The organism is Cystobacter fuscus, assembly GCF_044360685.1.
Classification (GTDB): domain Bacteria; phylum Myxococcota; class Myxococcia; order Myxococcales; family Myxococcaceae; genus Cystobacter; species Cystobacter fuscus_C.
This window is the reverse complement of the sequence record NZ_CP043491.1, coordinates 3,392,352-4,315,097: the sequence shown is the minus strand read 5'-3', so window position 1 is coordinate 4,315,097 and position 922,746 is coordinate 3,392,352. Positions and strand designations below refer to the sequence as shown.

General features: G+C 68.4%; 745 protein-coding genes, 8 tRNA genes, 3 rRNA genes and 4 pseudogenes (2 of these 760 running past the window's edge). 343 read left to right on the top strand and 417 right to left on the bottom strand.

The window, feature by feature from the left end:
* The 6 genes from F0U63_RS17770 to F0U63_RS17745 form a co-directional block, all read left to right on the top strand.
* On the top strand, positions 1–593 hold the end of the coding sequence (locus F0U63_RS17770) for an amylo-alpha-1,6-glucosidase (RefSeq protein WP_395847106.1). It extends 1,444 nt beyond the left edge of the window; only the last 593 of its 2,037 coding nucleotides appear in the window; its start codon lies beyond the left edge, outside the window; the stop codon is at positions 591–593.
* Positions 594–698: 105 nt separating this feature from the next.
* Positions 699–1,001 carry a putative quinol monooxygenase gene (locus tag F0U63_RS17765; protein ID WP_002626370.1) on the top strand — a complete coding sequence of 101 codons (303 nt, stop codon included), beginning with the start codon at positions 699–701 and terminating at the stop codon, positions 999–1,001.
* A gap of 127 nt (positions 1,002–1,128) precedes the next feature.
* A complete protein-coding gene (locus tag F0U63_RS17760) occupies positions 1,129–1,665 on the top strand; it encodes a sugar O-acetyltransferase (RefSeq protein ID WP_395847105.1) in 537 nt (178 codons plus the stop codon).
* A 9-nt stretch (positions 1,666–1,674) separates the two neighbouring features.
* Positions 1,675–2,514: a nucleotidyltransferase domain-containing protein gene (locus tag F0U63_RS17755; protein WP_395847104.1), complete on the top strand. Its 840-nt coding sequence runs from the start codon at positions 1,675–1,677 to the stop codon at positions 2,512–2,514.
* Positions 2,515–2,668: 154 nt separating this feature from the next.
* Entirely contained in the window at positions 2,669–3,973 is a 1,305-nt protein-coding gene (locus F0U63_RS17750; protein ID WP_395847103.1) for a DUF2380 domain-containing protein, read from the top strand.
* Positions 3,970–4,440: an NUDIX hydrolase gene (locus F0U63_RS17745; protein ID WP_395847102.1), complete on the top strand. Its 471-nt coding sequence runs from the start codon at positions 3,970–3,972 to the stop codon at positions 4,438–4,440. Before F0U63_RS17750 ends, F0U63_RS17745 begins: the two co-directional genes overlap by 4 nt.
* Positions 4,441–4,521: 81 nt before the next feature.
* Here F0U63_RS17745 and F0U63_RS17740 read toward each other — a convergent pair whose 3' ends face one another.
* The 4 genes from F0U63_RS17740 to F0U63_RS17725 form a co-directional block, all read right to left on the bottom strand.
* Positions 4,522–5,103, bottom strand: coding sequence for a type 1 glutamine amidotransferase domain-containing protein (locus F0U63_RS17740; RefSeq protein ID WP_395847101.1), 582 nt, complete (start codon positions 5,101–5,103; stop codon positions 4,522–4,524).
* A gap of 113 nt (positions 5,104–5,216) precedes the next feature.
* Entirely contained in the window at positions 5,217–7,760 is a 2,544-nt protein-coding gene (locus F0U63_RS17735; RefSeq protein ID WP_395847100.1) for a putative metal-binding motif-containing protein, read from the bottom strand.
* A 105-nt stretch (positions 7,761–7,865) separates the two neighbouring features.
* Entirely contained in the window at positions 7,866–8,306 is a 441-nt protein-coding gene (locus F0U63_RS17730; protein ID WP_395847099.1) for a DUF6918 family protein, read from the bottom strand.
* Positions 8,307–8,410: 104 nt separating this feature from the next.
* Positions 8,411–9,985, bottom strand: a complete 1,575-nt coding sequence (locus tag F0U63_RS17725) for an ATP-binding protein (protein ID WP_395847098.1) — start codon at positions 9,983–9,985, stop codon at positions 8,411–8,413.
* 416 nt (positions 9,986–10,401) lie between these two features.
* On the opposite strand from F0U63_RS17725, the gene F0U63_RS17720 reads away from it, so the two are divergent.
* Together F0U63_RS17720 and F0U63_RS17715 are read left to right on the top strand one after the other, a co-directional pair.
* Entirely contained in the window at positions 10,402–11,289 is an 888-nt protein-coding gene (locus F0U63_RS17720; RefSeq protein ID WP_395847097.1) for an RNA polymerase factor sigma-32, read from the top strand.
* A 63-nt stretch (positions 11,290–11,352) separates the two neighbouring features.
* The gene (locus F0U63_RS17715; protein WP_395847096.1) at positions 11,353–12,033 is read left to right on the top strand and encodes a spermidine synthase; all 681 of its coding nucleotides are present in this window, start codon (positions 11,353–11,355) and stop codon (positions 12,031–12,033) included.
* Here F0U63_RS17715 and F0U63_RS17710 read toward each other — a convergent pair.
* Positions 12,022–13,515, bottom strand: a complete 1,494-nt coding sequence (locus F0U63_RS17710) for an amidase (protein WP_395847095.1) — start codon at positions 13,513–13,515, stop codon at positions 12,022–12,024. The genes F0U63_RS17715 and F0U63_RS17710 overlap by 12 nt on opposite strands.
* A gap of 26 nt (positions 13,516–13,541) precedes the next feature.
* Between F0U63_RS17710 and F0U63_RS17705 the strand changes: the two genes are divergently transcribed.
* On the top strand, positions 13,542–13,988 hold the full coding sequence (locus F0U63_RS17705) for an EVE domain-containing protein (RefSeq protein WP_395847094.1): 447 nt from the start codon (positions 13,542–13,544) through the stop codon (positions 13,986–13,988).
* 4 nt (positions 13,989–13,992) lie between these two features.
* Here the strand turns inward: F0U63_RS17705 and F0U63_RS17700 are convergent, their stop codons facing one another.
* From F0U63_RS17700 to F0U63_RS17670, 7 genes are all read right to left on the bottom strand, one after another.
* Positions 13,993–14,598, bottom strand: a complete 606-nt coding sequence (locus F0U63_RS17700; RefSeq protein ID WP_395847093.1) for a hypothetical protein — start codon at positions 14,596–14,598, stop codon at positions 13,993–13,995.
* 67 nt (positions 14,599–14,665) lie between these two features.
* Positions 14,666–16,138 carry an amino acid permease gene (locus F0U63_RS17695; RefSeq protein ID WP_395847092.1) on the bottom strand — a complete coding sequence of 491 codons (1,473 nt, stop codon included), beginning with the start codon at positions 16,136–16,138 and terminating at the stop codon, positions 14,666–14,668.
* A 103-nt stretch (positions 16,139–16,241) separates the two neighbouring features.
* Positions 16,242–16,811, bottom strand: a complete 570-nt coding sequence (locus tag F0U63_RS17690; protein ID WP_395847091.1) for a hypothetical protein — start codon at positions 16,809–16,811, stop codon at positions 16,242–16,244.
* A gap of 32 nt (positions 16,812–16,843) precedes the next feature.
* Positions 16,844–17,422 (bottom strand): hypothetical protein, encoded by a 579-nt coding sequence (locus F0U63_RS17685; protein ID WP_395847090.1) that lies wholly within the window; start codon positions 17,420–17,422, stop codon positions 16,844–16,846.
* A complete protein-coding gene (locus tag F0U63_RS17680) occupies positions 17,419–17,970 on the bottom strand; it encodes an RNA polymerase sigma factor (RefSeq protein ID WP_395847089.1) in 552 nt (183 codons plus the stop codon). Before F0U63_RS17680 ends, F0U63_RS17685 begins: the two co-directional genes overlap by 4 nt.
* A gap of 132 nt (positions 17,971–18,102) precedes the next feature.
* The gene (locus F0U63_RS17675) at positions 18,103–18,690 is read right to left on the bottom strand and encodes a tetratricopeptide repeat protein (RefSeq protein WP_395847088.1); all 588 of its coding nucleotides are present in this window, start codon (positions 18,688–18,690) and stop codon (positions 18,103–18,105) included.
* Positions 18,691–18,928: 238 nt separating this feature from the next.
* Positions 18,929–19,726 (bottom strand): NAD-dependent epimerase/dehydratase family protein, encoded by a 798-nt coding sequence (locus F0U63_RS17670; RefSeq protein WP_395847087.1) that lies wholly within the window; start codon positions 19,724–19,726, stop codon positions 18,929–18,931.
* A gap of 160 nt (positions 19,727–19,886) precedes the next feature.
* Between F0U63_RS17670 and F0U63_RS17665 the strand changes: the two genes are divergently transcribed.
* From F0U63_RS17665 to F0U63_RS17630, 8 genes are all read left to right on the top strand, one after another.
* Positions 19,887–21,230: a sensor histidine kinase gene (locus F0U63_RS17665; RefSeq protein ID WP_395847086.1), complete on the top strand. Its 1,344-nt coding sequence runs from the start codon at positions 19,887–19,889 to the stop codon at positions 21,228–21,230.
* Between the two features lie 30 nt (positions 21,231–21,260).
* Positions 21,261–22,982 (top strand): DEAD/DEAH box helicase, encoded by a 1,722-nt coding sequence (locus F0U63_RS17660; RefSeq protein WP_395847085.1) that lies wholly within the window; start codon positions 21,261–21,263, stop codon positions 22,980–22,982.
* Positions 22,983–23,163: 181 nt separating this feature from the next.
* Positions 23,164–24,483, top strand: coding sequence for an ABC transporter substrate-binding protein (locus F0U63_RS17655; protein WP_395847084.1), 1,320 nt, complete (start codon positions 23,164–23,166; stop codon positions 24,481–24,483).
* 57 nt (positions 24,484–24,540) lie between these two features.
* Positions 24,541–25,422, top strand: a complete 882-nt coding sequence (locus F0U63_RS17650; RefSeq protein ID WP_395847083.1) for a carbohydrate ABC transporter permease — start codon at positions 24,541–24,543, stop codon at positions 25,420–25,422.
* 12 nt (positions 25,423–25,434) lie between these two features.
* A complete protein-coding gene (locus F0U63_RS17645; RefSeq protein WP_395847082.1) occupies positions 25,435–26,268 on the top strand; it encodes a carbohydrate ABC transporter permease in 834 nt (277 codons plus the stop codon).
* Between the two features lie 12 nt (positions 26,269–26,280).
* Positions 26,281–27,363, top strand: coding sequence for an ABC transporter ATP-binding protein (locus F0U63_RS17640; protein ID WP_395847081.1), 1,083 nt, complete (start codon positions 26,281–26,283; stop codon positions 27,361–27,363).
* 15 nt (positions 27,364–27,378) lie between these two features.
* A complete protein-coding gene (locus F0U63_RS17635; RefSeq protein WP_395847080.1) occupies positions 27,379–28,872 on the top strand; it encodes a mannitol dehydrogenase family protein in 1,494 nt (497 codons plus the stop codon).
* A gap of 15 nt (positions 28,873–28,887) precedes the next feature.
* On the top strand, positions 28,888–29,856 hold the full coding sequence (locus F0U63_RS17630) for a carbohydrate kinase (RefSeq protein ID WP_002632622.1): 969 nt from the start codon (positions 28,888–28,890) through the stop codon (positions 29,854–29,856).
* A 45-nt stretch (positions 29,857–29,901) separates the two neighbouring features.
* On the opposite strand, the gene F0U63_RS17625 is transcribed toward F0U63_RS17630, so the two are convergent.
* From F0U63_RS17625 to xylB, 3 genes are all read right to left on the bottom strand, one after another.
* Entirely contained in the window at positions 29,902–30,186 is a 285-nt protein-coding gene (locus F0U63_RS17625; RefSeq protein WP_395847079.1) for a hypothetical protein, read from the bottom strand.
* 105 nt (positions 30,187–30,291) lie between these two features.
* Positions 30,292–31,230, bottom strand: a complete 939-nt coding sequence (locus tag F0U63_RS17620; protein ID WP_395847078.1) for a type VI immunity family protein — start codon at positions 31,228–31,230, stop codon at positions 30,292–30,294.
* A 117-nt stretch (positions 31,231–31,347) separates the two neighbouring features.
* On the bottom strand, positions 31,348–32,802 hold the full coding sequence (gene xylB / locus F0U63_RS17615; protein WP_395847077.1) for a xylulokinase: 1,455 nt from the start codon (positions 32,800–32,802) through the stop codon (positions 31,348–31,350).
* Between the two features lie 128 nt (positions 32,803–32,930).
* Here xylB and F0U63_RS17610 point away from each other — a divergent pair, with 128 nt between their 5' ends.
* Positions 32,931–33,944, top strand: a complete 1,014-nt coding sequence (locus F0U63_RS17610; RefSeq protein WP_395847076.1) for an NAD(P)-dependent alcohol dehydrogenase — start codon at positions 32,931–32,933, stop codon at positions 33,942–33,944.
* A gap of 39 nt (positions 33,945–33,983) precedes the next feature.
* On the opposite strand, the gene F0U63_RS17605 is transcribed toward F0U63_RS17610, so the two are convergent.
* The 3 genes from F0U63_RS17605 to F0U63_RS17595 form a co-directional block, all read right to left on the bottom strand.
* Positions 33,984–35,621 carry a sigma 54-interacting transcriptional regulator gene (locus tag F0U63_RS17605; protein ID WP_395847075.1) on the bottom strand — a complete coding sequence of 546 codons (1,638 nt, stop codon included), beginning with the start codon at positions 35,619–35,621 and terminating at the stop codon, positions 33,984–33,986.
* Positions 35,622–35,693: 72 nt separating this feature from the next.
* Positions 35,694–36,635, bottom strand: a complete 942-nt coding sequence (locus tag F0U63_RS17600; RefSeq protein ID WP_395847074.1) for a GGDEF domain-containing protein — start codon at positions 36,633–36,635, stop codon at positions 35,694–35,696.
* Between the two features lie 130 nt (positions 36,636–36,765).
* Complete coding sequence (locus tag F0U63_RS17595) at positions 36,766–37,053, bottom strand: glutaredoxin family protein (protein ID WP_395847073.1); 288 nt, start codon at positions 37,051–37,053, stop codon at positions 36,766–36,768.
* Between the two features lie 14 nt (positions 37,054–37,067).
* Here F0U63_RS17595 and F0U63_RS17590 point away from each other — a divergent pair, with 14 nt between their 5' ends.
* Positions 37,068–38,243 carry a DUF4388 domain-containing protein gene (locus F0U63_RS17590; RefSeq protein ID WP_395847072.1) on the top strand — a complete coding sequence of 392 codons (1,176 nt, stop codon included), beginning with the start codon at positions 37,068–37,070 and terminating at the stop codon, positions 38,241–38,243.
* Positions 38,244–38,252: 9 nt separating this feature from the next.
* On the opposite strand, the gene F0U63_RS17585 is transcribed toward F0U63_RS17590, so the two are convergent.
* Positions 38,253–39,737 (bottom strand): penicillin-binding transpeptidase domain-containing protein, encoded by a 1,485-nt coding sequence (locus F0U63_RS17585; protein ID WP_395847071.1) that lies wholly within the window; start codon positions 39,735–39,737, stop codon positions 38,253–38,255.
* Between the two features lie 138 nt (positions 39,738–39,875).
* On the opposite strand from F0U63_RS17585, the gene F0U63_RS17580 reads away from it, so the two are divergent.
* The 3 genes from F0U63_RS17580 (at position 39,876) to F0U63_RS17570 (ending at position 43,885) form a co-directional block, all read left to right on the top strand.
* Positions 39,876–40,667, top strand: a complete 792-nt coding sequence (locus tag F0U63_RS17580; RefSeq protein ID WP_395847070.1) for an ABC transporter permease — start codon at positions 39,876–39,878, stop codon at positions 40,665–40,667.
* Positions 40,664–41,575 (top strand): ABC transporter ATP-binding protein, encoded by a 912-nt coding sequence (locus F0U63_RS17575; RefSeq protein ID WP_395847069.1) that lies wholly within the window; start codon positions 40,664–40,666, stop codon positions 41,573–41,575. Before F0U63_RS17580 ends, F0U63_RS17575 begins: the two co-directional genes overlap by 4 nt.
* A 363-nt stretch (positions 41,576–41,938) precedes the next feature.
* Positions 41,939–43,885 (top strand): DsbA family protein, encoded by a 1,947-nt coding sequence (locus F0U63_RS17570; protein ID WP_395847068.1) that lies wholly within the window; start codon positions 41,939–41,941, stop codon positions 43,883–43,885.
* 84 nt (positions 43,886–43,969) lie between these two features.
* Here the strand turns inward: F0U63_RS17570 and F0U63_RS17565 are convergent, their stop codons facing one another.
* Positions 43,970–44,356: a RidA family protein gene (locus tag F0U63_RS17565; RefSeq protein WP_395847067.1), complete on the bottom strand. Its 387-nt coding sequence runs from the start codon at positions 44,354–44,356 to the stop codon at positions 43,970–43,972.
* 126 nt (positions 44,357–44,482) lie between these two features.
* Positions 44,483–46,705: a RelA/SpoT family protein gene (locus tag F0U63_RS17560; protein ID WP_395847066.1), complete on the bottom strand. Its 2,223-nt coding sequence runs from the start codon at positions 46,703–46,705 to the stop codon at positions 44,483–44,485.
* Positions 46,706–46,824: 119 nt separating this feature from the next.
* Between F0U63_RS17560 and F0U63_RS17555 the strand changes: the two genes are divergently transcribed.
* Positions 46,825–47,814 (top strand): FHA domain-containing protein, encoded by a 990-nt coding sequence (locus tag F0U63_RS17555; RefSeq protein WP_395847065.1) that lies wholly within the window; start codon positions 46,825–46,827, stop codon positions 47,812–47,814.
* Here the strand turns inward: F0U63_RS17555 and F0U63_RS17550 are convergent, their stop codons facing one another.
* Complete coding sequence (locus F0U63_RS17550) at positions 47,815–49,647, bottom strand: protein kinase (RefSeq protein WP_395847064.1); 1,833 nt, start codon at positions 49,645–49,647, stop codon at positions 47,815–47,817.
* A 138-nt stretch (positions 49,648–49,785) separates the two neighbouring features.
* Here F0U63_RS17550 and F0U63_RS17545 point away from each other — a divergent pair, with 138 nt between their 5' ends.
* Positions 49,786–50,541, top strand: a complete 756-nt coding sequence (locus F0U63_RS17545) for an FHA domain-containing protein (RefSeq protein ID WP_395847063.1) — start codon at positions 49,786–49,788, stop codon at positions 50,539–50,541.
* Between the two features lie 62 nt (positions 50,542–50,603).
* On the opposite strand, the gene F0U63_RS17540 is transcribed toward F0U63_RS17545, so the two are convergent.
* A complete protein-coding gene (locus F0U63_RS17540; RefSeq protein ID WP_002629270.1) occupies positions 50,604–50,966 on the bottom strand; it encodes a TraR/DksA C4-type zinc finger protein in 363 nt (120 codons plus the stop codon).
* A gap of 130 nt (positions 50,967–51,096) precedes the next feature.
* Here F0U63_RS17540 and F0U63_RS17535 point away from each other — a divergent pair, with 130 nt between their 5' ends.
* The 3 genes from F0U63_RS17535 to F0U63_RS17525 all read left to right on the top strand — a co-directional run bounded on the left by F0U63_RS17535 (position 51,097) and on the right by F0U63_RS17525 (position 54,831).
* Complete coding sequence (locus F0U63_RS17535) at positions 51,097–51,978, top strand: DNA integrity scanning protein DisA nucleotide-binding domain protein (protein ID WP_395847062.1); 882 nt, start codon at positions 51,097–51,099, stop codon at positions 51,976–51,978.
* A 162-nt stretch (positions 51,979–52,140) separates the two neighbouring features.
* A complete protein-coding gene (locus F0U63_RS17530) occupies positions 52,141–53,904 on the top strand; it encodes a serine/threonine protein kinase (protein ID WP_395847061.1) in 1,764 nt (587 codons plus the stop codon).
* A gap of 15 nt (positions 53,905–53,919) precedes the next feature.
* Positions 53,920–54,831, top strand: a complete 912-nt coding sequence (locus tag F0U63_RS17525) for a DUF2381 family protein (protein ID WP_395847059.1) — start codon at positions 53,920–53,922, stop codon at positions 54,829–54,831.
* A gap of 297 nt (positions 54,832–55,128) precedes the next feature.
* On the opposite strand, the gene F0U63_RS17520 is transcribed toward F0U63_RS17525, so the two are convergent.
* The 6 genes from F0U63_RS17520 to F0U63_RS17495 all read right to left on the bottom strand — a co-directional run bounded on the left by F0U63_RS17520 (position 55,129) and on the right by F0U63_RS17495 (position 60,064).
* A complete protein-coding gene (locus F0U63_RS17520; protein WP_395847058.1) occupies positions 55,129–55,752 on the bottom strand; it encodes a hypothetical protein in 624 nt (207 codons plus the stop codon).
* Positions 55,753–55,994: 242 nt separating this feature from the next.
* A complete protein-coding gene (locus tag F0U63_RS17515) occupies positions 55,995–56,627 on the bottom strand; it encodes a hypothetical protein (RefSeq protein ID WP_395847057.1) in 633 nt (210 codons plus the stop codon).
* A gap of 11 nt (positions 56,628–56,638) precedes the next feature.
* On the bottom strand, positions 56,639–58,318 hold the full coding sequence (locus F0U63_RS17510; RefSeq protein WP_395847056.1) for a hypothetical protein: 1,680 nt from the start codon (positions 58,316–58,318) through the stop codon (positions 56,639–56,641).
* Positions 58,319–58,491: 173 nt separating this feature from the next.
* Positions 58,492–59,070, bottom strand: a complete 579-nt coding sequence (locus F0U63_RS17505; RefSeq protein WP_395847055.1) for a hypothetical protein — start codon at positions 59,068–59,070, stop codon at positions 58,492–58,494.
* A gap of 9 nt (positions 59,071–59,079) precedes the next feature.
* Entirely contained in the window at positions 59,080–59,652 is a 573-nt protein-coding gene (locus F0U63_RS17500; RefSeq protein ID WP_395847054.1) for an imm11 family protein, read from the bottom strand.
* A 13-nt stretch (positions 59,653–59,665) separates the two neighbouring features.
* Positions 59,666–60,064, bottom strand: coding sequence for a hypothetical protein (locus tag F0U63_RS17495; RefSeq protein WP_395847053.1), 399 nt, complete (start codon positions 60,062–60,064; stop codon positions 59,666–59,668).
* A 165-nt stretch (positions 60,065–60,229) separates the two neighbouring features.
* Here F0U63_RS17495 and F0U63_RS17490 point away from each other — a divergent pair, with 165 nt between their 5' ends.
* Positions 60,230–61,930, top strand: a complete 1,701-nt coding sequence (locus F0U63_RS17490; protein ID WP_395847052.1) for a dihydroxyacetone kinase family protein — start codon at positions 60,230–60,232, stop codon at positions 61,928–61,930.
* A 16-nt stretch (positions 61,931–61,946) separates the two neighbouring features.
* Here the strand turns inward: F0U63_RS17490 and F0U63_RS17485 are convergent, their stop codons facing one another.
* From F0U63_RS17485 to dnaK (F0U63_RS17470), 4 genes are all read right to left on the bottom strand, one after another.
* On the bottom strand, positions 61,947–62,516 hold the full coding sequence (locus tag F0U63_RS17485) for a PspA/IM30 family protein (protein ID WP_395847051.1): 570 nt from the start codon (positions 62,514–62,516) through the stop codon (positions 61,947–61,949).
* Between the two features lie 14 nt (positions 62,517–62,530).
* Positions 62,531–64,834, bottom strand: coding sequence for a VWA domain-containing protein (locus tag F0U63_RS17480; RefSeq protein ID WP_395847050.1), 2,304 nt, complete (start codon positions 64,832–64,834; stop codon positions 62,531–62,533).
* A gap of 14 nt (positions 64,835–64,848) precedes the next feature.
* Positions 64,849–67,407, bottom strand: a complete 2,559-nt coding sequence (locus tag F0U63_RS17475; RefSeq protein ID WP_395847049.1) for an AAA family ATPase — start codon at positions 67,405–67,407, stop codon at positions 64,849–64,851.
* Positions 67,408–67,494: 87 nt separating this feature from the next.
* Complete coding sequence (gene dnaK, locus F0U63_RS17470) at positions 67,495–69,411, bottom strand: molecular chaperone DnaK (protein WP_395847048.1); 1,917 nt, start codon at positions 69,409–69,411, stop codon at positions 67,495–67,497.
* A 349-nt stretch (positions 69,412–69,760) separates the two neighbouring features.
* Here dnaK (F0U63_RS17470) and F0U63_RS17465 point away from each other — a divergent pair, with 349 nt between their 5' ends.
* The gene (locus tag F0U63_RS17465) at positions 69,761–70,852 is read left to right on the top strand and encodes a diacylglycerol/lipid kinase family protein (protein WP_395847047.1); all 1,092 of its coding nucleotides are present in this window, start codon (positions 69,761–69,763) and stop codon (positions 70,850–70,852) included.
* A 75-nt stretch (positions 70,853–70,927) separates the two neighbouring features.
* On the opposite strand, the gene F0U63_RS17460 is transcribed toward F0U63_RS17465, so the two are convergent.
* From F0U63_RS17460 to greB, 4 genes are all read right to left on the bottom strand, one after another.
* The gene (locus F0U63_RS17460) at positions 70,928–71,686 is read right to left on the bottom strand and encodes an SAM-dependent methyltransferase (protein ID WP_395847046.1); all 759 of its coding nucleotides are present in this window, start codon (positions 71,684–71,686) and stop codon (positions 70,928–70,930) included.
* Between the two features lie 80 nt (positions 71,687–71,766).
* Entirely contained in the window at positions 71,767–72,084 is a 318-nt protein-coding gene (locus F0U63_RS17455; RefSeq protein WP_071904984.1) for a YbeD family protein, read from the bottom strand.
* Positions 72,085–72,111: 27 nt separating this feature from the next.
* A complete protein-coding gene (locus F0U63_RS17450) occupies positions 72,112–73,431 on the bottom strand; it encodes a PhoH family protein (RefSeq protein ID WP_395847045.1) in 1,320 nt (439 codons plus the stop codon).
* A gap of 285 nt (positions 73,432–73,716) precedes the next feature.
* On the bottom strand, positions 73,717–74,280 hold the full coding sequence (greB, locus tag F0U63_RS17445; protein ID WP_395847044.1) for a transcription elongation factor GreB: 564 nt from the start codon (positions 74,278–74,280) through the stop codon (positions 73,717–73,719).
* 185 nt (positions 74,281–74,465) lie between these two features.
* On the opposite strand from greB, the gene F0U63_RS17440 reads away from it, so the two are divergent.
* From F0U63_RS17440 to F0U63_RS17430, 3 genes are all read left to right on the top strand, one after another.
* Positions 74,466–74,538 (top strand) — tRNA-Lys (locus F0U63_RS17440).
* A 17-nt stretch (positions 74,539–74,555) separates the two neighbouring features.
* Positions 74,556–74,628 (top strand) — tRNA-Glu (locus F0U63_RS17435).
* 368 nt (positions 74,629–74,996) lie between these two features.
* A complete protein-coding gene (locus tag F0U63_RS17430; protein WP_395847043.1) occupies positions 74,997–76,460 on the top strand; it encodes a hypothetical protein in 1,464 nt (487 codons plus the stop codon).
* Between the two features lie 73 nt (positions 76,461–76,533).
* On the opposite strand, the gene F0U63_RS17425 is transcribed toward F0U63_RS17430, so the two are convergent.
* Positions 76,534–77,004, bottom strand: coding sequence for a nucleoside deaminase (locus F0U63_RS17425; RefSeq protein ID WP_395847042.1), 471 nt, complete (start codon positions 77,002–77,004; stop codon positions 76,534–76,536).
* Between the two features lie 304 nt (positions 77,005–77,308).
* Between F0U63_RS17425 and F0U63_RS17420 the strand changes: the two genes are divergently transcribed.
* On the top strand, positions 77,309–78,892 hold the full coding sequence (locus tag F0U63_RS17420) for a cellulase family glycosylhydrolase (protein WP_395847041.1): 1,584 nt from the start codon (positions 77,309–77,311) through the stop codon (positions 78,890–78,892).
* Between the two features lie 53 nt (positions 78,893–78,945).
* Here F0U63_RS17420 and F0U63_RS17415 read toward each other — a convergent pair whose 3' ends face one another.
* Entirely contained in the window at positions 78,946–79,812 is an 867-nt protein-coding gene (locus F0U63_RS17415) for a GNAT family N-acetyltransferase (RefSeq protein WP_395847040.1), read from the bottom strand.
* 482 nt (positions 79,813–80,294) lie between these two features.
* Here F0U63_RS17415 and F0U63_RS17410 point away from each other — a divergent pair, with 482 nt between their 5' ends.
* The gene (locus tag F0U63_RS17410; protein WP_395847039.1) at positions 80,295–80,762 is read left to right on the top strand and encodes an ABA4-like family protein; all 468 of its coding nucleotides are present in this window, start codon (positions 80,295–80,297) and stop codon (positions 80,760–80,762) included.
* A gap of 23 nt (positions 80,763–80,785) precedes the next feature.
* On the opposite strand, the gene F0U63_RS17405 is transcribed toward F0U63_RS17410, so the two are convergent.
* From F0U63_RS17405 to F0U63_RS17375, 7 genes are all read right to left on the bottom strand, one after another.
* Positions 80,786–81,658 carry a serine hydrolase domain-containing protein gene (locus tag F0U63_RS17405; protein WP_395847038.1) on the bottom strand — a complete coding sequence of 291 codons (873 nt, stop codon included), beginning with the start codon at positions 81,656–81,658 and terminating at the stop codon, positions 80,786–80,788.
* A gap of 201 nt (positions 81,659–81,859) precedes the next feature.
* Positions 81,860–84,874, bottom strand: a complete 3,015-nt coding sequence (locus tag F0U63_RS17400; protein ID WP_395847037.1) for a X2-like carbohydrate binding domain-containing protein — start codon at positions 84,872–84,874, stop codon at positions 81,860–81,862.
* Between the two features lie 430 nt (positions 84,875–85,304).
* Positions 85,305–86,201 carry a sigma-70 family RNA polymerase sigma factor gene (locus F0U63_RS17395; protein WP_395847036.1) on the bottom strand — a complete coding sequence of 299 codons (897 nt, stop codon included), beginning with the start codon at positions 86,199–86,201 and terminating at the stop codon, positions 85,305–85,307.
* A gap of 64 nt (positions 86,202–86,265) precedes the next feature.
* Positions 86,266–89,247: a tetratricopeptide repeat protein gene (locus F0U63_RS17390; protein ID WP_395847035.1), complete on the bottom strand. Its 2,982-nt coding sequence runs from the start codon at positions 89,245–89,247 to the stop codon at positions 86,266–86,268.
* Between the two features lie 96 nt (positions 89,248–89,343).
* Positions 89,344–90,633 (bottom strand): NBR1-Ig-like domain-containing protein, encoded by a 1,290-nt coding sequence (locus tag F0U63_RS17385; protein WP_395847034.1) that lies wholly within the window; start codon positions 90,631–90,633, stop codon positions 89,344–89,346.
* A 115-nt stretch (positions 90,634–90,748) separates the two neighbouring features.
* Positions 90,749–92,131: a hypothetical protein gene (locus F0U63_RS17380; protein ID WP_395847033.1), complete on the bottom strand. Its 1,383-nt coding sequence runs from the start codon at positions 92,129–92,131 to the stop codon at positions 90,749–90,751.
* Between the two features lie 30 nt (positions 92,132–92,161).
* Positions 92,162–92,725, bottom strand: a complete 564-nt coding sequence (locus F0U63_RS17375) for a TetR/AcrR family transcriptional regulator (protein WP_395847032.1) — start codon at positions 92,723–92,725, stop codon at positions 92,162–92,164.
* A gap of 502 nt (positions 92,726–93,227) precedes the next feature.
* Here F0U63_RS17375 and F0U63_RS17370 point away from each other — a divergent pair.
* Together F0U63_RS17370 and F0U63_RS17365 are read left to right on the top strand one after the other, a co-directional pair.
* Positions 93,228–93,935 carry a lytic polysaccharide monooxygenase auxiliary activity family 9 protein gene (locus F0U63_RS17370; protein ID WP_395847031.1) on the top strand — a complete coding sequence of 236 codons (708 nt, stop codon included), beginning with the start codon at positions 93,228–93,230 and terminating at the stop codon, positions 93,933–93,935.
* A gap of 172 nt (positions 93,936–94,107) precedes the next feature.
* On the top strand, positions 94,108–95,718 hold the full coding sequence (locus F0U63_RS17365; protein ID WP_395847030.1) for a PAS domain S-box protein: 1,611 nt from the start codon (positions 94,108–94,110) through the stop codon (positions 95,716–95,718).
* Positions 95,719–95,749: 31 nt separating this feature from the next.
* Here F0U63_RS17365 and F0U63_RS17360 read toward each other — a convergent pair whose 3' ends face one another.
* Both F0U63_RS17360 and F0U63_RS17355 read right to left on the bottom strand, forming a co-directional pair.
* Complete coding sequence (locus tag F0U63_RS17360; protein WP_395847029.1) at positions 95,750–97,513, bottom strand: hypothetical protein; 1,764 nt, start codon at positions 97,511–97,513, stop codon at positions 95,750–95,752.
* A gap of 20 nt (positions 97,514–97,533) precedes the next feature.
* On the bottom strand, positions 97,534–99,480 hold the full coding sequence (locus F0U63_RS17355) for an alkaline phosphatase PhoX (protein ID WP_395847028.1): 1,947 nt from the start codon (positions 99,478–99,480) through the stop codon (positions 97,534–97,536).
* A gap of 261 nt (positions 99,481–99,741) precedes the next feature.
* Between F0U63_RS17355 and F0U63_RS17350 the strand changes: the two genes are divergently transcribed.
* Entirely contained in the window at positions 99,742–100,737 is a 996-nt protein-coding gene (locus F0U63_RS17350; protein WP_395847027.1) for a LysR family transcriptional regulator, read from the top strand.
* On the opposite strand, the gene F0U63_RS17345 is transcribed toward F0U63_RS17350, so the two are convergent.
* A complete protein-coding gene (locus tag F0U63_RS17345) occupies positions 100,706–101,248 on the bottom strand; it encodes an ester cyclase (RefSeq protein ID WP_395847026.1) in 543 nt (180 codons plus the stop codon). The genes F0U63_RS17350 and F0U63_RS17345 overlap by 32 nt on opposite strands.
* Before the next feature lie 141 nt (positions 101,249–101,389).
* A complete protein-coding gene (locus F0U63_RS17340; protein WP_395847025.1) occupies positions 101,390–103,612 on the bottom strand; it encodes a DUF4038 domain-containing protein in 2,223 nt (740 codons plus the stop codon).
* 432 nt (positions 103,613–104,044) lie between these two features.
* Between F0U63_RS17340 and F0U63_RS17335 the strand changes: the two genes are divergently transcribed.
* From F0U63_RS17335 to F0U63_RS17325, 3 genes are all read left to right on the top strand, one after another.
* Positions 104,045–105,187 carry a hypothetical protein gene (locus tag F0U63_RS17335; protein ID WP_395847024.1) on the top strand — a complete coding sequence of 381 codons (1,143 nt, stop codon included), beginning with the start codon at positions 104,045–104,047 and terminating at the stop codon, positions 105,185–105,187.
* A 204-nt stretch (positions 105,188–105,391) separates the two neighbouring features.
* The gene (locus F0U63_RS17330) at positions 105,392–106,720 is read left to right on the top strand and encodes a cytochrome c peroxidase (RefSeq protein ID WP_395847023.1); all 1,329 of its coding nucleotides are present in this window, start codon (positions 105,392–105,394) and stop codon (positions 106,718–106,720) included.
* 104 nt (positions 106,721–106,824) lie between these two features.
* Positions 106,825–107,298, top strand: a complete 474-nt coding sequence (locus F0U63_RS17325; RefSeq protein WP_395847022.1) for an FBP domain-containing protein — start codon at positions 106,825–106,827, stop codon at positions 107,296–107,298.
* 24 nt (positions 107,299–107,322) lie between these two features.
* On the opposite strand, the gene F0U63_RS17320 is transcribed toward F0U63_RS17325, so the two are convergent.
* A complete protein-coding gene (locus F0U63_RS17320; RefSeq protein WP_395847021.1) occupies positions 107,323–108,327 on the bottom strand; it encodes a 3-oxoacyl-ACP synthase III family protein in 1,005 nt (334 codons plus the stop codon).
* A gap of 148 nt (positions 108,328–108,475) precedes the next feature.
* Between F0U63_RS17320 and F0U63_RS17315 the strand changes: the two genes are divergently transcribed.
* Positions 108,476–109,696, top strand: coding sequence for a LamG-like jellyroll fold domain-containing protein (locus F0U63_RS17315; protein WP_395847020.1), 1,221 nt, complete (start codon positions 108,476–108,478; stop codon positions 109,694–109,696).
* Here the strand turns inward: F0U63_RS17315 and F0U63_RS17310 are convergent.
* Together F0U63_RS17310 and F0U63_RS17305 are read right to left on the bottom strand one after the other, a co-directional pair.
* The gene (locus F0U63_RS17310; protein WP_395847019.1) at positions 109,680–110,627 is read right to left on the bottom strand and encodes a PEGA domain-containing protein; all 948 of its coding nucleotides are present in this window, start codon (positions 110,625–110,627) and stop codon (positions 109,680–109,682) included. The two genes, F0U63_RS17315 and F0U63_RS17310, sit on opposite strands and share 17 nt — an antisense overlap.
* Complete coding sequence (locus tag F0U63_RS17305; protein ID WP_395847018.1) at positions 110,624–112,294, bottom strand: serine/threonine-protein kinase; 1,671 nt, start codon at positions 112,292–112,294, stop codon at positions 110,624–110,626. The genes F0U63_RS17310 and F0U63_RS17305 overlap by 4 nt, the downstream gene beginning before the upstream one ends.
* A gap of 10 nt (positions 112,295–112,304) precedes the next feature.
* Here F0U63_RS17305 and F0U63_RS17300 point away from each other — a divergent pair, with 10 nt between their 5' ends.
* Positions 112,305–113,642: a sigma 54-interacting transcriptional regulator gene (locus F0U63_RS17300; RefSeq protein ID WP_395847017.1), complete on the top strand. Its 1,338-nt coding sequence runs from the start codon at positions 112,305–112,307 to the stop codon at positions 113,640–113,642.
* 3 nt (positions 113,643–113,645) lie between these two features.
* On the opposite strand, the gene F0U63_RS17295 is transcribed toward F0U63_RS17300, so the two are convergent.
* Positions 113,646–114,665, bottom strand: a complete 1,020-nt coding sequence (locus F0U63_RS17295) for a serine/threonine-protein kinase (protein WP_395847016.1) — start codon at positions 114,663–114,665, stop codon at positions 113,646–113,648.
* 390 nt (positions 114,666–115,055) lie between these two features.
* On the opposite strand from F0U63_RS17295, the gene F0U63_RS17290 reads away from it, so the two are divergent.
* The 4 genes from F0U63_RS17290 to F0U63_RS17275 all read left to right on the top strand — a co-directional run bounded on the left by F0U63_RS17290 (position 115,056) and on the right by F0U63_RS17275 (position 119,933).
* Positions 115,056–115,475, top strand: a complete 420-nt coding sequence (locus F0U63_RS17290; protein ID WP_395847015.1) for a ribosome-binding factor A — start codon at positions 115,056–115,058, stop codon at positions 115,473–115,475.
* The gene (locus tag F0U63_RS17285; RefSeq protein WP_395847014.1) at positions 115,472–116,629 is read left to right on the top strand and encodes an RtcB family protein; all 1,158 of its coding nucleotides are present in this window, start codon (positions 115,472–115,474) and stop codon (positions 116,627–116,629) included. The genes F0U63_RS17290 and F0U63_RS17285 overlap by 4 nt, the downstream gene beginning before the upstream one ends.
* 70 nt (positions 116,630–116,699) lie before the next feature.
* Positions 116,700–118,073 (top strand): Caspase domain-containing protein, encoded by a 1,374-nt coding sequence (locus F0U63_RS17280; protein ID WP_395847013.1) that lies wholly within the window; start codon positions 116,700–116,702, stop codon positions 118,071–118,073.
* Positions 118,074–118,217: 144 nt separating this feature from the next.
* Entirely contained in the window at positions 118,218–119,933 is a 1,716-nt protein-coding gene (locus F0U63_RS17275; RefSeq protein WP_395848380.1) for a protein kinase, read from the top strand.
* On the opposite strand, the gene F0U63_RS17270 is transcribed toward F0U63_RS17275, so the two are convergent.
* The 11 genes from F0U63_RS17270 to F0U63_RS17220 form a co-directional block, all read right to left on the bottom strand.
* Positions 119,919–120,827 (bottom strand): hypothetical protein, encoded by a 909-nt coding sequence (locus F0U63_RS17270; RefSeq protein ID WP_395847012.1) that lies wholly within the window; start codon positions 120,825–120,827, stop codon positions 119,919–119,921. The two genes, F0U63_RS17275 and F0U63_RS17270, sit on opposite strands and share 15 nt — an antisense overlap.
* A 382-nt stretch (positions 120,828–121,209) precedes the next feature.
* Complete coding sequence (locus F0U63_RS17265) at positions 121,210–122,031, bottom strand: cyclase family protein (protein ID WP_395847011.1); 822 nt, start codon at positions 122,029–122,031, stop codon at positions 121,210–121,212.
* Positions 122,032–122,197: 166 nt separating this feature from the next.
* Positions 122,198–122,821, bottom strand: a complete 624-nt coding sequence (locus F0U63_RS17260; RefSeq protein WP_395847010.1) for a TIGR02265 family protein — start codon at positions 122,819–122,821, stop codon at positions 122,198–122,200.
* Positions 122,822–122,935: 114 nt separating this feature from the next.
* Positions 122,936–124,105, bottom strand: a complete 1,170-nt coding sequence (locus F0U63_RS17255; RefSeq protein ID WP_395847009.1) for a pyridoxal-phosphate-dependent aminotransferase family protein — start codon at positions 124,103–124,105, stop codon at positions 122,936–122,938.
* Positions 124,106–124,263: 158 nt separating this feature from the next.
* Positions 124,264–124,380: ribosomal RNA gene (gene rrf / locus F0U63_RS17250) — 5S ribosomal RNA — on the bottom strand.
* A 163-nt stretch (positions 124,381–124,543) separates the two neighbouring features.
* Positions 124,544–127,510 (bottom strand): 23S ribosomal RNA (locus F0U63_RS17245).
* 242 nt (positions 127,511–127,752) lie between these two features.
* Positions 127,753–127,825 (bottom strand) — tRNA-Ala (locus F0U63_RS17240).
* 65 nt (positions 127,826–127,890) lie between these two features.
* Positions 127,891–127,967, bottom strand: a tRNA-Ile gene (locus F0U63_RS17235).
* Positions 127,968–128,144: 177 nt separating this feature from the next.
* Positions 128,145–129,679: ribosomal RNA gene (locus F0U63_RS17230) — 16S ribosomal RNA — on the bottom strand.
* Together the 16S, 23S and 5S rRNA genes with 2 tRNA genes alongside form the textbook arrangement of a ribosomal RNA operon.
* Positions 129,680–130,530: 851 nt before the next feature.
* Positions 130,531–131,163: a guanylate kinase gene (gmk, locus tag F0U63_RS17225; protein ID WP_395847008.1), complete on the bottom strand. Its 633-nt coding sequence runs from the start codon at positions 131,161–131,163 to the stop codon at positions 130,531–130,533.
* A complete protein-coding gene (locus F0U63_RS17220; protein WP_395847007.1) occupies positions 131,160–132,038 on the bottom strand; it encodes a YicC/YloC family endoribonuclease in 879 nt (292 codons plus the stop codon). Before F0U63_RS17220 ends, gmk begins: the two co-directional genes overlap by 4 nt.
* A 75-nt stretch (positions 132,039–132,113) precedes the next feature.
* Here F0U63_RS17220 and F0U63_RS17215 point away from each other — a divergent pair, with 75 nt between their 5' ends.
* Positions 132,114–133,214, top strand: coding sequence for a glycosyltransferase family 9 protein (locus F0U63_RS17215; RefSeq protein WP_395847006.1), 1,101 nt, complete (start codon positions 132,114–132,116; stop codon positions 133,212–133,214).
* On the opposite strand, the gene F0U63_RS17210 is transcribed toward F0U63_RS17215, so the two are convergent.
* The 9 genes from F0U63_RS17210 to F0U63_RS17170 all read right to left on the bottom strand — a co-directional run bounded on the left by F0U63_RS17210 (position 133,203) and on the right by F0U63_RS17170 (position 143,180).
* Positions 133,203–133,418 (bottom strand): Trm112 family protein, encoded by a 216-nt coding sequence (locus F0U63_RS17210; RefSeq protein WP_395847005.1) that lies wholly within the window; start codon positions 133,416–133,418, stop codon positions 133,203–133,205. The genes F0U63_RS17215 and F0U63_RS17210 overlap by 12 nt on opposite strands.
* A 9-nt stretch (positions 133,419–133,427) precedes the next feature.
* Entirely contained in the window at positions 133,428–133,919 is a 492-nt protein-coding gene (locus F0U63_RS17205) for an adenylyltransferase/cytidyltransferase family protein (protein ID WP_395847004.1), read from the bottom strand.
* A complete protein-coding gene (locus F0U63_RS17200) occupies positions 133,916–134,929 on the bottom strand; it encodes a bifunctional heptose 7-phosphate kinase/heptose 1-phosphate adenyltransferase (protein WP_395847003.1) in 1,014 nt (337 codons plus the stop codon). Before F0U63_RS17200 ends, F0U63_RS17205 begins: the two co-directional genes overlap by 4 nt.
* A 49-nt stretch (positions 134,930–134,978) precedes the next feature.
* A complete protein-coding gene (gene lpxK / locus F0U63_RS17195; protein ID WP_395848379.1) occupies positions 134,979–135,959 on the bottom strand; it encodes a tetraacyldisaccharide 4'-kinase in 981 nt (326 codons plus the stop codon).
* A 65-nt stretch (positions 135,960–136,024) separates the two neighbouring features.
* On the bottom strand, positions 136,025–137,047 hold the full coding sequence (locus tag F0U63_RS17190; protein ID WP_395847002.1) for a glycosyltransferase: 1,023 nt from the start codon (positions 137,045–137,047) through the stop codon (positions 136,025–136,027).
* Entirely contained in the window at positions 137,044–138,312 is a 1,269-nt protein-coding gene (locus tag F0U63_RS17185) for a 3-deoxy-D-manno-octulosonic acid transferase (protein WP_395847001.1), read from the bottom strand. Before F0U63_RS17185 ends, F0U63_RS17190 begins: the two co-directional genes overlap by 4 nt.
* Positions 138,313–138,343: 31 nt before the next feature.
* Positions 138,344–139,522, bottom strand: coding sequence for a PHP domain-containing protein (locus F0U63_RS17180; protein ID WP_395847000.1), 1,179 nt, complete (start codon positions 139,520–139,522; stop codon positions 138,344–138,346).
* The gene (locus F0U63_RS17175) at positions 139,519–141,297 is read right to left on the bottom strand and encodes an ABC transporter ATP-binding protein (RefSeq protein ID WP_395846999.1); all 1,779 of its coding nucleotides are present in this window, start codon (positions 141,295–141,297) and stop codon (positions 139,519–139,521) included. The genes F0U63_RS17180 and F0U63_RS17175 overlap by 4 nt, the downstream gene beginning before the upstream one ends.
* Positions 141,297–143,180, bottom strand: a complete 1,884-nt coding sequence (locus F0U63_RS17170) for a DUF4388 domain-containing protein (RefSeq protein WP_395846998.1) — start codon at positions 143,178–143,180, stop codon at positions 141,297–141,299. Before F0U63_RS17170 ends, F0U63_RS17175 begins: the two co-directional genes overlap by 1 nt.
* 153 nt (positions 143,181–143,333) lie before the next feature.
* Here F0U63_RS17170 and lpxB point away from each other — a divergent pair, with 153 nt between their 5' ends.
* The 3 genes and pseudogenes from lpxB to F0U63_RS17155 form a co-directional block, all read left to right on the top strand.
* Positions 143,334–144,485: a lipid-A-disaccharide synthase gene (lpxB, locus tag F0U63_RS17165; protein ID WP_395846997.1), complete on the top strand. Its 1,152-nt coding sequence runs from the start codon at positions 143,334–143,336 to the stop codon at positions 144,483–144,485.
* 37 nt (positions 144,486–144,522) lie between these two features.
* Entirely contained in the window at positions 144,523–145,227 is a 705-nt protein-coding gene (locus F0U63_RS17160) for a polyprenol monophosphomannose synthase (RefSeq protein WP_395848378.1), read from the top strand.
* A 9-nt stretch (positions 145,228–145,236) separates the two neighbouring features.
* Positions 145,237–145,863: pseudogene (locus F0U63_RS17155) on the top strand (MarC family protein); the annotation flags it as partial.
* 17 nt (positions 145,864–145,880) lie between these two features.
* Here F0U63_RS17155 and F0U63_RS17150 read toward each other — a convergent pair.
* The 19 genes from F0U63_RS17150 to F0U63_RS17060 all read right to left on the bottom strand — a co-directional run bounded on the left by F0U63_RS17150 (position 145,881) and on the right by F0U63_RS17060 (position 169,038).
* A complete protein-coding gene (locus F0U63_RS17150; RefSeq protein ID WP_395846996.1) occupies positions 145,881–146,327 on the bottom strand; it encodes a hypothetical protein in 447 nt (148 codons plus the stop codon).
* A 226-nt stretch (positions 146,328–146,553) separates the two neighbouring features.
* On the bottom strand, positions 146,554–147,357 hold the full coding sequence (locus F0U63_RS17145) for an LpxI family protein (RefSeq protein ID WP_395846995.1): 804 nt from the start codon (positions 147,355–147,357) through the stop codon (positions 146,554–146,556).
* Between the two features lie 8 nt (positions 147,358–147,365).
* Positions 147,366–148,142, bottom strand: coding sequence for an acyl-ACP--UDP-N-acetylglucosamine O-acyltransferase (lpxA, locus tag F0U63_RS17140; protein WP_395846994.1), 777 nt, complete (start codon positions 148,140–148,142; stop codon positions 147,366–147,368).
* A gap of 18 nt (positions 148,143–148,160) precedes the next feature.
* Complete coding sequence (gene fabZ, locus F0U63_RS17135) at positions 148,161–148,631, bottom strand: 3-hydroxyacyl-ACP dehydratase FabZ (protein WP_342745522.1); 471 nt, start codon at positions 148,629–148,631, stop codon at positions 148,161–148,163.
* A complete protein-coding gene (gene lpxD / locus F0U63_RS17130; protein WP_395846993.1) occupies positions 148,628–149,692 on the bottom strand; it encodes a UDP-3-O-(3-hydroxymyristoyl)glucosamine N-acyltransferase in 1,065 nt (354 codons plus the stop codon). Before lpxD ends, fabZ begins: the two co-directional genes overlap by 4 nt.
* A 14-nt stretch (positions 149,693–149,706) precedes the next feature.
* Complete coding sequence (locus F0U63_RS17125) at positions 149,707–150,270, bottom strand: OmpH family outer membrane protein (protein WP_395846992.1); 564 nt, start codon at positions 150,268–150,270, stop codon at positions 149,707–149,709.
* Between the two features lie 101 nt (positions 150,271–150,371).
* The gene (gene bamA / locus F0U63_RS17120) at positions 150,372–152,717 is read right to left on the bottom strand and encodes an outer membrane protein assembly factor BamA (protein ID WP_395846991.1); all 2,346 of its coding nucleotides are present in this window, start codon (positions 152,715–152,717) and stop codon (positions 150,372–150,374) included.
* Between the two features lie 152 nt (positions 152,718–152,869).
* Positions 152,870–153,544: an ABC transporter ATP-binding protein gene (locus F0U63_RS17115; RefSeq protein ID WP_395846990.1), complete on the bottom strand. Its 675-nt coding sequence runs from the start codon at positions 153,542–153,544 to the stop codon at positions 152,870–152,872.
* Positions 153,545–153,549: 5 nt separating this feature from the next.
* Positions 153,550–155,919: an FtsX-like permease family protein gene (locus F0U63_RS17110; protein WP_395846989.1), complete on the bottom strand. Its 2,370-nt coding sequence runs from the start codon at positions 155,917–155,919 to the stop codon at positions 153,550–153,552.
* A gap of 12 nt (positions 155,920–155,931) precedes the next feature.
* Positions 155,932–157,476: a lysine--tRNA ligase gene (gene lysS, locus F0U63_RS17105; RefSeq protein ID WP_395846988.1), complete on the bottom strand. Its 1,545-nt coding sequence runs from the start codon at positions 157,474–157,476 to the stop codon at positions 155,932–155,934.
* Between the two features lie 76 nt (positions 157,477–157,552).
* Positions 157,553–157,906 (bottom strand): anti-sigma factor family protein, encoded by a 354-nt coding sequence (locus F0U63_RS17100; protein ID WP_395846987.1) that lies wholly within the window; start codon positions 157,904–157,906, stop codon positions 157,553–157,555.
* A 26-nt stretch (positions 157,907–157,932) separates the two neighbouring features.
* The gene (locus tag F0U63_RS17095; protein ID WP_395846986.1) at positions 157,933–158,535 is read right to left on the bottom strand and encodes a sigma-70 family RNA polymerase sigma factor; all 603 of its coding nucleotides are present in this window, start codon (positions 158,533–158,535) and stop codon (positions 157,933–157,935) included.
* A 112-nt stretch (positions 158,536–158,647) separates the two neighbouring features.
* Positions 158,648–159,767 (bottom strand): peptide chain release factor 2 gene (gene prfB, locus F0U63_RS17090; protein WP_395846985.1). Its coding sequence is split into 2 segments (ribosomal slippage): positions 158,648–159,697 and positions 159,699–159,767, totalling 1,119 coding nucleotides; the frame shifts between segments, so codons are not numbered across the junction.
* An 18-nt stretch (positions 159,768–159,785) separates the two neighbouring features.
* Positions 159,786–161,096 carry a DUF4105 domain-containing protein gene (locus tag F0U63_RS17085; RefSeq protein ID WP_395846984.1) on the bottom strand — a complete coding sequence of 437 codons (1,311 nt, stop codon included), beginning with the start codon at positions 161,094–161,096 and terminating at the stop codon, positions 159,786–159,788.
* A 47-nt stretch (positions 161,097–161,143) separates the two neighbouring features.
* Positions 161,144–161,989, bottom strand: coding sequence for an rRNA maturation RNase YbeY (ybeY, locus tag F0U63_RS17080; protein WP_395846983.1), 846 nt, complete (start codon positions 161,987–161,989; stop codon positions 161,144–161,146).
* Positions 161,990–162,014: 25 nt separating this feature from the next.
* Positions 162,015–164,510: an HD family phosphohydrolase gene (locus F0U63_RS17075; RefSeq protein ID WP_395846982.1), complete on the bottom strand. Its 2,496-nt coding sequence runs from the start codon at positions 164,508–164,510 to the stop codon at positions 162,015–162,017.
* Between the two features lie 103 nt (positions 164,511–164,613).
* On the bottom strand, positions 164,614–165,684 hold the full coding sequence (locus tag F0U63_RS17070; RefSeq protein WP_395846981.1) for a PhoH family protein: 1,071 nt from the start codon (positions 165,682–165,684) through the stop codon (positions 164,614–164,616).
* Between the two features lie 105 nt (positions 165,685–165,789).
* Positions 165,790–166,983: a DUF4388 domain-containing protein gene (locus F0U63_RS17065; RefSeq protein ID WP_395846980.1), complete on the bottom strand. Its 1,194-nt coding sequence runs from the start codon at positions 166,981–166,983 to the stop codon at positions 165,790–165,792.
* A 12-nt stretch (positions 166,984–166,995) separates the two neighbouring features.
* On the bottom strand, positions 166,996–169,038 hold the full coding sequence (locus F0U63_RS17060; RefSeq protein WP_395846979.1) for a tetratricopeptide repeat protein: 2,043 nt from the start codon (positions 169,036–169,038) through the stop codon (positions 166,996–166,998).
* A 244-nt stretch (positions 169,039–169,282) separates the two neighbouring features.
* Between F0U63_RS17060 and mazG the strand changes: the two genes are divergently transcribed.
* On the top strand, positions 169,283–170,461 hold the full coding sequence (gene mazG, locus F0U63_RS17055; protein WP_395846978.1) for a nucleoside triphosphate pyrophosphohydrolase: 1,179 nt from the start codon (positions 169,283–169,285) through the stop codon (positions 170,459–170,461).
* A gap of 114 nt (positions 170,462–170,575) precedes the next feature.
* On the top strand, positions 170,576–170,854 hold the full coding sequence (rpsT, locus tag F0U63_RS17050; protein ID WP_395846977.1) for a 30S ribosomal protein S20: 279 nt from the start codon (positions 170,576–170,578) through the stop codon (positions 170,852–170,854).
* 9 nt (positions 170,855–170,863) lie between these two features.
* Here rpsT and lptE read toward each other — a convergent pair whose 3' ends face one another.
* The 3 genes from lptE to F0U63_RS17035 all read right to left on the bottom strand — a co-directional run bounded on the left by lptE (position 170,864) and on the right by F0U63_RS17035 (position 174,456).
* Complete coding sequence (gene lptE, locus F0U63_RS17045; protein ID WP_395846976.1) at positions 170,864–171,406, bottom strand: LPS assembly lipoprotein LptE; 543 nt, start codon at positions 171,404–171,406, stop codon at positions 170,864–170,866.
* A gap of 71 nt (positions 171,407–171,477) precedes the next feature.
* Positions 171,478–173,976 carry a leucine--tRNA ligase gene (leuS, locus tag F0U63_RS17040; RefSeq protein WP_395846975.1) on the bottom strand — a complete coding sequence of 833 codons (2,499 nt, stop codon included), beginning with the start codon at positions 173,974–173,976 and terminating at the stop codon, positions 171,478–171,480.
* A gap of 96 nt (positions 173,977–174,072) precedes the next feature.
* Positions 174,073–174,456, bottom strand: a complete 384-nt coding sequence (locus tag F0U63_RS17035; protein WP_395846974.1) for a response regulator — start codon at positions 174,454–174,456, stop codon at positions 174,073–174,075.
* A gap of 139 nt (positions 174,457–174,595) precedes the next feature.
* Between F0U63_RS17035 and F0U63_RS17030 the strand changes: the two genes are divergently transcribed.
* Positions 174,596–175,408, top strand: a complete 813-nt coding sequence (locus F0U63_RS17030) for an Fpg/Nei family DNA glycosylase (protein ID WP_395846973.1) — start codon at positions 174,596–174,598, stop codon at positions 175,406–175,408.
* A gap of 3 nt (positions 175,409–175,411) precedes the next feature.
* Here the strand turns inward: F0U63_RS17030 and F0U63_RS17025 are convergent, their stop codons facing one another.
* The gene (locus tag F0U63_RS17025; protein WP_395846972.1) at positions 175,412–176,035 is read right to left on the bottom strand and encodes an RNA polymerase sigma factor; all 624 of its coding nucleotides are present in this window, start codon (positions 176,033–176,035) and stop codon (positions 175,412–175,414) included.
* A gap of 32 nt (positions 176,036–176,067) precedes the next feature.
* Positions 176,068–180,147, bottom strand: a complete 4,080-nt coding sequence (locus tag F0U63_RS17020; RefSeq protein WP_395846971.1) for a protein kinase — start codon at positions 180,145–180,147, stop codon at positions 176,068–176,070.
* A gap of 414 nt (positions 180,148–180,561) precedes the next feature.
* Here F0U63_RS17020 and F0U63_RS17015 point away from each other — a divergent pair, with 414 nt between their 5' ends.
* Genes F0U63_RS17015 through F0U63_RS17005 form a run of 3 tightly spaced genes read left to right on the top strand, consistent with a single transcriptional unit; the run spans position 180,562 to position 183,996 of the window.
* A complete protein-coding gene (locus F0U63_RS17015; protein WP_395846970.1) occupies positions 180,562–181,014 on the top strand; it encodes a response regulator in 453 nt (150 codons plus the stop codon).
* Positions 180,996–182,702: a hypothetical protein gene (locus F0U63_RS17010; RefSeq protein WP_395846969.1), complete on the top strand. Its 1,707-nt coding sequence runs from the start codon at positions 180,996–180,998 to the stop codon at positions 182,700–182,702. Before F0U63_RS17015 ends, F0U63_RS17010 begins: the two co-directional genes overlap by 19 nt.
* On the top strand, positions 182,590–183,996 hold the full coding sequence (locus tag F0U63_RS17005) for a Dyp-type peroxidase (RefSeq protein WP_395846968.1): 1,407 nt from the start codon (positions 182,590–182,592) through the stop codon (positions 183,994–183,996). The genes F0U63_RS17010 and F0U63_RS17005 overlap by 113 nt, the downstream gene beginning before the upstream one ends.
* 49 nt (positions 183,997–184,045) lie before the next feature.
* Here F0U63_RS17005 and F0U63_RS17000 read toward each other — a convergent pair whose 3' ends face one another.
* The 3 genes from F0U63_RS17000 to F0U63_RS16990 form a co-directional block, all read right to left on the bottom strand.
* On the bottom strand, positions 184,046–184,516 hold the full coding sequence (locus tag F0U63_RS17000) for an NUDIX hydrolase (protein ID WP_395846967.1): 471 nt from the start codon (positions 184,514–184,516) through the stop codon (positions 184,046–184,048).
* Complete coding sequence (locus tag F0U63_RS16995) at positions 184,513–185,721, bottom strand: DUF2380 domain-containing protein (protein WP_395846966.1); 1,209 nt, start codon at positions 185,719–185,721, stop codon at positions 184,513–184,515. The genes F0U63_RS17000 and F0U63_RS16995 overlap by 4 nt, the downstream gene beginning before the upstream one ends.
* Before the next feature lie 495 nt (positions 185,722–186,216).
* Entirely contained in the window at positions 186,217–187,317 is a 1,101-nt protein-coding gene (locus F0U63_RS16990; RefSeq protein ID WP_395846965.1) for a sensor histidine kinase, read from the bottom strand.
* Positions 187,318–188,020: 703 nt separating this feature from the next.
* Here F0U63_RS16990 and F0U63_RS16985 point away from each other — a divergent pair.
* Positions 188,021–189,754 carry a recombinase family protein gene (locus tag F0U63_RS16985; RefSeq protein WP_395846964.1) on the top strand — a complete coding sequence of 578 codons (1,734 nt, stop codon included), beginning with the start codon at positions 188,021–188,023 and terminating at the stop codon, positions 189,752–189,754.
* A 190-nt stretch (positions 189,755–189,944) separates the two neighbouring features.
* Here F0U63_RS16985 and F0U63_RS16980 read toward each other — a convergent pair whose 3' ends face one another.
* Complete coding sequence (locus tag F0U63_RS16980; RefSeq protein WP_395846963.1) at positions 189,945–190,361, bottom strand: hypothetical protein; 417 nt, start codon at positions 190,359–190,361, stop codon at positions 189,945–189,947.
* A 243-nt stretch (positions 190,362–190,604) separates the two neighbouring features.
* Here F0U63_RS16980 and F0U63_RS16975 point away from each other — a divergent pair, with 243 nt between their 5' ends.
* Entirely contained in the window at positions 190,605–190,907 is a 303-nt protein-coding gene (locus tag F0U63_RS16975; protein ID WP_395846962.1) for a helix-turn-helix transcriptional regulator, read from the top strand.
* Positions 190,908–191,425: 518 nt separating this feature from the next.
* Here the strand turns inward: F0U63_RS16975 and F0U63_RS16970 are convergent.
* The 17 genes from F0U63_RS16970 to F0U63_RS16890 form a co-directional block, all read right to left on the bottom strand.
* Complete coding sequence (locus tag F0U63_RS16970) at positions 191,426–192,151, bottom strand: hypothetical protein (RefSeq protein WP_395846961.1); 726 nt, start codon at positions 192,149–192,151, stop codon at positions 191,426–191,428.
* A 377-nt stretch (positions 192,152–192,528) separates the two neighbouring features.
* A complete protein-coding gene (locus F0U63_RS16965) occupies positions 192,529–193,152 on the bottom strand; it encodes a hypothetical protein (RefSeq protein WP_395846960.1) in 624 nt (207 codons plus the stop codon).
* A gap of 636 nt (positions 193,153–193,788) precedes the next feature.
* The gene (locus tag F0U63_RS16960; protein WP_395846959.1) at positions 193,789–195,129 is read right to left on the bottom strand and encodes a hypothetical protein; all 1,341 of its coding nucleotides are present in this window, start codon (positions 195,127–195,129) and stop codon (positions 193,789–193,791) included.
* Positions 195,126–197,213: a hypothetical protein gene (locus tag F0U63_RS16955; protein WP_395846958.1), complete on the bottom strand. Its 2,088-nt coding sequence runs from the start codon at positions 197,211–197,213 to the stop codon at positions 195,126–195,128. Before F0U63_RS16955 ends, F0U63_RS16960 begins: the two co-directional genes overlap by 4 nt.
* A gap of 19 nt (positions 197,214–197,232) precedes the next feature.
* Entirely contained in the window at positions 197,233–198,036 is an 804-nt protein-coding gene (locus F0U63_RS16950) for a hypothetical protein (RefSeq protein WP_395846957.1), read from the bottom strand.
* Positions 198,033–199,070 carry a chemotaxis response regulator protein-glutamate methylesterase gene (locus tag F0U63_RS16945; protein WP_395846956.1) on the bottom strand — a complete coding sequence of 346 codons (1,038 nt, stop codon included), beginning with the start codon at positions 199,068–199,070 and terminating at the stop codon, positions 198,033–198,035. Before F0U63_RS16945 ends, F0U63_RS16950 begins: the two co-directional genes overlap by 4 nt.
* Positions 199,067–199,936: a CheR family methyltransferase gene (locus F0U63_RS16940; protein ID WP_395846955.1), complete on the bottom strand. Its 870-nt coding sequence runs from the start codon at positions 199,934–199,936 to the stop codon at positions 199,067–199,069. The genes F0U63_RS16945 and F0U63_RS16940 overlap by 4 nt, the downstream gene beginning before the upstream one ends.
* Before the next feature lie 26 nt (positions 199,937–199,962).
* Positions 199,963–201,942, bottom strand: a complete 1,980-nt coding sequence (locus tag F0U63_RS16935) for a HEAT repeat domain-containing protein (RefSeq protein ID WP_395846954.1) — start codon at positions 201,940–201,942, stop codon at positions 199,963–199,965.
* A complete protein-coding gene (locus F0U63_RS16930) occupies positions 201,939–202,514 on the bottom strand; it encodes a chemotaxis protein CheW (protein WP_395846953.1) in 576 nt (191 codons plus the stop codon). The genes F0U63_RS16935 and F0U63_RS16930 overlap by 4 nt, the downstream gene beginning before the upstream one ends.
* Positions 202,511–203,077, bottom strand: coding sequence for a chemotaxis protein CheW (locus F0U63_RS16925; RefSeq protein ID WP_395846952.1), 567 nt, complete (start codon positions 203,075–203,077; stop codon positions 202,511–202,513). Before F0U63_RS16925 ends, F0U63_RS16930 begins: the two co-directional genes overlap by 4 nt.
* A 38-nt stretch (positions 203,078–203,115) precedes the next feature.
* Complete coding sequence (locus F0U63_RS16920; protein ID WP_395846951.1) at positions 203,116–205,398, bottom strand: chemotaxis protein CheW; 2,283 nt, start codon at positions 205,396–205,398, stop codon at positions 203,116–203,118.
* Entirely contained in the window at positions 205,395–205,769 is a 375-nt protein-coding gene (locus tag F0U63_RS16915) for a response regulator (RefSeq protein WP_395846950.1), read from the bottom strand. Before F0U63_RS16915 ends, F0U63_RS16920 begins: the two co-directional genes overlap by 4 nt.
* A 50-nt stretch (positions 205,770–205,819) precedes the next feature.
* Positions 205,820–206,308: a M17 family peptidase N-terminal domain-containing protein gene (locus F0U63_RS16910; protein ID WP_395846949.1), complete on the bottom strand. Its 489-nt coding sequence runs from the start codon at positions 206,306–206,308 to the stop codon at positions 205,820–205,822.
* Positions 206,305–206,724: a transcription antitermination factor NusB gene (gene nusB, locus F0U63_RS16905; protein WP_002630209.1), complete on the bottom strand. Its 420-nt coding sequence runs from the start codon at positions 206,722–206,724 to the stop codon at positions 206,305–206,307. Before nusB ends, F0U63_RS16910 begins: the two co-directional genes overlap by 4 nt.
* A gap of 1 nt (position 206,725) precedes the next feature.
* Positions 206,726–207,217: a 6,7-dimethyl-8-ribityllumazine synthase gene (ribE, locus tag F0U63_RS16900; protein ID WP_002630210.1), complete on the bottom strand. Its 492-nt coding sequence runs from the start codon at positions 207,215–207,217 to the stop codon at positions 206,726–206,728.
* Positions 207,218–207,284: 67 nt separating this feature from the next.
* Positions 207,285–208,484 (bottom strand): 3,4-dihydroxy-2-butanone-4-phosphate synthase, encoded by a 1,200-nt coding sequence (ribB, locus tag F0U63_RS16895; protein WP_395846948.1) that lies wholly within the window; start codon positions 208,482–208,484, stop codon positions 207,285–207,287.
* Positions 208,485–208,510: 26 nt separating this feature from the next.
* The gene (locus F0U63_RS16890; RefSeq protein ID WP_395846947.1) at positions 208,511–209,155 is read right to left on the bottom strand and encodes a riboflavin synthase; all 645 of its coding nucleotides are present in this window, start codon (positions 209,153–209,155) and stop codon (positions 208,511–208,513) included.
* A 423-nt stretch (positions 209,156–209,578) separates the two neighbouring features.
* Here F0U63_RS16890 and F0U63_RS16885 point away from each other — a divergent pair, with 423 nt between their 5' ends.
* Positions 209,579–210,721: a cytochrome P450 gene (locus F0U63_RS16885; RefSeq protein WP_395846946.1), complete on the top strand. Its 1,143-nt coding sequence runs from the start codon at positions 209,579–209,581 to the stop codon at positions 210,719–210,721.
* Between the two features lie 78 nt (positions 210,722–210,799).
* Here F0U63_RS16885 and F0U63_RS16880 read toward each other — a convergent pair whose 3' ends face one another.
* The 5 genes from F0U63_RS16880 to F0U63_RS16860 all read right to left on the bottom strand — a co-directional run bounded on the left by F0U63_RS16880 (position 210,800) and on the right by F0U63_RS16860 (position 217,782).
* Positions 210,800–212,383, bottom strand: a complete 1,584-nt coding sequence (locus F0U63_RS16880; RefSeq protein WP_395846945.1) for a prenyltransferase/squalene oxidase repeat-containing protein — start codon at positions 212,381–212,383, stop codon at positions 210,800–210,802.
* Positions 212,361–213,596, bottom strand: a complete 1,236-nt coding sequence (locus F0U63_RS16875; protein WP_395846944.1) for a hypothetical protein — start codon at positions 213,594–213,596, stop codon at positions 212,361–212,363. The genes F0U63_RS16880 and F0U63_RS16875 overlap by 23 nt, the downstream gene beginning before the upstream one ends.
* An 80-nt stretch (positions 213,597–213,676) precedes the next feature.
* Positions 213,677–215,521, bottom strand: a complete 1,845-nt coding sequence (locus tag F0U63_RS16870; RefSeq protein WP_395846943.1) for a methyl-accepting chemotaxis protein — start codon at positions 215,519–215,521, stop codon at positions 213,677–213,679.
* Positions 215,522–216,130: 609 nt separating this feature from the next.
* Entirely contained in the window at positions 216,131–216,535 is a 405-nt protein-coding gene (locus tag F0U63_RS16865; RefSeq protein WP_395846942.1) for a PilZ domain-containing protein, read from the bottom strand.
* Between the two features lie 215 nt (positions 216,536–216,750).
* Positions 216,751–217,782, bottom strand: a complete 1,032-nt coding sequence (locus tag F0U63_RS16860) for a Rieske 2Fe-2S domain-containing protein (protein WP_395846941.1) — start codon at positions 217,780–217,782, stop codon at positions 216,751–216,753.
* Between the two features lie 158 nt (positions 217,783–217,940).
* On the opposite strand from F0U63_RS16860, the gene F0U63_RS16855 reads away from it, so the two are divergent.
* Both F0U63_RS16855 and F0U63_RS16850 read left to right on the top strand, forming a co-directional pair.
* Positions 217,941–218,801 carry an SDR family oxidoreductase gene (locus F0U63_RS16855; RefSeq protein ID WP_395846940.1) on the top strand — a complete coding sequence of 287 codons (861 nt, stop codon included), beginning with the start codon at positions 217,941–217,943 and terminating at the stop codon, positions 218,799–218,801.
* A 177-nt stretch (positions 218,802–218,978) separates the two neighbouring features.
* The gene (locus F0U63_RS16850) at positions 218,979–220,361 is read left to right on the top strand and encodes a cytochrome P450 (RefSeq protein WP_395846939.1); all 1,383 of its coding nucleotides are present in this window, start codon (positions 218,979–218,981) and stop codon (positions 220,359–220,361) included.
* A gap of 21 nt (positions 220,362–220,382) precedes the next feature.
* On the opposite strand, the gene ribD is transcribed toward F0U63_RS16850, so the two are convergent.
* The 9 genes from ribD to plsX all read right to left on the bottom strand — a co-directional run bounded on the left by ribD (position 220,383) and on the right by plsX (position 228,467).
* Positions 220,383–221,570, bottom strand: a complete 1,188-nt coding sequence (ribD, locus tag F0U63_RS16845; protein ID WP_395846938.1) for a bifunctional diaminohydroxyphosphoribosylaminopyrimidine deaminase/5-amino-6-(5-phosphoribosylamino)uracil reductase RibD — start codon at positions 221,568–221,570, stop codon at positions 220,383–220,385.
* A gap of 6 nt (positions 221,571–221,576) precedes the next feature.
* A complete protein-coding gene (gene nrdR / locus F0U63_RS16840; protein WP_395846937.1) occupies positions 221,577–222,074 on the bottom strand; it encodes a transcriptional regulator NrdR in 498 nt (165 codons plus the stop codon).
* Between the two features lie 8 nt (positions 222,075–222,082).
* Complete coding sequence (gene glyA, locus F0U63_RS16835) at positions 222,083–223,339, bottom strand: serine hydroxymethyltransferase (protein WP_395846936.1); 1,257 nt, start codon at positions 223,337–223,339, stop codon at positions 222,083–222,085.
* A gap of 32 nt (positions 223,340–223,371) precedes the next feature.
* On the bottom strand, positions 223,372–223,812 hold the full coding sequence (gene rpiB / locus F0U63_RS16830; RefSeq protein WP_395846935.1) for a ribose 5-phosphate isomerase B: 441 nt from the start codon (positions 223,810–223,812) through the stop codon (positions 223,372–223,374).
* Between the two features lie 75 nt (positions 223,813–223,887).
* Positions 223,888–225,144: a beta-ketoacyl-ACP synthase II gene (gene fabF, locus F0U63_RS16825; protein WP_395846934.1), complete on the bottom strand. Its 1,257-nt coding sequence runs from the start codon at positions 225,142–225,144 to the stop codon at positions 223,888–223,890.
* 75 nt (positions 225,145–225,219) lie between these two features.
* Complete coding sequence (gene acpP / locus F0U63_RS16820; RefSeq protein WP_095986274.1) at positions 225,220–225,462, bottom strand: acyl carrier protein; 243 nt, start codon at positions 225,460–225,462, stop codon at positions 225,220–225,222.
* A gap of 104 nt (positions 225,463–225,566) precedes the next feature.
* Positions 225,567–226,313, bottom strand: a complete 747-nt coding sequence (gene fabG, locus F0U63_RS16815; protein WP_395846933.1) for a 3-oxoacyl-[acyl-carrier-protein] reductase — start codon at positions 226,311–226,313, stop codon at positions 225,567–225,569.
* Between the two features lie 3 nt (positions 226,314–226,316).
* Complete coding sequence (gene fabD / locus F0U63_RS16810; protein WP_395846932.1) at positions 226,317–227,252, bottom strand: ACP S-malonyltransferase; 936 nt, start codon at positions 227,250–227,252, stop codon at positions 226,317–226,319.
* A gap of 132 nt (positions 227,253–227,384) precedes the next feature.
* A complete protein-coding gene (gene plsX / locus F0U63_RS16805) occupies positions 227,385–228,467 on the bottom strand; it encodes a phosphate acyltransferase PlsX (protein WP_395846931.1) in 1,083 nt (360 codons plus the stop codon).
* A 199-nt stretch (positions 228,468–228,666) separates the two neighbouring features.
* Between plsX and rpmF the strand changes: the two genes are divergently transcribed.
* Complete coding sequence (rpmF, locus tag F0U63_RS16800) at positions 228,667–228,852, top strand: 50S ribosomal protein L32 (RefSeq protein ID WP_043433090.1); 186 nt, start codon at positions 228,667–228,669, stop codon at positions 228,850–228,852.
* Positions 228,853–228,965: 113 nt separating this feature from the next.
* On the opposite strand, the gene F0U63_RS16795 is transcribed toward rpmF, so the two are convergent.
* Complete coding sequence (locus F0U63_RS16795) at positions 228,966–229,544, bottom strand: YceD family protein (protein WP_395848377.1); 579 nt, start codon at positions 229,542–229,544, stop codon at positions 228,966–228,968.
* Between the two features lie 162 nt (positions 229,545–229,706).
* Here F0U63_RS16795 and F0U63_RS16790 point away from each other — a divergent pair, with 162 nt between their 5' ends.
* From F0U63_RS16790 to F0U63_RS16730, 13 genes are all read left to right on the top strand, one after another.
* Positions 229,707–230,624 (top strand): hypothetical protein, encoded by a 918-nt coding sequence (locus F0U63_RS16790; RefSeq protein ID WP_395846930.1) that lies wholly within the window; start codon positions 229,707–229,709, stop codon positions 230,622–230,624.
* Positions 230,621–231,121 carry a hypothetical protein gene (locus tag F0U63_RS16785; RefSeq protein WP_395846929.1) on the top strand — a complete coding sequence of 167 codons (501 nt, stop codon included), beginning with the start codon at positions 230,621–230,623 and terminating at the stop codon, positions 231,119–231,121. The genes F0U63_RS16790 and F0U63_RS16785 overlap by 4 nt, the downstream gene beginning before the upstream one ends.
* A gap of 83 nt (positions 231,122–231,204) precedes the next feature.
* Entirely contained in the window at positions 231,205–231,885 is a 681-nt protein-coding gene (locus tag F0U63_RS16780; RefSeq protein WP_395846928.1) for a winged helix-turn-helix domain-containing protein, read from the top strand.
* Between the two features lie 21 nt (positions 231,886–231,906).
* Positions 231,907–233,271, top strand: coding sequence for a sensor histidine kinase (locus F0U63_RS16775; protein WP_395846927.1), 1,365 nt, complete (start codon positions 231,907–231,909; stop codon positions 233,269–233,271).
* A 12-nt stretch (positions 233,272–233,283) separates the two neighbouring features.
* A complete protein-coding gene (locus F0U63_RS16770) occupies positions 233,284–234,228 on the top strand; it encodes a metallophosphoesterase family protein (protein ID WP_395846926.1) in 945 nt (314 codons plus the stop codon).
* Between the two features lie 99 nt (positions 234,229–234,327).
* Positions 234,328–235,020, top strand: a complete 693-nt coding sequence (locus F0U63_RS16765) for a response regulator (RefSeq protein WP_395846925.1) — start codon at positions 234,328–234,330, stop codon at positions 235,018–235,020.
* Positions 235,021–235,067: 47 nt separating this feature from the next.
* Positions 235,068–235,889 carry a phosphate ABC transporter substrate-binding protein gene (locus tag F0U63_RS16760; protein ID WP_395846924.1) on the top strand — a complete coding sequence of 274 codons (822 nt, stop codon included), beginning with the start codon at positions 235,068–235,070 and terminating at the stop codon, positions 235,887–235,889.
* Positions 235,890–235,948: 59 nt separating this feature from the next.
* Complete coding sequence (gene pstC / locus F0U63_RS16755; RefSeq protein ID WP_395846923.1) at positions 235,949–236,965, top strand: phosphate ABC transporter permease subunit PstC; 1,017 nt, start codon at positions 235,949–235,951, stop codon at positions 236,963–236,965.
* Entirely contained in the window at positions 236,962–237,873 is a 912-nt protein-coding gene (gene pstA, locus F0U63_RS16750; RefSeq protein ID WP_395846922.1) for a phosphate ABC transporter permease PstA, read from the top strand. Before pstC ends, pstA begins: the two co-directional genes overlap by 4 nt.
* A 49-nt stretch (positions 237,874–237,922) precedes the next feature.
* Positions 237,923–238,666, top strand: coding sequence for a phosphate ABC transporter ATP-binding protein PstB (gene pstB / locus F0U63_RS16745; RefSeq protein ID WP_071899143.1), 744 nt, complete (start codon positions 237,923–237,925; stop codon positions 238,664–238,666).
* A 20-nt stretch (positions 238,667–238,686) separates the two neighbouring features.
* The gene (gene phoU / locus F0U63_RS16740; protein WP_002630239.1) at positions 238,687–239,379 is read left to right on the top strand and encodes a phosphate signaling complex protein PhoU; all 693 of its coding nucleotides are present in this window, start codon (positions 238,687–238,689) and stop codon (positions 239,377–239,379) included.
* A gap of 143 nt (positions 239,380–239,522) precedes the next feature.
* Positions 239,523–240,773 (top strand): ceramide glucosyltransferase, encoded by a 1,251-nt coding sequence (locus F0U63_RS16735; protein ID WP_395846921.1) that lies wholly within the window; start codon positions 239,523–239,525, stop codon positions 240,771–240,773.
* A gap of 86 nt (positions 240,774–240,859) precedes the next feature.
* On the top strand, positions 240,860–241,696 hold the full coding sequence (locus F0U63_RS16730) for a metallophosphoesterase family protein (protein WP_395846920.1): 837 nt from the start codon (positions 240,860–240,862) through the stop codon (positions 241,694–241,696).
* A gap of 43 nt (positions 241,697–241,739) precedes the next feature.
* Here the strand turns inward: F0U63_RS16730 and F0U63_RS16725 are convergent, their stop codons facing one another.
* Positions 241,740–242,498: a hypothetical protein gene (locus F0U63_RS16725; protein ID WP_395846919.1), complete on the bottom strand. Its 759-nt coding sequence runs from the start codon at positions 242,496–242,498 to the stop codon at positions 241,740–241,742.
* A 588-nt stretch (positions 242,499–243,086) separates the two neighbouring features.
* Positions 243,087–243,968, bottom strand: a complete 882-nt coding sequence (locus tag F0U63_RS16720; protein ID WP_395846918.1) for a hypothetical protein — start codon at positions 243,966–243,968, stop codon at positions 243,087–243,089.
* A 786-nt stretch (positions 243,969–244,754) separates the two neighbouring features.
* On the opposite strand from F0U63_RS16720, the gene F0U63_RS16715 reads away from it, so the two are divergent.
* From F0U63_RS16715 to F0U63_RS16705, 3 genes are all read left to right on the top strand, one after another.
* The gene (locus tag F0U63_RS16715; RefSeq protein WP_395846917.1) at positions 244,755–246,122 is read left to right on the top strand and encodes an AHH domain-containing protein; all 1,368 of its coding nucleotides are present in this window, start codon (positions 244,755–244,757) and stop codon (positions 246,120–246,122) included.
* Positions 246,119–246,691, top strand: coding sequence for an imm11 family protein (locus F0U63_RS16710; RefSeq protein WP_395846916.1), 573 nt, complete (start codon positions 246,119–246,121; stop codon positions 246,689–246,691). The genes F0U63_RS16715 and F0U63_RS16710 overlap by 4 nt, the downstream gene beginning before the upstream one ends.
* Before the next feature lie 111 nt (positions 246,692–246,802).
* Complete coding sequence (locus tag F0U63_RS16705) at positions 246,803–247,279, top strand: hypothetical protein (RefSeq protein ID WP_395846915.1); 477 nt, start codon at positions 246,803–246,805, stop codon at positions 247,277–247,279.
* 294 nt (positions 247,280–247,573) lie between these two features.
* Here the strand turns inward: F0U63_RS16705 and F0U63_RS16700 are convergent, their stop codons facing one another.
* A complete protein-coding gene (locus tag F0U63_RS16700; protein ID WP_395846914.1) occupies positions 247,574–248,707 on the bottom strand; it encodes an FAD-dependent oxidoreductase in 1,134 nt (377 codons plus the stop codon).
* An 89-nt stretch (positions 248,708–248,796) separates the two neighbouring features.
* On the opposite strand from F0U63_RS16700, the gene F0U63_RS16695 reads away from it, so the two are divergent.
* Complete coding sequence (locus tag F0U63_RS16695) at positions 248,797–249,525, top strand: TetR/AcrR family transcriptional regulator (protein ID WP_395846913.1); 729 nt, start codon at positions 248,797–248,799, stop codon at positions 249,523–249,525.
* Between the two features lie 33 nt (positions 249,526–249,558).
* A complete protein-coding gene (locus F0U63_RS16690) occupies positions 249,559–249,999 on the top strand; it encodes a hypothetical protein (RefSeq protein ID WP_395846912.1) in 441 nt (146 codons plus the stop codon).
* A 97-nt stretch (positions 250,000–250,096) separates the two neighbouring features.
* Here F0U63_RS16690 and F0U63_RS16685 read toward each other — a convergent pair whose 3' ends face one another.
* A complete protein-coding gene (locus F0U63_RS16685; protein ID WP_395846911.1) occupies positions 250,097–250,846 on the bottom strand; it encodes a DUF3943 domain-containing protein in 750 nt (249 codons plus the stop codon).
* Between the two features lie 209 nt (positions 250,847–251,055).
* Here F0U63_RS16685 and F0U63_RS16680 point away from each other — a divergent pair, with 209 nt between their 5' ends.
* Complete coding sequence (locus F0U63_RS16680) at positions 251,056–251,487, top strand: carboxymuconolactone decarboxylase family protein (protein ID WP_395846910.1); 432 nt, start codon at positions 251,056–251,058, stop codon at positions 251,485–251,487.
* Between the two features lie 481 nt (positions 251,488–251,968).
* Here F0U63_RS16680 and F0U63_RS16675 read toward each other — a convergent pair whose 3' ends face one another.
* Entirely contained in the window at positions 251,969–252,559 is a 591-nt protein-coding gene (locus F0U63_RS16675) for a malonic semialdehyde reductase (RefSeq protein ID WP_395846909.1), read from the bottom strand.
* 91 nt (positions 252,560–252,650) lie between these two features.
* Between F0U63_RS16675 and F0U63_RS16670 the strand changes: the two genes are divergently transcribed.
* Complete coding sequence (locus tag F0U63_RS16670; protein ID WP_395846908.1) at positions 252,651–253,076, top strand: winged helix-turn-helix transcriptional regulator; 426 nt, start codon at positions 252,651–252,653, stop codon at positions 253,074–253,076.
* Positions 253,077–253,270: 194 nt separating this feature from the next.
* Positions 253,271–253,987, top strand: coding sequence for a hypothetical protein (locus F0U63_RS16665; RefSeq protein ID WP_395846907.1), 717 nt, complete (start codon positions 253,271–253,273; stop codon positions 253,985–253,987).
* A 21-nt stretch (positions 253,988–254,008) separates the two neighbouring features.
* On the opposite strand, the gene F0U63_RS16660 is transcribed toward F0U63_RS16665, so the two are convergent.
* Positions 254,009–254,731 (bottom strand): hypothetical protein, encoded by a 723-nt coding sequence (locus tag F0U63_RS16660; RefSeq protein ID WP_395846906.1) that lies wholly within the window; start codon positions 254,729–254,731, stop codon positions 254,009–254,011.
* Between F0U63_RS16660 and F0U63_RS16655 the strand changes: the two genes are divergently transcribed.
* Positions 254,721–255,023: a hypothetical protein gene (locus tag F0U63_RS16655; RefSeq protein ID WP_395846905.1), complete on the top strand. Its 303-nt coding sequence runs from the start codon at positions 254,721–254,723 to the stop codon at positions 255,021–255,023. The two genes, F0U63_RS16660 and F0U63_RS16655, sit on opposite strands and share 11 nt — an antisense overlap.
* A gap of 82 nt (positions 255,024–255,105) precedes the next feature.
* On the opposite strand, the gene F0U63_RS16650 is transcribed toward F0U63_RS16655, so the two are convergent.
* Positions 255,106–255,627, bottom strand: a complete 522-nt coding sequence (locus F0U63_RS16650) for a hypothetical protein (protein WP_395846904.1) — start codon at positions 255,625–255,627, stop codon at positions 255,106–255,108.
* A gap of 25 nt (positions 255,628–255,652) precedes the next feature.
* The gene (locus F0U63_RS16645) at positions 255,653–256,180 is read right to left on the bottom strand and encodes a DUF962 domain-containing protein (RefSeq protein ID WP_395846903.1); all 528 of its coding nucleotides are present in this window, start codon (positions 256,178–256,180) and stop codon (positions 255,653–255,655) included.
* A gap of 94 nt (positions 256,181–256,274) precedes the next feature.
* Here F0U63_RS16645 and F0U63_RS16640 point away from each other — a divergent pair, with 94 nt between their 5' ends.
* Positions 256,275–256,979, top strand: coding sequence for a Crp/Fnr family transcriptional regulator (locus tag F0U63_RS16640; RefSeq protein ID WP_395846902.1), 705 nt, complete (start codon positions 256,275–256,277; stop codon positions 256,977–256,979).
* 120 nt (positions 256,980–257,099) lie between these two features.
* Positions 257,100–258,422, top strand: coding sequence for a hypothetical protein (locus tag F0U63_RS16635; protein WP_395846901.1), 1,323 nt, complete (start codon positions 257,100–257,102; stop codon positions 258,420–258,422).
* 65 nt (positions 258,423–258,487) lie between these two features.
* Here F0U63_RS16635 and F0U63_RS16630 read toward each other — a convergent pair whose 3' ends face one another.
* The gene (locus F0U63_RS16630) at positions 258,488–259,912 is read right to left on the bottom strand and encodes a GAF domain-containing protein (RefSeq protein WP_395846900.1); all 1,425 of its coding nucleotides are present in this window, start codon (positions 259,910–259,912) and stop codon (positions 258,488–258,490) included.
* 250 nt (positions 259,913–260,162) lie between these two features.
* On the opposite strand from F0U63_RS16630, the gene F0U63_RS16625 reads away from it, so the two are divergent.
* A complete protein-coding gene (locus F0U63_RS16625) occupies positions 260,163–261,095 on the top strand; it encodes a transposase (RefSeq protein WP_395846899.1) in 933 nt (310 codons plus the stop codon).
* Between the two features lie 68 nt (positions 261,096–261,163).
* Here the strand turns inward: F0U63_RS16625 and F0U63_RS16620 are convergent, their stop codons facing one another.
* Positions 261,164–261,865 (bottom strand): helix-turn-helix transcriptional regulator, encoded by a 702-nt coding sequence (locus tag F0U63_RS16620; protein ID WP_395846898.1) that lies wholly within the window; start codon positions 261,863–261,865, stop codon positions 261,164–261,166.
* A gap of 94 nt (positions 261,866–261,959) precedes the next feature.
* Between F0U63_RS16620 and F0U63_RS16615 the strand changes: the two genes are divergently transcribed.
* The 5 genes from F0U63_RS16615 (at position 261,960) to F0U63_RS16595 (ending at position 271,913) form a co-directional block, all read left to right on the top strand.
* Positions 261,960–262,361 carry a VOC family protein gene (locus F0U63_RS16615; RefSeq protein WP_395846897.1) on the top strand — a complete coding sequence of 134 codons (402 nt, stop codon included), beginning with the start codon at positions 261,960–261,962 and terminating at the stop codon, positions 262,359–262,361.
* 301 nt (positions 262,362–262,662) lie between these two features.
* Complete coding sequence (locus F0U63_RS16610; RefSeq protein ID WP_395846896.1) at positions 262,663–265,914, top strand: TIM-barrel domain-containing protein; 3,252 nt, start codon at positions 262,663–262,665, stop codon at positions 265,912–265,914.
* A 470-nt stretch (positions 265,915–266,384) separates the two neighbouring features.
* Positions 266,385–267,212 (top strand): DUF1963 domain-containing protein, encoded by an 828-nt coding sequence (locus F0U63_RS16605; RefSeq protein ID WP_395846895.1) that lies wholly within the window; start codon positions 266,385–266,387, stop codon positions 267,210–267,212.
* Between the two features lie 175 nt (positions 267,213–267,387).
* The gene (locus F0U63_RS16600) at positions 267,388–269,988 is read left to right on the top strand and encodes a hypothetical protein (protein ID WP_395846894.1); all 2,601 of its coding nucleotides are present in this window, start codon (positions 267,388–267,390) and stop codon (positions 269,986–269,988) included.
* A gap of 68 nt (positions 269,989–270,056) precedes the next feature.
* Positions 270,057–271,913: a HEAT repeat domain-containing protein gene (locus tag F0U63_RS16595; protein WP_395846893.1), complete on the top strand. Its 1,857-nt coding sequence runs from the start codon at positions 270,057–270,059 to the stop codon at positions 271,911–271,913.
* Positions 271,914–271,955: 42 nt separating this feature from the next.
* Here F0U63_RS16595 and F0U63_RS16590 read toward each other — a convergent pair whose 3' ends face one another.
* The 8 genes from F0U63_RS16590 to F0U63_RS16555 form a co-directional block, all read right to left on the bottom strand.
* Complete coding sequence (locus F0U63_RS16590; protein ID WP_395846892.1) at positions 271,956–273,176, bottom strand: discoidin domain-containing protein; 1,221 nt, start codon at positions 273,174–273,176, stop codon at positions 271,956–271,958.
* A gap of 157 nt (positions 273,177–273,333) precedes the next feature.
* Positions 273,334–274,110, bottom strand: coding sequence for a uroporphyrinogen-III C-methyltransferase (gene cobA, locus F0U63_RS16585; protein WP_395846891.1), 777 nt, complete (start codon positions 274,108–274,110; stop codon positions 273,334–273,336).
* 63 nt (positions 274,111–274,173) lie between these two features.
* Positions 274,174–275,016, bottom strand: a complete 843-nt coding sequence (locus F0U63_RS16580; RefSeq protein WP_395846890.1) for a uroporphyrinogen-III synthase — start codon at positions 275,014–275,016, stop codon at positions 274,174–274,176.
* Complete coding sequence (locus F0U63_RS16575) at positions 275,013–275,357, bottom strand: Rieske (2Fe-2S) protein (protein WP_395846889.1); 345 nt, start codon at positions 275,355–275,357, stop codon at positions 275,013–275,015. Before F0U63_RS16575 ends, F0U63_RS16580 begins: the two co-directional genes overlap by 4 nt.
* Before the next feature lie 3 nt (positions 275,358–275,360).
* Entirely contained in the window at positions 275,361–277,844 is a 2,484-nt protein-coding gene (gene nirB, locus F0U63_RS16570; RefSeq protein ID WP_395846888.1) for a nitrite reductase large subunit NirB, read from the bottom strand.
* Positions 277,841–279,955: a molybdopterin oxidoreductase family protein gene (locus F0U63_RS16565; protein ID WP_395846887.1), complete on the bottom strand. Its 2,115-nt coding sequence runs from the start codon at positions 279,953–279,955 to the stop codon at positions 277,841–277,843. The genes nirB and F0U63_RS16565 overlap by 4 nt, the downstream gene beginning before the upstream one ends.
* An 841-nt stretch (positions 279,956–280,796) precedes the next feature.
* Entirely contained in the window at positions 280,797–282,383 is a 1,587-nt protein-coding gene (locus F0U63_RS16560; protein WP_395846886.1) for a S8 family serine peptidase, read from the bottom strand.
* 345 nt (positions 282,384–282,728) lie between these two features.
* Entirely contained in the window at positions 282,729–282,902 is a 174-nt protein-coding gene (locus F0U63_RS16555; RefSeq protein WP_395846885.1) for a hypothetical protein, read from the bottom strand.
* A gap of 132 nt (positions 282,903–283,034) precedes the next feature.
* Between F0U63_RS16555 and F0U63_RS16550 the strand changes: the two genes are divergently transcribed.
* Entirely contained in the window at positions 283,035–284,606 is a 1,572-nt protein-coding gene (locus F0U63_RS16550) for a PAS domain S-box protein (protein WP_395846884.1), read from the top strand.
* Between the two features lie 28 nt (positions 284,607–284,634).
* On the opposite strand, the gene F0U63_RS16545 is transcribed toward F0U63_RS16550, so the two are convergent.
* From F0U63_RS16545 to F0U63_RS16520, 6 genes are all read right to left on the bottom strand, one after another.
* Positions 284,635–285,417 (bottom strand): alpha/beta fold hydrolase, encoded by a 783-nt coding sequence (locus F0U63_RS16545; protein WP_395846883.1) that lies wholly within the window; start codon positions 285,415–285,417, stop codon positions 284,635–284,637.
* A 129-nt stretch (positions 285,418–285,546) separates the two neighbouring features.
* Positions 285,547–285,906 (bottom strand): hypothetical protein, encoded by a 360-nt coding sequence (locus tag F0U63_RS16540; protein WP_395846882.1) that lies wholly within the window; start codon positions 285,904–285,906, stop codon positions 285,547–285,549.
* Between the two features lie 174 nt (positions 285,907–286,080).
* Positions 286,081–286,998, bottom strand: a complete 918-nt coding sequence (locus tag F0U63_RS16535; RefSeq protein ID WP_395846881.1) for a branched-chain amino acid transaminase — start codon at positions 286,996–286,998, stop codon at positions 286,081–286,083.
* A gap of 44 nt (positions 286,999–287,042) precedes the next feature.
* Positions 287,043–288,440: an FAD-binding oxidoreductase gene (locus F0U63_RS16530; RefSeq protein ID WP_395846880.1), complete on the bottom strand. Its 1,398-nt coding sequence runs from the start codon at positions 288,438–288,440 to the stop codon at positions 287,043–287,045.
* A 13-nt stretch (positions 288,441–288,453) separates the two neighbouring features.
* A complete protein-coding gene (locus F0U63_RS16525) occupies positions 288,454–289,197 on the bottom strand; it encodes a TenA family transcriptional regulator (RefSeq protein WP_395846879.1) in 744 nt (247 codons plus the stop codon).
* 168 nt (positions 289,198–289,365) lie between these two features.
* Positions 289,366–290,571, bottom strand: a complete 1,206-nt coding sequence (locus F0U63_RS16520) for a Glu/Leu/Phe/Val dehydrogenase (RefSeq protein WP_395846878.1) — start codon at positions 290,569–290,571, stop codon at positions 289,366–289,368.
* A 332-nt stretch (positions 290,572–290,903) separates the two neighbouring features.
* On the opposite strand from F0U63_RS16520, the gene F0U63_RS16515 reads away from it, so the two are divergent.
* The 3 genes from F0U63_RS16515 to F0U63_RS16505 all read left to right on the top strand — a co-directional run bounded on the left by F0U63_RS16515 (position 290,904) and on the right by F0U63_RS16505 (position 295,906).
* Entirely contained in the window at positions 290,904–291,836 is a 933-nt protein-coding gene (locus F0U63_RS16515; RefSeq protein WP_395846877.1) for a hypothetical protein, read from the top strand.
* 275 nt (positions 291,837–292,111) lie between these two features.
* The gene (locus F0U63_RS16510) at positions 292,112–293,116 is read left to right on the top strand and encodes an alpha/beta fold hydrolase (RefSeq protein ID WP_395846876.1); all 1,005 of its coding nucleotides are present in this window, start codon (positions 292,112–292,114) and stop codon (positions 293,114–293,116) included.
* A 189-nt stretch (positions 293,117–293,305) separates the two neighbouring features.
* The gene (locus tag F0U63_RS16505) at positions 293,306–295,906 is read left to right on the top strand and encodes a discoidin domain-containing protein (protein WP_395846875.1); all 2,601 of its coding nucleotides are present in this window, start codon (positions 293,306–293,308) and stop codon (positions 295,904–295,906) included.
* A gap of 139 nt (positions 295,907–296,045) precedes the next feature.
* Here F0U63_RS16505 and F0U63_RS16500 read toward each other — a convergent pair whose 3' ends face one another.
* The 5 genes from F0U63_RS16500 to F0U63_RS16480 form a co-directional block, all read right to left on the bottom strand.
* Positions 296,046–296,633 carry a hypothetical protein gene (locus F0U63_RS16500; protein WP_395846874.1) on the bottom strand — a complete coding sequence of 196 codons (588 nt, stop codon included), beginning with the start codon at positions 296,631–296,633 and terminating at the stop codon, positions 296,046–296,048.
* 21 nt (positions 296,634–296,654) lie between these two features.
* Entirely contained in the window at positions 296,655–296,852 is a 198-nt protein-coding gene (locus F0U63_RS16495) for a LysM peptidoglycan-binding domain-containing protein (RefSeq protein ID WP_395846873.1), read from the bottom strand.
* Between the two features lie 229 nt (positions 296,853–297,081).
* Complete coding sequence (locus tag F0U63_RS16490) at positions 297,082–297,471, bottom strand: VOC family protein (RefSeq protein ID WP_395846872.1); 390 nt, start codon at positions 297,469–297,471, stop codon at positions 297,082–297,084.
* An 87-nt stretch (positions 297,472–297,558) separates the two neighbouring features.
* Positions 297,559–298,356 (bottom strand): helix-turn-helix domain-containing protein, encoded by a 798-nt coding sequence (locus tag F0U63_RS16485; RefSeq protein ID WP_395846871.1) that lies wholly within the window; start codon positions 298,354–298,356, stop codon positions 297,559–297,561.
* 85 nt (positions 298,357–298,441) lie between these two features.
* The gene (locus tag F0U63_RS16480; RefSeq protein WP_395846870.1) at positions 298,442–299,344 is read right to left on the bottom strand and encodes a LysR family transcriptional regulator; all 903 of its coding nucleotides are present in this window, start codon (positions 299,342–299,344) and stop codon (positions 298,442–298,444) included.
* A gap of 102 nt (positions 299,345–299,446) precedes the next feature.
* Here F0U63_RS16480 and F0U63_RS16475 point away from each other — a divergent pair, with 102 nt between their 5' ends.
* A complete protein-coding gene (locus tag F0U63_RS16475; RefSeq protein ID WP_395846869.1) occupies positions 299,447–300,040 on the top strand; it encodes a glutathione S-transferase family protein in 594 nt (197 codons plus the stop codon).
* A gap of 131 nt (positions 300,041–300,171) precedes the next feature.
* Positions 300,172–300,627 carry a response regulator gene (locus tag F0U63_RS16470; protein ID WP_395848376.1) on the top strand — a complete coding sequence of 152 codons (456 nt, stop codon included), beginning with the start codon at positions 300,172–300,174 and terminating at the stop codon, positions 300,625–300,627.
* 16 nt (positions 300,628–300,643) lie between these two features.
* On the opposite strand, the gene F0U63_RS16465 is transcribed toward F0U63_RS16470, so the two are convergent.
* The 4 genes from F0U63_RS16465 to F0U63_RS16450 form a co-directional block, all read right to left on the bottom strand.
* Positions 300,644–301,663 (bottom strand): radical SAM protein, encoded by a 1,020-nt coding sequence (locus tag F0U63_RS16465; RefSeq protein WP_395846868.1) that lies wholly within the window; start codon positions 301,661–301,663, stop codon positions 300,644–300,646.
* Positions 301,664–301,803: 140 nt separating this feature from the next.
* Positions 301,804–303,756 carry a hypothetical protein gene (locus tag F0U63_RS16460; protein WP_395846867.1) on the bottom strand — a complete coding sequence of 651 codons (1,953 nt, stop codon included), beginning with the start codon at positions 303,754–303,756 and terminating at the stop codon, positions 301,804–301,806.
* Positions 303,757–303,857: 101 nt separating this feature from the next.
* Positions 303,858–305,252 (bottom strand): undecaprenyl-phosphate glucose phosphotransferase, encoded by a 1,395-nt coding sequence (locus F0U63_RS16455; protein WP_395846866.1) that lies wholly within the window; start codon positions 305,250–305,252, stop codon positions 303,858–303,860.
* Between the two features lie 220 nt (positions 305,253–305,472).
* Positions 305,473–306,582: a glycosyltransferase gene (locus tag F0U63_RS16450; RefSeq protein ID WP_395846865.1), complete on the bottom strand. Its 1,110-nt coding sequence runs from the start codon at positions 306,580–306,582 to the stop codon at positions 305,473–305,475.
* A gap of 89 nt (positions 306,583–306,671) precedes the next feature.
* Here F0U63_RS16450 and F0U63_RS16445 point away from each other — a divergent pair, with 89 nt between their 5' ends.
* On the top strand, positions 306,672–307,721 hold the full coding sequence (locus F0U63_RS16445) for a glycosyltransferase family 4 protein (protein ID WP_395846864.1): 1,050 nt from the start codon (positions 306,672–306,674) through the stop codon (positions 307,719–307,721).
* 36 nt (positions 307,722–307,757) lie between these two features.
* On the opposite strand, the gene F0U63_RS16440 is transcribed toward F0U63_RS16445, so the two are convergent.
* From F0U63_RS16440 to F0U63_RS16365, 16 genes are all read right to left on the bottom strand, one after another.
* A complete protein-coding gene (locus F0U63_RS16440) occupies positions 307,758–308,519 on the bottom strand; it encodes a hypothetical protein (RefSeq protein ID WP_395846863.1) in 762 nt (253 codons plus the stop codon).
* On the bottom strand, positions 308,516–309,034 hold the full coding sequence (locus F0U63_RS16435; RefSeq protein ID WP_395846862.1) for a hypothetical protein: 519 nt from the start codon (positions 309,032–309,034) through the stop codon (positions 308,516–308,518). Before F0U63_RS16435 ends, F0U63_RS16440 begins: the two co-directional genes overlap by 4 nt.
* A 108-nt stretch (positions 309,035–309,142) precedes the next feature.
* Complete coding sequence (locus F0U63_RS16430) at positions 309,143–310,246, bottom strand: UvrB/UvrC motif-containing protein (protein ID WP_395846861.1); 1,104 nt, start codon at positions 310,244–310,246, stop codon at positions 309,143–309,145.
* A gap of 68 nt (positions 310,247–310,314) precedes the next feature.
* Positions 310,315–311,868: a hypothetical protein gene (locus F0U63_RS16425; RefSeq protein WP_395846860.1), complete on the bottom strand. Its 1,554-nt coding sequence runs from the start codon at positions 311,866–311,868 to the stop codon at positions 310,315–310,317.
* 73 nt (positions 311,869–311,941) lie between these two features.
* Positions 311,942–313,303, bottom strand: coding sequence for a protein kinase (locus F0U63_RS16420; protein WP_395846859.1), 1,362 nt, complete (start codon positions 313,301–313,303; stop codon positions 311,942–311,944).
* Between the two features lie 42 nt (positions 313,304–313,345).
* Entirely contained in the window at positions 313,346–314,587 is a 1,242-nt protein-coding gene (locus F0U63_RS16415) for an O-antigen ligase family protein (RefSeq protein WP_395846858.1), read from the bottom strand.
* A gap of 2 nt (positions 314,588–314,589) precedes the next feature.
* The gene (locus F0U63_RS16410; protein WP_395846857.1) at positions 314,590–315,690 is read right to left on the bottom strand and encodes an LptF/LptG family permease; all 1,101 of its coding nucleotides are present in this window, start codon (positions 315,688–315,690) and stop codon (positions 314,590–314,592) included.
* Positions 315,687–316,802, bottom strand: a complete 1,116-nt coding sequence (locus F0U63_RS16405; RefSeq protein ID WP_395846856.1) for an LptF/LptG family permease — start codon at positions 316,800–316,802, stop codon at positions 315,687–315,689. Before F0U63_RS16405 ends, F0U63_RS16410 begins: the two co-directional genes overlap by 4 nt.
* Positions 316,799–318,058: a phosphoribosylamine--glycine ligase gene (gene purD / locus F0U63_RS16400; protein ID WP_395846855.1), complete on the bottom strand. Its 1,260-nt coding sequence runs from the start codon at positions 318,056–318,058 to the stop codon at positions 316,799–316,801. Before purD ends, F0U63_RS16405 begins: the two co-directional genes overlap by 4 nt.
* Position 318,059: 1 nt before the next feature.
* A complete protein-coding gene (locus F0U63_RS16395) occupies positions 318,060–321,500 on the bottom strand; it encodes a tetratricopeptide repeat protein (protein ID WP_395846854.1) in 3,441 nt (1,146 codons plus the stop codon).
* 5 nt (positions 321,501–321,505) lie between these two features.
* A complete protein-coding gene (purH, locus tag F0U63_RS16390) occupies positions 321,506–323,050 on the bottom strand; it encodes a bifunctional phosphoribosylaminoimidazolecarboxamide formyltransferase/IMP cyclohydrolase (protein ID WP_395846853.1) in 1,545 nt (514 codons plus the stop codon).
* Between the two features lie 112 nt (positions 323,051–323,162).
* Positions 323,163–323,657 carry a sigma factor-like helix-turn-helix DNA-binding protein gene (locus tag F0U63_RS16385; protein WP_002628183.1) on the bottom strand — a complete coding sequence of 165 codons (495 nt, stop codon included), beginning with the start codon at positions 323,655–323,657 and terminating at the stop codon, positions 323,163–323,165.
* Between the two features lie 151 nt (positions 323,658–323,808).
* A complete protein-coding gene (locus F0U63_RS16380; protein WP_395846852.1) occupies positions 323,809–325,710 on the bottom strand; it encodes a protein kinase in 1,902 nt (633 codons plus the stop codon).
* A gap of 24 nt (positions 325,711–325,734) precedes the next feature.
* On the bottom strand, positions 325,735–327,690 hold the full coding sequence (locus F0U63_RS16375) for a protein kinase (RefSeq protein WP_395846851.1): 1,956 nt from the start codon (positions 327,688–327,690) through the stop codon (positions 325,735–325,737).
* Positions 327,691–327,806: 116 nt separating this feature from the next.
* On the bottom strand, positions 327,807–328,184 hold the full coding sequence (locus F0U63_RS16370; protein WP_395846850.1) for a hypothetical protein: 378 nt from the start codon (positions 328,182–328,184) through the stop codon (positions 327,807–327,809).
* A 169-nt stretch (positions 328,185–328,353) separates the two neighbouring features.
* Positions 328,354–331,308 (bottom strand): choice-of-anchor D domain-containing protein, encoded by a 2,955-nt coding sequence (locus tag F0U63_RS16365; protein ID WP_395848375.1) that lies wholly within the window; start codon positions 331,306–331,308, stop codon positions 328,354–328,356.
* Positions 331,309–331,643: 335 nt separating this feature from the next.
* On the opposite strand from F0U63_RS16365, the gene F0U63_RS16360 reads away from it, so the two are divergent.
* The 5 genes from F0U63_RS16360 (at position 331,644) to F0U63_RS16340 (ending at position 338,123) form a co-directional block, all read left to right on the top strand.
* Positions 331,644–332,285, top strand: coding sequence for a CDP-alcohol phosphatidyltransferase family protein (locus F0U63_RS16360; protein WP_395846849.1), 642 nt, complete (start codon positions 331,644–331,646; stop codon positions 332,283–332,285).
* Positions 332,286–332,457: 172 nt separating this feature from the next.
* On the top strand, positions 332,458–334,020 hold the full coding sequence (locus tag F0U63_RS16355; RefSeq protein WP_395846848.1) for a sensor histidine kinase: 1,563 nt from the start codon (positions 332,458–332,460) through the stop codon (positions 334,018–334,020).
* Positions 334,021–334,231: 211 nt separating this feature from the next.
* Positions 334,232–334,501, top strand: coding sequence for a hypothetical protein (locus tag F0U63_RS16350; protein ID WP_395846847.1), 270 nt, complete (start codon positions 334,232–334,234; stop codon positions 334,499–334,501).
* A gap of 71 nt (positions 334,502–334,572) precedes the next feature.
* Positions 334,573–335,826, top strand: a complete 1,254-nt coding sequence (locus F0U63_RS16345; protein ID WP_395846846.1) for a serine/threonine-protein kinase — start codon at positions 334,573–334,575, stop codon at positions 335,824–335,826.
* 47 nt (positions 335,827–335,873) lie between these two features.
* Positions 335,874–338,123 carry an ATP-binding protein gene (locus F0U63_RS16340; protein WP_395846845.1) on the top strand — a complete coding sequence of 750 codons (2,250 nt, stop codon included), beginning with the start codon at positions 335,874–335,876 and terminating at the stop codon, positions 338,121–338,123.
* Here the strand turns inward: F0U63_RS16340 and F0U63_RS16335 are convergent.
* Positions 338,120–338,470, bottom strand: coding sequence for a PadR family transcriptional regulator (locus F0U63_RS16335; RefSeq protein WP_395846844.1), 351 nt, complete (start codon positions 338,468–338,470; stop codon positions 338,120–338,122). The two genes, F0U63_RS16340 and F0U63_RS16335, sit on opposite strands and share 4 nt — an antisense overlap.
* 52 nt (positions 338,471–338,522) lie before the next feature.
* Here F0U63_RS16335 and F0U63_RS16330 point away from each other — a divergent pair, with 52 nt between their 5' ends.
* Both F0U63_RS16330 and F0U63_RS16325 read left to right on the top strand, forming a co-directional pair.
* Positions 338,523–339,092, top strand: coding sequence for a class I SAM-dependent methyltransferase (locus F0U63_RS16330; RefSeq protein WP_395848374.1), 570 nt, complete (start codon positions 338,523–338,525; stop codon positions 339,090–339,092).
* A 58-nt stretch (positions 339,093–339,150) separates the two neighbouring features.
* A complete protein-coding gene (locus tag F0U63_RS16325; protein WP_395846843.1) occupies positions 339,151–339,510 on the top strand; it encodes a hypothetical protein in 360 nt (119 codons plus the stop codon).
* A 166-nt stretch (positions 339,511–339,676) separates the two neighbouring features.
* Here the strand turns inward: F0U63_RS16325 and F0U63_RS16320 are convergent, their stop codons facing one another.
* From F0U63_RS16320 to F0U63_RS16295, 6 genes are all read right to left on the bottom strand, one after another.
* The gene (locus tag F0U63_RS16320) at positions 339,677–340,465 is read right to left on the bottom strand and encodes an HNH endonuclease (protein ID WP_395846842.1); all 789 of its coding nucleotides are present in this window, start codon (positions 340,463–340,465) and stop codon (positions 339,677–339,679) included.
* Between the two features lie 67 nt (positions 340,466–340,532).
* Entirely contained in the window at positions 340,533–341,255 is a 723-nt protein-coding gene (locus tag F0U63_RS16315; RefSeq protein ID WP_395848373.1) for a retron system putative HNH endonuclease, read from the bottom strand.
* A 70-nt stretch (positions 341,256–341,325) separates the two neighbouring features.
* A complete protein-coding gene (locus tag F0U63_RS16310) occupies positions 341,326–342,567 on the bottom strand; it encodes an AAA family ATPase (RefSeq protein ID WP_395846841.1) in 1,242 nt (413 codons plus the stop codon).
* Positions 342,564–346,523 (bottom strand): Eco57I restriction-modification methylase domain-containing protein, encoded by a 3,960-nt coding sequence (locus F0U63_RS16305; RefSeq protein ID WP_395846840.1) that lies wholly within the window; start codon positions 346,521–346,523, stop codon positions 342,564–342,566. Before F0U63_RS16305 ends, F0U63_RS16310 begins: the two co-directional genes overlap by 4 nt.
* Positions 346,524–346,527: 4 nt before the next feature.
* On the bottom strand, positions 346,528–349,332 hold the full coding sequence (locus tag F0U63_RS16300; RefSeq protein WP_395846839.1) for a helicase-related protein: 2,805 nt from the start codon (positions 349,330–349,332) through the stop codon (positions 346,528–346,530).
* Positions 349,329–354,608: a DEAD/DEAH box helicase gene (locus tag F0U63_RS16295; protein WP_395846838.1), complete on the bottom strand. Its 5,280-nt coding sequence runs from the start codon at positions 354,606–354,608 to the stop codon at positions 349,329–349,331. The genes F0U63_RS16300 and F0U63_RS16295 overlap by 4 nt, the downstream gene beginning before the upstream one ends.
* Before the next feature lie 134 nt (positions 354,609–354,742).
* Here F0U63_RS16295 and F0U63_RS16290 point away from each other — a divergent pair, with 134 nt between their 5' ends.
* Together F0U63_RS16290 and F0U63_RS16285 are read left to right on the top strand one after the other, a co-directional pair.
* A complete protein-coding gene (locus F0U63_RS16290; protein WP_395846837.1) occupies positions 354,743–355,054 on the top strand; it encodes a hypothetical protein in 312 nt (103 codons plus the stop codon).
* An 18-nt stretch (positions 355,055–355,072) separates the two neighbouring features.
* Positions 355,073–355,591: a tyrosine-type recombinase/integrase gene (locus F0U63_RS16285; RefSeq protein WP_395846836.1), complete on the top strand. Its 519-nt coding sequence runs from the start codon at positions 355,073–355,075 to the stop codon at positions 355,589–355,591.
* A gap of 135 nt (positions 355,592–355,726) precedes the next feature.
* Here the strand turns inward: F0U63_RS16285 and F0U63_RS16280 are convergent.
* From F0U63_RS16280 to F0U63_RS16255, 6 genes are all read right to left on the bottom strand, one after another.
* Positions 355,727–355,808, bottom strand: a tRNA-Leu gene (locus tag F0U63_RS16280).
* A gap of 116 nt (positions 355,809–355,924) precedes the next feature.
* The gene (gene secG / locus F0U63_RS16275; protein ID WP_395846835.1) at positions 355,925–356,398 is read right to left on the bottom strand and encodes a preprotein translocase subunit SecG; all 474 of its coding nucleotides are present in this window, start codon (positions 356,396–356,398) and stop codon (positions 355,925–355,927) included.
* Between the two features lie 79 nt (positions 356,399–356,477).
* A complete protein-coding gene (tpiA, locus tag F0U63_RS16270) occupies positions 356,478–357,257 on the bottom strand; it encodes a triose-phosphate isomerase (RefSeq protein WP_395846834.1) in 780 nt (259 codons plus the stop codon).
* A 47-nt stretch (positions 357,258–357,304) separates the two neighbouring features.
* Entirely contained in the window at positions 357,305–358,495 is a 1,191-nt protein-coding gene (locus tag F0U63_RS16265) for a phosphoglycerate kinase (protein WP_395846833.1), read from the bottom strand.
* A gap of 38 nt (positions 358,496–358,533) precedes the next feature.
* Positions 358,534–359,544, bottom strand: coding sequence for a type I glyceraldehyde-3-phosphate dehydrogenase (gene gap, locus F0U63_RS16260; protein WP_395846832.1), 1,011 nt, complete (start codon positions 359,542–359,544; stop codon positions 358,534–358,536).
* A gap of 73 nt (positions 359,545–359,617) precedes the next feature.
* A complete protein-coding gene (locus F0U63_RS16255) occupies positions 359,618–362,449 on the bottom strand; it encodes an N-acetylmuramoyl-L-alanine amidase (RefSeq protein ID WP_395846831.1) in 2,832 nt (943 codons plus the stop codon).
* Between the two features lie 84 nt (positions 362,450–362,533).
* Between F0U63_RS16255 and F0U63_RS16250 the strand changes: the two genes are divergently transcribed.
* Positions 362,534–363,232 (top strand): diacylglycerol kinase family protein, encoded by a 699-nt coding sequence (locus F0U63_RS16250; RefSeq protein ID WP_395846830.1) that lies wholly within the window; start codon positions 362,534–362,536, stop codon positions 363,230–363,232.
* A gap of 139 nt (positions 363,233–363,371) precedes the next feature.
* On the opposite strand, the gene F0U63_RS16245 is transcribed toward F0U63_RS16250, so the two are convergent.
* A complete protein-coding gene (locus F0U63_RS16245) occupies positions 363,372–363,572 on the bottom strand; it encodes a hypothetical protein (protein ID WP_395846829.1) in 201 nt (66 codons plus the stop codon).
* A gap of 309 nt (positions 363,573–363,881) precedes the next feature.
* Here F0U63_RS16245 and F0U63_RS16240 point away from each other — a divergent pair, with 309 nt between their 5' ends.
* The 3 genes from F0U63_RS16240 (at position 363,882) to F0U63_RS16230 (ending at position 367,169) form a co-directional block, all read left to right on the top strand.
* Entirely contained in the window at positions 363,882–365,477 is a 1,596-nt protein-coding gene (locus F0U63_RS16240) for an NAD(P)/FAD-dependent oxidoreductase (RefSeq protein ID WP_395846828.1), read from the top strand.
* A gap of 19 nt (positions 365,478–365,496) precedes the next feature.
* Positions 365,497–365,865 carry a hypothetical protein gene (locus tag F0U63_RS16235; protein WP_395846827.1) on the top strand — a complete coding sequence of 123 codons (369 nt, stop codon included), beginning with the start codon at positions 365,497–365,499 and terminating at the stop codon, positions 365,863–365,865.
* A gap of 164 nt (positions 365,866–366,029) precedes the next feature.
* Positions 366,030–367,169, top strand: a complete 1,140-nt coding sequence (locus F0U63_RS16230) for a class I SAM-dependent rRNA methyltransferase (protein WP_395846826.1) — start codon at positions 366,030–366,032, stop codon at positions 367,167–367,169.
* A gap of 4 nt (positions 367,170–367,173) precedes the next feature.
* Here F0U63_RS16230 and F0U63_RS16225 read toward each other — a convergent pair whose 3' ends face one another.
* Positions 367,174–367,785: an START domain-containing protein gene (locus F0U63_RS16225; protein ID WP_395846825.1), complete on the bottom strand. Its 612-nt coding sequence runs from the start codon at positions 367,783–367,785 to the stop codon at positions 367,174–367,176.
* Positions 367,786–367,834: 49 nt separating this feature from the next.
* On the opposite strand from F0U63_RS16225, the gene F0U63_RS16220 reads away from it, so the two are divergent.
* The 4 genes from F0U63_RS16220 to F0U63_RS16205 all read left to right on the top strand — a co-directional run bounded on the left by F0U63_RS16220 (position 367,835) and on the right by F0U63_RS16205 (position 373,012).
* Positions 367,835–369,343: an HD domain-containing protein gene (locus tag F0U63_RS16220; protein ID WP_395848372.1), complete on the top strand. Its 1,509-nt coding sequence runs from the start codon at positions 367,835–367,837 to the stop codon at positions 369,341–369,343.
* Between the two features lie 3 nt (positions 369,344–369,346).
* A complete protein-coding gene (locus tag F0U63_RS16215) occupies positions 369,347–371,302 on the top strand; it encodes an HD domain-containing phosphohydrolase (RefSeq protein ID WP_395846824.1) in 1,956 nt (651 codons plus the stop codon).
* A gap of 83 nt (positions 371,303–371,385) precedes the next feature.
* Positions 371,386–372,105 carry a hypothetical protein gene (locus F0U63_RS16210; RefSeq protein ID WP_395846823.1) on the top strand — a complete coding sequence of 240 codons (720 nt, stop codon included), beginning with the start codon at positions 371,386–371,388 and terminating at the stop codon, positions 372,103–372,105.
* Positions 372,098–373,012, top strand: coding sequence for a type VI immunity family protein (locus tag F0U63_RS16205; protein WP_395846822.1), 915 nt, complete (start codon positions 372,098–372,100; stop codon positions 373,010–373,012). Before F0U63_RS16210 ends, F0U63_RS16205 begins: the two co-directional genes overlap by 8 nt.
* 51 nt (positions 373,013–373,063) lie before the next feature.
* On the opposite strand, the gene F0U63_RS16200 is transcribed toward F0U63_RS16205, so the two are convergent.
* On the bottom strand, positions 373,064–376,372 hold the full coding sequence (locus tag F0U63_RS16200) for an AAA family ATPase (RefSeq protein WP_395846821.1): 3,309 nt from the start codon (positions 376,370–376,372) through the stop codon (positions 373,064–373,066).
* A gap of 437 nt (positions 376,373–376,809) precedes the next feature.
* On the opposite strand from F0U63_RS16200, the gene F0U63_RS16195 reads away from it, so the two are divergent.
* Both F0U63_RS16195 and F0U63_RS16190 read left to right on the top strand, forming a co-directional pair.
* Positions 376,810–377,190 carry a hypothetical protein gene (locus F0U63_RS16195; protein ID WP_395846820.1) on the top strand — a complete coding sequence of 127 codons (381 nt, stop codon included), beginning with the start codon at positions 376,810–376,812 and terminating at the stop codon, positions 377,188–377,190.
* 108 nt (positions 377,191–377,298) lie between these two features.
* On the top strand, positions 377,299–377,847 hold the full coding sequence (locus F0U63_RS16190; protein WP_395846819.1) for a hypothetical protein: 549 nt from the start codon (positions 377,299–377,301) through the stop codon (positions 377,845–377,847).
* An 82-nt stretch (positions 377,848–377,929) separates the two neighbouring features.
* Here the strand turns inward: F0U63_RS16190 and F0U63_RS16185 are convergent, their stop codons facing one another.
* Genes F0U63_RS16185 through metG form a run of 3 tightly spaced genes read right to left on the bottom strand, consistent with a single transcriptional unit; the run spans position 377,930 to position 381,788 of the window.
* Positions 377,930–378,703 carry a TatD family hydrolase gene (locus F0U63_RS16185; RefSeq protein ID WP_395846818.1) on the bottom strand — a complete coding sequence of 258 codons (774 nt, stop codon included), beginning with the start codon at positions 378,701–378,703 and terminating at the stop codon, positions 377,930–377,932.
* The gene (locus F0U63_RS16180) at positions 378,700–379,680 is read right to left on the bottom strand and encodes a HEAT repeat domain-containing protein (RefSeq protein ID WP_395846817.1); all 981 of its coding nucleotides are present in this window, start codon (positions 379,678–379,680) and stop codon (positions 378,700–378,702) included. The genes F0U63_RS16185 and F0U63_RS16180 overlap by 4 nt, the downstream gene beginning before the upstream one ends.
* 2 nt (positions 379,681–379,682) lie before the next feature.
* Complete coding sequence (metG, locus tag F0U63_RS16175; protein WP_395846816.1) at positions 379,683–381,788, bottom strand: methionine--tRNA ligase; 2,106 nt, start codon at positions 381,786–381,788, stop codon at positions 379,683–379,685.
* Positions 381,789–381,901: 113 nt separating this feature from the next.
* Between metG and F0U63_RS16170 the strand changes: the two genes are divergently transcribed.
* A complete protein-coding gene (locus F0U63_RS16170; RefSeq protein WP_395846815.1) occupies positions 381,902–382,708 on the top strand; it encodes an NRDE family protein in 807 nt (268 codons plus the stop codon).
* A 178-nt stretch (positions 382,709–382,886) separates the two neighbouring features.
* Here the strand turns inward: F0U63_RS16170 and F0U63_RS16165 are convergent, their stop codons facing one another.
* From F0U63_RS16165 to F0U63_RS16155, 3 genes are all read right to left on the bottom strand, one after another.
* Positions 382,887–384,413, bottom strand: coding sequence for a DUF1501 domain-containing protein (locus F0U63_RS16165; protein WP_395846814.1), 1,527 nt, complete (start codon positions 384,411–384,413; stop codon positions 382,887–382,889).
* Positions 384,414–384,417: 4 nt separating this feature from the next.
* Positions 384,418–386,088 carry a DUF1800 family protein gene (locus F0U63_RS16160; protein WP_395846813.1) on the bottom strand — a complete coding sequence of 557 codons (1,671 nt, stop codon included), beginning with the start codon at positions 386,086–386,088 and terminating at the stop codon, positions 384,418–384,420.
* Positions 386,089–386,670: 582 nt separating this feature from the next.
* Positions 386,671–387,672 (bottom strand): hypothetical protein, encoded by a 1,002-nt coding sequence (locus F0U63_RS16155; protein WP_395846812.1) that lies wholly within the window; start codon positions 387,670–387,672, stop codon positions 386,671–386,673.
* A gap of 225 nt (positions 387,673–387,897) precedes the next feature.
* Here F0U63_RS16155 and F0U63_RS16150 point away from each other — a divergent pair, with 225 nt between their 5' ends.
* The 8 genes from F0U63_RS16150 (at position 387,898) to F0U63_RS16115 (ending at position 398,590) form a co-directional block, all read left to right on the top strand.
* A complete protein-coding gene (locus tag F0U63_RS16150) occupies positions 387,898–388,542 on the top strand; it encodes a TetR/AcrR family transcriptional regulator (protein WP_395846811.1) in 645 nt (214 codons plus the stop codon).
* Between the two features lie 116 nt (positions 388,543–388,658).
* The gene (locus tag F0U63_RS16145; protein WP_395846810.1) at positions 388,659–390,476 is read left to right on the top strand and encodes a flavin-containing monooxygenase; all 1,818 of its coding nucleotides are present in this window, start codon (positions 388,659–388,661) and stop codon (positions 390,474–390,476) included.
* A 74-nt stretch (positions 390,477–390,550) separates the two neighbouring features.
* The gene (locus F0U63_RS16140) at positions 390,551–391,258 is read left to right on the top strand and encodes a Coq4 family protein (protein ID WP_395846809.1); all 708 of its coding nucleotides are present in this window, start codon (positions 390,551–390,553) and stop codon (positions 391,256–391,258) included.
* Between the two features lie 73 nt (positions 391,259–391,331).
* Complete coding sequence (locus tag F0U63_RS16135; RefSeq protein ID WP_395846808.1) at positions 391,332–391,658, top strand: 2Fe-2S iron-sulfur cluster-binding protein; 327 nt, start codon at positions 391,332–391,334, stop codon at positions 391,656–391,658.
* A 51-nt stretch (positions 391,659–391,709) separates the two neighbouring features.
* A complete protein-coding gene (locus tag F0U63_RS16130) occupies positions 391,710–392,939 on the top strand; it encodes a cytochrome P450 (RefSeq protein WP_395846807.1) in 1,230 nt (409 codons plus the stop codon).
* Between the two features lie 11 nt (positions 392,940–392,950).
* Positions 392,951–394,423 carry a DHA2 family efflux MFS transporter permease subunit gene (locus tag F0U63_RS16125; RefSeq protein ID WP_395846806.1) on the top strand — a complete coding sequence of 491 codons (1,473 nt, stop codon included), beginning with the start codon at positions 392,951–392,953 and terminating at the stop codon, positions 394,421–394,423.
* A gap of 27 nt (positions 394,424–394,450) precedes the next feature.
* Positions 394,451–395,110 carry a YdcF family protein gene (locus tag F0U63_RS16120; RefSeq protein WP_395846805.1) on the top strand — a complete coding sequence of 220 codons (660 nt, stop codon included), beginning with the start codon at positions 394,451–394,453 and terminating at the stop codon, positions 395,108–395,110.
* Between the two features lie 198 nt (positions 395,111–395,308).
* Positions 395,309–398,590: a LamG-like jellyroll fold domain-containing protein gene (locus F0U63_RS16115; RefSeq protein WP_395846804.1), complete on the top strand. Its 3,282-nt coding sequence runs from the start codon at positions 395,309–395,311 to the stop codon at positions 398,588–398,590.
* A 92-nt stretch (positions 398,591–398,682) separates the two neighbouring features.
* Here the strand turns inward: F0U63_RS16115 and F0U63_RS16110 are convergent, their stop codons facing one another.
* The 9 genes from F0U63_RS16110 to F0U63_RS16070 all read right to left on the bottom strand — a co-directional run bounded on the left by F0U63_RS16110 (position 398,683) and on the right by F0U63_RS16070 (position 408,977).
* Positions 398,683–398,880, bottom strand: coding sequence for a hypothetical protein (locus F0U63_RS16110; RefSeq protein ID WP_395846803.1), 198 nt, complete (start codon positions 398,878–398,880; stop codon positions 398,683–398,685).
* An 8-nt stretch (positions 398,881–398,888) separates the two neighbouring features.
* Positions 398,889–399,560 (bottom strand): hypothetical protein, encoded by a 672-nt coding sequence (locus F0U63_RS16105; RefSeq protein ID WP_395846802.1) that lies wholly within the window; start codon positions 399,558–399,560, stop codon positions 398,889–398,891.
* Positions 399,560–401,818: a molybdopterin oxidoreductase family protein gene (locus F0U63_RS16100; protein WP_395846801.1), complete on the bottom strand. Its 2,259-nt coding sequence runs from the start codon at positions 401,816–401,818 to the stop codon at positions 399,560–399,562. Before F0U63_RS16100 ends, F0U63_RS16105 begins: the two co-directional genes overlap by 1 nt.
* Before the next feature lie 161 nt (positions 401,819–401,979).
* Entirely contained in the window at positions 401,980–404,013 is a 2,034-nt protein-coding gene (locus F0U63_RS16095) for an endo-1,4-beta-xylanase (protein ID WP_395846800.1), read from the bottom strand.
* Positions 404,014–404,153: 140 nt separating this feature from the next.
* Positions 404,154–405,110, bottom strand: a complete 957-nt coding sequence (locus tag F0U63_RS16090) for an alpha/beta fold hydrolase (protein WP_395846799.1) — start codon at positions 405,108–405,110, stop codon at positions 404,154–404,156.
* Between the two features lie 38 nt (positions 405,111–405,148).
* The gene (locus F0U63_RS16085) at positions 405,149–405,604 is read right to left on the bottom strand and encodes an Rrf2 family transcriptional regulator (RefSeq protein ID WP_395846798.1); all 456 of its coding nucleotides are present in this window, start codon (positions 405,602–405,604) and stop codon (positions 405,149–405,151) included.
* 119 nt (positions 405,605–405,723) lie between these two features.
* A complete protein-coding gene (locus tag F0U63_RS16080; protein WP_395846797.1) occupies positions 405,724–406,416 on the bottom strand; it encodes a RibD family protein in 693 nt (230 codons plus the stop codon).
* A 106-nt stretch (positions 406,417–406,522) separates the two neighbouring features.
* Complete coding sequence (locus tag F0U63_RS16075) at positions 406,523–407,650, bottom strand: aldo/keto reductase (RefSeq protein ID WP_395846796.1); 1,128 nt, start codon at positions 407,648–407,650, stop codon at positions 406,523–406,525.
* 169 nt (positions 407,651–407,819) lie between these two features.
* On the bottom strand, positions 407,820–408,977 hold the full coding sequence (locus F0U63_RS16070; protein ID WP_395846795.1) for an MBL fold metallo-hydrolase: 1,158 nt from the start codon (positions 408,975–408,977) through the stop codon (positions 407,820–407,822).
* A gap of 94 nt (positions 408,978–409,071) precedes the next feature.
* On the opposite strand from F0U63_RS16070, the gene F0U63_RS16065 reads away from it, so the two are divergent.
* The gene (locus F0U63_RS16065; protein ID WP_395846794.1) at positions 409,072–409,611 is read left to right on the top strand and encodes a TetR/AcrR family transcriptional regulator; all 540 of its coding nucleotides are present in this window, start codon (positions 409,072–409,074) and stop codon (positions 409,609–409,611) included.
* Positions 409,612–409,649: 38 nt separating this feature from the next.
* Here the strand turns inward: F0U63_RS16065 and F0U63_RS16060 are convergent, their stop codons facing one another.
* Positions 409,650–410,561, bottom strand: a complete 912-nt coding sequence (locus F0U63_RS16060) for a LysR family transcriptional regulator (RefSeq protein WP_395846793.1) — start codon at positions 410,559–410,561, stop codon at positions 409,650–409,652.
* 135 nt (positions 410,562–410,696) lie between these two features.
* On the opposite strand from F0U63_RS16060, the gene F0U63_RS16055 reads away from it, so the two are divergent.
* The 3 genes from F0U63_RS16055 (at position 410,697) to F0U63_RS16045 (ending at position 414,160) form a co-directional block, all read left to right on the top strand.
* Complete coding sequence (locus F0U63_RS16055; protein WP_395846792.1) at positions 410,697–412,118, top strand: aldehyde dehydrogenase family protein; 1,422 nt, start codon at positions 410,697–410,699, stop codon at positions 412,116–412,118.
* Between the two features lie 146 nt (positions 412,119–412,264).
* Positions 412,265–412,807 (top strand): RrF2 family transcriptional regulator, encoded by a 543-nt coding sequence (locus F0U63_RS16050; protein ID WP_395846791.1) that lies wholly within the window; start codon positions 412,265–412,267, stop codon positions 412,805–412,807.
* A gap of 144 nt (positions 412,808–412,951) precedes the next feature.
* Positions 412,952–414,160, top strand: a complete 1,209-nt coding sequence (locus tag F0U63_RS16045; protein WP_395846790.1) for an NAD(P)/FAD-dependent oxidoreductase — start codon at positions 412,952–412,954, stop codon at positions 414,158–414,160.
* Positions 414,161–414,210: 50 nt separating this feature from the next.
* On the opposite strand, the gene holA is transcribed toward F0U63_RS16045, so the two are convergent.
* The 7 genes from holA to F0U63_RS16010 all read right to left on the bottom strand — a co-directional run bounded on the left by holA (position 414,211) and on the right by F0U63_RS16010 (position 422,124).
* Positions 414,211–415,530 (bottom strand): DNA polymerase III subunit delta, encoded by a 1,320-nt coding sequence (holA, locus tag F0U63_RS16040; RefSeq protein ID WP_395846789.1) that lies wholly within the window; start codon positions 415,528–415,530, stop codon positions 414,211–414,213.
* Positions 415,527–416,555, bottom strand: a complete 1,029-nt coding sequence (gene holB / locus F0U63_RS16035; protein ID WP_395846788.1) for a DNA polymerase III subunit delta' — start codon at positions 416,553–416,555, stop codon at positions 415,527–415,529. Before holB ends, holA begins: the two co-directional genes overlap by 4 nt.
* A 126-nt stretch (positions 416,556–416,681) precedes the next feature.
* Entirely contained in the window at positions 416,682–416,966 is a 285-nt protein-coding gene (locus tag F0U63_RS16030; RefSeq protein WP_395846787.1) for a hypothetical protein, read from the bottom strand.
* Between the two features lie 48 nt (positions 416,967–417,014).
* Positions 417,015–417,296, bottom strand: a complete 282-nt coding sequence (locus F0U63_RS16025; RefSeq protein WP_395846786.1) for a hypothetical protein — start codon at positions 417,294–417,296, stop codon at positions 417,015–417,017.
* Positions 417,297–417,688: 392 nt separating this feature from the next.
* Positions 417,689–419,266, bottom strand: coding sequence for a serine hydrolase (locus F0U63_RS16020; RefSeq protein WP_395846785.1), 1,578 nt, complete (start codon positions 419,264–419,266; stop codon positions 417,689–417,691).
* 129 nt (positions 419,267–419,395) lie between these two features.
* The gene (locus F0U63_RS16015) at positions 419,396–420,574 is read right to left on the bottom strand and encodes a right-handed parallel beta-helix repeat-containing protein (protein WP_395846784.1); all 1,179 of its coding nucleotides are present in this window, start codon (positions 420,572–420,574) and stop codon (positions 419,396–419,398) included.
* 623 nt (positions 420,575–421,197) lie between these two features.
* Positions 421,198–422,124 (bottom strand): TIGR02757 family protein, encoded by a 927-nt coding sequence (locus tag F0U63_RS16010; protein ID WP_395846783.1) that lies wholly within the window; start codon positions 422,122–422,124, stop codon positions 421,198–421,200.
* A 125-nt stretch (positions 422,125–422,249) separates the two neighbouring features.
* On the opposite strand from F0U63_RS16010, the gene F0U63_RS16005 reads away from it, so the two are divergent.
* From F0U63_RS16005 to F0U63_RS15970, 8 genes and pseudogenes are all read left to right on the top strand, one after another.
* Positions 422,250–424,013: a tetratricopeptide repeat protein gene (locus tag F0U63_RS16005; protein WP_395846782.1), complete on the top strand. Its 1,764-nt coding sequence runs from the start codon at positions 422,250–422,252 to the stop codon at positions 424,011–424,013.
* Positions 424,014–424,639: 626 nt separating this feature from the next.
* Positions 424,640–424,813 (top strand): annotated as a pseudogene (locus F0U63_RS16000) (hypothetical protein); the annotation flags it as partial.
* Positions 424,786–424,899 (top strand): annotated as a pseudogene (locus F0U63_RS15995) (hypothetical protein); the annotation flags it as partial. The pseudogenes F0U63_RS16000 and F0U63_RS15995, both read left to right, overlap by 28 nt.
* Positions 424,900–424,932: 33 nt before the next feature.
* A complete protein-coding gene (locus tag F0U63_RS15990; RefSeq protein ID WP_395848560.1) occupies positions 424,933–425,292 on the top strand; it encodes a hypothetical protein in 360 nt (119 codons plus the stop codon).
* A 6-nt stretch (positions 425,293–425,298) separates the two neighbouring features.
* Positions 425,299–426,309 carry a DUF2169 domain-containing protein gene (locus F0U63_RS15985; protein WP_395846781.1) on the top strand — a complete coding sequence of 337 codons (1,011 nt, stop codon included), beginning with the start codon at positions 425,299–425,301 and terminating at the stop codon, positions 426,307–426,309.
* The gene (locus F0U63_RS15980; RefSeq protein WP_395846780.1) at positions 426,306–427,355 is read left to right on the top strand and encodes a hypothetical protein; all 1,050 of its coding nucleotides are present in this window, start codon (positions 426,306–426,308) and stop codon (positions 427,353–427,355) included. The genes F0U63_RS15985 and F0U63_RS15980 overlap by 4 nt, the downstream gene beginning before the upstream one ends.
* Before the next feature lie 12 nt (positions 427,356–427,367).
* Positions 427,368–428,558 (top strand): PAAR-like domain-containing protein, encoded by a 1,191-nt coding sequence (locus tag F0U63_RS15975; protein WP_395846779.1) that lies wholly within the window; start codon positions 427,368–427,370, stop codon positions 428,556–428,558.
* Positions 428,559–428,566: 8 nt separating this feature from the next.
* The gene (locus F0U63_RS15970; RefSeq protein ID WP_395846778.1) at positions 428,567–429,277 is read left to right on the top strand and encodes an SMI1/KNR4 family protein; all 711 of its coding nucleotides are present in this window, start codon (positions 428,567–428,569) and stop codon (positions 429,275–429,277) included.
* A gap of 308 nt (positions 429,278–429,585) precedes the next feature.
* Here the strand turns inward: F0U63_RS15970 and F0U63_RS15965 are convergent, their stop codons facing one another.
* Positions 429,586–429,885 (bottom strand): hypothetical protein, encoded by a 300-nt coding sequence (locus F0U63_RS15965; RefSeq protein ID WP_395846777.1) that lies wholly within the window; start codon positions 429,883–429,885, stop codon positions 429,586–429,588.
* 58 nt (positions 429,886–429,943) lie between these two features.
* Entirely contained in the window at positions 429,944–430,411 is a 468-nt protein-coding gene (locus F0U63_RS15960) for a molybdenum cofactor biosynthesis protein B (protein ID WP_395846776.1), read from the bottom strand.
* Positions 430,412–430,450: 39 nt separating this feature from the next.
* Here F0U63_RS15960 and F0U63_RS15955 point away from each other — a divergent pair, with 39 nt between their 5' ends.
* Complete coding sequence (locus F0U63_RS15955; protein ID WP_395846775.1) at positions 430,451–430,600, top strand: hypothetical protein; 150 nt, start codon at positions 430,451–430,453, stop codon at positions 430,598–430,600.
* On the opposite strand, the gene F0U63_RS15950 is transcribed toward F0U63_RS15955, so the two are convergent.
* Positions 430,597–430,914: a Rieske 2Fe-2S domain-containing protein gene (locus tag F0U63_RS15950; RefSeq protein WP_095992058.1), complete on the bottom strand. Its 318-nt coding sequence runs from the start codon at positions 430,912–430,914 to the stop codon at positions 430,597–430,599. The genes F0U63_RS15955 and F0U63_RS15950 overlap by 4 nt on opposite strands.
* A 196-nt stretch (positions 430,915–431,110) precedes the next feature.
* Here F0U63_RS15950 and polX point away from each other — a divergent pair, with 196 nt between their 5' ends.
* From polX to F0U63_RS15920, 6 genes are all read left to right on the top strand, one after another.
* Entirely contained in the window at positions 431,111–432,853 is a 1,743-nt protein-coding gene (polX, locus tag F0U63_RS15945) for a DNA polymerase/3'-5' exonuclease PolX (RefSeq protein WP_395846774.1), read from the top strand.
* Between the two features lie 24 nt (positions 432,854–432,877).
* On the top strand, positions 432,878–433,471 hold the full coding sequence (locus F0U63_RS15940; protein ID WP_395846773.1) for a trypsin-like peptidase domain-containing protein: 594 nt from the start codon (positions 432,878–432,880) through the stop codon (positions 433,469–433,471).
* On the top strand, positions 433,468–434,190 hold the full coding sequence (mrtX, locus tag F0U63_RS15935) for a myxosortase MrtX (protein ID WP_395846772.1): 723 nt from the start codon (positions 433,468–433,470) through the stop codon (positions 434,188–434,190). Before F0U63_RS15940 ends, mrtX begins: the two co-directional genes overlap by 4 nt.
* 138 nt (positions 434,191–434,328) lie before the next feature.
* Complete coding sequence (gene dnaK / locus F0U63_RS15930) at positions 434,329–435,951, top strand: molecular chaperone DnaK (RefSeq protein ID WP_395846771.1); 1,623 nt, start codon at positions 434,329–434,331, stop codon at positions 435,949–435,951.
* Positions 435,952–435,960: 9 nt separating this feature from the next.
* Positions 435,961–437,262 carry a DnaJ domain-containing protein gene (locus tag F0U63_RS15925; protein ID WP_395846770.1) on the top strand — a complete coding sequence of 434 codons (1,302 nt, stop codon included), beginning with the start codon at positions 435,961–435,963 and terminating at the stop codon, positions 437,260–437,262.
* A 30-nt stretch (positions 437,263–437,292) separates the two neighbouring features.
* On the top strand, positions 437,293–438,045 hold the full coding sequence (locus F0U63_RS15920) for a CvpA family protein (RefSeq protein WP_395846769.1): 753 nt from the start codon (positions 437,293–437,295) through the stop codon (positions 438,043–438,045).
* Positions 438,046–438,059: 14 nt separating this feature from the next.
* Here the strand turns inward: F0U63_RS15920 and clpX are convergent, their stop codons facing one another.
* On the bottom strand, positions 438,060–439,133 hold the full coding sequence (gene clpX, locus F0U63_RS15915) for an ATP-dependent Clp protease ATP-binding subunit ClpX (RefSeq protein WP_395846768.1): 1,074 nt from the start codon (positions 439,131–439,133) through the stop codon (positions 438,060–438,062).
* A 222-nt stretch (positions 439,134–439,355) separates the two neighbouring features.
* On the opposite strand from clpX, the gene speA reads away from it, so the two are divergent.
* The 5 genes from speA to F0U63_RS15890 all read left to right on the top strand — a co-directional run bounded on the left by speA (position 439,356) and on the right by F0U63_RS15890 (position 444,404).
* A complete protein-coding gene (speA, locus tag F0U63_RS15910) occupies positions 439,356–441,362 on the top strand; it encodes a biosynthetic arginine decarboxylase (RefSeq protein ID WP_395846767.1) in 2,007 nt (668 codons plus the stop codon).
* Positions 441,363–441,459: 97 nt separating this feature from the next.
* Entirely contained in the window at positions 441,460–441,960 is a 501-nt protein-coding gene (locus F0U63_RS15905) for a hypothetical protein (RefSeq protein WP_395846766.1), read from the top strand.
* A gap of 136 nt (positions 441,961–442,096) precedes the next feature.
* Entirely contained in the window at positions 442,097–442,552 is a 456-nt protein-coding gene (locus tag F0U63_RS15900) for an RsbRD N-terminal domain-containing protein (RefSeq protein ID WP_395846765.1), read from the top strand.
* A gap of 88 nt (positions 442,553–442,640) precedes the next feature.
* On the top strand, positions 442,641–443,429 hold the full coding sequence (locus F0U63_RS15895) for a crotonase/enoyl-CoA hydratase family protein (RefSeq protein ID WP_395846764.1): 789 nt from the start codon (positions 442,641–442,643) through the stop codon (positions 443,427–443,429).
* A gap of 264 nt (positions 443,430–443,693) precedes the next feature.
* The gene (locus F0U63_RS15890) at positions 443,694–444,404 is read left to right on the top strand and encodes a Coq4 family protein (protein WP_395846763.1); all 711 of its coding nucleotides are present in this window, start codon (positions 443,694–443,696) and stop codon (positions 444,402–444,404) included.
* Here F0U63_RS15890 and F0U63_RS15885 read toward each other — a convergent pair.
* Both F0U63_RS15885 and F0U63_RS15880 read right to left on the bottom strand, forming a co-directional pair.
* The gene (locus F0U63_RS15885) at positions 444,401–445,144 is read right to left on the bottom strand and encodes a hypothetical protein (protein WP_395846762.1); all 744 of its coding nucleotides are present in this window, start codon (positions 445,142–445,144) and stop codon (positions 444,401–444,403) included. The genes F0U63_RS15890 and F0U63_RS15885 overlap by 4 nt on opposite strands.
* A gap of 62 nt (positions 445,145–445,206) precedes the next feature.
* On the bottom strand, positions 445,207–446,523 hold the full coding sequence (locus F0U63_RS15880; RefSeq protein WP_395846761.1) for a carotenoid oxygenase family protein: 1,317 nt from the start codon (positions 446,521–446,523) through the stop codon (positions 445,207–445,209).
* 97 nt (positions 446,524–446,620) lie between these two features.
* On the opposite strand from F0U63_RS15880, the gene F0U63_RS15875 reads away from it, so the two are divergent.
* On the top strand, positions 446,621–447,049 hold the full coding sequence (locus tag F0U63_RS15875; protein ID WP_395846760.1) for a MarR family winged helix-turn-helix transcriptional regulator: 429 nt from the start codon (positions 446,621–446,623) through the stop codon (positions 447,047–447,049).
* A gap of 148 nt (positions 447,050–447,197) precedes the next feature.
* Positions 447,198–448,043, top strand: a complete 846-nt coding sequence (locus F0U63_RS15870; protein WP_395846759.1) for a hypothetical protein — start codon at positions 447,198–447,200, stop codon at positions 448,041–448,043.
* A gap of 111 nt (positions 448,044–448,154) precedes the next feature.
* On the opposite strand, the gene F0U63_RS15865 is transcribed toward F0U63_RS15870, so the two are convergent.
* Positions 448,155–450,809: a GH92 family glycosyl hydrolase gene (locus F0U63_RS15865; protein ID WP_395846758.1), complete on the bottom strand. Its 2,655-nt coding sequence runs from the start codon at positions 450,807–450,809 to the stop codon at positions 448,155–448,157.
* A gap of 369 nt (positions 450,810–451,178) precedes the next feature.
* Between F0U63_RS15865 and F0U63_RS15860 the strand changes: the two genes are divergently transcribed.
* From F0U63_RS15860 to F0U63_RS15850, 3 genes are all read left to right on the top strand, one after another.
* Positions 451,179–451,964, top strand: a complete 786-nt coding sequence (locus F0U63_RS15860; protein ID WP_395846757.1) for an alpha/beta hydrolase — start codon at positions 451,179–451,181, stop codon at positions 451,962–451,964.
* Between the two features lie 180 nt (positions 451,965–452,144).
* Positions 452,145–452,579 carry a YciI family protein gene (locus F0U63_RS15855; protein WP_095986112.1) on the top strand — a complete coding sequence of 145 codons (435 nt, stop codon included), beginning with the start codon at positions 452,145–452,147 and terminating at the stop codon, positions 452,577–452,579.
* Between the two features lie 56 nt (positions 452,580–452,635).
* Complete coding sequence (locus F0U63_RS15850; RefSeq protein WP_395846756.1) at positions 452,636–453,907, top strand: RNA polymerase sigma factor; 1,272 nt, start codon at positions 452,636–452,638, stop codon at positions 453,905–453,907.
* Between the two features lie 2 nt (positions 453,908–453,909).
* On the opposite strand, the gene F0U63_RS15845 is transcribed toward F0U63_RS15850, so the two are convergent.
* Positions 453,910–454,656 (bottom strand): Imm52 family immunity protein, encoded by a 747-nt coding sequence (locus F0U63_RS15845; RefSeq protein ID WP_395846755.1) that lies wholly within the window; start codon positions 454,654–454,656, stop codon positions 453,910–453,912.
* Between the two features lie 62 nt (positions 454,657–454,718).
* Positions 454,719–455,093 carry a hypothetical protein gene (locus tag F0U63_RS15840; RefSeq protein ID WP_395846754.1) on the bottom strand — a complete coding sequence of 125 codons (375 nt, stop codon included), beginning with the start codon at positions 455,091–455,093 and terminating at the stop codon, positions 454,719–454,721.
* Positions 455,094–455,217: 124 nt separating this feature from the next.
* On the opposite strand from F0U63_RS15840, the gene F0U63_RS15835 reads away from it, so the two are divergent.
* Both F0U63_RS15835 and ileS read left to right on the top strand, forming a co-directional pair.
* Positions 455,218–456,006 (top strand): hypothetical protein, encoded by a 789-nt coding sequence (locus F0U63_RS15835; RefSeq protein ID WP_395846753.1) that lies wholly within the window; start codon positions 455,218–455,220, stop codon positions 456,004–456,006.
* Positions 456,007–456,072: 66 nt separating this feature from the next.
* Positions 456,073–459,801, top strand: a complete 3,729-nt coding sequence (gene ileS, locus F0U63_RS15830; RefSeq protein ID WP_395846752.1) for an isoleucine--tRNA ligase — start codon at positions 456,073–456,075, stop codon at positions 459,799–459,801.
* 59 nt (positions 459,802–459,860) lie between these two features.
* Here ileS and F0U63_RS15825 read toward each other — a convergent pair whose 3' ends face one another.
* A complete protein-coding gene (locus tag F0U63_RS15825) occupies positions 459,861–460,622 on the bottom strand; it encodes an SDR family NAD(P)-dependent oxidoreductase (RefSeq protein ID WP_395846751.1) in 762 nt (253 codons plus the stop codon).
* A gap of 127 nt (positions 460,623–460,749) precedes the next feature.
* Here F0U63_RS15825 and F0U63_RS15820 point away from each other — a divergent pair, with 127 nt between their 5' ends.
* Positions 460,750–461,664, top strand: a complete 915-nt coding sequence (locus F0U63_RS15820; RefSeq protein WP_395846750.1) for a LysR substrate-binding domain-containing protein — start codon at positions 460,750–460,752, stop codon at positions 461,662–461,664.
* 63 nt (positions 461,665–461,727) lie between these two features.
* Here the strand turns inward: F0U63_RS15820 and F0U63_RS15815 are convergent, their stop codons facing one another.
* Complete coding sequence (locus F0U63_RS15815) at positions 461,728–462,480, bottom strand: SDR family NAD(P)-dependent oxidoreductase (protein ID WP_395846749.1); 753 nt, start codon at positions 462,478–462,480, stop codon at positions 461,728–461,730.
* Positions 462,481–462,609: 129 nt separating this feature from the next.
* On the opposite strand from F0U63_RS15815, the gene F0U63_RS15810 reads away from it, so the two are divergent.
* The 3 genes from F0U63_RS15810 to F0U63_RS15800 are packed head-to-tail and all read left to right on the top strand — an operon-like array spanning position 462,610 to position 465,394.
* On the top strand, positions 462,610–463,524 hold the full coding sequence (locus F0U63_RS15810) for a LysR substrate-binding domain-containing protein (RefSeq protein WP_395846748.1): 915 nt from the start codon (positions 462,610–462,612) through the stop codon (positions 463,522–463,524).
* Positions 463,521–464,144, top strand: coding sequence for a trimeric intracellular cation channel family protein (locus F0U63_RS15805; protein ID WP_395846747.1), 624 nt, complete (start codon positions 463,521–463,523; stop codon positions 464,142–464,144). Before F0U63_RS15810 ends, F0U63_RS15805 begins: the two co-directional genes overlap by 4 nt.
* Positions 464,145–464,149: 5 nt before the next feature.
* Complete coding sequence (locus F0U63_RS15800) at positions 464,150–465,394, top strand: MFS transporter (RefSeq protein WP_395846746.1); 1,245 nt, start codon at positions 464,150–464,152, stop codon at positions 465,392–465,394.
* Here F0U63_RS15800 and F0U63_RS15795 read toward each other — a convergent pair.
* From F0U63_RS15795 to F0U63_RS15765, 7 genes are all read right to left on the bottom strand, one after another.
* Entirely contained in the window at positions 465,391–466,584 is a 1,194-nt protein-coding gene (locus F0U63_RS15795) for a glycerophosphodiester phosphodiesterase (protein WP_395846745.1), read from the bottom strand. The two genes, F0U63_RS15800 and F0U63_RS15795, sit on opposite strands and share 4 nt — an antisense overlap.
* A 98-nt stretch (positions 466,585–466,682) precedes the next feature.
* Positions 466,683–467,864, bottom strand: a complete 1,182-nt coding sequence (locus F0U63_RS15790; protein WP_395846744.1) for an acyltransferase — start codon at positions 467,862–467,864, stop codon at positions 466,683–466,685.
* 153 nt (positions 467,865–468,017) lie between these two features.
* The gene (locus F0U63_RS15785) at positions 468,018–470,342 is read right to left on the bottom strand and encodes a hypothetical protein (protein WP_395846743.1); all 2,325 of its coding nucleotides are present in this window, start codon (positions 470,340–470,342) and stop codon (positions 468,018–468,020) included.
* A 17-nt stretch (positions 470,343–470,359) separates the two neighbouring features.
* Positions 470,360–470,890 carry a hypothetical protein gene (locus F0U63_RS15780; protein WP_395846742.1) on the bottom strand — a complete coding sequence of 177 codons (531 nt, stop codon included), beginning with the start codon at positions 470,888–470,890 and terminating at the stop codon, positions 470,360–470,362.
* A 118-nt stretch (positions 470,891–471,008) separates the two neighbouring features.
* Positions 471,009–471,449 (bottom strand): OsmC family protein, encoded by a 441-nt coding sequence (locus tag F0U63_RS15775; RefSeq protein WP_395846741.1) that lies wholly within the window; start codon positions 471,447–471,449, stop codon positions 471,009–471,011.
* A gap of 36 nt (positions 471,450–471,485) precedes the next feature.
* Positions 471,486–472,697 carry a deoxyhypusine synthase family protein gene (locus F0U63_RS15770; RefSeq protein ID WP_395846740.1) on the bottom strand — a complete coding sequence of 404 codons (1,212 nt, stop codon included), beginning with the start codon at positions 472,695–472,697 and terminating at the stop codon, positions 471,486–471,488.
* A gap of 45 nt (positions 472,698–472,742) precedes the next feature.
* On the bottom strand, positions 472,743–473,021 hold the full coding sequence (locus F0U63_RS15765; RefSeq protein WP_395846739.1) for a hypothetical protein: 279 nt from the start codon (positions 473,019–473,021) through the stop codon (positions 472,743–472,745).
* A 92-nt stretch (positions 473,022–473,113) separates the two neighbouring features.
* Here F0U63_RS15765 and F0U63_RS15760 point away from each other — a divergent pair, with 92 nt between their 5' ends.
* A complete protein-coding gene (locus F0U63_RS15760) occupies positions 473,114–473,950 on the top strand; it encodes a PHP domain-containing protein (RefSeq protein WP_395846738.1) in 837 nt (278 codons plus the stop codon).
* Between the two features lie 5 nt (positions 473,951–473,955).
* The gene (locus tag F0U63_RS15755) at positions 473,956–475,326 is read left to right on the top strand and encodes a cytochrome P450 (protein WP_395846737.1); all 1,371 of its coding nucleotides are present in this window, start codon (positions 473,956–473,958) and stop codon (positions 475,324–475,326) included.
* A 44-nt stretch (positions 475,327–475,370) separates the two neighbouring features.
* On the opposite strand, the gene F0U63_RS15750 is transcribed toward F0U63_RS15755, so the two are convergent.
* Positions 475,371–476,954 carry a methyl-accepting chemotaxis protein gene (locus F0U63_RS15750; protein ID WP_395846736.1) on the bottom strand — a complete coding sequence of 528 codons (1,584 nt, stop codon included), beginning with the start codon at positions 476,952–476,954 and terminating at the stop codon, positions 475,371–475,373.
* Positions 476,955–477,167: 213 nt separating this feature from the next.
* Here F0U63_RS15750 and F0U63_RS15745 point away from each other — a divergent pair, with 213 nt between their 5' ends.
* On the top strand, positions 477,168–477,554 hold the full coding sequence (locus F0U63_RS15745; protein WP_395846735.1) for an NADH-quinone oxidoreductase subunit A: 387 nt from the start codon (positions 477,168–477,170) through the stop codon (positions 477,552–477,554).
* A 6-nt stretch (positions 477,555–477,560) separates the two neighbouring features.
* Positions 477,561–478,118, top strand: a complete 558-nt coding sequence (locus F0U63_RS15740; protein WP_395846734.1) for an NADH-quinone oxidoreductase subunit B — start codon at positions 477,561–477,563, stop codon at positions 478,116–478,118.
* Between the two features lie 76 nt (positions 478,119–478,194).
* On the opposite strand, the gene F0U63_RS15735 is transcribed toward F0U63_RS15740, so the two are convergent.
* Positions 478,195–478,665 (bottom strand): PaaI family thioesterase, encoded by a 471-nt coding sequence (locus F0U63_RS15735; protein ID WP_395846733.1) that lies wholly within the window; start codon positions 478,663–478,665, stop codon positions 478,195–478,197.
* A 124-nt stretch (positions 478,666–478,789) separates the two neighbouring features.
* On the opposite strand from F0U63_RS15735, the gene F0U63_RS15730 reads away from it, so the two are divergent.
* From F0U63_RS15730 to F0U63_RS15700, 7 genes are all read left to right on the top strand, one after another.
* Positions 478,790–480,127: an adenylate/guanylate cyclase domain-containing protein gene (locus F0U63_RS15730; RefSeq protein ID WP_395846732.1), complete on the top strand. Its 1,338-nt coding sequence runs from the start codon at positions 478,790–478,792 to the stop codon at positions 480,125–480,127.
* Between the two features lie 71 nt (positions 480,128–480,198).
* Positions 480,199–480,726 (top strand): NADH-quinone oxidoreductase subunit C, encoded by a 528-nt coding sequence (locus F0U63_RS15725; RefSeq protein WP_395846731.1) that lies wholly within the window; start codon positions 480,199–480,201, stop codon positions 480,724–480,726.
* A gap of 39 nt (positions 480,727–480,765) precedes the next feature.
* Positions 480,766–482,031: an NADH dehydrogenase (quinone) subunit D gene (gene nuoD / locus F0U63_RS15720; protein WP_395846730.1), complete on the top strand. Its 1,266-nt coding sequence runs from the start codon at positions 480,766–480,768 to the stop codon at positions 482,029–482,031.
* A complete protein-coding gene (locus tag F0U63_RS15715) occupies positions 482,028–483,908 on the top strand; it encodes a 2Fe-2S iron-sulfur cluster-binding protein (protein WP_395846729.1) in 1,881 nt (626 codons plus the stop codon). The genes nuoD and F0U63_RS15715 overlap by 4 nt, the downstream gene beginning before the upstream one ends.
* Before the next feature lie 2 nt (positions 483,909–483,910).
* Positions 483,911–485,335 (top strand): NADH-quinone oxidoreductase subunit H, encoded by a 1,425-nt coding sequence (locus tag F0U63_RS15710; protein WP_395846728.1) that lies wholly within the window; start codon positions 483,911–483,913, stop codon positions 485,333–485,335.
* Positions 485,336–485,353: 18 nt separating this feature from the next.
* Positions 485,354–486,118: a NuoI/complex I 23 kDa subunit family protein gene (locus tag F0U63_RS15705; protein WP_395846727.1), complete on the top strand. Its 765-nt coding sequence runs from the start codon at positions 485,354–485,356 to the stop codon at positions 486,116–486,118.
* 151 nt (positions 486,119–486,269) lie between these two features.
* The gene (locus F0U63_RS15700) at positions 486,270–486,629 is read left to right on the top strand and encodes a (2Fe-2S) ferredoxin domain-containing protein (protein WP_395846726.1); all 360 of its coding nucleotides are present in this window, start codon (positions 486,270–486,272) and stop codon (positions 486,627–486,629) included.
* 7 nt (positions 486,630–486,636) lie between these two features.
* Here F0U63_RS15700 and F0U63_RS15695 read toward each other — a convergent pair whose 3' ends face one another.
* The 9 genes from F0U63_RS15695 to F0U63_RS15655 all read right to left on the bottom strand — a co-directional run bounded on the left by F0U63_RS15695 (position 486,637) and on the right by F0U63_RS15655 (position 493,394).
* Entirely contained in the window at positions 486,637–489,210 is a 2,574-nt protein-coding gene (locus F0U63_RS15695) for a CHASE2 domain-containing protein (protein ID WP_395846725.1), read from the bottom strand.
* 60 nt (positions 489,211–489,270) lie between these two features.
* A complete protein-coding gene (locus tag F0U63_RS15690; protein WP_395846724.1) occupies positions 489,271–490,233 on the bottom strand; it encodes a hypothetical protein in 963 nt (320 codons plus the stop codon).
* 108 nt (positions 490,234–490,341) lie between these two features.
* Entirely contained in the window at positions 490,342–490,617 is a 276-nt protein-coding gene (locus F0U63_RS15685; protein ID WP_095986088.1) for a YtxH domain-containing protein, read from the bottom strand.
* A gap of 48 nt (positions 490,618–490,665) precedes the next feature.
* Complete coding sequence (locus tag F0U63_RS15680; protein ID WP_395846723.1) at positions 490,666–491,103, bottom strand: hypothetical protein; 438 nt, start codon at positions 491,101–491,103, stop codon at positions 490,666–490,668.
* A gap of 36 nt (positions 491,104–491,139) precedes the next feature.
* Positions 491,140–491,340, bottom strand: a complete 201-nt coding sequence (locus F0U63_RS15675; RefSeq protein ID WP_002623558.1) for a hypothetical protein — start codon at positions 491,338–491,340, stop codon at positions 491,140–491,142.
* Positions 491,341–491,393: 53 nt separating this feature from the next.
* Complete coding sequence (locus F0U63_RS15670; protein WP_395846722.1) at positions 491,394–491,615, bottom strand: DUF3618 domain-containing protein; 222 nt, start codon at positions 491,613–491,615, stop codon at positions 491,394–491,396.
* Positions 491,605–492,012 (bottom strand): phage holin family protein, encoded by a 408-nt coding sequence (locus F0U63_RS15665; protein ID WP_395846721.1) that lies wholly within the window; start codon positions 492,010–492,012, stop codon positions 491,605–491,607. The genes F0U63_RS15670 and F0U63_RS15665 overlap by 11 nt, the downstream gene beginning before the upstream one ends.
* A 139-nt stretch (positions 492,013–492,151) precedes the next feature.
* Positions 492,152–492,916: an endonuclease/exonuclease/phosphatase family protein gene (locus F0U63_RS15660; protein ID WP_395846720.1), complete on the bottom strand. Its 765-nt coding sequence runs from the start codon at positions 492,914–492,916 to the stop codon at positions 492,152–492,154.
* Between the two features lie 16 nt (positions 492,917–492,932).
* Complete coding sequence (locus F0U63_RS15655; RefSeq protein WP_395846719.1) at positions 492,933–493,394, bottom strand: hypothetical protein; 462 nt, start codon at positions 493,392–493,394, stop codon at positions 492,933–492,935.
* Positions 493,395–493,651: 257 nt separating this feature from the next.
* Between F0U63_RS15655 and F0U63_RS15650 the strand changes: the two genes are divergently transcribed.
* On the top strand, positions 493,652–494,563 hold the full coding sequence (locus F0U63_RS15650) for a M23 family metallopeptidase (protein WP_395846718.1): 912 nt from the start codon (positions 493,652–493,654) through the stop codon (positions 494,561–494,563).
* On the opposite strand, the gene F0U63_RS15645 is transcribed toward F0U63_RS15650, so the two are convergent.
* From F0U63_RS15645 to F0U63_RS15595, 11 genes are all read right to left on the bottom strand, one after another.
* Positions 494,517–495,305 (bottom strand): enoyl-CoA hydratase/isomerase family protein, encoded by a 789-nt coding sequence (locus F0U63_RS15645; protein ID WP_395846717.1) that lies wholly within the window; start codon positions 495,303–495,305, stop codon positions 494,517–494,519. The genes F0U63_RS15650 and F0U63_RS15645 overlap by 47 nt on opposite strands.
* Positions 495,248–495,961 carry a TetR/AcrR family transcriptional regulator gene (locus tag F0U63_RS15640; protein WP_395846716.1) on the bottom strand — a complete coding sequence of 238 codons (714 nt, stop codon included), beginning with the start codon at positions 495,959–495,961 and terminating at the stop codon, positions 495,248–495,250. Before F0U63_RS15640 ends, F0U63_RS15645 begins: the two co-directional genes overlap by 58 nt.
* Positions 495,962–496,052: 91 nt before the next feature.
* Entirely contained in the window at positions 496,053–497,612 is a 1,560-nt protein-coding gene (locus F0U63_RS15635; protein ID WP_395846715.1) for a hypothetical protein, read from the bottom strand.
* A gap of 128 nt (positions 497,613–497,740) precedes the next feature.
* Positions 497,741–498,091 carry a helix-turn-helix domain-containing protein gene (locus F0U63_RS15630; RefSeq protein ID WP_395846714.1) on the bottom strand — a complete coding sequence of 117 codons (351 nt, stop codon included), beginning with the start codon at positions 498,089–498,091 and terminating at the stop codon, positions 497,741–497,743.
* Between the two features lie 73 nt (positions 498,092–498,164).
* A complete protein-coding gene (locus F0U63_RS15625; protein WP_395846713.1) occupies positions 498,165–500,717 on the bottom strand; it encodes an LPS-assembly protein LptD in 2,553 nt (850 codons plus the stop codon).
* A gap of 14 nt (positions 500,718–500,731) precedes the next feature.
* Positions 500,732–502,027: an AMIN domain-containing protein gene (locus F0U63_RS15620; protein WP_395846712.1), complete on the bottom strand. Its 1,296-nt coding sequence runs from the start codon at positions 502,025–502,027 to the stop codon at positions 500,732–500,734.
* A 75-nt stretch (positions 502,028–502,102) separates the two neighbouring features.
* On the bottom strand, positions 502,103–503,383 hold the full coding sequence (locus tag F0U63_RS15615) for an alpha/beta hydrolase (RefSeq protein ID WP_395846711.1): 1,281 nt from the start codon (positions 503,381–503,383) through the stop codon (positions 502,103–502,105).
* A gap of 9 nt (positions 503,384–503,392) precedes the next feature.
* Positions 503,393–504,694, bottom strand: coding sequence for a bifunctional folylpolyglutamate synthase/dihydrofolate synthase (locus F0U63_RS15610; RefSeq protein WP_395846710.1), 1,302 nt, complete (start codon positions 504,692–504,694; stop codon positions 503,393–503,395).
* 21 nt (positions 504,695–504,715) lie between these two features.
* Entirely contained in the window at positions 504,716–505,561 is an 846-nt protein-coding gene (gene accD / locus F0U63_RS15605; protein ID WP_395846709.1) for an acetyl-CoA carboxylase, carboxyltransferase subunit beta, read from the bottom strand.
* A 52-nt stretch (positions 505,562–505,613) separates the two neighbouring features.
* Complete coding sequence (locus F0U63_RS15600) at positions 505,614–506,369, bottom strand: MBL fold metallo-hydrolase (protein WP_395846708.1); 756 nt, start codon at positions 506,367–506,369, stop codon at positions 505,614–505,616.
* A 1-nt stretch (position 506,370) separates the two neighbouring features.
* On the bottom strand, positions 506,371–507,021 hold the full coding sequence (locus F0U63_RS15595) for a Crp/Fnr family transcriptional regulator (RefSeq protein ID WP_395846707.1): 651 nt from the start codon (positions 507,019–507,021) through the stop codon (positions 506,371–506,373).
* 191 nt (positions 507,022–507,212) lie between these two features.
* Here F0U63_RS15595 and purM point away from each other — a divergent pair, with 191 nt between their 5' ends.
* The 12 genes from purM (at position 507,213) to F0U63_RS15535 (ending at position 520,152) form a co-directional block, all read left to right on the top strand.
* Entirely contained in the window at positions 507,213–508,250 is a 1,038-nt protein-coding gene (gene purM / locus F0U63_RS15590; RefSeq protein WP_395846706.1) for a phosphoribosylformylglycinamidine cyclo-ligase, read from the top strand.
* Positions 508,247–508,909 (top strand): phosphoribosylglycinamide formyltransferase, encoded by a 663-nt coding sequence (gene purN / locus F0U63_RS15585; protein WP_395846705.1) that lies wholly within the window; start codon positions 508,247–508,249, stop codon positions 508,907–508,909. Before purM ends, purN begins: the two co-directional genes overlap by 4 nt.
* A gap of 101 nt (positions 508,910–509,010) precedes the next feature.
* The gene (locus F0U63_RS15580) at positions 509,011–509,772 is read left to right on the top strand and encodes an arginyltransferase (RefSeq protein ID WP_395846704.1); all 762 of its coding nucleotides are present in this window, start codon (positions 509,011–509,013) and stop codon (positions 509,770–509,772) included.
* 54 nt (positions 509,773–509,826) lie between these two features.
* Positions 509,827–511,350 (top strand): NAD(P)-binding protein, encoded by a 1,524-nt coding sequence (locus tag F0U63_RS15575; protein ID WP_395846703.1) that lies wholly within the window; start codon positions 509,827–509,829, stop codon positions 511,348–511,350.
* 99 nt (positions 511,351–511,449) lie between these two features.
* On the top strand, positions 511,450–511,641 hold the full coding sequence (gene rpmB, locus F0U63_RS15570; protein ID WP_395846702.1) for a 50S ribosomal protein L28: 192 nt from the start codon (positions 511,450–511,452) through the stop codon (positions 511,639–511,641).
* A gap of 20 nt (positions 511,642–511,661) precedes the next feature.
* The gene (locus tag F0U63_RS15565) at positions 511,662–512,648 is read left to right on the top strand and encodes an N-acetylmuramic acid 6-phosphate etherase (protein WP_395846701.1); all 987 of its coding nucleotides are present in this window, start codon (positions 511,662–511,664) and stop codon (positions 512,646–512,648) included.
* A gap of 305 nt (positions 512,649–512,953) precedes the next feature.
* Positions 512,954–514,300: an aspartate aminotransferase family protein gene (locus F0U63_RS15560; protein WP_395846700.1), complete on the top strand. Its 1,347-nt coding sequence runs from the start codon at positions 512,954–512,956 to the stop codon at positions 514,298–514,300.
* The gene (locus F0U63_RS15555; protein ID WP_395846699.1) at positions 514,297–515,853 is read left to right on the top strand and encodes an aldehyde dehydrogenase family protein; all 1,557 of its coding nucleotides are present in this window, start codon (positions 514,297–514,299) and stop codon (positions 515,851–515,853) included. The genes F0U63_RS15560 and F0U63_RS15555 overlap by 4 nt, the downstream gene beginning before the upstream one ends.
* A 12-nt stretch (positions 515,854–515,865) precedes the next feature.
* The gene (locus F0U63_RS15550) at positions 515,866–517,239 is read left to right on the top strand and encodes an acetyl ornithine aminotransferase family protein (protein ID WP_395846698.1); all 1,374 of its coding nucleotides are present in this window, start codon (positions 515,866–515,868) and stop codon (positions 517,237–517,239) included.
* A gap of 11 nt (positions 517,240–517,250) precedes the next feature.
* Positions 517,251–518,165: a CoA transferase subunit A gene (locus F0U63_RS15545; RefSeq protein WP_395846697.1), complete on the top strand. Its 915-nt coding sequence runs from the start codon at positions 517,251–517,253 to the stop codon at positions 518,163–518,165.
* On the top strand, positions 518,155–518,928 hold the full coding sequence (locus F0U63_RS15540) for a CoA-transferase subunit beta (RefSeq protein WP_395846696.1): 774 nt from the start codon (positions 518,155–518,157) through the stop codon (positions 518,926–518,928). The genes F0U63_RS15545 and F0U63_RS15540 overlap by 11 nt, the downstream gene beginning before the upstream one ends.
* Before the next feature lie 27 nt (positions 518,929–518,955).
* Complete coding sequence (locus F0U63_RS15535) at positions 518,956–520,152, top strand: thiolase family protein (RefSeq protein ID WP_395846695.1); 1,197 nt, start codon at positions 518,956–518,958, stop codon at positions 520,150–520,152.
* A 5-nt stretch (positions 520,153–520,157) separates the two neighbouring features.
* Here the strand turns inward: F0U63_RS15535 and F0U63_RS15530 are convergent, their stop codons facing one another.
* The 3 genes from F0U63_RS15530 to F0U63_RS15520 all read right to left on the bottom strand — a co-directional run bounded on the left by F0U63_RS15530 (position 520,158) and on the right by F0U63_RS15520 (position 523,431).
* A complete protein-coding gene (locus F0U63_RS15530; RefSeq protein WP_395846694.1) occupies positions 520,158–521,405 on the bottom strand; it encodes a DUF445 family protein in 1,248 nt (415 codons plus the stop codon).
* Positions 521,406–521,575: 170 nt separating this feature from the next.
* Positions 521,576–522,160 carry an HdeD family acid-resistance protein gene (locus F0U63_RS15525; RefSeq protein WP_395846693.1) on the bottom strand — a complete coding sequence of 195 codons (585 nt, stop codon included), beginning with the start codon at positions 522,158–522,160 and terminating at the stop codon, positions 521,576–521,578.
* A gap of 335 nt (positions 522,161–522,495) precedes the next feature.
* Complete coding sequence (locus tag F0U63_RS15520) at positions 522,496–523,431, bottom strand: LysR substrate-binding domain-containing protein (protein ID WP_395846692.1); 936 nt, start codon at positions 523,429–523,431, stop codon at positions 522,496–522,498.
* A gap of 144 nt (positions 523,432–523,575) precedes the next feature.
* Between F0U63_RS15520 and F0U63_RS15515 the strand changes: the two genes are divergently transcribed.
* Entirely contained in the window at positions 523,576–523,947 is a 372-nt protein-coding gene (locus F0U63_RS15515) for a nuclear transport factor 2 family protein (protein WP_395846691.1), read from the top strand.
* A 14-nt stretch (positions 523,948–523,961) separates the two neighbouring features.
* Positions 523,962–524,330 (top strand): DUF1330 domain-containing protein, encoded by a 369-nt coding sequence (locus tag F0U63_RS15510; protein ID WP_395846690.1) that lies wholly within the window; start codon positions 523,962–523,964, stop codon positions 524,328–524,330.
* A gap of 656 nt (positions 524,331–524,986) precedes the next feature.
* On the opposite strand, the gene F0U63_RS15505 is transcribed toward F0U63_RS15510, so the two are convergent.
* From F0U63_RS15505 to F0U63_RS15495, 3 genes are all read right to left on the bottom strand, one after another.
* A complete protein-coding gene (locus F0U63_RS15505) occupies positions 524,987–526,414 on the bottom strand; it encodes a glycoside hydrolase family 43 protein (RefSeq protein ID WP_395846689.1) in 1,428 nt (475 codons plus the stop codon).
* A 264-nt stretch (positions 526,415–526,678) separates the two neighbouring features.
* Positions 526,679–528,229: a hypothetical protein gene (locus tag F0U63_RS15500; RefSeq protein WP_395846688.1), complete on the bottom strand. Its 1,551-nt coding sequence runs from the start codon at positions 528,227–528,229 to the stop codon at positions 526,679–526,681.
* A gap of 75 nt (positions 528,230–528,304) precedes the next feature.
* On the bottom strand, positions 528,305–530,095 hold the full coding sequence (locus F0U63_RS15495) for a TonB family protein (protein WP_395846687.1): 1,791 nt from the start codon (positions 530,093–530,095) through the stop codon (positions 528,305–528,307).
* Positions 530,096–530,410: 315 nt separating this feature from the next.
* On the opposite strand from F0U63_RS15495, the gene F0U63_RS15490 reads away from it, so the two are divergent.
* Entirely contained in the window at positions 530,411–531,619 is a 1,209-nt protein-coding gene (locus F0U63_RS15490; protein ID WP_395846686.1) for a sterol desaturase family protein, read from the top strand.
* A 52-nt stretch (positions 531,620–531,671) separates the two neighbouring features.
* Positions 531,672–532,250 carry a DUF1993 family protein gene (locus F0U63_RS15485; protein WP_395846685.1) on the top strand — a complete coding sequence of 193 codons (579 nt, stop codon included), beginning with the start codon at positions 531,672–531,674 and terminating at the stop codon, positions 532,248–532,250.
* A gap of 20 nt (positions 532,251–532,270) precedes the next feature.
* Here F0U63_RS15485 and F0U63_RS15480 read toward each other — a convergent pair whose 3' ends face one another.
* Genes F0U63_RS15480 through F0U63_RS15445 form a run of 8 tightly spaced genes read right to left on the bottom strand, consistent with a single transcriptional unit; the run spans position 532,271 to position 541,289 of the window.
* Positions 532,271–533,305, bottom strand: coding sequence for a BadF/BadG/BcrA/BcrD ATPase family protein (locus F0U63_RS15480; RefSeq protein WP_395846684.1), 1,035 nt, complete (start codon positions 533,303–533,305; stop codon positions 532,271–532,273).
* On the bottom strand, positions 533,302–534,495 hold the full coding sequence (locus F0U63_RS15475) for an MFS transporter (RefSeq protein ID WP_395846683.1): 1,194 nt from the start codon (positions 534,493–534,495) through the stop codon (positions 533,302–533,304). The genes F0U63_RS15480 and F0U63_RS15475 overlap by 4 nt, the downstream gene beginning before the upstream one ends.
* Entirely contained in the window at positions 534,492–535,553 is a 1,062-nt protein-coding gene (locus F0U63_RS15470) for an alcohol dehydrogenase (RefSeq protein ID WP_395846682.1), read from the bottom strand. Before F0U63_RS15470 ends, F0U63_RS15475 begins: the two co-directional genes overlap by 4 nt.
* Positions 535,540–536,793, bottom strand: coding sequence for an aspartate aminotransferase family protein (locus F0U63_RS15465; protein WP_395846681.1), 1,254 nt, complete (start codon positions 536,791–536,793; stop codon positions 535,540–535,542). Before F0U63_RS15465 ends, F0U63_RS15470 begins: the two co-directional genes overlap by 14 nt.
* On the bottom strand, positions 536,790–538,235 hold the full coding sequence (locus tag F0U63_RS15460; RefSeq protein WP_395846680.1) for a trehalose-6-phosphate synthase: 1,446 nt from the start codon (positions 538,233–538,235) through the stop codon (positions 536,790–536,792). The genes F0U63_RS15465 and F0U63_RS15460 overlap by 4 nt, the downstream gene beginning before the upstream one ends.
* A 12-nt stretch (positions 538,236–538,247) precedes the next feature.
* Entirely contained in the window at positions 538,248–539,168 is a 921-nt protein-coding gene (locus F0U63_RS15455; RefSeq protein ID WP_395846679.1) for an SDR family oxidoreductase, read from the bottom strand.
* A 7-nt stretch (positions 539,169–539,175) separates the two neighbouring features.
* Entirely contained in the window at positions 539,176–540,138 is a 963-nt protein-coding gene (locus F0U63_RS15450; protein ID WP_395846678.1) for a sugar phosphate isomerase/epimerase family protein, read from the bottom strand.
* Positions 540,129–541,289, bottom strand: a complete 1,161-nt coding sequence (locus tag F0U63_RS15445; RefSeq protein ID WP_395846677.1) for a 3-dehydroquinate synthase family protein — start codon at positions 541,287–541,289, stop codon at positions 540,129–540,131. Before F0U63_RS15445 ends, F0U63_RS15450 begins: the two co-directional genes overlap by 10 nt.
* A 244-nt stretch (positions 541,290–541,533) precedes the next feature.
* Here F0U63_RS15445 and F0U63_RS15440 point away from each other — a divergent pair, with 244 nt between their 5' ends.
* The 4 genes and pseudogenes from F0U63_RS15440 to F0U63_RS15425 all read left to right on the top strand — a co-directional run bounded on the left by F0U63_RS15440 (position 541,534) and on the right by F0U63_RS15425 (position 544,744).
* The gene (locus F0U63_RS15440) at positions 541,534–542,625 is read left to right on the top strand and encodes a sugar phosphate nucleotidyltransferase (protein ID WP_395846676.1); all 1,092 of its coding nucleotides are present in this window, start codon (positions 541,534–541,536) and stop codon (positions 542,623–542,625) included.
* Positions 542,622–542,873: pseudogene (locus tag F0U63_RS15435) on the top strand (transcriptional regulator domain-containing protein); the annotation flags it as partial. The gene F0U63_RS15440 and the pseudogene F0U63_RS15435, both read left to right, overlap by 4 nt.
* Before the next feature lie 22 nt (positions 542,874–542,895).
* Complete coding sequence (locus F0U63_RS15430; RefSeq protein WP_395846675.1) at positions 542,896–543,534, top strand: DUF2285 domain-containing protein; 639 nt, start codon at positions 542,896–542,898, stop codon at positions 543,532–543,534.
* A gap of 124 nt (positions 543,535–543,658) precedes the next feature.
* Complete coding sequence (locus F0U63_RS15425) at positions 543,659–544,744, top strand: monodechloroaminopyrrolnitrin synthase PrnB family protein (RefSeq protein ID WP_395846674.1); 1,086 nt, start codon at positions 543,659–543,661, stop codon at positions 544,742–544,744.
* Between the two features lie 62 nt (positions 544,745–544,806).
* On the opposite strand, the gene F0U63_RS15420 is transcribed toward F0U63_RS15425, so the two are convergent.
* Entirely contained in the window at positions 544,807–546,477 is a 1,671-nt protein-coding gene (locus tag F0U63_RS15420) for an amidase (protein ID WP_395846673.1), read from the bottom strand.
* A gap of 374 nt (positions 546,478–546,851) precedes the next feature.
* Here F0U63_RS15420 and F0U63_RS15415 point away from each other — a divergent pair, with 374 nt between their 5' ends.
* Positions 546,852–548,783 (top strand): glycoside hydrolase family 5 protein, encoded by a 1,932-nt coding sequence (locus F0U63_RS15415; protein ID WP_395846672.1) that lies wholly within the window; start codon positions 546,852–546,854, stop codon positions 548,781–548,783.
* 64 nt (positions 548,784–548,847) lie between these two features.
* On the opposite strand, the gene F0U63_RS15410 is transcribed toward F0U63_RS15415, so the two are convergent.
* From F0U63_RS15410 to F0U63_RS15400, 3 genes are all read right to left on the bottom strand, one after another.
* Positions 548,848–549,708, bottom strand: coding sequence for a hypothetical protein (locus F0U63_RS15410; RefSeq protein ID WP_395846671.1), 861 nt, complete (start codon positions 549,706–549,708; stop codon positions 548,848–548,850).
* Positions 549,709–549,762: 54 nt separating this feature from the next.
* Entirely contained in the window at positions 549,763–552,570 is a 2,808-nt protein-coding gene (locus tag F0U63_RS15405) for a protein kinase (RefSeq protein WP_395846670.1), read from the bottom strand.
* Between the two features lie 498 nt (positions 552,571–553,068).
* The gene (locus F0U63_RS15400; protein WP_395846669.1) at positions 553,069–553,947 is read right to left on the bottom strand and encodes an aldo/keto reductase; all 879 of its coding nucleotides are present in this window, start codon (positions 553,945–553,947) and stop codon (positions 553,069–553,071) included.
* 146 nt (positions 553,948–554,093) lie between these two features.
* Between F0U63_RS15400 and F0U63_RS15395 the strand changes: the two genes are divergently transcribed.
* Entirely contained in the window at positions 554,094–555,050 is a 957-nt protein-coding gene (locus F0U63_RS15395; protein ID WP_395846668.1) for a hypothetical protein, read from the top strand.
* A 64-nt stretch (positions 555,051–555,114) separates the two neighbouring features.
* Here the strand turns inward: F0U63_RS15395 and F0U63_RS15390 are convergent, their stop codons facing one another.
* Together F0U63_RS15390 and F0U63_RS15385 are read right to left on the bottom strand one after the other, a co-directional pair.
* Positions 555,115–556,758, bottom strand: coding sequence for a cellulase family glycosylhydrolase (locus F0U63_RS15390; protein ID WP_395846667.1), 1,644 nt, complete (start codon positions 556,756–556,758; stop codon positions 555,115–555,117).
* Between the two features lie 648 nt (positions 556,759–557,406).
* Positions 557,407–557,940, bottom strand: a complete 534-nt coding sequence (locus F0U63_RS15385; RefSeq protein WP_395846666.1) for an RNA polymerase sigma factor — start codon at positions 557,938–557,940, stop codon at positions 557,407–557,409.
* A gap of 205 nt (positions 557,941–558,145) precedes the next feature.
* On the opposite strand from F0U63_RS15385, the gene F0U63_RS15380 reads away from it, so the two are divergent.
* From F0U63_RS15380 to F0U63_RS15370, 3 genes are all read left to right on the top strand, one after another.
* A complete protein-coding gene (locus F0U63_RS15380; RefSeq protein ID WP_395846665.1) occupies positions 558,146–558,736 on the top strand; it encodes a DUF417 family protein in 591 nt (196 codons plus the stop codon).
* A 187-nt stretch (positions 558,737–558,923) separates the two neighbouring features.
* Entirely contained in the window at positions 558,924–560,450 is a 1,527-nt protein-coding gene (locus F0U63_RS15375) for a flavin monoamine oxidase family protein (protein ID WP_395846664.1), read from the top strand.
* A 525-nt stretch (positions 560,451–560,975) separates the two neighbouring features.
* Positions 560,976–562,799, top strand: coding sequence for a hypothetical protein (locus tag F0U63_RS15370; protein WP_395846663.1), 1,824 nt, complete (start codon positions 560,976–560,978; stop codon positions 562,797–562,799).
* Between the two features lie 163 nt (positions 562,800–562,962).
* Here F0U63_RS15370 and F0U63_RS15365 read toward each other — a convergent pair whose 3' ends face one another.
* Complete coding sequence (locus tag F0U63_RS15365) at positions 562,963–563,391, bottom strand: DUF533 domain-containing protein (RefSeq protein WP_395846662.1); 429 nt, start codon at positions 563,389–563,391, stop codon at positions 562,963–562,965.
* 214 nt (positions 563,392–563,605) lie between these two features.
* Between F0U63_RS15365 and F0U63_RS15360 the strand changes: the two genes are divergently transcribed.
* Complete coding sequence (locus F0U63_RS15360) at positions 563,606–566,311, top strand: ATP-binding protein (protein ID WP_395846661.1); 2,706 nt, start codon at positions 563,606–563,608, stop codon at positions 566,309–566,311.
* A gap of 336 nt (positions 566,312–566,647) precedes the next feature.
* Complete coding sequence (locus tag F0U63_RS15355; RefSeq protein ID WP_395846660.1) at positions 566,648–568,465, top strand: M20/M25/M40 family metallo-hydrolase; 1,818 nt, start codon at positions 566,648–566,650, stop codon at positions 568,463–568,465.
* Positions 568,466–568,554: 89 nt separating this feature from the next.
* Here the strand turns inward: F0U63_RS15355 and F0U63_RS15350 are convergent, their stop codons facing one another.
* Both F0U63_RS15350 and F0U63_RS15345 read right to left on the bottom strand, forming a co-directional pair.
* Entirely contained in the window at positions 568,555–570,006 is a 1,452-nt protein-coding gene (locus tag F0U63_RS15350; RefSeq protein ID WP_395846659.1) for a metallophosphoesterase, read from the bottom strand.
* A gap of 222 nt (positions 570,007–570,228) precedes the next feature.
* Positions 570,229–571,194, bottom strand: a complete 966-nt coding sequence (locus F0U63_RS15345; RefSeq protein ID WP_395846658.1) for a hypothetical protein — start codon at positions 571,192–571,194, stop codon at positions 570,229–570,231.
* Positions 571,195–571,569: 375 nt separating this feature from the next.
* Here F0U63_RS15345 and ccrA point away from each other — a divergent pair, with 375 nt between their 5' ends.
* Positions 571,570–572,814, top strand: a complete 1,245-nt coding sequence (gene ccrA, locus F0U63_RS15340; RefSeq protein ID WP_395846657.1) for a crotonyl-CoA carboxylase/reductase — start codon at positions 571,570–571,572, stop codon at positions 572,812–572,814.
* Positions 572,815–572,893: 79 nt separating this feature from the next.
* Here the strand turns inward: ccrA and F0U63_RS15335 are convergent, their stop codons facing one another.
* Entirely contained in the window at positions 572,894–574,651 is a 1,758-nt protein-coding gene (locus F0U63_RS15335; RefSeq protein ID WP_395846656.1) for a CotH kinase family protein, read from the bottom strand.
* Positions 574,652–574,977: 326 nt separating this feature from the next.
* Here F0U63_RS15335 and F0U63_RS15330 point away from each other — a divergent pair, with 326 nt between their 5' ends.
* The gene (locus F0U63_RS15330) at positions 574,978–576,204 is read left to right on the top strand and encodes a hypothetical protein (RefSeq protein ID WP_395846655.1); all 1,227 of its coding nucleotides are present in this window, start codon (positions 574,978–574,980) and stop codon (positions 576,202–576,204) included.
* A gap of 13 nt (positions 576,205–576,217) precedes the next feature.
* Here the strand turns inward: F0U63_RS15330 and F0U63_RS15325 are convergent, their stop codons facing one another.
* Positions 576,218–577,384: a DUF6051 family protein gene (locus F0U63_RS15325; protein WP_395846654.1), complete on the bottom strand. Its 1,167-nt coding sequence runs from the start codon at positions 577,382–577,384 to the stop codon at positions 576,218–576,220.
* Between the two features lie 156 nt (positions 577,385–577,540).
* Between F0U63_RS15325 and gstA the strand changes: the two genes are divergently transcribed.
* From gstA to F0U63_RS15305, 4 genes are all read left to right on the top strand, one after another.
* Positions 577,541–578,149, top strand: a complete 609-nt coding sequence (gstA, locus tag F0U63_RS15320; RefSeq protein WP_395846653.1) for a glutathione transferase GstA — start codon at positions 577,541–577,543, stop codon at positions 578,147–578,149.
* A gap of 94 nt (positions 578,150–578,243) precedes the next feature.
* Positions 578,244–579,245, top strand: coding sequence for a hypothetical protein (locus F0U63_RS15315; protein ID WP_395846652.1), 1,002 nt, complete (start codon positions 578,244–578,246; stop codon positions 579,243–579,245).
* Between the two features lie 130 nt (positions 579,246–579,375).
* Positions 579,376–580,521, top strand: a complete 1,146-nt coding sequence (locus F0U63_RS15310) for an anhydro-N-acetylmuramic acid kinase (RefSeq protein WP_395846651.1) — start codon at positions 579,376–579,378, stop codon at positions 580,519–580,521.
* A complete protein-coding gene (locus tag F0U63_RS15305; RefSeq protein ID WP_395846650.1) occupies positions 580,518–581,672 on the top strand; it encodes a GTP-binding protein in 1,155 nt (384 codons plus the stop codon). Before F0U63_RS15310 ends, F0U63_RS15305 begins: the two co-directional genes overlap by 4 nt.
* A 25-nt stretch (positions 581,673–581,697) precedes the next feature.
* On the opposite strand, the gene modA is transcribed toward F0U63_RS15305, so the two are convergent.
* Positions 581,698–582,522 carry a molybdate ABC transporter substrate-binding protein gene (gene modA / locus F0U63_RS15300; protein WP_395846649.1) on the bottom strand — a complete coding sequence of 275 codons (825 nt, stop codon included), beginning with the start codon at positions 582,520–582,522 and terminating at the stop codon, positions 581,698–581,700.
* A 145-nt stretch (positions 582,523–582,667) separates the two neighbouring features.
* On the opposite strand from modA, the gene F0U63_RS15295 reads away from it, so the two are divergent.
* Entirely contained in the window at positions 582,668–583,783 is a 1,116-nt protein-coding gene (locus F0U63_RS15295) for a glycoside hydrolase family 43 protein (protein ID WP_395846648.1), read from the top strand.
* Between the two features lie 73 nt (positions 583,784–583,856).
* Here F0U63_RS15295 and F0U63_RS15290 read toward each other — a convergent pair whose 3' ends face one another.
* A complete protein-coding gene (locus F0U63_RS15290; RefSeq protein WP_395846647.1) occupies positions 583,857–585,605 on the bottom strand; it encodes a carbohydrate-binding module family 20 domain-containing protein in 1,749 nt (582 codons plus the stop codon).
* 188 nt (positions 585,606–585,793) lie between these two features.
* Here F0U63_RS15290 and F0U63_RS15285 point away from each other — a divergent pair, with 188 nt between their 5' ends.
* Entirely contained in the window at positions 585,794–587,041 is a 1,248-nt protein-coding gene (locus tag F0U63_RS15285; RefSeq protein WP_395846646.1) for a dipeptidase, read from the top strand.
* Between the two features lie 15 nt (positions 587,042–587,056).
* Here the strand turns inward: F0U63_RS15285 and F0U63_RS15280 are convergent, their stop codons facing one another.
* Complete coding sequence (locus tag F0U63_RS15280; protein WP_395846645.1) at positions 587,057–588,139, bottom strand: DUF4388 domain-containing protein; 1,083 nt, start codon at positions 588,137–588,139, stop codon at positions 587,057–587,059.
* A gap of 24 nt (positions 588,140–588,163) precedes the next feature.
* On the opposite strand from F0U63_RS15280, the gene F0U63_RS15275 reads away from it, so the two are divergent.
* From F0U63_RS15275 to F0U63_RS15265, 3 genes are all read left to right on the top strand, one after another.
* Entirely contained in the window at positions 588,164–589,099 is a 936-nt protein-coding gene (locus F0U63_RS15275) for a metalloenzyme (RefSeq protein ID WP_395846644.1), read from the top strand.
* Positions 589,096–590,013 carry a hypothetical protein gene (locus F0U63_RS15270; protein ID WP_395846643.1) on the top strand — a complete coding sequence of 306 codons (918 nt, stop codon included), beginning with the start codon at positions 589,096–589,098 and terminating at the stop codon, positions 590,011–590,013. Before F0U63_RS15275 ends, F0U63_RS15270 begins: the two co-directional genes overlap by 4 nt.
* 97 nt (positions 590,014–590,110) lie before the next feature.
* Positions 590,111–590,932 (top strand): carboxypeptidase regulatory-like domain-containing protein, encoded by an 822-nt coding sequence (locus F0U63_RS15265; RefSeq protein WP_395846642.1) that lies wholly within the window; start codon positions 590,111–590,113, stop codon positions 590,930–590,932.
* Positions 590,933–590,968: 36 nt separating this feature from the next.
* Here F0U63_RS15265 and F0U63_RS15260 read toward each other — a convergent pair whose 3' ends face one another.
* Together F0U63_RS15260 and F0U63_RS15255 are read right to left on the bottom strand one after the other, a co-directional pair.
* Positions 590,969–591,802, bottom strand: coding sequence for an Ig-like domain-containing protein (locus F0U63_RS15260; protein WP_395846641.1), 834 nt, complete (start codon positions 591,800–591,802; stop codon positions 590,969–590,971).
* 182 nt (positions 591,803–591,984) lie between these two features.
* Entirely contained in the window at positions 591,985–592,695 is a 711-nt protein-coding gene (locus tag F0U63_RS15255; RefSeq protein ID WP_395846640.1) for a VOC family protein, read from the bottom strand.
* Positions 592,696–592,815: 120 nt separating this feature from the next.
* Here F0U63_RS15255 and F0U63_RS15250 point away from each other — a divergent pair, with 120 nt between their 5' ends.
* The 3 genes from F0U63_RS15250 (at position 592,816) to F0U63_RS15240 (ending at position 596,631) form a co-directional block, all read left to right on the top strand.
* Positions 592,816–593,619 carry a hypothetical protein gene (locus F0U63_RS15250; RefSeq protein ID WP_395846639.1) on the top strand — a complete coding sequence of 268 codons (804 nt, stop codon included), beginning with the start codon at positions 592,816–592,818 and terminating at the stop codon, positions 593,617–593,619.
* A 185-nt stretch (positions 593,620–593,804) separates the two neighbouring features.
* Entirely contained in the window at positions 593,805–594,839 is a 1,035-nt protein-coding gene (locus F0U63_RS15245) for an Ldh family oxidoreductase (protein WP_395846638.1), read from the top strand.
* Positions 594,840–595,062: 223 nt separating this feature from the next.
* Positions 595,063–596,631 carry a serine hydrolase domain-containing protein gene (locus F0U63_RS15240; protein ID WP_395846637.1) on the top strand — a complete coding sequence of 523 codons (1,569 nt, stop codon included), beginning with the start codon at positions 595,063–595,065 and terminating at the stop codon, positions 596,629–596,631.
* 18 nt (positions 596,632–596,649) lie between these two features.
* Here F0U63_RS15240 and F0U63_RS15235 read toward each other — a convergent pair whose 3' ends face one another.
* Both F0U63_RS15235 and F0U63_RS15230 read right to left on the bottom strand, forming a co-directional pair.
* Positions 596,650–597,141, bottom strand: coding sequence for a VOC family protein (locus F0U63_RS15235; protein ID WP_395846636.1), 492 nt, complete (start codon positions 597,139–597,141; stop codon positions 596,650–596,652).
* 57 nt (positions 597,142–597,198) lie between these two features.
* On the bottom strand, positions 597,199–597,834 hold the full coding sequence (locus F0U63_RS15230; protein ID WP_395846635.1) for a hypothetical protein: 636 nt from the start codon (positions 597,832–597,834) through the stop codon (positions 597,199–597,201).
* A 95-nt stretch (positions 597,835–597,929) separates the two neighbouring features.
* On the opposite strand from F0U63_RS15230, the gene F0U63_RS15225 reads away from it, so the two are divergent.
* The 3 genes from F0U63_RS15225 (at position 597,930) to F0U63_RS15215 (ending at position 600,367) form a co-directional block, all read left to right on the top strand.
* A complete protein-coding gene (locus F0U63_RS15225) occupies positions 597,930–598,274 on the top strand; it encodes a DUF2845 domain-containing protein (protein ID WP_395846634.1) in 345 nt (114 codons plus the stop codon).
* 200 nt (positions 598,275–598,474) lie between these two features.
* A complete protein-coding gene (locus F0U63_RS15220) occupies positions 598,475–598,795 on the top strand; it encodes a hypothetical protein (RefSeq protein WP_395846633.1) in 321 nt (106 codons plus the stop codon).
* A gap of 195 nt (positions 598,796–598,990) precedes the next feature.
* On the top strand, positions 598,991–600,367 hold the full coding sequence (locus F0U63_RS15215) for an L-serine ammonia-lyase (protein WP_395846632.1): 1,377 nt from the start codon (positions 598,991–598,993) through the stop codon (positions 600,365–600,367).
* Between the two features lie 46 nt (positions 600,368–600,413).
* Here F0U63_RS15215 and F0U63_RS15210 read toward each other — a convergent pair whose 3' ends face one another.
* On the bottom strand, positions 600,414–603,407 hold the full coding sequence (locus F0U63_RS15210; protein WP_395846631.1) for an ATP-binding protein: 2,994 nt from the start codon (positions 603,405–603,407) through the stop codon (positions 600,414–600,416).
* Between the two features lie 109 nt (positions 603,408–603,516).
* Between F0U63_RS15210 and F0U63_RS15205 the strand changes: the two genes are divergently transcribed.
* Positions 603,517–604,125 (top strand): SRPBCC family protein, encoded by a 609-nt coding sequence (locus F0U63_RS15205; RefSeq protein WP_395846630.1) that lies wholly within the window; start codon positions 603,517–603,519, stop codon positions 604,123–604,125.
* Positions 604,126–604,153: 28 nt separating this feature from the next.
* Here the strand turns inward: F0U63_RS15205 and F0U63_RS15200 are convergent, their stop codons facing one another.
* Complete coding sequence (locus F0U63_RS15200; protein WP_395846629.1) at positions 604,154–604,633, bottom strand: tetratricopeptide repeat protein; 480 nt, start codon at positions 604,631–604,633, stop codon at positions 604,154–604,156.
* 687 nt (positions 604,634–605,320) lie between these two features.
* Here F0U63_RS15200 and F0U63_RS15195 point away from each other — a divergent pair.
* From F0U63_RS15195 to F0U63_RS15180, 4 genes are all read left to right on the top strand, one after another.
* Positions 605,321–607,549 carry a glycoside hydrolase family 44 protein gene (locus F0U63_RS15195; RefSeq protein ID WP_395846628.1) on the top strand — a complete coding sequence of 743 codons (2,229 nt, stop codon included), beginning with the start codon at positions 605,321–605,323 and terminating at the stop codon, positions 607,547–607,549.
* A 114-nt stretch (positions 607,550–607,663) separates the two neighbouring features.
* On the top strand, positions 607,664–610,789 hold the full coding sequence (locus F0U63_RS15190) for a TonB-dependent receptor domain-containing protein (protein WP_395846627.1): 3,126 nt from the start codon (positions 607,664–607,666) through the stop codon (positions 610,787–610,789).
* 29 nt (positions 610,790–610,818) lie between these two features.
* Positions 610,819–611,469, top strand: a complete 651-nt coding sequence (locus F0U63_RS15185; RefSeq protein ID WP_395846626.1) for a hypothetical protein — start codon at positions 610,819–610,821, stop codon at positions 611,467–611,469.
* Positions 611,470–611,532: 63 nt separating this feature from the next.
* The gene (locus tag F0U63_RS15180; protein ID WP_395846625.1) at positions 611,533–612,441 is read left to right on the top strand and encodes a MaoC family dehydratase; all 909 of its coding nucleotides are present in this window, start codon (positions 611,533–611,535) and stop codon (positions 612,439–612,441) included.
* A 12-nt stretch (positions 612,442–612,453) separates the two neighbouring features.
* On the opposite strand, the gene F0U63_RS15175 is transcribed toward F0U63_RS15180, so the two are convergent.
* Both F0U63_RS15175 and F0U63_RS15170 read right to left on the bottom strand, forming a co-directional pair.
* On the bottom strand, positions 612,454–613,122 hold the full coding sequence (locus tag F0U63_RS15175; protein ID WP_395846624.1) for an HAD-IA family hydrolase: 669 nt from the start codon (positions 613,120–613,122) through the stop codon (positions 612,454–612,456).
* Between the two features lie 105 nt (positions 613,123–613,227).
* Positions 613,228–613,911, bottom strand: a complete 684-nt coding sequence (locus F0U63_RS15170; protein ID WP_395846623.1) for a hypothetical protein — start codon at positions 613,909–613,911, stop codon at positions 613,228–613,230.
* 64 nt (positions 613,912–613,975) lie between these two features.
* Here F0U63_RS15170 and F0U63_RS15165 point away from each other — a divergent pair, with 64 nt between their 5' ends.
* Entirely contained in the window at positions 613,976–615,679 is a 1,704-nt protein-coding gene (locus F0U63_RS15165; RefSeq protein WP_395846622.1) for a phosphatidylinositol-specific phospholipase C, read from the top strand.
* Between the two features lie 63 nt (positions 615,680–615,742).
* Here the strand turns inward: F0U63_RS15165 and F0U63_RS15160 are convergent, their stop codons facing one another.
* The 8 genes from F0U63_RS15160 to F0U63_RS15125 all read right to left on the bottom strand — a co-directional run bounded on the left by F0U63_RS15160 (position 615,743) and on the right by F0U63_RS15125 (position 625,507).
* A complete protein-coding gene (locus F0U63_RS15160; RefSeq protein WP_395846621.1) occupies positions 615,743–617,425 on the bottom strand; it encodes a sensor histidine kinase in 1,683 nt (560 codons plus the stop codon).
* A gap of 17 nt (positions 617,426–617,442) precedes the next feature.
* The gene (locus F0U63_RS15155) at positions 617,443–618,423 is read right to left on the bottom strand and encodes a phosphate/phosphite/phosphonate ABC transporter substrate-binding protein (protein ID WP_395846620.1); all 981 of its coding nucleotides are present in this window, start codon (positions 618,421–618,423) and stop codon (positions 617,443–617,445) included.
* A complete protein-coding gene (locus tag F0U63_RS15150) occupies positions 618,420–619,286 on the bottom strand; it encodes a response regulator (RefSeq protein WP_395846619.1) in 867 nt (288 codons plus the stop codon). Before F0U63_RS15150 ends, F0U63_RS15155 begins: the two co-directional genes overlap by 4 nt.
* 218 nt (positions 619,287–619,504) lie before the next feature.
* Positions 619,505–620,557 carry a hypothetical protein gene (locus F0U63_RS15145; RefSeq protein WP_395846618.1) on the bottom strand — a complete coding sequence of 351 codons (1,053 nt, stop codon included), beginning with the start codon at positions 620,555–620,557 and terminating at the stop codon, positions 619,505–619,507.
* 119 nt (positions 620,558–620,676) lie between these two features.
* Entirely contained in the window at positions 620,677–622,038 is a 1,362-nt protein-coding gene (locus tag F0U63_RS15140; RefSeq protein ID WP_395846617.1) for an alpha-amylase family glycosyl hydrolase, read from the bottom strand.
* Positions 622,039–622,100: 62 nt separating this feature from the next.
* Positions 622,101–622,667: a TetR/AcrR family transcriptional regulator gene (locus F0U63_RS15135; RefSeq protein ID WP_395846616.1), complete on the bottom strand. Its 567-nt coding sequence runs from the start codon at positions 622,665–622,667 to the stop codon at positions 622,101–622,103.
* Between the two features lie 113 nt (positions 622,668–622,780).
* Positions 622,781–623,416: a CHAP domain-containing protein gene (locus F0U63_RS15130; RefSeq protein WP_395846615.1), complete on the bottom strand. Its 636-nt coding sequence runs from the start codon at positions 623,414–623,416 to the stop codon at positions 622,781–622,783.
* 132 nt (positions 623,417–623,548) lie between these two features.
* Positions 623,549–625,507 carry a carbohydrate binding domain-containing protein gene (locus F0U63_RS15125; protein ID WP_395846614.1) on the bottom strand — a complete coding sequence of 653 codons (1,959 nt, stop codon included), beginning with the start codon at positions 625,505–625,507 and terminating at the stop codon, positions 623,549–623,551.
* Positions 625,508–625,701: 194 nt separating this feature from the next.
* Between F0U63_RS15125 and F0U63_RS15120 the strand changes: the two genes are divergently transcribed.
* From F0U63_RS15120 to F0U63_RS15110, 3 genes are all read left to right on the top strand, one after another.
* Positions 625,702–626,640 carry an L-lactate dehydrogenase gene (locus tag F0U63_RS15120; RefSeq protein WP_395846613.1) on the top strand — a complete coding sequence of 313 codons (939 nt, stop codon included), beginning with the start codon at positions 625,702–625,704 and terminating at the stop codon, positions 626,638–626,640.
* A 295-nt stretch (positions 626,641–626,935) separates the two neighbouring features.
* Entirely contained in the window at positions 626,936–628,732 is a 1,797-nt protein-coding gene (locus tag F0U63_RS15115; RefSeq protein ID WP_395846612.1) for a DNRLRE domain-containing protein, read from the top strand.
* Between the two features lie 66 nt (positions 628,733–628,798).
* Positions 628,799–629,500, top strand: a complete 702-nt coding sequence (locus F0U63_RS15110) for a hypothetical protein (RefSeq protein WP_395846611.1) — start codon at positions 628,799–628,801, stop codon at positions 629,498–629,500.
* A 57-nt stretch (positions 629,501–629,557) separates the two neighbouring features.
* Here the strand turns inward: F0U63_RS15110 and F0U63_RS15105 are convergent, their stop codons facing one another.
* Positions 629,558–631,042 (bottom strand): glutamate-cysteine ligase family protein, encoded by a 1,485-nt coding sequence (locus tag F0U63_RS15105; RefSeq protein WP_395846610.1) that lies wholly within the window; start codon positions 631,040–631,042, stop codon positions 629,558–629,560.
* 185 nt (positions 631,043–631,227) lie between these two features.
* Between F0U63_RS15105 and F0U63_RS15100 the strand changes: the two genes are divergently transcribed.
* Entirely contained in the window at positions 631,228–631,998 is a 771-nt protein-coding gene (locus tag F0U63_RS15100) for an N-acetylmuramoyl-L-alanine amidase (protein WP_395846609.1), read from the top strand.
* A 5-nt stretch (positions 631,999–632,003) separates the two neighbouring features.
* Here the strand turns inward: F0U63_RS15100 and F0U63_RS15095 are convergent, their stop codons facing one another.
* Positions 632,004–633,344 (bottom strand): cytochrome P450, encoded by a 1,341-nt coding sequence (locus tag F0U63_RS15095; RefSeq protein WP_395846608.1) that lies wholly within the window; start codon positions 633,342–633,344, stop codon positions 632,004–632,006.
* A 278-nt stretch (positions 633,345–633,622) separates the two neighbouring features.
* On the opposite strand from F0U63_RS15095, the gene F0U63_RS15090 reads away from it, so the two are divergent.
* Positions 633,623–634,279 (top strand): class I SAM-dependent methyltransferase, encoded by a 657-nt coding sequence (locus F0U63_RS15090; RefSeq protein WP_395846607.1) that lies wholly within the window; start codon positions 633,623–633,625, stop codon positions 634,277–634,279.
* Positions 634,280–634,300: 21 nt separating this feature from the next.
* Here F0U63_RS15090 and F0U63_RS15085 read toward each other — a convergent pair whose 3' ends face one another.
* The 3 genes from F0U63_RS15085 to F0U63_RS15075 all read right to left on the bottom strand — a co-directional run bounded on the left by F0U63_RS15085 (position 634,301) and on the right by F0U63_RS15075 (position 637,720).
* On the bottom strand, positions 634,301–636,247 hold the full coding sequence (locus F0U63_RS15085; RefSeq protein WP_395846606.1) for an ATP-binding protein: 1,947 nt from the start codon (positions 636,245–636,247) through the stop codon (positions 634,301–634,303).
* Between the two features lie 154 nt (positions 636,248–636,401).
* Positions 636,402–637,457 carry a patatin-like phospholipase family protein gene (locus tag F0U63_RS15080; protein ID WP_395846605.1) on the bottom strand — a complete coding sequence of 352 codons (1,056 nt, stop codon included), beginning with the start codon at positions 637,455–637,457 and terminating at the stop codon, positions 636,402–636,404.
* Positions 637,458–637,558: 101 nt separating this feature from the next.
* On the bottom strand, positions 637,559–637,720 hold the full coding sequence (locus F0U63_RS15075; protein ID WP_395846604.1) for a hypothetical protein: 162 nt from the start codon (positions 637,718–637,720) through the stop codon (positions 637,559–637,561).
* 427 nt (positions 637,721–638,147) lie between these two features.
* On the opposite strand from F0U63_RS15075, the gene F0U63_RS15070 reads away from it, so the two are divergent.
* The gene (locus F0U63_RS15070; protein ID WP_395846603.1) at positions 638,148–638,534 is read left to right on the top strand and encodes a luciferase family protein; all 387 of its coding nucleotides are present in this window, start codon (positions 638,148–638,150) and stop codon (positions 638,532–638,534) included.
* A 204-nt stretch (positions 638,535–638,738) separates the two neighbouring features.
* Complete coding sequence (locus F0U63_RS15065) at positions 638,739–640,928, top strand: ATP-binding protein (RefSeq protein WP_395846602.1); 2,190 nt, start codon at positions 638,739–638,741, stop codon at positions 640,926–640,928.
* A gap of 468 nt (positions 640,929–641,396) precedes the next feature.
* Here the strand turns inward: F0U63_RS15065 and F0U63_RS15060 are convergent, their stop codons facing one another.
* The gene (locus tag F0U63_RS15060) at positions 641,397–641,774 is read right to left on the bottom strand and encodes a winged helix-turn-helix transcriptional regulator (protein ID WP_395846601.1); all 378 of its coding nucleotides are present in this window, start codon (positions 641,772–641,774) and stop codon (positions 641,397–641,399) included.
* Between the two features lie 95 nt (positions 641,775–641,869).
* Here F0U63_RS15060 and F0U63_RS15055 point away from each other — a divergent pair, with 95 nt between their 5' ends.
* Positions 641,870–642,742, top strand: coding sequence for an alpha/beta fold hydrolase (locus F0U63_RS15055; protein WP_395846600.1), 873 nt, complete (start codon positions 641,870–641,872; stop codon positions 642,740–642,742).
* 46 nt (positions 642,743–642,788) lie between these two features.
* Complete coding sequence (locus tag F0U63_RS15050) at positions 642,789–643,058, top strand: DUF2277 domain-containing protein (RefSeq protein ID WP_395846599.1); 270 nt, start codon at positions 642,789–642,791, stop codon at positions 643,056–643,058.
* Between the two features lie 46 nt (positions 643,059–643,104).
* Here F0U63_RS15050 and F0U63_RS15045 read toward each other — a convergent pair whose 3' ends face one another.
* Positions 643,105–643,485: a DUF5335 family protein gene (locus F0U63_RS15045; protein ID WP_395846598.1), complete on the bottom strand. Its 381-nt coding sequence runs from the start codon at positions 643,483–643,485 to the stop codon at positions 643,105–643,107.
* A gap of 217 nt (positions 643,486–643,702) precedes the next feature.
* On the opposite strand from F0U63_RS15045, the gene F0U63_RS15040 reads away from it, so the two are divergent.
* A complete protein-coding gene (locus tag F0U63_RS15040; protein WP_395846597.1) occupies positions 643,703–645,715 on the top strand; it encodes an ATP-binding protein in 2,013 nt (670 codons plus the stop codon).
* Positions 645,716–645,799: 84 nt separating this feature from the next.
* On the opposite strand, the gene F0U63_RS15035 is transcribed toward F0U63_RS15040, so the two are convergent.
* Both F0U63_RS15035 and F0U63_RS15030 read right to left on the bottom strand, forming a co-directional pair.
* The gene (locus F0U63_RS15035; protein WP_395846596.1) at positions 645,800–647,860 is read right to left on the bottom strand and encodes an Ig-like domain-containing protein; all 2,061 of its coding nucleotides are present in this window, start codon (positions 647,858–647,860) and stop codon (positions 645,800–645,802) included.
* 74 nt (positions 647,861–647,934) lie between these two features.
* The gene (locus F0U63_RS15030; RefSeq protein ID WP_395846595.1) at positions 647,935–654,111 is read right to left on the bottom strand and encodes a choice-of-anchor D domain-containing protein; all 6,177 of its coding nucleotides are present in this window, start codon (positions 654,109–654,111) and stop codon (positions 647,935–647,937) included.
* A 540-nt stretch (positions 654,112–654,651) separates the two neighbouring features.
* Between F0U63_RS15030 and F0U63_RS15025 the strand changes: the two genes are divergently transcribed.
* The gene (locus F0U63_RS15025; protein WP_395846594.1) at positions 654,652–656,106 is read left to right on the top strand and encodes an OmpA family protein; all 1,455 of its coding nucleotides are present in this window, start codon (positions 654,652–654,654) and stop codon (positions 656,104–656,106) included.
* Positions 656,107–656,237: 131 nt separating this feature from the next.
* A complete protein-coding gene (locus F0U63_RS15020) occupies positions 656,238–657,479 on the top strand; it encodes an ATP-binding protein (RefSeq protein ID WP_395846593.1) in 1,242 nt (413 codons plus the stop codon).
* Positions 657,480–657,483: 4 nt separating this feature from the next.
* On the opposite strand, the gene F0U63_RS15015 is transcribed toward F0U63_RS15020, so the two are convergent.
* From F0U63_RS15015 to F0U63_RS15000, 4 genes are all read right to left on the bottom strand, one after another.
* Entirely contained in the window at positions 657,484–659,931 is a 2,448-nt protein-coding gene (locus F0U63_RS15015; RefSeq protein ID WP_395846592.1) for a S9 family peptidase, read from the bottom strand.
* A 169-nt stretch (positions 659,932–660,100) separates the two neighbouring features.
* The gene (locus F0U63_RS15010) at positions 660,101–661,402 is read right to left on the bottom strand and encodes a xylosidase (RefSeq protein ID WP_395846591.1); all 1,302 of its coding nucleotides are present in this window, start codon (positions 661,400–661,402) and stop codon (positions 660,101–660,103) included.
* A 130-nt stretch (positions 661,403–661,532) separates the two neighbouring features.
* On the bottom strand, positions 661,533–663,785 hold the full coding sequence (locus tag F0U63_RS15005) for an ATP-binding protein (protein WP_395846590.1): 2,253 nt from the start codon (positions 663,783–663,785) through the stop codon (positions 661,533–661,535).
* A gap of 67 nt (positions 663,786–663,852) precedes the next feature.
* Entirely contained in the window at positions 663,853–664,722 is an 870-nt protein-coding gene (locus tag F0U63_RS15000) for a phytanoyl-CoA dioxygenase family protein (RefSeq protein WP_395846589.1), read from the bottom strand.
* Positions 664,723–664,907: 185 nt separating this feature from the next.
* Between F0U63_RS15000 and F0U63_RS14995 the strand changes: the two genes are divergently transcribed.
* From F0U63_RS14995 to F0U63_RS14985, 3 genes are read left to right on the top strand one after another with little or no spacing between them, the layout of a single operon-like run.
* Positions 664,908–665,666 (top strand): MBL fold metallo-hydrolase, encoded by a 759-nt coding sequence (locus tag F0U63_RS14995; RefSeq protein ID WP_395846588.1) that lies wholly within the window; start codon positions 664,908–664,910, stop codon positions 665,664–665,666.
* 14 nt (positions 665,667–665,680) lie between these two features.
* Positions 665,681–668,002 (top strand): AAA family ATPase, encoded by a 2,322-nt coding sequence (locus tag F0U63_RS14990; protein ID WP_395846587.1) that lies wholly within the window; start codon positions 665,681–665,683, stop codon positions 668,000–668,002.
* Positions 667,999–669,309 (top strand): McrC family protein, encoded by a 1,311-nt coding sequence (locus tag F0U63_RS14985; protein ID WP_395846586.1) that lies wholly within the window; start codon positions 667,999–668,001, stop codon positions 669,307–669,309. The genes F0U63_RS14990 and F0U63_RS14985 overlap by 4 nt, the downstream gene beginning before the upstream one ends.
* A 51-nt stretch (positions 669,310–669,360) precedes the next feature.
* On the opposite strand, the gene F0U63_RS14980 is transcribed toward F0U63_RS14985, so the two are convergent.
* Positions 669,361–671,103, bottom strand: a complete 1,743-nt coding sequence (locus F0U63_RS14980) for an ATP-binding protein (protein WP_395846585.1) — start codon at positions 671,101–671,103, stop codon at positions 669,361–669,363.
* Positions 671,104–671,407: 304 nt separating this feature from the next.
* Here F0U63_RS14980 and F0U63_RS14975 point away from each other — a divergent pair, with 304 nt between their 5' ends.
* Positions 671,408–672,568 (top strand): hypothetical protein, encoded by a 1,161-nt coding sequence (locus F0U63_RS14975; protein WP_395846584.1) that lies wholly within the window; start codon positions 671,408–671,410, stop codon positions 672,566–672,568.
* A 32-nt stretch (positions 672,569–672,600) separates the two neighbouring features.
* Here the strand turns inward: F0U63_RS14975 and F0U63_RS14970 are convergent, their stop codons facing one another.
* A complete protein-coding gene (locus F0U63_RS14970) occupies positions 672,601–673,698 on the bottom strand; it encodes an alpha/beta hydrolase family protein (RefSeq protein WP_395846583.1) in 1,098 nt (365 codons plus the stop codon).
* A gap of 503 nt (positions 673,699–674,201) precedes the next feature.
* On the opposite strand from F0U63_RS14970, the gene F0U63_RS14965 reads away from it, so the two are divergent.
* A complete protein-coding gene (locus F0U63_RS14965; protein ID WP_395846582.1) occupies positions 674,202–677,006 on the top strand; it encodes a cation-translocating P-type ATPase in 2,805 nt (934 codons plus the stop codon).
* A 140-nt stretch (positions 677,007–677,146) separates the two neighbouring features.
* Entirely contained in the window at positions 677,147–677,689 is a 543-nt protein-coding gene (locus tag F0U63_RS14960) for a YqhA family protein (RefSeq protein WP_395846581.1), read from the top strand.
* 28 nt (positions 677,690–677,717) lie between these two features.
* On the opposite strand, the gene F0U63_RS14955 is transcribed toward F0U63_RS14960, so the two are convergent.
* Positions 677,718–678,902: an acyltransferase family protein gene (locus tag F0U63_RS14955; protein WP_395846580.1), complete on the bottom strand. Its 1,185-nt coding sequence runs from the start codon at positions 678,900–678,902 to the stop codon at positions 677,718–677,720.
* A gap of 190 nt (positions 678,903–679,092) precedes the next feature.
* On the opposite strand from F0U63_RS14955, the gene F0U63_RS14950 reads away from it, so the two are divergent.
* A complete protein-coding gene (locus F0U63_RS14950; RefSeq protein WP_395846579.1) occupies positions 679,093–680,514 on the top strand; it encodes an OprO/OprP family phosphate-selective porin in 1,422 nt (473 codons plus the stop codon).
* Here the strand turns inward: F0U63_RS14950 and F0U63_RS14945 are convergent.
* A complete protein-coding gene (locus F0U63_RS14945; protein ID WP_395846578.1) occupies positions 680,511–681,269 on the bottom strand; it encodes a class I SAM-dependent methyltransferase in 759 nt (252 codons plus the stop codon). The two genes, F0U63_RS14950 and F0U63_RS14945, sit on opposite strands and share 4 nt — an antisense overlap.
* A 243-nt stretch (positions 681,270–681,512) precedes the next feature.
* Between F0U63_RS14945 and F0U63_RS14940 the strand changes: the two genes are divergently transcribed.
* Positions 681,513–682,943 carry a hypothetical protein gene (locus F0U63_RS14940; protein WP_395846577.1) on the top strand — a complete coding sequence of 477 codons (1,431 nt, stop codon included), beginning with the start codon at positions 681,513–681,515 and terminating at the stop codon, positions 682,941–682,943.
* Positions 682,944–682,982: 39 nt separating this feature from the next.
* Here the strand turns inward: F0U63_RS14940 and F0U63_RS14935 are convergent, their stop codons facing one another.
* Positions 682,983–683,357, bottom strand: coding sequence for a hypothetical protein (locus tag F0U63_RS14935; protein ID WP_395846576.1), 375 nt, complete (start codon positions 683,355–683,357; stop codon positions 682,983–682,985).
* 865 nt (positions 683,358–684,222) lie between these two features.
* On the opposite strand from F0U63_RS14935, the gene F0U63_RS14930 reads away from it, so the two are divergent.
* Positions 684,223–684,639: a hypothetical protein gene (locus F0U63_RS14930; RefSeq protein WP_395846575.1), complete on the top strand. Its 417-nt coding sequence runs from the start codon at positions 684,223–684,225 to the stop codon at positions 684,637–684,639.
* A gap of 162 nt (positions 684,640–684,801) precedes the next feature.
* On the opposite strand, the gene F0U63_RS14925 is transcribed toward F0U63_RS14930, so the two are convergent.
* A complete protein-coding gene (locus tag F0U63_RS14925) occupies positions 684,802–685,026 on the bottom strand; it encodes a hypothetical protein (protein ID WP_395846574.1) in 225 nt (74 codons plus the stop codon).
* Positions 685,027–685,183: 157 nt separating this feature from the next.
* Here F0U63_RS14925 and F0U63_RS14920 point away from each other — a divergent pair, with 157 nt between their 5' ends.
* Both F0U63_RS14920 and F0U63_RS14915 read left to right on the top strand, forming a co-directional pair.
* A complete protein-coding gene (locus F0U63_RS14920; RefSeq protein WP_395846573.1) occupies positions 685,184–686,182 on the top strand; it encodes a hypothetical protein in 999 nt (332 codons plus the stop codon).
* A gap of 194 nt (positions 686,183–686,376) precedes the next feature.
* Positions 686,377–687,384, top strand: a complete 1,008-nt coding sequence (locus tag F0U63_RS14915) for a C2 family cysteine protease (RefSeq protein ID WP_395846572.1) — start codon at positions 686,377–686,379, stop codon at positions 687,382–687,384.
* Between the two features lie 70 nt (positions 687,385–687,454).
* Here the strand turns inward: F0U63_RS14915 and F0U63_RS14910 are convergent, their stop codons facing one another.
* Positions 687,455–689,188, bottom strand: coding sequence for a TldD/PmbA family protein (locus F0U63_RS14910; protein ID WP_395846571.1), 1,734 nt, complete (start codon positions 689,186–689,188; stop codon positions 687,455–687,457).
* 100 nt (positions 689,189–689,288) lie between these two features.
* On the opposite strand from F0U63_RS14910, the gene F0U63_RS14905 reads away from it, so the two are divergent.
* Positions 689,289–690,047: an SDR family oxidoreductase gene (locus F0U63_RS14905; RefSeq protein ID WP_395846570.1), complete on the top strand. Its 759-nt coding sequence runs from the start codon at positions 689,289–689,291 to the stop codon at positions 690,045–690,047.
* A 26-nt stretch (positions 690,048–690,073) separates the two neighbouring features.
* On the opposite strand, the gene rpsD is transcribed toward F0U63_RS14905, so the two are convergent.
* The 5 genes from rpsD to F0U63_RS14880 all read right to left on the bottom strand — a co-directional run bounded on the left by rpsD (position 690,074) and on the right by F0U63_RS14880 (position 695,845).
* Positions 690,074–690,706 (bottom strand): 30S ribosomal protein S4, encoded by a 633-nt coding sequence (gene rpsD, locus F0U63_RS14900; protein ID WP_395846569.1) that lies wholly within the window; start codon positions 690,704–690,706, stop codon positions 690,074–690,076.
* A 153-nt stretch (positions 690,707–690,859) separates the two neighbouring features.
* Positions 690,860–691,321 (bottom strand): hypothetical protein, encoded by a 462-nt coding sequence (locus F0U63_RS14895; RefSeq protein WP_395846568.1) that lies wholly within the window; start codon positions 691,319–691,321, stop codon positions 690,860–690,862.
* A 353-nt stretch (positions 691,322–691,674) separates the two neighbouring features.
* Entirely contained in the window at positions 691,675–692,214 is a 540-nt protein-coding gene (locus tag F0U63_RS14890) for a hypothetical protein (RefSeq protein WP_395846567.1), read from the bottom strand.
* Positions 692,215–692,386: 172 nt separating this feature from the next.
* The gene (locus tag F0U63_RS14885; RefSeq protein ID WP_395846566.1) at positions 692,387–693,712 is read right to left on the bottom strand and encodes a nucleotide sugar dehydrogenase; all 1,326 of its coding nucleotides are present in this window, start codon (positions 693,710–693,712) and stop codon (positions 692,387–692,389) included.
* Positions 693,713–693,769: 57 nt separating this feature from the next.
* Positions 693,770–695,845, bottom strand: coding sequence for an alginate lyase family protein (locus F0U63_RS14880; RefSeq protein ID WP_395846565.1), 2,076 nt, complete (start codon positions 695,843–695,845; stop codon positions 693,770–693,772).
* Positions 695,846–696,047: 202 nt separating this feature from the next.
* Between F0U63_RS14880 and F0U63_RS14875 the strand changes: the two genes are divergently transcribed.
* Positions 696,048–697,067 carry a sensor histidine kinase gene (locus tag F0U63_RS14875; protein ID WP_395846564.1) on the top strand — a complete coding sequence of 340 codons (1,020 nt, stop codon included), beginning with the start codon at positions 696,048–696,050 and terminating at the stop codon, positions 697,065–697,067.
* 10 nt (positions 697,068–697,077) lie between these two features.
* On the opposite strand, the gene F0U63_RS14870 is transcribed toward F0U63_RS14875, so the two are convergent.
* Positions 697,078–697,707 carry a DedA family protein gene (locus F0U63_RS14870; protein WP_395846563.1) on the bottom strand — a complete coding sequence of 210 codons (630 nt, stop codon included), beginning with the start codon at positions 697,705–697,707 and terminating at the stop codon, positions 697,078–697,080.
* Positions 697,708–697,879: 172 nt separating this feature from the next.
* Between F0U63_RS14870 and F0U63_RS14865 the strand changes: the two genes are divergently transcribed.
* The 3 genes from F0U63_RS14865 (at position 697,880) to F0U63_RS14855 (ending at position 701,549) form a co-directional block, all read left to right on the top strand.
* Positions 697,880–698,647 carry an EcsC family protein gene (locus F0U63_RS14865; RefSeq protein WP_395846562.1) on the top strand — a complete coding sequence of 256 codons (768 nt, stop codon included), beginning with the start codon at positions 697,880–697,882 and terminating at the stop codon, positions 698,645–698,647.
* On the top strand, positions 698,644–699,678 hold the full coding sequence (locus F0U63_RS14860) for a M48 family metallopeptidase (RefSeq protein ID WP_395846561.1): 1,035 nt from the start codon (positions 698,644–698,646) through the stop codon (positions 699,676–699,678). The genes F0U63_RS14865 and F0U63_RS14860 overlap by 4 nt, the downstream gene beginning before the upstream one ends.
* Before the next feature lie 173 nt (positions 699,679–699,851).
* Positions 699,852–701,549 (top strand): CHASE3 domain-containing protein, encoded by a 1,698-nt coding sequence (locus tag F0U63_RS14855; RefSeq protein WP_395846560.1) that lies wholly within the window; start codon positions 699,852–699,854, stop codon positions 701,547–701,549.
* A 5-nt stretch (positions 701,550–701,554) separates the two neighbouring features.
* On the opposite strand, the gene F0U63_RS14850 is transcribed toward F0U63_RS14855, so the two are convergent.
* The 10 genes from F0U63_RS14850 to F0U63_RS14805 form a co-directional block, all read right to left on the bottom strand.
* On the bottom strand, positions 701,555–707,656 hold the full coding sequence (locus tag F0U63_RS14850; protein ID WP_395846559.1) for an Ig-like domain-containing protein: 6,102 nt from the start codon (positions 707,654–707,656) through the stop codon (positions 701,555–701,557).
* 188 nt (positions 707,657–707,844) lie between these two features.
* The gene (locus F0U63_RS14845) at positions 707,845–709,656 is read right to left on the bottom strand and encodes a M20/M25/M40 family metallo-hydrolase (protein WP_395846558.1); all 1,812 of its coding nucleotides are present in this window, start codon (positions 709,654–709,656) and stop codon (positions 707,845–707,847) included.
* Between the two features lie 398 nt (positions 709,657–710,054).
* Positions 710,055–711,440 (bottom strand): tripartite tricarboxylate transporter permease, encoded by a 1,386-nt coding sequence (locus F0U63_RS14840; RefSeq protein ID WP_395846557.1) that lies wholly within the window; start codon positions 711,438–711,440, stop codon positions 710,055–710,057.
* Positions 711,440–711,961, bottom strand: coding sequence for a hypothetical protein (locus tag F0U63_RS14835; protein ID WP_395846556.1), 522 nt, complete (start codon positions 711,959–711,961; stop codon positions 711,440–711,442). Before F0U63_RS14835 ends, F0U63_RS14840 begins: the two co-directional genes overlap by 1 nt.
* Before the next feature lie 60 nt (positions 711,962–712,021).
* On the bottom strand, positions 712,022–714,547 hold the full coding sequence (locus F0U63_RS14830; protein ID WP_395846555.1) for a response regulator: 2,526 nt from the start codon (positions 714,545–714,547) through the stop codon (positions 712,022–712,024).
* A gap of 12 nt (positions 714,548–714,559) precedes the next feature.
* Entirely contained in the window at positions 714,560–715,138 is a 579-nt protein-coding gene (locus F0U63_RS14825; RefSeq protein WP_095985906.1) for a chemotaxis protein CheW, read from the bottom strand.
* An 8-nt stretch (positions 715,139–715,146) separates the two neighbouring features.
* Positions 715,147–715,524, bottom strand: coding sequence for a response regulator (locus F0U63_RS14820; RefSeq protein WP_071899841.1), 378 nt, complete (start codon positions 715,522–715,524; stop codon positions 715,147–715,149).
* A gap of 31 nt (positions 715,525–715,555) precedes the next feature.
* Positions 715,556–717,166, bottom strand: coding sequence for a methyl-accepting chemotaxis protein (locus F0U63_RS14815; RefSeq protein WP_395846554.1), 1,611 nt, complete (start codon positions 717,164–717,166; stop codon positions 715,556–715,558).
* A gap of 28 nt (positions 717,167–717,194) precedes the next feature.
* Entirely contained in the window at positions 717,195–718,556 is a 1,362-nt protein-coding gene (locus F0U63_RS14810; RefSeq protein ID WP_395846553.1) for a CheR family methyltransferase, read from the bottom strand.
* 14 nt (positions 718,557–718,570) lie between these two features.
* Positions 718,571–719,134, bottom strand: a complete 564-nt coding sequence (locus tag F0U63_RS14805; RefSeq protein ID WP_395846552.1) for a chemotaxis protein CheW — start codon at positions 719,132–719,134, stop codon at positions 718,571–718,573.
* Positions 719,135–719,382: 248 nt separating this feature from the next.
* On the opposite strand from F0U63_RS14805, the gene F0U63_RS14800 reads away from it, so the two are divergent.
* Positions 719,383–721,344, top strand: coding sequence for a protein kinase (locus F0U63_RS14800; RefSeq protein WP_395846551.1), 1,962 nt, complete (start codon positions 719,383–719,385; stop codon positions 721,342–721,344).
* A gap of 51 nt (positions 721,345–721,395) precedes the next feature.
* On the opposite strand, the gene F0U63_RS14795 is transcribed toward F0U63_RS14800, so the two are convergent.
* Genes F0U63_RS14795 through F0U63_RS14785 form a run of 3 tightly spaced genes read right to left on the bottom strand, consistent with a single transcriptional unit; the run spans position 721,396 to position 723,820 of the window.
* A complete protein-coding gene (locus F0U63_RS14795) occupies positions 721,396–722,322 on the bottom strand; it encodes a myxosortase-dependent metalloprotease, MXAN_2677/MXAN_2678 family (protein ID WP_395846550.1) in 927 nt (308 codons plus the stop codon).
* Positions 722,319–723,239: a myxosortase-dependent metalloprotease, MXAN_2677/MXAN_2678 family gene (locus F0U63_RS14790; protein ID WP_395846549.1), complete on the bottom strand. Its 921-nt coding sequence runs from the start codon at positions 723,237–723,239 to the stop codon at positions 722,319–722,321. The genes F0U63_RS14795 and F0U63_RS14790 overlap by 4 nt, the downstream gene beginning before the upstream one ends.
* On the bottom strand, positions 723,236–723,820 hold the full coding sequence (locus F0U63_RS14785; protein WP_395846548.1) for a hypothetical protein: 585 nt from the start codon (positions 723,818–723,820) through the stop codon (positions 723,236–723,238). The genes F0U63_RS14790 and F0U63_RS14785 overlap by 4 nt, the downstream gene beginning before the upstream one ends.
* A 111-nt stretch (positions 723,821–723,931) precedes the next feature.
* Between F0U63_RS14785 and gltX the strand changes: the two genes are divergently transcribed.
* The 5 genes from gltX (at position 723,932) to F0U63_RS14760 (ending at position 726,227) form a co-directional block, all read left to right on the top strand.
* Positions 723,932–725,374 carry a glutamate--tRNA ligase gene (gene gltX / locus F0U63_RS14780; RefSeq protein ID WP_395846547.1) on the top strand — a complete coding sequence of 481 codons (1,443 nt, stop codon included), beginning with the start codon at positions 723,932–723,934 and terminating at the stop codon, positions 725,372–725,374.
* A gap of 74 nt (positions 725,375–725,448) precedes the next feature.
* The gene (locus F0U63_RS14775; protein WP_395846546.1) at positions 725,449–725,868 is read left to right on the top strand and encodes a hypothetical protein; all 420 of its coding nucleotides are present in this window, start codon (positions 725,449–725,451) and stop codon (positions 725,866–725,868) included.
* 70 nt (positions 725,869–725,938) lie between these two features.
* Positions 725,939–726,009, top strand: a tRNA-Gln gene (locus tag F0U63_RS14770).
* A gap of 23 nt (positions 726,010–726,032) precedes the next feature.
* Positions 726,033–726,104, top strand: a tRNA-Glu gene (locus F0U63_RS14765).
* A 51-nt stretch (positions 726,105–726,155) separates the two neighbouring features.
* A tRNA-Glu gene (locus F0U63_RS14760) sits at positions 726,156–726,227 on the top strand.
* A 73-nt stretch (positions 726,228–726,300) separates the two neighbouring features.
* Here F0U63_RS14760 and F0U63_RS14755 read toward each other — a convergent pair.
* Positions 726,301–727,275, bottom strand: coding sequence for a response regulator (locus tag F0U63_RS14755; protein ID WP_395846545.1), 975 nt, complete (start codon positions 727,273–727,275; stop codon positions 726,301–726,303).
* A gap of 66 nt (positions 727,276–727,341) precedes the next feature.
* Here F0U63_RS14755 and F0U63_RS14750 point away from each other — a divergent pair, with 66 nt between their 5' ends.
* Positions 727,342–727,938, top strand: coding sequence for a hypothetical protein (locus tag F0U63_RS14750; protein WP_395846544.1), 597 nt, complete (start codon positions 727,342–727,344; stop codon positions 727,936–727,938).
* Here F0U63_RS14750 and F0U63_RS14745 read toward each other — a convergent pair.
* Both F0U63_RS14745 and F0U63_RS14740 read right to left on the bottom strand, forming a co-directional pair.
* Positions 727,910–729,067, bottom strand: coding sequence for a sensor histidine kinase (locus F0U63_RS14745; protein WP_395846543.1), 1,158 nt, complete (start codon positions 729,065–729,067; stop codon positions 727,910–727,912). The genes F0U63_RS14750 and F0U63_RS14745 overlap by 29 nt on opposite strands.
* A 180-nt stretch (positions 729,068–729,247) precedes the next feature.
* Positions 729,248–729,526 (bottom strand): DUF2795 domain-containing protein, encoded by a 279-nt coding sequence (locus tag F0U63_RS14740; RefSeq protein WP_395846542.1) that lies wholly within the window; start codon positions 729,524–729,526, stop codon positions 729,248–729,250.
* 128 nt (positions 729,527–729,654) lie between these two features.
* On the opposite strand from F0U63_RS14740, the gene F0U63_RS14735 reads away from it, so the two are divergent.
* A complete protein-coding gene (locus F0U63_RS14735; RefSeq protein ID WP_395846541.1) occupies positions 729,655–729,867 on the top strand; it encodes a hypothetical protein in 213 nt (70 codons plus the stop codon).
* A gap of 66 nt (positions 729,868–729,933) precedes the next feature.
* On the opposite strand, the gene F0U63_RS14730 is transcribed toward F0U63_RS14735, so the two are convergent.
* The 7 genes from F0U63_RS14730 to F0U63_RS14700 all read right to left on the bottom strand — a co-directional run bounded on the left by F0U63_RS14730 (position 729,934) and on the right by F0U63_RS14700 (position 738,430).
* Positions 729,934–731,547, bottom strand: a complete 1,614-nt coding sequence (locus tag F0U63_RS14730) for a pyruvate dehydrogenase complex dihydrolipoamide acetyltransferase (protein ID WP_395846540.1) — start codon at positions 731,545–731,547, stop codon at positions 729,934–729,936.
* A gap of 5 nt (positions 731,548–731,552) precedes the next feature.
* Positions 731,553–732,539: a pyruvate dehydrogenase complex E1 component subunit beta gene (locus tag F0U63_RS14725; protein ID WP_395846539.1), complete on the bottom strand. Its 987-nt coding sequence runs from the start codon at positions 732,537–732,539 to the stop codon at positions 731,553–731,555.
* A 44-nt stretch (positions 732,540–732,583) separates the two neighbouring features.
* Positions 732,584–733,708, bottom strand: a complete 1,125-nt coding sequence (gene pdhA / locus F0U63_RS14720; protein ID WP_395846538.1) for a pyruvate dehydrogenase (acetyl-transferring) E1 component subunit alpha — start codon at positions 733,706–733,708, stop codon at positions 732,584–732,586.
* Positions 733,709–733,822: 114 nt separating this feature from the next.
* Positions 733,823–734,566 (bottom strand): hypothetical protein, encoded by a 744-nt coding sequence (locus F0U63_RS14715; protein ID WP_395846537.1) that lies wholly within the window; start codon positions 734,564–734,566, stop codon positions 733,823–733,825.
* A 50-nt stretch (positions 734,567–734,616) separates the two neighbouring features.
* Positions 734,617–736,182, bottom strand: a complete 1,566-nt coding sequence (locus F0U63_RS14710) for a hypothetical protein (protein WP_395846536.1) — start codon at positions 736,180–736,182, stop codon at positions 734,617–734,619.
* Positions 736,183–736,307: 125 nt separating this feature from the next.
* The gene (locus F0U63_RS14705) at positions 736,308–737,699 is read right to left on the bottom strand and encodes an MFS transporter (RefSeq protein WP_395846535.1); all 1,392 of its coding nucleotides are present in this window, start codon (positions 737,697–737,699) and stop codon (positions 736,308–736,310) included.
* Between the two features lie 56 nt (positions 737,700–737,755).
* Positions 737,756–738,430, bottom strand: a complete 675-nt coding sequence (locus F0U63_RS14700; protein WP_395846534.1) for an NUDIX hydrolase — start codon at positions 738,428–738,430, stop codon at positions 737,756–737,758.
* 235 nt (positions 738,431–738,665) lie between these two features.
* Between F0U63_RS14700 and F0U63_RS14695 the strand changes: the two genes are divergently transcribed.
* The 4 genes from F0U63_RS14695 (at position 738,666) to F0U63_RS14680 (ending at position 743,204) form a co-directional block, all read left to right on the top strand.
* On the top strand, positions 738,666–739,952 hold the full coding sequence (locus F0U63_RS14695) for an NTP/NDP exchange transporter (RefSeq protein WP_395846533.1): 1,287 nt from the start codon (positions 738,666–738,668) through the stop codon (positions 739,950–739,952).
* A gap of 55 nt (positions 739,953–740,007) precedes the next feature.
* A complete protein-coding gene (locus F0U63_RS14690) occupies positions 740,008–741,153 on the top strand; it encodes an SDR family oxidoreductase (RefSeq protein ID WP_395846532.1) in 1,146 nt (381 codons plus the stop codon).
* A gap of 79 nt (positions 741,154–741,232) precedes the next feature.
* Positions 741,233–741,841, top strand: a complete 609-nt coding sequence (locus F0U63_RS14685; protein WP_395846531.1) for a sigma-70 family RNA polymerase sigma factor — start codon at positions 741,233–741,235, stop codon at positions 741,839–741,841.
* Positions 741,834–743,204, top strand: a complete 1,371-nt coding sequence (locus F0U63_RS14680) for a hypothetical protein (protein WP_395846530.1) — start codon at positions 741,834–741,836, stop codon at positions 743,202–743,204. Before F0U63_RS14685 ends, F0U63_RS14680 begins: the two co-directional genes overlap by 8 nt.
* A 6-nt stretch (positions 743,205–743,210) precedes the next feature.
* Here the strand turns inward: F0U63_RS14680 and F0U63_RS14675 are convergent, their stop codons facing one another.
* Positions 743,211–743,705, bottom strand: coding sequence for a GbsR/MarR family transcriptional regulator (locus F0U63_RS14675; protein WP_395846529.1), 495 nt, complete (start codon positions 743,703–743,705; stop codon positions 743,211–743,213).
* A 211-nt stretch (positions 743,706–743,916) separates the two neighbouring features.
* On the opposite strand from F0U63_RS14675, the gene F0U63_RS14670 reads away from it, so the two are divergent.
* From F0U63_RS14670 to F0U63_RS14640, 7 genes are all read left to right on the top strand, one after another.
* Positions 743,917–744,585: a hypothetical protein gene (locus F0U63_RS14670; protein ID WP_395846528.1), complete on the top strand. Its 669-nt coding sequence runs from the start codon at positions 743,917–743,919 to the stop codon at positions 744,583–744,585.
* A 9-nt stretch (positions 744,586–744,594) separates the two neighbouring features.
* On the top strand, positions 744,595–745,512 hold the full coding sequence (locus F0U63_RS14665; RefSeq protein ID WP_395846527.1) for an aldo/keto reductase family oxidoreductase: 918 nt from the start codon (positions 744,595–744,597) through the stop codon (positions 745,510–745,512).
* A 55-nt stretch (positions 745,513–745,567) separates the two neighbouring features.
* Complete coding sequence (locus F0U63_RS14660; protein ID WP_395846526.1) at positions 745,568–746,464, top strand: VanW family protein; 897 nt, start codon at positions 745,568–745,570, stop codon at positions 746,462–746,464.
* Positions 746,461–747,510 (top strand): hypothetical protein, encoded by a 1,050-nt coding sequence (locus F0U63_RS14655; RefSeq protein ID WP_395846525.1) that lies wholly within the window; start codon positions 746,461–746,463, stop codon positions 747,508–747,510. The genes F0U63_RS14660 and F0U63_RS14655 overlap by 4 nt, the downstream gene beginning before the upstream one ends.
* A gap of 277 nt (positions 747,511–747,787) precedes the next feature.
* Positions 747,788–749,089, top strand: coding sequence for a DUF1552 domain-containing protein (locus tag F0U63_RS14650; protein WP_395846524.1), 1,302 nt, complete (start codon positions 747,788–747,790; stop codon positions 749,087–749,089).
* A 52-nt stretch (positions 749,090–749,141) separates the two neighbouring features.
* Complete coding sequence (locus F0U63_RS14645) at positions 749,142–751,685, top strand: DUF1592 domain-containing protein (RefSeq protein ID WP_395846523.1); 2,544 nt, start codon at positions 749,142–749,144, stop codon at positions 751,683–751,685.
* A gap of 44 nt (positions 751,686–751,729) precedes the next feature.
* A complete protein-coding gene (locus F0U63_RS14640; protein ID WP_395846522.1) occupies positions 751,730–752,101 on the top strand; it encodes a VOC family protein in 372 nt (123 codons plus the stop codon).
* Positions 752,102–752,119: 18 nt separating this feature from the next.
* Here F0U63_RS14640 and F0U63_RS14635 read toward each other — a convergent pair whose 3' ends face one another.
* From F0U63_RS14635 to F0U63_RS14600, 8 genes are all read right to left on the bottom strand, one after another.
* Positions 752,120–753,457 carry a TldD/PmbA family protein gene (locus F0U63_RS14635; protein ID WP_395846521.1) on the bottom strand — a complete coding sequence of 446 codons (1,338 nt, stop codon included), beginning with the start codon at positions 753,455–753,457 and terminating at the stop codon, positions 752,120–752,122.
* Between the two features lie 11 nt (positions 753,458–753,468).
* On the bottom strand, positions 753,469–754,980 hold the full coding sequence (locus F0U63_RS14630; RefSeq protein ID WP_395846520.1) for a metallopeptidase TldD-related protein: 1,512 nt from the start codon (positions 754,978–754,980) through the stop codon (positions 753,469–753,471).
* 74 nt (positions 754,981–755,054) lie between these two features.
* The gene (locus F0U63_RS14625) at positions 755,055–756,908 is read right to left on the bottom strand and encodes a GspE/PulE family protein (RefSeq protein WP_395846519.1); all 1,854 of its coding nucleotides are present in this window, start codon (positions 756,906–756,908) and stop codon (positions 755,055–755,057) included.
* Positions 756,909–757,005: 97 nt separating this feature from the next.
* On the bottom strand, positions 757,006–757,767 hold the full coding sequence (locus F0U63_RS14620; RefSeq protein ID WP_395846518.1) for a uroporphyrinogen-III synthase: 762 nt from the start codon (positions 757,765–757,767) through the stop codon (positions 757,006–757,008).
* 10 nt (positions 757,768–757,777) lie between these two features.
* Positions 757,778–758,719, bottom strand: coding sequence for a hydroxymethylbilane synthase (gene hemC, locus F0U63_RS14615; protein WP_395846517.1), 942 nt, complete (start codon positions 758,717–758,719; stop codon positions 757,778–757,780).
* Positions 758,716–760,026, bottom strand: a complete 1,311-nt coding sequence (gene hemA / locus F0U63_RS14610; protein WP_395846516.1) for a glutamyl-tRNA reductase — start codon at positions 760,024–760,026, stop codon at positions 758,716–758,718. Before hemA ends, hemC begins: the two co-directional genes overlap by 4 nt.
* A gap of 2 nt (positions 760,027–760,028) precedes the next feature.
* Complete coding sequence (locus tag F0U63_RS14605; protein WP_002625107.1) at positions 760,029–760,838, bottom strand: inner membrane protein YpjD; 810 nt, start codon at positions 760,836–760,838, stop codon at positions 760,029–760,031.
* 30 nt (positions 760,839–760,868) lie between these two features.
* Complete coding sequence (locus F0U63_RS14600; RefSeq protein ID WP_395846515.1) at positions 760,869–761,240, bottom strand: hypothetical protein; 372 nt, start codon at positions 761,238–761,240, stop codon at positions 760,869–760,871.
* Between the two features lie 200 nt (positions 761,241–761,440).
* Here F0U63_RS14600 and trxA point away from each other — a divergent pair, with 200 nt between their 5' ends.
* Complete coding sequence (trxA, locus tag F0U63_RS14595; RefSeq protein ID WP_395846514.1) at positions 761,441–761,770, top strand: thioredoxin; 330 nt, start codon at positions 761,441–761,443, stop codon at positions 761,768–761,770.
* A 63-nt stretch (positions 761,771–761,833) separates the two neighbouring features.
* On the opposite strand, the gene F0U63_RS14590 is transcribed toward trxA, so the two are convergent.
* Positions 761,834–762,577 (bottom strand): PilZ domain-containing protein, encoded by a 744-nt coding sequence (locus F0U63_RS14590; protein ID WP_395846513.1) that lies wholly within the window; start codon positions 762,575–762,577, stop codon positions 761,834–761,836.
* 94 nt (positions 762,578–762,671) lie between these two features.
* On the opposite strand from F0U63_RS14590, the gene mgtE reads away from it, so the two are divergent.
* Positions 762,672–764,051 carry a magnesium transporter gene (mgtE, locus tag F0U63_RS14585; protein WP_395846512.1) on the top strand — a complete coding sequence of 460 codons (1,380 nt, stop codon included), beginning with the start codon at positions 762,672–762,674 and terminating at the stop codon, positions 764,049–764,051.
* Between the two features lies 1 nt (position 764,052).
* Here mgtE and rodA read toward each other — a convergent pair whose 3' ends face one another.
* The 4 genes from rodA to mreC are packed head-to-tail and all read right to left on the bottom strand — an operon-like array spanning position 764,053 to position 768,578.
* On the bottom strand, positions 764,053–765,204 hold the full coding sequence (gene rodA / locus F0U63_RS14580; protein ID WP_395846511.1) for a rod shape-determining protein RodA: 1,152 nt from the start codon (positions 765,202–765,204) through the stop codon (positions 764,053–764,055).
* Positions 765,188–767,215, bottom strand: a complete 2,028-nt coding sequence (mrdA, locus tag F0U63_RS14575) for a penicillin-binding protein 2 (protein ID WP_395846510.1) — start codon at positions 767,213–767,215, stop codon at positions 765,188–765,190. Before mrdA ends, rodA begins: the two co-directional genes overlap by 17 nt.
* Entirely contained in the window at positions 767,212–767,718 is a 507-nt protein-coding gene (locus F0U63_RS14570) for a hypothetical protein (RefSeq protein WP_395846509.1), read from the bottom strand. The genes mrdA and F0U63_RS14570 overlap by 4 nt, the downstream gene beginning before the upstream one ends.
* Positions 767,715–768,578: a rod shape-determining protein MreC gene (gene mreC / locus F0U63_RS14565; protein ID WP_395846508.1), complete on the bottom strand. Its 864-nt coding sequence runs from the start codon at positions 768,576–768,578 to the stop codon at positions 767,715–767,717. The genes F0U63_RS14570 and mreC overlap by 4 nt, the downstream gene beginning before the upstream one ends.
* A gap of 233 nt (positions 768,579–768,811) precedes the next feature.
* On the opposite strand from mreC, the gene F0U63_RS14560 reads away from it, so the two are divergent.
* Positions 768,812–770,377 carry a SurA N-terminal domain-containing protein gene (locus F0U63_RS14560; RefSeq protein WP_395846507.1) on the top strand — a complete coding sequence of 522 codons (1,566 nt, stop codon included), beginning with the start codon at positions 768,812–768,814 and terminating at the stop codon, positions 770,375–770,377.
* Positions 770,378–770,443: 66 nt separating this feature from the next.
* Here the strand turns inward: F0U63_RS14560 and F0U63_RS14555 are convergent, their stop codons facing one another.
* A complete protein-coding gene (locus F0U63_RS14555) occupies positions 770,444–771,526 on the bottom strand; it encodes a diguanylate cyclase (protein ID WP_395846506.1) in 1,083 nt (360 codons plus the stop codon).
* Between the two features lie 45 nt (positions 771,527–771,571).
* On the opposite strand from F0U63_RS14555, the gene F0U63_RS14550 reads away from it, so the two are divergent.
* Entirely contained in the window at positions 771,572–772,171 is a 600-nt protein-coding gene (locus F0U63_RS14550) for a Maf family protein (protein ID WP_395846505.1), read from the top strand.
* Positions 772,168–772,833, top strand: a complete 666-nt coding sequence (locus F0U63_RS14545) for a YggS family pyridoxal phosphate-dependent enzyme (protein ID WP_395846504.1) — start codon at positions 772,168–772,170, stop codon at positions 772,831–772,833. Before F0U63_RS14550 ends, F0U63_RS14545 begins: the two co-directional genes overlap by 4 nt.
* Before the next feature lie 13 nt (positions 772,834–772,846).
* Here the strand turns inward: F0U63_RS14545 and F0U63_RS14540 are convergent, their stop codons facing one another.
* On the bottom strand, positions 772,847–773,053 hold the full coding sequence (locus tag F0U63_RS14540; RefSeq protein ID WP_395846503.1) for a hypothetical protein: 207 nt from the start codon (positions 773,051–773,053) through the stop codon (positions 772,847–772,849).
* 312 nt (positions 773,054–773,365) lie between these two features.
* On the opposite strand from F0U63_RS14540, the gene F0U63_RS14535 reads away from it, so the two are divergent.
* Genes F0U63_RS14535 through F0U63_RS14525 form a run of 3 tightly spaced genes read left to right on the top strand, consistent with a single transcriptional unit; the run spans position 773,366 to position 776,830 of the window.
* Positions 773,366–774,181 (top strand): DUF3108 domain-containing protein, encoded by an 816-nt coding sequence (locus F0U63_RS14535; protein ID WP_395846502.1) that lies wholly within the window; start codon positions 773,366–773,368, stop codon positions 774,179–774,181.
* Between the two features lie 35 nt (positions 774,182–774,216).
* Positions 774,217–775,896, top strand: a complete 1,680-nt coding sequence (locus tag F0U63_RS14530; protein WP_395846501.1) for a DUF4091 domain-containing protein — start codon at positions 774,217–774,219, stop codon at positions 775,894–775,896.
* A gap of 31 nt (positions 775,897–775,927) precedes the next feature.
* Positions 775,928–776,830 carry a DUF3108 domain-containing protein gene (locus tag F0U63_RS14525; RefSeq protein WP_395846500.1) on the top strand — a complete coding sequence of 301 codons (903 nt, stop codon included), beginning with the start codon at positions 775,928–775,930 and terminating at the stop codon, positions 776,828–776,830.
* On the opposite strand, the gene F0U63_RS14520 is transcribed toward F0U63_RS14525, so the two are convergent.
* From F0U63_RS14520 to F0U63_RS14485, 8 genes are all read right to left on the bottom strand, one after another.
* Positions 776,820–777,188 carry a hypothetical protein gene (locus F0U63_RS14520; protein WP_395846499.1) on the bottom strand — a complete coding sequence of 123 codons (369 nt, stop codon included), beginning with the start codon at positions 777,186–777,188 and terminating at the stop codon, positions 776,820–776,822. The genes F0U63_RS14525 and F0U63_RS14520 overlap by 11 nt on opposite strands.
* A gap of 77 nt (positions 777,189–777,265) precedes the next feature.
* Positions 777,266–778,975 (bottom strand): hypothetical protein, encoded by a 1,710-nt coding sequence (locus F0U63_RS14515; RefSeq protein WP_395846498.1) that lies wholly within the window; start codon positions 778,973–778,975, stop codon positions 777,266–777,268.
* Between the two features lie 102 nt (positions 778,976–779,077).
* Entirely contained in the window at positions 779,078–779,596 is a 519-nt protein-coding gene (locus F0U63_RS14510) for a DUF507 family protein (RefSeq protein ID WP_095985859.1), read from the bottom strand.
* Between the two features lie 140 nt (positions 779,597–779,736).
* On the bottom strand, positions 779,737–781,674 hold the full coding sequence (uvrC, locus tag F0U63_RS14505) for an excinuclease ABC subunit UvrC (RefSeq protein ID WP_395846497.1): 1,938 nt from the start codon (positions 781,672–781,674) through the stop codon (positions 779,737–779,739).
* Positions 781,675–781,680: 6 nt separating this feature from the next.
* Positions 781,681–783,846 (bottom strand): excinuclease ABC subunit UvrB, encoded by a 2,166-nt coding sequence (gene uvrB, locus F0U63_RS14500; protein WP_395846496.1) that lies wholly within the window; start codon positions 783,844–783,846, stop codon positions 781,681–781,683.
* A 60-nt stretch (positions 783,847–783,906) separates the two neighbouring features.
* Positions 783,907–785,580 (bottom strand): M20/M25/M40 family metallo-hydrolase, encoded by a 1,674-nt coding sequence (locus F0U63_RS14495; protein ID WP_395846495.1) that lies wholly within the window; start codon positions 785,578–785,580, stop codon positions 783,907–783,909.
* An 84-nt stretch (positions 785,581–785,664) separates the two neighbouring features.
* Positions 785,665–785,817: a hypothetical protein gene (locus tag F0U63_RS14490; protein ID WP_395846494.1), complete on the bottom strand. Its 153-nt coding sequence runs from the start codon at positions 785,815–785,817 to the stop codon at positions 785,665–785,667.
* A 27-nt stretch (positions 785,818–785,844) separates the two neighbouring features.
* Positions 785,845–786,477 (bottom strand): M15 family metallopeptidase, encoded by a 633-nt coding sequence (locus F0U63_RS14485; RefSeq protein ID WP_395846493.1) that lies wholly within the window; start codon positions 786,475–786,477, stop codon positions 785,845–785,847.
* A gap of 331 nt (positions 786,478–786,808) precedes the next feature.
* Between F0U63_RS14485 and gspC the strand changes: the two genes are divergently transcribed.
* Positions 786,809–787,672 (top strand): type II secretion system protein GspC, encoded by an 864-nt coding sequence (gspC, locus tag F0U63_RS14480; protein ID WP_395846492.1) that lies wholly within the window; start codon positions 786,809–786,811, stop codon positions 787,670–787,672.
* Between the two features lie 36 nt (positions 787,673–787,708).
* On the opposite strand, the gene pheA (F0U63_RS14475) is transcribed toward gspC, so the two are convergent.
* The 4 genes from pheA (F0U63_RS14475) to F0U63_RS14460 are packed head-to-tail and all read right to left on the bottom strand — an operon-like array spanning position 787,709 to position 794,278.
* On the bottom strand, positions 787,709–788,851 hold the full coding sequence (gene pheA, locus F0U63_RS14475) for a prephenate dehydratase (RefSeq protein WP_395846491.1): 1,143 nt from the start codon (positions 788,849–788,851) through the stop codon (positions 787,709–787,711).
* 6 nt (positions 788,852–788,857) lie between these two features.
* A complete protein-coding gene (gene pheA, locus F0U63_RS14470; RefSeq protein ID WP_395846490.1) occupies positions 788,858–789,718 on the bottom strand; it encodes a prephenate dehydratase in 861 nt (286 codons plus the stop codon).
* Positions 789,715–791,298, bottom strand: coding sequence for an ATP-binding protein (locus F0U63_RS14465; RefSeq protein WP_395846489.1), 1,584 nt, complete (start codon positions 791,296–791,298; stop codon positions 789,715–789,717). The genes pheA (F0U63_RS14470) and F0U63_RS14465 overlap by 4 nt, the downstream gene beginning before the upstream one ends.
* Before the next feature lie 16 nt (positions 791,299–791,314).
* The gene (locus F0U63_RS14460) at positions 791,315–794,278 is read right to left on the bottom strand and encodes an ATP-binding protein (RefSeq protein WP_395846488.1); all 2,964 of its coding nucleotides are present in this window, start codon (positions 794,276–794,278) and stop codon (positions 791,315–791,317) included.
* Between the two features lie 174 nt (positions 794,279–794,452).
* Between F0U63_RS14460 and F0U63_RS14455 the strand changes: the two genes are divergently transcribed.
* Entirely contained in the window at positions 794,453–795,490 is a 1,038-nt protein-coding gene (locus F0U63_RS14455; RefSeq protein WP_395846487.1) for a serine hydrolase domain-containing protein, read from the top strand.
* Here the strand turns inward: F0U63_RS14455 and F0U63_RS14450 are convergent.
* Complete coding sequence (locus F0U63_RS14450) at positions 795,477–795,956, bottom strand: hypothetical protein (protein WP_395846486.1); 480 nt, start codon at positions 795,954–795,956, stop codon at positions 795,477–795,479. The genes F0U63_RS14455 and F0U63_RS14450 overlap by 14 nt on opposite strands.
* 202 nt (positions 795,957–796,158) lie before the next feature.
* Here F0U63_RS14450 and F0U63_RS14445 point away from each other — a divergent pair, with 202 nt between their 5' ends.
* The gene (locus tag F0U63_RS14445) at positions 796,159–797,547 is read left to right on the top strand and encodes a glycosyl hydrolase (protein ID WP_395846485.1); all 1,389 of its coding nucleotides are present in this window, start codon (positions 796,159–796,161) and stop codon (positions 797,545–797,547) included.
* 150 nt (positions 797,548–797,697) lie between these two features.
* The gene (locus F0U63_RS14440) at positions 797,698–798,777 is read left to right on the top strand and encodes a hypothetical protein (protein WP_395846484.1); all 1,080 of its coding nucleotides are present in this window, start codon (positions 797,698–797,700) and stop codon (positions 798,775–798,777) included.
* Between the two features lie 34 nt (positions 798,778–798,811).
* Here F0U63_RS14440 and F0U63_RS14435 read toward each other — a convergent pair whose 3' ends face one another.
* Together F0U63_RS14435 and cysS are read right to left on the bottom strand one after the other, a co-directional pair.
* Positions 798,812–800,269 carry a hypothetical protein gene (locus tag F0U63_RS14435; RefSeq protein WP_395846483.1) on the bottom strand — a complete coding sequence of 486 codons (1,458 nt, stop codon included), beginning with the start codon at positions 800,267–800,269 and terminating at the stop codon, positions 798,812–798,814.
* A gap of 177 nt (positions 800,270–800,446) precedes the next feature.
* Positions 800,447–801,913 (bottom strand): cysteine--tRNA ligase, encoded by a 1,467-nt coding sequence (gene cysS, locus F0U63_RS14430; RefSeq protein WP_395846482.1) that lies wholly within the window; start codon positions 801,911–801,913, stop codon positions 800,447–800,449.
* A 208-nt stretch (positions 801,914–802,121) separates the two neighbouring features.
* Here cysS and F0U63_RS14425 point away from each other — a divergent pair, with 208 nt between their 5' ends.
* The gene (locus F0U63_RS14425) at positions 802,122–803,375 is read left to right on the top strand and encodes an FHA domain-containing protein (RefSeq protein ID WP_395846481.1); all 1,254 of its coding nucleotides are present in this window, start codon (positions 802,122–802,124) and stop codon (positions 803,373–803,375) included.
* Positions 803,376–803,462: 87 nt separating this feature from the next.
* Here the strand turns inward: F0U63_RS14425 and F0U63_RS14420 are convergent, their stop codons facing one another.
* Positions 803,463–803,957, bottom strand: a complete 495-nt coding sequence (locus F0U63_RS14420) for a CarD family transcriptional regulator (RefSeq protein WP_395846480.1) — start codon at positions 803,955–803,957, stop codon at positions 803,463–803,465.
* Positions 803,958–804,159: 202 nt separating this feature from the next.
* Between F0U63_RS14420 and F0U63_RS14415 the strand changes: the two genes are divergently transcribed.
* The 3 genes from F0U63_RS14415 to F0U63_RS14405 are packed head-to-tail and all read left to right on the top strand — an operon-like array spanning position 804,160 to position 807,387.
* On the top strand, positions 804,160–806,625 hold the full coding sequence (locus F0U63_RS14415) for a DNA internalization-related competence protein ComEC/Rec2 (protein WP_395846479.1): 2,466 nt from the start codon (positions 804,160–804,162) through the stop codon (positions 806,623–806,625).
* Positions 806,626–806,629: 4 nt separating this feature from the next.
* Positions 806,630–806,884 (top strand): hypothetical protein, encoded by a 255-nt coding sequence (locus F0U63_RS14410; protein WP_395846478.1) that lies wholly within the window; start codon positions 806,630–806,632, stop codon positions 806,882–806,884.
* An 8-nt stretch (positions 806,885–806,892) separates the two neighbouring features.
* Positions 806,893–807,387 carry an endonuclease V gene (locus F0U63_RS14405; protein WP_395846477.1) on the top strand — a complete coding sequence of 165 codons (495 nt, stop codon included), beginning with the start codon at positions 806,893–806,895 and terminating at the stop codon, positions 807,385–807,387.
* A 28-nt stretch (positions 807,388–807,415) separates the two neighbouring features.
* Here the strand turns inward: F0U63_RS14405 and F0U63_RS14400 are convergent, their stop codons facing one another.
* Complete coding sequence (locus F0U63_RS14400; RefSeq protein WP_395846476.1) at positions 807,416–808,612, bottom strand: carbohydrate-binding family 9-like protein; 1,197 nt, start codon at positions 808,610–808,612, stop codon at positions 807,416–807,418.
* 245 nt (positions 808,613–808,857) lie between these two features.
* Between F0U63_RS14400 and F0U63_RS14395 the strand changes: the two genes are divergently transcribed.
* Together F0U63_RS14395 and F0U63_RS14390 are read left to right on the top strand one after the other, a co-directional pair.
* On the top strand, positions 808,858–809,310 hold the full coding sequence (locus tag F0U63_RS14395) for a hypothetical protein (protein ID WP_395846475.1): 453 nt from the start codon (positions 808,858–808,860) through the stop codon (positions 809,308–809,310).
* Between the two features lie 37 nt (positions 809,311–809,347).
* A complete protein-coding gene (locus F0U63_RS14390; RefSeq protein WP_395846474.1) occupies positions 809,348–810,190 on the top strand; it encodes an FHA domain-containing protein in 843 nt (280 codons plus the stop codon).
* A 3-nt stretch (positions 810,191–810,193) separates the two neighbouring features.
* Here the strand turns inward: F0U63_RS14390 and F0U63_RS14385 are convergent, their stop codons facing one another.
* The 4 genes from F0U63_RS14385 to F0U63_RS14370 all read right to left on the bottom strand — a co-directional run bounded on the left by F0U63_RS14385 (position 810,194) and on the right by F0U63_RS14370 (position 819,039).
* The gene (locus tag F0U63_RS14385; protein WP_395846473.1) at positions 810,194–810,556 is read right to left on the bottom strand and encodes a PH domain-containing protein; all 363 of its coding nucleotides are present in this window, start codon (positions 810,554–810,556) and stop codon (positions 810,194–810,196) included.
* A gap of 190 nt (positions 810,557–810,746) precedes the next feature.
* Positions 810,747–812,057 (bottom strand): adenylosuccinate synthase, encoded by a 1,311-nt coding sequence (locus F0U63_RS14380; RefSeq protein WP_395846472.1) that lies wholly within the window; start codon positions 812,055–812,057, stop codon positions 810,747–810,749.
* 12 nt (positions 812,058–812,069) lie between these two features.
* Entirely contained in the window at positions 812,070–815,780 is a 3,711-nt protein-coding gene (locus F0U63_RS14375; protein ID WP_395846471.1) for a UvrD-helicase domain-containing protein, read from the bottom strand.
* The gene (locus F0U63_RS14370; RefSeq protein ID WP_395846470.1) at positions 815,773–819,039 is read right to left on the bottom strand and encodes a PD-(D/E)XK nuclease family protein; all 3,267 of its coding nucleotides are present in this window, start codon (positions 819,037–819,039) and stop codon (positions 815,773–815,775) included. The genes F0U63_RS14375 and F0U63_RS14370 overlap by 8 nt, the downstream gene beginning before the upstream one ends.
* Positions 819,040–819,197: 158 nt before the next feature.
* Between F0U63_RS14370 and F0U63_RS14365 the strand changes: the two genes are divergently transcribed.
* The 6 genes from F0U63_RS14365 to F0U63_RS14340 all read left to right on the top strand — a co-directional run bounded on the left by F0U63_RS14365 (position 819,198) and on the right by F0U63_RS14340 (position 826,837).
* Positions 819,198–820,001, top strand: a complete 804-nt coding sequence (locus tag F0U63_RS14365; RefSeq protein WP_395846469.1) for a phosphatase PAP2 family protein — start codon at positions 819,198–819,200, stop codon at positions 819,999–820,001.
* A gap of 124 nt (positions 820,002–820,125) precedes the next feature.
* Positions 820,126–821,358 (top strand): hypothetical protein, encoded by a 1,233-nt coding sequence (locus F0U63_RS14360; protein ID WP_395846468.1) that lies wholly within the window; start codon positions 820,126–820,128, stop codon positions 821,356–821,358.
* Positions 821,355–821,648, top strand: coding sequence for a hypothetical protein (locus F0U63_RS14355; protein WP_395846467.1), 294 nt, complete (start codon positions 821,355–821,357; stop codon positions 821,646–821,648). The genes F0U63_RS14360 and F0U63_RS14355 overlap by 4 nt, the downstream gene beginning before the upstream one ends.
* 450 nt (positions 821,649–822,098) lie before the next feature.
* Positions 822,099–823,427: a ferritin-like domain-containing protein gene (locus tag F0U63_RS14350; RefSeq protein WP_395846466.1), complete on the top strand. Its 1,329-nt coding sequence runs from the start codon at positions 822,099–822,101 to the stop codon at positions 823,425–823,427.
* Between the two features lie 133 nt (positions 823,428–823,560).
* On the top strand, positions 823,561–825,948 hold the full coding sequence (locus F0U63_RS14345; RefSeq protein WP_395846465.1) for a PEP/pyruvate-binding domain-containing protein: 2,388 nt from the start codon (positions 823,561–823,563) through the stop codon (positions 825,946–825,948).
* 25 nt (positions 825,949–825,973) lie between these two features.
* On the top strand, positions 825,974–826,837 hold the full coding sequence (locus F0U63_RS14340; RefSeq protein ID WP_395846464.1) for a DUF5995 family protein: 864 nt from the start codon (positions 825,974–825,976) through the stop codon (positions 826,835–826,837).
* On the opposite strand, the gene F0U63_RS14335 is transcribed toward F0U63_RS14340, so the two are convergent.
* Positions 826,834–828,381, bottom strand: coding sequence for a class I adenylate-forming enzyme family protein (locus F0U63_RS14335; protein WP_395846463.1), 1,548 nt, complete (start codon positions 828,379–828,381; stop codon positions 826,834–826,836). The two genes, F0U63_RS14340 and F0U63_RS14335, sit on opposite strands and share 4 nt — an antisense overlap.
* 36 nt (positions 828,382–828,417) lie before the next feature.
* On the opposite strand from F0U63_RS14335, the gene F0U63_RS14330 reads away from it, so the two are divergent.
* On the top strand, positions 828,418–829,794 hold the full coding sequence (locus F0U63_RS14330; protein WP_395846462.1) for a pyridoxal-phosphate dependent enzyme: 1,377 nt from the start codon (positions 828,418–828,420) through the stop codon (positions 829,792–829,794).
* A 14-nt stretch (positions 829,795–829,808) separates the two neighbouring features.
* Here F0U63_RS14330 and F0U63_RS14325 read toward each other — a convergent pair whose 3' ends face one another.
* A complete protein-coding gene (locus F0U63_RS14325) occupies positions 829,809–830,711 on the bottom strand; it encodes a metallophosphoesterase (RefSeq protein WP_395846461.1) in 903 nt (300 codons plus the stop codon).
* Positions 830,712–830,936: 225 nt separating this feature from the next.
* Here F0U63_RS14325 and uvrA point away from each other — a divergent pair, with 225 nt between their 5' ends.
* Entirely contained in the window at positions 830,937–833,822 is a 2,886-nt protein-coding gene (gene uvrA / locus F0U63_RS14320; RefSeq protein ID WP_395846460.1) for an excinuclease ABC subunit UvrA, read from the top strand.
* Between the two features lie 7 nt (positions 833,823–833,829).
* Here the strand turns inward: uvrA and F0U63_RS14315 are convergent, their stop codons facing one another.
* The 3 genes from F0U63_RS14315 to F0U63_RS14305 are packed head-to-tail and all read right to left on the bottom strand — an operon-like array spanning position 833,830 to position 837,351.
* Entirely contained in the window at positions 833,830–835,278 is a 1,449-nt protein-coding gene (locus F0U63_RS14315) for a thioester reductase domain-containing protein (RefSeq protein ID WP_395846459.1), read from the bottom strand.
* Positions 835,272–836,006 (bottom strand): SDR family NAD(P)-dependent oxidoreductase, encoded by a 735-nt coding sequence (locus F0U63_RS14310; protein WP_395846458.1) that lies wholly within the window; start codon positions 836,004–836,006, stop codon positions 835,272–835,274. The genes F0U63_RS14315 and F0U63_RS14310 overlap by 7 nt, the downstream gene beginning before the upstream one ends.
* Positions 835,999–837,351: a class I adenylate-forming enzyme family protein gene (locus F0U63_RS14305; RefSeq protein ID WP_395846457.1), complete on the bottom strand. Its 1,353-nt coding sequence runs from the start codon at positions 837,349–837,351 to the stop codon at positions 835,999–836,001. Before F0U63_RS14305 ends, F0U63_RS14310 begins: the two co-directional genes overlap by 8 nt.
* Positions 837,352–838,019: 668 nt before the next feature.
* On the opposite strand from F0U63_RS14305, the gene F0U63_RS14300 reads away from it, so the two are divergent.
* Complete coding sequence (locus F0U63_RS14300; RefSeq protein WP_395846456.1) at positions 838,020–838,907, top strand: hypothetical protein; 888 nt, start codon at positions 838,020–838,022, stop codon at positions 838,905–838,907.
* A 75-nt stretch (positions 838,908–838,982) separates the two neighbouring features.
* Positions 838,983–840,443 carry a POT family MFS transporter gene (locus F0U63_RS14295; RefSeq protein WP_395846455.1) on the top strand — a complete coding sequence of 487 codons (1,461 nt, stop codon included), beginning with the start codon at positions 838,983–838,985 and terminating at the stop codon, positions 840,441–840,443.
* A gap of 7 nt (positions 840,444–840,450) precedes the next feature.
* Here F0U63_RS14295 and F0U63_RS14290 read toward each other — a convergent pair whose 3' ends face one another.
* From F0U63_RS14290 to F0U63_RS14275, 4 genes are all read right to left on the bottom strand, one after another.
* Complete coding sequence (locus F0U63_RS14290) at positions 840,451–841,845, bottom strand: peptide MFS transporter (RefSeq protein WP_395846454.1); 1,395 nt, start codon at positions 841,843–841,845, stop codon at positions 840,451–840,453.
* Between the two features lie 98 nt (positions 841,846–841,943).
* On the bottom strand, positions 841,944–844,868 hold the full coding sequence (locus F0U63_RS14285) for an ATP-binding protein (RefSeq protein WP_395846453.1): 2,925 nt from the start codon (positions 844,866–844,868) through the stop codon (positions 841,944–841,946).
* Positions 844,865–845,656 (bottom strand): class I SAM-dependent methyltransferase, encoded by a 792-nt coding sequence (locus F0U63_RS14280; protein WP_395846452.1) that lies wholly within the window; start codon positions 845,654–845,656, stop codon positions 844,865–844,867. Before F0U63_RS14280 ends, F0U63_RS14285 begins: the two co-directional genes overlap by 4 nt.
* Positions 845,653–848,073, bottom strand: coding sequence for a PilZ domain-containing protein (locus F0U63_RS14275; protein ID WP_395846451.1), 2,421 nt, complete (start codon positions 848,071–848,073; stop codon positions 845,653–845,655). Before F0U63_RS14275 ends, F0U63_RS14280 begins: the two co-directional genes overlap by 4 nt.
* 378 nt (positions 848,074–848,451) lie before the next feature.
* Between F0U63_RS14275 and nadA the strand changes: the two genes are divergently transcribed.
* The gene (gene nadA, locus F0U63_RS14270) at positions 848,452–849,384 is read left to right on the top strand and encodes a quinolinate synthase NadA (protein WP_395846450.1); all 933 of its coding nucleotides are present in this window, start codon (positions 848,452–848,454) and stop codon (positions 849,382–849,384) included.
* Positions 849,385–849,486: 102 nt separating this feature from the next.
* The gene (locus tag F0U63_RS14265; RefSeq protein WP_395846449.1) at positions 849,487–850,068 is read left to right on the top strand and encodes a hypothetical protein; all 582 of its coding nucleotides are present in this window, start codon (positions 849,487–849,489) and stop codon (positions 850,066–850,068) included.
* Between the two features lie 37 nt (positions 850,069–850,105).
* Here the strand turns inward: F0U63_RS14265 and F0U63_RS14260 are convergent, their stop codons facing one another.
* Positions 850,106–850,450: a metallothionein gene (locus F0U63_RS14260; protein ID WP_395846448.1), complete on the bottom strand. Its 345-nt coding sequence runs from the start codon at positions 850,448–850,450 to the stop codon at positions 850,106–850,108.
* A gap of 171 nt (positions 850,451–850,621) precedes the next feature.
* Here F0U63_RS14260 and F0U63_RS14255 point away from each other — a divergent pair, with 171 nt between their 5' ends.
* A complete protein-coding gene (locus F0U63_RS14255; protein ID WP_395846447.1) occupies positions 850,622–852,184 on the top strand; it encodes a hypothetical protein in 1,563 nt (520 codons plus the stop codon).
* A gap of 99 nt (positions 852,185–852,283) precedes the next feature.
* Positions 852,284–853,525: a hypothetical protein gene (locus F0U63_RS14250; RefSeq protein ID WP_395846446.1), complete on the top strand. Its 1,242-nt coding sequence runs from the start codon at positions 852,284–852,286 to the stop codon at positions 853,523–853,525.
* A gap of 21 nt (positions 853,526–853,546) precedes the next feature.
* Here F0U63_RS14250 and F0U63_RS14245 read toward each other — a convergent pair whose 3' ends face one another.
* Both F0U63_RS14245 and F0U63_RS14240 read right to left on the bottom strand, forming a co-directional pair.
* Positions 853,547–854,347 carry a hypothetical protein gene (locus tag F0U63_RS14245; protein ID WP_002625214.1) on the bottom strand — a complete coding sequence of 267 codons (801 nt, stop codon included), beginning with the start codon at positions 854,345–854,347 and terminating at the stop codon, positions 853,547–853,549.
* Between the two features lie 156 nt (positions 854,348–854,503).
* Complete coding sequence (locus F0U63_RS14240; RefSeq protein ID WP_395846445.1) at positions 854,504–856,909, bottom strand: protein kinase; 2,406 nt, start codon at positions 856,907–856,909, stop codon at positions 854,504–854,506.
* Between the two features lie 81 nt (positions 856,910–856,990).
* Between F0U63_RS14240 and F0U63_RS14235 the strand changes: the two genes are divergently transcribed.
* The 5 genes from F0U63_RS14235 (at position 856,991) to F0U63_RS14215 (ending at position 860,963) form a co-directional block, all read left to right on the top strand.
* Complete coding sequence (locus tag F0U63_RS14235; protein WP_395846444.1) at positions 856,991–857,812, top strand: glycerophosphodiester phosphodiesterase; 822 nt, start codon at positions 856,991–856,993, stop codon at positions 857,810–857,812.
* 14 nt (positions 857,813–857,826) lie between these two features.
* Entirely contained in the window at positions 857,827–858,597 is a 771-nt protein-coding gene (locus F0U63_RS14230; protein WP_395846443.1) for a deoxynucleoside kinase, read from the top strand.
* Between the two features lie 14 nt (positions 858,598–858,611).
* Positions 858,612–859,130, top strand: coding sequence for an acyl-CoA thioesterase (locus F0U63_RS14225; RefSeq protein WP_395846442.1), 519 nt, complete (start codon positions 858,612–858,614; stop codon positions 859,128–859,130).
* An 88-nt stretch (positions 859,131–859,218) separates the two neighbouring features.
* A complete protein-coding gene (locus F0U63_RS14220; protein WP_395848371.1) occupies positions 859,219–860,313 on the top strand; it encodes a succinylglutamate desuccinylase/aspartoacylase family protein in 1,095 nt (364 codons plus the stop codon).
* Between the two features lie 80 nt (positions 860,314–860,393).
* Positions 860,394–860,963: a histidine phosphatase family protein gene (locus F0U63_RS14215; RefSeq protein ID WP_395846441.1), complete on the top strand. Its 570-nt coding sequence runs from the start codon at positions 860,394–860,396 to the stop codon at positions 860,961–860,963.
* Between the two features lie 10 nt (positions 860,964–860,973).
* Here the strand turns inward: F0U63_RS14215 and F0U63_RS14210 are convergent, their stop codons facing one another.
* The 3 genes from F0U63_RS14210 to F0U63_RS14200 all read right to left on the bottom strand — a co-directional run bounded on the left by F0U63_RS14210 (position 860,974) and on the right by F0U63_RS14200 (position 862,650).
* A complete protein-coding gene (locus F0U63_RS14210) occupies positions 860,974–861,294 on the bottom strand; it encodes a type II toxin-antitoxin system RelE/ParE family toxin (RefSeq protein WP_395846440.1) in 321 nt (106 codons plus the stop codon).
* Positions 861,291–861,680 carry a type II toxin-antitoxin system Phd/YefM family antitoxin gene (locus F0U63_RS14205; RefSeq protein ID WP_395846439.1) on the bottom strand — a complete coding sequence of 130 codons (390 nt, stop codon included), beginning with the start codon at positions 861,678–861,680 and terminating at the stop codon, positions 861,291–861,293. The genes F0U63_RS14210 and F0U63_RS14205 overlap by 4 nt, the downstream gene beginning before the upstream one ends.
* Before the next feature lie 181 nt (positions 861,681–861,861).
* On the bottom strand, positions 861,862–862,650 hold the full coding sequence (locus tag F0U63_RS14200; RefSeq protein ID WP_395846438.1) for a pentapeptide repeat-containing protein: 789 nt from the start codon (positions 862,648–862,650) through the stop codon (positions 861,862–861,864).
* A 152-nt stretch (positions 862,651–862,802) separates the two neighbouring features.
* On the opposite strand from F0U63_RS14200, the gene F0U63_RS14195 reads away from it, so the two are divergent.
* Genes F0U63_RS14195 through F0U63_RS14175 form a run of 5 tightly spaced genes read left to right on the top strand, consistent with a single transcriptional unit; the run spans position 862,803 to position 867,258 of the window.
* Positions 862,803–863,777 (top strand): AraC family transcriptional regulator, encoded by a 975-nt coding sequence (locus tag F0U63_RS14195; RefSeq protein ID WP_395846437.1) that lies wholly within the window; start codon positions 862,803–862,805, stop codon positions 863,775–863,777.
* A 19-nt stretch (positions 863,778–863,796) separates the two neighbouring features.
* The gene (locus F0U63_RS14190; RefSeq protein WP_395846436.1) at positions 863,797–863,964 is read left to right on the top strand and encodes a hypothetical protein; all 168 of its coding nucleotides are present in this window, start codon (positions 863,797–863,799) and stop codon (positions 863,962–863,964) included.
* Positions 863,924–864,334, top strand: coding sequence for an aminotransferase class I/II-fold pyridoxal phosphate-dependent enzyme (locus F0U63_RS14185; protein WP_395848370.1), 411 nt, complete (start codon positions 863,924–863,926; stop codon positions 864,332–864,334). Before F0U63_RS14190 ends, F0U63_RS14185 begins: the two co-directional genes overlap by 41 nt.
* Positions 864,331–865,245 carry a DMT family transporter gene (locus F0U63_RS14180; RefSeq protein ID WP_395846435.1) on the top strand — a complete coding sequence of 305 codons (915 nt, stop codon included), beginning with the start codon at positions 864,331–864,333 and terminating at the stop codon, positions 865,243–865,245. The genes F0U63_RS14185 and F0U63_RS14180 overlap by 4 nt, the downstream gene beginning before the upstream one ends.
* 60 nt (positions 865,246–865,305) lie before the next feature.
* Positions 865,306–867,258, top strand: coding sequence for an alpha/beta fold hydrolase (locus tag F0U63_RS14175; protein WP_395846434.1), 1,953 nt, complete (start codon positions 865,306–865,308; stop codon positions 867,256–867,258).
* Between the two features lie 78 nt (positions 867,259–867,336).
* On the opposite strand, the gene F0U63_RS14170 is transcribed toward F0U63_RS14175, so the two are convergent.
* The 4 genes from F0U63_RS14170 to F0U63_RS14155 form a co-directional block, all read right to left on the bottom strand.
* The gene (locus F0U63_RS14170) at positions 867,337–868,194 is read right to left on the bottom strand and encodes an NAD(P)-dependent oxidoreductase (protein WP_395848369.1); all 858 of its coding nucleotides are present in this window, start codon (positions 868,192–868,194) and stop codon (positions 867,337–867,339) included.
* A 42-nt stretch (positions 868,195–868,236) separates the two neighbouring features.
* Entirely contained in the window at positions 868,237–869,598 is a 1,362-nt protein-coding gene (locus tag F0U63_RS14165) for a cytochrome P450 (RefSeq protein ID WP_395846433.1), read from the bottom strand.
* Between the two features lie 464 nt (positions 869,599–870,062).
* Positions 870,063–872,336: a hypothetical protein gene (locus F0U63_RS14160; protein ID WP_395846432.1), complete on the bottom strand. Its 2,274-nt coding sequence runs from the start codon at positions 872,334–872,336 to the stop codon at positions 870,063–870,065.
* Positions 872,329–872,721 carry a hypothetical protein gene (locus tag F0U63_RS14155; RefSeq protein WP_395846431.1) on the bottom strand — a complete coding sequence of 131 codons (393 nt, stop codon included), beginning with the start codon at positions 872,719–872,721 and terminating at the stop codon, positions 872,329–872,331. Before F0U63_RS14155 ends, F0U63_RS14160 begins: the two co-directional genes overlap by 8 nt.
* Positions 872,722–873,075: 354 nt before the next feature.
* Here F0U63_RS14155 and ercA point away from each other — a divergent pair, with 354 nt between their 5' ends.
* Together ercA and F0U63_RS14145 are read left to right on the top strand one after the other, a co-directional pair.
* The gene (ercA, locus tag F0U63_RS14150) at positions 873,076–874,239 is read left to right on the top strand and encodes an alcohol dehydrogenase-like regulatory protein ErcA (protein WP_395846430.1); all 1,164 of its coding nucleotides are present in this window, start codon (positions 873,076–873,078) and stop codon (positions 874,237–874,239) included.
* A gap of 19 nt (positions 874,240–874,258) precedes the next feature.
* Positions 874,259–875,470, top strand: coding sequence for an ATP-binding protein (locus F0U63_RS14145; protein WP_395846429.1), 1,212 nt, complete (start codon positions 874,259–874,261; stop codon positions 875,468–875,470).
* Between the two features lie 30 nt (positions 875,471–875,500).
* Here the strand turns inward: F0U63_RS14145 and F0U63_RS14140 are convergent, their stop codons facing one another.
* Positions 875,501–876,763, bottom strand: coding sequence for a cytochrome P450 (locus F0U63_RS14140; RefSeq protein WP_395846428.1), 1,263 nt, complete (start codon positions 876,761–876,763; stop codon positions 875,501–875,503).
* 143 nt (positions 876,764–876,906) lie between these two features.
* Positions 876,907–877,215, bottom strand: coding sequence for a hypothetical protein (locus tag F0U63_RS14135; RefSeq protein ID WP_395846427.1), 309 nt, complete (start codon positions 877,213–877,215; stop codon positions 876,907–876,909).
* A gap of 197 nt (positions 877,216–877,412) precedes the next feature.
* Between F0U63_RS14135 and F0U63_RS14130 the strand changes: the two genes are divergently transcribed.
* On the top strand, positions 877,413–878,729 hold the full coding sequence (locus F0U63_RS14130; RefSeq protein WP_395846426.1) for a hypothetical protein: 1,317 nt from the start codon (positions 877,413–877,415) through the stop codon (positions 878,727–878,729).
* Positions 878,730–879,213: 484 nt separating this feature from the next.
* Here the strand turns inward: F0U63_RS14130 and F0U63_RS14125 are convergent, their stop codons facing one another.
* Positions 879,214–880,290 (bottom strand): glycosyltransferase, encoded by a 1,077-nt coding sequence (locus F0U63_RS14125; RefSeq protein ID WP_395846425.1) that lies wholly within the window; start codon positions 880,288–880,290, stop codon positions 879,214–879,216.
* Between the two features lie 104 nt (positions 880,291–880,394).
* On the opposite strand from F0U63_RS14125, the gene F0U63_RS14120 reads away from it, so the two are divergent.
* The 6 genes from F0U63_RS14120 to F0U63_RS14095 all read left to right on the top strand — a co-directional run bounded on the left by F0U63_RS14120 (position 880,395) and on the right by F0U63_RS14095 (position 887,299).
* A complete protein-coding gene (locus F0U63_RS14120; RefSeq protein ID WP_395846424.1) occupies positions 880,395–881,714 on the top strand; it encodes a glycosyltransferase in 1,320 nt (439 codons plus the stop codon).
* Positions 881,711–882,889: a glycosyltransferase gene (locus F0U63_RS14115; protein WP_395846423.1), complete on the top strand. Its 1,179-nt coding sequence runs from the start codon at positions 881,711–881,713 to the stop codon at positions 882,887–882,889. The genes F0U63_RS14120 and F0U63_RS14115 overlap by 4 nt, the downstream gene beginning before the upstream one ends.
* A gap of 167 nt (positions 882,890–883,056) precedes the next feature.
* On the top strand, positions 883,057–884,334 hold the full coding sequence (locus F0U63_RS14110; protein ID WP_395846422.1) for a hypothetical protein: 1,278 nt from the start codon (positions 883,057–883,059) through the stop codon (positions 884,332–884,334).
* Positions 884,335–884,352: 18 nt separating this feature from the next.
* Positions 884,353–884,871, top strand: coding sequence for a GNAT family N-acetyltransferase (locus F0U63_RS14105; RefSeq protein ID WP_395846421.1), 519 nt, complete (start codon positions 884,353–884,355; stop codon positions 884,869–884,871).
* A gap of 88 nt (positions 884,872–884,959) precedes the next feature.
* Complete coding sequence (locus F0U63_RS14100) at positions 884,960–885,610, top strand: TetR/AcrR family transcriptional regulator (protein ID WP_395846420.1); 651 nt, start codon at positions 884,960–884,962, stop codon at positions 885,608–885,610.
* Between the two features lie 48 nt (positions 885,611–885,658).
* Positions 885,659–887,299: an SMP-30/gluconolactonase/LRE family protein gene (locus F0U63_RS14095; protein WP_395846419.1), complete on the top strand. Its 1,641-nt coding sequence runs from the start codon at positions 885,659–885,661 to the stop codon at positions 887,297–887,299.
* Positions 887,300–887,323: 24 nt separating this feature from the next.
* Here F0U63_RS14095 and F0U63_RS14090 read toward each other — a convergent pair whose 3' ends face one another.
* A complete protein-coding gene (locus F0U63_RS14090) occupies positions 887,324–888,310 on the bottom strand; it encodes a helix-turn-helix transcriptional regulator (protein WP_395846418.1) in 987 nt (328 codons plus the stop codon).
* Positions 888,311–888,414: 104 nt separating this feature from the next.
* Between F0U63_RS14090 and F0U63_RS14085 the strand changes: the two genes are divergently transcribed.
* The 10 genes from F0U63_RS14085 (at position 888,415) to F0U63_RS14040 (ending at position 902,743) form a co-directional block, all read left to right on the top strand.
* A complete protein-coding gene (locus tag F0U63_RS14085; protein WP_395846417.1) occupies positions 888,415–888,873 on the top strand; it encodes a GFA family protein in 459 nt (152 codons plus the stop codon).
* Positions 888,874–888,944: 71 nt separating this feature from the next.
* A complete protein-coding gene (locus F0U63_RS14080) occupies positions 888,945–889,361 on the top strand; it encodes a DUF1761 domain-containing protein (RefSeq protein WP_395846416.1) in 417 nt (138 codons plus the stop codon).
* A 1,028-nt stretch (positions 889,362–890,389) separates the two neighbouring features.
* A complete protein-coding gene (locus F0U63_RS14075) occupies positions 890,390–891,007 on the top strand; it encodes an RNA polymerase sigma factor (RefSeq protein ID WP_395846415.1) in 618 nt (205 codons plus the stop codon).
* Positions 891,004–891,816 (top strand): hypothetical protein, encoded by an 813-nt coding sequence (locus tag F0U63_RS14070; protein ID WP_395846414.1) that lies wholly within the window; start codon positions 891,004–891,006, stop codon positions 891,814–891,816. The genes F0U63_RS14075 and F0U63_RS14070 overlap by 4 nt, the downstream gene beginning before the upstream one ends.
* 31 nt (positions 891,817–891,847) lie before the next feature.
* Positions 891,848–893,749 carry a caspase domain-containing protein gene (locus F0U63_RS14065; RefSeq protein WP_395846413.1) on the top strand — a complete coding sequence of 634 codons (1,902 nt, stop codon included), beginning with the start codon at positions 891,848–891,850 and terminating at the stop codon, positions 893,747–893,749.
* A 74-nt stretch (positions 893,750–893,823) separates the two neighbouring features.
* Entirely contained in the window at positions 893,824–894,831 is a 1,008-nt protein-coding gene (locus F0U63_RS14060) for a trypsin-like serine peptidase (protein WP_395846412.1), read from the top strand.
* A gap of 431 nt (positions 894,832–895,262) precedes the next feature.
* On the top strand, positions 895,263–896,501 hold the full coding sequence (locus F0U63_RS14055) for a serine/threonine protein kinase (RefSeq protein ID WP_395846411.1): 1,239 nt from the start codon (positions 895,263–895,265) through the stop codon (positions 896,499–896,501).
* Positions 896,498–898,987 (top strand): ATP-binding cassette domain-containing protein, encoded by a 2,490-nt coding sequence (locus tag F0U63_RS14050; protein WP_395846410.1) that lies wholly within the window; start codon positions 896,498–896,500, stop codon positions 898,985–898,987. The genes F0U63_RS14055 and F0U63_RS14050 overlap by 4 nt, the downstream gene beginning before the upstream one ends.
* Positions 898,988–898,992: 5 nt before the next feature.
* Positions 898,993–900,168, top strand: a complete 1,176-nt coding sequence (locus tag F0U63_RS14045) for an HlyD family secretion protein (protein ID WP_395846409.1) — start codon at positions 898,993–898,995, stop codon at positions 900,166–900,168.
* Between the two features lie 577 nt (positions 900,169–900,745).
* Positions 900,746–902,743: a glycosyl hydrolase family 18 protein gene (locus F0U63_RS14040; RefSeq protein ID WP_395846408.1), complete on the top strand. Its 1,998-nt coding sequence runs from the start codon at positions 900,746–900,748 to the stop codon at positions 902,741–902,743.
* A 48-nt stretch (positions 902,744–902,791) separates the two neighbouring features.
* Here the strand turns inward: F0U63_RS14040 and F0U63_RS14035 are convergent, their stop codons facing one another.
* On the bottom strand, positions 902,792–903,175 hold the full coding sequence (locus F0U63_RS14035) for a HesB/IscA family protein (protein WP_395846407.1): 384 nt from the start codon (positions 903,173–903,175) through the stop codon (positions 902,792–902,794).
* A 209-nt stretch (positions 903,176–903,384) separates the two neighbouring features.
* On the opposite strand from F0U63_RS14035, the gene moeB reads away from it, so the two are divergent.
* Both moeB and F0U63_RS14025 read left to right on the top strand, forming a co-directional pair.
* Positions 903,385–904,545, top strand: coding sequence for a molybdopterin-synthase adenylyltransferase MoeB (moeB, locus tag F0U63_RS14030; RefSeq protein ID WP_395846406.1), 1,161 nt, complete (start codon positions 903,385–903,387; stop codon positions 904,543–904,545).
* A gap of 14 nt (positions 904,546–904,559) precedes the next feature.
* Positions 904,560–904,892 (top strand): rhodanese-like domain-containing protein, encoded by a 333-nt coding sequence (locus F0U63_RS14025; RefSeq protein ID WP_395846405.1) that lies wholly within the window; start codon positions 904,560–904,562, stop codon positions 904,890–904,892.
* A 7-nt stretch (positions 904,893–904,899) separates the two neighbouring features.
* On the opposite strand, the gene F0U63_RS14020 is transcribed toward F0U63_RS14025, so the two are convergent.
* Complete coding sequence (locus tag F0U63_RS14020; protein WP_395846404.1) at positions 904,900–907,239, bottom strand: serine/threonine protein kinase; 2,340 nt, start codon at positions 907,237–907,239, stop codon at positions 904,900–904,902.
* Positions 907,240–907,314: 75 nt separating this feature from the next.
* On the opposite strand from F0U63_RS14020, the gene F0U63_RS14015 reads away from it, so the two are divergent.
* The 9 genes from F0U63_RS14015 to F0U63_RS13975 all read left to right on the top strand — a co-directional run.
* Positions 907,315–907,962 (top strand): hypothetical protein, encoded by a 648-nt coding sequence (locus F0U63_RS14015; RefSeq protein ID WP_395846403.1) that lies wholly within the window; start codon positions 907,315–907,317, stop codon positions 907,960–907,962.
* A gap of 201 nt (positions 907,963–908,163) precedes the next feature.
* Entirely contained in the window at positions 908,164–909,237 is a 1,074-nt protein-coding gene (locus F0U63_RS14010; protein WP_395846402.1) for a hypothetical protein, read from the top strand.
* Positions 909,238–909,256: 19 nt separating this feature from the next.
* Positions 909,257–909,970 (top strand): VTC domain-containing protein, encoded by a 714-nt coding sequence (locus tag F0U63_RS14005; RefSeq protein WP_395846401.1) that lies wholly within the window; start codon positions 909,257–909,259, stop codon positions 909,968–909,970.
* 6 nt (positions 909,971–909,976) lie between these two features.
* Entirely contained in the window at positions 909,977–911,689 is a 1,713-nt protein-coding gene (tmk, locus tag F0U63_RS14000) for a dTMP kinase (protein ID WP_395846400.1), read from the top strand.
* Between the two features lie 18 nt (positions 911,690–911,707).
* The gene (locus tag F0U63_RS13995) at positions 911,708–912,415 is read left to right on the top strand and encodes a DUF4956 domain-containing protein (protein ID WP_395846399.1); all 708 of its coding nucleotides are present in this window, start codon (positions 911,708–911,710) and stop codon (positions 912,413–912,415) included.
* Positions 912,412–913,164 (top strand): hypothetical protein, encoded by a 753-nt coding sequence (locus F0U63_RS13990; RefSeq protein ID WP_395846398.1) that lies wholly within the window; start codon positions 912,412–912,414, stop codon positions 913,162–913,164. The genes F0U63_RS13995 and F0U63_RS13990 overlap by 4 nt, the downstream gene beginning before the upstream one ends.
* 140 nt (positions 913,165–913,304) lie before the next feature.
* Positions 913,305–917,249 (top strand): myxosortase-dependent M36 family metallopeptidase, encoded by a 3,945-nt coding sequence (locus F0U63_RS13985; RefSeq protein WP_395846397.1) that lies wholly within the window; start codon positions 913,305–913,307, stop codon positions 917,247–917,249.
* A gap of 314 nt (positions 917,250–917,563) precedes the next feature.
* Positions 917,564–921,823: a myxosortase-dependent M36 family metallopeptidase gene (locus F0U63_RS13980; RefSeq protein WP_395846396.1), complete on the top strand. Its 4,260-nt coding sequence runs from the start codon at positions 917,564–917,566 to the stop codon at positions 921,821–921,823.
* Positions 921,824–922,164: 341 nt separating this feature from the next.
* Positions 922,165–922,746, top strand: partial view of a myxosortase-dependent M36 family metallopeptidase gene (locus F0U63_RS13975; protein WP_395846395.1) — the beginning only. 3,651 nt of this gene lie beyond the right edge of the window; the window shows 582 of its 4,233 coding nt (coding positions 1–582); its start codon is at positions 922,165–922,167; its stop codon lies off the right edge, out of view.

Below are 922,746 nucleotides of genomic sequence, written 5' to 3'. Positions count from 1 at the left end.
TGATGGTGGAGTGGTCCGAGCGGCTGGGCGAGGACGCGCGGCCCTACGCCACGGCGGCGGAGCAGGCCCACGAGAGCTTCAACCGGCGCTTCTGGAACCCGGCCACCGGGTGCCTGTTCGACGTGGTGGACGGCGAGGACGGCGAGGATGATCCCTCGGTGAGACCGAATCAGGTGTTCGCGATCTCGCTGAAGAACCCGGTGCTGCGGCGGGACAAGTGGGAGCCGGTGATGGCGAAGGTGCGCGAGCAACTGCTGACGCCGGTGGGCCTGCGCAGCCTCGCGCCCGGGCACCCGGACTACAAGCCGAACTACGACGGCGACCTGAAGGCGCGCGACGCGGCGTACCACCAGGGCACCGTGTGGGGGTGGCTCATTGGCCACTACGTGGACGCGACGCTGAAGCTGACCGAGGACAAGCTCGACGCGCGGGCCGTGCTCGAGGGCATGAAGCAGCACCTGGAGCACGCGGGCGTGGGGCAGCTCAGCGAGATCTTCGATGCCACGGAGCCCTTCCATCCCCGGGGATGCATCGCGCAGGCCTGGAGCGTGGCGGAGACCCTGCGCGTCTTCCTGAAGACGGACCTGCCCTGATTCCGGGCGCGGCAACCGCCAGGTGTACCGGGCGGTTGTCACGGGTGGCGGACCGTGATGGAACGGCGGAGGCCGCGTCTCCGCGGCCATCGAGAGGAACACCTCATGTATGGTCTGATCGGAAGGATGATCGCCGCGCCGGGCAAGCGGGACGAGCTGCTCTCGGCGCTGAACGGGAGCATCGGCCACATGCCTGGATGCCTCAGCTATGTCATCGCGCTCGATCGCGAGCACCCGGACGCCCTCTGGGTCACGGAAGTCTGGGACAGCGCGGAGAGCCACAAGGCGTCCCTGTCACTGCCAGAGGTGCGCGCGGCGATCACCAAGGCCCGGCCGATCATCGCTGGATTCGACAACCGGGTGGAGACGATCCCCGTCGGCGGGGTGGGCCTGGCGGGGGCGAAGTAACGGCGCGAGGACGCGCGCTCCAGCGAGCCCTGGCCGTTCGCTAGTGGGTAATCGCCCCCAAACGCCGGCGAGGACGCCCAGGTGCCGCGCTACCCTCCCGCGCATGGCACGGACCGAAAAAGAGAAGATGCTCGCGGAGGAACTGTATGTCGCGGCGGACCCGGAGTTGGTCGCCGGGCGCGCCCGTGCGCGCAAGCTGCTGCGCGCCTACAACCAGTCCACCGAGGAGGAGCTGGCGCAGCGCGAGAGTCTGCTCTCCCAACTCCTGGGCGCGGCGGGCCCGGGGGTGTGGATCGAGCCGCCGTTCTTCTGTGACTACGGCGAGCACATCCGGCTGGGCGCGCGCGTGTTCATGAACTTCCAGTGCGTCATCCTCGACTGCAATCTGGTGACACTGGGAGATGACGTGTTCCTGGGCCCCGGCGTGCACATCTACGCGGCCACCCACCCGCTGGACCCGGACGAGCGCATCAAGGGCCCCGAGCTGGGGCGCCCCGTCACCATTGGCGCCAAGGTGTGGATTGGCGGTGGGTCCATCATCTGCCCGGGAGTGACGATCGGCGAGGGCTCCACCATTGGCGCGGGCAGCGTGGTGGTGAAGGACATTCCCCCCTACGTCTTCGCCGGGGGCAATCCCTGCCGCGTCATCCGCAACCTGCGCTGAGCACCTCATATGACAGGAATTGATTCGGAGGTTCCTCCCCTGGCGCGTGAGTGGGCGGCGCGCTTCGCCCACTTCGAGCAGGTGCGGGCGGTGGCGCTCGGGGGCTCCTGGGTGACGGGGGCCGCGGATCCGCTCTCGGACCTGGACGTGATCGTCTATGCGAGCCCTCCGCCTCCCGCCGAGGCTCGGCGTGCGCTCATCCTGCCCACCGCGCGGCGGGCCGAGATCGACAACACGTTCTTCGGCACCGGCGACGAGTGGATCGACCAGAGCGGCCAGGGCGTGGACGCGGCCTACTGGAGCCCGGAGTGGATGGAGGACCAGTTGGAGCGCGTCCTCGTGCGCTTCGAGGCCTCGCTCGGGTACACCACCAGCTTCTGGCACACGCTGAGGAACTCACGCGTGCTCTTCGACCGGACAGGATGGCTCACGCGGCTCCAGGAGCAGGCGCGGATGCCCTATCCGGAGCCCCTGCGCCGAGCCATCGTGGAGAAGAACCACCCGGTGCTGCGGCGGAAGCTGGCGTCGTACCTGGAGCAGATTGAACTCGCGCTGCAACGGGCGGACCTGGTGAGCGTGCAGCACCGGGTGACGGCGGTGTTGGCGAGCTACTTCGACATCCTGTTCGCGGTGAACCGCGTTCCGCATCCGGGCGAGAAGCGGCTGCTGGCGCACGCGAAGCGGATATGCCCGAAGCGGCCACCCGAGTTGGAGGCCCAGATGGAGGCGGTGATTCGCTCGGTGGGTCTCCCCGCGCGGGACCTGCTGCCCAACCTCCATGCCCTGCTGGATGGGTTGGACGCACTGCTGGAGTCCGAGGGGTTGTTACCGGGCGGCAATGCACGCTGACCTGCCACGAGCCCTGTGGGCAGGACTTCTGCTCGCCATGCTTCTGTTCACCCCTGGCTGTGCGTCGCTAACGCCGCCCAGCCGGGGAATGAACCTGAGCTGCACCCCGCGCGCAGCTGCGGCACCCACGTTGGCGGGAGCGAGCCCTGGCCACGTGTCGAGATGCGCTGGGAGTGCGATTCCCCATGACGCCACGGAGCCCGCACGGGCGAGCAACACACAAATCCGCTCGGCGATCTTCGGTGCCATTCTCGAGCTATCGGGATCCACTCGCCGAACCGTCGGCGAACTTTCCAGACTCAAATCCAGCAAGCTGGGCATCGCCGGCCGACATGCCGACTTATTCATTCCCGCGGTCGATTATGGCATTCAGCAATTGCGCTGGATTGACACCGAACTCGCTGCCTCCACCAGGCTGTCCACCATGGCATTGGAGGTGGATGACCCGGACATGCAGCTTGCCCTCTTGCGCCTCACCGGCCCACGGATCGAGGCCGCCATGTTGGGCTCCCTCCTGCTCGGTGTATGGCTCGATTTTCTCCACCTCGCTGACGTCGTGCTTCAGCAATGCCCCTACTACAGCGTGGAGCAACTGTTTCAGCAGATGGACCGCTCGAGGAAGATGCTGGAACCCGCCATGAGGGCGCTTGCCTCCCTGGAGTCAGGACAGGTCGAGACTGCGGCGACCGACTTGCCCGCGCTGGTAGGCCACCTCACCAGCGAATTCGCTGCAACCCGCGAGGCCGTACGCGTGGCGGCAGAGCAGTTCGAGAAGATGCTGCGGGTGAAGGAACTCATCGAAATGCTCACCACGGCTTCGGCGATAAAAATGGCACTGCCCCGACTGATTCCCCCAGTCACTCCCTCCACACTCGGCGTGGGCCTCGTGGTGGGCTCCGACGGCGTGATGATGGGCACACGGGTCGTCGTCTCCGCCGAATGGGTGGAGATGATGCGCCGGATGGTCCAGGCGGGCATCATCTCCCTTCCCGTCGTCAGCGCCGCTGTCCGGATTCATTCCGGACAGGTGATGATGGCGCACTCGAACCAAGACCTGCCACAGGGCGTGCGCGACGCGCTCGGCGACGGTCCCGAGGTGCGGGGCATGCGGGTGACGGGCAGAGCGGGAGCCGGCATGGCCGAGCCACCACGGCACCACATCCTGCCGCGAGAGTTCCGTGAGTGGTTCGAGAAACGTGGCTTCACCGGTGAAGTGAGCATCGACCATTTCTGCGTCAAAATGGAGCGGGCCAAACACGAGGCGATCCATGGAGGTGGCGACTGGCGCTTGGGCCGCACATGGCCCGGAGAATGGAACCGGATGCTCATGAAGTCACTGCACGACGCTGAGATCGATGCAGGCCGGATGCTGACGCGAAACGAAATCCTGAGGCTCGTCGCGAAGAACATGAGGGACTATAGAATCCCAGTGAACTTCATCCCGTGGAGAGGACAATGAGCGAGGACCATTCCTGGGAGGGCAACTGGAAGGTCCGCCTGTACGAACGGGTCCGCGACCTGGGCTACGATTCGCTCACCGCCTTCGCCGACGCGCGTCCCACCGTTCCGCTCTATTTGTTGGCCGAGGAGCTTGGCGAGGACGACGTCGCCGCGGTGCAGGTGTTCAGCGGGCTGCTCGCCGAGGCGGAGCGGCGCAGTCAGGTCACTCGCCTGGTGCGCGATGTTCTCGTGCGTGAGCTCGCCGAAGGACTCCCCAACGGCTGGCCGACCGTGATGGACGATGCAAGCCGCTTCGAGGTCGCCATGGCGCTGGGCCGCTGGTCCGCCTACACCCCAGAAACCCATCAGAAACGCGTCGAGCAGGCCAGGGCAGTACTCCGAACCACGCCGCCACTGCCCGGCTGGCGCCCACGCGGACCCGACGACGAGCTACTGCTCACACTCCTGCCCGACGAGGCGGTCTGAACATCACGCCAGAGCGCACAATGGCAAACAGGCTCGGCGGGGCTGCTGGAGCGTCCGCCGAACTCGATCACACTCCTCGGATCAGTGGACGGCTGGCTGCTGGTCCGAGGCGGCCTCGGGCGCCAGCGGAGACTCCAGGCGCGCGGCGATGCCCTGGCTCACCTGCCGCAGCAGCGCGGCGCAAAACGCCTTCAAGTCATCCGGCTTGCGCGATGTGATGATGGCGCCGTCCTCCACCACCTCGCGGTCCACCCAGCGCGCCCCCGCGTTGATGAGATCCGTCTTGATGGAGGGGAAGGACGTCACCGTGCGGCCGTCCGCGATGTCCGCCTCCACCAGCATCCACGGCCCGTGACAGATGGAGGCGATGGGCTTGTCCGCCTTGAAGAAGTCCCGCACGAACCCCACCACGTGGATGTCCATGCGCAGGTGGTCCGGCGAGTAGCCCCCCGGAATCACCAGGGCCGCGAAGTCCTCCTCCCGCACGTCCTTCACCGACTTCTCGGCGGTGATGACCTCCTTGCCCTTCTTTCCCTTCAACTGCTTGCCCGCCTCCACGCCGATGATGACCGCCTCGTGGCCGGCCTTCTTCACCTCGTCGTAGGGGACGCGGAACTCCGAGTCCTCGAAATCATTGGCCACGATGAATGCGATGCGTGCCATGCCCCGCCTCCTTGAGATGGGGGTGTCCTGAGCAAGACAAGGTGCACACGCCCTCCCCGGCGGCAAACACGCACCCCGCCCGTCCGTGGAGCGGGCGAGCAGGAGTCAGCCGCTCAGGGCTCGAACTGCACGGCGTAGACGGTCCACCGGGCGCTCTCCAAGGGCGCGTCCCGGGCGACCTCCAGCCTCGTGGGAGACGTCAGCCGGAACCGCGCGGTCCCCGCCCCCACGACGTCATTCCAGCGGTACGACGTCTCCCCTGCCCCCTGTCCGCCATGCACCTGGCTGCTGGAGAGCAGCAAGGTCCGGGTTGGATCCACGTCGGAGAGGGTTTCCGTGATGGAGAGCGCGTTGTTGTCGAGCGACACGTTCCTCGCCTGGACACTGTAGCCCTCGGGGAAGGTGAGGCGCTCGTAGGCGATCTCGGAGATCTCGGCCCCATTGCAGGACGAGGAACCGAGCCCACGCGAGAAGCGCAACACGTCCTGCCCCAGCATCTCTCCGCGCACCATGCGGTTGCAGATGGCGGAGTCGTTGCCCGTCGCCTGGAAGGTAGACGTCAACACCGAGCGGCTCGTCTCCGCCGGGGAAACGCGGACTTCCACGGGCGCGGTGGTCATCTTCCCCGCCAGCCCCCGGCTCACCGACAGGCCATCGAGCTCCACGACCTGCACGGAGTACCTCGCTTTATCGCACGCCGCCTTCAGATCGATCTTCACCTGTTCGGCGCTCGTCAGCTGCACCGTCGCGAAATCGTTGGCGTCCGTCGTCGACCCGAATTGCGAGGAGCTGAAGAGCACGAAGCTCTTCTCCATCTGTACCCTCGAGGAGAGATTCACGGTCAGGGAGTTCCCATTCGAGCTGGGGCACGACTGCTCCAGGTGATGGACACGCAGGCCGCGCGAGAGCTCCACCACCTGCCACTGGATGTTGGCGGTGCCCTCTGATTTGGCCCTGCCGCACGTGAGGCTGGAGGTACTGGTCAGGTGGCAGCGAACGAAGGAGTGCTCCGTCTTCTCGTTGTACGTGGTGGCCTGGAAGACGAGGAAGGACCGTTCCCGGCTGCCCAGAGCGGGATCGATGGGACACGTCACGCTCGCCGCCCCGTCGAGCAGCGTGCACGTGCCTCGCCGCACCACCGGCGCCACGCGCTGGGACTGCGTCACGGAAGGCAGGTCCGCGGAGGCCGCCGTCACGTCGACCGAGCCGCCCGTCCTGCCCTTGAAATAGAAGCTCCCCGAGGGGACGTCCGGCGACAGGGTGAGCCGCGAGAGTTCATCGACGCATCCGGCATCCGCGTAGAAGCGCAGCCCCATGCCCACGGTGGCGGACAGCTCGACCGAGACCTCGGAGGAAGGGATCGCGGGGTTGTCGAAGGCATCCAGGGTGCGGACCGTGGCCTGGGGCGAGCAACTCCCGGCCAGCACCGCCTGCCCGGGAAGGCTCAGGGTCAGCTTCGAGGCGGGCCCCGCGTTGACCCCGCGCGTGAACCGTGCGTTGGCGCTCCCCTCCATGGAGGCCACGATCGAGGCCTCGCCAGCCCGGGTCCCCCGGAAATAGAGCGTCAGCGAGACGGCGCCCTCCGGGAAGGTGGCCGAGGACAGCCGTGTGCCACAAGACGCGTCCGAGTAGAACGCGAGCTGCGCCGAGGGCGCGGGCGAGAACGAGACCGTCCGCCGGGGACCCGGGGCGGCGTTGTCGTACGCGTCGCGCCGCTCGAGTGTCAGGGGGACACACTCTCCGGCGAGGCCGCTGTCCGAGGCGGAGGAGAAGGCGAGCTTCGCTGGGTCCCCCGGAACGAGGGTGTGCGCCAGCGAGGCCTCCCCCAACGCCGAGGAGGCGGTCAGCAGTCCACTCGTCGCGCGAGTGCCCCGGACGTAGAAGGACAGGGCTCTGGCCCGGGCCGGAATGGTGGGGACCAGGGGCGCGCGACACGCCGCATCCGCGTAGAACGTGGCCTCGAGGGACGAGGCGGACAGTTCAAGGGCGGTGGCGTGATTCGGCACCGCCGGCTGGCCCAGGACGTCCCGGCGCTCCACGATCACGGGCTGGGGCGAGCACTGGCCCGCGATCCCCTGTTGCTCGGGACTGGTGAAGACGAGCGCGCTGGCGGTCCGGGAGCACGCCCGCCGCGAGCACGTGCTGTCATCACAACCCCACAGGCCATCGCAGTTGAGATCCGCGCTCGCGTCGCAGAGTTCCTGGACGCCGGGCCGGCTCTGGGGGAGTGCATCATCGCAATCCGGACCGCCCTCTGCCTGGGAGACGAACCCGTCGCGATCCGCGTCCAGGGACGGCGGCGGCAGGTCCAGGCGAAGCGAGACGGCACCCACCGTCCGCTCGAAGCGCGCGGTGACGGGCTCGCTCCACCCGTTGGCCAGCAGGGGCTCTTCACACGCGGCGCCCCACAGCGCCCGCGCCTGGAGCCGGATGTCCTGGGGCAGCGCGCCCCGGAAGATGGCCACGCGCAACTCCTGGCGATCCAGGGGGCGGGCCAGCTTCTGGCTCTGGAGGACCGAGCCATCCGCCCGGGTCACGTCCAGGGCGATGCAGCTCGCGGGCAGTTGGGGGTCGACCTGGATGAGGGCCTGGAGGGCGCCGCGATCCCCACCGCAACCCCAGAGCACGAGGAGGAGCGCCGCAACGACTCGGTTCATGGAATCCTTCCTGGGAAGCGACGACGGGGGGGGAGTATGTCCGAAGGAGGAATACTCCCACCTACCCCCGCGCCGTCCAGTCCCGAGTCAGGATTCTGGCCGGGCTCAGCCCGCGTGCTTGGCGATGAGCGCGCTCAGGCGGGGCACCGCGGACTCGACGTTCTTCACCGCCGTGCCGCGCAGCTTCTCGTAGGTGCCCTTGATGAGGCCGCTCTTCGAGTGGCTGACCTTCGCGTCGGTGATGGCCAGCAGCGCCCCGGCCACGCGCGAGGCGTTCGACGTGAAGTGCGCCGCGACCGGCTTCCCGCCCGTCTTGGCCTCCTGGTAGAGCGGATCCAACGCCTTGGAGAACTCGGGGAGCAGATCCTCGACGGCCTGCTTGATGAACCCGGGCTTGATGCCCTTCACGGCCGCGTAGCCCGCCTTGATGGCCATCCCCGAGATGCCACCCTTGTCGGCGACCTCGGCATCGATGAGCGTGCAGCAGTCGTTGATGACCGCCGCCTTCTTGGTGTCGTTGGTCAATGTCTCGGTCAGTGACGCCATGAATCCGTGCCTTTCCCTTTCCGTCTCACCGGGCCCTACCGCCTCCGCGCGACGTGGAGGCGCGCCCGGCCCGAGCGGGCGCATAGCACACAAACTTCCGCCCCTTACGCCAACTGTTGGAGCGAGGCCACGTGGGGAGGCTTCTCCAGGGGCCCCGTGTCCACCACGGGAAGGTAGACCCGGAAGATGCTGCCCTGCCCCACCACGCTGTCCACGGACATCGTGCCCCCGAGGCCCCGGATGATGTCATGGCTGATGGACAGGCCCAGTCCCGTGCCCTCGCCCACCGGCTTGGTGGTGAAGAACGGCTCGAAGACGCGCTCGAGGTTCTCCTGGGCGATGCCACAGCCGTTGTCCCGCACCTCCACCACCGCCTGGGAGCTGCCGTGCATGAGCGTCACCAGGCGGATCTCCCCGCCCTGCTTGGGCAGCGCCTGGGCGGCGTTGATGAGCAGGTTGGTGAAGACCTGCGCGAGCTGCACGGAGTTGCCCAGCACCTGGGGCAGCTCGCCGTAGTCGCGCACCAGCCGCCCCCGGCTGCGCAGCCGGCTCCAGGCCAGATGGACCGAGTTCTCCAACACCTCGTGCAAGTCCAAGGGGTGGGTGTTCACCGGATCGCCCCGGGACAGCGCCCGGAGGCTCTGGACGATGAGCCGCATGCGCTCGGCGCCCTCGCGTGCCTCGTGGAGGGCGTCCATCAGCTCGCGCGCGTCGTCCCGGGGCAGCTCCATCCGGCGCAGCTCGCCCCCAATGAAGCCCAGGTTGCTGGAGACGAAGGCCAGCGGGTTGTTGATTTCGTGCGCCACGCCCGCGGCGAGCATCCCGATGGAGGCCATGCGCTCGTTGAGCCGCAGGCGCATCTGGTTCTCGCGCTGCTCGGTGATGTCGCGCACCGTGACGGCCATGCAATCCCCCACGGCGCTCAACTGACGGCGGAACCAGCGGCGCCCCCGGCCAGGCAGTGCCTGCTCCACCTCGTCATCGTGCGGCACGCCCGTGCGCCACACCTCGTCACAGAGCGCGCGCGGTGCGATGAAGGCCGCGTGAGGCACGTCCGAGAGCGGATGGCCCTCCAGGTCGGCCGCCGCCCCGCCCAGCAGCCGCTCGGCGTGGACGTTGAGCCGCAGCAGCCGCAGCTGCTCTGGCTCGCCCCGCAGGAGGAAGAACGCGTCGAAGCTGCTGCTGGCCGCGGCGCGGAAGAGCGCCTCGCTGCGGCGCCGGGCCTCCTCGTTGCGCCGGTCGTGCGACAGATCTCTCGCGATGCCGAACAGCCCCACCACCTGGCCATCCTCCCGGCGGATGACGCCCTTGGTGGAGAGCCATTCGCGCGAGATACCCGCCATCACCTCGTGCATCTCCGCGTGCAGGGTGCGTCCCGCCAGCAGGGTCTGGCGATCGAACTCGAGCGTGTTCTGCGCCTCCTCCCGCGACACCAGATCGGCGTCCTTGCGGCCGAGGATCTCCCCCACCGGCTTGCCCAGGTAGCGCGCGCCCGCCTCATTGATGAAGAGGTAGCGCCCCTGCAGATCCTTGATGAAGATCGCGTCGGGCAGCTCCTCGACGAGGGAGTGGAAGAGGTCGCGGTAGGGGAAATCGGCTGGAATCAGGGTCGGCTGGGGCGCGAGACCTCCCCCGGACCCGGAGTCGCTCCCGGTCCCCGGTTCGCTTCCGTTGCTCATGTCACAATCAATACCCACAACCCCGCGAATCGAGCAGTCGCCCCTCCGCGGCTTCCAGGGGGCTTCCGTCCAGCACCCCACGCTTTCGCTCCCCCGTCTGGAGGGAGCGTCCATTGACGGACAGTGACCTCGCCACGCGGGAAGATCGTTTGAAGACCACCGAAACGCATGGGCAGGCGGCGAAGCGCGCCGGAGTCCGTCCACCGGCAGGGTTTGTTCCCGACCACCCTAAAAACTGCAAACCCCCGCCTGTAAGAATGACTGTCTTGGGGGCCTAAGCACGGCGGGCCCTGGATGCAAGTGCCCGAAGTCCTTGCGAAATGCCATCCGCCCGACCATTGGCACCCGCGTTGCTAAAGGGAAGTGGCACGACGCATCGACGTGAAGCGCAACGTCTTCCACCCCCGAGAGACACCATGCAAGCTTCCTCCTCCCTCTCTTCCGCCGACACCCTCTCCACCTACCTGGCGGACATCAACCAGTACCCGCTGCTGTCCGTGCAGGAGGAGCAGGCGCTCGCGCGGCGCTTCAAGCAGGGCGACATGGCCGCGGGCCACAAGCTGGTGACGAGCAACCTGCGCTTCGTGGTGAAGGTCTCCTACGAGTACCGCTCCTACGGCATCAAGATGTCCGACCTCATCCAGGAGGCGAACATCGGCCTGATGAAGGCGGTGCAGAAGTTCGACGCGGACAAGGGCATCCGCCTCATCTCGTACGCGGTGTGGTGGATCCGCGCCTACATCCAGAACTACATCCTCAAGAACTGGAGCCTGGTGAAGCTGGGCACCACGCAGGCCCAGCGCCGGCTGTTCTTCTCGCTGGCGCGCACGCGCCGCGAGCTGGAGAAGATGGGCCCCGGCGAGGGCAACATCGTCGACGCGGAGGAGATCGCCCGCAAGCTCAACGTGAAGGCCACCGAGGTGCGCGAGATGGAGCAGCGCATGGGCGGCAGGGACTTGTCGCTGGACGCGCCGGTGGGCGAGGAAGGCGACGCCACGCACATGGACTTCGTGGAGTCCGAGTCCGTCTCCCAGGTGGATGAGGTGGCCGACCGCCAGGAGGCGGATCTGACGCGCGCCCGCATCCGCCAGGCCCTCACCCGGCTGGATCCGCGCGAGCGCTTCATCATCGAGCACCGGGTGATGGGCGACTCGGAGATGACGCTGAGCGAGCTGGGCGAGCACTTCGGCTTCTCGCGCGAGCGTGCGCGCCAGCTGGAGATCCGCGCCAAGGACAAGCTCAAGGCGGAGCTGGCCTCGCTCATGGCGGAGGTGGGTCTGGACGAGGCGGCGGCCAGCCGCTAACACCCCGCCCCGAGAACGAGTCCCTTCCGGCCCCGCGGGGTGGGAGGGACAGGGACGGGGACGATGAAGCCGTGGAAGGTGATTGACCGGGCGAGCGCACCGGATGGCGGGGAGCTGGTGCTGCACCAGCGCGGCGAGGAGTTCGCCATCCGCGTGAACGGGCGCGAGCTCATGTCCAGCCGCCAGCATGGCTCCGAGGAGCGGATGGCGGAGGTGGCCTGCGCGGGACTCACGGGCGCGCGCGTGCGGGTGCTCGTGGGTGGGCTGGGCCTGGGCTACACGGTGCGCGCCACGTTGGATCGGCTGTCCTCCTCGGCCGAGGTGGTGGTGGCGGAGCTCGTGCCCGCGGTCGTCGCGTGGAACCAGGGTGTGCTCGCGCCGCTGGCCGGACGGCCGCTGGAGGATCCCCGGGTGAAGGTGGAGACGCGGGACGTGGGCGAGCTCTTGCGCGAGGCCGAGGGCCACTACGACGCGGTGCTCCTGGACGTGGACAACGGCCCCGAGGCGCTCACCCAGGAGGACAACCGCTGGCTCTACGGCGAGCGCGGACTCGCCCGGCTGCGGCGCGCGCTCAAGCCACGGGGCGTGGTGGTGGTGTGGTCGGCCTCGCCGGATCGCGCCTTCGCCCGGCGGCTCGAGCGGACGGGCTTCGACACCGAGGTGGTAGAGACGCCCGCGCGAGGCAAGGCGGGCGGTCCCCTTCACACCCTCTTCATCGGCCGCGTCCGGCCCTCAGCCGCGTGACTTCACGAGCGGCTGGCGATCCTTCCAGGGCCGGGCCTGCTCGAGCTGCGAGGCCAGGCGGATGAGCGTGGCCTCGTCGCCGAAGCGGGCGGCGAACTGCACGCCGATGGGCAGCCCGGCGGCGTTCCAGTAGAGCGGCACCGACATGGCGGGCTGTCCCGTCATGTTGAAGAGCTGGGTGTTGGGCGTGCGCTCCAGGGCGTTGGCCCCCAGCTCGTCGATGAGCTTCGTGAAGAGCGGCTTGAGCGGCAGCTTGCGCAGGGCCGTGAGCGCGGCGAGCTCCAGGGGCTTGAGCGCGAGCTCGCCCACGCGCGAGGGCGGATAGGCGAGCGTCGCGTCCAGGAAGAGGTCGTAGCGCGAGTGGAAGGCCGCGGTGATGCGGCCGGCCGCGTGGATGGCTTCCCGGGACGCCTGGAACTCGGCCGCGGTGAGGATGTTGCCGAGCTGCCCGAGCGCCCAGGTGGCGGGCTCCACGTCTCCCGGCTCCACCGGCCGGCCCCGGTACTCGCCGATGATCTTGAGGAAGTAGGCCACGCTGGCCGAGACGACGACGAAGTAGGAGCGCACCAGCTCGTCCCGGGGGAACACCGGCGCGTCCTCGACCACTTCGTGCCCCAGCTCCTCGCACAGCTTCGCCGCGTCCTGCACGGCGGCCACGCAGTCCGGGTGCACGTCACGGCCCAGGAGCGAGCCGGTGGAGAAGGCGATGCGCAACCGGCCCGGCGGCACGCCCACCTCCTGGAGGAAGGGCCGGGCCACCGGCGGCGCCACATAGGGCGCGCCCGGCTCCGAGCCCTGGGTGACGTCGAGCATCGCGGCGCTGTCGCGCACGCTGCGCGTGAGCACGTGTTGCTGCACGAAGCCGTTCCACCCCTCGCCGGAGTCCGGACCCACGGGGTTGCGCGCCCGCGTCGGCTTGAGACCGAAGAGGCCGCAGGCGGACGAGGGAATGCGGATGGAGCCACCGCCGTCACCGCCATGGGCCATGGGCACCACGCGCGCCGCCACGCACACCGCCGAGCCTCCGCTGGAGCCCCCGGGCGTGTGCTCCGGATTCCAGGGGCTGCGCGTCGGCCCCCGCAGCGCCGACTCGGTGACGCCGAGGATGCCCAGCTCGGGGGTGCTCGTCTTGGCCACGAAGTTGAGCCCGGCGCGGCGATAGCGCGCGATGAGCTCCGCGTCGTGGTCCGGCACGAAGCCCACCAGCGCCCGGCAGCCCGCGGTGAAGGGCTCGCCCTTCACATAGCCATCCAGGTCCTTCACGAGGAAGGGCACTCCGGCGAAGGGCCCCTCCGGCAGCGGTCCCGCGGCGGCCTTGCGCGCCTGCTCGTACATCGTGTGGACCACGGCGTTGAGGCGTGGGTTGATGGACTCGATGCGGGTGATGACCTCCTCCACCAGCTCGGAGGGGTGGACCTGCTTCGTACGGACCAGCCCGGCGAGGTCCGTTGCGTCGAATGCGTCGTATCCCTGGATGGCCATGGGCGCGCTATCTAGCATGGGCCGTCATGGCGAAACCCCAGTACTGGCTGATCAAGAGTGAGCCATCCGTCTACCCCTACGCCCAACTGGAGCGCGAGGGACGGACGGAGTGGTCGGGAGTGCGCAACTTCGAGGCCCGCAACAACCTCCGGGCGATGAAGCCCGGGGATTTGTGTCTCTACTATCACTCCAACGAGGACAAGGCCGTGGTAGGCGTGGCCCGGGTGCTCACCTCCCCCACCGAGGACCCCACGGCGCCCGGGGAGGACTGGGCCTCGGTGCAGATGGGCCCCTTCGTCGCGCTCCAGAAGCCGGTGACGCTGGCCACCGTCAAGGCCACTGCCGCGCTCGGGGACTTCCCGCTCATCACCCGGAGCCGGCTGAGCGTGGCCCCCGTCACCGCGGAGCACTTCCAGCACGTGCTGGAGCTGGGCGGCACGAAGCTGCCGAGGAAGCCGCCCAAGGCGCCCTGAGGACTCAGGCGTTCGCCGGGTGCAGCTTCTGTTGCAGGAGGTTGGCCCGGTTGAGCGCCGCCAGGAGCTGCTGGCGCAGCGACTCGGCGTCGCGGGAGATGTCCACGAAGTCCTGCTCCCGCGCGTCGTTGGCCAGCGCCTGGGCGTTCTCGGCCACCCGCGCCATGCGCTCGTTGACCCCCTGCAGCGAGCTGATGAGCTCCTCGGGCTTCACCGGCTCGCCCTGCGTCCTGCCCGCCAGCCCCTGCATGGTCGCGCTGAGCGAGCCGGCTTCCTGCCCCAGGCCGGCGAAGCGCTCCATGAGCGACTGGTACACCCGCGTGCGCTCCTGCAGCTCCTGCGCGCGGCTGTTCACCTCGGAGGCCAGCGCCTGCTGGCGATCCCTCCAGCCATTGAGCACACCCAGCAGCGAGCGCATGTGCGCCACCAGCCGCTCGTCGCAGTCCGCCACGGAGTTGAGCAGGTGGCCCATCTTCTCCAGGTGCTTCTGCGCGCGCAGGGGCCCGGTGCGGACCTCCTGGGCGAGGGACTCGAACTTGCGCAGCTCCTCCTCGATCGCCGCCGCGGCGGCCACCAGCTCGGAGGATTCGGACTGCTGCCGCTTGCTCATGGGGACGGCTCCAGACATGGGCGGGGAGGATTCCCCTCTACCTAGCTAGCACCAGACGCGGCCGGGCTCACGTCCCAGGTTGGGCCGGAGCCGTGGGTGCCGGGGAGGACGCCGGGTGAATCAGCGTCACCTTGGGTCCCACGAAGGTATGGCGTTGGAATGCCACCCAGTAGAGGACGAGCAGGGCCAGACAGCCGGCGAACGTGTAGCCCGCCAGCTCGTTGGGCGGCAGGACGAAGAGCACCATGATGGCCGCGCACCAGGCGAGCGCCACCCCATTGACGAGCGGCGAGAAGCGCCCCAGGTCCCACGGGCCCCGGTGGGACCAGGTGCCATTGCGCCGGGCCCGCCAGCCCACCCAGATGGGCACGGCATACGAGGCGTAGAGTGCCAGCGTGCTGAGCGCCACCATGGCCGCGTAGGCCCCGCTCCAGATGGCCACCACGAAGGCCGCCACCACGGACACCCAGACGGCCACATGCGGGCTGCGGAAGCGCGGCGACACACGCGCCAGCAGCGGCGAGGCCGGCAACCCCCCGTCGCGCGCGAAGGCGAAGAGCATGCGCGAGTTGGACGTCACCGAGGACAGCCCGCAGAACCACATGGCCCCGATGGCGACCCACACCAGCGCCCCGCCGAGCGCGGGCCCGAGCGAATCGCGCAGCACGTACAGGAAGGGGTTGGGCGCGTCGGCCGCGACCGGCAGGTCCCGGATGGCCAGCGTCACCCCCACCAGCAGCACGTAGCCCACCACCGCGCTCACCGCCACGGACAGGAAGATGCCCCAGGGGGCGTTGCGCGTGGGGTCCTTCGTCTCCTCGGACACGTGGGCGCTCGCGTCATAGCCGGTGAACGTCCACTGCGCCTGCAACAGGCCAATGAGGAAGCCGTAGGAGTAGACGTGGTCCTCGGCGGTGAAGCGCGTGAAGAGGAAGCCCAGGTCGCGCCGGGGCGCGAAGGCCACCAGCGCGCCGATGAGCAGTGCCACCCCGGCCACGTGGTACCAGGCCGACAGGTTGTTGAGCAGCGCCACCGCGCGCACGCCCACGTGGTTGAGCACCGCGTGGGAGATGAGGATGACCGCGTAGAGCGGCAGCACATAGCCGCGCTCACGGGGCCAGCCGAGCATGTCCGCGACGAACTCCGCGAGGCCGTAGTCGATGCCCGCGGTGATGGCGAACTGGCCGATGGTGTTCAGCCACGCCGTGAAGAAGCCCACCCGGGGCCCGCCCAGCATGGCGGACCAGTGGTAGAGCGCTCCCGCGGTGGGGAACGAGGAGGCGAGCTGGGCGAGGCTCGCCGCCACCATCAGCGTCATCACCGCCACCAGCGGCCAGCCCACCGCCATGACGAAAGGCCCACCGAAGCGCAGACCATGGCCGTAGAGCGTCACGGCTCCGGTGAGGATGGAGATGATGGAGAAGGAGACGGCGAAGTTGGAGAAGCCGCCCATCTCCCGGAGGAGTTGCTGCGCATAGCCCAGGCGCTGCAACTGAGCTGCATCCGCGTCGAGCGAGGCACCCTTCGGGTCATTGTCCATGGACCGGAACTATGTCCACTGGCGCCAGCGGACGAAAAGGGCCGGTCTCACGGAATGTGGGCTCGTCACCGCTCCGGGGGGGCGGGACGCCCGTCCCCCGGGCTCACGGGCTCGGGGGCGGCGCGGGGGGAGCCGCGGGCGCCCGAGGCGCGGTGCCAAAGGGGGGCATGGGCGGCATGGGCGGCATGGCCGGGAAGGCATGGGTGTTCATCTCCGCCTCCAGCTTCCGCCAGGTGTCGGGGCCGAGGAGCTTCTTGATGGTCACCATCAACGCCACCCGGTTCTGCCGTACGACCGTCTCGGCGCGGCCCACCTTCTCCACCAGATCCTTCACGGTGGACTCATTGGGGGCGTCCTGGCGCAGCTCCCGCTCCAACGCGAGCTGCGTCCGCTTGTGCTCCGCCTCCAGGGAGATGAGCTCCTGGTTGGAGTCGAAGATGAGATCCTGGACCTTGCGCACCGTCGCCTTGGGCAGATCCAGCTTCTCCACCAGCTCCGGAGGAATCCCCGAGGACGCCGGCCCCAGGGGACCGCCCCGGGTGCGAACGATGCGCACGCTGCGCTCGCTCCCGGCTCCCTTGTCCGCGTTGACCGTCACCACCGACTGATTGTCCTGCGCGAAGGCGGGCACGGCGGCGAGGACGGCGAGGGCACACCACAGGTTCTTCAGCATGGTTCTACTCTCCTTGTTGGACACACTGCGTTTCACTGCGACCGCGACGGATGGATGACCCGGAGGGCCGTCCGGAAGGGCTCGGCGTCGAGCGCCGTGGACTCCGGCGGACGCACCCAGGTGGCGAGCAGGCCGAAGGCGGCGTACGCCCTGTCCTCGACGGCCGGACGGGTGCGCGTGTAGCCGTCCACCTCTCGCACCAGGGTCTCCAGCTCGGAGTCCCCCCGGGCCCAGGTGTCCGAGGGGGTCTCCCCGGTGCCCGGGGTGGGCTCGGCCAGCAGCACGCCCTCGATCGGCGCGCCCGGCTCCGGCACGTGCTCCGGCGCCTCGTCCCGCACCGAGAGGGCGAAGGCCAGCAACGCCGCGGCACAGGTCGCCCCCGCGCCGGCCACCCACCGGCGGCGGTACTGGCGGCGGCGCACCTCCCCGCGGATCGCCTCGGGCGTGAAGGCCGGAGGAAGAGGCGGCTCGGGAAGCCGCAGCCGCCCCGAGGAGGAATGGAAGCGGGCGAGCGCGCGGCAGTCCTCGCAGTGCTCCAGGTGGGCCTGGAGCCCCGGAGGCCGGGGCAGTTGCTCGTCCACGAGGGCCGCGGCGAAGTCCTGGCAGCTCATGGGGTGTCTCCTCGCAGCGCGTCCGCGGCCTTGAGCTTCTGGAGCGCCCGGTAGAGGTGGATGCGGACCGTGCCGCGGGTGATGTTCATGGCGTCGGCGATGGCCTCGAGGTCGAGCCCCTCGAGGTAGCGCAGGGAGAAGGCCGTGGCCTGCTGGGCCGGGAGCGTGCGCAAGGCCCGGCCGAACGCGTGCCACCGCTCGGCGCCCGTGAAGGACTCCTCGGGGGAAGGCGGGGCGGAGGGACCCAGGTCCAACGCCTCGCGCAGCACGTGCCAGACCCGCCGCCGGCGCAGGTGGCCCATCGCGCGCGAGACGAGGATGCGCCGCAGCCAGGCCGGGCCCGCCCGGGGATCCCTCAAGGTGTGACGTTTCTCGTAGGCGTCGGCCAGGGCGGACTGCACCAGGTCCCTCGCCTCCTCTCCTTCCCAGACGAGCCGGCGGGCCAGCCGCAGGAGCGCGGCCTGTTCACCCAGCACGAGCGCGTCGAAGTCGAGGGCGAGACCCCTCTCTCCTCCCGGCGTCTCCTGGATGATGGCTGTGTCCTTCACGGTGGGACCTCGCGACTCGGTATCCACACTGGAGGACGCGGGAGCCGCCCGGGCGGCATACCGCTGATTTTCTCCCCGATTTTTTTCTCCGCCGGGGACCCCCATCCCGGAGCGATGGACGGGGGCGAGCCCTCAGCTCGCGACGGGGCGCATCAACCGGACGGCGAGCTGGTTGTAGTGGTCGCGCTTCTCGGTGTCCCCGAGGTGCGCCCAGACCTCGGCCAGCGCGCGCGCCGCGTCCGTCTCGCCCGGGTGCAGCTCCAGCGCCACCTCCAGCACATGACGCGCATGCCGGTAGCGCGCCTTGCCCGTCAGTCCGATTCCCCGGGTGCGCTGCTTGCCCGACTCCTTCAGCAGCGCCTCGCCCAACTGGGTGATCTCCACCGCCGTCCCCTCGCGCCAGCCGTCCTCGGGGTTGAGCATCTGGGCCTGCTCCAGAAGGGTCCGGGCGACTTCGGGCTCGTCCAGTTCGAGCTGGCAGAGCGCCGCGTTGCGGTAGTGCGCGGCCGTCTCGGGATCCAGATCAATGGCACGCTCGAAGCATTTGAGCGCCTCGCGCGGCCGGCCCAGGCTGGTGAGCGCGGAGCCCTTGGCGCTGAGCGCCAGCACATGGTGGGGATCCTGGGCCAACACCCGGTTGAATACCTGGAGAGCGGCCTCGTGGCGGCCGGCGATCGAATGGCTGACACCCTCGTTGAACGCCGCTAGCAAAGTGGACATATGGCCCCTTCTCGCCGTTCTCGCGTTCCCCCGCCCGCGCATCCGGCAACGGTCTGAAACAAACGAAACCCGTAGCCTGACAGCATCGAGCCCCGGAAGAGAACCCGGTCCGTACACGGTCGTAACGTTTTGGTGAATCCAGGCCTCGTCATCCTGGACCTGACCTTCATCCAGCGGAAAGCCCATCTTCTGTGCTGACTGTGCTGAACGGCTGAACGCGGAAAGAAGCCGATGGACTTCAGCCGCCGCGGTCCGCCAGCAGCGCCGAGAAGCCCGCGACGAAGTCCGGGTAGCGTGGCCGCCAGCCGAGGGCCTTGAGGCGGGCATTGGAGATGGCCCGATCTCCTCGGAGCGAGGGGTGCAGCGAGGCCAATGGCACCGTGGGGGGTGGAGGCACGCCCAGCCGCGCGCACAGCCAGCCCAGGGTTTCCGCCTGGGTGGCGGGCCGGTCATCCGCCACGCAGTACGTGGCGCCGGGGGTGCCCCGCTCCAACACCACGCGCAGGGCCTCCACCAGATCATCCACATGCACCCGAGAGATGCGGCCTCCCCCACTCTCGGGGATGCGGGCCGTCCCGGCGAGGACGCGCTCGTGCATGCCCCGGCCGGGACCATAGATGCCCGCGATGCGCAGCGCGATGCCCCCGAGCGGCCGGTAGGCGGCCTCCGCGTCCAGCCGTCCCCGGGCGTTGGGCGCCTCGGGCTGCACCGGGGTGTCCTCGTCCACGTGTCCCCGCGCGCTCCCATAGACGCCCGTGGAGGACAGATAGACGAGGCGCGAGGGGCGAGCCCGCGTGAGCGCCTCGGCCAGGAACGCGTCGAGGCTGGCGTCGGGAGGAATGGAGATGACCACCTCCGCCCCCGCCGCCGAGGCCACGGCCTCCTCCAGGGACACGAGCGCGACGCCCGCGCGCGCCAGGCGCTCCCGGCGGCCAGGGTCGCGCGTCACCGCCCGCACGGGGCGCCCGCGCGGCGCCTCCACGAGCGCCAGTCGCGTCAACGTGTCACCACATCCGAGCAGGACGAGAGGATTCATGAGGGCCGACTCCACGCGCCCCCTTCGAGCGGCACTTCGCTCCGGGCAAGCGAAGTTTCAGCCAATGTCCGAAACCAGATATTTTCCCCGGACCCCCCCACCAGCCCGCTCCGTGTGAAGCCTCCCCATGGCAACCTGAACATCCCCCCATGAATCCCCCATGAAGACCACGCTCGCCGCCCGCCGGGTCAACAGCCGGGTCTTCTTCGTCTCCGCGGCGATCACCCTGGTGTCCATGGTGGTCCACTGCGCGATCCTGGGCTTCGTCTGGGCGGAGGTGGAGGACAGGGTGCTCGTGCAGCTCTCCCTGGCCGCGAGCTTCGTTCTGCTGGGCGTGGGGGTGCGCTCGGGGCACATGACGCCGGGAGTTCCCGGGCTCCTGTCCGGGCTGGCGTGCCTGGTGTGCATGACCGAGCTCATCCTGCTGACCGGAGGGCCCGAGAGCCCCTACCTCATGACGCTCGTGTGCGTGCCCTTGCTGCTGTCGATGTTCACTCCGAACACCCGGCTGCCGACGCTGGTGTCGCTCGTGGCGATGGTGGGGGCGGTGGCGCTGATCAACGTCCTGGCCGACATTCCGCCGCGCACCTTCCTGCCCCAGATGCTCACCTATGGGGCGCTCGGCAGCGTGGGGCTCTACGCGGGGAAGAACTACCAGAGGCTGCGCCAGGCGGAGCAACTGGCCCAGGAGGAGCGGCTCCAGGCCCTGGAGCGGCTGGCCGAGAGCGAGCGGCTGCGGCGCCGCGCCGAGAGCGAACGCGCGGACATGGAGCGGCTGATGATGGTGGGGCAGCTCGCGGCCGACGTGGCGCACGAGGTGAACAACCCCCTGGCCTTCGTGAAGTCCAACCTGCACTACCTGCAGCACGCGCTGACGAGCACGGACAAGCCCGCCGACGTGGCGGAGCTGCACGAGCTGCTCGACGAGACGCGCCAGGGCGTGCTGCGCATCCAGCGGATCATGGCGGACTTGAGGCAGTACTCGCACCCCATGGACTCCCCCGGGCAGGAGGGCTCGCTGCGCGAGGCCATGGAAGAGGCCCGGCGCCTGGCCCTGTCGCGGCTTCACTCCCGGAGCGAGGTGTTCCTGGACGTTCCCCAGGAGCTGCCCACCGTCCGACTGGGACAGCGGCACCTGATGCAGGTGCTGCTCAACCTGCTGCTCCACGCGGCGCGGTCGCTGGAAGAGGCCGGGTCCGAGCGCCCCGCCCACATCCTCTTGAAGGCCTGGCGGACCGCCCGGGACGTCCAGGTGGTGGTGGAGGACGACGGGCCGGGGATTCCCCAGGACGAGCTGCCCCGGCTCTTCGACCCCTTCTTCACCCCTCCGTCCTCCACGAAGGGTGCGGGCCTGGGGCTCGCCCTTTGCCGGGAGTACGTGCTGCGGGGGGGCGGAACGCTCACCGCGGAAAACCGGCCCGAGGGCGGCGCCCGGTTCATTCTCACCTTGAACCCGTCCTCGCACCCGTCCTCCGCGTCCTGCTCGCCGAGCCGAGAGACCTGAGCCGGAGGCGGTGCTACAAGCAGCCGCAACGTGAACACCCCTTCCGATACCATCCCCACTTTCGAAGAACTGGGCCTGGATGCCCCACTCGTGGAGGCGCTCAGCTCGCTCGGCTACGAGGAGCCCACGCCCATCCAGCGCGCCGCCCTGCCCCCGTTGATCGCCGGCAAGGATCTGCTGGGCATCGCCGCCACGGGAACGGGAAAGACCGCCGCCTTCTCCCTGCCGCTCTTGCAGCGGCTCACCCCGGGCCAGCGCGCGCCCTTCTCCACGTCCGCGCTCGTGCTCGTGCCCACGCGCGAGCTGGCCATGCAGGTGGCCGAGGCCATCCACCGCTATGGCCAGAAGATGGGCGTGAGCGTGCTGCCGCTCTACGGCGGCCAGCCCATCGGCCAGCAGCTGCGCGTGCTCAAGCGCGGCGTGGACGTGGTCGTCGCCACGCCCGGACGCGCGTTGGATCACCTCAAGCGCCAGTCGCTCCTGCTCGACTCCCTGCGCACCGTGGTGCTCGACGAGGCCGACGAGATGCTCGACATGGGCTTCGCCGAGGACCTGGAAGCCATCCTCGACGCCACCCCCCAGGAGCGGCAGACGGCGCTCTTCTCGGCCACCCTGCCCCCGCGCATCGCCTCCATCGCCGAGCGGCACCTGCACTCGCCCGTGCACGTGAAGATCGCCAAGGAGAAGCTGCCCGCCGGCACCGGGCCCCGCGTGCGCCAGGTCGCCTACATCGTCCCGCGCCCCTTCAAGGCCGCCACGCTCGGACGCGTGCTGGACGTGGAGGCGCCCACCACCGCCATCGTCTTCTGCCGCACGCGCACCGAGGTGGATGAGCTCACCGTGTCGCTCAACGGCCGGGGCTGGCGCGCCCAGGCGCTCCACGGCGGCATGGATCAATCGCAGCGCGACCGCGTGCTCAAGCAGTTCAAGAGCCACGCGGTGGAGCTGCTCATCGCCACGGACGTGGCCGCGCGCGGACTGGACATCGAGAAGCTGTCCCACGTCGTCAACTACGACGTGCCCAACGCGCCCGAGGCGTACGTGCACCGCATCGGCCGCACGGGCCGCGCCGGACGCGAGGGCGTGGCCATCACCCTCGCCGAGCCCCGCGAGCACCGGCTGCTGCGCAACATCGAGAAGCTCACCGGCCAGAAGATCGAACTGGCCACCGTGCCCACCGTGGCCGACCTGCGCGCGCGCCGGCTGGAGCTCGTGCGCGCCTCCCTGCGCGAGGCGCTCGTCGCGGGTGAGCTCGATTCCTACCGCTCCGTCGTGGAGAGCCTCGGCTCCGAGTTCGACCTGGTGGACGTAGCGGCCGCCGCGGTGAAGCTGCTCCACGACGCGCAGGTGGATGGCCAGAGCGAGGAGGAGGAGGAGATCCCCCTGGTGACGCCGCCGTCGGACAAGGGCCCCCGCGCGCCTCGCGGCCCCCGCTCCGGCGAGCGCCCCGCGCCCGGCACCCGGCCGGACGCGCCTCGCAGCGCCAAGCGCCGCGCACCGCCCGACGCGTCCTTCGACATGGCGCGGCTGTTCATCGGCGTGGGCCGTCAGGCCGGCGTGCGGCCCTCGGATCTCGTGGGCGCCATCGCGGGCGAGGCGGGCGTGGAAGGCAAGCGCATCGGCGCCATCCAGATTGGCGACACATACTCGCTCGTCGAGGTTCCCGAATCCCTGGCGGATCAGGTCATCGCCGCGTTGCGTCAGACCACGCTGCGTGGCCGCAAGGCGCAGGTGCGCCGCGATCGGGGCTGAATGCTCATCAGCTGAACTCTCGTCACCTGAGATAAGCGAGATCGAGGTGAATCCTCGTGGATCAGGTTGAGGGGATTTGATGGACTGAGGGTGTCGAAGTCCGACACCTCGCCTCAAAGTTCCCCCGACCGCCCGACATGCGTTCTGCGTGTGTCGTGGCGCCTGTTCCCGGAGTCGCCACATGAAGAAATCATTCGCTGCCCGCACCGCTTTTGGGCTCGGATTGCTGCTGGGTTCTGGCAGTGCCCTGGCCGCCACCACGCTGACGATTGGCACCGTCAACAACGGTGACATGGTCCGCATGCAGGCGCTGTCGAAGACCTATACGGAGCAGCATCCCGACGTGGAGCTGCGCTGGGTGGTGCTCGAGGAGAACACGCTGCGCCAGCGGCTCACCACGGACATCACCACCGGGGGCGGACAGTTCGACGTCATCACCATTGGCGCGTACGAGGCGCCCATGTGGGGGCGCAAGGACTGGATCCTGCCGCTGGAGAAGTTCTCGCCCACGTATGACGTGGACGACCTCATGCCCAACGTGCGCAAGCAGTTGAGCGTGGACGGCAAGCTGCGCGCGCTGCCCTTCTACTCCGAGGGCTCCATCACCTACTACCGCACGGACCTGTTCGCGGCCAAGGGCCTGAAGATGCCCGAGGAGCCCACGTGGACGGAGATCCGCGGCTTCGCGGAGAAGCTGCACGATCCCTCCAAGAACGTGTACGGCATCTGTCTGCGCGGCAAGGCGGGCTGGGGCGAGAACATGGCGCTCGTCACCACCATCGTGAACGCCTACGGCGGACGCTGGTTCGACGAGAAGTGGCAGCCCCAGCTCGACTCGCCCGAGTGGAGCCAGGCGGTGAACTTCTACGTGGACCTGCTGAGCAAGTTCGGCCCGCCGGGACCGAGCAGCAACGGGTTCAACGAGAACCTCACGCTGTTCAACGCGGGCAAGTGCGCCATGTGGGTGGACGCGAGCGTGGCGGGGGCCTTCGTCACCGACAAGACGCAGAGCCAGGTGCCGGACAAGGTGGGCTTCGTCAAGGCGCCGCGCCAGGTGACCCCCAAGGGCAGCTCCTGGCTGTGGACGTGGGCGCTGGCGGTCCCCAAGAGCTCCAAGCAGCAGCAGGCCGCGTTCGACTTCATCCAGTGGGCCACGTCCAAGGAGTACGCCAACCTCGTGGCCAAGCGCTATGGCATCTCCGCGATGCCGCCGGGCACGCGCCTGTCCACCTACGCCAACGCCGAGTACATGAAGGCCACGCCCTTCGCGCGCGTCACCCAGGAGGCCATCCAGACGGCCAACCCCGACTCGCCCACGCTCAAGCCCGTGCCGTACACCGGCGTCCAGTTCGCCACCATCCCCGAGTTCCAGGCCATCGGCACGCTCGTGGGCAAGAGCATCTCCGGCGCCCTCGCGGGCGGCTCCAAGGTCGACGCGGAGCTGAAAAAGCTGAACGAGTCCGTGCAGCGCACGATCAAGCGCGCGGGCTACATCAAGTAGTGATACGCGCGCCGCGCCGCCCCTACCCCCACCGCTGACCCCCCTTGGAGTACCTCGATGAGCGAAGCCGCTCGTGAATCCCGACGTGCCGGACGCCTCACGGCGTCACCCGCGATCCTCCTGCTGTTCATCTGGATGATCGTCCCGCTGGCCTTCACGGTGTATTTCTCGACGCAGAACTACCTCCTGCTCGACCCCGAGAACCGGGGTTTCGCGGGCGTGGAGAACTTCTCCTATTTCCTCTCCTCGTCGAGCTTCCTGAACAGCCTGGTCACCACGCTCAAGCTGGTGGGCAGTGTGCTGGTCATCACGGTGGTGCTGGGCGTGCTCATCAGCGTGCTGGTGGACGCGAAGTTCCCGGGTCAGGGCTTGGTGCGCATGTTGCTCATCTCGCCCTTCTTCATCATGCCCACGGTGAGCGCGCTCATCTGGAAGAACCTGCTGATGAACCCGGTGTCGGGGCTGTTCGCGTGGCTGTTCCAGTTGGTGGGCCTCACCCCCATCAACTGGTTCTCCGACTGGCCCCTGCTGTCCATCATCATCATCGTCTCGTGGGAGTGGCTGCCCTTCGCCATCCTCATCTTCGTGACGTCCCTGCAGTCGATGGATCAGGAGCAGAAGGAAGCGGCGCAGATGGACGGCGCGACGCCGGTGTCCATCTTCCGCTACCTCACCCTGCCCCACCTGGCGCGGCCCATCGCCGTGGTGGTCATGGTGGAGGCCATCTTCCTGCTCAACATCTTCGCGGAAATCTTCACCACCACCTCCGGCGGCCCGGGGGATGCGACCACCAACGTGCCCTACCTCGTCTTCACCCAGGCCCTGCTCGAGTTCGACGTGGGCACGGCGTCCGCGGGTGGCCTCGTGGCCGTGGTGCTCGCCAACGTGGTCGCCGCCGCCTTGCTGCGCGTGTTCGGCAAATCCCTCACCCAGGCCTAGGACTCCCCCACCATGCCCGCCCTCAAACAACGCCGACAGTTCGCCGACACGGTGCGTGCCATCTGCTCCTGGCTCATCGCCCTCATCATCTTCTTCCCCATCTTCTGGATGGTCATCACCAGCTTCAAGACGGAGCTGGGCGCGTTCTCCATGCCCCCCGAGTTCTTCTTCAAGCCCACGCTGGAGAACTACCGGGAGATCATGGAGGCCAACGACTACCTGCACTTCGCCTGGAACTCGCTCGTCACCAGCGGCGGCGCCACCCTCGTGGGCATGCTGCTGGCGGTGCCCGCGGCGTACTCCTTCGCCTTCCACCCCACCAGGCGCACCCAGGGCATCCTGACGTGGATGCTGTCCACCAAGATGCTGCCCGCGGTGGGCGTGCTCGTGCCCATCTACCTGATGGCGCGCGACCTGGGCCTGCTCGACACGCGCCTCGTGCTCGTCATCATCTTCGCGCTCGTCAACCTGCCCATCATGGTGTGGATGATCTACACCTACTTCCGCGACGTGCCCCGGGACATCCTCGAGGCGGCGCGCATGGACGGCGCCACGCTCTTCCAGGAGATCTTCCGCGTGCTGCTGCCGGTGAGCCGCGGAGGCCTGGCGTCCACGGCGCTCCTGTCGCTCATCCTCAACTGGAACGAGGCCTTCTGGTCCATCAACCTCACCACCACCCAGGCCTCGCCGCTCAGCGCCCTGGTGGCCTCGTTCTCCAGTCCGCAGGGCCTGTTCTGGGCCAAGCTATCCGCCATCTCCACGCTCGCGTGCGCTCCCATCGTGCTTCTCGGCTGGGGCTCGCAGAAACAACTCGTCCGCGGCCTGACCTTCGGCGCCGTCAAGTAACGGAATACGTCCATGGCACAACTCGAAATCAAATCCCTCACCAAGTCCTTCGGTGACACCCGCGTCATCAAGGGCGTGGACCTGCGCGTCGAGGACCGCGACTTCTGCGTCTTCCTGGGCCCCTCCGGCTGCGGCAAGTCCACGCTCCTGCGCCTCATCGCCGGCCTGGAGTCCGTCACCTCGGGGCAGATTCTGCTCGACGGTCAGGACATCACCGAGGCGCCCTCCGCCAAGCGCAACCTCGCGATGGTGTTCCAGTCCTACGCGCTCTACCCCCACATGAGCATCCGCCAGAACATGTCCTTCGCCCTGGACCTGGCCAAGGTGGACAAGAAGATCATCGACGAGAAGGTGACGCGCGCCGCGCGCATCCTGGAGCTCGAGCCGCTGTTGGATCGCAAGCCGGCGGCGCTCTCGGGTGGACAGCGCCAGCGCGTGGCCATCGGCCGCGCCATCGTGCGCGAGCCGCGCATCTTCCTGTTCGACGAGCCCCTGTCCAACCTGGACGCGGCGCTGCGCATGCAGATGCGCCTGGAGCTCGCCCGGCTGCACCTGGATCTCAAGGCGACGATGATCTACGTCACCCATGATCAGGTGGAGGCGATGACGCTCGCCAACAAGGTCGTCATCTTCAACGGCGGCCACATCGAGCAGAGCGGCCCGCCGCAGGAGCTCTACCGCCGCCCGGTGAACAAGTTCGTCGCGAGCTTCCTCGGCATGCCGCAGATGGTCTTCCTGGACGCCACGCTCGAGGGCGGCGTGCTCAAGCTGGTGAACGGGGGCGAGCTCGCCGTGCCCACGGGCCTGCCGGCGCTCGCCGCGGGCACCCGGGTCACGGTGGGCGTGCGGCCCGAGCAGATGTCACTGGCCGAGCCCGGACGCGGCACGATCCAGGGGCGCGTGCAGATGATCGAGCGGCTGGGCAGCGACGCCTATGCGTACCTCGCCCTGCCCTCCGGCGGCCGGCTCACGGTGCGCTGCGAGGGCGACGTGGGCGCCATCGAGGGCACCGACGTCTCGGCCCAGCTCAACCCCGAGCGCGTCCACGTCTTCGACGCCAACGGCGTCGCCATCCACCATCCCACCTTCCGCTGAAGCACCCCCTCGACCATGCATACCCTCGATCAGGCCCATCTCTCCACCCTGCCCGCCTCCATCGTCCGCCCCGGCCATGACCGCACGAAGGTGCGCGCCGGCATCGCCCACATCGGCGTGGGCGGCTTCCACCGCGCGCACCAGGCCATCTACACCGACCGCGCGCTCACCCGGCCCGGCCAGGAGGGCTGGGGCATCTGCGGCATCAACCTGCTGCCCCAGGACGCCGCCATGGCCGCGGCGATGAAGAAGCAGAACGGGCTGTACACCGTGAGCGAGATGGCGCCGGACGGCTCGCACGTCTCACGCGTCGTGGAGTGCATGGTCGAGTACCTCTACGCCCCGGACAGCGCCGAGGCGGTGCTGGCGAAGCTGAGCCATCCAGACATCCGCATCGTCTCGCTGACCATCACCGAGGGCGGCTACCTCATCGACGAGCACGGCCGCTTCAACCTGGAGCACCCCACGGTGGCGCATGACCTGGCGCACCCGGAAGCGCCCCAGGGCGCGTTCGGCTACATCGTCGGGGCGCTGGAGCGCCGGCGCAAGGCGGGCGTGAAGCCCTTCACCGTCATGTCCTGCGACAACCTGCGCCACAACGGCGCCCAGGCCCGGCGCGCCGTGGTGGCCTTCGCCCGGGCGAGGTCTCCGGAGCTCGCGGAGTGGATCGAGCGCGAGGTGGGCTTCCCCAACGGCATGGTGGACCGCATCACCCCGGCCACGGACGCCGCCGCCCGGCAGAAGCTGCGCGAGCTGACCCAGGTGGACGACGCCGCCCCGGTCATCTGCGAGGACTTCATCCAGTGGGTGCTGGAGGATGACTTCCGCAACGGCCGCCCCGACTGGCACGAGGTGGGGGTGATGTTCACGAAGGACGTGTCCCCGTACGAGGAGGCGAAGATCCGCCTGCTCAACGCGTCCCACACGATGCTCTCCTACCCGGCCTACCTGTCGGGCCTGCGCAAGGTGGACGACGCCCTGCACGACAAGCTCTTCTTCAGCTACCTGCGCGGCTTCCTGGATCACGACGCGGGCGTGTGGCTCAAGTCGCTGCCCGGGCTCGACATCGAGTCCTACAAGGACACGCTCCTGCGCCGCTTCGGCAACCGGGCCGTGGGAGATCAGCTCGCGCGCCTGTGCATGGATGGCGGCTCGAAGATCTCCGGCTTCGTGCTGCCCACCCTGCACGAGATCCTCAAGAACGGACGGCCCTACCACCGCATCGCCTTCTTCCTCGCCGCCTATGATCGCTACCTCAAGGGCAAGGACGAGAAGGGCGAGGCCTATCCCATCAACGAGCCCAACGCGCGTCCCCTGCTCGAGAAGGTGATGGCGAGCGACTCGCCGATGACGCTCATCGGGCTCAAGGAGGTCGTGGGCACGCAGATTCCGGCGCACCAGGGCTTCGTCGATCTGTACCTGAAGCTGCGCGCGCAGATCGACGCCCAGGGCGTGGTCGCGACGCTCAAGTCGCTCGATCCCGCGAGCAAGACCCCGCCCACGGCGTAGAGGAGGGAGCCACCCATGACGCGCCTCATCGCCTTCGGAGAAGCCCTGGTGGACATGCTGTCCAGCCGCCTGGGCGCCTCCACCGAGAAGGAGACCTTCACGCCGTACGCCGGAGGAGCCCCCGCCAACGTGGCCGTGGCCTGCGCGCGGCTGGGCGTGCCGAGCCTCTTCGTCGGCATGCTGGGCCAGGATCAGTTCGGCGACTTCATCCTCGCGGAGCTGGCCTCGCACGGCGTGGACGTGCGCCACGTCGAGCGCACCCGCGCGGCCAAGACGGCCCTGGCCTTCGTGTCCCGGGATGCCTCGGGAGACCGCCGCTTCGACTTCTACCGGCCTCCCTCGGCGGACCTGCTGTACCGGCCCGAGCACCTGCCCGCGAACCTGTTCGACGCCTCGTCCATTCTGCACCTGTGCTCGAACACGCTGACGGAAGAGGCCATCACCGCCACGACCTTCGCGGTGGCGGATGAGGCCGCGAAGGCGGGAGCCCTGATCAGCGTGGACGCCAACATCCGCGCCAACCTGTGGCCGGAGCACCGCGTGGACACCGCCCGGGTCACCGCGCTGCTCGACCGGGCGCAGTTGATCAAACTGGCGCGCGAGGAGCTGGAGCTGCTGCGGGGGGACGAGCCCGAGGAGCGCTGGCTCCAGGCCCGTCTGGCCGCTGGAGCCGCGCTGGTCATCATCACCGATGGTGGGGAGCCAGTGACGGCGGTGACGGCGCGCACGCGCCTGCAGGTGACGCCGCCCAAGGTCCAGGTCGTCGACACCACGGCGGCCGGGGATGCCTTCATCGGAGGGTTTCTCTCGACGGTGGTGGATGCGCGGCTCAACCGGAAGACCCTGGCGGCCTGGGCCTCCGACACGGCGCTCGTGCGGCAGGCGCTGGAGTTCGCGAGCCGGTGCGGTTCGTTCACCGTCACCCGGCCGGGCTCCTACGCGGCGCTGCCCAGGCGCGAGGACCTGGCGGCCCTGCGCTCCTGAGAGGAAGTGTTCCCTCGCCCTTTCGAGTGGAGGGCGAGGGGACGTCTAGCGTTGAGGCAGGCTCTCGCCGGAGTCGACCGCGCCGTCCGGGTTGGGCGCGTTGGCGGGAGCGGCCGGAGTGCCCGGGTTGCTGAGCGGATCGCCATCGATGCCATTGGGCGCGTTGGGGATGTTGTGGTCCGGATTCGGATCCAGCCCCGCGCCGCCGATGCCTGGAGTCGTAGCGGGCGTGGGTGGCTCCGTGTCCCGGGTGGCAGTGGTCGCGCATCCCGTGCCGAGTGCCACCGCGCCCGTGAGCAGACCCGCCAGCAGCAGTTTCGTCTTCGTCATGGTCTTCCCTCCCATGGTGGGAAGGTAAAGGTGGGGCGTTCCCGAGCCACGGGCAGCGAGCGCTCGCCTGGTGGGCCGCTATTGAGACCACGCGTAGATGACGCCTCAATCAAGAAAGCGCCGTGACCACCGCTGGGCCTCCTCTCGGGTGAACCCCACTGCGGAATAGCGCTCCACCTCGCATCCGGCCTCTTCGGACAAGGGCAATGGTTCCAGCCAGGGTTCGAGCACCCGTGCGAACTCTCGGTACGTTGGCAACTCGCATCCCAAAGAAAGGTCTCCAGCCTCAGGCCCATGTCCCAGAGAGACCATGACGCGGTTCACATCCAATTCGTGCACCGTCGCATCAGCCGCTTGCAAACGTGAACGCAGAAGCTCGGCCCCACCTGCCTGGCCGAGTACAGGCTGGCCGAGAAAATTGAGCCAATGGACGCCATCAACTCGTTCACCCAGGTGCTGCTCCTCGAACCAGGCGGGCCGTAAGTCGATGCCCGGATGACGGGTGAGTTCAGCACGCAAGGATGCATCCGCACGGCGCAAGGGCCAATACAAGCGGAGCGCGAATCCAACATGACCCGAGGCGAATCGCAGCTGGGAAGCCATCTCCAAGGCAAGCTCTCGCACCTTCGTGGGCCCATGCTCATGAAGGTATTCGGTGGGAAGCGTCGCGAATAGAAGGCTCACTGTATCCAACGAAGGCGTGCGCCAGGGAATTCGAGCCTGATAATGGAATTCATAGCCGTTGCGGCTGCGAAGACCTCCATCCAAGATCACTCGCGTCGCGTAACCCCGCTTCTCCATCCGAGCGGCGATGTCTTCGGGAAGTTCTTCAATGAACCGGAACGGACGGTCCGGCGAGAGAAGCCGACGAACGTAGCTCCATCGCTCCACAGTCAAGGCATCGCCTTCGTCGTCGTCAGTGAATGAATGTCGAATGGTTTTAGGACCCTGCCCCACCCCATGCATGTAGACCTCGACAGCGTGGCTCACTCCCTCTGCGATCTCAGGGTGATCGTGCGGAAGATAGAAGGCGAAGCGGATCACGTCCCGCGCGAGCAACTCCCTTCTCAGTCGGGGCAGTTCCCCACTCCACAAGCGATGACGCACGGGAGGCAGGCCTCGATGGCGGATACGAGGAGGACGAATCATTCAACCCCTCTCTCACCGCTCCTGCCGGAGGGCGGGATACAGGCGGCGCCAGCGGGCGTACTCCTCGGCGTAGCGGGGCACGAGCGCGGCATCGGGCTCCACCACCCGGGCCACCGGCGGCGGCACGGCGAGCGCGAACGGATCCTCCCCCGTCGCCGCGAGCCGTCCCAGTCGCGCCGCGCCGAACGCGCCTCCGAAGTCGCCCTCGGCATGCACATCCAGCGGCCGGTCGAGCACGCTCGCGAGGATCTTCAACCAGAGCGGTGAGCGCGAGCCCCCACCCACCGCCGACGCCCGCTCCACCCGCGTCCCCGCGTCGGCCAGCACCCGCATGCAGTCCGCGACGGCATACGCCACGCCCTCCATCACCGCTTGCGTCAACGCCTCGCGTCCGTCCCCGTGCGCCAGTCCCACGAAGGCCCCACGCGCTCCGGCGTCATTGTGCGGCGTGCGCTCCCCGGACAGATAGGGAAGGAACTTCACCGGCGACGGTGCCCGCACGCGCTCCCCCACCGCGGCGATGAGCGCGGGGGCGGGCTCGCCCAGCAGCGCCGACAACCACTCCAGGCTCGCCGCGGCGGACAGGATGACGCCCATCTGGTGCCACGTGCGAGGCACCGCGTGGCAGAACGCATGCACCGCGCCCTCGGTGTTCGGAGAGAAGCGCGCGTTGGAGACGAACAGCACCCCCGAGGTGCCCAGCGACACGAACGCCGTCCCGGACTTCACCGCTCCAATCCCCACCGCGCTCGCCGCGTTGTCCCCTCCCCCTCCCGCCACCACCGGCGCGCGGCTCATTCCCCAGCGCCGAGCGAGCTCGGGCCGCAGCCGGCCTGAGGACTCCGAGCCTTCCACCAGGCGCGGCATGTGCTCGCGCGTGAGCCCCGTGGCCGAGAGCAGCGCGTCGGACCAGTCCCGCTTCGCCACGTCGAGCCACAGCGTTCCCGCCGCGTCCGACATCTCGGAGACGTGGTCGCCGATGAGGAACAGCCGCAGGTAGTCCTTGGGCAGCAGCACCTTGCGCGTCCTCGCGAACACGTCCGGCTCGTGCTCGGCGACCCAGAGCAGCTTCGGCGCGGTGAAGCCCGGCATGGCGAGGTTGCCGGACAGCTCGCGCGAGCGCGGACAGCGCTCCTCCAGCAGGCGGCACTCGGCCTCCGAGCGCCCGTCGTTCCAGAGGATGGCTGGACGCAGCGGCTTGTCATCCGCGCCGAGCAGCACCGCGCCATGCATCTGCCCCGACAGTCCCATCCCCTCGACAGCGGCCAGGGCCTCCCGGTGCGTGGCGGACAGCTCGTCCAGCACGTGCTCGAGGGCACGGATCCAGGCGTCCGGCTCCTGCTCGGACCAGCCGGGATGCGGCCGGGTGACCTCCAGGGCCGCGCTGGCGCTGGCGACGATGTGCTCGTGTCCGTCCACGAGCACGGCCTTCACGGATGACGTCCCCACGTCGATGCCCAGGTACATGTGTCCTGCCCTCCTCCGGTGACGTTCTACCCGAGACGCGGCTCGGCCAGGGACCGCTCTGCTTGCTACTCGTCACGCCCCGCCCCGAGGGTCTCCCACCCCACGAGCGGTGCGTTAGAACCCCGGCCATGAACGCCTACGAGATTCGCGGTGGATTCGGATTGGATAACCTGGTGCGCTGTGAGCGACCGGACCCGCAGCCCGGCCCCTTCCAGGTGCGCGTGCGGGTGAAGGCCACGAGCCTCAACTACCGCGACCTGATGATGGTGCGGGGCCAGTACAACCCGAAGCAGAAGCTGCCCCTGGTGCCCAACTCGGACGGAGCCGGCGTGGTGGACGCCGTGGGCCCGGGTGTCACCCGCGTGAAGGTGGGCGATCGGGTGATGGGCCTCTTCGCGCAGAACTGGCTCGCCGGAGAGCCCACGCGCGCCTCCCATGCCCAGACGCTCGGCGGGCCCGTGGATGGGGCGCTCTCCGACACGCTGCTGCTCCACGAGGACGGCGCGGTGCCCACGCCCGCGTACCTGTCGGACGAGGAAGCCGCCACGCTGCCGTGCGCGGCCGTCACCGCGTGGAGCGCGCTCGTCACCCAGGGCGCACTGAAGGCCGGAGACACCGTGCTGCTCCAGGGCACCGGAGGCGTCTCGCTCTTCGCGTTGCAGATCGCCCGGATGATGGGCGCGCGGGTGCTCCTCACCTCCAGCCGGGACGACAAGCTGGAGCGCGCCCGGGCCCTGGGCGCCCACGAGGGCATCAACTACGTGAACACGCCCGACTGGGACAAGGCGGCCCGGAACCTCACCGGAGGCGTGGGCGTGGATCATGTGGTGGAGGTGGGCGGCGCGGGCACGCTGGAGCGCTCGCTGCGCGCCGTGCGCACCGGCGGCACGGTGTCCGTCATCGGCGTGCTCAGCGGCGGCGCGGGCGCGGTGCCCGTCACCCCCATCCTCATGAACAACCTGCGCGTGCAGGGCATCTTCGTCGGCCACCGCCAATCCTTCGAGGCGCTCAGCCGGGCCTTCACCCTGCACGGCATCCGCCCCGTGGTGGACCGCGTCTTCCCCTTCGCCGAGGCCCTCGCCGCCTTCGAGTACCTCCAGAGCGGCGCGCACTTCGGCAAGGTCGTCATCCGGGTGGACTGACGACCCGAGCGGGCGCCCGCGAAGGCGCCCGCGGGCGGCCTAGAACTCGGCCGCGGCGCGCGGATCGATGATGCCGCACTCCTTGATCTTGTAGAGCAGCGCCTTGTAGCTGATGCGCAGCTTGCCCGCCGCGCGCCGCTTGTTCCACGCCGTGCGCTGGAGCATCGCGAGGATGGCCTCGCGCTCGGCGAGCATCGCCGCGCGCTTGCCAATCTCCTTCAGCGACATCTCCGCCTCGGGCACGCTCGGTGGCGGCGGAGGCGGCTGGGGCGCGTCGAACGGATTGGCGTAGCGCACCGGCGCGGGCGTCACCGCGTACCCCGGAGACAGCTCCACCGGGGGCGTGTTGCCCCGGGCCGGCATCTCCAGCACCTGCACCGACGAGGCCACACCCGCCAGCGGAGCCGGCGTCACGGCGCGCGGCGTGGGCGCGGGGGCGTCGACCTCGCCGTCGCCCGCGTAGGACGTGGGCAGCGACGGAGCGCTCGCGGGCGTCCGGCCTCCCGCGCGCAGCTCGTCCAGCACGAGCGTGGCGTCCTTGAGCACGCACAGCCGGCGCACCATGTTCTCCAGCTCGCGCACGTTGCCGGGCCACTCGTACTCGGTGAAGGCGCGCAGCACCTCGGGCGGCAGCTCCGCCACGCCGCTCATGAACCCACGCCCGTACTTCTTGAGGAAGTGGTCCGTCAGCGGCACCACGTCCTCGGGGCGCTCGCGCAGCGCGGGCAGGCGGATGGCCACCACGTTCAAGCGGTAGAAGAGATCCTCGCGGAAGTTGCCCAGCTCGATCTCCCGCTCCAGGTCGCGGTTGGTCGCCACCACCACGCGGCTGTCCACGCGGACGCTCTTCTTGCCGCCCACACGGAAGAACTCCTCGTCCTGCAACACCTGCAGCAGCTTGGCCTGGAGGCGGATGGCCATCTCGCCAATCTCATCCAGGAAGATGGTGCCCTGGTCGGCCAGCTCGAACTTGCCCGGCTTCTCTGCCGTGGCACCGGTGAAGGCGCCGCGCTCGTGGCCGAACAGCTCGCTCTCCAGCAGCTCGCCGGGCAGCGCCGCGCAGTTCACCTTGATGAAGGGGCGGTTGCGGCGGTTGCTGCGCGCGTGGACCTCGCGGGCGATGACCTCCTTGCCCGTTCCGGACTCGCCCAGCAGCAGCACCGGCACGTCCGTGTCCGCGATGCGCTCCACCAGCGCGCGCACCCGGCGCATGGCGGGCGAGTGCGAGATGAGGATGCGCTCGCCGCCACCGTCGTCCTTCGTCGCCGGGGAAATCACCGGAGCGCTCGCCGCGGCCTGCTTCGCGGGCAGGCGGTTGCCGAGCGCGCGCGCCAGGGCATCCTCCAGCTCGTCCCCACCAAAGGGCTTGGACAGGTAGTCGCTGGCGCCCAGCTTCATGGCGCGCATGGCGTCATCCGCGCCCGAGAGCGCCGACAGGACGATGACGGGCGCGCCGCCGCCCGAGGCCCGGTAGCGCCGCAGCACGTCCAGGCCACTCATCTCCGGCATCATCACGTCCAGCAGCACCACGTCGAACGAGCCGCCGGAGAGCATCTCCAGGGCCTGGGCACCACTGGACGCGCAACGCACCTGATAGCCCGAGCTGCCCAGCAGCTCGGCGAGGAAGGTGCGCACCTGCTCTTCGTCGTCCACCACCAACACCGCGATCCGATCCATCCCCTCGCCTCCCCTCGCCCTATCCATCTCGATTCCACTCCGTGAGACGTCCATCGTGGATGCGTCTCCGCGTCAGACCATCATCTCCAGCTCGGCGCCACGGCGCGTGTCGCGTGCCCTGCGCAGGGCCTGCAACGCCCCGTTGAGCAGTTGCACGGGCGAGCCCACCATGTCCGGGTAGCTCACCGCGCCCAACGTCAGCGAGGGACGCAGCACCCGTCCCTCCACCTGCAGACGCGCCAGGGCGAAGCGCTCGCGCACGCGCGTCATCACGTCCGGCACGCCCTCGGCGGGCGTGGTGGGCAGCAACACCATGAACTCATCCTCGCCCACGCGCGCCACCACATCCGCCTCGCGCACCGTCTGGCTGAACACCACCGAGCTGTAGACCAGCAGCCGCTCGGCGATGGCGCGGCCGGACTCCTTGCGCAGCGCGCGGAAGTCGTCGAGCGAGCCGGCCACCAGCGAGAAGGTTCCTCCAAAGCGCTCGGTGCGGCGGATCTCCAGGCCGATGAGCTCGAGCAGGAAGGAGCGGTTGTACAGGCCGGTGAGCGGATCCCTCAGGGCCTCGGTGGAGTGGGCCTCGGTGGGCAGCATCGCCTGGCGCACCGCCGAGCGCAGCCGGAGCTGGGCGCGCAGCCGCAACACCAGCTCCTCGCCCAGGCTCGAGCGCGTCACCACGTCCACCCCCTGCCCCTTGTCCAGACAGTGGCGCACGGCCGCCACGTCCAGCGAGTCCACCAGATAGAGGATGGGCACCGTGCCGCGGCACAGCTGCAGCAGCCGGCGCGCCACCTGCACCGCCGCGAAGTCCGGCCCCTGGGCCGCGAGCACCACCGCGTCCGGGCGGATGGCCTCGAACAGGGGACTCGCCGCGTCGAAGCGCGTCACCGGAACCACCCGGAAGCCCGCCTCGCCGAGCGTCATCCGGGTCTGCTCCAGGTCCGCCGCCCGCGGCTCCACCACCAGCACCGTGAGCGCCTGCTCGGCCTTCTTCGTGTGCCTCCACTCCACCGCGACCTCCTCCGACCTGAACCTTTTTCAATGGTTCCCAGGGACTAGTTCCCAGGTTTACAGCCCTACCCACCCCTGCTTGCCCGCCGCTCCGTCCATCCCCCTGTTTTTCCTAGGGGTGGGAAGAGAGTTACTTTCCCTGGCCCTTGGATTCAGCAACGTGCGTGCCACCTGTGCCCCGCCGGAGACATTCCTCGACCTCCTCTTCCCTCAGGCGGTGCTTGAAGGTGGCGATTCCCTCGAAAATGACCACCGGGATGTCATAGCGGTAGGCAGCGAGGAGTGTGGGACTCGCGCGGATGTCCTCTTCCACCAGCTCGAAGGGGATGCGGGCGCGGACGCGTTCGAGCACCTCCCTCGCCTGGTCACAGAGGTGGCAATCGGGTTTCGAGTAGATTCGGACCATCATTCCGTTCATGAGGATGTGACGCGATGCGCGGCCTGTCAGGTGACTTCTCGACGATGCCCTTGAAGGACCTCGTCGCCTACCTCGGCAGCCGGCGGGTCTCGGGAACGCTGCGCGTCATGCGCGCGGGAGTGCGCAAGATGATCCTCCTGCGCGAGGGGCAGGTGCTCAGCGCGAGCTCCAACCAGACGCGGGAGTACCTGGGCCAGTTCCTCATCCACATGGGGCACCTGAACGCGGAGCAGTTCGCCCAGGCCCATGCCCAGCAGAGCGAGGCGAACGTGCCGCTGGGGCAGATCCTCGTGCTGCTCGGGTGGGTGTCGGAGGTGACGGTGCGCAGCACGCTCCAGCTCAAGTTCCGCGAGACGCTGCTGGACATGTTCCGCTGGGAGGAGGGGGAGTTCTCCTTCGACGCGGGGGCGGTGCCGCAGATCGAGGGCGTGGAGGCGGGGGTGGATCTGATGGACATCCACCGCGAGGGGGAGTTCCGCGAGACGGCGTGGCAGTCCCTGCGGGCGGCGTTTCCCTCGGGGAGCGCCTACCTGGAGGTGGACGAGTCACGGCTGCCGGAGATGCCCCGGGCCGGCAGTCTGGACGCGACGCTGTTGGAGCGCGTGCGCGAGGGGCTGAGCATCGACGAGCTGGTGAAGACGCTGCACACCTCGGACTTCCTCGTGTACCAGCGGCTGTACGCGCTCTACCGGCGCGAGGCGCTCCGGGTGGTGAATACGCCCCCGCCGGGACGGGTGCGCCCGGTGGCCTCACCCACTCTTGAGGAAGAGGTGAAGAACCTGGAGGTGGGCGTGGTGGGGGATGAGTCCCAAACGCTCGAGCTCATCCAGGCGGCCCAGTCCCACCTGGAGAACGGCAACTTCTGGGACGGAGAGGCGCTGGCGCGCCGGGCCCATGAGCAGGCCCCCACGCCGGAGACGGAGGCACTGCTCAACTCGGCGTCGGCGGCGCTGCTGGGGCTATTGCGGCGGCGGATGCTGGAAACGCCCCAGGTGCCCTCGCTGCGCGTGACGGCGGCGCAATTGAAGACCACCCGGCTCACCACGCCCGAGCGCTACCTGCTCTCGCGCATCGACGGCAAGCGCGACGTGGGCACCATCCTCGGCATGTCGCCGCTCGGCGAGCTGGACGCGCTGAAGTACTTCCAGTCCTTCGTGGACACGGGGCTGGTGCAGCTCAAGCCCCGGTGAGCAAGTGCCTCAGGGCTGGGACATCGCCGACGCGGCGGACGTCTCCTCGAGTGTCGCGGGAGGCGTCGCGGCGGGCGTCGCGGCCACCGCGGGGGCGGGCGTCTCGCCCTCCGAGGCCTCTTCCTCCTCGGAGTCCTCCTCCACGGGCACGTCGGGCGCGTCGTCCTTCTGGGGCGCGAGGGAGCCCGGAGGCAGGCGGGCCATGCCCAGGCGCAACCCCTCGCGGCCGAGCCACGCGGCGCGGATGCGCCAGAGCGGCTCGTTGACGACGACCGCCGCCACGGCGAGCTTGGGATTGTCCTTGGGCGCGAAGCCCACGAACCACGAGTAGTCCCGGAAGGGTGTGCGGTCCGCCAGCGTCCCCGTCTTGCCCACCGCGCCTGGCACGCGCATGCCCCGCTCGCGGAAGACGCGGCGCGCGGTGCCCTGGGTGACCGTGGCCTCCAGCATCGTCGTCAGGCCGCGTGCCACCTCGGGCGAGAGTACCTGCTCCCCCGGAGTGGAGGGCGCGTCCGCGCCGGGCTCGAAGAGGACGGGGTCCTTCCACACGCCCCCGTTGGCCGCCACGGCCGCCAGGAGCGCGCCATGCAGTGGCGAGAGGTACACGTCGCCGAAGCCCGCGCCCGTCTGCGCGAAGCGGAACCCATCCTCCTCCGGCACGGCGGCGAGCGACACGTCCGTGGGCACGGGGAAGGGAATGTCCCGGTTGAAGTGGAAGCGCGCCGCGGCGTGCCGCAGCGACTCGGGCGACAGGTGGCGCTGGGTGAGCTTGGCGAAGATGACGTTGGCGCTCTTGCCCATGGCGGCGGCGAGCGAGTGGCACTGGCCGTCGCTCGCGCTGTCCTCCAGGAGCTTGGCGGAGATGCGCCGCTTGCCGCCGTGGAAGCACGTCTCCGCCTCGGGCTTGAGGCCCGCCTCGAGCAGCGCGGCGCCGGTGACGATCTTGAAGATGCTGGCCGCGGGGAACACCGCGCGCGTGGCCAGGCCGCGCAGGTCCGGCCGCGACTGCGAGTGCTCCGCCATGGCGAGCACCCGGCCCGTGGAGGGCTCGAGCACCACCACCGCGCCGAAGGGCACCTGGTACAGCTCGAGCGTGCGCTTGAGCTGCTCCTGGAGCACGGGATCGATGGTGAGCGGCACGGCGCCGTTGGGGCCCGGCACCACCAGCCGGCCCTTGGCGTCCTTCTTTGCCCGGGCGAGCACGTCCTGCTTCGCGGGGAGTGGACGCAGGTGGGCGATGGGAGGATCCGACTCGCGCGAGGGCACCGGCCGGGGGGGCACCAGGCCCAGCATCACGCCGGCATCACTCCCCTCCCCCGCCTCGGCCAGACCCCCGTCCGGGGTGCCGGCATCGCCCGCGCCGGCCTCCGCGAGCGCGGCGGCCTCGGCCTCCGGCTCGGAGCTTCCAGGCAGGGCACCGCTTTCGTCCGCGCCGACGAGCAGGAAGAACAGGGGCAGCAGCAGCGTGGCGGGGGCGACTCGGGAGAGCGTCATGCGGGGGCGTCTCGCGGAGCGAGGTGGGGGGTGGACATGGTACCCGCCTCATTCCCGGCGTCCATTCCATTCCCGGTGCTTCCCTGGGGGGCGAGAATCCTGGCGACCGCTTCCCGGGACCGCTAGGGTCGGGCGGCCTTGAACGGACTGAAAGAAACCGCGGTCATCTGGAGCGCCGAGTGCCAGCGCACCCTGCGCAGCACGCGCGTGCTGGCGCTGCTCGGGCTCTACAGCCTTTTTTCACTGCTGGTCTTCGTGGTGGCGGCGTTCCTGCGCTCGTTCGTCCAGCAGATGACGCAGTCGGGGATGATGACCGTGCCGAGCGAGGGGATTCCCCTGGCGGTCGTGGTGGTCTTCTTCTTCAGCCTCTTCTTCCTGCCGCTCTACGTGGCGTTGATGGGGTTCGATCAGGTGAGCGGCGAGGTGGGCCCGCGCTCCATCCGCTACCTCACGGTGCGCGCGCGCCGCTCGTCGGTGCTGTGGGGCAAGCTGCTGGCGCAGGCCACGGTGCTGCTGAGCCTCGTGTTCGCGCTCGACCTGGGGCTGTGTGTGTACGCCTGGGTCAGCACGCCGGGCTTTGGCCTGGCGGACTTCGGTGAGAGCCTCTTGCGCTTCTGGCTGGCCTCCGCGGTCTTCTCCTTCGCCTTCCTGTCGCTCACCTCGCTCTGCTCCTGTGTCACGACGAGCCCTCCGGTGAGCCTCATCCTCAACCTCGCCGTCCTCATGTTCTCGGCGGTGCTGTGGATGACGGCCCTGGCCGACGAGGACAATCCCATGCGCTATCTGCGCTTCCTCTCGCCGTTGAAGTACTCGCTGGAGCTGCTGGATCCGGCGTTGCGCACGGCGGCGGTCAGCGTGGCGGCCTATGCCGCCTTCACGCTGCTGTTCCTCGGTTCCGCCCTCACGGCGCTGCGCACGAGGGACCTGTGAGCGAGCCCGCCATCGAACTCGTGGATGTCTCTCGGCGCTTCGGCCCCAAGGTCGCGGTGGAGCGGGTGAGCCTGCGCATCGAGAGCGGCCAGGTGTACGGCCTCATCGGGCCCAACGGCGCTGGCAAGACGACCACCTTCTCCATGATGTGCGGCTACCTGCGGCCCACCCAGGGCCAGGTGCGGGTGATGGGCGTCACCCCCAGCGCCGAGGGCGCGCTCAAGGGCAAGCTCGGCGTGCTGCCGCAGGACGCGGTGCTGCCCGGGGGATGGAAGGTGGGGCCGCTGCTCATGTACTGGGCCCGGCTGAGCGGCCTGGAGGCGCCCGAGCGCGAGGCGCGTGAGTCCCTGGAGAAGGTCGGTCTGATGGAGGCGTGGGGCGTGGAGACGAGCGCCTTGTCCCACGGCATGGGCAAGCGCGTGGCGCTGGCGCAGGCGCTCATGGGACGTCCGCCCCTCGTGCTGCTCGACGAGCCCACCGCCGGAATGGATCCGCGCATCGCCCATCAGGTGCGGCAGGTCATCCTCGACATGCGCGGCCAACGCACGGTGGTGGTCTCCAGCCACAACCTCCAGGAGCTGGAGCAGTTGTGCGACGCGGCGGCCATCCTCGACCGGGGCCGGCTGGTGCAGGCCGGCTCGATCGCCGATCTGACGAGCCAGGGCGCCGAGTTCCGTGTCCAGGTGGCCCGGGGCAGCATCCTCCTGCCCGAGCTGGAGGCGCTCCCCGGCGTCACCGCCGCGCGCCTGGAGGGCGAGCACCTGCTGCACGTGCGCTTCGATGGCCAGGCGCATCGGCCGGAGGAGGTCATCAGCCGCGTCGTGGGCCACCTGCTCCAGACCGGCGTGCTCATCCTGGGTGTGTCGCGGGGCCAGCGGCTCGAGGAGCGCGTCCTCCAGCTCACCTGAGCCCCGAGCCTGGGCGAAAAACAATCCCCCGGAAAATCCCGGGTGAAACTCCGGGGCGGTTCAGGTCACTGCCCAGGCGATGCCTCCGCCCCACCCCTCCCCCACCCGCCGTGTGCACGCCTGGCCGCAGGGCCTCGGTGTAGGCCTCCCGGCGGGGGCCCTCGGGGGAATTTCCCACGAAAACCTTTGTGTTTCCGGGGACCTGAAGGCGTCATCACCCGGGCCCGAGGGGTCCGCCTCGCCTTGCGTGCCCGCAACGGGCTCTGTTATCACCCCGCGCCCTGCTGATGGACCGCATGTGCCCGGGACCGCAGTTGGACCGACGACGTACCTAGGAGCAGAACAGAACTTATGAAACCCAATGTGATCGTTGCCCTCCTCGTGGGCCTGTTGCTGGGCTTCGTGGGCGGCCGGGCCTTCACCGGCTCCTCGAAGGATTCCGCGGGAAGCAACAAGCCCACGGCGGCCGCCAACGCGGCCGCTCCCAGTGGCAAGCCCGCCGATGCCACCATCTTCAAGGTGCCCATCGACGACTCGCCCACCAAGGGCAGCGCGGACGCACTCGTCACGCTCGTCGAGTTCTCCGACTACCAGTGCCCGTTCTGCTCGCGCGCCAACGCCACGGTGGAGCAGCTGCAGAAGGACTACGGCAGCAAGCTGCGCGTGGTCATGAAGCAGAACCCGCTGTCCTTCCACCCGCGCGCCAAGCCGGCCGCCGTGGCCGCGCTCGCCGCCGGTGAGCAGGGCAAGTACTGGGAGTACCACGAGAAGCTCTTCGCCAACGCCAAGGCGCTCGAGGACAAGGACCTGGAGGGCTACGCCGAGGACGTGGGCCTGGACATCTCCCGCTGGAAGGCGGACCTGACCAACCCCAAGTTCTCCGCCATCATCGACCGTGACCAGGCCCTGGCCGGCAAGCTCGCCGCCAATGGCACCCCGGCCTTCTTCATCAACGGCCGCTTCCTCTCGGGCGCCCAGCCGATCGGCAACTTCAAGACCATCATCGACGAGGAGCTGGGCAAGGCCGAGGCCCTGGTGCGCTCGGGCACCCCGGCCAACAAGGTGTACGCCGCCATCCTCGCCAAGGGCGTGGAGTCGGCGCCGCGCAACAACCCCTCGCAGCCCGAGGCTCCCGCGCAGGCCTACCGCAAGGTGGACGTGCCCGATGACGCGCCGTCCTTCGGCCCCAAGGACGCCAAGGTGACGATCGTCGAGTGGTCGGACTTCGAGTGCCCCTTCTGCGGCCGCGTGGTCCCCACGCTCAAGCAGATCAAGGAGACGTACCCCAAGGACGTGCGCGTGGTGTTCCGTCACCAGCCGCTGCCCTTCCACCCCAACGCCAAGCCGGCCGCCGAGGCCGCCATGGCCGCGCACGAGCAGGGCAAGTTCTGGGAGTACCACGACAAGCTCTTCGCCAATCAGCGCGCCCTGGATCGCGCCTCGCTCGAGAAGTACGCCCAGGAGCTGGGCCTCGACATGGGCAAGTTCAAGTCCGCGCTGGAGTCCGGCAAGTTCCGCGGCAAGGTGGAGGCGGACTCGTCCGCGGGCGCCGCGGTGGGCGCCAATGGCACCCCGACCTTCTTCGTCAACGGCCGTGAGTTCGTGGGCGCCCAGCCCTTCGAGAGCTTCAAGAAGATCATCGAGGACGAGAAGGCGCGCGCCGAGAAGCTGCTGGCCGCCGGCACCAAGGCGGACGGGCTGTACGCCAAACTCATCGAGGAGGGGCTGAAGTCCAACGGCGCCGCCGCCGCTCCCGCCGAGCCGGCCGTGCAGAACATCGAGGTGGGCAACGCCCCGGTGACGGGCGCGAAGAACGCCCCCGTGACGATCGTGGCCTTCTCCGACTTCGAGTGCCCGTTCTGCGGCCGCGTCGTGCCGACGCTCCACCAGCTCGAGCAGGAGTACAAGGGGAAGATCCGGGTGGCCTTCAAGAACCAGCCGCTGCCCATGCACCCCAACGCCAAGCCGGCTGCCGAGGCCGCGCTCGCCGCGAACGAGCAGGGCAAGTTCTGGGAGTACCACGACAAGCTCTTCGCCAATCAGCGCGCCCTGGACCGCGCCTCGCTCGAGAAGTACGCCCAGGAGCTGGGCCTCGACATGGGCAAGTTCAAGTCCGCGCTCGACTCGGGCAAGTTCGCCGCCCAGGTCACCGCCGACATGGCCGAGGCCGGCCGCGTGGGCGTCACCGGCACCCCCAGCTTCTTCATCAACGGCCGCTCGCTCGTGGGCGCCCAGCCCGTCGATGCCTTCAAGCGCATCATCGACGAGGAGCTGAAGAAGAAGGGCTCGGTCGCCGCGGACCAGAAGTAGTCCGCTCCGCGCGCTGAACTCAGAAGGCCGCTGGCCCCCCTGCTTCCGGGGGACAGGCGGCCTTCGTGCTTGCGGGGGGAGGCGTCAGGACACGGCGATGGCGTCGATCTCCACCTTGGAGCCGCGGGGCAGCGCGGACACCTGCACGGTGACGCGGGCCGGAGGCGCGCCGGAGAAGGAGCGGCCATACACCTCGTTCACCCGGGCGAAGTCCCCCAGGTCGGTGAGGAAGATGGTGCTGCGCACCACGTGGGAGAAGTCCAGACCGGCGGCCTGGAGCACCGCGCCCAGGTTCTTCATCACCTGCTCGGTCTGCGCGACCACATCGCCCGGCACCAGCTCCATCGTCTTCGGATCCAGGGGAATCTGTCCGGACAGGAAGGTCATCTTCCCGGCGTCCACCTGCACCGCCTGGGAGTAGGGGCCAATCGCCTTGGGCGCGTTGTCGGAGTGCACCGTCTTGCGAGCCATGTCGTCACCTCGGGAGCGAGAGGCGGCCAGGAGTGGCCGCGCACGTCCGGGGCGGGCTCTACCACCCGCCCGCCAGCCGGCCAATCCCCTGGATGGCACGGAGGCGGAGCGGATGCGGAGAAGACGTCAGATGCGCTCGACGGAGTAGACGCCCGGCAGGCGCTCGATGGTGCGCATCAGGTCGGTGAGCTGCTTGAGATCGGTGATGGTGACCTCGAAGGTGTTCACCGCGCGCTCATCCCCGGTGGCCCGGCAGTTGGCCTGGGAGATGTTGACGCCCTTCTTGGAGAAGGTGTTGGAGATGTCCGCCAGCATGCCCGTGCGCTCGGTGGTGAGCACTCGCAGGGTGACCGGACGCTTGAAGTCGCCGCGCACATCCCAGGACACGTCGACGCGCCGCTCGGGATCCGTGGCCAGGGCCTTGTCGCAGCCCACCGTGTGCACCGTGACGCCCCGGCCCCGGGTGATGAACCCCGCGATGGGGTCTCCCGGAACCGGGTTGCAACAGCGCCCGAAGCGCACCAGCACGTCGTCCACGCCGCCAATCTGCACGCCGCTGCTGTTCTGCTTGCCCACCAGCTTCTTGGCGAAGTCGGTGACCTTGGAGAAGCTCGGCAGCATGCTGGCGGAGCTGGCGTGGTTGCCCGAGCCGTCCGACGCGGGCGCGTTGCGCACCTCACCCGTGGAGGCGGCCAGCTTCTCCGGCGGAACCACGCGCGAGAGCACCTGGTTGGGCACCACCTTGCCGTAGCCGATGGCCACCAGCAGATCGTCCTCCACCCGGAAGCCCAGCTCCTCGCACACCTTCTTGAGCTCGCCGTTCTTGAGCAGGCGGTTGAAGTTGAGCTGGAAGCGCTTGAGCTCGCGCTCGAGCAGCTCGCGGCCCAGCTGCAGGCTCTTGTCGCGCTGCTGCTGCTTGATGAAGGCGCGGATGCGCTGCTGGGCGCGGCTCGTCTTGACGAAGGTGAGCCAGTCCTTGGACGGGTGCGCCTGGGGGCTGGTGAGCACCTCCACCGTGTCCCCGTTCTTGAGCTTGTAGCGCAGGGGGACGATCTTCCCGTTCACCTTGGAGCCCACGCACCGGCCGCCCACGTCCGAGTGGATGGCGTAGGCGAAGTCCACGGGCGTGGCGCCGCGCGGCAGGCTCTTCACGTCTCCCCGGGGCGTGAAGACGAAGACCTCGTCGGTGAAGAGGTCCACCTTCACCGTCTCGAGGAACTCCTTGGGATCCTTGAGGTCCTGCTGCCACTCCATGAGCTGGCGCAGCCAGGCGAACTTCTCGTCGTCCTTGCTGACGGAGAGCGCCTTGCCCTCCTTGTACGCCCAGTGCGCCGCGATGCCTTCCTCGGCCACCTTGTGCATGTCCGGGGTGCGGATCTGCACTTCAATCCGCTCGCCCAGCGGCCCCACGACCGTCGTGTGCAGCGACTGGTACATGTTGGGCTTGGGAATGGCGATGAAGTCCTTGAAGCGTCCCGGCACGGGCTTCCACAGCTGGTGCACCAGCCCCAGCGCCTCGTAGCAGGCGGGCATGGAGTTGGTGATGATGCGGAAGGCGATGACGTCGTGGATCTGCTCGAACTCGATCCCCTGCGACTTCATCTTCTTGTAGATGCTGTAGACGTGCTTGAAGCGGCCGCTCACCTCGCCCTTGAGCCCGCGCTCGGCGAGCTTGCTGGTGATGAGCGTGCTCACGTCGTCGATGTACTTCTCGCGCTCCTTCTTGCGCCGGCCGATCTTGTCCTGGAGCGCGAAGTACTCCTGGGGCTTGAGGTAGCGGAAGGACAGGTCCTCCAGCTCCGTCTTCACCCAGCTGATGCCCAGGCGGTTGGCCAGCGGGGCGTAGATGTCCAGGGTCTCCTGGGCAATGCGCCGCTGCTTCTCCTCGGACATGTGGTCCAGGGTCCGCATGTTGTGCGTGCGGTCGGCCAGCTTCACCAGGATGACGCGGATGTCCTGCGCCATCGCGATGATCATCTTGCGGAAGTTCTCCGCCTGCTTCTCCTCCTGGGAGAGCGTGGCCGAGGCGGAGAACTTGGACAGCTTCGTCACACCGTCGACGAGCTGGGCGACCTCGGGGCCGAACAGCTCGGTGAGCTCCTCGGCGGTGGCGAGTGTGTCCTCGATGGTGTCGTGAAGCAGTCCGGTGACGATGGAGGCCTCGTCGAGTTTCAGCTCGGCGAGCAGCCCGGCGACCTCCAGAGGATGTATCAGGTAGGGCTCACCTGATTTGCGCAACTGACCCTGGTGCACCTTGGCCGAATAGACGTAAGCCTTCTTGATGATGTCCAGGTCGGGGTCCGGGTGATAGGAGGCCACCCGTTGGAGAATGTCGTTCAGGCGAATCATCGAGGCGTCAGCAATGCTAACTGCCGTACCCAGGAGGGGCAACGTCGCGCTCTCGGGATTCGCCCGACGCTCGCTTTCGTTGACCCGGCGTTGCACCCACTTCTAGAGTCGATCCGATCATGTCACAGCTGCTGCTGTCCGTTCTCGCCGTGGTCTGCCCGAACTGTGACGGCCACAACCCCCCTCGGACCGAGGTGTGCGCCAGCTGTGGCGCCCCGCTCGCGGCCCCGGCGTCGAAGTCCCCCGCCCGCCCCTCGGGCAGGCCGGGTTCCGACTCCCCCCCGGGTCTGCGGCCCTCCATCCGCACGCCGCCCCCCCACCCCGCGGCGGGAGGAGTCCCCGTCGCCGCCCGGCCCCCGCCCGGCGCCCTTCCCCGGGCGCCCGTGAGCGCGCCGGCCCGTCCCGCCGTGGGAGGCGCCCCGGCCGCCCGGCCCGTCAGCGCCGCCCGGCCCGTGCCCACCGCCTCGCGCTTCGGCCTCACGGTCGTCGCCGGCTCGGCCCGGGGCCAGCGCTTCAAGCTGCCCATCACGGGTTGTACGGTGGGCCGCACCCGGGGTGCCATCCTCTTCGCGGATGACATCTTCGTCTCCGCCCAGCACGCCACCTTCCTCATCAAGGACAACGTGCTGCACGTGCGCGACGAGGCCAGTGCCTCGGGCCTCTACGTCACCATCCCCGGCACCGAGACGCTCACCCCCTACGCCTTCTTCAGCGTGGGCCAGCGGCTCTTCCGCTTCATCGGCAAGCTCGACGCGCCGCCCCCCGTCGCCGGGCGGCCCATCGTCTACGGCGCCCCGGTGCCTCCCGGTCAGGGCGTCTATGGGGTGGAAGAGGTGCTCGTCGGCGGCCGGGGCGGCCGCACGGTCGTCACCTCCGCCCCGCTGCTCACCATCGGCCAGGCCAACTGCGACTTCTGCTACGCCCAGGAGGAAGGGCTCGCCGGACGGCACTGCGAGCTGAGCTTCACCGCCTCCGGGGCCCAGCTGCGCGACCTGTCCGGCGGCCTCGGCACCTACGTGCGCATCCCCTCCGGCGTGGACCGGCCGCTGCGCTCGGGAGACCGGGTGCGCCTGGGTCAGCACGTCGTCCAGGTGGATTTGATGACCTGACTACGGGGTCGCGGGCTCGGCGAGGCCCGGATCCTTGAGCAGCAACGTGGCGCGCGCCTTGGAGTCCGGCGCGTCGCGCAGGTGCCTGCGCCACCACCCCCGCGCCTCGTCGGTGATGCCCCGCGCCCAGTACACCTCGCCGAGCATCAACGACAGCTCCGGCGTCGGATCCAACCCGAAGGCGTTGCGGTACTCGGTGGCCGCCAGATCCAGGTTGCCGTTCTTGTAGGCCTCGTACCCCGCCTGCTTGCGCCGCAGCGCCTCGCGCTCGTCGCGCCGGCGGGGTGGAATGACCTGCTCGTACAGCGGCACACCGGGCTTGGGCACGTAGGCCCCGGAGTCCTGCCCCGGAATGGGCGCGTTGCTCGGCGGGACGAAGGGCTTGGCGCGCGCCTGCTCGCTGTAGCTCGTGTACAGCCAGTAGCCCGCCAGGGCGAGCGTGCCCAGCGCCAGGGTGAGCACGAACGCCTTGATCACCCCGAAGCCGCCTCCCGGCTCGGGCTCGGGCTCGGATGACGGAAGGGAGAGGAGGATCGCCTCGGTCTTGTCGTTGAGCGGGGCGTTGAAGACCGGGGGAGGCGTGCGCTCGGGCGCGCGCATCACGGAGACGGACGCGGTGGAGGAGCGATCGCGCTCGGGCCGCTCGGGCCGGTGCGCGGGAGCGATCTGCGTGCGCTCGGGAGGAGCCCGGGGCACGGGAACGGCCGCCTGCGTGCGCTGCTCGGGCGGGGCCTTCACGGTGGGCTCGGGCGCGCCGTTCCAGTTCGTGTCGGTGATTTCCGTGCTCAGCGTATTGGGCGGGGGCGTGCCCCGGCGCGGCAGCGGCGCGAGCCCCTGTGCCGCGTGCGCCGCCGTGCGCCGGCTCGAGGGCGCGTTGCGGCGCTCCCGCTCCTGGGCCACCGCGAGCAGCTCGGCCCGGAAGGCCTCCGCGTCCTGGGGCCGGTCATCCGGACTCTTGGAGAGGGCCCGCATGATGAGCCGCTCCATGCCCGGCGACACGCGCACGTCCGGACGGCGGCGCGAGGGAGGCACCGGCTCCTCGGTGAGGTGCTTGGTGGCGAAGCCCACCGCGGTGTCGGACTCGAAGGGCAGCCGCCCGGTGACGAGCTGGTAGAGGATGACGCCCACCGCGTACAGGTCCGAGCGGTGATCCAACGAGCCGCCCCTGGCCTGCTCGGGCGACATGTACTCGGGGGTGCCGCACACGAAGCCGGTGCGCGTGAGCGCCGGCCCGTCGTCGTTGCCGCCGTCCTGGATCTTCGCGATGCCGAAGTCGAGCACCTTGACGCAGTCCGGCTCGTTGCGGCGCTGCTCCACCATGATGTTCTCGGGCTTCAAGTCCCGGTGGATGACGCCGGCGCCGTGCGCGTCGTTGAGGGCGGAGAGCACCTGGCTGACGATGCGCGCGATGCGCGGCTCGGAAAGCGGCCCCTCCTTGCTGAGCACGGTGTGCAGATCCTGCCCCGGCACGAACTCCATCGCGATGAAGAGCGCCCCGTCCTCGGCCTGGCCGAAGTCGAGGATGCTGATGGAGTTGGGATGGTTGAGGCGGCTGGCGGCCTTGGCCTCCCGCTTGAAGCGCGCCACGGTGCGCTCGTCGTTGAGCAGCGAGCGGCGCAGCACCTTGAGCACCACCAGCTTGTCCAGCGCCTCCTGACGGGCGCGGTACACCTTGCCCATGCCGCCCTCGCCAATGAGGGCCTCGACCTTGTACTTCCGGGCGAGCGTGCGGCCGATGTACTCGTCCTGATCCCCACGCGTGAGCGTGGCGCCGCAAGAGGGGCAGTAGTTGGAGGCGTCACCGGTCTCGGTGCCGCAGCTGGGGCAAGACAAGGAGGACTTCCCGGATGCAGGAGGATCGGGTGTTGTCCCCCGAACTTCCCATGAGCGTCGGGTCTCCCGCAAGATGGAGGACCCCAGATCTCGTTCCGAGCAACCCCCCGCGCGGCTTGATATGTACACCCGCCCGCCATGCCACACTGTCCCCGCTGCGACGCCGAGAATCCCGATTCCGCCTCCACCTGCCATGCCTGTAGCGCGCCCCTGCGCTCGGGAACCATGGTGATGGCCGCCACCAAGCCCGTGCTCCGTCCCCAGGTCTCCCTGCGGGTGGTACGGGCCGACGGGGGCCCGGAATCCGTGGTGAAGATGACCCGGGACACCCTCACCTGCGGCCCCCAGGGGGATCTGCCGCTCGTGGACGATCCCTTCATCATGCCCGTGCAGGCGCGCTTCTTCTTCTCCGGTGGCCGACTCGCCATGGAGGACGTGGGAGGCGCCAACGGCGTGTTCGCCCGCCTGCGCCAGGAGCGGGAGCTGCCCGTGGGCGGCGAGCTGCGGCTGGGCCGGCAGCGCCTGGTGCTCGAGCCCATTCCGGCGGCGGCCGTGGGACCTGGCGGCGCCCACATCTGGGGCTCGGCGGATCCCGGCTACCGGCTGCGGCTGGTGCAGATTCTCGAGGGGGGCATCCGCGGAGCGGCCTTCCCGCTCAAGGAAGGGGACAACCACCTGGGACGCGAGCACGGGGAGATCACCTTCCCCACGGACGGCTTCGTCTCCGGACGCCACGCGCTCTTGCACGTGAAGCAGGACCGGCTGCGCGTCAAGGACGTGGGCTCGTCCAACGGCACCTTCCTGCGGCTGACCGGACCCGTCTTCGTGGAGAACGGGGACCACTTCCTCATCGGCCGACAGCTGCTCCGGGTGGAGATCCAACTGGCGGCGTGAGACCCGGAGCAGGGGGATCCAGCCGGGCCCAGGCGTGGAGGGCCCCCCGCTCCGTCACGGCATCAGCCGTAGGACTTCTCCTTCTTCTCCTGCTCCTCCTTGCAGCGGATGCACAGCGTCGTCACCGGCCGCGCCTCCAACCGCTTGGGGGAGATCTCCTCGTCGCACCGCTCGCAGACGCCGAAGGTGCCATCCTCGATCCGGCCAAGCGCCCGATCGATCTTCTGCAGCAAGAACTTTTCCCGATCACGCAACCGGAACACCATCGATTGCGTGTACTCGGAAGAGGCCTGATCGATCTCATCGGGGAGATCGTCGGTGTCGAAGCTGGCCTCCTCCACCAGCGTCTTCTTGGCGCTCTCCAGCAGGCTCGTCTTGCTGTCCTCGAGCATCTTCTTGTAACGCTTGAGATCTTTCTGGTTCACAGCCTTAGGCTCCCGTGCGGCGGGGAATGGGCCCAACATCCCCGAAAAAAAGGCCGGAAAGCTTTATTCAGACGCGGACTGGTGTCAAGGAGGCCCGTCCTCCCTCCAACAAGCGGCGCGGTTGCAACTTATGAGCGAAACCTCGAAATTCGACCGGGAGTTCCTGCGAGCCGCCCTCTCGCTCGCTGGGAAGGGTGACGTCGACCACTTCCTCTACATCAGCGACGTGCTCATCGCGCCCGAGGATCTGCGGCGGCAGCTGGCCAAGCGCAAGCTCGTCTACGCCGTCACCACCCCGCGGCTCGCCCAGGAGCTGCTCGCCAACAAGCAGCGCGCGCTCGTCATCCCCGCCTACGACTACTCGCGCACCGAGCGGGTGAAGGTGGCGCTCGTGTCCGCGCTGTCCCAGGGAGCGTTCGCCGAGGGCAACCTGGTGCTGTGCATGACGGGCAAGCTCGGCCGCCCTCCGGACACGCTGATGCAGATGCGCATCGGCGGCTCGCTGGACGACCGGCTCGCCATCGAGGGCGTGAAGCTCGGGGACGAGTTCAACTCCCAGGTGGTGGACGCCCTCATCCAGCTCGCGCTGCAGATCGGCCAGGAGGGCTTCGAGGGCCACCCCATCGGCACCATCATCACCATCGGCGACCACACGAGCGTGATGGAGAAGAGCCGGCAGATGACGATCAACCCCTTCCAGGGCATCTCCGAGGCCGAGCGCAACGTGCTGGATCCGAAGATCCGCGAGGCCATCAAGAACTTCTCGGTGCTCGACGGCGCGTTCGTCATCCGCGAGGACGGCGTGGTGCTGGCCGCAGGCCGCTACCTGTCGGCGTCCGACGAGGCGGTGAAGATTCCCCTCGGCCTGGGCGCGCGGCACGCCGCGGCGGCGAGCATCACCTCGACGACGAAGAGCATCGCGCTGGTGGTGAGCCAGACCTCTGGAGCGGTGCGGCTCTTCAAGAACGGCAACATCGTGCTGGAGCTGCACCAGACCGCGCGCCGCACCTGAGCCCCAGCCCGGAGTCCACACGGCGGGACCCGCGCACGAGCGCCCCGCCACCTCCGCCACGAGAAGTACTCATTGGCGTCGTCCACTCCGCGCCCTACCTCACACCTCCGAACGCTTCCCTCACCTCCCTGGTAGCCTGCCCGCTACTCGGAGGAGAGTGGGATGAGAATCGCGAGGGATGAGGCGCCGGACGAGCCGCTCGGGTTGAACCTGTTGCCCGGGGCGGAGGTGGCCGGCTTCATCATCGAGAGGCGGCTGGCGGCTGGCAGCTTCGGCGCGCTGTACCAGGCCCGAAGGGGCCGCAAGCGCTTCGCCATCAAACTGGTGCCCCGGGATGCGCGGGGCGAACGGGAGGTGGACGCGCTGCGGCGGGTGCAGGAGCTGCCCGTGGTGGGCTTCCACGGCTATGGCCTGTGGCCCGAGGAGAAGCCGCGCTTCATCGTCCTGGCCCTGGAGTTGGTGGAAGGCGTCGCGCTGGACACCTGGGCGAGGGAGTTCAACCCGAGCACGTCCGAGCTGCTCACCCAGGTGATGCTGCCGCTGGTGTCCACGCTCGGCCAGTTGCATGCCGCGGGCGTGGTGCACCGGGACGTGAAGGAAGCCAACATCGTGATGCGCCAGCAGGACGGCCATCCGGTGCTGGTGGACTTCGGCGCGGCGGGGTTCGAGGGCGCGCATCGGCTCACCCTGCGGCTGCCGCCGGGCACACCCGAGTACCGCAGCCCCGAGGTGGTGCGCTTCGCCCGCGAGTGGGAGGGAGAGCCCCCGCCGGGGCGGCCCGGGGACGACTTGTGGGCACTGGGCGTCACCCTCTACGCGCTGCTCACGCGCACCCTGCCCTTCGGTGATCGCCACGGCCCCCTGGCACAATCCATCCTTGAGGACGAGCCCGAGCCCCCCCACGTGCGAAACCCGCGCGTGCCCGCGACGGTGGGCGAGCTGTGCCTGCGCCTGCTGGCGAAGGAGCCCGCGGAGCGCCCCGCCGATGCGTCCGCGCTCGAGCGCGACTTGAAGGCCGCCCTCGCCGGAGCCGATGCCGCGTGGGACGAGCCCCTGTTCGACGGAGGCCGCAAGCCGCTGCCTCCAGCGGCGCCCTGTCTTCCCCTCATCCCGGAGCCCGCCCTGGCGCCCGAGCCGCGGCGGCGGCCCATGGCCCTCGCGCTGGGCGCGCTGGCGACCGTGTTCCTCACTCCCGCGACCCCACTTCAAGAGTCCACCGCGCTTCTCCCTACGTCCCAGGATGTTTCTCGCCATGAAATGGCGGAGGTCGACATGACGGGAGAAGTTGTGTCCAGCGCGGGACTTCAGAAGTCACCACCCCCCGCGCCCGTCGCCCACGCGACGAACCCCGCGGAAACACCCATGCGTCCCTCTGCGAAGAACCGTCGTCTGATCATCACCGCCGCGGCCACTGCCGCCGTCTGCACGACTCCCGCTTGTGTGAGCGGGCCGAAGCCTGCCCCTCCGCTGCCCGCCGAACCCTGCCCCGAGGGCAGCCAGGAGACCCATGTTCTTCTGGGCATGGGTCCGCGCGCGAGTGTCGAGGTGTGGCTGGATGGGTACGTGGAAGAGGAAAAAGAAGGCTATAGAACCTATCCACCCATTTTCGTGAAGCCCGGTCCGATCACCGCCCAACCCAAAGTCCGCATCTTCCCGCCTGGCAGCGGGATGAGGCACCCACTGCCGCTGATCCCCAAGCGCACGATCTTCAGGGGGCAACTCTATACCCGGGAGAACCGTGTCTATGGTCGATTCACCGAGGTCACTCGCCCGGGCGAAGAACCCATGCCGATTTGCATGGAGTTGGATGAGAGCTCAAAAACGCGCGGTATCGAGACGTCCGGAGGGACGCGCGACAACCCCGAGGTCTTTCCCGTCCAATCCCTTGAGCAAGTGCGTGAATTCCGTCCGATCCCCAGCCGGTGACGGGAGAACCTGCCCGTGATCGCGACCTGCCTGCCGCTCATGCTGACCCTGTTGTTGACACAGAACCCCGCCCCTCCTGGGACCATGGGCTGTGAAGAGATTCAGCATATCGAACGAGCGAGAACAGCCCTTGCTCCCCACGAGATCTGTGTCAGCCCTGGACTCATGACAGGAGTCTTCTTCGATGTGCCCGTCTCGGTGGAATTGCAAGATGAGTTCCGGTTCGAAGAGGTCTCTCGTGGTCGCACGAGCATCAGTGTCATGCCCCCTAGGGACATGGCTCCCGGCGAACGGCTTCGTTTGTCGGCTCGCTACCTGGATGGAGGCCACCCGGAGGACGCCGTCACGCTGTTCCTGGTGACGTCTCCCGGCCAGGCCACCCGACAAGTCGAAGTGTTCCGTGACACGCGAACCCGCGAATCCTTCGAGCGCGAACTGAAGCAGGAGCGTGCGGAAAACCAACGCAGCCACCAAGAACTGACCCGGTTGCGGCTCGAATTCGAGCAGTTCCGTGAGAACCACGCGGATCCCCGCCAATTGCGTTGGCTGATTTCCAGTGGCTCCATGGCTCGAGAAGGAGTTCGTGCCCGGACTTTCAAGAAGTCACTCATTGGATACGAGAACAGCGAACTCCGCGTCGACAGGGGTGTCAGTTATCGCTCCGAGTATCGTGTGGCCGTTGAACTCTGGCTAGTGCCCTCGGGTTCGCGCCCCTGGCGATCAACCACAGCAACAGCGACGGTTGGCAGCAACAAGGAATTGCGGGTTTTCTATACTTGGCAGCCAGAGGCATCCGTGGTGAACGTAGCATTCCTGGTCATCGTCGAGATGGAACCTCCATCCGCCGGGTCATCGCGTGAATGCAAGCTGTCGATCAATGATGACTTGGGGAATAAATTCCACATCACGGGAATCGAGCTCCCCTAGTACTACAGTGGGACTTCCCCTCGGAGAGGGGGCCGCGCTCCTCCGAGGGAACTACCACTGTAGTACTGGTCCGCCCTCACCATCGACAAAGTGGCCTCCTCGTCACCTAGCGAGGAGGCTTTCTTCGTTCCAAACCTCGTCGAATTCACAATCACCGCGCCGGTACGGCAGGCTAACGCGGTGCGAACGGGGGGCCGCGAGATGTTTCGAGGTGGCGCATGCGGTGACGCCCCCTTCCCTGCGGTAATTGTCGTTGCGTAGTGCGCCTTCGACAGGGCGACTCTTCGCACGGTTCCGTCAGTAGACGATGAAGTCGAACTGCTCAATGACCGCTCTGAATGCTTCCTCGGTCGTCTCGCGGCGCTTGGCGAGGGATGGAGCGTAGAGCGTTACGGCCCTTGTGCAGGGAGGATCCCTGTACTGACCCTCCACGATGATGGGGCGAAAACCCCCCGGCCACTGGACGCGGTTGAGTTCGCGGGCTCGCCTGATGGGGTCCAGGATGGTGAAGCAGGGCCACTTGGGAAAACGAAGGGTGGCAGGATCCGAGCCCATGATGCGGCAGCCATCCAGGCGGGCCTCGGTGAAGTCACAGTCCTCGATGGCCCCGTGCCCCCATCCTGTACCGTAGTCGGGCCAGTGCCCGAAGTCGCACCCGGTTAGCCGCCCTTTGAAGCGGCACCCCTTGAGGGAAGCCTTTACCCATTGTTGGTGATTTTTCAGCTCCTGTTTCACCTCGAAAGTGCAGTCGATAAAACGGGAGCCGGTCAGAAACAGGTTCCTCCCCGAGACCTTGACGACGACCGTGCAGTTGCGGAGCGTCAGTCCCGAGCCGAGAAAGTAGAGCGAGCCTTTGTCGGTCAGCTCCAGTCGTTCGTTCTCGATTTGCTGGCCCTGGTAGAACACCTTGTTGTAGAGCATCCGCCGCCCTCTCAGAAGGTGAGCATCCGGAAGAACTCGTTCGCCATGTGCCGACCATGCCGCGCTAGGAGCCTGTCGGAGTACTGCCGAAAAACGACTCCTACATACCAACCGTAGCGGTGTGTTTGAGTCGCACTACCCCTCATGTAGTGGGTAGCCGAGGTACTCCGACAGGCTCCTAGGTTCGACTCCGTTCCGGAACTGTGGGAGAGCCACTAAAACGGCTCAAGCCCACCATCCCGTCAGTAGAAGATGCAGTCGAACTTCTCGATGACGGCTCGGAGTTCCTCGGGGGTGGTCTCGAAACGCTCGGCAGCGGAGGGAGCGTAATAAGTCAAGGCCTTGGTGGACGGCGGGTGAGTATGCAGGTTGTCCACGACGATATCACCAAAGCTTCCCGGCCATTTAACGCTGCGTAGTTCAGGGGCTCGGCCAATGGGGTCAAGGAAGGTAAAGCAGGGCCACTTGGGGAAGCGAAGGGTGTCGATGTCGCAGGCGTGAAACCGACACCCTGCCAGCCGGGCCTCAGTGAAGTCGCAGTCCTCGATGGACCCGTGCTGATACCACGGCAGGTCCATGTATTCAGGCCAGTACCCAAAGTCGCACCCCGACAGCCGCCCCTTGAAGCGGCAGCCCTTCAGGGATGCTGCCACCCAGCTCTGGTAGTTCTTCAACTCCTGCTTCACCTCGAAGGTGCAGTCGATGAAACGGGGCAGCTTGAGGCTCAGGCGTCGGGCGGACACCTTCAGCACGAGGGTACAGTTCCTCATCGTCAGGCTGGGGCCGAGGATGTAGTTGGCTCTCGTATCCGTCAGCTCCAACCGCTCGTTTTCAATTTCCCGATCTTTGAAGACGATGTTCCCGAGCGAATCCATCCCCGCCCCTTTCAGAAGGTGAGCATCCGGAAGAACTCGCCCGCCATGCGCCGACCATGCCGCGCCAGGTTCGACTCCGTTCCGGAGAGCATCTCGTACTTGTAGCCTCCAGGAACTACCACGTCGACGCCCTTGCTCAGGCTGAAGTCGTAGAGGTGCTCGAACTGCGCTTTCACCTTGAGTTGAACGTAGCGCCCTCGAGCCTCTCGTTCGAGCAGTCGCGCCAGCCAGTATTTGCCCTTCTTCATGGCCTGCTCTATAGCGTCTTTTTCGTTTGGCGAGAGCCTGTGAGGTCCCCACTCGTTGGCGGCCTGGGTGACGGCCTCCTGGAGCATGTCCCCCACCTTGTCCTCGGCGGGAATGTCCGCAGCCGACTTGCCGCGGGGCAAGTGCCAGCGCTGGCCGTCGCTCAACTCCACCTGCCGGTTGCCGCCCCGGTGGCGAATGACGGTTTCGGCATAGCGGCCCCCAGGAGCCTGTCCAGACCCACTGCCCGTCCCCTTTTTGAGCAGGACCACGGCCAGGGGGCCCTGCGGTGAGGTGGCTACCGTGTCCACCGCCGCCACCGCCTGGGCCAGGGCGCCCTCCGTCGCGAGCGCCGCCTCCGTCACCTCCAGGCGCCCCAGGACAGCGGTGCCGCCCTGTGCTTCGAACTGCTTTCTGGCGAGGTTGAAGCGCGGCAGCGACTTCACCCGTGGCAGCACCTGCTCCAGCGTGTGCCCGCCGAGCGTGGCCACAGCGAGAATCATGGCTCGGGCCGCGTCCTCTCCCAGCACCTTGCCGAATTGCTCACCCGCCGCGCGCAGTTCCTCGAAGGTGGTGGCGTGGTGCGCCGTGTCCGCCATTCGAGCCCAGCCATCCATCAGCCCGTATAGCGTCTGGAGGCCCACGTAACCCATCAGCAAGAGGGTCATGCCAGCGGCCAAGGCCTTGGTCGTTGGCTCGGGCACCACCCACATCATGCAATAGAGCGCCACCGTCCAGACGACCGTGGAGACGAGCATTCGCACGTCGAGCAGCTCGCGCGCCAGAGCCCCGCGCGTCTCATCGAGGACGTGGCCGAAGGCCAGGGCCAGCGCGAAGGCCCGCCGGTCATCCGTGCGCAGGTAGGGCCCGTCGTCCAGCAGGCCCAGGCAATCGCCTCCTCCCCGGTGTGCACACCACTGGAGGTACCTGGCCCTCAGGGCTTCATCCGCCGCGGGGGTGAGCACCACTGCGCCTTCCTGGCGCTCGGGCACCAGGGTGTAGGCCTGGTCGCGGTACACTTCCAGCAGCCAGTCTCCCTTGCTTTCTACCGTCTCAACGCCTTCGGGTGGAGGCAGAAGGTGGAGCAACTCCCGGGCGGCCGCTTGTGGAGTCTTCGCCCCCAGCCTCACGTCGCGGGAGAGACGCAGGAAGGCCTGTTGGAACTCGGCCCTGGGAATGGGCACCGGCCGGGTGGAGATGGAGCCGGGCTCCATGAAGTCCGCGACGTACACGGTGGCAGACTTGAAGCCTGGCTCCGCCGTAGTGGCCATAGGTTCTTTGGGAGCCGGTGGGGGCGTCAGCGAGTTGTAGCGGTAGCCGACAAAACTCCCGTGTGGGATGCCCGTGGCGCAGGAGAACTGGAAGAGGACAAGGAGGGCCCAGGAACCAACGCGGGGGCTCTGACGCGCGTCCTTGGGGCGAGTTCCAGGAAGACGGGTGGACACGGCGCACCTCCGGAAGCGACGCGGCTAAAGCCGTCGTTCCGGAATTACAAAGAAATGTGGGTACGCCCGTCAAGCCACCGGGTTGGGTAGATAGTGGAGAATGTAACGGGTGACCGGTCTACCTTCGATGGGAGCTTCCTCGTCTCCAAGAGAGAAGGCTCTCTTCGTTGAAGTCAAGGGATGTTCTCTGGTTCGTTCGTGAAGAGCGCGTGAAACAATGTGGTTTCTGGAGGCTCCTTCCATTGTACGAACAGCGGAACGGGCATTTGTGCCATCTCGCGCGGAAGCCGGGTGAATCCAAACTCGGCTTCGACTCTCCTTGTAATGACTTCAGCAGGCGCCTTTATCTCGGGTCGCTGAAGCTCAAAGTCCATCGCCCTGAAAACCCGCGTCTTCTCCCGATTTTCGAACTGCACACCATAGACGGCATAAACCGGGGCAAGAATGCTCACGCAACCGACAACGACCCAATGAAGGTCTGGCAACGGGCGTCCCTTATCGGGGTATACGACACAACGGAAACAAGCATCGGGCGTCGCAGTGGCATCGCCAATGGAAAATCCGGGCAACTCACCCCTGAGTTCATCAAGGAATGCCCACCAACGATTTATATTTTTGATTTCCTGTTCCCACAACTCATGAAGCCGCTCGGCTTCGGGACTGATCTGCTGGCCCGGACGATAGTCGCCATTTCTATTTGATGGCCAGTATCTGCTCGCGACCGCAATCAACTGCTCAAGAGGCGAGGACATGGCGTTATCTCAAACCTCGTCGAATCGCCCGCCCACCAGGCCGGTTCGCTCCAGGGCTTCCTTGATCCCCTCATCGACAATGACTGGTGGGGGCCACCCCCAAGGCCGGAACACGCGAGCATCTCCAACCTTCGACTTGTCAATGCGCAAGCCAATAACTGAGCGGTACTCCCCGATTCGCTCTGGCCGCCCATCTTCCGCACGGTAGAACTGGACTTCATCGCTCGCCTTGTCGTCAATGCACCGAACTGTCCGCGCCACATTCACAAGATAGTAAGTCTCTCCCTGTCCTTGCACCTCAACGGGGAAGAGTTGAACATCATTGGGGGCCATCTCGCGGAAGACAGAGGCCACTCGTGCGTTGGCGATGGGGGCTTGTCCCACTCCGGCCGTGTCGAAGTCCAGTGCCTTCCCGGGGCGGTCAATCGGGACGCGCAATCGCTCGCGAACCTCAACGGGCCGACCATGGCAAAACTCCCAAACGTCATCCAACTCCTGCCCGGTGAGGTGGGTAGGCTCTCCCAGGTACCAGCGCCCCGCCACATCCACGTCAATACCTAGCCGGAAAAAGCGTCGCTCCATGGGTTCAGTACCGTCAAAGCGCGGCCAGCCGCTCACTCACCGCCTGGAGGAGCGATTCACCCTCGGGAGTGGCCTTCCTGGCCTGTGCGTGCCGCGACAACGCGAGCGCATGGCCCAGGCGATGTGACACCCCCTCCATGTCCCCACGTTGTTCGAGCAGGTCAGCTTCCGCGCTCAGCAACCGGACCAGGGCCAGGATCTTCTCGGGAGTCCCGAGCAGTTCCGCCACCGACGCCGCATCGAAGGTGATGAGCGTGCGATACTCCATCCCGAACAACGACAGGCTCGTCTGTCGCACGAGTTCGAGCGCCTCGTCCGTCTTCTGACCCCTTCCCGCCTTCGCGATGGCCGCCAGCGCGGAGACGAGTTGCTTGATCATTCGCTCGATGTAGTCCTCGCGGATTCCGGCCATGACCCAATGCTCTCCGCTCCACGCGAGCAGTTCAATGGCCCACCCTCCGCCCCTTGCCCCGCTCCGCGGCGCGATCGCGCTTGACGCGGTTCATGCCTCGCGTCCACCTTCCGTGCCCGCGTCCGGTGCGGCGCGGCCCCTTCCTCCTCTGCCCTGGAGACGACAATGAAGAAGCTCATCAATGATCCCCGCGCCGTCGTGGCGGAGATGCTCGAAGGTCTCGTCTCGCTTCATCCGGGGCTCGCGCTGCTCGAGGGTGAAGCCGTCGTGATGCGCTCCGATCTTCCCGCCGACCCCGCCGCGCGCCAGGTCGCCGTGCTCTCCGGCGGCGGCAGCGGACACGAGCCCGCCCACGCCGGCTACGTGGGGCCCGGCATGCTGCACGCCGCGGTCGCCGGCGACGTGTTCACCTCCCCGAGCACCGACTCGGTCCTCGCCGCCATCCGCGCCGTCTCCGGGCCCGCCGGCGCCCTCCTCGTGGTGAAGAACTACACCGGAGACCGGCTCAACTTCGGCCTCGCCGCCGAGCTGGCCCGCTCCGAGGGCATCCCCACCGAAATCGTCATCGTCTCCGACGACGTCTCCCTGCGCGACACCGTCGAGCCCTCGCGGCGCCGGGGCATCGCGGGCACCGTGCTCGTGCACAAGGTGGCCGGCGCCGCCTCCGCTTCCGGCGCCTCGCTCGCACAGGTTGCGCGCGAAGCCGCCGCCGCCGCCAGCGCGCTGGGCACCATGGGCGTGGGCCTCGGCTCCTGCACCGTGCCCGCCGCGGGCCGTCCCGGCTTCTCCCTCGGCGAGGACGAGATGGAACTGGGACTCGGCATCCATGGTGAACAAGGTGTCCGCCGCGTCCCCCTCCAGCCCGCCAATGCCCTGGTGGACACCCTGCTCTCCACCATCGTCGACGATCAACGCCTCGGCGCGGGTGACCGCGTGGCCCTGCTCATCAACGGGCTGGGCGGCACTCCGGCCCAGGAGCTGGCGATCATCGCCCGCCGCGCCCTCGCCTTCCTGCGCGAGCGGGGCCTCTCCGTGGAGCGGGCCTGGAGCGGCGAGTTCCTCACGGCCCTGGAGATGCCCGGCTGTTCCCTGTCCCTTCTCAAGGTGGACGACGAGCGGTTGCACCGGCTCGACGCCGCCACCTCCGCCCCCGCCTGGCCGGGCTCCGGACGGCTCGCCCCCGCGCGCAGGATCGCGCCCCCGCGCGCCGTGCCACACGCCTCCAGTGCCACCGAGTCGCGCCCGGCGGACATGGAGCACGTCCACCAGGCGCTCCTCGCCATCGCCGATGCGTTCGACGCCGCCGAGGCGCGGCTGACGGAGCTCGATGGCGCGGCGGGGGATGGAGATCTCGGCATCAGCCTCGTGCGGGGTGCGGCGGCGATCCGGGCCCTGCCCCCGTCCGCCTGGACGAGCCCCGCACGGGCCCTGATGGCGCTCAGCGAGGCCCTGCGCCGCGCCATCGGTGGCAGCTCGGGGCCCTTCTACGCCACCGCCCTGCTGCGAGCCTCCCGCCGGCTGGCGGAGCATCCCCAGCCCGATGCCCGCGCCTGGGCCGAGGCCTTCCAGGCGGGAGTCGAGGCGGTGGCCGAGCTCGGCGGCGCCGGTCCGGGAGATCGCACGATGATCGACGCCCTGCGCCCCGCCGCGGACATCTTCTCCCGGGAACTCCACGCCGGAGGCACGCCCGCCGAGGCCTGGGCGGAGGCCCTCCTCGCCGCCGAGCGGGGAGCCGAGGCCACGTCGCGGATGAAGCCCCGTCTGGGCCGTGCCAGCTACCTCGGCGAGCGCGCCCTGGGTCTCCCCGACGCGGGCGCGGAGGCGGTGGTCGTCTGGCTCCGGGCCCTCTCCCGCTTCGTCCGGTGAGGGCGGACCCGAGCGCTCAGCCCGGCTCGCCGGACTCCTCGCGCTCCTCGCGGTAGATCTCCGCGAGCGCGTGGGCCCGTTCGATCTCGTCCCGGGCCGCGTCCACCGCGAGCACCTTCTCGAAGCGCTCCACCCGCTCGCGCAGGGCGCTGGACACCAGGCCGCCCACGGCGAGCCGCGCGGAGGCGCTTTCCCGCTCGGTGCGCAGCTCGGCCACCCGGTTGCCCAGGTCCGCGGCGGCCTCCAGCAGCAACTGGCCGTCCTGCTCGGCCCGGAGCAGCGACTCACGCGTGGTGTTCAGCAGGGACTCGGCCTGGACGCGGTCGCGCTCGAGCGTCTGGGAGATCTTCGCGTCCCCCTGGGTGTCGGCGACGGCCTTGCGCCGGGCGAGCTCCTCCACCCGCCGGGCATAGCGTTCCTGGGAGCGGGACAGCTCGCCCTTGAGGGCCAGCAGCGTGGCGGCCGACTTGCGCACCTCCGCGCCCTGCCGCTCCAGGTCCTCGATGAGCTGATCGAAGGCCGCGAGGGGATCCTCCACCCGAGCGGGCTTCTTGGGAGTCTTCTTGCGCAACCAGTCGAAGAACATGGCCGGGGCACAGCCTAGCCGAAGGGACGGCAGAGCAGGCGCACGCGGGCGAGGCGCTCGTGCACCTCTGGACTTCCGGTGGCGAGCACGGCGAGGTAGCGCGCGGGGTCGAGCTGGTACACGCCCAGCAGGTGGCGCAGGAGCGTGAGCGCCTCGGTGGCGCGGCGGTCGGCGGGAGCGAGCGCGGAGGCCTCCACGAGCGCGTCGAGGATGTCCGCCACGCGAGCGACCCGCTCGGGTTCGGAGACGTCCGGGGCCTGCTGCCGCGCGAGCGCCTCGGGCGCGGGGAAGAGCGCGTCGAAGGACGCCTCGGAGACCAGGGGGGCGACGGGGGCGGAGTGTCCGGCGGCGAGTGCCTCGAGCGCGGCCAGGTGGGGGCCGAGTGCCTCGAGGGCCTCGGGGGTGACGGGCACGTCGCGGGGGAGCAAGGTGCGCCAGGGGCTGTCGAACTCGGTGCGCGCCCACTGGATCTCCCGGTCGGACAGGTGGTGGTAGAAGGCGCGGCCTCCACGGGCGCTCTGCTCCTGGACGAGCAACTTGAGGTCCGGGTTCTCCTCGCCGAGCGACACGAAGCTCAGCGCGATGTCCAGCGAGTCCATGGGCGCGCGGGTGCGGCGGATGAGCTCCAGATCGACGCGATCCTCGCCATCGGTGATGATCACCACGGTGGCGCGCGCGAGGTAGGGATCCCGTCCGCGCGCGGCCCGGATCGAGTCGAAGGCGGACATGAGCGCCAGGGTGATGTCCGTCTGGCCCTCGGCGGGAGAGTGGCGGAAGAGCTTCTCGATCTGCCGGGTGGCCTCGCGGGCCGTGTCCACGCGGGACAGCTCGGTGGGGATGTCGTTGAAGAAGGAGAAATAGAGCGGATCGAAGGGCAGGCCCTGGCGCGCCTTGATGCGCAGGTTGTTGAGCTCGGCGATGATGAGGGCGTCGCGGAAGCGCGCGCGGGCGCCGTGCATGGAGCCCGAGGCGTCACACACGTAGACGCGCACCGCGGTGCGCTTCTTCTTCTTGGGCTCGGGGGGCGGCTCGTCCTCGAGGTAGGCGCGCACGAGCTGGCGGTGGGAGGCCAGATCGTAGAGGAGCATGCGCGGATCGGAGAGGACGAAGTTGTGCACGTCGTGCAGCCCGCCCGTGCGCTCGAACGTCATGTTCTGGGTGGGATGGGGCACGAGCCGGGGCACCGGGCGCACCTTGCGGGTGTTCACCTCGATGACCTCGTCGGACAGCACGTCCTCCACGTCGAAGTAGCGGGCGCAACCGGCCGCCAGATCGAACGCGGCGCGCTGCTCGGGACGCAGGGAGAAGGCCAGATCCGCGAGCAGCTCGTCCGCGGACGCGTCCTGCCGACGCTCCCCCTCCTCCTTGCCGGCCCTGGCGGGCGGCTGTTCCTCGCCGAACCAGCGCCGCAGCTCATCGCGCTCGGCGGACTCCAGCAGGGCCCGCATCGAGTCGCGCGAGGGCATGAGCCGGGTGAGCGCCGCCCGGGCCGCCGCGGCGAGCTGGGGTTGCTCGGCCTCCACCGCGCGCTCGTAGAGGCCCCGGAGCGAGCGCCAGGCGAGCTGTGGCTCGCGCACGGCGGACTGGCGCACCTGATCGACCAATTCCTCGAGCGAGCGCGTCGGGGGCGTGTCCCGGACGCGCTCACGGGCCTGGGCCACCTCATGGCGCAGGGCCACGCCGCGCTCGCGGTCATGCTCCATGCCGATGCGCAGCAACAGCTCGTGGGCCATGTCCAGATCCCTGCGCTTCTGCACCACGTCGTCCACGGTGGCGCGGGCCCGCTGGGCGAGGAACTCGGCCACGGCCATGCGCGCTCGGCTCGGCGCGCGCTGGGCGTTCCAGGAGGGGCCGGGCCGCGGGAAGAGCTGCTCCGCGCCCGAGTCCGGAGCCGGAGCCGAGGGCGACAGGAAGAGATCCGCCACCCGCAGCACCCGCACGAGCCGGACGAAGCCCCGCTCCAGCGTGGTGCGCGCCCCCGGGGGCGTGCGGCCCGCGTGGTGCATCTTGTGCACGGCCTCCAAGGTGCGCTCGAACTCCTCCAGCGCCTCGTGCGCGCGCTCCTTCAACCCCTTGGCCAGCTCGCCCACGCGGCCCTTCTTCACGCCCAGCTCGAGCAGCAGGCGCGCGTCCGCGAGGGTATGCACCCCCACCCGCTCCAGGGCCCGGTCGAGCGCCGTCACGGTAGGCAGGGACAGGTCCACCTCGGCCGGGGCGGTCATTCCCCGCCACCAGGAGCGCATGCCCTCGCCCCGGGACGGGCGCTCCTGGAGCGCATCCAACTGAAGCCGCAGATGCGCGAGCCGCGAGCCGAGCACGCGTCAGCCCCTCCTCACAACGAGGCCCGCAGCTCCAGCAACTGCTTGCTGAAGCGGGAGAAGTCGTCGTCGATGCCGAGCAACACGCCTTGCAGCTTGCGCGCGCTCTCTCCCAACTCCCCGGACAGGCCCATCACCACGCCGAGCACCCCCTTGAGGCGCACCAGCTCGCCCTCCTTCAGGGCCAGCATGGGGAAGCGGCTGCGCACCAGGCGATCGAAGATCTGATCCGCGGCCGCCCGGGTCTGCGCGCTCTGGGGCGCGGGCAGCGTGGTGAGCAACTGGGTGAGCCAGCTGCGCAGGTACTTGAGGCGCGCCTGCACGAAGGACAGCTCCACCCGGGCCACGGCGTCCCGGAGGGCATCGGAGAGGAAGAACGCGGTGGACGGGGAGCGGGCGAAGGCGAGCTGTCCCTCCAGGCCGAGCAACGCGGAGAACTCTCCGTCCGGGATCTGTTTGGAGAAGGAGCCCCGGTAGAAGTTGTAGGCCTCGCCATTGACGGCGGTCTGCGCGGCGGTCAGAGGGGTCGCCACCTCACGGCTGATGCCCTGGACGTACTCGCGCAGCCGCGTCTCGAGGATGTCCCGGCACTCGACGAACACGGGTTCGGGGGCCAGACCCTCGCGCCGCAGGTTCTCCGCCACCGCCTGCACCGTGCGCGACAACTGGTCGATGCGCTCGAAGGGCACGGTGCCGAACACCTCCCGGGCATAGTCGAAGCCGAGCGGTTCCAGCAATTGCTGCTTGAGGCCGCGCTGGGAGGCATCCAACCGGCACAGGGCGTGCTCGAGCTGGGCGAGCCGGCTCGAGTCCGCGGAGAGCGCATCGAGCGGATCCCTGCGGCCCCGTGGACCCGGGAAGATGCGCTCCGCGCGCTGACGGAACGCGGCCACGGCCCGCCGCCGCGTCTCGGCCTCCGCGGTCCTCAAGTGAGGGACCGCGCCCGAGGAGGACTCGGCGAGCAGCGCCAGGAGCTCGCCCACCTGGCCCAGCTCGTCGGCGAGGTTGTCCGCGAGTCCGACGAGCGGATCCAGGGACACCGACTCGTCGAAGGCGAGGCTCTCGGACTGGAGCGCCATGAGCTCGAGCGCCTGGAGACTGAAGCGGTGGATCGCCTCGCACACGGCGGGCATCCGTGGGGTCAGCTCGGGGACGTGGCGGCACAGGGAGAGCGTTTCCAGGATCGCGGAGAACAAGGCCTCGCCCGCGCGCGGCTCACTGCCCTCGATGGGTCCGCGCGACAGCCGCTGCTCCACGCTCGCGAGCAGGCCGCGCGCGGCGGCCAGGAGGGCCACCCGGTTGTCGGAGTGGCGAGGGCCGGGAACGAGCTTGCCGTGCAGTCTGCGCGCCGTGGAGGCCACGATTCCCGGCTGGAAGCCGCGTGCGAGCGCCTCCACGGTCTTGAGTTCCTCGGCGGCGCCGAGCGTCGCGGCCTCGCGTTCCGGGCCCGCGCCCAGGTCCGCGCGCACCTTGGCCAGGGCGGCATCGAAGGCCTTCTGCTCGATGCGGACGATCTCCAGCTGCGCGCGCTCGCGCGGATCCACGGCCACCTTGAGGAGCGCCTCGGACTCCTCCGCGGGAGGCCCTCCAAGAAGGAAGAACCAGCGCAGGGCGTCCAGGTCCTCGACGGTGGCCTCGAGGGGGCGATCCGGACGGCGGTAGAGCTGATCCCTCACCACGGCGGCCTTGAGGGCCCACAGGGCCTTCACCACCGAGCGCTGGGAGAAGTACTTGGTGGGCACGTAGTCGGGCAGCTTGGACACCTGGGCCGTGAGCGCGCGCTCCAGCTCATCGGTGAGCAGCTCGATGGCCTCGAGCAGGGTGTTGGAGACCGTCACCCGCTCCACGTTCTTCTGGAGCACGTCGAGCTGCTGCAGGGTGAGCACGGCGCGCAGGTCCGGCCGCAGACCATGGGCGAAGCGGTGCAGCATGGCGGAGCGGCTGGCGGACCGGGCGAAGCTCTTGGGCACGAAGGAGATGAAGCTCAGGCGGTCGGCGAAGGCGAGCAGCAGCTCGGGCGAGCGCGCGAGCACCTCGGAGAGGTAGCGGTTGCTCGTCATGATGGCGCACTCGATGCGGCCGCTCGTCACCCGGCGCCCGTGCTTGAGCTCGCGCTCGTGCAGGACGTTGAGGATGGAGCGCAGCAGCATGTCGCGCCCGTCGAACACCTCGTCGAGGAAGGCGTGGGTGGCGCCCAGCATGCCGTCCTCGGTGAGGTACTCGGTGCGGCCCGTCTCGGTGAGCACCTTGAAGTCCACCGGGCCGATGAGATCCGTCTGGACGGTGGACTCGGCGAGCTGCTTGGCGAAGAGCGAGGGCTGTCCGGTCTGCTCATCCACGATGCGGCCGAGCACCGCGGAGGCGATGGCGCTCTTGGCGGTTCCCGGGGGGCCGACCACGAGCACGTGCTCGCGGCAGAGCAGCGCCAGCTCGATCTGGGTGAAGAGGGTCTCGCGCTCCAGATAGGCCTCGCGCAGCTCCTGGAAGAAGCGGCGGAAGGACTGCGCGGCCTGGGCGGAGACGGGCGTGGGGGTATGGATCACGGTGATTCCACGAGGGACGAGAGGCCACATCGTATCCCCCTGGCCCTGGCAACAAAAGCCGAGGGCCGGCCCCCTCGTGGGAGGAGCGCCGGCCCTCGTGGACTTCAACTCACCGCATCACGACTGGCGGAACTCGGCGTCCACCACGTCGTCCTTGGGCTTGGCCGAGCTGCCCGGAGCCGCGCCCTGCTCGGCGCCCGGAGGAGGCGCGCCGGCCTCGCCACCCGGGGCGCCACCCGTGGCCTTGTACATCTCCTCGGCCACCTTGTAGCTGGCCTGCTGCAGCGCATCCAGGGCGCTCTTGATGGCGTCCTTGTTGTCGCCCTCGCGCACGTCGTTGACGCCCTTGATGGCCGCCTCGATCGCGGACACGGCGTCCGCGGGGAGCTTCTCGCGGTTCTCCTTCACCAGCTTCTCGGCCGCGTACACCTGGGCCTCGGCCTGGTTCTTCACCTCCACCAGCTCGCGGCGGGCCTTGTCGGCCGCCTCGTTCTCCTTGGCGGTGCGAACCATCTTCTCCACCTCGTCCTTGGCCAGACCCGAGGAGTGGGAGATGGTGACCTTCTGCTCCTTGCCCGTCGCCTTGTCCTTGGCGTTGACGTTGAGGATGCCGTTGGCGTCGATGTCGAACGTCACCTCGATCTGCGGCACGCCGCGCGGCGCCGGGGGCATGCCGGTCAGGTGGAAACGGCCGAGGCTGCGGTTGTCCGCCGCCATCTCGCGCTCACCCTGCAGCACGTGGATCTCCACCTGCGTCTGGCCGTCCGCCGCCGTGGAGAAGGTCTCCGACTTGCGGGTGGGGATGGTGGTGTTGCGCTCGATGAGCTTGGTCATCACGCCGCCCAGCGTCTCCACGCCCAGCGACAGCGGGGTCACGTCCAGCAGGAGGATGTCCTTCACCTCGCCGGAGAGCACGCCGGCCTGCACCGCCGCGCCCACGGCCACCACCTCGTCCGGGTTCACGGAGCGGTTGGGCTCCTTGCCGAACAGCTTCTTGACGGCCTCCTGCACCATCGGGATGCGCGTGGAGCCGCCCACGAGCACCACCTCGTGCAGATCCCCCACGCTCAGGCCCGAGTCCTTGAGGCACTTGCGGCACGGCTCCAGCGAGCGCTCGACGAGGTCGCTGATCATCGACTCGAACTTGGCGCGCGTGAGCCGCACGTTGAGGTGCTTGGGGCCCGTGGCGTCCGCCGTGAGGAACGGCAGGTTGATCTCCGTCTCCATGGTGGAGGACAGCTCGATCTTCGCCTTCTCCGCGGCCTCCTTGAGGCGCTGCAGCACCATCTTGTCCTTGGCGACGTCGATGCCCGTGTCCTTCTTGAACTCGGCGATGAGCCAGTTCATCAGGGTCAGGTCGATGTTGTCGCCGCCCAGGTGCGTATCGCCGTTGGTGGCGAGCACCTCGACCACGTTCTCGCCCACCTCCAGGATGGAGATGTCGAACGTGCCGCCGCCGAAGTCATAGACGGCGATCTTCTCGTCCTTCTTCTTGTCCAGGCCGTAGGCGAGCGCCGCCGCGGTCGGCTCGTTGACGATGCGGCGCACGGTGAGGCCGGCGATCTCGCCCGCGTCCTTGGTCGCCTGGCGCTGGGCGTCGTTGAAGTAGGCCGGCACGGTGATGACCGCCTCGGTCACCTTCTCGCCCAGGTAGTTCTCCGCGGCGCGCTTGAGCTTGAGCAGCACCTGCGCGGAGATCTCCGGCGCGCTGTACTGCTTGCCGTCGAGGTCCACGCGCGCGTCGCCGTTGGGGCCCCGCACCACCTTGTAGGGAACGAGCTTCGCCTCCTCGGTGGTCTCCTCGTAGCGCCGGCCCATGAAGCGCTTGATGGAGTAGATGGTGCGCTCCGGGTTGGTGATGGCCTGACGCTTGGCCACCTGCCCCACGAGCCGCTCCCCGTCCTTGGCGAAGGCAACGACCGAGGGAGTCGTGCGCGTGCCCTCCTCATTGGTGAGGACCTTGGGCTCGCGGCCCTCCATGATGGCGACCACGCTGTTGGTCGTGCCCAAGTCGATGCCGATGATCTTGCCCACGGTGTACAACCTCCGGAAATAACTGGGAAAATTACCGCGAAAGGCTGGAGTGCTTCCGTCGTGTGACCAACGTAACCACCCACCCCGGGGTGTCAAACCGAGTGCTTCCCGGGTGACGAACCGGCCACGCGCGGGTGCCAGGTGCGTAAACCATTCTCCACTTCCGCCACCCGCGGGTACCAATCCACCGGAGGGCTCCCGCGCGAACCCGTGCCGCAACCCCTTGGAACTCCTGGGGAAAGGACAGGTAACGCCTCGCGTCAGCCGCTGGCGGAGAACGTGCACAGACTCAGGGGGGCTCGCCGCGAGGTCGCGGTGGGCACCTGATTTCTTCGTGGAGGCAGCACCCATGATGGTTCAGCCCCTGCGGTCCGTCGAAGCGCGCTCCAGCCCGTCCGTCCTCGGGGCGCCCGAGCATCGACTCGCGGTCCTGCTGAATGCCAACGCCCGCCAGGTCGACGCCCGGCTGGTAAAGTTCCTGTCGCACGTGGTCCCGGAGCAGGATCTCTTCCTGTCGCGCTCGGAGCTGGACTGTCGGCGCATCGTCCAGACGATCCTGGAGCGCGGCTACCCGGTGGTGATGACGGGAGGAGGTGACGGGACGTTCCTGGGCGTGGTGAACGAGATGTTCCGTCAGTTGGAGCCGCGTGGCCGGTTCGCCGGCAAGCAGGCGCCCCGCGTGGGCGTGCTCAAGCTGGGCACGGGCAACGGACTGGCCTCGTACGTGAACTCCAATGGGGGCATGGAGGGCATCCTCCAGGACGTGACCCGGGCGAGTGCCGGCAAGGTGTCCCACCAGCGGAGCATGGAGCTGCTGATGGTGGACGGCACGCGCACGCCCTTCGCGGGCCTGGGCGTGGATGGGAAGCTGCTCAACGACTACCTCTGGGTGAAGGATCACCTGGGCCGGGGCCTGCTCAAGAAGCTCATGTCGGGCCCGGGAGGCTACTTCTCGGCGGTGGCCTTCAAGACGGTGCCGCACTACCTGACGAATCCCACGCGGGTGGAGTGTGAGGTCACCAATGGACAGGCCGGCCCGGCGTTCCGCGTGGGCCCGGATGGCAGACCCGTGGGCGAGCCCTTCGCCCCCGGAGCGAGACTCTTCAAGGGCGAGCTCATCATGGCGGCGGCGGCGACGATGCCCTACTACGGCTACGGCTTCCGCATGTTCCCCTTCGCGGGACAGCGCCCGGGGATGATGCAGCTGCGCCTGGGCCAGTTGAACCCGCCCCACGTGCTGGCGAACCTTCCGAAGCTGTGGGCGGGCCGCTGGTTCCCCGAAGGCCTGCATGACTTCTACGCGCGCGAGGTGCACCTGCGCTTCAGCAGGCCGATGCCGTTCCAGATCGGTGGAGACGCGGCGGGCTACCGGCGGGAAGTGACGCTCGGGATGGCGGCCGAGTCCGTGGAGCTGCTGGACTTCCAGCCCTCGGTGCAGTGAGCCAGGGGCAGTGAACGCGAGACGACGCCTTCCCGGCGGGAGGGCGTCCGTCCGAGCAGCGTACCGCGCGGCGGGCTAGCCGCGGTCGCGCGAGGCGGGTGGCTTCTCTCCCGGCTCCCGGCGGCGACCCACGACGAAGGCGTAGCTGGAGGTGGCCGTCCCATTTTCACGGTGCAGGGCCATCTCCTCGCGCAGCCACTGGATGGACTCGGCGGGCGCCTGCTCGAGGTAGGGGGTGAGTTCCCGGTAGAGCGCATCCAGCTCGGAGTCCTGGAGGGACTCGACGGACTCGGGCTCGAAGCCCGACGAAGACAGCTGCTGGAGCAGCTCGCGAGGCAGCAACAGGGGCGCGCCCAGACGGCGTTCCCAGAACTCGAGCACCGCGCGCGGAGTCACCCGGCCCACGCGCACCGGATAGGTGAGGCCCAGCCGTCCATGGTGGGCCAGGAAGGGCCGGAGCGAGCGCAGGGCATCGGGCAGGGCCATCACGATCGGGCCCTGGCAGAGGATGGCGTCGAACTCTCCCTCGCGGAAGGCGGGACGGCCCAGGTCCACCCGCCGCACCTCGACACGCCCGTCCAGGGCGAGCGCGTGAACACGCTCGCGCATGCGCGAGAGCTGCGCCTCGTCCCAGTGCGCGGCCACCACGGAGCAACCGAACTCCTGGGCGAGCACGACGCCGGCCTGGATGGAGGGGCCGCACCCCAGATCCAGAACGCGCCCTCCCTCTTCCAGTTGAGCCACCTTGGCGAAGCGCCGGGTTGCCAGCTCGGAGCCAAAGGGACGCCGAGCATCACCGGGGAAGTAGAGCGGAAAGGGCTCGGCCACACTCATGACACGTCCCTTCTACACCGATGTCCGGGAATCTCCAATTCCCCTCTCCTCCAGGGCTCCAGGCCCCGGATTGGCCGCCTTCAGAGGTAGTAGACGACGCGCGGCTCCTCCTTGAGCCGCACGTAGATGGAACGGCGGTGCTCTTCGGACAGCAGGTAGACGGACACGCTGACCGACACGTACGTCCCCTTGCTGCTGGACTGCTCCTGGATGGAGTCCGGAGAGATCTCCGTCCCCATGTACGTGCGGAAGAGGTCGCGCACGTACTCGACGAAGTCAGGGGCCCGCCGCCCCATCACCTTGAAGGTGTAGACGGTCGGGTAGTCGATGAGCGGCTTCTTCTCCTGCTCGCCGCCCGTGCCCTGGGCGGGATCCTGCTGCGTACCGTCTCCCGACATGACTGACTCCTCCCGTGGCGCAGGGCGCTAGAGAAGGTTGGCGGCGAGCTCGGCCAGGGCGCTGCGCTCGCCCTTGGTCATGGTGATGTGGCCCGCGATCTTCTCGTTCTTGAACCGGTTGACCACGTGGACGAGTCCGTTGCTGGTCGCGTCCACGTAGGGGTTGTCTATCTGGAACGGGTCCCCGGTGAGAATGATTTTCGTGTTGTCCCCCACGCGCGTGATGATGGTCTTCACCTCATGGGGCGTGAGGTTCTGGGCCTCGTCGATGATGATGTACTGGTTGGGGATGCTGCGCCCACGGATGTAGGTGAGCGCCTCGATCTCCATCAGCCCCAGGTCGATGAGCTCGTGGTAGCCCCGGCCGGCCTTCTTGTCGGCGCGGCTGAGGTTCATGAGGAACTCCACGTTGTCGAAGATGGGCTGCATCCACGGGTTCATCTTCTCCTCGAGCGTCCCGGGCAGGAACCCGATGTCGCGGCCGAGGGGGAAGACGGGCCGGCTGACGAGCAGCTTCTGGTAGACGTTCTCCTCGGTCACCTTGTGCAGGCCCGCGGCGATGGCCAGCAGCGTCTTGCCCGTGCCCGCCTTGCCCACGATGGTGACGAGCTTGATCTCGTCGTTCATCAGCAGATCCAGGGCGAAGCTCTGCTCCATGTTGCGCGGCCGGATGCCCCAGACCCCCTCCTTGATGCCGCGAGAGAGCGGCACCACCCGCCCCCGGGAGGCGTTGAAGCGGCCCATGGCGGCGTGGGACGGGTTCGTCTCGTCCTTGAGGAGGATGAACTGGTGCGGCGAGAGCGTGTCCTGGCCGGAGATCTCCACCTCCGCGCCGGACTTGTACATCTGGTCCACCATCTCCCGAGGCACCAGCCGCTCGGTGAAGCCCGTGTACAGCTCGGTGATCTCCACGCGCTCCGCGTCATAGTCCTCGGCGAGCAGGCCCAGGGCATCCGCGCGGATGCGCAGGTTGGTGTCCTTGGTGATGAAGACGGCCGGGGACTGGGGCTCGCGCTCCATCAAGTCCAGCGCCACCGCCAGGATGCGGTTGTCCATCAGATCCCTGTCCGCCATGGACAGGGGCGCTTCACGCTCGGTGAAACACACCCGCAGCACGCCGCCATGCGGCAGGCGCACGCCCTCCTTCAGCGAGCCCTCTTCCCGGAAGGAATCCAGGTAGCGCGCGACCAGGCGCGCGTTGCGGCCCAGCTCGGAGAGATCGCGCTTGAACTGATCAATCTCCTCGATGACGTAGATGGGGATGATGACGTTGTGTTCTCTGAACCCGTAGATGGAGCGCGGATCGTGGAGAAGGACGTTGGTGTCGAGGATGAAGTTCTTTCGCATCGTGTGGAGCGCGACCTCGAAGTGGGTGCGACCGATGGACCGACCGTGCGACGGGACTCCGACTGACGAACTGCGCTGCGCCTGCTCTACTCTTCCCGAATATAGGGCTCGCTTCCTCGGCAGGAAGCCCGACGAAGCCGTTTCGGGACCTCCTGGGAGTTTTAACGCGTCCGGCGACGAGGACAGTCCCCAATCGCCCGAACTCCCGGAGCAGTGGACAAAGACCCGGAGAGGACACGCAAGCGCCAGCCGGGCGTTGCATGACGCACCCGGGCGAACAGGCCGCTACACGTAGCGGATCTGGACGAGGGTGTACTCGATCTCCCCTCTGGGCCGGATGACCTCCACGGTGTCACCGACCTTCTTGCGCAGCAGGGCCCGGGCCAGGGGAGACTCCACGCTGATGCGCCCGCCCGCGGTGTCGATCTCGTCCGAGCCCACGATCTGATAGGTCACCCGCCCGCCGTCCTCGTCCTCGAGCGTGACCGTGGCACCGAAGTAGACGTGCTCGGTGTCCGTCTGCTCGGACGGCACGACGATGGTCGCGGTGTCCAGGCGCTTCTGCAGGAAGCGCAGCCGCCGGTCGATCTCCCGCAGGCGCTTCTTGCCGTAGATGTACTCGGCGTTCTCCGAGCGATCTCCCTGGGCGGCGGCGGCGGACACCTCGGCGGTGACCTTGGGGCGCTCCTCGTTGAGCAGCCGCAGCAGCTCCTTGTGCATGCGCTCGGCCCCCGCCCGGGTGAGGTAGCGCCGGGGCTTGGAGACGGGCTCCTCGTCCTCCTCCCCTTCCAGGTCCAGATCGTCGGGTTCCTCGGGTGCTCCCTCGGAGTGTCGGCTGTCGCGGCGCATGCTTCCGGTATAGCGCCTCGCCCGGGGAGCGCCAGCCAGCGGCGGGAGGCCGCTCGGGGCACCTGGGGGTTGATGGGAAACAGGGAGCTGGATCGGGAGTAGAACTCCGGAACGAGTGCTGGTAGAGAGGGGCCGAGCCGAGGGGCCTTGCGGAAATCGGAGGGTCCCGTAAAAAAGAATAGTGCGAGTCGCTAGCTCAGCTGGTAGAGCACCGGCCTTTTAAGCCGAGGGTCGGGGGTTCGAGCCCCCCGCGACTCACAGAAGTAGAAGGAGCCGTCCCCGTCGTCTAGAGGCCCAGGACGCTGGCCTTTCAAGCCGGTAACACGGGTTCGAATCCCGTCGGGGACACAAAAGCCGAGGCCGGAAGCCACTGAGCGATCAGGGGTTTCCGGCCTCGGTGTTTTCGGGCTGCTTCTCGTCTCCAGGATGTCTCCACGCCGGAGACTCCCCCGCTCCTCCTCCAACATCGGGTCACCTCGAGCCCCACCCGCTTCCGCGTGGCGCACATCCACGAGCGGACTGTCTGCTCGGCTCCGGGGTCCCATCCGCACGTCCTCGTCGGTGAGGGCGCCCTGCCGCTTCATCCCGGACCGAGGCAGGCGCGGACAGCGCAGTCACAAGGCGTGATGCCCCGGCGTCTCAGTACAAGCGACGCCCATGGCGCCGTCAGCGGATTCTGGAAAACAACACACAGCTGGCCGAGCGAAGGAAGAACCATGCAAAGCATCCCGTACGATCCCGCCCTGGTCTTGGGCAACCTCGTTGACGAGAAGCTCCTGAAAGCCATCCTGGATGTCTCCGCCGCGGCGGCCCCCGTGGATGCGGCCCACGAGAAGCTCAACGCGCTCATCCTCTCCAAGCGAAGCATCGACATGACCATCCAGGAGTTGACTGGGATGGGCGTTGACCCCAAGGACGTGATCGCCGCCGCCGGCAAGCTGGGGGATGACATCTCCAAGGCGGCCGTGGAATACGCCACCGCGAGCATCCAGGGACAGAACAACATCCTCAAAGCCAGGGGAGCCCGTGCCTCGGTGCCCGTGACCGCCAATGTCGAGAGCCCGATCGACTACGTCAGGACCCAGATCAAGAAGATGCCGCTGTCCGCGGACTCGATCAAGATGGACGCGCAGTATTTCTCCAATGAGGAGAACCGGCAGGGCTCGGAGAGCGTGGCACACACGATCAAGACGTATGTGGCCGCTTCGACCAGCTTCCTGGGCACGGAGCGCAGCGTCCAGGCGGGGGCCTCCGCCCAGGCGCAAATCTCGTCCCAATACCAGAATCACGATGTCGCGGGCACATTGGTGATCACCGCGGGCTGCACCCACAAGGACGCGGCGCTGCTCGCCCCCCTGATCATCGACCCTGACAAGGCGATCCGGGTCTGGAACGAGTTCTTCCCGGGGGATGCCATCTCGACCGATCATCCGGAGCAGATGGTTGCGTCCGTCATCAATGCCAAGACCTCCAGCCCCAATGCCTTGAAGCTGCTCTCGGGGGCCACCTACGGCTCGAGCTTCGTGGGCATGGTCCACGTGCTGAGGAGCGAGTCGACGCGGAGCAACCAGACGATGCTGTCGGCTGCCGCCAATATGCAGGCGATGATGAAGACAGGCAGTTGGTTCGCGAACGCGGAGGGCGGGTTTGGTGTTTCGGAATCGTTTTCGGCCGACGTCAAGCGACTGCTGAGCATGCAGCAGGTCAACTCCCACTGCAGCGTCATCACCATGGGGTCGATTCCCTCCATCAAATCCAACATGGTGAAGCTCGGAGTCAAGCAGTTCGCCGAGTTCGATGGCGCCGCCATGATGGAGAAGTTGGCCGCGCTGCAGAATGCCACCGCCACGGACATGGATTCCGTCGCCGCCGCCGCGGAAGCGGCCCGGACGGGCGGTCAGATGACGCAGATGCAGGCCACCCAAATCAAGAGCGTGATGAGCGGCCTGAGCGATCTCGATGCGCGCGAGAACAAGATGCTGGACATCAACTCGCTGATGACGGCCTTTGAGGACTACGTGGACAAGGCCCTTGCCGGGAACATCGGGGTGCCCATCAATTACTACCTCAAGAGCCTCACCAAGTCGGCGCTGGCCCACTTGTGGGTGGCCAAGTACTACCCGCAGTACCTGGCCATCAGCGAGGATGACACCGAGCGGCCCGCGCCCAAGGCGGGGTAACCACCGGAGAGCTCGCGCGGCGTGCCCCCCCCCGCGATCCTCCGCCTCGCCCATCTCCGGCGCAGTGCTCCCCTTACGATTTCCAGAAGCCCTCGTGCACCTCATGGGCCTCCGGCAACGCCACCGGGCCCACCACCTCGGTGGGCGAGGAGCCGCGGGCGAAGACGTCGCGGCAGGACATGCGAAGGGTGGGCGCGGAGGAGTCGAGGAACTGGCTCAGATCCTCGGAGGAGAGCGCGAAGACGACCCGCCGCACACCGCCCCAGAAGATGGCACCCGCGCACATGGCACACGGCTCGGTACTGGCGTAGAGGGTGGAGTCCGCGAGTTCCTCGGGACGGTATCGCCGGGTGGCCTCTCCCATGAGGTTGGACTCCGCGTGGCCGGTGCAGTCCCCCGTCGTTCCTTGGGTGTTCTCCCCCTCCAGCAGGACGCGTCCCCTCGCATCCACCAGCACCGAGCCGAAGGGATGGTTCCCCCGAGCCCGGGCCCGTCGCGCGAGGTCGATGGCGTGCATCAGGTGCGGCTTGTCTTCCGGTCGCATGTGTCCCTCGTTCCTGTCCACGTGCATGTCCGGGAAGATAGCCTGGAAGACCGACCCCTCGTGCTCTCGAATCAGCCATTCGTGCGCGCCCGGCAGGAGGGGAAAACGGTATTCATGGCTGAACACATGAATTCATTTCTCTCGCATCTCCAGCAAGAGAACCTCGCCACACGGTTATTTCCCACTATCCATTGAAAACGTTTTCCAGATATGGATACACTCATTGGGTCACCTGGTTCAAGAAACGGAGTTCCCCATGAGTCCGCACTCGATTCCGTGGTTCAAACGTGCTTTGCGCCTCTGTATGGCCATGCTCATCCTGCCGGTGGCCGCATTCGCCCAGACGCTTCCGCCGGCGTCGCAGGTGGCCGGCCAGATCACCATCGGCTGGAACCTCGGGAATACGCTCGAGGCCATCTGCGGTGAGACCGCGTGGGGCAACCCGGCCGTCACCCAGCAGTTCATCAACAGCGTCAAGGCCGCCGGGTTCAATGCCGTGCGCATTCCCGCCGCCTGGGATTGCCACGCCGATCAGAGCACGCTCACGATCGATCCGGCCTGGATGGCTCGGGTGAAGGAGGTGGTGGACTACGCCTATGGCCAGGGGATGTATGTGGTCCTCAACATCCACTGGGACGGTGGCTGGCTCGAGGAGCACCCGTTGTATTCGCATCAGCAGGCCGTCAACCAGAAACAGCGCGCCTACTGGACGCAGATCGCCAACAACTTCAAGAACTACAACGAGCGCCTGCTGTTCGCCGGCACCAACGAGGTCCATGCCGACTACGGCACGCCGACGGCCGAGCACATCACCGTGCAGCAGTCGTACCTCCAGACCTTCGTCGACGCCGTGCGCGCGACGGGCGGGAACAACGCATCCCGGACACTGGTGGTGCAGACCTACAATACGAACAGCTGGCACGGCCTCGATTACTTCTCTCTGCCGACGGACACGATCGCGAACCGGCTGATCGTCGAGGTCCATCACTACGATCCCTACGACTTCACGCTGAACACCAACAACGTGTGCTCGTCCTGGGGCGCCTCCTATCCGTCGCAGAGCGCATGCTCCTGGGCGCAGGAGGCCTACCATGACGACCTGTTCGCGCGCGTGAAGGCGAAGTGGGTCAACCAGGGGGTCCCGGTGATCATCGGCGAGTACGGCGTGGCGACGCGTCCGAACCTCAACCTGGAATCGCGGCAGTACTACCTCGAGTACGTCAATCGCGCCGCGGCTACCAACGGCATCAAGACCTTCTACTGGGACAACGGCGTCAGCCCCAGTCAGACCAACGGCTTCGCCTTGTTCAACCGGAGCAGCGGCGCCGTCGTCGATCAAGGCGCGCTGAGTGCCATCCGGCGAGGCGCCGGTATCGGCAACACGGGCAACTTCACGCTCACGGTCACGAAGTCGGGCACGGGCAGTGGCACGGTGACGTCGTCGCCGGCGGGGATTGAGTGTGGAAGCACGTGCAGCGCGAACTACTCGAGCGGCGCGTCCGTGACGCTCACCGCGACCGCGGCGAGCGGCTCGACGTTCGCCGGCTGGAGCGGTGCGTGCAGTGGCACGGGAACCTGCACGGTGTCGATGACGGCCGCGCGTTCGGTGTCCGCGACGTTCAACACGAGCGGAAGCGGCACGACGTGCTCCAACCCCATCACGTTCTCGGGCAGTACGGGCAACTTCAACACGACCGGCGCGGTGTGCTACCGGACCAACGCCAACATCAACGGCTGGGGTTGCCACAACTTCGACGGCCGGACGATCACCGTGGATGGACAGGCGCGAACCTGCAGCCAGATGCCTTTGACGCGCTCGTCCGACGGTTACTACTACTTCGCCGTGTCGGGTGGGACGTACGCGTGGGCGGGCTTGTACACGTGGTAGGCCTCGGCGCATAGGCGGAGGGGCCGAGGAGTGGCCCCTGCGCCCCAGAGGCATCACGTTCGTGCCATCACCGGGAACCGATGGGGCCCGGGCGGTGGCAGCACGTTGCGCACGAAGAGGTAGGCCTCCGTGTCCTCGCCGACGACATCCGCCCGAGGCCACCAACGTTCGGGAGTGAAGCCGAAGCGAACCGCGGTGACGGGCTGATCAATCAATCGCGGAATGTGGGGCCGCAGATCGAAGGGCTCACGCGCGAAGATGTCGTCGATGTAGAGCGTGCCGTTCTCGACGCTGGCGAACACCCAGGCATCGGCGTGCAGCTGGCGCAGGGGTCGCGAGAAGGCATTCGCCGCATACCAGCTCGCGATCCTCGCATGGCCGCGTGCGCCGAAGCGCTCGGTCACCGCGAGTCCCTCTTCGGACAGCGAGACCAGTCCCTCGCGCACGTGGGCCTCCGCCAGCTCGAGCACCGGCGCGGGCTCGCCTCCGGGCACCGCGTGGAACCCAGCACCGAACAGCGCCTGCTCCCGAGGCGTGAACCCGAAGCGCGGATAGAAGCCAAGCACGTTCTTGTTGGCGAACAACAGCACGGGCGCTTCGCCGCAAGACTCGAGCGCCGCGATCATCACCACCCGCGACAACCCCCTCCCCCGGTGGGAGGGCACACAGCCGACCGCGCCGAACTGGTAGCCGATGACCTCGCGGCCCTCGACCCACAGCCGCATCCGCGTCACCGACGCATTGGCCACCACGCGCCCCTCGTCGAGCACCGCGAAGGCTCGGTAGTCCTCGTTCCATGCACCCCACTCGCACCAACGCCGGAAATCCACGGTGCGAAAGACCCGAGGCACGTAGTCACAGAAGGCGGCTTGCAATACGGTGTCCCGGTGGCCGATTTCCACGACGGCAGGGGTTGTCATGGCTGGAGTCTGCCGTGTCACGCCCTCGGCGTCAGTCCCCAGGCTGCCGCCTGACCGGGCGTGTCCCGCGAAAAAGACCATTGCAAATCCGGGGACGAGGTGTAGCTTCTATCTCGACGCGTCCCCCGCGTCTCTCATGATCTCCTCTCGCTAGACATCCTCCGCCACGCGGCCTTTCGAGGTGAATCGCCTATCGCTCCTGGTAGGCCGTCGCCCATTGGCCGCCCGATTGCGCCATCGCGACAACGCTCCGCGGGTTTCCGCGGGAGTTCACGTCGTGAGCCGGTGACGGCGGAGTAAGGAACCCGACAAGCGAACGCTCCGAGGCCCCGCTGCTCGCCAGCGGATGGCTGCCTCGCGCTCGCTCGCCGTCCGTCGTCCGACGGGGCGAGCAGCCCGAAAGGCATCCAGGGCCACGGCTCTCATTCGCCGCGTCGATTCATCCGCGATTCCCCATCCGCAGTGCCGAACTGGAGGGCTGTATGAGAGTCGAAACCGTATTCAACCTCTTCAATTATGGTGTGTTTCCCGCGTGGGCCCTGCTGCTGTTCGCCCCGCGCTGGAAGTGGACGCGGCGGCTGGTCCACTCCGTGCTGCTCCCCGTGCTGCTGGGCGTGGCACATCTCGGCATGATGCTGGGATTGCAGCTGAGTGCTTCCATCCCAGAAGGGGCCAGCGCGGCGAGCCTCCGGGGTGCCATGCTGCTCTTCAGCGAGCCCTGGGTGGCGGTGCTCTGTTGGATCCACTATCTGGCGTTCGACCTGTTCGTCGGCGCGTGGATCGTCCGGGATGCGGGGCGTCGCGGACTCCCCCATCTGGCGGTGGCTCCCTGTGTCCTGTTGACCATGATGTATGGCCCCACAGGGCTCCTGGTGTACCTCATCCTCCGGTTCCTCATGCGCAGGACCCTCACCCTCCACGAGGAACCCGGAGCCGAGAAGGCCGCATGAAGCGCTCCCCTCCTCCGTCGTGGTCAAGGCAGGAGCAGTGGCAGCAGCTGCGTCCGAACCAGGTCCAGACCCGGCCGCCAGTTCGGTGGCATCCGGTCGGTGGGCGGGGGACCCGGGTCGAAGCCCGGGTCCCCCGTCGTCACCACCACCGCATGTGCCGACGGCACCACGACCACGTGCTGCCCCGCCCACCCACCAGCGAAGAAGTAGCCCCGCTCCACCCACGTGAGATAGCCGTGGGCGGTGCCCTCGGGTGGGCCACCGGCCGATTGCTCCCGGACCATCTCCCGCATGTACGCCTCCGGCACGAGGCTCCGCCCTCGCCACGTCCCCAAACCGAGCCAGAGTTCGCCGAGCCGCCTGAGTGACTCCGGGCTCAGACGCAGATGGCCGAACCCGTAGGCCCGGCCCTCCGGGTCACGCGGCCAGAACCATTCGTCGATGCCCAGCGGAGCGAAGAGCCGCTCCTCCGCGTACGCCGACAATGGACGCCCCACCACGGCGCTCAACGCGGCCCCGAGGACGTGGACGCCACCACTGTCATAGCGAAAGGCCGTTCCCGGCGCGTGGAGCCGCGGCGCGGCCAGCACGTGGTCCACCCACCCTCGCGGCAGGGCCATGAGCTCGTCGATGTCCCACGGTCCATCGGTGGCGCATCCTCGTGTCTGCGTGAGCAGGTGTCGCCAGGTGTGACCGGCCGCGGGATGTCCGGCCGGAAGGCCGAGCGGACCTCCAAGAGGGTCGTCGAGGTCCTCGATCAGCCCATCACCGACGGCGGCCCCCACCAGGGTGGCCAGCACGCTCTTGGTCACGGAGAACGTGTCCGCGATTCCCTGTCCGCGCCGGTGCTCCTCGAAGAGGACATGCCCGTTGATGCTCACGGACAGGGAACTCATGTGGGAGAACTCCGGCCGTGACGCGAACGCGTCGACAATCCGCAGGCAGCTCTCCCGGAGCCGAACTGTTTCGGTGACGGGCATCTGGAAATGCTCACCCATCCAAAGCACCACGGCAAGGCGGATGACGAGACACCGATGGCACGCCGGCCCGGAGAGGAATGAAGGTCCGCTCCGGGCCGGGACGTTCACTTCACGGTGTCAGGGCTCGAGGCCCCACTGGAGGCCGCCGGAGATGTATCCGGTCGTCTTGCTCCAGTCCGCATACGTGGCGCCCGTCGAGGCAAAGGAGTAGTCGCCCGACTGCGTGTAGTTGCTCCAGTCGGATTTGGAGAACCGGATCTGAACCTCGATGCTCTGCCCGGCCGCGAGGCTGCCTGCTCCGCTCGTGAAGCCAACCTCGAGGTAGTGATCGGCACCGGTGGTCGGTGTCGCCATCTTGACGAAGCTTCCGGTGACATTCGCGCCACCCACATGGGACCAGTCGCAGAAGAAGCTCTGCGCCTTCTCCCCGTCAATGGTGTAGTAGTAGCGGAGCTTGACGGTCGAGAGCACGACCGCGCTCGTTCCCGTATTGATCAGCTTGAACCTCGGGCTGATGCCATTGACGGTCGCCGCCGTGGACCCGTTGTACATCTGCACCTTGATGTTCCCCGAGCCAGCGGAGGTCGTATCGATCACCGTGATGGCCAGAACGGGGGACGTGCCCGCGCTGAACTGGAAGGTCAGGTTCGTCGTCCCGACCGGCTGACTGGCCAGATAGCCCTTCGACAGGGTCACGATCGAGCCGGAGACGGTGTAATCCGTGCCCGACACGAGCGTCGCCGAGCCATTCTTGATGCCGCCGAAGGTGTTCCCGTTCAGCGTCATCGTCACGGTGATGTCCGCTTGATTGCCCGTCTTCTTGTCGAAGGAAGAGCTCGTCGGGCTGATGGTCGACTGCTTGACCGGATCCGGGTCCGGCGTGCCGCCCACGGGGTCGCCATAGACGATCCCCCGGCCGTTCGTGCCCACATAGACGCGGCCGTACACCCGCGGATCCCCGGTGATCGTCGTGACCCTCGCGTATTGATGCTGAGCGTCGTTGACCCTCACCCAGGAAGCGCCCGCATCGTCCGAGCGGAAGAAGCCGCGCACACCCTCGATCCTGGCGATGACGTACAGGGCCATGTAGCTCTGACCCGGCGCCGCCTTCCCGAACCCGACCCCGTCGGCCTCCTGCACGTTCGCCAGCTTCGTGAAGGACGCGCCGGAGTCGGTCGAATGCCACAGGCCGTACGGGCCGGGGCTCTCATTGCCGCCCGCGAACCAGACGTCCCCCTCGCGGCCAGGAACGGCCTTGAGCGAGGCGGCCCCGCTGCTGGGAAGACCCGCCGCGGCCGTCTGGGTGAACGTCGCGCCCCCGTTGGTGCTGAGATAGAGCTTGCCGGCCGAGTAGGCGTAGAACTTGTTCGGGTTCACGCGGTCGGCGGCGATCTTCGCCCCCGCTGGAATGCCGCTGCTGGCCGTCCAGGAGTTGCCGCCCGACTTCGAGTAGTACACCCCCACGTCCGACGTGCTCCACACGATGGCGTTGCCGTCGGCCGAGACCGAGACCGTCCCCCCGCCCTTCGTTCCCGCCGGCTCGGAGGAGGCCTTGTACCAGTTCGCGCCTCCGTCATGGGAGAGGCCCACCGACCTGGCATTGGCATCCGCCGAGTAATCCGCCATGCCCACGCGGACCATGAAGCCCGGGTTGAGCTCCGCGTAGTCGATGCCGTACGTCGTGCTCCACGCCGGCACGGACATCGTCTTGGCGGGCGGCGCCGTCAGATCATCATGGCGGAAGCCGGAGATGTCACCCATGGCGCTGAGGAGCGGCGCTCCAGCCGGCGGGCTGATGAGTTCCATGATGGCCGTCTCCTCGATGCCCCTGGCCATGACGGAGATGTTCACCTTGCCGCCGCTGTCCCAGTCCGTCAGGTTGTTCGTGCCGTACAGGGTCGCGCCCGTGGCGTACATCATCCGGTTGGAGTTGAAGGGGTCGATCTCAAGATCCCCGATCATCCAGCCCAGCTTGGGGGAAGGCGTCGGCGGGATGGGCTCGATGCCCAGCGACAACCAGGGAGCCCCCGAGATGTCTTGCGTGTAGCGGAGCTTCCGGCTCGGGTAGCCATCCCAGTCCCAGATCGCCGTCCAGGTCGCACCGCCGTTCGTGCTGCGGAAGAGGTTGGCATCCGGCCACCAGCTGTTCAGCGTGGCGACCACGAGCGTGTCCGGGTGCTGCGCATCGACGGCGAGACCGCCATAGCCGTAATAGTTGTCCGTGCTGCTGCTCGGCACGGGGCTGATGTTCGTCCAGAGGCCCGTCTGGGTGTTGAACTTCCAGACATCTCCCTTGGTGCCGTCGTAGGGACCGACGCCATCGCTATAGGAGATGTAGAGGTTGCCATTGGAGGCAAGTTCACCATGGTGCGGCAGATAGCCGACGGGCTGGCCGGGAATCGCCTCCCAGGTGGCGCCGCCGTCCGTGCTGCGGAAGATGTTGTTCTCCTTGTCCGCGACCCCCACGTAGACGGTCTGCGTCGCGCCGCCGGCCGTCCCCGTGCTCGGGTCGAACGTGATCCACGCCAGCCCGACGATGTCACTCCCGTAGGAGTTGGTCGGGTCTTGAACGTAGGTTCCGGGATTGGGGAATTGAGTGACCTTCGTCCAGGTCGCTCCGTAGTCCGTGCTCTTCCAGAGTCCGTTGCCGCTGCGGGCGCCGAAGAACAGGATGTTGTTCTTGTTCGGATCAATCACCAGGCGCTCCCCCATGGAGCGTCCGGGCATGTTGCCGCCGACCTTGAACGGAAGGGGCGTCACCTGCCACGTGTCCCCCTTGTCGGTCGAACGCATGATCTGGCCGTTCGTATCCCAGTCGTTCGTATAGGTGCCGGTCGCCATGTAGACGCGGTTCGGCTCGACCGGATCGGTGGCCAGGGCATCGACTCCGTTCTTGTTCCAATCCACCCAGCCCGTCGTGTCGGAGAGCGGAATCCAGCTTGAGGTCGCGGCATTCCAACGGTACGCGCCGCCAATGTCCGTCCGGGCGTAGATCAAATCCTTCTGCTTCTTGTTGAAGATGATTCCCGGAATGAAGCCGCCCCCGCCTCCCGTCACGACGTTGCGCCAGTTGTAGGCGGCACTCGGAGCCGCCCGCGCCTCGGGGACAAGGCCACTCCAGGCCGAACCCATGGCCGCGGCCAATAGAAGGAAAACGCCAGTCCTACCGACATGTCTCGTGTGCACCGCCGTGACCCCCATGCGATTGGAACCATCCAACCTGGTCCAAAACCAGACCCGGTTAAACGTTTTACCGCTTTCTCAGTGTGGGAGTGCTAAGCTGTAAAAACCAGGAAAAACGAACTGGAGCTGAGATTCCAGGGACACGCCGCGCCAGCTTGGATTGACACACCGTGTCGATTTTCGCCGTGGTTGTAGGTTCTCAATCAGGGCCGAGAACCATGTTCCCAGTCATGACACGGTTTCGCCAGAACTGCTCCTCGCGGGATGAAACAGCGCGAGGGATGTCTGGATTGAAGTAAACGAGTGAAAAGCCACTCCCGCGCTCGGAGCCATTGCCGCGCCATGTTGCGCTACGTGCGGTGGCGTGATTGAGGCGCGCTCAGGCCAGCGCCCGGGTGAGGGTGATGGCGAGCTGGCTGCGCACCAGCTCCAGGATGTCGTGCAGCTCCTCCGCCTCCACCTTCAGGCGCTTCTGAAGCTCCCGCTGGGTGGCCAGCAGCAGCCGCTCCCGCGCGTACGCCAACCAGCGCGCCATGGTGACCCGATGCACGTTGTAGAGCTCTCCCAGCTTCTCCTGGCTCGTTCCCCCCACGAAGTGCAGGCGCAGCAGGTTGAGTTCCTGGTCCGTGAGCGCGCCGAGCGCCGCGCGGAATGACTGCTGGAACGCCTCACGGTACTGGCTCTTGATCAGCTGGAGCTCGGGGCCACAGGCATCCGTCTTGAGCCCCTGGGCCAGGCGCTCATCCAGGGGGACTTCGACCGTGGTGCCGCGGCGCAGGTTGATGGCCACGCGCAGCGTGACAGCGCGGGCCCACCCCCCCAGCGGGCCCGTGCCCAGATAGGAGGCGATCTTCGGCTCGCTCCGATCGCGGCGCAGGAAGAGCCGTTCCCGCACGGCCTGGAGCGCCTCGTCCACGAAGGCCGGTGAAGGATCCACCCGCTGCAATGCCCCCCTCAACTCGGCACCGAAGCGCTGGTCGAACTCCTCCAGGGCCACGGGGTGGCCCGCGGCGCACCCCAGTGCCAGCGCGAGCTCCTCGGCCTGGACGGTCCGCAGCGTGCCCAGGCTGCCTCCATCCGCCGGCACATGGCGCAGCAAGGCCCGGAGGAAGTCGTCGTCGGACACGCCGAAGCGGGTGCGTGCGGGCGCGCTGGCCTCGATGAGCGCGTGGAGCAACGTCCCCAGGGTGGCGTCCGCCTCCAGCGCGCGCGCGGCCCGTGAAGGCAGCAGTTCCAGTGCCCGGGTGTGGAGCTGCGATGGGGAGAACGATGGCATGAGGCCCGCATAGTCCAGCCTCCGGGGGATTCCCAGATGGATGAGGGCCGCCCCGGGTGTTCATTCAGTGCGCGGTGGATGGCGCCCCAAACAAGGCGTCTATCTCGGCGCGCGAGGCGGGCCCTACCCGCTCGCGCAGTTCCAGGAGCTGCTCACGAGCACGCGACCGGTCCGTGCCCCCTTTCTTCCACTGCACGAGGGCCAGTCCCAAGCGGGCTTCCGCCTGCTCGAGGCTCTTGTCGGGACGACGCGCGTAGAAGGCGAGAGCCCGCTCGAGGGTGGCGCGTGCCTCGTCGAGCCGACCCAGCGCGATGAGCGTCCTGCCGATCTGAACCTGGGCGTTGGCCCGGAAGGGATGATCCTCCGCGAGAGCGGACACGAAGATCTCCTGCTCACGCTGGAAGTGCTCCAGGGCCTGGGCGTGCTGTCCCAGCTTCCGCAGCGCGATGCCCATCGTGTCCAGCGTGGCGCCCACCATGACATGGCGAGGCCCCAACTTCGCGATGCGCAAGGCAAGCGCCTCGCGGCAGAGCGCCAGCGCCTCCGAGGGATGTCCCTGGCGGTTGTGGACCGTGGCCATGTTGGTCAGGAGGGTGGCGAGATCAGCGGGATCCGCATCCTTCCGCCCGCGTTCGATGTCCACGGCACGCTGGAACGCGGAGAGCGCCGCCTCATGCTCTCCCAGCACGTTCAGCAGGAGAGCCAGGTTGGCCAGGGTCTGGACATACTCGCTGGAGTGCTCACCCGTCAGACGGGCATGGATCCGCAGCGCCCGTTCGTATGCCGCGCGGGCCTCGGAATACTGCTTCCGGTGGCGGGTGATGATGGCGAACATGTTGAGCCCTCTGGCGAGCGTCCGCGACTCGGGGCCCCAGTGGCGCTCCGTCAGCTCCAGGGAGCGCTGGATGGCCGCATATGCCTCCTCCGAGCGCCCCCGCATGTGGAGCGAGGAGGCCAGGTTGTAGAGGGCCTCGCCCAGATCGGGCGCGTCCGGACCAAGCGTCTGCTCCATCCGCCTGACGCGCTCCTCGTCCAGCGCGAACGCCTCGTCGAAGTGTCCCTCCGCGTTCGCCAGGCTCGCCCGCGCACTCAGCATCTGCAGCTCCAGGGTCGGTTCCTGGCGGTCGAGCCGCTCGAGCTTCGCCTGGGCGTGCTCGATGCCGCGGCGCGCCGCGGCGAGTTCCTTCCGGTGGCCGCTGTCGACGAAGGCCATCTCCATCCAGGCCCGAGCGGCCAGGGCATCCTCGTGCCCGGCTTCCGCCCGGAGCACCGCCCGGTCCAAGAGCTCGACGGCGCGAGGAAGCTGCTCGTCCATGCGCCGGAGAGTGCCCTCCAGCAGGAGCGCCTCGGCCTGCACGGGAGGGAAGCGCAGGGCCTCGGCGGCCCGGGTCAACGCCTCGGCGCGCGGCAGCGCTTCCCGGGTACGGCCCAGCTTGTTCAGCGTCTCCAGCTCCGCCATCTGCTCGCGCAGCGCGAGCACCTGCCGCCGGACGGTGGCATCCTGGGGCAACCCCGGACGGTGCAGCAGGGCATCCACGTTGGCGCACGCACTCAGCGGGGGCAGTGCATACACGGCGCTCAGCACCTTGTCCGCCGTGGCCCGGTCCGCATGCTCCAACTGCCGCGCCAGGGCCGACACACGCTGAAGCGCGTGGTTCAGGCACAGCATGCGACGATCGAGCAGCTCCTCGGACTGTTCACCCCGCACGCGTGTGGCCTCACAGGCCTCGCGGTGCATGGTGGCCCAGTCCCGCGTGTAGGCATCCACGCTCCGGGCGAGCAGCTCCCATGTCGAGTCCGCACCGGGCGCCCCACTGGCCACCAGCCCGTGGCGAACCCCCTCTCGGACCGAGTCACCCCAGACGGATTGGACGTGGGGCGGCCCTCCGGCACACAGCTCGGCCGGGCGGGACAGCCGCCACAGGGCGCCCGCCCCCAACAGCCCCAGGAGCAACAGGCTCGCGCCCAGCAGCGCCACCACGCGTTTGCGCCGCCGCGCTGGCTCGAACTCCAGAACGGCCAGCAGTGCCTCCATGGAGGGATGGCGCGCCGTGGGCTCCACCTGGAGTCCGCGCACGAGCGCCGCGTGAATCGGGGCCGGTACTCCACCATGGCTCTGCGCGGGGGCGGAGCGCAGACGGCCGGAGGTGACTTCCTGGGCCACCTTGTCCGGCGCATCACCTCCGAAGGGGGGCTCGCCGTAGAGCGCCTCCCAGAGGGCCACGCAGAAGCTGAACTGATCCGTCCAGGGGCCCGTCTCCTTGCCCAACCACTGCTCGGGGGCCATGTAGCGTGGAGTGCCGGCCTGGGCGCCCGAGCGGCTCCACGCCAGGGAGGCCATGCGCCCCGCCTCCTCTCCAGAAGGAGTGGCCGGCTCGGGCCTCATCGCTCGAGCGAGACCGAAGTCCGTGACGCGCACCTTGCCGTCCCGGCCGACCAGGACGTTGTCGGGCTTGAAGTCGCGATGGACGAGCCCCACGGCATGGGCCGCCGCCAGGCCCCGCCCCGCCTCCACGAAGCAGCGCACCACCTGCTGCCACGAGGGATGCTCGGAGGCCAGCCACTTGCCCAGCGTCTGGCCATCCACCAGTTCCATGGCCACGAAGACCCGCTCGGCCTCGCTGCCCACGTCGTACACGGTGACGACATTCGGGTGGGACAGCCGGGCCAGGGCGCGGGCCTCGCGTTGCAGCTGCGACTGCCCCCGTGCGGACGTGGCGCCATGCGGGCCACCGGGGGACAGCAGCTTGAGCGCGATCTTGCGATCCAATCCCGGATCGTACGCCGAATACACCACGCCCATGCCACCGGAGCCGATGCAGTCGAGCACCAGGTAGCGCCCCACGGCCGTGCCGCGCGCCAGCACGGGGGAAGGGTGCGCGGGCGGGGCCTGGCCCGTCGAGGGGGGAGCCCCCGCGACGAGCACGGACACCACCTCGAAACACACGCTGCAGCGGGCCAGGTGGCCTTCGAGTTCCTGACGCTCCGCCCCGGCGAGGGTGCCCGCGGCGAAAGAGGCCAGCACCTCTTCGGGCGGACACGACACGGCTCCTGACGAGGAATATCGGTCCATGGGATGAACGATGGACCAGAACCCTAACAACTTCTCGCGGGCGAGCGACGTGGGCGCGAGCCCGACGCCTCACGGAGTCGGGCAGTTGCTGGGGCAAGCATATCCAGGCTTGCAGGTACAGGATGTCGCCGACGAGACGACCTGGATGGAGAGCGCGGGTGTAGACGCACCAAACCAGGTGCCGCCGTTCCGCAGCATCCGCCACTGGAACGAGTGGTAGCCCACCTTGGTTGGCGCGATGAGCTCCACGTTGAAGGTCTTCGTGCCTCCCGGGGGAGTCGACTCGCCCAGGTTCAGGGGGGCGCGCTGGAAACTCCAGGTGGTGCTGCTCGTGCCGAGCATGTATCCGTCCGCCTGCGTCCAGGTGAGGCCTCCCGTGTTCCGCATCGTCACCAGGACCTCGAAGAGTTGACCCGGCCGCACCTGGGTGGGCACCGACTGGCTCACGAAGGCCGCGTCACGCTCCGGGACGACCTGGATGGAGGTCTTCGCGGAGGACTGACCGAACCAACCCGCGTCCATGCCATCCTTCACCATCCGCCACTGGAAGTCGTATGCGCCCGGCGCGCTCGGCGCGGTGAGGTTGAGGACGAAGGACTTGGAGTAGCCCGGCCACACCGTCTCGGAGGGAGCGAGGAAACCGCGAGCCAGCCCCCAGAGGCGGGCGTTGTCTCCCAGCCGGTAGTACTTGTCCTGGCTCCACGCCCTGGCGCCCGTGTTGCGCATGGTCACCACGGCCTGGAAGCTCTGCCCCACGGTCACCCGGCCAGGCACGGACTGCGAGACGAAGGCGGCATCTCGCTCGGGCACGTTGCACTGCTCCGAGCAGCCCGCCTCGCATGGCGTGACCGTGCCCTTGGTGTAGCAGCGGTTGGAGCACGTGTAGTAGGCGCAGCCGGCCGCGTTGCAACCATTCAGGTCTCCGTCATGCACGCGGCACGCGGCCTGGCACTCGGTCGAGCAGCCCGCGTCACACAGGCTGGTGCCCTTGGCCTGGCAGCGGTTGGAGCACGAGTAGTAGGCACAGCCGGCCGCGTTGCAGCCGTTCAGGTCGCCGTCGTGCGTGCGGCACGAGGCGTTGCACTCCGCCGTGCACCCCGCGTCACACAGGCTGGTGTTCTTGGGGTGGCACTGCTCCGAACAGAAGTAGTAGCCGCAACCCGCGGCATCACATTTCTTCACATCGCCATCGAACGCGCGGCAGTCGGTGGCCGCGGCCTGAGAGACAGCGGTGCTCTCGGCGGCCGTCACGGCCTCCTGGCTCGAATTCGGAGCGTCATCATCGATGGGGCCCACCGTGCAAGCGGCCGTGGCCAACAGCAGGGGAAGCCAGAAGTGGGCATGTCGCGTCAGGTTCATTCCGGGGTGTCTCCTCTTGAAGGCCCAACGAACGAGCAGCTCCGTTGCGGCCTGCCTGGATGACACACCCCGGATTTTCGATGTCACATCTTGCCGGCTCGCGGCGGAAGTGCCGTCACGGCGCGACGAAGAGGCAGCGGGTGATGGGGACGATGATGTCCGCGAGCACGTACAGGTAATACGTCTTGCCCGGCGTCAGCGCCGGAGGCTGGCCCCCCGCCGGGAAGCGCTGCGACATGTTGGCGGGGACGACTCCGTAGCGCACTGTTCCACTCTCGACCCCGGCTCCCTCGGCGGGCGCGTCGAGCCGCCAGAGCGTGCCCTCGGGCAGGTCGAGGTTGGGCGGTACCGTCGGCGTCGTGCTCTCCTGCTCGAGGACGTACACGTAGCGGGCCTTGCCCCCTCGCCACTGGAGCAGGCCCTGCGCGTCCACGCCCTCGCCCTTGGTGCACGCCGTCGGCCGGAAGAGGCGCTGATCGTCCAGGGGGCCCGCGCCGTACGGCTGATCGGCGAAGTCCTCGCGCTTGAAGCCGCGCTGGAAGAGCTCGGACTGGAAGAAGCGCGCCATCCGGTCCGGGTCGGTCGTGACGAAGATGGAGTCCAGCGGACGCTCCGGGGAGGCCCGTGAGAAGCCGTTGTTGTGCTCGCGGGGGTAGGCGCCGAAACCCACGGTGTTGATCCACCCGGCGCCCATGGCCAGGCCACGGGGGTTGAAGGAGTTGATGAAGTTGCCCGGAGACTCGACGTACCAGTTGGACGTCCCCTTGGGGGCGCGTGTCGAGTGGCAGCAGACGCAGGCCGTCGCCTCGATCTGGGTGCGCACCCAGTCCACCTCGGCGGCATATGCCGGGTCCTTCATGCGCGGATCCTCCCGCTCCGCGTTCGGGGCGGGCGGCACCGCGTAGTACGGACGCTGGGTCCGCACCCGGTCGCAGCTCGCGTAGTCATCGAAGTGACGGCCCAGCTCGGTGGCTCCGGAGATCATCTCCCACGTGCACACCTTTCCCCCTTCCGACTGGCCCGGCGGCTCCCCCGGCTTGGGATCCACACAGGTGAGCACCGGCTGCTGGAACGTCGGCAGCCCCGTGCCTCCGCTGTCCACCACCTTCCCCCCACAGACGGGCGCCGGCTCGAACGCCCCGCCACCAAAGAGCTCACAGCCGCGCTGCATGGAGCCGCACTTCTCCTGGTTCACCCCCGGCAGCGTGATGCGCGTCCACCGCTCGCCACCTTCCTCCAGGAAGCAGTAGCCCAGCCGCTCTTCCATGCCACACGCCGACCCCAGGACGATCGTCGAGTCCTGATCCTCGCAATCCTCCTTCGCGTCCTTCTCGGACCACTCGCCGACGTAGTCACGGCACTCCATGCTGTCGCTGAACTTGTTCGTGTAGATGCAGTGGCCCACGACCTTGTCCGGCACCTGGGGCACCTGCCTGGGTTGACATCCCATGATGACGGACCACAAGACACACATCGACAGCAACCGCGGCGCGGCCATTGGACAACTCCCGGTGGGAACGGCGTTGGATTACTTCGCGTAGCCCTTCATGAAGCCGTCGAGGTGCCGCTCGACGAAGACCTTCAGGTCGAGCGGACGGCAGCGGCGACCGTGCAGCTGGTGCTGGTGGAAGAGCGCCATCAGCACCGGAGACAACAGCGCGAGTCCCGCCACCCGTGCATCTGGCACCGACAACTCGCCACGCGCGTGGAAGACGATGAGCAGTTCCTCGAGGGCGTTGAGCGTGGGCTCGAAGATGGAAGAGATGTAGATCTGCCCCAGCTCCGAATCGCTCATGCCCTCGGCGAAGCCCGCGGCGTGCATGCCGCCCAGCGAGCCCGTCCAGGCCGCGGCGATCTGCTCCAGCAGGTGGTGCAAGGCCTCTCGCGCGGGACGCTCCGCCAGACCCTTCGCCCAGGCCCGGCGCTCCTGTCCGAATTTCATCAGGTGCTCGAAGGCGGCCTGTACCACGCCCTGGCGATCACCGAAGTAGTGGCGCAGCGTGCCTGGATCGACCCCCGCGCCCTCCGCGAGCGTCCGCAGGCTCGGGTGCGTGCCTCCCGCCACGAGGAGCTGCTGCGAGAGGCTCTGCACGAGCCTCGAACGCGTCTCTTCATGATCGCGGTTGCGCGCTCCCGATATTCTTCCCATGGCTGGGAATATTATGAACCACCCCACCCCACCGCAAGCGGGAATACGCCTCGGGGCGCAATCTCATATCCTTCCTCGGCGAGGAGCTTTATCACGATCCAAGCCCCCGTGGCGGCGGTCCGGAGGGTTCATCCCCGGGCAGAAGCCAGACTCCGTCCTGGCGCGCCTTGGCAGTGATTGGAAACAAGCGCGTGACATGGGCATCCCGGCGAAGTCAGGATTTAAGAACCACGAAAGAATCAAACGGAGGTGTAACGTTTAACCGCCAACAAATCCCCGAAAAGATCATTTGGCTCGAATTGCGTCTTATCCAATCATGCCGGTCAGTGCCTCGCCTTTGGAGTGCAACGCGGCGGTGGTGCATTCATGGCGTTGTCCCCCCCAGAAGGACATGTCATCGCCATGAAACAGTCTCTGGCTCAGTCGTCCCCCAAGGAGAAAACTCATGCTGACGCATATCAAGAAGACGTGGTGGAGCTTGTCGCTGGCATTGGGCGTCGCCTCGGTTGCTCACGGCCACGGGTTGATCCAGGACCCGCCGGCGCGCAACTGGTTCTGTGGCGCGTACACCAAGCCGGATGAAGTGGGCAGACCCGGCGAATACGCGGAGTGCGCCGATGCCTTCCGCGATGACTTCTCCGGTGGCTATCAATTCATGAGCGTGCTCACCCACGCGCAGGGACGGGCCGTGGTCAGCCCCCTGCCGCAGAACGTCTGTGGCTTCAACAGCGAGACCTGGCGCGGCGGTGCCACGCCCTGGGACAAGTCCATCAACTGGCCGACCACCTCCATCAGCTCCGGCCCCCGCACCATCACCTGGAACATCTCCTGGGGCCCGCACTACGATGACACCGAGGAGTTCCGCTACTGGATCACCAAGCCCGGCTTCGTCTATCAGGTTGGCAAGCCCCTGACCTGGGACGACTTCGAGACGGAAGCGTTCTGCGTGCTCAAGTACAACGACCGCAATCCCACCGGCAATCCGGCGGTGGTCGCGGACAAGGCCAACTCGCTCTTCCACACCACGTGCAACGTGCCGCAGCGCGCGGGCCGCCACGTCATCTACGGCGAGTGGGGGCGCAACTACTTCACCTACGAGCGCTTCCACGGGTGCGTCGACGTGGTGTTCTCCGGCTCCAGCGCGCAGCACTGAGCACGCACGGACACGGGTGCTGACGTCACGGTAGGAAGCCAGGCCGCTCCTGGGGCGGTCGGGCTTCGCGCCGGGGTAGCACCTGGCGCACAATGGAATGCACGGGATGTCCTGGGCATTCGCCGCGACCTGGCCGCGCATTCCGTTCTAGGATGCGGCCCCGTTGGGCTCCATGGACAACCCGTTTCGCTCCCCTGCCCCTCTCTCCGAGTTCGAGCGCCACTTCCAGGCGACCTTCGACCAGGCCGCCGTGGGAATCGCGCACGTGGGCCTCGATGGCCGGTGGTTGCGCGTCAACACGAGGCTGTGCGCCATCATCGGCTATACGCACCAGGAGATGATGAGGCTGGCGTTCCAGGACATCACCCACCCGGAAGATCTGGCCGCGGATTTGAGTCTCGTCCGGCAGGTGCTCGCGGGCGAGCGAGCCACCTACTCGATGGAGAAGCGCTACTTCCACAAGTCCGGGGAGGTCGTTTGGATCAACCTCACGGTGTCTCTCGTGAGGAAGACGGATGGCGCACCGGACTACTTCATCGCCGTCATCGAGGACATCACCCGGCGGCACCGTGCCGAGCTCGAGCGGGACACCTTGCTCGCGCGCGAGCACCAGGCGCGCACGGAGGCGGAGGAGCTGGTGCGCCGCCGCTCCGCCGAGCTGGACGCCACGCGCAATGCGCTCATCCAGGCGGAGCGGCTGGCCACGGCGGGCCAGCTCGCGGCGGGCGTCGGGCATGAGATCAACAACCCCCTGGCCTACGTGCTGGCCAACATGACGTTCGCCCTGGAAGAACTCTCCAAGCGCGAGCAGGACGAGAGCCTGGAGGAAGTGCGGGACGCGCTCGAGCAGGCCCGTAGGGGCGCCGAGCGCATCCGCAACATCGTGCGGGATCTGCGCACGTTCGCCAGCAGCAAGTTCGAGACCCTGGGACCGGTGGAGGTGGGCGACGCCCTGGAGTTCTCCGTGGACATGGCGGCCCACCAACTTCGCCAGCGGGCGCGGCTCGTCCGCGACTACGCGCCGGTGCCGCCCGTGCTGGGCAATGAGTCGCGCCTGGGACAGGTCTTCCTCAACCTGGTGCTCAACGCCGCGCAGGCCATCCCGGAAGGAGCACCCGAGGAGAACCAGGTGACGCTCACCCTCCGTCCCCAGGGAGACACGTGGGTGGCCGTCGAGGTGACGGATACGGGGTGTGGGATCGCCACCGGGAACCTGCCGCATCTCTTCGAGCCGTTCTTCACCACCAAGCCCGTGGGCGTGGGAACCGGGCTGGGCCTGTCGGTGTGCCACGGCATCGTGACCGGGATGGGGGGGCGGATCGAAGTCGAGAGCCAACCGGGCCGGGGAAGCACGTTCCGCGTCCTCCTGCCCGTGGCACGACAGGCCGAGGCTCCAAGGCACTCCGAGGCGAAGACGGCGCCTCCGCCCCTGGCACCCCGGCGCGTGCTCGTGGTCGATGACGAGCCCGAGGTCCTCGAGGCGCTCGCCCGCCTGATTGGTCCGCCGCACTCCGTGGTGAAGGCGGGGAGCGGGACACGCGCGATGGAATTGCTGGCGGAGGATGCCCACTATGACGTCATCTTCTGCGATCTCATGATGCCGGGCCTCACGGGCATGGATCTGCACGAGGGGATCTCGCGGAAGCATCCGGAGCTGCTCGAGCGGGTGATCTTCATGACCGCGGGCTGTTTCACGCGGCGCGCCGCCGAGTTCCTCGAGAGCATGGCGCCCCGGCGCCTCGAGAAGCCCTTCAGCCCGGAGGCCGTCCGCGGCTTCCTGTGATTCCCCCGGCCTCGCCGTCGCGCTCCGTTTGTCAGCGAGCAGCGGTCTTCGGCGGGCCCACCCATCCAGGAAGCACGGGATCGTCGATGCCCGTCGACCCGTCCTGCTCCAGCCGGGCCCTCACCTTGGGAGGAGCCCCCACCACCACATCCCGCCCACGCTCGAAGCGTTGGGCCTTCACCAGCGCCAGGGTGGCCCGGTCCAACAAGAGCGCCCGGCGCGGTGAGGGGACGAGCAGCACCGAGATGTCCTTCGTCAGCGCCTTCACCGCATCGGGCCGGAGCGTCCCGTCCCGCCGGAAGAAGCGGGCCTGGACCTCGTCGTTGGTCCCGTAGTCGTCACCGGCCCCCACCTGCGCGAGCCAGTGGGCGTACTCGCCCTCTCCATCGGCGCGCCTGGGCTCCGCGATCCCCTTCAGCCCCCGCTGCCCCCAGTGGTACCAGCCCTGTTGCCAGGCCACTCCCGGGTCGAGCTTGCGCGCGAAGCTGAAGGTGCTGTCCGTGGTGGCGCCCACGCCGCCATGGCAGCCAATACAGGCGGTGGTCTCCTCGACGTTCTGCGGGCGCAGCTCGCCGCCCGCGTCCTCGATGAAGCCCTGCATCAGCCAGCCGGTGCCCGTGCCCACCCCACGCTCCACATCCGCGAGCACGAGCTTCAGCGTGTCGGGCTGCTTCATCTTCTCCCGGGCTTCCGCCTCGGCCGCCAGTTGGAGGTCGCTGTACGTCAACCAGCGGGTCTTCCTCATGTAGCGCAGCTCCTTCATCCGGGCGGCCATGCGCACCTGCCCCTCCACCACATCGAGGTAGCGCAAGCTGTGGAGGAACTCGGTGCCTCGCGGGAAGAGGCCGGCGGCGGGCCAACCCTCGCGCGCCCGGTCCAGCCCGGCCGCCTGTCCCACGTAGCCGAAGGGACGTCCGGGCTTGGGTGGCCACACGAAGGCCACGCGTGTCGCCCGGCCGAGCACGCCATCCCCGTCGAGATCCGAGCCGAACTCCCGCTCGTCCGTGGGCGGGAGTGGCACATCCACCCGGCGGATGTACGCCTCCAGGATGGCGAGGTTGAGCTGGTACACGGTCTTGCTCTCGCGCCCGGCCGGGTCGCGCCGGTACGCCGCGGGAAGGCGGATGAACACGTCTCCCGCGCTTCCATTGGTCGGCCAGAACATGCCGGGAAACGGGGCATAGGCGAACGCCCGCCAGCCCGTCATGGCCCCGTCCGGAGAATGATCGAAGCCCTCGGCGTCTGGCTGGAACCAACAGTCCGGGATGTAGCCCTCCCACCGGCCATCACCGTTGCCATCCCAGGCGGCGGGCGGATGCGCCAGCGCCGCGGCGAGCCGGAGCCCGCCGCGCTCATCCACGTAATTGTTCGACCGCACCCAGGCCAGCAGCTCGGCGTCGGACAGCTCGACGGGCGGCGGCGGCTGGACGAGGTTCGTCCAACGGTTCTCCTCGGCGGAGCGCGCCACCGAGAGGACCGTCTGGACCTCGGCGTCCTCGACGAAGTTGGGCGCACGCGGCGTCTGGTGACATGCGAAGCAGCCGTTGCGGGTGCGGCCACCCGGTGCGTCCTGGGTGACCGCGTAGCACTGCGCGGGCAGGTAGGCGGCCGGATTCGAGAGCCGGGGAGGCTCTCGCGTGTTCGCTGGCAGGGCGGTCACGAGCGCCTCCCTCAGTTGGACGACGGGCGTCGCCGGCGCGGGGCTTCGCGTGCCGCCCGAGCGCCAGACAAGGGAAGCCCCAGCCACGAGCAACCCGATCACCAGCACGATGCCTGTCGCCCTTCGGCGGCCCATGTCTTCTGCTCCCCGTGTGCTCAGTTCATCGCCGGGAACGGGCCGATGTAGCCGGTGTACGACTGCTTCACGCTCGCATCGCCGCCGGCCTTCTCGATGTCGGACTCACCGTAGGGGTGTTGGACCTGGGCCTTGATGTACGCGAAGCCGTTGATGTCCGGGTAGAAGTAGACGCCCGTCGTCTCCGAGCCGTAGGGGGCGGAGAAGATGCGGGTCAGTTCCCGCGTGACGATGTTGTAGGCCCACACCATGTCATTCTGGTGGCCATCGACGGTGTCCTCGCCGATGAGCAACGTGTCGTACCCGTTGATGAAGGACAGGTTGTCGGGATTGGCGATGCCATTCACGCTGCAGACGTTCGCGATTCCCGGATTGGAGACACCGTTGCTGTCCACGCTCGTGAAGGAGGGATCGTAGAAGGGGCTGTTGCTCGGGTAGAGGCTGGCGCCGGGCGCCTTCAGCCACATGCCCTCGACGAGCGGCGCGGCGGACTCGACGACATAGTCACTGCCGAGCTGCACGTTGGGCGAGACGACCATCTCGTAGACCGCGCCACAGTCGTTGCGGGCGACCTGGATGTGATTGCCCCCACCCAGATCCTTGCCCTTCGGATCGTCGATCATCCCGTGGTTCAGCTCGCTGAAGGACACGTAGAGCCGGTGGGCGGCGGGGTTGTACGTGATTCCCTCGGTCTTGCGGAACTCGGTGGTGCCTCCGACGTAGGCCGCGTACCGGCGGCTCTCCAGGCGGGAAGCCGCCAGCTCCTGACCGGGCTTGAGCCGCAAGCACTCGCGGCCGGTCTCCGTGTTGATGGCGCGGAACCCGGAGGCCGCGTTCGGGCAGGTGCCATCGCTGGCCTGGGGCTCGGTCTCGAAAATGTGGGAGAACTGGATGCCACTCTCGATCAGCGCCTTCACCTCCGCGTCCGTCGCGCTGGGACCCAGGGGCAACCAGTAGATGTCCGCCCGGCCCGAGGGCTGGCCCGACGGCGTGGTCTGGAACCACCGAGCCGCGTAGAGCTGTCCCTCGGACAGGTCTCCTGGCCGCGTCGCCACGAACATGTAGAAGCCGTCATTGCTGCCATCGTCACTCAGGTAGACGGTCCTGCGATCCGGCATCACATAGGCGAGTTCGAGCGCCCGCCGGCCCGCCGCGTAGTGCTTGGCCACGGTGGTGCCGCCCGAGTCGTCGACCGCGACCTCGATCACGTAGCCATAGCGGTATGGGGAATAGACGGCCTTGGCCTCGGCGATGGAGGCGGTGGCCGGATCCAACCCCCAGTAGCGCAGCATCGAGCGCTCGGCCTGGGTGAGCGCACTCACCGAGGCCGCGCTCTCATAGGCGCGCGCGTCCGTCGGGTACTCCTCACTGCTCAAGTTGGTGTTCCAGGGCGACACGCTGCCCGCGCAGGGAATCCAGTAGCCCTGCACGCCCGAGAAGTCGATGGGCCGGGTGCTGATGGCGGTGAGCTTTCCGTCAGGCGCCTGGCGCAGCTCGGAGAGGTACATCGACGCGGGAGTGGTCTCGAACTGGGTGAGCTCGAAGATCCTGTTGCCCTTCTGGATGAGCGCCGAGAAGTCGTTGGACGGAGAGATGAAGTCCGAGCCGTCCGTGTTCTTCACCGGACCGCCATCCTTCTGGATCATGCGCCCGAAGATGTGCTCGCCCAGGGGCTGACCGGAGCGCAGCACGGTCTCGTACCGAAGGGAGACCTCCTGCCCGTTCACGCTCGCCTTGGGACTGGCGTAGACGGCCCGCTTCTCGTCCAAGGTGCGCGCGGCATTCACCGGAGTGAAGCTGAGCGACTTGCCCTGGCCGGCCGGGCCCTGCGGCCCCGGGGTTCCCGGCGCGCCCGGGGCTCCCGGGGCTCCGGTCTCACCCGTGCAAGCGGAGAGCGCAAGCGTGGTCAGGGACGCGCACACCAGGTGCCCCGTCCGGCGCACCCATCGCGAATGGGTCGATCTCATCTGTGTCCTCGTCTTGAAAGAAAGGGGACGGAGCAGCTGTGCCGAGTCGGCTCCGACCGCCGACGGATGCTACTGGCGGCGGGTGGTCACCCTGAAGAGGTTTGTCACAGGAACGTCACGACCCGCTCCACCGCTCATACGGAGAGTTCAACCGGATCCCCTCGGCGCGGGTTGAAGCGGCTCCTGGAACTCACCAACTCACCGCGTCAAAGCGGAGGGATTGGCGGCGTAGACCTTCGAACAGAAGACTATCCTCCGGCAATGATCGACAGCCTGCTCGACGTGACCGTCTTCACACGGGTCGTGAGCGCGGGGAGTCTCTCGGCCGCGGCGAGGGAGTTGGGAATGTCGCTCGCCGTCGTCAGCAAGCGCCTCGCGCGGCTGGAGGAGCGGCTCGGGGTGCGGCTGGTGAACCGCACCACCCGCAGCCTGAACCTGACCGAGGAGGGCGCCGAGTTCCATGAGCGGTGCGTGCGCGTACTCGGCGAGATTGGTGAAGCCGAGGAGAAGGTGCGCTCCCTGCGGCATGGGGCGAGCGGATTGCTGAAGGTGACCGCGACCGCGGCCTTCGCCCGGCGGCACCTCGGGCGGCTCATCCCCCGTTTCCTGGAGCGCTATCCCGACATCCGCGTGCAGCTCGACGTCTCGGACTCGGTGGTCGGCCTCGTGGAGTCGGGCTACGACGTCGCCATCCGCTTCGGCGCCCTGCCCGACTCGGGCCTGATCGCCAGACGCCTCGCGCCCAATCACCGTGTGGTGTGTGGAGCGCCCGCCTACTTCGCCAGCAAGGGCAGGCCCCAGCGCCCCGCCGATTTGAAGAACCATGACTGCATCGCCTTCGGCAACCCGCCGAACCAGGACTGGCAATTCGAGGGGCCCGGTGGGGAGACGACGACAGCGCGCGTCGCGGGTCCGCTCGTGACCAACAATGGCGAGGTCGCGCACGAGTGGGCGCTCGAAGGCGCTGGGCTCGTGCTCAAGTCGATCTGGGACGTCGGAGCGGACCTCGAGGCCGGACGGCTCGAAGTGGCACTGCCCGGCTACCGGGTACCCGCCGCTCCCCTCCATGCCATCTACCCCCACACCCGCGGGGTCGCGGCGAAGGTGAAGGTTTTCATCGACTTCCTCGGCGGGGAGCTTCGCGCGGCCTACCGGTGGGACGGCATGGACCGGGTGGAGAACACGGCCTCCACGCGAGAGGCCCCGCCCGTTCCGGGACGTGAGCTCAAGGCGTCACGACGGCGCCGATCCGGGTGAGGAACGTGAGGTTGTCCTCCAGGTGCCAGTTCGTGGCGATGCGGCCATCCTCGATGGTGTAGATGTCCACGGCGTCGAACTGGATGGAGCGGCCATCGCCCTGAAGGTCACCGAACCGGCCGGAGAAGTGGCCGGTGAAGCGCAGGCGGCTGATGACCTGATGACCCACCACCCAGGCCTCCTCGACCGAGACCAGGAGGTCCGGCACCGCCGCACGGAAGGCGCGCGAGGCGACGATGGGACCCGTCGGACCCTGGGGCCGGCCCTCGGGAAGGTTCAGGTCGATGAAGTCCTCGGCGAGCGCCGCCCGGGCGTACGCCTCCTCCCCCGTGTTCCAGAAGGCGTAGTAGCGCCGTGCCGCCAGAAGCTGCGTGTACGCCTGGTGGTGGCTCAGTCCCCGATCCACCGTGAGCTTCTTGGGCTGAGGCAGCTCCTCCGCCGCGAGAGTGGACGAGCCAACGAGGGTGGCGAAGCCGACAAGGGCGGCCAGGATGTGAGTCGCGATACGCATGGGCATCTCCCGTGATTGAGCGTGTTCGTCACGCGTCGTGAGATGAATGAATGCGTGAAACGCGCGGCGCCGGATACGGCCAGGGCGTGAAGGGTGCCTTTCGTTTTTGGAAAGGGTGGGCTCGCGCCCACCCCCGACGCCTTACTGCACCGTGAACTTCACCGCGCAGTTGTTCCACACGTACCAGGTCACCCAGGTCGGATCAGCCACGCCCGTGCCCAGGCAGTAGGTGCCCGGGGTCGATGGGGCGGTGTAGTCGCGCTGGAACGTCTGCGATTGCCCCTGAGTGAAGCTCAGGTTGCCAATCGGGTAGCTGTCACCAAAATTCGCGCCGGTGGAATCACGCACGTCGAGCTTCACGTTCACGCCGCTGGCGGCCGCGCTCGCCTTGAAGGTGCTGGTGAGCCGAACCGTGCCGCCGCGGCTCACCGTCGTGGGGGAAGCCGTCGCGGACACGAGGGAGAAGCCGACGGCCGGTGCGGGCGCGGTGGAGACCGTGAACGAGGTGGCGCAGTTGTCCCAGTAGTACCACGTGGCCCAGCCCGAATCGGTCACGCCCGAGGTCACGCAATACGTGCCGCTGGCCAGGTCCTGGGGCACGGAGTAGGCGAGCGTGTACGTCTTGGACTCGTCCTGGGCGAAGCTCTGGCTCACGAAGTTGAGGTCGGTCTGGACGGCGCCCACGGAGTTGCGCACCGAGAGCTTCACGTTGCGGCCCGACACCGCGGCGGCGGCCCGGATGGACACCGAGAGATTGACGGTCTGTCCCGGGGCCACGCTGGAGGGAGAAGCCGAGGCGGCGGATGTCGAGTACCCCTCGCGCACCGGGGGCTGCGTCGTCGAGCCGCCCGGCGCCGGGAAGTTGAGTGAGGCATTGTCCAGCACCAGCACCCAGTCGTTGCCCAGACCACTGCTGGGAGGCGTGAACTGCCGGGTGCCCGTGTTGGCATGGGTTCCCACCCACTGCGCCTTGCCGGTGCGCGGGTCATACCAGTGGGCGCGGACCGTTCCACCAGCGACGCGGTCCATGTTCACCGTGAAGGGCAGACCGGACGCGCTGTAGACGAAGGCGTAGCTGGAATCCGAGGCCCGCGTGGCCTGGATGCGCTGGTACTGGTTGGCATCGTTGATGACCGTGGTCAACACGCCCTGATCCGGGATGCGACCCAGCATCGGACGCGACTCCATGAGCTGGCGCAGATACTTCATCTGCACCGCGCCCGGAGCCTTGATGCCCTCGTACCAGTAGTTCACGGGCGAGAACCGCGCCGGGCGGCCCGGTGCGTACATCTGCCACACCGAGTTGTGTCCGTAGGTGATGCCAAAGGCTCCGGCGAACACGGTCAAATACGCGAACCTCCGAACGTCGGCGTCATTGGTATGACCAGGGCCCTGGAGATCGATGAGGATCTGCTCGTAGGTGGGCTCTCCGTCCAGCGTGGGCTTCGGCGACGCGAGGTTGTAGTCGTACGAGATATCCTTCCAGACAGTCTTGCTCGTGCTATGGCCATTCTGCTGCATGTTGAAGTCCAGCCATGGCTCGTTGTGGAACCAGAGCGAGGACTTCGTCCCGCCCTTCGGGTGGAAGGTCATCAGCACCTTGCTGTAGTCCTCGTTGCCGGAAACGCCGAGGGCAATGCCCTTGGCCAGCGCGCGCCAGACGGCCTCCTTTCCCACGGGCGATGTGTCTCCCCCGAGCACCCAGATGATGGGCTTGCTGGCATAGCGGCGGCCCAGGAACTCGCCATAGGACTGGGCAGCGGACGCGGAGAGCGCACCCTCCGCCACGGGCCCGCCCCAGGTGGGCAGCAGCGCCGTATAGATGCCGCGCGCCTCGGCCTCGTTGATGAAGTAGTCGACGTGATCCCAGAAGTCGTACTGGGTGGCGTTGTTCGGATCATTGCCCGTCGTGGTGGCGGGCGTCGTGTAATTGCCATTCAGGAAGGGCACGTCACCTTGGGCATTGGCACCCGTACCGGTCTCTGGACCCAGGGCGACCGCCTGGATGACGTTGAAACGATTATCCGCGCGGTTGTTCAGGTACGTCTGGATCTCCGAGCGGTTGAGATAGGGAAGGACCTGCCAGGCCGTGTCCCCCAACCAGAAGAACGGCGTGCCGTCCTCCTTCTCCAAGAAGCGCTTGTTGCCGCTCACGCGCAGCTTGGGAAGCGCCGCCAGCGAGGCGCTGTCCATCCCCATCGCGTCCGGCGCCGAGCCCGTCTCCGGCATGCCGAGCGGCGTCGTCTCGGCTCCACAGGCCGACAGGAATGAAAGACACAGCAGGGGAAGCAACGATTTGCGCACGATGAGTCCTTTCGCGGTCGCACGGCGTGGCAGGAACTCGTCGACGATGAGGGCATGCACCTCACCACCAACGCTCCAGGCGCCATATAATCCGAGCCAGAACAATCGTCACGCTTTTCCAGTATTTCTGGAATGAGGAAGAGCGGGTCGCGCCCACGTGGACAGGGTTTGAATGAACAAACGATGATGTCCATGCCCAACGCTTCCGCGAAGCCCTGGATTGATTCCGGCCCGGAGCGCGGTTACATTCAACGAGCGATGATTCTCCTGACGTGCCAGCGTCGATTTAGCCGCCCCCCGAGCCCCACCAGGTGCCGGGAGGCCGTGCTGCGTCGCTAGCCCGTTCTCCCTCGGCGGATCGCCTCTCGGCGTGACGTCCACCTGGACCAGGGGTTCGGGGGGTGTCCGAGCGTGGCGCCGCCTGCTCCTCCGCTCGAGGACCCGGCGTCGCCTGGAGCTGTCTTCCTTCCACTCCAGTCCGAGAGCCCTTCCATGTCCGTCCGTATCCTCAGCACCGACGCTGTCCGCCGTGCCCTGTCCATTCGCGACCTGACCGATCCCTCCTCCGGCCCGCATGCCATGCAACGTCTCGTCGACGACGTGCTCGTCGCTCTGCGCGAGGCGTGGCGTTGTGACGTGCGGCTGCACCGGCGAAGCCCCATCGTCTCCGTCTCCGACAATTATGATCGGCTGCACTACCCGCCCGGCGGTGCCGCCCGTGACGAGCGCTATACACGTTATGTCTGTGACACCGCGCTCCTGCGCACGCAGACCTCGGCGATGATTCCGCCGCTGCTGCGCCAGCTCGCCACCACACCTCAATCCCCCGAGGACGTCTTGCTCGCCTGTCCCGGGCTCGTCTATCGCCGCGACAGCATCGATCGGCTGCACACCGGCGAACCCCACCAGATGGATCTCTGGCGCGTGCGGCGGGGCGCTCCGCTCGGCGTCGAGGCGCTGCGCCACATGGTGGAGACGGTGGTGCGCGCGCTGCTTCCCGGGCGGGAGTGGCGCGTCACCCCGGCCCGGCATCCCTACACCACGGATGGGTTGCAAATCGACGTCCACCAGGGCGGAGAGTGGGTGGAGATTGGCGAGTGTGGCCTCGCCCATCCCGAGTTGCTCGCCGACAGCGGGCTCGATACGGCGCGCACCTCGGGGCTGGCCATGGGCCTGGGGATGGATCGCATCCTCATGCTGCGCAAGGGCCTGGACGACATCCGCCTGCTGCGTGCCGAGGATCCGCGCATCCGCTCGCAGCTGCTCGACCTGGAACCCTACCACGAGGTGTCCTGCATGCCCTCGGTGCGCAGGGACTTGTCCCTGGTGCTCGAGGGAGACGCCACCAGCGAGGAGCTGGGAGACGTGGTGCGCGCCGCGCTCGGCCCCCAGGCCGAGGTGGTGGAAGCCGTCGAGGTGCTCTCGGAGACGCCCTACGAGGCGCTGCCACCCGCCGCCGTGCAGCGGCTCGGCATCTCCCCCGGGCAGAAGAACGTGCTGCTGCGCGTGGTGCTGCGCGCGCTCGATCGCTCACTCACCCACGCCGAGTGCAACGAGTTGAGGGACCGCATCTACGCGGCCCTGCACCGCGGCTCCGCCTGGCAGTGGGCATCGGCCCCCGCCACGCTCCCGTGACGTGTGCCGTGAAAACATCGAGCCCCCGGTGACACCTCCGCGGCTCCCCGGTGTTTCCTGGTGAATTCCTCAAGGGGAGACGCACACATGGTTTCCAATCGGTTCCTCGCGAGTCTGGCCAGTGTGGTGGCATGGGGCGGACTCGCGAGCTGTTCAAACCCCACTTCAGACGTGGAGGGAGCGCGGGCCATCGAAGTCCAGGCCATGACCGAAGCCCAGGCTTCCCTGGGTCATGTCACCGCCGGCAAGCGTCTCTTCAGTGAGGCGTTTCCCCAGACCAACGGGCGCTCCTGCGCCACGTGCCATACCCTGAGCGAGCACACGACGCTGAGGCCCGCGAGCGTCGAGGCGCGACTGGCCGCCAACCCGGAGGATCCGCTCTTCCGGCGCATCGACGCGGACGACCCCGAAGCGGCGCGGCCCACGTATGAGCATCTCAAGAAGGGCCTCGTCCGTGTCGTCCTGCCGCTTCCCAGCAACATGGACGTCATCGACGACGCGGGCAACGTCATCACCCCCGCCGACCGGAAGATCTCCGTCTGGCGTGGAGTGCCAACCATCGAGGACATGGCGATCTCCGGGCCGTATCAGCTCGATGGCCGGGCGGCCACGCTGGAAGAGCAGGCTCAGGCCGCGATCCTCAGTCACAGCGAGGGATACGAGGTGGGGCTCGCGCCGCTGAAGCAGATCGCCGACTTCGAGCGGAGTGTGTTCTCGTCACCCCGGGCCCGGTTCGTCTCGAAGCTGCTCGAGGCCGGCGTTCCCCGCGACCAGATTCCCTCTCCCGAGGACTTCATGATGCTCACCCTCCAGGAGCAGCGTGGCCGAGAGGTCTTCGAGCTGGCCTGCGCGGCATGTCATGGCGGCCCCACCACGAACCAGATCACGAACCGCGCCGTCCACGCTTCACTCTCCGCCGCGCTCAAGCCAGACGGCAACGTCCTCTTCACCCAGGTGCCTGGTCAGGGGCCCGTTCCCGTGCGGGTACCTCGTCCGGGCAACGAGTTCGTGAACATCGGGTTCGGGTCGCTTTCCTATCTCGGGCAGATCGGACGGCTCCCGTTGTACACCTCCTCCGTGGAGCTGCCGCGCTACCGCTTCCGCTTCTATACGGACGGCACGCGCCAGCACGCCGTCACCGAACTTCCGCCCCTCCCGGTCACGGCCAGTGGTGAGCCCTTCGATCCGACTCCGGCGCTCGACGAGAACGGACTGCCCATCGTCGGTCCCAACGGCCTGCCCCAGTGGTTCACCACGGATCCCGGCCGCGCCCTCATCACGGGAGATCCCTCGGATTTCGAGGCCTTCGACGTGCCGTCGCTTCGAGGCATCGCGGGGACGGCTCCGTATTTCCACGACAACAGCCACGAGACCCTGCGCGACGTCATCGACGGCTACAGTCGGCTCATCCTGCCCTTCACCACGGAGATGAACCTGCCGCCCGTCTACCCCCCCGAGACGCCCGGAGGTCTGCCCGAGGCGCTCAACCCCGAACAGAAGCAGGACCTGCTGGAGTTCTTGAAGCGGCTCTGAGTCCCCCGCCGTGTGGGGGATATGCTGGCCTCTCCGCCGACGTGTTCGTCAGTCCCAGTGGCCCTCGGTCGTCGTGCGCGAGGTGCTAACCTGCGGAGCCAGTCATGTTCCTCATCGACACAGAGAAAGAGTTCCTGGGCGCCTTCCGCTCGAGGGATCGCAAGTTCGTCGAGCCGCCCAAGGGCACCCAGTTCCCCCTCTTCGTCCGCGACTACCTCTCGTGGGTGGATCCCCACGGGGTTCGCGTCTTCCTCGTGTTCGCCCCACCGGGAGGCAAGAAGCCCACGGGCATCGCCTTCCGCCGCGACCAGCAGGGCGACAAGACCCTGGCGCTCCGGGTGTGTGACTGGTGCCGCTCCTCCGGCTCGGCGGACCAGATCGGGCTGCTCACCACGGACGTCGACTCGAAGCGCCGGGTGGGCGTGAATCTCTGTCTGGATCTGCGCTGCAACGAGCGGCTGGAGTCGGCGACGAATCTGGCCGGCCGGAATGCCCTGGACGAAAACCGGCAGCTCCTCGAGCGCATGGCCCGCTTCGCGACCGAGGCACTGGGCCTCGACCTCGGTCCGAAAGCGTGAGCGGGCGCGGTGACGCGCGCGGGACTACTCCGAGCGGCAGCGCTCCAGCAGGGCGCCCGCCCAGGTGAGGCCGCTGCCCACCACCGCGAGCGCCACCGCGTCTCCCACCTGGGGATTGTCCCAGTTCTCCGAGAGCACGGTGGGCGCGCCCGAGGCGCCACAGTTGCCGCGGTACTCCACGTTGGAGAAGTGACGCGCGTCGGCGACCTCCGTGCGCCGTTGCACCGATTCCAGCATGCGCAGGTTCGCCTGGTGTCCGATGAGGCTCAGCCCCTCCGGGGTGCGCTCCGGCGAGGCGGCGAGGTAATGCGCGCGCAGCTCGAGGAAGGTCTCGCTGGCGCGCTTGATGGCGAAGGCCTGGACGGCGGAGCCCTGCTGGGTGAAGTGGCCGGCGCGGGGCACCCTCACCTTGTCCGCGCCCGAGGGACTTCCGCCGAGCAGCGTCTGGGTGATGCGCCACGGTCCGGGGACGCGCGGGCTGAGCAGCGCGGCGCTGGTGCCGTCGCCCCACAGCACGCAGCTCGAGCGGTCCGAGTAGTCCACCACCCGGGTGGAGTTCTCCGGGTTCACCACGAGGATGAAGTCCGGCAGGCGCTCCGGCCGCATGCCCGCCAGGAAGTGGAGCTGGGCGCAGAAGGACGAGCAGGCGGCGTTGAGGTCCAGGGAGGGCGCCTCGATGCCCAGGGCCTCGGCGATGCGACAGGCCTCCGCCGGAATGCACTCGTCGGGTGAGCAGCCGCCCGCCACCACCATCCCCACGTCCTTCACGTCACGTCCCGCGCGCTGGAGCGCCATCAGCGCCGCTCGCTTGCCCGTCTCCGCGTTGGAATACAGCGCGGCCTCCAGCGCTCCGCGCACGTCCCGGTTGCGGGTCTCACGGATGTAGTCGAGCGGCAACACCGTATGCCGGGTGCGGATGCCTACCCGCTCGACGATCCAGGAGTCGTTCGTCTCCAGGCCAATGTCCTGGAAGAACGCGTTGGTGATGAGGTTCTCCGGGTGGAAGTGTCCGAGTGCGTGGAGGAACATGGCCGTCGTCTACCCACGCCATGTCAGCTTCATGCCACGGCCGCGCGGATTTCACACGAGTGTCACCGTTTCCAGCAGGATGACCATTTCTCCCACAACTCGTCACACGGGCCCTCCCACACACACCATGCTGCTAGACTCCGTCAGGATGAGCACTGAATGGGTCAGACCCTCGTGGGCAGGCCTGGTGCTGGGAAGCTGCGTGCTGCTCCAGCCCTTGACCGCGGCCGCCGCCACCACCGACTGGTTCTCGGATGACTTCGAGACGGGAGCGCTGATCGCCCCCGAGGGGCGGTGGGACAATGCCAGGAGTGTCAGCCCCAACACCCTCGTCAACGGGGCGGAGGGAGCCCACCGGGGGCAGTACGGCCTCACCCTGATCGACCGCAACAACAGCTCCGCCTCGGAGTACCAGGGGGGAACCGACTTCGAGAGCACTCCCCTGACCTCGGAGTTCTTCCTCCGCTCGTGGATGCGCCTGCGCGACGTCGGCAATCTCGGGAAAGTGGTGGCCATCCAGGCCAATCCGATGAGGGTGGAACTGCGGCTCCTGCCACCGAGCCCAGTCTGGGAACTGTCCGTCAGCAAGGGCACGGAGCAGACCTACGCCAGCGTGCATGGAACACAGGTGGAGCAGGAACGCTGGTACCTGGTCGAGTTCAGCGCCCGGGGACTGGGGACCACCCACGGAGAAGCCAGGTTGTGGGTGGACGGCGTCGAGCAGGGAGAGGCCGATGAACGCGCCGCGCTCTCCGGGATCGACTGGCGGAACACCACGATGTACGTGTTGAAGTGGCTCCAGGTGGGCGAGCCGTGGACGGACCAGGGGTACTTCACGGGCTCCATCGACTTCGACGACCTGCGGGTGAGCGCCGCGCCCATGGCGAGCCGGCTGCGGCTCCAGCGGCCGGCGGACGCGAGCACATCCTCGGGGTGCATCGCCGTGGACGTGTCCTTGCGGAACTCCGCCACCGGGGCGCTCGCGCCCGCGCCGTACGAGACGGACGTATCCCTGTCCACGACGGCGGGAGAGGGCCAGTTCCATACGGAGAAGGCCTGCGGATCCCCGGTGGAGCGCGTGCGTCTTCCCACGGGCAGCTCCGAGCGGCGCGTGTACTTCCGTCCGGAAGGCTCCCGCGGAGTGATGACGTTGGCGGCTTCTCATCCGGACTTCCTCCCCGCGACGCTCCAGGTGGAGGGAGACGGCACTTCCGGAGGAGACGTGGACGGCGGCGCGGCGGGGCCCTGGACGATGGGCCTGGGCTGCACCTCGGCGCCAGGGGCGCTCGTGCCGCTGCCGGTGCTGCTGTGGCCCTGGTTCCGCCGGCGTCGCCAGGGACGGCCGGGAGCGGCTACCCGCCAGGAGTGAAGCGCAAGCCGGTGACGCCCAGCAGGTGCGTGGTGCTGTACGAGGCACTCGCCGGGAGCAGGCGTCCGCTCACCTCCACGAAGAGGTCGAACGTGCTGGACAGCGGGAGGCTCGCTCCGGCGGACAGCCCGCCGCCGAACAGGAACGGCCCTCCCAGGGCGTACGCATCCAGCGAGAGGAAGAAGGTCAGCGGCCCCACGAGCCGCGGGGCCTGGGCGCCCAGTCGCGCGGACGCCCCGAACCGGCTGCCCACCGTGGCGTTGAGCTCGCCATAGACATACGTGCCCGCCAGCCTCGCTCCGGCCTCCAGTCCCACGCCCGACAGGGGGGACAAGCCCAGTGCGGCCCGGGCCTGGGCACTGAAGGCGAGTCCGGACCAGGGCGCCTCCTTCGGAGCCGTTGGGGGCAGGACGACGCGCACCTGCTCCGTCCGGCCGGGCCGCACCTTGACCTGGAGCGAGGTTCTCCCCTCGCCCACGTCCAACGTGTGCGTTCCGATGGGGACCGGACCCCGCCAGGGCGCCTGTCCGAGCGGCTGTCCATCCAGCCCCAGCGCCGCGCCGGAAGGATCGACCTCCACGGCCAGCTCGCCCCGGAGCCGCTCACGCAGGCGCTCGAAGAGCGCCACCACGGTGGGCTGCACACGTTCCGGCTCCAGACGCACGTCCGGGTCCGACTCGAGCGCCTGGGCGAATGCGGCCTCCATCTGCGAGTAGCGGCGGAGCGCCGCGTACGCCTCGCCCCGGACCAGGAGTAGCCGCGCACGATCCGTCTCGTCCCGGGTCTTCTTCAATCCCGCGTTCACACGCGAGAGCACGGACTCGAAGTCCCCTTCGGACAGGGCCTCGAGCGCCGCATCCAACTCGCGATGCTCGTCGGCGGGTGAACCGGCGGCGAGCAGCAGCGACATCACCAACAGGGGAACGCTCATTCGTGAAGCTCGATGCGTACCACTGCTTTCGTACCCGGCAAAACCTCGATGGAGCGTTCCTGCGGGGCGAAGCCGTCGCGCTCCACGCGCACGGAGTGACGCCCATCGGGCAGCTCGAGTGACACCGGGGTGGCCCCGTGGTGCTTACCGTCCACGCTGACGTTGGCCCAGACCGCCCGGCCCTGGTGCAGGGTCACCACACGCAGCTCTCCCCTGCCCTGCTTCGTCCGCTTGCGGGAGTCGCCGCCCACGGGAGAGGACGCGAGCGGGGCCTGTGCGCCCCGGGTCCGGCGAGAAGCCGTTGTCGGGGAAGCGGGCGTGTTGGAAGCGGGCGTGTCGGAAGCGGGAGCCGCCGGCGCTGGCACCTGGGCGGCTGTGGTCGCCACGCCTGGTGCGGTGGGGGCCGGCGCATCGCCTCGAACCGGGGCGGAGTCTGGAACCGGGGGAGCATCCCGCGCCGGGTTCGGAGTGGCGGCGGCGGGCCCGGCTGGAGCGGCCGACAGGGAGGAGTCCGGCACCACCACCGCGGACGGGGCCGGGGCCTCCGCCGTGCCGCGGAGCGTGAGCAGCACGAGGAGGAGCGCGCCCACGCCCGCCCCACCCCACAGCAGCAGGGACACGCGCCGCACGTGCATGCCTCGCCCCGAGGAAGCCGGCGCTGGAGGGGGGGTCGACGCGGGAGCCGCCAACTCCACCTGCGCACTCGCGCTCGCGCGCTCCGCCTCCTCCAGCGCCGCGAGCAACGCGAGCGCACCTTCCTGGCGCTGCTCCGGATTCATCGCGGTGGCCCGGACGAGCACCTTCGCCCAGGCAAGTGGAAGCCACGGGGCCTGCGCCCGGAGCGCCGGGACCGCGGCCCGAGGCCCCTCGCCGAGCAGCCGGCAGGTGCTCGCTGGAGGCAGCCCCGTCAAGGCCTCCAGCAACACCAGCCCCAGGGAGAAGAGATCCGCGCGGCCGTCGACGGGCTCGCCCCGAGCCTGTTCCGGCGCCATGTAGCTGGGCGTGCCGAGCCGCACGCCGCTCCGGGTGAAGTCCTCGCCACGGTGCTCCCAGAGGATGCCGAAGTCGAGCAGCGTGGCGTGCCCACCGGGCGAGACGAAGATGTTGCCCGGCTTGATGTCGCGGTGGACGCAGCCGCGCTGGTGGATGAAGTCCAACCCGGCGCACAACTGCCGCGCCAGGGCGAGCACCTCCGGGACCGGCATGGGCCCAGGCACCGAGCGCAGATAGCGCGCCAGGGACATGCCCTCCAGGAGCTTCATCACGATGAAGGGACGCCCGCCCTCGCGGCCCACCGCGTGGATGGGGGTGATGTGCGCGTGCTCCAACCGAGCCATCGCCCGCGCCTCCCGCTCGAAGCGCGCCACGCTCTCCGGGTCCTCGCACAGCGGCTCGTGGAGCAGCTTGATGGCCACGGTGCGCTCGAGCGCGAGATCCCGGGCCCGGTACACCTGGCCCATGCCTCCGGCGCCCAGCAGCGCCTCCAGCCGCCACTTGCCCTCCAGCACGTCTCCTGGTGCGAGCGAGGGCCGCGCCGGCACCTGCGGACGCCCTCCCGCTTCCCCGGCGTGCAGGGTGATGGCGGTGCACTCCGTGCAGGCGGCTCCCGGAAACGGGACGGGCAGGCCACAGGTCGCGCACGAGGAGGCTTGCTTGTGGGGAGGCATGGGGGACTCTATGTTGCCACACCGCATGGGCTTCTCCTCCACCGAACCATTGATTCCCGGTGCCCTGGCGGAGGGGCGACCAGCAGCGCGGGGTCCTCGATTCCGCGTGGTGGTGGAGACGGGGCCGGACGCGCGGCGGGACATCCCCCTCGAAGGCACGTTGCTGGTGGGCACCCAGGTGGAGGGTGGCCTGCGGCTGAGCGATCCGACGGTGTCGCGGGTCCACCTGGAGCTCCAAGCCCGGCCGGAGGGAGTGCGAGTCCGGGACGTGGGCTCGCGCAACGGCACCTGGTCGCTGGGCGTGCGCATCCACGAGGTGACCGTCGCGGGCGAGGCCCGCTTCACGCTGGGCAAGACGACACTGCTTGTCATGCCCGAGCCTGCCGAGGAGGCAGCCGAGCCCGCGCCCCGCACCACCTTCGGACGGGCGCTGGGGCAGAGCGCCGCGATGCAGCGGCTGTTCGGCATGCTGGAGCGGACCGCGCGCTCCTCCTTCTCCGTGCTGTTGCTCGGCGAGACGGGCACCGGCAAGGAGCTGCTGGCCGAGGCGATCCACCGGGCCTCGCCTCGGAGCAACCAGCCCTTCGTCATCGTGGACTGTGGGGCGGTGGTGCCCTCGCTCATCGAGAGTGAGCTGTTCGGGCACGCGAAGGGGGCCTTCACGGGCGCGCATACCGAGCGACAGGGGCACCTGGTGCAGGCGGATGGCGGCACCGTCTTCCTCGACGAGGTGGGCGAGCTTCCGCTGGAGCTGCAGCCGAAGCTGCTCCGGGTACTGGAGTCGGGCACGGTGCGCCGGGTGGGAGACAACGCCGCGAAGGACGTGGACGTGCGCGTGGTGGCGGCCACGCACCGCGACCTGAAGGCGGAGGTGGCCGCGGGGCGCTTCCGGGCGGACCTCTACTACCGGCTGGCGGTGGTGCCGGTGCGCGTCCCCGCGCTGCGCGAGCGCGCGGAGGACATCCCCCTGCTGACGCGACACCTCTTCCAGCAGGCCGGCCAGCCGGACTTCCCACTCACCGAGGAGCTGGTGCAACGGCTGGTGGGCTACGACTGGCCAGGCAACGTGCGCGAGCTGCGCAACTTCGTGCACCGGGTCCTCGCGGCGGGGGACGCGGAGCTGCCGGACACGAAGCCGGTGAGCGCTGTCACCGCGACCGAGGACTTGAGCGGCCTGACCTTCAAGGAGGCCAAGGAGCGCATGGTGGAGGCCTTCACCCGCGAGTACCTGACGGCGCTGCTCGCGCGGTGCGGCAACAACATCTCGGAGGTGGCGCGCACGGCGGGGCTGGCGCGCAGCCACGTCCACGGACTGCTCAACCGCTACGGGCTGAAGGCGGGAGACTGAGCGTCAGCCCTTCGTCCCTCGGGTCGAGCGGGGCACGTCGGCGGTGTGGGTGACGGTGGCGCCCTCTCGCGCGCGGTCCTGGCCCCAGGCGAGGCGCCCGGAGCCCGGGAGCCAGGGAGCCACCAGCGCGGCCAGTTCGGGCAGGCCCACCAGGGGAGCATCGGCGCGCAGGGTGAGGTCGAGCGACGTGCGCAGCTCCATCAACGACGGGCGTCGCGAGGACTCCTTGGCGAGGGCCGCCGTCACGATCCGCTGGAGCGCCTCGGGCACGGCGGGCCGCACCGTGCCGAGTCCGCGAGGGACCTCCTTCAGCACCGCTTCCATCGTCCGCATGGGGGTGTCCCGCCGCAGGGGCTGCACGCCCGAAAGCAGCTCGTAGAGCGTCAGCGCCAGTCCATGCACGTCCGTCTGGCCATCCAGCGGTGCCTCGCGAAGCTGCTCGGGCGCGGCATACTCCAGACGGGCCTTGACCCGGCCGGGCTGCGTCTCCGTCAGCCGTCCACTCCTGCGCGCGATCCCGAAGTCGAGCAGCTTCACCGCTCCGGTGTCGGCGATCATGATGTTGCCGGGATGGATGTCCCGGTGGACGAGGCCCAGGGGTTGACCCTCCCGGCCCCGGAGGACGTGCAGGTAGGCCAGACACTCGGCCACGTACGTGGCGATGCGAGCCGCGTGGGCCCAGGGCAGCGGCCCCTGCCCTGCGGCTCTGCGTGCCTCCAGGAGCTGCGCCAGGGTGAGGCCGTGCACATAATCGAACACGAGGAACAGCAACCCATCCTGCTGGCCGAAGGTGCGCAGCCGCGCCAGGAACGGATGATGAAGCAGGGTGGACAGGTGAGCCTCGTCCAGGAACTGATTCACCCAGCTCTCGTCTCCGGCGACCTCCGGACGCATCCGCTTGAGCGCCACCAGCCGGTCCGGCCCCACCCCACCCTTCACCTCCGCGAGGAACACCTCGGACATGGCGCCCATGGCCAGGCGCTTGAGAAGGACGAAGTCATCGAGGCTCGGACCCTGCTGCATGGGGGGACTCCAGGCTACGGCGCGGGATGGAGCTGGAGTTATCAAGGTATCTGGTTGAATGGCCGCCTGGGTGCGTGTTCCGGTCCGGGCGTTGACTCGGGCGAGGTGCGGTGGCACCTTGCGCCGAGTGGATCGTGCGAATGACTCGCGTGGTGGGAGGTGTGCCATGGGAACTGTACTGAACGGTGTCTCGGGTCGCTCCTCGCCGACGCTCGCCTGACCGGGCGCGCTCCGCTCCCTCGCTGAAGTCGAGACGAACGGGCCTGCCGCCTTGGGTGCGCGGGTGCCGGCACGGAGTTCTGTCGATCTGACCTGGCCGACGTGTCTTCCGCGTGCTCCGCGTCCGGGGCCATGGGGACTCGTCTGGCCTGACGGGAACCGTTTGTCTTCATGACTTCTTCCAAGCATCGCCGTGGCCGCGCCTCGCGTAGGGGCACGGATTCTTCCCTGCTGTCTTCTGAAGCCGACTCCATCCCCGCGCGCCATCTGCGCGTCCAGTCCACCTTGTTCCAGGAGGTATCCCGCCTCTTCCGTGGAGAGCTGTCCGATCCCTTGCTCGAGGGCGTCGCGGTGACGTCACTCGAGCTCACGCCGGACGGGCGCAACGCCCGTATCGGCTTCACCCTGCCCTCCGATGTCGCGGCCACGGGGCCCGCGCCCGTCGAGAAGGCCCTCGAACGCGCGAGCGGCTTCATCCGCTCGCAACTCGCGCTGGGGTTGGACCTCAAGCGGGTGCCGCACCTGCGCTTCATCTACGTGGGCGAGGCGCCCGCCTGGCGAGAGGAGCACGAGGAAGGGGGTGAGGCATGATGCCGCGCCTCCTTGAAAGCCCACCGGGGGCCGTCCCCATCTTCGCCTGGGCCCGCGCGGTGCCGGCGGGCGCGGTGAAGCAACTCCAACACATCGCGAGCCAGCCCTACGTCGTCGAGCACGTGGCGGCCATGCCGGATGTCCACATGTCCGAGGGGGTCGCGGTGGGCACCGTCTTCGCCACCGAGCGCCACATCGTCCCCGGGGCGCTCGGGGGAGATCTCGGCTGTGGGGTGAGCGCCGTGCGCTTCGACTACCCCGCCTCCGCGATCGATCGAGCGGGGCTGACACGCCTGCTCGCCGCGTTCGCGCGGGCCGTGCCCGTGGGCGACGCGGTCCACCGGGGACGGGGGCTGCCACTGCCACCCGGGCTCGAAGCCGCGCGCCTGTCCACCCACCGCCTCCAGCGCGAGTGGGAAAGACTGGCGCCCAGACATCTGGGAACGCTCGGGGGTGGCAACCACTTCCTCGAGCTAGACCGGGACGCGGGGGGGGACCTCTGGCTGTTGCTCCACACGGGCTCACGGGGTGTCGGTGCCGCCATCGCCGCCCACCATGTGCGTGTGGCCCAGGTCCATGGGGAGGGCTCGCTGCCCGGCCTGGGCACAGACACTCCCGAGGGTGCCGCCTGCCTCGCGGACACCGGGCTGGCGTGTCACTTCGCCCGCGCCAATCGCGACGCGCTCCTGTCTCGCGCGGGGGCGGTGCTCGCCGACCTGCTCGGGAGGGAAGCACTGTGGGACTCCCGCGTGGATGTCCACCACAACCACGTCGCGGCCGAGCAGCACTTCGGCCGCACGTTGCTCGTCCATCGCAAGGGGGCCATCGGTCTGGTACCCGGACAGACAGGCCTCATTCCCGGCAGCATGGGAACGGCCTCGTACCTCGTCACGGGAAGAGGCGAACCGCGCTCCTTCGGCTCGTGCTCGCATGGGGCGGGCCGGGTGATGACACGCAAGGAGGCTCGAGCCCGCATCCGTCCGGACGCGCTGGAGCATGCCCTGCGCCGCGTGGTGTTCGACGTGGGACGTTCCGCCTCCCTGGTCGAGGAGGCTCCGGCCGTCTACCGCGACATCACCGAGGTGATGGAGGATGAGGAGGAGCTCGTGACGCCGTTGCTGCGGCTCACGCCCATCGCGGTGCTCAAGGGCTGAACAGTTCGCCGTGTCGACGACCCGCGTGGAGGGTGCGGGCGTCGACGCGTTGGGTCTAGATTCTCCCGGTATGACACGGGGATCGAGACTCAAGACCAGCCTGGCCGTGCTCCTCCTGGGTGCATCCGGGTGCAAGAGGGCTCCGCCCCCCGAGGAGTGGGGCGGAGAGGTCGTCGAATGGATGGATCCCTCGTTCGAGGATCCAGAGCCCGAGGTCTCCGAGCCCGAGGCGATCTTCGAGCCCCTGCGGACCCCTCCGCGGGCCTCCAACTTCCTCGTGCTGGGGGGCGGCGGAGAGCCGGCCAGCAATGAGATTGCCTTGGAGAAGAACGTCCTCTACTTCCAGCGGACGCTGCAATCGCTCGGACTCGCACCCGAGTCGGCGTCCATCTATTTCGCCAATGGGACGGACGGGAAGGCCACGGTGCGCTACCGCGCCGGAGACAAGCGCGCGCGCGATTCGTTCAAGTCCCTGGAGATTCCCCACCTCAAGGGAGCGGCGACGCTGGAGCACTTCCTGGAGTGGCTGGAGGACAAGGCCCGGAACGCGCCCGAGCGGCCGGTCTTCCTCTACTTCACGGGCCATGGGGGGATGAATGGCAACAACCTGAACAACAACCACCTGGCGCTCTGGGACTCGGACACGCTGACGGTCCGCGCCTTTGGCCTCTTCCTGGGCCGGCTCCCGAGCACCACCCCCGTCGTCACGATGATGTCGCAGTGCTACTCCGGCTCGTTCGCCAACTTCATCTACCAGGACGCCAACCCTCGACGTCCCGTGGTGGCGCAGCCCCGCTGTGGCTTCTTCGCCACGGTGGAGTACCTCCCCTCCGTCGGGTGTACCCCGGAGGTGGACGAGGCGGATTACCGGGACTACAGCTCCAGCTTCTTCGCGGGGCTCGCGGGCGTCAGCCGGACGGGGAGCGCGGTGGCGTCGGCCGACCATGACGGGGATGGACGGGTGAGCTACGCCGAGGCCCATGCGTTCGCCAAGGTCGATGGTGAGACGACGGACCTGCCCATCTCCACGTCGGAGGCCTGGCTGCAACGGCGCGTCAGGGGTGTGGACATGCGCGCCTTTCTCTCCAAACCCATTCTCGACGTGTCGCGGACCGGGCGCCCCGAGCAGCGCTACGTCGTGGAGTCGCTCGTGCGCAGGCTGGGCTTCGTCGCCGAGCGCTCCTGGCTCGACAACCTCCAGGCCGTGGAGTTGAAGACGGAGGAGCGCGAAGCGGATGCCATGCGCCTGCGCATGGAGTTGCTCAACATCGGGATGGAGCACAAGGTCCGCGCGGCGGGAAGCGCACCGGCGCTCGCCGTCCTTGAGCGTCTGCTCCAGTGCGAGCGCGGCTCCTGGGACTCACCACCGGGCGCGGCCCCGGCTCCGGTCCCCGCTTCGCCCTCCGCGGCCAGCCAGGATCACGACAAGGGAAACGCCACCTGATATCCCCTGGCCCGGCCGCGTGAGGAGAGAGCCTCACGAGTGCCCGGACCGGAGCGCGACCTCCGGAGTCGTTGGGAGAGAGCGTTGGACGCGACACAGCAGGTGGGGAAGTATCAGTTGGTCCGCAAGCTCGCCGCGGGAGGCATGGCGGAGGTGTTCCTCGCCAAGGCCGCGGGGCCCATGGGTTTCGAGAAGACCCTGGTGCTCAAGCGTATCCTGCCCCAACTCGCGCAGGAGCCCGCCTTCGTGCAGATGTTCCTGTCCGAGGCCAAGCTCGCCGCCCGGCTGACGCATCCGCACATCGCGCAGATCTTCGACTTCGGCGAGGCCGATGGCGCCTACTTCCTGGCCATGGAGTACATCGACGGCCCCAGTCTGCGCGCGCTCATCAAACGCGCCGCGGCCCAGGGACTGGCCCTGCCGCCCGCCATATGCGCCCGGCTCATCGCCGACGCGTGCGAGGGATTGGCCTTCGCCCACGACTTCGCCGATCCCGACACGGGCGAGCCCCTGGGACTCATCCACCGGGACATCAGCCCGGACAACATCCTGCTGTCCCGGCAGGGGGCGGTGAAGGTGGTGGACTTCGGCATCGCCAAGGCCGCCGGGCAGGCCCACAAGACCGAGAGCGGCGTCATCAAGGGCAAGCTGGCATACATGCCGTCCGAACAGATACGGGCCAGGGAGCTGGACCGGCGTGTGGATGTGTACGCGCTCGGGGTGGTGCTCTACGAGCTGCTCACGGGCCAGCGCCCCTTCATCTCGGACACGGACGCCGGGCTGATGCAGGCCATCCTCTACGAGCAGCCCATTCCCGCGGCCCGGCTCCGTCCGGATCTGCCACAGCCCCTGAGGAGGATCCTCGGCAAGGCACTCGCCAGGGAGCGCGAGCAACGCTATCCGGACTGCCATGACTTGCAGGCGGAGCTGGAGAGCTTCATCGTCTCCGCCGGCAAGCCCGTGACCACGCAGCAGGTGGCCCAGCTCATCCGGGCGACCTCGGACACGCCGATGCCGGCCCTGACACCGGCCCCCGTGCCGACGGATTCCGCGCCACCGAACCTCGCCAGGAGACGTCCCTCCTCGAGCACGAACGAGGCGCTGACCGCGAACGTGCGCCCATCCCCTCGCTCGAGGGAAATTCCCAATACCCTCGTCACCCCACTCCCCCGGACCGCCGAACTCGAACCCACGCGCCCGTCACGGCCCACCCTGCCACCCGTCCCCGAGTCCTCCCCCGACATGGACGGCCAGGCACCGCGGCCGATGACGGAGACGGCGCGTCAGACGGCCGTGCCGCCACGCCCTTCGGGTGCCGCCGCGGCCGTGCGGCGCCCCGTGATGTCGGCCGAGAAGCCTCGTTCTTCGAACCGGTGGGGGCCCGCCCTGCTCGGCGGAGTTCTGCTGGCGACGTGCGGCGGCGTGGCGTTCTGGCGGATGAAGTCCCAGCCGGAGGTTCAGGGCTCCGCCCCTATCCCCAGGAGCGCACCCGAGCCCCAGGTCGCGGCCCCACCCGCCCCCCTCCCCCAGCCGCCGCCCAAAGCGGACGAGCCGACTCCAGGCGCGGAAACTCCGGCGCCAGGGGAACCTCCCGTGGCGGATTCGGAGCCCGCCGGACCGGTGGAACACAAGAGCTTCGCGTCGGTCGCGCCGCTCGTGGAATTGCGCGTCCGGCCCTACGCCACGGTCTTCGTGGATGGCAAGCGTCTGGGCGTGACTCCCCTGAGGGGGCTGAAGCTGAGCCCAGGACGCCACACCCTGAAGCTGGTCAACGACGAGATTCGCAGGACGAAGGAAATCATCCTCGACGTGAAGGCGGGAGCGAACAGCTCTCTCGGAATCAATCTACTCGAGGAGTGAGGCTTCAGCGAGGCTTCGCTGCACAGGCGGCGATGGCTCACGAGGCTTCGCCGCCCAGTCGTCGATGCCACGAGAGGCTGCCTCCAGAAGCGTGCTGGAATCGGCTTCTCGGACCTTCTGGCCCAACTGGAACAGCGCGCTCAGAGCGGTGCTCCTGCTGGCCTCATCCATATCAGTGGTCCGCGCCTGAAGCGCAATCAGCCGCATCATGAGCCGTTCACACTCCGCGGCGACAGCCGCCCGGCATCCGAACAGATTCGCTGGTGGCTCCTGAACTGGAGGGACCACGGCGGGCGCTTCGGGCAGAGGTACGTCCTGGTCCTCGTCCCCGACTTCCCAGAGCTCTTCCGGCACGGCGGATTTCGCCTGGAACCAACCCTCGGAGGAGGGATAGAGGGCGAACTGGTGGGCGAGCTGGTCGATCTCCTGGCTGACACGCACCCACTCGGTGATCGTGCCCGCCTCCGAGACCTGGGTCTTCAAGGTCGCCATGGCTCCAGAGACCGCACTGCGCGGAATCCCGCGCGCGCACAGCATCTGTTCCATCGAGGCGAGGCGCCACAACTGCTGGGCCTTCAAGGTCCTGCCCTTGGCCGCGATGAGTGTGGACGCGCACTTCGGCGAGGATTTCTCCTTGGACGAAGCCACTGGGGGGGTGTCACTCGTCGCAACGTTCTGGTGGGCCTCGAGCGATTGGAGCATCTCCCGCTGAACCTTCTGCCGGATGGCCTCGAAGTGGGCCTCGACCTTGGGGGAGACCTGCTCAGGAAGCTGCTCATTGGGCCGGAGCATCATCGCCACCTGGAAGGCTTCTCCGGACTCCTCGAGCTTCCCCATCTCGAACAAGAGGATGCCCTCATAGAGGGACAGGGTCACGAGCGCGGACGTGCTCAACGGGCGCTCACGCGCGAGTCCGATTTGATCGAGCGCCTGCTCATACTTGAGCTTCTCGAAGAGGCCGCTGATCTTGCCAATCGTGTTCTTGTACTCAACGGCCCCCACTCCCTCCGCATGCGCGGACGGATGCGACGCCCAGGCGAGGAGAAGACCGAGGACAGGGACGAGTCTCTTGTGGACCATGGCACTCACGTGACGACGCATCGTCTGGAGAGGGGGGGATGGTGGGGCTCCTCTCAAGTAGAAGATCAATCCACGTCGCTGGCAACATGAATGCACAGTCCAGGTGAAGGAACCCCGAGTGCGAGGATTTCCTCACTTTCAATTCCTCCCGGAAAAACTCAATTTCACACGTCGACGCCGTCAGGCAACAGGAAGGTCACGGGAGGATGGCGAAGGCGCGCGCCGGGAAGCCCAGACCATTGGCCACCTTGGGCCAGGACACGACGATCAGCGCCCCCGTGGGCGGCACCTTGTCCAGATGGGCCATGACCTCGATCTGATAGCGCCCCTGGCCCAGCACCCACTTCTCCGCGTCCAGCGTCGACGTGATGTCGGTGTCGAGCGACTCGTGCCCGATGGCCGTGATCTTCCTCTTCTCGAAGAGGAACTGGACGGCCGCCAGGGACCAGGCGGGGAACGGGTAGCGCTTGAAGCGCTCGGGATTTCCCCAGTCCTTGTACATGTCCGTACGCAGCGCGGCGAAGGAACCCTCCGGCACGCGGCCGTGCTTCTTCTCCCAATCCTGGATGTCCTGCACGGTGATCGCGTGGTTGGGGTCCTTGGCGAGCGACGGGGTGATGTCGAGCACCACCAGAGGAAGGATCATCTCCCGCAAGGGGATCTGATCCAGGGTGATTCCGTTCTCGTGGAAGTGCGCGGGAGGATCCACGTGGGTGCCGTACTGACCCACCATGGAATAGAAGGTCGTGCGGAAGCCATCCTTCTCCAGGTTGTAGGGTCGGTAGGTCTTCGGATCCGACGCGGTGGTGAAGGTGGCCTGGCCAAAGCCCTGCCATACCGGCGTGCTGGGGCTGAAGCTGTGGGTGAGATCGACCATCTTGCGGGAGGCGAGCGCCTTGTAGGCCTCGGCCAGACTCGGCCCCTCGGCCTGCACGGCCGTGGCTCCCAGGGCCAGCGAAAGCGCGAGCAGGTCGCGAGCCAGGGTTTTCTTCTCGAACAGACGGCTGAACACGGACATGGCTATCTCCGATGAAAGAGATCTCCAGACTAAGCCATGTCATGGACCAGGCAGCGCGTGGAATGCGAGGGTCACGGCGAAGCTCGCCGCCGCGGGCGGCGCTGCTCAGTCGCAGCCAGGTGAGAAGCCCTTTCCAGGTCGCGCTCCGGCGCGCCTGGGGAAACGATCATTCCCAGGAGAATTCAAACTCATAATCGAGGACGGACGGCTGCTGTCCGCTGAGCTTCACGTTCTGGGCGCCCATCCGGTCGAGCGTGGCCCGCAGGCCGCCCTCGTGGTACGCGCGGGGAATGAAGTTGCGCGTGAGGAGGAGACGGCCCGTCGTGGGCCCATCCCACACCAGTTGGCGAGTCCCATAACTCGTCGTCATCCGGTAGATGCCCTGAATGCTGATCATCAGGCTCCGGGTGTCCTGACCGGAGAGGTGCTTCAACGCCCTGCCCATGAGGGAGTCGAGGAAGTCCGTCATTGCCTGATGTCCCAACAACCACATGGCCCTGTCGAAGCCGCCGTACCGGGGGCTCAGCACCTGCCCCGCGGCGTAGGTCAGCCGGATGAGGGCGCTGATGGGATAGTTGAAGAACTCCACGAAGTTGCGCTCTCCGCTGGCCAGCAGGCAGTGCCTCGCGGCCGCTTCACCATCGAGCGCGCGCACCTTGTCGAGCATGCTCTTGAAGAAGAGTCCTCGCACGGTGTCCCGCGGTGTCGCCAGCGCCAGCCGTTGTTCCATTTCCTGCTGCCAGAACAGTGGCGATTCACCGTCCGACAACCCTTGCGCGATCGTGCTCATGGGCTCCCTGTGGCCCTGGAGCGAGGCCTCGTCACCCCAGGAGACGGGAGTCTACCACGGGGCCTATTCAGGGCCCCGCGGGCCCTCCGCGCCGGGATGAGGGAGCCACGCGACTCACCCCGGTGGAAGCAGGGCCGCCTGGGCCGAGGCCACGGCCGCGCCCGGTGCAATGCGATGGCCCGCCACGGCGAGCGCCCGCTCGATGGCCCCCACGGTGGCCAGCACATCCCCCGGGCTCACGACGTTCATATGCCCCACGCGGAAGTAGCGCGTCTTGAGCTGGGGATGAAGGCCCCCCGCGAGAACCACACCCTGCTCGCGCACCTTGCCCACCCACGCGGCATCCACGCCCTCCGGAAAGTAGAGGGCACTGAGGGTGTGGGCGGCCACGGACTCGGACACGGGCAGCGTGCGCAGGCCCAGCGCGCGCCAGGCGGCCCGGAAGGCCCCCGCCATGCGACGGTGCCGTGTGAACCGCGCCTCCATGCCCTCACGCAGGAGCTGTCCGAGGCTCACCTCGAGTGCGTACACGAGGTTGACGGGCGGGGTGGCGAAGTACGCGGCCCGCCCCGCTTCATAGGCCTCCATGATGGGAAGCCACTCGGCGAAGTCCGCGTACAAGGAGCGCACGGGCGTGCGGCGAGCGCGCCAGGAGTCCATGGCCCGTCGGCTCACGCTCAAGAGCGCCAGTCCCGGAGGCACTCCGAGCGCCTTCTGACTCGCGGTGAGGTAGACGTCCGCACCCCACACGTCCTGGTGGAACGTCTCGCCGGCGGTGGCGCACACCCCATCCACCACGGACAGCACCCCGTGCCGGTGGGCCGCCCGTACGAGCGCCTCCGCCGGTGCGAGCACTCCGGTGCTGGTGTCCACGTGCGTGACGGTCATCAGCTTGAAGCGGCCGCCCGCGAGCAACCGCTCCACCTCCGCCGAGTCCGGCACCTCGCCCGGGGAGGCCCGAGCCTGCACCACCTCGGCCCCGTAGCGCTCGAGCAACGTGGCCATGCGGTCGCTGAAGTAGCCGGTGTTCACGACCAGGGCGCGCTCGCCCGGCTCCACCAGATTGGCCACCGCCATTTCCATGGCCCACGTGCCGCTGCCCGCCACCACGAAGGGTTGGGCCGAGGGGGCCATGCACACCTCGCGCAGGCGCTGGAGGGCCCGGCCAAACACGGCGATGAACTCGGGGGACACGTGGCTGGCCGTCTTGGCTCCCAGCGCGCGCATCACCTCGGGGTCGAACTCCACCGGGCCGGGGATCATCAACAGATCTCGCTCGCTCATGGAATGAGGGCGTAGCGTGGCGCGGGCCCGGACTCCACGGAGGGCGCGAGGCGATGTCCGAAAGCGACAGTGCGGAGGCGCGGCCAAGTGCGCGAAGCCCGCAAAGGCGAAGGCCCCGAGTCGACACCAGGGGTGTGGACTCGAGGCCTTCAAAAAAAATCCGGCAGCGACCTACTCTCCCGCGCGGTTTCCCGCGGAGTACCATCGGCTCTGGAGGGCTTAACTTCCGTGTTCGGGATGGGAACGGGTGGGACCCCTCCGACATTGCCACCGGAAAAACAGGACAGTTCATACGAAGGGTAGGGAAATCAACTTCCACTGCGAAGCTCTCGTGCCTTCTTCCGGGCCCGGCGTCGCGCTCTCGCGCTCGCTCGGGGCCTCGACCTTGGCCTCGTGTCTCCTGCACCCCCCTGAGGTGGGGCTGCTGAGAGATTGAGGTAAAGTAAGCCTCTCGACCTATTAGTACCGGTTAGCTCAACGTGTTACCACGCTTACACACCCGGCCTATCAACGTCGTCGTCTTCGACGGGTCTTCGGGGGCTTGCGCCCGGGATACCTGTTCTTGAGGTCGGTTTCCCGCTTAGATGCTTTCAGCGGTTATCCAATCGACACATGGCTACCCAGCGATGCCTCTGGCGAGACAACTGGTACACCAGCGGTGTCTCCAACCCGGTCCTCTCGTACTAAGGTCAGAGCCTCTCAAGTATCCTACGCCCACAGCAGATAGGGACCAAACTGTCTCACGACGTTTTGAACCCAGCTCGCGTACCGCTTTAATTGGCGAACAGCCAAACCCTTGGGACCTGCTCCAGCCCCAGGATGCGATGAGCCGACATCGAGGTGCCAAACCTCCCCGTCGATGTGAACTCTTGGGGGAGATAAGCCTGTTATCCCCGGAGTACCTTTTATCCGTTGAGCGATGGCCCTTCCATTCAGGACCACCGGATCACTATGACCTGCTTTCGCACCTGCTCGACGTGTCCGTCTCGCAGTCAAGCTCCCTTATGCCATTGCACTCGCCGCCCGGTTTCCAATCGGGCTGAGGGAACCATCGCGCGCCTCCGTTACGTTTTGGGAGGCGACCGCCCCAGTCAAACTACCCACCAGACAGTGTTCCAACTCCCGGTGAGGGAGCATGGTTAGACACCAGAATCCGACAGGGTGGTATTTCACCGTTGCCTCCACCGAACCTAGCGGCCCGGCTTCAAAGGCTCCCACCTATCCTACACAGTCGAACCCTAGTGTCACTGTCAAGTTGTAGTAAAGGTTCACGGGGTCTTTCCGTCTTGCTGCGGGTAAACTGCATCGGCACAGCTATTTCAATTTCGCTGAGTCCCTCTCCGAGACAGCGCGGAAGTCGTTACTCCATTCGTGCAGGTCGGAACTTACCCGACAAGGAATTTCGCTACCTTAGGACCGTTATAGTTACGGCCGCCGTTTACTGGGGCTTCGGATCATCGCTTCACCTTGCGGCTGACGAATCCCCTTAACCTTCCAGCACCGGGCAGGAGTCAGACCCTATACGTCGGCTTCTTGCCTTCGCAGAGTCCTGTGTTTTTGGTAAACAGTCGCTACCGCCATTTCTCTGCAACCTCTCTCGGCTTCGGCTGTACGCCTACACCTGTCAGAGGCCCACCTTCTTCCGAAGTTACGGTGGAAATTTGCCTAGTTCCTTGGAGGAGAGTTCTCTCAAGCGCCTTAGGATTTTCTCCTCACCCACCTGTGTCGGTTTGCGGTACGGACACCCTGTAGACTCCCCGCGGAACTTTTCTTGGAAGCCGAGCATCAGCGACTTGCCCCGTGAGGGGGGCCATGGGGTCTCGGGGATAGCTGCCGCGCCTTTATTCGTACGCGACACCCCTACGCCTTTGGACTGACACAACCACCGGTCAGCTCGCCTAGCTTTCTCCGTCCTTCCTCGGTTCAACGTCTACAAGATGGCGCAGGAATATTAACCTGCTTGCCATCACCTACGCCTTTCGGCCTCGGCTTAGGTCCCGGCTAACCCTGGGAAGATTAACTTGACCCAGGAAACCTTGGGTTTACGGCGAGGGGGTTTCCCACCCCCTTTATCGCTACTCATTTCGGCATCAGCACTCGCAACCGCTCCACCAGCCCTTGCGGTCTAGCTTCTCAGCTGTTGCAACGCTCCCCTACCACTGCATGCACCGAGTGCATGCAATCCGAAGCTTCGGCGCTAGTCTTGAGCCCCGTTACATTTTCGGCGCGGCCTGTCTCGACCAGTGAGCTATTACGCTTTCTTTAAAGGATGGCTGCTTCTAAGCCAACCTCCTGGTTGTCAATGACTTGCCACATCCTTTCTAGTGTTCACTTAGACTAGACTTGGGGGCCTTAGCTGTCGGTCTGGGTTATTCCCCTCTTGCCAATGGACGTTATCACCCACTGACTGCTTCCCGAGCTAACAATTGCTGGCATTCGGAGTTTGGTACGGTTTGGTAATCTGGTGAGACCCCTAGCCGTTCCAGTGCTCTACCTCCAGCATTGAATTACTCGAGACGATACCTAAATATCTTTCGGGGAGAACCAGCTATCACGGAGTTTGATTGGCCTTTCACCCCTACACACAGCTCATCCCAGAAATTTTCAACTTTCATGAGTTCGGTCCTCCATGAGGTGTTACCCTCACTTCAACCTGGCCATGTGTAGATCACCCCGCTTCGGGTTATAATGCACGCAACTCAGTCGCCCGTTTCGGACTCGCTTTCGCTCCGGCTCCACCTATCGGCTTAGCCTCGCTACGTACATTAAGTCGCCGAATCATGATGCAAAAGGTACGCCCTCGCACTGGGTTGCCCCGTAGTGCTCGGACTGCTTGTAGACATGCGGTTTCAGGTTCTTTGGACTCCCCTCACTGGGGTTCTTTTCACCTTTCCCTCGCGGTACTAGTTCACTATCGGTCGCCAAGGAGTATTTAGCCTTACCGGATGGTCCCGGCGGATTCAGGCAGGATTGCACGTGTCCCGCCCTACTTGGGTACCCCGCTCAGCTCCAGTTCGTTTTCGCGTACGCGACTGTCACGCCCTTTGGTCCACCTTTCCAGATGGTTCCGCTAACAAACCAGAGTCCTACCGCGGACCCGCAACCCCGATGCCATTTTCATGACACCGGTTTAGGCTCCTCCCATTTCGCTCGCCGCTACTCTGGGAATCACTCGTTGTTTTCTTCTCCTCAGGGTACTGAGATGTTTCACTTCCCCTGGTTCGCTCCTTCAGCCCTATGGATTCAGGCTGAGGTAACGCGGCTTTCACCGCGCTGGGTTTCCCCATTCGGACATCTCCGGCTCAACGTTCGGTTGGCAACTCCCCGGAGCTTTTCGCAGCCACCCACGTCCTTCATCGCCTCTTGGCACCTAGGCATCCACCGCACGCCCTTAGTAGCTTACTTACCTTAATCCCTCATCAGCCCGCCTCCCGGCGGGTTGCTTGAAACTCGAGACCAAGGTCCAGGCCCCGGCTCTTCGCCGCGGACCCGAAAGAATTCACTTGATGCGTCGTTGGGCCACCGCCAGGCCGCTATCGCAGCCGAGCTGTCACCTCAATCGACGCTGAGAACTTCTCAGCAGAAATTGATTTCTACCCTTCGTATGAACTTGTCAAAGAACGTCTCCGACGTGTGTCGGAAAACTGTGGAGCTGGACGGGATCGAACCGACGACATCCAGCTTGCAAAGCTGGCGCTCTCCCAACTGAGCTACAGCCCCTGAATGTGTCGCTGTCCCTCCACCTGCCGGCTGTCGTCGCGTCCCCAATCTCCCCGGTGGGAAACTGGTGGGCCTAGGTGGACTTGAACCACCGACCTCGCGCTTATCAGGCGCGCGCTCTAGCCAGCTGAGCTATAGGCCCAGTGGATTTCCAGCTACCGTCTCTTTCAAAGAACCGAGCCTCTTCGCTCGGCCTCTCAAAACCAGACAGCAAACCCTCGACAGTTGCAGAAACGTTGACCTGGTTGACCTATGGCGGCTTGCGCCGCTGGTGCACCCTGTCGCGCCGAAGCGTCGACCGTGCACCCGGTCTCCTTAGAAAGGAGGTGATCCAGCCGCAGGTTCCCCTACGGCTACCTTGTTACGACTTCACCCCAGTTACCGACCACTCCTTGGGCACCTCTTGGTGAGATGACTTCTGGAGCAATCGACTCCCATGGTGTGACGGGCGGTGTGTACAAGGCCCGGGAACGTATTCACCGCAGCGTGCTGATCTGCGATTACTAGCGATTCCGCCTTCATGGAGTCGAGTTGCAGACTCCAATCTGAACTGAGACCGGTTTTATGCGATTAGCTCCCTCTCGCGAGTTGGCAACGCTTTGTACCGGCCATTGTAGCACGTGTGTAGCCCTGGTCATAAAGGCCATGAGGACTTGACGTCATCCCCACCTTCCTCCGGTTTAACACCGGCAGTCCCTCTAGAGATCCGCTTGCGCGGCAACTAAAGGCGAGGGTTGCGCTCGTTGCGGGACTTAACCCAACATCTCACGACACGAGCTGACGACAGCCATGCAGCACCTGTCTCTCGGTTCCCTTGCGGGCACCGCCTCATCTCTGAGGCATTCCGAGGATGTCAAGACCAGGTAAGGTTCTGCGCGTTGCGTCGAATTAAACCACATGCTCCACCGCTTGTGCGGGCCCCGTCAATTCCTTTGAGTTTTAGTCTTGCGACCGTACTTCCCAGGCGGAGAACTTAATGCGTTAGCTACGGCACCGCGGGGGTCAACACCCACGACACCTAGTTCTCATCGTTTACGGCGTGGACTACCAGGGTATCTAATCCTGTTTGCTACCCACGCTTTCGCGTCTCAGCGTCAGTGACCGTCCAGGTGGCCGCCTTCGCCACCGGTGTTCCTCCCCATATCTACGAATTTCACCTCTACTTGGGGAATTCCGCCACCCTCTCCGGTACTCAAGCTCTGCAGTTTCGAACGCACTTCCTCGGTTGAGCCGAGGGCTTTCACATCCGACTTGCAAAGCCGCCTACACGCGCTTTACGCCCAATAATTCCGAACAACGCTTGCACCCTCTGTATTACCGCGGCTGCTGGCACAGAGTTAGCCGGTGCTTCTTCTCCCGGTACCGTCAAGCCGTTGGATGTTAGCCAACGGGTTTTCGTCCCGGTCGAAAGTGCTTTACAATCCAAAGACCTTCATCACACACGCGGCGTTGCTGCGTCAGGCTTTCGCCCATTGCGCAAAATTCCCCACTGCTGCCTCCCGTAGGAGTCTGGACCGTGTCTCAGTTCCAGTGTGGCTGATCGTCCTCTCAGACCAGCTACCCGTCGTCGCCTTGGTGGGCCATTACCCCGCCAACTAGCTGATGGGCCGCGGACTCATCTGGATGTGATAGCTTGTATACAGAGGCCACCTTTTCCCTCAAGAGCCGAAGCTCCCGGGGGCTTATCCGGTATTAGCCAATCTTTCGACTGGTTATCCCAGACACCCAGGCAGATTATCCACGTGTTACGCACCCGTGCGCCGCTCTACTAGGATTGCTCCATTCGCGCTCGACTTGCATGTGTTAGGCACGCCGCCAGCGTTCGTTCTGAGCCAGGATCAAACTCTCCAATTGAATTTTTTGAAGGGTTGAACCGGCTAGGCCAGGTCCCGGCTAAGGGGTTACCTGACTTCGCTGTTCATCAGGGCTCCTGCCAATCGACTCACGCCGACTCGCTGCGGAACCCGTCTCAAGAATTGACTGCGGTTTCCGCAATCTGTCTTCTTTGGGTTTGCTATCTGGTTTTCAAAGACCGAGCCGCTTGCTTCCGGCTGTCCTGCTGTGCTACCGTGTTTCTCAGCTTCACCGCTTTCAACCGCGGGGGCTGCTCTTTTATTCTGAACCGTTTCTGCTGTCAAGCGGCCGTTGCCGCCTCGCTTTTTCGGTTCACCTCGAAGAGATTTTTTCTTCTCTGTCGAAGGGAGGCGGAATCTACTGCCGTTCCGCCCTTCGTGTCAACTCGCTTCGTCGACTCGCTTTTTCCCGCCCGCCGCTTTCGTCACCTGCGTGACTTCTTCGGCTCGGGGGAAGCGGCTTCTACCACCACCGCGTTTCGAGTCAACCTCGCTGCGTCGACTTCTTATTTCGCTCTGTTGTGCTTCGCTCGGCCAGAGGCTCCCACCGCCAGTGCGGCTTCGCCTTTCTTTCCGAGGGGGCGCGGCTTCTATCGCCTCGCCCTGCCGAGAGTCAACTGCTCTTTCAACCGAGCCGCCGTTCTCGCTCGCCACTTGCTGTTCCCAGTCAAGTAACGAGTACGTCCCCTCCCGTCAACTGTCAGTTGCCTGACACCCGGCCGCGAGGTGAGGGGCCTTATCCACCAAGCGATCCGCCGACGCAAGCTCTTTTCCCCAACCGTTGCTTGCGCTCTCCGGAACGACTCCTCCTCGAGGAACTTGCTGGTTCAACCAGTCCGAGGAGGGGAGAGTTCAGGGACCGGAGCGGTCCAATCGGAGTCTGGAGAGATCCACCCGGCCCTGTCGGCAGCGCTCGGCAACCACCACCGAGTAGAGATCCGCATAAGCCCGGTCGAAGTTGTCGTTCACGATAATGTAGTCGTACGAGGCGATTCCCCTCTCGATCTCCGAGCGAGCCGCCAACAGTCGGCGACGAATGGTGTCCTCGGCATCGGTTCCGCGCTCGCGCAGCCGCCGCTCCAGTTCCTCCAAGGAGGGCGGTACCACGAAGATGCAGACCGTGTCGGGGTGCTTGCGCTTGATCGCAAGCCCGCCCTGTACGTCGATGTCGAAGATGGCCATGCCCCGTTGGGCCCGCGCCTCATCCACCACCGACTGAGGGCTGCCATAGAAGTGGCCGTACACCTCGGCCCACTCCACGAACTCGCCCCGCTCGATCCGATCCTGGAAGGAGGAGACGTCCACGAAGTGGTAGTCCACTCCGTTCTGCTCCCGGCCTCGGGGCTGCCGGGTGGTGACGCTGATGGAGAAGAGGGCGTTCGGCACCTCCGCCAGCAGGCGGCGCGCCAAGGTCGTCTTTCCCGTCCCCGAGGGAGCGGAGAGGACAACCAGAAGACCGGGCGGGAAGACAGTGGGCTCGTTCATTCGACGTTCTGGACCTGTTCGCGGATGCGCTCGACTTCTGCCTTCATCGACACCACTCGCGCGGAAATCTCCGCGTGCTGGCTCTTGGAACCCGTGGTGTTTACCTCGCGGTGCATCTCCTGCACGAGGAAGTCCATCCGGCGGCCCGACGGCTCTCCCGCCCCCATGAGCTGGCGGAACTGCTCCAGGTGACTCGCCAGCCGCGTCATCTCCTCGGCGATGTCGCTCCGTTCCGCGAACAGGGCCACCTCCTGCGCAAGCCGCTGCTCGTCCACCGAGATGCCCCGTGCCAGCTCGGCCACCCGCTCGGTCAGCCGCTGCCGGTACTCCTCCACGGAACGCGGGGCCAGCCCGGCCACCTCCCGGCTCCAGCGCTCGATGAGCCCGAGCCGTGTCTCCAGGTCGACCCGGATCGCCTCCCCCTCGACCTGGCGCATCTGCTCCAGGGCCGTCAGCGCCTGCTCGAGCGCCCCGGAAACGGCCTGCGTCGCCGCCTCCACGTTCATGCCGCGCTCTTCCAACCGCACCACCCCGGGTTGGCTGGCCACCACCGACCAGGAGACTTCCGCCAGCTCTCCCAGGGCCTCGCCCACCTCACGCAGCGCTCGCGCCCACTCCCGGGCGAGCCCCACATCCACCACGGGCACCGTGCCCGCCGCCGTCACCGTGTTCCGCTTGATGAAGACATCCACCGCGCCTCGCGCCAGGCGGTCCTTCACCTGCTTCACCAGCGCCGGCTCCAGCGCCGACAACTCCCGCGGCAGCCGCGCCTTCACCTCGCAGAACTTGTGGTTGAGCGAACGCACCTCGACGGAGAACTCCTCGTCGCCCACGCGTGCGCGCCCCGCGCCAAATCCGGTCATGCTCTTCAACATGGCGGCTTGCTAGGCGCTTCCGGCCATCAGGTCAAGCCACCCGCGCGCGCCCGCTCTGCTATGGTCCGCGCCCCGATGGTCTGGCACAAGCGGCTCGAGTTCTGGGCGAAGCTGGCACTCGCTCTCGTGGCATCCGCCCTCCTGTGGCGCCCCGGCAGACGCCGGCGGGCAGGGCAGTCCCTCCCCTCCCCCCGACGCGTCCTCCTGGTCCGTATCGACAACCGCGTCGGGGAGGCCCTCCTCACCACCCCCCTCATCCGCGCCCTCAAGGCCACCCCGCGCTCCCCCGAGGTCCACGTCCTCGCCCACGCCAAGGTCGCTCGCGTCCTCGCCGGCCACCCCGAGGCCGACCGCGTCATCGCCTTCAACCGGCGCCTGCTGTGGCTCGGCGCCCTCGCCCCCGGCATCCGCGCCCTGCGCCGCGAGCGCTATGACGTCGTCGTCGACTGCGCCAACTGGTCCAGCCCCTCGGTCACCTCCGCCATCATCTCCCGGCTCGTCGGGCCCCACGCCCTCGTCATCGGCCCCAAGCAATGGCCCGTCCACCTGCTGCACTCGCTGTCCATCCCGGCCCGCTCCGATACCTCCGGCGAGATGCTCCAGCGCCTGCACCTGCTCTCCCCCTTCGTCCGGGATGAGCAGCCCGCGCGCATGTCCTTCCGCCGCCCCCTCATCAGCGAGAAGTTCCATCTCTGGCTCGAGGCCGGGGCCGGCTCGCCCCGCGCCGTGGTCAACCCCGGCGGACGGCTCGGCTGGCGCCGCATCCCTCCCGAGGCCTTCGCCGCCGGCGCTCGCGCCCTGCTCGCCTCCGGGCGCACCCCCATCATCACCTGGGGCCCGGGAGAGGAGGAACTCGCACGCTCCGTGGTCGCCGCCGCGCCAGGCGCCCAGCTCGCCCCTCCCACCAACATCGATGAGCTGGCCGCCCTCATGCGCGACGCCGGACTCACCCTCTGCAACAACACCGGACCCATGCACCTGTCCGTGGCCGTCGGAGCCCCCACCCTCGGCCTCTTCCTCCGCATGGACATGGAGCGCTGGGGTCACCCCTACCCGCCCCACCGCATGGTGGACCTCACCCCCGTCGCCGACTCGGGCGGGGACCTCGAGGCCCGCGTCTTCGAGGAGGTCCGCTCCTTCGCCGAAGAACTCCAGGTCCGCAGCTCAGTGTCCTGACTTCACCCACGGGCTCGCCTCGCTGGCGAGCAACTCCGCCACCCCGTCCCGGATGGGATAGGCGAGCGCACATCCCGCGCAGCTCAGCGTTCCCGACCCGGACGTCTCCGCCCCGCCATCGTCAGCCCCCGCCTCATCGAGCGAAAGCAGTTCCTTGCAACGAGGGCACGCCAGCACCCTCAACAACTCCTCGAAAAGCATCATGTGCGCCCCCTATCCGGGTCCTCGGTCCATTCGCAACCGCCGGGCCAGCTCCGTCGTGCTGTGATTCTTGGGATCTCCCGCCACCGCCACCCGGCCCCCATAGGCGCGGACCTCATCCGCCTCGGGAATGCTGTCTGGCGTGTAGTCCGTCCCCTTCACGTGCACGTCCGGCTTCAACGCCCGGATGATGGACCGCACGTTGGGCTCGTCGAATACCAGCACCCGGTCCGTACACGCCAGCGCCGCCACCAATTCCGCCCGCTCCGCCTCCGGGATGTGCGGCCGGCCCGGCCCCTTGTACGCCCTCGTCGACGCGTCCGAGTTCACCGCCACCACTAGGTGGTCCGCGAGCTCCCGGGCTCCCTCCAGATAGCGCACATGCCCCACATGGAGCAGATCGAAAATGCCGTTGGCCAGCGCCACCGTCTTGCCTTCCGCTCGCCAGCGCTCGCGCTGCTCCACCACCTCCGCGAGCCCTCGCACCTTTTCCAGCGTGCTCATCTCGAACCCCTCAGCTCTCCCAACAACTCGTCGCGCGCCACCGTCGCCGTGCCCAGCTTCTGCACCGCCAGCGCTCCCGCCACGTTCGCCAGCCGCGCCGCATCCCCGAACCCGCCTCCGGCCGCCAACCCGAGCGAAAACGCCGCGATCACCGTATCCCCCGCCCCCGTCACGTCCACCGCGTCCTTCGCCCCGTGCACCGGCACCAGGTCCACTCCCCCCTTCGCGTCGAAGAGCGCCATGCCATGCCGGCCCCGCGTCACCAACAACGCCTGGCAGCGCAGCCGCTTCACCACCTCATGCCCCGCCTCCAGCAGCTCCGCCTCCGTCCTCAAGGGACGGCCCACCAACGACTGCAACTCCGGCTCGTTCGGCTTGCACACCGTCACCCCGGTGAAGGCCGACAGGCTGTAGCGGCTGTCCACACACACCGGCAGCCCCTCCGCCGCCAACGCGCGCAGCGCCTCGCGCATCTCGTCCCCCACCACCCCCGCGCCGTAGTCCGACACCACCACCGCGTCCGCGTCCCTCGCCGCCTCCTCCACCCGCTTCACCAGCGCCCGCCTCAACCGCGGCGGCAAGGGCCCCCGCTGGCCCCGGTCCAACCTCAACATCTGCTGCCGGGTCGTGCTCACCCCGCCCGCCAGGATGCGCGTCTTCGTCTCCGTCTCCACGTCCCGCGCACTCACCGCGCTCAGCTGGATGTCCGCCTCGTCGAACAGCTTGCGCAACGCCCGGCCCATCTCGTCCGTGCCCAGCACCCCCACCGCCGTCACCTGCCCCGACAGCGCTCGCACGTTCGCCGCCACGTTCGCCCCTCCCCCCAGCTTCACCTCCGAGGACTCGTGGCGGACGATCAGCACCGGCGCCTCCCGGCTCACCCGATCCGTCTGGCCGTAGATGTAATGGTCGGCGACGAGATCCCCCACCATCAGCACCCTCCGGCGCGAGAACGCCAGGGGCAACTGCGCCAGGGAGGACATCGCTCGGGCGGGTAGGACGGCAGCCATGGCGGCGCGTTGTCCCACACCGGCCCCCCGCCCACAAGCCGACCTTCTCCTACGCAAGCCCCAGGGCCCGGCGAAGGTGCGCCTCGCCCTCCAGTACCTCCACGCCCAGTCTCACCGCCCATGTCTCGAAGTCCACCGGCAGACGCACCCGGTCCTTCTCCGTCGTCACCACCCTCGCCCCCAACCGCACCGCCCGTTCCCGGACTTCCACGAGTTCCCGCGCGCTGAAGTGATGATGGTCCGCGAAGAAGGCCGTCCCCCTCACCTCCACGCGCAGTTCCTCCAGCGTCCGCACGAAGCCTCCAGGCCGCGCCAACCCCGCCAGAGCCAGGACCGGCCTACCCTCCAACGCTCCGGGGGGATGCAACGCTCCCTCGGGGTCCACCCAGCCCGTGGGCCGGTAGAGCGTCCGCACCCGGGGCGCCGTGATGGGCGGCCAGTCCACCACCGGCATCGAGGACGCTCGCACCCATACGAGCGTGGCCCGCTTCAGCGCGTCCAGAGGCTCGCGCAACGGCCCCCGCGGCAGCATCCGGCCATTGCCGAAGCCCACCGCCTCGTCCACCACCACCACGTCCTCGTCCCTCGCCAACCGCCGGTGCTGGAAGCCATCGTCCAACAGCACCACCTCCAGCCCGTACTCGTCCCGCGCCCTCCTCGCCAACGCCCGCCGGTCCGCTCCCACCAGCAACCGCGCCTCGGGACACCGGCGCGCCAACAACAAGGGCTCGTCCCCCGCTTCCTCCACCGAGGGCAGCCGCTCCCGCCCCGTGAAGCTCAACGGCTCCTTCGAGCCGCGCCCATACCCCCGCGTGAGGATGCCCACGCGCCTGCCCTCCCGCACCAGCAGCTCCGCCAGGTAGAGCACCGCGGGCGTCTTCCCCGTCCCTCCCACGTTCAGGTTGCCCACCGAGATGACCCGCAGGCCCTCCACCCGCTCCCCACGCAGCCACCCCGCGTCGTAGAGCGCACCGCGCAGCCGCACGCCGGCTCCATAACCCCACGACAACAGCTCCAGCGGCGCGAGCATCGCCCGGCGCCTCCACCGCTCCGGTGCCCCCGGATAGAAGACCCGCTCGATCGCCGTCGGGCCGCTCACCGCCCCGCCCTCGCCCGCTCGTACAGCGCGAGCACGTCCGCGGCGATCCGCGCGTTGCCCGGATGTTCCACCAACGCCCGCTCCCCCGACTCCGAGGCCGCCACCACCGCCTCCGGCGTCAGCTCCTCCACCCGCGCGTCCGCCAGCGACGGCAGGTTGCCCTCCTCCACCGCCACCACGCGCACCCCACAGGCCCGCGCCTGCGCCGCCGCCCTCGCGCTCCAGTCGTTCCCCAGCCCCAATATCCACACCTCGTCCAGCGCCTTCAGCCAGCGCGCGAACGCCTCCCCCTGCTGATAGCCCGCGAACGTCACCCCCTCCTCCAACCCCAGCGCCCGCACCTGCTCGCGCACCGTCTCCACCAGGCCCCCATCCCCCACCAGCACCAACCGCGCCTCCGCACGCACCCGCCGCAGCCTCGCGAACGCCTCCACCCCGAGCGCGTGCCGCCGTGACGCCTGGAAGGTCGACACCATGCCGATGAGCGGCGCGCCCGTGAGCCCCAACTCCCGCCGCAGCGCCTCCCGGTCCGCCTCGGGCCGGAACATCCCATCCACCAACGGCGGCAACACCTGCACGCGCCTGCCCACCAGCCGGGTGATCAGCGAGGACGCGGGCACCGTGTACGCATCCGCCTCTGGCAGCGAGGCGCGCAACGACCTCGGCGCGTGCACCGAGCGGATCAACACCGCGCCCCGCGGCCGCCCCCAGCGTGCCACCAGGTGATCATGAGTGAAGTGCGCGTGCACCACCTCCACGCTCCGCCCCCGCAACCGCCACCCGTCCCCCACCATCCGCCACGGCGGCGACTTCACCGACAACTCCAGCCCGCCCTCGTCCAAGAGTCCCAACGCCGCGAAGCGCGGCACCGACAGCTCCTCCGACGACGCCTCCGCGCGCCGCCGATCCACCGCCACCCGCACCTCGTGGCCCGCCTCGCGCTGCGCCAGCGCCAGCAACGCCACGTTCTCCGCCGGGCCGCTCCAGGAGGGGCTCGCGAGCAGATGCAGGATCCTCATCGCGCCAACACCCGCGCCATGTGCTCCACGTTGCGCTGGCTCGCCCCGGACACCTGCCGCACCGTCGTCCTCGCCAACACCCCGAGCGATGTCACGTTCTCCGGCTTCTGCAAGAGCTCCGACATCACCCGGTACAGGTGCTCCGCGTCGTTCACCTGGATGCCTCCCCGCCCCACCAGCACCTGCACGCTGTCCTGGAAGTTCTCCATGTGCGGCCCGAACAACACCGGCTTGCCCTGTCCCGCCGGCTCCAGGATGTTCTGCCCTCCGCGCGTCGTGAACGAGCCGCCCACGAACACCAACGACGCCAGCCGGTACGCCCGCGACAGCTCGCCCATCGTGTCCAGCACCACCACCCGCCCTCCCTCCTCGTTCCCCCTCGAGCGCAACCCCACGCTCAGCCCCGCCTCCCTCGCCAGCGCGGCGATCCGTCCCGCCCGGTCGATGTACCTCGGCGCGATCACCAGCCGCAGATCCGGGTGCACGTCCAGCAGCCGACGGTAGACCCCCAACAGGTGCTCCTCCTCGCCCTCGTGGGTACTGCCGGCGATCCACACCCGCTCCCCCGCCTTGATTCCCAGCGCCCCGCGCAGCGTCTCGTCCTCCTGCCCCGGGCCCACCGCCGCCAGGGCATCGAACTTGGTGTTCCCCGTCACGAAGACCCGCTCGCCCGGTGCCCCCAGCGCCAGCGCCCGCTCCGCCTCGTCCTCGCCCCTCATCAGGAACAGCGCCATGTCCCGCAGCGGATTGCCGATCAACGAGAACAACAGCCGGTACTTGCCCTGCTGCCCCGGGGAGAAGCGCCCGTTCGTCAGCGTCACCTTCACCCCGGCCCGCTTCGCCGCGCGGATGAGGTTGGGCCAGATCTCCGTGTACTCGAGCACCAGCAGGTCCGGCTGGATGGCGCGCACCGCCCGCCGCGTGGCGCCCCACAGGTCGTACGGCGCATACACCACCGCGTCCACCTCCTTCGCCAACCGCCCCCGCCCCATCATGAAACCCGAGTCCGTCATCGTGGAGAGCACGATGCGGCACCCCGGAAAGCGCGCCCGCAGCGGCGCGAACATCGGCGAGAGCGCCAGCAAATCTCCCGCGCTCGCCCCATGCAGCCAGAACGTGGGCCCCTCCCCACGCGGAGGCAGCTCCCCCGGCGCGTAGTAGCCGAGCCGCTGCCTCAACCCGTTGCGCGTCTTGCGGTGCAACGACAGCACGGGGAACAGCACGGCGAAGAGCAGGTAGCTGGCGAGGACGTAGAGCAAGCGCATGGGAGGCTGGGCCGCGTCCCTCTAGCAGATCTCAGCGCCCCACGCCCCGTGCCAGCACTCGGACAGGGCTCGGGACGATCCACGGCCGCCACTGGCTCCCGAAGAACCGCCCCGGCGACTCTACCCAGGCCTCCACCTGGACCGCCCCCTCCTCCACCAACTCCACCGATACGCCGTCCGGCCGCAGCCGCCCCGCTCCTCGCACCTCCACGCGGACATGCTCCCGGGCTCCCGGAGGCAGGCGCACCGTGAGCACGTCGCCCACGTGGGCCTCCCGGCGCGCCGCGTCCACTCCCTCCAGGGCGAAACCCTCGGGTTCTCCCAGCGCCCGGAACGCACAGAGGGCCCGCCCACTCGCGAGCCCCTTCACCACCCCCTCGGCGGCGGCTCGCGCGTCCCCGGGCAGCACGGGCGTGGCCCCGTCTTCCCCGGGCGGCAGGTACATCGCCAGCGACTGGAAGACCTCCTCGTAGCCCGGCAGGCCGTGCGCATCGTGCGCGCACAGCGCCAGCCGCGGCTTCTCCCGCGCCAGCTCCAGCAGCTTCGTCACGGGCCCCTCGTCCGGCTCGACGAGCAGCATCACCCCGTGCACGCGCTGGCCGAGCCAGGCGCCCACCGCGGGCAACAACCGGCTGAAGGGCTGGCGCACCGCGCCCCGGAAGAACGTGTCCGCCGAGTAGAGCTCGAAGCCCTCGGCCCGCCGCGCGGCGCCCTCGTGGCGCCACGGATTGCGCGCCTGCACCGGATGGGCGAGCACACTCACTCCCCCGGCCCGCTCCACCGCCGCCTGGGCCTCGCCCCCGTCCATCCCCTTGAGCCTCCCCTCCAGCGGGCGCTCGAGGCCGAACGCCACGAGGTGCCCCGCGGCCGTGGAGATCTCCACCCCCTGGATCAGCAACACCCCGTTCACGAAAACGGGCTCGCGCGGGGTGAAGTCGTTGTGATCCGTGAGCACCACGAAGTGCAGGCCCGCCGCCTTCGCCGCCGCGGCCACCTCCACCTCCGTCGCCCGCCCATCCGAGCGCGTGGTGTGCACATGAAAGGCGCCGCGTAGCCACCGGGGACCCTCGGGCGCCGGGGGCACCACCGGGTAGTCGGCATACGACGCCGCGAACGTGAAGAACCCCGCCCACCCCAGGAGGAGCAGCACCAGGCCCACCAGGGCCCGCAGCCCCTTGCCCACCCATACCCACGCCCCGGAGACCTTCACGCCGCGCCCCGCTCGGCCCCCGCCTGCAACGCCCACAGCGCCGCGTAGACGCCGCCCCGCGCCAGCAGCTCCTCGTGGCGACCCTGCTCCACCACCCGCCCCGCCTCCACCACGCAGATGCGATCCGCGGACACCACCGTCGACAGCCGATGGGCGATCACCAGCGCCGTGCGCCCCGGCAACACCCGCGCGAGCGCCGCCTGCACCTCGCGCTCGCTCTCGGGGTCCAGGCTGCTCGTCGCCTCGTCCAGCACGAGCACCGGCGCGCGCGACAGCACCGCCCGCGCGATGCACAGCCGCTGCCGCTGCCCTCCGCTCAGCTTCGCGCCCCGCTCGCCCACGAGCGTGTCATAGCCCTCGGGCAGCGCCTGGATGAACTCATGCGCGCTGGCCACCCGGGCCGCCGCCTCCAGCTCCTCGCGCGTCGCGTCCGGCCGCGCCAGGCTCAGGTTCTCCCTCACGCTGCCCGAGAAGAGCAGCGGCTCCTGCGTCACCAGCGCGAACTTCGCCCGCACGCTCTCCGCCGTGTAGCGGTCCGCGTCCACCCCGTCGAGCAACAGCCGGCCCTCGCTCGGGCGCTCGAAGCGCAGCAGCAACTGGGTGATGGTGCTCTTGCCTCCACCACTCGGTCCCACCAGCGCCACCACCTGCCCCACGGGCAGCTCCACCGTCAGCCCCGCCAGGGCCCGCCGCTCCCCATAGGAGAAGCCCACGCCCTCCAATACAAGGCCGTGCTTCAGGACGGGCGCCTCGGTGGCCCCGGGCGAGTCCTCCACCGGATGGCGCAGGTCCAACAGCGCGAAGAGCCGCTCGCCCGCCGCACCCGCCTGCATCGCGAACTGCGTCACCCGGCCCAGATCCTTCACGGGCTGGTACACGAGCACCACCGCGGTGAGGAACGACAGGAGCGACGCGGGATCCATGGCGCGCGTGGCCGCCGCGTAGGCCAGGGCGCCCGCGAGCGCCGCCGCCGCCAGCACCTCCATCACTCCCGGCACTCCACCCCGGGCCCACGCGGCCCGCACCATCGCCTCCTCGTGCGAGCGCGCGTGCGACGAGAAGCGCTCCAGCTCCGCCGCCTGCCCGTTGAAGGCCTGGATGGTGCGCATGCCGCCCAGTCCCTCCTGGAGCTGGCCCGCGAGGTGCCCCAGCTGCAACTGCCCCTCGCGCGTGCCCCGCAGCGCCTTGCGCGTCAGCCGCGAGGCCGGCAGCGCCGCCAGGGGAAGCGCGCACAGCATCAACCCGCCCAGCAGCGGACTGAGCGACAGCGCCACCCCGGCGAGCACCACGATCTGCAACGAATCGCGCAGGTAGGAGCCCACGGTGTACATGGCCGCCACCTCCACCGCCTGCACGTCCGCGGAGAAGCGGCTGAGCAGGTCCCCCATCCGCTCGCGCGCGAGCTGCGCGGGCGACAGCGAGGTGAGGCGCACGAACAACTCGCGCCGCACGTCCGCCACCGTCTTCTGGGCGAAGAGGCCCATGAAGTAGAACTGGCCCAGGTACGCCACGCCCTTGACCACCCCCACGGTCACCACCACCACGGGGAAGCCCCAGAGCGCGGCCTCGCGCGGCAGGTCCGCCAGCCACGGCACGGCCTGCTCGCCGCCAAAGCCCCGCTCGCCCCCCGACAGGAGGAAGCGCAGCGCGGGGCCCATCAGGTACGCGTAGGCCCCCGTGCACAGTCCCAGCACCGCCATGCACACGAACGCCGCGCCCAGCACCGCCGCATGAGGCCGGGCGTATCCCAACAACCGCCACAACGACTTGTGCATCACCGGCCTACTTTGCGCAGCGCGGCCTTCGCGAGCTGGGAGTTGGGGTTGAGTTCGAGCACCTTGAGCAGCTTCTTGCGCGCCCCCGACTCGTCGTTCATCTCACTGTCGATGATGGCCGAGATGATGAGCGCCCGCTCGAGGTACGGGTTGAGCGTGAGCGCCTTGCGCAGCACCTTCTGCGCGGCCCGGGCGCGGTCCTCCTTGGGCCCCGTGCCCGCGAGGAAGGTGGCCCACGCCAGGTACGAGTAGTACTCGGGCTCCTGGGGGTTGAGCCCCACCGCCTCCTCGAAATGGATCAGCGCCGAGCGGTACTGCTTGCGCTTGAGCGCCGCCTCACCCCGCCGCAGCATCAACTCGGCGTCCACGTTCACCGTGGTGGAGCGGCCCACGTCCATGCGCGACACGAGGTACTGCAGGTACGCCTTGCGCTTTTCCGGCAACGACAGCACCCGGTACGCCGCCGACAGCTTCTCCTGCACCGAGTCCAGCAAGTCCTTCATCTCCGAGGTGTCGTACTCGGCGTAGCTGTCCGGGTGAAAGCGCATGGCGAGCTCGTGGTAGGAGCGCTCCACCGCCTCGCTGTCCGCGGCGATCTCCAGCCCCAGGCAGCGGAAGTAGCTGCCGGTGATGATGCGCACCGCGCCCTCGCGCAGGTTGGCCGCCACGTCCGCCGGCAGCGGCTTGCGCTTGCGCGGGGCGATGACGTCCGGCACCACCACCACCTCGCCGGGCCCCTGGGCCACGGGCGTGGCCGAGAAGTCCACCCCCCCCACCAGCCGCAGGAACCACAGCAGCGAGTAGCCCCGCCGCAAGTCGCCCCGCCCATGCGCGAGCAGATCCCTCAGCGGGATGCGCCCGTTCATTTGCATGGCGATCTTCAAGTCCTCCGTGTTCAGCCCCAGCGCGCCCAGGTCCCGGCCGAAGTCGGGCGTGCGCACGGGAAACTCCGATTGGTGCGCGCGCAGGGGCGCGGCCAGGGTCTTGAGCGGCATGGCCCGGCGCGCTCCGTCCAGGATGGGCGCCAGCGCGGGCGTCTCCACCGTGGCCACCTCGCTCTGGAAGTCATCGCCGGGATAGAAGGCGTAGCGGCCCTCGCGCATGCCGATGACCTGGGCGACGCGGTCCATCGTGTACTCGCGCAAGAGCTGCAACAGCTCCTCGCCCGCGGCCTCCACCCCGGCCTCGTTGAGCGCCGCGCCAATGCGCAGGCCCGAGCCCAGGGCCTGCACCACCCGCTCCGCCTGCGCCTCGTTCAGCACCTGGCGCTGCAGCAGATAGCTGGGCAGCGCGTCCTGGCGGGCGCTCGAGTCGTAGTTCACTGCGCTGCCCTGGGCGAAGAACACCCGCCGCGTCAGATCCCGGTGCGCCACCACCAGCACGCCATCGCGGCGCAGGCGGTAGAGCGACACCAGCAGCGCCGGCAGTGGAAACCCCTTGAGATCCCCGCTCATCACCGCCGGGCGCACCAGCATCCCCAGCACCCCCTTGAGCGGGGTGGCGTTCTGCTCCATGGCGGCCGACAGCGACTGGAGCTTGCCCACCAGCTCGCCGGGCTTGAGCGGGTCGGCCACGTAGGCGTTCACCTTGAGGTCCACCAGCGAGGCCACGCCGCGGGCCCGGCCCAGGTGGCCCTTGTCGATGGCCACGATGGGCACGCGCGCCCCCAGGCTGTAGTTGCGAATGAGGTGGCCCACGTGCGCGCCATCCAGTCGCGGCACGTCCACGGACATCACCACCAGCGAGGGATTGTCGGCGACGAAATGCTCCATCGCCGAGCCGGGCTCGCCCACGGCCCTCACGGTATAGCCGGCTTGAGACAGGACCCCGGTGAGATGCTCACGGGTGGGGGGATGGTTCTCGACCAGCAGAAGCTTCTTCACGGGCCCGCCAGTGTACACACTCGGCTCGCGCCGCAGCAGGCTGCTCTCGCCACGCCGTCCATCCGTTCCACCGCCAACGGACCGCTCGGCCGCCCTCCACGGAAGCAAGCACACCCTGGCCGGGTTCGGCGCATCAGGTAGGATGCGCGCCCCTTGTCCTCCGCCCCCCAGATTCTCGTCGTGGCCGGCGAGGCGTCCGGTGACGCCCATGCCGCCGAACTCGTCGCCGCCCTGCGCGCGCGCCGCCCGGACCTGTCCTTCTTCGGCATGGGAGGCTCGCGCCTCGCCGCCCAGGGCGTGGAGCTGCTCTACGGCGCCCATGAAGTCAATGTCATGGGCATCACCGAGGTGCTGCCCAAGATTCCACGCATCCTCCAGGTGATGAAGGGCCTCGCCCGGGCCGCCGCCGAGCGCCGCCCCGCCTGCGCCATCCTCGTGGACATCCCCGACTTCAACCTCCGGCTCGCCGCGCGGCTCAAGAAGCTCGGCATCCCGGTGGCCTACTACGTGTCGCCGATGATCTGGGCCTGGCGCCGGGGCCGGGTGAAGACGATCGCCCGGCTCGTGGACCGCATGCTCTGCATCCTCCCCTTCGAGGAGGACTTCTACCGGGAAGCCGGCGTCGCCGCGCGCTACGTGGGCAGCCCCGTGGTGGAGCAGGTGCCCGCCCCCGCCAGTGCCCCCGCCTTCCGCCAGAAGCTCGGTCTGCCCTCCGAGGCGCCCACCCTGGCGCTGCTGCCCGGCAGCCGCATGAGTGAGATCCGCCGCATCCTGCCCGCCATGGTGGGCGCGGCGAGGACGCTGGCCGCCGAGCGTCCCGGCCTCCAGGTGGTGGTGCCCGTGGCGCCCACGATCGCCCGCGAGGAGATCCTCTCCCGCTTCGAGGGCAGCGGCGTGCGGCCCATCCTCGTGGAGGGCCGGGCCCCCGAGGTGGTGGGCGCCAGCGACGCGGCCATCGTCGCCTCGGGGACGGCGGCGCTGGAGGCCGGGTTGATGCAGCGGCCCCTGGTGGTGGTCTACCGCGTGTCGCTGCTCACCTACCTCGTGGGCCGGATGATGCTGAAGGTGGCGCACGTGGCGCTCGTCAACCTGCTGGCCAACCGCCGGGTGGTGCCCGAGCTGCTCCAGGCGGACATGACACCCGAGCGCATCGCCGGGGAGATCCGCCGCCTGTGGGTGCCGGGCGCGCCGCGCGACGAGATGCTCCGGGGGCTCGAAGAGGTGCGCACGCGCCTGGGCGAGTCCGGGGCCGCCACGCGCGCCGCCGAGTCGGTGCTGGAGTTGCTGCCCGCGGCGAAAGTCTAGGAGCGCGCCCGAGCGCTCTGCTATGTCCCGCCGCGCGATGAATCCAGCGCTGGTCTGCATCCCTACCTACAACGAGCGGGACAACCTCGAGCCCATCACCCGCGCGGTGTTGGAGGCCGAGCCGCGGGTGGACATCCTCGTCGTCGACGACAACTCCCCGGATGGCACGGGGAAGCTGGCCGACGAGCTGGCGGCGAAGGAGCCGCGCATCCGCGTGCTCCACCGCGAGAAGAAGCAGGGACTGGGGCGCGCCTACCTCCATGCCTTCCGGCAGGCGCTCGACTGGGGCTACACGTACATCCTGGAGATGGACGCGGACTTCAGCCACGATCCGCGCTACCTGCCCACCATCCTGGACACGGCCCAGGCCGGCGTGGACCTGGTGCTGGGCTCGCGCTACGTGCACGGCGGCGGCACCGTCAACTGGGGCGTGGGCCGGCAACTCATCAGCCAGGGCGGCTCGCTCTACGCGCGGAGCATCCTCGGGGTGGACATCCGCGACCTCACCGGCGGCTTCAAGTGCTTCCACCGCCGGGTGCTCGAGTCCATCGCTCTGAACGCCGTGCAGAGCACCGGCTACGCCTTTCAGATCGAGCTCACCTACCGCACCCTCAAGCAGGGCTTCACGGTGAAGGAAGTGCCCATCGTCTTCGAGGATCGCCGGGTCGGGCAGTCCAAGATGAGCCGGCGCATCTTCGTCGAGGCGCTGACGATGGTGTGGAAGCTGCGTCTCACGGTGTAGGAGGGGCGCATGTCCGAACAGTTCTCGCTGTTCATCGTGGCACTGCCCGCGATGCTCTTCGTCGTCGATCCGGTGGGCCTGGTGCCCATCTTCCTGGCGATGACCGCGGGGGACTCGCAGGAGAAGATCCGCAGCACGGCGCGGCGCGCGTGCCTCGTGGCGTGCGCGCTGATGCTCTTCTTCGCCCTCTTTGGCGGCGTCATCTTCAAGGTGTTCGGCGTGTCGCTGGGCGCCTTCCGGGTGGCCGGCGGCATCCTGCTGCTCATCACCGCCCTGGACATGCTCCGGGCGCGCCCCTCGGAGACGCGCACCACCCCGTCCGAGACCCAGGAAGGCGTGGTGAAGGAGGACGTGGCGCTGGTGCCCCTGGCGATGCCCCTGCTCGCGGGTCCCGGCGCCATCGCCACCGCCGTGGTGCTGATGGCCCGTGGCGGCAACCGGCTCGTGTCCGCCGTGCCCGTGCTGCTGGCCATCCTCATCACCTTCGTGACGAGCTACTTCATCCTGCGCGCCGCCAGCCTCGTGCAGCGCGTGCTGCGCCAGTCCGGCGTGGCCATCCTCGAGCGCGTCATGGGGCTCATCCTCGCGGCCATCGCGGTGCAGTTCATCGCGGATGGCGGCAAGGATCTGCTGCGCGAGCACCCCGCGGCATCTCAGATGCTGGATGCCGCCCAGACGCCCGAGCGCTTCATCACCGCGCCCTTGGCCTTGCCGCCCAGCGACATCCGGTTGGGCGCCGCGCGCTGCGCGTCGTAGACGTAGCCCTCGCCCTGGCGCTGGAGGAAGAGCACCAGCGCCTCACGGGTAATCTCCCGGACCACCTTGAAGTTGGGACCCCCACACGAGGGCTCTCCCGAGAACAGGCGCTCGAGCACGTTCTCGTCGGCGTCCTGGACGAAGACGAGCACCTGGGTGGGCCCGTCATGCCCGTCGGCCTCCAGGCCGGAGAGGATCTGCTGCGGGAGCTGCTCACGCACCAGGGTCTGGACGAGTTCGCACTTGGTCGCCTCGTTTTCGGGGGCCGCGGTGGCGGGGGCTGGCGCGTGCATGCAACCAGGGAAGGCAAGGGCGAGCAGGGCGGGGAGCACGAGTCGCTTCATCCGTGGGTTCTCCTTGGGGCGGCACCGTCCGCCATCGCGGCGGAAGACGGGGGGACTTCGAGAGGAAGGCACCCTGGTGAGCACCCGGGTGCCGTGCAACGCGAAGCCGGCTCCTTCGCGGCGGTGATGTTCGTAACAGATCCTTCGGGCTCGAACATTCCCTACCCCGGAACGAGAGACCATCCGCTCCCCGACTTTCTCCGGGAGCGAGAGGCCAACCAGCCCCTCAGGGCACGCCCACCAGGGAAATGCGCGCGGTGTCGGCCTTCCGGAAGAGTTCGGGTGCGTCCAGCAGCACCGTCTTCCCCACTTCCAACGCCAGCACGGTGGCCCCCACTTCCTTCATGACGTCCAGGGTGCGGGGGCCGACGGCGGGCAGATCGAAGCGCAGGTCCTGCCCGGGCTTGCAGCGCTTGACCACCACGGCGCCCGCGCCGCCGTACTTCGCGCCCCGGCGGATGGCCTCGTCGGTGCCTTCCACCGCCTCGAGCGCCAGCACGTGGCCCTGGCGCACCACCACCGTCTGGCCCACGTCCGCCTGTCCGAGCAGCGTGGCCACCTCGCGCCCCAGCGCCACGTCCTTCTCCTGGACCGCGTTCAGGGCGGGTCCGGCGAGGTGCCCCGCGGGACACAGGGCCTGCGCCAACCAGTCCGTGGGCGCCACGATGGTGACGCCGTGGGACTCGAAGTAGTCCGCCACCGCGCGCAGCAGGGCATCATCGCGCACGCTGCGCAGGCGCGAGAGGATGCGCACCGCGCCCAGGTCCGGCCGGGCCTCGGTGAAGGCGCGCACCCGGCCAATGCCCCCGGCCATCGCCGCCCGGGTGACGCCCGCGTCGCGGAAGGCGCGCAGCATGCGGTCCACCTGCCCCAGCCGCACCCACGTCAGGGAGGCGACCTCGGAGGCCAGCGCCGGATCCGTCTCGCCCCGGTGGGCGACCGCCACCACTTCCAGGCCCTGGGCCCGGGCCGCGCTGGCGAAGAGGAAGGGCAGACGGCCGTTGCCCGCGATGAGGCCAATGCGTTCCACGGTGGGCGTCAGCGCGTCAGGCCGCGCTTGCTCTGGGCAATGAAGTCCACCAGGTAGTCGATCTCCGCCTGGCCGCCCAGCTCCGCCTTCAGCCGGGCCACCGCCTCCGTCAGCACCAGCTTCGAGCGGAAGAGGATCCGGTAGGCCTCCTTGATGCGGGCCACCTGCTCCTCGCTGAAGCCATGGCGCTGCAGGCCGATCACGTTCAGGCCGGACAGCTCCGCCCGGTCCCCCTGCGCCGTGCAGTAGGGCGGCACGTCCATGGTCACCATGGCGCCGCCCGAGATGAAGGCGTGCTTGCCCACCCGGGTGAACTGGTGCACCGCGGACAGCCCACCGAGGATGACGAAGTCCTCCACCACCACGTGTCCGGCGAGCGCCACGCTGTTGGCGACCACGCAGCCACTGCCCACCACGCAGTCGTGGGCCACGTGGCTGCAGGCCATGAAGATGTTGTTGTCGCCTACGCGCGTCACCCCACCCCCGCCCACCGTGCCGATGTTGAGCGTGGTGGACTCACGGATCTGGTTGCCGTTGCCGATGATGAGCTGGGTGTCCTCGCCCGCGTATTTGAGATCCTGCGGCACACCCCCCACGGAGGCGAAGGGAGAGATGCGGTTGCGCTCGCCGAGCGTGGTGCGGCCATCGATGACGACGTGGGCACCCACCTTCGTGCCCGCGCCAATCGTCACCTTGCCACCAATGATGGAGTAGGGACCCACCTCCACGGTGTCGTGGAGGCGGGCATCCGGGTGGACCACCGCCGTGGGGTGAACCTGCGCCATGGTGTCTCCCTCGTCCTGTCAGGACGCCTCGGCGGTGGAGCCGCCCGACTTCTTGTCCTTGTCCACGACGGTGGCGAGGAACTCGCCCTCGGCCACCTTCGCTCCGTCAACCGTGGCCGTTCCCTTCGTCTTCCACACCGCGCCCTTGTGACGCAGCACCTCGACGTTGAGCTGCAACCGGTCTCCGGGCACCACGGGCTTGCGGAAGCGCGCTCCGTCCACGCTCATCAAGTAGGAGACCGACCGCGAGGGGTCCATGTTCTCCGTCTTGTAGGCGAGGATGGCCGACGCCTGGGCGAGCGCCTCCAGGATGAGCACGCCCGGCATCACCGGGTGGCCCGGGAAATGGCCGTTGAAGAAGGGCTCGTTCATGGTGACGTTCTTGAAGGCCACGATCTTCTGGCCAGGAACGATTTCCACCACCCGGTCCACCAGGAGGAACGGATACCGGTGGGGCAGCAGCGCCTGGATCTCCTGGATGTCCATCATCCGCCCTTCTCCTTTTTCTCGAGCATCTCCACCCTGCGCCGCAGGGTGCGCACTTCCTTGAGCAGCTCGGTCAACTGGCCGAGCGCGGCCGACGTCCGCAGCCACTCGCGATGGGGCATGGCCGGGGTGCCGCTCACCACCTGTCCATCTTCCACGTCCTGCGCCACGCCCGACTGGGCCCCGACCTTGGCCATGTCGCCCACGCGGATGTGGCCCACCACGCCCACCTGCCCCGCCAGCACCACGCCCGTGCCCAGCTCCGACGAGCCGGACACGCCCGCCTGCGCGCACAAGAGCGACAGCGGGCCCACCTTCACGTTGTGGGCGATCTGCACCAGGTTGTCGATCTTCGTGCCGCGGCCGATGACCGTCTCGCCGAGCGTCGCCCGGTCGATGGTGGTGCAGGCGCCCACCTCGACATCGTCCTCGATGCGCACGATGCCCGCCTGGGGAATCTTGTAGTGCTCCGGGCCCAGGGCGCCCTCGGGGTTGAAGGCGAAGCCGAAGCCGTCCGCCCCCACCACGCACGAGGCGTGGAGGATGACGCGCGCGCCCACCTGGCAGTGCTCGCGCACGGTGACGTTGGGGTAGAGCACGCTGTCCTCACCCACCTCCGCCGCCTCCCCCACGTACGCTCCGGGGAAGAGCACCGCACGAGCCCCCACCCGCGCGCCCTTGTCCACCGTGGCTCCGGCCATCACCGTGGCGTCCGGGTGCACGCTGGCCTCGGGGTGCACGTGGGCGCCGGGCCGCACGCCCGCCTCGTAGGTGGGCCGCGGGTGGAAGAGCTGGGAAATCTGGGCGAAGGCCAGGTGCGGATTGGACACACGCACCAGCGAGACGTGCTCGCGTGGCTCGGCATCCCGGCCCACCAGCACGGCCGACGCCCGGGTGGCGTCGTACTGCCGGCGGTAGCGCGGGTTGCCATAGAAGGAGAGCTCGCCAGGCAGTGCCTCGACGAGCCCATTGAGTCCGGTAATCACGAGGCCGGCGTCACCGAGGAGCTCACCCCCCACATGGGCGGCGAGCTCCCCGAGCCGGCGGGGCTTGAGAGTATGCACGAGGAGAGCGAGGCCTACTTCTTGGGCGCGTCCTTGGCGACCGGGGCGTCCTTCGCCTTGCCCTTGCCACTGTTGTACGAGCGGATGACCTCGTTGGTCAGGTCGTACTGGCTCAGGGCGAACACCAGGCCGGAGTCGCGCTTCTCGAAGACCATGCCCAGGCCCTCGCGGTCGGCGATGTTCTTGATGACGTCGTCGATCCTCGCGATGATCGGCTCCATCTCCTTGCGCTCGCGCTCGGCGGCCTCACCGCGGCTCTTCTCCCACTTCTGGGCCAGGTCGTAGACCTTCTTCTGCAGGTCGGTGGCCTTCTGGACGCGCGTCTCCTCGCTCATCGCGCTCGCCTGCTTGTCCAGGGTCTCCTTCTCCTTGCGCAGGGCCTCCTGCTCGGAGTCGATCTCCTTCTGGCGGGCCTCCAGCCACTTCTGGAGACGGGCCTTGGCGGCCTTGCCGTCATCCACCTCGAGCATGACGCGCTGGTAATCCACGTAGCCCATCTTGGTTTCGGCGGCGGCCAGCGTGGGGACCGCGAGCATCGCGGTGATGGCCAGGACGGACAGTTTGCTTCGAAGCGACATGTGCGACAGCTCCTCGGGGGAAGTTTGGAAAGTTCGACGTCCCGCCGGTTTCTCTGTTCAACGGCCCCGGAAGGCCGGGAACAGAGCGGACGGACGACCTATCAGAAGAAATTGCCGATCGTAAACTCGAAGAGGATGGGCTGATCATCCGGACGCTTCGTGAGCGGGATTCCCCACTCGAAGCGCAAGGGACCGACCGGCGAGAACCACCGGAAGCCGAAGCCCACCGAGTGGAACAGGCCCAGGGGCAGCTTGTTCTGCTTATCCTCGAAGAAGCGCTCGTTGGAGGCATAGGCGTTGCCCGCGTCGTAGAAGACCACGCCGCGGATGCCGGCCTTCTCGAAGATGGGGAACTCCAGCTCCACGTTGAGGATGAACTGCTTGTTGCCGCCCACGTTGATGGATTGGATGGTGGCGTCGGGCGAGGCGGAGTTGGGCGCGAGCAGCGAGGGGCTGATGGTGCGCAGCGCGTAGCCGCGCATCGAGTTGATACCGCCCAGGTAGTAGAGCTCGGAGATGGGCAGTGGCCGCTGGCTGTCCAGCGACTGGATGTAGCCCACGGTGGCGTTGGTCTTGAAGACGGCGCCCAAGGGCAGCGGGAAGTACAGGCGCGAGTAGGCGCTGTAGCGCGCGAAGAGGAACGAGCCGCCGAGGAAGCTCGGCGCGTACTCCACCGAGCCGTAGTGGATGAAGCCCTGGGAGGGGAAGAGGCGGTTGTTGCGCTTGTCGTAGGTGACGGACAGGCGCGCCGAGCTCGTCACGCCACTGAGGAAGCGGTTGGCCAGCAGCACGCCGCCAATGCTCGACAGGGCGGAGACACTCACGTGCTCCTGCGAGTAGCCCACGTTGACGAGCAGGTCCTCGACGATCTGGTAGCCCAGGCCGATGTTGCCACCCGTGGAGCGGCGGTCGAAGTCGACGTAGTTGGACTCCACGCGGAAGAAGTCCGCGGAGAAGATGTAGTTGGTGTCCAGGAAGTACGGATCGAAGAACGACAGCTGCACGAGCGAGCGCAGACTGGAAATCTGCGCCGAGGCGGACACGCTCTGGCCCCAGCCGAGGAAGTTGTTCTGCGACACCTGGGCCGTGAAGATGAAGTCCTCCACGTTGGAGAAGCCCAGGCCCACCTGGAAGGTGCCGGTCGCCTTCTCCTTCACCTCCACCGTCAGGACGATGGAGTCCCCGCGCGAGCCGGGCTTCTGGTTGACCTCCACCGTCTCGAAGAAGCCGAGCGCCGTCACGCGCTCCTTGCTGCGGCGCACGCCGGTGCCACTGTAGAGCTCGCCCTCGTAGACGCGCAGCTCGCGGCGGATGACCTTGTCGCGCGTCTTCGTGTTGCCCACCACCTCGATGCGCTCGATGGTGACCTGGGGACCCTGCTGCACGTCGAAGGTCAGGTCCACCGTGCGCTGGTCGGCGTTGATGTTGGTGACGGGGTTGATGTTGGCGTAGGCGTAGCCCCGGTCGTAGTAGACGTCGGTGAGGGCCTGGATGTCCGTGCCGAGCTTCGAGCGGCTGAAGTGCTCGCCGGAGTTCGTGCTCATCAGGCGCGCCAGCTCCTCCTTGGGCACCACCAGGTCGCCGGAGAAGTCGATCTTGCCGATGTCGTAGCGCTCGCCCTCGGTCACCCGGAGGGTGATGTAGATGTCGCGCTTGTCGGCCGACAGCGACACGTTGGGCTTGTCCACCCGGACGTTGATGAAGCCCTCGTCGTAGTAGGTGGCCTGGATGACCTGCAGGTCGCGCTGGAAGACCTCCTCGCGGTAGGTGCCCTCGCTCGTGAGGAACGACAGGTAGCCGCCCTGCTTGGTGAGCATCACGTCCTTGAGCTGGGAGGCGGGAATCTTCTCCGCGCCCAGGATGACGATGTCCTTCACCATCACCTTCGAGTTCTCGTCGACGGTGAAGACCACGTCGACCTGGCCACCCGCCACGGGCTCGATCTTGTGGGACACCTCGGCCAGGAAGTAGCCCTTCTCGATGTACTTCTCCTGGATCTTCTTCTGGGTGCTGCGCACCGTGTCCATGTCCAGGATGGTGAGGGGCTTGACCTCGATGGACTCCTTGAGGTCGTCCTGGCTGATCTCCTCGTTGCCGGCGAGTTTCACCGAGCGGATGGACGGGCGCTCCTGCACGCGCACCACGTAGATGACGCCGCCGGCGGGCAGGCGCTGCACGAGCAACTGCACGTCGCTGAAGTAGCCGAGGGCCCAGATGGCCCGGAGATCCTCGGCGCTGCGGGACGTGTCGAGATCCGTGCCCACCTGGGTGCGCAGGGCGCGGCGGATGGCCTCGGCCTCGACGCGGCGATTGCCCTCGACGCGGATGTCGGTGACCTCGTCCTCACGCACCTGCCGGTCGGGATCGACTGGAGCATCGGCGCTTCGGGGGGCGGAGGTCGCGGGAGGCGCATCCGTGTTCGTCTGCGCGAGCACGCGACCGGGCATCACCGACCATGCGGCGGCGAGGAGCGGGAGAAGGAACCTGAGCGGAAGAACGGGGAGCCTCAAGAGAAGTCGGCCGGTAAAGGGCGGGGCAATCTATGGGAGGAAATCAGCGGGTCTCAATGAGAAAGCGCCGGACGGGGGTCCGGAAGGCCTCATGCTTCGGTTACCTGGCCGGCCATCAGCCGCAACCGCCGGGGCATGGAGCGCGCCAGGGTCTCGTTGTGGGTCACCACCACGGCGGTGATGCCCAGATCCCGGTTCACCTCGCGCAAGAGCTGGTGGATGCCCTCGCCGGTGGCGGGGTCCAGGTTGCCCGTGGGCTCGTCGGCGAGCAGCACCGCCGGCTTGAGCACCAGGGCGCGCGCCAGGGCCACGCGCTGCGCCTCACCGCCGGACAGCTCCCCGGGCCGGTGATCCACCCGGGAGCCCAGGCCCACCCGCTCGAGCAACTCCCGCGCGTAGGCATAGGTGGGCGCCCGCTCCCGGCGCTGGATGAGCGCCGGCATGGCCACGTTCTCCAACGCGGTGAACTCGGGCAGCAGGTAGTGGCTCTGGAAGACGAAGCCGATGGTGCGGTTGCGGAAGTCGGCGATCTCCGCGTCGTTCATGGCGAAGACGCTCTTGCCCTCGAAGAGCAGCTCGCCCGCGGCGGGCATGTCCAGCGTGCCCAGCACGTGCAGGAACGTGCTCTTGCCCGCGCCGGACGCGCCGATGAGGCTCACCATCTCCCCCTTGTCGATGTCCAGGGAGACGCCGCGCAGCACGTCGATGCGCTTGCCGTGCAGGAAGTAGCTCTTGAAGACGTCGCGGATGGAGAGCAGTGCCATCGTCCTCACTCCGCCTTGAGGCCTTCCACCGGCTCCACGCTGCTCGCCTTGAGCGCGGGATAGATGGACGCCAGATAGGTGACCAGCACCGCGATGACCACCGCGAGCGCCGTCTGCACCGGCTCGATCTTCACCGGCAGGTTGGGGATGTAATAGACGGACGGGTCCAGTTTGATGCCCACCTTCAGGATGAAGTAGCACCACGCCAGCCCCGAGAAGAGCCCGAGCAGGCCTCCGGCCACGCCAATCTGGAGGCCCTCGGCGAGGAAGATCTTCACGATGCCGCCGTCGGAGACGCCCAGGGCCTTGAGCACGGCGATCTCCTTGCGCTTCTCCAGCACGAGCATGATGACCGTGGCCACGATGAGGCCCGCGGCCACGATGATGATGATGGACAGGATGATGCCCATCACCAGCTTCTCCAGCCGGAGCGCGGAGAAGATGTTGCGGTGGATCTCCCCCCAGTCCCGGGCGCGGTAGGGATAGCCCCCCAGCTCGCGCGACACCTGCGTGGCGATGCGCCGCGCGTCGTCCACGTCCGCCACCTTCAACTCGATGCCCGTGGGGCCCGTGGTGTTGAAGAGCTTCTGGGCCTCGGCCAGCAGGATGTAGGCGAACTTGGCGTCGTACTCGTACATGCCCGAGTAGAAGATGCCCGCCACGCGGAAGGCGCGGCTCTTGGGGATGAGGCCCGCGGGGCCCAGCTCCGCGCCCTGGGGCGAGATGACGTTCACCCGGTCTCCCACCACCACGCGCAGGATGGTGGCCAGCTCCCGGCCGAGGATGATGCCCGGCAGCACCTTCTGCTCGGTGCTCCGGGTCGTCTTCCCAATGATGGGATCGACCTCCTCGTCCTCCTCCTCGTCCTGGCCGGAGGGCTTCGAGCCCAGGCCCAGCGAGCGCCGGGGAGCGATCTTCTCGGGGGTCTCCAGGTTGTCCAGATCGCCCCCGGGCAGCATGTTCCGGCGCAGGTCCAGCACCGAGCCCACGGTCTCCGGATCAATCCCCTTGAGCACGATGCCCTGCACCTCGTCCTCGGCGAGCACCATCACCGGGTTGTCGATGGAGGGCGTCTGGCCCGCCACGCCGGGCACCTTGGCGATCTGCTCCATCAGCCGCTTGTACTCGGACAGGTGGCCCGCGTACTTCGACACCACCACGTGCGAGTGCGCGCCGAGAATCTTGTTCTGCAGGTCCTCCTCGAAGCCGCTCATCACCGACAGGACGATGATGAGCGCCATGACTCCCACGCCCACGCCGCCCACCGAGAGCGCCGTCATCATCATGGTGGGCGACTGCTCGCGCAGCTTCAGGCGGTTGAGCGCGGAGGCGGCGGCGAGCGGATCCTTCAAGCCCAGGGCGCGGATGCGCGTGCGCTCCACGGCCGCCTCCACCGAGCGGATGATGCCGTAGATGATGAGCGGCGGGACGATGCCGAACAGGAGCACCGCCAGCGTGCCGAACACGAGCGAGGGGCGGAACACCCCCACGTGGCGCCGGGCGACGAACAGCTCGAAGCGCAGCCGCAGATCCATGCGCCCGCTGCCCGCGGCGATGAAGCCCGTGTTGATGCCCAGCACCAGCATGAGCACCAGCAACGAGAACACCAGCCAATAGCCCACCACCGGGCGGCCGAGCATGTCCGCCACGTACGTCACTTCGCGCAGCCGGTAGCCCAGCGACACCTGGAGGTCCGGCAACTGCTCCATCAGCGTCAGGCCGATGGGCACGGGCAGACCGAGGTAGATGACCCCGATGGTGGCCTCGGGCAGGGCGAGCCGCCGCGCCCGCGCCGCCCCCACGAAGCCGCACGCGAACGCCACGAGCGAGGCGACGATGAGCGACACCGCGAAGGCGATCGGCGGAGCCAGACCGCCCTGCCCTCCCCCGCTCGCCCCACCGCCGCTCGACAGGAACGTCTGCAGCAGGATGAGCACCAGCTCCGACAGCAGCATGCCGCCGCCGTAGGCGCCCAACGTGCTCCAGTAGAAGTCCCGGTACTGCGCCAGCCGGGGATAGAGCACCGCGCCCGCGGCCGGGCTGGGTCCCTCGGTGGATTCCGGGGCCCGGCGGATGCCGCTGGCGATGAGCACCCAGCCCACGATCCACGCGGCGGACCCGATGACGAGGTACTCGGTGCCCACCAGCCCCACCGAGGAGGGCACGGAGGACTGCACCGCCACCAGGCCAATCGCGTTGATCGTCTGCACGAGCCCGCCCCAGCCCAGGGCGGACAGCCCCAGCACCGAGGCGACCCGCGCCCACGCGTCCACGCGGCCAATGGCCACGCCGAGCAGCACGACGCCCACGAGCGCCACGAGGACGCCGCTCCAGATGAGGCTCCAGCGGTAGACGGTCTGCCGTTCGGCGTTCACAGGGGTTCCTGCCTACTTCGCAAGCGGCTTGAGGAGGGGGAAGAGAATGACGTCGCGGATCGACGGCGCGTCGGTGAACAACATGGTGACGCGATCAATCCCGATGCCCTCACCCGCCGTGGGCGGCATGCCGTGCTCGAGTGCGCGGATGTAGTCCTCGTCGTAGTCCATCGTCTCCTGCTGGCCGCGCTGCTTGGCCTCCAGCTGGGAGAGGAAGCGTTCCTTCTGGTCGATGGGATCGTTGAGCTCGGAGAAGGCGTTGCCGATCTCCCGGCCCGCGACGAACAGCTCGAAGCGATCGGTGAAGTCCGGGTTCTGATCATTGCGGCGCGCCAGGGGGCTGACCGCCGTGGGGTACTGGGTGATGAACGTGGGGTGCACCAGGGTGCTCTCCACGTGGTGCTCGAAGAGCGCGCCCACCAGCTCCCCGTGGTGCATGGTCTGGATGGCGCGGCGATCCGCCTCGCCCTGGGCCTTGGACAGCAGCTCGTGCCGCAGCCGGTCCGGGTCCGCCATGTCCTTGTCGCTCAAGGAGGGCACCGCCTCGCGGATGGCCTCCGTCATGGGGATGCGCTTCCAGCCCTTGCCGAAGTCCAGCACGTGCCCCTGGTAGGTGACCTTCGTGTCCCCCGTCACCGCCTTGGCCGCCCCCGAGAGCATCTCCTCGGTGAGATCCATCAGGTCCTCGAACGTGGCGTAGGCCTGGTAGAACTCCAGCATCGTGAACTCGGGGTTGTGCCGGGTGCTGATGCCCTCGTTGCGGAAGTTGCGGTTGATCTCGTACACGCGCTCGATGCCGCCCACCACCAGACGCTTGAGGTAGAGCTCCGGCGCGATGCGCATGTACAGATCGATGTCGAGCGCGTTGTGGTGCGTGATGAACGGACGCGCCGCCGCGCCGGACACCAGCGGGTGCATCATCGGCGTCTCCACCTCGATGAAGTCGCGCCCGTCGAGGAACTCGCGGATGTAGCGGATGAGCTTGTTGCGCTTGAGGAAGGTCTGCTTGACCTCGGGGTTGGACACGAGGTCCAGGTAGCGCTGGCGGTAGCGCGTCTCCACGTCCGACAGGCCATGCCACTTCTCGGGCAGGGGGCGCAGGGACTTGGTGAGCGGCAGGAACTTCGTCGCCGACAGGGTCAGCTCGCCCGTCTTCGAGCGGAAGAGCGTGCCCTGCACCGCCACGAAGTCGCCCAGGTCGCACAGCTTGAACAGCTCGTAGGCGTCCCCGAGCGCGTCCTTCTTCAGGTGGGCCTGGATCTCCCCGGAGCGGTCGCGCAGCTTCACGAAGGCGGCCTTGCCGAAGCTGCGCACGGCCACGATGCGGCCCGCCACGTCGTAGGCGACAGGCCCGGCCTGCTCGATCTCCTCGGTGGTCTGCTTGTCGTGACGGGCGAGGATGTCGGCGGCCAGGTGCTGGGGCCGGTACCCATTGCCGTAGGGGTTGAAGCCGGAGTCCTTCCACTTGCGCGCCTTGTCGAGGCGCTGCGCGTAGATTTCCTGCTCCTTGGACCCGAGGTCTACTTCGGCGGTCTTGTTCTCTGGCGTGTCGGACATGGGCATCCCGTGAGGGCGCGGCACGCTAGCCAAGCGCACCCCGGGACGCAATCAATGGACGCAGCCGCCCCTTCTTTCAGGAAGAAGACACGATCAGGTAGGCCGCCACCGCGGCCGCGAGCAGCACGGGAATGAGGATCTCCACGGGCAGCCGGTAGTGCGCGTGCATGAGGTTCAACCCGCGCAGGCCGGAGCGGCGCTGGCGCTTCACCCGTGCCAGCACCTGCGAGGCCAGCGCCGGCGGCGCCTTGTGCCGCGGTGCCTGGCGCAACCGGAGCACGGTGCTCGAATAGGCCTGCCACCCCTGCTGGCACTCGCCACAGGTGTCCAGGTGGGAGCGCACTTCACGCGCCGTGTCGGCGGGAAGCTCCTCATCGGCGAAGGCGATGAACAGGGCCCGGGTCTCCCGGTGGCTGAGCTGCGCTGGCATATCCCGAAGTCTCCACTGAAAACCGTTCATTCCTCAAGCCGCCCCAACACATCCGCCAACTTCTCCCGGGCCCGGTGGAGCCGGCTTTTCACGGTTCCCAACGGTAGCTCGGTGATGTCGACGATTTCCTCGTATGACAGGCCCTCGATGTCCCGGAGCGCCACCAGCATGCGCGCGTCCGGCTCGAGCTGGGAGATGGCCCACTGTACCCGCGCCTGCTCGCGCGCGGCCTCCAGGGCCTCGTCGGGCCCCGGGGGCGAGCCCAGCGCCCGCGCCAGCGCGCCCTCGCTCTGCTCGCCGTATTCGTCCGAGCGGCCCCGGCCCCGGCGCTTGAGGTACTTCAGCCGGTTGAGGCAGTGGTTCTTTCCAATCCGGAACAACCACGTGGACAGCTTGGAGTCCTCCCGGAAGCGCGCCAGGTGCTGGTGGGCGCTCACGAAGACCTCCTGCACCACGTCATACGCCTCTTCCGGGTCCGCGAGCATCCGCACGCAGAAGTCGTAGAGCCGGTCCTGGTGCTCGCGCACCAGCGCCTCGAAGGCCTCGGGCTCGCCACGCCGCAGCCGCGCCAGCAGCAGGCGCTCCGGCGTCTCCACGTCCTGACTCCCGAGCACTTCGCTCGCAGACACCGGTGACCTCCCCGCGGCCTGTCCCGCGCACGGCTCCACCCCACTCCCCCTCCCTCCCCGCGGCCTTGGACAACGAGGCCGCGGAAAGGTTCCCCACCTCGGTGGCGAGGGGCTACTCGGGGGCCGCGCGGTTGGGGTTCTTCACCCCCATCAACTGGGCGGTGACGAACTGCTCCAGCTCTCCATCCAACACCGCGTCCACGTTGCCCGTTTCCACGCCCGTGCGCAGGTCCTTCACCATGCGGTAGGGCGCCAGCACGTACGAGCGGATCTGCGAGCCGAAGGAGATGTCCTTCTTCTGCGCCTCGGCGGCGTCCCGCTCCGCCTCGCGCCGCTTCATCTCCAGCTCGTAGAGGCGGCCGCGGAGGATCTTGAACGCCATGTCCTTGTTGGCCGACTGCGAGCGCTCCGTCTGGCAGGTGATGATGATGCCGGTGGGCAGGTGGCGCAGCTGCGCCGTGGACGAGGTCTTGTTGACCTTCTGACCGCCGGCGCCACCACCCCGGATGAACTTCAGCTCGATGTCCTTCTCCGGGATGTCGATCTGGATGGAGTCATCCACCTCCGGGTACACGTCCACCGAGGCGAACGCCGTCTGCCGGCGCGCGTTGGCGTCGAAGGGACTGATGCGCACCAGCCGGTGCACCCCCACCTCCGCCTTGAGGTAGCCGTAGGCGTACTCGCCCTCGATGCGCAGCGAGACGTTCTTGAAGCCGGCTTCCTCGCCCTCCTGCGAGTCGTTGATCTCCACCTTCCAGCCGCGCTGCTCGCAGTAGCGCGTGTACATGCGCATGAGCATGGCGGCCCAGTCCATGGAGTCCGTGCCGCCCGCGCCCGCGTTGATGTCCATGAAGCAGTAGGACCGGTCCTGCTCGCCGGAGAGCATCCGCGCCAGCTCCAGCTTGGCGATGTCCGCCTCGACGGCGCCGAGCGAGTCCTCGGCCTCCTTGGCGCTGGCCGGGTCGTTCATCTCCGCCGCCAGCTCCAGCAGCGTCTGCGCGTCGTCCAGGCCCCGGAGCGCCTTCTCGAAGGCCCCAACGCTCGACTCGAGCGTGGCCTTCTCCTTGAGCATCGCCTGGGCCTTGGTGTTGTCGTCCCAGAACGTGGGCAGCGTGGATTCGCGCTCGATCAGCGCGATGCGGGACCTCTTGCGATCGAGGTCAAAGATGCCCCCTGAGCGCCATCAGACGCTCGCGAAGCCCGCCGATTTTCTCCATCGAGTCGTTCGCCATGTTGTGTCCTCCTACCAGTCAGTTGCCAGAAGCCTTCAGGGTGGGCGCCAGGGGCCGGGACTCCTGTCCCACCGCCACCCTGGAGCGCCCCAGCGTCATCGCACCCGCCATGCCCACCGACACGGGCAGGAGCAGCGCGATGAGGCGCCAGTTGTCTTGATCGAACAGGGGCAGCGCCTTGAGCACCAGCCCCAGCACGCCCAGGGCCGCGAGCACCACCCACAACCGCCACATCCACTCGCGCGCCCGCGGCGAGCCGCGCATCCACATGAAGCCCAGGGGCAGCGCCAGCACGGTGAGCGGGTTGGCCAGGAACAGGTTCTCGTTGCGGTACGTCACCGTGTGGTCCGTGCCCAGCCACATGATGAACAGCGCGAGCCCCGGAATGCCCACCACCAGGCCCACCAGGACGTTCTGCAGGCCGAGCAGGATGCGGGGCACCCGCCCCCCCGTGCGCCGCTCCCACAGGGCCAGCCCCACCGCGATGCCGCCCAGCACCAGCCCCAGCAACAACAGGACCGGGGCGTAGTTCGGCGGATGCGCGGGAGTCACCGGACGGCCCTGCGCCGCGTAGAGGGTGAAGGCCCGGGCCACCAGCGGGTGGAGCTGTCCGTCCTCCCCTTTCACCTGGGCCTCCGCCACCTGCCGCTCCAGCTCGTCGGGCAGGAACGCCTCCTGCCAGCGCGTGGCGGGCTTGTCGATCTCGTCGTTCATCAGGAAGTCGAGCAGCAGGCTCATGGGCGGGCCCACGTCGGTGTAGCGGCGCGTTTGCTCGCGCAGCGTCATCCGCCCGGGGCCGCTCGCCGCGGCGTGCAGCTGACCTCCCAGCACCTTGTCGAGCGCATCGCGCAGCCGCGTCACGCAGTTGTCGTTGTAGTGGTGGTAGAGGTACTCGCGGTTCTGGGGCAGCACGTTCTCCGCCAGCAGCCGGCCCAGCTCCACCTTCTGCGCGGGCGTCAGGTTCAGCTCCTGCAGCCGCACGTCCCGGTTGAGCGAGCGGTAGAAGCGGAACGTGGCCGCGGGGCTCGCGTCGTCCACCCAGAACTCGAGCCGCCCCATCGCGTAGCGCAGGAGCATGCGCTCGTCGAAGGAGAACATGCCGTAGTTGTAGAGGCGCGACTGGCGCAGCTTCTGGTCCTCCACCACGAGCGAGCCGTGGCCGAACCAGGACGGCACGTCGTCGCCGGGCCCGAAGGTGACCAGATAGACGGTCAAGTCCTCGCCCCGGCTCTCCCCGGTTCCCCAGGGAGGCAGCTCCTGAGCGGACGCCGGAAGGGCGGTCAGCAACAGGCCGAGCAGGCAGAGCATCGAGGAGGCGAGGCGGGACATTCGCACCTACCTATCACGCGCGCCGCCCGACTCAACCCGTCTCCGTCTCACGTCATGAGCTTGCGAGCCCGGGGAGCCACCGCGTCGCCCACCATGCCGCTGGCGCCCAGCAGGCGCTCCTCGGCGCGCGCCATCTTCTGCGCGTCCTTGGGCCGCTCGTGGTCGTGCCCCAGCAGGTGCAGGAGGCCGTGCGCCAGGTAGCGCGCCACCTCCTCCTCCAGGGTGCGCTCGTACTCCCGGGCCTGGAGCTTCGCCGTGTCCAGGGAGATGACCACGTCGCCGAGCTGCCTCGGCCCGGGCGTGCCCTTGGGCGCCTCGCCCGCGGGGAAGCTCAGCACGTCCGTCGCCTTGTCCTTCTTGCGCCAGGTGCGGTTGAGCCGGCGGATGGCATGGTCGCCCACCAGGGAGATGGACAGCTCGCACCCGGACAGCTCCAGCTTCTCCAGGAACGTCTCGGCCAGCTCCGTCACCTGCTTCGCGAAGCGCTTGCCCTGGGGATGCGCCACCTGCACCGTCACCCGGTTCTCCTGGGGCTCCTCCTCGGCCTGCTCGATGTTGGCCAGCTCCACCCGGAAGGCCGGCGCGCAGACCGAGTAGTAGTCGCACGCGCCCTGCCCATCGTTGCGGTACACCACCCGGCGGCCCCGGGGCACCAGGCCCATCTCCCCTTCCTCGATGAGCTGGCGCCGGCCGTCCACCACGAGCGTCAGCTCGCCCTTGAGGACGATGACCACCTCGTCGAACTCGGGCTTCTGCGCGGGCTCGCTCCAGCCCGGCGGCGCCAGCATGCGCGCCACCGACACCGCGTCGGTGCCCGTCGTCGCCGCGCCCACGAACTCCTCAATGCGCTTCCCATCGTCGCGGGGAATCACCTTCCCCTTGCGCAGCTTCACGTTCGCCCTCCTCCCGCCAGACGCCTCAGGTACCCGTGCCCACCGGACGCGCCTTGTCTTCCTGTTTCGCCGCCGGCGCCACCATCAGCGAGCCCTTGGGGCCCGCCTGCAGTGCACCGGCCGGATACTCGGGACGCGCATGATAGATGCCCTCGAGCGTGTGCAGGAAGGACTGCGAGATGAGGTTCAAATCCCGAAGTGTCAGATCGCACTCATCCAGCTGCCCCTCGGAGAAGATGAGGTTGATCATCTTCTGCACCTGCGCTTGCAGCCGCGCCGAGGTGGGATCCGGCAGCGAGCGCGTGGAGGCCTCGACCGCGTCGGCGATCATCACCAGGGCGGCCTCGCGGAACTGGGGCTTGGGACCCGGGTAGCGGAAGATGCTCTCGTCGAGCGGAGGCGCGCCTTCCTTGCCCTCCTGCTCCTTGAGGGCCTTGTGGAAGAAGTAGCCCACCAGCCGGGTGCCGTGGTGCTGGGGAATGGCGTCCGCCACCAGCTTGGGCAGGCGGTACTGGCGCGCCATCTCCAGGCCCTCGGTGACGTGGCGCTTGATGATGACGGCGCTCATCGCCGGGGCGAGCCCATCGTGCCGGTTGTCGCCCTTCTGGTTCTCCCCGAAGTAGAGCGGATTCCGGCCCTTGCCGATGTCGTGGTAGTAGGCGCACGAGCGCGCCAGCAGCGGATTGGCGCCGATGTCCTCCGCGGCGTTCTCCACCAGCGTGCCGATGATGATGGAGTGGTGGTAGGTGCCCGGCGCCTGGACGATGAGCTCCTTGAGCGCGGGGTGGTTCAAGTTGGCCAGCTCCAGCAGCTTCAGGTCCGACGCATAGCCGAACACGGACTCGATGAGCGGCGTGAGCGCCAGCACCACCACGGGCACCGCCAGCGTCGTGCCCAGGAAGGCGAACACGGCGGTGATGAGGGTGTCGGGGGTGAGCCCCTTGCCCTCGGCCAGGAAGAGGAAGAGGACCGCCAGCAGGTTGGCCACGCCGGTGACGAGGCCCGCCTTGAAGATGCCCACGCGATCCTTGGCGCGGGTGATGCTGTCGGCCGCCACCAGGGCGCCCACCAGCGCGTAGATGCCAAAGGACAGCGAGTTGCCCAGCATCACGCCGCACAGGCACGCGAGCACGAGCGCGAAGAAGAGCGCCAGCTCCTCGGAGAGGACGAAGCGCACCAGCATGGCTCCGGCCGCCACCGGGAAGGCGTAGTAGAAGGCCTCCAGGGGCAGCGCCGCGTAGCGATCCTGCACCGCGTCCGCGATGGACACCCAGAGCTGCGCCAGGCCCAGCATCGACACCAGCAGCAGACCCAGGAGCAGCGCGTCCTTGCGCGTGGGCCGGAAGCGCCGGAAGGCCGCCCGGCAGAAGAGGTACGTGGCGGAGATGAGCAGCGCCACGAGCCCCGTGCCGCCCACCTGCAGCTGAACCAGATCCAACCGGTCCGTCTGCGCGCGCATGCCCCGGATGGCCACCAGGTGCGTCTCGTTGACCAGCTCCCCGTCGCCGATGACGCGCTGGCCCTTCTTGATGGAGATGACGGCGTCCTTCACCGCCGCCGCCGCCAGGCGCCTCCGGGCGTCCGTCTCCGCCAGGTTGATGCTGAGGCTGGGCCGCACCAGCCGCTTGGCCAGCCGCAGCACCGCCCGGCGCTGCACGACGGGGGAGTCCGGCAGGAGGTTGCCCGGAACGGAGGCGAAGCGCTCCATCTCCGTATAGGTCTCGCGCAGGTCCACCAGGGTGGGCGCCGTGATCGCCAGGGTCTGCTCGCCATTGTGGCGCAAGTCCCTCACGGTGATGCCCTGGGGGCCCTCGCGCGCGAGCTCCTCGCGCGAGGGGGCGATGTACACCGGCAGGGGCTCGGAGAAGCCGTAGGCCCGCTCCACGAGCAACAGCGTGGCCGCCTCCAGGTTCTCGGAGAAGCGCCCCGCGGTGAGCGCCTGGAAGTCGTCCGCGTCGATCTGCGCGTCCCGGCGCCCGAAGAGCAGCACCAGGAAGCTCTCGCGCAGCGCCTCCAGCTCCTGGCGTTGACGCTCGCGCTCCTCCGCCGTCGGCGCGGGCGGCTTGCGCGCCTTGCGCGTCTCGGTGGAGTCCACGGGCGCGGGCGGCGCGGCGGCGTCCTTCTCCGCCAGACGCCGGCGCATGTCGGAGAAGGCGCCGCTCACGGCGGTGCGCAGCTCCGAGACCACCCCCGGGCTCAGGTCGTACACCGGGCGGACCGCGGCGCGGGCCTCCTGGCGCCGCTTCTCGGTCATCGCCTCGTGGAGGATGTCGTAGTCCCGCCCGGCCTTGAACCCCGCCGGAGCATTCGTCCGGAAGGGCCGGCCCAGGTTCTCCTCGGTGAGGGCGGGGATCTGCTGGCTGTAGAGGCCCGGGGAGATGACGAAGCCGGCCGCGACCGACACCACCGCCAGCAACAGCAGGTTCGTCAGGCGCCGGCCCCATTCGGGGCCGAGCCGGAAACGACGAGACAAGGCGTCCAGCGGACTGGGTCCGGGGGGCGGCGATTCCGGTTCGGCCATGGCGGGCATCAACCTATGGGAGGCGGGGCGGAGACTTCAAGCAAGGCGGGAGCGGCATGTTGCTTGCCAACCGCTCCCCCGCCCCACCACTCGGCGAGCTGCCTCACGAGGAGGACGGCTCCTCGCTGGAGGGATGCGCCGGGGCCATCTGCTCCGCGTGCTTGAGCGCCTTGGCGGCCTGCTGGGCGGCGTCGAAGCGCTCGTAGGCGCGGATGACCTCCTGCACCAGCGGGTGGCGCACCACGTCCACGTCGGTGAACTCGGAGATGCAGAGGCCCTCGATGTTGCGCAGGATGGAGCGCGCGTGGTGCAGGCCGCTCATCCGGCCCACCGGCAGGTCCACCTGCGTCACGTCACCGGTGATGACCGCCTTGCTGTTGTAGCCCAGGCGCGTGAGGAACATCTTCATCTGCTCGACGGTGGTGTTCTGCGCCTCGTCGAGGATGACGAAGGAGTCGTTGAGCGTGCGGCCGCGCATGAAGGCCAGCGGCGCCACTTCCACCACGCCCTGCTCGATGAAGCTCGTGGCGCGCTCGATGGGCATCATGTCGTGGAGCGCGTCGTAGAGCGGGCGCAGGTAGGGGTTGACTTTCTCCGCCAGATCCCCGGGCAGGAAGCCCAGCTTCTCACCGGCCTCCACCGCCGGACGCGCCAGGACGATGCGCTTGACCTTCCTGTCGAGCAGATAGGAGACCGCCATGGCCATGGCCAGGTACGTCTTGCCCGTGCCCGCGGGGCCGATGCCGAAGACGATGTCGTTGGCGCGGATGGCGTCCACGTAGCGCTTCTGCGCGAGGCTCTTGGGCGCGATCTGCTTGTTGCCCGAGCTCTTGAGCACGGGCCCGAGCATCACGTCCTGGAGCGACTCGACGCCTCCGCGACCCATCACCTTGATGGCCTGCTCCACGTCCTCGCGGTAGATGGCGCGGCCGGCCCGGATCATCCCCTCGAGGCTCTCCACCAGCTTCACCGTGAAGGCCACGGCATCCGCCGGTCCCGACAGGTGCAGTTCCGTCCCCCGCTGTCCCACGCGGACACCGAGGCGGCGCTCCATGAGCTTGAGGTTCTCGTTCTGGTTGCCACACAGCGCCAGGGTCGTCGCGTTGTCGCGGACATCCACCTTGGCGGAGGTGGGGCTGACTTCTTGGGCCTCTACAGTGGCGGGGTTTCGCAATTCATCCCATCCCATGAGCACGGGTCTCGGCTTTCAACCTCACTTCAGTAACGGCCTCGATCACGACTTCCAGCCTCCGGTGTTGCTCAGCAGCGAGCAGCCCACCTAGCGCAAGGGGGGCAGGAGGATGAACTGACGGTCCGACGTACGACGGTAATAGTAATCATCCCTCCACGGGTAGCGCAGGTCCTCGTTTCGCAGCAGACCCACTTCCACCAGGGAGTCCAGTCGTTCGGGGAGGTTGCCCTTTTCGAGCCGGAACACCTCCAGCGCGGCCTCGATTCGCACCTGTTGGGCACGAGACACCAGGCGCTGGGCGGCCGGGTCCGAGAACGAGGAGGCCGACGCGCCCTGCAAGTCCCACGTGTCCGGCCGCAGCCGCGAGGCGACGAAGCCCAGCGCGGCGATCACCAGGAGGGTGACCGCGGCGCGCGCCACCATGCCGCCCAGCCGCACGAGCAGATCCCCGCCCCGCGCGGACGACGACAGGCTCGAGAGCCCCGAGGGTGGCAGGGCCCGGATGTAGTCGAGGTTGAGCAGGTTGACGAGCGCCTTCCAGGTCTCGAACTCGCCCAGGCAGCTCAGATCCACCAGCTTGCGCACGTCGCGCCCCGGGCCGATGAGGCTGTACACCCGGCGCTCGGTGCTGCCGATGGACTTGAACTCGCCCTTGTTCTCGTCCTTCTTCTCCTCGGAGAAGGCATCGTCGAAGGACGCGTCGAAGTCGTCCTCCTTCTCCTGGGCCTTCTGCGGCGGCAGCTCCTTGAGCTTCTCGAAGGTGGTGGCCTCGTTGGAGAGCTTCTTGCGCAGGTGGGGCCACTCATCCACCATCCGGAAGCCTTCCATGAGCACGCTCTCGGCGCGCAGCGGCGCGAGATCGTCCTGATCTATCTGGACGCTGTCCTCCTGCTTGAACTCGTAGTCGCCCGCCTTCCAGGAGAAGAGGCCGTAGAGCGACTCCGTCACCTGCAGCCGCATCATCTGCTTGAGCTTCTCCGCGGAGATGGCGCCCGTGGAGGTGAGCACGTCGCCGAGCCGCTTGAGGGTGCGCTTCTGGATCTCCAGCGCGCTCTCGAGCTGCTGGGGCGTGATGAGCTCGGCGCTCACCAGCATGTTGCCCAGCAGATCCTTCTTCTTGCGCGTGACACTCTCGGCACGCACGATGTTGCCGTCCCGGATGAAGACCTGGACGTCCTGATCCTTGCTCTTGAGGTAGAGCACCCCGGTCTTCTGCTGCTGCCCGATGAGCTGCAGGATGTCCGCGATGCCGAAGTCCTTGAGGGTTCCCGTGAGCGCCATCGTCGTTCCGGCCTACTCGTTCTGGCTGCGGTACAGCCCGCGCAGCGACAGCAGGTGAAGGGGGATGAGGAGAAGCAACAGGGGGGCGAGCTTGAGGTACAGCGGCACCTCCCCATAGGGCGAGCGCAGCACCCCGGAGCGCAGCACCACCCCCGCCACCCCGAAGAGGAAGAGGAAGGCGTAGATCGTGCCGCGCACCGTCAGCCCGTTGAAGAGGTGGCCCGCGCCCGACACCAGGCCGCCGAAGACGTAGGACACGCCGCTCGCCCACTGGCGGTTGCGCTCGATCTCGATGTGCTTGCGAGCCCGGACGCGCGCCTCCACCACGATCTTGCGCGAGAAGACGTTGACGCACTGGGCGCACAGCTTGCTGGCCACGCCCAGCTCCTTGTCACAGCGCCGGCACACCGGACGGCCGCACTTCTCGCACGCGTGGGACGGCTTGAAGACGCCTCGGGCCAGGCCGAGCATGGCGACGAGCAGCGCCCCGAGCACGAGCGGACCCCAGGCGGAGATGCCCGTGCCACCGCCGAGCAACCGGCTCGACAACTGGGCCTCCACGCGCCGGGCCAGGGCCGGGTCCTCGATGACCGGCAAGTCCGTCAGGGGCAGCATGGGCGCGAGCAGCAGGCGGTTCATCGTCAGCCGATCATCCGGCGGCCGCTCCCACATCAGCAGCTCGCGATCCAGACGGCCCGCGGTCTCGAGCGCGTCACGCGCCTTCTGGTTCTGGGCGCTGATCTCGGAGTCCGGCGCCACGGCGGCACGGCGGCGGTAGACCTCGGCCAGGTTGAAGGCGGGCGCGGCCAGCCCCGGGTCCGCCGACAGGGCCTGGGTGTAGAGCCGCGCCGCGCCGTCCATGTCGCCCGTGGCCAGCAGGGCGTTGCCCAGGTTGGTCATCAACGGCGCGTGCCCGGCACGCAGCGCCATGGCCGCCTTGTAGTGGGCGATGGCCTCCGGCAGCTGACCCCGGCGCGCCTCGAACCGGCCGAGCGCGAAGAGCTCGGCGAAGCCGGCCTGCTTCTTCTCGTGGCGCGTGCGCACGCGCTGTGCCACCGGCTCCGCGTCGATTCCGCCGTGCTCCAGCACGTAGACGTCCTCGGCCACCGTTCCCGCGAAGACCGAGGACTGGGCGAGCTTGCCCGCCGCGAGGGGGACGAGCGCCGCCAGGGCGAGCAGCAACGTCGCCACCGCCCGCTCCGAGCGCGACAGGTAGAACGACACGGAGCCCAGGAGCAGCAACAGCGTGGGCACGACGCCCCAGCGCAGGGCCAGGGGCGTGCCGAAGAGCAGCAGCACCGCGAGGGCCCCGGACTGCCAGTGGGCCGCCGCGCGGGGAAAGAGGTGGTGGAAGTCGTGGAGCAGGAAGCGCACGCGCCGCACGAAGAGCACGCCCACCACCACCACCGCCGTCGCCAGCAGCGCCACCAGCACCACCGTCCCGAAGTCCGCCAGCACCGGGCGCCGGTAGCGGGGATCCTTCAGCATCAACTCGAGCGCGGCCCGGAGCTCACGCGAGTACTTGCCCACGGCCTGGGGCGAGCGCTCGGCATAGGCCTGGGCGAGCGCCAGGCGCGCATAGGGCAGGTTCGGAGAGAGCTCCGCGGCATGTTCCACGAGTTGCAGCGCACCCGCCTCGTCCTGCGCCTTGCGCCGTCCCTCCGCCGCCCGGATGAAGCCGACGCTGAAGGACTCCAGATCCAGGGCCGCCACGTCCGCCCGGAGCGTCACCAGCTGCTGCTGGGCCGCGCGCGCCGCCTCGCTGTCCAACGCCGCCACCGCCTCGCGCCATTTGACCCAGGCGGCCTGCAGGTCCGCATCGGAGATGCGCGGCGTGAGGATGGGCGCCGGGGGTGGCCGCACGACCGGCTCGGGCACGGCGGGGGCAGCTGGAGCCGCGGGCGCCGGGGCCACGCCCACTCCCGCGTCCTGCTCCGCGGCGTTCGCCGCCTCGTCCTGCGCCTCGTCCTCCTGGCCCTTGCGGCCCTTGCCCTTCTTGCCGCGGCCCCGGGGGCGCCCCTCCTCGTCTTCCTCGGAGTCCGAATCGGATGGCATCGCCATCTCCTCTGGCTCCAGCATGGAGGGATCCTGATATTGCTGCGCATGCGCCGGCCTCGCGGGCATCCACGAAGCGAGGCACAGCAGCAGCGGAAGAAAGCGCAACGAGAAAGAGGGGTGCGACATTCGGTGGGCCGATGATAGGCGACCCCTCTGTCCCACGAAAGTTGTCGCGCCCCGCCACCGGGAATTCACGTGTTGGCGCCGGGCCCCACGCTCGGAGAGAAGAGGAGGAAGAGCCATGAGTGCAGCAGGGGAGCAATTGGAGAGGTTGGCGGGAATCGTGGCACGTCTGCGCTCGGCGGATGGTTGTCCGTGGGACCGGGAGCAGGACCTGCGTTCCCTGCGCCCCTACCTCAGTGAGGAGGCATTCGAGGTCCTCGATGAGATGGATCGTGTCGCCGACGGAGGGCCCTGGCGTCCGCTGTGCGAGGAGTTGGGGGATCTGCTCTTCCAGATCGTCTTCCATGCCCGGCTCGCCGAGGAGCTGGGCGAGTTCACGTTGGCGGACGTGTCCGCCTCCATCAGCGACAAGCTCACCCAGCGCCACCCGCACGTCTTCGGCGAGCGGCAGGCGGATGGCACCCCCCAGCCGATGGCCGACTGGGCGAAGCTCAAGGCGCAGGAGCGCAAGAAGAAGACGGGCCAGGAGGGCTCGGTGCTCGACGGGGTGCCCACGCGGGCCCCGGCCCTGCTGCGCGCCGAGCGCCTCACGGAGAAGGCCAGCCGCATCGGCTTCGACTGGCCGGACCTGCACCACGTGCGCGCCAAGCTCCAGGAGGAACTGGGCGAGCTGGACGAAGCCATCGCCTCGGGAAACCGGGACGAGCTGGAGCACGAGCTGGGGGACGTCCTGCTGGCGCTCGCCAACCTCGCGCGCTTCCTCCACACCCCGGCCGAGGACGCGCTGCGCATGGCCATCCGCCGCTTCACCGCGCGCTTCCAGCACATCGAGTCCACGTTGCGCGCCGAGGGCGTTCCCCTGGGAGAGGCTACCCTGGAGCACATGGAACGACACTGGCAGGCGGCCAAGCTCCGGGAGAAGGCCCTGCCGCCGCCTACCCGGGTGCCCCGCGCGTCCCTGATCGCGCTGCGCCTGCCCGTGGCGGACCTGTCCGCCCAGCGGGCCTTCTGGGACCGGGTGGCTCCCCTGCTGGGCTGGAGCGCCGAGAGGACGAGCCCCGAGGAGGCCGTCTACGGGGATGGCTTGTACCGGCTCACCTTCGTGGCGGGCCCGGCCGCTCCCTCGCCGGCCGTGCTCACCTTCGCGGCGCCCTCGGCCGCCGCGGTGCAGCGGTTGCGCGCCCTGCTGGAGGGCCTGTCCGTGGGGGGAACGCTGGAAGCGGAAGGGGGCCCGAGCCGGTTGAGCTTCCGGGATCCCTCCGGACTGCGGTGGGAGTACGCGGTCGGAGACCGTTGACGGGAAGGCGTCCAGACGCCTGGATCACGGTTGGAAGCACGCAAACCTTGACGGTGGGGGAGGCGCCGAAGTAGGTACGGCGCCTCTTTCCACAGAAGTACGCTGGAGATCACCTTGGCCAACACCAAGTCTGCAGAGAAGCGTAACCGCCAGGCGCAGAAGCGCCGCGCCCGCAATGTCAACGTGCGCACCACGGTGAAGGATGCCGTGAAGAACCTGCGCGACACCCTCACCTCCTCGGATGCCGGGAAGACCGCGGATGCCTTCAAGTCGGCCGCGAGCCGCATCAACAAGGCCTCTTCCAAGGGCGTCATCCACAAGCGCGCCGCCTCGCGCCGCATCTCGCGTCTCGCCAAGGCCGTCAACCGCGCCAAGGCCGCGGCGAAGAAGTAGTCCTCCGCGTCACCAGTTGTTGGCCAACCGATCATAGCCCTCGCGCATCAACGTCTCGGCGAGACGGTACAGCGCGGCTTGACGGTTGGCCTCGGCTTGTAGCACGTCGCCGGACGCCCCTTCCGCGCCCGGCAGGAAGTCCTCGTTGCCCGAAACGGTCGTCTCCGCCAGGACCTGGCCGTCCCGCACCAGCCTCAACGTCACCCCGGCCGAGGCCCGGTAGCTGGCGAGCTGCTGCCCCGTCACCACGGTGTTGCCCTCGTAGACGGGCTCGGTGACGATCGTCGGAGCGCTGTTCACCCACACCACCACGCCCTCGACGGACGCCTGGCAGGAGCCGGAGCCGCCCAAGGCCCCCACGCGCACCAGCTCCTGACGGAACACGCGCGTGAAGAGCGTCTCCAGGCCCGGCTCGGCGGTGTCGTTGCGGAAGACGGGCGCGCAGACGGAGCTCACGCCCCCGGGCAGCCCGGCGGACCGGGGGGTGAAGCGGTAGCCACACCCGAGCACCGACAACCAGAGCAACCCACCCACCGCGTAGAGCCGGGACATGGCGCCCACAGTAGCGGGGTGATCCTCACGGTCAAGCGCGAGGAGGAGCTCCCTCCCCGCGCTCCACCGGCTCAGCCGACGACGAAGTTGACGAGGCGCTTGGGCACGAAGACGAACTTGCGCAGCGTCTTGCCCGCCATGGCGGCCTTCACCCGCTCGTCCGCCTCGGCCGCCGCTCGCACGTCCGCCTCGGCCGCGTCCGCCGCGACCCGCACCTCCGCGCGCAGCTTGCCGTTGACCTGCACCGCGTAGGGAATCACGTCGTCCACCACCAGCGCCGGATCGAAGTCCGGCCAGCCCTGGGTGACGACGAACGCCTTGGCCCCGTAGGCCTCGGCGATCTCATCGGCCAGGTGCGGCGCGAAGGGCGTGAGCACCACCGTCAGCACGCGAATGGCCTCGGCCATGGCGGCCTTCTCCGCGGGCGTCTCCGCCGTGCCCAGCGCGTACAGCGCGTTCAGGTACTCCATGGTGCCGGCGATGGCGGTGTTGAAGGACAGCCGCTCGATGGCCTCCCCCACCCGCTTGAGGCACTTGTGCGCCGCGCGGCGGATCTCCAGCGCCTTGCCCTCGTAGGCGCCCTCGTGCGTCGCCCCGGCCACGTCCTGGTGCTGCGTGGCGAGCACCCATACCCGCTTGAGGAAGCGGTAGGCGCCCTCCACCTGATCATCGGACCAGTCGAAGTCGCGCTCGGGCGGCCCGGCGAACATCACGTAGGCACGCGCCGTGTCCGCGCCGTACTTCTCGACGATGGAGGCGGGCGCCACCACGTTGCCCCAGCGCTTGGACATCTTGCGCCCATCCGGCCCGTTGACGATGCCCTGGGTCACCAGCCGCTTGACGGGCTCGTCCACCGGGGACAGGCCGAGCAGCTTCATCACCCGTGTCCAGAAGCGGAAGTAGAGCAGGTGCATCACCGCGTGTTCGGGGCCCCCCACGTACACGTCCACCGGCAGCCAGCGCTGGGCCTCCTTCGGATCGAAGGGCGCCCCGTCGAAGCGCGGCGAGAGGTAGCGCGCGAAGTACCAGCAGGAGTCGACGAAGGTGTCCATCGTCTCCGTCTCGCGCCGGGCCGGGCCATTGCACGTGGGGCACGTGGTGTTGACGAAGGCGGGCACCTTGGCCAGGGGCGGCTCGCCCTTGCCCGTGAGCACCGCCTCGGTGTCGATCTCCGGCAGACGCACCGGGAGCTGCTCGAGCGGCACGGGCTGGCCCTTGCGCTCGGGATCGCACTTCTCGCAGTAGACGATGGGGATGGGCGTGCCCCAGTAGCGCTGGCGGCTGAAGCCCCAGTCCTTCTGGCGGTACGTCACCTTGGGCTCGCCCCGGCCCTCGGCCTGGAGCTTCGCGCCCATCTTCCGGCGCGCCTCGGCCGAGCTCAGGCCCGTGTACTCGCCCGAGTCCACCAGCACCCCGTCCTCGGTGTACGCCGCCTCCAGGGCGCCGCCCTCGGGCAGCTTGTCGCCCTGCGCGGGCTGGATGACCACGCGGATGGGCAGCGAGTACTTGCGCGCGAAGTCGAAGTCGCGCGCGTCGTGCGCCGGCACGCTCATCACCGCGCCCGTGCCGTAGTCGGCCAGCACGAAGTTGGCGACCCAGATGGGCACCGGCTGGCCGGTGAAGGGGTTGATGGCATGAGCGCCGGTGAAGACGCCCTCCTTCGTGGCCCCCTCCTCCGTGCGCTCCGTCTTGGAGATGGCCGCCATCTTCCGGGCGAAGGCCTCCACCTCGGCGCGCTTGTCGGGCGTGGTGATGCGCGCCACCAGCTTGTGGTCCGGCGCCAGCACCACGTAGGTGCAGCCGTGGATGGTGTCCACGCGCGTGGTGAAGACGCGCAGGCGCTCCTCACTGCCCTGGATGGCGAAGTCCGCCTCCACGCCCTCGGAGCGGCCAATCCAGTTGCGCTGCATGGAGGTGATGCGCTCGGGCCACTCCTTGAGCTCGTCCAGGCCGTCGAGCAGTTCCTGCGAGTAGCGGGTGATGCGGAACGCCCACTCGGGCAGCTCCTTGTCCAGCACCTTCGACTCGCAGCGCTCGCACACGCCGTCCTTCACCTGCTCGTTGGCGATGACGGTGAGGCAGCCGGTGCACCAGTTCACCTTGCTGAAGCGGCGGTAGACGAGCCCCTTCTGCAGCATCTGGATGAAGAACCACTGGTTCCAGCGGTAGTACTCGGGCTCGCTGGTGTTCACCTCGCGCGTCCAGTCGTAGCAGTAGCCGAGCGAGCGGATCTCCTTCTTGAAGGAGTCGATGTTCTCGCGGGTGCGCACCGCCGGGTGCACGCCGTCCTTGATGGCGGCGTTCTCCGCGGGCAGACCGAAGGCGTCCCAGCCCATGGGGTGCAGCACGTCGTAGCCCCGCATCTGGAAGAAGCGCGCGTAGACGTCACCGATGAGGTAGTTGCGCACGTGCCCCATGTGCATCTTCCCGCTGGGGTACGGAAGCATCTCGAGGATGTACTTCTTCGGGGCTCCGGGGCGAGTGCCCGCGCGGAACACTCCCGCCTCATTCCAACGGTCCTGCCACTTCTTCTCGATTGCCTGCGGCTCGTAACGCTCGTTCATGGCCATGACGGTGACGGTCTTAGTGGGGCGTCCGTCCCCAAGCAACAACAGACGCCACCCGGCCCGTTCCGCTGACGCCCGAGGAGGGAGCCGGCTCCGCCCCTACTCCAGCCGCAACAAGCCCTTCACCGTGTCCTGGACCACCTTGGACTGCACCGGCTTGACCAGGTAGGCGCTCGCCCCGAGCGCCATGGCCCGCGCCCGGTCCTCCATGGCCGACTCGGTGGTGATGACCACGATGGGCACCGTGCGGTAGGCCTCCGTCTGGCGCAGGTGGTGGATGAGCTTGAGCCCGTCCATCAGCGGCATGTTGATGTCGGTGAGGATCAGATCATAGCGGCCCAGGGTGAGCTTCTTGAGGCCCTCGGCCCCATCCTGGGCCTCTTCGGTGTGTAGCCAGGTGCCCAGACGCTGCAGGGCGTACATGAGGCTGCGCCTCATGGCCTGCGAGTCGTCCACCACCAGCGCACGGATCTGCTGCGTCATGACGGGCCACGATAGCACCGCCGCCCTCCAAAGCAGGGAAAGGACTGAGCGTCCGTCACGTCCATGACTCCCCGCGCGGCCAGGCCCTGGGCGCTCGGGATGACGTGACAGGTCACCCCCCGGGCGTTACCTCCCCGGAGTGCCCGAAGGAAACATCATCCATCGCCTCGCGCGCGTCCACCACCGCTGGCTGGTGGGACGCCAGTTCACCGCCGACTCTCCCCAGGGGCGCTTCACCCAGGACGCCCGGCGGCTGACCGGACGGACGCTCGTGGGCGTGCAAGCCCATGGCAAGCACCTCTTCCACCACTTCGAAGGGGGGGTGCACCTGCACCTGCACCTGGGCCTCGTCGGCAACATCCGGCACTTCCGCTGCGCGGGGCCGCCGCCCTCCACGGCCTGCCGGCTGCGGCTCGCCTCCCCCCATGCCACGCTCCACCTGTCGGGTCCCCAACGCTGTGAGTTGCTGAGCCCGGAGGCCGAGGCCGCCCTGCGCTCCCAGCTGGGGGAGGATCCGCTGCGGCCCGAGGCCTCGGCCAGCCGCGCCTTCGAGGCCCTGCGCCGGGGCCGCGCCCCCCTGGCCACCGTGCTGTTGGATCAAGCGCGCATCTCGGGCGTGGGCAACATCCTGCGCGCCGAGGCGCTCTTCCTCGCGCGGCTGCCACCCCACCTGCCCGCCGCCGAGCTGCGGCCCGATGACTTCGAGCGCCTGTGGACGGTGCTGCGCGAGTTGTTGGAGGACGCGGCCCGCGATGGCCGCATCGTCACGCCCCACGCTCCGCCTAATGCCCTCTCCCTTCCGGGCAGGCGCCGCGAGGACCGGTTCTGTGTCTATGACCGCGCGGGACAGCCCTGCCCCCGGTGCGCCACCCCCATCACCCGCCTGTCGCTCTCCGGACGCGGACTGTTCTTCTGCCCGCGCTGCCAGGCGCCCCGCCGGGGCAGACGCTGAGCGTCAGCCTCCCAGGTGGTCCTGCTCGATGAGCCCCTGCCCGATGGCCATGGCGCGCAGATGCGCCTTGATGCGCTGGAACTGCTGGCGCAGGGAGGTCGCCTTGCGGTTGAGCGCCGCGCTCGTGGGCGGCTCGTCCTGATCCCACATGACCCGCGCCACCTCCGTCCACGACAGCCGCTGATCCACCCGGAACATCAGGATCATGCGCTCCTCGGGCTGCAGGCTGTCGCGCAGGGCGCGGAAGCGCTCCTGGACCGAGGTCCTCTGCCAGGGCTGCGTGTCGGAGCGGCGCGGATTGGGCTGCTCGGGGATCAGCGAGGCGGTGACGGGCGTCTCGCGCGCGGCGGGCGCGTGAATCAACTGGTAGCACGCGTTGCGCGCCAGCCGGTAGGCCCACGTCCGGAAGGAACTCTCCCAGCGAAACCCCGGCAGCCCCTTGAGGAGGTTCTCACAGAAGAGGCTGAAGGCATCATTGGCCTGATCCGGATTGTGCATGACGGAGGCAATGAGCCTCATGAGCTCCACGCCATACCCCTGCAGCGCGCGCTCCACCGCCCGTCCGGTATCCCCCCTCCGACACAACTCCCGGATGTCCTGCTCCAACTGCTCACGATCCATCGCCATCTTCGATCCCCGCGTTCTCTCGAGCCGTTCCTCTAACCTGGAGTCCGCAGCACGCCCTTGTGACGCGGAGCCATCCCGGCGCCTTCCCCATCGAGCGGGCGTGGCCACTCCCAGCCCCGCTCGCGGAACTGGCGCCTCATGCTTTCTTCCGCCCGCCGGCCATGGCCCGCGCTGCCCTGCTCGTGGGCCAGGTCCAGCGCGCGCAGGAAGCACGCCGTGGCCTCCGCCTCACGGCCGAGCCCCCGCAGCAACTCGCCCTCCAGGCGGTGCAGCTCCACTTCATACGAGCGCTCCTCGAGGGTGTCCGCCCACGCCAGGGCATGGGTCACCACCGCCAGCCCCCGTTGGTACTCCCCCAGCTTCAGGTGGAAGCTCGCGAACATGCCCAGGAACAAGGGCATGCCGGTGCGCATCCCCGTGCTGCGCCACCGCGCGAAGTTGGACTGCATGAGCTCCAGCGCCTCCTGGACACGGCCCCCCTCGGCCAGCACCCAGCTCTTGAGGAACACGGACCAGCCCAGCCACATGCGGAGGCGGTGCTCGGACGAGATCGCGATGCACTTCTCCACCCACGCCCGGGCGCACCCGGGCTCGCCACGCATCTGGCAGCCCAGGGCCACGTACAGCAACGTGAACGCCAGGCTGTTGGGATGGCCGATCTTCTCGGCCAGGGCCACGGCCTGCTGCCCGTACCCGCGCGCCTGCTCCTCGTGCCCGACGACGGACTGCACGAGGGAGCCATAGGCCAGGGCGGCCGCCCGCGGGTTGATCCATTGATTCACGGCGAGCGCCCGGTGCGTCTCGAGATCGAAGTCCGAGTACTCCAGCGCGAGCTCGACGTGCTCCAGGGCGGTGGACATGTGGCCCCAGGTGAAGTGATCGGTGGCCATCATCCGGTGTCCCAGGGCGAGCAGCTCCCGGTGGCGATGGCGCTCCCCCTGCCTCACCACCAGCTCCGCCAGCTCCTGGGCCACGTGGAACTTCGCCCGCGCGAAGAAGTAGGCATAGGCGCCCCAGGTGGACACCTGTAATCCGGGCAACGCGTCCCCCACCTGATGCAACAGCTCCATCACCCGGCCGTAGGTCTGCTCCATCTCGGCGGAGCGCAGGCTGCGCACCTGATGCAGGGGCATGCCCAACGCCACCAGCAGCCGCAACTCCTGCTCGGCGCGCTCCGGAGTCTCCGGGAGCGAGCGCAACAGCCGGAGCGCCTCGCGCAGATGGTGGATGGCCTCCACGTTGGCCGAGCGCAGGCTGGCCCGCTCTCCCGCATTCGCCCAGAAGCGCACCGCCGTCGCCGTCTCCCGCGCCTCGGTGTAGTGGTGGGCGAGCAGCTCGGGCTGCGTCTCCGCCAGCTCGGGCGCCTGCACCACCAGGGTCTGGGCGATGCGCCGGTGGTAGTCGCGCCGCGTGTGGCGCAACAGCGAGTGGTAGGCCGCGTCCTGGAAGAGCGCGTGGCGGAACTGGTAGCGCGGCTCGCTCGCGTCCTGCACCTGCTGCCACAGGCCCGCCTGCAGCAACCCGGCGACGTCCTGTCGCAGCCGCGCCTCGTTCCGTCCGGACAGCGCGCTGAGCAGGGTGTGGCCGAATTCGCGGCCCACCACCGCGCACAACTGCGCCAGCGCCTTCTGACTCCGAGGCAACCGGTCCAGGCGCTCCAGCAGCAACCCGCCCAGGGTGACGGGAATGGCCGAGGGCTCGACGGACGACTGCCCCGCCCGCGCCCGCTCCACCACCATGCGCGTCATCTCCTCGACGAACAGGGGCACCCCATCCGTCTTCGCCACGAGCTGCTCCACCGTCTCCTCCGCCAGCGCCGTCCCGCTGGCGGCCTGCCGCACCAGGTCCGCGGTCAGCCTCGGCGACAGCCGCTCCAGCACCAGCGGGTGCAGCCGCTCGCGCGCGGGCCAGGAGGGCTGGAAGTCCGGACGGGCCGTGAGGCAGACACACAGCCGGGCCTGGTCCACCTGCTCCAGCAGCACCCCCAGCAGCTCCAACGTCGAGGGGTCGGCCCAGTGCAGATCCTCCACGAGGGCGAAGACGGGGTGGTCCTCGGCCAGGCGCAGCAACAGTGTCACCAGCGCCTCGAACGTCTTCTCCTTCTGGCGCTGCGGGGAGAGGCGAAGGTGGGGTGACTCCTCGACGATGGGCAGCGAGAGCAGCACGGCCAACGAGTGCACATGCTCCGCCGGCAGCCCCACCGCCCCCATGCGCCCCTGGAACTTGCGCAGGTTGGACGGGGGGTTGCCCTCCGGGTCGAGCTTCAACATGTGCAGCAACAGCTCGATGATGGGGCGCAGGGCGCTGCCGCTGAACTGGGGCAGACACTGCACCTGCAGGCGCATGCCCTCCTCCTGGTCAATCCGCTCCCACAGCCCCCGCAGGAGGCGGGACTTGCCAATGCCCGCCTCGCCCTGGACGAGCACGAACGCCCCCTCGCCCCGCCGGGCCCGCTCCCAATGCGCGGTCAGCCGCTTCAGCTCCTTCTCGCGCCCCACCAGGGGCGTGAGCGCCCCCGCCTCGTGGGCCTGCTCGAAGCGGCCCCGGGTGCGCTTCTCGCGCACCAGCCGGTACAGCTCGCGCGTCACCTCACCGGCGAGTCCCTGGAAGGAGCGGGCCCCGAGCGGCTCGGTGCGGAAGGCGCCCCGCACGAGCCGCCAGGTGGTGGGGCTCAGGCACACGGTGTCGCGCGCGGCCTGGCGCGACAGCCAGGTGGCGAACTGGGGCGCCTCGCCCTGGAGCGCGGCGGCGCGGCCCTGCAGGGGCTGGGGCAGGTTGTCGAGCACCACCGTGTCGGTGTGCAGCCCCACCTTCACGGCGAGCTCACGGCGCGGCAGGTAGGGCAACTTCTGCTGGAGCGCCGTCCCCAGGTGCGTCACCAGGTACAGCCCCGCGCGCGCCGCCCGCTCCGCGTCGTCCTCCCGGGCCTGGGGGTAGCCGAAGCAGGCGAGCACCGAGTCGCCCACGCACAGGGTGATGGAGCCCCCGTGCTGCACCACCAGCTCCGAGCAGGCTTGATGAAACGCCCCCTCCAGTTCCCCGACGTCCTCGGCGTCCAGGTGCTCGGCGAGGCCGGCGAGGTCCGCCAGCCAGCACTCCAGCAGCGTCACCTGCCGGCGCTGGGGCCCCAGGCCTGGCGCCCCCTCGCGCCAGGGCGTCAGCCCCTCCGCGATCCGGTCGAGCCGGGCCTTCAACTCGGCCGCGCTGGACAGCCGCCGCTCGGGGGCCTTCTCCAACAGGGCGGCCACCAGCCGCGCCAACTCCTCGGGCAGCTCCGGACAGCGCTCGCGCACCGAGGGCACGGGCGCGTCCGACAACACCCACTCCCGCAGCTCCGCCACGCTCGCTTCCGGGCAGGGCGGCTCGCCCGTGAGCAACTCGAAGAGCAGGGCCCCCGCGGCCCAGAGGTCCGTGCGGGCATCCTGCGGATGTCCCCTCCACTGCTCGGGCGCCATGTAGGCCGGGGTTCCCGCGGCGGGCAGGTGCAGGGTGGCCGGAAAGGAGGCGGCCGTGATGTGGGCCAGCCCGAAGTCCAGCAGCTTCACCTGCCCCTTGCTGCAGATGAACACGTTGTCGGGCTTGAGGTCGCGGTGGACGATGTGGTGCTCATGGGCGTGCGCCAGCCCCGCGGCCACGGCGCTCATGATGTCCAGGCAGCGAGGCAGCGAGGGCCGCTCGCGCAACAGCAGCGCCGCGAGGCTCTCGCCCTCCAGACATTCCAGCACCAGGAAGGGGACCTTGGGCTCCCACGGCTCGCCGCTCCATTCGGCCACGTCGAACAGCCGCACGATGTTCTCGTGATCCAACTGGGCGACGGCCTTGGCCTCCTGGCGCAGCAGGGCGCTCATGGGGGCCTCGGGGACGCCCTCGCGCGAGAGCAGGAACTTGAGGGCCACCACCCGCTGCAACTCCTCGTCCCGGGCCCGGAAGACTAGGCCCATCGCGCCTCCACCAATCTGCTCGAGAATCTCGAACCGGTGGCCGTCCGGCCCTCCCAGATGCTCTCCCCGGCGCGGAGCCCTCAGGGGCACGGCCACCACCTGGGTGACCTGCCGCAGGAAATCGTCGTCGAGCTCCTCGTCGCCTTCCCTCTCGTCTGGAGGACCAGACATGCTGGACTCCCGTCCCCAACGCGGTCCGTTCGAATCACTGTCGTCCTGACGCATCCGTTCGCCCTCCGGTGTTCCCCCCGGACCGCCTGGCGCGGCGCCTCATCCCTTGGATCAAGAAGGATTAAGAACCAGCGCGAACGTGAGCAAGGAATGGCCGTCGACCCAGGCGAGCCCTCCCCAGGTCCCGCCCCCGTCGACACAGGAGACATCCTCCTCGGCCAGCGCAGGCGCGCACGCATGGACAGGTGGCGGGCAGTCAACCCCTGACACCTCCCGCCTCCCCGGACACTCCTCCCAGCCCTCCCATTCCCATCTTCTCGGACATCTTCATTCATGTCCGAGCTGAATCACAGAGAAGGTAGTCAAACTCCTTCCGTGTAGGGAGAGACATTTCGAAACAAAGCGGAGGGCACCATGCGCACGATTCTCCTGGTTGATGATGAACAAGATCTGCTCGACCTCTTCCGGGAGGTGCTGGAGCAGATGGATTACCGGGTGGTCGAGGCGCACGACGGACGTGAGGCCCTGTCGATCGCCCGGCAATCCCCACCGGAGCTGGTGGTGACGGATTGGATGATGCCCCGCATGGATGGGCTGGAGTTGTGCCACGAGCTCCACGCGGACGAGCGCCTGAATGACATTCCCATCATCATCCACAGTTCCTCGGGAGACCCCCATGCCCCGGGCGCCCGGTTCGTGCCCAAGAGCTCTCCCCTGGAAGAGTTCGAGGGCCTGGTGCGCCGGGTGCTCGCCCACTCCGACGCCCGGCGAAAGAGCCAACCAGGCAAGGCTCCTCGCAAGTCATGTTCAACACGTACCACGCTCCTCTTCGGACTGGGTGACACCTCATGTTCCACGGCACATTGAGCATCATCACGAAGATCCGTCCCGAAGCCGTGGAGGGATTGACCTCCACGCTGCGCGGGCTGGATCGGACCATCCGGGCGCGTCAGCCCCACCCGCTTCGAGCCATCCAGGCGCTCTATTTCGCTCACTGGGGCATCCTCGGCGGCGCGCCCTGGGACGGCCCACCGGCCGGGCCTCGCGAGGATTGCTACCTGCTCTTCGGTGCCGACCTGCGCCTGTCCGCCTCGCTCCATGGGCGCGAACAGCTCCGCACCACCCTCGAGTTGCTCGTGGACGCGCTCGCCGCCCAGTCCGCCCTGACGGGAGACACGGTCTTCGATGAGCTCTACTCCCACTGCGAGGGCTACCCGGCTGCGGGGCTGGCCCGGCCCGCGCAGGTCAAGGAATACCTGCTGAAGCACGCGGTGCCCTACAGCACACGGCACGTCGACTTCGCCTACCGCGTCGCCTCCGTCCCGGCGATCCGGGAACTGCAGGAGATGCGCGCGCGGGCCGAGGCCTATTTGAACAACCCGCACCGGCGTCCCTTCCTGGAGCGGCTCGAGCCCACCTCCTTGTACGAGGATCTGCGCGAACACCTCGGCCCCCACCTCGCGCGCGTGACCACGCCGGAGTGGGAACGCAACCAGAGCGCCGCGCTCGTCGAAGCGGCCCTCGCGACCCTCACCTACCTCCTCGTCGACAAGCCCTTGCGCCTGCTCATCCAGCTCAAGAACCGGTTCGCGCGTCCACGCCAGACCGTCGAGCACGTCACCATCCCCGACGCCTTGCGCGAGGAGATCGAGGCGCGGCAGGGGCCCATCCAGAACTCGATGATCCTCGTCACGGACGTCCCCTCCGGCGCGATCGGCCAGCTCCAGCAACGCTTCTTCATGGGGCTCGTCAACTGGCGGCTGAAACGCAACCTGGTGGGCATGAATGACATGCGGGCCATCCACTTCGCGCGGTGGGCGCTCTTCCAGCGCGGCGCGAAGCGGCAATTGCTGTTCATCGTCACCTATGACGAGAGCTGGGAAGCCTATATCGACGCGTTCGTGAACCACGAGGATGTGAGCAACTTCCTCAAGCTCATCTGGAGCGGCTCGAAAGGCTTCCCCTCGGGCCGGCCCTTCGTGGAACCCTTCAAGGAGTGGATCCGCGGCGTGCAATGCCCCACCCTCGTCCACTACAGCGCCCTGCTCCATGGCGAGGGTCCTCCCACCACCGTGGCCGTCACCGACCTCCACGAGGCCCTCGACCTGCGCCAGGTCCTCGCCACGAAGGACTCGAGCCATCCAGAAGCCGAGCCCATGCGCCAGGCATTGAAGAGCTATCTGGAACAGGGCCGTTTTCCCTATCAGGAGAAGCTGCTGAGCCTTCGTCAGGCCATCTCCATCCTCCAGGAGCGGCTGCGCTCCACCCACCGCCGTCCCCTCCACACCCTTCACAGGAGAGTCCCCCATGTCACAGCCCGGAAGCTGGGTGTCCTACGCGCGAAGAATCCTCTCAGGAGCCGCCGCTCCGAAGGTGACTCCGCTCCCGCCTCCCGTGAGGCTGGACGACGTCCAGGGGCTCGTCGTCCATGGCTACAAGCGCATGGCGACCGCCGCATTCCTGCTGTTGAGGATCCAGGACGCCGGTCCGTGCCGGGCATGGCTCCGCGAGATTCTGAAAGGGGAACTCACGACGGCGGCGGAGATCCCCAGTGAGCGGCTCGAGCGGCGGACCGCGTGTCTGAACGTGGCGTTCACCTGGCATGGCCTGAAGGCCCTGGGCCTGGACGAGGACGCGCTCCGGACGTTCCCCTACGAGTTCCGCAAGGGCATGGCCGCACGGGCCCACGTGCTCGGAGATACCGGATCGAGCGCCCCCGAACATTGGGAGTTCGGCGGCACGCGTTCCGGAGGGCCGCGCGACGAGGACATCCATGTGTTGTTGATGCTCTATGCCCGGAACGAGGACGAGCTGGGCACCCGGCTGGCCCGCCAGCGGACGCTGCTCGCGAAGGCGGGTGTTCGAGAGCTCTACTGCCAGCGCGCCGCCCATTCGATGGACGAGGATGGGCGGATCTCCTTCCGGGAGCCCTTTGGCTTCCAGGACGGGATCTCCCAGCCAGTGATCCAGGGGTTCAGGAAGCCCGGGCGCCAGCCCGAGGACTACGACAGCCCCATCGCCGCGGGGGAGTTCATCCTGGGTCATGACAATGAATATCAAGAGAAGCCGCTCTCGCCGACCGTCCGCGCGAGCAGGGATTCCCTCGGCCGGCTCAGCGCGGCGGAACCGGCGGGGCGCAAGGATCTGGGTCTCAACGGCTCCTATCTCGTGCTGCGCAAGCTCCAGCAGGACGTCGACGGCTTCAACGCGTTCGTGGAGAAGAAGAGCAGGGAGATCACCCACGGCGGCCCTCGGGACGACGCGAAGAAGAAGGAATGGCTGAAGGCCAAGCTCATGGGGCGCTGGTCCAATGGCGCCCCGTTGAAGCCGGGTCAACTCGAGGCCCCCGAACCGGGCCCCCACGGGCACTCCAATGCGTTCAACTACAGCGAGGAGGATGCCGCGGGCCTGGGCTGCCCGGTGACGTCTCACGTCCGGCGCGCCAACCCGCGCGACTCACTCGCGCCCGAGCCGGGTCTGTCCAGACAGGTGAGCCGAAGGCACCGGATCCTCCGCCGAGGCATTCCCTACCGCCGCGAGCCCCGGACGGAGAACGGCTCTCCGGAGCAGGGGCTGATCTTCATCGCGCTCAACGCCCAGCTCGGCCGGCAGTTCGAGTTCATCCAGCAGAGCTGGTTGCACAACGAGAAGTTCGGGCGGCTGTACGATGAGCGGGATCCCGTCTCGTCGAACCAGGAGAGCGGCATGATGACGATTCCCATGACGCCGCTGCGGCGATGCGTGACGGGCATCCAGAGCTTCGTGACCATGAAGGGCGGGGGCTACTTCTTCATGCCCGGCGTCAGCGCCTTGGAGTTCCTGGCACACCTGGAACCCACCACGGATTGAGCCCTGGCGGGCGGCACCTCCCACGCAGACACGGGCGTGGGGAGGAAGTTCAAACCTCCTCGTCAGGCAAGAGGGCGAGGAGCAGCTCGTCGTCGGGACCGAGCGGGCGCCACCCGGGCGGCGGCGGCGTGGCGAAGAGCACATCGCTGGCTAGATCGACGCGCTCCCTATGACTTTCCGGGGTATAGGCAAACCAACAACCAAGCACCTTGGCGACCTTGAAACGGTTTGCATCATCCAGCACGGCCGGCCAACCGTCGGGAAGTCCCTCGGAAAACTCGCGCACGAACACATCCCGCACGAATCGAGTGATCCGCTTGCGTCGCTCCGCCTCATCCAACAACCCGCTCAACACCTGCACCGCGGCCACGTCGCCCTTGCCAAGCTCCTCGGCCAGAATATACAGCGGAATGGCGGGGCGTGCCTCGGCGAAGGCGGTGAGCGAATCGTAACCCCGCTCGCGAACCCGCTCGTACAGGCGGACCCTCCAGTGGCCCTGCCAGGCATGGCCATCACTCATCTTCCGCTCCAACGCGTGAAGTTCATTGGGATCTGAGAATCCCTCATGTTCTTCGCGACGATGTCCAGGATCTCATCTCTCGTCAACATCCGGCCAGTCCTCGCCTCGGCTTTGTACAGCGCGCGCATGATCTTCTGGTTCCACTCTCCAAGCCATTGACGGCCCAGGCGCCAGTCTCCACCACCGTGAATTGCCTCGTGGCTTGCCTGCTCCATCCTGACGCAGAACTGATCGATACTCATTTCTCCGGTGAAGCCGCGCTTCTCGAACCACTCGCGGAACTCTCTCGGCAGGACGTGGTGCCGCGGTGCCTCGGCCATTCCCGCCCCCGCTCTGCCAGTCTGACGCATGGCACGCACTTCGGGCCCATCACCGAGCGCTTCGCGCACACCCCGTGGCAGTTCCTGGCTCGATTCGGCCATCATCACCTGGCCGGCGTGAATCCGGACGGCGGCACTGGCGACGGAAATGGAGAGGACACCCGCCCGCACGAGCTGGTGCATCATTTCCACCCACCCGGCGGAGACCACGATCCGCGTGCCCATCATCACGCCGCCAGAGCCCATCGCGAGACCCATGCCGAGCGAGGCGGGAGCAGCCGGCGGCAGCCGTGGTAGCGACATCTTCATCGCCGATAACAGGGTGAGCATCTCGAGACTCTGCGCCACCGCCACGAATCTCCTGCCGCGCTCTTCCGCCTCGCGCACGGCCTTACGGGTCGCGTCGAACTCGCCGGTGAGATGGCCTATCAACGCGGGGAGGTCGGCCGCCGCTGCCTCGACCTGCCCTGGTTCCCGGGAGGAAAGCGCCGTCATGGCGGGCTCAATCATCTTCTGCAACTGGCCCAGGTCCACGAACAGCCTCTCTACACTGTAGAAGGGGCACTGCTGAAGTACGACGTCAGCGAGGTTCAGGAAATCGAGCCATGCGGCAAGCAGGATGGCTCCCGACATGGCGGCCTCGAGCCGTGGTCCGGAGAGGCGCAGGATGGCCAACTCCATGCCCGGATCATCCACCGCCGAGGCGGTGCTGGACAGACTGGTGGCGGCGGCCAGCTCGGCCTCAATCCATCGCAGTTGACGTTCGCCATGGACGACATAGGGGAAAAAGAGGCCAGCGGATCGGCCAGCGATGCCCAGCTTGCTGGCCTTGAGCCTGGAGAGCGCATCGGAGAGGCGGCGAGTGGAGCCCGACACGTCGAGCACAGCACCGAGGACCGCCTGGTGCGTCAGGGTCGCGCTCCGCCGCTCGAGTTGAATGTCCGTGCTCCCAACGGCGCCCTCCACACCGACAGGGCCCATCCCCGTCATGGGCACACGATCGGCTCCGCGACGGCGCGGCCGCTCCGACGTCTCGGGTTCCGGCGGAGACGGAGGGGAAGAGGCGAAGGCGCGCGGAGGCGCAACGCTCGGCCCGGCCAGGTGTGTCGTGGAGCGCAGGCTTCGTCCCAGGCCCGGCGGGGGCCTCACCGACACGCAACCGGTGGACAACAAGGCCATGGCGAGCACCAGGCCCGTCCACCCAACACGCAACGAGACAGCGTGCATCATCCCTCCTCAGCACCAGGCCCTTCACGGCAGCCTCCATGCCGCGGCTGAGGAGCCAGTGGTCACCCATTCCACCACGGTTGGCGAGGCCCACGTCCACCAAGAGCCACCGTGAGGCGCCAGCACCCGGCATCCGGGGGCTGGGAGTGAGCGTCAGGCGTCCTGGAACGTCGGCAGCTCCACGCAGAAGAAGGAACCACGGCCCGGCTCGTTGTGCACGGACATCTCGCCGCCGAGCGCGGTGACGAGGCGATGGCACACCGCCAGCTCCAGGCCCGTGCCCACTCGCGAGGGCCGGGGGGCGACGAACGGCTGGAAGACCCGCTCCGGGTTCTCCGCGGGAAGGCCTCTCCCCGCGCTCATCTCCACGACGACCCGCGAGGCGTTGGACATCCGCACGGAGAGCTGGAGCGGCATCGGCACCTCCCCTTCCAGCGGAAGCTCACGGGCCGCGTGGGTGAACAGGTGTTGGAACACCTGGTGCAGCCGAGCCCGATCGCTCCGCACCCGCGGCACCGCGTGCAACACCGACACCCACCGCGCCCGGCCCTCACCCTCGAGCGCCGCCTTCTCCATCGCGCCGCGCAGGGTGGCCACGACGTCCACCGGGCCGTCCTCCAGGTCCGCCGGCACGGAGAGCCTCTCGAGGTCCTCCGCGATGCGGCGGATGCGCTCGGCCACCTGGCGCGCATCGGCGAGCGCCTCGCTCATCCTCACCTGCTCCTCCGGGCAGCTCGCCCCCGACAGCCCGAGCTGCAACTGGACGTAGTCGATGTTGCCCAGGAGGATGGTGAGCGGATCGCTCAGCTCATGACTCAGTCCCACCGAGAGCTGGTGGAGCGCTCCCCACCGCTCGGCGGAGATCCGCCGCGCCTGCGCGACCTGCAACTGCCGCAACTGCTCGCCGAGCCGCGCGTTGGCCAGCTCCAGCTCGGACGTCCGCTGCCGGACCGCCTTCTCCACCTCGGCGTTGCGGCGGCGCGTCTCGCTCCCGTCCTCCACCGCTCGCGGGAACCCGGCACCGGGGCTCACGGGCGTCCACCGCGCGAACTCGCCCAGGCCCATCCCCTCCTCCTCCCACCCATACGCCCGGCGCAGCGGCTGCCCGTGCAGCGTCGCCCAGACCCCCATCAGGCTCACCCCCATGAGGCAGACACTGGCGACGAACGTCGGTTGGCGGGAAAGGGCGCTCGCGCTGGCCACCAGGACGGCCCCCATCGCCGCGACCACCAGCACCTTGGATTGCATCTTCATCGGGCCGACCTCTCGTGCGAAGAACCCTCCCGAGCATTGCGAGTGACATGCCAACCCTTCCTCCCCTGGGGCGCCGTCCACGGACGAGGGAGGACCGGTTGTGGCGTTCCGCCTCACTCCCGAGCGCGAGCCCGCACCGCCACCCGGGTTTTCCGAGGGGCGCCCCCGGCTCGCGTCGCCCGGTGACCCTTCAAGACGTGGCTGTAGCGATCCGCCACGATGTCCCTGTGTGCTGGCTTCACGCGCCACCCCACTCGAGCCACCAGGCGCCAGATCTCCGGGTCGGACACCGCTCGGGCCGGAGCATGGGTTCCACGCTCCTCGCGTTTGTCCACCCTGTCCTCCAAGGTAAGACTTCAGGGTGATTCGACGACCTGCCCCGACAGCGCTGCGCTCGCTTCCTTCCCGGGTCGCGTGTCCGGGAGGGGGCCGTTCGGGGAAGTTCCGGCGGGACAAGAAACGCTGCGCGTAAGACTTACCGCCCTCGAGGGCGAGGGGGACGGCCTCCACGTACCAAGCGCCCGAGATTCCAGGCGACTGGCGGTGAGGTGCCATTGGCACGGCGAATGCTCATACCTCTTTCAAGAAGGCAGCGGGGCAGGACGGGCGGCCGGGGTGGTGGGGCGGAACGGGGCAGGACGGGCGGGTGGGCGGGTCGGGTGGCGGGTCGGGGAGTGGGGCGGGTCGGGGTTGGACGGGCGGGTTGGGCGGGACGGGTGGCGGGTCGGGGGCGAAACCAGGGGGAGTTCGTCGGGGAGGAGCTGCTGGGGGCGGCTCCTCCCCGATTCTTTTTGGGGGCTTCGGGACCCGTCGTTCCGGACCTACAGCGCCTAGCACGGCACTAGTAGGAGTCCTCAGGACCACGGGTCTCCCATTCTCGCTCATGACCGGAGCAGCCCCGATGCCCAAGGCTTATAGCTATTTGCGGTTCAGCACCCCCGAGCAGATGAAGGGGGACAGTTACAGGCGGCAGACCGCACTGACCCAGGAGTGGCTGGCGAAGAACAAGGACGTGGAACTGGGGGAGCTGACCTTCCACGACCTGGGGGTGTCCGCCTTCCGGGGGAAGAACGCCGAGACCGGGAAGCTGGGGGAGTTCAAGGCCGCTGTGGAATGCGGCATGGTCGAGCGCGGCTCGTTCCTCCTGGTGGAATCCCTGGACCGGCTCAGCCGACAGACGGCCCGGAAGGCCCAGCGGCTCCTGGAAGACCTCTGCGAACTGGGCATTACCGTGGTCACGCTGAGCGATGGCCGGACCTACCACCAGGAACTTCTGGAGAAGGAGCCCTTCTCGCTCATCATGAGCCTCGTGATCTTCATCCGGGCCAATGAAGAGAGCGCCCGGAAGTCGGGCCTTCTTCAGGCCGCGTGGACCGGAAAGCGCGAGCAGGCCACTTCCAAGCCCATGACGGCGAAATGTCCGGGATGGCTTCGGCTGAACCGGAACACGGGGAAGTGGGACGTCATCCCGGAACGGGCCGCCGTCATTCAGCGGGTCTATCGGGAGACCCTGGAAGGCCGGGGGCAACGGGCCATCACAGCGGGATTGAACCGCGATGGAATCCCCCTGTTCGGCAAGGCGGGCCGCTGGCACCGTTCCTACACGTACCGGCTCCTGAACAACCCCGCCGTGATGGGAACGTTCACCCCGCATACCTCGGACTGGAAGGACGGGAAGCGGCTCCGCAAGCCCATTCAACCCCTGCCTGGATACTTCCCCGCCATCGTGGACCCCGAGACCTTCCAGCGGGTCCAGGCCATGAGCCACGGTAGGTCAAGCCCTGCTCGGGGCTCCAATGCGGGAAGGGACGTGCAGAACATCTTCGGAGGATTGCTGGCGTGCCCTCGCTGTGGCGCTCGGATGAACATGATCAACAAGGGGGTGAACAGCAGGCGCTACGTGGTTTGCCGCCGTGCCCGGGCGGGCATGGGATGCCCCTATGAGTCCGTGCCCTACGAGACCCTCAAACAGGCGCTCTTGCATGATGCGGAAGCCCTCCTTTGCGACCCACGCGCGGGAGGCGCTGAGGGGGATTCCGTGCAGGCCCAACTGGACTTGGCGGCAAACACGCTGGAAGCCGTGGAGGACTACCTCGCGCACCTCTGGGAGACTCATAGAACCAACCGGCTCCAGAGCATCCTGGGGGAGATCAAGGAGACAGAGGCGGAACGCGAGGTCTTGAGGAAACGAATCCGGGAACTGGCAGCCCGCCGGGACGTGGTGTTGGGGCCTTTCGTGGAGCGTCGCGCTCAAGAGGCCCTGGAAGCGCTCCGTGCGGAGCCCATGGACCGGAAGCGGGTCAACGTCCTGATCCGGAGCCTCTTCACCCGCGTGACGGTCAACCATGACCGGGGAACCCTGGAGTTCGTCTGGAAGGGAGGCGGATGCTCCAGTGTCCTCTACGCCTTTCCCAAGGACTCCGCCGTAGCCGCCTGACCACGGACCGCCCGCCCCAGCCACGCCAGCCGCTGGGGATGCCCTCCAGGGCCTCTGGCTGGCCGTAGGAGCCGCGTTGGAGCGTGGCGGGTCCGTCTGACCGCCCGCAGCTCCAGGAGCCTCCCAGGGCCTCTGGCGAGCCGGACCGATGGAGCCCCGAGAGGGCCCCATGGGTCACGCCCTGGAGTACCTAATGGGCAATAGAGGGCTTCCACTCGGTCAGGAACAAGTCCCCATCATCCCGGGACTCATGAGCCGCGACCGCGTTATGCGGAGCCCAGAGAAACGCCGGGTTGACCTCCCGCCTGATAACGCCCTGAAGCAGGCCCATCCGAGCCCCCAGGAAGGACAACGTGGCGGAGACGCAGTGGAAGACATCCCCCTGCCCTCCCACGTCCAGGTAGCCGTAAAGCCCAGTGTCCGTCAGAAGCTGGGCACCCCGGAGAGTGAGGTTGAGGGCGGACAGTTCCCGCCCGAGGCTGACCACCTTGGGGCCGACTTCCTCGGGTTCGTCGGGCTCGCTGGCCTCGGGGCTTCCGACCTCTTCCGGAGTCGTCACCTCGGGGTTTGTGGGCACTTCAGGAGTCTTCTTCCTACTGCGGGGCATGCGGTCCGTCCTTTCCTCTTCCGGGGCCTACCTGCCCAGTAACTCATAAACTACGTAGCTTATGAACTACCTAGACCATGTAGCACATAGGCTACGTATCTCTTGAGCTACTTTCTCCAATTAGCCCGAGTGGGATGACCCTACCCTTCGGATTAACTTGGTCCAGGGCCCTTGTGGAGACCTGACGAGTCACGTAGTTCATGAACTGTGTAGCTCAAGAGCAACCCTGCGTAAGCCCGCCCCGTGCCCACGAAAGCAGGGAAGCCCCCTACAAAGCGCGGTCGTTCGGAGGTATGGACCCGAGGCCCGACGGCCCGTGCCATCAAACGGGAGCTACGGCTTATCGGGCAGCGACTCCGCGAACTGCGGTTAGAGCGTGGACTCACTCAGGAACAAGCAGCCGAAGCAATCGGCGTCCACCCCAAGCACATGATCAAGATGGAGCAAGGGGGCGCGAACTTCACCATGGCGACGCTCGTAGCGGCAGCACTGGCCTACAAGGTTCCTTTGCGCGATCTGTTCCCCGAGGACGAAAAGGGCTCCTAAGCCGGTGGTTCACCTTGGCGACCTGTAGGGACTAGACCGGGCAGAGGGGCGCCTAGCTTGTAGGGCATCACCAATAGGAGCAGCTCCGACTCTGCGAAGTCTGGGGTATCCACCCAGCCACCGGAGGCAGCATCTCAGGGATTCTTAAGTCCTTGAAATTACTGTGATGGTAGACCCCCACTAGTAGAAGCCGTAGGTGTCACCTAGAGATATAGAGTACGCCAGAGACCCTAGGTGTACGCCAAGCGCGCCAAGTGTACGCCAAGCGCGCCATCAGGGAACCGAGAGGGCACGCGGGGTTTAGTTCTTCATAGCTGAATCCCTTGACTCTTCCTCACTAACCAGCCTCACCAAGTCCAATCCCCTTGTGGGTGGATTCCTGGTGGGGCTGGTTTTTTCGTTCCCCAGGGGGAGCATTGAAGGGCCCCCGGGAGCACCGGAGGGGAGCCGAAAGGGACCGCGCACCGGGCACCGGAGCGGACCCCAGAGCCCTGAGAAGCCCCGGGAGACGCAAGCCGCTATCTCACGGGCTTCCGAGACCCTTGAAGGGCCTCCGAAGAGGTTGAACGCTCCGGAAGGGCCTCCGAAGAGGTTGAACGCTCCGGAAGGGCCTTCTGTTTGGGCCCCTCGTCCATCCGAGCGATTGGTCGCAGCAGTCCGATCACACTCTTGCGGAGTTCTTCCAATCGCTCCTGCTGCGCAAAAAGCCCAGCGTAAGCCTTCTTCGATTCCGGGATTTGTGCGCCTATGGAGCCGTAAGAGAGATAGTGCGCATACAGCTCACCCGAAGTGCGCATCTTTTCCCACTGTACCCAAAGCTCCGTGAGCAGACGTTCTTCCTCCTCATCGAGGAAAACGGTTGCCAAGTCGCGCGCATCACTGAATGCCTCCATGTCCGCCTTGGCCAGCTCAAGGCGCTCAGAGAAGCGGGCATAGAACTCCGCTTCCCTAGAGACCTCTTCGACATCCTCATCCTCTTGGTTCTCGCCTCGTTTCTTGGCTTCCGCAGGGCTCCGAAAGAGGGGATTCCCGATGAACAACAGGGCATCAATGAACCGTAGTGCTGAGTTCAGCGCCTTGGCTGCTGTAGTAGCCCGCTGTTCGGCTTTTTTCTGTTCCTTCCACTTGGCGAGTTCGCGCGGGATAAGCCTGATGGCCCCATAGACGGCCACAGAAGCACCTGCGACCGCTGATAAACTTGACGCGATGCTTGTACCAGCCCTGATGATTTCATCGGCACTCATACGCCTCCCTCGTAGGCTAATGCGCCGTAGCTCAGCTGCACTTCCAGGCTAGGGATATGCCGTGGCACGATCGCGTCAAATTCTCGTACACGCCGGTTTGTGCCCTTGTCGCTCTAGCGGACTCAGCAACACCCCCACGGCATCCCGCTCCGCTTCCGCGTGTTCCACCCGCGCAGCTAGGTAGCGCATCCGGGCCCCTCACTCCCCACAAACTTCCCACCGAACCCAGAGGGCACTGCCCAGAGCCCTCGCGAAGGCCATGGAAGTGTCCAGGAGCGCCGGAAGGGCCTTCCCTGCTACCCCGGCCCCGAAAGAGGCCCGGCGGTGCACATGGAGGGCATCGTTAGGGCCCGGCAAAGAGACAGCAGGGGAAGAGATTAGGTCCCCATTCCCCTCATGCGCTTCCTCTTCTTCCTCTTCGGCTTCCGAGCGTCCGAATCCATCTTCCATCGGAGCGTGCGAAGCACAGTTGCGTCCCGCTTAGTAGGGGCCTCTGCTGGGAGGTGCCTTTTGAGGCGAGCAGCGTGCAGTTTGGCCACATGCTCGAAGTACACAGCGGGCGGTATGCACCTCATCCGGTACATCAACCACGCTTCAAGCACGCGAAGATAGTGCTGAGGAGCAGGTGCGATGATGCTCGCGAGTTTGACCCCGAAGGACCAAACCACCACGCAGACCCCCAGGACAACGCTGGGCGCTTCGATGAATCCCCAGAGGCGCCCCTCCGGGAGTTTCAAGAGGGGGAAGAGAAGCTGCGCAGTGACTGCCGCACCCACACCACCCACACCACCCACAGCCAAGTGCGGCAAGTTACGCCCCCTGAGTGCGAGGGCGATCTTCTGGATCCCGAAGGATTCCGGCTGCTTATCAGCAGGAGGCAGGCTCTGGGCAGAGACCGACCCACCCACCTCTGTGCCACCCACAAACCCCGCCTGCTCTACGGCTTCGCCGAGTCCCGAAGTAGAACTAGGGCTGTTATGAGGTGTGTTCCTCTGGGCCATTGCACGGACTCCTGCTTAAAAATCAGACGCAGGAGCCGCTGTGCCCTCACGAGGGGTGAACGGTGTGTGGTGAGCGGCAGTTTAATAATGGCCCTCTCCAGACCGTGCAACCCCCCCCGGGTAAGCATTAACCTACATAGTAATTACAAGGGGTTAGTAAATCCCCCACAACATCCCGCTCCGCTTCCGCGTGTTCCACTCGGGCAGCTAGGTAGCGCATCCGGGCCCCCTCGGTCCCATCAAGCCCCCTCTGGACTTCCTCAAATGACCTTTCGGTCCTCTGCGCCCCTGCCAACTCCCGCCGCCTGTCAACGCCCATGGACCACCTTCCGACTTTTTGGCTGGAGATTTTCGCGCGGGCATACGCGCCTTCTCGGAACCGGGAGTTTCCCCCCGTGCCCCTGGGGTCCTCTGAGCGCGTTCCGCGTCCCCACCCCATCCCATGGGACGCGCGCTAGGCGCCTCCAGGAACGGACGCGAGCGCGGGAACCAGAAGCGAGCCCAGCGGGGCGCCTGAACGCCAGGAGGGCATCCAAAGGAGGGACCGAAGAAACGGTTCCCCGGAGGGTTTGCGGGCACCGGTTTTTTTGGTATCAGGGGTCCCGAAGTTCCCCACAGCTTCTTTTTGGGGAACCGTCAGGGACGATGACGTTCGGCCACGCGGTAGAGCCGCGTCAGGGAGTAGTCCAGGAGCGCCTGGCGCGAGCGCATGTAGTGACGTGCGCGGACAAAGGGAAACCAGACGCGGTGGCCCACGAGTACCTGGGCTTCCTCGAGCTTCTCGCGCGGAATCCACCGGCCTCCGAGGTTGCGCACCAGCACCTGACCCAGGTAGGCGCCAATGGCGGGCACCGCGTGCGCGTCGATGTTCTCCCGCAGGCGGCTCGTCGGGAACTCCTCGTGCCAGAAGTAGAAGTCGGCCTCCGTGAGGGACTCGGGCGTCGCCTCGAAGACGGAGGGCACCTTCGTGTGCAGCAGGGCCACGAGGTGCTCGGCGAGATAGCGGTAGTGCGCGCACGCGCGCTCCGGGTCCTCCACATCCGAAGGCAAGGCGGAGTCGGCGGGGCGCCACTCCTCGGGCTCGGGAGGTTGCCACGCGTTGAGTTCGGCGATCTTCCGCTGACGCTTGTAGCTGGCGACGTCGTCCACCACGCGCGAGAGGAGCGAAGCCAGAGCCGGGTGGAAGCGGGGCTCCACGGGGGCGAGCGTGGCGCTGCGCTCGCGCAGGGTGCGCAGCACGGTGTCGAAGTCCAGGTCCGGCCGGAGGTGACAGTGAGCACGGGCCTGGGCGAGGCGCGCCTCCTCGCTGGCGAAGTCCGTGACGGTGGGCCTCGTCACCACGAGCACGCCACCATTGGGCAGTTCCTCCACCCTCCAGGCCGGCGTGGACAGCATGCGCTCGCGGCCGACAGACTCCACCAATCTGGAACCAAAGACATTGAGCCAGCACACCTCGTAGATCTTGTCGAAACCGTCCCTGTATTCAGTCTCATCGTCGCGGCCGAAATTGGGAGCGCCCGCCAATGCTCTATCATCGGCACTGTGGGCCATGGCATAGGCAACCGGATAGCGAGAAGCCCATGTGCGCACCATCTCCACGAAGTGGCGGCAACGCTCCACCTCCGAGAAGAAGGAGAGCGGTTTCACGTTGATGAAGACTCCGAGGTTTGGAGGCAACGGTGGAAACCACAGACTGAGCGACATATCCAACGCGGGCCACTTCGTGCGATAGAGCCCGATGGACGTGCTTTTTTCGCCGCGCTGCTCCTCCAGTGCCTTCCAGATGGCAGCGCGGGCATATTTGCGTCGCCGCTTGCCCTCAGCGACATCCGGCAGCCACCCGTTGGCGTACCCATCGAGCGACTGGAGAAGCGGCTCCAACTCGCTCTTCAGCGCCGCTTTCGAGTCGAAAGCAGCATCGAAAATGAGCTTGAGGCTGTCCTCCGGCTGCAAGTCATGCACGCTCAGCGCCTTCATTGGACCAACACCTCCACACCCGGGACCAATTGCCTGGTTTCGTTCACGGCTCTCTTCATGAAGTCTGGATCCCTGGGCTTGAGGTTGCCTCCCTCGTAGATGAGGCGGACCCTCGGGACCTGAACCTCACTGCCCCCTGGGAAAAGGGACTGGAGGGAGCCTCGGCGGATATTCAGCGTCTCGCCGTACTTCGTCAAAGCTTCCTTCGCATCCGTAACGATCTGCGCCTTCAGATCTTTGTACTTCAGTCCCGACAGGTCGCGGCTCTTGAAGCTGAACGTCTCCACGCGACGTGGTCGCCCGCCAAGCGCACCTTCTTCGATGACGAGCACATCTGTGTAGCGCAGACCAGAATCCAGCTTCCTCACGCCCACCTGCATTTCAACGCGAGGCTTGTCGAAGTCCCCGAGGAAGCGGCGCTGAGCCCGAGGCAGTTTCGCGTCTTCACGCAACAGATTCACCATCAAGCGCTCGAAGGCGAGTCCCCGGGTGAACCCGCCCCACATCCGCTCGTAGGAGGCCCAGCGCAGAGGTCCTTCGACGGCCTTCCCCTGCCCGAGTTCCCCCAACCGCCTCTCGTAATAGGCGACGTACTCACCCCAGCGCGGGTTGCCCTCGGCTCCGGGCGGAGGAGCCTCCAGGGAGGGCCGCTGCCTCTCCAGCACCGCCACGTCCCTGGGCAGACGCGGACCCGTGGCCTCGCTTTCCACCAGTGCCAGCCGGGCCTCCACCACTTCCCGGGTAAGGCCCACCTCCTCGTCCACCAGCGAGGCGATGCCCCCGGAGCGTTCCGCGGCACCACTCCGCTCGAGAGAGGAGCGTGTGGCGTCGTCCGCCACGGTGGCCCCCTTCCCGGAACTCGCCCCCTTCTCCCCCTTCCCCGCTGGCGAGCCCGTGGCCTCGGGCCGGGCCCGGGCCATCATCGCCTGGGCTCGGGCCACATCTCCCCGCGCCTCACCCAGGGCCAGCGCGGCGTCCATTCCCCCCACCGCCACGAAGTGGCCCGCCTCCCGGCTGGCTTGGAGGTCCCGGGCCAGCGCTCGCACGCCCTCCACCCCCAGCCTCGCCTCCAACTGCCGCACCCGTTCCTTCAGCGCCGTCAGGCGCGGCTTGGACAGGACGCGTGGGCCCCGGCCTCCGGCGTACAGCGCCCCGAGCAACAGGGCCGGTGCCAACTCGCGCGTGGCCTGCTCGTACTGGCCCCGGGACAGCGAGGCCACCCCCTGCCCCGTCCCCAGCACCAGGTAATAGAAGCCCAGCGGCACGCCGAACGTCACCGCGTCGAAGCTGCCCACCGCCACGCTTCCCGGACTGAAGTGCCGCAGCGCCAGGGCCCGCTCCACCTCGTACGCGGCCTCCTGATAGGGCGCGGGCAACTGCTTCCACCGCGCGGACAATTCGCTGTACCGCCCGCCATCACTCATCGGGCTGGTGGCGAGCACGTCCCGCGCGGCGCGGCCCAGTCCCCGCAGCACGTCACCGGGCCGCTCGGCCCGCTCCGGATGGGCCGACAGCGGCAGGCCTCGCCGCTCCAGTTCCTCGCGCACGGCGGGCATCAGCCCCAGCGTCTGGCCCAACTGCTTGTCCCGGGCCAGCAGGCGCAGCAGCGCGCGCACCTCGTCGTCATGGGCCGAGTGCAGCACGAAGAGGGCGAACACCTCCGCGTGGTAGTGCCCATAGCGCTCGGTGGCCTCGAGCAGGAAGGCGGCGCGCTTGCGGGTGAGGAGGTCGGCGGCGTCCGCGCGCACGGGCCCGAGCGCACCCAGCCGCACGGCGCTCCAGCCGTCCAGGGCCTCCACCAGCCGGGGCATGTCCACCCGCTCCTGCAACGCCACGTAGTCCCCGGGCGTGGCACATCGCAGCAAAGGGGCCAGCAACGCCTCGGCATCTCCCGCGGACAGCTCGGGCCACCCCGCAGGCAGAGCCTGCTCTCCACACGCGACAGCTTCTCCCGAGGCTGCGCCGGACCCGCCTGTCCCCCCGGCCAGCACGAGCGGAGCACTCGTGGCGCACCCCGCCAGCACGACGACGGCCAGCAGCAGCAACGCCACCCCGCCGCCTCGCGTCGTGACAGAAGCCCTCACGGGCACCCCCGAGGGCACTTCAGCGCCGCAGCAGCACGGAGGCGGCCGACACGGGGGGCGGCTCGACGGCGGAGCCCTTGCGGCGCTGCTCGGGCGCGTCCAGGAAGGTGCCGAGCAGCACCCAGCGCCGTGCGTCCTCGTCGCGGCCCGGCCGGGCCATGAGCGGCGTGGTGTAGTGCCAGAAGGGCAGCCGGTACACGGTGATGCCGCCCAGCGTGTTCACGCTCTTCATCTCCGAGAAGTGTCCCTTCTTCGAGTAGATGAGCCACTGGTGCGCCACCGCGGGCGTGGCGAACGTGAGGTGCATGTCCACGTAGCCGTCGCGTGCTTCCTCGTCCTCGGGGTGGTGATCGTTGTGCGGCCCGGCGTAGTCCCCCGGGCCGTAGCACAGCACCTGGATGCCCCACTTGCGCCGCAGCGGCCGGCCACTCACCGCCGCCGCGAACGCCGCGAAGCTGTCCGAGCGCATCATCTCCACCAGCCCCACCCGCTCCGCGGCCGCATACGAGCGCGAGCGCCGGCTCTCCAGCATCGCCGTGCTCACCCGCACCGTCTTGGGCAGGAGCTCCTCGTAGTTCTCCGTCATCCCGAGGATGCTCTCGGGGGGGATGGGGTCCTCCATGGGCGAGAGCGTGCCCGGCAGCGCCGCCTCCAGCGCGTCCCGGCAGGCCGCCGCCTTGCGCGCGTCGATCACCCCGTTGAGCGCCACGAAGCGCTGGCCCGGTTTGAGGAGCGCGCCGCACGCCTCGTCGTCCCGGCCCTCCAGGATGCGCCGCCCCCGGGGCGTGAGCAGATCCGCGAACTGCGCGGGAAAGGTCTTCATGTCACCCGTCTCTTCCGTGCCAGCTCCACCAGCGCCGGGCCAATCTCCCCCAGCGGCAGCACCCGGCTCACCGCTCCGGTGGCCACCGCCTCCTGGGGCATTCCGTAGATGACCGCCGTGCGCTCCGACTCCGCCCACACCTCGCCGCCCGCCTTGCGGATGCTCTTGGCGCCCAGGGCCCCATCCGAGCCCATGCCCGTCAGTACCACACCCACCGCCTTGGAACCGAACACCTCGGCCATGCTCATGAAGAGCCGGTCCACCGAGGGCGCGTGCTTGTCCTGCATCGTCGGCGGCGGTGTGCCCAGCGTGTACTGCCCGCCCTGCCGGTACACCACGAGCTGCCGTCCACCCGGGGCGATGAAGACATGGCCCGGCTGGAGCGTGTCGCCCTCCTGCGCCTCGCGCACCGTGAAGGGGCCCAGCCTGTCCAGGCGCTCGGCGAAGGCGCGGGTGAACTGCTTGGGCATGTGCTGGCACACCAGCAGGCTCATCGACGGCTCGGGAGAGAGCGACTCCAACAGCCGCTGCACCGCGGGCGGTCCCCCCGTGGAGGCGCCCACGCCCACCACGAACGAGGGCTCCAGGGGAATGACGCGCGTGCGGCGCACCACGGGCTGAAGCTCCGCGCGCACCCGCCGCGCGGCGTGGACCTTCTCCTGCAGCTCCCGGCGCAGCCGCTCCAGCGCGTCGGGCGTGGGCTTGGAGGGCTTGGCGATGAAGTCGAAGGCGCCCAGCTCCAGCGCCTTGAACACGTCCGCCTTGTGCGCGTAGCTGGAGATGACGATGACGGGCGTGGGCGCGGCGCTCTTGAGCAGGCGCAGGAAGGAGTAGCCGCCCAGCCGCGGCATCTCCAGGTCCAACGTCACCACGTCCGGGTGCAGCGCCATCACCTGGCGCAGGCCCTCGTTGCCGTCGGCGGCGGTGCTCACCACGCGCACGTCCGGCGAGGACTCCAGCAGCTGCGTGAGCAGCCGGCGGTTGGGCGCCGAGTCGTCCACCACCAGGACCTTCAGGGGCTCCTCGGCGCTCATGTTCCCCCTCCCCCGCCCAGCTCGGGCCTGCGGTAGACGAGATCCCCGCGCAGGTGCACCAGCTCGAAGTCGGCGCTCAGGTTGATGAGGTTCTCCGAGTGTCCCAGCATGAGGTAGCCGCCGGGCACCAGCTTGTCGTAGAGCAGCCGCAGCACGCGCTGGCGCGCGGGCGCGTCGAAGTAGATGAGCACGTTGCGGCAGAAGACGGCGTCCACGCGCGCGCTCAGGGGGACGGCGTCCACGTCGCGCAGGTTGTGGTGCCCGAAGGACACCATGGCGCGCACGTCGTCGCGCACGCGCACGCGGTTGGGCCCCACGTGGACGAAGTAGCGCGCGAGCTTGTCCGGGGACGTGGAGCGCAGGGCACTCGGTCCGTACTCGCCCTGGCGCGCCACGTTGAGCACCCGGCGGGAGATGTCCGTGCCGTGCACCTCGAGCTCCCACCCCTCGAAGCGCCCGCTCTCCAGGAGGAGCATGGCCACGGTGTAGGCCTCTTCCCCGGACGAGCAGCCCGCGGACCAGATGCGCAGGCGCCGCGAGCGCGCGTTGCGGCGCTCGAGCACCGGCAACACCTCCTCGGAGAAGGCCTTGAGCTGGCGCGGCTCGCGGAAGAAGTACGTCTCGTGGGTGGTGAGCGCCTCGACGGCCGTCTCCAGCTCGGAGCGGCGCTGGGCGTCGAAGCGCAGGTAGCGGTAGTAGGTGCTGAAATCCGTCAGGCCCAGGGCTTCCAGCCGGGGCCACAACCGGCGCTCCATGACGTACTTCATGTCGTCGCGGACCAGGATGCCGCAGTAGGCATACACGAAGTCCCGCAACAGGCGGAACTCCTCCGCGGTCATCTCCGGCCTGCCTGTATCGAAAGGCATCACCCGCGCGGTCCTCCCCCCTTCACTCAACGTCCCGACAAGCGTTCCACCGCGTCCACCAACGCCCGGCGAGCCAGCGCATCCGACTCGGACACCAGCGCGTTCATCAGCTGCGGCAGCAGCCGCTCCTCGCGGGAGTCCGCCAGCAGCCGGGCCGCCGCGGCGCGCACGTCCCAGTGGGCATGGCCGAGCAGCCCCAGGGCCAGGGCCTCGCCGCCCCCGGAGGCCGCGCCCGCCAGCAACGCCGCCTTCACTACCTCGTGGTCCTCATGTGCCACCGCGTGTTGGATGACCTCGTCGCGCAGCACGCCCAGCCGCGCCAGTGAGCGCACCGCCCGGAAGGCGATGGCTCCGTCCGGATGCCGCACCAAGGCCTCCAGGTCCTCCGCGAGCGCCACCGCTCCGCACTCCCCCACCGCCTCCAGGGCGGAGAGCCGCACCTCCAGCGCGTCATCGGCCAGGGCCCGTCGCAGCAGCGGCGCCAGGGAGACATCCCCCACCTGGCCGAGCACCCGCACCGCGGCGGCACGCACCCGGGGAGCCTCGTCCACCAGCGCCACGCGCGCCAGCTCCAGACCCCCGGAGGGATCCACCGCGGCGAGCACCTCCACGGCGGTGGCGCGCAGGGGCACGGACGCCTCCCGGGCGATGCGCCGCACCAGGGGGAGCTGGGCCGTGCCGCCCACGCGCACCAGGGCATTGAGCACCACGGGCTGCGCCCCCTGCTCCAGGGACGTCTGCAGCACCTGGAGCACCTGCGCGCGAAAGCCCACCGACAGCGCCACCAACGCGCGAGCGGCCACCCCGGCGAGCTCCGGGTTGGACAGGAAGCCCGCCAGTGGCTCCACGGCTTCCAGCGCCCCCGTGCGTCCGAGCGCCCGCGCCGCCACGCCCTTCAAGTCCACCTCGCCCCAGTCGAGCATCTGGACGAGCTCGGGCACGAAGGACTCGTCCACCATGTCCACCAGGACCTGCCCGGCCGCCTCGCGCGCCGGGAAGGACAACCGGTCCATGCTCGCGAGCAACTCGCGTCCCGTCTCCGGGCCGAAGCACGCGAGCGTGCGCATGACCTCGGGCACCAGCCGCTCCTCCTGGGCCACCTCCGCCACCAGGGGCGCCAGCCGGGGCTCGCGCAGGGAGGCCGCGGCCACGAGCGCGCCGGCCTTCACCTCGATGTCCCCGGCCTCCAGCGCGCTGGCCACCCAGCTCACCGCCCCGAGCAGCCGCCGAAGCGCCTCGCCCACGGCCGCGTACATGGCGGGGCGCGCGCCATCCACCATCCGCGCGGAGTGCTGGCCGAGCGCCACGAGCGCCGCCTCCCGGGTGGAGCGCGACTCGGACGCCGCCAGGCCCCGGCACACCAGGCCCACGACCTCGGTGCGCTCGATGAGGCCCAGCACCCGGTAGGCGCTGCGCTTGAGCAGGGGGTTGTTGAGCAGGGGCACCACCTCGGCGAGCGGGGGCGGATGGCGCAGCGCCGCGAGCGACTCCAGGGCGCTCAGGCGCAAGAGGGGCTCGGGATTGGACAGCACGCGCTCGAGCGCGAACGACGCGCCGCGTCCCCCCACCCGGCCCAGGGCCTCCGCCGCCGCCACCCGGACGTTGAGATCCCCGTCCTCCAGCAGCACGGCCACCAGCGCGCCCTCGGCGCCCGGCAGCGCGAGCTGGCCGAGGATGTCCGCTGCGAACTTGCGCAAGTCCGGATCCGCGTGCCCGAGCAGGTGCACCAGGGGCTGCACCGCCGACACCCCCATGCCCGAGAGGGCCTCCGCCGCGGCGTTGCGCGCGCCCGTCTCGTCGCGCTCGCCCAGCACGGCGATGAGCCGCTCCACCACGGCCCCGCGATCCGGCACCCGCACGAGCCCATCGGCCGCCGCGCGGCGCACCCGCCAGCTCTCGTCGTGCAGGCCGGTCACGAGCTCCTCCCGGGTCTCCGGACGCGACACGTCCAGATCCAGCAGGGCCCGGTAACGCACCTCCTCGGCGTTCCGTCCCTCCTCGCTCATCCGTTCACCCTTCGAGTGGCGTTGGCGTGGGCATTAGACTCGGCCAGCATCTCCGCCAGCAGCAGGGCCTTCACGTCCAGCAGCAGCTTGAGGCGCTCGCCCCCGTGCGCCGAGGCGTCGCGGCCCTCCGGCGCGCCATAGACACCCACCACGAAGGGCGCCGGGCCCACCGCGCCGAGCGCGGGCTTGATGTCACTTCTGCGCAGCCGCACCACCTCGGACACCCGGTCCACGGTGAAGGCCACGCGCCGGCGGCCCAACCAGCACACCAGCAGCCGCGTCTTGGGGGTGTCCACCGGGGAGGGCTGGCCGAGCAGCCGCTTGCGCAGGTCCACCACCGGGAGGATGGCGCCGCGCAGCCGGATGACGCCCTCGATGAAGGGAGGCGCACCGCGCAGGGGTGTGAGGCGCTGGGGTTGGAGGATCTCCTCCACCCGCATGATGTCCACCGCGTATTCCTCGGTGCCCACGAAGAAGGCGCACAGTTGCACGAGCGGATCCCGCTCCGCCGCGGCCTCTTCCTCGGCGCGCGATTGCGTCACGCGGGTGAGGACGTTGATTCGCTGTCTCATGAGAGGGCCTGCCAGAGATCGAGCAGAATGAAGAGTTCCTGTTTGCGCCGCCCGAGCCCCACCACGCAGTCGCGCTCTCCGCCGCCCACGCCGGGCGGAGCCAGCTCCAGCATCGAGGGACGCAGCCGCACCACCTCGTTGACGGCGTCCACCCAGATGCCGGCGAGCCCGTCCGAGGCCTGCACGACGATGATGCGCGTGCCGCGCGGAGGCGTCACGGTGGCGTCCGGACCGGCCACCAGGGGCGCCTTGTCGGCCAGGCGCAGCTTCACCTTGATGTCGTAGACGGGCAGCACCTCGCCGCGCAGGTACATGACGCCCAGCAGGTTGGGCGCGGCGCGAGGCACCTCGGTCAGGGCCGGCACCTTGACGATCTCCCGCACGCCGTGGATGGGGACCGCGTAGAGCTCGCCCTCCAGTTGGAAGGCGAGATACTCCTCGGGCACCTCTTCCGCGACGGGCTCGAGCGACTCATCGGTCCCGGCCACCACTTCCTGGATGAGGCCCACGTCCTCATCGGGGCGGTAGAAGAAGCTGTCGAGCAGGACGGACAAGGAAGGCACGGCGCCCAGAATAGCAGGCCCACGGCCCCGGGAGCGATTCAGGCCCGGCGGCGCTCGGAGCTCATCCCCTCTTCGAGCAGGGCACCCACATCCAGTACCAGCACGGTGCGCCGGTTGGCGAGGTCGGCGGCACCCGAGATCCCCCGCACGCCCTGCAGGCGTCCACCCAGCGACTTGACGACGATGTCCTGCTGGCCCTGGAGCTCGTCCACGGCGATGCCCAGGCGCTCCTGGGCCAGCCCCGCCACCACCACGAAGTAGCGGTCCGCGGGACGCTCGGGGTGGTTGAACACCCGGGCCAGGCGCATGAGCGGCAGCGTGGTGCCTCGCAAGTCCAACACCTCGCGCCGCTCCACGGTGCGGATCTCCGCCGGCTTGACGGAGAGGATCTCCAGCACGCTGTTGAGCGGCACGGCGTAGGTGCGCCCGCTCACCCCCACGACGAGCGCGCGGATGATGGCAAGCGTGACGGGCAGCGTGATGTGGAAGGCGGTGCCCTGTCCGCGCTCGCTCCACACGTCGATGATGCCGGACAGGTTGCCGATGTTGTTCTTCACCACGTCCAGGCCCACGCCCCGGCCCGACAGCTCGGACACGCTGCGCGCCGTGGAGAAGCCCGGCAGGAAGATGAGGTTGAGCAGCTCGCGCCGGCTCATCTCGCGCGCCTGCGCCTCGGTGATGAGGCCCTTGCGCAGCGCGAGCTCACGCACCCCCACCTCGTCGATGCCCGCCCCGTCGTCGCTCACCTTGATGAGGACGTGGTTGCCCTTCTGCTCGGCCTGCAGCGACACCCGGGCCCGCCGGGACTTGCCCGCCGCCAGCCGGGCCTCGGGCGACTCGGCGCCGTGGTCGATGGCGTTGCGGATGATGTGCATGAGCGGATCGCTCAGCTCCTCGACGATGAGCTTGTCCAGCTCCACGTCGCCGCCGCCGATGATGAAGTCGATCTCCTTGCCCACCTCGCGCGCGATGCGGCGCACCAGCCGGGCCAGCCGGTCGAACACCTGACCCACCGGCACCATGCGCGCCTCGAGCAGGCCCTCCTGGAGCGCGTCCAGCTTGCGCTCGAGCTGCCGAGTCTCGCGCGACAGATCCTGGCCCCACATCTTGGAGAGCGTCACCCCGGCATCCACCCGGGCGCTCTCCGCCATGCGCTGCAGGTTCGCCTTGATGAGCAGCAGCTCGCCCACGGTGTTCATCAGCGCGTCCAGGCGGCTGATGTCCACGCGCACCGTCTGCGTCAGGCTGCGCGCCGACTCGCTCTCCGTCTTGGGGCCGCGCGGCGCCACCGGCTCCTCGGTCAGCGTGCGCACCGCGGGCAGGGAGGAGGTGTCGGACGCGGGGAGTGGCGGAGCCACCGGCTCGACGGCGCGCAGGGCGGTGGTCTTCACCAGGGCCGCGTCCGCGGGCGCCACGTCCTCCGCCGGCGTGGACGACCCAGCGCCCGTCTTGGGAGCGCGAGGCTTGCGCCGGGTGGTCTTCTTCGCCGCGGGCGCCTCGACGGGGGGGAGCGCGAGGGGGAGCGGCGCGGCCGGCGCCTGAGGAGCGAGCCCGGCCGGGGCCGCGGCGCTCGGACGGACGGAGAGCGCGAAGAGCTGCGCGGGCGTGCCCTGCAGCTTCGCCGCCAGCTCCGCTTCGGACACCCGGGAGCCGAAGATGAGATCGAACGCGATGCCCGACAGGCCTCCGGGCTCCGACGAGGGCAGCGTGCTGACGACCTCGCCCAGGGGCTTGAGGCGCACGTTGAGCTCGGTGAGCCCGGTGTCGAAGTCGGACAAGTCGAACGCGGCCCGGATGCGGTAGAGCGCCACGCCCCGGCGCACGTTCTCGCGCAGGCGGTGCTCCTCGTACTCGGTGAAGACGGAGCGCACCTGTGGATCCAGCTCCAGCCGGTCGAGCGGATCCTCGTCGGCCGTCGCCGAGGCGGTGCCCAGGTTCGCCAGCCGCTCGCCCAGCGCCTTCACGCGCTCGTTCAAGGCGTCCGAGGACTCCTCGCGCGCGGCCTCCGCCAACAGCGCCTGGAGCACGTCCAGCGACTCGATGAGCAGATCGAGCACCTGGTCATCCAGCGACAGCCGGCCCAGCCGCAGCCGATCCAGCAGATCCTCGGACTGGTGGGCGAGCCGGGCGATGCGCTCCTGGCCGAAGAGCGCCGCCAGACCCTTGAGCGAGTGCGCCGCCCGGAAGATGCCGTTGATGATGTCCGGCTCGGGTTCCACCCCGCGCTGTTGATCCAGCACGAGCAGTTCCTTGCCCAGCGACTCGAGGATTTCCGTTCCCTCGGCGACGAACTCCGCCAGGGCCTTGCCCGCGGAGTTCACGCGAGTTTGAGGTAGCGCCGCACGAGCCCTTCCAGGCTCTGCGGGGAGAAGGGTTTGACGAGATACTCCGCCGCGCCCAGCGCCAGCCCCCGGTCGCGGTCCTTCTCGCGGCCCTCGGTGGTGACGATGAACAGGGGCGTGTCACGCAAGGCGGGGTTCGTCTTGACGAAGCGGATGAGCTCCAGCCCGTTGATGTCGGGCATGTTGATGTCGGTGATGATGAGCGCGAAGGCGTGCTGGGGCAGCAGCTTGAGTGCCTCCAGACCGCTGCTGGTGGCGATGGCCTCCAGCCCCGGGATGGACTCCACCGTCGCGGAGATCAACTCCCGCGAGGCCTTGGAATCCTCCACGATGAGAATCTTGGACGTCATTCGTGCGACCGAGCCTCACATCCTAACAGAAGGACGAGAGGGGGCGAGATTCACCCCTTGCGGCCGGAGAGGCGGCGAGCGAGTTCCTTGTCCGCCAGCACGGCCACCTTCCTTCCCCGGAAGGCGGGGAGGAAGTGCTCCTGGAGAGCGGAGAAGCGGACGGACTCGTCCAGGGCGTCCTGGCCGGGGACCTCCAGGGCGACCGACTCCACCCTGGCCCGGGTGAGCACCTTGCCCGCGGAGGCGAGCGCCTCGCCGAGGGAGGACGGCTCCAGGCCACGCCGCCGGCCCAGGCCCATGACGAAGACGCGGGGGACGCTGAAGCGGCCGTCCGTGGGCAGCAGGAGCGAGTCGTCCTGGGCGCCCACGAAGAAGCCGGACTGGAGCACGCGCGACAGGGTGCCGCACAAGCGCCAGTCCACGTACCCGGCGGTGCCGGGCAGGGGCCGGTCGTCCTCGCCCACGAAGAGGCACAGGGCGTCCACATCCGCCAGCGAGTCCAACCCGCCCAGGCCCAGTTCGTGCGCGGAGACGTTCACTGCTTCCCCAGGGCGACGGCCACGCGATCCAGCAGGCCGTTGACGAAGGCGCTGGACTCCTCGGTGCCGAAGTTCTTGCCGAGCTCCACCGCCTCGTTGAGCGACACCTTCTTGGGGATGTCCGGGCGGTACTTCAGCTCGAAGACGCCCAGGCGCAGCACGTTGCGGTCGATGCGCGACATGCGATCCAGGCGCCAGTTGTGGCTGTGCTGCTCGATGAGCCGATCAATCTCCGCGCGGTGCGCCATGACGCCCTCGGTGAGCTCGCGGGCGAACTTCACCGCCTCGGGCTCCTTGTTCGTCACCTCGGCGGCGGCCCAGGCCGCTTCCAGGGCGTCATGGATGGAGCCCGGAGTCATCTCCATCTGGTAGAGCGCCTGGAGGGCCCGCTCGCGTGCCGTTCTGCGCGCACCCATGTCAGCTCCTCTTCCCGTCCGTCAGCGTGGCGAGCTTCGCATGGAGGTTGACCATCTCGATGCACGCCGCGGCTGCTTCCGAGCCCTTGTTGCCGGCCTTGACGCCCGCCCGGTCGATCGCCTGCTCCACCGTGTCGCACGTGAGCACGCCGAAGGTGACGGCCGCCTGCGAGGTGAAGGCCACCTGGCCGATGCCCTTGGTGCACTCGCCCGACACGTAGTCGAAATGGGGCGTGCCGCCGCGGATGACGGCACCCAGGGTGATGATGCCCACGTACGAGCGCGTCTCCGACACGCGCCGCGTGAGCGCGGGCAGCTCATAGGTGCCCGGACAACGGAATACGTCGATATCCCCGTCGGCGACGCCGTGGCGGACCAGCGTGTCCAGCGCGCCCTTCACCAGCTCCTCGGTGATGAACGCGTTGAAGCGGGCCACGCAGATGGCGAAGCGGCCCTTGGGGGGGAGGAAGTCACCTTCGATGTAGCGAGGCATGTCCCGACCTCTCTACACCAGCCACCCGGCTGGCGTCCCGACAGAGTTTTCCCCCCACCCCCGGCGCTCAGGACGCCTGGCGGCCCCGGGGGGGACGGCGAGCGGCCACGCGCCGGGCCGGCGGGGCGGCCGGGGTGAGCGGCACCTGCTCCACCACCTCCAGCGAGTAGCTCTCCAACCCCACGATCTTCTTGGGATTGTTGGTGAGCAGGCGCAGCCGGGTGAGCCCCAGGTCCTTGAGGATCTGCGCCCCCACGCCGAACTCGCGCAGGCGCGTCTGATCCTTGTGTCCGGGCACCAGCTCCTCGTTGGAGACATGGGTGCAGCGCAGCCGGTTCTTCCGCGCCGAGTCCCCCTGCAGGAAGACGATGACCCCCCGCCCGGCCTCGTGGATGGCCTGGAAGGCCCGCTCGAGCTGCACGCCACACTCGCACCCGGCGCTGCCCAGCACATCCCCCACCAGGCAGGTGCGGTGGACGCGGGTGAGCACCGGCTCGCGGCCGGACAGCTCGCCCTTGACCACGGCCACGTGCACCGCGCTGTCCACGTCGCTGCCGTAGGTGTAGGCCCGGAAGCTGCCCTGGCCGCGGCGCTCCAGCGTCGTCTCCTCGAGCCGCCGCACCAGCCGCTCACGCTCCAGGCGGTAGCGGATGATGTCGGCCACGGACAGGAGCACCATCTGGTGCTTGCGGGCGAACTTCACCAGGTCCGGCCGGCGCGACATGGTGCCGTCCGGGTTCATGATCTCGCAGATGACGCCCGAGGGGCGCAGTCCCGCCATGCGCGCCAGGTCCACGCTGCCCTCGGTCTGGCCGGTGCGCACGAGCACCCCGCCCTGCCGGGCGCGCAGGGGGAAGATGTGCCCGGGCCGCGCCAGGTCCGACGGCTTGGCGTTGGGCGCCACGGCCACCTGGATGGTGTGGGCGCGGTCCGCGGCGGAGATGCCCGTGGAGACGCCCTGGGCGGCCTCGATGGAGACCGTGAAGGCCGTCTGGAAGGACGAGGTGTTGTCCTGCACCATGAGGGGCAGGTTGAGCCGCCGGATGCGCTCCTCGTCGAGCGCCAGGCAGATGAGCCCGCGCCCGTGGGTGGCCATGAAGTTGATGTCCTGGGGCGTCACCTTCTCCGCCGCCATGACGAGGTCGCCCTCGTTCTCCCGGTCCTCGTCATCCGTGAGGATGACCATGCGGCCCTTGCGGATCTCCGCGAGCGCCTTCTCCACCAGGGTGATGCTGTCCGACTCGTGCTGCCTGCTACCGCGCGCCATGCGTACTCCTGAATGCTTCCCTGAGCTCAACCGCCGAAGCCCGCCGCCTTGATGACCGCCTCGGAGAGCCCGCCACCCGGGCCCTGGCGCAGCGACATCAGCCGCGCCACGTACTTGCCAATCATGTCGCCTTCCAGATTCACCCGCTCGCCCACCCCCCGCGAGCGCAGCGTGGTGCGCTCCTGTGTCTCGGGGATGAGCTGGACGCTGAAGCGATCCGTGCCCACCGAGTTGACGGTGAGGCTGATGCCGTCGATGGCCACCGAGCCCTTCTCGATGAAGAAGGGCGCCAGCTCGTCGGGCAGGCGGAAGACCATCACCCACGAGCCGCCCTCGGCATACGTCTCCAACACCTCGCTCACCGCGTCCACATGGCCGCTGACGAGGTGGCCACCCAGCCGGTCTCCCAGCGCGAGGGCCCGCTCGAGGTTGACGCGCGAGCCGGGTTGCCGGGCGCCCAGGGTGGTGCGCCGCAGCGTCTCCGGGGCGGCCTGGACGCGGAAGGAGTCCCCCACGCGCTCCACCACGGTGAGGCAGGCGCCATCCACCGCGATCGACTCCCCGAGCGCGAAGTCCCTCGCGCCCAGCGTCGTGCGAATCCATAGGTCCGTCATCCCACCTGGGATGACCCGCTCCACCACGCCGATGTCCTGGATGAGTCCGGTGAACATTTCGGGGGCTTATAACGGATTTGGGCCTGCGGGTCCGTAGCATCCCCGCCCCCCCCCCTCTTCCGCCCGGTGGGCGGGCGCACCGGGGAGCTCCTCCAAACCCAACGTCCGAGGCCTTGCCGAAGAGGAAGCATCTGGCGCTCACCGGGCCCTCCCTCCCTATCTGTCGGGTTCTCCCCCACCCGGGCCCCGGTGGCGCGCCCCCCACGCTCGGACCTCCGCCACCGGGCTTGTCTCCGCTGAACTCCTCGACACGTCAATCGACTGAGACTACGGTCCGGACACATGACAGGATCGGGCAACTCCGAGACGACACCCGCAGAAAAGAGCACGGCGAGCGCGGGGCGGGACCGCAACCCCGTTAGCCCCGAGAATCTCCTGAACCCGTTTCCGTTCTACGAGGAGCTACGGGAAAACGACCCGGTGCACTGGTCGGACACCCTGCACGCCTGGGTCCTCACGCGCTACGAAGACGTGATGAATCACTTCCGCGACTCGCGGATGAGCGCCAACCGGGTTCCCATCTTCGAGCAGCAGATCCAGGGCCTGGGACCGGGCGTGCTCACGGACTTCATCGACATCGTCCGCAAGCAGATGGTCAACAAGGACGGCCCGGAACACATCCGGATGCGTCGCCAGGCCAACCCGAACTTCACGCCCCAGGCGCTCGACAGCTGGCGGCCCGCCATCCGCAACACCATGAAGACGCTGGTGGATCGGGTGCACGACAAGCGCCAGATGAACCTGGTCAAGGAGATCTCCTACGAGTTTCCCCCGCGCGTCATCGCCGAGCTCTTTGGACTTCCCGCGGACGAGCATGAGCAGTTGCTCAAATGGGCGGACCCCATCGCCCAGATTGGAGGTCTGGCGGCGGGCGGGGATCCGGTGGGCCTGGCCCGCAAGGCCAACGCGGCCATCAAGGAGTTCGCGGAGTACCTGACGGATCAGGCGAAGAATCACCGCCAGACCCTGGGGCATGATCTGATCAGCCGGATGCTGGAGAGCCAGCGCCAGGACCCGAGGGGAGAGAACATCGAGGAACTGGTGGCCAACGCCATCCTCATGCTGATCGCCGGGCATACGACCACCACGGACCAGTTCAGCAACCTCGTCCATGATCTGCTGACGCATCCCGACCAGCTCGAGCTGCTGCGCGGCAACCCGAGCCTGCTGCCGTCGGCCGTCGAGGAGTCCATGCGATTCCACCCGGCAGTGCCCTTCCACTACCGGATCGCCGCCGCGGACATCCCCCTGCGCGGCCGCGTCATCCGCAAGGGCGACGTCGTCTTCCTGGGGATCGCCGCCGCCAACTGGGATCCGAAGCACTTCGTTGATCCCGAGCGCTTCGACATCACCCGCGACGCGCTGGTGCACAAGCACGTGGCGTTCTCCTTCGGACCACACCACTGTCTGGGCGCGGGTCTGGCCCGGCGCGAGCTGGAGATCGGGCTCGAGGTGCTCCTGGAGCGGATGCCCGGGCTGAGACTGGATGAGGAGAGGCCGCCCCAACAGAAGGCCGAGAGCCTCGTCTTCCGCGGCTTCCACTCCGTGCACGTGAAGTGGTGACGTGACGGGCGGCTCCGCCAGGGAGTGACTCCCGAGGCGTGATGGAGGCCCCGACCCGGGTCGGGGCCTCCCGTGAACTCAGCCCTCTTCGAGCGCCAGCGCCAGCATCGCGCTCAGCTCGAAAGCGCGGTCCATGCGGAAGGGGTGGTACAGCGCCTTGCCAATCCACATGGGATCCTCGTGAAGGAACTTCAGATCCTCCTCGCCGGACATGACGAATGGCTGGTAGGTGCGCCGCAGGTAGCCGTTGGCCCGCGACAGCGCGCTCCGGATGGCCTCCTCCTCGACGCCCTTGTTGCGCAGCCCGTGCAGGACGAGCACCGCGAAGGCGGTCTCCAGGCGGGTCGAGCGAACGTCGGCACCCCAGCCCCCGTCCTTCTTCTGACAGCGCAGGAGGGTGGCGATGGAGTTGCGCATCACCTCGGGCTCGGGGATGGCCAACATGACGTGGGTCGTCGTGTACAGCCACGACGTCTGCCACTTGTCGATGAGCCAGCGTCCGTCCGCGGACTGCAGCTCCAGCATCGCGCGGGTCCAGGAGGACGTGTCCTCACCGGCGAGGCTCAGCGCCATCGCGGCGTGCGCGGTGGTGGTCAGCGAGGGATGGGTCTCCTGCGGGTAGGTGTAGAAGTGATTTCCCCGCTTGAACTGATTGAGGGCCGACATGTCCACGGGCCGGTTCGCGGCCTTGAGGACCGCGATGGTGACGGCGGTGCAGTCCCCATCGGGCATGAAGTACTTCGTGAAGCCGATGCCGCGCGGGGTGAACGCCGCCTCGAGCGTGTCGAGGTGCGGCTTGACCACGTCCGCCAGCTGCGGATGAGCCAGAAGCCCGGCACACAGCAGCGCGAGCAGGCCCCACTCTTGCTCCATCAGATCGATGCGCCAGGTGGCGGGGACCACGCCAGGCAGACGGACGTTGGTGCCCGCCTCCGCGTTCCTCAGGTACTGACGCGCCTTGGCAACCAGTTCCTTCAGCTCGGGACGACCCTGCGCCGCACGCACCCAGGCGGCGGTGGCCGCGGGGCACGGGCCGATTCCACCCTCGGGATCGACCAGCGCCGGGTCCGGCTCCGTGCCCCACCCATCCCACGTGAGGGCCGGTGGGGTGCCAAAGTGCAGCTGCTTCAGCCGGCCGAGCTTCTCGCGGCGCCGCTTGCCATCCTCGATGACGGCGGCGTACTGGTCCATCGGGACGTCCAGGCCCAGGGCCTGGGCCTCATCCAGCAGGCGCGGCAGGTTCATCTCCACGCCCACGAGAAGATCCTCGGGAAGCACGGTCCAATGGGGGCGCTGAGCCCGGATGAACTCCAGCCCGCGCTCCACGGCGCTACGGGCCCGCTCGTCCTTGCCACGCACGTGCAGGGCGAGCACGGCGGCGAGCGTCGGCATGTCGCGCGCGCGCAGCACCTTCGGGTTGTCCCAGCCTCCGTCGGCGTGCTGCTGACTCAGCAGCCACTCCACGGCCGCGTCCGTCCCCTCCTCCGGAGGCGCCAGACGCACCACCATGGCGGTGTCGTAGACGGAGCCATTCGCCAGACCGCCATCCTTGCCCAGGTCCGCGATCAGGGCCCGCAGATCGGTCAGGATGATCTCCGCGGCAACCGACAGGCCCTTCTGTTCCGCCGTCGGTTTCCGCTCAGGAGCGAGTTGTGCGTGCATCGATATCATCCCATCCTGTTGCTTTGAGAGAGTCGTGGTAGTCGTAGTGGGCGTAGAAGTCACAGACGAACGCCGTGAGGTTCTTGGCGTAGCGCGCGGAACTTTGAGCACCCGGGGGTTGCGGAGCCGCGGCCGGAGCCATGAGCCGCACCTCGGAGTCACGAGGGAGCTGGGCGAGAAGCCGCTTGGCCCGGTCATGGGCCTGTTGTGGAATCCCCTCACTGGCCTGAGGAGGCAGGCCAAGAGCAAGACACGCCTTCGCCGTCAGCAAGGCCTCTTCTAGAGCCTTTGCCTCCGGGGCCTTCGTCTCGTTGATGATGTCCTGCTTGAGGATGCCAATGGAGTTGAGCTTCCCCTCCAACAGCTCCCGCTGATAGCTTCGAAGGTCATTGGCGAGGCGAATCTTCAAGGCGGCCCACTGTCCCTGACTGAGGAGCAGGGGCAGATCCGACGGCATCGTCGTCTTCATCGCCGCGAGCATGCACACGTAGACGGGCAGGACCCCCACGCTGTGGTGAGCCTCCTCGAGGTAGTCCCGGAAAGCAGGGAGCGGCTGCTCCGCGTTCCTCTCGATGAGTTCGAAGCGCATGCCGCGCAGAGACAACTCGAGGGATCTGGCCAGGCTCTCGCGGAGGGCCTTGGGGAAATTGAAATCACCCTCGGGCAGCGTCTCCCCCTCGTGGGACTTGCCGCTCAGAGACCACTTGAGCGCTTCGGCCAGGCGCTCTCGGGGGATGCTGTCCTTCGGCACCTTCTCGAGCAGCTGCTCGAATTGTCGGCGGATGTCCGAGAGGGCCACGAACAGTGATTTGAGTAGCTTTTTGAATCGCTTCTTGAATCGCCGGCGGATGTCCGAGAGGGCCGCGAGCAGTGATTCGAGTCGCTTCTTGAATTGCCGGCGGCTGTCCGAGCGGGGCTCCCTGATGAGGGACGGGCACTGCTCGCCCAAGACCCTTGCCACCCGGCGCCTGGTGTCCTTGTCCAGGGGCGCCTCATCGAGCAGATCGTCCACGGCGAAGAACCACATGGACAGGCATGCGCCGGGCAGCAGCTCGCTCGCGCCGAGAAACGGGGCCGCGGCGGCGAGCGTCAGGCTGAGTTGAGGCACCCGGACCTCCCGCATGCCCCGCGGATGCTTCTTGACCCACTCGCCCAGAAGCGCCTCCAGCTCGCGGCTGCACTTGAGAACCCCCTTGAGCTCTTCATCGGTCAAGCTGGAGAGATACTTGCTCCGAGGGGTGCTTGCTTTCTGGGAGGACATGGGATCCGGAGGAGAGCGGGCCAGTGGGGGGACTACGAGGAGAACGTCGCGCTTCCGGACACGACGGGCGCCGGGGTCCGAGGCACGCCGGTATCACCCGAGTTCGACATGGAGGCCACCTTGTCCGTCACGTTGCGCACCAGGTCCAGCGCCTCATCCGAGGCGCGCAGCTGCACCATCGTCTGATCCATGAGCTGCGACAGATCATTCACCGCCTGGAAGATCTGGGTGATGCCCGTGTTCTGCTGCGTCACCGCCGCGGTGATCTGCCGCACGGAGGCCGCGTTCTCGCGCACGATGCCCGAGAGATCCCGGATGTTGTTGCCGAACTCGCGCACCTGCACGAGGCTGCTCTCCACCTTCTCCGAGCCCTTCTCCGTCATGGTGACGGTGGCGCGGATGGCCGAGCTGATGTCCTGGAGGATGGAGCGGACGTTGTTGGTCGCACGGATGGACTGGTCCGCCAGCGTGCGGATCTCGCGCGCGACCACGCCGAAGCCCTTGCCGTGCTCGCCCGAGCGCACCGCCTCGATGGCCGCGTTGAGCGCCAGCATGTTGGACTGGTCGGCCAGGTCCTTCACCGTGGTGGTGATGCTGGCGATCTGCCGGGTGCGCTGATCCAGGCTGCGGATCTGCCCGGCCATCTCCTTCACCTGCTCGGCGATCTCCTGCAGCCCGTTGAGGCTCTGCTGGATGGCGGCCTCGCCAGCACGGCTGATCTGGTCGGCCTTCTCCGTCTGCTGCAGGATGCCCTCGGCCTTCTGGGCGGTGAGGGCGGAGGTCTGCTTGATCTCCTGGGCGGTGACCTGCGTCTCCTGGAGGGCCGTGGCCTGATGGGTGAGCGCCTCGGTCTGCTTGTTGGTGGACGAGCCCAGCTGCTCGGCGGAGCGCCGCAGCGAGTGGGCGGACTCGCCCAGCGACTCGGAGAAGGCCTTGAGACGTCCGAACGCCTTGGCGGTGGCCGCGGCCAGATCTCCCACCTCGTCGGTCGACACCCACTCGGGGAGCTTGGGGTTACCCGAGGCGAGCGCCTCCACGGTGATCTGCACGCTCCGGGCGCCCTCGGACTGGTACCTGGACAGCTGCCAGGCGGCGAACGCCGCGCTCACCAGCAGGTAGGTGCCCAGCAGACAGATGGGCAGCAGCGCGTCCTTGCTCATCTTCGCCGCGGTGGCGTCCATCAGGGCCAGGAACTGATCGACGTTCATCTGGCCAACCACCTGCGCGCGCAGGTGCGCATAGTTGTTGTAGCCCTCGCGCACGAGCACCGTCGCCACGGTGGAGAGCGCGCTGGCCACGAAGATGCCGAAGGCGTACGGCAGGTACCAACGCTGGCGGATCCAGAAGAAGCCCGAGCCATTGGGAATGGCCTCGGGGTTGCGGTGGAACTCCTCGATGGCATAGGGGCGGATGATGCGCTCCCAGGTCGGCCGGACCTGGAGCATCAGCAGGGCGACCAGCAGGGAGTTGACGGCGAGCGACCAGGGAATCACCCACGGGCTCTTGCCGAAGTAGAGCGTCGGCACGGTCGTCACGGACAAGATGGACATCGAGGACAGCAGGAGGGTCACCACCTCGAGCTGTCGCGGGAGCACCATGATTCGCTCCAACCGGGCACTGGCGCGCTCGCCGGGGTTCAGGGCGAAGGCCTGGCGCACCAGGTGGCCGTAGGTCATCTGATTCGCCACACCCGAAATGAGCGCGAACGTGATGGGCACCACGAACTTCACGGTCCAGATGCCCTCATCCCGGTTGAGCCCGGTGATGAGTCCGATCAAGTAGACCATCGCCGGTGCGACGAGGAAGGCGTTCGAGTTGGGGGCGTTGACCAACTGCTTGATCAACTTCTTGAATTCAGCCTGCTCAAGAGAAGGCATGGCAATCAGGCTCCATCGGTGACGTCGAGCGACGGCGTTACCGGGTGATCATGGGAGGGAGGAGGGAGAAGACGATGGACGAAGAGCGGGGAGAGCGGCCATCCGGTGGGCCGAGGCGGCTGGCGGGAAGCGGGAGCCGAAGCTGAGATCACGACCTGGCATGTGCGGTCAGATCGTGGAGTCTAGGGGGAGCGCCGCCCCACTTGGAGGATCTCGGGGTTGCCGTCTCGCAAGATTCAAGATTTCTACTCCGTCCCACGGAAGTTTTGCGTGGACTCTACCAGTGCACCTGTTTCAGGAAAAGAAGCGGTCGGCTCAGGGAAGCTCCACCACCCGAGACTGGTCGGCTGCTCTGGGCGACACGTAACTTTTCACTGACAGTGAACCCTGGAGCAGGGAGGTTACCTGGAAAGAGGTGCCACGTCGCGCATCCTCCTCGTGGACGAACTCCGTGCTCCTCCCAACGCGACCCAGGAGCCCCCGAACCACGGCTCTCGAGCGCCTGCTCTCTCACCGGGTGGTCGGGCGACAGGGCCTTTCGGCCACTTTACTTCCCGTGCTGCGTGTGCCCGATGGAGCCAGCCCTCGGCGCGTCGCGAGCCAGGGGGCCTACGCGTTCTGCGAGGTGATGAGCTTATGGATGCTCATGCGAACGTCCACCGGTATCGCCTCGAACAGGACACCGAAGCTGTACTGGCCCTGGGGTGAGGGAGCGCGCGTGCGCCACATGACCAGCGCCGTCGCTTGCACGTGTTTGAATTCCGCGAAGCTGAACGAGAGGCTCATGCGCGAAAGGAGGGGCGGTCGCGTCTCCGAACTCAGGCGAGCACCATTCACCGAGAGGTCCATCATCTGGGCATCGAAGAATTGACCTGCGCCCTCCGTGGAGAAGCTCACCCGTTCGATGTTGTCGTCCACGGGGTCGGCGCGAACGACCGAGCGGGGCGCATCGTCGGTGACGCTGGCTTCCACCTCGAGGTTGACCGCGATCCGCTGTGAACGGCGACGTTCCATGAAGTCTCCCCAAAAAGCATTGCGCCAGGACCCACGTTATCAGCGCACCTCTTCTCAAGGCCGTCAACAACAGCGGGCGGAACCACGATGCGCTCCGGCCTCCAACGAGGCCGGGCCGCGTCGGCCATCGCGGCGCGGGAGCAGGGCACGGAGCGGTGAGTCGTTCCGGTGCCCCGCGCCGACGCCCCCCAGAAGGAGCCGTCCTGCTTCCGGGTTCAGGTGCCCGTCTGGCGGCGAGGGACGACGTCCATCTCATCGACCTCCTCGACTTCTGCCACCGCGGAATTCACCCCCTCGATGTGGGCCAGCCAGTAGCGGCGGAACTCCTGCTGGAGGCGATCCTCGGCCACCAGCACCCGGCGCCGCTCGGGATTCATCTTCTTCCACACCGGGAGGTAGTCGTCCGTGGCGCCATTGAAGAGCCTCTTGGCGACGTAGCGACGCAGCAGCCCGTCCAACGGCCGCAGGGGCACGGGGAGCTTCGGGGTGGCCACGATGAGGTGGAAGAGAGTGAGCTTGGGTCCCTGCGGCAGCGGCGCGGCGATGAAGCGCACCTGGAGCTTCCCATTCTGATACAGCGAGCCGAAGATGGTGGACGCACCCGCGTAGTCGATGGTGGTGCGCAGCTTCGTCCCATCGTGAAGTTCCTGGTCCAGGTGGAAGGCCAGCCGATGCGGCTCGCGCGCGAATACATCCACCTCGTACTTCACGAAGTCCACCTTGTGGATGTAGCGGAAGTGCTCCGCGTCCGTGCCGTTTTCCACGGTGTGGAGCGCGTGCGTCTCGAAGAGCTGCGACTTGTGGATGACGCCCCAGGAAGGATCCCTCATCTCCGGCACGTCCGGCAGCCCATGGGAGGGCTTCTCCCCGTGATACACCCAAACCCAGCCCAGGTGCTCCAGCACGGGGACGGTGGGAATGCGCGCCGTGGGGGGGATGCGCGCGCCCTCCTTCAAATAGGGAATGGTCGCACAGTCGCCGGAGGTGGAGAACTCCCACGCGTGGAACGGGCAGACGATACGCTCCCCCACCACCTTGCCACAGGCCAGCGAGGCGCCCATATGCGGGCAGTAGCGATCCATGGCTCCGAGCTCGCCGCTCCTCGTCCGGAAGAGCACCAGGGTGCGCCCACAGACATCCACCTCGAGGATGCCACCACGCGGAAGTTGCCGGCCTGGGGCCACAGCATACCACGAGGCCGGATACACATCCGTCGCGAGATCATTGAGCCGAAGGAGACGTGCCATCTATGAATTCCCTTTGCGATTGAACGCGTATCAAAAAATCGCACACGAAAGCGTCTGCTGTCCACTGGCCGTGCCTGACCTGCCCCTGTGGGGGCAACCAGCAACCGTCCAGCAGGATTGAGGTATAAAGGGCGCTCACTTCTGGAGGTCCATACGGAATGACGCCGGGAACCATGGAGGGCAAAGTCTGCCTGATCACCGGAGCCACCTCGGGCATCGGCTTGGAATCGGCCAGGGCGCTCGCACGCCAAGGGGCCACGGTTGTGTTGTCGGGACGAGACAAGGGCCGCGGAGAGGCCGCACTCGCCGAGGTGCGCCGCACCGTTCCCGACGCCAGGCTGGACCTGCTGCTCGCGGATCTCACCTCTCTGGCTTCCGTCCGCCAGCTGGCCCAGGACTTCCAGGCCAGGTACTCGCGACTGGACGTGCTGCTCAACAACGCGGGCCTCATCCTCGACCGGCGCAAGGTGACGCCGGACGGCTTCGAGGCCACCTTCGTCACCAATCACCTGTCGCACTTCCTGTTGACCAACCTGCTGCTGGAGCAGCTCAAGGCCAGCGGCGCCTCGCGCGTGGTGACCGTCTCCTCCGAGGCCCATCGCTTCGTCCCGCTCGACTTCCTCGACGACCTGCAGGCCGAGCGCGGCAGCTACAGCGGTACGCAGGTCTACGGCAAGTCGAAGCTGGCCAACATCCTCTTCACCCGCGCCCTGGCCCGGCGGCTGGCGGGCACGAAGGTGACGGCCAACAGCCTGCACCCGGGCGTGGTGCGCTCCGGCTTCGGTCTCAACAGCGAGGGCATCTTCAAGCACCTGGTGAAGCTCGCCTCTCCCTTCATGCTCTCGGCCGAGGGCGGCGCCCGCACCTCCGTGTTCCTGGCCTCCTCGCCCGAAGTGGAGGGCGTGAGCGCGAAGTACTTCATCCGGAGCAAGGTGGCCCGGGAGGCCAAGACCGCCCAGGACGACGCCGCCATGGAGACGCTGTGGCGCAAGAGCGCCGAGCTGACGGGCGTGGGCTGATTTCCAGCGGGTGCATGGCCTCTGCTGCCCCGGAGAGGCCGTGAACCGCCCGCCCCTCCGCTCGACCACTTCCTTGCCTGCCCGCTCGCGCCCCCCGATGCTCATCGCGTCTGTGGCCGGTCCATCCCTATCCGATCTATCGTCCCGGGGCATCCTCGTCAGCCAGGAGTCTCAAGCGTGTCCGCGTCCCCCGCCCCCAAGTCCATCCCCCGCATCCGGGGCGAGATACCACTGCTGGGAAGTCTCCGTGAATTCGCCTCGGACCGCCTGTCCTTCTTCATGAGACTGGCCCGGGAGTTCCCGGACATTGGCGCCTTCCACGTGGGGCCCGCTCGCTTCTACTTCGTCAATTCGCCGACCATGATTTCCACCGTGCTGGCGGGGCATGGCGAGTTCTTCGCCCCGAGCACGATCGTGCGCCACCTGAAGCCCCTGTTCGGGCCCAACAGCCTCCTCATCACCCACGGGGAGCCGCACCTGGAGCAGCGGCGGATGATGGCCCCCGTCTTCCAGCCCCGCCGCGTCGCGAGCCTCGATGCGGGAATGACGGAGCTGGGGGCCGACACCGTGGATGGCTGGACGCAGGGGCAGATCCTCTCCGTGCCCGAGGCGATGACGCACCTCACCCTGCGCATCGTGGGCAGGACGCTCTTCGGGGTGGACTTCAAGCATGAGGCGTCAGACCTGAGCGAGGCGGTCGCGACGTGCATGGAGCATGCGGAGCACCTGTCCACGAGCCCGATCCACCTGCCGATGTCCTGGAACACCCCCCGCAACCTCCGCGCGCGCCAGGCCCTCGACATGCTGTCCCGGCGGATGACGGAGATGATTGCCCAGCGGCGCCAGAGCGGGCGCGACAGCGGGGATCTGCTCTCGATGATGCTCGCGCACCGCGATGAAGACGGTACCGGGATGGACGAGGAGCAGCTGCGGGACCATTGTGTGACCCTCTTCGCCGCGGGCCACGAGACGACGGCGGTGTTTCTCGCCTGGGTGTGGGGCATGCTCCTGCTCAACCCCGAGGTCTACGAGAAGCTCCAGCACGAGGTGGACACCGTGCTGGGGGACCGGCTGCCGACGGCCGGGGACATCCAGCGGATGCCCTACATGCAGCAGGTGCTCAAGGAGACGCTGCGCCTGTACCCGCCCTCCCACATGCAAGGGCGCACGGTGCTGCAGGACGTCGACATCGAGGGCTACAAGCTGCGCAAGGGCGACTCCCTGCTGCTCTCCTTCTACGTGCTCCACCGCAACGAGCAGTTCTACCCCGAGCCCGAGCGCTTCCTCCCCGAGCGCTTCACCCCGGAGCAGGAGAAGGCGCGTCCGAAGCACGCCTACGTGCCCTTCGGCAACGGGCCGAACGTGTGCATCGGCAAGTACTTCGCCATGCTCGAGGCCAACCTGCTGATGAGCCTGATGATGCAACGGGTGCGCTTCGAGTTGATGCCGGGGCAGCACATCACGGCGGAGCCATCTCTCACCTTGCAGCTGGCCAACTTCCACGTGCGGGTGCACCGCCGTGGGGGACAGGGGGATTCCCGGACGGCGCTCGCCTCCTGAGCGGGGCGCGGCCTCCGGGGCTTACGTCCCGTGGGCCTTCGGCTCGGAGAGCCGGGCCCGGAGCAGCAGATCCGCTCCCACCTGCTCGAAGGAGAGCGGGCTCACCGTGAGGGCGCGCGCCATCTGCTTGACGCCCAGCGAGCCCGACCAGGACAGGCCCTCCCCGCCAATGAGCTTGGGGGCGACGAAGAGCAGCAGCTCGTCCGCCAGCTCCTCGCGCAGAAACGAGCCGTACATCTCCGCCCCGCCCTCCACCAGGACGTGGTTGAGGCCCACCTTGGCGAGGCGGCGCATGAGGGCCTCGAGATCCACCCGGCCCTGCTTCTCCGGGAGCTGCCAGACGTCGGCGCCCGTCGCGAGCAGGCGTTTGGCCTTGCGGGCCGTGGGGTCCTCCAGCGTGGCCACCACGGTGCGCGCGGAGGAGCGCTGGGTGAAGACCTGGAGCGTGGAGGGCAGGCGCAGGTGCGAGTCCACCACCACGCGCACCGGATCCTTCCCCGCTCCCCCGGGCAGGCGTGTGGTGAGCTGAGGGTTGTCCCTGCGGGCGGTGGTGGCTCCCACGAGGATGACATCCACCCGATCGCGCAGCCGGTGCACCCAGGCTCGGGCCTCTTCCCCCGTCACCCAACGCGAGTCGCCCGTGGCCGTGGCCAGCTTGCCGTCCAGCGTCACCGCCGCCTTGAGCGTGACGAAGGGCAGACCGGTGCGCATCGCCTTGAAGAAGGGGCGGTTGAGCTGATCCGCCTCGTCCTTGAGCACCCCGGTGAGCACCTCCACGCCGGCGCGCCGCAGCCGGGCGACGCCCTTGCCATTCACCTTGGGGTTGGGATCCGACGAGGCGGTGATGACCCGGCGCACGCCCGCGTCGATCAGCGCCTGACTGCACGGCGGCGTGCGCCCGTAGTGATCACACGGCTCCAGCGTCGTGTAGAGATCCGCGCCGCGCGCCTTGGCTCCCGCGGCCTCCAGCGCCACCACCTCGGCGTGCGCCGTGCCGGCCCGGCGGTGATAGCCGCGCGCGATGATGCGGCCACCCTTCACCAGCACCGCGCCCACCACCGGGTTGGGACTGGTTCGGCCGAGCCCCTTGGCGGCCTCTTCCAGTGCCAGACGCATGAAGAACTCGGCCACCGCCCGATCGAAATCCGCCGTGCGCTTGGCCCGGGGGGCGCGCCCCGCCTGCAACCGTGCTCGCGTCAAGAGCCGCATCGCCCGTTACCCGTCCTTGTCCGGCGGACGCGGCGACTTCTGCTCGCGCGTCCGGTCCGACAGCAAGTCCTTGAGCTCCGCCATGAACTCGGTGATGTCACGGAAGCTCCGGTACACCGAGGCGAAGCGCACATAGGCCACCTCGTCCAGCGCGTGCAGCCGGCGCATCACCTCCTCGCCGATGACCGACGAGGGTACCTCCTTCTCCCCTACCCCTTGCAGCAGCCGCTCCACGGCGACCAGCGTCTCCTCGAGCTGGTCCGCCGACACCGGCCGCTTCTCGCACGCCTTCTGCAACCCCGCGAGCAGCTTGTCCCGATCGAACGTCTCGCGCCGGCCATCCTTCTTCACGATGAGCGGGTAGATTTCCTCCACGCGCTCGTACGTGGTGAAGCGCCGCTTGCATTGCAGACACTCGCGGCGCCGACGGATGACGGACCCCTCATGCGACTCGCGCGAGTCGATGACCTTGTTCTCGGGGTCCTGGCAGAAGGGGCAACGCATGGCACGCGCTACTTCAGGCGCGAGGCGTAGAGCGGGAAGCTCCGGGTGAACTCCTGGATGCGGCCCCGGATGCTGGCGAGCCGCTGCTCGTCCGAGGCGTTGTCCAGCGCCTCGACCACCAGCGCGCCCACGGTGGCCATCTCCGCCTCCTTCATTCCGCGCGTGGTGAGGGCCGGGGTGCCGATGCGCACGCCCGACGTCACCGTGGGCTTCTCCGGGTCGAACGGAATCATGTTCTTGTTCACCGTGATGCCCGCCTTGCCGAGCACCTCCTCGGCCACCTTGCCCACGAGCTTCTTGGGGCGCAGGTCCACGAGCATCAGGTGGTTGTCCGTGCCGCCCGAGCACAGCCGCAGGCCGCCCTTCTGCAGCGCCTCGGCGAGCGCCTGGGCGTTGGCGACGATCTGCTTCTGGTAGGCCTTGAACTCGGGGCTGAGCGCCTCGCGGAAGGCCACGGCCTTGGCGGCGATGACGTGCATGAGCGGGCCGCCCTGGATGCCCGGGAAGATCTGGCTGTTGAGCGTCTTGGCGTAGGGCTCCTTGCTCAGCACGAGGCCGCCGCGCGGGCCGCGCAGCGTCTTGTGGGTGGTGCTGGTGACGATGTCCGCCACGGGCACCGGCGAGGGATGCAGCCCCGCGGCCACCAGGCCCGCGATGTGCGCCATGTCCACCATGAGCGCCGCGCCCACGCTGTCGGCGATCTCGCGGAACTTCGCGAAGTCGATGATGCGCGGATAGGCCGAGGCCCCCACCACCACCACGCGCGGCTTGTGCTCCTTGGCCAGGGCGGCGGCCTGCGCGTAGTCGATCGTCTCGGTGTCCCGGGTGAGGCCGTAGTGCACGGCCTTGTACAGCTTGCCGGAGAAGTTGAACGCGGAGCCGTGGGTGAGGTGGCCGCCCGAGTTCAAATCCAACGCGAGCAGGGTGTCCCCCGGCTTCATCAGCGCCATGTAGGCGCCCATGTTGGCCTGGCTGCCCGAGTGGGCCTGGACGTTGGCGTACTCGGCGCCGAAGAGCTCCCGGGCGCGGGAGATGGCGAGCGTCTCGGCCACGTCCACCACCTCGCAGCCGCCGTAGTAGCGCTTGCCGGGGTAGCCTTCCGCGTACTTGTTCGTGAGCACCGAGCCGGCCGCTTCCAGCACCGCGGGGCTGACGAAGTTCTCCGAGGCGATCAGCTCCAGGCCCTCTTCCTGGCGCCGCGTCTCGTCCTGGATGGCACGGGCGATCTCGGGATCGACCTCGGCCAGAAGACGGGTGTTCTCCATGGATTGTGTCTCCTCGGTTGGAAGGCCGGCCCTCAGCGGGACTCGGCCTCTCGAATCTTGTCCAGACGCCGCTGGTGCCGCCCGCCTTCGAAGGGGGTGGCCAGGAAGGCCTCCAGGATGCTGCGGGCGAGTCCGCCGCCCACCACGCGCTGCCCCAGGCACAACACGTTCGCGTCGTTGTGGGCGCGCGCCATGCGGGCCACGAACTCGTCCGTGCACAACGCCGCGCGGATGCCCGGGTGCTTGTTGGCCATGATGGCCATGCCCATGCCCGTGCCACACACGAGCACGCCCCGGGTGGCGCTCCCCTCGGCCACCGCCCGGGACACCAGGCGGGCATAGTCCGGGTAGTCCACGGACTCGGCGCTGGAGGGGCCCACGTCATCCACCTCGACGCGCAGCTCCTGGAGCGCCTTCACCAGCTCACGGCGCAGCTCCAGTCCCGCATGATCCGACGCGATGATGACCTTCATGAGAGCCCTCCTCCACCCGGGACTGGATCGGACACGAGCCGAGCCCCCTCTGCACGAGCGAAGGGGGCGCGGGGACTACCGGAAGCGCTTGAACACCAACACCGCGTTGGTGCCACCAAAACCAAACGAGTTGCTCATCACCGCGTCCACGCGCTGCTCACGCGCCTGGTTGGGCACGTAGTCCAGATCGCACTCGGGATCCGGCGAGGTCAGGTTGATGGTCGGCGGGATGACCCCGCGCTGGAGCGTCATCACGCTCACCACGGCCTCGGCGCCACCGGCCGCGCCGAGCATGTGGCCCGTCATCGACTTGGTGGAGGAGACGGGCAGCTTCCTGGCGTGCGCACCGAAGACCGTCTTGATGGCCTTGGTCTCGTTGGCGTCGTTGAACGGCGTCGAGGTGCCGTGCGCGTTGATGTAGCCCACGTCCTCGGGGTTCATCCCCGCGGAGGCGAGCGCCAGGCGCATGCAGCGCGCCGCGCCCTCGCCCTCGGGGGCCGGCTGCGTCACGTGGTGCGCGTCCGAGTTGGCCCCGTAGCCCACCAGCTCCGCCAGGATGTTGGCGCCGCGCTTCTTCGCGTGCTCCAGCTCCTCGAGCACGATGATGCCCGCGCCCTCGCCCATCACGAAGCCGTCGCGCTCCTTGTCGAACGGGCGGCTGGCGCGCGTGGGATCATCGTTGCGGTTGGACAGCGCCTTCATCACCGAGAAGCCGCCCATGCCCAGCGGCGTGATGGCGGCCTCGGCCCCACCGGCGATGACCGCGTCGCACTCGCCCAGGCGGATGGACTTCCACGCCTCGCCGATGGCGTGCGCGCTGGTGGCGCAGGCGGACACGGGCGACCAGTTGGGCCCCTTGCACCCATAGCGCATGGAGATGAGGCCAGGCGCCATGTTGATGATCATCTGGATGATGAAGAAGGGAGAGAGCCGGTCGAACCCCTTCTCCAGGCCCTTGCGGTGCTGCTCCTCCAGCGAGGAGATGCCACCGATGCCCGAGCCGACGATGACGCCCACCTTCTCGGCCTGGTAGCCGTGGGGAGCGTCCGGCCCGATGGGCAGCCCGCTTTCCTTCACGGCCATGTCCGCCGCGGCGAGCGCGTACTGGGCGAACAGATCCATGCGGCGCACCTCGCGCCGGTCGATGAACTGTTCGGGCTGGAAGTCCTTCACCTCACCCGCGAAGCGGGTATCCATCTTCCCCAGTTCGAAGCGGGTGATGGTTCCGATCCCGGATTGACCGGCGAGCATCGCCTGCCAGTTCTTCTCGGTGCCGGTTCCCAGTGCCGTGATGATTCCGGTCCCGGTGATGACGACTCGTCGGTTTGACACGTGACTCTCCAAATACCGCGCTGCTGCGTTGGAACGCTGGGCGGGACCAGCGCTCCCCGGCCCTTCGACTGCTGCCTACTTCTTGTGGGTGTTGACGTAGTTGATGGCGTCGCCGACGGTCTTGATGTTCTCTGCCTCCTCGTCGGGGATCTCGACCTCGAACTCCTCCTCCATCGCCATGACCAGTTCCACGATGTCGAGGCTGTCAGCGCCCAGATCCTCGATGAAGGAGGACTCGGGCTTGATCTCCTCCTCACCCACGCCCAGCTGGTCGGCGATGATGGACTTGACCTTGGCCTCGATAGCAGAAGTCGACATAGGTGTTGATTCCTCCGGAAACCGCGTGACGGTCCAGCATACTCCCCGGACCCTGTAAAGGCGGGCGCGGTATACTCCAGGCTCCGCGCCGATCCAACCCTTGGCTACATGTACATGCCGCCGTTCACCTTGAGTACCTCTCCGGTGATGTAGGTGGCGGCGTCGCTGGCGAGGAAAAGTACCGCCTGGGCGACCTCCTCGGCCGAGCCCAGACGGCCCAGGGGGATGGCGCCCAGCATCTTCTCGCGCGTCTCACCCTCGAGGTAGGCCGTCATGTCCGTGGCGATGAAGCCCGGGGAAACCGCGTTCACCCGGATGTTGCGGCTGGCCAGCTCCTTGGCCACCGACTTGGTCAACCCGATGAGGCCCGCTTTGGACGCCGAGTAGGCGGCCTGTCCGCCGTTGCCCATCTCCCCCACCACGGAGGTGAGGTTGATGATGGCCCCACCCTTCTGCTTCATCATCGGCCGGCTGGCGGCGCGGATGAGCGCGAAGGCGCCCCGGAGGTTGGTGTCGAGCTGCCGGTCCCAGTCCTCGTCCTTCAAGCGCATCACCAGGCCGTCCACCGCGATGCCCGCGTTGTTCACGAGCACGTCCAGGCGGCCGTGCGTCTTGACGACATGATCCACGGTGCTCGCGCACGCGGCGGTGTCCGCCACGTCGAAGCGGATGATCTCACCCTGGGCGCCCGCGGCCTGGACGAGCCCCAGGGCCTCCTGCGCCGCGGCCTCATTGCCCGCGTAGCCGATCACCACCTTGGCGCCCTGCTTCGCGAAGCCCACCGAGATGGCCCGGCCGATTCCGCGCGAGCCACCCGTCACCAGCACCACCTTGTCCTTGAACGTGCTCATCTCTCAGGCTCCCAGGGCCGCGAGGACCTTCTCCAGGCTCGCGGAATCTTCCACGTTGAACGACTCGAGGTCCTTGCTGATGCGCTTGGTGAGGCCGCTGAGCACCTTGCCCGGGCCCAGCTCCACGAGGCGCGTGACGCCCTCGGCCTTGAGCGCCTCCACGCACTCGATCCACCGCACCGGCGCGCTCACCTGCTCGAGCAGGAGCGGCACCACGCGCGCCGCGTCCGCGTTGGGGCGCGCCTCCACGTTGGTCACCACCGGCACGCTCGGGGCGGACACCTTCACCCCGGAGAACACCTGCGCCAGGCGCGGCTTGACCGGATCCATCAGCGCGCAGTGGAAGGGGGCGGACACGGGCAGCGGCATCACGCGCTTGGCGCCCAGCTCCTTGCACTTCGCCCCGGCGCGCTCCACCGCCTGGGCATTGCCCGCGATGACCGTCTGCTCGGGCGAGTTGTAGTTGGCAGGCGACACCACCTGGCCCTGCGCCGCCTCGTCACACGCCGCCTTCACCTTGTCCGGCGTCAGGCCGAGGATGGCGGCCATGGCCCCCACGCCCTCGGGCACCGCCTCCTGCATGAAGGAGCCCCGGGCGCGCACCGCCCGCACCGCGTCCGGCAGCGACAGCGCGCCCGACACCACCAGCGCCGAGTACTCGCCCAGGGAGTGTCCCGCGACGAACGCGGGCGCCGGGCCCCGCTTGGAGAAGACGGCGTGCGCCGCCACCGACACCGTGAGGATGGCCGGCTGCGTGTTGGCTGTCAGCTTGAGCCCGGCCTCAGGGCCCTCGAACATGAGCTGGGTGAGCTTCTCGCCCAGCGCCTCGTCGGCGGCCTCGAAGACGGCCCGGGCCTCGGGGAACTTCTCGTACAGGTCCTTCCCCATGCCGACCGTCTGGCTGCCCTGGCCGGGGAAGATGAACGCGATCTTGGACATACGGCTTGCTCCCTCCCGAATGATTCCCGCTCCCCGTGCCTGTCGCCCTCCCGGAGGGGGCGCGCCCTCGGGCATCGTGGCCAGGGGGGCGGAGACGCCCTCTTGCCGCATTCGCCTGCCTTGGGCCAGCACTTAACGTCTCAACCCCCCCGGCTCCTCGGAGGATCCCCTCCACGCCCTCGTCCCACCGCGTTGACGCACGGGGAGCCAGGAGGCCGCCTGGGCGATGCATCGCGTCAACTCGGCCCGCAGTCCCGCCTCGGCGTTGCGCAGGGCGGCAACCAGGGCCTGTTGGATGGCCCGGGGCGAGCTGCGGCCATGGGCCACGATGCCCACCCCCTCGATGCCGAGCAGCGGGGCGCCGCCGACTTCCGCGTAGTCCAACCGCGTCTTCAACCCCGCGAAGATGGGCCGCAGCAACAGGGCCCCCAGCTTGAGCGGCAGCCCTCCCCGCTCGATCGCCGAGCGCAACAAGCCCGTCACCCCCGCGGCCGCCCCCTCGGTCGTCTTGAGGACCACGTTGCCGGTGAAGCCATCGGTGACCACCACCTCCACGTCCCCGGAGAAGAGACTCCGGCCCTCGACGTAGCCGGTGAAGCGCAGATCCGAGCGCCGCAGCAGCGCGGAGGCCTCGCGCGTGAGCGCCGTGCCCTTGGAGGGCTCCTCTCCGTTGGAGAGCACCGCCACGCGCGGCCGCTCGATGCCCAGCAGGGCGCGCATGTAGGCACCGCCGAGCACCGCCCACTGCGCGAGGTGCACGGGGCGGCACTCCACGTTGGCCCCGGAGTCCAGCAACAGGCACTGCCCCGGGCCCTTGAGCGTGGGCAGCAGCGTGGCGATCGCCGGGCGCTCCACCCCGGGCAGACGTCCGAGCAGCAACAGCGCCCCGGCCATCACCGCGCCCGAGTGCCCCGCCGACACCAGCGCCTGGGCCTCGCCCCGGCGCACCAGCTCGAACCCCACCCGCAGGGAGGAGTCCTTCTTGCGGCGGATGGCGGCGAAGGCGTCCTCCTCCATCTCCACCACCTCGGTCGCGGGGTAGGGGTGCACGTTGCGCGGTGCGCCTCCCTCGCGGGCCAGGCACGCATCCAGGCGCGCGGGTGCCCCCACGAGCACCACGTCATGCTCCGGGTGCTCACGCGCGAACAGGAGGGCGCCCCGCACGGGGGCCTCGGGGGCATGGTCACCCCCCATCGCATCCAGGACGAGCCTCATCGCGGGCGCATCCTTCCATGGACGCTCCGGGGCGAGGGGGGCAGAATGGAGGGGACCCCCGCCGGGATTCTGTTGATCCACTGTCGCGTTGACTCACACGCCTTGAGCGGCTAGGGTCCGCCGCCTTCCGAGCTTTTGCCGGTCGGGACCGGTGGGGATGCCCCGGTGGTCCAGGGCCGTGACGATATAGAGGTGAGCCGTGGGTGTTCCCAAGAAGCGTACGTCCAAGATGCGTCGTGACCGCCGCCGTGCGGCCAACAACAACCTGCGCAGCGCGGTGCAGGTGATTCAGTGCTCCAACTGCAAGGAGCCCATCCTTCCCCACCGCGCCTGCTCGGCGTGCGGCCACTACAAGGGCCGCGAGACGATTCCCGCCCAGGCCTGAGTTCCCCGTTCGCGGAACCAGGAAGGCAAGAAGGCCGCTCCCTCCATCCAACGGAGGGGCGGCCTTTCTGCTTTGGACTCCCGGCCCGAGGCCAGGAGCCCCCCGCCCCGGGTTCAGCTCTGGAGCTTGATGTTCTTGAGCGCCTCGAAGCGCGGATCCACGTACTTCGCCGCGCAGTCGCACTGCTTCTCGTTGAGGTTCTGGCCGCACTGCGCGCACAGGCCCTTGCAGTCCTCGCGGCACACGGCGTTCATCGGCAGCGCCAGTTGCACCTGCTCGCGCACGATGGGCTCCAGGTCGATGATCTTGCCGTCGAACAGCTCCTCGTCGGCGTCATCCAGCGCGAACGAGCCGCCGCTCTCGCCCTGGCCCCGGTCCTTCTCCGCCTGCTCCTCCTCGTCCAGGACGTCATCGCCCCGGGCCAGCGACTCGGGCACCAGGTTGATGGTGAAGGAAGTGGGCAGCTCCAGCACCGAGTCGGCCAGGCAGCGCTTGCACGCCGCCGTCACGCGCGAGGTGAACTGGCCCTGCAACAACACGCCCCCGCCCACCTTGCGCAGGCTGGCCGAGACCGCCAGGGGCTCGGTGGCACGGAAACCAGAGCCCTCGAGCGCGGTGCCGAGCTGCTCCAGGCTCATCCGCTCGTTCAACTTGAGCCCTTCGTCTCGAATCTCTTCAATCTTTACGCGCATCGACACAGCTGTTCGTCCTGTCCAAAAAGGGGCGCGCATCATGGGGAGGCCCCCTCCCGCAGTCAACGCGCCAGAACACCCATAGATGTGTCCGGGCGCCCAGGGTTTCACCCCTGGTCCCAAACTAGAGCGGGGCCTGACCGTCTGCTAGGGTGGCGGCCAATGTACGTTCGGTGGCAGCACGTGGTGGCGAGCATCTTGATGGCGAGCCTGCTGACTCCCGGCGCCTCGCTGGCGAAGCCCTTGTTCCCAGGGCCCTTGTTGTTCCAGACGGCCCCCGCCCGCCCGGAAATCGCCCGCGCGCAGGCGCAGATCGAAAGCGGCGAGTTCGAGGAAGCGGTCCGGACCCTGGAGGCCGGACTCGACGCTCCCGACGTCACCGATGATCAGCTCGTGGAGCTCTACCGCCTGCTCGGTCTCACCTCCCTGTACCTGGGGGACGAGGCGCGGGCGCGCGAGGCCTACGAGATGCTCCTGCAGGCGCGGCCGGACTACGAGCTGCCGCGCACCGCGCCCCCGAAGATCCGCTCGCTCTACGCGCGCATCAAGGAGGACATCAAGAACCGGCGCGTGCGGCCCGTCACCCTCCAGGTGGATCCCCTGCCGGACACCGAGGGCGGCGCGCCGGAGACGGCGGTGGCGTACATCCAGGACATGGCGCTCGGGGCCCGGGCGCGGCTGTTCTACCGGCGCGCGGGCGCGCAGGCCTACAGCTCGGTGGACTTCACGCGGGATCGCACCAACAAGGAGCGCTACGTCGCCACCCTGCCCGCCTACGAGATTCCCGCCAGCGCCTCGGCCTACGAGGTGGAGTACTACTTCGAGGTGGCGGACGCGGCGCAGCGGCGGCTCGCGGGCCGGGGAGATGCCTTCAACCCGCTCGTCTTCCAGGTGGCCCCCACGCCCGGCGCGGTGGCCACACCCGGCGCGCGTCCCTGGTACAAGAGCCCCTGGCTCTGGGTGGCCGTGGGCGCCGTGGTGGTCGCGGGCACCGCGGGTGCCGTCGTCTACGCCACCTCCGAGGAGCGCGGCAGCGTTCCCATCATCGTCCGCGTCGAGCCGGATGCCCCCACCCCATGAGCCCTCGTCCCTTCCTCTCCTTGCTGTTGGGTGCCACGCTCGCCCTGGGCTGCGGTGCCCCGTCTGAAGCCGGTACGGGACTCGGCCTCGAGCTGCGCATGTCACAGGCGGTCGCCTCCGAGGTGGGCGCCTTCCAGGTGGTGGTGCTGCGCGACGGCCGGGAGCGCCGGTGCGCCGAGCTGCAGCGCGCCTGTGTCCAGCAACAGGTGAAGTCGGAGGAGCTGGTCGTCCTCCAGGGGCCGAACGGCAAGAAGGGGCGCGCGCTGCGCTTCCCGGCGGCGCTGTCGGAGGGCGGCACCCAGCAGATGAGCGCGGACATCCCCGTGGGCCGCGACTACGTCGTCATCATCGAGGCGCTCTCGCGCACCAACCCGCCGCGCTTGCTCGGCAGTTCCTGCAACTACCTGGACTCCGTCAGCGCCACGCGCAACGAGCCCCTCATCGCCGCCCCCATCACCCTCACGGCGGTGGAGTGCGATCCGACGATCGCTCCGTGAACGCTTGTCACGAAAGCGTCACGACCTCGTCACCTTCCATCTGGTAGGCCATGCGCCGTGAAAGCCTGGAGCCTGGAGGAGTGATGGCGCGCATCCTGATCATCGAGGACGAGCAGGATCTGGCCGGACTGGTGGAGTACAACCTCCGAGCCGCGGGATTCGAGGCGGAGGCGGTGGGCTCGGGCGCGAGTGGTCTGGCCCGGGCACGCGCCCAGCTGCCGGACCTGCTGCTGTTGGACTTGATGTTGCCGGACCTGGCGGGCAGCGAGGTGTTGCGCCTGTTCAAGAGCGACGCCGAGCTGCGCAAGGTGCCCGTCATCATCGTGAGCGCCAAGGGCCAGGAGTCCGATCGCATCCAGGGCCTGGAGCTGGGCGCGGACGACTACGTGGTGAAGCCCTTCTCCGTGCGCGAGCTGCTGCTGCGGGTCAAGGCGGTGCTGCGGCGCGCGGACACGGAGGAAGGACCGGAGGCCCAGCTGTCCGTGGGGGAGATCCAACTGGACACCTCGCGCCACCAGGTGCGCGCCCGGGGCCAGGACGTGGCGCTCACCGCGCTGGAGTTCCGCCTGCTGCGCACCCTCATGGAGCGCATCGATCGCGTGCAGACGCGCGAGGTGTTGCTCTCCGACGTCTGGGGCATCCAGGCGGAGATCCACACCCGCACGGTGGACACCCACATCAAGCGCTTGCGCGAGAAGCTCGGCCCCGCGGGCGACATCATCGAGACGGTGCGCGGCGTGGGCTACAAGCTCACGCCCCCCTGAGCAACGGAGGCCGCTCCGGCCATGCCCCCGCGCCTCTTCTTCTTTCCCCTGCTGGTGCCCGCGCTCGCGGCGCTCGTGCTCTTCCTGCTGCTGGGCTGGAAGATGGACGCCGTCTACGTGGCCTTCACCGCCCTGGTGAGCTCCGTGCTCACCCTGGTGGCCGTGCGCGAGCTGCTCCAGCGCCGCCTCGCCCGGCTCGCCCGGCAGATACTCCAGCGTCCCGAGGGCACCGCGTCCCCCCTGCCCACCGGGGGCGAGCGGGAGCAGTTCGACGAGGTGACGCTCTTCCAGCGGTCCCTGGAGTCGCTCCACCAGCGCATGTCCGCGCGCAACGCCGGCCTGCACCAGGAGGCCCGCACCCTCACCGCCGTGCTGGACGGCATGGCCGAGGGCATCTGGGTGACGGACGCCGAGGGCACCGTGGTGCGCCACAACGACGCGCTGCGCACCATGTTGCGGCCCACCGGGGAGATCGTCGGCCAGCGCCCGCTCGCGCTCCTGCGGCATGACTCACTCAACGAAGCCGTGATGCGCGCGTGCCACGAGGGGGCCTCCACCCGGCTCGAGCTGACGCTGGAGGGCGTGCTCCCTCTCACGCTGGCCATCCGGGTCACTCCCCTGGGAGGCGACCTGCCAGGCAGCGCCGCGGTCTTCCACGACGTCACCGAGCTGCGCCACCTGGAGAAGGTGCGCAAGGACTTCGTCGCCAACGTCTCGCACGAGCTGCGCACCCCCATCACCGCCATCCGCGGCTATGCCGAGACGCTCCAGGGCGGCGCCCTGGGGGATGCCCAGGTCGCGGCCCGGATGGTGGACATCATCCACCGCCAGTCCGAGCGCCTGTCGGAGCTGGTCGAGGATCTGCTCGAACTGTCCCGGTTGGAATCACGCGAAGTGAAGCTGCGGGTCCAGGACGTCTCCATGGCGCTCGTGTCCACCCGGGCCGCGGAGGTCGTCCGGCACAAGGCCCAGGGCAAGCGCATCGCGCTCGAGCTGAACGTGCCCCCGGACCTCGTCGCCCGAGGAGACGAGCGAGGGCTCGAGCAGGTGCTGCTCAACCTGCTGGACAACGCGGTGAAGTACACGCCCGAGGGCGGACGGGTGACGGTGAGCGGCGGCCGGGAAGACGGGCGGTGCGTGGTGCACGTGCACGACAGCGGGGTGGGCATCGAGTCGCGGCACCTGGCGCGCATCTTCGAGCGCTTCTACCGGGTGGACAAGGGCCGCAGCCGGGACATGGGGGGCACGGGCCTGGGCCTGTCCATCGTCAAGCACCTGTTGAGCGCCATGGGCGGAGAGATCAGGGTGGAGAGCCAGCCGAACGAGGGCTCCACCTTCACGATTTTCCTTCCAGCGACGGTGCCCTCGGAGGCGGCGGCGGGTTAGGATGCCGCAGCCATGCGGGTTGCCATCCTCGCCGACATTCACGGGAACCTCCCCGCCTGCGAGGCCGTCCTCGAGGACATCGCCCGCGTTGCCCCCGACTACATCGTGGCCGCCGGAGACCTGGCCCTGCGCGGCGCGCATCCGCGCGAGACGGTGGAGCTGCTCTTCGATCGCTGCCATGCCCTCATCATGGGCAACACCGACTGCTACCTCGCGGGCCACTACCTCGGCGGCGCCTACCGCGAGCGCGACCACTGGAAGACGGAGCTGCTCCAGTGGACGCGGGATCAGCTCGGAGAGGCGTGGCTCAAGCGCCTGGGCGCCATGCCCTTCTCCACGCGCTACTCGCCGCGCCGCGGGCAGGACTTGTTCGTCTGCCACGCCAATCCGCGCAACCTCGAGGACTCGCTGGACCCGACGCTCGACGAGAACACCGTGCGCCGCTACTTCCAGCACCTGGACGCGGCCGCGTGTGCCTTCGGCCACCTGCACTTCCCCTACCGCCGCCGCGTGGGCCGGCTGCTCATCGCCGACGTGGCCAGCGCCGGCATCCCCCGCGATGGGGACCTGCGCCCGGCCTATGGCGTCTTCACCTTCACGCCTCGCGGCTGGCGCGTGCAGATCCGCCGCGTGCGCTACCCGGTGCGCAAGGCCACCCAGGCCCTCACCGCGCGCCGCGTGCCCGGCGGTCCGCTCCTCATCCACAAGCTCGTCGAGGCGCGCTACCGCCACCACAAGGCGCTGATGGAGGCCGCGCGCCGCCACTCGGGGCTGCCCCCGCCCGGGCCGGTGCTGCGCCCGCCCCCAGGCGCCAACCTCCCGCCCCGGCCCCTTCCCCTGGACATGCCCGTCGTGGAACCCGCCCTGCCCCATCACCTCGAGGGCGAGGAGGGTCCCAACATGCCCATCGACGAGGAGCCCCTGCCGCTGTCCACCGTGCAGGACCTGGACGGCTGAGCCGCACCGCGTCGCGCCCTGTCCAGGGGCGGATGTCACGCATTTGTCGCAAGCGTGCCACGGGACCGCGAACAGCACGGTCCAGAGTGCGCCGCCGTCATGCCCCACGTCCTCATCGTCGATGACGAGCGAGACCTCGCCGAGCTCATCGATTTCAATCTGCGCTCCGCGGGCTTCTCCACCCGCGTGGCCACCACCGGGGAGGCCGCGCTCCAGGCCTCCCGCGAGCAGCCATCGGATGTCGTCCTGCTGGACGTGATGTTGCCAGACATGTCCGGCGTGGAGGTCTGCCGGCAGCTGCGCTCCACCGCGTCCACGCGCGACGTGCTCATCGTCATGCTCACCGCGCGCGGAGAAGAAGCCGACCGCGTGCGTGGCTTCGAGGTGGGTGCCGACGACTACGTCACCAAGCCCTTCAGCGTGCGCGAGCTGGTGCTGCGGCTCAAGGCGATCCTCCGCCGGGGCAACCCGGGCCGGGAGGATGCCTCCGCGGCGCTCAAGCTCGGCCCCCTCACGCTCGACACCCACGCCCACCGCTTCTACGTGGACGACAAGGAGGTGCCGCTCACCGCGCTGGAGTTCCGTCTGCTCGAGCACCTGCTCAGCCGCGTGGGCCGGGTGCAGTCGCGCGAGCACCTGCTCGAGGAGGTCTGGGGCCTGTCCAGCCACCTGGAGACGCGCACCATCGACACCCACATCATGCGTCTGCGCGACAAGCTCGGCGCCGCGCGCGCCTACCTCGAGACGGTGCGCGGCGTGGGCTACCGCATCGTCGCCCCGGACGCGGCCTGAGCCCCGTCCCTCCGCCTTTCTCAAGCCTTCCCAAGGAGACGTACCTCATGAAGACGTTCATCGCCTCGCTCGCCTCGCTCCTGCTGCTCGTGCTCCCGGGCTCCTCCCGCGCCGGCACGGTCACCGTGAAGGGCTCGGACACCCTGGTCATCCTCGGCCAGCGCTGGGCCGAGGAGTTCATGAAGAAGAACCCCAACACCAAGCTGCAGGTGACGGGGGGCGGCTCGGGCGTGGGCCTGTCCGCCCTCATCAACGGCACCACGGACATCGCCATGTCCAGCCGCCCCATCAAGGACACGGAGAACCAGCAGTTGAGCGCTCGCACCAAGAGCAAGGCCACCGAGATCGCCGTGGCCAAGGACGGCGTGACGTTCTACGTCAACGAGTCCAACAAGCTCGACGCGCTCACCGCCGAGCAGCTGCGCGACATCTACCTGGGCGACATCACCAACTGGAAGGACGTGGGCGGCCCGGACGCCCCCATCGTCGTCTACTCGCGTGAGAACTCCTCGGGCACCTACGTGTTCGTCAAGGATCACGTCCTCAAGGGCGAGGACTACACCCCGAGCGCCCAGACGCTGCCGGGCACCGCCGCGGTGGTGAACGCCGTGGCCAAGGAGAAGAACGGCATCGGCTACGGCGGCGCCGCCTACGCCAAGGGCATCAAGGAGCTCAAGGTGCTCCAGGGCAAGGAGGCCATCGCCCCGAGCGAGGCCAACATCAAGAGCGGCAAGTACCCGCTCTCGCGCGAGCTCTACTTCTACCTGCGCGCCAGGCCCGAGGGCGAGACCAAGGCCTTCCTCGACTACATCCTGTCGCCCGAAGGACAGGCGCTCGCCACGAAGGTCGGCTACTTCCCGGTGAAGTAGTCCCCCACCCCACGACGTCCTCCGCGTCACGCGATTGTCACAAGAGTCCCGAGGCAAACATGGATAGACAGGTGAGCATGCAGGGTCAGGGACTCGTGGGAATGGTGGCCGTGGCACCGAAGCTGTCCTCCGCGGCCCGGCGCAGACAACTGCGCGAGAAGGTCATCGCCGGCGTCATCACGGCCATGGCCTTCACGGGCATCGCCGCGCTGGTGCTCATCCTCGTCTTCGTGGCCAAGGAGGCGCTCGCGCTCTTCCTGGACGCCGAGGCCCGGCACGAGGCGAGCCTCTCCAAGATGTTCCTGCCCCAGGTGACGCGCGCGGGCCGGCCCGCCACCTTCATGTGGCAGCCGGTGTCGTCGGTGCCCAAGGTGAGCATGATTCCGCTCTTCATCGGCACGCTCAAGACGACGCTCGTGTCCATGGTGGTGGCGGTGCCCGTGGGCGTGGCGGGCGCGCTGTTCGCGGCCGAGTTCGCGCCGCGCAGGCTGCGCGAGGTGCTCAAGCCCACCATCGAGCTGCTCGCGGGCGTGCCCTCGGTGGTGCTGGGCTTCTTCGTGTTGATGGTGCTCGCCAGCATCATGCAGGACACCTTCGGCGTGAGCTCGCGACTCAACGCGCTGGTGGCGGGCCTCGGCCTGTCGCTCGCCATCGTCCCCGTCATCTTCACCGTCACCGAGGACGCGCTCACGGCGGTGCCGCGCAGCTACCGCGAGGCCTCCCTGGCGCTCGGCGCCACGCCCTGGGAGACGGCGTGGAAGGTGGTGCTGCCGGCGGCCGCCCCGGGCATCCTCGCCGCGTGCGTGCTGGGCTTCGGCCGCGCCATCGGCGAGACGATGATCGTCCTGATGGCCTCGGGCAACGCGGCCATCGTCTCCGCGTCGCTCACGGACTCGGCGCGCACGCTCTCGGCCACCATCGCCGCGGAGATGGGCGAGGTGGTGGTGGGCAGCCCGCACTACTCGCTCCTGTTCTTCCTCGGGGTGGAGCTCTTCCTCTTCACCTTCATCCTCAACATGCTGGCGAACACCTGGACCCGGCGGGTCCTCAAGCGCCTGTCCGGAGCCGGAGCATGAAACACACCTGGCGCAGGGCCGTGGGCGCAGCGCTCACGTCCCTCACCGGCCTCGCCGCGCTGCTCATCGTCGCGCTCCTGGCCGTCATCCTCCTGGACGTGGTGCGCGGCGGCGCGGGCCACCTCACCTGGAAATTCCTCTCCGAGCCCCCCTCCGACGGCATGATGGGCGGCGGCATCTTCCCGGCCCTGTATGGCACGGCGGCGCTCACCCTGCTCATGACGCTCGCGGTGATGCCTGTGGGCGTGCTCACGGCGGTGTACCTGCACGAGTACGCGCCCCCGGGCTCGCTGCTCGCGCGCGCGGTGCGCGTGGCCGTGGTGAACCTGGCGGGCGTGCCCTCCATCGTCTTCGGCCTGTTCGGCGTGGGCTTCTTCATCCACTTCGTGGGCGGCAACATGGACCGGCTGCTCGGCTACCAGGAGCTGCACTGGGGCCAGCCGGGCATCCTCTGGGCCTCGCTCACGCTGGCGGTGCTCACCCTGCCCGTGGTCATCGTCTCCACCGAGGAGGCGCTCAAGGCGGTGCCCATGGATCACCGCACGGCGAGCCTCGCCCTGGGCGCCACCCAGAGCCAGACGCTCGTGCGCGTGGTGCTGCCGGGCGCGCTGCCGGGCATCCTCACCGGCGCCGTGCTGGCCATCTCCCGCGGCGCGGGCGAGGTGGCCCCCATCCTCTTCACCGGCGCGGCCTACTTCCTGCCGGACCTGCCCCGCTCGATGAACTCCCAGTTCATGCACCTGGGCTACCACTCCTACGTGCTGGCCACCCAGTCCCCGGACGTGGAGGCCACCCGGCCCCTGCTCTACGCCACGGTGCTGGTGCTGCTCGCGCTCACCTTCGCCCTCAACCTCGTCGCGGTGCTCATCCGCGCCCGCACCCGCCGGCGCGCCGCCGCGGCCCACTGACGCAAAGCGTGCCATGCCCCTCTCCTCTCCCACTCCCGCGCGCATCAAGATGGAGTCGCGCGCCCTCACGCTGCGCTACGGCGCCAAGGTGGCCGTCCGCTCCGTGAGCCTCACCCTGCCCGAGCACCAGGTCACGGCGCTCATCGGTCCCTCGGGCTGCGGCAAGTCCACCTTCCTGCGCTCGCTCAACCGGATGAATGATCTCATCCCCGGCTCCAGCCACGAGGGTACCGTGCTGCTCGAGGGCACGAGCATCCATGATCGCAACGTGGACGTGGTGGACCTGCGCCGCCGCGTGGGCATGGTCTTCCAGAAGTCCAACCCCTTCCCCAAGAGCATCTTCGAGAACGTGGCCTACGGCCTGCGCGTGGGCGGGATGAAGGACAAGGCGGAGCTGGACGCGCGCGTGGAGAAGTCCCTGCAGGGCGCGGCGCTCTGGGACGAGGTGAAGGACCGGCTCGGCGACAGCGCCCTGGGCCTGTCCGGCGGCCAGCAGCAGCGCCTGTGCATCGCGCGCGCCCTCGCCGTGGAGCCCGAGGTGCTCCTCATGGACGAGCCGGCCAGCGCCCTCGACCCAATCGCCACGGCGAAGATCGAGGAGCTCATCTACGAGCTCAAGGCGCGCTACACCATCGCCATCGTCACCCACAACATGCAGCAGGCGGCGCGCGTGAGCGAGCGCACGGCCTTCTTCTACATGGGCGAGCTGGTGGAGTGTGGGCCCACCGAGCAGATCTTCACCAACCCGCGCGAGAAGCGCACCGAAGACTACGTCACCGGGAAGTTCGGCTGAGGGCCGGGGGAAGCGAACACATGCCGTCAGTGCATACCGACAAGGCGTTCGAGGCGGACCTGCGCGAGCTGCGCGAGAAGCTGCTGGCCATGGGCGCCAAGGTGGAGGCGCTCATCGCCAACAGCATGCGCGCGCTCATGGAGCGTGACACTCCCCTGGCCGAGGAGGTGACGTCCGGCGACAAGGAGGTCAACCGCCTGGAGGTGGAGATCGACGAGGCGTGCCGCCGCATCCTCGCCCTGCGCCAGCCGGCCGCGAGCGACCTGCGCCTCATCACCACCGCGCTGAAGATCGTCACCGACCTGGAGCGCATTGGCGACCTGGCGGTGAACATCGCCGAGCGCACCAAGGACCTCAACCAGGTCCCCCCGCTCAAGCCCTACGTGGACATTCCCCGGCTGTCGGACCTGGCCCTCCAGCAGGTGAAGAAGGCGCTGGATGCCTTCGTGTCCGCGGACCCCGTCAAGGCCGAGGAAGTGCTCAAGGCGGATGATCACCTCGATGCCCTCTACCTGAAGATCTTCAACGAGCTGCTCGGCTTCATGATGGAGGACTCGAAGAACATCCGCCGCGCCACGGCCCTGATGTTCATCGCCAAGCACCTCGAGCGTATCGGGGATCATGCCACAAACGTGGCCGAGATGGTTGTCTATATGGTGCGCGGCACCGATATCCGACATCCGCGCAGCCGCAACCTGCCCTCGGGGCCCTGAGGCAGGGTGGCATGGGGGGTGCTTGCCCGGGCGCCCACCAAGACATCACGGGGGCGTCAAATTGTCGTCACGTACGGTTTGGTAGCATCCTGCGCGCACCGCGCCCCAACCCCCGGGGTGACCTTCCTGCCCAGGAGCACGACGTGTTCTCTATCCACGCCCTCGGTCTCGCCCTCCTCGTCGCAGCGGCCGTCGGGAGTCTCGTCCTCTGCGTGCAGCTCTTCTGTGTGTGGCTGCACCACCGGAGGCAGGAGCGCGCGGCCCCCGAATCCAACCCCTCGCGTCCCCTCAAGAGCATCTCCATCCTCAAGCCCCTGTGTGGGGTGGATGACGACCTCGAGGCCAACCTGGAGTGCTTCGCCACCCTGGACCACCCGGCCTACGAGCTGCTCCTCGGAGTGAAGGACACGCGGGATCCCGCCTATCCCGTGGCGAAGGCGGCGGTGGCGCGCTGGCCCCACCGGGTGCGCCTGGTGCTGCAGCAGGGCGAGCCCGGCCTCAACCCCAAGGTGAACCAGCTCATCACCCTGGCGGCGGCGGCCCGCAACGAGCTCCTGCTCATCAGCGACTCCAACACCCGCGTGGAGCCGGGCTACCTGGAGGAAATCTCCCACACCTTCGAGGATCCCCGCGTGGGCTGCATGTCGCACCCCATCAGTGGGTTGGGCGAGCAGACGCTGGGCTCGCTCATGGACAACCTGTACCAGTGCACCTCGGCGGGCGCGGGGCAGATCGCCGCGAAGCAGGCCGCGGGCCAGGATCTCGTGGTGGGCAAGTCCATGGTGTTGCGCCGCTCGGTGGTGGAAGCGCTGGAGGGCTTCCGCGCGGTGGCCAACGTGCTGGCCGAGGACTTCGTGATCGGCCAGTGGGTGACGCGGCGCATGGCCCTGCGCTCGGTGGTGGCGCGCGCCCCCGTCTACAACGTGTCCCAGAAGAAGAGCGTGAAGACCTTCTTCAAGCGCTATGTGCGCTGGAGCATCATCCACCACACCTGCATCCCCACGTCGCTGTACCTGGCGCAGTCCATCCTCAACCCCACGCCCTGGGCGCTGCTGGGGGTGATGCTGGCGCCCTCGACGCAGACGCTCGAGGTGGCCGGCGCGGTGGTGGGGGTGAAGCTGATCCACGACGTGGCCGTCTTCCGGATGATGCGGCCCGGACAGCGCACCCGGTGGGTGACGGTGCCCGCGGTGCTGCTCAAGGACATGTTGCTCTTCGCCGCCTGGGTCAACGGGCTGTTCGCCCGCTCGGTGGACTGGCGGGGCAACTCCCTGCGGGTCATGGCCGGCTCGCACCTGGTCGCGCCGCCCTCCGCCCTGCCCGCCCCCATCCCCCTGCCGGCGCAAATGGCCGCGGCCGAGTCCGAGGACCGGGGCGAGCTGCTCGCGGGCTGACGGGTTCACCGGGACGTCACCGGGAGCCCCGCAAAGAGTTACCTGGGGGCCATGGCCGTGTTTCAGCAGGTGGGTACATCCTCACCATGCACCTGCGAACCCTGGCGCATCTGTCGGATCTCCACCTGGATCTCACCCCCGAGAGTGACACCACGGCCCGCGCGCTCGTGGAGAGCCTGCTCGCCGAGAGCGTGGACCATGTGGTGGTCACCGGGGACCTGACCCACCAGGGCAGCCAGCGCGAGTACAAGCGCTTCCGGCAGCTCTTCGCCCCGCTGCTCGACGCCGGGCGGCTCACCTTCATCCCCGGCAACCATGATCGCACGGGCGAGGACGCGGGGAGCCGGTGGATGAACGGGCGCAAGGTGCGGGTGGAGCACGCCGAGGGCCTGTACCTGGTGTGCGTGGACTCCACGGGCCCGCACAACCGCAACTACTTCGCCTGCCACGGTGTGTTGACGCCCGAGGTGCTCAACGCCGTGGACGAGGCCCTGAGCGCCGCGCCGCGCGACGTGCTCACCGCGGTGCTGCTGCACCACCACGTGCTGCCCCTGCCGGAGGAGAGCTTCCCGGAGCGGCTGGCCACGCGCATGGGCTGGCCCCACGCCTCGGAGCTCGCGCTGGGCGCCGAGCTGGTGCAGCGGGTGCAGGGCCGGTGCGACCTCATCCTCCACGGACACCGGCACGTGCCCCGCGAGTTCGACCTGGGGGCGCCCCGGGGACGGGGCCTGCGCATCTACAACTCGGGCAGCTCCACGGAGATGGGCCGCTTCCGCGTCTTCTCGCATGCCGCGGGCCGGCTGACGGGGGCGCCGGTCTGGTACCGGGCCGCCCTGCCCCCCTCGCGCAAGCGCTCGTCGGCCCCCAACGTGGGACCGGCGTTGCAGTACCTGGCCTCGCAGTTGACGATGGCGCTCCTCTAGCCTGGCTGCTGTTGGCGGCTTCGGGCGAAAACGAGTGTTGATCTCAAGGAGAGACGGATTGAGGTGACTTCTTGGGTCTGGCGACTGGCATGTAGCACTTGCCCTGATATGCAGCGGCCTCCGAGCCACAGGGAGGCTTCTGGGCGAGTTCCACCCAGCACCCGCCGTTGATCTCCACCGCGACCGTATTGCTGCTACAGGGGGGAACCGCCTGATTGCGGAAGGGCTTTTCGGGCATGGAATAGGCGAGGACCGCCGGGTCCGACTCCTCCAATGCGTCGAAGGACGCGGCGTCTTCCTGGGAGAGGGAATCCGCGGGTTCACCCCGAGCGGGGGGAGATGGAGTCTCGGAGAGACTCACCAGGAGCCAGACACCCAGAGCGAGTGAGAGCCCGGTCCAGTTCGCGGCCGTGCGGCCCGTGCTCCGGAGTAAAGTGGGAGGAGTCGGAGACAGGCCCGAAGCGAGGTGTGCCTGGAGCCGAGGACTGTGTTCCACGCGCGAGATGGCGGCGGAGGTGAGCACGAGGATATCCGCCAGTTCCGATACGGGCACGGACGCGGGAGCCTCCTCCACTCTCACGGTGACCGAGGTGGGCTGCGGCTCACACAAGACGGAGACCCGCCAGGGCCCCTCGGGCTGCCACTCCACGCGCTCCGTGGGCAGCAGTTGCAGAACCGGCTTTCCGGTCTCCACATCCCACGCGTCGTGCAGACTGCCCAGATCGGTCCCCACCTCGCCGTAGGCTCCGCCCCGTTCGAACGGCCCCCACCCGCTCCCCTTTCCTCGCTTCTCGTTCGTCATGTGTACTCCCGATCAGTTCGGCACCCAGCGGAGCGGATTCAACCCATCACGTCAACCTGAGGCACAGAATCCTTGGGGTGAGGGGTCACATGACTGAGGCCAGATGAGGGCTACAATCACAGTATCGAGCTTGAGGAAAAAACAACTCTTGAAGACATCCTTTTCACCATCAAGAGCAAGCCAAGCCAGTAGAACATCTGGCTCCACGAGAAAGAACTAGACGGTATTTTGGTCGAGACCAACCGTGCTCCACCCTGCTCCCTCGCTGGTCACTTCTCGCCGATCAGGGCTCCGGACGTTGAGGTGTGGAGGCCAGGCGGCGGGTGTTGGCGGGCGAGAAGAAGGCGGGAGGGGTGCTCGCGATTGTGGAGCACCTGGGCCTGCCCACGGCAGGCGCGAGGCTGGCCTCGGCATGCCAGCCCCTCGGGCCGCGTGGTGCCTGGCACACTGCTCGGCCGGCCCCGTCCACAGCCCGCCTCGTCCAGTCCGCCACCTCTCCACAGGCCTTCCATCCGTCCTATGCTGCTTAAGGGTGGTGGAATCGCTTCATTGCATAGGGATCGATCTACTGCTCGGTGTCGCGGCTTCTCAAGCGGGAGCCAATCCTAACTCTTTTCGCCAGTACTCGTCATATTGAGGACCCCAAAATAGATTCCCTGGATTGGCTATATCCATCAATGCTTGGTCGGCGCGCAAGCACAAAAACCTGGGCTTGGATGCGCTCTCAGTAGTGTCTGCCAGCCACACCTGACCGATGCATGGAGACGAACTGCCGACAGTTGTCCTAAAGAACGAGGCGTACCATTTGCCTTCATTGGAGAGTGCGATGTCGCTATATTCGAGTATTTGCACTGGGATAGCCTTTTCTTCGTCCTTGTGCTGAATGAGCTGCTCCCGCTTGTGTTGAAGCGCCTTGCGCATCTGATCATCTAGAAGGTAGTCGCTGTGCGCTTCATCGGAGATGGCTCGATTAAAGCAAATGCCTTTGTTTTCATTTTTTCTTTTCGCGATGTGTACGGACGAGCGAAAACCGGAAATTGCAACATCCACTCCGCTCAAATCACTCGTTTCGTGCATTTGATCAAAGTGCTCGGTGAGCCACTTCCAGAGGTTTTTTGCTGCTTGTTCCTTCCATTTGGTTCCCGGCTCGTATGGAATGGTTATTGAGGCGCACGACGTCGGCCACTTTTCCCGAAAGTCGGCTTCGAGAAGTCGTATGAACTCTTTAAGCCAAATTTCGTCTTGGAGCTGGTTTCGGTATGTCTCAAGCTTCGTGTGCTCGATGGCAAGATGCAACAAACGTCCATTGCAATTTCCAGTTACCAAGCAGTCAACGGCTTTTAATTGGCGCTCGTTTTCGTCACACCAATTGAGATTTTCCCAGTCCCAGGTGGTCTGAGTCAGTTCCTCGTGGCGTGTAAGGAACCGCTTGATAATCGGTTTCTCAGGTTTCTCACGGCCTTGTTTCACGTGTTTCTCCTTGACTGGGCCTTGATATTTTGCGAGCGCGATAATGAATTGGACCCGTAGTCCATACTCCAGGTCCATGAATAGATATGGCGCGTCCTCATTCAATGTATTCCAGAATGGCGTGCACCCCACCGAGGGTCGTCACGTACACCAACACCCGGCGCCTGCCTCCACACCCGACACAGGCGGCAGCCCGGCCCCATCCGCTCGCGACGTGCACTCCTTCTTCTGTTCCGCCTTCACCGTTGCCTCAGGCGGTGGGCTCGCATCTTGTGGCTTCGGCTCCGCCCCCTCTGGGGGGAGCGTGGGCTGCGCCGCGCGGGAAACGTAGGCGCCATGATGTTCGTGATGGTCGTGCGCGTGCATTCCCGGAATGTAGGGCTGCGAACACCTCGCAGCAAGCATCCGATCGCGTCAGTAGATCGCTCGGCGGTTGAGATCGTGGCTGAGCGCGAGCACGCAGACGCCAAGGATCTTCCACAGCACCTCGCTTCCGTTCCCCCAAGAGGGAGCAGAGGAGGCGAGCGAGGAGCCCCAAGCAACTGCGAGATAGGAAACGCGGAAGGAGCGGACAGCGCGAGTGGACCGGGTAGGGCTGCTCCATTCCCGCCTGGATGAATTCAGCAATATGCAGCCCCTACACGGAGGAGCCAATGAAAACGCGTGGTTTGGTCATGATTCCCTCGTAGGCTGTAGAGTGTAGCCATGCTTCGCCCCCCCTGCTTCCATGGGTGGCATGATGGCCGTTGACGGTCCTGGAGGCACCGACAGGCGGAGGCGTCCGACATGCGATGGTACGTTGCCCCAGTTCTCATCCCGTTGCTGCTCGTTCCGCTCTTCGCTTGGGCCGCTCCGGCGGGAGCCGAGGCGAGGCCACCTGTGTTGGCTCCCGTGAAGGTGAGCGGTTACACGGGAGAGGCCCAGCATGGGTTGAAGCTCTCCTTCCCAGCGCTCGGACCCCACCCGGCCCTGGCGGTATGGACGTTGGACGAGGCACGCGAGGTGGTGGCGACGTTGGAAAGCGCCTTCAAGGAGGTTCGCTCGGGGCCCCGGTCGACTTTTCCACTGGAGGCCCATGCGCGGGTGCGGGCAGGCCTGCTGCTCGGAGCTTCGGCGGACCGGCCCACGGCCTTGGAACAGCGGATACGCGAGCAGGACGAGGCGGCGCTGGGAGAGGCCCTGGTCGGGCTTCCGGTGTCCATGGAGAGCGCCCAGTGGTTTCAGGCGCTCCAACTCTCGCCGCGCTACATGGGGGAAGGTGTGCGCGACGCTGCCAGAGAGATGTTCAATTCACCCGCCGTCCTGCTGTCCGTGGGCTCTTCCATGATGTTGTACATGCTGGCGTGGGCGGCGCCGGAGCCCGTCTTCTCCAAGGCCCTCGCGGCGGCGGTGACGGTGGGGCTGCTGCTGACCTACACCGCGACGGAGTTGCACCAGGTGGGACTGGCGTGCCTCAACCTCTACCGGGAAGCAGAGGCGGCGAGGACGCGGGAGGAACTGGACGCGGCGGCCGAACACTTCGGCAAGGCGCTGGGAGGTATCGGGCTGAGGGTCCTGGTGACGGTGGCGGGAGCGAAACTGGCCCAGGGGTTACCGCGAGTGCCCGGAGGCGGGCTGTGGTCGCGATTGTCTCCTCCCCGGTCCGCCTTCGCGGGGGGTGGCTCGGGGGGCGGCCTGTCGATCGGGGCGGGGACGCGTGCGCAGGTGAGTGTGGCGGATGGGACGGTGGTGCTCATAGGGGTGGTGGCCAATACGACGGCCTCCGCGGCGAGCGCGGTGAGGGCCTCGGCCCGGACATCGGGAAATTGTGCGGAGTCAAAGCAGGACGACAATCAGCGCCACCACCTGTGCACCAACAAGAACAACACATCCGAGGTCACGGGCGGCCCCTGGACCCCCCGGTTCGAGGACCTCTTCGCTCGGGCGGGAATGGATTTGGATGATCCGGCGAACCTCGTCTACCTGCGAGGCCACAAGGGGCCCCATTCCGAGGCATACCACCGCGAGGTGTTCAGTCGCATCCGGGATGCACTCGGAAGCTGTAGGGCCAAAGCCGACTGCCGGGCCCTACTCGTGAAAGAACTTGACCAGATCGCAGGGGACCTCTGTACGCCCGGCTCCAATCTCAGCAAGCTAGGCGTTCGTACGCCATGAACACACAGACGAAATACTATGAGTTGTACGACAACATGCGCATCCGTAAGCGCTGGAATTTGCGCATGCCTGTCGATACTCAGGGCGAGTGGATCGACACCTGGCAGTTCAATGAGGGGAGGGTCCTCGACATCCCGGGGCCTATCCGCTTCCCGGTGAGGCCCACGGGCGTCGTGCTCGAGTACACCCTGTCCATGGGCATTCCCGTTGTCCACCGTCGGGTTGTCTCCCTCTTCGAGCGTTTGGGTATCGACAAGGAAGTCCAGTTCATCCCCGCCGAGGTGGAAGGTCAGACAGAGCCCTGGTTCATCCTCAATACCCTTCAGGTCATCCGGTGCATCGACGACGCCCGGTGTGAGGAAGTCCTCTACTGGAAGCCAGAGGATGACCGTCCAGACAAACTGGGTGGATACCGAAACGTCCGAGGGCTCAAGGTGGACCCGGAGAAGATCGGCGAGGCCAACGTCTTCCGACCCTGGGGCTGGCTGGTGACACTCATCGTCTCCGAGCGCGTCAAGCAGGCCCTGGAGGAGGAGCGCATCACCGGCATTGACTTCTCTGCCGTTTGAGCCGGAGAAGGTGTCAGACGATGACGAGAAAATGATTGTCAGGCAGGGAATGGGCCCTAAAATCCGAACCCGCGAAGCAGTCCAGCGGCAGGGGCGCAGAGGACGACTCAGATGGTGTTGCCCATGTTTCCAGACGGCTGGCATGTACAGCAGGGCGCTCGTGCGGGAGTCACCATCATTCATGGCTGGGCTTCACGACAGGGCTTGGTGGTGACATTGGTGGTGGCGGGTCTCCTCTTTCCCCTGCTGCTGGCGGTCAGTCTCTGGGCCGCGGTCGTGGCTTTCCTGACCTGCATCGCCATGGGGGGAGGGCTCGGCTACCGTCTGGTGATAGCGCCGGAAGGGATGGTCTACCAGCGCACCTGGTACGGAGTGCGCTGGCGCCGCCGCCCCCTGTCGCTGAAAACCCCCGTCGTCGAGTGGTCCACCTTCGAGGAGCCAGAGGGCGAGGCCCTGGTCCTGGAGAGCAGACCACCCATCACCCTCCCCGCTCCGAAGGAGGGAGTGAATGCGTTGAAGCATGCGCTACGTGAAGCCATCCAGCGTGCCAGCGGCGAAGCGGACGGCAGCGCCAGGAGCGCTCCATGACTCGAACCGGCCGGAAACGGTGTCAAAGGACTCGAAACGAGGGACTCGAGCGACAAAAAGGCTCGGCGTAGACGAGTAACCCAACCGCTCTTCAGGTCTTTCTGAGGACCTGGCTCTGGCCCACAGGGTGCATCTGGCCCGCTGATTGCGCGCAGGGGATGGGCGAGAAGGGTGTCAGAGGACTCGTAAGAGAAGTCAGAGCGAGAGGTGTCAGACGAGTTCTTTGACACCATCCCTGTGACACCATCCCTGTACGCTGTACGCCGGAGGCCCCGAGGCGAACCCTGTAGGTTGTCACTCGGACTGTTCGTCGTGGGTGAACAGGCCGAGGAAGCTTCGGGGCGTGTCGGCGCCGAAGAAGATCTCGAAGTCGCGGGAGGCATTGACAGCCTCCGCGGTGCTGCGGGGGAAGAGGGCCTGCTCGTATTCGGTGAGCGCGGCCTCGACGTCGTTGGGGTGGGTGGCGAGGGCCCTGCCGAGTTCGGCGCCGTCGAACAGGGCCAGGTTGGCGCCTTCGCCGTTCGGGGGCATGAGGTGGGCGGCGTCGCCGAGCAGCGTCACCCCGGGCACCCGATCCCATCGGTGCCCGATCGGCAGGGCGTGGAGGATGCGCGGGACCGGTGGGGTCTCACCCTCGGTAATCAGCGCGGTGAGCTCCGGCGCCCAGCCGTCGAACACCCTGGCGACCCGCGCAGTGGCCGCGGCGGTGTCGGTGAAGTCGATGCCGGCGATCCACTCCTGCGGCTTGGTGAGCCCTACGTAGGTGTGCAGGACGCCACCGGCTTCGCGGTGGGCCAGGATCCCCTTGCCGGGACTGAGCGCGTACATCGCGCCGCCGCCGACCGCCTTCGCGCTCGCGGGGTGGCGCTCGTCGGCGTCGAACAGGTACGTCTCGACGAAGGACGTGCCGACGTACTTGGGTTTCGCGTCGGACAGCAGCGGGCGCACGCGGGACCACGCACCGTCCGCGCCAATCAGCAGGCCGGTCGTCACGGTCGAGCCGTTGGCGAACGTCAGCTCGTGCCGACCGTCGCCGATCGGCTGGATCGCGGTGAGCTTGTGCCCCCACTTGATCGTGTCGGCCGGGAGCGAGTCGAGCAGGATCTGCCGCAGGTCGCCGCGCAGCACCTCGGGACGGACGCCGGTGCCATCATCGGGTTTGTCCAAAAGAACGGCCGCGTCCGTGTCGAGGACCCGGATCGCCTCGCCGCCCTTGTGGATGCGCTCGAGGAACTTGTCGAACAGGCCAGCCGCCTTGAGGGCGAGCTGCCCGTTGTGCTCGTGGATGTCGAGCTGGCCGCCCTGGATGCGGGCGCCCGCCGAGGCATCAGCCTCGTAGAGAGTCGCCGGGATGCCGTGGATGTGCAGGACACGGGCGAGCATCAGCCCGCCGAGTCCCGCACCGATGATCGTGACCGGAGTTGCCATGGCGAATCCTTCCTTGCCGAGGACGTGTCTGGAACGTCGTTCCAGAATCAACCTTGGAACAACGTTCCAGACATGTCAAGATGGGGTGCATGACAACGAGAACGCGACACGCAGAGCGACGCGAGGACGCACTCTCCAGGGAGCGCATCGTCAGCGCCGCCGTCGAGTTGCTCGACGTCACGGGTGAGGGCGGATTGACTTTCCGTGCGCTCGCCGCACGCTTGGAGACTGGGCCCGGCGCGATCTATTGGCACGTGGCGAACAAAAGCGAGCTGCTCATCGCGGCCACCGACGCCGCCCTCACCACCACGATGATCGATGAGACCGCTGGCGACACCCCGGAGGACGCGATCCGGGCGGTCGCGCTCGGCGTCTTCGACGCGATCGACGCGCACCCCTGGGTCGGCACGCAGCTCTCCCACAATCCGACACAGCCGGCGATGCTGCGGATCTTCGAGCGCATCGGACGGCAGGTCCAAGTGCTCGGCGTTCCCCCCTCCGCCCAGTTCACCGTGGCGTCCACGGTGCTGAACTTCATCCTCGGCGTCGGCGGCCAGAACGCCGCGAACGCCCGGGCACTCGCGGGCACCACGAATCGAACCGACTTCCTCAAAACCGTGTCAGCCGCGTGGTCGAGCCTCGATCCCAGCGAATACCCGTTCACGCGCAACGTCGCGGACCAGCTGCGTGACCATGACGACCGCGTGGAGTTCCTCAACGGCATCAATCTCATCCTGACCGGCATCTCCGGGCTCCGGCGAGCACCGGCCGGCGGACTGCCCCAACAACCCGCTGGCGGCATTCCGACGTCCAAGTAGCCTTCCCGCATGGGTTCGCGGACTTCGATTCTCGTGGACGATTCGCTCTGGCCTCTGCTGTGGGTGACGTTTCCGAGCGTGATCACGAATGAGCAACACAAGGACTTGCTGGAGCGCAGACTGTTTTATCTGCAAAGGCGGGAGCGGCACGTCAGTCTGATAGACATGCGCCAGCTCCGCTCGCTGACCTCCGAGCAACGCGAGCTGCAAGCGGCCTTCCTACGACAGCAGGAGGACCTGATGCATCAGTGGACGATGGGGATCGTGACAGTCATCAACTCTCCAGTTCTGGCGCTGATGGTCCGGCTCCTCATCCACCGCATCAGGCCCTCGGTCGTTCCGTACTCCATCCTGACCTCGTGGCCGGCGGCGGTGTCGTGGGCGGTGGACCGGTTGGAGGCGGACGGGCTGAGTGAGCACGCGCGGCGGGTACGGCAATGCCTCGGGTCGTCTTGCGCTGGAGAGAGGGGCTGAGCCCTGAATTCGAAGGGGGTGGGTTCAACCGTCCACGCCGGGTCTCGCTACCGGGCCCTCCACGCGCGCTGGCAACGTCTGGCGCGGACGCGCGGAGTCAGCAGCCCGCGCCCAGCAGCCGCCGCTCCGCCTCGCCCAGCGGGTCCACCACGAAGAAGAGCACCTTGCGCGCAGTGCCCGGGCTCTGCCCGCCGCCCTGCACCAGCGCCCGGTGCAGGCGGTAGCGCCCCTCGCCCAGCAGGGCCCCGGCCAGCGGCGTCCAGACCAAATCCACCGCGCTGGGGCGCTGGTGGAAGGCCTCCAGCGTGTACTCCCACGCCGTGGAGGCCAGGAAGGTGGCCAGGAAGGCCGCCGCCGGAGACTGGCCACATTGGCGGGCACGGTTGTAAACCTCGCTGCCAAAGAGGCCATGGCCCACGGTGTTGAGCAGCCACGGGTCCCCATCCGACTCGAGCAGCGGCAAGTCCCGGTGGAACTCGGGCGGCCGGGTGTAGGCCTCGCGCAGGTGCGAGAACCCCTCGCGCAGCCGGCTCGGGTCATAGTGGCTCGGCCAGAGAATGGAGAGCGAGGCGCGCATCCCCACCACCAGCCCCGCGGTGTGGGCCAGCGGCACGTCCCAGCGGCGGGCGGGTAACGAGGGCACAGGCGATTGCGGCGCGGGCACCTCGGGCGCGGGCACCCTCATGTCCTGGAAGTTCAGCTGCTGCGCCTGGTGCTCCGAGTCAAAGCCAGAACCTTCGGATGAAACCTGGATGCCGGTGAGTCCGGGCAGCGCAAGCCGCACCGGTTCGGCCGCGAGGCTCGCGCTTGCGCACAGGCAAGCGGCGAGCACGGTGAGTCGAAACATGGAGTCCCTCGCCCTGATTGGCGAAGACACCTTAGCACCAGGAGTGGGAGGGCCCCCATCCGTCCTATGCTCCAACTACCTGAAAACACGTGGAAATCCACCGGGTCTGGCAGCGACGGCCGTGAGGCACTCGCCGCACGTCACAAATTCCGGCGCCCGATCGATCGAAGGTTGTCGCGGCACATCGCCGCCGAATAAAGGAGCACACCTTGAGTGAAACAAGCGCCGTCAAGTATGAGCGGGAGATCCCGAAGGTCTTGCAGGCGATGACCGACGTGCACCGCGCCATTGACACCCACGGTTTCGATCGGCTGCTCCAGCATCTCGTCCAGCTGCGCGCGTCGCAGATCAACCGCTGCGCCTATTGCGTCAAGATGCACACCCAGGAGGCGCGGCGGGACGGCGAAACCCCTGAGCGACTGGACCGTTTGATCGTCTGGGAGCAGGTGGACGACTTCAGCGAACGCGAGAAGGCGGCCCTTGCCTGGACGGAAGCGCTGACCGTGCTCGACGGGAAGGCCGACCTCGGAGTACTCCGGGCCCGATTGAGGGCGCACTTCACGGACCAGGAGATCGGGGTTCTGACCTCGATCGTGGCCATGATCAACCTGTGGAACAGAATCCAGGTGTCGAGGCACTGAAATGACGAACCGTGACGACGCCGCCATCTTCGAGCAGTTCAGGCCCACACTCCTGGGGCTGGCCTATCGCATGCTTGGATCGCGGGCCGACGCCGAGGAATGCCGTCCAGGACACGTTCATCAAGTGGCGCAACGCCGACAGGGGCAGGATCGAGAATCCGGCGTCGTGGCTCACGGCCCTCTGCACGCGCCGATGCATCGACCTGGCCAGGTCCGCCCATAGAACCCGGGTGGACTACCTGGGACCCTGGCTGCCCGAACCGCTCCATACACCGAGCGAAAACGAGGCTGAAACCGCCTTGTCGATGGCGTCATCCCTGACGACCGCGTTCTTCCTGAATGGATTGCTCAAGCAATAGCCATGCTGGCGAGGATTTCCGCGCACGGGCCGTGCGGACCTTCGAGAACTTGAAGGCGGCCTTGGATTCGCCTGCCCCCCTTCCCCCCCGCGAGCAGTTTCGCCACCCGGGCGCGGAACACCTTATCGGATCAGGTTCGTTTCCTCGAATTCAAGCCGCGGAGCGCGTGGGTACAGTGTGGAGGAATCGCCATAGCCCAGCGTCGTGATGAAGTTCACCCGCACGGTCGTTCCCGCGAAGAAGGCCTCGTTGACCTTCTCCTCGTCGAAGCCAGACATCGGGTTGGTGTCCAGGCCGAGCAAGCGGGCCGCGATGATGAGATAGGCGGCCTGAAGAGAGGAATTCCGAAAAGCGGACTCTTCGATCAGCCGCCGGTTGTCGCCATACCAGCCACGCGCGTCGGTGTGCGGGAACACCCGAGGCAGATAGGGGACGAAGTTCGTTTCCATGCCGAGCACGGCGCTCACCGGCGCGGCCAGCACCTTCTTGGCATTCCCAGGAGCGCAGAGCGCCGCCAGCCTGGCTTTCGCCTCGTCGCTGACGCACCAGACCACACGGAGCGGCTGCTGGTTCGTCGATGTGGGTCCCCATTTCCAGAGCTCATGCAGCGCACGGAGGGTTGCTTCGTCGACAGGACGGTCCGTGTAGCTGTTGAAGGTGCGCGCCGTGCGGAACGCCCGATCCAGCACAAGGTCTCCAAGGGGTTCGGCCATTGTGTCCTCCTCTTGAACGTGGAACGACGCTCATCTAGAGGGCATGGTGTCCTTTGTATAGTAGGCACCTTTTGGATACCATGAGTCCGAGATGAGCACGCCAGCGAGCAAGGCCTCCGCCACGGAAGCACTCCCACCGCCCGAGTCGTGCCCGCTCGTCGAGTTCGTGACCCTGGTTTCGGGGAAGTGGGCGATCCCCCTGCTCTACCGCCTCATCATCAGCGGCGGGCCGATTCGCTTCCGTGAGCTGCAGCGAGCGGCGCACCCGATCACGCAGAAGGAGCTCACCAAACAACTCAGACTGCTCGAGACACGTGGACTGGTCCACCGCACGGTCTATCCCGAAATGCCGCCACACGTCGAATACGAGGCGACCCCCGTGGCCCGCCAACTGCTCGGCTCCCTGGAGTCGATCGCTGCCTGGATGCGCACGTACGGACGGTCGCTGCATTCCGAAAAGCCGGCGGCTCCCAGGCTGACCACCGGTCACCCACCTCCGGAGAAGTCGAAGGCGTGAGGCCGAAAGGCCCTGCTCTCCAGCACGGCCTTCCAGCGAGGGAGCGGCCTCACCTGCTCGTCGCCGCGCTCGTACAGAATCCTCGGGGCAGATTCAGAGCGTCCTGTGTACTCTGGGCGCGCATGTCCCTGAACCGTGCTTTCAGCATCACCTGGCTTGCCTGCCTGCTCCTTGTCTTGCCGGCGCCAGGCGCCATGGCCGAGGAGGAAGCCCGGCCGCCCGTACGGCGTGAGGAACGCATCACCTTCGAGGTGGACGCCACGCTCCAGGAGCGCGGAGGCGTCCAGTACTTCTATGAGCTCATCGACCAGGACCAGGACGCCCTGGCGCGAGAGTCCTTCGCGAAGCTCCAGCCGCTAGACGCGCGCGGACGCTGGGCGGGCAGCAAGGAGCCGCTCTACGTGCTCGTGAGCCGCATCGTCTACACCCTCGACAAGGATGTGGCCTTCTTCACCGCCGAGCGCGTGAGGGACGAGGCGTACATGAACACCATCCTCCCGGGCGCCGACATCCGGCGGAAGGCACCCGGCCAGTACACCGTGGCGAAGACGCCCGCCAACAGCTTCACCGTGCGCTACCTGGGGCGCGAGGCGCTCACCGCCACGCCCCGGGACGCGGCACTGGAGCGCGTCCTGTCACTCGCTCCGGAGCTCGGCCTCCCGGACTCGGTGGTGGTGCAGGAGAACTTCGACTTCGCGCGCGTCATGGGGGCGCGCACCAGCGCCTTGAGCGTCACCTGGACGGCGCACTACCCGCTGGCCCGGGGCCGCACTCGCGTCGCCGTGTGTACCATGAGCCTGCTCTACAACCTGCCCCCCTTCTTCCTCGGCGGCAGGCAGCGCGTGCACGACGAGGCCCTCGGTGGCGCGCTGACACTCATCCAGGCCCTGCGCGCCTACCCGGTGGACTGACGACTTCACCCCAGGGGGCCGCTACGGTTGGCGAGAGGTGCCGAGTTCCTTGATGGCTTCCGCCAGCTCACCTCGGTTCAGCAGTCCCATCAACCTGTGCCCGCCAGCGTTCACAGACCTGAAATCAATCCCCGAGCCGCGTGCAAGCTCGACACTGTGCTGGTGCGGAACCGTCTCGTCGGACGGATCATGGAAGACCACGATGGGCAGTTGCATGCTCCGCGCCCGGATGCGTGCCAACTTGTCCGCGGAGTCTGTCTGGCCCATCCACTCGCAGGCCTTCAGGACCGCGGGGGCCAGCAGGAGGGTGGGGCCACTCCACTCCCCCAGGATGATCAGCTCCGCGGCAATGGCACCTCCCCAACTGGAGCCCACGACGACGTCCGGCTTCTCATGCCGCACCGCCGCGCGTTGAACCTCGACGCATGCGGCAAAACTCCGTGTGAACGCCTTGGCGACGAGCGCTCTGCCGCGGACTGCGCCCCAGAGCAGGCCCAGGAGAATCGTCGCGATGAGCCCGCGCGCCGATGAGCCCACGATGCACAGGACCAAGAGAATCCCGATGCCGGCGCTGGCGAGCCACGTCTCCGGTACGCGGAGCAGTTGGCGGACAACCGAGTTCCGCTTCTTGAATCGCAGGACCGCCATCTGCATGTCGGGCGCCACCACGTCGAACCCTTGTTCGCGGAGAAGGCGGACCTTGCTCCCCTGAGGATGGCTTTCGAGACCGTGGATGAAGAGCACTCGGATGGGGGACATATCGGTTCACGGCATTGAGCAAGAGCAGGAAGGCAAGCCGCTCACCCAGGCGCTGCCCCAGCATCCTGCGCGTGACCGGTTCGGTAAACCGGATTCTGGAAGTCCCCAGGGCCAGGACAGCGCGCTCGGCTTCACCTGGTCGGCGAGCCTGGGGATGCCGGGCACGCCGGTGGCCTGGATGCACTCCCACGGGAGCGTCCGCGAGCGGCAAGGCCAGGGCTCAAGAGGGCTGCGCGGCCCCTCCACCCGCTCGGAGCACGGCTCGGTCGGCCATTGAGACGGGAGGTCGGGGCAGGCCAGCCCGGATCCGTGGGATGGCGCACCCGCCCGCCTTCATGGCGCGGACGCGGCCCCGGGCTTCACACGTTTGGAGTTCTTGAACCGCCACGTATTGGAGGCCACCTCTCCCGAGGTCGTCGTGATCCGGAGAAGCTGGCCGGGTCTCCGTTCACCTGCTGCTCGGTGCGGACCACCTGCACGCCATTGCCATTCTTGTCCGCCGCGAGCAGCTTGACGGAGACGGACTCCGTCTTCTGCTTGGAGACGGCCGGCTCGCCCTTCGCGTTAAAGCGCGTCTCCTCCGTGAGGGTCAGGCTGGACTGGCCCGGTTCGAGAGGCGTGGAGGCGTTGTTCGTCTCGTAGTGGTCCGCGCCCGTCTCGGCCTTCTTCGTGGTGAGCGCGACCTTCTCCTCGGCGGCCTGGAGGGCCTTGTCCGTCGAGGCCACCTTGGCGGATGCCTTCTGCTCCGCCTTGATGGCGGCCTCGAGGTAGGCCTTCGACATCTTCGCCGCATCGGGCGTCTGCCCCGGCGTCTGGGCGGCCTTCTGCGCGTTCACGGTGAGCTTCTGCGCGGCGGCCTGCTGCTGACGTGCCTCTTCCACCGCCCTGCGCGCGGCCTCCGCGGCCCTACGCGCGGGCCTCGTTCCCGCGACGGATACAGGTCGGCCCCACCCGCGCCTCCACCTCGCGGCGCACGTCGTCCCGCAGCCCGAGGAAGAAGCCCAGCTCGGCGACGACGAACAGGGGCCCGACGATCAGCCCGACGAGGTCATCGACGAAGGCCGGCTTGCGACCCTCGTAGTAGTGCCCGACGAACTGGATGATCCACCCGACGGCGAACAGGCCCAACCCCGCGCCCAGCCAGGTGGCCATGGACTGGGTGGCCAGCACCTGACCGAACCCCAGCGATCCCAACAGCAGCAGGGTCATGACCAGACCGTAGCGTCCGTCGAGCCTCCAGTAGAAGATCGCCGACGCGAGGCTGAAGACCATGGCCGGTGAGAGCACCACCCCGAGCACCTCGAAGCCGGAGCGCGACAACAGGGTGGCGACGCCCAGCACGATCATCGGAATGCCGACGAAGTGCGTGGCGATGTTGCGACGGTCGCGGTGATAGGCCGCGTATTGAGCGAGATGATCCACCAGCGTCTTCATGTAGGCTCTCCTCGGTTGTTCGAGCCTCCATGATGACCCCGGGCGCGGCCCGGGTCTGTCGGGTAGCCGACACGATTGTTTCCCCGAGCACAGAATGACAGACGAGCGCGTGCAGGCCTGGCGGCCCCTCATCCTCACCGGTCGCTGGTTCCAGGAAATTCCCGAGGAGCTGAAGGCCCGATTGCTCGACGCGGCCGTGGTGCGCCGGCTGGGCTCTGGCGAGCGGCTGTTCTCACGCGGAGACCGGCCTTGCGGCCTGTACTGCGTGGTCGAAGGCGCCGTCCGCATCAGCGGGGTGAGCGAGAGCGGCAAGGAAGCGCTGCTGATGCTGATGGAGCCGCCCAACTGGTTCGGGGAGATCTCCTTGATCGACGGCCAGCCGCGCACCCACGATGCCGTCACCGAAGGCGCCACCCGCGTGCTGCAGGTGCCACACGCGGCGCTGAAGACGATGCTCGCCCAGGAGCCGCGATATTGGCGCGACTTCGCCCTGCTCATGAGCCACAAGCTGAGGCTCATGTTCATCGCGCTGGAGGAATTGTCGCTGCTGCCCGCTCCGGCCCGCCTGGCGCGGCGCCTCCTGATGATCACGGAAGGCTATGGGAACCTGCGCGAGGACCCGCGGCGGGTCATCGATGTCTCGCAGGAGCAGCTCGCGCTGATGCTGGCGATCTCGCGGCAGACGACCAACCAGATTCTCAAGGATCTGGAGGCCCGGGGCGCCGTCCGCCTGACCTACGGGAAGATCGAGATCCTCAGCCTGGAGAAACTCCGGGACGCGGCGAGCCCTTCGCCATGAGCCGTGCCCTGGACGCGAGGCCTCGGACAAGGACGGTCCACCCATGGTTGGTTGCGGGCTGGTCTCTCTACGGGCAGACTTCGGGCGGCAGGCCCGGCTCGACCCGCCGAGAAGGAAGCCGTGAAACTTCATCTACTGCTGATTTTTTGGAGTGCTACTGCCTGGGCGGCACCGCTTCAGCGCGGGCCCGCCGAGACGGCCCCATCTGCCGGCTGGCAGGCGCCTGTTCAGTTCACGAAGGAAGAGCGAGAACTCACTACGACCAGTGTGGAGCAGTTCGCTGGTGACGGCCGCAGGCTGTCCCGTGAGTTCGCGGAACTGACGGGCGTGGCCATGTCGCCTCTGCTTGGAATGAGTATTCTGGGAGCTACCACGTACTTCCAGACACCTGCGCAGCGGCGCTCGATCCTGCCCTGGCAGCTCCAGCCATGGACGTGGGGCTTCGCGATGCTGCTGGTGCTGTGCGTTGCGCTCAAGGACTCGCTCCTTGGTCTCGTCCCCTTTCTCAAGAAGCCGCTGGACGCGGCGGAGTTGGTGGAGAACAAGGTGAGCGGGGCCATGGCCCTACCTCTTGTCTCCAAGAGTGTAGCCACAGCACTCGCGCTGCCCTTGGCCGCCGTCATGGAAGAGGCCACTCGGCTGGCCTTCCCAACGGCCCACGCGGCCGGCTCCACGAACCTGGTGGGCAACGAGCTCGCCGCGGCGGCCGTCTACGGACTGGCTCTGACGCTGTCGGCGGGCGCATTCGTGGTGGTGTGGCTGACGAGTCACGCCGTCAACGTGCTCGTCCTGCTCAGCCCCTTCGCCATGCTGGGGGCCGTCCTCAAGCTGGTACGGCTCCTGCTGCTCGGCTTTCCCATGTTGTGCGCGGCCATCAGCCCCGTGTTGGGGCTGCTCGTCTGCGCGGTGTACATCTTCCTCGCGTGGAGGCTTGCCGGCTGGTCATTCCGGCTGATGGTCTTCGGATGGGTGTTCTCGATGGATCTCCTGCTGCTGCGCTGGAGAAGGCAGCAGGTGGATGACGCCTCCGTGCTCGCCTTCGTCGCCGAGTCGTTGGAGGGCGTCCCGGTGAGGACCTGTGGCGTGCTCTCTCGCAGCGGGACTGGAGGCGTGAATTTCACCTTCAGACCCTGGCTGGTTCTACCCTCGCGCACGGTCCAGTTGGCGGAGAGTGCCTTGAACTTGGAAGTGGGAAGGGGCCTGCTCGGTCCCGTGATGGTCCAGGTGGACGGCTCCACTCGCCAGGTTCGTTCCCTTGTCCGGTTGCCGCCGCGCTACCGAACGCTTGAGGCCAAGGTGGCTGGGGCGTTCGGGGCGCTTCCTGTCCGGGAGTTGTCCGCCGCGCGGGGCCTCGCCGCTGCCTGGCGATTCCTGCAAGAGCAGTTCGGTCGCAAGCGGCAACGCAGAGGTGAAGTGGAGTTCTCGCCCGGTGTTGCCTCGTAAAGGGCAGGCACGATGAGCGGCTCGCCGCTTTGCCGGGCGCGCCGCCGGGCCTCCCGCCAGGAGTGCTAGGAGCGGCTCCGCGCGAGCTCCACCTCATTCGTCACGTCCCGGTAGGTGGTGAGCTGGCCAAAGTGGCCATCGGCGAAGGCCACCGGCCGGGACATCCAGCGCAGCACGCGCTGTGAGGACTTGAGTTCGAAATCCTCCCGCGCCACGTACGGGCCCTCCTCGGGAATGAGGATCCGCCGCAGGAAGTCCAGGGAGTCCTTGAAGCGGCTGGAGAGGAGACGGATGAAGGTATGCCGATCCATGCCCATGAGCTCCGACGCGTTGCGCTCCGCCAGCAGGGCCATGGACTCGTTGGCGAAGAGAATGATGCGCCGGTGGTCGAAGAGCACCACCGCGTCATCCAGGCCGTTGAGCGCGGCCGCCAGGACGTCCGCCTGCAAGCGGCTAGCCGCATGGGCACTCCGCTCCAGCTTCAAGGCCCGCTGGCTCTTGCTCAACTGGGCGCGGAACTCGAGCTCCCCCGCCACCCGGCGCGCCAGTGCCACCAGCCCGTCCACCTGCTCGGCGGAGATGGCCAGTGGCTTCTGGTCGAGGATGCACAATGTTCCCAGCACCGTGCCCTCCCGGGTGATGAGGGGCGCACCCGCGTACGAGCGGAACAGCCCCTCTCGCACCAGTCGGTTGCCGCTGAACACGGGATGGGTGGCGGCGTCGGGGACCACCAGGGGCTCGGCCTGGTCCGCCTCCACGACATGGGCGCAGAGCGCCGCCTCGCGCTCGGTGCCGCGCTCCTCGAGCAACTTGCCGCTGAGCCCGACGTGGGCCTTGAACCACTGCCGATCCTCGAGCACCAGCGACACGAGCGCGATGGGGACATTGAAGGTTCGCGCCGTCTCCTGCACCAGCCCCTGGAGCACCTCGTCTGGAGGCCCCTCATCGACGAGTTGCATGCTCGCGATCTGGGCCAGACGCGTCCGCTCCCTTGCCAGGGTCAGGGCGCTCGCGGAGACCGGGCTGGCCGTGGACGCCGGGGACGGGCTCGGGGACTCGAGGGAGGCGAGCATGGGCAGCGGGCCTGGCAGGGTCGCGCTGGCGGTGGGCTCGGGCGGCTGGATGCCGAGCACGCGGTAGAGCATCCGGCGGATGGACTCCAGGGGGGCGCTCTTGGCGAGGATGCCCTGGATGTCGAGCAGGTCTTTCTGCTCGAGGGCCTTGGTGCGCAGCGTCACGAAGGAGGAGAGCACGATGATGCGGGTTTTGGGCGAGTGCCGCCGGACCTCGCGAACGAGCTGAAAGCCGTCCACCCCCGTGAGGGACAGTTCGGTCATCACCACGGCGGGCGCCTCGTCATGGCTCGTGAGCGTGGTCCTGGCGGCATTCCCATCCTGGACGCAGACGGGCTCGAGGCCGAGGTCAGCCATCAGGACCTGATACTTCGATGAACATGCACTATTCGGCTCGACAATCAGTCCCCATGCCATGGAGAGCCTGCTTAATGGTTCTTCCCCTGCGGCTCAACTCCCCGCAGGAGGGGGGCAGATGCCTACTCGGAGGGCCAGCAGACAGTGTCCCCAGCAGACGGTGTCAAAGGACTCGAAATAAGGGACTCGAGCGACAAAAAGGCTCGGCGTAGACGGGTAACCCAACCGTTCTTCAAGTCTTTCTGAGGACCTGGCTCTGGCCCACAGGGTGCATCTGGCCTGGCCCGCTGCTTGCGCGCAGGGGATGGGGATGGGCTGGCCGTTGAGGATGTTCCAGGAGGAGGGTCTCTACTTCGTCACGTCCAGGTGCTTCCAGGGACGGCTGTTGCTGCGTCCCAGCACAGAGATGAACGAGGTGGTGGGAGGCGTGCTGGCTCGAGCCGTCCAACAGAGCGCCGGTACCGTCCGGCTGCACGCCTTCACCTTCGCTTCCAACCACTTCCACCTGCTGGTGTGGGCGCGGGGTGATTCTCTCGCCTCTTTCATGCAGTACCTGCGCTCCAACCTGTCCAAGAAGGTGGGCAGGCTGGTGGACTGGAGCGGCAGTTTCTGGGAAAGGCGTTACTCGGCGGAACCGGTGCTGGACGACACCGCACTGGTAGGCCGGCTGCGCTACGTGCTGGCCCATGGGGTGAAAGAGGGGTTGGTGGAGAAGAGCGCCGAGTGGCCGGGCCTCACCTGTCTGCCCCAATTGTTGGGACCGGCGCGCCGACTGTTCCAGTGGTTCAATTGGACAAAACGCTGGAGCAAGAGGGGGAGCCAAGGCATGGCAGGAGTGCAGGGACGCTTCGCGGAGCAATGGGCCGAGCCCGTGGAGTTGGAGGTGGCGCCCCTGCCATGTTGGAAAGCACTGGCAGAGGAGGAGCGGCAGCGCGCGGTACAGGGTCTGCTAGAGGAAGTGGAAGCCGAGGCTCGCTCACGAAACAAGCCAGTCCTCGGCGCCCTCGCCGTCAGGGCACAGCACCCACATACCCGGCCCGAGCACCTCAAACGCAGCCCTCGGCCTCTGGGGCATGCCTCCACTCGCCAGGCGCTTCGGGAGTTGCGTGAGCAGTACCGTACCTTCGTCGCGGTTTTCCGCGAGGCGTCTGCTCAGTGGACACGTGGGGACTTCTCTGCATCCTTTCCTCGTTTCTCTTTCCCACCGCGTGTTGTGCCGAGTCGCTTCGCTCGAGTTCTTTGACACCCTCTCCGCTCGAGTTCTTTGACACCCTCTCCGGTTCTTTGACACCCTCTCCCGGACCCTCTCCGCTAGGGCAAGCGGACGCCGCGCTCGGCCTCGAAATGGCGCCGCCATCGCGCCCGCAGGTCTCCCGGAGACGCGCCGTAACGCTCGTCACGGAACTCGGCGGAGAGGATGCGGTCGGTGCGGAAATGCCGGAAGGTCGATCGAAGCTCGCACCAGGCGGCGAGCAGTCGCACTGTCTCGGCATAGCCGATGACGATGGGCCAGATCGTCCGCTTGCTTTCCCGGCCATGCTCATCCCGATAGCGGATGCGGATCTTCCGCCCACTGCGAATCCACGCGCGGGTGCGGGCTATGTCCAGCCCATCCACGGCGACGCTCAATGCCGGCGGGGCGCCGATGGTCGGCTCGGCGATGAACGGGCGCAGCCGTTCCGGCACGACCGCGGCGATCTTGGCGACGAGGTCTCGCGCCGCGCTCGCGAGCGCGGCGTCGCCTCGCTCGGCAACCCACTGAGCGCCCAGCACCGCGGCCTCGAGCTCATCGGGAGTGAGCATCAACGGCGGCATGTCGAAGTCGCGATCGAGCACGTAGCCAAACCCCGCCTCACCGCGGATCGGCACCCGCTGTCCGATGAGGTCCGCGATGTCGCGATAGACGGAGCGCTTCGACACCTCCAGTTCCGCGGCCAGAGCGCCAGCCGTCACTGGGCGACCGGAGCGCCGGAGAATCTGGATGATCTGGAACAGGCGATCGGCGCGGCGCATGGCTGTTTCCTGCTGACAGTATGGTGTCAGCAGCCCTTCGTTACAAGCGAGGGCACGGTCACCTCAGAGGCCGTGCCACCGAAGGAGGACACGCATGAACTTCGTCTCAATCCGCCTGATCACCACCGACATCGAGCGCCTGGTCCGCTTCTACGAGCGGATCACGGGCCTGTCAGCGACCCGATATACCGAGGATTTCGCGGAGCTGAGCACGCCGGCCTGCACCCTTGCGATCGGCAGCACACGCACGCTCCAGTTGTTCGGCGGTAACGTCGCCCGGCCCGCCGACAATCATACCGCCATCATCGAGTTCCGCGTCGACGACGTCGACGAATCGTTCCAAATGCTGGCAGACGTCATCGGCGGTTCGCTGGTGCAGAAGCCCACCACCATGCCGTGGGGCAACAGATCACTTCTGTTCCGCGATCCCGACGGCACCCTGGTGAACTTCTTCACGCCGGTCACGAAGGAGGCGATCGCGAAGTTCGCTCGATAGGCGGTGCTCGGAGACGGTGTCAAAGGACTCGAAACGAGGGACTCGAGCGATAAAAAGGCTCGGCGTAGACGGGTAACTACGCGGTGTGTCGTTCGCCTGGCTCAGCCCCCACAAAACTGCTTAAGCAGCTTTTCCTTGCAGCCATGATTTCCCGGTGTCATGATTCCAGAGCCCTCGATTCAGGGGGTCCTGACTCTGGCAGCTCGTCCGCAGCTTCTTTCCGCTCCGATGCCGGGCTCCGCCGATCGGCCTTCGCGCGCCGCGTCGCGCGAAGCCCATTCCCGTTCCGGGAGGTTGTCCCATGTTCGCATCCCACCGCCGCCGAGCGAGGTTTCTCGCGACCACGTTGCTCTCCACCGTGGCCGGAATTGGCCTGTCGGCCCTGCCCGCTCACGCCGCCCTCGGGTCCGTCACCAGTGCCTCTTTCTCGGGTGACACCCTCACGCTCCTCGTCGGCGCCGACCAGCTCCTCGTCCAGGTCCTGCGCCCGGACATCGTCAAGGTGGACTACCGCCCCGGTGGCGTCGCGGATCCCCCCACCGCCGTCATCGATCCCGCCAAGACGTGGGCCACGGGCAACATCACCTCCGCCGACACGGCGTCCAATCCCATCGTGGTCACCACGGCGCAGCTGACCGTGAAGATCAGCCGGAATCCCGCCCGCGTCTCCGTCTTCGACGCCACGGGAGCGCTGGTGTTGAGCGAGCAGGCCGCCGAGGGCGTGTACGCGGACGGGGTGAAGTTCAACCATGGGTCCGGACAGGCGTTCTACGGCATCACCGGCAACCCGGTGCCCTGGGCCGAGAAGGATCCCAAGCAGAACCTGGCCGAGGGCATGCAGCGCAACGACGGCGGCCGGGTCAACGCCAACATGCAGGGGGACGGTGGGGCTCCGCTCGCCTTCACCAACCGTTATGGGTTGCTGGTGGACTCCATCGATGGGGACTTCACCATCACCGACACCACCCTGGAGTTCAGTGGCGTGTCGCCTCGCAATGTCGCGTACTACGTCCTGGTCGGTCCGCCCCGGCAGGTGATGGCGGGCGTCGCGGAGATCTCCGGCAAGCCCGCCCTGTCACCCAAGTGGGCCCTGGGGCTCAACAACAGCGAGTGGGGCACCACGCAGACGGAGGTCACCTCCATCGTCCAGGGCTATCGGGATCGGAAGATCCCCCTGGATGCCTTCACCCTGGACTTCGACTTCAAGGCCTGGGGCGAGGACGACTACGGCGAGTTCCGGTGGAACTCGACCTCCGCCAGCGGCAACGTGCACCCGAACAAGTTCCCCAGCGGGGCGTCCGGGACGTTCGCCCGGGACATGGCGTCCAGGGGCGTCATGTTGATGGGAATCATGAAGCCTCGGGTGATCGTCGGGAAGGCGGGCGGCGGCATCACGGCGCAGGGACAGTGGGCGCGCACCAACAATTGCTTCTACCCGGGCCTGGCCGATTACAACGAGTACTTCTCCAACCGGCCCGCCAACGACGTCGACTTCTCCAAGCAGACGTGCCGTGACTGGTATTGGCAGCACTCCCGGACGCTGTTCGACTCGGGCATCGCGGGCTGGTGGAACGACGAGGCCGACGAGGCGAACGGGTTCATCTTCAACAGCCTCCAGCACACCAACATGCAGCGGTCGCTGTATGACGGGCAGCGGGCGTACTCGGACCGGCGGGTGTTCTCGCTCAACCGCAACTTCTACCTCGGCGCCCAGCGCTACGGCTACGGCATGTGGTCCGGCGACATCGAATCCGGGTTCGGCAACATGGCCGATCAGCGCACCCGCATGCTCACCAGCATGAACATCGGCGAGACCAGGTGGGGCATGGACATCGGCGGCTTCTTCGGGGATCCGTCCTCGGAGAACTACGCGCGCTGGATGCAGTTCGGCGCGTTCGTGCCCATCTACCGGGTCCACGGCGTGGATGGCAAGCAGCGCCAGCCGTGGGTCTACGGGGCCACCGCGGAGAGCGCGGCCAAGGGGGCGATCCAGCTGCGCAGCCGGTTGATGCCCTACCTGTATGCCCATGAGCGGATCAATCACGAGACGGGCATCGGTCTGGTGCGGCCCCTGTTCTACGACTACCCCACGGATCCAAACGCCGCGAACATCACCAGCGAGTGGATGTTCGGCGAGTCGCTGCTCGTGGCTCCCGTCGTCGAGCCGGGGGCGTCCAGCAAGCAGGTGTACCTGCCCGCGGGCACCTGGACCGACTACACCCGTGGCTCCGTCTATACGGGCCCCCTCACCCTCAACTACCCGGTCAACCCGACCACCTGGCAGGACATCCCGCTGTTCATCAAGGCGGGCGCCATCCTCCCGACCCAGGAGGTGCTGCAGTACGTGAGCGAGAAGCCCGTCAAGCAGATCGACCTCGAGGTCTTCCCCTCCACGGCCCGGAGCGAGTTCACCTACTACGACGACGACGGCCTGACGCGGGCCTACGAGAACGGGGTCTTCTTCAAGCAGCGCATCACCGCGCAGCGCACGAGCACCTCCGTCACCGTGGAGACCCAGGCGAAGACCGGCAGCTTCAGCCCGGCGCTCACCCACTACATCGTGAAGGTCAACGCCACGGCGGGCACGGCGGCGCGGATCAATGGGACCGCCCCCACCCGCTACGGCGACCTCGCGGCGCTCAAGGCCGCCACGGGCGAGGGGTGGACGACGGGTACCGACGTCTACGGTCCGTACACCGCGGTGCGCATCGCGGCCGGGGTGGCGCGGACGGTCGTGGTCGACGGCACCCCGAGCACTCCCCCCACTCCCCCCCCGGCCATCGTGCTCGAGGCGGAGGACGCGGCGCTGTCCTCGGGCGCGATCTCCCAGAACGATCACACGGGCTACTCCGGGCGCGGGTTCGTCGCCGGGTACTGGAACTCCGGAGCGTCCACCGCGTTCACCGTGCAGGCCAGCACGGCGGGCACCTACTCCGCGACCCTGAAGTACAGCAACGGCGACGGCCTGGCCCGCACACTCTCCATGGTGGTGAATGGCGTGCGCACCCAGATCACCCTGCCCGCGACGGCGGACTGGAACTCCTGGTCGACCTACACCGCGCGAATCCCATTGAACGCGGGCACCAATACCCTCACCTACGTCTACGGCTCGGGAGACTCGGGCCACGTCAACCTCGACTCCGTGACGATCACACCGCCCCCTCCCCCGATGCTCGTGCTCGAAGCGGAGGACGGGGCACTGTCCTCGGGCGCGCTCGCCCTGAACGACCACCCGGGCTACTCCGGGCGCGGGTTCGTCGCCGGGTACTGGAACTCCGGAGCGTCCACCGCGCTCACCGTGCAGGCCAGCACGGCGGGCACCTACTCCGCGACCCTGAAGTACAGCAACGCCAACGGCTCGGCCCGCACGCTCTCCATGGTGGTGAATGGCGTGCGCACCCAGATCACCCTGCCCGCGACGGCGGACTGGGACACCTGGTCGACCTACACCGCGCGAATCCCACTGAACACGGGCACCAATACCCTCGCCTACGTCTACGGCTCGGGAGACTCGGGCCACGTCAACCTCGACTCCGTGACGATCGCACCGTAGCGGACGGGATGCTCGTCCTCGCCCCCGTCACCGCATGACGGGGGCCCTCCGGTAGGCCAGACAGCCTCCAGGCGGGGTGGCTCGACTCGAACAGGACCCACGGAGTTCGCGAGCCTTGCCTGGCCTCGCCGCGAGCCTCGACGACCTGGGCAAGAGCTTGTCACCTGCTCTGCTTGCAGCGGGAGCGCTACTCCGCCCTCGAGCGACCCCTGCCCGCCGAGTTCCAGGAGCGCGAGGCCACCCTTGAGCGCCTCCAGAGGCAGGCACGCTCTCTCACCCGCTGTAACTGAATGCCCGGCCGCTCGCGGACTACCAGGAGGGCCGCTGGAGCAGCACGTACAGCACTCAGAGGATGCCGGGGCCGAACATGAAGCCGAGCACCAACCAGCCGACGAGCTCCCGGTTCGAGGCGGCCCCTCTGGCGCATGGCGCCCGGGTCCACGCGTGCATTACGTTGAACCCAAGCTCCCATGACCGCGCCCCCCCAGCTCTCTCCCCAGTTGCGCGAGGCCCTGTCTCGGCTCTCCCCGCGGGTCGCCGCCGGGATGGTGCAGACGCTCCAGGAGAACCTGCGCCCCTGTCTCCTCGTCGAGTCGGAGCGGGTCAGCCAGGCGCCGCTGCACCGTGGAGCGCTCGGGAGGATGCTGGGGCTCCGGACGGACACGCCGAGACTCGCGTTGCTCGACAGCAAGCTCGGTGGCACGCCGTACACCACGGGTCCGATGCCAGGGGGACGGTGGTTCCTCGGACAGCTCAACTTCGCCCAACTGCCGCCCTCGGTGCCCGGGCTCCCCCGGCAGGGATTGCTCGCCGTCGACGGTGTTCGCGTCCGCTCGGCCTTCGGGCTTTCCTTCACCTCGCGCTGGTATCCGCGGCCCTCCGAGGAGGAGGCCGTCGCGGCACAGCGGGTAGCGCGGTTCGGGCGCTTCGAGGCGGTGCTCCGCTTCCGCGAGAGCTGGTCTCTTCCCTGCTGGGAGGAGCTCGCGGCGCTTCTGCCCGAAGATGCCTGGTGGCTCTCCGACGACGTGGATGAGTGGCAGCGGGAGAGCGGCATGTGTGACGAGCGCTGCCACCGGCTCGGAGGCCACCGCTCCTTCGGCCAGGATTCGCTCAATGTCTTCGAGCCCCCCACGGGGCTGTCGAAGGACTTCCGGGAGTACGAGCAGCTCTTCCGGCTCAACTTCGACAACGCGGCCGACTTCTCCTGGGGGAGCAACCAGGTCTATCTGCTCGTCCACCGGGAGGACCTGGCGGCACAGCGCTTCGACCGGCTCGCGTTCGCCGTGGCGAACGGCTGACGCCGCGTCCTCCGTGCTCCCCGGAAAATCCCGCCGGGAATAAACAGGAAAAGGCGCGTAGGGAGAGCCGAGGGGGAGGCCGCGCGCGAGGCCCTCCTCCGGACAGCTCCGGCTCCCGCCGTGCCCTGACGTCGGGGCGTGAGCGGAGCCGTCTCATCCTCGAACGGAGTCCCGCATGTCTTCCCCCATCCGCCGACTCGCGGCAGGCCTCGCCGCGAGCGGAATCCTCATGTCCCCGCTCTCCCACGCCGAGGCCGCGGAGTGCGGCCGGTATCTCCCCACCCTGGCGGACTGCCAGAACCCCGTGACGGAGTGCGCCCTCCAGGCCCGGGAGAAGGCGAGAACGGACCCCAACGCCACCTGCAACACCCTCATCCAGCAGGCGGCCAACTCCCTCCCGGTCCGCGCGCCCCAGCGCACCGTGGTGGTGCCCCCCACCCGCGACGTGAGCAACACGCTCCTCACACCGGATACCGCCACCAAGCTTGCCTACATCCAGAACGAGGACCCCAACACGCGCACCATGAGTGGCCTGTCTGGCTTCTACCTGGGGGGCGTGCACAAGGCCCAGACCTATCTGCCTTCCACCGGATTGTACGCCAGCTTCCTGGAGAGTCAGCGCCAGCAGCAGCGCGCCGCGTGGAACGCCAACGGCAACGTCATCGACTCGTGCAACGAGTACGTCTACGAGAAGTACTACGACTACAGCGTCTTCGAGGATGCCTTCGTCAAGCTGGGCAGCAACTACCGCGCCATCTTCAACACCGCGTACGCTCCCGCGGTCAATGGCATCATCCCGGCCTCGGCTATCGGGACGCGAGGCATCATCAACCCCGTGCTGCGCGGCAGGGACGGCACGCCCTTCACACCCAACATCCCCTTCCAGGCGGGTCTGCCCAAGAATCAGTTCTTCACGGTCCCGCTGCCCTCGGGTGACAAGGTCCCGATCTCCGCGGGTGACAAGGATGAGGTCACCCTCCTGCCGGGCCTGGTGACCGTCAAGCTGAAGAACCTTCATCGCAAGGGGCTGTCCCTCACGGGCGTCGTCTTCAATGACAGCACGCTCCAGCCCATCATCGACCAGGGCGCCAGCTACTACAACGAGAGCTGGAGCTGGCACAAGGCGATGAGCGAGACCAACGCGGGGCTGCTGGACGAGCAGATGTATGAGATGGACCGGCTGCAGGAGGACTTCACCGCGCTGCTCGCCCAGCGCGAGTCCCTGGCGGCGACCCTCGCCGCCAAGCTCCAGCCCAAGCCCCTGCCCGTGTACTCCACCGGAGGAACGGGACCGGGCCGCTTCTCGGAACAGTATTGGAGGGATCCGATCTGGAACCCGGACCCCACGAGCGTGCTCCAGGCGGCCCGGTGGGACCTGGACGTGCTGTCGCCGATCTCCATGCCTGGACTCGCCCCGGCCTCCATGCCCGTGGCGTCCACCCCGTCGGCCCTTCCGCCGACCCTTCCGCCCCTCACCCCCACCGTCCCCATCTTCGACGTCCCGGTGGTGTCGCTGGCCTGCTCGGGCAATCAGATCATCTGCCTGCTCTACCGGTTGGAGGCCCTGGACGGAGCCATCGAGGCGGCCCTGCTCAACGCCAAGGCACGCGGCTGCCTCACCTTCCAGCGCGGCGGAAGCGCCGCCGCGTGTGACTGGTCTCCCAAGCGCTTCGCGCAGCGGGTGACCTCGCTGTACCAGGTGAACCGCGAGCAGAAGCACGCCAGGTGCATGGACTACACCGACAATGACTTCGCCGCCCTCAAGAACAAGGCCATGGCGGCGGGCTCGGTCTCCTACCCGCCCACGAACTACACCCTCAGCCCCACCGCCCTGGAGACGTACTTCACCCGCCGGGACCTCTACCTCAAGGCCCTGTCCACCGTGGCCGGAGGACTGCTGGATCCCGTCACGGACAAGCCGCGCCTGAAGTGGGAGTCAGGCGACAGCTACAGCATGGGCAATGACACCTTCGGCGCCTCCGCCGAATACAACGTGTCCCTGTCGGTCGACAACCTGAGCAAGAGCGACGCGTGTGTCATGTCCCCCAAGGTCCATGGCTTCTTCAAGGCCTCGGGCAGCGCGTTCGGCCACGGCGTTTCCCTGGTGCAGGCGGAGGCCACGGTGTCCGACGTCCGGGCCGACATCGACCTGGACGTCCTCGACAACACCATCCACCTGGTGGATGAGCACAAGGATCTGATCGCCGGCACGTACAACCTGGTGTCCGGCGCGAAGTCGGCCAGCAAGACGTTCGTGGACGTACAGACCCACTTCGTCATCGTGGTGGTGCCCGTCACGCTCGGAGCCAAGGTGGCCGGCACGGTGGGCCTCAACTACGCCCTCGGCGCCTCGCACAAGCTGACCCGGCCGACGCCGACGAGCTGCGTCGTGTCCTCCATCGGGGTGAACGGCCGGGTGGAGCCCCATGCCTCGGTGGACGCCGAGCTGTACGCGGGCGTGGACCTCTTCATCGTCGAGGCGGGAGTCAAGGGCAAGCTCCAGCTGGTGCACGCGGGAATCCCCCTCAACGCCGTCGCGGAGCTGTCCTACGGCGCCAACAACAGCCAGCAACTCGGGCTCCAGCTGGCCGGCCGCGCGGACCTCAAGTTCACCTTCCTGTCCGGAAGCATCGCCGGCTACGCGGAGGTGGGTGTCTGGCCTTTCGAGAAGAACTTCGAACAGACCCTCATCAGCTGGGACGGCCTGCACTACGACCTGAAGCTCTTCGATCGGGATTTCTCGGTGCCAATCGCGGACCTCCAGGAGTTGCTGTAACCGCGCTCCTCGGGGCTCCGGTCCCACCGGAGCCCCGCCCTTCCCCTCTCTCCCCCCGGAACCTCCTCATGAACCCGCGCAAGGCGCTCGTCGCCGGCATCCCGCTGGCGCTGCTCTCCCTCCTCGCCCTCTGGAATGCTCTGGGCTCGCCCCCTCCCTCCCAGGACGACTCCTCTTCCCCCGCGCCCTTCTGCCTCCACCTTCCCACCGGACAGCGCTGGACCTACCGTCTGGACTACGAGGCCCAGACCCAGGTCCAGCTCGCCGGCCCCCAGAAGGACCAGGCGCTGGCTGGAGGACTCCACCTCGCGGGGGACCTGGTCCTCCGGAGTCAGGGGACACGTGGCGGCTCGTGGCTCGTGGGTCTGAGGCTGGAGAACCTCCAGCGGCACTCGCTGCGGGTCTTCGGCCAGGAAGTCCTCCCGGACACGGCCGCCGTGGAGGCGGTGTTCGGCGGACGCGAGGCGGTGCTGGAGCTCAGCGAGGAGGGCGTCGTCCAGGCCGTCTCCTTCCGGGAGGAGGACCCCTCGCTCTTCAAGAACACCGTGCAGACCCTGGTGGGAGAGCTCCAGGTGGTGGTGAAGGATGGCGCCGCGTGGACGGTGGAGGAAGGCACCTCGCGGGGCCGCGCCCTGACGGAGTACGAGCGGCTGGGGGAGGACGCGTCGGGGGTGCGGCTGCTCAAGCGGCGCACGCGGTACACGGAGCTCCGGGGCCTGGGGCGAGACGGACGCGTGCGGCTCGCCTCGCGCTTCGCGGTGTCCCTGGCCCACGAGGGCCTCTGGGAGCGGCTCGTGGGCGAGGAGAGCGTGGAACGGCTGGGCGCGAACGGAGAGCCCACGGCCTCCACCCAGGTCCGGGTGAGCCTGGTGCGTGGGAGCCACGGCCATGTCGAGCGGGAGGAACCCGCGCGGACGGCCGCGAGCCAGCGGCTGGCGCCAGGCGTCCTGGTGGTAGACCCCAAGGCGCGGGCGCAGATGCTGACCCAGCAGGTGGATGGCATGACGGCCGAGCGGCTCTTCACCCTGCTCGAGCTCCACGCCAACGGGGGCGTCCTGCCGGATCACAACCACTTCCTGCTCCAGGCCACGGGGCTGCTGGAGCAGCACCCCGAGCTGTGCGCGAAGATGGTGGAGCTGTTCCAGCGGCCCTCGCTGGACACCCGGGGCCGCGCGCTGGTGTTGGATCTGCTCGCCGGCACGGGCACGCCCGAAGCCCAGGCCGCGCTCGTCCAGGCGCTCTCCACGAAGGAGGCGCGGGGCGACGCGCGCTACCACATGCTGCTCAGCCGCCTGTCCCTGGTGAGCGAGCCCACCGTGGACACGGTGCGCTTCGCGGAGCGGACCTATGGGGCGACCCAGGGAGACCTCCATGTGTCGAGCGCCTACGTGCTGGGCGCGACCGCCGGAGCGCTCTACCGTCAGGAGCAGTCCCCCGAGGCCCTCGCCGCGGCGCGGCGTCTGGCCTCGGACCTGGGCGAGGCCCGGACGCCCTCGGAGCAAAGCCACCTGCTACTCGGACTGGGCAACGCGGGAATCGCCGAGCAGACCCCGCTCATCGCCCGCCATGCCGGCTCGTCCAACGCCGAGGTGCGGCGCGCCGCGGCCAAGGCGCTGCGGAAGATCCAGACACCCGAAGCGGCCAGCACCCTGCTGTCCCTGGTGTCGGACGCGGAGGCTCCCGTCCAGGCCGCGGCGATGGACTCGCTGGGCCGGCGTCCCCTGGACTCGGACACCCTCGTGCGACTGCGGGATGTGGCCCTCGCCGGCGGAATGAAGACCGAGAATTATCATCCGCTGGTGTCATTGGTCGCGCCCTACCTGCGCACCGAGCCGGCCGTGCGAGATCTGCTGGAGTTCCTGCTGACCCAGGACGTGCCGGATCGACAGATCCGCTCGCGCATTCGCGGCCTGCTGGAGACATGACGCACGGACTCGTCATGAGAGTGATTCCAACCCTCTCTCCGGCTAGCGATAGACCTCGAGTTCGCGCCAGGCGACCCAGCCCGGGCTGGTGACGGTCTCGATGCGGATGTACCGCCCGGAGATGCCACGGCCCAGGAGGTCGACCTCCAGCCACACGTTGTCGGACGTGACGTCATTGAGCGTCGACACGAGCGAGGCCGGGGCCGGCGTGTTGCCGACATAGATCCTGTGAGTTGTCTGCCCGGCGGGAGATTGCGAGGTGAGCAGCCGGAGCTTCTTCACGACGGTGGTGCCGCCAAGGTCCAGTTCGATCCACCGCGACGGCCCTGCTCCCGCGTTCCACTGGGTGCCCACGTTGCCGTCGATGGCGCTCGAGGGGGGCGTCCCGGCGTAGCTGCTCTGCGCGGACGCCGCGACGGGCTGCACCTTCACCAGTTCATGGACGACGAGATCGTCCATCCGGCCCTCGAAGTACTTCCCGAGTTGCTTCGCGGCCCAATAGAAGCCGATATGCGGGTCGGCCTGGAGGCTGGCCTTGAGGAAATTGCCTGGCTCGCCGAAGCGGGGCACGCCGCCGGCGTCCGGCATCTGCATCTGCACCCCGTTCACGAAGTAGCGCCAGCCACCCCCCTCGGGCCCGAGGTAGTCCAGGCGCAGATCGTACAGGACACCTCCGGGAACCTTGATGACGTTGCCTTTGGCATCGCGAAAGAGCCGGTAGTCGCAGGGGGCCCAGCGGCCCACCTGGTAGAGCTGACGGCCCAGGGCATCGACCTCTCCCGTGGAGTCGAAGGCAATCTCGCGGTAATCGGTCTCGGAGGCAATCAGCGTCACGCCCATGAAGCACCCCTGCTGCGTGTCCTGGCAGTGGTCGGGCGCCATCTTCACCGTCGCCGTGAGATAGCGGCCCCGGTCAAACGTGCGCCGGCTGATGAACGCATGGCCATCGTCCGAGGTGCCCCGCTGCGCATGGGTGTAGAGCACGCCGTTGCCCACCGCCCAGGCCTGCGTTGCCCCGGTGCCCTGCCACGTCAGCGGATAGCTGCTGCTGGCGAAGAAGTTCCAGGTATCCGAGCCGGGCACGTACATCGAGACGTTCTCGGGGTCGGGACCATTGGGGTTGGCGCTGCAGCTGATCAACCCGCTGAAGGACACCCCGTTCTGGATGGTCATCGAGTTGAAGTCCTCGCGGAACTCCTGGGCCCGGCTCGCTCCGCTGGACAGGATTGCGACGATGGCCAGACCTCTCTGCACGCGATTCATGGCGCCTCCAAGGCGTTGTGCGCCTTGATGTAAGTCCGTTGCAGCTGGAGTATCCCAGGACTGTCCACGGATGGAAGCAGGGCCGTATCGAGCTGGAGCTACCTGCCGGGCGCACGCGCCAGAAAAGAGCGCGAAGCAGGCGGGAAGGCGAGCCTTCTTATACGCAACCAGCTGTCACGGGCGTGGCGAGGAGGCGCAGGGGCTTTGGGGGGGAACCGAACCAGTGGAGCTTGTCCGCAAGCGCGGTGACGTTGCCCACCACCGCGAGCACGGGAGAGGGCAGCTCGATTCGCTCCATCCGAGACAACTCCTTCAGTGTCCCCTTGTAGATGGTTTGATTCGACCGTGTCCCCGACAGGATGAGCGCAAGGGGCGTGGAGGGGGGGCGCCCCTTCTTCATCAATTCACGCGCAATCTGGAGGATGGTCGACCCGCCCATGAAGATGACGAGCGTGTCGGCCCCCTGCGCGCCCACGGTGTGCTCGTGGCCCGCATGCCCGGTCACGAAGGCCACGCTCGAGGCATGGGAGCGATGCAGCAGTGGGATCCCGGCATACGCGGCGGCGGCGATTCCGGAGGAGACGCCGGGGATGACCTCCCACTCAATGGCTGCGTCCACCAATGCCTCCGCCTCCTCTCCTCCACGCCCGAAGATGAAGGGATCGCCTCCTTTGAGGCGAGCGACGATCTGCCCTCGCCCTGCCCTCTCGATGAGGATGCGTTGGATCTCCTTCTGGTCCATGCAGTGATGCCCCGCGCGCTTCCCACAATCAATGACCTCGACGCCTTGGCGCGCGTGGGCCAGCACCTCGCGGCTCACGAGCTGGTCCACCAGAATGACATCACTTTCCGCCAGGGCCTCGACAGCCCGCAGTGTCAGGAGCTTCGGATCTCCAGGCCCCGCGCCGATGAGATAGACTTTCCCGTGGTTCATGCCGGCATCCTCATGTCGTGGTGTGCACGAGGCCCGCCCACTGCGATCTCACCCATATCTGCCTCAGGATTTGGCTTCACGGGAAGCTCCTGCTTCGGAAATGAACCGGGCGAGGCTGACGATCATCGCCCCCATCTTCGGACGCTCCGGCACGACATGGGGTGTCACTCCGGACGCCTCCAACGCACCGGCACACGTCGGGCCAACGGCGGCCACCACGGTGTCGTTCCGCAGCGCGGATATGAGCGCCTCGGAGCGCCCCAGCTCCGAAGCCACCTGGAAGAGATGCCTCACCTGCACCTGGCTGGTGAAGGCAATCGCCCCCACCCGGCGCTCGATGAGTTCCTGGACCAGGGACTGGAGTGGCCCCAGATCCTCCGGAAGCTTCCATTCATAGAGACATGTCTCCTGGATGCGAGCCCTCCAGCCCTCGAGCGCCTGGAGCAGGGGCTGATTGCGCTCGCCATAATGGAGGAGGACCACGCACCGGCCCTCCAGGTCCAGGGGAGCGAGCGCCTCGATGACATCTCCGGTGGTGTAGGGCTCCTCGACTCGAATGGATGGCTCGAGCCCCTCCTTTCTCAGCGCCGCGTGGGGCTTGGAACCCCGGCACACCAGGGTGGCCCGGCGCAGCCGCTCCAGCAACTCGGCTTTGCGCCCGAGCCGATCCGCCGCCTGGCAGAGCGCTTCCACCCCGGCACCCGTCAAGAGAACGACGACGGGCGAGGACTCGTGCAAGAGCACGTCGAGCAGCGCCGCGACCTCCTCCTCCGCCGACACGCTCTGCTGTTCGCGCACGGCGGGCACACAGTACGGCTCCCCGCCGTGGCGACGCACGAGCGTGGCCAGCTCGCCCGTCATCCGGCCCTCGAGCAGGGCCACTCGCACTCCCTCGAGCCCGCTCACGAGTCCTCCACCCGCAGGAGGATCTCCCCCCTGTCGCTCAGCTCGACCGGGTAGGTCTTGAGTGAGCCACAAGAGTGGCCCACGGCGAGCCCCGTCTTCACGTCGAACTTGTATCCGTGCAGGGGGCACACCAACACGTTGTCGCCCAAGAGCCCGTCCGCGAGCGGCCCCCGCTGGTGCGGGCACTCCGCCTGCGTGGCGAGGAGCGCTCCCGTCCGGGTACGGAACACCGCCACGGTGCGCCCCTCGACGATGAAGGTCCTCCCCTCTCCCGGGGGAACCCGGGTGGCCAGCCCGAGGTTGTACACGGCCGACATCGATTGAGCCTGCTCGAGTTGCATTGCTTATACCTCCGCCTTCACCGGCCGCGCGCCCGAACCGGATGCTTCGGACTCCATCGGCAAGGTGTGAGTGAACTGAGAAGGATGATGTGGGCGCACCGCCTCCTCCCAGGGGTCGACGAATGCGTCCACCGCCGCCTGGATATCCGCGTCGAGCCTGGCGGCGAGCTTCTCCTCATCCTCCACGAGGAGGCGGCGGAGCTTGTCGATGCCGACTCGCTCGACGAAGTCATGGGTTCTCTCCAGGTACTTTCCATGCTCCCGGTAGTACTGCATGAACCGTCCCATGTACTTGAGAACGTCCTCGTGAGTGTCCACCACGCAGAGGATGTCGCCCTTGCGCACGCGCGCGCCCGCCGCTCCTCCCACATGGATTTCCCATCGGCCGCCCTCGATGGCGACCGCCCCCAGGTCCTTGGTCGTCGCCTCGGAGCAGTTGCGCGGGCAGCCAGCCGTCGCGAGCTTCATCTTGTGGGGGGACTCGAGGCCCTGGAATCGCTTCTCGATGGCGATGCCGAGCGCGGTGCTATCCCCCAAGCCATAGCGGCAGAACGCACTGCCCACGCACGTCTTGCAGGTGCGGAAGGACTTGGCATAGGCGTGCCCGGAGGGCATTCCCAGATCGCGCCAGACCTCGGGCAATTTCTCCTTCGGGATGCCCAGCAGATCGATCCGCTGCCCCCCGGTGATCTTCACCATCTTGACCTCGTGCCGCTCGGCCACATCGGCGATCTGCCGGAGCTGGGCTGGGGTCGTCACGCCGCCGAAGATGCGGGGAACCACGCTGAAGGTGGCGTCTCGCTGGATGTTGGCATGCACCCGGTCATTGATGAAGCGCGCATCGCGCTCGTCCTCATAGTCCTTGCCCCAGAGCGTCTTGAGGAGGGAGGCCAGCCCGGTCTTGCTCGCCACGTCCTCCCGTCCGTCCGCGAGCGCGTCGAACACGGCGGAGACGCTGCGCAGCCCCCGAGCCTTGATTTCCGCCACGAGCTCCGGCTTGGAGAGGGGCACGCCGGGGACATAGTAGTGGGCGGAGGGATCCTCGACGGCGTTGTCGCCCACGGCATTCTCGAGCAGCGCCTGGACGTCCTTCTTGCAGGAACCGCAGCCAGTCCCGGCACGTGTCGCATCGCACAATTTCTTGAGCGTGCGGTGGCCCTTGTTCACGGCCGCGACGATCTGCTGCTTGGAGACTCCGTTGCAGTTGCACACCTGGGCGGTGTCTGGAAGCTGGAGGACGCTCGGGGTCGAGGATTCCCCCGAGGAGGGGAACAGGAGCTCCGAGCGGCTGTCGGGCACCTGAGTGTTCCGCTCGAACGCATTCAGGAGGTTGGGAGCGGTCGACGTGTCCCCCAGGAGGATGGCCCCTGTCAGGCGCTGATCGCGGACGATGAGCTTCTTGTAGATGCCCCGCGTGGCATCCATATAGGTGACTTCCTCGTCCTGCTCGCTCGTCACCTCTTGGGTGCCCATGACGGCCAGCTCGATGCCCATCACCTTCAGCTTGGTGGAGACCTGCGAGCCCGTATAGAGCGCTCGGGGGTTGCGGCCCGACAGGCGGTCGGCGAGCACCTGGGCCTGCTCCCAGAGCGGAGCCACCAGGCCATAGACGCGCCCGCGGTGCTGAGCGCACTCGCCCAGGGAGTAGATGTTCTCGTCGTTGAGCGTGCGGAGGTCGTCTCCGACGACGATGCCCCGCTCCACCTGGATCCCGGCCTCACGCGCGAGCTCGACGTTGGGGCGGATTCCCGCGGAGATGACCACGAGGTCGCAATCCAGCGAGCTCCCGTCATCGAAGCGCAGACCGCTGACACTCCCGTCGCCGAGGAGCTCCCGAGAGTTCTTCTTCAAGTGGACGTGGAGCCCCATGGCCTCCAGCGAGCGCTGCAGGATGGCTCCGCCCCTGGCATCGAGCTGAACCTCCATGAGGTGCCCCTTCAGGTGAACGACATGGACTTCGAGGCCGAGCTCCAGCAACCCGCGCGCCGCCTCCAGGCCCAGCAATCCCCCGCCGATCACCACCGCCCGCTTCGACCTGGCGGCATGGCGGTTAATGGCCGTGCAATCATCCAGGGTCCGGAAGACGAAGACCCCCTCCTTGTACTGGCCGCCCTCGTTCTTGAGACCGGCGAGCGGCGGCACGAAGGCGCTGCTGCCCGTGGCGATGACGAGCTTGTCGTAGTGCTCGGTGATGCCCCCGGTCCCGTGGACGAGCTTCTGGCGGACATCGATCCGCTCGACCCGCACGCCGGCGTGCAGCGTCACGCCTTTCTCCAGGTACCAGGAGAGCGGGTTGATGAAGATGTCCTGTGGGTCATGGGTGTTGGCCAGGACGCCAGAGAGCAGGATGCGGTTGTAATTGCCGTAGGGCTCGTCACCGAACATGACGATGTCGAAGTTCGCCGCGCCCCCGCGCGCCAGCAGCTCTTCCACCAGGCGCGCGCCTGCCATTCCGTTGCCGATGACGACAAGCTTCTCCTTCTTCACGTTGACTGTCCTTTCTTACGAGAGGGCTGCTCCACACGGACCGCGCATATCTTGAATTCGGGCATCCGGCTGATGGGGTCCAACGCCGGGTTGGTGAGGAGGTTCACCGATTGCTCGCCCCCCCAATGGAACGGGACGAAGACGGTGTCCTCGCGGATGAGCTGGGTCAGGTTGACGGTGAAGCGCGCGGAGCCGCGCCGCGTGGAGAGCGTCACCTCATCCCCATCCTCGACCCCATACCGCCGGGCCGCCGCCGGGTGCATCCGGGCGATGGCCCTGGGGGCCAGTTTCTCGAGCTCGGGCACACGCCGCGTCTGTGTCCCGGACTGGTATTGGGCCAGCAATCGTCCAGTGGTCAGGTACAGCGGATAGTCCGAGTCCGGCGTCTCGGAGGGAGGCTGGTGCTGGACCGGATGGAAGCGGGCACGTCCGTTCGGAGTGGCGAAGCGCTCGGAGAACAACCGCGGCGTCCCAGGATGGTCCTCGCTGGGGCAGGGCCAGAAGAGCCCGCCGGATGCCGCGATGCGCTCGTAGGTGACTCCCGCGTAGTCAGCCAGGCCGCCGGCACTGGCTCGGCGCAGCTCCTCGAAAACCTGGCGTGGCTCGCTGAATTGGAAATGCGCCCCTTTGCCAAGCCGCTCCGCGAGCGCACAAAGGATTTCAATGTCCGTGCGGACTTCCGGTGGCGGCTGGAAAGCGCGACGCCGCAGGAGGATGCGCCCCTCCAGATTGGTCATGGTCCCCTCCTCCTCCGCCCACTGCGCGGAGGGGAGGACCACGTCCGCGAGCGCGGCCGTCTCCGAGAGGAAGAAGTCAGCGACCACCAGCAAGTCGAGCGCGCGCAGGCGGGATTCGATCTCACGAGCGTTGGGGGCGGAGACCGCCAGGTTCGAACCGATGACCAGCAGCGCCCGGATGCCGCGCTCCTGACCGATGGATTCGAGCAGCTCGTACGCCGACAACCCGGGACCGGGGAGCTCCTCCTCGGGGATACCCCAGACAGACGCGAGGTGACGCCGTGCCGCCGGGTCATCAATCTTCCGGTAGCCGGGGAGCTGATCCGCCTTCTGTCCATGCTCGCGCCCACCCTGCCCGTTTCCCTGTCCTGTAATGCAGCCGTAACCACTGAAGGGCCGGCCCACCGTCCCAAGGGCGAGCGCGAGGTTGATGTAGGCGAGCGTATTGTCGACACCGTGAGCCTGCTGCTCGGGGCCTCGGCCGGTCAGGATCATCGCCGTGCGGGCCTTGCCCAGCAGGTGCGCTGCCTGGACGAGCTGGGCCTCCGGTACGCCGGTGATGCGCTCGACCCGCTCGGGCCAGTAGCCAGCCACGAGCGCCTTGACCCATTCGAAGCCCTCGGTGCGGGACGCGATGTATTCGCGGTCGACGAGGCCGTCGCGGACGAGGATGTGCAGCAGCCCATTGACCAGAGCGGTGTCCGAGCCTGGGATGAGGCGCAAGTGCAGGGAGCCCGCCTGCGCCGTGGGCGAGCGGCGGGGGTCGACGACGATGAGCTGACCGCCATTGGCGCGTTGTGCGTCGAGGTATTGCATGAAGGGGGGCATGGTCTCGGCCATGTTCCCGCCCGCCAGGAGCACCACCTCGGCGCCGGGAATGTCCTCGAGCGGGAAGGGCATCCCCCTGTCCAGGCCGAACGCCTTGTTCGAGGCCGCCGCGGCCGAGGACATGCAGAACCGGCCGTTGTAGTCGATGTTCGAAGTACCGAGCGCGACCCGGGCGAACTTGCCGAGCAGATAGCCCTTCTCGTTGGTGAGCGCTCCGCTGCCGAAGACGCCCACCGCGTCCCTACCGTGGCGCTTCTGCGTCTCGCGGAGCCGTGTGGCCACGAGCGCGAGCGCCTCGTCCCAGGTGGAGGGCTCGAGGACACCGCGAGCATTGCGTATCCAGGGAGTCTGAAGACGCTCCGGGTGGCCGAGCACGGAGCCCGCCGTCCATCCCTTGACACACAGCCGCCCCTTGTTGACGGGAAACGTCTCGTTCCCCGCCACGTGGACCTTCTCACGGGTGCCCGAGAGCTGGACGCCACACTGGAAGGCGCAGTACGGGCAATGAGTCGCCACAACACCATGGTTCGCGGGACCCTGAGGCATACGGTTCCACCTTCTCTGCAAACGGGACGCTGGCGTTGACGAGGACTGTCATCAGGCCAGCCCGAAAATCAAAATGAATAGCCAGACAAGGACTTGCTTCTTCGGGCCGGAGACTTGCCAGTTTTCACCGCGTCCTCTGCGCCGAGAGCCGCGAAGGCAACGCTCTTGGACGTGCCCGCCTCGAGCGGTCAGCCTTCGAGCGGCCGGGCCCGGTATCGAAGCCTCGCTCCGCGGAAGGCGAGCACCCGCCGGACACCGTGCATCGCCATACCGAGTAGTTCCGCTTCATCACGGCATCACCTCGCGGCCCGGCGCTCCGAGCAGTGAGAAGGTTTGGAATCAACCTGTCTCCACTGCATTCAACGGGCCAGCGCGGAAAGCGGGTGGAACGGCCCTGCGTAGCAGCGCCCGTGCTGCGTCCCGGGAGGACACGCGCTCGGAGCGCATGAGGCAAGTTGCCCCCACGAGGCATTAAGCCCCGCATCCACGAGGAAGGCAGCTCGTCGAACTCGATGACCGCGCGTCTGCCCCAAAGGGGGGGCGAGGGTGTCAAGGAGTTTGAACAGCACGCGCTGAATCACGGAATTGATCAACGCGCGGGAACTAACGGCTATCTGTAGCCCTACTCATCAAGGACCGAGGAGTCTCTACCCCCGTCGGCCCGCCGGAAAAGCCCGGCAGCGTCCCCCCCTCGCCACCTGCCTCACACAGACCCACGCGAACACCAATGCATGTCGGCGTGGCACACAGCCCTGGGGCCCTGTCCGTCTTCGACAGGGCCCCCATCCCTCTCATGCGCAACCCTCTCTCCTGCCCGCTCGGGGAGAGGGCCCGGTGACGCCTACTTGCCCGAGGCGGCCTTCACCGCGGCGCTCGCATCCACCAGGCCATAGCCGAAGATGGAGTCGAAGCCCGCCGTGCCCAGATCCTTCGCCGTGCTGGTCAGGTAGCTCTCCACCTGGCTGTTGGAGAGCGTCGGATTGGAGGACCAGATGAGGGCCACCACGCCCGTCACGTGCGGCGTGGCCATCGACGTGCCGTCGTAGTGGTCATACGCGGCCACCTGGTTGAGCAGCGAGACGGTGCTGCCCACCTGCGCCTTGAGCGCGGCGCCCGCGGTGTCGGACACGCTCACGGCCGGGATCCAGGCCTTGCCCGCCGAGGTGGTCTCCGTGGTCAGGGTGCCCATGAAGTCGCCCGCGGCGTTGTTGTAGAGGATGGCGCCCACCGCGCCCTGGTTCATTGCGTTGAGCACCTTGTCCGAGAAGCTGAGGGTGCCGCGCTGGATGAGGGCGATGTTGCCGGACACCGAGGCGGGGCACTCCCCCACGTTGCCCAGGCCGCAGTTCACCAGCGTCCTGCTCAACCCCGAGGTCTTGCTCGCGAACGTCAGGCCGAAGGCCCGGGCGGCTCCAGCGCCGCTCGTCACCTCCGCCTCCGAGCCCTGGCCCGCCGGCACCGAGGAGAGCACCAGCACGCCCGGTCCCGACACGTCGATGCCAGTGCCCGAGTTGGAGAAGCTGGCGTGCGCGTTGTTCACGTCCACCGCGCCCACTCCGATGTTGCTCGTGTAGGCAGCCGGGTAGGAGACGCGCGTGGCACTGTCATTGCCCGTGGCCGCCACGATGAGCGCTCCCTTGGTGCGCATCTCATTGTAGAAGGTCTCCTCGGTGCGCGACTTCGTGCCGCCACCCAGGCTCATGTTGACGACGCGGCATCCGGCCGTCTCCACCAGGTAGCGCACCCCCGCCATGATGTCCGAGGAGTAACCACCGGAGGGCCCGAGCACGCGCGCGTGGTACAGCTCCGCGCCATACGCCACGCCCAGCACGCCCGAGGTGTTGTTGGCGCCCACGATGGTGCCCGCGACGTGCGTGCCGTGCGTCTCGTTGACGTCGCCGTTCCACCACGGATCCATGTCGTCACTGACCGTGTCGATGCCGCCCTTGTAGACGGGGGCGATGTCCGGATGCGTGTAGTCCAGCCCCGTGTCCGCGATGCCAATCCGGATGCCCGTGCCGATGACTCCGCGCGCGTGGGTGTCCGTCGATCTGGTGCTCACCAGGCCGTACAAGCCATTGGAGAGCGACGGCACCAGCTGCGCGTTGGCCAACGCCTGCGGCTTGCGCAGCAGATCCTCCTCCACGTACTCCACGCCCTGCGCCCTCGCCAGGGCCTCGGCCCTCGCGGCCGGGACCTCGATGGCGATCACCTTCAGCTCCGCCAGCTCCCGGCGGATCGTCGCCCCCTGGCCCCGGAGCATGGCCCGCTCAGCGGCCCCCGGCGTGCCCTTGAACCCCACCAGCAGGCGCACGGAATCCTTCAACTCGGCCGAGGCCGTGGACTTCGCCTCGGCCTGGAGATCCTCCTCGGCGGCATTGCACGCGGACAGCAACATCAGAGCGGCGAGCAGAGATGGCTTCTTCATTGAAGACTCCTGACGTTACGGGGATGGGACAGGACGGCTCGTGAAGCCGTCTCTCTCATTTCTTGAGAGATTCTCAGGGCACGAGATTTCTACATTCCCGTCACACGGGAATCAAGGCTTCCTGGGAAGAATTTCTTAATATCTGATAACCGCCTACCCGAACATCCAGGAAGGTCCAGGTGGGGCGTGGACACACCTTCTGGTGCGGACGGAGGCCCGCGGCTACGGCAAGAGGTCCTGTGAATGCCGCGGCTGGCGTTGGGAAGGGGTGTCTTGGAAGTAAGAGTGACCCGCCCCACGGGTGCGCTCGGCCTGATGGCCAGCTCAACGTGGCCGGAATCCCTATCAGGCGCGGCGCGCGTCGCTCTTCTGCATGAAGGTGACGAGCAAGTCATTGAACTCGTCGGAGACCAGTTGGGAGGTGTGGTTGTCGCCGAGCAGCAGCGCGGCCGAGCCCGCCTGTCCGCGCAAGTACGGGTGGCAAGGGCACTTGGGCTCGGCTGGCTGACTCTGGAACATGAAGCGCGTGAGAACGTCTGGTGGCTCGCTTCTCCAGCATTGACTCGCCAGACGGTGCGGACGACAGCCCGTTCTGGCGGCGTCGGAGCTGAAATTCTCCGCGCTGCTCAGGCGTCTCTCTGCGTGCTCTTCATGGAAGATTCGTCCTCCAATCACCCGTCTTTCCCTTGTGCGGGCAGCGGTAACGACCAGCCCTCTCACCAGGCCACGCATCCCCGCTCGCAGGAGGACCTGGCGGACTTCGTCGACTCGGCGGCCCTGGGCCTGCATTGGGTCGCGCCCAATGGAACCATCCTGTGGGCGAACAAGGCGGACTACGAGCCGCTTGGCTACACGGCCGACGAGTACATCGGCCACAACATCACCGCCTTCCACGCGGACGCCCCGGTCATCTCGGACATCCTCCAGCGGCTCACGCGGGGGGAGCGGCTCCTCGAGTACCCGGCACGGCTGCGGTGCAAGGACGGCTCGGTGCGCGAGGTCTCCATCTCCTCGAGCGTCCGCTTCGACGAGACAGGGAAGTTCCTCCACACCCGGTGCTTCACGCGGGACGTGACCGAGCACGCCCATGTCGCACGCGCGCTGCGCGCGAGCGAGGAGCGCTTCCGGATGCTGCTGGCGGGAGTGAAGGACTTCGCCATCTTCATGCTGGATGCGGGTGGCCGAGTGGAGACGTGGAACGAGGGCGCCGAGCGGCTGTACGGCCATACGATGGAGGAGCTCGTCGGGCAGCACGTCTCGACGCTCTACACGCCCGAGGACCTTCGGGCGGGCCGCGTGGAGGAAGAGCTCGCGGCGGCCAGCCATCACGGCCGGTCCGAGTCCGAGTGCGAGCGCGTGCGCAAGGATGGGAGCCGCTTCTGGGCGAATGTCGTCACCGCGGCGCTCCGGGACGAGGAGGGACGGCTGCGGGGCTTCGCCAAGGTGACGCGGGACGTGACGGAAAAACGAAAGGCGGAGGAGGAAAAGGAGCGGCTGCTGCGCGAGCTCAAGGCGGCCGTCGCGGCCCGCGACGAGTTCCTGTCCATTGCCTCGCACGAACTCAAGACCCCACTCACCTCGGTGAAGCTGAACCTGCGCGCCCTGGAGCACCGCGCGGAAAAGACGGCCGAGCAGACGGAGGGCGCGGGGAGCCGCAGGCTCGTGCGCATCCACGGGCAGATCGACCGGCTGGCGAAGCTCGTCAACAGCCTGCTGGATGTGTCCCGAATCACCGCCAACCGGCTCGACCTCCATCTGGAGGAAGTGGACCTCGGAGAAGTGCTCCAGGATGTGCTGGGGCAGTTCAAGGAGGAGCTGGACCGGGCGGGATGCGCGCTGCACCTGAGAACCGACGCGGGCGTCGTCGGCCGGTGGGACCGGCTCCGGGTGGATCAAATCATCAGCAACCTGCTCTCCAATGCCATCAAGTACGGGCCGGGCAAGCCCGTCGAGGTGGATCTGCAGCGATTGGGCAAGAGCGCGCGCCTCGTCGTCCGGGACCATGGCATCGGCATCTCGGAGCGGGACCAGGAGCGCATCTTCGATCGATTCGAGCGGGCGGTGTCGAGCCAGCACTATGGAGGCTTTGGCCTCGGGCTGTGGATCAGTCGGCAGATCGCCGAGGGACTGGGAGGCAACATCACCGTTCACAGCCAACCGGGGCTGGGCTCGACCTTCGTCGTCGAGCTCCCTCTGAGTGGGCTACCGGGCGGAGAAGAGTGAAGCCCGGAACGCGAAATCGCCGAGCGGCTCAGTGCATGTGCTTGCAGTGGCCGAGGAAGCGCACCAACTCCGAGTGGAACCAGGTCGGGGAATCCAGCATCGGCCAGTGACTCGCGGTCTGCAGCACGGAGTGTGACAGCGAGGGCCGCTGGCCCACCAGCGTCTCCGGGCCGGTGGCGGTCACCAGCGCGTGGGTGGGCCCCGTGAAGCGCTCGAAGGACTCGTCCGGGTTGTAGCCGAAGAGCGACTCCATGTTTGCGGCGATGGCCTCCCGCCGCGAGGTGCGCAGCGTCTTCATCACCAGCGTGCGCGTCTGCTCCTTCGCCTTCAGGAGCAGCGGCGAGAGCCAGTGCTCGTGGAAGCCGCCGTACTTCGTCTCGCTGAAGTTCGCGAGCCAGGCCTCCGCGTCCTCCTTCTTCTGGCGGCGCAGGTCTCCCACCGGCTCGACGTAGAGGAGCCCGGCGAGCCGCTCGGGGAAGTACGAGGCGAAGGCACCGGCCACCGCGGCCCCGAAGCCGTGGCCCGCCAGGACGAACTTCTCGGGCAGCAGCGCGTCGGCCACGGCGGCGACATCCTCCACCGCGGATTCCACACCGAAGGGGCCATGGGCGCCCCCGCTCTCGCCCAGCCCGCGCAGGTCGAACGCGACGCTGCGGGTCGCGAGGCCATGCTGCGTCTCGGCCCAGTGCGTCCGGTCGCCGGCGATTTCATGCACGAAGAGGATGGGGAGGCCTCCATCGCCTTCGACTGTCGCCATCAGCCGCCCCGCGGGTCCGGGGACGCTCACCGTCTTCGGTTCCTTGTGTCGCATCTTTGGCTCCCGGCCCCCCCAAGAGAAACAACAGGGCCTTCTTCCAAGTCTGCGCCTACTCCCGTGAAAACGAGACGCGGCCAGGGCCCGCACGCCCACTCCCGAACAGTGGAAGCACGGGGCCCAGGCCTACGCGCCCTCCTCCACGACCAGGGCCGCGAGGAACAATTCGTAGGTCAGCTCAGCGACGGGCCGCTTCTCGCGGCGGGCCTGTGTGCGCAGCGCCTTCGGCAGCGAGCACGGTTTGCCCCGCTCACCCTCCCGCATCCGCACATAGCCCCGCTCGGAGAACCCGAGCACCTGCCAGCCCCGCGCGCGGAGTGCCTGGCTGAGGTCGTCAGTGAGCTGGTGGTGGATGGCCTTGGCCATCGGCAGCAGGCCGAAGATCTCGCTCGACCAGCCGTCTTCCTCCTCGCGCCAGCCTCGCGCACGCAGGTAGTTGGCCTTGCGGGCCAGCGAGAGCCCTCCGACGTGGCGTTCGAGCTTCATGGCTCTATATTCGCTCCCCTCTTGAACGATCCAAAGGGCTGGCTCTCGGTGCTCGATGTTCGGGATGGCAAGCGCTACTCCCCGCGAGAGGTACAGGCTTTACTGGGCTGCGCGCCCGCCGACAAGTGTGAGGGAGTGGGTCAAGCCCAGTCCCGCACTTGCATTGAGTGGGTGTCAGAGCGTCGCGAGCCAGTGCTTGTACCGTGCGGCTCGTCCCCGCGCGGCCGCCGAGAACGCCTGCTGGACCACCGCGGTCACCGGACCCAACTGCCCGGTTCCCACCGGTCGCCCCTCCAGCATTCGCACGGGCAACAACTCCGAGGCCGTTCCCGTCGTGAAGATCTCATCGGCGGACAGACACTCCTCCCGGGAGATGTCCCGCTCCTCGACCCGGTACCCGAGCTCTCGCGCGAGCGTCATCACCGCGTCCCGCGTCAGGCCCATCAGGATGGAACGCGAGGACGGCGGTGTCACCACCACCTGCTCCTTCACCATGAACAGGTTTTCTCCCGTGGTTTCGCAAACCATCCCATCCTCGTCGAGGAAGATGGCCTGCTTGAAGCCTGTACGGATCGCCTCGGAGTACGCCACCACGCTCAGCGCATAATGCCCACACATCTTCGCCTTGTAGAACGCCGCGTGGGCCTTGGGACGGACATAGGGAGAGAACTTGGCGTTCGTTCCTTCCTGCTGGCTACGATCCGAGTAGCCCACCCATGGGAAGGCGATGACCGCCACCCGGACGCGGTTGAGCCAGTGGGCGAAGATGATGTTCGGCTCCGAGACGAAAACCAGCGGCCGGAGGTAGGCGTCCCGCAGGCCATTGGCACGCACCACTTCCTTGCAGGCCCCGAGGAGCGTGGCGCGATCGAACGGAACCTCCAGGAAGGCCGCACTCGCCGACGCGAAGAGCCGCTCGATGTGCTCCTCCAGCCGGAAGAGCGCCGTGCCTCCGTCCGCCTGCTGATAGGCACGAATCCCCTCGAAGACTCCGAAGCCGTAGTGCAGGGTGTGCGTCATCAGATGGGTGGTGCCGTCATCCCATCCGGTGAGCACGCCATCCAACCAGAGCGCCTGGGTTTTCTCGATCATCCATGGCCTCGTCAGTCCACCCGCCAGGTGACTTCAATTCCCTGTCAGGCTTCGGTGAAGATCTTCTGGGGGTTCAGCAGGTTCTTCGGGTCGATCAACGCCTTCATCTTCCGTTGCAAGGCAATGGCTTCCGGAGAGAGTTCCCAGCCGAGGAAGCTTCGTTTGGCATGGCCAATGCCATGCTCTCCGGCGAGCGTGCCGCCCAGCGAAAGGACCGTCCGCATCAGGTCCGCTCGCATTGCCTCCATGCGGCGCTCCTCGGTGTCCTCCCGGTCCTGCTCCACACCGCGCAGCAGACCGATGTGGAGGTTGCCATCTCCGGCATGGGCCAGGGTGGACGTGGGGATGCGGTAGCGGGCGGACAGCTCGTCCAGGCGGCTGAGCGCGTCCGCGATGCGCGTGCGGGGCACGCACACGTCCTCCACGCGCATCCGTGGGTAGGTCTTCACCAGCGTCGGGTACACGGCACGCCGCGCCGACCAGAGCGCCTCGCGCTCCCGCGCCTCGGTCGAATGCCGCTGCTCGAGGGCCCCCACCTGTTCACAGGCCCGGGCACAGGTGTCGAGCACCCGGCCCAGGGCCTCGTGCTCCTCGTCTAGCTCACACAGCAGGAGGGCACCCGCTCCTGGCGGGAAGGTGTGGTTGCCATGCTGGTGGAGCACGTCGATGGAGGGCGCGTCGACCAGTTCGAGCGCGCAGGGCCGGAAGCCAGACTGAAGGATGCGCGTGACCGCGCGTCCGGCGTCGACCACGGTCCGGAAGATGGTGAGCAGGGTGGCCCGGGCTTTCGGCTCGGGGATGAGCCTCAATGTCACCTCGGTCGTGACGCCCAAGGTGCCCTCACTGCCCACCAACAGCCCCGTCAGGTCATAGCCGACGACGCCCTTGGTGGTGCGGCGTCCGGAGCGCAGGCGCGAGCCATCGGGCAGCACCGTATCCAGCCCGAGCACATACTCGCGCGTCACCCCGTACTTGAGGGCCCGGGGTCCCCCCGCGTTGTGGGCCACGTTCCCTCCGATGGAACACGTCCCGAGCGAAGCGGGATCCGGCGGATAGAAGAGCCCCCGCTCCGTGAGCACTTGCTGGAGAGTCCCCGTCACCACGCCCGGCTCCACCACGGCGACGAACGCCTCCTCGTCGATCTCCTTGATGCGTTGCATCCGCTCGGTGGACAGCACGACGCCACCGCGGACAGGCAGGGCCCCACCCGTCAGGCCCGTGCCCGCGCCACGCGGAGTGACTGGGAATCCATACTCGTACGCCAGCCGCAGCACCGCGGAGACCTCCTCCGCCGAGGAGGGCACCACCACGGCCTCGGGCGGAAAGGGACCCAAGGTGCTGGCATCACGGCCGTAGTGCGCCAGGGACCGTGCATCCGAAAGCACCTTCCGCGCGCCAAGGTGCCGCTCGAGCAGGGCAGCGAGGTCCGTCTGTGCTGGCATACATTGCCCTCATTCACCGGGCCGAAGCCGTCCAGAACTTCTTCCAGTTCGGATCCTTCTTCAGGATGATCTCCCGGAAGAGCCCCGCCTGGTACACCTTGCGGGCCTCCACGGAACGCCATACCGCCAGGCGGACGCGCTCCTGCATCTCCGCCGTGACGGCGTACTTCCGGATGAGATTGGACGCCTCCATGGCGTGCTTCACATCACCCCCGTAGTTGAGCTCCAGTTCCTCATCACCGGCGTGGATGCGGAAGACCTCGAGTGCCTCGTCGTTCAGGCTGAGCTGCTTCTTGAGGGCGCGCGCGATCTTCCGGAATCGCCCGGGGATGGTCAGCTCGATGGCGTAACTGCCCGCGGCGATCGCCTCCAGCCAGTGGTAGTCCCGCACCAGGTGCTGGCGGTACTCCACATACAGGAGTGTCTCCGGGTACGGCTCCGCGAACTCCAGCTCCTCGTCTGACACGCCGAGCGCCCGGCCGAGCTGGCGCACCAGCACGGGGTGCTCACGGGCGGGGTTGAACTCTCCCAACTCCTCGGCCAGGTTGGCGCCCATGAATTGGCGGACGTCATAGTAGTAGGTGGCGTTGGCGGCGATCTGCGCGATGACCGACGGGAAGGTTCGTGAGTCGAAGTACCACTGTTTGATCCACTCGCGCAGACCCTCGATGGGAATCCGGCCCGCGATCAATTCCTCATAGAAGGGGCCAATGTTCGCGGCGGCGGACTTGACGATGTGGTTCGTCAAGTCCTTCACGAACTGCTCAGGGGGAAGGGCAACCAGAGGGGCCTCCGAGAGGCGGCGCGTTGGCCTGCCAATGGGAGCGTGAGCGAGCCTGTCATCGAGGTGGCCCTCGTTGGCCTCACGGACATCTCGCACCCGCTCCGTCAACACCCTGTTCTCATCTGAACTCATGTCTTCTCCTCAATGGACTTGGGGGGCACTCATTGTCGACACCTCGAGCAACGCCGCCGCCTCCGTGGGCGACATCCCGGTCTGGAGCGCCGACCGGAGCACTTCCAGGCGCTCGTGGGCAACCGCGTGCGCGAGTTCATGTATGGGTTTGCCCTCCTGGAGGTACCCGCGGACGAACAGCGCGCTGTTGCTCTTCACCCGGCGAGCGACCTCCTCGAAGCACCAGGTCACAAGGGAACCGAGTGCCAGAGGAGGGGTGAGCCCCAGCAGGAAGAGGGCGCTCACCGTCGCGCCGCCGCTGTTGGCGACGATGTCGGGCATGACCGCGACGCCCCGGCGGTGCAGGGCGAGAATCGCCTCGTGCGAGCAGGGGTTGTTGGCCCCTTCGATGACCGCTCGGGCATTCACGCGCTCCACGTTCTTCTCATGCACCGCGTTGCCGACCGCCGCGAGCACGAGCAGCCCGCAGCGAAGGGAGAGCCACATGTCGGGCTCGCTGGAAGTCTGGATCCAGTCGGGCAAGCGCTTGCGATCGATCGTTCCCGCCGAGTCCGTTGCCGCCAGCAGCGCCTCCACGGGCAAGCCATCATGGCTGTAGACGGTCCCCTGGGCGTCGGCGACCCCGATGATCTTGTATCCCCACGCCGACAGGCCGCGCGCCACGCCCCGGCCCACCAAACCAAAACCCTGGATGACCACCGTCCGCATCTCCGGAGGCAGCATCAGGTGGTCCGCGATGACGCTCGTGGATTGACACACCCCGTGGCCCGTCACGTCCTCACAGCGGTCCCAGAGCTCACTCCAGGAGAACGGGAGCGGTTTGCCCTGAGCCGTCACCTCGTAGCCCGCGGCGCGATGGATGAGTTCTCGATCCTCATAGCCGACGCCTTGATCGCTCCCGATGTAGATGCCACCGTGGACGAGGGGCGCGGCGAGCCGGCCAAACGCGGCGAGCTGGCGGGATCGCGCCTCGCCACGTGGCAGGTTGGAGGCGATTCCCGCCTTCGCCCCACCGATGGGCAGACCCGCCAGCGCGAGCTTGCAGGTCATGGTCCGGGCGAGGGTCGCGAGCTCCTTGTCATTCACCCCCGGAGTCATGCGCGTCCCCCCGATCGCGCGTCCGCCCAGGAGGCTATCCACGACGACCCAGCCCTTCAGCCCCGTCTGCTCGTCGGTGATCGTGGTCGAAAGCGCGGGGACTCCGGGCTCTTTCAATGAGGGCCTATACATCTCCAACCCTTCCTGCCTCGCCCAATATTCTTGGATTCATGGGGCGTCGAGTGCGCATGTCATGAAGAGAGAGGGGCCGGCCCTGATTTGTGATGCGCGGCGTACTGTCTTGGAGGTGGAGGGAGAGGAGAGGCAGCGTGCGGCTCGGGGACGGGTTGCCTGCACGCACGCGCAGGCGCGAGCCGACTCCTGAATCCGGCGCGCGTGGGGTCGCCCTTCCCGTCACGGCTCCATCACGCCCCTCGAGGGAGAACGCGTGCGCCCAGGCCGGTGGCGCAACGACAACGCGTATTCTCGAAGACGAGGGGTACAACAACATGAAGAAGATTCAATGGACGGCAACCCTGGAGTTGCTGCTGGCGGCGCAGGTGCTGGCGGTGGGCTGCGGGCCCGCGCAGGAGTTCCACGCGCCGCCGGCCCTTGCCAGCCAGCTCCAGGAGATCCGGATTGCCAACGGACTGTCCACGAACGGGCTCTCCACGAACGGACTGTCCACGAACGGGCTCTCCACGAATGGGCTCTCCACGAACGGACTGTCCACGAACGGGGTGAACACAGCCGACTTCGCGACCTGGTTCCAGGGCAACCCGGCGCAGAACGACACGCTGATGCAGTACGTGGTGCGCTGTGGCGTGCCGGAGGGCCAGAGCATCTCCTACACGGACCCCGCCACGGCGCGCGGCTACACCTGGCAGGGGCTGCTGGGCCTCACGCCGGGGTGGGCGGGGGGCGCGGCGGTGACGGAGGCGGAGCAGCAGTTGATGACGGCGTGCCTGGTGGCGCACGTGAACAAGTACGGGATGAACGTTCCGCTGTCCGTGCTGGGGCGGAACACGCAGGGCGAAGAGCTCGAGTACAGCCAGGAGGAGCTGGAGACGTACTCACGGCCCGAGGGGTGCTTCTTCGGCAATCTCTTCACAGGCGAGGGCTTCTTCGTGGGAAGGGACGGAAGCAGCCTGGAGGACACGGAGAGCTCGCCGCGCGCCTGCGCCTTGATGTCCAGCACCACCGACTCCGCGTGCGCGCCGGTGGCGTACGTCGGAACGTGCGAGAGCCTGTGCACACGAGCTGGCACCCAGCCGTACTACACGAGCTGCACACTGAACGGACGCGAGTACCTGCCCATCACCACGAGGCTGCGGCCCGAGGAGGTGTACCAGTGCGGGGACGGGGTGTGCCAGTGGACCGAGCAGTGCGGCAGTGGGACGACGCGTGACAGTTGCGCGGCGGACTGCGGCACCTGCTCCTGAGAAGAGCCCCCTCCCCTCTCCACACGTCGTGCCCCTCCATGGAGGGCACCGCCCCGCCCGACGAGGTCTCGAGCCGCGTCGCGCGGGGTACCGCTGGAGACGGTCCGCTCCAGGACCACACCCCACCATGGAGGAGTCTAGCAGACTTCACGAAATATTTAGGTTTTTCTCGTTTTACCACGTGTACACTGCTCGATGTCTGGCTCGAGCGCGGTGGCCACTCCAGCACCGTCGGGCTGGATTTCCCCGCGATGATTTCACTCGAGGAGATGGACATGGGATTGAGAAGGTTCGCGCTGGTTGCCGTATGGCTCGTGTGTGCCACGCCCGCGTTCGCGGAGGCGGCTCGGCTCGCGCAGCAAGGGCCCGAAGCTGGCCGCTCCCTCGTCGTGGAACACCAGTACGCGGACATCAATGGCATCCGCATGCACTACGTGACGCACGGTGCCGGTGAACCCATCCTCTTCCTCCATGGCTTTCCCGAGTACTGGGGCATCTGGAAGAAGCAGATCGAGGATCTGGGCAAGGACCACCAGGTCATCGCCCCGGACATGCGTGGCTACAACCTGAGCTCGAAGCCGGCCGGCGTCGAGCCGTACCATATCGAGCACCTGGTGGCGGACATCCGCGCGCTGGCGGACCACCTGAAGATCAAGCAGTTCACCCTGGTCGCGCAGGACTGGGGCGCGCTGGTGGGCTGGAGCTTCGTGCTGCGCCATCCCGAGTACGTGCGCCGGTTCGTCACCATCAACATCACGCACCCCGCCCTCTTCAACCGGGACCTGCGCGAGAACGCCGAGCAGCAGCAGGCCAGCCAGTACATGCTGCTCTTCCGCTCGCCCGAGGCCGAGTCCTTCATCATGGCCGATGACTACGCCTTCGGGCGGCAGGGGATGATCGACGCCGCCCGGCAGCTGGGCGCGCAGATCTCCGCCGAGGACGAGGCCGAGATGATCGCCGCCTGGAAGCAGCCGGGCGCCACCACCGGCGGGCTCAACTACTACCGGGCCGCGGAGATCGGTCCTCCCGATGGCCAGGGCAGCCAAGGAGGCAGCAACCTGGTGGACGGCCTGGCGCCGTGGCAGCTTCAGGTGTACCTGCCCGTGCTCTTCATCCACGGCGAGATGGACCCCTATCTCCTGCCGTCTGGCCAGGTGGGGCTGGAGCAGTACGTGCACGACCTCACCTTCCGGCGCATCCCCGATGCGGACCACTCGGTCACCCTGGAGAAACCAGCGCTCGTCACGCAGTTCCTTCGCGAGTTCATGCTGGAGAATTAGCTCCCGCGACATCTCCTGATGCCGTGGAGGGCCCCGGCGGATGCGAGCCTGACCCCGGCTCGCGTCGCGTTTTCTCTGATTTCAGTAAAACCCCTCATCCTTGAAAGTCACTGTAATGTTCTCTAGTGTGCACATCGCTGGAGGCGCGAGGAAATGGGCGCGCCTCCGCCTTGGAGAGAAAGAGAACACATGCGATCCGCGGTATGGCGCCCCATCTTCGTGGCGAGCCTCTTCGCCTCGTCCGTGGCCTGCGAGCCACCCTCCCCCGAGACAACGGCATCCGAGACAGCGACTCCTGATCCGCAGCAGCCCGGTACGGCACGCGCGGAGCTGGGATTCGACAATGACAATCGGACCGACCTGACGGTGTGGCGCCCCTCGAGCGCCCAATGGTTCACCATCTTCAGCTCGGGCATCAACCCGGGTCATCCCATCCACGGACAGAATGGCGACGTGCCGGTCGCGGGCGATTTCGACGGCGACGGCCTCATGGACCGGACCGTGTGGCGGCCCTCCAACGGGTACTGGTACGTGCGCGGCAGTGCCTCGGGAACGGGCACCCTGTCCCAGCAGTGGGGAACAAAGGGAGACGTCCCCATCTCGGGTGACTTCGACGGAGACGCGAAGTCAGACTTCGCGGTCTGGCGCCCCATCGACACCACCGGCGCCGCCTCTGGTCAGATCTTCGTCATCATGAGCTCCACCGGGGAGCGCAAGATCTTCAACCATGGCGCCTCGAGCGGGGAGATCCCCGTCTCCGGTGACTACGACGGCGATGGCAGGACGGATTACGCCCTGTGGCGCCCCTCGACGGGCACGTGGAACATCACCTCCAGCGCCACCGGCACGAAGACCACCACCCAGTTCGGACAGAATGGCGACACCCCCGTCTCCGGCGACTTCGACGGCGACGGCAAGTCGGACCTGGCCGTGTTCCGGAGCGGCACCTTCTACATCCGCCAGAGCTCGAGCGGCGCCACCTCCACCGTCGCCTGGGGCTCCGCGGGCGATGTGGTCGTGCCGGGCGATTTCGACGGGGACGACCTGTCCGACTATGCCGTGTGGAAGCCCTCCAACGGCACCTGGTACATCAAATACTCCTCGAACATCGCCAGCACCACGCAGCAGTGGGGAACCGCGGGTGACATTCCCGTGGGTGAGCCCTTCATCGGCAGGGCCCGGGCTCGCCTGACTCCCGACGCGCGCGTGTTGAGCAGCCAGGTACGGGATCAGATGCAGAGCTTCGACCCGGCCAACGGCACCATCTCCTTCACCTCCGGGACGACGAACTTCCAGGTGGGCAACATCATCGTCAGCGAGCCCACCGCCCTCGCCCCCTACGGCATCCCTCCGCTCAAGGTGGTCTCCAGGAGCGAGGTGGGTGGACGTACCGTCTACCAGACCACCCCTTCGTCGCTCGATGAGGTGCTCGACGAGGCGGAGATCGACGTGACGCGCGAGCTCACCGCCGCCGACCTCGAGGAGGTGGATGAGAATGGCAACCCGATCCCCGAGGGGATGAGGACGCTGGGGACGAGCCCGAAGCTCTGCAAGATCGACGGGATTGGCATCAAGTGCGAGTACAGCGTGCCGGATTCGAACAGCCCGGTGAAGCTCACCGGAAGCCTCGAGTTCAAGGCCAAGCAGCAGTTCGCGCTCAAGTTCCGCAAGGTCTTCCGCATCAAGGAGTTCAAGGTCGCCGTGGGCGTGGACGAGAAGGCCCGGCTGGCGCTCGAGTACAAGTACAGCCAGGATCTGTTCAAGTTCGAGACGACCATCGGGCAGTGGCGCATCAAGCGCTGGGTCATCTTCATTGGCCCCGTCCCGGTGACGATCGAGATGTACATCAAGTTCAAGGTGGGCGCCGAGGGCAAGGTGAGCCTGGTCACCGAGTACAGCGTCACCCAGACCGCGGGCGTCCTCTACGGCTACCGGTACACCCATGACCGTGGCTGGGAGACCATCAACGAGAAGAACTTCGATCTCGCCATCCGCGAGCCCACGTCCAACGGCCTGACCGTGAGCGGCGAGGCCAAGGCCTACGTGGCGGCGGTGCCCGGCGTCGGCCTCTATGCCCCCGCCAAGATCGTGGGCGCCGAGTCCGACATCGGTTCGATCCGGGGCTATGCGAAGCTCAAGGCCCAGGTGCCCGGCAATCCGCTGTGGACCATCACGGCGGGATTGGAGTTCTGCAGCGGTTTGAACCTGACCCTGAAGCTCAACCTGGGGATCATCAAACGGGACTTCGAGTTCAAGGTCGCCCAGGGTTCGTGCTCGGAGCTCCAGCTGTGGAAGAAGGAGGGCGGCAGCACCGAGACCAACCTGGCCCGGAGCGCGGCGGTGACGGCCTCGAGCACCACCTACAATCCCTCCGCGGGATGGATCCTGACGAACATCAACGACGGCAAACGCAACTCGGTCCTCTACGACTCGCTCGGCTGGACGAGCACCTACTCGACGGTGCCGAACAAGACGGAGTGGCTCGTGTTCGACCTCGGCGCGAGTGCCACGCTCACCAAGGTCGACATCTACCCGCGCAACGACGCGACCTACGGCTCGGTCGTGGGAGATGGCTTCCCCGTCGATTTCACGATCGATGTGTCCAATGACGGCGCGACCTGGCAGACGGTGGTCCTGCGCACGGGCTTCCCCACCCCGAGCGGCATGCAGAGCTTCGCCGTCACCGTGCCGAGCGCCCGCTACGTCCGGCTCCAGGCCACCCGGCTCGACGAGGTGACCGGCAGCTACTACATGCAGCTGGCGGAAGTGGAGATCTTCGGCCGGCGGTAGCGCCCGAGACCACGACAGGAACTCGACGGTGTTGGGTGCGGGTAGCGAGGGCTCCAGGTCTCCGGACCTGGGGCCCTTTCGCGTTTCAGCGGCCCACTGCCGTGAACAGTTGGCTAACGAGCCGGAGGCGGGGCCCGACTCACCAACAAGTGCTCAGCCGGGCCGTGAGCCCCTCCTCGAAGAGGAGGACGGCGTCGCCAAAGACTTCCGGGTGCACGCCTCCTTCGGAGCCCATCATCCGAATGCGCAGCAGGTACTGCCCGTGGCGAGCGTGGTAGATGGGGGCCTGGCACGTGGCTTCATCCCCTTCCTCGCACTCGACGTAGGCGGAGGATGGCAGTTGGTCGCGCACCTCCTGACGAGGAAACACCTGTTCCAGGGGCAGGAGCAGGCGTGAGGAGGTCCTGCGAAGGAGCTGCGACTGGACCCAGGCCCGCCAGGGAGAAGAGTAGTCCGCGAGGTGCTGGGTAAGCTGCGGCGTGGCCGTCACCTCACCCCCTTCCGTCCAGGCCCGCCCCAGGTTGGCACGTGGCTCGAGGCCGCGCCGGGTTGTCGTCTGGTACTCGGGGACGCTCACCTTCCAGGACGCGCCTCCCTCGAGCTTCGCGGGCAGGTCGGTGGGAGCCAGGAGTAGCTCCGCGAGCGACAACTCGGGACAGGCCTGGATGGAGAGCAATACGCCCGACACGGCCGCGAGGAGCAGCAGCATCAGGAGGAGGGCAATCAATCGCCGTCGCCGCATGGTGCGTCAGTACCCATTACGCATGGCTTGGATCTTCTTGTTCTCCGGATCCTTGCTGACGAGGGCCAGGAACTGACCTGCCCAGATGCGGTGGACGTCGCCGAGACCATTCGACTCGGCCAGGACATTCAAGGGAACACGGTAGCGCCGAGCGAGCTCGGACAGCGTGTCACCCGATTGAACCTGGTAGATGAAGTGGCCCATCGATCGTCCTCATCACCGAACAGCCGCGCTCCGCCCAGCGTATAGGAGGGATTGAGGCATTGTGAAGGGCTCCGGGTGAGTGTCGAGGGACCGAGGAGGGATGGATCCTGACGAACATCAACGACGGCAAACCCAACTCGGTCCTCTACGACTCGCTCGGCTGGACGAGCACCCATTCGACGGTGCCGAACAAGACGGGTAGCGCCCACTCCTCCACGAGCCCCAGGCTTCAGGGGGAGATCGGCGTGCAGAGCTCCACGAGCACTCCGTCGAGATCCCTCACGTACGCCACCGTCTGCCCCCAGGGCTTCTGCTTGGGCGGCTGCGCGGCCCGGGCGCCCGCCTTCACCGCGCGCTCGTAGGCGGCCTCGACGTCTGGCGTGACGAGCGCCACCTCCACCGCCGCCGCGTCCTCCTTCGCCCGGTTGAAGCGCACGGTGAGGCCATTGTCCTTCGCCATCTCCTCCGCGGCGAAGGCCAGCGCCGTCGCGCCGGTCTCCATCTCCGCGTACTGGCCACTCTCGTGGAGGAAGCGACGTTGCAGGCCAAAGGCCTTCTCGTAGAAGTCGACGGTGGCGGGGACGTTCGCGACGTAGAGGATGACGTAGCCGAGCTTCATGGCGGCGGACTCCATTCACGGGTGGAACAGCGTGCGGCGGTATTCGCACGGCCCACCCCGGCCTGTCTTGAAGGAATCGGACAGGGCTCATCCCTCGAGCTGGAGCGCCGTGGGCGAGAGGCCCGCCAGGTCCCGTACCTCGCGCGAGAGATGCGCCTGGTCGGCGTAACCGCACGCGAGCGCCACGGCGCTCAGGTCCTCCCCTCCACCCGAACGCAGCAGCGCCACGGCTCGCTGGAAGCGGAGCACCCGGGCCAGCAGCTTCGGCGGCACTCCCGCCTCATCCAACACGTCCCGGTGCAGGGTGCGCTCGCTCACCCCCAGCGTCCGTGCCAGCGCGGACATGCGCACCTGTCCCCCCGAGGACTGGAGCCAGCGCAGGGCCTGGGTGGCTCGGGGCCGGGGCGCCTCCCGGAAGGACGCCAGCCGCCGGGCAACGCTCTTCTGGAGGAGGGCGTGAGCCTCGACCGGTGAGCGACAGTCCTCGAGTCGCCGCTGGAGCAGCGTGAGGGCTGGCGAGCAGTCCGCGACGGGAACACTGAGTCCACGGAGCTCGCGGGGACTCACGCCGAGCAGCGCCAGCGCCCACCCGGGCTTGAACCGGATGCCCAGACTCACCGAGCCGGGCTCGATGGTGATGAGGGCGAAGCGCTCCATGGGGCCGACCACCTCCAGGGACGGGTCGGCCATCCACACCGGGCCTCCCGTGCCACGGAAATGGAAGATGAGGTCGGTGCAGCCGTCCGGCAGTATCCGGTGGAACTCGGGCCCGGTTCCCGCGTCACGAGGTGGCGCGGAGTAACGCCAGAACGCGTCCACCGCATCCGCCATGCTGGCGGGGGGCGCGAGTTCCTCGTAGCCCTTCATCTCCGCACCGGCTGTCATCTCGCACCTGTTCCCCGGACCTGGGACACAGCGTGCCCGAAGCGGCACCGGGATTGCCAGCGCCGCGCCAGGGCGCGTCAGTCCTTCACGTCCGCCGCCGGCGCGAGCCCTTGTGCAGCGGCAGCATCGGCGGAACCTGCGTTGTCAGCGCGTCCACGAAGAGCCGCACCTTCGCCGGAAGGCTCGAGCGGCTCGGGTATACGGCGTGAAAGGCCCGCACCATCGCGGGCCTGGGGCCGAAGACGAGCTTCAGCCGGCCGTCCTGGATGGCATCCCGGCACAGGATGGCCGGAACACGCGCGATGCCGACCCCGGCGATGGCCGCCTCGCACGCCACCTCGAGGTCGTTCACCGTCAGGACGGGCTCGATGCGTGACCTCACACCCCCGACAATCCACGTCTCGAAGGCGCTGAAGCCGATGCAGCGCGCGGCCCGGAGATCCCTGGGGTCCGGCGTGCCGTGCTTCGACAGGAAGCGGGGGCTCGCCACGAAGTGGACCGGGCCCTCTCCGAGCTTGCGCGCCACGAGCGACGAGTCCTCGAGCGGTCCGATGTGGATCGCGAGATCCAATCCCTCCTCGATGAGGTGCACGCCGCGGTCCGCCAGCACCAGTTCAATCTGCACCTTCGGGTAGCGGCCGAGGAACGCCGAGACGACGGGCGCCAGGTAGCGGCGGCCGTACAGCATGGGGGAGGACACCCGTAGCAGGCCCACCGGCTCCGCTTGCTGCTGCTGCACCTCGCTGTTGGCTTGCTCGATCTGCTCCGCGATGGTGGAGCACCGCTCGTAGTAGGCGGCCCCGACGCCGGTGACCCGCAGCCGCCGCGTCGTCCGCTCGAGAAGCCTCACGCCCAGCTGCTCCTCCAGCTTGCGGAGCCTCTCGCTGGCGCTCTGCTTGGTGATGCCGAGCTGATGCGCCGCGCGGGTGAAGCTGCCTTCCCGCACGACCGCGGCGAAGAGGAGCATGTCGGCCGGGGAGATCATCATTGTCCATTCTAGCCTGACAAAGCGTCAGCGTATGGCCGCATTGTCCGTTCGAGCGGCGCCCCGCACTCTCACAGGCATTCACCCGCTTCGAGGAGTGCGCCCATGAAGCTGTACTTCGCCCCCAGGACCCGAGCCACCCGGGCCCGCTGGTTGCTCGAGGAGCTCGAGGTGCCCTACGAGCTGCTCAAGGTCGACCTGTCGGAAGGCAGGACACCGGCCCATCTGGCGCTGCATCCCCTCGGCGAGGTCCCCGTCCTGGTGGATGGAGACGTCACGCTGTTCGAGTCCTCGGCCATCTGCCTCTATCTGGCGGACCTCTTTCCCGAGAAGCACCTGGCGCCGCCGTTGGCCTCGGCGGAGCGGGGCCCCTACCTCCAGTGGATGCTCTTCGCCGAGGTGACGCTGGAGCCCGTGGTGCTCGAGCACCTCCGCCAGGCGCAGTTGCCCGACGAGCAGAAGAAGGCGGAGCCCGCCGCGTGGCCAGGGCGGCTCGACGACGTGCTCACGGCCATCGACAAGCGGCTCCACGGCAGGGAGTGCGTCGCGGGCGGCACGTTCTCCACCGCCGACCTGGTCCTCGCCTCCATCCTCCACCTGGCGAACACGCTCAAGCTGCTCGAGCGCTACCCGAGACTCGTCGAGTACGTGGCCCGCCACACGAGACGCCCTGCCCTCAGGCGGGCCGTCTCGGGCTGAGCGCTGTGCGTTACCGCGCGTAGCGCGCCGCGGCGACGGCGCCGCCGTCGACGTCGTGGGGGTCGTGCGGTCAGCCCGGAGCCACCGAGGTGGATCGGGAACGAGCCTGCTCCCCTGCCCTCCATCCCAGCATGTCGGCTCGGGAGAATGTTCTGTTCACCTGGAGGAGTTGTTCCTCCGCCACGGGAGGACTCGCGGGAGGACGATTGGATCCAACAGCTGCCCAGGATGTCACGCGCAAGGTGCTGGTCGTCGATGACGACGCGGACTGGCGGGAATTCCTCCGCTTGTGCCTGGAGGATCTCGGCTACGAGGCCATCGAGGCCGCCAACGGCCAGGAGGCCCTCGATTCCCTGGCGCGGCAACGCTACCGGGTGATGCTCCTGGACCTGAACATGCCCGGGATGAATGGGCTCGAGGTGCTGGAGCGGATGCCCCGGAATGGGGAGCCGCCCCGGGTGGTGCTGCTGACCGCCGCGGCGGTACAGGACGTGGGCGGGGCCCTGCGCTCCGGGCCCCACTACTACCTGCCCAAGGGAGCGAGCAGGGACCAGCTCTCCCTCCTGCTCCAATCGCTGGACGCTTGAGCGCCGCCCCTCCGCCTCACATCCCCGAGGCCTTCGGCCTCCACGTGCGCCGGGCGATCCGGGCCACGTCCTCCGCGGAGCCATAGCGCTGATCCAAGGCCCTCGACACCCGGGCCCAGTCCCGCATGGTGCGGATGGAGGCGTATTGCTCCACCACGAAGGGCTCGTTCCGCCAGGCGAGCGCCCGCTGCCACAGCACCTCGAACGGCTCGTCGAGCACGCTGCCCACCTTGGCCTCGCACGTCTCGAACGCCCGGAGCTGCCCATCCGGCTCGAGGTGCGCGAAGGGCAGCCGGGGCGCCCCGGGCCCCCCGTGCTCGTAGAACGACCGCACGTCGCTCACCCCCACCCGCACGCCATGGGACGCCAGGGCCGCCAGCCGCGCCTCATCGGCCAGCAATGCCTCCCCCTCCTCGTTGGTGAGCAGCTCGCGCTCCTCGAAGTCCTCCTCGGCCGCCAGCCCGCTGGGCACCACCATCCCGAGCTGGATGGCTCCCAGGCCGGGGAAGCGTCCGGACAGCTCCCGCACCAGCAGCTCCGTCTCCGCCAGGTTGCTGCGCATGACCGTCATCTCGACGCCCAGCGCATAGCAGGGCTCCCCGCGCGCCTGACGCTCCCGCCGCTCGCGCGCGAGCAACTCCAGCGCCGCCATGGCCCGCTCGAAGGAGCCCACGCGGCCTCGAATCATGTCGTGGGTGCGCGCCCGGCCACCGTCCACGCTCACGCACACGCGCGCGAAGGTGTCCGCCAGCCGCCGCGCGAGGGCCTCGTCCATGATCCACCCACTGGTGTACAGGCCCACCGGCAGCCCCGCCTCGCGCAGGCGCTGGACGGCGTCCTCCCACCCGGGCGCGAGCAGGGGCTCTCCTCCACTCAGCGCCACGCCCCGCGGCTTCACCCGGGCGATCTCCTCCGCGATCCGCAGCACGTCCTCGCGCCGCGAAACCGCCGGCCGCCGTCCTGACTCGGAGTAGCAATGGTTACAGCGCAGCGGACATGCATAAGTCATGTCCCAGATGATGCTCTCGACCCGCACGGGCGTTCTCCAGCGAATGGACGCGTGGCAGTCGAGTACGGTGATACAGCACTACTGTCAATATACTGTGAGTCTGTACCGGGGTGAATCCCTCGGGGACGACGCCGAGGCCCTGAAGTCACCCGGCCCCAAGTGCTCCGTCAGAAGGAGGTCTCGTGTAGCCGGCCATAGGCCTCGGACGCCGCCGCGAGCAGCCGCTCCAGCTCATCGAGCGCCTCGGCGCCAATGGGCGAGGGTCCCCCGTCGATGACGACGAAGCCCACCGCGCGCTGGCGCAGCCGGATGGGCGCCGCCATCAGGTGCGAGGACGCTTCGCCCAGCGCGGCGAAGAGCGCCTCGTCCGTCCGGCTCTCCGGTGCGCTGGAGACGACGGGTCCTCCGTCCGAGGCTGCCCGGGCGAGCAGCGAGGGGGTCGACAGATCCACCTTCAAGGCCGTCACCTCGGGCTTGTCGCTCCCCGTTCCGCACGCGAGCCCCACCCGGATGGCGCCGAAGGTCTCTCCCAACAGGAAGCTCCGGGGGAAGCGCCCCTGGGCATAGGACAGCAGCGCCTGGCCCAACTGGCCCCGGGTCGTCGCCCGCCGCAGCGCCTCCATGGCCTCCGAGAGCCGCACCCACGGCGGCCCCTGGGGGCCTGGGTTGGACGGCGACGCCCCCAGGCGGGCTTCCCAGCGCGGGAGGAACTCATGGACGCGGGCGAGCGGCACTCCGTCCGCGTCGTTGGCCGCCAGCGAGCTGAAGTCCACCTCGAGGCCCCGCTGGGCCCAGGACGCGGAGCCCGAATCCGACTCGATGTAGTCGATGTCCGAGGCCATCTCCCATGCACCGACGGGGCCCTGGGGCAACTCCATCGCGTGGATCCTCCACTCCGCCACGCCCGGCGCCTCGAGGACCTCCTCCGCCGAAAGCTCCACCAGCGGCAGGGACGAGGGCCTCACGTCCTGCTCGGAAGCACGCGCCTCGTGGGAGGAGGGCCCCGCCTGCGCCTGCTCCGAGGCGGACGGAGGAGGCACCGGGACCTCGGGAAACAGCTCCGCCGTGCGCGGGCGAATGGCCGCGAGCGACTCGCTCCCTGGCGACACGGGTGTGGGGGGCGCGGCGAGCGGCTCCGGAACCGGCTCCGTCAGCGGCCCGGTCCACGCGCTGCGCGGAGCCGGTGCCGGGGTGGGCGCGGCCCGAGGGGGCGGGGAAGGAACCGGGGCCAGGAGCACCGCCGCCCCGGAGGCCATCACCGGAATGGGTGGAGCCGCCGCGGCAGGAGCCCCCACCGCGGCCGCCTGGAATGGGGAAGACGCACGGGGCGGAGCGACGGGGCGAGCGGGTAGCTGGCCCGGAGCCGATGCGGCGCCCGTGGCCGTGGGCACCACGTGAAGTCTCGGAGCACCCGCCCCCGCGGGGCTTCGCTGCGTCAATCCCGGCGGATGGAGCAGCGCGGCGGGAACAGGGCCCGCGGAACCGGAGGCAGCCGCGGGGGCCCTCGGTGGCCCGGGGAGCGGGGATGCCCCTGGCGAGGGCGTGGGCGCGGAGAGGGGCACCGGAGTGGCGCTCGGACCGGGAGTCGGAAGGGACAAGAAGACCACGGGAGGTCTGGCCCGCGGCTCTTGAGCCGCCCCCTGCCCCGCCCTGGTCCGGAGCTGTCCCGGACGGATGGGACGCACGGGCCGGGTAATGCCGTAGTGCCGCTCCAACACCTGCAACAGGCGCGGCTCCGGCAGGATGGACGGCACGATGCGCATGCCCGTGGCGAATGCGAGCGCGTCCACGTGCCGGGGATCCTGGGGCTCCGCCATGGCCACGCGCAGCCGGCGGCCTTCCACCACCAGGGGGAACGCCAGGTGGTGGCGCGCGAGCTCGGGCCGCAGCAGGGCCACCGTCTGGGTCGTCACCGCCGCCAGTTCCGCCTCCGTCACCAGGGGGAAATGGTAGGTGTCGGACAGGGCCTGCCCGAGCGTGGCCAAGTCGAGCATGCCCAGCTCGACCAGGTTGGTGCCCAGACTGCCCCCATAGATGAGTTGAGACTTGAGGGCCTCATCCAGTTGCGTCTGGGTGAGGAGTCCCTTGCGGACCAGATGCGCTCCGAGCGGATCAGCCATACAGCACGGAGAGTAGGGACAAATCTTTACACCGGCTGTCCGCGGCCTCCGGAGAAGTCAAGCACAACTCACATCATTTCACGGATGTCTGGCAGCCCACGCTAATAGGCATTTTTGGACAGGAAGCCCCCCAGGGCGGTGCGCACCAGGATCTTCAGGTCCATCAGCAGGGACCAGTTCTCGATGTAGTACAGGTCGTACTCGATCCGCTTCTGGATGGAGGTCTGTCCGCGCAGGCCGTTGATCTGCGCCCAGCCGGTGATGCCCGCCTTCACCTTGTGGCGCAGGTGGTAGCGGGGAATCTGCCGCTTGAACTCCTCGATGAAGACGGGCCGCTCGGGGCGGGGGCCGACGAGGCTCATGTCGCCGGTGAGCACGTTGAAGAACTGGGGCAGCTCATCCAGCGAGTACTTGCGCAGGAACGTGCCGATGGGCGTGCGCCGCGGATCGTCCTTGCTCGCCATGAGGGCGCCGGAGGCCTCGGCGTCCGTGCGCATGGTGCGGAACTTGAGGATGTGGAACGTGCGCCCATCCATGCCCATGCGCTCCTGGGCGTAGAGCAGCGGCCCCCGGCTGGTGAGCTTCACCGCGATCGCCACCAGCAACATCACCGGCGCGCTCAGCACGAGCGCCACCAGGGCGAAGAGGACGTCGAAGACGCGCTTGGCCACCATGTTCCAGCCCGTCATCGGATCGCCCTGGAGGCTGATGATGGGCAGGCCACCAAACTCCTCCAGACCTCCGTACAGGGTGACGTACTGGTAGAGGTCCGGCACCACCTTCACGTCCACCGTGCGCAGCGCGAGCTGCTCCATGAGCGGCTTGACGGCGGCCTGCTGCTCGAGCGGCACCGCGATGACGACCTGATCCACCGGGTTGGCGTCCAGCACCGCGTCCACGGCCTTCACGTGGCCCACCACGGGGATGTCCCGCACCCGCTCACCCGGGCGCTCGTCGCCCAGCGTGAGCACCCCCGTCACCCGGAAGCCCAGCTCCTTGTGGCCCTCCACCGTCTCGATGACGCGCTGGCCCAGCTCCCCCGTGCCGATGACGAGCACGGACTTGAGGTTGTAGCCGCGCCGGCGCACCTCGCTGAGCACCGCGCGCAGCGCCAGCCGCACCGCCGACACCCCCACGAACGCGTAGCCCGCGAAGAACGCCAGCATGAGACGCGAGTAGCGCTCGCGCGTGAAGTACGTCAGCGCCACCACGATGAGCGTGGCCATGACGGTGGCCTTGAAGACCTCGAACACCTCGCCGATGTGCGTGCGCGCCCGGTTCGTCACGTACAGCCGCGCCTGCTGGTAGGTGAAGGGGAAGACCACGAGCACCGTCGCCAACGACAGCAGCGTCTCGTTCCAGGCCGGCAGTCCGTACAGCACCGGAATCGGCCCCTCGAAACGCGTGGCGTACGCGAGCGCGAACGCCCCCGTCAGCATCACCACATCCGCGGCCACCTTGATGGACGTGTAGAAGCGCTGGAACCGGCTGAACACGTGAAGCTCCTTCTCTCGGACCCGCGCGCGAGCTGCAATCCTCGCGCCCCGCACCCACGGCTCGTCCGCTACCGGACACCCTCACAGCCGGTGCGCTCGTAGCATGGAAAGCGCCCGGAATCCAAGGGGTTGCCCCCCCTGGAGCCGCCCCACCCGGTTCCCGGATCGCGCGCCCCGCCTCGGGAAGGCGAGTCCCCCCTGACAGCCCTGTCAGGGTGCGTCACGCGCTCTTCATGAGGGCGTCCACCTCGGCCATCACCGCGCGCTGGAAGGCGACCCGGCTGAAGCGCTCGGCCTGCGAGCGAGCGTCCGAGGGCTGGAAGCCCGGCTCCCAGGCCTCGAAGCGGCGCACGGCGTCCGCGAGCGCCTCGGCCGTTTGGGCGTCGAAGAAGAGACCCGTGCGGGCGTTGACCGTCTCCAGCGCCCCACCCCGCCCGTAGGCGATGACGGGACGGCCACAGGCCTGGGCCTCCAGCGGGACGATGCCGAAGTCCTCCTCGGCGGTGAAGATGAGCGCGCGCGCGTCGCGGTACAGCCCGGGCAGCGCCTCGTCCGTCACCGAGCCGAGGAAGCGGATGTTGGCGGGCGGCGGCCCCGAGGTGTGCCGCGCCGCCTCCTGGCCCGTGCCCACCACCCACAGGGGCGCATCCAGGTGGCGGAAGGCCTCCAGGGCGATGTCCAGCCGCTTGTAGGGGGCAAAGGCGCCCAGCCACAGGTAGTAGCCCCCCTGGCCGAGCCCCGTGAGCGGGTGCTGACAGAAGCGCTCCAGGGCCACGGGCGGGTACACCACCGTGGCCTCGCGGCCCCAGAAGCGCCGCACCTTGCCGGCGATGTGCTGGCTGTTGACGAGCAGCCGGTCCACCCCGGCGGTGCTCTCGCGATCCCACTTCTGCAGCCAGGGCCGCACGGCGTGCGCCGCCACGCGCACCGGCGCGGACGCCCGGCCCGGTCCGAAGTAGTCGTCGAACAAGTCCCACATGTAGCGCATGGGCGCGTGCACGTAGGACAGGTGCCTGGCGCCGGGCGGCTTGCGGATGCCCTTGGCCACGCAGTGGCTCGAGGAGATGACCAGATCGTAGTCCGTCAGGCGCATGGACTCGATGACCTGGGGGAGCACCGGGAGGAAGTGCCGGTAGAGCTTGTGGATGCGGGGCACCCGCTGGAGCACCGACGTGTGGATGGGATGGGCCTCGATGCGCGGGTGCACCGCACCGGGACGGTGGACGAGGGTATGGATGTCGGCCCGCGGGAACAGCTCGCACAGTGCCTCGAGCACGTGCTCGCCGCCTCGCTGGGTGACGAGCCAGTCATGGACGAGGGCGACCTTCACGGGGCGGCCTTGTAGCACGCGAGTCCCCGCGGCGTCCCCGGGGTGTGGTAGTGCCAGCGCTCGTGGCGAGTGTCCTCCTTGACCTGCGCATGGTTCGTGGCCGGCTGCACGGCATCGCGCGTTACGCGCTGGAGCTGGCGTGCCGGTTGCCCGTGCTCGCGCCGGACTTGCGCTTCAGCGCCCTCACCGGGCCCGAGGGGCTCCCCGCGGGACTGGGCACCCTCACCCCGCGCATCCCCCTGCACCGCTGCCCGGCCCCGTTCCTCTCGCCCCTGGAGCAGCCCGTGCTCGGCGCGTGGCTGGCGCGGCTGAACCCGGACCTCTTCCACGCCACCTCCTTCTCGCTGCCCGCGCTGTGGCCGGGGCGGCTCGTGGCCACGCTCCACGACGCCAACCACCTGGTGCTCTCCGAGGAGTACGGCCCCGGCCGCCGCCTCTACTACCAGCTCGTCGTGGGCCCCCGCGCGAAGATGGCCCGGGCGCTCATCACCGTGTCCGAGTTCTCCCGGGAGGAGCTCGCGCGGGAGCTGAAACTGTCGCCCTACCGCCTCCAGGTCATCCCCAACGGGGTGGACGCGCGCTACCAGCCGCAGACGGCCTCGGAGCTGAAGGACTTCCGCGAGCGCCGGGGCCTGCCGCCCCGCTTCCTGCTCGCGGTGGGCAACACCAAACCCTTCAAGAACCTGGGGATGCTGGCCGGGCTGGCCGAGTCCCTGCCCGAGCCGCTCGTGCTGCTGGCCGGCAAACGCGCGGCGTGGGAGCTGGGCTTTCCGGACTCCACGATCGAGCTGTCCGAGCTGCCCGAGGACGACATGCCGCGGCTCTACGGGGCCGCGACGGCGCTGCTCCTGCCCTCGCGCTACGAGGGCTTTGGTCTGCCCGCGCTGGAGGCCATGGCCTGTGGGACGCCGGTGGTGGCCGCACGAGCCACGTCCCTGCCGGAGGTGGTGGGCGAGGCGGCGCTGCTGCTGCCCCCCGACGATGCCCGGGCCTGGAAGGAAGCGGCGATGAAGCTCTCTCGCGACGAGTCGCTGCGCCGGAACCTCTCGGAGAAGGGCCGCGAGCGCGCCGCGCGCTTCACCTGGGAGGACTGCGCCCGGAGGACCCTGGCCACCTACCGCCGGGCACTCGAGACCTGACGAAGAGGCCACGGGATGTCGGCTCGCTTCCAGGCGTTAGCGCTTGAAGCCCGGTTGCATACGGCCCAACGAATCGAAATCGAGGGGAACCGCCGCGTTCGCCAACATGCCAGGGATGAAGCGCGTCTGCGGGGCGACGTACAGAAAACCAGGAGTCGCCGCCTTCAATGTGCTCAGCTCCTGAGGGAAGGACGTGTCGGCTTTTTCGCATTCACCACAGGGAAACAGGATCGGCTTGAAGTCGCGGTTCCTGTGCGTCTGCAGTCCTTGGGGCGTATGTTCGCTCCATACCTGATCGCTCGCCTCGACACCCACTTCGCCACAAATGCGGCGCATCGAGTCCTGACTGACCCCGCGAAACGCGGAGTAGAATCCGATCAGATTCGAAACAAGATCCTCGACGCTGAAACTGCTGGAGCCAGACGCGATCGAAAACGGAAATGAGCCTTGCATCGTCTCAAAGGTGTGCGAGGCCGACATGAAGATCCCAAGCCCCACCTCTTCACGTTGCTGGTCGGACAGTCCCTTCGCAACGATCCAATGGCGGTGGGTGGAGATCCGGAGCGGGCCACGGCCCATCTCCTGGCCATAGGAGAGGACGAAAGCTGGCTTGCCGTTCAGCCGCACGTCCAGATGACGAAGAGAAGGCTCGTCGCCGCGTTCCGCATCCAATTGCTTCTTCAGTGCCAACGCGCTGCCGGGCAATGCATGCCCCCAGTCCACCCAGCCGCACCGGCACGTATAACTGAGGCGGCGCCACCCTCGATCATTCGGCTTGATGTCGCTGCGAGACGTCATGAGACTTGCCCTCGCACTTCAACGAAAACGAGACAATGGCTGTCACAGCGCGGGGTGACGATGACACTGATCGTCTGACCGCCGTACCGGCCGTAACAGGTGAGTTCCGGTTCCACCTTGAGAATGTCGGCGGCGGGCGGAGAATCGAGCCCGAGATGCAGGCACGCGGCTCGGTAGTGCGCCAGGACGACGGCCGCTGACTCAAGGCTCTCCAGCGATCCCGAGACGATCTCCGGCATGGGCCCGTCTGGACCGACCCTGCTGATGGATGAGACAAGCCTCGTCTTTCCGGGCGCGCCGAGCCGCCTGAAAACGTCACCGGGCGGAGAAAACCAGCCGAGCGTCATCGGTCCGATCACTTCACGGGCCGGCCTCTGGGCAAGGGGCACGGTCTCACCGGTGAAATACACCCATGCCCAAGCGAGGCAGACGGCCCCGGTGAAGAGCAGGATGGCGGTCGTCCTCGAAAAGCTCATCTCAGTCGAAACCAACGTTCCAGATTCGTCGCCGGGCATCACAGCGCAACCGGAGCGGCAAATGCGAAGACGCTCCCCCGAGCGTCAACCACCCAACATGCCACACGGAATGCCGCGAGCGACCAGAGCCTGCTGGTCACGTCCGCACTAACCCGCCCGCTCCGACTCCTCGCCCGGGGATTCCACGAGCACGTTCAACGTGACGGGCACGGTGCGCTCCATTTCCTCCGGGTGCAGGCGGAACCACTTCGCCACGAGCAGCACCTCCTGGGCCTCGTGGGCGCGCAGGCCGATCATCCGCGGCTCCGGCCGCTCGAAGATCTCACGCACCTGCTGCTCCAGGACACGCCGCGCCTCGGGCGAGCCGGGCACCGCGAACTCCGCGCGCACGCTGCCCCGGCGGATGACGTAGACCCGGTCCTCTCCCGCCTCCCCAGGCACCGTGTAGACGAAGGACAGCTGCTCCACGAACTGGCCCACCCGCAGCAGTTCGTCCCGCACGCCCTCGAGCGACTCCGTGCGGTCACGCAGCTCGGCGGCGTACTCGAACTGCAAGCGCCGGGAGGCCAGCGTCATGCGCTCGCGCAACAGGACGAGCGGCTGGTCCGTCAGCCCATTCAGGAAGTCGCGCGCGAGCGAGACACGCGTCTGGTACTCGGCGCGCGTGCTGCCTCCCGCGCACGGAGCGATGCAGCGGCCCGTCTGTCCCCGCATGCAGCGGGGATCCTCCTGGACACGGAACAGCTCGTATTGATCCGCCAGCCGCATGGGCGTGTCCGACGCGCAGTCGCGCAGCTCCAGCAGATCGCTCACCGCGCGCACCGCCTCGGTGGCGCGGTACCGGCCGCGGAGGGGCCCGAAGTACTCGGCCCCATCGTGGATGACGTGGCTGGCCACCAGCAGCCGGGGCACCGGCTCGCGCGTGAGCTTGATGAAGCACAGCGAGTTGTCGCGCTTGTGCTCCACGTTGTACGGCGGCCGCCAGCGCTTGATGTGGCGGAACTCCTGCAACAGGGCGGCGAACTCGCTCGGCGTGTACTCCCACTCCACGCCGTGCGCGTACCCGATGATCTCCGCCGCCTTCTCACCCCGCTGCGCGCGGAAGTAGGACAGCAGCCGGGTGCGCACGCGCACGGACTTGCCCACGTAGAGCACCTCTCCCGAGGGCCCGCGCATGCGGTACACCCCGGGACGGTTCTCCGCGCGCGCGCGAACGTCCGCGCGCAGTTGTTCGACGCGTGATGCACTCATGACCGAAGAGCGCACCTATAACGTGCTCCCTCAGCGTGTTCCGGCAGGCGGGAGGACGGGCGCCAGGCTCACTGGTCGTCGCACGGAGTGCCCAGGCGGGCGCCCGTATAGACCCCGAGCTCGTTGTAGATGAGCGGCATGTTCTCCTCGACGGGCACCGGGCGTAGCTCCGTCTTCTTCTTGTTCTCGATCCACAGCGAGGGCTGCTCCTTCTCCACGACGAGCCGCAGCTCGCCCCGCTTCGTCGAGAAGATCTCCCCCTTCGAGTCGGAGACCACGTCCTTCATCTTCTGCACCTGGAGGTTGCCCTTGGGCCCGATGGAGACGCGGAAGTTGCGCTCCTCTTCCTTCTTGAAGCCGCGCTCCACCAGGTAATAGCGCCCCTTCTGATCGCGCAGCAGCGCGTAGGGCACGTACTTCTGGGGGTTGGGCTCGAAGGTGGCCTTGGACACCAGCGTCTCCTTCTGCTCCCCGTCCACCCAGGTGAACGGGATGGTGCGCTCGCCACAGCGTACCGCGCAGGTCTTCTTCTCCTCGTCCACTGCCACCTCCGAGTACAGGCCCATGTCGAGCCCCCGGAACGAGTGGTTCATCGTCTTGTTGTAGAAGCGCGGCTCCAGGAAGAAGTGGCCGTTGAGGACCCAGGGCGGCGAGGCGACCTCGACGAAGCGCTCGCCGTCTCCGTAGGCCAGTTGCACGGTGTGCGTCTCGTCGGGCCGCACGAGCACGTAGTGCCCCTTGCCATCCGAGCACACGTGGGTCTTCTCCAGCGCCATCCGCGCGGAGAGCTTCTCGCCCTGGCCCCGGGTGGACTCGAGCGTGTCCAGGAAGGCCTTCGTGGCGAACTCTTCCTGGTTGGACGCGTCCTTGGCCGTCGTCCACGTCAGTCGGCCCGACTCCACCTTCACGGCCGGCGCGTCCCCGAAGCGGCAGCTCGCCTCCTTGATTCGCGTCTGCACCACCTTCTTCGCCTCGGCCGACGCGCACAGCTTGCGCAGCGAGTCGAGCGGGGCCTCGCAATAGGAGGCGATGCTGTACTCCTTGATCAGCTCGTCCGGGATGCTCGCCCACTCCACGAGCCCCACCGTCTGCGAGCCGCACGCCTCGTTCATGCTCTTCACCGACGTGGCGAGCTCGCGCTCGATCTGGGCCTCCTCGCCCTTGCGATCGAAGGCCATCAGGCGGGTGAGCAGCCCCTGCGACTTCTGCTTCTGATGCAGCGCGTACACCTCCTCGCCCTTGAGCGCGCGGGTGCGTGCGTCATCGAAGGTCACCGCGGTGTCGTCGCGCCGGCCCGGCACGTTCACGTAGTAGTTGCGCCGCGAGCCCGAGACGAGCAGGTACAGGGTGACATAGCGGCGGCCATGCCACTGGGTGACGTAGCGCACGTCCTGACCCGACGTCTCCACGTCGTAGGGGAGCACCTTGCCGTCGAGCTCACTGTCGGTGCCCTGCACGAGGACGATGGCCTTCTTGTCGTCCGCGGGCGTGAGCGGGATCGCCGTCACCAGCTCGCCGTTCGGACCGGCGAACACCTTGCCCGGCTCCACGGGCGCGGCGGCCCGGGCAGAACCTGCTTCCAATACCGCGACCACGGCCAACATCGCCACGATGACTCTCACGTCTGTCTCCTGTGGGGTAAGGCGCCAGGGGAGGAGTCCCGGCTGGCGCGGGTGATCAGAACTCGATGGATTGTTACCGCGGCGCCTCCGGGAGCGGCTGTCTCTCGGGGGCCGGAGCGGAGGGCCGCTCGGGCGCGGCGGGAGGTTTCGGGGCGGGCTCGGTCTCCACCTCGGCGAGATGCTCGGAGGAAGTGCGCACGGCGAACGGCGGCGGGCGCGCGGAGGACGCGGGCGCGGCGCCAGCGGGCGTGGGAGACGGCGACCGCATCCACCACGCGGCGGCCGAGAAACCCACCACCAGGACCGCCCAGCCCACGCCCACGGCCCACTTCGGCACCGGTCGGGCCCGGCGGACTTGCCCAGCGGGGTTTTCAGGACGCTCGGAGGCACTCCCGGGTGGCACGGGCGCCGCGATGCGCACCGTCGGCGCGGGCACGTGCGTGGGCTCCTCCCCCTCCCCGTCCATGCGGGAACGGCCCGCTGCCGCCACCACCGCCGCCATCCTCGGATTCGAGGGCATGAACACCCTGGGCATCGCGTTCCTGGACAGGGACAGGAGCGGCCTGCCCGTCAGCTCCTGGATGAAGGCCGCGACATCCGCATGACGGTCCCGCGCGCTCTTCGCCAGGGCGCGCCCCACCGCGGAGAGCACGTGCTCGGGCAGCCCGGGGCGCAGGAGCAAGAGGGGCTCGGGTTGCGAGTGGATGATGCGGTCAATCACCTGGAGGATGCCGTTGTCCTCTCCCTCGAACGGAGAGCGGCCCGACAGCATCTCGTACACGATGCACCCGAGCGCGAAGAGATCCGTGCGCGCGTCCACCGTGCTGTTCCTGCCCATGGCCTGCTCGGGCGCCATGTACAGGGGCGTGCCCATCAACACCGAGTCCTGCGTCTGGAGCGTCTGGGAGTCGAGCATCTTCGAGATGCCGAAATCGAGCAGCTTCACCCGCGTGCCCGCCTTGCCCCCCAGGTCCATGGGGACGAGCCACACGTTGGCGGGCGTGAGGTCCCGGTGGACGATCCCCGCGCGGTGGGCCGCCACGAGCCCCGAGCCGATCTGCCGCGTGAGGGACATCATCTCCTCGATCGCCAGGGGGCCGCGCGCCAGCCGTTGTTCGAGGCTCTCGCCGCGCAGGTACTCCATCACCAGGAAGGGCGTGCCGTCCTCCAGGGTGTCGAAGTCGAGCACCTCGACGATGTTCGGATGGCCGAGCCGCGAGGCGATCTCCGCCTCCCGGCGGAAGCGCGCGTATTGCTCCGGGGACAGGTCCGCCCCGCCGCGCAGCACCTTGACGGCGACCTGCTTGCCGGGGAGCCGGCGATGGCTCGCGAGGTAGACGGTGCCCATGCCCCCCTTGCCGAGCAGCGAGGTGATTTCATACGTGTCCCGCAGGACCGAGCCCACGCGCACGTCACTGGCAGCCGGTTGGGTCATGGAAGGAACGCGGGCCCGCTCCAGGGCTCGCTCCCCGAAGACTTAGCCCGCCTGCGTCCCGCTTCGCCAGTCGACCCCGCGGCGCGCGCTCAGGCCAATGCCCAGCAGGAGCACCAGCGCCTGGGAGGCCTGGACGTGGAAGAGCGGATCATGCAGCAGGGATAGCAGGCAGAAGAACCCGAGCACCCCGAGCGCGCCCAGTCCCTCGGGGCGTCCCCGGGGCATGCGCCAGGCGAGCCAGCCGAGCAGCGCCACGAAGAGCAGCGCCCCCGGCACGCCCGTCTCGGCGGCCATGCTGAGGTACTGGTTGTGGGACTTGCCGGGGTGCTCGCGGGCCTGCGCGGGCATGTCCTCGGTGGCGTACTTCTTCGCCTGGAAGCGCCCCGGGCCCACGCCCGTCACCGGGTGTTGACGCAGCGCGCGCAGGCCCGTCTCCCGCAGCGCCGGCCGGTTGCCCGAACCCGAATCGGAGCCACTGTCGAGGAAGCGCTCGCGCAGGGGCCGGTTGAGTGCCAGCGCGAGCACGGCCAGCGCCAGCACGGCGGCGCACGTGGGCAGGGCCACGCGCCGGGGCAGGCCGAGCAGCACCACCCCGCCCATCACCGCCACCAGCGCCACGCTGCCCGCGCGGGCATAGGGAAAGAGTCCCACGGAGACGAGCCCCACGCCCGCCACCGCGAGCGCCGCCCACTGCCGCCGCCCTCGCAGGCGCAGGCCCACGCCCAGGGCGAACACCGCCGCCATGCCCCCGATGTGAGAGAACTTCAGCCGGTGGAAGAGCAGCCCTCCGGCCATGAAGCGGTGCTCCGCGCCGACGACGGGTTCGTAGACCCGATCAAAGGGCAGGCGCGTCCAGGCCAGGGGGGCCCAGGCCTCCAGCGGGGGCCACACGCCGAAGTGCTGGAGTCCCGCCACCGCGCACGAGACGAGGAACAACCCACCCACGGCCCACGCGAGCCACATCCGCCGCGCGTCCGACAGGAAGCCGAAGGCCACCGCCGCCACGGGGATGCCCACGAAGTCCAAGAGGCGCGCCACGCCCGTGCCGCTCGGCGGGTGTCCGGCCAGCGTGGGGACGAGCAACGACCAGGCGAGGAACACCACCAGGGGAGCCCAGGCGCGCACGGCGCCGCGCACCGTGACGCCCTCCTGACGGGCCACCGCGAGCGCTCCCAACGCGGTGCCCGCGAACCCCACCGCCGCGAGGCCCTCGAGGAAGAGGCACCCCACGCCCCAGAGGAGCATGAAGAAGAGCAGCGCACGCTCGAGCACGTTCCGGCGCACGTTCACCCCACTCCCTTGCCCAGGCGGCCCTCGCCACGCAACCACAGCAGCGCCGCGGCCACGACGAGCAGGGCGACGGGGAACCACGCCGCCAGCACGGGCGACAGCCGCTCGGAGAGCACCAGCGTCCGGGCCACCACCATCAGGCCCCACATGATCACCGAGATGAGCAGCCCCTCGACGAGCGCCACCGTCAGGTTGCCCTTGCGTCCCGGCCGCAGCGCCAGGCCCACCGCCAGCAGCGCCGCGGGCAGGCCCGCCAGTGGATAGGCGAAGCGGTTGTGGAGCACGAGCGAGAACTGCCGCGTCGCCAGTCCCACCTCGCCGCGCGCGGCGATCTGCTCGCGCAGCACCGGCACGCGCATCTGCTCGGGCCGGCCCGGACGGATGCGGAAGGTCCTCGCGCTGGCACCCAGGTCGTACTCCACCTCGTCCAGCTCGCGCACCGAGGACTGGCCGTCGCGCGTGAAGGTGCGCTCCACCACGCCCTCCAGCTTCCAGCGCGTGCCCTCCACGGGGCGCATGCTCCGGGCGTCCACGCGCCGCGCGAGCCGGAACTCCGGCGTCACGGTGAGGATGGCCACGTCCACGAAGCCCTCCTGCGCGCTGCCGCTGCGCAGGTAGAAGATGTGGTCTCCCCGGCGGAACCACTGCTTGGGAGTGTGGTACATGCCCCAGTCGCCCCAGCGGCCGAAGCGCTGGGTGGTGATCTCATCCACGCGCATGCCCGCTTGCACCACCACCCACTCGTCGAAGGCGATGAGCCCCACGCACGCCAGCGCCACGCACACCCCCACGGGCAGGTAGAGGGCCTTGGGGCCGAAGGACAAGGCGCGCATCGCCGTCACCTCGCCGCGCTTGCGCAGCGAGGACACCGCCGCTCCGGCCGCGAGCAGCAGCGCCGCCGGCCCGAGCTGCTGCACGGACAAGAGCGCCTTGTTCGCGTAGAGCACGAGGACGCTCCACACCCAGCCCTCGCCCGTGTACATGCGCGAGCGGTCCACGAAGTCCACCACCAGGAACACCGTGACCAGGGCACAGAGGATGCCCACCGCGAAGCCCACGTACGTGCGGACCACGTAGCGGAAGAGCGTGGCGCTCACCGCACCGTCCCCGAGCGGTTGACGCGGTAGAGCGCCACGGCGCCCACCGCGCAGAAGACGAGGTTGGTGAGCTGGCCCGCCAGGAGCATCGGCAGCCGCCCCTGTTGACCCATCTGCTCGAAGACGCGCGTGAGCAGGTAGAAGAGCACGTAGCCGGCCAGCGTGAGCAGGAACCCCCAGGCGCGTCCGCCCTGCCGGCGGCCGATGGCCAGCGGCGTGCCCAGCAGCGCGAAGGACAGCGGCGCGAGCGCGTTGCCCAACCGGGTGTGCAGCGCCATGCGGAAGGGCCGGGGATCTCCCCCCGTGCGCTCGGCCTCTTCCGCGGCCTCCAGCAGCTCGACCGGGGTGAGTTCCTCCTTGGGCGAGCGGAAGCGGTTGCGCCGGCCCATCCTGCCCTCCACGCCCACGGCGATCTCCGCCTTCTCGAAGGTGATGACGGAGTAGGACGCCTCGCCGCGGTTGGCCCGGTGCGCCTCGCCGTCGCCGAGCACCAGCGTGAGCACCTGCCCGGCGGTGCTCGTGTTCACCTGGCCCTGGCGCGCGAGCATCAGCAGCGGCGCGGACGGCTCCCGATCATCGTGCACCAGCACGTGCGTCCACTGGTGCTCGCCTCCCTCCTCCACCTGCTCGGCGTAGAGGGTGAGGTTGGACAGGTCCTCGTAGAAGACGCCGGGCTTCACGTCGCCCACGACGTTCTTCTTGATGATCTCCGCGACGAACTCCTTCACGCTGGTGAGCCCCCAGGGCTCGGCGGTGCAGGTGATGAGCAGCATCAGCCCGGAGAGCACGGCGCCGATGAACAGGGGCCCGGCGATCAGCCGCACCGGACCGATGCCCAGCGCCTGCAGGGCGGTGATCTCCCTGTCCTCGGACAAGCGGCCCAGCCCCAGGAGGATGGCCAGCAGGAAGGCGATGGGCAGCGCCATCACCAGGAAGTGGGGCGAGAGGTAGACGAGCAGCCACCCCATGTCCCCGAGCGTCACCGCCGAGCCGAGGAGCACATCCGTGCCGCGCAAGAACTGCATGACGAACAGCAGCAGGAAGAGGAAGGCCACCCACACCACCAGGGGGATGACCAGCTCCTTCAGCAGGTAGCGCGAGAGCAGGTTCACGGCGTCACGGCGGGCGCGCCAAGCCCCTTGGCTCCGATGTCCCGGCGGAAGTGCATGCCCTCGAAGTGGATGCGCTCCACGGCGGCGTAGGCGTGGGCACGCGCCTGGGCGAGCTCCGCGCCCCGCGCGCACACGGTGAGCACCCGGCCTCCCGCCGTGCGCCACTCGCCGTCCACGCCCGCGACGAACACCGGGCAGTCGGAGGCGACCGAGTCGATGCCCTCGATGCGCGCGCCCTTCCGGGGCGCTTCCGGATAGCCCTCGGCGGCGAGCACCACGCCCACCGAGGCGCCGGGATGCACCGCGAGCACCCGCGGCTCCAGCTTGCCCCGCGCGCACGCGTCCAGCAGCGGCAGCACGTCCTCGGCCAGCTGCATCATCAACACCTGCGTCTCGGGGTCGCCGAAGCGCGCGTTGAACTCCAGCACCTTGGGGCCGCGCGGAGTGAGCATCAGCCCCGCGTACAGCGCGCCCCGGAAGGGAGTGCCCCGGCGCCGCAGCGTCGCCAGCGTCGGAGCGATCACCTGCTCACCCACCTCGGCGAGCTGCCCGGCGGTCAGGAAGGGCGCGGGAGCGTACGCGCCCATGCCTCCGGTGTTGGGGCCCGTGTCCCCCTCCCCCACGCGCTTGTGGTCCTGCGCGGGGGGCAAGAGCACGTAGCGCTCGCCGTCGCACAGGGCGATGACGGACACCTCCTCGCCCTCGAGCAGCTCCTCCAGCACCAACCGCTGGCCGGCGCTGCCCATGGCACCCACCGCCCGCACCGCCTCGCGCGCGGCCTTGGCATCGTGCGCCACGATGACGCCCTTGCCCGCGGCCAGCCCGTCCGCCTTGACGACGATGCGGCCCTGCGCCACCGCGTGGGCCTCGGCCTCGGCCAGGTCGGTGAACACGCGGTAGTCCGCGGTGGGCACGCCCGCCTCCACCATGATCTCCTTGGCGAAGGCCTTGGAGCCCTCGACGCGCGCGGCGGCCTCCACCGGCCCGAAGCATGGGATGCCCGCCACGGCGAGCGCATCCGCCACGCCCGCCACCAGCGGCGCCTCGGGGCCCACCACCACCAGGTCCACCGATTCACGGCGGGCGAACGCCACCACCGCGGAGGGATCCTGCGCGTCCAGGGGCACGTTGGTGCCCACGCGAGCGGTGCCCACGTTGCCGGGTCCCACCCACAGCTTCGTGAGCCGCGGACTCTGGGACAGCTTCCACGCGAGCGCGTGCTCGCGCGCGCCGGAGCCGAGGAGAAGAACCTTCACGTCAACCTCGTTTGTCTTTGTCGATCAGGTAGAGCACGCGCTTGGCGGGCAGGTACGAGGGATCGATCCCCAACAACCGCACCAACCGCTCGCGCACCGGGCCGGGACTGGAGGGGGCCTCCAGCTCGCCCAACTTCACCTCGGCCGCGTACAGCTTCGGGGCGAGCGCCACCGCCTCGCGCAGGGACTTGCGGGCGGGCTCCACCTGCTTGGCGTTGATCAGCACCAGCCCCTGGACGTAGTGGGCGAGCGCCACCTGGCGCCCTCCCGCCACCGCGCGCGCGGCATGTCCCTTGGCGTCGTCCGCGCTCTTGCGATCCTTGCGGGCCAGGGCGATCAGCGCGCGGAAGGAGGACGCTTGTGCATTGCTGGCGTCCACGTCGGACACCTTCTTGAACATCTTCTCCGCGGCCGCGCCTTCACCCTGGTGGTAGCGCAGCAGCCCCTCGTAGAGGAAGGGCAACAGGTCGTCATCCCCGCGGGCGATCCCCGCGATGGAGCCATCCAGGCCCTGGATGAGCTCTCCGGAGCGCAGGTAGAAGGGCGTGAGGACGGGCCTCGGGGCCACCCGGTGGGGATCTCCCAGCAGCGCCTTGGCGAGCACCCGGAAGGCCTCTTCCCGGCGTCCGTCCTGGGCGGCGGCCACGCCCGCGAGCAGCAGGGCGTCCGTGTGGCGCGGATCGAGCTGGGCGGCCTCGTTGAAGAGCGTCATCGCCTCGGCGGGCTTGCGCTCGAGCAGCCGCAGGCGGCCCTCGAGGATCTTCTCCAGGGCGGGCTCGCCCAGGTGCCCCTTGAGGACGGCGAGGTGGCTGGTGGCCTCGGCGGCGTCCTTGCGCGCCAGGGACACGAAGAAGAGCTGGAGGTGGACCGCGGGGTTGTTCTTCTCCAGTTGCAGGGCCTCGCGGCCGGCCTTCGCCGAGGCATCCAGGTTGTTGGCCAGGCGCTCGGTGATGGACAGGTGCAGCAGCAGCTCCGCGACCTGGCGCTGATCGTACTTGTCGCGATTGTCCAGCAGGCCGCGCAGGGCCTTCAACGCGGCCTGGACGGACCCCTCGGCCTGGTAGCGCATCACCGCGCTCGCCAGGAGCATCTGGAAGTCGTTCGGGGCGGCCTTGAGCCGGTTCTCGTAGAGCTGGCGCGCCAGCTGCGGCTCGCCCACCTCGAGGTAGATGCGCACCAGGGTGCTGATCGTCTCCCAATGCTCCGGATCCTGCTCGAGCCGCTTCTGCAGGCGGCCGATCGCCGCCGAGTAGTCGCCCGAGGACTCATCCAACAGCGCCCGGTAGTAGTGCACCCGCTCCAGATCCGACGAGAGGGCCAGCGCGGACTCGAAGTGCTCGATGGCCAGCTCGCGGGAGGACGCCATGAAGGTGCGGCCCATCACCAGGTGGGCCTCGGCCTTCTGCGTCCCGGTGCCCTCCTTGGTATCGGCGAGCACGCCCTCGGCGATCTTGCGCGCCTGCTCCAGGTTCCCCGGCTCCTCGGGGTGGGCCAGCAGCAGGTTGGCGTGGGCGACCTGCAGATCGGCGTTGCCCGGCGAGCGCTGCTCCGCGGCCTCGATGAGCGAGCGCGCTTCCTGGAAGCTCGTCTCGTCCATCAGCGAGCCACGTCCCAGCGCGAGCGCCTGGACATAGCCGCCAATGGCCGCGTCACTCTGGGGATCCGCCAGCAGCGCGCGCTGGAACAGCTCCGCCGCTTGCGCGTAGGCGAAGCGTTGATCCTTGGCGAGCTGGGCCTGGCCCTCCTCGAGCAACCGCTGGCTGTCGCCCTCCTTGCTGTCACCGTCCACGAACAACAGCTGCCAGCGCGGCAACACGGCCGCCACCGCGGGAGGCAACGATTCCCCCGAGTCCGGCTTCCTGGGGGCCGAGCCCGAGCCCGAGCCCGAACCAGAGCCCGCCGCGGCCAGCGGCTTCTCCACGAGCGTCTTCACGTCGGGAGAGAGCAAGTACGCGGCCCCGCCGGCACCGACGAGCAACAGCACCACCACCGCGGCGATCAGCGGCCCCTTGCTCCGGCCACTGGACGCGGACACGGCCACGCCCGTGCGGGCAGCCGCGGCGCGCGCGGCGCTTCGAGGCTCGGGAGGCAACGGAGGGGCGGCGGGAATGGAACGCGCCGCCTCGGGCATGGGAAACCCCGCGCCCGGAGCCCGTCCCGCGTCCGACATGGACGAGTCCATGGGCGGCAGATCGATGACCTCGACCGAGGGAGCCGCTTCCTGCGCGGGCTGGGGCGCGCTCTGGCCCCGGTGCCGGCAGTCCTCGCACGCGCCGAGCGCCTGATCGAAGGGATCCACGAGGGGCTTGCCACACTCACGGCACCCCTTGGCCACCGGAGTGGGAGCGGGTGCCGGTGCGGGCGCTGGAGCGGGCCTGACGGGCGCGGCGGGCGGCGCGGCGTCGGGGGGAGCCCCGAAGAAGTCGAGGAGGGGATCGCCCTCGGCGGCGGGAGCTGGAGCCTCCGCGGGGGGAGGCGCGTCGAAGCCGGGAGGCGCGTTGAAGTCGAACAGGGCGTCGTCCGACGGTGCCTGAGCGGGCTGAGGCGCTGGTCTGGCCTGAGCGGCCGGCCGGGCAGGAGGAGGTGGCGCGGGGGGCGGCGCGTCGAAGCCCGGAGGAGCGTTGAAGTCGAACAGGGCGTCGTCCGACGGCGCCGGGAAGGCGGGGGCGGCCGGCGCGGCCTCCTGCCTGGCCTGCACGGCGGGCCTGGGGGCGGGCCTCGGCGGAGGTGGAGCGGGCGCGGGAGGCGGCGGCTCGGGCTCGTCGAACAGCAGGTCTCCCGAGGGCAGCGAGTAGCTCGGAGTGTGCTGCCGGCCATCATCCTCGGCCTCGAGCGTCGGATTGGACGGCGAGGACTGGGTGAGTTCCCCGATGTCCCCGAACAGCGAGTCCTTGGAGGCGGGCGGAAAGGGCGACGGCGGAGGGCCGTCGGAGGGAGAGAGATCATCCAGCAGGGAGCCCGTGGGGGACTCGCCGGTCGGAGGAGAGAGCTGGCTCAGGTCGCCGAACAGCTCGTCGGACAGGGTCGCGGGACGCGACGAAGCCGCCGGCCTGGCGGCCGCGGCGGGCTTGGCCGCAGCGGCAGCGGGTTTGGCGGCAGCCGCGGGCTTGGGAGCCACGGCGGGCTTGGCGGCAGCAGCGGCGGGCTTGGCCGCAGCGGCAGCGGGTTTGGCGGCAGCCGCTGCGGGTTTGGCGGCGGCGGCAGCGGGTTTGGCGGCAGCAGCGGCAGCGGGCTTGGCCGCAGCCGCGGCGGGTTTGGCGGCGGCGGCGGGTTTGGCGGCCGGAGCGGGCTCCGGAGCGGGCTCCGCGGAAGAAGCGGACTCCTCTCGCTTCACCAACTGCAGATGGCGGCAGCGTGGGCACTGCGCACGCACGCCCTTGGGGGTGATGACCCGGTCATCGATGGCGTAGGCCGCCGCGCATTTTTGGCAGGTAATCCGCATGGAGCTCAGTGCCGGAAGTGTCTCACTCCCGTGAGAACCATTGCCATGCCATGTTCATCCGCGGCGGCGATCAATTCCGCGTCGCGCACCGAGCCGCCGGGCTGCACCACGCAGGTGGCTCCGGCGCGGGCCGCCTCGTCGAGCCCGTCGCGGAAGGGGAAGAAGGCATCCGAGGCCACGGCACTGCCCTTGAGGGCCTCGCCGCCTCGCGCGGTGGCGATCTTCGCCGAGTCCACGCGGCTCGTCTGTCCGCCGCCCGCGGCCAGCAGCTTCTGGCCATTGGAGAAGACGATGGCGTTGCTCTTCACGTGCTTGCACACCCGCCAGGCGAAGCGCAGGGCCTTCTCCTCATCCGGGGTGGGCGCCCGCTTGCTGACCACCTTCCACTCCAGCGGCGGCTCCACCGCGTCCCGGTCGTGCACCACGAGGCCACCGGACACACTGCGCGCCTCGAGCTGCGCCCGGGGGCGGGCCGTGGGCGAGGCCAACTTGGGGCCCGCCTCCAGCAGGCGCAGGTTCTTCTTGGCCGCGAGCAGTTGCAGGGCCTCGGCCGAGTAGGACGGGGCGATGACGGCCTCGAGGAAGGTCTCCGCCAGGGCCTCGGCGCAGGCCCGGTCCACCTCGCGGTTGAGCGCCACGATGCCGCCGAAGGCGGACACCTCGTCGATGGCGCGCGCCGTGCGGTAGGCCGCCACCAGCGAGCCATCCAGCGCCACGCCGCAGGGCGTGTTGTGCTTGATGATGACCGCGCAGGGCTGCTCGGGGAACTCCAGCACCAGCCCCAGCGCCGCATCCAGGTCCAGGATGTTGTTGTAGGACAGCTCCTTGCCCTGGAGGACGCGGGAGAAGGCCACGGTGGGCTCGGCGGGCGCGGCGTGCTCGCGGTAGAAGGCGCCGCGCTGGTGCGGGTTCTCCCCGTAGCGCAGGCTCTGCACCTTCTGGTACGTGAGCGACAACTCCTGGGGGAAGGGCTCCGCGGCCTGCTCCCCCAGCCAGCCCGCGATGGAGGCGTCATAGGCGGCCGTGTGCGCGAACGCCTTGCGCATGAGCCGCCGGCGCGTCTGCTCGCTCGTGGCGCGAGACGCCTCGAGCTCGGACAGCACGGCCGGGTAGTCCTCGGGGTCCACCACCACCGTCACGTGGCGGAAGTTCTTGGCCGAGGCGCGCACCATGGCCGGCCCGCCGATGTCGATCTGCTCGATGACGTCGGCCTCGGGGGCGCCGGAGGCCACCGTCTGGCGGAAGGGGTAGAGGTTGACCGCCACGAGCGAGATGGGGGTAATCCCATGAGCGGCCATCTCCGCGCGATCCTCCTCCAGTTCCAGTCGGCCGAGGATGCCGCCGTGGATGCGGGGGTGGAGCGTCTTCACCCGGCCGCCGAGGATCTCCGGGCTCTGGGTGTGCTCGGACACCTTCCGGGCGGGAACACCCGCCGCTTGGAGCGCCGCGAGCGTGCCTCCGGTGGACAAGAGCTCGAAGCCGAGCCGGACGAGTCCTTGAGCGAAGGGAACCAGACCGCGTTTATCGGAGACGCTGAGGAGAGCCAGCACGGGTTTGCGTGCCTCCGCCTAGAGGGAGAAGGCGTCCCTCTAGCAACCACCCCCCGGGGTGTCAACGAAGCGACCGGCCCCCCCAGGGGCGCCGTGCTTCCCAGTCGGCACCCTAGGGCTTGCGCGCGGAGACCGGCGGCTCGGCCTCGGTGGCCTCGCGCAGCTTCAAGAGGCCGCGCGTCTCCACCTGGCGGATGCGCTCGCGGGTGAGGTTCATGATGGCCCCCACCTCCTCGAGCGTGATGCCGCCCTTCTCCGCCACATCCAGCGCGCAGGTATGCTCCAATTCCCAGATTTCCTTGTCCGGGAAGTTGAGCTTGATGGAGCCCGTCTCCGGGTTCACATCCAGGTACAGGTTGTGCTTACACGACACGAACAGGCACGGACGGGCGCCGTTCACGCAGTCCGCCCGGGTCTTCGGCCGCTGCGAGTCGACGGCCTGGAGCAGATCGCTCTCCTCGGGGTCGACCTGACCCGTCAGGCGTCGGCGCCGCAGGTCGCGAGCCATCTCCTTGCGCGACATCGTCTTCGAGCGACGGCGCTCCGCCCCACCCTCCGCCTCCTCGGGCGCCTCCTCCTCCGGCCGCTGCTGCTTCACTTCAGACATGTCCCCTCCAAAGGATGAGTCCACTCTAACCCGTCCCCTGCCCTTCAGCCTATTGGGAATGCAGGTTTTCGTGACGTCACGAGGGAGCACGCCCCTCACGGAGCGTGATCACCAGTGAACAGTCACACGCGCTCCGTCACGGTGAGCGGCCTCAACGCCCGGGCACGCGGAAGCTCTTCGTCGTCCGGGTGTTGGCGGTGATGGTGACCTTGGAGGAGTCGGAGTGGTTGGGGTGGACGAACTTCAACTGGTAGGTGCCCGGAACAAGTGACGTGGTCCAGGTCCCCTGGACCTCGCGCCTGACGAGCTTGCCGTCCAGGTAGACGTCGGCATACGGGATGGCCTGGACGACGAGCGTCCCCTTGGCCTTCACGACGACGGGCGCGGCCTGGGGGGCGGTCTCGGACGGAGGGGCCACCACGGCCTGCTGGGCCGGAGGGGACGCCGGAGGAGTCTCCGCTCCAGACCGGGGGGAAGGCTCGGCCACCTCCTTATTATGAGGAGGAGCGGGCACGGGCGCGGGCACGGGCGCGGGAGCCTCCGGCGCGGATGGCGCGGTGGAAGACCGCCACATCAGCCCCCCACCCAGGAGCACGAGGACGCCCACGCCCAGTCCCACCCAGCCGGCCATGCGTCCGCGGCTCGAGCCCGGGAGCGGAGCCACCTCGCTGGCCCGTGCCGCCACGGCCGACTCCGGGGCCTTCACCGCCGACGCCTCCGCAGCGGGCATGCCCACCGGCGGCAGGGAGCGCGACTCCCTCACCGCGGGAAGGGGGGCCGCCGGGGTCGTCAGCGCCCGGGGGGAAGCGGCACGGGCCTTCGCCTCCTGCCCGCCCGGCACGTCACGGGCGAGGACGAGGGTGGGCGCGGACACCAGGGACGCCTCGGGCCCGTCCCCCGGAGAGAGCCGCTGGGAACCGGAGGACGGAGTGCTTCCCGGCATCACGGCGGTGGCTTCACGTGGGGCGGCGGGTGCGCTCCCGGCCTGGGGCCCGGGCGCCACCATGGAAGCGGACGACGGCTCGGGACGCTCGGGGGCGGGCGTGCCCGGCGCCACGGCGGTGCTGCCGGAGCGATGGCGCTGGGAGCGGTCCTGCAGCACGGCCGGCGACAGCATGAACTGGGTGAGCGGCACGTCGAAGAGCCGCCGCACGAAGGTGCCCAGGTCCGTGTCATCCACGCTGGTGGCGCTGCGCAGCACGCACTGGGCCAGCGCGCGCTCGAGCTCGCCAGCCGACTGGTAGCGCGCCGCGGGCTCGCGCTGCAGAGCGGTGCACACCACCTCGTTGAGGAGCTCCGGCACGTCCGGATTGAGCCGGGCCGGCGGCACGATGACGCTCTCCTGCACCGCCCGGAGCACGGCCACGTCCGACTCGCCGTCGAACAAGCGGCCTCCGGTGAGCATCTCCCAGAGCACCACGCCGAGCGCGAACACGTCCGTGCGCGCGTCCACCTCTTCCCCGCGCGCCTGCTCCGGGGCCATGTACGCGAACTTCCCCTTGAGCACGCCCGGCTGGGTGAGCTTGTTGCCCGCCTTGGCGATGCCGAAGTCGGTGAGCTTCACCGCCCCATCGAAGGACAGCAGCACGTTGTGCGGCGTGACGTCGCGGTGCACCAGCCCCAGCGTCTCGCCCTCCGGGGAGCGCGTGCGGTGCGCGTAGTGCAGTCCCGCCGCCACCTGGGAGCCGATGTACGCCACCAGCACCGGGGGGATGCGGATGCCCTTCTCGCGGCAGCGCTTGCGCAGGTTCCACAGCGAGCAGCCGCGCACGTACTCCATGGCCAGGTAGTACGTGTCCTCGTGCTTGTCGAAGTCGAAGATCTGCACCACGTTGGCGTGGTTGAGCCGTGAGGCCAGCCGCGCCTCCTGGATGAACATCCGCACGAAGCCCTCGTCGTCCGACAGGAACGAGCGCACGCGCTTGATGACGACTTCCTTCTCGAACCCCTCCGGCCCCCGGGCGGTGGCCAGGTAGATCTCCGCCATGCCCCCCTCGGCCAGCTTGCTCTTGACGACGTACTTGCCAATGGGGGTGCCTGCTTCGAGGGTCACGGCGGTGCGTCCCGGGGCTACGAGCTAGAACTTCACGACCACGGTGGTGTGTCGGTTGGGCTTCACCTCGACGCGCTCCGTGCGGCTCTCCTTGAGGTCCGGGTTCCAGAACCGGCACTCATACACGCCCGCGTTGAAGCTGACATCTCCTCCCAGGGGCGTGCTGCCCAGGTTGCGCCCCCCACACGTCACCTCGGCCCAGGGCGTCACCGCGAAGCGCACCGTGCCCTTGCCCACGGGCGCACGCTCCACCTGCGGGGACACGCGCGAATCGGGCTTGCGCGACTCGGGCTTGCGCGGCTCGTGCAGGGGCTCCAGCCGCAGGGACTCCTCCTGCGAGGGGCCCTGCCCCACCGTCACCTTGCGCGAGAGCTCCTGGTAGCGGGGCGCCCTCGCCAGCACGAGCAGCTCCTGTCCCGGCGTGGCGGACACCACCACCGGCGACTTCTCGTACGGCGTGCCGTTCACCGTCAGCGCGGCCTGCTCGGGCGTCGCCTTCAAGGTGACCTGCACCAGGGCGGGCTTCGCGGGCTCGGGCTCGGCGGGAGGGGGCGTCACGGACCCGGTGGGAGCGGGCTCGGTGGGCACGGGTTCAGCGGGAGCGGGCTCGGTCGGCCGCGTCTGGGCGGCCACGGGAGCAGACGGCGTGGAAGGAGGAGGAACGGGCCCGGAGCGCAGGGCCCACACGCCTCCGAGCAACAACCCCACCAGCACCCCCGCGCCGATTCCCAGCACGGCGCGGCGGCGGGACCGGGACTCGAGGGGGACGGGTTGCACCGGGTCCCCCACCGCCGTCTCGGACAGGGCCTCCGCCTCGGACGCCTCCAGGGTGGGCTCGCCCGGAGAGCGGCGCAGATCCACCGTGCGCTTGCGCTCCAGCTCGGCGCGCGGAGTGCTCAGCGAGGCGCGCGGCGGGCGCGGCGGCACAGCGCCCGCGTCCGGGCGCGGCGCGGCCATCGTCTCGATGGAGGATTTCCCCGTCCGATCCGGTGACTTCGGCGCGACCGAGGGCGAGTGCGCCTCGGCCTCCTCCACGAGCACGTCTCCCAGCCGCGCTTCCTCGGCCAGGCGCGTGGCGTAGAGATCCTTCATGTAGGCCGCCAGGTGCGCCGTGGACGAGGGCTGCGGATGGGTATCGAGCCACTGCTCCAGGGCCCGCTGCAGCTGCAGCGCCTCCGGGTAGCGATCACCCGGCTCGCGCTCCAGGGCCTTCATGACGATGGGATCCAGATCCCTCGGCACGCGGGGGTTGACCTGCGAGGGCGGGAGCACCTTGCACTCGATCACCGCCTGCAGCGTGATGACGTCGTTGGAGCGCTTGAACAGCCGCGTCCCGGTGAGCAGCTCGTAGAGCACCACGCCGAGCGCGAAGATGTCGCTGCGGCGGTCCACCTTCTCGCCCGCGGCCTGCTCCGGCGACATGTACGAGTACTTGCCCTTGAGCACGCCCGAGCGCGTCTCGGTGGCCTGGTCCGCCGCCTTGGCGATGCCGAAGTCCACCACCTTGGTGCGCCCATCGAACGTCAGCAGGATGTTCTGCGGGGAGATGTCCCGGTGGACGATGTTGAGCGGCTTGCCGTTCGCGTCCACCTTCTTGTGCGCATGATCCAGCCCCGCGCACGCCTCGCTGAGCGCCCGGCACACGAAGGGCACGGGGATGAGCTGCCCCGAGCGCTCGGCGCGCCTCCACACCCGCCGCAGATCCTCTCCATGGATGTACTCCATGGCGATGAAGAAGCTGTCGTCCTGGGAGCCCAGATCGTAGATCTGCACGATGTGGGGGTGGTCGAGCCGAGCCGCGATGCGCGCCTCGTCCAGGAACATCTGGACGAATTCCTCATTGTCCGCCAGGTGCGGGAGGATTCGCTTGATGACCAGCAGCCGATTCTGTCCCCGCTCGCGCGCGAGGAAGATCTGCGCCATGCCGCCCGTGGCGATCCTCTTGAGGAGCTGGTATTTGCCGTAGCTCTCGATTGACACAGTGCGACATGCCCCCACGGCGGAGACCCAGGGGCGCGAGGCGCCCGGACACAAAGGGACCCGAGCGTAAGCGGCCCGGCGCGGAGGGTCAAACCTCCTGTCACACTCTTCCCTGCCTACCCCCCACGGCGCACGGGCGAGCGGACCTGGCGGGTCTCTCGCATGAGCGCCTCCAGGTCGTCCAGGTGCCGCTGCAACACGGGCATGAGCAGGGGGGCGGCATCCACCCGATCGAAGAGATCCAACACCCGGTCCACCTTGTGCTCGATCTCCGCGGCCCGGGCGGGGCTGATGCGGCGCAACAGCAGATCCACGCCCGCCTCCATGAGCACGCGCGCCACCGCGTCCCGGGACGTCAGGGGCTCGTCCTGCCGCCGCTGCCCCCCGCCCTTGATGACGCGCAGACCGCCAGCGGGCGAGCGCACCGGGGACGGCGCGCGACGACCGGACGGCTGCCCGGAAGTGGAATTGTCGTCGTGCTGTCGGGTACTCACGGATGCCTCCTGCTGCCGAGATGCCCCCAGGGTACTCAGCATGGGTTACCCTCCAATTTTCCGGTCAACCGCACAGACCGATCTGGAGCTGTAGCATCCGGGCCCGACATGTCCGCCGGAGGCCGATCTTCCGGCTCCGGCGGTTCCCCCCACCCCGTCCCCCGCGTGCCTACTCGCACGCCCGGCGGTAATAGATCTCCACCTTCGCGCCCGCCGCGGGTGCCGCGGTGAACACGACACTGTTGGTGGCTCCGTCGTAGGACCACCCCTCGGTGACGCGCGTGCCGTTCACCGACACGGCGATGCTGCCCGGGTCTGGCTGCTCGCTGAGCGGGAAGCGGTCCTGCGGCGAGAACGCCTTGTTGGCCACCGAGCGCATCAGCGGCGAGTAGTCGGCCGAGCAGATGGAGAGCACCTCGCCGCCCGTGCGAGCCGCCGCCTCGGCGTAGCGCGTGCCGCCACCACCCGACGTGGGGCAGCCCTCGGCCGTGGGGGCGATCGCGTAGAGCGTCATGCGCTGCGGCTGGTTCTCGCCCTTGCGCGCCTGCAGGAAGCGCACGTAGGTGTCCACGCTGTCCGGCGAGTGGTCATCCTCGTCACCCACGAAGACGACCACCAGCGCCGCCTCGTCGCGCAGGAAGCCCTGGTTGCCGTCGTTGGGCTGCGGGGTGCGCACGTCGTCCGCGCTCGTCACCAGCGGAGGAGACAGCGCCCGCCGCACCGCCTCGAAGCCCTGCTCCACCGCGGCGCACTGGCCCACGTTCACGTTGTTCTTGAGCACCCCCGCCAGGTCCGGCGTCTGGCGGTTGAGGATGCGCGGCCCGCTGTTGTCCGCCGGGAAGAAGCGGCCCGCCTCCGCGCCCTGGACGCCGCCCGGGCAGGTGCCGGTGCCCCCCGGATCGATGCCCGTGGTGGTCACCGCGATGTTCAGGTCCACGCCCTTGGCCAGCGCCGCCTCGACGAAGGCGGGCATGGAGGCCACCAGCCGCGGCTGCTCCTCCACCATGGACGCGGTGTTGTCCACCACGAAGAGCACGTCCACCTTGGCGCCGTCCTGCTGGATGAACTGGTCCGTCTTGTCCAGGCGCTTGGAGGACTCGCCCACCAGCGGCACCAGCATCGGCGCGGGCAGGTCCGAGGACTCCACGAACAAGGGCGACAGGTTCAGCCCGAACACCTGGGCGAGGTACTCCACCGACACCGTGAAGGCGTCACCCGGCGCGAGCGTGAAGGGCGTGGGCGGGGGGTCGCGCAGCACGAACTCGCCATCCGTGGTGCCCGAGCCGATGCGCACGCCCGACACCGTCAGCGGCGCCTGGCATCCATTGATGTAGTTCACCTCGCGCGGCGCGGGCGAGCAGTCCGGGCGCGACACGCCGTAGTCCACGTAGCGCGGCGACACCACCAGGCACGTGTTCTGCGTGTGGCCCTTCAACGGGATGATGACCAGGGGGTTGGCCGGATCCCACTGCTCGATCTGCACCGAGCCCAGGAAGTCCCCGCCCGTCAGGGGCGCGGCGAAGGCGACCATGAAGCTGAACGAGTCCCCCGGGTACACGACGACGCCATCCAGGTCGCCACCGGGCAGGCTGAACACCCCGCCCCCGGTATCGCGCATGCGGATGTTCTTCACCGCGCACAGGTCTTCGCTCGGGTTGTCCACCTTCACGCCCAGCACGGCGCCGCGTCCGGGCTGCACCGTGCCGAAGTCCACGGCCAACGGGGTGTAGTCGACACGGCAGGGCCCATGCTGCTCACCCGCGCCCCGGAAGTTCAGGGTCGTCGTGTCGCCCGAGTACACATCCGTGCGCATCACCAGCCGGCTCGCCGCGGCGCCCTCGCGCGTGGGCTCGAAGAAGACCTTGAGGTTCACCTCCTCGCCGGGCCGCAACCGGTAGGGCAGCGTGACGGGCACCAGGTGCAGGCCGTTGTCCGCGCCCGCAGAGCCGTCCGTCGGCTCGAGCTCCAGTCCATGAATCGTCAGGGGCCCGCCATTGGCCGCGCCGCAGTTCTTCACGTTGATGATCCGCGCCGTCTTCGAGCCGAGCGGCTGGCGGCCGAAGTCATGGCTGAGCGGCGACACGCACAGCTCCGCCGCGCCGCCAAAGCCGCGCAGCGGCACGTCCGTGGTCGGATTGCGCCGGCTCTCCACGCGAAACGAGGCCAGGTTCTCGGCCGGGCCCATGTGTCCGGGGCTGTAGCGGAAGTCCCACGTGCGCACCTCCCCGGGCCCGAGCACCAGGGGCAGCGGCGGCGGCCCATGGGTGAAGGAGGCCTCCGTGCTCGTCAGCGTGAGCGAGGTGACCGTCATGGGCTCGGTGCTCAGGTTGTGCAGGCGCAGGGGCCGCACGCGCTCCTGATCCACCGGGATGGAGCCGAAGTCGAGCTCGGCCGGCTCGGCCACCACCGCCCGGTCCAACCCCTCGGCCGACACCTGCACCGCCACGTCCGCGCAGCCCTTGCAGGGCGACACCGCGAGCGCCACCTGCTTGTGGCCCGCCTTCGTCGGAGCGAAGGTGATGGGCAGCTCGCGCTCCTCGCTCGGCCCGAGGATGATCGGCTCCGCGACGAACTCGTCCTTCTGCGCCCCCAGCAGCTTGGGCGTCACCTCCACCGGGAGATCCGTCGGATTGGAGACGGTGAGCGCGAGCGTCTTGGTCGCCTCCACCTCGATGCGGCCGAAGTCCAGCTTGCGCGGCGTCACCCGCGCCCAGGCATCCACGCCCACGCCCTGCAGGGGCACGCGCACCACGGGATCCTTCAGCGCGTCCGAGCGCACCACGAGCGTGGCGGGCAGCGCCCCTTCCTGCTGGGGATTGAAGCGCACGCGCAGCACGCACTCGCTGCCCGGCACGAGCGCATGCGGCCCCTCGTGCGTGAACGCCACCTGCCAGGCACCCGCGGCCCCCTCCACCCAGGCCTCATCCACGTTGAGGCGGGCCCGTCCCACGTTGCGCAGGACGACTTCCACCTCGCGCCCGTCGAACATCGCGACCCGCTGCAAATCCACTCCCCCTGGTGTCGCCGTCAATCGACCATCGGCGCTGACGGGGCGATCCCTGTCCTCACACCCCGTCAGAACCACCAGCACCGCGAGGACCCACAGCCCCCAGCGCTTGCTCATCGCAGCCATGTCCCTTCCCCACCTGCACGCCCATCCACCGAGGAAACCCACACGCGTGAACCCTATGGAGTCACAGTGCGAAGCTAGGCACCCCCCCTGGGGTGGGCAACGTCCTTCCCACGACCTTGTCGATCACCCACATGATCCTCGTCCTTCCCCACGGGGATGCTGTTCGATACCCATCGTCAGACGTCGCCTTCTCCTCACCCCCGCGCCGGGGGGGAGCGTATCCATGAGACACAACGCCGCGCCGCGTCCGGGGAAAAACTCGGGAGAACGCCCCGAGATGCGCTAAGCCCAGGGGTGCACGCCCCGAGGGGCCGCGGAGGGATTGCATGCCGACGGAGTCGCAGCACAGACGAGAACCCCGCCACTTCTCGATGATCCGCACCTTCACCCCGGCGGACTTCGTCACCCTGGGCAACGCCTTCGCGGGCTCGGGCGCCATCCTGGCGCAGATGCAGTACCTGGCCACGCACCAGCCCTCCTGGTTGTGGCTGGCCTTCGGCCTGATGCCCCTGGCCTTCCTCTTCGATGCCCTGGACGGACGCATCGCGCGCTGGCGCTTCCAATCCTCCCCGCTGGGGGCGGACCTGGACTCGCTGGCGGACGTCATCTCCTTTGGCATGGCGCCCGCGGCGCTCGCCTTCGCCATGGGCCTGCGCGGAGGGCTGGACGTGCTGGTGCTCCTCTACTTCGTGGGCTGCGGCATCAGCCGGCTGGCGCGCTTCAACGCCACCGTGAGCACCCTCGCGGACGCCACGGGCAAGGTGAAGTACTTCGAGGGCACCCCCATCCCCACCAGCCTGGCGCTGGTGATGGTGCTCGCCTTCTTCTTCTGGCAGGGCCGCACCGGCGACGCCCTCCCCCTCGGCGTCTGGAGCCTGGGCGGCTACCAGCTCCACCCCCTGGTGCTGCTCTACTTCCTGAGCGGCAGCGCGATGATCAGCAAGACCCTGCGCATTCCCAAGTTCTGAGCCGCTCGCGCGCCGGGCGCCCCACCCCGGCCCGCCACATGCCTGGAGTGAATTCGGATTCACGTTCAGCCCTGTCCAGGCATCCCCACCCGAGCGGACAGGCGTGGACATCCGCCCCATGGATGCCTCCTGGAGCGAAGCCCCCCTCTGGACGCGTTAGCATGAGAGGACGATGAACAAAGCCGCGCCGGGTCGCCGATCAGAAACAGCCCCAGGTCGTCCCCGCTCGCGTACGCCCACCGCGCAGCAGGCGCTCGAGACGAGTCATCGTCTGCTCCAGGCCCTCAGCGCGGCCCACCTGGACTTCGCCCGGGGCGAGAACCTCCAACGGCTGTTCGACAGGCTGCTCAAGCTGCTGCTCGACCTCACCCAGAGCGAGTCCGGCTTCATCGCCGAGGTGCTCCACTCGCCGGGAGAGCCCGCCTCGCTGCGGCTTCACGCCCTCGCCCACCTGCCCTGGGCCCAGGCGGCGCACGAGCCAAAGGAGGGGCCTCTTCCCCTGGACCTGGGGCCAGGCGCTCTCTCCGAGCCCCTCTCCCTCCTGCTCACCACGGGGGAGCCGTTGCTGCTCAACACACAGCAGGAGGATCCACGGGGCGAGCACCTGCTGCTCCACCTCTTCCCGGCGAGGACGCTCCTGGCGCTGCCCTGCAAGTCGGGCGACGACGTGGTGGGCATGGTGGTCATCGCCAACGCCGCCGACGACTACGGTCCCGAGTTCATCGAGCACTTCCAACCCCTCGTCACCACCTGTTGCAGCCTCCTGCTGGGGTGGCGCGGAGAACAACGGCGGCACCGCGACGAGGCCCTGCTGCGGCGTCAGGAGGAGGAGCTGCAGAGCAACCGGGATCAGCTGGAGGCGCTGGTCAACCAGCGCACCGAGTCGCTGCTGTACACCACCGTGGCCCTGGAGGAGCGCCAGGCGCAGCTGCTGCACGCCGAGCGCATGGCCCTGCTCGGACAGCTCGTGGCCGGCATCGCCCACGAAATCAACAATCCGCTGGGCTACATCACGAGCAACCTGGCCACGCTCACCCAGTACCTCGCGGTCTTCACCGAGCTCATCGCCCGCTACCGCGAGCTCGCCGAGGCCGCGGGCCCCCACCTGGCGCCACCGCAGGTGGAGCTGCTCTCGCGCATCCGGGCCTACCAGGAGCAGGAGGATCTGGACTACCTGCTGGGCGACGTGAACGATCTGCTCCAGGACTCGCGCGAGGGAGCCAACCGCGTGGCGGACATCGTGCGCAGCCTGAAGGCCTTCGTGCGCGAGGACTCCGGACATCAGGAGCTGGTGGACGTGAACCGGGAGCTGGCCACCACGCTCAAGGTGGTGTGGAACCAGCTCAAGTACCGCAGCGAGGTGCGCTGCGACTACCAGCAGCCCATTCCCCCCATCCTCGGCCGCCCCGCCCAGCTCAACCAGGTGTTCACCCACCTGCTGCTCAATGCCGTCCAGGCCCTGCCCGGGCAGGGCATCATCGAGGTCTCCACGCGGCAAGAGGGAGACGAGGTGCTCGTGCGCATCTCCGACACGGGCCATGGGATGACCCCCGAGGTGCTCGCCAAGGCCTTCACCCCCTTCTTCACCACCAAGGCGCCCGGCAAGGGCGCGGGGCTGGGGCTGTCCATCAGCGCCGACATCATCGCGCGCCACATGGGCCGCATCGAGGCGCAAAGCCAGCCCGGCCGCGGCAGCACCTTCACCGTCCGCCTCCCCGTCGCCCGGGACGTCTGAGCCCCGGGTCTTCAGCGTGGGCGGGTCCTCCTTTTCCGGGCACTGACTGACATCTACCTCCCAATGGGAGACCTCTTCCCCTGGCATCCCACATGGTGCGTGAGAAAAATGAAGCGAGAGCACAACCCGAAATGACTTCCAGGCGATAATCTGTCGACGCCCGCACCACCCCCGAGGACCCGAGGCGCGCATGTGGATTGAAACCATCGTCATGCCCCGAGAAGAGACCGTGTGTGAGCGCCCCGCCCCCCAGCGGGACCGGAGCGCGGCCCACGCGGCGGCATGTGCCGAGGGCTCCCAGTTCAGGGACAGCGTGCTGCGCTACCTCCACACCCATCAATTGATGGACGCGGTGAAGTGGGTGAGCGAAGCGGGCAGCATTCCCCTGGTGACGCTGCACTGCACCTCGCTGGTGCTGGAGCACCTGCAGAAGGAGCCGAGCTTCGAGGCGGGACGCTCCCTCATGTTCCCCGCCTTCTAGGCCGCCTGGCAGGCAGCCCCTGAAGCAGGCGGCCGGGCATGAAGGTCGGGCTTCTGCTATTCAGAAGAAACATGACGGATACGCTCCTGTACGCTCCAGATGGCGCCGTGGATGCCACGCTGATCTCACCGGGCTCGTCGTCCGGGAACGCACTCAGGAGCGCATCGCCCGCCACCCCTCCGCGCACCCCCTCGCTGCGCACCACGGTGCTCCCCCATGTGGAATGGCGGGACGCGCAACCCCACGTGCGGCCCCAGGAGCGCGAGCGCTTCGAGGAGCTCAGCGAGCTGGGTCAGGGCGGCATGGGCGAGGTGATCCTCCTCAAGGATCACGACATCAAGCGCACGGTGGCGCTCAAACGCCTGCCGGAGGCGGCCGAGCCTGGCCACGTGCTGCGCTTCGTGGAGGAGATCCGCACCGTCGGGCAGCTGGATCATCCGAACATCGTTCCGGTGCACGACGTCGGCGTCGATGCGAAGGGCCGCTACTACTTCCTGATGAAGCACCTGCAGGGCGAGACGCTCGAGGCCATCATCGAGAAGCTGCGCGAGGGAGACGCCGCCACACACGAGCGCTTCACCCATCCCGTCCGGCTGCAGATCTTCCTCGGCGTGCTCAACGCCCTGGCGTACGCGCACCGCAAGGGCTTCATCCACCGCGACCTCAAGCCCGCCAACATCATGGTGGGGCCCTTTGGCGAGGTCACCGTGCTGGACTGGGGCCTGGCCCGGCGCCTCCAGCCCGCTTCCGCGACGAGCCCCGCCTCGCCCGAGTCCCCGGCCCCGGGCCCCGAGACGGACATCGCGCGGCGCACACAACAGGGCTCCATCATGGGCACCCCGCTCTACATGTCGCCCGAGCAGGCGCGGGGCCAGCACGACGCGGTCGACATCCGCAGCGACACCTACAGCCTGTGTGTCCTGTTTCACGAGTTCCTCTTCCTGCGCCACTACCTGCACGACCGGAAGTCGGTGGCCGAGGTGCTCGAGGGTGTCCAGAACCAGCGCCCCTCCCTGTTCACGCACAGCGCCCACCAGCCCCAGCAGACCCCCGTCCCCGCGGAATTCATCTGGTTCATCCACAAGGGGCTCGCCAAGGATCCGGTCGAGCGTTACCAGTCCGTCGAGGAGATGATCCAGGAGTTGCGTGGGCTCATGGAGGGACGAATCCACGTGAAGTGCGTGCGCACCTTCACCAAGCGAGGGCTCCACGAGACCCTGCGCAAGGTGGAAACCCACCCCGGCATCGTCCTGGCCGTGGCTGGACTGGTCGCGACCCTGGTATGGGCGGGCCTGTTCCATTTCCTCGCCCTGCTGTTGGGCTGATACACACCCGACGGGTTCTCTCTCTTTCCGCTCCAAGGTCCCGCGCCATGCCTTCCCTTTCCCCAGACCCCACTTCGGGCTCCCGGGACCGGTCCGGTCTGCCGCCGGACCCCCCCCAGCCCCCCGACGAGTTGCTGCGCGCCAGCCACCAGTTGTTGCGCAAGATCGTGGAGATCCAATCCGCCCTCATCCGCGGCGGCAACCCCTGCGAGGCGCTGCGACGGCTGCTCGCCGAGGTGATGGATGCCACGGGCAGCACCTCCGGGTGTCTCGTCGAGACGCTGTCGGCCACGGACGGCGCGCGGGGGACGCGCTGCCTCGCGAGTCTTCCCGCGGACGCGCGGAGCGATGAGGAGCCCAACCAGGAGACGCGAGAATTGCGCGCGCGCGTGGAGGCCCTCTGCGCCTCCACCGAGCCCCTGCCGGCCGAGAGCACGGGCACGCGGTGTGTCCTGCCCCTGGAGGTGGAGGGACTCCGGGTGGGGGCGGTGGGCCTCGCCGGCCGGCCGGGTGGCTACGAGGCCAGGCTCACCGACTTCCTCCAGCCCTTCCTCGTCGCCTGCGGCGCCCTGCTGATGGGAGAGCGTCACGAGCAGCGGCGGAGCGAGGCCGAGAAAGCGCTGCGCCAGCGGCAACAGGAGAGCGCGGAGAACCTGCGCCTGGTGATGGACAACATGGAGGATGGCGTCTGGGTGTTGGACCTGGACACCTACGAGATTTTCGCCAACCACCGGTGGCTGGGCATGCTGGGCTATGCCCGGGGTGAGCTGGAGCCGACCCTCCAGACCTGGCTGAACCTGTGCCATCCCGAAGACGCGGCCCGCTACACCGAGGCGCTCGCGAAGCGGCAGAGGCAAGACCTCAACGCCATGGAGTGGGAGCAGCGCCTGCGGCACCGGGATGGCGGGTGGCGCTGGGTGATGACCCGCGTCACCGTGGTGGCGCGGGACGCGCAGGGGCGTACCTCGCGGCTGGTGGGCACCAACGTGGACATCACCGTGCGCAAGCATGGCGAGGAGCGCCTGCGCGCCCTGGTGGACATGCTGCCGGATCTCGTCTTCCGCATCGACGCGGATGGCACCTACCGGGACCATTACATCACCCACCAGACGGATCTCGCCGTCCCCATCGATCGCATCATCGGCATGAACCTCCGCCAGTTGCCCGTGGCGCCCGCGTACATCGACAAGATCTTCCAGCACCTGGGCCGCGCCATCCGTGAAGGCACCGCGGAGGTCGTCGAGTACCCGATGGAGCGCACCCAGGGCCGCATGTTCTACGAGATGCGGCTGATGCGCAGCGCCCCGGACGAGGTCGTGGCCATCGTGCGCAACATCACCGAGCGCAAGCAGACCGAGGAGCGCCTGCGCCAGCAGGAGGAGGAGCTGCGGCGCCACCGCGACAGCCTGGAGGAGCTGGTGCGCAACCGCAGCGAGAAGCTCCTGCGCGCCACCCTGGAGCTCGAGGAGCAGCAGGCCCAGCTCATCCAGACGGAGAAGATGGCCTCGCTCGGGCAGATGGCCGCGGGCGTCGCGCACGAAATCAACAACCCGGTGAGCTACGTGATGAGCAACCTGGGGACGCTCGACCAGTACGTCTCCGCGCTCCGGCCCCTGCTGGCCGCCCAGCGCGAGCTGCTCTCCGCCCACGAGGCCGCGCCCACCGCCCCGGTCGCCCCCGAGCTGATCGAACACATGCGCGAGCTGTGGGAGCAGGGGGACGTGGACTACCTGCTCGAGGACATGCCCGAGCTCGTCGAGGAGTCGCTGGCGGGCACGCGGCGCATCAAGGAGATCGTCCAGAGCCTGCGCTCGTTCGCGCGCGAGGACTCGGGCGAGCCGCAACTGGTGGACGTGAACGAGGAGCTGGCCTCCACGCTGAAGATCGTGTGGAACGAGCTCAAGTACAAATGCGAGGTGAAGCGGGACTTCGGTCCGCTGCCGCCCGTGAGCTGCCATCCCACGCAGATCTCCCAGGTGTTCACCAACCTGCTCGTCAACGCGGCGCAGGCCATCGAGACGCGGGGGGAGATCCGCATCCGCACGCGGCAGGAGGGGGGCGAGGTGGTGGTGGAGATCGCCGACACGGGCAAGGGCATGAGCGCGGAGACGCTCTCCAAGCTCTTCACGCCCTTCTTCACCACGAAGCCGCGAGGACAGGGCACGGGCCTGGGGCTGTCGGTGAGCTACGGCATCATCACGCGCCACCAGGGCCGCATCGACGTGCAGAGCGAGCCGGGCAAGGGCAGCACCTTCGTCATCCGGCTGCCCGCCGCGCGCGCCGAGGCCAACGGCTAACGCGGGGCGGTCGCGGGCGACTGGACGAGCACGCGCGTGACGAGCCGCACCAGGCGCCGGAAGTCCTCCATCTGCGCGAGCAGCTGCTCGCGGCCCTCGGAGGTGAGGGAGTAGAAGCGGACGCGGCGGTTGAGCTCCGAGACGCCCCACTCCGAGGAGACCCACTCCTTGCGCTCCAGGCGGTGGAGCGCCGGGTACAGTGAGCCTTCCTCCACCACGAGCGCGCCCTCGGTCACCTGCTCGAGCCAGCGCACCACGGCGGCGCCGTGCCGGGGACCCAGGCTCAAGGTTTTCAGGATGAGGAGATCCAGCGTCCCCTGAAGCAGCTCCACTTCCGTCGTCGGCATGTTTCGCGCGCGCCTCCTGCCCGCGCGGCTAGCATGCAACGCCGTGAGCGCGATGGGCACCCTCCTCTACCTGCTCGTGTTGGCCCTGCTGCTGGGGGCCATGCTGTCCATCGTCCTCTACTCGCTGCGCATCGGCATCACCCCCATGCCCACCACGGGGAAGGTGCGCCGGGAGATGCTCTCGCTCCTCCCCGAGACCCAGGAGGGTACGCTGCTGGAACTGGGCTCGGGCTGGGGGAACCTGGCCTTCGCGCTCGCGGAGCACTGCCCCCGGGCGAGCGTGGTGGCCTACGAGTGGTCTCCCCTGCCGTATGCATTCGCGCGCCTGCGCCAGCGCCTCGCGCCCCGGCCCAACCTGCGCTTCGTGTGGGGGGACTTCTTCCAGGCCTCCTTCACGGGGGCCTCGGCGGTCGTCTGCTACGTGCACCGCGAGGCCATGCGCCGCCTGGCGACGAAGCTGAGGGAAGAACTCGCCCCCGGAGCCCTCATCGTCAGCAATACCTTCGCGCTGCGCGGCTGGACGCCCTCGCGCACCCTGGTGGTCCCGGACCTGTACCGCACCCACGTCTACCTCTACGAGGTGCCGGCGAGGACGGAGCCGGACGATTCCGGGGGGATTTAACCTCCCGGCGGCTCGGGGGTTTCAAGGGACAGAAACCCGCCGTCGAGGAGTCCGCACCATGCGCACGAAGCTCACCCTGTCCGCCGCCGTTGCCTCGCTGTTGTTCGCCGCTCCCGTGTTCGCCGCCGAGACCCCGACCGCCGCCGCCCAGGAGTGCCGGGGCGAGCGGAAGCACCATGGCTTCAAGCGCATGGAGCACCGGTTCGACCGCGCCGTCGAAGAGGGCCGCCTCACGCGGGAGCAGGCCGACCAGTTCGCCGCCGAGGCAAAGCAGTTGCGCGAGGAGGCGCGCGCGCAGCGCGAGGCCAATGGAGGCCAGCTCACCGCGGAGCAGAAGGAGCAGTTCAAGCAGCGCCGGCAGGCGTTCCGCCAGAAGGTGCACGCGGCCATGAAGGCCCCCGCCGCCCAGGGGGCTTGAGCCGGGAGGCATTTGGGAACGGCGCGCGAGGAACGCGCCCTCCTAGAGTTCGGGCCTGGGCCCCAGCTTGAGGAGGAAGGTGTCCGTTCCCGTGGGCGAGTGGGGGCCCATTCCGAAGTCTTGCGTGCGCGAAGGAACTGGGGCGCGCCCATGGACGTCTGGATCTTCACCTCGGCGGGACGTCATCTCGCCCGAACACCTTGGCACGGTGCCACGCCAGGTAGCGGCGATGTCCGTTCTTGAGCTTGTCTACCCGGAGGGGCTCGACCAGCCCAAGAACGCGCCTCGCCTCAACGGGTAGCGTGTTCGCGACAATCACGTCACCACCGTCGGAGACGGTGATGAGCCCCCCGTCGAATGCGGCGTCCAAATGCGGTGCAAGCAACAGCCCATTGAAGATGTCCAGCCGCTCGGCATCTGACTCGCAGTCGGCCCACGGCTTGATGTGGCTTGCGCGAAGCAACTCCGTCACAGCCAACCCTGTTACCGCACACCGCCCATCCCAATAGTCGATGAGGCCCTCGCGGAATACATCCTGGCCCACGCGCTGAACCACCCACCGCTCGGCTTCGGTCGTTCGCGGCAACGAAGCCACCTTGGCCTCGAACAGGTGCAGCAACTCGTCGGGGAGCGACTTCGACAGCTGGAACGCGCGCCGTACGAGACCATGAAGGGAAGGAATGTCCAGCACGCTCCGCCCGGCCACGGCACATTCGGGCAGAGGTGACACGACTGGCGTGCCGAAGTCCTCCAGCGCCGCAGCCACGTGCGCCTGCGAGAAGGCCACGACAAAGAGCGTCTCGTCGGCGAAGTGCGTGAGCCAGATCTTCAGCGGCGCCTGGGTGCTGGCGTACCCAAGCCAGAGGCCCAAACGCGGCAGCTCGACGTCGAAGCCATTATCGACCGCCGTCTTCTCCAGACGGATGAGGGTCGCTGGAGACAGGGTTGTCCTCATGAAACAAGGCCTTTCAGCGCCACCGTTACTGCCTCGCTGGGGACGCGTGCTTCTTGGCTCGGAGGAGTCACCGTCCGGTGCCTCGGTTCTTTCCGAGCAACCGATGCAGGTACGCCACACGGACACTGATGAAACAGCGGTACCTGCTCTCTGCGAGCAGGCTCTGCGCACTGGCCCGCCTCTCGGCATCCGTCGCAGTCCTCCCCCTGAAGGCTCTGGCCAGCCGCTCCCGCTCAACGTCGATGACTGCCCGCCGCGCCTCGGCCAGGGAATAACTGTTCAGGTTCAGGAAAGACGTACGCGTCTGCCCTTCATCCTCCTGGTCCGCAAGGGCCAATTCCAGAGCCTTCCTTCGCGCCTCGTCGAGCGGCGCATCTGCACGCACGTAGGCTATGCCGTCACTCGTGAAGCCGATCCACTCCTCGTAGTTGGCGTCCGATGGCCAGGGCAGGTCCTTCTTCGCGTCCTCGTCCTTGTCCTCGTCGCGCCAGACTAGCCGCTGGTCGGCCTTGGATCCGTCACAGGTGTCTTTGGATGCACACGACAAGTACAGATTCTTCCAGTGGAGCGCCAAGCTGGGGCTGCGACTCACCGGCCGCCAGTGCTCGATGCGGTGGGGCTCCCCGCCATCCTTAAGTTCCCGCTCGCAGTAGATGCAAAGATGCCGCTGCTCCGCGGAGAGCACTTCACGCAGCTTTTCCTTGTCGAGACTATCGAACTGCGCGCGGGCATGCTTGGACGGGGAGGTGGCCGTGCGCAGTGAAGTCCGGAGCCGCATCTCCGCCTCCACCAAGCTGTAGGGTTCCTGTTGCTCCGGTGCCACGTTGCCGGGTGGCCGAGTCTTTACAACCCTCCGCATCTCAAACCTCCTCGTCCAGCAATCTTGCCGCGCGGATCAGCGCCGGGTCCATGGTTCCCCATCGCCCTTGGAGCGCGGCGAGCTGCTGCCGCGCCTCTTCGAGCCGCCCTTCATCAATGGCGGCATGGAGCTCTTGAAGCGGGTTGCGCCCCTGCTCGTCGCGATCATCCGTGCCAAACCAATCGCGGAGGATGGCGTTGCTGTCCCGCCCTTCGACGAAGACCGTGCTCTCCTGCACGGTCCAGTTCGCCAGTCGGCGGACCTGTTGATTCTCCGCGCTGCTGAGCACCTGCGGCGAGTGGGTGGTGACGATGAATTGCAACTTGGGAAACGCCGCCCTCAATCCCTTGAGCACCACGCGCTGCCACCGCGGGTGCAGGTGCAGGTCGATCTCATCGATCAGCACCACTCCTTCGGCGAGCAAGGGAGCCTGTGCGCCGTCCTGACTGTTGAGAATGACCGCTCGGCGCGCGATGTCGCCGACGAGGCCGATGAACACGTGGAAGCCGTCGGACAGTTCGGACCACGTGGCTTCGTGTCCTTTTTGGAAGCGAACCATGGGGAGCCGGATGGCTGGGTCGAACCAGATATCGGCGATATCACGGCTAGCCCGCTTGACGGCATTGAGCACGGCGAGGTCAAGCCGTCGCTCCGGTTCTTCTCTTCTGAGCCGGCTCAGATCGCCCAGGACTTCGCTCTCGAGCCACTCCACGAGGGGGCCATCTGTCGCGGATGGGTCCAGGCAGCCCGCGTATCCATCCCAGCGGTCCTGGAACGCACGTGCTTTGCTCCGAGGCTTGTGCGTGCCGGAGAGCCTGCCAGTGCCGTAATACCCGATGATGGGCCACCGCTCTCCCGGGCGCCGAACATGCTCGATAGCATCATGGGCGTCTCGGGTCCTTACCGTGCGGCGACCAGATGTGGGCGAGGCTGTGACACTCCACTCCACGGTCGGGCGGTCGCCGATTGTGGCTGTACACGATACGGTGCACGGACCCACAGGTTCACGGCGGTCACTACTGACGCGAACCCGCCTCGCATCCCGCTCCGCATCCAGGGAGAGTTCCTTGGAGTGCCTCGGTTGGAGGAGCGCCACAGCCATGGCGAGTCCAGTCAGCAGCGCCGTCTTGCCACCACCATTCTCGGCGAAAATGACGGTGGTGTCTGGTTCGAAGGCCACGTTGAGAGCCTCGAAGCAGCGGAAGTTCTCCAAACGGAGCCGCTCGATGTGCAGCAGATTCATGATGCCTTCAAGTCGCTGAAAAGTGCGGAGCGGTAGGGCTTCTGGGTTCGGATCGCCTCGCTCATCGCGTCATGGAGTTCCAAGATGATGCGCTTGGTGCGGTACTCTCCGTGCTCTTTCTCATCATGCCGTTGAACGATTGGAAAGGTGTCAAGCACGTATGCGGTATCGTCACGAGACAGACCGTAGATGTGAAAGAATGCGGCATCGAGTTCAGCGCGGAGAAGAACTCGACGAGAAGGTTCCCAGCGGAACGGTGGGCATTCATAGCCAAGATCCTCGGCGAAAGGTGCCAGATCCCAGGCCGTGTACGTGAGTTCAAGAACGCGCGGCAGAAGCCAACTGAGTAAAGAACTGCTCGAATCCCAAGGCGCTTGTGTAACGTAGATAGAAGGGGGTAGGACTGGGAGTTGCTTGAGAATGAAATAAGTCAACGATGTGCCGCCCAGCTTCTGGCGAGCGGCGTAGTCGAGGACGAGACTGCACAAATTGGCGTACAGCGCGGCGATCAAATTAGGAGCACGGTCAGCGAGCAGCAAAGGGAACTTGTGTCCCACCGCAACTCGCGGAATTAGCGAGGCAATGACGGTTCGCTCGTCAAAGCTTCGGCAAATATCTCGCCAGCCAAGCAGCCAGCCGTGCTCCCACCGACCCTCCAGCATGCTGTCGACCTCGCCATTATCAACCCAGTATCGGGCCGTCGGGAAGTATGTAGGGTCTTGAAGTTTTTGAATGGGCACATCCGGCAGACTCGTACTCTCACTGTCGGCTGGTTTGTCCGCGTAGTCCCCGAAACGGTGGTCGAAGTGGTGGACCATCTTCGCCTCTATAAGCGGGAGCATCGCTCGTTTGTCGAGCAGGTATTTGCCTCCTTCTCGCTTCCAACCTGCCGATTCCAGCTCAGCCCGAGTGCGGAAAAGGCCGGAGTCGTTTGCCATATGAAACATGGCTACGAATCGCAGTCCCCATGGATTGCCATCCGGATCGTTCTCCCTCCAGAGGATACCGGCGCGACGGTAGATCGCGAGGTTCAAGTCGGCATCACGACGTGAGCGGAACGTTGGGCAGGTTTTCGTATTGGGGTTGAGCGTTGCGAAGTCTGCGGGCGAAAGAGAGAAGTGACGCGCTGGATCCGCGAGTTCATCCATGCTGCGGGCGAAGAACAGCAGGTCGGCCGGTGCCTGCCCTGGGCCTAGGATCAACAGGCAGAACTTGAATCGGGCATGGCCAATCTCACCGAAAAGACCTGGGCCACTCTGGAAGTCATAGAGTGCACGCAGTTCACTGGTGCCGACCAATGCTCCAAAGTAGTCCTTGGTCGTATCGTCCGTGGCGATGCCCGTCGGCACGATGAATCCGGCCCGCCCCCTGGGGCCCAGTACAGCTCGGTTGTGCTCTGCGAAGAGCGCATAGGTGTTCACATCGCCCCTGCCGCACAGGGGATACCTTCCGGACTGCCGAACGAAATGACTCTGCCCCTCAGCCTGGCGGCTCGCGGCACTCCATTTCTCCCACAACGCAGGGTCCTTGACGGGTAGCGCTGCAATGAGCCTTTTGCGAGCAGCCGCATTAGGCGCGTTCGCTATCTCATCGTGCCTCGACGCGAAGAACTCCTGCTCCTGGAGCTTCACCCGCTCCCATGGAGGATTGCCCAACACTACGTCGAAGCCGCCTTTGGCGAACACCTGCGGAAACGCGAGGTGCCAGTGGAGGAAGTCGTACTGGGCCGCGAGCCTATCGGTCGTCTCCTTGGTGAGTTCGGGGGGCTGTCCCTGCCCATCGCGAATCTGCCGCCACACGTCGTTGGTGGGAGCAGCATCTGCCATGGCCCCCGGCGTCTTCGGCCACACAAAGGCTGCGCACCACGCATCCGCGACGAAGCGCTGGTGACGGTATTCGGGGGAGGTGAGGATAGCCTCCCACTTCGATTCCTTACGCTCCAGCGAGCCAACATCGGCATCGGACGTGCTCTCAAGCTCCGCGATGGCACGCGAGACTGCGGCCGACTCGCTGTCGCTGGGCGTTGACCATGAAGTGTCGAAGCTCCTCTGCCCCTCCGCCGCTTTCTTGTTCCGCTTCTTCAGGGCGCTCGCCGTCTTCTTATCGTCGCCCTCAATGCACTCCCACGCGTTGTCGGGAATGCCCTTCGCCATCAGTTCGGGCGTAGTGCCGAGCAGCGCGTTGCCATGCTGGATGTGCGAGTTGAGGAAGCCGAGCGGCAGCCCGGGTTCCACCGCCTCCATCCACAAGCTCACCTTGCACAACTCGACCGCCATGGGGTTCAAATCCACGCCGTAGATGCAGCGGCCGACCACCTGCCGCAGCGCGTGGCGGTACTCGGCTGCTGAGGGCGTGCCCTGCGCCTGGAGCTGCGCGACGTGCGCCGCCAACTTGCGCGCTGCCGCCAGGAGGAAGTGCCCCGAACCGCACGCCGGATCCACGATGGAGAGCTTCAACAGCGCTTCCACCGGGTGACTGGGGTTCGCCGCCAGCGTCTGATTGATGACCGGCTCGAGCGCTCTGTCAAGCAGCACCTGCACGAGGCTATCCGGCGTGTAGTAGCTGCCGGTCGTCTTGCGCGCGTTCCCCTTCGTCTCGCCGCCAGTAGCGAACTCAAAAGCGCGGCCCCCTTGCGAAATGCGCGGCACCAGTTCGAGCAGGCTCTCGTAGACACTGCCCAACTCTTCCGGCCCCATGTCGCGCCAGTTCACGCGCGAGAGGCCGGACGGCTCACGCAGCCACGAGAGCTTGAACACCGCCGACAGGAGCGCGCTGTTCTGGAGCTTCGCCGAATCCAGATGCGGACACTGGCTGCTCGCGAAGATTCCCGACAGCGCTGGGAGTGCCAGCCGCGGCTCGCCGACAGCCACGCCGTGAAAGACGAGCTTGAGCGCCTGCCAGAGATCTGAGTGGCGATCGTGCGCGCTTCGCCGCACCGCGCGCTCGCGAAGGCGCTTAAGGCTATAGCCCTCCTCGTAGAGCCGCCTGGCGGCATCGGAGGCGCCTTCCGGGTGCAAGAAGCCGCGCTCTTCCACCGCGAGGAGGAAGATCAGCCGGTAGATCAACCGCAACAGCTCGTTAAAGTAGCCGGTGGTGGTAAGATAATTGCTCCGGAGTGCCTCGCGCAGTTCGTCGTTCTCGGGATGGGCGAGAAAGCCGTTGCCCAACTCCGCTAGCGCGGCCTCGACTCCGTCGCGGAGCTTCCCGCGTGCAACAGTACCTTGCTCGCGGGCGGCCTCGCGCCACGCCTCCAGCGCACACTGCGTAGTCGGCTGTTCGGCGCGGCCGAAGCGCGACTCGTGAGCGATGAGCCACAGCGCCGCGAAGTCCGCGTAGCGCTCCTCGAGGAAGATGCGCTCAAGGCTCACCTCGATCCACGCCGGGCGGGTGAGGCTCGCATTGTCGCGCAGGATCCGCAGGGTGAGCCCGTCCGAAGTCAGGCCCCAGAGCGCGTTCGGCTCGGCGTTGAGGAATTCCTGCGCGAGACCGAAGGCGCTACGGCGACGCCCGCCATCGCCGAAGTTGACCGAGAGCGCATCGAGCCCGCTCGCCGCCGAGGCAATAACCACGGGCACCCTCCTACCCAGAGCCGCGAAGCCGATGGGATAGGTGCGCCCCTCCAACGGCACAGGAGGCGCGGTGCTCAGGGTCGTGAAGCCGAAAGCCTCTCGCAGGAGGGCCTGCACGAAGCGTTCGGATAGCGCTTGGGGTTCGCCGCCGTTGGCCCGACCGATCTTGAAGTCGGCCCAGTGAGCCTGGGCGATGCGCCAGTAGCGACCAATTTCGTCGCGGAGGTTGAGGCCCCTGGGGACGCGGTAGTCCGCCTCCGATTGGTGGCCCGCAGCGAGCTGGGCCGCGCGCGTCAGCCAATCCGGCGAGAGCAACCCGCCTTCGATGGAAATTGCCTCGAACGCGAGCCGGGCTTCCCGGGTCTGAGGTCTGGAACGAAGAGCCATGGCGTCAGGCCACCTTGGGGAGAAGCACGAAGAGTCCAATCACGTCTGGCGGCTTGAGCGCCTTGACGCTGTAGCTTCCGCGCGCGTCGGCGGCCTCTCGCACGCGGCGGTGATCGGACAGGAGCACCTGCGCGCGCTTCTCGGCGAACTCCTCAAGCGCGGCGAGCCGCTCCGCGTGAAGTCCGAGTGCCTGTTCGATGTGCCGGGCGCGAACGTTCGCAGGCGGGTCGCCGACGGGAGGCGCGGCCAGGAGCGCGAGGGCGTCCTGCCCTTCCATGCTCGAAGTGCCCTGAGCACCGGACCAGGCGATGGCGGTGGCCTCTTCCACCAGCAGCGTGGAGGCCCGGCCTGGCCGCTGGGTGACAAGCTGGTGGCGAAGCCGCAGAAGTGCGACCACGGTTCGCTCGGTGACCACAGCCGAGGTCCAGCACCCCACACGCCCCAGGATGGCCAGGTCCGAGACTGTCGCGCCATCGGAGAGCGTGCGCTCGAGCAGCGTCTCGGCCACCACCGCGACCAGGGGATGGCTACGCTGAATGGGTCGGCAGCGCGGCGCCGCCGGGTAGTCGAAGTCGATGAGGAATTGATCCGGGAGCCCCTCTGCGTAGAGCCGTTCCTTTACTTCTTCCGGGAGACGATCGAGCACGATCTTTAACCCGCGTTTGAGCGGCTCGGGCGCGGTGCCCAGTCGCGAGAGGGCGCGCGAGGTGAACCGCCGCACGTCTTCCCGGCCGCCCACTGCGGCCAGCGTCTTGTGCCACTCGGGGAGGACATCTTCGGGCTTCAGTCGGCGCTGCGCGAACACGGTACGGTTCTTCTTCACGGTCTCGGCCGCGTTCTTCCAGCCCTCCTCGAACAGGCCCATCTGCTTCATTGGGGTGGTGCTGTCGCCGCCCTTTCGCTTGAGGAGCACCGACTGGAGCAACACCTCGGTGAGCGTCTGCCCGTCGTCCGGAAGCGGAACAGGGACACCCAACTCCTCGCGAATCTTCTCGGCCTTGCGGAGGATGACGTCCAGCACCGCGCCGTCCACCGGGTTGTTCGCCCCGTACATCAAGGTCGCGCGCACCACTTCACGCTGCTGCCCGAAGCGATCCACGCGGCCTTCGCGCTGCTCGTGGCGAGTGGGATTCCACGACAAATCGTAATGGACCACCGCGTCGAAGGACTGCTGGAGGTTGATGCCCTCGGAGAGACAGTCGGTGGCGATGAGCAGGCGGCGCTCCGCGTCGCCTAGCGCATCGACCTTCACCTTCCGCTCGTCGGAGGTGAACTCACCGGTGACGACGGCCACCTCGACACCCTTCAGCGATTCGCGCAGGTGACGGCCCAGGTAATGCGCGGTGGCAATGTAGCGGCAGAAAACGACCGGGCTGAAGCCCTCTTCCAGGAGCTGCTTGAGATGCTCCGCCAGTACCTTGAGCTTGGGATCGCCCTCCTGCCCCGACAGTGCCTCGGACATGGCGATCAGCTTCTGGAGCTCGGTATCGTCAGTCGCGGCGGGCGGCTCCACGTCGTCGTCCGGCAGGATGTCGGCGGCGCCATCCAACACGCGCTCCTGCAATGTTTCTTCGTCCTCGGCGCTCTCCAGCCCGGCGCGCGTGCGCAGCGCCTGCACCGCCGCCGCGGGACTCGAGGCCACGCAGCGCATCAACGCCAAGGTGCCCCAGTAGTTCAGCCGAGCACGGCGCTCGTCGCTTCCCGCGGCCTCGACAATGGAGGCGCAGTAGTCCAACACCGCATTGAAGAGCGCGTCCCATTTGCCGGTGAGCTTGTAGGTGAGCTCCTTGGTTTCGCGGCGCGGGAAGAGCCTTGCCTCGTGCCACTCGGCGATATCTGGCCGGCGGCGCTGGACGAAGTGCTTGGAGAGACGATCGCGTAATTGCTCGCGCTCGGCGCCCTTGGCTTCGGGCAGTCGCTCGAAATCCGGATGGAGCAGCCCCAGCAGACGGTAGAAAGCGGCCTCGTCTCCGCTGTGTGGCGTGGCGGTCAGTAGCACCAGATTCCGCGTGGGCGATGCGGCCAACCCTTTGAGGAGCTCGTACCGCTGATGGCGCCCCTGGCCCGTCGCGGCGCAGGTGTGGGCCTCGTCCACGATGACGAACTCCGGGCAGGCGCGGAGGAAATCGGCCCGGCGGCGATCGCTCTTGATGTAGTCGAGGCTGACCACCGCGTGCGGGTAGACCGAGAAGATGCTCTCGCTCTGAGGAATGCCCCGCTCGAGCCGGTTGGCGCTGGCGGCAGTGACCGCCACCGGCCGCAGGTGGAAGCGGGCCTCCAGCTCCGTCACCCACTGGTCGACCAGATGCGGCGGACACAGCACCGCCAGCCGATCGATGTCGCCACGGTCCACCAACTCGCGGGCGATGAGGGCCGCCTCGATGGTCTTCCCGATACCCACATCGTCGGCGATAAGCAGGCGCACGGGGTCCAGCTTGAGTGCCATCAAAAGTGGCACGAGCTGGTATGCGCGCGGCTCGACCGCGATCTGACCGAACCCGCGGAACGGACCCGCGCCACGTCGAAGCGAGAGCAGGAGTGCGTCACGCAAGAGCAGCGCTGCATCATGGCCTCCCACCTGGTTCGCTGCCGGCGGCGGGAAGCGCGCCTCCTGAACCGGGCTCACCTGGGCTTCCAACGCTAGGTGGATGAGCGTCTGGTCCTCCTCGGACCCGGAGATGGGGCGCACGCGGAGGACTTCGGAGTCGCTTCCGGTGAGGACGATCCACTCGCGGCCTCGTGCGCTCACCAGTGAACCGGGGCTGAACTGCATGGACGGTGCGGCGGAAGATGTGCGGGGTGTGCTCATGAATCTCGTCCCAGCGCATGGGCCAGCCGGTCAAACGGCGCGGCCCAGGCGGACGCTGAAGTGGGAAACTGGATGACCTCGAAGCCCTTGTTCACGAGCATGCGGATGGCCTCAGCCGGCATGCCCTCGAAAACCGCCGCGACGTAGTGGCTGCGCCAGGCCAGCGGAACCGCAACGCCGTCGAGCGCGATGGGCTCCGGATCGGGCGCCGGAAGACCGCGCACATGCGACTGAGTCAGCCAGGGGGCGAGCACGGGGTCCGACGACTGTGGCTCGGACGATGCGGCCGGTACATCCTCCACGACGGTGGTTGCGCGGGCGAGACGCACGAGCAGTTCCCGTGCATCCGGATCGCGCCGATCCAGGTCTTCGTGGTCCGGCTGGTTGTAATAGGACATCAAGCAGCGGTAGCAGGCGGCGACACAGGAAGTCTCCGTCACGTCGACCAGCCCCGAGCTGTTTTCGGGCAGGCCGTCTTCACCACTCACGTCGAAGTGCATGACGTCCAGGGCGGCGCCAGCCACCTCGGCAATCTTCCGTGGCTCGCTCACCAGCCGGGTGAGCACGCCAGCACCGCCCTCGGTTGCCTCGTATAGGAGGAAGCCTTTGCGCTCATCACGGGTCGGCATGGGCTCGGCAAGCATCTCGCCTTCCTCAAGCTGGAAGACGGACTCGATTCCGCGGAGGAGCGCGTGCTGGACAGTGACCAACGTCCGCTGCGACAGGTCGCCCTGCACCGGCTGGAACAAGAGCGCGTTCTTCTGATCGCACACGCAGGGGACAATGGCTTGCGGCCGGGTGGCTTCAGGATCCGGCGGCCCGTCGTCTTCGTCCTCGCTCTTCGCCCAGAAACCAGAGATGGGATCGATGAAGAACCCGAGCTTCTTCTTGTCCTTACGCCTGCGGAGGCCCTTGTTGAGCCGGGTGATGGTGGCTCCAGCGCCATAGGCGAGCCGCGCCAAGTCCCCGTGTGCGTCCGCCACCGTGCCCTCTCGCGCGTCCACCTTCTGATCGCGCACCGCCCACTGAAAGGTGGTTTGAAGCTCGAAGCCCTGACGCTGGCGTTCCTCGTCATTGGCGGTGATCCGCTCGGCGGGCTGGGTCGCGACGTTCTCGATGCGGTAGACGTCGTTCACGCACTCCGCGTCCCCCAGGGAAGCACCGCACGCGTGGCACAAGGATGCCTGATTGTCGAAGTCGCTGCCGCCGCACTCCTTGCAGATACGGAGGGACTGAGTGGGAAGGCGCGCCCCCGCTTTGTGGCCGTGCTGCTCAAGTGAGAGCATCGCGCGAACCACCCGGTAGGCACGCCCCTCGTGGTAGACGAGGCTGCGCGGGCCAAACTCGGCGAGCGCGAGGAAGCGCGGGCGCTGCAAGTAGGTCTGCCGCCCTCGCCCGTCACCCGCCGCCGGGATGTAGGCCATCAAGGGAAGGCGCGGGAAGTTGTAGCCGGGGAGGAATCCCTCCGTGGCCAGGTAGCGGTACGTGTAGAAGTCGCTCGAAACGCCATGCGCGCCCATCTGGAGCAGGCGGAGCTGGTCGAGGGCCTGAGCGTGCCGGCTATCCGCCGCCTTCTTCTCCTTCCGCGGGGCTGAGTAGCTGTCCATCACCTGGCGGGCGGCATCGCGTTGCTCCTCCGCGGCCCGGAAGAGGTGGCGCCAGCGTTGGAACGCCTCCTTGAAGCGGGTCTGGGCCGTCCGGGAGATTTCCTCCGCGAAGCGCTCCCGGCCCGGGAACCACGGCGCGACCACGGGAGTGAGCTCGTCTTCCACCAGCGCGAGCACGCGACTGATCCGCTCATTCGCACGCGCGGTCACCCGCACATCCTCCATGCGCGCCGCGAGCTCCGGTTTCAAGGGCCGTTCCGGCTCGGGCAGGACCAGGAGATCCGAGATGGCGTCCGCCAGGGGCTCCTCGGTGCAAGCCAGCCAGGTGGCGTGGAGGTGGCTTTCGATCAGCTCGCGGTTGGCGAGGTCGATGAGCGGTGCCTTCACCTCGCCGTGCACCATCTTCTGCGGGTCGCGGAAGAAGTACTGATCGTGCGGGCTCAGCGCGGCGGCATAGGTGAGGACCAAAGCGGCCTGACCGCTGCGGCCCGCACGGCCGCTGCGCTGCGCGTAGTTGGCTGGCGTGGGAGGAACGTTGCGGAGGTAGACCGCGTTCATCGACGAGATGTCGACGCCCAATTCCATGGTGGGCGAGCAGAAGAGCACCGGAAGGAATCGGCTTGATTCGTCCAGATCGCGTAGCTTTTTTTCCTCGTCCGCGAGCTCCTTCTGCTCCTTCTTGCCAAAACGGAAGCGCTTCTCGCGCACTTCTCGCCGCTCCTGCTCCACCTGGGCCGTGTGCTCCCGCGCCTCGAAGCCGAACAGCGGGTGCGAGGGCTCGCGGAGCAGCCGCGCGAGGTTGGAGTAGAGGTCGCGGAAGAACGCGTCATGGTTGGCGTGCGCCGAGGTCACCTGCGGCTCAGCCTTCTTGAAGACCACGCACGCGTCATTGAGCTTCCACCCCGGCTGGCCGTCGAACGGCGTGGCCTCCTGGTGGACGAGCCCGAAGCTGGTGGCGACGTCGAGCATCGACACGATCAGCGCATCCAGCTCGGCTGACTTCAGCCTGCCCGCGTTCGGGCCCTCGCCCCACGTCCTGGAGTGCCTGAGCACCCGTCCCAGTGCGCTGCGCGCTCCGCCGCGGACGAAGAGATCGGCGTCACGGAGGCTGGCCTCGCGGGTGGTGGCGGGCGAGGAGACCATCAGCCACCGGGCCGCTCGAGGTCGCTCCTCGGTTCCAAATCCCCACGGCGTCCTCAGCCAACTGTGCGAGTTCGCCGCGAGCTGCTCCACCAGAATGGGGTCCAGGACCTGGGAGCGAATCGCCATTCCCTGACGCATGTGGTCGAACAGCTTCCGGTAGGCGCCGAGCCGGCTCTCGGGGGAAACCTCGCGCAGGAGGGGATGGGCGCCCGAAAAGCGCGTCTCTTCCGAGACCAATGCGTCCAGCCCGGCGTACTCGACCCTGACGAGCTTGAGCTGTTCGAGGTTCGGGTTGGTGTAGCGCCAACCGCGCCGCTGGTCGAACCAGACGCGGTAGGTCAGGACTTGGCGGAGCGCGCGCTCCGCCTCGGTGAGATGGAAGCCGCTCAACGTCGGCTCCTTCAACCACTCGGCACGCAGGCGCGCATCGGCGCCGTTGAAACCCAATGAGCGCTGCTGGACGGCCCCGAGCGAGTCGCTCCGCAGACCCTCTTCCCCGGCCAGCTCAAGCGCCCCCAGGAATCCCGCGCGCACGAGGCTCACGAAAAGGAAATCATTGAAATGCCCCGACTGGAGCGCCGCGTCCTGCCGGTTGTCGGTGAAGCCGAGGAGCTTGCGCGTCTCGGGCTTGAGGCCGGAGCCAGATCCGTGCATCCAACGGAGCACGCTGGTCACCAGGACCGTTGTCGCCGAGCTTCGACCCTCTGCGGAGAGTGATGCTAGCCGGTTGCGATCGCGAGACGAGCCGCCGTGGGTCTCGCCACAGCGCAGGCAGAGCCGGAAGCGACCCGGGAGGAACCACGCGCTGACGCCCTCGCCCTCCTTCCCCGTGGGTGACACGGTCACGGACAGGGCACGGGCGTCACGGTAGTTCGGTTTGAGGCGCGGCACACCGGAGGCGCTCGGCTCGAGCCAGGTCTCCGGGTACCTGGACTCGTCATCCTGGAAATCGAAGCCCTCATCCGTGGCGTCGAGCGTCAGGAAGCCAAAGACCTCCTGTTCGATGTCGTCGTCCTGGACCCTGGAACTGTCGTCGCTCGCGGGTGCGGCGTCGTCGATGTCGCGGAAGTGGAAGGCGCGGTGCTCGCCATCGATGACGTAGCGGACGGGGTGGTACTCGTGGCCGCAGGTCCGGCAGAAGTGGGTGGCATAGAGCCGCTTCTCCTGGAAGCCCGGTAGGAACTGCTGGCCTTCGACGGTTACCGCACGCTGACCGGGTGGCTCGAGCGTTGCGAAGGCATGCCCCGCGCCAGAGATGAACTGGTGGAGCTTGAAGGCGAAGAAGCTGCGCTCGCCAGTGCCCTTCCCCCCCGTGCGCTCCTTTTCCGGAATGCTCGAGATGAGCAGCAATTCACGCAAGGCGCGTTGGCAGACCTTCGCGTCCTTGCCCGAGTCGACGCTCAGCTTCTCGACAGCCCTGGTCAAGGTGAGTGGCTTGGCGCGGACCCAGCGTTGATCGACGTCCGAGAACGTCACGCCCAGGTTCGTCTCCACCCACGCCGCCAGCGGGTGGACGCGGAGCTGGGCGTCGGTGATGGTCTCCGGGAGCGGCACTTCCACGGCCGGCCCCAGTACGGCCTTGTCCTTCAACCTGGAGCGCACTGAGGGAGCGGTCACGCACTCGAGCGTCTCGCCGATGACGTTGCTGGTGGGGATCGCGCTGGCGAACAGCCTGGAGGCAACGCGGGCAATCTCCGCGTTTCGCTCTTCCAGTGTGCCCTGGCTCGCCATGGTGGCGGAGGTGCCGATGCACTGGAGACGTTCTGGAGCGAGCCGCTCGCGCACGCGGCGGACCAGCATGGCCACGTCCGCGCCCTGGCGGCCGCGATAGGTGTGCAGCTCGTCGAGCACCAGGAAACGTAGCCCCTGGCAGTGGGCCATCACCCTTCGATCGAGCGGGTCCTGACGCGTCATCAGGAGCTCGAGCATCATGAAGTTGGTGAGCAGGATGTCCGGCGGGTTGTCCGCGATCCGCTGCCTCTCGTCGGCTTTCTCGGCGCCGGTGTATTTCGCGAACGTGACCGGCTTCTCTCCCGGAACGTTGCCGACGTACTTCGTGAGTTCCTCGAGCTGGCTGTTGGCCAGCGCGTTCATGGGGTAGATGACGATGGCCCGAGTGCGTGGCTCGGGCGCGGTGCGCCTCTCGGTCAGCACCGCATTGATCACAGGAATGAAGAAGGAGAGCGACTTGCCCGAGCCGGTGCCGGTGGTAACGACGTAGCTCTCGCCCGCGGCGGCAGTGGCGATCGCCTGCTGCTGGTGCTTGTACAGGTCCAGCGGCTTGCCCGAAACCTGGAAGATCTCCGCGCACCGCTTCTCCAAGAGCCCCGCTTCCACCAGCTCGCCCACTGAGGTTGTGCGTTGGTAGTTCGGGTTGATCTGAAGGAGGGGCTCGGGCCAGTAGCGTCCCTGCGCGTAGATTTCCTCGACCTGACGCCGGATGTCCTCAGCGAAGATTTTCGTGAATGAGGTCGCGAACTTCCTGTACTCGCCGACGACCGCATCCCGAAGGGAGAAAACGTCCATGAGACCCTCGCCCGCCACCAGCTCCTTCGACGGGCATTTCGGGCGGGAGCTTACCTGATCAGCTGACTCTCCCGCACATTGTGTGCTCGCCGGTCATGCGGCGATCAACGCTCGTTGGAGTAGCAGGCGTCCTAATGCGCGAAGCACATGAAGTGCGGGAGAGCCAAAACTGGGGCAGGCTCACCTTCGGAAAGGAGAAGAAAGAGGTCCCCACCCTGGAGCAGTTCCTCAAGCACTCACGGACGAACAACAAGGTCTCCACCGCGAAGACCAAAGCCGACATTCTGCGCAAGCACTTGGTCCCCGCGTTCGGACGGTTGAAGCTGGACCAGATCGACACCGCACGAATCGAGGCCCTCAAAGCTCAAAAAATGAAGGAGAGGCTCGCTAAGAACAGCGTCAACAACCTGTTGACCGTGCTGCGCACGCTCCTGATCCTGGCCTAGGAGTTCGACGAGCTCGACGTGGTGCCCACGGTGGAGTGGCTCAAGGCGCCCAAGCCCGAGATCGACTTCCTCTCCTTCGAGGAAGCCGAGCGACTGGAGGCGCACGCGAAGCCCGGCCGGTGGAAGACGATGATCTCCCTTGCCCTCAATACCGGCCTGCGCATCGGCGAGCTGACCGCCCTGTCCTGGAACTACGTGGACATGACGGCCGGTCGCCTCATCGTGAAGCGCAGCGTCTTCCGGGGCTCCTGGGCACGCCGAAAGCGGGAGGTGCCGCTCAGTAATGAGCGAGCGCTGAATGCCCTGCGGGAATACCCGCAGCGCATCGACTCACCCTGGGTGTTCCCCCAGCGGGACGGCGGCTTCATCAGCAACCCGCAGCACACCTGCACGGAGGCCATCCTCCGCAACGCCACGCGGGCGGGCATCCGGCCCATCAGGTGGCACACGCTGCGGCACACCTTCGCCAGCCACCTTGCCATGCGCGGGGTGCCGCTCAAGGCCATCCAGGAGCTGATGGGCGCTACGTGCACTTGAACCCGGACGTGAAGAAGGACGCGGTCCGCGCCCTCGACGAGCGCCCCAAGGGCACATTGCGGCACCTGGACAGGAAGCGCGGCCCGGAAAACAAAAAAGCCCCCGAGTCTTTCGACTCGGAGGCTCTTTGCGGAGTGCCCAGGGCGGGATTCGAACCCGCACACCTTTCGGCGCCACCCCCTCAAGATGGTGTGTCTACCAGTTCCACCACCTGGGCTTGCTGCGAACCGCGAACCGCGTTGCGACGCGGCCTCTAGTACCACGAACCGCGCCGCCGACAACAACTTTATGCGAGCCCCTGCTGCACTTTTCCAGGGCTCGCTGGCTGCCCGCCTACTGAGCCGGGGCGGGAGCAGGAGCCGGCGTCTCGGCCGGGCGAGGCTGCTCCACGGTGCTCGGCGTGGCCGGGGCCTGCTGCGGCTCCACGGGCGCCGTGCCCGTGGGGGCCGCCGCGTCCTGCGGAGTGGCCGCCGGAATCTGGCCCGCCGGAGGCGCGCCCGTCGACGAGGGGCCCGGCCCGGGGGTCCCGGCCGGAGCCGGAGCCGCCGCGGGAGCCACCGCGCCCGCCGCCACCGAGGAGCGCATGCCCACGAAGGACAGGCCCAGCGACGTGAGGAAGAACAGCGCCGCGCACACGCCCGTCACCTTCGTCAGGAACGTCGTCGCGCCCCGGCCGCCGAAGGCACTCGTCGCGGCCCCGCCGCCCAGCGCCGAGCCCATGCCGGCGTCCTTACCGGGCTGCAACAAGATGACGAAGATCATGAACACGCACAGCAGGACGTGCACGATCGTCACGAAGGTCAGCATGCTTTACTCTTCTTTCCAGTCCTGAATAAAAGGTCGCGCAGCCTAACCGAACGGCGCGCTCGGTGACAATCTTCCTTGCTTACGCCCCCACCGCGCCCTTGAGGATGCCCGCGAAGTCTCCCGCCTTCAGACTCGCGCCCCCCACCAGCGCCCCATCCACGTCCGGCTGGCCCAGCAATTCCGCCGCGTTGTCCGGCTTCACGCTCCCGCCGTACTGGATGCGCACCCGCTCCGCCGTCCCCACGTCGTACAGCCGCCCCAGCTGCTCGCGCAGCGCCCGGTGCACCTCCTGCGCCTGGGCGCTCGTCGCCGTGCGGCCCGTGCCAATGGCCCACACCGGCTCGTAAGCGAGCACAAAGTTCGCCACCTCGGCCGCCTGGTAGCCCTTCAGCGCGCCCAACACCTGCTGCTCCACCACGTCCTTCGTGCGGCCCGCCTCGCGCTCCGCCAGCGTCTCGCCCACGCACACGATGGGCGTCATCCCCGCCGCCAGCACCGCCCGGATGCGCTTGTTCACCGTCTCGTCCGTCTCGCCAAAGTACTGCCGGCGCTCGGAGTGGCCCAGGATGACGTAGGCGCACCCCACGTCCTTGAGCATCGGCGCGGACACCTCGCCGGTGAACGCCCCGCTCGCCTCCCAGTGGCAGTTCTGGGCGGCCAGCTTCAGCGCCGAGCCCTCCAATTCCTTCGCCACCGCGGCGAGCGACACGAAGGGCGGCGCCACCGCCACCTCCACGCGCTCCGCCGGCAGCCCCGCCGCCAGTCCCTTCAGCTCCCGCACCAGCGCGAGCGCCTCGGAGAGCGTCTTGTTCATCTTCCAGTTGCCAGCGATGATCTTGCGTCGCGTCGGTGCGGCCATGGGGACTGACTCCTCGGGGGGACGGTGGAGGGAGCGGTGGGGGTGGACTACTTCGTCTCGAGCGCCTTGACGCCCGGCAGCTCACGGCCCTCGAGGAACTCGAGCGAGGCGCCGCCGCCGGTGGACACGTGGCTGAGCTTGACGCCCAGGCCCATCTCGTTGACGGCCGCGGCGCTGTCACCGCCGCCCACGATCGTCACCGCGTTCTTGTTGGCCACCATGGCCTCGGCCACCGCGCGCGTGCCCGCGGCGTAGCGCTCCACCTCGAACATGCCCATGGGGCCGTTCCACACCACCGTCTTGGCGTTGCGGATGTGCTCGGCGTACATGGCGCGCGTCTTGGGGCCGATGTCCAGGCCGATGAGGTCCGCGGGGATGGCCCGGTCGGGCACCTCGCGCAGCGGGCCCTTGTCGCCCAGCTCCGTGCTGCAGATGTGATCAATGGGCAGCACGAGCGACGTCTTGAGCCGCTGCGCCGCCTCGAGCAGGCGCGTGGCCATGGACAGCTTGTCCTCCTCCACGCGGCTCTTGCCCACTTCAATGCCCTGCGACTTGAGGAAGGTGTAGGCCATGGCGCCGCCGATGAGCAGCGCGTCCACCTTGGGCAGCAAGCTCTCGATGACCTTGATCTTGTCGCTCACCTTCGAGCCACCCAGGATGGCCACGAAGGGCTTGGCGGGGTTCTTGATGGCGCCGCCCAGGTACTCCAGTTCCTTGCGCATGAGCAGGCCGGCGCCCTTCTCCTTCACGTAGGGCACCATGCCGGCGGTGGAGGCGTGCGCGCGGTGCGCGGTGCCGAAGGCGTCGTTGATGTAGACGTCGGCGAAGGAGGCCAGCTCGCGCGCGAAGGCCTCGTCGTTGGCCTCCTCCTCCTTGTGGAAGCGCAGGTTCTCGAGCATGAGCACCTGGCCTTCCTTCTGATCCTTCACCAGCTTGCGCACGCCGTCGCCCACGCAGTCATCCGCGAGGATGACCTCGTGCTTGCCGCCGAGCAGCTCGGACAGGCGCGAGGCGGCCGGCTCCAGGGACAGCTTGGGCTCCACGCCCTTGGGGCGTCCCAGGTGCGAGGCGAGGATGACCTTGCCGCCCAGGTCCAGGGCCTTCTGGATGGTGGGCAGGGCCTCGCGGATGCGGGTGTCGTCGGTGATGCGCCGGCCTTCCAGGGGAACGTTGAAGTCCACCCGGATGAAGACGCGCTTGCCGGTGAGCTGCATGTCGTCGATGTAGCGGATCGTCATCGTTCCCTCTGGTTCGTCCGTGTGACGGGCTTCGGGGATTACAGGCCCTTGGAGGACAGGAACTTGGCCACGTCCACCATGCGGTTGGAGAAGCCCCACTCGTTGTCGTACCAGGCCATCACCTTGGCGAGGTTGTCGCCCATGACCATGGTGTTGGTGGAGTCGAAGATGGAGGAGTGCGGGTTGCCGTTGTAGTCGACGGACACCGTCTGCTCGTCGCTGTACTGGAGGATGCCCTTGAGCGAGCCCTCGGCGGCCTTCTTGAAGGCGTCGTTGATGGCGTCGGCGGTGACGTTCTTGGAGAGCACCACGCTCAGGTCCACCAGGGACACGTTCGGGGTGGGCACGCGCACCGAGATGCCGTGCATCTTGCCCTTGAGGCTCGGGAGCACCTCACCGATGGCCTTGGCGGCGCCCGTGGACGAGGGGATCATCGACAAGGCGGCGGCACGGGCGCGGCGCAGGTCCTTGTGCGGCAGGTCCAGGATGCGCTGGTCGTTGGTGTAGCTGTGGATGGTGGTCATCACGCCCTTCTCGATGCCGAAGGTGTCGGAGAGGACCTTGGCCACGGGCGCCAGGCAGTTGGTGGTGCACGAGGCGTTGGAGAGGATCTGGTGCTTCCCGGCATCGTACTGATCGTGGTTGATGCCGTAGGCGATCGTGAAGTCCGGGTTCTTGGCCGGCGCGGAGATGATGACCTTCTTGGCGCCCGCGTTCACGTGCTTGATCGCACCCTCGCGCTCGGTGAAGTGACCCGTGCACTCGAGGACGATGTCCGCGCCCAGCGACTTCCAGGGCAGCGCGGAGGGATCCTTCTGGGCCGTGACGGCGATCTCCTTGCCGTCGATGACGATGGCCTTCTCGGTGGCCGACACGGTGCCCGGGAAGATGCCGTGCACGGAGTCGTACTTGAAGAGGTGCGCCAGGGTGGCCGGCGAGTCGAGATCGTTGATGGCGACGAAGTCGAGGTTCTCCTTGCGGGCGAGCGCGGCGCGCAGCACGCAGCGGCCGATACGACCGAATCCGTTGATGGCAATCTTGGTGGCCATGTTCAAGCTCCTTGAGCGGGGAATGGGGCTGGGACGAAAAGGCGGGCGACCGTAGGCATGGGCGGCACGCGAGTCAACGCTCTCCGCGAGGCAAATGACGAGTCCGCCGCCGTTGCACAAGCCGCAACAGCAACAGCCCCGCCAGGGAGGCCGTTCCCCCCCCCGCCCCGCAGCCGCAGCCGCCCCGCTCCTCGCCGTAGGAGCCGGGGACCTGCTCGAGGGTGCACGGGAATGCGCCCCCCGGGGAGCTCAAGCCACCCGAGTCCAGATCCAGCGGCAGGGCCTCCTCCGACCCCGGCGCCGGGGGCGGCGACGCCAACACCCCCGCCCGGGCCAGGAAGGCACCCATCAGGTACGCACGGCGCTCGGAGGTGACGACGCCCTCGAGGGGTACGCCCAGGAAGAGCACCTGTCCCCCCGGCGCGGAGAGGACGCCCGCCGCAGTGTCCGCCCCGGAATAGCCCAGCACCGGCTGGCCCCCCTCCCCTGGCCGGAGCACGTCCGTCGCGCCCACCGGGAAGGAGCCCCGCCGCCCGTCGTCCAACAGCGAACTCGCGAGGCCCGGGAAGAGGCCATCCGTGAGCCCCCCCACCCGCGGCGCCGACAGACCACACACTGGCCGGGCGTGCAGGATGTCCGTCAGGAAGGCGACGTCCTCGGGGCTTCCCACCGCGAGCGCGGAGGCAATCTGACTGCCCGACAGCAGCAGGTGCCCTCCCCCGAGCACGAAAGCGCGCAGCAGGGCCTGTTCGGTGGCGTCGGGGCCCTCGCTCCGGGCCTGTCCCCGCCCGGAGAACCAGTCCAGCACCGGGTAGCCCACGGGGGTGAGGAGGCCCGCGGCGATCGCCTCGTTCGTCGCGCTGTCGAAGGCCACGGCGTTGCGCGCCAGCGCGTCCCCGTGGCGGCGCAGGGCCGTCCCGTCGTTCATCGCCTCCACGAAGAGGCGCCGGGGCGAGCCCAGATCGTACGCCGAGAGCTCCTCGACGCGCGCCATCGTCGCATCCAGGGCCCGGAAGGCGTTGACCACGAGCACCCGCGGCGCCCCGTCCGTCGCGCCCACGCTCACGCCCACCACGTCCGAGGGGAAGGACTCGCCGCCCTCGTTGAGGGCCGCCACCCGGAAGTAGCGCGTCGTGCCCGCCGCGAGCGGCAGGGAGAAGGACGTGGCGGTGGTGTCCGTGCCCTCGTCCCAGGCCAGTCCGTCCGTGCTCTGGTAGACGCGGTAGCCCGTGACCGGGTGCTGCGGAGGCACGGCCCCGTCCGGGTCCGCGGGCGGCGCCCACTTCACCTCGACCTGGCCGCCTCCCGCGTTGCGGGCCGCCACCGCCGAGGGCGGCTCGGGGGGCAGGTGGATGACGGGAGCTTGACCCTCCGGGGTATCCCGGACGGCGAAGTACTTGATGAGGCCATGGAGGAAGGCCCGCGCGGCGACGCGCCGGAAGTGCGGCTCCTTGAGCCACGCGGCGTCCTGGGCGTTGTCATGGTAGGCCACCTCCACCAGCACGGAGGGGATCTCCGGGTTGTGGGTCGGGTTCACCTCGCCCAGATTGGCCGAGCGCAGGTTGCGCACCCGCCAGGCCGGCTCGATCTCCCGCTGCAGGTCCACCTTGAGTTCGTCCAGCAGGCTCTGCGCGAGCTCCGGACTGCCGGCCACCGCCGCACCGGGGATGTATTTGCCGTCCACCGGGTTGGGCCCATAGACGTAGGCCTCCGTGCCCCGGACGGAGCCATTCGCCGAGGCATTGGTGTGCCAGGCGACGTACACGGCGTCCTCGCCCTCCTCGTGCAGCCAGGCCGCGAAGCGCGGACGGGCGGAGACGTCGTCGTTGCGCTCGTTGGAGAGCGCGTTGGTCTTCGAGGGCGCGAACACATCGGGCGGCGCGCCGCTGAACTGGGTGTGGTAGCGCGCACACTCCTCGGAGCGCGGACGCGAGAGCGGGCCCAGCTTCGCATCTCCAATGTCGCCCGTGCCTCCGCCCAGGCGTACGGCGTCCAGCGACACGCTACCCGCCTCGGCCGAGTCGTTGAACACCACCACCGACGCCGACTCCGCCGGAGCGCCCGCCCGGAAGTAGAAGCGGCCGAGCAACACCCACGTGCCCCCGTGGCGGCGCTGGTTCACCCGGAAGTGGCTCTCGCCGCCCGCGTGCCGCACCACGTAGTGCGCGTCCGTGACCCGGCTCGGGTCCGAGCCGTAGGCGACATACACGTGGTAGGCGCCGTCCGCGGGCACCCGGGGCGCCCAGGTGGCATGCGCCGTGGCCGTGGCCGCGGCCGTCATCAGCCGGGAGTCTCCCAGCTTGAAGGGCTCCACCGCGTTGCCCATGGGCACCGGCGGCACGCCCCAGCCGGAGCCAGAACCCGTGCTGGAGAAGAGCTCCGCCGGCCCCTCCTCCGAATACCCCACCCCGCCGTTGTCGAGCGCCACGCCCTGGGGATTCAGGTCCGGCTCGCGCACCGGCACCACCGTGGCGCCCGCCCCCATCAGCATCGGCAGCAGGTACTGGTCCATCGTCTCGAGCGACACCAGGTCCTCGACGACGTCGTTCGTGTTGCCGCGCTGGGTGGCCCACCGGCCCAGGGGCGAGCTGCGATAGAAGCCATGCCCCGGGCTCAGGTAGATGACCTTCCCCGACAGCGCCCCGGTGCGCAGGCGCGTCTGGGGCACCCCCGACAACGCGGAGACGCCGGAGCCGCGCTGCTCGCGGCGCACCAGGGCGGGCTCGGCGGGCGACCAGTGGGTTTCATGGGGCCGGGGGCCGGGCAAGGGCACGTACTCCGCGTCCGGGGGCTCGAGCCCACAGGCGTGAGCAGCGTCCTCTTCCTGCGCCTGGCTGGTTCCAGGCCAACAGAAGATCGTGAGCAACACCCAGACAGTGGTACGGAGGGATGCAGGAAGTGCCATGAGGCGCCGGACGTTAGGACCCGGCGCGAGACCTGCCAATCGAACTCGTGGGTGCCCACCCACTCTCCCGCTAACCTGTCTCCGATGAGTTCCCCCGCTCCCTACTCCCCACCACCTCCCCCGGACCCGGAGACGCCCCGCCGCCCCCCCGCCTACGCGTCGCGGGGCGGCACGGGCATGCTCGCCTCCTTCCGCCATGCCTGGGACGGGCTCATCCACACCGCCGTGCACCAGCGCAACATGCGCGTGCACCTGGTCTCCGCCGTGCTCGTGGGGCTCGTGGGCAGTGGCATCCCCCTGGGCGTCGCCGAGAAGGTCATCCTCATCTTCTGCGTGCTGCTCATCTTCTTCGCGGAGATCCTCAACAGCGCGCTCGAGCATCTGGTGGACCTGGCCACCCGGCACTTCGACGAGAAGGCCCGGCTCACCAAGGACGCCGCCGCCGCGGGCGTGCTCGTGCTCGCCATCGGCACGGTCGTCATCTTCGTCGCCATCCTCGTGAACAACTGGGAGACGGTCGCCGAGAGCGGCCCTCAAATCGCCCGGCAGGTGGCGCTCGGCCTGCCGCTCACCGGGTGCGTCACCCTGCTGGTGCTCCCCCACCGGCGCGCCCGCTGGGTGGACGTGTCCGCCGTCGTGGTGGGCGCCCTGCTGCTCGGCGCCCTCGCCGCGTACTCGGTCAGCTCCGTCTTCACCGCCGTGAACGCGGGCCTGTTCATCCTCGCCGCGTCCGCCGCGCGCCAGCGGCGCCGGGAGCAGGCCGCCGCCCGTCCGCCCGGGTGACGCGTTCCCCGGAAACGAAAAAACCGGCTCGAGGGCCGGTTTCGTGTACCGCGTTCGCTGTGCCGCCTGGGGGCGCTCGAGCCCCGGGACCCGCCCGGAACCCGGCTCACCCGCCAGGGACAGTCCGCATTCTAGGCGGTCAGGCCTCCTGGCGGAAGTCCGGCCGGCTCTCGGGGCTCACCTGCGCGACACCGGCGTGCACCCCCTTGAGGTCCTCCGACACCAGGTCCAACAGCTCGGTGGCCATGCCGATGATCTGCATGGGCGTGTAGCCATCCGCGCGCAGCTGGTTGAAGAAATTCTGGGCGAGGAGACGGGTCTTCTGCTTGTTCGCGTTCAAGGTCGTTTCCTCCAGAAACAGTGGGACCGCGTAGTCACGGGAGAATCATTCTTCAACCCCCGTGCCAGCCGTCGACTCGTGGACGGATTTCCCATGCACTCCAAGGAGTTATGAAGAGCCCGGGGGTGGCACACGGCCCCTCGCCTGCGAACGGGCCTTCGCACTTTCGCGGCGCGCGCGGGGATGCAGCACGGCGGAGTGCGTCACCCGGTTCGCACCTTTGGGAAACTCCGTTGTTCGCTGGCTTGCATTCCAGGCACCGGGTGGCGCACATACGCGCCCGTCGTCGGCTGAGGAGAAGAGCGTCGCATGGCTTATCGGGTGAACAACATTGGGTTGTGGTTGGACGAGCCGGAGGAGCTGCTGGGCCAGCGTGCGGCCGAGAAGCTCGGGGTGACGCGAGGCGATCTCCAGTCCGTGCGCGTGGTGCGCGCGGTGCTCGATGCGCGCAAGAAAGGCAGCCCCCGCTATATCTATACGCTGGAGGTGGAACTCTCTCCGGGCCGGGTGCCACCGCGGCTGCCGCCGGACGTGGGGGAGACGCCGCCTCCGCCCGAGCCGCCCGCGCGCGTGAAGGAGCCCGAGCGCCTGCCGCTCATCATCGGCACCGGCCCCGCGGGCCTCTTCTGTGCCCTGTCGCTGCTGGAGCGCGGCGTGCGCACCATCCTCATCGAGCGGGGCCGGGAGGTCGTGGCGCGGCGCAAGGACGTGGCGAAGCTCATGCGCGACGGGACGTTGGACCCGGAGAGCAACATGAACTTCGGCGAGGGCGGCGCGGGCGCGTACACGGACGGCAAGCTGTCCACGCGCATCAACCACCCCCACGTGCGCAAGGTCATCGAGACGTTCGCCCGCTGCGGCGCGCCGGACCACATCCTCATCGAGGGCAAGCCGCACATCGGCTCGGACCTGTTGCCCGGCGCGGTGGCGCGCATCCGCGAGGAGCTCATCGCCGGCGGCAGCCAGGTGCTCTTCGAGCACAAGGTGGAGGAGGTGCTCGACCGCGACGGACGGGTGACGGGCGTGCGGCTGGCGGACGGACGCGTGCTGGAGAGCGACCGGGTGGTGCTCGCCCCGGGCAACTCGGCGCGCGAGCTCTACGAGCGCTTCGCCGCCGACGGGCGCGTGGTCATCGAGCCCAAGCCCTTCGCGCTCGGCTTCCGGGCGGAGCACCCCCAGGGGCTCATCAACTCCATCCAGTATGGCAGCGCGGCGAAGAACCCGAAGCTGCCCCCGGCCGACTACAAGCTCGCGGAGAACCTGGACGTGAACGGAGAGGTGCGCGGCATCTACTCCTTCTGCATGTGCCCGGGCGGCATCGTGGTGCCCACGCCCACCCAGGACGGGCTGCAGTGCACCAACGGCATGAGCAACTCGCGCCGCAACGCGAAGTACGCCAACGCGGGCATCGTCGTGACGGTGTCCGTGGAGGACTTCGAGCGCGAGGGCTTCCGCGGTCCGCTCGCGGGCCTGGAGTTCCAGCGGCACTGGGAGTCCAAGGCGTACGAGCTGGGCGAGGGCAAGTTCTTCGCCCCCGCGCAGACCATCCCCGACTACCTCGCGGGCCGCGTGAAGAAGGATCCGGGCGGCACCAGCTACCGGCCGGGCCTGGCGCACACGGACCTCAACCGCCTCTTCCCCGAGCGCCTCACGCAGTCGCTCAAACAGGCGCTCAAGGCGTTCGACCGCAAGATGCGCGGCTTCGTGAGCGACGAGGGCAAGCTCATCGGCATCGAGAGCCGCACGAGCTCGCCCGTGCGCATCACCCGCGGCGAGGACATGCAGTCCGTCTCCATGCGCGGCCTCTACCCCGCGGGCGAGGGCTGCGGCTACGCTGGAGGCATCGTTTCCTCGGCCATTGATGGACTGCGCGTGGCTGAGCAGATTGCGGCCGAACTGGCCTGACTCAACCCGGGAGGGCTCGATGCGCTACCACGTACGTACGCCGGACGGAGAGCTGGACTACCTCTCTTTCAGGGAGGTGGAGTTGGCGTACATGCAGGGCCTCGTGGGCCCCGATGACGAGGTGCGCGAGGAGGGACAGACCCTCTGGCGCAAGGCCTCGAAGATCCCCGAGCTGGCCCGGGCCCGGCCCGCGCCCCTCCAGGGCAACGCGGCCCGCCTCCGGCTCGGCGCGGTGGTCTCCGCCGTGGTCCTGGGACTCTTCTCGCTGAAGCTCCTCTTCAGCGAGTCCTGGACCCGGCGGGGAGTAGGGATCGCCCTGGCGCTGGTGACCAGCGTGATCCTCACCCAGCTCACCCGGCAGGCCTTCAAGCGGCCGGGCACTCCCTGAGGCTGAGCGGCCGTCCAGACGAGCGCTCCGCCCCGCCAGCTCCCCTTCCCTCCAGCGCGGCGTTTGGTGCCCGAGACCGAAATCGTCCTCCTGCCAACGCATGTTCCTTCCAGTACGGAACATTCGGAGCGCGTCATTCGGCCGACGCCGAGGGGAGGACGAACTTGGTCAATACCTATCTGTCCCGAGAAGCGGCACGCAGGCTGAAGCATGGAGCCCCCTGGGTTCGCCGGGAGGACATCGTCTCCATCGAGGGGACGCCCGCCCTGGGCGAAGCCGTCCAGCTCCGGGACGAGCAGGGACAACTGCTCGGCCTGGCGGACGTGGACCTCGAGGCGTCCTACGCGGTGCGCCGCCTGGGCTATGCCGACGAGACCGCCGAGGGCCTCATTCCCCGTCACGTGCGCCACGCCTTCGAGCGCCGCGCGCTCACCGTGGACGATCCGCGCTTCTGCCGCGTCGTCAACGACGATGGGGACGCGCTGCCCGGACTCATCGTGGACCGGTATGACCGACACCTCGTCGTCCAGACGCTCACGCGCGCCATGGACGCCCGGCTGCAGGAAATCACCCGCGCCCTCGTCGAGGTGAGCGGCGCGGAGTCCGTGCTCCTGCGCAACGACACGCCGCGGCGCCGGCAACTGGGCCTGCCCGCGCAGCGCCCCCACGTGCTGCACGGCACCCCTCCCCGCTGGACGCGCGTGCTGGAGCTGGGCGCCCGCTTCACGGTGGATCTGCAATACGGCTCGGGCGTGGGCTACCCGTATGACCAGCGCGAGCTGCGCCGCTTCCTGGCCCGGCTCTCCCAGGGCGCGCGGGTGTTGGATCCAAGCTGCCACGTGGGCGGGCTGTTCGTGCACGCCGGACGCCATGGCGCCCGCTCCATCCTCGCCTTCGACAGCGACGCGGACACCGCGGACCTGGCGCGCGAGAACGGCGAGGCCAATGGCCTCTTGGGCCGGCTCCAGGTGGAGCGCGGCGACGCGCTCGACGTGCTCCACGGCGTGCAGGACACCTTCGATCTGGTGCTGCTGGACACCCCCGATGCGACCTCCTCGGAGACCTTCGTCGAACAGGTGCGCCTAGGCCTGCGCGCCACCCGCCACGGCGGCGTCATCCTCGTCATCGGCTACCACCCGCCCCTGCCCATGGGCGGCTTCGACAACCTGGTGGCCGAGGCGTGCGAGCAGGAGGAGCGCCGCAGCTTCCGCATCGCCCGCTTCGGCCTGCCGCCGGATCACCCCACCCTGGTGGGCTTCTCGGCCACCGACTACCTCTCGGGTATCGCGCTCGAGGCAAGCTGATGCCCTAACGCGCCGTGGCGTACTTGCGCACGGCGCGCAGCACGTCCGGCACGGACGTCTTGTTGGCCTTGTCGGCCACCCACCCGGGCAGGGAACCGCCCGGGTCCGTGTGCAGGTAGTACGTGACGAAGGTCTTCTTGCCCTCCTCGCGCGGCTCCAGCAGCCAGGAGCCCGTGTCGAGCTTCACCCGGACGACCCCCTCGCGCTCGGGTGGGGCGTCCTGCCCGAGCGCCGTCCAGGTGGCCTTCATGTATCCCTGGCCCTCCTTCCAGTCCGATTCGTCGAGGATGCGGATGACGAAGTCGCGCCTGGCCACCATCGGCGCATTCACCAGGCAATAGAAGACCGTCACCTTGCCGTCCTGTTCCGAGGACAGCACCCGGCTCTCCTCGGTATAGGGCATGGTCTTCTTGTAGTTCGCGTAGTCGCGGATGACTCGCCACACCGCGTCGGCCGGGGCATCCACCAGGGCGGTGGCCTTCACCTCGGCGACGGAGCTGCCCGCGGGCGTCCGGGCCATCACGGTGATGCCATCGTCTCGCGCCACCTGCCTCCAGGCCGGTTCATTGGCGCCCGAGAGCAGAACCAGAAGCGACACAGCGGGAAGAAAGGACATGGAGCGCATCCTATCCGCCCGGGTGGTGGTAGTGTGCCGCGCCGAGATCATGACGACCGACAATAATCAGTCAGACCCCTCCTCCTCCTCCGCCTCCGAGGCCTCCGTGGAAACGGTGCGCAAGGTGTACGCGAAGGATCTCCGCGAGAAGGACCCCGTCCACACCGTCTTCCGCGTGGCGCAGAAGAACCGCGTCACCGCGCGCAGTGGCAAGGTGTTCCTCTCGCTCGTGCTCACCGACAAGAGCGGTGAGATCGACGCGCGCGTCTTCGACAAGGTCGACGCCCTCGAGCCCACCTTCTCCGCGGGCGACTACGCGCTCGTGCACGGCCACGTCATCGCCTTCCATGGCAAGACGCAGGTCGTCATCGAGGCGCTCGAGAAGCTGGATCCCGAGCCGCTCGATCCCAAGGAATTCGAGCCCCCACCCGCTCCCCCCGCCCCGGCCGCCGCCGCCCCCGAGGAGGCCGCCGCGCCCAAGCGCGACGAGCCCCGCAAGGACGAGCCGGCCGCCGCCCGGCGCGAAGAGTCCGCTCCCGCCAAGGGTGGCGAGGGCCCCGGAGGCGCTCGCGCCGTGGGGCAGATCCGCGAGCTCATCACCGAGCGCGTGAACGACGCCCACGTGAAGGCGCTGCTGCTGGCCTTCCTGGACGACGCCCAGGTCGCCGCGGCCCTGCCGCACGCGCCCGCCGCCAAGGGCGTGCACCACTCCTACCGCGGGGGCCTGGCCGATCACCTCCTGTCGGTGCTGCGGCTCGTCCTGCGCGTGGCCGACCACTACCCCATGGCGGACCGCGATCTGCTGCTCGCCGGCGCCCTGCTCCATGATGTGATGCGGGTGGCGGAGACGTCCGCGGGCGGCGAGCCCACCGACGAGGGCCGGCTCGTGGGCCACCTGGTGCTCACGGCGCAGAAGATCCGCGAGAAGACGCTCGGCATCCCCCACTTCCCGGCGCTGCTCGAGCAGCACCTCACCCACCTCGTCATCGCCCAGTTCGGCCAGGTGGAGAGCGGCTCGCCCCGGGCCCCCGTGACGCTCGAGGCGCAGATCATCCACTCGCTCACCGCGCTCGACGCACGCATCGCCGCCTGGACGGACGCCATGCAGCGCGACCCCCACGATCGGTGGACGGAGAACCTCCGCTCCTACAACCGCTCGCTCTGGAAGGGTCCGGCGCCCACCTCGCGGGGCCGGGCGCCCGTGGAGGGCGGAGGCCGCCGCAAGAACAAGGAGAAGAAGAACCGGGAGCGGCCGGAGAAGTCCGCGGGCGCGCCCTCGGGCGACGGTGCTCCGGCGGAGGCCCGTGCCGAGCGCGCCGAGCGTCCCGAGCGCGCCGAGCGTCCGCCCAAGCCGCCGCGCGAGCCCCGTCCGCCGCGCGAGCCGCGCGAGGGCAAGGAGGCTCGGGAGCCGCGTGAGCATCGGGAGGCGCGCGAGCCCAAGCCGCCGCGCGAGCCGGTGAACGTGCCCAAGGAGCTGACGTTCAAGCCCTTCAGCGTGCTGACGGCGCCGAAGGCGGAGCCCAAGTCCGAGGAAGGCTCGGACACCACGGAAGGTTGACCCATGCCGAAGCGACTGGGTGAACGGCTCGTCGAAGCGGGCCTTGTCACGAGCGAGTCCATCCAGAAGGCGCTGGAGCACCAGAAGATCACCGGCCACCGGCTGGGGGATTGTCTGGTGGAGATCGGCCTGCTCCAGGAATCGGGGTTGCTGCGATTCCTGGCGGCCGAGTTCCAGACCCGCTTCGTCTCGGCGGAGAAGCTGGCCAAGGCGCGCATCGCCACCGAGGTGCTGGACAAGGTGCCCGTGCGGCTGGCGGAGGCGCAGAACGTGCTTCCGCTGGCCATCGATCCGGAGCGCAAGCTCCTGTCGGTGGTGGCGGCCGAGCCGCAGAACAAGAAGTTGATGGACGAGATCGCCCTGGTGACGGGCATGTCCGAGGTCTACGCGTACGTGGGCCTGCGCAGCTCCATCGCCGCGGCCATCCGCAAGCACTACTACGGAGACCCCACGGCCTTCGCGTCGCTGGAGCTGGGCGGCCACATGCGCGCGGACGTCAACGCCATGGCCTCCGCCTTCGAGAGCACCACCGGGACGGCGCCCAAGGCGAGCCTCCAGCTCCGGCTCGACTCGGAGACCCGCAACCGGCTGCAGCGTCCGGGCACGCAGACGCGCGCGGGCACCCGGGGGGATGCGCTCCTGGCCTCGCGCGGCACCGTGTCGGACGGCGACTACATCGAGACCTTGAACCTCCTGGTGTCGATGATGGAGCGCGATCACAAGCACCACCGGGGGCACTCGGCGCAGCTCGCGCGCCAGGCTGCGGTGGTGGCCAGACGCCTGGGCATGGCGCCCAAGGACGTGACGGCGGTGAGCATCGCCGGCCTGCTGCATGACCTGGGCAAGCCCGCCGAGCGGCATTTCTGCCTGGCGAGCAACGCGGTCAATCCCGAGTGGATGGCCGAGGCGAAGCGCTACTGCCGGGTCCCCACCAAGATCTTCGAGACGGTGAACCTGCCGGTGCAGGTGAACACCATGCTCGCGCAGCTCTACGAGGCCTATGACGGCTCGGGCACGCCCCAGGGCGCCAAGGGCGACGACATCACCCTGGGCGCGCGAATCCTCGCGGCGGTGGACAGCTACCTGGAGCTGACGAAGAACCCGGCCAATGCCCTCGGCAAGCTGCACAGCAAGGCCAAGGCGATCGAGCACCTGAAGGAGAACGCCGGGAAGCTGTACGATCCATTGGTGGCGAACATCGTCACGCAGGTGCAGAGCGGCGAGTTGCTGCGGCAGAGGCTCGTCAACGACGGCCGGCAGATCTTCATCGTGGAGCCCGAGCAGGGCACGCGGACGGGGCTGCTCGAGGCCGTGCAGAAGCAGGGACTGGTGGCGTATGCGCTGTCGCTGCTGGACGGGGCGTACGACGCGCTGGTGCATCAGGAGTGCGACGTGCTGGTGGTGGGGCTGAAGTTCGGCATCGACGAGGTGGTGGCCCTGCTGCAGGCGGTGCGCGCCTCGGCGGAGCACGCGGGCCTGCCCCTGGTGGTGCTCGGGGATCCGGACCCGGGCCTGCGCGAGCGGTTGATGATGTGCGGGGCGACGGCGGTGCTGCCCCCCACGGCGCTGACCGAGGCGGCCCGGACGCTGAAGACGCTGTACGAGGATCGCATTCGGCACAACGGGCCCGCGCGGGTGGTGCGCGGAGGCATGGACGAGCTGCCCGGACCGGAGCTGTTCAAGTGCCTGGGCGGGGGCAAGAAGTCGGGGCGGCTCCACCTCAAGTACCACGCCCATGAAGGCTTCCTGCACCTGGAAAAGGGCCGGGTCGTCTTCGCCTCCGCGGCGGGACAGAGCGGCGAGCCGGCCCTGCAGACGCTGCTGGGCTTCACCCAGGCCGACTTCCGCTACGATCCGGACTCGCTGCTCCTGGACGTGCCCCAGTTGGATCTGGAACTCGAGTCCCTGGCCCAGCGCATTGTCCCTCGCAGGACCTCGGTGTACGTGCCCACGGTGTGAACAATAAACGCGAATCGCGAAGCACAGACAATTCGAACAGGGCCGCCGCGTGGGCTCTCGTCGTTCTCCTCCCGGCGTGTGCGATGTCACCGGGCAGGAGCGATTCCTTCCGCTACAGCTTCGACTCGCCCTCGGCGGCCTGTCGGCACAGCCTCTCGGGGTGCGTCGCCCTCTACGGCAAGGAAATCGCTTCGGCGACGGCCGTCCTGAAAGTAGCGCTCGATGTTCCGACGAGAAACGACATCGAGCGCACGTTGTCAGAATGCGCGGACATCGCCCGTTCGGAAGTCCTTCTCCGGCACGAGGGGGACTTCGCCAGTTTGACCCCCACTGCCGACGAGTGCAAGCAATGGGCGAAGAACGCGAGAAGCAAGGGGATGACATGGGCCATGCAGTTGGGAACGGAGATGCATGAAGAGGCGCTCGAGTGCGTGGAGGAGCGACTGAGCAAACTGCGTCCGGGAGGATTCAGTCTGGAACCACGCTACCGCTACGACTCGCGTCAGAATCGCTGGAAACAGGTGAGCCGCGAGGAGGAGCAGGCACTGGATGAGTCGGGCAATTCGGGTGAGTTGAAGGGCTCAGTCAAACCCGATGTCGTGATTCATCAGGGAGATCCGCTCCGTGCGCAGGCCGTCTATGACTTCAAATTCCCATGTATGAATATCGATGAGATACCCAATTGGCCTCGTTACCCACCAACCCACCCATACTCGGGACTGGATCAGGGGACCGTATACGAATGGGCTTTCTCCATCAAGCCCACACGTGTCATGCCACGCTTGGGAGTCATTCATGAGTAGCGAGCCCTGGCCCCATATTCGCATCTATTCAGAGAAGGGACTACTGGTCCTTCGAGACGGATTCAGCATTACACTCTATACACGGCACTCTCACGCGCAGATAGTGAAAGGGGCCCTGCGCTCGCTCGAACTTTATCTGAACGCGGTGGAGCCCGGTGCGCTTGGCTTGTACGCAGACCTGGACGGGTACTGGCAAAATCTCGATTCCACCGCCTGGAAGCACATCCGAGATGAGCTTCGACATCCCACCCAAGCCCATATTGAGCTGGCAGACACCTCGGCCGTCCAAGCCCGCTATCGCTTCATCTACCATGGCAGCTCGTTTACTCCCCTCCCCTTCATCAGAGACACTTCGACATGGGTCTCGGCGATGTCTTGCTGGCTGCCCACGGAGTACCTGAAAGAGCGCGGCTTCGCGCAAGTGCGTGAACTCGTGATGGAAATGGCGTCGTGCTTTCCTTTCTGCTCTGGGCATGCAGGCCTCTCCCTTCATGCCCAGAGCGACCTCCTGTCTCTGGAGAAGGTGTCCCGCGCGAGAGCGAACCGGTATCCAGGCATGGACATCGCGCGTTCTGCCCTTCCCACCCTGGACATTGGAACGAGGGTCGACGGTGTACATTGGCTGAACTTCCTGGGCCCTCCCGTGCTGGACGCATTGGGGGGCATCGCGGGCCTCCGAGTCCGCTTGCACTCGCCAGACATCACCGTTCAGGAAATGGAGGAGGGGCGGGCCGTCGTCACCCTCGGCGCCCATCCTGACGCCGGTGACCTCGAGGAGGGACGCACGCTCCCCGCCTACCGGGAACTGGCGCGCGTCCTGGAGCCCTTCCTCTATCAACGACGCTATCTGCCGAACGAAGAGGTCCCCGAAGAGCTTCGCCGCTGGGAGCGCCGCTTCCTGGATTGAGCCGGGCCCCACAGGCCGACTTCCGCTACGCTCCGGGCTCGCTGGCCTCGGTCAGCCCGCCTGGCGGCGGAGTTTCTCGAGGAGGGCTCGTGCCTCGCACAGGTCCGGGGTGTTCAAGCCCTCGGTGAACCCGCTGTAGATGTCCCGCAGCAATTCGACGGCCTCGACCTGCTGACCGTCCTCGTCGAGCATCTTGCTCAGGCTCAACACCGCGCGCAGTTCGAGTGACCAGGCACGCTGATGCCGCGCGAGCCGGATGGCCTGCTGGAAGCTCCCTCGTGCCGCGTCCCGCGACGTCCGGTCCATCCTTCTCAGGACCTCGCCCCGCAGGCGGTGAAGCTCGGGTTCGCACAGATGCTCGCCCCGAGTGGTGGCGTTACTCATCCCCTCGGCCAGCGCCGCGAGCGCTTCCTCGTACTGGCCCGCCAGCATCAACACCTCGCCCAGCATGACGAACATCCCCGTGAGGGCGAGTCCCCCACCAATGTCTCGGAAGCGCTGGATGCCCTGCCGCAACTCGGTGATGCCGGTCCTCGAGTCCCCCCGTCTGGAGTGAGCCCAGGCGCGGTACGTGAATGAGACCGCCTCCCAGAGCCGAAAGCCCTGTTCATTCGAAAGGACGAACAACTCCTGCGCTGTGCGCCAGGTGCTTTCGACGTCTTGCTGGTAGTGGCGCAGCATGAGGCTGGGGCCCATGGCGCTGGCGATGCTGGGCACGTGCCCCAGGGTCCGAGCCAGGGTGAACATCTCCTCCAGTACCCGCTCTGCCTGGTCCCGGTAGCCAAGCATCCACAGGCTCGCCGCCAGGGTGTACTGGCAGTTCATCGTCGGGGAGAGCTGGAACCGTCCGGTGATGAGGCGCTCCTGCTCGAGCTCGAAGAGCAACAGGCCCTGTTCACCATGCCAGCGCGCATCGAGGAACTCGCCACGGAACAGGTGCGTCTGGCCCATGGCGTAGTGCGCGAGGAGCCTTGGCAAGCCCTGCTTCGAGCCCCATGCGAGATCCATGACCTGCCGTGCCGTTTCCAACGCGGGCTCCAGATGGCCCCCGATGAAATGGAACGTCCACAGACACCACAACGCGGGCAGCAACCGCTCCTGATCGCCCAGGACATAGCAGAGGTCACGAGCGCGGCAGGATGCCGCTTCCACCACGGGCGAGGCCCAACCATCGATCGCCATCAGCGCCGCCGCGAGCTCCAGTTGCATGGGCAGCTCCAGCTCGAGCCGCGCCTTCTCCTCCGGAAGCTGCTCCAGCAACGTGAGCGCGCGCCGCAGGTGGGCGATGGCCTCGCGGTTGGCCCCACGCACCATGGCGCGCTGGCCCGCCTTCTCCCATTCGCGGAGGGCGTCCCGCGGCAGTTCCGCGCCCTCATAATGGCTCGCCATGAGCTCCGGCTGGGTATCGGCCACCTCCGGGAACTCGTGCTGAAGCGTCCGGGCGATCTGCTCGTGGTACTGCTTCCGGGTCTTGCGCAACAGCGACTCGTAGGCGGCATCCCGGATGAGCGCGTGCTTGAAGACGAAGACGGCCTCGGACACGGCCCCCTGCTGGTACACCAGCTCGCTCTCCAGCAGCTTGGACAAGTGCCCCTGGAGCACCTCGTCTTCCTTGCCGGCCACCGCCTTGAGCACTTCGTAGCGGAACTCGCGCCCCAGGGTGGCCGCGAGCTGGGCCAGCGGCTTGCTCGGGCCCAAGCGGTCGATCCTCGCCATCAGCGAGTCGTGCACGGAGACTGGGATGAGGCCATCGGGAACACGCCCGGCCAGTTCATACCGGTTCTCCCGCTCACGCAGCACCCCCGCCTCCAGGATGGCCTTGGTCAGCTCCTCCACGAACAACGGGGTGCCCTCGCTGCGCGCCAGCACCTGGCGCTCCAGTTCAGCGGGCAGGGACTTGTTGCCCGTGACGTGGGCCACCATCACGGCCGCTTCACCTGGCTTCAGCGGGGGCAGCTCCAGCTCATGCAGGTGTGGCACCGCGGCCCAGTCCACATGAAATCCGGGGCGGGTGGTGAACAGGCACAGCAGGCGTTCCGAGGACGCACGGTCGACCAGGAGCTGCGTCAGCTCCAGCGTCGAGGGATCCGCCCAGTGCAGGTCCTCCAGCACGAAGACCAACGGGTGCTGCTCGGCGAACCCGCAGAGCAGCGCGCCCAGAAGCTCCAGGGTGCGATGGCGCTTCTTCTGGGCCGGAATCTCCAGCACCGGATTCGCCGCGAGCGGAAGGGACAGGAGCGAGGCCATCAGCCCCAGCGCCTCCGGGGAGCCGAGTCCGTACCCGGCGAGGAACTCCCGCAGCCGGGCGAGCTTCTCCACGGGCGAGGGCAGTCTGCGCAGCTCGAGCTGCCGCTCGAACAGCTCCATCACCGGGTACAGGGCGCTGTTCTGGTAGTAGGGCAGGCAGCGGCACTCGAGCAGGAAGTGCTCGCCTTCCGGAAGCCTGCTGCCCAGCATCTGGAGCAGGCGCGACTTGCCGATACCCGGCTCGCCCCGGATGCAGACCACCTGACCGCTTCCCGAGACGGCGCGAGCCCAGTGTCCGACGAGCACCTCCAGTTCGTGCTCGCGGCCGACGAAGGGGGTGAACCCATCCGCGGTGGCCGCGTCCATGCGGCTCCTCGCGCCCGTCTCGTTCAACACCCGGTAGAGCCGGGTCGCGCGAGACAGTCCCTTGAGTCCGTGCTCGCCCAGATCCTCCAGGGCGAAGAAACCACGCACCAGGCGGCTGGTGGCGGCGCTGATGACCAGGGTCTCCGGCTCGGCCTTGGACTGCACACGCGCCGCCAGATTGGGGGTTTCCCCGAGCGCCAACTGTTCGCGGAACTTCCCGCCGCCCACCTCGCCCACCACCACCAGGCCGGTGTGGATGCCAATGCGCACCTGAAGCCGTTGGCCCCGGGCGTCCAGCGCGGCCACCGCCTGGAGGAGTTCCAGGCCGGCGCGGACAGCACGCAGCCCATCGTCCTCGTGGGCCACCGGATAGCCAAAGTAGACGAGCAGTCCATCCCCCAGGTACTGGGCGATGTGGCCGTCGTGGCGGGCAATCACCCTGGCACCGCACTCCTGATAGGCGCGCACCACTTCACGCAGCTCCTCGGGATCCAGCCGTTCGGAGAGCGCCGTGGAGCCCACCAGATCACAGAACAGCACGGTGAGTTGCCGGCGCTCCGCCTCGGGAGCGGAAGCGGCGATGGGGGACGGCTTCGCGCCGAGCGGAGCGGAACACTGGCCACAGAACCTGGCGTCCAGCTGATTGGGGGCGCCACAGTCCCCACACAGGGCGGCCAGCGGGGTGCCGCACCCCGAGCAGAACTTCGCGCCCTCGGGACTCTCCTGGTTGCACTGCAAACAGCACATGTGCGCACTCCCCCCAAGCGACTGGACCCGGGCCTCGAGCGCGGCCCTCGCATCATCGCGGGTGTCAGGCGATCGCCTGTGCGCGGAGCCTACACAAGTGCCCGGGAAACGAACGCCGTAAGCGTAAATCTAGCACAACGGGCCCGCGCGGGTAGTGCCTGGAGGCAGGGACGAGCTGCCCGGGCCGGAGCTGCTCAAGTGCCTGGACGGTTTCACGGCGCCCGGCGACGACATGTTGGCATCCCCCCTGGACGACCTGCATCCATTGCATCGCCACATCTCACGACCAGAGGTGTGATGGAACTCACTCCCACGAAGTGAATGCCGTCACATCCCGTCCACGGTGAATCTGCCAAAACCATCGACACCTGGATGGCGAGTCCCCAGTCATCAGGCAAGCACAGTGCACCCTGGACGTAGTCCATTCATCTCACTCGTTGTACTCAGCAGAGGTCGCTCCCATGTCCTTCCAGTTCGACGTGCAGGTCCAGAACAAGACCGGTCAAAACATCAACTCCGTCAGCATCGCCCACTACTGCAATGACAACACCAACGCCCAGGTGTTCCAGAACATCCCGGATGGCATTTCGGTTCCGGTGGGCACGGTGACGACCTACTCTGGCCACAAGGACTATTATGGTGGTCAATTCGTGATGGGTGGCGATTTCTACCAGTTCAACTGCTACTGCAGCATCGACAGTGGAGACACCGCCGTGACCATCATCCTGAACTCCAACAGCTACACGATCCAGTACAGTTCCAACGGCACCAACACCGACTCGTGCCAGAACAAGTCGTACGACTACACGACAGCGTAGCGCTGTATCCCCTGGGGAAGGGCTTCTCGAGAAGCCCTCCCCGTGTAGATCCAAACGTCCGACGTGTGTTCCCCATGTGGGGAGAGGCCCTCCAGGCGAGGCAAGCAAATGAGCACGATGAACGATGGACAGCGTCCGGAACGCAATCTGGACGAAGCCCTGGCGGATTTTGGAGCGGCCCTCCGAGAGGCACTCCATCAACCCAAGGACATGCCAGAATCGCTTCTGCTCCGGGCGGCCAGCGATCCACTTTTCATGAATGCGTTGATGGCCCGACGTGACGATGCAGCGGCCTTGGACGCGTGGCTGGAGGAGGCAGGCCGGCATCCGCCAGAAGAGGCGGGTCCTCCTTCCGCCATCCTGTTCGTGCGCGCCACTCAAGCCCTGGTTCGTTGGGGGCTCGGGGGCTTCCGGAGGGTGGGTCCCGAGGCCTTCGCGCAGCGGCTCGATGCATGCCTGCGATGTCCGCACCTGAGAAGACCCAGCGAACGTCTCCTGTACCAGATGACGGGAAACCAGGAACAGCCGCTCTGCGGGCTGTGCGGCTGCACCATCGTGCGCAAAGCCCGGCTTCAAACCGAGGACTGCCCGGATGCTCATCCCATCAACGCGGGGATGAGTCGCTGGGGCGACCCCATCTCCTCGTCATCCACGTGAGCGGCGGTCATCCTCCGCCTTCACGTCCATGCACAGCGCCAGGCCTGACGCATTTTCCTGGCTCCAGCCCTACCCAGATGAATCACACGCGGAAGCCGAACAGCGTGGCCGCGTTGGCCGTCGTCACCTCGGCCACCTGCTCCACGGAGACGCCCTTGAGCTCGGCCACCTTCTTCGCCGTCTCGACCACGTACGAGGGCTCGTTCTTCTTGCCCCGGTAGGGCACCGGCGCCAGGTACGGGCTGTCCGTCTCCACCATCAGCCGATCCAGCGGCGCGAAGCGCACGGCGTCCTGGAGCGCCTCGGTCTTCTTGTAGGTGACGACGCCCGACAGTGACAGCAGGAAGCCCAGCTCCAGGTAGCGCCGCGCCGCCTCCGTGTCCCCGGTGAAGCAGTGGATGACGCCCTGCCGCACGCCCTCCTCCTTGAGGATGGCCTCGCAGTCCTCGTGCGCGTCGCGCACATGCACCACGAGCGGCTTGCCCAGCTCGCGCGCCAGGGAGCACTGCCAGCGGAACACCTGGGCCTGCACCTCCCGGGGCGAGTGGTCGTAGTAGTAGTCCAGCCCCGCCTCCCCCACCGCCTTGAGCTCCGGCCGGGCACAGGTGCGCGCCAGGTGCTCGAAGTCCGCCTCGGTGGCCTTCGCCGCGTCATGCGGGTGGATGCCGAGCGTGGGCGTGAAGAAGTCCGGGTGGGCGGCGGCGATCTCCAGCGCCGCGCCCCAGTCTCCCGGCCCCTGGAACTGGCCGACGATGACGGCATGCACCAGGCCCGCGGCCCGGGCGCGCTCCAGCGCGGCGTTCACCCGCTCGGCGTCGGAACGATCGAAGTGGCAGTGCGAATCCACGAGCTTCATGGCATCTCCTGGATGAGCTCGGTGAGCTCGGTACGGGCCTCGGCGGAGAACGCGGGCAGCGCCGCGCGCACCCGCGCCCGGCCCTCGGGAACGGCGAGCAACCACAAGCCCTCGGCGGCATCGAGCCGGAAGTCCTCGGGCACTCCGGGTTCATCGAGCAGCGCGAGCAGCCACGGCAGGGCGCGCGCATCCCCCAGCCGGCCGAGGCCCCGCGCCGCCGCGCCCCGGCACTTGTCGCGGGGATCCACGACGATGGCGTGCAGCCGCTCCAAGGCGCCCGGGGCCTTCACCTCGCCACACAGCTCCACGGCGAGGGCCCGGTCCTGGGCCCAGTTCCACCGCCGCCGCTCGCTGCGCTTGAGCAACCACGCCGAGCCCTCGGGGTCGCCCAGCCGCGCGAGTACCCCCGCCGCCTGGGTGCGATCGAACGCGGGCAACAGCAGCCGGTGGAACAGCGCTTTCACCGCGGGCAGGGCGCGCGCGTCGCCCAGCTCGGCGAGCGCCCCGAGCGCGCGAAAGCGCAGCAACTCCTTGTCCAGGGCCTGGATGAGCACCTCGAGCCCGGCGGGGTGCTGGAGCGAGGCCATGCCGCGCGCGGCCTCGAAGCGGACCTCGAAGGAGGAATCCTCCAGGAAGCGGGCCAGGGAGCCGCGGCAGTCCGCCCGGACGAGGTCGGCCATCCGCCCGGCGGCCTCCAGACGCACGAGGCTCTCCTCGTCGGAGGCTCGGGCGGCGAGGAAGCCCGGCAGCTCGTCGGCGGGGAGCACGGCGGTGGCCATGCCCACGCCGGTGCGGCGCACCGCCACCTGCTTGTCCGCGAGCAGGCGGGGAAGGACGGAGGCCAGCTCGGGCGCGCGCGAGCCCTCCTCGGCCGCGAGGTGGAAGAGCAGCTCCGCCGCCTCGGCACGCAGGCGCGGATCCCTGTCGTGCTCGAGGGAGAAGAGGGCCCGGTCTCGTTCGGCCCGCCAGTCCATCACGCTCACTTCACCTCGGAGCCCGGCGGCATGTCGCCCGGGTCCAGCAACGACAGGTCCTTGCCCCCGGAGCCCGCGGTGAGAATCATCCCGCGCGACTCGATGCCCCGCAGCATGCGCGGCTTGAGGTTGGCCACCACCACCACCTTGCGGCCCTGGACCTGCTCGGGTTGGAAGGCCTCGGCGATGCCAGAACAAATGGTGCGCGGCTGCCCTTCCCCGAGGTCCACCGTCAGCTTGAGCAGCTTGTCCGCCTTGGGCACGCGCTCGGCGGCCAGGATGTGGCCCACCTTGAGCACCACCTTGGCGAAGTCGGTGATTTCAATCTCCCCGGGCGCGGCCTCGGCGGGCTTCGTCTCGGGCGCCTTGGCCTCGGCCGGCTTGGGCTCGGCGGCCTTCTTCTCGGCCTTGCCGCCCTTCTTCGTCTCCGGGGCGGGCTCGGCGGGGGCGGGCGCGCCGCCGAGGATGGCGTTGACGCGCTCCTCCTCCAGCCGCGGCATGAGCGGCTCGGGGGTGCCCACGGGGCGGGCGCGGTCGAGCAGCGGGTAGCGCGCGGTGGCGAGCGCCTCGAAGGTGAGCGGCGGCGCGTTGAGCTGGGCGAAGAGCTTCTCCGTCACGCGAGGAATCACCGGCGTGAGCAGCGCGCCCAGCAGGTAGGCCACCTCGGCGGCGTCGCTCAGGTCGGCGCGAGCGGCCTCGGGGTCCGTCTTCACCTTGACCCAGGGGGCCGCCGTCTGGAGGAAGCCGTTGGCGGACTGGGAGATCTCGGTGATGACGCGGATGGCGTTGCGGAACTCGAGCTTCTCGTAGGCCTCGCGCACCTCGGGGACGCGGGCGAGCGCGGCCTCGACCAGGGCGCGGCCGGGGCCCTCCTTCGTCGCGGGAGCCAGCCGCTTGTCCAGCGCGGCGCCCGCGAGCATGGACAGGCTGCGGTTGGCGAGGTTGCCGATGTTGTTGACCAGCTCTCCGTTCACCCGGAGGCGGAAGTCCTTGAGGCTCAGGTCCAGGTCCTCGACGCCCGGGCCGAGGTTGGCCGCGTAGAAGTAGCGCAGGTAGCTCGGATCCAGGTGCTCCAGGTAGGAGCGCGCGGGGATGAGCGTGCCGCGGCTCTTGGACATCTTCTCGCCGTTCACCGTGAGGTGGCCGTGGGCCTTGATGGCATCGGGCCGCTTGAGGCCGGCCACCTTGAGCACCGCGGGCCAGAAGAGCGCGTGGAAGTAGACGATGTCCTTGCCGATGAAGTGGATGATGCGCGTGTCACTGCCCTCGGACCAGAAGTCCAGCGCGCTCTGGGCCTTGCCCGTGCTCTTGGCCCACTTCTCCGTGGTGGCGATGTACCCGATGGGCGCGTCCAGCCACACGTAGAAGTACTTGTCCGTCTCGCCCGGGATGTTGAAGCCGAAGTAGGGCCCGTCGCGGCTGATGTCCCAGTCGGCCAGGCCCTTCTCGAAGAAGCCCTGGAGCTGGGTGGCGAGGCCGGGGTTGATGAAGCCCTCGCTGCGCAGCGTCTGCTGGAGGAAGTCCGCGTGACGCGACAGCTTGAAGAACAGGTGCGAGGAGTTGCGGCGCACGGGCGGCGTGCCGCACAGCGCGCACTTGGGCTCGATGAGATCCGTGGGCGCGTAGGCCTTGCCGCACTTCTCGCAGGCGTCGCCGTACTGCTCGGTGGCCTTGCAGTTGGGGCAGGTGCCCTTGATGAAGCGGTCGGGCAGGAAGCGCTTGTCGGTCTCGCAGTAGGCCTGCTCGATGTCGCGCTTCTCGATGTCGCCGTGCTCCTTGAGCTTGCCGTAGATGAGCTCGGCGTAGTGCTTGTTCTCGGGCGAGTTCGTCGAGTGGAAGTAGTCGACGCTCACGCCGAAGTCGCGGAAGTCCGCCTGGTGCGCGTCATACCACCGGCCGATGAACTCCTCGGGCTTGAGCCCCTGCTTGGCGGCGTTGATCTCGATGGGGGTGCCGTGGGTGTCGTCCGCGCAGAAGTAGACGACGTCCTTGCCGCTGGAGCGCAGGAAGCGGACATAGATGTCGGTCTGGACGTACTCGACGAGGTGGCCGATGTGGATGGGGCCATTGGCGTACGGCAGCGCGCTGGTGACGAGGATTCTCTGCGCCATGGGTTCTCCTGAAGGGCGGCGGACATTAGCCGCTCGCAGGGTCCGGGTCATCGGGAAGAAGCAGGAGGCGGCCCGGAGTGCGCGGGCGCCCGCGAGCTGTTATCGGTTCCACGATGTGTACCCTCCTCGCCTTCCGCCACGTCCACCCCGAGTGGCCGCTCCTGCTGGCCGCCAACCGGGACGAGCGCTACGACCGCCCCGCCGAGGGGCCCCAGGTGCTCCTCCCCTCCCCCCGGGTCATCGGTGGCCGGGACCTGGAGCGGCTGGGGACGTGGATGGGGGTGACGGAGCACGGCTTTTTCGTGGGTCTGACGAACCAGCGGGGCTCGGCCAACCTCATGCCCTCGCCCTACACAAGGGGGGAGGTCGTCCTGAACGCCCTGCGGGCCGGGAGCCAGGAGGGCGTCGAGGACTACCTGGCGGGCCTGGATGCCCGGCGGTTCCGCCCCTTCAACCTCCTCTATGGGGACGCGCGGCGGCTCCGGGTGGCCTATGCCCGTCCAGACGCGGAGCGGGTCCGCCTGGAAGACGTGCCCCCGGGCATCCACGTGCTGTCCAACGACGTGCTCGACTCCCCGTCGCTCCCCAAGGTGCCACACGCCCGGGCCCTGGCCGAGCGCCTCGCCCACCAGCCCTGGCCGGAGCTGGCGAAGTCCCTCCAGGCGCTGCTGGCGGACCACGTGCTCCCAGAGCATGGGCCGGACCCGCTGCCGGAGGAAGACGGCCATCCGGAGCTGAAGGAGTTCTTCCGCCAATGCCAGGCGCTGTGCATCCACACGCCGGGCTATGGCACCCGCTCCTCGGCCATTCTCGCGCTGGCGCCCGGCCAGGTGGCCCACTACCTCGCGTCCGACGTGGCCCCGTGCCAGGGGGCCTTCCGCGACGTCACCGCCCTGGTCTCCAGCCCTCTGGAGCGCTGACGCAGGGGGAACGAAAATCGGCGGTCAGGAAGCTTCGTGCCCCCGCGTCCTTGGGGAAGCTGCCCGGCCGGAGAGGCCCCACACGCTCTGGTATCGCCGAAAGGCGAGTGGTTCGACTCCACCCTGGGCCCGGATGGGCCCGCCAAACAGCGGCTTCTCCACTCGGGCAGCGATTTTTCTATCCGTCCGCCATCATGAACCCGATCGTGGCGCTCTGCGCGGCGGCGGGGAACCCCCTCTCGGCCGCCGAGGCGAGGTAGTCCTTGATGTTGGGGAACACGTAGTCGCGCTCCTCGGTGGTCGACAGGCCCATCCACTGAGCGATGGAGTGGGCGTACTGGTCCACGGACAACGTGGGAATCCAGCGGCCCTTCTCGTCGACGGTGTCGAGGTTGTTCGCCGCGTTGTTCGACAGGTCCAGGTTGGGGAAGGTGCCGTAGAGCCGGCGTCCGGCGACGCGATCCCCGAGGACGATGGCGTGGCTGCCCCAGCCATGGTCCGTTCCCCGGTTGGAGTTCTCCACGAGGGTGCGGCTGAAGTCGCTCATCGTGAAGAGCGTGGCCTGCGGCGGGTTGGTGCCGAACGCCCCCTGGACCAGCAGGAGCGCCCGGTAGAAGGCATCGAGTGCGAAGTCGAGCTGCCGGAACAGCGAGGCCTGGGCCGTGTCCTGCCCGATGTGGGTGTCGAAGCCGCCGATCGCCACCGTGAAGAGCTGGCGCTTGAGGCCCAGACCGCCATTGGCCACCGGGGTCGACCCCGCCACGAGATCCCGGAGGACCTGGTAGAGCTGGGTGTGCAACGACCAACCCCCGCTGTCGCCGGGGGCGACGAACAAGGCGTCGATCGCCTGGCGCGTCGCTTGGGGGAGCCGGTTCCAGGCAGCCTCCCGCGCGGCGGCGCGCGAGCTGGCGAAGGACTGCGCCAGGGTGAACGCTCCACCGTAAGACGCTTGCATGGTGATGCCGTTGTTGATGGCCAGCACCCGGGCGAGCGACTCCTGCTGGAGGGCGTTGAAGGTGGCATCGGTCGTCTCCTTGACACTGAAGACGCCGTTGGCGGGCACCATCAGCGGACGCCGGGTGGCGCCCTCGGCGAAGAGCACCCGGCCACTGATGAACGAGGTCACCTCCGGATACTCCCCGGCATTCAGACCGTGGAGCTTGTCCGCGGTCCGGCCGCCCCATCCGGTCGACTTGCCGATGAGCGACAGGGGAAGGATGACGTTGGAGGGGTTGGCGATACCGCTCGCCCAGGCCGCCTGCTGGTCCTCGTGGGAGAACAGGTTGTCCGGCCGCACCACCGTGCCCGCGGCGTAGTCCGACTTGCGCATCGGCAGCACGAGCGGCCCCACGTTGCACACCAGGGCGGCCTGCCCCTGCTCGAAGAGCGCCTGGATCTTCGGGAGCGAGGGATGCAGCCCATAGGCGCCAGCGGCGAAGCCCAGCGGGTTGATGGTCAACAAATCCGCCTGCTTGATGCCAATGTTCGGCCGGGCCGCCTGGTACTGGGCATAGGGCGTCTCCGCCTTGGGCACGAGCAGGTTGTTGGAGTCATTGCCACCCAGAAGGCTGACACAGATGGCGGCGCGGTAGCCGGAGTAGCCGGTGGCCGAGGCGGCATTCGCTTCACCCAACCAGCGGGGAAGAGTGGCGGCGGCCGTGAGCAGGCCCGTGGCGCGGAGGAACTGGCGGCGCGAGGTTTTCATGGAATTACCTCTGGATCTGGAACTCGGGAGAGAGCGACGTGAGATAGATGGCCAATTGCTGCTTGCGGGTGTTGCTGCCAGCGCGGGAATCGTTCATGGCCTGCAGGAGCGCGGTGCTCAGCTCCGAGGACATCTCGCCATGAATCCAATATCGGCCGAGCCAGGCCACCAGGTCGTTGGGATTCACGGGCAGCGTGGTGAAATCAATCACGATCCCCGCGCTCGACAAGTTGTTGTAGACGAGGTCGTACACGAAGTTGGCGCGAGCGGCGGCCGTCGCGGTATCCAGGACACCGAACTCGGGGCCGACGAGCCCGTTGCCGCCAGGCAGCGGCGTCTGGGGCGAGTAGTAGCTGAAGACCGAGGGCGGCCTGGGCACGTCCTGCCCGAGCGTGCGGCTATAGGTATTGAGCCTGCCTCCCGGGTTCTTGGACCCCGTGGCATCGAGCGTGCCATTCAACCCCCGGACGAGTGAGGTGATGAACAGCACGGGTGGACGGAGCCGGCCGTAGGTGGCGTTGAGCTGCGCCGGAGCCTTGTCACCGCGGGCCTCGGGGTCCTCGAGGATGGCGCGGACCACCGCGCCCAGGTCGCCGCGCACGCCGCTGCCATTGTTCTTGAAAACAGCCACCACCCGCTGGACGTACGCGGGGCTGGGATTGCTGGTGACGAGGTGCTGGATGAGCTGCTTGCTGACGAACGGAGGCAGGTTCGGGTCGGCGAAGATGTTGTCGAGCGCCTGCTGGAGGTGCACCGTGGCGCTGGCTCCCGCGGTCGTCACCGCGCCCCGAAGGAGGGTCTGCGCGGAAGAGTCGTGATTCACATCGCAGGCCATCAGCGGCTGGGCATAGCTGATGGTGTTGTTGTGGCCCTTGGTCGGGCAGCCCGCGGCGCTGGCGTAGGTCCACCCGGAGAAGGTTCGCGCGAACGCCTGGACCTGTGCCTCGGTGTACGCGGGGATGGGCACGCCATTGGCGTCGAGCACGGGAGTGCCGTCCTCGTTCAACTTGTCCAGCCCGAGCGTGAAGAGTTGGAGCAGCTCCCGGGCGAAGTTCTCGTTCAGCGGGACGGGCCGGCCAGCCCAATCGAACGCCAGGTTGTTCGCCATGTTGAGATAGGTGCCCATGGCGGGGTTGCGGGTAACCGCATCGAGCAAGGTGCGGTAGTTACCAAAGGCGTTCGCGGAGAGCAGGTTGAGGTAATCCGCCAGCGCCAGCTTGGGCTCCAGTTCGGGAGTGGTCGTGTTGTCGCGGATGACACTCTCCGAGACGACGAGGATCTGGCTGAGCGCGAAGGTCACGCGCTGCCGGAGCTGATCCTTGCCCATGACGGCGTTGTAAAAGAATTGAGAGCCGAGATCCACGGTCGCGGTCGTCCCGTCGAACACGGAGCGGGGAGCGGCGAGCTGCTCGGTGATGGCCTGGGAGACGCCCACACTCATCACCTGCTCCACGCTATCGCTGGGCGGCGGGCTTGCTCCATTGGCGCGCCGCGGGCCGAAGGTGGCCTGCTCGAGGAAGCGGATGGCGTCGGGCTCGGTCGCGGTCGTGGCCGCGAGAGAATGGACGGCATGCCCCACCTGCTGGGCCTGAGCGGCATTCTCGCTGGAGAGCCCCTGTGCCTGTGCATGACCAACCACACACAGGGTGAGGGCCAGGGCAGTGTGACGTATCATACGATGTTCTCCTGGTACGCTGAGGCCCTGAAACCGTGGAATGAGAATTCCCGGCTCAGGCATTCACGGGACAGAGCAAAGAAATACAGACATATCCTTGTTTGTCTTTAAAGACGGCTCAATCCAGGTAGTCAGGATTGCCTGAGGATGACGCGGCACTCCCATAGGGGCAGAGCAGGCAGGCAGGCTCGGCCGGGCCAGGGATGAGGTGTTTCTAGAAGGTATGGTTTGTAATTCTGTAAAAACAGGAGCTTTTTGGACACATGAGCCAACGCAGCAGGAAATATGGACGGCATGTCACAGGCGCAATTGGCCTGGAGGCCGTACCTCCGGTTGCTGGTCCACTGTGATGCTCAGGACATCGGGCGGCAGGAGTCCGCGCCTCACGACGGCTCGGAGCGTCGTTGAAGGGCCCGCTGTCCACCGGAATGTCTTCAAACAACAGTCTGGGAGGGAGGCGCTGTCAGCTATTGCGCGCCGAGGTGAAGGACGCCGCGAAGGCCCACTTCAGCGCGGTGTCGCGGGGAGCACCGTGGCGTGGCTGTTGCACCAACCGCACGCCACCCGGGTCCGGGAGAAACGTCACTCCGTCAGGATGCGGACCACCTCGATCCCCTTGTCCGTCGCCACGGCGAAGCGGTGGCCGGCAGGGTCCAGCGCGAACGGCGGCGAGGGCGGCAGGTGGTGGATGATGCTGCTGCCCTGGCAGCCTGTATGGAATTCAGGCCATTGCTCCAGGATGCGTCCGGTCGTCAGCTCGAAAAGCTTGGGATGCTCGTAGAAGCCGACCGCGTACCCGCCCACCACCATCAGGGTCCCCGCGGGCTTCTCCAAGGGGGCTACGGACAGGACGCGACGCTCGGTGAGCGAGTACACCGCGAGTCCCACCGAGCCCTTCGGCTGCCCATCCGGGTGGGCAATCTCTTCACCCTCCAGGCCCGAGCACTCGAAGACCAGCGTGTCCCGCTCACCGAAGGCCGCCGAGTGGATCTCCACGAACGAATCACCCAGCTCCATCTCCTTGGGCTCGTCCAACGACCGGGGCTGCTCGAGCGCACGGGCCACGTCGAAGACCTGCGCCGCGTCCACGGGATGCCAGATCCACCCCGCGCTGAGCAGATAGCGCCCATCGCGGCTGAACTGGAGCCGGGAGTGGAAGAAGTCAGGCGATTCGCTGTCCCGCCGGGTGAGCCGCTCCCCGGTCTCGGCGTCCTCGAGCTCCAGCTCGCAATACTCCTCGGGGCAGTGGGCCAGGAGCGTGCGGCCGCTCGGCAGGGTCACCAGGGCGACGGGGTACTCATAGGTGTCGGCGTGGTAGAAGCTGCGGTTCAGCTCGCGGAGCACCCGGCCCCGGTGGAGCAGGAGCCCCTTCGTCCCGAGCTTCTCGTAGAGGACGGCGTACTGGCCATCCTGGGACATCACCGCGCTGTCGAAGCGGTAGCTGTAAAGCACGGAGGACTCGGTGATGCGTCCGTCCAGCGCGTAGGAGCGGCCCCCGGCGACCCAGTCGACGAGCGTGTCGCCACACCAGCAGAGAGAGTCGGGGGCGGAGCGGGTGGGGATGAAGATGCGTTCGGTTCTCATGGGCGCCGGGACGCCTGGTTTCCGAGGAACCTGACGTCCGCCCTCCCCCACCCGAACCCAGGCCAGGAGGCGCGGCTCCCCTCCTCGTCGACGGGCAGTGATTTAAGTCGGTTGACTTCATCAGTCGATTGACTTAAACCTTCTCCCATGAGTTCGAGGACGGGCCTTCTCCCCTCCGGAGGTCATGATGAGTGCCGACGGCAGCACACAGGTTCCGGTGCGAGGGTGAGCTCGGGCAAATCCGACCGGGGCAGCGAGACCCGCGAATTGCTCCTCGTCACCGCGGAGCGGCTGTTCGCCGAGCACGGAGTGGAGGTGGTCTCCAACCGTCAGGTGAGCGAGGCGGCGGGCCAGTCGAACAATTTCGCCGTCGGCTACCACTTCGGCTCCAAGGAGGAGCTCGTGGTGGCCATCGTGCGCCGGCACTCCGAGTCGATCGAGCGGCGGCGTATGGACATGCTCGCACAGGTCAACGGCTCGCCCGACCTGCGCGACTGGGTGTCCTGCCTCGTACGGCCAACCACCGAGCATCTCGCCTCGCTGGGCAGCCCCTCCTGGTACGCGCGGTTCATCACCCAGGTGACGACCCATCCCTCCTATCGAAAGCTCCTGGCCGACGAGGCGTATGCCTCGCGGTCGCTGCAACAGGGCCTCGAAGGCATGTTCCAGTTGATCCCTCGTCTCCCCGAGGACGTGAAGCAGGAGCGCAACGACATGGGCCGGTTGATGGTCGTGCACTTGTGCGCCGAACGGGAACGGGCGCTGCAAGAGGGCACCGTGATGCCCCACTCGACGTGGGAGTCCACCGCGGCCGGACTGGTCGACGCGCTCGTCGGCTTGTGGCTGGCCCCCGTCACCGCCCGGCGGTGACCTCGCCAGACGTCCGAAGCAACCGAAGTGAGCAGTGATTGAGAAATGCTCGGGAGCGTGCCCGTGGAACCGGGAACGCTGAACGAGCGCCTATCGAGTCGAAAGGATATGTGCGAATGAATACGACGAAGAAGGGTGAGACTTCCTTTTCCCCGGAGGCCTTGAAGGAGAAGTACCGGATCGAGCGCGAGAAGCGGCTGCGCCCTGACGGCAATACCCAGTATGTCGACCTCAGCGGCGTCTACAAGGACTTCGACAAGGATCCCTACGTCGAGCCCGGCTTCACCCGTCCGGCGGTGACCGAGAAGATCGACGTGCTGATTGTCGGCGGTGGCTTTGGCGGCATGCTCGCCGGGGTGCGGCTGCGCCAGGCGGGCGTGGAGTCCATCCGCATCATCGAGAAGGGCGGCGACTTCGGCGGCACCTGGTACTGGAACCGCTATCCGGGCGCCGCCTGCGACGTGGAATCCTATATCTACCTGCCGTTGCTCGAGGAAACCGGTTACATGCCGAAGGAGAAGTATGCCAAGGCGCCGGAGATCTTCGCCCACTGCCAGCGCATCGGCCGCCAGTTCGACCTCTACAAGGCGGCGCTGTTCCAGACCCTGATCCAGACGATGGACTGGGATGAGAACACCCGGCGCTGGAACATCACGACCGATCGGGGCGACAAGCTCGCGGCGCGGTTCGTCATCACCGCCGGTGGCATCCTCCACAAGGCGAAGCTGCCCGGCATCCCGGGGATCGAGACCTTCAAGGGCCACAGCTTCCACACCAGCCGGTGGGACTATGCCTATACCGGCGGCGGCCCCTATGGCGGCCTGAGCAAGCTGGCCGACAAGCGCGTGGGCATCATCGGGACGGGTGCGACCTCGGTCCAGGCCATCCCCCACCTCGGGGCCGCGGCCAAACAGTTGTATGTCTTCCAGCGCACCCCCTCGGGCGTTGGCGTGCGAGGCAACCAGCCGACGGATCCGGAATGGGTGAAGACGCTCAAGCCCGGTTGGCAGCAGGAGCGCATCCGCAACTTCACCGCGATCGTCTCCGGACAACAACAGGATGTCGACCTGGTTCGGGACGGTTGGACCTACATCTTCCAGGACAACGAGAGCTGCCGCGCGAAGACCCCCGAGGAGGCCGCCGAAGTCCGCCAGCTGGCGGACTTCCGCAAGATGGAGGAGATCCGCGCGAGGGTGAACGCCATCGTCAAGGATCCGGCGACGGCCGAGGCGCTCAAGCCCTACTACTACCAGCTGTGCAAGCGGCCCTGCTTCCACGACGAGTACCTGGACACGTTCAACCGCCCCAACGTCCAGCTCGTCGACACCGAGGGCAAGGGCGTGGAGCGCATCACCCCCACCGGCGTGGTGGTGAAGGGAAAGGAATACGAGGTCGACTGCCTCATCTACGCCTCGGGCTTCGAGGTCACGGGTGATTATACCCGTCGGCTGGGCTTCGACATCCACGGGCGCGGCGGCAAGTCCTTGCATGACAGCTGGTCCGAGGGCACGGCGACGCTGCACGGCATGCAGAGCCGCGGCTTTCCGAACTTCCTGATGCTCAGCGGACCCCAGAGCGGTTGGGCGATCAACTTCGTCCACGTCCTCGACGAGCAGTCGCAACACGCCGCCTACATCATCGAGCGGTGCCTGAAGCGTGGCATCGAGACGATCGAACCGACGGAGCAGGCACAGCAGCAGTGGTGGGAAGTGATCCTCGGCAGCCTCAGGCAGCAGGGCGTCTCCTTCGGTGGCCCCGAATGCACGCCCGGCTACTACAACAACGAGGGAGTCCAGGCCGGCCCGAACGCGATTCGCAACGCCGGCTTCGGCGGCGGCACGCTCGCGTTCATCGACATCCTGCGCGACTGGCGCAAGGGCGACGATCTCTCGGGTCTGGAAGTCAAGCGGTCACAGACGGCTCCCAACCCCTGATGTGCGACGCGGCTCATCTCCAACCAGATGAGCCGCTTGTCGCAGAAGTAGGACCCCCTACCCTGGACCCCATCATGCAAGCCAATCCCGCGATCGATCCCAAGACCCTGATCCTGCCCGAAAACGCCTCCCTGTTCACCCGCCTGAGCTTGTCGCTCAAGCTGCTGAAACTGGTCAAGGGCGACGAGGGCAATCCCGTCTATGGCCAGACGCTCAATGCCTGCCTGGACTACAACGTCTACGCCTCGCTCATCCAGAAGCTCCAGCGCGGCGAGGAGGGGCGCCGTCTGCTGTCCAAACGCCCTTCGCTGGAGGCCAAGGATCTGGACCTGGACGCGCTCGATCGCCTGCCGGAAGGAACGCTCGGCCATGAGTTCGCGCGCTACTTCCGCGACAACAAGATCTCGCCCTTCGCGACGACGCTCGAGCTCAAGAACGACCTCGACTACATCTCCAAGCGCTACCGCGAGACGCATGACCTGTTGCACCTGGTGACGGGCTACGGCACGGACGTGATCGGCGAGATAGAGCTGCAGGCGTACGTCCTGGGCAACCTGGGGATAAGGACCGCGATGCTCATCGTGCTGCTCGGCACGTTCCAGCAACTCAAGGACCGGCAGTCCGGCGTCGTTCACTCGGAATACGCGAAGCGGATCTGGGCCGCGTACCGCCGTGGCCGTGCGTCCCCGCTGTTCCTCGACTTCTGGTTCGAAAACCACTGGGCGTCCCCCGTGTCCAAGGTGAGCGCGCGGCTGTGCGCCCCCCATGAGCGGATGAACTGACCACGCGGCCGTCCCGCTCAACAGCATCGCCGCTTGAAGACAGTCAACACCCGGCAGGAATCCAAGAGGAACCATGACGAAGATCAAGTTCATCGAGGCGGATGGCAAGGAGCACGAGGTCGAGGCGCAGGAGGGACAGTCCGTCATGCAGGCGGCGCTGAACAACCTCGTGCCGGGAATCGTCGCCGAGTGTGGAGGCTTCGCCAGTTGCGCGACCTGCCACGGCTACGTGGATGAGGCCTGGCGGACGAAGATCCCCCCGCCCGATGCGGCGGAAGAGGCGATGATCGAGTGCGCCTTCCACGTGCAACCCAACAGCCGGTTGACCTGTCAGATCAAGGTGACGCCCGCGCTGGATGGGATGGTGGTCCGTCTTCCCGTCTCGCAGACGGGCGAGTGAGAGCCCGGACAGGGCTCCACGCTTCCTCCTCCAACCACAAAGAGATCGAACATGAGCGCCTTTAGCGGACAGAAATTGGACAAGATTCCCGCGCACGTTCCGCCGGAGCTGGTCTACGAATACGACAACGCCAGGGATCCGCGGTTGCTCGAGGATCCTCACGCCCGGATGCGCTCCCTCATCCTCGAGGCCCCGCCCATCTTCTTCACCCCGTATAACGGTGGCAACTGGGTGGTCACCCGCAAGAAGGCGATCGTGGACATCACGATGAACCCGGAGGTCTACAGCAACGCCTTCCTCGTCTCGGGGCACAACTCGGGGGAACACAAGGACTCGCAGCCGGGATTGATGCTGCTGCCCATCGCGGCGGATCCGCCGCGGCACACCGCGTACCGGGCGCCGCTCAACCAGCCGCTGTCGGCCAAGTCCGTTGCCGGACTCGAGACGGCGATCCGGGACATGACGAACGAGCTCATCGACAAGGTGCTCGCCGCGGGACGCTGCGACTTCCTCTCGGACATCGCCGAGCCGCTGCCCGTCACGTTGTTCATGAAGCTGGCGGGCATGCCGACCGACCGCCTGGCGGAGTTCCGTCACCTGGCCACCCAGGCGACGTCCGCCACGGTGACTCCCGCGGACCGGGAGGCGACCTTCAAACGCATCGCGGGAATCCTGGCGGAGACCATCAAGGCCCGGCAGGAGAAGCGCGAGGAGGATCTGATCAGCCATCTGCTCGACGCGAACATCGACGGCCGCCACCCCACGTTCCAGGAGATGTTGGGCTACAGCATCGCCTTGTTCCTCGGCGGGCTGGAGACCGTGGTGAATGCCCTGAGCTTTGGCGTCCGGCACCTGGCGCGCGATCAGGAGTTGCAGGCGAAGCTCCGGGCCGACCCCAGCCTCCTGCCCGGAGCCATCGAGGAGCTGCTGCGGCTCTATGGCATCGCGTCCACGGTCCGGCAGGTGATGCGCGACGAGGTCTGCCATGGCGTCCAATTCAAGAAGGGCGACACGGTGTCGTTGCTCCTGCCCGCGGCCAACTACGATGACGCGGCGTTCCCCAACCCCGAGCAGTTCATCCTGGGCCGCAAGGAGCAGCACCAGACGTTCAACACGGGTCCGCACCGGTGCGTCGGTCTGAACCTGGCCCGCCTGGAGATGAAGGTGTTCTACCAGGAGTGGTTGAAGCGCGTGCCGCCGTTCCGTTTGGATCCCGAGAAGAAGCCCCGGTTCGTGGGTGGCTTCAACCTGGCGATCGCGAGCCTGCCGCTGGTCTGGTAATAGCCCGCCCCATGCACCCATCAGAAGAGCCACGAGCCATCCGCTTCTGGCCGTTCATGTTCGCCCTCTTCGCCGGGTCGTTCATGTCCGTGCTGAGTTCCAGTACGATCACGATCGCCATTCCCGAATTGCAGCGGTATTTCGGAGCCGACCTCTCCCTGCTGCAATGGACCCTGACGGGCTTCATGCTCGCCATGGGCACGAGCGCGCCGCTCACCGGCTATCTCGGTGGGCGCTTCAGTTTCAAATGGGTGTACGTGGCCAACCTGGTGGGCTTCACCCTGGCGTCCGTGCTGTGTGGGTTGGCCTGGGATGCGGGCTCGCTCGTGGCCTTCCGGTTCCTGCAGGGCGCGTTCTGCGGCGCCATCATGCCCGTGACCATGACGCTCATCTACCAGGTCCTTCCCCGGGAACGGCAGGCGCTGGCCGCCAGTCTCTGGAGCCTGTCGGCGAGCCTCGCGCCCGCGTTCGGGCCGACCTTCGCGGGCTGGTTGATCACCCTGGGCAACTGGCGGTGGTTGTTCTTCATCAACGTTCCGCTCGGCCTCGTCGCCGTGGGCCTGGCCCTGCGGACCATTCCCTTCTATCGCTTGCAGGCCCCGAAGGCCTTCGATCTCCCCGGACTGCTCACCGTCATCACCGGCACCCTGTCGCTGCTGATCGCCCTGAGCCAGGGGAGGGGCTGGAGCTGGACGCATGCGAAGACCGTGTCCCTGTTCGTGCTCGGGACGGTGTCACTGATCGTCTTCGTCGTCAGGGAGTTGAGGACGAGCGCTCCGCTGCTCGATCTGCGTGTGCTCGCGAACGGCCGCTATCTGGTGACGCTGCTCATCTCGAGCATCATCACGATCAGCCTGTACTCGGGCGCGTTCCTCGTGCCGGTGTTCCTGCAGAAGATCCAGGGCGTGACGCCGCTTCAGACCGGATTGCTCCTCCTTCCGGCCTCCCTGGCCATGGCGCTCCTGATGCCCTTCGTTGGGCGCATGTATGGCCCGATCGGGCCGAGCACGCTCATGACGACCGGCGTGCTGCTGATCGCGGGAGGCACGTATGCCTTGAGCCGTTTGACGCCGGAGGTTTCACAATCCTACATGTTGGTATGGATGGTGGTGCGGAACGTGGGAATCTCGCTCTCCATGATGCCGGCCAGCAACGCGGGCATGGAGCAGATTCCCCGCGAGCTGAGCGGCCACGCCTCCTCCATCAGCAACTGGTTGAGAAACGTGTTCGGGGCGTTCTCGATCGCCATCTTCACGTCGCTCCTGTCCACCTTCACGGCCCGGGAGGCCGAGGTGCTCGTGAGCCAGGGGATGACGGAGCGCCGTCATATCGAGTTGTTCTCGTTCGTGGAGGGCATCAACGACGTCTACCTGGTGGCCACGCTCGTCGCGCTGGTGGCCGTGCCGCTCAGCCTGGGAATCCGCAAGCAACCGGAGGTGCTCAAGACCGTCGTGGACGAAAGCGGCCCCGCTGTGTCCAGATAGTTGGCCTCTACCCCCTGGGGGAGCCACATGTCGACACTGACGATGCAGCACGCACTTCGGCTCTGGGAGTACATGTCCTCGTTCAAGACGAGGGCGCCATGTGATGTCGCGGTGGTCTGTTGCTCGTACGATCTTCGCGTGTGCGACTACGCCTGTGAGCTCCTCGGAAGTGGGTTGGCCAGGCAGTTGGTGCTCAGCGGCAACACCGGCAATTGGACGCGGCATCTGTGGAGCAAGCCGGAGGCCCAGGTCTTCCTGGCCCGGGCCCGGGCGGCGGGGGTGGCCGAGTCCTCGGTCATCCTCGAGGAGCGCGCGACCCACTTCGGGGAGAACATCTCGTTCTCGAGGCAGCTGGTACCGCACGCCAGGACGGTGACGTTCATCACCAAGCCCAACTCCGTCCTGCGGGTGCTCCTGACGGCCGCCGTCCACTGGCCGGGCATCAAGGTCCAGGTGGACTGTCCCGCGATCGGTTTTCCCGAGGAGGTGTCGAACATCGTGGGTGTGTTGGGCGTGATCGATGAGATGGTCGGAGACCTCCATCGCATCATCGAGTATCCGAAATTGGGCTTTCAGGCCGAGCATGTCCTCCCTCGAGACATTCTTGAGTCTTGGCGGTACCTGCTCGGGCAGGGGTTCAAGAACCACCTGATTCCCAATCGGCCGGTCGACGCGGACAAGGAGTGAATCAGCCTCTCCTCCGAGCCTCCATGCTGACCGGCTTCAGCAACAGCGGGGGCTGATCTGGAATCGGCCAGTCCTCACGTGTCTGCCGCAACGTGTCACCGGGCTGTCTCGCTCGTGATGGACATTCTGGTCCTTTCCTGTCCAAGCTGCGCCCCCCTGACCCCAACGACAGTTCAAGCCAGTTCAAGAAGGGACGCCATGTTACGCCCCAAGTTCAGGCCGCTCGCCCTGGTCCTGTTGTCACTCGCCTTCGTGCAGCTACCGCTGATTGGCTGCACGCCACCACCCCCGGATGCGTCGACTCCGGATGCGTCGACTCCGGATGCGTCGACTCCGGATGCATCGACTCCGGATGCATCGACCCCGATAGAGGTGCACGGACTCAAGGGCGAATACTTCCGCATGTCGGCGCCCAAAGTCCGTGACTTCGCCCAGCTCGGCGCGGTCGTGCTGGAGCCGAACATCGACTTCCCCGGTCTGGAGTCCATGTTCCAGACGCTGGTCGGCCGCTCCGAGAACACCACGGCCCGATGGACCGGCCGGATCACCGCGCCGGAGACCGGCGACTACACGTTCTCCGCGATCGGAGACAATGGCTTCCGGCTGTTCCTCGACGGAAAACCGGTGATCGACCACTGGAACCCCGACGTCTGGGACGTCGAGAAGAACAGCGAGCCGGTGCACCTCGTCGCGGGCGAGGCACACGACTTCCGGCTGGAGATGTTCCAGGACGTCGGCGGCGCGAACATCTTCCTGCGGTGGTCGAGCGCCACCCTCGGCAAGCAACTCGTGCCGACCACGGCGTTCACCCCGCCGGCCGACTTCGAGGTCTACCCGGTCAGCCTCTCCGTCGGAGAGGACGGCCGCCGGCTGACGCTCGACTTCGCCAAGACGGTCTCCGCGCTCGGCGACCTGGTGCCGCACCTGGTGGTGGAGGTCGACACCGTCCCGGTGCCGCTGACCTCGGCCGCCATCGCCGCCAACAACCCGTCCACCGTCGAGGTCACCCTCTCCGAGCCGGCCCTTCGCGGACAGCGCGTCCGCGTCTCCTACGACGGCGCCGCTGGCCTGCGCCTGGACGGTGAGGAGGTGCCCAAGCTCATCCGTTACGCCATCAACGGCTCGACCCAAAGGCTGCGCACCGAGTGGGCAGACCAGGTCGACCCGGCCCACCCACTGCCCGAGTACCCAAGGCCGCAGCAGGTCCGCGAGCAGTGGCTCAACCTCAACGGCCCGTGGGAGTTCGCCGGCGCGGCCGCGGGCCAGCAGCCGGTGTTCGGCAAGAAGCTGCCGGAAAGCATCATCGTGCCGTTCCCGGTGGAGTCCCAGCTCTCCGGGCTGGAGCGCCATGAGGACCACATGTTCTACCGCAAGCTCGTCACCGTTCCCGAGTCCTGGCGGATCGGCGCCGGGCAGCGGCTCCTGCTGAACTTCGGCGCGGTGGACTACCACGCTCGGGTGTGGGTCAACGGCAAGCAGGTCGCCGAGCACCGTGGCGGCTACACCGCGTTCACCGCCGACATCACCAGCGCCCTGAGTGGTTCGGGTGAGCAGGAGATCTTCGTCGCGGTCACCGACACCACGGGGGCCAACCAGCCGCGCGGAAAGCAGTCCTCCCGGCCGGGCGGCATCTTCTACACGCCGTCCTCGGGCATCTGGCAGACCGTGTGGCTGGAGCCGGTGCCCAACGTGGCGATCGACGGCCTCGTGACCACGCCGGACATCCAGACGGGCACGCTCTCCGTGGAGGCCCGTTCCGCGTCGGCCTCGCCCGACGCCAGCGTCACCGCCGTGGCCCGTGACACCGACGGCAACGTGGTCGGCACCATCACCGGCAAGGCCAACACCCGGCTCACGCTGCCGGTGGAGAAGCCGCACCTGTGGACGCCGGACGATCCGTACCTCTACAAGCTCGACGTCACCCTCACCGAGGGGCAGAGCACCGACACCGTCGGCAGCTACTTCGGAATGCGCTCGGTGGGGATCCAGAACGTGGGCGGCTTCCCGAAGCTGGTGCTCAACGGCAAGCCGGTCTTCTCCCTCGCCATGCTGGACCAGGGCTTCTGGCCCGACGGGCTCAACACCGCGCCCACCGACGCGGCCCTGCGCTGGGACCTCCAGGTGCAGAAGGACCTCGGGTTCAACTCCGTCCGCAAGCACATCAAGGTGGAGCCGGCGCGCTGGTACTACCACGCGGACCAGCTCGGCCTGCTGGTGTGGCAGGACTTCGTCTCCGGGACCATCACGAACACGGAGGGTCAGCAGGCGTTCTTCTCCGAGGGCCTCCGCATGATGGAGCAGTTGCACAACTCGCCGTCCATCGCGATCTGGGTGATCTTCAACGAGGGCTGGGGCGAGTGGAACCGGGAGGAGACCGGCCGGATCGCCGATCAGGTCAAGGCCGCCGACCCGTCGCGGGTGATCAACGCGCACAGCGGAGTGAACTGCTGCGACTCCAAGGGCGACTCCGGCAGGGGTGACGTCATCGACCACCACGATTACGGCAACAACAGCCCGCCCTACCCGGACCTCACGCGTGCGGCCATGGACGGCGAGCACGGTGGGTTCACCCTGCGCACGCCGGGCCACATGTGGCCGGGCGCGCCGACGGTCATCTACAGCGGGGTGGCGGACAAGGCGGCACTGACCAGGAAGTACGTCGAGAACACCCAGACCTATTACCTGGCCGCCGCAGGGGCGGAGCTGTCCGGCTCGATCTACACCCAGGTCACCGACCTGGAGAACGAGCTCAACGGCTTCTACACCTACGACCGGCGAGTGCTGAAGGTCGACCCGGGGCCGGTGCGTGAGATCAACCTGCGGGTGATCGCCGCGGGAGCCAAGGCGGGCGAGGACGCGACGTTCCCCGGCCTCGGGAGCTGGCCGCTCGACGAGGGCAGCGGCACGGTGGGCCATGACACCACCAACGGGCACAGCGACGTGGCGCTGCGCGACAACACCGCCTGGGTGGCCGGGATCCGCGGACAGGCGCTGCGCTTCGACGGAAACGGCGACTTCGCCGAAACCGTCAGCCCGGTGCTGGACACGCGCGGCGACTACACGATCTCCGCGTGGGTGACGCTCGACAAGCTGCCGGGCAACTACGCCACGGCGGTCAGCCAGGACGGCCGCCGCACGGAGAACCCGTTCTACCTGCAGTACGGTCAGGGCGCGTTCGCCTTCAGCACGCCCGGGGGGAAACGCGCCAGGTACGTCGTGACGCCGCAACTCGGCCGCTGGTACCACCTCGTCGGCGTCCGGGCCGGCAACGAGCAGAGGCTGTACGTCGACGGCGTCCGGCAGGCGACCGTCACGGCTGGCACAGCGGAGGTGAGTACCGGACCGCTGGCGATCGGACGCGCGAAGTACGCCGGCGGCAACACCGACTACTGGGCCGGGTCGATCGACGAGGTACAGGCCTTCGGCCGCGCGTTCAGTGACACCGAGGTGACCGGCCTGTACGCCGAGGTGCCGCACTGAGGTTCCACCGGGCGGCAGGTGCACGCGCCTGCCGCCCGGCCAGCAGGTAGAGCGGCGCGCTTTTGTCTTCGCGAGGCGGAGGGGCGCCGTGCCTACAGCGCGCCGCCGCGGCGCAGCTCGCGCACCACGGCCACCACGTACAGTGTGATGGACACCAGGAGCAGCAGACTGCCCAGCATGTAGAAGCCCACGAAGCTGGCGCGGATGGAGGAGAGGATGGGCAGCATCAACAGCAGGCCCGCCACGCAGAGCACGACGGCGGCGCGGGTGAGCGTGTCGGACGAGGGCATGGAGCGGCTCACGGGTTCGTGGTGACACGGGTGGGGGCGCGAGTCGGCCGGGCCGGGTGCGGCAGCCCGTGACACGTGAAGCAGCTCATCTCGTCATTCGCGAGCTGCGTCCTCAACGCCTTGTGACTGTCCACCCGGGTGAAGGTGGGCGCGGTGGCGTGGCAGGCCAGACAGTTGGCGTTGGGATAGGTACCCTTGTACGTGATGGGCTCCTTCCACGTGTCCGTCACGTACAGCAGCCAGTGCCGGAGGCCGTCACGCTTGGCCTCCACGGTGCCGAAGATGCCGTAGCCCGTGTGGCACGAATAGCACTGCTTGTCGGGGATGGCGCCCGAGCGGTAGTGCCGCGCCGCCAGCGTGGCGCTCCGGGGGTCGTGCATGTCGTCGACGAAGGGGTTCATCACATGGCAGGAATGACAGGCCTCCACGGTCTTCATCGATTCGAACATGTGCCCCGTGGTGCCCAGCAGCGCCACGCCCGGTAGCACGAAGAGGCCCAGCAGCAGCGTCCACCGGTAGGTGGAGCGCGCCATGCGCGACTTGAAGACGAACTCCACCAACAGCAATCCCAGCACCGCCACGGCGATACACCCCAGCGCGACCACCTCCAGCGCGCCGCCCAGGGTGGCCCCGTGAGGAGGCTCGGGAGCGGCCATCGCCCACACGGACCAGGTGCTCATCACGTGCCCTCCTTCACGCGCTCCACCCGCACCGCGGCCAGCTTGTACTCGGGCTGGGCCGAGGTGGGATCCAGGTAGTCGCTCGTCGCCGCGTTCACCAGGTGCTCCGTCGAGTGCATGAGCGCGAACACCACGCCGGGCCGCACCCGCATGCTGGGCAGCGCCTTGAGCCGCACCGAGCCGCGCGCGCTCGTCACCTGCACCAACTCTCCTTCCTTCACGCCCATCACCGCCGCGTCGCCGGGGTGGATTTCGAGAGAGTCGATGTCGATGCCCTGGAGCTGGGCAATCCGTCCCGTGAGGGTGGCGGTGTGCCAGTGCTCCAACCGGCGCCCGGTGGTCAGCGTCATCGGGTAGTCGCTCGTGAGGTCCTCCCGGAAGGGGCCCTGCTCGGAGAGAAAGACGACGGCGCGCCCGTCCGGCCGGGCATAGAAGTCGATGCGCCCCTCCTTCTTCGCCAGCGGATCCTCCCCCGGCACGTAACGGCGGCAGGTGCCCGGGTGTTGCTCGGTGGGACAGGGCCAGATGAGGCCCGGCAGCGCCTTCAACCGCGCGTAGGTCATGCCGCTGAAGTCGTAGGTGGTGCCGGCTGAAACCATCCGCCATTCGTCCCAGACGGCCTCGGGCGTGCGGGCCTTCAGCAGCGCGCCATGGCCGAGCCGCTCGCCCAGCGCCACCAGGATGTCCAGGTCCGAGCGCGCCTCGCCCGGGGGCTCCACCAGCTTCTCCACCAGGTGGTAGCGGCGCTCGGACTGCGAGAGGACCCCTTCCTTCTCCGCCCACATGGCCGCGGGGAGGAAGACATCGGCGTATTTCGCGGTGTCCGTGGGGAAGATGGAGTCGCTGACGACGAGGAAGGCCTTCTCCATGCCCACGCGGTAGCGGTCCGCGTTGGGCAGCGAGCGCGCCGGGTTGGTGGCCATCACCAGTGCCGCGCGCACCCTGCCCTCGCGCATGGCCTCGAAGAGCGGCACGGCGGACAGGCCCGGGTTGGGCGAGATGCGGCCCTCGGGCAGGCCCCACAGCCGTTCCATGTCCTGGCGGTCATGCGCCTTGGTGACGAGCCGTCCGGCGGGCAGCGCGTGCGCCAGCGAGCCCGTGTCGCGCACGCCACCTCCCGCGTTGGTCTGGCCCGTCAACGAGAAGGGCCCGGTCCCGGGGCGTCCGATCTGCCCGGTGAGCAGGTGCAGCGCCATCATCATCCGGTTGGCCGCCACGCCGTGCGTCTGCTGGTTGAGCCCCATGGTCCAGAAGCTCAGCGCCGCCTGGGAGATGCCGAAGAGGCGCGCGGCCTCGCGGATCTCCGCCGAGGACAGGCCACACAGGTTGGCCACCTTCTCCGGCGCGTAGTCCTCGAGGAACGCGCGGAAGTCCTCCAGGGTGAGCGGCGGAGCGTCCGCCGTGCCCTTGCGGAAGGTGACGAAGTCGTTGATGAAGGCCGGGTCCACGAGCCCGGTGCGCAACAGCTCGTACGCCATGGCGTTGAGCAGGGCCACGTCCGTGCCGGGCCGGATCTGCAGGTGCAGCGTGGCGTCGCGGGCGGTGGGCGTGCGCCTCGGGTCCACCACGATGACGCGCGTCTCGGGCGCGGTGCGGAGGCGGTCGCGCACGCGCTCCCAGACGACCGGGTGGCACTCGGCCATGTTGGCGCCGATGACGAAGAAGAGCGTGGCGTGCTCGATGTCGTCATAGCAACCCGAGGGCTCGTCCGCGCCGAACACGGACTTGTAGCCGAACGCCGCCGAGGCCATGCACAGGCGCGGGTTGCCATCGACGTTGTTCGTCCCGAGGCCCCCCTTGAAGAGCTTGTTGGCGGTGTAGCTCTCCTGGGTGAAGAGCTGCCCCGAGCCGTAGAAGGCCACCGCGTCCGGTCCGCCCTGGGCCATGGCCTCGCGGAAGCCGGCAGCCGCCGCGTCGAGCGCCTCGTCCCAGGAAACGCGCTCGAGCTGCCCGTTCTTGCGCACCATGGGGTACTGAGCCCGGTCCGACACGTAGAGGATTTCCCGGTTGAGCAGGCCCTTGATGCACAACCGGCCCCGGTTCCACCCTTCCTGGAGTCCCTCGACCTTCACCACCTTCCCGCCGCGCAGACCCACCCGCGTCTCGCAGCCCGAGCCGCAGAAGCGGCACACGCTCTTGTGCCAGGAGTCGACCGGGATGGCCTCCTCGCGTGTCCAGCCGATGCACCCGGGACCGATCAGTCCCGTGGCCGCCGTCGCGCCGAAATAGTGGAGGAGCTCTCGCCTCGTCAGGTGCATGGTGTCCCTCGCAGGGCTCGGTATCACACCCCAAGCCATGGGGACACCGCGCGAACGCGTGTGTCGAAAGTCTCCAGGCTGTCCGCTCAGCGACGGCCCGGGTGCGGCTTCGCGCATGGGATGCTGGCGGGTGAACGGAACCGCCAGCCCCGGCGCTCCCCCTACCCTCCTGCTGGCTCAACTCCCCAGATGAGCTGGCCGTTCCGATAGAGCGTCACCCCCTCCCAAGGGGTGTACGACGTCTTGGATGGGTCGAAGGAGTAGTCATTGGATTCGTCGAAGTTCGACCAATCGGCCTTGTGGCTGCGGGTTTCGATGACCCCTGAATCGCCGCCCGCCGGAATACTGCCCGCGGCGGAATCGAAGGTGATCTCCAGATAATGGTCCGCCTTCGTCTTCCCCGTGCTCATCTTCACATGCCTGCCGATGACGTTCGCCTGCCCCATGCGCGCATAATCACAGAAGAAGGCCAGCGGCTTGTCCCCCTCCACCGTGAACCAATAGCGGATGGTCAGCTCGCTCGGCTTCACGGGCTCTGCGCCATTGTTCTTGATCTTGAAGTGTGGCCTCAGGGCGTTATCGCCCGGCTGGGTGTCCGCCGCGCGGTATTCCAGCACGAGGTTGCTCGTGGGCGGAACGGGTGCGTCCACGATGGCCCAGTAGGCCGATTTGGACTGCAGACGCTCATCGAACAGGAGGGGCCAATCATTGCGGGCCACCGGGAAGGTCCGCAACCAGGTGTTGCCGTCATCCTTGCCCCACACCGTGACGCTGGTGATCAGGTTCTTGTGTCTCCTGAAGACGTCGAACAGTTGCTTGTAGAGCGCCGCCTGCTTCTGCTTCAGCTCATCCGGGAACGTGTCGTACCGCTGCGAGGAGGAGGAATACACGCTCACGTCCAGCTCGGTGATGTGCGTTTCGACTCCCAGGTCGGCGAACTTGACGATGGAGCTTTCGATCTCCTGGACCGTCGGATAGTAGAGGCTGACGTGCGTCTGGTGTCCAACGCCGTCAATCGGAATGCCCTTGGCCTTCAACCGCTTGACCAGGTTGTACATGGCCTGGCTCTTGCCTGACTCGTGGGTGTTGTAGTCGTTGATGAACAACACCGCATCCGGGTCGGCCTGGCGGGCGAACAGGAACGCCTTCTCGATGAACTCCTCCCCCGCGATCTGGTACCACGGGCTGCGGCGCAAGCCGTCGGGCTGCGCGGCATCGAGGACCTCGTTGACCACGTCCCAGGCGTAGATCTGGCCCTTGTAGCGGCCCATGACCGCGTTGATGTGCGTCTTCATCCGTTGGAACAAGAGCTCCTTGCTCGCCAGATTTCCGTTCGCATCACGGAACACCCAGTCCGGCGTTTGTGAATGCCAGACCAGTGTATGTCCCCGGATCCGCTGCCCGTTCGCGACCACGAACTGAACGGCGGCATCCGCACCGCTGAAGTTGAACACGCCTTCCTGTGGCTCCGTGCTGTCCCACTTCAGGACGTTGCCCGGTGTCGTGCTGTTGAAGTGCTTGGCGAGCAACTTCCTGTCCGCTTCCGTCAGGAGCTCGCTGTTGGAGAACGCGGTTCCGAGCAGGAAATCCCCGGCGAAGACGTCCTTGAGCGAAGGAATGCCTTCCTCGATGACGACAGGCCCGAGATCAGGCAGCTTCTCCAAGCGGAAATCGTCGAGATAGATCACCAGTGCGAGATTGTCCGGCGCTTCGAAGTAGACGGACAGATTGTCCGCCGCCTCGAGGAGCTTGTACTGGGCCTGGAACCGCACCCAGCCACTGGACGTGGCCGTATCGAAGTACATCCGCTCGTAATGGGTGGTGCTCGGCGTCCTGCGCTGCATCGTCATGGAGACGGTGGTGTTCGGGGCTCCCTGAGCGAGCTTGAGCCACCCCGTGAACACGTAGGTCTGACCCGGCTCCAGGTGCGCCGTGACATCCAGCGTCGGGCCGTGCCACGACTGATTGCGCTCCCCTACCCTCAAGCCGTAGGCGCCGCCGCGGGCCGCTTCCGGCACCACCGCCAACGCCTCCACCCCCCCGCGCCCCGTCCAGCCTTGCGCCGTTCCATCCTCGAAATCAGTCTGGAGCAGCAGGCTGTTCTGCGCGCGAGCGGAAGGCGCGGAGAAGAACAACAGAATCAAGGATGACGCCAGGAACGTCTGAAGCACTTTCAGCGCGGACTTGTTCCTCATGGGTTTTGGTCTCCATCCGAACGAAGCATTCCCCAGCGTCAATAGTCAGTCACAAAACTGATTGGCGGCAAAAACGGAAAGAACAACAATCTCCGCATCTATTGTCCGCCAAACACTTCAATGACAGGGCAATTTTCCGATCAGGTGGGCAGCTTCTTCAGGAAGGCCAGCAGGGCCGCGTTGACCTCGGCCGCGCGCTCCTGCTGGATCCAATGGCCCGCGTCGGGGATGACGAGCACCTCCTCGAGGTTGGGCACCAGCGGCTTCATCTGATCAATCGGGGACATCGCGCGCACCGGGTCCTTTTCTCCGATGATGAAGAGCGCGGGCTGCTCGATCTTGGCCGTCGCGAGTTCCGGCAACTCCTCCCAGTCGCGGTCCATGTTGCGGTAGCGGTTGAGCCCTCCACGGAAGCCACTGCCCGCGAACTCCTTGGCGAAATACGCCACATCGTCTTCAGTGAGCCAGGCCGGGAGCGTGCCGGGGGTGTCGAGCCCCGTGAGGAACTTGTCGCCCTTCTTCTTGGTCCGCACGGCCTCGGCCTTCGCATCGAAACCGGGGATGCCGGCGAGGATCGTGCGCATCGTCCTCGGGATGTCCGCTTCGAACTCCGCCTCCGCGACGCCAGGCTCCTGGAAGTAGAGGATGTAGAACCAATTCTCTCCGAACATGCTCTTGAAGATCTTCGTTGGCGGCATGGGCGAGCGGCCGAGGTACGGCACGCTCATGCCGACAACGGCGCGGAAGCGGTCGGGGTGGAGCGCCGCGCTGGTCCACGCCATCGCCGAGCCCCAGTCATGGCCGACGACGACGGCGGTCTTCTCCCCGAGCGCATCGAGCAGGCCGACATAATCGGCGAGCATGTTCTTCATGCTGTACGCCTCGAGTTCCCGTGGCTTGTCGCTGCGGCCGTAGCCGCGGACATCGAGCGCGACCGCGTGGTAGCCGGCGGCCGCGAGCGCCGGGAGCTGGTGGCGCCAGGAGTACCAGGATTCCGGCCAGCCGTGGATCAGCAGCACGAGGGGGCCTTCACCGGCCTCGGCGATGTGGAGGTGGATGCCGTTGGTCTTGACGGTGCGGTGTCTGATGTCGGTCATGGAACTCACTTTCGGGGTGAAATGGAATGATGCGTACGTCAGGCCTGGACATCGCGGCCCTTCTTCGCGGGGCGAGCGCGGTTGCGGTGAACGCTCCTGGCGATGTCCGCCACCGAAGTGCTTCGCAGCTGCGTCAGGAGGAGCGCTTCGGCCTCGCCGAGCACCTTGCCGAGTGCGTGATTGACGGCCTGCTCGACGAGGCACCCAGGGCTCTCGCTCCGAGGGCCGATGTTGAACAGCGCGGGGGTTCCGAGCGCATCGTACACGTCACCCAGCGTCACTGAATCCAGCTTGCGCGCGAGCGACCATCCCCCGCCGTGCCCTTTCTCCGAGCGCAGGATTCCCGCCTCGCGCAGACCGGCCATGGTCCGCCGCACCACCACGGGGTTCGCCTGCATCAACTGCCCGAGTTCCTCCGACGTCACCACGGGAGCCATCTCCTCCATGTGGAGGAGAACGTGCAATGCAACGGAGAGCCGACTGTCACGCCTCATGCCACTTCATATGTTACTTGAGTGGCCGGGAGTCAAGGCGGAGTTGCGGGCACGAGCCCGCCCCCCTCCGGTCAGGGCTTATCGTGCGGTCGCCTCTCCGCGGGAAAGGCCGCATCCTCCTAACCGACAACCTTGTAGCGCAGCCAGGCGAGGTCCCCCTTGCGCTGCTCGACGGACAGCAGCTTGAGCTTGCGCGCGGGGCCCCGGCCTTCCCGTGCATCGAACAGCGAGGGGAGACCGATTCCCCCATCCGCGACGGGGGCGAGCAGCACGCTGAGCTCGTCGATGAGGCCCGCCGCGAGGAAGGAACCGTTGATCTTCCCTCCGCCTTCGAGCAGCAGCGTCTTGATGCCGAACTCCTTGCGGAGCTTCTGGAGGACCCGCGCGAGGTTCAGCCGCGTCTTGCCTCCGAAGAGGTACGAGACCCCTCGCTCCCGCAGGAACGCCAGATAATCATCCGAAACGCCTTCGCCGAGGATGGTGACGACGTGCTCCCCGTCGATGTCGCTGGCCTTCCAGGTGAGCTTGCCGGACGGGTCCAGGGCAATCGCGTACGACTCGGCGTCGCGCCGGGCAATGAAGTCCTTGCGTGGGATGGGCTCGGGTTGTTTACGAACAGGCACCTTCGACTTGCCCGCATAGGGCTCCATCGAGACGCGACCGATGATCCACGCGTCCGCGTCGAAGGTCGCCGCGGTGCGCTCGTACTCCGCCAGGCTCCCGGGCGGGAGCTTCCAGCTCGAGGTCACGATCCGACCATCCACGGAAGGCACCATGTGGCAGATGACGTAGGGCCGCTTGCTCTTGTCCATGCCGTGCACCCTACGTGCATACGGCGGCGCGAGGAGGCTCTCCCGCGCGGCCAGCCATCCGCCAACGTCACTTCCCGAACTTCTGACCCGAGCGGGCCCCCTCCCCTCAGGTGGGAACCGGCGCGTTCTCCGCGATGAGCTTCTCCTTCTTCAACTCGGCCCAGAAATCGGCCGGAATCTTCACCTGCATGGACACGATGTCCTCCTGGATCTGCCGCGCCGTGCGCGCGCCCACCAGCACCGCCGACACCACTTGCGGTGCCGAGGCGAACTGCAAGGCGGCGGTGCGCAGATCGATGCGGTAGCGACGGGCGATCGCGTCCAGCCGTGCGCGCCGGTCGCGCAGCTCGTCGGTGATCGTGCCCAGGTAGTCGATGCGCTCCACACCGCACAGGAAGCCGACATTGAGCGGAGAACCCACGACGATCGACACGCCACGCTCCGCGCAGGCCGGCTGCAAGCGGTTCAGCGAGTCCTCGTGGCGCACCAGCGTGTACTGGGTGGCGGACAGGAAGATGTCCGGGTCGCTTTCCTTCAAGGTGCGCAGCGCCGGCTCGATCGAATTGACGCCAAGGCCCCAGGCCTTGATCAGCCCTTCCTCGCGCATGCGGATCAGTTCCGGCATCGCGCCCTTGACCGCGATGTCGAAGTACTCGGTCCAGCGCTCGCCCATGTCGCGGTTGTCCGGCGACAGATCGTGGATGAACACCATGTCGATCCGCTCCACGCCCAGCCGCTGCAGGCTGTCCTCGATCGAACGCCGCACCCCGTCCGCGGTGTAGTCGTAGACCCGGTGGAACGGCGGCGGCTCGGGCCAGACCTTGCTGTCGGGGGGATTGCCCGCCTTGAGCAGGCGGCCGACCTTGGTCGAGAGGATGTACTCGTCGCGTTTCTGCTCGGACAGGAACTGCCCCATGCGCCGCTCGCTGCGGCCAATGCCATACCAGGGCGAGGTATCGAAATAGCGCACGCCGCCCGCCCACGCCGCCGCCAGGGCACCCTGCGCATCGGCGTTCGGGGTGGGCTTGAACGCACCGGCGAGCGGCACGCCGCCCAGCCCGAAGCGGTGGCGCGGGCGGTAGTGACGGCCGGTGGTCTCCGACGGATTCTGAGGCAGGGTTTTCGTGCGTGCGGCGGGCGCGGCGGCCTGTGCCGCGGGCGTGAACGCGGGGGCGGTCGCCAGAACACCAGCGCTGCTGGCGAGGGTCGAAAGAAACTGACGGCGTGTGGTCATGGCGTCTCCTGGACGGGAACCAAGGTACGCACCGACCCGATGCCACTCCAAACCAAAGAGGGCATGTACTCATGCGCGAAGTGGATGGATGACACGTCGCGTCACACCCCATGACAGACGGGGTTTTGAGAGGCATTGGAGTATGTAATCAGCACCCCCTGGGTGAATGTCAGTTGAGCTGGGTGGAGACGATGGGGTGCCGCGCCGCGGTGTCCCAGGGAAGGTCCGGCCACCAGCGCTCGAGCGGCGACGGAGCGCCCGGCTCGATGCTCTGGCCGGGCCTGGGCACGACGACCGTGTCGTTGCCCTGTGCGGCCGCCGCGAGCACGCGCTCGATGGGCTCGGTCCAGCCGTGGGCGGCGAGCGTGAACAGCCCCCAGTGCACCGGCAGGAGGACCCGGCCCTGGACCATCCGGTGGGCGAGCACCGCCTGCTCGGGTCCGATGTGCCAGTCCGGCCAGGCGCTGTGGTACTGGCCCACCTCGATCATCGTCACGTCGAAGGGCCCCAGGCGCGCGCCAATGTCCTTCATGGCCGGGAACAGCCCGGTGTCACCCGAGTAGTACGCGCGATGCTCGGGGCCGTGGAGCGCGAAGCCGGCCCACAGCGTCGCGTCCTTGTCGATCCCGGTCCGCCCCGAGGCGTGGCGCGCCGGGGTGGCGGTAATGTCGAGCCCGCGCACCCGCGTGTGCTCCCACCAGTCGAGCTCGACGATGCGCGCCTCGGGCACACCCCAGGCGGTCAGGTGCGCTCCCACGCCGAGCGGCACCACGAAGGTGGTGTCCCAGTCCTTCATGGCCGAGACGGTGGGATGGTCCAGGTGATCATAGTGGTCATGCGAGATGACGACCGCGTCGATGGGCGGCAGCTCCGAGAGCGCGATGGGCGGGGCATACCACCGCTTGGGGCCCACCCAGCTCAGCGGCGAGGAGCGCTCGCTCCAGATGGGATCGGTGAGGACTCGGTGGCCGTCGATTTCGATCAGCGTCGTGGAGTGCCCGAGCCACGTGACGCGCAGCCCCGTGGCCGGCGGTGTCTCGAACCGGTGGCGGTCGCCGGGAATGAAGGGCAGCGGCTCGGCGGGGCCCACGTCGGGACTCGCCTTGAACATGGCCGACAGCGAGCCCCACCAGTCATTCCAGAGCGGCTGCGGGTTCTCGAAGTGCCCACCCTGCCATTGCGGCGAGCGCTCCATCCGCGCGCGTCGCTCACCGCTGGCACGAGCACCCAGGGCGGTCCACGCATCGGCGGCGATGATGGCGAGGACGACGGCCAGCAGTCCCCCCGTCCCGAGCGCCACGCGCGCCAGTCTGCTGCGGATCTTCATGGGCTTCACCGGCTCCTCGGAGGGACACAGGCCGGGAAGGCCCGCCCTCCTGATACAAATTGACAAAGGACGCGAATATTGTCAACTTGATCGCATGTCGGATGAGACGAGCCAGGATCGCGACGCGCAACGCCGGGCGGCAATCCTCCAGGCCGCGCTGGAGTGCTTCCTCCAGTTCGGCTACGCGAAGACGTCGCTCGATGACATCGCCAAACGGGCGAACATTTCGCGGCCACTCATCTACCGGAAGTTCAAGAACAAGGACGACATCTACACCGCGGTCATCGAGGATCTCTTCGAGAAGCGCTACCCCCGGGCCGAGCAGGTGCTGGCCTCACCCGGCTCCCAGCGGGACAAGCTCCTGCGTGTCTACGAGATCCTCCTGCTCGAGCCGTGGGACGAGTTGATGGGCGCGCCCATGGCGGCCGACTTGTACGAGGTCTGCTCGCGGCTCTTCCCCCAGGTGGAGGCGAAACACGTCCGGATGCAGCTCAAGCTCACGCAGGCCATCCTGGAGAACAAGGAGCTTTCCGAGGTCTTCATGCTCGCGGTGGAGGGGCTCCAGTCCGACCTGCCGGCGACGCGTGTGCTGCGCCGCCGCTTGCAACTGCTCGTCGAGCGTTTCGCCCCTTGAACAGCGCTGGCGCCCGTCAGGAGGTGTGAGGAGATGGGTCAGCGCGCGGCGCGGCGGGCGGTGTTCTTCTCGCGGATCAACTCCACCAGCGCCTTCAATCCCGCCGGGACGTACCGGTGCCTGGGGTAATACAGGCGAAGACCTGGAAAGGGAGGGCACCAGTCTTCCAGCACTGTCACCAGGCGGCCACTGGCCAGATCATCGGCGAGGTGCCACTCGGACAGGAACGCCAGGCCAACCCCCGCGCGAACGGCCGTGAGCACGGTGCGCTGATCGTTGAGGACCAATCGCGGCGGCAGATCGATCTCCAGGGCCTCGCCACGGCGCTCCAATTCCCAGCGGTACAGACCCCCGTGTGACAGTCGCATGCGGATGGCGGCGTGGCCGGTCAGGTCGTCCGGTGTCCGTGGCTTGCCGTGTTTAGCGAAATAGGCCGGTGAGCCGACGACGACCATGCGCAGGTCGTCGCTGAGCGGCATGGAGACCATGTCCTGAGGCACCGCTTCGGCCAGACGGATACCGGCATCGAAACCGTCGGCGACGATGTCGATCAGCCGTGCCTCGCTGACGATGTCCAGATTCATCCGCGGGTGACGGTTCAGGTACTCGAGCAGCAAGGGCTCGAAGATCATCTGCACCGCGTCGTTCGGCGAGTTGATTCGCAGCGTGCCGGCCGGAGCCTCGGGCTGGCTGTTGATCTCCTCGCTGGCGCCGCGGATCTCCGCCACCGCCGGAGCGATGCGCTGCACGTAGCGTTGGCCGGCCTCGGTCAACGCCACGCTGCGGGTGGTGCGGTGGAACAGACGCGCCTTCAGCCGAGCCTCCAGCCCGGCGACCGCACTGCTCACCGCCGAGGTGGACATGCCCAGTTGCCTGGCGGCGGCGCGGAAGCTGCCGTGACGGGCCACGGCGAGCACGGTCTCCAGTTCGATCAGTCCTGAGCGGTGCATGGGGATTGTCCTGATTTTCAGAACGGCCCTTGCAGGATACACCCGATTGTCGGGACGGTCCGCCCCGCGCAGATTGGATTCCGTCGGGTACCACCCCGGCCTTCACCGGAGCCCCTTCTCCACCGGAGTCCTTTCATGGAACGCATCGAGCAGATCTACATCGACGGCGCCTTCGTCACCCCGCATGGCGACGAATGGTTCAACCTGTTCAACCCCGCCACCGAAGAGGTGATCGGCCAGGTGCGACTGGCCGATGCCGAGGACGCGCGTCGCGCCATCGCCGCGGCCAGACGTGCCTTCCCGGCGTTCTCGCGCACCACCCGGGCCGAGCGCCTCGCGATGCTCGAGCGCATGCGGGCGGCGGTGGCCGCGCGCGAGGATGAGCTGCTCGAGGCCGTCATCAGGGAGTACGGCGCGCCGGCGTCGCGCTCTCGCTGGATGGCGAGCCATGCCCACCAGGTGATCGGCGAAGTGGCCGAGGTGCTGGCGCGCTACGACTTCGAGCGCCAGGCGGGCACCGCTCGGGTGGTGATGCAGCCGCTGGGCGTGGCCGGCCTCATCACTCCCTGGAACAACGACGCCGGCTTCATCTGCGGCAAGCTGGCCACCGCGCTGGCCGCCGGCTGCACCGCGGTGCTCAAGCCCAGTGAGATGAGCGCCATCCAGACGCGCATCATCACCCAGGCGCTGCACGAGGCCGGCCTGCCGCCCGGTGTGTTCAACATCGTCACCGGGCGCGGTGAGGTGGTGGGCGCGGAGATCAGCGCCTCGCCGGACGTGGCCAAGATCTCGTTCACCGGTTCGACCGTGGTGGGCAAGACCATCCTTCGCACCGGAGCGGAAACCCTGAAGCGGGTGACGCTGGAGCTGGGCGGCAAGTCGCCCATGGTGGTGTTGGACGATGCCGACTTCGCCACCGCGGTGCCACTGGCGGTGCAGGCCGGGTTCATGAACAACGGTCAGGCCTGCATCGCCGGCACCCGTATCCTGGTCCCCGCTTCTCGACAGGCCGAGTTCGAGTCGTTGCTCGCCCGTGAGGTGCGCGCGACGAAGTCCGGCGACCCGCGCGATGCCGACACCGCCATCGGCCCCATGGTGAGCGCGAAGCAGTGGGAGCGCGTGCAGCGCTACATCCGCCTCGGCCTCAACGAAGGCGCGCGCCTGCTGGTGGGCGGCGAGGGCCGGCCCGAGGGCATGAAGCGCGGCTGGTGCGTGAAGCCCACCGTGTTCACCGGCGTGCGCAACGACATGACCATCGCACGAGAGGAGATCTTCGGACCGGTGTTGTCGCTCATCACCTACCGCGACGAGGACGAGGCGGTGGCCATCGCCAACGACACGCTCTACGGCCTGCACGCCTACGTGGTCTCTGGCGATCCCCAACGCGGCGCGCGAGTGGCCGCTCGGCTCGAGGCCGGGCGCGTCCTGGTCAATACCCTCACCCATGAGCCCAAGGCCCCGTTCGGCGGCTTCAAGCAGTCCGGCATCGGCCGGGAGAACGGCCCCTATGGACTGGAGGCCTACCTGGAGCCGAAGGCCATGGTGGTGGCGGCGTAGTCCCGCCAGGCGCCGCCAAGGCACGCCAGCTCGCCCGCCTCCCCTCTTCGAGGAACGCCTCCTCGCGGCGCGGTGCATCAACTCGGACTCACTTTGTCTTCGTTTTTCGGTTGCCGACATGAACACGGACCCATATAGTCCGTGTTATGGCGCACCTCACCACGAGCGTTGAATACGGCATCCACTGCCTCCTCTGGCTGGTCAGCGCGGGCGACACTCCGCTGAGCAGCCGAGACCTGGCCGAGCTTCAGGGCGTATCGCCCACCTTTCTCGCCAAGATATTCCCCAAGCTCGAAAAGGCGGGGATCGTCGTCGCGAGCGAGGGGGTGCGCGGCGGGTACAAGCTCGCCAGGGCCCCGGAGGACATCAGCTTCCTGGAAGTCATCGATGCGATCGAAGGGGACAAGCCGCTCTTCGACTGTCAGCAGGTTCGCGGCCGTTGCGCCGTGTTCGAGGGCAATCCTCCCTCCTGGGCGATGGCGGGCGTCTGCGCGATCCATGCCGTGATGCTGCGCGCGGAGAAGGCGATGCGCGACACCTTGGCGAAGGAATCGCTCGCCGATGTCGCGAAGACTTTCGGCCGCAAGGCGCCGCCTGGGTTTTCAAACGACGTCCAGAAATGGATTGAGGACCGGCTCAACAACCGTGCATCCACGCGGAAATCGCGCACGCACGAAGAGCCCTCCTGAACCGGACGCGCGGCGTAACGCCGTGAACCACTCGAACTCTTGAATTTTTTCTCGGTTTCCGCCGGACGACCGAGAAAGCGGCCGTCGTGTATCCGCACGACGGAACCGGAGAGCTGCGTCCGGCTCCCAAAAGAAAGCAAGACAATGAACCAGAAGATCGTCATCGCGGGCTCGGGTTTCGCTGGCATGTGGGCAGCCATTTCCGCCGCGCGCGCCGTATCGCTGGCGGGCAAGCAGAACCAGGTGGACATCATGGTCGTGTCGCCGAGCCCCCACCTCCACATCCGCCCGCGCCTCTATGAGGCGGTGCTCGAGAACATGGCGCCGGACCTCGCGCCGCTGTTCGAGGCGGTGGGCGTTCGCCACCTCTCCGGCACCATCGAGGCGATCCATGCCGACCGGCATGAAGTCGAAGTGCTCGGCACCGAGGGCGAGCGCGTGACGCTGCCCTATGACCGCTTCGTGTTGGCGGCCGGCAGCCGCCTGTTCATGCCGAACGTGCCCGGGCTCAAGGAGCACGCCTTCAACGTCGACCAGCTGTCGAGCGCGAGCGCTCTCGACAAGCACCTGAAGGCGCTCGCCCACAAGCCGGAGACGGCCGCCCGGAACACGGTGGTGGTCGCGGGCGGTGGCTTCACCGGCATCGAGACGGTGGCCGAGATGCCCCAGCGGCTGCGCGCCATCCTCGGCCAGGACGCGAAGATCCGGGTCGTGGTGCTGGAACAGGCGCCCGCCATCGGCCCCGATCTCGGGCCGGTTCCTCGCCCGGTGATCGAGGAGGCCCTGGCCGAGTGCGGCGTCGAGGTGCGCACCTCCACCGGAGCCGTGGCGATCGACGCGGAGGGTGTCACCACGTCCACCGGCGAGCGGATCGAGACCCACACGGTGGTCTGGACCGCTGGCGCGAGAGCCAACCCGCTCGCCGCGCAGATCCCAGGCGACCACGACCGCTTCGGCCGGGTCCATGCCGACCAGTATCTGCGCGCCAAGGGCGCCGAGGGCATCTTCGTCACCGGGGATGTGGCGATGGTCACGACCGACGAGGAAGGCCACCTGGCGGCGATGTCCTGCCAGCACGCGGTGATCCTCGGCCGCGTCGCCGGCCACAACGCCGCCGCCGAGCTGGTCGGTCTGCCGACCCACCCGTACAGCCAGCCGAAGTACGTCACCTGCCTCGATCTCGGCCCCTGGGGCGCGCTCTTCACCGAGGGATGGGACCGTCAGGTGAAGCTGACGCGTGAAGCGGGCAAGGCGCTCAAGCGTCAGATCAACACCCAGTGGATCTACCCGCCCCAAGCGGAGCGGAATGCCGCCTTCGCGGTCGCCCATCCGGACTTCGTGATCGCCGCCTGAAGCCCGAAAGGGTGTCGAGGGAGCACTTCAAGCGCCCCCCGCGCGGAGCCTCAAGCGCTCGCGCACACGGTCCACAACAGCCGCTCGATGACGAGCTTGCCGCTCGCCGAGGACTTGAGCGACAGGTCCGACTCGGCGCACGCCACCAGTGCGTCCAACAGCTCGCGCCGCTTGTAGCGGGCCGCCCCCTGCATCGCGAGGAAGGCCGCATACGGATGCGGCGCCTTGCCCTTGGCCGCCTTGGCCTCCTCCTCCACCCGGGGGAACACCCGCGCCTTGAAGTCGTTGAACGAGCGCGGCACCGAGCCCCCGGCGTACTTCTCCAGCCGCTCGTGGTTCTCCAGCATGCCCCGCACGATGGAGGCCACCGCGCCCAGCAGTTGCAGCCCGTGCACCCCCTGCCCCATCGCGTCCACCGTGTAGTCCAGCGCCGCCTTCAGGTTGCGATTCTGCAGGGCCTCGGACAGCTCGAAGAACTCCTCCTCGCGCGTGTGCGCCACCAGCAGCGCCACGTCCGCCGCCTCGATGGTGGAGCCCTCCGCGTACGTCGCCAGCTTCTCCAGCTCGGACTGCAACAGCCGCACGTTGCCGCCAATGCGCTCCTTGAGCAGATCCGCCGCGGGCTTGCTCAGCTTCTTCTTGAACGGCCAGAGGAACTCCTCGGCGAGCGGACCGATCTCCAGGTCCTTGTGCCGCGAGGCCACCTTGCGCTCGACGAGCCGGCCCTTGTCCGCCGCGAGCTTCACCAGCGGGTTCTTCGCATCCACGTCCGAGGCCGCCATCACCAGCGTGTGCCCCGGCGGCAGCCCCTTCTCGAAGAGGGTCAGCAGCGCGCTCGCGTCCCCCTCGGGGGCGCTGATGCGCTCCTCCCGGCAGAACGCGGCCACCTCCTTGAGGAAGAGCAGATCCGCCTCCGCCAGCTCGACGTTGAGCTCCTCCTTCCACTCCTCCGCCGAGGGCGCTCCCGGAGCCTCCGGATCCAACTGCGCCACGCCCCACCCCGCCCGGGCCGCCAGCGCGAGCAGCCGCCGCGCGCCTTCCTTGCGCTTGCCCGCCGTCCACGCCTCGCGCGCCTTGCCCAGCGCGTTACCCCGGCCCTTCTTGGGCGCGAGGAACTCCGGGTCGCGCACCAGCACCACCTTGCGCCCGGGGAACAGCGGCAGCGTGGCCAGCTCCTGCGCCACCTCGCGCGGCGAGCCCGCGTCCAGCACCGCGAAGTTCAGCCCCGCGGACGCATCCGGCAAGAGCGCCTTCACCAGCTCGTCCGCGCCCTTGCGCACGAGGTACTCCTCGCCCCACAGCAGGTAGAGCGGGTGCACCACCTTGCCCGCCCGCGCCTCGTCCAGCACGTCCTCGATGTCCGCGCTCATCGCCCCTCCAGCAATTCAATGAGCATCCGCTCCAGTTGCAGCCGGGGCGAGCCGTTGCGCTCCACGATGGTCGCCCGCGCCTTGTCCAGCAGCGCGTGCCGCCGGTGGAGCATCGACTCGTGCGTGCGCGCCGCCACCTCGTGCGCGAGCGCGTCCAGGTCCCGGTTGGCCAGGCGCTCCCCTCCCACCTTCGCCAGCGCCACGTCGCGCGTCCACAGCGAGAGGATGGAGAGCGCCTGCTCCGCGTCCTCGCGCGACTCGCCGAACGTGGCGGCCCAGCGCAGCATCGCGCTCACGTCTCCGGGCTTGAGCGCCTCGAACGAGCGGATGACGTCCTGACGGGCCGCGAGCGCCTTCAGGTCCAACGCCATGGCCCGGCCAAGGCTGCCTCCGGCCATCACCGCCGCGAGCATGGCCGTCGGCTCGTCCAGTTTGCGCTCCTTCTGGAGGCGCTCGGCCACGAGTTCCACGGGCAGCGGGCCGAAGGACACCTTGGAGCAGCGGCTGCGGATGGTGGGCAACATCTTGTCCGGCGCCGAGGCCAGCAGGATGAGCGTGGTGTCCGCGGGGGGCTCCTCGAGCGTCTTGAGGAAGGCGTTCTGCGCCTGGGTGTTCATCTGGTGCGCGTCCACCACGATGGCCACCTTGCGCTTGGACTCGAGGCCCCGCAGGCAGATGCGCTCGAGCAGGGTACGGATCTGATCCACGCGGATGTCGCGGCTGGGCGTGGTGGCGAAGTCCGAGCGGCCCGCGAGGCCGCGATCCACGCGCTCGGCATCGGGCATGAGCCAGGACACGTCCGGGTGGGCGCCCTTGGCGAGGCGGGTACAGCTCGAGCAAGTGCCACAGCCCACATCGGGCTGCTCGGGACAGGTGAGCGCCTGGGCGAGCCCCACGGCGGTGAGCTCCTTGCCCACGCCCTCCGGCCCGGCGAAGAGGTAGGCGTGATGAACCGAGCCACCCCGAAGCGCCGACTGGAGCGCGTCGATGGCTCGTGGCTGTCCGACGACCGATGCCAACGTCATGAGGGCGTGTATCCCCGCTCGCGTCCCACCCGTCAACCACTCAGGGGGTAGAGCGCGCCTGGCCCGCCCCGCCCACCCACCCGTCTCCCTGCCAATGGCGCAGGCGGGCCGTAGCAGGCACGGGGCTCACTTGCTCCAACAGGTGGCATACGCGGTCCGTCCGCACTGGGCATTGGCGTAGCTCTGGCACTGGCCGTAAGCCACGACGCCCGCGCCCACCGCGGACCATTGGGACGCGCTGCTGGTGCACTTCCAGGTACAGAGGCGCGCGCCCGAGTCCCAGCCTTCACACACCGCGCTCTCGGTCGTGCCGAGCTGCTCCTGGGCGTCCATCTCCTCGGGGAGTGGACCGCCACAGGCGGCGAGGAGGACACCAGACACGAGGCCAAGCAGCAGGGTCTTCATCTTCATGGAGCAATCCTTGGGGTAGGAGGGTTCACAGGGAAGCGATGGGGGTGCTCACTTGCTCCAGCACGCGCCATACGCGGTCCGTCCACACTGGCCGTTGGCGTATTCCTGACACTGGCCGTAGCTCACCGTGGCCGAGGTCGTCCACCACGTGGAGTAGCTGTAACACTGGAAGGAACACTTGCGCGCGCCCGAGTCCCAGCCCTCACACAGAGCGCCCTGGGTCGTGCCGAGCTCCTCCGCCGGTGCCTGGGCGTCCTCGGGCTCAGGGCCACCACACGCGGTGATCATCAGGCCAGACACCAAACCCAGCATCAGCATACTCATCTTCATGTGGAGTTCCCCTCTGGAGGCGCCGCTGGAATCGGGCGCGGCAGCGGGTTCCTCTCATAACAAAAGATTTCCTGTTTTACAACTATAGGGCCTTTTTCCGTTTTATATGAAAATCCCACGAGATAGAGTGCCGCCAGCGACTCGCTGATGACAGGGGCGTTGTCATTCGACTCTCCTCCCGCCTAGCACCCAGGGATTGCGCGCTGGAAGAGAAAAGCCACAGCAGAGGCAGTGGCAGGATCATGCCACCAAGGACCGCGAGCCAGGTCCGGATACCTCCGTCTCTCAACATGCTAGGGCCCACACTCGGGACGGCAGACAAGAATCCCTCGGGCGGCTGCCGGGCCCACTGGTTCGACGTCCACGCCTATGCGGCGCACGAGGGTGCTCACTTACTTGCTCGAGGATGCGCCGAGTTCCTCCAGCATCCTCGCAGCGTTGTCGTTCTTCGGGTTCAGCTCGAGGGACTTCTTGTAGCGGGTGATGGCCTCGTCCTTCCGGCCCACCTCGAGGTAGGCCTCCCCGAGGCTGTCGTGCGTGTTGGCGTCCTCGGGGTAGAGCTCGACGTTGGCCTCGAACACCTTCACGGCGTCGGCGACCTTGCCTCCCCTGAGCAACGAGTAGCCGATGTCATTGAGGATGCCGGAGGACAGCGTCTCTTCTGGAGCCGTGCGCCGCCGATCCTTCAACCAGGCGATGGCGGCGTCCGTACCCTCGAGGCGCGCCAGCAGGTCCGCCGTCGTGGAGGGGCTGTCGGGCTCGGCGGTGAAGCCCTTCCAGCCGTACTCGGTGGCCACGCTGGCGGTGAGTCGCTCGAAGATTCGCCAGCCATCATCCGAGTTGGTCATGATGGCCACGCCGCTGCCCGAGTCGGCGAACGCCATGAGGAAGCACTTGAAGCCCTCGTTGCCTCCTCCATGACCGAACCACTCCTTGCCCGGGTTGAGCTGGAAGCCGAGCCCGAAGGACTCGGACTGCCGGGTGAGCATCTGCTTCGCCATCGACTGGGACAGCACGCGCTGGGACTCGCCGTTCCAGGCCTTGGAGACCTCGAGGGCGATGCGCGCGAGGTCGGTGGGCGTCGTCCACAGGCCCGCGGCCGCCAGCTCCGGGTAGGTGTGCCAGCGGCCCTCGACGCTCGCGCCTCCCGAGCGCGTGCCGGTGGCGGCGAGGGGCTGCAGCTTCTTGGGCAGTGGCTGCTCGTAGGTGCTGTGCTTCAGGCCCAGGGGGGCGAGGACACCTTCCCGCATGATTCGCGGAAACGGCTGGTGGAGCTGGTCCATCAGCAGCTGCTGGACGATGAGCGTGCCTCCACCGCTGTAGCGCGTCAGCGTGCCGGGCACGGTGTCGACGCGCACGGAAGCGGAGTTCGCGGGCTTCTCGCCGTCGAGAACCTGCCGGAGCGTGGGCACGGGCTCGTTGGCCGCGTAGCCCTTGAAGCCATGGACCGTCGTCCCCGCGCTGTGGGAGAGCAGCCGGCGCAGGGTGACCTTCTGTTCCTTCGTGTACTCGTTGTCGGGCACCTTCCACGACACGAGCTGGTCGTTGATGTTCCCGTCGAGCGACCACCCACGCTTCTCGGCGTGGTGCAGCACCGCCAGGGTCGTCACGGGCTTGCTGATGGAGGCAGCCTGGAAGAGGGTGTCGGGGGTGACGGGGTCAGTGCCGCCGGACTGCTTCACGCCATAACCCCTGGCCCAGACGAGCGATCCCTTGTCGAACACAGCGATGCTCAGTCCGGGAATCTTGTACAGCGCCATCCACTCCTGGAGGGAGAGGCGGCGTGTCTGCTCGCCGGGAAGGGCCACGGGGGAGAGTCCTGCCTCCACGCGGGCGATGCGCGCGGCCTCGGAGGGGCGGGCGAGCCATTGGGTGGTGGGCTTTCGCGTGTCGGCGGCCGTGAGGAGCGAGACGGCGGCGAGGGCGCAGAGGGACACGGAGGCGAGACGGGTCGGGGATGTATGGCGCATGGCGAGCTTCCATGAGGATGGCTCGCGTGGAGCCCTTGGGGCGGAGAGCCTACGTCACTTCGTCTGAAGAAGGTGTCTGAAGAAGGTGGTAGAGCACCAGGCCCGCGAGCGCCGCCGCCAGCGGGGACGTCAGTACATGGCGCAGACGATGCCCACGCAGTCGCCCGCGGTGTTGCCGCGCGCGACGTTTCCGCCGCCGTCGAAGGCCGTGGGCGCGTAGAGGCCAAAGCCCGCGTTGCCCAGGGCGAGGTTGTTGAGCACCGTAGGTGTGCTGGGCGGCTGCACCCGGAGTCCATCGCCGTCGTTGGCCAGGAACTGATTGCCGCGGACAATGCCCGTGAGCGAGGTGATAGGGAAACCCGCGCGGTCGGACAGGGTCAGACCACTCGCGTTGTCATAAAAGGTGTTGCTGTCGATGTAGACCTTCTCGGCCGCTGCCTCCAGCCCCGTACCGTTGCGGACGACCAGGGTGTCGAGCATCGAGAGATTGAGCGGATTCCAGACCGGATCGATGGCCGGCGCGAACGCGGCGTTGTTCGCGATGAGCGTGTTCTCGAACCGCATCTGCCTGCAGACACGGAAGCCGGGGTCATTGGGGATGCGGCCCACTGCGTCGTTCCACGCGATCGTGCTCGACCTGATGCGGATGGTGCTCTCCCAGCAGAGGAAGACGAGCCCATTGGACGTGAACGTGGAGTCGAGCACGTCAATGGAGTGGAAGTCCCCGAGCATCGCGGACCCGTTGTGGGTGAAGAGGGATGACCGCACGTCGAAGTTGCCATTGGACGCATCGAACTCGCTGCTCAGCCCGCTCCCGTTCCCGTTCAGGCGTGAGTTCGTGATGAGGAAGTTCCCAGGGGAGGCCCGGTTGAAGACGCCGGCGCCGTTGTCGAGGAGCGCGAGCTCATGCAGCCGCACGTTCAGCGGGCCCGCGCCGATGGCGGTGGTGATGCCGCTGCCGAATCCCCGGACGGTGCCATTGCGCACCATCCGGCCCCTGGCGATCACGATGCCTTGTGAGTTCCTGTTTTCCGGACCGGTGCGGCGGATGGTGTGTCCGCCCAGGTCCAGGACGATGCCGTCGCCGTCGAGCTGGAGCGCGAAGGGCGCCGAGCTGGGGCAGTGGAGGTCGTGCGTCAGGCGCGTATGGGTGGTGAGGGTGTCACCGCAGTGGACGGTGAGACCAGCGGCGAACGTCACCTCGCCATCCGCATCGGAAGGAGTCGTGCCACGGGCCTGGACGTCCGGCGCTCCCGTGAACAAGGTGGTCACAGCCAAGGCCACGGTGAATCCACGCGTCTGCGTCATGCTGTCTCCTCGGGCCGAAGACGTCCAGCCACCGGAGCAAGAGGCTACAGTCACGGTGCCTCTCCCGGCTTCCCGTCCACGGGTGTCAGCGCGCAGTCCGGAGCGCGACAGCGTGGAGGCGCCCAAGGGTGAGGGGAGCGGGCCTCAATGTGTGGGGGGAGATCCATCCCAATCCCTGGCAGTGACCCCGGTGGCGTGCGCTCTCTACATCATCAGTGGAGGAGCATCCGCCCATCTCCGCTGATGTCGTGCGCTCCCTCGAAGCCCTGGGCATTCAGCGCACGGACCTCGTCCCGGTCGAGCCTCGAAGAAGGTGTCAGAGGATTCGTACAGCTTCGCCCCTGCAGACGAACCTCACAAGGTTTCATGGCGTCTTCGCTCCAGGCGAGAAACTCCGGCCAGTTCTGCGCCCCTCGCGTCACCGAGCAACAGGGCCCCACGGAGGGGCTCGACGCGAAGAAAATACCGGATGCGACCCCTCGTCGGGAAAGCCCGGAACCACCTGCTTCAGACCAGAGAAAGCTGAATGTTGCCATTGCAGGAGCGACTGAAAGGCGGGTGGAGAGACCGCGCAGCCCCCTTGAGTACACGCCGCCCACTCGTGTCGTCCGGCAGCGGGCGCTTCATCCTGTACGCGATGCCCTCACCGTCTCCCGGCCGATGGAACAGGCGGGCCGCAACAGGCACCGGGCACAGTTCTCCCGCACGGGCTTCGTGGGACACACCCCGCTCATGCCGTAGTGACACAGGGCGAAGTCGAAGCGCACCGGGTCCTCGGCGTCGAGCACGCGCAGCGAGGCCGTCACCTCCTCGGCGGTGCGCCAGCTCAGATCGTTGCGGCGGGTGAGCCCCAGGTGCTTGGAGATGCGGCCGATGTGCGTATCCAGGGGAATGAGCAGCGCCGAGGGCCGCACCCGCTTCCAGATGCCCAGGTCCACCCCATCCGGCCCGCGCACCATCCAGCGCAGGTAGAGGTTGAGCCGCTTGGCCGCGCCCGCCCCGAGCGGCGAGGGCAACAGGTGCTGCAAGCCCCGCTCGGGACCCATCGCCCGGCGCAGGGGCTCCATGGGCACTTCCCGCAGGGCGGTGGTGAACGCGTCCAGCGCGCCATGCCAGGAGCCGCGGGTCTCCAGTCCCTGGACGAAGAGGGCCTCCAGGCTCCCGTGCTCCCGCAGGGCCCGGCCCATCCCCAACAGGAGCACCGCCACGTCCGTGCCCACGTTGAAGCGGTAGACGAAGCCGCCGAGCAGCTCGCGCGCCCCCGCCACGTCCAGCTCGCGCACGAACGCCGCTGGAGAAGCCCCCATGCGCTTCAGCAGGGCGTCCACCTTGGGCCGGAACAGGTCCGCGCGGCCGTAGGCCAGGGCCGCCGCCAGCAACCCGGCTACCTCGATGTCGCGTGGATCCTGGTAGCGGCGCGGAAACTCCAGCGGATCGAACGCGATGCGCGCCCGGCTGTCCGTGGAGGCCATGAAGGACGTCAGGCACGGCAGCAGGCGCCGCGCGTCACTGGGACTCAGGCCGGTGGAGGGAGAGGATCGCGGGGGCATGACGAGGCGGGAGCGTGGTCTGGAGCAACCTCTTCCCACACCCGGCTCTTCCCTCCAAGGAGGCTTGGACCGCGGGGGCACGGTCCTTACCTGAGAGGCAAGCGAGCCCATGGTACGGTCCCGCCGTGTCCCCGCCCTCCCCGTCTCCCGTCCCGGACGGCCCGCCCGAGGCCCCCTCCGCCCGGCAACGCTGGTCCTCGCTCGCGCTGGTGTGCGGCTGCGCCCTGCTCGCCTACGCCAACGTCCTCGCCAACGGCTTCGTCTGGGACGATGTGGTGCTCATCCAGACCAATCCCTGGCTCGAGGGCCCCGAGCACCTGGGAGACATCTTCGGCTCGCACTTCTGGGCGTTCCACGACGAAGGGGGGGTGAGCCAGAACTACTACCGGCCCCTCGTCCACCTCACGTTCATGCTCTGCCACGCCCTCTTCGGCTTCCAGCCCTGGGGCTATCACCTGGTGTCCCTGCTCGGCCACGTGGCGGTCTCGGGTCTCGTCTACCAGGTGGGGTTGCTGTTGTGCGCGCGTCGCCGGACGGGCCCCTTCGCCGCGCTCGCCGCGGGGCTGCTCTTCGCCGTGCATCCCATCCACTCCGAGGCGGTGGCCTGGGCCGCGGCCGTGAACGACGTGACGATGACGCTGGGGGTGGTGCTCGCGTCGTGGTGGATGATGACCTCCGGGCCGGGCCTGACGCTCCGGAGTGCCCTGGCGGGCCTCGCGTTCCTCTTCGCCCTGCTGTTCAAGGAGCCCGGAATCCTCCTGCTGGGCATGGTGGGCGTGTACGACGTCGCGCTCGGGGACCGCGCCTGGAGCGCACGCCAGTGGGTGGGCCGCTACGCGCCGCTGGCGGTGGCGCTCGCCGTCTACGCCGCGCTGCGCCTGCCGGCCCTGGCGGGTCTCGGGCGGACGTTGCATCACACGCAGCTCGGGACCGGCGGATTGATTCTCAACACCCTGCCCCTTCTGGCGCAGTACGTGGGCGCGCTCGTCCTGCCACTCGAGTTCAACGCCTACCACCTCTTCGTCCCCGCCGAGTCGCTCGGAGACCCGCGGGTGCTCTCCGGACTGGCCGCCCTGGTGGGCCTCGGGGTGGTGGCGCTCGTCCTCTGGCGGCGCGAGCCCACCGCGTTCGTGGCGCTGGCCTGGTGCCTCGGCTGCCTCCTGCCCCTGTTGTACATCCCCGCCCTCGGGAAGAACGCCTTCGCCGAGCGCTATCTCTATCTGCCCTCGGTGGGCTTCGTCCTGTTCGTGGGCTGGGGCCTGGAGGCCCTGCTCCAGCACCGGCCGGCCTCGCGCCCGTGGCTCGTGGGCGCGCTGGCCGTGGTGGTGCTGGGAGGCGGCGTGGCCAGTGCCCTGCGCAACCGGGTCTGGCACGACGGCTACGCGCTGTGGAGCGACACCGAGAGCAAGTCTCCCGAGGAACCCTCCGTGCAGAGCGCACTGGGCCTCGCGCTCATCGATCGGGGGCAGTTCTCCGAGGCCATCCCGCACCTGGAGCGCGGTCGGCAGGGCAACGCCGTGGTCCGCAAGAACCTGGGGCTCGCCTACGCCCGGATGGGACGGCTGCCGGAAGCGGAGACCGAGCTCCAGGAGGCCGTGCGGATGAAGCCGGAGGACGCCAGCGCCTGGGTCAATCTGTGCCTCGTGCACAAGAACCTGAAGCAATGGCCCAACGCCCACGAGGAGTGCGCGACCGCCGTCCGGCTGGAGCCCCAGGCGCCCGAGCCCCGCGTCAGCCTGGCCCAGGTGCTGCTGCTGATGGGCCGCCTCGACGAGGCCGAGCAGCACCTGCGCGAGGCGCTCGCGCTCAGGCCCGGCTTCGCTCCCGCCCGCCGGCTGTTGGAGCGGCTCGAGCGGGAGCGGCAACGCGCGGTGCCTCCCGCCCCCTGAGCTTGAGCACCTTGGCCTGGTGCTCCTGGCGCTGGTCCTCCGAGAGCGTTGTCACGTCCTGGGCGGCCAGTTCCTCCAGCCGCTCGCGGCTGCGCTTGAGCGTGCGCACCTATCAGGCTGGCGTACACACATACCGCCAGCACTCTCTTGGGCAGTGTCCAGCTTCTCCACCCACTCACGTACGTGCCGCGCCAGGTGTCCCTCGGGCACCTGCCACTCGGGACAACCCGCTACCTCACCCAACTGCGCTGCCTTGTCCGTCTTGAAGCGCGGCACGGGGTCGCGCCGCCTCTCGCGGCGCTTTTTCTTCTCCTCGGGTCCTGGCGTCAGCTCGAACACGCCCGCTCTGCGCCTCCAACTCAGATGCGGGCGTCAACGCCTATTTTGCTCGACCCGGTCAGGGCAGCAGTGTGCCCCATGGGGGTGCTCAGCCCCACTACCGGCGCCGCGCACGGCCTTGCGGGCCACAGCCCTCTCCTCCTCCGCCTCCCTGCACCAGCCCGCCGCCGAACAAGTGCCTCCTGCCGCCCCTGCATGCTAGACTCCCAAATCCTGGCTTACGGAGATAATGAGGGCCGGCGAGTCTATACCTACGGCATCGCCGTAGTTAAGCAGGGGGGTGAAGAATGGAAGTTCCGGCAAGCAAAGGGGACGGGCAGCCGCTGGAGCAGACACTGCTCGATCCCATTTGGAGCATGAGGTTGGGCTGGTTTCTCGGCACGGACGCCGAGGGGCATTGGCTGGTAGATTTCGATGGCAACCGCGTGGGCCCGTGCCCAGCACGGCGTACCATTCTTCTCACCCCCGAGAGATTCGTACTGCGGTGGAGAGCTGCCAGCGCGCGGCGCTTCTCTTCGAGAATGGGGACCCGCGGCTGCCTGTCGTGGTCGGCCTGGAGCAAGCACCCAGTCCCACGCCCATGCTTGATGAGGAAGATGATCTCGAAGCAGACCTGACTTCCAAACAAGAGGACGAACTGCCGGTGCCGGCGCGCGCAGCAGTCGCTGACTGGTGGCAACGAGCGCGACAGGATTTCTCGCGGAGTGCGCGCTACCTGGATGGCAAGCCGTTCAGTGGCACGGCGCTGCTGGATGCGCTGGCGAGGGGGCCCATGCGTCGACGGCATGTCCACGCACGGGAATTGGCGCTGAGGACGCAGGGCGCACACGACGTACAGACACTTGCGTTCACAGCCCGACAGGTCGCGGAACTGGCCGGAGCAGAGCGCGTGCGCGAGAACGTGTCGACACGTCCACTGGCGCGTACCTTTGGGGATTGAAGTCCCATGTGGGCACTGAAGAATCGCACAGCATACGCAGCGGAGCGAAACTGGACGCGTGACAAGGACGGGGTCCACTGGTGGCTCGTTGCGGTCAAGGCGACTTTTGACATCGGGCCTGGGGGGCGACTCCAACTGGCGGACGAGCAGCATCCTCCCGTGCTGATGCCTGAGTACTTCGGAGAGCCCGGTCAGTCGAGCTTGCGCTACGACTCGGACCTGCTGGCGGTGAAGCCGGGCACGGAGGTGCTGCTCGACGCCTGCGCGCACGCGCCTCGCGGCAAGCCCACCGAGACGGTGCCGGTCTCGCTGAGGCTCGGACCGCTCCACAAGGTTCTGCTCGTGCACGGGCCGCGCACCTACTCTCGGGGGATGCTCGGGGTGGAGATGAGCCGGCCCCGGCCCTTCACCACGAGCCCCATTCGCTATGAATCCGCGTTCGGGGGCTACGACTTGACGGACTCCGACCCCAGCAAGCATCGGATCGACGAGCGGAATCCCATCGGGCGCGGCTTCGCGACACGCAATGCCCAACTGGCGGGCAAGCCCGCCCACACCATCGAGTATCCCAGTGGCGACCCGGCGGCCCGAGGCCCCGCAGGGTTCGGTCCCATCGACCCCGCCTGGATGCCGCGGCGCAAGCTCGCGGGGACGTACGACGCACGGTGGGAGCGCACGAAGAAACCCTTGCTCCCCGATGACTACGACCCCGCCTTCGCGCTGAGTGCCCCCGGGGACCAGCGGCTCGATGGGCCCCTCACCGGCGGCGAGCGGGTCGAGCTGGTGAACATGACGCCCGAAGGCGTCCTGCGCTTCGATCTGCCCCGTATCTCGCTCGGCTTCACCACGCACGTGGGACGGCGGAGCGAGGAGCATGGCGCACGTCTGAGCACTGTCCTCGTGGAGCCTGAAGCCAGACGCCTCTCGCTGGTGTGGCAGGGCACGCTGTGTGTTCCCGCGCTGGATGCGGACTACCTCGACGAGACGGAGATCGCCGAGTTGAGGGAGGAGGAATGAGCACCTCCCTCGAAGTCGTTGCGGTCGGCGCGCGAACCCCCGTCGGGTATACCGCGGAGAGCAGTGCGGCGGCCGTGCGCGCTGGCATCTCCCGCTACGCCGAGTACCCCTTCGCCGATGCCCAGGGCAAGCCCGTGGTGATTGCCTCAGACGGGCTGCTTGACCCGAAGCTGGAGGGGCGGGAGCGGCTCCTGCCGCTGCTCGAGAGTGCGCTGGGTGAGGTCGAGGTCAAGCTGGGCCCTGAAGCGCTCCAGCGCAGTCGGCTCAGCGTGCTGCTGTCGTGCCCGGAGGCCCGCCCCGGGTTCTCAGAGGAGGACGAGGGCTGGCTGGTCAACGCCGTGGAGGCGCGCTATCGCGGGAAAAGCTCCGGCGCGCGCGTCGTGCTCGCCGGGCGCGGCCACGCAGGAGCGCTCCGGGCGGTGGAGCAGGCCCTGCGGGAGTGTGCCGATGGCAGGGACCACCTGTTCCTGGTGGCGGGCGCCGACAGCTACCACCACACGGAGACGTTCCTCTGGCTGGAGCAGGCTCGCCGGTTCGCGCAGCCGGGGATTCGCAGTGGCTTCACGCCCGGCGAGGGCGCCGCCTGTCTGGCGTTGATGAGCGCCGGGCCGCGGCGCCGCCTGGGGCTGTCACGGCTGGCCGTCGTGCGGGGAGCGCACACCGCGCGGGAGCGCCAGCTTCGCGACAGCAGCACGGGCTCGCTCGGCGTCGGGATGACCCAGGCCGTCGAGGGTGCCGTTGTGGGGCTCGAGTTGCCCCACGAAGGGGTCGACGACCTGTATACGGACATCAATGGCGAGCGCTACCGGAGCGAGGAGTGGGGCTTCGTCGTGCTGCGGACGCCATCGGTCTGGAAGTCCACCGGCCACAGGGCCCCGAGCAGCTGCTGGGGCGATGTCGGTGCCGCCTCCGGAGCGCTCGGGGGCGTCCTGGCGGTCCGGGCATTCGCCCGGGGGTATGCGCGAGGCCCGCGAGCCATGGTGATAGCAGGCTCGGATGGCGGCTTACGTGGAGCGATGTTGTTGCAGGATCCACGGGGGTCCTAGGGAGTCACATCCATGCCGAAGGTCTCAATCAACGCACCGAAGACACCCGTGACGGAAGGCAGCAGCGGCATCGCCGCGGCGACGCTGCCCAACGTATGCAAGATGCCGGGGCCTCCGGCGCCGTTCGTCCCGACGCCGCTGCCCAACATCGGCAAGAGCGGGCAGGACCCAAAGAAGTACACCAAGACTGTGACCATCGCGGGGAAGAAGGTCGCCATCCAGGGCGCCACCTTTGGCTCCATGGGGGACGTCGCTAGCAAGGGCACCGGCGGCGGGATTGCCTCCGCCAACGTAGAGGGCCGCACCAGCTTCGTGGGCCCCGGAGCCATGGATGTGAAGTTCGACGGGAAGAACGTCCAGCTGCTCGGTGACCCCATGCTCAACAACTGCGGACCGAACGGGAGCCCCGCCAACGCGGCGACGATGCTGGGCGTGGTCCAGGCCGACGGGCCCGTCATCTTCGTCACCGGAGATGACAAGTGCCCGCTGTGCAATAAGTCACATGGCAAGCAGGGCTCCATCAAGGAAACGAAGGCGACCAAGGTCAACGCTGAGCGGCTGGCCAAGAAGCTCGCCAAGAAGGAGTACCCGAACGCCACGATGCTCGGAGTCGTCCAGTGCAAGTGCAAGGCGAAGCACTATGCCGAGCGCTCGGGAGAAACGGACGATGACTTCTGTGCCAGCGCGGAAGAGCTCGGATGGAACCACGCCCAGACCCCCAAGGACGAGGAGGAGGAACAAGAAAAGGACGAGGACGAGGACGAGGACGAGGACGCCGAGAACGATGCTGACGGCTTCACCATGCGCAATGTGGTTTTCAAGTTCCTCAAGAAACGGTTCAACAAGCAAGCGGACGACGTGAAGACCGTCTGGGTGGACGCCAACAAGGAGTACCAGAAGTTCCGCCGCAATCAGCAGCTACCCGCCGCCTATCCGCCGGGACGCTGTGCCGCCCCTAAAGCGCTTTTGCTCGTGATGCAGGACAAGGCCTTCCCTGGCGGCATCACCGAGCAGTGGTTCCATCCCGAGGGCAGGCCGACTCGGGGGAAGATAAAGTTCCGGGACAGGGCGAGCGGCACGGTGGTCGCAGGTCCATTCGATCATGGGAAGACGGTCCCGCCGTGCGGCACCTGTTGTGTCCTCCTCCCGATGATGATCTGCCCGGAAGTCCAGGAGACGCAATGCCAACACAAGAGGAAGTAGAGCCCCAGATGGAGAGCCTGCTGCTGCGGACTGTCCCTGGGCTCGCGGAGCAGTGGCGGGGCGCAACGCCTGCCACGATTGAGAAGATCGAGCGGATTGCCGGCCGCCCCCTGCCTCCGTTCTATCGCTGGTTCCTGAGCCGCATGGGCCAGAGCATGGGGAGCCTGGCCTACCCCACCCTGGACTTCTCGGCCGAGCGCGTGTTGGCGTGTTACGCCCAGAAGCTGGTCAAGCCCGATCCCCGCTTCCTGCTCATCGCCTACGAGTCCGATGAGATGATGCCGCTGCATCTCTTCTACGATTTCAAGGCGCCCGCACGAAACGATGCCATGGTCACCTCGCGCGAAGCCCGCGGCAAGGAACTGACCGACGGCTTCGAGACGCTGAGGGAGATGCTGGCGTGGGGAGCGCTCTCCCTTTTCCGCATCGACAGGGCACCGCACACCAGCAGCGGCAGCCTCAAGGGCGATACCCCAGGCTTCCTGACGAACCTCGACCCCGTGATGAGCAGTCTTGGATTCGACCAGCCGATTCCCACCGGCCCGCTCTGCAGATTGTATGAGCGGCCCGATGCGGTCATGGTGTGCATGGGCACGCCAAGATCGGGAACCGGGAACCGGAGGGCTTTCGACCTCGGAGGCAATAATGCTGGAAGCCTGCGGAGAATCCTGGGGGAGATCGCATCCGCGCGCGTCGTGGAGCTACAGGTGAAGAAGTAGGCTTCACACCTCGACGAGGCGCCCGCACGAAATGATGCCATGGTCACCTCGCGGGCCCCGGCGCAGGGGCCACCACAGAGCGCGTGGTGTTGAACCTAACGCAGCCACAACCAACGTAGTTGTGGGCCTTGTCGAAAAAGGGGCCGCGCATTTGACAGCCCGCCAAGCACACCACCAAGCGCTGCTGGGAGTCGAGGACGAAGGCGTCACGGCCGTGAAAGCCCCCTGTGCCCGTGGGCTTGCCGGTGCTGGGCGGCTCGGCCACCAGCACATCCACCCAGTGGACCTGGGTGAAAGCAAAGCACAAGTCAGCCGAGGACCAGTAGCCCGCGTCCGCGGCCACCCGCGGGGGGCGTGTCCTCGGGCAGCCCCGCTCCCACCAACACACGCCGGGCCTCGCGCACCGCCTCCTCCAAGTGGCCAGTGTCCAGCTTCTCCACCCACTCACGTACGTGCCGCGTCAGGTGTCCCTCGGGCACCTGCCACTCGGGACAACCCGCTACCTCACCCAACTGCGCTGCCTTGTCCGTCTTGAAGCGCGGCACGGGGTCGCGCCGCCTCTCGCGGCGCTTTTTCTTCTCCTCGGGTCCTGGCGTCAGCTCGAACACGCCCGCTCTGCGCCTCCAACTCAGATGCGGGCGTCAACGCCTATTTTGCTCGACCCGGTCAGCGCGTCAGCTCGCGCACCGCGTGACCCAGCTCGGGGAGGATGAGCTTGTGCATCCCCAGCCGCACCGCCTGGGGCGAGCCCGGCAGCGCGAAGAGGATCATCCCCTGCCAGGTGCCCGCCGTGGCGCGGGACATCATCGCCGGGCTGCCGATCTCCTGGTACGACAGCATCCGGAACAGCTCACCGAAGCCCGGCAGCGTCTTCTCGAACAGCCCCTGCAGCGTCTCCACCGTGCTGTCGCGGCGTCCGATCCCCGTGCCACCCGTGAAGAGCACGGCCCGCGCGCCCGTCTCGCGCGCCTCGGCCAGCGTGGCGCGGATCGCCTCGGGCTCGTCCGGGATGACCTTGTAGCCGCTCACCGTGTGGCCCTCGGCCTCCAGCACCTCGCGCAGCACCCGGCCGCTCTCGTCCCGCGCCGCGTTCCGGCTGTCCGAGCACGTCACCACGAACGCACTCACGTGCACCGGCGCGTGCGCCTTGTGCTCCCGTGCCGCTTTCGACTCATGCCCGGAGTCATGGGCGTGCTCGTGCCCATGCTCATGGCCGTGGTGGGGGTCATGGCCATGGCCGTGGTGGTCATGGTGATGGTCATGGCCGTGGTGGTGATGCTTGGGGTCGTGCTCGTGTCCCTCGTGTGCCATCTGTTCTCCTAGAGATCCTTCTCGGACAGCTCGACGAGCAGCTCACCGTTCTCGACCGCGATCGACATGGTGGGCTGGTCGTCGCACACGCCCGGCGAGGTCTCGTTCTTGCCCGTGTCCATGTCGAAGCCCACCTCGTGGCAGGGGCAGATGACCCGGTTGCCCTCGATGCGTCCGCCGGACAACAGGCAGCCGGCGTGGTTGCACCAGTCGTCCAGCCCCTTGTAGCGCCCGTCGATGCGGGCCACGCACAGGTTGCGCTTGCCCACTTCGTAGCCCCGCATCTCCTGTTCGGCGAAATCCGCCGGTCCGAGCTTGATCTTCATCGGCTCCATTCCTCGTGACTTCCTGGAAACAGCATCGGAGGTTCTTTACCCTGGTTCGGCGCGGACACGGGAGGGTCTTGCGCGGAGCCCCGAGGAGCAGGGAGCGGAGCAAGCCCCTCGGAGACCCGGAGTCCTGCCACCTCCCCCGTGTTTCCGCTCGCCTGCACCCTCATTCCATGGGCATTACCATTTCCCCGTGAAGCCGCCCGATAAAGCCACCGTCATCCAGGTCCTCCGGGACATCTCGCTCCTCCTCCAGATGAAGGGGGAGAACCCCTTTCGCAGCCGCGCCTATGACATCGCCGCCGATCGCCTCGCGGGCCTCTCCGAGGACCTGGGCGCCCTGCTGCGCGACGGCCGGCTCCAGGAGCTGCCGGGCATCGGCCAGGCCATCGCCGACAAGGTGTCCGAGCTGCTGACCACGGGCCAGCTCGCCTCCTACGAGGCGCTGCGCGCCGAGCTGCCCGCGGGCGCACTGGAGCTCGTGCGGGTGCCGGAGCTGGGGCCGAAGAAGGCGGTGCTCCTCGCCCGGCAGCTCGGGGTGGACAGCGTGGACGCGCTGGAGAAGGCCTGCCGCGAGGGCCGCGTGCGCCAGGTGGCCGGCTTCGGGGAGAAGAGCGAGGCCAACCTGCTCGCGGGCATCGAGCTGTACCGGCGCTCGAACACCCCCCGGCGCCTGCTGGGCGAGGTGCTGCCCGTGGCCGAGCGCCTGCTCGCCTCCGTGCAGACCCTGCCGGGCGTCATCCGCGCGAGCGTCGGAGGCAGCCTGCGCCGGCGGGCGGAGACGGTGGGGGACGTGGATCTCATCGCCTCGGCGGCCGGAGCCAGCGCCGTGTTCGACGCCTTCTGCGCCGCGCCCGAGGTGGCCCACGTCATCGGCCGGGGCGAGAGCAAGTGCTCGGTGCGGCTGCACGAGAAGGATCTCCAGGTGGACCTGCGCGTCCTGCCCGACGAGGACTTCGCCACCGCCCTGCACCACTTCACCGGCTCGCGCGCCCACCACGTGCGCCTGCGGGGGCTCGCCCAGGAGCGGGGACTGAAGATCTCCGAGTGGGGGGTGCACCGCGCCGATGGCACCAAGCTGCACGTGCCCGACGAGGCCGCGCTCTACCGGTTGCTCGGCATGCAGTACATCCCCCCCGAGCTGCGCGAGGACACGGGGGAGATCGAGGCGGCGCTCGCGGGGAAGCTGCCCGAGGACCTGGTCGCCTGGGAGGATCTCCAGGGCGCGGTGCATGCCCACAGCACCTGGTCGGACGGGAAGAACTCCCTGGAGGAGATGGCGCGCGCGGCCCAGGCCCTGGGGCTCAAGTTCCTCACGGTGACCGAGCACAGCCAGGCCTCCATCTACGCCGGCGGGCTCAAGGAGGACGACCTGCGCCGGCAGTGGGAGGAGATCGACCGCGTCAACGACACCGTGAAGGGCGTGCGGCTGCTCAAGGGCATCGAGGTGGACATCCTGGAGAGCGGCGCGCTCGACTACACCGACGCCGTGCTCGAGCAGTTGGAGGTGGTCATCGGCTCCATCCACGTGCGCCACGGCATGGACGAGGATCAGATGACGCGCCGGTTGCTCAAGGCCTTCGACAACCCGCACCTGCACATCCTCGGACACCCCACGGGGCGGATGCTCCCGGGCCGCGAGCCCTACCCCCTGCGCATGGAGGAGGTGCTCGACAAGGCGGCCGAGCGGGGCGTGGTGGTGGAGGTCAACGGCAAGCCGGAGCGGCTGGACCTGAAGACGGAGCACGTGCGGATGGCGCTCGAGCGCGGGGTGAAACTGGTGGTGAGCTGCGACGCGCACCGGGCGGCGGACCTCGGCAACCTGGCCTTCTCCCTGGGCACCGCGCGCCGGGGATGGGCCCGCCGGGGTGATGTCCTCAACACCCTGCCCGCCGAGCAGTTCATCGCCACCCTGCGCCAGCAGCGCGCCGCGTGACGGGGTGCTAGGCTCCCGCGCGTCGTGACGCGCCTCCTGCCCCTCGTCCTCGCCCTCGTCTCCACCGGCGTCCTCGCCGCGGACAAACCCACCCGTGCCGATCTCCAGAAGACCCTGGCGCTGTATGAGCGCTCGGTGGTGAAGGTGCGGGGCGGGCGTGGCGCGGGGCCGGGCATCATCGTGGGCGCCGAGGGCCAGGTGCTCACCTCCGTGCGCCACGTCGACCTGGAGGCCGCGCGGGTGGAGTTCGCGGGCCAGAGCCTGCCGGCCACGGTGGTGCTCGCCAACGCGATGCTCAAGGTGGCCGTCGTCGCCGCGCCCGCGGGCAGCTACCCCGCCGTGCCCGTGCAGGTGTCCGCCGCGAGCCCCGCGGGCCAGTGGCTCATCGGCGTGGTGCCGGGCAAGGGCCGGAAGCAGGACACCCCCACCGCGGGCCTGGCGCGCGAGGCCCCCGAGCCCTTCATCGACGTGGACGTCGCGCTGCCTCCGGGCAGCCCCCTCTTCGACACCCGGGGCCGGCTGGTGGCGGTGTCCGTGCAGCGCAAGGGGCGCGGCTGCCGGGCCCTGCCCCTGGACGCCGTCAAGCAGCAGCTCGTCACCCGGGTGGCCACGCCGTGAGCGCCACCGCGGCGGCTCCCTGGCGTCCCACCGCCGTCCAGGAGGTGCTCGGCCTGTGGGGCCTGGGCTTCCTGGGCATCATCGTCTCCTTCCTGCTGTTCGGCGGCACGGGCGTGCCCAAGCTGGTGGCCACGGTGGGCTTTCTCTACCTGCCGCTCATTCCCATGCGCTGGCGCGGCGAGGACTACCGCGACTACGGGCTGTCCACGCGCACCTGGCGCCAGGACGTGCGCCTCTTCCTGGGGATGAGCCTGGTGGTGTTCCCGCTCTTCTTCGGCCTCTTCGCGCTGTGGACGGAGGTGCTCCCGCTGCTGCCCACGGAGCTCGCGCGGCTGCTCGCGCCCTTCCGGGGCCCGGCGCACTTCACACCCCGGCTGCCCCCGCGCTTCGCGGAGTGGGTGGTGGATCAGCTCTTCGTCGTGGCCCTGCCCGAGGAGTTCTTCTACCGGGGCTACATGCAGGCGCGTCTGCGCGATGCCTGGCCCCACGGGCGGCGCGTGTTCGGCGTCCGGTTGGGGCCCGCCTTCTGGCTCACCGCGCTGCTCTTCGCGCTCGGCCACCTGGCCATCTTCCAGGTGTGGCGCCTGTCCGTCTTCTTCCCCGCCCTGCTCTTCGGGTGGATGCGCGAGCGCACCGGCAGTGTCGTGGGCGCGGCCCTCTTCCACGCCGCCGCCAACCTCTTCGTGCGCTGCCTGGAAGTGTCCTTCTTCGGCGGGTAGCAGGCACGCCAACCCCTTGAAACCACTGGGTTTTAACCAGAATGAACGTTTGACACGCCCGTTTCGAAGTGTCTAACATCCGGGCGTTTTTCCGAGCGTGGGGGCACCAACGGCCCGCCAGGCGACAGCGGAGACGGAATGTCGGAAGAGATCGCGATCGGCATCGACCTGGGCACCTCGACCTCGTGTGTGTCCGTGGTCCGGGACGGTCAGCCGTTCGTCATTCCCAACGAGTGGGGCGAGACGACGCACGCCTCCTGCGTGTCCTTCCTCGATGACGGCTCGGTGCTGGTGGGCAACGCGGCCAAGCGCAACATCATCACCAACGCCGAGTCCACGGTGTACTCGGCCAAGCGCCTCATCGGGCGCTACTTCTTCTCCGACGAGGTGAAGAAGGCGCAGGCGGTGATGCCGTACCAGATCGTCGAGGGAGAGAACAACACGGTGCGCATCGCCGTGCGGGGCGAGACGTATTCGCTGCCGGAGATCTCCGCGCTGGTGCTCAAGGAGATGAAGGCCATCGCCGAGGGCTACCTGGGCATGCCGGTGACCAAGGCGGTGGTCACCGTGCCGGCCTACTTCAACGACAACCAGCGGCAGGCGACCAAGGACGCGGGGCGCATCGCCGGGCTGGAGGTGCTGCGCATCCTCAACGAGCCCACCTCGGCGGCGCTCGCCTACGGCTTCGGCCGGGACGTGAGCCAGCGCGTGGTGGTGTACGACCTGGGCGGTGGCACCTTCGACGTCTCCATCCTGGAGATCGGCAAGGACGTCTTCGAGGTGCTGTCCACCGCGGGTGACACGTACCTGGGCGGCGACGACTTCGACGACCGCATCATGACGTGGCTGGCGGACGACTTCCTCAAGCGCACGCGGCTGGACCTGCGGCAGAACAAGTACTGCCTGCAGATGCTCAAGGACGCGGCCGAGCGGGCGAAGATCGACGTGGGCGGCCAGGGCGTGGCGGACGTGCGGTGCGAGGGCATCTGCCAGGACTCCCAGGGCAAGGTGTTGGACCTGACGGCCCGGCTCACCCAGGATCAATTCAACCGGATGGTGATGGACCTGGTGCAGCGCACCTTCAAGGTGTGTGACGAGGCGCTGCAGTCCGCGCGCATGACGGCGGCGGACATCGACGCGGTCATCCTCGTGGGGGGCCCCACGCGCCTGCCCATCATCCGCAACTCGGTGCGCCACTACTTCCAGAAGGAGCCCAAGGAAGGCATCAACCCGGACCAGGTGGTGGCCATGGGCGCGGCGCTCCAGGCCAACGCGCTGCTGGACACCGCCACCGAGACCTTCCTCGTGGACGTGACGCCGCTGTCGCTGCGCATCGGCACGGTGGGCGGCTACACCGAGAAGATCATCGAGAAGAACACACCGGTACCCATCGACCGCTCGAAGACGTTCACCACCAGCCGCGACGGCCAGGAGAAGGTGAAGATCCGCGTCTACCAGGGCGAGAGCAACCGCGCCGACGAGTGCGAGATGCTCGGCGAGTTCGAGTTCTCGGGCTTCCGCGTGGGCTACCGGGGCGAGGTGAAGATCGACGTGACGTTCGAGATCAACACCGACGGCATGGTGAACGTCTCCGCGGCGGATCAGGAGACGGGCCAGAAGACGTCCACCACGCTCACCATGTCCTCGGGCCTGTCGGAGGCGGATATCCAGCGCTCCATCCAGGCCAATCAACAACTCCAACTCGCGGGCCATGGAGGGGCGGACCTGCCCGCCGTGGCCGCTCCCCGCCGAGGCAGATAGAGCCGCGCGATGTCACAGCCTCCACACAACGGCGCGGGCAAGCCTCCCCCGCCTCCACCGCCCGACATCCCCTCGGAGCCAGGCCAGCGCCCCACGGTCAAGGTGTCGACCGTGTCGCTCGGGCCGCGTCCGGCGTCTCCCCCGTCGGGAGCACGGCCTTCCTCGGCCGGGCTCCCCGTGGCGCCCTCCACCGGGACGCCCTCGGGCACACGGCCCGTTGTCGGAGTGCCTCCGAACGATCCCTCCTTTCGGCCCACCGCCCGGGTGCCGACCCTCTCCGCCGCCCCGGCGAGCCCTCCTCCCGCGCCCGCCGGGAGCGTGCCCGCCGCCCCGCGTCCTGGCTCCACCCCGCTGTCCAGCGCCGCCATCCCGGCCGTGCCCGTCACCCGGCGCCCCGGCGGCACCCCGCTGTCCAGCGCCGCCGTCCCGGTCGTGCCCGCCGCCCCGCGTCCCGGCGGCACCCCGCTGTCCAGCGCCGCCGTCCCGGTCGTGCCCGCCGCCCCGCGCCCCGGTGGCACCCCGCTGTCCAGCGCCGCCGTCCCGGTCGCGCCCCCGCCCGCCCCCGGCTCCGGGCGGCCCGTCTCGAGCGTGGGAATGGCCCGGCCCCCGCCGCCGCCTCCCGCCGCGCTCCAGCCGCCTCCTCCACCCGCGATGCCCTCCATCGCGCCGCTCGTGCCCTCCGTGGCGCCCGTGGTGCCCGCCGTCGCGCCCCCGCCTCCCGCCGCCCCCGCGCCCGCCGCCGCGTCCAACCCCATGGCCGAGCTCGCCGAGCGCTGTGCCCGGCTCGACCAGATGGACTACTTCGAGATCCTCCGGGTGGAGCGCACCGCGGCCCCCTCGGACATCAAGAAGGCCTTCTACCGGGAGAGCCGCGCCTACCACCCGGACCGCTTCTTCCAGCTCCAGGACAAGGAAGTGAAGGAGCGCGTCAACGAGCTCTACAAGCGCGTCACCGAGGCCTACTACGTGCTGCGTGACGACGCGAAGCGCCGGCAGTACACGGCGGACGTCTCGGGGCCCGAGCGCGCCCACAAGCTGCGCTTCACCGAGTCCTCCGAGTCCGAGACGCGCGCCGCCTCCAAGCGGCAGGTGGAGGAGCAGATCGGCTCCAATCCCAAGGGCCGCCAGTTCTACCAGACGGGCGCGGCCGACGCCGACGCGGGGCGCTGGGCCTCGGCCGAGCGCAACCTGAAGATGGCCCTCACCTATGAGCCCGCGAACACTCGCTACAAGGAGAAGCTCGCCGAGGTGCAGAAGGTGCTGCTAGAGGAGTCACGCAAGCAGGGGGGCGACAGCTTCAAGATCCGCTGACGAGCCCCCGACAGGCCGAGGAACTTCCCCGTGACCATCGATCTCATCCTCCTGGGGCTCGTGCTGCTGTTCGCCGTGGCGGGCGCCATCACCGGCGGGGCCCGGCAGATCGCCGGCCTGGTGGCGGTGGCGGTGGCGTGGTTCGTCTCGCGCAAGCTCGGCCCGTACGTGGGCCCGCGGATGGCCGAGGCGCTCGGCGGCGCCCCACTGCTCTTCGGCACGCTCGCCGGCTCCCTGCTGCTCTTCATCGTCGTGCTGGTAGCGGTGCGCTACGCGCTCACCACCCTGCTGCGGCGGATGATGGGCGCGAGGAATCCGGAGCAGCGCAGCGCGGACAACGTCGTGGGCTTCGTGCTCGGCGGCCTCAGGGTGGTGCTCATCGCCTACGTGATGATCAGCGCGCTCGTCTTCGTGGACAAGTACGTGGTGGTGGCCGGGCGCAACCTCGGCGTGTCCCCCAAGGACTCCGTGTCCTTCGATCTGGCGCGGCGCTACAACCTCTTCGAGATGACGCAGTTCTCCGCCGTGCGGGACCTGGTCGTGGTGGCCCAGGTGTCCACCGATCCCGAGCGAGCCCGCCGCCTGGCGGACGATCCCGCCTACAAGGCACTGAAGAAGGACTCCCGCTTCCAGAAGGCCATGGCGAACAAGAACCTGCGCGCCGCGCTCGAGCGAGGAGACACCCAGGAAGTCCTGCGCAACAACCTCGCCCTCCAGTTGCTGCAGGACCCTCAGTTCGTGGCCCGGCTGGGCGCCGCGGCGAGGGCCAGTCAGCGCGACTGACCCCCCCGCGCGCGTCAGGCCCCGAGCCCCGCCCCGGCCTCCAGACCCTCCAGGCGGGCGCGCACGAAGGCCCCGTCCACGGTGACCCGGCGGTGGCGGCGCTCGGGCGCCTCGAACATCACGTCCGCCATCACGTGCTCGAGGATGGAGCGCAGGCCGCGCGCGCCCAGCCCCTTGTCCACGGAGAAGCGCACCACCTCGCGCAGCGCCTCCTCGTTCAAGTCCAGCTCGATGCCGTCCAGGCCCAGCAGCTCGCCATACTCGCGCACGATGGAATCCGGCGGCTCGGTGAGCACGCGCAACAGCTCCGGCTCGCCCAGCAGATCCAACTGCACCACCACCGGCAGACGCCCGAGGAACTCCGAGAGCATCCCGAAATCCACGAGCTGCTTGGTGGTGATGCGCCGGCGCAGCTTCTTCACGTCCGGGGCGCCGAAGCCCAGGGGCCGCGACTCGCCCTGGCTGCCGTACTCCTGCAGGTCGGAGAACGTCCCCGCGCAGATGAACAGGATGTCCCGGGTGTCGATGGGCACCATGTCACCCCGGTTGAACGATTGGGTGACATTCATGGGGACGAAGACCTCGCGCCCCTCCAGCAGCTTGAGGAGTGCCTGCTGCACGCCCTCACCACCGATGTCCCGGCTGCCCGCCCCGTTGCGTGCGCCCTGCGAGCGCCGGGCGATCTTGTCCACCTCGTCGATGAAGATGATGCCCCGCTGGGTGTCCTCCACCGAGTGGTTGCTCTTGAAGAGCAGGTCCGCGACCATCACCTCCACGTCCTTGCCGTAGTAGCCGGCCTCCGTGTACTCGGTGGCGTCCACGGTGGTGAAGGGCACGGAGAGGATGTCCGCCAGGTTGCGGGCGATGTGCGTCTTGCCGCTGCCCGTGGGTCCGATGAGCAGGATGTTGGACTTCTTGATGAGCGAGCCCCGCCGCATCCGCCGTGCCTGGATGCGCTTGAGGTGGTTGTGGGCGGCGATGGCCACGGCGCGCTTGGCGGCTTCCTGGCCGATGACGTAGCGGTCCAACCGCTCGTAGATCTCTCTCGGCGTCAGTATCGGTGAGTCCCTGCGTGCGGACGACTCCATGTCTCCTCCCCTCGGCGCCAGACCGGCTGACGGACGTGTTCCCTACAGGAGAGTAAGAATCCACCAGACAACGGCCCATCCGTCCCAGCGCGGGCGGTTCTAGGGGGGTGCTCGGCCGCTTGCCCCGCAGGCGGGGGTTGAACCCCGGGGGGATTCTCGATACTTCCCGCGCCATCCACTGTTGGTGGAACTCAACCCCAGACCGGGAGATCAGGAACGCCGATGCCTCCAATCACTCCTCAGCACCGTTGGACCCTCGCCGATGCCCAGGACACCTACGGCATCCGCAACTGGGGCTCGCCCTACTTCGGCGTCAACGACAAGGGTCATGTGTGCGTCCATCCCGACGGGCCCACCGCCCCGAACATGGACCTGAAGGAGCTGGTGGACGAGGTGCGGCGCCGGGGTATCGGCCTGCCCTTGCTCCTGCGCTTCACGGACGTGCTGCGCCACCGCGTGGTGCACCTCAACCAGGCGTTCCGCAAGGCCATCGCCGAGCACAACTACAAGGGCGTTTACCAGGGGGTGTACCCCATCAAGGTGAACCAGCACCGCTACGTCGCCGAGACGATCGTCGAGACGGGCAAGCAGTTCGGCTACGGCCTGGAGGCCGGAAGCAAGCCGGAGCTGCTCGCGGTGATGGCGCTCCTGGATCGCGAGGACGCGCTCGTCATCTGCAACGGCTACAAGGACGAGGAGTACGTGGAGACGGCGCTGCGCTTCTCGCGCCTGGGCCGCAAGGTGATCCTGGTGGTGGAGAAGCCCTCGGAGCTGCCGCTCATCGCCGAGGTGGCGCGCAAGACGGGCATCGCCCCGCGCATCGGCATGCGCGTGAAGCTGTCCAGCCGCGGCGCGGGCCGCTGGGAGGCCTCGGGCGGAGACCGCTCCAAGTTCGGCCTGTCCTCCTCGGAGCTGATGAGCGCCCTGGGCTTCCTCAAGGAGTCCGGGCTCCTGCCCTGTTTCGAGCTGTTGCACTTCCACCTGGGCAGTCAGATCTCCAACATCCGCAACGTGAAGAACGCGCTGCGCGAGGTGGGCCGCTTCTTCGTGGAGGTGGCCCGGCTGGGCGCGCCGCTCAAGTACCTGGACGTGGGCGGCGGCCTGGGCGTGGACTACGACGGCTCGCAGACGAACTTCACCTCCTCCATGAACTACACCACGGAGGAGTACGCCAACGACGTGGTGTTCTCGGTGATGGAGGCCTGTGACGCCGCGGGGGTGCAGCACCCCATCCTGGTGTCCGAGTCGGGCCGCGCCGTGGTGGCCCACCACGCGGTGCTCATCGTGGACGTGCTGGGAACGAGCGAGTTCGATCCCGTGCAGGTGCCGGAGAAGGCGGACGACAAGGCGCCCAGCGTCGTGCGCAACCTCCTGTCCACCTTCCGCGAGGTGACGAACAAGAACCTGCTGGAGGCCTACCACGACGCCCAGGAGTACAAGGAGGAGAGCCTCACCCTCTTCTCGCTCGGCCACCTGTCGCTGGAGCAGCGGGTGATGGCGGAGAACATCTTCTGGGCGCTGTGCCACAAGATCATGCGCATCGCGCGTGAGTCGGGGGAAATCCCCGAAGAGCTCGAGGCGCTCGAGAAGCAGCTGTCGGACACCTACTTCTGCAACTTCTCGGTGTTCCAGTCGCTGCCGGACTCGTGGGCGATTGATCAGCTCTTCCCCATCATGCCCATCCACCGGCTCAACGAGCGGCCCACGCGCCAGGCGGTGCTGGCGGACATCACCTGCGACTCGGACGGGAAGATCGACCACTTCATCGACAAGCGCGAGGTGAAGGACGCGCTGGAGCTGCACCCGCTCAACAACGATGACTACTACCTGGGCATCTTCCTGGTGGGGGCCTACCAGGAGATCCTGGGCGACCTGCACAACCTCTTCGGTGACACGCACGCGGTGCAGGTGTCGCTGGCGCCCAACGGCGGCTACCTGATCGACCACGTGGTGGAGGGCGACACGGTGACCGAGGTGCTCAACTACGTGAGCTACAACAAGGACGACCTCGTGGCGAAGCTGCGCAAGTCCACCGAGGTGGCGCTGCGCAACGGCCGGCTGTCCCTGGACGAGTCACGCCAGCTCCTGCGCATGTACGAGGAGGGCCTGTCCGGCTACACGTACCTGGAGCGCGAGGTGGACGCCTCGTTCGTGGCGAACCCCGGGCAGCTGCGCCTGGTGGTGCAGGACGGCAAGTCGCCCGTTCCGCCCACCGGCACGGGCACCTGAGTCGGCGGCGGTTGCGCCGCCCCTCTCTTCCCACCGCGTCCCCGCACTCCGGGGGCGCGGTTTTTCTTTTCCCGGCCGCCGGACTAGACAGACGGGTATGGCCCGCACGACTCGCACGACCACGACCCGGCCCGCGAAGAAGGCCGCCGCGAAGAAGGCCGCCCCCCGCCGCGCCGAGAGCACCCCGCGACAGGCGGTGAAGCGCCCGGCCCCGAGCACCAAACCCCTGGGGCAGAAGATGCTCCTGAAGCCCGGCATGGAGGCCGTGGTGCTGGGCGCTCCGGGGGACGTGGCCACGCTGTTGGGCGAGCTGCCCGAGGGAGCCCGCGTGCGGACGAAGCTCGGCAAGGGAGCGCCCTTCCTCCTCGTCTTCGTGCGCGACCAGGCCGAGCTCGAGCAGCGCATGTCCCAACTGGGCCCGGTGCTCACGCCCACGACGCTGTTGTGGGTGGCCTACCCCAAGCAGTCCTCGAAGGTGGAGACGGACCTCAACCGGGACCGGGGCTGGGAATCGGCCGAGCGGCTCGGTCTGCGGGGCATCGCCCAGGTGGCCGTGGACGCCACGTGGGCGGCGACGCGCCTGCGCCCCTCGGAGTAATCCGCCCTCCTCCAGACGGTAAAGCCCACCGCGCACGGGGTCCGGTCCCGACGGGCCCTTGCCTCCTTGGAGGGCCCCCCCTGCTGCCGCCGCCCGGGGGTTGGCAATGTTCCTCCAAGCACCCACGGAGGCATCCATGGAGAGCCTCGCCGACATGATGGAGACCGGGCAGGAGCAGCTCTTCCACGAATGGCGGGAGCGGGTCCTGCGGCACCATGCGCCCGGCCCCCTCTCCGAGCCCGAGCTGGCCGACCACATCCCGGACTTCCTGCGGCAGGTGATCGCCGCCCTCCGCCGGGAGGAAGAAGGGGTGGAGCCGAAAACGCACCGGGTGGGCCCCCTGGGATGGGAGCACGGTGAGCAGCGCTTCCTCATCGGCTTCACCCTGTCCAACATCGTGCGCGAGTACGGGGTGCTGCACGACTGCATCTTCGAACTGGTGGAGAACCGGGGGCACGGCCTCGTCCGGCTGGAGGAGGCGAGGATCCTCGCGCAGTGCTTCACCCGGGCAATCGCCGAGGCCGTCGCGCACTACCTGCGGATGCGCGAGCGGGAGCTCCAGGGCGGCGAGGTGTCACCTCCCGTGAGCTAGCGGAAATTCCAGCGACACTCCGAGTGAGAATCACGGGCGGTCATCTAGAGTCCCGCGCTCCACCCTTCTTTCGAGGAGTGCCCGACCCATGTCCCAACCAGACCCCCGTATCTCGCTCTCCCTGCGCGGCCACGTCGCGCTGGTGGGCATCCACCGAGCCGCCAAGCGCAACGCGTTCGACATGGCGATGCTGCACGCCCTCGCCCATGCGCTGACGGAGGCGGACCAGAACGAGCAGGTGCGCTGCACCGTGGTGTACGCGGAGGGAGCGCACTTCACGGCGGGCCTGGACCTGGCGGATGTGGGGCCGAAGGTGGGCACTGGCGAGACCATGGTTCCCCAGGGAGCGGTGGACCCCTTCCACCTGTTCGGGGAGCGGCGCAAGAAGCCCCTGCTGATCGCGGTACAGGGCATCTGCTTCACGCTCGGCGTGGAACTCATGCTGGCCGCGGACATGGCGGTGGCGGCCAGTGACGCGCGCTTCGCCCAGCTGGAGGTCAAGCGCGGCATCTTCCCCTTCGGGGGCGCCACGCTGCGCTTCCCGCAGGTGGCGGGCTGGGGCAATGCCATGCGCTGGCTGCTCACCGGAGACGAGTTCGGCGCGGCCGAGGCGTACCGCATGGGCATCGTCCAGGAGGTGGTGGAGCCCGGCCAGCAGTTCGATCGTGCACTCGCGCTCGCCGAGGCGGTGGCGCGCCAGGCGCCGCTGGCGGTGCAGGCCACCCTCGCCTCGGCGCGGCTGGCGCGCGAGCAGGGGCCGGACGCGGCCGCGCAGGACTTGATGCCGCGGTTGCGGCAGATCTACGTGAGCGAGGACGTGCAGGAGGGACTGCGCTCCTTCATCGAGCGGCGCGAGGCGCGCTTCCAGGGGAAGTGAGCGCGGGGCGCGTGCTTCGCGGATTTGGGAAGACAGGACTGACCGACCGGGCGTTCCACCCTCTTCCGGAACGCCTGGAGGACAACGATCGGAGCCAGGGGTCTGGACGAAAAACTGACCGGGGGTCAGAATATCACTGACCAAACGGTCAGCCGCTACGCCTCGCTCTCGAGGCATTCGTGGCTGGCACCCCGTGTCCTATTTCCTCCCGGAGCGAGTTCCGGAGAGTGAAAGCAGGCCCTCGTTTCCGAGGTAGCTCACCCAATGATGCAAACCCAGACCCCTGTAGAGCTTCCCCCTCTCCCGATCCTTCCCGAGAACCCCTCGCTGCTCACCCGCCTGCGGACGGGCATGAAGACGCTCGAGGTGCTGAGGGACTATCCCACGAATCCAGCCTTCGGCGCCGTGTTCTACGACAGCGTCGAGCTGGGCAGGTGCAAGGAGCTCGCCCGCCAGTTCTCCCGCCACGCCGAGGGCCGCCGGTTGCTCGCCGACAAGCCCTCGTTGAGTGCCTCGGAATTGAACCTGGAGGCGCTGGGCAAGCTGCCGCCGGGGACGTTCGGCCACGAGTTCGCGCGCTACTACCGCGAACAGGGACTACAGCCCATCGAGACGCTCAGTCCGCCGAAGAATGACGCCCAGTACATCGCCAAGCGCCTGCGCGAGACACACGACTTCATCCACCTGGTGACCGGCTACAAAACCGATGTCATGGGCGAGATGGAGGTGCAGGCGTTCTCCCTGGGCAACCTCCACCTGCGCACCTCACTGCTCATCCTCCTCAACTCCTCGAAGGAGGTGCACAAACACATCCCTGGCTTCAATGCCACCACGTATGTCCGGCGGCTGTGGGCCGCGTTCCGGCGCGGCGCCGACTCCCGTCAGTTCGCCAGCTTCCGGTGGGAGGACCACTGGGAGACTCCGGTGGCGCTGCTGCGCGAGCAGCTCATCGCGCCCGCGGAAGAGTTGAACTAACGAGCAGGGGCGGCTTGTGGGGGTTGGCGTGGGTACTCCGTCAGCACCCAGGCCCGCCAGGGGATGGGTTCTGCTCCGACATCATCGCGTCCGGCGTACACCGCGCACCGCCGGGCCAAGGCATGGTCATCGAACAGGCCATGCTCGTTCGGCCAGGCTCCCAGTTCCCGCGAGAAGGCGTGCTCGAGCCCATTGCACAGGTACGAGTGCAGGGTTCCGTCTAGCTCCGCTCCGAGCACGTCCGAGCCCAGGCGCACGCCCCCCTCTGCTGGCGGAAAACCCTGTGAGAGGATTCGACGGAGCCCCACCTCGCCCACTGCCGGATCTGGCTCCGTCCGCCACGGAAGTCCATCGACATCCTCTCTGGAGAGTGCCAGGCCGAGAATGAAGGCATCGCTGTCGGCGGGGACGAAGGTGGCGCAGAACTCCCGGGATCCCTCGAGTGTCAGGAAGACGTTGGGCCAGAGGAAGTCCTGGTCGAACCGGTGTGTCACCCAGTTGATGAGTTCCGCCAGTCGGCTGGGCGGGAGCCCGAAGCGCGTGGCCGCCGAGACCCGCTCGGCCTCGTCGCAACGGGCCCAGTCGATGGCCCAGGTGCCCGGCGCGATTGGCGCGAGGCAGCCAGAAGCGGTCCGAAGCCTCGCGGGCACGAGGCTCGCGTCCATATGGGGCGAGCGCTCCACCGGGCGGGCAACGAGGTAACCAGCGGAAATCAGAAGTAACTCCTCGGAAGGATTCATGCCGCGGGTCAGACGCCTCCTTGCCCACGGGCCTGACCACGGCTGGCCCGTGGGGCCGGGCGCTACTCCGCCGCCGGGACCCAACTGCCGTGGAAGCCGAACGGGACGCGCTGAGGCAACCGGACGCGCGCCACCGGTGCCGCGCCGAAGTGGCCCGCATCGAGGACGACGAGCTCGCTGACGTCACGCGCACCGTCGCGCACGAGGCTGAGCAGCCAGCCGTCGTCTTCGGGCGACTGCTCACTCTTGGGGACGAAGACGCACTCGCCGGGGAGCTGCCCCGGGCCGAGTTCCTGAACGAGCGAGGTGCCCGTCTCCACGTCGTAGCGGCGCAGGAGTGACCTCGTCGGGGCACCGTCGACGAAGTCGAGCATCTCGACGACGTACGTGTAGCGATGGGGCCGCCCGGTGCGGCGATCGTCGATCCGGGGGAATTCGACCAGGCGGTCGTCGAGCTGCCGCTCGCGAGTGCGGCCGGACTCCAGGTCGATCTCCCAGCGGTACAGATACGGCGGAGCCGCTTCGAAACGCGCCGAACGGATCGCCTCGAGAACGATCGTTCCAGCGCGCTCGAACGCATTGGCGGTGTGGCAGAGCTGCCCGGACTCGACGTCGAACCAGCGCACCTCGCCTCCCTCGCGCGGCACCACGCCGATGCGCGTCTGGTGGGAGTCGCTCCACTCGAATGGCATCCCCGCGCCCCAGTCACGGATCATCCGGGCGGGCGAATCGAAGAAGAGCACGTACCGTTCCGTGAGGGCGAAGTCGTGCAGGTAGCAGGCGCCCTCGACCTCGATCTCCCGCTTCGAAATCACCCGGCCCGCCGCGTCGGCGATGTAATAGGTCAAATACGGACGCACCACCTGGTAGCCGAAGAAGTGGAGCTCACCCGTCGACGGGCACCGCTTGGGATGCGCCGTCATCGGCGTGTCCACCGCCCCGCCGAAGTCGAAGACGCCGACGGTCGACAGCTCCCGGTCCAGATGCATGGGCAGCGCCGCCTCGACCATCGAGAGGATGCGGCCCGCGTGCTCGATGACGTGGGTGTTCGACGTGCCGCCCCCGCGAAACCGCCGCTCTGGAGCCAAGGCCGTTCCGGTGTACCTCGCGGTCCGGACGTAGCGGTTGCGGTACCAGCGCGCCTTCCCCCCCGCGAGGTGCACACCGTGCACCATCCCGTCGCCGAACCACCAATGGGGAGAGACGCCGTCCTTCGGGTTCGGACCGTTGCGCACATAGGTCCCGTTGAGTCCGTACGGCAGCTCACCCTCCACGGGCAGCTCGTGCGCGGTCACCTCGTTGGCGACCGGGGCGAAGTGGCCGCTCAGCCAGAATGGCTTGGCGGGAGAACGGGGCTCCGTCTTGCTCTCGGTGGACATGCGCTTCTCTCCTCGCTGTTGCTTGAGAACTCAAGTAACATCGCCGCAGCGGCTTCCGCAAGCGGTTTATTTGAGTGCTCAACAAAACGAGGAGTGCATGTCCGCGCACCACCTGACTTTCTTTTTCGACTTGAACCGGGCCCACGCGACAGCGATCCGCCGTTTTGACTCCGCCCTCGGCTCCGTGCATGGCATCGGACTCAATGATCTGCACCTTCTCCAGGTGCTCGACCAGGCACCCGGGCGCCGGTTGCGGCGAACGGATCTGGCCCAACAACTCGGGTTGACGGCTTCGGGTGTGACCTGGATGCTGCGCCCGCTGACGAAGCGCCGCCTCATCACCAGCCAGGCGAGCGAGGATGACGGACGTGTCACGTTCGCGGTGCTCACCGAGCCTGGGCGCCAACTGGTCGCGGACGCGGTACCGACCGCGCGGCGAATCGCGGCCGAGCTTCTGGACCCCCAGGTCAGCAAGGATGAGCTGACGCGGGCCGCGGCGGTGATCGCGCGGCTGGCACAAGGCTGATTCAACGAGTTGGCCACCGAGAACGTGCCGGGAGGAGGACGACTCCCCACGCTTTTGGAAGAAAAGTAGCTGTGGACACGAGTTGAACCGATTCAATGTCAGCGGGATCCCCATTCCCCATTCACTCCATCAAGGAAGCCCTACTCAGATGACGAAGTTCTTCGGCGGTAAGACGTTGGCGATCCAGCTGCGCATGTCTGCCCTGACCACGCACCTGGGCCTGATGACTGGCCTGATGGCGGGGCTCTCGCTCTCGACCGAGGCGCGAGCCCAGGAGAACCAGAGCCAGCTGGTCATCACGAACGTGGAGGTGGACCACGCCCTGCGCACGATGTTCATCTATGGCCGCAATTTCTTGACCTCCACTGGGGTCGCGCCCGTCGTCCACGTGGCGGAGGTCGGCGTGGCCGTCAAGCATTATGGCCCCTCTACCGTCGCCGTCGAGCTCCCCTCGGCCTTCTTGCAGCCCGGCTCCTATCTGCTGTCGATGTCGACCGGCCCCAATCTGGAGCAGAACGACTCTTTTGATGTGACGATCGGGAACACAGGGCCGCAGGGACCCAAGGGCGACACGGGGCCGCAAGGGCCGCAGGGGATTCAAGGGGCGCAGGGGCCGCAAGGGCCGCAAGGGCCGCAGGGATCCAAGGGCGACACGGGGCCGCAAGGGCCGCAGGGGATTCAAGGGGCACAGGGGCCTCAGGGATTCAAGGGTGACACGGGCGCCACGGGGCCCCAGGGAACGCCCAGGTCGATGTCGTGCCGTGTGCTGGAGGGACCGCTGCGAAACGACTATTCCCTTCCCGGCTCCTATAAGGGTTGTGCGGATGGGGAATTCCTGACGGGTGGCTCGTGCCGTTCGACCTCGTCGTCCGTCGGAACGTCCTCCGATGTGATGGAGGTGGGCGGAAAAACGGTCTACGCCTGTGCCTTGAGAGGAACGTCGTCGACGACCGCTCAAGCGATCGCCAAGGCCTTCTGCTGCAAGCTTGAATGAGTCGGACCGCGTCAAGGGACCGCAACGCGTCCTGAGGCGGAAAAAGAAAACCCCGGGTCGCCTGAGGGCGCCCGGGGTTTTGCTCCATCCCTTGGAGCGAGAGGCAGCGACTTACGGCGTGAAGCTCGGCGGACGATCACCCTCGCCGCTGCCCCACGACTCGTTGGCCGTGGCGCCCATGACGTACTTCAGCGTGGCACCCGGAGCGATGTCGGCGAAACGGACGAAGGTCTTCGTGCTCGCCTTGCCGTCGATGGCCAGGCTCTGGATGTACTTCGAGGCCGGACCGGCGCCCTCCCCTTCGATGGTCACGACGTGGCCATTGGCCAGGTGCACCTTGGCGCTGGGGAACAGCGGGCCGTTGATCACGAGCACGTCGGTGCCAGGAATGGCCGGGTACATGCCGAGGTAGCTCCACACGAGCCAGGCCGAGGTCGAGCCCAGGTCATCGTTGCCGGGCAGGCCGCCCGGGCCGCCATAGAACGTCTCGTCGATGATGCGACGCACGATCGCCTGCGTCTTCCAGGGCTTCTGGGCGAAGTTGTAGATCCAGGGCGTGCCGTGCTCGGGCTCGTTGCCGATGTAGAAGTAGGGCCGCTTGGTGCCCGCGTTGAGCTCGGTGAAGAGCTCGTCGAGGCGCTCGTCGGCCGTGGCGTGGCCGCCCATGCGCGTGAACAGGCCCTCCAGGTCGTGCGGGACCATCCAGACGTACTGGAACACGTTCCCCTCGATGAAGCCGCAATCCTTCGACGGATCGACGGGCTGGCAGGACCACGCACCGAGAGGATCGGCCTTGATGGGCGTCTGGATGGAGAGCTTCACGTAGCGGGCCTCGCGCGCGGTGAAGCCGTGCGTGGTGACGTTCGCGGTGTTGCCGGTGACCGTGGCGACGGTCTCGAAGGTCACGCCGTCGGTGCTGACACTGAGGGTGAAGTCCTGGGTGTTCCAGTCGGTCGACTCACCGCCCGCGCCCGCGTGGTGGAGGACGATCTTGTCGATCGACTGCGCGCTGCCCAGGTCGACCTGCCACCACTTGTCCTGGCTGCTGTTGTCGCACCACTTGTCGCTGTAGCCTCCGTTGGTCGTGCCGTTCACCGCCTTGGACGGGTTCTCGCTGTCGCCGCATGAAGCGCTCGCGGTGGCGGTGTGGTTGAGCGCCAGGTTGGTGGCTGGATTGGCGGTGCCGAAGACCTGCGCCTCGTAGATGCGCGCGGCGGCCGCACCCGGCTGCAGCCCGCCCGCGCGCGGCTCGATCAGCTGGCTGGCGGGGTTCCAGCTCTCGGTCCAGTAGTGCGAGCGCGTGAGGTACTCGTCACGCACCGAGGTGTTGCCGAGCGCACCGGCGTACTGCGAGATGGCGAAGTCGGCCATGGCGTACTCGAGCGAGATGGCCGCGTTGCCGCCCACGTAGTGGTGCGTGAGCCAGTCGGAGAGACCCAAGCGCTGCGTGTCTTCCGGGTTGCTCGCCGACTTGAGCATGAGCTGCAGCGCCGAGTCGGTGTCGAAGCCGCGCACGCCCATGGCGTAGGCGTTGGCGACGTTCACCGAGCCAGGGTCGCCGACCATGACGTTGAACTCGACGTTCTGGTGCGACCAGAAGGGCAGCAGACCGCCCTTCTCTCCGTCGTCGACCATCGAGCGGATGATGTCCGGCGCCTCCGGCGCGATGGCGCCGATGAGGTGCGTCCACGAGCGGATGATGTCCCAGCCGGAGTAGTTCTGGTACACGGTCCAGCCGTCGGCCATGTGCACCGAGCCGTCGAAGCCCATGTACTGGCCGTTCACGTCGCTGGAGACATTGGGGTTCTGGAAGACATGGTAGAGCGCGGTGTAGAACTGCTCGAGTTCCGCATCGCTGCCGCCGGTGATCTCGATGCGGTTGAGCACCTGGTTCCACCGGTCACGCGCGGCCGTGCGCACGGCGTCGAAGTCCCAGCCGGCGTTCTCGGCGGCCAGGTTGGCCTCGGCGTTGGCCATGCTGACGAAGGAGACGCCGATCTTCATCTGCACGACCGGCTCCTGGGTCGTGTCGAAGGTCACGAAGGCGCCCGATTTGGTGCCGCTCGCGGTGAGCTTGCCCGGCGACAGCGCATTGCCCAGCCAGGTGCCCGAGGCCGTGAACGGGCGGTCGAATTGCGCCGCGAAGTAGATCTGAAAGGTCTTGCTCGAGCCACAGAAGCCGCCCGCGGTGGCACTGCCGCGGATCTTGTCCTTGCCGACGATCTGCACGGAGCCGCTGCGCGTAGCGGATGTGGTCGCGTTGCGGCCGGTGTGGAGGAGCAGCTGGGAGACCTTGGAGGCCGGGTAGTGCAGGCGCACCATGCCGGTGCGCGTGGTCGTGGTCAGCTCCACCTTGAGGTCGCCGTCGAGCGTGACCTGGTAGTAGCCGGGCGAGGCCGCCTCGGTCTCCTTGTTGTAGCCAGCGCTGAAGCTCTTCCAGTCAGCCGCGGGCGACGTCGTGAGCTCCCCCACGTGCGGCAGGAACGGCAGATCCTCGTTGTTGGGGCAGCCCGCGCCGTTGAAGTGGGTCAGGCTGAAGTGCTCGATGAGCGAGTCGCTGTGGCGGTAGCCCGAGGGCGAGGCGGTCGGCGTATCGGGGCTGAGCTGCAACATGCCGAAGGGCACGGTCGCGCCCGGGAAGGTGCTGCCGCCGGCGCCGCCCGGCACCGGGAAGGGCGAGTTGCTGTCGTCGGTGCCGATGAACGGATCAACGTGCTTCGCGAGATCCGCGGTGGGAGGAGGCGAGCCCGCATCGGGCTCTCCCACACCGCCGTCCGTCTCGACGCCAGAGTCGGGGATGTCGCCTCCGGCGTCAGGAGCCCCCGGGCCGTCGTCGCGACAGCCGGGCGCCGCGAGCGAGAGCAGAAGACATGATCCATATGTGAATACAGCGCGCTGCAGGGACTTCGTCATGAACCTCTCCACCGGCGCGAGCCTCGAAACGAGATGATCACGATGCGGTCGCGCCTGAATGAATTTCGTGGAATCCATGTTTAGGGGAGGCATTGTCAAGACTCGAAGCCAGATGACGATCCGTCAGCATGAGCGCGAGCATCCACAGAAGAATTTTCTTCAATCTGGGAAGGTGGCTCGAAAAAGCGGCACGCGCATCGTGCCTGGAGCACCATGCCTCTCGTGACCGCGACCGCTGACACCTCCTGGGCCCGGCCCGGACAGTTCCATTCGCTCGGGCCGTTCGATGTCCCGGGCTTCCCCTCTCGCCGAGCGCATGTGTACGTGCCGAGCGGAGACGACGTGCCGTTGCAGGAGCGGCCCGTGCTCTACCTCTTCGACGGCCAGAACTGCTGGACGGACTGGGGGAGCTACGCGGGCGGCTGGTACGCGCACGAGGCCGCCGAGCAGCTCGTGGGCAGCCGCACCTTCCACGCGCCCGTCGTCGTGGGGCTCGAGCACGGCGGCGACCGGCGCATCGACGAGCTGTCCCCGTGGGAGATGACGCCGGGCCGCGGCGGCCACGCGGAGCACTTCTTCGACTGGGTGGTGCACCACTTCATGCCGCACGTGCAGCACACCCTCGGACTGGCGGGCGGGGCCCTGCACACGGTGGTGGGGGGCTCGTCCATGGGGGGCCTGGCGGCACTCTGGGCCCACTACCGCTACCCGCACGCCATTGGCGGGGCCATTGCCATGTCGCCCGCCTTCTCCGTGGGGGACAAGGCCCTCTTCCCCTTCATCGAGAGCCGCCCCAAGCCCCTCATCAGCCGCGTGTACATCGACTGCGGCGGGCGCGAGGGCGGCGGCCGCATGCTCGCGGTCGCCGAGGAGATGCACCACGTCCTTGAGCGCAAGGGCTACCCGGAAGGCGGGCTCATGTGGCGCCCGGACAAGGACGCCGGACACAACGAAAAGGCCTGGAGGCGCCGGCTGCCCAAGGCACTGCGCTTCATGTTCCGGCGCTGAAGGTGCCCCCTCGGGCCACCAGGCAACCAGGTGCTGCCTCCCCTGGGAGCCCCAGTCCTTTCAGGTGGTTGGCGATTCCGCGAAAAAAAATCGTTCGCCGTGTCGATCTCGCGTCCCCACGTTCGACGTGAGAGTAGAGCCCGGGCCAGACCCGGCTTCCACTCCAGAGGAGACACGACGATGCGATTCATGATCCTGATCAAGGCCACCAAGGACTCGGAGACGGGCGTTCTTCCCAGCACGGAGCTGCTCACCGAGATGGGGAAGTACAACGAGGAGCTGGTGAAGGCGGGCATCCTGCTCGCGGGCGAGGGGCTCCACCCGAGCGCGAAGGGAGCACGCGTCAAGTTCTCCGGAGGCAAGCGCACGGTCATCGACGGGCCCTTCGCCGAGACGAAGGAGCTGATCGCCGGCTTCTGGTTGTGGCAGGTGAAGTCGAAGGAAGAGGCGATCGAGTGGGTCAAGCGCTGCCCCGATCCCATGCCCGGCACGGAGTCCGAGATTGAAATCCGCCAGGTGTTCGAGTCGGAGGACTTCGCGCCCAGCGATCCCACGGGCGAGCTCATGGAGAAGGAGCGGCAGCTCCGTGAGCGCACCGAGTCGAAGGGCCGTTAGTCCTGGCGCGGGCCCGCGCCTTGCGCTGGCGGAGGAAGCTGCTCTAGTCGAAGACCGTGACGGCTTCCGCTACGCAGCGCGCCATCGACGCCATCTGGAGGATCGAGTCCGCCAGGCTCATCGCCGGTCTCGCGCGACTCGTGCGCGACGTGGGTCTCGCCGAGGAACTCGCGCAGGACGCGCTCGTCGCCGCGCTCGAGCGGTGGCCGGAGTCGGGCGTCCCGGACAACCCGGGCGCCTGGCTCATGGCCGCCGCGAAGCATCGCGCGGTCGACCTCCTTCGCCGGAGCAAGATGCTCGAGCGCAAACACGAGGAGCTCGGTCACGAACTCGAGGCACAGCGGGCGCTGAGCGTGTCGGAACTCGACGCCGCGCTCGACGATGACGTGGGCGATGATCTCCTGCGGCTCATGTTCACGGCCTGTCATCCGGTGCTCTCGACCGAGGCCCGCGTCGCGCTCACGCTCCGCCTGCTCGGAGGTCTGACGACCGGGGAGATCGCCCGTGCGTTCCTCGTCCCGGAGCCGACCGTCGCCCAGCGGATCGTCCGAGCCAAGCGGACCCTCTCCGAAGCGCGTGTCCCCTTCGAGGTTCCCCGAGGCGCCGAGCTCGAGGCCCGTCTCTCGTCGGTGCTCCAGGTCATCTACCTCGTCTTCAACGAGGGCTACTCGGCCACCGCCGGTGACGACTGGGTGCGACCCGCGCTCTGCGAGGATGCGCTCCGTCTCGGCCGGATCCTGGCCGGGCTCGTTGCGAAGGAGCCAGAAGTCCACGGCCTCGTCGCGCTCATGGAACTCCAGGCGTCACGGCTGAGAGCACGGGTTGGCCCGTCGGGAGAGCCCGTCCTGTTGCTCGATCAAAACCGGGGACGGTGGGATCAACTCCTCATCCGCCGGGGTCTCGCGGCACTCGAGCGGGCCGAGACGCTCGGCGGAGCGCGGGGTCCGTACACCGTGCAGGCCGCGATCGCCGCCTGTCACGCACGGGCGCGTACGCCGGACGAGACGGACTGGGTGCGTATCGCGGCGCTTTACGAGGCGCTCGTCCAGTTGGTGCCATCACCCGTCGTGGAGTTGAATCGCGCGGTCGCCGTCTCGATGGCGTTCGGTCCCGCGGCGGGGCTCGAGCTCGTCGATGCGCTGCTCTCGGAGCACTCGCTCGAGGACTACCACCTCTTGCCCAGCGTGCGCGGAGACCTCCTGGCGAAGCTCGGCCGCCTCGACGAGGCCCGTGCGGAGTTCGAGCGCGCAGCCTCGCTCACGCACAACGCACGCGAGCGCAAGCTGCTCCTCGAGCGCGCCCGCGCCGCTGTTCCGCCGTCGACCTGAGACTACTCGCGGGCCGGACCGGGTTCCGGACGTTCGATGAGGCCCGCCCGGTCGAGCAACTCGCGAATGCGAGCGGTGAAGGCCACGTGCTCGGGGTTGCTCGCCATCATGGGCTCGGGGGAGAGGATGAGCAGCCAGCCCAGGGTGCCCACCGGCTCGATGCGCACGGGCGCGGGCAGCGGAGGAATCGTGCCCAGGCGGCGCGACAGGTACGTCAGCCACCCCACCCTCACCTCCCGCTTGCGTTTCTGGATGAGGTCCAACATGGCCGATGAGGTGGCCATCGCGAAGTCCGGGTCCCATGCGGTGGCAATGCTGGTAAGCACTCCGGCCAGCACCGAGGTGCTTAGTATCCGCTCTCGCGCCGAACCCTCGTAAGGTGGATAGAACAGGCAGGTGTTTCCCGGCCCAAAGGGCGAGTACTCACCACAGTGCAACTCGATGCGGGTCCGTTCCCTGGTTTTCGCATTCCACACGTACTCGCGAAACCCCAGGTCCTCCATGACCTTCCTGGTGGCATCCGTGCGGTTCATGCCGCGAAGGAACAACTGCTCCCACTCCTCCACGTCCTGACGAACCGGGTGGCCCGGCAGTTCGCGGGGGGCTCCGCGTCCCCTTCGGTACCACTGCGCGAAGGTCGGATCATACCTCGCCAACATGTGGAAGAAGAGTTCCGCGCGCCGGGCGCAGTCCAGCGCCGTCTCCTTACGCGGCCCCCAGTACGCCCCTATGTAGAAATCACCTCGCATACGTGTTCCTTACTGCGCTGGCGGCATATGCCTGATGGTGATGCCGTCAACTACAAGGCAGCTCACTCCTCCGACTCCAACTCCTTGAGTGAGGGGAAGCGAATGAGCACCCAATCACCCTTGGGCATGCGTTCGACGTTGTAGAGGGCACCCGCCACCTCCAGTACCACCTCGTAGGGAAGCGTTGGCTGAGTCTGGAGCCAAGCGAGTGCCTCCTCCCGGGAGGCGAAAGAGCGCAGGGGCTTCGGCCAGGCATCTTCGGTGTTGAAGACCCTGGCGTACTCCCAGAAGTCATTCGCCCGGCCAATGTGCTGGATGAAGTGGAGCGCCTTGGCCGCAGTCTCGATCGTAGCCACTGCTCCTGGTTCGTTGGCGTGCCGCCCGGCCAGCGACTCAAGGGAGTTCAGGAGGTCTTCCACCTTGGAATTCATCTTCATCCCTCACAATGTGTGCTGCCTGAAGGTGCGCACAGACCTCTCCAGGCGATTCACTCAACCCAACAAGGCCCACTGTTCCACTTGACTTGAAAAGTCAAATCCATTTCCGTAGGCAGTGATACCCATGAAGAAGGGAAGGCGCGTGGCGAACGAGAAGAGTGAAAAGGACGGCGGGCTGGGACCGTTCCAGCTCGGCAGGCGGTGCGAGGAGGTGGAGCCCAATCTGGGACGCCTCTATGAATCGAGGGACACGGGCACGGGGCAGCCGGCCCTGACGCTGATGCCCGGCGAGCACGTGGAGTGGCAACCCTCGGGCCCCTGGGAGGTCCGGATCCTCTGCCGGCCCACGCCGCCATCCGTCACCATTCGACCGGAGCAGGCCCCCGCGGGAGTCCCCCTGTCGGAGCTGGCGGACATCCTCGCGCTGACGAGCGCCTCGGTCCAAGCCGTGGAGGACAGTCCCCAGGTCCAGAGCCACCTCTCGGCACCACCGGAACACCCCGCCCCCCTCCCCCCCTCCCCCTCCAGGGGAATGCTCGCCGCCGCGGGCCTGGCCCTGCTCGCGCTGGGTCTGGGCGCCGGGCTGTTGCTGGCTGGCGGGCCCGGACACCCGCCGTCCCCCTCTCCGGTCGAGCTGTCCGACATCCGCTCCGAGGTGAAGGCGCCGCTGCTGAGCGACACCGCCCCACCGGCCCCCGCCACCCTCGCCTACCCTCTGCCCAAGAAACCCTTCAAGGATCAGGCGATTGCCCCCTGCAAACCCGAACTGTGGGAGGAGGAGATCAACAAGGGGTGCTGGATCGCACTGAAGAAGGAGCCTCCCTGCCTGGACGTCCAGGCCGAGTACAAGGGCACCTGCTACCTGCCCGTTTCCAAGGACCGGGGCCGTCCGCCGCAATCCGCCCGGCCTTGAGCCACTGGACCGTCGGGAAAGATCGCCCGGGAGCCTCCCACCGCCTTCGTGCTACGACGCTCCCCCATGCCTCCTCCCTCTGCCCTGTTCACCGCCGTTCCCGCGGAGCTGGACTTCCCCGCGGACGAACGCCGCGTCCTCGCCTTCTGGAAGGAGCGCCGCATCTTCGAGCGGACGCTCCAGGGACGGGACAACGCTCCCGGCTTCGTCTTCTACGAGGGCCCGCCCACCGCCAACGGTCTGCCCCACAACGGCCACGTCCTCACGCGCGTCATCAAGGACCTGTTCCCCCGCTACAAGACCATGCGCGGCTACCGCGTCCCCCGCAAGGCGGGCTGGGACACGCACGGCCTGCCCGTCGAGGTGGAGGTCGAGAAGGAGCTGCGCATCCACGGCAAGGCGGAGATCGAGCGCTACGGTGTGGAGCCCTTCACCCAGCGCTGCATCGAGTCCGTCTTCCGCTACACCTCCGAGTGGGAGCGGCTCACCGAGCGCATCGGCTTCTGGGTGGACCTCCAGGACGCCTACGTCACCTACCACCGCGGCTACGTGGAGAGCGTCTGGTGGGCGCTCGCCGAGCTGCACCGCAAGGGCCTGCTCTACCGCGGCCATAAAATCGTCTGGTGGTGGCCCCAGGGCGGCACGGCGCTCAGCTCGGGCGAGGTCGGCATGGGCTACCGCACCGTGGACGACCCCAGCGCCTACGTGGCCTTCCCGCTGCGCGACTCGCCCGACACCGCGCTGCTCATCTGGACCACCACGCCCTGGACGCTGCCCTCCAACATGTACGCCGCGGTCAACCCCACCGTGGACTACGTCACCGTGGACGCGGGCGAGCGCAAGCTCATCGTCGCCGCGGCCCTGCGCGAGGAGCTGGCCAAGAAGCTCAAGAAGGACCTGCCCGTACTCGCCACCCACAAGGGCAGCGAGCTCGTGGGCCGGCGCTACCTGCCGCCCTATGACGTCTACGTCCAGCGCGTGGGCGACACCCAGCTGCCGCTCGCCCAGGGCGGCACCGAGGCGCCCGCCTGGCGCGTCATCGGCGCGGACTTCGTCACGCTCACCAGCGGCACGGGCATCGTGCACGTCGCGCCCGCCTTCGGCGAGGACGACTACGAGGCCTTCCGCCGCGAGCGCACCCGATTCACCCAGCCCCTGGAGATGTTCTGCGCCATCCGTCCGGACGGCACCTTCGGCGAGGACTTCCCCTCGCTCACCGGGCGCTTCGTCAAGGACGCGGACAAGGAGATCCAGCGCGAGCTCAAGGAGCGCGGCCGGCTCGTGCTCATGGAGCAGTACCGCCACGAGTACCCCTTCTGCTGGCGCGCGGATGATGATCCGCTCATCCAGTTCGCCCGGCCCGCCTGGTACATCCGCACCACGTCCGTGAAGGACAAGGCCATCGCGAACAACCGCCAGGTCAACTGGGTCCCCGACCACATCAAGGAGGGCCGCTTCGGCGACTTCCTCGCCAACAACGTGGACTGGGCCCTCTCGCGCGAGCGCTACTGGGGCACGCCCCTGCCCCTCTGGGTCCACTCGGAGACGGGTGAGGTGGAGGCCCACGCGTCGCTCGAGTCCCTGCGCGACAAGCCCGGCAGCACGCTCGCCGCCGTGGAGGCCGAGCTCAAGGCCTTCCTCGCGAGCAAGCCCGAGTCCGCCGGCGCCGAGCACCTCATCGTCCACAAGCCGTGGATCGACAAGGTCACCTACGAGAAGCCCGGCACCCCCGGCCGCTTCGTGCGCGTGCCCGAGGTGGTGGACGTGTGGTTCGACTCCGGGTGCATGCCCTTCGCCCAGTGGGGCTACCCCCACGCGCCCGGCTCGCACGAAAAGTTCACCCGCGCCTTCCCCGCCGACTTCATCTCCGAGGCGATCGATCAGACGCGCGGCTGGTTCTACTCGCTGCTGATGATCAGCACGCTCGTCTTCGACGAGGAGACGCAAGCCCGCCAGGGCATTACCCCCGCGCGCGACTACCCCCTGCCCTACAAGAACTGCATCGTGCTCGGCCACGTCTCCGACAAGGAGGGCAAGAAGGAGTCCAAGTCCAAGGGCAACTACACCCCGCCGGAGATCATCCTCGACGAAGTGCGCATGGACTTCGCCGTGCTCGACGACGCACGCGCGGGCGTGCCCGGCGTGCCCGGCGAGGCGCTCATCGCCCGCGAGGACCTCGAGGGGTTGGATCTCCAGGAGGGCGCGAAGCTCCAGGTGTTCCGTCCGGACGCGCCCGATCAGGCGCTGACGCTCACCGTCAAGGTGCACAAGAAGCTCAAGCGCCGCGTGGTGCTGCTCGCCGCGAAGGACATCGCCGCCCTGGGCGTGAAGCCCCCGCCGCGCGGCGCGGAGGTGATGCCGGTGGAGGTACCCCGGCTGCCGCCCGACGAGCGCGTGGTGCTCAAGGACCCCGCCAGCCGGGCCCCCGGCGCGGACGCCTTCCGCTGGTTCTTCTTCGCCGCGAGCCCCACCTGGTCCAACACGCGCCACTCGCTGAGCAACGTGCGCATGTTGCAGAAGGACTTCCAGGTCAAGCTGCGCAACGTCTACTCGTTCTTCACCATCTACGCGAACATCGACGGCTTCTCTCCGGCCAAGGGCAACCCGGACGCCACCGAGGTGCCCTGGCGCGCCATCCAGAAGAGCACCGGCTGGCGCCCCCCCGCCCAGCGCCCGGTGTTGGATCGGTGGATCCTCTCCGAGGTGCAGCTCGCCCTGCGCGACGTCACCCGGGGCCTGGACACCTACCAAGTGTACGACGCCGCCCAGCGCATGGTGGCGCTCGTGGACGCCCTGTCCAACTGGTACCTGCGCCGCAGCCGTGACCGCTTCTGGGCACCGGGCCTGGAGCAGGACAAGCAGGACGCGTACTTCACCCTGTACGAGGTGCTCACCACGCTCGCCGCCATGAGCGCGCCCTTCACGCCCTTCTTCTCCGAGGAGATGTGGGGCAACCTCGTGCGCCAGCCCTGGCCTGGCACCCAGCCGGAGAGCGTCCACCTGGGCCGCTTCCCCGAAGCCGACACGAGCCTCATCGACGAGGCGCTCTCCACGGAGATGGGCGCGGTGCGCGAGCTGGTGTCGCTCGGCCTCAAGGTGCGCACCGACAACCGCCTCAAGGTGCGTCAGCCGCTCTCGCGCGTGGACGTGGTGCTCGCGCGCCGCGAGCTGCGCGAGCGCGTGGCCCACTACGAGCACCTGCTCACCGACGAGCTGAACGTGCACACGGTGCGCTTCCTCGAGGCGGGCCAGGAGGCGGACGTGGTGCGCTACAAGGTCCGGCCCAACCTGCGCACCATGGGCAGCCGTCTGGGCCCCAAGCTCGCCCCGGTGCGCAAGGCCTTCGACGCCGCCGACAGCCGGCTGCTCCAGGCGGAGCTCTCCCGCGAGGGCAAGGTGGCCCTCACCGTGGGCGGCGAGGCCATGGTGTTCCCCGCCGAGGAGCTCGAGGTGCTCGTGGAGGCCAACGCGGGCTATGCCGCCGCGGGCTCGGGCGTGGGCGTGGTGGTGCTCCACACGGAGCTCACCGAGGCGCTCGTGGACGAGGGCCTGGTGCGCGAGCTGCTCGCCCGCGTGCAGGCGGCGCGCAAGGACCTGGCGCTCGGGTACACGGATCGCATCCGCCTGTGGGTGGACGGGGATGCGCGCGTGCGCAAGGTGACCCAGGAGGCGCGGGAGCTCATCTCCCGGGAGACGCTCACCGCGGAGCTGAACGTGGGCCCCGAGGGCTTCACCACCGAGGAGGAAGTGAGCCTCAACGGGCTGCCCGCGCGCGTGCGCGTCGAGCGGGCCTGAGAATCGGCTCTCGTCCCCGGGGTCGAGGGCCCTGCCCTGGCCCCGGGGGCGGGCGCACTTCAGATCTGCGCAATGCCGCCGTCGACGAAGAGCTCGATGCCGTTGACGTAGCTGCTGTCATCCGAGGCGAGGAACACCGCCACCTTGGCCATCTCGTCGGGGTCCGCCATCCGGCCCATCGGGACGATGGCGGCGAACTGCTCGTAGACCGACCGCGCGTGATCCTCGCCCCCGGCGAGGGTGTGGAGGGTGTGGCTTCCGGGCGTCCGGGTGGTGCCCGGACTGAGGACGTTGACGCGGATGGGGCGACCCTTCAGATCGAGGATCCAGTTGCGGGCGAAGTTGCGCACGGCGGCCTTGGTCGCGCTGTAGACGCTGAACGCCGGAGTGGCCATGACGCTCGTCGTCGAGCCGTTGATGATGATGGAGGCCCCCTCGCGCAGCAGGGGCAGGGCCTTCTGGACCGTGAACAGGACGCCCTTGACGTTGGTGTTGAAGATGTCGTCGAAGTGCTCCTCCGTGATGGAGCCCAGGGCGGCGAACCCCGCCGTGCCCGCATTGGCGAAGACGATGTCCACGGCGTCCGCCTTCTGTTTCACCACCTCGTAGAGCCGGTCGAGGTCGGCCAGTTTGGACACATCGCCCTGGACCCCCGTGGCCAGGGGACCGATCTCCTTCACCGCGGCGTCCAGCTCCGCCTGCCGGCGGCCGGTGATGAAGACCCTGGCGCCCTCGGCGGCGAAACGCTTCGCCGTGGCGAGGCCAATTCCCGAATTCCCCCCCGTCACCACGGCCACCTTGCCCTGCAGCTTGTTGCCCATCGTCGTGTCTCCCAGTCGTCGGCGGAGGAAGTTCATCGCCAACGAGAGGGATCTAATTTGGGACGATTGGCTCGAAAGGTGCATTTCATGGGAACCTGCGTTCTAGAAACGCAACGATGAGGGCGCGATGCGGGACTTGAATGACATGTTCTTCTTCTCCGAGGTGGTGGCGAACGGAGGCTTCGCGCCGGCGGGACGGGTGCTGCGGCAGTCCAAATCGAAGCTCAGCCGCCGGGTGGCACGGCTCGAGGAGCGCCTCGGGGTCCGGCTGATCGAACGCTCCTCGCGCCGCTTCCGCGTCACCGACGTCGGGCAGGCCTACTACGACCACTGCCAGAGCGTGATGGCGGAGGTGAACCGGGCCGAGGCCGTGGTGGCCGCCACCCAGGGCGAGCCGCATGGAACAGTCCGGTTCAACTGTCCCCAGGGCCTGATGGATACCCTGGGATGCCATCTCGTCCGCTTCATGGAGCGCTACCCCCGAGTGAACCTGCAGGTGGTGGCCACCAACCGGCGGGTCGATCTCATCGCCGAGCGCATCGACCTCGCGCTGCGCGTGAGCCCCTCGCTCGACGTCGACGCGTCATTCACCGTGCGCAAGCTCACCCAGAGCAACTGCATCCTCGTCGCGGCTCCGGTATGGGCCGACCGCCTCGGCGATGAGCGCAACGTGGAGCAACTGGCGTCGCTCCCCACCCTGAGCATCAACGAACGGGAAGGGCTGGACACCTGGGCGCTCCTTGGACCCGAGCAGCGCACCTTCACCCTCCACCACATGCCCCGCATGTCGTGTGGGGATTGCCAGGCCGTCCTGGGAGCGGCGATCGCCGGGCTGGGGATCACCCTGTTGCCCGAAGCGCTCTGCGACCCCGCCCTGCGCTCCGGCCAGCTCGTCCGGGTGTTTCCGGACTGGCACACGCAGGAAGGAATCCTCCACCTCGTCTTCACCAGCCGGCGGGGCCTTCCACCCCCGGTGTCCGCGTTGATCGAATACCTGGCGGAGCATGTTCGAAATCCCTTCTCCATGAAGAGGGCGTCCTGAGAGGGAACGGGTACCCGCGCCGCGGCCGGGACCGCTTCCGGGCACCGGGCCTGGAGCAGGGCTTCAAATCTGCGCCGCGCCACCGTCGACGAAGAGCTCGGCGCCGTTGACGAAGCTGCTGTCCTCCGAGCCGAGGAACACCGCGGTCCGGGCGACCTCGTCGGGGTCCCCCAGCCGGCCCAGGGGAATGGTGGTGGCCATCTGCTCGAAGAGCGCCCGCGCCGCCTCTTCATTCGGGGCGAGCCCATGCAGTCCGGGCGTCTTGATGGGGCCCGGGCTGATGACATTGACGCGGATGCGGCGGTCCTTCAGATCGAGGATCCAATTGCGGGCGAAGTTGCGGATGGCGGCCTTGGTCGCGGAGTAGACGCTGAACGCCGGAGTGCCCTGGATGCCCGCCGTCGAGCCCGTGAGGATGACGGAGGCGCCATCGCGCAGCAGGGGCAGGGCCTTCTGCACCGTGAACAGGACGCCCTTGACGTTGGTGGCGAAGGTGTCGTCGAAGTGCTTCTCGGTGATGGAGCCCAGGGGAGCGAACTCACCCCCACCCGCGTTGGCGAAGAGGATGTCGATGGGGGCCTGCTTCTGCTTCACCACCTCGTAGAGGCGATCGAGATCCGCCAGCTTCGAGGCATCCGCCCGGACGCCCGTGGCACTGGGACCAATCAACTTCACCGCCGCGTCCAGTTCCGCCTGGCGGCGGCCGGTGATGAAGACGGTGGCGCCCTCGGCGGCGAACCGCTTCGCCGTGGCCAGGCCAATCCCCGAGGTACCACCCGTCACGACCGCCACCTTGCCCTGAAGTTTGTTGCTCATGGTTTTTCTCCCTGTGATGCGGCGGCGGAGTTCGTCGTCGCGATGAGGGATATGTAGATTTGGAACGATGAATCCGATAGTTGGGCTTTTCGGAAACCTGCGTTCATCATTTAGAACGATGAGGGCGTGATGCAGGACTTGAATGACCTGTTCTTCTTCACCGAGGTGGTCGCGAACGGGGGCTTCGCCTCGGCCGGACGGGTGCTGCGGCAGCCCAAGTCGAAGCTCAGCCGCCGGGTGGCGCAGCTCGAGGAGCGGCTGGGGGTGCGGCTCATCGAGCGCTCCTCGCGCCACTTCCGTGTCACCGACGTCGGGCAGACCTTCTACGACCACTGCCAGAACGTGATGACGGAGGTGAAGCGGGCCGAGGCGGCGGTGGCCGCGACCCAGGGCGAGCCCCATGGGACGGTCCGGTTCAGCTGTCCCCTGGGGCTGATGGAGCCCCTGTCGGGCATCCTCGCGCGCTTCATGGACCGCCATCCGCGGGTGAAGGTGCAGGTGGTGGCCACCAACCGGCGGGTCGATCTCATCTCCGAGCGCATCGACGTCGCGCTCCGGGTGCGCACCTCGCTTGATACCGACGCGGCGCTCACCGTGCGCAAGCTCGCCCGGAGCCGCCGCATCCTCGTGGCGAGCCCCACGTGGGCCGAGCGCCTCGGCGACACACTGGACGTGGAGACGCTCTCCTCGGTGCCGACCCTGAGCGCGACGGAGCAGCCGGGCCAGGACGTCTGGGAACTCATCGGCCCCGAGCAGCGGACGATCACCCTCCGCCATGAGCCGCGGTTGGCCAGCGGGGATTTCCAGGCCCTGCGGGAGGCGGCGATCGCCGGGCTGGGCGTGTCCCTGCTGCCCGACCATACCTGTGCGCTCGCCCTGCGCTCCGGCCGGCTCGTCCAGGTGTTTCCGGACTGGCATGCCCCGGACGGAACGGTGCACCTCGTCTTCACCAGCCGCCGGGGTCTGCCGCCGCCCGTGAGCGCGTTGATCGATTACCTCGCCGAGCACCTTCGCGACGCGTTGATGCTGGAAGCGGATACATGAACCTCCCCCTCGCCCAACTCGGCCCCGCGCTCGTCTGGCTCAACATCATCGGTATCGCGGTGTTCGCCGCCTCGGGCGCGCTCGCCGCCGCCCGGCGCCAACAGAACCTCGTCACGTTCGCCTTCTTCGCCGCCATCACCAGCACGGGCGGCGGCACCGTGAGGGATCTGCTCCTCGGCGCCCCCGTCTTCTGGATGCATGACTCGGGCGCGATCGCGGTCAGTCTGGGCATGGCGGTCCTGGTCTGGGTCACGCCCTCCTGGCTGTGGCGGGGCAAGGCGCTCGACTGGTTCGACGCGATCGGCCTCGCCGCCTATGCCGTCTATGGCGCCGCCAAGGCACGCAGCCTGGGCATCCCCTCGCTGCCCGCCGTGGTGATGGGCGTCGTCACCGCCTGCATGGGAGGCATCATCCGCGACGTGCTGGCGGGTGAGCCGTCCATCCTCCTGCGTCCGGAGATCTACGTCACCGCCGCCGCGCTCGCCGCCGCGCTGTACGTCGGGCTCGGCGCCCTGGGCGTGCCCATGCCACTGGCCGCCGGCATCGCGGCCACCGCCGGCTTCATCCTGCGGGCGCTCGCCATCACCCGGGGGCTCGCCCTCCCGCTTTATCGAGGTTGAACACCGTGCGCGTCCTTCCACGTGGGTGGCCTTCCGGCGGGCTGTGGAACCACCCGGACTTCCTGAGGCTGTGGGGCGCGCAGATCGTCAGCGCGTTCGGCAGCCGCATCACCCGCACCGCGCTGCCCATCCTCGCCCTGCTCACGCTCCAGGCAACGCCCACCGAGATCGCCATTCTCTCGGCGCTCGGGGTCGCGCCCGGTCTGCTCGTGGGCCTGTTCATGGGCGGGCACGTCGATCGAACCGCCAAACGGCCGCTCCTCATCGGCGCGGATGTCGTCCGGGCCCTGTTGCTCCTCACCTTGCCCCTGGCCGCGAGGTTCGGGGCCCTGTCGATGCTCCAGCTCTACCTCGTGGCGGCCGCGGTCGGAGCCGCCACGACCCTGTTCCAGATCGCCGACAACAGCTACCTGCCCACGCTCGTGGACAAGGCGCTGCTGGTGGACGCCAATGCCCGGCTGGAAGCCTCGGAGTCCGTCGCCGAGGCGGCCGGGCCCGGACTCGCGGGCGTGCTGGTGCAATGGCTGACGGCGCCGGTGGCGATCGGGGTGGACGCGCTGTCATATGTCTGGTCCGCCCTGTGGCTCGGCCGGATCCGGACCCCCGAGCAACCCGCGGCGGCCACCGAGGCCCATGTGAGCGTGCTCGGCGACATCGTGACGGGCTTTCGCGCCTGCCTCTCCCATCCGTTGATCCGCCCGGTGTTGCTCGCGGAGGCCGTCATGTACTTCTTCGGCGGCTTCTTCCTCTCGCTCTACATGGTCTTCACGCTGGAGACGCTGGGCCTGACGCCCGCCACCGTGGGCGTCATCATCGGCGTGGGAGGGGTGGGCTCCTTCGTGGGGGCGCTGATCGCGCGGCCCATGCTCCGCCGGGGACTGGGCCCCGCGATGGGCTTCTCGCTGCTGGTGGGCCAAGGCGCCAACCTGCTGATTCCCCTCGCGCGGGAGGCGGGAGCGTGGAGCATCCCCCTGCTCGTCCTGCAGCAGTTGCTCGGGGATGCCCTGCTCGGCGCGTATGTGATTCACGCGCTCAGCCTGCGGCAGTGGGTCATGGACTCCGAGGTGCTGGGCCGCGCCAACGCGACCTTCCACGTGGTCACCGGGCTGCTGCTGTCCCTGGGGGCGTTGCTGGCGGGACCCCTGGTGGACTTGCTCGGGATGGGGCCTACCCTGTGGATTGGCGCGGGGGGCGGCCTGCTCGCCGTCCCCCTGCTGCTGGGCAGATCCCCGCTCACCTCACGCGATTAGCGCTTGTACGTATCCACCGCCTGGCGGCCCACGGCGGGGTGATCGGTGAAGAAGCCATCGATGCCGGCATCGAGGTACGCCTGGATCTCCCGGATGGCGCCCTCGGTGCTGAGCGCGGAGTCCGGACCCTGGGCCTTGAGCGGAGCGGGCAGGAAGCTGTTCTCCGGACGGAAGGTGTAGGGGTGCACGAGCAGCTTGGCCGCGTGGGCATTGCGCACCAGACTGGTGGGCTTCAGGAAGGCGCCCGTCGTGGCGTCCACGTCGAGGACGCTGCGCTTGTAGGGCCCGACACCGTTCGCGTAGGTGGCGATCTCCTTCATGCCCGCCTCGGTCATCAGGTCCGCGTAGGTGCGCGCATCCCCCGCCACGACGAAGTCGTAGGGCTTCAAGGAGGCCTCCTCCATCAACTGCACGAGCTTCCAGTTGGGCTGCGAGGTGCCGATCTTCGCGTGGATGGCCTTGAGGTTGGCCACCTCGAAGGACTGGATGTAGACGGTGGCGGTGGTGCGGGTGAAGTCATCCGCGCGCAGCGCCTCGATGAGCTTGTCCTCCAGCGGCAGGCCCACGGACTGGAAGTAGGTGGGGTGCTTGGTCTCCGGGTAGAGGTGGATGGTGCGGCCGGAGCTCTGGGACAGCTCCTTGGCGAGCGCGATCACCTCGGCGAGCGTGGGGATCTCGAACTGATCGTCGTACGGGACATTGCCCGGGCGCACGGCGGGAATCCGCTCACGCGCGCGCAGCTCCTTGAGCTCCGCCAGGGTGAAGTCCTCGGTGAACCACCCGGTGAGCGGCTTGCCGTCGATCATCTTCGTGGTCTTGCGCGAGGCGAACTTCTCCACCGCCGCCACGTTGGTGGTGCCGGAGATCTCGTTCTCGTGACGGGCCACGAGCACGCCGTCCTTGGTCGACACGAGGTCCGGCTCGATGATGTCCGCGCCGTCCTCGACGGCCTTGCGGTAGCTGGCGAGCGTGTGCTCCGGGCGCAGGGCGCTGGCGCCGCGGTGGCCCACCACGAGGAGCTTGTCGGCGAGCGCGGGCGTCCGGTCGTCGGGCACGGGCGTTGGGTCGTCCGGCGTGGGCTTCGGGTCGCAGCCCGTCATCGCGAGCGTGCAGGCCAGGGCGAACGGCAGCACGGAGGACAGACGGCGCGAGGACCACGAAGGAATGCGAGAGGTGGAATGCAGGTGCACGGATGTCTCCCAGGCAGGGGACGCGTCACGTCCCGAGATGTCCGCACATAGCATCGCAGGACGACAGCGCGTGGGTGACAGCCCGGTGAAAACGGGCGTCAGACGCCCGAGGACACCGGGGTGGGCTCGGGGCGCGGCTGTTCGCCACTGGACTCCGGGCCGGCCTTGCGCGGGGGAAACCCGATGCTCCAGCGGAAGAGCGAATGATCCTTGAGGAGCAGGTAGATGACCCAGGGGCCAAGCAGGCCCATCGTCCAGCCGACCACCAGGTGCACCGCCAGCGGGATGCCCGGAGACAGGTGCTCGAGCACCATGCGCGTGCCCGACACGAAGTAGATGTGGAAGAGGTAGAAGAGCATGCTGATGGAGCCCACGGTGGCGAAGCGCCCGCGCAGGGCCTTCCACACCGCGCCGCCCTGGCGCGCCCGGCTGCCCAGGAAGACCGACAGCGAGATCAGCAGGCAGAAGCCCAGCGGCCCGTTGATGACGCACACCAGCTCGTAGTCCGGCACCCCCGCGTACACGGCCACCAGCACTGCGGCGAGCCCCAGGGACACCAGCACCTGCCGCGGCGCGGAGAGCCGTGAGAGGAATTGGCAGGCGCCGACCAGGGCCGGCTGGATGAAGAGGCCCAGGCCGAAGAAGCGGTTCCAGTACGTCACCAGGGACACGTATTCGCCCATCACCGACGGCGTGGGACCCACCCACGCCACCACGGCGGCGTGCATCACGATGGCGGCGGACAGGTAGACCAGGGAGGCCCAGCGGCCGAGCAGCGGCGCGGCGAAGCGCCGGAAGATCCAGCTCAGCAGGGTGCACCACACCAGCACGTGCACGAACCAGAAGATGGCGTACACGGGGAACCACGCCGTGGGCACGCGCGCGAGCAGCGCCCCCCAGGCCCACATCCCATGGGGAAGGCCCCCCGACAGCTCCTGCATGAGCAGCAGCATGGGCGCCCAGATGAGCATCGGCACGACGAGCTTATCCAGCTTCTTGCGCAAGAAGCCGATCAGCGACCGGTTCACCCGCCCGAAGGCGCTCACCGCCACGCCCGCCGCGATCAACATCACGGCCATATTGAAGCTATGGATGAAATCGTACGTGATGCGCAGGTCCGCCCGTCCCGGGATGAAGAGCTTGCGCACCCCGTGCTGGTCGTCCACGCCGAGTACGTGCACGAGGACCACCAGTGCGATGCCAAAACCTCGCATGCAGAACAAGTCGCCGGAAATCGACTGGCTCTCCGTCCGCTCTCCCTGCACGCCGCTCTCTCCCATGGAAAACCTCGACAAGGCCGAAAGGAACGTGCCTCCACCGTACCGCCGACACTCCGGGTAGCTACCGCCGTCCGGGCGATTCTGACCTGGATTCGCGCCCCGAACAACAGGAGTCCACTCGAGTGCAGGGCAGGCAGGCGAGCGCGCAACGTTTCATCGCCGGCGCCAGTTCATCACCCGCGCGAGCAACACGGTACCAAAGACAAGCACGGTGAAGGCGGCGGTGTAGCCCAGGAAGATGAGCCAGCCGGTGGTGGTGCCCGGAATCCCCACCGAGGGGCTCATGTCTTGGAACTGCGCGCCGGAGAAGAAGCCGCAGGCGAGGCTCACCGGCAGGAAGACGAAGACGAGCAGGCCCACCATGCGATCGAACTGATCACGCTTGTACTGATCCAGCTCGGCCGCCTGATCCCTCATGGACGTCACCGTCTCCTGCAGGCCGTGCAGCGAGTGCCAGGCGAGGTAGCGCGCGTTGACGTCCGGGTCCTCGCTCACGCGGGTGTGCCAGAGCGAGTTGGTGAAGAGCATCACGTCGGAGCGCACGCTGCGCGCGGGCCGCAGGCTCTGCCAGCGCGAGGTGCGGTAGCGCTGCTCCACCTCGGCCATGCGCCGGCTGATCTCGAAGGCCGAGTAGCGCTGGCCCAGGGTGAGCAGGAAGAGGAAGAAGTCGCGGTCGCACGCGAGCGGCCCGCGCTCCTCCTCCTCGAGGAGGAATTCGATTCGCGCCCCGCCCGTGGACGTCAGCCAGTGCTCCGTTTCCCCGGCGGCGTCGCGCAGCACGCGCCGGCTCTCGGCGGCGGCTTCCGAGGGCAGCTTCTCCAGGGAGGGCCGCGTGCCGGAGGCGAGCGCGTGGAAGAGCCCCTGCATGGAGCGCGAGTCATCCAGCATGGACGAGCGGCCCCGCGAGACGCGATAGGCGCCATAGACGAGCCAGCGCTCGGGGCCGAGCGGCGCCAGCCACGGCGCGAGCGCGCGCAACGGCTCCAGCTCCCACAACGCGCGGCCCTCGACGAGCTCCTCCTGCTCCAGGGCGAGCGCGTACAACGAGGTGGCCTCGGCCCGGGGCCGCTCCACCCAGACGGCGACGAGCCGGTTGGGGTAGACGGAGACGTGGACGGTGTGGGCCCCGGCGGGCTTCTCGTAGTGCAGCACGTCCGCCTCCTCCGTGGCGCCGAGGAAGGACAGCACCACGGCGGGGTGGAAGGTGGCGCCCTGGCTGGAGAGATCCCTGCGCTGGAAGCCCCGGGACACGAGCTCCGCGCCCGGCACGGGTCCGCGCCAGAGGAAGGGCCGGGCGAAGAGGGTGTGGGCGCGGAGGACATGGACGTGGCGGCCCACGTTGAAGCGGTTCCAGAGCGTCTCCCACAGCTCGCGGCGCGACAGCCGGGTGCCCGAGTAGGGGCCGGCCACCATCGTCGCGCGGCCGGTGGGGCTCGCGTAGCCATCCGAGTACCACGGGTCCGAGTAGTCGTTGGGCTGGCGCTCGAAGCGCCGTCCGCGCTTGCGCGGGGTGCCATCCGCGAGCCGCGGCCCCTCGAGCTCGTCCAGCGCGCCCGCCAGGTCTCCCAGGGTGCCCGCGCGCTCGGGGGTGAGGGAGAAGGAGTGCCAGGGCCGGGACTGCTCGGGCCGGGCGATGTGGATGGCCATGAAGTCGAAGCCCTGGCCGTAGTGGGTGTTCTGCGTGTCGTTGCGCGCGAGCAGCCGCAGGACGGTGACGTCCTGGAAGGAGGACAGGAAGAGCGCGTCCACGCGCCGCATGGGCCCGTCCTCCGCGTCCCCCAGGGGAATGTCGAGCTGCACGCGTTGGGCGCGCGACAGCTCGGCGCGGTAGAGCAGCTCGTCCGCCTTGAGGCGCCGGGAGACGGCCGGGGGGATGCGTGCCGGGGGCAGGCGCGTGAGATCCCCGGGCACGCGCACCGTCTCCAGCACGGAGGCCATGAGCTCCAGCACCTCGCGCGAGGGCCGGGCCGTCGGCGAAGGCCAGAGCTTCACCGCCGCGTAGAACACGGTGCCCAGCGCGCACTCGTACTCGCCCACCGTCTCGGTGTGGCCCTGCTCCCACTCGCTCACGTAATCGGCGAGGACCTCGACGCCCTCGGGCCAGGCGCCGTGCAAGAGCCGCCAGGCGGTCAGCAGCGTGGCGCACACGACGTCGAGGGTGTGCTCGTGGACGCGCAACGTGAGGGGTGGAGGCGGAGCGCCGGGCGAAGCCTCCTGGAGCTGCCGGGCCAGGGCATCGAGCGGCTCGGCGGACAAGAGCACCGCCCCCGTGGTGGAGCGCACCGCGCGCCGGGTCCACTGGGGGAGCTTCCACGCCAACATGCGCGGGTGCTCGCCGAGGGCCTCCCCGCGCGAGCCCACGCTGATGAAGAGTTCACGCGCTCCGGGTTCCAGGCCGGGAGGAGGCTTCTCGGTGGTCCAGTCCACCTGCTCCTCGCGCAGGAGCCACTCCACGACCTGCCTCGACTTCACGTCCATGCAGCGCCTTATAGACGCTAACCCGGCTCCCGCGTGGGCGTGAGACGCAGGACCGAGCGTTCCTCGGGATCCGAGAACGCCTCGTCCGCGGCGCGCTGGCGCAACCGCTCCAGGGCGCGCCGCTGCTGCTCGGCCCGGTGGATGTGGACCGTGAAGTCGAAGCGGCCCAGGCGATCGTCCTTGCCGGCCAGTCCCCGGAGGGTGCGCCACATGGACAGGCGCCCCTCGGTGCCCAGGCAGAGCAGTTCCAGCTCCTCCAGGCGGCTCAAGGGGGAGTAGCCCGTGAGCCGTCCGTTGGGCTTGAGCCGCTCGAACTTCTCGCCCACCCAGGCCAGGCCCTGCTTGAGCGGGTCGAGCTTGAAGCCCAGCGCCCGCATCACGTTCTTCAGGGTGGCGCGGTCCGCCTGGAGTTCCTCGAGGAAGGACGCGAGGTACTCCCCCACCGCGTTGTCCTCGTTCTCCGCGCGCGCCCGCTTCGCCAGCTCCAGGCCGCCCACGGAGCCCATCAGATGATCGTTCAGATAGATGCGCAGAAGGTTCAGGTTCACGCCGCACTCCCCCTCTTCACCCGCGTTGCGCGGGGAAGGTCGGCATGATCGGCCTGGAGTGCAGCACCCCCCGGCCAGGCGTCCGGGGAGCGGGCGGCGGAGCAGGCGCTCGAGGGGCCTACTGGGCGGCGTCCGGGTAGCGGAAGGAGATGGGCAGCTTCACGTCCGGGTGCAGGCTGCGCGACACCGGGCAGCCATGGGCCACCTCCTCCAGCCGGGCGCGGTGCGCGGCGGAGAGTCCCGCGGGCATCTCCACCTCCAGCACCAGCTCACCGATGCGGCGCGGCGGGGGCGTCATGCGCTTCTCCACCCGGGCGCGGGCATTTCCGAGGGGGATGTTCTCGCGCGAGGCGGCCAGGGCCATGGTGGTGAGCACGCACGAGGCGAGCGCCGCGCCCACCAGGTCCGTGGGCGAGAAGGACATGCCCGTGCCGCCGTTGTCCTTGGGGGCCTCGGTGGTGATGCGCGAGCCGGACGGCCCGTGCTCCAGCTTGCAGTGGAAGCCGGACGAGGACTCGACGGACATCACGACGCCGGTGGGGGAAGGGGGCTGGCTCATGGTCATGGCTCCTGGGCTTTGCGGGGGGAGGAACGGCTAGCGCACGTACGTCTCGTGCTCCTCCGGGTTGGGCTTGGCGTCGTCGGGGCTCCACTCGATCGTCTTGAGCAGGGACTTGTGACGCTTCTTCACGTCCCGGTCGAGGAAGGCCACCGCCTCCTGCATCACGTCCATCAACCGGCGCGGCTTGCGCTTCATCTTCGTGTCGCTCAACAGCGCGTGGGTGAGCCACGGGAAGACGGCGGTGACGTCGGTGTGCACGTACATGGAGCCCACCTCCACGGCCTCCATGGACACCTTGCCCCAGGTGTGGCCCTCGCCCGCCGGGCAGCTCGACAGCGCGCCGTTGTCCACCGGGTCCACACAGAACTGCACGTCGATGTCGAAGCCGTCCGTGGGCACGCCGAGGATCTGATCCAACAGCGGCTCGCCCTGCAGCGTGTAGTTCTTGGGCACGCCGCCGCCGAGGATCCAGATGGCCATCTTGTTGGAGTAGTGGTGGCGGCAGTAGTGCTGGATCGCCGACATCCAATAGACGTCGTCGTTGATGTCGATCTCGAACTTGAACTCGGCGCCCAGCAGGCGCTTGAGCTTGACGGCGTTGAGGAAGATGGAGCCGTCCTGCACGGCGCCCACGAAGATGGGCACGGCGTGCTTGTAGCAGGTGGACAGCAGCGAGGGCTGCTTCACGCCGAGCTGCTTCTCGATGGCGGCGATGTTCTTGCCGAGCAGGTAGTGGAACTCGGGCGTGGTCATCTTGCGCTGGAACTCGGGGCGGCGCAGCAGGGCGGAGAAGAGCCGGTCGGTGTCCAGCAGCGCCTCCTCCCAGAAGCCCAGGTCATAGATGCGGATGATGCGCGCCAGGCGGTACTGCAAATCCCCCGCGTTGGGGTTCACCTCGCGGATGGCGTGGCCGATGATGCGGTGGGCGTCGTGGTAGAGGTTGGCGCCGGTGGTGGTGAGCGCCGAGATGATGCCCTTCTCGATGAGGGGGATGATGCAGCTCTGGTGCAGGCCCGCTGGCGTCATCGCGCCCGACAGGGTGAGGAAGACGGAGGCGTCGACTTCCATCGAGCGGCGCATGAGATCGAAGGCGGTGCGCTCCTGCCGTCCCACATAGGCCGAGAAGGCATGCGCGAGCAGCTCGGCGGGGGACTCCTTGCCGGTGATGGGGCGAGGGTCGGCCTTGCGTGCTCCCGAGTAGTGGGCGCGCAGATTCTTCTTCGAGTTCGAGGGGGTCTTGGCCATGGCGCGCCGATCTACCACCACCCACGCGTCGAGGGGAGCCCGGGTTTACTTCTGCTTGCGCTCCTTGCCCCTGCCCTTGCCCTCCCCTTCGGCGGGAGGCGGCGGGGCGAGTCCGAGGAGCCGCTCGCGCACCTGCTCCGGGGGCAGGTGTCCTGTGTCCGCGACGACACAGGAGACGAAGGCCAGCTCCGCCAGGGCCCGCCTCGCCCGGGCGCGTGCCGCCTCGTCGTCGGAGGACAGCAAGTCCGAGGCACTGGAGACATAACTGCTCGCCAGGGACTCGAAGAGGTAGACGCGGTTCTCGATGGTGTCGTCCTTGGCCATGGGGGGTCTCCTCTGGTGCATCCGTGACGCATCCTCCATCATCCTAGGGACGCCCCTGCTGACGGTTCAACCCGAGTGACCTGGAGTCCGCCGTGATCGATCTGCATTCCCACACGACCGCGAGCGATGGCCAGCACTCGCCCACCGGGCTGCTGGCCCTGGCGGCGAGTGCCGGAGTGAAGGCGCTGGCGGTGACGGATCACGACACGGTGGAGGGGCTGGCGGAGGCGGCGGAGGCGGCGCGGGCGCACGGCGTGGAGCTGGTGCCGGGCATCGAGCTGTCGGCGTTCGTGAACAAGCGCGAGGTGCACATCCTGGGGCACTTCGTCCGGCCGGACTTCCCGGAGCTGGCCGCCTACGCGTCGCGGCTGCGGGTGGAGCGCGAGCAGCGCATGGTGCTCATGGTGGAGCGGATGCAGCGGCTGGGGTTTCCCATCCGGATGGAGGAGGTGCGCGCCCTGGCGGCGGGCGCGCAGCTCGGCAGACCCCATCTGGCGCGGGTGCTGGTGGAGCGCGGGTGGTGTCTGGACGTGAAGGCGGCCTTCGACCGTTTCCTGGGGGCGGGAAAGGCGGCCTGGGTGGAGCGCTTCAAGCTGGACGGAGCGGAGGCCATCCAGCTCGTGCATCGCGCGGGGGGCACGGCCACACTGGCCCACCCCGGCAGCTCCAAGATTGAACGGTACGATATCCTACAGCTCGCGCGGGCGGGCCTGGATGGGTTGGAAGCCTTACATTCGGACCACAACCCGAGTGTGCAGCAGCGGTACGTGAAGTACGCGAAGGAGTTCGATCTGGTGCCCACGGGAGGCAGCGACTTCCACGGGGAACAGGTGACACCAGGCCGGCGACCCGGAGACTCCCCCACTCCACCTGAGAACTTCGCGAGACTGCGTGCCCGGGCCACGAGTCAGTCCACCCACGCGAGCTAGACACCATGCAAATGCAGACCCTGAGCAACATGCTGGAGCGCCTGCCGATGAAGGAGACCCACCGCCTCGGCATTCCCATCCTCCCGGGTGGGCTGCCCCTGGTGGGCCACGCGCCCTTCAACCTCGGCGACACCCTCACCTTCCTGCGCGCCGCCGAAACCAAGGTGGGCCCCATCTTCTGGATGCGCTCCTTCGGATCCGAGATGCAGCTGGTGTGCATGGGCGAGCCCGGCTTCGAGCTGCTCAAGAACCGGGTGACCAGCAGCGAGTTCATCCGCGAGCAGGCCCCCGAGTTCATCGGCGACGCGCTCCTGTCCCAGGATGGCGCCCGCCACCGCAACCTGCGCACGCCCATGAGCGGGCCCTTCACGCCCCGGGGGCTGTCGTCCAGTGGCGCCGCCACCCTGTCCGCCGAGGTCATCGAGGCGAGCGTGGCCAGCCTGCCCTCCTCGCGCCCCTTCTCGTTGATCACCGAGACCCAGAAGTTCGCCCTCGACATCATCTTCCGCGTCATGGGCATCGACCGCTCGGAGATCCAGGAGTTCAACACGAACTACCGCGAGTTCACCCTCGGGGCGTTCCCGCTGAAGCTCGACCTGCCCTACTCGCCGCGCTGGCGTGCCCGCCGGGGGCGTGCGTGGCTGGATGCGCGCTTCTCCAGCCTCATCGCGGCGGCGCGGGGCCGTCCGGAGATGCCGGGCACGCTCTCGGCGATGCTGGCGGCGCGCGACACGGAAGGCCAGCCGCTCAAGGACGACGATCTCATCAGCAACCTGCGGCTCCTGGCCCTGGCGGGACACGAGACGACCGCGTCGACGATGGCGTGGCTGGGCCTGGTGCTCGCCCAGCGGCACGACCTCTGGGAGAAGCTGCGCGAGGAGGCCACGGCGGCGCCGGGCCTGCCCCGCTCGCCCGAGGAGCTCAAGCGTCACCCCTTCGCCGAGGCGCTCTTCCGGGAAGTGATCCGGCTCTACCCGCCCGTGTCGTCCACGGCGCGCGAGGCAACCGAGGATCTGACGCTGCACGGCAAGCTCGTGCCCAAGGGGACGATGATCACCGTTCCGCTGGGCACCTACGGCTACGATCCAGCCAACTTCCCCGAGCCGGAGAAGTTCGATCCCTCGCGGTGGCTGGGCCGGCGCGTGCCGCCCTCCTCCGTCGAGACGGCGCCCTTCGGCGGTGGCCCGCACTTCTGCCTGGGCTACCACCTGGCCTGGGTGGAGGTGGTGCAGTTCGCCACGGCGTTCGCGCGCGAGCTGTCGCGCCGTGGGGTACGGCCGCAGCTGGCGCCGGGAGTCGCACCGCCCAAGCTTCGCTACCTGCCCTTCGGTCAGCCCCCCAAGAAGGCGCTGATCGAGTTCGTGCCCGTCGTCTGAGACGGGCCCGGAGGCCGACGCACCAGACACCTCAACGAGACACCTCAACGATCGCGTGCCACCTTGAACTTGCTGGTGAGCACGCTGAGGCTGTCGGCCACGCTCTGGAGGTCCTGGGCGATGCGCGTGGTCCGCCCCGTGGCGTCCACGCCCTGCTTGACCAGGTCCGCCACGTTGCGCGCGCCCTGCACGGCCTGCTCGCTGGACTGGCGCTGCTGGCGCGTGGCGATGGTGATCTGCCGCGCCGCCTCGCTCGTGCCGCGCGCCAGCTCGACGATGCGCTGGAACACGGCAGAGGCCTGCTCGGCCACCTCCACGCCCCGGTCGCTCGTGGCCATGCCCACGCGCGCCTTGGTGGCCGCCTCGTTGCCCGAGTCCTGCACCTTCTCAACGATGCGCCCGATGTCGCGAGCGGACGCGGACACGCTCTCGGCGAGCTTGCGCATCTCCGCCGCCACGAGCGAGAAGCCCCGGCCCACCTCGCCCGCCTTGGTGCCCTCCAGCGCCGCGTTGAGCGCCAGCAGGTCCGAGCGCTCCGCCACCTGGTTGATGACCTGGGCGATCTTCGACACCTGCTGCAGGTCCTGGTTGAGGCCCACGATGGCGTCGGCCACGCCCTTGGACTCCATGCGGATGTCGTTGATGCCCGCGACCACCTGGGCCACCACCGCCATGGCCTCGGCCACCGCCTCGTGCGTGCGCCGCGCGCTGGACTCCACCACCTCGGTGGAGCTGGAGATCTGCTCCGCGGTGCGGCTCAGCTCCTCGAAGGTCGCGGCGATCTGCTGGGCGTACGCCGCCTGCTGGCTGATGACGTGCTCCTGATCCGCGGACGCGCCCGACAGGCCCCGCGAGGCGCTGGAGAGCTGCTCCAGGCGCGTGAGCAGCTCGGACACCGTGCCGCGCAGCGTGCCGAGCATCTCGTTGAAGGAGTGCGCCATCATGCGCACCTCGCCCGCCGAGGCCACGTCCACCTCGCTCAACGACATGTCGCCCTGGGCCACCTCGCGCGCCGCCTGGGTCATGCGGGTGACAGGCTCGGCGATGGCCCGCCCGATGAAGAAGGCGATGAAGAGGCCGGTGAGCATGGCGCCCAGGTACACGAAGAAGCTGGACCAGCGCATGGCGCGCGCCTCCTGCATCACCGGGGCCGCGTTCAGGCCCACCACGTACACGTAGCCGCCGGGCAGCCCGCAGAACGCCATGGGGCCGGCCGCCAGCCGCTTCTCGGAGCAGATCCCCTCCTTCTGGAAGGGCAGGCCCTTCAAGGTCTGCGCGGGCGGCACGTTGCCCCGCTCGGCCAGCACCTCGCCCTGGGGCGTGAGCATCCCCTGGAAGGACACGGCGCCCGGCCGGCTCGTCTGCTCCACGCGATCGAAGACGCGCGACTTCACGCGCTCGAGGAGGGGCGGCGGCGGACTCATCCCCCGCGCTTCGCTCTCCTCCAGCAGGAACGAGATGTCCTGCGCGGCGAGCCCACCCACCGCGTGCGCCTGTTCCTCGAGCCGCCGCAGCCCCTGCTCACGCTGCTGCTCGGGAAAGTAGAAACCGTTGAACAGGGCCACGGCGAGGCTGGGGACCAGCACCGCGAATGCCACCTGCCAGCGTAGACTAAGCCGACCCCACATGCCCGGCGCTGCTCCTGTCTGATCGCACGACGCGTCGGGCCAGGACCCTAGGGGGCGGCGCGCGGAGCGTCAAACCCCGCCCTCGTGCCCCCTTGGCGCGCGGGGAGGAGGGCCCCGGGGGGCCGCCGGGGCTTTTCGCTGTCATGTCCGGGGGTTGGCGCTTCCGGGTTTCACGTTGACACCTCTCGCGGCTGTCCCTAGGGTCCGCGAGCGATGACCCCCGCGATTGATCCGAACAACCCCCTGAGCTCCTACCTGCCGCTGGCGCTCGTGCTGCTGCTGGCGGGCGTGCTGGCGCTCGTCATCGTGAACCTGGCGGCCCTCGCGGGCCCCAAGCGGCCAAGCTCCATCAAGTCCGCCCCCTTCGAGGCCGGCTCGGCGAGCAGCGGAACGGCGCGCCAGCGCTTCGCGGTGAAGTTCTACGTGGTGGCCCTGCTCTTCATCGTGTTCGACGTCGAGGCGGTCTTCCTGTATCCCTGGGCGGTGAACTTCCAGGCACTCGGCTGGTTCGGCTACGCGGAGATGGTGGTTTTCGCGGCGACCGTCGTGGTGGGCCTTATCTACATCTGGAAGAAGGGCGCTCTCGAGTGGGAGCACTGAGGAACCATGGCTGAATCCGATATCGCACCCGTATTGACCACCCGCCGGGATGAGGCCATGGGCTTCATCGAGCGCATGGTGTCCAAGGGCCTGGGCTGGGCGCGCAAGTACTCGCTCTTCACCTACCCGTACGCCACCGCGTGCTGCGGCATGGAGTTCATGTCGGTCTCCTCCGCCCGGCACGACATCGCCCGCTTCGGCGCCGAGTTCCCCCGCTTCTCGCCGCGTCAGGCGGACATGCTGATGGTCATCGGCACCATCAACATGAAGCAGGCCCCCATCCTCAAGCGCGTGTACGAGCAGATGTGCGAGCCCAAGTGGGTCGTCGCCTTCGGCGTGTGCGCCTCGTCGGGCGGCTTCTACGACAACTACGCGGTGCTCCAGGGCATCGATCGCATCATCCCGGTGGACGTCTACATCCCCGGCTGCCCGCCGCGTCCCGAGCAGGTGCTCGACGGTCTGCGGCTCTTGCAGGACAAGATCGCCAACCAGACGCACCGCGTGGGCCACCGCGGCACCACGCCGCACGATCTGATGGCGCAGAACTACTCGCTGACCAAGTAGCACCCCGGCGCCGAGCGCCGGTCGGACCCGGGCCCCGTGAACCTCCAGGTGGGAGGTGACGGGGCCCTCGTCATGTCTACCAGCGGTGGTACGCGGGGTGGCCCGGCTTCACCGCGACGAAGGTGCCCCGGCACGTCGCGCACACCTTGCCTCCGGCGGTGAGGGTGCCCTCGACGACGACCTTGTCCCCCTCCTGGGACACGGGGCCGGCCTCGAGGCGCAGGGGCCCCAGGGGCGTGGGGCGCTTGAGCTGGATGGAGTACTCGGCGGTGACGGTACAGGGCGGCGTGTCCAGCCCCCGCTCCTTCATCAACGTGTGGGCCGCCGTCCAGTTGCAGTGACAGTCGAGCAGCGCGCCGATGATTCCGCCGCTCACCACGCCGGGGAAGGCCTGGTGGTGCTCGGCCGGGGTCCAGTCGGCGACGACCCGGTCCCCCTCCACGATGCTGCGGATGCGCAGCCCCTGGGGATTGGCGGGGCCGCAACCAAAACAGGCCAGTTGGGGAGCGAAGCGTTCCTGGAGGCTCTGGGGGGATGTCGGGGACATGGCACCCACCATACGCTTCCGTTAACAGTCCCGCCGCAGGGCGGGCGGGCGTCCGCCCGAAAAATGCGCGCTCCCCGACGTCCGTGCGAGGATGCCCGCGCCATCCCCCTACCTCAGAGGTTTCGTGGACGACACCGGGCAGACCCGCCCCCCGCAGGCCGACTTCCTGCGGGAGCCGGTGGACAGGGCCCTCAAGGCCGAGCGCCAGCACAGCACGATGAGGCTGGCGTGGCTGCGCTGCCTCGGGGTGTCCCTCGTGCTGCTCGTCACGGTGTACCTGGGCCTGGTGCGAGGGCTCGCGGACTGGCGGGTGTACCTCGCCCCCTTCCTCGTCTACTGGCTGTGTACCGTCGTGTCACTCGCGGTGGTGGTGCGCTGGCGCCGGGTGGCGAGCTGGGCCGGGTTGTCCCTGGCGGTGGTGGATGTGCCCGCCATCTATTGGTTGCAGCACCTCGCCCTGCCCATCTCTCCCTTCCCGGCGGGAGTGGCGGGCTTCACGCTCGGGCTCTACGCGTTCGTCATCGTCCTGTCCGCCCTGTCCATGCGCCGCACGGTGCTCCTCTCGGTGGCGGCCGTGGCGGCCCTGGCCGAGGTGCAACTGCAGGCCGAGGCCGGCGTGGGCATGGGCGCCCGGGTGGTGGCGGTGCTGGTGCTCGCGTTGACGGCGGGGGCCTCGCGCTACCTCTTCCACCGCATCCACGTGCTCGTCTCCGCGCTGACGCGCGAGGAGCTCAAGCGCGCCCAGCTCGGGCGCTACTTCGCCCCCGCCGTCGCCGAGCGCCTGCAGGACCTGGCCTCTCCCGCGTCCCGGCCCGAGCTGCGCGAGGTGACGCTGCTCTTCGCGGACCTGCGCGACTTCACCGCGATGAGCGAGCGGCTGTCGCCCGAGGCCGTGGTCACCCTGCTCAACGAGTACTACGGGCACATGGTGGAGGTGGTGTTCCGCCATGGGGGCACGCTCGACAAGTTCATCGGGGACGCACTCATGGTGTACTTCGGAGCGCCCCTGCCCGAGCCCGAGCATCCCCGGCGCGCGGTGGAGTGCGCCCTGGAGATGATGCGCGAGCTGGAGAAGATGAACGCCGAGCGGGCGGCACGGGGAGAGCCCGTGCTGCGCATGGGGGTGGGCCTGCACACCGGCCGGGTGGTGTTGGGCAACATCGGCTCCATGGCCCGACGCCTCGAGTACACCGCCATTGGCGACACGGTGAACCTGGCCAGTCGGATCGAACAGCTCACCAAGCGGCACGGCACGCCAGTGCTGGTGTCCCGGGAGACGCGCGAGCGGGCGGGCGACGGCTTCCTGTGGAAGGAGCTTCCCCCCACGGCCGTGGCGGGCAAGCGCGAGCCGGTGTCCACGTTCATTCCCCTGGACCCCCAGGAAAACGCCGGGGTGGCGGCCCGGAAGCCCCGATCGGGTGAGCGCCGGCTTCTGTCTCGCGTAAGTGGCGAGGATGGCTAAGGGATTCCGTTGACGCCCCCCAAGGCGCGTCCTTATAACGCCCCGGATTCCCTAGCCAGCATCGAGGCCTCTTGAGCACCTACGCACTCGACAGGGTCACTGCCCAGTTTCCGGAGGCGGTGGCGGAGCGCTATTTGGACCGCACGGGCGGCGCCTGGGCCGTCATCCACGCGGAGCACCTTCCCAAGGTGGCCGCCTTCCTCAAGCACGAGCTGGACTTCAAGCTCTTCGTGTCGATCGACGCGGTGGACCGGCTCCACCTCGCGGAGAACGATCCGCGCTTCGAGGTCGTCTACTTCATCAGCTCCCTGTCGCGCCGCGAGCACGTGCGCCTCAAGGTGCGGGTGAGCGAATCCCAGTTGGAGATTCCCTCGCTGGTGCCCGTGTTCAAGGGCGCCAACTGGTGGGAGCGCTTCGTGTGGGACTTCTACGGCGTGCGCTTCGCGGGACATCCGGACCTGCGCCGCGTGTTGCTCTACGAGGAGTTCCAGGGCCACCCCCTGCGCAAGGACTACGCCCTGCGCGACCGGCAGCCGCTCATTCCCGAGCGGCCCATCAAGGACATCTTCCGCGGTCCCGGTACCAGCGGCGTCTCCTGATCGCCCGCTCCCCCACCGGCCACGCCCTTCGAGGACATCATGGCGGACCCCCACAAGCCCGCAGCCCATCCCAGCCCCGACGTGCCCAACCCGGACACCGACGCCTATGCCCAGGAGTCGGAGCTGGAGGCGCACCTGCAGTCCAAGCCCATGTTCATCAACATGGGCCCCTCCCACCCCGCCATGCACGGCACGGTGCGCATGAAGGTGCACCTGGAGGGAGAGACCATCAAGGACGCCGACTGCGAGATCGGCTTCCTGCACCGCGGCTTCCAGAAGAGCTGCGAGAACGTCACCTGGACGCAGTGCCTGCCCTATACGGACCGGCTCAACTACGCGTCCCCGCTGATGAACAACTTCGGCTTCCTCAACGCCGTGGAGAAGCTCATCGGCCTGGAGATCCCCGAGCGCGCCCAGTACATCCGCGTCATCGGCTCGGAGCTGCACCGCATCCATGATCACCTCACGTGCGTGGCGGCGACGGGCATGGAGCTCGGAGGCTTCGCGCCCTTCCTCTTCGCCATGGAGGCGCGCGAGCTCATCATGGACCGGGTGGCCGAGCTGACGGGAGCGCGGCTGACCACCAGCTTCGGCCGCGTGGGCGGGCTCAACCGCGATCTGCCCGAGGGGTGGATCGAGCGGACCCTCAAGTCGCTGGACAAGATCCACGAGCTGAACGTCGAGGTGGAATCGCTCCTGTCGCGCAACCGCATCTTCGTGGACCGCATGAAGGGCACCGGCATCATCACCGCCGAGGACGCCATCGACTACGGCTGGACGGGCCCGTGCCTGCGCGCCTGCGGCGTCGATTATGACCTGCGCAAGACGCGGCCGTACTGGGTCTACAACCAGCTCGACTTCGACGTGCCGGTGGGTGAGCACGGCGACAACTACGACCGCTACCTCATGCGCATCGAGGAGATGAAGCAGTCGGAGCGCATCCTGCGCCAGGCGCTGGCGAAGATCCCCAGCGGGCCCATCATCGTGGACGACTGGCGCATCGCGCTGCCGCCCAAGCCCGAGGTGTACGGCACCATCGAGGGCGTCATCTCCCACTTCAAGCTGGTGATGGAGGGCATCCAGGTGCCCGCCGGCGAGGTCTTCGACGCCACCGAGTCCGCCAACGGCGAGCTGGGCTGGTACATCGTGAGCGACGGCGGCGGCCGGCCCTACAAGGTCCACGTGCGCGCGCCGGGCTTCCCCATCCTGTCCGCCGTCTCGTCCATGGTGACGGGCCATATGCTCGCGGACCTGATTCCCACGTTTGACACGATCAACATGATCGGCGGCGAGGTCGAGCAGTGAGCGACAACGACACCAAGAAGCCCACCGGCGACGCGCAGCCGCCCGTCAAGGGCGCGCCCACGGACACGCCCGCGGCGAAGATCGGCTCCGAGCCGTCCAATCCGCCCGCGGCGCCCAAGCTGGACACGCCGCCGGCCGCGCACAGCACCCCCACCCCTCCGCCCCCGGCCGCCGCGGCTCCGCCTCCGGCGCCCAAGCCCTCCGGCCCGCCCCCGCCGAAGAACCCGGGCTTCGTCACGTGCACCATCGACGGCAAGGAAGTCATCGCCAAGCCGGGCACGAACATGATCGAGGCGGCGCGCAAGGTCGGCTCGATCATCCCCTACTTCTGCTACCACCCGCGCCTGTCCATCGCGGCCAACTGCCGCATGTGCTTCGTGGAGGCGTCCAACGCCCCCAAGATGGTGCCCGCGTGCCAGACGCCGCTCGCCGAGGGGCAGGTCATCAAGACCAACACCCCCAAGGTCAAGGAGCAGCAGCGCGCGGTGATGGAGTTCCTGCTGCTCAACCACCCGGTGGACTGCTCCATCTGTGATCAGGCCGGCGAGTGCAAGCTGCAGGACTACTACATGCGCTACGACTACCGCCCCTCCCGGCTGGAGGGGGCGAAGGTCATGAAGAACAAGCGCAAGGTGCTCGGGCCCCGCGTGGTGATGGACCAGGAGCGCTGCATCCTGTGCAGCCGCTGCGTGCGCTTCATGAACGAGGTGGCCAAGGAGCCGCAGCTGGGCATCTTCGGCCGCGGCAGCCACGAGGTCGTCGACACGTTCCCCGGCAGCGAGCTGAGCAGCAACTACTCGCTCAACACCGTGGACATCTGCCCGGTGGGCGCGCTGCTCAGCCGCGACTACCGCTTCCGCGCCCGCACGTGGTTCCAGTCCGCCGCGCCCTCGGTGTGCACCGGGTGCTCGCGCGGCTGCAACACCTACGCGGACTTCATGGGCCAGGAGACGTACCGCTACCGCCCGCGCGAGAACGAGGCCGTCAACAAGAGCTGGATGTGCGACCACGGCCGGCTCACCTACAAGGGCCTCAACCTGGGCCGCGTGCTCAACGCCGTGGTGGGCCGCCAGCAGGGCGGCACCGCCCGTCCCGAGGTGGCGCGCAAGGAGGCCATCCAGGCCGCGGCCCGCGCGCTCGCGGACGCCAAGGGCAAGGTGGCCGTGCTCGCCTCGCCCGTGGCCTCCAACGAGGATCTGCTCGCCGCGCTCACCTTCGCCAAGACGACGCTGGGCGTGCGTGAGGTGTACGTGGGGGGCCGCCCGCAGGGCGAGGCCGACCACTACCTGCTCACGGCCGACCGCAACCCCAACCGCAAGGGCCTGGAGCTCATCGCCCAGGGTCTCGAGCTCAAGCTCCAGCCGTTCGAGGCGCTCGTGCAGGGCATCGACGGCGGCAAGGTGAAGGCGCTCTACGCCGTGGGCGCCGAGGTGCCCGGGAGCGAGGCCACCTTCGCCCAGGCGGCGGCGAAGCTGGACACGTTCGTGGTGCAGGCGACGAACGAGTCGCCCCTCACCGCGCAGGCCACCGTGCTGCTGCCGGCCTCCGCGCACGTGGAGTACGACGGCTCGTTCGTGCAGGTGGACGGGCTCGTGCAGCGCTTCCGCAAGGCCTACCCCTCCAAGGGCGAGGCCGTGCCGCACGCGCAGCTCGTGGCGGAGCTCACGCGGGAGCTGGGGGGCACGGCCTCCTGGACGACCACGCGCGAGGCCTTCCGCGAGCTGGGCAAGAGCGTGCCTGAGTTCGCCTCCTTCGACTGGGACAAGGCGGCTCCGCCGGACCGGGAGAAGCCTGGCATCAACCCGCTGCCGTCTGGTGCCGACGGCCGGCCGGCGGGCTACCGTGAGTTCGGCGCTCCCAGGGTTCGAGGTCTCTGACAATGAAGCGCGTTCTCGCCATGCTCACCATGCTCGCCGTCTTCATTGGCCTGTACGCCGTGATGACGGGCATCGCCTACGTCGTGGGCGGCTTCGTGGAGAAGGAGCTCTTCACCGGCGCCAGCCGGATCGTCAACATGCTCATCCTCATGCTCGCCGTGGTGATGGGCACCGCCGCCCTGCTCACCATGGCCGAGCGCAAGTGGAGCGCGCTGATGCAGGATCGCATCGGTCCGAACCGCGCGCGCATCGATCTGCCCCTGCTGCGCAACACGGCCCTGGGCGGCATCCCCCACTTCCTCGCCGACGGCGCGAAGATGCTGTTCAAGGAGGATCACCTCCCGGCGGCGGCCAACAAGCTGCTCTACAACCTGGGCCCCATGCTGGCCTTCGCGCCGGCGTTCGCCCTGTTCGCCGTGGTGCCCTCGGGCCCCAGCGTGTCGGTGTTCGGCCAGCACGTGGACATGGTGGTGGCCACGCCCGACTTCGGCATCCTCTACGTGTTCGCCATCGCCTCGCTGGCGGTGTACGGCACGTCGCTCGCCGGCTGGTCCTCCAACAACAAGTTCGCCCTGCTCGGCGGCGTGCGCGCCTCCTCGCAGATGATCTCCTACGAGGTCGCGCTCGGCCTGTCGCTCGTGGGCCTGATGATGGCCTTCTCCACGGTGCAGCTGCCCGCCTTCGTGGGCAACGTGGCCAATGAGCTCGGCCTGGGCGGCGAGGCCACGGGCCAGGCGCGCTACCTCTGGTCCACGAACGTGGGCGGCTTCGACATCGGCATCCCCGCGTGGGGCTTCCTCCTGCAGCCGCTCGGCTTCTTCATGTTCTTCGCCGCGGCCTTCGCCGAGACCAAGCGCGCCCCCTTCGACAGCCCCGAGGGCGAGTCGGAGATCATCGGCTACTTCGTCGAGTACTCGGGCATGAAGTTCGGCCTGTTCATGATCTCCGAGTTCGTGGAGGTCGTGATCCTCGCCGGCATCATCACCGCGTTGTTCTTCGGCGGCTACCACCTGCCCTTCGGTGGGGAGTGGCTGTCCAACCTGCCCGTCATGAAGGAGCATGGCTGGCTGTACGGCACCATCCTCGGCACGGTGTTCTGGGTGAAGACGCTGTTCTTCATCTGGTTGCAGCTGATGATCCGCTGGTCCTTCCTGCGCTTCCGCTACGATCAGATCCAGACGCTGGGCTGGAAGATCCTCCTGCCGCTGGGCCTGATCAACGTGTTCGTCACGGGCGCGCTCATCCTCTGGGATCCCTCGCTGCGCTACCTCGCCCTCTTCGGCATGTTGCAGATCGGCGTGCTGGTGGCCCTGACGACGTCCTCGGCCTCGAAGGAGGAGGACACGCACGGCACCGGGCTGGCGGCCCCGTCGGCGCCCACTTCGGCCGGAGTGCACGCGCGTGCCTCCACGGCCCCCTCGCACTAGTCGGAGCGAACAGTCACCATGGCTTACAACGCATCCCAGGATCCCCGCACCGACATCCGCGAGCGGACCTATCTGCCGGAGCTGCTCCGCGGCCTGGCCATCACCACCCGGCACTTCATCCGCAACCTCTTCGGGACGCGCGAGACCCAGACGCCCTTCGAGGAGCGCACCGGCACCAGCCTGGTGACCACGGTGCAGTACCCCGAGGAGAAGATTCCCTATCCCCCGGGCTACCGCGGACTGCACCGGCTGGTGCCGCGCGACGATGGCAAGCCGCGCTGCGTGGCCTGCTACATGTGCGCCACCATCTGCCCGGCCCAGTGCATCTACATCGAGGCGGGCGAGTACCCGGTGGACTCCGCGGATCAGAGCTCGCGCGTCATCGAGAAGTACCCCACCCAGTTCGTCATCGATGAGCTGCGCTGCATCGTGTGTGGCCTGTGCGTGGAGGCGTGCCCCAAGGACGCCATCCGCATGGACACGTACACGCACACCCCGCCCGAGTACAACCGGCAGGGCTTCGTCTACGACATCCCCAAGCTGCTCAAGGGGCCCGCGGTGTCCCACCCGTCGGATCCCTGGAACAAGCGCTCGGACTCGAAGCAGCCGACCCACGCGCACAAGGAAGCCCACACCCGCATCGGCGAGGGCCACGAGCACCACGACCACGGCCACCCCGCCCATGCACAGGCGTTGACCTCGGGCCACGCGGAGCCGGTTGCCAACGGCCGCACCGTGGTGTCCAACGACGGCCCCGTGCCGGTGACGAAGTTCCTCAAGTAGTCCCCAGGCGCCCAGAGGCGCCTCCGCCGGCCCGCCCCCTCCGCCCTCGTGCGGCGGACGGCGGGCCGGTGCCGTTGCGGCGTGCGGAGCCCCTCGCCGGCCGCTCGGCCCTTTCCCCCACCTCGCCAACTCCCATAGGGTGGGGCTTCCTATGAAGCGCTACCGCCTCTCCGTGTGTAAGGGCTCGAGTTGCAAGGCCGGTGGCTCCGACGCCGTGGCCCAGGCCGCCCGCGAGGAGCTGTCCGCCCGCACCCTCCAGCCGCGCTGCGAACTGTACCGCGGGGGCTGCTACGGCTTCTGCCACATGGGGCCCAACGTCGTCATCCGCGAGGAGACGGGCCGCAAGCGGGATCCCCTCTCGCCCGAGGACTACCAGCTCATGGGCTGGGAGGGCGAGGCGTACTACTCGCACATGACGCCGGAGAAGATGCGGCGCGTGGTGGCCGAGCACATCGCACAGGACAAGCCCGTCATCGAGCTGTTCGGCCACCCGGAGGAAGCGGAAGGCTAGCGCCGGCTCACGGCCCCTCGAGCACGAACACGCCGTCCCAGTCCTCCGCCGGGCGCTTCTGGGCGAAGACGCGGCAGCGCTCGATGTAGACGCGCGCCACCGGATCCTGGAACTCCTCCACGCTGCGGGTGAACAGCGCCAGCGCCTCGTCGAAGCGCCGCTCGTGGTACGCGGTGAGCGCCTGCTCGTGCAGCGACAGGTGGGCCTGGGCCGCGGCCTGGACCTCGCCCTTGCGGCCCACCAGCTCGTGCAGCCGCGTGGACTCGGTGCGCCCCTTGGGACGGACCCGGTCCACCTCGCGGAAGACGTAGCCGTCCTGGGCCAGGCGCGCCACGCCGTCGCCCACGAGCACGAAGGTGCCATAGCCGCGGTTGAGCCCCTCCAGGTACATGGAGAACTTCACCGAGCGGCCCAGCACCGAATACTTGGACTCGAGCGCGCTGCCCATGCCGCCCACCAGCACCTCGCCACTGTCGATGCCGATGCGGCACTGCACCGCGTGGCCGTACGTCTTCGTCCAGTACTCCTGGCGCGCGAGCAGCTTGGTGCGCACCAGCAGCGCGGCCTCGCAGGCATAGTGGGCGTGGCGCTCGGTGCGCACGGGCGCGCCCCAGAAGGCCATCACCGCGTCCCCCATGTACTTGTCCACCTGCCCGCGCGTGGCGCGCACCACGTCCGTCACTTCCGTCAGGTACTCGTTGAGGAACTGCACGAGCCGATCGGGCGGCAGCTCGCCGGACAGCCGCGAGAAGCCGTCCAGGTCGCAGAAGAAGACCGTCACCTCGCGCAGCTCCGGGCGGGTGAGCTGGCGCAGGTCGCGCGTGACGAGCCGCGCCACCTCGGGGCTCACGTAGCGGCCGAGCACGTCGGTGATGAAGTGGCGCAGCTGCTGCTCGCTGCGCGAGGCCTGGACGATGGTGAAGAGGAAGGTGAGGCCCATGGCCAGCAGCGGGCCCACCATGGCCACCCACAAGAGCCGGTGGACGAAGACGTACCAGGCCCCCACGGCATAGCCCACCCCCACCGCCGTCATGACGAACAGGTACAGGAGCACGTCCCCGGAGGAGCGCAGGCCCCGGTTGACGGTGAGCGCGACGAAGGCGCCCAACAGCGCCATGCCGAGCGTCAACCCCAGATCCCACCGCCGTGTGGCGCGCGAGAGGCTCTCGGACTGCAACAGGTTCACCAGCGACTGCGCGAGCACCGCGCCCGTGGGTGTGCGCTCGCCAATGGGGGTGTGCAGGAAGTCCATGGCCCGGCGCGAGGTGTTGCTGAAGACGATGAGCCGGCCGTCGATGTCGTGGGCGGCGCGCGGCGGAACCCCCTCGCGCACGGCGAAGAAGTTGAGCAGCACGTTCCACGCGGGAATGGCCCGGGCCACCGAGCCGCGCGAGCCTCGCCCCACCTCCGCCGCGTCCCAGCGGATGAGGCTGTAGCCGGACTCGTCCATGGGCAGCGAGAAGCGCTCGCCCACGTACAGCCGCCCGTCCGCGTAGCGCAGCTCACGCGTGTTCGCCTGGAGCATCGCCGCCACCAGGGGCATGGAGGGCAGCACGTGCCGCGTGCCGTCCCGGCCGCGGTAGCTCACCAGGTGCGGCACGGCCCGCACCACCCCGTCGGGATCCGCCGGCAGGGTGATGGCGCCATAGAGGCTCGCCGTGCCGAGCAGCGGCGCCACCGGGTGCTCCACCTGCCGCACCTCCCCCAGCTGCGACGCATCCAGCCCCTCCACCTTCACCTCGGCGAGCGAGATGAACAGCTCGAGCGGCCCCACCCGGTACACGTCGTCGGAGACGCGCCGCTCCTGGACGCGCGGGGGCTCACGCACGCCCTGCTCCAGCGCCACCCGCTGGCCCTCCTGCTCGCTGGCCACGCCCGCCCACACCTCCACCCCACCCTTGCCGGGCATGAGGAACGCCGGGCGCTGATCCGCGAGGATCTTCTGCACCCGGCCACGCGCCTCCGCCTCGGTGGGCGAGGTGCCGAGCCGGACGCGGTACGGCCACAACCGGCTGCCCGGAGGCACGCCCCGATCCGCGGACCAGGAGAAGGCCAGCACCGACTTGCCGGGGACCTGATCCAGGAGCGAACGGAACACCCGGTCATCGTCCCGCTCCTCCTGGCCCGGCGCGCCCGGCGAGAAGGGAGCGCGGGGACTGCGCTCCGTGAGGGGCAGCTCGAGCAACACCAGCTCGGCGCCCTCGTCGAGCAGCCGCTGCGTCAGGCCCCCGAGGATCTCCCGGGGCCAGGGATAGGAGGCGATGCCCGCGTGCTGATCCTGGCGCGCCTCGGCGAGCGTCTCGTCGTCGAGCGCCACCACCACCACGCGATCCGAGCGCGAGCCCCGCGCGCCCAGGGAGCGCGCGCGCCAGTCATAGGTGACGTTCTCGGCGGCCTGGAGCCACGACGCCGGGCGCGCGAGCAGCGCGAGCGGGGTGGCTTCCTCGGAGAGCTGCGCGCGGGGGACGCGGTAGTAGACGAGCAGCCCGAGGATGGTGCCGAAGAGCGTGGCCTGCAGGAGCGAATAGCCGAGCCGTTGCAGGAAGCGGAGGCCGGTGGAGTAGATGGGAAGGCTGCTCACGGGAGGCGCGAGGATAGCGCGTCCCGCCCACGACCCCAGCCCGTAAGAGCACCGGGCTGCTCAGCCCGCCTCCACCTCGAGCACGATCTGGCCCTGGAGGTTGAGCCGCAACAGATGTCCGGCGAAGCGCTCGGACTCCTCGCGCGAGAGGATGGCACGGAACGCGCCGCCCTCGGCCACCTCCACCTCCATCACCGGCCCGCGCTGCAGCAGGCGGAAGAAGTCCTCGCCACCGCCCGGACGGGGCACGAAGACGGGCAGGAAGCCCTTGACGGGCAGCACTTCCCCGGGCGAGCGCAGCCGTGCTTCCAGGGCGGGCGGCTCCGGACGCACCTCGTGGGGCGCCACCCCCTCCTCCGCGTAGAGCGGCGCGGGCGGCAGCGACACGTCGTCCGTGGAGTCGTCGAAGAGAAAGCCGTGGCGCGAGGGAATGCGCCCGGTGAAGAGGTAGAGCAGGAGCACGGGGGTGTCCCCGCTCACGCGCTCCACGTGGAGGACGGCGCGCGTGGGGCCCACCTTGCGCAAGAGCAGGCGCAACCGCGGAGGCGCCGCGGCCAGGTGGCGCCGCACCTGCTCCCTCACCGTGGTGCGCCACTCCTCGAAGGCGGAGAGGTGGCGCTGCTCGCTGTCGGCCTGCTCCCGCGCGAGCGCCTCCTTCGCCCGCGCCAGCTTCTGCTCGGCCTGTCCGAGGAAGTCGCGCAGGGGGCCCTCTCCGGCCACGAGCGCCGACCCCGCGGGCGCCGCTTCCACCGGAGCCGGCTCCACCGCGGCGCCCTGCTGCGCCGAGGCCTGCCGGACCGCGCCCACCAGGAACGAGCCCTGTTGCTCCAGCCGCTCGAATTCCCGCTGGTAGTGCGCGCGCTCGGCGAGGAAGTCCCGCCGCGACTCGCTCCACGCGTCATAGGCGGACTCCAGCGTCTCCAGACCATGGGTGCGGGCCAGGAGCCGCTCCTGGGCAGGGGACACCCGGGGCAGCTCCCGGGGGGTATCCCGGCGAGGCTCTTCGTCGTCGCGCGATGTCACGCCCTGACCTTTCGCATGAAAAAGCCCGAGGGGCGACCCGCTTCGAGCGGATCGCCCCTCCTGGCCGCCAGCCGGGTAGCGCGGGCGGCGTCCGGACGTGCCTGGACGTCAGACGTTGCGGGTCGCGGCCTCGGTGCGGCTCTGGCCGGTCGCGTTGGCCAGGGCGTCCTGGCCCTCGCGCAGGCGGTTGCGCAGATCATCGCGCAGCTGGGCGCCGGGCTTGGGGGCGATCAGCAGGCCGAGGCCCGCGCCCAGCAGGATGCCCACGGAGAAGGCGCCCAGCGTGGGCAACAGCCAATCCGCGGGACCCTTCTTGGTCTCCAGCCCGAGCAGGTCGAGCACGTCATCCTTGCTGAAGTTCTTCAGATCACTGGCATTGAACATGGGGGCTCCGTATGCGGCGAGTGGGAGAAACGGATGAAACCAACGGCTCTAGTGGCCCTGGGGACGCGCCGGGCCGCCCGAGGACGAGCCCTGCATGTCCGCCACCCGGCCGGCGCCCGCCTCGACGCCGCGCATCGCGGCCTCGGCGATGCCGAGCAGCTCGTCCTTGACCATGGGCAGCGCGGCCAACCGCACGCCCAGGCGCAGCAGCCGCCCGGTGGTGCGGGTGAACAGCCCGCCGCCCAGCACATAGCCCACGCCCAGGGCGGCGGCCACCATCAGATACGGGTTGCGCTCCACACGGCCGACCAGGTCCATGGAGTCGCGCAGGTCCGTCACCGCGCCGCGCGCGTTGTCCCACAGGTGCTGGGCGTCCGAGCCGATCTGATCCACCCGCTGGCCGAAACCCGTGCCCTGGTTGTTCGGGGACTGGCCACCATTGCCCGAGGGGCCGCCGTTGCCAGAGCTGTTCTGGAAGGTCGTCATGTCAGAACTCCGAGTCGTCGAGGAAGAGGCACAGGGTTAGCGGCGCGAGGCGATGCGCCCGATGATGAAGCCCACGGCCACGGCGCCCAGCAGGCACGTGCCCGGGTTGGCGCGGATGAAGCTCACCGTGCGCGCGTTGAGATCCTCCAGGTTGCGCCGCGCCTCGTCGATCTGCGGCAGCACGTTGTCCTGGATCTGACGGGCCTTGTCCTGCAACTGCTGGGAATTGATGTTCATGGAAGCGCCTTCCTCGTGAAAGGTGTCGGGTTGGTTCTGAAAGGTGGGGCGTGTCAGCGCCGTTGGCTATTGCCGATGACGAATCCGATGAAGAAAGCCGCGCCCACGCACGTGAGGGGCCGGCGCATCACCCACTCGCGCCAGTCGGTGCGCCACGCGACCTCCTCGCGCAGGGCGCTCACGGAGTGACTGAGCTCGGCGCGGGTGCGTTCGATCTCCGCGCGGATCTCCTCGGGGGTGCGCGGCGTGGAGCGTGCGTTGTGGTCAGCGGCCATGAGGACCCTCCGACTGGGCGAGCGCCGTCACACTGCGATTGAGTTCGTTCTTCGTTTCGTCCATGACCCGATGTGCCTTGAGGCGGGCGGCCGAGCGGGTGACGCCCACGATTCCGCCCACGAGGTTGAGTCCGCCCACCAGCGCGAGCGACCCGGCGATGCCCAGCCACTTCGCCAGCGCCACGGCGAGCGCCGCGCACAGGAAGCCGTAGCCCACCAGCACGAAGGGAACGAAGGCGGCGAGGCGCGCCAGATCCGAGCCCACCAGGCGCGCGTCCTCCACCAACTCCGCGCGCGCCAGCGTCAGGTGCTGCGACACCAGGCGGGTGAGGCCATCTGTCAACCGCGCGACGAGCGGGCCCAGGCCACGCTCCGTCTGTTCGCTACTCACAGCCATCTGCTCCCCAGTCGCTCTCATGCGGAGAGCGCAAACTAGGGTGTTCCCGTCATCCGCCACAACCCCGACACACGGCAATGGCGACAATGTGTCCACCGGCCATCAGCTTCCTCCCTCGCGAGCGGCGCCCTGGGCTCCGCTAGCCAATGAGCTGCACCGGGGCGGAGTCCGACACCTGGGGCTGTGGCCGCGTCTCGAAGCGCAGCACGAGCGGCAGGTGATCCGAGGCCAGCTCGGACCGCGGGCTGCGGTGGGCCTGGAGCGACAGCGGCCTCACGCCCTCGTCCACGTAGATGCGATCCAGCCGCAGCAGCGGAAAGCGCGAGGGGAAGGTGCGATCCCGGCGCTCCAGCTCCAGGGCCGCGTCGTGGATGGCCTGACGCGCCAGGCCGCGCACCGCGCCGGGCCCCCAATAGTTGAAGTCTCCACACACCACGAGCGGCACGCTGCGCACGGCGTCGCGGAGGATGTCGGAGGACAGCAACAGGGACTCCTGCCGGCGGCGCTCGCGGATGCCCAGCCCCAGGTGCAGGCAGAAGAGGTGCAACTGCTGGCCCCCGCCCAGGTCCAGATCACAGCGCAGGGCGCCCCGGGGCTCGTTGTCGCCCACGCTCAGGTCGTAGTTGCGCGAGCGGAGGATGGGCAGCCGGGAGAGGATGGCGTTGCCGTAGCGGCGGCCAGCGCGCTCCACGTTGGGGCCGAACGCCAGGTGCAGCCCCAACTGACTGGCCAGGTGCTCGGGGTGATCCTCCCGGGGCGTCAGGCCCCGGTAGTCCCCCACTTCCTGGAGCGCGATGAGGTCCGCGTCGACTTCACGCAGCACCTCCCCCACCCGCTCGAGATCGAAGCGGCCATCCGTCCCGATGCCACTGTGGATGTTGTAGGAGACGAGCGTCAGCCCCACGGCGCCCCCGTCGTGCTCAAACCTGGACCAGCCGCAGGCGCGCGGCGGCCATGCGGGCCGCCTCCATGGGCAGGGACAGGAGCCGCCCCGTGGCCCGGGTGGCGTCCTCGAGGCCCGACTGGACGGCACGCAACTGGCGCAGGGCCTCGCTGACCACGTCGCGCAGGCTCTTGCCGCGCTCCACCATCGGCTCCTCCGCCAGGGGCAGCGCCCCGATGGGCTGGCCCCGATTGGCCGCCGTGGGCTTGATGGGTGAATCCGCCGACAGTCCCGCCAACGCCTCGAGCTGCGCGTTCATCGCGCGCACGTGGAACAGCTCCTCGGTCTCCGCGTGGGCACGGCCGTAGTGCGGCGCGGAATCCGACGAACGTTGCGACGCGCGCTTCTCGGACAGGTGCTGCTTGTCCCGGCGGCGAAGACCCCGGCTCGGGGTGGACTTGGCAACGGTGAACGGCTCGAAACGATAAGTACGCGGCATCCGATTATCTCCCCCTCAGAAAACGCCCTGAAAATCCCCTCGAAAAACGGATGGACAGAAGCTAGGTCGCCCCCCGGCCGGAGGGAACGATGGTGCATCCGGGGCCCTGTCCGCTCGCCTGCCCTCCGGGAGGTGGGACGTGCCCCGCCCGGCCTCCCGGGAATCCGCCCAGGGGCCCGGGCCAGCGAACGGGGGCCACCGCTCGCCCGTCCTCCCGCGTTGACGCCCCCCCGGCGGCCCGCGCATATCTCCCCGCCGTGATCAGCCTGTCCTGTCGGCGTCTGCCCCTCGTCCTGCTCGTCCTCGGTCTGTCGGCCTTCGCCGCCGAGCCCGCGCCCCAGCTGCTCCTCCAGCCCGCCCGGGTCCGGCCGGGCGACCCGGTCCTCATCACCGTGCGAGGGTCGAAGGAGGCGCCCACGGGAACGCTGGGCGAGCGCCCCTTGCGCTTCTTCGCCGTGCCCGGGGGCTTCGCCGCCCTCATCGGCCTTCCCGTGGAGCAGGTGCCGGGACAATTGCCGCTGACGGTGCTGGTGGCGGGTGCTCCGGGCACGGAGCCCACGCGCCTCGCCCGCACGGTGGACGTGGTGGAGCCCGGGTGGCGCACGCGGACGTTGAAGGTGGCCAACAAGTTCGTGAAGCCCCCGCCCGAGGTGGAGGCCCGCATGGAGGCGGATCAGGCCGCCTTCGGCACCGCCTTCGCGCAGCCCTTCGCCGAGCCCCTCTTCGACAAGGCCTTCGTCCTGCCGCGCAAGGCGCGCGTCACCGCGCCCTATGGGGACCTGCGCACCTTCAACGGGCAGAAGCAGAGCCAGCACTTCGGCACGGATCTCTCCGGGGGCACGGGCACGCCCGTCTCCGCCGCCAACGGGGGCACGGTGGTGATGACGCGCGACAACTACGCCGCGGGCAACACGGTGCTCCTCCACCACGGAGCCGGCCTCTACACGGCCTACTTCCACCTGTCGGCCATCGCCGTGAAGGAGGGCGAGCGCGTCAAGCGCGGACAGCTGCTCGGCAAGGTGGGCAACACCGGCCGCGTCACCGGGCCCCACCTGCACTGGGGCGCCCGCGTCGACGAGCTGTGGGTGGACCCCACGACGCTGCTCCAGCTCCAATTCACCGCTAGCGATCGTGCCACTTCGGGGGGCGTTTCTCGCGAAACGCGTTGATGCCCTCGGCGGCGTCCTCGGCGAGCACGTTGAGCGACAGCTGCGAGGACAGGTACTCCAGCGCGGCGGGCAGGGGCAGATCCTCGGCGGTGAAGAAGGCCCGGCGGCCCAGGGCCAGCACCGCCTGGCTCTTGCCGGCGAGCTTGCCCACCAGCTCGGCCACCGCGGCCTCCAGTCCCTCCGCGGGCACCACCCGGTTGAGCAGACCCAGGGCGAGCGCGTCGCGCGCCGACAGCCGCTCGCCCGTGAGCACCATCTCCAGGGCGCGCTTGCGGCCCACGTGCCGGTGCAGGAGCGCCATCATCATCATGGGGAAGAGCCCCACGTCGATCTCCGGCGTGCCCAGCTCGGCGTGCTCGGCCGCCACGGCCAGGTCGCACGCGAGCACCAGCCCCAGACCCCCCGCGAGCGCATGCCCGTTGACGCGCGCCACCGTGGGCTTGCGCACGTCCTGCAGGCGCAGCAGCAACTGGCCGTAGGCGCGGCGCCCCTCGTGCGTGGCGAGAAAGCCCCCTTCCCCACCGAGCTGCCCGAGATCTCCCCCGGCGCAGAACACCCGCTCCCCCGCCCCCGTGAGCACCACCACGCGCACAGCGGGGTCCGCCTCGGCGCGCGTGAGCGCCTCGAGCAGGCCGTGCAGCACCTCGGGAGAGAGCGCGTTGCGCGCCCGCTCCCGGTGGATGATCAGACGCGCTTGCCCACCTTCGGCCTCGTACCGGACGACGGACTCTCCTGCTTCCATGACGTCTCCGTGAGCGGGGCGGAGCTGGGAAGCACGCCGCGCAGAAAGGACTCGGCGATCTGCGCCTTGGCCCGATCCAGGGCCTCGGGGCTGCGGTCTTCCATCAGACCGGACACGAAGGCGGTGAGCCCCATTTCGATGGAGCCGCACAGGAGCGAGGCGCAGAGCATGGGATCCAGCTCCGGGCGCAGCTGCCCCTCGGCCTGGGCGCGGGCGAACATGTCCGCGGCCATGCGGATGACGTCCAGGAAGGCCTGCTGCCGGCTGGCGACATGGCCGCCCGCGGGACTGCGGGCGATCTCCAGGATGAGCACCTTCACCGCGCGGGGATCCACGCGGTAGGCCTCGAAGGCCACGTCGGCGATGCCGCGCACCTTGGCCTCGAGCGAGCTGCCCTCCTCCTCGGCCACCGCGCGGATGCGCGAGACGAAGCCACCCCAGCCCGTCTCGGCGACGGTCTCGAGCAGCTCGTCCTTGTTCTTGAAGTAGTGGTAGACGAGGCCGTAGGCCACGCCCGCCTCACGTGCCACGTCGGCGATACGGCAGCCGTGGTAGCCCTTGCGGGCGAACACGTCGATCGCCGCGCGCAGGATGGTGTGGCGGCGCTCGTTCTCCCGGCTCCCTGCCTCCACCGACTTGCTCTGCCGCTGACTCACGCGCTGACTCTCCCCGGCGGATGATTCCGCAATCGGCCGGGGAGACGGTACGGACGAGGGCGCCCGGGGTCAATGCCCTTGACGGGCCGCGTCACTTGATGAAGTCACCCGCCACCGGAGGCGCTTCGACCGAAATGGCATAACCCTCCTGGGGCGAGGCCGTGAAGGCGCAGCTGGCCGTGACCGACCACTTGATGGAGTTGGGGGCGGCGGGATAGTCCGGCGCGTTCGTGTTGGTGGGGTCGCGCTGATCCTTGATGACGTAGCGCAGCGCGGTATAGGCCGGATAGGTCAAGGCCCTGCCCGTGGTCAGCGAGCTCACGTTCACGGGGCCCACCGCGCCGGCCGAGCAGCCGTCATCATCGCCATTGCGCGCGATGCTGTTGAACCAGGGGTCGGCGACGAGGAACTCGGCGAGCAGCTGGCCGAACTTGTCCAGGCGGGGAGCCGGAACCGCCGGTGGGTTGAGCACCTTCAGGACGGGCTTGGTGCCGGCCGCGCGATCCCTCGCGTGCGGAATGCCCGTCCACAGGATGCGCTCCTGGACCCAGATGAGCGTGACGGGATCGAACGTGCCGTTCTTGCCATCCCACTGGCCATTGCCGTTGGCGTCCACGTAGCGCTCCCCGGCGTCCCACGTGCCGTTGTCGTTGTTGTCGACGAAGGGCTCGGTGAGGTCGACGAAAGGCTCGCCCTGGTCCCAGGCGCCGTTGTTGTTGCGGTCGTCGAACGCCTCCTCGCCCGAGGTGACGGCGATCATGCTGACCAGATTGTCGCGCGGGTTGTTGACGAGAGGAGTGCCCTTGGCGTCCTTGCGGATGGGATCCGGCCGGAAGGGCTCCGCGCACGAGGAGGCGTTCTGGCCACAGCCGGTGGGGTAGCCAGCGATCGGATCATCCACCCACTCGAACGGGTGCATCCACAGCGGCGCGATGTACTCGCCCGTGTGGGTCAGGTCATTGACGGGGTTCCACGTGAAGGAGCCCGGCGCCACGTCGTCCGGCAGCGGCAGCGACGTCTTGTAGAGAACCTTGGCGTTGCCCACCACGTCGGTGACGCTGACGGAGCTGGGGCCGATGGTGCCCGCCTCGGTGAGGAAGGACACCTGGGCGCCGGCGATGCCATCGCCGTTGCGATCCGCCACGTGGGCGATGCAGTCGAGCTTCACGCCGGCGATGAGGTGACGCGTATCGTCATAGGCGTTGATGGCGTGCACGCCACCCGAGCCCGCCCCCGAGAGGGAGCCGCACTGGAAGGTGAACTGGCGCGAGGTGGAGTTGGAACCGGCGAAGGTAACGGCCGGGCTGACGGCCGACTTGTCGCCTACCCGGGCTGTCACCACCACGGAGGACACACGGCCGCCCTTGGCCACCACCTGGGTGGAGGCGATGCCGTTGCTCTCGTCGGTGGCGGCCACCGTGGGGTTGAGCTCCACCCCGGGCACGGGCGGCTGGATCTCGAAGGAGATCTGAACGCCGGCTTGCGGCAGACCCCGCGAGTCGATGGCGCGAAAGCGTAAGGTGGTGATCTCCCCCAACCGGGGTTGGGCGGGAGACTGGTCCACGAATTCCAACGTGGCGGGCTGCGGAGGAGAGCAGGCCGCGAGCAGCCCAGTCGTGAGCACCACGAATGTGGCGAGACCCAAACGCATCTGAAGAAGGCTCCGGGGCAGAGGGAATGAAGACCACGCGACAGTGCCGCGTGGTCAACAGTCCCATCTTCCCGGGCCCGCAGGCGTCCCGTCAAGCGACGGGCACCGACTTCAGCCTACGTCCAGGCTCAGGCCACGGAGCCGTTGAACATGGCACGCGCCACGCCCAGCAGCCGATCCACGTCCCGGGCGGTGAGGCCCCGGGCGCGGGCGAAGTCCGACAACGGCCGCAGCAGATCTTCTGTCTGGGCAGGCGTCTCTTCTGTTCCGGCGAAGAGCTCGCCGAGACTCACGCCCAGGGCCGTGGCCAGGGCGGCAAGGGTTTCAACATGGGCGACCCGCTCTCCCCTTTCGATCATCGAAAGAAAGGAGACGCTGATTTGTGCCCGTTCCGCGAGCTCTTCTTGAGTCCAGCGCTCCGGGCGCTGGGTGCGAAGTTCACGAATGCGCTGTCCGATACGTTTTCCGAGTTCCGACACGAAAGACCTCGTCCTCCTCAAAGAGGGGATTTCCTCAGGCAGTGAAGAACTACACACGCACGGCTGTGATTCCTCAACCCCCCGTCCCAAACGTCCCGACTCCGGTCACGGTGAGGTTCAGACCGAACTCGGGGCATGCTTGCCCCCTCGCGAGCCTGGCCAGTCCTTCGACACGCCAGCAGTTACACGCCGGTCCGTAGGATACACCAAATGTCTGTTGTAGGAGAGGGGACTCGGTGCGTGTTTGAGGCTGCAGGAGCGCCTCGTACCGCAGTCCAAGTCCGAAACCGAAGGTCGCCTGGGTGCCCGCTGTGAGGAACTGTGCTCGCTGGACACTCTTTGGCGCAGGCCCTACCAAGGCATCCAGGCTACGGCGCAGGCGATCCGAGCCCTCGCCCAGCAGGTCGTCATACCGGGCATAGATGTTGGCTTGAGGCACCTCTACCCGGAAATCCGCGCTGAGTTGAGTGATTTGCCGGGAGTTCGGGTCATAGCGCAGCACCCCCGTGCCGCTGAAGCGGCCCAGCCGGGCGCTGAGACGGCCAAAGGTATCCCGCGCGAGGGGTTCATCGCTCCCGCGCAGGCCGCTGCCCAGCGTGGGGGCGAACCGGGACAGATCGAAGCCCTGCCCCACGCTCAGACGGAGGAGTTCCTCGCGCGAGGAGCCCCGGCGGGAGTGAAGGGTCTGGTTCAACTCCACCACGGCATGGAGGAAGCGGCGCGCCACGCCCGCCGGAGCCGAGGGCAGCGCGGAGTCGATCTCATCGTAGGGCTGCCCTGGGCTGTCGGGCAGGGCACCCGGGGAGGGCAGGTCTCCCCAGACGGTGGGCACGTAGCGCAGGGTGATGGATGGCTCGATCGAGTGCAGCAGCGAGACGCCGCCCAGCTCGAAGGTGCGTCCGAGGCGCGAGTCCAGCACGAGGTCCAGGATGGGATAGCCGCGCTGCGCGGCGCGCCCCGTCACCTCGCCCAGGTAGAAGTCCTGGCGCATGGAGAGCGCGGGGGACAACCGGGCGAAGGAGCCGAGGGCGAAGGAGGAGGACAGGCGGGGAAGCAGCTCCACCCGGTCGCGCGCCTCGCGATCGGCGCCATCGAAGACACCATTGCCCTGGGCCACGTCGGGCTCGCGCACGGTGCCTCCCGGCACCACCCAATGGCCATCGGACTCGAAGTGGCCGTCCAGGCCCTCGTCACCGAAGAGGGACAACAAGGGAGAGAGCCGGGTGAACTCCACCCGCATGCCCCCGACCAGACGGCTGCCACCGAGCGGCCGCTCGGCGAGTACCCAGCTCAGGGTGGGCAGCTTCTGGAAGGTGCGGGGCGCGGCGGTGATGGCCGTGGAAGCCGGAGCCCCGGAGGGAGGCACCGTGGAGCGCCCGAGCAGATCGTAACCCCAGCGGATGTCCTGGCGAAGGCCCACTTCCAGGCCCACCCACTGATCCTCGCCCCGGCGGTAGATGACGCCGGAGCTGCTCAGGTACTGGGCCGCGCGAGCCACGATGTCGGCGGTGAGGTCGCGCGTGTAGAACCCGTCGGAGACGGCGAAGGCATCGATGCGGTCGTACCACCCGCCGCCCAGGTCCTGGCGGTGCTGCAGGGAGGCCTCACCCCGGAGCCCCCGCGGCGTCCGGATGATCTCCGCCGCGTCCGTGAGGAAGAAGTCCCCCGTCACGGGGTTGCGCACGGGCTGCAGATCGTAGAGCAGGCCGAGGGTGACCCGGCCCTCGGTGCCCACGGCGGGCACGTAGCGGAACTCGGTGAGCAGACGCGGGCCGCGGATGCCGGTGTGCGGCGGCTCCTTGCGGAGGATGTCCTCGCCGTTGATGCGCCGGGAGAAGTCCACCTCGCCGCCACCCAGGTAGAAGCCCGGCGTGAGGGTGAGATCGTAGCTGCGGCCGAGCGTGATGAACACCGGCAGCTCCAGGGCGAAGCCAGAGGCAGCGGTCGACGTGGGCTTGGGGAAGAGCAGGCCCGATTGTCGCTCGGACAGGGGCAGGTACAACCAGGGCACCGCGAGCACCGGAACCGAACTCACGAACACCACGGGCAAGGTGAGCGAGGCATATTTGCCCATCTCCACGCGGGCGCTGCTGGCCTCCACGCGCCAGGAGGGCACGCTCTCTCCGCACAGGCACGGAGCCAGGGCGATGCCCTCCACCTGGTAGGTGTTGTCACTGGTGCGCTTGAGGCGCCTGCCGCTCATCAGCACGGGCGTCTCGCCCAGGTCGCGCAACTCCTGGGGCGTCTGGGCCTGGAGCAGTTGCTGGGGCGTGACGCCGCGCTTTTCCATGAAGAGGCCCCCCTGGACGCTGGCCTCGGAGGACTGGAGATCCACCGAGAGCTCGTCCGCCACGGCCGCCATCAGCCCGTTGACGAGCATGACGTTGCCCCGGGCCACGGCCGTCTGGTGGGCCTGATCGTAGGAGACCTCGTCGGCGCGCAGCACGACGGGGCCGGAGCTGAGCACGGCGTGTCCGCGCGCGGTGACCACCCGCTGCTCCGGCTCGTAGGACACGTAGTCGGCCGCCAGCTCCGCGGTCTCCCCCGTGGGCAGCTGCAGTTGGGTGGACAGGGGCAGCTGTGCCGAGACGAGCAGCACGACCGCCACCGGCATCAGCAGGCTCATGGCCCGCCCCTATATCAACGGGAGGCCGGGCGCTGGAACTCGATCGACAGCTCGTTGCCTTCCTGGCGTGTCTCGTAGGGAACCTGCTGCTTGAGCCGGATGGAGACGCGCACCGTGCGCGAGGGGCCCGGATTCGCGTCCACCGAGGCCACCGCCGTATTGAAGAAGGAGGTGTCCATCGCGCGGGTGTTGTTCTCCTCGGCGATGAGGGTGTTCTCCAGCTCCAGCACCACCAGCCTGTCGCCCGCCGGGGTGACGGAGTAGCGCACGGGCTCGTTGGTGCGCACGAAGACGCGCGAGGCCCCCCGCTCCTGCTTGAAGCCCACCAGCGTCATCGTCTTGCGGCGCGAGGACACCGAGGGCGGGCCCTCCTGCCGTGCCGGTTCCCTCCGGGGCGTCTCCGCCTGGGCGACACGCGCCGCGCGCGCCTCCCGGGCCTCCTCCTGCTGGCGACGCCGCTCATCGGCCGCGGCCTGGGCCTCCGACTCCCGGCGGGCCCGCTCCTCGGAGGCCTGACGCCGCTTCGCCTCGGCGGCCTGGGCCTCCGACTCCCGGCGGGCGTCAGCCGCGGCCCGCGCCTCGTCCTGCTGCCGCTGCTTCGCGGCGGCCTGGGCCGTGCGCTCCTCCTGGGCCTTGCGCTCGGCCGCGGCCCGCGCCTCCGCCTGACGCTGCTCCTCGGCGTCCTCCTGCTCCTGCTGGGCGGCCTGGGCCGCGGCGGCCTCCTGCCGCTTGCGCTCTTCCTGCGCCGCCTGGGCGGCCTGGGCCGCGGCGGCCTCCTGCCGCTTCTGATCTTCCTGGGCCTCCTGGGCCGCCGCGCCCGCCTGCTGGGCGTCGGTGCCAGTGGCCGCGGGCGCCGCGTCCGCCGTGGGCGCCGGGCCGGTGGGAGCCGCCGCCTGGGCCGCCGTGCCGCCCGCCACGCTCACCACCAGGGAGTTGCCCCGCGCCTGGATGTCCGTGTCCACCTCGCGCTCGTAGCCGATGAGCACCCGGGCGATGGCGGACTCATCCGAGCCGTAGCTCGCCGTGCGGATGGCGGTGATGGTGCCATTGCCCACGGTGATGTCCTCCTTCACGCCGGAGAAGACGGCCTCGGAGATGTCGATGACGAGCCGCGGCGGATCCGTCAGCGTGAAGGTGGTGAAGTTGGGCTTCTTCGTCCCGACGATCTCCACCGTCCCTCCCCTCACGTTCACGCTGGAGATGGAGTTGAGATTCGCCTCCTGCGCCAGCGCCCGGGCCGATCCCAGCACGCACGTGATCAAGAGGAGGACGAAGGCACTCGACGGCGACTTGATGGTGGACGAACGCATGACGCACCCGACGCTAACACGCGACGTCAAGGCTCCAACTTTTCCCTCTGCCTGGAGCCGATGGAAACGTTCGCTCTACTTCTCTATCCGGGGCAGCACGGGCCCACGCGTGCGGTGGGTGCGCGCGTACTCGATGAGGTTCTTGATGTCGTAGCAGATCTGCCGGATGTCGTGCCCCATCGTCAGCTCGAGGTGGCTGTTGCCCTTCACCGGCCGCCACAGGAGGTACTCGCTCTTGGCCGCGTGGTACACGCTGCGCGTGGACTCCAGCGACGCGAGCGGATCCATGTCCCCGAAGATGATGGCCATGGGGATCTGGATCTTCGAGAAGCCCCGCTTGAAGTCGAACCCCGTGCGGTAGCACACCATCTCCCCGCGGCGGATCCACGAGGCGAACTGCTCCACCACCTTGCGCGGCTCGCGCTCCCCACCCTCGCGCAAGAGCCAGCGCACGTCCTTGGCGCTGGCGCGCGCCGGATTGCTCAGCCGGTTGATGCGCGTGGTGATGCGGTTGACGAGCGGGTACTCCTCGGCGCGGGCGAGCTGCCGCTCGGCGAACTTCAGCCAGTCGTCCACCGGAATGGCGCGGAACTGGCGCTCGCGCGGAGCCTCCTTCGGACTGAGCCACCGGGACAGGCCCTCGTGCAGGGGCGCGACGCCGCGCGCCAGCAGCCGCCGGCCCTCGTACCCCACGCGCTCCTCCAGGTTGCGGCCCGCGAACGCCAGGTCGATGCTCGAGCCGATCACCCCGGTCCACATCGACAGCATCCGCAGGAGCAGCGTGCCCCGGCCCAGGTCCGCCGCGGAGCCGATGGTGATGAGGCCCTCGAAGTCATCGTGGATGCCCGCGTACCCGTAGCCGAGCATCCCGCCCATCGAGTGGCCACAGTAGAAGATGCGCTCGCGCCGGGTGATGCGCTTGACGCCCGACACCGCGGCCGGCAGGTCGTAGAGAAAGTAACTGTCGATGTCCCAGTCGTAGTCGAGGTCCGCGGGCAGCGGACGGCGGAAGCGCGCGGCACGCTCCTTCTGGAACTCGATGGAGCTCTTGCCGTGCCCGCGCAGCTCCAGGATGTGGATGTCCACGCCGAAGAACAGCAGGTTCTTGACGAACTGGCCGCTCGTCCACGCATGGCGGTTCTGTGAGAAGCCATGCACCAGCAACAGCGGCTCACCGAACAGGGGCTGCGCGAAGGGCTGCTTGACGGGGCGGTAACGGGTGATGACCAGAGACCAGCCGTCGGCGGTCTCCACGACGTACTTCGTCTTCTGGTAGAGCGACCGGAAGTCGACCTCGTCGACCGTCGGTGTATGGGGACCCGTTGGAGTCGCCGCTCTCCAATCCGGCAAGCGCATAGGTTTAATCTACGAATGCTGATGCAGCGCGCCAAGGTTTCCGCCCCATTTGGCGCGGACCGAGCCCACCAGGAACAGTGAACCCGTACACAGGAGGACGTCCGAGGGTGCGGCCTGGGCTCGTGCTCCCGCGAGCGCCGCGTCCAGGGACGGGTAGGAGCAGGCATTCTCGCACAGAGCCCGGGCCTCGTCGAGGTAGCTCTCGGGAGAGAGCGAGCGCGGGGTGTCCAGCGGCGTCAAGTGGACCGAGGAACAGGCGGGAAGGAGCGCGCGCAACATGGGGCCCCGATCCTTGTCGGCCACCACGCCGAAGACACAGTGCACCCGGCGCCCGGGATAGAGCGAACGCAGGGCCTCGAGCAGCACGCCCACCCCCGCGGGGTTGTGCGCGCCATCCAGCAGCACGGGGGGCGAGCCACCGAGTTCCTCCAGGCGTCCAGGCCAGCGGGCTCCAGCGAGTCCGGTCCGCAGGGCCTCCGCTGGGACGCGCACGCCCCGCGCGGAGAGTTGTTCCAGCGTGGCCAGGGCCACCGCGGCGTTCTGCCACTGATGCTCGCCCCGCAGGCCCAGGGACAAGCCCTCCAGCGAGAGTCCGGTCCCCTCGTAGGCGAGACCACCCCCGGAACGCGGCCCCAGGTGGAAGTCACGGCCCTCCAGGAGCACGGGAGCCCGCTGCTCCCGGGCCAGACGCTCGAGGACCTCGAGCGCCTCGGGCGCCTGGCGGCTGAGCACCACCGGCACGCCGGGCTTGAGGATGCCCGCCTTCTCCGCGGCGATGGCTCCCAGGGTGTTGCCCAGGTACTCCATGTGATCGAAGGACACCGGGGTGATGGCGGTGACGAGCGGCACGCAGGCGCGCGTGGCGTCCAGACGGCCGCCGAGCCCCACCTCCACCACGGCCACGTCCACGGCCTCGCGCGCGAAGTGCCAGAAGGCCACCACGGTGCCGAACTCGAAGTACGTGAGCGAGGTGGCCGCCTCGGGATGACGCTCCAGCACCTCGAGGATGCGCTGGCCGAAGCACTCGTCGGAGATGTCCACCCCGTCCACGCGGATGCGCTCGTTGACGCACACCAGGTGGGGCGAGGTGTAGAGCCCCACCCGGTGGCCCGCGGCGTGGAGCGCCGCCGAGGCGAAGGCGCAGGTGCTGCCCTTGCCGTTGGTGCCCGCCACGTGCAGCGCGGGATAGCGGCGCTCGGGGTGGCCGAGCGCCTCCAGGGCCGCCTCCACGCGCTCGAGGCCGAGCTTGATGCTGGAGGGGCTCAGCCGGGAGAAGAACTCCAGGGCCTCGGCGGGCGTCCGGGGGAGCATGGCGCGGCGCGGAGGGGACGGCTAGCCGAGCAGCCCGATGATCTGCCCGAGCTTGGCGCGCAAGTCCTTGCGCGCGACGATGGCGTCGAGCATGCCGTGCTCCACGAGGAACTCGGAGCGCTGGAAGCCCTCGGGGAGCTTCTGGCGGATGGTCTGCTCGATGACGCGCGGGCCGGCGAAGCCGATGAGCGCCTTGGGCTCGGCGAGCATCACGTCGCCCAGCCACGAGAACGAGGCCGCCACGCCGCCCGTGGTGGGGTGCAGCAGCACGGAGATGTAGGGCTTGCCCACGTTGCGGAAGCGGGCGATGGCCGCGCTCGTCTTGGCCATCTGCATGAGGGAGAAGATGCCCTCCTGCATGCGCGCGCCGCCCGAGGCGGAGAAGACGATGGCGGGGCACTTGAGCTCGTGCGCGCGCTCGAAGACGCGCGTGCACTTCTCGCCCACCACCGAGCCCATGGAGCCGCCCATGAACTCGAACACGAAGCAGCCCACCGACACCTGCTTGCCGTCGATGCGCCCCACGCCGGAGATGAAGGCGTCGTTCTCCCCGAGCGTCTTGCGCGTGGACTTCAGCCGATCCTTGTACTTCTTCGAGTCGGTGAACCCGAGCGGATCCTGCGGCTCCAGCTCCTTGTCGAACTCCTCGAAGCTGTCGGGATCCAGCAGCGTGGCGAGGCGGGCGCGCGCGGGCCAGGGCAGGTGGTGATCGCAGTGCGGGCAGACGTTGAGGTTCTTCTCCAACTCCTGCCGGTAGAGGATCTCGTCACAGCTCTCGCACTTGGCCCACAAGCCCTGCATGCGGCTGGGGGCTTCGATGGGTTCGGGAGCGGTGGCGATACGGGGCTTCTTCGAGAACCAGGCCATGGGAGGGTCGGGTTAATCCCAAGTGCCCGGGGGCCGTCAACTCCCATGCACGCTAGAACTCGAAGGTATCCCCGAGTTCCAGGACCTCGACGGGCATGTCGGCCACTTCCCGTTTCACCTGCTGAACGAAGGCGGGCTTGAGGTGGTAGAGCAGCACGGTGCACCCGTCGCGCTCGAACTTGGCCAGCTCGCTCTTGAGCGTGCGGGGCGTGAGGTGGCCGGAGACGTCGGAGAGTTGCTGCAACGCGTTGGGGAAGCTCGTCTCGATGAGGAGCGCCTTGAGGGTAGGTGTCTGGTTCAACACCTTCCACAGCTTGTCCGTGGGGCCGGTGTCCCCGCTCATGGCGAGCGACGTGCGGCCCCGGGTGATGACGAAGCCACAGGACTCCACCGGGTGGTGCACCGGGATGGACTGCACCGTGTAGGGGCCCACCTGGAAGGTGCTGCCGGCGCGAAAGGGCTTGATGCGCAAGACCGGCTCCTTGCGCGTGGGAATGCGCGTGAAGTCCGGCCACAACGCGTTGTTGAACATGTTGTCGCGCAACGCCCGGGCGCACTCGCGCGAGGCGTGGATGGTCACGGGCGTATCGCGCCGGCCGATGATGAGATCGGCCATCAACGGCAGGTCCTTGACGTGGTCGAAGTGGCTGTGGCCGACGATGATGTCGTCGACCTTGCACAGCTGCTCCAGCGACAGCGTGCTCGTGAGCGCGCCCGCGTCCAGCGCGAGCACGTCGTCCACGAGGAAGCACGTGGTGCGGCAGGCGGGCAGCTCGCCACCGTGGCAGCCAAGGACGTGAAGCTTCACGCTAGAGGTCTCCGAACTTCCACTTCATCTCCAGGTATTGGAGGAAGTCGTGCAGGCGCGCCGTATCCTGCACGGTGAGCCTGTCACCCGCGCGCTCCAGCAGTCCCGCCCGCTCCAACCTGTCCAGCACGTTGCGGATGGCCGGCTCGCCCACGCCGATCTGCTGGGGCATCTCGCGCAGCGGCAGATCGAACTCCATCCCCTCCTCCGTGGGCCGTCCCCGCGTGCGGCACATCTGGAGCACGTGGTGGACCACACGGCTGACCGGATCCGAGTGCAGCAGGTTCTCGATCTGCGCGTCCGCCTCCGACAGGCGCTCGGCCAGCTTCTTGATCATCCGCACGGCGATCTCCGCGTTGCCGCGGATCATCCCCTCGAACGTCTTGGGATCGATCACCAGCAGCTTGGCGTCCTCGCTCACGGTGGCCGTGGCGTTGCGAGGCCGGTTGGAGATGATGGCCATCTCCCCGAAGAACTCGCCCGGCCCGAGCACCGCCAGGACCTTCTCCTCGTCGCGCACGCGCTTGGAGATGGCGATTCGTCCCGACTGCAGGACGAACATCTCCCGACCCGCCTCTCCCTCGCGGAAGAGAACCGTGCCCTTCGAGAACTCCTTGCCGAAACGCTGAAAGAGGGTTTCCTCGGCGCCCATCGCGGGACCGAGTTAAGCCCTCCCCGTGGGCAGGGTCAAATTCAGACTGGGTCCACTGTCGTCCTTTCTCGATGTCGCCTGGACGCCTACCCCGTGGAGCCGGGTGGAAATGGTTCACCGCCCCGGAGAATGAACCGGCGGGCAGGTATCAACCGAGACAGGGGCGGGGCAAAGCCGGTAGAAGGCGCCGCGTGGGAACGACCTACAAGCAGTCGGGAGTGGACATCGAGGCCGGGGACGCCTTCGTCGAGCGCATCAAGCCGCACGCGGCGCGCACGATGCGGCCGGAGGTGGTGGCGGGAGTGGGAGGCTTCGGAGGCCTCTTCGCCCTGCCACCGGGGAAGTATCGCGAGCCGGTGCTGGTGGCGGGCACGGACGGAGTGGGCACCAAGCTGAAGGTGGCCTTCCAGGCGGGCCGGCACGGCACGGTGGGCATCGATCTGGTGGCGATGTCGGTGAACGACATCCTCACCTGTGGCGCCGAGCCGCTCTTCTTCCTGGACTACTTCGCCACCGGGCGGCTGGAGGTGGACGCCGCGGCCGAGGTGGTCAAGGGCATCGCGGTGGGGTGCGAGCAGGCGGGCTGCGCGCTGCTGGGCGGGGAGACGGCGGAGATGCCGGGCTTCTACGCGCGGGGCGAGTACGACCTGGCCGGCTTCTGCGTGGGCGTGGTGGAGCGCTCGGAGATCATCGACGGCAAGAGCGTGGCGCCCGGCGACGCGCTCATCGGCCTGACGTCCTCGGGCCTGCACTCCAACGGCTACTCGCTGGCGCGCAAGGTGCTGCTGGAGGACGCGAAGCTCGCCCTGGACGCGGTGCCCGAGGGCCTGGACCGGCCGCTCGGCGATGCGCTCCTGGAGCCCACGCGCATCTACGTGAAGGACGCGCTGGCGCTCCTGAAGGCCGTGAAGGTGAAGGGCATGGCGCACATCACCGGCAGCGGCATTCCGGGCAACCTGCCCCGCTGCCTGCCGGACGGCACGCGCGCGGTGCTCGACGAGAAGGCCTGGAAGCGCCCCGCCATCTTCGATCTCATCCAGAAGCGCGGGAGCGTGGCGCGGGAGGAGATGTACAACACCTTCAACATGGGCCTGGGCCTCATCGCGGTGGTGGCGAAGGAGGACGTGGCGGCGGCGCTGGCGGTGCTCCACGCGCGCGGCGTGGAGGCCAGCGAGGTGGGCCGCGTGGAGGCCGGTCAGGGCGAGGCCACGGCGGTCATCCATCCATGAGCGGCCGCGCGAAGCTGGGCGTGCTGGTGTCGGGCAGTGGCAGCAACCTGCAGGCCCTGCTCGAGGCGTGCGCCCGCGCGGACTACCCGGCCGAGGTGGCCCTGGTGGTCTCCAACGTGCCCACCGCCTTCGCCCTGGAGCGGGCGCGCACGGCGGGCGTGGCGGCGCGGGCGTTGGATCACAAGACGTTCGGCTCGCGCGCGGACTTCGAGAAGGCGCTGGGCGACGCGCTGGTGGCCGCCGGCGTCGAGTGGGTGTGCCTGGCGGGTTTCATGCGGCTGCTCGGGGCGGACTTCCTCGGGCGTTTTCCGGGCCGGGTGCTCAACATCCACCCCTCGCTGCTGCCGGCCTTCCCCGGGCTGCACGCCCAGCGGCAGGCCCTGGACAGGGGCGTGAAGGTGGCCGGGTGCACGGTGCACTTCGTGGACCCCGGCATGGACACGGGCCCCATCATCGCGCAGGCGGCGGTGCCCGTGCTCTCCGGGGATGACGAGGCGGCCCTGTCCGCGCGCATCCTCGCGGCGGAGCACCGGCTGTACCCGCTGGCGGTCAAGCTCGCGGTGACGGGCGGGGTGCGGCTGGAGAACGGACGCGCCGTGTCCTCGGTGGGCCCCAGCGTGGACGCGGCGGGCCTGCGCAACCCCGGCGAGCCGGGCTGAACCGAGCGGGGGAGCGGCCACCTCCTCCCCCGGGACGACTCGACCGCGCGGGGGGGGCCCTGTTAAACCCCAGGGTTCCGTCAACGCGAGCGTGGGCTGTCATGGCGATCATCCTGGGACATTCCGTCGAGCCGCCCGGCGAGTGCAGCTACCTGCCGGAGCAGAGCTCCTCGATGGAGCAGCTCGTGATGAAGGACGTGACGCCCGAGGAGTACGAGCGGATGCTCGTGCGCGGCTGGCGCCGCTTCGGCCCCATGTACTTCCGGCCCGCCTGCCAGGCGTGCTTCCAGTGCGTGTCGCTGCGCATCCCCACGGCGACCTTCCAGCCCAACCGCAGCCAGCGCCGGGCCCGCGCCGCGTGCGCCCACCTGCGCGTGAAGGTGGGCCCCCCTCGGGTGGACGAGGAGCGGCTGGCGCTCTACCGGGCCTGGCATGCCGAGCGCGAGCAGACGCGCGAATGGAACGCCTCGCCGATCGGCCCCCGGGAGTACTTCCTCCAGTTCGCCTTCCCCCACCCGTGCGCGCGCGAGGTGGCCTGGTACGACGACACGGCCGAGGGCGGCCCCCGGCTCGTCGGCCTGGGCATCTGCGACGAGACGCCCCGGGCCTGGAGCGCGGTGTACTTCTTCTACGATCCCGCCTATGCCCGGTCCTCACTGGGCTCGGCCAACGTGGTGTTCCAGGTGGAGCTGGCGCGGGCCCGGGGCATTCCCCACGTGTACCTGGGCTACCGCGTCCAGGAGTGCGCGTCCCTGCGCTACAAGGGAACGTTCCGCCCCCATGAGCTGCTCGAGGGGCGCCCCGCCCCGGACGAGCCGCCCCGCTGGACCCCAGCCGGGGACCCCGGGGACGCCCCGCCCTGAAGCGCGGGAAAGCACTGCGAGCCTCCTGGCAACGTGTGTAGTGTGCGCGGCGAGATGCCGACGCCCGCTTCCCGCTCCAAACCGCTCCCCTCCTCCACGGCCCCCTCCCGGCACGTCTATGACGTGATCGTCCTGGGCAGCCAGTTGGGCGGGGCTCTCGCCGCGGTGCTGCTCGCCCGGCGCGGCTACAGCGTCCTCCTGGTGGAGCACGACGGCACGGGGCCGGGCTACGAGCACGACGGCTTCCTGCTGCCCTACGCCCCCTTCATCACCCCGGCCCTCAAGACGATGCCCGCGGTGGAGGAGGCCTTCGCCGAGCTCAGCCTCACCCCCCAGCTCCAGCGCGGCCAGCAGCCCCACGTGCCCGAGCTGCAACTGGTGCTGCCCCGCCACCGGGTGGACCTGCACGCCGACCCGGCCCGCCGGAGCGCCGAGTTCCTCCGCGAATTCGGGACCGAGGGCGAGCGCATCCTCGCGGAGCTCGCCGCCACCATCCGGCAGCACGAGCCCTCGGATGCCTTCTTCAAGGAAGGCCCGCCCCTGCCGCCCGACGGCATGCTGGAGTCCTGGAACCTCAAGAAGCGCCTGCGCCAGCACGGCGGGCTCGAAGCGGAGCCCCGGCTGAGCGGCACGGACGAGCCCTCGCGGCTGCTGCGCGGCCTGCTGCCCTTCACCATCCACATGGATCAGCCCGGCTCGCCCCTGGCGCGCACACGGCCCCTGTCCCAGGCGCTGCAGACGCCCTGGCGCTACCCGGGCGGACGCGACGGCCTGCGGCAGTTGCTCTTCGATCGCTTCACGGAACTGGGCGGCGACCTGCTCAGCCCCGACAACACGGACACGTACGTGGCCGAGGAGCTGCACATCGAGGGCAACCGCTTCTCCGCGCTCAAGCTGCTGCGCTCGGACACGCTCTACCGGGCCTCCTGCCTGGTGTCCGCCACGGACGCGGGCGCGCTGCGGCGCATCCTGACGGGACGCAAGAAGCACCGCGCCCTGAGCGAGCAGCTCGATGTGTCCACCGTGAAGTCCTTCCTCTTCTCGGTGAACTGGGTGGTGCCGGAGGCGGCGCTGCCGCGCGGCATGGGCGAGCTGCTGCTCATGGACACCCAGCAGGAGGGCGAGCTGAGCCACCTGCTCGTGCAGCTCCTCCCCGCGCGCGACCACCAGGGCAAGGAGAACCCCGCGCTCCGGGTGGTGTGCGCCGGGGGCTTCGTCCCCGCCAGCATCCGGGACCTGGGCGAGGGCTACCTGCAGAACCTCGCCCTGCGCATCGACACCCACCTCGACGCGCTGATGCCCTTCACGAAGGACAAGCGCCTGCTGCGCTCGGCCCCCTACCTGGACGCCAGCGCGGTGCGCGGCAGCCGGCTCATGCCCCACCCCCACTACGTCTTCGACACGGAAGCGGTGCTGGGCGTCACGGGTTTGAAGCAGCAAACGCCCACGAAGAACCTCCTGCTCGCCGGACGGGAGGTTCTCCCGGGGCTGGGCCTGGAGGGCGAGTTCCTCGCGGGCATCCGGGGCGCCCGGCTGGTGCAGGAGATGCTCAAGAAGAAGCCCGTCCTCAAGCGCTGATCCTGATCGCGCTGGATTTTCCGGTGGTTTGTGGGTAGGTTCCGCCGCTCTCATGAGGGCGGCTGTTAATTCGCCCATGATTTCAAGGAGTTGGCAGTCATGGCCTGGAAATGTGACATCTGCGGGAAGCGGCCGCTGGTGGGCAACAACGTCAGCCACGCGAACAACAAGACCAAGAAGCGGACCCTCCCGAATCTGCAGAAGATCCGGGCCTCCGTGAACGGCTCTCCGGAGCGCGTGCTCGCCTGCACCCGCTGCATCAAAGCCGGCAAGATCACCAAGGCGGCCTGAACAGGGCCAAGGACTCGCGGGTGGGCAAGGCGCGCTCCACAAGAAACGCGCTCCCGCCCAGCGAGCGAGTACATCCCCTGGCGGAGGATCTGGACCTCGTCCCTCCGGAAGAGGTCATCCGCCGTCTGCATCGAGAAGACGTCGTCGCGGTCCAAGCGGTCCGCCCCGCGCTGCGCGGTATGGCGCGAGTGGCGCGCTCCGTGGCCGATGCCCTCCAAGCGGGGGGCCGTCTGGTCTACGTGGGAGCGGGCACCAGCGGGCGGCTGGGCGTACTCGACGCGAGTGAGTGTCCCCCTACCTTCGGGACGTCCCCCACCCAGGTCCAGGCGGTGATCGCCGGAGGCCCCCGGGCGATGACGCACGCGGTGGAGGGCGCCGAGGACGACGCCGAGGCGGGCACCCGCGCCATGCGCCGTCTCCGCGTGGGCCCGCACGACGTGGTGTGTGGCATCTCCGCGAGCGCGCGGACCCCCTTCGTGCGCGGTGCGCTCCAGGAGGCGCGACAGCGCGGAGCGCGCACGGTGCTGGTGTGTTGCAGCCCGCCAGGCCCCGGAATGGACGCGGACGAGGTGCTGCTGGCCCGGACGGGACCGGAGCTCGTCGCGGGCAGCACGCGGCTCAAGGCGGGCACGGCGACGAAGCTCATCCTCAATGCCCTCACCACCACGGCCTTCGTGACGCTGGGCAAGGTGTACCGCGGGCGCATGGTGGACATGCGCCCGGGCAACACGAAGCTGCGCGCCCGGGCGGCGCGGATGGTGGCGGAGCTGACGGACCTCGCGCTGCCCGCGGCCCAGCGCCTGCTCGAGCAGGCCGGCCATGAGGTGAAGGTCGCGCTGGCGATGCACTTCGCGGGAGTGTCCGCGCGGGAAGCCAGGCGCCGCCTGAAACACTCCGGCCTGCGCGAATTGAGCGCGTCCCCACCCGATCGCGCCCGGCCAGCAAAAAGGCCGGCGAAGGGGCTGGAGAAGAAGCCCGCGCGGAGTCCACGCGCCCGGCGCGCCTAGCGCATCGGCCGGAAATACACATCACGCACGGCGCCAGGAGCATCCGCGTGTTGACTCTCCGCGGCGAGGGCGCCGTGCGTCATGGGCAGACGCTTCGCGTGCTTGACAAGCCAAAGAGGCGGACAGTAAGAACGCTGGGGGTTGGTGCCTGTGCGTTCCGTGTGAATGGGTTCGAGAAGCCAAACCCTTGCACGAGAGGGCACTCCGGAGCGGATGTCCGCGTGACATTCATTGTCTTCATCTGACACGCACCAGCCGTCGTGCAGTCACGGGTGCGCGCTCACGTCCTCGAGGTTCCCGCCGCCGTGAACACCGTCCGTTATCCCGATGGCAACGTGCTCTTGCGCAACCTCGCGCGAGACTTTCCCGTTATCTCCCATGGCCAGGGCGTCTATCTCTTCGACAAACAGGGCAAGCGCTACCTGGACGGCTCCGGCGGAGCGCTGGTGGTCAGCGTGGGCCATGGCAACCGCGAGGTGGCCGACCGCATCCACGAGCAGCTGCTCCGGGTGGCCTACGTCAACGGCACGCACTTCACCGCGGACGTGACGGAAGAGCTGGCCTCGAAGCTGTGCGCGCTCGCGCCCGAGGGCCTCGACCGGGCGGCCTTCCTCAGCTCGGGCTCCGAGGTGACGGAGGCCGCGGTCAAGTTCGCGCGCCAGCTCTGGGTCGAGCGCGGTCAGCCCCAGCGCTCCAAGGTCATCACCCGCATGCCGGGCTACCACGGCAACACCCTCTACGCCCTGTCCATGTCGGGGCGGCCCCACTACAAGAAGTTCTTCGGGCCCCTGCTCTCCGAGGTCATCACCACGCCCGCGCCCTACCCCTACCGCTCGGGCCTCGCGGACTACGCGCGCGACGGGGCGGAGCACTACGCGCGACTCTTGGAGGAGACCATCGAGCGCGAGGGCGCCTCCACCATCGCCGCCTTCATCGCCGAGCCCGTCATCGGCTCCTCCGCGGGCGCGTCCGTGCCGCCGCCGGGCTACTTCGAGCGCGTGTCGGAGATCTGCCGCCGCCACGGCATCCTCACCATCGCCGACGAGGTCATGTGTGGCTGCGGCCGCACGGGCCAGTTCTTCGCGAGCACCCAGTTCCAGTTCCAGCCGGACGTGCTCGTACTGGGCAAGGGCATCAGCGGCGGTTACGTGCCGCTGAGCGCGCTGCTCGTGCGCCAGAGCCACCTCGAGGAGATGCGCCAGGGCTCGGGCGGCTTCATGCACGCGCAGACCTACCTGCAGGCGCCCGTCATGACGGCCGCGGGGCTCGCGGTGCTGGACTACTACGAGCGGCATGGCCTGGTGGCGCACGCCGCGCGCGTGGGCGAGTACCTGCAACGCCGCCTGCGCGAGGTGCTCCTGCCCCTGCCCCACGTGGGCTCCGTCCAGGGCGTGGGCCTGATGGCGGGCGTGGAGTTCGTGGAGGACAAGGCCAGCAAGCGGCCCTTCCCCCGTGGACGCAAGGTGGTGGAGGGGCTGCTCGCCGAGCTGTTCACCCAGGGCCTCATCCTCTGGCCCAACACCGGCCATGCGGATGGCTCCAATGGAGATCTGGTGATGATTGGCCCGCCGCTCGTCATCACTGAGTCGGAAGTGGACGAGCTGGTCGAGCTGCTCGCCCGGGGAATCAACCGCTACATGGAGAGGCTATGAGCTTTCGCATCACCTATTCCGTCCTCGATGCCGACCTGTCGCAACTGCATGCCGAGTTCGACAAGGCACTCACAGCCGTGCGCGGGAAGCTGGGCGCCGAACACCCCTCGTTCATCTCCGGCGAGCCCTGGCGGGGAGGAGACCTGCTGGACAGCCGCAACCCGGCCACCCAGGAGCTGCTCGGCCGCTTCCACCGCACGCCCCCGTCCGAGGTGGACCGGGTGGTGCGCGTGTCGCGCGAGGCGCAGAAGAAGTGGGGCGCCACGCCCTGGCAGGAGCGCGCGCGCATCCTCAAGCGCGCCGCGGACCTCATCTCCGAGCGCCGTATGGAGCTGGCGGCCATCATGACGCTCGAGGTGGGCAAGACGCGGCTGGAGTCGCTCGGCGACGTGGAGGAGTCCGCGGACCTGTTGCGCTACTACGCGGGCCAGCTCGAGGAGGCCGAGGGCTTCGTCAAGCCGCTCGCGCGCCTGTCCCCCAAGGAGGACACCCGGAGCGTGCTGCGGCCCTACGGCGTGTTCGTGGTCATCTCCCCCTTCAACTTCCCGATCGCGCTCGCCGCGGGCATGAGCGCCGGCGTGCTGCTCGGGGGCAACACCGTCATCCTCAAGCCCAGCGAGGAGACGCCCTGGTGCGCCGAGGGCCTCTACCAGGCGCTGCATGACGCGGGACTGCCCCCGGGCGTGTTCCAGCTCGTGCACGGCGAGGGCGAGACCCTGGGTGCCGCGCTCGTGTCCCACCCGGGCATCGACGGCGTCAACTTCACCGGCAGCCATCCGGTGGGCATGGAGATCCACCGGCACCTCACCGCCCGGTCCATACGCCCCTGCTTCCTGGAGATGGGCGGGAAGAACCCGGCCATCGTCTGCCGCGACGCGGACCTGGAGGCGGCCATCGAGGGGTGCTACCGCTCGGCGTTCGGGCTCTCCGGCCAGAAGTGCAGCGCCCTGTCGCGCATCTACGTGCACGAGGACCTCAAGCGCGACTTCATCGCGGGGCTGGCGGAGAAGGCGCGCGGCACCCGGGCGACCGACCCGAGCCTCGCCTCCGCCTACCTGGGCCCGGTCATCAACGAGGCCTCGGTGAAGCGCTTCGAGCGCGCGGTGACCGAGGCCCGCCAGGGCGGAACCGTGCACGCGGGTGGAGGCCGGCCGCAGTTGGAGGGGGCGCTCGCGCGGGGCCACTTCGTGGAGGCCACCGTGGTGGAGGTGCCCCACGGCCACCGGCTGATGCGCGACGAGCTCTTCCTGCCCTTCGTGGGCGTCACGGGCTTCCAGACGTTTGACGAGGCGATCCACATGGCCAATGACTGCCAGTATGGCCTCACCGCCGGCATCTTCAGCCGCAAGCCCGAGGACGTGGAAGCCTTCATGAATCGCGCCGAGGCGGGCGTGCTCTATGCCAACCGCCGCACCGGCGCCACCACGGGCGCCTGGCCTGGCGTGCAGTCCTTCTGCGGTTGGAAGGCCAGCGGCGGCTCCGGCAAGGGCGGCTGCGGTCCCTATTACGTCTCGCAATTCATGCGCGAGCAATCCCAGACCCGGATGGGCTGAGACAAGATTCCCATGAGCAATCTCTATCCCGAAATCAAGGTCGCGCCCCCGGGCCCCAAGGCCCAGGCCGTCATCGAGCAGGACAAGCAGTTCACCTCGCCTTCCTACATCAAGGAATACCCCCTGGTGGTCGACCGGGGCGAGGGGCCCTGGGTGTACGACGTGGATGGCAACCGCTACCTGGACTTCATGGCGGGCATCGCCGTGACATCCACGGGCCATGCCCATCCCCAGGTCGTGCGCGCCATCCAGGAGTCCGCCGCGCGCTTCCTGCACATCTGCGGCACCGACTTCTATTACGACTCGTTCGCCAAGCTGTGCGCGAAGCTCGCCAGCTACCTGCCGGACATGGGGCCCAAGAAGGTCTTCCTGACCAACTCGGGCACCGAGGCCGTGGAGGGCGCGCTCAAGCTGGCGCGCTACCACACCCGCCGCCAGTATGTGATTGCCTTCAAGGGCGGCTTCCACGGCCGCACCTACGGCGCCATCTCCCTCAACTCCTCCAAGGTGGCCCAGAGGGCGTTCTTCGGGCCCCTGGTGCCGGGCGTCATCCACATCCCCTACGCCTACCCGTACCGCTGTCCCCGCGGGTGCGCGCCCAATGCCTGTGACGAGTCGTGCAACTGCGCCCAGGTGCTGGAGAAGGACTGGTTCGTCAACCACGTGGACCCGCGCGAGGTCGCCGCCATCTTCATCGAGCCCATCCTCGGCGAGGGCGGCTACGTGGTCCCCCCCAAGAGCTTCCTCCAGGAACTGCGCCGCATCTGCGACAAGCACGGCATCCTGCTCGTCTTCGATGAGATCCAGTCCGGCATCGGCCGTACCGGCCACATGTTCGCCGCGGAGCACTTCGGGGTGATGCCCGACATCGTCCTGTCCGCCAAGGGCATCGCCTCGGGCATGCCCCTGGGCGCCATCATCGCCAAGGAGAGCGTGATGACGTGGCCCCGGGGCTCGCACGGCAGCACCTACGGCGGCAACCCGGTGTGCTGCGCCGCGGCGCTCGCCACGCTGGACGTGGTCGAGGGCCTCATGGAGAACGTGCGCACCACGGGCGACGTGCTCCTCAAGGGCCTCAAGGATCTCCAGAAGCGCTTCCCCACCCTGGGCGACGTGCGCGGCGTGGGCCTCATGGTCGGCGCCGAGTTCGTCCACCCCCAGACGCGCGAGCCCGCCAGCGCCTACGTGGGCGACCTGGAACAGCTCGCCTTCCAGAAGGGCCTGCTCCTGCTGTCGTGCGGCAAGTCCACCATCCGCTTCGCCCCGCCCCTGGTCGTCGGCCCGCATGAAGTGGGCGTGATGCTGCGCATCCTCGAGGAGTGCCTCACCATCCTCGATGACAAACACCAGATGCGCGCGAAGCCGCCGCTCGACGAGAAGATCTGAGGAGCCCGTCCATGTCCACCAACAAGCTCTGCTCGATGAAGGAGGCGATCTCCGCCTCCGTCAAGAATGGCAGCTCCCTCGTCATCGATGGCTTCACCCACCTCATCTGCTTCGCGGCGGGACATGAGATCATCCGGCAGGGCATCAAGGACCTGACGGCCATCCGGCTCACGCCCGACCTCGTCTATGATCAACTCATCGAGGCCGGGTGCGTGAAGAAGCTCGTCTTCAGCTGGGCGGGCAACCCGGGCGTGGGCAGCCTCCACGCCCTGCGCCGCCGCGGCGAGGCCAGCTCGCCCCAGCGCCTGGAGCTGGACGAGTACTCGCACTTCGGCCTGCTCTCGCGCTTCCTCGCCGCGAGCGCCGGCCTGCCCTTCTGGCCCCTCAACAACTACTTCGGCGGGGACATCGCCCAGGCCAACCCCGCCATCAAGACGGTGCAGTGCCCGTACACGGGCCAGACGCTCGCCACCGTCCCCGCGCTCCACCCGGACGTGGCCATCATCCACTGCCAGCGCGCGGACGCGGAGGGCAATGCCCAGGTGTGGGGCCTGCTCGGCTCGCAGAAGGAAGTGGCCTTCGCCGCGCGCAAGGTCATCGTCGTGGCCGAGCAGATCGTCCCCACCGAGGTCATCCGCCGGGATCCCAACCGCACCGTGGTCCCCGGCATCATCGTGAGCCACGTGGTGCACGAGCCCTGGGGCTGCCACCCGAGCTTCGTGCAAGGCTTCTACGACCGCGACAATGACTTCTACGTGAAGTGGGAGGACATCTCCCGCCAGCCGGAAACCTATCAGGCCTACCTCCAGGAGTTCGTCTACGGGGTCAAGGACAGACAGGAATATCTGAAGAAGCTCGAGTCGGGCCTGCTCGACAAGCTCCGGGCGAAGCCGCGCATGAGCGAGGGGGTGGACTATGGCTACTGAAACCCAGACAGGCGCCAGCGCGTCCGAGCGCATGGCCTACCGGGCCTCGCAGGAGCTGCACGACGGCAACGTGGTCTTCGTGGGCATCGGCCTGCCCAACCTCGCCTGCAACCTCGCGCGGGCCACGCACGCCCCGGGCCTGTTCATGATCTACGAGTCCGGCGCCGTGGGAGCCATCCCCGAGCGGCTGCCGGTGTCCATCGGGGACCCGTCCCTGGTGACGGACTCGCTCGCGGTGGTGAGCCAAGCGGACATCTTCCAGTGCCTCTTGCAGCGCGGGCACATCGAGGTGGGCTTCCTCGGCGGCGCCCAGGTGGACAAGTGGGGCAACATCAACACCACGGTCATCGGCGACTACGCCAACCCCAAGGTGCGCCTGCCCGGCAGCGGCGGCGCGTGTGAGATCGCCGTCCACGCCCGGCGGCTGCTCATCATCATGCGCATGAGCAAGCGCACCTTCGTGGAGCGCTGCGACTTCGTGACGAGCCCCGGCCATCGCATGAATGGCAAGAGCCGCGCGGAGCTGGGCATGCCCGGAGGGGGGCCGACCTGCCTCATCACCGACCTGGGCGTGATGGAGTTCGACGCCACGGGCGAGGCGGTGCTCACCGAGGTGTACCCGGGCGTCACCCCGGAAGCGGTCCAGGCCGCCTGTGGTTGGAAATTGAAGGTGGCGCAGACGCTGAAGACGGCGTCCGTCCCCGATGACGCGACGTTGCGGCTGCTGCGCGAGCGGCTGGATCCGCAGCGGCTGTACCTCTAGACACCCCCGCCAGGGAGCCAGGGCCCCATGTCCGAAGCCTTCATCGTCGACGCCGTCCGCACCCCCATTGGCCGCTACCGGGGAGCCCTCAAGGGCTTCCGCCCGGACGACCTGGCCGGCCATGTGCTGCGCGAGCTGGTCAAGCGCCAGCGTCTGGATCCCGCCCAGGTGGACGAGGTGTTCCTCGGCTGCGCCAACCAGGCGGGCGAGGACAACCGCAACGTCGCTCGCATGGCGCTGCTGCTCGCCGGGCTGCCCACGAGCGTGCCCGGCGTGACGGTCAACCGCCTGTGCGCCAGCGGCCTGGAGGCCATCATCCAGGCCAGCCGGATGATCCGCCTGGGCGAGGCGGACATCGTCCTGGCTGGAGGCGTGGAGTCCATGACGCGCGCCCCCTGGTCCATGCCCAAGCCCGAGGACGGCTTCCCCTCGGGCAAGTTCGAGGGCTGGGACACCGCGCTCGGCTGGCGCTACCCCAATCCGAAGCTCGCGGCGCTCTTCCCCCTGGAGCAGATGGGCGAGACGGCCGAGAACGTGGCCTCGCGCTACAACGTCTCGCGCGAGGACCAGGATCACTTCGCCCTGGGCTCGCACCAGAAGGCCGTCATCGCCCAGAAGGAGGGCCGCTTCGCCGACGAGCTCGTCGCGGTGGAGCAGCCCCAGCGCAAGGGCCCCGCCCTGCGCGTGGACGCCGACGAGGGCCCCCGCGCGGACACCTCGCTGGAGAAGCTCGCCTCGCTCAAGGCCGCCTTCCGCGAGGGCGGCAGCGTGACGGCGGGCAACTCCTCCACGCTCAACGACGGCGCCTCCGCGGTGCTGCTGATGAGCGAGCGGGCCCTGAAGGCTTCCGGCGCCACGCCCCTGGCGCGCTGCGCGAGCAACGCCAGCGCGGGCGTGGATCCCCAGTACATGGGCGTGGGCCCCATCCCCGCCGCGACCAAGGCCCTGGCGCGCGTGGGCTGGAAGGCGCACGAGCTGGAGCTGACGGAGCTGAACGAGGCCTTCGCGGCCCAGGCGCTCGCGTGCATCCGGGAGCTGGGATTGGCCCCCGAGCGAGTCAACGTCAACGGCGGAGGTATCGCCCTGGGACATCCCCTGGGCTCGAGCGGCGCGCGCATCGTCACCACCCTGGTGCACGAGATGAAGCGGCGCGGCGCGAAGCGTGGACTGGCCACGCTCTGCGTCGGCGTCGGACAAGGGCTCGCCCTCACCCTGGAACGCTGATGGGGTCAGGCCCGCGGGGGCTGGATGCTGCTCCTCATCTCCCGGCGGACCGCCTCGCCTACGCGCTCACCGACCGTCTCCGCCACGCGCATGCGGATCTCCTCGCCGACCCTCTCGCGGATGGCGCTCACGATGCGCTCGGTGTCGATCTGACCGAAGCCGGGCTGGGCGCCCATCCAGGGCTCACCCATGCCTGACTGCTGAGCCCCACCCAGCACGTCGCGGAGCGAATCGGCCAGCTGCTCCCGGAGCACCTCTTCCAGCTGCTCGCGGAGGTTGCGTGCGAGCCGCTCGTGGAGGGCGTCGGCCAGACGTCCACGAAGGGCGTCCGCGAGGCGCTCGGGCTGGAGCTGGCCATAGCCCTGCGGCTCCATCCGGCGCTCGGCCATCGCGGAGCGCAGCGTGTCCGCCAACCGCTCCCGGAGCGCTTCACGGACGCGCTCGCGCAGGGCGGTGTGGACCTTCTCGCGGATCCCTTCCACGATGCGCTCACGAATGGCGTCCGCGAGGCGCTCGGGGTCGACCTGGCCGAAGCCTTGCTGCCCCATCCGGCGCTCGGCCACCGCGGAGCGCAGCGTGTCCGCCAGCCGCTCCTTGAGCGCCTCGCGCACGCGCTCGCGCACGGCGTAGGCGAGCCGCTCGTGGAGTTCATCGGCCAGGCGTCCGCGGATGGCGTCCGCGAGGCGCTCGGGGTCGATCTGGCCGAAGCCCTGCGGCCCCATCCGGCGCTCGGCCACCGCGGAGCGCAGCGCGTCCGCCAACTGCTCGCGGAGCGCCTCGCGGACACGCTCGCGTACGACGGAGCCGATCCGCTCCCGCAGCGCATCCTCGAGACGGTTGCGAACCTTCTCCGCGAGGCGCTCGGTGTCGAACTGGCCATAGCCCTGCTGGGCGCTCATCCAGTGCTCGACCAGCGCGGTACGCAGGGCCTGCCCCAGCCGATCCTTGAGGACCTCGCGCACGCGCTCGTGCACGCCGGAGCTGATGCGATCACGGATGGCCTCGGAGAGGCGCTTGTGGATGGCATCCGAGATGTTCTCGGGGTCGATCTGCGCGGGCTGTTCCTGAATCAGCGGCGAGCGCTCGGCCTGCGCACAGCGCAGCGCCTCGCCGACGCGCTCGCGAATCTCGTCACCGAGACCATCCTCGAGAGCTGACACGACACGCTCGCGGACCGCATCCGTGATGCGCTCCTTGAGAGACTCGCCAATCGTCTGCTGCTGCTCCTGGGTTGAGAACTTGTCGCTGCTCATTGAAGGGACCCCCCCCATACGGTGGAACCATGGAAGCGGCAAGCCAGTGGGCTGCCCTTGCCGCAACGCATGGATAGGGGAATCCCTCGGTGCCAGATATGACCTTCAAGGGCACCGTCCTTGTCGCTCCGATGAAAGTTCGGAGGCTCGAGGCTCATTCACACCGGGAGTCATGGGTGAGCGAGGCGTTGCATCGCCCCGCGCACCGCGAGCGCACCCGCCATGATGGAGATGCCGCGGCTGAGGATTTCCACGCCCACCACGAGCCCCAACGCCCACAGGGTGGAAGTGGGCATCTGAGAGGAGATGATGACGCCCAGCACTACGGACACGATGCCGTAGGCGAAGTCCCAGCCCCACCCCGCGTAGCGGTCGACGATGGAGGTGATGCCCCGGAAGAGCCCGCTGGCGAAGAAGTAGCCGGCCAGCAGCAGTGTCATCGCCACCAGCCCGGAGCCCGGCCGTGCCAGGACCATCGCCCCCACCACGATGGAGAGGACGCCTCCCAACAGGTACATCAGGAAGGGGCCTGTCTTGCGGACGCGGAAGGCGTGGATGATTTCGAAGACACCCGCCACCACCAGCATGGAGCCGAAGAAGATGACCGAGGCGACGCTGGTGGCCACCACCGCTCCCAGCGCCACGATGCCAAGCAGGGAGAGCAACAGACCCATGACGAAGGGACCGCCCCAGAGCCCCGACCTGTTTCGTTGAGAAGTCGTGCCTGAATCGATGTTGGAGCTTGTGATTGCCATGATGGACCTCGTGGAGAGAGCAGGATTTCACCTCCACGAATCTGGAAGTGTTCCGCGGACCCGACAAGCGATGGAGAAGGCCACGGGACGACGGAGGCTCCTTGGGACGGGGGGAGGGCCGCGTTGCACGCGGTGGCTCCGCCTCTCGCCAGCCCATGAGATTCGCTCGATGCCTGCTCGCCCTTCCCCATGGGACTACATCGCCCTCAGCGCCTTCCTCCTCGTCTGGAAGCCGTGACGGTCCTGCCGCGAGGGCAACACTGCCCTGCCCGCCCGAGGGCTACAGCGACCGCGCGCACGCTGCCAGAGTCGTCGGCATGTCAAGACGATGCAGGTCAGAGGAGATCGGAGAAGTCCGGGGCGCGCGCGCTCAGGAAGGCCATCAGCGTGGCGAGGCGACCGGGCGTCAGCCGACGCTCCCGGCGCAGCAGGACCACACTCGCGGCGGCGCCGCGGAAATCGGAGAGGAGTTCGACCGCCGCGCCGTTCCGGAGCGAGGCGGCCGCGAGGTAGAGGGGGACGCAGGCGATGCCGCCGCCCGCGAGCATCGTCCCCCAGACGGCGTCGCCGTCGTCGAACGCGAACCGCGCCCGTGGCTCGTAGGTCCCCTCGGTCGTGTCGGCCACCGTCCGGTGGGGCCAGGGCTGGATCCGTCCGCTCTGGGGGTTCCGGAACCTGATGAGGTCGTGCTCGTCGAGCTCCGCGATCGTCCGCGGCGCGGGTCGCCGGGCGAGGTAGCTCGGCGCGGCGCAGATCACCCACGGGCAGGTGAACCAGGTTTGATGGACGTGGCCTGGCAGACCGTCGAGAGAGCCGGATCGGATCGCGAGGTCGATGCCGCCTTCGGCGAGATCGAGGACCTCGTTCGTCGCGCGGACGTCGAGCTGGATCTCGGGATGAAGCCGCGCGAGCTCGCCGAGCATCGGCACGAGGACGTGCCGGACGAACCCCACCGCCGCGGTGAGGCGCACGACGCCAGCGTTGCCGCTGCCCCTGGCATGCCCGGCTGCTTCCTCGAAGGACTCCGCCGCGCGCACGGCCTCGCGCGCCGGCTCGAGCAGCGCCGCTCCGGCCTCGGTGAGAGAAAGCGCGTGGGTCGACCGGTGGAGGAGCCGCACGCCAGCGCCCTCCTCGAGCCGGGTGAGCGCCTTCGACACGCTCGCCGACGACATCCCGAGGCGGCGGCCAGCCTCGGCGACCGAGCCAGCGTCCACCACGGCGATGAAGCATCGCAGTTGTGGAACGGAGACCTCGAAGTCGATGGCGCTCATGGACCGCGATGTACAGCGCGAGCGCCGGGCACCGCAAGGGCACGGGCGATCCTCGTCTCGGTCGGGCTCTTCTTCGCGACGGGCTGCGCCACGACCGCACATCCGACGCCCGCGGTGCTCACCTCGACGACGGAGCAGAGCGCGATGACGGACTTCCGCGTGGCCGCATACGAGAAGTTCCTCTCCACGTGGTCGGCGATCCCGGACGACCAACGGCTTCATCTGCTGCAGGCGAGCGTGACGGAGGGGATCGTCTTCACGAACCCCATGAAACCGCGGACCGGTATCAACGACATGGCAGACCACCTCAGGGACTTCCAGACGCGGATCCCGGGCGGCTCCTTCCGCCTCCTTGCGATGGTCGGCTGGGAAGACAACGCCATCGCCACCTGGCAGTTCGTCGACGCCGCGGGGAACGCTGGCTTCACGGGCTACGACGTCCTCGCCTTCGACGGCGAGCATCGCATCAAGAGCATCCTCCTCTTCAGCAACGTGCCGAAGCAGACCCTCAAGTAACGAAAGGAAACCCAATGATTGCGTTCACTCCCACCGATTTTGATCGCTTCCTCCGCGAGGACGACGGCGCGCCGGTCGTCATGCTCAACCTGCTCCGCTTCCGCCCCGACGGCGGACGGGAGCGATACCTCGAATACCTGCAGAAGGCGGGTCCGATCGTCGCGCGCTACGGCGCGGAGATCCTCTACGCGGGCGACGGCATGACGCCGCTCGCGGCGGAGCCGGGCCAGGCCTGGGACACCGTCGCCCTGGTCCGCTATCCGAGCCGGCGCGCCTTCGCGAACATGCTCGCCGATCCGGATTACGCGGTCGCCGATCCCGTGCGCATGTCGGCGCTCTCGGAGGCGGTCCTGCAGCCCACGCGTGGTATTTCGCCGGCCTGAGCGTACGGAAGCGAAACGCCGCGGTCGTCTCGAACCGCGGCGTTTCATCGGTCCATCAGGACGTGCGCTTCAGGCCTGTTTCAGATCCAAATCCTTTGACACCGCCAGCCGCACGGTGCGTGATCTCCACGCACCAATGGTGGTGAAGACGGACAAGAGGATTCGAATGAAGCGATTCGCCGTGATGACTGGGTTGATGGGCTCGCTCTTTGCCTTCGGCTGTGGGACCGAGCTTCCCGTGCAGGGTGACGAAATGGAGACCCAGCTGGAGGGTATGGCGTCCCAGCCGGGAGCGTCGCTGGTATGTACCAGGACGACAACGCAGGCGCCGTGTGGCACTGGCTACACCAGGACCACCGACACCATGTACTGCCCTGACATCAATTACATCCACACGGAGACGATCTGCGTGAAGTGCAGCACCGGGTGCTCGGTCACCTCCGTGACGGAAAGCATTGGCGGTTGCCAACACACGTACGGCGCTTGCCGGTAGACCATCTCGCACGACGCGAAGACAGAGGTGGAGTCGAGACGGGGCCCGCGAGCGTCCAGTCGCGGGTCTTCCCTCGTTTACGCTCGAGGTGAGTTCCCCGGCGGCGATACGGGCACCGACGCGTGGCACCACACGGTCGGCGCCGCGGGAGCGTGAAGCCCGGTTAGAAGCGGGGGCGCGAGCCGACCGACGGGGCCGAGGGCATGGACGGCCAGCCCCCGCTCCAGACGATGTTGTCCACGAGCATCACGCGCGCCGTGTGGGCCTCGTTCCACGCGTGATAGACCATGGCCGAGCCGCCCGTGGGGCTGGTCACCACCGAGCCGTGTCCGGGGCCCTCCCAGCCTGGCACCGTCTTGAGGATGGGGGCGCCGAACTTCGTATAGGGGCCCAGGGGGCTCGTCGCGCGCGCCACGCCAATGGCATACGTGCCGTTGTAATAGGCGTTGCCGCTGTAGAAGAGATAGTAGTAGCCGTCGCGCGCCACCATCCACGGGGCCTCGACGACGCCGCCCTCCCACGACAGATCATTGGTGATGAGCTGCACGCGGCTGCCCACGAGCGACAGGCCATCCGCCGAGAGCTGCTGGCCGTAGATGGGCGTCTTCTTGCCCACCGCGTTCCCATCCGCCTTCCACACGAGGTAGGGCGTGCCATTGCTGGCCTTCAGGACCGTGGCGTCGATCATCCCCATGCTCGTGTCGTTGATGAGCGGGCGGCCCAGGTCGGTATAGGGGCCGAGGGGGTTCGCCGCCGTGGCGGCGCCAATCGACAGCGCGCCATTGGTGTGGCGCGCGGTGAAGTAGGCGATGTAGCGCGAGCCCACCTTGTGGATCTCCGGCGCCCAGAAGTCTCCCTTGGCCCACGTGGGTTTGGTCGCGGACGAGAAGATGGAGCCCGCGGACGTCCACGTCACGAGGTCCGTCGAGGTGCGCAGCGCATAGTTTCCGCCCGTACAGGCGGCGATGTACCGGTTGCCGTCCTGGAGGACGCCCGGGTCCGGGCAGTCGGTGGCCACCACCGGGTTCTGGTAGAGGCCGCCACAGCCCGAGTACATGAACGACATGCCGCACGCGTTCGAGCCCGTGAAGAAGGGCTTCCAGCCATTGGAGAGCACCGCGTAGGAGTTGGGGCTCTGGTTGGTGCACGAGCGGTCCCAGAACACCCGCCCGCCCGCGTCGTCATACTGGTTCGAGCCGGAGTGGATCCACGACGCGTTGTAGGTGATGCGCGTGGTGCACGCGGGCGCGCCCGCGCACGTCGTGTCGAAGGCCATCACGCACGCGTTCTTGCCGGTGAAGTACGGCTTCCAGCCATTGGAGAGCACCGCATAGGAGTTGCTGCCCTCGTTGATGCAGGTGCCATCCCACGTCACCTGCCCATCCGCCGTGTCCTCCATGCTCGTGCGGCCCGGGTGGATCCACGTGTCGCCGTAGGTGATGCGGGTCGTACACGCCGCGAGTTCCGCTGGGGCGGAGGTGAGCGGTTCCCGCGCCGCCCCCTCTTCGCCCTCACCGCCTCCACAGCCCGGCATCACCGCTATCGTCGCCCCCACCAGCGTGAGGGATGCAGCCCATTTATAGGTTTTCATGAGAAATGGCTATATACACGAATTACCTGAATAAAACAGGATGAAAGAATGGGCTGTAAGATGCCGAGGGCGCACTTCAGCATCTTGAGGGCATGAGCTTGAGCGTTCTCGACGTAGCACGTCCCATCGCGGCGTTGGCAGCGGCGTTCTTCGAGGCCGCCTCGACGTGGGCGGACGACCGGACGGGATGGACTGGGCGGTCCGCGGCAACCCTTGAGGCGACGCCCCGCCCCCTCCACTCCCTCCCCCCCCTCCACAGGGCCCCTAAAGCGGCGGATGAAAGCCGGTGTCCAGGCCGCCGTCTGGCAGAAGCTGAACAAGCTGGTGGAACGTCTTTCCGCCAGCCGGGTCAGGCGCGAAGCGATAGAGAAGCACGGTGCCGTTGGGCCCCACTGTGAGTCCGAGAATGCTCGAGATCTCCTCCGCGGCGAACGCCGAACGGAAACGCTCGGCGACCGCCCTGTCGCTCCGCCCGTTCGAGTCCAGGCGTGCCAGCACCACTGGAGTCTGTTCTTCGAACGCGTTCAAGAGACCCACCCGGGCGACGATGAAGCCTCCGTCCGCGAGAGCGCTCAGGTGGTTGGCTTCGAAGGGAAACTCCTCCCGCTGGAAGGTGTCGTCCAGGGTTCCGTCAGGGTTCAGACGCATCACCACGGAACGAGCCTCACCCGTCACGAAAGCGGTGACGATCTTTCCGTCCGCCTGAACAGCCAGGGCTGTTGCCTGGCGCAATTCCTTCTCGCGCTGCATCCCCAGAAGCCGCTCATGAAAGACCTCATCAGGCTGCCCTTCAGCGCTGATGGAGTAGACAGCCGGGAGGAGAGACTCCGCGTAATTGGGATTGTCGGCGACGAGGAAACGCCGCCCATCGGCACCGCTCGCGCCGCGAATGGAATCGGCTACATCCAGCCCTGGCATCTCCCTCCATGAGGACAGGTCTGGCAGCCCCTCGGGAGAGATCCGCAGGATGGGGCTCCCGGACCTGGAATCCGCCTCACGACGGAAGCCTCCATACAGCAGCAGCCCGCCATCCGACTGGAGCTGGATCTCCGCGACCAGGCCCTCGACGTGCTGCTCGGCCGGTAGGTTGGGGATGGACACCCGGCGGAGTTCTTCTCCCTCCGGGCTGAGGATCAAGGCCAGCTCGTCCTTGCGATCCGGAGAGCTGGAGATCGACTCTGAGCCCAGGAGGATTCTTCCATCCGACTGAAGCCAGACGTGGCCTGGATGCACGGACGAGAGGTGCACACAGCGGTCCTGTCCCTTGAAGGTGGGATCGATGCGCCCATCCGGCAGGAGCCGGGAGAGCTTCACGCCGTTCTTCCTCGTTCCTTCCTTGGAGATGAAGCCGTGGACGAGGATCCTGCCATCGGGCTGATACGCGACCCCCAGGACTTCCGTGCTGAACCCATGCTGGCCGGCTTCCCACAGGGAAATCTCGCAGGGCGAAGCGAACGCGAACCCCTTCAGCTTGCCGTAGAGGACATGCCCGGGCATGAACCACACGTCGAAGGACGCCACGCGCACCGTGACGTCCAGGAAGGGGACTCTTCGGGGCAGGGGCAGCACGGCCAGGATGAGCAGGAGGACCCCAGGCACGAGTGAGCTGATGACCAGCCTGCGTGCCTGGGACATGCGCATCAACCACACCGGCCAGGTGAGCGCGAAGTAGTAGAGCGTATAGGAGAACAGGCCCGTCACCAGCCAACCTCCACCGCCCGATCGGTCGGTGCTTTGGTTGGTGTGGATCACCACGCCAACGGCCACGGGGATGGCGAGGACAAGCGGCCAGAACCACAGGAGACGTCTTCCCATGCCCCCGACTATAGCGGAGGGCCGCCAATCCCAAGTCCTTCGCCACCCGGCCGGGCCGCGCGAGCGAGGGACGCGTTACTCTCCGGACGCCTTGAAGATGAACGGGTAGGTGACGACCACCGAGCCACCGCCCTGGGGCTTGGGGAACGTCCAGGTGCTCACGCGGCCGGCCACGCACTGCTCCAGCTCGGAGTTGCCCGCCGTGGACTGGACCGCCTTCGACGTCACCACGTTGCCCTCGGTGGCGATGGTGAAACGGACGGCCACCTTGCCGCCCAGCTTGGGGAAGCGGTTGAGCAGGCTCTCGTAGCAGAAGCGGATCTGCCCGCGGTTGCGCTGGATGACCTGGCGCACGAGCTCCCTGTCGAGCGAGCCGCTCACCGAGGCCTCCTCGGCCGCGATGCCCACTTCCACACTCTGCTTGGTGCTGCCGCCGAGGCCGCCGACGTGGCTGCCATAGCCGCCCATGCCACCGCCACGGCCCTTGGTGCCCACCTCGCCGATGCCCACCACGTCCGTGGAGCGCGCGCCCACCCCGCCGCCGTCCTTGATGCGCAGGCCATCGATGCTGGTCGCGCCCACCCTGGCGCCGACCATGTTGCCTATGGCGGCCTTGATGTTGTTGTTCATCCCACCGTCGAAGAGGCTCGCCACGATCTTTTTGTCACCGAAGATCCCCTTCACCACATCCCTGGCCGTGTTTTTCTTGTCGAGCCTGGTCCGAGTCAAGGCGGACTGGGTCCTCTCCTTCTTGACGACCTGGGTGCCGTCGCCACGGGCCACCTTCTCCTTCCTGGCCGTCTTCTCCGCCTTCTGCGCGTTGAGCTTCTCCAGGAACTTGTTCTTCTGCGTCTCGGGAGGCTTCACGATGTACCTGGCGATGCGCGAGTTGTTGCCCGCGAGCTCATCCGCGTAGCTGTCGCCCGCCGCGGCCAGGTTGGACGCGCTGATGACGAACATCGACGCGATGAAGAAGAGCACCAGGATGATGTTGATGCCCGAGAAGTCCAGCGACTCGCCCAGCGGTGCCCAGGCGCGCTTGGGCACGGACTCGTAGCAGGCCTCCAGCGTCACGCCGCCCAGGTCCACCGCCAGGAAGTCGCCGTCCTCGAGCGTGAGCGCGTAGGCGTCGCCCTCGTGCGAGGCCTTGCCGGACTCGATGACCGCCTTGAGGTCCAGCGTCTCGCCCTCGCGGATGAGCGCGCCCTTCATCTTGCCCGTGAAGAGCACCGTGTAGGACTGGCCGTCCGAGCGCATCACCTCGAAGCGCTCCCCGCCGAGCTTGGAGTCGCCCATGACGAAGTCCACGTCCTTGGCGCTGCCCACGGAGAACACGCGCTTCTGGCCCGGGGCGATGAAGAAGTCGCCCACGCGCTGGTCACCCCACATGAAGTGCAGGCCCAGACCGACCGGCCCCTTCGACCGGGACGGAATCCGGCGCACGCGGGGCGCGGCCGGAGCATCCACCGTGGCCGCCTTGTGCTTGGACTTGTGCGTGGCCTGCGGCTCCGCGACGGGAGCGGCCACCGGAGCGGCGGCCGAGGCGAGGTTCGCCGCGGCGATGGCCGTGGTGTCCTCCAGTCGGAGGGTGGTGCCACCGACCTTGATCTCATCGCCGAAGGACAGCAGGACCTTGTTCACCCGCTTGCCGTTGACGTAGGTGCCCTCGACGCTGCCCATGTCGGTGATGGACAGGCGGCCATCGGAGGCGACCTCGATGACGGAGTGGATACGGCTGACCTTCTCGTCGTCCAGGCACAGCTGCGCCGAGGCGAGACGGCCAATCTTGATGATGTCGCGCTCGAAGTCCTTGGAGGTGACCAGGGTGTCACCCTTGAAGACCCGGAGTGTCAAAGGCACGGGCATTGCGATTCCTCGGGTAGGCCTGCTGCGGCGATCCCTAGGACAATGCGGAGAGCGGTAGGTTCCCGGCGATTTTCACAACTCGCAGGAGACTCCATCAGGGGGCAATGCTCAGGGTGGCGGTCTCTGTAAGTGGTGGGCGGAGGTGCACCGCTGGGTTCAGTGAAACCATTGCCAACACTAACGCGTTGTGCTAATAGGGGCCCGCATCGCGCATCCCCCGAATTCCTAGACTTTTCACCTTCAAGAAACAGCCACCGGGCTCCCCCGTAGCGAACCGGTGCGTCTTGAAACCGCGCGCGACAGGAGAAAGCAGCCATGGAGGAAATGAAATACACGCTGGACGCTGCCAAGGCAGAGGAGCGTCTGCACTGGGCGGGAGTGCTGAAGCAATGGATCTGGGACAAGAACATCCGCCTCGAGCGGACCGGACCACAGGCCATTGTCTTCGCCGTCATCGCCGCCGTGGCGCTTGCCGTCGAGCTGTCCTATCACCAAGGCGCGCTCAGCCTGCGCGAGGCCCTGTCGGCCCAGAGCGTGGTGATTTTCTACAACGTCAAGGCCGTGCTGCTCTCCAGCGTCGATGCCTCCATCGGCTCGTGGATCATCGCCATCAGTTTCGCGCGGATCCTGTTTGGCCTCGTCGTTGGAATCGCCGACATGGTGTTCTACGAGAAGATCACGGGCCGCCCATTCGACTGGAACGCCATGGTCACCATCTCCGCGGTCAATGTCGTGTTTCTGCTGACCGCGGTGTTCACCTTCATGAATCCGGCGGTCACGGACCTGTTGGTGCAATACGAGCGCCTCATCCAGCACGTGCCGACCCTGGTGAACCTGAACGGCGCGCTCGCGCTGGTGGTGGCCGCCCTCATCGGTGACTTCTGCTTCTACTGGTCGCACCGCTGGTGCCACAAGGTCCGGTTCTTCTGGAACCTCGGGCACGTCAACCACCATCGCTCCAAGAACCTGTCCCAGTTGACGCAGGCGGTTGATCCGCAGTCCTTCTTCCTGGACACGGCTGGCGGCAAGGTGTTCGTCCTCCTCCTGCTGCCCGTGATGACGAAGCTCTTCACCCTGGATTTCCGTGACAGCGGCTGGGCGCTCATCGTCCTGTTGGTGCTCGACGTCTGGACCAACCCGTCCCACTCGGTCGTTCTCTACTACGCCGAGAACCGGAGCCGCGTGCTGCGGTGGTTCCGCTGGTTCCTCGTGACCCCCGCGGTGCACTTCACCCACCATTCACGCGAGCCGGAGCACAATTTGACGGATGGGTGCAACTTCGGCGCGCGGGTGACCCTCTGGGACCGCCTGCTCGGGACCTACGTCGAGCCGCCCCCCCGCATTCCCGAGGCGGGCTTGTTCAGCGAGGAAACGGACTACTGCAACAACCCCGTGCGTTTCATCTTCCACCCCTACGTGCGGATGTTCACGGAGCTCCGGCAGAACGAGCTGAAGTACTGGCCGGCGATCCTCTTTGGCCCGACCACCTACGATCCGCCGGTGCCCGTCAAGAGCAAGCATTGACAGGCGGGCTGGCGGGTATACACCCGGGGACATGCACCGAGAGGATCCCTCCATGGACATTTCCCTCTATCAAGCCAGCCTCCCCACCCTGGTCCGCATGTTGCGGAACCTGGATCAGATCCTCGCGAAGGCCGCCGCCTTCGCGGAGAAAGAGCGGATGAGCCCGGAGCTGCTTCTGGAGCGCCGCCTTCATCCGGACATGTTCTCGCTCTCGAGACAGGTGGAAATCATCGTCTCGGGCGCGAAGGGGTGCGCCGCCCGCCTGGCCCGACGCATCGCTCCGGACGAGGAGTCGCAGGAGTTCGCGGTCTTCAACCGGGGCGCCGAGCAGTCGTTCGGCGAACGGCTGACGTCGTTCGCCGCGCTGCGGACCCTGGTCCAGGATGCCGTCGGTTATCTGGAAGGGATCTCCCAGGCGGAGATCGACGCCGCGCCAGAACAGCCCATCTCGGTGGCCAAGCCGGGGGAGGTTCGCGTCTTCGAGAACCCCCGCACCTTCGTGCTCCGCTCTGTTCTGCCGAACCTCTATTTCCACATCACCGTGGTGTACGCCCTGCTGAGGTCGGCGGGGGTCGCCTTGGGCAAACAGGACTTCGAGGGTGCCCCGGCCTACCAGGTCCGGCGCACCTAGGAGGGACTTCGAGCCTGGCCTCATCTGGCGTGGGCGGCGGCAACGCCTCCAAGCGCACCCCACCCGCCCTCGGCACGAAGGTCGAGGGCCAGGGGCACCTTCGCCAGGCGGCCGGGCTCGTGCGCCAACCGGTGGGCCAGGCGGGCCACCAGGTCCAGCGGGTCCACGGGGAGCTCCAGCCACTGCCACTCCAGGGAGGACAGCATGGCCGTCAGCTCTCGGCGCAGCAGTCCCTCGCGGGCCAGCAACAGGGAGCCACCCATCCCGACGCGGACGGTTCCCGTCAGGTGGCACCGGGAGGCCACGGCGGTGATGCCGGCGGCCAACTCCCGGGCCGCTTCGGCCAGGATCGTCCTGGCCACGGCGTCTCCCTGGGCCGCCGCGGCCAGCACCGCCGGAGCGAAACTGGCCACGGTGGATTTGGGCGAGCCGGCGGTGGCATGCACCCGCGCGCACAGCATCTCGGCGCGGGTGTCCTCGCGGGTGTCCTCGCCCGCCCAGGCCTCGGCCGCCTCGGCCAGGCTCGTCACCGGCCCCCGGCCATCCTGCATCCGCACCACGGCGGCCAGGCCCCGGCGGCCGATGTCGAAGCCTCCCCCCTCGTCGCTGAGCAGGTACTCCATGCCGGAGGCCCGGGCCCAGTGCCCCTCGGGCGTCATGGCGGCGTAGCCCGTGCCCGTTCCGCAGATGGCGACCAGGTCACACGCCCCGGCCGCGACCGGGGGAACGATGTCATTCATCAGCCACAGCCGCTCCGCCCGGAGAGGCTCCAGTCCGCGCTCCGCCAGGGCGCGCACGGCGGCCCCCGTCGTCTGGAGCGCCTGGCGTGTCCCGGCATTCGACAGGGCCAGGCACGCGGTGCCGATCCGCTCGACCCCCACCGGCCGTTCGCGCCACAGCCGCTCGAGCAGCCCGGCCAGGACCTCCATGCCCCGGCCCCCACTGGTCTGCTCGTTACAACTCGGCCCCTCGAGCCGGGTGAGCAGCCGGCCCTCGGAGGCGAGTCCCAGGCGGGTGGTGGAGCCGCCTCCGTCCACGACGAGATCGCAGCTCATGAGGCCACGACCCGGGGCTGGAGCCGGGGCAGGGCGAACGCCGCCAGCGCCAGCACCGCTCCGGCCCCCGCGAGCATGCCCCAGGTGGCCCGCAGCCCCCAGAGATGGGCAATGGCCCCACACAGGGGAGGGCTGATCAGATAGCCGAGGTAGGCGAGCAGGGTGACCCGCGCGATGGCGGCGCCGTGGGCCGAGGGTTCCGTGATCTCGGTGGTCATGCTGAACACCGTGGGGACTCCCCCCGCCATGCCGAGGCCCGCCACCGCGAAGCCCACCAGGGCGACGATGGGCTGGGTGGCCGTGAGCACCAGCAGCAGGCCGGCCGCGGCGCTGACACCGGCCAGGGAGAGCTGGGTCCTCCCGTCGATCCTCGAGGCCAGTTTCTGGGCCACGAGCCGGCCGCAGAACAGGCTCCCCATGTAGACCGCGGGACCCGTGCCGCCGAGCACCGGCTGTGCGCCGAGCACCGTCTCCAGGTACAGGGCCGACCACTGCTCGACCGCGTTCTCCACCAGGTGGACCGCGGCGCCCAGCAAACCCAGGCTCAGCAGGAGCGAGGCTCCGTGCGGCCTCTCTTTCGGCGCGTTGTCCTTGCTGGCCGGCAGGGGGAGTCTGGCCAGGTTGGCGGGCACGGTGAGGAACACCAGGAGCGCCATCACGGAGATGAGCAGGGGCACGGGCAGCGCGAGCTGACGGCCGAGACCCGCGCTGGTGCTGGCGAAGACCACGGCGACTGGAAAGGCCGCGTGGGCCATGTTGAACAGCTTGTGCCCCATCGCCGCCTCCAGGGCCGCGATGCGCGCGTTGAGCGCGATATCGAGCGCTCCCGAGGTGGCGCCGACGAAGACGAGCGCGATGCCCAGCGCCCAGGGCGAGGTGACGAGCCCCAGGGGCACCACGGCCACGGCGAAGGCGGCCAGGGTCAGCGGCAGCGCCCGGTTGCGCAGCCGGTCCACCCACGGACCGAACAGGAGCATCGCCGGCATGGCGCCCACCGCCACGCCCAGCAGCGCCAACCCTAGCTCCCGCTCACCGGCACCCGTCGCCTCCTTCACGGCGGGCAGCAGGGCCCCCCAGGCGCCCCAGAAGACACCCCAGGCCGCGTAGGCCAGGACGATTCCAACGATCGGCCACCGCGAGTGGCTCGTCGCCAGGGTGGCTCCCTCTGAACTGCTCGTCGTCTCCTTCATGGAACGACCAATACCTTTCCGGGCCGCGCTCGAGGCCCTTCCCCGCTCAATTCCACGGGCAGTTCTGTCAGGCCAATACGCCGCAGCACCAGCCGTTCCAACGCCCAGGTGGAATCCGGGGCCGCCAGCCACCGCAGGCCTCGTTCAAAACAAGATGGTTCGGTGCCATAGCTGCCCGCGACCGTCACGTCCTTTTGTCCCCAGCGCACGCGGGCGGTGCCCTCCTGGCGGCGCAAGGGATCCAGCTCGAGCGAGACACCGGCCTCGGTGAAGTGATCCGTGGCCTGGGTTCCCCCATACAGGAGGATGACCCCGTCTGGCGCCACGGTGTCCAGCGCCCAGCGCAGCCAGCGTGCCTCGATGAAGGCGGTCGCCAGCACGATGGCCCGAGGAGGCGTCCGGGGCGGCTCGTCCTGGCCGAGGGCCCCGACGGGCAGCAGCCCGGTGGCGCGCAGGAACTCCAGCTTGTCCACGCCCGCGTTGCGCAGGCTGACCGTGGCGCCCGCGGCCTGGGCCGACAGGGCGATGAGTGTGCCGGCGATGCCCGCGCCCACCACGAGCACCTGGTGTCCGGAGACCTGGCCCCCCAGCGCCCGCGTCACCCGGTCCAGACAGTGCACCGCACAGGCGAGCGGCTCCGCGAAGACCGCCCGCTCCAGACGGACGCTCCCGGGGACCCGGTGCAGGGCCTCGGTCAGCTCCCGCTGCGTGCCATCGGCCGGCATGAGGTCGGCGAAGGCCGTTCCCCGGTTGAGGGGGCGGTTGGGATCCAGGCACACCCACTCCCCCACCTCGAAGGGGGCCTTGCCCCAGCGCGCGACCACCTCTCCCACGACTTCATGGCCGAACTGGCTCGCCCCCTGGCGCTGCCGCGCGGCCTCCTTGTAGTCGGAGCGGCAGACGCCCAGCACCAGGGGCCGCACCATCACGCCCGCCGGGTGACGGGGAGACCAGGCCAGCCCCGGGCGGAGCTGGGGGCCCTCGGGCGTCAGGGCCACGTGCCGCAGCACCGGGTGCGCTTCGCCCACTTCTGGTGTCTGCGTCTCAGGCCAGGGCATGACACGCCTCTCCGAAGCGGGCGACGAGCTCATCCACTTCTTTCTCGGTGATGACGAGCGCCGGGCGGATCTCGATGACGTGGCCGCGCCCATGCTCGGACACCCGGGTCATCAAGCCCTGGCGCATCAACGACGCCTGCAAGGCCAGCGCCTGGGATGGCGCGGGCTCTCCGCGGGGGCCCACCACCTCCAGTCCCAGCATCAGGCCGACGCCCCGGACCTCGCCGACGAAGGAATGCTCCGGGGCGAGCCGGGCCAGGCCCTCGCGCAGACGCGCGCCCACGTGCCGGACATGGGGGAGGAAGCCCGGACGCGAGACGATCTCCACCGTCTTCACGGCCGCCGCCGCCGCCACCGCGTTGCCCCCTCCGGTGAAGCCATGGTGGATGCGTGGCATGCCCATCAACCGCTCCTCGGTGAGGATGGCCCCCAGCGGAAAGCCGCTTCCCGTGAGGCCCTTGGACAGGGTCATCATGTGCGGCGAGACGCCGAAGTAGTCCGCGGCGAACATCTCTCCCGTGCGGCCAAAGCCCGTCTGGATCTCGTCGAAGATGAGGACGATGCCCCGCTCCTCGCAGAAGCGCTTGAGCTCGGGGAAGTAGCGCGGCGGCGGAACGATGTTCCCGCCCACCCCGAAGATGGGCTCGATCAACACGCACGCCACGCTGCCCGAGCTGGCGTAGCGGATGAAGTCGTCGATCCGCGACACACAAGGCAGCTCGCACTGATCCGCCTTCTGGCCGTAGAAGCACCGCGAGCAGGAGGGCTCCGGGACGTGCAACGCTCCCGGCATGACGTAGGGGAACGGGGCCCGGTGGAAGGCGAAGCCCGAGTAGCCGATGGTGGCCATGGTCTGCCCCAGGTGGCTGCGGAACATGGTGATGACGTCCCGCTTGCCCGTGACGTGCTGGGCGATGCGGATGGCGCCCTCGTTCGCGGTGGAGCCGCCCGGGCTGCGCAGGTGCACGCGGCTCAGGTTCGGGGGCGTCAGGCCCACCAGCGCCGCGCCCAGTTGCTCGACGGGCTCCGACAGGTAGGAGGAGCCCGTGTGCACCAGCCGGTCCATCTGCTCCCTCGCGGCGGCCATCACCTCGGGGTGGTTGTGTCCCAGCAGCAGGTTGAAGGTCCCCGAGATGCAGTCGAGGAACTCCCGGCCGTCCCGGGTGCGCACCCGTACCCCCGAGGCCTCGGTGATCACGAGGTCACCGGTCTCGTAATAGAAGGGGGGCGGAACCGTCATCGGAGCCCTCCCCCGTCCGCGCCAAGACCCAGGCTGGAGAGCTGCTGCCGCACCCACGAGGGCAGATCATACCGGAGGACGACTTCCCGCCGGCGCCGCGCGGCCTCGGCCCTCTCGGCGGCCGTGGCGCGCAGGGCCTCCTTCAGTGCCTGGGACTGCTCGACGAGGTCGAACGGGTTGACGATCCGCGAGACGCTGGCGAGCGCCTCGGCCGCGCCGCAGCGCTCCGAGAGGATGAGCACCGCGTCGCGCTGGTTGAAGAGCGTGCCCTCGAAGGCCGTGAGGTTCTGCCCGTCGACGGTGGAGTTGAGCATCAGCACATCCGCCCGCTTCAGGGCCGTGAAGGTGCCGTTGACATCGTTGGTGCAGACCATCCGCACCACTTCTCCTCCCAGGGTCTGGTTGGCCGCCTCGACGGCCCGGCCCACCCGGTCGCGGTACAGGTGATTGGCCTCCACCGAGAGCCGGTTGGGGTTCATCTTCACGAACATCCGGGCATGCCGCAGGCCCGGGTCCTCTTCCAGCGCCGCGGTGAAGGCGAGCACGGCCCGCTCGGCGTTCTTGATGGGATCCGTGCGGCCCGAGTGGACGACGAGGGGACGGTCGCCCACCCACGCGTCCAGTTCGGAGGAACCCTCCCCTTCGCGGATGTCCAGGGCCGAGGGGCTGTAGCCGAGCGCCATCGTCTCCGCGCGCACCGTGCGGCCTTCCCAGCGCACGGTGCCGGACGCGAAGTCCACGCGCGCTTCCGGGAGCAGATCCTCCACGCAGGCCAGGAAGTTGCGCACCCAGCGGGCGGCGAAGAAGGCAACGACGTCCGCGCCCAGCATGCCGCGCAGCAGCCCCTCGCGCATGGGCCGCGGCAGCATCCGCCAGTAATCCGCCGAGGGCCAGGGGATGTGGACGAAGAGCAGCTGGGGCGCCTGGGGACGCTGGGCGCGCAGATGCTGGGGCACGCCGCACATCTGGTAGTCGTGCAGCAGGTAGACGGGCTGCTCGCAGGAGCTCGAGCGCTCCAGCAGCGTGGTGGCGAAGGTGCGCGTGAAGGTCTCGAAGTTCTTCCACGCCCGGTGGCTGCGCGTGTCGAAGGTGGGCTTCGTCCAGCCATCCCAGAGGTAGTTGTTGCTGGCCCAGAGCAGGTCGGCGGTGATGATCTCCTGCATGTCCTCGAAGACGGCGGGGTCATGCTGAAGCAGGTGGAGCCGGACGGGGGCGGCGGCGCTCACCTTCACCTCCATGCCCTGGGGGTGCTGGGTGGCCATGTGTCGGTCCTCTTTCGTCATGGCGCAGGCGATCCACGACACGCCCAGCTGACTGGCCAGATCGGCCACCACGTTGGCGGTGCCACCCGGGGCCAGCTCCGCGGTGAGCGTCCCCGAGGCATCGCGGTGGTACGTCACGGGGGCTCGCTTGCTGGCGAGGAAGATGCGTTCTTGGCTCATGGAACAAGCTCCTCAATCGAGGGGGGAAGAAGGGGGGACATCCAGAAGGGGGCCGAGGCGCGCGGCCCCCTCGGCGAGGCCCGAGATGCGCAGCCCGGAGAGTTCCGGGAGGTGGTGCAGCCGCGTGCTGCGCAGGCAGGCATTGGGGGGACGGCACGAGTAGCGCCCGGCGGCGCGCTCCACGGGCCGCACGAGAGCCGTGTCCTGGCCCAGGCTCCGGGCGATGAGCTGGCCCCACTCGAAACGGGAGGCCCGGTCGGGTCCGGCCAGGTGCAAGAGCCCCGTCCGGTCTCCCGGAATCAGGCGCGCGAGCACCCCCGCCGCGTCATCGACGAGAATCGGAGTGTTCCAGTGGTCGACGGGAGCGTGCACCGGCTGGCCGGCGCGCACGGCTTCCGCCACCACCATGAAGAAGTTGCGCCAGCCGCGCCCCGGGCCGCCAGGCTCGTACCCGTAGACGAGGCTGGTGCGCACGACGAGGGCGCCCGGATCCGCGGAGAGCAGGACGCGTTCGGCCTCCAGCTTCGCCCGGCCGTAGGCGTTGGCGGGGCTGGGGGCGCGGGACTCGTCGTAGCTGGTGTCCTGGCCGTCGAAGACGTTGTCCGTGGAGATCAACACCTTGCGGACCGAGGGGGCCTCCTGGCACAGGCGGGCGGCGATGCCCGCGTGGGTGGCCATCGCCGCCTCGGGCGCGCTCTCGCACCCGGTGATGTCCGAGGGCCCATGCACGAGCACCACGGCGTGCGCCCCGGTGGCGTCCACCGCCTCGGCGATGGCCCCGGGCCGCGAGGCATCCAGGCACCGCCAGGGCTCCTGTCCGAGCCCCCGGTGCCAGTGGCGGGAGGACAGCGTCACCCCGAGCCCCTCGTCCCGCAGGGCCCGGCCGAGCCGCTGGCCGATGAAGCCACTGCCGATGATGAGAACGTGTCTCATGCGCGCCTCACCACCAGCGCTCCTGCCGCGGGGTGTGCAGCAGCAGGGGGCGGATGAAGTCGAGCGCCAGGCGGCTGCCCTCCCACCGGCCGATGGTGCTGTCCTCGTTCTCCACGGCGACGTCGCCGGTGTAGCCCGCCAGGTGCAGCTCGGTGAGGATGCGGCGCCAGTCGAGCTGGCCCCAGCCGGGAATCCGGAAGCGGAAGTTGCGCTCCGCCTGCGAGTAGTACCGGTTGTGCGCCAGGAAGTGCCGCCGGGTGACCGGCCGGAGGATCTCCGCGTCCTTGGCGTGGACGTGCCAGATGCGGTCGGCGAACTGGCGGATGAAGTCCACGGCGTCCACCCCGGCCAGGGCCAGGTTGCCGGTGTCGACGTTGAAGCCCCATTCGGCGAACTCGCCCAACACCTCCAGGCTCCGCGCGGCGCTCTCCGTCTCGTAGACGAGCTGCTTGGGGTGGAGCTCGTGCGCGAAGCGCACCCCGTACTCGCGGTACACGGGCAGCACGGCCCCCATCACCTCGGCGCACTGGGCGAACTGGGGCCCCCACCCGTCTTCCTGCCCGGGCCAGCGGAACCAGCGCGCGTAGTCCGGGCACCCGATGAAGCCCGCCACCAGTCGCACCCCCAGGGCATCGGCCGCCCGGGCGCAGTCCTGCATGCGCCGGATGGCGTAGGCCCGCTTCTCCGCGGGGGTGCCCCGGTAGATGCCATCCGTCACCTCGTGCAGCGGCCCCAGCAATAGCTGCCCATCCGCGTGGTTGCTCACGGCCGAGATGCTGAGTCCCGCGTCCGCGAGCAGCCGCTGCACCCGCGCGCGCCGGTCCGGCTCGAGCAGCTCCTCCAGCTGGAGCATGCGCGAGGAGGTGTCGACCGCCAGGTCGATGCACTCCAGCCCGAGTCCCTTCACCCGGGTGATGGCCTCCTCGAGCGGGAGATCCATGTAGGCCGTGGACGCGAGGCTCAGCCGCACGACTTCGCCTCCTCCGCGACGAGCTGGCACGCGGTGTCGTACTGGCTTCGGGTGATGTCATCGATGATGGTGCAGTGGTCGATCGCCGTGGGCATGACCAGCAGGAGCTTGCCGTTGCGCACCAGCCGGGCCGTCTCCAGGTGGTTCCACACCACCGTGCGCAGTTCGTCCGGCACGGTGACGGGCAGCCGCAGCTTGCGCAGCAGGCGCAGCACCCGGCGCAGCGTGTCCGGGGACGCGAGCCTCATCCCCGTGGAGAGCGCCGTGACGGTGGCGATCCCGATGGCCACCGCCTCGCCGTGCCGGTAGCGCACGTAGTTCGTCGCGGCCTCGAGGCCATGACCCACGCTGTGCCCGAGGTTGAGCAGCCGGCGCAGGTCCTGCTCGAACGGATCCGGCGCGAGCATCTCCAGCTTCTTGCCAATGGCCGCCGGGATGATGGGGCCGAGGCCCTCGATCAGATGCTGTGGCGCGGGCTGCTCCAGGGCCCAGGCGCCCTCCATGGGCAGCCGCTCGAGCTGCTCGAAGAGCCCCGGGGTGCCGATGAGGGCCACCTTCACCACCTCGGCCAGTCCGTTGATGACCTCGGCGAGCGGAAGGGTGGCCAGACACGAGGGATCGATGACGACCAGGTCCGGGTGGTAGAAGCCGCCGATGAGGTTCTTGCCCGTGCTGTGATCGACGCCGACCTTGCCGCCGATGGCCCCATCCACCTGGCCCATCAAGGACGTGGCGACGTTGACGTAGGGAATGCCGCGCAGATAGGTCGTGGCGACGAAGCCCACGAGATCGCAGAGCACGCCCCCGCCCAGGGCCACGAGCAGGGTGCGGCGGCGCACGCTGCGCGAGCGCAGCTCGTCCCACAGCCGCTGGGCCTGCGCGACGGACTTCGAGGTCTCGCCCGCGGGCAGCACGATGCACTGCGCGCGCGCGCCCGCGGCGGACAGCCGCTTCATCACCAGTTCCGCGTACAGCGGGCCCACGTGGTTGTCGGTGATGACCACGGCGGAGTGGGTGTCGTTGGCCTTCATCACCGGGGCCAGCAGCTCATCGAGCCGGGCCAGGGTGTCCCGGCCCACGACGATGTCGTAGCGATCCTCGCGCTGGACCGTGACGCGGTAGCTCGCGCTTCCTTCCTCGATGAGGAGCAAGCCGCGATGAGGAGACTTCACTTCGGAGGGGAAAATGACTGTGGATGGAGTGGAAGGCATGCGTTGGATCCCGGGCAACTCGAAGTGTCTGCCGCGGACCAACAGGTATGGGGATCCACCTCGGCCAGGGAGTGGGAAACCGGGAGCGCTGCGGTTTTCCACTCTCCCCGGGTGCCGGGCTGCTGCTTACTTCCAATCATCACGGGGCCGCGAGCGCCCACGCGATGGGAGAGGAGCGTCGTCCATGGAGCACTTGCGAGCGGTGTTACTCGCCGGCGGACGTGGCGTTCGGATGGGCCGCCTGGGACAGGGCCGGCTCAAGCCACTGGTTCCCTTTGGTGGCCAGTGCCACCTGATCGACTTCAGCCTCTTGAATTGCCGCGCCTCGGGCATTGGCGAGGTGTTGCTGCTATCCCAGTACAACGAAGCCCAGCTCATCCACTACCTGCTGGAGCGCTGGCATGGCCAGGGCATGAAGATTCACTTCGGCCCCTACCAAGGCATCACCCCGGAGACGTGTGAGCACCTGCTGGCCACGGTGCACCGGCCCGTCGAGTCCGGCACGGGCGATGCCCTGCTGTTCAACGCGCCCTACATCTTCAATAGCAACGTGAGGGACGTGCTCGTGCTCCATGCCGACCATGTCTACCGGTTCGACTACCGGCCGATGCTCGCCCTGCACCGCGAGCGCCGCGCGGCGTTGACGCTCGGCTACCAGCGCATCGCGCGCGAGGCCGTGTCTCTCTTTGGCATGGTGGAGTTCGGCGCCGAGGACCGGCTGCTGCGCTTCGTCGAGAAGCCCGCCCATCCCACGGCCGATACGGTGTTCACCGCGGTGGCCATCTTCTCCGCCGAGGCCCTGCGCCACTACCTGGACACCCTGTCCCGGGGGCCATGGCAGGCCGACATCAGCCGGGATGTCATCCCCGCCATGATCCAGGCCGGGGAGCGCATCTTCGGCTACCGGTTCGACGGGTACTGGGAAGACATTGGCACCACGGCCCGCTACCTGGAAGCACACCGCCGGCTCGTCTCGGAGCCGCCCACGCTGAGGCTGGAGCAGTTGCCGCACACGCTCCGGCCAGAGGCCACCCGCCGCTGGGTGGCCGGCGCCGGGGGCCTTCGCCACACGCTCACCGGAGAAGACGTGCGGTGTGAGGGCCAGGTCGAGCGCTCGGTGCTGTATCCGGGCGTCATCATCGGCCCCCGCGCGGTGGTGCGCGACAGCGTCGTGCTGCCCGGAGCTCGCATCCTCGGAGACAGCCACGTCGAGGCCAGCATCGTGCTGGATGGCGAGCACGTCCACGACGCCCACCTGCTGAACAGAATTGAATGACGCACGGAGGCCCCGCCCTCCCACGAGGAAGAGAGAGAGTCATGCCAAGGGATATGGTTCATGCCACCGATGACGGGCGACGGGAGTCCCCGTTGTCCTGGGGCGGTTGGGCATGGGAATTCCTTCGCCGCAATCCGGAGTACCAGTCCGAGTGGACGGCCCAGAAGGCGCAGGGCCGGCATCCCCTGCACTTCCACACGGGCGAGCTGGAGGTGCGGCGGATCGCCGGGAGCCAGCAGGAGGCAGCCCGCTGGGGACTCCTGGCGTTTCGTGGACCCCGCGCTCGATGCCTGGAAGACCTCGGTGTTCTGGACGGACAAGGCCCTGCCGCGGTTGCTGGCCCGCATCCAGAGGGGCACCACGAGCACGCGGGGGTTCCGGCTGGAGCACCTGCGGTGTCAGAAGAGCCTGCTGCTCGGTCCCGAGGGGGGCGCGCTGATGCTCTCCGGCAACGGGGAGATGGTCGCCCTGGGGTGCGAGGACGATGTGGAGGCCCTGCTCTCGCCCGGGGCCACCTTCGACCTCCGGATCCCCGGGCCACAGGATCTCGACGGCGCCATCTCCGCGCTGAATGACTTCCGGACGCTGCTCGGACCCGGCCTGCCAGAGCCACTGCCCCGCGCCAAGCAACTCCAGAGCTATCTGACCGCGCTCGACGCGGCCAGGGCGGGCGCCTCGTACCGGGACATCGCCCTCCTGCTGTATGGCGAGACCGCCGTGACCAGGCGCTGGAAGGACCCCGCCCGGCACATGAAGGATGCCGTCCGCTACGCCGTGCGGCGCGGAGGCGCGCTCATGGAAGGGGGTTATCGCCGCTTGCTCCTCGGGCAACTGGCGGGATTGGAGCAAGGCCGGCCACCTGCCAGCACGCGGGCCAGGAGCAGGACGCGCCTGCCTCCCTCACAGTAAGGCGTGAGCAAGTCGCGAGCCCGTGGTGTCACATCGAGACGCATGCGACTCAACCCCAGGAGGGAAAGCGCCGTCCTCCCTCCCCGAGATCGAGGTCGGGACCGCGCCCCTCAGGGGGTGCACCATGTCGTTCGACCATACGGCCATCGCCCCGCTCGATCCGTTGGAGGCCTCCGCCCTTCTGTGCCAGTTGCCCTCCCTCAATCGGGCCGCGAACGTGGAGGGGCTCGTCCACCTCCTGCGAGGGCTGAGCGAGAAGGCGAGCCGGCTCCAAGGGGGGGACCCCGCGCGGGCCGCGGCGGTCATGCGAGATCTCGGCATGTGTCTGGGCTCCCTCAAGCACCACGGACACGAGCCCCTCGAACTCGTGCCCCAGTTGGAGCCGGTCTTGCGACGGCTCGGGGAGCGCACCGGGCTGCCTCCGCGCGACACGTTGTTGCACTACTCGGTGTGGAATCCCCCGGGTGACAGGCTCCGGACGTACACCGGCCTGCCGGACGAGGTGCAGCTCATCCAGAGCGTTCGCCTGGCCATTCCCCCACTGGAGTCGGCCATCACTCGCCTGGCGGAGCTGTACGAAGTGCCCGTGCGAGCCCCCGACTTCGTGCCACTGTGCACCCAGGTGCTGGAGGGGCTGCGCCAGCTCGTGGAGTCCATCGTGCATGCGCACCGGCACGTGTCGCCCCACGTCTTCGCCTCCGAGCTCCGCTCCTACTACGACCCCATCCTCATCGGGGGGACGCCGTACCTGGGACCCGGGGCCGTGGAGATGCCACTCTTCGTGCTCGAACACCTGCTGTGGGGCTCGAGTTCGACGGAGGCGGGGTACGTCGCCTTCAAGGAACGCTATGTCCCGTACATCCTCCCGGAGTGGCGCGCGTTGTACCGTCGGCACGTGGGCCGGCCCTCGCTGGTCGACCGCGTGTTGGAGGAGGTGCACGCCCTCGAGGAGCCCAACGACACGGCGCGCGCTGGCGTGGACGCGCTGCGGGCGCTGGTTGGCATGCTGATCCGCTTCCGGGCTCCGCACCTGAAGCTGGCCGAGAAGTCCTACAGCGCGGAGAGCGGCAACCCTCGCGGAGTGGGCAGTGGGGGCTTCACCGTCGAGATGCTGGCCGAGCTGCTGCGCCTCACGCGCGAGGCGCAGGCCCGGCTCGTCCTCCCTGTGCTGCCCGGCTTACCAGGGCATCAGCCGGGCGCGGGGCGGTAGTCAGCAGGTGTGTCTGCTCCATCACGGCGCCCAGCCCTGCTCCACCGAACCAGGCCCGACCGCTACACCTTGGCGGCGCGCAGATCCGCCGTCGGGGCGAACGTGGGCGGGCGGCGATGCTTCGTGGCCTGCTCGTAGGCGAAGGCGAGCCGCAACAGCGTGGGCTCGCTCCAGGCCTTCCCGATGAAGGACAGGCCCACCGGCAGTCCGGCGATGTAACCCGCGGGCACGGTGATGCTCGGGTAGCCCGCCACCGCCGCCGGCGTGGAACTGCTTCCCAGCCAGTGGTCTCCGTTCACCAGATCGATGAGCCCCGGAGGCGCCTGCGTCGGCGCCACCAACGCGTCCAGCTTGTGCTTCGCCATCACCGCGTCGATGCCCTGCTCCCTCGACAGCTTCCGGCACGCCTCCAACGCCTTGCGGTACTTCTTGTCCGTCAGCGGCCCCTTCTCCTGCGCCTGGTGGAAGAGCTCCTGACCGAACCACGCCAGCTCCGTGTCCCGGTGCTCCTCGTTGAACCGGATGAGATCCGCCAGCGTCTTCAGCCGCGTCCGCTCCCCCAGCCCCGCGAGGTACGCCTCGATGTCCGCCTTGAAGTCGTGGAGCAGCACCTCCAACTCTGGCTCGTCCAGCTTCTCCGCCGAGGGGATGGGCGCCTCGATGAGCTCCGCGCCCCGCGCCTTCAGCACGTCCAACGCCCGCTCGATGAGCGCGTCCGTGGCGGGGTGGTAGCCGAAGAACCGCTCACGCGGCACGCCGATGCGCGCTCCCTTCAACCCGTTCACGTCGAGGAAGCGCGTGTAGTCCGCTTGCACATGGCGCTGGCTCGCGGCCGTCACCGCGTCGCTCGGATCCACCCCCGCGAGCACCCCGAGAAGCACGGCCGCGTCCGTCACCGTGCGCGTCATGGGGCCCGCGCTGTCCTGGGTGTGCGACAGGGGCACGATGCCCGAGCGGCTCACGAGCCCCACCGTCGGCTTGAGCCCCACGAGCGAGCACGCCGCCGAGGGCGAGACGATGGAGCCATCCGTCTCCGTGCCCACGGATACCGCGCACAGGTTCGCCGCCGTGGCCGCCCCCGAGCCCGAGCTCGACCCCGACGGCGTGCGGTCCAGTGCGTAGGGATTGCGGCACTGCCCTCCCCGCCCGCTCCAACCACTGCTCGAGTGCGTGGAACGGAAGTTGGCCCACTCGCTGAGGTTCGTCTTGCCGAGGATGACCGCACCGGCGGCCCTCAAGCGCTCCACCACGAACGCATCCCGCGAGGGCACGGCGCCCACGAGCGCGAGCGAGCCCGCGGTGGTCTGCATCTTGTCCGCCGTCCCGATGTTGTCCTTGATGAGCACGGGAATGCCGTGCAGCGGGCCCCGAGGCCCCTTCGCCTTGCGCTCCGCGTCGAGCGCCGCCGCGATGGCGAGCGCGTCCGGGTTGAGCTCGATGACGGATGCGAGCGCGGTGCCTCCCTTGTCGATTTCCTGGATGCGCGCGAGGTAGCGCTCCGTGAGGCCGTGCGCGGTGTGCTTCCCCGACGTCAGGTCCGCCTGAAGCCCGGCGAGCGTGGCCTCCTCCAGCTCGAAGGCCGAGCCGCGCGGAGCGGCGGGAGGGGTGGAGTTCGCGGAGGGCTGGGCCTGGACATCCAGGGCCACGAGCGTGCTGGCGACGGCCGCGCCACCCAGGAACGTGCGGCGGCTCAGCTCCCGGGGAGTCCCGGAGGAAGGAGTGGGTTTCTTCATGAGGCGCGTGACTACAGCAGCGCGCGCGATGGGCCGCAATCGCACTCTCCGTGAGGAAGGAGAAGCGACAGGCGCCACCCATCAGAGCCAGACAAGGACGCCAACAACGTGGACTCGACTCCCTCGGATTGAGGAATAGCAATGTGCCCGCGCTGAAGACGCTTTCAATATCATGCAATTCATGCCATAACAGTACAAGCCGCCTTCTGGTGGATGCCTCGAGGAGTCCCTGGCGACGGGCTCTGGCTCGCTTCGCGCGTGAGGCAAGCGGGTGTCGCCATGTGTCCCGCGCGTCCGTGCGCCTGAACTGGAGAGGTGTAACGTTGCATTTGCGTGCCATTCATTGGGTTCTGCTCTCTTCGATTCTCTTCCTCATGGGCACGCCACTGCCGGCCAGCGCCCTCACCTTCACGAATGGAGGCGCCCGGGTCGGGCCGAGGGACGTCCACTCGGGACAGAGCGTTGAGTTCTTCATCGGCATGCAGTCGCCGGAAGCCGTGTCGAACGTCACCATCACCTTCGAGATCCGGCCATACACGCTCTCGGGTGGCATCTCTCCTTCAGCGGTCCACAAACAGGTCGTGACGGGACAGAGCTTCTCCGCCGGGGAGACGAAGCCGTACACCCGTACGGGGCCCACCACCCTCGTCCCCGGTGACTACCTTTGGATGACGAAGGCGACCAACGCCGCGGGCACCATCGTCTATTTCGAGGCCGGGAGGGTGGTGGACAACTACACGTTCCACGTGAACAGCGGGCCCTCGCGCTACCGGCGGGGCATCAACCTCATGGACCTGGGCAATGCCGGCCACGTGCTCCCCGGAACCTACGGCACCACGTATTCGAAGCCGACCCTCGAGTCCCTGCGGTTCCTGAAGGAGCGTGGCCACGACGTCGTGCGCATCCCCTTCATGTGGGAGCGCATCCAGCCCGACCTGAACAAGGGGCTGGATACAGCCTACAAGAGCCTGCTGTTGCAGACGCTCCAGGATGCATACGCGGTGGGCCTCAAGGTCATCGTCGACATGCACAACTACGGCCGCTACACGTCCGGCGGGGTGACGCGAGCCTTCGGGGAGGCGGGCGGGCCCACCAGCGCCCAGTACGCGAACGCCTGGAGCCTGATCGCCTCCGCCATCAAGGCGGACGCCCGGGCGTACTCGGCCGTCTACGCGTACGACATCATGAACGAGCCCCATGACCTGCCCGCCGCCGAGGGCACGCTGTCGAGTGCCATCTCCATCTCGAGCTTCGAGCCGGGCCTGGAGGGCTGGGTTGCCCAGAGCACCGAGGGCGTCGTCCGGGAGGCGCGTGGCGGCCAGGGCTCGATGAAGCTCTCCGGCACCGCCGCGAAGCAGGACAACAATGTCTTCGGCGCGCGGTTGTACTCGAGCACGAAGTCCACCTCCATCACCAACGGGAGGACCTTCCAGGCGAAGGTCTTCGTGCCCACGGCGACGCCCGGCTCGGTCCGTGCCCGGATGGTGATGACCTCCATGGACTGGTTGACGAACTACTTCGGCGAGGAGTTCCCCATCACCAAGGGCATCGAGAACCGGGTGTACTTCAACCCCGACGAGGCGCTGTGGGCCAGCTACAAGCTCATTGGCATCCAGTTCATCGTGGACGGGACGGCTGCCGGCGCCTCTCACGTCTTCTACGTCGACCAGGTGAGCCAGGGCACGCGGACCGGTGAAATCAAACCTCCGCGGCAGTGGGAGCTCTACTCGCAGGCGGCGGTGGACAAGCTCCGCTATACGAACAACGACAGCACGCTCATCATGGTGGAAGGCTATTCGTGGAGCTCGACGGAGGAGTGGCCGAGGAACCACCCGAGCAAGTGGATCACCGACAAATACAACAACACCATGTATCACGCGCACATCTACATGGACGCCCTCGACCACCCCGAGTACCCGGATGACGGAGGCGGAAAGTACCGGTCCCATCACGACGTGTATCTGGCGGAGGCCCGGAGCAAGGGCCTTGCGTCGGTGGGCGCGTACACCATCGCGCGGGCGAAGCCCTTCACCGACTGGGTGGCGGCCCAGGGCACCCAGGGCTTCATCGGTGAGTACGGCTGGCCCAGCACGCAGATGCACCCGAACGACAAGGGCGCCTGGGAAGCGGACGGTGAGGAGTTCCTCGAGTTCCTGGACGGCATCGGCATGGGCGCGACGATGTGGGCCTCTGGAAGCTGGGAGAAGCTGCCCGCCTGCAACATCCTCAACGCCTACGAGCTGGAGCCGGTGTTCAAGCCGCTGTCGCAGGCCGCCGTCATCGAGCGGCACCGCGGCAATCCCTGAGCGGAAATCCGCCGCGCGGCGGCTCCGGGCCTCATGTCCTGGAGCCGCCCCCCGCCAATGAAGCTCACTGGCAGCTGGAGGTCTCCAGCTTCACCCGTACCGTCTCCGTCCAGGGCGGAGCGAGCAGGTACGGCCGGCACTTCCAATAAGGCCCGGATCCCTCACAGGACAGCGCACACGGCCCCACTGGCAGGAGGCCACACAGCGGCGCATCGTCACAAATCCTCTGCTCGAGCAGCGGCAGTCCCAACAGGCCACACGACTGGGGTAACAAAGACTCCCAGCAGACGAAGACGTTGAAGGCGGGCAACAGGCCCAGCAGGGGCGTGGCGGACGAGAAGAGGTCACCAAAGACGGTCGACTCCTCGATGGGATACTGGGAAGCATAGGCCGTGCTGTGCGTGATGGAGGGATGAGCGCCCTCCAGCAGGATGGGAACGGAGGTTCCATAGAAGTTCAACCGCTGGACCATGCACGCCGTCACATACCGGCGGCCCGGGGTATCCAGCACGTCTCCCAGCCACGAGGGAGCGAGTCCCCACCACCCCGTGTACAGCGTACCCGTCACGGGATCTCGCACGGACTGCTCTGGCGTGAGCGCGCACTCGACCGCGGAGCGGAGCACGTGCCGGCAGGACGAGGAGACCAGGCTCAAGGGAATGCTCGGCAGGTATCCCGCCCCCTGATCGAGCGCGGCGCTTCCCATGGATCGGAGCACCTGCTGGGTCCCATGTGCCCAGAAGCAGGAAGGTGACGTGCCATTCAAACCATTGGGTGGGGGGCGATCATAGGTCCCCCCTTCAATAACCTGATGGACGCTCGCGAGAGACAGGCCCTGCTCCAGCGCCTCCGCGGTACCGCCGCATCCGACGAAGCAGGCCACGACGAGTACGGGGAACAGACGACATGCGCGCCACATGGGCATGTGAACCTCCAAGTGAGTGATGCGGGTAGGGAATGGCCGCGCCATGTCCAGGCGCTATCGGACAGACGTCTGGGGCGGGTTCAAGAAACGCTGACACTCCTGGGCCAGGACTGGACTCAAGCGGGTCGCCAACTCGCAGGTCTCCGTGGCCCGCGCTCCGTCCACCTCGCCCAGCTCCCGCACCAGGGCTCGCCCCCGCTCCAGGGACACCGCCGGATTCCCCCCAAGAAGCCGCTCGCCCTCGGACTCGAGGACATGGCCCAGGACCAGTTCCTCCAACAGCCAGGGTTCTGTTGGCGACTCCCCCGCGGCGGCGCGAATCACCTCGAAAAGCGACGCCAACACCGCACGGGGATCCCTGCCCAGCACCAACTCATGGTGGGCACGGAGCCGGTACGCGCGCGCCTTCCACAGCGCGAGCACCCACGGCGTGGCGCCTGACTTCTCCAGCTGGACCAGCGCCTGGGAGAGCGCCTGGAGCGCCTCGGGCGCCTCTCGCTTCCGGGCGATCTCCGCCTCCAGCCGGGTCGCCGCGGCATCCAGCAGACCGCCCACGGGCAGGGCGAAGCCGGGATCGAGCTCCAGGGCCCGCGTGTACTGCTCCACCGCCTTCTTCAGCAGCGGTGCCGCCTCCCCTCCCCGCGCGCCGAGCCGCCTGGCCTCCCGGAAGTACACATCCCCCAGCTCGTTGTGGGCCCAGGTGAAGCCCGGCTCCAGGGAAAGCACCCGCTGGTACGCCGCGATGGCCGGCGCCAGGGACACCTCACCCCCCTGCTCCTCCAGGAGCCGAGCCCGAAGGTAGAGGGCTTGAGCCACGGCGTAGTGGGACAGGACATCCTGGGGGCGAGCGCTCCGCTCCGCCTCGGCGGTCTCGAGCGCCTCCTCCACCAGGGGGAGCGCGCCCCCCGGGATGTCGGTGCCACCCACGAAGGCCCGCGCCAGGAGCACGAGCGCCCGCTGCACCCCGGCACCTCCGTCCCTCGAGCTCGCGCGCACCGCGCGGCCACACGCCGCCTCGGCGGCCTCGAACGCGGGACCGGGGGGGAGGCGTCGCGAGTAGTCCGCCCACCCCCGCTTCTCCCACAGCTCGCACTGCGCCCGGTGGATGGCCGGATCGCTGCTGCCCATCTCCGCCGCCACCCGGTACGCCTCCACGGCCCGATCGAAATAACCCTTCATCTTCTCGTGGTCGAACGCCGCGTCGTGCCGGTACTTGCTGCCCTCGGCATACAGCGCATCGCCCTCGAGCTTCTTCGGCTCGTACATCCAGGGCGCCTTGCCGAAAGCCGCCTTCGCCTTGGCGATCGCTTCATCGTGGCGGCCCTCGTACAGCGCGATCAGCCCCTCCACATACTCGGGCACCTCGAGCCGTGTCCCCATGGCCGCCCGCAGATGCAGGAGCGCCGGCTGGCGCAGGGACGTGTCCAGCAACGCCACCCTCCGCCGCCGCTCCCGCGGCTCGGTGATGCGCCGGGTCTCCTCCAGGGCGCGCCGGTACAGCTCTCCGAGCGCCCGCCCCAGCGCATACTCGAGGTTCGCCGACGTGTACCCGGCCGCGAGCGCCTTCTCCAGGTGCTCCCGGGCCCGCGTGGGCTCGCCCAGCGCGAGCTGCCCCAATCCGAGCGCGGTATGCCCGGGCCCCAGTCCGGCGTCGCCCGAGGCGCGCAGGTGCTGCTCGATCTCCCCGAGCCGGGCGCGCACCACGTCCCGCTCCCGCTCCACGTCATGGAGCGGCAGCCCATACGCCGCGCGCAGGAACAGCTCCATCTCCTTCACGCTCTCGCCCAGCTCCCGGGCGAGCCGCGCCTGCTCCGCCGCACGCCGCTGGGCCCCCACCCAGACGGCGCCCGCCCCGAGCACCCCCAACACGAGTGTCCCGAGCACCCCCGTGAGCAGCTTGTTCCTGCGCACCGTCTTCTGGAGGCGCTCCCCCCAGGAGGCCGGCTTCGCCTGGATGGGCCCGCCGTCCAGGGAGCGCCGCAGATCCTCCGCGAGCGCCCGCGCGGAGTCATAGCGGCGCGCCGGATTGCGCTCGAGACACTTCATCACGATGGTCTCGAGGTTCTTCGGAACACCCGGCTTCACCTGTCCCAGCGGAGGCGGATCCTCCATGGCCGAGATCAAGAGCAACCGCCACGGGTGCTCGGAGACATAGGGGGGCCGTCCGGCGATCACGTCGTACAGCGTGGCCCCCAGCGAATACACGTCCGAGCGGCGGTCGAGCTGGCGCACGTCTCCATTGGCCTGCTCGGGCGACATGTAGGCCGGCGTCCCGAGGACCTCGCCCGTCTGGGTCGTTCCCTGCTCGGCGACCTGACGCGCCAGGCCGAAATCCACGACGTAGGGCTTCCACGTTCCGTCCCCGCGCTGCTCGACGAGGATGTTTCCCGGCTTGAGATCCCTGTGGATCATCCCCAGGTGGTGTGCCTCGTGCACCGCCATGGCCACCTCCTGGAGCAGCTTCACCTGCTGCACGAGCGTCATGTGCTCGCGCACGCGCGACAGCGGCATCCCATCGATGTACTGCATCACGATGTACGGCTCGTCCTCCGCCAGTCCGGCCTCGTACACTCCACACACATGCTCATGCTGGAGGCGCGCCTGGGAACGCGCCTCCGCGAGGAACCGCTGGATGAGCGCGGGATTATCATTCTTGAGCAACTTCAGCGCGACGGTGCGGCCCAGTCGTGGATCCACCGCCCGGTAGACAACCCCCATCGCGCCCTCACCCGCCAGGCGGATGTCCTCGTACCGCGCGGCCAGGGACGGGGGAATCCTCCGGCGGCCGGGAGAGGGCGCGTCCAACTCCTGCATGTAGGCCGAGGTGAACTCGGAAATGCTTTGACTGTCATTCTTCTGCATGGGGGCACTCCTGAGTCGGCTCTTCCTGCCCAGCAAGGAACGACAAGCGCCCAGGAGTCACGGCAGAGGAGGACCTAGGATAGGAACCCCCTCGCGGGGGACCCATCAGCGATTCGCTGAATGGACGATGGCACCAAACCCCCACCAGAATACCGCGTTTTCCGTGTATTGTCGGAAGGTTGACTTCCAAGCCGCGGGCAGCACCAAGCACTGTCTGAATTCGGTACGAGCCCCCTGGGTTGGCGGTTCCCGTTCAGGGCGCATCCATCGCGAGCTTGTCTGCGTATGAGAAGGGGGGAGGCGCGGCAAGGGAGATTGCCCTGAGAGGCACCTTGCTGCGTTCAACTCAACACCCTGCCAGCCGAGCGGGTCGCGTGGGCCATGCCAGCGCGAAACAAAAGCAAAGGCAAAGACATACATCCGCGAGAGGGAGCGTGATGGCGGTGGTGGAGCGCCCCGAGTCCCTGAGCCAGGGGCTGCTCCAGTGACGGACGCGGCTCAGCGGCCCGACGCCTGCGCGTCCACGGCGGCCAGCTCCTCCTTGCCGAGCTTCACCTCCGCGCCCGCGAGGTTCTCCTCCAGGTGCTTCACGGAGGACGTGCCCGGGATGGGCAGCATCACCGGCGAGCGCGCCAGCAGCCAGGCGAGGGCAATCTGCGAGGGGGTCGCGTCGTGTTTCCTCGCCACGGAGTCGAGCGTGCTCCCCGGCTTCGCCAGGCCGCCCGTCGCCAGCGGGAACCAGGGGATGAAGCCCAGGTTCTCCTTCTCGCAGTAGTCCAGCACCTTCTCGTGCACGCGGTCGACCAGGTTGTAGCGGTTCTGCACCGACACGATGTCCACCACCTTGCGCGCCCGCTGGATCTCCTCCACCGACACCTCGGACAGGCCGATGTGGCGGATCTTCCCCTCCTTCTGCAACGCCTTCAGCTCGCCCAGCGACTCCTCCACCGGGACCTTCGGGTCGATGCGGTGCAACTGGTACAGGTCGATGCGCTCCAGCTTCAGCCGGCGCAGCGACAGCTCCAGTTGCTGGCGCAGGTACTTCGGCGCGCCCACCGGGTGCCATTCATTCGGCCCCGTGCGCACCAGGCCCGCCTTGGTCGCCACCACCACGCCCTTGGCGTAGGGGTGCAGGGCCTCCGCGATGATCTCCTCGCTGTAGTAGGGGCCGTAGGAGTCCGCCGTGTCGATGAAGTTCACGCCCAGCTCCAGCGCGCGGCGCAGCACGCGCACCGCCTCCGCGCGGTCCTTGGGCGGACCCCAGATGCCAGGGCCCGTGAGCTGCATGGCGCCGTAGCCCAGACGATGGATGGGCAGGTCGCCCCCCAGCTTGAAGGTGCCGCTCTTCTCCGCGGGACGCGTCGAGGTACCACTCATGGGTTCTTCCTCCGTGCTGTGAATGCCCGAGTAGATGCATGTGCAGGAAATCGGTTTCGGCGCAGGACGCCCGGCGGCTCCTCATGCGAGTGGCCCGGGAAATGGTTTCGCGCTAGTCGGGGGCCATGAGAACGAGACTGGCCGTCATGGCGCTCGGCATTGTGTTCGGACTGTGGCCCCAGGTGTCACGGGCCTGCCGTTGCTTGACTCAACCCACCGACACGAACCTCTCCCAGGCACTTCGGACCGCCCACGAGGCAGCGAGCCACATCTACTTCGCCCGTGCCCAGGCCGCCGATGGGCTGCGCAGTGGCAGCGCGGCCGTGGAGGTGGTCGAGGTGTTCAAGGGCGAGCTCGCGGTGGGCACCCGGCTCCGGCTTCCGTCCGGCGGTGGTGGAACCTGCGCCTATCCGTTCAAGAAGGGAAACGACTACCTGGTGTACGCCCAGGGCGGACCCACGGTCGTGAACCTGTGCTCACGAACCCGGCGGGCCCTGGCGGACGACGTGGAGCTGCAATGGCTTCGCACGGGGAAACTTCCAGTCACTCCCTCGGCCTTGCGGCGTGAGGTCGTGACCTGCAAACCCTGCGAGCTGGATACCGTCACACGCGCACCACTCCTGTTCGGGGATGAAGCGCGCCAGGCCCACGCGGCTCAGCGCGCCTTCTGGACCCAGGGACTGGGCAGCGAGCCTGGCCGCGCCGTCGCGGTGGGACAGACCAAGGACCTTCGCACGTTCGAACTCGTCCAGACGCCGCATGCCGCCACGGACGAGAAGTGCCGCCAGCGGCTCGTGCGCCGGTGGTGTGAGCGGCTGGCGCCGCTGAGCAGCGAGGCGAGGTATGCGTTCCGCTGCATCAAGCCGGGCCCCGAGGAGGAAGTATGCGACGAGAACAAAAGCCGGGTCGCGAAGTGGATGCCCCTCGAGAGCATGACGACGGCCACCTGCGAGTGGCGCGACCCCAACGCTCCGAGTTGCAAGCTCTCCAAGAAGGTCCAGCCGCGACCCGGCTCCCACAAGGCATCCGCGCCCCTGCTCCACTGTAGCCCTCCCCGCGAGGACACGGGCTGGCACGACTGTCAGGTGGTCACGGGCGAATGACCCTCGCGGAGGTCAGCCGGGCCGGGAGGGACCCCATCTCGACCCCTCCCAGCCACGGGCTCCATCAGTTGGCCGTGCAGGTCAGGGTGGGGGCGGTGTTGGAACCGGAATACGTCGCCTGGAAGCCGAAGCTCGTGCTGCTCCCCGGCTGGAGGACACCGTTGTAGTTCATGTTCCGCGCCGTGGCGCTCGCGCCGGATTGGGTCGACGTGGCGTTCCACATGTTGGTGATCTGCTGGTTGCCACCGAAGGTCCAGCTCACCGTCCAGCCCTTGGTCGCGGTGGTCCCGGTGTTCGTCACCGTCACCGTGGCGCCGAAGCCGGAGCCCCACTCGCTATCGGACTTGTAGGTCGCCGTGCAGCCGCCGGTGTCTCCCCCGGAGGACTGGGTCGTCGCGGAAACCGTGTTGGACGCATCGCTCACGTTCCCAGCGGCATCACGTGCATACACCTTGTAGCTGTAAGCCGTGTTCGCCGACAGCCCCGTGTCCGTGTACGACAGCAGGGTGCTGGGGAGCGTCGCCACTCGAGAGGAGCCGCGGTAGACATCGTAACCGGTCACCGCGACGTTGTCCGTCGAGGCGCTCCACGCGAATGACACGCTGCTCGACGTCGTGCCTGTCGTGGTCAGGTTGCCGGGCGCGGTCGGGCGCAGCGTGTCGCCACCACCATTTCCTCCGAAGACCGAGGCCTCGACGGAGGTGGCCTCGAGGCCGTTGGCACTCGTGATGAGCCAGGTGCCCCAGTCCGTGCGGCTGGCCGGGTTGAAGTTGGTGACCATGTCGAGGTACTCGACGCCCCCTCCGTTGCCGCTCCACGACCAGCCCATGTAGCCGAGCCCCTGGAGCGTGGTGTACTCCGTGAGGGTAAACTCATCCGGATCTCCGTCGGAGTGGTACCACCCGAACTCGCCCACGAGGATGGGCAGGCCCCGGCTGGTAAACGCGTCGAGGTAGTCCTTGACCCTCGAGGGGGTGTTGTAGACGCCGTACATGTGGACGCTGAAGATGGAGTTGCTCAGCGGGTCGGCCTCCCAGACTTCCTCGGCGTTGTCCCGCATGGTGTTGGACCAGTCCTGCCCCCAGTTCGGCGCGTCGATCATCAGGGTGTGCGTCAGCCCAGCATTCCGCAGGCGTTGGATGGCACCGATGGTCGCCCCGACCCACTCCGTGTAGAGGGTGTTGCCATACGGCTCATTGCCGATGTTGATGATGACGTAGGCCTCCTGACCAACCAGCGCACTGCGAATGCTCAGCCAGTAGTCGACGGCCTGATCGAGGCTGTAGGCGCCACCCTGCTCCCCGTAACCCGTCGTGTCGTGGTTCTCGAGCACGCAGATGAGCCGGTTCTGCTTGCAGAGCGAGATGACGTTCGCCACGTCGCTGGCCGTGTTGGTCGTCCACCGGCCACCGCTCAGCACGACGCGGACGCTGTTGGCCCCCACCACCTTGATGTCGGCGAACGCGCTGGTCCTCTGCGGGAACCACGCGTGCGGGTGGCTGATACCGCGGATGATGAAGTCGTTGCCGTTCGCGTCGATGAGCCGGCCGTTGGCGATATGGAAGCCGCCGCCAGCCGCATGGGCGGCGCTAATGGGCGCGAGGACGGAGAGCACAGCCGTCAGCACCGCGGTGGCCGCGGTGGTGAGGAGCCTTCGCCACCAGAACCAGGCACTACGGGTATCAGCATGGAGAATCTGTCGGGACATGAGGTGTCTCCAGAAGCGAGTGATTGAGACGTGTTCCACAACGTGCGCGAGAGCGGTTGCCAGCTCAGTCCAAGACCGCGCCCAAACGAGACAACTCGCAATGGCAGGCATGGACCCGCCATGGGTCTGCTATTCTTGACAGCATTGTTCTTCCTCTCCCTGGGGTAAGCCCCTCTTCGTCCCGAGTGATGACGGCTCCGCGGTCACAAGAGGGGGTCAGCGAATCGCAACGTTGTCATTCCTGGTTGATGGAAAAATTCCAGCTCGATGGCCCCTGAGACGTGAGGCGCTCATCCCCGTGACGTCCCGTGTGATGCGTCCCGCGCGAATACGAGAGGGGTGGAAACGAATCGTAACGTTGTCATTTTTGGTTGAAAGAAAATTCCGGGCTTATGGCAATGAGGCGCATCCTCCAGTGGTTCGTGGGATTTGGGGCGCTACCGCCGAGTCCGCCCCACCAAACGCGAAGCAACAATGACAGTAACTGAAACCAGTTTGTGGAGAAATTCAAGCGAAACCGTCTCTTCCAGGACATGTCGGATGCAGGACAGTCATGCCGATCCAGGCTCTTCGTACGGAGAGCCCGAGGAGCCGTGGACTGGCGAGGAGCAGAGCGGTTGAAGGCGCGGTGTACGCGGAGGAACGCCGTCAGGACATGACGCAGCGTTGCAACTCCGCCTTCGCGCGGTGCAGCAGCACGGCCACGTGACCCGGCGTGAGGGAGAGCTCGCGCGCCACCTCCGCGCCGTTCACCTCCTCCAGCATGCGCATCGTGACCACTTGACGCTGCACCTGGTTGAGCTTGTTCACGCAGCCCCGAAGCTTCACGTGGTCCTCGGCGAGCACGAGCAGCTCGTCCGCCGTGGGCTGCGGCGCGGAGAGCGCCTGCACCGTGTCCACGTCTTCATGGGGCATCGCACGGTGGTGGCGCCGGCGCATGTTGCGCGCCGTGTTGCGCACCAACACCGAGAGCAATGCCCGCGAATCCTCGCGATCGTCCGACAAGGCGCGTGCGTGGGGCAGCAGGAGGTAGGTGTGAAAGGCCTCCTGGATGGCATCGAGCGCATCCTCGGCGGACAGCCCCTCGTGGCGAGCGATGCGCGTCAGGGCGTGCACCTGCGTCCGCGTGAGCTCGGACACCCAACCAAGGAAGGGGAGGTTTTCTGCGGAAGGCTTGCTCATGGAAACTCGTCGGGGGGAAGAAGGGTCATTGGCGCTGTGGCGAGGCCATGACGCGCCGACTGTACACGTCCACCGTCAGGCCCAGGGAGAGAAAAGCCCCTCGCCAGAAACGGCCGTGTAATTCCCTGCGTGGTCGCGACCTCTCCCCTCGAGTCCGCACACGAGGGCACCTCCTGCCCGCCCGCGGACGATGAGGAGTCACGGTATGTACGCATTCGAGCGGGTGTTGCGTTTCGCCGCTGGGGCCGAGCGGTTCGGAATGACGATGTTGCGGCTGGGCCTGGTGACGGTCCTGCTGTGGATTGGAGGCCTGAAGGCCTTCCCCTACGAGGCCGACGGCATCGTGCCCTTCGTCGCCAACAGCCCGGTGATGAGCTTCTTCTACAGCGCTCCGCCGTCCGAGTACCGCGCCCACATGAACAAGGAAGGAGAGCTCGTGGAGGCGAACCGGCGCTGGCACGAGGCGAACGGCACCTACCGCTTCGCATGGGGGCTCGGCTCGGCCATCGTCCTGCTCGGGCTCCTGGTGGCGGCCCACGCGTGGAAGCCCGAGCTCGGCTTCATCGGCGGCCTGCTGGTCGCGGGGATGTCACTCGTCACCCTGTCCTTCCTGGTGACGACACCCGAGACGTGGGTACCAGACCTCGGTGACGGCCAATCCGGCTTCCCCTACTTGAGCGCGCGGGGCCGCCTCGTCATCAAGGATGTCATCATGCTGGGGGCGGCACTCGTCACCATGACGGACTCCGCGCGCGTCGCGCTTGCCCGGCGCACCCCACCCACCCGCCCCGGCTGAATCCCCACTCCCAACCCTGGCACCCGCCCGTGGACCTCCCCTCCGCGCACCCGCGCGCCATCCTCGGGCAGCGCCCCTGTCTGTCCTTCGCGCTGTTCACGAGTATCCATTCAAGCCACTCGACGTGACCCGGTGGAGAGCACCCCGGCTAGGATTTCCGAAACAAAGTCGCCATGGGGGGCACGACATGATGAAGAGAAGGTACTTCCTCTCAAGCCTGTTGATGGTGGTTCTCGCCATCCAGTCCTGTTCTGGCAGAAACCCGGAGCCCCCCGCGACGCCGACGCCGTCAAGGGACGCCCCTGTCATCATCGTCGGCGCGGGTCTGACGGGGCTGACGCTGGCCTACGAGCTGAACAAGGCGGGCATCAACTCGCTGCTCGTCGAGGCGGCTCCGCGCCTGGGCGGCCGCGTCCAGACAATCACCTTCTCCGACGGCGCCACCGCCGAGGCTCACATGGAGGAGTTCTTCGAGCGCAGCCCCGCGGTGGCCCTGCTGCGGGAGCTCGGTCTCGACTTGAGCGAGGACGTCGCCCACTCGTCCGTGCGGCTCGATGGGCAGATCCATCCCTACCAGGGGGAAGGAGCGCGCGACACATACCTCGCGGGGATCTTCAACGAAGACGAGCGCGCGGCATTCCTCCGGTGGAACACCAAGGCCTGGAACCTCTACTCCCAGCTGCACGCCAGTCATGAGGCGGGAACGCCCCTGTCGCCGGAGCTGGACGCGCTCATGCACATCAGCTTCGCGGAGTTCATCGCCCGCGACGGACTTCCGCACAAGGTCAGCGAGTGGATCCGCGTCACGCTGGAGCCGGAGATCGCCATCGAGTGGGACAAGATCTCCGCGCTCGATGGCCTCGACGAGATGCGCCTCTTCCTGGATTCACCGGAGGGGTTCGGCGAGAAGAACTACCACGTCCGCGATGGCAACACGCATTTCACCGAGGCGCTCGCCGCCCACCTGCGTCCCGGCCAGCTCATGACACAGGCCCGCGTCACCGCCATCGAGCAGACGGACTCGGGCGTGCGGGTGAGGGTCCTCCAGGATGACCGCCAGTTCCTCGAGGTTACCGGGCGGATGGTGGTGGTCACCGTGCCGGTCCATCACCTGGGGAGGATCCAGTTCTCGCCCGCGCTCAGCCGCGAGAAGTGGCAGGCCATCCAGACGACGAGGCTGGGAAGCTACGTCAAGGTGCACTTCCGTGTCGCCCCCGAGGCGTCCCCGTTGTGGGAGGTGAACGGAGAGAACGTCCTGACGCTGCTCTCGGACTCGCCGGCCGGCAGCATCTACGACGTGACGGAACTCCAGGATGGCGAGCAGAATCCTCGGGACCGGGTCCTCACCCTGCTCCTGCATGCCCGGTTCGCACGCGACGTCATGAACCTGCCGGTCGACGAGATGCGCGAGAAGAGCGCGGAGGCCCTCGACAATCTCTTCCCGGGCGTCCGCCAGCACATCCGCTCCGCCGAGATCTTCGTCTACCCGCAGGCGGTGGCCTACTGGCCCCTGGAACTCGGGCGCTCCCGCTTCGATGCGCTCGCGAACGAGCTGCGCCGGCCCCAGGGCCGCCTCTACATCGGAGGCGACACGACGGAGAACAGCCACTCGGAAGGGGCCGTCATCGCCGGGCTCCGGATCGCGCGGCAGCTCATCGAGCGCCGGAGCGAGCTGCAGGAGCGAGTGGACTCTCCCCGGGCCGCCGCGCGGTAGGCGGGCGTAAGGGCATTCTGCTCCATGAGGTACCGCTCGCGGCATCCCCAGTCCCACCGCGGCGGCACCTCCAACCTCTACCTCACCGGGTTGACGGTGCCACGTCGTGTGGCGCCCCTGGCCACGAGGGTGGAGGCGCCGAAAAAGGCTTATCGCAAGATGCCTTCGAAGTAGAGCCCTTTGGCATCACCCGTTGTTTGCTGGCGGTGAACATTCCCGGCGATTAATCAACGGCCGCCCGCTGAAGCAGGCTTTCGGGAAGAACACATGCAATTCCAACAATCAAACTCTGGTATCGGGCGGATTTCGTGGAGCAGCTCCATCATCGAGACCAAAAAGCGCGGACGGCGTTTCACCGTGCTGGCTGTAATGGCACTCATGATCGCCTCTTGTTCTGACTTCAAACAAGAGGAAGGGGCACAAGCCGGATCGCCCCCGCCCAGGTCAGCCCTGGCGGCTCAGGCGCTCGCTCTGCCATTTCCCATCTTGCCCCGCCAATCTCTGGTCGTCACGGACACGGACATCGTGTCTGCGTTCACGCTGCGGGATGTCCTCGGACAACTGGTCGCCCAGGGACAAGTCCCGGGCCAGACGCCCCTGGATCTCTTTCATCAGCTCTTCGACACGTTCCAGCGGGGCGCTAACGGTAGCTTCCCGGGCCCGCATTGTGATGACGTGGCGGCGGTGACTGGAGATATCCAGCCACCCGTGGACCCCAACTCCATCAATCCCGCCTTTCCCTTTGAGAAGCAGGTTCCCACGGGGTCCATCAACGGGTGGCCAGTCCTGTGCCCCCGGAGCGTGGGAGACGAGGCGGCCGCCACGAACGATCCGTTCAGTGATCCTCTGGCCGCGAATGCCTACATGGCCACGACCTTGTCGAACCGCTTCGATCTGGCGCCTCCGGACGGCTCGGACTGTGGGGAGTACAGACTCGTCTTCGCGAGGCGGTCGGGCATTCCAGGTGGCGGCCGCTCGGGCTTCGAGCGCAACTTCATCATTTTCGAAGCCCGGCTGCCCAATCCCCACCCGGAGCAGGGTCGCCAGGCCTGCCTTCCCGTCGTCCAGTTCTGGTTGAACCAGTCGGACCCCTCGAAGAGTCCCGCCATCCGTGCCAGTGAGCTGCACAGCTTCTTCTTCAACGGCCTGCCGGGAGGTTTCGAGCCCGTCATCCACATCGATCACTACGGTGCTCGAGAGGGAGCGCACAGCGGCCAGATCCGGACCAACGAGTTCCTGCTGGCCCTCACGGATCCCATCAACGCCTGGTCCCTCCGGGAATTCCGGCTGGTGCACGGCACCAGTGGTAATCCCTCCCTGAGATTCATCCCCTCCTTCGTCAAGGACAATCCCTCCGCGAAGCTCTTTGTCCCCGGCACCTCGGCGGATCCGCGCGTCACGGGGTTTCAGGGCTCCTTCTTCCTGGACGCAGTGGACAGGCTCGCCTCCACGGATGACCTCAACCGCTTCGCTTATCCGTCCGCGCTCCCCACGACGATGGAGGCTGGGGAAAGCCTGATGATTCCTTTTCAGAACAATTACTTGAACGCATTCGGCACAGGAGGGACGCTGAAGACCAGCCTCCAGAGCAAGCTCAATGCGCTGGGCAGCACGCTGACCCCGGAGCAGATCGTGGCACGTGCGCAGTCCCTCTCCTGCGCGGGATGCCATGAACCGGTGGATGGCACGGGAAGCGCCACCAGCGAACTCGACGTGGGGTTGTCCGCCCCGTACCCCAAGACGCTGACCTTCACGCATACCTCCGAGCAGAAAGAGGCCATCCCCGGCGCTCCGGGCCGGGAGCGGTTCCTCATCTCGAATGCCCTGACCCAGGTGTTCATCCCGTTCCGCCAGCAGGTGATGACCGATTTCCTCCTGGGACAGCCCATCCTCGGCTTCGAGAAACCGGGCGCATGGACCTCCGCCCAGACCGCGTTGCCGGTCCACACGGGCCGGGTGACCGAGGGCATCTCCTCGCTCCAGGTGGCGGTGCCCACGGGGTTGGCCCAGATCGTCAGTCCGTCCTTCAGCACCGCGGGACTCACTCCGGTGGGCAATAAACTCAAGCTCGACTTCTTCGTGTCGGCCGTTCAGCCCAACCCGGCCTGGGTGGGGACCGTGGAAGTGCTGATCTCGATTCCCTCCGCGGGAATCAGCAATCAATGGGTAGGCAACGCCGTGCTCAACACCTTGCCCCGGGGAGCCTTCTCGACGCTCGAGTTCCCACTCCAGGCGGGAACCGTGACGGCCCTCAACAAAGTGCCCGCTGACGTGAAGCTCCAGTTCGGCCTCTCCGTGACCACCGGTTCCGGCCCCTACTACCTGGACAACGTTCGCTTCGCGAACTGAGCGCTGGGAGGGGGTCAAGGAATCCCAGCACAGCTGCCGGCACACAAGCCCCCTTGATCCCCTTCAGAGGACCGCTCCCAGGCAGGCACTGGCCGTCACACGGTTTCTACCAGGAGAAGTCCCTCGCGTGCCGACGAGCCGGCCTTCCGCGGCAGCCCCTCCGCTAGAGCAGCTTCGCCATGATCTCGCGCTCGCGCTGCTCGAGCTTGATCGAGTCGAGCGTCCAGTCGATGAGTTCGTCGGCGACCGACACGTCGAGACCGAAGGCGCCGGCGGCCTCCTTCACCGACGCGCGCTCCTCGTTCGCGATCTCGCCGTCGGCGCACGCCACCTCGACGATCATGCGCAGCAGGGAGGCGCGCAGCTCGCGGATCTCGATCTTGCCGACGATGTCGGTGAGGCGGCTGGGCTTCTGGAATTCCCGCTCGATGAGCGCGGCGACCTGCTCGTCGCGGGGCGACAGGCCCATGCCAACCACCACGTCATCGAGCTGCTGGCGCTCGTCCTCGGTGATGCGGCCATCGCTCGCCGCCACGTTGGCCATGGCCTGCACGAACGCCATCAGCTGCTCCTGGGGGTACTCGCGCGTCATGTCGTCTCCTTAGGCGAGCGGCGCACGGCTGGCCGGAGGCTCGCGGACACAGGACGGGCCGGGCTGCTCGGCGAAGCAGGATAGTGGGCGCCAACGAGGACCGGAAACGGTTTTCGCCCGGGTGAGTGAATCCGGGCACTTCGAATCCACGGGGATTGGAAAACGATTCGGCCCTGTCTGGAGTAGATGTTAAGGCGACTCCGCCGAGGTCCCCGTGTCCAATCCGCCCCCACCGAACGACAACGCCGGACGCGACCTGGCTGCCCAGGATGAGCCCGCGGGGACCCCCACTTCCCAACCGGGAGACAGCCCTCCGCGGGAGGGGCTCGCGCGGAGTCCCGAGCCGCTGGCGTTGCTGGAGGGAATGTTCACGCTCTCCCCCGTGCCCTACATCATCTTCGATGAGGGCGGGCAGGCGCGCCTGAACAACCGGGCCTACCGCGAGATGTTCGGGGCCGAGCCGCCGCCCGGGTACAACCTCTTCGAGGACAAGGAGAACGAGCGGACGGGCCTGGCCGGGTTCGTGCGCCGTGCATTCCGAGGTGAGACCATCCAGACCCCCACGGTCTGGTACGACCCCAACGAGCACCGGGAGCTCGGCGTGCGCGGGGCGCGGCGCGCGGCCATTTCCTGCACCTTCTTTCCCCTGGTGGGCGCGGGGGGCAACGTGTCCCATGTCGCCATCGCCTTCAAGGACGTGACGGCGGAGTGGGTGGCGCGTGAAGAGGCGGAAGCCGAGCGCGATCGGCTGCGCGAGGTGGTGGCGGAGAAGGAGTCCCTCGGCAAGAACCTCCGCATGCTGGAGATGCTCTTCCAGCGCTCGTCCATTGGCGTCGTCTTCGGGATGACGGACTCCCAGACACTCACGGGGGCCAACCCGGCTTTCTGCCGGATGCACGGGTACTCCCCGGGCGGCATGGAGGGAATGGCGCTCGAGGACCTCTTCGCGCCGGAGGAGCGGGCGCGGCTCCCCGCGCTCTTGCGTCAGGTCGATGACGAGGGACACCTCACCTGGGAGTCCGTCCACCTGCGCCATGACGGAAGCCGCTTCCCCGTGATGCTCGAGATGACGGCCGTGCGAGAGGCCTCGGGGGCGGTGCTCGCTCGCGGCGTGACCGTCCAGGACATCAGCGAGTACAAGCGGGTGGAAGCCGAGCGCGTCGCGCACCTCCAGCGCACCTCGAAGTTGCAGGAGGTGACAGCCGCCTTCTCGCGGGCCCTGACACCCGCCGAGGTGGCCCGCATCAGCGCTTCCGCGGGCATCGAGTTGCTGGGGGCGAGGGCGGGAGGGATCAGCCTGCTCAGCCCGGATGGCACGGAGCTCATCGCGGTGGGGGCGGTGGGGCTGGGCGACGACCCGGTCCGCCAGTACAGCCGCATTCCCATGACGGCGAAGATGGTGCCAGTGGACGCGGTGAAGACGCAGCGGCCCGTCTTCTGTGACTCGGAGACGGACTACCTGCGCGAGTACCCGGACGCCGCGCGGACCGACACCTTCCAGGGCGGTACCCGCTCGAGCCTCCCCCTCTGCGTGGAGGACCGGGTGATCGGCTCGATGGGCTTCGCCTACGAGACGTGGTGTCCCCTGTCGAGGGAGGAGCGCGAGCTACAGCAGGCCCTGGCCCACCTGTGCGCCCAGGTCCTGGAGCGGACCCGCCTCCACGCGGAGCAGCGGCGGGCCGAGCAGCGCGCCAGCTTCCTCGCCCAGGTGGGCACTGCCCTCATGGAATCCCTGGACTACGAGGCCACGCTCACCCGCATCGCGCGGCTGGCCGTCCCCGCCATCGCGGACTGGTGCACCGTCACCGCGCTCCAGGACGAGCGGTCGCTCGGCCGGATCGCCGCCGTCCACAAGGACGCCGACAAGCTGCCGCTCGTCGAGCAACTGCAGCGCCGCTTCTCCCCCAACCACCACCGGGATGAGCGCTACCTGATGGTGTTGCGGCAGGGACGGCCCCGGCTCGTCGAGGTGGTGGATGACGCGGTGCTGGTGGGGGGTGCGCAGGACGAGGAGCACCTGCGCCTGATGCGCGCCCTGGGCGTGAGTTCCTGCATCATGGTTCCGCTCGTCATCCGGGGCAGGCCGATGGGCGTCATCGCGCTGATGCGGTCCGAGCCGGAACAGCGCTATGGCCCGGCCGACCTCGCGCTCGCCGAGGAGATGGCCGGGCGCGCCGCCATGGCGATCGAGAACGCCCTTCTCTACAAGGAAGCGCGGGAGGCAATCCGCGCCCGGGATACCTTCCTCGGCATCGCCTCCCACGAGCTGAACACCCCCCTGACCTCCCTCAAGCTGAATCTCCATGGACTGCGGCGCGGCCTGGAGTCACTGCTGCCCGGCTCGCTCGCGGAGACGGTCCGGATGAAGTTCCCGTCCATCCAGCGCCAGGTGGACCGGCTCGCCAGTCTCGTGCGGGAGCTGCTGGACGTGTCGCGTATCACCGAGGGGCGGCTGACGCTGGAGGTGGGGGAGGTGGATCTCGTCGCCGTGACCCGGGAAGTGGCCACGCGCTGCGCGGAGGACGCGGCCCGAGCGGGCTGCGAGCTGCGACTGGATATCCCCGACACGGTGGTGGGGGAGTGGGACCGGCTGCGGCTGGATCAGGTGCTCCAGAACCTGCTGTCCAATGCCCTCAAGTACGGCCACGGCCAGCCCGTGACGGTGACGGTACGCGCCGACGCGGCCTCGGCCACGGTGACGGTGCGCGACAACGGCATCGGCATCGCGGCCGAGGCACAGGCCCGCCTCTTCCAGAAATTCGAGCGGGTGGCCAGTGAGCGCAATTACAGCGGCTTCGGGCTGGGCCTGTGGATCGTGAAGCAGATTCTCGATGCCATGGGAGGCACCGTCCAGGTGGAGAGCGCACCCGGGCACGGCGCCACCTTCACCGTCGTCCTGCCGCGCACCCGGCCGGCGTGAGGAGGCGAGGAGCACGAAGCCATGTGTGACTTTGGAAGCGGCTTCAGGGAAGATTGACTAATCAGCGCCCAGCGGACTGTCAACGAAACCCGACAACGCCTCTCCTACTCCAGCAAGCCGGTGGGTTTTCCTGAGAGGATTCTAAGCCAGACGCCACAACCCGCCCCTGCGAAGGTGTGTTCGCGAGGTTGCGGATTCGCTTTACTTCATTGGCTCTCCCTGATTATGAGCCCCCCGCTCCTGCTGCTACCTCGGAAGAATCCTGACATTGCCTGTCAGTGTCTTCCCTGGTCCGCCAAAGCAAAGCGAATGCTCCGTGTGAGCAGAAGGAATGATATGTCTAGATTTCGAATCCGCCCCGCCTTCGTGGCGCTCCTAGGGCTTGTGTGCGCGTGTACCCCGACAAAAGAAAAGCCGTCGGAGAAGGCGCTGTCGAACGTTGGACTCGAACAGCTCCAGCGCTACATCGACGAACAGCTGTTCGATGACCTCTCGAGGTTCGTCGCGGTCCAGACCTACCGCGGGGCGGACCTGTCCGAGGCCCAGGTCGTGGCCAACCTCCAGCAGCTCCAGCAGGAGCTGCAGTTCCAGACCGCGCAATTCAATGCGACGCAGCAGGTCCACAAGCTCGTCCCCTTCGAGTGGAAGAAGACGATCAATGGCCGGGAGTACTGGCTCTTCGGCGTGCGCGTGGGCTCCGGGCCGCGCCGGGTCGCGCTGAGCAGCCATCTGGACACGGTGCCCGCTGGGAACCAGGACAGTTGGGCGCCCTTCACGCTCGTGAAGGAGCAGCGGCTCTATCAGGGCTCGGAGCAGGAGTTCTACGTCGGCCGCGGCTCCATCGACGACAAGGGCCCCGCCCTCGTCGCCTTCAACGTCCTGAAGGCCGTGGCCCGGCAGTTCGACGGCGACCCCAGGCTCGACCGCGTCACCCTGGAAGTCATCTTCGACACCTCGGAGGAGACCGACATGGCGATGCCCTACTACCTGGAAGACAAACCAGAGGAGAACCCGAACCTGGGGGTCATCTTCGACGGCTTCTGGTGCGTGCGCGCCGAGAAGGGAATGGAGCGCCCCGTCTTCACCATCAAGCGCGGGACCGCGGCGCCCACGGGCCTGTGGATCGAATCGCTCAACACCCCCCAGGGGCCCGTGAACCAGATTCCCGACTCGGCCACCGCCGTCATCCGCTCGGACTCGCCGCAGGCGCTCCAGAGCTTCGCTCAGCAGGTGGCGTCCCTGTACCAGGCCCATGGGTTCGACGACCCCGCCTATCGCCGGGCTCCGCTGAGCGTGGACACGTCGGGACTGGCCGACAACCGCCTCGTGCTCACCACCCGGGTGAGCGGTGCGCAGCACGCCTCGACGCCGGATGAGAACCGGGAGGGGGGCGCCAACCCGCTGATCTCCCTGGCCAACTTCTTGAGCTCGCAGGTGGGCAACCCGCTGGCACGCAATGAAGTCAGCGAGCTGATCCGGTTCATCACCTGGAGCTGGGGCACCCAGGTCTTCGGCGAGCACCACCCGGACCTGCTGCTGCGCAACGATGCGGTCTTCACCGCGGGCCATGGGACGACGTATGCCGTGACCCGCTTCTACACCCACCCGGCGGGCGCTCCCGACGTCGCCGCGCGGGTAGAGGTCGACGTCCGCTATGCCCTCGGCCACCACAGCGTGGCCTGGGACGGCACGACCGAGGGTCTGGTCGGAGGCAAGGGGACCCCGAGCCGCTTCCAGGACATCCTCACGCAGTTGCTGGGGCAATTCCCCGCCGAAACCGGTTACACCCTCGGATTCCAGACGACGACCTTGTTCCCGCCCGACGTCCGGCTGACGACGGGCGAGACATTCCAGCGCGTCAGTTCGGCGTACGAGCAGCTCCTCGGCGAGCAGTGTCCGGCACAGGCGGTGGGTGGCGCGACGAATGCCAAGGGCAATACGCACCTGATCGCCGCCGGCGCGCTGTTCACCAACAAGCTGGGGCCGCCCATCAACTTCCACGGCATCAACGAGGGCGCTCCGGTCGAGGATCTGCGCAAGAGCGCCCACATCCTCTACAACCTGTTGACGGATGAGGTGGAGGGGGCAGCGAAGGACTCGTCCACCGTCCGGCCCCTCTTCACGCCGATGCGCGTCACGCCGGACCTCCACTAGTCCGCGACGGGACGAAGCATCGACACCCCGAATGAGTCACCCCGCACCAGCCCCCTGGGAGCCGATGAGGGGTGAGGGACCCCACAGGGCTAACGGACCCAGGAGACGTTGCTGACGGAGAACTTCGAGCCGTCCTGCTTCTCCGCGTTCGTGTAGGGCGAGTACACGCGCGTGGAGAAGGTGTTCGCGGCAGTGTCGATCTCGATCAGCCGCGTCGGGTTCGTCGACGAGTCATGGTAGGTGGTCAGGATCTGGTGGATCTTGTTGCCCTGGACACCGGTGGCCACGCTGTAGGCGGAGGTGCCCACGTGGCCGGAGAAGATGAACCGCACGTTGGCGTACTGCTTGATCGCGTTGTCGAACACGTACTGGGGGCTGTTGTTGCCATAGCCCCCGTTGCTCTGCTCGATGCCACCGCTGCTCGTCTGGTGCGAGTGGGTGATGACGATGACGTTGTGGTGGGGATGCTGCGCCAGCACGGTCTTCGCCCACTCGACCGCGCCCGTGCGCGCCCACAACTCCAGGTTGAGCACGAGCCAGTTCAGGCCTCCGGCCGTGAACGTGTGATAGGCATTGTCGCACTTCCCCGTCTCGTACACGCCCGCGAGCGACTTGAACCGCGTCACCGGGAAGTACGTGTTGAACGTGGTGGTGTTGCGCAGGTTGGCGTTCACGTTGCCCGGGCAGGCACTGCCTCCAGGGCACGTGGCCGCCGAGTCATGGTTTCCAATGGCGAGCGCGTAGGGAATCCCGGCGGCGTCCAGCTTCTTGAGGGCATTGCTGGCGCGCTCGTACTGGATGTGGTCGGGCGTGTCCCAGTTCTGCATGTCTCCCGTCTGCGTCACGAAGCGGATGTCGAGCGCGGACCTGTTGTCGACGAGCCACTGCATCCGGTGGTCGATCAGCGTCGAGTTGCTGACGACCTCGTTCTGCGTGTCCGGGATGACGACGAAGGTGAACTTCGTGTCGACCGGCTGGGGGGAGGAAGGCGCGGCGTAGAGCTTGATGCCCTCGTCGACCCACCCGGCGGCGCTCAGGCTGTCGCGCTCGGCCTGGGTGGTGGCGAAGCGGTGCTTCTTGAGCGTCGTGTTGGAGAAGCGGTACACGGGCACGAGGCACGGGTCCGCCGTCTTCGAGGCGTAGAAGCCAATGCCCTCGTCGGTGGTGAAGCCCCCCGTGCTCACCAGGTCCTGCTTCTCCGTCGCGTCGAGGGTCCAGAAGTGCTCGCCCCGGCTCGGGCTGTAGATGCGGTAGACGGGGGACAACCCCGTCCCCGTGGCGCTGGCGGCGCGGAAGGCCACGCCACGGTCATCGGTGTAGTTGTAGGTCGTCGCGGCGTTGGCCGCCTCGTTCGCGTTGGTCGTGTAGAGGCTGTCGCCCGAGCTCGGCCGGATGCGGTGATACACGGGGGCACTCAGGGCGGCGCAGTCCAGCGCGGACTCGACGGTGGCGAGCCCGGGGGCCTCGGCCGGGAGGCCCTCTCCGCAGGCGGAAAGCGCGCCCGCCAGTGCCAGGGATGCGACGAATCTCAGGGTCCTCAAGGGTGTCTCCTTCCAGGGGGGACGACGTGGGGCGGTGGTCCCCACGTCACTTCTCCCCGAGGAAGAGCGATCGGCCCGGCCGCCGTCCCAGAAAAAGAAGAAAGGACGGGAATTTTGGGCAGCTCCAACGACCGGGGCTTCGTCGAGGCCCCCCAGAAATGATTCACCCCCCACCGGCACGGAGCCGATGAGGGGTGAAAGGACTGTGATTCAGGGATCGGCTCAGGCCTTGTTGCCGGTCAGGCGGGCCATCTGGATGGTGAGGTCGGTCAGCTGCTGCGCCTGGAGCAGCTTGGAGGCGTCCTCGGTCGAGGAGACGTTGCCCTGGGCCTCGGCGAGCGCGCCCTGCTCCTCCGCGAGGTCGGTCAGCTCAAGGTTGCTGATGGAGCCGTCCGCGAGGCCCTGGGCGATGTCGTTGAGCTGCTGGGCCTGCTGCTGGGACGCCGGGTTGATGGAGGCGAAGGAGGCCTTGTCGCCGTTCTCGAACGCCGACTTGGTGTTCGTGATGTTCTCCATGCTCATCTTCTGGAGGTTCACCGCCTCCTCGGCCGTGACGTTGCCGTCCGCCGACGCGGCCCGGGTCGCCTCGGCCAGCTTCTGCACGCCCTGCATCAGCTTGCCCAGCTCCTGCGGGGTGATCTTCCCGGACTTCACGCCCTCGGAGATCTTGCCCATCAGGGCGGCCTGCTCCTGCTTCACGTTGTTGAGCACCTGGGCCTGAGCGGCGAAGGGCAGCGACACCCCACCCTGGGCTCCCGGCGCGCCACCCTGCGCTCCCGGCGCGCCACCCTGCGCTCCCGGCGCTCCCGGCGCGCCACCCTGCGCTCCCGGCTGGCCGCCACCGGCGCCCTGCTGGCCCTGCGGATTCTGGAGGGCCGACAGCGTCTGCAGCAGCTGCAGGAACTGCTGGATCAGCGGATTGGTGCCTTCCGCGCCACCCGCTCCACCGGTACCGTTCGCGCCGCCCGCACCGCCCGTGCCGCCCGGCTTGCTGCCACCCCCGAACGAGTCTCCCTGGCCCTGGATGCTGTCCTGCAGGGTCTTCAAGGTCGTCATCATCTGCCCGAGCATCTGCAGCATCTTGCCGGCGTTCTCGAGGCTGAGCTTGCCCTGGTTGCCCTGCGTAGAAGAGCTCTGCAGGAACTGGGTCAGCAGGGCGGCGGTGTTGTTCTTGACAGAGATGGACATGGGCGGCTCCGGAAAATCGCGGGGGACGTGCTGCGCGGGGAGGAATCAGGAACGACGATGAGGAAGAGTATTGCAGCCACCATGCCAGCGTCCAGACGCCCCGGAATTATCCACATTCGAGAAAATGTGGGGGATCCGCGTCAGAGTCCCTCTCGTGACCAGAGAAGAGCGCTCCTCCCGCGGGTGATCACTGGTGACAACTGTCATCAGGGGTGATGACTCCAGTTCGCGCGGAGTTCGCTCCAGCCTTCGAGCACCAACGCCACATACAGGAGCACCCCGTCCCGCGACGGGTGCCGCCCTGTATCCACGGACGCGGAGCGCCTATAAGACCCACGGAGTTGAACCCCCGCACGCCCCGTGAGACCGCCTCCCATGCGCCCAGACTGCTTCCCCATTGGTGAGCTGCCCCCCCTGGGGGTCGTGCCCCGCCGGATGTTCGCCCAGGTGATTCGCTCCTCTCGCCTCGGCGAGCCACGCACGGCCTTCCAGCTCGAGCAGTTGGAGGTGCCCCCGCTGGGTCCCAGGGACGTGCTCGTCTTCGTGATGGCCGCCGGCATCAATTACAACAACGTCTGGGCCGCCCAGGGCACCCCCGCGGATGCGTGCAAGCTGCACGCGCGCTACGGAGATCCCTCGGACTTCCACGTGGGTGGCTCGGATGCCAGCGGCATCGTCTACGCGGTGGGCGAGAAGGTGACCCGGGTCCGGGTGGGAGACCACGTGGTCGTCCACTGCGGCCGCTGGGACGAGGACGCGCCGGAGATCGCCGAGGGCATGGATCCGGTCTTCCACCCCTCGTTCCATATCTGGGGCTACGAATCCAACTGGGGCTCCTTCGCGCAATTCACCCGGGTGAAGGAGCTGCAATGTCTGCCCAAGTGGCCCCACCTGACGTGGGAGGAGGCCGCGGCGCCGACGCTCGTGGGCGCCACGGCCTACCGGATGCTCCACGGCTGGATGCCCCATACCCTGAAGAAGGGCGAGCCGGTGCTCGTCTGGGGCGGAGCGAGAGGCCTGGGATGCATGGCCATCCAGCTCGCGGTGCTCGCGGGCGCGCGGCCGGTGGCCGTGGTCTCCAGCGAGGATCGCGCCGGGTTCTGCAAGCAGCTCGGCGCGGTGGGCACCATCAACCGCCGCAACTTCGATCACTGGGGGATGTTGCCGCACTGGACGGACAGCGCGGCGTATGACCGGTGGATGGAGGGCGCCAAGGCCTTTGGCAAGGCCTTCTGGGACGCGCTCGGGGAGAAGCGCAATCCCTCCCTCGTCTTCGAGCACCCGGGCGAGAGCACCACCCCCACCAGCGTCTTCCTCTGCCAGACGGGAGGCATGGTCGTCACCTGCGCCGGCACCACCGGCTACAACGCCACGATGGACCTGCGCTACCTGTGGATGAGGCAGAAGCGCTTGCAGGGTTCCCACTTCGCCAACCGCGACCAGGCGGCCGCCTTCAACGAGCTGCTGCGGGACGGACGGCTCTCCCCCTGTCTGTCCCGCACGTTCTCCTTCAGCAGCCTGCCCGAGGCACACCAGCTCATGAGCGAGAACAAGCACCCGGATGGCAACATGGCCATCCTCGTGGGGGCGCCTCGCCCGGGCCTCAAGGACGCGCCGTAGCACCCCTGCCCCGCCACCCTTCATCCGAGAGGATGACGTGGGCATTCGTTCCGCCAATGCCAGGTGAATCAGACCACAATCAAGAGCCGGTCGGCTGGCGCTCGAAGTCCTCGCTCCCGGGCGTCACCCGGCCGTACTTCATCCCCGAGGGCAGCGGGCCGTAATAGGCCACGTCCTCCGGGCCATACACGAGCGGCTTGCCACTGGAAGACAGGCGATTGCCATTGAAGAGGCCCACCTCGCCCCCCTTGCGGCTCAGGACGAAGGGCAGATGGGTGGCGCCCTCCGACGTCTTGCCATCCGCTTCCAGGCGCAGGCGCTGGCCAGGATTCAGCGTGACGGAAGGCAACCGGGCACGCACGGTGGCTCGCAAGTCATTCGTCAGCTCATATCCCGCCAGGGACACGGCGGACGTCCCCCGGTTGTACAGCTCCACATAGCCCTTGCTCCCGGCGGAGATCGTCTGGATGACCAGGGGGCCCGTGCCGTGGTTCTTGAGCTCATTCAGCGTCTGGAGCAGGAAGGCACGGCGCTCGCGCACGTACGTCTTGAGGAAGTCCCGCGCCCGGGCCACGTGCGCGGGCGAGGCATACGGATCCCTCGCCATCTCCGGCCCCGCCACCGCCCAGAGCGCGTCGATGTGGGCGCTCGCCCGGGCCTGGGAGAAGGGACCCGCGAGCGCCGCCTCGAGCTTCGCCACCAGCCGGGCCCGCAGGGCCGGCCTGTCCCAGATGCGCGTATTGAGCACGTTCCAGGTCGGCCGGTGGGCCGGGCGCTGCGCCACGCGCAGCTCGTACACGTGCTGCACGAAAGGATCATACAGGCTGAAGGACTGCGGCCAGCGGTTGGTGATGGGCGGATCCTCCGGCGCCCACGTGCGCCAGGCGAACATCTGCGCGTTGTTCAAATCCCAGGGCGTGTACTGCCAGCGATCCGCGCCCGGCTCGTGAATCCAATAGCTGCGCGAGTCCTCGATGACGTTGTTGGAGATGAGCATGTCCGCGGCGAGGTTGCCCAGATATGCCTCCACGTCCACGGACTGCTCGAGCTTCTCCTCGAACCGGGCGTCGTCGCTGCGGTTGATCCACTCGAGGAATGCTTCCAGGTCGGAGTTGTCCTCGGACTCCTGCGTCTTCTTCTCGAAGTCGTCCTGGTGGGAGCCCGCCTCGCGCGTCAGCTCGCAGTTGCGGCCACCACAGCGGTAGATGGCGGACTTCTTCTCCAGATCGTGGTGCTCCAGGTACTCCTTCCCCACGTGCTCCATGTCCAGGTAGAGCCCATTGTGCTGGCCGTTGAGGCTCACGCGCACATAGCGGGCGCTCGGCACCGGCAGGCCCAGCGCCGTGTAGAGGTCCACCGCGAACTTCTCGGTCAACTTGCCGCTGTCGTACCAGCTCGCCAGCAGCTCGAACTGATCCCGCTGTTCCAGCTCGTGGCCCTTGTCCAGTTTGATCTTGAAGCTCTTCTGGGGAAGCGTGCGCGTACTGGCGCCCCGGTACTCCACCCGCGCCGGCGCCGCGCGCCCATCGAGCACCACCTCGGCCGGCACCGCCACATCCGCCTCCGGATTCGCCTCCAGCCGCGCCAGGTTCTCCGGGGTGATGCGCAGCTCGAAGACCGGAACGCGGCTCTGCACCGGCGGATAGGCCCCCGGCGTGCCCGCGTTCCCCGCGGGTGGCGTGTTCCCCGTTCCGGAGGAGGACGCGGGAGGCGTGGGGAGGGTGGGCTCGGAGCCCAGGGTGTCTCCCACGGAATCCGTCGTCGCGGGGATGGTGCCGGGCCCACAGGCCAGCAAGCCCACCACGCTCATCCCCAGCAGACCACTCCATCGTCCCATGCCGCCTCCGTGCAGAGTCGCGGCCCACCGTGCAGATGCCGTGCCTCACGCTGGGTCCCCCAATGGAACGGAAAACCACATCCAGGCGCCTCCTGGGGCCTGTTTCCTCCCACCTCAGGGAAAGCTCTTTCCCACCGTGGCGACTCCCGAACCCACCCAAGGGCAATCCGGTGGACCGGATGGGGAAACAGCGAGGACCCGGAACCGACAGGGAGCCGCCCCCTTCACCCGAGAGAAGCGCTCACGTGAATCGCGTCAGCGGGCGGGGAGTCGCCTGTTCGACGTCTGCGCGGCATGGCATCCTGGTGGGCTTGTCAGGAGACAGCATGAAGCATGACACCCGGAAGGCTTCCGCGAGCGAACACTCCCGCCGGACAAGCCCCTGGCGCTCCCCCGCCTGTGTCGTTCCCCTCATCGCGCTGATGCTGACGAGCGGCTGTCTGGGCCACCACTACGAGGTGTCCCGAGGAGAGCTGGAGCGCATCGTCCAGACTCCTCCGCAGGAGCGCGGACGCAACATCTACGCGGTGCAGCGCTTCTCGACCGCGGAGGATCCAGAGCCGGCCCCCGCCTGGGAACCACCCCCGGGCGAGCCGCCTCCCGGCTACGGAGTCACCCATCATGGCCACTGGGTTCCATCCCTCTATTTCGATTTCTACGGCACGCCCTACTACGAGCCTCCCATCTACCGGTCACCGGTCGTGGCGACCGCCGCCGACGTCCACGGCTCCTCGGCCGGAGGGGGCGTCCATGGCGCCTCGCCGGTCCCCGACAGCGGCGCGTCGAGCAGTTCCTCCGGCGGTTCCTCCGGCGGGCTCGGCAACATCAATGGCGTCGACAAGCTCCTGGTGGTCGCCGTCGTCGTGGGCGTGGCGGTGGGCATCGGCCTGGCCGCCACCGAGGGGGCCCGCTACGAGGGCTCGATCGCCGTGCACCCACACCACCCGGTGCACCTGTGGCACCGCGACGGGCGCCAGAGCATCGTCGCGCTCGATGAGCTGACGGCGGCGGACCTGAGCACCGTCTCGGAAGTCACGCTCTCGGGCGAGGAGGGCGCCGGCATGTGGCTCAGCGGCGCCGCGCCCCTCAACCGCGCGGGCTTCTCGTACCAGTTCGGCGCGGGCAACGACAGCCTCGCACTCCCCCGGGGACTCACCGAGCGAGGCCCGGGCTTCCGCTTCGCGCTCGGCTACTACCCCACGAAGACGTTCGGCCTGCTCGCCGACACGCGCCTGCAGTTCGACGACAACGCCGTGCGCGGCTACTACAACGCGCGCCTCGGCCTGGAGGCGCAGTGGTACCCCCTGTCCCTGTGGCGGCTGCACCTGGGCCCCTTCGTCGGCGGGGGACGCGCCTGGTCCGCCACCGCGGGCGTGGGCCTGCCCACCACCGAGGTCGCGCGGCCCTACATCTCCTTCGGCGCGCTCGCGGAGCTGGAGCTGACCACGCGCCTGGGGCTGACGTTCCGCTGGACCCAGGACTGGTTGCCCACCTCGAATCCGGACACCCGTGGCTTCGTCAGCTCCTGGTCGCTGGGGTTCGCCGTCTACTGAGACAGCGCGCGGCTCAGCGCGCCAACCACGCCACCGCGCGCCCGAACGTGTCCGCGAAGCTCCGCTCGACGTCCGCTTCCAGGGCGGTCACCGCGGGGAACGGATTGACGTGCTCGTAGTCATAGGGAGGCGCCAGGATGTCCACCCGCGCGCCCGTCCCCGCGAAGGTGTCCGCCACGGCGCCCGCCGGCGCCACCCGGTCCTCCTGGAGGGCGATCGCCTGGATGCGCGAGCCCACCCGCCGCAGGGCCACCTCCCGCTCGGCGCGCAGGTGCTCCTCGCTCACCATGAGCTCGAACGCCCGGCCCGCCGGGTGCTCCGAGAACAACCGGCTCAGCTCGGGCCGCACCCGCTTGAGCGGCTCCAGCTCCTTCAGGAGGAAGTGGCGCAGGGCCTGGGCCGCCGCGCTGTCGAGGATCTCCCGTGCCAGCGGCTCCTGGCGCGAGAGCACGCAGCCGCCGCAGAAGCTCACCACCCGGGACTCGCGGAAGCGTCCGTCCACATCCGACAGGAGGAGGAGCTCCGAGAGGAAGGCGCCGATGGAGTAGCCGAAGAAGTCCAGCCGCGCGTCCGGTGCCAGCAGCGGCTCCTCGCCCTGGCGCACGCGCTGGGAGAGCGCCAGGACGTCCTCCAGGGTGCGCAGGCCCGCCCACAGGAAGCGCTCGGGCCGCGCGTGGAGGCGGGAGCTCAGGGCGGCATTGGCGAAGTAGGACTGCTCCAGGCCCGGGATGCGGGACTGACGGTCGCGGCTGAGCTGCCGCATGGGCCGGGGCTCGAACCAGAGCGCCGGCGAGCGCTCCATGTGGAAGGCGATGGGAAAGAGGATGACGGGCGCGCGGAGCCCCTCGGCGAGCGCCTTGGCCCACGGCAGGTACTTCTCCCACTTCTTCTCGTTGAGGCCGTGCAGGAGGACGACCCCCCGGGTGCCACGCTCGAGACCCGTGGGCGCGAGGATGCGGTAGGGAAAGGTCCGGTTCTCCTCGCAATCGTCCCCCTGGTCCACCTGGCTTTCCAGCGAGCCGGGCGCGAGCGCCTCGCTCGCGGGGGTTGGAATCGAGGACCCCTGGCCCGCGGAGTGGAACCGCCGGGCATGCAGGACGAGCCCGGCGTCCATCGGCCCCTGGCCCCGGCCCCCTTGAAAGGCCTCGGCGAGCCCGCGGTACGTGCCGATGAAACCCATGAACAGCCTCCTGATGGTGCAATGCTCCGGCAACGCAGGGTGTCACGTACACGACCCACGAGCGGGAACGGACGGAATTCGTGGCGAGGGCCAGAAGAAGTGGGCAAATAGGCGCGCCCGCCTCTCCGGGCAACCTCTTCCCAAGGAAAGCCTCGAATGAAGCTCTACTACACGCCTGGTGCCTGTTCGCTGTCGCCCCACATCGTCCTGCGCGAGGCGGGCCAGACCTTCGACATCGAGAAGGTGGACCTGAGCACCAAGAAGACCGAGAGCGGCAAGGACTTCAACTCCGTCAACCCCAATGGCTATGTGCCCGCCCTGCAGCTGGATGACGGCAGCGTCCTCACCGAGGGCCCGGCCATCGTGCAGTACATCGCCGACAAGGCGCCCCAGGCCAAGCTCGCGCCAGCCAACGGCACCCTGGAGCGCTACAAGCTGCAGGAGGCGCTCAACTTCATCGGCACCGAGCTGCACAAGGGCTTCGGCCCGCTCTTCAACCCCGCCTTCCCCGAGGACGCCCGGACGATCGTGAAGGGCAACATCAACAAGCGCCTGACCGCGGTGAACGAGCGGCTCTCCAAGCAGTCCCACTTCCTCGGCGAGCAGTTCACCATCGCCGACGCCTACCTCTTCACCGTGCTCAGCTGGAGCGGGCACGTGGGCGTCGATCTGAGCAAGTTCCCGGCGATCCAGGCCTACCAGGGGCGCGTGGCCGCGCGTCCCAACGTGCAGGCCGCCCTGAAGGCCGAAGGCCTGGTGAAGTAATCCCCCCAGCACGGCCGCACGCCGCCCGGAAAGCAACCGTCCAGGTCGGATGACCTGGACGATCTGTCGGAGTGGGAGCTACGCTCACTCCGTCATGCGCGCCGTGCTGTCCGCCCTGCTGTTGCTGCTGCCCGCCCTGGCGTCCGCCCTGGACGTGCAGGGCGCGCTGCCCACCGCGGACACGGTGTGGAAGAAGGACCTCAACCCCTACGTGCTCACCGGGGACGTCACGGTGCCCTGGGGCGCGAAGCTGACGGTGGAAGCCGGCGTGCAGATCATCGCCATCCCCGAGGACGGGTTGCGCTCCGGCGTGGACCCCGAGCGCGTGGAGTTCATCGTCGATGGCACGCTGGTGGTGCGCGGTACCCCGTCACAACCCGTGGAGTTCACCTCCCATGGCAATCCGGGCTCCTGGTACGGCGTCCGGGTGCGCGGAGGCCGGGGCACGGTCATCGACGGCGCCCGGATCAATCTGGCCACCCAGGGCATCTCCCTGGGCATGAGCGCGGTGGTGAAGAACACCTCGGTGAGCGCCCTCGCCCGGGACTGCATCCAGGTGACGTGGGGCTCCTCCTCGCTCCAGGCCAACGACGTGAGCGGATGTGGAGGGCGTGAGCAGGCGTCTCCCGTGCGCTCCATGGCGCCGAGCGAGACCCGTGCCCAGGACAACCGGCTCGCCAACGGCATGTCCTCGTCCCGGGACAACACGGAGCCGCCCGCTCCCCGGCAACGGCCGTCCCCCCCGCCACCCGATCCCCCCCGGACGGAGACCCCCGCCAGACGCGTGCCCGTGCAGGAGGCTCCGGCGCCGCGGCTCTCCCGCCCCCTCCCCTCGGCGGTGGACGCCGGCGACTGCGCGATCGAACCCCAGGTGAACGAGCCGCCGGAGTGCCCCGGCATCCGGCGGTGGCGCAAGGATCAGGAGCGCCAGCGCGAAGTGGATGACGAGCGCCAGGAGGCCCCCCGGCGGAACATCCCGGCCGCTTCCGGCCGACAGCCCCGGAACTCCACCCCACCCGGAGGCACGAACGATCGCCTCCGCGTGGCCCCGGACACGCGGCGCCAGGAGGGAGTGGGCCGCTCGGCCCGCCCCTGAGCCGCCACCTGGAGGGTATCCGGGCGAGAGGCCCGCCCGGGCTCCCACAACTTCCCCGGAGTGAGGGATTTTCGTCGTTCACCCCGGATCAGCCCGGCGGGCGTGGGCGCCCGGCCTTACACTGCGGGACATGGACTCGGGATCCCACCCCTCCCGCGCACGGCTGTGTGTCGGGCTGCTGTCTGGCACCAGTGTGGACGCGGTGGAGGCGGTGCTCTGCCGCATCGAGGGCACCGGGCCGGGGGTTCGCATCACCCTGCTCGCCCACGTCTCGAGGCCCTTCTCCCCAGAGTTCACCCAGCGGGTGCTCTCCGCCCAGGACGCCCGCGCGCTGTGTGAGTTGAACTTCGCCCTGGGCGAGCACTTCGCCGAGGCGGCGCTGGAGGTCATCGCCCGGGCGGGCCTGCGCCCCGAGGACGTGGACGTCATCGGCTCGCATGGACAGACGGTGGCCCATTGGCCCTCGAGCCTGTCGGACACGCCCTCCACGCTTCAGCTCGGGGAGGCCTCCGTCATCGCCGAGCGCACCGGCATCGCCGTGGTGAGCGACTTCCGCACCCGGGACATGGCGGCGGGAGGCCAGGGCGCCCCGCTGGTGCCCTACCTGGACTGGGCCCTGTTCCGGAAGCCCGGCGTGGCCCGGGCGCTGCAGAACCTGGGCGGCATCGGCAACGTGAGCGTGGTGAGCGAGCGGCTGGAGGACACCATCGCCTTCGACACCGGACCGGGCAACATGGTGATGGATGGGCTGGCGCGGCGCATCTCCGGCGGCCAGCTCTCGTGCGATCTCGACGGCCACCTGTCGCGCGGGGGCCAGGTGGTGCCGCACCTGCTCGAGGAGCTGCTCGCCCACCCCTTCCTCGCCCTGCCCCCGCCGCGCAGCGCCGGACGCGAGGGCTTCGGGGACGCGCTGGTGACGCGGCTGTGGGAGCGCGCCCGGGACACGCGGCCCCAGGACTTGATGGCCACGGCGGTGGAATTCACCGTGGAGGCCACGGCGCGCGCCTACGAGGCTTGGCTCTTGCCGCGCTTCACGCTGGAGGCGGTGTACGTGTCCGGCGGCGGCATCCGCAACCCCGTGCTGATGGAGCGGCTGACGGCGCGGCTCGCGCCCCTGCCGGTGCACCCGGTGGATGTGCTGGGCCTGCCCGAGGGCGCCAAGGAAGCGGTGTGCTTCGCGCTGCTGGCCAACGAGCATCTGTCGGGAACTCCGGCGAACGTGCCGTCGGCAACTGGCGCGAGGCGTCAAGTCGTTCTAGGAAAGCTGACACCGTGAGCAGCGTGAACCTGGTAGCGCGGGAAGTAGCGGCGAAGATCGTCTTCTATGGACCGGGTCTGTCCGGCAAGACGAGCACGTTGCGCAAGATCTATGAAACGGTGCGCCCCGCGCACCGCGGCGAGATGATGTCCATCGCCACCGAGGGAGACCGGACGCTCTTCTTCGACTTCCTGCCCGTGAAGGTGGAGCGGGTGAACGACTGCACGGTGCGGCTGGCGCTGTACACCGTGCCCGGCCAGGTCTTCTACAACGCCACGCGCAAGCTGGTGCTCCAGGGCGCCGACGGCGTGGTGTTCGTGGCGGACTCGCAGCCGGAGATGATGGACGCCAACCGCGAGTCCATGGCCAACCTGCAGGAGAACCTGCTGGAGCAGGGCATCCGGCTGGAGCGCTTCCCGCTCGTGGTGCAGTGGAACAAGCGCGACCTGCCCTCGGCCCTGCCCGTGCCGGAGCTGCGCGAGGCGCTCAATCCCCGCCTCGTCCCCGACTTCGAGACCGAGGCCATCAGCGGCAAGGGCGTGCTGGACGTGCTCAAGGGCATCACCCGGCTCGTCATCCAGGACCTGAGGGCCAAGCGCATCGTCCCCCCACCCCGCTCGGCCAACCCCGTGCCCGCTCCCCGGCCCGCGGGGCGAGGACTGGAAGCCGAGCTCAGCCAGCACCTGGTGGGCCGCACCTCCGTGGCCTCCACCGCGTCATCCACGGCCACCTCGGTCGCGGCCCCCCGTCCCCTCATGCCGTCGCGGAGCATGCCCGCCGTGGGGGCCTCGCCGCAGGTGGTGGTCCCCCCCACCGCGCCCCCGGGACTCACCGGACAGCGGCCCCTGGGCGCCGCGAGCGCGCTCGCGCCCTCGGAGTTGTTCGACCACGCCCGGGCCGCGGAGGGAGCGTTCGCCACGGGGGATTACGGCACGTGCATCCAGGCCTGCCTCGATGCCGCCCGCCGCGGGCTCGCGCTCGCGGGCGAGGGTCCGCTGGGCGCACAGGCCTACCTGCTCCACGTGGATGGGGGAGATCTGCTCAAGCTGCAGACGCTCGGGGCCCGCGGCAGCCACCGCGTGGATGACGCCGCGTTCGCGCTGTACGTGCTGATGCAGATCTTCACCCGGCTCCACACCGCCGGCCTGCCCGCGCCCGCCACGGAGTGAGCCCCGCCTCGCGGGACGAGCCCTGTCACTTCCCCGGCGCGGTGAAGCCGTAGCGCTCGAGCAACGGCCGGCTCTGGGGGCCGAGCAGCGCGTCGCGGAACCGCCGGGCCAGCTCCGGATCCTGGGCCTTCTTCAGGAGGGCCCCGCCCTGCTCCATGCGCGGGTAGGCGCTCGTGGGGACTTCCCAGTAGCGGCCCTGTGCCTTCATGGCCGGGGCGAGCGCGAGCGACAGCGCGATGATGCCCACGTCCGCGGCGCCGCTCTGCGCGAACTGGGCCGTCTGCGCGACGTTCTCTCCGAGCACCAGCTTGTCCTTGATGGCGTCGTGGACGCCCTGGCTCTTCAAGGCGGCCTCGGCCGCGCGGCCGTACGGGGCGTGCTGGGGGTTGGCGATGGCGATGTGCCGGACGCCCGGCTCCAGCAGCGCCTTCATTCCGAGCTTCTCCACGGGCAGCGGCGAGTCCCGGGGCACCCACAGGACGAGGTGGCCCACGGCGTAGGGGAACACCCCGTCCGGCGCCACGAGCCCCTGCTCGACGAGCTTGCGCGGGTAGGACATGTCCGCGGAGAGGAAGACGTCGAAGGGCGCGCCCTGGGAGAGCTGCGCGAGGAAGTTGCCCGACGCGCCGTAGGTGACCTCCACCCGGGCGTCGGGGTGCCTGGCGCGGAAGTCCTTCAACAGCTCGTCCAGCGCGAACTTCAGGTCCGCCGCCGCGGCGATGCGCAGGGTGTTCGTGCGTGACGGGGGCGGCGCGTCCGCGGCGGCGGCGACGCCCATGCCGGCCACGAAGCCCGCACCGAGGATGATCAGGACTCCCAGCAGGAACGCGTTTCTCACGAGCTTCTTCATCCCTCCTCTTTATCCACGCCCGGCCCGGGTGTGCACGAAGAGCCCGAGCAGAAGAAAGCGGCCCAGGCAGCCTTCTCCCTCTAGACAGGAAGTTCCCGAATAATTAGAACCTGAGGAATTCCCGTTTCGCGGTGAGGAGCCCCCCATGCGGCTGTTGAAGATCTTCCCCGGTGTGGCACTGGCGCTGTCCTTCCTGGCGTGTGGAGGACCCGAGGCCGGCCCCACCGTCGTCAACGAGCCGGTGGGTCCCGCCGTCGTCAACGAAGCGGTGGGCACGAGCGAGCAGGCCGCGCGCCTGTCCATCCGCAACGCGGACCCGACGGTCATCCGCGTGAACAGCACCTACATCTCCGCGGAGGTGGAGGGGGGACGCATCTACGTGCGCACGGCCTCGTCGGTGGACGGGCTGTCGGGCGCCGCGCGCCAGGTGGTCTTCAGCAACCCCAATGGCTGGGCCGAGGTGTGGGCGCCGGAGATCATCAAGAGCGGCACCACCTACTACATCTACTTCACGGCGGGCGCGGGCTCGGCGCACCGCATGTATGTCATTCAATCGCAGAGCCCCAACTCGGGCTACTCGGCGCCGGCGCCGCTGGCGCTGCCGGACAACAAGTGGGCCATCGACGGCACGGCCTTCGTCTACCAGGGGCAGTGGTACTTCGTCTGGTCCGGCTGGGTGGGCGACAGCAACGGCGAGCAGACGCTCTTCATCGCGCGCATGTCGAGCCCCACGCAGGTGACGGGGGCGCGCTACGTCATCTCCCAGCCCCGTGAGACGTGGGAGAAGGTCGACATCAATCCCCCCTGCCGCGTCAACGAGGGCCCCGAGCCCCTCATCGATCCGAGCGGCCAGTTGCACATCGTGTACTCGGCCAACGGGAGCTGGGGCTCCAACTACTGCCTGGCGGATCTGCGGCTCAAGGCCGGGGGAGATCCCACCTATGTCTGGGATTGGTACAAGTCCAACGGCTGCCTCTTCGGCGCCGCGGGCAACACCCTCATGGCCGGGTGGGATCCGACGCTGTACGCCAAGGGCGTGGGCCACCACTCGTTCGTGCTGCTCAACGGCGACCCCAACACGAGCCCGCCCGCCGGCCCCACGTTCCCCCTCGCCTACCACGGCGTGAACAAGAACGAGTACCCCAGCGACTTCTGGGGCGCGCGCTACTGGTACTCGGGCAGCTTCCAGTGGTGGGGCAACATCACGTACACGCGCGGCACGGACAGGAACACGGGCTGGAGCCTCAAGTTCTACGAGTAGTCCTCCGGGGTGCCGCCCCTGGACGCGACGTCCTGGGGGCGGCACCCCGGCCCCTGTCAGGTGAAGCGGGAGGCTAGAAGCCGCCCGTGGTGGACACCGAGCCCGAGGCCGGCGTGGTCAACTTGATGTTGTCCCCCGACTGCCACTGCACGCCGTTGGCCGGGTTGCTCTCCTCGCGCTTGAGGCACTTCCACTCGATGGCGGTGTTCGCCGGGAGGGAGATGGCCCCCGTCCAGGTGGGGTAGCTCGTCGGGTTGAGCTTCACCGCGCTGGCGGGAGCCCAGGCGCCCAGGGCGCCGAGATTGCCGATGACATAGACGCTCTGGCCCATGTACGTCTGCCCGTTGTTGCACGTGAAGTTGACGGTGACGCTGCCCGGGTTCGGGTTCGGGTTGCCACCGCCGGTGACGACGGCGCCCACGTGGATGGCGGCCGAGGTCATGGCCGCCACGTTGAAGGTCGCGTTGCCGCTGCCGTCCACCGTGACGGTGTTGCCCGAGCAGGTGCCGTTGGTGAACTCACCGGAGAGCACGTTGCAGTAGGTGCCGGCCGGCAGGCTCGTGGCGAAGGAGCGGTTGAGGGCGCCCCCCTCGCGGTTGACGACCACGAAGCCCTTGCCGGTGCGGGCGAAGGCGATCTGGTTGTTGCCGTTGTCCCACCAGTTGGAGACGGCCGTGCCCTCGGTCACCGCGCGGAAGCGGACCATGTTGGCGATCTCGCGCCAGCGGTGCTCGCACTGCCACTCGCCGAAGCAATTCACGGAGGTGCCATTGTGGACGGCCGAGCCCGGGGGCCCCGCGTCCGTGTTGGTGAAGGCGTAGCTGGACATCACCTGCGGATAGCCATACGGCCAGCCCAGCATGAAGACGTTGGCCAGGTTGTACAGGCTGCCGTCCTTGTAGGTCAGGATGTTGGTGCCGCCCGCCCCGTGGCCTCGCTGGTTGTCGTGGTTGTCGGTGAACACCACCGCCTTGGCGCTGGACATGAAGCCCCAGCTCTCACCGAAGGTCTTCAGGTTCTTGAGCTGGCCGACCTTGAACTGCTCGCCGATCTTCGCGCTGTACTTGAACTCGGTCACCGAGCCGAGGCCGAAGTACTGGCTGGCGGTGACCGCCTCGCCGCCCAGATCGATCACCTCCAGGAAGATGAAGGGCGAGCCCGTCATCCGGTTGCGGATGCCGGAGATGTCTCCCGGCGACATGTGCTTGGCGGCATCGACCCGGAACCCCTTCACGCCCACGGAGGTCAGATCGTTGATGTAGTTGGCCAGCGTCTGCTGCACGTAGCTGGAGCCCGTGTTGAGATCCGGCAGGCCGCTCAGATCGCAGTTCTGGACGTTGTAGGCATCCTGGTAGTTGCTGATGCTGCAGATGGGACTGTGATAGTCATTGGCGCTGTACATGGGGTGGCTGCGCGTACTCCACTTCGTGCCCGCGACCCCCGTGCTGGAACCACTGGCCCCGTAGGACGCCGTGTGGTTGATGACGAGGTCGGCATAGACAGCCACCCCGGCCGCGTTGCAGCGCTGCACCATGTCGATGAACTGCGCCCGGGTTCCGCCGCGCGAGTCCAACCGGTAGCTGACCGGCTGATAGCGGGTCCACCACTGCGTGCCGGTGATGTGCTCGTTGGGCGGAGAGATCTGGACCCCCGTGTAGCCCTTGGGCCCGAGGAAGGTCTCGCATTCACGGGCCACGTCCGGCCACTTCCACTCGAACAGGTGGACGTAGACACCTGCTTCCGCCGTTCCGGACACGCTCAGCGCGAGCGCGCATCCAAGGGCGCTCAGCACTCCACCACGCTTGTTCACCGCGTTACTCATGCTCTTCACCTGGGGCAGGGGGAATGGACGACACAGGACGTTGTTTCTCCTGGACAGGACTGTCCAGAAAAACGGGCGAGACCCTAGAAGCCCGTCTTCGTGGCCTCGCGCGTCATTCACGGGAAGTGTTGGGAGACTCGATTCAGCACGGCTGGCGCGTGTGGGTCCGCTGTTCTAAGCCCCGGGCCATGAAAACCCCCCTGCCCCTGCTGGGCCTCGTCCTGCTCACCGCCGTGTCCTGCACACATGAGTCCCTCACGCGGCCAGCCCCCCCGCCCGGGGATTCCGCCGCGCGCGGCCGTGAGCTCGCCCACCGGCTCATCATCGTCGATGGCCATATCGACGTGCCCTACCGGCTCCGGGAGAAGCTGAGCCCCGCGGGCGAGCCCACCGAGGACATCTCCCAGCGCACCGCCGAGGGGGACTTCGACTACCCCCGCGCGGTGGAGGGCGGGCTGGACGTGCCCTTCATGTCCATCTACATCCCCGCGGAGCTCCAGAAGACGGCCGGGGCCTCGAAGGCGCTCGCGGACTCGCTCATCGACCTGGTGGAGAAGCTCGCCCGCGCGTCACCGGACAAGTTCGCCCTGGCGCGCTCGGTGGACGAGGCACGCCGCAACACGAGCGAGGGAAAGATCTCCTTCGCTATGGGCATCGAGAATGGCTCCGCCCTGGAGGACTCGGTGGCCAACGTCGCCCACTTCCAGAAGCGCGGCGTGCGCTACATCACCCTGACGCACTCGGCGGACAACCTGCTCGGCGACTCCTCCTACGCCGAGGGCGCGCACCGCTGGAACGGACTGAGCCCCCTGGGCAAGCAGGTGGTGGCGGAGATGAACCGCGTGGGCATCATGGTGGACGTGTCGCACCTGTCGGACGCCACCATCCGCCAGGTGCTGGAGACGAGCCAGCAGCCCGTCATCGCCTCGCACTCCTCGTGCCGTCACTTCACGCCCGGCTTCGAGCGCAACCTCAGCGACGAGCTCATCCGCGCCATCGCCGCCAAGGGGGGCGTGGTGATGATCAGCTTCGGCTCGGGCTTCCTCCTCCAGGCCGCGCAGGACCATGAGAAGAAGCTGCGCGAGGAGGCCCTGGCCTTCATCCAGCAGCGAGGGCTGACGCGCGAGAGCCCCGAGGTCAAGACGTTCATCGAGAACTGGCTGCGCGAGCACCCGTTTCCCCGGGCGCGCGTCGAGGACGTGGCCGACCACATCGAGCACGTGGTGAAGCTCGTGGGCATCGATCACGTGGGGCTCGGCTCGGACTTCGACGGCGTGGGCCCCACCCTTCCCGTGGGACTCGAGGACGTGTCGCGCTACCCCAACCTCTTCCGGGTGCTGCTCGAGCGTGGCTATGGCGAGGCGGAGCTGGAGAAGCTCGCCTCGGGCAATGTCTTCCGCGTGTGGCAACAGGTGGAGGCGGCCGCCCGGCCCTGAGTCCCGGGCGGACGCTCAGCGCAGGCGCAACAGGCCCATGCGCATGAGCTTGGCGAGCGTCTTGAGCGTCTCCAGCTCGCGCGCGGGGCTGGCCAGCACCAGGGTGGACACGTCCCAGTTGCCGTTGATGAGGCCCACCACCTGCCGCTCCTCGGGCTTGAGCAGCGACAGCTCCTCCGCGTCCGGCGACAGCACCGGCACGCTCAAGGGGGGCAGCGCGGCGTAGAGCGACGCCACGTGCTCGCTGTGCGCCATGCGCGCGAACTCGCGCACGCGCCGGTCCGTCGGATCGCTCGCCAGCAGCGTCGCGCACACCAGCTCCGTCGCGTCGAACTGCCGCTCGCGCACCAGCACCGCGCCCTTCTCCAGCATGTCCGTCACCGGATCCACCACCACCTCCGGTGCGCCCTCCACCTCCACCTGCCTGGCGCGCAGCAGCTCGAAGACGCGACGCGTGGTGGACGAGCGCGACAGGCCGAGCGACAGCCGCAGCCGCCCCAGGTTCTGCCCCCCCGTGCACAGGGTGAGCAGGATGCGGTGCATCAGCGGTTGACGCGGGCTCGGCGCCACGAGCGAGCGCACCGTCAGCGCGTCCCCCGGCAGCACCCGGTCCACGTCCGCCTGCTCGTCCACCCAACGCAGCGACTCGAAGAGCAGCTCGCGCAGGCTCATCTCGCACGGCGCCCACTCCTCGCCCGAGCGGTCCAGGTCCTCCGTCCAGTGGAAGGCGCCATGCCCCCCCCGCGTCTGGTCCACCATGGAGCCGAGCATCTCCTCGCGCACCAGCTCGCGCACCAGCTTGGGCTCCACGTGGTGGGACTGGAAGACGGACTCGAGGCCCTCGCCATCCGCCGGCAGCGCCTTGAGCGCCGAGAGCACCGCCGCCCCATCCGCCAGCTTCGCCAGGGCGAGCACCCGGGCCACCCGGCCCCGGAGCCCCTCGTTGGCGATGGCCAACACCTGCCCCGAGAGCAGGAAGAGCGAGCGCTCACCGCCCTCCCAGGAGAGCAGTTGGAGCGTGCCGGTCTTTCGGGAGCTGTCCAACCATTGGAGAAGCTCGGGAAGCGGGAAGCTGGAGAAATCACCGTGAAGGGCCATGGCCATCTCTTACAGTTCTCCGCCATGCGCGTCGCGGTCCTCTTCATCGATGGGGTTGGCATTGGACGAAACGACCCGGACATCAACCCGCTCTCCGGGCGCGACCACCTGCTCTCCTGGTTCCAGGATGCCCCGCCCCCCTCGCTCCCCGGGGCCGGCCAGTGCTTCCCAGTGGACACCACCTTCGGCATCGCCGGCCGTCCCCAGTCCGCTTCCAATCAGACGGCCCTCCTCACCGGGCGGCCCGCCCCCGCGCTCATCGGCCGGCACGTCCTCGGCTACCCGGATGCCCCCCTGCGCGAGCTCCTCGCGCGGCACTCGCTCGTCAAACACCTGGTGGACACCGGCCGCACCGCCACCTTCGCCAACTGCTACCCCGTGGCCTACCTGGATGCCCTGAAGCTGCCCCGGCGCCCCTCGGCCAGCGCCCCCGAGTTCACCCTCACCCCGGCCGCCCTGCGCCGCTTGAAGGCCTCGGCCAGCACGCTCGCCTTCGCCGCGGGCGGCGTCCCCCTGCGCACCCTGGACGACGCCCGCGCGGGACTCGCCCTGCCCCATGACATCACCGGCGCCCGCGCCCGCTCGCGCGACCTGGACGTGCCCACGCGCACGCCCGACGAGGCCGCCGAGGTGTTCTGGCGCATCGCCGGCGAAGCCGACTTCACCTTCTTCGAGCACTACCTGGCGGACGAAGCCGGCCATGCCCAGGACTTCGCCGCCGCCCGCGACGCCCTGGACACCTTCGATGCCTTCGCCCGCGCCGTCGTCGCCCGCCGCCCGGCCGACGCCCGCGTGCTCGTGTGCAGCGACCACGGCAACGTGGAAGATTTGTCCACACGTTCACACACCCTGCACCCGGTGCCCGTGCTCTACTTCGGACCGCCAGCGCCCGAACTGGAGTCCCTGGCCACCGTGGCGGACGTGGGCGGCGCGGTGCTGCGTTGGTGGGGTGGAGCATGAAGGGGCGCGAGCAAGGGCGTGGGGTGCTGGGGGCGGTGGCGCTGGGGCTCCTGCTCACGCTGACGGGGTGTGCCAGCTTCCGGCGGTTCGCGGCGGGCGAGGCGGCGCTCTCGTCGAGCTGGGAGAGCCCCACGGGCCTCTACCGCATCGAGTACGCCCCGGAGGACGAGCGGGAGCTGACCCGGCTGGTGCGGGCGGTGGACGCGGCCCTGCCCCGGCTGGAGCGCTGGGGGACACTGCGCGAGCCCCTCACCCTGCGGGTGTTTCCCGACCATGAGAGCCTGGAAGCCGCCGTGCGGCAGGAGGGCCTGGGGTGGCTGCGCGCCTGGGGCCGCTATGACGAGGTGTTCATCCAGGCGCCCTCCACCTGGGGTCTCGCCGGGGCCTCGCCGGCCCAGTTGAACGAGCTGCTCCTGCATGAGCTCACCCACAGTCTGATGTACCAGCTCTCGGCGGATCGCCTCGGCTGGTCGCGCAAGCGCATCCCCCTGTGGTTTCGCGAGGGCATGGCCTCGTACACGGCGGAGCAGACGTACCGGTGGGGCTCGTTGGAGGAGTTCGCCCGCTACCTCGAGCGCCACCCCGAGACGGATCCCCTGCGCAAGCCCGAGGGGCACTACCGCGACGAGTCGAACCTCGTGTACGGGGTGGCGCACCACGCCTTCACCTTCCTCGTGCGGCGCTATGGCGAGGAGGCGGTGCGCGGCGTGATGCGCGAGATGAAGGGGGGAGAGGCGTTTCCCGAGGCCTTCGAGGCGGCCATCGGCTTGTCACCGGACGCCTTCGTGCGCGACTTCACCCTCTACGTGAAGTGGAGGGGATTTCGTGGCGGGCGGTCGCCGCCCCGGCCTCCCTCCGAGGCCCGCCCCCTCGGTGGCTCCCCTGCCGCATCGGAGGAGTCACACCCACCGTGATTGGCCCCCCGGTCCGTTTCTGTTACGACGGGGCCGGACCATCCCCACCCAGGCGCGCGTCCTCCTCGCGTCCCCTGGTGTGTGAGGAGATTGCAAGATGAAGCTGCGTACACTGAGCCTGACGGTGCTCGGCGCCCTGGGGCTCTCCGCGTCCATGGCCTGCCAGAAGGAGGAGGCGACCCCCGCGCCCGCTCCCGCCGCCCAGGCTCCGGCCCCCCCCACCATCAAGGCCCAGCACCTGTCCGAGGACGTGGCCGTGCCCCAGGAGGAGAGCGCCCAGGCGCCCAAGGGCGGTGGCACCATCCGGGGCGTGGTCTCGTTCAAGGGCACGCCGCCCGCGCCCGCGCCCATCACCCCGGGCACGGATCCCAACTGCGATGGGATGGACCTGGTGGATCAACCCGTCCAGGTGAAGGCGGGCAAGCTGGCCAACGTCCTGGTGCGGGTGCAGGGCGAGGTGCCCGGCCAGCCCCAGACGCCGCCGGACCAGATGGTGGTGGTGGACCAGAACCGCTGCACCTACAAGCCCCGCGTCCAGGGCGCCGTCGCCGGCCAGCCCATCGTGCTCATGAACAGCGACAGCACGCTGCACAACGTGCGCGGCACGTCCGGTGGCAAGCAGCTCTTCAACGTGACGCAGCCGCCCCTGAAGACGAAGGAGGCCCGGCCTCCGACGGAGGCGGAGATCATCCGCCTCAAGTGCGACATCCACCCGTGGATGACGGCGTGGGTGGTGGTGAACCCGAACGCGTACTTCAACACCTCGGATGAGGAGGGGCAGTTCCGCATCGAGGGCGTGCCCCCGGGCACGTACACGCTGGGCGCGTGGCACGAGACGCTGGGGACGAAGACGGCCCAGGTGACGGTGAAGGAGGGCCAGGAGTCCGAGGTCTCCTTCGAGTTCGTGGCGGCGAAGTAGCTCCCCTCGCCGTCCCCCTGGGCCCCCGGCCGCCGTCTACTTCTTCTTGATGGTGAGCTGCACCTCGGCGCTCTTGCCGCCGCCCTCGGCCTTGAGGGTGGCGGAGCCCGGCTTCACCGGCTGCACCGTGCCGGCCGCGTCCACGGTGAAGATCTTCTCGTTGCTGGTGGTGTAGGTGAAGGCCACGCCCTGGATGGTGGCGCCATCGCCGCTCTTGGCGATCGCCGTGACGGGCGTGCTCTCGCCCACCTTGAGCGAGGCCGGCACGGTCTCGAAGGCCACCGTGGCCACCTCGGGCAGCTTCACGGTGACCTCGGCGGTCTGCTTGAGCGCGCCGGAGGTGATGGTCACGTTCGTGGTGCCCACGGCCTTGGCCGTCAGCTTGTTGCCCTCCACCGCCACCACGTTGGCGTCGGCGCTCGCGAACTCCAGCTTCGCCCCCTGCACGGGCCGGCCCGCGTCATCCTTCACCTCGGCCGTGAGCGTCGTCTCCGAGCCCAGGCCCGTGAGGGTGACAGGCGCGCCCGTCACGACGATCTCCGAGGGGATGGAGATCTCCACGGGCGTCGTGGCGCTCACCTCGCCGGACGTCGTGGTGATGGTGACCGAGCCGCTCTTCACCGCCGTCACCTTGCCGGCGGGGTCCACCGTGGCGAGCTGCCCATCGCTGGAGGAGAAGAGGAACTTCGCCTTCTCCTTGTCCACCGGCTCGCCCTTGGCGGTGAGCGCCTGGGGCTCCAGGGTGACGCTCTGGCCCGCCTCGGACAGCTCCACCTTCTCCGGCTTCACTTCGATCCGCTCCACCTTCTGGCAGGCGGACGCGAGCAGGATGACGGACGTGGCCAGGAGCGGATTGAACAACCTCTTCATGATGAATGTGCCTCGCGCTCGTCTGGGAGGACGAGCAGTGGATGAACGTTGGATGCGCGGGAACTTTGGGGTCCCAAGGACCCGGGTGATAAAACCCGGGATGCCTCAGCAATCCATGTTCCAGGGGCCAGTGCGCCTGGAGGGGAGCCGCCGGGTGTGGACGAAAGGGACGACGCGGACCATCAGGTGTCCATTTCTTCCACAGACGTACTTGGAGTGCGTGGGATGACGAAGTCCGGCAGGGACAAGCGCCTCGGCGGACCCCCCGTGAGGCTTGAGAGCGTCAGGACCATGCGTGGCCCCTCCTCCCCGATCCCCAGGGAGAGCAGCCCCGCCTGCTCCAACTGTCGCAGTTCCGCTGCTGGCTCCAGGCCGGGAGGGAACGTGAGGTGCAAGGCGACAATCTCAGACAATCCGGCACCGCGCTGACGCTCACCAGCCCGGCCATCCGTCCACTGATCGGGCCGGGCACCGCCGGGGGAGCGGAACAGGAAGGGTTGGCGCGGATCCTTGCTGGCATGAGCCACGGGAATCGTCCATCCCGAGGGGAGAAAGGGGGCCCGGTAGTCCCAGGTGGCGAAGGGCAAGGGGGCCTCGGGCGGCTCGGTGCGCAAGGCAATGCCGAAGGGGCTGGCGCCGATGCTTCGCCAGGCGGCACGCTCGGCCAACCGGGTCGGGGCGACGGCGGGACTCGCCAGCTCCGTTCCGTCCACGGCCCACAGCAGCTCCAGGTACGCGTTGTCGAAGCAGTAGCAGACGTTGGTGGTGCCCTGGCCCGGATGGGCACGCCGGAAGCTCTCACGCAGGCCCGCTCGTTCCAGCCCGGCGGCTTCCGGTGCGCCGGGCTCGACGAAGACAAAGACGTGGCAGAGCGAACCGTCTGATCCCCTCACTGGGGCTGGGGCGAGTAGGACGCCCAGAAAACACCAAGTACCTCCTGGAAGAGGGGCTCGGCTCCATGAGAGCAAGTTCCCCAGTATTCCAGCAGGCCGGGAGGCCAGGGAGGAGCACGCGTGGACGACAGGAAGAAGATCGAGGCGAGCAAAGAGGAGGAGGAACTGGAGCAGTTGGGGCCATACCAACTCGAGGAGCAGATGCATCAGTCCGCTGCCAGTCGGGGAGCGCTCTACCGGGCCACGCACGAGACGAGTGGAGCCACGGCCCTGGTGCTCAAGCCCGCCGAGGACGACAAGGTTCCCCTAAAGGACTTGCGGGTGATCTTCAGTTCCTCGGCCTCGGGGCGCTATATCGCCATGCAGGTGGAGCAGACGCCCTGGTCCGTGTCCCCCGAGAGGCAACCAGCGGAGTCGCTGGTATTCACCTTCGAGGGAGTGCTCGAGGGCATTCACCGCATGGCTCGTGCCATCCCCGCTCCCTACGAGCCCCGCCCTCTCTTGCGTCCAGGGCTGAGATTGGCGAGCGCCGCTGGGGTGTGTGCCCTGGTGTTCGCTCTGGTGCGTCTGGCCTCCGTGTCCCAGCCGCCGAGCAACCCGGCGCCCCTGACGAGCACCTCGCCCGCGCCAACGAGCGACGAGGTGTCCACGGCAGCCGGGACTCCGGACCCTTTCTCCAACGGGACACTCGTGGACACCGTGGACGCTGGAGAATCCGTGCTCGCCCGTCCGCTGCCGCGCGAGCCATTCAAAGGACAGAAGCTCCCTCCCTGCACCCGCTACGCCGAGGTGGAACTCATCGGAGCGTGCTGGACACCTCACAAGCTCAAGGCCCCGTGCCCGGATGTCCTCTACGAGTACCAGGGAGAGTGCTACCTACCCGCCTTCAGCGCGAAACCACCGCCCCAGTCGCTCGGGCAGTGAGAGGCCCGAGCCTCCTGCCCGACAGGCAAGATTTCCTTCCACGTTGCGTCATGGCCAGGGCACGTCCTGGCCGGGGAAGCCGTGCGAACCACGGAGGCGCCCGCGGCCGAGGACACCAGGCTCGAGATAGCAGCGCTACACCTGAGCCTGCGGCATAGTCCCGGGCTTCGCGAAGGAGCTTTGCCATGGCCCGAATGACCCTAGACGAACTGCGCCAGCTCGCCGAGGCGGTGCTGCGCCACCACGGTTTCACCGAAGACCAGCTGCGGGCCATCGCCGCGACCCTGGTGGCCGGCCAGCGTGACGAATGCGCCTCCCACGGCATCTATCGGCTGCTGGGCATCGTCGCCACCCTCAAGGCCGGCAAGGTGGTGCCAGACGCGGTACCCGAGGTGCACGACGTGGCGCCGGCCATCGTCAAGGTGGATGCGCGTGGCGGATTCTCGCAGCTGGCCTTCGCCGCCGGCCTGCCCTTGTTGGAAGAGAAGGCCCGGCGCAATGGCCTCGCCGCCCTGGCCATCAATCGCTGCGTGCACTTCTCGGCCCTGTGGATAGAGATCGAGGCGCTGACGGAGCGCGGCCTGGTGGCCCTGGCCTGCAATCCCACCCAGGCCTACGTCGCCCCGGCTGGTGGGCGGCGGCGGCTGTTCGGTACCAATCCCATCGCCTTCGGCTGGCCCCGCTCCGGTCGCGAGCCTTTCGTCTTCGACTTCGCCACCAGCGCCGTGGCCCGGGGGGAGATCGAGCTGCATCGCCGGGCCGGCAAGCCACTGCCGGACGGCTGGGGCGTGAATGCCCAGGGCGAGCCCAGCCAGGACGCGCGCACCGTGCTCGAGGAGGGCGCCATGCTGACCTTCGGCGGCCACAAGGGCTCGGCCCTGGCGGCCATGATCGAGCTGCTCGCCGGTCCACTCATCGGTGATCTCACCAGTCAGGAATCCTCGGCGCACGACGGCGGCAGCGGCGCCCTGCCCTATCACGGGGAGCTGCTCCTGGCCCTGGATCCCCAGTGCTTCCTGGGCGCCGCGGTGGCCGAGTACCAACAGCGCGCCGAAGCCCTGTTCGCCGGCATCCAGGCCCAGGGGGCGCGCCTGCCCTCGCAGCGGCGCTTCGAGGCCCGGGCACGTAGCGACGCCCAGGGCGTCGAGGTGCCGGATGCGCTGTTGGCGGATGTCAGGGCATTGCTGAACCAACCCACGAGCTCATCGACGCGCGGGTGATGGGCGCGGCGTCCGCCGACGAGGAAGCCCGTGTGCGCGAGGCCACCTGGACGCTCCGCCTGGGAGCGAGCTTCGAGGGCGATACGGCGCCGTTCCACCGGGTGACCCCGCGTCCGTAGCGTCCGACTCGCCCGGGTAGGTATCATCGCGGGCGAGTGGAATGGACAACGCCGCCCCAAGTACCCGCCCCCCTCCGAATCCGCTCCCCCCGTGGAGTCGTCCGGTGAAGGCGTGGCCACTGCTGCTCCTCCTGCTCGGCCTCCCGGCCGGGGCCTTCCCCCGGGTGCCCCTGTGCGAGCGGCCCGTGGTCCCAGCCCGGGCCAGCACGAGGCCCTTCTCCGAGGAGCTGGAGCAGGCGCTCGACGCGTTCGTCCGCGCGGAGCTGGAGGGCGAGCCGCACGCGGGGCTCGCCGTGGGGGTGCTGCGGGGTGAGCAGCGCTGGGTGGGCACCTATGGCCAGCGAGACGTGGCCCAGGGCCTGCCGGCGACGCCGAGGACCACGTGGCGCATGGCGTCACTCACCAAGTCCTTCACGGCCGTGGCGGTGATGCAGCTCGTGGAGCGGGGCCTGCTCGACCTGGATGCCGACATCCGCACGTGGGTGCCCACCTGGCCCGAGCGGCGCTGGCCGGTGACGCCCCGGCAACTGCTCGGACACCTGGGCGGGGTGACGAACTACGGCCGCCTCGGCCCGAGCCAGGACACCGGGCCGCTCGACACGGCGGGGGCGGTGGCGCTGGTGGCGGGCTATGAGCTGGAGGCCGAACCGGGCACCCGCTTCCTCTACAGCACCTGGGCCTACAACCTGCTGGGCGCCGCCATCGAGGCCGCCTCGGGCCAGCCCTACGGCGAGTACATGAGGGAGCACGTCTTCGGCCCCGCGGGCATGGTGCACGCGGCGCTGGATGATCGCCGCACGCGCGACGAGCACCACGCGGCGGGCTACCGGCTCCGGGACGGGCGGCTCGTGCCGTCCAAGAAGGTCGACGTGTCGGGCCGGTTCGCGGGAGGTGGCACGCGCGCGTCCATCGAGGATCTGCTCGGCTTCGGGCAGGCGCTGCTCGACTACCGGCTGGTGACACGCGCGAGCACCGGGGAGATGCAGCGCTCGATGAGCACGCGGGACGGGCGGCTCACCGACTACGGCATGGGCTTCGCGACCTGGCCGCTCCGGGGCCACTACGTGGTGGCCCACTCGGGAGCGCAGCCGGAGACCTCGACGCTGCTGCTGCTCTTGCCCGGGGAGGACGTGGCCCTCGCGCTCACGAGCAACGTGGAGAGCCAGGCCGCGCTGCTCAAGCGCATCGCGTACGGGCTCATCGCGCGGCTGCTCGAGGGAGAGGAGCACCGGCTGAACGCCCGCCTGCATGACTCCGTGGACGCGCTGGTGAACGAGGGCCTGGGCCGGGTCTTCGGTTACGGGCTCGCGTACCACCACTGGGCGGCGCACGGGCCCGGGACGCTCCCCGAGACAGCGGGACTCCCGGACGCCTTCGCGCGGGTGACGCGGCTGTTGGATCGGACCACCATCGCCCGGGAACCCGCCGCGGCACGCGAGCGCATCCTCGCCGCCCACGAGCCCCGTGGGGACGAGCTCTTCATCCAGGTGGGGGCCCACATGGCGCGCACCCTGGAAGAGGCGCTCGGGGCCGAGCAGCTGCGCGGCTATTCCTCGCGCGGCCCGCTCGCCTTCTTCAACGACTACCTGGCCGTGTGCGAGACCCGGGGCTGCCCCGAGCCCCTGCGCTTCGACGAGTCACTGCGCGCGGAGCTGCGCCGCCTCACTCCCTGAGACACGAGGCGGCGGGCCTCAATGCCCCAGAGCGCCCCTGGCGAGCGTGTCGAACGCGGAGATGACCTCGACGGGAGCCTGCACCAGCTCGATGAGCACGCCCTCGCCTCCGAGGGGGAACTGCTCGTTGCCCTTGGGGTGGATGAAGGTCACGTCGAAGCCCGCCGCGCCCTTGCGGATGCCCCCGGGGGCGAAGCGCACGCCCTGCCCCTCGAGCCAGGTCACGGCCGCGCGCAGATCATCCACCCACAGGCCCAGGTGGTTGAGAGCGGGGTCGTGCACGCGCGGCTTGCCGTTGGGATCCACCGGCTGCATCAGGTCCACCTCGACCCGGAAGGGGCCGGCGCCCGCGACGACGATGTCCTCGTCCACGTTCTCGCGCTCGCTGCGGTAGGTGCCGTGAGGCGTGAGCCCCAACAGGTCCACCCAGAGCTTGCGCAGGGGCGCCTTGTCGGCCCCACCGATGGCCACCTGCTGGAGGCCCAGGATACGAAATGGTCGTGTGCTCATGGCCAGGCATCGTCGCGGAGCGGGCCCCTCCCAGGCAAGGACCCGTGTCCCGCCCTGTCAGAAGCCCGGCGGAACCTGGCCGTGCAGACAGGTGATGGTGTTGGGTTCACGGGGGCCCGACATGCGCGCGGTGCGTGCACGCGCTTCTTCCCCCGGGCGCAGCCCCTCCTCCACGGGCCACGAGGGCTCCTCGCCGGGCGCCAGGGAGTGCAGGCCGCTCTGCCAGGGACCGATGACATAGGTGTGTCCGGCGGCGCGGCAGCCGAAGAAACGCGTCCACGCCCGCGCGAAGGCATGGCCCCGGGTCGTGCCGAACGTCTCACAGGTCCGGAACCACCAGAGCGCCTCGCCCCCTGGCACGAGCCGCTCGCGCAACGCCTCCAGCCGCGCCCGCCACGGATGACGCGGCGCGAGCGCCTGGACATCCAGCGACTCGCGATCGACGAGGACACGCCCCCAGGTGCCATGGCCCCAGTATTGGATCTCCTCGATGCGCCGCTCCACCGAGCGGGCCAGCAGCCAGTCCAGCGCCTCGGGCCAGCTCGCGACGCCGCGCCAGTCATCGAGCCGGCCCAGGGCGCGGTACAGCACGCTGCCCACGCGCCACGAGGCGGTGAGCCCGGGAAGACCCCACCGCCCCGCGCAGGTACGGTCGTACACCATCAGCCTCAAGCCCTCGTTCCGAACCGTCATGGGTGGACCTCCCGAGGCGTCGCGGATGATGAATATCTTTTCACCCGGAGGCGTCCGGCGCATCCTCGGGAACGATTTTCCTCGGAGTCCATTCCATGCGCGCCCTCCTGCTGACCCTGACTGCCTCCACCTGTCTCCTGATCCCTGTCCGGGGAGAAGCGGCCACGCTGCGCTGCGGCAACCAACTGGCCTCGGACGGAGCCTCCAAGTCGGATGTGCTGATGCGGTGCGGAGAGCCGATGGCGAAGGAGAGCCGCACGGAGACCGTGGGTGAGAAGACGCGCACCCGCGACGAGCAGGGAAGCAGCACCCAGGAGCACACCGTGCAGAAGACGATCGAGGAGTGGACGTACAACTTCGGCCCCTCGCGCCTGATGCAGGTGGCGGTGTTCGAGAATGGCCGGCTCGTCGACGTGCGCAGCGGCGGCTACGGCCGCTAGGACGGGAGGCTCCGCTGTTCACGCGTCTGGCTCCCCGCCGGCGCGAGACCTTCCGGGTGGTGGACACGTCGGGAACGCCTTCACCCAGGCGGGCGGGCAACCCCTCGTCCACCCGGTGGAGGTGCATTCCCTGGAACACCCGGATCCTGATCGGGGGCCCCTTCCCAGGAGCCACTTCCCAACCCACGTTGTGGTGCACCATGGACCTCTCCGCCTTCTCGAACCTGTCGCCCAGTCAGCGCCGCGTGCTCACGCTCGCGGGCCTGATTGCCATTCCCACCTATGTCCTCCCCGTGAGCTTCTGGGGATTGCGCGCGATGCGTCCGATCCTCCTCCGGAACGCGGTGTCGGGAGCCATGACCCTGGGGCTGGTGTCCCTCGTGGTCTGTGGAGTCCGCCAACTGACCCGGCGGGGCAGCGTGGCGCAGAGCGCTCCGTCGAACGGCCAGCGCTGGCAGCTGCCCATCCATGGACCCATCCTCCCTGAGGAGATGATGGGCTCACAGGCCTCGGGCCACTGAGTCACTCGATTCAGCAGCCGCCCACCTGGGGTTCTCCGTCGCGGGGAACTCCAGGTGATTCATTCGTGAATGAGTTCGTGCCGAGGTGACGCGTGCCGTCAGACACGGTGCGTCGTCATGCGTCGAACACCCCTGGGCAGCACGCCCCAGCCGCTTGGGTTATAGGAACGCCAGCCGTTGGGCGGGAGGCGTTCCGTGTCACTCAGTGTGTTCGACATGTTCAGCATTGGTATTGGTCCCTCGAGTTCCCACACCGTGGGGCCGATGCGTGCGGCACGTCAGTTCGTGGAAACCGTCGCGCGGGAGGCTGGAGGCCTGGACGGAGTCGACTCCGTGAAGGTGGAGCTCTTCGGCTCGCTGGGGCACACCGGCAAGGGTCACGGCAGTGACGTCGCGGTCATCCTCGGGCTGGAGGGGGAGCGCCCCGAGGAGGTCGACTGCGACGCCGTCCCTGCTCGCATCTCCGGCGTGGTGGAGAGCGCGCGGCTCAAGCTGCTCGGCCAGCAGCCGGTGAAGTTCAAGCCCTCCGAGGACATCGTCTTCCACAAGCGGCAGTCGCTGCCGCGCCACCCCAATGGCATGCGCTTCACCGCGGGGCTCGCCCGGCGCGGCGAGTCCATCACCCGCTCCTACTACTCGGTGGGCGGGGGCTTCGTCGTGAACGACGACGGCACCGCGGCCCCCTCGGCGGGCGTGCGCGAGGCGAGCCTGCCCTACCCCTTCAAGACGGGCGCGGAGCTGCTCGCGCTCTGCCAGCAGCACGGGCTGAGCATCAGCACGTTGATGCTGGAGAACGAGAAGGCGCTGCGCTCCGAGGCCCAGGTGCGCGCGGGCCTGTTGCGCATCTGGGAGGTCATGCAGGCGTGCGTCAAGCGCGGCTGCGAGCGCGAGGGCCTGCTACCGGGCGGGCTCAAGGTGAAGCGCCGCGCGGCGGCCATCCACCGCAAGCTCAAGGGAGACATGCGCGGCGCGGATCCGCTCATGGCGATGGATTGGGTGAACCTCTACGCGCTCGCGGTGAACGAGGAGAACGCGGCGGGAGGGCGCGTGGTGACGGCGCCCACCAATGGCGCGGCGGGCATCGTGCCGGCGGTGCTCCACTATTACCGGCGCTTCGTGCCGAACTCGGACGACGAGGGGGCCATCCGCTTCCTGCTCGCCGCGGGAGCCATCGGCATGCTCTACAAGCTCAACGCCTCCATCTCCGGCGCCGAGGTGGGCTGCCAGGGCGAGGTCGGCGTGGCGTGCTCCATGGCGGCCGCGGCGCTCGCCGAGGTGATGGGCGGCACGCCCGAGCAGGTGGAGAACGCGGCGGAGATCGGCATGGAGCACAACCTGGGCCTCACGTGCGATCCCATCGGCGGGCTCGTCCAGGTGCCCTGCATCGAGCGCAACGCCATGGGCTCCATCAAGGCCATCAACGCCGCGCGGCTGGCGCTCCAGGGAGATGGCAAGCACAAGGTGTCGCTCGACAAGGTCATCACCACGATGCGCCAGACGGGCGCGGACATGATGACCAAGTACAAGGAGACCGCGCGCGGCGGCCTCGCCGTGAACATCATCGAGTGCTGACGGAGATGACTCCGGAGGAGGGCCCGGCCACCGGCCCCTGCGCGTGTCAGTTCATCACGTCGCGGCCCTTGCCCCCGGGCACCTCGGACGCGGACGGGCCGGGGGGCGCGAGCGGACCATGGCGTGGCACATGGACGTGGAACGTCGCGCCCCCGCCTGGCGTCTCCTCGATGCGGATGTGCCCGTGGTGGGCCTCGACCACCTGGCGGATGACCCAGAGGCCCAGCCCGAGGCCGCCATAGTTGCGCGCGGGCACGGCGCGCTCGAAACGCTCGAAGACACGCTGCCGGTCGGCCGCTGGGATGCCGATGCCATGGTCCACGACCGAGAGCGTCACCCCACCCCCTTCCTCGCGCAGGGTGACGTCCACGGGGTGGCCCGCGCCGAACTTCAAGGCATTGGACAGCAGGTGGTGGAACACCTGCTCCATGCGCTCCCGATCGAAGAAGCCCTCCAGGGAGCCCTCGAGCTGGAGCCGCACCGTGCAGCCCTGCCGCCGGGCATCGCCCTGATGGGCGAGCACCACGCCGCGCACGAGCTCTCCCAGCTCCACCTGGGCCCGCGACAGTTGCAGGCGTCCCGTCGTGAGCTGCGACACGTCCAGCAACGTCTCGATGAGCCCGGCCAGCCGGCGCGCGGAGCGGCGCGCCGTGTCCAACCGCTCGCCAATGCCGGGCTGGGAGGACGCGTTCAGGCTCCGCTCGATGGCGCCAATCTGGAGCTGGAAGATGGTGAGCGGTGTCTTCAGCTCATGGGAGGCCACGGACAGGAAGTCGTCCCGGGCCCGCACGGCCTCCAGCAGGTGCTCCACCTGGGCCCGTTCCCGGGCCACCTCCCGGCGCATGCGCGCGCGCTCGAGGTGGGCACGCACCCGGGTGAGCAACTCCCGGGCGGAGAAGGGCTTGACGAGGTAGTCATCCGCTCCGGACTCGAGTCCCTCGAGCGTGGCCTCCTCTCCGGCGCGGGCCGACAGCAGGAGGATGGGCAGATCCCTGGTATGGGGAGCGGCACGCAGGGCGCGCAGCAGCCCCACCCCATCCAGCCGGGGCATCATCACGTCCGAGATGAGGAGATCGGGCGGGTGGGCCAGGGCCACTTCCAGGGCCGCCTGTCCATCCGCCACCGCCTGCACCTCGAACCCGGCGGACAGCATCCGGTGGATGTAGTCGCGAACGTCCGCGTTGTCGTCCGCGAGGAGCACCCGGGCGCGAGGCCGGTTCGGCTCGGGCGCGAGGGGCGGCGCCTCGGCGGGCGCCTGGACGGACCAGCGCAGCGCCTCCTCGACGTAGGGGCCGGCACCGGTCGCGGTGGAGGGCAGCACCCGCGTGGCGCGCACCCGCTCCTCGGGCAGGTGCGCGAAGCCCAGGGGCACCTCGACGGTGAACGTCGACCCCTGCCCCTCGGTGCTGTCCACCTTCACCCGTCCGCCATGAAGCCCCACCAACTCGTGCACCAGCGCGAGTCCGATGCCCGAGCCCTCATGCGTCCGGGCATGCGCGTCCTTCACCCGGTGGAAGCGCTCGAAGAGACGCGGCAGCTCCACCGCGGGGATGCCCGTTCCCGTGTCGCGCACCTCGAGGACGGCGCACCCGTCCCGCTCGAAGGTGCGCACCGAGATGCTCCCCTTGTGGGTGAACTTGAAGGCATTGGAGACGAGGTTGAGGACGACCTTCTCCCAGAGCTCGCCATCCAGGTAGACGGGCTGGGACAGTGGCGGGCAGTTCACGAGGAGCTGGAGCCCCGCGCGCTCCACCGCCGAGCGGAAGGTGCCCGCGAGGTCCGCGCAGAGCGTGGAGAAGTCGGCGGGGGCGAAGCTGGCCTCCATCCGCCCCGCCTCCAGCCGGGAGAAGTCCAGCAACGTGTTGACGAGCCGCAGCAGCCGCCCCGCGTTGCGGTGGAGCGCCTCCAGCTCGGTGCGGACCACCTCGGGCAGCGGGCCCGCACGCCCGGCGAGCAGATCCTGCGTGGGCCCCAGCATCAACGTCAGGGGCGTGCGGAACTCATGGCTGATGTTGCTGAAGAAGGCCGTCTTGGCGCGATCGAGCTCCGCCAGGGCCTCCGCGCGCCGACGCTCCTCCTCGTGGGCTCGGGCATTGCGCAGGGCCACCGACACCTGGCCCACCAGCAGCTCGAGGAAAGAGCGGTAGCCCTCGTCGAGCGCCCGGTTGGGGCTGATTCCCGTCACGAGCACGCCGAGCGGAGCGCTCTGGCCCGCGGCGGCCACCGGCATCACCACCGCCGTGCGGACCGGATCCTTGAACGGGCCCCCCGTCAGCGTGACGCGGCGCTCGACATCCTCGATGAGCACCGTCTCGCCCTCGGCCGCGCGGACCAGGGGCCACACCGGCTCGCCGTCCTTGCTCTCCACCCGGAGCGGACATGCCGCCGCGTTCTCCTCCAGGCCGATGACCCCGTGGCGGGTGAACCCCTTGCCGTCCGGGTCGCGCAGGTACAGCAGCGCGAAGGGCACATCCAGGGGGTGCTCGGAGATGGCGGTGACGACCTCCTCGCAGGTCTTCGCGACGCTCCGGGTCACCGCCGCCCGCGAGGCCAGATCCCTCAAGAGCCGCAGCCGCCGCTCCCCGAGGATCTGCTGGGTCACCTCGCTGCAGACGGCGAACATGCCGACGATGCGCCCCGTGTCATCCTCGGCGGGGGAATGCGAGACGCTGAAATAGGACTCCTCGCGGTAACCCGAGCGCTCCAGCAGGAGCATCAGGGCCGGCGTCCAGTTCGCCACGCCGGTGGCCATCACCTGGTGGATCATCGGCCCGAGCGTGTCCCACGCCTCGGCCATGGTGACGCGGATGTCGAGCCCCAGCGCCGCCGGGTGCTTGTCGCCGATCAGCTTCGAGTAGGCGTCGTTGTAGAACTGGAGGAAGGAGGGCCCCCACGTGAGGATCATGGGGTAGCGCGACGAGAGCATCGTGCGCACCAGGGCCTTCAAGCTCTCGGGCCAGGTGCCCATCGGTCCCAGGCTGCTGGCGGACCAGTCGTGCGCGCGGATGCGCGCGTGCATTTCACTCGGACCGGCGAACATGATGAGCAGCGACTCGGATGGGCTCGGGTGTTCTCCCAAAAAAGCCTGGAACAGGAGTGGTGTACAGTCACATCCCCCCTGGATCGCCATCCGGAGAACAGGAGACAGGATGCTCAAGAGGATTTCTCTCGCACTGGGAGTCGCGGTGGTGGGATTCGCCGCCCTGGTGACCTCCCGGCCCTCGACCTACCGGACCGAGCGCGCCATGCCCCTCGCCGCGCCCGCCGAGATTCCCTTCGCCCTGGTGAACGATCTGCACCGCTGGCGCCTGTGGTCCCCCTGGGACGCGCTCGACCCCGGCATGAGGCGCCACTTCGACGGGCCCATCGCGGGCCCCGAGGCCGTCTACACGTGGGCGGGCAACGCCCGGGCGGGCAAGGGGCGCATGACCGTGCTGGAGAGCCGGCCCTACGACTTCATCCGCGTGCGCTTCGAGCGCCTCGCGCCCCGGCCCTCCACGAGCACGCTCGACTTCACCTTCCAACCCACCGCCGAAGGCGTGCTGCTGCGCTGGAGCCAGGAGGGGCAACTGTCCTGGATGGACAAGGCCCGGTCCCTGTTCACCGACCTGGAGGCGCGGCGGGGCGAGGAGCTCGACCAGGGATTGAAGGCGCTCGCCGCGGTGTCCGAGACCGAGGTGAAGAACCGGCGCGAGCGGGACGAGCTGATCAAGGCACGCTCCGAGGAGAAGGCCCGGCAGGCCCCGCCCACCCCGTGAGCGGGTGCGCGCGCCTCGAACCCGCGCCTCAGCGTCCGCCCAGATTGGCGCAGGCGCGGGAGTCGCCCCCCTCACAGGCGCGCCGCAACAGCTTCGTGGCCTCGGCGTCGTTCTTCTCGGCGCAGGCGCCCGTGCGGTGGCAGATGGCGGCGCTGAAGCAGCCCGCCGCGTCGCCCCCCTCACACGCCCGCATGTAGAGTGAATAGGCACGCGCGGGATCCGCGCTCACGCCACGCCCCTGCCAGACGAGCGTCCCCAACACATTGCATACCCGGGCCACGCCCGCCTCGCAGCCGCGCGTGTACAGCTCGACGGCGCGAGCCACCTCGCCCTTGCGCTCGGCCTCGGTGGCCGCGTCCACACACCCCTTCACCGTCCCCCCCGGGCAGGCCGCGTCCTGGGCCGCCAGTGCCGCCGCGCTCTTGTCCGGCGCGGCGGGCGCCGCGGGCTTGTCCGAGCAGGCCCCCAGCAGGAACGACAGCCACACCCCCCTCCAAATGCCTTGCATCCCTTCCTCCTCATCCACCGTGTCGCCGCTCAATCCCTACCCATGCGGCGCGGCCCACCGCTCCGCCGGTGTATCACAAACACCCGCCAGCACGGGGCGCTCCCTCCGCGCGAGGCCTCGAGCCCTCAATTCCAGACAGGCTCTTGCCCCTCCCCCTGGGGCCACGCCCACCCACCTCCGGTTGGGAATGACCCGCCACCTGGACTGCTTCCCAGGGGTGCATGGGGCACACGTGCCTACTCATGCTTCCGTCATCCCACGATGAACCGCGGGAGGAGAGCGTTGTCATTAAAAATACGATTGTGCTGCAACCCGCGCCGCCCGTGCCGGGAATGCGTCGACGACTGGATGAGAGGAACAGGCGGCGCAATCACTGCCCTCTGGCGTGAACTATATGAAAGTGAGAAAACAGATAACGGCACTCCGCTCGCGGTCGGCCTCGTGGTGAGAACATTCATGCTGCACGATTTCAGACATACTGGTTGTTAGCCGGACACAGCCCCCGAAAATAAGTTTCTCGCATTGGCGTCTGATGCGTTGCGGACAAACCGCAATCCCCGTTGTACATTTGACCCCGTAAAAAATGCCGAGCCGGGTGAACCTGGATCTCCAGTTTTCCCTCGCGGCCGACGTCTGACCCGCCGGGCGCTCCATGCAAGTGGAAGCGTTCACGGCAGAGGAGTGCCCATGAATGCGCAGCAGTGGTGCCATGACGTGTGGGTGGGATTGTCCCGTACGCTCCGGGAGGCGAAGCCTTGCACGCCATGGCTGGCGGGATGGATGGTCCTCTTCTCCACTCCCGGCTTCGCCCAGACGACCATCACCATCGACGCGGGCGCCAACCGGCGCAGCATCAGTCCCTTCATCTATGGTGTGGCCCATGCCACCCAGGCGCAACTGAGCGAGCTCAATTCGCCCCTCAACCGTAACGGAGGCAACGCCGCCTCCCGTTACAATTGGGAGCAGAACGCCTCCAACCGGGGCCGGGACTGGTATTTCGAGAGTCTGGCCCACGACAGCGCGGAGCCGGGGGGCGAGGTGGATGAGTTCATCGCCAGCACCCGGGCGGCGGGCGCGCAACCGGCCATCACCATTCCCATGGTGGGTTGGGCGGCGCGTCTGGGTGCCAATCGCTCGCGGCTGGCCAGCTTCTCCATCTCGAAGTACGGCCCGCAGACGGCGAGCGACACCGTGTGGTTCCCCGACGCCGGCAATGGCATCCGGCTGGTGGATGGCGAGTTCGTGGTCAATGATCCCGACGACGCCAACACGCCCGTGGATCCAAGCTTCCAGGCGGGGTGGATCCAACACCTTCGCGCGAAGTGGGGAACGGCGGCCCAGGGGGGCATCCGCCTCTTCGCCATGGATAACGAGCCCAGCCTCTGGTACTCCAATCACCGCGATGTGCACCCCGTCGGCGCGACCCTCGAGGAGGTGCGTGACAAGCACATCGCCTACGCCTCCATGGTCAAGAGCACGGAGCCCAATGCCCTCGTGATGGGTCCCGAGGAGTGGGGCTGGAGCGGCTACTTCTACAGCGGCTATGACCAGCAGTATGTCAACGAGCGGGAGGACTACTCCGAGTTCCCCGATCGTGAAGCGCACGGAAACGTGGACTATCTGCCGTGGTGGCTCGGGGAGCTGCGCAAGCACGAGCAGGCCACGGGCCGCCGGCTGTTGGATATCTTCACCGTGCACTACTACCCGCAGGGCGGCGAGTTCAGCACGAACGTCACCACCACCATGCAGCAGCGGCGCAACCGCTCCACGCGCTCGCTCTGGGATCCGAACTACGTGGACGAGACGTGGATCAATGACGAGGTCTCGCTCATTCCCCGGCTCAAGGGCTGGGTGCAGAGCAACTATCCCGGCACGAAGGTGGGCATCACCGAGTACAACTGGGGCGCGGAAAACCACATCAACGGGGCCATCGCGCAGGCGGACGTGCTCGGCATCTTCGGCCGCGAGGGATTGGATTATGGCATCCGCTGGGAGACTCCCGCGGAGAGCACGCCCACCTTCAAGGCGATGAAGCTGTACCGCAACTACGACGGCAAGAAGTCGACCTTTGGAGATCTGAGCGTGTCGTGCACCGTGCCGAATCCGGATCTGCTGTCGGCGTTCGCCGCCGAGCGCTCGTCCGATGGGGCCCTCACCGTCATGGTCCTCAACAAGGCGCTGTCGGGCACGACGTCGATCTCGCTCCAGCTCGCGAGCTTCAACGCGGGGGCGATCAGCCAGCGCTGGCAGCTCACGTCGGCCAACACCATCACCCGGCTGACGGACGTGTCCGTGTCCGGTGGACGGCTGAGCACCACGGTGCCGGCCTCGAGCATCACCCTGTTCGTCATTCCCGCCAAGACCGGCACCAATCAGCCGCCCGTGGCGCGCATCACGGCCACGCCCTCGACGGGGTCCGCCCCGCTGCTGGTGAGCTTCAACGGCTCGACGTCCTCGGATCCCGACGGAACGATCGCCTCGTATGTCTGGAACTTCGGCGATGGACAGCAGGGCAGCGGCGCCACGGTGACCCACAGCTATGCCCAGGCGGGCAATTACACCGCGACGCTCACGGTGACGGATTCGGGCGGCGCCAGCGCCTCCACCACCGTGGCCATCACCGTGACCACGACCAGCACCTCGCTGGCCGCGCCGACCAGCTTCTATGCCGTGGCCTCGGGTTCGGACGTGACCATGCGCTGGAAGGACAACTCGACGAACGAGGAAGGCTTCATCCTCGAGCGCGCGGTGGAGACCTGGCCCCTGGAGTTCGAGATCATCGGACGGACGAGCGCCAACGCGACCGTGTTCGTGGATCAGGACGTGCCCGTGGGCGAGTACGTGTACCGGGCCAGGGCCTTCTCGGGCACGGCCGTCTCCGCGTACTCCAACCAGGACGGCGCCGAAGTGCAGTGAGCCGTGGCCTTCGGGTGGCCCCCTCTCCGGGGGCGCCCGGAGGGCCGGGCCACCGCGGAGGGCCTGGGGGGGCGCCGCGTGAAGGTTTCCGCCCCCCTGGGCACGACACACTCCATGACAAGAACAAGCATTCTTCGGCGCTCCGACCTGCTCGCGCTCGCCCTGTGCCTGGCGGGTAGTGGCGCCCTGGCGCAGGGAACCTCGGTGATCCTCGGTACGGTGACGGACGCGGCCACGCGCGAGCCCGTCGTGGACGTGGTGGTGACGGCCACCTCACCCAACCTCCAGGGAGAGCAGACGGTCGTCACCGACAGCCAGGGCCAGTACCGCATTCCCCAGCTTCCGCCCGGAATGTACGCGCTGCGCTTCGACAAGGAGGCCTACAAGCCCCTGTCGCGAGCGGGCATCAACCTGCGCCTGGACTACTCGGTCCGCGTCAACGTGGAGCTGCTGCCCGAGGCGTTTGGAGAAGAAATCACCGTGGTGGCCCAGGCCCCCACCGTGGACATCGGCTCGGCGGCCACCGGGGTGAACGTCAGCGCGGACTTCCTGCGCAACATCGCGGTCGTCTCGCCCACCGGCAAGGGCGCCGCCTCGCGCTCCTTCGAGGCGCTGGCGGAGCTGGCCCCCGGGGCGAACGCGGACACCTATGGTGTGTCCATCGGCGGCGCCACCTCTCCGGAGAACCAGTACATCATCGATGGCGTGTCGGTGAATGATCCCGGCTTCGGCATCAACGGCGCCCCCCTGAGCGTGGAGTTCATGGGCGAGGTGAACGTCATCAGCGGCGGCTACCTGCCCGAGTACGGCCGCTCGACGGGAGGCGTGGTCAACGCGGTGACGAAGTCGGGCTCCAATGAGTTCCATGGCTCGGTGTTCGGCAACATCACGCCGGGCGCGCTGGCCTCGCGCGGCACGGAAATCCTCCAGGAGGCGGGCACCGTCTCCGGCCGGGCGGCGTTGTGGAACCTGGCGGACGTGGGCTTCGAGCTGGGCGGCCCCATCCTCGAGGACAAGCTCTGGTTCTTCGCTGGCGTGGCGCCCTCCTTCACCCGCTATCAATTGGAGCGCAACCTCAACGCCCAGGTCCTGGACGTGAATGGCCAGCCCCAGGTGGACGATCGGGGCTTCATCCAGACCGAGCGCATCCCGGGCACCCAGCGGAACTACTTCGCGGACCAGCGCAACTTCCAGTTCATCGGCAAGCTCACCTACCTGCTCAACCAGGATCACAACGTCAGCGTGACGGTGACGGGCACGCCCTCGTCCGCGGGCGGCGAGGGCCGCTTCGCCATCAGCGAGCGCACGGGCCTGCCGGAAGTGGAGCGCATCTCGGGGCAGCAGAGCGCCCTCGCCACGCAACGCCTCGCCAACGCCCTGGACACGAGCCTCAAGTGGTCCTCGTCCTTCCTGGACAAGCGCCTGCTCTTCAACGCCACCCTCGGCTGGCACCACCAGGAGGGGGCTCTGCGTCCCTCGGATGGCTCCGCCGTGGGCAGCTCCGCCGGGTACGCGGGCATCGCCAATACGACGTGGCAGCGCAACACCCCTCCGCACTCCATCACCGAGTTCGAGACCCTGCCGAATCCCTCCGTCTGTCTCGCGCCCGAGGCCCCTGGAGGCACGCGCTGTCCCGTGAGCAACTACCTGACGGGAGGTCCCGGCCGTATCGACGACGCCTGGTTGGATCGCTACCAGGGCAAGCTCATCGGCACCCTGCTGCTCCAGGGCGCGGGGCAGCACGTCATCAAGGCCGGCGTGGATCTGGAGTTCATGCGCTACGACCATGTGCGCGCCTTGACCGGCAGGACCGTGCTCATCGAGGCGGATGACGGATCGTATTTCTACGACTACCGCCAGTTCGGCTACCTGGTCGCTCCGGACGAGGAGGACATCGAGCTGTCCCAGCACCGGGTGTCGGCCTCCCAGTCCATCGGCGGCTTCCTCCAGGACAGCTGGAACCTGTTCGACGTGGCCACGCTCAACGTGGGCGTGCGCTATGACGCGCAGTACCTCATGGGCGGCGGCAACCTGGCCATGGTCCTGGCCAACCAGTGGTCTCCACGCCTGGGGGTGATCATCGATCCCACCCGGTCCGGCAAATCCAAGGTCTACGCCAACTACGCCCGTTATTACGAAAGCGTCCCGCTGGATCTCGTGGACCGCTCGTTCCCGGGTGAGCCCGGCGTGCGCTCGTACAAGGACTCCGCCTCCTGCGACCCTCGGGATCTGGCGCAGCAGCAGGGCCGCTGCAACAGCGACGAGGCCCGGCTGCCCCTCACGGACTCGCTGGACGCCAACCGCCTGTGGGAGACCATGGGCGCGGGGACCACCATCGTGGATCCCTCCCTCCAGCCCTCGTCCACCGACGAGTTCGTGGTGGGCGGCGAGTACGAGGTCCTGCCCAACGCGCGCGTGGGCGCGACCTATACCCGGCGCACCCTCAACATCGCCATCGAGGACATGAGCCGGGATAACGGGGCCACCTATTTCATTGGCAACCCGGGGCTCGGATTCGCCCGCGACTTCGCCCCCTACAAGCCCCAGCGCGACTACGACGCCGTCACGCTCTTCTTCCAGAAGAACTTCGCCGACCAGTGGCTCGCCCAGGCCAGCTACACGTGGTCCTCCCTGCGTGGCAACTACGAGGGACTGTTCCGCTCGGACACCGGCCAGTTGGATCCCAACATCAACTCCGACTTCGACCTCGTCTCGCTGCTGCCCAACCGCTCCGGGCCGCTGCCCGCCGACCGCACCCACCAGCTCAAGGTCTTCGGCGCGCGGGAGTTCGCCCTGCGGCCCGACCTGAGCCTCAACCTCGGCGCGTCCTACCGGACGTCCTCGGGCACGCCCTACAGCTATCTCGGCGCGCATGAGAGCTACGAGGCGGGAGAGTCCTTCATCCTGCCGCGTGGCGCCGCGGGCCGCCTGCCCTGGTCGCACCGCGTCGACGGCCGCCTGGCACTCAACTACCGGCTGTCGCGCGAGCTCACCGCGTCGTTCAGCGTGGATGTCTTCAACCTCTTCAACTTCCAGGCCCCCGTCGCGTACGACCAGAACTACACGTACTGGGCCGTGCTCCCCATCGAGAACGGTCAGAAGGCCGATCTGGCGACGAAGCTGGTGGGCCCCGACGGCCAGCCGCTCGATCTCGACACGAGCCTCAACAAGAACTTCGGCAAGCCCACGGCCTACCAGTCTCCGCGTTCCGTGCGCTTCGGCGCCCGGCTGTCCTTCTAGCCGTCCTGGCCAGGAAAGGTTTCCCACACATGACTCGACGAATCCTCGGGCTGGCCGGGACCGTGGCGCTCCTGTCCTCCTGTGACTCCTCCCAGCCTCCCATCGGATGTCCGGTGCAGAGCCTGAATTGGTCCGCCGTCTACACCCTGAAGGAGCCGACCCTCTGCCCCGTCCTCGCGGGAGAGCTGCTCGGCATCCAGAAGTTCTCCAGCCGCACCGGCGACGAGCGGCTGTCCATCAACCCCCAGTCACTCGTGGACCTCAACGAGCGCGACTCCTCCCAGCCGTCGTATTCGCTCGGCACGCTGGCGAAGCAGTCCGACCCCGAGGGCTTCTGCTCCGCCTCGGAGATGCCAGTCGCGCGCAAGGACGCACCCGCCTCCGAGCAAGAGCCCGCCACGAGCATCTCCTACCAGTGGAGCAACGTCCGGATCCTCGCCACCGCCCAGTCGCCGGGCACGCAGCTGGTGGCGGACCTCGAGCGCACCGAGAACGGCTGCACCGCGAAGTACGAGGTCTGGGCCATGTGGCCAGGAGACGTCGAGTGTGGGAATGAGACCGGCGGGCCGGATGACAGCGTCTGCCAGACCGAGCTCAGCATCAATCCCGACTTCGCCGTCACCTGCCACCCCACCCTGCTTCGCTGCGTGCCGGCGAAGCGGCCACCGTCGTTGAAGTAGCGGTCACCTGCTCGGGAAGACGGGGCGTCCTCGTGGCGTCCCGCCTCTCCCCACGAACAGCCCATGTCCCAGACTCCGCGCATCCTCGAATTCGACGCCCTTCCCTCCCTGCCCAGGGAATTGCTGCGTGCCGCCCTCTCCTCCCGCTCCGCGCGTCCGGCCGACGTGCCCCGGCTCGAGGCGCGGATGCGACACCTGCGCGCGGAACCCCGCGCCCTCGCGCGCTACCGCGAGGTGACGGGCTTTCCGACGGATGGCTTGCTTCCCCTGACGTATCCCCAGGTGCTCGTCACGCCGCTGCACCTCGCGGTGCTCAACCACCCCGAGTTTCCCTACCGGTTGCTCGGCATGATCCACGTGCGCAACCGCATCCAGCAGTGGCGCCGGTTGCGGGAGGACGTGGTGCTCTCCGTGCACGTCTGGGTGGAGGGCCAACGCGAGGTCCGGCAGGGGCGGGAGCTGGAGCTGCATACCCGGGTGGAGGAAGGCGGGACGCTCGCCTGGAGCGCCGTCACCACCATGCTGCGCCGGCTGCCAGGCGCGGCGGAGCGCACGCGAGGCGCGCGGACCCCGTTCACGCCGGATCCGGAGGAGGAGGCTCGCTTCGCCTCCAGCCGCACCGAGCACTGGACGGTGCGCGAGGACACCGGCCGGCGTTACGCGCTCGCCTCGGGGGACTTCAATCCCATCCACCTGCACGCGCTCACGGCCCGTCCCTTCGGCTTCTCGCGAGCCATTGCCCACGGCATGTGGACCGTGGGCCGCGGCGTGGCGGCGCTGGGCCAGGTGGCGCAAGCGCCCGCGTTGACCCTGACCTCGGATTTCCGCCGGCCCCTGCTGCTGCCCGCGCGCGCGGTGTTCCAGGCGGCGCCGCTGGCGGAGGGAGCAACCGCCTACCGCGTGCGGGGGGAGGATCTCACCCCCTATGTCCTGGGCGAACTGCGGCCAGGAGCCGAGTCCCCCACGCCGTGAGCGCCAAGGGGCTCAGTGCACGCGCAGGACGAGCTGGCCGCGCGCGTCTTGCCCCTCGTAGCGCAAGGCGGACAGGTCCTGGAGCCAGTCCACCTCCGCGAGCCGCTCGGGCGTCTCCGTGCCGGCGATCGCGATGACGCGCGCCCCGGCGGCGCGCCCGGCGGAGATGCCCGCGATCGCATCCTCGAACACCAGCGCCCGGGAGGCCGCGCAACCCAACGCCTCCAACCCCAGGAGATAGCCCTGGGGGTCCGGCTTGCCGCGTTGGATGTCGTCTCCCGCCACCATCTGGCGCGGGCGCGGCAGCCCGGCGACGGCCATGCGGTGTTCGGCCAGCCGGCGCGCGGCGGACGTCACCACCGTCCAGCGCTCGGGAGGCAACGCGGCCAACAACTCCGGCGCACCGGGAACCGGGACGACGCCATCGTCCACAATCAATTCCTGCTCCAGGACCCAGGCGCACTCGCGCGCCACGTCCACGCCCGCGGGTGCGTGGCGGCGGATGGTGTCCTCCATGCGCCGGCCATGGAAGTCCGCGAGCAGCGTGGGCCAGTCCACCCCCTGACGTTCCGCCCACTGCTTCCAGACCTTCTCCGCGGCGATCTGGGAACGGACGATCGTGCCATCCATGTCGAACAGCAGTGCCTCGGCGGTGAGTACGGTCCCTGACGGCAAGCGCATGTGGACTCCACGAGGAGGCGGCCCCTGTCCTCCGGCGCCCACGGTATGCCGGAGGACCCGTTCGCGGTAGCGCATTGTCCCTCCAGGTCTCCAGCCACCGCCGGTTCAGAGCCGGGTGGAGACGGGAACCCGGAAATGAAGCAGCAGATACGCTTGCCCCACGTGGAAGAGGGAGGACTCGAGTGGCCCCACGTCGAGGAAGCTCCCCAGCCGTTGAGGAACATAGAGGGCCGAGGCCCAGCCGATGCTGAGGAGAAAGCCCTTGCTGAGCTGGAACTCCAGGTCCGCGCCGAGCTGAAGACCCGGCCGGAGGAAGTGGGTGTTCTCCAGGGTGTCCGAGTACAGATAGGCGTAGGTGAGGAGCAATCCCGCGTCGAGGGAGAGGCGCACGGGACTGGGGCTGAGCGCGAAGCCCACCCCCAGCGGCTTCCAGGTGGCGCCGTAGATGCCGGTGTTCTTGTATTTCGGCGAGATGATGAGGGAATCCGGGATGAGGGCGGTGATCGCCGGGGCGAAGCGGATCTCCCCCGACTTCAGGGCACGGGCGCGGTACTGGCGCGGAATGAGGGCTTGATTCTTCTTCAGCCACTCCTGGTCGAGCACCGCCTCCACGTTGAGTTTCAACCCGGTATGGACGGGCTGATCCTCGAACACGGGGCCGAAGAAGAAGAAGGCCGCGGGACCGACGGCGAAATCCACCGGCGCGGTGACACGCCGCTGGGCGGCCGCGATCCCGGGCAGAAGCAGGAGCAACAGCAGCAGGTGCGTGCGGTTCGAGCGTCCAGTCATGTCATACTCTCCGTGTGAGCGCCTGGGCCTACCGGGTATTCACTCTACCGTGGAGAACGCAGCCATGCCGTTACACCGAGTTCCTCGTGTCCAGTGTCTCGTACGCGCCCTCTTCCTGGCGTTGCTGCTTCCGGCGCCCTTCGCCGCCGCGCATGGGCGGTATTTCAACGACTCGGGCTCCGTGCCCACCAGCCATCCCAACTGGATGCGGTGGATTCCCTCCTCCACCAGCGTCGCGGCGCTCTCTCTGCCGGGAACGCACGACACCATGGCCAACGAGACGGAATGGTATGTGACCGCCATCGAGCGGGCCTGGATCCTCACCCAGGGGATGGAGCTCCGGCCCCAGCTCGACGCGGGCGTCCGGGCCCTGGACATCCGTGCCCGCCACATCGGCAATGGCTTCACCATCCATCACGGCTCGTACCACCTCATGGCCAACTTCGATGGGGTGTTGAGCACGGCGGTGCAGTTCCTGCGGGACAACCCCACCGAAACCCTCCTGATGCGCGTCAAGAAGGAGCACACCGAGGAGAACACGACGCGCTCCTTCGCCGCGACGTTCGAGTGGTACAGGGATCAGCCCGCCTACAGTCCCTATATCTGGCGTGGCACCCACGTCCCCACGCTCGGCGAGGTCCGGGGCAAGATTGTCATTCTCGATGACTTCGACGGCGGAGACCACGGCATCGGCTGGGGCAGCCTCAACAAGCAGGACGCGTGGGAAGAGACCAACACCGACACGAAGTGGAACCTGGTGCGCGCGCACCTCGAGGCGGCGAGCACCGGTAACCCCAACACCCTGTACGTCAACTTCCTGAGCGCCGCTGGCGTCGGGGGAACGCCCAGCGCCATCGCGGGCAGCGTCAACGAGGACGCGCTCCACTACCTGATGGGCACCGGCGTGCAGCGCACCGGCGTGCTGATGATGGACTTTCCGGGAGCGGGATTGATCGACGCCATCATCGCCCACAACTTCCGCCTGGCCACGAGCGCGGCGGCCATTGGCGGAGACTTCGCGACCGTCTTCAACAACGTCGCCCATGGCTTCCACAGCGAGGGCGATGACGAGGCGCGTGACCGGGTCCTGGAGGCCAGGACCTTCCTGAACCACACGCTGCCGGGAATGTCCTGGCACATCATCGTGTCGGGCACCTCCGGCTCCGACAACTGGGGCTACACCGTGCAGCACCACGGGCTGTACCAGAAGTCCGACTGGGTCAACGGCTACAGCCACGTGGCCTTCAATACCTTGTCGAGCGACAGTGCGGTCAGCGCGAGCCTGCTGCAGAGCTACGTCGACGGACAGCTCGGCGGCTTGAGCGGTTCAGCGGAGAACCGGGCCGTGCAACTGGCCGAGCGGGTCCGGGCGCGCTTCCCGTTCCAGTCCTGGAGTGTCCTGGTCAAGCGTGCTCCCGGAGGCTTCGACAATTGGGCCTATGAGCCGTGGGGAGCGCACTACATGCGCTGGCAGGGAGACTATGCCTACGCGGTGTGGGGCTATGCGCCCCAACAGGGGGTGTACCTGTACGAGCACTCGGGCTATCTGGGGGATCTCCGCCACCTGACGGGCTCCGTCTCGGAGCTGCGCAGCCAGGGGTTCAATGACCTGACCTCCTCCGTCCGGATCATCGGCAACTACCGCGCGAACCTCTGGGAAAACGACAACGGGTCCGGCGCGGGTCTGTATGTCCCCCAGACCCGGGATGATCTGCCCGCCGTGGGCTGGAATGATCGAGCCTCCTCGGTGGAGATCTGGCGTTACTGAATCACCGCCCGAAGCCGCCGCGATAGCGATAGGAGATGGGCCGCCCAGGTGGCCCCATCTCTCTCATGCGCTGCCCTGCTCCTCGGGCCGGTAGGGAAACTCCAGCGTGAAGGTCGCCCCCTTCTTGGGGCCATCGCTGTAGGCCACCAGCGAGCCCCCCAGCGCGCGGGCGGCGATCGCACACGAGTGGAGCCCGAAGCCGTGTCCGTCCTTGCGCGTGGTGAACCCATGCTGGAAGATCTTCGTGAGCAGCTCCGGCGCGATGCCCATGCCGTTGTCCCGCACCTGCACCTGGACGCGGTCTTCCGTGGGACGCTCGACCCTCAGCGTGAGACGCCGCTCGCCGTCTGGATTGTCATTCACCGCGTACTTGGCGTTGCTGATGAGGTTCAGGATGATCTGCAACAGCTTGTGCTTGTCGACCATCACGTGCGGCAGTGGGTCGAAGTGCCGCTCGACCGTGACGCCATGCCGCCCGAGCGCCGCCGCGTTGATGCGCAGCGCGTCCTCGACCAGCTCCTGCAGCGAGGTCACCTCCACGATGCTCGAGGACGTGGCGTAGCTCTGCTGGAGCTCGACGATCATCCGGATGTGCTCGACATGGCGGTGGAGCGCCGCCGTCATCTCCAGCAGCTCGTCGCGCGTGGAGGACAGGTGCTGCCCAAGCTTGACGAGGTACTCGGGCAGACGCCGTCCGCGCTCGTCCTCCGTCATGAAGACCGCGAGGTCGGCGCGGTGCGACTCGAGCAGCTCGGCGACCTTGACGAGCGGTTGCACGCGGAGCGTCCGCAGCCGCTCGTCCAGGATGCTGGCCGAGGTGTTGATGCTGTTGAGGACGTTGCCCACGTTGTGCAGCACGTTGGTGGCGAGCTCGGCCATGCCCGCCTGGCGCGCCAGCTCCACGGCGCGGCGCTGGGCGTCCTTCAGCTCCTGCGTACGCTCCTTGACGCGGACCTCCAACCCGTCGTGGGCGTGGCGCAGGGCCTCGTTGGTCTGTGCAAGCTCCCGCGTGCGCTCGGCCACCCGCTGCTCGAGCTCGTCGCGGGCCAGCCGCAGCGCCGCCTCGCTGCGTGCGAGCTCCTCCGTCGAGGCCGCGAACGGCAGGAGGATGCGCCAGATGACGAACGCGGCGCTCCCGAGCATCAGCAGGAAGAGGCCGATCGGGGTGAGGCCATGGACGGCGGCGAGTCGACTTTCCTCCATCTGCGCGCGACGCTGCAGGAGCACGGAGACGTCGCCAAGTGCCCGGGTCAACCGCGACGACTCGGCGCGGAAGCGCTCCACCTCGGGGTTGTTCTTGAGGGAGTAGTTGTCGGAGCGGAGCAGACGCACGTGAGCCGCGTGCGTCTCCTCCCACAGCGCCCGCACGGAGCTGAGTGCCTCATGGACCTCCGGCTCCTCGACGCCCCGCAGCATCACCATCACGTCACCGGTGCGCGCCTGTCCTCCCTGGAGCATCGCCGTGTTCGCGGCCACGAAGCGCCCGGCCAGCGCCTGGGCGGTGGACCGCTGCCGCACCAGCAGATCCCAGTCTGCCGTCGCCAGTCCGACGAGTGCGAGGTAGGTGGCGTTCTCGAACTGCTCGGCGGTGGTGCGCAGGTCGGCCGCGACCGCGACGTACTGCCGGCTCTGGTCCGCGATCGCGTCACTCTCCACCACGGCCAGCAGGGAGAACACCTGCAGGACGACGCCCAGCGTCACCATCCCCGCGATGGGCCAGAGCAGCCTCCGGGTCTGGTTCGCCATCCGTGTCCCTCCGGCGCTCATCGGATGTGGGTGAAGCCCGCCTTGTCCGCGGCTTCCCGCATCGAGCGGATGTCGTCGTAGTTGCTATCGTCCACGAGGGTGAAGCGCTCGAGCAGTGCCTCATCGAGGATCTTCCGCCCTTCCGGGTCCTCGTGCATCGTCACCAGCGCGCGCTGGAGCGACTCCCGGATCTCCTCCGGCATCCGGTTCGAGGCGACGATCGGGCAGATGCCGGCCGGGCCCACACTCTCGAGGACCCGGACCTTCGCGGCGTGCCCGAAGCCCTTCTCCCGATCGAAATCCAGCACGAGGCTGTCGACGAAGCTCGCATCCGCCTCACCTTCGGCGACCATGCGGATCGACTCCTCGTGGGAGCCGGACCGGAGCACCTTGCCGAAGAACCCCTTCGTCAGGCCCAGCTGGAGCAGCCGGTAGCGGGGCAGGTTGTAGCCCGAATTGGAGATCTCATCGTTGTAGACGTAGGTCTTGCCCGCGAGGTCGTGGATGGACTGGTAGGGGCTGTCCTGTCGGACGATGAGGTCCGAGTAATACTTGGGCTTCCCCCCATACCGGGCGGACTTCATGATGGGCGCGGCGATGAGCCGGGCCGCGGGCCTCGGGGTGTCGCGGAGCATCACGTACGGCAGGCCGCAGATGAAACCGCAGTGCACGGTTCCCTCCTCGAGCATGCTGTTGATGGTCCCGTAGGCCAGCCCACTGATGAACTCGGTCTGGACGCCGGTCTTGTGCGTCAGGTACTCGGCGAGCCGCGAGTAGACGCCAATCCCCGACTCGGACACGAAGGCGGCGGACATGGCGAGCCGGATGGTCATGCCGGCGGTCCCGGTGCTTTCCTTCGGGGAAGGAGACCGCTCGGCGGCCATGACGGCGGTGGTCTCCGGCATGGAGGTTCGCCACCCGAGGAGGGCACCGCCAGCGATCGCGAGGAGACCCGCGAGGCCGAGGAGCAGCAGGGTGCCGCGCGTGGAAACACTCATCGGGGCTTCTCCAGGGCGAAGGCGACGCCGCTTTGCAGCGTGGGATGTGTCCTCACGCCACCCATTTCGCCCCCGAGGAGCGCCAGGGCCCTCACGAGCTCGGGCAGCGCACCGGTCAGGACGAGCTCGGCGCCCGCCAGACTCACGGCCCGCGCGGCGCCGAGGAGTCCCTCGGCGAGTTCGGGGCCCAGGCCCGGCACCCCCGTCACATCGAGAATGGCGAACCGCGCGCGCCGGCTCGACAGCCCCATCACGAGCGCCTCCCGCACCTGACGCAGCCGCTCTGGATCCACCTGGCCGAGGAGCGGCAGGAGGACGACGTCCTCGGAGAGAGGGAGGAGAGCCAGGGACGTCGGCGCCGGGGACCGCGCGAGGTGGTTCCACTTTTCCACCAAGGCGCTCGCCATCTGGCGGACCTCGACGGGATCGAACGGCTTCTTGAGGACGAGCAGGCGGTCCGTCCGGCCGAAGCGGGTGCTCATGGCCTCCCAGGAGTAGTCCGAGTAGGCCGAGCAGATGACGGCCTGGAGACGAGGGTCCTCCTGCCAGATGCGCGCGAGCGTCTCGACCCCATCCCATCCCGGGGGCATCCGGACGTCGATGAACGCGAGCGCGTAGGGAACGCCGTCCGCCAGCGCCCTCTGGACCTTCGCGAGTGCCTCGGAGCCCTGGTGGGCGCTCGTCAGCTCGAAGGTCGGCGGCCTGGGTGTCGTCGTGCCCGTCCCGCCGAGGAGCGCTGCCTCCAGCTCGTCCAGGTCGGAGGAGTCCTCGCGGGGCGCGAGGATCCGGCGGAAGTCATCATGGATATCCTCATTGTCATCAACGACGAGGATTCGCCTGTTCTCGGGCGGGTGGGGGCTCATGGGGCAGGCGACTTCTCACGCGGTTCTCCGTGAACCCTGTCCCAACAGCGAGACGCGTGGCGCGACACGGATGACGACCGGAGGGGGACCCGTGAGCTTATGGCCGTGCCGTCGAAATGCAAAGGGTTGCCCCGTGCAGTGAGGACCCCACCGTCCCCGCTTGCGAGGCAACCTGCTCTTCGAGGCGACAGGCGCCAGCGCCTGCTCTCCCGTGACCCTCAGCAGCTCGCGTGAGACGGCGAGGGCACTTCATCCGCCTTCGCCAGCCGCTTCACCGCGCGCAGCAGCAGGTCCGTGTCCAGCGGCGCCGCCAGGAAACCCCGCGCGCCCAGGGCCTGGGCCCGCATCACATCCCGCTCCGGCTCCTTGCCCGCAACCAGCAACTGGGAGCGGGGCAAGCGCTCCAGTTCCTCCAGCGCCGGCAGCGGCGAGAGCACCACCGCATGGTCGCCCGCCGACAGGAGCCGCTCCTCGCCCACCACCCGCGCCTGGAAGCCCGCCTCATCCAACAGGCGCAGCAGCCCGGCCGCTACCTCCTCGCTCCAGCCGTAGATGAGCACACCGCTCGTATCCTCGACCGCCTCGGGGAGTACCACCTCGCTCAGGGCCAGGAACTCCGCCAGTTCCTCCACCTCCAGCGGCTCGAACAGGGGCAGCTCCAGCACCTCGCGCCGGGGATCCAGGTCCGGCAGGAGGATGGCGCGCTCCGAGAAGGCCAGCTCCCCACCCTCCACCATCGAGGCCATGCAGTCCCGATGCAGCGTCATGTGCTCCTCGGCCTCGGGGAGCTGGATGGCCTCCTGCTCCGCTCGCCGGGGAGCCCCCTCTCCTTCCAGGTAGAGCCGCTCGATGGCGCGCGCGATGGCCGAGTCCGAGGCCAGCATGGGCACCACCCGCGCCCGGCGCGTCACGCTGCGCACCGCGTCCAGCGAATGAAGGTTCGCGGGCGCGGCGATGGCCACCACCAAATCATCCCGCGGGCCCTCCAGCCGCAGCGGCACCACCCGGTGCTGCTCCGCCAGGCGCCTCGGCACCAGCTTCGTCAGCTTCGGATCCAACGGCTCCTCGTCCAGATTCGTCGCGGGCAGCCCCGCCTGGCGCGACAGCGCCCGAAGCACCTGCTCCGCCGAGCAGAAGCGCAGGTCCACCACCACCTGCCCCAGCGGAACACCCCACTTGCGCTGGTAGGCCAGGGCCGACTGCAACTGCAACCCATCCACTCCGCCCATCTCCAACAGGATGTCACCCAGCCGCTTCTTCATCGTCTGCATCGGACGCCCCCCGGGGTCTGGAGAACTCCCCTTGTAGATCATTCCGCCCGTCCGGTTCTTCTCCGTAGGCGCCACTCTCTTGCGTGTGTACGCCATCCATTGATTCCAATTCGCTCTTTTCAGGACAAGGCGAGAATCCGCCCCCATCTCGGCGGGACTTGCTCGATTTCGAGTCTTCCGCCACGGCTCGTGAAGCGCCTGCCCGGCTCCAGCAGATCCACGAACGTGCTCCCCTCGGGGGCGCCCGTGTCGAGACGCATGGCCGCCGGAGCGTCCGCGGCATTGAGCGCCACGACGACGCGCTCGGACTCGAAGCGGCGCAGGAACGCGAACTGTTCGTGGGTCACGAGGAGCTGTTGGTAGGCGCCCTGGCGCAGGGCCCGCGTCTGATGGCGGATGCGCGCCAGCCGGGCCACCTCGCGGACCAACGAAGGCCGAGGCGCGCGTTGCAGGGCGTCGGGCCAGACGAGCGCGGGGCGCAGGGGAGAATCGTCCCCGCCCTGCTTCACCCCCTCCTGGCCCCACTCGCTGCCGTAATAGATGGAGGGAACACCCGGCATCGTGAAGAGCAGCAGGTGGAGCGGGAGGAGGTGCGCCGGTTCCTTCAGGGTGCTCGCGATCCGGTTCACGTCGTGGTTGTCCACGAAGTTGTAGAGCGGCAGTTCGCGGTAGATGCCGCCCTCACCGAACTGACGCTGGAGGGAATAGGCGATCTCGAAGTAGTTGCGATCATTGAGGCTGGAGTACAGCCCCTTGTAGGCCTCGTAATTGGTGACGGAGTCGAGCGTTTCCGGATTGCCCAGGCGGCGGTAATCCCCGTGGATGGCCTCGCCCAACAGCCAGAAGTCAGGCCGCAGCCGGCGGCAGAACGCCGCGAGGTCCCTCAAGAAGGAGACATCCATCACCTCGGCGACATCCAACCGGAGCCCCTCGATGCCGAACTCGGAGATCCACTGCTCCACCACGCCGAACAGGTGCGCGCGGACCTCGGCGTTCTGGAGGTTCAGCTTGACGAGGTTGTAGTGCCCGCTCCAGCCGTCATAGGAGAACGCGTCGCCATAAGGGCTGCGCTTTCCGAACTGGAGCCCCGAGAACCAATCGCGGTACCGCGACCGCTCTCCGTGCACCTGCACGTCACGGAACGCCCAGAAGTCCCGGCCGACGTGGTGGAAGACACCATCGAGGATGACCCGGATGCCCGCGGCGCGCATGGCCGCGACCAGCCGGCTCAGGTCGGCGTTGGTTCCCAGGCGCCGGTCCACCTTCGAGTAGTCGGCGGTATCGTACCCATGGCTGCTCGATTCGAAGACGGGCCCCAGGTACAGCGCGTTCATTCCCAGTCCGCGCAGGTGCTCGATCCAGTCATGGAGCCGCGCCAGCCGGGCCTCGGGTGGCGAGGTGAAGTCATTGCGCGCTGGCGCTCCGCACATCCCGAGCGGATAGAGATGGTAGACCACGGCATCACGAACCCATGCGGGCATGGAACACTCCTCGTCCCCCGCGGCGACGCGAAGGGATGGTTGATGAGTCATTGGACGGCGGACTACGAGTAGATACCGTGTGAGAACTGATGCATGGCCTGGTGGGCCAGGTGCTCGTTCAACTCGACATGCCCGTTGAGGGACATGACGATATAGGTGTTGATCGTCCCGAGCAGCGTCGCGGCATGGGCCTGCTTCCGCCCCCTCATGTTGCCGTGGCCCTTCTCCGCCTCCCGGAACATCTCCACCAGGAGCTGGTGCTGCTTCTCGTTGAACTCGGCGACCCGCTGGAACGCCTCGTCCGAGGGATGCATGAACCAGAACATCAGCAGGAGCCGATAGAGGGAGGGCTCGCGCCGGGCGAACTCGAAATAGGCCAGGGTCACCTGCTGGAGCGACCGTGGCAGATCTCCGGCATAGTCCGCCGCACGGCGCAGCGTCTCCAGGAAGGGCTGGCACCGCTCCTGGATCAACGCCTCGAACAGCCCGCGCTTGTTTCCAAAGTGGTGGTAGAGCGTCGGCTTGGTGACGCCCGCGGCCTCGCAGATTTCCTGCACCCCGATGGCGTCATAGCCTCTCGCCGCGAAGAGCCGCACGGCATGGTCGATGATGGCTCCTCGCGTATCCATGACCGCAATATACCGATCGGTATATTGAGCGGCAATGTCGCCCCGGAAGCCACCCGCGAGGGTTGATAGGGCAGCGAGCGCTCAGCCGAGCATTCTCGGGAATGGCGCGGAACTCACAGGCGGCTGGCCGACGCGTAGCCCACGAACAACTCGCTCGTGAGACGCGCGCGCTTTCCCCGCTCGGCCCGGCGGATGTAGTCGTTGAGGATCTCTCCTCCGGGCCCCTTGCGTTCGGGGTGGCGCAGGTTCATCCGCGCGCGGACCACGCCCTTGCCGCCCCGGTGCACGAAGACGACCGCGCCGTCGCTGGCCACCGACTCGATGACGCCCACGTGCGTCACCCCATCGTTGCGCAGACCATCGCGGTTGCGGTCATACGTCTCGCGGAAGAAGACGATGTCGCCGGGCTCGGGGGTGTGGTGGTGCAACGCCCCCACGCGCAGGGCGCGCCGGTACATGGCGTTCGCCGCGTTCTCGCCAGGACGCCTGCCCTGCGACAATAGCTCCACGCCCACCGACTGGTAGGCCAGCCGCACGAGCCCCGAGCAGTCGTCCGACACGGGGTAGCGGCGCAACGAGGTGCCCACGAGCCCCGCGGCCCGGAGGGCCACGCGTTGGCCTCTCTCCGCCTCCGTGACTTCCACGGAGGACGTTTCGGCGGGCTCCTCGGGCCGCTCACGCCCGCACACCGCCCAAGCGGCGCACGCCAGGCCGATCAGCCAGGGGAGCTTGAGCAGACGAAACCTCATGAGGGTCTGAACGGACGTGCCCCTCGGGTCATTCACCGGCGGGTCGGCGAGCTTCGGCCCGTCATGCTCGTCTGGACCCCGGGCGACCATCGCGGGAGGCCGCCCGGGGTGCTTCGCCAGGAGTGCTCGTGCCTACTTCGGCGCGACGCACTGACCCCAATCGCCGCAGGTCGTCCCCGCCGCGCACGCGCCACACGCGCCACCGCAACCATCATCGCCACACAGCTTGCCCGTGCACTCGGGCTGGCAGGTGTTCGCCGTGGTCGCCAGGTACATGTTGTCGATGTACGCCTGGATGCCGTTGGTCTTGCTCGCGCCGGCGTTGCCCAGATCGATCTCGAACTTGTAGGTGTCCGTGGCCGTCACGGTGAACGGGGGCGGGCTGCACGTCGTCCACGCCGTGCCAACGTCACACGAGAAGGAGGCCACGGTCGTCCACGGCTCGTGCGCCAGGGTGATCTTCACGGGCACGGAGAGGGCCGCGCTCGTCTTCAGGTCCACCTTCCACTGATAGGACGTGCCCGCCTGCAACGCGAACCCCTCCTGCCGGACCTGCACGCTGTAGGGCTGCGTTCCCCCGTTGTCCACGCGCACCCACTGCACGAAGCCGTGCGCCCCGCCCTCGTTGATGATGTCCGTCAGACCGCCGCCGCCCTCGAAGAAGAGATCGCTGCGGTGGTAGGTGTAGTCCTCCTCGAAGCCACAGTTGCGGATGATGTTGTCGGGCGTCCCATCGCCGTTGCCATCCTGGCAGGGCGCCGCCTTGGCCCGCGCGTAACCCGAGTCGCGGTGGAACCAGCGCACGTAGTCCACCTCCAACTGGGCCTTGTCTCCATGGGCCGCCCAGTCGATGTCGACGCACGACCCCGGCGTCTCCTTGCACATGCCGTTCTCACACGCCGCGCCATTGGCGCACTGCGCGCTGGAGGTGCAGGCACGGCCCGACCAGCCCGAGCACCCCAGATCCCCACCCACCGCGTTGTTGAGGATGAGGAACATCGGCTGGCGGAACTCGGTCGCGTTGTCCCCCGTGCTGAAGGTGGCCACCGGCTGCCCACCGTTCTGGGGCAACGCGTCGATGTAGATCTTGAAGCCGTTCTCGTCCCAGAGAAAACCCCAGGTGTGCCACTGGTGGTAGTCGATCGTCTTCCCGCCCCAGATCGCGCGCGCCCCGCCCACGTCCCCGTCGCACTTGGCATCTCCGTTGTTGGGCCAGGAGCTGCACGCGTTGGGCTGCCAGCCCCCCGCCCCCATGGCGCCCTCGCCCGGCTCGGGGTACTCACGCCACAGGGTGTTGAAGCCCATGGCCTCGTTCTGGGGATAGAGGACCGGGTTCTCCTTGATCTGGGTGTACTCCATGATGTCGATCTCCCCCGTCATGGGCCAGCCCACCGTGTCGTCCCGGCCTCCCTTCTCGATGCCGCTGTTGGCCCCGAGCATCCAGATGGCGGGCCACATCCCATTGGGCGGCGTGGTGCCCGCGGGCAGCTCGGCGAAGGGCATGCGCGCCCGGAACTCGATGTAGCCGTAGCGGAACTCGACCTTCTCGTCGCTCTTGATGCGGCCCGAGGTGTACGACGTCTCGTTGTGCGGCGCGTTGCCCGTGCCGTTGAAGGGCGCGCACTCCTCGTGGTCGGACACGCCGTTCTTGTTCTGATCGTACACGCAGTACTTCGTCGCCGCGCAGGTGCCCCCCTCGCCACACTCGGCGTCGGCCGTGCATTGCTTCCAGACGACACAGTCCAGGGACTCGTGCCGCGCACGCAGGCTCAACCTGCCGTTCTCGACACAGTAATTCCAGTCATCCGGATGGTCGGGACACTCCCGGTTGGTGTAGGCCTGCTGCTCGTTGTTGACGCCCAGGTTCTCCTTCGTCCAGAAGTTCGTGTTGAGAAAGGATCTGGGCTGGCCCCCGTTCAACGCCCCGCCGAAGTCCTCCTCCCAGGTCAACGAGTAGCGCTGCCCGTCCACCACGAGGGGAGCGGGTGGTTCGGGGTCCGGCTGCGGCTGTGGTTGCGGCAGCGGCTCCGGCGGCGGCTCCTCGGTCACCTTGCATCCACCGGCCATCAGGCCCAAGGCCAAGAAGGCCACGACCCACTGCATCCCTACAGACTTCCTGCTTCGTCGCATCATTCCGGGGCATTCTCCACGGGGTGTAGACAGCGCTCCGAGGATACGCGGACGCTCCTCCGCGGAGCGCGGGCGTTCGCCGGAAGACCGTCAGAAAAATTGCCTCCCCCTCCTGGAATCCGGTGTGGTTGTCTGCGCCGCCTATGACAGAGCGTGTGAGCAAGATCGCCATCATCGGAGCGGGCGCGGTGGGCGCCACCGTGGCCTACGCGTCCATGATTCGCGGGGTGGCCAAGAACCTCGCCATCTACGACGTCAACCGGGCCAAGGTGGACGCGGAGGTGCTGGACCTGAACCATGGCCTCCAGTTCGTCCCCATGGCCACCCTGGAGGGCTCGGACGACATCGGCGTGTGCGCGGGGGCGGACGTCATCGTCATCACCGCGGGCGCCAAGCAGAAGCCCGGACAGACGCGCATGGAGCTGGCGGAGGCGAACGTGGCGCTGTGCCGCTCGCTCGTGCCCCAGTTGCTGAAGGTCGCCCCCGACGCCCTGCTGCTGCTGGTGACCAACCCGGTGGATGTGTTGACGTACGTGGTGCAGAAGCTCAGCGGCCTGCCCACCAGGCGGGTACTCGGCAGCGGCACGGTGCTGGACTCCTCGCGCTTCCGCTTCCTGCTGGCACGTCACCTGAACGTGGCGGTGCAGAACGTCCACGCCTTCATCGCGGGTGAGCATGGGGACTCAGAGCTCCCCCTGTGGAGCTCGGCCTCCGTGGGCGGGGTGCCCCTGATGCAGTGGGCCGTCCCCGGGCGCGCGCGGCTGTCGGACGAGGACCGCCAGCGCATCTTCGACAACGTGCGCAACGCCGCCTACCACGTCATCCAGGGCAAGGGCGCCACCAACTACGCCATCGGTCTGGCCACGGCGCAGATCCTCGAGGCGCTGCTCCACAACGAGCAGCGCGTCCTCCCGGTGAGCTCCCGCCTGGAGGGCTACCTGGGCATCCAGGATGTGTGCATGAGCGTGCCGAGCATCGTCAACCGCGGCGGCGTGGAGGCGGTGCTGGAGCTGCCCCTGAATGAGTCCGAACGCGAGGGTTTGAAGCACAGCGCGGACACCATCCGGAAGGCCATCCGCACCCTGGGCTTCTGACGTCAGGCGCCAATCCCTGACGCATTCCTCCAGGTTCTCCCCGCGTGGGCGGCGGGAAGTCACTCAGGTCTTCCCGTCTTCCCACGCGGAGAAATACCCTTCCCCGTTCGAGCCGCGGGGGCTCGCGAAAACCCTCTCCTCGAACGGCATCCAGGATGCACTGCCCCGGCCACGGGCAGAAAAGACGCGACAACCACGGTGGGAGAAGGACATGGTCAGAGGGGCTCGGAGCTGGAGAGGGGCAGTGTGTGTCTGGGTAGTGGGTGCTGGTGTGTGTGGATGGGGAGGACAGGGCATGGCCGCCCTGGCCGCGGAGTCCGAGCAGAACTCCTGGGTCTTCGCTCCCGTGGCGGATGCCCGGGTGGAGGGCGCCGCCGCGACGCAGAACTTCGGCGGTTCCTCGGTCCTCAAGGTGGATGGCTCGCCGCAATACGAGTCCTTCCTCCGCTTCGAGCTCCAGGGGCTGACGGGCACCGTGCTCAGCGCGAAGCTGCGGCTGTACGCCACGGATGCGACGGTCAACGGACCCGCCGTCTACACGACACATGATACGTGGCAGGAAGGCACGGTGACCTACCAGACCCGGCCCGGCAACCAGACCTGGGTGGCCAGCGCCGGGTCCGTGGCGGCCAACTCCTGGGTGGAATGGGACGTGACGTCCGCCGTCCAGGGCAAGAGCACGGTGAGCTTCTCGCTGAGTCCCACGGGAACGGATGGCACCGTGTTCAACTCGCGCGAGTCACCCAGCACGGACTCGAGGCCCCAGCTCGTCGTGACGGTGGACGGCGGCGGCGCCCCCACCCAGGGCGGCTGGACGTTCTATGGGAGCGCCGAGGGCCTGCCCCCGCGTGTGCTCGGGGTGAGCGCCGACGCGGGCGGCAACCTCTGGGTGGCGGGCGGAGAGCACGGGCTGTTCGTCCTCGAGAAGGGGCAGACCCGCTTCCGCCGCTTCACGATGGAGGACGGCCTGCGCCCCTATGGCTACATGATCGATGGGAGCGCCCCTCCGGGGACGAAGTACCTCAACGTCATCTCGGTCGCCGGAGGCCCCGCGGGCGTGGCCTTCGTCGGCTATGGCGGAAAGGCTCCCGCCGCGGGCATGCCCTCGTGCGAGGACGAATGGGACGCGGCCCCCTCGTCGGGCCGTACCCCGGACGCGAGCATCTACAAGAGCGGGGACGCGGATCGCGTGACGCTCTCCGGCACCGGCATCCAGGTGGTGCATTACGACATCTCCTCGGGGCCCAACATGGTCGCCGCCGAGCCGCGCGGGCGGGAGAAGCTCTGTCACATCCTGCGCATCGCCTATGATCCGAGGACGCGCAGCGTCTGGTTTGGCGCCAACCATGGCTTCGCCTGGGGCAACGCGGACTTCACCGGCTATTCGTGCGCCCCGGGGACCTGGAACTACGGCTGCGCGGGGGTGATGGAGCATGTCCATCCGGCCATCAACGGCTGGAACGCGAGCGGGACGGGGGTCGTGCTGCTCACCGATGCGTATTACGGCGTCTCCGTGACCCCCAACGGGGATGTCTGGTTTGGGGGTGCCATCCGCTCCACCCGCTTCCGCTATGGCACCCTGGGCTACAACTACTGGAGCGCGCAGGTACAAACCGAGGGCAGCTCCTACAGCGCCAACCGCATCGACGTGTGGCCGGATGCCGTGAGGGAACCCACCCTTCCCACCCGGGAGCAGCGGGTGGATGACAATGTCTCGGGCATGGCGGTGATGGGAGACCAGAGCGTGTGGGTGGGCAGCTTCACCCGGGGCCTGGCGCTGCTGGACTCGAACGGGCAGCGGCTGCGCACCCTGTCCACCGAGCTGGTGGATGGAGCGGGCCGGGTGTCCGCGGTGGCCGCGGACCCGAGCGACGAGAGTGTCTGGGCGGGCGCCAGTTGGGGCGAGGGCCTGAGCCGCGTGCGCGGAGGTGAGGTGCTGCTCTACGGCGCGAGCGTGCTCCCCAGCTTCGTCCACTGGTTGCCCGTGAAGGACATCCAGGTGGACCGCTCCGGCCCCCAGCGCCGCATCCTCATCGCCTTCGATGGCACCCAAAGCAAACCCGGCGCCATCGGCGTGTACACCGGGCCTTGAGTAGCGACGGACCTGGGGACGCCCCGCCTCCGGGGAGGTATCCTCCGCCCTGTACGAGGAGTCCGCATGGCGAATGGCAGCAGGGGCAAGGGAGGCGGGAAACGGTCCGATCAGACGCGCGCCGGCTCCTTGGAGGAGGACGAGCGGGAGTACGCCCGGCGCGCGCGCTCGAACGAGACGCGGGTGGCGCCCGTGGTGGAGGACGAGGAGCCCGAGACGCTCCCCCCTTCCTCCGCGGGCGAGTCGAACCGGACGATGTTCGCCTCCCATGCGGTGCTCTTCGCGGACCGGCTGCGCGAGCGCTTCGCCCAGAAGCGCTACGGTCGCGCACCCCACCTGCGCATCCTGCGCATCGACGAGCCGGAGGGGCCGAGCACCGCGGGAGGACGCCTCGCCCGGCAGCCCCTCTCCCTCGTCACCCGGAGCGGCACGGCACCCACCCTCGTCTGTGGGTGGGTGGATGTCGCCCGGGAGGAGGCCCAGCTGCGCGGCTATGAGTCCGTGGCGAGGCGCTACGAGGCCCACCATGGCACGCCGCTGGATCTGGCCGCGAAGGACTACGAGCGCTTCCTCGAGGATCTCGAGGTGGCCTTGCGCTCGGGCGGCATCCGGGTTCGCGTGGTCATCCCCGATGATCCCGTGCCTTCCCGGGAGTCCTCCCCCTCCCCCACGGCCACCACTCCCCGGGGACTGCCGCTGGGATGGGGGGCCGTCGCCATCGCCGTGGCCTTCCTGCTCGGCGTGCTCGTGGGCCGGTGGAGCAGCTGATCGAACGCACCAGGGGCATGATCAATCGGGCAGTGCTCAACCGAAACGCCGTCTCCCTCACACGTCCGGCCAGGTATGCACCGGCATGCCTTCCTCGGAGTAGGCCAGGTAGCGCTCGAACATCGCGGTGAGCGCCTCGTGCCGGGGCCGGTCCGCCTCGAGCCGCGCGAGGGCATCGAGCTGCCAGCGTGCCCCCGTGCGGCCCGTGCGCAGCCGGCCCTCGAGCAGCTCGAAGAGCGGCTCCACATCCTCCGGCTCCACCCCCGCCGACACGAGCCCCTGCCGCGCCCGCGCCAACAGACAGGGCAGGAGATCCCGGACGGGCTGGGCCGCGAGCGGCTGGCCAGGACGACCCGGCCAGTACAGGGGCGCGTCCAGCCCCTCACGCGCCGCGCGGTAGAAGTTCGTGCGCGCGCAACGGAAGGGCATTCGCGACACGAGCGCCTCCACTTCCTCCATCAGCGACAGGGTCAGCCCCAGCAGCAAGGCACCATTGGCCAACATGTCCGGCACGCTGGGCCCGGAGGGAAGCGCACGCATCTCCACCCGCACATGGCCGCCGCCCGAGGGATCGTACACCGCGCGGTTCCAGGGATAGACGGTGCCCTGATGCATCCTCAGCTCGCTCAGGCTCGGCACCCCGCCGCGCTCCACCACCTCGAGCGGGGCCTCGTGTCCCAGGACCGCGAGGATGGGGGGATGGAGTGCCACCCCCTGGGCGAAAAGCTCGTGAGCGCCCTGTCGCACCCAGCCGTGGCCGAAACCCGTGCGCGAGGGAAGTTCCATCGACTCCTCCTCACTCGAGCGTCCGTCCGTCAACTGGCGATAGAGCGTGATGCGCGTCTCGTGCCACAACCTGCGTCCGAGGAAGAGCGGCGAGTTGCCGCAAAGCGCGAGCACCGGGGCGATGGCGAGCTGGGCGGCGTTGTGCGCTCGCGCGAAGTCCGCCGGATCCACCTTCAGGTGGTACTGCAGCGAGGTGCAGGCGCTCGCCGCGCTGATGTACTCCAGCTCGTGGCTGAGCGTCTCCTCCCCCTCGATGTGCAGCCGGAAGGGGCGCGCGCGGTGGCCACGCAGGCCGTGCTGGAGGGCCCGGTAGCGCGGCAAGGGAGAAATCACTCCCGGCACCAGTTCCTCCAGCCGCAGGGTGGGCAGCACGCCCACGAGTGCCACACGGCCGCCGACTTCGCCCGCGGCATGCCGCAACCGCGCGAGCATGCGCGTCAGATCCGCCCCGAACTCGCGGAACGGCCTCCCCGCCAGCGGCACCACCCCGGCGTTGATCTCCACGTTGAAGCGGCCCAGCTCCACCGTCAGTTGACTGTGACGGGCACGCGCGAGCACCTCCCCACAGACATTCAGGGCGCGGCCCCCCAGGTCCACGAGGTGCGCCTCCAGTTCGGCACCCAACGTGCGCGGCCCCACGCCGAAGCCTGGACGGGCGAGGACTCGCTCCAGCGCCTCGAGCGACTCCTCCAGCCGCGCCGAGAAGCGCGCCACCTCTTCCGGAGTGAACTCCTCTTTCTCGAGGGCCTGACCCACGGGGCCTCCTGTCGTCACATTCAAGATAGGGAGCCTCTCTCCTGAGGAGGGAGCCCCCATGGACTGGCGGCCAATACCGTGCCCAGGGGCGAGACCTCCCTCGCGGGCGTGCCATTCAGCGCTCGGCTGGACAGTTGGCCGCCAGCCAGCGGCCCGTCGAATGGCTTCCAGGTATGATCGAACCCATGTCCACCACTGCTTCCGCCATGGCCCTCTCCCCCGCGCCGACCTCCTCGTCGCTGCCCGAGGGAGAGCTTCGTGAGGGCTCGCAAGGACCCGAGGTGCAACAACTCCAGACGGTGCTGGTGCGGCTCAAGTACCTGACAGCCCGGGCGGATGGGGAGTTCGGGCCGAAGACGAAGACCGCGCTCCAGTCCTTCCAGAGCGACTGGCGGCTCCCCCCGGACGGCGTCTATGGGCCCGGCACGCGCGCGGCGCTCCTCAAGGCCCTGATACCCGTCTACAAGCCGAAGGTGGTGTCCAAGCCCTCCCCCAACCACGAGCCGCGCCGGGGCACGGACATCGACGTCATCCTCCTGCACCACACCGCCTCCAACCGCGCCAGCGTGGACCTGGCCACGCTGCGCAAGGGCAGCGGTCCCAATCGCGTGAGCGCGCACTACCTCGTGGCGCCCGGAGGGACGCTCTACCAACTGGTGCAGGACTCACGCGCCGCCTGGCACGCCGGGGTGTCCTCGCTGTACGGGGAGACGAAGCCCAGCGTCAACCTGCGCTCCATCGGCATCGAGCTCACCAACGACGGCTCCGGCACGACGCCCTTCACGGAAGAGCAGTACCGCATCCTGGAGCGGCTCGTGCCGTACCTGGCCCGCACGTACCGGGTGCCCAAGGAGAACATCCTCGGCCACCGCGACGTGGCCCCGGGCCGCAAGACGGACCCCGCCGACAACTTCGACTGGGCCCGCGTACGCCGCGCCGTGGACGCCGTCCTCTGACGCGCTCAGTCCCGCCGGCGCAACCGCAGCTGGATGCCGCTTCGAGGCCTGGCGAAGGGAACCATGATGTACGAGAGATCCTGGCCCGGCACGAGCTCCCACGTGTAGTGCTTGAGCAGCAGCGCCAGCATCACGCTCATCTCCACCATCGCGAAGTGCTGTCCCAGGCAGATGCGCGGTCCCCCACCAAAAGGGATGAACGTGCCCGGCTTGCGCTGCTCGTTGCTCGCGGAATTGAAGCGCTCGGGATCGAAGCGCTCCGGGGCCGGCCACTGGTCGCCCGCGTGCGCCGTCCGGATGCTCACGGGCACCATCCACCCCTTGGGGATGCGGTAGCCGTTGTAGGCCACGTCCCGCGTGGTGACGCGGAAGGCCCCGCCAATGGGGGGAATGAGGCGCATCCCCTCGTGGATGAGCTGCACGAGGTAGGGCATCGCCCGCAGCCCATCCAGGGTGAGCGGACCCTCCAGGCCCGCCACCGCCTCGCGGCCCTTCTGGAGCACGTCCGGATGCTGGGCCAGGAGCAGCATGAGGTTGCAGGTGGCGGTGACGGTGGTGTCGTGTCCGGCGAAGAGCAGCAACTGCAACTCCTCGACGATGGCCTCTCGCGACAGGGGCTCCTCACCCTCGCGGTGCCGCAGCAACGAGCCCAGCAGATCCGGCGGCTGCTCGGTGCGCTTCTGCCGCTCGGCGACGAGCTGATCCAGATAGGTGATCATCGCCTTCTTCGCGGCGAGCGCCCGTCCGAACGTCGTCCAGGGCAGGTTCACCGCCAGCGGGACGAAGAGCCCCGCCGTCCACGTCTGGAAGTGACGCATCAGGAACGGCACGTCCACGGTGTCCTGGCCGAAGATGAGCGACAGGGCGATCTCGAAGGCCAGCTCCCGCATGGCGGGCCACAGGGTGAAATCCCCCGGGAGCGCCGCCCAGCGCTCGAAGTGCCGCGTGGCGAGCGACTCGATGGCGGGCACGAACCCGCGCATCGTCGCGTAGCTGAAGTGGGGCGCGAGCAGGCGGCGGCGCTCCAGGTGCTCCTCGCCCTCGAGCAGCGCCAGGCTGTTGGCTCCGAGCAGTCGGCGGACTCCCGAAGTCCAGCGGTTCTTCAGGTACTTGCCCTCGCCCGCGAAGATCCACTGGATGGCGTCCGGGCCGAGCAGGAACACGGTGGGCGAGCCCAACACGTGCGAGCGGAAGACGGGGCCATACTGACGCCGCCGGCGCGCGGTGAAGGCCCCACTGGAGCGCAGGAAATCCAACGTCTCGCCGAGCAGCGGGAGTCCCGAACTCCCGGGCGGAAGCGGAAGGTTCTCGGGAGAGGGAGCATTGGCATCGGCCTGGGGAGTCATGTCGCGTGTCTCCGGGCCGTGGGGGAAGTGGCCCTTGGAGACGCAAGATTACAATTCCACCGCACCCAAAGGAGAGTCCCCCCCGCGGCAATGGGAGGCTTTGACACCCTCCTCGAGGGCGTGGTAGCCAGACGAGCGCTGGACCGCAGCAGTGACGCTGCTGCGGGCCTCCTCCTCGAGGGGGCGAACAAAGCTACGTCACCTGAACCCGTGGGCCGCGAGGCCCCAGACACGGGAAGGTGGCGAGCCTTCGTCACCTCCCCGCGGAGGAGATGAAGATGACCACGAAGCGCCCCCCCGACGAAGTGGCGACCGCATACGACGTCTGGTCCGAGGTGTACGACACCCAGGCCAACGCCACGCGTGACCTCGACGCCGCCATCCTCCAGGGCCAGGACCCAGCCCTCTTTCGAGGCGACGTCCTGGAGATCGGCTGCGGCACCGGGAAGAACACCGAGTGGCTCGCCCCCCGGGCCCACAGCCTGCTCGCGCTCGATGCCTCGGAGAAGATGTTGAACCGCGCCCGCGAGCGCCCGGGGGTGCACCACGTCCAGTTCTTCCTGCATGACCTGCGCGAGCGCTGGCCCGCCGCGGAGGCCTCTCGCGACACCGTCACCTGCAACCTGGTGCTGGAGCACATCGAGGACCTGTCCTTCGTCTTCTCCGAGGCCAGGCGAGTCCTCAGGCCAGGCGGCGCGCTCTTCGTCTGCGAGCTGCACCCCTTCCGGCAGCTCCAGGGCAAGCAGGCGTACTTCGTGGACCCGGACACCGGCGCCCTCCAGAACGTCCGCAGCCACCTGCACGACGTCTCGGAGTACCTGAACGCGGCCGCGGACGCGGGCTTCGTGCTGGTGCGAGCGAGGGATGGCCGGGACCCGGGCGCACCGCGCTCGGACGTGCCCCGGCTGCTCGCCCTGCTCTGGCGGAGGGCCTGAGCACCCGCCCTCCCAGCCCCCTCAGGAGGCTTCCGCTTCCTCCTGGACCACTGGGACCTCGGTCTGCATCGGCAGTTCGAGGAGGAAGGTGGCCCCCTGTTCCAGGCCAGGACTGGAGCAGGACAGCCGCCCCTTCATCTCCGCGGCGGCCAGGGCGCTGATGTGCAGGCCAAAGCCGTGCCCCATCTTCTTCGTGGTGAAGCCCTGGGAGAACATGCGCCCCAGGTTCTCCGGAGCGATGCCGACCCCATTGTCGGTCACCTCGATGTGCAGCTGCCCTGGCTCGGGTGCGCGCCGCACGTGGATGCCCAACCGCTTGTCCTGCTTCGGACTCGCCACCAGCGCATGCCGCGCGTTGCTCACCAGGTTGATCAGGATCTGCAGCAGCTTGTGCCGGTCCACGAAGATGGGGGGCACCTCGTCGTAGTCGCACTCGACGCGGATGCGCAGACGATCAAAGGAGACGGCGTGCAGGCGCAACGCCTCGTCGATGAGCTGCGGCACGGCCACATGCTCCACGGCGCCCGCGGCCCGCGCGTGCTTCTGCTGCATGCTGACGATGGAGTTGATGTGCTCGACGCTCTCTCCCAGCGAGTGCATCTCCCGGAGCATGGCTTCCCGCTCCTGCTGGAGCTGCTCGGACAGCGCGATGAGGAAGGACGGGAGCTTCTGGCCCTGGGGATCCCGGGCGAAGAAGGCGGGGACGTCGGCCAGGTGCTCACGCAGCAGGGTGGCGACCCGGGTGAGGCTCGTCACCCGGGACCTGCGGATCTGATCGATGACGAGGCTGGTGGAGATGTTGACGCTGTTGAGGGTGTTGCCCACGTTGTGGAGCACGCCGGTGGCGATCTCGGCCATGCCCGCCTGGCGCGAGACGTCCACCAGGGTGCGGTGCATCTCCCCCAGCCGGGCCTCGGCCTGCCTCCGGGCGGTGACATCACGGCCGAAGATCGTCATCCCCACGACCTGGCCCCCCTCCTCCACGATGGGATGCACGCTGGTGTCCAGCACCAACAGGCCCTGCTGGTCCTGGTAGATCTGCTCGAAGCGCAGGCGCTGGCCCTGGAGCACCTGGACGAGCCGGGCATCCCAGGCCTTGCGGCTCTCGGGCGGCTCATTCTGGAAGAGGGGCATCCCCGGCTCGAGCACGATGCCGCCACGGTGCTCGTAGATGAACCTCGCGGCCGAGTTCGCGGTGAGCAGGCGCGCTTGTGAATCGATCGAGACCACGATGTCGTCGGTGCTCTCGAAGACGCTGTTGAGCTTGCTCTGGCTGTCGCGAAGCTCGCGCACCGTGCGCTCGATGGTGGCCTGCGCCGCGTCGCGCGCGGTGCTGTGCAACGAGCTCAGGGCCCATACACCCAGGGAGGAGATGCCCGCGAACACATGGCTGAACCAGAGGCCGCTGATGGTGAGGGTGCTGGGGTCGATGCCCACCTGCGACCGGTAATACGGGTGGAGCAGGCCCAGCGCCACGAAGAGGACGAGGGTGATGGACAATCCCAGCCGTGGCCCCACCAGGTACACCGCGAGGACGGGCAGCAACATGTTCACGGCATGATCGCCGCCCGTGGGTCTCCTGCTCACGAAGGTGGTGATCACCAGCCCCAGGGACAGGGTCGCCAGCAGCACCATCGCGGGCGCGATGGGAGTGCGGCCCCTGCGCGCCAGCACCAACGTCCCCAGGTAGCCGACGCTGGCGAGGAGGGCCGCATACGGGTGGTTGCCCTGCGAGAAGGAGCGCAGCAGGAACACCACGTTCATCAGCGAGAAGAAGCAGGCGGCGCCGACCATGAGCCGGTGGCGGACGAGCTCCGAGGGCTCCGCCCGCCGCAACGGCTCCGAGAGCAGGGAGTCCAGCCGCGCCAAGAGCCAGGAGCGGATCACCGGGGGCGCGGAAGCCTCCCGCCGGGGCTCGGGTGGCGGGTGCGCGGAGGGGAGTGTCTCGGGCGTGGAGAGATTCGCCATGGCTGCGTGGCGGCACTCGCGGGGATGGGCTCGCGGCGCGGCTCGGGCGATTGTCCTCGGGGACTGGGTTTTTCCCAAGAGACGGACGGGGAGCCGCCAGCCGAGCGCTCGTGGAGGAGCCCTCACGCGCCTCACCCATGGACGGACTCTCCCCTCAGATCGCTGACGCCAGGGCCGTGATACCCTCCCGGGCGCTCTCACTCACCGGCTCCTGGCTCGGTGGCTCGAGCTGGCGGTACTTGCGGATCCACCCCTGGAAGTCCCACGTCTGGAGGAACCGCTCGGCGGCCGTGTAGCCCGCCTGGTACAGCGCGTGGACCTGTTCCGCGCGCAGACCAAAGTCCGTGGTCTTCACGCCCAGGGTCGGGATGGCGATGGTGCGATCGAAGTTCTTCTGCTCGACGTAGCGCGTGTCGTGCGCCTCGAGCATGGTGGAGATCACCGCCTCGAGCAGCGAGAAGGGCCCCTGGATGCGGCTCGGCACCACCTCCTCCCGGCCATCCGCCCACGTCCGCTCCACCAGCTTGAGTCCGAACGTGGGCCAGCGCGGGTGGGCGCTCCCGTCATCGAGGATGTCGACGGGGAAGTTGCTGAGCACGCCGCCATCCACGATGAAGCTCGTGTGTCCCTGGCCATCCTGGAGCCGCACGGGCTCGAAGAACAGGGGGATGCTCATGCTCATCCGCACCGCCCAGGCCACGTCGAGCTGCTCGGGATCCCGCCCATAGTCCTGGATGTCCCACGGCAGGACGAGCTGCTTGCGCCGGGAGAGATCCGTGGCGACGACCTGGAGCCTGTAGCGGTACTTCGGGTCGACCTCCCGTCCCTCCTCATCCTCCCAGTGCAGGTCCTTGAAGGTGTGCACCCGGCGAGGCGAGTCGGCCAGCAGCTTGCGCAACCAGCTCTCGAGGTAGGCGCCCTCGTAGAGACCCTTCTCCCGGAGCAGGCTCAGCGCGGGGCCCACCACGGGGAGCCGATCCAGGCGGCTCATGTCCCGGAAGCGCCGGTAGTCGAGCCCCGCCATGATGCCGCGCACGTCCCTCGACGAGTACCCCGCCGCCACCAGCGCCGCGACGATGGCTCCAGCCGAGGTGCCCACGACGTTCTGCGGCTTCAGCCCCCTCGTCTCCAGGTACTCGACCGCTCCCGCCAGTGCGATGCCCTTGACACCTCCCCCCTCGAACACCAGATCCACCTTGTCGGGTTCCATCCTTGCTCCGTCCTCCTCGAAGAGACAGAGGGCAGCGGGCACTGGATGTGAAGGAGGCGGGCCCGGGCCAGCGGCCATCCGGACGCCCGTCCCGTCCCTGTTCAAGGACGCGCGTCGAAGTGCTCCTGGGCCCGGGCGACCTCGTCGATGTGTTGCTCGGCCCACTGGCGAAGCGCATCCACCGTGCCCGCGAGCGTCCGCCCGAGCGGAGTGATGGCGTATGGGCTTGCCCCAGTTACGTGGGGCAGGCTCAGTCCTCGCACGCTGCCGGGAATGGTCGCCTGGGGACTGAGCCAGGCTAAAGCTCTTCGCGGATCGGCTCCGGAAAAATGCCGTGACGGGCTAGCGAGCAGAAGTCCGATAGGATTGTCTTGGCGTAATAGGCTATGAGCGGCTCGCCCGGGAATTCCTCGCGTAGCTCGCCTGATGTGGCCGTCATCGCGACACCGGACGGGGAAACTGCCGCTCAAGCCAGACGACGATAACCGCGTGGAGACCCTCGATTGACGGCAGGCTTTGGAACGCCTCACATCGTGAACAACTTCGCCCAGCTCTCGGCGGGTCTCGTCAAGGAGCTGCGCGAGGAGCTGAAGGAGCAGCCGTCAGGCCAGGGGGGCTCCTCGCTTCAGCGGATGGATGAGCTGCTGAGCTGGCTCGAGCAGAACGTCGGGAAGATCGAAGAGCATGGCAATGAAGCTGGCTCCGCAGGACTTCGGGCGGGTCCTCCTGAACCTCCTCAACAACAGCCTGTACGCCGTTGCGGAGAAGAGAAAGCAGGTGGGGCCGGGCTTCTACCTGAAGGAGCAGGACGCCCACGGTCCGCAAGAGGCCTTCCTGCTGGGCCTGGAGTTCGCCCACCTCCATCCGAGTCCGGACGGCAGCCTCCACCTGCCCCTGCCGGAACCGCTGCGCAGCAAGGCGATCGCGAGCGGCTGGGCGGAGAAGCATCCCCTCGCCGGTTATCCCAGCGTCTCCCGCGACATCGTCATGGTCTACGCGCCGCGGGATCCGGCCGAGATCGAGGTGGTCACCACGCTCGTGACCGCCTCCTGGCGCTACGCGCGCGGCAGCGCTTGATGTCACAGCCGAGCACCGCGTCCCTCGAGCCCTCGCAGGCTCCCCGAAGGAAGATTCCACGGTATGGTTCAGGTATCGGATCAGGCCTGGCGCGTCTTTCACTGGACGTGTTTTGGAATCCACAGGACGAGGCCAGGTTCGCGAGCCCTCATGCCTATACCGTCCAGCCCCCGAGCCCCGCTGGCCCGAACGACGCTCCTGAAGATGGGGGGGCGCATCGGAGTCATCATCGCCCTCTCCACGCTCTTCAGCTATCTCCACATGCTTCACACCCTGCGCACCAAGGCACTCGCGCAGTTACAGCAGCATGTCACGGAACGGAGCGCGCGGGAGCAGGCCCTCTTCGTGTTGGCGGAGGACAACCACGCCTTCCTCAAGAAAGCCCTGGAGGAGCGGATCCGGGCGCTCGAGCGGGAAGACGTGAGCGCCCGCTTCGACCGGCTGTTCGTGCGGTTGCCCGATGGCACGGTCCGCAGCAGACCCGAGCTCGTCGACGGGTCGAGAGAGGTGCAGGGCTTCATTGCTCCGCACGTGGTCATCGACGCCGGGTTCCGCGCCCGGTTCATGGCCGCGTATGACGTGCTCACCTGGTATGGGCGGGCCCTCAGCGTCCGGTTCAACACGATCTACATCAACCTGATGGAGGGGGCGATCGTGGGCTTCTGGCCGTGGGCGCCCTCCTGGGCACAGCAGGCCAGCTCGGATTTCTCGATCACCGACTACGAGGACTACGCGCTCACCCAGCCCAAGAACAACCCAGAGAGGAAGACCATCTGGACGGGCATCTATCTGGAGAACGTCTCCCACGCATGGATGGCCTCGGTCGGGACGCCGGTGGACGTGGACGGACAGCATGTCGCGTCAATCGGCCACGATGTGCTCCTCGACGAGTTCATGCATCGCACCGTCAACGATCATCTGCCCGGTGCCTACAACATCATCTTCCGCGAGGACGGCCAGCTCATCGCGCATCCCGATCTGAAGTTGGAGGGAGTCACCACGCCCTACAACATCCCGCACGCCGCCGAGCAGCCCGCGGCCAATCGTCTCGGCTCAAAGGAGAACGCGGCCCATCTGCGCGACATCTTCGAGCGGGTGAAGAACCGCGCGCCCGATCAGACCCTCCTGGAGCTGCCGGAATACGACGAGTACATCGCCGTGATGCGGCTGAAGGGTCCCGGCTGGTACCTCGCCACGGTGTTGCCCGAGAGCATGGTGACCCAGCCCGCCTTCGCCGCGGCCCGCTACGTGCTGCTGCTCGGCCTGCTGTCGCTGCTGGTGGAGCTGATCATCATGTACCGGGTGCTCCAACAGCAGATCTCCCGTCCGCTGGAGAACCTGACCCAGGCCACCGACAAGGTGGCGGCCGGCAACTTCAAGGTGGCGCTGGATACCGCTCGCCACGATGAGCTGGGGCAACTGGCCCGCGCCTTCCAACTCATGGCCGACGAGGTCCAGCGTCGCGAAGAGGCCCTGCGCCAGAGCAATGAGAACCTGGAGCAGCGGGTGGAGGAGCGCACCCGGGAGATCAAGGAGCTCCACACGCAGTGGCTGCAGACGGCCCGGCGGGCGGGCATGGCGGAGATCGCCACCAACGTGCTGCACAACGTGGGCAACGTGCTCAACAGCGTCTACACCTCGGCCCAGCTCGCCAAGGACCGGATGGCTGGGATGCGCGTGGACCACGTGGGCCGGGTGGCCCGGATGCTCGAGGAGCAACAGTCCGACCTCACCACCTTCCTCAGGCAAGACGCGCGAGGACGTCACCTGATGCCCTTCCTGGACAAGCTGGGGAAGAACCTGCACGAGGAGCGCGAGCAGATCATCTCGCTGCTGGATGACGTGGGCCGCTATACCGAGCACATCGGCGACATCGTCAAGGTGCAGCAGAACTACGCCCGCACGCCCCGGCTGCACGAGCAGGTCACCCTGGAGCAGCTGGTGGAGGACGCCCTGCGCATCAACGCGGCCGGGCTGACCCGTCATCAGGTGAAGGTGGTGCGCGACCTCGCGTCCCTGCCCCCCGTGATGACGGACAAGCACAAGACGCTGATGATCCTCGTCAACCTGGTCAGCAACGCCAAATACGCCCTGGACACGGTGGCGCCGGGCGAACGGCTCCTGACGGTGAAGCTGGAGCAGGTCTCCACCGACCGCTTCCGCATCGGCATCCATGACAATGGGATGGGAATCGCGCCGGAGATGCTCATCCGCATCTTCCAGCATGGCTTCACCACGCGCGCGGACGGGCACGGCTTCGGCCTGCACGCGAGTGCCCTGGCCGCCCAGGAGATGGGGGGCTCCCTGACCGTCCACAGCGAGGGGCTCGGACGCGGAGCCACGTTCACCCTGGAGTTGCCCTACCACCCGGTCCTGCCACAACAGGCCGCCTGATCCGGCCCCATTGTTCCATCCCATGGACGCCGCTGTTCCAGACGCGCCACTTTGGATCCAAAACATCGCTTTCTATATCCAGCACCATGTCCCGCGTATAGGCGGGATAGAGGCCATGTGGAGGGTGAGGGCTGGAGCGCAGGTGCCGAGGAGGACCGCTGACAGGGGCCGCCCGAGCAGTGAGCCAGGCGGGTGGACAGGCCGCGCAGCCCCGTGAGGTACACGACTGCCCAGGCCGCGCTTGCATGGGGTGCGCGGTAGGTGACTGGGCCTTTTGGCTCTGGGGAGGCGTAAGCCTCAACACCACGCGGCCTGGGGGGGCCCTCGCGCCGGGGCCCGCCTCGCACCTGCCGGGGGCAGGCCCAGGTGCTCCAGAATCGCTCTCACCCCTCCCGCTTCCTTCACGTACGCCAATACACTCCGCCTGCCTCCAGCCAGCGGCCATCCGGATGCCCGTCCCGTCCCTGTTCAAGGACGCGCGTCGAAGCGTTCCTGGGCCCGGGCGACCTCGTCGATGTGTTGCTCGGCCCACTGGCGAAGCGCATCCACCGTGCCCGCGAGCGTCCGCCCGAGCGGTGTGATGGCGTACTCCACGGTGACCGGAACCGTGGCGAAGACCTGCCGCGTCACCAGACCGTTGCGCTCGAGCTTCTTGAGCGTCTGACCCAGCATCTTCTGCGACACCCCCTGGAGCCGGCGCTTCAACTCGTTGAAGCGCGTGGGCTGCTTCACGAGCACACCCAGGATCAACACGGTCCACTTGTCGCCGATCTGATCCAACACCAGACGCGCCGGACAGCGCGCCGAGTAGGCATCTCCCTTGCGCTCCTTCTTCATCGCCGCCATGGTTCCCTCCAGGTAACCAGAATACCTCCAGGTGTCCTCTTTACACCAGGTTTCCCGAAGTGACTAATGCGCGCCTTCACACCAAGGAGACGCGCATGAATCCCGCCCCACGACCGCTCAAGACCCTGGAGGCCCCCGGCTTCGGGCACCACTTCGCACAGCTCAATGGCATCCAGGTGCACTACACGCTCGCCGGTCACGGCGGCGAACCCCTGCTGCTGCTGCATGGCTGGCCGTTCACCTGGTTCACCTGGGCACGCGTCATTCCCGCGCTGGCCGCGACCCGGACGGTGATCGCCCCGGACCTGCGAGGCTTCGGGCACAGCAGCCGGCCCCTGACGGGTTATGACCTGCACACCCTGGCCGACGATGCCGCCGCCCTGCTCGAGCATCTCGGAGTGCGCCGCGCCGATGTCGTCGCGCACGATCTCGGTACGGAGGTCGCCTTCATGCTGGCGTTGCGCCACCCGGGCAAGGTGCGCCGGCTGGTGTTGAGCGAGGCCATCCTCGCGGGCCTGCCGGGCGCGGAGTCCTTCCTCGCCCAGGGCAAACCGTGGTGGTTCGGCTTCCACGAGGTGCCCGAGCTGGCGGAGCGCGTCCTGGTCGGCAACGAGGGGGCCTATCTCGACTGGTTCTACGTCCATCACACGTACGGGCAACGGGGCATCCGGCCCGAGGCGCGTGACGAATACGTGGCCGCCTTCTCCGGAGTGGAGGGCCTGCGGGGCGGCTTCGGACCCTACCGGGCCTTCAAGGGCAACGCCGCCCTCATCCAGGAGGCCGCGCGGGCCCGGCTGAGGGTTCCGACCCTGGCACTGGGCGGAAACGTGGTCGGCGAGGCGTTGTACCGCCAGCTCGTGCCCCTCGCCGACGACGTGACCGGGCACCTCATTCCCGAATGCGGCCACGCCATTCCGGAGGAGCGCCCGGAGGAGCTCCTGCGTCACCTGGCCCACTTCCTCGGCTGAAGTCCGGAGCGCGGAAGCGTGGGCCACGAGCTGCTAGACTTGGGACATGTGCCGGAACATCAAGCCCCTGTTCAACTTCGCGCCTCCCGCCACCGACGAAGACATCCGCGCGGCGGCGCTGCAGTTCGTCCGGAAGATCGCCGGCACTCGCAAGCCGTCGAAACAGAACACCGACGCCTTCGAGGTCGCCGTCGAGGAGATCTTCCAGAGTTCCAAGCGCATGCTCGAGGGGCTGGTGGCGACAACGCCGCCACGGGACCGCGTGAACTTCGAAGCGGCCAGGCGGCTGCGCTTCAAGAAGGCCGAGCCCCGGTGAGCCAGCACGCCTGGAGCCACGCTCCAGGCGCGTCGCGGCTCGGAGTTCAGATCGAGGCCCCCATTTCATCGAAGATGGAGGTGCGCTCGAAGAAGATGAGCGTCTTGCCATTTCCGCGCTCACAGATCTCCAGACACTCCAACACGCCGCCATTCCCGTTCAACTCGGCGACGAGGCGCTCCGGTTCGAGGATGCGATGGGTGATTTCCTCGTTCTCGCGGCCCACGATGATCTGCACCGTGCCCGCCTCACTGCCCTTGGTCTCCAGCATGATGTCGACGAGCGGCAGGCGTTCGGACAGGGGCTGGTCTCCCATATCGGGGCTGATGGACTCGACGCGCACCCATTCGTCGTGTTCCTGCTTGCTGATCCGGGCGAGGTAATCCGCCCATTGCTCCCGGGGAATCTCCTGGTTGATGTGTGTCATGGGGCGCCTCCGCGCTGTCGTGTTGCTCTTGAACCGTAAGGCGTGTGCCGCGCGGATGACGGGCCCGCTTCCCTGATGCGCCGGGGACCCCCCGACCGGGCCCTGGCTCTTCGGCGTCCAGGACACGTCCGGACTCCCCCCGGAGACCCTTCTCCCCGGGCGGACGAGCGGACGGCGAACCCCCACGTTCCAGGGGCGCGGGATAGACTGGAGCTGGATGATCCCCCCCCTCCTGCCGCTCGATGAACCCAGGCGTCTGCAGGCCCTGTTGCGCCTGGAGCTGCTGGACACCCCGGCCGAGGAGCGCTTCGACCGCATCGTCCGGATGGCGGCGCGGTTGTTCCAGGTTCCCATCTCCCTCGTGTCGCTGCTGGACGAGTCGCGGCAGTGGTTCAAGGCGCGGGTGGGCCTGGATATCCCCTCCACGGCGCGCGGCATCTCCTTCTGCGGCCACGCCATCCTCACCCCCCACACCTTCGTGGTGCGCGACGCCCTGGAGGATCCGCGCTTCGCCGACAACCCGCTCGTCACGGGCACCCCCCACGTGCGCTTCTACGCGGGTCATCCCATCCACGCCTCGGACGGCAGCCCCATGGGGACGCTCTGTCTGCTCGATCGCCGGGCGCGCGACTTCACCGAGGCGGAGCGCCAGCAGTTGGAGGACCTGGCCTCGTGGGTGGAGCTGGAACTCAATGCCCTCTCCATGAAGGAGGCGCGCACCGCGCTGGCCCAGCAGGAGCGCTTCTTCGAGCTGTCGGTGGACATGCTCTGCATCGCCGGGCTGGATGGAACCTTCCGGCAGCTTGGCCGGGCGTGGACCCGCACGCTCGGCTACTCCGAGCAGGCGCTGTTGGCGAGGCCGCTGCTGGAGCTGGTGCACGAGGAGGAGCGCGCCGCCACCGCCGAGTGGCTGGCGCGCGGGGCCCAGGGCGAGCCGCTCCCCCGCTTCGAGCACCGCTGCCGGGGCCAGGACGGCACCTGGCACTGGCTCCAGTGGAACGCCACCGTCAACGTGGAGGAGGGCATCTTCTACGGGGTGGCGCGCAACGTCACCGAGCAGAAGCGCCTGGAGGCCAAGCAGCGCCAGGTGGAGCTGATGAAGAGCGAGTTCGTCTCCACCGTCAGCCATGAGCTGCGCACGCCCCTGACCTCCATCCGCGGCTCGCTCGGCCTGCTGGAGGGGGGCATCCTCGGAGAGCTGCCTCCCCAGGCCCAGGACATGGTGCGCATCGCGCGGACCAACACCGAGCGCCTCATCCGCCTCATCAACGACATCCTCGACCTGGAGAAGATGGAGTCGGGCAAGCTGGACTTCCAGCTCGAGCCCCTGGAGCTGGGCACGCTGCTCGCCCAGGCCGTCGAGGCGCACCAGGGCTACGCGGAGGAGTGCGGCGCCCGGGTGGAGCTGGCGCTGGCGGCGCCCGGCGCCCGGGCCCTGGTCGATGGGGACCGCTTCCTCCAGGTGCTGGCCAATCTGTTGTCCAACGCGCTCAAGTTCTCCCCGCGCGGTGAGCGCGTCACGCTGCGGCTGGAGCGGGTGGGCTCGCGGCTGCGCGTGAGCGTGGAGGATCACGGACCGGGCATCCCCGAGTCCTTCCGCGCGCGCATCTTCGAGAAGTTCGCCCAGGCGGATGGCTCGGACAGCCGGCGCAAGGGAGGCACCGGACTGGGGCTCTCCATCACCCGGGCGCTGGTGACGCAGCTCGGAGGCACGCTGGATTTCGTCTCGCGCGAGGGCGTTGGCACCACCTTCCGGGTGGAACTGCCCGAGTGGCATGCCCCGGCGGACCCCCGAGACACGCCCGGGCCGCTCCGGGAGAAGACGGCCGTGGCCTCCGGGCCAGGGTCCGGGCGCCCGCGCCTGCTGCACGTGGAGGCGGACGAGGACAACCGCCGCGTGGTGGCGGACGTGTTGAGGGACGTGGCGGACGTGGTCCCCGCGCGCGGCCCGGCGGAAGCCGAGTCCGAACTCCGCGCCGAGCCTTTCCCGCTGATCATCGCCGAGAACGTCCTGCCCGACGGAGGGCTGATGCCCTTGGAGCCACTGCTCGCCGCCGCCCCGGTGGTGCTCTTCTCCGTGCGCGAGGCCGAAGCGGAGCTGGCCCGCCAGGTGTCCGCCGTGCTGGTGAAGTCCCGCGCCACCAATGAGGAGCTGCGCGCCGCCGTCCTCCGCCTGCTGCGCGCCTCCTCCCTCCGCTCCCCTTCCCCGCCTCCGAGCAATTCCCACTGACAACCCGGCGGCGCTCCTCCGCCGCCGGGCTGCTTCAGGCCAGTCCCCGCCAGGATGACAGCCTCGGGACAGGCGCTTGGTGCGTCAGAACGGGCACTGCCTGTTGCCAGTGTTGGACGTGGCGGTGTTCTTGTACGCGGCGTCGAGGAACTGCGTGGTGACCTGGGTGGTCCCTTCGCGAAACCCGCTGGCGCCCCGGATCGCACATCCGGTTGCATACATGAAGCTGCTGTTGGTGATGAAGGGGCCAATCTCCCGGTAGACGTTCACGTTCGCATCGCCCAAGACACCATCGCCCGGGTTGCTGTTGTTCGAAACCCCCCCGTTGGTGACGAGCACATGGTCCAGAACGCTCCCGTCCGCCTTCCAGAAATGCAGTCCGTTCCAGTAACCCCTTTCAAGGGTTTCCACATCCGGGACGAAGCGGATGGGTGCAGCCGCTGTTCCCTTGGCAACCAGGGCTGCTTTCCAGATAGAACTATAAGCAATCACCAACGACGCCCCCCGGGCGAACTGGATTTCCGTCCCCGCGGTAAGGGTCAGTGTGGGGTTGTAGATGGAGCCCACCTCCATCCGGCTGGTGATGGTATAAGGAACGCTCAACTTGGGCCAGGTCTGGGTGGTGCCAATACCGCCCAGGATCTCCACGGAATTGGGAGTATTGTTGATGAAGACAGTGTCCACGAGCGCGGAGCCGGCATCATCCCCGTTGATGCTCATGGCATACCGCCCATTGTCACGCACCGTCAGCTTGCCCGAACCCGCACCAACTCCCACGTGTCCCACGTAGAGACCGGGTCCGCTGCTCTTTTGAAGAATGACATTGCTGACGACAGGGGTGGGAACATTGCGGCTTCCATAGAGATTCAGATTGCCCCTGCCATCAAGCTCGAGGCTGTGATCCCCGGCCCCCGCGTACTCGAAGATGGCGTGGGTGATGCGGCTGGGAACGCGCCAGTAAGCAATATGCACGCCTCTCCAATGACCGGGCATGGGGTTGTCCGAATCCGCCGTGAATCGGATGGGCGCGGTAGCGGACCCCTCGACCATTACATTCGCCATCTTCCCGTTGAAGCCAACATTGAACTCGGCGTTGGCCCCAAAGCGCAACTCCGTCCCAGCGGAGAGCGTCAGCGTGATGTTCGTGTCCTGATCAGGACCTTCCACGTTGATGACGCCATTGAGCACGTAGGCACCACAGCGCGGGGTCCAGGTCTGCGTGCGCAAGACATTGCCAGTAATCTCGATGGCATCGCGCACGTTGCCCGTGAAGGTGCACTCCGCCGGCAGCGTGCTGACCTGGTTGGCATCCAGGCGCACCGCGTAGCCCGCGCTGTCCGTCACCTTCAGCCGCGCCGACTCCGCACCGAAACCGCCTTCCTCCGCCACCTTCACTCCGGCACCACCGCTGCCGCGCACCGTCACGTCCTGGAGCACGGGCGCCGCCTTGTTCAATACCGCCAGACAGGCCCCTTCTCCCGAGGCCTGCCCACAGTGACTGAGCGTGACATGGCTCAACGCCGACACGCCCTTGTCCGTGGCGAGCACCACGCCCCGCCAGGAGCCCGGGGTGGCGGCGGTGTAGGCCGACAGCTGGATGGGCGCCTGGGCCGTGCCCGGGGCCTGGAGCTCGCCGTCGCGGATGCGCAGCTCCGCGTCCTGCTCGAAGCGCACGTCCACCCCGGCCTCCAGGGTGAGCGTGGCGCCGTTGTCCACCGTGAGCTGCCCCCGCACCAGATGCGGGTTGTCCGCCACGCGCCACGTCTCGTCGGCGGTGATGGGCGTGGCGTGCAGCGTGGGCATGACGCTGAGCGAGGCTTGCCCCGTCTGCGTCACGCCCTCCGCCGTGGCGCTGGCCGTGACGGTCGCCGTCCCCAGCGCCACGCCGGTCGCCGTGCCCTCCGCGTCCACCTTCGCCACCGCCTCGTCACTCGAGCTCCAGGTGAACCCGGAGACGCTGAAGGTGTCGCCGTTCTGATCCGTGGCGCTGGCGGTGCAGCGCGAGGAGCGCCCCACCCCCACGGGGTTGGGGGCACAGGTGACGGCGATCGTGCTCAACCGCGGCGTCTCATCCATCGGACTACCAGGACACCCTCCGAGCACCAGCACCGCGGGCAACCAGGGGAGGGCCTTATGGAACTTCATGGACCGTGAACTCCTTTCAAACGAATGTCCCGCGAGCATAGCCGGTGGGGCATTCTCCGTCGAAGGGCCTCCACCTACACGCGCCTGCGCCGCAGGGCATGCAGACCCACGAGCGCCAGCATCGCGAACAGGCCCGTGCCTCCCAGCCCGCCGCCACTGGAGGAACAACCCTCTCTCGCCCCGCGTCCTACCAGGGTACGCCCCGCTCCCTTCACGGGCAGCCGCACCTCGGGCTCGGTCGCGTCCTGCAACCGGAGCAGGATCTCGTCCTGGATTTCACCCGCTTCTCCCGGCGAGAACGTCACCGTGAAGGTGGCGCTCCCCTGCGCGGGAATGCCACTGCTCAGGCCATCCGTCACCACCCGGAAGGGTCCCTCGGGGTTGCTCACGGTCACGACGACCAGTTGGTTCTGAGAAGAGATGTTCCTGACGGTGACGGTCCTGCTCGCCCTGGCGGCGGCATTCGAATCGACATCCACCTGCTCGAAGTCCACCAGGCCCGGGTCCACGCTCAGGATGCGCTGCGTGGCCTTGCCCTTCAGGGAGACATCGATCGTCTGCGGCATCGCGGGGGTCTTGAACCCCAGGGTGGTCTCCGACGAGAGATCCACCCCCGTCTTGGGCTGGTAGGAGACCGTCACCACCTTGGACTCGCCCGGCTTGATGGAGAGGCCCCCCAGCGGGTTCGGGTCGAGTTCGAAGGGTGTTCCCACGGAGTAGATCACCTCGGGCTCCTCCAGGGTGATGGGATCACTGCCCAGGTTCTTGAAGAGGAGCTGGCCCTTGCGCGTGTCTCCCGCACGAACCCCGCCAAAATCCAGGGCCATGGGTTCGATGGACAGCACCGCGGGTATCCCCTCGCCCGACAGGGTCACCGTCACCGGATTCTTGAAGAACTCGATGAAGGAGATGGTCATCTGACAGGTGACGGTCGTCCCCGTGCTGCGGGGCTGGAAGTTGACCTTCAGGTTGGCCGTTCCACCCTGCTTGGTGACGGGGTCCCACGCGGGGATGGACTCTCGCAGCGGGTCCACGGTGAACTGCGAGCACCCCTCCCCCGAGATCAGCACATCCCTCACGTTGACGCGCGTATTGGAGAGATTGGTGAGGGTCAGATCGTGAACCGCCTTCTCGTTGAGCAGCTGTTTGCCAAACGCCATCATGGAGGGCGCCGTGACCGGATGAAGGATTCCATTGCCACTCAGTCGCACAATGGCCTTCTGCAAGCGCGTGCCCACCGGCTTCACCTCCAACCAGGTCAAGGCGACTGGGAGCTGCTCTGTCGGCTTGAACGACACGTAGAGGGACAGCGATCCCCCCGCCGCGATCGTCATGTGCGGCTCCGTCGGCTCGAGGGTCGGATAGATGTTGAAGACAGCCTTCATCTCCGGCTCGGACAGACGGATGCTCTCGATATCGACCGGCGCATTTCCCTCGTTGAAGATCCGGATCGTCTCTTCCGGAGAGGCGGTTCCCACCAGGACGCCATTGATGGGCACCTCGAGCCTTTCCGGGACGAGGCTCTGCGAGGTCCCCTCTCCTCGCAGGTCCACCGACACGGGATTGGTATTCGAGATGATGATGGCTCGCGCCTCGCGCAATCCCACCGCCCGGGGAGCGAACTTCAAGGGGATGATACCCGTGCCCCCATTCGCGGACACCGTGATGCCTTCCGCCGCCAGGCTCGAGGAGTAGTCCAACGCCATGTCATCGGCCGCCCCTCCTCCGTTAGGGAGCTTGCCCGCGAAATCGATCCGCTGGATCTTGAGGGGCAATTCACCCATGTTCGTGACGGACAGGGACATGTCGCGAGAGGTCTCCATATTGACCTTGCCGAAGTCGACCATCGACGCGACCTGGACCTGAGGACCCGCGGCCGTTCCTTCCAGCGTGACATTGAGCCGGGGGGTGGTCGAGGAGTCCGTCTCGAAGGTGAGTGTCCCCTTATAGGTGCCCCGCATGGTGGGCATGAATTTGACGGAGAAGGTCTTGATCTCTCCCGGTGTCAACGGCGTGTTCGGCGTGAAGCCCGAGAGCGAGAACGGATTCTCTCCCGAGGGAACCGTGATCTCATAGGACCTGAGGACCAGGCCGATGGTGCTGTCCCTGTTCTGCACGAGTTTGATGGTGTTCGCGATGCTGAGCGACTCGGTGTGCGCCGAGCCAGCACTCAAGTTGGGGAAGGTGATGTTGCAGCCCCCCTGGCACTCGGGAAAGCCATCCACCCCCAGTCCGGACACCGCCACCTTCACGGGAGAGGCCTTGTTGGAGGCGTTGCTGAAGATGGAAAGAAAACCACTCAGCGGCCCGGAAGCCTTCGGATTGAAAGACAACTGGACCGTTTTCGACTCCCCCCCCGAAATGATCCAGGGGACGTTCGAAGGCGTGACGATGAAGTTCGGGTCCACGGAGATCCCGTTGATCCGCAGCTCCGCCATGCCCGGATTGCTGATGACCAGTGGCCGCGAGCTGCTCTCGGTCAACACCTTCTGCGAGCCGAAGTCGATCGGGGTGTCCGCCACCTGTATTTCCGGCGCGACGCCCGTGCCGCTCAAGGTCAATTCGGCCGGACTGGTCACGGCATTCGAGACCACCTTCAATTTGGAATAGAGGCGTCCGCTCGACGTGGGTCGGAACGAGACCGTGACCTCGATCGGCTCCACACCAGGGCCCGCGGGCTCGAGTTCGTACTTGGTCGGAGCACTGACGGTGAACGCGGTGGTGGTGGTGTCCGTGGTGATGGCATTCGTGCTCAGCGTGAGCCTGGCGTCTCCCGTGTTCTCGATCCTCACGGTCAATGGCTTGAGGTCGTTCAAGTTCACGTTGGAGAAGTCGAGAACGAATTGTTCCGTGGTGGGCAGGACGAACTTGATGATGGGCGCGGTGCCCTTGCCCGAGACGTTCAGCTCGAGGGAGTTGGTGGCATTGCTCGCCACGGTGACCACCTCGCTGAAGTCCCCCCTGGACCGAGGGGCGAACCGCACCACCATGGTGACACTCGCGGAGCCCGGCTTGAGTTCGACCGGGGAGGAGTGCGAGATGCAGGAGAAGGGCGAGGAAGGCGGGAACGCCAACGGCTGCAGAAGGATGGGCGAGGTGCTGTTGTTGGTGAAGACCAGCGGCAGATCCTTGTACTTGCCCTTCTCGATGGGGCCGAAGTCGAGCGAAGGCAGAGACACGGAGAGGGTCCGCACGCCCGTGCCCGAGAGCGGGAGGTTCACCGTGGCCTTATCGGGATTGGGATCTCCGGTGTTGAATTGGAGGGTGCCCTGGTTGTCTCCGAGGACAGTCGGGGTGAAGGTCACCAGCAATTCCTTGGGCTCTCCCGCCACATCCACCGAGGGGGCCGGTGTGACGGAGAAGGGGCCCGTGGTCCTGATGCTCGTGATGTGAAGCGTGCCGCTGCCCGTGTTGGTCAACACCACCTTCTTGGGCGTCGCACTGGCGACTCCCACATCCTGGGGATCGAAGGCAATGCTGGTGGTACTCACCTGGAGGATGGGATTGACGCCCTTGCCCACCAGCGACACCGGGATGTTGGGGGTGCCTGGGTCCGAGGTCGTGAAGGTGAGAGTGCCAGTAACATCCGCCTCGCTCGTGGGCAGGAACTTCACCGTGAAGTCCTTGAAGCCGCCGCGGGCCGCCAGGGCGACGGCGGCCGTGGGCGGCGAGACGAGGGAGAAGGTGCCATCACCTCCGGACACCACGAAGGTGTTGAGGGTGATGGAGCCGGAGCCGTTATTGGTCACCCGAAGAGTCTTGCTGGTGGCGGCGCCCACGCGCTGCTCCTGGAAGTCGAGCGCCTCCGGTGACACCTGGATGGCGGGCCTGACTCCCTTGCCCGTCAGGGTCACGTCCACGCTGGCGTAGTCCGTGCTGTCCGAGGTGGTGAAGGTGAGCTTTCCGGAGACGGCCGTCTCGGTCGTGGGCACGAACTGCACCATGAACTCCGTGAAGCCGCCATTGGCATCCAGGGTGACAGCGCTCACGGGCGGCGAGACGAGAGAGAAGAAACTACTGCCGCTGGACACCACGAAGGTGTTGAGGGTGATGGGGGCCGAGCCCGTGTTGGTCACCCGGAGTGTCTTGGTGGCGGCGGCATCCACGCGCTGATCGCCAAAAGCAAGCGTGCTTCCTGGATCGAAGGAGAGCGTGGGCTTGATTCCCCTGCCTGTGAGGGCCACCTCCACGCTGGCGTAGTCCGTGTTGTCCGAGGTGGTGAAGGTGAGCTTTCCGGAGACGGCCGTCTCGGTCGTGGGCAGGAACCTCACCGTGAACTCCTTGTAGCCACCATTGGCCGCCAGGGGAACGGCGGCGGTGGGCGCGGAGACGAGCGAGAAGGTGCTACTGCCGGACACCACGAAGGTGTTGAGGGTGATGGCGCTGGAGCCCGTGTTGGTCACCCGGAGTGTCCGGGTGGTGGCCACGCTCACCCGCTGGTCACCGAAGGGAATCGCATTGCCGGGGTCGAAGGCGAGCGTGGGCTTGACGCCCTTGCCCGTGAGGGCCACCTCCACGCTGGCGTAGTCCGTGCTGTCCGAGGTGGTGAAGGTGAGCTTTCCGGAGACGGCGGTCTCGGTCGTGGGCAGGAACCTCACCGTGAAGTCCTTGTAGCCGCCACTGGCATTCAGGACCACGGGCGAGGTGGGCGGCGTGACGAGCGAGAAGGAATCATCGCCCTCAGTCACCACGAAGGTGTTGAGGGTGATGGGACCCGAACCGCTATTGGTCACCCGGAACGTCTTGGTGGTGGCGACGCTCACCCGCTGGTCGCCAAAGGCGAGCGGACCTCCCGAATTGACCGAGAGCAGGGGCTTGACGCCCTTGCCCGTGAGGGACACCTCCACGCTGGCGTAGTCCGTGCTGTCCGAGGTGGTGAAGGTGAGCTTTCCGGAGACAGCGGTCTCGTTCGTGGGCAGGAACTGCACCGTGAAGTCCTTGTAGCCGCCATTGGCCGCCAGGGGGACGGGGCTCGCGGGCGGCGTGACAAGCGAGAAGGTGTTACTGCCGGACACCACGAAGGTGTTGAGGGTGATGGCGCTGGAGCCCGTGTTGGTCACCCGGAGCGTCTTGGTGGCGGCCACGCTCACCCGCTGGTCTCCAAAGGCAAGCGGATTGCCAGGATTGAAGGAGAGCGTGGGCTTGACGCCATTACCCGTGAGCGACACGTCCACGCTGGTGTATCTCGTCTTGTCCGAGGTGGCGAAGGTAAGCTTTCCTCCAGTGACAGCCCCCTCGACCGTGGGCAGGAATCTCACCGTGAAGTCCTGGAAGCCGCCGTTGGCCGACAGGGGGACGGGGCTCGCGGGCGGCGTGACGAGCGAGAAGGCGCCATTGCCGCCGGACACCGTGAAGGTGTTGAGGGTGATGGGGCCCGAGCCCGTGTTGGTCACTCGCAGCGTCCTGGTGGTGGGGACGCTCACCCGCTGGTCCCCAAAGGCGAGCGGATTGCCAGGACTGAAGGAGAGTTCGGGTTGGACTCCCCTGCCCAGGAGGGAAACTTGATCACTCGTATGGGTACCGTCTCCGACGATGCTGTACTGTAGTGTTCCGGAGACCGGGGCACTCGTCGCCGAGGTGGGCTCGAACTTCACCGTCAACGTCTGTTCGGCACGTGGCTCCAGCGGGATGGACGTGCTGGGCGTGGTAGCCAGCGAGAACCCTGAACCCGTTACGGAGAAGCTGGAAAGAGTGATTTGCGATGAACCCACATTGGTGACCTTCACATCCATCGTGGCCACATTCCCAACGAGTTGCTCACCGAAATCGAGCGAGGCGGGACTCAGCGCCGTGGCGAACTCCACTCCTTCACCAGACAGAGGAACCGGGGTCATGGCCGTCGCGGCATTGCTGGTGATCTCGAGCGTGGCCGGGAATGCCTCACGCACCTCGGGAAAAAACCGGATCTTGATGTCCTTGGAGCCCCCCGCAGAGACGGTGAAGCTCGTGCCCGGGTCGACCGGATCGATGAAAGAGTAAGCGTCCTTTCCAGTTCCAGTGATTGCCAGATTGGAGACGGTGAGCGTCGCGTCCCCAGGGTTGGTGAGCTTCACGATCCGGTCTCGGTACGTGTATTCCTGCTGCTTTCCAAACTCCAGGGAGGTGGGATTGACGGCGATACTCCGTTCCAAGACCTCGAACGTGAGCACCGCCTTGGCAATGCAGTAAGTGTCGGTATTCGCGCTGAAGATGAGCTGGTTTCCCTGCTCTTTCCAGACATACCCATCGGAGGCCGCGACCGCCTTGCTCAACGTTTTGCCCTGACTGCTAGTATCCTTATCGCACGCAGCACTCGAGGCGGTGCAGGTGCGAGACGTACTGTTGAAACCACCCAGCGGAAAGGTGTTGAGCGCCACGTTTACTGTTCCCGAACTGCTAGAGCCTATCGTATACACGCTGGCCCCAAACACCTGCGCGGTAACTTTCGTGACTTGAAAACCCGCGGGAACGGCACTGTTGGGAATGTCCTTCTTCCAGTGCTCAGAATCCCTGGAGGCCGGACATACGTATGAACTGGAATTACCGCAGGAGGCAGCGGTCGTCAGGCAGGTGCCTGTTGTACCCGTCGGGCCTCCTCCCTCCCAGGTCAAGGTCACGGTTTTGGTGGTGGGAGCAAGGGTGGAGGACACCACCGCGGCCCGCTGCTGGGGTGCGGCCTTCGGCGCCAGGGCTTCCCGTGGCTGCTCGGTCGGCCCACAGGAGATCACTACTCCCAGGCACAGCAGGACCAGCATCTTGAGTCGGAGCACTTGTCTCTCCCTACAGAGAACGCGGTAGGATTCTACCTGAACATGAGCTTACCTTCATCCACCACCCGGGCCGCAATGGCCGTGTCCCTGCTGGCGTGCGCACAAGCCTGGGCGCAATCCTCCGACGATACGCTGCCGGGTTTCGAGCTGGAGCGGCTGGAGACGAACATGGGCCGCGGCTCGGTGCTGATGGGCAACGGCGAGCTGATGGTCCCCGGTGGGCTGAGCGTGAACCTGCTCAACCACTACCAGCGCCTTCCATTGATCCTCAACGACGGCAAGAGGGACCTGGCCCTCGTGCAGAACCGGGTCACCACCGTGCTGTCCGCCAGCTACGGGGTGTTGCCGTGGCTCGAGCTGGGCGCCCAGGTGCCCATCGTGCTCTGGCAGAAGGGGGATGATGCCCGGCTGGTGGGCCTGGCCCCGCTGACGGCCCAGGGGCTGAGCGCCCCCGTGATCCAGGCACGCCTCGGCCTCCTGTCCCGGCAGCAACGCAAGCCCGTGGACCTCGCCGCGGATCTGTCCGTGGGCCTGCCCTTCGGCAGCCAGAAGGCGCTGTCGGGTGACGCGGGAACCCGCTTCCAGGCCCGGATGACCCTGGGGACGACGGTGGGCTGGATCCAACCCTCGCTCGAAGCGGGTGTCCTCTTCCGCCCCGCCATCCCGCTGGCCACCCCCGAGGGGGCCGCCGACTACGGCATCAGCGCCGAGGCGCACCTGGGCGCCACCGTGTCCACCCTGGGCAAGAGCCAGCGCGGGGAGCTGACCTTGAGGGCGACCCTGGGCTCCCAGGTCTCCGTGGATCTGCTCGGCGGCGTCCGTTTTCCGCTGCTCGCGGGGTTCGATGCCTTCGTCATGGGAGGCCCTGGCATCGGGGGCGCGCTCGGAACACCGCTCTTCCGCGTCCTCGCGGGCGTCGCCTTCCGCAGCGAGCCGCCCCCCAAGATCTCCTTCATCAACGAGAAGGATGACCAGGAGTTCCAGCTCTCCATGGCCCAGCCGTCGGCCGTCTTCGAGGAGAAGCCGGTCCAGCCGACCAGCACCTGGCAGCTCAATGCGCTTGCCCGGCAGGAAAACCCCGAGCAGGCGCAACAGGGACCCCGGCCCTATCAGCCCGGCCCCTACGACAAGATCCTGTTCCGGGGCGAGCTGCGCTTCGCGCAGGGCAGCGCGAGCATCCCCCCCGTGGTCCCCCTGCTCGACAAGGCCGCCCAGCAATTCTTCGACAAGGTCAAGGCAGGGGTCATCTACGTCGAGGCGCACTCGGACAGCGAGGCCTCCGACTGGTCGGACATGACCGTGTCGGTGCAACGCGCACAAGCCGTGCGGCGCTACCTCATCTACCAGGGCGTTCCCCCCGAGCAGGTGAAGATCCGCCCCTTCGGCACGGACTGGCCGGTGAGCCCCAAGCCCGCCACCGAGGAGGAGCACCAGCTCAACCGGCGGGTCGATGTCATCGTCGTCAATACGCTGACGGCGTCCACCACCCCGCCCTGAGCCGCAGCCCAGCGCGCGCGTCGCGCGGTTGCCAGGCAGCAGGCCCTGTATGGGAGGGAGCGGGCCTCGGCCGTCCTGCCTTCATCCTGGGTCCATCGTGCAGCATTCGACGCCGTGGCCATCGTGAGGCCATGGACTCCGAGAAGAAGGAAGGTACACCCGAGCAGCGAGACCGGATGCTCCAGGCGCTCGAGGAGTTGCTGGAAATCACGCCCACGGATGTGGCGTCGGCGATGAATCGGGTCGCCCAATGCGTCATCGAACTCACCCACGCGGACAAGGTCGACGTGTTCCTCTTCGAGCCGTCCACCACCAGCCTCATCGCCGTGGGGACGAGTGACAGCCCACTGAGCAGGAAACAGAAGGCCTTGGGCCTGGACCGTCTTCCCGTCGCCAATGGAGGGCGGACCGTGGAGGTCTTCCAGACGGGCAAGACGTGGCATCACCCCCGCCAGGAGGAGGATCCCGGCGAGCTGGTGGGAATCAAACAAGGGCTCCATGTCCGCTCCCACATCGGAGTCCGCATCGAGGTGGGCGGCAAGCCCAGGGGAGTGCTCGACGTGCAGTCCTGCACGCCGGACTTCTTCAGCGCGGACGATGTGCGCTTCCTCGCAACGACGGCCCGGTGGGTGGGCTTCGTGACCCACCGGGTCGAGCTCGGCGAAGCACTGACCCAGGCGGCCCTGGAGCAGGGACGCCGCACCGCCGCCGAGGAGCTCATCACCGTCCTGGCGCACGACATGGGCAATCACCTGACGCCCATGCGGATCCGCCTCGAGCTGATCCACCGGCGCGCGGCCCGGGAAAAGGCCGTGCCCTACCTGCGAGATGTCGAAGCCGCCGAGCAATCACTCAAGGCGCTCAGCCGGTTGATCTCGGACCTCCTGGACGTGGGGAGGCTGGAGCAGGGACTCTTCAGCCTGGAGCAATACCCGGTGGATCTGGTGGCGCTCGCCGAGGAGGTGGCCCGGGTGGCCAGCACACCCGGCAAGGAGGTCCAGCTCACCGGCATGCAGGAGCTGGTGGCGCAAGCGGATCCAGCCCGCCTCCGCCAGGCGCTCGAGAACCTGGTGGCCAATGCGCAGAAGTACTCCCCGGCCGGCATTCCCGTGAACATCGACGTCAACCGCCAACAGCGCGAGGACGGAGCGTGGGCCCTCGTCTCGGTGAAGGATCAAGGGCCCGGCATTGCCCCGGAGATGATGCCCCGGATCTTCGAGCGCTTCTCCAAGGGACCGGGCTCCAAGGGGCTCGGCCTGGGGCTGTACCTCGTGCGCAGCATCGCCGAGGCACACGGCGGCACGCTGAAGGTGCAGTCGGAGCTCGGCAAGGGAGCCCTCTTCGTCCTGGAGCTGCCGCTCCTCGAGGAATGAGCGCCTACCGCTCCTCCGGCCTTCCACCGGCCACGGGCGCGGGCGCGTTCTTCACATAGCGGTCGAGCCAGTGGGCCATCTCCCAGAGCGTGTGCCCGATCGACTCCATGGCGCGGTAGCCATGCGGCTCGTTCGGCAACACGACGTAGCGCACGGTCGCGCCATTGCCCTTGAGCGCGGCGTAGAAGCGCTCGGACTGGACCGGGAAGGTGCCCTGGTTGTCGTCCGCCCCACCATGGATCAGCAGCAGGGGCTCGTTGATTTGATGGGCGAAGGTGAACGGGCTCATCTTCGTGTAGATGTCCGTCGCCTGCCAGTAGGTGCGCTGCTCCGACTGGAAGCCGAACGGGGTGAGCGTCCGGTTGTACGCGCCCGAGCGCGCGATGCCCGCGCGGAACAGATCGGTATGGGCGAGCAGGTTGGCCGTCATGAAGGCGCCATAGCTGTGACCGCCCACCGCCAGGCGGTGGCGATCCGCCACGCCCAGCTTCACCACCGCGTCGACCGCGGCCTCGGCGTCCGCCTTCAGTTGCTCGACATAGGTGTCGTTGGGCTCGGTCCCATTCGGACCGACGATCGGCATGGCGGGACCGTCCAGCACCGCGTAGCCCTGGGTCAGCATGAACAGGTGGCTGCCGCCGCGCGGGCGGGTGAAACGGTTGCCTTGATCCACCGTCTGCCCGGCGACCTTGGGATCCGTGTACTCGGCCGGATAGGCCCACAGCAGCGTCGGCAGCGGCCCGTCCCGCTTCGGCTCGTAACCGGCCGGCAGGTAGAGCGTGCCCGACAAGGGCAGTCCATCGGCCCGGGCATAGGTGATGGTCTTCTGGGTGACGCCCGCGAAGATGGGCGCCGGATCCGTGAAGGCGGTGACCGCCTTGGCCTTGCCGGTCTTCACCGTGCGGATGAAGTAGTTCGGCGTCTCCTTCGCGCTCTCGCGCCGGGTCAGGATGCGGCTGCCGCCCTCGTCGAGCAGCGCCACCACGCTCTCATAGTAGGGGGCCTTGGCGACCCACAGCCGCGTCGCCTTGCCGTCCGCGAGCTCCTGCCGATCGAGGAAGGGAAAGGCGCCCTCGCGGGTCGCGCCCTCGCCCGACACGAAGAGGGCGCGCCCATCGGGCGTGTAGCGCATCACCGGCTTGCCCGCGGCGTTGTCCTCCAGCAGCGGCTTCCCGGGATCTCCATACTGGTCCTGGTAGTTGCGCTCCGCGATCAGCCGCGCCGTACCGGGCTTGGAGGGATCCACCGCCGAGCGCCGCTCGGTGCGCGTCTTCCACTTGCGATCGATCACCAGCGCATGGTCGCCGCGGCCCCAGAGGATCATCGCGAACCGGTTCTGGAGGTCCGCGAGCTTCACCGGCTCCGCGTCGAACGGGGCCGCCTGCATCCACAGGCGATCATGGAAGGGCACGTTCGCCTTGGGATCGCCGCCATCCTGGGCCTCGGCCCAGAGCAGCGTCGCTGGAGCATCGGAGCGCCACTCCACCTCGCGCGGGCCCTTGACGGTTGCATCGAAGTCGACCGGCAGATCATCCGCCAGCGGCCGGTCGGCGATCGTCTTCACCGGCTGTCCGTCCAGGGTCGACACCGAGATCACCGTGGGGAACAAGGGAGCGGGCAGCAGATAGGAATAGGGCCGCTTCAGCGTTTCGGTGAGCAGATAGCGGCCGTCCGGCGACACGGAGAAGCGGGTGATCAGCCCCGGCGCGCCGATCGCCCGCGGCGCCGAGCCATCGAGGGGAACACGCTCGAGCTGGCCGGTGAAGTAATGGTCGAACAGCGCCTCGTCCGCCGCGTTCTGGAGCAGGTCCTGATAGGTACGCGCGGCCGTCACCCGGCCGATGCTCTCCTCCACGATCGGGCCGGTGGGCGTGCCGGAGGCGACCGGTGGCGCGCCTCGATCCGCCCTCACCCGCCGCACGATCAGGGCGCGGCTGTCCGGTGTCCAGTCATAGGGCGCGTCGAAGGCGGCGTTCAGCCCCGTCACCAGGGGCCGCGCCGTGCCATCCCGCTCCGCCACCCACAGCACCAGTCCATCCGGCTGCTGGACGATGAGCGCGAGCCGCTTGCCGTCCGGAGACCAGTCCGGCGCGAAGAAACGCGTGCCGGCCGGCAGGCGCACCGGTGTCACCTTCCCGCTCGCCACGTCCTGAAAGGACAGCGAGTCGAGCCACTGCACGCGCACCTCCGCCGGTCCGTTGGTGGCCGGATCGATGCGGTAGCCGCCCAACCGCAGGATCGGCTTCGACACGTTGGCGATGCTCGGCAGGTTCTCGCGGCCCAGGAGCGCCATCGTCTGGTGATCCGGACTCACGCGCACCATCGGCGTGGGAGGCGCCGCGAGGATCCGCGCGATCGGCGCGGGTGGCGTGTGGTAGCCACTCTCGAGCGCCGGGGGCGGAGCGGTGGCGGTGGCGGACAGGAGCGCGGCGAGGAGCGAGGTCGGGATCATCAGAAGGGAGGAGGGAGGTGTTGGCCTGCCCCGGGAGCGGGCTCAACGGGTGAGCGGCCCGCGAATTCTGGCCTCGCGGTCTCCCTTTTTCATGAAATTTCTCCCGCCCCCCTTCGACGAGCCCGGAGCATTCCGGCGATGCCGCCCGGCGAGCGGCCGGCCGGGCGCGTCAGGCCGCCTCGACCGTCCGCGGCGCGCCGCGCGAGCCCTGGCGATCCTCGACGACGAACGGCTCACACGCCTGGCCGTGCTCGTCACGGAAGGACAGGTGGAAGCGCAGCACCTTTCGCGCCTCGCCGTGGGCGACGTAATCGGTCCCGTTGCGCCACGCGTGGAGATAGAGCGCGTACAGACCGTCGCCCAGCTTCTCCAACGAGGGGTGTCCCGGTCCGTTCCACGCGCCGCCCAACGCCGGGCTCTGGCTGTCCATCAACAGCCGCTCGTCACGGACCTCGCCGTGCAGGACGTCATCGATCTTGCCCACGTACGTGCGGTACTCGTGATTGCCGAAGAAGCCCGCGCTGTAGATGACGTAGAGCTGCCCGTTCTCCCGGACGAAGAACTGCCCCTCGACGAGTCCGCCGTGCTGGGGCCCATCCGTGAGGATGACATGGGGCGTGCCGACGAAGCGGAGCGCTCCATCCGCCCCGAAGGTGAACTCGCGCGCGACCAACGGGGTCGGCGCGACGCGCTTCTGCCCGGTGGCCGGATCCACCCAGCGCAGGGCATTGCCATCCACCTTGACCACCAGCGCCTGGCGCTTGCGTCCGCTCTCGTCCTCGAACCGCACCAGGGTCCCGTCGATGGTGCCCAGTTCCAGGTCGTCCCCCGGGTAGTCGGGGACGAGCTCCTTCACGCGAGGATTGACGTCCAGCGGCCCGTGGTCCGTCCAGGGGCCCTCGATGCAGCGGCTGGTGGCGTAGGCACTGCGCAGCACGCCCTTCCGGTCACGCGCGGTGTAGAGGAGCACCAGCCACTCTCCGAGCTCGAAGATCTCCGGCGCCCAGCGCGCGAACAGGAGATCCGCGGGCAGGTCCGGCTCGGTCGGCACCGGCTCGCCCCCGTTCCACCACGCGGGCAGATGACCCTCGGGAAACACGCACAGCGGGCGCCCATCCTTCTCGGCCACCTCGAAGCGCGCCCGCGCCTCGTCCCACCGGTAGAGCGGAAAGGCATGGGGCAGGTTGTTCGACGTCGCGATGAGCCACAGCCCCTGCGTCCGCGCGCCCCCCGGGCTCGTGGCCTTCAGCCGCAAGGCGAACGGGTCCGGCATGTTGTCGGCCAGGAGCGTCTCGGGAACCTGGGCCGGCCACGCCAGGAGCGTGCGGAGCATCGCGCCCACACCAGCGGCATCCAGGTCGAAGGGCGCGGCCAGGGCCGACGCGAGCGCATTGTGCTTCGGAGGGGAAGCGGGCAACCGGGAGTCAGCGGGCTGCGGGGGGGACTTCTGCTCGAAGTTTTCGGGCGGCATCGTGTCCAGGGCAGAGGTGACGGCAGCGGAAACCGGGTCCGCCTCCAGTCGCATTCCATGAAGGTTCCAACCGGAAGCATACCCCGCGCGCCAGGATGGAGGGCAGCCAGCCCCTCGCGACAGGGAATCCTTACGCGGCCCCGCTTCGCGCCGGTCGCAGCGACTCGATGAACGCCGTCAGTTCGTCGATGTCGATGGGTTTCACGAAGTGCCGGCGGAAGCCCGCCGCGGCACTGCGTGCACGGTCCGTCTCCTGGCCGAACCCCGTGAGCGCGGCGAAGACGGGGCTCGCCTGCCCCAACCGTTCCCGGATGCGCTCGGCGACCCCGTACCCATCCACTTCGGGCAAGCCGATATCGAGGAGCGCCATCTCCGGCCGGAAGTCCTCGACCCGGCTCAGCGCTCCCGCCCAATCGTGCGCCACGGCCACTTCGTATCCGCTCAGGCCCAGCAACTCGGCCAGTGCCTCGGCGGCATCGACATTGTCGTCGACGACGAGGACACGCATGGCGTGCTCGGGCGCGGCTGTATGGGAAACAGACGCATTCCGCACGACCTCGAGGACCGGAAGCTCCGCCTGGACGTGTCTCGGCAGCCAGAGCGTGAAGGTGCTGCCCCGGCCGGGCCCCTCACTGTGAAGCTCGACATGCCCTCCATGCGCCTCGACGAGGCTGCGCACGAGCGCCAGACCGATGCCCAGTCCTCCCTCGCTGCGATCGAGCGAGCGGGGCCCCTGCACGAACGGCTCGAAGATTCGCGAGCGCAGCTCCGGTGGGATTCCCTGTCCATCGTCCTCGACGCCGAGCGCGATGCCCCCCTCGTGATCGTGGGCCCACAGCCGGATGTGCCCTCCGGACGGCGTGTAGCGGGCCGCGTTGGTGAGGAGGTTGGCCACCACCTGCGTCAGTCGATCGGCGTCCGCCAGGACGAGCAGCCCCGAGGAAGGCACGTGGACCTCCAGCGCGTGCCGCCGCTGCTCGATCAGGGGCGAGGCCGCCTCCACGGCCCGGGTGACCACGGACGCGAGCTCGAGCGGTTCGCGGCGCAGCGACAGCTGTCCGCGGGTGATCCTCGCCACGTCGAGCAGATCATCCACGAGCCGGACGACGTGCCGGAGTTGCCGCGAGATGACCTCGTGCTCGGGTGTGCGCGCGAGCCCCCGCCTGCGCAGCAGCTCCAGCGAGCTCACGATGGGCGCGAGGGGATTGCGCAGCTCGTGTCCGAGCATGGCGAGGAACTCGTCCTTCGCCCGCGCCGCCGCGACGGCCTCGGCCCGTGCCGCCTCGGCGTTGGCGAGGTGCGCGTCCCGTTCGCGCTCCCGCTCGTGCAGCAACTGCCTGGAGCGCTCCAGGGCCTCACCGAGCCGCGCGAGCTCCCGCACGCTGGAGGGATCCACGTGGCGAGGGTGGCCCTCGGCGAGCGCGGCCGCGGCGGCGGAGGCCTCGGAGATGGAGCGCTCGAGCCGCCGGGAGAAGACCCAGGCGCCGCCCGCGCTCACCAGCAGGAACACGAGCCCCAGGCCCCCCACGGCGAGCATCGAGTCCCACACGGGCGCGTCCAGCAGACGCCTGGGACTGACGATCGCCGCGGTCCACCCCGAGGGGCTCGAATGGCTGAACGCCACATAGACCGACTCGCCGTCCATCGACACGTCGGCGTACATGCCTTCGAACACGGCCCGGGTCTTCTCGAGAAAAGGGGGCGTCGCCGTCCGCCCCACGAAGCGCTCGGGCTCCCGGGTGCGGGCCACCACCGTTCCCGCTTCATCCACCAGCACGCGCGTCCATTCCCCGCTGTCGGACGACGGGCTGTCGACGACACCAGCGAGCGACTGCGGCGTGATGACGGCCGAGAGCACGTAGCGCAGGACGCCCTCGCGCAACACCGGCACCCGGACGGGAAAGGCGAGCTGCTTCCTGGCGCCCCGGCCCACCACGAGACTGCCCACGAGGGGTTGGCGTGTCTCGAGGACACGCGCGAAGCTCTCCCGCTCGGCGAGCGCCGGGAGCGCGGTGCCAAACGCATAGGCGGTGTTCACCAGCGGCTGCCCTTCTGGCGAGAGCAGCAACACGTGCCTCCACGAGGGCTGCGTGCGGCTTACCCGCTCGCACTCCACCTGGAAGGACTCCAGCTCTCCGCGATCCAGCCGGTCGGACTCGGCCAGGGCCTGGAGCGCCTGGATGGAACCGGACATCTCCCGTTCGAAGGACTCCGCGAGCGCGCGGGCCGAGTTCACCGCGCGCCGCTCGACGGCCCCGCGCTCCAGACGCGCCAGTTGGAAGGCCACGACCGCGGCGAAGGCGACCGCGGGCAGAAGCGTCCCGCTCACGAGCCGGACGAGGTGCCAGCGCAGCGGGAGGGATTGGGGGAGAGCAAGGGGCAAGGGGGACGCTCCCAGGCACCGTAACGAAACGTCACGGGCCATGCAAACGTCAGCCCCTGCTCACTTCTCAGGCGTCCGCCTTCACCAGTCCCTCGATGGTGTGGGCCTGCACGATGGGCTCCAGGTCGCCCACCACGCGGTAGATGAGGTGCTGGCGCACCAGCTCCGGCAATGTCTCGACAAAGTTCCGGCTGAGCTGGAGATCATGCCGCTCCGCATTGCGGCCATCCGGCGCGTCCACACCAAGGACGAGGGTCGGCCGGGACTTGTCCGAGTGGTTGGCCGTGCCGCGATGAATGGTGAGGGCGGAGCGCGCCGAGATGTCGCCCATCTTCGGCATGCGGCGCTGGGCGCGCTCGAGATAGCGGGGATAGAACGAGCGGGGCGGGAACATCCCCTTGTCGAACTCCGGGGAGTCGTCCCACTGCGTGCCGGGCGCGATCTCGAAGGGGCCCATGTCCTCGGTGACATCCACGGTGGTGAGGTTGAACGCCAGCGAGTTCAAGCGCCGCCCCTTCACCGTCGCCTCCGGGGAGGGGAAGTCGCGATGCCAGGGCTGGTTCTGGGCGCCAGGGAAGGGAATGTCGAAGCCCAGCTCCACGATCTTGTACTCCGGGCCAAGCACCGCCTCGCACACCGCCACCACCCAGGGGTGGGTGACGAGGTCGACGAAGCCGCGCAGCCGCTCCGGATGGATCTCGACGTAGTAGCGATTGGGGCCTCGCCCGAGCGCGCCATCCGGCCGCTGGATGGCCTCCTGGAACAGCTGCTCGATGTCCTCGCCCACCTGCTGCACCCAGCTCCGCTCGAACGCGCCCTTGAGGGCGATGATGCCATCCCCATAGAGGCCGCCCAGAATGGACGCGGGGTCGTACTTCGGTTGGGCAAAGGCCCGCGGAGGGGTGCCCGAAAGATCATCCACGGGGGTGCTTTCCATCCCCATGGCCGCCTGCGTTTGCCGTGCGTCGTGTCGCATATCCACTACAACCCCGCTCGCGCATCCAGGTCTCCGAGGTCGCTCGCACACCAGGCGAGCCCGGCGAACATCGAGGCTCCGCCACGCTTGCCGCGAGGCGGACGAGCCGTTACAGCGGGGCCATGCTCAATGCTCGGTTGCTTGCCTTGTCGACCCTGTGGCTCTCGCTGTCCCTCCCGGCATGCACGTCCTCTCCCCCGGAGGAGCCGCCCGCTCCTCCCGCGCCAGCCCTCTCGGGAGATGCCTTCCCCACGTCACGGGGCGACCTGATCATCCACCCGGTCAATCACGCGACCTTCCTCATGAGCTGGGCGGGGAAGACGATCTACGTGGACCCGGTCGGCGGCGCCGCGCCCTTCGAGGGCCTGCCCGCGCCCGACATCGTCTTCGTGACGGACATCCACGCCGATCACCTGAGCGCCGACACGCTGACGGCGATCGCGAAGGCCGGGACGGTGCTCGTCGCGCCCCAGGCGGTACGTGACGCGCTGCCCGAGAGCCTGCGCGGTGCCACGCAGGTGCTCGCCAATGGAGCGACCCTGACGGTGGCGGACATCGCCGTCGAGGCGATCCCCATGTACAACCTCACGCCGGACCGCCTGAAGTACCACGAGAAGGGCCGGGGCAATGGCTATGTGCTGACCGTGGGTGGCGAGCGCGTCTACATCGCGGGCGACACGGAAGACACCCCCGAGATGAGGCAGCTGCGCGACATCGACGTCGCCTTCGTCCCGATGAACCTGCCCTACACCATGACGGTCGCCCAGGCGGCGGACGCGGTGCGCGAGTTCAAGCCGAAGGTCGTCTATCCCTATCACTCGCGCGGCAGTGACCTGAACGAGTTCACCCGGCTCGTCGGCACGGACGTGGGCGTCGAGGTGCGCGTGCGCAACTGGTACGAATAACAAGGAGACCCTTCGTGCTCGATGAAAGGCTCGGTCAGGCGCTGGAGGAGCTCCGGCGCAAGCTCGATGACGAGGGCAGGCTTCATTCGCGGGCCCAGCTCGAGGGCTTCTACGCGCTCTTCCGGGAGCGCTTCGGCCCGGAGCGGCTGCTTCAGCTCGATGGGGACGAGCTGCTGTCGTTGATGCACGATCATGGCCGGCGCGACGGGCTGGTGTACTGGCTCGAGTTCAAGGACGACGAGGAGTTCCCGGCCATCTTCGGCAGCATCGCCGGAGGCAGCGCGCTCAAGTTCGGCATCTATCGGCGCAAGGAGACCGGGGCCTGGATGACGGGCAGCCCCACCAACCAGCGGGAGCTGTCCCAGTCCGAGGCGGTGCGGCTCGCGCAGCGCCACCGCGAGCAACTCCTGCTGGGTATCAGGCTGCTCGAACCGCTTCCCTCGAATGGGAGCGACTCGGATTACCTCCGGCTCCAGGAACAGCTCGAGGCCGCGGCGCCCGAGCTGTGCGACCTGTCCTGGAGCCACAAGTATTGGAGCCTGCTGTTTCCCGACAAGCTCGACGACTACCACAACGCCAGCTACCAGCGCTTCCACCTGATGAAGCTCCTCCAGATTCCGCCTGGAGGCGAGGGACGGTACGTGTGCGCGGGTCGTTTCGTCACCCTGGCAAGGGAGCTCGGCCTGCCCATGAACACCACGACCCGGTTGCTCAAGCTGCGCCATGGCAGCCCGCATCGCTACTGGTGCCTGGGCACGTTGGACGGCGGCGGGCCCACCGCGCACTGGCCGCTGATGCGCGAGGGCAACTGCCTCGCGGTGGAAGGACGGGCGCTGGGAGATCTCTCGGAGACGACGCCCGATCGGGAAGGCTTGAAACGCCTGGGCGTCCTCCTGGGGAGCCACGGAGGACTGGCACCACGGCAGGGCACGGTGTCCAAGCAGCTCTTCTCCTTCGTGGTGAAGGTGCTCGAGGGAGACTTCGTCCTCGCCACCCGGGGTGAGCAGGTGCTGGGCGTGGGACGCGTCGAAGGGGGCTATTCCCATGTCTCCTCGTCGGACTTCCCTCACCGCCATCCCGTCCAGTGGCTGTCCCTGGGCGCGTTTCAGCTCCCCGAGGGCATGGGCGCCGACGCCCAGACACTGCTTCGCGAGGTGGAGTCGTCCGAGAGCATCGTCGCCATCGAGCGGCACCTGCTGAGAACCTCGGCGCCAGCGCCCCACCCGAGGCCCAGGCCCGTGCCCGGCGGCGTCCAGGGCGGCCACCCCACCCCTCACCTCGCTGGCCTTCACGGACGCATCCAGGCCGTGCTGGAGCGCAAGGGACAGGTCATCCTCTATGGTCCACCGGGCACGGGGAAGACCTACCTCGCCGAGCAGACGGTGCGGGAGCTGTCCGCGCATGCCGCCTTCGGGGCGCCCTTCGCGGACCTCGACGCCGAACAGCAGGACGTCATCACGAAGGGGACGGAGGAAGAGGGCCCCCTGGTGCGCATGTGCTGCTTCCATCCCTCCTATGGCTATGAGGAGTTCCTCGAGGGCTACCGGCCTCGGGACGACGGCTCGGGTGGGCCGATGCGCTTCGTGCTGCGCGATGGCATCTTCAAACGACTGTGCCTGGATGCACGGCGCCGGCCCCACCTGCGCTTCTACCTCATCATCGATGAGATCAACCGGGGTGACATCCCGCGCATCATGGGCGAGCTGCTCACGGTGATGGAGAAGAGCAAGCGGGGCAAGTCCATCCTCCTGCCGATGAGCGGTGCTCCGTTCCAGGTGCCGGAGAACGTCTACCTCGTGGGCACGATGAACACGGCCGACCGCTCCATCGCGCTGCTCGACACGGCGTTGCGGCGCCGGTTCGGCTTCCTGGAGTTGATGCCGGACATCACGCGGCTCGGCAAGGCCATGGTGGAGGGCATCCCGCTCGGCCCCTGGTTGAAGGCGCTCAACGCGCGCATCTGCGAGCACGTCGGGCGCGACGGACGCAACCTCCAGATCGGCCATACCTACCTCATGGAGCGCGGAGAGCCCCTCGCCGACTTCTCCCGGTTCTCGCGCGTGGTGCAGGAGGATCTCATTCCCCTGCTGGAGGAGTACTGCTACGAGGACTGGGCCGCCCTGGAGAAGCTCCTGGGAAGCAGCCTGGTGAGCCGCAAGGAGCAGCGGGTGTGCCACGAGCTGTTCGACCCGGAGCGGCAGTCGGACCTGATCCAGGCGCTGCTCGCGCCGAGCCCGGAGATCGGCTCGTCGGCACCCGTCATCGCCTCGGAGGCGAGCGCCCAGACCCTCACCGAGGACGAGGACGACGTGGGCACGGAGCCCGGCGCGCCATGATCTCCGCCGAGCTCTCGGAATGGCGGAGCTGGCCACCGGAGGGCGCTTCACGCGGGGCCCCCCTCCACCTGGATGACGACCCCGAGGTGCACAGGCTGGCCGAGTACCTCGATCGGGAGCGCATGCTCCGGGTGCGAGACCTCAGGACGGGCCTGCGCCTCGAGGCGACGTCCTACGTCGGAACCCTCCGGCTCGGGAGCCTGCCCGTCATCATCCGCCCCAAGCTGGGGGGCACGCGGCTCCTCTCGCTGCTGCGCTATGCCTACGGGTTGCGCGACCTCGAGCTCTTCCCTGGGTTCGAGCAGGAGACCTCCCGGCTGGCGTTCCAGGATCTCCTCATCCACCAGCTCGAAGCGGAGACCCAGGAACTCGTCCACCGGGGACTGCATCGCGGGTATGTGCGCCGGGAGGAGGAACTCGCGAGCCCCCGGGGAAGAATCGACCTGGGCGGGTGGATGCGGCACGCCGGCTCGGGCCGGGCATCGCTGCGCTGCACCCACTACCCCCGGCTGGAGGATCACCCGCTCAACCAGGTGCTGCGTGCCGGGCTCCTGCTGGCCCTGACACTCACGAACGACGTCGGGCTGAGGACCCGGCTCCACCGGCTCGATGCCCTGCTGCCGGGCATTCAGCGGGTGGCGCTGTATCCAGAACTCCTGGAGCGGCGCATCCGCGAGACCGACCGGATGACGGCCGCCTACCGGCCGGCGCTGTCCCTCATCCAGGTGCTGCTCGACGCGCGAGGGACGATCCAGGAGCAGTCCCCACGCGCGGAGGCGCTTCCGGGGTTCCTCTTCGACATGAACCGCTTCTTCCAGGCGCTCCTGTCCCGGTTCTTGAAGGAGAACCTGCGAGAGCACACCGTGCGCGGCGAGTTCCGGCTCGTGGGGATGATGGCCTACGCCGCGAACCACAATCCCCGGAGGCGTCAGGCGCCCACGCCAAGACCCGACTTCGCCATCCTGCGGGGGCAGCGGGTGCTCACCCTGCTCGATGCCAAATACCGGGACCTGTGGGAGACGCAGCTCCCACGGGACATGCTCTACCAGCTCGCCATCTACGCGCTGAGCCAGGGCTCCACGGGGAGCGCGGCCATCCTCTACCCGACCCTGGCCCCGGAGGCCCGGGAGCAGGTCGTCGAGATCAACGATGTCGTCCAGGGAAACCGCGAGGCCACGGTGGTGCTCAGACCGGTGCACCTCCCCACCCTGGCGGACCTGGTGAACCCCCGGGAAGGAGTGGACACCAGGCATGAACGGGAAGCGTTCGCACACCGGCTGGCACTGGGTGAGCCGGGCGCGGTTTGAGGCAAGACATCCCCGCGCGGGCGGTGGGCCTGAGGCCAGGCGGATCGGCCCTCAGTGAAGGAGGGGGCCGGTCATCCAGGAGGAGCCTCGGGGCAGTTCCACCGTGAAGGTCGAGCCGACGCCGGGCGTGCTGTTCACGGAGATGGCGCCCCCCAGCCTGTGGACGATCTCCCGGACGATCCACAGCCCCAGCCCGAAGCCACTGTAGTTCTGCTCGGAGACGGCGCGCTCGAAGCGCTCGAAGATGCGCTCCTGGTCTCCCTGCGCGATGCCGATGCCCTCGTCGCGCACGGTGAGCCAGGCGTGCGCCTCGTCCGCCTTCAGCTCCAGCGCGATGGGCCGGCCCCGCCCATACTTGATGGCATTAGTCAGCAGGTTGATGACCACCTGCTCCAACCGCAACCGGTTCCACCGCCCCACCATGGGAGCCTCCACCCCGGAGAGCACCAGCCGGATGCCCGGGTTCACCAGCTCCTCGCGGAAGCTCGCCGCCACGTCGCGCACCAGCTCGGCCAGGTCCACGTCCTCGAGCGGGAAGGACAGGTGCCCCTGGGCGATCCGGGAGATATCCAGCAGCTCGTCCACCAGATGGCCCAACCGCTCCACCTGCCGGGTGATGACCTGAGCCTTGCGCGCGAGCACCTCCGGCGCGAGCGGCCGATCCAGATGGCTCGCGTCGCGCGACAACATCCGCGCCTGCAACCCCAGCGCCGTCAGGGGCGTGCGCAGCTCGTGCGAGGCGATGGAGAGGAACTTGTCCCGCAGCAGCGTCGCCTCGCGGGACTCCTCGTAGAGCCGGGCGTTCTCCACCGCCAGCGCCATGCGGCGCGCCACATCCTCGGCCAGCGACACCTCGATCTCCCCCAGCGGGTGTGCGGGTGCCAGGAAGAAGCTCACGGCGCCGAGCACCCGGCTGTGACTCGTCAACGGCAACCGGAGCGAGGCGCCTCCGGGCCCGGAGATGCGGACATGTCCCACGACCGGATGTGCATCCACCTGCTTGGGTGCGAGCAGCACGGACGGCTCGGGCAAAGCGCGCAGCCGTGCCTCCTCGCGCGGGTCCGCATGTGCCACCGCCACCCGGCGCAGCCGGCCCTGTGCCTCGAGCAACGCCACCGAGCAGCCATCCGACACCAGGGGGACGACCAACCGCACGGCCCGGGCGAGCACGGCCTGGAGATCGAACCCCTCGGCGAGCACGGCGCTCAGCTCGGCCAGCAGGGCGAAGCGCTGGCGCGCCGCCTCCGCCTCCGCGCCAGCCTCTCGCGCCTCCTGGGCCCGCGCCTCCATTTCCCGGACGGCGCGCAGCTCGATCTCCTTCATCACCGAGACGGCCAGCTCCTCGAGGACGTACAAGTTCTCCTCCGTCCAGACGCGCGGCCGGGTGTCGATGACACACAAGGTGCCGAGCGTCTCTCCCTGGGACGCGGTGAGAGGCATGCCGAGGTAGGCCACCACCCCGAGCTGATCGACGGCGAGGTTGTCGCGAAGCACGGGGTGCTGGCGTGCGTCCTGGACGACGAGGGGCTTTCCGCTGGCCACCACGTGCATGCAGAAGGAGTGGGTCAGGGGCGTCTGGCGCAGGTCGCACCAGGGAGAGGGCAGGCCCACGCAGCTCTTGAAGAACTGGCGCTTCCCATCCACCAGGGAGACGAGCCCCACGGGGGCATCGAGCACCCGGGTCGCCAGCCGCGACAGCCGGTCGAATGCCTCCTCGGCGGGAGAGTCCATCAGGGCCGTACGGCGCAGGGCTTCCAGCCGGCTCTTACGGAGGAGGACGTGCTGGAATTCCATCGGCGCGCCTTCCGCCCCAGAGCCGTCGTCCTGCCCGGAAGAATCCACCGGACCCCCGTGTATGTGCTCCTCCATCGACACAGCCCCTTCTGAGAGGGGGAACACCCCCCGCCCGGGAGGGATTGCGGGCAGAGGAAGGGTGGAGCGCACGAGCCCCCCGCCGCGGCGGATGGATGGAATGGGCCTGAAAACGTCTCTTGCGCAGTCATGCCCTGCATCCGCGGGGTTGCTTCACCATGTAGGGGCAGGACCGCATATTGGCCCCCTCTGACTGGCGAGTGCCGGCAGTGGGAGGAAAGCCGTCATGCGATCCTATCGAGACAGATTCGCTTTCGTTGCGTTGGTCACCTTTCTGCTGGTCGGGGCCCATGCGCCAGCCGCTCCGCCCCATCAGCCCCCAGGCCCGATGCTCCCGGAGAGCATCGTTCAGCCCTTCCTCATCACCTTCGATCGCCACGACGTCCAGGTGATCGCCTTGCTCGCCAATCACCCTGGCTATGATGCCATCGAGGTGATGGTCACCCGGCGGACCGGGCGGCCTCCCCTGCTTCGAGCCATCATCACGCGGCTCGATGGCGTTCAGATCGACTTCATCAACGACGAGGAGACGGCGCGGGAGCGCGCCGCGGTGTTGACCCACCGGCAGACGCTCTACCGGCCCATGCAGTACGAGGAAGGAGAGCACAATGGCCTACCAACGATGCGGCTGCGCTTCACCTCTCATCAGGGCGAGAGGATCGTGCTCTCGTTCGAGGCCTTCTCTCCCCCCACACCCGAGCAGGGCGGGTTCATCAATCCTGGGAATCACGCGGAGGACTCCTCCCTTCCCGTGATGTGGGCAGGTACCAGCGCCTTCGCCCACCCCAACAGCCGGGTGACCGTGGACGGCACCTCCTATCAGCTCCGCCCCGCCCCGCAGCCAGGCGCGCTTCTCTTCATCTACTCGAAAGACTTCCTGCACGGCGTCATCCGAGAGGGAGAGCTGGGGTTGTGGCTGGCCTGGGCCCCCAAGCGCGTCGCGGTGGGTGAGCGCTGGCTGTATTGGGACAACCTGCGCAACCTGCACCAGTACGAGATCATCGGCATGGACGGTGACGTGCTCACCCTCCACAAGACCACCACGTCGTCGTTCCTGGCGGAGGAAATCCTCACGGTCCAGCGCGTGGAGGGGAAATTCCTGCTCCGTTCCGTCCGGAACACGGGTCGGCTCGGCAGACACGAGGACGTCCCGCCCGCCCCCAAGGGCTTCACCCTCCGCCTGTCCGCCCAGGAGGGCTTTTCGTTGTCCACGGACGAGCACGAGAACCTCGTGACGGGGACGGCCTCCCGGCAGGTGAGCGGCAACACGACGACGTGGAGCCTTCACCCCATGGACCCGCCCTGGACCCAGAGCCGCACGGTGCGTGCCAGCGTCTCCAGGTACGGGCACTGGCACCGCATCGAGAACACGGTCGGCGAGAACTGAGCGGCCCGCGCCGACCGGCTCTCTCGCTCGGCTCACTTCTTCACGAAGACATCCACGTCCGGCTCCTCCTCGAGCTGCTCCGACAGGAACCACTTCGCATCCCAGCGGTTGCGCAGCGTGGCCTCGAAGTGCGCCAGTGTCGCCGCCCGGACGAGCAGCAACTGCCGGGTCGCCCCCATGGTCTGGGTGAAGCGTTGGCTGCACAGGGGCGTGCAGCCCGCTGGTTCGATCACACCCGGACCGGCGCCGCGCCGGAGGTCATCCGCGAACCGGCTGTTCGGGGCATCCGGGCCTCCCGTGGCCCCGGAATCCAGCAGCGCCTGGCACTCCGGGGTGTCGGTGTTCTCCAGGAAGGGCGCTTCCCGGTTCATGAAGCCAGAATGGGTGCCGCCCAACAGCTCCACCAGAATCACCGGAGGCGGTGCCAGGGAGAAGACCCGTTCCGGCCCGGAGATGGGAACGAGCTCGTCCGCGGTACCGGAGATGATGAGCGTGGGCAGGGGACGCGCGAAGAAGGCCGGCCCGAGAATGCACGTGATGGCGGGTGCCTGGGCCACCGCGGCCTGGATGCCATCGAGCGCCAGGATGGGGTGATAGGCCGCGATGAGCGTCGTCATGCCACCCAAGGAGAAGCCGAGCAGCGCCCGGCGCCGCGTATCCACCGCCCCGCCGAGATCCGCGTTGGCGCCGGTGAGCTGGGCGACCTGGCGCATCACGAAGGCCAGATCCTCCGGTTGGTTGGCGGCATCTTCGAACGTCGGCCCTCCCGGCGCGTTCCTGTTGGTGAGGGGGAACAGCGGCGCGACGATGATGTAGCCGTGCGTCGCCAGGTGCTCGGTCACGTGGCGGGCCGTATCCCCGAGACTGGTGAGACCATGCGCGTACGCCAGCAGCGGGAAAGGCCCTCCGCTCGCCACGGGAATGCGGTCGTCGGGAGGCGGCGAGGCATTCGTGTCCGGAGGACACACGGGGTAGTAGATGCGCGTCGGCAGCGTCCGCTGCGGCGCCCCCGGGAAGGTCCTGTTGGGGGCCGTCGGGCGCGAGCTGTCCACGAAGACGATGTTCCGCGTGGCGAACCCATACGGTCCGCGGGAGCCAAATCCCTGCAGGCTCGCTGGAGTCGACGCCAATGGCAGCCTCGCACAGCCTCCCGGCGTGGGACCGTTTCCGGAGCCGTCTCCGTTTCCGGGAGGAGGCTCCTGCCCCTGCCCCGGTCCATCGGGCGAGCCTGGGAGCGGAGGCATATCGCAGCCCACTCCCAGCAAGGCCCCCATCATCAAGCAGAGCGCGGAGAAGCGCACGAGATGCGACCCCCTGCTCCGGCGCTCAAAAGATTCATCTTCTTGGAACATGCCTCGACCGTCCTTTTCCCTGACTTCATGGAGGGAGCCAGGGAACAACCGCTGTAAAGCCAGAACGCCTTGAGGGTTGTCACCCCGCGGGGCAATACGCGATGGAGAGTCATCGTTCCGCACACTCTGGGCTGGGAATTGTTGAGCAACCAGGAGCAACCCCAGCGCCACGGATCGAGCAGGCGCTGGCCAAGGCTTCGATTTTCTCGAAGCTTCATGGCCGGATTTTCTTTTGGCCGGGGGTTGGCACGCACTCCAGATTGAGCCGCGAGGAGTGCGCCATGAACTCTCCCCAGACCCGACCACTGACCGAGACCGCCCCCCAGGGCACCCCGTGGCACGCGCTGCCCCCCGAGGCGGTGCTCGCTTCCCTCCAGAGCCACCCGGAAGGCCTCTCCGAAGCCGAGGCCCGTGACCGGCTCGAGCGCCACGGCCCCAACGTGTTGCAACGCGTCTCCGGAGACGGCTGGCTCACCCTGTTGTGGCGCCAGGTGAACAACCCCCTCATCTGGGTGCTGCTCGCCTCGGCCGGCCTGGCCATCACCCTGGGCAAGGTGACCGACGGGCTCATCGTGCTCGCGGTGGTGGTGCTCAACACGCTCATCGGCTTCGTGCAGGAGTTCCGCGCGGGCAAGGCCATCGAGGCACTCACGCGGATGGTGCCGGAGAACGCCACCGTCCTGCGCAAAGGAAACAAGGTCACGCTCCCCGCCTCCGAACTCGTCCCCGGCGACGTGGTGCTGCTGGCCTCGGGAGACAAGGTGCCCGCCGACGTGCGGCTGCTCGCCGGGCGCAACCTCCAGGTGGAGGAGGCGGCGCTCACGGGCGAATCCGTCCCCTCCGAGAAGAGTCTGGCGCCCGTCGAGGAGAGCGCGGGCCTCGGGGACCGGACGAGCATGGCCTTCGGAGGCACGCACGTCACCTCGGGCACGGGCACCGCCGTGGTGGTGGCCACCGGCGGCGCCACCGAGCTCGGCCGCATCTCCCAACTGCTGCACGATGCGGTGGATCTGCAAACCCCACTGACGAAGGCGCTCGCCACCATCGGTCGTTATCTCACCCTGGGCATCCTCGTCATCTCCGCCGTCCTGCTGGGCGTGGGCCTGCTGCGCGGCTACGGCCTGGCCGAGTCGCTCCTGGCGGCCCTCACGCTGGCCGTGGCCGCCATCCCCGAGGGCCTGCCCGCCATCGTCACCATCGCCCTCGCCGTCGGCGTGCAGTACATGGCGGCCCGCCGCGCCATCATCCGCAAGCTGCCCGCGGTGGAGACACTGGGCAGCACCACCGTCATCTGCTCCGACAAGACGGGCACCCTCACCCGCAACGAGATGACGGTGCAGGCGCTGTGGACCCCCTCGGGCTCCTATTCCCTCTCGGGGGTGGGCTACGCGCCCCACGGTGAGCTGCGCCGCGACGAGCGGGCGCTCGACGCCCCGCCCGAGGATGTCCGTGAGCTGCTCGTGGCCGGTGCCCTCTGCAATGACGCCTCGGTCCACGCGAAGGACGGCACCTGGGAGCTGACGGGCGATCCCACCGAGGGCGCGCTCCTCGTGGCGGCGCACAAGGCCGGTTTGAAGGTGGAGCAATGGCGCGCCCGCCAGCCCCGCGTGGACGCCCTCCCCTTCGAGTCCGAGAACCAGTTCATGGTCACGCTCCACGAGGATGGGCGGGGCGGCCGGCAGCTGCTCCTCAAGGGCGCACCCGAGGTGGTGCTGCGCCGCTGCGAGCCGCGCGACGGCTTCGACGCCGGCACGGTGCTCGCCGAGGTGGATCGCCTCGCCTCGCGAGGCATGCGCGTGCTGGCCGTGGCGAGCAGGGCCATTGCGGCCTCACAGGGCCGTGTCCAACCCGAGGACGTGGCCGGCGGCTTCCGGCTCCTGGGGCTCGAGGGGATGATCGACCCGCCGCGCGAGGAGGCCATCCGCGCGGTGAAGGCCTGCCACGCGGCGGGCATCACCGTGAAGATGATCACCGGAGATCACGCGAGGACGGCGGAGGCCATCGGCGCGCGGCTCGGCCTGCTCGGGGAGGAGCGGGCGGTGACGGGCGCGCGACTGGCGGAGCTGGATGACGCGCGGCTGCGCGAGGCGGCCAGGTCCTCCAACGTGTTCGCCCGCGTGGCGCCCGAGCACAAGCTGCGCCTGGTGCGCGCCCTCCAGCACGAGGGGCACGTGGTGGCCATGACGGGGGACGGCGTCAACGACGCGCCCGCGCTCAAGCAGGCCAACATCGGCGTGGCCATGGGCATCACCGGCACGGCCGTGTCCAAGGAGGCCGCGGACATCATCCTCACGGATGACAACTTCGCCTCCATCGCCGCCGCGGTGGAGGAGGGACGGCGCGTCTATGACAACCTCATCAAGTCGCTCGCCTTCGTGCTGCCCACCAACCTGGGGCTGGCCCTCATCCTGATCGTCGGCGTGGCCTTCTTCCCCATCCTCCACGTCGCCGGCGAGCGAGAGCCCCTGCTGGCCATGCTCCCCACGCAGTTGCTGTGGATCAACCTGGTGGCCACGGTGGCGCTCGCGCTGCCGCTGGCCTTCGAGGCCCGGGAGCCGGATGTGATGAAGCGCCCGCCGCGCCGCCCGGACGCGCCCGTGCTCAGCGGCTTCGTCGTCATGCGTACCCTGCTGGTGGCGGTGCTGATGTGCGCGGGAGCCACCGGGCTCTTCCTCTGGGAATACCACACCGAGGCCGCGCGCTCGGGCCACGAGGTGGCCATCCGCGAGGCGCAGACCATGGCCGTCACCACGGTCATCATGTTCCAGATCTTCTACCTGTTGAACTGCCGCTCCCTGCGCGACTCCGTCTTGCGCATCGGCGTCTTCAGCAACCCCGTCGTCTACCTCGGCATCGGGGTGCTGGTGCTGCTGCAACTCGGCTTCATCTACCTGCCCTTCATGCAGGCGGTGTTCAATACCGCGCCGCTGACACTCGAGGCGCTCGGGCTGTGCGCGCTGGTGGGGGCCCTCATCCTGCCCGTCATCAGCGTGGAGAAGATGTGGCGTTCCCGGCGCGCGCGGCGCGAGCGGGGAACCGATCCACGGCTCGCTCCTCGATTGCCCCGGCGCGCAACGGTGACGTAGCGGAGGGGCGCCCCTCGGGACGGTCGCGGTGTCGATTGTCCATCACGGGGCGGCCCTCCACGGCCATGGTCCCCTCCCGTCCCTCTCTCCAGATTCCGAAGGGCCCCAGGCGGGCAGCGGCGCGAGGAACGTGAGCCCGGATGAAGAAGCTGGAAAGAGCCTTCGAGACGATCCTCTGGGCCAGCCGCTACGTCATGGTGGGAGGGGTCGTGTTCAGCACCTTGATGGCGCTGGGGGCCTTCTTCATGGCGACGGTGGATGCCCTGTCGCTCCCGGCGTTGATGCGGGATTACTCGGACACGGGGATCAGCGCGGAGCAGCGCGCGGAGGTGCGCGCCAAGGCCCTCACGCTCATCGTCAAATCCGTGGATGGCTACGTCATCACCGCCATCCTCCTCATCTTCTCGCTGGGCTTGTACGAGTTCTTCATCAGCAGGCTGGATGAAGCGCGGCAATCGCCCCTCGCGCCCCGCCTGCTCCACATGGGTGGGTTGGAGGATCTCAAGGAGCGCATCGCCAAGCTGCTCGTGTTGGTGCTCGTCATCGAGTTCTTCCAACGAGCCCTGCTGTTGCGCATCGACCGGGCACTCGACCTGCTCTATCTCGCGCTGGGCATCGTCCTCATCGGACTGACGCTCTACCTGGGCAAGCTCAAATCCCACGGGCCCTCCGGGGAGCACTGACCGGACGCGGCCCCCCTGCACTCCCAGGTCAGGCGGGGCTATTGGAACTGGAGACCACGGGCTCGGCGGGCCGCGGCTTCGTGCGCCAGTCGAAGTGCTCCTTCCACACGAGGAAGCGGCTCTCGAAGTAGCGGTGGCTGAGCCCCGCCAGGAGGACGGAGACACCCAGTCCGAGCACGAAGTTGACGAACACCCCCATCCCGGACCCCAGCGAGGACTCGAGCAGCGAGGTGAACGGCCTGGGAAGCGCCCGCCGCACGAGGTTGAAGACGAGCATGTGCAGCAGGTAGACGCCGTAGCTGACCGTGCCCACGTAGCGCACCCAGGACAGCCCCAGCACGGGCATCAACGCGTTGTCCGGGCGGATGCAGGTGGCGACCACCAGGGCGGTGAAGAGCAGCGAGAACACGCCCTTGGGGGTGGAGTCCCAGAAGAACGCACCGGCCACGAGCAGCAGCGCCAGCGGAGCGCTCCACGCCTGGCCCAGCACCCGGTAGAGCCAGGCGAAGCCCCGGGGCGAGTGGGCCACGAGGGCCGCCAGGCAGCCCATGCTGATGGAGGGATGGAAGCTGGTGAGGATGCGCCCCCAGAGCACGTGCGTGTCGATGTAGCCCGCGTTCACGGCCAGGGGCGCCAGGAGGGACAGCGCGAGCACCCCGGACATGAAGACGAACGCACCCGCGCCTCTCGCGTAGCGCATCACCGGGGGCCACAGGAGATAGAACTGCTCCTCGGTGGCCAGAGACCAGGCGAAGTAGAAGATGACGCGGCCCTCGAGCGAGACGAACCAGTTGGAGGTGTAGGTGAAGAAGGCGGGCAGGTTGTCGAGGAAATCCATCCGCGCCTGCACGTCCTTCTCGAAGAAGAAGACCAGCAGGGTGTAGAGCCCGAGCACCGCGTAATAGAGCGGGAAGATGCGCAGCGAGCGCCGGGCGTAGAAGCCCGTCAGCGAGATGTCTCCCTGGATGTCACGTTCGCGCAACAACAAGGTGGTAATCAGGAAGCCGCTGATGGCGAAGAACAGCGAGACGCCCTGGTTGAACCGGACGAACACACCGTGGTGGCTGCTGGCCGCGTGGTGCAGCACCACCGCCACGATGCTCAGGCAACGCAGCCCGTCCAATCCCCCGAAGAAGCGGGACTGGAGGAAGCGCTGGTGGGCGGACGAGAAGGACTCCATGCGCTGGGAGGTACCCCGACTTCTTGGGGCCATTCAAGCCAGAGTACCCCTCTTTTCACATCTGCCCGCGCCCCGCGGAGTGCGCCCCGCTGGAGCACGGGGAACCCGCGGCGGGCTCATTCCGTCTCCGTCCTGTTTTTCCTTCTCCCAGGAAACCGATACGTCACGGATGCGTCACGGACGCCTCCACTGTACGGGTCGGTTCCCGAATGAGGATGTCCGCTTGAACGATTCGATTCGCAGGGCGCGGTTCTCTGGCCTCTTCCGTCGTCAAACCCTTCCCCGTGTCCTCCTGACGCTGTCCTGCCTGACGCTGGCGGGCGGCGCCGCGGCCCAGCAGGGCCCCGCGTCCCAGCCCCAGGCGGATCCCCCCAAGGACGATACGCCGCGCGCACCCACCCTCAACCCGGCCACGACGGCGGCGCCCCCTCCCGCGGCCACGCCGGCCCCGGCCGCGCCGGCCCCCGTCCTCAACGCCGGGCCAGAGGGCTTCACGATCTCCAGCGCGGACAAGCAGTATCAGCTCAAGCTGCGCGGTGTGCTCCAGGCGGACGCGCGCTACTTCGCCGAGGGCAAGGAGCGCAACGGCAACAACACCTTCCTGCTGCGCCGGTTCCAGCCCGCCCTCGACGCCACCGTGGCGGGGCTGGTCGACGTCCGCTTCCTGCTGGATCTGGCGCCCAACGCCCAGCCCGTCCAGGACGGCTACGTGGACATCCACCCGGCGCGGGAGTTCCGGATCCGCGTGGGCAAGTTCAAGGCCCCCGTGGGCCTCGAGCGCCTGCAGCCCACCACGGCGCTGATGTTCCCCGAGTTCGCCCTGCCCACCAGTCTGGTCCCCAACCGGGAAGTGGGCATCCAGTTCTCCGGCGACATCGCCGGGGGGGTGTTGAGCTACGCGGTGGGCGCGTTCAACGGCTCGCCCGACGGTGGCGCGGCGGATCTCAACGTCGATGACAACGTGGAGCTGGAGGGCCGCCTCTTCTCGCACCCCTTCCGCAAGTCGGGGCTCAAGCTGCTCGAGGGGCTGGGCCTGGGCATCGCCGGCACCGTGGGCAGCGAGTACGGCACGCTGGGCGCGACCCAGGAGCCGACGCTGCGCGCGGAAGGGCAGCAGACCTTCTTCACCTACCTCTCGGGCGCGACCGCGGACGTCACGGTGCTCGCCAGCGGCCGGCACTACCGCTTCTCTCCCCAGGCCTACTACTTCACGGGGCCGCTCGGGGTGATGGCCGAGTACGTCGCCTCCACGCAGGACGTGCGGCGCGGTGGCGAGGAGGCCCGGTTGACCAACACCGCCTGGCAGTTGTCCGCCTCGTACGTGCTGTTCGGAGGCAAGGCCTCCTACGAGGGGCTCAAGCCCGAGCACACCATCAACCCCGCCGCGGGCCACTGGGGCGCCGTGGAGCTCGTGGGCCGCTACTCCGGGCTGCGCATCGATCCCAACGCCTTCCCGATCTTCGCGGACCCGGCCCGCTCGGCGAGCGGTGCCCAGTCCTGGGGCTTTGGCGCCCACTGGTACCTGAGCGGCAACACCCGCATCACCTTCACGGGGGAGCGCACCGCGTTCACCGGTGGCGCGGCGGAGGGCGGCTCGCGGCCCACCGAGTTCGTCTTCTTCAACCGCGTCCAGGTCTATTTCTAGACGCCCTCCCCGTCCGAGCGGGCCTCCACGAGCACCAGCGGCTCCATCTCCACGAACCGCCGCCAGAAGCCGGCGGTCTCCGGGTCCTGATGGGGACGTGCCCTCACGGGCACCCACTGGAAGGAGGAGAAGCCCGCCTCGCGGAAGGCCCACTCATAGGACTCGGGGGACAGGTAGGTCTGGGTGAGCTGGAAGCTCGTGCCGTCCGGGTTGAAGAAGGTCAGGGTGATGAGGCTCCCCTCGGTGCGCGGAGAGGAGACCTGCTTGGTGAGGCCGTAGGGACGGTAGTGCGCGTAGTGCTTCGGATCTCCGCGCGGGTTGTCGGCGACGCCCACGAAACGCCCGCCCGGCGCGAGGTTGCGGTGGATGGCCCGGCAGAAGTCCAGGAGCTGCTCGCGAGTCCGCGCCTGATTGAGCAGATAACAGCCCACCACCCGGTCGAAGTCACCCAGGCGCTCGAGCCCGGCCACATCGCCCACCGCGTAGGTACACCCGAGCGGCTCGTGGCGCTCGGACTCCTGGGCCAGCTCGATCATCGCCGGGGACACGTCCACCCCATGGACGGTGGCCGCGCCCCGCCGCTTCATCTGCCGGCTGTAGAAGCCCTCGCCACAGGCGAGATCCAACACCCGCTTGCCTCGCAGCTCGCCCAACTGCTCGAACAGGCTGTAGTGCTCGAGCTCGAGACGGAAGGGAATCAACTTGGACTGCTGGTACTCCTCGGCGAGGGAGTCGTACTCGGCGGTGTGTCCCATGGGCCCTCCAGCAAAGGAGCCGTGAGCACTCCAAGTCATACGAGGAGTGCCAGCCCTTCAAAATGAAGGAACTGCTGCTGTACAAGCATATTGGAAGCCACGCGAATAGCCCCGGTCCCTTTTCTCCGAATACGAGGAACGGGGAGCGGCGCCACCTGGCCTGTCCATCCAAGGCGTCTCGGGTTAGACTGTCGCGTGCCCCCTATTCGCATCGGTCAGAGAACACCTTCGGTCCCAGGGGAGATGAAGGCGCGCGAGGCGGCGCCCACCGCCGCTCCCCAGACCGCGCATCCCGCCCCTCCAGCCGCCGCGCAGCCGCGCAAGGCCGGCGGGGAAGCCCGCTTCCAGAGCAAATTCGGCGCCCCGGTGCGCCGCAATGCCTCGGCGAAAGCGAAGAACTTCGTCACGCCCCCTCCGCCAGGACACACCTCGGCCCAGGCCAGCGCGATGGGCGATGACGAGTTGCGGCAGGCCCTGGACGCGGCGCACGATCTCATCCACGGGGGCAAGGCCAGTGGCTCCCAGGTGGACGACTGGATGGCGCGGGCGCGTCAGCTCGCGAGCGAGCACGACAACGACTTCGACGCCGTCAAATACGCCCTGCACTCCGAGATGTTCGCCAAGACCCAGGGCGCGTCGGCCCCCTCCAACTCCGCGCAACACACGCAGGGCGACGCGGGCTTGCGCAAGGCCCTGGACGAGGCGTACGCGCTCGTCCACGGCGGCAAGGCCAGTGGACCCAAGGCCGAGGCCCTGATGGCTCGGGCGAAGCAGCTCGCGAGCGAGGGCAATGATCTCAACGACATCAAATACACCCTGCACGCCGAGATACTCTCCGAGAAGACGGGTCAGAAAATCACACACAACAAGACCAGTGGCGACAACTCCTACGCCCAGATGGCCTTGAACTCCCAGATTCTCAACGGCGCCATGTCCCCGGGCGGCTTCTCCTCGGGGATGAGCATGGGAGATCCCCTCTCCTACGCCGTGAACAACCACTCCCGGCAGTCCATGCAGAACCAACTGTTCGGCAAGATGGCCACGGTCAAGTCGAGCGCGCCGCCCGCGCCCATGTCCAACACGAACCTGCGCCGGGCCGTGGACGATGCGCACCGGCTCGCTTTCGGAACGAACGCCAGCGGCACCAGCGCCAACGACTTGATGGCGCAGGCGCAGGGGCTGGCGGGCCAGCACCACAACAACTTCAAGGTCATCCAGCTCGCCCTGCACGCCTTGATGATTGGCATGCTCCCCCCGCCCGCCGGCGAGACTCCCGCGCCGCTGTCCAAGGACAAGTTGCGCCAGGCGCTGGACGAGGCGCACACGCTCGTCTTCGGCAAGAGCGCCAGCGGGACCCGGGTCGACACCTGGATGGCCCAGGCGGGTGAGCTGGCGAGCCAGCTCAAGAACGACTTCAACGCCGTCAAGTTCGCCCTGCACGGCCTGCTGCGCGGCAAGCCGCTCCCCGCCCCTGGCGCCAGGCCCCCACCACCGTCCGATACGGAGCTGCGCCAGGCCCTGGACGACGCGCACCAGGTCGTCTTCAAGGAGGCCGCCAATGGGCCCCATCTCAATGCCTGGATGGCCGAGGCGCGCAAGCTGGCGGGCCAGCACGGCAACAACCTCGATACCGTCAAGTTCTTCCTGCACTCCCAGATGCTCGAGCTGAAGTAACCCCCGTGGGGCCGAGGCCCCGTGGGCGCTCCAGCCCCCTCAGTCCTCCAGATCGGGACGGATGGAGCCCGCCTGGGCAACTCCCGCGAAGGTGGACTGGATGCTGCCCATCAGAAACGCGCGCGACATTTCCTGGAGGGCGCGCCGCTGATCGAGCGCGGGATCCGTCTCCGCGGCGCTCCCCGTCCCCTGAGCGGAACCGGACTTCATCGTCTGCTGGGCGGCGGAGACGGCCGTCGAGACGATATCGCGGCCGGAGACGAGGGGCGCATTGCCTGACTTCGACAGGGCCGCCGCGCCGCTGGTGCTCGCCTGCACGCGCGGGAGGAAACTCGTCCCCGAGACCTGCCGTGCCGTGGACGGGGTCGGGGTGGTGGGCATGCGGGGACCGGTCGGACCGGTGATGGTGGACATGGCGCCTCCTGGGGGAACACCTCACCTCCCCTACACGGAGGACAGGTCCCTCCTCCATTATCGCCGAGACCGGCCCCGGGTTGCCTCATCCGCGCCCACGTCCGCTCTCCCTCGGTCGCGATCCACGCTATGGTTGCACCAGAAAGGCGGACATCCCATTTCCGACAAAGACGGGCGCTCGCCTCCTCCTCCAGGCGATCCCTCGAGCCACCCCGGCACGGGACGTCCGAGCCCACAGGAGCAATCCCGGCAGCCGGGCCAGCCCCCTCCCCAACGCCGTCCAGGCTTCACGGGCAACTCCGAATTCTCATCCTCCAAGAATCCACTGATCGCGGGTCCCGGGCCCAACCCACCCCCCGCTGTCAACCAGCCCCCTCCAGTCCCTCAGGGCCCACCAGCGCCTCACGGCGGCCCACCAGCGCCTCACGGGGGCCCGCCAGCGCCTCACGGGGGCCCGCCAGCGCCTCCGCCAGCCCCTCCACGCCCTTTGCGGTTCCGCGACAGGTACAGCGAGCGGCCCAAGAAAGACCCCGTCAAGCTCCTGCCTCCGCTCAAGGTCCATGTCCCGCTGCGGCCTCGCCACGGAGGTTCGTTCTATGACAGCTCCGGGAGGAATCCAGCACCCAGCGGTCCTTCGCGGCCCGAGTCCCCTCCTCCGGCCTATCGCCTCGGCATCGCCAAACAAGAGGAGTTCACCCATTCCTGTGGCGCGACGGGTCTGCTCTGTGCCGCGATGGAGTTGGGACGTACCGAGCTCTGGAATGGCAGTCCGCTCGACACCGTGCCCGGGCAAGCCGAGCGTTTCTTGTTTCAGTGCATCAATCGAGTCCCTCCTGATCGAGACCTCCAAGAGGAAGTGGAGTCATTGCCTACCGGGCTCATCGACGCGGCGCGCCGGCTGGAATTGGATGGCCACGTGCATGTGGTGCCCCCCATCACCTCGAGCCTGGTCGCGATGTTCGGCGAGGCCATCATGGAGGAGCTGCAGTCCATGAGGATTCACCTCCAGGACGGACCCGAAGAGCCACTCGGCCCCCACCAACGCAGGCTCCGCGCGGTCGTCTTCGTCATCCACCCGACCGGGCCCGAGCCCGCCCCCAACCGGTTGCGCTACGTCCTGGAGCGCCCGGATGGCACCGTCATGGATCCCGCCACGGGCCGGAACCACGAAGATCCCCGCCAGCTGAACCAGATGACGAAGACGGGGCGGTACGCCGACACGGGCGTCTCCGTCGTCATCACCGACCCGCATTGGAAACCCACGGGCCGGTCACATCCGTGATGCGGGCAGCGAGAAAGGTGTATGGCAATCCGGACGGCGACGGGGAGGCCTCAATCCAATCACAGAGGATGAGAACCGTGCCGTCTCGGCTTCCAAGAAACAGCGAGTCTCGCGGCGGGCGACGCTTGCTCGGCCGCTCGGCACGGCCCGCCCGTCCCTACCTCAGGCAGAGCGCTCCGCGCTCGCCATCAGGGTCTCGATGCGCTCCATGATCTGCATCTTGTAGACCTGCGAACCACACAGGGGACACTCCCCTTGCGGAATGTTCGTGAGCACCACACTGCGCTGATCCAAGACCACATCCACCTCGATCAGGCGGTGCTCGTAATTCCCGGTGCAGGGGCACTGGCCGTAGTCGAACTCACTAACTCCGTAGCTTCCACTCATGGGGGTCTGATAAATAGCACGTACTGTGATCAAAACAAACCGCCCCCCTCATGGATCCCCGCGCCTGCCCGGCTCGTCGAAAGGCCCACAACGGACGGACAGGGCCCGGGGCCGGGCTCCGGCGGGAAAGACCTCCAAGACCGACGCCACCCAGCACATGGAGGAGGCCGAGCTCGAGGGAGACGAGCGGCCTCTCGAGGGGGAGGACCGGAGGGACGCGGGCGACGAGGCCCTGATCAAGCTCAAGGAGTACCGGCAGGACCGCCAGGAGTTCAAGTCGAACTCCGAGGGAGATGCGTCACACGGGGGCAAGGCCGTCGAGGCCTTCATCCCGGGGCCGAACACGCCCCAGACGCGCAAGCCCGCCCTCGAGGCGCAGAAAGCAGCGCCGGGCACCCCCACCAAGCCCGCGGAGGGCACTGCCACCTCCCCTTCCGCCAGCGCCGCGCTGCCGCGGATGGACGACCAGCTCGTACTCAACTCGGCCAAGAAGCCGGACCTGGAGGGCGAGCAGTCCCACGGGGGAAACTCGCAGCGCTCCCTGGATCAGCGGCTCACCGCCGAGATGCAGAAAGCAGCGAAGGAAGACCCCAAGCGGAACGTCTACGGGTCCATGATCAGGAAGCCGACCGGAGAGGCGGCTCCCTCGAGCAGCACCGCGCCCACCGCCTCCGCCGCGCCCACCGCCTCCGCCGCGCCCACCGCCTCCGCCGCGCCCACCGCCTCCGCGTCCCCGCTCAAGACAGCGGGAGCGCAGCGGACCGGACAGGTCGCTCCTCCGAGAAGCCCCGCGCCCTCTTCCGTGGCCGCCTCCGCGCCCATGCGCTCGTCATCCCGGATGCCAGATGCCCGGACCCTGCTCAACACGGGCAAGCCCGTGGGAACGTTCTTGAGCGAGTTCCCCGCCAATCACCCGGCGCTCACGGCGGCGCTCACGGGGGCAGTGGCCGAAATCCAGCAGCGCGTGGCGGGGATGAAGGGCGTCGGGCGCGTGGTAGCGGGCAACTACAAGGGAGAGTCGGTTGTCTTCGTTGAAGCCAATCGCGGGCGCCTCAAGGACTTCCTGAGCGTCCTGCCGGACAAGATTCAAGACTTCGGGGTGGTCCTCAAGTACCTGGTGCAGCCGTCGAAGCCTCCTCCCGGGGGAAGCACATAAGCGGAGTGCACGAAGGTGGTGACAGTTGTCACCACCCTGGGACCGCGGTCACCAGGAGAAGAAGGGGGAAAAGAGGGGTGCGAGGGGCACCTTCCGAGCGGTCTCCGAGGGAAGCCCTCACGCCACTCCGGATCGGAAGACTGGCACACTCCTTGGACATGGACAGGGCAGCTCACCTCTCCTGGAGTTGCCCCGTGTACAGCCACAAGTATGGTAGCGGGTCTGCTTCTGCTTCTTCCTACGCCAGGTCCTCGAGCCGTGCGCCTTCGCACGCCAGACGCACGGACTCTCCCCCACGGGCATCCCATGTCGTCGCCCAGCATTCCAGCGATGCGGTCGAGCACGACGACCACGATCAGTACGCCGACTACCGCCCGGAGGACCGTCAACGGCTGACCAGCTACGACGCCCATCCCAAGTGGAACACCTACGGTGAGAGCCCCTATGCGCAGGTCCAGGACCACTCGCTGTATGGGCGTCGCGGCCCCGAGCCCAAGCATGTCAGGCAGTCCAACCTGGGCAACTGCCACATGATGGCATCGCTGGCGGGTGTGGCCAGCGACCCCAACGCCATCAGGAACATGGTGCAGGAAGCGGAGCCCGGCAGGTACCATGTCAATCTTCACGACCCCGAGACCTTGCGTCCCGTGCGAGTCCATGTGGACGACCACCTCCCCACGGACATGGAGCCCGACTTCCACAGGTCCCGTGGAAAGAAGGTCATCTGGCCTCAGGTGGCTGAACAGGGCTACGTCAAGCTTCACGACGCCCGGGAGTCCGTCAAGAGGAACAGGGACACGCGCGAGCGACAGACCGCGGGGTATGGGGGAATCGAGGGAGGAACGGGCATCGGCGCCATGCATGCCTTCACGGGGAGGCGCGCGGATTACCTGCCCATCCGGAACATGTCGGACGGGGAGTTGCTCCATCACCTCAACAAGGCAAACACTCCGGGCGTCGCGGTGCTCGCCGGGTCCAACTTCGATCGCACCGAAGGGATGAAGTCAGGGATTGAGACCCGGCACGCCTACACCGTGGTGGGCACCCGGTTCTCCCGGAGCAAGAACGAGTACATGGTGGAGGTGCGCAATCCGCACGGAGGCACCCAGTACCCGGTTCTGGGCACCCATGGCGAAACCGTCGAGATGTCGCTGCGTCGATTCAGGGCCACTTTCGAGACCGTGACCACTCCGATCCCGTAGCCCGCCACGGCTCGCCCAGGCCGAGGAGAGACGGGCTGGAGACGAGAAAGACCTCCAGCCCCCCGCCGTCCTACTTCGCCGCGCCGCTCGTGGTGACTCCGCCCTGCGCGGGGCTCGGCAGGAGCGGCGGCCTATCCTTGCCCTCCTCGGCCCGCTGAAGCTCGATCTCCTGCAGCAGCATGGCCGGCGCCACCGTCGACACCGGCACGTTGCCACTCTCCGCGCCACAGAAGCCGTTGAACACCCCCTGCTTGCGGCCCGTCGCCATGATGCGATTGACCGCCGACAGCGGCGTGCCCACGATTTCCACCCCCCGCACCAGCGTCTCCTCGCCCGTCTTCACATCCACCCGGAACACCATGCGCGGCACGCCCTTGAACGCCTGGTAGCCATAGCTGGACGTGTTGGTGTTGCCCCCGGTGATGTCCCGGATGATGAGGCCATACGGCTTGCCCTGCCGCTTCGCCTCCGCGATGAGCTGCTTCTTGAGCTCCCCGTCATCCAGTTGCTTCGTGGAGTCGACGATGAGGTTGGCCATGCGCGCCACGGGCTTGGCCGTCCCCTGGCTGCGGCCATGTCCGTTGGACTGCAGGAAGCCCTCCACCGGCCGGCGCGACAGCAGGTAGTTGCGCAGCACGCCCTTTTCCACCAGCACCGTGCGCTGCCCCTTCACCCCTTCCTCGTCGTACTCGTAGAAGCCGTTGAGGGGCTCGCCCTTGAGCGCGCGCACCGTCGGGTCATCCACGATGCTCAGGAACGTGGGCAGCACCTGCCGGCCCACCTGGCCCCGGAACGTCTTGCCCTCTCCCTCCCCATCCTGCCGGTCGCCCTCCAGCCGGTGCCCCACCGCCTCGTGGAAGAGCACCCCCGCCGCCTCGGCCGCGAGGATCGCCGGGCCCGTGTAGGGGTCGATGACCGGCGCCTTGCGCAGCGCCTTGAGCTCCTCGACGATGCGCGTGGCCGCCGCCTCCAGCGTCTTCTCGTCCGGCAGCCCCGCCTCCGTGGGCGCGTAGTAGTTGCGCGAGTCGTCCAGCAGCTGCCCGTCATCGGCGCGCGTCACCGCCGTCACGTGCACGCCATACATCACCTCCTCGGAGAGGATGCGGCTGCCCTCGGAGGACACGAAGTAGCGGCCCACCTTGTCCGCCGTCACCCGCACCTCCGAGTCGAAGATCTCCGGGTGATCCTTGAAGCGCGCCGACAGCTCACGCGCCACGCGCGCCCAGCGCGCATGGTCGAAGGGGAAGGCCACCGGCGGCTGGATGGAGCGCACCGGCTTCTCCTTCGAAAAGGACGGCGGCTGCTTCGGGTCCTCCACCGTGTAGACGTTCTCCCCCTTCTTCTTGAGCAGCTGCGAGAGCGAGGCTTTGTACTTCTCGTCCGTGGCGAGCCACAGCGCGGTGCGCAGCGCCAGCGACGAGTCGTCCAGCGGCCCTTCCTTGTTGACGACGTAGCTCGTGCCGCGTCCGCCTCCGACGAAGTACGTGTATTCCTCGGGGCCCGAGTTGTCGAACTCGTACGAGCCCACGCGCGTGTCCACGTACATCCGGCGGTAGCGCGAGGTGTTGTCCAGGAAGAGCGAGCCGTAACGGGCGACGAGGCTCGTCTGCTCCGTGTCCTTGAGCTGGTAGCTGATGAAGTACGGCGGCTCGTGGTTCTGCAGCTTGAGCTGGCGCTGGTTGCGCTGAAGCTCCTCCTCCATCGCGTCCAGCAGGGACACGCGAGCGTCCGGCGCGGGCGTGGCGGCGGTGAGGAAGACGGAGCTGGCGAGCAGCGCGAGTGCGGATGAGGTTCGGGTTTTCACACCGCGACTCTATCCCGACTGGCTCCCTGGGGGGTCGAGGCGATAGAGGACCCGCCAGGTATGGACCGGAGAGGCGACGTGCTCCGGAAAGGAGTCTTTCGTGGACGGCAAGGTGGTGGTCATCACCGGCGCGAGCGCGGGCATCGGCGCCGCCCTGGCCCAGGTGCTGGGAGCGCGCGGCGCCCGGCTGGTGCTCGCCGCGCGGCGGGAGTCCGAGCTGCGGCGTGTGGCTGCTCGCTCGGGCTCCGAGGCACTGGCCGTGCCCGCGGACGTCACCCGGCGTGAGGACGTGCGGCGGGTGCTGGACGCGGCGCTCGCCCGCTTCGGCCGCGTGGACGTGTGGATCAACAACGCCGGGCGCGGCATCACCCGGCCCGTCTCCGCGCTCACCGACGAGGACTTCGACGAGATGATGCGCGTCAACGTCAAGTCGGCGCTCTACGGCATGCAGGCGGTGCTGCCGCACTTCCAGGCGCGCGGCACGGGGCACCTCATCAACGTCTCGTCCATGCTCGGGCGCGTGCCCCACGTGGCCGAGCGCTCGGCCTACAACGCCGCCAAGCATGCCCTCAACGCGCTCACGGCCAACCTCCGGCAGGAGGTGCGCGAGCGCTTCCCCGGCATCCACGTGTCCGCCGTGCTCCCAGGCCCGGTGGCCACCGACTTCGGCGACAACGCGCTCGGAGGAGGCCCCGACTCGCGCGCCATTCCCGGAGCCCAGGGCGCCGAGGAGGTCGCCGCCGTCATCCAGGAGCTGATCGATCGGCCCCGCGGCGACGTGTACACGCGGCCCGAGCACGTCCAGGAGGTGCTCGCGTATTACGCCTCGCCGGACACCGGCGCGCCCCAGGACTCCTGACGCTCCCCCCGGAGCGTCCGGCGCGCTCACACGCGCTGCGCGTAGAACTCGACGATGAAGGGCACGTTGACGTCCACGGGAATCTCCTCGCGCTCGGGCACGCGCGTGTAGCGCACGCCCCGCCCCTCCTCCACCACCACGAGGTGGGCCGGAACGCTCCGGCCCTTCATCCGCTCGAAGCTGTTGCGCACGACCGGCAGCTCCCGGTGGTTCGGGCCGAAGCACACCTCATGGCCCGGCCGCAACCGGAAGCTGGGGATGTTCGTGCGCACCCCGTCCACGTGGACGTAGCCATGGCGCACGAACTGCCGCGCCTGGCGGATGCTCGTCGCCAACCCCGCGCGCAGCAGCACCATGTCCAGGCGGCTCTCCAGCTGTTGCAGCAACACCGTGCCCGTGTTGCCCGGCGAGCGGCGCGCCTCCAGGAACGCCCGGCGGCACTGATTCTCCAGCAGGCCGTAGAACAGCTTGAGCTTCTGCTTCTCGCGCAGCCGCTGCCCGTAGTCGCTCACCGAGGGCCTGGACGCCGCCCCGTGCTGCCCGGGGGGGTACGGCCGACGCAACACCGGATCCTTGTCCGGATCCTTCGCGGAGATGTTCGACAGCGCGACTCCCAGCCGACGGCACACCCTGCCGCGAGGTCCCGTATCTCGTGCCACGTCCGCTCCTCCTCACCTGGCGCGTCCCGCCAAGTTGAAATTGAGAATCAGTATCATTCTCAATTACAAGACGGAGCGGCCCGCCGTCAAGGGCGACGGAGGCACCCCGGGGCCTTCCGTGGGGCGTCCGACGCCCCAGGCCCGCTGGCGGACCTAGTACGTCTCGACGATGTGGACCGTCCTCAGGAAGCTGCCGGAGTTGTCGATGCAAGCCGTGGCGCCATTCACGCCACGAGTCCAGAGCGTCACCTCGTGCGAGCCGGGTGCGAGGCCAGGGAACTCCAGGTACAGATTCACCGGCGCATCATTCGCATCGTGGAGCGTGGCACCGAACCACAGGCCGGACGGCACGGGCATCGACGCGCCATCGATCCGGACGTCGAAGCTGCAGTAGCCGCCAACCCCCTCCGTCCGGATGTGCGACTGCCAGGTGAGCTCAATCACGGTGTCCGCGAGTTCCTTGGTGAAGGTGCCCACGGTCCTGAGGAGTCTGGGCACGTCCGAGGGCTCCAGGTCCTTCACTTGATTCGTGTAGAAGAGCGTCGTCCGGATGGGGACGAACGGCGCGGAGGAGCCGGGAGGCCCGGCGGGGCCCACCGGCCCCTGCGGCCCCATGGGTCCTTGTTCCCCCGCCGCTCCCCCTGGTCCGGCGAGCCCCTGCGGCCCCTGGGGTCCTCGTTCCCCCGCCGGCCCCTGCGGCCCCATGGGTCCTCGCTCCCCCGCCGGCCCCTGCGGCCCGGGTTCACCTCGAGCCCCCGGTCTGCATCCCGTGCCGAGGAGTAGAACCGCCAGTAGAAGCGGAGTGGCTCGCGACATTCCAATCCCCTTGCGCTGATGACTTCGCGGAAGAACATCCTTGAAGAACCACGCGGGATTGAACGACTTCACGGCATGGACGACCGCTTCAGTGTGTCGTGAGCACACTCAATTCATCCACGAGTCGACACACTCGACGCCCTCGGGCCCGCTCACCACTTGAGGCGGTAGGTACAGGCAGTGGCGCCGCGGGTGCGGCAGTCCTCGGTCTCGTGCTCGATGCGCAGCCGCAGCGTCCCCCGGCCCGTGAAGCGCGCGTAGAGGCCCTCCAGCACGCCCTGGTTGAAGTCACAGGGATAGGGATTGTCACACCGCATGCGCGAGGACTGCCCGTCCACGGGCTCGTGGTGGTAGCCGCCAATGTGTTCCGCGCCCTGGTGGTTGGTGCGGTAGGCCGCGTTCATCAGGAACAGGGCCATCGCGAAGCTGGTGATGTGGGGCGGAAACGCCGTGTGCCGGGGAACCTGCTGGCCGATGGCGCGCACGGTGACGCGGCCCACCCGCCCCTGGATGTCATCCAGACAACGCAGGACCTCCGGCAGGGGATAGCCCGGCCGGGGCGAGGAGGCCGAAATCCCATGCGAGGCCAGGATGCGCAGCACCTCGGGCCGCACGATCTCCACGGAGGCGATCAAGGCCTGGACGATAGGCCCCTGGACCTCGACGCCGGGAGTGGGATTGCCGCGAGCCATGATGTGCCTCCGCAAGACTGGGACGGCGCAGTCAAGCACGCACGCACGTGACTCCTCAAGTCATCCGCCACGCCCAAAAGAAACAGGCCCCGCCGCGACGCCCCCTTCGAGGCGTCACGACAGGGCCATCCACGCGGCTGGACGGCGCCCCGCGCCATCCGCTCGCGTCAAACTAGGCCTTGGTCACCTTCTCACGCCCGGGGCCCACGTTCTTGCAGGCGTTGCGCGTGTCGACGATGACGCCGGAGTGCTTGACCACCTCGGCGTAGTCGATGTTCGAGTGGTCGGTGAGGATGAGCACCGCGTCATAACCGGCGAGCGTCTCCGGGGTGAGCGGCACCGACTTCATGTTGAAGTTGAAGCCGTGGCCCTCCTCCAGCTTGGGCACGTACGGATCGTGGTAGTCCACCTCGGCACCCGTGCCCTTGAGCAGGGTGATGACGCGCAGGCTGGGACTCTCGCGCATGTCGTCGATGTCCTTCTTGTACGCCGCGCCGATGCAGAGCACCTTGGAGCCGTTGAGCGTCTTCTTGACCTTGTTGAGCGCCTCCATGGTGCGCTGCACCACGTAGTAGGGCATCTGCTGGTTCACTTCACCCGCCAGCTCGATGAACTTGGTGTGGAACTCGAACTCGCGCGCCTTCCACGTGAGGTAGAACGGATCGATGGGGATGCAGTGCCCGCCCAGGCCCGGGCCCGGCGTGAAGGGCATGAAGCCGAAGGGCTTGGTGCTGGCGGCCTGGATGACCTCCCACACGTCGATGTTCATGCGGTCGCAGAGCATCTTCATCTCGTTGACCATGGCGATGTTCACGCAGCGGAAGATGTTCTCCAGCAGCTTGGCCAGCTCCGCCACGCGGGTGCTCGACACGGGCACCGTGTCCTTGAGGGCGCTGGCATAGAGGGCCTGGGCCACCTCGAGGCACGCGGGCGTGTGCCCACCGACGATCTTCGGAATCGTCTTGGTGTTGAAGTTCTTGTTGCCCGGATCCTCGCGCTCGGGGCTGAAGGCCAGGTGGAAGTCCACGCCCGCCTTGAGGCCGCCCTTCTCCAGCAGCGGCTTGAGCACCTCGTCCGTGGTGCCCGGGTACGTGGTGGACTCGAGGATGAAGAGCTGGCCCTCGCGCACGTGCGGGGCGAGCGCCTCGCCCGTCTTGATGATGTAGCTCATGTCCGGCTCACGCGACGCGGTGAGCGGCGTGGGCACGCAGATGATGATGCAGTCGAGCTCCCTGGCCTTGGCGAAGTCCGTGGTGGCCGTGAGCTTGCCCGCCTGGGTCAGCTCCTTGAGGGGCTCGCTCTTGATGTGCTTGATGTAGCTCTCCCCCTTGGCGATGCTGTCCACCTTGCGGGAGTCCACTTCCAGCCCCGTCACCGGGAACCCCGCTTCCGCGAAGGCCATGCCCAGCGGGAGACCCACGTAGCCCATTCCCACCACGCCCACCTTCGCCTCACGCCGACGGATCCGAGTCAGCAACGGGCTCACCATAACGCGCATCTTCTCACCCTCCACCTGAGGGCATGCGGGTCTTCCCGTCATGCCCATCCAAGACCATCACCCGAAAACAACCACCCACCGCAGCCAAGCCGGAGGCGACAACCGCGCTCCGAACACCACCACCCGCGACTCCACCAGGAGGCCGTAGCCCGGTGAGTACCGGGACGTCTCCAGCCGCGGGCTCACACCCCGCTCGAAGAGCACCACCGCCACGGGAGAGCCTTCTGGCCCCAGCTCCACCGCGAGCGGTTCGAAAGTCCGCGGGGCCTGGGGGACTCGCAGCGCCCGCGCCAGCTCTCCGGCCGTGGGCTCTCGCACTCTCGCCTCGCGGTCCGGAAGGTGGATCCGGCTCACCACTTCGTGAAGCCCCACCCCGACGAAAGAATCACTGACACCCAGCGCGCGCTCGCGCTTGTCGAGCACGAACGTGCGCTCCACCCCCACGGGCGAGGACAGGAGGCGGTAGCCGTCATGCCGCGCGATGAGGCGATCCAACCCGGCGCCCGTCTGGAACACCTCGACGCGCGCCTGCGCCGCCTCGGGCAGCGCGAACAGACGGTGCGCTTCCAGCGGCGCCTGCTCCGCGCCATCCACCTGCGGCGTGTTGTGCGCGGCCGTGGAGCGCAGGGCATTGCGCACCGAGGGATCGCGCGTATACGTGCCCGTGCCGGGATCCACGATGACGGGGCGCCCACCCAGGTGCAGCTCGAAGGAGAGCTTGTCGTTGTGGCTGTGCCCGCCCACCCCGCCCTGCCCCTGGGCCCCCGCGCTCACCGTCACCACCGCGCCCGCGCCGCGCAGCACGTGGAAGCCGCCCGCGTCGAACCCCGTGGAGCCCACGGGCTCAGCGGCCGGAAGGGCCTGGAAGAGCTCCAACCCCGGCTGCCCGAGCAGCCACGCCGCCTCGTCCGGATAGTCGCCGTCCGTCAGGGACGCGTCGCCCAGGAGGGCGGCCCCCAGCGGCACGAGATAGCCCTGCTCGCGGGGCTCGCGCTCCCGGAAGGGAAAGACGCGGCCCGAGTCGTTGTCGCCGATCTGCGGCGCGAGGCCGCGCTCGGAGCACCACGCGCGCGAGGCCGCGAACATGCCGCGCAGGCGCCGCGTGTAGACCCCGCCCAGCTCCACGCCCTGGGAGCGCGCCACCACGAAGGCCAGGGTGAAGAGCTCCACCGACAGGCGGTGGTACGGCACGGAGCCCTCGAAGGAGCTGCCGTCCGGGTGCACCTGCGCCTCCACCTGGGTGCGCAGCCCCGCCACCGCGAGCGCCACCTGCCTCGGCGCGTCCGGCAGCCGGGGAAAGAGCAGCCCCACCACGAGCAGGCCCACGTAGTTGGAGACGAGGTGGTTGTTGGGCACCGCGCCCCCATCCTCCAGATGCGTCTCCACCCAGGCCGAGTGCTCGGCGAGCGCCCGCAGCACCGGCACGAGGAACTCCGGCCGGCGCGCCTCGGGCGCATCCGCGAACATCCACAGCGCCTGCGCCAGGTTGGCCCCGCGCAGCGCCACCTCCATGGCGCACGTCCAGTGCACGCCCTCGCCCACGGGGTTGGCCTGGAGGAAGTCCAGCGTGCGCGCCACGAAGTCGCGCGCGAAGGCACGGCGCGCGCCCTCCTCGCGCTCCACCCAGTAGCCCTGGCCGAGCGCCACGAGGCAATCCAGCCGCCCCAGCTCCCACGGGTACTTGGGATCCACCCCCGGCTGCGCCAGCTTCAGGCGCTCCACCGGCACCACCGGGTAGCGGTAGCCGCTGCCCACGTCCAGGGACCAGTCCACCGGCTGGCCCTCGCCAAAGCACACGTGCGTGCCGAAGACGTCGAACTCACCCCGGAACGCGGCCCGGGCCCGCGCCAGTGCCCGCTCCGCGGCCCCTGGGATGCCCTTGAGCGCCTCCAACACGGAGGCCCGCTGCGCCACGTCACACCAAGCGCCCCCCGCCCCCACCTCCAAGGCCCGGCTGGCCAGCGCCTCCGCCGAGTCCACGCCGAAGGCCTCCAGCAGCCCCCGCTCGTCGAGCCGCTCGCGCTTCTTGTAGAGCGCCTGCCGCGCCACCCCATGGACCCGGCGCACCATGCCTCGGGCGAGTCCAGCGGGAGCCAGCCTTGCGATCGTCGAGTAGTAGCTCAGGGTGCTCATCGCGCTCCGTTCCTTGCCGGACGCATCCATTAGCAATTGGTCTGCCACGCGTTTTTCCGAGGGAAGGAGCCGCTCCTGGGGCCAGGGCCCGCCCCGGAGGCCGGTAAAAAGGTGGGAGGTGGGAGCCCACGGGGGTGGAAAGGTTTTCATTCCCTGGCCCACCGAGTTCCCTGAAGAAGGAGCATTGCGTCCACCCCGCGCCATGCCCATTCCTCTGGACGTGCTGGACGGTGCTTGGAGCGGGCAAGAGGTGGGCAGGGGCGTGGGCGCCTCCGGGGTGGAGCGGCTGCTGTCGGCGATCGCCGAGCAGGCGCTGCACCACGGCGCGAAAGCGGGCTTGAACGCCCTCGTGGAGGCGGCCGTTGGCCTCACGGGGACGAGCGGGGCCGCCTTGCATGAACAGGAGCTTCGGATCGCCCTGCGCGGCCAGGAGCCTCCAGCGCCGGCCCGGGCCCTTGCCTGGCAGCGCTTCCACGAGGGGCGCGCGGTGCTGGTGCTCGGCGAGCCCTGCCGGGATCCGCTCCTGCGCCAGCACCTCACGCGGCTCACGGTGCTGGGCGACGCGCTGCTGGCGTCCCTGGCGCGCGAGGACGCGGCCCGGGCCGAGCAGAAGCGGCTGCGCCAGGAGCGGCTGCGGCTCGTGGATCAGCTCGCCGCGCGCGAGCGCGCCTGGTCCCGCGCGGCCCATGACTTGAGGACGCCCCTGCTGGTGCTCCAGGGCTACGTGGAGATGATGATGAAGGGCATGGCCGGGGAGCTCAGCCCGCCCATGAAGCGCTACCTGGAGCGCATGCGCCAGTCGGCGGGAGATCTCAACACCCGGCTCCAGCGGCGGCACCGGGGCGAGGGCCCTCCCGCGGCGGACGGACGGCCCCTGTTGAGCGCGGCCTTCGGTCCCGGACGGCCGTGCGCCGCGCGGCTGGAGCTGCCCGAGGAGCCCATGCGCGTGCGGGCGCCCCGGATGACCCTCGGGTTGATGGTGCGGGCCCTGGAGCGGCTGCTGACGGGCGCGGGCGCCTCGGAGACGGTGATGCGGGTGGACGTGCCGGAGGGGGCACAGCAGTGGCGGCTGCGCGTCCAGGCCCAGCTCGTCCGCCCTCCCCTCCCCCGCGCCCAGGCCTCGCTGGAGCGGCTCGCGCGCCGGGCGGAAGGTCAGGTCTCGGTGGCGCAGGAGGACACGGGGCTCGAGCTGACCGTCCTGCTGCCACGCCTGCCGGAGTGAAGGCGGAGGCTCAGGCCTCCCGCTCGGGAACACCGAGGATGCGCGAGGCCCGAAGCGCGGCGCGCTGCTTCCACCAGCGGCGCACGAGCACGGCCACGCCCAAGGCGAGCACGAGCGCGAGCAGCCAGCGCAGTCCGCCCTGCACATCCGCGAGCACCCGAGGACCGAAGCGCACGCCCAGCCAGGTCATGCCCAGCGCCGGGATCCAGGCGGCGGAGCCATCGGCCAGGAGGAACTGGCGGTAGGGCAGCCGCGTGGCGCCCGCGAGCAGGTAGGCCGGAGCGCGCAACCCCGGCAGGAAGCGCGCGAGCCACACCGCCACGGGCCCGCGCTTCATGTACATCTCCTGCAGGAGCGTGACGCGGGTGGGCGGCAACATCCTGGCCAACCTCGGATGGGTGAAGACCCGAGGGCCGAGCGCGTAGCCGATCCGGTACAGCGCGCTGTCCCCGGCGAGAATGCCCAGGTAGGCGGCGAGCACCATGATGGGAAAGCTCGCGCCGCTGCGCGCGACCACCAGCCCCCCGGTGAGGACGACCAGCTCCTCGCTCAGGGGCGCGCCCACTCCGCACAGCACGAGCAGCAGGAAGACGGCGGGATACGAGAAACCAGCGATCCACAGGGCGATCTGCTCTTCCACCGAGCCTCCTGACGGCGACTAGGGTGCGCATTCCGCATCAACCCGAGAAGGGTCCGGGCCTGAAGCCCGCTCCCCTGGTTGGTCCGCCCGCTCGCGATCGCTCCATGGCTGGCGTGGAGGTAGTATCCGCCTGGGCACCATCCCACAGTGTCGTTCCACCTCGGGGGAATCCATGAAAGAGGCAGAGGATCAAAGCCAGGGGCAGAAGCTCCTCACGGCCGTTGAACGCATCATCTCCGACACGGGCAGCCTGATCACGCTGGCCGAGGAGTACCTGGGACAGGCGCGCAAGAAGAAGCTCGCGAGCGAGGCCCAGACGCGCGAGGCCGCCGCGGCCGCGGTGGTGAACTACTTCTCCACCCGTGCCGCCATCTCCGGGGGACTGGCCGCGGCACCCGCCCTGATTCCAGGCGTGGGCACTCTGGCCGCGGCGCTCGGCGGGGCACTCGCGGACATGGGTTTTCTCCTCAAGTACGAGGTGGAGATGGCGTTGGTGCTCAGCCATCTGCACGGCTTCGACATCCACAAGGAGGAGGAGCGGCAGCTGGCCTTCCTCCTCGCCTCGGTGGGCACCTACGACGCCAAGAGCGGCGGCAACGTCTTGCTGGACATCGCCGAGGTCGAGCGCATCGCCATCTGGAAGTATGCCCCGCGCGAGGTCTCCAAGATGTTGGTGGGCGTGATGAGCAAGATCGCGCTCCTCCAACTCTCCAAGAGCCTGGTGCGTGCCCTGCCCCTGGTGGGCATCGCGGTGGGCTCGTCGATGAACAAGGTCCTCACCACCCGCGTCGGAGAGCGCTGCATCCAGGACCTCCGGACGCGCCGCGAACTCACCGGCCAGCAGCCCGGCGACAACGAAGCCGACGTGGTGGATGCCACGGTGCGTGAATCGGCGGAGGAAAAGCCCAAGCGGCGCGCCTCCGGCGGGAGGAAGTCATGAAGCACGAGTCCCATGCCGAGCTGGCGGCGGCCCTCTGGCCAGACAAGAAGGATGTCCCCGTCAAGTTGCTCACGTGCCGTCACTGCGGACGGCGCAACCGCGTCCAGGTACCCAAGGCCGTGCTCGAGCCCTCGCACTGCGAATGCGGGGCGTGCGGGCAGGCGCTGTTCCTCTCCCCCGAGGAACCGCTCACCCGCATCAGCTCGAGTGCCTATGAGCACTCGTTGGATCGCTCGACGCTGGCGGCGCTCAAGGCACTGCCGGGCTTCCCCGCCCTGGTGCGCTGGCTGATGTCCAACCTGGGCGAGCGCAGCCTGCGGCTGGAGTGCCTGTCGTCCACCGTCATGTGCGGAGAAGGACAATTCCCGGAGCTGGTGGAACTGCTCGAGAGCGCTCGCCATGGCCTGGACTTCCCCAGCCAGCCGACGCTGTTCCTCTCCGAGTCCCCCCATGCCAACGCGGCCACCTTCGGCTCGGAGGAGCCCGCCGTCATCGTGTACGCGGGCCTGCTCGATCACCTGGACGACACCGAGGTGAAGTCCGTGCTGGGACATGAGCTGGGCCATCTGCACGCGGAGCACGGCCTCTACCGGACGGTGGCCCTGGTGCTGGCGGGTAGCAGTGGCCTGCTGGGCACCGTGGGACAGCTGCTGAGCTTTCCGTTGCAGAAGGCACTCTACAAGTGGATGCGCTGCTCCGAGTTGACCGCGGACCGCGCGGGCCTGCTCGCCTGCCGGGACCTGAGCGCCTCCCTGGGCGTGCTGATGAAGCTGGCGGGAGGCCACCGGCCCGGCACCAGCCAGCGCACGAAGATGAAGCTGGCGCCCTTCGTGCAGCAGGCGCGCATGCTCGCGAAGCAGGAGGAGTCGAGCTGGTTCGACGGCCTGCTGGCGATGCTCCTCACGATGAACCAGAGCCACCCCTTCATCGCCTGGCGGGTGATGCACCTGCTGGAGTGGGTGGAACACGGCAACTATCTGGACATCCTGTCCGGGCACTACGAGCGCGCCAAGAATCCCGTCGCGGCCTGAGAGCACGGGCGAGGGTCCGCCCGCCTCCCATCCGGCACCTCAGAATACGCGTGCGCCAAGCGGATGTTGCCGATGGGTTGTCGATGTCAGGGCAGGGGTGGGGTGTTGATGACGAATGGCGGAGCCAACACCTCGTGCTTCTCGCGTCGGCGCCCCTGGGGGGGAATCGTTCGATGAGACGTCAGTTGCCGCTTCAGCCGGCCGGGCTGGCCCTCGTCGCCAGCCTGCTCCTCGCGCTCCTCCTCTGGGCATCCAACCGCTCCTGGCAAAGCCTCATCGAAGCGGAAGAAGGGGTGAAGCATACCCAGGAGATGCAACTCGCGACGGAGCGCCTCCAGAACATCCTCGTGGATGCCGAAACAGGCCAGCGTGGCTTTCTCGTCACGGGCACTGAGTCCTATCTCGCCCCCTACCAGCAGGCACTGGGAAGGTACCAGGAGCTCCTCGCGGAGGTGCGACGGCTCGCCGCCTACAGCCCCGCTCAACAACAGCGGGTCGAGAGGCTCGAGCCCCTGGTCGAAGCGAAGATGGAGGAGCTCGCGCGCACCATCCAACTCCGGCGGCAGGAGGGGGGCGAAGAAGCGGCCCTGGCCATCGTTCGCACGGATCTGGGGAAGAGAACCATGGACGAGATCCGCCGCGTGCTCCAGGAGGTGAACCAGGAGGAGCAACACCTTCTGACGGTGCTGGCGGCGCACGCGCAACACCGCGGACACCAGTTGCGGCTCTTCATCTTCTCGGTATGCGTCACCCTGGGCCTCGTCGGTGGCACGGCCTGGGCGGGCTACCGCCGGCAGGCCCTGACGGAGGCGGCGCTGCGCGAGAGCGAGGAAAGCTACCGCCATCTCACCGAGAACAGCCCGGACATCGTCACGCGCTACGACCCACGGCGCCGGCTCATCTATGTCAACGCAGCCACCTGCCACGCCATGGGCCGTGGGCCCGACGAGCTGCTGGGTCTGACCCCTCATGAGATGGAACTGTCTTCCGAGGCGCTGACACTCTGTACGGAGGCACTCGACAAGGCGTTCGCGGGCGAGGACGCGACGATGGTCGTCCCCGTCAGGGATTCGCGCGGAGAGCGTTGTTTCCAGACGCGCTTCGTTCCCGAGCGCGACGCACACGGCCAGGTGGTTTCCGTGCTGACCATCAGCTGGGATGTGACCCGGTTCGCGCGCCAGCGGGAGGAGGAGCGGCAGCGTGCGGACTTCGCGCAGCAGATCGTCGGCATCGTGTCCCACGATCTGAAAAACCCCCTCAACGCCATCCGCCTCTCCACGGAGGTGCTGCTGCGCCGTGAGCTGGACGAGAAGACGACGACGGCCATCGTCCGCATCCACTCCGTCGCCGAGCGCGCCAGCCGGATGATTCGAGACCTGCTCGACTTCACGCAGGCCCGGCTGGGCCACATTCCCATCGACCGCAGGCGGGTGAACCTCCACGAGCTGGCCCACCAGGCGGTGGAGGAGGTGCGGCTGGCACATCCGGACAGGAGGGTGGAGTTGAACCTCGAGGGAGACGGGTGGGGCTGGTGGGATGGAGACCGGCTGGCCCAGGTTCTCTCCAATCTGCTGTGTAACGCGCTGGCCTACAGCCCCCCGGACACGCCGGTGCGGGTGGAAGTACGAGGAAGCAGCGGCGATCCGGTGCTCTCCATCCACAACATGGGCGAGCCCATCCCGCCCGAGCTGCGTTCGCGGCTCTTCGAGCCCATGCAGCGAGGGGCGTGCGCCAAGGAGAAGAGAAGCCGGAGCATTGGTCTGGGGCTCTTCATCGTCAAGCACGTCGTCATGGCGCACGGAGGCCACGTCGAGGTGGAGTCCTCGAAGGAAGCAGGGACGACCTTCCTCGTGCGCATGCCCCGGAGCTGAGCAGGTCAGTTCACCTTGACGGAGATGGACGCCGACGTGGTGACGTTGCCCGCCGCGTCATGGGCCCTGGCCGTCACGGTGTGCATCCCCTTCGAGACGAGCAGCAGACTCCAGCTCACGCTGTAGGGCGCCGTGGTGTCCGTGCCGATGACGGTGCCTCCGTCGTAGAACACCACCTGGGTGACCCCCACGTTGTCACTGGCACTGGCCTGCAAGGTGGCGCTCAGGAAGAGCGAGGCCCCGTTGGCCGGCGAGGTGATGGCCACCGTGGGTTCGGCATTGTCCACCGTGACAGTCCGGCCAGCGGACACGGTGACGTTGCCCGCCACGTCGTAGGCCCGCGTGGTGAGCGTGACGGCGCCGCCATCGGCCACGGCCGTCGTGTCCCAGCTCACCCCGTACGGTGCCGTGGTGACCGTCCCGAGCAGCGTCCCACCCGCGTAGAACTCGACCCTCGCGATCCCCACGGTGTCGCTGGCCGTGGCACTGACCAGGACGGTGCCCCGGACCCGAGCGTTCTCCGCGGGAGTGGCGAGGGCCGTCGTCGGCGCGGTGTTGTCGAGGGTCACCCCGACTCCGGCGGAGGTGCGGACATTGCCCGCCCGGTCATGGGCCTTCACCGTGAGGGTCTGGGCCCCGTCCGCCACGCCCGTGGTGTTCCAGCTCACCGCATAGGGCGCGCTGGTGTCGGTGCCGAGCAGCGTCGTACCTCGATAGAACTCGACCTTGGAGAGCCCCTGGTTGTCGCTGGCGGTGGCCTCGAGCACGACAGTGCCCCGCAGGAACAGTCCCTGGGCGGGTGCGGTGAGCGTCGCCTCCGGCAAGAGGTTGTCGGTGTTCACCAGGACCGCGCCCGAGGTGCCGACGTTGCCGGCTCGGTCATGGGCCTTCGTGGTGAGCGTGTGGGCCCCCTCCGCCACCGCGGTGCTGTCCCAGCTCATCTCATAGGGCGCGCTGGCATCCGTGCCGAGCAGCACCCCGTCCGCGTAGAACTCGACCCTCGTCACCCCTCCGGTGTCACTGGCGGTGGCGCTGATCTGGACGACTCCCCCGACCAGGGCGTTGCGCGCCGGAGCACTGATGCTCGTCAACGGCGGGTAGTAGTCGACGGTCACCCCGACGCCGGCGGAGGTGCGGACATTGCCAGCCCGGTCATGTGCCTTCACCGAGAGCGTATGGGCCCCCTCCCCCACGGTCATGGCGAACCAGTCCACCGTGTAGGGCGCGCTGCTGTCGGCTCCGATCAGCGACCCATCCACGTAGAACTCGACCATCGCTACCCCTCCGGCATCACTGGCGGTGGCCTCGAGCAGGGCGCGGGTCTGGAGGAACATTCCCTGGGTGGGAGAAGTGAGGGCCACGTCCGGCGAAGTGTTATCGACGTTCACCCCAACCACGGGCGAGGTTCCGACGTGCCCCCCGATGTCGTGGGCCCTGGCGGTGAACGTGTGGGCCCCGTCCGCCACGGCGCTGCTGTTCCAGCTCACCTCATAGGGCGCGCTGGTGTCGGTGCCGAGCAGCGCCCCGTCCGCGTAGAACTCGACCCTCTCCAGGGGCTGAGCGCTGGAGGCCGTCGCGGTCACCACGACCGAGCCCCGCACCCGCGCGTTGCTGGCGGGAGCAGTGAGTGACACCACCGGGTTCACATCCACCGCGAAGGCCACGTCGTCATGGTCGTCCAAGGTGCCAGAGCTGCACGCCGAGCCGCTGGAGCCGCCCGAGCGGAACTGGGCGCGCACCGCCTGCAGGAAGCCCGCGGGCAGGACATACTCCGCCGAGAGCACCTGGGGCCCCGTCGCACCCGGCCGCACCGTGGTCAGGTACGTCCACGAGGGGTTGTTGGCATCGCTCGCGGAGAACAGGTCGAGCGCATCCGTGGAGGTGCTGAGCGCGTCGACGTGGGCCTCGATCCGGACGCGCCGACCCTGGCCGAAGAGCGCTCCATTGACCTCGGACACCTTGAGCCGCTGGATGTGATGCCCGGCGCCGCTATTTCCCGCTCCGTCGGAACAAGTCCCATTGATCGTGTTGGGCCCATTGGACTCCAAGGAGGCCCGGCCGCTCACGAGCCGCGTGGTGTCACAGACGTTGTTGGGCGTGGCGCACGTCGGCACGCGGAGCGCGGAATCGTACACGGCGCCGCCAGACGGGTTCGTGGTCACCGCGACCTCGGCGCTCGTCGCCATGTTGTCCACCCTGTCATGGGCCCTGGCGGTCAGCGTGTGGCTCCCGCTCGCCCACGCGTTGCTGTCCCAGTCCACGGCGAAGGGCGCCGTCGTGTCGCTCGCCAGCAACACCCCATCCACGAAGAACTCGACCCGGGCCACACCGGAGGCATCGGTGGCATTGGCCGAGATCGTCACGGGCCCGACGAGCGTCGCGCCGCTGGTGGGCGCGGTAATTACAACGGAGGGCGGCGTGAGTTCCGGCACGGTGGTCACCGGCACCTGCGCCGAGGTCGCCACGTTGCCCGCCGCGTCGTGGGCCCTGGCGGTCAGCAGGTGGTTCCCGCTCGCCCACGAGCCACTGCTCCAGGACACGGAGAAGGGCGCCGTCGTGTCGCTCGTCAGCAACACCCCGTCCACGAAGAACTCGACCCGATTGACGCCCAGATTGTCCGTGGCGTTCGCGGAGATGAGCACGGACCCGCTCACCCGGACGCCCGGGGCGGGTGTGGTGATGGAAACTCCTGGAGCCGTGAAGTCGTTGTTCGTCGTCACCATCACCGGTGGCGAGGCCACCACGTTTCCGGCCAGATCTCGCGCCCGGGCAGTCAGCGTGTGGCTGCCATTGGCGGCGCTCCGGGTGTCCCACACCACGCCGAAGGGCTCCGAGGCATCCGTTCCAATCAAGGTCTGCCCGTCATGGAAGTCCACGGCCACCACGCCGAAGTCGTCGCTCGCCGTGGCCGACAGCGTGACGTTGCCCGTCAGCGTCGCGCCGGGGACAGGCGCGGTGAGCGTGGCCTGGGGAGGAACGGAGTCCGTCTCCTGGGCGACCGGGAAGACCAGGTCGTCGCGATCGTTGAACGAGGCCTCTCTCGGATCCTCGGCACAGGCTCCGGGGCCTATCACCAGATTGAAGGCCGCGCGCACGGCCTGCAAGCCACCCGCGGGCAGGACGTACTCCGCTGACAATGTCTGCTCACCCACCGTCGTGGGCCAGACCGTGGTGATGTAGTTCCACGAGGGCTGGGTCGCATCCGCCGTGGAGTACAGATCCAGCCTGTCGTAGGGCAGGGACTGGGTATTGGCGACCACCACGTCGACCTCGATCCGGACCCGCTTGCCCGCGGCCAGGGCCGTGCCGTCCTGGCGGATCACCCGGATCCGGGAGACCGACTCGGCCTGCGATTCCGTGCGCGCGCCGTCGAGGCACCCATCCAGGGTGTTGGGCGTGTTGAGCTCGGGACCGAAGAACTGCCCCCGTCCCCGGACCAGACCGCGGGTGTCGCAGCGCTCCGCCACGCCGTCGCATCGAGGAGCCTTCAAGATCGGATCATAGCGCGCGTTGCCCGCGTTGCTCGCCATGAAGGTGATGGGCACGCTCGCCGCCGACTGGCCCGCTCCGTCATGGGATTTGACGCTCAACGTGTGGCCACCGTTGAACACGCTCACCGAGTCCCAGGCGAGAGCGAACGGCGCCGTCGTGTCGGTCCCGACGAGCGTGCCATCCACGAAGAACTCCACCTTCGTCACCTGCCGGTCATCGATGGCGGCCACCTCGATGGACACGGTGCCACTCACGGTTGCCCCGGCGGCGGGCGAGGTGATGACGGGCTCGGACGGTGGGGTGAAGTCATTGTCCACGAGCACGTTCACGCTGCTCTGTGTGACGTTGCCGGCCACGTCGTAGGCGAGCGCGGTGAGGGTATAGGGACCGTTGGGCAGCGTCCGCGTCGCCCAGCTCCACGTATAGGGCGCCTGGGTGTCCGTCGTGAGCAGGGTCGAGCCCGAGTACAACTCCACGCGCTGCACGCCGAAGTTGTCACTCGCCTCGATCCTGATGGGGACCACGCTGTCCACCGTGGCACCTTCCCCTGGAGAGGTGATGGCCACGACAGGCGGCGTGGGATCCGGATCCTGGCCCACCGCGAAGACCAGGTCGTCATGATCCGTGCTCCAGCCATACCGGACGCAGGTCTTGGTCGCGGAGCTCATGTCCTCGGTGAGCACACCTCGGATGACCTGCATGCCTCCCAGAGGGAGCAGGTACCTGGCCGAGAAGACCTGGAGACCATCCCCCGTCCACAGGGTCGCGATGTGGGTCCAGACGGGGTTGCTCGCGTCGGCCGCGGCGAGGAGTTCCAGGTGCTCGTAGGTGGCGTAGTAGGCGCTCTTCTTCACGAAGATCGTGGCCTGGATCGTCACCTCCTTGCCCGCCTGGAAGGTGGTGCCATCGCTCGGGAAGACGAGCAGCCGCTGCAGCGAGGGGGTCTCGAGGTACGTGCCCCCCTGCCCGTCCGGGCAGAGGCCGCCCAGGGTGTTGGGCGCGTGGAGTTCGGGGCCGGAGCTCGCCCGTCCCTCCAGGAGCCGTCCCGAGTCGCACCTGCCGCCCACCGTCGTGCAGACAGGCACTCCCGTCGCGGGTTCGAACAGCGCCTCCCCGGCGTTGGCGAGCGTCACCTCGACCGGGGTGCTCACCCCCTGATTGTAGTGGAGATCATAGGCCCGGGCGGAGAGCACCACCGGACCGTTGAGGGTGGTGAGGCTGTTCCACGCCAGCTCATAGGGTGCCGTGGCATCCGAGCCGATCAAGCGGTTGCCGAGGAAGAACTCGACCTTGGCGATGCCCGACTCATCCGTCGCGGTGGCGGACAGGTGCACCGTGCCGCTCACCGTCGCACCAGCGGCGGGCGCGGTGAGGAGGACTTGCGGCGGAGTCTGATCCGGCCCGTTGCCGCGGGCGTACAGGAGCCGATACGTCGGGTCGGAGGAACCCGGGTACATCACATCGGGCGTGGCGCGGGTGATGAGCTCGGTGGAGACTTCAGCGGGCGTGGCCTGGGGATGCGCTTGCAGGTAGAGCGCCGCCACCCCCGCCACATGCGCGGCCGCCATCGAGGTGCCATCGAGCATCTGGGTACTGGTATCGCTGGTGCCCCAGGACGAGGTGATGCCGACACCTGGCGCATAGAGGTCCACGCAACCACCGACGTTGGAGATGGAGGCCACGGAGTCATTGGAGTCGGACGCCCCGACCGTCAGCGCGGCGGGCGTCCGGCCAGGAGACAGCAGGCACGCGTTGAGCGAGCCCACCCTGCCCGCCGAGACCGCATAGGTGACTCCGGCGTTGATGGAGCGGGTGACCGCGTCGTCCAGCGACGTCGTCGCGGAGGTGGACAGGCTGATGTTGGCCACCGCCGGTTTCTCGTGGTGGGCCGTCACCCAGTCGATGCCCGCGATCAGATCGGACACGTAGCCCACGTTCTCGCAGTCCATCACCCGCACGGAGTGCAGGGTCACTCCCTTGGCCACCCCATACGTCGCCCCACCGATGATTCCCGCGATGTGCGTGCCGTGGCCGTCGCAGTCGTTGGAGCCGTTGCCGTCATCGTACGCGGTGAAGCCAGGAACCGCTCGCCCACCGAACTCGGAGTGGGAGAAGCGGATGCCCGAGTCGATGACGTAGGCGTGGACTCCGCTGCCGGTCTGGTCCGGTTGGTACGTCCCATCCAGTGGCCGTTCCCGCTGATCGATGCGATCGAGCCCCCAGGGCGCGTTCGACTGCGTGCCCATGAAGGAGAGCCTGGCGTCCTCCTCCACATAGCGCACGCGCGGATCGTTGCTCAGCTTCAGCGCGGCGGCCTCGGACATCGTCACGGCGAAGCCCTGGAGGGCGCGCGAGTACACGTGCTTCACGCTCGCCCCGTGAAGCGCGGAGAGCTCGGCCACCTGGGCCCGGGCCACGGCCTTGTCGTCGAGGACGACGATGTAGCGGCCAGGCACGGCCTTCTCGTTCTTCAGCAACCGGCTGCCCGCCACGAAGACCCGCGCCGTCTCCGGCTTCCGCGAGGCTTCAACCTCGCTCGTCGTGCGTTCTTCGGCTGTGGGCGTACACGAAGCGAGCACGAGTGCCGCCGCGAACAACGTCACCAGGAACCGCATGGGTCTCCCCCAGGAAGCAAAACCTCTTTCCTGGATTATTGGACAATTCCAGGAAGATTGGATCGCGACCCATGCGAAAAACCTGGTCCGAGGGGCGGAGGGAGCCTGCCCTGGTTCAGGAACGAGCCCACCGGGTTGCCGCGTACCGGCCGGTTCAGAACGGACGGTGCACACTCCCCGCCGCGAGGTTAGCGCACCGTGAAGACCAGGTCGTCGTGGTCGTCGTAAGCGCCGCTGCTGCAGAGGGACGCGGAGCCGTTGGTGCCGCTGCTCCCGATGTAGCGGAAGTTGGCGCGGATGGCCTGCACACCGCCCGCGGGCAGGGTGTACGTGGCGGAGAGGGTGGTGACCCCGGTGCTGCTCGGGCTGTACGTGCCGATGAACGTCCACGAGGGGCTCGTGGCGTTTTCCGTGTAGTACAGGTCCAGCGCGTCCTCCGTGGTGGAGTAGGCATACACGGTGGCCTCGATCTTCACCGTCTTGCCCGCGGCCAGGTTCGTTCCATCCGTGGTGCTCACCTTGAGCTTCTCGATGGACTCATCCCCGAGGTAGCTGCCCGAGGTGCCGTCCATGCAGCCCGCGTTGAGCGTGTTGGGCGTGTTCAGCTCGGGGCCCAGGCCAGCGCGGCCGTTGAGCAGGGAACCCGAGTCACAGTCAGGACCCGCCTCGGCACAGCGGGGGGCCTTGTACGTCGCGTCGAAGACCGCGGTGCCGGGCGCCCCACCCCCACCCGGATTCTCGCCCCCATCGCCCGTCGGGGGGGGAGTGTTGCCCTCGGTGGCGCCCTTGGCCACCTCGGCCACGAACGAGGCGCCCAGCTTCGCGAACTTCACCGAGTTGGCCGCCGTGCCGCCCATGAACGCCAGCGTGTCCTGCGCGGTGTGGATGTTCGGGTTCATCGTGCTCAGCGAGGCCTCGAAGGGCATCGAGGCCGGGTAGCCCGCGCTCGTCCACGAGGCATGATCCGAGCAGGCATAGCCGCAGCCAGCGCTGACGACGGTCAGCCCCGGCTGGTACGTGGCGACGAGGTTCCTGATCTGCGTGTTGAGCGCCGCGTTGGTTCTGTCCACCACGAGGCCGAAGTCGAAGGTGTTGCCCTTGTAGTTGGTCATGTCCAACTGCAACACGCCCACCACGTTCACCCCGCTCGCCTTGAACGAGTCGGCGATGGCCTTGGAGCCGAGCAGTCCCACTTCCTCGCCCGCGTACGCCATGAACTTCACGGTGCGCGCCGGCTTGTAGCCCTTGAGCACCGCCACGCGCAGCACCTCGGTCACCGAGGCCACGCCCGAGGCATCGTCATCCGCGCCCGGCGCCGTGCCCGTCACGGGGTCGCTCAGGTTGATGGAGTCCAGGTGGCCCCCCAGCACCACCACCTCGTCGGGCAGCGTGGTGCCCGGGATGGTGGCGATGACGGAGGACTGCTGAAAGGCGTGGGGAAAGAGCTCCACCGTGATGTCCGAGCGCCCGGCGGTGAGCGTCGTCCACTTGTTCTTGAGCCAGATGGACGCATCCGCGCCCGACTGAACGTCGTAGTAGCGGTTGGTCCAGTTGGTGGACAGCGAGTTGATGGTGCCCCGGAGCTCCGTCTCCTGCACTTCGTCCAGCAGTGCATTCACCGAGGGGGCGTTGTTGATGTTGTAGGAGATGAGCGAGGCCACCCACTGGGAAGACTGGGAAGCGTTGTCGGCCTCCACCGCCGCGAACGCCTCGGCCTGGGAGTCATGGGTGATGAAGCCCGCGCACCGGTTGAGCCTGTCGTGCATGACCCGCGCGAGCTGCTCCACGTGCGACTCGCTCATGCGCAGCACCGCCACCCCGCCCTTCTGGAACGTGGGAGCGGCCAGCGTCAGGCCCTTGCCCTGGAACGCACCGCGCACCGGCTCCAACGCGTCCGTGCCGAGGGTGATCCATACCTGCTTCTCTCGCGAAGCCTTCGCGAACGCGGGCGCGGCACATGCGACACACACGGCAACCCAAACCGACCTGCTCACTCTCATGCACAACTCCTCCGGGAGAGGAGTTGTCACTGAGCAGGATGCATGCCGAATCCCCAACTCATCAGAATTCCAGTGATGCCTGCCTCCCGCTGAAGACTCACTGGAGCATGGGTGCGGCAACGCCCGCGCACGAAAATGCAAACAACATTTACACAAGACAAGCCAGATCCATCAAAAACGATGGGTTTCGCCTCTTCTCTTTCACTGTCGTGAGTTCGGACACTTCAGAGAGCCTGAAGTCTGATCAGACCCCAGCCCTCTCGCCTCTTGAAACATGCGAATGAAGCCTGGCACGAGCCCATGTCTTTGTTGGTTTCCTGGTTTTGATTTCTTGGTTTTGACACCTCTCGTGGCCCTGGTTCAGCATCAAACAGCACACGCGCTGACCCCCAGACTCTTCACGTGAACAGCTTGAGCAACGCGGGCACGGTGAGCACCGCGGTGTAGTAGCCCATGAACTGCACGCCCGTGTTGAATCCGAGGGTGCGAGACAACAACCCGCCGAGCAGTCCCATCGTCAGGATCACCAGCAGCCCCAACAACTGGCCTTCCCAGACGCTGATGACGATGATCAAGCCGACGAAGGTGGCGATGATGGCCTCGTGGCTCACCTTGCGAGAGACGAATAGCGCCGCCCGCCGCGCATGGTTCATGGCGAACGGGTAGGACACCAGCGCCGCCAGCACCACGGACAGCATGCCGTAGCCCAGGAACTCCCAGTGGCTGAGCAGGTCGTGCAGGTTGTGCGTCTGTCCGGTGGCGGTATCCACCGTGAATCGCGGAGGCGCGTTGAACAGCGGCGCCGCCGGACCGGCCGCCACCGGACTCAAGGGCAGACCAAAAGCAATCAGCGGAATCAGCACCTCCGCGATGTAGGTGGCCTCGGTCACCCCGTTGCGCGCGGCCAGCACGGTGGTCAGCCGATGATAGGCATGCTTGATGCGCGAGCCCACGGCCTCGCCCATCACCACCGTCATCGCCACCGGGCTGAACACGAACGTGGCGCTCGACACCGCCGCGGTGGCGAGCGTCCACCGGGTCTGGGTGGCATCGAGCACCTTGAACGGGTTGGGGAAATAACCCGACCAGCCCTTCACATCCGGAGCCAGCGAGAACGTCCGGACGCGGTCGCGCCGCATGCGCGGACCCTCGAGCGGGGAGAGCACCGAGAACAGGTCGGCGACCAGCGGGCCGATGGCGATTCCGAGGAAGTAGCTCACGCTGAGCTTGACGCCACGGCTGGCCGTGAACGCCTGCAGCGCCGCGATGACAAGGACGAAGGGCACCAGCGTGACCACGGACGCCCAACGGCCGCCAGACAGGTAGGCGATCAGCACCGCGGCCGTCACGAAGATCCACGGTGCCGACTTCGAGATGATGTCGCCAAAGGGCGCCAGCAGGACGGCGAACAGCACCGCCAGCGGCACCGCCAGGAAGGCGGCGACGATTCCTCCGGACACCATCTTGCGCAGCGCGATGTGCGGCACCCCGAGGTTGCGCAGGACGTTGGCGTCCTGCAGCAGGGGAATGGCGGTGGTATCGCCGGGAATGCCGAGCAACGCGGTGGGGACCGCATGCGTCATGTGCTTGGCAACCGCCCCGGCGAGGAAGAAGGTGAAGACGCCCGCGGGTGGCACGCCTAGCAGCGCGACCAGCAGGGTCGGCGGTGCGAGCGTCGTCGTCTCGTCGGTCCCGGAGATCAAGCCGATGGCGGCGAACACCACCGCCCCGAGCAGCCCCATGCCCGCGGCGACCAGCAACTGATTCAGGAGGTCCGCTTGCACTATCGCTCCTCCGTCGCCGGGGGGGGCTCCACCTGGGGCATTCCCGGCACCTCGGCTCGTGCCGACGGCTCCGTCCCGGAAGAGGCCGGGGCCGCGTCGGACACGACCGGCTGGGCGTTCGCGAACAGCTCGTAGAGGTGCAGCGCCTTCATCTCATCCACCACCGCGGGCGGCAGCTCGGCAACCGATCCGAGTCCGCCGGACTGCGCGGCAAGCTCGTTCAGCACCTCCTGGCGCCACGATGGATCTGCCTCCCCTCCCTCCACCACCTCGCGCTTGGGAGGGAACAGTGCGCCGCAGATGACACCGGACAGGACGCAGCCGGCCAGACCGGCCAGCATCGCGTAGGCACGCGCGAGCGCGGCACTGCCGACCCGGTCCGCCAGGAGATGGCTGGCCAGGAGGAAGCAGGACAGGCTGACGACGAGTCCGATACCGATGGACCACGCCAGGTGCCGCAGATCGACCGTATCGCCCCAGACCTCGGCCAGGTGCCCGTGTCGCAGGTTGTGTTTTTTCATTTCAATCCCGTAGCCGCGCGCGACCACCCCCCCACCGAGGAGGACCACGACCCTGCCCGCCTACACGCTCGTGGGCAGGAGCTGGCGCACGAGATCCAACAGCTTGCCACGCTCCACCTCGCGCTTGACGAGGTAACCGTCCGCGCCCGCTTCCAGACCGGCGGCACGCTCCTGGGGACTGTCCAGGGAGGTGCACAGGATGACGGGGATGTTGGACAGCTTGGGGTGGGCTCGGATGCGCCGGGTGAGGCCGATGCCGTCCAGCCGGGGCATCTGCCAGTCACTCACCACGAGCTGGCAGGGTGTGCGCTCGAGGATGCCCAGCGCCTCCTGTCCGTCACCGGCCGTCACCACCGAGTAGCCGGCGATCTCCAGCAGCGACTTGATGGCGAAGCGCGTGGTAAGCGCGTCGTCACACACGAGGATGTGCGGGCGGCGCGTCTCGGTGGCGGCGCGCAGCACCACGGGCGCGGCGGCGACGCGCAACAACTCGGGTGCGTTGAGCACGGGCACCACGCTGCCGTCGTCCAGCACGGCCGCTCCGGCCAGGTGCGCCACGCCGCGCAGATGCGGGCCCAGAGAGCGCACGACAATCTCCTGCTGGCCCACCACCGCGTCGATGGCGAACACCGCGCGCACGCCGCCGAGCGCCAGCACCATCGCCGTCTGCGGCTTGCCGGACTCGATGGCCAGGGGCAGCCGCGGCATGTGGATGGACGAGGAGAGCGCGTGGAAGGGCAGCTGCTCGTCCTCCACGCGCGCCACCACGTGGCCGGCCACCGTGCCCACGTCCCCGGGCATCAGCCGCAGCACGCGCTCCACCGCGTCCGAGGGAATGGCCACCACCGACGTGCCCGCGCGCACCAGGAGCCCCAGCGCGCCCGCGAGGATGAGGGGCAGATCGATGGTGAAGCGCGTGCCCTCGCCCGGGGCGAAGGAGACGTCCACCGCGCCCTGCAGCCGCGTGGCCGTGCTCTGCACCACGTCCAGGCCCACGCCCCGGCCCGACGTCTCCGTCACCTGCTCGCGCGTGGAGAAGCCCGGCTCGAAGATGAGCCGCGCGGCCTGCATGTCGGTGAGCTTGGCGGCCTCGGCCTCGCCGAGCAGCCCGCGCCGCACCGCCGTGGCGCGCACGTTCTCCGGCGACAGGCCCGCGCCGTCGTCCTCCACCACCACCGCCAGGCGCGTGCCCCGCGGCTCCACCCGGACGAACAACATGCCACGGGGAGACTTGCCCGCGGCCACGCGATCCGCGGTGGACTCCAGGCCGTGGTCCAGGGCGTTGCGCACCAGGTGCTGCAGAGGGTCCTTCAGCACGTCCACGATGCGCCGGTCGATGCGCACGTCCCCTCCGGCGAGCACCAGCTCCACGTCCTTGCCCAGCCGCGCGGCCAGCTCGCGCACCGTGCGCTTGAGCGGCTCGAGCATCTGCGACGCGGGCACCATGCGCAGATCCCTCAGGTCATCGCGCACCACCTGGGCCACCAGGGCGAGCTGCTCGCCCTCGCGGTGCGTGTCCTTGGACAGCTGCAACAGGCGCTTCTGCACCCCGCGCACCTGGCCCACGCCGGCGCGCAGTGACTCGAGCGCCCCACCCCCGTTGCCGGACAGCGCGAGCTGCTGGGCCGCGCGCTCCAGTTGCAGCAAGGCGTGGTTGGTCTGCTCCATCAGCTCGCGGTGGGCCTCCGCGCGGCGCAACTGCTGGGCGCGGCCCGCCGCGAGCTGCTCCACCTGCAGGGCCAGCGAGTCGAGCGTGCGCACCGACACGCGCACCGCCCGGTCCATGTCTGGCTGGCGCCGGCCGGCCGCCGAGCGCGCCGTCACCTCGGGCTCCACCGGGGCCGAGGCGGGCTCGGGGGCCGTCTCCTCCGCGAGCGCCTCCAACGAGCCGCGCAGCTGCACCAGCGCCCCGGCGATGTCCGAGGCCGCCACGCTGGCGCCGACTCCCGCCTCCTCCATGCGCGCGAAGCCGGCGCGGATGGAGCTCGCCAGGGACTCCACGGCGGTGATGCCGGCGGTGTTGGCCGCGGCCTTGAGCAGCTCGGCGAGCCCCACCGCCTCCCAGACGGCGCCGGGACGATCCTCCAGCCCGGGCGAGCACAACCGGCCCAGCGCCGACTCCAGCTTCTCGAGCGTCTGCAGCCCGTCGCGCCGGAAGTGCGCCGACACCCGCGTCTTCGTCTCCGTGGGCGGCACGAAGCCACCCCGGCCGAGCCCCGCCAGCAGCCCGGCGAGCCCCTCGATGGTGGGCGGCTCGCCCGCGTCGCCCCGGTTGAGCGCGGCCTCGATGGCCGACAGGCTGCGCAGGGTGGAGTCCACCAGGCCCGGCGGCGGCACGTGGCCCGGAGAGCAGCGCGCGAGCCCGTCCTCGATGGCATGCACCAGCTGCTCGATGTCCGACAGGCCCAGGCTGGCCGCGGACCCCTTGAGGCTGTGCACCTCGCGCTTGAGGGCGGTGAGCTGCTCGGCGGCCTGTTCGGCGGTGCCCTGCTCCAGCCCGAGCACCGCCGTGCCGATGGTCTGCAACTGCTCGCGTGTTTCCGCGGCGAAGATGGGCCAGAGACTGCGCAGTACCCGGGGGTCCATGCGTCCTTCGTCCTATCCCCGGCCCGCCACGGACGGATCGCTCAGTTGCACGAGATCCAACACCATCAACCGGTTGCGCGTGAGCCAGGTGAAGGGACCCGGCGGCGGCTGGGACAGGTCCACGCGGGGCAGCTCCTGCCGTCCATCCACCTCCTCCACCGCCATCCCGAAGAACTCCTCGGCCACTTCCACCACCACCACGCGCGCCAGGTCCGACATGCCGCCACCTTCCAGACCCAACACCTGCCGCAGGTCCAGCACCGGCACCACGCGCGAGCGCGACAACAGCGCGCCGAGCACGTGGCGTGGCGCCCCGGGCAGGGGACACAGACCCCGGGCCTCCAGCACGTGGTCCACCGCGTCGATGGGCACGGCATAGCGCTCGCCGCCCACGCGGAAGGCGAGCACCGATACCGTCTCGCGACGCTCCTCCTGGCGTGACTCGGCCAGGATGCGCGCGCGCTCGGCGAGCACCTCACGGCGGCGCTCCGGACTGAGCACCTGGGCTCCCTCGAGCACCGCCTGCGCCTCGTCCAGCTTGCGGCGCAGCGCCGTGTAGTCGATCTTCCCGCGTGACTCGTCGCCGACCATGACGCCTCTCAGTACTTGCTGGCCGGCAGCTTCAGGATGCTGCGCACCTTCTCGCGCAGGTCATCCACCGCCACGGGCTTGTTGAGAAAGGCGCTCGCGCCCACGAGCCGGCCCCGCTGCCGGCTCGCGTCGTCCTTGAGCGACGTGAGCATCACGAAGGGCGTGGAGAAGAGGATGGGATCCGCCCTCACCGCCGCGCACAGCGCGAACCCATCCATCTCCGGCATCTGCACGTCGGAGATGATCAGATCCGGCTTCACTTCCCGGGCGCGGGCGAGCCCCTGGACGCCATTCCCCGCTTCGAAGAACTCCAGCCCCCACCCCATCAGGTAGACCTGGATGAGGTTGGTGATGGTCTTCGTGTCCTCGACGATAAGCACCTTCATTCTTCCACGTCCTCCACGAGCAACCCCCCGGTCATAGTTGGTACTTCCCGACGAGGTCGGAGAAGCGTCTGGACAGGTTGGAGAGATTGCCCGCCACCTGCTCGATGCGTTTGGTCCCCTCCACGTTGTCCTGCATGGCAATGGTCAATTCGTTCATGGCGACGGCGATCTGCTCGACGCCGATGGTCTGCTGGCGCGTGTTGCCGGCGATCTGCCGGGCGGCCGACGACGATTCGCGGATGAGGTCGGACAGCCCCTTGATGGCGGCGCCCGCGCTCTGGGCGAGCTCCATGGCGGCCAGGGCGCGGCGGCTGCCCTCCTCGGTGGCCATCACCGCGGCGCGGGTGCCCTTCTGCACCTCGCCGAGCAGGGCGCGCACCTGGTTGGCGGCCATCTTCGACTGCTCGGCCAGCGTGCGCATCTCCATGGCGACCACCGCGAAGCCGCGGCCCTGATCACCCGCCTTGGCCGCTTCGATGGAGGCGTTGAGCGCGAGCAGGTTGGACTGCTCGGCCACGTCCTTCACCGTGGTGATGATGTCGCCGATCTGCAGCGTCTGCTCGTTGAGGTCGGTGATGGCCAGGGCGATGGCCTTGACCTGCTCGCTGAGCTTCTCCATGGCGGCCACGCTCTCGACGACGACCTTCTGGCCCTCGGCGCTCAGCGAGTCCGAGCGGCTGGCGCCGGTGATGACGGTGTCGGCGAAGGACGTGGCCTGGCGGGACGTCTGGGCGATCTCCGCCACGGTGGCGCCCGTCTCGTGGATGGCGGAGGCCTGCTCGTTGGCCATGGCGGACTGCTGCGAGGAGGTGGCCAGCACGTTGGTGGCCTCGCGCTCCATGTCCGCCGCGGCGCTGCGCAGGTCCTTGAGCATGTTGGTGAGCATCTCCGCCATGGTGGCGAAGCTGCGCGCCAGGTCGCCCACCTCGTCGATGCCGCTCGATTCGATCTGCTGGCGCAGGTCGCCCGCGGCGAGTCCAGCCGCCGCGCGCGCCAGGCGCTCGAGTGGGATGATGAGCATGCGGCAGAGCACGGACACCACCACCAGACAGCCCGCGAGCGTCAGCACTCCCAGGCCGAGCACGTGCAGGACCATGCGCGACACGGCCTTCTCCAGCACGCTCAGCTCCAGACCCACCTGCACCGAGCCCACGCGCTCGATGGCGTCCGGCGGGGCGCCGGGCCACGAGGAGACGACAGGCGCGGAGATCTCCAGCACGGGCCGGCCTCCCACGTACAGCTCACGGGGCGCCGTGCTCAGGGACACCTGCGGCAGCAGGGCCGGGCTCACCAGGCGCTCCACCGCGGTGTGGGCGAGCATGTCGCCCTCGGGGCCGCGCACCACCACATAGGCCATGTCGGGGTCGGGGTGGTGGCGCAGCGCGGCGACCGCGGCCTGCCGCAGCGACTCCGTGTCCCGCGCGGCCGACAGGTGATTGGCCAGCGAATGGCTCGCCGCCGAGGCGCGCTTGGCGAACTCCACCTTGAGCGCCTCGCGCATCCGCAGCGAGAAGGCGGCCACGAGCAGGGCGATGACCAGCGCGCCCGACACCGCGGTGATGGCCACGATCCGCGTGCGCAGACTGAGCCGCCGCATGTCCAGCCGCTGGATCGTCAGTGGTCTCATGCCATTGCCATCCATGGGACCTCCCCAGAACAACGAGCGGCGCTCATCGCGCACCCGACTTTCCCATCTTCACTCCTGGCACGAGCGCGCGCCGCAACCCACCCACCGTCATCTCCTCGACTCCGCGCAGCACGAGTTCGTCATCCAGGCCTTCCAGCGCCCGGAGCGCGTTGCGCCGCGCCCGTTCCGCCTCGTCGGCCAGACCCAGCTGTCCATACAACGCCACGAGCATGGCATGCCCGATGGCCAGTTGCGGCTCCAGATAGAGCGCCTTGCGCACGGAGGCCACGGCCTCGCGCACGTCGCCTCGCTGCTCGGCGACCATGGCCAGCAGCAGGTAGGCCTCGGGCGACAGCTCGCGTGCCGCCAGGCGGGCGAAGGCCTCGGCCTGCTCGAAGTGTCCGTCGCGCGCCGCGGCCCGCGCCTGCTCCAGGGTGTCGCGCACCAGGGGGCCCGAAGGGGCCGCGGGCGCGAGCGTCTCGGGCAGGGAAGCCGCCAGGGACGCCACCGCGGGCGGGGAGTGGGCCACCGGCACCATCTGGAGCGGGGGGCCGGGCGTCCAGGACGGCGCCCGGACCGGGGCGGGCTCGGAGGGGGGCACCGGGAGCGGCCCCGCCACCAAGGGCTTGCGCAGCACGGGCAGTCCCTCGACCATCTGCTCCTCCAGCCCCAGCCCCCGGGTGAAGGGCAGCTCGGCGGGCGCGAGGAAGAGCCAGCCCCCCGGAGCGAGCGCCGCGAGCAGCCGCTTGAGCACGACGCGGATCGTCTCTGGGGGGAAGTAGATGAGGACGTTGCGGCAGAAGATGGCCTGGGCCCCGGACAGGGGGGGAGGATCCGTCACCAGGTTGTGCCGCCGGAACTCCACCCGGGCACGCACCTCGGACGGCACGGTGACGGAGTCGGGCCGCAGGGTGAGGTAGCGCCTTTCCAGCGCCAGCTCCATGCGCCGCACGCTCCAGGGCGAGTAGACGCCCTGCCGGGCCTTGTCCAGGGCGCGGCCGGACACGTCCGTGCCCACCACGCGGATGTGCTCGGGCACGAGGCCCGCGGTCAGCAGGGCCATGGCGATGCTGTAGGGCTCCTCGCCGCTGGCGCACCCGGCGCTCCAGACGAGGAAGGGCCCGACGTGCACGGAGGCCACGCGCGCCAGCTCGCGCAGCTGCTCGGGGTGGCGGAAGAAGTACGTCTCGCCGATGACCGCGTAGCCGATGAAGGACTCCACCGCCCCGGTGTCGCGCGCCAGCAGCCGGTGGAGGAAGTCGAGCGGCGGCAGGCCCTGGGCCTCGGCCGCGCGCGTGAGGGCGGTGCCCAGCGAGCGGCGCACACTGGGGGCCAGCACCATGCCGCACTCGGCGCGCAGGACGGACTCCAGACCTCCGAGCGCCGCTTCATCGAGCCGTTCCACCTTCCCCGGCTCCTTCACGCGCCCTCCGGAACATTCAGGATGGCCGAGGCGCGCAGCAGCGGGCGGATGCCCTCGGGCGTGCGGCACAGGCCCGCCATCAGCCCCGTCCTGTCCCACGCCGTGGGCACGCCCTCCTCGACGGACCCCTCCACCAGCACGGGCGACTCGACGAGGTCGCGCACCCGGTCCACCAGCACGGCCACCATGCGCGAGCCGCCGCAGATGACCAGGTGAGCGTCCAGTTCCGGCTCCCGCGGCACGCCCAGCATGGCCGCCAGGTCCACCACCACCGCGGGCGTGCCCCGGTAGAGCATGGTGCCGCGCACATGGGGCAGGGCCGCCGGCAGGGGCTCGATGGCCACCAGCCGCACCACCTCCAGGACGGCCTCCACGGGCAGCAGGGCGGTGGAGCCCGCCACCTCCACGGTGAGGTAGAGCCCCGGCAGGCGCTGGTCCACGCCCAGCGTGCTCAGCTCCCGCCGCAGCCGGACGATCTCCTCCTCCAGCACCAGCAAGCGCTTCTGGACCGACGCACGTCTCGCCTGGGCATCAGCCGTCATTGGAGGAAAGTCGACCATGGCGGGCCCGCCTGAACGAGTCCGCGGGGGGAGGGATGGAACGGTAGTCCGATCACGCCGAACCCGTCAATGCGGGCCGCGCATCCCCCTCGCCCCCTGGTCCCTCGGCGAGCACCCCGGGGATGGGAGCCAAGCAAGCACCCGCTCCCAAGTCGCGTGTTTCCGGGAGTTGTGGTTTCATGGCTTGACTCCACTTCCTGGAAGAATGGTTCCCACCCGGCCGCGGGATGGGGGAGCACGACGAAATTATGGTGACCGGCGACTCACAGGGTCCAGGTGATACGGGGACGGATCCCCTCATCGGGCGAACGCTCAACGGCCGCTTCAGCATCCTCGAGCCGCTGGGTGTGGGAGGCATGGGCCGGGTCTATCGCGCCAAGCAGACGCCCCTGGACCGGGTGGTGGCGCTCAAGGTGCTCAATCCCCACTTCCCCACGAGCAAGGATCCGGGCTTCCAGAAGCGCTTCCTGCGCGAGGCCTCGCTCTCCTCCAAGCTCCGCCACCCCAACACGGTGACGGTGATTGATTACGGACAGACGGACGACGGCATCTACTACATCGCCATGGAGTACATCGAGGGCCGCACCCTCGGTCAGGTCGTGGCGGAGTCGGGTCCCATCGCCTGGGCGCGCGCGCTGAGCATTACCCAACAGATCTGCCGTTCACTGCGCGAGGCGCACAACCAGGGCATCGTCCACCGCGACCTGAAGCCGGCCAACATCATGCTGCTCAACGAGGCCGACCAGGACCTCGTCAAGGTGTTGGACTTCGGACTGGTGAAGTCCATCGCCGTCACGGAGAACGCACCCAACCCGGAGATCACCCAGAGCGGCACCTTCCTGGGCTCCCCGGCGTACATGGCGCCCGAGCAGGCGCGCAACGAAGCCGACGTGCGCAGCGACGTGTATTCGCTCGGCGTGGTGCTCTACCAGATGCTGGTGGGCCGGCCGCCGTTCGTCTCCAAGGATCACATCGAGCTCATCTTCGCCCACCACAAGGAGCTGCCCCCCGCGTTCAGCTCCGTGCGGCCGGACATCTCCGTGCCCATGAGCATCGAGTCGGTGGTGCGCCGCTGCATGGAGAAGGATCCGGCGCGCCGCTACCAGACGATGGACGAGCTCTTGGAGGCGCTGCGCACCGCCAGCATGGAGGCGGGCGGCCACAGCGGCATCTTCAAGCACCCGAGCGGACAGAGCACCACCGGGCCGCACAAGACGCCGCTCTTCGCGGGCCTGTCCGGGGACGCCCACTCGAGCGGAGACACGCTCGCGGTGGACATCAGCGTGGAAGTGCCGCCGGACATCCAGAAGGCGCGCCGGCGCACGCTGCTCATCGGAGGGCTCGTGGGAGGAGGCATCGCGGTGCTCCTGACGGGAGGGCTGCTGCTGTCCTCGAGCCTCTTCGGGTCGGCGTCGGCGCCCCGGAGCGAGCCGGTGGCCGCCGCGGCGCCCCAGGCCGCCCCCGCCGCCGAGCCCGCGGCGGATGCGGTGGTGCGCTTCCGGCTGATGAGCCAGCCCACGGGGGCGCACGTCTTCTACAAGGGAGAGGAGCGCGGCACGACGCCGCTGCTGCTGGAGATTCCCAAGGACAAGGGCCAGGACACCTTCACCGCCGAGTTCACCTTCACGCTGGATGGCTACCACCCGGAGACGGTCATCACCGGCGGCTCGGGCGAGGTGGTGTTCTCCCAGAAGATGCAGCGGGTGCGCACGGCCAGCCGGGGGAACTCGTCCAGCCGGGTGGAGCGGGCCATGGCCACGAGCGGCGCCGCGCCGTCGGCGGCCGGAGGCTCGATGTCCGCGCCGGTGTTGTTGGAGGCCGAGCCGCCCCCGCCCTCGGAGGCCAAGGGCACGTCGGCGGTGGCCGTGCCCGTGGTGGCGATGGCCCCGGCGGTGGACACGCGCAAGGCCGACGGCCCCGTGCCCTTCCAGGAGGGCATGCCCCGTCCGGTGGAGCTCCAGGGCAAGGAGATCGTGTTCTCGCGCGAGGCCCGCGCGGCACGCGTGTCGGGCGTGATGATCGTCAAGTGCGTCATCACCCCCAAGGGCGGCGTGGAGAACTGCCGCGTCATCAAGGGCCTGCCGCACATGAACGAGGCGGTGGTGCAGTCGCTGCAGGCGCGCGTCTACAAGCCCATGGTGATCGACGGCCGTCCAACGGCGGTGGACTACCCCTTCGTCATCCGGCTGGTGCCTCCCCGCGAGCGCTGAGGAAGGCACGTCGGCGCGCCGCGGCCGGGGCTCTCGGGCCGCGGCCGGGGCTCACGAGCCGCGCGTGCGCCCGCGCCGCCGGCCGAGTCCCCACACACCGAGCAACGCCGCCACGGGCAGCAGGGCGCCAGGAGCCGCCGCGCACCCGGACCACGGGACGTGGGACACCGCCTGGAAGCGGCGGCCGGTTTCCGGGTTCTCGCCGCACTGGGTGGGCGGGAGTCCCCGGGGGTAGGCGTCGCAGAAGCCCGCGATGCTGCCCACGTCGATGATGCGCTTGTTCGTCTCTCCCGGGAACGCGGAGGGCTCCATGGTGGACCCCGGCTGTTCGGGAACGTGGTCCAGCCCGACCACGTGACCGAGCTCGTGCGTCACCGTGTTCTGCACGTCGGCGGAGACACACCCGGAGGTCTGGCTGCCGTCACAGGGCGGCGAGTCCACGGTGGTGAAGAGAAACCCCCTACCCGCCGGGGCCGCGTTGAGCTCGATGTCCGCGTCGAAGACCCTGCCGGAGCCCAGACCATAGGTGGTGGTGGTCAGCCCGAGGATGCCCCCGCCGTGCTCCCAGCAGGAGTAGACGTTGCCGCAGGTCTTGTCCTGGATGCAGCGGTCCCCCGGAGGAACGACATCGTTGCAGTCCTGCTCGCGGAAGGTGATGACGTTCTCGTTGACGTCGGCGTCCTCGTCATAGCCCACGAGGGGGTGCTCGATGTCGGGGCCCCGGCGGAAGGTGTAGTCACTGCAGGTGGCGGACACCGCGCGCCAGGACTCCACCGAGGCCTCGATGGCCGCGAACTCGGAGTCCCCCGGGGTGCGGGCGCTGCCCGCCGCATCCAGGCGGTAGACGTACTCGCGCCCGGGCCAGAAGACACAGAAGGGCCGGCCCTCGGCCAGGGTCCGGTGGTACACCTGCGCCTCGGCGAGAGGCGCGGTGAGGCAGAGCGCCGCGGACACCACCACCCCGAGCGGGCGTGTCATGAGCGAGCTCCCCGGCGCCGCCACCCGAGCCAGCCCAGTGCCGCCAGCGCGGAGAGCCACGGCGCGCCCCCCGTGGTGGAGCACCCCGCGGCCTGTTTGCCCAGGACGAAGGTGGTGTCGTGCGGAGACGACGCGTCGAGCGTGGGCGTGAGGCAGCTCTGGCTGGGAAGCCCCTTGGGGTAGGTGCGGCACACGAAGTCGCGCGAGCCCGAATCGATGACGCGCTTGGAGATCTCCCCCGAGGGCGCCTGGGGGTACATGACGGAGGAGCTCAACCACGTGTGATCCAGGCCGATGAGATGGCCGAGCTCGTGGGTCATGGTGTTCTGCACGTCGGTGGCCACGCAGTTGGGCGTCTTGCTGGCGATGGGCTGGGTGCAGGGAGGACTGGACACGGTGGTGAAGACGAAACCACTCGCGTTCAACTGGATGTCCGAGTCGTAGATGATGCCGGAGCGCTCGTCATACGTGGTGAGCGTGAGGGCGATGGTGCTGTCATTGCTGTCCCAGCAGTCGCGCAGGTTGCCGCACGTCTCGTCGGCCCAGCACGCGTCCGTGGCTGGCACCACTTCCTGGCAGCGCCGGGAGCGGAAGAGGATGAGGTTGTGGTTCTCCTCCTTCTGCACGTACCCCACCTGGCGCTCGTCGAGCATCGGCCCCTCGGAGAAGCGCAGGTTGCCGCAGTCCTCGAAGATGCGCTGCCAGCTCTGGACGGAGGCGCGGATGGCCGCGAACTCGCGCTGCTTCTGCTCGTCCACGCTCTCGGGGTTGCCCACGCTGCTCAGGTTCCAGGTGATGGTGGGCGTCGTCCAGAAGAGGCACTGGGTGCTCGAGTCGTCCTTGTCCACGTGGCTGCGCACATAGGGGCTGCTCTGCGCCAGGGCGAGCGAGAGGAGTAGGGCGGAGGAGACCATCATGGCCGCTTCTCCTGCGAGCGCACCGGGGCCGGCTGCTGGAGCGCCGCGCGGATGGAGGCCTTGAGCTCCGAGAGCGGCAGGGCCTGGCGCGAGGACGTGACGGGCTGGTGCGTCGTGGCGTCCAGCAGGAGCGCCTCCCCGGTGGACTCGGGCACCGCCATGGCGCGCGTCTCGCCCTCGGTGCGCAGGACCTTGTACTTGCCCTGCGCCATGCCGGAGACCTGGAAGGCGGGCCCGCGACGCTCGAGGAACACCACCACCTCCTCGTTCGGGGAGAAGGAGGCGAGGCCACTCACCTTCTGACCGATGTCGCCTACCCGCCCCCCGCGCTGGGTGACGAGCACCGTGCCGCCCGCCTGCCCCTTGAGGGCCTCGGTCACCTGGATCTCCACGTCCGTGACGATGAGGCGGCGATCGCCGCTCCACCGGCTCTCCGTGCGGCGCACCGTGCCATGGACGATGACATCGGCCGAGTGCGACAGCTCGGGCAGGTCCATCTGGAGCAGGGTGGTGGCGCTCGCGGGCAGACAGAGCAGGACAGCGGCGGAAAGCAGGACGCGCAATGCGGTGGAACGGGTCATGAATGGGCCTCGATGCCGGGCAGTTTAATGCATGGCGGGTGCTCGCGGGACCGGGAAGCGGCCGCTTCGTTGACCACACGAGACCGCTCCTGCTATCCGCCCCCTCCGACTATGGCCTCCGCACCTCGCGTCCGATTCGCTCCGTCCCCGACCGGCTACCTGCACATCGGGGGCGCCCGTACCGCCCTGTTCAACTACCTCTACGCGAAGCGCCACGGTGGCGTGTTCATCCTGCGCATCGAGGACACCGACCAGGAGCGCTCCACCCCCGAGTCCGTCAAGGCCATCCTCGACGGCCTCACCTGGCTGGGCATCGACTGGGACGAGGGACCCGGCAAGGAGGGGCCCGCCGCCCCCTATTTCCAGACGCAGCGCTTGGACCTGTACAAGCAGTACGCGGACCAGCTCATCGCCGAGGGCAAGGCGTACCGCTGCTACTGCACCCGCGAGGAGATCGACGCGCGCCGCGCCGCCGTCGAGAAGGCCACGGGCAAGCCGGGCACCTACAAGTACGAGGGCACCTGCCGGGATCGCAAGGACGTGCCCGAGGGCCGCTCCGCCGTCATCCGCTTCAAGATGCCGTCGCAGGAGGGCGAGGTGACCTTCAACGACAAGGCGCTCGGGCCCATCACCAAGGCGTACTCGGACCTGGATGACTGGGTGATGCTGCGCGCCGACGGCATCCCGCTCTACAACTACGGCTGCGTCATCGACGACCACACCATGGACATCACCCTGGTGGGGCGCGGACAGGAGCACGTCAACTCCACCTTCCCGCAGCTCATGCTCTACCAGGCCCTCGGCTGGAAGCCGCCCGAGTTCGCCCACTTCCCGCTCATCCTCGGGCCGGACCGCGAGAAGCTGTCCAAGCGCAAGCACCCCGAGGCGGACGTCATGCTGCACAAGCGCAACGGCATCCTGCCCGAGGCGCTGCTCAACTTCGTCGTGCGCCTGGGCTGGAGCCACGGCAACGACGAGGTCATCTCGCGCGAGCAGATGGTCGAGTGGTTCGACTTCGACCACGTGGGCACCACGTCCGGGGTGTGGAACCCGGAGAAGCTCTTGTGGCTCAACCAGCAGTGGCTCAAGCTGCTCGCCCCCGCGGTGGTGGCCTCGACGCTCGCGGACTTCCTGGTGGCCAAGGGCGTGCAGATCAAGGCGGGAGACCCCCGGCTGGAGCGCGTGGTGATGGCCTTCCGCGAGCGCGCCAAGACGCAGCAGGAGATGGCCGACATGGCGCTCAAGTACTTCCAGCACGGCGTGACGCTGGAGGAGAAGGCCGCGGCCAAGCACCTCACCGCCGAGTCCAAGCCCCTGCTCGCCCAGGTGCGCGAGCAGGCCGCCGCGCTCTCCCAGTGGAGCGCCGCCGCGCTGGACGAGGTGGTGAAGAAGGTGAGCGAGCAGGCCGCGGTGGGCATGGGCAAGGTCGCCCAGCCGGTGCGCGTGGCCGTGACGGGGGGCACCGTGAGCCCGGGCATCGGCGAGACGCTCGAGCTCCTGGGGCGCGAGGAGTCCCTGCACCGCCTGGACGAGGCGCTCGCCCGCGTGGGCTAGCAAGCCTGGGAACGCCCGGGGAGGCCCAGGTTGCAGTGGACACCTCCGCGCCAGGGCCCTATTGTTCCCCGCCGATGACACGAGTGCTTGACAGCCGGAAGGGCCTTTTCTATAAGGCGCGCCCGCTCGGGGCGGTGGTGGTGGCGCTCTGGGCGGCGGTGGCGGTGGCGGAGGTGGTGAGCGGGGCTCAGTTGCCTGACGGCGCCCAGAGGGTGGGCGAGAACAGGTACCGGGCGCCGGGGGATTACGAGAAGACGCTCGAGTACTACAAGATCGTCTACCCCGTGAGTTCCTATCCCCGGCGGGTCATCGTCAACCAGCCGGGCGTCAAGGCTGTCCACATCACCAATCCCTCGGGGAAGAACTTCGAGGGGTTGAATATCTACGAAGCGAATGACGAAGTTCGGGTGTATGTGGTACCTCTGAAGTCGGCTCCGGCGAGCAGCAAGCCGGTGAAGAAAGCAGAGCCGAAGTCGGGGAAGAAGTCGCGGTAGCCCGGTGGTTCGAAAAAGCAGTTGAATCAGCGGGGTGGTTGCGGTACGGAGTGGGCAGTTGAGCGGTTCTTGGGGAATCGTCTAACGGCAGGACAGCAGACTCTGACTCTGCTTATCTAGGTTCGAATCCTAGTTCCCCAGCTCGTAGCACCCGGTTGTCTACCGGCCCTGTCGTCTAGTGGTTAGGACGGAGCCCTCTCACGGCTCAAACTCGGGTTCGAATCCCGGCAGGGTCACACGTAGAAAAGGCCCCCACCTTCTTGGGAAGGTGGGGGGTTCTGCTTTCCGGCCCTGTCGTCTAGTGGTTAGGACGGAGCCCTCTCACGGCTCAAACTCGGGTTCGAATCCCGGCAGGGTCACTGAAACGCCCGCTTCTCTCCTCGGAGAAGCGGGCGTTTCGCTTTTGCGGGCCGCCCTCCCCGCCCCTCCGTCCTAGGCACCGCCCCGCGCGAGGCTCTCCCGGAAGGCCATCAGGGCCGCGGCCAGGTTCGTCTGGGCGCGCTGCAGGTTGCGGCGCATGAGCAACATGCGCACCCGCTCCGGCAGCGCCCGCGGCGACGAGGAGCCGAAGCCCACCAGCTCCAGGCGCAGGGTGATGGCGTCCAGGAGATCCGCCAGGTCCGCATGGGGGCCGGCGAGCAACACCACGTCCGGCGAGGCCGTCTGGAGGCGCTCGGCGATGTCCCACCAGTCCGGCGCGCCCGTCTCCAGCACCACCACGGCGGCGCCGAGGAGCGCGGGGGAGTCCGGCGGCAGTGCCACCGCCTCCAGGCCCTCCTCCAACAGCGTCCGCAGGGCCTCGGGGCTGCCCACCACCGCCACCTGGCCCCCCGGCGACATCCGGCTGGCGAGCTCGTACGCGCGCAGCTGGCTCTCCATCTGCTCGCGCGCCTGAGGAGAGGCCTGCTCGCCCGCCTGCAAGAGCTCGGCGGCCTCCCGGGCCACCCGCCGCGCCTGCTCCCGGCCCTTCACCCGTCCCGCCCGGCGCTCCAGCGCGGCGCGCACCTTGGCGCGCACCAGGCGCAGATCCTCGAAGGGCTTGAGGATGTAGTCACTGGCGCCCGCGGCGAAGGCGGCGATCACCGACTCGGAGCTGGAGTAGCCGGTGATCATCACCGCCTCCAGCGAGGGCTGGCGCGCGCGCGCCTCGGCGATGAGCTCCACGCCGCCCATGCCCGGCAGGTTCTTGTCGGTGATGAGCACGTCGAAGCGCTGGGAGTCGAGCAGCACCAGCGCCTGCTCCGCGTCCTCGGCCAGGGTCACCACCAGGTCCGGCTCACGGGACAGCAGACGCGCGCACACGTCCCGCACCACGGGCTCGTCGTCCACCACCAGCACGGTCGAGGCGAGGGTGCCCCCACCCCCCTCACCTCCACTGCGCTCATCGGTCTCGAAGGGGAGGTCCATGTTTTCGAGAATCGCACAGCTCGCGACGGACTTCGAGCGTGGCCACCAGGGGGTTATGTTGGTGCGGTGGCGAGCTTCACGGATGCCTTGGAGGACAACCCCGCTCCGCGTCGGCTGGGCGACGTCTGGCTGCGCTACGAGCCCGGCCGTCTGCTCGGCGAATCCCGCGTCCCTTCGTACTGGAAGCGCCTGCTGCCCACCGTCTGCCTGGGCCTGGCCGTGCCACTGACCCTGCTCGTGCTGGTGGGCGCATGGGTGGACGGGGCCGGCCAGGGCGTGGGCCTGTTCTGGGTGCCGGGCCTCCTGGCGGCCGCCCTGGTGGGGCTCGCGCTATGGCTGGAGGGACAGCTCGGCCGGCGCCGCTTCGTGCTGCACTTCCGCTCCGAGCGGCTGCGGCTGGAGCGGCTGCGGTGGGCGCCGGGGGCCACGCGCGCCGAGTGGGTGCCGTTCGACGAGGTGACGGCGGTGGAGGTGGTGGAGCGCCCGGACGGGCGCTACGCGCTGGTGGTGGTGTGGCGCGCCGGGGACGAGGAGAAGACGCCTCCGCGGCGCGAGGTGCTGGTGGAGCACATCCTCCAGAGCGAGCAGGAGGCGCTCCTGCGCGTCTGGCGGATGCTGCACAACGCCTTCGGACTCAGGGGAGCGGGCCTCGCCGGAGGGTGAGCTCGACTTCCGTGCCCGTCCCCTGCTTCGAGGACAGCCGCACCGTGCCCCCGAACTGAGCCACCAGCTCCTTGCAGATGGACAGGCCAAGCCCCGTGCCGATGCCCACCGGCTTGGTGGTGAACAGGGGCTGGAAGACCTTCTCCTGAAGCTCCTGGGGGATGCCGCACCCGTTGTCCGCCACGGTGAGCAGCACGTCCTGCTCGCTCTGCTTCCAGCGCACCTCGATGCGGCCCGGCCGGCCCGTGCCCTCCATGGCCTGCGCGGCGTTGACGATGAGGTTGAGCAGCACCTGGCACAGCTTCACCGGCCCGAACGTCACCTTCACCGGCTCGCCCATGGTGGTGATGCGGGCGCGGTCGCGCACCTCGGCGCGCGCCAGCTTCACCGCGAAGGACACCACCTCGGCCACATCCGCCGAGGCCTCCATGTCATCGCCGCGCGCCTGCGCCCTCAGGCCCAGCGCCACCCCGCGCAGGTGATCCGCGCCCGAGGCCAGGTCCTGCAACAGCGAGGGCAGATCCTCGAGCACACTGGCCACATCCGGCGCGGGATCCGACGCCAGGTGCTTGGAGGCGTACTGCACCACGCACTCCAGATCCCTCCGCAGTGACGCCACGTTCTGCGACAGGTAGCCCACCGGGCCCATCAGCTCGTGCGCGATGCCCGCCGTCACCTGGCCCAGCGTGGCCAGACGCTCGGCCTTCATCATGCGCCCTTCCACCTCGCGCACGCGCAGCTCCAGCCGGGCGATCTTCAACCCGTCCTCGAGCGCGGCCAGCACCTCGGCGCGGTCCCACGGCTTGACGAAGTAGCGGCTCACCTGGCCGCGGTTCACCGCGTCGATCACCGCCTGCATGTCCGAGTAGGCCGTGACGAGCATGCGCTTGGCGTCCGGCGCCAGCGAGCGCGCGCGCTCGAGCAGCTCCACGCCCGTCATTCCCGGCATGCGTTGATCCGACAGGATGACGCCAATCTCGTTGCGCTTCTGCTCGAGCAGCGTCAGCGCCTCGGCGGGCGTCGAGCAGCGGAAGATGCGGAACTTCTGGCCGAAGTTCGCCTCGAACACCCGCAGGTTGAGCGCGTCGTCGTCGACGTAGAGGACGGCGGGGAGGTCAGACGGATTCATGGAGTTCCTCTCCGGGCCAGGTCGACCAGCACGCTCCCACCCATCCCACCACTGCGCCCACCCCCAAGAGATACCACGTCGCGCACAAAACCCGATGGGCCGTGTTTCACGCTCCCTCGGCCTCACGCTCCGGCAAGTCCGTTCGACAACCGTCGGCAACCACGTACCGGTTGAAACAGTTCAGCGCGGGTTCGGACTGGGCGGAGAGGGCACGGTGGCGGGCGTGCCTTCACCCGCCTGGACGCCCAGGGCGCGCTCCACCTCCGCCAGGGACGCGAACACGCCCTCCGGCAGGCCGCTCAAACGCGTCAGCAGGGACGCCGCGGCATCGTTCTCCCGGGCCAGCCACACCAGCTGTGACCGGGACAGGGGGAAGACAGCGCCCCGCAGGGCCTGGGAAACGGCCAGCACCAGTCCGGCCACGTCATCCAACCCAGGTGCCCCATGGATTTGTTTCATTTTCATCCATCCTGTGTGCCTCCCCAGCAGCCAGGGGAGCGGCGGTCGGGCATCCACCTGCCCATTGGCCCTCTCGGCACCCGTCCCCACCCTATGAGGGCACTCCGACCACATACCAGGAGGACGAGATGACGAAGAAGAAGAGCACGGGGTACACGGAGAAGATCGAGCACGTGCAGGCCACGCGCCCCGAGCCCTGGCCCGGCATCCAGGGTCGCTCCGAGGAGCGGGAAGAGGATCTGCCCACGGGAACGAAGCGGGCGGAGCAGGCCGACGTCACTGACGCCCAGCGTCAACTCGAGCGGGAAATGGACGAATCGGCCGCCTCCACCCGGGAGTAGCGGCGCCGTGATACCGAGCAAGCCGGGCGGGCCGCCTTCGTGGGCGGCCCGCCAGGACGGCGCGGACTAGAACAGCAGCCGCATCGGGTGCTCGAGCAGCGCCTTGAGTTCCCGCAGGTACTCGGCGCCGATGGCCCCGTCGATGGCGCGGTGGTCGCCCGAGAGCGACACCGTCATCACCTTGCGGATCACCATCTGCCCGTCGCGCACGACGACCTTGTCCGACACGGAGCCCACCGCCAGGATCGCCGCCTGGGGCGGATTGATGACGGCGATGAACGAGTCGATGCCGTACATGCCCAGGTTGCTCACCGTGAGCGAGCCACCCGTGTACTCCGCCGGCTTGAGGGCGCGCTTGCGGGCACGCTCGGCCAGGTCACGCGCCTCGGCGGAGATGGCGCTCAGCCCCTTCTTGTCCGCGTCGCGGATGATCGGGGTGATGAGGCCGTCCTCGATGGCCACCGCGATGCCGACATCCACCGTCTCGAAGTGGAGGATCGCGTCGCCCTGCAGCGACACGTTCATCTTCGGGTAGCGGCGCAGCGCCATCGCCGACGCCTTCACGATGATGTCGTTGACCGAGACCTTGGACTCCAGGGCCTTGGCCTCCTCGCGGATCTTCAGCGCGGCGTCCATCTCCACGTCCACCGACAGGTAGAAGTGGGGCACCCCGGGCTTCACCTCGGCCATGCGCTGGCTGATGACCTTGCGCATGGTGGAGAGGGGCACCGACTTCGGCTCGGGACGAGGACCCGTGGCCTGGGCGGCAGCAGCGGCGGCGGGCGCCTTGCGCGCGGCGGGAGCGGCGGCCTGCGTGGACGCCGCCTCGATGTCGCGCTTCACGATGCGGCCCGCGGGACCCGAGCCCTTGATCTGCGACAGATCCAGGCCCTTGTCCTGAGCCATCCGCTTCGCCAGCGGGCTGGCGCGCAGCCGGCCCCCGGAGGCAGCGGCGGGAGCGCTCGGCTTGGGCGCCGGAGCCGCCGCGGCGGGCGTGGAGGCGGCGGCCTTGGCGGCGGGAGCCGCGGCCGGAGCGGAAGCCGGAGCCGGCTTCGCCCCACCCTTGCCCGCCAGGTACGCGATGGGCGCACCCACCTTGGCCATCTCGCCCTCGCGCACCACGATGCGCGCGAGCACGCCGTCGTCGTACGCCTCGACCTCGAGGTTGGACTTGTCCGTCTCCACCTCGGCGATCGCCTGGCCGGAGGAGATCTTGTCCCCCTCCTTCTTGAGCCACTTGACGATCTTCCCCTCGGTCATCGTCGGGGACATCGAGGGCATGGCGATGGCGATGCCGTCGTCCCCACCACCGGAGGCGGCGGCCTGGGGCGCTTCGGGCTTCTTCGCCTCGGGCTGGGCGGCGGCGGGCTTGGGAGCCTCCGCCTTGGGCGCGGCGGCGGGAGCGGCGGGCTTGGCGCCCCCACCCGCGTCGGCCTTCTCCCCCTTGGCGCCGAGCATGGCGATGGGCGCACCCACGGTGGCCATCTCCCCCTCGGGCACGAGGATCTTCAGCAGGTAACCATCGTCGTAGGCCTCAATCTCGAGGTTCGACTTGTCGGTCTCGCACTCGGCGATGGCTTCGCCAGAGGAGACCTTGTCGCCCTCCTTCTTGAGCCACTTGACGATCTTTCCCTCCTTCATCGTCGGAGAGAGGGAAGGCATCTGGATGGGCGTGGCCATACGTCTCAGGCTCCCTCTCGGTAGAGGACCTTCTTCACCGCGGCGATGATCTTCGGCGCGTCCGGCTGGATCGCGTTCTCGAGGTTCGCCGCATAGGACATGTTCACATCGAGGCCGGTCACGCGCACCACGGGCGCATCCAGCTCGTCGAACGCCTTGGACTGAATGATGTCCACCACCTGCGCGCCCACGCCGGCCAGGGGCCAGCCCTCCTCCACGATGACGGCGCGGTTCGTCTTGCGCACGGAGGCGAGAATGGCCTCCTCGTCCAGGGGACGCAGCGTGCGCAGATCGAGGATCTCCGCGGAGATGCCCTCGGCCTCGAGCTGCTTCGCGGCCTCCTCGCAGAAGTAGTACATGCGCGACCAGGTGATGATGGTCACGTCCTTGCCCTCGCGCTTCACGTCCGCCTTGCCGAGCGGGACGATGTGCTCGCCCTCGGGCACCTCGCCCTTGATGGCGTAGAGGCGCTCGCCCTCGAACATGACGACGGGGTTGTCATCCCGGATGGCCGCCTTGAGCATGCCCTTGGCGTCCGCCGGGGTGGCGGGAGCGATCACCTTGAGGCCCGGGAAGTGGGCGTAGGTGGACTCGAGCGCCTGGCTGTGCTGGCTGGACAGACGGCCACCCGCGCCACCGGGGCCGCGGAAGACGATCGGGCAGCGCAGCTGGCCGCCCGACATGTGGCGCAGCTTGGCGGCGTTGTTGACGATCTGGTCCATCGCCAGGATGGCGAAGTTCCACGTCATCATCTCCACCACCGGACGCAGGCCCACCATGGCCGCGCCGACTCCGAGACCCGTGAAGCCCAGCTCGGAGATGGGCGCGTCGATGATGCGCGCGCTCCCGAACTTGTCCAACAGACCCTGCGACACCTTGAAGGCGCCCTGATAGCGGCCCACTTCCTCACCAATCAGGAAGACCTGGGCGTCGCGCTCCATCTCCTCGGCGAGTGCCTGGTTCAGCGCCTCGCGATACATCAACTCGGCCATCTTTGGCTCCGAATGCGAAAATCGTCAGTCAGTGGAATGGAGTACTAACCCTTCAGCCCCGCGGCCTTGTCGGCCTTGTCCGCCTGTGCCCGCGGCTCCAGGTCCCAAGTCACCTTGAGCTCCTTGCCCGAGGGGTACGAGGGCCACTTGTCCACCTTCACGCCCAACACGCGCTCGCGGGGGCGCACGTCCTCCTCGCCCTCCTCCACGATGGTGTCGCGCCACAGCTCTTCCAGCGCCGGCTCGGGCGACTCGTCGGCGAACTTCACCGCCTCGTCCACCTGCGCCTTCACCTCGTTCTCGATGGCCTCGAACTCCGACTCCTTGGCCAGCTTGTGCTTGAGGATGTAGTGCATGAGGCGCGGGATGGGGTCGTTCTTGCGCTCCTCCTCCACCTCGTCCTTGGTGCGGTAGGTGGCGGGGTCCACCACCGAGTGGCCGCGGAAGCGGTAGGTGTTGGCCTCCATGAGCACCGGGCCGTTGCCCGCGCGGATGTAGGCCGCCGCGTCCTTCACCGCCTCGTACATCTTCAGCGCGTCCATGCCGTCCACGGCCTCGTGGCGCATGTTGTAGGCGGCGCCGCGCTTGTGGATCTCCGGCTCGGCCGACACGCGGCTGATGGCCGTGCCCATGCCGTAGCGGTTGTTCTCGCAGATGTAGAGCACGGGCAGCTTCCACTTGACCGCCATGTTGAACGTCTCGTGGAAGGCGCCCTGGTTGGCCGCGGCGTCACCGAAGTAGCACACGGTGATGCGGTCCTCGTTGCGGTAGCGGCTGGCGAAGGCCATGCCCGCGGCGAGCGGAATCTGCCCACCCACGATGCCGTAGCCCCCGTAGAAGTGGTGCTCGATGTCGAAGATGTGCATCGAGCCGCCCTTGCCCTTGCTGTAGCCACCGGTGCGGCCAAACAGCTCCGCCATGATCATTCCCGGGTGCGAGCCACGCGCCAGCGGCTGGGCGTGATCGCGGTAGCCCGAGAGCATGTAGTCATCCGGACGGATCGCCTCGTTGACACCGATCGCCACCGCTTCCTGCCCGATGTACAGGTGGCAGAAGCCGGCGATCTTCCCCAGGCCGTACTGCTGCTGGGTGCGCTCCTCGAAGCGGCGCATGAGGTACATCTTCCGGTACATCGTCAACAGCAGGTCCTTCGAGTAAGGGCTGGCCACCGCCACTCCTCCGTACAGTTGAGGGCCGCCCCAATCCGGAACGGCCAGAACGCCGAGGCGCCTGCATAGCGCGCGGCAAGGGGACTGCAAGGGCTTTCGTCTAGCCGCGTCGCGTCAAGACTCGTGTGAAAAGTGAGGCACGGAAACAATCTCCTCCAGCAGCGTCACGGGCCTACCGGAATGATCCGTTGCCAGGTGAATGACCTGGGCCTGGGGAAAGCGCGTCAGGTAGTCATTGGCGTGGGTGGGCTCGTTGTCGAAGGCGGCGATGAGCGTGCCCCACTGCCCCAGCCGGGCATGGGCCTCGCGCTTGAAGGCGTCATCGTTGTCGCTCGCGTTGGGCTTCATCAGCAGGTGGACGCGGCCCTCGCCGGGCACGGGCAGACCGCGCTCGCGCATGCACGCCTCGGTGCCCGCTCGCATGGCCTCGTGGCGGCCCGTCACGTAGACGAGGTGCGCGCCCGAGTCCGCCACGGCATGGGTGAAGGCGGCGGCGCCCTCGATGGCCTCGTCGTGCACGCAGTAGTCACTGGTGAAGAAGCGCTCCAGCCAGAAGGCGCGCACCAGGGGGTAGTGCTCCTCCACCTCCTGCTCGGACAGGCCGCAGTTGCGCATGGCGCCGCGCATGTCGAAGCCGCTGTCCCAGTGCTGGGGCGCGCACTGGCCCAGCTTCTCGTGTGATTTCGCCAGCCCGTACTCCCGCAGGATGAGGGCCTGCCGGGGCTTGTTGTCGAAGAGGGTGGAGTCCAGGTCGAAGGCGAGCACCGCCTGGGGGCCCATCGTCCGCGCCCGCTCCAGGATGCCACGCAGGGTCTGCTGCCAGCCCTCGCGCACCCGGGTCTTGAGATCAGAAGCCATGCCCCTTTCTACAGGGCAGCGGCCCCCCGGGGGGAGGGGAATTCAACCGATCAGGCCGCCGAGCGCACCGGCTCGGGCCGGGGGGGCTGCTGCTCGGGGTACAGACGCAACATCCGCTTGATGCCGTTGCGGTCCAGCACCAGCCGCACCAGGTGCAGCGACACCCGCTCCTGCCCCGCCTCCTGGACGATGAAGCGGAAGGCCAGGTCCACCTGGTAGCTCTTGGCGCCGCGCACCCGCCCCACCGAGAAGTCCTCCAGGTCCACGTACTCCAGCGCGTACTCCGGCTCGTCCATGTCGCGCAGGAAGCGCCCCACGTTGATGCGGATGATGTCGGTGATGCCCTCCACCCCCCGCTCGGTGCGCGGCAGCAGGTCCACGTCCAGCACCACCTGCTTCTGGTAGCGCAGCACCGTCTCGGACAGCTCCCCCTGGGACGCGGTGATGAGATCATCGCGCGAGCGCAGCGCGGCCACCTCCTCCGGCACCCGCGCCGCACGCCAGTAGTCCACCTTCTCCTGGCACGAGCCCAGGCACCGCCCCGTCACCGGCTCCACGATGCGCGCCGTGCGATCATAGAGATGCCGCGCCGCCACCTGGCTGAAGATGCGGCGCATCCCCTCCTTGATGCGATCCTTCATCATGTAGCCCACGATCATGATGAGGAAGAAGTTGAGGCTCGCCTGCGTGTAGCGGCCCTGCGCCCAGATGGCCACCGCCGAGGCGAACGCCATGGCCACCCCCGCCGCGAGCGCGAACAGCACCTCCTCCCATCCCTGGCGCTTCTGATCCCTCCGCGCCGACAGGAAGAGGATGTTCATGCAGAACTTCTTCAGGAAGCCGAAGCGGTGCAGGTACTCCTCGTTGTCCCCCGTGGGGCTGATGACCGAGCGCAGCTGGTTGTCGCGGCGGTACTTCTCCTCGCGCACCACCTCGTCCATCAGCTCCTTGCGCAGCTCGAAGGAGAAACCCGCCCGGGGCTGCTCGGCCATGTCCGCCACGGCCTTGCGGAAGAACTGCTCCACCGTGAGGCTCAGGTACTCGTCCACCAGGCGCAGCGAGGCGCGCGTCTTCTCCTTCAATCCATGCTGGTTGACCGCGCGCACCCACGTGCGGAAGCGCTCCAGGATCTGCCGCACGCTCATGCGCGTCGCCCTCGCGTCGCCCTCCAGCCGCGCGCAACCCCCCTCGGACGCCGCCGCCCGGCCCAGGCTCTCGCAGTGATCCTCCACGTCCCGCGCGAAGCGCCGCAGTGCGCCCCGGAACACACAGGACAACAGCTTCGCCTGATAGACGAGATCCCTCTCCCCCATCAGCCCCGTGCGCAGCGCCGCCTCCAGCCTCATCAGCGGCGAGCGCCCCGAGAACAACACCTCCTCGAGGCTCATCACCGGCGTCTTGAAGCGCACGTAGTTGTGGATGTCCCCGTAGAAGCTCGCGCGCGGATACGTCTCCGCGTCGATGTTCAGACTCGACGGAAGGAACAGGTACGTCTCGACGACATAGCGCGTCTCGTCATCCGCCCCGGAGGGCTGATACTCGAGCTTGAGTTCGAACTGCTTGCGGTCGTGGACTTCCAACCGGTTCTGCAACAGGGGCGAGGGTGTCGGGGACACCCCTCGACTCTAAGTCACAGAACTGTCACACGACAGAGGCCCCCGGGGACAAGGTCACCCTCCACCCCCCCAGGACGCAGGCCCCACCTCCTTGGGACCCCAAGGGTCTGGCCCCGGCACCTACATCAAGGCCCGGAGCTGGCCTGGGAGGCGTCGGTCGCGGGAGGAGGAGCCGCCGTGGCCACCGAGGACGCGCCGGCACCGCCATGCGCCTTGGGACGGGCATTCCAGAGCGTGAGCATGAGCAGGCCCCCCACCAGGGAGAAGCCGATCATGCTCGGGCCCCAGGCGCCCCAGCCGAAGTGATCCAACAGCGAGCCCATGCCCACGCCCACCACCGAGCCGCCCACGTACTGCATGCCGTCGAACATGCCGGCCGCGGTGGCCGCGGCCTTGCGTCCCCCGAAGTCCATGGAGGAGGTGCCCGAGAGCATGGAGTGCACGATGCTGATGGAGAAGGAGTTCACCACGAAGGCGGCGATCACCAGATCGATGCTGGGGGCCTTCCAGATGATGGCCATGCACACCACCTGCAGCGCGTAGCCGATGAAGGCCACGGGGGGCCGGCGCGCCTTGAAGAGCAGGTCGGACATGAAGCCCGCGGCGAACGCGCCCGCGATGCCCGCGAGCACCACCCCCGTGGCGCCCTTCTGGAAGACGGGGCTGTTGAGCGGCAGCTTCTGCGCCTCCAGCATGTAGCGCGGAAACCACTGCTCGAAGCCATGACGCACGAAGCCAGTGCAGAACTCGGCCGCCGCGATGGTGAGGGTGACGGGGTTGGTGAACACCACGCGCGCCACGTACTTGAAGTCCACCTGGCCGGTGTACCCGCTGGAGGCATCCGCCGTGTCCAGCGGCGGCAGGCCCGCCTCGTCCGGCGAGTCGCGCACCCACAGGAAGGTCAAGAACCCGAGCAGCGACATCACCGCCGCGGGCACGAAGAACACGAAGGGCCAGGGCAGCGTCGCCACCAGCAGCGGCCCGATGAAGTAGATGAGCGCCCGGCCTCCCTGGATCATCGAGCCGAAGATGGCGGAGAACACGCCGCGCTCGGCGATGTGGAACCAGCCCGAGTTCACCTTGATGAGCGCCAGGGCCGAGTAGGACTGGAAGTACATGTTCAGCGACCAGACCGTGGCCAGGTAGCCGAGCAGCAACGGCCCCGTGCCGAGGAAGCCCAGATAGGCACCCAGGCCAAAGGCCAGGTTGAACACCGTGCCGCCCGCGGCGCCCACCAGCATGGCCTTGCGCCCGCCGATCCGGTCCGCCAGAGGGCCGTTGAAGATGGCGGACAGGCCATAGATGAAGGTGGCCGCGCTGATGATGGCGCCCACCTGCGTCTTGCTCCACCCGTACTGCCCCGACAACGTGGCGTTGGCGAAGGAGAAGTTGTAGCGGCCCATGTACATGGCCGCGTACATGGTGCCGAGGGTGAGCCAGTTCTGGGCGCGGCGCAGGCGGAAGGCCCGCGAATACTCCGGCCGAGGCGACGAGGACGAGGGGGCGGCGTCATGCATGGCGCCGGGCACCCTACCCGCCTTGGCGCCCCACCGCCAATCACGCCCCGAGTGAATCACTCCTGCTCGGCGAGCAGCCGCAGGATGCACAGCTCCGTCTTCGCGTCCGGCACCTCCCCACTCCGGCACAGCGCGAGCAGCTCGCGGATGGGCCGCCACCGCACCTCGGTGCCCTCCTCCAGGGGCGAGCCGTCTCCCTTGGGCACGCCGGGCTCCCGGCCCGTCACGTCCACCGCCGCCGGAAACACCTTCTCCGACAGGATGCCCGGCGCCACGAAGAAGCCCGCCCCGAGCAGCCGCACCTCCTCGGGCCGCACGTCATAGCCCGCCTCCTCCCGCACCTCCTCGGCCGCCCGGTGCCGCAGGCCCGCCTCGCCCTTGTCCTCGAGCTCCAAGAGACCCGCGACGATCTCCTCCACCCGCAGGTAGCTGGCCGCGTCCGGCACCGTCATGTCCTTGCCGCGCCGGAAGTACGCCGCCGGCCGCAGGTTCATCCGCGTGAGCACCTCCAGCCCCGACTCGCCCCGCCGGTACACCAGCACCGCCACCGCGTCCAACCGCGGCCGGTCCACCACGTCCACCCGGTACACCTTGGACGCCGTCCCGTCCGCGCGCCGGTTCTGACACCGCAGCCTGCGCACGCGCAGAAAGCCCTCGTCGCACCTCGCCGTGGCCGAGAAATCCTCGATGACCTCGATGTCCGTGACCGAGGACTGACTGCTCGAACGCATGACCGCTCCCTGAACCAAGATCGTGACGCGGGGCCGTACCGCCTCCCCCCGGAATACTGTCGTACCTCGCCCGGACCCCGGGGCGGTCGATTTCCACATTCCCGCCCCGACGGCCTCGCGCGTCATCAAGACGACAACACGCGGGCCGTCATGAACAACCCCCGGCTCGCGGCCCTGGGAATATCCCCACCCGCGGCAGGTTGAACTCGCACGCCTACTCAGCGGCGTGGGGGCCATGCTCAAGCGATTCGTGAACGTGAAGGACGAAGAGATCGGCCCGGTCCTCGTGTCCTTCTTCTATTTCTTCACGCTGATGTGCGGCTACGCCATCCTCAAGCCCCTGCGGGATGAGATGGCGACGGCCAAGGGCGTCCAGGGGGTGCCGTGGCTCTTCACGGCGACCTTCCTCGTGATGCTCGTGGCGGTGCCCATCTTCTCCGCGCTCGTGTCGCGCTGGCCCCGGCGGCGCGTCCTGCCGCTCGTCTACCGCTTCTTCCTGCTCCACTTGCTGATCTTCTTCGGAGTGCTGAAGCTGGGCGTGGACCGGGACGCGGTGGCGCGGGCCTTCTTCGTCTGGGTCAGCGTCTACAACCTCTTCGTCGTCTCCGTGTTCTGGACCTTCATGGCGGACCTGTTCGTCAACGAGCAGGGCCGGCGCTTGTTTGGTTTCATCGCCGCGGGGGGCACGACGGGCATGTTGGTGGGCCCCTTCCTCGTCAAGCTCCTGGCCGAGCCCGTGGGCGCCACGAACCTGATGCTCGTCACCGCGGTGCTGCTGGAGGCCAGCGCCCGGTGTGTGCGGCGGCTGTCCCGGCAGGAGACCCTCGCCCCCGCCCGGGCCAGCACCGCCGAGGCGCCCGTGGGCGGCGGCGTCTTCGCCGGCCTGCGGCTGCTGTTCTCCTCCCCCCTGCTGCGCGGCCTGGCGCTGCAGATGCTCCTCTACGCCGCCACCTCCACCTTCCTCTACTACCAGCAGGTCCACATCGTGGACCGGGGGGCCTCCGGCGCCAACGCACGCGCGGCCGCGTTCGCGAACATCGACTTCTGGGTGCAGGTGCTCACGCTCGTGCTGCAACTGGGCGTCACCGGCCGGCTCATCCACCGCTTCGGTCTGGGCGCGGCCCTGGCGGTGGCACCCCTGCTCACCGCGCTCGGGTTCGCTGGGCTCGCGCTGCTGCCCGGCATGGGCATGCTCATCTCGTTCAAGGCCTTGCGCAATGCCTCGCATTACGCGCTCGAGCGCCCCGGACGCGAAATCCTCTTCACCGGCGTGGACCGCGAGACGAAGTACAAGTCCAAGGGCTTCATCGACACAGTGGTGTACCGCGGCAGCGACACGGTGAGCTCCTGGCTGTACCGGGGCCTCGACGTGCTGGGGCTGGGCCCCACGGGACTCGCGCTGTCGGCGGTGCCCGTCGCGTGTCTGTGGCTCACCGTGTCCCTCTGGCTCGCCCGCTACTCGCGCGCCCACCTGCCCGCGCCGGAGCCCGCCTGGAGCGCGTCCACGGACGCGGCCCGCTGACTCCACGGCATTGCGTTCCTTTCCTTCGGATTTCCTCAAGAGGAGGTCGTTCCCCATGAAGCTGTCTCGTAGAGGGCTGTTGCAGGGAGCCGCCGCACTCGGCTCGCTCTGGACCGTGGGCTGTGCCACCACCCGGACGTCCGCGCCCAAGGGGGGAGGCAAGCGCATCCTCATCCTCGGAGGCACGGCCTTCCTGGGCCCCCAGCTCGTGGAGGCGGCGCGCGCGCGCGGCCACACCGTCACCCTCTTCAACCGCGGCAAGACGCGGCCCCAGCTCTTCCCCGACGTGGAGAAGCTCCAGGGGGATCGCGACCCCAACAAGGGCGAGGGCCTGAAGGCACTCGAGGGCCGTACGTGGGATGCCGTCATCGACACCTCCGGCTACGTGCCCCGCCTGGTGCGCGCCTCGGCCCAACTCCTGGCGCCCCACGTGGGCCAGTACGTCTTCATCTCCAGCATCTCCGTCTACAAGGACATGACCCGGCCGGGCCTGGACGAGACCGCGCCCGTGGCCACCACGAGCGACCCCGCCAACGAGACCATCGGCGAGGAGAACTACGGCGCGCTCAAGGCGCTCTGTGAACAGGAGGCGGAGGCGGCCTTCCCCGGGCGCACCACCAACATCCGCCCGGGTCTCATCGTCGGCCCGGAGGATCCCACCCAGCGCTTCACCTACTGGCCCGAGCGCGTGGCGCGGGGCGGCGAGGTGCTCGCGCCCGGAGACGGCTCGGATCCGGTGCAGTTCATCGACGTGAGGGACCTGGCCGAGTGGACCCTGCACGCGCTCGACAACCGCGACTTCGGCGTCTTCAACGCCACCGGCCCCACCCGGCCACTCACCGTCCGGGAGATGCTCGAGGCGTGCAAGCAGGCCAGCCAGTCCGATGCCACCTTCACCTGGGCCGATGCCGCCTTCCTGGAGCAGCAGAAGGTGAGCGGCTGGAGCGACCTGCCCGTCTGGGTTCCCTCCACCGGGGACTCGGCGGGCGTCGGCCAGGTCAGCAATGCCCGGGCCGTGGCGCGAGGCCTGAAGTTCCGCCCCGTCGTGGACACCGCGCGCGACACCCTGGCCTGGTTCCGGGGGCTGACTCCGGACCAGCAGGAGAAACTGCGCAAGCGCGGCGGCCTCCCTCCGGAGCGGGAGCGCGAGGTGCTCGCCGCGTGGCATCAGCGGCAGGCGCGGCCCGCCCAGGCGGGGTGATGGGGAACCCGGGGCCGGATGGGAAATAATCGCGGCCCCCCGGGAACCTTTCCGTGCCTCGCGGGTGGAAGCAGGCGGAATGGGAATCCTGGCGATCCTCGGGCCACGCGCCCCTTCACCTCGGACGGCACCGGGCGAGCTCGCCCCCACCGTGGTGGAGCGCGCCCGCGCCGGGGATACCACGGCCTTCCGCGCCCTCGTGCTCCACCACCAGGACGCCGTCCACGCGCTGCTCTACCGGTTGCTCGCCCCCAGTGGCCGTGAGGGCTCCGTCGAGGACTGCACCCAGGAGACCTTCCTGCGCGTCTACCGCGCCCTGCCGGGCTTCCTTCCCCAGGGCCCGGCGAAGCTGTCCACCTGGATCCTCACCATCGCCACCCGGCTCGCCCTCAACGAGCTGCGCCGCCCCACCCTGCTCGTCCCCATGGCCGAGCTGTCCTCGCTGCCCGTGGCCGGGCCCCACCGTGCCGACGCGCTCGCCGAGCGCCGCGCCCTCGGCGAGGCCATCCGCCGCGCGCTCGGCCAGCTCCCAGCGGATCAGCGCGCCGTGCTCGTGCTGCGCGAGATGCACGGCCTGGAGTACGCGGAGATGGCCGAGGCACTCGGCCTCGACCTGGGCACCGTCAAGAGCCGGCTGTCACGCGCCCGTGCCGCCATGCGTGCCCTCCTGGAGTCCTCCCATGGCTGAACACCCCGAGTCCGATCCCGAGCGGCTGGACCTGTCCGCCTTCGAGGTGCCGCCCGTCGCCCCGGGCCTCGACGAGCGGGTCCTCGCCCGGCTCTCCCCCGCGCCCCGTCGCTTGCGCCCGCGCATGCTGGCCGCGGCGGCCGCCGTGCTGTGCGTCCTGCTCTGGGGCGCGGCGCGATGGGTGATGGACGGCGCCGGACAGCCCCTGTCCGGCGAGCGCGCCTTCTCGAAGCGAGAGACGGTGCGCCTGGGAGCGTCCGCGCTCGCCGTGGCCGAGCCGGGAACCCAACTGAACTGGAGCGCGGGCCGCCGGGGACCCGTGCGCGTCCGGCAACCGGCGGGCCGTGTCTTCTACCGCGTGGACACCGGGACGGACTTCCAGGTGGACACCCCCGCCGGCCAGGTCTCCGTTCACGGCACCTGCTTCACCCTCGAGGTACACCCCATGCTTCCCTCCAGGCAGTCCCTCACCAGCGCGGCGGTGGGCGCGGCGCTCACCGCGACCGTGTTCCTGACCGTCCACGAGGGCCAGGTCCTCGCCACCAGCTCCGCGGGAGCCCGGGAAGCCGGTCCGGGCGAGCGGGTGGAGCTGAAGGTGGGAGCCACGCCGCGCCTCCTCCCCGCTCCCGCCCTCCTGACGGACGCGCCAGCCGCGCCCGGCTCCCCGCCCAGTGACGAGGCCACAGCCGCGGAGGCTCCTCCATCCTGGAGGACCCGGGAATCCGCCTACGTGGCCGAGCTGACCACGCTGCGGGCACGGGTGCGGGAGCTGGAGTCCCTCGAGAGCGAGCGACGGAACAGCGCCGTTTCCCGCCGGGCCAACTGGTTGGAACCCTCCCAGGAGGAACTCCTGAAGATGGCCAGGAGCTGCAAGCTCCGCTGGGATCAACCGGCCCTCCAACTGGAGCCCGTGAGCAAGCCGGCGCCCAAGATGATGCAGTCGGTGGGCATGACGGAGGACGAAGCGGAGGTGGTGGTCGAGGTCACCAACACCTTCTTCGCCGAATCCCTCGCGAAGCTGCGTGCCATCTACGTGGCAGCCACTGGGGATGAGAACGGCGCCCACGCGCTGAGCCCCAGCGCGCTGGAACAGGAGATCCTCGACAAATCCCGCCGGGAGGATGCCATGCGGGCCTACCAGCGCATCTCCCAGGAGCGGGCGGGACTCGCGCGGCCTCCCGCCCAGCTCATTGACCTGCCCCCGGCGGAGCGCCTGATTCGCTTCAACGCGACCCTGGGTGACGCCTACGAGCGCGCCCTGTCCGACAAGCTGGGGGCCGCCCGGGCTCGCGAGCTGCGTCTCAAGACGAACCTCTGGGGAACCCACTACGATCAGGTGGGGGGCTGTCCCGACTCAAAGTGAGCGCGCTCAGCCCCGGCCCTTCGCGGCGCGCTGCTCGCGCCACTGCGCCAGCAGGCGCGGCATCTCTCCCCGGACGAAATCGAAGAACTGCCGCGACTCCTCCAGCCGCAGACCGGCCACGCTCTCCGCGCCCACCGCGTCGATGCCCTCGCGCAGCCCCTGCTCGAAGCGCAGCAGCATCTGGTCGCGCCGGGCGAGCGCCTCGTACCAGGCATTGGAGGAGACCCGGTAGTGGTCGCTGCGTTGTCCCGGCTCGCGCTCGCGCGCCACCATGCCCATCTGCACCAGGTAGCGCACGGCGCCGGAGATGGCCGCGGCACTCACCCGGAGTTGCTGGGCCAGCTCGGCCGCCGTCCGCGTCTCCTGCTCCGACACCAGCAACCCCACGAACACCCGGGCGGGCATGCGGGGAAACCCGTCGTCCGACAGCGCCAGGGCGAAACGCTCGACGAACCGGCCCACGGCCGCCTCGTCCCGTTTCACCCCCGCTCTCTTACCCATGGCTACATCCTCCGCCCGCCGGTTCTCCAACATCGGCGGAAACACCACAATCCTTTTTCTTTCCAGGAAAGGCAGAAAACTCCGCCCATCCCTCCCATGGGAGTTCCCCTCGAAGGTCCGTGACGAACCAGACGAGGTTGGGCCCCAGGCAGGGGAGTCCTCCCACTATAAGTGCGCCCCGAATTCCTTCCCTCTCGCGAGGTCCCACACCATGCGCTCCGCCCTGCTGTCCTCCGTCGCCTGCCTCCTGCTGCCGGTGCTCCCCGCCGCCGCCGCGCCGAAGGCGAAGGCCGCTCCCGCGCCGAAGGCCGCTCCCGCGCCGGCCGCCCCCGCGCCGGCGCCCGCTCCCGTGCCGGAGCCCGCCCCCGAGCCAGCGCCCGCCCCTGCTCCGGCGCCCGCCCCCGCACCGAGGGCCGCCCCCGCGCCGGCACCCGCCCCCACTCAGTCGAATGCCTCGGACTCGAGCGCGGGAGACGGCACCGCCGCGGTGGCCGGCGCCAAGGGCGTGGTGCTCGGCGTCAGCGGCCTGCCCACGGTGGGCGGCTTCATCCACCTGACCCCGGCGGACTCCCTGCGCTTCAACCTGGGGCTCGACGTGGCCCTCACGCCGGCCTTCGGTGTGGGGTTCTCCGTCGGCGCGGGCGTGCGCCACCACCTGCTCGGCGGCAACCTGCGCCCCTTCATCGAGGGCGGCCTCCAGCTCGACTACGGGCAGGCGATCGGCTTCGGCATCCAGGGCGGCTTCGGCGTCGAGTACTACTTCGTCCCCCGGGTGAGCGTGGCGGGCACATTGGGCCTCGCGCTGCGCATCGACGGGGGCGGACAGAACTTCCACATCCCCTTCGGCACCACGGGCCTGCTGTTCAACGTGTACCTCTAAGGTGACCGGATGACCCTCCTCTCGCGCGTGACCATGGCCCCCCAGGGGCCCGAGGTTTCCCGGCTCGTCCATGGCGTATGGCGCCTGTTCCAGGATCCCCAGGGCGCTGGCGTCCAACGGGTGCTGGAGAAGATCCAGACGTGTCTGGATTGCGGCATCACCACCTTCGACCATGCCGACATCTACGGCGGCTACCAGTGCGAGGAGGCGTTCGGCGCCGCGCTCCGTGCCCAGCCCGGACTGCGGCAGCGCATGGAGCTGGTGACCAAGTGCGGCATCATGCTGGTGAATCCCGCGCGGCCCGCCCACTGGCTCAAGCACTACGACTACTCCCGCCAGCACATCATCGCGTCCGTGGAGCAGTCGCTGCGCCATCTCGCCACGGACTACCTGGACGTGCTGCTGCTGCACCGGCCCAGCCCCTTGTTGGAGCCCTCGGAGGTGGCCGAGGCCCTCCAGACGCTGCGAGCCCAGGGCAAGGTGCGCCACCTGGGCGTGTCCAACTTCACGCCCGCCCAGTTCGACATGCTCGCGAGCTGGCTCCCCTTCCCCCTGGTGACCAACCAGGTGGAGCTCCACCCCCTGCGGCCCGAGCCCTTCCTGGATGGAACGCTCGATCAATGTCTGCGCCAGCGCATCAGTCCCATGGCGTGGTCCCCGCTCGCCGGGGGACGGCTGCTGACGGGTGGGGGGCCCGCCGAGACGCGGGTGCGCGAGGTACTCGCGAGCCTGGGCCAGAAGCACGAGGCGCTCCCCGAGCAGATCCTCTACGCGTGGTTGCTGCGGCACCCCGCGCGCATCATCCCCGTGCTGGGCACCAACGACACCGGTCGCATCACCTCGGCCGTCCGCGCGCTGTCGTTGCACCTGGACACCCAGGACTGGTTCTCCGTGTGGAGCGCCGCCCAGGGCACCGAGGTGCCCTGAAACCCCGGGGAGGGTGCCCGGGCCGAGCCGGGTTGTTGCATCATGCGGGGTGGATATGGCCCCGCGCACCGCGTCCCGTCTCGTGGAACTCTCCCCGCCCGAGTTGCTGTGGCGGCGCACCAAGCAGCTCGTGCTCCAGTCGGAGCGGCTGGTGCGCTGGGCGGCCACGCCCGAGCGATGGCCCCGTCCCGAGCTGGCGCCCACCCGCGGCCTGACGGTGCTGCTGGCCTCGCACCGCGTGGACATGGCGCGCGTGGATCCCGAGGCGGACCCCGTGCTGGAAGCCGGCAAGCAGCACAACCTGCGGCTCGCGGCGCCCGCCTTCGATGGGCTGTGGGTGACCCCCGAGCGGCCCCTCTCCTTCTGGCGCGTCCTCGGCCGGCTCTCGCAGCACGCGGGCTACCGCCATGGACTGTCGCTCCGGGGCGGCTGTCTCACGCCCTCCATCGGCGGAGGCATCTGCCTGTTGGCCAATGCCCTCTTCGAGCTGACGGCGCGCCAGGGCTGGCGGGTGCTGGAGCGCGCCGGCCACACGATGGAGGCCGTCCCTCCTCTAGAGGAGGCCCTGTGGGGAATGGACGCCACGGTGGCCTGGCCCTACGTGGACCTGGTGGTGGCGCCGCGCGAGGGGCCGGTGCGGCTCGGGGCCCGCGTCGTGGGGGACTCCCTGCGGCTCACGCTCCACGGGGAGGCCGCGCCCCGGACCCGCTCCCGGCTCTGGTCCGAGGACGACTCCCTGGTGGAAACCCCCGAGGGGTGGGTGCGCTCCAATCGGATCCTCCGGCGGGTGGAGGAGCTGTCCACCGGACGTGTCCTGGAGGAGGGCCCCGTGGCCGAGAACCGGCGCCGGTTGCTCAACCCCAAGGAGCGCCAGCGCACCTGCCTCACCTGTGGAGAGACGGCGTGCCACGCGCGCGTCGAGGTGCCCGTGCGCCCGGAGCCGCGCCCATGAGGCTCGTCATCGCTCCGGAGCCCGCGCCGTGGCTGCCGCGGCTGTCCTCCCTCCTGGGCGAGGGCCCTCCGGCACGGGTGCTCGCGCCGTGGTCCCTGCCGGAAGGCCCCGAGCAGTGGGGCGCGCTGCCCTCGCGGCTCCGCGCGGCGTGGCGGAGGCGGACGGTCCCGGAGGCCGGTCACCACCGGGTGTGGGGACTGCCGGGGTGGTGGGCGGTGGAGGCGGGGATGAGGTGGAGCGGACGCTCGGCGGCGGCGAGCTTCTCGTCCCGCTTCCGGCTGCGCGAGTGGGTGGCGCGCGCCGTGGCGCCCCTGCTCCCGGCACGGGTGGAGACGGTGATTGCGCCCTCCTTGTGCGCACGCGAGCTCTTCGCGGTGGCCCGCCGCCGGGGGGCGCGGTGTGTGCTGGTGGAGGATCTGCCCTCACTGAGGCAACTGCACGCCGATCTGGACGAGGCGGCGAGCCACCACCCGGAGGAGGCCTTCCTGCGCAACCACCGGGCACGCGCGGCGGACGTGGCCCGGCAGGAAGCGGAGCGCGTCCTCGCGGACGAAATCTGGGTGCGCGGCAGGTTCCTGCGCGAGCACCTGGTGGCCGACGGCTGCGCGCGGGAGCGACTGCGCGAGCTGCGCGTCCACGAGGCGTCCGAGTCCCCAGCACCCAGGGCCGTGGGAGGAGCGGAGCGGGTGGCGCTGCTCGCCGGTCCCGCCCTGGCCCGGAGCGGATTGCGCGAGGCCCTGGCGATCCTCGAGGCACGTCCTCGGTGGCGGCTGTGGGTACGGCCCACGGAAGGCACGGACCTCCGAGGGCTCGAACACCCCCGGCTCACCCGGGTGACGGCGCACACCCAGCGCGGCCTTCATGGCGTGGACGCCGTGCTGGCCCTGTCCTGGTGCGAGAGCTACCCGGCGGAAGTGGCCCTCGCGGCGGCCAGGGGCCTCCCCATCATCGCCACGGACCGGGCCTCGGGTTTTCACTCCTGTCACGAAGTGCCGCGCGGCGATGTGCCCGCGGTGCTCTCGCGGTTGGATGCCCTGGGCGGTTGAGCAGGATTTATCCGGCGGGACTGTATTTGTATTGGATTGCCACGTAGTCAGCAGGAGTTGTCTTTCCTACCTGGGTCCGCCACCACTCCAGGAATGTCTGCGATGACTCATGGACAGCTCCGCCAGATTTTATTAATGATCAATCAGAGCAAGGCCTGACTAGATGGGAGTCAAGGCCTTCTCGTCCGACCCGGATTCCTGGAGAGGGATTGACCCCGGACTCGGCCTGAAGACCCACGGGCTGGAACCACGCAATGACGGGATGGGAGTCGGTGCGATGAGTCGATTGGGGCGAAGACAATTCACCGCGGGTATTGGCGCCACGCTGCTGGCGTCTCCCCTGGTACGGCTGCTCAATGGCGAGGCCCAGGCGGCGACGCCCGTCGCGGCCAAGAGGCTCATCGTCTTCTTCACGCCCAATGGCACGGTGCACAAGTTCTGGCGGCCCACGGGCACGGAGACGAGCTTCACGTTCGCCGCGGGCAGCGTGCTCGAGCCCCTCAACGCACTGCGCAGCAAGCTGCTCGTCTGTGATGGGCTCGACTTCGTGGGGGCGGACAACCACGATCCGGGCATGTCGCACATGCTCACGGGCAGTGGAACGGCGAGCAGCACCACCGCGGGCATGTCCATCGACCAGTACGTCGCGAGCAAGGTGGGCCTGGGCTCGCGCTTCAAGTCGCTGGAGTTCGGCGTCCAGACGAGTCTCTGGGGTGCCTCGAAATCCACGCGCATGTCCTACTCGGCGCCGGGCTCCTTCGTGTCTCCCGAGGACGTGCCACTCAATGCCTACCAGCGCCTCTTCGGCTCGACCGGGGACACCTCCTCGAGCGCGGCCGAGCGGCTGCTGCGCCGCCGCAAGAGCATGCTGGACGTGGCGCGCACGGATCTCTCCGCCCTGTCCGCGGAGGTGGGCGCGGAGGAGAAGCTCAAGCTCGAGCAGCACCTCCAGGCCCTGCGCCAGACGGAGCAGGCCCTGGCCGCGGCCAGCACCACCGCGTGCACGCCCGGCCAGACCCCCGCCGTCATCGATGCCAAGGCCAACGCCAACTTCCCCCTGGTGGGGAAGATGCAGATGGATCTGCTGGTGAACGCGCTCGCCTGCGGCATGACGCGCGTGGCGTCCCTGCAGTGGTCCCACACCATCGCGCCCCAGGTCTTCACCTGGGCGGGCGCCTCGGAAGCCCACCACGAGCTGTCGCACAAGGTGGACTCGAACACGGCGGGCGTGGCGAGCTTCGTCAAGTGCGAGCGCTGGTTCGCCGAGCAGTTCGCCTATCTGCTCAACGCGCTCCAGGCCCGCCCGGATCTCTCGAGCACCACGGGCGGCACGATGCTCGACTCCACCCTGGTGCTCTGGGCCAAGGAGCTCGGCGACAGCCGCCTGCACACCTGCCGCTCGGTGCCCTTCATCCTCGCCGGGGGCTCGGGGACGCCGTTCCGCTTCGGGCGCTACCTGCGCTACACCAGCACGCCGCACCAGAAGCTGCTCACCTCGGTCTGTCAGGGCATGGGCCTCACGCTCGACACCTTCGGTGACGCCTCCCGCTCCACCGGCCCGCTCTCCGGGCTCGTCTGACCCGCGCCCCCCTCTCCCGATTCTTCCCCTCCCCTCCCCCGCAGGTGGACCCGTGCTGACCTTCCGGCACCTCGTTGCCCTTGGCACCCTTGCCTCTTCCCTCGCCTGTGGGGTGGCCCCTCCGGCCGCGCCCGGGGCGGAGATTCCCTCCACGGGAGGGCCCTCCGATCAATTTCCGCCCCAGCAGGGGGGAGAGAGCCCGACAGATCCGGCCGGCTGCCCGGATGACGCGGAGTTCTTCCGCACCCGGCTGTGGGAGCCGGTGATGTCCTCCCAGTGCATCACCTGCCACAACGCCGGGGGAATCGCGGCGGGCACGCGCCTGGTGCTCACCCCCGAGGGACAGCCCGGCGCGGAGGAGGACAACCTCGACACGGTGCGGGCGGTGGCGCGCCTGCAGTACGACGGCACCTCGCTGCTGCTGCTCAAGCCCTCGGGCCAGCATCCCCTGGGCCATGGCGGCGGCAAGCTGCTGAGCCCCGACAGCGCGCTCTACGCGGACTTCCAGCGCTTCACCCAGCGCGCCCAGGGCGAGCCCGGCTCCTGCGACGCCCCGCCCCCCGCGCAGGAGACCTGCCCGGCGGATGAGCTCGATCCCACCGCCCGGCGGCAGCTGCGCATGCTCACGCGCTTCGAGTACGACAACACCCTCACCGATCTGCTCTACCTGGACGAGCCCTCCACGTGGGGCCAGGCCCTGCCGGCGGAGGAAGTGGCCAACGGCTTCGACAACGCCGCGGCGGCCCGGACCGTGGGCCAGCTGCTCACCGACAAGCTCCTGAGAGCCTCCGAGGAGGCCGCCCTGGCCGCCGTGGAGAAGCTGCCCCGGCACGTCTCGTGCTCGGCGAGCGCGGCCTGCGCGCTCCAGTTCATCCAGGACTTCGGCGCGCGGGCCTTCCGGGCCCCGCTGACGGAGACGGAGCGCACGCGCTACCAGGCGCTCTACACGAAGGTGTCGGCGGAGGAGGGCTACCTCGAGGGCATCAAGGCCGTGACGAGCGCCATGCTCCTGTCGCCCAACTTCCTCTACCGCTCCGAGCTGGGCGTGCACCAGGGCGCCGGGCGGTACGTGCTCACCGACTACGAGGTGGCCTCGGAGCTGTCGTACCTCTTCTGGGGCTCGATGCCGGACGCGGAGCTCTTCGCCAAGGCGAAGCAGGGCCAGCTGCACACGCCGGAGCAGATCGCCGCCGAGGCGCGCCGGATGCTCACCTCGCCCCGGAGCCGCCCGCTGCTCAACCACTTCGTGAGCCAGTGGATGGAGCTGGAGCGGGTGGATCAGGTGCAGAAGGATCCCCTGGTCCTCGCCAACTTCAGCCCCGAGCTGCGCAAGGCGATGAAGACGGAGACGCTGGAGCTGTTCGATCACATCGTGCGCCAGGGCAGCGGCCAGCTCTCCGAGCTGTTCTCCGCGGACTACACGTTCGCCTCGAGCACCCTGGCGACGTTCTACGGACTGAACATGCCCGTGGGCGGGACGACCTCGCCCAGCGGGGCGAACATGTGGTCGCTCACGGGCACGGGCCGCGGCGGGCTCCTCACCCATGGCGGCATCCTCGCCGCGCAGGCCACGCCGCAGGCGGCCTCTCCCGTGCGCCGCGGCAAGCTCGTGCGCGAGCGCCTGCTGTGCCAGCCGCTGCCGCCCGCGCCGCCGGGGTTGGATCTCGAGCTGGGGGACACCGGCACGCAACAGACGAACCGGGAGCGCTTCCAGGAGCACTCGCGCAACGCGGCCTGCTCGACGTGCCACCAGTTGATGGATCCCATCGGCTTTGGCTTCGAGCAGTTCGACAGCGTGGGCCGCTACAAGCCGAAGATGGCCAATGGCGACCTGGTGGACGCGAGCGGCGAGGTGCTGGCCTCCAAGTCGACCCAGGGCACCTTCGTGGGCGTGGATGGGCTCCAGGTGAAGCTCGCGAGCAGCCCGGACGTGGCGGACTGCTTCTCCCTGCAGTGGCTGCGCTTCGCCTACGGCGTGGCGGGCGAGGAGAACACCTGCGCCGCCAGCCAGCTCACGAAGCGCTTCCGCCAGAACTCCCTGAGCATTCCGGAGCTGATCGTCTCCGTGACCCAGTTGCCCCGCTTCACCCAGCGCTGGGGCGAGGACATCTCGGAGCCGCCCCCCACGTCCACGGACGGGGGCACGAGCATCCCCGACGGGGGCTCGGGCACCACCGACGGCGGCTCGGGCACCACCGACGGCGGCTCGGGTACCACGGATGGCGGCACGCGTCCCCCCGATGGCGGCACGGGCACCACCGACGGCGGCACGGGCACCACGGATGGCGGCACGCGTCCCCCCGATGGCGGCACGAGCACCGACGCGGGCACGCCCCCTCCCCCGGGCGGCCTCCAGCTCACCCAGAGCGTCCAGAGCGACTGGGGCACCGGCTACTGCAACAACATCAAGCTGACGAACAAGGGGACGACCACGGTCACCTGGCGGGTCTCCGTGACGATCGTGGGCACCCTGACGAACGCCTGGAGCTCCTACGCCAGCGCGTCCGGCAGCGTGGTCACGTTCACCGGCGAGTCCTGGAACAGCCAGCTCGCGGCGGGGGCCAGCACCAACTTCGGCTACTGCGCCAAGCGCTGACCCGGTGGACCTCCGGCGCGCCGTGCGTGATACAGACGGCGCGCATGGAGACTGAAACCCTGCTGTCGTCCTTCGTGAAGCTGCTCGTCTCGGATGTCGAGCGCTCCGCGGCCTTCTACGAGGCTCTCGGCTTCAAGCGGCTGCGCTCGGATCCGCCCTTCCTCCAGTTGCGGTGGGAGAACCAGGCCGAGGTGTACCTGGTCAAGGCGCCCGCGGCGCTGCCGGTGGAGGGCCGCCGGGGCGCGGGCGTGCTGATCGGCATCCGGGTGGGCGCGCTGAGCGTGGAGGAGGTGGCCGCGCGTGCCCAGGCGCTCGGGGTGAGCGTGGATGGCCCCACCCGGCAGCCGTGGCACACACGGGAAATCGTCCTCGCGGATCCCGACGGCTACCGGTTGAACTTCATCGAGCCCGCGTGAGGGCCCGGCGGCCCCCGGCTACGTGCCCGCGAACTGCACGCCCTCGAAGACGAGCGTGGGCGTGCGCGAGGTGCTGTAGCGGTAGGGATCGTCGCCCACGGCCACCAGCCGCTTCCACAGATCCAACTGGTTGCCGGAGATGTTCATCTCGCTGATGGGCTCGGCGAGCTGTCCTCCGCGCACGCGGAAGCCCTGGACGCCGAGCGAGAAGTCACCGGTGAGGGCACTCGAGTTGCCCCCGAGGAAGCCCGTCACGAGGATGCCCTCGCCCAGGTCCGCCAGCAGCCCCGCGCGCTCCTTCGTCCCCAGCTTCCAGGAGAGGTTGGAGGGGCCCCCCGTCGTCGGACGCGTCTGGAGCTTGCGGGCGTAGTAGCTGTCGATGAAGTACGTGCGCAGCACGCCCTCCTCGAACAGCGCCATCGGGCGGGAGGTGATGCCCTCGCCGTCGAACAGGCGCGAGCCGAGTCCCCGCTTCAGGTGCGGATCATCGGAGAGGCACAGCAGCGCGCTGCCCACCTGCTGGCCCAGCTTCCCATCGAGGAACGAGCGCTTCTGCTGGATGGCCCCGCCCACCATCGACGAGAGGAGCATCGACACGAGCCGACCCGCGGCCTTGTTGTCGACGACCATCGGCAGCACCGCCGACGCGCCCTTCACCGCGCCGACGCGGCCCAGGGCCCGCTCTCCGGCACGGCGGCCCAGGGCAGCCGCCGAGGGAAGATCCTCGAAGAAGCGCGCGAAGCCGGAGTCCCCCTCTTCCGGGCGGCGGCCATCCGGATCCTGCACGCTCACCTCCGCGGAGGCGGCGAACTGCGTGGAGCGCGCGCTTCCCTCGAAGCCATTGGAGGTGACGCGGAACACCTCGCGGGACAGGTCGCCGAAGCCCGTGGTCACCGAGAGGATGGCGCCCTTGGCATCCGCCGAGCGCGCACCTTCCTCCAGCTCCCGGGCGAAGCGCTGGCGCTCCTCGGAGGAGAGCTGCGCCTGGCGCGGATCCTCGATCATCAGATCCAGGCTGGCGCGCCCCGCGTAGAACTCGGGCTCGGGAAGGCGGCGGTGCTCATCCGGAGTGAGGACCCGCGTCATCGCGATGGAGTCGGAGATGAAGCGCTCGAGCGCCTCGGGGCGCAGGTCGCTCGTGGAGACGGCGGAGTAGCGCCCGTCGACGAAGAGCTGGAGCGACAGGCCGCGGGTGGTCGCCTCGGAGACCTTCTCCACGCGGCCATCGCGCCACTGCACTTCCAGCTCCCGCATGCGGCCCGCGGTGGCCGAGGCCTCGTTGGCACCGTGCCGGCGTGCCAGGTCCACTGCCCGCCGCGCCGTCTCTTCCAGACTCGTGCTGTTCGTCGTGCTCATGCCGGCCTCTTTCACGCGTTGCGCCCGCCCACGGTGATGGACGCGACCCGGACGGTGGGGATGCCCTGGGACACGGGCACGCCCTGCCCATCCTTGCCGCACGTCCAGCCGCCCTCGTCGATGACGAGATCATTGGCGACCATGTCCACCTTCTCCAGGACCTTGGGCCCGTTGCCAATGATGTTCACGTCCTTGATGGGGCGCGTGAGCTTGCCGTCCTCGATGAGGTAGCCGTTCTTCACGTAGAAGGTGAAGTCACCGGCGCCGATGTTCACCTGGCCGTTGGTGAAGTTGGAGCAGTAGATGCCCTTCTTCACCGAGGCGATGATCTCCTCGGGCGTGTGGGGCCCCGGCAGCATGTACGTGGAGCGCATGCGCGGCAGGGGGGCGTGGCGGTAGCTCTCGCGGCGGCCGTTGCCCGTGGGCTTCACCTTGTAGTGGCGCGCGGAGATGGAGTCGTGGAGGAAGGTGGTGAGGACCCCATTCTCCACGAGCATCGTCTTGCCCGGCACGTTGCCCTCGTCGTCCACGTTGATGGCGCCGCGCGCGTGCTCGTTCGTGCCGTCGTCGACGATGTTCACGAAGGGGTGGGCGATGGGCTTGTTGAGCTTGTCCGCGTAGATGGACGTGCCCTTGCGGTTGAAGTCGGCCTCCATGCCGTGGCCGATGGCCTCGTGCAGGAGGATGCCCGAGGAGCCCGCGGCGAGCACCACCGGCATCTCCCCGGCCGGCGGCTGCACGGAGTCGAACAGGATGGTGGTGCGCGCCACCGCCTCGCGGACGATCCGGTCCAGCCGGTCGCGCGAGTAGAAGTCCAGCCCCGCGCGGCCGGCGACGCCGTACGCGTTCTGCTCGCGCTTGCCATTCTGCTCGGCCACGCACGACAGGTAGAGGCTCGTCATCGGCTGCACGTCCTCGACGATGCGCCCGGTGCTGTCGGCCACGAGCACCGCGCCATGCTCATCCGAGAAGGACAGGCTCACCTTGGCCACGCGGCCGTCGGCCTGGAAGGCCGCCGAGTTGAGCCCCTCGAGGATGGGCAGCTTCTGCTCGGGGCGCACGGCGTCCCAGCCGGCCTGGAGCACGTAGCGCTTTGGAAGGTCCTTGAAGACGTGGAAGTGCTGGGGGCCGGCCCGCGAGGGTCCCTCCGCGATCGCCGCCGCCGTGCGCGCCGCGCTGCGCATCGCCTCCAGCGACAGCTCCTCGGTGTAGGCGTAGCCCGTCTGGTCTCCCTTGACGACGCGCACCCCCACGCCGAGCTCCACGGTGGTGAACGCCCGGTTCACCGCGCCGTCCTCCAGCGACATGGAGGTGGAGACGCGGTGCTGGAAGAACAAGTCGCTGTAGTCCCCGCCGCGCGAGAGCGCCGCGGCGAGCGTTTCGCGGATGAGCGTCTCGGTGACGCCGAAGCGGGCGAAATACCCGATTCCTTCCGCGGGCCCTCGAGTGCCCGTCCGCTCCGCCTCCGCACCGCCAAGCAGTGCCTCGTCCGTGCCGCCACCCACCAGGTCCTGTCGCGTCATCCCGTGTCTCCTCAACTGCCGTGCACTTCTCGAGTACCCATCTTCGCGCACCCCGGGTGGAACCGGGTCCCGGCTCAACTCAGGGACGTCATGCGCACCACCTCGTCGAAGGAAGTAAGACCCATGGCGAGCTTTCGCACGGCGGCCTCGCGCAGGGTGCGCGTGCCCGCCCGGCGCGCGGCGTCCAGGATCTGCGTGGGGTTGGCGCCGCGGGAGATGAACTCGCGCAGCTCGTTGTTCATGTTGACGATCTCGAAGGCGCCCGTGCGGCCCCAGTAGCCGGTGCCCCGGCAGCGCACGCACCCCACGCCCTTGACGATGCGCACCCCGTTGGGCAGCAGGGGGATGGGGGTGCCCAGCATGGCCAGCTCGTCCTGGGTGAGCGACGTCTGCTGGGCGCAGTGCGGGCACACGCGCCGCAGCAGGCGCTGGGCCATCATGCCGATGAGGCTCTGGGCGAGCAGGAAGGGCGGCACGCCCAGGTCCTTGAGCCGGGATACCGAGCCGATGGCGTCATTGGTGTGCAGCGTGGAGAGCACCAGGTGGCCCGTGAGCGCGGCCTGCACGGCGTTCTCCGCCGTCTCCTCGTCGCGGATTTCGCCCACCATGATGACGTCCGGGTCCTGGCGCAGGATGCTGCGCAGGGCGTTGGCGAAGTCGAGCCCCACCTTGGGCTGCACCTGCACCTGGTTGAAGCCGTCCCACACCATTTCGATGGGATCCTCGATGGTGGTGACGTTCACGTCCGGCCCCGCCACGGCCTTGAGCGCCGAGTAGAGCGTGGTCGTCTTGCCGCTGCCGGTGGGGCCGGTGACGAGGATGATGCCGTGGGGCTGCTCGATCCACGACTGGAAGACGGTCTTCTCCTGTTGATCGAAGCCGAGCTGGGCGATGTCCTGCACCAGCGTCTCCGGATCGAACACACGGATGACGACCTTCTCGCCGAAGGCGGTGGGCAGGCAGGACACGCGCAACTCCACCTCGCGGCCGTCCCGCTCCGTCTTGATGCGGCCGTCCTGGGGCTTGCGCTTCTCGGAGATGTCCATGCGCGAGAGCATCTTCACGCGCGACACGATGGGCGGGTGCACGCCCGCGGGCAGGGTGTAGACGGGGTGCAGCACGCCGTCGATGCGCAGGCGCACGAGCGAGGTGGTGCGCTTGGGCTCGATGTGGATGTCCGAGGCGCGGTTGTCGAAGGCGTAGCGCAGCAGGTAGTCCACCGCCTGCACCACGGGCTGGTCCGCGGCGTCCAGCTCCTGGCGGCCACTGAGCGTGACGAGCTGCTCGAAGTTGCTCACCTGCGGCGAGTTGCCCGGGTTGGCGCTGAAGTCATCCGCCGCCTTGGCCAGCGTGCGCTTGAAGCCGTAGATGTCCGCGATGGCCCGGAGGATGTCGCCCTTGGAGGCGAGCACCGGATCGATGGGCATGCCGGTGAGCACGTGGATGCTCTCGAAGAGCTCCTGATCGAAGGGGTTGGCCACCGCCACCACCAGCCGGCCGTCCTGGCCGCGCTCGAGCGGCAGCAGCACGTTCTTCTGGGCGAAGGGCCGGGAGACGGTGCGGGTGGCCAGCGCCATGTCCAGCTTGAGCGGATCCACCTTCTTGTAGGGGATGCCGGCGGCGCGCGCGGCGATCTCCGTGACGCGGTCCTCGTCGAGCACGCCGCGGCCCTCCGCCAGCGGCACCTGGAAGGCGGCGACGATCTCCACGGGGGACACGTCGTAGCGCGTCGAGTCCTTGGGCGCGACGCCCTGGTTCTTGAGGACCCGGGCCCGGGCGGCCTGCTCGCGCGCGAGGATGTTCTGCGCCTGCTCGGCGGTGAGCACCCGCTGGGTGACGAGCGCGTCGAGCACGAAGGTGAGCGAGAAGTCGTTTCTGCTCCGGGACGAAGGGGGAGCGGACGGGGTCACGGGCGCGGGCAAAGGCATCTCCTTGCGGCCACGAGCAACACGGCCAGCGCACCAGGCAATCCCGGCGCGTTCACGGCGGCTCCCAGGCAACCACACCTGGGACGGGAAGAGCAGTCTATCCGCGAACCGCCCGGACGGTCGCCTCCACGAGCGCCTCCGGGGTGGGGCGCTCGGCCACGGCGGCCACCGCGAGGCCCAGTTGGGACAGCGCCGCCGCGGTGGTGGGGCCAATGGCCACCAGCCGGGCCGCGCCGAGCCGCTCGCGGCCCGCGTCCTCCAGGAAGGCCTCCGCCGTCCGGGGCGAGGCGAAGAGGGCCACGTCGGGCGGCGAGGCCTCGAGCAGCGCCCGCGTCTCGTCGGGCAGCACCGTGGGCCGGGCGCGGTAGGCCGTCACCCGCGTCACCCGCGCGCCGTGCTCGCGCAAGGCGTCCTCCAACTCGCGCCGCCCCTCCTCCGCCGCGGGCAGCAGCACTTCGTCCTCCGGGCTCAGCGCGGGGCGCATCACCTCGGCGAGCCCCTCGCCCGTGCCGCTGGGAGACTCGGCGGCCACCTTCAGCCCGTAGCCCTCCACGGCGCGCGCGGTGCGCGGCCCCACCACGGCGAAGCGCACCGGCGACAGCAGTTGCGTGGTGCCCGCCTCGCGCAGCGCCTCCATCAACGCGTCCACCGCCGAGGCGCTGGCGAACACCACCCACTTGTAGCGTTGGATGGACTCCGCGGCCGCCATCAGCGGGCGCGCGTCCTCCGGAGGCACCAGCTCCAGCAACGGCACGTGCAACACTTGCGCGCCCTCGTCCTCGAGGAGGAAGCACAGCTCCTCCGCGCGGTCACGGGGGCGCGTCACCAGAACGCGGATACCTTCGAGTCGCCTGTCCACGGACTCGACTCTAGGACTCCCGCGCGGAAGCGAGGCGACCAAAATCACGCAGGATGTCCGCCGCGCCACGCGACAACAATTCCTCCGCGAGCGCGTCGCCCACCGCGAGTGCCGCCTCCACCGGGCCACTGCGCTCGCCCATCACCACCTTCGTGCCATCCGGACGTCCCACCAGTCCACGCAAGTGGACGGTCTGGCCCTGCACGGTGGCATGTCCCGCGAGTGGGACGGTGCAGCCGCCTTCCAGGCGGGCCATGAGGGCGCGCTCGGCCGTCACCGCCACGCGCGTGGTGGAGTCCTCGAGCGGCGCGAGCAGGCCGCGCACCGCGGCGTCTTCCGTGCGGCACTGGATGGCGAGCACGCCCTGCCCCACCGCCGGCAGGCTCACGCTGGTGGGCAGCACCTCGGCGATCTCCGAGTCCAGCCCCAGGCGCTTGAGGCCCGCGAAGGCGAGCACCGCGCCATGCAGTTGCAGCTCGCGCATGCGCGCCAGCCGCGTCTGCACGTTGCCGCGCAGGCTGACGATCTCCAGGTCCGGCCGCCGCGCGCGCAGGATGCAGCTGCGCCGCAGCGAGGACGTGCCCACGCGTGCTCCCTTGGGCAGCCCGTCCAACGACAGGCCGGGAGGGCCGCAGAGCGCGTCGCGGGGATCCTCGCGCGTGGGGAGCGCCGCGAGCAGCAGGCCCGGGGGCAGCACGGACGTCATGTCCTTGAGGCTGTGCACGGCCAGGTCCGCGCGGCCATCGAGCAGGCACTGCTCGATCTCCTTCACGAACAACCCCTTGCCGCCCACGGTGGACAGGGGCGCGGCGAGGAAGCGGTCGCCCGCGGTGGTCATCTCCAGGAAGGAGACCTGCAGCTCGGGATGGAGCCGGGTGAGCAGCGCGCCCACGTGACGGGCCTGCCAGAGCGCCAGCGGACTCTGCCGGGTGGCGATGCGGATGGACTTCATCCCTTGCCTCCCGTGGCCAACACGTTGGGGGCGGAGACTTCCTGAGCGGCCTGTGCGCTCTCGAGCCCGAAGAGCTCGGCGGCGGCGCCCGCCAGCCGGTTGCCCTCGTGCTCGGGCCCCACGGCGCGCAGCCGCGCGGTGGGCTCGTGCAGCAGCTTGTTGACGATGGCGCGCGCCATGGCCTCCACGCTCTTGCGCTGCTTGTCGTTGAGGCTGTCACCGAGCGTGGCGAGCGTGCGCTCCACCTCGGCGCGGGCGATGGCCTCGCCGCGCTGCCGCAGCTGGGCGAGCACCGGCACCCCCTGGCGCACGGCGCGCTCGCGCACGAAGCGGGCCACCTCCTGGGCCACGAGCACCCCCGCCTTCTGGGCCTCCTCGGCGCGGGCGGCGGCGTTGTCCGCCACGAACTTCTGGATGTCGTCCAGGTCGTAGGCGTGCACCCAGTCCAGCGAGCCCACCTCCGGGGCGATGTCACGCGGCACGGCCAAGTCCACCATGAAGAGCGGGCGGAAGCGGCGCGCCTTGCCCACCGAGGCCACGTTCTCCTGGGTGAAGAGGGGCACGGGCGAGGCGGTGCTGCACACCACCACGTCCGCCGAGGTGAGCAGCGACAGCAGCTCCTCGAAGGGCCGCGCGGTGGCCCCCACCTCCGCCGCGAGCGCCTCGGCGCGCGAGAAGGTGCGGTTGGTCACCAGCATCCGCGTGGCCCCGGCCTGCTTGAGGTGGCGCGCGGCCAGCTCCGACATCTCCCCGGCGCCCACCAGCAACACCGTCTTGTCACGCAGCCCGTCGAACACCTTGCTCGCGAGCGCCACGGCGGCACTGGCCATGGAGGTGGCGGAGCGGCCGATGGCCGTCTCGGTGCGCACGCGCTTGGCACAACCGAACGCCGCGGCGCACACCCGCGTCAGCTCGCCGCGCACCGCCCCCGAGCCCTGCCCCCGCTCGAACGCGTCCTTCACCTGACCGAGGATCTGCGCCTCGCCGAGCACCATGGAGTCCAGGCTGGCCGACACCCGGAAGAGGTGAACCAGCGCGTCCTCGCCCCGGTGCTCGTAGAGGTGCTCCATCCCCTCGGGGCCGCCGAGCGCCTGGAGCTCGCGCAGCACGACCTCGCGGGCCTGGGACACGTCCGGCGAGGCCATGTACAGCTCCACCCGGTTGCACGTGGACACGAGCATCGCCTCGTGGGGCGCCTGGGCCAGGCGCCGCAACAACTCCACCTGCTGGGACTCGGGCAGTGCGAGCCGCTCTCGCACGGACAGCGGAGCCGTCCGGTGCGACACACCCATGCACAGGAACTCCATAGCTAGCGCCAGCCTCCACCCACGTGCGTGAAGTCGTACGACGACAGGAAACACAGCAGCAACAAGCCAAACCCCGTCATGGTGAGCAGCGCGACACGCCGGCCCCGCCAGCCCCCGAAGGAGCGCGCGCTCACGAGCGCGGCGAAGACGACCCAGGCCACCAGGGTGGCGATCTGCTTGGACTGCCAGGACCAGACGAAGCCCGGCGCCGCGCTGGAGAAGAAGGCCCCGGTCACCAGCGTCACGGACAGCGCGATGAAGCCCACCACCACGAGCTGGCGGTTGAGGGTGTCGAGGAACTCGAGCGAGGGCAGGCGCGCGAAGAGCAGGCCAAAGCGCTTGCCCTTCACCTGCCGCTCCATGAGCAGGTACATGCCCGCCACGCCCGCGGCCACCGCCGAGGCGGCCACGCCCAGCAGGGCGATGGTGATGTGCACGGGCAACAGGGGCCGCTGCACGTACGGCGGCAGGGGCGTGCCTCCATCCAGCAACAGCCCCGGCAGGAGCACCGCCACCGCCAGGGGGGTGATGAAGGCGCCCATCACCGGCCGCCGGTAGCGCACATCCACCACCAGGAAGATGGCCAGCAGCAGGAAGGCGAAGGTGGAGAAGCCCTGGGCCATTCCCACCGGACGGCCGCCCTGGGCACCGAAGAGCCCGAAGAGGGCCACACCGTGCAGGACCAGACCGGTGCCCACGAGCACGCGGCCCGCGGTCGCCAGCGCTTCCCATTGCCGGACGAGGTACACCAGATAGACGAGCGCCGCGACGACATAGGCGTGGCAGGCGAGTGAGACCAACGCGTGGTTCATGGCGGCTAACAACCCACTGGACTGAGCGCGTCAGCCCATCTTGTTCAAAAGAAACGCGGCGAGCAGGTCCGTCTCCGAGCCTGCCTTGCTGTCCTCCGAGGAGGCATCCGAAGGGGATGGCACCTCGGCTACATAACCGGGAACCACCTCATATGCCGTCTCTCCAAGCAACACGGAGTCGGCCATCTGCTCGGCCCCCAGGGACTCAAGCTGCTCCTCCGTCTTCACCTTGGACACCAGGCGGTTGGTGTCCTCGCCCGTGACCAACTGGACGATGTGGACGGCGGGCACCACCGGGTACACGCCCGTCTCACCCGTCACCACCAGGACCCCGTCCTTGACGTCCGCTTTGTCTTCCAGCGCCCACTCCTCGAGCTGGGTCTGGGGAAGGAAGAGCTTCATGAAGGTCCCATTCTACACCGCCCGGCCCCGGGCCGAAGTGCCAACTACCACACGGGAGCGGATGGAGGTGCGACGTCCGAGCCCCGTCCGCATCTACGTAGGCAGGCAATGGACCCGGCGAGGTCCCATGCTTGCAGGCCAGGTAGGCGCGTATTAGAGGACGCGCCAGCCGAAGCGGCCCACGAGCGAGAGGAGACACCATGGCAGGCGCTGACGTGTTGACGGTTGGAGATGGGGATTTCAAGAAGGAAGTGCTGGAGTCCAGCCAGCCCGTGCTGGTGGATTTCTGGGCCACGTGGTGCGCCCCGTGCCGCGCCATCGCGCCCGCCATCGACGCGCTGGCGACCCAGTACAAGGGCCAGCTCAAGGTGGCCAAGATCGACATCGACCAGAACCAGGACACCCCGCAGCAGTACGGCATCCGCTCCATCCCCACCCTGCTCGTCTTCAAGGGCGGCAAGGTGGTGGATCAGATCGTCGGCTCCGTGCCCCGGTCGAAGATCGAAGAGGCCGTGAAGAAGGCCCTGTAGTTCCCGCCGTTCTCCGCGCGGAGCATCCCCCTGGGCTTGCCTTCGGGGCTCCGCGCGGGCGGCTCACTCGCCCCGCCACATGTCCGTGGACGTGTGGGCCTTGAGCAGCTCCCACGCGGCGAGTGCGTCCACCACCCGCTCCAGTCCGTCGGACAGCCCCCGGGCCCGGGGCGAGGCGAGGTACTCCTCCGCGAACGCGCGCAGCCGCAGATCCAGGAAGAGCCGCGCCAGCGCCACCTCCGTCTGGCCGTAGAACTCCTCGAAGTGGATGCCGAAGCCCGAGGGCGTCTCGTCCCCGTGCGGCCGTTGCTCGCGCACCACCAGGGCCCGGGCCTCCACGGGCGCGGCCCCGGGCGCCAGGGAGAAGCGCACCCTCAGCTCCGTGGACAGGGGCAGGAAGAAGGTGCTCTCCAGGAAGGCGCCGCCCACGCTCACGTTCACCGAGCGCAGGGTGGCCGTGAAGCGCCGCTCTCCCTCCTCGTCGATCCACAACTCGAAGCTCGTGGCGAGCTGCGCGCGGGGAAAGCGCCGGTGCTCCACCTCCTCCTCGCTCCCCACCCCGATGATGGGGGCGGAGGGGATGCGGGTGGTGACGGGATTGGACGAGAAGCGGAAGGGAGACGCGGGACGCGCGGGAGGCGGAGGGGACACGGGACGCCCGAGCGGCTCCGCGCGGGGCGCGGACCGGGGAGGCACCGCCACGCGCGGCGGCTCGGGCCGGACCACGGGGGGCGGCGGGGCGGCCGCCGGTCGCTCGGGAACCACGGCCTGGGCAGGAACCTTCTTTCGCGAGCCCTTGCGATCCATCTTCTACCTCCTGGGGGAACCGGACAGATTTGCATACCCCCGGCGCCGGGATTCATACACCATGCGCCACCTCGTCCGCGCGTGGAGTCTTGAGATGTTGGGAAACCTCCTGAAGCCCGAGTTCGACTCGCTCATCGCCGCCAAGGACTGGAACGCGTTGCGCGATGCGTTCTCGGACATGGACCCGGCGGACATGGCCGAGGTGATCGAGGATCTCCCCGCGGACGAGAGCGGCATCCTCTTCCGGCTGCTGCCGCGGGACTCGGCGGCGCTGGTGTTCGAGTACCTGCCGCCCTCGCAGCAGACGGAGATCGTCGACACGCTGGGCCGCGAGCAGCTCAAGAACCTGCTCGACGAGATGGCGCCGGATGATCGCACGCGCCTGTTGGAGGAGCTGCCGGCGGAGGTGACCAAGCGGATCCTCACCTCGCTGTCGCCCGAGCAGCTCAAGCTGGCGCGCACCCTCTTGGGCTATCCGGAGAAGAGCGCCGGGCGCTACATGACGCCCGAGTACCTCACGCTGCCGGGCAACCTCACCGCGGGGGAGGCACTCCAGTACGTGCGCACCCACGGGCAGGGCCGCGAGACGCTGGCGGTGCTCTACATCGTGGACGAGAAGGGCCGGCTCCTGGACGACGTACGGCTCGCGTCGCTGGTGCTCGCGGAGCCCTCCACGCCCGTGACGGACATCCATGATCGGCAGCTCGTGAGCATCCCGGCCACGGCGGACCGCGAGGAGTTCATCAGCCTGTTCGAGAAGTACGACCGGGTGGCGCTGCCGGTGACGGACTCGCGGGGAGTGCTGGTGGGCATCATCACGGTGGACGACGTGCTGGACGCGGCCGAGGAGGAGGCCACCGAGGACATCCAGCGCATCGGCGGTATGGAGGCCCTGGAGGCGCCCTACCTGGACATCGGCATCCTGGGCATGTTGCAGAAGCGCGTGGGGTGGCTGACGGTGCTCTTCGTGGGGCAGATGTTCACCGCCACCGCCATGGCGCACTACCAGGACGCCATCGCCCAGGCGGTGTTCCTCGGCACCTTCGTGCCGCTCATCATCTCCTCGGGCGGCAACTCGGGCTCCCAGGCCACCTCGCTCATCATCCGCGCGCTGGCGGTGCGCGACGTGGAGTTGCATCACTGGTGGAAGGTCGCCGCGCGGGAAATCACCAGTGGTGTGGCGCTGGGCGTGTTCCTCGGGGCCCTGGGCTTCCTGCGCATCCTCGTGTGGCCCGAGCACGAGTCGCTCTACGGGCCGCACTTCGCCTGGGTGGGCGCGGCGGTGGGCCTGAGCGTGGTGGGCGTGGTGACGTTCGGCACGCTGTGCGGCTCGATGCTGCCCTTCCTCTTGCGGCGGCTCGGGTTGGATCCCGCCACCGCGTCCGCGCCCTTCGTGGCCACGCTGGTGGACGTCACCGGCGTCGTCATCTACTTCACCGTGGCCACGCTCATCCTCTCCGGCCGCGTGCTGTAGGTCAGAACATGTGGCGGCGCATGCTGACGTTCACCAGCAGCCCGATGCACAGCATGACGCTCACCAGCGAGGAGCCGCCGTAGCTGAGCAGCGGCAGGGTGATGCCCGTCACCGGCAACAGGCCGATGACCATGCCGATGTTCTCGAACACCTGCCAGAAGATCATCGACACGACGCCCACGGCCACGAAGGCGCCGAAGCGGTCTCGCGCGGTGAACCCCACGCCCAGCCCGAAGATGAACAGCAAGCCGTAGAGCACCAGCAGCATCACGCATTTGACGAAGCCGTGCTCCTCGGCCCACACGGAGAAGATGAAGTCCGTGTGCTGCTCGGGCAGGAAGGACAGGCCCGTCTGGGTCCCCTCCTTCCACCCCTTGCCGTGCAGCCCTCCGGAGCCCACGGCGATCTTCGACTGGGCCGCGTGGTAGCCGCTGCCGCGCAGATCCGACTCGGGATCCAACCACCCGGAGATGCGCTTGCTCTGGTGCGGCTTGAGCAGGTGCCGCACGACCGTGGTGCGCGGCTCGGGCACGTCCCGCACGTAGTCGTTCCAGATGATGCCCGCGACGGCGAAGAAGCCCACCAGCAGCACCGCCACCAGGTACCAGCGCACCTTGCCGAACAGGATGACCGTCGCCGAGGACAGGAGGATCATCAGCGCGGTGCCCAGGTCCGGCTGCACCAGCACCAGCGCGGTGGGCACCATGACGACGAGCACCGGCTTCACCAGGCGCTTGAGGCCATAGGAGCCGTCTCCGGGCTTGAAGTCGTCGTGGTAGACCTTGGCGAGCATCAACAGCACGCCAATCTTCATGAACTCCGCGGGCTGGATGCGGATGGGGCCGAGCACGAACCAGCTCTCGGCGCCCTTGGCCTTGTGGCCGATGACGCGCAGCGCGAGCAGCGCCGCGATGTTGAGCACGTAGATGGGCAGCGCCAGGTTCTTGATGACGCGGTAGTCCACCAGGCACACGATGAGCGCGGCCAGCACGCTGACGCCCGCGTACACCGCCTGGCTCGTCCACACCGGCGAGGCCTGCGAGCGCGAGGCCGAGGCCAGGTTGAAGATGCCCAGCCCCATCAGCGCGAGCACGCTCAGGATGAGACCCCACGGCACGTGGGGCAGCATGCGCCGCTCAATCCGCAACTGCATCCGAGCCTCCCGTCCCACCGGTGGCCGGGGGCGCGCCCCGGGTGAGCGCCGCGCCATCCTGGGCCGGCGCGGTGGGCATCCCCGGCACATAGGGGGTGCTCTGGCGAGGCGGCGGATGGGCCGCGTCGTCCTTCTTCAGCTCGAAGTACTTGGTGATGACCGCCATGCCAGCGGGCGCGGCGTCCACGCCACCGTGGCCTCCGTGCTCGTTGAGCACCACCACGGCGATCTCCGGATCATTGGCGGGCGCCACCGCCGCGAACCACGCGTGGTCGCGCTGGAAGAAGTCCATCTGGTGTTCCTTGAGACGGATCGCGCCGATCGCCGCCACCTGCGCGCTGCCCGTCTTGCCCGCCACCGTGATGCCCGCGAGCCGCTCGCGGTACGGCAGCCACGAGCGGTAGGCCGTTCCACCCGGCTCCTGCACCACCGACACCAGCGCCTCCATCACCGCCTTGCGGTGCGCCTCGGGGATCTCCACCGTGCGCACCACCTGGGGATCGAACTTCTCGAGCACCCTGCCGTCCAGGCCCTCCACGCGCTCGACGAGCTGCGGCTTGAGCAGGGTGCCGCCATTGGCGATGGCCGCGTACATCATGGCCACCTGCAGCGGCGTGGCGTTCACGTCGCCCTGGCCCATGACGCTGTTGAGCGCCATGCCCTTGGTGTAGCCCCCGGGGGACACCTTGTCGTGGTACTCGCTGGAGGGCATGATCCCCGGCACCTCGGCGAGCACGCCGATGCCCGTGGGGGTGCCCATGCCCAGGGCCTTGCCCATGTCCGCGATGGGATCCAACCCGATGGTGTCGGCCACCTTGTAGAACCACCAGTCGCACGAGTACTGCAACGCCGTCTTGCCGTTGACCGGCCCATGGCCACTGTCCTTGTGGCAGCGCCAGGCGCGCGCGCCCAGCCGGTAGCTGCCCGTGCAGTTCACCAGCGACTCCGGCCGGAACAGGCCCGACTTGTAGGCGGCCAGGGTGGAGATGACCTTGAAGGTGGAGCCAGGGCTGAAGTGGTTGGCCGAGACGCGGTTGACCATCGGCTGGAGCGGATCCCTCGACAAGGCCGCCATCTGCGCGGGGGTGATGCGGCCGGTGAGCAGGTTGGGATCGAAGCCCGGGCGCGACACCAGCGCGCGGATGAAGCCCGTCTTCACGTCCACCACCACCAGGGCGCCCGCCGAGCCCGGAAACGCGCGCTCGGCCTCCTCCTGCAGGCGCATGTCGAGCGACAGCACCAGGTTGTTGCCCGGCCGCGACGGCACCACCGAGTCCTCGCCCAGCTTGTCGTTGAACTCCTCGAGCACCCGGCCCCGCGCGTTGACGACCTCCTTGCGCACGCCGTCGGTGCCGATCAGCGTGGACTCGAAGGTGCGCTCCAGGCCGCGCCGCCCGACGTAGTCACCCAGGGCGTAGTGGGCCCCTTCCGCGTTCAGGCGCTCCAGCTCGTCCGGGTTGATTTCATTCATGTACCCGAGCACGTGCGAGAGCACGCTGCCGGTGCGGTAGTAGCGGTGGGGCACGGGCACCACTTCCACACCGTCGAGGATGTCGCGCCGGGCGTTGATGCGATCGTACTCGTCGCGCGTGAGGTCCACGCGCACGGGCAGCGGCAGGAAGGGCGCCGCGCGGCGCGCCACGCGTACCTGATCCTCCATGCGCTTGCGCGTGGCGTCATCCCACCCGAGCAACGCTCCCAGGCGGGGCAGCACCTCCTCGGAGCACTGGGCGCAGAAGGCCGGGGTGACGAAGGCGTCGAAGGAGGGGCGGCTGTCCACGAGGATGGTGCCGCGCCGGTCCATGATGAGGCCGCGATCGGCGCGCAGCCGCACTTCCTTGACGAAGTTGGCCACGCTCTTGGCGGCGTACTCCTCGCCCTGGGTGATCTGCAGCCGGTAGAGCTGGATGGCGAGCATCGTCAGACCCGCCACCATGGCCAGACCCAGCCAGAGGAAGCGATGCCGGAGGTCGCGCCCGGGAGTCGTCTCGGACAGAGTGGAAGGCGTCAACGCAGCAACCCCGCGGAAGAAGAGCGATCCTGCGACACCTCGAAGCGGCGCAGCAGCGGATAGAGCAGCGCGGCCGCCACGCCCGTGAGCGTCACCTGCAGCGGCAGGCCGGGCAGCAGCGCCGAGGCCGAGCCATCCTTGGTGGTCAGCCAGGTGAAGAAGCTCACCAGGGCCCCGTGGCCCAGGTCCGCGCCCATGGCGAAGAGGACGAAGGCCGCGCGGCTGCGCACGTCCGTCAGGCGCACCACGAGCTTGCCCGCCAGGAAGGTGAAGACGGCCAGGAAGGTGAAGAGCCCGGTGGGCTGGCCACTCATCAAGTCCAGCAGGTAGCCCACCGCGAAGGAGGAGAAGGCGCCCTCGAGCAGGCTCGCGCGCAGCGCCAGGAAGGCCACCAGCACCACCGTCACGTCGATGCGGCTGATGGCCAGGCCGAGCTGCTGCACCAGCACCGACTCCAGGGTGAGCAGGAGCAGCGCGAGGGCCACGGTGACGAGGAACTTCATCGTCCGCCCCCCTCGCCCGCCCCGCCCTGCGCGCTGGAGCCAAAGGGATTGCCGCGCACGAGCACCTCTTCCAGCCGCGTGGTGTCCACCGCGGGCACGATGTCACCGCCCAGGAACATGCCGTGCTCCGTCTTCTCCAGGTGCGTCACCTTCCCCACCACCAGCCCGGGCGGGTACACGCCATCCGTGCCCGAGGTGATGATCAGGTCTCCCTCCTGGACGTCCTCGATGCGCAACATGTTCTCCAATTGCAGCGGCCCCTTGCCGGCGCCCGCCGCCGTGCCTCGCGCCCGCGAGCGCTGCACCTGCGCGGCCACCCGGCTCTGCGCGTCCGTCACCAGCGCCACGTCCGCCCAACCCCCCGTCGTGCGCACCACCTGGCCCACGATGCCGTCCGGCGTCACCACCGACATGCCCCGGAACACCCCGTCCGACTCGCCCCGGTTGATGCGCACCGACAGCAGCTTGGCCACCGGATTCACCCCGATGACCCGCGCGGGGATGTCCGGCCCGGGCGACGCCTCGGCGTAGGCGAGCAGGCCGCGCAGCCGCTCGTTCTCCATCCGCGTCTCTCCGAGCGCGTGCACGCTCGCCCTCAACTGGAGGTTCTCCGCGCGCAGCTGCTCGTTCTCCTGGCGCACCTCGCGCAGGTCGATGTAGCCGAACACCACGGCCTTCACCCCGTCGATGAGCCCCACGAGCCCCCGCTGCACGGGGGCGGTCAGTCCGATGACGAGCCGATCCACGACATTGGGCTCCCGCCCGCGTCGGCCCCCCGTCGTCAGGAAGGCCCCGAACGGGTAGAGCAGGAGGGCACTCACGATCAGCAAGGTCCGGTAGCGCTTGAGAAGCGACAGCACTTCGTGGAGGTCCGTGTGGGAGAGGGGGGGCGGCGGATGGGTCGGGGGGCTCGCTAACTACTCTGAATCGCTTGCATTTTCCGGGGTGTTGCTCTAGGCAGTCAAGGGCTTCACGGTGGGGGGCGTCACAACGTCCACCATCCGAACCGGGCACCCAACACACGCGCGCCGCGAAACCTTCCACGGGAAGAGCTGATCGGCGCGTTTCAAGGCACGGAAACGGTCAAGGCATCATGGACTCCTTGGATCTCCGAAAGGTCTTCTCGCTCCTCTTCATCATCGCGATCGCGGTGGTGTTCACCGTGCAGTTCGGCCCGGGGAGCAACGGGTTCAGCGACGTGAACCCCGCTGGCGCCCCCGCCGCCGCGGCGGTGGTCAACGGCAAGGAAATCCCCATCAACGAGTTCCGCCGCGAGTATGCCGGACAGCTGCAGTACCTGCGCCAGCAGGGCCAGCCGATCACCGAGGCGGTCGCCCGGCAGTTCGGTCTGCCCCAGACGGTGCTGGACCGGCTGGTGAACACGGAGCTGCTCGCCCAGGCCGCCGCGCGCCAGGGCCTGCGCGCCTCGGACGAGGAGATCCTCCGCATCCTGCAGCGCAGCCCGGACTTCCAGAAGGACGGCCAGTTCGACTACGCCACCTACCAGCAGGTGCTGCGCGACTACTTCCGCCAGTCGCCCGCGGACTACGAGGAGGACCTGCGCAAGCGGCTGTCGGCGCAGAAGCTCTTGGGCGTGGTGCAGGCCGGCGTGGTCGTCTCCGATGACGAGGTGCGCACGCGCTTCGCCAAGGAGGGCAACCAGGCACGCGTCGTGTTCGCCCGCTTCCTGCCCTCCATGTACGCCGACAAGGTCCCCGCCCCCACCCCGGCGGATTTGAGCACCTTCAAGCAGGCGCAGGAGAAGGCCATCAAGGAGTACTACGAGGCCAACCGCTTCGTGTACCAGCAGCCCGAGCGCGTCCACGCCCGGCAGATCCTCCTCAAGCTCGCCCCGGACGCCACGCCGGAGCAGAAGGCCCAGGTGCTCGCGCGCGCCCAGGCGCTGCGCCAGGAGCTCGAGGGCGGCAAGGACTTCGCCGAGGTGGCGAGCACGAGCAGCGAGGATCCGGGCACCAAGGCCAGCGGTGGGGACCTGGGCTGGGTGGAGCGGGGCAACTGGGAGCCCGCGCTCGCCAACGCCGCCTTCGCGCTCGAGCCCGGCAAGCTCACCCAGCCCGTCGAGACGAAGTACGGCATCCACCTGGTGAAGGTGGAGGAGAAGAAGCCGGCGCAGGACAAGAAGCTCGAGGAGGTGCAGGACGAGATCGCCACCACCCTCTACAAGAAGGACAAGGCCAAGGAGCTCGCCCGGGCCGAGGCCGACAAGGCGCTCGCCGCGGTGAAGGGTGGCCAGACGCTCACCGCCCTGTTCCCCCCGGAGAAGGAGGGCCAGCCGGCGCTCTTGCGCTTCGAGCAGGAGACGCGTCCGGAGGCGGTGCAGACGGACACCTTCAACGCCGCCAGCCCCAACGTGCCCCACCTCGGCCCGGCGCCGGAGCTGCTCACCGCGGTGTTCGCCACCCAGGGGCCGAGCGTGCTCGATCAGGTCTACCCCGTGGGCGATGGCTTCGTCGTGGCCCAGGTGACCGAGCGCCAGCTGCCGGATGACGCGAAGTTCGCCGAGAAGCGCGACGAGCTGCGCCAGCAGGCCCAGCAGGCCAAGCAGTACGAGGTGGCCGACTCCTTCATCAAGGCGCTGAAGAAGAGCGGCAAGGTGGAGACCAACCCCGCCGCGCTCGATCAGGTGGCCGGCGGCTGAGTCCCGGCGGGCCCCGTGGCTCGCCACCCCAGGGGGCGTCTCCCATTCCGGGGAGCGCCCCCTGTTTCATTTCTTGCCCAGCATGGTCTCCGGCCGCTCCCCCTGGGGCACGGCGACGCAGATGTCATCGCGGCCCCGGGCCTTGGCGGCGTACATGGCGAAGTCCGCCGCCCGCACGAGGTCCACCGCGGACAGGGCGTGCTCCGGGTAGGTGGCCACCCCGAGACTCGCCGTCACCCGGAGCTCCAGCTCCGCCGCCTGCTGGAAGATCTGCTTGCGGAAGGCATCGCGGATGCGCGTGGCGGTCGTCACCGCCCCATCCGTGCTCGTCTCCACGAGCAGCAGGGCGAACTCGTCGCCGCCATAGCGGAAGACGTAGTCGAGCTGCCGGCAGCAGGACATGAGCAGCTCGCCCACCTCGCGCAGCACGGCGCTGCCCACCAGGTGGCCGTGGGCGTCGTTGATGGACTTGAAGCGGTCCAGATCCAGGAAGATGAGGGACACCGGGTGGTGGAAGCGCTGGGAGCGCCGCACCTCGTGCTCGAGCTGGGCGCGCAGGTGCCGGGCGTTGTAGACGCCCGTGTGCTCGTCCTTGATGGTGAGCTCCTGCACCCGGCGGAAGTTGCGCGCGTTCTCGATGGCGATGGCCGCGAAGTCGGCGATCGCGGTGAGCGCCATCAGGTCCTCCTGGGTGAAGGGCCGGTCGATGACGCCGTTGACCAGCTCGATGACGCCGAGCACCTGGCCGCGAGCGATGAGCGGCACGGCGACGATGGAGCGGGTGCGGAAGGTGGACGCGGCGTCGAAGCGCGAGGCGAAGGCCGGGTCATGCGACACGTCCTCCACCAGCCGGGCCGTGCCCGTGGCGAACGCCGTGCCGGCGATGCCCTCGCCCGGCGCGAGCTGCAGGCCCTTGAGCACCTCGGCGCCCTCGCCCACGGCGATCTCGAAGTAGAGCTTGCCGGTGCGCTCGTCCTGCAGGAGCAGGGACCAGTTGCGTGGCCGCAGCAGGCCGCGGATCTTCTCCATCATCAGGTTGAGCACCTCGCGCAGCTCGAGCGTCGAGGTGAGCGCCTTGGCGATGTCGTTGTAGGCGGCCAGTTGCTCCACCGTACGCGTCATGGCCGCGAGGAGTTCCGCGGAGTTCATCCAGATCCACTCCAGGGCGCAGTTCTGCTAGAGGCGAGCCGTAACATGCACACACCAGTGGGTCAAACCCGGCTCGTTCTCGCGTCCGCCTCGCCGCGGCGGCGCGAGCTGCTCGGCCAGCTCGGCCTCACCTTCGAGGTCTCCGCGGCGGACATCGACGAGACGCCCCAGGAGGGAGAGCCCGCTGGCGCCTACGTGCTGCGGCTGGCGCGGGAGAAGGCCCGCGTGGTGGCGCTCCGGAATCCGGACGCCTGGGTCCTGGCGGCGGATACCACCGTGTCGCTCGGGGAGGCGCTGCTCGGCAAGCCCCGGGACGCCGACGAGGCACGCGACATGTTGGGTCGGCTGTCGGGGAGGACCCACGAGGTCTATACCGGCGTGGCGCTCGCGGGCCCCGGCGACAATCATTCCACCCTGGTGCGTACCCGCGTCACCTTCCGCACCCTGAGTGCGGGTGAAATCGACTGGTATGCGGGGACGGGGGAGCCGCTGGACAAGGCGGGCAGCTACGCCATGCAGGGCAAGGGGGGCTTCCTGGTGGCGGCGGTGGAGGGGAGCCCCACCAACGTGATCGGCCTGCCGTTGGGCGAGACACTCGAGTTGCTCGCCCGGGCGGGCGTGGTCCTTCCTTGGAGTGCGTCATGAGTGGCATCGCGGAGCGTCTGACGGAGGTGCGCGAGCGGATGGCGGCGGCGTGTGCGCGGGTGGGCCGGCCGCCCGAGTCCGTCACCCTCGTGGCCGTGTCCAAGCTCAAGCCGGCGGCGCTCATCCGCGAGGCGTACGCGGCGGGGCAGCGCGACTTTGGGGAGAACTACGCCCAGGAGCTGCGCGACAAGGCCGCGGAGCTGGCGGACCTGAAGGAGCTGCGCTGGCACGCCATCGGCCCCCTGCAGACGAACAAGGTGAAGTACGTGGCGAAGGCGGCGCACGCCTACCACGCGCTGGAGCGGCTGGAGGTGGCCGAGGAGCTGTCGCGGCGCCGGCTGGAGGCCCCCCTGCCCTGCCATGTGGAGGTGAACGTGGGCGGGGAAGCCAGCAAGAGTGGCCTCGCCCCCGAGCAGGTGGAGTCCTTCCTGAAGACGGTGCGCGCCCTGCCCGGGCTGCGGATTGACGGCCTCATGTCGCTGCCACCGCCCACCGAAGACGAGCAGGTGGCGCGCGGCTACTTCCGCGCCCTCAGGGAGCTGGCGCAGCGCCACGGGCTGCCGGGCCTGTCCATGGGGACCACCCATGACTACGAGCTCGCCATCGAGGAGGGAGCCACCCTGGTGCGGGTGGGCACCGCCCTCTTCGGCGAGCGCGCGTGAGGCCGCGGCGGGCTCAGATTTCCCGGAACTTGAAGCGGCCTTCGTCCGTGGCCTTCACCAGGAAGGAGCAGCCGCAGTAGTTGCACAGGATTTCCTGCCCGTCCTTGAGCGCGTCATCGAGCGGGTTGTTGGCGGAGCACTCCGGGCAGTCGAAGTCCTTCCGGGCGCCCTTGCCCGCGGAGGCCTTGTCCTCGTCGTCGTCGTAGTAGTCCAGCGGCATCGCGTCCCTCCTGGGCCAGCCTGGGCGACGTTAGCAGCCCGGCGAGCCCGAGCGGCACGCCTCGGGAGGCAGGCGGGTGGAGAGGGAGGCCTGGCTGGCCGGAAGCTGTGCCGCCAGGAACTCACACTCTCCGCGTGAGACGCACACGGCCGGACCAATCCGGGATTGAATGGCGGCACCGGCGATTCGTCCACGAGGAATCAGCCGGCGGGCGGACTGGTGACGAGGCGTTGCCATGCCAGGATACCGCTACCTACCTTCCGCACCTGCCGACTGGCCAGGTGTCGGGGTTACCGAGCCAGGAGCCATCAGATGCATCAGCAGTTCAAGGGAGTGTTCAGCGGCGTGCTGTTGAGCCTCCTGGGAGCGGGAGGGGCGTTGGCCCAGGGGACGGCGGGCGTGTCCGCGTTCGGCCCCGGTGAACAGGCGAGTTACCGGGTGCACTACCTGGGGATGACGGCGGGCTCGGCGCAGGTGACGGTGGGAGCGCCCATGCGGCAGTGGGGCAAGGACGTGTGGCCCATCGTGTCGCTGGCGAAGTCGGACGCGGTGGCGGGCGTGTGGCCCGTCAAGGACAAGTACGTCTCCTACTGGGACTTCAACTCGCAGCGGGTGCTGGGCTCGGACATGCACGAGGACCAGAACCACAAGCGCCGCCGCGTGCGCGTGAAGCTCAGCGATGACGGCAAGAGCGCCCAGGTAGTGAAGCAGAAGGAAGGCGAGAGCCCCACGGAGAAGAACCTCGAGGTGCTCGAGGGCGCGCTCGACGTGACCGGGGCGACCTTCGCGCTGCGCAACCGCGTGTTGGAGGTGGGCAAGGAGTACGCCTATCCCGTCTTCACCGGCTCGAAGAACTTCGTGATGAAGGCGAAGGTGGAAGCGAAGGAAACGCTCACCACGGCGCAGGGGCGCCAGGAGGTGTTGCGGCTGCGCGTGTACACCGAGTTCTCCGGCAACCTGGCCTCCAAGCGCGACATGGTGGCGTGGCTGACGGCGGACGCGCGGCACCTGCCCGTGCGCATCGAGGCGGATCTCGCCCTGGGCGCCGTGGTGGCGGAACTGCAGGACTACAAGCAGGGCAAGGTCGTCACGCCAGCGCCGGCGGTGACGGCCAAGAACGGCATCTAGCGCGGCACGCCGGCGGCCGCGAACCGAGGGGTGACATGGCGGCAGTGGGGATGGTGGGTTGGTGGTTGGCGGGGATGATGACCGTGGCGCCCGCGCCACGGGTGGTGTCGGCCCTGGAGAAGGTGCGGCCGGGAGTGTCCATCCCGGGTGAGAAGGAAGCCCGATTGAGCCTCGCGCGGGGAGAATGCGAGGGGGCCCAGGTGGTGCTGCCGCCCGGCGTCTCGCGCGTCCAGGTGGCGCCGCTCGCGCTGCGGGGACCGGGCACACCCCTGGAGGCCTCGGTGTGGCGCGAGGACTTCCTGGAGGTGAAGACGCCCTCCAACTCCCAGGGTGGCACGGGCGCATGGCCGGACCCGCTCGTTCCGGTGGAGGCACCCCGGAAGGACACCCAGGCGCCCCTGGTGCTCTACGTGGAGCTGTGCGCGCCCAAGGCCCAGCGGCCCGGCACCTATCAGGGCGCGCTGAAGCTGGAGATGGAGGGCGCGCCCGCGGCGAGCGTGCCCTTCACCGCCGAGGTGCAGCCCTTCGTCCTGCCCACCACCTCCTCGCTGCCCAACAGCTTCGGCATCTCGCTCTACAGCATCGCCAAGGGCCACGGACTCAAGCCCGAGTCGCCCGAGGCCCAGACGCTGCTGCGCGACTACGTGGCGGCGTTGCTCGCCCACCGCGTCAGTGCCCACGGCATGAGCATGGAGCCCCCGCCGGTACGCTTCGAGGAGGGCCGCGCGGTGCTGGACTTCCGCGCCTATGACGCCGAGGTGGGACCCTTCCTCGACGGCTCGGCGCTGCCCTCGGGCGCGCGCTTCACCACCGTGGACGTGCGCGACTCGAAGGCCGCCCGCACCGACGAGCAGAAGGCCGCGTACTACCGGGCCTTCGCCGAGCACGCCAGGGACAAGGGCTGGCCCGCCCAGCTCTTCTTCTATGCCAAGGACGAGCCCAAGCCCGAGGACGTGCCGCTCGTGCGCGCCCAGGCCCTGCGCGTGCGCACGGCCGGCAAGGACGTGCCGGTGCTCGTCACCTCGCCCCTGGACGAAGCCCTGCGCGGCTCGGCGGACATCCTCGCCCCCACCCTCAACTGCTTCTTCCCCCGCCCCGGCCCCCAGACGTGCCGCAACGTCGTCCCGTTGCAGACCCTGCGCGGCAAGCTCGCGCCCAACGTGAAGGTGTGGTGGTACCAGAGCTGCAACTCGCACGGCTGCACGGGAGGCCCCGCCAAGGACTCCGCCACGGAGAAGGCCTACAGCGGCTGGGCCTCGTACATGGTGGATCACCCCGCCCCGCTCAACCGCGCCATGGGGCCGCTGGCCTTCCTCTCCGGCGTGGACGGCGAGCTCTATTTCGACACCGTCTTCGCCTACAACACGAGGGACCCCTGGAAGGACGTGTTCGAGTTCGGCGGCAACGGCGACGGCACCTTCTTCTACCCGGGCACTCCGGCGCACACGGGCCTCTCCCGCCACCAGCCGGTGGTGTCCCTGCGCCTCAAGCACCTGCGCGATGGGCTGGAGGACTATGAGTACCTCCAGCTCCTGGAGTCGCTCGGGGAGCGCGCCTTCGCCCGCGAGGCCGCACGACGGCTCACCCGCTCGGGGTACGAGGTGGAGTTGAATGGCGGCCGATGGGAGCAGGTGCGCCGCGAGATGACGGCGCGCTTGCGCCAGCGCTGGAACGCGGCTGAAGAAGCGAAGCGTTCAGGCGTCCATCCAAAGTGACGTTGGAGCCCCCTCACCTGGAGAAGCAAGGATGAACCCCATGCGTACCGCCCTCGCCCCCCTGCTGCTGTGCTTCTCCTCCGCGGCCTGGGCCCAGATTCCGGACACGGACGGCCCCGAGGAACACAAGGCTCAACCGGTGACGGCGGCCCCGGCGGCTCCCGCGGCTCCGGTCTCCGTGCCGCGCTGCGCTCAGGTCCTGCCCCAGCCGCGCAGCCCCATGGCGTTCGCTCCCGGCGAGCTGCTCGACTTCGACCTCGACGCCATGGGCGCCACCGCCGGGAAGATGACCATGCAGGTGCAGAAGAAGCAGGACGGCGTGCTGCCCGTGCAGATCAAGGTGCAGACCAACTCCTTCTTCTCCAAGGTGCGCCGGGTGGATGCCACCGCCGTGAGCTACCTGCACCCCAAGACGCTGCGCAGCTCGCGCTACACCGAGGACGCCCTGGAGAACGAGGTGCGGCGCACGGTGGAGGTGGCCTTCAACCCCAACCGGCGCAGCGTCCGCGTGGACTACACGCTCAAGGGCAAGAAGGGCCACAACGACCTCACCTACGAGCACGATGGCCTGGACGTGGCCGGCGCCATCTACATGCTGCGCCAGCTCCCGCTCAAGGAAGGCCTGCCCGTCTGCTTCGACGTCTACGGGGTGCGCCGCATGTGGCGCATGGCGGGCACCGTACTCAAGCGCGAGCACGTGTCCATGCCCCTGGGTGAGTTCGAGGCCTGGCACCTGTCGGGCACCGCGGTGCGCCTGGACAAGCCCTCGCAGTCACGCGAGGTGCACGTGTGGATCTCCGACGACGCGCGCCGCCTGCCGCTCGCGGCCGTGGGCAGCATCGACCTGGGTGCCGTGCGCGCCACGCTCACCTCGTTCTCCCGTCCGGGCGAACAGGCGCGGCAGTCCCAGGGCAAGGAAGCCCTCAAGTGGTAGGCGTCTGACGCATCAGTCCCGCCGCCTGCGACAGCCGGCGGCGCAGGCGCATCACCACGTCCATCAGCAGTTCCAGCCGCTCCTGCACGAGCAGATCATCCCCCGCCTCGATCAATCCCCTCGGGCAGACGGCGTCTGGCCGGAGCGCCGCGAGCAGCTCCGCGAAGTGCTCCTCGACGTCGCTCAGCGCGTCGAGCCCCTCGCGCAGATCGTCCTCCAGGAAGTCCATCATCACGGTGGCATCGGCCCGCTCGGGCAGCAGGTGGGCCAGGTACAGCATGGACTGGCGGAGCGGATCCGCCCCCACGCGGCGCAGCTTCGCGGGAGCGGCACCACGTGTAAGAGCGGGTGTCGTCATGTGCGGCACGCTACAGGTCCGTAGCGAGGGGTCAATTTTTCGCCCGGCTCCCCCACGAGCGGAGCCGGGCCGGAACCTCACCGCCCCGAGCCACCCACGGCGGGCGCCGCGGCGGCACCGGGCGCCACGGCACTCCCGGGCACCACGGCGCCACCGGCCGCCCCGACGGACAGGGGCTGCGTGTTGAGGGGCGGCGGCGTGGCGATGAGCGGCACCGCGGCCGTCCCGTTGAGCGGCCGCGGTGTGGCCACGAGGGGCGCCGGCGGCTGGCCGTTGAGCGGCTGCGGCGTGGCCACGAGGGGCACCGCCACCGCGCGAGAAGTCAGCGGGCCCGGCGTCGCCACCACGTCGGTCGACACGCGATTGCCCCCGAAGGCGAACTCCGGTCCCGCCACCCCAGGCACCAGCGGCACGACGGAGAACGAGCCCTGGGTGGACACGGCGGAAGGCGTGGCCGGCGCGGTCGGGGAGAGCGGAACGAAGCCATTGAGCGCGGGCGGAGACCGATTGTCGGAGAGACTCACCCGCTGATCATTCAGGAAGCCGTTGGGAACCGTGGGGGGCGGGATGACACCGGTCCCACCCGTGGGCTGGGTGGAGATCGCCACCCGCTCCGGAGTCTGGAAGGTGTCGGAGATTCTCGCCGTGCTCGTGGTGCTCGCCGCCACATCGGTCGGCAGCGCGTTCGAGGTGGCGGTCGCCACCCGCTCCGTGGTCCGATCGAAGATCTCCGGCCCGAGGCGCTGCCGATCCAACCCGGACGTGCCGGCCTGTCCCGCGTTCGCCAGGGGCGTGGCGCCGGCCTGTCCCGTGTTCACCAGGGGCGTGACACCGGGCTGGCCCGTGGCCGCCAGGGGGGAGGCCCCGGTCTGTCCCGTGCCCGCCAGGGGCGAGGTCGCGGTCTGTACCGTGCCCGAGCCCTGTCCCGCGTTCGCCAGGCCCGAGCCACCCACTCCCTGCTGCGGGGAGGGCGTCGTCGGAGAGGAGGCAGTGGGAGTGGCCACGCCCCCGAGGAACACACCGCCCGGAACCGGCGAGCTCGGCGGAGTGACTCCGACGAACGCCCCGGCGGTGGGCACGGCCGCGAGCGCGCGCACCTCGAGCCCATTCACGGCGATGGCCACGTCATCGAAGTCGAACTGGATGAAGCCGCGGGGCTCGAGCTGGAGGGGCAGGTTCCACACCAGCACGCTCAGCTCCGTGTCTCCCTCGCGCGCCACCGGCAGCACCCGGAAGGTGTCATCGTCGGCATGGGCGCCGTGCGACAGGGCGGCGGCGTGGATGATGGCCTGGTCGGTGATCAACTGGCCATTGCGCCACAATCGCCCCACCCCCCAGAGCGCCGCGACCGCATGCACCCGGGACATCGTGGGAGAGCCGAGCGCCGCCCCGCCATGCAGATCCTGGTTCACCACCACGCCGCCGGAGATGGGCTGGGCGGGAGGCGAAGGCGGGGGGCCGGAGCCCTGGGAAGCCCCGGCCTGGGCGGGAGGAAAGCCCGGTTGATCCAACTCCACCCGGTACGTGGTGGCCCCGAGGGTGAAGGTGGCCTCCAGGCGCCCGGCGTCCCCGTAGGTGGCGCGCGGATCCGCGATGCGCTCGCGCGCGGAGAACTGCACCGAGCCCGCTCCCCGTTCGAAGAGGTCGGCGAAGGGCGTGGGGCCTTGAGTGAAGTAGCCGACGTTCCCCACCGTGCGAGCGGTGACCTCGGGACCATCGAAGGTGAAGCCGGCCGGGCTGGCGGTGAGCAACCCGGCGACCATGAAGGGGGAGAAGATTCCGACCATCGACGCTGCCTCCTCTGAAAAGAGGGTAAGCAGCGGAGGCAGCGGATGGAGGCTGGGGGGGGCCGGAAAACGAGGGGCCCGCTGCGCCTGCCTCCTCTCCAGCTAGATGAGACCCCGAGCCCGGCGGATCTGCTCCACCGTCTTGTTGTACTCGATGTCGAAGGCGCTCGTGCCTTCCTGCAGGTGGCGCAGCCGGGAGCGGGCCTCGCGGTCGATCTCCTCGTCCACGTCCAGGTGCTTCTTCATCACCGCGTGGATCTTCTGCCGCAGCACGTTATCGGCGGCGTAGACCTCCTCCACGTTGCGGCTGATGAGCAGGAATTCGATCATCTGGTTGATGACGTATTCGATGCCCTCGTCGCCCATCTTGAAGCCGCGGACGTCGGCCATCTCACGCTTGACCTGATTGAACTTGGAGTAGTCGTAGCCCCGGCGCTCCAGGGCCTCGCGCGTGGCCTGATTCACACGCTCCTCGTTCGCCAGGTACTCGCGCATGATGGCGGACAGATCCATCTCGGCGTCGGCGACGCGCATCTGCTCCACCTCGACATCGCCGTCCTGCATCAGCCTCTGGACGACCTCCCGGGAGATGATTGGGATCACCTTCGGATAGAGCCTCATAATTAGGTCCCTCGCCCCTTGAAGACGTCTCGACTGGACCTTTCCGCTATAAATCAGCGCCGAGCCCGGTCGCAATGAAAAACCCCAAGAACTTCGCGGATGCAGCGGCCTCATCAGCCCCGCGTTAAACCGGAAATTAATCACGGCGAGCCGGGTGGCGAGCCTTCTTCTGACTTTTCGTTGATCAAATCATCCGCATCCGCCAGGGACGCCTCGCGGATCGGGTCGGCCTCGTCCTCGTCCTGATGGCCATGGAGCGCCCCATGAACGCGCTCGGCCACGGTGGGCCCGAGCACCTCGGCCAGCTCCTCGATGGTCGACTCGCGCACGCGCTTGAGCGAGCCGAAGTGGCGCAGCAGTAGCTTCTTGCGCGTCGCGCCCACGCCCGGAATGTCGTCCAGCGCGGAGCGGAAGTTGCCCCGGCGCATGCTCTTCTGTTGAAAGGTAATCGCGAAGCGGTGGGCCTCATCGCGCAGCCGCGTGAGCAGGTAGAGCTCCGCCGAGTTCTGACGCAGGACGATGGGATCCTTGCGGTGCGGCAGGAAGACGCGCTCGGGGCTCTGGGCGCTCTCCTCGTCGCGGTCATGCACCTCCAGGTCCCGGCTCTTGGCCAGCGAGACGATGTCCACCCCGTCCACGCCCAGGTCCTTCGCGGCGGCGAGCGCGCTGGCGAGCTGTCCCTTGCCTCCGTCGATGACCAGCAGGTCCGGCAGGTCCTCCTCCTCCTGGCCCCGCTTGAGCCGGCGGGTGATGACCTCGTGCATGCTCGCGAAGTCGTCCTGCTTCTCCAGCGTCTTGATGCGGTAGCGCCGGTAGCGCGACTTGTCGATCTCCCCATCCGTGGCGGCCACCTGGGAGGCCACGATGCTCGCGCCCTGGAAGTGTGAGATGTCGAAACACTCCATGCGGCGCGGCAGGCGGCGCAGCCCCAGCCGCTCCTGGAGCCGGCGCAGCACGTTCTCCGTCTCGTCCTTGGTGCGGCGGCGCTCGAGCGCGGCCTGCTCGGCGTTCTTCTGCGCCATCTCCACCAGGTCGCGCTTCTCGCCGCGCTTGGGCACCATCACCCGCACCCGGTCGCCCTTGCGCTCGGTGAGCAGCGCCTCCAGGCCCTCGCGCTCCTCCACGTCCAGGGGCATCAGCACCTCCTCGGGCACGAAGTTGCCCTGGTCGTAGTAGAGGTTCACGAAGGAGGGCAGCAGTTCCTCGTCGGGGAACTCCTGGCTGCCCAGGGGAAACGCCTGGCCGCCGTTGAGCCGCCCCTGCCGCACATAGAGAACGTAGACAAGCAGACGGTCTCCCTCCCGGTGGAAGGAGAAGACGTCCTGATCCTTGAAGTCGGTGGTGGCCACCTTCTGCCGCTCGAGGCTGCGCTCGATGGCGCGCAACTGGTCGCGGATGCGCGCGGCCTCCTCGAACTTGAGCTCCGCCGAGGCCTGCTTCATGCGCGCGCGCAGCCCGTCCACCAGCTCTCCCGCCTTGCCCTCCAGGAAGAGCACCACCTCGTCCACGCTCTTGCGGTACTCGTCCTCCGGTACAGGGTAGACGCACGGTGCCGGACACCGGCCAATCTGATGCAACAGGCAGGGCCGCTTGCGGTTGGCCAGCACGTGGTCCGTGCACGTGCGCAGGTGGAAGAAGCGGTTGATGACGCGCAGCGTCTCGCGGATGGCGCTCGCGCTGGAGTACGGGCCGAAGTAGCGCGCGCCGTCCTTCTCGTAGCGCCGCACCACCTCCAGCCGCGGATAGGACTGTTTCCTGTCCAACCGCAGCGAGATGTACTGCTTGTCGTCCTTGAGCAGGACGTTGAAGCGCGGCTTGTGCTTCTTGATGAGCTCGTTCTCGAGGAGGAGGGCTTCCTTCTCGTTGTGAACGATCACCGTCTCCAGGTCCCCGAGGAACTTGTCCAGCAGGGACACGAAGGCGCGCGCGTCCCCGGTGCGGGTGAAGTAGGAGCGCACCCGGTTGCGCAGGTTGATGGCCTTGCCCACGTAGATGACTTCGCCCCGGCGGTCCTTCATCAGGTACACGCCGGGCTCGGTGGGCAGCGCTTCCAGCTTGGCTTCGAGCTTCGCGTCCATGGGTGATTAGCGGCTCTTCCTCGGGCCGATTCCCGTCTTGCCGTGGGGCGGTCCCCCGCCCTTGCCCCGGGAGGAGCCGCTCGCGCGCTTGTAGCCCTTGCCCTTGCGGCCTCCCGGAGTGCCCGCCTTGGGCTCGTCGTCCGCCTTCACCGGAGCGTTGAGCAACGCGCGGCTCGGTGCCTTGAGCCCCAGGTCCATGTCCTTGAGGATCAACAACCGGTCGCGCATCGCCGCGGCCTTCTCGAACTCCATCTCGTCCGCGTAGTGCTGCATGTCCTTGGTCGTCTGCGCGATGAGGTTCTTGATTTCCTTCGGCTCGAGCACGTCGTTGGCCGAGTCGGCCGCCATGGGCAGTGCCGTGGGGTCGCCGTCGTAGAGGTGCTCGGACAGGTCGAGGATGTTGCTCTTGACCGCCTTGGGGGTGATGCCGTGCTCGACGTTGTAGGCGCGCTGCACCTCGCGGCGACGGTTGGTCTCCTCGATGGCAATGCGCATCGAGTCCGTCACGGCATCCGCGTACATGATGACGTGGCCATTCAGGTTGCGCGCCGCGCGGCCGATCGTCTGGATGAGCGACACGTGGCTGCGCAGGAAGCCTTCCTTGTCCGCGTCGAAGATGGCCACCAGCGACACCTCGGGGATGTCGAGCCCCTCGCGCAGCAGGTTGATGCCCACCAGCACGTCGAACTCGCCCTTGCGCAGATCGCGGATGATCGCCGTGCGCTCGATGGCCCCGATGTCCGAGTGCAGGTAGCGCACCTTGACGCCCACCTCGGTGAGGTACTCGGTCAGGTCCTCCGCCATGCGCTTGGTGAGCGTGGTCACCAGCACGCGCTCGTTCTTCGCCACGCGCTGGCGCACCTCCTCCAGCACGTCATCCACCTGGTTGCGCGCCGGGCGCACCTCCACCTCGGGATCCGTCAGGCCCGTGGGGCGGATGATCTGCTCCACCACCACGCCCTTGGACTTCTGCAGCTCGTACTCCGCCGGCGTCGCCGACACGAAGACGGCCTGCTGCACCATCTCCTCGAACTCGGTGAACTTGAGCGGACGGTTGTCCAGGGCGCTGGGCAGGCGGAAGCCGTGCGCCACCAGCGTCTCCTTGCGCGCCCGGTCCCCGCGGTACATGGCGCCAATCTGCGGCACCGTCTGGTGGCTCTCGTCGATGAGCACCAGCATGTTGCGCGGGAAGTAGTCGATGAGACACGGCGGTGGCTCTCCGGTCCGCCGCCCCGAGAAGTGCCGCGAGTAGTTCTCGATGCCGTTGCAGTAGCCGATCTGCTCGATCATCTCGAGGTCGTACATCGTGCGCTGCTCCAGCCGCTGCGCCTCCAGGAGCTTGCCCTCGCGCTGGAACTCCTGGAGCCGCTCGCCCAGCTCGTCGCGGATGGTCTGCAGCGCGTTCTTGCGCGTGTCCGCCTCGGTGACGTAGTGGCTCGCGGGGAAGATGACGACCTTGTCCAGCGCGCCCAGCGTCACGCCGCGCAGCGGATCGAACTCGGTGATCTTCTCCACCTCGTCGCCGAAGAAGCTCACGCGCACCGCGCGCTCCTCCTCGTAGGCGGGGAACACTTCCACCGTGTCGCCCCGGGCCCGGAACGTCCCGCGGTGGAAGTCGAGATCATTGCGCTCGTACTGGCTCTCCACCAGCCGGCGGATGAAGGTGTCGCGGCCCAGCTCCGCGCCCACGTTCACCGTCACCGCCAGGTCCACGTACGAACGCGCCGTGCCGAGGCCGTAGATGCACGACACGCTCGCCACGATGAGCACGTCGTCGCGCGTGCGCAGCGAGTGCGTGGCCGAGTGGCGCATGCGCTCGATCTCGTCGTTCACCGACGAGTCCTTCTCGATGAAGGTGTCCGAGGTGGGGATGTACGCCTCGGGCTGGTAGTAGTCGAAGTACGAGACGAAGTACTCGACGGCGTTGTGGGGGAAGAGCGCCTTGTATTCCCCGTAGAGCTGGGCGGCGAGCAGCTTGTTGTGCGCGATGAGCAGCGTGGGGCGCTTCACGTTGGCGATGAGGTTCGCCATGGTGAAGGTCTTGCCCGAGCCGGTGACGCCCAGCAGCGTCTGGTAGCGATCTCCCCGCAGAATGCCCTCGGTGAGTTCACCGATGGCGCGCGGTTGATCGCCCTGGGGCTTGTAGTCGCTGACGATCTGGAATTCAGGCATGGCTGTAAGCCTTAACACCCCGAGTGAGTGGGTGCCTTAGGGATGAACGGGAAGCGTTCGTTACCTCGCTCCCCCGGAGTCCAGCGCCTCGAGCGCCCGGCGGCGGGGCGCCTCGAATTCGTCGCCCGGATTCCAGCGCGGAGCCTCCCGGGTGCGGGCGACATGGGCCCCCAGCAGGAAGAACAAACGCACGTCCTCCAGCGCGCCGGACAGGTCCCATTCCGGGCCCACCTCGTCCGAGGGCTGATGGTAGTGCCCGGCCTCCCACTTCTCCCGGCGCTCCCGCCCCCAGCCCGCCGGGCGGCCGATGAAGTCCAGTCCACTGCTGAAATAGGCGGCGGGAATTCCCAGCTTCGCGAAGTTGAACTGGTCCGAACGGTAGAAGAAGCCCCGGTCCGGCAACTGGTCCGGCTTCACCACCCGGCCCTGCTCCCGCACCAGCGCGATGAGGGGCTTGTCCAGCGAGGACTTGCCCAGGCCGATGACCGTCACGTCCCGGGTGCGCCCGTGGATGTTGAGCCCGTCGATGTTGAGGTTGGCCGCCACGCGCCCGGGCGGTACCGGCAGGTGCTCGGCGAGGTAGCGCGAGCCCAGCAGGCCCTGCTCCTCGGCGGCCACCGCGGCGAAGAGGATGGAGCGCGCGGGGCGCTTGGGCAGCGCGGTGAAGGCCCGCGCCACCTCCAGCATCGCCGCCACGCCGGATGCGTTGTCCACCGCCCCGTTGTAGATGGCGTCCTCGCCCGGCTTCGCGTCCTCCTTGAGGCCCAGGTGATCATGGTGCGCCGTGTAGAGCACCACCTCCTTGGACAGCGCCGGATCGCTCCCGGGCAGCACGCCCAACACGTTCGCCGTGGGACGGCGGTGCACCTGGTTGGCGAAGCGCGTGGACACCTTCACGCCCAACGGCACGGGCTGGAAGTCGCGCTTCTGGGCCGCCGCGCGCAGCGCGTCCAGGTCCTTGCCCGCCAGGCGCAGCACCCGGCGCGTGGCCTCTTCCGTCGTCCAGCCCTTCATCCGCAGACGAGGGACGTCGCCGGATGGAAGCTCGAACTGCTCGCCCGACCAGGACGTGCGCACCACCTGCCAGGGATAGCCCGCGCTCGGCGTCGTGTGCAGGAGGATCGCCCCCGCCGCGCCCGTCTTCGCCGCCTGCTCGTACTTGTAGTCCCACCGGCCATAGCGCAGCCGGGTCCTGCCCCCGAAGAGCGCGGGATCGTCCTCGGGATCATTGTTCAGGATGAGCAGCGTCTTGCCCCGCAGGTCCACGCCCTTGAAGTCGTCCCAGTCGAACTCCGGCGCCTGGATGCCATAGCCCACGAAGACCAGCTCCGAGTCCTTCAACTCGATGTTCTCGGACGGCTGCCCGGCGTGGGCGATGAAGTCCTCGCCAAAATGGATCCGCAGCGTCTCCGAGGGGCCAGTGAAGGCGATCGTCTCGGGATGTCCCGTCATGCCCACCAGCTCGAAGGGTTGGAGGTAGCCCCGCCCCGCGGGCATGGGCTCGAGCCCGAGCAACTGGAACTGCGTCGCGATGTAGAGCTGGGCCAGGGCGTCGCCGCGCGTGCCCGGCCCCCGGCCCTCGAGCAGATCCGAGGCCAGGAAGTCGATATGGGCGCGCAGCCGGTAATCCTCCATGGACCGGGCCGCGGCCTTCTCCGCGGGGGGCGTGGACTGGGCCCGGGCGGCGGAGGCGAGAAGCACCAGGGGGGCGAGGAGCAGCGACAAACGCTTCATGCCCGAAGCCCTACCATGCCCGGCGGCGGAGCACGCGTTCCTCGTGCGCTCCGAAGTGGGCAACCTCCAGGGGCGCACGCCTGCTCAGGTCACCCAGTTCCCGCGCGATTCGAGCACCCAGCGCCCCTTGTCGCGACGCGCCAGGAAGGACCCCCCACGCCACCGCTCGTTCCAGACGAGGAGCGCCCGATCTCCCGCGAGGTTCACGTAGACATCGAGGTTCAGCGTGAAGAACATGCCCCCTCGGGTTCCAACCGCTTCATCCTACCGGCACGCGGGATCCAACAACTCCGGCCGGTACTCGAAGTGCATCGTGTCGTAGTGATACCAGCGCCCGCCCCAGATGAAGCCCTCGGCCTCGAAGGCATCCACGAGCACCTGGGGAATCTGGTTGGCCCAGCGCACCGGCTCCTTCGGCTTCGCCCATTCCCAGTAGTGCGAGCGCTTCACGTTCACGTCGATCGACACGCCATAGGAGTGCGCGCTCTGCCGTTGGGTATGGGCGATCTTCCGCCACACGAAGGTGCCGCCCAGGCCGCACAGGTACGGCCGCAGCGAGGGCTCCTGCTTCAACACCGCGTCGAGCCGCTTCGCCACGCGCGTGAAGGCTGGCGCCACCGCGCGATGCACCTTCAGTTCCTGCCCCAGGAAGTCGATGCCCACCACGTCCACCTTCGCCTCGGAGTCTCCGTAGGCCGCGTGGAAGAGCGGATCGAAGCGGATGCGTCCGGGGTCCTCGTTCTCGCGCGTCACCGGTTGGATGGGCCCGGGGACATAGGGAATGGAGAACGTGTCCTCCAGGTCCGGGGACTCCAGCTTCTGCTCGAAGGACTTCGTCTTCCCGTCATCCCAGGGGTACGTGGCCGCGCCGAGCTTGTAGTGCCACGTGCCTTCCATCTTCACTGGCTCCACCGGGTACCACTTCGCCAGGCACGCCAGGGCGCGCGGGGGGGAGTCGGCCCCGGATGCGGCGGGAACGGAAGGCTCCGCCCTGGCAAGGTCTCCCACCATGAGCGAAGGCATGAGGAGCCAGAGACTGCTCGATCGCGAATGCACCGGCCTAGACTGGCATACCTATGCGGCAGCGGACCCATGGCAACGGGTCTTCCCGACGACCTGTCAGCGCCCACGCGCTCTCTCATGACAAACCGGCACACCGGGAGGGCGAGTGGGGAGGCGCGCCCCTCGGAAGAGACCGTTGGTCCCGGGCTTGCTCTGGAGGCGCCGCATGAACCTCCTGCTCCGCCGTGCCTTTCCCGCCCTCTGCCTGCTGTGCGTGGCCTGCGCGTGCTTGATGCTCGCCTCCGCGCTGAACTCCGTCGTGGATGCCTGGATGCAACCCCCACCACCCGACCCGGACGCGGTGGTCCGGAAGGCGTCTCCACGCCAGGAAGAAATCCCCACGCCCCTGGCCCTCGTCCCGCTGCGCCGCTACCTCGGACTTCCGGAGAAGCTGCGCCGGGAGGTCATCCCCTCCCACCCGGAGTCCGTGCCCACGCGCGCGGATCTGCGGCTGCTGGGCACGATGCGTGGCGCCTCTCCGCTCCACACCTTCGCCTCCGTGCTCGAGACCCCCACCCAGCGCACGCGCTCGTTGTGGCTCGGCGGGGAGTGGCAGGGGGCGCGAGTGGTCGCCATCGATCGCACCCGGGTCCTGCTGTCGCGCGACGGGCAGTTCGAGGCCATCGAGTCCCGGTCGGCCATCGCGCTCGATGCCCCGGCCGCGCCCGCCCCCCTGGCGCCATCCTCGTCCATCCGGCAGGTGAGTCCCGGCAACTACAAGATTTCCCGCCAGGAAGTGGCTGACACCCTCGCCAACCTCAACCAGGTCGCCATGCAGGCCCGGGTGGTCCCCGCCTTCCAGGATGGCGTGGCCAAGGGCTTCAAGCTCTTCTCCATCCGCTCGGACTCCCTCTTCACACGGCTCGGGCTGCGCAATGGGGATGTCCTGCGGCGCATCAATGGCTTGTCCCTGACCAGCATGGAGCACGCGCTCGAGGCCTTCACGCGCCTGCGCGACGCCCCACGCATCGAGCTGGAGGTGGAGCGGGACGGACAGGTGCAGCACCTGACCTACACGGTCGAGGGCTGACGGGAGGTGGACCTGACCGCCCGTCCCCCGGAAGGCTCACGCCGGCATCAGGTCCACGCGCGGGTAGGTGCCGAGCAGGCGCATGGACTGGGTATAGGGCTGGAGATCGCGCAGCACCGCCTCCAGGGCAGCGGAGGCGGCATGGCCCTCCAGGTCCAGGAAGAAGCGGTAGGCCCAGGGCGAGCCCGGCAGGGGACGCGACTCCAGCCTGGCCAGGTTCACCCCGCGCTCGGCGAGCACCAGCAGGGCCTTGCCGAGCGTGCCGGGCTTGTTCTCCAGCACCATCACCAGGGACGTCTTGCAGGGCACTTCCGCGGGCAGGGGCGAGGCCTCGCGCGCCACCTCGACGAAGCGGGTGTAGTCCCCCTTGGCGCCCTGCAGGTCGCGCTCCAGCACCACCAACCCGAAGCGCTGCGCCGCCGAGTCGCTCGCGATCGCCGCGATGCCCGGATCATTGGACTCGCGCACCCGCTGCGCCGCGATGCCCGTGTCCAGCTCCGGCAGGACCCGCACATGGGGCAGCCGCTCGCGCAGGAAGGACTCGCATTGAATGAGCGCCTGGGGATGGGAGCGCACGGTGTGCAGCGCCTCGAGCTTCGCGCCGGGCTGGCCCAGCAGCCGGTGGTGCACCTCGTGCACCAGCTCCGCGATGAGCGTGACGCCCTCCTCCGCGAGCGCGTCGTACGTGTCGTACATGGCCCCCGCGGTGGTGTTCTCGATGGGCAACAGGGCCAGATCCACCTCGCCCTCGCGCAGCGCGTCCACCGCCTGGCGGGGTGTGTCGAAGCCGGACAGGAGCACGCCGCCGGAACGGCCCGCGTAGCGGTTGTGCGCCATCTGGTGGCTGTAGGAGCCCTCGATGCCAGGGTAGGCCACGCGCAGCGGGATGGTGTCCAACCCCGTCACCCAGGCGTGTTGCCGGGCGACGGACATCTCCATGATGAAGCGATAGAGCCGCTCCACCTCATGAGGGTCCAGCTTGCGCGCCATCGCCGCGGCCCGGATGCGCTGCAGGAGCAGATCCTCGCGCCGTTGATCCCGGATGGGCGACGCGGTGGCGAGCTTGGACCGGGCGATCTCCTCGGCCAGATCCATGCGGCGGCGCAGGGCGTCGAGGAGCTCCTCGTCCACCTGCTCGATGGCGACACGCAGTTGCTGCAGATCCACAACGTCGGACATGGCGACCTACACTCCGTGACTGGGGTACGAACCGAGCACCCGGACCGAACAACCCAGGGATTCTATCTCGGTGAGGGCGGTGGACAGGGGCTCGGTGGACAGGGCGGCATCGACATCGATGAAGAAAAAGTAGTTGCCCAGGCGCTTGCGGGTGGGCCGGGACTCGATCCGCACGAGGTTGACCCGCTGGCGGGCGAACACGGACAACACCTGATGGAGCGCCCCGGGGAAGTCCGCGGGCAGGGTGATGAGCAGGCTCGTCTTCGCGCGTCCCGGCCGCGCGAGCGACACGGGCCGGGGACCCACGAGCACGAAGCGCGTGGCGTTGTCGGGGTGATCCTCGATGTGCGCCGCCAGGATGTCCAACCCATACAGGGTCGCGGACGCGGCGCTGCCGATGGCGGCGAGCCCCTGCTCCGACGCGCGCTCGCGCACCTGACGCGCGCCCTCCGCCGTGGAGCTCACCGGCACCACCTGGGCGTGGGGCAGGCGGGTGCGCAGGAACTCGCGGCACTGCCCGAGCGCCACCGGATGCGAGAGCACCTCGCGCACGAGCGCCAGCCGGGCCCGGGAATCCCCCTCCCCCACCCGGCCATGGCCGATGAGGTTCATGGTGATGGGGTACACCCACTCCGCCTGGATGGGCAGATCCACCTCGTGCACGAGCCAGTCCAGGTGCTGGCTGACCGAGCCCTCCAGGGTGTTCTCGATGGGAATGACACCGAGGTCGGCCCGGCCCGACACGACCGCCTGGAAGACCTCGGCGATGAGCGTGCAGGGAAGCAGCTCGTGGGGCACCGCCCCGAGGAAGTGGCGGGCGGACTCCTCGGAGAACGTCCCGGGCCCGAGCAGGGAGATCCGCGTCATGTCGAACGTGCCTCGTCGGTGGAAGCCGGCCGCGCGCCGGCGAGCCGGGGCAGGCGGACCGTGAACGTGGTGCCCTCGTCGGCCGTGGAGTAGACCTCCACCTGGCCCCCGTGCGCCAGGACGATCTGCCGCACGATGTACAACCCCAGGCCGATGCTCCGGTCGGATTGCCCGGGCCGTGGGCCGCCGCGCGTGAGGGGCTCGAAGAGGTGCGGCCGCAGGTCCGGGGGGATGGGCGCGCCCTGGTTGTGCACCCGCATGAGCACCTGCGCCTCCAGCCCCTCCGTCTCGACGCGCACCGGGGTGCCCTCCAGGCCGTGGCGAAGGGCGTTGCCGAGGATGTTGGAGAGCACCTGCGCGATGCGATCCGAGTCCCAGCGCCCCTGACCATCGCCCGTGCGCAGCAGCAGCAGCTCGCGCCCGGGGTGGGCCGTGCGGGCCTCCTCCACCACCTGGGCCGCGAGCTCGTGGAGGTCCAGCGGCGCGGGGCTCACGGGGATGCCACCGCCCAGACGCGCCTGGGTGAAGTCGAGCAGATCCCGGATCATCCGGTGGGCGCGATCCGCCGAGGACATGATGCGGGTAACAATCTTGGTCTGCCAGGGCTGGGTGTCCTGGTGGCGCAAGAGCAGCGTGCCGGCCATGAGGATGGCGCTCAAGGGGTTGCGCAGATCATGACTGACGATGCCCATGAGTTGCTGCTCGAACTCGGCCCGGCGGTGGGCCTCCTGGAGCAGCCGCTGCCGCTCCTCCTCGGTGCGCTTGCGCTCGGAGATGTCCTGCATGGCGCCCACCATGCGCACGGGCCGTCCGCCGGGCTCCCGGACGATGTAGCCGCGATCCAGCACATGGCGCCAGGCGCCGTCCGCGCACAGGAACCGGTATTCCGCCATCCAGTGCTCCGCGCTCGAGCCGATGGCGTCGCGGAGGCCCTGGACCACCTGCTCGCGCTCGTCGGGGTGGACGCGCGCGGCCCACTGATCGGGATGCGAGCCGAACTGCTCCGGGGTGTAGCCGAACACCTGGTGGAGCGTGTCGTTCCAGAGCAGGAAGTCCGTCTCCAGATCCCAATCCCAGATGGTGTCGAAGGTCGCCCGGATGGCCAGCGCGTAGCGCTCCTCGGACTTGCGCAGGGCCTCCTCGGCGCGCTTGCGCCGCAGCTCCCCTTCCGCCTCGCGCAGGGCCCGCGTCACGCACGGCACGAGCCGCTCCAATCGCTCCTTGAGGACGTAGTCCGTCGCCCCACACTTGAGCAGCTCGATGGCGCGCTCCTCGCCCAGCGCGCCGGAGACGAAGACGAAGGGAGTGTCCGGACAGACGCTCCGGGCGGCGCTCAGCGCGGCCAGACCATCGAAGCCCGGGACGTTGTAGTCGGAGAGGATGAGGTCGAAGGGGCACCCCTCGAGTGCCTGGGTGAACCCGGCCTGGTTGTCCACGCGCACCAGGCGCACATCGAGCCCCACCTCCTCGAAGCACGCGGAGATGAGCTGCGCATCCAGCGCGCTGTCCTCCAGCAGGAGGAGCGACAGGGGCCTGGAGGGGGGAGCATCCACCAGGAAGGTTCTCTCGAGTTCGCTCACGAAGGAGTCCGTCTTATCAGGAAGCGGCCCGGGGCAGGGTGAAGTGGAAGGTGGCCCCCTGATCCACGGCGCCTTCCGCCCAGGTGCGGCCCCCATGCCGGGAGATGATGCGCCGCACGTTGGCCAATCCGATCCCCGTTCCCTCGAACTGTTCGACGGTGTGCAGGCGCTGGAAGACGCCGAAGAGCTTGTCGGCGTAGCGCATGTCGAAGCCCACCCCATTGTCGCGCACCCACACCTCCACCTCGCCCTGCGCCTCGCGGGCCCCCACCTCGATGAGGGCCTGCGCCCGGGGCCGGGTGTACTTGAGGGCATTGGCCAGGAGGTTGCGCAACACCTGGCGCACGAGCACCGGATCGGCCTTGACCGCGGGCAGCTCGCCTATCCGCCACTCCAGGCTCCGCCCCTTCATGTCGGGCTCGAGGCCGCGGAGCACCTCGCGCACCAGCGCCCCCAGGTCCACGCGCGACTGGCGCAGCTCGGCGCGGCCCATCCGGGAGAACTCGAGCAGATCATCGATGAGCATGCCGCCATCGCGCGCGGCGGTGGTGATCGTCTTGAGGTGGCCTCGCGACACCTCGTCCAACACGGGGCCGGCGCGCCGCTCCAGGAGCTGGGCGAAGCCGATGATGTGGCGCAGCGGGGCACGCAAGTCATGCGAGACGGAGTAGCTGAAGGACTCCAGCTCCTGGTTGACGGCCTGGAGCTGGGCGGTGCGCTCGCGCACCCGGTCCTCCAGGTCGACGGCGAGGGTGATCAACCGCTGCTCGCTCTGGCTGAGCTGTTCGGCGAGCGCCTCGATCTCCCGCCGGGAGACCACCTGATCGGTGACCGCGAAGGCCACGGCGATGATGCCCTCCACCCGGCCCTCCCCATCGCGCAGGGGCTGGAGGGCGAGGTTGAAGATGCCTTCACGCAGGTAGGTCTCCGGCGACCGCCGCCAGCGCACCACCACCTCCTTGCGCAGCACGGCCTCCCCCTGGTGGTACACCCGCTCCAGGGTCTCGAAGAGGCCCTGTCCCTCCAGCTCGGGCATCGCCTCGCGAATGGGGCGGCCCTCCAGGGGCCGCTCGCCCACGGAGCGCGAGAAGGTGAGATTGGCCATCTCGAAGCGGAAGTCCGGGCCTCGCAGGACCGCCAGGGGCTCGGGCATCTGCATCAGCGCCGCGAACAGGTTGCGGCGCTGGGTGCGGGCAAGCTCGTACAGGCGGATCTTCTCCACGGAGAGGCTCGCCATCTGGGCGAGCTGCATGACGATGGCCTCGTCCTCGGCGGTGAAGTCGCCCCGCTCCTTGTCGGACAACTGGAGCAGGCCGAGGTTGGCGCCGTCGCGGCCCACCAGGGGCACGGCGAGCCAGCCGCGCGGGGGTGGAGACGGAGGATGACCCCGCAGCTCCTCCTGGGTCAGCCGCAGGGGTTGGTTCGAGTCACGCACCCGGGCGGCCAGGCCGGCCTCCTCGCTCCAGGACTCGTCGCCGCGCCGGGCCAGGGAAGGATCCGCGAGCGACAGGGCGGTGATGGACTCCACGCCCTCGTGGCCATCCATCAGGCTGACCGAGCACCGCTGGGCCCCCCCGAGCACCCGCGCCCGCTCGGCGATGAGCGACAGCGCCGGCATGATGCCCTCCACGGCGTTGATGGCCAGCGCCGCCTCGGTCAGCCCCCGGAGCTGCTCGGCCCGCTGGCGCGCCTCGTCCAACAACCGGCCCCGCTCACGCTCCGCGCGCTTGCGCTCGGAGATGTCCTGCACCGTGCCCGTGAAGCGCACCGCGCGGCCCTGCTCGAAGTGCACCCGGCCCGTGGCGCGCATCCAGCACTCCGCGTCCTCTCGCGGCTCGGCATGGCGGTACTCGACGTCGTATTGGCCGCCGCCCACGGGCTCCATGGCGCGCCGCATCGCGGCCAATACCCGCTCGCCGTCCTCGGGGTGGACCTTCGAGATGAACAACTCGAGGTTGGGCTGGATATCCGGTGGCACCCCGACGAGCGCCTTGCAGCGGGCGTCCCAGCTCAGCACCTGGGTGAGGGGGTTGAAGTCCCAGGTGCCGAGCGCCGTGGACTCCACCGCCAGCCGCAACCGTTCCTCGCTCTCGCGCAGCGCCTCCGTGCGTGAGTGCAGCTCCTCGGCGAGGCGCTCCGAGCGGCGCCGCGCCCGGACGTGGCCGGTCACCTCCACGGAGATGGAGATGACGCCCGTGATGAGCCCGGCCGGATCGCGGGCGGCCTGATAGATGAAGTCGAAATAGGCCTCCTCCGGCGCGCCCCCTTCGCCCCGGTTGAGGGTGACGGGGAACTCATTGCCGAAGAAGGGCTCGCCCGTCTCCAGCACGTGCCGCAAGCTCTCCAGGAGCCCGGGCTGGGTCTCGAGCTCGGGAAGCACCGTGAGCAGCGGTTGACCGAGCTCCACGGAGCGGCCCATGACCTTCTCGTAGAAGGCATTGGCGAACTCGAGGATGAAGTCGGGGCCGCGGGTGATCGCGACGGCCACCGGGGCCTGGAGCAGCAGCGCGTGCAACCGGCCGCTCTGTTCGGCTTCCCACTGCCTGCGCTCGAGGACGCGCTGGGCCTCCTGCTGACGGCGGACCTGCTCGCGCGCGAGCTGGAGCTCCACGAAGGTGGCCACCTTGGCGCGCAGCACCTGGGGAATGAGGGGCTTGCTGAGGTAGTCCACCGCGCCGTGGGCGTAGCCTTCCAGCAGCTCCGGCACCGCGATGTCCGCCGCCGTCATGAGGAGGATGGGGGTGCGCCGGTTGCGCTCGCGCTCGCGCAGCATCTCCATGACCTCGAGGCCGCTCATGTCCCCCAGGCGCACGTCCAGCAGGATGACGGCGAAGTCCTCCTCGAGCACGCACCGGAGCGCTTCGCGTCCGGAATCCGCCATCACCAGCCGCTGGCCGAGCGGCTCGAGGACGGCTTCCAGGGTGGAGAGGTTGGCGGGATCATCATCAACGAGCAGGACACTGGTCGTGCGTGTCTCCAAGGCGCCTCCCGGGAAAACGACGGAACTCGGGCCCGCGGGCGACGGACATACAACATCCCCTCCCCCGGCGCGAAAGACTCCGCCCCTGGACGGAGCACTCGCCGTCATTCCAATGGATGGGATATTCGTCCGCGCGACAATCCCATGCGCGTGAGCGCATCGACCCCCGGCCCCATGAACCTTCGTGCTCCCCCTGGCTCACCCGCTGACGCCCTGCTCCTCGCCACCCGGCGCTACGTGGGCGCGTATCCCTCGGCCGCGCTGTGCGTGGGCATCACGCACCGGGGCGAGCACCACGTGCGGATGCTGCGCGGCCAGGGGGCGCCCCCCGCCGAGGAGTCCCTGTATGCCCTGGGCGCACTCACCCAGGTCTTCACCGGCACCCTCCTGGCGCTGTTGGTGGACCGGAGCGAGGCGAGGCTCGACACGCCGCTCCAGGAGTTGATTCCCCGCTCGCTCCTACCGGACGAGGCCGCCGGCCGCATCACGCTCGAGCAACTGGCGACGCATACCTCGGGCATGCCGTACGATCCGCCGAACCTGTGGACGGGCACGTGGAACCCGGCCGACCCCTACGGCCACTACAACGCGACGCTCTTCGGGGACTTCCTGCGCGGCTACCACCCTCCGCGTCCGCCGCCGCGAAGGTACGCCGAGTCCCTCATCGGCATGGGAGTGCTCGGCCATGCGCTCTCGCGCCGCTTGAAGCTCAACTACGCCCACGCGGTGCGCGACTGGCTGTGCACGCCGCTGAAGTTGGGAGACACCACCGCCCGTCCCTCCGAGACCCAGGAGCCGCGCGTGCTTCGCGGCCACACCGCCCGGGGCGAGCCGGTGCCCGCCTGGACCTGGTCGGCACTGCCCGGAGCGGGGGCGCTCTACTCGACGGTGCCCGACCTGCTGCGCTTCCTCGACGCGAACCTGGGACATTGGCAGGTCGGGCTCACCCATGCCGCGCGGCTGGCGCACACCCCGCGCGTGAAGACCTGGGGCAAGCGGGTGGGGCTCGGGTGGAACGTGTCACGGGTGCGGGGCAGGTCCCTCGTGTGGCGCTCCTCGGCGATGGGCGGCTACTCGGGCTTCCTGGGCTTCTCGGAGGAGACGGACACCGGAGTCGTCGTGCTGTCGGACCATGCGCCCTCCCCCTTCGCCTCGCTGCTGCGGCGCGTGCCGGTCGAGGCCCCCGGGTTCGCGCTCCTCACCCGTCACTGACTCGCAGCCGCAGGTGCTTGTCGGGGATCAGGAGATTCAGCTTCCGGCAGAGCTTCTCGAGCTCCTCGACTCGGATGTTCCGGACGTCCACGGTCTTCTCCCTTCCGCCCGACTTGAAGGTAAACGTCTGCTGCAAGCCGTCGTCGACGCCGGAATTGACATACGCATCCTTCAACTGCCCCGTGGGCAGACGTTCGAGATAGCTCGCCCACTCCCTGGCCTCGGCCTTCGTCAGCGACTTGGAGAGGACTTCCTTCCGGGGGCTTCCCAGGTCGTCCCACAAGACGACCACGAGCTTCGATTTGTCGAGGTAGTAATCGAAGCCGAACCCTTCCGCCCCGTAGAAGTCGCTGATCTTCACCACGAAGGGATAGCTCTGTCTGGCGTTGGGATACGACTTCTTGTCGACGGCCGCTGAAGGCATGGCGAAGAACAGAGCGACAAGCGCGAGGATGACGGTCTTCATTTCGAAACACGTTCCTTCTCGGAATGACACGTCCGACCCATCCCACAGCAGCAGTGAATGGAACGGATTGTCAACAGTGGGAGCACTCCGGGTAAAGCGCCGACAAGAGAGCGCCCGTCCGCCCCATGACGTGGCGCGCACCAGCAACCTTTCCCGGGCAAAACCGACAATCCTATTAGAACCGTAAAATTGGAGAATCGACTTGAAGATTGGTGCAAGAACCGTCGGCCTCACGCTCGCCACTTCCCTCGCCGCCATGTCCGTCCTGGGCTGGGGAGCGGATGCGGCCGCGGAGCCCCTGACGGGTGTGTACCGGGGTGAGGTCTACTCGAATCCCGACGTCATCAACGCCTATTCAAGCTGGCTTGGCCATGAAGTCACCATGGGCCAGGGCCATCAAGCGAAGGACACCTGGGGCAACATCGAGAACCCCTCCTGGCAGCTCAGCTCCTGGAGCACGTGGGTGAACGCGAAGCCGGGCCGGCGCCTGAACTACTCGGTCGCCATGTTCCCGAGTGGGCAGGGCTCGCTGGCGCAGTGCGCGCAGGGCACCTACGACTACCGGTTCAAGACGCTGGCGAACAACCTGGTTTCCTACAAGCTCCAGAACACCATCATCCGTCTGGGCTGGGAGTTCAGCGGTAATTGGATGCCGTGGTACTCCGGCAATGGACAACAGGCCAACTTCGCCGCCTGCTTCCGCAAGATCGTGACGGCCATGCGCGCCGCCCAACCGGCCGCCGGCTTCAAGTTCGACTGGAATCCCAACTACGACATCCCGGCCAGCGACCTGGCCACCACCTACCCGGGGGATGCGTATGTGGATTACATCGGGTTCGACCTGTATGACCAGGGCTGGAACGGGGCTTATCCGGTTCCCGCGGGCTGCACGGGCTCGTGCGCGCTGAGCCGCTGGCAGTCGGTCTGGAACGCGCAGTTCGCGCCGGCACTGACCAGGTTCCGCGACTTCGCGCAAGCGCACGGCAAGCCGTTGTCCGTTCCCGAGTGGGGCGTGAACGACGCGGCCACGCAAGGTGGCGGAGACAACACGTACTACGTCGACCAGATGCTCAAGTTCATCTTCAATCCGGCGAACAACGTCGGCTACCACTCGTACTTCGACTGCCAGGCGCCGGACGGCCATCACCAGCTCTCCGACGTGGACAGCCGGAGCGGCCACGACTTCCAGACCGAGTTCCCCAACTCGGCCGCGCTGTTCAAGAGCTACTACGTGGAAACGCCCACCGAGCCGCAGCCGACCGAGGCCGTCTCGGCCAGCAAGGCCACGGTGAGCCCCACGACCGTCACGCGGGGCACCAGCTTCCAGGTCTCCGGCTCGGTCACCTCGTCCACGGCCAGGAGCCTGGTGGTGAAGTACGAGATCCGCAACGCCACCACGACGGAGCTGGTGTCGGAGAAGAGCTACACGGCCCAGGCCTTCACCGCCGGGCAGACGCGCTCGTACACCACGGCGTTCACGATTCCGACGTCGCTCGCGGCGGGGACCTACCGGGTCGACACGTTGATCTTCCTGCCCGACTGGTCGAAGACCCTGCTCTACCGCAACGACACCACCTTCACCGCGAAGTAGACGGAGCAGCGAGGGCGTCCGCCGCCACGGAGTCCCGAGCGGGCTCCGGGCGGCGATATTTTTGCACCCGGGGCGACTTCGCCCTTTGCTCATCCCCTCCAGGATTGCTCCGTTTGGAAGGGATGTAGCCACTTGAGAACCGGTCTCGACATGAGGAGCGCCTCCGCGATGGTGGTGGCGCTGGCCTTGCTGCTGCCTCGCTCCGTCCCGGCCGCGAACGACAGCGAGGTGAAGAACTGCATCACCTCGATCCGGCATCTGTACAAGAGTCTGGATTACGAGCATGCGCTGAGTCAGATCCAACTCGCTCGCCAGATGCAGCGGGGGACGGAGGACGAGGTCACGCTGTCCCTCTACGAGGGGCTCATCCTGTATGACATGGGCAAGCAGGATGAGGCGCTCACCGCCTTCCGGGCAGCCCTGTTGCTCAGGCCCGACGTGGCCCTTCCCGAGCAGAAGATCGCGCCCAAGGTCAGAACGCGTTTCGAGGACATGCGGCGCAAGGTCAAGAGGGAGATAGCGCCACCTCCGCCAGAACCCACTGAAGCCCCCCGCGTGGCGGAGCCGTCCCCCAAGGCCCTGGCGGAGAACCAGCCCCCCGCGCCCGCGAAGCCGGCCGACCCGATGAAGTGCGAGCCCGTCCCTCCCCAGCCGGCCGATTCCAGTCTCGGCACAAGGCAACTGTGGCGGCTGGATCGTCTGAAGTATGCACTGTGCTCCACGGGCCGCCTTCGTGGCGAGACCGCCAGAACCTTGGAGACACTGACCACTCAGATGAAGGAAGCGACGACCAGCTACCAACGCATCCTCATCAGCCAGCGGGTCGACAAGTTCGAGGAAGAAGTGAAGCACTCGCAGTCCGCCGAGGCCCTGAACACTCAAGCCACCACATCAGCGAAAAAGCTCCAGGCAGCCGAGTCGTCCAGGGTGGAGCAGGAGAAATCCCCCCCGCCCGCGAAGCCCTCGGGCCCGGTGAAGTGCGAGCCCGTTCCTCCCCAGCCGACTGATTCCAGTCTCGGCACGACCCAACAGTGGCGGCTGGATCGTCTGAAGTATGCGCTGTGCTCCACGGGCCGCCTTCATGGACAAATCGCCGAGACCTTGCACGCATTGACCACGCGGCTGAAGGAGGCGACGACCAACTACCAACGCGTCCTCATCAAGAAGCAGCTCGACCAGCTCGAATCCCAGGAGGGGCTCTCGCCCCTCACAGGAGCCACGGGACCGTGACGAGCACCCGGACCGGGAGAGAGCGGGGACACCGCTACCGCACCTGGATCGCGTCGGCGATGACGTAGGAGCCCGCCGTGGTCCAGCGGCTCAGCTGCACCTTGTTCCAGCCCGCGGGGAAGCTCCACGTGCCGAGGGTGTTCCACCTGCTGCCATTGGCCTGCTGGTTCACCTTCACGGTGGCCAGCTGGGTGCCATTGACGTCCCAGACGATGAAGGGCGCGGTCGTCGAGCGATCACTCGCCGCGGTCCACCAGGCGTCGATCGTCCGGGTGGCCGCCGTGGGCAGGTAGAACCAGAACGTCGCCGGCTCGGAGACGGCCGCGGTGGGCGAGGCGAGGTAGTTCGAGCCGAAGTAGCCCGCCACGTTCGTGGACGAGGCCCAGCTGGTGCCCGAGAGCTGGATGTAGCCCCGGGTGCTGTCGTTGTTGGCGTTGTTGCTGTCGATGACCAGGCCCGTGGGGGTGGTGCCTCCCGAGGTCCACAGGTACGTCACGTCGACCCAGTCGTTGTTGCTCATCCCCAGGTCCGTCCAGAACGCCCCGTCGGCGATGTCGATGCCCGCGGGGTTGGCCGGACGGCGCCCGAACTGATCCAACCCGCCGTTGAAGCCGTCCTGATAGGCGGCCTGGGCCTCGGGCTTGCCTTGCGGCAGGGTCTTCCACATCTCGCGGACACTCGAGGGATTCCAATAGTCATCCTTCGTGTTCCAGGGCCCCACGTCCCAGACGGAGGTGGTCGTGCACTTGCCCGTCTTCGGGTAGCACACCTTCACCTGGTACTCGGAGCCGCCATTGGACGCGAGCGCCCGGCGCGACGGCAGCGCCACGAAACGATCGTTGGACTTGATGACATGGCCATTGGCGGTCGTGCCCCCCACCAGGCCCTCGCGCGTGGCGAAGACGCGGTAGCTCAGCGCCGCCAGGGATTGGAACTCCTCCCCAGAAGGGACTCCCTCCAGCGAGCCCTCCAGCCGCACCTCCCGCACCACGGGACCGCGGCCGCGCTCGTCCGCGAGGAGCGCGAGCCTCACCTGCACCTCCGTGCCGGCGCGAGGCAGGCGCGCGGCCTCTCCCGCGCTGGCGGTGCGCCACTCGCTCCAGGCCCCATCGGGCGCACGCACCCGGACATCCACCTCGACGCCCATCTCCGGGGAAGCGCTCGCCTGGAGCAGCGGCCGGATCGTGTCCACGGGCTGCTCCAACCGGCGGGCCGGAAAGGTGTAGAGGCCAATGAGCCGGCTCAACCCCTCCGGTCTGCGCATGACGGCATAGGGCTCGAAGAGCAACCCCTCCTGGGTGCGCACGAGCTCACCCGTGCCCTCGCCGGTGGCGAACTCCTCCGTCCAACGCGAGGTGCTGGCACTCGCCGCGAGCGCTCCCCGCGCAACCGCCATGTCGGAAGGCTGGGGGCTCTCCGCGAACGCGGAGCCTCCCGCGAGCGCGACTCCCCACATCATCGTCATGAAAATGGACCGTGGCCTCGAGCGCATGGATGGACTCCCAGTGGGTGAGTGGGCGTCCAATCCTAATATTTTCTTGGAATTTGATAAGTGCGGGGAATCCGCATCTGTCGCGATGGAGGCGGAAGCAATGCGTCATCGGCGCGCGACGAGCCCTCGGGGGCTCGTCGTTCGTGGGCACCTGGACACCCCGCCGAGGAGGGAGCGCTACGCGGGCGCGGCCACCTTCCACTGGGTGCCCGCCGCCGTGTCCATGATCTCCACGCCCAGGGACTTCAGCTCGCCGCGCAGCCGGTCCGCCTCGGCGAAGTCCTTGGCCTTGCGGGCCTCCGCGCGCGCCGCCATCAACTGCTCCACCCGCGCCACGTCGAGCCCCCGCTCCTTCACGGCCCGGTCCCGGCGCCGCAGCAGCCAGGATACCGGCTCCTCCTCGAACAGGCCGAGGATGCCCGACACCTTGCGCACGTCCTCGCGCAACGCCCGCAGGGTGCGGCCCACCAGGGCCTTGTCCTTGACCGGCGGCTTGTCCACCAGCTCGTTCATCATCGCGAACAGGCCCGACAGCACTCCCAGCGCGCCCGCCGAGTTGAAGTCGTCGTCCATCTGGGCCTCGAAGTCCGCCATGAAGCGCGCGGCGTCGCCGTGCAGCGGACCCGGGGCGAACTCCTTGCCGCCCACGCGCTCGTCCACCTTGCGCAGGGTCTCGTAGAAGTACTCCATGCGCAGCTCGGCGTCCGCCAGGCCCTTGTCCGAGAAGGCCAGCGGGTGGCGGTAGTGCGTGGAGAGGAAGAAGAAGCGCAGCGCCTCGGCGTCCACCCGCTCCAGCGCCTCGCGCAGGCGCACCACGTTGCCGAGCGACTTGGACATCTTCGCCCCCTCGAGATCGAGGAAGCCGCAGTGCATCCAGTAGCGCGCCAGGGTGTGGCCACTCGCGGCCTCGCTCTGGGCGAGCTCGTTCTCATGGTGCGGGAAGATGAGATCCAACCCACCGCCGTGGATGTCGAAGGTCTCGCCCAGGTAGCGCTCGCTCATGGCCGAGCACTCGATGTGCCACCCGGGCCGGCCCGGGCCCCAGGGGCTGTCCCAGGACGGCTCGCCCGGCTTGGCGGCCTTCCACAGGGCGAAGTCCAGCGGCTCGTGCTTCTGCTCACCGGGCTGGACGCGCTCGCCCACGCACAACTCGTCCAGGTCGCGCTTGGACAGCTTCGCGTAGTCGGGGTAGCGCCGCACGGAGAAGTACACGTCGCCCTGGGAGGCGTACGCCACGCCCTTGTCCACCAGCTTGCCGATGATGCGCAGGATCTCCGGGATGTGATCGCTCACCTTGGGCGAGACGTCCGGCTCCAGCAGGCGCAGGGCCCGGGCATCCTCGCGGAACGCCTCCACGAACCGCGCCGCCAGCGCCACCGGGGCCTCGCCCGTCTCCTGGGCGGCCTTGATGATCTTGTCGTCCACGTCGGTGTAGTTGCGCACGTACGTCACGTCGAAGCCGCGATGGCGCAGATAACGCACCACGACATCGAACGACGTGAACGTGCGCGCGTTGCCGATGTGGACGTAGCTGTAGACCGTCGGGCCACACACATAGACGCCCAGCTTGCCCGGGACCACAGGCACCAGCGTCTCCTTCTGCATCGTCATCGTGTTGAAAAGGCGGATGGATGCGGCGGCCACGTGCACGAACCTCCTGGACGGTCGATTCTCGAGTTCCGATTGCGGATTGCGACGCGCAGTCGGAAAGACGGGACTTTCACCAGGGCATGACTACTCAGTCAACATAGATGGGCCCTCGCTCCCCCTTCCCGGCCGAAAAAAGACTATCCTGCTGCCCCGGGAGACCCCCCGTCTCGCCCGGCCATCGAATCCTGGGAGAAGCACCCCCATGAGTCCTCCGAATCCCAAGCGCCCCCCCCGCTCCGCTCCGCCCTCCGCGGCGGAGGGCGGAGAGACCACGGCGCCCGCGGATGATGTGGACCTGCCCTTCGATGATGACGAAGTGGCGCCCCTGCAGGCCGATGATCCGCGCCCCCAGCGCGTGCCCCAGTTTCCCATGGGCCCACGCCGTTCGCGCCGGCACGCGGCGGGCGCCTCCCGCCAGGAGAGGGATCGCGAGTTTCCCACCCGCTTCACCTCCGGCGAGTACGAGGATCCCGGCCACGAGCGCGCCTGCCTCTATGTCGAGCGCGGTCCCGGAACCGGGCAGCTCGTGCCCATCAAGCAGGGCGTGCTGACGTTGGGCCGCGCCTCCTCGTCCGACCTGAGGCTGCAGCACCCCTCCATCAGCCGGCGCCACGCGCAGCTCACCCGCCTGGGCAACCGGCTGCTCCTCAAGGACGTGGGCAGCCAGAACGGCACCTACGTCAACCGCGTCCGGCTCACGGGCGAGCGCGAGCTGCGCTCGGGGGATGAGATCGCCCTGGGCAACGCGCTGCTGCGCGTGAGAGGGCCGGGTCCCATGCCCTCGCGCCGCGGCGCCGATGGACGGCGGTCCTCGCCCCTCCGGGTGGGCCTGAGCGCCCAGCGCCTCGTGCTGCTCGCCGCCGCGTCGAGCGGCCTGGTGGCCGTGTTCCTCACGCTCTCGGCGGTCCGGTTGCTGCGCGAGGAGCCCCAGGTGGAGACGTCCGAGCCATTGCGCGCCCGGGAGCCGGACATCGAGGTGGAGGTGGCCGCGGAGGCCCCTTCCCCAAGCCCCGAGGCCGCGCCGCCCACCGCTCGAGCCCAGGTGCTCGCCGAGGAGGCCCAGTCCGCCGCCCGTCCGGCACGGGACACCGGCCGCGCCGTGAAGGAGGGCGCCGTCAAGGCCCTCCCGAAGCCTCCGCCGCCCGAGTCCCACGCGGCCCCGAATCCCGACGCGGAGGCGGAGGTGCTCGCCCAATACGAGTCGGGACACGTCGAGGCGGCCCTGAACCTCGCCCGGCGCGAGCACGTGGAGAACCTGGCCCTGCTGATGGAGCGCTTCCAGCAGGCGTGGAAGGCGGGCCAGGCCGCCATGGAGGCCCGGGACGCCCCGGCCGCCGTGCGCCACTTCACCGAGGCGCACGCCCTGGATCGGCAGATTGCCCAGGGCTGGGGAGCGTACGCGCCGCGCATCCGCCTGGCGCTGACCCAGGCCCAGGCCCAGGTTCGAGGCCCGTAGCCGCCCGGGCGGGCCCCCGGAGCCCAAAGAAAAACCCCGGTCCCCCTTGATGGGGAGCCGGGGTTTTCAACGTCCACCCGAGGAGGCTCAGGTGATGTTGAAGATCTTCTTCAGGTCCGACTCGATCTCGTCCTCGGAGCAGTCCTTGGCCAGCGACAGTTCCTTGATGAGCAGCGAGCGCGCCGTGTCCAGCATCTTGCGCTCACCGAAGGACAGATCCTTGTCACCCTTGAGCAGGTACAGGTCGCGCAGCACCTCGGCGATCTCGAACACGGAGCCGGTCTTGATCTTCTCCATGTACTCCCGGTAGCGACGGTTCCACGTCGTGGAGTCGACCGAGATGTCCTTCTCCTTCAGGATGGAATAGACTTGCTTGACGTCTTCCTCGCTGATGATTTCCCGGAGGCCGACCGAGCCCACCTTGTTGATTGGGATCATGATGCGCATCCCATTTTCCAGGATACGCAACACATAGAAGGACTGACGCTGCCCGGCGACTTCGGTGTGCTCGATGCCCATCACCTCGCCCACACCCTGCCCGGGGTACACAGCCTTATCGCCGGTCTTGAAGCTCGTCTGCACTCGTTACCGCCTCCTCTAGGATGGCTTGGTCTCGACACCCGGCCTCGGAAAACGTCCCACTCGTACCACAATCCAACCCCTCCAGCAACTTTGGCGTCTTGACCCGGCGGGTTTTCCCGGACTAGCCTGCGCCGCTTTGCGTGGGTGTCCTCTTGGGTAGAGTGCTACACCCTGACTGGACGGAGTGGGTGGGGGGTGGGTGATGGGCCGTTCGTCGTGGCGAGATCTGACCGTACGTCCGCTGTTCTTTCCCGCCGTGAGCCTCATGCTCGGCGCGGGTCTGTGGATACGAACGAGCGCGGGCGAGGGAGCATTCCAATTACTGATGGCTTCGACCGTGGCGGGGAGCGTGTTGATGCTCGCTCGCCTGCCTGGTGCCCATCTGGGCGTGCTCGGGGCCCTGGCGCTCACGGGCGCGGGGCTGGCGTCCCTGGAAGCCGGGGCGGATGTGCCTCCCGCGCTCAGAGAAGGAGGACGCGCGGTCCTGGAGGGAGAGGTGGAGCGCGTGGAGGCCACCGCGGACTCCACGCGCCTGCTGCTGGCCGTCGTCCGCGTGGGACCCCGGGCCGAAACCCCCGCCCGCTTCCGCGCCCTCGTGTCCGCGCGTGGCGCGCTTCCCCCCCTCCTGCCGGGACAGCGCCTGCGCCTGGAAGCCCGACTCCGGCCGCTCGAGCCCGCGGCGAATCCAGGAGAAAAGGACTTCTCCGCGAAACGGTGGCGACAGGGGATGGCCTTCACCGGAGGCTTCGAGCCCGCGCGGCTGCTCGTGCTGTCCCCCGCCCCGCGCTGGCGCGAGGCGCTGGTCCGGCTCCAGGAGGGGCTCGCCCGGGCGGTGCATGCCGTGGCGCCGTCGCCCGACGCGGCCACCCTCTTCCTCACCCTCGCGGCCGGACAGCGCGCCGCGCTCGATGACGCATTGGAGGAGGACTTCTCGCGCAGCGGGCTGGCGCATGTGTTGAGCGTGAGCGGGCTGCACGTGGCGGCGCTCGCGCTCATGACGCTCGCCCTGCTGCGGGGCTTGTTCGTGCGCGCGGGCGCGGCCCTGCCCATGTCGCGGCGGGTGGATGCACGGCGGCTCGCGGCCCCCGCCGCCATTCCCTTCGTCTGGGCCTATGTCGTCTTCACCGGCAACCAGCCCCCCGCGGTGCGCTCGGCGGTGATGGCCACCGTCGTCCTGCTGGGGCTCTCGCTCTGGCGCAGGGCCGATGGGCTCAACAGCCTCGCCGCCGCCGCCGCGCTGCTCGTCGTCTGGACGCCCTCGAGCGTCGCCGATCTCTCGCTGCAGCTGTCCTTCCTCGCCGTCTTCAGCCTGCTGCTGCTCACCCCCGCGCTGCGCGAGGCCGTCCCCCTGCCGCCTCCCGATCCCCGCGAGCCGCACCGGCTCCGGCGCCTGCTGGCGAGCACCCGGGAGACGGTGTTGGAGACGTTCTGCGCGAGCGCCGCCGTCACCGTGGCGAGCCTTCCGCTGGTGGCCGGGACGTTTGGCCGCGCGAGCCTCGCGGGGCTCGTCTCCAACATCGTCTGTCTGCCCCTGTGCGGCCTGCTCACCGGCTTCGCCGCCGGCGGCGCGGCCCTCTTCGTCGCGGCGCCCGTGCTCGCCACCCCGCTGCTGTGGGGCGGCGCCTGGGCCTCGCAGGTGCTGCTCTGGCTCACCCGCTTCTTCGCCCATGTGCCCCTGGCCACGGTGGAGCTGCCCTCGTTCGGCACCGCCGCCTCGCTGCTCTATGGCGGGGGGCTCGCGTTCTGGGCGCTCGGCGAGCGGCGCTGGCGCCTCGGAGGACTCCTCGTGCCCGCGAGCCTGGTGCTCGCCCTGCTGCTCCCCCGTGTCCTTCCCGAGCCGGGCCTGCGCATCACCTTCCTCTCCGTGGGCCAGGGGGACGCGATGGTGCTCAGCTCCGCGGGACACCATGCGCTCCTCGATGGAGGCGGTGTGCCGGGCGGCGCGGATCCGGGGCTGCGTGTCGTCGTCCCCTTCCTGCGCGCCTCCCGCATCGAGCGGTTGGACCTGGCCGTGCTCTCCCATCCCCACCCGGATCACGCGCTCGGACTCATCTCCGCGCTGCGACAGGTGCCCACCGAGCGGCTGTGGCTGCCCGCGGACAGCGCGGATGGGCCCCTGTCACGGCAGCTCATCACCGCGGCGGAGGGAGCCCACGTCGAGGAAGTGCAGCGGGGCCATGCTCCGTACCGCCTCGGGGAGGCCACGCTGGAGGTGCTTGGACCGCCGGAAGATCGCCTGCTGCTCGAGGGCCAGAACGACACGAGCGTGGTGCTGCTCGTGCGCCATGGCGACGTCACCGTGCTGCTGCCTGGCGACGTGGAGGAGGCGGGCGAGGAGGCCCTGCTCGCGGATGGAGCGCTCGGACCGGTGGCGGTGCTCAAGGCGCCCCACCATGGCTCGCGCACGTCCTCCACCGAGGGCTTGCTCGCCCGGCTGCGTCCACGCTTCGCCATCTTCTGCGTGGGCCGCCGCAACCGCTTCGGCTTTCCACACCCGGAGGTGGAGGCGCGTTACCGGGCCCTGGGGACGGAGTGTCTGCGCACGGACCTTCAGGGCGCCATCACCCTGGAGAGTGACGGACACGACGTGCGCTTGAGCCCCTTCCTGCCTTCCTCGACGAGAGACGAGGATGTGGTTGCACCCGCGCTCTCTCATCACCAGCCTTGAGGCGATGATCTCCGAAGACACTGACCTGCGTCAGCTCACCGCCGATCTCAAGCACATGCTCCCTCCGGGTGAACCCGTGGGCTACCTGCGCGGCAAGGCGTTCATGCGCGACCTGCTCGTGACCGCGAAGGGCTTCTCTCAATTGGAGGCCGAGGAGCTCATCGACACCCTGGAGCTCAACGGCTTCCTGCGCTTCCTCGGGGACCCGACCGAGCGCTCCATGGCGGACGCGCATTGGGAGATTTCCCCGCACGCGTAGCCATCGCCTTGCTCGCGTGCGTCGACGTCCACTACCAGGAGCACGAGGCGCGGGGAGCCTTGCTGCTCTTCGCCGACTGGGCCGCCACGGCCTCCACGGAGCAGCGACTGGTCCACCTGCCAGCGGCGGCCGAGTATCAGCCGGGACATTTCTACGAGCGCGAGCTGCCGGTGTTGCTCGCCCTGCTCGCCCAGGTCGACCAGCCCCTGACGACGGTGATCATCGACGGCTACGTCTGGCTGGGCTCCTCGGCCGAGAAGGGACTGGGCGCGCACCCGTACGAGGCGCTCGGTCGCTCCGTGCCCGTGGTGGGCGTGGCCAAGACCGCGTTCAAGGGCTCGGGCTTCGCCGTGCCGGTGCTGCGAGGCGGCGCCACACGGCCCCTCTACGTCACCGCCGCGGGACTGGAACCTGCCGTGGCGGCTGAACGCGTCCGTACGATGCATGGGCCCTACCGTGTCCCCACGCTCCTGAAAGAAGTGGATCGGCTGTCGAGGGGATGAACACGACGGGCCTCTGTTCAGGAAACTCCTAGTCGAAGATCAGCCAGCCGAAGCGCGGCAGCGCGTGGAAGTCCCCCACGAAGAGCGGGGAAAAGGACTGCCCTTGTTCTCCCCGCCGCTCCGGGTGCTCCAGCCGGTACAGGTTGAAGCGCCACCGGTCCCCCTTGTTCGGAGGCAGGTGGGGCACCTCGGCCAGGCGGGCCAGGGGAATCTTCATCTCCACCCGCCAGCCCTCGTCCCGGTCGGACGCCTCGTCGAGCGTGCCCCGGACCTTCACCGCGCTCGTCATGCCCGAGTCCCAGCTCAAGTCCATGCCCTGACGGCGCGCGGGGAAGTAGGCATCGAAGTGCACGTTGTGCGGGGACACCTGCAGCTCGTTGTACGTCCGCCCGTCCGCGTTGGCGTCGAGGAACACCTCCACCACCTCCTGGGTGTAGAGCGGCTCGTCCTGCTTGCGGAACGTGCCCCAGACATCCGGATCCTCCACGTCGAAGGCGACATACAGGTGCTGGTCGTCGTAGGTCAGCCGGGCCTCGGTGCGCAGGGACACGGCACGGCCATCGAAGCTGCCCCGCAGCACCACCGGAGTGGCCGCCTTCCACGCCTCGTCCTCGAGTTCTCCGTCGAGCACCGGCGGCCGGGAGGCTCGGTGCACGGTGTACTCGGGCAGGGGCGGCGGAGCGCCCCCCAGCTCCGGACCGAACATCCGGTTGTCTCCCGCATGCGCCCGAGGATCATCCACGGCCAGGCGCTCCTCACCCCGCCAGAAGCCGAGCACGATCCGTCCCGGAATGGACGGCATGGCCACCGTGTGCACGTCCTCCACCACCTTGCCCACGGGCCAGGAGCCCAGCGGCCCCACTCCGCCCGCGAAGCCATGGTCCGCGTTGATCAGCATCTGCCCGGAGCCGGGATCCACCACGTGCACGAAGAACTCCCACCCCTGGGGCGGGGCGCGCAGGGCCTCGAAGTAGTGCGCGAGTTGCACGGGCTGGCCGGGCGCGGCCACCGCGGGAGACACGCGCGTGCCGAGGTAGCGCACCGCGCCCCCCGCGAACGTGGTGCCCGCGCGGTAGGTCAGGTCCGCCGGAGCCGCGTCCAGGACGCGCAGCCGGGCGGGGGGTGGCAGGGCTTTCGTACGAGGCTTGGGGCCGGCCTGTTCGTCACGGCAGGCGGAGAGGAGCGAGAGCAGCAGCAGTGGCAGCAGGCGAAGGGCGGAGCGCATCGGGGTCGCCCATCCTAGTCCCAGCGCATCCGTCCATGGCGTGGATGATGGAGCATCCCATGCAGTGGATGGGGAAGACCGCGGCGAGTCCGTCGTCACACGGCCATGTCCTTGAATCGCAGGGGCTTGGGGAGTCCCCGCGGCTCGGGTGGAGATTGGCAGGAGTCCTGCACAGGCGGCCCCGGCATCCACCCCGTCGCGTGCCCTTCCCCATGGGCCGCGACCCCCGCACGAGGAGTTCTCACATGAAGCGCTCGATGATTTGGCTTTCCCTGCCGCTCACCACGTTCGCCCTGGGTTGTGGCCCCGCGGGCCAGCAGTTCCACGGCAGTTACTCCGGGTCGAACACATACACCATGACCATCAATGGCGTGAGCAACGACACCAAGTCCATCCCGGCGTCGTATCGAATCTCCGAGGGAGTCGAGTCGGACATCATCATCCTCGACTCGACCGGCTCCTGCGCCCTGCCGGCGGATGTCGAAGGGGAGGTGGCGACGCTCAAGGCAGGAACGACGTGTACCTATGTCACCCAGGGAGGAATCACCGCCACGGAAACGCTCACGGCCGGAACGGCGGTGCTCACGGGCTCGACCCTCCAGCTCAATCTCTCCAGCACCGTGTCGGTCACCATCAATGGACAGACCTTCCCGGGCTCCTACGTCCAGAACATGTCCCTCAAGCGGATCGGCAAGTAGCCAGCGCCTGTCTCCGCCTTGCCCCGCCTCCCACGCCATGCACTTCGAATTCGAGCACCTGGGCACCCCGACCTCCTTCGAGCTTCCCGAGGGGGTGCACCTGCTGGGAGGCGGCGAGGACGATCATGTCCGCCTCGAAGGACTGCCACCCGGCCTGCTGACGCTGCGCATCGAGGGTCCCCGGTTGATGGTGGAGGCGCGCCGCACCTTCACGGTGGCGGGGGTGATGGTGCCCCCGGAAGTGGCGCGGCTGGTGCTGCCCGGCGAGGAGGTGGGCCTGCCCGAGGGAATGAGTCTGAAGCTGCTGGCGCCCGGGGCGGACACCGAGCGGCAGGTGGGCACGGTGGCCGTGCTCAAGCACCTGTTGGGGGACACGGAAGCGCCTCTGGTCTCGCGCGCCGCGTCCCTCCAGTGCCTCACCGGCGCGGACGTGGGCCGTTGCTTCGCCCTCGCGGAGGTCCGGACGGAGCTGGGACGGAGCCTGGAGGTCGCCGTGCGCTTGAGGGACATCGCCGTGTCCCGCCGCCATGCGTGCATCCGCCAGCAGGAGGGCGCCTTCCTGTTGGAGGACCAGGACAGCCCCAACGGCGTCTATCTCAATGGGAAACGCGTGGAGGCCCCCCAGCCGATCCAGGATGGCGACATCATCGAGTTGGGACGGACCCTGCTGCGCTTCCAGGCCCCGGCGGCCGAGCCCATCGCCGAGCCGCCTCCCGAGGAGCAGGCCGCGCCCTCCCCCGTTCCCGAACCCGAGCGCCCAGGCGAGAAGCCGGAGAGCGCGCCCATGCGCGTGCGAGGTCGCTGGGACGTGGGACTGCTCGTCCTGGGCGCGGGGCTGGCCCTGGTGGGGCTGCTGGCCACCTACGTCCTGACGGGCTGACGCTCAGGCGTGCAGCGGCGAGAGACCGGCCCGCTCGATGAGCAACCGCGCCAGGTGCTGGTGGTGCGAGAAGAGGCTGGTGAAGTGCACGAGACCCCGGCTGCCGCGCACCGCGTACACGGTGACCGGACCGGGCAGCACATCCACCTTGCGGATGTCCGAGAAGGAGAAGCGCCGGGTGCGCACCATGCCCCGGTACGTGATGCCGCCCGCGTCCACGACGATGCGGGTGCGCCCGTAGTAGGTCACCGACACCGCGAAGAAGAGGACGAAGAAGAGCGCGGACAGGAACGTCTGCACCGGCACGCCGTCGAAGCGCAGGAGGTAGAGCAACACCCCCAGCCAGAGCAGCGTCGCGATGCCCATGACGGCCGCGAGCACGGCGTGTGGGCGGAATACTTGCCTTCCTGCCTTCGAGTCGCCCCGGTCCATGCACCTGAAATTAAGGTGCCTCCCTGACACGCGCCACCGACTCCCCTGCCCTCCGGTCGGGGAGTCCACTACATGACTTCCGGGACTCCCCGTTTGTCCGGCGTTTTGCCTTGAAAGCGGGGTTTCAGCTCCGGAAGGGGTTTTGCAGCAGCACGGTTTCGCCGCGGTCGGCCCCCACGGAGATGCAGGTGACGGGCACGCCGCAGATCTCCTCCACGCGGCGCACGTAGCGCTTGGCGTTCTCGGGCAGCTCGTCGAAGGTGCGCACCCCGGCGAGCTTGTCGTCCCAGCCCGGCAGCGTCTCGTAGAGGGGCTTGACGCGCGCCAGGTCCTCGTAGTCCCCGGGCAGCTCGGTGATACGCTTGCCGTCCAGCTCGTAGGCGTTGCAGATCTGCAGCGACTTCATGCCGGAGAGCACGTCCAGCTTGGTGAGCGCCAGGCTATACAGTCCGTTGACGCGCACCGCGTAGCGCAGCACCACGCCGTCGAGCCAGCCACAGCGGCGCGGACGGCCCGTGGTGGCGCCGAACTCGTCACCCACCTTGCGCAGCCTGTCCCCCAGCTCGTCCGTGAGCTCCGTGGGGAACGGACCGCCGCCCACGCGCGTGGTGTACGCCTTGCTGATGCCCATCACCCGATCAATCGCCGTGGGGCCCAGGCCCGAGCCCACCGCGGCGTTGCCCGCCACGCAGTTGGAGCTGGTGACGAAGGGATAGGTGCCGTGGTCCACGTCCAGCAGCGTGCCCTGGGCACCCTCGAAGAGGATGCGCGCCCCGCGCTGCACCTGGCCCGAGAGGTAGAGCGACACGTCGCCCACGTAGGGCCGCAACCGCTCGCCCAGCGCGGTGAAGTCCGCCTGCACCTTGTTGGCGTCCAGCTCGGGGGGCGTCTCGCTGGCGGCGGCGCACAGCTCGCGCAGCTCCTCGCGGATGCCGGGCAGCCGCTCGTCGATGCGCTTGCGCAGCCGCTCCGAGTTGAGCAGATCCCTCACGCGGATGCCGCGGCGCGCCACCTTGTCCTCGTAGGCCGGGCCGATGCCACGCCCCGTCGTGCCGATGGCGCTCACGCCCCGCGCCTTCTCCCGGGACGAGTCCAGCAGCTTGTGCCAGGGGAAGATGACGTGGGCGTTGTCCGAGATGAGCAGGTGCGCGTCATCCTTGAGGAAGCCGCGCTCCTTGAGGGCGTCGATCTCCTTCACCAGGACGGCGGGATCCAACACCACGCCATTGCCAATGACGCAGGTCTTCCCCTGATGGAGGATGCCCGAGGGAATGAGATGCAACACCGTCTTCTGGCCACCCACCACGAGGGTATGGCCCGCGTTGTTGCCTCCCTGGAAGCGCACGACCACCTGGGCGTGCTCCGTGAGCAGGTCCACGACCTTGCCCTTGCCCTCATCTCCCCACTGCGCACCAATGACGACGACGTTCGGCATAGTTGCGGCCGCTTAGCACGCTTCCGCACGGTCCGTCACCGAGTTGGATCGCGCCGGGGCGTCCGGGTGGCAGTGTGAGATGTAGCCACAAGCCAGACCCGCGCACACCGGGGCGTCTCGTCCGGGCCAGCGCCCTCGGACATCCGCCTCGATCAGGGCCCGGGCCGCCTGCCTCAAGCGCTCGGCGGGAAGCTGTAGGTTTGCTTCTTCCGGGGAGAACTCCGGCTCCAAGACGTCCCCGCCCAGGAAGACGGCCCCGACCCGCAGGGGCACCTCCTCACGGACCAGCCGCCGGGCCGCCAAGGCCACGGCCGCCAGGAAGTCCGCATGCGCCTCGATCCCCCGGGGAGACCGACCGCCCGGTAGGAACATCACGCTCCGGGCCTCGCCCTCCGGAGTCTCCCAGAGCAGATCCAGCTCTCCCTCCAGGGCCGTGGGCGCCACTCCCGGCAGATCCAGGACGAAGGGCAATGCGCGGTGCACCCGCGCTCCGGGTACGGTCGCCAGCTCCTGGGCACACGCGGTGTCCAGGAACCGCTCCAGGATGGCGAGCGCCTCCTCCACGCCCTCCTCCTCCACCGCCCAGCCCACCTCCCGGGCCAAGGCTGCCAGGCGCGCCCGCCGCTCCGGAGCGGGCGTACCCGCCAGGCGGAAGTCCACCCTCCGCAAGAGGGCGAGCACCCGATCCGGAACGCTCGGAGCCGGTGCGCCCCAGGAGTCCCGCTCGACGTAGAGCGCGGACTGGCGGGGCGGCGCCTCCCAGGCGACTCCGTCGGCGCGCAGGCCGAGCCGGTGCACGTAGTGGTAGCGGCGCGGACAAGCGATGAAGTCCTGCACCGCTCCCGCCTCCACCGTCACGGACTCGGGGACGGCGGCGTCCCGGCGCGCATGCACCCGCTGCCAGGCCGTCTCGACCCGGGCCTCCTGCTCGGCCTCGTCCACGTCCTCGGAGAGGTCCACCTCCGGGGGCTCCGGCAGCGTCCTCGCGTCCAGATCCTCGACCAGGCCGCGCAGCCGGGAATCTTCATCGAGCCGTGCGCCGAGCAGGCACCACCACGAGTCCGCGGCGTTGCGCTCCTCGCCGCCCGACAGCAGGAGCCGATCCTGGGCGCGCGTGAGCGCGACGTACAGCAGGCGCCGGTACTCGGCCGTCTCCCGGCGCTTGATCTCCGCCTTCACCGCGTCGAAGCGGGGCGAGCGGAACTTCGTGTCCACGCGATCGAGCAGCTCCGGCGGCAGCCAGGGCCGCAGGGCGAGACCTCGTGCACGCTCGAAGAGCACCCGGCCCCCACTGTTGGAGCGTCGCGAGCCACCGAGGGCGGGCACCACCACCACCGGCCACTCCAACCCCTTGGCGCGGTGGATGGTGAGCAGTTGCACCGCGCGCGGATCTCCCGCCTCGAGCAGATCCGCCTGGGCCTCGGTGGGCTCCTCGTGGACGAGGCGCTGCAGCTCGCGCGCGAACGTCACGCAACCGCCCGTGCCGCGCTCGTCGCGCCGGCCCGCCAGCGCGAGCAGCTTCTCCACGTTGGCGCTCGCCTGCTCCGCGTAGGGCGTGGCCGCCAGCGCCTCGCGAAAGCCCGTCAGCTCCAGCGTGGCCAGGAGCAGGGCCCGCACGCCGAGCCGATCCCGCTCGCGCCGAAGCCCGGGCAGCGCCGCGAGGAAGCGCTCGAGCCGCGCGCGCTCCCCCTCCGGAAGAGGCTCGAGGAGCGAGGCGCCCGCCTTCTCCACGGCGGGCAGGGACAAGCCCTCGGGCCCGGCCAGGCGGAAGAGCGAGGCGTCCGACAGCCCCACCAGCGGGGAGCGCAACACCGCCGCGAAGGCCAGCGTGTCCTCGGAGTCCGCGAGCAGCGACAGCAACGAGGCCAGGTCCAACACCTCCTGCGCGCCATAGAAGCCCCGGCCGCGCAGCACGCGGTGGGGAATGCCGTGGCGGATGAGCGCCTGCCGGTACACCTCCAGGTGATTGAAGGTCCGGAAGAGCATGGCCACATCGCCCCCGCGCAGGGGACGTACCTCCGTGCGCTCCTTGGTCACCGCGATGAGCGGCGGAGCACCCGGGGCCAGGAGCAGCTTCAACCGCCTGGCCAGCGCGTCCGCCTCCGCCAGGCGCAGCTCGCCCGAGGTGGTGAGGTCCTCGTCCTCCACGAGCAAGCGCTCCACCACCGGCGCGGGCACGGGGGCCGGACGCACCGCGAGCAGATCATCCCCCTCGGGCGAATACACCACCTCGTAGGGACGCGCCCCACCCTCGCCGGGCACCAGCACGCCCGCGAACGCCTGGTTGAAGAAGTCGAGCAACGGAGGCACCGAGCGCCGGTTCTGCTGGAGGAAGTCGCGCACGCCGCCCTCCTGCTCGATCTTCCGCGCCAGCACCTCGAACACGGACACGTCCGCGCCACGGAACTCGTAGATGGATTGCTTGCGGTCTCCCACCACGCATAGGAAGGCGGGCTCCAGCGGCAGCGCGGCCACCAGATCGTCCTCGGGCGTCACGACCCGGGGACCCTCCTCGCGCTTCTCGGCCAGGAGCAGCACCAGCTCCAACTGCAAGCGGTTGGTGTCCTGGAACTCGTCCACCATCAGCGCCCCGAAGCGCTCCTGCATCTGCCGGCGGAAGTCGGGCAGCTCCCTCAACAGATCCCTCGTCTTCACCAGCAGGGAGGTGAAGTCCAGGGCGTTGCGCCGGGAGAGTTCCTCCGCGTGACGCGTCTCCACCTGCTCGAGCAGCGCACGGAACGTGCGCTCGAAGGGCACCGTGCGGCACGCCGCGGCGACGTCCTCCAGCGTCAACACCGTGCCGTCGCTCTTGCCGAAGAAGGACCAGTACAGCTCCTTCATCGAGTTGCCGGGCTCCTTCTTGAGCCGACGCACGTCGCGGCCATCCTCGTTGAAGGCCGCCTTGAGCGCGGGCAGCCGCTCGGGCGCGAAGACATTCTCCGGGGTGAGCCCCGTGAGCGCGCGCTCGAGCTTCTCGCGCAGCCCCCGCCACTCTCCCTTGGCGTCATGCTCGCTCACGGTGCCGCACAGCTCGCGGCACTTCTCGACGAGGGCGTCGAAGGACTCCCGTGCCTCACCTGGGTCGGACACGCGTGCCCGGGCCGCGGGCAGGCCCTCCTCGCGCAGCTTCCCGTACAGCTCCGCCAGCGAGGACACCAGGCCCTCGGTGAAGTCGGAGCCCGAGAAGGTCATCTCCGCGCACAGCTCGCGCACCAGCGTGTCACTGGACTCCAGCGCATCCAGCACCACGCGCTCGCACACGTCCAGCACGAGCGAGCGCGCCTCCAGCTCGTCGAGCACGTCGAAGGAGGCATCCACGCCCGAGCCCGGAGGCGCGCGGCGCAGGATCTGTCCGCACATCGAGTGGAAGGTACCAATCGAGGCCGAGCCCAGCTCTTCTCGCAGCGAGCGCCACGTGTCGCGCGAGGGAAACGGCAGCCCCAGGCGCTCAAGCGAGGCGCGCAGCTCGGGCTCCTGCGAGGCCTTGGGCTCCTCCTGGACGAGCACATCCAGGCGTGCGCGGACGCGGGCGCGCATCTCCGCGGCGGCCTTGTCGGTGAACGTCACCATGCCCAGGCGCGCGGGCCGCAAGGGCTTGAAGCCCTCGCGAGCCCCAGCCAGCAGGTGCAACGTCATCGTCACCAGGCTGTACGTCTTGCCCGCGCCCGCTCCCGCGAGCAGCGCGAGGTTGCGCTCCAACGCCAGCGCGAGCGCGTCACTCATGGGCACCCTCCTCGCCCACGATCCGCCGCTCGGTGATGCGGCAGACGGCCTGGTAGCCACAGCGCCCGCAGTCCTTGGGCCGCATGGCGAACTGTCCCGACCTCACGCGGCGCACCAGCGACTCCACCGCGTTGGCCAGGTTGGGCTTCTGCTCCGCCGCCAGCCGCTGGCGCACGTCGGGCTCGGTGGACAGCAGCTCGTCCAGATCCAACGACAGCTCCTGCTTCTTGTCCGCGAGCACCTCCGACAGGAGGATCGCCTTGCCCGTCTTCAACGAGAACCAGGCGGCCTGCCGCGTGCCCTGGTGCCCACTGGCCCGCGCCGCGTACAGGTACAACGGCAGCTGGAAGTCCGAGGCATCCAACAGCTTGTTGCGCAGCTCCGAGCGCGACAGATGGCCGGACTTGTAGTCGATGACGCCCACCTCGCCCCCGGCCATGTCCAGGCGATCGATGGTTCCCTCGAAGTGGATGACGTCCTCGCCGAGCTGGAGGGTGACCGCGCTCCAGCCCTCCGCCGGATTCTTCGGCCCGAAGCGCAGCTCGAAGCCCGAGGGCTCCAGCCGCTCGAAGGGCAGACCCCGCCGCTCGTCCAGGAGCACGCGGCGCACCATGTTCTTCGCCCGCTCGCGCGCCAGGCGCCACAGCGCGGGGTGGCCCACATAGTGATGTTTCTCGAAGTGCTCCTGCACCTCGTCGAGCACCGCGTCCAGCAGCGCCTCCGGCAGCTCGTTGAACCCCCGCCCGAGCAGCTCGCGCTCCTTGAGCCGCTTGAAGAACTCCTCCAACACCCGGTGCCAGAAGACGCCCTGCCCCCGGCTGTCGAACTCCTCCCCGGGCCGCTCCGGCTCGGGCACCTTGAGCCCATACGCCAGGAAGCCCTGGAAGCCACAGTTGCTGAAGCGCGCGATCGACGAGGCGGACAGGGGCCGCTCGGCATCGAAGCGGAACGCCTCGCGGATCGACTCGCCCAGGTCCGGAGCCCCCACGGCGCCCGTGTAGCGGCCCGCGTCCCGGATCCCATCCCCGAAGAAATGCAGGCGTTCGATCTCCACCTGCATCATCTCCCGGGCCGCCTGGAACCAGGGCGAGTGCGAGAAGCGCTCGCGCAACACCGCGCGGGCGGGATCCGGCTCCGAGACGCGCAGCCGCTCCATCGCGAGCGACTCCAACACCACGCGCTGGCGCAGCTCCGCCGGGGTGAGCGCCTCGTCCAGCGGCACGATGGCCGGCAGCGAGCGCAGCGGCCACGTGGCTCCCGTCAGGCGCCGCACCTCCTCCAGGAACGAGGACGGCGCCTGCTCCTGTCCACCCGGACCCGCCACCGAGAAGGACAGACTCACCGTGTGCTCGGCGGCCACGAGGACGCTGGCGAACAGCAGCCGGTCCTCGGTGAGCCGCCAGGGCGCGCGATCCTCGAACTCGCCACCCGTGAGGCGGAAGACATCGCGGCCCAGGTGCTTGTTGAGCGCATGGCGCTCGGAGTCTCCGAGCAACGGGTTGGGCACCTCGTGGCCCGGGAAGCGGCCCTCGGCCAGCCCACCGAGGAAGACATGAGCGAAGGTACGGCCCTCCAGCTCGCCCACCTCCAGCACCTCCACGGCCCCCACCGCCGAGCCCCGGGGCGGCAGGTGCACGTCGCGCATCGCGTCCGTGAGCCAACGGCCAAAGGTGCGCCGACGCAGCCGGGGACCTCCGCCCACCGCCGCGAGCATCCGCTCCAGCTCGCGCACGCGCGCCACGAGCGCCCTTCGCGCCGCGTCGTCCCGGGCCCGGGCCTCCACCGCGAGCGCGCCCAGTCCCTCTTCGGCGGGCGTCTCCGGCGTGCCCTCCGAGTCCAACAACCCCAGGCTCCGCACCACCTGCCACCACGCCGCGAGCAGCTCCGAGGCGCGGCCCTGCTCCGGGATGAGCCGGCAGACCTCGATCAACTTGAGACACCGCTCGCGCAACACCAGCACCTCGTGAGCGCGGTGCGCGTCCTTGGGGCGCACCTGATCCGGAAGCGGCTTCAACCGCCTGGCCAGGGCGTCCAGGCGGACGTCATACGCGCCCTTGCCACGCGAGGCGCCCAGCCGATCATCGCGCACGGCCGCGAGCGACAGGAGCGTCGCGGGGGCCTCGGGCGCACCCACGGAGAGCCGAGGGGCGTAGCGGCTGGAGAGCACGTCCGCCACGCGCTCGGCGGGGAAGCCATCCTCCACCAGCAGGGGCAAGTCCAACGCCAGCCGCACGGGCCCGGTCAGCACGAGCGGCTCGCCCCAGGGCAGCCGCACGGGAACGTCCAGCTCGCCCAGGGCCTCGGCCACCCAGTGCGCCTCGTGGCTCAAGTCGCGCCAGGCCACGGCGATGTGTCCCGGAGGCACGCCCTCCGACACGAGGCGGCGCACGTCCCGGGCGATGAGCCGAGCCTCGTCCCGCGCCGTCGCCGCGCTCCACAGGCTCAGGCCCTCCACCGCGCCCACGAGCGCGTCCTTGGGAGCGCGGGGCGAGAAGAGATGACGGCCCAGCTCGCCCATCGGACGGGACTCGAAGGTGACGTCCGCCTTGAAGAGATCCACGTGGGAGAGCACCTCGCCGCGGTTCTCGAAGGCGCGGAAGAGGGCCGCCAGGGCCGCGTCCGCCACGGGCGAGCCACCCACCGGCGTCTCCACGCGCAGGCCCACCCGGCGCGATTCACACGCCGCGGCCAGGGCCAGCAGCAGCTCCAGCGTCGAGGGCCGGACATCGTAGACACCGCGCAGCACGATCTCGCCCACGTCGGCCCAGGCCTCGGGCCAGGCGCCGCGCTCCAGCGCCTCGCGGGCCCCTCGCACGCCGTCCTCACGATCGGCGAGGCCCAGCTCCGCCATCTTCCGCTCGTAGGCATGGTGCAGCAGGGCGATCGTCCGGACGCGGTCGCGCCGCTCGGGGGGCAGCACCTCCAGTGCGTCCTGGAGCTCGCGAGGGGACAACCGCCCGGCCTTGAGATCCAACAGCACCTCGAGCGCGGCGCGGGCGAAGGCGGGCTCGTGGACGAAGTCGCCCAGGGGCGTGGGGCCCAGGCCCTGCGCGAGCGAGGCCACCACGGTGCGCGCCGCCAGGGGCGGGCACGGGCGCCGGCTCAGCTCGCGCACGCCGCCGAGCGCGTCGAGGAACCCCGCCCAGTCGAGGAAGAGGTCTCCGCGCACGACCCCCGAGTCCCGCCGCGCCGCGCGCAGGGCGGCTTGACGGCGTGCGGCATCGGGAAAGACCTGGAGGAGGCGGCGGGGGTCGGACATACGGGGGGAGTGGAGTCTAGAACGATGAGGGGGGCGCATTTATGCTCGCCGCCATGCCCTCTGCCCTCTGTTTTCTAGCACTCGCTTCCCTGGTTGCCTCCTCTCCAGTTCCGGACGCCGCGCTTCTGGGGGCTCGTCAAGCGACGGACGCACCCACGGTGCGGGCGCTCGACGTCAACTGGACACGGGACGGGCTCATCACGGGCGTGAGTGGTGCGCTGTGGATCACCAGCGAGGCCTTCCTCAAGAACCAGCTCGCCCCGAACACGTGCCGATGGTGCGACCGCTCGCCGGATGGCCAGGACACCCTCAATGGGGTGGACCGCTGGGGCCGGGGCATGGCGGGAAAGACCGAGGCGGGACGCAAGACGTGGGACACCTGGAGCAACGTGGCCGGCTTCGGCGTGCTGCCGGTGGGCGTACTGGGCGCGCAGTACCTGCTGGCGTCCGGGAGCGGAGCGTCGGCGCGGTACTACGCGGAGGACGCCCTGACGATCGTGGAGACGGCGGCGGTGGCGGCGCTGGCCAACCAGGTGGTGAAGTTCGCGGTGGGCCGCGAGCGCCCCTTCGTGCACGTGCTGCCGGAGGAGCAGAAGGGCCTCGGGCACAACCCGAACGACAACAACCTGTCCTTCTACAGTGGCCACACGAGCCTGGCGTTCTCGCTCGTGGCGGCGGCGGGCACGGTGTCTGGGATGCGGGGCTACCGCAACAACTGGCTCATCTGGGCGGTGGGCGTACCCGCGGCGGCGTCGGTGGGGCTGATGCGCATGGGGGCGGACAAGCACTACCTCACGGACGTGCTGGTGGGCGCCGCGGCGGGTACCGCCTTCGGCGTGGGCGTGCCCCTGCTGCTGCACGGCCGAGCCGCCAGTGGCAGTGGTGGCTCGGCACAACCGTCGAGTGTGTCGATGCGGATGTCGGGCAACCCCGGTGGCGTGATGTTGTCCGGGCAGTTCTAAACCCTATCGACTCACAGCACGGTGAATCCGCCGGTTGGCGGGGTCACCGAGTTGTCGGACCTGCTGGGTATGAATTCCGGAAGGCGACCCATCAGGGGTGGCCATCTTCCGGAAGGTCACCCAGATGAAGCTGTCCTTCATTGCCGTGTGGCTGTTGCTCCTCGTGGGTTGTGGAACCGCGTCCCGGGTCGTCCACCTCAACACAGGTGAAACGCATCCACTGACCTTCGTGCCTCGCTCCCGCGCACGACCCGTGAGACTGGAGCCCGAAGAGTTCAAAGCCGCCATGGCAGCACGAGCCCGAGAGGTGAGGCATCCAACCCACGTCCAAGAGAGCGCCCGGCGGCTCTTCGAAATGGATGCACGCACCGGCTCCTTCGAGTACGACGGCCACACGCGCCGTCTCTCCGCAGCCCTCGCACCGGGAAACACCCTTGAGGAGGAGCCCTCGCGAGGTGAAGCCGAACTGACGCGCGATTACCTGCGCTGGTGCGCACGCACGGGCCGACCCGGAGACTGTCTGCACCTGCTGGAGAAGGGTTCTACCCTCAACGGAGACGGTCGTTACACCCTGGCCATGGCACTGGCGAAGGGGGTGGTATTGGATGAGATGCTGGAAGCGTTCAAGAACATGGCCGACCCTCACGCCATGGTGTCGGCCATCTTGTGGACTTGCACCACCTACATGCTCCTGCTCACGGTGCCCGAGCCTGTGAGCAAGGGCATCGCCGCCGTAATGACGGCAACGCTCATCGCCTACGTGGGGGTGGACACATTCTGGGGACTGCTCCTGGGCTTCAAACGGCTGGTACTGGAAGCGGACCGAGCCACTACCTTCCACGAACTGCGTGAGACGGGCGAGCGCTACGGCAAGAGCATGGGTCGCAACGCGGCGCGAGCCTTCGCCATGCTGGCCATGGCGGCCATCGGCAACACCGCGCCGGGCCTGGCCGCGAAGGTGCCGAAGCTGCCCGGTGCTCAGCATGCGGCGGTGCAAGCGGAGATGCAGGTGGGTATCCGTCTCGCGGCAGTGGGAGAAGTGAAGACAGTCGCCGTAAGTGCCGAATCCGTGACCATCGCCCTGACACCGGGTGCAGTGGCGATGATGGGTCGAGGACGACAGACCAGTTCAAACCCTTCGCAGTCGCTCAAGTCCCTACAGGCACAACTGGCAGAACACCGGCAAAAGTTGGCGGACTACAAGGCCAATCCCGATGCTTTTGATAATCAGGGTATTTTGAGGAAGGCCCCTTCGCCGGAAGTCCGGCAGAGGATCATCAACGGCCGGATCAAACACCTGGAGGACGAGATCCGGGCTTTCGAAAAGAACATCCGCGATTTGGGAGGAGCACCGTGAAGATTCAACTTTCCGATCTGCGACAAGCAGCAAATACTTTGTTCGACCATCTAGAGCAAAATGGCCACACGGAAATCGAAGTCACTGAGGACTTTTACTGGAACATCCCGAAAGAGCATTTGTACTCGGTGTATACTCCTCCTCCCGAGTCCGAGCTGACGCTGGGGCAATTGTCCGATGACTGGGACGAGGTGATGAAGATCGCGTCCGCCCAACGACCCCCAATCGCCTATGCCCTGGTCTGGCTCTCGTCGATCCTTCGTTTCATCGGCTCGAAGATCGTTCCATGAAGGACCTCCTTGCAGAAGAGCTGACAACGCTGGCGACGAACAACCCCGCCATGGGGATTTGTCGTCCAGCGTGCCGACAGAATCGAGTTGCCGGTAAGCTCGGAACTGATGCAGCACCATGAGCGACGACTCTGTGGCTGTTTTGTGAGGTGGCTCCCGAGGAACGCTCAAGGCCATTTGCTTCCATTGAGGAAGCAATCACCGCGTTCGATGCCGAGTTCGGCAACTGACGTCGCTCTTCAAAATCCGAGAGAACCCGGACAGCGATGTCATGGAGGCGCCCCCTGAACTGTCCAGGAGGGAAAATCTGATACCGCTCGCAGGGCCCCTCGGAATTCCGAGCCCGCGGAACCAGGGTACGCCCGGCTCCCTGCCTCGGAACACCCGGCACACGCCTTCTGGCATCCCCATTGCTCAGGAAGCCCTCGCCCCTTCACCCAGGAGTCCGCCATGGAACCCCTCCGGCTACGCCACCTCTTCGCTCGTACCCTCCGCGCCTCGCTCGCCTCTCCCCTGGTTCTCGCGGGTTGTGGAATCGTTGACGTGGAGGGCTACACCGCGCCCGCCTGTGAGAATGGCCGGCTCGCGGTGACCGGACTGAATCCCGCGGTGCCACCCGACTTCGTGCAGCTGCGCGACGCCTACTACTACTCCTACCCGATAGAAGAGCCCACCCAGGGCCCGGGCGTGCTGAGTTCCTCGGGCACCCCCTGCGCGACCGCCTCCCAACCCGCGGCGTGTCAATCGGCGTTGGACGCCCTCACCACCCAGACGGGCTTCCGGCGCAATTGCCTGGACTTGTGCTCCAGCTACTTCCTCGCGACGACGCGGGGCGACAACGTGACGGCCATCGACTCGATGGACGGCCTGCGCGGCTTCCTGGGCACCATCGACACGGACCAGGAGGCCGCCCTGCTCGCCTTCGCCCATGGCTACAACCTGCGCTGTGACAACCTGAAGCAAGGCGCGGTGCGGGCCGATGCCAACGGCGGCTTCCATGTCATCGCCACCAAGGGCCACACCTGCGGAGAGGGCAACAACCTGACACGCCACATCTTGAGCGTGTCCGCCTCCGGGGACGTGCAAGAGGAGAGCAGCCAGCTCATCGAACGGGGCAATCCCAATTGCGCCATCGGACGGCGGCCCCAGGGCTTGCGCGCCGCGGATGGCGTGGTCTGCGCCGAGGCCCTGGGACGTCACTTCGCGGTGGCCGCCCACCTGGAGGCCGCGTCCATCCAGGCCTTCCTGCGCCTGCGCGAGGAGCTCGCCCTGCACGGCGCGGATGGCGCCCTCCAGGACGCGGCGCTGGCGAGCGCGCTGGAGGAAGTGATGCACACACAGCTCAGCACGCGGCTGGCCCACCGCTTCGGCGCCACGCCCCCCAGGCCCCAGGTGGAGGCGCTGCCGCTCCGCTCCCTCTTCGAGGTGGCGCTGGACAACGCCGTGGAGGGCTGCACGCGCGAGACGTACGGGGCGCTCGTGGCCCACCACCAGGCGCTGCACGCGCGCGATGAGCAGGTGCGCGGCACCATGGCACGCATCGCCGAGGACGAGACCCGGCATGCCGAGCTGTCCTGGGCCATAGACCGCTGGGCCCAGGCCCGCCTGTCCGAGTCCGAGCGCACCGCCCTGCGCGAGGCCCGCCGGGCGGCCGTGGCGGCCCTGCGCGAGGAGGTGGCCACGCCGCCCGACGCCGACCTCGTCACCGAGGCGGGCATGCCCACCCCCGAGGTCGCCGCGTCCCTGCTCGCCTCGCTCGAGCAGAGCCTCTGGGCCTGAGGCCCGCCCCGGCGGGCAGCGAGTAGAGCGCGGGGCCCGCGCATAGAAGAACCAGCGGCCCGAGGGATCGTTATACCTTCTCTCGGAGAGAGCTTCTTGAATCGAAGAATAAACCCGTTTTACATCATTTGATATGATGACCACGGTCTGCTTCTTCGAAGCGCTCACCGCCGAGCAGGCCACCCAAGCGGGTGGGAAGGGGCGCGTGCTCGCGCGGCTTCACCAGGCGGGCCATCCCGTCCCCCCAGGCTTCATCATCCTGACGAGCGCCTTCGAGGGAGACACGCTCCGTCCCGAGTCCTGGGACGAGATCGTCACCGCGCTCGCGCGGCTGCGGGCGGGCCAGCCCGATCGCGCGCTCGCCGTCCGCTCATCGGCCCTCGGCGAGGACTCGGAGCGGGCCTCCTTCGCCGGAGGCTTCGAGACGGTCCTGGACGTGCGGGACGATGACGCCGTGAGGCGTGCCATCGACACCGTGCGCCGCTCCCGTCATGCGGACCGCGTCACGGCGTACAGCCAGGCCCAGGGACTCGCCACCGGGCAGCAGGTCGCGGTCGTCATCCAGCAGCTGGTGGCGGCGGACACCTCGGGCGTGCTCTTCACCGCCGACCCGGTGACCGGCAACCGCTCGGCGCTGGTGGGCAACTTCGTGAGCGGGCTCGGCGAGCGTCTGGTCGCGGGCGACGTGACGCCGTCGTCCTTCACCATCGATCGGCTCAAGGGCACGTACTCCGGTCCCTCGGAGCTGCGTGGCTTCGCCCGGAAGTTCCGGCGGCTCGCCCTGCGGCTCGAGGAGGAATTCGGCACCCCGCAGGACCTCGAGTGGGCGCTCTCCCGGGGCCGGCTCCTGCTGCTGCAGGCCCGGCCGATCACCACCCTGCGCGGCCATGAGCCCGCGACGGGCGAGTGGAATGACAGCCTCACGGGCGACTACCTGTGGACGAGCACGAACCTCGGCGAGGCGGTCCCCGACGTGATGACGCCCTGCACGTGGTCCTTCCTTCGCCTCTTCCTCGCCGAGACCCTGCCCCTGCTCTTCCTGGGCAACGACCCGCCCATGGGCAATCTCGGTGGCCGCGCCTACATGAACCTGAGCCTCGCGGCGACCCTGGGCTGGGCGTTCGGCGTGAGCCGCCAGCGCTTCGCCGAGACCGCCGAGGAAGCCTTCGGACGGCTTCCCGAGGGCATGGACATCCCCCTGCTGCCGCTCTCGCGCTGGAGCCTCATCCGCAAGCTCATCCCCGCCGCGGTACGCCTCCGCAAGCGCGTGCGGGCCAACAAATCCAGACTGGCCGCGTTCGTCTCCTCCGCCCCCGAGCGCTGCGAGGCGCTCCACGCCCGGATCCAGGCCACGTCCAGCGCCTCGGAACTGGGCGCGCTGTGGGACCAGGAGCTGTTCCCCTACCACCAGAAGTGCTCCCAGATGCTGGAAGCGGGGAGCCGGCGGAGTGGAAGAGCCACCCACGGGCTGCGGCGCATGCTGGGCAAGTGGGTGGGAGACGCCGATGCCACCGCGCTGTTGTCGGGGCTGAGCAGCGGCGCGAGTCCCCTGGCGAGCCTCGAGCCCCTCGTGGCACTCGCCCGATTGAGCCGGGGGGAGCTCGACCGCGAGACCTATGCCCGGCGCTACGGACACCGGGGTCCACACGAGTTCGAGGTCTCACGCCCCCGCCCGGCCGAGGATCCGGAGTGGATCGACCGGCAGCTCGCCCAGGCGCGCGAGGCCCCCGTGGACGTGGACACGCTGCTCGCGCGTCAGAAGGAGGCGCGGGACGCCGCCTGGGAACGCTTCCAACGAAACCATCCGAGCCGGGCCGCGAAGATACGCGGACTGCTGGACCTGGCCGCCGCGGAGGCCCATGCGCGGGAGGCGGCGCGCTCGGAGGTGATTCGTGCCTTCTGGGTGCTGCGCGCGTTCGTCCTGCGGGCGGGGACGTTGACGGGCCAGGGGGATACCCTCTTCTTCCTGTACCATGAGGAGATCCTCGCCCTGCTGCGCGGCGACACCACGGCGCTCGCGTTCGTCCCGGCCCGCCGGGCCACGCATGCCCGGTACTCGGCCCTGCCGGTCTACCCGACGTTGATCCGCGGCCGCTTCGATCCCTTCCAATGGGCGGCCGATCCCCGGCGGAGGAGTGATGTGTTCGATGCGCGCGGGGACAGCGCGCCCGCTCAGGAGGCGATCACCGGCTTTCCGGGCGCGGCTGGCATCGTCGAGGGCCCGGTGCGGCTGCTGACCTCCCCCGAGGAGGGAGACACCTTCCAGGCCGGGGAGATCCTCGTGACGACCGTGACCAACGTCGGCTGGGCGCCCCTGTTCCCACGCGCCGCCGCGGTCGTGACCGACGTGGGCGCGCCCCTGTCCCACGCGGCGATCGTCGCCCGGGAGCTGGGCATCCCCGCGGTGGTGGGCTGTGGCAACGCAACGATGCGCCTGCGCACGGGTGATCGGGTGCGCGTCAATGGCAGTCAGGGCCGTGTGGAAGTGGTTCGACGGGCGGAGCCCGGGAACATAGGATGAAGCCTTCACCGGAGGTCTGGCACTCATGGCGACTCTCGCGGAAATCAAGGCATACCGTCCCAAGGACATCGAAGACTCCCTCGACGCCATGCGCTCGGCGCTCGACTACTTCCACCGAGAGAATGATCAGCGCGCCATCTTCCTGCGCGCCTACTACCTCATCACGACCGCCGTCTGGCAGGCCGTCCACCAGCGCGGCCGTTATGACAAGCGCATCTTCTTCGATCCCCCGTGGGTCGATAAGCTGGCCGGGAAGTTCTCCCTGCTCTACTTCCAATCCCTGAGCACCCAGGAGCGCAGCGGCGAGCGGGCCTGGAAGATGGCGCACCGCCTGGCGGGCACGAACGAGACGTCGGTCTTCCAGGACATGCTGCTCGGCATCAACGCCCACATCAATTACGACCTCGCCTACGGCATCTATCTCAACCTCAAGGAGCACGATGACGGGAGGGATCACCTGCTGCTGCCGCGGCGCAAGTTCGACCACGATCAGGTCAACAACATCCTCGTCAATACCATCCCCCAGGTGGAAGCCGTGCTCACGCGCGACTATGGCGGGGAGCTGCAACTGATGGGTGCGCTGGTGGGTGACCTGGACGAGGTGCTCGGGGAGCTCGGCATCAAGTACTACCGCGAGCGCGTCTGGTGGTCGGCCATCTCCTTCCTGTCCGCCCAATCCCCGGAGGAGCTCCAGCTCGTGCATGACCGGCTCGACTGGGAATCCGCCCAGCTCGCCGAGAGCCTCGCGTGTGAGGGGACGGCGATCCAGCGCTCACTGCGGAGCCTCCTGAACCTCTTCAGCAAGACCACCTTCGGGCCCATCACCCTCGAGCGCGAGGACACCGCGCCCGAGAAGAAGAAGCCCACGCAGGTCTTCTCGCCTTTCTAGCGGCCCGCGCCGAGCAGCCGCTCGCGCAGCACGTGCTTCTGCACCTTGCCGAGCGCGTTGCGCGGCAGAGCCTCCACGAAGACGACCCGGCGGGGTTTCTTGAAGCTGGCGAGCCGCTCCTTGCAGAACTCCACCAACGCCGAGGGCTCGGCGCTCTGGCCAGTGGCGGGGACGACGACGGCCACCACCTGCTCGCCGAAGTCCGGATCCGGCAGGCCCAGCACCGCCACCTCCGCCACGGCGGGGTGCTGGGCGAGCACCTCCTCCACCTCGCGGGGATAGACGTTGAAGCCGCCGCTGATGATGAGCTCGCGCGCCCGGCCGGTGATGCGGAAGTAGCCGTCCGCGTCGCGCTCGCCCAGGTCCCCCGTGCGGAACCACCCCTCGGGATCGAAGGACTCGGCGGTGGCGTCCGGGCGCCGCCAGTAGCCCGCGAAGACGTGGGGGCCGCGAACTTCAATCTCCCCCGTCTCTCCCGGCGGCAGCGGCTGGCGGGTGCGCACGTCCACCACGCGCGCCTCCTGGCCCGGGTACGGCATGCCCACGGTACCCGGCCGCCGCTCGCCCTCGTAGGGGTTGGTGGTGTTCATGATGGTCTCCGTCATGCCGTAGCGCTCGAGGATGCGCTGGCCGAACGCTTCCGCCACCTCCTGGAAGAGCTGGGCGCTCAGGGGCGCCGAGCCCGACACAAGCAGGCGCAGGGCCCGGGGGCGCACGCCGGTGCGGCGCGACTCCTCGAGCAGCCGGCCGTACATGGTGGGCACGCCGAAGAACATCGTCAGGGAGGTGTCCTGGCTCAAGGCCGCGAGCACCTCGGCCGCGTCGAAACGGCGGCGCAGGTCCACCGTGCCGCCGGAGTAGAGCGTGCCGTGCAGACCCACCATGAGGCCGTGGGTGTGGAAGAGCGGGAGGGCGAGCAGCAGCCGATCCTCCCGCGTCCAGCGCCAGGCCTCGGTGACGGCGCGCACGTTGGCGAGCAGGTTGCGGTGCAGCATCATCGCGCCCTTGGAGCGGCCGGTGGTGCCCGAGGTGTAGCCAAGCACGGCGAGCTGCTCGCCCATGGGCAGCGACAGCGCGGCGGAGGAGGCCGCCCCCCGGGTGAGCAGCGCGTCGAAGTCGAGCGTGGGCCAGGGCACCGCCTGGGGAGGCGGCTCGACGGTGACGAGCCACTCGAGCGCGGGAAGCTGGGCCTTCAAGGGAGTGAGCTCGGCGGCGCCCGCGGCCCCGGTGACACAGGCCCGGGCCTCGGAGTCGGCGAGGATGTGGCCCAGCTCCACCTGGCGGTACTGGGTGTTCACGAGCACGACGACGCCCCCGGCGTACCAGGTGCCCAGGTAGGCGATGACGAAGGCGGGGCTGTTCTCCAGGAAGAGCGCCACCCGGTCTCCGGGGGCGAGCCCCTGCTCCCTCAGGGCGCGGGCAAAGGCCGTCACGTCGGCGGCAAGCTGTCCGGCGGTGAAACGGCGCCGCTCGAAGTCCAGGACGGGTCCGTCGGGGAGCTGACGGGCCCGGGTGAGGAAGGTGTCGAGGAGAGAAGAGGTCATGCACTCCGGAGACTACCGCGTGTAGTGTGCGCGGCCATGCGCTTCGCCCCTCTCCGCCACGACGTCCTCAGCCTCATCGGCAACACCCCCATGGTGAAGGTGACCCAGCTGGACACGGGTCCGTGTGAGCTCTTCCTCAAGCTCGAGAGCCAGAACCCGGGCGGCTCCATCAAGGACCGCATCGGCCTGTCCATGATCTCCGCCGCCGAGGAGGCGGGCCAGCTCGGTCCCCACCAGAAGCACCTCGTGGAGGCCACCGCCGGCAACACCGGCCTGGGCCTGGCGCTCGTCGCTGCCCAGAAGGGCTACCGCCTCACGCTCGTCATCCCGGACAAGATGAGCCAGGAGAAGGTGCTCCACCTCAAGGCGCTCGGGGCGGAGATCATCATGACGCGCTCGGACGTGGACAAGGGCCACCCCGAGTACTACCAGGACATGGCCGAGCGCATCGCGCGCGAGCTGGGCGGCTTCTACGTCAACCAGTTCGCCAACCCCGCCAACCCGCTCGCCCACGAGCTCACCACCGGCCCGGAGATCGCCGCCCAGCTCGAGCACCGCCTGGATGCCATGGTGTGCGGCGTGGGCTCGGGCGGCACGCTCGCGGGCCTCTCGCGCTACTTCGCCAAGGCCATCCCCGAGTGCGAGATGGTGCTCGCGGACCCCCAGGGCTCGGTGCTCGCCGACTACGTGAAGACGGGGACGATGGGCAAGGCGGGCTCGTGGGTCGTCGAGGGCATTGGCGAGGACTTCCTGCCGCCCAACGCGGACCTGTCCCGGGTGAAGAAGGCCTACACCATCCCCGACCTGGAGAGCCTCGACACGGCGCGGCAGTTGCTCAAGAAGGCGGGCATCCTCGCGGGCTCGTCCTCGGGCACGCTCATCGCCGCCGCGCTGCGCTACTGCCGCGAGCAGACGACTCCCAAGCGCGTGTGCACCTTCGTGTGCGACAGCGGCAACAAGTACCTGTCCAAGATGTTCAACGACTTCTGGATGGCCGACCAGGGCTTCCTGCCGCGCGCGGCCCACGGGGACTTGCGCGACGTCATCACCCGCCGCTACTCGGACCGGGCCGTCGTCACCCTGGCCCCCAACGACACGCTGCTCATCGCCTACGGGCGCATGAAGCTCTACGACGTGTCGCAGCTCCCGGTGCTCGACGGGGGCAAGGTGGTGGGGATGATCGACGAGTCGGACCTGCTGCTCGCGGCCATCAACGACGAGACGCGCCTGCGCCTGCCGGTGCGCGACTTCATGTCCACGCGCCTGCAGACCGTGGACGTGCGCACCCCGGTGCCCGAGCTGCTCACCTACCTGGACAAGGGCTTCGTGCCCATCGTCATGATGGGGGACGAGTTCATCGGACTCATCACCCGCATCGATCTGCTCAACCACCTGCGCCGCAAGCTGCGCTGAGCCGGCGCCGGGCCCTAGCCCATGGTGCCCAGGGGGGGCGGCTCGGTGGGCGTGGGCAGCGAGCCCAGCCCCCAGGGCTGCCCCGCCCGCCAGGCCACCTCGCCCGAGGCGCCCCACCCGGCGCACACCACCTCGCGGCCCTGGAACTCCATCCAGAACACCGACTCCTCGGGCCTGGCCGCCTGATCCAGGCAGGCCACACGCGTGGGCGTGCGGCCTCCGCCCAGGGACACCGCGAAGGCCCGGTGCGAGTGGCCACACAACACCCAACGCGGATGCACCGTCTCCACCAGGCGCCGGGTGATGGGGTTGCCAATCCAGTAGGAAGGCAGCGTGCGGCCCGGCGGCGGCACCTCGCGCTCCTGCGCCCGCTGCGGCAGGCCGCGGGGCCACTCGTGCACGAGCAGCACATCCACGTCGCGCAGCGCCATCACCCGCTCCACCTCGGACGCGCGGAAGTAGCCCGCCTGCTTGGCCGTGTCGAGCGAGCGCGGCCGCTTCAACGGCTGCTCGTAGAAGCGCGGCGCGTGGATGCCCGACAGGTAGCCCACCTTCAGGCCGAGCAGCTCCTTGAGCCCGGCGCGCCCCAGGTAGTGCACGTTGGGCGCGAGCGAGAAGCCCTCGGGCTCGTCGTGCAGCGCCTCGAAGTCCTCGTTGTTGCCGCCGATGAAGTACAGGGGCCGCTTCATCGCGCGCAGCCCATCCGCGTACACGGCGAACTCCGCGGGCATGCCGCGCTTGGCGGCCTTGCGCCGGTGATCATCCGCGAGCCGGAAGGCCTCCACGTCACCCACGGCCAGCACCAAGTCCACGGGACGACGGCGCGCCTCCTCGAGCGCGTCGAGCCATGCCTCCACCCGGTGGAAGCGACCATGGATGTCTCCCACGCCAACCACCAGGAGTGAGTCCGGAGCCATCGTGCCCACCACCCTGCCCGGCCCTCCACGCCCTGTCGAGATCCATCCCCAGGCCTTGTGTCAAATCGTGTTCAGGGTGTGGGAGCGCTGCCCCGTCCGCCTGCCCTGCCCTCTGGCGGGCCCCTGGATTCGGGTTGAAACACGAACCGTTGAGGACCATCCCAATCCGTGCGCGCGCCCACATTCCCCCCACTGCGCGCCCTTTCAGTGCTAGACCGCGCCCCTATGTCCGAGCCCGACACCCTCTCCATCCGTGGAGCCAAGGAGCACAACCTCAAGAACATCTCCCTGGACATCCCCAAGAAGAAGTTGGTGGTGTTCACCGGCGTCTCCGGCTCCGGGAAGAGTTCGCTCGCGTTCGACACCCTCTACGCCGAGGGGCAGCGACGCTACGTGGAGAGCCTGTCGGCCTATGCCCGGCAGTTCCTCGGGCAGATGGAGAAGCCCCGGTACGACACCATCCGCGGTCTGTCGCCCACCATCTCCATCGAGCAGAAGGCGGCCAGCAACAACCCCCGCTCCACCGTGGGCACCGTCACCGAGGTGCATGACTACCTGCGCGTGCTCTACGCCTCGGTGGGCGTGCAGCACTGCCCCAACTGCGGCCAGCGCGTGGGCAAGCAGAGTGCCCAGCAGATCGTCGACACGCTCATGGGCTCGCCCGCGGGCACCAAGGCCATGGTGCTCGCTCCCGTGGTGAGCAACCGCAAGGGCGAACACAAGGACATCCTCACCGAGGCGCTCAAGCGGGGCTTCTCGCGCGCGCGCATCGACGGCAAGGTGAAGAGCCTGGAAGAGAAGATCGAGCTGGACAAGAAGTCCAAGCACGACATCGCGCTCATCATCGACCGGGTCACCATCAAGCCCGAGGGCAAGCAGCGGCTGACGGACTCGGTGGAGACGGCGCTGCGCGAGGGCAAGGGCCTGCTCATCCTCACCAACGAGACGGGAGACCCCGCGAGCGACCGCGTCATGAGCGAGCTCAACGCGTGCCACGCCTGTGGCCTGTCCTTCGGCGAGCTGACGCCCTCCTCGTTCTCCTTCAACAACCCGCTGGGCATGTGCCCGGACTGCAACGGCCTGGGCACCAAGGCGGAGATGGACCCGGAGAGGATCGTCCCGGACGGCTCGCGCACCATCCGCGAGGGCGCGGTGGAGCCGTGGGCCAACAGCATGAACCGGGGCGAGGGCTGGACGGCGGACTTCGTGGACAGCCTCGCCAATGCCTTCGGCATCGATCTGGACACGCCCTACGCCAAGCTGCCCGCCAAGGCGAAGAAGATCCTCATGTACGGCGTGGACGGCAAGAGCTTCAACGTGAAGTGGGGCGACGGCGGCAACTACGAGATGGAGTGGGAGGGGCTCGTCAACAAGCTGATGCGCAGCTTCAAGACGACCACCTCCGAGGCCGCGCGCACCTACTACCAGAAGTTCTTCAGCGACAAGCCCTGCCCCACGTGTGACGGCGCGCGCCTCAAGCCGGAGAGCCGGGCGGTGAAGGTGCATGGCCGCTCCATCGTGGACCTGAGCCGGTTGACCATCGGGGACGCGCTGCGCTGGCTCAAGGAGCTCAAGCTCACGGAGACGGAGCGGAAGATCGCCACCGAGCTGCTCAAGGAGATCCGCAGCCGCCTGGGCTTCCTCGAGGACGTGGGCCTGAACTACCTCACGTTGGATCGCACCGCGTCCACGCTGTCCGGCGGCGAGAGCCAGCGCATCCGGCTCGCCTCGCAGATGGGCAGTGAGCTCACGGGCGTCATCTACATCCTCGACGAGCCGTCCATCGGCCTGCACCAGCGAGACAATGGCAAGCTGCTCGGCACGCTCAAGCGACTGCGTGACCTGGGCAACTCCGTCGTCGTGGTGGAGCACGACGAGGAGACGATGGAGGAGGCGGACTACCTGGTGGACTTCGGCCCCGGCGCGGGCGAGCTGGGGGGCCAGGTGGTGGCCGCGGGCACGCCGGCCGAGGTGATGGACAACGAGAAGAGCCTCACCGGCGCGTACCTCTCCGGCCGCAAGGAGATCGAAATACCGTCCCAGCGCCGGGCCCCGGGCAAGAACAAGGTGACCATCCAGGGCGCCCGGGAGAACAACCTCAAGGACGTGACGGTGGACATCCCCCTGGGCCTGTTCGTGGCCGTCACGGGCGTGTCCGGTGCGGGCAAGTCCACGCTCATCAATGAAATCCTCTACCCCGCCGCGGCGCGCGCGCTCTACGAGAGCCGCGAGGTGCCGGGCAAGCACAAGGCGGTGCTGGGGCTGGAGCACCTGGACAAGGTCATCGACATCGACCAGCGGCCCATCGGGCGCACGCCGCGCAGCAACCCGGCGACGTACACGAAGCTCTTCGACAGCATCCGCGAGGTATTCGCCCTGACGCCTGAGGCGCGCGCGTTCGGCTACACCGCCGGGCGCTTCTCCTTCAACATCAAGGGCGGGCGCTGCGAGGCGTGCGAGGGAGATGGCGTGAAGCTGGTGGAGATGCACTTCCTCGCGGACGTGTACGTGCCGTGCGAGGTGTGCGGCGGCAAGCGCTTCAACGAGGCCACGCTCCGGGTGCGCTACAAGGGCAAGAACATCGCCGAGGTGCTCGACATGAGCGTGCGCGAGGCGATGCAACTGTTCGCCGCGCACAAGGACATCATGCGCGTGCTCCAGACGCTGGAGGACGTGGGCCTGGGCTACATCCGGCTGGGGCAGAGCTCGCCCACGCTGTCGGGCGGCGAGGCGCAGCGCATCAAGCTGGCGCGGGAGCTGGCGCGCGTGGCCACCGGCCGCACGCTCTACATCCTCGACGAGCCCACCACGGGCCTGCACTTCGAGGACATCCGCAAGCTGTTGCAGGTGCTCAACCGGCTGGTGGAGGCGGGCAACACGGTGCTCGTCATCGAGCACTGCCTGGACGTCATCAAGAGCGCGGACTGGGTGATCGACATGGGCCCCGAGGGCGGAGCGGCCGGAGGACACCTGCTCGCCACGGGGACGCCGGAGCAGGTGGCCGAGGTGAAGGAGAGCCACACCGGGCGCTACCTGAAGTACGTGCTGACGAAGACGCGACGCCACCGCGTGGGCCAGCGGCCGCCCGAGGTGGCGTCCCCCGCCGCCTGAGCAAGCGTCAGCGGCGCGCCGGCTCACCCACCGCCCGCGCCGCGTAGCGCACCAGCAGCTCCGGCGTGAAGGCGGAACAGCCCACGCCGTGGGCCTTCAGGTCCGCCTGCGTCTGCTCGCAGCCGAGGATCGCCACGCGGTCGCGCGCCAGGCGGTCGAGGATCGTCTTTCCGTCCTCGGCGTTGGGCGTGAAGAGCGGGCGGACGGGGGCGAGCGCGTTGGGCTCCCGCCGGTCGATCGCGCCGAGCAGCATCCGCAGCCACTCCGCGATGGGAACGAGGCGGAGGGGATAGCCGTGGGAGTCGAGCTGCTTCACGAAGTAGTTCCAGGTGATCGGCGCGGGGTGACTCATGTGGAAGATCTTCCCGACGGACGACTCCTGGAGCGACAGACGGATGATGCCCCGGCTCGCGCAGTCGACGGGGACGGCGGCCATCTCGTGGTCCCAGTCCGGCGCGGCGCCCATCTGGATGCAGCCCTCGAGCATCAGGCGGTAGAGATCCGTGGCGTCCCACGCACCGGTGGCGGAGTGTCCCGTGAGGAAGGGCGTGCGGTAGATGGTGACGGGCAGGCCACGGCGGCGCGCCTCGACGACGAGCTGCTCGGCGACCCACTTGCTCTCCTCGTAACCGAGCGCCATCGGCCCGCAGGAGCCGACCGGCGTCGACTCGCTCACCGTGGCCCTCGCGTGTTGCAGCCCGCAGAAGACGCCGAGCGTCGAGATGTAGTGGAATGGCTTGGTGCGGCCCACGCACGCGAAGCGGAGGGCTTCCTCGGTGCCGACGACGTTCGACGGCTTGAGGGTCGTATAGGGGTAGAGGAAGTTGATCCACGCCGCGCAGTGGTGGACGACCCCGATGCGCGACGCGAGTTCCTCGTACTCCTTCACGGAGAGCCCGAAGCGCGGCTGCGAGACGTCTCCCACGATGGCGCGGACGCGGCGCAGGCGGTCCCCCAGGGGCAGACCGCGGCGCTCCATGCTCTTCGCCACGCGCGTGAGGGCCGCGTTGGCGTCATCGGCGCGAACGAGGCAGTGGATCACCGCGTCTGTCTGGTTGAGAAGTTCATCGAGCAGGTGGCTGCCCAGGAAGCCCGTGGCGCCCGTGAGGAGGATGTCCTTCGCGTGGGTGGCCCGGACGGAGGACGGAACGACGTCCGCGGCGAGCACCACGTCCGCCTCCACGGACGCCGAGTCCTTCGCCCCCTCCCCCGGCGAGAGGGAGTAGGCCCGGTAGAGATCGCCGAGCGTCCGGATGCTCGTCACGTCGACCCCGCCCTGGGTGAACGGGGCGACCTTGCATTCGTCATCCAGGGTGACGATCACCCGCGCCATGGACATGGAGTCGAGTCCGAGCGTGGACAGCTTCGTCTCGTCGGCGGTCGATTCGAGCGTCCGTCCGTCCTCCGAGAGCACGTCATTGATGACCTTGCAGACCGCGTCTTTGATTTTCAGCATGTCAGTCCTCCATCGACCAGGAGCGTTTGCCCGGTGATGAACCCGGCCGCCGGGGACATCAGGAAACGAATCACGCCGACCATCTCCTCGATGTGGCCGACGCGCTTGAGCGGCGTGCGTTCAACGATTTTCTTGACCTGATCCGAATCGAGCAGCGCCGTGCTCATCGCGCTCTCGAAATAGCCGAGCGCGACCGAGTTGACGCGAATGCCTTGCGAGCCGACCTCTCGCGCGAGGCCGCGCGTGAAACCATCCACGGCGGCCTTGGTCGCCCCATACGCCGCGACGCCCTTGATGCCACGCACGGCGGAGACGGACGAGACGTTGAGGATGATGCCCTTGCGCGCGCGAACCATGCCAGACAGACATGTCTGTGTCAGGTTCATGACCGCTTCCACGTTCACGGCGAGCGCCTTGTGCATGTCGTTTCTCTTCGTGAAGAGAAACAGCCCATCGGTGGCGAACGCCGCGTTGTTGATGAGCGTGCCGACCGGGCCGAACCGGCGCGTGCACTCGGCGACGAAGCGATCCAGCCTCGGCGCGTCGGTGATGTCGCACTCCTCCCAGTAGAAGCGGTCCGGATGTCCGGCCATGCAACTGTCGATGAAGGGCGTCTTGCCACGGCTGAAGGTCGCGACCGGGTAGCCATCCGCGAGCAGGGCGCGCACCAGGTGCTCACCCAGACCACGGCTTCCACCACTCACGATGACGAGGGTTTTCTCAGACATGAGCCGTCCTGGTGCGCGCCTTCTTCATGCGCTCATTGGAGAGATCACTCTCCGTGACCGTCACGACCGCGGGGATCTTGAAGGCATCCAGTTTGTCCTTGCAGAACTCGCGCACCCGCTTGCGGACGTCGTCAGCGGGCTCGGGCCGGGCGAGCTGCACCGTCGCCACGACGACCTGTCCGACGACGGGGCTCGCCCGCCCCTGCACGAGCACGTCCTTGACGTTGGGCACGCCGAGGATGACGTTCTCCACCTCCTGGGGAAAGACCTTCTGGCCGCCGACGTTGATGAGCTCGGACTGCCGGCCGAGGACGCGCACGTAGTCGCCGCGCACCTCGACCGCGTCCCCCGTATCCATCCACCCCTCGGCGTCGAAGGGCGAGGGCGCGTTGAGGTAGCCGAGCATCGCCATCTTCGTGCGGACGCGCAGCGTGCCCCCTTCGATCTTCGTCTCGTACCCCTCTCCGCCGAGCTGGATCCAAAGCGAGTCATCGGACTCGGAGCGCGTGGCGAGCACGCCGAGCTCGCTGAGGCCATAGGTCTGCTTGATGCGCACGCCTGGCAGGGCGCGGTGCACCGCCTGGAGCGTCGACGCCGGCATGGGCTCGGTGCCGTAGGTGATCAGCTTGAGCGACGAGAGATCGTAGCGCTGGGGCGCCTCGGCGAGCAGCATGAGATTGAGGAACGTGGGCGTCGCCGGCAGCAGCTCGACGCGGTGCTCTTGAATCAGCGCGCAGATCGCATCCGGAGAGCGGCCCTCGGGAGAGATCAACGTTCCGCCGCCGGTGAGGATGCCGAACAACGTATTGATGCCACCGGCGTGATCGAGCAGCAGGAAGCTCAACGTGCGGCGGGGCTCGCGCGGCCGCGCGAATCTCTCGAGCATCTGGTCGACCGCGTGCAACATCGCCTTGGGCGTGCCGCTCGTGCCGGAGGAAAAGAAGACGATGCCCGCGCGCCCGTCGGAGCGCAGTCGAGACAAGAGAGGATTCGCCTCGCCCCGCCACGGCACCCGGCTCAGGCTCCACGAGTCGTCCTCGTTGAAGTCGAAGAGGCGGGTGACCTGGGCGAGCTCGAACCACGAGGCGTGCTGCGCGTGTGCCGATCTGCCGAGCGGAACGGCGATGCAGCGGTGGTCGGCGAGCGCGATCAGGAGGGCCACGGTGTTGGGGGAAAAATCTCCGCGAAGTGCCACGCACTCGCCCGGAGCGATCCCTTCCGACGTCAGCAACGTCGTGAACGCGTTGGCGCGTTCGCACAGCCCGGCATAACTTATCGTTGATCCGCGAAAGACGAGTGCGGGCCTTGACCCGAATTGCTCGAGTCGTGCCTTCAAGTTAGACATATCGAAGATGGAAAAACGCGCTCAATTGAATCGCGAGAGGAACGCGCGAGCACAATGGACGCTCGCGCGGGAACGGCCGTATCGGCGGGGTGACTGTAGGCCCTCGATCTCTCTTGGGTCAAGGTGAGCAGACGCGGAGTTTCCGGGCGTGCGGCGCTGCTGCTCGGGATTCAACATCACAACTCCCGCGAGGGTCCACCCACTCCACGCCGTCCTTCACCAGGATTGAAACCTCTCATCCCTTCGTGGATGTGGTTTCCCTTTATCCCTGGCAGTCGTGGATCGGCATCCAATCCGAGCACCCGCGCGGCAGGGTGGACGGAAACACATACGCCGCGGCCCGCCGGACCGGAAGCAGTGGGATTGGGAGGCGGAGCAAATTCATCCACGGACGCGCGGGGGTGACGGCTGGCCCGAGCCGCCTCCGGGGACCCCCTCCAGGGAAAAGCCGCCCGGCGGGCCCCGCGCGCCGCGGTCCGTGGACGCCCCAGGTGGCACCGCGAAAAAACCCGTGAATAAATTCCGGGGCCAGACGTCGGGCCCCCCGCGGGTCTTCTGTCCGCTCTCCGAGAAGGGCTCGGTCCGAGCGTGCCGACGGCGCGCTTATTATCTTCATGTCAAGAGAGGGGCCGCGCGGCACGGGGCCCCTCGTTATTCGGAGTGGGACCATGTGGAAACAAGTAGGACTGGTTCTAACCGTGGCGGCCATCGGACTCGGCTCGGGTGAGGCGGAGGCGCGCTTCGGCAAGCGCTCGACCCCTCCGCCGTCGTCCTCTCCCGGGGGAGGAAGCCCCTCCCGGCCTGGCGGTGGGGGGGACCACTGGGGTGGAAGGCCCAACTATGGCTACTACCCGCGCGGGTATTACGGATATTACGGCTATCCCTGGGGCAGCTACTACTACTTCGACCCCGCCTGGGCGTGGCCCTTCCTGGGCGCCGGCGTGCCGAGCTACGGCCGGTACTATGGGTATGACCTGACGTGGCGTCGCCTGCGTCCCCCGCCTCCGCCACCGAGCATGCAGGACGTGACGACCCCGCCCGCCGCGCTGGACCTGAGGGTGGACACGGGCGTGGTGAGGGAGGGCTACTCGGTGGGGCTGGGGCTTCAGGTGGATGGGCAACGGTTCGGCTTCGGCACGAGGCTCGATCTGTTCAACCTGGCCCCGGAAGACGGCGGCATGGGGCGTGACTCCATCTCCCTGTTCTCCCTCGGGCCGAGCGTCCTGCTGGTCAACAATGACCGGGTGAAGTGGCGGTTGACCGGAGGCCTGGACGCGGCGTTCGCGCCGGACATCACCATGATTGGACCAGGCCTGGGAACGAGCGCCCGCCTGAAGGTCGCGGGACCCCTCAAGCTGGAGGCCACGGCCCACTGGACGCCGCTGCCCTACGTGCAGCTCAGCGGGGATGCCGGTGTGGGGGTGGATCTGGGAAGCCTCTTGAAGCTGCGGGCGGGCTACCGCGCCACCTACCTGAGCGATCAGGGACTGGTGGACGGCATCGTCCACCGCGACCTGTTCGCGGGGCCCTTCGTCGGGCTGTCGTTGGCGCCCTGAGCACGGGTTGTGCCGGGGTGGGCGGTGGAGTAGGCAGGGAGGTTGGACCCCCTACCGGCAAGGCACTCCCCGCCCATGGCCCGCACGCCCAGCGCTCCATCCTCGGACCGATTCCCGCCTCAGATTCCCTACATCATCGGCAACGAGGCCTGTGAGCGCTTCAGCTTCTACGGGATGAGGAACATCCTCACGGTGTTCCTCATCGACTACCTGCTGCGCAACGCCGTGCCCGACGAGGGCGCGCGCTCGGCTCAAGCCAAGAGCCTGATGCACCTGTTCATGGCGGGCGTGTACTTCTGCCCGCTGCTGGGCGGCTACCTCGCGGATCGCTGGTTCGGCAAGTACAAGGTCATCCTCTGGTTGAGCCTCGTGTACTGCCTGGGCCACGCGTGCCTGGCCATCTTCGAGAACAACGCCACGGGCTTCTACACGGGTCTGGTGCTCATCTCCCTGGGCAGCGGCGGCATCAAACCGTGCGTGAGCGCCATGGTGGGCGACCAGTTCACCGCGGACAACAAGCACCTGGTGAAGAAGGTCTTCGCCATCTTCTACTGGACCATCAACTTCGGCTCCTTCTTCGCCTCGCTGACCATCCCCCTGACGCTCAAGCACCTGGGGCCCGCGGTGGCGTTCGGCATCCCGGGCGTGTTGATGTTCCTGGCCACGATCATCTACTGGGCCGGCCGCAAGCACTACGTGGTGGTGCCGCCCACCGGGCCCAACCCCCACTCCTTCCTCAAGGTCGTCGGCTCGGCGCTGCGCCACCGGGGTCAGGGCGGCCACTGGCTCGACGGCGCCACGCGCGAGCACCCCGCCGAGGCCGTGGAGGGCGCCAAGGCCGTGCTGCGCGTGAGCGGACTGCTGCTGCCCACCATCCCCTTCTTCTGGATGCTCTTCGACCAGAAGGCGTCCACCTGGGTCATCCAGGCGCGCGCCATGGATCCCCACGTGGGCTCCATCACCTTCCAGCCCAGCCAGATGCAGTTCATCAACCCCGCGCTGGTGATGATCCTCATCCCCCTGCTGGTGGGCATCGTGTACCCCGCCTTCCAGCGGGCGGGTTGGGAGCTCACGCCCTTGCGCCGCATGCCGCTCGGGCTCGCGGTGGGGGCGTTGTCCTACGCCATCGCGGGCTACTTCCAGGTGGTGATGGACCGGGGCACGGTGCTCAACATCTCCTGGCAGCTCCTGCCCTACGTGGTGCTCACGCTGGCGGAGATCCTCGTGTCCACCACGGGGCTCGAGTTCGCCTACACCCAGGCACCGCGCGAGATGAAGGGCATCGTCCAGAGCCTGTGGCTGCTCACCTCCACGCTCGCCAACGTGGCGGTGGCCATCGCCGCCGCGCTCAACGTCTTCAGCGGCGCGGGCCAGTTCTTCTTCTACGGAGGGCTCGCGCTCCTGGCCGCCGGGGCCATGGCCTTCATGGCCCGCCACTACCAGGTGCGCGACTACTACCAGCAGGACGTGGGGGGCAGCATCCCGGATCGCGCGCAGCCCCCTCCCGCCCTCGCGGATGGCCCGAAGGCGCTGTAGCGCCCGCTCAGGCCGCGGGGGCCGAGTGCGCGCCCCCCTGCGCCGAGCCCTCCGGCGCGGTCGGGCGAATCTCGTCCGCGCCGTGCATCATCCGCTTGAGCACGGGTGACACCCCCAGGAGCACCACGCCGGCCACGGCGGTGAAGGCGGTGATGGCCAGGAAGAGCTCGAACTCGCCCAGCTTCTCCGCGTAGCCGCCGATGAGCCCCGCCAGGAAGTTGGCCACCGCGTTGGCGATGAACCACACCCCCATGAGCGCCGAGGCGAAGCGGGCGGGCGCGAGCTTCGTCACCATGGAGAGCCCCACCGGAGACAGGCACAGCTCGCCCGCGGTGTGGAAGAAGTAGGCCGCCACCACCCAGATCATCGCCGCCTTGCCCTCGGGCCCGCTCTGCTTGGACGCACCGAGCATGAAGACGAAGCCGAAGGAGACCAGCAACAGGCCCATGGCCATCTTCGCGGGGATGGAGGGATCCTTGCCGCGCCGGCCCAGGTTCGTCCACGCCCCGGCGAAGATCGGACCGAGCCCGATGATGAAGATGGGGTTGATGGCCTGGAACCAGGTGGTGGGCACCTCCCAGCCGAACAGGTGCCGGTCCACCTTGGCATCCGTGTAGAGGTTCATCAGGCCGCCGGCCTGCTCGAACGCCGCCCAGAAGAAGACGACGAAGAGCGCGAGCACGAAAATGACCACGATGCGATCCACCTCGGCGCGGGTGAGGGCCGCCGCGGGCGCCGCGGGCTTGCCCTCCTCGCGCACCACCTTGGAGGGGCTCTTGCCCACGTCACCCAGGAAGCGGTTGCCCAGCAGCAGGAAGACGAGGACACCCAGCCCCATGCCCACGCCCGCCGAGCCGAAGCCCCAGGGCCAGCCGTACTTCTCGCCCAGCGTGCCGCACACCGCCGAGGCCAGGAACGCCCCCACGTTGATGCCGATGTAGAAGATGGTGAAGGCGCCATCCCGGCGCGAGTCCCCGGGCGCGTACAGGCCGCCCACCATGGTGGAGATGTTGGGCTTGAAGAAGCCGTTGCCCACCACCAGCAGGCCCAGGCCCGAGAAGAAGAGGGCCTCGCTGTTGCCGGGCATCGCCAGGACGAACTGGCCCAACATCATCAGGATGCCACCGAGCGTCACCGACAGGCGCTGGCCCAGGAAGCGATCCGCGAGGAAGCCGCCGATGACCGGCGTGGCGTAGACCAGGGCCGTGTAGATGCCGTAGATCCGCAGCGCATCGGCCTGTTTCCAGCCGAAGCCGCCATTGCTGGTGGCGCCCACCATGTAGAGCACCAGCAGGGCGCGCATGCCGTAATAGCTCATGCGCTCCCACATCTCTGTGGTGAACAGCAGGTAGAGGCCCTTGGGGTGACCTCGGCCGGTGGTGGGGGCCGGACTGTGTGCCATGCGCGGATGTCCTCGCGGGTAGGGGAAAGGGGGAAAAGGCCCCTGCTTCTACCAGAAGCGCTTCCCCCTGTCAGACCACCCTCCCCCGTCAGGCCGCTCTACGTGTTCCAGTGGTGCTGACGCACCCGGCCATCGGAGAGCAGCGGCGGCAGGAGCCGATCTGGATCCGCTTCCAGGGGCAGGCGCACCTCCACGCGCGTGCCCTTGCCGTACTCGCTGAAGATGCGGATGCGCCCGCCCTGCTGCAGGACGATGCGCTGGCAGAGCGCCAGGCCCAGGCCCGTGCCCTCGCCCGCGTCGCGGGTGGAGAAGAAGGGCTGGAAGACGCGATCCAGGTTCTCCGGCTTGATGCCCACCCCGTTGTCGATGATGGACACCACGGCGTCACTGCCGTCGCGAGAGGTGGCCACCCGCACGCAGCCGCCTTCCTTGGCCACGGCGCGCACCGCGTTGTCCAGCAGGTTCACCCACACCTGGTTGAGCGAGCCCGGATCGCTCCACACCGGCTCGGCGCACTGGTAGTCGCGCTCCACCTTCAGGTCCGGCGACAGCCGCCAGGAGAGCGCCTGCACGCTGGCGTCCAGCGAGGCGCCCAGGTCCACCGCCATGGCCTTGGTGCCGGTGCGCACGAAGGACAGGAGCCCCTCGGCGAGGTGGCGGATGCGCTGGCCGCACTCCTCGATGAGCTCCAACATGCCCACGGCCATGCCGATGTCCGGCGTGGTGCTGGTGAGGCTCTCGCGCAGGGGCAACAACGCGTTCATCAAGCCGTTGAGGGGGTTGCGCACCTCGTGGGCGAAGCCCGAGGTGAGCAGGCCCGTGGCCGCCAGGCGCTCGTTCTCCGCCGCGCGCACCGCCGCGTCGCGCAGGCGCAGCTGCGCCTCGATGCGCGCGAGCATCTCCCGGGGCGAGAAGGGCTTGGCCAGGTAGTCGTTGGCGCCCATGGTGAGGCCCTCGACCTTGGCTTCCACCTCCTGGCGCGCGGTGAGCAGGATGAGGGGCGTGTCCACCGTCTCCGGCGAGGCGCGCAGGGCCGCCAGCATCTGCAGGCCCGACATCACCGGCATCATCACGTCCGAGACGATGAGATCCGGCCGCTCCTTCTGCGCGAGGCTCAGGCCCTCCTCGCCGTTGCTCGCCTCCAGCAGCCGGTAGTAGGGCTTGAGCACCTGGCGCAGGAAGGCGCGGATCTCCGGCTCGTCCTCCACCAGCAGCACGCGCGGCGCGTCCGGGCCGGCCTCGACCTCCGGCGGGAGCACGGGCAGGGCCTCCACGGCCGTCACCACGGGAGTGCCCTCGGGCTCGAGCAGGGAGGCCGCGTCCAACGAGCGGCCCAGGGGACGCAGCAGCGCCGGCTCGGGAGGCGGCTCGGGCTCGGTCTCGCGCACCGGCGCCGGTCCCTTGCGCAGCCGCACGTGGAAGTTGGACCCCTTGCCCAGCTCGCTCGACACGTCGATACCGCCCTTGTGCAGCTCCAGCGTCTCCTTCACCAGCGCCAGGCCGATGCCCGTGCCGCCAAAGCGCCGCGTGCCCGAGGAGTCCGCCTGGGCGAAGCGGTCGAAGATGACCGACAGGTCCTGCGCGGCGATGCCCACGCCCGTGTCGATGACCTCCACGTGCACCCACGTGTCGTCCTCGTGCAGGCGCACCGTCACCCGGCCCTGCAGGGTGAACTTGAGGGCGTTGGAGATGAGGTTCTGGAAGACGCTCTCCAGGCGCGCCACGTCCACCTGCACCGGCGTGGGCGCGTGGCCCTCCAGCTCCAGCGCCACCCCCTTCTTGTCCGCCAGCACCTCGAAGGGCACCAGCAGCGAGGACAGGAAGCTCTCGATCTCCAGCGGCTCGTGGCGCAGCTTCGTCTTGCCCGCCTCCAGCTTGGTCAGATCCAACAGGTTGTTGATGAGCCGCAACAGGCGCGAGGCGCTGCGGTTCATCGTCTCCAGATGCTGGCGCACGGGCGGCGCGAACACCTCGGGGCCGCGCTGCAGCAGGGAGTCGAGCGTGAGGAGGATGAGCGTGAGGGGCGTCCTCAGCTCATGGCTCACGTTGTCGAAGAACTCGCTCTTGAGCCGGTCCAGCTCCTTCTGCTTGGCGAGCGCCGCCTCCAGCCGCGCGTTGGACTCGGTGAGCTCGCGCGTGCGCGCGGCCACCCGGTCCTCGAGCGCGACGTTGATGCGGAACATCTCGTCGTAGCGCTGCTGCAGCTCCTCGAGCGAGCCCATCATGCCGTGGGTCTGCTCGTTGAGCGCCTCGTCCTTGCGCCGCATCTCGCGCCGCAGATCCAACCAACTGCCCAGCGACACGCCCGCCAGCGACAGCGCCGTCACGGAGAAGGCCGGATGCCCCAGCCCGAGGATGCTCGCGCCCACGCCACTCACCGAGCCGAGCAGCAGGCCGATGTAGCGGCCCCACATGGGCAGCGGATCCGTCCAGCGCAGGTGGTAGCGGCACACGTCCGCGCCCAGCACGTGGCACTGGCTCTCGGTGACCTCCGCGGGCGGCAGGCCCCAGATGGTGGGAAAGGAGGCGAACTGGCCCATGCGCAGCTCGCAGATGTGCCGGTGCCGCTCGCGCGTGCTGCTGCGGTAGCTGAGCACCAGCCGCTCACGCGCCAGCTCCTCGATCTCGAACTGCCCCACCCGGTTGAAGCTCGAGCTGAGCTCCACCGTCTTGCGGAAGCAGATCTCCAGCGAGCCGAAGGCGCGCACCATGTAGTAGGCGAACCCGAGCGTCTCGGGGCCGGCCATGAACAGGCCCGCCTTGCGCATGAACTGCGCGTCACCCGACTCCGCCACCAGCACGTCGGCCAGCTTCTCGAGGAACGGCAGCGAGATGAAGTTGGTGGCCGTGCGCAGGTAGTCCAGCGACAAGCTGAACGGATGGCGGCGGAAGACGTCGGCGAGCCGGGCCGCGCCATAGCGCCGCTCGAAATAGAGCAACAACGTGGACGTGGTCCGTACGCTCACCTCCGGAGCATTGTCCGGATAAGCCCTGTCCCCGCGCACCACTTCACTCTCGCTCAAGGCCTCGTTCCCTCTGTGACCAATAGGATCGAGTACTTTAACGCGTCGGGGTCCGCCAGTAACTCAAGGTAGCGCTGGCTCATCCTCCGGTAGTCCTCCAGACCGCCAAGCAGGGGAGCCACCAGCGGTTCCATCGAGGAAAACCGGGTTTCCCAGTCCTGTCGATGGAAGGAGTCGGCCGCACCGGCGATGACGAACTGCGGCAAGACGTGGACGCGCACCTGGGTGAGCCCCTGGCGGCGCATCTCATGGAAGACCTTGCGGCCCACGTAGACGTCCATGTGGGCCACGCGCATCAGGGCGTCGGTGAGGCGCAGGCACCACTCGCGCAGGTCGTCGGGAAAGGGCCAGTTGCCCAGGCCGAAGCCATCGAACTCGGAGATGACCACCTTGCCCCCCGGGCGCGTCACCCGGATGAGCTCCCCGAGCGCCTGCCAGCGCTCGGGCACGTGCTGCAGCACGAACTGGCTCCACGTGTAGTCGAACGCCTGGTCCGGCAGGCCCGTGCGGCGCACATCCGCCGGGAGGAAGCGCAGGTGCGCGTGGTGCTGGTTGAGCCGCCGCGCCTGCGCCAGCCGCTCCTCGCTCATGTCGATGCCGGTCACCTGGCCCGAGGGCCCCACGAGCTGGGCGATGAGCTCCGTGATGCCTCCCGGGCCGCAGCCCGCGTCGAGCACCCGAGCACCCTCGTTCAGCCCCGTGAGCAGCAGCGCCTCGCGCGCGTTGCCCGTGCGCTCCTGGACGAGCAGCCGACGCGTCTCGTCATTGGACTCCAAGATGTAGCTCACTCGCCGGACTCCTCTCCCGACCAGTCAGGGGCCGGGGCCCCACTGAGCCGCTCGAACACGGAGCGCCACAGCTCGCACACCCGGCGGATCATGGACCGGTGGAAGATCCACTCGGAAAAACGCCCCAGGTTCTCGAAACCCGCCTCGGTGAGGGTCTCGATGTCTTCCTCGTCCACCAGGCCGATGGCGGAGGGCCGGCCGCGCTCGCGGGCATGCTCCACGCAGCGCTGCACGAGCGCCAGGACGGCATCGCGCGCCTGGGGATGGTCGCGGTGGGGCACCAGCAGCCAGAAGGCGTTGGTCTTCTCCAGGAGGTTGAGTCCCGGAGTGCTCTCCTCGCACAGGGCCACGGCCAGGGGGCCAAAGTCCCCATCCACGACGAAGACGCGGCGGTTGCGGTGCAGGCCGTGCGCCTTGTAGCGCTCGCGCAGCGCGCGCAGGTCCACCTCGTCCGTGAGCAGATCCTCGCTCAGCACACGTACCAGTTGTCCGCGATCGCGCAGGTGCAGCTCGATCCACACGAAGTCGGTGCGCACCCCCTCACGCACCCGGGGCAACGGCCGGCCGAGCGTGGGCGGCTCCTGGGTGAGCGGCAGGCGCATGTAGGCGAAGTGGCGCAGGAAGCTCAGGCCCGGGGTCTCCAGCGCCCGCGCGAGCCAGCCGATGCGGCGGCTCGGCCAGCGGTTGTCCTTGCGCCAGGAGTAGCGGACGAACTCGATGTCCTGCTGCACCTCGCCCAGCTCCACGGCGAGGTTGCTCAGCTCGTAGGAGACCTGTTCGTTGCGCCGCACTCCGGGCCGCACGGCCAGGTGCTGCACGAGCCAGGTGCGCGAGTGGATGCGCAGCGCGGCGATCTGCCCCTGCAGACCCTTGTCACTGGAGTAGACGAGGCTGCGGCCCAGGTCCCCCGTGGAGTACACCTTGTGGTGGGTCTCTCCGAGCACGGCGGGCGGGGGCCCGGCGCTGAAGGGGTAGTCCGGGTGGAAGCGGTAGCGGGCCTCCTCCATGAGCTGCCACAGCTTGTCGAAGGGGACGTCCGCGCCCTCGGCGACGTACTGGCAGCGCGCGGCCACGAAGGCCTGGAGGATGATGTCGCGGACGTCCTGGGTCAGCCCGGACAGGCGCGCCCCGGCGCGAAAAGGCCGCAGGCTCGAGCCCTCGCGGCCATCCGTGGCCAGGGCCTGGATGGAGCGCACCTCGAGCTGGCAGTCGGCGGAGTGGCCATCGGGCAGCAGCAGGGTGGCGTCGATCCTCGAGCCCGCGGGGATGATCTCGTCGGAGGCATCGAAGGAGAAGGACAGCCCGCCCACGCTCAGGTCCTCCACGGGGCGGGTGGTGAGCTGGCCGGTGACGGGGGCCGCGAAGGAGAGCAGGAAGCGCTGGCCGGGCACGGGCTTGAAGCGCGGCAGGCTGCGCCAGTTGCGGATGACGAGCGAGCGCGGCATGCCCACCGTCATCACCCCGTCCGCCGAGCGCGCCAGCAGCACGCACACCCCCGCGTAGCTCTGTCCCCCCATCTCGAAGAAGAGATCCAGCTCGTCGCCGATCAGCGCCTCCAGCAGTCCGGAGGAATGGCCCTCGAGCACGCCCCCACCCTCCACCGCCTTCATGGAGGGCGACTCCAGGCAGAGCTGGAGCGAGGAGTCGTTGGCGCGCTGCAACCACATGACGGCCTCGCGCCGCAGGGCCTTGCGCAGCGTGGCCGCCACCTCGGCCGGCTCCTCCATGGTGACGCCCGGCACGGGGGGCGGTGGGTACGTGGCCGTCGCCCAGGACAGGTCCAGCTGTAACTGGGTGCCGAAGGGATCCTGCACCTGCTGCGCCCGCTGCACGTGCGCCCAGGGCGTCTGGAAGACCAGGTGCCCCGCGCGCTCGATGCGCAGCACCTCGAGCGCCGCGTTGGGAGGAAACGCGGAGGGGACGTGGTCGCCGGACAGCAGCAGGCTCGCGCCGAAGTTGCCGATCTGCAGACACCGCGCCACGTAGGGCCGCTCATCCATGAGGAAGTGCACGGTGTAGGAGGCGGAAGGCAGGGCGAGGTTGGCCGAGCCGTAGTGCTGCAGCAGGTGCGAGAGCGTCCGGCCCAGTTCCGGCCCCGAGAGCCCCTCGTCCAGGACGCTGAAGACGTGGCCCTCGGCGGCGCTGCGCATCAACTCCGCCAGACCCACGGGGTCCGACTTGGAGCAGACGAAGACGCGCAGGGCATTGGGGGCCGCGTGGGCCACCTGGCGCAGGAACAACCGCGCGTCATCCGGAGGGGCGATGATGAGCGAGGGGGCCGCGGTGGCCATCTGGTCGGCCGCTTCCAACTTCGACTCCACCGTGACCACCCGGTGCCAGGGGAGCGCCGAGGCGAGCGCCGCCCGCCTGCCCGCGTTGGGGTGAACCACCAGCACGTCTCGAATTGGGACACTCATGGACCCCTCCGCGGCACGCACGCCGTTCAACCAGCCCAGGTTCGGGTCGGTTGCTGTTCCAGGCGCGGCTCACAGCCCCGTGCCACTCGTCCCCCAATTGCTCGCGACACGCGAAGGCCTCTTCCAAACGTCAGGATGCAGGGTGAAGGACACCCCGGGCGTCGGCTGACCAGCCTCGGCTCGGGTTCGGGAATATCTTAGCGTTTCCTGGAAGGGTTGGCGTCAAGTGTCCTCGCCGGTTCAGCCCCTGCCGCCCCGGGGCGCTCGGCCGGGTGCTTCCCCGCCAGGAGGACATCAGGGCGTTCGCCGGTTTCACTGGGGGTACTCGTTCCTGGTGCGCGGCGAGCGCTCCGGTTAAATGAACGGCCAGGAGACCAGATGGGCGCCGACGTGGACCTCGAGCGGGAAATCCAGGAACTGAAGCGGCGGCACAACGCCGTCATCCTCGCGCACTACTACCAGGAGAGCGAAATCCAGGACGTGGCCGACTTCGTCGGAGACAGCCTGGCGCTCGCCCAGGCCGCGGCGAAGACGCAGGCGGACGTCATCGTCTTCTGCGGTGTGCACTTCATGGCGGAGACGGCGAAGATACTCAACCCGACACGTCGGGTCCTCCTGCCGGACCTCAAGGCGGGCTGTTCGCTGTCGGACCGCTGTCCGCCGGCCGCCTTCCGGGCCTTCAAGGAGAAGCACCCGGAGCACTTCGTGGTGAGCTACGTGAACAGCTCCGCTGCGGTGAAGGCGATGAGCGACGTCATCTGTACGTCCTCCAACGCCGTGAAGATCGTCAACCAGGTGCCGCGCGACCGGCAGATCCTCTTCGCGCCGGATCAGCATCTGGGCCGCTACGTCATGAAACAGACCGGCCGCGACATGGTGCTCTGGCCGGGCAGCTGCATCGTCCACGAGATCTTCAGCGAGAAGCGCCTGGTGCAGCTCAAGGTCCAGCACCCGGACGCCGAGGTGGTGGCCCACCCGGAATGCGAGGAGGCCGTGCTGCGGCACGCCGACTTCATCGGCTCCACCAAGGGGCTGCTGGACTACGTCCTCAAGAGCCCCAAGCGCGAGTTCATCGTCGTGACCGAGGCCGGCATCCTCCACCAGATGAAGCGCGGCGCCCCGGACAAGCTCTTCATCCCCGCGCCCCCGGACAATGACTGTTCCTGCAATGAATGTCCCTACATGCGGCTCAACACGCTGGAGAAGCTCTACCAGTGCATGCGCGATGGGACGCCGGAGCTGACACTGCCCGCGGAGCTACAGACCGCCGCGCTCTCGCCCCTGCGGCGGATGCTGGAATGGTCACTGTGAGCCATTGACGCGCCGCGCCGTCCGTCAAGGGGGAGGCAAATCCGTCAAGGTGCCGTATTCGTGCCTTGCACCGGAGGCGACATGGTGCGACTTGGAGCCATCATGGGTTTTCGATTCGTCGCAATCCCTGGCCACCGGATGGTGGCTCATCCTCAATCCCTTCCCTCGGACGAACGGCTCGAGCCGGAGTTGCCCCCGCTTCAGGAGGCGGTGGAGCGGGCGCTGGCGAGCGCCGAGTTCCGTGACGTGAAAGCCAAGGATCGGCTGCGCTCCCTGCTGCAGGGGGACCGGCAGCCCACCCTGGGCAGTCCCGGACCCGGCCAGGGCCCCTCGGCGGTGTTCGCCCAGCCGCCGCAGGATCTTCCCGCGATGCTGCGGCTGGCGGACGAGCTGGAGTCGCTGGCGAAGCGCGAGGCCGGAGAACGGGCACTCGTGTGGAACTGTGGCGAGTGCGGCGCGCGCTACGCGGTGCCCCTCGCGCTGGCGCGCTCCGTGTCCATCCGCTGCGAGCGCTGCGGCGGCCCGGTGGAGCTCAACCCCGCGCGCAGCGTGGGCGAGGAGTCGCTCATCGATCCGTTCCTCGGCACGGTGAACAGCGCCCGCTACGCGCTGGCCAGCTTCTTCCGCGAGGCCATGGCGCGCGGCTGGCCCGTGCTCGTGTCCACCGAGGACATCGGCTCCTGAGCGGAGCACGCCTCGCCGGGACGGCACCCGCTCGGAGCTAGACTCCGACGCCCGCCCCGGCGTCCCGGCGGGCCTCGCGCATCGCGGCCGCCTCGGCCTCCGCGGGGACCGCCTGGCGGCGGGGCTTGCACCGGGCGCACTCGCACGAGCCCTTCTTGCAGGTGCAGTCCGCCGCGCTGCTGCATTGACACTTCGCGGCATGCGGCTCGCCCACGCCGTCCTTCTTACCAGCGGCCGTGTCCGGCGCGGCGTCCTCCCGCCGTGAGTCCTCGCTCACGGGTGCCGTGGCCCGAGCCTTGGCGGCGTGTGCCTCGCACGCCCCCGCTTCGCCCGCCGCGAACATCATTCCCCCCCACACCACCACCAACGCGATGCGCATCATGTCCTGTGGACCTCCTGGGGCAGCCGCGCGTCCCCTACCCTCCCGGCTATAGCCCAGCGGCTCCACCGCTGTCCAAACCGATGGAGGCACGGCACGGCTCCCCCGCGGCCACGGGAGGCAGGCGGGAGTGCTCGCCGCGAGGGGAGGCGCCACGTACAGTCCCGCTCCTCCGTGTCCGCGCGAACCGCTCGCCTCGTCTCCGCCGCCGCCCTCGTGCTGGGGGCGCTGCCCCTCTGGGTGTCCACCCACCTGCCCATGGTGGATCTGCCCCAGCACCTGCACCTCATCTCCGCCCTGCACCGGCTGGAGGATCCCACCACGCTCTACCCCCAGCTCTTCGCCGCGCGGCACGAGCTGACGCCCTACCTCGGCTACTACCACGCCGTGAGCCTGCTGAACTGGCTGGTGCCCCTGGACACGGCCAACCGGCTCTTCCTCTCCGCGTACGTCATGGGACTGCCCCTGTCGCTGGCCTTCCTGCTGCGCGGGCTCGGCCGGCCCACCTGGCCCGCGCTGCTGGCCCTGCCGCTGGCCTATGGCGACAACTTCGGCTGGGGCTTCATCAACTACCTGGCCGCCCTTCCGCTCGCCCTCGTGTGCTGCGGCCTCTTCGTGCGCACCCTCACCCGGACGCACCAGCGCCGCGCCTGGGCCGCCGCGCTCGCGCTCTGCCTCGCCACCGTGCTGCTCTTCCACGTGCAGGTCTTCGCCTTCCTCGCGCTGGCCCTGCCCTGGTTGCTCCTCACCACCCCCGTCCCCGAGGACGTGGGCGCCCGCGGCCTGTCCGCGCGGCTGCGCCCCCGTGTGCCCGCGCTGCTGGGCGTCGTGCCGGGCGTGGCGCTCTTCCTGTCCTGGGTGGTGCTGCGGCTGGGCCAGCCCTCGGAGGTGGCAACAGGCGCGCCCTGGAAGGCCTGGGGCCCCATGCTCTCGCCCCAGAACCTCGCCTGGAAGAGCTTCGCGCAGAACCGCGCCGAGCTCCTCGAGGTGCTCGCCAACCTCCTCCGCGATGGCTCGGACCGTTGGCCCCTGTACGCAGTGGGCGCGGTGGCCGCGTGCGCCCTGGTGTCGGGCCTCGTGCGCCCCGCCCCCAGCCCCGAGGGCCCCGTGGCCCGCCTGCGCATGTCCGGGCTCGCCCTGCTCGCGCTCGGCCTCTACTTCCTGCTGCCCTTCGACATCCGCGGCTACACCTACTACCTCAACACCCGCTACGCGCAGCTCGCCGTCCTGCTCGCCCTCGCGAGCCTGCCCGTCACCCCGCCCCCGCTCCAGCGCGTGCTGCGCCTGGCGAGCGCCGCATGCGCCCTGCCCCTCGCCCTGGTGCTCGGCCAGGGCTTTCGCGCCTTCTCCCGCGAGGCCTCCGAGTGGGACGTGCTCGTGGAGTCCACCGCCCCCAAGGCCCGCGTCATGGGCCTCATCTTCGACGCCAGCTCGCGCGTGGTGCGCCACCCCGTCTTCCTCCACGGCGCCGCCACGCTCGCCCAGGCCCGCGGTGGGAGCACCAACTTCAGCTTCGCCCTCACCCCCCACTCCCCGCTGCGCTACCGCGGCACGCCCCCGCCCACCTTCCCCTCGGAGTGGCGGCCCCAGGACTTCGACTACGCCACGCAGGGCGCCGCGTACGACCACTTCCTCGTCCGGGGCGCGCCCCCCTCGCGCGTCTTCGGCGCCCGCCTCCAGAACGAGCTGGGCGTGGCCGCCCATGCCGGGGAGAGCTGGCTGGTGCGCCGCCGCTGAGTGCCCCGCCCGACAAGTGTGGGCCAGTGGTCGCCCCGGGCACGCACGGGCCCCTCCCGGACTCACCCCCCGCGCCGGGGGGCATTACATGTGAAGGCCATGCCCACTCCGAGTCCCCAGGCCAGCCCCCGGGCGTTGCTGGACGCCCTGCGCGCGGGCACTCCGCTGCCCGGCTTCCCCTCCGACGCCGTCGAGCGCGCCCGCCCGTTCGCCGCCGAACCCGCTTCCGCTCCCCCCGCGCTCGTCGAGTCCCTTCCGGAGCCGCTCGCGCTCGCCCTGCTCGAGGGCTCGGTCCAGGCCGGCCAGCCCGCGCTCGCCGAGGCCCTGGCGGGCTCGGCCCACAAGCCCCTCGCCAAGGCCGCCAAGAAGGCCCTCTACCAGTTGCGCTCCCGCGGGGTGCCGCTCGCCCCGCCCACGCGCCCCGCCGAGCCCGCCCGCTCCAGCGCGCCCGCGCCCGAGTCCTTCCCCGCCCTGCTCACCAGCATCGACGGCACCGGCGAGCGCGTGCTCGAGCTCGCCCGTCCGCTGCGCGGGGGCGGACTGGAGGCCATCCAGGTCCTCTACTCGGACGAGCACGGCGTGACACGGCTGCAGGTGAATGACATGAGCCGCGGCGACTACCGCCGGGCGGTGAAGCAGGCCACCGCCCCGGGAGCCCAGACGGCCGTGGAGCTGCCCCAGGCCGAGGCGCGCGAGCGGCTGGCCCAGGCCGTGGGCCTCAACGTGAGCACGGGCACCCCGTTTCCCCCGGGACTCGACGCCGTGCTGCGGCACCTGGAGGTGCGGCCCCTGGACAAGCCCCTGGAGATTCCACCCCCCGAGCCCGAGGACGAGCGGCTCGCGGCCGAGGCCCACGCGCTCCACGACGAGGAGGAGATGCGCGGCTGGCTGCCACCCCTGCCCGAGCTGGAGCGCCTGGCCCACACGGTGGCCGAGCTGCGCGCGAGCCCCCTGGCCCTCACGCCGGCACAGCGCAACGCGGAGATCCTCCAGGCCGCGCATGTCCAGGCCCGCGCCTTCTTCTCCGCTCCGCGGATGCGCCGGCTCTTCGCGGGCCGCTTGTGGGAGATGGGGCTGCACTTCGAGCGGCTCGGCCAGGAGCGCCCCGCCCGGCTGGCCCGCGCCGAGGCCCGGCGGCTCGCGCACGGCCCGCCCGACACGCCCTCGCGTTTCGCCGAGCGCCTCTACGAGAAGGCCCTGCTCGTCACCCTCGCCCGCCGCATGGAGTCCACTCCAGGGGAGCGGGGAGAGGGCCCCGAGCACCCTCGATCCGCGCCCCCCTCACCGCCCGGCACGCCGCCCGGAGAGCGGCGCAGCCCCGGCGGCATCATCCTCCCCTGAGCGCCAGGGGAGGCCCCGCGCTCAGGCCGACACCCGCGCGTGCAGCAACAGATCCAGGTTCTCCAGCTCCCAGGCCTGTGCCCGCGCGAAGTCGTGGAAGCGCCGCTCGTGCTCGAGGAACTCGGGCGGGTGGATGCAGCGTCGGCCGTCCTCTCCCCGGCGGGTGCGGTACACGTGGTGGAGCATCTCGTGGAAGACGATCCACTCCACGAAGTAGCGCGGCACCACGGGCTGATCCAACGCCGGGTGGATGCGGATGACGCGCGAGTCGGCCGAGTAGGAGCCCATCTTGATGCTCTTGCGCGGCCGGGTGACGCGCGGCGCCGGCCCGTAGGTGATGGCCGCGTCGATGCGGCCGCGGAAGTAGCGCTCGTTCAGCCGCTCGAAGATGCGCGCCAGGTCGTGGTGCTGTCCCACGGGATCCAGCCGCAGCCGCTTGCGCATCTGCGCGGGAGAGACCCGGCGGATGTACGCCTTGTTGCGCTCGATGAACTTGTCCAACCCCGCGCTCGCCTCCGCGTCCCCGTGACGCACGTAGTCGGCGAGCGCCTGGATGATCTCATCCGGCGCCGCCAGGAACATGTGGTGCAGCCGCACGCGCCACAACGCCCGGTCGCGCTGGAACGTGAGCATCGTGTGCGTGTTGTCGTGAACTTCCACCGCCACCGGGGCCTTGAGCCGGGTGCGCAGCCGACGCTCGAGCACGCGCCGCCACACCTTCACCAACCGATTGGGCTCGGGGGCGACGGAGTGCTCGCGGGCGATACGCCCCGCCGGCGAGCTTCGCTTCTTCGCCAGATTCTTCTTCTTCGCACGCGCCATAGACCGGCCGATTCTAGGGACCCGGCTGACATGTGTAAACGCGATGAGGAAGGCAAAACCCCTGGAATTCCAACGGCTTATAGCCACTCCCGCGTACCCCCGCCCACTTGTCCGCAGGACGGGGTGGGGGGCGCATATGGCCCCCTGTTCCCTCCCCTAACGACGGCCCCGGGGGGCGCAGTCCTGCTTGTCCAGCTTGAAGATGACCGGCTTGGAGGGCTCCGCCGGAACCTCGAAATTCTTGGTTTTCGGGGCTCCTGACTGGTTCGGGCAGCGGAACTCCACCTGGAGGGTTCCCGGCAGCACCGAGAGGAAACCATTGGGTTTCACGCTGGCGGTTCCCACCCACAACTGCGTCCGGGCCGGGGCCTTGAACTGCACACGCACACCCCCCGCCGAGGTAGGATTCTGGAGGTTCTTCTCCCCCTCCCTGGCGTCCGGAGAGGAATCCGGGGAGTCGAGCGCTCCCATGCCTGCCTGGCCACCCTCCGTGCTACCCGCCACGTTGGGCTGTGCCCCTGGGGAGGGAGCAGGCGAGCTTCCCTGCTCCGGCGCCGGGGCATCCGCCGCGGCGCTCCCCGTGCCCGTGCCGGACTCGGGGGCCTCGGAGGACTCCGCCGGCGTCTCCGACGGGGGCGTCTCCGCTTCGCGCGAGGCCTCTTGGGACGGGGCGGACATGGTGGAGGTGATCCACCAGGCGGCGACCGCGACCCCCACCCCCAGTACCGCCAGGAGCAACACCGCCAGGATCGTCTGACGCCGACGTCCCGTCGAGGCCGCGGGCAACGGCTGCGTGTAGGAGCCCATGCCTCCACCCGCCGTGGTGGAAAAATCGTCTTCCGCGTCGTCTTCCAGGCCGTCGTCCGGGTCCACCCGGCGCAGCGGCAGGCTGTGCGTGCCCGACACCTCGGAGGTGGTCTCGGACGTGGACTCGCCATACCCGGCGGAGGACACGGCACGCGAGGGGCCTCGCTCGTTCAGCGTGGCCACGGAGAGGGAGGACGCGACGGAGGGATCTTCCTCGCCGAGGTCCTCGTCCTCCTCGCGCACCGGAGGCCCCCGGCGGCGATCCAACGAGGCCACGGAGGGCGTGGGCTTGCGCGTCAGAACGGCGGAGCGCCGGCCCGAGGCGAGGCGGCCCAGCCGCTCATGGGTCGTGGACTCATCATCCGGATCCTCCTCCTCGGCCTTCTCGTTGAAGCGGCGCAGGGCACGGCCCAGGGGACTCGTCTGCTCGGCGCGACCACCCCGCTGGGGACCCACGGCGGTGGGCTCGGCTTCGTCCGCGCCCAGGGCCGCGGCGGCGAGCATGTCCTGCGGACGGGCCATCTCCGTGCGGGGCTCCTCGCCCTCGGGATCCACCGCGGGCGGCAGGCCCTGCACATGGGTGCGCAGGCTGGGCCGGGCGATGAGCCCCGCGGGAGGCGGAGGCAGCACGGGAACCACCGGCGGCAGGGAGGACACGTCCTTGCGGCCTCCGGAAATGGGCACGTGCAGCTGCGTGCGCTCCTCCTCCGCGCCGAGCAGGCGCGCGACGTAGGCGGCCACGTCCTGGCTCTGCTTCATCACCCCCGAGGCGAGCAAGGCCTCGAGGTCCGCCTGCACGTGGGCCGCGCGCTGGTAGCGCTGGGTGCGGTCCTTGGCGAGGCACTTCATGACGATGCGCGACAACTCCTGCGGGTAGCCGTCGCGCAGCAGGTGGGGCGGGGAGGGGTGCTCCGAGCGGATGGCGAAGAGGATGCCCTCGGTGTTGGCCCGGGAGAAGGGGGAGCGCCCGGTGGTGATCTCATAGAGCATCACCCCCAGCGCGAAGATGTCCGAGCGGTGATCCAACTTCTCCTGCATGACCTGCTCGGGCGACAGGTAGAGGAACTTGCCCTTGATGACGCCCGGCTTGCTGCGCTCGGCGAAGGCCTCGGCCTTGGCGATGCCGAAGTCCACGAGCTTCACCTGGCCGTTGTAGGCCACCATCACGTTCTGGGGGCTGACGTCCCGGTGGATGAGGCCGAGGGGACGGCCATCCACGCCCTTGGAGTTGTGGGCGTGATCCAGTCCCGCGGCCACCTGGGCGCAGATGCGCGCGGCCACGGCGTAGGGCACCGCGGCGGAGAAGCGCGTCTCCTCGGCGAGGATGCGCCGCAGGTCCACGCCCTCCACGTACTCCATCGCGATGAAGATGCTCTCGTTGATGCGGCCCAGCCCGAACACCTGGACGATGTTCGGGTGGTGGAGCTGGGCGGCGATGCGCGCCTCGTCCAGGAACATCTGGACGAACTCCGGCTCCTCCGTGAGGTACGGGAGGATGCGCTTGATGACCAGCAGCTCCGGGCTGGGCGGTTCCTGGGCGAGGAAGAGCTCCGCCATGCCGCCCGTCGCGAGCCGCTTGACCAGGAGGTACTTGCCGAAGGGGGTGGCAGTCTGGGGAGAATTCTCGGGAATGGCAGCCCCCAAGGCGGACCGGGGTGAGGAGCGCGAACTCGCGCCGAGCTTATCCAAAATCAACCCTCCCCTTGGAGGGGGGGGTGCGTGAACGGAAGCGGGGATACCAGACCCGGCGCCCATCCGGCTACTTCTCCACTCCCCCCCTGGCGGACCCATCATGAAGCGCGCGAGCCGTCCCCGGGGCCTTTAACATGGGGGCCCATGTCCCCCGCCCCCCATGCCTTCCTCCAGGGCCTGTCACCCACCCTGCACATCTCCCACCGGGGGGGTGCCCGGCTCGCGCCGGAGAACACCCTCGCCGCCTTCCGCCTGGCCGTGGAACGCCACCGCACCCAGATGCTGGAGACGGACGTCCACCTGACGCGGGATGGAGAGCTGGTGGTGGCCCACGACGCCACCCTGGAGCGGTGCACCGACGGCGCCGGGGAGGTGGCCGCCCATACCCTGGCCGAGCTGCAACGCCTGGACGCCGGCTTCCACTTCAGCCCGGACGGAGGGCTCACCCACCCCTTCCGGGGCCAGGGCGTGCGCCTGCCCTCCCTGCGCGAGGTGCTGCGCGCCTTTCCGGACCTGCGCCTGAACATCGAGGTGAAACCGGACGTGCCGGGGGTCGAGGAGGCCTTCGCCTCCCTGCTGCGCGAGGAGCGGGCGCTCGGGCGCGTGTGCGTGGGCAGCGAGCTGGACTCGGTGGGCGAGCGCCTCGCACGGGTGCTGCCGGAGGCCTGCCACTTCTACCCCCGCGACGCACTGACCGCCTTCGTGCTCGCGGTGCGCATGGGCGAGCCCATCCCGGAGGATCCCCACTACCGCGTGCTCGACATGCCCCTGTACTTCGGCGAGGTGCGCCTGGTGGACGAGCTGCTGCTGAACGCGGCGAGGGCCCATGGCAAGTGGATCAACGTGTGGACGGTGGACGACCCGGGGGAGATGCGCCAGCTCGTCGCCGAGGGTGTGGGCGGCATCATGACGGATCGGCCGGATCTGCTCCGCCGAGTCTTGGACGAGTCCCCCAAGCCGCGTTAAGCCCTGGAGCGCCCATGCCCCGCCCTCCTTCCCGCAAGCGCGTCTCCCAGGCTCTGGCCGAACCCGCCCTGGCCCCGCGGTCCGCCCTGGCCGCCGGGTCCACCCCGCCGCCCGCTCCCGAGACGCCCGCGCGCAACACCGTGCGCCGCGTGCGCGTGCCCCGGGCCCGCCGCTTCGTCGCCCTGGCGGGCAACATCGGCGCGGGAAAAACGACGGCCGCCAAGCTCATCAGCCAGTCCTTCGGCTTCGAGCTGTTCGACGAGCCCGTCATCGACAACCGCTTCCTCAAGGACTACTACGCCAACATGGGGCGGTGGTCCTTCACCCTCCAGCTCGAGTTCCTCATCCGCCGCGTCGAGCACCACGAGCTCATCCACTCGGTGAAGAAGAGCTGTGTGCAGGACCGCACGCTCTACGAGGATCCGGAGATCTTCGCCAAGTACCTGCATGGGCTCGGGCACCTGACGAACGCGGAGCTGGATCTCTACTTCGAGTACTTCCAGCGCCTCACGCGCGGCATCGTGCAACCCGACCGGGTCATCTGCTTCGACGTGGCCGAGGTGGAGGTGCTGCTCGGCCGCATCCGCGAGCGGGGCCGCGAGGAGGAGAAGGGCATCCAGAAGGCCTTCCTGCGCGGGCTCAACGGCTACTACGCCACCTTCCCCGAGGTGTTGAAGAAGAAGTATGGCATGGACTGCCTGGTGCTCGACGTGTCCACGCAGGACATCCGCACCGGCCGGGGACGCGAGGAGTTCCTCGACCGGATCTCCACCTTCCTCGCCTGAGAGGTCGTACGCCCGTGCCCGAGTTGTCCCCCAAGAGCCCCCGCGACTCCGAAGTGGTGATGACGCAGATGATCCTCCCCTCGGACGCCAACCCGGCCAACGCCGCGTTCGGAGGCCGGGTGATGGAGTGGATCGACATCTGCGGCGCCATCTCCGCCCAGCGCCACTGCCGGCAGATGGTGGTCACCGCCTCCATGGATGACCTGCACTTCCACGCCTCCATCAAGGTGGGCTGGACGGTGACGCTGCACGCGCGCGTCATCGCCACCTTCCGCACCTCCATGGAGGTGGGCGTCACGGTGACGGCGGAAAACCCGCTCACGGGCGACAAGCACCTGACCACGAGCGCCCTGCTCACCTTCGTGGCCATCACCCCGGAAGGCAAGCGCGTGCCGGTGCCCGCGCTGAAGCTGGAGACGGAAGAGGAACTCGCCGCGCTGCGCGAGGCCGAGCAGCGGCGTCAGGAGCGGCTCGCGCGCAAGCCCACGAGCTTCGCCTGGCAGAAGGTCATCAAGCCCGGCATCGCGGGCTGACGCGCCCTCGGTCGGCCGTGCGGCGGAGCAGGCCCACCTTTATCCTCGGGACATGATCAACCGAGCCCGAGGTGGGGTCTTGTCCCGAGTGTCCTGGATGCCGCATGCGGCCCGTGGGTGGAGCCTGGTGATGCTGCTGCTGGCGGGGGCCGCCTCCGCCCAGGCGCCGCGCGGAGACTTCGCCATCGGGCCCGTTGTGGCCAGACCGGGCAGCGCCGTCTCCGGCCAGCTCCCCGTGCCCAATGGCGTGGATCCGGGGACCTTCATCCCCATCACCCTCATTCATGGCGCGCGGCCGGGCCCCATCCTGGCGTTGATCGCCGGGGTGCACGGCTCCGAGTACGCGCCCATCCTGGCGCTCCAGCGCGTGCGGCCCCAGCTCGAACCTGGCCGGCTCGCGGGAACCCTCATCCTGGTGCATGCCGCCAATGTCCCGGCGTTCCTCGGGCGCACCGTCTACACCGGCCCGGTGGATGGGAAGAACCTGAACCGGAGCTTCCCGGGCAATCCCGAGGGCACCGTCACCGAGCGCATCGCGTATGTGCTCAAGGAGCGGATCCTCCGCCGCGCCGACGTCGTGGTGGACCTGCACGCCGGGGACGCCAACGAGGCCCTCCGCCCCTGGACCGGGTACTACGCGAAGCACGGCTCGCCCGAGGTGATCGCCCGCTCGCGGGAGTTGGCGCTCGCCTTCGGGGTGGATCACATCGTGATGTTTCCCATGGAGAACCTGAGCGCCGACAAGGCCCTCTACACGGGCGCGACGGCGGTGGCGCTCGGCAAGCCCTCGTTCGACGTGGAGGTGGGAGGGTACGCACGGGCGACCCCCGAGCAACTCGCCCTCATCGAGCGCGGTGTCTTCAGCCTGCTGCGGCACCTGAGAATGCTCGAGGGCAAGCCCTCGCCGGTGGAGCACCCGATCTTCATCGAGCGGCGCGCGAACCTGAAGAGCGAGGTGGACGGCTTGTTCTATCCCACCGTCGAGGTCGGACAGTGGGTGCGGGCGGGCACACTGCTGGGCTATGTGACCGACTTCTTCGGCAACCGCATCGCCGAGCACCGGGCGCCACACGGAGGCGTCGTGCTCGTCCTCTTCGCGACCCCTCCGGTCCGTTCGGGAGAGACCGTCGCCGTCGTGGGAGAGGTGCACGACCCGGGCCCCGTTCCCGCGCCGGCTCCGTGAACACGTGAGAGATGGGCGAGCGTGGCTCGTGTAGAAGGAAGGCCGGGCGCTCGTCCTTCCTCCTTCCCCTCGCCACCGCCATGACCGACCTGAACCCCATCCCCTTCTGGTTTCTCCGCCACGGTGAGACGGACTGGAACGCCCGCCTGCTCTCCCAAGGACAGGTGGACATTCCGCTGAACGAGGTCGGTCTCGCCCAGGCAAGGCGAGCGGCGGAGGCGCTGGTGGGGCAAGGCATCCGCTCCATCCATTCCAGCACCCTCGGCCGCGCGCGAGTGACGGCGGAGATCGTGGCGGCGCGGCTGGACCTGCCGGTGAACTTCGATCCCGAGCTCCAGGAATGCGCCTTCGGCGTGAGGGAGGGGCAGAAGATGTCTGGCTGGTTCGACGACTGGATCGCCGGCATCGCCACTCCCGAGGGCGCCGAGAGCTTCGCCGCGCTGCGCGAGCGCGCCGTGAAGGCCATCAACCGCGCCACGGTCCATCCCGGCCCGGTGCTGATCGTGGCGCATGGAGCGCTCTGGCGCGCCGTGCGCCAGGCGGCCGGGCTGGTGGCGAACATCCGCACCCCCAATGCCCTGCCGCTCTGGGTAGAGCCGCCCTCGGGCACTGAGGGCTGGCGCCTCACCGCGGCGGAATTGAGGGCCTGACCGTCCGCGGTCAGTCCTCGCCCTCTTCCGGGATGGCTCCTTTTGGCAGGAGCCGATGCCCTTCGAAGACCGTCAGGACTTCGATACCGCCCCGGCCCACGCGGTACACGATGCGATAGGAGCGGAGGAGCACCTCTCGGATGTCTTCCCGCTCGATTTCCGGCACGCGGCGCCCGGCCCTGGGCGTGGTGGCGACGTCGTGTACTCGCCGTCGCAGGCGTTCGACCCACTGCCGTGCGGCACCTGGATCATCCTCCGCGATGTAGCGGCCAATGGCGCGCAGATCCGTGATGGAGCGATGGGTCCAACGGACACGCGCTTTCCGGCTCACGGCTTGAGCTTGCCAAACTCGTCGTCCAGCAACTTGCCAAGAGCCTCATCGGAGACCGTGCGGCCCGCTTCCGCATCGGCGAGGCCTTCACCGACCGCGTCGAGGAATCGGGCACGATGGGTGAGCCTATCGAACTCCTCGGGAGAGAGGAGCACGGCGGCGGGCTTGCCACTTTGGGTGATGACCACCGGACGGCGATGCTCTTTCAACCGGCGCACCACTTCGGAGGCACGAGCCTTGAAGTCGGCGATGGGCAGGATGTCCTCTGAGATGTGAAGTGGTTTCATGGTCACCTGGATGGTCATCCCGATGGTCCAAGAATAGACCCGCTTTCGGACCCCCACCAGGGTCGAAGCAGAAGACATCCCCATTTCGAACAGGAACACGAGCCCCTGTCAGCCTGCTCGAAACCGTTGGCTCCCGAAGCTGGGCTTGGAGCAGGTGCCCGACGCGGAGGTGCTCCTCGATCTGAGCAACCCGCCCACGGACGTGGCGCCCAACGACGCCATGCTCGGGTAGCTCCTGGAACCGCTGGAGCGCGGCCACCACCGGGGCGTCTGGGTGGGCCTACTCGGAAGGGGGCGGCATCGTCAGGCCCTTCACCCGCTCGATATTCGCGCGGTGGAAGGTGGCGCCGGTGAGCGTCGCGGCCGCGAAGCTCGAGCGCTCGAGGTTGGCCCTGTCGAAGCAGGCATTCGTCAGGTTCGCCCGGTCGAACTGAACGCGCTCGAGATTGGCCCCCCGGAGGTTGGCGTCCTCGAGGATGGCGTCGCGCAGGTCGGCCCTCTCGACGTTGGCGGAGCGGAGGTCCGCGTGCGTCAGGTTCGCGCCATCCAGGTCGACACCCTCCAGGTTGGCGCGCTGGAGGTTCACGCGGGACAGGTTGGCCTGGCTCAGCCGGGCGTCCTCCAGGTTGCAGCCCTCGAGGTTGGCGCCCTCCAGGTTGGCACGCGAGAAGTCCACGCCCTCGAGGTTCGACCCCTGGGCGTTGAGGCCCACGAGGTTGGCGCCGATGAGCCGGGCGTCCTCCAGGTTGCAGCCCTCGAGGTTGGCATCGGCCAGGACGACCTCGTGCATCTCGGCGTGCTCCAGGTTCGCGCCGCGCAGGTTGGCCTCGTGGAGGTTGGCACCGGACAGGTCGATGTCCGCCAGGTTGGCGTTACGCAGGTTGGCACCGCGCAGGCTCGCCTGCCGGAGGCTCAGGTCCTCCAGGTTCGCTCCGGAGAGGTCCGCCCCGTCGAGCATGGCCTGGGTGAGCTCGACGCCCGCCTCGCTCGCGGCCTCCAGGGCCTCGCGCAGATCCCCCTCATGGCTGAAGAGTTCCGCCCCTGCCTTGTTGCGAATCTGCGTCCTCATCGTTCGTCCTCGCGGTGAAGTGACGCGTGCCAATGTACGGGGCGGATCCAGGCGCCCGTATGACTGGGGGTGCCGAGAAGCATGACCGAGCGTGCCATAATCCGTGCTCCGTGGCTCGCGCGCGCAAAGAGATGCCCTTCCGGTCCGGGCTGGTGCCGACGCTTCTCCGGCTGGTGCGCTCGCGCGGCGGGGACGCGGACCTGCTCGTGCGCCGCTTCGGTTTCCCGGCCGGCGTGGAGGAGCAGGCGGACGCGCTCATCACCGCCGGGGACTTCGGCCAGTTGCTGGAGGCAGCCGCGGGAGAGCTGGCTGACCCCTTCCTCGCGCTGCGGCTGCCGGTGGAACTGGAACCGCGCCGCTACGGCTTGGGTGAGCTGGCGATGCGCGCGAGCCCCACGGTGCGCGAGGCGCTGCTGCGGGTGGTGCGCTACGCCCCGCTGGAGAACGAGCGGCTCGTCTTCGGGTTGGAGGAGCGCGGGCAGCAGGTGGCACTCACCTGTCACGTGGATGGCCATCCCCGGGGACTCACCCGGCACGTGCACGAGTACGCGCTGGCCTCGGTGCTCACGCACGCGCGCCTGTTGACGGGGCTCCAGGTGGTGCCCCGCTCGGTGTGGTTCCTCCACGCGCGGCCGAAGCTCGTGGAGCCCCTGCATCGCTTCTTCGGGACGGAGGAGATGTCCTTCGGTCGCGCCGGGAATGGACTGCTGCTCGACGGGACGTGGATGGACGCCCGGCTGACCACGGCGGACCCTCGCCTGCTCGCGACGGCCGAGCACCTCGCCGACACGGCCTTGAGCGCGCGAGCGCCGACGAGGGATTTCACCGCCATCGTGGCCTCGCGCATCGAGGAGGCGCTCGGCTCCGGAGCGAGCACGGAGGAGATCGCCGCGCGGCTGCACATGGGCAAACGCACACTCCAGCGCCGACTGGAGGAAGAGGGCCTCTCCTACCAGGAGCTGCTGGACCGGGTGCGCGCGGAGAAGGCGCGCATGCTCGTGGGTGACGAGGGCCTCGAGCTGGCGGACGTGGCCTTCCGGCTGGGCTTCTCGGACGTGAGCAGCTTCAGCCGCTCGTTCCGGCGATGGACGGGCGTGTCCCCGGGCCGCTACCGGCTGCTGAAGTAGGCGGGGCACCTGGAGAGTCTTGAGCACCAAACACGCCTCCAACCCCTCGGGCAACAGCTTCTCCCTGGACCTGCGCCGCGAGCTGCTGGAGGCCGCGGCCCGTGAGGACTTCCTGTTGCTCGAGGACAACCCCTACGGGCTCTTCCATCTCCCAGGCCCTCGTCGGAGGGCTGCTGCTGGAGAATGACTGCACCCTGCTGGCCGCCAACCAGCAGGCCATTCGCTTCTACCGTGAGAACATGGAGACCGCGCTGCGGGCGCTGGAGCAGGCCTTTCCCCGCGACGCGGCCTGGGCGCGGGGGGTGAGCTGGAACCACCCCCAGGGGGGCTTCTTCCTCGTCGTCCAGCTTCCCTTCGAGGTGGATGACGCCCTGCTGGAGGGCTCCGCCAGGCGCTACGGCGTTCTCTGGACACCCATGCGCTACTTCTATATCGAGGGAGGTGGCGAGCGAGCCCTGCGGCTCTCGTGCAGCTATCTCGCACCGGCGCGGATCGAAGAAGGCATCCAACGTCTGGCCCGGCTCATTCAAGACCGCATCGAGGGACGGCTCCCATGACGAATGCCCTGCTGTACACCATCACCGTGCTCATCTGGGGCTCCACCTGGCTGGCCATCAAGATGCAGCTCGGGGCGGTGCACCCGGCGGCTTCGATCATCTACCGCTTCTCGCTGGCGGCGGTGCTGATGTTCGCCTGGGTGTTGTCCCGGGGCCTGCCGCTGCGCTTCAAGCCCAAGGATCACCTCTTCATGGCCCTGGTGGGGGCGCTGATGTTCTCCACCAACTTCCTGTGCTTCTACATGGCGTCGGCCTACCTCACCTCGGGGCTGGTCGCCGTGATCTTCTCCATGTCCCTGTTGCTGAACATCGCCAACGGGATGCTGTTCTTCCGCCGCAAGGTCGCCTCGTCGGTGCTGGTGGGCGCGGCGTGCGGGCTGGCGGGCATTCTCCTGGTGTTCTGGCCCGAGCTGGCCCGCTTCAACCTGGACAGCAACTCCGGCCGGGGAATCGCCCTCTCGCTGATGGGGACCCTGCTGTTCTCGCTCGGCAACATGGCCTCGGCCCGCAACAGCGCGGCGGGGCTGCCCACCCAGTCCAGCACCGCCTTCAGCATGGCCTACGGGGCGCTGTTGCTGACGGTCTTCGCCCTCGTCCAGGGCGTCGAGCTGCGCTTCGACTTCTCCCCGCGCTACACGGGCTCGCTGCTCTACCTCGCCCTGTTCGGCTCGGTGGTGGCCTTTAGCAGCTACCTCACCCTGCTGGGGCGCATCGGAGCGGAGCGCGCCGCCTACGCCACCGTGCTCTTCCCCATGCTCGCGCTCGGGTTGTCCACGGTGTTCGAGGGCTTCGTCTGGACGTCGCGGGCACTGCTGGGCGTGCTGCTGGCCCTGGTGGGCAACGCGATCGTGCTCACCAGGCCGGAGAGACTGGGCAAGCTGCTGCGCCCGCGCGGAGCGTCGCAAGCCTGAGGGCCATTCTGTTGGGGGTCCCGAGAAATAGGGGATGGGAGCAGTGAGTATAACAGCACCATGCGCCGCTCCCGCCAGAAGAACCCCCTGAAGCGTCCCGTTCCCCTCGGCCTCGTCGCGCTGCTCCTGCCCGCGCTCACGCTCGCGGCGCAGCAGGAGCCACGCGAGCGAGCGCCCCAGCGTCCCAGCCGCCAGTACTCCATCGAGCAGTTCATGGCGACCACCCGCGTGGAGGACGCCTCGTTCAGCCCGGACGAGCAGCACGTGCTGCTCTCCTCCAACGAGACCGGCGTCTTCAACGTGTACGCCCAGCCCACGGCGGGCGGCCGGCCCACGGCGCTCACCCGCTCGCGGACGGACAGCACCTACGCCGTCGCCTACTTTCCCGGGGACACCCGGGTGCTCTACACACGCGACCAGGGTGGCAACGAGAACAACCACCTCTACGTGCGCGGACTCGACGGCTCGGAGAAAGACCTCACGCCGGGCAAGAAGCTCAAGGCTGAATTCGCCGGCTGGAGCAGTGACGACAGCGCCTTCTACGTGACCACCAACGAGCGCGACCCGCGCTTCTTCGATCTCTACCGCTACGACGCGAAGAGCTACGCGCGCACCCGCGTGTATGAGAACACCCAGGGCTTCGACATCGGGGACGTGTCCCGGAACGGCAAGTGGGTGGGCCTGAACAAGGAGAACACCACCTCCGACAGCGACATCTACCTCTACGACACCGAGACGAAGCAGACGAAGCACCTGAGCCCGCACCAGGGCGTGGCCAGCTACACGGTGTCCGCCTTCGACCCGGAGAGCCACGCGCTCTACTTCCTCACCAACGATGGCGGCGAGTTCACCCGCCTGGCGCGCTACGTGCTCGCCACCGGAGCGATCGAGGAGGTGGAGAGCGCGGACTGGGACGTGATGTACACGGTCTTCTCCAAGCGCGGGAAGTACCGCATCTCCGCCATCGACCAGGACGCGCGCACCGTCATCAAGCTGTACGACGCGAAGACGAACCAGCCCTTGGCACTGCCCTCCCTGCCCGAGGGCGACGTGACCTCGGTGGTGATTTCTCCCAGCGAGCAGCGGATGGCCTTCTACGCCTCCAGCGACAGCAGCCCGTCCAACCTCTACGTGCACGACTTCACGAGCGGGAAGACCACGCGGCTCACCGACACGCTCTCCAAGCAGATCGACCCCGAGGACCTGGTGGATGCCGAGGTCGTGCGCTTCCCGAGCTTCGATGGAATGCAGATCCCCAACCTCCTCTTCAAGCCGCACCAGGCCAGCGCGCAGGCGAAGGCGCCCGCGCTGGTGTGGGTGCACGGCGGGCCGGGGGGTCAGACGCGCAGGGGCTACAGCGCCTTCATGCAGTACCTCGTCAACCACGGCTACGTGGTGCTGGGCATCAACAACCGCGGCTCCAGCGGCTACGGGAAGACCTTCTTCACCGCCGATGATGGCAAGCACGGCAAGGAGCCGCTCTGGGACTGCGTGGCGGCGAAGAAGTACCTGCAGTCGTTGCCGTACGTGGACGCCGAGCACATCGGCATCATCGGTGGCAGCTATGGCGGATACATGACCCTCGCGGCGCTCGCCTTCCACCCCGACGTGTTCAACGTGGGCGTGGACATGTTCGGCGTGTCCAACTGGCAGCGCACGCTGGAGAGCGTGCCACCGTACTGGGCGAGCTTCCGGCAGGCGCTCTATCGGGAGATCGGCGATCCGAAGGTGGACGCGGAGAAGCTGCGCGCGGCCTCGCCCCTCTTCCACGCGGAGAAGATCCAGCGCCCGCTGCTCGTGCTGCAGGGCAAGAACGACCCGCGCGTCATCCAGCGGGAGAGCGACGAAATCGTGCAGGCGGTGAAGAAGAACGGCGTGCCCGTCGAGTACATCGTCTTCCCCGACGAGGGCCACGGCTTCACCAAGAAGAAGAACGAGCTGCGCGCCTACTCGGCCACGCTCGCCTTCCTCGACAAGTACCTCCGGGCGCAGGCTCCGCCCGCGCACAACTAGGGAGACGTCCCTCCGCGCGCCGCCGTGGGCACCTTCTGGAGTGATTGCCGCGGCGCCAACGCGAAGGGGCGCCCGGCTTCAATCCCGCATGAGGGTACGGAACACGGCTGGCAATTCCTCGCCACCCAATCCCGCGCTGAGGGCTCGCTTGTAGTTGTCGAGCAACTCTTTCGGGAAGCGCGCGCTGATACGGGCATCCATGCTCAACCGGACGATGTGCTCGATTGCCGCGACGTGGGTGTTGAGACTGCACTGGTCGCCGGAAAAGTCATTGCTTTCGATCATTCCCCGCGCGGCGTCGGCGGTGACGGAAATCAACCCGAGGAAGGACTCCTTGTGGGAGAAGAAGGTTTTCGGATCGAGTCCTTCGGCCTTGCACATGGCCGCGGCGTGGAGGAAGGCCAGGGAGCTGCCGTAGTAGGCCTCGAGAATCGCGCAGTCGAGCGTCGCGGCGGAACCGATCTTCTCGTCGACGTAGACAGACTTCCTGGCGATCGCCTGGAGGGTGTCGAGGTGCCGGTCGAAGACCGGGCGCGACCCGGCGTAGAACACCGTCGCGTAGTCCGTGGCGACGAAGCCCGGGAAGGCGAGGATCGCGGCGTCCAGGTAGTCCACGCCGTTTGCCCTCGCCCACTCCAGTCCCCCGCGAGCGTCCTCGGGTGAGCCGCTGGTGAGCTGAACGAGCGTCGTTCCGGCAAGCGCCGACGCGATGCCCTTCGAGGAGAACAGCTCGAACCAGGCGGCGTAGTTGGACAAGGAGACGACGACAAGCTCCCGGCCCGCTACGGCCTCGCGCAGCTCCTCCACTGCGGTCGTGCCACCGCCCACGGCTTTTGCCTTGCTCGAAGTCCTATTCCAAACCGCGACGTCGTGACCAGCCGCCGCGAAGGCTCGAGCCAGGGCGCTACCCATGAGGCCACAACCGATTACCACCATTCTCGTGGGACGACTGGGGGCCATGTTCCATCTCCTTTTGTTTCAAGCCAACGTGTTGCCCGACGCGGGGCCGGAAGGAGTCCGAGCCCTTGGCACCAGACGGACTCCCTGCGGAATGAGGAAAGAAGCGGCCGCGAACGCAGAGACCTTCGCGCCTGGCGCGAGCGTGAGCCGGTACCGGCGGGCCACCGTCGCGAGGACGAGCACCAGCGCCAGCTTCGCGAGCGAAGCACCCATGCACAGGCGCGCTCCACCCCCGAAAGGAAGGTACGCGAACTTCGGGAGCCCCTCGAGCGAGCCATCGAGCCAGCGCTCCGGGCGGAACGCATCGGGGTCCGCGAACCACCGCGGGTCCCGGTGAGGAACCCAGGGGCTCAGCGCCAGGCTGACGCCCGCGGCCATCCGGTAGCCACCGAGCTCACATTCCTGGAGTGACTCCCGGGCCGTCATCCATACAGGAGGATAGAGCCGCATCGACTCCTTGATGACCGCCGACGTGTAGACCAGCCGCTCCGCATCCTCGGCCGTGGCGCGCCGGTCCCCCAGAAGCTGCTTCAACTCGGCCGCCACACGCTCGTCCACCTCCGGGTACAGCGCCATCAGGTAGAGCGTCCATGCCAGCGCGATGGCCGTCGGCTGGTGCGCGGCGAGGAGCATGATGGCCACCTCATCTCGGGGGTACCACGGGGGGGCCAGGCAGCCTTCTTCCCCATCGCGAGCCTGCCGCACCAGCTCGAGGAGGTTGGACGAGCCGCGGCTCCGCTCCCGGAGGCGCTCGATCAGCCCGTAGATGGCCCGGTCGAACTGCCGGACCGACCACCTGAACCGGAGATTGCGAGGCGTGGGGAGCCAGCGCGGTATCCGGATCGGCAGCGGCCGGAAACTCCACGCCAGGAAGGAAGTGACCCGCCGGACCTCGTTGGCACTGAGCTCCGAGCCCAGGAGGAACCGCCCGACCAACTGGGCCGAGAGGGGCGCGACGTCGCCCTCGATCGCGCGCGCCTCGCCGGGCCGCCAGGAGGCCATCATCTCCTCGGCGGCCGCGACGATCGGCTCCGCGCTGGTGCCGACGCGCTCACGCTTGAACAGGGGTTGGAGGAGCCTACGCTTGTAGAGCCAGTCCTTCCCATCCGTGTGCATCAGCGCATAATGATACGAGCCGGGCTTGGCCCAGGACGGCTTCTGGCCGGTCTCCTTCGCGAAGCTCCGCTGGCTGTTGACGAATACGGACTCGATGTCACGGGGATGGCAGACGAGATAGTTGTCCTGGCCCAACCGGACGACATCACCAAACTCCCGGGCGCACCGGGTCACGAACCCGAGCGGGTCGGCGTGAAAGTCCGCGGTATTCGCGATACCCCACGCCCCTTCTGGACCGGGAGGCTCTTCATGGATCGCGGGCATGCGAACTCTCCTCTCACGGACGGCCGACGCCCCCCCCATGAGAATCGGCCAGAAGCATGGACCCGCCACTGGCCGATCCGACGGTATGGCATCCGCCGTGGATCAGTACCCGCCGCCGGGCGTGATGGCCTGATAGGGGCGCGTCAGCTTCTTCGGATTGGACAGGCCCAGAGCCACCGCGACGTAGAACAGTGCTTTCATGATCGATTCTCCTTGTTTGGAGTTTGGGCTGGACGACCCAGTGAGTCAGTAGAGTCAATCCCCTCGTGATTGTCAAATCACTACCAGACATTCCGCTCCCGCACGCGGTGTTCTTCCGCCACATCGGAGGGCACGGCGGCACCCGTGGCCGCCCGGGTTGCTGACATGTCAGTGACAGGTCAATGACTCCGCCAACATGAGAAAGGCCGGACCACGGCGGGTGCTGTCACGTACGCCAGCACCCGCCGCGGCGCCCCGCGGAGTTACTGCACCGTCATCATGCCGAGCTGCGTGGTGTTGAAGCTCAAACCCGAGTTCGATCCCGCGCCATCCAGGTCGCAGTACGTCCAGTTCAGCCCGTTGTCCAAGCTGAACCGATACGTGTACGAGTAGTTGCCGGTGGTCGCCGGAGCGATGAACGACGCGGCGTACTCGGCGTCATTGCCCACCTGCACATTGTAGCTGGCATCGAAGTACCGCCAGGTCGTGACCGAGGTCGGATTGGACGCCGAGGGTCCGTAGCCCACCTGGGCGAACACTCCGGAGGGGATGCCGGGCGCCTCGGTCAGCCCAGCCTCGAAGAGGCGACCATAGATGAGCGACGTGGCCGTGTTGGCGGTCACCTTGAGGGAGCCCGGGAACTGCAGGTTGCAGAAATCCGCCTGCAGTGGGTTGGTCGATCCATTGAGTACACCGGTGTACGTGAACCCCTGGGTGGCGGTCGCGGTACCGCTTCCCGCGCGCAAGGCATTGGTGACGGTGACGTCCACCCGGCCCACCGAGGAATTCGCCGGAGCGGTGCACGTGAGTTTCGTGGTGCCAGTGGCGGTGCAGGAGGTGGCGGTGGCCGTGCCGAACTTCACGGTCACCCCTGAGCCGAACTCCGTGCCAGTGATCACCACGTTGGCGGTAGTCGCCGAAGAGGCCAGGGTGTTGTTGGGCGAGATGGAAGTGATGGTGGTGGGGAGTCCCACGCTGTTGGCCTGACCCGGCGACGAATTGAGGCAGGTGCGGAAGTCCTTGCGGTTGTTGTCCGAGTCGGTGCTCAGGCCGTCGCGGCACAGGGAATAGCTGAAGTTGTCGGTCGGGGTGATGGCGGTCGCGCTCTCGTACATCCGCAGGGCGGTGTTGTTGATCTTGAAGGTCGTCAGGTTCACATCCAGGGCGTTCCCCTGGGTGTCGTGGCCCACCGCGTCCCAGACGGTGCCATCAGCCGCCACCAGGATGAGGGAGTCACCACCGCTGTTCTCCAGATCCATATCGCGGACGGTGAGGTCACCCGCCCCCAGACCCGGCACCAGGGATGGGGTATAGGAAGTCGTCGAACCGCTCACGTTGACACCATCCGCGATGATGAGGACACCGTCCGCGGGAATGCGCCAGCCGCTGGTCAGGGTCAGTTCCCCATCGGGGTCGGTCCCATTGATGTCGCCTTCCGCGTTGAGGGTTCCGGCCGACGTGCCCTTTCCCTCCACATCCTCGATCTTCAAGCCCCCCACCAGCGCACCGCCCGGGCCGACGATCTCGACGAATGCATAGCCGTCGTCCGTGCTCGCGGGATCAATGAGGATCTCGTTGAGGACCGCCACCTTGCAGTTGCCGTTGGGAGCACCGGCCGTGTTCGCGACCTTCGCCTTCGCTCCCGGAGCGGCCGGGTAGAAGGTGGTGCACCAGTTGCCACCCGAATCATTGCCGGTGGCCGAGGCGTTCGACGGATCCACCTGGGTGGTGACGCCGAGGAAGCCCGGGAAGGAGTTGGCCGCCATCTTCGCGTTGGCATCGGTGATGAAGTTCCGGAAGTCCACGTAGTCCTGCAACGTGGCGCCGTTGCGCGAGTGGATGGAGAGCACATCCCCCGTGTCATTCAGCGAAAACGAAGTGCCAACGTCGCCGTACACGAACGCGGCGTCGGCCGGGATGCTCCCACTGCTCGGGTTGCGCACGCCGTAGGCATGGCCGCCCGCCGGGAGGGTGACGGGCGTGCCGTCGGTACCATTCACGTCGCTCTTCGCTCGGATGTCGGCGAGCTGGCCGGCGAGGTTCTGGAACACGAACCCGCGGATGTCCACCGCCAGGGCGCTGGTGTTGCGCAGTTCAATGAGCTCGGAGCCGAGCGCGCTGAACTCGGTGATGATGATGTTGCCCACCTGGTCTCCCGAGGCGGCGGCCGTGCAGCCATTCGTGCTGCAGACCTGGAGGGGCTGGCAAAGAATGTCATTGGGAGTGTTGGTGCAACCGGTGCCGGCGGCGCCCCCCGCACCCACGCAGGTGTCCGTGGTGCAGCTCGCACCGTCCGAGCACAGCGCGTTGCTCGAATTCTCGCTACAGCCAGTGCTGGCGCTGCATACGGGCACGGTGCATGAGAAACCATCCTTCTCGCAGCGGCTGTTGACCGGGGTGTGGCTCACGCCGCCGGTGGCCGGATCACAGGCGTCATCGGTGCAGTCGATGCTGTCATCGATGCTGACCGGGGTGTGGCTCACGCCGCCGGTGGCCGGATCGCAGGCATCCGTGGTGCAGGAGTTACCATCATCCACGGAGACTATCATGGTGGATGCCGGTGACCGGGTCGCACGAGTCCGTGGTGCAGACGTTGCCATCATCGGTGCTGACGGCGGTGTGGCGGACACCCGTGGCCGGGTCGCACGAGTCCGTGGTGCATGGGTTCGCGTCGTCCACGTTGACGGGCGAGTGCTGGATGCCCGTGACCGGATCGCATGCGTCCACCGTGCAGGAGTCATGGTCGTCCACCGCGACAGCCTCACGAACGCAGACATTCGCGCGACACACGTCCGTGGTACAGGCGTCGTTGTCGCCACAGTCAGCGTCGGACTGGCACTCCGGCTTGCCACCGCCACCGCACCCAACGAGTGTCAGCAGCGTCGCGAGGACACACCAGGCCTTCCATCGAATTGGTTCCATGGTTCCTTTACCGGCCTGTCCGCGGAGCTCGTCTCCTTGCGAGGCCCGAGGCGAACTCCCTCGGGGTCAGGCGCGGTTCGGGAACGAATTGTACACCAGGTGACAAAAGAACCCGCCCGGCGCCCCGGGACCCACCACCTCCCGAGGGCGAGGTACACGAGACACTGGGAGCTGAAACCATCGAAGCTAAAAACACCGGGCCCATCCCCACTCAGCGAATGAGGCCTTGCGCATCACTCTTTCTTGGGTCCACTCGCCTCCCTGACAGGTCCTACCCGGGGGCAACCGCCGACTCTACCTTTACTGGAGGGGGACTGCTTGCCCGATGCTCGACCGGACAATCAGTCATGACACATGGCGACAACGAATACAGAACTCCGAAAGTTTGTCGCGCCCGAGATCGTCTACGGTCCGGGCTCGAGGCGTCTGGTCGGTCGCTATGCGCGCAACCTCGGAGCAACCCGGGTGCTCATCGTGTCCGACCCCGGCGTGGTCCTGGCGGGCTGGCTTCGGCAGGTCCTCGCGTCGCTGGAGCAAGAGGGAGTGCGCTACCACCTCTTCGTGGGCGTGAGTTCCAACCCTCGGGCCGAAGAGGTCCAGCAGGGAGTCCAGGTCTACCTGCAGGAGCACTGCGACGCCATCGTGGCGGTCGGGGGCGGGAGCCCCATGGATTGCGCGAAGGGGATTGGCATCGTCCTGGCCAACAAGGAGCACATCCTCACGTTCGAGGGCGTGGATCGGATCGTCAGGCCGATCCCTCCCCTCATCTGCGTCCCGACGACCGCGGGAAGCTCGGCGGATGTCTCCCAATTCGCGATCATCACGGACACCATGCGCCATCTGAAGGTCTCCATCATCAGCAAGGCGATCGTCCCCGACATCTCGCTCGTCGACTACGACACCACGAGGACGCTCACTCCCGTTCTCATCGCCTGCTGCGGCATGGATGCCTTCGTGCACGGGATCGAGGCCTACGTCTCGAATGCCCATTCGCTCCTCACGGATGTGTATGCGCTCGCGGCGATCTCGCTCATCTGGAACAACCTGCCCGCGGCCCTGGAAGGCCCCCACGACGAGGCCGCTCGCCAGCGGTTGATGGACGGCAGCCTCGAGGCCGGGCTCGCCTTCTCGAATACCTCACTCGGCGCCGTTCACGCCATGGCCCATGCCCTGGGCGGGCTCATCGACAATCCTCACGGCGAGGCGAACACCCTCCTCATCGACCACGTGGTGGCCTTCAACTACGAGGCGGCACCCGAGCGCTTCGACCAGATCGCGCAGCGGCTGGGGCTCGAACCCGCCCGGCTCGCACCGGGCAAGCGCAAGGAGGCCCTCGTCTCCGCGCTCCAGCAGCTCAAGCATGACGCGGGCCTCGAGATGAAGCTGCGGGACAAGGGAATCTCACGCTCCGACATTCCCTTGCTCGCCCGGCATGCCCTCTCCGACCCTTGCATGGCAACGAACCCACGTCGCCTGACGCTCCGCGACGTGGAGGTGATGTATGAACAAGCCTTTTGACGAAACGCCTGAAGGGCCCATGACCTGGGAAGCCCTGAGGGACTCCATCGTCGGGCTTGGCGAGCGCTCGATTCGCAAGAGCTACTACGGCGCGCTCCAGGAGCGCCTCACGGAGCTTGCCCGCTTCCGGACCCTGCTCGACGCGATCCAGGAGGCCATCATCGTCACGGAGCTGCCCGGCCTCCGCGTCCTGGATGCCAACCGGAAGGGGCTGTGGGTGCTCGGCGCCTCCAACACCGCGCAGCTCTGCCGGCCGCTCGAATCCTTCTTCGCCTCGAGCGAGTGGCGCATCCTCGAGGCGTGCGTCCACCCGAGCGAGCATGAGCCCAGGCCGGGCCCCGGGTTGCTGTCACTGCGACGGGAGGGCGAGGAACGGGTGCTCGAGCTCTCCATTCGTCAGGATACGTTCGGCCAGCGCCAATACCTGGTCATCATCGCTCGCGATGTCACGGAGCGGCTGAGGATCGAGCGAGCGCTCCTCGCGGCGAAGGAGGAGGCGGAGGCAGCGGCTCGGGCGAAGGCACAGTTCCTCGGCATCGCGTCCCATGAGCTTCGCACCCCCCTCACCTCCCTGCTGCTGCTGCTTCAGCAAGGGGCCCGGCGGACCGGGGAGGCATGTGGAGGCGAGCTGATCAACCGGATGCTCCGCCTGGCCCGCCGGCTCGCCGTCCTGGTCGAGGATCTGCTCGAGGTCTCCCGGCTCGAGCACGATCAGATCGTCATGAGGCCCACACACATTGATCTGCGGACGATCGTGGCCGATGTGGTGACGGACTTCCGCGTCCATGCGCCCACCCGGCATTTCAGTCTCCGGCTGCCTCCAGCGCCCACCTACGTCGAGGCGGACACCCTCCGTGTCGTGCAGGTGCTCTCGAATCTCCTGGAGAACGCCATCAAGTACTCCCTCGAGGGAACACCCGTCGAGGTCCGTCTCGAATCGATGGAGGGAACCGCTCGCGTGTGGGTCAGCGACCAGGGGCCTGGGATCCCCGAGGAACGGCGCGCCCAGCTCTTCACGCCTTTCGGACGCCTGAGGGAAGTGGGGCAGGACTCACCGGGGCTTGGACTGGGTCTCTATATTTCCCGCCAGCTCGCCGAGCTCCAGGGAGGGAGGTTGGAGCTGGCGCCCCCCCGTGGCAGGGGCACGACCTTCACCTTCTCCCTTCCACTCATCTCCTGGCCGTCCCAGGGGGATGCGGACCAGGAACTCGCCCCCCAGCCGGCCGGATGAAGCGGTGCCACGCGGCGCCCCGGGAACACCTCACGCCGGTACGGTGCAATCCCAGACAATGGGCAGGTGCTCGAACCCTCGCAGCATGAAGTACGGCCGGCGGACGGTCGCCGCATCCGTCCGCAGCCGGGGATTCGGCAACCGCCGGAGCAGGCGCTCGAAGGCGATCCTCCCTTCCAGCTTCGCCAGCGGTGCTCCGACACAGAAGTGGATGCCCTTGCCGAAGGCCAGGTGTGTCCTCGCGTCGGCGCGGCGGATGTCGAAGCGATCCGGCTCGGAGAACCGCGCCTCGTCCCGATTGCCGGACGCATAGACGATGAACACCCGGCTCCCCTTCGGGAGTTGGACTCCGCCGAGCTGCGTCTGCGTGGTCACCGTCCGGAAGAAGCCACGGATGGGCGCTTCCATCCGCAGCATCTCGTCGATGGCGTTGGGCAGCAGCTCCAGGTCATCCCGCAGGGTCTGGAGCTGCTCGGGGGCCTGGAGCAACAACCCCATGCCATTGCCGATGAGACCCGTCGTGGTCTCGTGACCCGCGGCCATGAGATCCATGGCGTTGCAGACCGCTTCCTGGTGATTCAGGGGCGCGGTGCCGCCCATGGATTGGGGAACCAGGCGCGTGAGCAGATCCTCGCGAGGGTGCTTCCGCCGCTCCTCGAGCTGCTCGATGAAGTAGCGCTGCATCGCGACGAAGCCGTGCGCGGCCTCCACCTGGAGCTCGAGGGGAGCCGTCGCCGACATCAACAGCGTCTTGTCATCGGACCAGCGCTTGAGCTGCTCCATGTCGGAGCGCGGCACGCCGAGCAGATCGCAGATGATGAGGCCGGGAAGCGCATACGCGAACTGCTGGATCAGATCCGCCTCGCCGTCTCGCACGAAGCCGTCGAGGAGCATGTCCGCGGTGGCGCGGATCTCCGGCTCCATGGCGGCAATGCGCTGGGGACTCAGGGCCTTGCCGAACACGGCCCGCATCCGGGTGTGGTCCGGAGGGTCGCTCTGGACCAGCGAGACGAACCGGACATACCCCTGCTGTAGCACCTGGAGGACCTCGGGGTGTGGCTCGCGCCGGGCGTCGAGCGCTCCGGCCGACGAGAAGCGCGAGGGATCGTTCTCGACCTCCACGATGTCCGCGTACCGGGTGACGACCCACAGATCGAACGGGGCGCTGTAGAAGACCGGCCGCTCCCGCCGCATCCGGGCGTAGAGCGGATAGGGGTCCTCGATCTGGTCGGGCGCCATCGGATTGAAGAGTTGGGCGACATCGCCCTGGGAGGGCTCGGTTCGTGTGGACATGAGGTGGCAACGATACGTGAATCGCGCCGGAGCGAGCGATGTGCCGGGACCGGCTCCCGCCGGTCCCCCTCGGGCTACCAGTCCCACGACCCCACACCGGTTTCGCCCCTTCCCGCAGGTTCCGTCAGGGCCCGGATGTTCGCTCAGCTCTCGACGGAGAGGGACGGCTCCGTATCCTGCCGTGCCTCATCGCAGACCAGCGACGACGCATCGGACTGCTGGGCCTCGTCGTGGGCCACCGAGGCCGTCTCATCAGAAGAGGACTCGGAGAGGGAGGCACCGCAGAAGCCGTACTCCCCACAGGTCGTGATGCGGCCGTTCCAACAAGTGTCCTCGCAGAAGGCCTCGTAATCACAGACGAGGTAGCACTCCGGTGGGCGGGCCGATGCGGTGGTGGGGGCGAGAGCGAGAACGGCGGTGGCGGCCAGCAGGGACTTCAAGAGATTGCGCATGACTCCTCCAGCTGCGTGAGAGCTGCCACGCCACGCTACCGGTGCGGGCATCGGGTCTACAAGTCCCCACCCCCGCCGCGCTCCGAGCGCCATGGCCGTCCGCCGCCGAACCGAAGCCCTGGGGATCCAATCCGGGGGCAAGCCGTCAACTCCTGGAGCCATGCGGGTGCAGTCCCTCCGCTTCCCAGGAACCCACGATGCGCCGACTCCTCCCCTTGCTCGCCCTGCTGCACACCGCGTGCGCGGAGAACCCCCCACCCGGCTCCACCTCCAAACTCCGGGGGAGCCTGACCATCCACACACACCACGCCGACCGCGCGGATTGGCGCACGCGCTACCCGAACGTGTACGTCCTGCTCGGAGACGGAAGCCGCTTCCGCCAGCCCCTGGATGACCAGGGCACGGCCCGATTCGAGGATCCCACCCTCGTGGGAGCCCAGGACGTCACCGTCGTGGAGGTGCAGGGCACCGGAGGCCTGGTGCTCCACACCCTGCTCGCGGTGGACGAGCCGGAGCTGGAGCTGCCCTATGGCTACAACGAGCCGTTCTCGACGGACGTCGAGACGATGCAGGCCCATGTCACCGGCAAGGTGACGGGCGCGAGCGGGGCTGGCACCGTGAGCACCCAGGTGGTGAGCGAGGAGTTCTCCGGCCGGACTCCCACGGACGCCCCGTCTCCTGGCACCTTCAGCCTCGATGTCTGGGGTGTCACACCCGGCCGGGTCTCCCTCTTCGCCTCCGAGACCCGGTCCAGTGACCACCAGGTCCTGCGTGTGGGCATGAAGCGGGACGTCGCCGTGGGGGGTGGGCAGACCGTCACCGGCCAGGACATCGCCCTCGACCACCCCATGGACCAGACGCTCGGCGTCACGGTGACGGGCCTGGAGCCCTACGCAACCCGGGTGAATGCCTTTCTCTCCTACTCCGAGGGCACCCAGGAGCTCTTCAGCACGGGGACGACGGGAACACCCCCCTTGTCCCTGCCCGCCATCGCGCGGACGGCGCCGTTCGACACCACCCAACTGATGGTCGGCGTGGGCGCGGGCGATGAAGATACCCTGCCCGCGGGATTCTCGGAGGCGACCCTGCGCGTGGGAACGGCCTCTCCCGTGGCCGTCACACTCCTCGCGCCGGTGCTCCTCTCTTCACCCGTCCTGGGCACGCGGGACGCCGTGGGCACCGCTTCACGCGACGGCTTCGCCTTCCGCTGGAGCGCCGACCCCACCGCCCGATTCGTGAAGCTGTCTTTCATGAACTTCGCCCGGACCGGAGACACGTTCCTCTTCTGGGACGTGTTGGCTCCCGCGTCCACCACCTCCTTCACCCCCTTCCAGCTCCCCGAAGGGGTGGCCCCCCGCGACACGCTCGAGGCGGGCCTGTACGCCATCGAAGCCCGGTCGCTCGACTACGGGGACGGCCATGGCGTGTGGGACTACATCCAGTACTCCCTGAACCCGGACCCGCTCCGGGAGCAGCGCGAGACCGAGGTGCAGGGCTACGTCATGGTGCGATAACCCCTTCCAGAAGAACCGGAATGGCCCAGGGGGAGTTTTTTACAGGATGACCCTGCAACTGTCCTGGAGTCGCCCCCCCTCCGATTCTCCTATCCCGCTGAAATCAAAGGAGTCCCGGGCGGGGCGAGGACTCGGCACGACGAATGCTAATGCCCTTCCCCGTGGTCGCCAGGGGGCGACGCGAAGTACGGGGCAGTACGGGGTCGGGCGGGTTGGGGCAGTACGGGGTCGGGCGGGTTGGGGCAGTACGGGGTCGGGCGGGTTGGGGCAGTACAGACGGCTCAAGGTGTGTGGGAATGGGGATGGGGAGCCGGTCCTTGACGGCACAGTCAGGTCGCGAGGACCGGTTCGCCACATCCAGGCCGAGCCAGCGGAATCATCCATGTCATCAGCGCGGCCTCACCGGGAAGCTATGTCTTTAGCCCGCACGGAAAGGTGTGGGCATGACGTGTCTTGAAAGCCGCGAACAATGATTGGGCGAAGATCAAGCGCGGTTTCCGGCTGTCCGGTACAGCCGCATATATTCAGCGTCCATCCGCTCCAGCGTGAACTCGGCCTGGTACGTCGCCACCGCGCGCCGGCTGAACTCCGCTCGCAGCGACGCATCGTTCGCCAGCCTCACGATGGCCTCGGCCATCGCGGCGGAATCACCGACCGGGGCCAGCAGCCCACTCTGGGAGAGGTCCATCACCTCGCGCATCCCGCCCACGTCCGTCAGCACGGCGGGCAGGCCCAGGCTCATCGCCTGCAACAGCGACATGGGCAGCCCCTCCGACACCGACGACATCGCAAACACATCCGCCCCACTGAAGAAGCGCGCGGTCTCCAGCTGCTGTCCGTGGAAGCGAATCCGCTCCGCCGCCCCGAGCTCTCGAGCCAATGCCTCGAGCTCGCCGCGCACCGGACCATCACCCACCACATCGAGCCGCAGCCGTGGAACCCGCTGCGCCGCCAGGGCCGCCGCGCGGATCAGCGTGCCCAAATCCTTGATCTTCGCCAGACGTCCCACAAACAACAGACGGAACTCGTCCTCCACGCGTTCCACTGGAATCCGCTGGATCGCGGACGTACCGTTGTAAACACGGACAACCTTCTCGCGCCGCGCCAATGGAGCGGAGCGCAGATTCTCGCACGTCACCTCGCAGATGCCCGCCACCCAGTCCAACCACAACCAGGACCACGCGCTGAACTTGACCTCGCCCGCGCGGTCATACGGCGGAGACACCAGGCTGTGACGCGTCGCCAGCACACACTCCACCCCGGCGAGCCGCGCGCCCATCGCCGCCTGCAGCGTCGGCGCGGGATTGTGGCAATGCACCACCTCGGGCCGCAGCCGGCGGAACAGCTTCAAGTAGCGCAGCATCGTCTTCGGAACGGGCGCCTCACCCATCACATGGACCGTGAAGCCCTCCTCGCGCAGCACCTTCCCCAGCGCCCCCAGCTTGTCGTACGCGCACACCTCGACCTGGTGCCCGTTGCCGCGCTGCATCCGGCACAGCTGCGCCACCAGCATCTCCGCGCCGCCCATCTCCATGTTGTAGACCACATGCACAATCTTCATCGCGCTCTCTACCCTCCCGGGCACGCCGAACCCACACTCGGCCCCTGACCTCGCCGACAGCGCCCGTCACCACACCTCGAGCTCACATCCAAAGGATCTCTGGCGTGAACGTCCTCCTCATCACATTTTCCTTCCCGCCCGTCGGTGGAGTGGGCGTCCTGCGAGCGCTTTCCCTCGCCAAGTACCTCCCCTCCGAAGGCATCCGCGTCGACGTGCTCACCGCTCGCAACGCGCCGGCGGTGGGCCGCGACCAGGCCCTGCTGAAGCAGGTGCCCTCCGACGTGACCATCCACCGCACCTGGACGCTCGACCTGCCCTTCTCCCTGCGCAAGGGCATCAAGAAGCTGCTCACCCGCGGCAGGGCACCGGCGTCCTCCTCCGCCCTGGCGCCCGCGGGCAGACCCGGGCTGATGAGCCGGCTCCAGGGCCTCATCGCCAACCTCCTGCTTCCGGACCCACAGATTGGCTGGCTGCCCTTCGCCTATCCCGCCGCCCGGCACATCATCCGCTCGCGGAAGATCGACGCCGTCATCATCACCGTCCCGCCCTTCTCCAGCGTCAAGCTCGCCGCCCGCCTGCGCAAGGCCTTCCCGGCGCTGCCCATCGTCCTCGACTTCCGGGATGAATGGCTCACCACCACCCTGGAGCTCGTCTCCTTCAACAGCAACGAGCGCGCCCGCCGCATCGCGCGGCAGACCGAGTCCGAGGCCGTCAACGCCGCCACCGCCGTCGTCGCCGTCACCCGCAACGCCGCCGACGAGCTCCGCAAGCGCTACCCGCATCAACCCGCGACCAAGTTCCTCACCGTTCCCAACGGCTACGACGACACCCCGTCGCCACGGCCCCACACCGAGCCCCAGCGGGTCGACAAGGTCACCCTCACCTATATGGGCTCCGTCTACGGCACCACCGATCCGCGCACGCTCCTCGAGGCCGTCGCCAGGCTGCCCGCCGACGTGCGCGACAGGCTGCGCATCCGCTTCATCGGCCACGTCGAGACGCCCGCCTACCGCCAGGCGCTCGCGGCCCTCGCGCCCACCGTCGAGCTCGTCGGCTTCCTGCCCATGTCCGAGGCACACCGGCAGCTCGCCGCCTCCCACTACGCCCTGCTCATCACGCAGGATCCCATCAACGTCTCGGCCAAGTTCTACGACTACCTCGGCGCGGGCAAACCCATCATCGCCGCCGTCCACCCGGAGGGCGAAGTGCGCCGCCTGCTCGACGAGACCGGCGCCGGCGAATGGGCCAGCATCCATGATCCCGCCGCCCTCCGTCAGCTCCTCATCAAGGCCGTGAACCGCGTCACGCCAGAGGGCCTCGTCCCCTATCGACCGCGTTCCGAGGCCGTGGCCGCCTACCACCGCAAGCCGCTCACCCGCCGCTACGCCTCCCTCCTCCAATCCTTCTCGCAGGAGCGCGTATGAGGATCGCCGTCGTCACGCAATACTTCCCCACCTCCGCGCAACCCTGGGCCGGCCACTCCGCCTACCAGACCCTCCGTCTGCTCGCGAGGAAGCACGACCTCGAGGTCTTCTATCCCGAGTCGCGCTATCCCCGGCGCCTCACGCCCAGGACGCGGACCCACGGTGCACTCGATCCCACCTGGCAACCCGCCGGCGTGCGCGCCCACTACATTCCCTACACCGCGCTTCCGCTCATCTCCCGCGCGTTCAACGGCTCCAGCATCGCCCGAGAGCTGCTTCCGCACGTGCGCGCCTTCCGCCCCGACCTCGTCCTGAGCTACGTCATCTATCCCGATGGCTACGCCGCCGTCCGCATCGGCCAGGAGCTCGGCGTGCCCGTCGTCACCACCGCCATCGGCTCGGATCTCAACCGCATCAGCGGCCGTCTCGTCGCGCACCACACGCGTCAGGCGTTGCGCGAGGCCACCCGCACCACCACCGTCAGCTCGGATCTACTGGTCACCGCCCGGCGCCTCGGCGCGGACCCCGCTCGCTCCACCGCCATCCTCAACGGCTGCGACACCACCGTCTTCCACCCACGCGACCGGCGGCAGGCACGTGCCGTCCTGCAACTCGCGCCTGAAACCCAGGCCGTCGTCTATGTGGGCCGCTTCGACCTGCGCAAGGGCCTCGCCGAGCTCATCGAAGCCACCGCGCGGCTCCGCGCGAAGCGCTCCCGGCTGCACTGCTATCTCGTCGGCGATGGCTCCGACAAACCCGCCCTCCTCGAGCTCGTCGCGAAGCACCGGGCCGAGGACTTCGTCCACTTCATCCCGCCCTGCCCCACCGACCGGGTCGCCCTCTGGATGGCCGCGGCCGATCTCGTCACGCTGCCGAGCTACAAGGAGGGCTGTCCGAACGTCGTCATCGAGGCGCTCGCGTCGGGACGTCCCGTCGTGGCCACGTATGTCGGCGGCATCCCGGAGCTGATGGACAACTCCAGCGGCCGCCTCATCCCGACACACGATGCCGCCGCGCTCGCCGCCGGCATCGACGAGACGCTGTCCACCCCCTGGGACGCGGAGGAGCTCGCCCGTCAGCACGGCCGTTCCTGGCAGGACGTCGCCGACGACCTGGAGGCCGTCCTGCTCGAAACCCAGGGACAGCGCCAGGAAGCCCGGCGCATGGCCTCCTAGTCAGGAGGCCCAGCTTCCCAAACCATGGCGTGACGGAGGAAACGCGGCACGGCTCATTGACAGGCAAAGGGGTGTTCGCCTAGAGAGCGACGCTCCGGGAATCCCGGGAATGTCATTGGCTCACAAACCAACCATCCCGATTCTCCTCACCTGAGAAAGCCTTTGCAATGACATTCGTGTCGAGAGCCGATGCATCCCTGCCCTGGGTGGCGGTGTTGTCGACCTTGTTGCTGGGAAGCACCGCGGGAGCCCAGACGGTGGCGCCCCCCGAGCCAACCAGCCAGACCGAGGCGGATCCCCCCAACAAGGAGAGCGGAGAAGCCGCCAAGCCGCCGCCGCCCCAGGTCCTGAGTGATGTCCCCTCCTTCGAGATGGGGGGCGTGGTGCGCTTCAACCTTGCCTACAGGAGCTGGTTGCCGCCGGAGCACCCGAACAACCGGGTGGCGAACATCATCTTCGACATCCTCGCCCTCCGTCCCCGCGCTCAGTACAAGAACTTGAGCCTGAAGGCCGATTTCCACTTCCACTCCAGCTATGCCTACCTGAGGTACGGATACCTCGGCTACAAGGCTTCGGACTCACTGGATATCCAGGCGGGTCTCACGCAGGCACCGTTTGGCATCCTGCCCGTTCCCGCCAACAACTGGTTCGACAACCTGGCGTTCTACATCGGGCTGGAGGATGACAGTGACCTGGGGGTGAAGGCCCTGTTCAAGGCAGGCGCCCTGGATGTGCAACTGGCCTTCTACAAGTCCGACGAGGGAAACTTCTTCGGCCGGAGTATCGACAGCGCGCGCTATGGCTTCGATCTGGTGCGCTCGAACGACACGGAAGTCAGCGGCGTGGGCGAGCGGACGGATCGGGAGGTGGATCAGGGCAACGTGCGCCTGGCCTATACCTTCCGGCACGCCGAGTCCTTCCAGACGGAGATTGGCCTGTCCGGAATGGCCGGTGGCATCTACAACACCCAGACGAATGGCACGGGCTGGCGCTGGGCCGCGGCGGCACACGTCCATGGCCAGTATGGCCCCCTGGGGCTCCAGTTCCAGGCCCTGTCCTATGCGTTCAATCCGGCCGGGCCCCTCGAGCAGGATCGCCGGTACGTCGTCATGGGCGCGTTCGAGTCGGCCTACAAAGTGGCCAGCCGGGCCCACATGCTCATCGCGAACATCAGCTACACCTGGCTGCCGTCACACGGGCTCATCGGCTCGGTGGTCGTCTACAATGATTACGCCCTCATGCTGAAGCAGGAGCTGGGGTTCGTCTCCTCGCAACAGAACGTCACCGGCTGCCATGTCGCGGCGGGCCCCGTCCACGCCTTCATTGAACTCATCGCCGGGCGCAACCACCCCTTCCTGGGAGGGGATTCCTCGGCCCTGGCGGAGGGACGGGAAGACGCGGTTTGGGGCTTCCGGCCCAACCTGAGCCTGGGTTACGTCTTCTAACCCTCTACCTGGTGCGCCATGCGAAGCGAAGTGCTCGTGAGACCGGAGCAGCCCCATGAGGCCGAGGCCATACGGCGCGTGAACGCGCTCGCCTTCGGACGAGACGCGGAGGCCGCGCTCGTCGATGCGCTTCGCGGCGCGGGAGGCGTCACGCTGTCACTCGTCGCGCAAGTGGACGGGCAGGTGGTCGGGCACATCCTCTTCTCCCCTGTCGAGATCGACAGGGGCGGCAGCTACGACGTCGCCGTGGGCCTGGCCCCCATGGCCGTGCTTCCAGACCACCAGCGGCACGGCATTGGCTCGCGGCTCATCCGTGCCGGACTCGACCAGCTTCGGCGGGCAGGGCACGGCGCCCTCGTGGTGCTCGGGCACCCGGACTACTACCCGCGCTTCGGCTTCGCACGCGCGAGCCGCTTCGGGCTGCGGTGGGAGGTGGAGTGCCCGGACGAGGCCTTCATGGCCCTGGAGCTGCGCGAGGGCTTCCTCGGCACGCGGCCTGGCATCGTCCGCTACCGGCCCGAATTCAGCGCGGTGTAACGCCCGCCTCCCCCTCACGCGCACTCGACCCTTGCTCCAGGGCAGTATGGTTGATAAAAAAATCAATCAAAAGAACGAAGGAGCGGCCATGCCTCGTACGGCGGAGCAGTTCGAGCAGCTCAAGGGAGAGCGTCGGCAGGCGCTGCTGGGCGTGGCCCGCCGTGTGTTCGCGCGCAAGGGGCTGGCGGCCACCAAGATGGGCGAGATCGCCGCCGAGATGGGCATCAGCTACGGGCTCGTCTACCACTACTTCCCGCACAAGGAGACCCTGTTCGCCGCGGCGATCGAGGATGCGCTCCAGGCCTGGGAGACCTTCTTCGCGGACGTGCAGCGCACACCGGGCACGCCGTGGGAACGGCTCGAGACGGTGTGCACGCGGATGATCCAGAGCGTGTACGAGTCGCCCGAGACGCTGTTGCTCATCGTGCGCGCGCTCACCGAGGACGAGGCCCCCCGCGCGGTGCGTGACGCGCTGGCCCGCTACAAACGACAGTGCCACGAACAGGTCGCGGGGCTCATCGCGGAGGGGCAACGCACGGGAGACGTCGCCTCCGGTGCTCCCATGGACATCGCGCGCGCGATGATGGCCCTCATCCAGGGGCTGGCCATCAGCAGGGCCCTGGATGAACACGCGCCCCCACTGCCCCTCGAGGTGCTGCTTCGCCTCGTGAAAGCACCACCAGCCGCCGAGACGCGACGGCGCGATCCCGCTTCACGCCACCGCCTCGCCAGAACGTAAGACAGCCAGCTCATTCCCTCGCATTCGAGCCCCACCCGGAGACCCCACATGCATCGCCTCGCCTACAAGTCCCTGCTCGCCTCCCTGTTGCTGGGGAGCAGCCTGTCCCTGGCCGCGCCTCCCCCTGCCTATCGCCAGGAGGTGGTGGTGGCCGGCTCTCCCTTCCAGGGCGTCCATGGAATGGCCCTCGATGGCAAGGGACACCTGCTGGCCAGCAATCTGCTTGGCCAGACGGTCCACTCCATCGACTTGAACAGTGGCGCGGTGTCCACCCTGGTAGGGCCTCCGCTGGGCGGCGCGGATGACGTGGCCCTGGGGCCCGATGGCTCCATCTACTGGACGGGCTATTTCTCCGGCAAGTTGATGAAGCGCACTCCGGATGGAAAGACGCGCGCCATCGCCAAGGATCTGCCGGGCCTCAACTCGCTCGCCTTCCGCCGCGATGGCCGGTTCTACGTCACCCAGCTCGGCCGGGCCGATGCGCTGTGGGAGGTGGATCCGAACGGGAAGAAGCCTCCTCGTCAGGTCATCTCCAAGCCCGGCTTCCTCAATGGCTTCGAGTTCGGCCCGGACGACAAGCTCTACGGCCCGATCCTGCTCAAGGGACAGATCGCCCGGGTGGACGTGGACACGGGCAGCATCGAGACCGTGGCGGAGGGCTTCGCGATGCCGGTCGCCGTGAACTTCGACTCCAGCCGTGAGAACCTGTTCGTAGTCGACTCGGCGAAGGGCGAACTGGTCCGCGTCCGGGTGGCCACGGGAGACAAGCAGGTCGTCGCGAAGCTGCCCACCGGGCTCGACAACCTGGCGGTGGGCCCCGATGACCAGGTGTACGTGTCCAACATGGTGGACAATGACATCCGCGTGGTGAATCCCGCCGATGGCTCCGTCCGGCAGCTCGTCGAGGCGCGCTTGAGCGTGCCTTCCGGCATCGCCGTCGCGCCGGAGGACGAGGACGAGCAGCTCTACGTGGCGGATGTGTATGCCTTTCGCCGGGTGGGCGGGCGTGATGGAAAGATGACCCAGACGACCCGAGCCCTCTCCACCCGGATGACCTTCCCGATGAACGTGAGCCTGGGCGCGAAGCACGTGGTGCTCAGCAGTGCCTATCTGGCCAGCGTGCAGGTGCTGGATCGCGCCACGGGAGACATCCTGCGAACGATTCCCAACACGAATGGCGTCCAGGGCGCGCTCGAGCTGCCCGATGGCACGCTGCTCGTCGCCGAGGCCGCCACGGGCCGGCTCGTGAAGGTGGACGCCGCCGAACCCGCGGGGACCACGGTGCTCGCCGAGGGCCTGAAGGGGCCGGTGGGGCTCGTGGCCGACACGGAGGCCCAGGAGCCGGGGGTGTACGTCACCGAGGTGCGCTCGGGGAATGTGACCCGGGTGCGCCTGGCGGACGGAGCCAAGCGCACGGTGGCCAAGGGCCTCAAGGCCCCCGAGGGCATCGCCCGGCATCCCGACGGAGGGCTGATCGTCGCCGAGGTGGGCCGCAAGCAACTGGTGCGCATCGATCCGGCCACGGGACGCTCCACCGTGCTCGCGCGCAACCTGCGCATCGGTCTGCCCGAGAGCGAGGGCCTGCCACCGGGCTACATCCCCACGGGAGTCGCCGTGGGCCGCTCGGGGACCATCTACCTGACGTCCGACATGGAGAGCGCCCTCTACCGGTTCGTGCCGGTGCCCTGACGGGGCCGCACGTCCTCAAGACTCTCAACGAGAGTTGGCCTGCGCTGGTGGCGCACAGCCCGCCGCCCGGCCCAGGCGTTCGGACATGCGCCGCAGGTGGTCGATGAGCTCCGGCGGCTCGTGGACCTCGAAGTCGAAGCCCATGGAGCCGAGCAGCCACGCTACCGCCTCCAAGGTTTCCGCCCCCGTGTGCACGAGGCACCGGCCCGGCTCCTGCTCCTCGACACGGAAGGCGATGCCGGACAGCTTCGCGGAGACCGTCTGCGCCGGGGCGTGCACCGTTGCCCGCGTGCGCAAGCGGTAGAGGTCCGTCGAGACACGCTGCGAGACGTAGGCCGCCACGTCCTCGGCGGGCAGGGGCCGGGGTTTGAAGGCGCGTCCCGGCCTGAGATTCGGGCCGATGCGGTCGACGCGGAAGGTGCGCCAGTCCTCCTTCCCAAGGTCATACGCCAGCAGGTACCAGCGGAAGCGGGTGTGGACGAGGCGGTAGGGCTCCACGTGGCGCTCGCTCGCCTCGCCCTCGCGGTTGCCGTATTCGAAGCGCAACTGGAGTTCGTCGCGGCAGGTGTTCGCGAGCACAGCCAGCGTCTCGGCGTCCACCGTGGGCCCCGCCGCGTCTCCAAGCCGCACGCTCACCGCTTGCAGTGCGTTCACCCGGCGGCGCAGGCGTTTGGGCAGCACCTGCTCGAGCTTGCTCAGGGCCCGTACCGCCGCCTCCTCCAGTCCCGTCACCGGACCGACCGCCGCGGCGCGCAGCCCCACCGCCACGGCCACGGCCTCATCGTCCTCGAGCGGCAAGGGAGGCAGCTCCTTGCCCGCGCCGAGCTGATAGCCGCCCCCCACTCCCGCCGTCGCATGCACCGGGTAGCCCAGCGTCCTCAACCGGTCCACATCCCGGCGGACACTGCGCTCGGTGACCCCGAGCTGGCTCGCCAGCTCCCCGCCCGCCCAGAAGCGCTGGGACTGCAACAGGGACAGCACCTTGAGCAGCCGGGCCGACGTCTGAACCATGGAAGGGCACCTCGAATCGCGGACCGAATCTGTCCGCGACCCTTCCTACCTTCTCCTGGTCACCGGGGCGAGCCCGAAGACGCCCCCTTCCTTGGAGTTCCACCATGACGACCTCTTCCTCCACCTCCGCCCAGTCCTCCCGCGTCCAGAGCTTCAAGGGCAGTTGCCAGTGCGGCGCCGTGCGCTTCGAGCTCGACCTCGACCCGAGCGCGGGGACGATCCGCTGCAACTGCACCAGTTGCACCAAGACGGGCTGGTGGAGCGCGGTCGTCAAGCCGGAGGCCTTCCGGCTCGTGGCCGGCCGGGAGGCGCTGGGCGACTACTCGCGCTCGGAGGCCTCCCACGCGCGCTTCTGCGGCACGTGCGGTGTCCGCACGTTCAGCCATGGAAACGTGCCGGAGCTGGGGGGCGCCTACTATTCGGTGAACCTCAACTGTCTGGATGGCGCGAACCTCACGGGCATTCCGGTGCGCTACCTGGATGGGCGCCACGACACCTGGGCGGAGCTGGCCCAGGCGCCCTACGTGAGCCCCTTCTCTCCCATGGCCCATGCCCGCGCCTGAGCCGACCACGGCCGCGCTCGCCCTCCGTCTGTACGACCCGAAGCAGGAATCAGAAAGTACGAACGTCCCCCATGCTTGACTCAATGACACGCATCAATTGGCTTGCCGTTCTGGCGGCGACCTTCGCGGCCACCCTGCTTGGCGGAGTGTGGTTCACCGTGCTGTTCGGCAAGGCCTATGCCTCCATCCTCGGCCGGGCGCATGACCCGAAGACGAAGCCCGCCCCCCTCTTCATCCTGGGGCCACTCGTCTGCTCGCTGCTCACGATCATCACCAGCGCCATCCTGATGAAGGCCCTGAACATCTTCTCCGTCGGTGACGCCATGGCCTTCGGGGGGGTGGTCGGCCTGGGCTATCTCGTCGCGACCATGGCGAACACCTCCATCAACCCCAACATGCCCCGTCCGCTGATGTACAGCCTGGTCAGCGGGCCCTATTTCTTCCTCATGAGCATCATCTCCAGCCTCATCCTCGTGGCGATTCCGTAGCGGCGGGGGAGCCGTCAGCCGTGCCTGGAGCGGGAGGCCCAGGTGTTTTCTCATCGGGTGCCGCAACAAACCGCTCACCCGAATCGATAATCTATTTGTCCCTTTGTTTTGCCTGGATTTTCACCCATGAATCGCGTCTCCACTGACAGCGCAGGGCAAGCCAGATGGGACGGCTTCACCGCCCTCGGTCCCGTCCCCGAGGGCGGTGAATCAGGGAGTCAATGCGGGCGCGCCTGCCAGAGCCGATACGCGTTGAACAGCACGACGAACAGCAGGTGCCCGCCACCGAGCGCCCAGTACACCCACGTCTGAGGATCCTGCTTCATGGTGACTCCTTCTACCTTCTCGAGGGAAACGTCTCGTGGCGAGGTTCTTCGCCAGACTCCTTCGCTCTCCTGTGTTTGAGAGCAACGGATGCCGACGTCGATGCAAGACGCCACCATCCCCATGAATTGTTGGTTTGCTGTGTTGATGAAAGATTGTCGATAGACAGACGTGTCGTATCGAACCAGGATTCGTCCCGGTCAACCCACGCATGAACGCAGATCGTCAGTCGTGAACTCACGCATCTGGCTGTTGGAACGAGCGATCCTGGACGGCACTCCGGGATCGCTCGTTGTCTTTCCGGGCTGGTTCTGCACCTCGCTTTCCGTGGGTCACGCCATGGCTTGCGTGTCCCACCCCAAGAGGTCTACGGCGGCCGGTTCGTCCCACCCCTCCTCACGCCCAGACAGACCCAGGGACATTCCAGCCAGGAGAAACGGAGCACCTGCTCTCCCATCCTCCCTGTAGCGTGATGAACCTACATGTAGCACCATGTCGCTGTCAAGCGGGCTGATGCCTTCTTTTCATCCTGCTTATCTACGTCCTCCCGCCGTGAGCCTGACCCGGTGAGCCCTGTCCAGCTCCTCGAGCGGCTTCTTCCAGACGCCCCAGCCGGAGGCCGCCCCTGAAAATCCCCTTCAACGCCCCGAACGCTCGGGTGTTCTTCTGGGCATGGATTTCCCCTGCCCCCTCCGAGAGAGCCCGTGAGCGCCCACCGACCGCCCCTGCGGCTCGTGGTCTCGGCTCCCACGGCCCTCGAAAAGCCGTTGGCCGAGCGCGGGGATGATGACCTGATGCTGCTGGCCCGGGCCGGGCGGCAAGAGGCGTTCGCCGTCTTGGTGGAGCGCTACCTGCCCCGGCTCGTCAGCTTCTGCGGCAAGTTCATCTCCCATGCCCGGCTGGGCGAGGAACTCGCCCAGGAGGTGCTGCTCCAGACGTGGGCCCGGCGCCACCACTATCAACCCCAGGGTCACTTCGTCCCCTTCCTCTTCACCCTGGCCAACAACCTCTGTCGCAACCATGTGCGCGACGCAACGCGCCGCCGTCGCCGGGAGAGCGACGAGCCCGCCCCGGAGCGCGCCGCCCCCGAGCCCGCCCAGTTGGACGTGCTGCTGGAACGTGAACGCACCCGCCGGGTCCATGAGGCGATCGGTGCCCTCCCCGAGAACCTGCGCGAGGCGGTGCTGCTGCGCTTCGACCAGGGGCTCGACTACGCGGACATCTCCCGCACCCTCGGGTGCCGCGAGGTGACCGCGCGCTCCCGTGTCTTCCACGGAATCAAGCGGCTGCGCGCCAACCTCCACGCCGAGGACGAAACATGAAGATGCCCTGCCCCACCGCCGACGAATTGACGCGGCTGCTGGATGGCGACGTCGCCGAGCACCGTGCCGTCACCCTGCGCGAGCACGCCAATTTCTGCCCGGCATGCCAGGCCGAGTTGCATCGTGGTCAACGACTCCTCACCCGGATCGCCACCCCCCTGGCGGACTCGCGCCCGGCGGACGTGGAAGGGGTGATGCGGCGGCTGGGCTCCCGGCCTCCCCTCGCCCCTGCGTCCGCGCGTCCCAGGTGGAAGGTCGCCGCGGCGGCCCTCTCCGCTCTCGCCGCGAGCCTGTGCGTCCTCACCCTCGTTCCGAAGCAGGCGGAAACGGACTTCCAGCCCCGGGGTACAGGAGCGACGGAGGAGTGGTCCCACCGGGTCGGAGTGGATTTCCATGCCATGGAGCCGGATGCGCGCCGGCTCGAGAGAAACACCCCGGTGCCGCGCGACACCCCGCTGTTGGGCGTCTATCGCAACACAGACACCACGGGCGCCGTGTACCTGCTGGCCTTCGTGGTGGACGCGGGGAACACGGTACACTGGCTCTATCCTGGCTATATCGAGGCCGGGCAGGACCCCGCTTCAATCCTCCTGCTCCCCGGGCCCGGCGACACGCCCCTGCCCGAGACCGTGGTGCTCGACGCTCCGGCGCCGGGGCCCGCCCGGCTGCTGACGGTGTTCTCCCGCGAGCCGTTGCACGTGTCGGACATCGAGTCACTCCCCTCGGAACAACTCTCCACGGACGCCCTGCGCACCCAGCTGGGAGCGGCGATCCAGGTGCGGGAGTGGCCCATTCGCTTCACCCCTTGAGCCGCACCCCTTTCGTCCCCCGGAGCCCCTCATGCTCGCATCCCTCGCCCTCACCGTGGCACTGGCCACGGCCGTGGGGGGTGAGCGTCCATCGCTCGCCCAGACCTATGCCTTGATCATCGGCAACAACCAGAGCCTCGGACTGCGACGGCCCTCGTTGCAGTACGCGGATGACGACGCCGTCAAATATGCCGAGCTCCTCGGCTCGTTGATGCCCGCTCGGAACATCGTGCTGCTGAGCGAGCTGGACCGGGACACCGAGCGGCTCCATCCCCAGCAGGCGAAGCGAGCCCGCCAGCCCACGCGCGCCAACGTGGAGGCGGCGCTCGACGAACTGGCCGCGCGAGTACGTGAGGACCAGGAGCAAGGGGCTCGGGTCTCCTTCTATTTCATCTTCGCCGGACACGGGGACGTGGACGAGGGACGCGGCTTCCTCGAGCTGAAGGACGGGGCCTTCACCGCGGACGATCTGGAGCGGACCCTGCAACGCATGCCGGCGGCGCAGTCCCACGTCATCCTGGACAGTTGCAACTCCTTCTTCGTCATCAATCCACGCAAGCCCGGGGGCAAGCGTTTCGCCACGGCGAAGGACGCCATGGAAAGCCTGGCGCGCCGGCTGCCCACGGTGGGTGTCTTCCTCTCCACCAGCGCGGAAGCCGAGGTCTATGAGTGGTCCGAGCTGCAATCGGGCATCTTCAGCCACACGGTGCGCTCGGGGCTGGCGGGTGCGGCGGATGCCAACCGGGATGGCCACATCAGCTACGCGGAGCTCAGTGGCTTCGTGGAGTTGGCGGCGCGCGAAGTGCGCAACCCCCTCTTCCGCCCCAGGGTCTTCGCCCGGGGCCCAGGGGGAGACAATCGCCGGGCGCTGCTGGAACTCGGCTCGGCCCAGGCAGTACTGCTCGAGGCTGGAGGAGGGGGGCCGGTCCGCTTGACGGTGAGGGACGCGGACGGCGGGCGCTGGCTGGATGCGAACGTGGAAGCCGGCTCGACGGTGAGCCTGCGACTGCCCACCGCCCTCGTCCAGGGCATGTCCGTCGAGCAGCCGACGGAACAGGGGGAATGGCGCGCGAACCTCGCCTCGGACAGTGGCACGGTGGACCTGGCCTCCCTGTCGTCATGGCGCGCCTCGGAACGCGCCCGAGGTCCCGGGGACCTGCTCAGGGCCTTGTTCTCCACGCCCTTCGGCCCACGAGCGCTCGCCGCTCTCGAGCGGGAACGCACCACCCAGCCCGAGCCGGTGTATGGCATTTCCCAGGAGGACTTCTCGAGAATGAGTCTGTTGCTCGGCTCATTGGCGGACATCGAGCGGGGCAAGCGCATGGGCCGGGCAGGGGCCACGATGGGTGCTGGAATCCTTGTCATGGTCGGGGGGGGATTGTTCTTCGGCCAGGGCAACCAAGACGCCGACAGCCTGGGGCTCGCCTATCCTACGAGGCAGGCTTTGCAATGGGGGGTCGCGGGACTGGGCCTGGCGGGGGTGGTCGCGAGTTCCATCGGAATGATCCGCTTGAGTGAGGGGGAAAGGCTCTCACGCCACTTCCAACAACAGGTGTCCTCCTCGGGATATGATCCCGCGCAGCTCGTGGCGAGGACGGAGTCTCAACTCCAGCTGCTTCTCGAACAGGAGCGGTCGGGCCGCCGGACCTTCCAGACCATCCTGTGGACCGCGATCGGACTGAACACGGCGGGCCTGATCGCCAATGAACTCCTCGAGACAGGCCATCCCAATAACAAGGCCTCCATCCGGTACGTGGGCACTTCCACCCTGACGATCGGCGCCGGCCTGCTCTTCGCCTCGTACTTCGAGAAATCCTCGGCCGAGCACGTGATCCGCATCTGGCAGGATGATCCCAGCATCAAGCGGCTGCCGCGGATGTCCATCCATCCACTCGACGGGGGCGGCATGCTGTCGCTCCGGGGTGAGTTCTAGGCTCTTTCGTAGCACCCCACTCCTGAAGGAGTGGCTGGATTTGACGTTGCACAACAAAGAAGGAGTGGAGTCTCATGCGTTATTCCCGATTCGGGTTGTTCACTCGTTCCCTGGTGGGGACCCTGGCATGCACCCTGACACTCGCGGTGGGCTGCGAGCCCGTGGAGGAGTTGGAGCCACGCAAGAGCGAGGACCCTATCGCGCTCGGAGAGAAGAAGGACGAAGTCGTCTTCGGCACGGATGACCGCCAGGACGTCTATGCGCACCCGGACGCCACGCTGCGCGCGCTCGCGCGGCAGGCCACCGTGGCGCTGATGCGAGCCGAGGACTTCGATGCCACGGACCCCAACAACGTCACCCTCCTGGGCCCGACGTTGGGTGAGTACCAGAACCTCTGCGCCACCGAGCGCTTCCGGGATGATCCGACGGCGGCCGGCTGCACCGGCACGCTCATCGACGATGACCTGGTGCTCACCGCGGGCCACTGCCTCAGGACCGACACGCAGTGCGCCAAGACGAAGTTCGTCTTCAACTACTACCGGACCGACGAGGGCGTGATGCAGACCCTCACGACCGAGGACATCTTCGGCTGCGCCGAGATCGTGGCGAGCAAGCTGGGGATTTACGACGGGAAGCAACTGGACCACACCGTCGTCCGCCTGGATCGGCCGGCCACGCCGCGCTTCACCCCGGCCCCGGTGCGCAAGAGCACCACCGCGCTGAGCCTCGGCCAGAACGTGGCCGTCATTGGCAGTGGCAGCGGTATTCCGTTCAAGATCGATTCCGGCGGCTCGGTGACCGATCCCGGAGAGGACGGGACGTATCGCTTCAATGCCACCACGGACACCTTCGGCGGCAACTCGGGCTCGGCCGTGTATGAGACGAACGACTATACGGTGGCGGGAATCCTCGTGAGTGGTCGCGAGTGGGACTACATCGAGAATGGCAGCTGCAACGTGGTGAACACGTGCAGCGAGACGGGCTGCTACGCCGAGGGCAGCATCTACGTCTATCCGGCCCTCCAGCATCTGTGCGCCGTCACCCACAATGCCAGCCAGCGGCTGTGCACCGGCCTGCCATAACGGAGGACGGCGCGCCGCGGCACGAGGTGGATGAACAGCATCTGTAGGCTATGCGCCGTCAAGGCCAGCCACGAGGGCAATTCTGCCTCGAGCGGGTTGCTGCTAGCATCCTTCTGCGATGCGACTCGGAGCGGGTCGCATCGGGGGGCGGTGCGCCAAGGCATCATCATCCGCAACATTCACCCTCAATCCCTTTCCTGGAGAGACTCCAATGCTGAACCTTTCGAACATCATCAACGAGCTGACCGAAGAGCAAATGGACCGCGTCCTCGAGTTCAAGGCGGGAGGAAAGTCGCACGGTTCCTGCGGGACCAGCAAGAGCAAGAGCAAGAGTAAGAGTAAAAGCAAGAGCTGTTCCTGGACGTCTGACCATAAGTAGAGCGGGCTGAAGAACAGGCTTCAACCCGGCGCCCCCCGCTCCTGTCCCGGTCATGGAACAGCAACCTCTCTATGTGTTTCCGGAGTATCTGGATCTCTACCCCTCGAGCGAAGACGAAGGCTTGAGTCTCCCCGGTGGTTCGGACGCGAGCACCGGCGCGAACGTCGACGAGCGCTTCATGGTGGTGGACACGCGCGCTCACCAGTCCTGCTACCTGGTCAACCGGGTCATCAAGAGCTACCTGGAGCTGTTCAGGAATCCGCGGACAGAGGCGGAGGCGCTGGAGGAACTGGCGCGCCGGGCGGGGTGTCCCCCGGAGGCCATCGCCGCCACGGTACGGACCTTCTTCCAGCGCATGCGGCGCGTCGGCCTGCTGCGCTCCGCGGGGGCGGACTTCCAGGAGGAGTCCACCTGGGTGTTCATCCCCGGGCAGGTGCTCGGTGAGTACCGCATCGGCGAGCTGATCGTGGAGAAACCAGACGTGGCGCTCCATCACGCGCAGCAGGTGGGCACCGGGATGCCCGTGGTGCTCAAGGTCTTCATCCAGCAGGGGCCCCGGGCAAACCGCGCGCGCAAGCTCTTCGAGCGGGAGTTCTCCCTCATGGCCGGACTGGCCCCTCATGAGAACGTCTGCCGCCTGCTGGCCTTCCACCCCGGGGAGCCCTGCTACGCCGCGCTGGAGCACGCCGGCAGCACGCCCATTCATCAGGCCATGGCGGAGACCGTCCTGTCCCTGCCGGAGCGAGTGCGCATCGGCGCCGAGGCGCTCGCCGCGCTCACCCACTTGCACCGCCACGGCTTGCTGCACGGCGATGTCCATTCGCGCAACTTCATGCTGACGGACGAGCACCGGGTGAAGCTCATCGACTTCGGCCTCTCGCGGCGCAGCGGCGACGCGGCGGAGGAGGTCTCCGTGCCCCACGGAGGCCTTCCCACCTTCATGCCTCCCGAGCGCATCGAGCCCGGCTCGCTCAGCATCAGCAACCGCCCGGGTGACATGCGCTCGGAGGTGTTCCAGCTGGGGGTGTTGCTCCACGAAATCCTCACGGGCCACGAGCCCTTCCCGAAGGGAGTGCTCTGGAGGCGTCTGGCGCAAGCCATTCGCAGCCAGCCCGCCCCCCGCGCGGTGCGGACTCCCGAGGGTGAGTGCATTCCAGCGGCCCTCGCCGACGTCATCGAGCGCGCCCTCGCCAAGGACCCGGAGGAGCGATTCCCTCGCGCCGTGGAGCTGCTGGAGGACTGGCGCGCGGCCCAGCGGCCCGTCCGGACCGGGAAGCGCGTCCGCCCATGAGCCTCGGAGGATGGATGCGCCGGGCCCGTCTGAAGGTGGATGCGCAGCTGAGGAGCAACGACTGCGGAATCAGCGCGGTGAAGACGCTCTGCGAGCGGCTCGGCGTGCCCATGAGTCGCGAGGCCATTGCCGCCGCCCTGCCCCTGGAGGCCGAGGGGCTGCGCCTCGACAGCATCAAGGCGTTTCTCCAGGAGCACGGCTTCGGGGTGCGCACGCAACCCCTGGACGTCAACGATGCCGCGGGGCTGGAGAGGAAGCTGAGCGAGTCCGCCCCGTGTCTGGCCACGGTGCGCGTGCGGGACACCGGACTGCTGCACTACGTGGTGGTCGACGGGGTGGAGCGGGGGTGGCTGCGCATCCTCAACCCCACACACGGGCAGGTGGAGCGCTGGCGGGTGGCTGACTTCGTCCAGCGCGCGCACACCGTCCAGGTTCCCCTGACGGAGGAGTTGTGGCGCAGCCGCATCCGGGGCCAGGTGAGGGAGGAGCTGGGGAGGTACGGACTCCAGCAGGAAATCCCTCCCAGCGAGGCCGAGGTGGCGGCGCTATACAACAAGCTGCTCTACTTCGGCCACGTGAAGCAGAACTTCGGGTTGAAGGACGAGGCCGCCGAGCGGGCCTTCCTCGCCGAGCTGCTCCACCAGCCGCAGCACGCGTCCGTTCCCCAGCGCTTCCGCGCGGTGGAAGGCAGTGAAACGAGGCGGGTGCTCACCGCGCCCGTGGTGCTCGCGGTGCGGCCGCCGACCTCGAGGGCGGAGCGGCAGGTGCCCGACGAAACGCCGGCCCATCCGCTCTGGCGGCTGTTGAAGGAACTCGGCGAGCTGCGCGGTATCTTGAACCTCTTCCTCCTGGCCGCCGTGCTCTCGTCCGCGACGACGCACACCGCCGTCTTCGTCAACCAGTTGCTCGTCGACGAGGTCATCCCTCAGTTCGACTTCGAAGTGCTGGCCACCTTCACCCTGGGCCTGGGACTCTTCAAGCTGTTTGACATTCTCATGGGGGTGTACACCCGGTACGTGTCGGTGCACCTGGGACTGGAGCTGGACCGCTACTTCCTGCTGCGCTTCGGGGAGCGGACGCTGACGGGCAGCCTCCAGTACCTGCGCTCCTTCACGCGGGGAGATCTGCTCGAGCGCATCAGCGACAGCCTCAAGCTCAAGGGATTCTTCACCCGCTTCTTCTCACGCATCGTCGTCAACGCCTGGGTCTCGCTCAACGCGATCGTCGTGCTGTTCGTGCTCAACTGGCAGGCCGCCACGCTCGTGCTGGTGACCCTGCTGCTGCTGGGCGCCCTCCTCGTGGCGGTGACGCCGGCGCTGCGGCGGCTGGAGAACGAGCGCTTCCGGAACAAGGCCGACCTGCTCTCCTGCATGGTGGAAGGCATGGAGGGAGTGCAGCCCATCCGGGCCTTCAACCTGGAGGCGCACTTCAGCGCGCAGTTGGGGGCCCAGACGGGGCGCTACCTGGAGACGCAACGCAAGGGGAAGCTGCTCGACCTCGCCAGCACCGCAGCCGTCTCCCTCGTCACCACGGCCGCCTCGCTGCTGCTCATCCTGCTGTGCGCCCGGGGGCTGATCGCGAACCAGACGGTCACGCTCGGACAGCTCCTCACCTTCATCGCCCTGTCGGCGAGGATCTTCTCCTCCTTCACCACGCTGCTCGAGGAGAACCTCTCGTTGCAGGAGAACCTCGTCATTCTGAGGCGCTACTTCGACTTCGGCGAGGGCGCGGCCCGCCGTGCCTCGCGCGCGCCGGAGGAGGACGTGCGGGTGGAGGTGCTGGAGGCGCGGGGGCTCACCTACCGCTACCCCTCGGGCCTGAGCGTCCTGGAAGGGGTGGACCTGACGCTGCGCAGGGGGGACAAGGTGCTCCTGATGGGGGCCAACGGGAGCGGGAAATCCACCCTGGTGCGCATGCTGGCCGGGCTCCAGCAACCCTCCGGCGGGACGGTGCTGGTCAACGACATCCCCCGTGAACTCCTCGGCGAGCGGGCGCTGCGGCGACGGGTGGTGCTGGTCTCGGCGGAGGACACGCTCTTCAACGAGACGCTGCGCTTCAACATCACCTTCGGCCGGCGCCACAGCACGCGGCACATCGTGGAGCTGGCCAAACGCATCGGCTTCTACGACTGCATCGTCCAGCACCCGGACTACCTGGAGCGGCTCATCGACGAAGGGGGGCGAAACCTCTCCACCGGCCAGCGGCGCAAGGTGCTGGTGCTGCGCGCCCTGCTCTCGGAGGCGGACGTGCTGATCTTCGACGAGATATTCCGGGGGATTGACCAGGAGTCGAAGGCCGCCATCGCCAGACTGCTGGGAGAGATTGACGAGCAGGCGATGCTCTTCATCTCGCACGAGTCCGTGGAGGGGCTGCACCTGAACCGCAAGGTCCTGCTGCGCGGCGGACGCATCCAGGAGGTGGGCGGAGAGGAGGCAGCGGACGGCACACCGGTCCGGGAGGTGGTATGGGCGGCCTCGGCTACATAAGGGAAATGTTCGCCCTGCTCGTGGGGAGCTTCGGCCTCGGGGCGGTGCTCTTCGCGACGGTGGAGGTGAATGCCGTCGTGCGCGTGCGCGAGGGGGAGGTGCTCTCCTCCCGGCCCCGCTCCGTCCACAAGGCGCCGTACGAGGTGCGGGTGGTGGCTCAGTACGTCAGCGAGGGGGACGAGGTGCGGGAGGGCCAGCTCCTGATGCTCCTGGACAACGAGGAGGTCGACGCCGCCGCGCGAAAGGCGGAGGCGGACTCCCTTTCCCTGGAGGAAGAGCTGCGGACGGTGGTGGAGCAGATCGACAACGCGGGCGAGCGGGCCGTGCGCCACCGCCGCCAGCTCGCCATCCTGCGGCGGAGACACGGGGTGGAGGAAGCCCAGGCCCGCGAGAGCCTGGGCGCGTTCTCCCGTCAGCTGGAGCTCGCCCGGGAGAAGCAGGCGTTGGCGGAGGTGAAGGCGGAGCGCAGCCGCGGGCTGCACGAGCGGGGGATGCTCTCGAAGGAGGAGCACGAGGCGGACTACCGCGGCGTCCTGGAGGCGAGGAGCGCCACCGCCGAGCTGCTGAGGCTTCGCCGGGAGCAGGAGGCGGCGGGGCTCAAGCTGGGGAGCACCTACCGTGATGAGCTCACACGCGTCGAGCTGGAACTCCTCGACGCGGAGGCGGCGCGGCTCTCGCTCCTCGAGCGGGCCAACAAGCTGCGCAGGGAGGTGGAGAAGCAGCGCGAGGAGAAGGAGCTGCGCGGCCGACTCGCGGCCAGGCAGGAAGTGCGGGCGGACATCCGCGGCACCATCCGCTATGTCCACAACACGAAGGCGAGCAGCGACCGGCTCCTCGCGGGAGAAATCCTGGTCGAGGTGGCGCCCGTACTGGAGGACGGGAGCGCGCTGTATGCGAAGTTCAAACTGACGCAGGACGAGGTGAAGCAAGTGCGGACGGGCCAGCGGGCCCACCTCAAGGTGGACGCGTATCATTTCCATCGGTACGGGGTGCTCAAGGGGCGCGTCCGCTACGTGTCCCCCCCGAACGATGCCAATGAATTCTTCGCCATCGTGGACCTGACCCCACCCCACCCGTTCGAGCTCCGCCCGGGCTACAAGGTGCGCGGCGAGATTGTCACCGGGCAACTGCGGCTCTACGAGTCCGTCCTGGCGAAGCTCTTCGATCGCGTCGAGGGGTAGCTTCCCGGGCCGCGGACGACGACAGGGCCCGCCCTCCTTTGATGGCGGCGTTGGAGACGAGCGCAGCCAGCACCAGCAGACCGCGCATCGGGGTCGGAACCGCGTCGACCCGTGAACCGGGTATTCCCTCACTTCAATAATTCAACAACTATGGAATCAAGGAGCGAGGAGCGGGAGAGGTCTGCTCGCCATAATACCAGTTAAATACCACGGGCGGGCTCGAGTTCGGGCAGGGCTTGAAGCGGGGGGAGAGCCGTTAATCCTATGTTTTAACTCGGTTTTTCGGTTGCAACGAAAACCCTGCTGGCGGTTATTTCCCAGAATCAGCAACTTTTCTGTCAAAGTTCCGATGCTAGAGGTACAAGGAGAGCAGTCCAATCTAATACCACCTGAGCATCGTCCCCCCCCAGCGCGCCAGGTGGCGCGCGACAGAGCGCGCATCAACCCGAAGTCCGCCACACCGCCCCTCCGCGCCCGAAGGGCGGTCACCGACCGCCGCCAATCCTTGGGAGGACTCGAGCCTCCGGTGGCGGTCGCGCAGTGGGCGCTTCAGTTCTTGAATAGGAGTGTCACTCACATGCTGAACACCGCTTCAAAACTCAGAAGGTTCACGTCGGGAATCGCGTTGCTCGCCACCCTGGCGGCCTGCACCGGGGCGCCGGACCTGTCCCAGCCCCCCGAGACTTCGCTCAACCGCGCCGGCATCTCCGCGCTGGCCGCCGCGTGGGCGCCCAACACCAGCTATGCGGTGGGGGCCCTGGTGACCTACGGCGGTGCGACCTACAAGTGCATCCAGGCCCACACCTCGCTGACGGGCTGGGAGCCACCGAACGTCCCGGCCCTCTGGGAGCCGAGCAGCGGTGGCGGGGGCGACACGCAGGCGCCCAGCGCACCGGCCAACCTGACGTCGCCGTCGAAGACCTCCACCTCCGTCGCGCTGAGCTGGAGCGCCTCGAGCGATAACGTCGGTGTGACGGGCTATGACGTCTACCGCAACGGCTCGCTCGCCGGCAGCTCCACCAGCACGTCCTACACCGTCGGGGGCCTGAGCGCCTCCACCGCCTACTCGTTCTCCGTCAAGGCCAAGGACGCCGCGGGCAACGTCTCGGCGGCCTCCAGCACCCTCTCGGTCACCACGAGCGCGTCGGGCGGTAACTGCACGGTGTCGCCGGGTGTTCCGTCGGGTCTGACCTCGCCCTCGAAGGACGCGTCGTCGGTCAGCCTGTCGTGGACCGCGCCCAGCGCCGGCACCAACTGCTCGATCGTGGGCTATGACGTCTACAACGGCAGCACCCGCGTGGCCCAGACGAATGGCACCTCCACGAGCTACACCGTCGGGGGCCTGAGCGCCTCCACCGCCTACACGTTCTCCGTGGCCGCTCGCAACGAGTCCGGGACGTCCGCCAGGAGCGCTGGCCTGAATGTCACCACCAGCGCGAACACCGGCGGTGGCGGCTCCATCATCCTCGGCTACTTCGCCCAGTGGGGCGTCTACGGCCGCAACTACCACGTCAAGAACATCGTCACGAGCGGCTCGGCGAGCAAGCTGACCCACATCAACTACGCCTTCGGCAACGTCACCAACGGCCAGTGCGTGCTGGGTGACACCTACGCCGACTATGACCGCGCCTACTCCGCCGCGGAGAGCGTCGACGGCGTCGCCGACACCTGGGACACGGGCGCGCTGCGCGGCAGCTTCAACCAGCTGCGCAAGCTCAAGAAGCTCTACCCGAACATCAAGGTGCTCTTCTCGTTCGGTGGCTGGACCTGGTCGGGCGGCTTCGGGCAGGCGGCGGCCAACCCGGCGGCCTTCGCCGAGTCCTGCTACAACCTCGTCAAGGATCCGCGGTGGGCGGACGTGTTCGATGGTATCGACATCGACTGGGAGTACCCGAACGCCTGCGGCCTCAGCTGCGACACGAGCGGGCCGGATGCGTACGTGAAGCTGATGGCGGCCCTGCGCGCGCGGTTCGGTTCCTCCGCCCTGGTCACCGCGGCGGTGCCCGCGGGCGCCGGGCCCATCAACGCGGCCAACTACGCCGCCGCGGCGCAGTACGTCAACTGGTACAACGTGATGACCTACGACTTCTTCGGCGCCTTCAACGCGCAGGGTCCGACGGCTCCCCACTCGGCGCTGACGGCCTGGTCGGGCATGCCGACGAGCAACGGCCAGGACAAGTTCTACACCGACGCCGCCATCCAGCTGTTCAAGAGCAAGGGCGTGCCGGCGAACAAGCTGCTGATTGGCATTGGGTTCTACGGTCGCGGGTGGACCGGCGTGCCGAACACCAACGGCGGTCTGAACCAGACGGCCACGGGGGCCGCGCCGGGGACGTATGAGCCGGGCATCGAGGACTACAAGGTGCTCATCACCAAGTGCCCCCCGACGGGCACCGTGGCGGGCACGGCGTACGCCTACTGCGGCGGTCAGTGGTGGAGCTACGACACGACGAGCACGATCGCCAGCAAGATGACCTACAAGAAGAACCAGGGCCTCGGCGGCGCGTTCTTCTGGGAGCTGTCCGGCGACACCAGCAATGGTGAGCTGATCAACGCCCTCCACACCAACCGCTAGACCATCCTGCGGGAAGAGGGGCGCGAGCTCGCGCCCCTCTTCCCGTTCTCAGGTGGAGAACGAGGTGCCGCAGCCGCAGGAGGACTTCGCGTTCGGGTTGTTGAACTTGAAGCCCGCGCCGGTGACGGAGGAGACGAAGTCGATCTCCGTGCCCGCCAGGTACTGGCTGCTCAGCGCGTCGGTGGTGAGCTTCACGCCATCCTGCTCCCAGAGGATGTCGTGGGGCTTGGCCTCGCGCACCATGTTCAAGTCATAGCCCAGGCCGCTGCAGCCCGCCGGCACCACCCGGATGGAGAAGAGGTAGCCCTGGAAACCCTGGTCCTGGATGACCTTCTTCACCTGGGCCACGGCGGCCTCGGTGAGCCGCACCGTGGGCGCGGGCGTGCCCTGGGCGGAGGGGGTCGTTTGAGCGGGGGTCGTCGTGGTGTCCATGTCGGTTGGTCTCCTTACAGGCGCCTTATAACGCCAGTCCCCCGGATTGCCATCCAACCCCCGGCTTCCGGGCGGCCAGGCCCCCGCCGTGACGCACGCCGCGTGTCCGCTGGCGGGCGCTTCCCACTCCCCAGGTGAGGTGGGATACCCACGGGCCCCACGGCTTCTGGAAGGAAAATCCCGGTGGGCGCGGGTTATATGGGAGTCCGATGGCCCCCACCTTCCGTGAATTGCTGTCCGCCACCAAGAAGGAGATCCGCGAGGTCTCCATCGAGGACGTCAAGCGCCTGTTGGACTCGCGCGCGCCCGTGAAGCTCATCGACGTGCGCGAGGGCGACGAGTACGCGGGAGGACGGCTTCCCGGCGCCCTCCACATCCCCCGGGGCTTCCTGGAGCTGCGCATCGAGGAGAAGGCCGCGCGCGACGAGGAGCTCATCCTCTATTGCGCCGGCGGCACCCGCTCGGCGCTGGCCGCCGCCACGCTGCAACACCTGGGCTACACCCGCGTGGCCTCGCTCGCCGGGGGCTACAGCCGCTGGAGCGACGCCCACCTGCCGGTGGAAAAGCCCCTCGTGCTCACCCCGGCCCAGAAGGAGCGCTACCGCCGCCACCTCATCCTCCCGGAGGTGGGCGAGGAGGGCCAGGCGAAGCTGCTCGGCTCCAAGGTGCTGCTGCTCGGCGCGGGCGGCCTGGGCTCGCCCGCCGCGCTCTACCTGGCCGCCGCCGGCGTGGGCACCCTGGGCCTCGTGGACGCGGACGTGGTGGACCTGAGCAACCTGCAGCGCCAGGTGCTCCACACCCACGAGCGCGCCGGCCAGCCCAAGGTGGAGAGCGCCCGCGTGGCCCTCGAGGCGCTCAACCCCGACGTGAAGGTGGTGCCCTTCCGCGAGCGCCTCACCTCCGACAACGCCCTGCGCATCCTCGAGGGCTTCGATCTGGTGCTCGACGGCGGGGACAACTTCCCCACGCGCTACCTGCTCAACGACGCCTGCGTCCTGCTCGGCCTGCCCAACCTCCACGGCTCCATCTTCCGCTTCGAGGGCCAGGTCACCACCTTCGTCCCCGGCCAGGGCCCCTGCTACCGCTGCCTCTACCCCACCCCGCCGCCTCCGGAGCTCGCCCCCTCCTGCGCCGAGGCCGGCGTGCTCGGCGTGCTGCCCGGCATCATCGGCCTGATGCAGGCCAACGAGGCCCTCAAGCTGCTGCTCGGCGTGGGGGAGCCGCTCGTCGGGCGCCTGCTCACCTTCGACGCGCTCGGCACCCGATTCCAGGAGCTCAAGCTGCGCAGGGATCCGCGCTGCCCCGTGTGCGCGCCCGGCGCCAAGGTGGAGCTCATCGATTACGAGCGCTTCTGCGCCTCGTCCGCCTGACAGGAAGCACCCCCATGCCCATCCCGGAAATCGACCCCGCCACCCTCGCCGCCCGGCTCGCGGGCCCCCCCGAGTCCCACCCCGTGCTGCTCGACGTGCGCTTTCCCGAGGAGCACGCCCACGTGGCGCTGCCCCGCTCGGTGCTCATTCCCCTGCCGGAACTGGACGAGCGCGCCGCGGAGCTGGAGGCCTTCCGCGGCCGGCCCATCGTCGTCTACTGCCACCACGGCGTGCGCAGCCTGGATGGCACCGCCTACCTGAGGGCGCTCGGCCTGGACGCGGTGTCGCTGCGCGGGGGAATCGATCTCTACTCGCGCACGGTGGACCCGAGCCTGCCCCGCTACTGACGGGGCCCTACTGCTGCAGGTACTCCTTCACGTCCACCTGCTGATCCGTGGTCTCGCGGCCCTTCACCTCCACGTCCACCTGCACCGGCTCCTTGAGCGAGGGCCCCTGCAGGATGAGGTGATGCACGCCCTCCACCAGCTCCAAGCCCAGGCCGGGGCTGTAGAGGCCGAGCTTCTGCCCATCCCGGAAGATCTCCACCCCGGAGATCTTCGAGGGAATGAGCTTGAGCCGGACCTTGCCCGTCTTGAACTCCACGGGAGGCAGTTGCTTGTGCTCGTTGGGCTCGCCGAAGGGGACCTCGAGCTGCTTGGAGATGCCGAGCTGCTTGTTCTCCAGGATGAGCGTGTCCTGCAGGTGAGCCCCCGACGCGTCCCGCAGGGGCGTGCTGCCCAGGGAGGTGATGGGCGACGAGCTGCCGCAGCGCGCGTTGTGCCGCACGGAGACCTCGACGGGGATGTTCGTCTCCAGTGAGATGTAGATGCCCTGGCCGTCCATGGCCGTGCTGCCGAGCATCTCCAGCAGCGGTTTGTGGAAGACGAGCCCCGCGCCCACCAGCGCCACCACCGCGACACCGCCCAGCAGCTTCGGCAGGGGCAGGCCCCGCGAGCGCGCGGGAGCCGACACCTCGGCCTTGGCATCGGGAACGCTGTCCTCGTCGTCCACCACCGCGCGCGCCGTGGGCACGGAGGACGTGCGGCGGCGCACGGGAGGCGGCTCGGCCATCTCCGGACGGGTGCCCGTGCGCCGGCGGACGGGGGGCTCGGCCGGGGCCACGGCCGCGGGCTGCGAGCCCGTGCGACGCCGCACCGGCTCCGGCTCGGGAGGCGGCAGGAGGGTGCGCTCGGGATCCTCCTCCTCGGGAGGCGTGCGCACGCGCGAGGGGATGGCCAGGGCCGCGGGCGAGGTGCGCCGGACCTCCGGCTCCGCCGGCGGCTCCCCCGGGCGGTTGCCCGTGCGCCGGGGAACGGCGACTTCGGAGTTGGGACGCCGCGCGCTCGGCATCTCCGCGGGTGTTCCCCGAGCGGGCTCCTGGCGGCCGGACACGCGCGCCATGGACGCGGAGCTCGGCACGGACCGGCGGATGGACTCCGAGGGGCGGCGGCGCGACGCCACCTCCGTGGAGGGTGGGGCCTCCCACTCCTCGGCCTCCGGCTCGGCCGGTATCGGCAGCGCGTTCGACTCCGGGCGCTTGCTCGCGGGCGTGCGCATGGAGGTGCGCCGCGGCGGCGGCTGCATCTCGCCCGGAGGGGCCTCCCAGTCCATGTCGGGCGAGGGAGGAGGCGCCGAGGCCGCGCGCTGCATCGTGCGGGACGTGGTGCGCGGGGGCGGGGACGGCTCCCCGGTGGGGAACTCGGGCGCCGCGGGGGCCGCCGTCGCGGACTCCTCGCCGCGCGGCTCCGGATTGCCGCTGCGCCGCTCCTCTTCCAGCCGGTCCGCGAACAGGGCCTCCATCAGCTCGGAGATCTGCACCGAGCCGGCCACCCAGCGCTGGCTGACGAGGAACTCCTCCAGGGCGAGCTGGAGCTGGCGCGCGTCGCGGTAGCGATCATCCGCGGCCTTGGCCAGCGCCCGCATCACCACCGCGTCCAGCTCCGCCGGCACGTCCGCCACCTGGGAGGGCGGCAGGATGTTGCACTCGAGCGCCGCCTGGAGCGTGGCCAGCTCCATGTCGCGCTTGAGGGGGCGGTTGCTGGTGAGCATCTCGTAGAGCACCAGCCCGATGGCGAAGATGTCCGCGCGGCTGTCCAGCGGCTTGCCCGCGGCCTGCTCGGGCGCCATGTACGCGAACTTGCCCTTGATGGCGCCCGACTTCGTCATGGACGCCTGGTCCGCCGCCTTGGCGATGCCGAAGTCCACCAGCTTCACCGAGCCGTCGAAGCTGATGAGGATGTTCTGCGGCGAGATGTCGCGGTGCACCACCTTCAGCGGCCGGCCCGCGTCGTCCGTGCGCGTGTGCGCGTAGTACAGGCCCTCGCACGCCGCGGCGACGATGCGGATGGCCAGCGGCTGGGCGATCCACCCGCCCGCGTTGTACGCCTTGCGCAGCACCCGCCCCAGGTCCTCGCCGTGGATGTACTCCATGGCGATGAAGTAGGTGCCGTTGGCCTCACCGAACTCGTACACCTGGGCGATGTTGGGGTGGTTGAACTTGGCGGCGATGAGCGCTTCGTTGCGGAACATCTCGACGAATTCCGCGTCCTCCGCCAGGTGCGGCAGGATGCGCTTGACCACCACGTTCTTGGCGAACCCCTCGATGCCCCGCTGGCGCGCAAGCCACACCTCGGCCATGCCGCCAGTGGCGAGCTTCTTGATGAGCTGGTATTTCCCAAAGAGTTGAGGGTTCATCCCGGGTAGCTCGCCGGGGGGAGCAAGCGCGAAGTGAGAGAGTTCAGGGCGGTTCATCTTAGGCGACCCCATGGGATGAGGCAAAGACGACCCGCTGGAAACCGCCTGTTCCCCCTCATGACGAGCCTGTGGCTCGCCTCCTCCGCCGGGGCCCACCCCAGCGACGACAGCCGGGCGCGCCGGGACGCCATCGAGGTCTCCCCCCATGAGGAGGCCTGGGAGCTCTCCTGGTCGGACACCGAGGAGCGGCTCCAAGGCAGCCTCCGCCCCGTGCCTCCCCGCGAGGGCCAGCCGCTCCACGTCAGCCTCGACGTGGGCAGCTTCGAGGGCGCCCCCTTCACCGGGCCCCTCGTGCTCACCCTGCGCCAGGCCGGCGCCACCCACGGCCAGAGCGTCACCGTCAAGCGCGGCGAGCGCCACTGGGAAGCCACCTTCGTCCCCGAGGCCACCGGTCCCCATGTGCTTGATGTAGGTTTCCGGACGACACGCACCAAGGCGCTGCACGCGCCCCTCGAGGTGAGCGACTCGCCCGTGTCGCGCATGGTGGGCTGGGGGCTCTTGGGCGTGGGGCTGCTGGCGCTGCTGGGGTTCACGGTGCGGGGCATGCTGCGGGCGGAGCGGGCCGAGCCTCCGGTGCCCCCCTCCCCAGGGACCGATGCTGGGGAGGCGCCCCCGCCGCAGATCCATGCGGCACCGGAACCACCGGCGCCGAACGAACCGTAATTTCGACAACCCGGGCCGTAATTTCGACAGACGCCCCGCCCTCGAAAGGGGGCGTCCACGACGCCCTCGCGGCCGCTCTCCCCCCTTGTCCCGACGGCTTTTGGACGGCGGAACGAGGCGAGTGTCGTCCCCCGGACGACTTCACTGGCAGGCACCCCTGTTGCACATGCCCGTGCCGGATCGGGTTGGGGAGGCGCGGACATGGGCAGGGGGAACTGGAGCACGGGGGGGCATCGGGCACTCATCGCCACGCTCTTCCTCATGGGAGCACGGGGTTGGGCGCAGGAGCCCATCGAGAAGATCGAACAAATCGAACCCCCCGCGACCCCCGAGGTGCCCGCGCGGCAGCCGTTGTCCGAGGGCGGCGAGGGCCTGCGCAAGGAAGAGGACCAGGGCTTCCAGGTGCGGCCCTTCGGGCGGGTGTTCGCGCGGATGAGCGCGGACGAGCGTGAGCAGTACACGCGCTCGCTGTCCCTGCAGTCCGCGCGCGTGGGACTGGCGGCCTCGCTGCCGTACGTGGAGGCAGAGGTGACCGCGGACCTCTCCTCCAAGTCGATGCTCAAGGACGCCTTCGTGCGCGTGGCCAACGGCTCCAAGCAGCTGCGGCTGTACGGCGGCCAGTTCAAGGCGCCCTTCCTGGAGCGCGAGCTGGAGTCGCGCTGGGACTTGCCGGTGATGAACCGCGGCCTCGTGGCCGACTACCTCGAGGACACCCACAAGTTGGGCGGCCGGCGCATGGGGCTCATGGGCGAGGTGAACCTCAAGGAGGCGTGGAAGCTGCGCATCTCCGGTGGCGTCTTCGAGGGCGCCAAGGATGCATCGGGCACGCGCCTGGGCGAGGACGCGGCGCTGCGCGTGAGCGTGCGCCCCTTCAAGGCCCTCACGTTCGGCGCGAGCACCTACCTGACCGAGGTCTTCGATGGCACGCGCCACCACGCCATGGCGGCGGACGCGGCGCTGCGGCTGGGCGGACTGGAGTTGTCGGGCGAGTACGTCACCGGACGGCTCGCCGTGGGGCCCTTCATGGGGCAGATGGGACTGGCCAGCTTCATGCTGCCCGTGGGCCTGGACGGCTGGGCGCTGCAGCCAGTGGCGGGCGCGGAGCTGCTGCAGCTCACCGGCCCGTTGAAGGCGCGCGGCTACGCGTTCGTGGGCGGCCTCAACATCCTCTACTCGCGGCACTTCAAGGCCCAGTTGCAGGCCGAGCACGCGCTGCGTCCCGGGGATGAGCTCGCGGGCATCGAATACTCACTGCAGCTGGCCACCCGCTTCTGACGGCACGCGAGGGCGCACCATGATCCAGTTCGCTGAAGGGGAAGTCACCAAACTGCGCCGGGAGTTCAAGCTCATCCTGCACCGCGAGGACGCGCTCGCCCTGTGCGCGCGTCTGTCGGGAATGCTGGACGCTCCACCGCCCGAGCCCACGCGCATCACCTCCGTCTACTTCGACAAGCCGGGCTATCCGCTCACGCTGCGCTCGCTGCACACCCCCATGGATTGTCTCAAGGTGCGTACCAAGGAGTACGCGCCGGACCTGGGGGCCACGGGCGAGGAGCGCGTGGTGCTCGAGGTCAAACGCGAGCGCAACGGCGTCACCCAGAAGCGCCGGGTGTGGGTGCCGCGCACGCGCTTCGGACAGGTGATGCGCGGCGGGGCGGGCCTGCTGCCGCTCATCGCCGGGGGCAGCCTGATGCCGGTACTCGCGGTGACCTACCAGCGCCACGTCTACCAGTTCTCCCAGTCCTGGCGCGTGACGGTGGACAGGGAGATTGGCTTTCACCGGGTGACGACACAACTTGCGCTCGGCCAGACGGCGTTGAGCGCGGAGCGGCTGGGAGCGCCGCTCGCGATGGACGGACGCGTGGTGGTGGAGGTGAAGCACCTGGGAGCGGAGCTGCCCGAGTGGTTGGCGGCGCTCAACCCCGGGTGCAAACCGGCGTACAGCAAGTTCGCCGAGGGAATGGCGAGGGTCCACGAATTCGTCGCGGACGGCATCGCGGAGGGCTGAGCAACCGTGTTCATCGACTTCGAAGGCATCGACGGCAGCGGAAAGACGACCCTGTCCAACCTCCTCGCGGCGAGGCTGAGCCGCCTGGGCTACAAGGTGGCGCACGCGCGCGAGGGCGGTGAGTTGCGCTCGCCCGTGGCGCGCCGCATCCGGGAGCTCACGCGCGACGCCTCCCTCCTGGAGATGTCACCGCGCACCGAGTTCTTCCTCAACCTCGCCCGCGACTCGCAGCAGCTCGAGGAGGTCATCGCCCCGGCGCTCGCGCGCGGCGAGGTGTGCATCAGCGACCGCTACCTCTACTCGCAGCTCGCGCTCACCGGCGGCGGACGCGGCCTGGCGCTCGAGTCGCTCCGGGCCCCGTGCGAGCTGGCCTCGCAGGGCCTGTGGCCGGACCTCGTCATCCTCGTGGACGTGGAGCCGGAGCTGGCGCGGCTGCGCAAGCGCCTGGGCAAGAGCAAGGGCGAGCGCGCCCTGGACAACGACAGCCGCAAGGGCCTGGCCGGCGCGGGCCTCGCCGTGCGCATGCGCGAGGCCTTCCGGGAGATGGCGCGCCTGGAGCCCTCGCGCTGGCTCGTCATCGAGAACAACGAGCTGCCCCTGCACGTGCTGGAGCAGCGCCTGGTGGACGCGGTGGTGGCGCGGCTGGAGGGCCGGCAAAGTCCGTCCCCCCGCCCGGCGCCGGCTCCCGAGCACCCCGCGCCGGCCCCGGTGCCGCGCTCGCTCGACGAGGTGGAGGAGCACTTCTTCCGGGTGATGGATGGGCTGGAGGTGCGCGAGCCGCAGCTCGCGGTGTGGCTGCTGGGGGGCCTGCAGGGCTTCAGCGCGCACCAGCGGCGCCTGGCCTTCGTGGAGCGCTTCCCGGGCCTCACGGTGCGCAGCCTCAACGGCCTGGACGACGAGCCGGCGTGGGCGCTGCGCGAGCTGCTGGCGGAGGTGGTGCCGCGCGACGTGGCCGCGAGCATCGGCCCCCAGCCGTCGCCCCAGGCCATGGCGCTGCGCGAGCGCCTCTATGAGCAGGCGTTCACGGAAGTGCTCTCCGGCCTCAAGCGCGACGACTCGCCCGCGGCCTGGTCCCTGCGTGAGCGCGCCCTGGGCGAGGGCCACCTGGCGGACGTGCTGTGCGGCCTGGCCGGGCTGGACGACGAGACGGCCTGGGGAGTGCGGGAGCTGGGCATGAAGCGGGGCCTGTACGGCGACGTGGCGCGCAGCCTCGCGGGGCTCGCCTCGGCCCGGGCGGACGCCCTGCGCGAGAGCCTGCTCGGCCACAACCGCCTGGCGGTACTGCGCAGCACCACGGGCCTGGACACGCCCTTCGCGCGCGAGCTGCGCGAGGCGCTCCAGGACAAGGCCCGCAAGGTCGTGCTGCGCTCGCTCACCGGGCTCGACACGCCCGAGGCGTGGGCCCTGCGCGAGAAGGGCGCGCCCCTCACCAAGGAGGCGCTGGACTCGGTGGACGGAATGGACGACGCGCGCGCCTGGCGCTTGCGAGAGGAGCACGTGAAGCGCTGGCCGGCCACGGTGCTCTCCTCGCTGCAGGGCCTGCCCCTGACGGAGCGCGCCGAGGCCCTCATCCTCCAGGCCCTGGAGCAGACCGGGGCCCGGCTGCCGGTGCTGCACAAGGCCTACGCCCTCGTCGCCGCCTCCCACATGGCCACCCCGCCGCAGGAGCGCGCGACCCCGCGCCCTCATGACGGCGAGCACACCCAGCCCACGCTCTAGAGCGGAGAAAGCACCACCATGGAGCCGTTCCTCACGGATATCACCCAGGACGTGGCGTCCAGCATCTCCCTCAAGGACGCGGGCATGATGGTGCCGCGCCTGGTGGCGGCGGTGCTCCTGGGCACGGTGTTGTCCCTGCGGCCGTGGAGACTGCTCACCGGCCGCGCCCTGCCCAAGGCGGACATGGTGCAGGCGCAGATCCTCCTGTGCACGGCGGCGGCCGTCATCACCGCCGTCATCGGCAACAGCATGGCCAAGGCCTTCGGCCTGGTGGGCCTGGGCGGCTTCGTGCGCTTCCGCTCGGGGCTGAAGGATCCGCGCGATGCCGCCATCCTCTTCCTGGTGATCGGCCTGGGCATGGCCTGCGGCCACGGCAGCCTGGGGCTCGCCGGGGTGGGCACCGTGTTCGTCGGCGCGCTGCTGTGGGTGCTGGAGTCCTTCGAGAAGAAGGAGGCCGACGCCCCCAGGCAGCGGCTGCTCGTGTCGGCGCAGGCGGATGATCTGGTGCGCGCCGAGGAGTTCCTGCGCAAGACGTTGCACGGGCGCAACGTGCTGGTGCGCGGCTGCGCCCTGGACTTCGACGGGCGCCGGTTGGAACTGGAAGTCGAGGAGAAGGAGCCGGGAGCGCTCGCGGCCACGCTGAGTGGCGCCGCGGGCGGCCCCGTTCGTGGACTCAGGTGGATGGAGCTGCCCGCTCGCAAGGGCGGCCAGGAGGATCGGGTATGAAGCGTTGGGCCTGGGCGGTACTGGTGGCGGCGGGATGCTGGGTGGGCTGTGGCGAGGGCGGCAGTCTGCCCGGGCAGGACAACAAGCCCAGCGTGACGAATCCGGATGGAACGGTGACGCTGCCGGACATCCCGGCGGGCAACGGGGGAGAGAACGGGCAGTCGGCCCTCACCACCCTGTGGCCCCTCACCCAGGGCTCCTCCTGGACGTACCGCATCCAGGATCCCTCCAAGGGCACCTTCGAGAAGCGCGTGGAGGTGCTGGGCGAGCAGGTGGTGCCCGAGACGGCCATGAGGGCCATCGCCGTGCTCAGCACCCAGCCCAACAAGGAGGAGATGTCCTGGCAGCTCGAGCTGGACGGAACGGTGGTGCGCCTGCGCGAGGAGGACCGCAAGCAGGGCAAGGTGTCGCAGGTGACGACCTGGAATCCCGCCACCGTCAAGGCGCTCTCCAAGCCGCAGGCCCTGGACTGGAGCTACACCTCGGACATCCGCGAGCTGACGCGCGCCGGCGACGGCTCCCTGGAGGATAAGGACAAGACCTACGTCTGGCGCGTGGCGGGCGTGAACGAGACCGTCACCACCCCCGCCGGCACCTTCACCAACGCCATCCGCCTGGAGCGCAAGCGCGGTGACAAGGTGAAGCCGGACGATGACCGCACCTACTGGCTCGTGCCCGGCATCGGCAAGGTCAAGGAGGACGGCGAGCGGCTCGAGGAGCTCGTCTCCTTCGACATCAAGAAGCCCTGAGTCGCGCCCTCCGCCTCCGGACGCCCTCCCTCCGGGGAGGCGTCCCCGCCATTTTGCGGGTGAAACCAACAGGGGGGTAGGCTCACTCACAGGCGGGATGGCTCCAAGCGGTGCACCGCCCATGGGAAGGAGCCCCCGAAGTGATAGGGCTGGTTTTCAAGTGGTCGAGTCTGGCACTCGCACTCGCGAGCACGGGTGCCACGGCGCGAGACCTGCCGGACTACGAAGTGCCGCAAGACCCCCCGCCCTCACCGCGCGCGGACAAGCCACTGCGGCCGGAGGCAACGGACGCACGCGTCGCCCACCGGGACGCGCAGCGCGCCCTGCCCACCTTCGTCTGGGCCAACAAGAAGTCCGAGGCCCCGTCGTTGCGCGCGCGGCTGGCGGACATGAAGCCCGAGCAGGCCGCGCGCGAGCAGCTCGGCGAGTACGTGTCCCTGTATGGCCACGAGTCGCTCACCGAGGCGGGCGCGAACGTCACCTCCGTCAGCCGTGACGCACGCGGCGTCACGATCGTCACCATCGCCCAGCAGGTGGACGGCGTGGAGGTGTTCCGCCAGGGACTCAAGGTCCTGCTCGACGCGAACAACGAGGTGGTGGCGCTCAGTGGCAACCTGTCCCCCTATGTCTCCGCGACCACGTCCGCCGCCCGGGCCTCGAGCCCGCGCCACCGGTTGACGGCCCCCCAGGCCATCTCCCTGGCCTATCAGGATCTGACCGGCTCCCCCCTGGATGGCAGCCTGCTCAAGCGGGAGAGCCTCCGCGCGGACAACGAGGACCCGTACACCCACTACCAGCTCGCGCCCTACGCGCGTCCGCTGGCCGAGCGACTCGTCATCCCCGCGCGCGCCAGGCCCGTGTTCTTCCCCATGGCCAGGGGGCTCGTGCCCGCCTACTACCTGGAGCTCCACACCTCCCGGGACGACAGCACCGACTCGGACTACTACTCCTACGTCGTGTCCGCGGCCGATGGCCGGCTGCTCCTGCGCAACAACCTCACCGCGCACGAGGGTTTCAGCTACCGCGTCTGGGCCGAGACCGCGCCGCCCTATATCCCGCTGGATGGGCCCTCCGGCGGGGTCGCCACGCCCCACCCCACGGGCCAGCCCGGCACCTTCGCCGCGCCGCCATACGTGGCCCCCGCGCTCGTCACCCTGCGCAACGCGCCCTTCAGCCGGAACGATCCCTGGCTGCCGGACGGCGCCACGGAGACGCGGGGCAACAACGTGGACGCCTACGCGGACCTCGTCTATCCGGATGGCTTCGGCACGGGGGACTCCCGCGCCACGGTGACGGCCCCGGGCGTATTCGACCGGAGCACTGATTTCCGCCTCCAGCCCTACGCCAACGCGGGGCAGATCCAGGCGGCCACCACGCAGCTGTTCTACGTGAACAACTGGCTACATGACTGGTTCTACGACGTGGGCTTCGACGAGGCCGCGGGCAACGCCCAGCAGGACAACTTCGGCCGCGGCGGCCTGCGACAGGACCCCATCCATGCCGAGGCGCAGGACTACGACGGCCGCAACAACGCGAACATGTCGACACCGGCGGACGGTGCGTCCCCGATCATGCAGCTGTTCATCTTCGACGGCCCCGAGGAGACGTTGGATGCCCAGTACCTGGAGGTGACCGCGCCCGCGAGCGTCGCGGGCAAGTACGCGGTGGGCAACGCCAACTTCGGCCCGCAGTCGTTCGACCTGAGCGGCCAGGTCGTGCTCGCGGCCAGCGGCGACTCGACCACCACGGCTTGCGAAGCGCTGACCAACGCCGCGGAGGTGGCCGGGAAGATCGCCTTCATCGACCGCGGCGGCTGTACCTTCGTGCAGAAGATCCGCAACGCGCAGAGCGCCGGAGCCGTGGGCGTCATCATCGCGAACAACACGTCCGGCGCCCTCGAGGCGGCGGATACCGCTCCGGACATCACCCTCCCCTCGCTGTACATCACGCAGGCGGATGGCAACAGGCTCCGGGCCACGCTCCCCGACCTCACCACGAAGCTCCACCGCGTCCTGGTTCCCGACCTGGATGGCACGCTCGACAACAGCATCGTGGCGCACGAGTGGGGCCACTACATCAGCAACCGCCTCATCTGGAACGCGTCCGGCCTGACCAACAACCAGGGCAAGTCCCTGGGCGAGGGCTGGGCGGACTTCACCGCCCTGCTGATGATGACGCGCCCGGAGGACATCCACGTCCCGTCCAACGCCCACTGGAACGGCGCCTACGCCGTGATCGGGTACGCCACGCGCGGCGGCCTGTCCGAGGACAGCACCTTCTTCGGCCTCCGGCGCGTGACCTACTCCGCGGACATGGCCAGGAACGCGCTCACCTTCCGGCATATCGCCAACGGAGAGCCGCTGCCCACCTCGGCGTCCACCACGCCCTTCTCCACCAACGCGGAGGTCCACAACTCGGGTGAGATCTGGGCCACGATGCTGTGGGACTGCTACGTGTCGCTGCTGCGCGCCTACCCCTTCGAGGAGGCCCAACACCGCATGAAGCAGTACCTGGTCAACGGCTACAAGCTCACGCCCGCCACGCCCACCTTCCTGGAGGCACGAGACGCGCTCATCGCGGCGGCCTCCGCCGCCTCCGCCGAGGATGGGCGCCGATTCTGGGAGGCCTTCGCCCGGCGGGGCGCGGGCGTGGGCGCGGTGGCGCCGGACCGCACCTCCTGGGACCATGCCGGCGTCGTGGAGAGCTACGACGTGACGGCGGACGTGACGGTCGTCTCCCTCTCCGTGGAGGCCATGTCCAAGACGTGTGACCGGGACAACATCCTCGACAACGGCGAGACGGGCCTGCTGCGCATCAAGCTGCGCAACCTGGATGCCCTCCGCACCGAGCCGATCGTCGCCACCGTCACCTCCTCCAGCCCGGGCGTGACGCTGGGCCATGGCGGCCAGGTGCAGGTGCCAGCCCTGGACAGATTGGAGGAAACGGAGGTCTCCCTCCCCGTGTCGCTCCAGGACGCGACGGGGCGCCAGCAGCTGAGCTTCACCGTCACCACGCGCCAGGAAGACCCGTCCCATCCGGGCAACCGCGAGCTCACCTGGCGCGTGGGGGCCAACTACGACGAGACGCCCGCCTCCACGACCACCGAGGACGTGGAGTCGAGCAACCCGCCCTGGACCGCCACGAATGACGACCACGGCGGCCACGTGAACTGGACACCCCTGGAGTACCCCACGGCCAGCGGCAACCACGTCTTCCACGCGAGGGACGTGAACGGGCCGAGCGACATGCGCCTCACCTCCCCGCCCCTCCAGGTGAGCGCCACCGAGCCCTTCGTCCTCGAGTTCAAGCAGGCCTGGGACTTCGAAGTGGGCGCCGGCATGAACTACGACGGCGCCGTCATCGAGCTGAGCGAGGATGATGGACGGACGTGGAAGGACGTGGGCGAGTCCCTCTACAACGGCACACTCGTCAGCTACGAGGGCAACCTCAACCCGCTCGATGGCCGCGGGGCCTTCGTGGGCCAGAGCACGGACTTCCCCACCTTCATCACCTCGACGCTGGACCTCGGGACGGCCTACGCGGGCAAGACGGTGCGGCTGCGCTTCCGCGTCGGCTCGAACCAGAACACCGGGGCCAACGGCTGGCTGTTGGATGACCTGGAGTTCAGCGGCATCACGAACACGCCCTTCACCACCATCACGGCGGAAGATGGGGTGTGCGTGCCGCCTCCGGTGACGAACGTGAACCGCGCGCCCACCGCCCACGCCGGTGGGACGCTCTCCGTCCAGGCGGGCGCCCAGGTCCAGCTCGACGCAAGCCTGAGCTCGGATCCGGACGGCGACGCGCTGACGTACACCTGGACCCAGGTGGAGGGCACACCACCGGTGACCCTCTCGGGCGCGGACACCGCCACCCCATCCTTCACCGCTCCGGACGTGGACGCCCAGACGACGCCGCGCTTCAGCCTGGTGGTCGAGGATGGCTCGCTCAGCAGTGAACCCGCCTTCGTCTCCGTCACCATCACGCCCAAGGAGCCGCCGCGTTGTGGCTGCTCCACCGGCGCCGAGGCCCCTCTGGACTTCATTGGTCTGGGACTGCTCGCGCTGGCCCGCCGCCGCGGTTGAACCGAGACGTTCCGGCTCTCCCCCTTCCTCCTTCCGGGAAGGGGAGGGCCCTGCGTGGGGGATGCCCACCCGGTGCTCAAAACTGCTCGCTTCCCGGATCCTTCCGTCCCTTCTCTTTTGACAGGAATTGCGCGGTGTAAGCGACCCGGCCCCACGCATTAGGCAAGACAAGGGGCTTGGCTTTAGGATCCGCCCTGTCGACACATTGCCGCTGGGAGGAGAACCGTCGTCGCTCCGAGGTCTGGAGTGGGTGCCTCCCGGGGACGTGGCGAAGCGTGGCCACGGTGCGACACCAACGGCAAGGAGCCCCCGAAGTGACAAGGTTGGTTTTCAAGTGGTCGAGTCTGGCACTGGCGCTCGCGAGCACGGGAGCCGCGGCGCATAACCCGCCAAACTACGATGTCCTGCAGGACGCCCCCCCCTCGCTGAAGTTGTCACCGAAGTCGTCCCTCCAGAAGTCATCCCTGAACAGGAGCGCGAGTCTGCTGCCGGACAAGGCAACGGACGCGCACGTCGCGCACTGGGACGAGCAGCGCGCCCTGCCCACCTTCGTCTGGGCGAAGAAGAAGGACGCGGCGGCGTCGCTGCGCACGCGACTCACGAGCATGAAGCCCGAGCAGGCCGCCCTCTCGCAGCTCGCGGACCACCTGTCCCTGTACGGCCAGAAGTCGCTCGACGAGTCGGGCGCGAGCGTGAAGTCCGTCAGCCGTGGCGCGAACGGAGTGACGATCGTCACCCTCGACCAGCGGGTGGACGGCGTGGAGGTGTTCCGCCATGAGCTCAAGCTCCTGCTCGACGCGAACAACGAGCTGGTGGCGCTCAGCGGCAACCTGTCCCCGAACGTAACCACGCGCGCGGCCTCCGCCCGGACGTTGGGCGCCCGCCGCCAGCTGACCGCCGCCCAGGCCATTTCCCTGGCCTACCGCGACCTGACCGGCGCCACCCTGGATGGCAGCCTGCTCGCGCCAGTGAGCAGTCTCCGCGCGGACAACGAGGACCCGTACACCCACTACCAGCTCGCTCCCTACGCGCGTCCGCTGGCCGAGGGCCTCGTCATCCCCGCGCGCGCCAAGCCCGTGCTCTTCCCGATGCCCGGCGGGCTCATCCCCGCCTACTACCTGGAGCTCAACACGGGCCACGAGGGGAACTCCGACTCGGACTACTACGCCTACGTGGTGTCCGCGGTCGATGGCCAGCTGCTCCTGCGCAACAACCTCACCGCGCACGCGGACTTCAGCTACCGCGTCTGGGCGGAGAAGGATTCCCCCTACACCCCGCTGGATGGACCCGCCGGGGGCAGCACCACGCCGCACCCCACGGGCTTCCCCGCGGAGACCACCAGTCTGCCGCCCTTCGTGGCCCCCTTGCTCGTCACCCTGCGGAACGTGCCCTTCAGCAAGAATGATCCCTGGCTGGCGGACGGAGCCACGGAGACGCGGGGCAACAACGTGGACGCGTACGCGGACCTCGTCGAGCCGGACGGCTTCAATCCCGGTGACCTGCGTGCCTCGGTGACGGCTCCCGGGGTGTTCGACCGGACCATGGACCTGAGCATCCAGCCTGGAGCCAACGAGGCGCAGCGCCAGGCGGCCACCACGCAGCTGTTCTACGTGAACAACTGGCTGCACGACTGGTTCTACGACGTGGGCTTCGACGAGGCCTCGGGCAACGCGCAGAACGACAACTTCGGCCGCGGGGGCAAGGGCAACGACGCCATCCGCGCCGAGTCGCAGGACTACAAGGACCGCAACAACGCGAACATGGCGACCCCCGCGGACGGCGCGTCGCCGCGCATGCAGATGTACCTCTTCGACAATGCCGTACAGTCGCTGGAGGTGAGCGCCCCCGCGAGCGTCGCGGGCACGTACCCGGCGGGAAGCTCCACCTTCGGGCCGAGCGATTACGACGTGAGCGGCGAGGTCGTGCTCGCGGCCAGTGGCAACCCGACCACCACCACCGCTTGCGACGCGCTGACCAACGCGGCGGACGTGGCGGGGAAGATCGTCCTCATCGATCGCGGCGTGTGCAACTTCGTCGCGAAGGTGCGCAACGCGCAGGCGGCCGGCGCCATCGGCGTCATCATCGCCAGCACCGGCGACCAGCTCCTCAACCCCAGCGACACCGCCTCGGACATCACCATCCCCTCCCAGTTGGTCAAGCAGTCGGCTGGCAACAAGCTCCGGGCCAGCATTCCCGGGCTCACCGCGCGGCTCCAGCGCAAGCCGGCGCTCGACCTGGATGGCACGATCGACAACGGCATCGTGGCGCACGAGTGGGGCCACTACATCAGCAACCGCCTCATTGGAAACGGGAACGGCCTGCTCAACAACCAGGGCGGCTCCATGGGCGAGGGCTGGGGAGACTTCCACGCCCTGTTGATGATCGCGCGCGCGGAGGACATCAACGTCCCCTCCAACGCCAACTGGAACGGCGCCTACGCCCCGGCCGAGTACGCCACGCGTGGCTTCCTCTCCGGGGACAGCACCTTCTTCGGCATCCGGCGAGTGGCCTACTCGGCGGACATGACCAAGAACGCGCTCACCTTCCGGCACATCTCCGATGGACAGACCCTGCCCACCACGGCGCCCATCGTCCCCAATGGCATCCCCAACTCGGAGGTCCACAACGCGGGTGAGATCTGGGCCTCCCTGCTGTGGGACTGCTACGTGTCCTTGCTGCGCGCCTACCCCTTCCAGGAAGCGCAACAGCGCATGAAGCAGTACCTGGTCAACGGCTACAAGCTCACGCCCGCCACGCCCACCTACCTGGAGGCGCGTGACGCGCTCATCGCCGCGGCCGCCGCCGCGGACAATGCGGACGCACATCGCTTCTGGAAGGCCTTCGCCCGGCGCGGTGCGGGCGGTGGGGCGACGGCGCCCTCCCGCTACTCCGCCACCCACTCCGGAGTCGTGGAGAGCTACGATCTGATCGCCCTGCCGACGTTCTCGCTGGAGATCTCCAAGGACGAGGCGTGTGACAACGACGACATCCTCGACAACGGCGAGAAGGGCCTGCTGCACCTCAAGGTGCGCAACGTGGGTCCGGATCAGACCGAGCAGGCACTCCTCGTCGTGACCTCGAACAACCCCGCCGTGACGCTGGGCAACGGGGGGCAGGTGACCCTGTCCCTCCTGAAGGAGGGGGAAGAAGAGGAGGTGACCCTGCCTGTCCTGGTCAAGGGCGCGGCGACACACCAGGCGGCGACCATCACCGTTGCCACGCGCTCGGGCAGCGCGACCCAGCCAGTCAACGTCAAGGGCAGGATGAACCTGCTGCTCAACTACGACGAGCGGCCCGCCACCGCGGCCACGGAGGACGTGGAGTCCAGCGCCACGCCCTGGTCCCCGGAGCACGACAGCGACCTGGGCGACGTGGACTGGAGCATCCTCGCGTACCCCACGTTCACCAACCATGTCTTCTATGGAGAGAACGTGGCCGCGCCGAGTGACATGCGCCTCGTCACCCCGCCCCTCAAGGTGAGCGGCACCCAGCCCTTCGTCCTCAAGTTCAAGCAGGCCTGGGACTTCGAGCAGGACACCGAGGCCGACCCCATTGACTACTATGACGGCGCGGTCATCGAGTTGAGCGAGGACGACGGAGCGACGTGGGTGGACGTCGGCACGCCCCTGTACAACGGCAAGCTCATCACCGACGACGGCAGCGCGAATCCGCTCCAGAGCCGCAACGCCCTGGTGGGCCAGAGCGAGGGCTTCCCCGCCCTCATCGACTCCACGTTGGACCTTGGGACGAAGTACGCGGGCAAGACGGTGCGCTTGCGCTTCCGCATCGGCTCGGACCAGGCCGCCGCGGCGACCGGCTGGCTGCTGGATGACCTGGAGTTCAGCGGCATCACCAACACGCCCTTCACCGCCCTCAAGGCGGAAAATGGATTGTGTGCGCCGTTCCCGCCTCCCGTCGTCTCGGCCGGTGAGGACGTGTCGGTGGCGGAGCGCACGAGCCCGACGCTCCACGGCACCGCCACGGATGCGGAAGACCGCCCCCTCACCTACACGTGGACGCAGGAGTCCGGCCCGGACGTGACGCTCTCGGGCGCCGATACGCTCACGCCCTCCTTCCCCGCCCCCGAGGTGACCGCCAACACCGACCTGGTGTTCAAGCTGTCCGTCTCCAACGGCAGCGACACGGTCACCGACACGGTGAAGGTGACGGTGACGAACGTGAACCGCGCCCCCACCGCCCACGCCGGTGAGGCCCTCTCCGTCGAGAAGGGCGCCCAGGCGCAGCTCGACGGCACCGCCAGTTCCGACCCGGACGGCGACGCGCTGAGCTACACCTGGACCCAGGTGGAGGGCACGCCCGTGACGCTCTCGGGCGCGGACTCCGCCACCCCGTCCTTCACCGCTCCGGACGTGGACGCCGAGACGACGCTGCGCTTCAGCCTCGTGGTGAAGGATGGCTCGCTCGACAGTGCGCCCGCCTTCGTCTCCGTCACCGTCACGCCCAAGGCGGCGAACGAGCCGCCGAAGTGTGGCTGCTCCACCGGCGCCGAGGCCCCCCTGGGCCTCATCGGCCTGGCGCTGCTCGCCCTGGCGCGCCGCCGCCGGATGAACTGAGACGTTCCGGCCCTCCCCTTCCTTGCTTTTCGGGAAGGGGAGGGCCAGCCACTCGGGCGAAGCGGACAATCCCAGACATTCAGTCCAAAACCACTCGCCTCCCCGCCAATTCCTTTTCTTCTCATACACCGAGAAGCCCATGGTGCAGTCCGGCAGCGGGCGCTCCATTCACAAAGCGAGACAGTGGGTAGGCAAGAAAGGCGGATCGGCTCTAGGCTTCACCTTGTCGACACTTCACCCCTGGAAAGAGAGCCATTGTCGCTCCATCTGGAGCAGGTGCTTTCCGGGGACGTGGCGGAACGGTGGCCACGGTGTGTCACCCATGGGAAGGAGCCCCCGACGTGACACGGTTGGTTTTCAAGTGGTCGAGTCTGGCACTGGCACTCGCGAGCACGGGTGCCACGGCGCGAGACCTGCCGAACTACGAAGTGCCGCAAGACACCCCGCCCTCGCCGCGCGCGAACAAGCCACTGCGGCCGGAGGCAACGGACGCACGCGTCGCCCACCAGGACGCGCAGCGCGGCCTGCCCACCTTCGTCTGGGCCAACAAGAAGTCCGAGGCCCCGTCGCTGCGCACCACGCAACTGGCGCGCATGAAGCCGGACGAGGCCGCGCGTGAACAGCTCGGCAAGTACCTGTCCCTCTACGGCCACGAGTCGCTCACCAAGGCGGGCGCGAGCGTCACCTCCATCAGCCGTGACGCGCGCGGCGTGTCGATCGTCACCTTCGCCCAGCAGGTGGACGGCGTGGAGGTGTTCCGCCAGGGACTCAAGGTCCTGCTCGACGCGAACAACGAGGTGGTGGCGCTCAGTGGAAACCTGTCCCCCCATGTCTCCGCGGCCACGTCCGCCGCCCGGGTCTCGAGCCTGCGCCACCGGTTGACGGCCCCCCAGGCCATCTCCCTGGCCTATCAGGATCTGACC

Bases quoted from the DNA above. Each gene is read 5' to 3' on its own strand.
- F0U63_RS17765 (WP_002626370.1), top strand. From the start codon at position 699: ATGTATGGTCTGATCGGAAGGATGATCGCCGCGCCGGGCAAGCGGGAC.
- F0U63_RS17760 (WP_395847105.1), top strand. From the start codon at position 1,129: ATGCTCGCGGAGGAACTGTATGTCGCGGCGGACCCGGAGTTGGTCGCC.
- F0U63_RS17755 (WP_395847104.1), top strand. From the start codon at position 1,675: ATGACAGGAATTGATTCGGAGGTTCCTCCCCTGGCGCGTGAGTGGGCG.
- F0U63_RS17745 (WP_395847102.1), top strand. From the start codon at position 3,970: ATGAGCGAGGACCATTCCTGGGAGGGCAACTGGAAGGTCCGCCTGTAC.
- F0U63_RS17740 (WP_395847101.1), bottom strand. From the start codon at position 5,103: ATGGCACGCATCGCATTCATCGTGGCCAATGATTTCGAGGACTCGGAG.
- F0U63_RS17735 (WP_395847100.1), bottom strand. From the start codon at position 7,760: ATGAACCGAGTCGTTGCGGCGCTCCTCCTCGTGCTCTGGGGTTGCGGT.
- F0U63_RS17730 (WP_395847099.1), bottom strand. From the start codon at position 8,306: ATGGCGTCACTGACCGAGACATTGACCAACGACACCAAGAAGGCGGCG.
- F0U63_RS17725 (WP_395847098.1), bottom strand. From the start codon at position 9,985: ATGAGCAACGGAAGCGAACCGGGGACCGGGAGCGACTCCGGGTCCGGG.
- F0U63_RS17720 (WP_395847097.1), top strand. From the start codon at position 10,402: ATGCAAGCTTCCTCCTCCCTCTCTTCCGCCGACACCCTCTCCACCTAC.
- F0U63_RS17715 (WP_395847096.1), top strand. From the start codon at position 11,353: ATGAAGCCGTGGAAGGTGATTGACCGGGCGAGCGCACCGGATGGCGGG.
- F0U63_RS17710 (WP_395847095.1), bottom strand. From the start codon at position 13,515: ATGGCCATCCAGGGATACGACGCATTCGACGCAACGGACCTCGCCGGG.
- F0U63_RS17705 (WP_395847094.1), top strand. From the start codon at position 13,542: ATGGCGAAACCCCAGTACTGGCTGATCAAGAGTGAGCCATCCGTCTAC.
- F0U63_RS17700 (WP_395847093.1), bottom strand. From the start codon at position 14,598: ATGAGCAAGCGGCAGCAGTCCGAATCCTCCGAGCTGGTGGCCGCCGCG.
- F0U63_RS17695 (WP_395847092.1), bottom strand. From the start codon at position 16,138: ATGGACAATGACCCGAAGGGTGCCTCGCTCGACGCGGATGCAGCTCAG.
- F0U63_RS17690 (WP_395847091.1), bottom strand. From the start codon at position 16,811: ATGCTGAAGAACCTGTGGTGTGCCCTCGCCGTCCTCGCCGCCGTGCCC.
- F0U63_RS17685 (WP_395847090.1), bottom strand. From the start codon at position 17,422: ATGAGCTGCCAGGACTTCGCCGCGGCCCTCGTGGACGAGCAACTGCCC.
- F0U63_RS17675 (WP_395847088.1), bottom strand. From the start codon at position 18,690: ATGTCCACTTTGCTAGCGGCGTTCAACGAGGGTGTCAGCCATTCGATC.
- F0U63_RS17670 (WP_395847087.1), bottom strand. From the start codon at position 19,726: ATGAATCCTCTCGTCCTGCTCGGATGTGGTGACACGTTGACGCGACTG.
- F0U63_RS17665 (WP_395847086.1), top strand. From the start codon at position 19,887: ATGAAGACCACGCTCGCCGCCCGCCGGGTCAACAGCCGGGTCTTCTTC.
- F0U63_RS17655 (WP_395847084.1), top strand. From the start codon at position 23,164: ATGAAGAAATCATTCGCTGCCCGCACCGCTTTTGGGCTCGGATTGCTG.
- F0U63_RS17650 (WP_395847083.1), top strand. From the start codon at position 24,541: ATGAGCGAAGCCGCTCGTGAATCCCGACGTGCCGGACGCCTCACGGCG.
- F0U63_RS17645 (WP_395847082.1), top strand. From the start codon at position 25,435: ATGCCCGCCCTCAAACAACGCCGACAGTTCGCCGACACGGTGCGTGCC.
- F0U63_RS17640 (WP_395847081.1), top strand. From the start codon at position 26,281: ATGGCACAACTCGAAATCAAATCCCTCACCAAGTCCTTCGGTGACACC.
- F0U63_RS17635 (WP_395847080.1), top strand. From the start codon at position 27,379: ATGCATACCCTCGATCAGGCCCATCTCTCCACCCTGCCCGCCTCCATC.
- F0U63_RS17630 (WP_002632622.1), top strand. From the start codon at position 28,888: ATGACGCGCCTCATCGCCTTCGGAGAAGCCCTGGTGGACATGCTGTCC.
- F0U63_RS17625 (WP_395847079.1), bottom strand. From the start codon at position 30,186: ATGACGAAGACGAAACTGCTGCTGGCGGGTCTGCTCACGGGCGCGGTG.
- xylB (WP_395847077.1), bottom strand. From the start codon at position 32,802: ATGTACCTGGGCATCGACGTGGGGACGTCATCCGTGAAGGCCGTGCTC.
- F0U63_RS17610 (WP_395847076.1), top strand. From the start codon at position 32,931: ATGAACGCCTACGAGATTCGCGGTGGATTCGGATTGGATAACCTGGTG.
- F0U63_RS17605 (WP_395847075.1), bottom strand. From the start codon at position 35,621: ATGGATCGGATCGCGGTGTTGGTGGTGGACGACGAAGAGCAGGTGCGC.
- F0U63_RS17595 (WP_395847073.1), bottom strand. From the start codon at position 37,053: ATGAACGGAATGATGGTCCGAATCTACTCGAAACCCGATTGCCACCTC.
- F0U63_RS17590 (WP_395847072.1), top strand. From the start codon at position 37,068: ATGCGCGGCCTGTCAGGTGACTTCTCGACGATGCCCTTGAAGGACCTC.
- F0U63_RS17585 (WP_395847071.1), bottom strand. From the start codon at position 39,737: ATGACGCTCTCCCGAGTCGCCCCCGCCACGCTGCTGCTGCCCCTGTTC.
- F0U63_RS17565 (WP_395847067.1), bottom strand. From the start codon at position 44,356: ATGGCTCGCAAGACGGTGCACTCCGACAACGCGCCCAAGGCGATTGGC.
- F0U63_RS17560 (WP_395847066.1), bottom strand. From the start codon at position 46,705: ATGATTCGCCTGAACGACATTCTCCAACGGGTGGCCTCCTATCACCCG.
- F0U63_RS17555 (WP_395847065.1), top strand. From the start codon at position 46,825: ATGTCACAGCTGCTGCTGTCCGTTCTCGCCGTGGTCTGCCCGAACTGT.
- F0U63_RS17545 (WP_395847063.1), top strand. From the start codon at position 49,786: ATGCCACACTGTCCCCGCTGCGACGCCGAGAATCCCGATTCCGCCTCC.
- F0U63_RS17535 (WP_395847062.1), top strand. From the start codon at position 51,097: ATGAGCGAAACCTCGAAATTCGACCGGGAGTTCCTGCGAGCCGCCCTC.
- F0U63_RS17530 (WP_395847061.1), top strand. From the start codon at position 52,141: ATGAGAATCGCGAGGGATGAGGCGCCGGACGAGCCGCTCGGGTTGAAC.
- F0U63_RS17520 (WP_395847058.1), bottom strand. From the start codon at position 55,752: ATGCTCTACAACAAGGTGTTCTACCAGGGCCAGCAAATCGAGAACGAA.
- F0U63_RS17515 (WP_395847057.1), bottom strand. From the start codon at position 56,627: ATGGATTCGCTCGGGAACATCGTCTTCAAAGATCGGGAAATTGAAAAC.
- F0U63_RS17505 (WP_395847055.1), bottom strand. From the start codon at position 59,070: ATGTCCTCGCCTCTTGAGCAGTTGATTGCGGTCGCGAGCAGATACTGG.
- F0U63_RS17500 (WP_395847054.1), bottom strand. From the start codon at position 59,652: ATGGAGCGACGCTTTTTCCGGCTAGGTATTGACGTGGATGTGGCGGGG.
- F0U63_RS17495 (WP_395847053.1), bottom strand. From the start codon at position 60,064: ATGGCCGGAATCCGCGAGGACTACATCGAGCGAATGATCAAGCAACTC.
- F0U63_RS17490 (WP_395847052.1), top strand. From the start codon at position 60,230: ATGAAGAAGCTCATCAATGATCCCCGCGCCGTCGTGGCGGAGATGCTC.
- F0U63_RS17485 (WP_395847051.1), bottom strand. From the start codon at position 62,516: ATGTTCTTCGACTGGTTGCGCAAGAAGACTCCCAAGAAGCCCGCTCGG.
- F0U63_RS17475 (WP_395847049.1), bottom strand. From the start codon at position 67,407: ATGTGGCCTCTCGTCCCTCGTGGAATCACCGTGATCCATACCCCCACG.
- F0U63_RS17465 (WP_395847047.1), top strand. From the start codon at position 69,761: ATGATGGTTCAGCCCCTGCGGTCCGTCGAAGCGCGCTCCAGCCCGTCC.
- F0U63_RS17460 (WP_395847046.1), bottom strand. From the start codon at position 71,686: ATGAGTGTGGCCGAGCCCTTTCCGCTCTACTTCCCCGGTGATGCTCGG.
- F0U63_RS17455 (WP_071904984.1), bottom strand. From the start codon at position 72,084: ATGTCGGGAGACGGTACGCAGCAGGATCCCGCCCAGGGCACGGGCGGC.
- F0U63_RS17450 (WP_395847045.1), bottom strand. From the start codon at position 73,431: ATGCGAAAGAACTTCATCCTCGACACCAACGTCCTTCTCCACGATCCG.
- greB (WP_395847044.1), bottom strand. From the start codon at position 74,280: ATGCGCCGCGACAGCCGACACTCCGAGGGAGCACCCGAGGAACCCGAC.
- F0U63_RS17430 (WP_395847043.1), top strand. From the start codon at position 74,997: ATGCAAAGCATCCCGTACGATCCCGCCCTGGTCTTGGGCAACCTCGTT.
- F0U63_RS17425 (WP_395847042.1), bottom strand. From the start codon at position 77,004: ATGCGACCGGAAGACAAGCCGCACCTGATGCACGCCATCGACCTCGCG.
- F0U63_RS17420 (WP_395847041.1), top strand. From the start codon at position 77,309: ATGGCCATGCTCATCCTGCCGGTGGCCGCATTCGCCCAGACGCTTCCG.
- F0U63_RS17415 (WP_395847040.1), bottom strand. From the start codon at position 79,812: ATGACAACCCCTGCCGTCGTGGAAATCGGCCACCGGGACACCGTATTG.
- F0U63_RS17410 (WP_395847039.1), top strand. From the start codon at position 80,295: ATGAGAGTCGAAACCGTATTCAACCTCTTCAATTATGGTGTGTTTCCC.
- F0U63_RS17405 (WP_395847038.1), bottom strand. From the start codon at position 81,658: ATGAGTTCCCTGTCCGTGAGCATCAACGGGCATGTCCTCTTCGAGGAG.
- F0U63_RS17400 (WP_395847037.1), bottom strand. From the start codon at position 84,874: ATGGGTTCGGCCTGGAGTGGCCTTGTCCCCGAGGCGCGGGCGGCTCCG.
- F0U63_RS17395 (WP_395847036.1), bottom strand. From the start codon at position 86,201: ATGCCATCGTTCTCCCCATCGCAGCTCCACACCCGGGCACTGGAACTG.
- F0U63_RS17385 (WP_395847034.1), bottom strand. From the start codon at position 90,633: ATGAACCTGACGCGACATGCCCACTTCTGGCTTCCCCTGCTGTTGGCC.
- F0U63_RS17380 (WP_395847033.1), bottom strand. From the start codon at position 92,131: ATGGCCGCGCCGCGGTTGCTGTCGATGTGTGTCTTGTGGTCCGTCATC.
- F0U63_RS17370 (WP_395847031.1), top strand. From the start codon at position 93,228: ATGCTGACGCATATCAAGAAGACGTGGTGGAGCTTGTCGCTGGCATTG.
- F0U63_RS17365 (WP_395847030.1), top strand. From the start codon at position 94,108: ATGGACAACCCGTTTCGCTCCCCTGCCCCTCTCTCCGAGTTCGAGCGC.
- F0U63_RS17360 (WP_395847029.1), bottom strand. From the start codon at position 97,513: ATGGGCCGCCGAAGGGCGACAGGCATCGTGCTGGTGATCGGGTTGCTC.
- F0U63_RS17355 (WP_395847028.1), bottom strand. From the start codon at position 99,480: ATGAGATCGACCCATTCGCGATGGGTGCGCCGGACGGGGCACCTGGTG.
- F0U63_RS17350 (WP_395847027.1), top strand. From the start codon at position 99,742: ATGATCGACAGCCTGCTCGACGTGACCGTCTTCACACGGGTCGTGAGC.
- F0U63_RS17345 (WP_395847026.1), bottom strand. From the start codon at position 101,248: ATGCGTATCGCGACTCACATCCTGGCCGCCCTTGTCGGCTTCGCCACC.
- F0U63_RS17335 (WP_395847024.1), top strand. From the start codon at position 104,045: ATGTCCGTCCGTATCCTCAGCACCGACGCTGTCCGCCGTGCCCTGTCC.
- F0U63_RS17330 (WP_395847023.1), top strand. From the start codon at position 105,392: ATGACCGAAGCCCAGGCTTCCCTGGGTCATGTCACCGCCGGCAAGCGT.
- F0U63_RS17325 (WP_395847022.1), top strand. From the start codon at position 106,825: ATGTTCCTCATCGACACAGAGAAAGAGTTCCTGGGCGCCTTCCGCTCG.
- F0U63_RS17320 (WP_395847021.1), bottom strand. From the start codon at position 108,327: ATGTTCCTCCACGCACTCGGACACTTCCACCCGGAGAACCTCATCACC.
- F0U63_RS17315 (WP_395847020.1), top strand. From the start codon at position 108,476: ATGAGCACTGAATGGGTCAGACCCTCGTGGGCAGGCCTGGTGCTGGGA.
- F0U63_RS17310 (WP_395847019.1), bottom strand. From the start codon at position 110,627: ATGAGCGTTCCCCTGTTGGTGATGTCGCTGCTGCTCGCCGCCGGTTCA.
- F0U63_RS17305 (WP_395847018.1), bottom strand. From the start codon at position 112,294: ATGCCTCCCCACAAGCAAGCCTCCTCGTGCGCGACCTGTGGCCTGCCC.
- F0U63_RS17300 (WP_395847017.1), top strand. From the start codon at position 112,305: ATGTTGCCACACCGCATGGGCTTCTCCTCCACCGAACCATTGATTCCC.
- F0U63_RS17295 (WP_395847016.1), bottom strand. From the start codon at position 114,665: ATGCAGCAGGGTCCGAGCCTCGATGACTTCGTCCTTCTCAAGCGCCTG.
- F0U63_RS17290 (WP_395847015.1), top strand. From the start codon at position 115,056: ATGACTTCTTCCAAGCATCGCCGTGGCCGCGCCTCGCGTAGGGGCACG.
- F0U63_RS17285 (WP_395847014.1), top strand. From the start codon at position 115,472: ATGATGCCGCGCCTCCTTGAAAGCCCACCGGGGGCCGTCCCCATCTTC.
- F0U63_RS17280 (WP_395847013.1), top strand. From the start codon at position 116,700: ATGACACGGGGATCGAGACTCAAGACCAGCCTGGCCGTGCTCCTCCTG.
- F0U63_RS17275 (WP_395848380.1), top strand. From the start codon at position 118,218: ATGGCGGAGGTGTTCCTCGCCAAGGCCGCGGGGCCCATGGGTTTCGAG.
- F0U63_RS17265 (WP_395847011.1), bottom strand. From the start codon at position 122,031: ATGTCCGTGTTCAGCCGTCTGTTCGAGAAGAAAACCCTGGCTCGCGAC.
- F0U63_RS17260 (WP_395847010.1), bottom strand. From the start codon at position 122,821: ATGAGCACGATCGCGCAAGGGTTGTCGGACGGTGAATCGCCACTGTTC.
- F0U63_RS17255 (WP_395847009.1), bottom strand. From the start codon at position 124,105: ATGAGCGAGCGAGATCTGTTGATGATCCCCGGCCCGGTGGAGTTCGAC.
- gmk (WP_395847008.1), bottom strand. From the start codon at position 131,163: ATGAACGAGCCCACTGTCTTCCCGCCCGGTCTTCTGGTTGTCCTCTCC.
- F0U63_RS17220 (WP_395847007.1), bottom strand. From the start codon at position 132,038: ATGTTGAAGAGCATGACCGGATTTGGCGCGGGGCGCGCACGCGTGGGC.
- F0U63_RS17215 (WP_395847006.1), top strand. From the start codon at position 132,114: ATGGTCTGGCACAAGCGGCTCGAGTTCTGGGCGAAGCTGGCACTCGCT.
- F0U63_RS17210 (WP_395847005.1), bottom strand. From the start codon at position 133,418: ATGATGCTTTTCGAGGAGTTGTTGAGGGTGCTGGCGTGCCCTCGTTGC.
- F0U63_RS17205 (WP_395847004.1), bottom strand. From the start codon at position 133,919: ATGAGCACGCTGGAAAAGGTGCGAGGGCTCGCGGAGGTGGTGGAGCAG.
- F0U63_RS17200 (WP_395847003.1), bottom strand. From the start codon at position 134,929: ATGGCTGCCGTCCTACCCGCCCGAGCGATGTCCTCCCTGGCGCAGTTG.
- lpxK (WP_395848379.1), bottom strand. From the start codon at position 135,959: ATGCTCGCGCCGCTGGAGCTGTTGTCGTGGGGTTATGGAGCCGGCGTG.
- F0U63_RS17190 (WP_395847002.1), bottom strand. From the start codon at position 137,047: ATGAGGATCCTGCATCTGCTCGCGAGCCCCTCCTGGAGCGGCCCGGCG.
- F0U63_RS17185 (WP_395847001.1), bottom strand. From the start codon at position 138,312: ATGCGCTTGCTCTACGTCCTCGCCAGCTACCTGCTCTTCGCCGTGCTG.
- F0U63_RS17175 (WP_395846999.1), bottom strand. From the start codon at position 141,297: ATGCACAAGTCGTTGTGGCGGTTGTTGGGATACGCCCGGCCTCATGCG.
- F0U63_RS17160 (WP_395848378.1), top strand. From the start codon at position 144,523: ATGAATCCAGCGCTGGTCTGCATCCCTACCTACAACGAGCGGGACAAC.
- F0U63_RS17150 (WP_395846996.1), bottom strand. From the start codon at position 146,327: ATGAAGCGACTCGTGCTCCCCGCCCTGCTCGCCCTTGCCTTCCCTGGT.
- lpxA (WP_395846994.1), bottom strand. From the start codon at position 148,142: ATGGCGCAGGTTCACCCCACGGCGGTGGTCCACCCGGATGCCCGCCTC.
- fabZ (WP_342745522.1), bottom strand. From the start codon at position 148,631: ATGATGGACATCCAGGAGATCCAGGCGCTGCTGCCCCACCGGTATCCG.
- F0U63_RS17125 (WP_395846992.1), bottom strand. From the start codon at position 150,270: ATGTCGCTTCGAAGCAAACTGTCCGTCCTGGCCATCACCGCGATGCTC.
- bamA (WP_395846991.1), bottom strand. From the start codon at position 152,717: ATGCCCGGTCGCGTGCTCGCGCAGACGAACACGGATGCGCCTCCCGCG.
- F0U63_RS17115 (WP_395846990.1), bottom strand. From the start codon at position 153,544: ATGGCACTGCTCTCCATCCGCGACGTCTTCAAGAGCTACTTCCTGCAC.
- lysS (WP_395846988.1), bottom strand. From the start codon at position 157,476: ATGTCCGACACGCCAGAGAACAAGACCGCCGAAGTAGACCTCGGGTCC.
- F0U63_RS17100 (WP_395846987.1), bottom strand. From the start codon at position 157,906: ATGCCAGCGCAGCTCAGCCACCGGGAGACCCGGGCCCTGTTCATCGCC.
- F0U63_RS17085 (WP_395846984.1), bottom strand. From the start codon at position 161,096: ATGTCCCGCCTCGCCTCCTCGATGCTCTGCCTGCTCGGCCTGTTGCTG.
- F0U63_RS17075 (WP_395846982.1), bottom strand. From the start codon at position 164,510: ATGGCCGAACCGGAATCGCCGCCCCCCGGACCCAGTCCGCTGGACGCC.
- F0U63_RS17065 (WP_395846980.1), bottom strand. From the start codon at position 166,983: ATGGCGCTCACGGGAACCCTCAAGGACTTCGGCATCGCGGACATCCTG.
- F0U63_RS17060 (WP_395846979.1), bottom strand. From the start codon at position 169,038: ATGCCATCCGATTCGGACTCCGAGGAAGACGAGGAGGGGCGCCCCCGG.
- mazG (WP_395846978.1), top strand. From the start codon at position 169,283: ATGAGTGCAGCAGGGGAGCAATTGGAGAGGTTGGCGGGAATCGTGGCA.
- lptE (WP_395846976.1), bottom strand. From the start codon at position 171,406: ATGTCCCGGCTCTACGCGGTGGGTGGGTTGCTCTGGTTGTCGGTGCTC.
- leuS (WP_395846975.1), bottom strand. From the start codon at position 173,976: ATGGCCATGAACGAGCGTTACGAGCCGCAGGCAATCGAGAAGAAGTGG.
- F0U63_RS17035 (WP_395846974.1), bottom strand. From the start codon at position 174,456: ATGACGCAGCAGATCCGTGCGCTGGTGGTGGACGACTCGCAGGCCATG.
- F0U63_RS17025 (WP_395846972.1), bottom strand. From the start codon at position 176,035: ATGGCGATGGATCGTGAGCAGTTGGAGCAGGACATCCGGGAGTTGTGT.
- F0U63_RS17020 (WP_395846971.1), bottom strand. From the start codon at position 180,147: ATGTCTGGTCCTCCAGACGAGAGGGAAGGCGACGAGGAGCTCGACGAC.
- F0U63_RS17015 (WP_395846970.1), top strand. From the start codon at position 180,562: ATGCGCACGATTCTCCTGGTTGATGATGAACAAGATCTGCTCGACCTC.
- F0U63_RS17010 (WP_395846969.1), top strand. From the start codon at position 180,996: ATGTTCCACGGCACATTGAGCATCATCACGAAGATCCGTCCCGAAGCC.
- F0U63_RS17005 (WP_395846968.1), top strand. From the start codon at position 182,590: ATGGCGACCGCCGCATTCCTGCTGTTGAGGATCCAGGACGCCGGTCCG.
- F0U63_RS17000 (WP_395846967.1), bottom strand. From the start codon at position 184,516: ATGAGTGATGGCCATGCCTGGCAGGGCCACTGGAGGGTCCGCCTGTAC.
- F0U63_RS16990 (WP_395846965.1), bottom strand. From the start codon at position 187,317: ATGAAGATGCAATCCAAGGTGCTGGTGGTCGCGGCGATGGGGGCCGTC.
- F0U63_RS16980 (WP_395846963.1), bottom strand. From the start codon at position 190,361: ATGCCCCGCAGTAGGAAGAAGACTCCTGAAGTGCCCACAAACCCCGAG.
- F0U63_RS16970 (WP_395846961.1), bottom strand. From the start codon at position 192,151: ATGAGTGCCGATGAAATCATCAGGGCTGGTACAAGCATCGCGTCAAGT.
- F0U63_RS16965 (WP_395846960.1), bottom strand. From the start codon at position 193,152: ATGGCCCAGAGGAACACACCTCATAACAGCCCTAGTTCTACTTCGGGA.
- F0U63_RS16960 (WP_395846959.1), bottom strand. From the start codon at position 195,129: ATGAAGGCGCTGAGCGTGCATGACTTGCAGCCGGAGGACAGCCTCAAG.
- F0U63_RS16950 (WP_395846957.1), bottom strand. From the start codon at position 198,036: ATGAAGACCTTTCCCGCGCAGTTCGCGGATCTGCTCACGCCCCGGGGG.
- F0U63_RS16945 (WP_395846956.1), bottom strand. From the start codon at position 199,070: ATGAGCGCCGAGGAGCCCCTGAAGGTCCTGGTGGTGGACGACTCGGCG.
- F0U63_RS16940 (WP_395846955.1), bottom strand. From the start codon at position 199,936: ATGCCTTTCGATACAGGCAGGCCGGAGATGACCGCGGAGGAGTTCCGC.
- F0U63_RS16935 (WP_395846954.1), bottom strand. From the start codon at position 201,942: ATGAGCGAGGAGGGACGGAACGCCGAGGAGGTGCGTTACCGGGCCCTG.
- F0U63_RS16930 (WP_395846953.1), bottom strand. From the start codon at position 202,514: ATGAGACAGCGAATCAACGTCCTCACCCGCGTGACGCAATCGCGCGCC.
- F0U63_RS16915 (WP_395846950.1), bottom strand. From the start codon at position 205,769: ATGACGTCCAAGATTCTCATCGTGGAGGATTCCAAGGCCTCGCGGGAG.
- nusB (WP_002630209.1), bottom strand. From the start codon at position 206,724: ATGGGTGCGCGCAGAACGGCACGCGAGCGGGCCCTCCAGGCGCTCTAC.
- ribE (WP_002630210.1), bottom strand. From the start codon at position 207,217: ATGCCTCGCTACATCGAAGGTGACTTCCTCCCCCCCAAGGGCCGCTTC.
- ribB (WP_395846948.1), bottom strand. From the start codon at position 208,484: ATGGCGCGCGGTAGCAGGCAGCACGAGTCGGACAGCATCACCCTGGTG.
- F0U63_RS16890 (WP_395846947.1), bottom strand. From the start codon at position 209,155: ATGTTCACCGGACTCATCCAGGACATCGGCGTGGTGGAGCGGGTCATC.
- F0U63_RS16880 (WP_395846945.1), bottom strand. From the start codon at position 212,383: ATGCACGCACAACTCGCTCCTGAGCGGAAACCGACGGCGGAACAGAAG.
- F0U63_RS16870 (WP_395846943.1), bottom strand. From the start codon at position 215,521: ATGCCTTCTCTTGAGCAGGCTGAATTCAAGAAGTTGATCAAGCAGTTG.
- F0U63_RS16865 (WP_395846942.1), bottom strand. From the start codon at position 216,535: ATGGAACGTCGCCGTTCACAGCGGATCGCGGTCAACCTCGAGGTGGAA.
- F0U63_RS16860 (WP_395846941.1), bottom strand. From the start codon at position 217,782: ATGGCACGTCTCCTTCGGCTCAATGATCTCGCGACGGATGTGTATCCG.
- F0U63_RS16855 (WP_395846940.1), top strand. From the start codon at position 217,941: ATGACGCCGGGAACCATGGAGGGCAAAGTCTGCCTGATCACCGGAGCC.
- ribD (WP_395846938.1), bottom strand. From the start codon at position 221,570: ATGCGGCTCTTGACGCGAGCACGGTTGCAGGCGGGGCGCGCCCCCCGG.
- nrdR (WP_395846937.1), bottom strand. From the start codon at position 222,074: ATGCGTTGCCCCTTCTGCCAGGACCCCGAGAACAAGGTCATCGACTCG.
- glyA (WP_395846936.1), bottom strand. From the start codon at position 223,339: ATGGAGAACACCCGTCTTCTGGCCGAGGTCGATCCCGAGATCGCCCGT.
- rpiB (WP_395846935.1), bottom strand. From the start codon at position 223,812: ATGAAGGTCATCATCGCGTCGGATCATGCGGGACTGGAGCTGCGCCGT.
- acpP (WP_095986274.1), bottom strand. From the start codon at position 225,462: ATGTCGACTTCTGCTATCGAGGCCAAGGTCAAGTCCATCATCGCCGAC.
- fabG (WP_395846933.1), bottom strand. From the start codon at position 226,313: ATGAGCACGTTCAAGGACAAGGTGGTGCTGGTGACGGGTGGCTCGCGC.
- fabD (WP_395846932.1), bottom strand. From the start codon at position 227,252: ATGTCCAAGATCGCGTTCATCTTCCCCGGCCAGGGCAGCCAGACGGTC.
- plsX (WP_395846931.1), bottom strand. From the start codon at position 228,467: ATGAGGCTCGTCCTGGATGCGATGGGGGGTGACCATGCCCCCGAGGCC.
- F0U63_RS16795 (WP_395848377.1), bottom strand. From the start codon at position 229,544: ATGCGCGTAAAGATTGAAGAGATTCGAGACGAAGGGCTCAAGTTGAAC.
- F0U63_RS16790 (WP_395846930.1), top strand. From the start codon at position 229,707: ATGTACGTTCGGTGGCAGCACGTGGTGGCGAGCATCTTGATGGCGAGC.
- F0U63_RS16785 (WP_395846929.1), top strand. From the start codon at position 230,621: ATGAGCCCTCGTCCCTTCCTCTCCTTGCTGTTGGGTGCCACGCTCGCC.
- F0U63_RS16780 (WP_395846928.1), top strand. From the start codon at position 231,205: ATGGCGCGCATCCTGATCATCGAGGACGAGCAGGATCTGGCCGGACTG.
- F0U63_RS16775 (WP_395846927.1), top strand. From the start codon at position 231,907: ATGCCCCCGCGCCTCTTCTTCTTTCCCCTGCTGGTGCCCGCGCTCGCG.
- F0U63_RS16770 (WP_395846926.1), top strand. From the start codon at position 233,284: ATGCGGGTTGCCATCCTCGCCGACATTCACGGGAACCTCCCCGCCTGC.
- F0U63_RS16765 (WP_395846925.1), top strand. From the start codon at position 234,328: ATGCCCCACGTCCTCATCGTCGATGACGAGCGAGACCTCGCCGAGCTC.
- F0U63_RS16760 (WP_395846924.1), top strand. From the start codon at position 235,068: ATGAAGACGTTCATCGCCTCGCTCGCCTCGCTCCTGCTGCTCGTGCTC.
- pstC (WP_395846923.1), top strand. From the start codon at position 235,949: ATGGATAGACAGGTGAGCATGCAGGGTCAGGGACTCGTGGGAATGGTG.
- pstA (WP_395846922.1), top strand. From the start codon at position 236,962: ATGAAACACACCTGGCGCAGGGCCGTGGGCGCAGCGCTCACGTCCCTC.
- pstB (WP_071899143.1), top strand. From the start codon at position 237,923: ATGGAGTCGCGCGCCCTCACGCTGCGCTACGGCGCCAAGGTGGCCGTC.
- phoU (WP_002630239.1), top strand. From the start codon at position 238,687: ATGCCGTCAGTGCATACCGACAAGGCGTTCGAGGCGGACCTGCGCGAG.
- F0U63_RS16730 (WP_395846920.1), top strand. From the start codon at position 240,860: ATGCACCTGCGAACCCTGGCGCATCTGTCGGATCTCCACCTGGATCTC.
- F0U63_RS16725 (WP_395846919.1), bottom strand. From the start codon at position 242,498: ATGACGAACGAGAAGCGAGGAAAGGGGAGCGGGTGGGGGCCGTTCGAA.
- F0U63_RS16715 (WP_395846917.1), top strand. From the start codon at position 244,755: ATGCGATGGTACGTTGCCCCAGTTCTCATCCCGTTGCTGCTCGTTCCG.
- F0U63_RS16710 (WP_395846916.1), top strand. From the start codon at position 246,119: ATGAACACACAGACGAAATACTATGAGTTGTACGACAACATGCGCATC.
- F0U63_RS16705 (WP_395846915.1), top strand. From the start codon at position 246,803: ATGGTGTTGCCCATGTTTCCAGACGGCTGGCATGTACAGCAGGGCGCT.
- F0U63_RS16700 (WP_395846914.1), bottom strand. From the start codon at position 248,707: ATGGCAACTCCGGTCACGATCATCGGTGCGGGACTCGGCGGGCTGATG.
- F0U63_RS16695 (WP_395846913.1), top strand. From the start codon at position 248,797: ATGACAACGAGAACGCGACACGCAGAGCGACGCGAGGACGCACTCTCC.
- F0U63_RS16685 (WP_395846911.1), bottom strand. From the start codon at position 250,846: ATGTTTCGACTCACCGTGCTCGCCGCTTGCCTGTGCGCAAGCGCGAGC.
- F0U63_RS16675 (WP_395846909.1), bottom strand. From the start codon at position 252,559: ATGGCCGAACCCCTTGGAGACCTTGTGCTGGATCGGGCGTTCCGCACG.
- F0U63_RS16670 (WP_395846908.1), top strand. From the start codon at position 252,651: ATGAGCACGCCAGCGAGCAAGGCCTCCGCCACGGAAGCACTCCCACCG.
- F0U63_RS16665 (WP_395846907.1), top strand. From the start codon at position 253,271: ATGGCCGAGGAGGAAGCCCGGCCGCCCGTACGGCGTGAGGAACGCATC.
- F0U63_RS16655 (WP_395846905.1), top strand. From the start codon at position 254,721: ATGAAGAGCACTCGGATGGGGGACATATCGGTTCACGGCATTGAGCAA.
- F0U63_RS16645 (WP_395846903.1), bottom strand. From the start codon at position 256,180: ATGAAGACGCTGGTGGATCATCTCGCTCAATACGCGGCCTATCACCGC.
- F0U63_RS16640 (WP_395846902.1), top strand. From the start codon at position 256,275: ATGACAGACGAGCGCGTGCAGGCCTGGCGGCCCCTCATCCTCACCGGT.
- F0U63_RS16630 (WP_395846900.1), bottom strand. From the start codon at position 259,912: ATGGCATGGGGACTGATTGTCGAGCCGAATAGTGCATGTTCATCGAAG.
- F0U63_RS16625 (WP_395846899.1), top strand. From the start codon at position 260,163: ATGGGCTGGCCGTTGAGGATGTTCCAGGAGGAGGGTCTCTACTTCGTC.
- F0U63_RS16620 (WP_395846898.1), bottom strand. From the start codon at position 261,865: ATGCGCCGCGCCGATCGCCTGTTCCAGATCATCCAGATTCTCCGGCGC.
- F0U63_RS16615 (WP_395846897.1), top strand. From the start codon at position 261,960: ATGAACTTCGTCTCAATCCGCCTGATCACCACCGACATCGAGCGCCTG.
- F0U63_RS16610 (WP_395846896.1), top strand. From the start codon at position 262,663: ATGTTCGCATCCCACCGCCGCCGAGCGAGGTTTCTCGCGACCACGTTG.
- F0U63_RS16605 (WP_395846895.1), top strand. From the start codon at position 266,385: ATGACCGCGCCCCCCCAGCTCTCTCCCCAGTTGCGCGAGGCCCTGTCT.
- F0U63_RS16600 (WP_395846894.1), top strand. From the start codon at position 267,388: ATGTCTTCCCCCATCCGCCGACTCGCGGCAGGCCTCGCCGCGAGCGGA.
- F0U63_RS16595 (WP_395846893.1), top strand. From the start codon at position 270,057: ATGAACCCGCGCAAGGCGCTCGTCGCCGGCATCCCGCTGGCGCTGCTC.
- F0U63_RS16590 (WP_395846892.1), bottom strand. From the start codon at position 273,176: ATGAATCGCGTGCAGAGAGGTCTGGCCATCGTCGCAATCCTGTCCAGC.
- cobA (WP_395846891.1), bottom strand. From the start codon at position 274,110: ATGAACCACGGGAAAGTCTATCTCATCGGCGCGGGGCCTGGAGATCCG.
- F0U63_RS16575 (WP_395846889.1), bottom strand. From the start codon at position 275,357: ATGCAACTCGAGCAGGCTCAATCGATGTCGGCCGTGTACAACCTCGGG.
- F0U63_RS16565 (WP_395846887.1), bottom strand. From the start codon at position 279,955: ATGCCTCAGGGTCCCGCGAACCATGGTGTTGTGGCGACTCATTGCCCG.
- F0U63_RS16560 (WP_395846886.1), bottom strand. From the start codon at position 282,383: ATGAAGAAGCCATCTCTGCTCGCCGCTCTGATGTTGCTGTCCGCGTGC.
- F0U63_RS16555 (WP_395846885.1), bottom strand. From the start codon at position 282,902: ATGTTCCAGAGTCAGCCAGCCGAGCCCAAGTGCCCTTGCCACCCGTAC.
- F0U63_RS16550 (WP_395846884.1), top strand. From the start codon at position 283,035: ATGGAAGATTCGTCCTCCAATCACCCGTCTTTCCCTTGTGCGGGCAGC.
- F0U63_RS16545 (WP_395846883.1), bottom strand. From the start codon at position 285,417: ATGCGACACAAGGAACCGAAGACGGTGAGCGTCCCCGGACCCGCGGGG.
- F0U63_RS16540 (WP_395846882.1), bottom strand. From the start codon at position 285,906: ATGAAGCTCGAACGCCACGTCGGAGGGCTCTCGCTGGCCCGCAAGGCC.
- F0U63_RS16535 (WP_395846881.1), bottom strand. From the start codon at position 286,998: ATGATCGAGAAAACCCAGGCGCTCTGGTTGGATGGCGTGCTCACCGGA.
- F0U63_RS16530 (WP_395846880.1), bottom strand. From the start codon at position 288,440: ATGCCAGCACAGACGGACCTCGCTGCCCTGCTCGAGCGGCACCTTGGC.
- F0U63_RS16515 (WP_395846877.1), top strand. From the start codon at position 290,904: ATGAAGAAGATTCAATGGACGGCAACCCTGGAGTTGCTGCTGGCGGCG.
- F0U63_RS16510 (WP_395846876.1), top strand. From the start codon at position 292,112: ATGGGATTGAGAAGGTTCGCGCTGGTTGCCGTATGGCTCGTGTGTGCC.
- F0U63_RS16505 (WP_395846875.1), top strand. From the start codon at position 293,306: ATGCGATCCGCGGTATGGCGCCCCATCTTCGTGGCGAGCCTCTTCGCC.
- F0U63_RS16495 (WP_395846873.1), bottom strand. From the start codon at position 296,852: ATGGGCCACTTCATCTACCAGGTTCAATCGGGTGACACGCTGTCCGAG.
- F0U63_RS16490 (WP_395846872.1), bottom strand. From the start codon at position 297,471: ATGAAGCTCGGCTACGTCATCCTCTACGTCGCGAACGTCCCCGCCACC.
- F0U63_RS16485 (WP_395846871.1), bottom strand. From the start codon at position 298,356: ATGACAGCCGGTGCGGAGATGAAGGGCTACGAGGAACTCGCGCCCCCC.
- F0U63_RS16480 (WP_395846870.1), bottom strand. From the start codon at position 299,344: ATGATGATCTCCCCGGCCGACATGCTCCTCTTCGCCGCGGTCGTGCGG.
- F0U63_RS16475 (WP_395846869.1), top strand. From the start codon at position 299,447: ATGAAGCTGTACTTCGCCCCCAGGACCCGAGCCACCCGGGCCCGCTGG.
- F0U63_RS16470 (WP_395848376.1), top strand. From the start codon at position 300,172: ATGTCGGCTCGGGAGAATGTTCTGTTCACCTGGAGGAGTTGTTCCTCC.
- F0U63_RS16460 (WP_395846867.1), bottom strand. From the start codon at position 303,756: ATGGCTGATCCGCTCGGAGCGCATCTGGTCCGCAAGGGACTCCTCACC.
- F0U63_RS16445 (WP_395846864.1), top strand. From the start codon at position 306,672: ATGGTTCGTGGCCGGCTGCACGGCATCGCGCGTTACGCGCTGGAGCTG.
- F0U63_RS16440 (WP_395846863.1), bottom strand. From the start codon at position 308,519: ATGACGTCTCGCAGCGACATCAAGCCGAATGATCGAGGGTGGCGCCGC.
- F0U63_RS16435 (WP_395846862.1), bottom strand. From the start codon at position 309,034: ATGCCCGGCGACGAATCTGGAACGTTGGTTTCGACTGAGATGAGCTTT.
- F0U63_RS16430 (WP_395846861.1), bottom strand. From the start codon at position 310,246: ATGAGTGCATCACGCGTCGAACAACTGCGCGCGGACGTTCGCGCGCGC.
- F0U63_RS16420 (WP_395846859.1), bottom strand. From the start codon at position 313,303: ATGACCCAACCGGCTGCCAGTGACGTGCGCGTGGGCTCGGTCCTGCGG.
- F0U63_RS16395 (WP_395846854.1), bottom strand. From the start codon at position 321,500: ATGCGGATTACCTGCCAAAAATGCGCGGCGGCCTACGCCATCGATGAC.
- F0U63_RS16385 (WP_002628183.1), bottom strand. From the start codon at position 323,657: ATGTCTGAAGTGAAGCAGCAGCGGCCGGAGGAGGAGGCGCCCGAGGAG.
- F0U63_RS16365 (WP_395848375.1), bottom strand. From the start codon at position 331,308: ATGAGCAAGCGCTGGGGGCTGTGGGTCCTCGCGGTGCTGGTGGTTCTG.
- F0U63_RS16360 (WP_395846849.1), top strand. From the start codon at position 331,644: ATGCCGACGGAGTCGCAGCACAGACGAGAACCCCGCCACTTCTCGATG.
- F0U63_RS16355 (WP_395846848.1), top strand. From the start codon at position 332,458: ATGAACAAAGCCGCGCCGGGTCGCCGATCAGAAACAGCCCCAGGTCGT.
- F0U63_RS16350 (WP_395846847.1), top strand. From the start codon at position 334,232: ATGCCCCGAGAAGAGACCGTGTGTGAGCGCCCCGCCCCCCAGCGGGAC.
- F0U63_RS16345 (WP_395846846.1), top strand. From the start codon at position 334,573: ATGACGGATACGCTCCTGTACGCTCCAGATGGCGCCGTGGATGCCACG.
- F0U63_RS16340 (WP_395846845.1), top strand. From the start codon at position 335,874: ATGCCTTCCCTTTCCCCAGACCCCACTTCGGGCTCCCGGGACCGGTCC.
- F0U63_RS16335 (WP_395846844.1), bottom strand. From the start codon at position 338,470: ATGCCGACGACGGAAGTGGAGCTGCTTCAGGGGACGCTGGATCTCCTC.
- F0U63_RS16330 (WP_395848374.1), top strand. From the start codon at position 338,523: ATGGGCACCCTCCTCTACCTGCTCGTGTTGGCCCTGCTGCTGGGGGCC.
- F0U63_RS16325 (WP_395846843.1), top strand. From the start codon at position 339,151: ATGCGCACGAAGCTCACCCTGTCCGCCGCCGTTGCCTCGCTGTTGTTC.
- F0U63_RS16320 (WP_395846842.1), bottom strand. From the start codon at position 340,465: ATGAGGACAACCCTGTCTCCAGCGACCCTCATCCGTCTGGAGAAGACG.
- F0U63_RS16310 (WP_395846841.1), bottom strand. From the start codon at position 342,567: ATGAATCTGCTGCACATCGAGCGGCTCCGTTTGGAGAACTTCCGCTGC.
- F0U63_RS16305 (WP_395846840.1), bottom strand. From the start codon at position 346,523: ATGGCTCTTCGTTCCAGACCTCAGACCCGGGAAGCCCGGCTCGCGTTC.
- F0U63_RS16300 (WP_395846839.1), bottom strand. From the start codon at position 349,332: ATGAGCACACCCCGCACATCTTCCGCCGCACCGTCCATGCAGTTCAGC.
- F0U63_RS16295 (WP_395846838.1), bottom strand. From the start codon at position 354,608: ATGGACGTTTTCTCCCTTCGGGATGCGGTCGTCGGCGAGTACAGGAAG.
- F0U63_RS16290 (WP_395846837.1), top strand. From the start codon at position 354,743: ATGCGCGAAGCACATGAAGTGCGGGAGAGCCAAAACTGGGGCAGGCTC.
- secG (WP_395846835.1), bottom strand. From the start codon at position 356,398: ATGCTGACCTTCGTGACGATCGTGCACGTCCTGCTGTGCGTGTTCATG.
- tpiA (WP_395846834.1), bottom strand. From the start codon at position 357,257: ATGGCCGCACCGACGCGACGCAAGATCATCGCTGGCAACTGGAAGATG.
- F0U63_RS16265 (WP_395846833.1), bottom strand. From the start codon at position 358,495: ATGACGATCCGCTACATCGACGACATGCAGCTCACCGGCAAGCGCGTC.
- gap (WP_395846832.1), bottom strand. From the start codon at position 359,544: ATGGCCACCAAGATTGCCATCAACGGATTCGGTCGTATCGGCCGCTGC.
- F0U63_RS16255 (WP_395846831.1), bottom strand. From the start codon at position 362,449: ATGGCACTTCCTGCATCCCTCCGTACCACTGTCTGGGTGTTGCTCACG.
- F0U63_RS16250 (WP_395846830.1), top strand. From the start codon at position 362,534: ATGAGTTCCCCCGCTCCCTACTCCCCACCACCTCCCCCGGACCCGGAG.
- F0U63_RS16240 (WP_395846828.1), top strand. From the start codon at position 363,882: ATGGCTTATCGGGTGAACAACATTGGGTTGTGGTTGGACGAGCCGGAG.
- F0U63_RS16235 (WP_395846827.1), top strand. From the start codon at position 365,497: ATGCGCTACCACGTACGTACGCCGGACGGAGAGCTGGACTACCTCTCT.
- F0U63_RS16225 (WP_395846825.1), bottom strand. From the start codon at position 367,785: ATGTCCTTTCTTCCCGCTGTGTCGCTTCTGGTTCTGCTCTCGGGCGCC.
- F0U63_RS16220 (WP_395848372.1), top strand. From the start codon at position 367,835: ATGACGACCGACAATAATCAGTCAGACCCCTCCTCCTCCTCCGCCTCC.
- F0U63_RS16215 (WP_395846824.1), top strand. From the start codon at position 369,347: ATGCCGAAGCGACTGGGTGAACGGCTCGTCGAAGCGGGCCTTGTCACG.
- F0U63_RS16210 (WP_395846823.1), top strand. From the start codon at position 371,386: ATGTCACCGGGCAGGAGCGATTCCTTCCGCTACAGCTTCGACTCGCCC.
- F0U63_RS16205 (WP_395846822.1), top strand. From the start codon at position 372,098: ATGAGTAGCGAGCCCTGGCCCCATATTCGCATCTATTCAGAGAAGGGA.
- F0U63_RS16200 (WP_395846821.1), bottom strand. From the start codon at position 376,372: ATGTGCTGTTTGCAGTGCAACCAGGAGAGTCCCGAGGGCGCGAAGTTC.
- F0U63_RS16190 (WP_395846819.1), top strand. From the start codon at position 377,299: ATGAGCACGATGAACGATGGACAGCGTCCGGAACGCAATCTGGACGAA.
- F0U63_RS16185 (WP_395846818.1), bottom strand. From the start codon at position 378,703: ATGAAGCTCGTGGATTCGCACTGCCACTTCGATCGTTCCGACGCCGAG.
- metG (WP_395846816.1), bottom strand. From the start codon at position 381,788: ATGGCGCAGAGAATCCTCGTCACCAGCGCGCTGCCGTACGCCAATGGC.
- F0U63_RS16170 (WP_395846815.1), top strand. From the start codon at position 381,902: ATGTGTACCCTCCTCGCCTTCCGCCACGTCCACCCCGAGTGGCCGCTC.
- F0U63_RS16165 (WP_395846814.1), bottom strand. From the start codon at position 384,413: ATGAAAACCTCGCGCCGCCAGTTCCTCCGCGCCACGGGCCTGCTCACG.
- F0U63_RS16160 (WP_395846813.1), bottom strand. From the start codon at position 386,088: ATGATACGTCACACTGCCCTGGCCCTCACCCTGTGTGTGGTTGGTCAT.
- F0U63_RS16155 (WP_395846812.1), bottom strand. From the start codon at position 387,672: ATGAGAACCGAACGCATCTTCATCCCCACCCGCTCCGCCCCCGACTCT.
- F0U63_RS16145 (WP_395846810.1), top strand. From the start codon at position 388,659: ATGAATACGACGAAGAAGGGTGAGACTTCCTTTTCCCCGGAGGCCTTG.
- F0U63_RS16140 (WP_395846809.1), top strand. From the start codon at position 390,551: ATGCAAGCCAATCCCGCGATCGATCCCAAGACCCTGATCCTGCCCGAA.
- F0U63_RS16135 (WP_395846808.1), top strand. From the start codon at position 391,332: ATGACGAAGATCAAGTTCATCGAGGCGGATGGCAAGGAGCACGAGGTC.
- F0U63_RS16130 (WP_395846807.1), top strand. From the start codon at position 391,710: ATGAGCGCCTTTAGCGGACAGAAATTGGACAAGATTCCCGCGCACGTT.
- F0U63_RS16125 (WP_395846806.1), top strand. From the start codon at position 392,951: ATGCACCCATCAGAAGAGCCACGAGCCATCCGCTTCTGGCCGTTCATG.
- F0U63_RS16120 (WP_395846805.1), top strand. From the start codon at position 394,451: ATGTCGACACTGACGATGCAGCACGCACTTCGGCTCTGGGAGTACATG.
- F0U63_RS16115 (WP_395846804.1), top strand. From the start codon at position 395,309: ATGTTACGCCCCAAGTTCAGGCCGCTCGCCCTGGTCCTGTTGTCACTC.
- F0U63_RS16110 (WP_395846803.1), bottom strand. From the start codon at position 398,880: ATGCCCTCGTCCGACACGCTCACCCGCGCCGCCGTCGTGCTCTGCGTG.
- F0U63_RS16105 (WP_395846802.1), bottom strand. From the start codon at position 399,560: ATGAGCACCTGGTCCGTGTGGGCGATGGCCGCTCCCGAGCCTCCTCAC.
- F0U63_RS16100 (WP_395846801.1), bottom strand. From the start codon at position 401,818: ATGCACCTGACGAGGCGAGAGCTCCTCCACTATTTCGGCGCGACGGCG.
- F0U63_RS16095 (WP_395846800.1), bottom strand. From the start codon at position 404,013: ATGAGGAACAAGTCCGCGCTGAAAGTGCTTCAGACGTTCCTGGCGTCA.
- F0U63_RS16090 (WP_395846799.1), bottom strand. From the start codon at position 405,110: ATGACCGACATCAGACACCGCACCGTCAAGACCAACGGCATCCACCTC.
- F0U63_RS16085 (WP_395846798.1), bottom strand. From the start codon at position 405,604: ATGAGGCGTGACAGTCGGCTCTCCGTTGCATTGCACGTTCTCCTCCAC.
- F0U63_RS16080 (WP_395846797.1), bottom strand. From the start codon at position 406,416: ATGGACAAGAGCAAGCGGCCCTACGTCATCTGCCACATGGTGCCTTCC.
- F0U63_RS16075 (WP_395846796.1), bottom strand. From the start codon at position 407,650: ATGACCACACGCCGTCAGTTTCTTTCGACCCTCGCCAGCAGCGCTGGT.
- F0U63_RS16070 (WP_395846795.1), bottom strand. From the start codon at position 408,977: ATGAAGATCCGCAGCAGACTGGCGCGCGTGGCGCTCGGGACGGGGGGA.
- F0U63_RS16065 (WP_395846794.1), top strand. From the start codon at position 409,072: ATGTCGGATGAGACGAGCCAGGATCGCGACGCGCAACGCCGGGCGGCA.
- F0U63_RS16060 (WP_395846793.1), bottom strand. From the start codon at position 410,561: ATGCACCGCTCAGGACTGATCGAACTGGAGACCGTGCTCGCCGTGGCC.
- F0U63_RS16055 (WP_395846792.1), top strand. From the start codon at position 410,697: ATGGAACGCATCGAGCAGATCTACATCGACGGCGCCTTCGTCACCCCG.
- F0U63_RS16050 (WP_395846791.1), top strand. From the start codon at position 412,265: ATGGCGCACCTCACCACGAGCGTTGAATACGGCATCCACTGCCTCCTC.
- F0U63_RS16045 (WP_395846790.1), top strand. From the start codon at position 412,952: ATGAACCAGAAGATCGTCATCGCGGGCTCGGGTTTCGCTGGCATGTGG.
- holA (WP_395846789.1), bottom strand. From the start codon at position 415,530: ATGAGCGCGGACATCGAGGACGTGCTGGACGAGGCGCGGGCGGGCAAG.
- holB (WP_395846788.1), bottom strand. From the start codon at position 416,555: ATGACGTTGGCATCGGTCGTCGGACAGCCACGAGCCATCGACGCGCTC.
- F0U63_RS16030 (WP_395846787.1), bottom strand. From the start codon at position 416,966: ATGAAGATGAAGACCCTGCTGCTTGGCCTCGTGTCTGGTGTCCTCCTC.
- F0U63_RS16025 (WP_395846786.1), bottom strand. From the start codon at position 417,296: ATGAAGATGAGTATGCTGATGCTGGGTTTGGTGTCTGGCCTGATGATC.
- F0U63_RS16020 (WP_395846785.1), bottom strand. From the start codon at position 419,266: ATGCGCCATACATCCCCGACCCGTCTCGCCTCCGTGTCCCTCTGCGCC.
- F0U63_RS16015 (WP_395846784.1), bottom strand. From the start codon at position 420,574: ATGACGCAGACGCGTGGATTCACCGTGGCCTTGGCTGTGACCACCTTG.
- F0U63_RS16010 (WP_395846783.1), bottom strand. From the start codon at position 422,124: ATGCCCCCGCGATCCTCTCCCTCCACCGGCCTGAGTCCCAGTGACGCG.
- F0U63_RS15990 (WP_395848560.1), top strand. From the start codon at position 424,933: ATGCTTGATGAGGAAGATGATCTCGAAGCAGACCTGACTTCCAAACAA.
- F0U63_RS15985 (WP_395846781.1), top strand. From the start codon at position 425,299: ATGTGGGCACTGAAGAATCGCACAGCATACGCAGCGGAGCGAAACTGG.
- F0U63_RS15980 (WP_395846780.1), top strand. From the start codon at position 426,306: ATGAGCACCTCCCTCGAAGTCGTTGCGGTCGGCGCGCGAACCCCCGTC.
- F0U63_RS15975 (WP_395846779.1), top strand. From the start codon at position 427,368: ATGCCGAAGGTCTCAATCAACGCACCGAAGACACCCGTGACGGAAGGC.
- F0U63_RS15970 (WP_395846778.1), top strand. From the start codon at position 428,567: ATGGAGAGCCTGCTGCTGCGGACTGTCCCTGGGCTCGCGGAGCAGTGG.
- F0U63_RS15955 (WP_395846775.1), top strand. From the start codon at position 430,451: ATGCCCGGAGTCATGGGCGTGCTCGTGCCCATGCTCATGGCCGTGGTG.
- F0U63_RS15950 (WP_095992058.1), bottom strand. From the start codon at position 430,914: ATGAAGATCAAGCTCGGACCGGCGGATTTCGCCGAACAGGAGATGCGG.
- dnaK (WP_395846771.1), top strand. From the start codon at position 434,329: ATGTCGGAAGAGATCGCGATCGGCATCGACCTGGGCACCTCGACCTCG.
- F0U63_RS15925 (WP_395846770.1), top strand. From the start codon at position 435,961: ATGTCACAGCCTCCACACAACGGCGCGGGCAAGCCTCCCCCGCCTCCA.
- clpX (WP_395846768.1), bottom strand. From the start codon at position 439,133: ATGGAGTCGTCCGCACGCAGGGACTCACCGATACTGACGCCGAGAGAG.
- speA (WP_395846767.1), top strand. From the start codon at position 439,356: ATGCCTCCAATCACTCCTCAGCACCGTTGGACCCTCGCCGATGCCCAG.
- F0U63_RS15905 (WP_395846766.1), top strand. From the start codon at position 441,460: ATGGCCCGCACGACTCGCACGACCACGACCCGGCCCGCGAAGAAGGCC.
- F0U63_RS15900 (WP_395846765.1), top strand. From the start codon at position 442,097: ATGGAGAGCCTCGCCGACATGATGGAGACCGGGCAGGAGCAGCTCTTC.
- F0U63_RS15895 (WP_395846764.1), top strand. From the start codon at position 442,641: ATGTCCCAACCAGACCCCCGTATCTCGCTCTCCCTGCGCGGCCACGTC.
- F0U63_RS15890 (WP_395846763.1), top strand. From the start codon at position 443,694: ATGATGCAAACCCAGACCCCTGTAGAGCTTCCCCCTCTCCCGATCCTT.
- F0U63_RS15885 (WP_395846762.1), bottom strand. From the start codon at position 445,144: ATGAATCCTTCCGAGGAGTTACTTCTGATTTCCGCTGGTTACCTCGTT.
- F0U63_RS15880 (WP_395846761.1), bottom strand. From the start codon at position 446,523: ATGTCCACCGAGAGCAAGACGGAGCCCCGTTCTCCCGCCAAGCCATTC.
- F0U63_RS15875 (WP_395846760.1), top strand. From the start codon at position 446,621: ATGTCCGCGCACCACCTGACTTTCTTTTTCGACTTGAACCGGGCCCAC.
- F0U63_RS15870 (WP_395846759.1), top strand. From the start codon at position 447,198: ATGACGAAGTTCTTCGGCGGTAAGACGTTGGCGATCCAGCTGCGCATG.
- F0U63_RS15855 (WP_095986112.1), top strand. From the start codon at position 452,145: ATGCGATTCATGATCCTGATCAAGGCCACCAAGGACTCGGAGACGGGC.
- F0U63_RS15845 (WP_395846755.1), bottom strand. From the start codon at position 454,656: ATGCGAGGTGATTTCTACATAGGGGCGTACTGGGGGCCGCGTAAGGAG.
- F0U63_RS15840 (WP_395846754.1), bottom strand. From the start codon at position 455,093: ATGAAGATGAATTCCAAGGTGGAAGACCTCCTGAACTCCCTTGAGTCG.
- F0U63_RS15835 (WP_395846753.1), top strand. From the start codon at position 455,218: ATGAAGAAGGGAAGGCGCGTGGCGAACGAGAAGAGTGAAAAGGACGGC.
- ileS (WP_395846752.1), top strand. From the start codon at position 456,073: ATGCCTCCTCCCTCTGCCCTGTTCACCGCCGTTCCCGCGGAGCTGGAC.
- F0U63_RS15825 (WP_395846751.1), bottom strand. From the start codon at position 460,622: ATGGGCAACAAGCTGCAGGGCAAGGTGGCCGTGGTGACGGGGGGGAAT.
- F0U63_RS15820 (WP_395846750.1), top strand. From the start codon at position 460,750: ATGCGGGACTTGAATGACATGTTCTTCTTCTCCGAGGTGGTGGCGAAC.
- F0U63_RS15815 (WP_395846749.1), bottom strand. From the start codon at position 462,480: ATGAGCAACAAACTTCAGGGCAAGGTGGCGGTCGTGACGGGTGGTACC.
- F0U63_RS15810 (WP_395846748.1), top strand. From the start codon at position 462,610: ATGCAGGACTTGAATGACCTGTTCTTCTTCACCGAGGTGGTCGCGAAC.
- F0U63_RS15805 (WP_395846747.1), top strand. From the start codon at position 463,521: ATGAACCTCCCCCTCGCCCAACTCGGCCCCGCGCTCGTCTGGCTCAAC.
- F0U63_RS15790 (WP_395846744.1), bottom strand. From the start codon at position 467,864: ATGGGAGAGAGCGGCGTGCAGGGAGAGCGGACGGAGAGCCAGTCGATT.
- F0U63_RS15785 (WP_395846743.1), bottom strand. From the start codon at position 470,342: ATGGACGTGAAGTCGAGGCAGGTCGTGGAGTGGCTCCTGCGCGAGGAG.
- F0U63_RS15775 (WP_395846741.1), bottom strand. From the start codon at position 471,449: ATGAGCCAGCCCCCTTCCCCCACCGGCGTCGTGATGTCCGTCGAGTCC.
- F0U63_RS15770 (WP_395846740.1), bottom strand. From the start codon at position 472,697: ATGGCCAAGACCCCCTCGAACTCGAAGAAGAATCTGCGCGCCCACTAC.
- F0U63_RS15765 (WP_395846739.1), bottom strand. From the start codon at position 473,021: ATGGCCAAGGACGACACCATCGAGAACCGCGTCTACCTCTTCGAGTCC.
- F0U63_RS15755 (WP_395846737.1), top strand. From the start codon at position 473,956: ATGCAAATGCAGACCCTGAGCAACATGCTGGAGCGCCTGCCGATGAAG.
- F0U63_RS15750 (WP_395846736.1), bottom strand. From the start codon at position 476,954: ATGTGGGGTCGGCTTAGTCTACGCTGGCAGGTGGCATTCGCGGTGCTG.
- F0U63_RS15745 (WP_395846735.1), top strand. From the start codon at position 477,168: ATGACCCCCGCGATTGATCCGAACAACCCCCTGAGCTCCTACCTGCCG.
- F0U63_RS15740 (WP_395846734.1), top strand. From the start codon at position 477,561: ATGGCTGAATCCGATATCGCACCCGTATTGACCACCCGCCGGGATGAG.
- F0U63_RS15735 (WP_395846733.1), bottom strand. From the start codon at position 478,665: ATGTCCCCGACATCCCCCCAGAGCCTCCAGGAACGCTTCGCTCCCCAA.
- nuoD (WP_395846730.1), top strand. From the start codon at position 480,766: ATGGCGGACCCCCACAAGCCCGCAGCCCATCCCAGCCCCGACGTGCCC.
- F0U63_RS15710 (WP_395846728.1), top strand. From the start codon at position 483,911: ATGAAGCGCGTTCTCGCCATGCTCACCATGCTCGCCGTCTTCATTGGC.
- F0U63_RS15705 (WP_395846727.1), top strand. From the start codon at position 485,354: ATGGCTTACAACGCATCCCAGGATCCCCGCACCGACATCCGCGAGCGG.
- F0U63_RS15700 (WP_395846726.1), top strand. From the start codon at position 486,270: ATGAAGCGCTACCGCCTCTCCGTGTGTAAGGGCTCGAGTTGCAAGGCC.
- F0U63_RS15685 (WP_095986088.1), bottom strand. From the start codon at position 490,617: ATGTTCAATGCCAGTGATCTGAAGAACTTCAGCAAGGATGACGTGCTC.
- F0U63_RS15680 (WP_395846723.1), bottom strand. From the start codon at position 491,103: ATGACGACCTTCCAGAACAGCTCTGGCAACGGCGGCCCCTCGGGCAAT.
- F0U63_RS15675 (WP_002623558.1), bottom strand. From the start codon at position 491,340: ATGAACATCAATTCCCAGCAGTTGCAGGACAAGGCCCGTCAGATCCAG.
- F0U63_RS15670 (WP_395846722.1), bottom strand. From the start codon at position 491,615: ATGGCCGCTGACCACAACGCACGCTCCACGCCGCGCACCCCCGAGGAG.
- F0U63_RS15665 (WP_395846721.1), bottom strand. From the start codon at position 492,012: ATGGCTGTGAGTAGCGAACAGACGGAGCGTGGCCTGGGCCCGCTCGTC.
- F0U63_RS15655 (WP_395846719.1), bottom strand. From the start codon at position 493,394: ATGCCGCGTACTTATCGTTTCGAGCCGTTCACCGTTGCCAAGTCCACC.
- F0U63_RS15645 (WP_395846717.1), bottom strand. From the start codon at position 495,305: ATGGAAGCAGGAGAGTCCGTCGTCCGGTACGAGGCCGAAGGTGGGCAA.
- F0U63_RS15635 (WP_395846715.1), bottom strand. From the start codon at position 497,612: ATGCGTTTGGGTCTCGCCACATTCGTGGTGCTCACGACTGGGCTGCTC.
- F0U63_RS15625 (WP_395846713.1), bottom strand. From the start codon at position 500,717: ATGAGCCTGCTGATGCCGGTGGCGGTCGTGCTGCTCGTCTCGGCACAG.
- F0U63_RS15620 (WP_395846712.1), bottom strand. From the start codon at position 502,027: ATGCGTTCGTCCACCATCAAGTCGCCGTCGAGTGCCTTCGTCCTCCTC.
- F0U63_RS15615 (WP_395846711.1), bottom strand. From the start codon at position 503,383: ATGCGCTTGCCGGATTGGAGAGCGGCGACTCCAACGGGTCCCCATACA.
- F0U63_RS15610 (WP_395846710.1), bottom strand. From the start codon at position 504,694: ATGCTCCCCCGGACGCCCGCCGAGGCCCTGGAGTTCTTCTCCCGGCTG.
- accD (WP_395846709.1), bottom strand. From the start codon at position 505,561: ATGGCCTGGTTCTCGAAGAAGCCCCGTATCGCCACCGCTCCCGAACCC.
- F0U63_RS15595 (WP_395846707.1), bottom strand. From the start codon at position 507,021: ATGGGCGCCGAGGAAACCCTCTTTCAGCGTTTCGGCAAGGAGTTCTCG.
- purN (WP_395846705.1), top strand. From the start codon at position 508,247: ATGAGCGGCCGCGCGAAGCTGGGCGTGCTGGTGTCGGGCAGTGGCAGC.
- F0U63_RS15580 (WP_395846704.1), top strand. From the start codon at position 509,011: ATGGCGATCATCCTGGGACATTCCGTCGAGCCGCCCGGCGAGTGCAGC.
- F0U63_RS15575 (WP_395846703.1), top strand. From the start codon at position 509,827: ATGCCGACGCCCGCTTCCCGCTCCAAACCGCTCCCCTCCTCCACGGCC.
- rpmB (WP_395846702.1), top strand. From the start codon at position 511,450: ATGGCCTGGAAATGTGACATCTGCGGGAAGCGGCCGCTGGTGGGCAAC.
- F0U63_RS15555 (WP_395846699.1), top strand. From the start codon at position 514,297: ATGAGCTTTCGCATCACCTATTCCGTCCTCGATGCCGACCTGTCGCAA.
- F0U63_RS15550 (WP_395846698.1), top strand. From the start codon at position 515,866: ATGAGCAATCTCTATCCCGAAATCAAGGTCGCGCCCCCGGGCCCCAAG.
- F0U63_RS15545 (WP_395846697.1), top strand. From the start codon at position 517,251: ATGTCCACCAACAAGCTCTGCTCGATGAAGGAGGCGATCTCCGCCTCC.
- F0U63_RS15540 (WP_395846696.1), top strand. From the start codon at position 518,155: ATGGCTACTGAAACCCAGACAGGCGCCAGCGCGTCCGAGCGCATGGCC.
- F0U63_RS15535 (WP_395846695.1), top strand. From the start codon at position 518,956: ATGTCCGAAGCCTTCATCGTCGACGCCGTCCGCACCCCCATTGGCCGC.
- F0U63_RS15530 (WP_395846694.1), bottom strand. From the start codon at position 521,405: ATGAGCAGCGACAAGTTCTCAACCCAGGAGCAGCAGCAGACGATTGGC.
- F0U63_RS15525 (WP_395846693.1), bottom strand. From the start codon at position 522,160: ATGGCAATCACAAGCTCCAACATCGATTCAGGCACGACTTCTCAACGA.
- F0U63_RS15520 (WP_395846692.1), bottom strand. From the start codon at position 523,431: ATGAGCGCCATCGACTTCGAGGTCTCCGTTCCACAACTGCGATGCTTC.
- F0U63_RS15515 (WP_395846691.1), top strand. From the start codon at position 523,576: ATGACGGACTTCCGCGTGGCCGCATACGAGAAGTTCCTCTCCACGTGG.
- F0U63_RS15510 (WP_395846690.1), top strand. From the start codon at position 523,962: ATGATTGCGTTCACTCCCACCGATTTTGATCGCTTCCTCCGCGAGGAC.
- F0U63_RS15505 (WP_395846689.1), bottom strand. From the start codon at position 526,414: ATGAAAACCTATAAATGGGCTGCATCCCTCACGCTGGTGGGGGCGACG.
- F0U63_RS15500 (WP_395846688.1), bottom strand. From the start codon at position 528,229: ATGGGAAGACGTCTCCTGTGGTTCTGGCCGCTTGTCCTCGCCATCCCC.
- F0U63_RS15495 (WP_395846687.1), bottom strand. From the start codon at position 530,095: ATGCCCGTGCCTTTGACACTCCGGGTCTTCAAGGGTGACACCCTGGTC.
- F0U63_RS15490 (WP_395846686.1), top strand. From the start codon at position 530,411: ATGGAGGAAATGAAATACACGCTGGACGCTGCCAAGGCAGAGGAGCGT.
- F0U63_RS15485 (WP_395846685.1), top strand. From the start codon at position 531,672: ATGGACATTTCCCTCTATCAAGCCAGCCTCCCCACCCTGGTCCGCATG.
- F0U63_RS15480 (WP_395846684.1), bottom strand. From the start codon at position 533,305: ATGAGCTGCGATCTCGTCGTGGACGGAGGCGGCTCCACCACCCGCCTG.
- F0U63_RS15475 (WP_395846683.1), bottom strand. From the start codon at position 534,495: ATGAAGGAGACGACGAGCAGTTCAGAGGGAGCCACCCTGGCGACGAGC.
- F0U63_RS15470 (WP_395846682.1), bottom strand. From the start codon at position 535,553: ATGCCCTGGCCTGAGACGCAGACACCAGAAGTGGGCGAAGCGCACCCG.
- F0U63_RS15465 (WP_395846681.1), bottom strand. From the start codon at position 536,793: ATGACGGTTCCGCCCCCCTTCTATTACGAGACCGGTGACCTCGTGATC.
- F0U63_RS15460 (WP_395846680.1), bottom strand. From the start codon at position 538,235: ATGAGCCAAGAACGCATCTTCCTCGCCAGCAAGCGAGCCCCCGTGACG.
- F0U63_RS15455 (WP_395846679.1), bottom strand. From the start codon at position 539,168: ATGAGACACGTTCTCATCATCGGCAGTGGCTTCATCGGCCAGCGGCTC.
- F0U63_RS15440 (WP_395846676.1), top strand. From the start codon at position 541,534: ATGGAGCACTTGCGAGCGGTGTTACTCGCCGGCGGACGTGGCGTTCGG.
- F0U63_RS15425 (WP_395846674.1), top strand. From the start codon at position 543,659: ATGTCGTTCGACCATACGGCCATCGCCCCGCTCGATCCGTTGGAGGCC.
- F0U63_RS15420 (WP_395846673.1), bottom strand. From the start codon at position 546,477: ATGAAGAAACCCACTCCTTCCTCCGGGACTCCCCGGGAGCTGAGCCGC.
- F0U63_RS15415 (WP_395846672.1), top strand. From the start codon at position 546,852: ATGGGCACGCCACTGCCGGCCAGCGCCCTCACCTTCACGAATGGAGGC.
- F0U63_RS15410 (WP_395846671.1), bottom strand. From the start codon at position 549,708: ATGCCCATGTGGCGCGCATGTCGTCTGTTCCCCGTACTCGTCGTGGCC.
- F0U63_RS15405 (WP_395846670.1), bottom strand. From the start codon at position 552,570: ATGCAGAAGAATGACAGTCAAAGCATTTCCGAGTTCACCTCGGCCTAC.
- F0U63_RS15400 (WP_395846669.1), bottom strand. From the start codon at position 553,947: ATGAGTGGTACCTCGACGCGTCCCGCGGAGAAGAGCGGCACCTTCAAG.
- F0U63_RS15395 (WP_395846668.1), top strand. From the start codon at position 554,094: ATGGCGCTCGGCATTGTGTTCGGACTGTGGCCCCAGGTGTCACGGGCC.
- F0U63_RS15390 (WP_395846667.1), bottom strand. From the start codon at position 556,758: ATGTCCCGACAGATTCTCCATGCTGATACCCGTAGTGCCTGGTTCTGG.
- F0U63_RS15385 (WP_395846666.1), bottom strand. From the start codon at position 557,940: ATGAGCAAGCCTTCCGCAGAAAACCTCCCCTTCCTTGGTTGGGTGTCC.
- F0U63_RS15380 (WP_395846665.1), top strand. From the start codon at position 558,146: ATGTACGCATTCGAGCGGGTGTTGCGTTTCGCCGCTGGGGCCGAGCGG.
- F0U63_RS15375 (WP_395846664.1), top strand. From the start codon at position 558,924: ATGATGAAGAGAAGGTACTTCCTCTCAAGCCTGTTGATGGTGGTTCTC.
- F0U63_RS15365 (WP_395846662.1), bottom strand. From the start codon at position 563,391: ATGACGCGCGAGTACCCCCAGGAGCAGCTGATGGCGTTCGTGCAGGCC.
- F0U63_RS15355 (WP_395846660.1), top strand. From the start codon at position 566,648: ATGTCTAGATTTCGAATCCGCCCCGCCTTCGTGGCGCTCCTAGGGCTT.
- F0U63_RS15345 (WP_395846658.1), bottom strand. From the start codon at position 571,194: ATGTCCATCTCTGTCAAGAACAACACCGCCGCCCTGCTGACCCAGTTC.
- ccrA (WP_395846657.1), top strand. From the start codon at position 571,570: ATGCGCCCAGACTGCTTCCCCATTGGTGAGCTGCCCCCCCTGGGGGTC.
- F0U63_RS15335 (WP_395846656.1), bottom strand. From the start codon at position 574,651: ATGGGACGATGGAGTGGTCTGCTGGGGATGAGCGTGGTGGGCTTGCTG.
- F0U63_RS15330 (WP_395846655.1), top strand. From the start codon at position 574,978: ATGAAGCATGACACCCGGAAGGCTTCCGCGAGCGAACACTCCCGCCGG.
- F0U63_RS15325 (WP_395846654.1), bottom strand. From the start codon at position 577,384: ATGGGTTTCATCGGCACGTACCGCGGGCTCGCCGAGGCCTTTCAAGGG.
- gstA (WP_395846653.1), top strand. From the start codon at position 577,541: ATGAAGCTCTACTACACGCCTGGTGCCTGTTCGCTGTCGCCCCACATC.
- F0U63_RS15315 (WP_395846652.1), top strand. From the start codon at position 578,244: ATGCGCGCCGTGCTGTCCGCCCTGCTGTTGCTGCTGCCCGCCCTGGCG.
- F0U63_RS15310 (WP_395846651.1), top strand. From the start codon at position 579,376: ATGGACTCGGGATCCCACCCCTCCCGCGCACGGCTGTGTGTCGGGCTG.
- modA (WP_395846649.1), bottom strand. From the start codon at position 582,522: ATGAAGAAGCTCGTGAGAAACGCGTTCCTGCTGGGAGTCCTGATCATC.
- F0U63_RS15295 (WP_395846648.1), top strand. From the start codon at position 582,668: ATGCGGCTGTTGAAGATCTTCCCCGGTGTGGCACTGGCGCTGTCCTTC.
- F0U63_RS15290 (WP_395846647.1), bottom strand. From the start codon at position 585,605: ATGAGTAACGCGGTGAACAAGCGTGGTGGAGTGCTGAGCGCCCTTGGA.
- F0U63_RS15285 (WP_395846646.1), top strand. From the start codon at position 585,794: ATGAAAACCCCCCTGCCCCTGCTGGGCCTCGTCCTGCTCACCGCCGTG.
- F0U63_RS15280 (WP_395846645.1), bottom strand. From the start codon at position 588,139: ATGGCCCTTCACGGTGATTTCTCCAGCTTCCCGCTTCCCGAGCTTCTC.
- F0U63_RS15275 (WP_395846644.1), top strand. From the start codon at position 588,164: ATGCGCGTCGCGGTCCTCTTCATCGATGGGGTTGGCATTGGACGAAAC.
- F0U63_RS15270 (WP_395846643.1), top strand. From the start codon at position 589,096: ATGAAGGGGCGCGAGCAAGGGCGTGGGGTGCTGGGGGCGGTGGCGCTG.
- F0U63_RS15265 (WP_395846642.1), top strand. From the start codon at position 590,111: ATGAAGCTGCGTACACTGAGCCTGACGGTGCTCGGCGCCCTGGGGCTC.
- F0U63_RS15260 (WP_395846641.1), bottom strand. From the start codon at position 591,802: ATGAAGAGGTTGTTCAATCCGCTCCTGGCCACGTCCGTCATCCTGCTC.
- F0U63_RS15245 (WP_395846638.1), top strand. From the start codon at position 593,805: ATGGCCCGAATGACCCTAGACGAACTGCGCCAGCTCGCCGAGGCGGTG.
- F0U63_RS15235 (WP_395846636.1), bottom strand. From the start codon at position 597,141: ATGAGCACACGACCATTTCGTATCCTGGGCCTCCAGCAGGTGGCCATC.
- F0U63_RS15230 (WP_395846635.1), bottom strand. From the start codon at position 597,834: ATGACGGTTCGGAACGAGGGCTTGAGGCTGATGGTGTACGACCGTACC.
- F0U63_RS15225 (WP_395846634.1), top strand. From the start codon at position 597,930: ATGCGCGCCCTCCTGCTGACCCTGACTGCCTCCACCTGTCTCCTGATC.
- F0U63_RS15220 (WP_395846633.1), top strand. From the start codon at position 598,475: ATGGACCTCTCCGCCTTCTCGAACCTGTCGCCCAGTCAGCGCCGCGTG.
- F0U63_RS15210 (WP_395846631.1), bottom strand. From the start codon at position 603,407: ATGTTCGCCGGTCCGAGTGAAATGCACGCGCGCATCCGCGCGCACGAC.
- F0U63_RS15205 (WP_395846630.1), top strand. From the start codon at position 603,517: ATGCTCAAGAGGATTTCTCTCGCACTGGGAGTCGCGGTGGTGGGATTC.
- F0U63_RS15200 (WP_395846629.1), bottom strand. From the start codon at position 604,633: ATGCAAGGCATTTGGAGGGGGGTGTGGCTGTCGTTCCTGCTGGGGGCC.
- F0U63_RS15195 (WP_395846628.1), top strand. From the start codon at position 605,321: ATGAATGCGCAGCAGTGGTGCCATGACGTGTGGGTGGGATTGTCCCGT.
- F0U63_RS15190 (WP_395846627.1), top strand. From the start codon at position 607,664: ATGACAAGAACAAGCATTCTTCGGCGCTCCGACCTGCTCGCGCTCGCC.
- F0U63_RS15185 (WP_395846626.1), top strand. From the start codon at position 610,819: ATGACTCGACGAATCCTCGGGCTGGCCGGGACCGTGGCGCTCCTGTCC.
- F0U63_RS15180 (WP_395846625.1), top strand. From the start codon at position 611,533: ATGTCCCAGACTCCGCGCATCCTCGAATTCGACGCCCTTCCCTCCCTG.
- F0U63_RS15175 (WP_395846624.1), bottom strand. From the start codon at position 613,122: ATGCGCTTGCCGTCAGGGACCGTACTCACCGCCGAGGCACTGCTGTTC.
- F0U63_RS15170 (WP_395846623.1), bottom strand. From the start codon at position 613,911: ATGACTGGACGCTCGAACCGCACGCACCTGCTGCTGTTGCTCCTGCTT.
- F0U63_RS15165 (WP_395846622.1), top strand. From the start codon at position 613,976: ATGCCGTTACACCGAGTTCCTCGTGTCCAGTGTCTCGTACGCGCCCTC.
- F0U63_RS15160 (WP_395846621.1), bottom strand. From the start codon at position 617,425: ATGGCGAACCAGACCCGGAGGCTGCTCTGGCCCATCGCGGGGATGGTG.
- F0U63_RS15155 (WP_395846620.1), bottom strand. From the start codon at position 618,423: ATGAGTGTTTCCACGCGCGGCACCCTGCTGCTCCTCGGCCTCGCGGGT.
- F0U63_RS15150 (WP_395846619.1), bottom strand. From the start codon at position 619,286: ATGAGCCCCCACCCGCCCGAGAACAGGCGAATCCTCGTCGTTGATGAC.
- F0U63_RS15145 (WP_395846618.1), bottom strand. From the start codon at position 620,557: ATGCAGACGATGAAGAAGCGGCTGGGTGACATCCTGTTGGAGATGGGC.
- F0U63_RS15140 (WP_395846617.1), bottom strand. From the start codon at position 622,038: ATGCCCGCATGGGTTCGTGATGCCGTGGTCTACCATCTCTATCCGCTC.
- F0U63_RS15135 (WP_395846616.1), bottom strand. From the start codon at position 622,667: ATGGATACGCGAGGAGCCATCATCGACCATGCCGTGCGGCTCTTCGCG.
- F0U63_RS15130 (WP_395846615.1), bottom strand. From the start codon at position 623,416: ATGAGGTTTCGTCTGCTCAAGCTCCCCTGGCTGATCGGCCTGGCGTGC.
- F0U63_RS15115 (WP_395846612.1), top strand. From the start codon at position 626,936: ATGGCCGCCCTGGCCGCGGAGTCCGAGCAGAACTCCTGGGTCTTCGCT.
- F0U63_RS15110 (WP_395846611.1), top strand. From the start codon at position 628,799: ATGGCGAATGGCAGCAGGGGCAAGGGAGGCGGGAAACGGTCCGATCAG.
- F0U63_RS15100 (WP_395846609.1), top strand. From the start codon at position 631,228: ATGTCCACCACTGCTTCCGCCATGGCCCTCTCCCCCGCGCCGACCTCC.
- F0U63_RS15095 (WP_395846608.1), bottom strand. From the start codon at position 633,344: ATGACTCCCCAGGCCGATGCCAATGCTCCCTCTCCCGAGAACCTTCCG.
- F0U63_RS15090 (WP_395846607.1), top strand. From the start codon at position 633,623: ATGACCACGAAGCGCCCCCCCGACGAAGTGGCGACCGCATACGACGTC.
- F0U63_RS15085 (WP_395846606.1), bottom strand. From the start codon at position 636,247: ATGGCGAATCTCTCCACGCCCGAGACACTCCCCTCCGCGCACCCGCCA.
- F0U63_RS15080 (WP_395846605.1), bottom strand. From the start codon at position 637,457: ATGGAACCCGACAAGGTGGATCTGGTGTTCGAGGGGGGAGGTGTCAAG.
- F0U63_RS15070 (WP_395846603.1), top strand. From the start codon at position 638,148: ATGAAGCTGGCTCCGCAGGACTTCGGGCGGGTCCTCCTGAACCTCCTC.
- F0U63_RS15065 (WP_395846602.1), top strand. From the start codon at position 638,739: ATGGGGGGGCGCATCGGAGTCATCATCGCCCTCTCCACGCTCTTCAGC.
- F0U63_RS15060 (WP_395846601.1), bottom strand. From the start codon at position 641,774: ATGGCGGCGATGAAGAAGGAGCGCAAGGGAGATGCCTACTCGGCGCGC.
- F0U63_RS15055 (WP_395846600.1), top strand. From the start codon at position 641,870: ATGAATCCCGCCCCACGACCGCTCAAGACCCTGGAGGCCCCCGGCTTC.
- F0U63_RS15050 (WP_395846599.1), top strand. From the start codon at position 642,789: ATGTGCCGGAACATCAAGCCCCTGTTCAACTTCGCGCCTCCCGCCACC.
- F0U63_RS15045 (WP_395846598.1), bottom strand. From the start codon at position 643,485: ATGACACACATCAACCAGGAGATTCCCCGGGAGCAATGGGCGGATTAC.
- F0U63_RS15040 (WP_395846597.1), top strand. From the start codon at position 643,703: ATGATCCCCCCCCTCCTGCCGCTCGATGAACCCAGGCGTCTGCAGGCC.
- F0U63_RS15035 (WP_395846596.1), bottom strand. From the start codon at position 647,860: ATGAAGTTCCATAAGGCCCTCCCCTGGTTGCCCGCGGTGCTGGTGCTC.
- F0U63_RS15025 (WP_395846594.1), top strand. From the start codon at position 654,652: ATGAGCTTACCTTCATCCACCACCCGGGCCGCAATGGCCGTGTCCCTG.
- F0U63_RS15020 (WP_395846593.1), top strand. From the start codon at position 656,238: ATGGACTCCGAGAAGAAGGAAGGTACACCCGAGCAGCGAGACCGGATG.
- F0U63_RS15015 (WP_395846592.1), bottom strand. From the start codon at position 659,931: ATGATCCCGACCTCGCTCCTCGCCGCGCTCCTGTCCGCCACCGCCACC.
- F0U63_RS15010 (WP_395846591.1), bottom strand. From the start codon at position 661,402: ATGCCGCCCGAAAACTTCGAGCAGAAGTCCCCCCCGCAGCCCGCTGAC.
- F0U63_RS15000 (WP_395846589.1), bottom strand. From the start codon at position 664,722: ATGGAAAGCACCCCCGTGGATGATCTTTCGGGCACCCCTCCGCGGGCC.
- F0U63_RS14985 (WP_395846586.1), top strand. From the start codon at position 667,999: ATGATCTCCGCCGAGCTCTCGGAATGGCGGAGCTGGCCACCGGAGGGC.
- F0U63_RS14980 (WP_395846585.1), bottom strand. From the start codon at position 671,103: ATGGAATTCCAGCACGTCCTCCTCCGTAAGAGCCGGCTGGAAGCCCTG.
- F0U63_RS14975 (WP_395846584.1), top strand. From the start codon at position 671,408: ATGCGATCCTATCGAGACAGATTCGCTTTCGTTGCGTTGGTCACCTTT.
- F0U63_RS14965 (WP_395846582.1), top strand. From the start codon at position 674,202: ATGAACTCTCCCCAGACCCGACCACTGACCGAGACCGCCCCCCAGGGC.
- F0U63_RS14960 (WP_395846581.1), top strand. From the start codon at position 677,147: ATGAAGAAGCTGGAAAGAGCCTTCGAGACGATCCTCTGGGCCAGCCGC.
- F0U63_RS14955 (WP_395846580.1), bottom strand. From the start codon at position 678,902: ATGGCCCCAAGAAGTCGGGGTACCTCCCAGCGCATGGAGTCCTTCTCG.
- F0U63_RS14945 (WP_395846578.1), bottom strand. From the start codon at position 681,269: ATGGGACACACCGCCGAGTACGACTCCCTCGCCGAGGAGTACCAGCAG.
- F0U63_RS14940 (WP_395846577.1), top strand. From the start codon at position 681,513: ATGAAGGCGCGCGAGGCGGCGCCCACCGCCGCTCCCCAGACCGCGCAT.
- F0U63_RS14935 (WP_395846576.1), bottom strand. From the start codon at position 683,357: ATGTCCACCATCACCGGTCCGACCGGTCCCCGCATGCCCACCACCCCG.
- F0U63_RS14925 (WP_395846574.1), bottom strand. From the start codon at position 685,026: ATGAGTGGAAGCTACGGAGTTAGTGAGTTCGACTACGGCCAGTGCCCC.
- F0U63_RS14920 (WP_395846573.1), top strand. From the start codon at position 685,184: ATGGAGGAGGCCGAGCTCGAGGGAGACGAGCGGCCTCTCGAGGGGGAG.
- F0U63_RS14895 (WP_395846568.1), bottom strand. From the start codon at position 691,321: ATGGGGCCGCAGGGGCCGGTGGGCCCCGCCGGGCCTCCCGGCTCCTCC.
- F0U63_RS14890 (WP_395846567.1), bottom strand. From the start codon at position 692,214: ATGGCTCGCGGCAATCCCACTCCCGGCGTCGAGGTCCAGGGGCCTATC.
- F0U63_RS14885 (WP_395846566.1), bottom strand. From the start codon at position 693,712: ATGCGCGTTATGGTGAGCCCGTTGCTGACTCGGATCCGTCGGCGTGAG.
- F0U63_RS14880 (WP_395846565.1), bottom strand. From the start codon at position 695,845: ATGAGCACCCTGAGCTACTACTCGACGATCGCAAGGCTGGCTCCCGCT.
- F0U63_RS14875 (WP_395846564.1), top strand. From the start codon at position 696,048: ATGCCCATTCCTCTGGACGTGCTGGACGGTGCTTGGAGCGGGCAAGAG.
- F0U63_RS14865 (WP_395846562.1), top strand. From the start codon at position 697,880: ATGAAAGAGGCAGAGGATCAAAGCCAGGGGCAGAAGCTCCTCACGGCC.
- F0U63_RS14860 (WP_395846561.1), top strand. From the start codon at position 698,644: ATGAAGCACGAGTCCCATGCCGAGCTGGCGGCGGCCCTCTGGCCAGAC.
- F0U63_RS14855 (WP_395846560.1), top strand. From the start codon at position 699,852: ATGAGACGTCAGTTGCCGCTTCAGCCGGCCGGGCTGGCCCTCGTCGCC.
- F0U63_RS14850 (WP_395846559.1), bottom strand. From the start codon at position 707,656: ATGCGGTTCCTGGTGACGTTGTTCGCGGCGGCACTCGTGCTCGCTTCG.
- F0U63_RS14845 (WP_395846558.1), bottom strand. From the start codon at position 709,656: ATGAGAGTGAGCAGGTCGGTTTGGGTTGCCGTGTGTGTCGCATGTGCC.
- F0U63_RS14835 (WP_395846556.1), bottom strand. From the start codon at position 711,961: ATGAAAAAACACAACCTGCGACACGGGCACCTGGCCGAGGTCTGGGGC.
- F0U63_RS14830 (WP_395846555.1), bottom strand. From the start codon at position 714,547: ATGGACCCCCGGGTACTGCGCAGTCTCTGGCCCATCTTCGCCGCGGAA.
- F0U63_RS14825 (WP_095985906.1), bottom strand. From the start codon at position 715,138: ATGGTCGGCGACGAGTCACGCGGGAAGATCGACTACACGGCGCTGCGC.
- F0U63_RS14820 (WP_071899841.1), bottom strand. From the start codon at position 715,524: ATGAAGGTGCTTATCGTCGAGGACACGAAGACCATCACCAACCTCATC.
- F0U63_RS14815 (WP_395846554.1), bottom strand. From the start codon at position 717,166: ATGGATGGCAATGGCATGAGACCACTGACGATCCAGCGGCTGGACATG.
- F0U63_RS14805 (WP_395846552.1), bottom strand. From the start codon at position 719,134: ATGGTCGACTTTCCTCCAATGACGGCTGATGCCCAGGCGAGACGTGCG.
- F0U63_RS14800 (WP_395846551.1), top strand. From the start codon at position 719,383: ATGGTGACCGGCGACTCACAGGGTCCAGGTGATACGGGGACGGATCCC.
- F0U63_RS14795 (WP_395846550.1), bottom strand. From the start codon at position 722,322: ATGACACGCCCGCTCGGGGTGGTGGTGTCCGCGGCGCTCTGCCTCACC.
- F0U63_RS14790 (WP_395846549.1), bottom strand. From the start codon at position 723,239: ATGATGGTCTCCTCCGCCCTACTCCTCTCGCTCGCCCTGGCGCAGAGC.
- F0U63_RS14785 (WP_395846548.1), bottom strand. From the start codon at position 723,820: ATGACCCGTTCCACCGCATTGCGCGTCCTGCTTTCCGCCGCTGTCCTG.
- gltX (WP_395846547.1), top strand. From the start codon at position 723,932: ATGGCCTCCGCACCTCGCGTCCGATTCGCTCCGTCCCCGACCGGCTAC.
- F0U63_RS14775 (WP_395846546.1), top strand. From the start codon at position 725,449: ATGACACGAGTGCTTGACAGCCGGAAGGGCCTTTTCTATAAGGCGCGC.
- F0U63_RS14755 (WP_395846545.1), bottom strand. From the start codon at position 727,275: ATGGACCTCCCCTTCGAGACCGATGAGCGCAGTGGAGGTGAGGGGGGT.
- F0U63_RS14745 (WP_395846543.1), bottom strand. From the start codon at position 729,067: ATGAATCCGTCTGACCTCCCCGCCGTCCTCTACGTCGACGACGACGCG.
- F0U63_RS14740 (WP_395846542.1), bottom strand. From the start codon at position 729,526: ATGAAACAAATCCATGGGGCACCTGGGTTGGATGACGTGGCCGGACTG.
- F0U63_RS14735 (WP_395846541.1), top strand. From the start codon at position 729,655: ATGACGAAGAAGAAGAGCACGGGGTACACGGAGAAGATCGAGCACGTG.
- F0U63_RS14730 (WP_395846540.1), bottom strand. From the start codon at position 731,547: ATGGCCACGCCCATCCAGATGCCTTCCCTCTCTCCGACGATGAAGGAG.
- F0U63_RS14725 (WP_395846539.1), bottom strand. From the start codon at position 732,539: ATGGCCGAGTTGATGTATCGCGAGGCGCTGAACCAGGCACTCGCCGAG.
- F0U63_RS14715 (WP_395846537.1), bottom strand. From the start codon at position 734,566: ATGGCTTCTGATCTCAAGACCCGGGTGCGCGAGGGCTGGCAGCAGACC.
- F0U63_RS14705 (WP_395846535.1), bottom strand. From the start codon at position 737,699: ATGCATGACGCCGCCCCCTCGTCCTCGTCGCCTCGGCCGGAGTATTCG.
- F0U63_RS14700 (WP_395846534.1), bottom strand. From the start codon at position 738,430: ATGCGTTCGAGCAGTCAGTCCTCGGTCACGGACATCGAGGTCATCGAG.
- F0U63_RS14695 (WP_395846533.1), top strand. From the start codon at position 738,666: ATGCTCAAGCGATTCGTGAACGTGAAGGACGAAGAGATCGGCCCGGTC.
- F0U63_RS14690 (WP_395846532.1), top strand. From the start codon at position 740,008: ATGAAGCTGTCTCGTAGAGGGCTGTTGCAGGGAGCCGCCGCACTCGGC.
- F0U63_RS14685 (WP_395846531.1), top strand. From the start codon at position 741,233: ATGGGAATCCTGGCGATCCTCGGGCCACGCGCCCCTTCACCTCGGACG.
- F0U63_RS14680 (WP_395846530.1), top strand. From the start codon at position 741,834: ATGGCTGAACACCCCGAGTCCGATCCCGAGCGGCTGGACCTGTCCGCC.
- F0U63_RS14675 (WP_395846529.1), bottom strand. From the start codon at position 743,705: ATGGGTAAGAGAGCGGGGGTGAAACGGGACGAGGCGGCCGTGGGCCGG.
- F0U63_RS14670 (WP_395846528.1), top strand. From the start codon at position 743,917: ATGCGCTCCGCCCTGCTGTCCTCCGTCGCCTGCCTCCTGCTGCCGGTG.
- F0U63_RS14665 (WP_395846527.1), top strand. From the start codon at position 744,595: ATGACCCTCCTCTCGCGCGTGACCATGGCCCCCCAGGGGCCCGAGGTT.
- F0U63_RS14660 (WP_395846526.1), top strand. From the start codon at position 745,568: ATGGCCCCGCGCACCGCGTCCCGTCTCGTGGAACTCTCCCCGCCCGAG.
- F0U63_RS14655 (WP_395846525.1), top strand. From the start codon at position 746,461: ATGAGGCTCGTCATCGCTCCGGAGCCCGCGCCGTGGCTGCCGCGGCTG.
- F0U63_RS14650 (WP_395846524.1), top strand. From the start codon at position 747,788: ATGAGTCGATTGGGGCGAAGACAATTCACCGCGGGTATTGGCGCCACG.
- F0U63_RS14640 (WP_395846522.1), top strand. From the start codon at position 751,730: ATGGAGACTGAAACCCTGCTGTCGTCCTTCGTGAAGCTGCTCGTCTCG.
- F0U63_RS14635 (WP_395846521.1), bottom strand. From the start codon at position 753,457: ATGAGCACGACGAACAGCACGAGTCTGGAAGAGACGGCGCGGCGGGCA.
- F0U63_RS14630 (WP_395846520.1), bottom strand. From the start codon at position 754,980: ATGACGCGACAGGACCTGGTGGGTGGCGGCACGGACGAGGCACTGCTT.
- F0U63_RS14625 (WP_395846519.1), bottom strand. From the start codon at position 756,908: ATGCCTTTGCCCGCGCCCGTGACCCCGTCCGCTCCCCCTTCGTCCCGG.
- hemC (WP_395846517.1), bottom strand. From the start codon at position 758,719: ATGAAGTCCATCCGCATCGCCACCCGGCAGAGTCCGCTGGCGCTCTGG.
- hemA (WP_395846516.1), bottom strand. From the start codon at position 760,026: ATGGAGTTCCTGTGCATGGGTGTGTCGCACCGGACGGCTCCGCTGTCC.
- F0U63_RS14605 (WP_002625107.1), bottom strand. From the start codon at position 760,838: ATGAACCACGCGTTGGTCTCACTCGCCTGCCACGCCTATGTCGTCGCG.
- F0U63_RS14600 (WP_395846515.1), bottom strand. From the start codon at position 761,240: ATGAAGCTCTTCCTTCCCCAGACCCAGCTCGAGGAGTGGGCGCTGGAA.
- trxA (WP_395846514.1), top strand. From the start codon at position 761,441: ATGGCAGGCGCTGACGTGTTGACGGTTGGAGATGGGGATTTCAAGAAG.
- F0U63_RS14590 (WP_395846513.1), bottom strand. From the start codon at position 762,577: ATGGATCGCAAGGGCTCGCGAAAGAAGGTTCCTGCCCAGGCCGTGGTT.
- mgtE (WP_395846512.1), top strand. From the start codon at position 762,672: ATGTTGGGAAACCTCCTGAAGCCCGAGTTCGACTCGCTCATCGCCGCC.
- rodA (WP_395846511.1), bottom strand. From the start codon at position 765,204: ATGCAGTTGCGGATTGAGCGGCGCATGCTGCCCCACGTGCCGTGGGGT.
- F0U63_RS14570 (WP_395846509.1), bottom strand. From the start codon at position 767,718: ATGAAGTTCCTCGTCACCGTGGCCCTCGCGCTGCTCCTGCTCACCCTG.
- F0U63_RS14560 (WP_395846507.1), top strand. From the start codon at position 768,812: ATGGACTCCTTGGATCTCCGAAAGGTCTTCTCGCTCCTCTTCATCATC.
- F0U63_RS14555 (WP_395846506.1), bottom strand. From the start codon at position 771,526: ATGAACTCCGCGGAACTCCTCGCGGCCATGACGCGTACGGTGGAGCAA.
- F0U63_RS14550 (WP_395846505.1), top strand. From the start codon at position 771,572: ATGCACACACCAGTGGGTCAAACCCGGCTCGTTCTCGCGTCCGCCTCG.
- F0U63_RS14545 (WP_395846504.1), top strand. From the start codon at position 772,168: ATGAGTGGCATCGCGGAGCGTCTGACGGAGGTGCGCGAGCGGATGGCG.
- F0U63_RS14540 (WP_395846503.1), bottom strand. From the start codon at position 773,053: ATGCCGCTGGACTACTACGACGACGACGAGGACAAGGCCTCCGCGGGC.
- F0U63_RS14535 (WP_395846502.1), top strand. From the start codon at position 773,366: ATGCATCAGCAGTTCAAGGGAGTGTTCAGCGGCGTGCTGTTGAGCCTC.
- F0U63_RS14530 (WP_395846501.1), top strand. From the start codon at position 774,217: ATGGCGGCAGTGGGGATGGTGGGTTGGTGGTTGGCGGGGATGATGACC.
- F0U63_RS14525 (WP_395846500.1), top strand. From the start codon at position 775,928: ATGAACCCCATGCGTACCGCCCTCGCCCCCCTGCTGCTGTGCTTCTCC.
- F0U63_RS14520 (WP_395846499.1), bottom strand. From the start codon at position 777,188: ATGACGACACCCGCTCTTACACGTGGTGCCGCTCCCGCGAAGCTGCGC.
- F0U63_RS14515 (WP_395846498.1), bottom strand. From the start codon at position 778,975: ATGGTCGGAATCTTCTCCCCCTTCATGGTCGCCGGGTTGCTCACCGCC.
- F0U63_RS14510 (WP_095985859.1), bottom strand. From the start codon at position 779,596: ATGAGGCTCTATCCGAAGGTGATCCCAATCATCTCCCGGGAGGTCGTC.
- uvrC (WP_395846497.1), bottom strand. From the start codon at position 781,674: ATGGACGCGAAGCTCGAAGCCAAGCTGGAAGCGCTGCCCACCGAGCCC.
- uvrB (WP_395846496.1), bottom strand. From the start codon at position 783,846: ATGCCTGAATTCCAGATCGTCAGCGACTACAAGCCCCAGGGCGATCAA.
- F0U63_RS14495 (WP_395846495.1), bottom strand. From the start codon at position 785,580: ATGAAGCGTTTGTCGCTGCTCCTCGCCCCCCTGGTGCTTCTCGCCTCC.
- F0U63_RS14490 (WP_395846494.1), bottom strand. From the start codon at position 785,817: ATGTTCTTCACGCTGAACCTCGATGTCTACGTGAACCTCGCGGGAGAT.
- F0U63_RS14485 (WP_395846493.1), bottom strand. From the start codon at position 786,477: ATGGAAGGCACGTGGCACTACAAGCTCGGCGCGGCCACGTACCCCTGG.
- gspC (WP_395846492.1), top strand. From the start codon at position 786,809: ATGAACCTCCTGCTCCGCCGTGCCTTTCCCGCCCTCTGCCTGCTGTGC.
- pheA (WP_395846491.1), bottom strand. From the start codon at position 788,851: ATGTCCGACGTTGTGGATCTGCAGCAACTGCGTGTCGCCATCGAGCAG.
- pheA (WP_395846490.1), bottom strand. From the start codon at position 789,718: ATGACGCGGATCTCCCTGCTCGGGCCCGGGACGTTCTCCGAGGAGTCC.
- F0U63_RS14455 (WP_395846487.1), top strand. From the start codon at position 794,453: ATGAACCTTCGTGCTCCCCCTGGCTCACCCGCTGACGCCCTGCTCCTC.
- F0U63_RS14450 (WP_395846486.1), bottom strand. From the start codon at position 795,956: ATGAAGACCGTCATCCTCGCGCTTGTCGCTCTGTTCTTCGCCATGCCT.
- F0U63_RS14440 (WP_395846484.1), top strand. From the start codon at position 797,698: ATGAGGAGCGCCTCCGCGATGGTGGTGGCGCTGGCCTTGCTGCTGCCT.
- F0U63_RS14435 (WP_395846483.1), bottom strand. From the start codon at position 800,269: ATGCGCTCGAGGCCACGGTCCATTTTCATGACGATGATGTGGGGAGTC.
- F0U63_RS14425 (WP_395846481.1), top strand. From the start codon at position 802,122: ATGAGTCCTCCGAATCCCAAGCGCCCCCCCCGCTCCGCTCCGCCCTCC.
- F0U63_RS14415 (WP_395846479.1), top strand. From the start codon at position 804,160: ATGGGCCGTTCGTCGTGGCGAGATCTGACCGTACGTCCGCTGTTCTTT.
- F0U63_RS14410 (WP_395846478.1), top strand. From the start codon at position 806,630: ATGATCTCCGAAGACACTGACCTGCGTCAGCTCACCGCCGATCTCAAG.
- F0U63_RS14400 (WP_395846476.1), bottom strand. From the start codon at position 808,612: ATGCGCTCCGCCCTTCGCCTGCTGCCACTGCTGCTGCTCTCGCTCCTC.
- F0U63_RS14395 (WP_395846475.1), top strand. From the start codon at position 808,858: ATGAAGCGCTCGATGATTTGGCTTTCCCTGCCGCTCACCACGTTCGCC.
- F0U63_RS14390 (WP_395846474.1), top strand. From the start codon at position 809,348: ATGCACTTCGAATTCGAGCACCTGGGCACCCCGACCTCCTTCGAGCTT.
- F0U63_RS14385 (WP_395846473.1), bottom strand. From the start codon at position 810,556: ATGGGCATCGCGACGCTGCTCTGGCTGGGGGTGTTGCTCTACCTCCTG.
- F0U63_RS14380 (WP_395846472.1), bottom strand. From the start codon at position 812,057: ATGCCGAACGTCGTCGTCATTGGTGCGCAGTGGGGAGATGAGGGCAAG.
- F0U63_RS14375 (WP_395846471.1), bottom strand. From the start codon at position 815,780: ATGAGTGACGCGCTCGCGCTGGCGTTGGAGCGCAACCTCGCGCTGCTC.
- F0U63_RS14370 (WP_395846470.1), bottom strand. From the start codon at position 819,039: ATGTCCGACCCCCGCCGCCTCCTCCAGGTCTTTCCCGATGCCGCACGC.
- F0U63_RS14360 (WP_395846468.1), top strand. From the start codon at position 820,126: ATGAAGCTGTCCTTCATTGCCGTGTGGCTGTTGCTCCTCGTGGGTTGT.
- F0U63_RS14350 (WP_395846466.1), top strand. From the start codon at position 822,099: ATGGAACCCCTCCGGCTACGCCACCTCTTCGCTCGTACCCTCCGCGCC.
- F0U63_RS14345 (WP_395846465.1), top strand. From the start codon at position 823,561: ATGATGACCACGGTCTGCTTCTTCGAAGCGCTCACCGCCGAGCAGGCC.
- F0U63_RS14340 (WP_395846464.1), top strand. From the start codon at position 825,974: ATGGCGACTCTCGCGGAAATCAAGGCATACCGTCCCAAGGACATCGAA.
- F0U63_RS14335 (WP_395846463.1), bottom strand. From the start codon at position 828,381: ATGACCTCTTCTCTCCTCGACACCTTCCTCACCCGGGCCCGTCAGCTC.
- F0U63_RS14330 (WP_395846462.1), top strand. From the start codon at position 828,418: ATGCGCTTCGCCCCTCTCCGCCACGACGTCCTCAGCCTCATCGGCAAC.
- F0U63_RS14325 (WP_395846461.1), bottom strand. From the start codon at position 830,711: ATGGCTCCGGACTCACTCCTGGTGGTTGGCGTGGGAGACATCCATGGT.
- uvrA (WP_395846460.1), top strand. From the start codon at position 830,937: ATGTCCGAGCCCGACACCCTCTCCATCCGTGGAGCCAAGGAGCACAAC.
- F0U63_RS14315 (WP_395846459.1), bottom strand. From the start codon at position 835,278: ATGCTGAAAATCAAAGACGCGGTCTGCAAGGTCATCAATGACGTGCTC.
- F0U63_RS14310 (WP_395846458.1), bottom strand. From the start codon at position 836,006: ATGTCTGAGAAAACCCTCGTCATCGTGAGTGGTGGAAGCCGTGGTCTG.
- F0U63_RS14305 (WP_395846457.1), bottom strand. From the start codon at position 837,351: ATGTCTAACTTGAAGGCACGACTCGAGCAATTCGGGTCAAGGCCCGCA.
- F0U63_RS14300 (WP_395846456.1), top strand. From the start codon at position 838,020: ATGTGGAAACAAGTAGGACTGGTTCTAACCGTGGCGGCCATCGGACTC.
- F0U63_RS14295 (WP_395846455.1), top strand. From the start codon at position 838,983: ATGGCCCGCACGCCCAGCGCTCCATCCTCGGACCGATTCCCGCCTCAG.
- F0U63_RS14290 (WP_395846454.1), bottom strand. From the start codon at position 841,845: ATGGCACACAGTCCGGCCCCCACCACCGGCCGAGGTCACCCCAAGGGC.
- F0U63_RS14275 (WP_395846451.1), bottom strand. From the start codon at position 848,073: ATGAGTGTCCCAATTCGAGACGTGCTGGTGGTTCACCCCAACGCGGGC.
- nadA (WP_395846450.1), top strand. From the start codon at position 848,452: ATGGGCGCCGACGTGGACCTCGAGCGGGAAATCCAGGAACTGAAGCGG.
- F0U63_RS14265 (WP_395846449.1), top strand. From the start codon at position 849,487: ATGGGTTTTCGATTCGTCGCAATCCCTGGCCACCGGATGGTGGCTCAT.
- F0U63_RS14260 (WP_395846448.1), bottom strand. From the start codon at position 850,450: ATGATGCGCATCGCGTTGGTGGTGGTGTGGGGGGGAATGATGTTCGCG.
- F0U63_RS14250 (WP_395846446.1), top strand. From the start codon at position 852,284: ATGCCCACTCCGAGTCCCCAGGCCAGCCCCCGGGCGTTGCTGGACGCC.
- F0U63_RS14245 (WP_002625214.1), bottom strand. From the start codon at position 854,347: ATGGCGCGTGCGAAGAAGAAGAATCTGGCGAAGAAGCGAAGCTCGCCG.
- F0U63_RS14240 (WP_395846445.1), bottom strand. From the start codon at position 856,909: ATGGGCGCCGGGTCTGGTATCCCCGCTTCCGTTCACGCACCCCCCCCT.
- F0U63_RS14235 (WP_395846444.1), top strand. From the start codon at position 856,991: ATGTCCCCCGCCCCCCATGCCTTCCTCCAGGGCCTGTCACCCACCCTG.
- F0U63_RS14230 (WP_395846443.1), top strand. From the start codon at position 857,827: ATGCCCCGCCCTCCTTCCCGCAAGCGCGTCTCCCAGGCTCTGGCCGAA.
- F0U63_RS14215 (WP_395846441.1), top strand. From the start codon at position 860,394: ATGACCGACCTGAACCCCATCCCCTTCTGGTTTCTCCGCCACGGTGAG.
- F0U63_RS14200 (WP_395846438.1), bottom strand. From the start codon at position 862,650: ATGAGGACGCAGATTCGCAACAAGGCAGGGGCGGAACTCTTCAGCCAT.
- F0U63_RS14180 (WP_395846435.1), top strand. From the start codon at position 864,331: ATGACGAATGCCCTGCTGTACACCATCACCGTGCTCATCTGGGGCTCC.
- F0U63_RS14175 (WP_395846434.1), top strand. From the start codon at position 865,306: ATGCGCCGCTCCCGCCAGAAGAACCCCCTGAAGCGTCCCGTTCCCCTC.
- F0U63_RS14170 (WP_395848369.1), bottom strand. From the start codon at position 868,194: ATGGTGGTAATCGGTTGTGGCCTCATGGGTAGCGCCCTGGCTCGAGCC.
- F0U63_RS14165 (WP_395846433.1), bottom strand. From the start codon at position 869,598: ATGCCCGCGATCCATGAAGAGCCTCCCGGTCCAGAAGGGGCGTGGGGT.
- F0U63_RS14155 (WP_395846431.1), bottom strand. From the start codon at position 872,721: ATGGAACCAATTCGATGGAAGGCCTGGTGTGTCCTCGCGACGCTGCTG.
- ercA (WP_395846430.1), top strand. From the start codon at position 873,076: ATGGCGACAACGAATACAGAACTCCGAAAGTTTGTCGCGCCCGAGATC.
- F0U63_RS14145 (WP_395846429.1), top strand. From the start codon at position 874,259: ATGACCTGGGAAGCCCTGAGGGACTCCATCGTCGGGCTTGGCGAGCGC.
- F0U63_RS14140 (WP_395846428.1), bottom strand. From the start codon at position 876,763: ATGTCCACACGAACCGAGCCCTCCCAGGGCGATGTCGCCCAACTCTTC.
- F0U63_RS14135 (WP_395846427.1), bottom strand. From the start codon at position 877,215: ATGCGCAATCTCTTGAAGTCCCTGCTGGCCGCCACCGCCGTTCTCGCT.
- F0U63_RS14130 (WP_395846426.1), top strand. From the start codon at position 877,413: ATGCGCCGACTCCTCCCCTTGCTCGCCCTGCTGCACACCGCGTGCGCG.
- F0U63_RS14125 (WP_395846425.1), bottom strand. From the start codon at position 880,290: ATGAAGATTGTGCATGTGGTCTACAACATGGAGATGGGCGGCGCGGAG.
- F0U63_RS14115 (WP_395846423.1), top strand. From the start codon at position 881,711: ATGAGGATCGCCGTCGTCACGCAATACTTCCCCACCTCCGCGCAACCC.
- F0U63_RS14110 (WP_395846422.1), top strand. From the start codon at position 883,057: ATGACATTCGTGTCGAGAGCCGATGCATCCCTGCCCTGGGTGGCGGTG.
- F0U63_RS14105 (WP_395846421.1), top strand. From the start codon at position 884,353: ATGCGAAGCGAAGTGCTCGTGAGACCGGAGCAGCCCCATGAGGCCGAG.
- F0U63_RS14100 (WP_395846420.1), top strand. From the start codon at position 884,960: ATGCCTCGTACGGCGGAGCAGTTCGAGCAGCTCAAGGGAGAGCGTCGG.
- F0U63_RS14095 (WP_395846419.1), top strand. From the start codon at position 885,659: ATGCATCGCCTCGCCTACAAGTCCCTGCTCGCCTCCCTGTTGCTGGGG.
- F0U63_RS14090 (WP_395846418.1), bottom strand. From the start codon at position 888,310: ATGGTTCAGACGTCGGCCCGGCTGCTCAAGGTGCTGTCCCTGTTGCAG.
- F0U63_RS14085 (WP_395846417.1), top strand. From the start codon at position 888,415: ATGACGACCTCTTCCTCCACCTCCGCCCAGTCCTCCCGCGTCCAGAGC.
- F0U63_RS14080 (WP_395846416.1), top strand. From the start codon at position 888,945: ATGCTTGACTCAATGACACGCATCAATTGGCTTGCCGTTCTGGCGGCG.
- F0U63_RS14070 (WP_395846414.1), top strand. From the start codon at position 891,004: ATGAAGATGCCCTGCCCCACCGCCGACGAATTGACGCGGCTGCTGGAT.
- F0U63_RS14065 (WP_395846413.1), top strand. From the start codon at position 891,848: ATGCTCGCATCCCTCGCCCTCACCGTGGCACTGGCCACGGCCGTGGGG.
- F0U63_RS14060 (WP_395846412.1), top strand. From the start codon at position 893,824: ATGCGTTATTCCCGATTCGGGTTGTTCACTCGTTCCCTGGTGGGGACC.
- F0U63_RS14055 (WP_395846411.1), top strand. From the start codon at position 895,263: ATGGAACAGCAACCTCTCTATGTGTTTCCGGAGTATCTGGATCTCTAC.
- F0U63_RS14050 (WP_395846410.1), top strand. From the start codon at position 896,498: ATGAGCCTCGGAGGATGGATGCGCCGGGCCCGTCTGAAGGTGGATGCG.
- F0U63_RS14045 (WP_395846409.1), top strand. From the start codon at position 898,993: ATGTTCGCCCTGCTCGTGGGGAGCTTCGGCCTCGGGGCGGTGCTCTTC.
- F0U63_RS14040 (WP_395846408.1), top strand. From the start codon at position 900,746: ATGCTGAACACCGCTTCAAAACTCAGAAGGTTCACGTCGGGAATCGCG.
- F0U63_RS14035 (WP_395846407.1), bottom strand. From the start codon at position 903,175: ATGGACACCACGACGACCCCCGCTCAAACGACCCCCTCCGCCCAGGGC.
- moeB (WP_395846406.1), top strand. From the start codon at position 903,385: ATGGCCCCCACCTTCCGTGAATTGCTGTCCGCCACCAAGAAGGAGATC.
- F0U63_RS14025 (WP_395846405.1), top strand. From the start codon at position 904,560: ATGCCCATCCCGGAAATCGACCCCGCCACCCTCGCCGCCCGGCTCGCG.
- F0U63_RS14020 (WP_395846404.1), bottom strand. From the start codon at position 907,239: ATGAACCCTCAACTCTTTGGGAAATACCAGCTCATCAAGAAGCTCGCC.
- F0U63_RS14015 (WP_395846403.1), top strand. From the start codon at position 907,315: ATGAGGCAAAGACGACCCGCTGGAAACCGCCTGTTCCCCCTCATGACG.
- F0U63_RS14010 (WP_395846402.1), top strand. From the start codon at position 908,164: ATGGGCAGGGGGAACTGGAGCACGGGGGGGCATCGGGCACTCATCGCC.
- F0U63_RS14005 (WP_395846401.1), top strand. From the start codon at position 909,257: ATGATCCAGTTCGCTGAAGGGGAAGTCACCAAACTGCGCCGGGAGTTC.
- F0U63_RS13995 (WP_395846399.1), top strand. From the start codon at position 911,708: ATGGAGCCGTTCCTCACGGATATCACCCAGGACGTGGCGTCCAGCATC.
- F0U63_RS13990 (WP_395846398.1), top strand. From the start codon at position 912,412: ATGAAGCGTTGGGCCTGGGCGGTACTGGTGGCGGCGGGATGCTGGGTG.